The organism is Yersinia sp. J1 (assembly GCF_050586585.1).
GTDB lineage: Bacteria > Pseudomonadota > Gammaproteobacteria > Enterobacterales > Enterobacteriaceae > Yersinia > Yersinia entomophaga.
Window position 1 is genome coordinate 1 of the sequence record NZ_JBOBDP010000001.1, and the last position, 922,746, is coordinate 922,746.

Here is a 922,746-nt window from a genome sequence, read left to right on the forward strand (position 1 = left end):
AAAGGTTCGAGCCGAACGAAGTGAGACAGCAACGCGAAAGCGTTGACCCGTAAGGGTGAATCCGCTTGACGAATTATCCCGCACGACCCAGCATTCCCTTCTAGTTCAGTCAACTCCCCAAAGAAAGAACAATCTCATACTGTACGATTTGTGTGGTGCGATAACACTTCATGCCAGTTTTGAACAACGCTTGCGTTGGCCCGAAGGGCGAGTATCAGGATGATACGAGTCACCTGCGTTCAGATTCGATCCGTGAGTTGTGAGTCTGTGAAAATAGTCAGGCTTAAACCTTTTATCTCAGCTCTGTTATTAATAGCCTCCAAATCGTCTCTCTATGGCGCTGTCAGCGATCAAATACTTCCTTTGCCACCTAAGTCTTTTTCATAGACTGCGCCAGATACGGGCTGCTGTGGCTCTTTCCATTGGATCTAAACCTGGTTGACTCGTCGATCATAATTCTAAGCTCGGTAAAACCATAAATAGAAACGATTCATCTACTATTTTTAACTCTATTAAACATATTTCGCATATATCAACAAATTCGGGCGACTTTCACTCATGTTTTGGGTATTTTGTTTAGGATAAAAAACAAAATCCCTTATTTTATGTATAACAGCGTGAGTAACCGGTGTTTTTCCATATACCTTGCGATGAGATGTGAGCGATGAGCGAAATTTTTGATATAAATGCGGCGATTTATCCCTTCCCGGAAAAGCCGGCGCCCTTAAATCTCGATGAGAAGGCTTTTTATCGTCAGAAGATCAAGATGTTGCTGAAGCAGCAGGATGCTGTATTGGTCGCTCATTACTATACCGATCCTGAGATCCAATCGCTGGCGGAAGAAACCGGTGGTTGTGTGGCCGACTCTTTGGAGATGGCTCGCTTCGGCAACACGCATCCGGCTTCTACGCTGCTGGTTGCCGGGGTGCGTTTTATGGGTGAAACGGCAAAAATTCTTAACCCTGAGAAGCGGGTATTAATGCCTACTCTCAACGCCGAGTGCTCTCTGGATTTAGGCTGTCCGGCCGATGAATTTGCTGCGTTTTGCGATAGCCATCCTGATCGTACCGTTGTGGTGTACGCCAACACTTCCGCAGCGGTTAAGGCGCGGGCAGACTGGGTTGTGACATCCAGTATCGCCGTTGAGCTGATTGAACATCTGGACAGCTTAGGTGAGAAAATTATCTGGGCTCCGGATCGTCATTTAGGCCATTACGTGCAGAAGAAAACCGGTGCGGACGTACTCTGCTGGCAGGGGGCCTGTATCGTCCATGACGAGTTTAAAACTCAGGCGTTGATGCAGATGAAGGCGCTACACCCGGATGCTGCCATTTTGGTGCATCCGGAGTCTCCTCAGGCCATCGTCGATATGGCCGATGCTGTGGGTTCCACCAGCCAGCTAATTCAGGCGGCTAAAACGTTACCGCAGCAAAAACTCATCGTTGCCACCGATCGCGGTATCTTTTACAAAATGCAGCAAGTTTGCCCAGAGAAAGAATTATTCGAAGCCCCGACAGCCGGTGAAGGCGCTACCTGCCGAACCTGCGCCCATTGCCCGTGGATGGCGATGAATGGCCTGCAGGCGATTGCTGAAGGACTTGAGCGGGGCGGGGCACTGCACGAGATACATGTGGATGAAGAATTACGTCAGCAGTCGCTGATTCCGCTTAATCGCATGCTGGATTTCGCCAATCAGCTAAAATTGCAGACACAGAGTAATGCCTGAATTCCTTAATCCTTATTATTGGCGAGAGCTATGGGTTTTCGGAAATGGTTCGTTAAAGCAACGGATTGATAAATAGAAAGTTTGGCAAGTCTAAAGAGGCCGCTTCGGCGGTTAACTAAAAGGATTATCGGATGGACTTTTTCGGTACGGGTAACATATTGGTGCATATCCCGCTGGGCGTACAGGGATACGATTTATCGTGGATTGAAGCCATTGGCACTTTATTTGGTTTGCTGTGTATTTGGTTCGCCAGCAAAGAGAAAATTATTAACTATCTGTTTGGCCTGATTAACGTGACGTTATTTGCCGTCATTTTCTTCCAGATTCAGCTGTACGCCAGCCTGTTGCTTCAAGTGTTCTTCTTTGGTGCCAATATTTACGGTTGGTATGCGTGGAGTCGTCAGACCACCGATAATCAGATCGAGCTGAAAATTCGCTGGCTTTCACTGCCAAAAGCGTTGGGATGGGGCGCTGTGTGCGTCATCGGTATTGCACTGATGACATTCAATATTGATCGCGTCTTTGCCTGGCTGACAGGAATAACCGTCGCCATTATGCAGGCATTCGGAGCCAACGTTCAGGTGCCGCATTTGGAACCGGATTCTTTCCCGTTCTGGGACTCAACCATGATGGTGTTATCCATTGTGGCAATGATTCTGATGACGCGAAAATACGTGGAAAACTGGCTGGTTTGGGTGGTTATCGATCTGATTAGCGTGGTGATTTTTACCTATCAAGGCGTTTACGTGATGGCGCTGGAATACGTCATCCTGACGTTGATTGCCCTGAATGGCTCGTGGTTGTGGATTAAAGCCGCCAGAGAGAATCATTCGCAACCATTAGCCGTTCAGAGTTAAGTCAGTATTTACTTTTGATATAAAGGCCTGACAGCGGCATTGCGGCTGCTGTCAGGCACGGATACTAACGATTTAGTGGTGATGATGGTGAGCGCTAGCGGAAGTCGCGGCTTGATTAATATCGCAGTCTGGTTCTTCACAGTGCTGATATTCCATCTGAATCGTGGCGTGCCCAATCTGATAGTGATGCAGTAAATAATGCTGAATGCGTTGCAGCAACTCATCGTGATCGCGTGGCGGAATCACCTGCACATGCAAGGTCATCACCCGTTGTTCACCGACTTTCCATAGATGCACATGATGAACGTTACGGACTTCACTAATATTCAGGCAGAGCGATTTGCGTAATTTATCGATATCCACATCCTGCGGTGCGCCTTCCAGCAATTCATGAAAACTCTCTTTCAGCAGGCCCCACGCGCTGCGTAAAACCAGCATTGAAACCAGCACGGACAAGATCGGGTCGATAGGCATCCAGCCGGTGGTTAAAATCACAATTGCCGCCACAATTGCCCCGACAGAGCCTAAAAAGTCACCGATAACGTGGAGCATGGCAGCGCGGACGTTGATATTTTGCTCCTCGCCATCGCCGCGCAAAATCCACAGAGAAAATAAGTTGGCTAACAGACCAGCAACGGCGACGATCAGCATTGGCGTGCCCATCACCTCATGCGGCGTAAAGAAACGGCTAGCGGCTTCCCATAAAATAAATACCACGATCAGTAATAACGCGGCTGCATTGACAAAGGCGGCTACCGTCGTTAAGCGCAGATAGCCAAAGGTATGGTTGGCGTCAGGTTTACGGCGAGAAAAGCGAACCGCCATCAGTGCGATAAATAGCGCGGCTGAATCAGTCAGCATATGGCCGGCGTCTGCCAACAGAGCCAGTGAACCAGATAGCCAGCCACCTATCGCTTCCGCAACCATAAATACGGTCGTCACGATAAAGGCGATAAGTAGGCGCTTACTGTTACTGTTTTTCGGGGAGTTTGGAGTTGTTGTCATCATTCATCCTGGATTTTGACAAAGCAATTTACGACAAAACCTAGCTGATACTTTGGGTTATCAAAACCATCTGCTGATGGTTTGCTAAGTGAGTATTGAAGATATCTTATTCAACTTATCAATTGTTTCATCTAGTATCTTCAATAACTGAGTATAGGTTTCCTCGGTAATTTTTCCTTGCTGGCATTGAATAACTACCTGCTGACACAATTCAGCCTCTGGCGCGTGCTGTAAAATCAGGAAGCTGCCTTTAGTTCTATGGGCGGCTTTCTCTATAGTGGAAAGAGAAGCATCTGGCTGGCTAAGTAGCTGTTTATCCTGGATGAGGGAATCGAGCAGCGTGCTAGTCAGTTTGTGCATCATCTCACTATTTTGATGCGCCAATGATTGGAGAGTTTTCTCCAGATCGCTGAAATCGGTCGGTGCAGCAAGAGTGGTCGCTTCCACACGTAAAATATTTTCAATGGCAGCCAGAGATATGGGTTTGGTCAGCCAGTGATCAATCGCCACTTTTCCCGGCAGAATTCGGGTGAATTCTTGCACATCGGCAGAACAAAGAATGATTTTTGCCGGAGCTTGATCTTGCTGACGTTCGATATAGCGGATGATTTTTGCCAGCGTAAAACCGTCCGGATGCGGCATATTGTAATCAATAAACAATAAATCAAAGGGTTGCTGGCGGTGGGCTTTAAGGAAATCTCGACCATTCTCAAACAATTCTGACGACATACCTAAGTGGTTTAGCTGTTGCTGCATAAGCAGTAAATTGGTTGGATGGTCGTCCACAACCGCGATTCTTAACGGTTGTAGCGCCGTCAATGGCACCTGCGATTGCTGTGACGGCAGGCTAACCGCCGGTTCTTCCTCTGTTAGGGTGGCGGGCAGGCTGATGTCTACCTGCGTACCCTGACCGTATACCGAGGTCAAGTTAATCTCGCCTCCCATACGTTCAATGATTTCTTTGCAAATGGATAAACCTAAACCGCTGCCTTGTACCGACAAGCTTTTGCTATTTCCAGCGCGATAAAATGGCTGGAACAGGTGAGGCAGGTCTTTGGCGGCGATACCGCAGCCGCTGTCTTTAACCTGCAATAATAGTTTGCCGTGGGTATCTGTTTGAGGCTGCCACTGAATATTGACGTTAATTTCTCCGCTTTGGGTGAATTTAATCGCATTGGTAATCAGATTATTGATCACCTGAAGCAGTCGGCCTCCATCCACCAAAATCGCCCCCGGTAAGGACTCACTCTGGCTGACAGCGAAGCTAATTGGGCGCATTCCCAAAAGCGGTTGATAAACGGCGCGGATATGCCCGATCCACGGTTCCAGTGGCGTCGGTTTAGGATTCAGTTGCAGGCTGCCGGTTTCGAGCTTGGCGTAATCCTGTAAGTCATTGAGCAAGCTCAATAAGGATGAGGCCGAACTGTATATCACCGGTAAGTTATCCTTCTGATGATTAGCCTGCTTTAACTCCAGCTCCAGCAACCCCAGAATAGCGTGCATCGGCGTGCGTAATTCGTGGCTAATCATCGCCAGAAAACGACTTTTCTTACTATTGGCGGCCTCTGCCTCGCGGCGCGCCTGTTCCAACCAATTCCGCTCCCGTTGCTCTTTTCGCTGCTGAATGAAACGTCGTAGCAATACAAAGAGTAACCCGGCAATAATCAGCCCCAGTAAGGTTAGCAACCAACCGGTTTGCGGTATCATGCGATTATCATTCACCGCATCTATCAAACTGCTGCGATCCGAGGTCCAGCCTTCGCGCAGCGATTGCAGAGTGGCTGGCGGAATTTGCAGCAGATTTTTATTGAGAATAGACAGCAATAGTGGCGTGTCACGGCGCACGCCAAACGCAATGGGATAAGCGATGTTGTTAGCGGCAAAGGCCAGTTTTATCGCGCCGGCATAGCGAGATAGGACAATAAAGTTGGCGGAAATTACGTTATCAATCAATGCATCGACCTGACCATTCGCCAGAGCATTGTAAAGGGCTTTACTGTTCTCAAAACTGACTACGCTAAAACCGTCGGGAATCAGGTGTTGCCCCAGATTTCCATTCACTACGCCAATACTCTTCCCCTCTAAATCCTTCCAGGTAGAAATATTGTTAGCGTATTCGCTTACATAAACGCCCCACAAAGCCCGATGAATGGGAGTGGTGCTGTCGTATTGTTCTTTAAAACCCCGGGTTAATGGCAATACGGCTCGGAATAATGCCTGTTTATCGCTGACCTGCTGGTCTGCCTGTTGCGGGTTGCTGCTCCAGACCGGAGCGAATTCCAGCCCGGTATTTTGAGCTATGATATTAATAATATCAACGATATAACCATGAGGCTCGTCGTCAGAACCTCGATAGCTGAAAGGGTAGTCATTTTCGATTGCGGCATAGTAAATCCGCGGATTTTTCTTCACCCATTCCTGTTCCAACTGCGAAAGGTCGGCGTTGCCGGTATCCAGATAGCTGGGAATTTTTTTGCTCCAGCGATTCTGAATAACATTGGCCATCGACATGGGCAAATTGCTGATAACCTGATCGAGCATCTCAATTAACGGTTTATCGGTAGAGGCAAAAACAAAGGATAAATTGCCTAATTTAATCGCGCTTTCAACCTGATAGATCTGCCCGAGCTGTAGCTGATCGATAATAAAACTGGCGCTGGTTTCATCGGCAATAAAGTAATCATTGGTGCCATTTAATAATGAGTAAACCGCCTGTAAATTACTGTCGAATAAGCGTACGTTGGCCGTCTGGCTATTTATTTCGTCATAAGCCTGCATACCGGTAATTTTGCTGATGGCAATTCGGGCATTTTCCGAGTTCAGCATAATGGAACGGTTATTTTGCCGGTTGCGCAGTACGCGTAAATTACTGACGTAATAAGGGGCAGAAGAGAACAGGTTAGGCGTAAAGGCATTTTGCGGTATGCCAAATAGCAGGTCGATCTGTTTGTTTTTAATTGCCAGATTGAGCTGCGCCAGATCGGTAAAGCCGTAAATGGCAATATGGGCACCGGTGGCTTGATGAATATAGTTTAGATAGTCGGCGTTCAGGCCATAGAGATCGTCGTCAACGATAATATTGTAGGGGCTGAGGTTATCGCTCAAAATCCCCACACGCAGGGTTTTGCCGTGCCAGTCATTCTTCAGCGTAGCAAAGGTCTGATCGGTGGGGACGTTGATGCTACTAACCAGATTATAGCGTACCGGTTCGGCGGCAATCGCTCCCGTAGGCAGGCAGAACTGAATAAGGGTCAGGAGCAACCAAATGAATTTCATGGCTGTAGATCGTTAAATACGGCAATTAATTCAAGAAGATTCGCCGCCCCAGTTTTATTCAAAATATTCTTTTTATGCGTACTGACGGTTTTATTACTGATGTTTAACATTTGCGCAATATGCAAATTGGAGTTCCCTTTCGCTAATAGGCCCAATATCTGGATTTCTTTTGGCGTGAGATTATGTTTTTCATAATTATCTGCCGAGGTAACAAAAGAAATTTCTTCCGGGAAAGCGGTATTACCTGCGAGTACCTGGCCTATGGCATCTAACAGGTGAGTCATCTGGCTACCTTTGTGCACAAATCCTTGAGCACCGGCGCTGTGAGCCATTTTAGCGTATACCTCTGTCTCTTGCGAGGTATAGACGATCACCGGAAGCTCGGGGTAATGGCGTCGAATTCTGCGCAGGAATTGCAGGCCGTCTACTTGCGGTAAGCCGATGTCGAGGATCAGCAATTCAAAAGGCTGTTCGGCTAGACGCTGGACTGCCTGCTGGTCGTCGGAGACACTTTGCAATTGATAAGGAATGGCCGATTGAAGCAGCGCGGCTTCAAGGGCGACGTGTACAACGGGATGGTCATCAACTAAGAGCAGCCTTGGCATAGTGTCCTTTTATCCTCTGATATATATATCATCCCAAATAATAACTTTGCTAAATTCATTATGAGTGAGATAAGTACAGACGAATAGGGAAATATTTATAATTGTTAATAAAATAACTAATTAAAATAAGTATATTTCCTATAGATAGCAAACAAATAAGTATCAATGTTTCTGATCGGTAGATACAGGTTATTTTTAGCCGCATATGCGCCTGGCGGAGGGCTGGATTTAGGGACTGAACCTAAGTGGTATACCTAAAGCGATAAAGTAGATTTACAGCGTTCCATTGACAGGCTAGATTGGTTGAAACCTCAAATATGCAATGATTGTCATAAGACTGAATGGAAGAGCTATGAATTACCAGAATGATGATTTACGGATTAATGAAATTAAGGAACTCCTGCCCCCTGTTGCGCTGTTAGAAAAGTTCCCAGCCAGCACTCGCGCGGCAGAAACCGTCGCTCAGGCCCGCAATGCGATTCATCACATTCTGCGTGGTGCGGACGATCGTCTGCTGGTGGTTATCGGCCCTTGTTCAATTCATGACACTGAAGCAGCAAAAGAATATGCTGCGCGCTTGCTGAAACTGCGGGAAGAACTGAGCGGTGAGTTGGAAGTGGTTATGCGCGTGTATTTTGAAAAACCGCGTACCACCGTGGGCTGGAAAGGCCTGATTAACGATCCGCACATGGATAACAGCTACGATATCAATGAAGGCCTGCGTCTGGCGCGTAAACTGCTGTTGGATATCAATGACAGTGGATTACCAGCTGCCGGTGAGTTTCTGGATATGATTACGCCGCAGTATCTGGCTGATTTGATGAGCTGGGGCGCTATAGGCGCGCGAACTACCGAATCTCAGGTGCATCGCGAGCTGGCTTCTGGCCTGTCTTGTCCGGTTGGTTTCAAAAATGGCACCGATGGCACCATTAAAGTGGCGATTGATGCGATCAATGCCGCGGGTGCACCTCACTGCTTCCTGTCTGTGACGAAATGGGGCCACTCCGCAATCGTTAACACTGCCGGTAACAGCGATTGCCATATCATCCTGCGCGGTGGTAAAGAGCCAAATTACAGCGCTGCGCACGTGAGTGCGGTGAAAGAAGGGCTGAATAAGGCCAATCTGGCAGCGCAAATCATGATTGATTTTAGCCATGCCAACAGCAGCAAACAATTCAAGAAACAAATGGAAGTTGGCACCGACGTATGTCGTCAGGTAGCTGAGGGCGAAAAAGCGATTATGGGCGTGATGATCGAAAGCCATTTGGTGGAAGGTAATCAGAGTCTGGAAAGCGGTGAGCCGCTGGTCTATGGCAAAAGTATCACCGATGCCTGTATTGGTTGGGAAGATACTGAAGTTCTGCTAAAACAGTTGGCAAACGCGGTGAAAGCCCGTCGCGACTAACAAATTGACGTAGAAATAGTGGGTATCAGTGAGTACCGAGAATAAAAACCCCGCCGGAGCGGGGTTTTTTATGGATGAAATTCATCCGGCGAATTACTTCGCTTTACCTTGGTTAGCCACGGCAGCTGCTTTCGCTGCGATTTCGTCGGCATTGCCCAGATAGTAACGTTTGATTGGCTTCAGATTTTCGTCAAATTCATAAACCAACGGCACGCCAGTTGGGATATTCAGCTCAAGAATTTCATCTTCGCTCAAATCGTCCAGATATTTAACCAGCGCACGTAGAGAGTTACCGTGAGCAGCAACAATAACGCGCTCACCGCTAGCGATGCGCGGTTTGATTTCTTCGTTCCAATAAGGAATAACGCGTTCGATGGTCAGTGCCAGACTCTCGGTCGTTGGCAGCTCTTTGTCAGACAGTTTTGCGTAACGCGGATCGTGTCCTGGGAAACGTTCGTCTTCTTTGCTCAACTCTGGCGGAGTGATGGCAAAGCCACGACGCCATTGTTTAACCTGCTCGTCACCGTATTTTGCAGCGGTTTCAGCTTTGTTCAGGCCTTGCAGCGCGCCGTAATGACGTTCATTCAGTTTCCAGGATTTTTCGGTAGGCAACCAAGCCTGGTCCAGTTCATCCAGAATGCTCCACAGGGTGTGGATAGCGCGTTTCAGTACGGAGGTGTAAGCGAAGTCAAACGTGAAGCCTTCGTCTTTTAACAGCTTACCTGCCGCTTTTGCTTCGGTACGGCCTTTTTCTGACAGATCAACGTCATACCAGCCAGTGAAGCGGTTTTCGTTGTTCCACTGACTTTCGCCGTGACGTACCAGAACCAGCTTTGTTACTGCCATAGTTCGAACTCCTCAGATGTCTAACTTATTCAATGATAACTATTATCATTATATTGCGGGATTACTGCGAACAGCAATCGATTGTGTTTAACCATAGCCAATTTTTTGCCGCAAAGTAAGACTCTTTGCCGAATCGATTCGTCTATAAGTCTATGCAGCGAACAAACGGGGTACTAAACATACCCCGCAGCGCCACATCTAGCAATGAAACTGGATTACGCAGCTTTTTTCAGGCAGGTGCTCATGAAGGTTTTGCGACTATCGCCTTTCAGATCTTTGGTTTTGGCTTCGGCGTTACAGGATTTCATTTTTTCCTGCTGCGGTGTCATTGCCGCCGGTGCCACTGGTGCACCGGCTTTCAGGCAGGTGCTCATGAATTTCTTACGGTCGTCACCTTTCAGCGCCTTGCTGGTGGCTTCGTGGTTACAGTCAGTCATTTTTTTCTGCTGTGCCAGTTGAGCCGGAGAAGGCGTTTTTGCCGTATCGGCAGCCATTACGTTTGCGCTGAGCAAAAGCCCCGCGGATAACAACCACAATGTAGTCAGGCGCATAACATTTCCTTTTGGTTCAGTAAGCAGAATGAATATCGATCCGTCGCGAGCCATTAACACAGGCTGATTTCACGATGAGAGATAGCTACCTCAAATCATGGAGTTGCCTGTTATTGGCTTTACGGATGACTCTAAGCGTAGTCGGCGTCGTTGAGGAAGGGTAGGAACAGGCGAAAAATCAGTTATATCTTATGCCAGAAGGCGGGGTGGAAGGAAAGAAAACTCTCCGTAAACAATGTGTTACGGAGAATGTGTGGTCGTGAATACTTTATTTTAAAGGTATTACAGCGCCGTAAATTGATAAACCGTGGTCGCGCGGTAGCGTTTGTCCGGAGTGACCCAACAGTCGGGCTGTGGCCATTCCGGATGATTAGGGCTATCGGGTAAAAATCCACTTTCCAGCGCTATACCTGCATAATTAGCGTAAGTTCCGCCGAGTCGAGCCGGTGTTCCATTCAGGAAATTACCGCTATACAGCTGTATTGCCGGTGCGGAGGTAAATACGCTCATTTTGACTTTGCCATCGGCTGACCATACATGAGCCGCAGGGCTGTCGATTGCGCCGCAGGTTCGGTGGAGCAAATAGGCGTGATCGTAGCCTTTAACCCGTTGTTGGCAGGGATCTTTGAGGAAATCCTGTGCTAGCGTTTTTGGCTGGCGAAAATCCATACCGCTGTGTTCTACGCTGGCTAAAGGTTCCGCCGGAAGGCCTGTAGTGTCCACCGGCAGGTAACGATCGGCGAAAAGTTGCAGCCGATGTTGTCGTGCGTCGCGACTTTTACCATCCAGATTGAAATAGGCGTGGTTGGTCAGATTAATTGGGCAAGGCTGGTCGACCGAGGCCTGATAATCAATTTCCAGCCGATTGTCATCGGTTAACCGATAGTGAGTTTCGACGATCAAATTGCCAGGAAAACCCTGATCGCCATCAGGGGAATGCAATTGATAACAAACCTGACGTTTATCCTGATGAATAATCTGCCAGCGCCGGGCGTGGAACCCTTCCGGCCCGCCGTGTAACTGGTTTGGACCACTGTTGGCGACCAGAGGAAAAACCTGTCCGTTACGCTGCAATTGAGCCTGAGCAATGCGGTTGGCGTAGCGGCCCACGGTGGCACCCAAATAGGCACCTTGCCGCGGGTAATCTTCCGGATTCGGGCAGCCTAGCAGCAATTCACGTCGGCCCCCATCGTTAAGCGGAAAAACAGCCGAAAGCCAGGTTGCGCCCCAGTCCATCAGGCTCACCGACATGCCTGATTTGTTGCGTAATTCGGTTAACTGGAACGGCTGGCCGTCCGGCGCTAATGCATTTTTCAGCATATTCCGGCTCCTGCCGAAGCCTGACAAACATAGAATGTTTCCCGCATACCGCCGGTTTTTTGCGGATATTCCAGAGCGACGGTCGCACGTACTTGCTCGACTAAATCCTGAGGCATCAGCGCGACAATGCAGCCGCCGAAGCCGCCTCCGGTCATACGGACACCACCTCGCTCACCAATGACAGATTTCACAATATCGACCAACGTATCAATGGCTGGCACGGTAATTTCGAAATCATCACGCATGGAGATATGAGACTCCTGCATTAGCTGGCCCATTAATGTCAGATCGCCAAGAGCCAGAGCATCGGCGGCAGCCTGCGTGCGCGCATTCTCACTAATAATATGGCGTGCGCGTTTGGCAACTATCGGTTCCATTTCGCTCTGATTGGCCCGGAACTGTGCCGGAGTGACGTCGCGCAGGGCTTTTACACCAAAGAAGCGAGCGGCAGCTTCGCATTGTTGGCGACGAGTGTTGTACTCGCTATCGACCAGACCCCGCTTTACATTGGAATTGATTATGACTACGGCGACGTTTTTTGGCATAGCAACCGGGCGGGTTTCCAGCGAGCGGCAGTCGATCAGCAACGCCTGATCCTGCTTGCCCAATGCCGAGATTAATTGATCCATAATGCCGCAGTTACAACCGACAAACTGGTTTTCTGCTTCCTGACCGTTGAGCGCCAGTTCCACGCCGCTGAGCGGGAGCTGATAGAGTGCCTGGAATGCCTGACCTACCGCGACTTCCAACGATGCAGAGGAACTTAAACCGGCACCTTGAGGCACATTGCCGCTGATCGCCAGATCGGCACCGCCAAAATCACGGTTTCGCAGCAACAGATGTTTCACCACGCCGCGCACGTAGTTGGCCCAGCGCAGTTCAGGGTGGCTAACGATAGGTTCATCGAGAGAAAATATATCTTGCTGGTTATCATAATCTGCGGCAATCACACGAATCTGTCGATCATCACGTTTCGCCATGCTAATAACCGTGGCGTAATCGATCGCGCAGGGCAGCACGAATCCGTCATTGTAATCCGTGTGTTCGCCAATCAAGTTGACCCGACCGGGTGCCTGAATGGACAGGGCGGGTTCTTTGGTAAAAAATTGGCGAAAAACGGCCTGGGTATGTTGTTTTAAAGACATTATTGAACTCCAGCTTCTCGATAATGAACATCACTGACTGCCCGCAGGTGCTCAGCCGCCTGTTCAGCCGTAAGATCGCGCTGGCTTTCCGCCAACATTTCGTAACCCACCATAAATTTTCGCACCGTAGCTGAACGCAGCAGCGGCGGATAAAAATGCGCATGTAATTGCCAGTGGCGATTGTCTGTATCGTTGTAGGGCGCCCCGTGCCAACCCATGGAATAGGGAAAGGAGCAGGAGAATAAATTATCGTAGCGGCTGGTCAGTTTTTTCAGCGCCAGTGCCAAGTCGGTCTGCTGTTCCGAGGTGAGCTCATCGATCCGCATGACCTGGGCTTTAGGTAGCAGTAAAGTTTCATAAGGCCAGGCGGCCCAATAAGGCACGACGGCCAGCCAGTGCTCGGTTTCTACCACGGTTCGGCTGCCGTCGGCGGCTTCCCGACGGACGTAATCCAGTAACAGTGGCGATGAATGCTGTTCAAAATAGTTTTTTTGCAGCCGATCTTCTCGTTCGGCCTCGTTGGGCAGGAAACTGTTGGCCCAGATTTGACCATGGGGGTGCGGGTTAGAGCAGCCCATCGCCGCGCCTTTATTCTCAAAAACCTGGACCCACGGATAGGATTGGCCTAATTCCGCGCTTTGCTCCTGCCAGCTTTTCACCACGCCGGCCAGTTCAGGCAGAGAAAGTAACGGCAGGGATTTACTGTGATCGGGGGAGAAACAAACCACCCGACTGGTACCGCGCGCGCTTTGGCAGCGAATCAGAGGATCGGCGGTTTCCGGCGCATCGGGTGTATCCGGCATCAATGCGGCGAAATCATTGGTAAATACATAAGTGCCGGAATAATTCGGGTTCGCATCACCGGTCACCCGTAAATTACCCGGACACAAAAAACAATCAGGATCGTGAGCGGGCTGTTCTCCCGTGGTCAATGGTTCTTGCTGCCCTTGCCACGGGCGCTTGGCCCGATGGGGAGAAACGAGAATCCATTGATCGCTCAATGGATTATAGCGACGGTGTGGATGATCCACGGGATTAAAGCCAGTCATTTTTCTTCCTTAATCAGGATAACCTTGAGGATTTTGTGATTGCCAGCGCCAGGTATCGATAGCCATTTCCTCCAGTGAGCGCTGTACGCGCCAATCCAGATCCTCGGCAGCTTTGGTTGGGTCTGCCCAATAAGCGGCAAGGTCGCCTTCGCGACGTGGAGCAAAATGGTACGTCAGCTGTCTACCGCAGGCTTTGCTGAAGGCATTCACCACGTCCAGCACGCTGTGGCCGCGACCGCCACCGAGGTTATAAATATGTACTCCAGCTCGGTTGTGGCATTTTTTCAGTGCTGCAACGTGACCATCGGCTAAATCTACAACGTGAATATAATCTCGCACAGCGGTGCCATCGGCGGTGGGATAGTCATTGCCGAAAACGGCCAGAGAATCGCGTCGGCCGACGGCGACCTGCGCAATAAACGGCATCAGATTATTGGGTACACCCTGCGGATCTTCGCCCATCAGCCCGGACGGATGGGCGCCAACCGGATTGAAATAGCGCAAAATAGTCATGTTCCATGCGGCATCGGCACGCTGGAGGTCTTGCAGAATATTTTCGACCATCAGTTTGCTTTTGCCGTAGGGACTAGAGGGAATGCCCGTGGGGAAGCTTTCGACATAAGGGATCTTGGGTTGATCGCCGTAAACCGTGGCGGAGGAGCTGAAAATAAAGTTTTTAACCCCGGCTGCAGCCATAGCTTCCAGCAATACCAGCGTGCCGCAGACGTTATTATCGTAGTAGGCCAAGGGTTTATTTACCGATTCGCCGACGGCTTTTAAACCGGCAAAGTGAATCACTGAACCGATAGTATGCTGGCTAAAGATATGATCCAGTAGTGCGCGGTCGCGAAGGTCACCCTGATAAAACAGTGGCGATTGCCCCGTTAATTGATGGATGCGTTTTAATACGCTGGATTTGCTGTTGCATAGGTTGTCGATAACGATTGGCGTATAGCCCGCTTCAATTAGCTGCACACAAGTGTGGCTGCCTATGTAACCGCTACCACCTGTCACTAAAACATACATACAAAGCTCCTGAATCGTACTTATGAGATGAAGATACCACGCCGATAACGGTAAAAAGGTGATCTAACATCAAAAATGGGATCGTTTACACTCATATTCAATAAGGCATTGAACAGCAGGTATACAGTCAGTCTGAAGGGCACAAGTGTAGCATTATGGTAACCTTTTCATCCATCTAACCGACAGGAATGTCCTGCCGGTTGATGAATTCAGTGTGGCAGATCTGCCTAGTGATGCAGTGCCAACGGGTAGGTAAAGAACAGCAGATGAGTCAGATTCAGCGCGAAATGGAAGGCAACGGCGATCCACAGGCGGCCACTCCACATCCATGCCAGACCGTAAATCACGCCGGCTAGCGCAGCGAAGACCATCAACAGGGGGCCTCCGGGATAATGCGCTGCACCAAATAGTAATGAAGCAATAATCAGAGCGGGAAATGCACCAAGCCACTGGCTTAAACGCTGTTGCAGGTAGCAGCGGAACAGCGCTTCTTCAACCAGACAGACAAAGAACAGGTTGCCGATAACAAAAGTACCGAGCCATTCTGGCGTGTGCAGTTCGATTTTCAGGCCGCCTAAACCCACTGCCAGCAGCAACAGTGCTGGAACAGCCAGCACCAATACAGCCCAACCGACTTTCCCTACGGAAGGATGTTTTTTAGCAACAAATAAGCCCGGCAAGCAGCTTAACAGAACAAAGGGAATCAGAGCTTTGTCCAGATTGTAATACATTGAGAACGGGGCGCTGAGTGGCCCGATCTGCACTTTATCCAGTACTTTCAGATTGTTGAAACCCGGAATGTAATGGAAGAACAGCGCCACAGAAGCCGCTACCAATAGCAACTCTAATCCGCCCGCCAGCCAGGTTATCTGGCGGTATTTTTGCAATGCTAACGAGGCGAGCAGAATTAACAACAGTGCGGTGATGGCCGGTAAGGTCAGTACGCCGGTCGCAGTGGCAATACCTAAAGTAATAGCCAAAAGTAACAGGGCGATGATCCGGTTAAATGGCAAAAAGAGTAACGAAGCAGCAAGAACGCCCCACATAGACTAGTCCCTTTATGTGTTGAATTTAGTGATAGATTCAGCGCCGATAGCCCTGGCACTGAATGTAAATCCGATCGATGTCTATCGATCGGCATAAATAATAACATAATGAAATGGATTAAAAGGTCGGGTCAGTTGTCGACAAGCCGATTTGCCAGTCCGAACTGCGCCAATTGCCCTTAAGGTAACGCTCTAATCAGGCAGTTGGCTAAACTGGTAGCGATAAATATCGCCGTCGGCAATAAAACTTAAACGATGAGTTATGCACTCTGGCGCGTCTTCAGCGTGATGAGAGACAAATAACAGCTGGGTTTCTCCTTCGCCAATCATGACATCAATAAAACGCCGCACTAACAAACGGTTCAGCGGATCCAGCCCTTGCAACGGTTCATCTAATATCAACAGTGCCGGATGTTTTACCAAAGATCTGGCAATCAGCGCCAGCCGTTGCTGTCCCCATGACAGACTGTGAAACGGCTGGTCAGCTGCCGCGCCGGAAAAACCGAGCAACGCCAACCATTTATCTGCCAACTGCCGCTGTCGATCGGAAACTGTCTGATAAATACCAATGGAATCAAAGAAACCGGAAATAATCACATTACGCAGGCTGGCGCTGACGCGATAATCCAAATGCAGGCTGCTGCTGACATAACCGATATGGCGTTTGATATCCCAGATGGTTTCCCCGCTGCCGCGACGACGACCAAATAGCGTCAGATCATTACTGTAGCCCTGCGGATGGTCGCCGGTAATCAGGCTCAGTAGCGTGGATTTTCCCGCTCCGTTTGGGCCAATAATCTGCCAGTGCTCGCCGCGATTTACCTGCCAGCTCAGATTGTGCAAAATGGGACGGTCGTTGTACTCCACCACGCCATTTCGCAGAATAATTAACGGATTATCTACTGCTAATGAAGGTTGTTGCTGCGGGTCTTCTGCTTCCGGCAGGGATAGTCCATCCAAGTTTTCACTGTGAGCCAGTTGGGCGACTAGGGCTTCGGCTAAAACCTGCTTACGTTCACCTAAACTGACTAAATGGCAATCGGCCAATACTCCCACTTTTTGAATAAAATCAGGAATATCATCGAATCGGTTGAGCACTAATATCAGCGTCACGCCTTCAGCGGACAGTTCCGCCAGATGTCGCGCCAGCTGTTCTCTAGCGGCGACATCCAATCCGTCAAAAGGCTCATCCAGCACTAACATATCAGGCTGCGGCATCAGAGCCTGACAGAGCAGGGCTTTGCGGGTTTCTCCGGTAGAAAGGTATTTAAAGCGGCGAGATAACAAATGACCGATACCAAACTGCTGCGCTAACCGCTGGCAGCGCTGCGGGTTGGTGACCTGATCCTGAATAATTTCCGCGGTGGTACGGCCGGTATCGTCTTCATCCTGACTGAGCATATCGGTATTGTTGCGTTGCCATTCTTCGCTGACTAACTGCTGAAGTTGCTCGAACGATAAACGCACAATATGCCGAAAATCGCTGCTGCGACTGCCGGTCAGGAGAATTAACTCATCGGAGAGCGCTCTGGCTAACGCTGATTTACCGCTGCCGTTAGCGCCGACAAAGGCCCAGCTATCACCAGAGTGAATATGCAGATCTGGAAGATTCAGCGTTCGGATATCGCTTAAACGAAAACAACCTTGCGCTATATGCAACTCTGACATCATTCCTCCCATTTTCCGCAACGTATTTACGTTAAGGGATAAGCGGATTAGTGGGGAAAGTCAAATGACAAATCTGCACGACTGCGCCGGTAACGCAGCGTACAGATAAGGAAACTGTGCTAACAAAGCGTGGCGATAATGACTCGATCGGCGTTGAACTGGGCGATAACTTGCGCGCCATTATGTAGATTCAGTTTATGTAACTCTTGATTGGATAAGGTGGCGCACAAACTGGCTCCGCCGTGAAGGGTAACAATCACTTCACTGTAGTCGCTTCCTGGCTCTATGCTGGCGACGATGCCGGGCAATGAGTTGTCTGCTGCTCCTGCCAGCGCTGGATCGGTGGCTAATTTCACCCAAGGGGCCTTAATCAGCGCCAGCACCTCTTTGCCTGTTGCCAGTTGCAGGCGATCGGCGCTTTGTTGAGTGACAGCGGCGGAAAGACGAGTTTTTCCATCTGCCAGGAGAATATTGATGTGTTGCTGAACCTGATGATGATCCCGCTCAGTGACCGTGCCAAAGAACTGATTGCGGGCGCTGGTTTGTAAGGAGAAGCGGGAGATTGCTGCTAGCAGGCTGTCCAGCGGCAGTGAATCATCTTTCAAGGTATCGAAAGCTTTTTGCTGAATTTGCTCGAGTAATTCGTAAAGTTGAATCAAGCGTTCGCCATAGCGGGTTAAACGCGCGCCGCCACCGCCTTTCCCTCCGGTTGCGCGATCCACCAGCGTTTCTTCGGCCAGAGTATTCATTTCATTGATGGCATCCCAGGCACTTTTATAGCTAATGCCCGCCAGCTTGGCTCCTTGACTGATGGAACCTGTCAACCTGACCTGCTTGAGTAGGGCGATGCGGCGCGGGTCAGCAAAAAGACGCTGCTGAAGCTTTAGCGTAAGAAGAATTTCGGCTTGCATGGTCATTTTGGCTCCGGCAGTAAAAGCGCCATTGTGACCGATTGGCGTGCGGGGGCGCAAATCGCACTTTTGGCTGGTTACATTTTTTTGTCAGTTGCTAAAATAATAGGGCTTATTCACTTCAAATATGGTTTAAAGTGAATTATTGAAAGTGGTGTAGTATACCGCTCAACGAGCAGTTAAATGAGGCTACCATCGTGGAATTATTGAAAAGTTTGGTCTTTGCCGTGGTTATGGTACCGGTGGTAATGGCCGTTATCCTGGGGCTGATTTATGGTTTAGGTGAGGTGTTTAACGTCATCTCCAAAACAGGCCACGGTAAAGAACGGGGCTAATGACATGCTCCTTCTGCGTTGAGTTTTTCTTCGCAGCGACCTGAAATTCAAGAATGCCCGGTTGATTTCCCCAATTGGTTTAGCTGTTGCACAAGTTGCGGCCGTTAAACGAAAGGGTTTCAACCGGGCGTTTTCGTTTCTGTTATCCCACGTTATTTCTGCCATTATTTCTGTCCTATCGCTAACAACTCAAGATCTGTCACAGCTTGCCGATAAACTGCATGACCCTGTTATTTGCTTACGTTATATTGTTCATTACATAACGATATATTCACTCGGAGCAGAAAATGAAAAAACAATGGGGTAAATGGGCACTAGGCGCGGTTGTGGCTGCAACTTTATCTGGGCAAGCCGCGGCGGCTGAAAATATCACCGTCTTCGCTGCCGCTTCTCTGACCAATGCGCTACAGGACATTTCCAGTCAGTATCATAAAGAGAAAGATGTCGACGTGGTGGCTTCTTATGCCTCTTCATCTACGTTGGCCCGCCAGATTGAGCAGGGCGCGCCCGCCGATCTGTTTATCTCTGCCGATCAGCAGTGGATGGATTATGCCATTGATAAAAAGCAAATTGTTGATAATACCCGCTACACTTTGCTCGGTAATAAATTGGTGCTGATTGCGCCAAAAGACAGCAAAATTGATAAAGTCTCCATCGATAAACAAACCGAATGGAAAAAACTGTTAGACGGCGGTCGTCTGGCCGTGGGCGATCCGGATCATGTACCCGCTGGGATTTATGCAAAAGAAGCATTGGAATATTTAGGTGCCTGGACAACTCTCTCCCCGGAAATGGCTCGTGCTAACAACGTGCGTAGCGCGATGGCACTGGTTGAGCGCGCAGAAGCGCCTTTGGGTATTGTTTACGGCTCTGACGCCATAGCCAGTAACAAAGTGAAAGTTGTGGGTGTATTCCCGGAGCAAAGTCATAAGCCGGTTGAATACCCAATGGCAATTGTCAAAGGCCATGAGAACGCCACGGTTAGCGCTTTTTATGATTATCTGAAAGGCCCAGAAGCGGCGGCTGTTTTCAAACGTTATGGATTTACCCCACGCTAATGATATTGAGTGAGTATGAATGGCAGGCGATAGTGCTTAGCCTGAAAGTTTCGGGCGTCGCGGTCGCCTGTAGTCTGCCGTTAGGCATTCTGATGGCATGGATTCTAGTCCGCTGCCGTTTCCCCGGTAAATCATTGTTAGACAGTATTATTCATTTGCCACTGGTGCTGCCGCCGGTGGTCATTGGCTATTTATTGCTGATCAGTATGGGGCGACGCGGTGTAATAGGCGAATGGCTATATAGCTGGTTTGGGATTAATTTCAGCTTTAGCTGGCGCGGAGCGGCACTGGCCTCGGCGGTGGTTGCCTTCCCGCTGATGGTGCGAGCCATTCGGCTGGCGTTGGAAGCGGTGGATACCCGATTGGAGCTGGCCGCCCGTACGTTAGGTGCCAATCCGTGGCGGGTGTTTTTCACTATAACTCTGCCACTTTCCCTACCCGGTGTGATTGCCGGTACGGTGCTGGCATTTGCTCGTTCACTGGGGGAATTCGGCGCCACTATCACCTTTGTATCCAATATTCCAGGGCAAACCCGAACTATCCCGCTGGCCATGTATACCTTGATCGAAACACCGGGTGCCGAAGCGGCTGCGGCGCGGCTGTGCGTGATCGCTATTTTGCTGTCACTGGTTTCGCTGTTGCTCTCCGAATGGTTAGCGCGTTGGGGTAAAAAACGCATGGGGGCCGCATGTTAGTACTGGATTTTAGCCAGCAACTGGGCGACCTGAATCTGCAGGTCAACGCCGAACTGCCTGCGCAGGGCATTACGGCCATTTTTGGGCTGTCCGGCGCGGGGAAAACCTCGCTGATTAACGTGGTGGGTGGGTTAAGCAAGCCGCAGCAAGGCCGGGTTGTGCTGAACGGTCGGGTGTTGGTGGATGCGGAAAAACAGATCTATTTACCACCAGAGAAACGTAAAGTCGGTTATGTGTTTCAGGATGCACGCCTATTCCCGCATTATCGGGTACGCGGTAATTTGCAATACGGCATGGCGGCATCGATGCGTTCCCAGTTCGACACCATCGTGAATCTATTGGGAATCGCGCCGTTATTATCCCGCTTTCCCATGACGTTATCCGGCGGTGAAAAACAGCGGGTAGCGATTGGCCGCGCTTTGCTGACTGCGCCGGAGTTGCTGTTGATGGATGAGCCTTTAGCCTCGCTGGATTTACCGCGCAAGCGCGAGTTACTGCCTTATCTGGAGCGTTTGGCTCATGACGTCAATATTCCCATTCTGTACGTCAGCCATAGCATGGATGAGATTTTGCGGCTGGCGGATCGGGTGGTGGTCATGGATGCAGGAAAAGTGCGCGCAGTCGGCGGTTTAGAGGAAGTCTGGGCCAGTAGCGCTTTGCGCCCTTGGCTACAGCGAGAAGAACCGAGCAGCATTCTGCGAGTGGCGGTGATTGGCCATCATGAACGTTACGCTATGACCGCGCTGGCGTTGGGCGATCAGCGTTTGTGGGTAGGTCATGTGGACGCCGAGCTGGACAGTATGCTGCGGATTAAAATCAACGCTGCCGATGTGTCTTTGGTGTTACAACCGTCGCATAACAGCAGTATTCGCAATATTATTCCGGCGAAAGTGGCGGAATGTCTGGACGTAGACGGTCAGGTTGACGTGAAGCTAGCGATCGGGGAACAGTGGCTATGGGCGCGAATTACTCCGTGGGCGCGCGATGAACTGGCGCTAAAACCGGGTCAATGGGTGTACGCTCAGATCAAAAGCGTTTCGTTTAACCGCAAAGGGGAATGACGGGAAGTTTGTTGCCCGCGCGCGATTTTCCTCAGGTCTTTATCAGCGAAAAGGCTCCATAAGTGGAGCCTTTTGATGAATCAATTCTGGATTTCCGAACTCATCACGCTAATACATGCTGACGAATGGCGGCGGCGATACCCGGCTGCTCGTTATCCGCGATCACCAGATCGGCACGCTGTTTAATGGCATCGGCGCTGTTACCCATTGCCACGCCCAAACCGGCGGCTTCCAGCATACTCAAATCGTTAAAGTTATCGCCGAAGGCAATGACTTCCTTCATGCTCATTCCTTGAGATTCAACCCACTGCTGCAGACGCTTGCCTTTACTATTGCCTGCCTGTGCAACATCCACCTGATCGTGCCACGACCATTCGCAAGCCAGACCCAATTCGTCTTCCACCATAGTGGCGAAGGCTTGCAGTTTGTTGGTATCGGCGTGGGATGTGGCGAATTTCCAGATGGAACTGGCGCTGCGAGCCGCGTCGTGCAGGCTATTCACATGTACGATCGCCGGACGCTGATGTTCAGGTAAATTTCCGGCCCAGTTAATCGAGCGGCTAACGTGGCCGTTAAGATGTTGATACAGCATGGCGTCATCCACGTACATCAGGCCATGAATCTCGGCGTGATCCAGTAGCTGAATTACCTGAACCGCCTGTTGAGCTGATAGCGGATCGGAAGCTAATACCTGCTTCGCCTGATAATCGTAGAGATAGGTTCCGTTGCAGCAAATGGCTGGCGTATCTAGCGCTAAAGCCTGATAAAACGGGTGAATCGCCACGTGATGACGGCCGGTCACCACCACCACTTTCACTCCGGCGGCGCGGGCTTCAGCCAATGCTGACAGCGATTCTGGCAGGATACGTTTCTGGTGATCTAATAGGGTGCCGTCCAAATCCAGAGCAATTACGCGATAGGTCATAGCGGTCTCATCATTTATTCGATTATTAATACACATTGAACCGATGTTACACCGGATAGGTGAGGGATTAAACTGAACAGATTGATTCCCTGACCATTATGGCGAGAGCGCGCGCAGGTGCCGCAGCAGGGCAGGTAAGCCGTGGTATTGGCAGACAATCGTTAGTTGGCCTGAGTGATTATTCTGCTAAAACGAGAGCTATTTTGCCCAAAACGTTGTTCTGCTGCTGAAAGTTGTTATGCCAGCCCAGTCAGGTAAGCTAGGATTCAGTTAGCCGCGTCACGGCAATAATTTGACTAGCATGCATGATTAAGGAGTAGCGATGAATCAAGTGGTTTATGTGGCAAGCCCAGACAGCCAGCAGATCCACGTCTGGCAATTGGATACGGCAGGGGCTTTAACGCTGCTGCAAACCGTTGACGTACCGGGGCAGGTACAGCCAATGGCGATAAGCCCCGACCAGCGCCATTTGTACGTGGGTGTGCGGCCTGATTTTGGCATTGTCACTTATCGCATTGCTGCTGATGGTCAATTGCAGGAAGTGAGTATGGCACCGTTACCCGGTAGCCCGACGCATATTTTAACCGACTTACAAGGTCGTTTTCTGTTCTCGGCGTCCTACAGTTTCAACTGCGTTAGCGTCAGCCCTATTGATGAACACGGCCATGTGCAAGCACCGATTCAACAAATCGATGGCTTGACCGCGCCGCATTCAGCCAATATCGATCCTACTAACCAAATTCTGTTAGTCCCTTGCCTGAAAGAAGACCGCATCCGTCTGTTCGATCTGAGCTTAAACGGTAAATTGACCCCACACGATCAGGTGGGCGTTTCCACTGCAGCGGGCGCTGGCCCACGTCATATGGCATTCCACCCTAACCATAAAGTGGCTTACTGTGTAAATGAGCTAAACGGTACGGTTGATGTGTTCCAGATCGAAGATAACGGTCAGCAATACCGAATAGTTCAGACGCTGGATGCGATGCCAGCCGATTTTGCTGAGACTCGCTGGGCGGCAGATATTCATATCACGCCGGATGGCCGTTATTTATATATCAGCGACCGCACCGCCAGCCTGCTGGGTATTTTCAGCGTTTCTGAAGGTGGCAACGTGATTTCTCTGGTAGGTCATCATCTGACGGAAGCGCAGCCTCGCGGCTTTAATATCGATAATAGTGGCCAGTTCCTGATTGCATCTGGTCAAAAATCCGATCATATCGAAGTGTATCGGATTGACCCGGCAACGGGTCAGTTGACGACGCAGGGGCGCTATCCGGTGGGTAAAGGTCCGATGTGGGTGAGTATTCTGGCTTCTAAACATGGATAATCCATTTTTAGATTTCAGTCTGTTATCAGTGAGATAACGGGTTGAGGAACAAATAATAAAGCAGCGCTCTGTAAACCGGTCGCTGCTTTTTTAATGCCAATAAACCGGCTTATTCTGCGACGGCCGCGGTAATCGCCTGGGTCAGACGGGTGAGCTGTTCCGGCTGAATAATATACGGCGGCATCAGGTAAATCAGTTTGCCAAAGGGCCGAATCCATACGCCCCGTTCGACAAAGCCGCGCTGCAAAGATGCCACATTTACCGCGTTTTCCATTTCGACCACGCCTATCGCTCCTAGCACTCGTACATCGGCAACGCCAGGCATCGCGGCCAGCGGCACTAATTCACGCTGTAATTGTGTTTCGATGCTTTGCACCTGCTGTTGCCAGTGGTTGCCCGCCAACAAAGCCAGATTCGCCACCGCCACGGCGCAGGCCAGCGGATTACCCATAAAGGTTGGCCCATGCATAAAGCAACCGGCATCACCATTACTGATGGTTTCAGCGACCTGACGGGTGGTTAACGTAGCGGAAAGCGTCATATAGCCACCGGTGAGGGCTTTGCCGAGACAAAGAATATCCGGCACGATTTCCGCGTGTTCGCAGGCAAAGAGCTTGCCGGTGCGCCCAAAGCCGGTGGCGATTTCGTCAGCAATCAGCAGAATATTGTATCGATCGCACAACGCTCTAACTTCACGCAAATAAGCTGGATGATAAATCCGCATTCCGCCGGCGCCCTGCACGATGGGTTCGAGAATAACGGCGGCAATTTCGCCGTGATGCTGCTCGATTTTTTCGGCAAAATCGTGAATATCGTCTGGATTCCACTTTTCATCAAAACGGCACTGCGGTGCGTCGGCAAACAGATGATTAGCCAGATAACCCTCATATAGGCTATGCATTGAGTTTTGCGGATCGCACACTGACATCGCGCCAAAAGTATCGCCGTGATAACCGTGGCGCAGCGTCAAAATGCGCTGACGCTTCTCTCCTTTGGCCTGCCAATATTGCAACGCCATCTTCAAGGCCACTTCTACTGCCACCGAGCCTGAATCGGCTAAAAATACGCATTCCAGCGTATTGGGAGTCATGGCGACCAATTGTCTGCACAGCGCAACGGCCGCCGGATGAGTAATGCCGCCGAACATCACATGAGACATTTTCCCCAGTTGCTCAGTAACCGCCTGATTTAACACGGGATGGTTATAACCCTGTATGGCAGCCCACCACGACGACATGCCATCAATAAGCAGTCGGCCATCGGATAGTTGTAGCTCGACGCCGCTGGCAGAAACTACCGGATAACACGGCAGCGGCTGAGTCATTGAGGTGTAAGGATGCCAGATGTGGCGCTGGTCAAAGGCAAGGTCAGAAGGTGTCATAAGGATCTGTTGTAAACTAAATTAACCATGGAATGGTTGACAGTATATCGAGTTTACATAAACTGACGAGACTTTTCTCATTCTTTGGAGATGCCAATATGGCAGATCGCATTCACTGGACAGTAGGGCAAGCCCAGGCCCTGTTTGATAAACCGCTGTTAGAGTTATTGTTTGAAGCTCAACAAATTCATCGTCAGCATTTTGATCCGCGTCAGATTCAGGTCAGCACTTTGTTGTCGATTAAAACCGGTGCCTGTCCGGAGGACTGTAAATATTGCCCGCAAAGCTCCCGTTATAAAACCGGTTTGGAAAGTGAGCGTTTAATGCAGGTTGAGCAAGTGCTGGAATCGGCAAAGAAAGCCAAAGCCGCCGGTTCAACGCGCTTTTGTATGGGGGCCGCGTGGAAAAATCCCCATGAGAGGGACATGCCGTATCTCGAGCAAATGGTGCAGGGCGTGAAGGCGATGGGAATGGAAACCTGTATGACCTTGGGAACGCTGGATAAAAGTCAGGCGCACCGTCTGGCGGATGCGGGGCTGGATTACTACAACCACAATCTGGATACCTCACCGGAGTTTTACGGCAGCATCATCACTACCCGTAGCTATCAAGAACGTTTGGATACGCTGGGGGAAGTGCGTGACGCGGGGATTAAAGTCTGTTCCGGCGGCATTGTCGGTCTGGGTGAAAGCATTAAAGATCGAGCCGGATTATTGGTGCAGTTGGCAAACTTGCCTAAGCCGCCGGAAAGCGTGCCGATCAATATGCTGGTGAAAGTCAAAGGCACGCCGATGGAAAATAACGAAGACGTGGATGCTTTTGATTTTATTCGCACTATTGCCGTTGCACGTATCATGATGCCGTCCTCTTACGTGCGCCTGTCCGCAGGTCGTGAACAAATGAGCGAGCAAACCCAGGCGATGTGCTTTATGGCCGGAGCCAACTCGATTTTCTACGGTTGCAAGCTGTTAACTACGCCAAATCCGGATGAAGACAAAGACTTACAGCTATTCCGCAAGCTGGGCTTGAATCCGCAGCAAACGTCTACTGAGCACGGCGATCGTCAGCAACAGCAGGTGCTGACTGACCGCATCAAATACAGCGATACGCCACAGTTTTATAATGCGGCGGTCTGATGAGTTGGCAGCATAAGATCGATCAAAGCTTGCAGCAGCGGTTAGCGCAGGCCGCCTACCGGCGCCGTCAGGTGAATCAGGGTTCCACTGGGCGCTTTCTGCGGGTGGAAAATCGCCAATATTTGAATTTTTCCGGGAATGATTATCTGGGATTAAGTCAGGATGCGACGGTGATTGCCGCTTGGCAGCAGGGCGCCGCTCGCTATGGCGTCGGCAGTGGCGGTTCCGGGCATGTCACGGGCTACACGCAGGCGCACGCCGATCTGGAACAACAACTTGCCGATTGGCTGGGGTGTCCTCGCGCGTTGTTATTTATTTCCGGTTATGCCGCCAATCAGGCGCTGCTAGCGGCTTTAACCGCCGCAGATGATCGGGTATTGGCCGATCGCCTTAGCCACGCTTCCTTACTGGAAGCGGCGGCGAGTTCACCGGCTCAGCTTCGCCGCTTTCAGCATAATCAGCCAGAATCCCTGCAAAATCTGCTGAATAAACCTTGCTCCGGCCAAACGTTGGTGGTGACCGAAGGGGTATTTAGTATGGATGGCGACAGTGCACCGCTGGCGGATTTGCACCAACGCGCGTCGGCGGCGGGAGCCTGGCTATTGGTAGATGACGCCCACGGCATTGGTGTCAGAGGTGATGAAGGACGCGGCAGTTGCTGGCAGCAAGGGGTAAAACCTGAGTTGCAGGTCGTGACTTTTGGTAAAGCTTTTGGGCTGAGCGGTGCCGCTGTGTTGTGTTCGCAGCCGGTCGCCGAGTATTTGCTGCAATTTGCCCGCCATCTGATTTACAGCACTTCCATGCCGCCTGCGCAGGCTTATGCCTTGCAGACGGCGCTAAAACGCATTCAACATGGTGATGATTTACGCCAGCGTCTACAGCAGAATCTACGGCAGTTCCGTCAGGGCGCGGCCAGCTTGCCATTGCAGTTAACTGCGTCAGATACCGCCATTCAGCCGTTAATTGTCGGTGATAATCAGCAAACCCTCTCTTTGGCGCAGCGCTTGCGGGATGAAGGGCTTTGGGTGACCGCCATTCGTCCACCGACCGTTCCTCCCGGCGGCGCTCGTCTGCGTATTACCTTGACCGCCGCTCATCAGCCGGCTGATATCGAAAGATTACTGGAGGTGCTACATGCCACTTGCCATTGATACTGTGAATAAACAGGCGATAGCCAGCGCCTTTAGCCGTGCGGCAGGTAGCTATGATGGTGCGGCCGCTTTACAGCGCGAAACCGGTGAAATTCTGCTGGCATTGGGTCAACGGCACCCGGGTACTCAGGTGCTGGACGCGGGCTGTGGCACCGGTTATTTCAGCCGTCGTTGGCGGGATCTGGGCAAAAAAGTGGCCGCATTAGACCTGGCTCCCGGCATGCTGGAGTTTGCCAGACAGCAGCAGGCCGCCGATGAATACTTGTTAGGCGACATTGAACATATTCCTTTGTCGAATGAGTCGGTGGATATTTGTTTCAGCAATCTGGCGGTGCAATGGTGCGGCAATTTGCGCGCCGCGCTAAACGAGCTGTATCGGGTCACTCAGCCCGGCGGCATAATTTTATTTTCGACTTTGGCCGCGAGTTCTCTTGATGAATTAGGGCAAGCCTGGCAGCAGGTTGATGGCCAGCGCCATGTGAACGAATTTCTGCCGTTGGATGATATAACGGCCGCCTGCGGTGGTTTTCGTTATCAAATAACGCAACGTATTCATCATCAGTATTTCAACGATCTTATCGAGCTAATGCGCTCCTTGCAGGGAATTGGCGCCACCCATTTGCATCAGGGGCGAGCTAATGGGTTGACCGGGCGACGTCGACTGGCGGCGCTACAGGCGGCTTATCCTCAGCAAAATGGTATTTATCCGCTGAGTTACCAATTGGTTTATGGAGTGATTTATCGTGATTAAACGCTGGTTTGTAACCGGAACTGATACTGATGTAGGGAAAACCCTGGCTAGCTGCGCACTGTTACAGGCCGCCAATATTCAGGGTTATCGCACCGCGGGTTATAAGCCGGTGGCTTCCGGTAGCGAAATGACCGCTGAAGGGCTACGCAACGGCGATGCCCTCGCTTTGCAGGCCAGTAGTAACCAACCTCTCAGTTATCAACAGGTGAATCCACTGACTTTTCTGGAGCCAACCTCACCGCATATTGTGAGCGCGGAAGAAGGGCGTCCTATCGATTTTTCCGTTTTATCCAGAGGCTTGCGCGAGCTAGAACAGCAGGCTGATTGGGTGCTGGTGGAGGGGGCCGGCGGCTGGTTTACTCCATTGTCTGAGCAGCTTACTTTCGCCGATTGGGTTATACAGGAGAAATTACCGGTCATTTTGGTGGTTGGCGTGAAGCTGGGTTGCATCAATCATGCTTTGCTTACCGCTCAGGCGATTGCGTTTGCCGGGTTGCCGCTGGCAGGCTGGATAGCGAATGATGTCGTGCCCGCCGGGAAGCGACAGGAAGAGTATATGGCCAGCCTGACGACGATGATTGCTGCGCCGTTGCTGGGTGTGATTCCACATCTGCCCGAAGTGGCGGGACATCCGTTAGGTGAGTATCTGAATATTAGTCGGTTAAACGATTAAGAGCAGATATGATTCAGGGGCGGCATATCTGTAGGTTAGTCAGATAATTGGCTATTTTTTCTTAAATAATCGTGAGTATGGTATCGTTCTTTCAATAATTCTGCGATCGTAAATAGATTCTGAAAACTAATTCACAACATCTATTTATGGTCGTTATTTGAAAGAAAATAAAACTGGTTGTGATAATGTAAATCCACTTAATAAGGCTGATTAACGCTAGATTAGTTAGTCCTATGTCATCAATTTATCTTTGTATCACCCCCAGTGTTATTCAGGTATTGGATTGATAATTAATGCCACTTGGGTTTCTGGCTCATTATTCATAACGCAGTTTCAGTGGTTAAAACAAGACCGATCAATATTCGATTAATATTAGGAATGATATTAAGCATTATTTAAAAAGCCAATGCACGTCATCTGGTTTATTTCTCATCTGTTTTTAATTTACACCAGAGGTAATGGCATGACCTTTCCAGAACTATTAAAATTACTTTCTACTGGAACGAATCTGGATCTCGGTACTGCGGCAAAAAGCGGCGGATGCACGATTCAATTTGATAAAAACATTGATGTTACTTTTGAGAATCACGATAACAACCTATATTTATTTTCTCCGGTAATGAATATTACCTCGGTGTTGTCGGAAGATTTTTTTGCTTCACTATTACAAATTCAATTATTTGGCATTGCGACAAACCGCTGCTGGTTTGGCTATGATGCGGGTGGTCAGCGGGTGCTGTTATTCTGTTTATTCGATTTAAATAAAGTGACGCCAGAAGATGCAATTGAACGTATTGAGGTTTTAGTCGATCAGGTTCAGTACTGGCAGCAGAATTTACCGCAGATTGCCAAATTATCTGACACCCATTCGGGAGCATATCGGGTTAATGACAGCTTTCAACGGCCGAGGTAAACATGAATAATATTTCTTTACCAAGATTCGGTATGCAGATTTTGGCCTACACGGCGCTTGATCGAAGTCATTTATTAAACAGTCTGGTGAGCCGTATTTCTGGTAGTTCGGATAAACGTGACGAGCTGGCCAATAAAATAATTTCAAACACGGTAACCCTTGGGCAGAATGCGCTTATTTCCAATAAGACGCTTGGGAAGCGTAGCGCCGAGATTGTAAATCAAGGGCGAAGCGTATTCTTTGGCAATACGCTGCAGCAGGTTGATAAAGGCGTCGGCCCGTTGGTCGAGCTTATTTTGCAATCTAAAGGTCAAGGCGGATTGGCGCAAAATATCGCTTCAGGTATTGCCCAGTGTCTTGGCCCGGTCTTATTACAAGATCATGCGGTAGAAAGAGTTCTGGTGGCCTTAACCGAGCAGAAAGGGGGAGAAAACGTCCTCAAATTGGCATTAGAGAATACCTTGTCTGGCTATACTGGCGGAAAAATAATTTCGGCCACGTTTATGTCGGCATTAAAACGCGCCATATTGGACAGGCCAGAATATAAACCAACGTCACCATTACATCATATGGCGGCCTGGAAATTACACCAATCCTTAACTTCTGATCCGGCATCACTGCCGCCAGCCCCGTTTGGTTTACCCACCATAGAAGCCATCGCGGGAACTGTCCCTAGTTTGGTCAGCACGGTTTGTAAGCAATTAGATAATATTCAGAATTTATTGCAGCTTCCTCTTAGCGAAAAAGAGCTATCGAGCGTATTTTCAGAATGCTGGCCAAGTGATTTGGCGGTTACAAAGGATATGACGAGCAAAAATTTCGCCAGTATTGTCATGATGGCTCATGCCACAAAACAAGAAAGTATTCTCGACGAGAAAATCGCGGAATTGCCGGATGGAATACGTCAATCATTCCAGCAGCAATGCAAAGAGATAAGAATATTTTTATCCAGAATACCTGATGCGCAAATCAAACTTGCCCAAAATTGGTCTGGGGGGACTGAGAGTATCTCGGTCAATCATTCTAAGGAGCACTCACCGCCTGCAAAATTGGTGGATTTTATGGATAATCAATTTCGCGCGCCGGTTCATCATCCAGAAGAAGTGGCTTCCTATTTTGCCGATGGCGCTTTCATCGACGCTTTTAAGGCCGGTATCGATCTTAAAGTGGATAATCGCCACCAAAGTTATGGTCGTTGGGCGATGGGAATGGGGAATCAGTTGTTCTCGCAGCTGCAAAATATAATTGGGAACGATCGACAAGAACTGACTCATGCACAAAGGGGGCAACTGGGGCAATTATCTGAAATGGTAGATAATAACCCAATGAGTTTAATGGCCATGAGCCGTTATCTGGTCCCTGAAAGTATTGTTTCGGCCGTTCAGGATCAGGTTCTCGGCCAATTTACTCGTCAGGGACCGGATCTGATTCTTGCCGATAATATCTGGATGAAAGTAGGTAAGCCTAGCGTCAGCTTTGCGGTGAGTAAAAATAATGGCGTGGATATTGATATTAAACTGACCTGGCCGATTAGCCAGTTTGGTAAAACCGCACAGACATTAGAAGCTGCGAAAGATAATCAAAGTCATATCAGCTCCCAGGTAAAAGTACATATGCTTTTCAATGAGAAAGGCGTTGAGAAGCAGGATATGAGCATCTCCGCGACCCAGATTTCGCTTAGAGATGAACTCACGTTAACCGCCGCAGAAGATTTGACTGAAAATACCCCGATCGCTTTCCTCAATCGAGGGGTATTAAAGCAGGCGTTCGAAACGGCGTCTAATTGCTAAGTCACGGTAATTTTTTAAACTTATTACATTAGACGATACTGTCCGCACAGCTTCGGAACAAACAGATTTCATCCTCAACGCCTGCGGCCATTAAACTGAATAATGCCGCAGGTGATGTACTCGCTCGAACTTCATATCAATGCTTATCTCGAATAACAGATTTATCAAACCGTTAAGTATTCGGTGATCAAATCGTCATCTAACAGCGCAAATTTTCCTTGAGCCACATTTCTTCCCTCATCAATCAAATAAAAGCGATCGGCCACTTGCTGAATGTTCTCCAACCGGTGTTCAACCAGTAAGACCGTCAGGCCAATATTTTGGCATAACTGGCGAATGACACTGCCAATTTCCGCATTTAGCGCGGGCTGATCACCGCAACCCGGTTCATCCAGAATCAGTAATTCCGGTTCGGGAACTAACGCGCGCGCGAATGCCAACAGTTGCTGTTGGTTACGCGTTAGCTCCCCGCCGCGTTGACGGCGCTGCTGATGTAAAAACGGAAAGAAATCATAGATCCAGTGGGGAATAACCCGATCTTTGTGACGCCCAGCCAGAAGCGCGACCAGCAAATTATCCTCCACGCTCAGTTGAGAGAAGATTGGCTGCCCTTGTGGGACATAGCCAATCCCCAGTGCGGTTCGTCGCTCTACCGGCTGGTGAAGCAGGTTTTCAGGCGGTTCCCCCCCGGGTTGCCAAACCATCGTGCCGCTTTCCACTGGAAGATGACCCATTATGCAATTGATCAGCGTGGTTTTTCCTACGCCATTACGACCTATCAGACAGGTACATTGGCCGGGAGGTAACTCAAGATTGATATCCCATAGAATATGGGTGCGACCATAAAATTGATTGACCGATTGTAAACGTAGCATCAGAAAATCTCCTCGCTTGGCTAGGTGCTGAGGGCGTAGGCTGGCTGAGTTCTGCGAGCAACTTTTGCTGCCGTTAGGCCAATCCTCAGCATAAAAATCTCAAGATATGAAAAAACGTGTTGGCATAAAGAAGTGATAAATAACCAGTTTCAGATATTAACTTGCGGCTAACGGTGATTTTTACTGCTAAACAGCCGTTTTCAGCACTCAGTCTGGCCTATTAACACTGGAACGCAACTCCCGCTATCACGCTTCTGTTACGCCGAATCACAGTGAAATAAGCAACTCTCGAGCCAGGTTGCTAACGCATAAGAAAAAACCATTATGTTAGGACGATGTAACGAAATTATTTGGCCACTTGCGTAAAATTTATTGGAAATGGCATAAACCGCCGGCAGCTACGGGATGGCGGTTGCACCTAGGCGGTGCCACTCTGAGGGGGCGTGGTGCAAAAAAGAAACAATTTGAATCGGTTGCGCGGTGGATGACTCGTGTAGGCGGCGAATAGCAAATTAGCAAGGGGGATATTTAGCACTAATTGAAATATATAGAGAAATAAAAATGTAAAAAAATGACTAAAAAATCCTATTTGGACCTGTTTTTACCTTAACCGGCGGTTTTCTCCAGCTCGCACCACAGACGGGATTGAGTGAGTTATCCACCATTCCTGTGGATAACCTTGTGTATTAGACACAAAAAACTAGTCGCAAGCGAGAGAGGACGCGGCTTATGCCCCGGTTGTCTGGATTCTCTTCTTTTTCTAAATATACATAAATTACAATAAGTTAATTAAAATCAAGACTTGAGTATTTAACACTGGTGGTTATGTGTGATCTTTAATCAATTTGTTTTACAGCGGTTAACAACTGCCTCTTTCTGGGGATAAATGGGGTATTGTCATGCAAATGGCAATATGGAATCGAGATAACGGAGGGGTCGTGCCAGAACCAGCGCTCTTTTCCCTATATTTATACTTGATGCTGGTTTTATATCCAGTATCATAGCAGTGGAAAAAATCTGGGAGGCTCGCATAATTAGCTTCCTAACCGCGCGTGATTCTCCATCGGGTAGCTAATTCATGAGTAAATTATTCAAACTGCATTCTGAGTTTAAGCCTGCTGGCGATCAGCCGGAGGCGATCCGTCAACTGGAAGAAGGTCTGGAAAATGGCCTGGCGCACCAAACGCTGCTAGGGGTTACCGGCTCGGGTAAGACTTTTACCGTGGCGAATGTGATCGCCGATCTGAATCGGCCAACCATGATTTTGGCACCCAATAAGACGCTGGCGGCACAGCTGTATGGCGAAATGAAAGAATTTTTTCCTGATAATGCGGTGGAATATTTCGTTTCCTACTACGATTATTACCAGCCAGAAGCCTACGTCCCCAGTTCTGATACTTTTATCGAGAAAGATGCATCGGTAAACGAGCATATCGAACAGATGCGGCTTTCAGCCACCAAAGCCCTGCTGGAGCGGCGTGATGTGGTGGTGGTGGCCTCGGTTTCTGCTATCTACGGTTTGGGCGATCCGGATTTGTATCTGAAAATGATGCTGCATCTGACCAAAGGAATGATTATCGATCAGCGGGCGATTTTACGTCGGCTAGCGGAGTTGCAATATGCCCGCAACGATCAGGCGTTCCAGCGCGGGACTTTTCGGGTGCGCGGTGAAGTGATTGATATTTTCCCTGCCGAATCTGATGAATTGGCGCTGAGAGTGGAGCTATTTGATGAGGAAGTGGAGCGATTATCGCTGTTTGATCCCCTGACGGGCCAGCTGCATCAGGAAGTTCCGCGTTTTACCGTGTATCCGAAAACTCACTATGTCACGCCGCGAGAACGTATTTTGCAAGCGATGGAAGACATTAAAGTCGAACTAGCGCAACGGCGTAAGGTACTACTGGAGAACAATAAACTGGTAGAAGAACAGCGTTTGACCCAGCGAACCCAGTTTGATTTGGAAATGATGAATGAATTGGGATACTGCTCCGGGATAGAAAACTATTCACGTTACTTATCCGGGCGCGGAGAGGGAGAGGCGCCGCCGACGCTGTTTGACTATTTGCCTGCCGACGGTTTGCTGATCGTGGATGAATCCCATGTGACTATTCCGCAAATCGGCGGTATGTACAAAGGGGACCGTTCGCGGAAAGAAACGCTGGTGGAATACGGCTTCCGTCTGCCGTCGGCGTTAGATAACCGCCCAATGCGCTTTGAAGAGTTCGAAGCGTTGGCTCCGCAAACCATCTACGTTTCGGCAACGCCGGGCAAATACGAGCTGGAGAAATCCGGCGGGGAAGTGGTTGAGCAGGTGGTGCGTCCAACCGGTCTATTGGACCCTATTATCGAAGTACGGCCTGTAGCAACCCAGGTGGATGATTTGCTGTCCGAAATTCGCAAGCGGGCGGCGATTAACGAACGGGTACTGGTCACTACGCTGACTAAACGTATGGCCGAGGATTTGACCGATTATCTGGTCGAGCATGGCGAACGGGTACGTTATCTGCATTCTGATATTGATACCGTCGAGCGGGTCGAAATTATTCGTGACTTGCGCCTCGGTGAGTTTGACGTGTTGGTAGGCATTAACTTGCTGCGAGAAGGTCTGGATATGCCGGAAGTCTCGCTAGTGGCAATCTTGGATGCGGATAAAGAAGGCTTCCTGCGCTCTGAGCGCTCATTGATTCAGACCATTGGCCGGGCGGCGCGTAACCTAAACGGTAAAGCGATCCTTTACGGTGACAAAATCACCGCCTCGATGGAGAAAGCCATCGGTGAAACCGAACGTCGTCGGGCGAAACAGCAGGCGCATAACGAAGCCTTGGGCATCGTTCCGCAGGGCCTGAATAAGAAAGTCGGTGATATATTGCAACTGGGTCAGCCTTCTCTACGTGGCAAAGGCAGAGGTAAAGGCGGTAAGGCGGCGGCAGAAAGTGCGGCCAACTATGATGCACTGACGCCGAAGGCGCTGGATCGCAAGATTAGCGAACTGGAAGCGCAAATGTATGTCCATGCGCAGAACCTTGAATTTGAGCAGGCGGCTGAATTGCGAGATCAGGTACATAAATTGCGGCAGCAGTTTATAGCTATTTCATGATGTCGGGTTGTTCAGAAAGTGAGCCGTTAGTGGTGGATGCTATAAATCGGGAATTTCTGCTTGTCGCATCCGTCATTCCTGATTAATGTGTGCGGCTGATAAATTCGTCACCTAATAACATGTGAGATATATAATGAGCGACCACTTGTCGAAAGATCCTCTCCACGGAATTACGCTGGAGCAATTATTGACCAAGCTGGTGGAGCATTATGGCTGGGAAGAACTGGCCTATCGCATTCGCATTAACTGCTTTATCAGCGATCCCAGCATTAAATCCAGTTTGAAGTTTTTACGCCGAACCCCTTGGGCGCGCACTAAAGTTGAAGAACTGTACATTCATATGACGCAAAAACCGGTGTGGATGAAAGACGCCAACTGAGCGTTTTTTATTCGGTTGACTTTAGCCCTTCAGGCTCGCGAAAGCGGGCCTGATTTGTTTTATGCTATGGGAGTCTGGTTTTATATATAAGCTGAACCTATGAAATAGCTTCCATAGTTGTGCAATGATGTATTTTTATTTCACTGTTTTTTCATTAGTTTTATTAACAGATAAAAGTTTTACTTTTTTATTTTTTTTGTTTGTTTCATGTTAATGATTTATCCTCTTAAGATATTGTGGATATTTAAGAAAATGCAAAAAATAAAAAGAATATTTTACCGCTGTATATAGGCATGCTTTCTGTGGTGAATTATTTATTCTTGACCGTAAATTACTTTGCCGATATTGTCTTGAAAAATTAATACATTATATCCTTAAATTAAATAATGGCTTTAGCCGTTTTTTTTGTTTTTATTATTTAGCGACGCTGTGGGTTTATCTTTTATTTTATATTGCAGTTATGGACGGTTCAAATGAATGGAATCTATAAACCCCATTTATTATTTTCTATTTTTATTTTAACGCCAGCCACATCATTACAGGCGAAACCTGTTGAAGATGAACACCAGTCTTACATGGAGGTTACAGGCCAGATTTTTTCGCCCCGAAACATGCTGCGCAGCTCTTATCAGCAGGAACAGGGCAAACTGGCCAAAATTGCCGGCGGAACAAATCTGATTACGCCAGAGGATGAGGGGCGTCTGGGGACTTTGCAGGACGCACTGGATTATCAGCCGGGTTTGGTGATACAGAATTTTTTTGGCGGGGTCGATCAACCGCGGTTGAATATTCGTGGCTCTGGCGTGCAAAGCGCGCCTTTGTCACGGGGTGTTACTTTATTACAGGATGGCCTACCGTTAAATGATGCCGACGGCGGTTTTCATATTAGCCTGTTGGAGCCTCGCGAAAGTAAAATTATCACTGCGCGGCGAGGAGCAAATGCCACCAGTCCGGTGAGCAACGCGCTCGGCGGCGAAATTGATTTTATGTCTTATACCGGTGCCGATGAAAATGGGCGGGCACGCTACGAATACGGTAGCTTTGGTCGCCACGGATGGCAGGGCGCGCTGGGCGGTAGCGAAGGCAATCTGGACGGACGTATCAGCGTGAGCGGCGATCGTTTTAGTGGCTATCGGCAGCATTCGTCTTCACGGCGAAATGCGGTTAGAGCCAATATTGGCTATGAAGATGAGAACTTTGCCAGTCGAACTTGGTTCAGCTGGACCGATCTTGCTTTTGACGTGGCGGGTTCTTTGTCTCAAGAGAAAGTTCAGACCGATCCGCGTTCGGTTTTTCCAATGGTATGGACGCGCGATCCTCACCGTAACGTCGAACAGGCTCGAATCGCCAATCGCCTTAGCTGGCGGGGCGAAGATTGGAAAAATGAGCTGGGCGTTTGGGCACAGCACACCCATGATAACTTTGTGACGCCGGTGGTCTACGTGCTCAGCGCTGGTAACACTTACGGCGCGCAGTGGCGAACCGAGCTACAGCGGGGGGATTGGGATTATCGCCTTGGGGCCTCGGCAGAACGCTCCGATATGGAGCGAGATTTACGGCAAAATCGGCGCGGGACGCCCGATAATTTCAAGTTGCTCGGCGCGTACACCATGCTGGCAGAAAATCAGAATCTGGCTTTTGGTGCCGGCTGGCAGATAACAGAGCAATTACGCGTTGATACCGATTTGAAAGGTACGCATTCCGTTCGCAATGCCAAATCCCGCGATAAGCGCAATGGGCTGGATCAGGATTGGTATTTTCTCTCACCTAAATTGGGAGCCGTTTGGTTCACCGGCAGCGATCTGCGTTGGTTTACCAGCCTGAACTGGAGCCATGAAGCGCCGAGTTTTCGTGAGATTATCTCCAATAAAGGCGAGCTGACCCTGCTACGCCCGCAAAAAGCCGTGACGTGGGAAGTGGGAGGTGAAGGTGCGTTAACCCGCAGCCTAAAATGGGATGTGACGCTATATCGCAGCCTGATTGACGATGAGCTGATTACCACTTATGACAGCGAAGGTCATTCGATAGGCACTTTTAACTACGCGGATAAAACCCTCCATCAAGGGGCAGAGATTGGGCTGAAAGGGCATATTCCGATCAGTGATAACAGTATCGAATATCGTCTGGCATGGACTTATAACGATTTTCGTTTTCGTGGCGGAGAATATAGCGGAAAGCGAATTGGCGGTATTCCGAAGCAAATTATTGCCGCAGAGGTTTTATATAAATGGAATAACTGGAGTATTGGGCCAAATCTGCATTGGTTGCCGGAAATAACGCCGATTGATCATCTTAATCGCACGGACATACAGGCTCGCGATAAATATGCGGTATGGGGAATGAAAGTCGATTATCGCCATCCTGACGGCTGGTCTGCTTATCTCAGTATGGATAATTTGACCGACAAACTTTATGCCACTGCTTCAGCAACGGAGCGAGAAGTAACATCGAAAAAGAGTAATACACTATTTCCTGGCATGGGGAGATCAATTAATGGCGGAGTTACCTATAGTTTTTAGCGCTAGGCAACTTATTACGCCCATTTTTAATTTACTTTATTAATATTTTTAGGGCATAGAGTAAGTGCCATCACGACCTTACTCTTTATTTTAACGGCGCTATCTTAACAATGAGTATTCTAAAACTCGCGATTATTGAATAATGCATCGGATGCTGAGATGAATATAAAATTGCAGTTGTACAGTTTTTTTATTTTATTCGGATTTTTATGGTTTCCGACAATTTGTTTAGCGGAAAATAATAGTTTTATTGATATGAACCAACGTGCGGTTAGTTTACTTGAACCGGTCAAGCGTGCGGTGGTTATTCCAATACCGGCAGCGTCATTACTGGTTAGCCTTGACCGTAGCACTCAGCGTCTGGCCGGTATTCATCCTTTTGCCAAAGTTGCCGCGCAGGAAGGCATGCTGAGCCGCATGTTTCCTGAAATCGATCTTTTACCCAGTGACACAGTTGGTGCGGGTTTTACTCCCAATATTGAAACCTTACTGGCCGCGCAGCCTGATTTAGTCTGGCAATGGGGGCATTTGGGCGATGATATTGTTACGCCTATTGAGCTGGCGGGGCTAAAAGTGGCGTTAATTTTGTATCCGTATCACGACGATAGCCGGATGCAGCAGTGGATAACACTGATGGGACGCTCCATTGGTCAGAATGAAAGGGCGCAGCAAATAATTGCCTGGCGTCAGAGAACGTTAGCTGAAGTGACACAAAAAGTGGCGCAAATTCCGCAGCAACAAAAAGTCAGAGTACTTTATCTGTCGCGCTTCCTTTCAGAAATACACACCATCGGTAAAACCTCCCACACTAACAGCGATATTCAGCGCGCAGGTGGGCTGAGTATTACTGCGGATTTTGGCGGCGCTCGCACCATTAATCAGGAACAAATTATGGTGTGGAATCCAGACGTTATTTTATTGGGCAATTTTGAGCCTGGGCTTCTCCCTCGTCATATTTATCAAAGCCCGGCCTTAGCTGAAGTGGCTGCAGTGAAAAATAAGCGCGTCTATAAAATCCCTATCGGCGGTTTTATCTGGGATGCGCCTAATCAGGAAACGCCGCTGTATTGGCAGTGGCTTTCCATGGTGTTTTACCCCGATAAGATTTACTGGCCGCTGCGTTCGGAAATTGTTCGCCAGTATGATTTTCTTTATCGCTATCAGCCTACAGATAAGGAGTTGGATAGCATTCTGCAAATGGACGCTAATAACGTGACGAAAGAATATAGCCAACGTTTCAAGGACAGAGAATGAATATTTCCAGCCGTATATATGGACGAAATAAATTTTTCTGGTTAATAACTCCGGGTCTATTGCTGGCCGTCATGTTGCTTGCATTGTGCTCCGGACGTTATCCGTTATCCGCCGGGAAAGTCCTCGCTATTCTGGCATCATCCTTTATTTCAACAGAAAGTCTGGCGGAGTTTGTTCAATGGACACCTATTGAACAACGCGTGGTGGAGTTTATTCGTTTGCCGAGAATGCTTATTGCGTTGCTGACCGGCGCGGGTTTATCGGTTGCCGGAGCTGCGCTTCAGGGGATATTTCGTAACCCGTTGGTAGGGCCGCAAATTATCGGCGTATCCTCAGGTGCGGCTTTGGGAGGCGCATTAGGAATAGTTTTATTTTCCTCGCTGATGATGATTTCCGGCCTGGCTTTTATTGGCGGCTTTTTAGCTATTTTGCTGGTTTATTTTCTCAGTCGCAGTAGCGGAGCCTCCAGTATTTTGATGCTGATTCTGGCCGGCGTGGTGATTAGCGCCTTTTTCGCCGCGTTAATTTCTTTAGTGACCTATTTTGCCGATCCGAATAATACCTTGCCGGCGATTGTTTTCTGGCTGATGGGAAGCTTTGCCACCGTGACATACCACAAGCTAGCCTTGGCTACTTTACCGGTACTTTGCGGTTTAGCGCTGCTTTATGCTCTGCGGTTCCGTATTAACGTGCTATCGCTGGGGGATGAAAATGCCGCCGCGCTGGGCGTGCCGGTGGAGAAAGTGCGTTGGCTGGTGTTGATTTCTGTTGCGCTGATTACTTCTGCCACCGTAGCCGTGGCTGGCACTATTGGTTGGGTCGGATTAGTGGTACCGCATATTGCCAGAATGCTGGCTGGTCCTGATCATCGCCAGTTGCTACCTGCCTCGGCAATCATTGGCGCAATTTATATGATGGCGATCGATACGCTTTCCCGCAGCGTGAGCAGTGCAGAAATTCCCTTAGGTATCATGACTGCCTTGATAGGAGCGCCGGTGTTTGTCTGGCTGCTGCGGCAAACTCAGCAGAAAGGATGGACTCATGATTAATATCGATCGGTTGACGTTAATCCGAGGAGAAAAAACGCTGTTTGAACGACTTTCCCTCCAGATAGAGCAAGGCAGCGTAACCGCTATTCTGGGCGCGAATGGACGAGGGAAAACTACGCTTTTACGCCTGATCATGGGCGCGATTAAGCCCACTTCGGGCCAGATTTCCGTTGCTGCGAATATTGGCTATGTTCCGCAGCAGGAAAATGCGGTTTTTCCTTATAGTGTCAGAACTATGGTGATGCTGGGGCGAGTGCGACACATGGGCTGGTTTGCTTCGCCAAACCGGCGCGATAGCGAAGTGACTCAGCGATGTCTGGATTGCTTCGGGCTGTCGCCGTTGGCGGATAAACCGGTGAATCAGCTAAGCGGAGGCGAGCGGCAGTTGGTGAGTATTGCTCGTGCGTTGGCCAGCGAGCCTGAGATTCTGATTCTGGATGAGCCTGCTTCGGCGCTGGATCTGGCAAATCAGGACAAAGTGCTCAGCGGGCTGCGGGATTTATCCGCCCGTTTGGGGATGACGGTGGTGTTGACTACTCATTCTCCGTTACACGCGCTGCATATTGCCGATCGGACTTTGTTGCTTTATCCGCAGACTGACGGGGAAGACACGCAGGTAGCAGAGCAAACGAAGGGCGTCGCCTTTGGCCTAACGCGGGAGGTGGTAACGGATAAGAATCTGACGCAGCTTTATCAGTTGCCGGTACACGTAGATAAGTTGGATTTTGCGGGAAAAACTCGGGATATATTTATGCCGTTGTTTAACTGATCCAGCGTGTTCTGTCGGACATAAGCCCGGTAAATACCGGGCTTGAGAGGTTTAACCGAGTTTTTGCAGCGTTTGCTCCAATGCCTGACGCAGTAATTCTCGATCGTGACGATAAGGAATATCCTTAGCTTCCAGCGGCTGCTGAGTCACGATACGATCTTGTACACCGCTAGTGTCTACCGTTGGGCTAACCACTACCGCATCAATCATTTTACGACCGATTTTGCTTTCCATCATCGCCAGCTTGTCCTGTAACGTCAGAGCGGCGGCGGCCACGCTGAGTTCCTTACCAAGATTACCAATGTAAATCATGCTGGCGGAGCTACGGCGCAACGCCTGAGTTAAATCATCCAGCAACAACAACGGCATCAGGCTGGTTAAAAAGCTGCCGGGGCCGATCAAAATCAAATCGGCCTGACTAATGGCTTCAATGGCTTCTCGCGTAGCGCTAACGTGGGGAGACAGCGTCATTTCCTGCGGCATATGGGTCAATTGGTCAATATTGACCTCTCCATAAACCGGGTGCCCTTCGTGATCTAACGCCTGTAAATCCACCGGCTGCTCGGACATCGGAATCAGCCAGGCGTCCACTTTTAGCAGGCTGCGCAGCAGATTGATGGCTTCCATCGGCCTGACGCTCAAGTGATCCAGCGCCTTTAACATCAGGTTTCCGAGATTATGGCCGGATAATTCACCATTACCGCTAAAACGGTACTCAAACATGGCGGAAGCAACGCTGGGTTCAGTAATCAACTGGTTCAGGCAATTTCGGGTATCACCCCAGGCAATACCGCCTTCAGAGCGGCGAATTCGGCCAGTAGAACCACCGTTATCGGTGGTAGTGACGATTCCTGTCAGGCGTGATCCTAATGGAGAAAGGGCTGACATAACCCGGCCTAAACCGTGGCCACCACCGAGTGCAACGACTCGATCCAGATCGGCTAATGTGCGATTTCGCATAAGTTTCCTATCGATTTGCCCCAACCCGGTTTATTTATCAACCAAAGGCATAAAAATTTGCCATAAGTTAACGGATTTATGGCAAAAACGCGATAAAAGCCGCAGTTTCCGTGATATTGGACAAGAATTTATCCCGCGAATGATTTAGCCTTCAAACCTCGTTTCATGGTCTGCTAAGTCGTTGTATATAAAAATATATAGCGCAAAGACCCGATTGGCTATCCCGACGTTTTAGCGCTAGAATCCTTGGGAAAACCACGGTTTCTCCTGACAGTCTTTGGGCCGTCGCTGAAATCAAACTCCTAGCCTCTGTGTCTACGTTGCTCACGCAATATGATGCTTTGGCCGTGGCATTGAGCCACCAGGGTGCGAGGTAGAAATGCCTGCATCTCCCGTATTTGGAAAGGTGTTATGGTACCGCAACTGACCGACGCATTTGCGCGCAAGTTCTATTACTTGCGCCTATCGATTACTGACGTGTGCAATTTTCGTTGCACCTACTGCTTGCCCGATGGTTATCAACCCAATGGGGTGAAAAGCTTTCTGACGCTGGATGAAATTCGGCGCGTCAGCCGCGCTTTTGCCGAATTGGGGACGGAAAAAATCCGTCTGACCGGCGGCGAACCTTCCATGCGACGCGATTTTACCGATATCATTGCTGCTATCCGTGAAAATCCGGCGATCCGCACGCTGGCGGTGACGACCAATGGTTATCGTCTGGCTCGCGACGTGGCGGCGTGGCGCGATGCGGGGCTGAGCGCTATCAACATTAGTGTCGATAGTCTCGATCCGCGCCAATTCCATGCCATTACCGGGCAAGATAAATTTCATCAGGTCATGCAGGGCATTGATAAAGCCTTCGAAGTCGGTTTTGAGAAAGTCAAAATCAACGCGGTATTGATGCGTGATGTCAACGATCGCAGCCTGAAAGCCTTTCTGGGCTGGATAAAACCGCGCCCGATTCAATTGCGTTTTATCGAACTGATGGAAACCGGTGAAGGGAGCGAGCTATTCCGTAAACACCATGTTTCCGGCGGAGTGATTCGCCAGCAGCTACTGGAGCAAGGTTGGGTGCAGCAAGACCGTGCACGAAGCGACGGCCCGGCGCAGGTTTATCGTCACCCGGAATATCAGGGTGAGGTCGGCTTGATTATGCCGTATGAAAAAGATTTCTGTGCCAGCTGTAACCGCCTGCGCGTATCGGCCATCGGCAATCTCCATTTATGTTTGTTCGGCGAGCAGGGGATTCCTCTGCGGGATTTATTATCCGGCGATCTGCAACAGGACGAACTGAAAGAACGTATTCAAAGCGCGTTGCAAACCAAAAAACAGACTCATTTTCTGCATCAAGGCAACAGCGGTATCACGCAGAATCTCTCTTTTATTGGCGGTTAACGCGTTGGCGCATTGCGCTATATCAGGAGTATTTATGACCCAATTAACTCATATTAACGCCGCCGGCGAAGCCCATATGGTGGATGTTTCTGCCAAAGCCGAAACCGTGCGTGAAGCCCGCGCGGAGGCGTTTGTAGAAATGCAGGCCACGACGCTGGCGATGATTATTGATGGTAGCCACCATAAAGGCGATGTGTTCGCCACGGCGCGCATTGCAGGTATTCAGGCGGCGAAGCGAACCTGGGAGTTGATTCCCCTGTGTCACCCATTGATGCTGAGTAAGGTGGAAGTCAATTTGCAGGCTCAGCCAGAGCACAATCGAGTCCGAATCGAATCTTGCTGTCGTTTGACCGGTAAAACCGGCGTAGAAATGGAAGCGTTGACGGCCGCTTCGGTCGCCGCATTAACCATCTACGATATGTGTAAAGCGGTGCAAAAAGACATGATTATCGGCCCTGTGCGTCTGCTGGCGAAAAGCGGCGGGAAATCCGGTGATTTCGAGGTAACAGTATGATTCAAATTCTCTTTTTTGCGCAGGTGCGCGAGCTGCTCGGCACCGAGAGTTTACAGCTGGTGGCGGAATATCCTACGGTGGAAGCGTTGCGCCAGGCTCTGTGTCAGCGTGGTGACCGCTGGCAGCTGGCTTTGGACGAAGGAAAATTGCTCACGGCGGTGAATCAATCGCTGGTCAGTTGGGATCATCCGCTGTCTGCTGGAGATGAAGTGGCCTTCTTCCCGCCGGTAACCGGAGGCTGAGGATGGAAAATACTCGCATTCGCGTCGGCGCGGAGCCATTTAACGTCGGTGATGAATATCAATGGTTGGCTCAGTGTGGCGAGGACGGCGCCGTCGTGACTTTCACCGGCAAAGTGCGTAACCATAATTTGGGCGATAATGTTAGCGCGCTGACGCTAGAGCACTATCCGGGGATGACGGAAAAAGCGCTGGGAGAAATTATCGCCGAAGCCCGTGAGCGCTGGCCGTTGCAGCGAGTTTCGGTGATTCATCGTGTGGGATCGCTGTATCCTGGCGAGGAAATTGTGTTCGTTGGCGTGACCAGTGCTCACCGCAGTGTGGCCTTTGAATCAGCAGAGTTCATCATGGATTACCTGAAAACTCGCGCGCCATTCTGGAAGCGCGAAGCGACTCCCGCGGGTGAGCGCTGGGTCGAATCTCGCGATTCTGACCATGAAGCGGCCAAACGCTGGTAAACTCATGTAAATAATGCCCTAAAATGCCTATTTTAACTCCTAGGGGGCGGGCTGTTTTGTGGTAATCTTAGGACCAGGTGGGCCGTCAAGGACGGTCTGTATCATTGTTCACATGCAGAAGGTAATTACCATGGGCCACTATCCACGCTCTAATGGTTCGATTGTCGAACGTGCTAACACAGGCATTCAGGCATATATGGCGCAGGTATATGGCTGGATGACCTGTGGTCTGTTATTAACCGCCTTTGTGGCTTGGTATGCGGCGAATACGCCGGCTATCCTCCACTTTGTTTTCTCTAGCCAGATTACGTTCTTTGGCTTGATTATTGCTCAGCTTGGTCTGGTATTTGTTATTTCCGGTATGGTTAACCGCCTGAGCGGCACCATGGCCACCAGCCTGTTTATGCTGTATTCAGCGCTTACCGGTTTAACGCTTTCCAGCATTTTGATCATGTATACCGGCGCTTCTATTGCTAGCACATTCATTATTTGTGCTGGGATGTTTGGTGCCATGAGCATTTACGGTTACACCACCAAACGTGATTTAAGCGGTATGGGCAGCATGCTGTTTATGGGGCTGATCGGTATCGTGTTGGCCTCACTGGTTAACATATGGCTGAAAAGCGACGCGTTAATGTGGGCCGTGACTTACATCGGTGTTGTGGTGTTCGTTGGCTTAACCGCTTACGACACGCAGAAATTGAAAAATATGGGCGCTCAGTTGGACGCTAACGATAAAGACGGTTTCCGTAAGTATGCCATCGTTGGTGCGTTGACCCTGTATCTTGATTTCATCAACCTGTTCCTGATGTTACTGCGTATTTTCGGCAACCGTCGTTAATTTGGGTGATTGAGGGCAGCGTCAAAACCATTCATACGTTACGCTGTGATTGAAAGACAAAAAGGCCACCTTATGAGGTGGCCTTTCTTTTGAATGACAACGGCGGTGATATTTTTTCGATGATTAGTGTTATCTATCAAATTGTAAATCAGAATAGTTCCGCTCTTTTCCCCTCATTTCAATAGCCACATCTTGCCCATCAGGCAATTTTACGTCTGAACATCCCGTAAGCGGCGCTGCCCGTTGTCGCGGTAATCACCAATAAGGGCCACAGGCTGTGCCAGATAATATCGAAGCTGGCATCCTTCAGGTAAATCTGTTTGGTGATATCAGTAAAGTGGCGGATAGGATTAATCCAGGTGATGTTTTGTAGCCACACCGGCATATTTTCCACCGGCGATACATAGCCGGAAAGTAGTATGGCAGGCATCATAAACACGAATACCCCGATAAATGCCTGTTGTTGAGTCGAGCACAGCGATGAGATCAGCAAGCCAAACCCGACCAGCGATAGCCCGTAAATCAGCATGGTGCCGTAGAATAGTGCCAGCGACCCGGCAAAGGGAATTTGGTAGAAGAAAATGCCGATAAATAGCACAATTGAGGCCTGAAAAGTCGCGACAATCAGCGCTGGCACCGCTTTACCGATAAATATCTGCCAGGTGGTAAGCGGTGATACCAACAGCTGATCTAGCGTTCCCTGTTCCCGCTCACGTGCTACCGACAGCGAAGTTACTATCAGCACGCCGATGGTGGTAATCATCGCAATCAATGACGGAACCACAAACCATTTATAATCCAGATTCGGGTTATACCAATTTCGTACTACCAGTGCGCTGTTATTCGGTTTTATCTGTCCCTGCGTCAGCTCGTCCTGATAATTTTGAATTATTTGCTGAATATAATTGGCCGCTATCTGGGCACTGTTGGAGTTACGTCCGTCCAGAACTAGCTGCAATGGCGTGGTGTGTCCGTTGGCTAAATCGGCGCTGAACTGCTCGGGAAAACGGATCAGTAATAGTGCGCGCTGGTTATCAATCGTTGGTTGGATTTCCTGCGGGCTATGGAGCAGCAAAACGTTAGAGAATGCCTTCGCCTTGGCGAAACGCTGCGTCAGTTCAATTGATGCTTTTCCGCTGTCTTCGCTATAAATAGCGATGGTAGCATTAGTCACTTCTAGCGTGGCGGCGTAGGGGAACAGCACCACCTGTAAAATAACCGGCATAATCAATATTGCCCGGGTTTGCGGCTCCCGCAGCAAAGACTGCAATTCTTTGATAATCAAAGTATAAAGACGATGAAACATCATAGCTCCTTGCTCAGTCGAGTCGGCGTTGGGTTTTCCACGCCGTCAGGCCGATAAACACAATGGCCGAAGCGATCAGGAATAACAGGTTAATCCACAGCACTGTGCCGATATTTCCGGCTAAAAACAGGGTTTGCAGGCTGCTGACGAAGTAACGAGCGGGGATGATATAAGTCACGGCCCGGACTATCGCAGGCATACTATCGATCTCAAAAATAAAACCGGACAACATAATTGATGGCAGAAATGCCGCATTCAGCGCCACCATGGCTGCGTTAAACTGGTTGCGAGTCACGGTAGAAATCAGCAGCCCCATGCCTAAAGTGCTGGCCAGAAACAGGCTGGTCATGACGAATAAAATCCACAGAGAGCCGCGATAAGGCACCCCGAGGATAAATACCGAGACCGCCATACACAGCACCATGGCGATCATACCGAGGAAGTAGTAGGGAATAAGCTTGGAAAGCAATAGCTCGTTACGCGTAACCTGCGTGGAGAGCAGGGCTTCCATGGTTCCGCGCTCCCATTCGCGGGCAATCACTAGCGAGGTCAAAATAGCCCCGATTACCGTCATAATAATGGTAATCGCACCGGGAATAATAAAGTGCTGGCTAATTGCCGCTGGGTTAAACCAATAGCGCAACTGCACATCAATCAGTGGTGCGTTGGTTTGCCCTAGATTTTGCGATTGTTGTTGCTGCCAGATTTGCCAAATTCCTTGCGCATAACCTTGCACAAAGTTGGCCGTATTAGGCTCGCTGCCGTCGGTAATCACCTGAATTGGAGACGTATCTAATGGGCGATCCAGCCGTTGGGCAAAATCATTGGGAATAACGATCAGCCCGCGAATTTTCCCTGCTTGCATTGCCTGAATCAGCGCCTGACGGTTATCGCTGATTTGGGCGGCAATATAAGGCGAGCCGGTAAAGGCGTTGGCCAAATCCTGTGCCGGCTTGCTTTGCTGCTCCATCAAAATGCCGACATGTAGTTTGCTGGAATCCAGATTGATACCGTAGCCGAATATAAAAAGCAGCATGATTGGGATGACAAAAGCGATCAGGCCACTACTGGGATCGCGTAAAATTTGTCGGGTTTCTTTGCGGCACAACGCTCGCAGGCGTCGCCAGGAAAAACCGGTATCCTGATAGGTTTCGCTGTTATCTATCGGAGCGGCAGGGTGCTCAGACATGGCTCTGCTCCTTATCGTAGTTTTGTACTAACTCGATAAATGCCTGTTCCATGGAAGGATTAGGGTTATCGTCGCGGGCGACCTGCTGTTTCAGCTCATCTGGCGTTCCGGCGGCGATGATTTTCCCACGATAAACCAGACCGATACGATCGCAATATTCTGCTTCATCCATAAAGTGCGTGGTGACCATGACGGTGACGCCTTTGTCAACCATGCCATTGATATGTAACCAGAATTCGCGGCGAGTCAGAGGGTCGACCCCGGACGTGGGTTCGTCCAGAAACAGAATGTCTGGTTCATGCATCAGTGCGCAAGCCAGTGCCAAACGCTGTTTAAACCCTAGCGGCAGAGAATCCGGCGTTTGATTGAGAATCGACGTAAAGTTAAAGGCTTCGGTCATATCACGGATTTTATCCCGCTGTACCTTGCCTTGCAGGCCATAAACACCGGAGAAAAACTTCAGATTCTGCGCGACGGTCAGGTTGCCATACAGCGAGAATTTTTGTGCCATATAGCCCAAATGCTGGCGTGCCTTGCCTGAACTGGTTTTCAAATCCATGCCCAGTACCAGCGCTTTACCTTCACTGGGAACCAATAGCCCACACATCATTTTAAATGTTGTAGATTTCCCCGCCCCGTTAGGGCCGAGCAGCCCAAAGATTTCACCGCGTTTTACCTGAAAATCAACGTGATCTGTTGCGGCAAAATCGCCAAATTTTTTCGTCAGCCTCTGAGCTTCAATCACGGTTTCAGTGTGATCGCCGCTGACCGTCGGCATGATTTTCGCTAAAGCGGATTCACTTTCTGGCCCACCGCCGAGCAGATCGATAAAAGCATCTTCAAAGCGCGGATCGGCCTCTTGAATCTCAGTGGTTGGCTGGTTTAACTGCTGCAAGAGCTGTTGGCGATCGGCATCGGGTTTAAGAATCAAACGGACATATTTACCCTGAATGACTCCGTCGCTGACCAGCGGTAGCGTTAATGCCCGCTGTAACAGTTTTCGGTTGGTGCCGTTTTGCGCCGACAGCAGAATAGTGCGGCCGCTCATACGTTGGGTAAGATCTTGAGGTGCACCGCTGTATAGCAATTTACCTTCGTTAAGCAGCAGCACCTCACGGCACTGTTCGGCTTCATCCAGATAGGAAGTACTCCAAAGAATCAGCATGCCGTCACTGGCCAGTTCGTGCACCATGCGCCACAGTTCTCGGCGGGAAATAGGATCAACCCCCACGCCCGGTTCATCCAGCAGTAAAACCTGAGGTTGGCCGACCAAAGTACAGGCTAAACCGAGTTTTTGCTTCATCCCTCCGGACAGTTTTCCGGCTAATCGATCGGTAAAGCGCGTCAGATCGGTAAAGCTGAGTAGACGATCAAAAGTCTGACGTCGTTGCTCGCCGGTGACACCGCGCAGGTCGGCGTACAGCGTCAGGTTCTCCATCACCGTCAAATCTTCGTATAACCCGAATTTTTGCGGCATATAACCAAGAATTGAATGCAACTGGCGATCGTTTTTAATTGGGTCCAGACCTACCACTGAAAGCTGGCCACTGCCGGGTTTCAACAGTCCGGCTAGCATTCTCAGCAGAGTGGTTTTCCCTGCGCCATCCGGGCCTACCAATCCGGTAACTGCACCGCTGCGTATTTCCGTGGTTAAACTGGCCACGGCAGGATGATCCAGTCCAGGGAAGGTTTTCTCTACCCCATCCAGAGTAATCAAATGCTGTACTTCAGCCATGACAATGCCTCTCGATTAAGGTTGTGAGAAGCGAATAGTCACCGGCATACCCTGACGCAATTCTTCATCGGCATCGGTAACAATAATGCGCAGGCGATAGACCAGATCGGTGCGTAAATCGGGCGTTTCAACGGTTTTCGGGGTGAATTCCGCGGTTGGAGAAACGAAACCTATCTTACCGTGATACGGCTTATTGGGCCGACTGTCGGTATACACTTCGATTTCCGCGCCCGGTATTGCCTGACCTAAATGGCGCTCATCCACATAGGCGCGAATCCAGACCGGAGTGGTTAACGACAGGGTGAATACGGTGTTGCTGGCAGACAAAATGGTGCCCGGTTCAACGGCCCGGGTCAAAATAGTCCCGGCAGAAGGTGAGGTTAGCGTGGTGTCATACAGGTTTAATTGAGCCTGCGCCAGCTCAGCTTCCGCCTGTGCGACATTGGCTTCAGCCTGAGCAATTTCCTGCGGGCGATTGCCGCTCAGGAATTGGGCCAGTTTATCTTTGGCCGCTTGCAGCGCAGCCTGCGCCTGATTACGTGACGTACGCGCATCTTCCAACTCGTTAGCGGAGGTGGCTTTTCTTGACCACAAACCCTGCTGACGTTTTAAATAGCTATCGGCGTAGTTAAAGGCTGCTACTTTTTGCGCCATTTCGGATTTTACCTGTGCGATTTCCTCCGCTCGATAACCGGCTTTCAACAGCGCGAGCTGCGCTTGCGCGCTGGCAAGATTAGCCTTCGCCTGATTTAACGCATTGTTATACGGGCCCTCATCCAACTGACCAAGACGTTGACCCGGCTGGATTTTATCGCCTTCATCGACATCCAGTGAGGCCAGACGACCGCCGACACGGAAGCCCAGATTCACCGTGCGAATATCAACGTTGCCATACAGAGTGAGCGTTCCATTTTGCTGTTGGCGATAGTAGCTCCATCCATATAGTGCCGCCGCAATGACGGCGATAACGACGACTATCACTGCAATACTCTTGCGATTCATAACATTCCCTACCTGCAAACATGTAATTATTGCTGCGCCGCCTGATGCCGCAGCCCGTTGAGAAGAAGGTTGATATGTTCGATAAGTACCTGATTTATTAACTTATTTTCGGCATTGCCAATGTCGTTCCAACCCGCCTGATAGCGTATGGTTTCCCGCGCCATGCGAAATGCCAATACTTCGCCCAATAATGCATGGGTATGAATGATGGTTTTGGTAGCAAGAGCGTCAGCGCCAATGTAATTCGCCAACAATAAATTAAGTTTATGGTGTAGTGGGGCAATCGCCTGTTGATGAATCAATGGATAGGCTTCGGTAGGGGAAAGCTGTTCCCGAGCCATAATTTTGCTCAGATTAATGGTTTCCGGCTGAGTCATTAAATGGCTGAATTGCAGCACACCCTGTCGCACATAATGTAACTGTCGTTCAGCGCATTGCTCGGATGGCGGCGTTTGCAAAAACTGGTCAATTTCGGCCGCCAGAGGCACGAAAGCCTGACGAATAAAATCCGCAATCTGCTGCGCTACCGCCAGATAGAGTTTTTCTTTGGAACCAAAGTAGTAGGTAATAGCAGCAATATTTTGGTCTGCTCGCTGGGCAATATCGCGAGTGGTCGCTCCTTTCAAACCCAATTCCCCAAACAGCTCGGTGGCGGCGCGCAGTAACTGTTGCCGTGCCTGTTCACCGCGCAACGTTACCGGAACGTTGGAATGGGGCATGATAAAGTCTCCCTTATGGATAGAATGAATTTACGCTAAAGCCTTATGGTTAGGCTGGAAATAAATTAATCAATCATATGATTAACTTTAGGCCATAAGTATAGGCCTGTAAAGATGGGGAATAGGAAAGGATCTTTGACTGGCGTAAGGCAATTTTTCTACAGTTTTTACCTATAAATTCATCTGATTGTTTAAATATCTCATGTTTTCACAAAAATCTGATATAATCCGCCTCAATGGTGCACTGCAGTTTGTGCCAATCCTCGTGGTAAAGCCTCATTTAATACCTCGTCTGATCATCTTCCCTTGAAACTGCACCTGACTGAATTGTTAGGATGGGGAAGATCTGGAGTTTCTCGTAATATGTCATTTGATACTCTCGGCTTAAACGCCGATATCCTGCGTGCAATTGAAGAGCAGGGCTACCTCGTGCCGACGCCAATTCAGCGTCAGGCGATCCCTGTAGTGCTGCAAGGCCGTGATTTAATGGCCAGCGCTCAAACCGGTACTGGTAAAACCGCTGGTTTCACCTTGCCGCTGTTGCAAATGCTCAATGATACCGCGCAGCCGATCAAAGGCCGCCGTCCGGTACGTGCCCTGATTTTAACCCCAACGCGTGAACTGGCTGCACAAATCGGCGAAAACGTCGAACAGTACAGCAAGTACCTTAAATTACGTTCGCTGGTGGTCTTTGGCGGTGTGAGCATTAACCCGCAGATGATGAAATTGCGCGGAGGCGTCGATATTCTGGTCGCTACTCCGGGCCGTTTACTGGATCTGGAACATCAGAACGCGGTTGATTTGTCTAAAATCGAAATTTTGGTGCTGGATGAAGCCGACCGTATGCTGGATATGGGCTTTATTCACGATATTCGTCGCGTGTTGGCTAAATTGCCTGCAAAACGCCAGAACCTGCTGTTCTCTGCGACCTTCTCCGACGAAATCAAAGGGCTGGCCAGTAAATTGCTGCACAACCCAGCTTCCGTTGAAGTGGCGCGTCGTAACACTGCCTCTGAGCAAATCACCCAAAGCGTTCATTTTGTGGATAAAAACCGCAAGCGGGAACTGCTTTCTCAGATGATTGGCAGCCAGGATTGGCAGCAGGTATTGGTGTTCACCCGAACCAAACACGGTGCTAACCATTTGGCAGAACAATTGAATAAAGACGGCATTACTGCCGCCGCTATTCATGGTAATAAGAGTCAAGGCGCTCGTACTCGCGCGCTGGCCGACTTTAAAGACGGTAAAATCCGCGTATTAGTAGCGACTGATATCGCCGCTCGTGGCTTGGATATCGATCAGTTACCGCACGTTGTTAACTATGAGCTGCCAAACGTACCGGAAGACTACGTGCACCGTATTGGTCGTACAGGCCGCGCGGAACGTACCGGTGAAGCGATCTCTCTGGTTTGCGTCGATGAGCATAAACTGCTGCGTGATATCGAGCGTCTGCTGAAACGTGAAATTCCACGTATCGCACTTGAAGGCTACGAGCCGGACCCAAGCATCAGAGCTGAGCCGATCCAAAACGGTCGTCAGGGACGCGGTGCTTCCCGTCCTGGTATGGGCCGTGGCAGTGCCACCCGCTCACAGGGCGGTGCAGTTGCCGGCCGTGGTGATAGCCGCGGCAACAGCAGCAAACCTCGCAGTCAGGGTGACGGTCAGCGCCGTTCAGCGCCACCTTCATCACGTCCGCGCAGCCGTAAACCGGGCGAGTAAATCGTTCGAGCTTAGGGAAAACCGCTCATTGCCGAGCGGTTTTTTTTGTCCTAAATTCGGCTATTCCGGGCTAAATTCGCGTTATTTCTTGTCTTGTCGCAAGGTTCGCTCGTATCATTGCCGGTCTTTTTTAGGGGGTATTTTGATGCAGATATTCCCACCTTATTTTTCAGCAGGCAGGTAATCAGGTCATGCGGGTACTTTTGGCACCGATGGAAGGCGTTCTGGATTCACTGGTTCGCGAATTATTAAGCGAAGTGAATGATTACGATCTCTGTATCACCGAGTTTTTGCGAGTGGTCGATCAGTTGCTGCCAGCCAAATCCTTCTATCGTTCATGCCCTGAGTTGCATCATCAAAGCCGCACTCCGTCTGGCACATTAGTTCGTATTCAATTATTAGGCCAATACCCAGAATGGTTGGCTGAAAATGCCGCACGCGCGGTCGAACTCGGTTCCTACGGCGTGGATCTGAACTGCGGTTGCCCGTCAAAGCTGGTCAACGGTAGCGGCGGTGGGGCGACTTTACTGAAAGATCCTGAGCTGATTTATCAAGGGGCTAAAGCGATGCGCGAAGCGGTGCCCGCTCATTTACCTGTGACGGTAAAAATCCGTTTAGGTTGGGACTCGAGCGATCGTCAGTTCGAAATTGCCGATGCTGTACAGCAGGCTGGAGCCACTGAACTGGCGGTTCATGGGCGAACCAAAGAAGAGGGCTATCAGGCCGATCGTATTAACTGGCAGGCGATAGGTGATATACGTCGCAGGCTCACTATTCCTGTTATTGCTAACGGCGAAATCTGGGATTACGCCAGCGCGCAGGAATGTATCAAAGTGACCGGCTGTGACGCGGTGATGCTAGGGCGCGGCGCGTTAAATGTCCCGAACCTGAGTCGGGTGGTGAAATATAACGAACCTCGAATGCCTTGGCCCGAGGTGGTGAAGCTGCTGCAAAAATATGTTCATCTGGAAAAGCAGGGTGACACCGGTCTGTACCACGTAGCCCGAATTAAGCAGTGGCTAGGATATTTACGTAAAGAATATGACGAAGCTACCGAGCTATTTACTGAAATTCGCGCGCTGAAAACCTCGCAGGACATCGCGCAAGCTATATGCCGTTAACGGATTTTTGCTAACGGCATAACATTGACCCGAACAAAACCCCTGCTACGTGAAACGCCTCCTTCCAGCAAACAATATCAGATATGTACCAGACAGCCTCGTGCAATAAACGGGGCGAGTACTTCTGGCAATTCGGAGAAGTTATTCCAGCGTAAATCCAAGCGCTTTAACTGGCTCAATTCTGAGAAGCTTTCCGGCAGGGTGGAAAGTTTATTGGCGCGTAAATCCAGACTGTGCAGATTTTTCAGTGCGCCAAAGTTTTCTGGTAGCTGGGAGAGTTGATTAAAGCGAAAATTAGCATCAGTTAGCTGGGGCAGGACACAAAACTCATTAGGTAAATAATCCAGACAATTATCTGAAATATCCAGCACGTGTAGTTGCTTCAGGGCGGCAATTTCAGGAGCGATTGAAGCAATTTTATTCTTCATCAAATGCAACTCTTGTATCTGATGAAGGTGCCCTATGGCCGAAGGTATAGCTCTAATCGCATTGTTATACAGTCGAAGCTCTTTCAATGCTGAGAGAGAAAATATAGCTGAGGGAATTTCTTCCAGCTGATTATCGGTCACATTTAGATAGGTCAAATGCTGTAGCTCAGCCAAAGTTGCGGGCAAATCACTCAGATGATTATCGCTGATATAAAGATATTCCAGCTGTTTTAACCTCCCGAGTTCTTGAGGGAGGTTTTGTATACGGTTATGACCGAGATCTAACATGCAAAGCGACGATAATTCGCCGATACTGGCCGGTATCGATGGAATGTTGTTGCAGGATAAATTAAGTACCTGCAACTTCTGCAATGAGATAATCTCTTCGGGAAACGCTGTCAGGCAGTTATTGTACAGGCTGAGCTGTTGTAATCCTGACATTGTGCTTAGGTTCTCAGGGGCTGAACTTAGCTGTTTGTTATCCAGATTACTAACCTGAATGGCCCGTTTTTCCACCGTGGTAGCGATTTTCGGGTGCTGATGAAGCATCATTGTATTGTGCCTTTTCTTTATGCTTTGCTTGATGTGCCAAGCATAAGCTTTTTTGCCGCTAGCGATGACTTTTTCCCATGGTATAACCATGGGCTGAGTCAGTACGTATCCTTTATTGTGAAGATTGTTCTGCGGGCGAGACAAAAGCTAGGCACCACTTCATTTCTTTTCCCTGCCGGGTAACAAAAACATAGTCATTCATCTCGGAAATAGGCAAGCCTGGGAAGGAACGCAGAACATGCTGAAAATCAGCATCCTGACAGGAAGAATTCAGCGAACTCAGAAATAAACCACCGGCTTGGGAAATCTCTTTTTCTGAAATATTGGGGGTGTAGAGATTAGGTTTTTCATTATTAGACCATTTTTCCGCCATAAGGGGACGGTCTGGGGCGTAGAAAGTCAGCCACTGTGAGAAATAGCCACCGCCGACGTAGCGAAGTGGAACTTGATATTTATCTCGCCAGATTTGATTAATTTCGGCGCTTAGCGGTTGGATATAGTTAAATTTGCTGCCTGCGCCGCGAATATCTTTATACAACACTGTCGCGTAACCCAGACAAACCGCAGCCGCGACAATTAACAGAGATAGATTGATGCCTCGCCAGGATTTCACTCGTTCGACATTAAGGAAGCAAAGAGCGATAACTGGGGATAATACGGTAAAAGGCTGTAACCATTCGGTGATTCGTCCCCCGCTGTTAAACAGGAAATAGCCGAATATCAGTATAAGTGGCGGGGTAAACACGAAAAGAACGGCTTTCTTTTCGTCTGAGTCCGGCTGTACCAATGTGGCATTCAGCATTTTGAGTAGCAGAATGATGATGATAATGGGGTAGAAAACCACAAGAGCGGAAACCAGTACTTTACTGTTAAGTCCCGCGTTTATTTGTGAATCAACCCAATTGAAGGCGGCAAAGTCGTGCTGATAAAGCCAAAAAATATTGGGGGCGATAATAAGTAAAAATAGTAATAACGAAAGATAGAACTCTTTGCTATTGCAGGATTCTCGTCCTTTTTTCGTCGAGAAGGCATAAATAAGCATAAACGGAAAAAATGCAAAGCTGGAGTATTTTGACATGGCGGCTAACCCGCAAACGACAGCTAAGGCATACCAGTAAGCTTTATTATCATAAATAGATTTAACGAAAAATAAGAATAAGTACGGCCAAAACATCACAAGTAGATAATTGTCATTATAAGAAATTATATCAAAATTGATAACGCCAGATAAATTTAGCGCGAGCATAGAGAAAAATGCGATTTTGTAACTGCCAAACAGTCTTCGGCTCAGAAGGAAAACACCCCATAAACCGACGGCAATAACGGTAAAATGCGAAACATACCAATATAACGCAAGGTTTATCAGTGGGTTGATGAGTAGACCTATAGCCGTAACTGCGCCAACGATATAGGGATTTTTCGGTGAGCCAAATTCGAGGCTATTCGCCCAATTCAGGGACTCTACGGCATCGTAGGGAACAGCCGGATCTAGATTAGATGAGATCGCAATCCATATTACGCTGTAAATTAATATAAATAATATTGCGCCGGTCTTGTAGTTATCGTCACTGCCATATGTCATTTAGAACTAACCTTACTCTTATAATTGCAAATCAATTTGTCATTATTATAATTACGCGTCTGTGTTCAAGTGCTTTCTCCTTTCTGTTTAGTGATTGTTTAAATGTGTTTTTTATAAATGGAAATAGTGACTTAATTTAACTTAGATTTGTTTTTTTGTTTAATGTTCATCTAGGAATAACTTAACTTTCAATAAGGCTATATCTTCTTTGCTATTAGAATAACTAATGGAAATTAACGATATTCAGACAACGTTTTTTTATGTTAGTCGCGCGATTGTCAATAATCGTAAGCGACCCTTTTAAATCTTTGTAACAATGATTTAAAGAATGTCTGATGCGCAGTTTATATGGGTAACTTATACTGCTTGGAGTCCAACCCACGTCACCTAAGCCAATCCATATGCATGTGAAAATACGTTTATCAATATTAAGTCTGTTTATTTTATCGGCTACGGCCTTGAGCGTTCCTGTGACGAGTTTCGCCACCACCAGTGCTGGCGTACAACAGGCAGCTCCGTTGGAGTTAGCCTCTGGCAGCGCGATGGTTGTCGATTTAAAAACCAACAAAGTTATTTATAGTAATAATCCTGACCACGTAGTACCCATTGCCTCAATCACTAAACTGATGACCGCGATGGTGGCTCTGGATGCCAAACAGCCGCTTGATGAGATTATTTCAGTTGATATTCATCAAACTAAAGAATTAAAAGGTGTATTTTCGCGAGTGAGAGTCAATAGCGAAATAAACCGTAAGGACATGTTATTACTGGCATTAATGTCATCCGAAAATCGCGCCGCGGCCAGTTTGGCTCACCATTATCGCGGTGGGTATAGTGCATTTATTGCTGCTATGAATGCTAAAGCCAAATCCTTAGGCATGACCCATACCCATTTTGTAGAACCGACAGGGCTATCAACCCAGAACGTTTCTACTGCGCGCGATCTCAGTAAGTTGCTGCTGGCCAGTAAGCAGTATCCGCTCATTGGTCAGTTGAGTACCTCTACTGAAAAAATGGCGACTTTCCGTAATCCGAATTACACCTTACCTTTCCGTAATACCAATCATCTGGTTTATAACGATAAGTGGAATATTCAGCTGACAAAAACGGGTTTTACTAATGAGGCGGGGCATTGTCTGGTGATGCGCACGGTCATTAATAATCGTCCGGTCGCTTTGGTGGTATTAGATGCTTTTGGTAAATATACGCATTTTGCTGATGCTAACCGATTACGCAGTTGGCTTGAAACCGGCAAAGCAGCGCCCATTCCAGGTGCGGCTAAAAGTTATCGACAGCAAAAAGATGCTCAGGGACGTTTAGCGAAAGTATCTGAATGATAGAAGATTAAGAGGCAGGAATACGCAGGATGCAGGTGTTTAACGGATTAAAATGAATTCGCGGTAGGATAACCGCGAATTCAACCAACTTTAAAAAATAAGCTTGAAGACACCGGTAATAGTCAGCAGGCCGACAATAAAAATTATCGCGATAATCCATAATATAATCTTCATTTGTTTCCCCTCAAAGAGAGTGAAAATAACGCCAACCCAGGCTGGCAATGTGATCTCACTATAGTTTATCTTTTTCCATTTCGCGGTACTTCTTACCAATCATACTGATTTTTAAGACTTGACTGAAAGATAGCTCAAACCTTACTAACGCCAGCACTTATGTTTTGAGGTTTTTCCTATCCCTGGATTAAAACTGTTGGTTGGATCTATTGCCTGATAAAAAGCCTTTAATTCAGGTTTAGCCAAATAGAGATGGCCAACATTATGTTCGGCGGGGTATTCAGCGCCTTTCGCCTGCAGAATTTCTAACATCTTATCTTTGATTTCCTGCGGACTCTCGCCTTTCTTGACAATATAATCCTGATGGAAAACGTGACACATAAAATGACCATAGTAGAGTTTTGCTACCAAACGGCGGTCTATTTCTTCAGGCAAGGTTTCAAACCACTGATCGTCATTGCGGCGCAGAGCAATATCCAAAGCCAATATATCTTCGACCTTATCGCTATGAACTGAATGGTAACGAACTGCTGCACCGGCGGCGGCAAAACGATGTAAAAAGGCCTTCTTTCCTTCGTCAGCGGTGCAAACCAGATAGTTACCTTCCGCCGTTGCGAAAAATCGACGTAAATGCTCGTTAGCTTCCGCTATTCCCTGACCGGACATTTTCAGCATCAGGTGATGTTCATATTTATCTCGGTAGCTTTTCAGGCGTTTAGGAAGATGGCTAGGCAAAATACGGCTGAAGCCCTGCATGACACGATCGGTGATATTGTTGATCAAAAAAGGAACTTTATTCAGTCGGGCATCGATCTTTCCTTTTAGGGTAAAGAAAGTCGGCATCTTATCCGTACCCATAGAATTGATCATGATAAAAGTGTCTTTGCCATAAATTTCGGCGATATCAAAAACGTCCCGGTGCATATATTCTCCTGCAACCGGTAAGTGTTTAAAATCACGTAAAATAGTACGACGTAATTCTGTCAGCACCTTGGTGTCATTGGTGCCAATATAAAATACCTGTTGCTGAGACTCCGCTGGGAAAGTATCTAAACGGACGGCAAAAACTGCGAGCTTTCCTGCGCAGCCGGAGGCTTCAAATAAGCGCCGTTTATCAGCATTAAAACGCGACGGCGTATCGGCATCCACATCTCGCACTCGTTCAACATAATCATGATCCGAGGCTTTCTGCTCGCCATGACCAATATCTTCCGGGCCATAATCGGCACGGGTTAAACGCCAAAGAATATCTTCCGGCGTGTCACCCAGATGGATACCAAGATGGTTAACTAATTGAAGTTCGCCATGCTCATTTATCTGAGCAAAAAGTGCCATTTCCGTATAAGCCGGGCCACGTTGTATTAGTGAACCGCCGGAATTATTGCAAACGCCGCCAATAACCGAAGCACCGATACAGGATGAGCCAATAACGGAGTGGGGTTCGCGACCAAAGGGTTTTAAGCGTTTCTCCAGTTCATTCAACGTACTGCCGGGGAAAGCAATCACCTGTTCGGCATTATTCAATAACTGAATCTGATTGAGTCGCAGCGTGTTGATAATAACAATCTGGCGATCGTAATCATTTCCACTGGGAGTGGATCCTTCCGTCAGGCCTGTATTGGCTGCCTGCATAATAATGATTTTATCTGCGGCCAAGCAGGCTTGCAGTATTTGCCATTGCTGCATTAGCGTTGCGGGGAAAACAACGGCCAGAGCTTCCCCTTGACCCGAACGGAATCCGGTCCGGTAACGTTTGGTTTGTCGCTCTTTTGTCAGAAGGTAACTCTCACCAACAATATTTTTCAGTTGCTGCAATAATTCCTGATTGTTGTCACCATCGGTACGATTCATTTTTCTCACCTAGAGTACGAACATCCTGTTTTGCTGCGAAAGTAAATCTGAATAGCTTATTTGTTGAAATCGATGCTTTCTTTCGTTGCCATGAAGTAAACATGAGGCTGAGGTTTCTTTCCCTACTGTGGGGCCGAGTTTGTGATCTATTTCACACACTGAAGGCTATTTATAACCATGGGTGTTAATCGCATCGGATTTGATCCAGCTTATATCAACCTGTGGCTAACAGACTTAAGGCATAATTGAGTAGATATAAGGTTTTCTTACGACTATTTTCCTATCAGGGCGGATTCAATGAGTGAGCATTTTGTTGGGAAATATGAGGTTGAATTAAAATTTCGAGTACAGAATATCCGTAACCTATTGAGGCGAATAGAAACGCAGGATGCAGAGATTTTTGCTCTCAATAATCATGAAAAAGATTGTTATCTGGATGCTTGTGATGGCGGTCTTGCACGGCAAAATATCAGTATGATATTGCGTGAAATGAACCCGTCGGGTATTCGGCTATGGATTGTCAAAGGGCCGGGAAGCGAGCGATGCGAAGCCAGCCGGGTCGAGGATTTGGGCAAGATTTCGAGTATGCTGGTGACTTTAGGCTATCAGCCGGTATTTACCCTGGAAAAGAACCGCAGTATCTATTTTATCGGCCAATTTCACATTACGGTCGACCATTTGGAGTCTGTGGGAAATTTTGCTGAAATTGCGGTGATGACAGATGATCCGAATGAATTGGCAGAATTAAAGCTGCAATGCAGTCTTTTTGCCTCAACCCTAGGATTAACCGCAGATATGCTGGAACCTCGTACTTATCGGCAATTACTGGGCTTCTAAGATCCCGGCATTGCAGTAAGGTACAAATTTGGCAATTGACCGGTGAAAATAACGATATAGGTATTCTCACCGGTAAACAGACCATTATTTTTTTAATAGAGTTTTGAGATTGGCAAAAGGGTTGTGAGTAGCGACACCCTGATCTTTCTGCGCGTCATCTCCGGCAATAACCGTCGATCCGTATTGATCGGCTTCGGTATATTTAGAATGCTCGTGATCGTGGCAAAACAGGCACAACATCTCCCAATTGCTGCCATCTTCCGGATTATTGCCGTGGTCGTGATCAATGTGGTGTACGGTCAACTCACGCAGATTAGAATACACAAACTCTCTGGAACACTTTCCGCAAACCCACGGGAAGAGTTTTAGCGCTTTCTCGCGGTAACCGCTTTCCAGCCGGGCATAGTTTTTAGGGATATAAGCCATGGGAACCTTCAATTCTGTCGTGTGATATCTGAACTTATTTTAGCGTGAAAGAAGATTCGTCACCATGATTAAGGTACTGGATAGGCTTTCCTCGTATGGAGTTTTAGTAAAATAACGATAGATTAACCCACTGAGTCAAGAGCCATAGACACGACTTGATACAAGAAAATTTTATTATATCGATTTGGGCGTATTTTATTTTTATCATTCGATTTTTCATGTAGCGAATGGGCATTAATCGAGCCATTTTTCTTTCATATAATGGTTTTTTGAGACTTTTTCCAATGATTTAAACGGCTAAGACGTTTTACACTGGTAGCATAATTAGGCTAATTTTATCTGGAGTAAGGGAATAATCCGCCCGTTGCCCGATAATTATTCTTTGCCGATAAAGTTGAGGCGATATGAAAGAATCAGAAGTGCTGGCCGAAGTCAGTAATGAAAACCAGACACTGGTGGCTGTGGTGCAACAAGATCAGCGTGTGGTTTATTTCTATATTTACCCGTTGGAGTCCGTTGAAGATCGTTTTCCGGTGCGTGCCTGCTGGGTAAGAAATCTGACTGCGGCTCCCCAGTTAGATGATAACGCGGCTATTGAGCAGGGGCTTGCCCCGCGTTTGGCTGCGGCCTATTGTCGAAATATTGCCGGTGAAGAAGCATTGGATGCGCAATATATTAAGATTATCTGGTCAGAAAGTGATGACGGCGCAGCGCTGTGGTATCAGGGGCAATTATTGGCGGTGATTCCCGGCTGGAGTTTGTATATCGATCACTCTGTCTGTTACTCCGCTAGCTGTATTAAAGAGAATCCACTCACTTTACCTTTGGGGTCTGCGTCTACTAATACGCAATATGCTCAGGCGGAACGTACTCGACAATTTTGGCGAGTCTGGCAGCAGGAGGAAGGTAATCCCTGGCCCAGTATGCAAGTGGAATATATTCGACGCTATGAGCAACATTTTGGTCCGGCGCAAAAGTATTATGCTATTGATCAGGGCAGATGGCCGCCAATGGCGATCTCTCAGCATGAAAAGGATGGAGTTTATTATTTTCTGACGCTGGGTGTCAGTATTCGTCCGCAGCCTTGGGTTGAGATTTTATTTAATGATGATGCCGGGAAATATCGTCGAATAGAATTAGCGATGGCAGTGGATAGTCAATATGTCAACGAAGACAACGCCGTTCGCATGGCGAGTGCTTTAGCCGGTTTTGCCCATGTTCCGTGGGGAAAAATAAGCTGGCTGGGAGAAGGCCATGCACTGGAGTCTGAAGTCGCCCCTCAGGGTTACGAAGGCTATGTATTATCGGCCAATCTATACTCTGAGCACGTCAGTCTGACGTTGCCGGAGCAGCAGGGCGATCCGGTAAACATTTATTGGGCCAGTCCGATATTTACCAGTGAGCGGGAGTTTGCGCATTCGCTACCAAACGGCGGCTACGATTTGTTAGCGAAAATGCGTCAGCGGCAGGTGAATCATATTTTCGCGCCAAGAGAACCGGTTATTTAATCGGTCGAGTAGTTGTGTTTTAGCGGGATAAAAAATTTATTTTTATTCTTGGATGAAGCGTACAGATTTGCGGATTTACCTAATAAGGTCTTAACTTAATACTGTAATGGACGCTGTGAATAGCTAATAATCACTCAGCTGATAAAGCACAGACCGTCAGGTTTATTCAATATTTGGAGGACGTATGGGGATTCTATCCTGGATTATCTTTGGTCTCATCGCCGGTATTCTGGCTAAGTGGATTATGCCAGGTAAAGACGGTGGCGGATTCTTTATGACCATCATTCTTGGTGTGGTCGGTGCTTTGGTCGGTGGCTATATCAGTACTTTCTTTGGGATGGGCAGAGTAGACGGCTTTAACATTGGTAGCTTTGTCGTCGCAGTTATCGGTGCCTTGGTTGTGCTGTTTATCTACCGTAAAATTCGTAGCTGATTTAACAAGAAAGACTCATCTTCTCTAAAGAAAGGTGGCAATCACATGTCACCTTTCTCTCATCAAACTATCATTTCTCTGTAATAAAAATATCCGTTAATGGCTCAAAGATAACCTGCAATCTGAGAGACATTCTATGGGCCAGGCATTACTTCAATATGCGCCAGATTATCCTGATACTGCACCGGAAACGAAAAAAAAGGTTCTGGCGGTTAAAGGATTGATGAAAGCCTATGCATCGCAGCATAAGGTGTTGGATAACATCAATTTTGAACTCCATGCTGGAGAATTTGTAGCGATTATTGGCCGCTCAGGCGCAGGAAAATCAACGTTACTTCATATATTGAATGGCACCATTTCTTCCAGCGGTGGAGAGATTCTTAACTATCAGGAGAGTGGGGAAACGCAAAATATTGCCTCGCTGACGGCCAAACAAATGCGTAAATGGCGTGCCAAGTGTGGAATGATTTTTCAGGATTTCTGTCTGGTTCCTCGCCTCGATGTTATGACCAATGTGTTACTCGGAAGATTAAGTCATACCTCAACGCTTAAATCATTTTTTAAAATATTTGCCGAGCGTGACCGAGCCAGAGCCGTCGAGCTCTTGCAGTGGTTGAATATGTTGCCACATGCGTTGCAGCGCGCCGAAAATTTATCCGGAGGGCAAATGCAACGCGTGGCTATTTGTCGCGCGATGATGCAAAACCCTAAAATTCTATTGGCCGATGAGCCTGTAGCCTCCCTCGACCCAAAAAATACCACCCGAATAATGAATACGCTGCAAAAAATCAGTGAAAACGATATTGCGGTGGTGGTGAACTTACATTCGGTGGCATTAGTTAAAGATTACTGCACGCGAGTGATTGGTATTGCGCAAGGAAAAATTATATTTGACGGTCATCCTGATCAACTAAGTGACAGTATTATTCATGATATTTACAACGATGAAGCAACAGATGTTTTGCATTAATTTCCATTAATCCTCTACGGACATAGGTTATTTTAATGAAAAAAGTAATGAGTGTTACTTCGTTAGTGGCAGGTGCGATGATGGTATTTAACGCCACGGCGGCAGATGCACCGAAAGAAATCAATTTGGGTATTCTCGGTGGCCAAAATGCAACACAGCAGATTGGCGATAATATGTGTGTAAAAGAATTTTTGGACAAAGAATTAAAAGTAAAAACCAATTTGCATAATGCTTCGGATTATTCTGGGGTCATTCAAGGATTACTCGGTGGAAAGATTGATATGGTGCTGAGTATGTCACCGTCATCTTTCGCCTCGGTTTATATTAAAGACCCTAAGGCCGTCGATTTGGTCGGTATTGTCGTCGATGATACCGATCAGTCTCGTGGCTATCACTCTGTGGTCGTGGTGAAGGCAGACAGCCCTTACCAGAAAATGGAGGATTTAAAGGGGCAAGCCTTTGGTTTTGCCGACCCGGATTCAACTTCGGGTTTCCTGATCCCTAATCAGAGCTTTAAACAGAAATTCGGCGGAACGCCGGACAATAAATATAACAATTTCTTCTCCAGCGTGACGTTCTCCGGTGGTCATGAGCAAGACATCCTTGGCGTTATTAATGGTCAGTTTGCCGGCGCGGTAACCTGGGCATCAATGATCGGCGATTATAATACCGGTTATACTAGCGGAGCTTTCACTCGCATGATTCGTATGGATCATCCCGATTTAATGAAACAGATTAGGATTATCTGGCAGTCTCCGTTAATTCCTAATGGCCCAATTCTTGTTCGCAGTGCTTTACCGCCAGCATTCAAAGCGCAGTTGGTTGAGGCTATCAAAAAACTGGATAAAGAAGACCATGCCTGTTTTATCAAAGCGGTAGGGGGCAAGCAGCATATTGAGGAAACCTCATTGAGCGAATACCAAACCGTCATTGATTTGAAGCGCGATCTAACTAAAGGCGACCGTTAAGTCGGTTGATATAATGAATAGGATAGCTCAGGAACGGAATACCGGAGCTATCGGTTTTCAGGCGGTAAGTTATTTTGAATACTGATTTCAATCATTATTACCAGCAGGTTCGCAGTAAGCAAAAACGCGAAACCTTAATATGGTCTTTAGCTCTGGTTGTACTCTATTTGGGTGCAGGCAGTATTGCTGAATTTAATCTTCACACCGTTCTAGTTTCATTCCCACATTTTTTTGACTATCTGGCTGAAACAATTCCTGTACTTCACTGGCCGGTTTTATTTGCCGATGGGCGTACCGAAGGTTCATTGGCATATTGGGGCTATCGCCTGAATATTCAGCTACCGCTAATTTGGGAGACGCTACAGCTTGCCATTGCCGCAACCATTCTCTCGGTTATTGTCGCCTGTATTTTGGCTTTTCTGGCGGCTAATAACACCCACAGCCCAGCACCAGTCAGATTAGCGATTCGTACCTTTGTTGCATTTTTACGTACCATGCCAGAATTAGCTTGGGCAGTCATGTTTGTTATGGCTTTTGGTATTGGCGCGATTCCCGGTTTTTTGGCTCTGGCGTTACATACGATAGGTAGCCTGACCAAATTATTCTATGAGTCTATTGAAACTGCCTCAAATAAACCTGTTCGCGGTTTGACAGCTTGTGGTGCTAGTAAATTGCAACGTATGCGTTTTGGTCTTTGGCCGCAGGTGAAACCTATCTTACTGTCTTACAGCTTTATGCGATTGGAAATTAATTTTCGCCAGTCAACCATACTGGGTTTGGTCGGCGCGGGCGGAATAGGACAAGAGCTAATGACGTCTATTAAGTTGGATCGTTATGATCAGGTCAGCATCACGCTGTTGCTGATTATTACCGTGGTTTCATTACTAGATTACGCCTCCGGAAAATTACGTAAACGTGTTGTGGAAGGAGCCGCTTAATGATGACGAATACGCTTTCGCCAGCCGATGTGATCTCTCTGAAGCAGCAACATCCGACCCTTTTCTCGCAGCAGCGGCGCTATCTTCGCTTGGTCGTTGGCATCGGCGTGGCCATTGTTTTCTATTATATTTTCTTCTTTAATTTCTTTGGTATTCCCTGGTCTGCCTTCGTTCACGGCAGCCAGCAAATAGGGCGCTATTTCCTGAGAATGTTTGTCTGGCATGATTTTATCAACTGGCCGTTTAAATATTACTTTGGTCAGATTTTTATTACTTTAGCCATTGTATTCGCCGGTACGCTTACAGCGACGTTTATTGCGTTGCCACTGTCCTTTCTTGCTGCCCGTAATGTCATGGATACGCCGGTATTACGAGTTACCTCTTTTGTTGTGCGCCGTTTTCTCGATGTTTTTCGCGGTATCGATATGGCGATTTGGGGGCTGATTTTTGTTCGTGCCGTAGGAATGGGGCCGTTAGCGGGGGTTCTGGCCATTTTTATGCAGGATATGGGCTTACTGGGTAAACTCTATGCTGAGGGACACGAGGCAGTCGATAAATCCCCTAGCCGTGGATTAACTGCAATGGGGGCCAACCCATTACAAAAACACCGCTTTGGTATTTTCACCCAGTCGTTTCCAACTTTTCTGGCGCTTAGCCTGTATCAGATAGAGTCTAATACCCGTTCTGCGGCAGTGTTAGGTTTTGTCGGTGCTGGCGGTATCGGTTTGGTTTACGCAGAGAATATGCGTTTATGGAACTGGGATGTGGTGATGTTTATTACGTTGATTATGGTGGTTATTGTGATGGTGATGGATAAAATATCTGCCATGTTGCGCAATAAATACATTATTGGCGAAGAGATTAGCCCGTATAAATCAGACTCAAGAGATCTGTGCGTTATCACTAACGATAAGTAATTTCTGTTTTTATACCAGAGCCCAATCAGGCGCATTTTTGTGTGGTTGGGTTCTGATATGTTATTTTACTAATCAGTTGTCAATTTATATTTGTTTTCGTTTAACGTTTATTTGTGATTTTGAATAATGTCGTTATTTTGTATTTAATAATTACTTGCTTTTTTCACGATTATATCAAATTAAATTTACATTGAGAAAAAAGGATTATCTCTATATAATACTGCCCGCCAGACGTTAAAGAAGCTTTTTTGTTATTCTTGCGACATTCGCACACGTCTATTAAATTAATTGGAATAGGGCAGTAATATGATCAACAACGATGTGCTCCGCAGTGTTCGCTATATGCTTAATGTTAACGATGCTAAAATCGTAGAAATCATCAAGTTAACTGATTTTGAAGTGAACAGCGCGGATGTCGTTAATTTCCTTAAGAAAGAAGACGAAGCTGGTTACCAGAATTGTCCTGATGAGGTCATGGCTCATTTTCTTAACGGTCTGATCTTCTTTAAGCGTGGTAAGGATGACAAATTCCCAGCTCCGTCTATTGAAGCACGTATCACTAATAATATTGTGCTGAAAAAGCTGCGCGTAGCCTTCGAGTTGAAAGATACCGATATGCACGATATCTTCACCTCCGTTGATTTTCCGGTGTCCAAACCTGAATTGAACGCGTTGTTCCGTAAGGACGACAGCAAAAACTTCCGTCCTTGTGGCGATCAGGTGCTGCGTTACTTCCTGAAGGGCCTGACTCTGCGGGTGCGCGGTCCTAAAAAATAGTCGTTTTAATATGACATAATGATAATGGCGGGCATTGGTTCGCCGTTATTGTATTTTTCACTTTTTCACTTTTTCACTTTTTCACTTTTTCACTGTTTAAAGAATAAATTAATGAATGATGAATTAAATGGATTTTTTATGATTATTATTATTTCTAATGCGGATTTTTATTAAACTTCATTAAATTTGATATTCGTATAAACGAATGTTATTTGCTTTTTTTCATTAACTAAATTAATTACCCCTGAACTGTTAACTAAAATGTATTTTGATGGCCATAATGTTGAAGTTGATATCTGCCCAGACTTTGTTTGAGGCGTTTGTTATCTATCCAAATCCGCAGTGGCCGGATATTAATCCGGCCATTTAGATTATTAATAATCGTAGAGGTTATCTGGGGCTAACTTCAATGGGGAGAAAATCTGATGCACCCCATTCGGCCCAGGAACCGTCATATAAAGATACAGAACGAGCTTTTATTGCGTGTAACCCCAATGCCAGTACCGCAGCGGTTACGCCGGAACCACAGCTAACAACGATCGGTTTTTCCAGATCGACACCGTTAGATTGGAAAATATCCCGCAGAATCTCTGGCGATTTGAGCTGGCCTTGCTCAATCATCTGGCCCCAGGGAATATTGATGCTGCCGGGAATATGCCCTAATCGCAGGCCGGGGCGAGGTTCCGGTTCCGCGCCAGCAAACCGTGGCGTCGGGCGCGCGTCCAGGATCTGCGTGTCCGGTTCGTCTATAGCGGCGAGAACCTGCTCGTAATTTTTAACAGATTTCTCGTTTAGCGTGGCGGTAAACCACTGTGGAGCCGGATTGGCTGGCCCGCTTTCCAGTGGCAAACCGGCTTGTTTCCACTGTTCAATACCGCCTTCCAGCACGCGAACGTCACGGGCGCCAAAAGTGCGAAATGTCCACCAGCCTCGCGGGGCTGAGAAAAGGTTGCCATCGTCATACAACACTATCGTGTGCTGATCGTTGATACCCAATTTACCCATTGCTTCACCGAATGCTTCGGCGCTGGGCAACATGTGAGGCAGATCGGTACTGTGGTCGGAAACCTCATCAATATTAAAGAAAACCGCACCGGGGATATGGCCTTGCTCAAACTCGGCTTGAATATCGCGTTTAGGGTTTAGCCCCGGCGGTGACAGCCGGGCATCCAGAATAACCACTTGTTTATCGTCTAAATGTTCAGCCAGCCAGTGCGGGCTAACCAGAAAAGAAGGGTTCATCGAAAGTCACCTGTCCGTGGGTTAATGAAAATATTTAGCTTACAACTATATATCTAAATTGGGCACAGAGGCTTTTCTCTCGTCACTATCTTTCCCTATTGCGCGTTGGCTCGAATTTTTCCCGTTCCCTTGGTAGGGATTAATACGGGCTTATCAGTAGCGCCGCGGGGGATTTGTGGTGAATGGCTATACTGTATGGTTAGGCGAGTATGCATGCCAGCCGAGCGAGGTTGAAATTCACCCGTTTCACGACCTTGGGGCTGACTACCCATCATGATGATAGCTGGGAGAAGTGGCTAAGTTTGCGTAGGTTTAACGGATAGCTGCTGAAGATTAAACGAACGACTAAGGCAAATAAAGTCGACATAGTTATTGATTTGTTAATAGTTATTGGGTCATAAAGAACCCTGTAACTCATTAAAATCCTTCGATGATAAGAGGCAAACCGATGGCACTAACCCTTACCCTTAGACCTGTTATAGCACTGGCAACCATTATGTTAAGCCTGACGACCGGTCTGGCACAGGCGGCAGATAGCGTGCGTGTGGGGTCTAAAATCGATACTGAAGGCTCGCTGCTGGGCAATATTATTGTGCAGGTTCTGGAGGCCAATAATATTAAAACCACCAACAAATCTCAGTTGGGTACGACCAAAGTGGTGCGAGCGGCGATCAGTGCGGGTGAAATTGATATTTATCCTGAATATACCGGCAACGGTGCCTTTTTCTTCTCAAATGAAAAAGATCCGGCGTGGAAAAACGCTCAGGCCGGTTACGAGAAAGTCAAAGCGCTGGATTATGAAAAAAATAAGCTGGTCTGGCTGGATGCAGCGCCGGCAAACAATACTTGGACCATTGCGGTTCGTCAGGATTTAGCCAGTCAAAATAATCTTAAGACGCTGGCTGATTTAGGCAAATGGATAAGCGATGGTGGTCAGTTCAAACTGGCGGCTTCGGCAGAATTTATTGAACGCCCAGATGCGTTACCTGCGTTTGAGCAGGCGTATGGCTTCAAATTAAATCAGGACCAACTGCTGTCGCTGGCGGGAGGCGATACGGCTGTCACCATTAAAGCGGCGGCGGAGCAAACCTCCGGTGTGAATGCGGCTATGGCTTACGGCACTGACGGCCCAGTGGCCGCTTTGGGCTTACAAACGCTGACTGACCCTAAAGGCGTTCAACCGATTTATGCCCCGGCGCCGATTATCCGCGAAGCGACGCTGAAGCAGCATCCTGAAATTCCTGCCGTGTTGAATCCGGTTTTTGCAACTCTTGATGGCTCAACCCTGCAAAAACTGAATGCGCGGATTGCCGTCGAAGGACAGGATGCGAAGAAGGTTGCCGCGAGCTATCTAAAAGAGAAAGGGTTTATCAAAGGTTAATCCTCGTAATGAAATACTGACCGGCGACGGATTGCATCTTTAGCCGGTCATGGAGACTTTTTGTTTATGTTAGTCAAAAACCGCGTGCTGCTGGCGCTGGTGACGTTGCTGATTTTGGCAGGTGCCGGGCTTCCTTTTCTCAGCCACGCGCAGAATCGGTTGATTTCAGGGCAGGGTATTGCCTTCTTGTCTTTATTACATGGGCCTGCGGGGTTAGTGCTGTTGCCCGTTATCGCTTTGATTGCCCTTTCTTTCGTTTCCCCTAAACCTTGGATTTACGCGGTTATTGTCCTGATGGCGGAGTTGCTGCTATTCGGTTTGGTCTGGTTGGCGGGATTTACTGCCTTTCAGCTTTCCGGTGGCGAAGAGAGCCTGGTTCGCACTTCGCTGAGCGGCGCTTTCTGGCTAATGGCCGGATTAACCTTTCTGATTGCCGTCGATAGCCTTTCCAGAGCAATTACCAGCCCGCTGTGGCGTATGTTAGCCAGCGTGCAGGTACTCGCCCCTGTGATTATTCTGTTGTTTATCGGTCAGTTGGATCAACTGTCGCTGATGAAGGAATATGCCAACCGACAGGACGTCTTCGCTGATGCCTTCTGGCAGCACCTCGGAATTTTGTTGGCGACAGTTATTCCTACCGTTTTGCTGGGAATCCCGCTTGGGATGCTGTGCTTTCGTTCTTATCGCCTGAAAACCGCTATTTTTTCCGTGCTAAATATCATCCAGACGGTGCCTTCTATTGCGTTATTTGGTTTGCTGATCGCGCCGCTGGCGGGGTTAGCCGCAGCCTGGCCGTGGCTGGCAAAGCTGGGAGTGAGCGGGATCGGTCTGGCTCCGGCAATTATTGCATTGGTACTTTATGCCTTGCTGCCGTTGGTTCGCAGCGTGGTTGCCGGATTGGAAAGCGTACCGGATAGCGTGATGGAATCGGCGCGGGGAATGGGGATGACCGGTAGCCAACTGTTTGTTCGGGTGCAAATCCCGCTGGCGTTGCCGTTGATTCTATCGGGCATTCGCATTGTGGCAGTGCAAACCGTCGGGTTAGCGGTGGTTGCAGCCCTGATTGGTGCCGGTGGATTAGGCGCTATCGTGTTTCAGGGATTATTAAGCAGCGCATTGGATTTGGTGTTGCTGGGCGTTATACCGGTGATAGTGATGGCCATCGTTGTTGATTCACTGTTTAAATTTATGGTTTCTTTTCTGGATGTGACCCGCCGATGATTCATTTTTATCAGGTTAGTAAATATTTTGCCGGCAAACTGGCGGTAGATAATCTCTCACTGGATATTGCCAAAGGGGAGTTTACCGTCTTGATCGGCACTTCTGGCTCGGGTAAGTCCACGACGTTAAAAATGATTAACCGGCTGATCGAGCACGATGAAGGGCAAATTCACTTTGCCGGTGAAGAAATTCAAAAATTCAAACCCGAAGATTTGCGCCGTCGGATGGGCTACGCGATTCAATCTATCGGCCTGTTTCCGCATTGGACGGTAGAGCAAAATATCGGCACCGTTCCGCAACTGCTTAAATGGCCGCGTGAGAAAATCCGCCAGCGGGTCACGGAGTTATTGAATCTGTTGCAACTGGATGCGGATCAGTTCCGCCACCGTTATCCTCATGAGCTTTCGGGTGGGCAACAGCAGCGGGTTGGGGTTGCCAGAGCGTTGGCTGCCGACCCGGAAGTGCTGTTGATGGATGAACCTTTCGGCGCGCTGGATCCGGTGACTCGCTCAGCGTTACAGTTTGAAATTGCCCGTATACACCAAATGTCAGGCCGAACCATAGTGCTGGTAACCCATGATATTGACGAAGCCTTGAATCTGGCCGATCGCATTGTGCTATTGGATCAGGGGAAAGTGGTGCAGCAAGGCACGCCAATTCAAATGTTGACGCAGCCGGCTAACGATTTTGTGCGTGATTTCTTTGGCCGGAGCGATTTGGGGATCAAACTGTTGGCACTTGGTTGGGCGGCGCAGCGTATGAGGGTTGGGGAAAGCGTGGCGGGAGAGCCGATTTTGGCGTCAACCAGCCTGCGGGAAGCGCTTTCGCTGTTTGTCTCACGTAAAGCCGATAGATTGCAGGTGATCGATGAATTATCACAGCCTCTCGGCGTGCTCTATTTTTCCGATCTGATCGCCAGTCAGGAGCAGCCATGACCTCATCTATTTGCCGTTGGCTATGGCGTAGAGTTACCGATCCATTGATTTGGGCAATATTACTACTGCTGGGATTGGTATTTGGCATGCCATCGCTGCATGGCCTATTTGCCGCCTGGTTCCCCAATCTCGATCGCCCTATTTATTTACAGGATACGTTCTGGTCGTTATTGGAAGCTCACGTGTTGCTGGTGCTGATTTCCAGCCTGATCGCCGTGTTTTTTGGCGTTGCAACAGGCATTGCCGTTACGCGTCCGGCAGGGAAGGAATTTCGTTCGGTTGTAGAAACGGTGGTGGCGATAGGGCAAACCTTCCCGCCGGTGGCAGTGCTAGCGATAGCGGTGCCGGTGATGGGGTTTAGCGAGAAACCGGCAATTATTGCGTTGGTACTCTATGGGTTGCTGCCGATACTGCAAGGCACGTTGACAGGGCTGGAATCCGTGTCTCAGGCCACCCGTGAAGTCGCTCAAGGCGTAGGTATGAGTGCCAGGCAGATTTTGTGGCGCGTAGAATTGCCGCTCGCCGCTCCGGTTATCGTCGCGGGGATTCGCACATCGGTGATCATCAATATTGGGACTGCCGCAATTGCTTCTACGGTCGGTACCAAAACCTTAGGTTCTCCAATCATTATCGGTTTAAGTGGTTTTAATACTGCTTATGTTATTCAGGGCGCTTTGGTTGTCGCGCTGTTAGCTATCATTACCGATATGTTGTTTGAACGTTGGACGCGAAAACTCGCGGCCTGGCGCGAGTTACAATCGGTATCTCCGTCGAATAACCCGTAATTCAGGCTTGTTATCTTCAGCGATACACAGGAGTTTTTGGTGATCTTCTTAATTGTATTCGGAGTGCATCAAAGTGACGCTTTGCCATTCTGGCTGTGTTGACGCAGGCATTGAATCGCTCAGGCGTGCATCAGCGGGCCGATAGCATGCTTTAGCCAGAAGAGCTATTGGTACATTGGCGGCATCCGGACTGCCACTAGTTTGCTCGGTAAATATATCTAGCGGGTAATTAACCTTAATTAGACAGGGAATTAAAGCGGCCCTAACAGAGCCAGCAGCGTGAGAGAGGCTATTGCTGCTGGATTTTCACGTCACCTCTTTCTCTGAATATACACTGATTAACGATATGTGAATTATCGCGGTCAGACAGGGCTTGGCGAATTTATAACATAAACAAAAATAATTAATTAACGGTATTAATTTGCTTACTTATTGACTGTAGTCAGTTAAATAAAAATCGTGTCTGAAATCATTAATGTCTAACACCAGGGTTGACTCAAATCTGATTTATATCAATTCGCTTGATTATAATTAATTTTTAATATGTTTATTTATACAGCGTCGTTTCATTTATTAGAAGAAATACAGCCATTCCCTATAATTAAATTAATTGAAGATAACTGTAAATTCATGTATTTACAAATACATACAAAAATATACAAACATTTTTTTATAAATTACGTTTCATCTTACATCTGATTTTATTGGTTATGCTCGAATTACATTCATATTCTATTAATCAATGGCTTGGCTGGTTTATAAAGTCAAAAATATTAATTAATTGTGATGAGTATGTTTTAATTCGTAATATTAAGTAATTTATTGATTTAATTCAATTGGTTGTAGTTGACTGATTTTCTGGCTGACTGTCTATTTTTTATTAATGTTTTTTTACGATTTAGATAATTTACGAATTTTTTACCTACCTAATTGGTTGTTGCGTCATGTTTTTTTGATCAGGATTAAAATTTCCTTAGAAAATTTATTTTCTTTCTTTATAAATTTTATCGTCTATCTTTAAATACGCATGCGGTTATTACTCATTATTTCATCCCATTCCTAGGGGTTTGTAAGGATTACCTATGTCTACAGATGATCAAAAGGTGGGCCTCATTCCTGTCACCTTGATGGTAGCAGGCAATATAATGGGCTCTGGCGTTTTTCTTTTACCTGCTAACTTGGCTTCAACGGGCGGAATAGCTATTTGGGGATGGTTGGTCACTATTATTGGTGCGCTAGCACTTTCGATGGTTTACGCAAAAATGTCATCCTTAGATGATAGTCCCGGTGGTTCCTATGCCTATGCACGTCGCGCATTTGGGCCATTTTTAGGGTATCAGACCAACGTACTTTATTGGTTGGCCTGCTGGATTGGGAATATTGCTATGGTGGTAATTGGGGTCGGTTACCTCAGTTATTTTTTCCCAATCTTAAAAGAACCTATGGTATTAACCATCACTTGCGTAGTGATCCTGTGGATATTTGTTGGGCTGAATATCGTCGGTCCTAAAATGATTACGCGGGTTCAGGCTGTTGCCACCTCATTGGCATTAATCCCAATTGTTGGGGTTGCGCTGTTTGGCTGGTTCTGGTTCAAAGGCGAGACCTACATGGAGGCATGGAACGTCAGCGGACTAGGGACTTTCAGCGCGATTCAAAGCACTTTAAACGTGACTTTGTGGTCATTTATTGGGGTTGAAACCGCCTCTGTAGCCGCTGGGGTAGTTAAAAATCCTAAACGCAACGTACCTATTGCTACCGTCGGTGGCGTATTGATCGCCGCGGTATGTTACGTCCTGTCCAGTACCGCCATTATGGGGATGATCCCGAACGCCGCGCTGCGTGTTTCTGCCTCGCCTTTCGGTGATGCGGCTCGTTTAGCATTGGGTGATACCGCGGGTGCCGTGGTTTCCCTGTGTGCTGCAGCCGGTTGTCTAGGCTCACTGGGGGGCTGGACGCTGGTAGCCGGTCAAACCGCCAAAGCGGCGGCGGATGACGGCCTGTTCCCGCCGATTTTCGGTAAGGTCAATAAAGCCGGTACGCCGGTAGCCGGGTTGCTTATTCTTGGCGTATTAATGACTATCTTCCAAATCAGCAGCATTTCGCCAAACGCGGCGAAAGAGTTTGGTCTGGTCTCTTCTGTTTCGGTCATATTCACTTTGGTGCCTTATATCTATACCTGTGCGGCCTTGCTACTACTGGGGCACGGGCATTTGGGCAAACAGATCAAGACCTATGTCGCCATTACCATGGTTGCGTTTGTGTACTGTATTTGGGCTGTGGTGGGCTCCGGTGCAGAAGAAGTGATGTGGTCATTTGTGGTGCTGATGGTTATCACTGCGCTTTATACATTTAACTATAACCGTACCCACAAAAACCCGTTCCCGCTGGATGCTCCATTGGATAAAAGCAATTAATTCATCACCCCGCGCCGAAAGGGGCGGGGAAGCATAAATCTGATGTTTTGGTCTTATAACAAGGACAACTACGATGATTGATTTAAGTCGTCACAAAAAACGCAACGTTTTGGTGGTGGACAGTAATATTCTCGAAGCCAATACCGCGAATGGACGAGCCGTTAACGAACTGATTGAAGCCCTGAGGGACATTAATTTCAATGTTATTGCCGCCGCGACCTTTGAAGACGGTATCGCTACGGTCGCTTCAGACTCTTCTTTGTGTTGTATTTTTGTTGATTGGACATCCGGTGGCAATGACGATGCCTCCCACAGCCAGGCTTCCGAGCTACTAAAAGAAATTCGCCGCCGCAATAAGGATGTGCCGGTATTACTGATGGCAGAGCATTCTTGTATTAATAGCCTTAGCCTGGAAACCATGCGATTGGTGAATGAATTTGTCTGGATGCATGAAGATACCGCTGAATTTATTGCCGCTCGCGCCCATGCGCTGATCGTAAAATATTATGAACAGCTGCTGCCGCCGTTTACCAAAGCACTCTTTAAATATACCGAAGATAACCCTGAATACTCTTGGGCCGCTCCCGGACATCAGGGCGGGGTAGCATTCAGTAAAACGGCTGTAGGCCGCGAATTCCTCGATTTCTTCGGTGAAAACCTGTTCCGTACCGATACGGGTATCGAACGTGAATCATTGGGTTCGCTGCTGGATCACAGCGGCCCGATCAAAGATTCAGAAGCTTACGCCGCCCGCGTTTTCGGGGCGCATATGAGCTATTCCATGCTGAACGGGACCTCTGGTTCTAACCGTGCGATTATGGCGGCGGTAGTGGGAGATAAAGAAGTTGCTCTGTGTGACCGTAACTGTCACAAATCCATCGAGCAAGGATTGGTCATGACCGGCGCGCTGCCGGTGTTCTTTATTCCTACACGTAACCGCTACGGTATTATCGGGCCGATTCCCAAGTCTCAATTCAAGCCGGAGTCTATCCAGCAAAAAATTGAGCAAAACCCATTGAAATCACAGGCTAACAGTACAAAACCAGTCTATGCCGTAGTTACTAACTGTACCTATGACGGTATGTGCTACAACGCTAAACAGGCGCAGGATCTGCTGGCGGAAAGTGTTGATCAGATTCATTTTGATGAAGCCTGGTATGCTTATGCCCGCTTCAATCCAATGTATCGGGATCGCCACGCGATGCGCGGTAATCCGGCGGATCACGATCCCGATGGTCCAACGGTGTTTGCGACCCAATCAACCCATAAACTGTTGGCGGCGCTGTCTCAGGCTTCTTATATCCACGTGCGTAACGGTAAGAAACCGATTGAGCATTCTCGTTTTAACGAGTCTTACATGCTGCAATCGACCACTTCTCCGCTGTACGCCATTATTGCCGCGAACGAAGTTGGCGCAGCGATGATGGACGGCGAGCAAGGACACGCTTTGACGCAGGAAGTGATTAACGAAGCGGTCGATTTTCGTCTGGCGCTGGCCAGAGCCCATGATACTTTCGCTAAGCAAGGGGAATGGTTCTTCAAGCCGTGGAACGCACCGGAAATTACCGATGCTAAAACGGGTAAGAAAGTGCCGTTTGCGCAGGCATCTCGCGAGCAGCTGGCAACGGACCCGTCTTGTTGGGTTTTGAAACCGGGGGAAAACTGGCACGGCTTTGATCAATTGGAAGACGATTGGTGCATGTTGGACCCAATTAAAGCCGGCATTATGGTGCCGGGCATGGGTGACGACGGCAAAATGCTGGACAAAGGGATTCCAGCGGCGGTGGTAACGGCCTACCTCGGTCAGAAAGGGATTGTCCCTTCACGGACCACCGATTTTATGGTGCTGTGCCTGTTCTCAGTCGGCGTAACCAAAGGGAAATGGGGAACGTTAATCAACGTATTACTGGAATTCAAACAGCACTACGATGACAACACGCCAATTGCCCTGTGTCTGCCGGATTTGGCGAAAAACTACCCGCAGCAATATGGAAAAATGGGGCTGAAAGACCTGTGTGACGACATGTTCGCCCACATGAAAACCAGCGAAATGGATAAATTGCAATCTGAAGCTTTCAGTAACTTACCTAAACCGGTTACTTTGCCGCGTAAAGCATTCCAGGATCATATGGCAGGTCGGTGTGAATTGCTGCCGATTGATCAATTGGCGGGTCGTATTTCAGCGGTTGGGGTTATTCCTTACCCTCCGGGCATCCCTATCATCATGCCGGGGGAAAGCTTTGGTTCTAACGATGAGCCTTGGCTGCGCTATATCCAGAGCATCGCGGAATGGGGTGAAAAATTCCCAGGTTTCGAGAAAATTCTGGAAGGCTCCGAGCAGAAAGACGGTAAATACTCTATTTGGGTACTGAATAAATAATATTTGGGTACTGAATAAGTCATTACCGATCGTCAAACCGCAGAGAGAATTCTGTTTGTGGTATTAAAGGGCAAAGAGCGATGGACGCGCACTTTGCCCTTTTGGCGTTTAACGGCCTGACAAGGTTAAAAAATATTTATGATTGACAGGGCGTTATAATTTGGACAAAGGCAATGCAGACGTTGTTAAGGAACTGAAAGAGTAACGGAGGGTTGATCTGTCTATTCGCTGTGCCCCCCTCCGCTCGCAGGTGGTTGAATGGGGGAGGGGCTAACAGTCTTTTTACAGCAGCGATACATGATGAATAGAGTAGTGATTAAGGCTGCTTTTGACCGGAGTTAGACATCCCGGCCGGCGCGATGTCACCCAGCGGAGAGTGTACCGTTTCGGTTTCCTGCGGCGTGGTTGAACGGGTATACATGTTCAGACCCGCCAGGAATACGCCGCCCAGAGAACTCAGAGCCATCACCGCAAACAGGGCGATCAGTAATTTCTTCTGCATAGTTATATTTTCACTTTTTATCGAAACAGCAGGAATTATAGACGGTTCCCTTAGCGAAACAAGGGCGCGGCTTTTAACGCTTACCAATTAAAAACTTGCCCAATGTTATCAATACCACCGCCGAGACAATAACCGCCAGTGCCAGCCACTCGGTTAGAGACAGACTCTCGCCGGCAAATCCGATGCCCAACAATACTGCCACCACCGGGTTAACGTAGGCATAGCTGGTCGCCACCGCCGGAGGGACGTTTTTCAGCAGGAACATATAAGCGCTAATGGCCAGCATTGAGCCGAATACAATCAGGTACATCAATGCCAGAATTCCGCTGGTGGTCGGCGGTTGCGTCAGTTTTTCTCCGCTTAAGGTTGAGCCCAGCAGTAATACTACGCCAGCAACTAACATTTGAGCCGCGCCAGACATCGCGCCTGCGGGTAATGCCAGTTTGGAACTCCAGATCGAACCAAAGGCCCAGCTCGCCGAAGCCAGTAGAATCATCAGCGCGCCGGTAGGATTTCCCAGTAAGTTGCTGCCAGTATTCAGAAAAATGATACCAACCAGTCCCAGCCCAATGCCAGCCCACTCCAGTTTGGTATTCTTCATGCCCCACAGCATACTAAAACACAGGGTAAATAGCGGAACGGTGGCGACCATAACCGCCGCGATACCGGAAGGAACGTGCTGATGTTCAGCAATAGTCACCAGCCCGTTACCAATGGCTAATAGCAAAATTCCGATGGCGCTGGCCGCCAGCCATTGGCGTGGTGTCGGTAACTGATGGCCGCGAATAGCCAGAAAACTGAACAGAATAATCCCCGCCACCAGATAACGAATCCCGGCCATCATCAACGGAGGCCAGCTTTCTACGCCAATACGAATCACCAGATAGGTAGATCCCCAGACGAAATACAGCGTGAAAAGCGCACCAATTAACGGCCACGGGTTACGGCTAGTTTGCTTTAGCATGATTCTTCAACAGGTAAGGACGGGAAAGAGTGGTTTAGTAAACATGATCTGGCTGATGATAAGCAAAGGATTAAATCTGTTTTTTGCCCCATTATCTATGGGGATAAACTCCCCGCAATCAATAGGTCTTTATCTATCGTATTTTTGGCGTCAATGGATTGAGGATATTTGGACACATTTAAACCAATGAAAATTTTTTTCTGATATAGCATGCTGAATAAATCAGCATTTTCAGTTATTGGTTTGGAGTCCCGCTTGAGAATATTGAACATTCGAGGGTCAGTGCCAGGTATTCTGGGGCTGGCGATGACTTACGGGTTGCTAAGCCATAGCGCAGCCGCCAGCCCACCCTATGCATTTTTATCTACTGAAGATCTCCAGAAGAATCGGCAGCTTATTACTGAGCAGCAGGCGCCGGAACTCACTCAAGAAGCGTATTCCCAGCTAATTCGACAGGCGGATAAGGCGTTAGCGCGGGAAAATATGAGCGTGATGGATAAACGCATGACGCCACCCAGCGGTTCTAAACATGATTATCTCAGTCTGAGCGCCTATTGGTGGCCGGACAGCCAGCGCCCTGACGTTTTACCCTGGGTTCGTCAGGACGGCGACATTAATCCGGCCAGTAAAAATGAGGACAGCGACGGCGTTCGGCTGGCGGACTTCACCGCGCAGGTGCAGGCTCTGACACTAGCCTGGTATTTCTCCGGTCAGCAAAAATATGCGGATAAAGCTGTCGGGATGATCCGAGCGTGGTTTTTGGTACCGGCTACGCGGATGAACCCAAATCTTAATTTTGCTCAAGGCGTTCCCGGCGTGGCAGAAGGGAGAGGTTCTGGTGTGCTGGACGGACGTTATTTCGCTATCCGAGTCGTGGATTCGCTGATCATGCTGCGTAAAAATCCGAGCTGGACGGCGCAGGATGAACAACAAATGCATCAGTGGATGACGGATTATTTGTATTGGTTGCAAACCAGCCCGTTGGGAAAAAAAGAGGCGGCGGCTAAAAACAATCACGGCAGTTGGTACAAAGTGCAGGTTGCCGGAATTGCCTGGTATTTGCAGCGTGACGAGTTGGTGTTGGACATGGCCGAACAGATGAAGCCGCTGCTGAATTATCAGTTGGAGGCCAATGGCGCACAGCCGTTGGAGTTGGCTCGAACGCGTTCTTTCCATTATAGCGACTTTAATTTACAGGCAGTGACGCAACTGGCTACGCTGGCGAACAACCTGCATTTGGATTTATGGCGCTACCAAACGCCTAACGGCAGCGGGTTACTGAAAGCGCTGGATTTTATGGCACCTTATATCGATAAAAACCTAGATTGGCCTTATCCCACGCGGGATCGCTTTGGCATTCGGTTGATACCTTTATTGAGTCAGGCGGACAAAGCGTTGGGCCAACCTCGTTATCAGCATTGGATCGCTCTGGGCAGTTTCAGCCCCCCGACAGGAAAATCTGTAGCCAAGGCTCGTGGGGCGGTGAACGGGGCTTTACGAGATAACTGGCTGCTCCAGGCTCCCGAGACGCGTTAATGTTGTGTATGAATGAGATTAACATATAAAAAAGCCGGGAATTAATCCCGGCGAATGACCTGAAAAATACTTCATATAAAATGAGGGTAATGCTTTACAGAAGACTTAGAACTGATAAACCAAACCGACGGCAACGATATCGTCATTATTCAGTTTCAGTTTATTGTCGTTGCTCAACTGGTTAATTTTATAATCTACGTAAGTAGACATGTTTTTATTGAAGAAGTAATAAGCGCCTACATCAATATATTTAACCAAATCGACATCGCCTAGACCTTCAATATCTTTACCTTTTGACTGAACATAGGCCAGAGAAGGTTTCAGACCGAAATCGAACTGATATTGAGCCACTAATTCAAAGTTTTGTGCTTTATTTGCAAAGCCGCTCACTGATGTTGGGGTGTTATTAATACTGGCCGTACCGGAAATTGGCGTCATATTACGGGTTTCGGCATAGGTTGCCGCCAGATAAACGCCGTTATCATCATATTTCAGCCCCGTGGCGAAGGCTTCAGCTTTATCGCCTTTACCGAATGTGCCAGCCTTCTGAGCGGTTGTGCGGTTGGAGGAGGTATACGCGGCACCGATGCTAACGCCTGATCCAATTTCATAGCTGGACGCCAGACCAAAGCCGTCGCCGTTCTGTTTCGAAGTCCCGCGGGAAGTATCGTCGTTTTTGCCTTGATATTGCAGGCTAAATTTCAGACCGTCCACCAGACCGAAGAAATCGCTGTTACGATAAGTGGCAACGCCATTGGTGCGGCCAGTCATGAAGTTATCGGTTTTTACATAGCTGTCGCCACCGAATTCCGGCAGCATATCGGTCCACGCGCCGATATCGTATAACACGCCGTAGTTACGGCCATAGTCGAAAGAACCCAATCCGGCGTAGCGCAAACCGGCAAAGCCTAAGCGGGTTTTGGTATCGGCGGTGCCTTCGCTTTCCGCGTGGTTAACCGCAACATGATATTCCCACTGACCGTAGCCGGAAAGTTTGTCATTAATTTGGGTGACGCCTTTAAAGCCAAAACGAACGTAAGATTTATCACCATCATTACTTTTACTGTCAGAAAAATAATGCAAACCTTTTACTTTTCCGTATAAGTCGAGTTTATTGCCGTCTTTATTATAAACTTCCGCAGCGTGTGAAGTAGTGGCAATTAAAAGCGCCGGTATTAACATTGCCAGAATATTAATTTTCATGTTTTTGCCCTGTTTTCTTCATTGAAAGATGCCAATCATCAAAGTTTTTGCTGTATTCAATATCTGTCTGAACTTTCTCAGCGCAGAATTTTTACCGCATCTGTGTGATGTATTTATGACAAAGTGAATTTAAGGATGAGATAATAAAAAATAATTGATAATCAGCGGTGAAGGCGCTGAATTATTCTACGCATTCGCGGTCCCGAATAGGCTGACGTGAGCGGCGCACTGTGGGACAATAGGGCAACATTCAGTTTAGATAAGATATGCATGGCGTTATCCCCCGCAGTAAAAGATCAAATCAGCCAGTGGTATAAGGCCCTTGGGCAACAGATTCCGGACTTTGTTTCTCGCGCTCCGCAGCGTCAAATGATAGCTGAAGTGGCGAAAACGCTGGCCGGCGATGCCGGACGACATTTGGCTATCGAAGCCCCAACCGGCGTGGGGAAGACCTTGTCGTACCTGATTCCCGGTATTGCGATCGGCCGCGCGGAAACCAAGCCGCTGGTGGTGAGCACCGCTAACGTGGCGCTGCAGGATCAGATTTACAGCAAGGATTTGCCGTTACTGAAAAAAATTATTCCCGATTTGAAATTTACCGGCGCATTTGGGCGCGGACGCTATGTTTGCCCGCGAAATCTGGCCGCCATGTGTACCGATGTCTCTGGCCAGGGCGATTTATCGCTGTTTTTGGGCGATGAGCTGGCGCCAGCCAACGGCGAGGAGCAGGCAACCTGCGTGGGCCTGTCTAAAGCGTTGAGCAGCCACGTTTGGGATGGGCTGCGCGATCATCATCAACAATCTATCAGCGATTCTCTGTGGGGCAAGCTCAGCACTGATAAAGCCAACTGCTTAGGGCGCAACTGTCATTATTTTCGTGAATGTCCGTTCTATATTGCGCGTAAAGAGATCGAAACCGCCGATGTGGTGGTAGCCAACCATGCTTTGGTCATGGCGGCGCTGGAAACTGAATCGGTATTACCGAATCCAAAAGAATTATTATTGGTGCTAGATGAGGGGCATCACCTGCCAGATGTGGCGCGGGATGCGTTGGAGATCGAAGGTGAGATCACCGCCGTTTTTGCCAATATGCAGTTGGATATGATTGCCCGCCTGGTGGATCAGTGCATGGTGCAATATCGGCCGAAAAACCCGCCTAAACTGGCTAATTCGGAACGGTTAAAAGATCACTGCGAGCAGATGCGGGAGCTGATTCTGAACGTAGAACAACAGGTTAGCCAATTGCTTCCTACGGATAGTATTCAAGCTACTTATCGTTTTGAAATGGGCATCCTGCCGGAAAGCCTGACAGAAAGCTGCGCCAAATTATTTAAGTTAACCGATGCACTACGCGGTTTAGCCGAGTTTGTTCTTAATGATTTAACCGAACAAACCGGTAAGCACGATATCGTGCGGCTGCATCGGGCGATTTTACAGATGAGCCGTACCTTCGGTTATCTGGAGGCAATGACCAAACTGTGGCGTCTGGCCGCAATGGATAAAGCTTCAAATGCGCCTATTTCTAAATGGGTTACGCGGGAATATCGCGAAAATCAAACTCATCTGTCCTTCCACTGCGTGGGGATTCGCGTGAGTGATCAGTTAGATAAAATGCTGTGGCGCAAAGTCCCCCATGTCATTGTGACGTCGGCTACGCTGCGTTCCCTCAACAGCTTTGCTCGCCTACAGGAACTCTCTGGTTTGAGCGAAAAGACCGGGGATCGTTTTGTGGCGCTTTCCTCCCCGTTTAACCACGTTGAGCAGGGCAAGCTGGTTATTCCCAAAATGCGCGTCGAACCGACGATGGCGAACGAAGCGGAGCATTTGGCCGAAATGGCGCAGTATTTCCGAGCCGAACAGGCCAGCGGTCGCCATAAAGGTATGTTGATTTTGTTTAGCAGCCATCGGGCGATGCAAACCTTTCTGAGCCACATCACCGATCTGCGTTTAATGCTGCTGGTTCAAGGTGATCAGCCGCGCTACCGGTTGGTTGAAGAGCATCGTAAACGGGTGACAAAAGGCACGCCCAGCGTACTCATCGGTTTGCAATCCTTCGCGGAAGGCCTGGATCTGAAAGGGGAGTTACTGACGCAGGTGCATATCCATAAGATTGCATTTCCGCCGATTGATAGCCCGGTGATTTTGACGGAAGGAGAATGGCTGAAATCATTAAAACGCTATCCGTTTGAAGTGCAAAGTTTACCTAGCGCTTCATTTAACCTGATTCAGCAGGTGGGGCGCTTGATCCGCAGTAATGAGTGCCACGGCGAAATTGTCATTTATGATCGCCGTTTACTGACCAAAGGCTACGGCTCACGCTTATTGGCGGCGTTGCCCGTTTTCCCTATTGAACAGCCGGAGATGCCAGAGGCGGTAGCGGTGCCTATTGCGGCGAAAAAAACCTCGGTTAAAGCAGCGACTACGCGAAAAAAAGCCCCTAAACGTCGCCGCACGGACGTTACGTTGGGCAGCTAACGACGTGGTGAAAAATAAGCGAATGGCAGTGAGCAATTCATTGCCATTTTTATTTGTAGCCAGGCATTTCAAACGGTTTCACGCAATTCTCTTTCACCTCAAAAAAATCCGTGGCTAAGATTAAATTAGCCGCAGGTCAGTTAACTCTTATTTGCCAACTCATACGAGTTAAGTCTGGGCGTACCTCCGGCAGTGGCGTAGTTCAGCTTCCAGCCCATTTTAAGGGTCTATCCGGCGTCTGAGGTAAGCAGCATGAAACAGGTTATGGCAGAGTTTATCGGTACTTTCTGGTTAGTTTTGGGGGGCTGCGGTAGTGCGGTGTTGGCGGCTATGTTTCCAGTGGCGGGAATCGGTTTTCTGGGCGTCGCATTGGCGTTTGGTTTAACCGTCGTCACTATGGCTTATGCTTTGGGCCACGTCTCCGGCGGGCATTTTAATCCAGCGGTGTCGCTGGGGCTCTGGGTGGGTGGGCGATTTTCCGGCGCGCAGTTGATTCCCTATATTATTGCGCAGGTTCTGGGGGGATTAGCCGGTGCCACGGTATTGTATCTTATCGCCAGTGGTAAGGCCGGATTCGACGTCACCGCAGGCTTTGCCAGCAATGGTTACGGCGTGCGTTCTCCGGGGGGCTACAGTTTGCAATCGGTGTTGATTGCCGAAGTGATTCTGACAATGGGGTTTGTGATGGTGATTATGGGCGCGACGGATTCCCGTTCACCCGCCGCGGCAGCGCCGTTAGCCATAGGTTTATGTTTAACCTTAATCCATTTGATCTCTATTCCGGTGGATAATACCTCGGTTAATCCAGCGCGAAGTACTGGAGTGGCCATTTTTGCCGGTGGAATTGCCTTACAGCAGCTTTGGGTATTCTGGTTAGCGCCGCTGATAGGCGGTGCTTTGGGCGGTGGCCTTTACCGTGCGTTGTTTAGCCCTACGGCGTCGAAGACCTGATTCTAATTATCCGCTCCCCGCGACGCCGATTGGGCTGCGGGGGCGTTTTCCTCGCGCGGCCAGCAACAAAATCTCCAAAGTTTTACCGCTTATCCAACCCCACAGGCCGCCATGATTGATACCTGACAGTAAAATGGTCAGCACGCTAATCAGCAATAGTAGACAGATAATATCCAATCTCTGCTGGCCTGTATCAAGGAGCAATTCGCATACTTTGCCCCGACAGCCGGCAAAGCTCAGTAAAATCAGCGCTAAATTGAGTAAAAATACCCAACGCCAGCCTAAGGTGCTAACCCGTATTCTGCCCACCACCGGCCCAATCGCCCATCCCGGCTCGTTTACGCCCAACAAAGTGCCTATCTCTGGTGCGGGCTTGTTTCGGGAAAGGCGGCCATCAGGCTGACCGTTACGTATAAAGTACAACCCAGATTGCTCACTGTAATAAGCGAAAGAGATTCATCATCCAAATGCTATCGGCCAGGCCAGCGCTTGGTAATGATAAGCCAAACAGCGGCATCCCCAGATAAAGTATCCGACGGCGAGCGTAGCGACCCGCGGTGACCATAAAAGCGCAGAGTGCCATCAGGAACAATAAAACGCCTCACTGTAGGTTTTCCGCGCTGGCGGAAAATGCCTGTTGAATGGCGGGAACCGCGGTATTGACGATAGTCAAATCGATACAACCTAAAGAACTGGCCAGACTGATACCGGTCAGCATGAGAGCCTATTGTCGACGGGTCAGAGGTAAATCCGAAGTGAGCGCTGAGGACATAGGCATAATCCGGGAAGAAGAAACCCTCACGGTGTAGTGGCTAGTTAAGTGACTCAGTTGCGCCATTTTTTCTTTTTATAGCGGAATTAAATTCTCCAATGGGGTATCAATCAGTACAGATTTATTTAAGATGGGTGATATTCATTGGGCTTTGATAAGGAGAAAGTGATGATTTCCGGCGATCGTTTGCACGGCATACGAGCTTTTGTCCAGGCGGCGCAGGCTGGCAGTTTTAGCCGTGCTGCAGAACAGCTTGGTTTATCCCGCTCAGCGGTGGGTAAAGCAGTGGCGCGGCTAGAATCCCGCCTGTCGGTGCGTTTGTTTCAGCGCACCACTCGTAGCCTCTCTCTCACCGACGAAGGGCAGATTTTCTATGAGGATTGCGTAAAAGCGCTGGATGCGCTGGACGCCGCAGAGATTCAGTTGGCGGCGCGAGCCGTGGCTCCCAGCGGGCGCTTGCGCGTGTCATTGCCGATATTGTTCGGCCAGCAGTGGGTGATGTCGCCGTTGCTCGAATTAGCCGACAGTTTTCCCGCGCTACAGCTGGAAATTTTGTTTTCCAATCGCACAGTGGATTTTGCGGAGGAAGGCGTCGATCTGGCTGTGCGTATTGGGCATATTGGTGATGTTGCCGGGTTGGCGGCGCGAAAACTGGGAGAACAACAGTGGGTGTTGTGCGCCAGTGCTGATTACTTAGCTACCTATGGTCATCCCACTTCCATTTCGGATTTAGCGCATCATCGCACGATTAGTTTGTTACGAAATGGTCGCAGCCAAACGTGGCGTTTAGTGAATGACGCAGGCAAAACCGAATCTATAACGCCAGCCAGTCGTTTACGATTGGATAATATGGCGGCGGTAGCCACGGCTGCGGAAGCGGGGCACGGTATCGCACTACTGCCGCGCTGGCTCGTCAACCCTGCGCTGCAAAGCGGTCGATTGATGGAAACCTTGCCAGGCAACACTGGCGCCGGTTCACCGATTAATATTGTCTGGCTAAAAGGGCAGGTGATGCCCGCGCGGATTCGGGCGGCGATTGATAGGCTGGTGGAGGCATTTACACCGCAGGCTCCCTGGGAGTAAGTGAGCCGGTTTTAGCCGGATCAAACCTGAGTTATGCTAAACAAAATAGCGAGAGGAAGCCTTTGTTGATGGATTACCGCAAAATTATCAAAGAAGTAGGACGTGGCAAAAATCACGCCCGCGATTTGGATCAGCAGACAGCCTGTGAGCTTTATCAACGAATGCTGGCGGGGCAGGTGCCTGAACTGGAGCTGGGGGGCATTCTGATTGCTTTTCGTATCAAAGGGGAATCGGAGGAGGAAATCCTCGGTTTTTATCAGGCTATGCAACAGCAAGTGATGGCGCTACAGGCTCCTGAAGGTCGGCCAATGCCGGTGGTTATCCCCAGCTATAACGGTGCGCGTAAACAGGCTAATTTGACACCGCTTCTGGCGTTACTGTTGTCGCGTTTAGGGCTGCCGGTGGTCGTACACGGCGTGACCGAAGATAGCACTCGCGTGACCAGCGCTGAGATTTTTCAGGCGCTAGGCATGCCTTGGTCTGAGACAAAAGAAGATGCTCAAACTCGGTTGGATAACGGCCAGCCGGTATTTATTCCGGTATCTGCATTTTCCCCAGAGTTAGATTGTCAGCTACAAATGCGCTGGCGTATGGGGGTGCGTAATAGCAGCCATACCTTGGCAAAACTGGCGACGCCATTTCTGCATCAGCGAGCGCTGCGTTTGGCCAGCGTTTCGCATCCAGAATATATGCAAAAGGTCGGTCGATTCTTTCAGGCTATTGGCGCGCCGGCGTTGCTGCTACAGGGAACTGAAGGGGAAGTTTACGCTAATCCGCTGCGCTGCCCACCGCTCCACGCGATCGTTGGCGGTGAGCAAAGAGTCTTGCTGGAGCGTGCAGAAGAAAGCGGCGTGCCTGATCTACCTGTATCCAAAGATGCAGCAGAAACTGCCCGCTGGATTGAACGCTGTCTGGCTGGCGAGGTGCTGGTTCCGTTGTCGATCCTCAAGCAGTTAGCCTGCTGTCAGGTTATTGCCGGGCAGGCAATATCGGTAGAGCAGGCATTGCGGCAATTTGCTGCTAAATAATCCGGTTTTCACAGAATAAACTGCGCGGTTTCCGCCAGTATTGGTCCTGATTGGCTTCCCGCTGGCATCAGGTCGGTGAGGGCTTTTAGCGTGATAACCCTATCAATGATGGAAGGAATCCTATGCAACAGGCTTTGAGTTATTTCAACGCGTTGAATCAAGATTATCTGGCAGTGCATCAGGCCAAAGAAGACCTGTTTTGGCAGAATTACATGGGTTTGGGGGATGCCGACGTTGGGAAGCAATTCTCGGCGGCGGAGACGGCATACAAAAGGTTTATTGCGGAAAGTCGCCGTTTAAAAGAGCTGCGTGAGCTGATTACGGCATTAGAAGCCCAGCCAAAAACGCCGGAAAATCAGGATTTGCTTCACGGGCTGCGGGGCTGGTATCGCTTTTTTGACTGTAATGCCATTGAAGATCCTCAGGCGCAGGCTTTGCTAGATGAAATTATTGCCTTCGAGTCCGATCTTTATCAGCGGCGCAAAACTCACCAGCCAATGCATTTTAATGCTAAAGGTGAAAAAGTCGCGGCTTCCCTGGGCGAGTTGCTGACCAATCAGGCTACTAATGAAAATGAAACTTACCGACAAAGTTCTCAGCAGGCGCTGCGCGAAGTAGAGCAATGGCTGTTGCACAATGGCTTGCCTGAGTTGATTATCTTGCGTAACCGATTTGCTCGCCAGATGGGGTATCGTAACTATTTTGACTATAAAGTTAATAAAACCGAACAGATGATGCCGGAACAACTGTTTGCCATTCTGGATACTTTTGAACAGCAAACTCGTGAAGCGAACCGCCGTAGCCTGCAACAACTGGCGGAAAAACAAGGGGAGTCTGCATTAGAAGCTTGGAATATCCGTTTTGCCAGCGCTGGAGACGTCACTCGTCAGCTCGATCCTTATTTTCCTTTTGCCGAATCATTAGATCGCTGGATCAACAGTTTTAAGCGCCTGCACATTGGTTTTCGCGGCGCGGAGATGAATTTGGATTTACTGGTTCGCGCTGGAAAATATGAAAATGGTTTTATGCATGGCCCGGTGCCGCCATTTGTTCAGCAGGGTAAATGGATACCGGCGCGGATCAATTTTACCAGTTTGGCGAAACCCGATCAGGTGGGAAGTGGAGCTTCAGGTTTGAATACGCTGTTCCATGAAGGCGGCCACGCGGCGCATTTTGCTAATATTGTGCAAAATGCGCCTTGTTTCTCGCAGGAATTTCCACCGACCTCAATGGCTTATGCAGAAACTCAGTCGATGTTCTGCGATAGCCTGCTGGACGATGCGGATTGGTTAAAACGTTACGCTAAAAATGCTGCCGGTGAACCGCTGCCAGATGAATTGATTCGCGACAATATTGAATCCAAGCAACCGATGCGCGCATTCAATGAGCGTCATATTTTACTGGTGCCTTACTTTGAGTGGGCTTTGTATCAATGGGATGACGTGCAGCTAACGCCGCAGGCAATTACCCAGCTGGCGCGAGATATTGAGCAAAAGATTCTGGGTATTAACGCCAGCCCAAGGCCAACGCTGGCGATTCCTCATTTATTATCAATGGAATCGGCCTGCTCCTATCAGGGTTATCTATTGGCGTTGATGGCGGTAGAGCAAACGCGCGCCTTCTTCCTGCAACGCGACGGCTATTTAACCGATAACCCGGCAATTGGCTCGGATCTGGCGGAACATTACTGGCGTCCCGGTAATAGCGTTAGCCATGATGAAACCTTACGGAGTTTGACTGGCGAAGGATTTAATCCCGCTTATCTGGCGGCGGCCTGCAATCAAACGGTTGAGCAAGCGTGGGCAGCCGCGCAGGACGCTATTGCCAGCGCGGCGCAGCGGCCACAGCCAGCGGCTGATTTTGATCTGAATGTCAGTATTCGAGTGGTCGATGGTGAACGTGTGCTGGCTGATAATCAGCATGGGGACGAAGCGATGTGTCGCGCTTTCGCCAATGCTATTAATGCCTTGTAATCAACAGAATAGATCGAAAAATGCCCATCAGGGGGTGCTGATGGACATTTTCGAACGGCTGAGGAATATTAGTGATAAATCACTGCGGTGCCGTGCATCAGGTTGTTACCGGTTGCAGAAGTAATGGTGAAGGCTTTAGCGCCAGCAGCATCAGCTTTTTCAGCTAACTGTGCTTTCAGGCTGCTCAGGTCAGTTGCGCCGCTAACGGAAATGACGCCTGCTTTCTGGTACTGAGCCGCGTCCTGTCTATTAACGTGTTCAGCGGCAACGCTGGCAAATGAAAGGGTAGTTAGAGCGAGAACTGCAACAAAGTTTTTGATGTTTTTCATGATGTAATCCTATCCGATTTCGTTAGAGTGAAAGGGCGTTTCCTTTCGATAGAAGCTATGTTACGCCTCTGTGATATTTATGAAACCGGATAGAATTGAGAATCTAATTCAATTTTTATGAACAAAAACTAACGTGCGGCGACCCCCTGCGGACGCAGCATATCAAAGCGCTGCTCTTCGGTGACGCCATAATAAGCACTCGGCCCGCCTCCTCGCAGAATAGGCTGCGCCGCCGTGGTCAGATAGGTGCCGTTACTGTCTAGCAATTGACGATTAATATGCACCGCAATCACTTCTCCTAGCACCAGCCAGCTATTGGTATTGCTGCCGTCGGCGGCCTTTAACTGAATGCATTGCGTGAGTTTACATTCAAAGTTCACCGGACTTTCCGCGACGCGATCTACGGCGATTAACCGGCTGGGTTGCGGCGTTAAACCGGCAAACTGGAATTCATCCTGCTCCCGCGAGAGCGGGGCGGAGCTGTTATTCATCGCCTCTGCTAACTGGCGGGTGGCCAGATTCCAGACGAACTCGCCGGTTTCCACAATATTAGCCACGCTGTCTTTCCAACCGTTGCTGGAAAAACCGATGATAGGTGGCGTATAGCTAAAGCAGTTAAAAAAGCTGTAAGGAGCCAGATTACGCTGGCCTTTGGCGCTAACAGAGGAAATCCAGCCGATAGGTCGTGGGCCGATAATGGCGTTTAATGGGTCGTGGGGCAGGCCGTGGCCGCTGGCGGGCTCATAATAGTAATCGTCTTCGGTACTCATAACATCCCTACATCAGGTTTATCATAAGAAGTCAGCTTAGTGGCTAAACGGAATTTCGCGCACTCTCGCTGGAAAATTAACAGGTTATTGGCGGCCTGTTTTGTCACTCGCCCGTTTTAAGGCGATTTATGCTATCTTACGCGCCAGAAAATGCCTATCAGAGACTGAAGACGATGGAAAACAAAAAAATCTTTCCCAAAGAAAAAAGCGGATTACATCCCCGAAATCGCCATCGTTCCCGCTACGATTTTGATGCGCTTTCAGCCAGTTGCCCTGAATTAAGCGCATTTTTGGCTCCGAACGCTTACGGTGATATTTCCGTGGATTTTGCCGATCCCGCGGCGGTAAAAATGTTAAACCGGGCGCTGTTAAAACATTTCTACGGCATTGAATTCTGGGATATTCCTGCAGATTATCTTTGCCCACCGATTCCAGGGCGTGCAGATTATCTGCATCATTTGGCCGATTTGTTGGCTAGCTGCAATGGCGGCGTGATTCCTCAGGGGAAAAGCGTGGCGGTATTAGATGTCGGCGTGGGGGCCAACTGTATTTATCCAATTATCGGTCAGCGTGAGTACGGCTGGCGCTTTACCGGTACGGAAATCGATCCGCATGCGCTGAACGCGGCGAAAATGGTGGTATCGATGAACCCGACCCTGAGAAATACGCTACGTCTGAAATTGCAAAAGCAGCCTCAAGCTATCTTCGAAGGCGTTTGGGCAGTTAACGAACGTTATGACGTCACCCTGTGTAACCCTCCGTTCCACGGTTCTGCGGAAGAAGCTGCGGCGACAACTCGCCGTAAATTGCACAAATTGGGCAAAGGTGAAGTGGCGGCTAAGCCGGTGCAGAACTTTGGCGGCAAGAATAGCGAACTGTGGTGCGAGGGCGGCGAAGAGGGTTTTGTCACTCGCATGGTGCAAGAAAGCGTCGCGAGGGGCAATAATTGCCTGTGGTTCACTTCATTGGTATCGAAAAAAACCAGCCTACCAGCGATTTATCACGCTTTACGCTACGCTAAGGCGGTAGAGGTTCGCACTATTGATATGGCGCAAGGGCAAAAAGTCAGCCGTTTTGTGGCCTGGACATTTCAGACTGAAGAGCAACAGGCGGCCTGGGTGGCTGAACGCTGGTAACGTAGCCTGCTATTCGGTTGAATATAATTGGTTGAAAGTATTGATTAAAAGTATTAAATCAACTCTTGGCTCGGCGGCAACGGTAGCGTTATCTGCCAAATGTTGTCGGGCCCTATTTTATTTCTGCGATCTCCCACTTTTTGCTTTATTCACCCGCCTTTCCAGCCATTTCATCAAAAGTAATCACAGTTTTTATCCGGTTATTGTGTCGAGCAGTTAACAATATCATTACTTTGTTCTACGCTTAGAGGATAAATACCCGACGGGCAATATAGCCTGCTAATAATCATACAAATTACAAAATTTTTCGTTGTGACTTTCTCTGATTTTACAGCAATGTCTCATTCTCCCAGGGTGAAGACTAAAGCTTGCGGAGGACATTTTTAATGTTCTTCGGGCTTTGGCATGTTTTTTGTAAAAAGGCATGTTGATAAAGATAAGGCCTCGGCTTATTCATTATTCGCCATAAGGACTCTCAGCTATGTTCTTAAATTTACGATCTTCTCATGCGCCCTGGCGTTCCGAATTAACCTCGATAGATAGCGCAGTACCGATGATTATATTTAAGCCAGATGGGACGGTAATACAGGCAAATCAGTTATTTCTACAGGCAATGGGATATCAGCGTGAAGAGATAATAGGCAAGCATCATCGAATATTTTGCGATCCCAATTATGTCGCAAGCGAAGCCTATCAACGCCACTGGCAGATATTAAATCAGGGAAAGCCGATCACCGATAATATTAAACGTATTCGCAAAGATGGCTCGGTGGTCTGGTTGCAGGGGACTTACACGCCAGTGCTGGATAGGCAGGGGAAAGTGGTGGAGATAATCAAGATTGCCAGCGATGTCACCGAGCGAATTTTACAGTCTCAAGAGCACCAAAGTCTGCTAAAAGCCCTAAATCGTTCAATGGGCATGATAACTTTCACGCCCGCAGGCATTATTCTGGATGCCAACGATAATCTATTAAATATCATCGGTTACTCTCTTCGGGATATTCAGCATAAACCCCATCAGATTCTCTGTAAGCCTGAGTTTGCCCATAGCGACGAATATCGCCAGCATTGGCAGCGTTTGGCGCGTGGCGAATTTATTGTCGGCCGCTTTGAACGTATGAATAGCCGTGGAGAAGATGTCTGGCTGGAGGCCAGCTATAACCCGATTATGGATCACGATGGGCAGGTGATAAAGGTGGTTAAAATTGCTCAGGATATTACTCAACTGATTCAACAGCAGCAGCATGAAGAAGCGCTGATGCGCAACGTACATCATCTTTCAGTCAATACCGATAAGTCAGCGTCCGAAGGGGCAAATATTGTCCAGCAGGCGGTAAAAGGCATGCTGGAAGTGGAATCCATTGCCCGCGAAACTTCGGACGTAGTCAGCGACTTAGGGCGCTGTTCCAAGGAGATCGGCACCATTGTAGAGTCCATTCGTAAGATATCCTCTCAAACTAATTTGCTGGCGATTAATGCTTCCATTGAGGCTGCCCATGCGGGAGAGCATGGCAAAGGATTTTCCGTGGTGGCCAGTGAGGTGCGTTTGCTAGCGGATCAATCTCGTCAAGCTGCCACTGAAATCGAACATATGACCAAAACGATTCAGAACGGAGTGACCGCGGCGATTAAAGGTATGGGAACCTGCGTGGAACAAGCTGGCGGCGGCGTGGCGCTCACTCAGGATGCGGGGGAAGTGATTAATCAGGTCAATATTGGTATGCAGGATGTGGTGAAGCTGATGGCGGCGTTCGCGCAGATAAAAAACCGGCAAAGTTATAGCGGTAGTTAATTGAGAAAAATTAATAGCGTAAACGTTAATGCGATAAACGGGGATAAGAAATCGTGAAATACCCAGCGGGAGCCAGTAGCCGCCCGCTGGGTAGGGTTATCAGGAAACGTGCTGCAAGAACTCACGTAGCCTGTCGCTTGGCGGATTGGAGATCAACGTATCAGGATCGCCATCCTCAGCCACGCGGCCTTTATCAATAAAGATCAGGCGTGAGGCCACTTTCTGTGCAAAGCCCACTTCGTGGGTGACGATGACCATGGTCATGCCTTCTTCGGCCAAATCTTTCATTACGGTCAACACTTCATGACGTAATTCCGGATCCAGCGCCGAGGTTGGCTCATCAAACAGCATCAGTTTGGGCTTAACCGCCAGCGCGCGGGCGATAGCCACACGCTGTTGCTGGCCGCCAGACAGTTCGGCTGGGTAATGGTGCGCCCTCTCGGACAACCCTACTTTTGCCAACAGGGCTCGCGCCTGTTTTTCTGCTTCAGCCTTACTGGCTCCACGCACCCGAATCGGGCCAAAAGCCACGTTTTCCAGCGCGGTTAAGTGAGGGAACAGATAAAACTGCTGGAACACCATTCCGGCTTCCTGACGAATCAGACGCTCATCGACTTTGGGGTCGTTAACATCCAAACCATCGACAATCAGTTGGCCTTTTGTGATGACTTCCAGCTTGTTGATGCAGCGCAGCAACGTGGATTTACCTGAGCCTGATGGCCCGATAATCACCACCACTTCTCCCTTGGTGATATTCAAATTGATATCGTGCAGCACCTGGGTTTGGCCAAAGTGTTTGGAGACATTCTTGAATTCAATCATATTATTTTCAGTTTTCTTTCTAACCGACGCAGGACAAAGCTCAGCGCCAGCGTGATAATCAGGTAAATCACCGCAACAGCCGTCCAGATTTCCATGGCGCGGAAATTACCGGCGATAATCTCCTGACCCTGGCGAGTCAGTTCGGCTACACCGATCACGATAAACAGTGAGGTGTCCTTGATGCTAACAATCCATTGGTTGCCCAGCGGTGGCAACATGCGACGCAATGCCAGAGGGGCAATAACGTAACGCAGGGTATCGCGTTTGGATAAACCCAGAGCCAAACCGGCTTCACGGAAACCATTGTGGATTGACAGCACTGCACCGCGGGTAATTTCCGCGATATAGGCGCCGGAGTTGATAATGATGGTGACTACCGCCGCCGAGAAAGGATCGATGCGTACCGGCATCATCATTGGCAAAGCAAAATAGATAAACATCACCTGTACAACGATAGGTGTACCGCGAATCAACTCAATAAAAACTAATGCAATATTTCTACTTAACCAACCACCGTAAGCACGGGCAAAACCGGCTACAACCCCAATTATCAGGCCGCCAAGTAAACCCAGGACCGAGATCCATAGGGTTAACTTAGCGCCTTCAAGCAGGATTGGTATGGCGGGCCAAATAGCGCTCCATTCAAACTGCATGGATATTCTCCTGGTCTAAAAACGGCAAAAATTAATTACTTAGGTTCAACACCAAACCATTTTTTATAGATTTCGTTGTAAGTGCCGTTCTCTTTCAATGTTTTCAGTGCAGCATTTACCTTCACACGCAATTCGCTGCCCTGTGGGAAGGCGATACCGTATTGCTGAGCTTTGATGGAATCACCCACCGCTTTAAACTGGCCATTGCCGGCAGTTTTAATGAAATAAAGGATGTTTGGCGTGTCATGCAAAACTGCATCCGCGCGGCCAGTACCTAATTCCAGGTAGGCGTTGTCAATGTTAGGGAACTGACGCAGATCTTTGGTTTTGATGTTGGCTTTCGCGTAATCAACAGAGCCGGTGCCGCTTTTCACTGCAACAACTTTGCCTTTCAGGTCGGCTTCGCCTTTGATGTCATTATTGGTGGTTTTTACCATGACCAGCAGGCCACTGTTGTAATAACCATCAGAGAAATCAACGGCTTTTTTGCGCTCGTCCGTAATGGTGATACCGGCTAGTGCCAAATCAACGTTCTTGGTTTGCAAAGCAGGAATGATGCCGCTGAAATCCATGGGTTTCAGCTCATAATCCAGATTCAGCTCTTTGGCAATGGCGGCCCAAAGGTCAACATCAAAACCAACGTATTTATCCCCTTGTTTAAATTCGAAAGGAACGAAAGCGGTATCCGTGGCAACAATCAGTTTGTCCGCTGCGTGAGAACTTATTGCAAAGGCCAGAGTGATTGCGGCCAATGAAACTTTTACAAGTGACTTCATATGTGGGAGTTCCTTTGTACTTTGAGTGGAGGAGATCCGTTTTTTTATAATTCAGGGAGCAATATGAAAAGATCGTGCCAAAATTGCAAGTCTTTTAAAAATAAAGCAATTAATCTAAATAATTAGGTTGCAACTACTTAGTTACTGTATTTTGCACTGCTATGGGTCACCACAATGGTGCGTTTTTACCATTTTGGTGCAATCTCTCCATGAGTAACCCATCAGTAACTAATTAGTCAATAATTAATGATTATAGTTTAACAGTTAAATAACAAAATGCGGGTGAGTTCAGGTTTTTTATACGCAAAAAATAATGATCGACATTTATTGATGATAGAAATAACGAAGGGTTAAACAGTCGGTATAAGCGAGTGAGTATGAGAGAGTATAAGAGAAGAAAGAGAAGTTAGCGTAACTGGCTGTCTTTACTGCCCCGGCGGTTATAGCCAGCGTGATCAGCCTGTTGTTTATCGAGGATTTTTTGACAATTGATACAATATCGAACGCCGGTTAGCGCTTTTCTACGCGCCTCAGGAATTTTTTCACCACATTCCAGGCAGTAACAAGCACTCTCGCCCTTACCCAGCGCCTGACGTGCCCGCTGAACCGCATCGTCAAGGGTGGAATCAATCTGGTCTTGCACTGCGCCGTCTCCGGCCCATCCGCTTGCCATCGTCAGTGTCCTCCGAAAAGCATAAGGGCCAGCTAAGCCGACCCTCCATAGTGTTTCATCTAACAATTATTAATTAAATTATTCGATATTGGCTTCGATAAACCACAGGAACTGATCCAGATCGCGAGAGGCGGCGGTAAACATATCCGCAGTGTCTTCGTCTTCGACCTGAGTAATCGCCTTACGAATATCATTCGCTACCACCGCATAGCGGTCGGCCAGCGCTTTCAGATGCTCTTGCACGCTATGAATATTAGTCGGATAGCTTTTCAACGGTGATTTATCGTTGACGACTTGGACTGTTCCCAGCGCTACGCCACCGAGTTGCACCGCGCGCTCTGCAAAGGTATCCAGGTGCCCGGTAATGGCGGTACGGAAGCCATCCAGCATTTCATGAACGGCAATAAAATTGGCGCCGCGCATGTTCCAGTGAGCCTGTTTGGTGATCAATGACAGATCGATAAATTGAATCAGCATGTGGTTCAGCGCTTTGATTGCGCCAATTTTTACGCTTTCATCCAAATCATTACGGGTGTAAAGCAGGTCAGAAGATTTCGTTTTTACCAGTTTAGCGGTACTCATAATAGGTATCCTCATGCTGTATTGGTTATTAATTTCTTTACCGGATCAAGTATAGCAGGGTTATATAATTTCGTTGCTCCAATACGGCCTATCAATTAAATTGGTTATAACGTCAGATAATTAGTCATAGACCATGACTGAATAAGTTTTTGGTAACGTTATGATTTAAAATAAATTAGCTGAAGCATTTATTCATCTGTGCTCACGGGCCTATTTGTTTTTGGATAAATTCAGTTATTTAACCTGCGCGAAACAATAAGATGTCCATATTTACATGACTGCGGCCTTTAATTCCTGCTCACTAAGATAAAGATAATTATTTATGAAATAAAGCTATTGTAATAATAGGCTCAAACAAGGGGTAATTGAGAGGTTTTCTGGGTTATAAATCAGAGCAATATACGGGCTGATATTCATCGGGAGTAAGCAAATGAATACCTCGCTGATAGCGGCAGGGTTATTCTATCTGCAAGGAAGAAAAACACTTCAGGCCGTTTGAGCGATGATAAACAGGCGAGGGAAAGCCAGCAGCAGGTTGCCATTGCTGTGTACCGGATAGGCCGCCGTGATTTTTAGCAGATAAGCTTGCAAGAAATCTTGCCGATCGGTTTCATTCAAAGGGTCAATAAAAGGACGTAAGCCGGTGGATCGTACCCAGTCAACGATCGCCTGAGCCGAAGGCATCGGGTGGAAATAGCGAGTTCGCCAGATATCCACGCGTTGAGCAAGAGGAGCCAGCAGATCGTAATATTCGCTGGCAGACAAAATTTTAACGCGTTCAGCGTTACTTGCCGCTAATTGTTGTTGCCAGCGGCCTTCAGCGGCGACTTCTCGCATGGCACAGTGGCTGTGTTCGTCACGGTTATCGGGCATTTGGATTGCCAGAATACCCTGCGGGGCCAAATGGCTCATCAATTGAGGAATCAAAAGGCGATGATTTTCTAACCATTGCAGGGAGGCGTTGGCGTAAATCACATTTTGCGGCTGAGGAGGTTGCCAATGCTGAATGTCCGCAGGTTGAAATTTACAGTCTGGCAGCCGCTTTTGCGCGCTTTCCAGCATTGCTTGAGAATTATCGATTCCCACCAGATGGGCGTGAGGAAAACGCTGGCGCAGTAATTCGGTGGAATTACCCGGCCCACAGCCTAAATCGCTGACAAAATCGGGCGTATTGATTGCCACGCGAGCCAGTAAATCTGTCGCCGGTCGGGTGCGCTCCGCTTCAAACTGGCGGTACAAATCAGGATTCCAGTCTTTCATCCTAAAACCTCATTGTTGCTGGCTGAAGAGCTAAGCGCCGACATTAAATATTTTGTAATGGCCCGCTGTACAGTACCGCTCCGGTAGGTTGCCCGGTTGGAGAACCGCCGTGAGGTTCCAGACTGATTGCCATCACGTTGCCTTTGGTTAACGCAACTTTATTGAAAGCGACCTGTGTCGGCCCGCTAGCATTTAACAAGCCGAGAGAGTGAGGTTTTTCGCCTGCCGCAATACTCCACAGTTCAAGGCTATGCTGCTCGCCGATCGGTACTGTGCTTAATGGAGTTAACGTCAGGCTGCGGGTAGATTTATCCATGCTGACAATCCATTGACCGCTTTGCTCGCTGCTGGCCAGAACCGCCACCGGAATGGGGGCTTCAGGCTGCACCAGCAGGCGGGGGACCAGCAAGAGTGCAGCTAAACAGACTGCGATCGCCCAGCCGAGATATGCGCCACTTGCGCGGCGTATTGAGGAAGTCTCTGCTTTTTCGGGGGGAGGCAATTGGAGCTGGAGTTTTTTCCAAATCCAGGCCGGCGGTGTCACGGGCTGTAAGCTATTGTCCATTTGGCTAAACAGGTTTTGCCAGCGAGACACTTCTTCTGCCAGTTCGGGATTCCGTAGGATTTGTCGCTCAAATTGAATTCGAGCCAGCCCGCGCAGAGTGCCCAGCGCATATTCTGCGGCCAGTGCTGATTGATATTCGCGTCTGTTTTTCATATTCCTACGCAGCTCTTTAAGTGCTCCAGCGCGCGGCGGATCCAGCTTTTCACCGTGCCAAGAGGCTGTTGTAAGTGTTCTGAGACCTCGCTGTGAGAAAGTCCCTGATAATAAGCCAGCATAATACTTTGCCGCTGTTCAGCGGGGAGATATGCCATGCAATGCTCCAACCGCTTGGCTTCGGAACTTTGCTGTAGCTGAGAGACCGGCGAGGGCGCGTCATCAGCTAGGTTATCGGCCTCGTCTTCATCCCATCCCTGCAAACGGTTATCATTACCGCGCATCAAATCTATTGCCCGATTACGGACAATATGTGTGAGCCAGGTAAGGGGAGAACTGAGGCTGGGATTGTAATTAATCGCCTGACTGAGCACGGTAATAAAGCAATCGTGCAATACCTCTTCGGCTCGGGCATGGTTACGTAACATACGTAAGGCAACGGCGAAAAGACGTGGGGAAGTTAACCGGTATAATCGTTCAAATGCCGCTTGGTCGCCTTTGCCAATCGCTTCCAGCAGTTCAATTTGTTCAGCCAAAGACGCTTCATTCATTTGTAATCCCTAAAAGCAAGGTGCAGTGAGACACTGCACCCAGTATAGACCGCTTTTATTTAGGCATTAGAACTGTGTCAATGACATCTATCACACCATTTTTCTGATTCACATCATAAGTGCTGATATTGGCCAGATTGCCTTTGGCATCTTTAATCTGGATATTATGAGGCCCATTATTCATAAACCACAGAGGCTGACCGTTGACGGTTTTCAGCTCGGCGGTACCGCCACCCTCTTTAATTTTTTTCTCAAGCTGTTTCATATCATATTTGCCGGCTACCACGTGATAAGTCAGAATTTGGGTCAGCACGGCTTTATTTTCCGGTTTGACCAGATTCTCAACGGTTCCGGCTGGTAATTTAGCAAACGCAGCATCGGTTGGCGCAAACACGGTAAAGGGTCCTGTACCTTGTAGGGTATCCACCAGACCGGCAGCTTTAACGGCGGCCACCAAAGTTGTGTGATCTTTAGAATTCACGGCATTCTCAATAATGTTTTTACTCGGGAGCATTGCGGCTCCCCCCACCATCACGGTGTCGGACATCGCTGCTGCCATAGATACACTGCTGAATACTAAAGAGGCACAGATCGCGGTACGGATAAGCGTTTTCATAATGTTAATCCTTATTAGTATGGAAGAGGTGAGTCTTGCCTCACATCTACCTATACGAATCAGCCTGCCGTTTTGGATGCCAAAAGAAGTGAATATAATTAATAAAAAACGCTAGTCCTTATAAAACAAGGCATAGCGTGATGAATAAGTCTTGCCTAAACGGTGTTAAATCTGAGCGGTTGGCACCGGATGCAGAAAACGGTGCATGATGTAAGCATCTACGTAACCCTGTTTCGGGTGTTTAAACGCCTGCGGCAGGGTTGCAATAATGCCGAAGCCCAGTTTTTGCCAAAGGCTGACCGCCAGAGTATTGGTGCTGACGACAAAATTGAACTGAATTGCCCGGTAACCTAGGCGCTGAGCTTGTTCAATGCAGTGCAGCCCCAGCTGTTTGCCAATGCCTAAACCTCTGACGCTGGCATCGACCATAAAAGAGGCGTTGGCAACGTGACAACCTAATCCTCGTTGGTTATCAATCAGCTTATACATCCCGACGATTTTATCTTCATGCAGCGCGACCCAGCAGCGCACGCCGTCACCAAACCAATATTCGTAAGCGACCCGTTCTGGCGTGTCTGCGGTGAAAACGTAGGTGTCTTCACTGGCGATAACCGCCTGAAAAAGTGGCCAGATTGCGGTGAAATCTTCAGGTGTTGCCGGTCTTATTTCCATGCCATCGCTCTCATATTGATTAAGTCAGTTCTTCAATCTTGGGTTTGGCTTTAATCGTTAAAGTTGCACCAATAGAGGCGGCAATAATACAGCCCAGCGCTGACCATTGTATCAATGTCAGATATTCATTCAGGAAAATTAGGCCAGAAACGGCTGCCAAAGCTGGTTCCAGACTCATTAATGTGCCGAAGGTACGGGCCGGAAGTCGGGTTAACGCCACCATTTCCAGTGAGTAAGGCAAGGCGGTAGAGAGAATGGCGACGGCCAGAGCAATAGGCAAAATAGCGGGAGAAAACAGCGCCATACCGTTATAGGCTACGCCAATCGGGCAGAAAACCAGCGCGGCGATCAGGGAACCAATAGCTACGGTACCCGGCCCGTGGTTGCCCCCAGCTTTTTGGCCGGAAATAATATAAATCGCCCAGCAGGCACCGGCGCCCAAGGCGCAGGCGGCACCGAACAGATCGATACTGTCTACGCTTTTGCCCAGCGGCAGTAAGAAGGCTAAACCTATTACGGCCAACCCAACCCACAGAAAATCGATGGGGCGGCGGGAAGAAAACATGGCAACGGCCAGCGGGCCGGTGAATTCAAGAGCCACGGCAATACCCAACGGAACAGTTTTCAAAGACAGGTAGAACAGAAAATTCATTCCGCCGAGCGCCAGGCCGTAAACCAGCAACGGCATGCGGCTACCGGCTGTAAAGCGCATCCGCCAGGGCTTAAAAATCACAAATAGAATAAGCGTACCAATCCCCAGCCGTAGGGAGGTAATGCCCTGCGCGCCGACTAGCGGGAACAGACTTTTTGCCAATGAAGCGCCGCTCTGGATCGAGATCATGGCTATAACCAGCAGGAAAACGGGCAGCAGGGGGAGCGATAATTTGGACTGAGAGGACAGCGACATCCGTTAGAGCCTCGGAAAAAGAGTGAATAATCAGATTTTTGCCAGTGTAAATGAAATGCTGCCGATGTATCTAATAATTCGCAAAAGTAGCGGATCAGAGACGGGAAAAAAGAGAAATAATTTAATCTTGAGTGTTTTTTATGCGTTTTGCGGCTATCTTTTAGACGGCAAACTAAGAATTGTCTGGAATAGCGTTAAGTGAGGAACTTCACAATTTCGACAAAAATTCGGGAAAAGGCGTATACTTTTAGCGAGTTACACTGTTCTTGAAATGATTTGTTACACCATATAAAAGTTTAGACAACGATTCAGGTGCAGAGTTTCTACCTAAGTTTTGTTATATTTTAATGGTGTTTTTGTTTAATTGAAAATAATTTGCGTCTTGAGGTGGTTATGAAAAAAATTGCATGTCTTTCAGCAGTAGCAGCTTGTGTATTGGCAGTGAGCGCAGGTAGTGCATTTGCAGGCCAGAGTACCGTTACTGGCGGTTACGCTCAGAGCGATTACCAAGGTGTTGCTAACAAGGCTTCAGGTTTCAACCTGAAATACCGCTACGAGTGGTCCGATTCCCAACTGGGCGCTATCGGTTCTTTCACTCACACTGAAAAAAGTTCTTTCGGTGACAGCAGCAGCGTTTACAACAAAGCACAGTACAACGCAATCACTGCGGGTCCTGCTTACCGTATCAACGATTGGGCTAGCGTTTATGGCGTAGTTGGTGTGGGCTATGGTCGTTTCACTGCAAACGGCGCGGGTAACCCAGAAGCTAAATCGGGTTCAAGCGATTACGGCGTAGCATACGGTGCTGGTGTTCAATTGAACCCAATGCAGAACGTAGCGCTGGACTTCTCTTACGAGCAGAGCCGCATCCGTAGCGTTGACGTTGGTACCTGGATCGCTGGCGTTGGTTACACTTTCTAAGAGTAATCAGCCGGTTTAGTATTGGTTCTTACGAACTAAATGCGAAATCCAATAAAAATCCGCCTTTGGGCGGATTTTTTATGCTCCGAGTATTATCAGATACAAAATTATGCAGATAGCAGCCTTTATGGAAGCGCATTTTCCAATTTATAGCTAGATAATTATTTTTTTGGTAAATATTAAAATTTATTTATACTGTTTAATTCTTGTAAAGAAAGAATTAACCATTTTTATTCAACGGATATATTCCCTCGCCCTAAGTAAAAGTATTTAATTATATTAATTACAAAAAGTTGACTGATATTAATTGTTGGAACGCAGACGTTCTGGTCTGACAAGGTTATTCATTATTGATGTGAATAAATAATTACATTATCATTTTCCATGTCATTTAATTAATCACATGGAATCGTTAATGAAAGGAATCGGAGCGTTATTACTCAGCTTATTATTAACCGGATGTGGCGGGACTTGGTTCCCGGAAGGCCATTATAGTGAATCTCGTGAACCGAAATTTCGACTTCACGGTGATGAGCGCACAGGTGCAGAACGTATGGCGGATTGTCATCGCACTAAGAGCTGTCGCGGTGATGAGTGGCGCCAACCTAACCCGGATTATGTCGGCCTTAGCGTGACTTACTGATAAACCTGCGTCATCTAGTCTCATTGAATATCATTAATGATGGATAATATTTTAGTCACCGTTATTGATATTCAACGTTAACCATCCCGCGTTCTTGCCGTGCTTAAATAAGACTGACTACGCTGTGTTATATGGAAATTTTCAAATTAATTTACGATGTGGAATGCGTAAATCGACCGCACCAATTCAACAGATTTTGCGATATTCAATATAGCGAAGCTGTTCGCGCTTCTGCCAGTGGGTTTATATTCTAGCCGTTTACCCTGGCATTTCTCTCAATTAAAACCACCTTCGCCGAGTGACATTATCCGGAGCCAGTGACGCTGACTCCGGGAGATTGAATAACTTAATAATTGCTGGCAGCTTCTTCTATTAGTGCGATGATTTCATTGGGATGAGAGGCTAGAGACGCATGGCTGGAGTCCAGCCGAATGGTTTTTTTCGGTTTCATGCGTTCGGTAAACCATTGTTGGGTTTCCGGCGGAATCATATGGTCCTGATTGGATATTTGATACCAGCTTGGCTTAGTCTTCCACGCGGGTTCCGTTGAAGTGTCGGAGAAGCATTTTCCTGAGGTCGGCTTTTGTGCAGCAGCCATGACAACGGCTTCGGTTTTGTCCAAATCCTGACAGAAACTTTCATGGAACTTATCGTATTTTATCCATAAAAAGTCGTCCTGATCCGGAAACAGATTAGCGGCTCCGGAAGGTAAATCGCGCAGTTGGAAAATACTGCCGAGACTTTCGCCTTTATCCGGTGCAAAAGCGGCGACGTAAACCAGTCCTACTAGATTAGGTAAATGTCCAAGCTGAGAAATAACCATGCCACCGTAGGAGTGACCGACCAGAATGGTCGGGCCCTGGAGCGAGGTGGCCAATTTTTCGGTGCGTTCCACATCGTCGGCCAGAGAGGTCAGCGGGTTTTGTACCGCGTACACCGGATAGCCTTTATTATGTAAAGTCGGAATAATATGACGCCAGTGCGAACCATCGCCCCAGGCACCGTGTACCAACAAGATATTCGGTTTTGTCGTCATGTTGTGTCCCATTATCAGAGTGCACTATAAAGTATGATAATCCGCGGCCCCTTGCCGCAATACCACACATCCATCAAAAGTATAGTTTAGATATGTGACTAATTGATGAGGCAGGGCAAACTCGCGCATCGGTTTTAGCAATCTCATAACTCAATAAATTCGACTTACGAGCATTTAAAATCAAACGACTAGCATTGAAAACCCAGTCGAAAGATAAATAATAATAATTATAAAACAATAATTTAACCTGTGGGTTAATTCTTAATTTAATTATCTTATTGATTTGTAATTATTCAATGTTGTGACAAACTATAAGATATAAATTATTAAAAACTTTATTAATTGTGCTGGTTTCCTGACTATTCATTAATATAAAACAATAGGTTGAGCCACCATGACTGCGCTAGCACACCCCGTTATCCCTCAGACCCAGGATACCCGACTCGAGCAGCAGATACTTCGACGCTCTATTTTCTGCACTTTGATTATTGCGGGGATGGGGATTGGTTTTGGTATTTTATGTGGGTCGATCTCGATTATTTTTGACGGCATGTTTTCGGCGTTAGATGCCGGTATGTGCAGTTTATCTCTACTGGTGTCACGTTTATTAGGACAGCCGAATAGCCGCCGTTTTCAATACGGCTTCTGGCATGTTGAACCCTTGGTACTGGCATTTAACGGCAGCCTATTAGCCTTTCTATGTCTTTACGCCTTTGTAAATGCTATCAAAGGCATTACAGAGGGGGGCAGGGAGCTGGAATTAGGCTGGGCCATTGCGTATGCGTTAGCGGTCAGTATTTTCTGTTTTACCATTTTCCTGAAGCAGCGCCGGTTAAATAAACAGGTGAAATCAGAGCTGATTGCGTTGGATACCAAAAGCTGGCTGATGTCTGCCTGCATCAGTTCTGCGCTACTGGTGGCTTTTCTGCTGTCCTGGAGTTTGGAAGGCACCGCCTATGAGTATCTGATTGTTTATACCGATCCGGCGGTGTTGGCATTGTTAACTTTGATTTTGATTCCGGTGCCAATTAAAACTGTCATATCCGCCGTGCGCGAAGTACTACAAATGACGCCGGATACGCTTGATGCTTCTATCGAACGTATTATGGAACGCTTAATTCTGGAATACGGTTTCCTGGATTATTCCCATTATGCAACAAGGGTCGGCCGAGGTTTATTTATTGAAATTCATGTGGTTATTCCGGAATCTATGGAAAATGATGGCGTACGGCGTTTTGATAAAATCCGCGATGAGATAGCTTTGGCGATTGGAGACCCCGGACCGCATCGCTGGCTGACAATTTCATTTACCCGCGATTCTAAATGGCTGTAATTATTGTTTAGCCTTCAGGCGTTCTCCCCAAAATATCAACGAATGAAGAGGCTTTATTCTGTCGCACTATCTACGGGGGAATGGTTCTGCCAGATTCTATTATTATCCCGCCATTGGATATACATCGGTGAATTACGCTCGATTCCCGCAATCAATTTATATTAAAGATTATCTGATGGCGCTGTATTGCTGTTTTTTTCTAAATATTTCTTAAACAACTGGCGAAAGCTGAGAACTTTTCAAAAAAGGCGTGCTTTAATCCCTGCGCAATAAAAATGCAGTATCTCGTTTGGCGAGGCTCCTATACAAACACAGGTTACTGATCTGACGACATCGAGAGATGCCCAAGGTTAAGACAGGCTTTATCGGATTAAGGTTTAGCCCAAAGTAACTTCTGATGACTCTATCAGATACGTTGTATAGTGCTAAAACCTGGACGCGGAGATAGGCAGTCTGCACTCCCTCTTTGGTTACCGCCCCTATGCGATCACTGTTGAAGTCTTAACAGATATAGGGACAATCATGATTAACTCACTATCACACAATAATGCTCAGCTCAACACCAACGCCGATGTCTGCGAAGATGCATCCGTCGCGGCTTATATGAGCGATAATTTTATTACTATTTCTGAAAAACTGACCGCTAAGGAAGCCTGTGACTATTTGCTTTCTCAGCTTCAGACGGATGAAATTCCTTCTCAATTATTTGTCACCAGCGATGATTATCACCTGTGCGGCGTGCTGTCGGTAAAGAAGTTACTGCAATCCATCGAACCGAACAGCCCGGTCGGCACCATGATGAACCAAACCTTTTTCCATGTTTCCCCTGACGATGAGCGTAATGATGTCGCGCATCTATTAAATAAAGGCGGCGTAGATGTGGTGCCAGTTTTGGTTAATCGGAATTTGGTTGGAGTATTGGGCGAAAAAGAAATTGCTCGTCTGATCGAAGATGAAAACACCGAAGATGCCCAGCGCCAGGGTGCCAGTTTGCCTTTGGATAAGCCTTATTTAAGTACCAGCCCGTGGGAATTATGGAAAAAGCGCTGTCCGTGGTTGCTGATGTTATTTGTGGCCGAAGCTTATACCGGTACGGTAATTAAAGCGTTTGAAGAACAGCTGGAAGCAGTTATTGCATTAGCATTCTTTATTCCATTGCTGATTGGTACCGGTGGTAACAGTGGAACGCAAATTACGTCTACTCTGATTCGCGCTATGGCATTAGGGGAAGTCAGTCTGCGTAATATCGGTAATGTGATCAAAAAAGAGGTCACGACCTCATTAATGATTGCTGTCACCATCGGTGGTGCTGCCTGGATTCGCGCGTGGATTATGGGCGTGGGAATGGACGTTACGTTAGTCGTTAGTCTGGCATTGGTCGCTATTACTATTTGGAGCGCCTTTGTTTCATCCATTATTCCGATGCTGCTCAAAAAAGCCGGAATAGATCCTGCGGTAGTTTCAGCGCCCTTTATCGCCACTTTTATTGATGGTACGGGGCTGATTATCTACTTCAAGATCGCGCAAGTTGTTTTGAATATATAACCAAAGAGTGGGTATGACGACGGAACGCTGCGCTTGTATATGAGTACAGAAATGGTCAATTTTCTGAGTACCAGTGCAGCGTTTTTAATAAAGATGTAGCCGCGGATAAATCAATTATTCGCGGCTAACGTAAAAAGGGATTGAGGAGGTGGTCATCGCAACATATTGTTTGGTAAAAATATTAAGGGGATTATTATAGATTAGATCAAACAAAGGTTTGTTATGAATAACATGACGGTATTTATGTGGTTTCTTGGAATTATCAGCGTATTGGGTTTTGTGGCCATTTATATGAGTGCGAAATGGGATGAATAACAGCAAAGGGTATGATTTTGCCTAGAAGCATCCTTCCTGCAAAAAATGTAGGATGTGCAGGAAGGATGAGCATGCTTAATGATTATCATTGTCAATGAAGTAAGTGAATAAGTGTTTTATAAAATAAAGCAGGTAAAGCTCGGATTTATTTTATAAAATATACAAGGAAGGTGGTTATGGTCTTTTATATTATCGGCATTCTTTATGCCACCTTTATGATTTCTGTCGGTATTTACGAGATTAATCTGGATACGGGAGAAAGCCAGGAAACTTTTTATCGGATATTACTGGTGTTCTCAGGTAGCATAATAGTCGTTGCCTTTATATGGAGCCTGTTACATCGGCTGAAAGGCTCGAAAAAATAAAGAGAAGAGGCTGCGCAAAAGTTAATCATTCGCATTTCTCTTATTAACTGAATTACTAAAGTTAAAGCATCCGGCCTAGGGCGGGAGATTTTTTTATGCCCAAAATCGGTCGATGTAAATCCAGCCGTCGCTAAGTGAGTACGACATGCAAAATGAAAAACAAGACGTTGCCTTGAAGTCTATGGTGGCCAGCGGGTTACTTTCGGTTGGTAAATTTGTCGTGGGCATATTTACCGGTAGTATTGGTTTGATTTCTGAGGGAATTCATTCTCTGACGGACTTTATTGCTACAACTATTACCTGGTGTGCGGTGCGCGTGAGCGATAAACCTGCCGATGAAGATCACCATTTTGGTCACGGAAAGGTCGAGAATATGGCGGCTCTGTTTGAGATTCTACTGTTGGTAATGGCGGCGGGCTGGATCGCCGTCGAGGCATGGAAACATTTCTGGGGGGAAACTCAGCCCATTATCGCTGCGCCAGCGGTTATTGCGACGTTGCTTATTGCAATGGTGATTGATTTCTACCGGGTTCGCGCGTTAAGACGAGTTGCAGCGGAAACAAATAGCGCTGCGCTAGAAGCCGGAGCGTTGCATTTTCTCTCCGATATGATGTCGTCCGGAGTGGTGTTGCTGGGCATGGTATTTGTTTTATTAGGCTATCCAAAAGCCGATGCGGTAGCGGCTATGGTAGTCGCGCTGTTTATTCTGGTGACGGCAATCAAATTAGGAAAACGCTCGTTTAATACCTTAATTGATACCGCGCCCGAAGGAATACAGCACGAAATTACCGGTTCATTGACGCGTTTCCCGGAAGTGCTTGGCGTAGCTAAATGCCGGGTGCGCGATGCCGGAGCTATGCTATTTATCGAAGTGACTATCGTAGTATGCAGAACGTTATCTTTGGAACGTATCGATCGGTTAAAAAGGCATATTTCCGAACAATTGGTGGCGGATTATAGCGAGGCTGAAATAACCCTATTGGCTACGCCGAAGAAAAGAAGCGATGAAAATATGGCGACTCATTTACGGGTTATCGCCGCCAATAATGACGTAGCCATTCATAATTTAACTTTGCAGCAGTTAACTAGCCATACCTGTATTAGCCTGGATTTAGAAGTGCCAGCGCATTTCAGCGTGACTCAGGCCGACGTGGTGGCTAAAGCGATGAAATCGGCTATCCGTAACGATTTGGGCAGAGAAACTGAAGTCGATATTCATATTGAACCGCAGATAAACTACTTGCTCAGCACGGAAGATGTAGCGGAAGAAGAACTGACGATGATTAGCGAGGCTTTACAGCGTTTAACGCAGCAGGACAGCATTTTGCGAGGGATTCAGGATGTCAAAGCGCGAAATACCGACGTTGGTATCGTAGTCAGTTTCAATTGTATCGTGCTGCCTTTTATTTCTGTGATCAAGGCTCACACCGCCATCGATAATATCGAAATGAAGCTGCGCGCACTTTATCCCACCATTTCCCGCGTTGTGGGTTACGTTGAGCCGACACCGGTTAATCCTGCTCCGGCAATAATGGCCACCCCGATCCCCGTCGCTCCCGTGCCTACGACATAAAGTTCAGCAATTATTGCTGTGCATGGCTGTGTGCCGATGGCGCGTTTTACGCGATTAACCGTCAGACAGCCGATATTATTCATGACGGTTTCTGGACAGGAAAGCGGTGACTAAAAGCGTCATTCTCGGCGGGCGATGGGAAATTGTGCAAACGAAGGGCGATACTGCGGCCATATTGTGGCATAATGCGCGCCGAATCACATATTTCTAATATTGATCTCCCCCTATTCAGTAATCCAATCGAGAGCAAGCTCTGTGCTAAGTACTAACAATATCACCATGCAATTCGGCAGTAAGCCGCTGTTTGAAAACATCTCTGTAAAATTTGGCGGCGGCAACCGCTATGGTTTGATCGGCGCTAACGGCTGCGGCAAGTCAACCTTTATGAAAATCCTCGGTGGCGATTTAGTACCGAGCGCAGGCAACGTATTCCTCGATCCAAACGAGCGTTTGGGTAAATTGCGTCAGGATCAGTTCGCCTTTGAAAACAATACCGTACTCGACACCGTGATCATGGGTCATGGCGAGCTGTGGGAAGTGAAAGAAGAACGCGACCGCATTTACGGTCTGGCCGAAATGAGCGAAGAGGACGGCTATAAAGTCGCCGATCTGGAAGTTGCCTACGGTGAAATGGACGGTTACAGCGCAGAAGCCCGAGCAGGTGAATTATTACTTGGCGTAGGTATTCCGGTAGAACAGCATTATGGCCTGATGAGCGAAATCGCACCGGGCTTTAAACTGCGTGTGCTATTGGCGCAGGCGCTGTTCTCCAACCCGGAAATTCTGCTGCTCGATGAGCCAACCAACAACCTGGATATCGATACTATCCGTTGGTTAGAGCAGGTGCTGAACGAACGTAGCAGTACCATGATCATTATTTCCCATGACCGTCACTTCCTGAACATGGTGTGTACCCACATGGCGGATTTGGACTACGGCGAACTGCGGGTTTATCCAGGTAACTACGACGAATATATGACTGCGGCCACTCAGGCTCGTGAACGTCTGTTGTCTGATAATGCTAAGAAAAAAGCGCAGATTTCCGAGTTGCAGTCTTTCGTTAGCCGCTTTAGTGCCAACGCCTCCAAATCTAAACAGGCGACTTCCCGTGCCCGTCAGATTGATAAAATTCAGTTGGATGAAGTTAAGGCCTCAAGCCGTCAGAACCCGTTCATTCGCTTCGATCAGGAAAAGAAACTGTTCCGTAACGCGCTGGAAGTGGAATCTATTACTAAAGGTTTCGACAACGGCCCGTTGTTTAAAAATCTGAAGCTGATGGTGGAAGTTGGCGAGAAGGTCGCGATTCTGGGCCAGAATGGTATTGGTAAAACCACATTGCTGAAATGTCTGGTTGGCGAGACTGAACTGGATTCCGGCAGCGTTAAGTGGTCTGAAAATAGCAAAATCGGTTATTACGCGCAGGATCATGCCAGCGATTTCGACATTGACCTAACGGTCTTCGACTGGATGAGTCAGTGGAAACAGGAAAAAGACGACGAGCAGGCGGTTCGCAGTGTTCTGGGTCGTTTACTGTTTAGCCAGGACGATATCAAGAAGAAAGTTAAGGTGCTGTCTGGTGGTGAGAAGGGCAGAATGCTCTTTGGTAAGCTGATGATGGAGCGTCCAAATATTCTGATTATGGATGAACCAACTAACCACCTGGATATGGAATCCATTGAAGCGTTGAATATGGCGCTGGAAATGTATGAAGGTACTTTGATCTTCGTTTCCCATGACCGCGAATTCGTTAGCTCACTGGCGACTCGTGTGATTGAAATGACTCCAGGCAAAATCCACGACTTTACCGGTAACTACGAAGACTATCTGCGTAGCCAAGGTATTCAGTCTTAATTAATATCGATTAGCGCTGAAATTAAAAAAGGCTGGTGCAAATGCATCAGCCTTTTTGTTTTCTGGCGTAGCCTAACGCTTAGTTTTTACCGCAGACTTCGCAGTGAGGTGCTTTCGCCAGCTTGATGGTGCGGAATTCCAGCGTCATGGCGTCCAGCATTAGAAGCCTACCACGGCGTACCTCGCCGTAACCGCTAAGCAGCTTAATGGTTTCCATTGCCTGTAAACTTCCTATAGTGCCGACCAATGGGGCCATGACGCCGGTTTCCACACAGGTGAGGGGGGTATCACCGAACAAACGACTCAGGCAGCGATAGCACGGCTCATCGTCCTGATAGGTAAATACGCTGATTTGCCCCTCCATTCGAATCGCCGCGCCGGAAACCAGTGGCTTTTTCTGAACAAAGCACAGGCGGTTTAGTTGTTCGCGAATTGCCAGGTTATCCGTGCAATCCAGGACTAAATGATGATCGGCGATAGCGGCTGAGAGCTGCGAATCATCCAGTTGGCGATCCAACGTAGCCACGCTCAAATGCGGATTGATTTCTTCTAAAGTCAGGCGCGCAGACGCGACTTTGCTCATGCCGATCCGGTCATCCCGATGCAGAATCTGGCGCTGTAAATTTGATAAAGACACGGTATCAAAATCCAGCAGCGTTAAATGCCCAACGCCCGCCGCCGCCAGATATTGCGCGGCGGCGCAGCCTAAACCGCCTAGCCCGACGACCAAGACGCGTGAGGCTTTAAGCTTTTCCTGACCGTCGAAATCGAAACCGCGCAGGACAATTTGCCGGTTGTAGCGCAGCATTTCAGCATCTGAAAGTTCCGGCAGCATATCAGCCTCCCAGCAAGCCGTTAAATAGCTCTATGTCTACGCTTTCTCCAACGGCGACCGAACCTCGATCCCGTTCTAAAACGATAAAGCAGTTGCCTTGGCTGAAGGCGCTGAAAACATGCGAGCCTTGATGCCCGGTGGAGCTGACCTCCAGCTTACCGTCGGCACCGCGGGAGAAAATCCCACGCTGGAAATCCAGTCGTCCCGGCGATTTTTTCAATGGCGTAATCGCCGTTGCAGTCAGGCGTAGCGGCGGTTGCCATGAAGTCTGTCCGGCCAGTTTAGCCAGCAGCGGTTGCACCAGTTGATAGAAAGTCACAACGGCAGAAACCGGGTTACCTGGCAGGCCGCAGAACCAGGCGTTCTTCAGTTTGCCGAAAGCGAAAGGTTTACCCGGTTTGATTGCCAGTTTCCAGAAGCCGATGTCGCCCAGTTCTTCTAGCATTTGTTTGGTGTAATCCGCTTCACCTACGGAAACACCGCCGCTGCTGATTACCAAATCAGCCGCTTCATCAGCCTGGCGGAAGGCGTGGCGCAAAGCTTCCTGATCGTCTGGGATCACACCTAAATCGATAACCTGACAACCCAGTTGTTGTAGCATTAAATGTACGGCAAAACGGTTGGTATCGTAAATCTGGCCTTCTGCCAGCGGTTGGCCTACGGCCTGTAGCTCGTCACCGGTAGAAAATATGGCGACTTTCAACTGGCGCATGACCTGCAATTTGGCAATGCCGAGGGAAGCTAACAGGGGCAGTTCGGCTACGCCCAGTTTGACTCCTGCGGGGAACACGCTGGCACCTTGCTGGATATCTTCCCCCGCCAGGCGAATATTTTGCCCAGCTTTTACCGGGGCGGTGAATAACACGCCTTGTTCACTTACGCTGGCCTGCTCTTGCATAATGACCGCGTCGGCACCGCTCGGAACCGGCGCACCGGTCATAATACGAATGCAGCTGTTGGCGGGCCATTCACCGTGGAATGGCGACCCGGCAAAGGCTTTCCCAGCGACGGACAACGCAGTTTGGGCATTCACCTCATGACTGCGTACGGCGTAACCGTCCATTGCCGAATTGGCGAAAGGAGGAACGTTAATGGGGGAAGTCACTGGGCTGGCGGTAATCCGGCCTGCGGCATCTGTCAGCGGAATATTTTCCGTCTCTGTGAGCGGAGTAACCTGCGACAGCATTTTTTTCAGCGCCTGTTCCAGAGAAATTAAATCCGAGGTGTTACAGTGATCCATGCTGGACTCCGTGGTCAGGACATTCCGGCGGGTAAGTCAGTCACCGGCGGTAAAATATCCAATCAAAAAGGGTGAGGGCGGCTATTATGGCAGAGATCGACAAGAGGGTGAATGAATTGACCGGCAAAGGGACCGGCGACGTCACACTCGGAGCAGCGCATCAGGGGATAAACGGGAGCACATATGAATAGCCAACAGATTCTGGATTTCTGGTTTAATGAAATAGACCCGGCATTCTGGTTTACAAAAAGCGATGATTTCGATGCTTTGCTACACAAACGTTTTGGCGCGGTCTGGCAGGCGGCGTCCAAGGGCGAACTGGCGGAATGGCGACAAACTATCGACGGGCGACTGGCAGAAATCATCGTTTTGGATCAATTTAGCCGAAATTTATTCCGCGATACGCCCGCTTCTTTCTCCTGCGATGGTATGGCCCTGGTGCTGGCGCAAGAAGCCATTCATACTGGCTTAACCGGGCAATTAACGCCGGAACAGCGCGGGTTCCTCTATTTGCCGTTTATGCATTCGGAATCACAGAAGATACATCAGCAGGCTTTAGTGTTGTATACCGAGCTTAATAATGGCGACCAGTTGGAGTATGAGCTGCGGCATAAAGCAATTATCGACCGCTTTGGGCGTTATCCACACCGTAACCATATTCTCGGGCGAGTTTCCAGCGCGGAAGAACAGGCGTTTCTTCTGCAGCCAGGGTCTGGCTTCTAAAAATGCCACATCAGAACCTGGCTATTACGAATATAAGATGGCTAGGTTCTTATTTATTTTAGTGATGCTTAAAAAGCAATTTCCGCAGCCATCCTTTATTCTCCTGTTCTATCAGGAATTTTTTAATAGAAAACACATTGGCGTCGGAGTGCCAAATTTGGCCGCGATCGCTACTTCAGTATTACAGCGTTTCTTAAAACATACCGCTTCGTATTCACCATGTTCATTGATGGCATGATCAAGTGCGAAGAAAATAAATGGTGATAAAAATAACGTTCGTCATGTTAGTTAGGTGTTTATGAAGGAATATTTATTGCGATTGAAAATAATGAGGCGTAATTCAATAAAACCAATAAACCCGAGGGGCTATAAGCAGGATTGGCCAATAAAATGGCAAAAATAAATTAATATTTATCGCCTAGGGGAAGGGCATTGAAACGAAATATAATGACAGAGGAGGAATGATTAGTTGGGGAATAAAAATTATTCCCCAATGGAGCGACTTAGTTATGCAGATACTCAGCGTGGAAGCGCAGATGATCTTCAATAAATGTCGCTATGGTGAAATAGCTGTGATCATAACCAGGCTGAATGCGTAGCGTGAGCGGCCAGTCTTTTTGGCGCGCGAGTTCCGCCAGTTTGGCTGGTTGTAGCTGATCGGCCAGGAATTGATCGCCATCGCCCTGATCGACCAGAATCGGCAGCGGCTGGTCACTGTTAAACAGTAAATGACAACTATCATATTGCAGCCATTTTGTTTCATCTTCACCAAGATATTCTGTGAATGCTTTACGCCCCCACGGAACCTGACAAGGATTAACAATAGGAGCAAAGGCAGATACTGACTGATATTGCTGTGGATTACGCAATGCCAGCATTAAGGCGCCGTGGCCGCCCATTGAATGTCCGCTGATAGATTGCCGTTCGCTAACGCTAAAGTGTTGGCGAATTAACGCCGGTAACTCTTCGCTAACATAATCGTACATACGAAAATTCGCTGACCAGGGTTTCTGAGTGGCATTCAGGTAGAAACCTGCTCCCTGACCCAAATCGTAGTTTTCGTCATTCGGTACGTCTTCGCCGCGAGGACTGGTATCCGGCATCACCAGTACCAATCCCAGCTCGGCTGCAATACGCTGCGCGCCGGCTTTCAGAGTAAAGTTTTCGTCGTTGCAAGTCAGGCCAGACAGCCAGTACAGCACCGGCGGCGGATTATCATCACGCGGTGGTGGCAGATAGATGCTGAATGTCATGTTGCAATTCAGGCTGCGGGATATATGGCGATAACGCTGCTGCCAGCCGCCAAACATCCGATGCTCTTCGAGAAGTTCAATTGACGTATGCATGTCTGCTCTGCCTCCTGGCTTTATTTATTAAAGTGAATCACGCTGCGAATAGATTTACCTTCATGCATTAAATCAAAGGCTTCGTTGATTTGCTCCAGACCCATAGTATGAGTAATAAAGTCGTTCAGCTGGAATTTACCGTCTAAATATTGCTGCACAATGCCCGGCAACTGGGAGCGTCCTTTTACGCCGCCAAACGCAGAGCCACGCCATACGCGGCCGGTAACCAGCTGGAATGGACGGGTGGAAATTTCTTCACCGGCACCGGCTACGCCGATAATCACCGATTCGCCCCAGCCTTTGTGGCAGCATTCCAGCGCCGAGCGCATAACATTAACGTTGCCAATACATTCGAAGGAGAAATCTACGCCGCCGTCGGTCAGCTCCACGATCACGTCTTGAATCGGTTTGTCATAATCTTTTGGATTAATCAAATCCGTGGCGCCCAGTTTGCGGGCCAGATCGAATTTACTGGTGTTGAGATCGATACCAATAATACGACCTGCGCCAGCCATCTGTGCGCCGATAATGGCGGACAGACCGATGCCGCCCAGGCCAAATATTGCCACCGTATCGCCCGGTTGTACTTTAGCGGTGTTCATTACCGCACCCATGCCGGTGGTGACGCCACAGCCTAGCAGGCAGACTTCTTCCAGCGGCGCTTCTTTATTAATCTTCGCCAGCGAAATTTCCGGTACGACGGTTAATTCGGAGAAAGTCGATGTGCCCATGTAATGGAAAATAGGCTGACCATTTTTAGAGAAGCGGGTAGTACCGTCTGGCATCAAACCCTTGCCCTGAGTAGCGCGAATCGCCTGACACAGGTTGGTTTTGCCGGAGCGACAGAATTTGCATTCCCCACATTCTGGGGTGTACAGCGGAATGACGTGATCGCCCACGGCGACGCTGGTGACGCCTTCGCCCACGGCCTCAACAATACCGCCGCCTTCGTGGCCTAAAATCGCCGGGAAGACGCCTTCGGGATCTTTGCCAGACAGGGTGTAAGCGTCGGTATGGCAAACGCCAGTGGCGACGATACGCACCAGCACTTCGCCTTTTTGCGGTGGCATCAGGTCCACTTCTTCAATGGATAGCGGCTGGTTCGGCCCCCATGCGACGGCGGCGCGGGTTTTGATCATCTCCATGGTGTTGCTCCTCGGTTTTTCACGATAGTGTTATGTAAATTGACTTTTTATGTATACTATTTGTTGCGTTAACGTTTTAAGTTACGGGTTTTGCAGTGGTTTCAATTTGCTCAATAATCAGCTCTTTCAGTGCGCGAACGTTCGGGCTGAAGGCATCTTTTCGCCAGATAAGCCAGGTGGCGGTATCGGCAAATTCAGGGGGTAACGGGTGTACCCGAACCCGTTCGTGGCCGGGTAGTAATGCCAGTACTGAATGGGGTATGAGCGCCAGACCGGCACCGCTGGCAACGCAGGCCAGCATGGCGTGATATGACTGGATTTCCAGAATAGTGCCAGGCAGCACGCCAGCCTGTCGAAACCATGACTCCAGCCTTAAACGGTAGGAGCAACTGGGGCGGAAGGCAAATAGGGTTTCATCCACAGCGTCTTTGGCCTGACTGATCGGCGGGTGATCCAGGCATGAGATGATCACTAATTGTTCTTCGAAAGATCGGCAGCCATGTAGTTCTTCATGGTGAACTGGACCATCGACCAATGCCGCAGCCAGCGTACCGGCGCGTACCTGTTCGATAATTTCGCCGGAAGTGCCGGTGTTCAGCGATAGTGAAACCTGAGAATAGCTTTGATGATAAGCGGCCAGTAAGTTGGGTAAACGCGTGGCTGCGGTGCTTTCCATCGATCCCAATGGAAAATTGCCCGCAGGCTCACCGGCATGGGTAATACGCATGGCTTCTTCACTCAACGCCAGAATACGGTTGGCGTAACAGAGAAAATTATGGCCCATCGGCGACAGGCGCAGACGCTGCTTTTCACGGATAAACAGATCGGTACCCAGCTCAACCTCAAGCTGGCGCAGGCGGGTGGTTAGATTCGACGGCACGCGATGCATCTGTTCCGCCGCTCTGGCTACCGAACCGGTTTCCGCTACGCAGCAAAACATGCGGAGTTGGGTTAAATCCATTACTGTTCTCTTTTTGTGATGAACTTCATGAGTATTATTCATTTTTTGTGATTCTAATGCTGAGGCATGATATTAGCAACTTTCTTTTAACCGGCAGTTTGGGAACAGGCAGAACAGAGTCATGGCGTTAAGAATCGCTTTAAGTGGGTTTCTGGCATTAGTGGTAGCAATGGGGATTGGCCGATTTGCTTTTACGCCGCAGGTTCCTCTCATGATAGCTGAACATCAGTTCAGCCTGACCGGCGCGGGGCTGGTGGCGGCATTCAACTATCTGGGTTACCTGTGTGGTGCCTACGATGCGATGCGAGCCAATCGTTACGTTGAGCGTCGCCTGTGGCTGGGCGTATGGGGCGCAGTGACGCTGACATTGCTCTCCGCCGTAATAGAAGGCCCGTGGTGGCACGGTGTGGTGCGTTTCGCTATCGGTTGGGCCAGCGGCTGGTCAATGGTGTTGGTGGCAGCATGGACTAATGAGCGACTGGCGCACTATGGTCGCCCGGCTTTTAGCGCTGCGGTGTTTGCCGGGCCGGGAGCGGGTATTTTTATTAGCGGTATACTGGCCGTTGTGATTCATAGCTACGGGTTAACGGCATCGCAGGCTTGGCTGGTTTACGGTGTGTTGGCGCTGGTGCTGATTGGCGCGATCAGTATCAACTTACCCAGAGCAGGGGAGTTACATCGCCCGCAGGTAGCGGCGGAACCGTTGATTTTGACGCCTGCGCTGAAGCGTTTGGTCTGGAGCTACAGTCTGGCCGGTTTCGGTTATATTTTGCCGGCGACGTTTCTCTCACAAATGGCGGCCGCGCGTTTTCCAGACAGCCTGTTCGCTCAGTTTGTCTGGCCGGTTTTTGGTGGTGCAGCCGTGGTTGGTATTGGCTTAGGCATTTTGACGCGTCGTTGTCTGACGACTCAAACTCGTCTGGCATTGACGCTGTGGGTGCAGGCATTAGGGGTTCTGTGCGCTGAGTTAGTGCCGGGCGTGAGCGGTTTGGCTCTCGGCGCGATGTTGACCGGCGGCGGTTTTCTCTGTGTGGTGCAGCTATCTTTGCAGCACGGGCGAGAGCTGGCACCGAATCACACGCGCTACATGGCCGGTTTGCTCACCACGGGCTATGCCGTTGGGCAATTAGTCGGGCCAATGCTGTCTGCGACCTCCACGGCGTTAACTCACCGGCTAGAGCCTGCGCTGTATGTTGCGGTCGTCGCCCTGATTGTGGCCGGGGCTTTGGTGTTCAATACGGCGGCGCGCGCCGGAGAAAAAACGACGGGATAATTCGGGGAGATAAAGCATCTGAAACCGCTGTGGATAAGGGCATATTGCCCTTATTTCATCATGATATGAAACACAATCACTGGATAATCTGCACGCTCTCATCTAGAGTGGGGCACAAAATCCGGACGTGATCTGCATCAATGTTTATTCCCGCCGGGTGCGTAAGCCTGTTGGAGAGAAGAATGTCATCGCTAAGTAAAGAAGCAATATTGGTCCATGCTGCATTGGAAGCCCGTGGTCTCGAAACCCCGTTACGAGGACAAGTGTTAGATTCTGAAACGCGCAAACAGCGCATTCAGGAGCATATGACAGAAATTATGCAGCTACTGAATCTCGATCTGTCCGATGACAGTCTGGCCGATACCCCAAGACGCATTGCCAAAATGTATGTGGATGAGATTTTCTCTGGTCTGGATTACGCCAATTTCCCTAAAATCACCGTCATTGAAAACAAAATGAAAGTGGATGAGATGGTCACGGTTCGGGATATCACTTTGACCAGCACTTGTGAACATCATTTTGTCACTATCGATGGTAAAGCCACCGTTGCCTATATTCCGAAAGACAGCGTGATCGGTTTGTCGAAAATCAATCGTATTGTGCAATTCTTTGCCCAACGTCCGCAGGTACAAGAACGTTTGACTCAGCAAATTTTGCTGGCGTTGCAAACTCTGTTAGGCACCAATAATGTGGCTGTGTCCATTGATGCGGTGCATTATTGTGTTAAAGCACGCGGTATTCGTGATGCAACCAGCGCGACCACCACCACCTCTTTGGGCGGGCTATTTAAATCCAGCCAGAACACCCGGCAGGAATTCCTGCGCGCGGTGCGCCATAGCAGCTAATTCCTTTATTGAACGAGACGGCACGCTAAAGTGCCGCTAAACAGGATGTCGAGTATGCGTCAACGGATCGCAACTTTGGACAGCGCGAGAGGGTTGGCCATTCTTGGCATTCTTCTCCTCAATATCAGCGCGTTTGGTCTGCCTAAGGCCGCCTATCTCAATCCCGCTTATCTGGGAATGCCTTCGCTGTCTGATGCCTGGACGTGGGCAATTCTGGATATTTTTGCTCAAGCCAAATTCTTATCGATGTTCGCTATTCTATTCGGCGCAGGTATTGAATTGCTGTTGCATCGGGGGAAAGGGTGGATACAGGCGCGGCTGTCTATTTTGCTACTGCTAGGATTAATTCACGGAATTTTTTTCTGGGACGGCGATATTCTGCTGGCCTATAGTCTGATCGGTTTAGTTTGCTGGCGAATGATTCGTGATGCTAAAAGTGCTGAAAGCTTATTAAGAACCGGCGGAGTGTTGTATCTGATTGGCGTCGGCGTTTTGCTATTACTCGGTTTTATCGTCACCGGCGAGCCAGGGCAGTTTTGGATGCCGGGACCGGCGGAATTACAGTACGAACAGTTCTGGAAGCTACAGGGGGGCCGTGAGGCGTGGATAAATCGCGTTGATTTATTGTCTTCCAATTTGATAGCAATCGGCGCGCAATACGGCTGGGAACTGGCCGGCTTTATGCTCTTTGGCGCAGGATTAATGCGCAGCGGCTGGCTGCGTGGGCAGTTTAGTTTGCTGCACTATCGCCTACAGGCCGCGTGGATGATACCGCTTTCACTGGTCATTCAAATCCCGGCTATCGCTCTGCAATGGCATCTACAATGGGAATATCGCTGGACCGGATTTTTGCTGCAAGTGCCGCGGGAACTGGGCGCGCCGCTGCAAACGCTGGGTTATCTGGCGTTGTGTTACGGTTTTTGGCCCAGTTTGTCCCGCCTGCGTATCAGTCACTGGTTAGCCAACGTTGGGCGTATGGCGCTGAGCAACTATCTGCTACAAACGCTGATTTGTATCACCATTTTCTACCGTTTCGGTCTGTATCAGCAATTAGATCGCTTGCAATTATTAGCGGTGGTTCCGGCTGTTTGGTTATGTAACCTATTGTTCTCTAACCTATGGTTATCCTGTTTCAAACAAGGGCCGCTCGAGTGGGCGTGGAGAAGGTTGACCGCACAGGCCTGTGGACAGGTGGCAGAGAGCACTGATAGTAAGAAGTAATCTACTTGATGAATAAACTGAAGCTGGTTAGTTAAAAATTTGTATGTAAGCGTTTTCTTTCCTGTGACGTATTTCACGTAGTCGCAACCCTAAACTGGTTAGGATAAGTGCCAATATCGGCAGTATGCAGAATGAATGCGCTGCCTTCCTCACCACAGGGCGATGTTTCTATGGCCACAGTCAATTCCATTACTATTCGTGATGTTGCCAAACTGGCTGGCGTTTCTCTCGCTACGGTATCCCGAGTGCTGAATAAAAGTGCGGCGATCCGTCCGGCCACGCAGGCCGCAGTGATTAAAGCGGTGGCCGAGCTGGGGTATCGCCCCAATGCCAATGCTCAGGCACTCGCGAACCAAAGTAGTGACACCATTGGCGTGGTGGTCATGGATGTCTCCGATCCCTTTTTTGGCGCCTTGGTCAAAACGGTCGATACCGTAGCGCAACAGCATGATAAGTATGTATTAATTGGTAATGGCTATCATCAGGCTGACAAAGAGCGCCATGCTATCGAAGTGCTGATCCGCCAGCGCTGTAATGCTTTGGTGGTTCACGCCAAAGCGTTAGATGATGCGGAACTGATCGCTTTTTTGGATCAAATTCCCGGAATGGTATTAATAAATCGAATCATTCCCGGCTACGAATCACGCTGCGTTGGGCTGGATAACGTTAGCGGTGCGCAAATGGCCAGCCGATTACTGTTGAAACACGGCCACAGACGCATTGGTTTTCTTGGTTCTAACCACCCCATTGACGATGTGATTCAGCGCCAGCACGGCTATATTCAGGCTTTGGAAGCAGCAGGGGTTTACCCGCAGGAGAGTTGGCGTACCTACGCTACGCCGGATTTGGCCGGTGGAGAAACGGCGATGATCGATTTGCTGAGTCGCAATCTCAATTTGAGCGCGGTTTTTGCCTACAACGATTCTATGGCTGCCGGGGCGCTGGCGGTGCTAAAAGAAAACGGTATCATCGTCCCGGAGCAGTTTTCCCTAGTGGGTTTTGATGATATTCCTATTGCGCGCTATACCAGTCCAAAACTCACCACGGTCCTCTATCCTATTGTTTCAATGGCAATTTTAGCTACTGAATTAGCCCTCTCCGGTGCCAGTCAATCGCGAGAGGATAATGCCAGCTATTGCTTCCAGCCGACGTTGGTTCCGCGTCACTCCGTTACTTCCTGCCAAACTGTGGCATCGCTCACTAGTTGAGTATTTATTATTGTGTAACCGTTTTCAATCTGTGAGAAAATTCACAGATTATTAACAAAGCCCCGTCTATGCTTTATTCGTTTTCTCTCTGCCTGGATCGCAATTTTACCGCTGAGGTAAGGCAAATTACCGGTAATGACCCCGCAGATAGTGTGATGTTGTTTTGCCTTCACTCGCGGTAAGCGGTGCTTTCTCGGGAAACTGACCGTTAAGCACTGATATGTTCGCTGGTGGCAGGCTACTTACACAGCTTTTTCGGAGTTGAGTGAGGTCAAGGACGATAGATATTCAGTTGTCAGCTGCTCTGACCGATGGTTTCGATTATCGCTAAGGCAACGGTGTTATCACCCTGTACTACCCTACATAAACCCGGAGATACAAATGAATAAGAAGGTTTTCACTTTAGCCACTCTGGCCGCTAGCATGCTGTTTGGCGCGGCCGCTCAAGCAGATACCCGCATTGGCGTCACCATTTATAAATACGATGACAACTTTATGTCGGTTGTGCGTAAAGCCATTGAAAAAGAAGCCAAAGGTTCGCCTGACGTCACGCTGTTGATGAATGATTCTCAGAATGACCAATCTAAACAAAATGACCAAATCGACGTATTGCTGGCGAAAGGCGTGAAAGCGCTGGCAATCAACCTGGTTGATCCTGCGGCGGCTCCGGTCGTGATTGATAAAGCCCGCGCAAACGATATCCCGATCGTGTTCTACAACAAAGAACCTTCTCGTAAGGCTTTGGATAGCTACGATAAAGCTTATTACGTGGGTACTGATTCTAAAGAATCCGGTGTGATTCAGGGCGAACTGATAGCCAAACACTGGAAAGCCTCACCGGCGTGGGACCTGAACAAAGACGGCCAGATTCAGTATGTACTGCTGAAAGGTGAGCCGGGCCATCCGGATGCAGAAGCGCGTACCACTTACGTGATTAAAACGCTGAATGATAAAGAAGGCATTAAAACTCAGCAGCTTCAATTAGATACCGCGATGTGGGATACCGCGCAGGCGAAAGACAAGATGGATGCCTGGTTGTCTGGTCCTAATGCCAACAAAATCGAAGTGGTTATCGCGAACAACGATGCAATGGCAATGGGCGCGGTTGAAGCCTTAAAGGCGCACAACAAAACCAATATTCCAGTATTTGGCGTAGATGCATTACCGGAAGCATTGGCATTGGTTAAATCCGGGCAAATGGCCGGTACAGTGTTGAACGACGCGAATAATCAGGCAAAAGCTACCTTTGATTTAGCAAAAAATCTGGCCGCAGGCAAAGACGCGACTGACGGTACTAAATGGAAAGTGGAAAATAAAGTTGTGCGAATTCCATACGTGGGCGTAGATAAAGACAATCTGGCTCAATTTACCAAATAAGTATTTATTACCTGCTGCTCCGTTTCGCTCAGGGGGGCCGGGCGGATCAGCGGGTTTTATCAGGTATCCTTATTTTAAAGCGGTTTTGATCGCCAATGATGCGAAGCCGTTTTTTAGCCAGGTGTAGCTATGGCCGATATTAATACAGCACAGCCGCGCGAGTGGTTGCTGGAAATGAGTAATATTAATAAATCATTTCCGGGCGTAAAGGCATTAGATAACGTTAATTTAAAAGTCCGACCGCATTCTATCCATGCCTTAATGGGAGAAAACGGTGCCGGTAAATCAACGCTATTAAAGTGTCTGTTTGGTATCTATAAAAAAGACTCTGGCAGCATTATCTTCCAGGGCGAAGAAATAGAATTCAAAAGCTCAAAGGAAGCTCTTGAGCATGGCGTTTCAATGGTACATCAGGAATTAAATCTGGTATTACAACGTACGGTGATGGATAACATGTGGCTGGGGCGTTATCCAACCAAAGGTATTTTTGTCGATCAAGACAAAATGTACAAAGATACCAAAGCGATTTTTGATGAATTAGATATTGATATCGACCCGCGTGATAAAGTGGCTACGCTATCGGTATCGCAAATGCAGATGGTCGAAATAGCCAAAGCTTTTTCCTACAATGCCAAAATCGTTATTATGGATGAGCCAACGTCGTCACTAACGGAAAAAGAAGTGAACCATTTGTTCACCATTATCCGTAAATTAAAAGACCGCGGCTGTGGCATTGTTTATATCTCTCACAAGATGGAAGAGATATTCCAGCTGTGTGATGAAATTACTATTTTACGCGATGGACAATGGATCGCCACCCAGCCGCTGGTCGGCCTGGATATGGATAAGATTATCTCGATGATGGTCGGGCGCTCTCTGAGCCAGCGTTTCCCCGATCGGCAAAATAAACCCGGCGAAGTTATTCTGGAAGTTAAAAATCTGACTTCACTGCGTCAGCCTTCAATTCGCGATGTGTCCTTTGATCTGCATAAAGGGGAAATTCTCGGCATTGCCGGTTTAGTGGGGGCGAAACGCACGGATATCGTCGAAACGCTCTTTGGCATTCGCGAGAAAATCAGCGGAACCATCAAACTACAAGGTAAATCCATCAATAATAACAGTGCCAACGAAGCGATTAATCATGGCTTTGCGTTGGTTACGGAAGAGCGCCGTTCTACCGGTATCTATGCGTATCTGGATATTGGTTTCAACTCCTTGATTTCTAATATTCGTAATTATAAAAATAAATTTGGTCTGCTGGATAATAGCCGGATGAAAAGCGATACCCAATGGGTGATTGATGCCATGCGGGTAAAAACTCCCGGCCATAGAACCAGTATTGGCTCACTTTCCGGCGGAAATCAGCAAAAAGTGATTATTGGCCGTTGGTTATTGACTCAACCAGAAATATTAATGCTGGATGAACCGACGCGCGGTATTGACGTTGGGGCTAAATTTGAGATTTATCAGCTCATTACCGAACTGGCGAAAAAAGGAAAAGGGATAATTATTATTTCATCCGAAATGCCAGAGCTGTTAGGGATCACCGACAGAATTCTGGTTATGAGCAACGGTCTGGTTGCGGGAATTGTCGAAACGAAGCAAACCTCGCAAAACGAAATATTGCGTCTTGCATCCTTGCACCTCTAATCTAGTTGAAGGTTCTTATTATGAATGCGTTAAATAAGAAAAGCTTGCTCACTTATCTTAAAGAGGGCGGGATTTATGTAGTTTTGCTGGTGCTGCTGGCAATTATCATTTTCCAAGACCCAACTTTTTTAAGTTTGATGAATTTAAGTAATATTTTAACTCAGTCCTCAGTACGTATTATTATCGCGTTGGGCGTTGCCGGGTTAATTGTGACTCAGGGTACGGATTTATCCGCCGGACGACAGGTCGGTTTGGCTGCGGTCGTTGCCGCGACTATGTTACAAGCGATGGATAATGTGAATAAGGTTTTCCCTGATTTACAAACCGTACCTATTCCATTCGTTATTTTAACTGTCTGTCTGATTGGCGCAATTATTGGTTTGGTTAACGGTATTATTATCGCCTATTTAAACGTCACGCCGTTTATTACCACTTTGGGCACCATGATTATCGTTTATGGAATCAACTCCCTGTATTACGATTATGTGGGCGCCTCTCCAATTGCCGGCTTCGATCCTGCGTTTTCCTCATTTGCTCAGGGATTCCTGCGATTCGGTGATTTTAAACTCTCATACATTACGTTTTACGCATTGATTGCTATTGGCTTTGTTTGGGTGCTGTGGAATAAAACTCGTTTCGGTAAAAATATCTTCGCCATCGGTGGTAATCCAGAGGCGGCAAAAGTTTCTGGGGTTAACGTTCCGCTAAACTTAATCATGATTTATGCATTGTCCGGGGTGTTTTACGCCTTCGGCGGGATGCTGGAAGCGGGACGTATCGGCAGTGCCACCAACAACCTCGGTTTTATGTATGAATTGGATGCCATCGCAGCCTGCGTGGTTGGCGGCGTATCCTTTAGCGGCGGGGTAGGTACGGTCTTCGGCGTGGTCACCGGGGTTATTATTTTCACGGTCATTAACTACGGTTTGACCTATATCGGCGTAAACCCTTACTGGCAGTACATTATTAAGGGCGGAATCATTATCTTCGCCGTGGCGCTGGATTCACTGAAATATGCCAAGAAGAAATAAAGGCTAATTGAAAGACGGTCTCGATTAAGAGAAAAGCCAGTCAGGAGTCATCCGGCTGGCTTTTGTTTTTTTATACAGTTTATGGCGACTGAGATTCTTGGTTCTGGCGCCGCGAGGGACGCTTCGGCGGCATACGCCACTTCGATTCCCTCGCCGCACTCCCCCGTTACTACCTCGGTTGTTCAACACCCAGGTGCGGCACGCTCGCGGATCAGGTTATTTCTCTCGCTTATCAGCTGCCAGCTTATGTTCCAGTTCGACCAATTGTTCCGGTGATACCGCAGGATAACCCTGAGCATCATCAGGCACGATATGCACAGCCGGAATAGGAATCAGTGGCCCAAGAAAACGCGGCTCGCGCTTCAAAATATAGAGGTCAGTCAATGCACCCAAGCGAGCAAAAATCTCTCTGACTCGCACCGAAAGCATATTTTTCGGTGAAGGAACCGCATAGCACTGCGCCTGAATCCCCATGTGCATGGCTATAAACAGCGCGCGTTCGCAGTGGAAACGCTGCGTGACGATAATAAAATCGTTGGTGTCGAATACCTTGCGGGTGCGAACGATAGAGTCCAGCGTGCGGAAACCGGCATAGTCCAGCACGATATCCGCAGGAGCCACGCCAGCGGCAATAAGATCTCGTCGCATGGTCATCGGCTCATTATAACTTTGCTGCGCATTATCGCCGCTTAACAGCAGGTAGTTTACCTTGCCGCTGTTGTAGGCGTTAATCGCCCCTTGAATACGGTAAAGGTAAAACTGATTGATGACGCCGGTACGATAATATTTTGCCGTTCCCAGCACCACGCCGACCTGACGATGAGGTAATTGTTGAATTTCATCATAGATATAGGGGGCGGTTTTCCAACTAATCCAACGATCGAGCACAATAGCCGACGCCATCAGCAATCCTGCGATGATAAATAAGCTGAAAATCAGGCGTTTCCACATTCTCGGGCCTTGGTTGCGTCGATGCTTGGGGTTATCTGCAAGGCTACTTTACCTGATACGGCGGCGCAAGACGTGACGAGGGCAGTTAAGCTGATTTTTGTCATTAAAAAGCAAGGATTTCTCTAACTGGATAGAGATTAACCTGCCCGAGGGCAGGTTGAGGTAAAACTAGAATGAGGTACGCTTGTAGGTTCGGTACTGAGGCTGCCAATAATTATGTTCGATAGCCTGCGCCAGTGCGTTATCAGAGGTGACGGTCGCCACGCCCTGTAACTGTGCGGCTTTACCCACCTGCATCGCAATACTCTTGGAAACAGCCTGAATATCATCGATATTCGGTAGTAAAGCCCCTTCACCGTGAATAGCCAGCGGAGAACAGTCGGCCAATGCGCGGCTGGCGGCCATCAGCATGCCATCGGTAACGCGACGGGCACCGGATGCTAATACGCCCAAACCGATACCCGGGAAGATATACGAGTTGTTGCACTGAGCAATAGGGTAAATAGTCTCTTTGTAGCTGACCGGCGCGAACGGACTCCCGGTGGCGACCAAGGCTGCGCCGTTCGTCCAGTTCAGAATATCTTCCGGACGCGCTTCTACCCGTGAGGTTGGGTTCGACAGCGGCATCACGATAGGGCGCGCACAGTGGCTGTGCATCTCGCGGATCAATTCTTCAGTAAACAAGCCCGGCTGGCCGGATACGCCGATTAATACCGTTGGCTTGGCGTGACGAACCACGTCCAGCAGTGAGATAGCATCGTTTTTCAAATCCCAGTTTTGCAGATTTTCGCTTTTCTGCACCAGCTTGCTTTGGAAATCCAGCAGGTTTGGCAATTTATCTGTCAGTAAACCGAAGCGATCGACCATAAACACGCGGCTGCGAGCTTCTTCTTCACTTAAGCCTTCGGACATCATCTGCGCGATAATCTGTTCTGCGATCCCGCAGCCCGCGGAACCTGCTCCCAGGAAGGTGACGGTTTGATCCCGCAATTGACTACCGGCGGCACGGCTGGCGGCAATCAGGCTGCCCAGCGTCACGGCGGCGGTGCCTTGAATATCATCGTTAAAGCAGCAAAGCTCATCGCGGTAACGGTTTAGCAGTGGGGTCGCGTTTTTCTGGGCAAAATCTTCAAACTGCAATAATACGTTTGGCCAGCGGCGTTTGACGGCCTGAATGAATTCATCGACAAATTCGTAATATTCGTCGCCGGAAATACGCGGATGACGCCAGCCCATATACAGCGGATCATTCAGGCGTTGCGGGTTATTGGTGCCCACGTCCAGCACTACCGGCAGGGTATAAGCCGGGCTGATACCGCCACAAGCGGTGTACAGAGACAGTTTTCCGATGGGAATTCCCATGCCGCCGATGCCCTGATCGCCCAGACCTAAAATACGTTCACCATCGGTCACAACGATGACTTTAACGTTTTGTTTGGTGGCGTTTTGCAGCATATCGTCAATGCGATCGCGGTTCGGATAGGAAATAAACAGCCCGCGAGCTCGGCGATAAATATCAGAGAAATGCTCACAGGCTTCCCCGACCGTTGGTGTGTAAATAATGGGCATCATTTCGCTCAGATGCGCTTCCAACAGGCGGTAAAACAGGGTTTCGTTGGTATCTTGAATATTGCGCAGATAGATGTGTTTATCATCATCATTTTTGAAGTCTTGGTACTGGCGATACGCTCGCTCAGCCTGTTCTTCAATAGTTTCAACTGCTTCAGGTAACAGTCCATGCAGGTTAAAGTGGCTGCGCTCGTCGTCAGTAAAGGCGCTGCCTTTATTCAATAAGGGAAATTCCAACAGAATCGGCCCTGCGTAGGGAATGTACAGCGGGCGTTTACTTTCGTATTCAAGTTCCATGAGTTTTACTCTTAAGCGTTATCGGATAGCCGTTACTGACTCCGATCCTAAGAGATAGGGAAAATATGTACAGCATTTGTTAGCAATTTATAACAATTGCCAACAGAAATGAGAGTTAAAGAGCAAAAATCAGCGTGGTAGTGATTTTAATTGGCGCGAATAATGGCGCTTATTAAAGCGCCTGATTACTTTAACTGTTAATTAATTACACAACTCATATTTATTAAACATTAGCACTCATTTTGCTTATTTATATGCGTTATGGGAGTTTGTAACAGTGAGTTCTATGCGCTGGCCGTATGACACTTCCAGCGTATTGCCATCGGGATCGGCAAAATACGCCCAATAACCGACGGGTTCACCGGAATCTTGCGGTGCAGATCGCAGACAACCCTCTACTCTGGCCAGAGCAACCAATTCATCGACTCGTGCTCGACTCGCGCAGGCAACGCCGAGGTGTCCGAAAGGCCCTAACGCTGTGTCTTTTAGCTCCGGAGATTGCACTAGAACGATAGCAAAGGGGCGACTGTGATCGGTCATCCATGCTACTTCCATACCGGGTTTGCCTCCTGCCCGACGGTGAACCAGGGTCATTCCGGCGTAGCGCTGATAGAAATCCAGACTGATATCAATATCTTGCACCACTAATGCAATGTGGCTTAGCCCTAAATCGAGCGAATGATTGGTATCGATTACAGTGGTTGTCATAAGTATTTCTCCGGTTAATAACTTGAGGTTCTCTTAACCGGTCAAATGATTCATTATTCACTCAATGATTGATAATCGATATTTTATCTAGTGAGTATTCATTACATGAATAATTTGCGTGCCATAGATCTTAACCTGCTGGTTATATTGGATGTTTTGCTCAGTGAACGGCACGTATCCCGAGCGGCTACGCGGTTGCACATGAGCCAACCAGCAGTGAGCCACGCGCTGAATCGGCTACGTTATTTGCTGGATGATCCGTTGCTGGTGCGTGCGCCCGGTGGTTTTCAGCTTACCCGTCGGGCGCTTGAGTTAGTTGAACCTTTGCAGCAGGTCCTGGAGCAGGTTCGACAATTGGTAGGTTCTGCTCAATTTGTTCCAGCGCAGGCTAGCCAAAGCTTTCGCATGGCGTTATCTGATTATGGTGCAGCCATTGTGCTGCCGGGGTTGCTTCAGCGGTTACGCCAGCAGGCTCCGGGCATCGATCTGGTGGTGGTGCAGCTCAGCAGGGAGCAGATGGTTGAGCAAGTGCTTGCGGGGCAGTTAGATCTGGCGCTGGGTGTGTTTCCCCATTTGCCCGCTGGGTTAAGCAGTTGCAGGCTATTTGAAGAACATTTTGTCTGTGTTGCTGATGCGAATCATCCATTGGGGAATGAAAAGCGCCTAACGCTAGATGATTATCTGGCTCAGCCGCATTTGCTGGTTTCTATGCGTGGCGAAAGTGCGGGAGAAGTGGAGGCGGCACTGACGGAATTGGGCCTTCGACGACGGATTGCCGCAATTATGCCGCACTTTCTGGTGGCACCGCAGGCGGTGGTGGGGACGGATTTACTTTTGACGATCGCCAGCCGGGTCGTAGCGACTCAGCCAGAATCAATGAGGCTACAACGCCTTGAGCTGCCTTTTGTCGTACCGAGCTTTGATTTTGTGCAAATCTGGCATCCACGTAATAGTCACAAGGAAGATCAGCGTTGGCTGCGGCAGCAGGTGGTGGAAAGTCTCTGAAAACGAGCGCCCCGGCGAGGAAAGAAAAATCCGGGGCGGTTAAAGCGGTTAGAAAGTCGCGCGGCGAACGTCCGTGCAGCCGATAGCCGCCAGCGTGGCCTGAGTTGCATCCCACTGGCTTAATACCGGCGTTGCAGGTTCAGCCAGAACCGCGCGGCGCACAGTCAGACAATCGCTACCGGACATATTCATCAGAATCAGCGAGGCCTGAAGTGGAGGCAAGCTTGGGTTAAAAGCGGCATTTTCCGCATAGCGTCCGGCGAAAATTGCCCCCTTTGTATCTTCCAGAGCGACGCCGCTGTGCGCCTGGCTATAAGGTGCATGGCTGCGGTTAGCGGCCTCCAGAGCGGCCTGAGCCAAAGCGTCGCTATCATTAAGGTGATAACCGTGATCGACCGAATCCATCAATAATGTGCTGATTTCCAGATCGTTAGGGCCAAATGAATCAGGCAGATAGTCACCAAGCGTTGCCGCTGGACGACCTGGTAGATGGATATGTAAACCGGTGCCGCTGTTTAATTCATTCATAAACTGACGACAATGACCGCACGGAGTGTAATTTACGGTAATGGAGACTAAACCGCCTTCTCCCCGCAGCCAGGCGTGGGTAACGGCACACTGTTCGGCGTGAATGGTTTGTTGCAGCGGTGCGCCGTTGAATTCCATATTGGCACCGAAATACAGATTGCCGCTTTTACCGCGAGCGATTGCCCCTACTTTAAAATGGGATATCGGCGTGAGTGAGCAGGCGGCAGCCAGCGGTAACAGGGCGAATGCCAGTTCTGCATCATTCAGCCCACTGAGAGTTTTTACCGTTTCGACTTCTGCGGCGGTAAGCATTGCAGGGAAATGATCGTTGCTCAGCAGTGGCTCCAGGGCGGATTGCAATGCTGTTGGCAGCTCTGCCAGTGGGGCGCGAAAACGTGCTTGCATAGAAATTCTCTCCAATATTAACGGGAAACTATTTTAGGCAGCTTGCGCAGTCTTAATTGTGATGCGGATCTCGTTGTATATGAAATTTATGCAATGAATATATTAAATGAGAGATTTATCTCAAATTTATATACTTAAAATTACTTATTTGGTGTTCATTGCGCTTATTTAGCCGATTAAACCTGTTTGACCGAATAGCCTGTTTAACCGAATAAATGCAGCAATATCGGGAACAGGAACGGAGCCAACAATGAGGTAATGATCCCGCAAATCACCAATGCCAGTGAGCTAAATGCGCCTTCTTGAAAATCGACTTCAGCGCAGCGGGCGGTACCCAATGCGTGAGAAGCGGTCCCCATAGCTAACCCGCGGGAGGCTTTAGTGACAATTCTTAGCCGATTAAACAAGGTATGGCCGAATACTGCCCCTAAAATTCCGACAAAAATCACGCAGACGGCGCTGATAGCCGGAATGCCGTTTATAGAATCTGCCACTGCCATCGCGATAGGCGTGGTGACAGACTTCGGTAATACCGATGCGGCGATCTCCGGTGTTGCTCCCATCCATAAGGCTATCGCGGTGCCGCTGACCATCGCCGTGATGCTGCCGATAAAACAAATGGTGATAATGGATTTCCAGCGTGCGCGGATCTGGTGCAATTGCTCATACAACGGAAAAGCGAGCGCCACTACTGCTGGTTGCAGCAGGTCATTCAGAATTTTGCTGCCTTTAAAATAATTGGCGTAGGGCATATGGGTCAGCAGCAGCAAGGGAATGATGATGACCATAGATACCAGCAATGGATTGAGCAGTGGCATTTTCAACCAAATCGCCAGCTTACGCGCGCCAAAGAACACCAGCAGCGTTAAAGGCAGCGACCACCAGATATGCTCCATTATTTGTCCTCCGACTGTTCATCTACCGAACCGACGATCTTGCGTTCCCGATGGACAAACTGCGAGCTGTAACCCACCACGATCATGACCACTAACGTACTGATAAAACACGACACAATAATAGGACCAAACTGTTTACTGAGCTGGTCGTAATACTGCATCACGCCGACACCAATCGGTACAAAAAGCAGTGCCATATAGCGGATCAGAATATGACAGCCGGGTTTGACCCAGCGAGACGGCAGGATTTGCGAAGACAGCAGGGCGAACAGAATCAACATGCCAATAATACTGCCCGGAATGGTCATTGGCAGCAGCGCGGACAGTGCGTTACCCGCCCATAAACACAGGTAAATAAAGATAAAGGCCCGTAGGTATTGCCAGCAAAGTGTAATCACATTGCGCATAATAAGTGTCCTAAGTAACGGAGGCATTCATCATACAATTATGCCGAGAAATGTGCTACCGATCACACCATGAATTATATCTATGCTTTTATGCCATTTGCGATGGCACACTTTCGTGACGCTGGCATGACCCGCGCCCGGTTGAGCTAGATTTTTTCTGATGATTGATTAAATACATTATCCTGCGCTTTTGCCAACTGATAACCGCGATAGAAAAAGGCCAAACCGAGTAATGCTGCCACCATCAGCATCACAAACATCATTTCCGGCGCGGCGTAGGCCAGCAAAAATCCGCACATCACCGGATTGATAGCTCCCCCCAGATTGCCTAGATTTTGTGCCCCGTAATAGCTGCCTTTCAAATTCGCAGGAGCAATGAAGTCGATGAATAAATACTCCACTGGAATCACGATAATCTCGCCAAAAGAGAAGATGGTCATCGCTAGCATCCACATCGGAATAGAACCCTGAGCGGTCATAAAGCCTAACAGACCCACAATAAAGAACAGAGTACCGAGCATCAGCCAGCGTATTAGGTTCTGCTGATTCATACGACGACTTAATAAATACTGGAACGCAATCACAATCACGGCGTTGACCGTCATGATCGACCCTATCACTTGATAGGCAAATTTCGCGTTGGAAACGGTGATCAAATATTGCGAAAGGTAGCCAGTAAATTGCCCGAAGACGACGGCGCTCAACATGCTGCCGAGCGTGAAATAGACCAAGCGTTTATCCTGACGCAGAATGCGGAACGTTTGGGCGAAATTCAGCGGCGCAACGCTTTTGAGTTCAAGACTATCTTCCCGCTCTGGCGGGATGCCGAATTTGTCTAACAGAAATATCAGTGTGATAGCGACGGCTAAAGCCAGGCCACCAGACATCAAAAAAGGCAGCATAGGGCTGAACGCCGCCATCAGCACGCCCAGCGCCGGGCCAACCGCCCAGCCAACGTTAACTAACGTATAGTTTGCAGAGAAAGCTTTGATGCGCTGAGCCACCGGTAGCCAATCGGCGAAGCAGGCTTTGACCGCAATGCTAAATACCGAATAGGCCGAATGTAGCACTGCCAGCACTAAAATAATCCACGCCGGTTGTTCAATCCACGGCAAGGCAAAGAAGGTGAGGGCAAACAGGGCAATAGCCACAAAAATCAGATGATTTTTATTAAACTTATCGACCAGAAAACCGCCGTACAGGCTGGCAATAATCCCCAGAGTCAGGCTGGCACCCAAAACTAAACCGACGCGATCCGGCGCTAGCTGGAAGTGTTCTGCCAGATAAATGGTAATAAAGGGCAACGTAATGGCACGCCCAATAGTCAACACTAATGAAGACAGCAGAAGTGTGACCACCAACGGAGGAAATCCTTTCATAGTGTTATCTTTTTATTATGTTAATTGAATGTGACAATGGCTCAGGCAGATACCATAGACGATTGTAATAATAAAAAGAGAGGGGGAACGGAAAATATTTTTAGAAACAGCAGATCAACCTGAATCGATCCGCTGGTAGCAGCGCGTTATCCTAAATATTCGATAATAGAAAGACCGCCGTTGTAATCCGTACTGTAGATAATTCCTTGCGCATCGACAAAAACATCGCAGGATTGAACTACCTGCGGGCGATCCGGTCGCTTATCCATCATTTTAGTCGGCGCAGCGGGCACCAATGCGCCGGTTTCCCTCGGCTGGTATGGATTACTGATATCGTAGGCTCGCACACCGGCATTTTGGTAGGTGGCAAAAATCAGCGACGAGCTGATAAAACTGCCGGGACGGTTTTCATGCAAATTATGTGGGCCGAAATGTGCGCCTTTTTTGACGTAATCCCGTTCATTTGGTACCGGAAAGGTGGAAATGCTAATGGGGTTACTCGGCTCGCGAATATCAAAGACCCAAATGTGCTTTTCCCCGTCTTCCTGATTATCCAATACCGCTTCGTCCAATACGATCAACAGATTTCTGTCAGGCAACGGCAGTGCAGTGTGAGTGCCACCGCCAAAAGGTGGGCTCCAGTTACGATGGCAAATCAGTTTTGGCTGGTAGCGATCGCTGACGTCCAACAGCGTCAAACCGCCGTCGCGCCAGCTTCCGTAGGCGGTATCCCCGCTGATAATGGCATGGTGCAGCGCATAGCGCTGACCGTCTGGCCAGCTTGGTGTTTCTCCGCCAGCGCTATGCATGCCCGGTAGCCAATAACGGCCAGCCACCGCTGGATTGCGTGGATCGGCCATATCGATAGTCAGGAAAATATAATCGCTGTAACCATCCAATAAGGCTGAAACGTAGGCCCAACGTCCGCCAACGTAAACTATTCGGTGAATTCCAATTCCATCCAACGGTAAAAAGCCGATTTGTCGCGGCTGGTCGGGAATGGAAATATCAAAAATTCGTAAGCCCGCGCTCCAGTTTCGCTCCCCCTGCCGGGTATTGACGGTTTTGCCTACCGATTGAGTGTAATAGACTTTTTCCTCGGCAAAACTAGCGTCAGCAAACAGATCTCGGGCATTAATCACCAATAGCAGATCGTCGTGAGTTTGTAGATGCACGTTCCAAGTATTCGGCGGCGCAGGGATAAAACCGCTGGGGCGCGGATTTTTTGCATCCCGAACGTCAACGATTGATACACCTTGAGAAACCATATGGCCGATATAGGCGTAGCCGCGATGCACCATCACCTGAACGCCATCAGGCCGCCCGCCCTGATCGCTATGGCCAATCAGCCGCATATTGCGGCTGTATTCTGGCTTTGGTAGCGAGCTGTGGGTTGTCATAAGTTTGCTCCGCGGTTATTGACCATTTTTGGCCGCCAGCGTGGCGAACCAAGGGGAATTAAAATCGTCAGATTGACCCCAGCCCGGAATAATTTTGCTCAGACTGGCGACGTTAACCGGCCCCGGCTGACTGGCGAGCAGAGCCTGAGGAATGGCGGCCGCGCGGAATTCATAGGTTGGCGGAGTTGCCTCTCCGGCAATTTTTTTCGCCACCAAACGCAGGTTAACCGCCCCAATTAACTTAGGATCAACCGCTACGCTGACTTTCCATGGACTATTTGCTTCGCGCATCAATTGCAAATCTTGATTTGAAATATCAATGCTATACAGTTTGATCTCATCGCGGCCATTTTCTTTCAATGCCTTGTAAGCACCTTGAGTAAAGGCATCCCAGGTGCCCCAAATAGCATCGATTTTTCCTTTTGGATACTTCGCCAAAACCGCGCCCACTTTATTCGCCGTGTCTCCCTGTACGTCAGAGGAGACGGCACCGATAGATTCCAGCTCATGAATGCCAGGATGCTGTTTTAGCAGCGCCTGATAAGCGGCCTGGCGGCGTTCCATCGGCGGGAAACCGGCAACCCATAGCTTGATAATATTGGCGTTGCCGTTGAAATCTTTCACTAACTGGCCGAATGATTCGTTAGTTAATGAGGCGTCATCTTGCTGCGTGAGGGTAACGCCGGGAATATTGCCTGAAACCGCGGTATCAAACACGGATACCGCGATGCCACTGGCGGCAATACGTTTCACCAGTTCGGTAGAATAGGGATCGCGGCCTTGAGACAAGATAATGCCGTCGTATTTTTGGCTAATAGCCTGATTGACGAAATCCTGAAAACGCGCGTCATCCCCGTTACTGAGGAAGGTATCGACTTTAAAACCCAGTTTTTTACCTTCTTTTAATACGCCGGAAAGGAACTGAGTGGTGTTGTCATCCGAACCCAGGTTGCGGATGACCGCAATTTTAATTTGTCCCTGATGATTAGCGATAGCGTTTGGCACCGGCGCCAATGTCGTGCTTTCGGCGGCAAAAAGCGGCAGGGTGGTAAGCAGGCTCAAAGCCAGCAAAGGGGGGGCAATTTTCTTCATCAGGGGCTCCGTTGTGATGTTGGTAATGTGTGCAAGCAAAGGGTAACTGATTTTGTTTTTATGGCTACCTTTACGTCTAGACGTCCAGATGGTGTTTTGCATCATAACCAATTATTTTTTGATAAGGAATTAACTTTGTTATGAATTTTTGGATTTATTTATATCTTTTAGTTTGGCAGCAGTCGTCACGCCGTTTGCAGCAATTCTGTTAGAAAAAGGCATATCGGCGGAAAGCTAAAAACCAGCTGAAAAGCGAGGTTAGTCGACTATCGGAAAAGGTGATGAATGGGTACTGCGATATCTATTAAGGATCGCAGAACAGAGAAAAACCTTGTGAATAACAATGTTGTTTTGGTTTTCCAATAAGTACCTATTGATAGCACTGCATTTTTTCTATTTTTGAATTATCTACGGTATTATTGGTCAGATATTGACGTAAAGTTTATGTGATGTTCATTAAGTGAATTAAATAAATAAAAACTAAACAGTAGTTAAACAAAATGGCTTATGCCAGCCTCCTGTTAGTCAATAAAAATAGACAGCGCTAAGGGAATAGAAGTCACCATGGGTAAAGTTAGCAAGCTATTCAATCGGTCTGGAGCCGATAACCATTCGATATTTAACTATACTGATGCAGGAAACTTCTACTCGGGTTTGAGTGATAACTTATCTTTCTACTCTATGTCGCGTGGAGAGTTTTTTATTGTTTTTATGCGCTATATATTGGTGCAACCGTTGCTGCTGATTTTGCTGGATGTGTTATGGCCAGAGCAGTTTGATGATTTAATCGTTATTTCCGTACAGTCGTGGCCAGCGCTCTTGTCTTTGGTGCTGCTGATGCCGTGCTACTACCGCCTAAGATCACAGGGTTTAAGTCCCTACCTGCTCCTGGTGCATTTGTTTCCACTGATTAGCTATCTTCCTCAAAATATGTTTACGCTGCCTTTATGCGGCGCATTTATACTTTATCTGTTATTTATCAATATTTATCCGGGTTATCATTTGGACTGTGAGCGGAAAACAGAACTGAAGAATGAGCAACCAGGAGAATATCCATTTGGATTGACGTTTGTTTGTTTTTTAGTCTTGAATTTATTACCCTTTCTTTATTTGGATATGGATGACGCCGCCATTTTGTTAATTATGGTTTCGTGGATCTCTTTCCTGTTAACCAAGTTTCACTGGCCAGTTGTGGTGATAAATATTGTTGGTTCTGTGGGTGTTTTTCTTTTCCTCAGCTCTGATTTCTCAGATTTGAAGCATCATAAGAATATTATTATTAATGCGGTGATAAAAATATCACTGTTGGATTCAGTGTTATTTCTGATGTTTTCCCTCAGCCTGTTCCTGAATATGTTGTTCTGGCTGGAAGAGTACCAGCGGGATAAAGGGAAAGTGGTGAAGCAATAGCGAGAGTAATAATACTCTTTATTTCAATAGGATAAAAAAATGCCGGTCAGGTTTCCCCTCCGGCATTTTTATTTCTTGCCAGCCACACTAACCCGGCTGGTAAACTCAGAACTTATTTAACCTGCATACCAGGCTGAGCGCCGCTGTCTGGGCTAAGCAGGAAGATATCTTTCCCACCTGGGCCTGCGGCCATCACCATACCTTCGGAAATACCGAAGCGCATTTTGCGTGGAGCCAGATTAGCTACCATGACGGTCAAGCGGCCTTCTAACGCTTTAGGATCGGGATAAGCGGAGCGAATACCAGAGAATACCTGGCGAGTTTCACCGCCAAGATCCAGAGTCAGTTTCAGCAGCTTATCGGAACCTTCAACGAAATCAGCTTGTTTGATCAGCGCGATACGCATATCAACTTTGGCAAAATCATCGAAATTAATAGTGTCCTGAATAGGATCATCTGCCAACGGGCCAGTAACGACGGCGGCGGGTGCCAGATTTTCTTTAGAATCGCCAACCATCTCGTTTACTTTATCCAGATCGATTCGGTTAAACAGCGCTTTAAACGGACTAATCTGATGATTTAGCAACGGTTGCTCAATACTATTCCAGGTCAGTTCGGTATTGAGGAAGGCCTCAGTACGTTCAGTCAGCGCGGGCAGCACGGGTTTCAGGTAAGTCATCAACACGCGGAACAGGTTAATGCCCATAGAGCAAATAGCCTGTAGATCGGCATCGCGGCCTTCCTGCTTCGCGACTACCCAAGGTGCTTGCTCATCCACATAGCGGTTAGCCACGTCAGCCAGCGCCATGATTTCGCGAATGGCTCGACCGCTTTCACGGCTGTTGTAAGCCTCGGCGATAGATGCTGCTGCATCGATAAAGGTCTGATATAGCTCAGGATCGGCCAGTTTATCGGCTAATTTACCGTCGAAACGTTTATTGATAAAACCGGCGTTACGTGAGGCCAGATTCACCACTTTATTCACGATATCGGCATTCACGCGCTGTACGAAGTCTTCCAGATTCAAATCGATATCATCGATGCGTGAAGACAGTTTCGCCGCGTAGTAATAGCGCAGGCAATCGGCATCCAGATGTTTCAGGTAGGTGCCCGCTTTAATAAAGGTGCCGCGAGACTTCGACATTTTAGCGCCGTTAACCGTGACATAACCGTGTACAAACAGGTTAGTTGGTTTGCGGAAGTTACTGCCTTCCAGCATGGCCGGCCAGAACAGGCTGTGGAAGTAAACGATGTCTTTACCGATAAAGTGGTACAGCTCGGTGGTGGAGTCTTCACGCCAGAATTCATCGAAATCCAAATCGCCGCGTTTGTCGCACAGATTCTTAAATGAACCCATATAACCGATAGGCGCATCCAGCCACACATAGAAATATTTACCCGGCGCGTCCGGTACTTCAAAACCGAAGTAAGGTGCATCGCGGGAGATATCCCATTGTTGCAGACCGGAATCGAACCATTCCTGCATTTTGTTTGCCACTTGTTCTTGCAGTGCACCGGAGCGAGTCCAGGCCTGAAGCATTTCGCTGAATGCAGGCAAATCGAAGAAGAAATGTTCGGATTCACGCATTACCGGCGTAGCGCCGGAAACGGCAGATTTCGGCTCGATAAGTTCAGTCGGGCTGTAGGTCGCGCCGCAGACTTCACAGTTATCGCCGTATTGATCCGGAGCTTTACACTTCGGACAGGTACCTTTTACAAAGCGATCCGGCAGGAACATGCCTTTCTCAGGATCGTACAGCTGAGAAATGGTGCGGTTCTTAATAAAGCCGTTTTCTTTCAAACGACGATAAATCAGGCTCGACAGCTCGCGGTTTTCATCACTGTGAGTGGAGTGATAGTTGTCGTAGCTGATGCCAAAACCGGCGAAATCCTGTTGGTGTTCCTGGCTCATCTCCGCGATCATTTGCTCAGGTTCAACGCCCAATTGCTGTGCTTTCAGCATGATTGGCGTGCCGTGGGCATCATCCGCACAAATGAAATGAACCTCATTGCCGCGCATTCGCTGGAAACGGACCCAGATATCAGCCTGGATGTGCTCGAGCATATGACCGAGATGAATAGAACCGTTAGCGTATGGTAGCGCGCACGTCACCAATAATTTTTTCGCGACTTGAGCCATAGTAGGAAATTGCTTTCTGTAATAGGAATAAGGGGTCTTTGATGTTAACCGATTCGGCCGGTTGTCGCTAGGGTCAGCGGACGACTGGCGGCGCTTAAGTCAAATCAGCGGGCTTTGACGCAGTTTTTCTTTATGAACTCCACGCGATTAGCCGAGTTCTGATATGCTAAAGCTTATTGTCTTTAGGTTAATAACGATAAATTCAAGGAGCCGGGATGAGCCCAAAATCCCCCGAGCAGACCACCCCTGACCTGCTGCAATCTCAAGTTTCCAAGGTGCTTACCACCTTCACCCATCCGACGCTGCAAAAAGACCTGATCACCCTGCGCGCTTTGCATCACTGTGCGCTGTTGGATAATGTGCTGCATATCGAACTGATTATGCCTTTCGCCTGGCAATACGGATTTGAAACGCTGAAAGAAACCGTCAGCGGTGAGCTATTACAGCTAACCGGTGCCAAGGCGATCGACTGGAAGTTATCGCACAATATTACGACGCTGCGCCGTGCCAACGATCAGCCGGGGGTAAAAGGCGTGCGTAATATCGTCGCCGTCAGTTCCGGTAAAGGCGGGGTAGGGAAGTCGAGTACCGCGGTTAATCTGGCCTTAGCGCTAATTGGGGAAGGCGCTAAAGTGGGCATTCTGGATGCGGATATTTATGGCCCGTCGATTCCAAACATGCTGGGTACGATGAATGAGCGCCCAACTTCGCCGGATGGCAAGCACATGTCGCCGATCCAGGCTCATGGGCTGGCCACTAACTCTATTGGTTATTTGGTGACAGACGAAAACGCCATGGTGTGGCGCGGGCCGATGGCCAGTAAAGCGCTGATGCAGATGTTGCAGGATACGCTGTGGCCGGATCTGGATTACCTGGTGATCGATATGCCTCCGGGCACCGGCGATATTCAACTGACGCTTTCGCAGAATATTCCGGTTACCGGCGCGCTAGTCGTAACCACGCCGCAGGATATTGCCCTGATCGATGCGATGAAAGGCATTGTGATGTTTGAAAAAGTGAATGTGCCGGTGCTGGGTATTATCGAAAACATGAGCATGCATATTTGCAGCAACTGCGGTCATCTGGAGCCAATATTCGGCACCGGTGGGGCAGAGAAACTGGCCGAAAAATATCACTGCAAGCTATTGGGGCAAATTCCACTGCATATCTCTTTGCGTGAAGATTTGGATCGCGGCGAACCGACGGTTATCAGTCAGCCTGCCAGCGAGTTTACCGATATTTATCGCCAACTGGCTTCAAACGTGGCGGCAGAAATGTACTGGCAAGGTGAAGCCATCCCGACGGAAATTTCTTTCCGCGCGCTATAAGATCTTCCCTAGAGCCAAAATGGCCTGTCCGTGCCTTACGCGCAGGCCATTTATTCTTTCAGCCAGGTTTTAGCCTTAAAATTCTGCTGCCAATGGGCTTATTTCCCCATTCTGCCAAATAATTCACCTATCTGGCCTGCATTGCTACGCCTTAGCGCTGGCGTCATGCCAGTGAACTCCTTATAATTGGCGCGTTCTTAGCACCCCCGTGCTTTGCCCCCCTTCACACTACGTAATCAGGTCTTTAATTTTATGACTGACAAGGCACATCAGTGCGTCATTATCGGGATTGCCGGCGCATCTGCCTCCGGGAAGAGTCTTATTGCCAGCACGCTGTATCGCGAATTGCGTGAACAGGTTGGCGATCAACATATTGGTGTTATTCCAGAAGATAGCTACTACAAAGATCAAAGCCACCTGTCGATGGAAGAGCGTGTTAAAACCAACTATGACCATCCCAACGCTATGGATCACAATCTGCTGCTACAGCATTTGCAATCGCTGAAAGCGGGCACCGCGATTGAATTGCCGCTGTATAGCTATACTGAACATACGCGTAAAGAAGAAACCGTTCGTCTCGAACCGAAAAAAGTGATTATTCTGGAAGGCATTTTGTTGCTAACTGATATTCGCCTACGTCAGGAAATGAACTTCTCTATTTTCGTCGATACTCCGCTGGATATCTGTCTGATGCGGCGAATGAAGCGTGACGTGAACGAACGCGGTCGCTCCATGGAATCGGTGATGGCGCAGTACCAGAAAACCGTGCGTCCAATGTTCCTGCAGTTTATCGAACCTTCCAAGCAGTACGCTGACATTATCGTACCGCGCGGCGGCAAAAACCGTATTGCCATTGATATTCTGAAAGCCAAACTTAGCCAGTTCTTCGAGTGATATCCGTCTGGATCTTTGCTCTTTTCTATGGCAGTTTTTGTAACATACGAATTTAAATGGAGATTTGATCGATGAGACTGTGCGATCGTGATATAGAAGCGTGGTTGGATAATGGCAAGCTGGTTATCACTCCACGTCCGCCGGTAGAACGGATCAACGGCGCTACAGTCGATGTTCGCTTGGGCAACCAATTCCGCGTATTTCGCGGTCATACGGCGGCATTTATCGATTTAAGCGGCCCGAAAGATGAAGTCAGTGAAGCGCTGGATAGAGTCATGAGCGATGAGATTATCTTGCCGGAAGGTGAGGCATTCTTCTTGCATCCAGGTGAGCTGGCGCTGGCCGTAACCCTCGAATCAGTCACTATTCCCGATGATTTGGTCGGTTGGCTGGACGGGCGTTCCTCTTTGGCTCGTTTAGGGTTGATGGTTCACGTTACCGCTCACCGAATCGATCCCGGCTGGCAAGGGCGTATTGTGCTGGAGTTCTATAATTCCGGTAAGCTGCCGCTGGCACTGCGTCCGGGGATGTTGATTGGCGCACTGAGCTTCGAGCCGTTATCTGGCCCGGCAGCGCGCCCGTATAACAGCCGTCAGGATGCAAAATATCGTGGTCAGCAAGGGGCGGTTGCCAGTCGTATCGATAAAGACTAAGTCGCGTTAGCCTGTATTCCTGTTTGGACAAGAGGACGTCATGAGAAGATTACTGACAACGTTAGCCATCTTGCTGGTGGTATTAGTCGCGGGGATGAGCGCGCTGGTACTTCTGGTTAATCCGAATGACTTTCGTGCCTATATGGTCAAACAGGTCGAAAAAAATAACGGTTACCGACTGGCACTGGAAGGGGATATGCGTTGGCACGTATGGCCGCGCTTAAGCATTATTTCTGGCCGAATGTCACTCACAGCACCCGGTGCTGATGCGCCGGTTGTCAGTGCAGAAAATATGCGGCTGGATGTCAAACTCTGGCCGCTACTCTCTCATCAGCTAGCGGTAAAACAGGTGATGTTGAAAGGTGCTGTGGTTCGCCTAACGCCTGATAGCGAAGCCCGTTTACAGCCTGATGCCCCTGTGGCTCCGGCGGGAAATGCGCCGGTAACGGAAAGCACATCCTGGAAGCTGGATATTGATAAGGTGCAGGTGGCCGATAGCCTGCTGATCTGGCAGCGAGATGCTGACCAAATTAATGTTCGCGATATCAATTTATTACTCGAGCAAGGCCCGCAACGTCAGGTAAAAGTCAACCTGAGCAGCCGGGTTAACCGCAATCAGCGAGATCTGACATTCTCCCTTGACGCCGACGTGGATATGCAAAATTATCCGCAACATATGGGCGCGAAAATCAGCCAGTTTACTTACAAACTGGATGGTGCCGACGTTCCGGTTGGCGGGATTGCTGGCCAAGGTTCGCTGGTGGCGACCTACCAGCAAAATAACCAGCAGGTCAGCATTGAGCAGCTTAACGTTAGTGCCAATAATAATGTGCTAACCGGCAGCGTTCAGGCGCGGTTGGGCTTTATTCCTCACTATGATCTGGATCTGAAAAGCGACAGTCTCAATCTGGATCAACTGTTTGGCTGGCAGGCAAAAAGCGCGGACACTTCCTCATCTGCCAGCAGCAGCAAACCTTTGGTAGCCGCAGCGCCGGTTATTGCCAGTCAGGAAACCGACGTGGGTCGGGATTTACAAGGGCTGCGTGATTTCACTGCCAAACTGGCATTAACCGCGACCAATCTGGTTTATCGCGGAATTAGCGTGAATCAATTTAACGTGCTGGCGGATAATCAGCAGGGAAAACTGTCGGTGAGCCGTCTGTCCGGTCAGGCATTAAAGGGTGAGTTTTCTTTCCCCGGCACTTTGGATGTCACCGGTAAGCGCTTACTCATTGCTGTTGAACCAACCATTAATCATGTGGATCTGGGGCCGGTGTTACAGGCTGCGGAATTGCCATTGGTCCTGACTGGGCAACTCTCGATGACTGGTCAGTTATCCGGCGAAGGGTTTGGCGTGGAGTCCTTTAGCCGCCGTTGGAACGGCGATGCGAAACTTTCAATGGCCAATGCCCAACTGCACGGCATTAATATCCAGCAGCTAATACAGCAGGCGGTCACGCGTAGCACTAGCGACGTGACCGCGGCGGAGCGTCTTGAACGCTATACCGAAGTCAGTCGTCTACAGACTCAATTGGCACTCAATAAAGGTTTATTGAAAGTCAGCGAGCTGAACGCGGATTCGGCTCTGATTTCGCTAAAAGGCAATGGTTCGCTGAACTTACCGGGGCAACAAGCCGATATGAATTTGGCGGTCCGTGTTATTCAGGGCTGGAATGGTCAGGATAAGCTGGTTAAAACGCTGCAAAATACCGATATTCCGCTGCGTATTTACGGCCCGTGGGCGAGTTTGAAATATCAGTTAGACGTAGAGCAGTTACTGCGCAAAGAATTGCAGCAACGAGCGAAAAGCGCTCTCAATGAATGGGCGGAGCGTAATAAAGATAAGCGCAACGGTCAGGATTTGAAAAAGTTGCTGGATAAACTGTAATTACATTTCGGGTTGGCAGTGGGGAATCCGGCTGCCAGCCTGTTTTGGTTGATAAATTGTTATTTTATTGTTTGTACCTCTAACGTTTTTCCCCCTTAAAGCTAGACTTCTCATCACAGATTCCCTCTTCTGTATAAAATCCCTGCTTATCCTTGATAGATGTCATAAACTCGCGGACTGACTTTAGGCAGAGTGCAGAACGTATTTTTGTCCAATTCACGAAGAAAATAATACCCGGATGCGCTAAGTTCCGGCCTGTATCGGGTAAGAGAGGATTAATGTTGGATCTATTGATTGGGGTGGTTGTGGCGGTAGGCGTTGGCCGCTATATCATTAAGGGCTATTCAGCTACTGGGGTGCTGATGGTCGGTGGTTTACTGTTGCTGATAATCAGCGCACTGATGGGAAAAAGCGTGTTACCGGCCAGCGCCACGTCAACCGGCTGGCGGGCTACTGACATTGTTGAGTATGTCAAAATCCTGTTGATGAGCCGCGGTGGCGATCTCGGCATGATGATCATGATGCTGTGCGGGTTTGCTGCCTACATGACGCACATTGGTGCCAATGATGTGGTGGTGAAGATTGCCTCCAAGCCGCTGCAAATGATTAACTCGCCGTATTTGCTGATGGTCGCCGCGTATATTGTGGCTTGCCTGATGTCACTGGCGGTTTCTTCAGCTACCGGGCTGGGCGTATTACTGATGGCAACCTTGTTCCCGGTTATGGTGAACGTGGGCATTAGCCGTGGCGCCGCAGCGGCAATTTGCGCCTCGCCGGCGGCGATTATTCTGGCTCCTACTTCTGGTGACGTCGTGCTGGCGGCAAAAGCATCGGAAATGCCACTGGTTGATTTCGCTTTTAAAACGACTTTGCCAATCTCTATCGCCGCGATTGTTTGTATGGCGATAGCGCATTTCTTCTGGCAACGTTACCTGGATAATAAAAGTCAGGAAAAGCATGAAATGATGGATGTGAATGAGATCACAACCAATGCGCCGAGCTTTTATGCCATTTTACCCTTTACGCCGATTATTGGCGTGCTGATTTTTGACGGAAAATGGGGACCAGAGCTACACATTATTACCGTTCTGGTGATTTGTATGTTGTTGGCCGCGGTTATTGAATTTGTGCGCAGTTTCAGCGCTAAAACGGTATTCGCCGGTCTGGAAGTGGCCTATCGCGGAATGGCGGACGCTTTTGCCACCGTCGTAATGCTGTTGGTGGCGGCGGGCGTATTTGCTCAAGGGCTGAGTACGGTTGGTTTCATCAGTGGGCTGATTGGACTAGCTCAATCCTTTGGGACTGGCGGCATAGTGATGATGCTGGTGCTGGTCACTATTACCATGCTGGCGGCAATGACTACTGGCTCAGGTAATGCACCTTTCTATGCCTTCGTCGAGCTGATCCCGAAACTGGCGGCTCAAATGGGGATAAACCCAGCCTATCTGGTTATCCCGATGCTACAGGCGTCAAACCTGGGACGCACCTTGTCACCGGTTTCTGGCGTAGTGGTTGCGGTTGCGGGGATGGCGAAAATATCACCGTTTGAAGTGGTAAAACGTACTTCAGTACCGGTTCTGGTCGGATTGGTGGTGGTTATCGTGGCGACCGAAATTCTGGTTCCACTGCGTTAAGACTTAAATAGATTAAGCAGTTAGACAGGGTGTTAAATGGATAGCGTCAGGCATAATACGTCAGAGCCTGACGCTATCGGCAGTTTCATTTCTTATACTTCGTCGTCCGGTTCCGGCACTTTCAGCGGAGTAATTTTCACTTTTAGAATCCGGTGGCTGCTCACTTCCTGCGGCTCAAACAGATAATCCCCGATCTGCAATTGCTCACCGACCTGAGGAATACGCTGGGTGTGTTCCATCAATAATCCCGCCAGCGTGTGATATTCCCTTTTTTCATCAATAGGTAAGGGTAAATACATCACCAAATCCTCGAGCGGCATATAACCGTTGGCAATCCAGGTACCGTCATCGATTTGCTGAATATCATGACGAGCATCCGGTACTTCACCGGCTACCGGCAGATTACCAGCGATGGTTTCCATCACGTCGGTTAATGTCACTACGCCTTCAATGGATCCAAACTCATCAACCACAAACGCGAAATGGGTTTGCGCCTGACGGAACTGCTCCAAAGCCATTAGCAGTGAAACTTGCTCAGGGAAAATCAGCGGCTGACGAATCAGTGCGCGTAAATCCAGTTTCTCTTGCGAAAGCTGCTGTTTTAATAGGTCAATAACGTGTACGACCCCTAAAGGCTCGTCGGTGGTGCTATCTTCGGTCACCACAATTCGGGTATGCAGATTTTTAGTCAGCAGAGCAGTTAGTTTTTCCGGTGGATCGTTCAGATCCAGATATTCCACGTCGTGGCGTGAAGTCATGATGCTGCTGACCGTTCGCTGAGCTAGTCCCAATACGCGCTCGATCATGCGCCGTTCCTGCTGGTTAAAGACTTCCTGATTTTGGCGCCCTTGATCTGCAATCAGGCTGGCGGTGTGGTTATCCAGCCCGGCTTCTTCATGTTTACCACTCAAGATCCGCAGTACCGCTTCTGCGGTTCGTTCACGCAGAGGACGCGCCGAGGTGAGGAAACGACGGCGGTTAAACTGCGCGAACTGATTCAGTGATTCAATAATTACTGAGAAACCAATAGCTGCATACAGGTAGCCTTTCGGAATATGATAGCCAAAACCTTCTGCGACTAAGCTAAAGCCGATCATCAGCAGGAAGCTTAAACACAAAATAACAATGGTTGGATGCGCGTTAACAAAACGAGTCAATGGCTTGCTGGCCAATAGCATCATGCCGATAGCAATGATTACGGCCGCCATCATGACCGCCAAATGGTCAACCATTCCGACCGCGGTGATGACAGAATCCAATGAGAAAATGGCATCCAGCACCACGATCTGCGCCACTACCGGCCAGAATTTTGCGGTTTTACGCTGATTATTTTGCTGGTGATCTTTACCTTCCAGCCGTTCATTTAGCTCCATAGTGGCTTTGAACAGCAAGAAAATCCCCCCAATCAGCATGATCAAGTCTCTGGCGCTGAAAGGGTGCTCGGCAAGAGTCACCAGCGGTGCAGTGAGCGTCGCCAGCCAAGAGATGCAGGCCAGCAGTACCAAACGCATCGCTAAAGCGCAAAGCAGCCCGGTGACTCGTGCTTTATCCCGAAGATGACGGGGGAGTTTATCTGCCAAAATGGCTATAAAGATGAGGTTATCAATGCCTAATACAATTTCTAGCACGATTAGCGTTGCCAATCCGGCCCAAATTGTTGGATCCATGATCCATTCCATATGCCCAGTTTCACCTTCTATTTCTACGGCTTATGCCGCAGTCAGAATAATGGGCGCTGATCGGGTAAAATTCAACTCTCAATAGCCTCGGGGCCAAGAACTGCGGGGGAATTGACCGAAGTGATGAGTCATTATCCGAAAATCAGACAGGTATATCGTAATGAGGCTGAGATTATCCTAAGGTAAAGTTAATTAGTGGGTTAGCCTATTGTTTACATGATCTAGAATGAACTTAATAAGCAACATGGTTTTATCGGTGACAGATGCAAAAAAATGACGATAGATACCTTGCTTGCTAATATATGGCGGATAAATATAGAGTGATTTTTACTCATCCATTTATCTAATTTGTAATAGATTGATATACATTTTTGCTGTGGAACTGACCTGTTTAGGCATACATTCTCACTCTTGCTAAGAATGTGCCACCGTGTTGAGTTTAACCGGTTGATAGCTCGCCGCAGTAGGTTGTTTGAGAATAAGGTAGGGCAGATGAAGAAGAATTTGAAGGCTGTAATTCCTGTGGCTGGTCTTGGCACTCGAATGTTGCCTGCGACTAAGGCAATTCCGAAAGAAATGTTGCCGGTCGTCGATAAACCATTGATTCAATATATCGTGAATGAATGCGTAGCCGCCGGAATTAAAGATATCGTTCTGGTCAGTCACTCATCGAAAAATGCGATAGAAAACCATTTTGATACCTCATTTGAGCTAGAAGTTACGCTAGAGTCACGAGTAAAACGACAGTTACTTAATGAAGTGCAAAATATTTGCCCGCCGGATGTCACAATTATGCAAGTGCGTCAGGGGCAGGCCAAAGGGCTGGGGCACGCAGTGCTGTGCGCGCAGCCAATGGTCGGTGATTCGCCTTTTATTGTGCTCTTGCCGGATGTGTTACTGGATGATTCTACTGCCGACCTGTCGCGGGAAAACCTGGCCAGCATGATTAAGCGTTTTGAGGAAACCGGCCATAGCCAGATTATGGTGGAACCTGTTCCGCAGCAAGATGTGTCTAAATACGGCATTGCAGATTGCGGTAACGTGAAACTGCAGCCGGGCGACAGTAGTCTGATGACCGCCGTAGTCGAAAAGCCAAGCGTGGCGGAAGCGCCGTCAAATCTGGCGGTCGTTGGGCGTTATGTGTTGTCCGCGGATATCTGGCCACTGCTAAAGAAAACGCCGAGCGGAGCGGGCGGCGAAATTCAGCTGACCGATGCTATTGCTATGCTGATGGAGCAGCAACCGGTAGAAGCATTCCATATGACGGGCAAATCCCATGATTGCGGCGATAAACTTGGTTATATGAAAGCTTTTGTGGCCTACGGTGTTCGCCATGATACAGAAGGCGAAAAATTCTCTGCCTGGTTAAAACAGCAAATAGACGCATAACGCAGAATCCGCGCGTAATTTTTGAATAACAGGCTTTATTTGCATGAAAACTCGTTAGGTGAATATGACTAAATTAAAAGCAGTCATCCCGGTTGCCGGCTTAGGTATGAGAATGCTGCCAGCAACCAAAGCCATTCCAAAAGAAATGCTGCCAATCGTTGATAAGCCGCTGATTCAACACGTTGTTAACGAATGTGTTGCCGCAGGTATCACCGATATTATTTTGATCACACATTCCTCAAAAAATGCCATAGAAAACCATTTTGATACTTCCTACGAATTGGAGGCGATGCTGGAAGCTCGAGTGAAGCGCCAGCTGCTGGAGGATGTGCAATCTATCTGCCCGCCGGGTGTAACCATTATGCATATTCGTCAGGGTCACCCGGAAGGACTCGGCCACGCAGTGCTGTGTGCTAAGCCGCTGATCGACGGTCAACCTTTCGTGGTTCTGCTGCCTGACGTCCTCATTGATGACGCTAAGTCTGATTTGACCAAAGATAATCTGGCTCAGATGATAACGCGTTTTGAAGATACCGGCGCAAGTCAGGTGCTGGTTCAGCCAATGTCTGTTGAAGAGCTGCCAAACTACTCGGTCATTGCCTGCGAAGCGCCGGGGCTGGCTCCGGGTGAGGCAAGCCCGATAGTGGATATGCAAGAAAAGCCAGAAAATCTGACCGGAATGAAGTCAAACCTGTCAGCGGTTGGCCGTTACGTTCTTTCCGCCGATATCTGGCCACTGTTAGAGAAAACCGAACCGGGTGCCTGGGGACGTATTCAGCTGACTGATGCTATTGCTGCGTTGAATGCTCTACAACCGGTGGATGCGGTAGCGTTGACCGGTCAGGCTTATAACTGTGGCGAAAAACTGGGTTATATGCAGGCCTATGTTGCTTACGGTTTGCGTCATCCGGTTCAGGGGGATGAGTTCAAGGCCTGGTTAAAGGATTTTGTGTCTTAATCCGCTGAAATGATCGTAAATCAGGCAACCGTTAGGTTGCCTTTTCTTTTGGGACGGCGATTATTTTGCCTCAGGCAAACGACTGCGTACAGCAACTGGCCGGTTGTGCTGTCTATCGCACCAATCACTACCCACCTGACATAATCCTGAGTTAACATGTTTCCCACTGCAAAAACCTGCGGGCTTATCGGCCAATCGCGGGTGTCATCCTTTAGACAGGAGTTTTTTTAATGTCCAAACAACAGATCGGCGTTGTCGGTATGGCGGTAATGGGCCGTAACCTGGCGCTTAACATCGAAAGCCGCGGCTATTCCGTTTCCATCTTTAACCGTTCATCAGATAAAACCGACGAAGTGGTTGCTGAAAACCCAGGAAAAAATCTGGTGCCGAGTTATACCGTTGAAGAGTTTGTGGATTCACTGGAAAAACCGCGTCGTATTTTGCTGATGGTGAAAGCAGGTGAAGCTACTGACAAAACTATCGCGTCGCTGACTCCTCACCTCGATAAAGGTGACATTTTGATCGACGGCGGTAATACCTATTACAAAGACACCATTCGTCGTAACCGCGAACTGTCTGAGCAGGGCTTTAACTTCATCGGTACCGGCGTGTCCGGCGGTGAAGAGGGTGCCCTGAAAGGCCCTTCAATTATGCCTGGCGGTCAGAAAGAAGCTTATGAACTGGTTGCTCCAATTCTGGAAAAAATTGCCGCTCGTGCTGATGACGGCGAAGCCTGCGTAGCTTATATCGGCGCTGACGGTGCTGGTCACTATGTGAAAATGGTGCACAACGGTATCGAATATGGCGATATGCAGCTGATCGCTGAAGCTTATTCTCTGCTGAAACAAGCGCTGGGTCTGAATAATGAAGAACTGGCTGCGACTTTCTCCGAATGGAATAAGGGCGAGCTGAATAGCTACCTGATTGACATCACAAAAGATATCTTCACCAAGAAAGATGAAGAAGGTAAATATCTGGTTGATGTGATTCTGGATGAAGCCGCAAACAAAGGTACCGGTAAGTGGACCAGCCAGAGTTCTCTGGATCTGGGTGAACCTTTGACTCTGATCACCGAGTCCGTCTTTGCTCGTTACCTTTCTTCCCTGAAAGATCAACGTGTTGCTGCATCTAAAGTGTTGACCGGCCCAACGGTTAAAGCTTTCGAAGGTAATAAAGCAGAGTTTATCGAAAAAGTTCGCCGCGCGCTGTATCTGGGTAAAATTGTTTCTTACGCTCAGGGCTTCTCTCAGCTGAAAGCGGCTTCCGACGAGAATAACTGGGATCTGCACTACGGTGAGATTGCTAAGATCTTCCGCGCTGGCTGTATCATTCGCGCGCAATTCCTGCAAAAAATCACCGATGCTTATGCAGATAATCCTAAGATTGCAAACCTGCTGTTGGCTCCTTACTTCAAACAGATCGCTGATGAATATCAGCAAGCGCTGCGTGACGTTGTGTCTTATGCGGTTCAGAACGGCATCCCAACGCCTACCTTCTCTGCTGCAATCAACTACTACGACAGCTATCGTTCTGCCGTACTGCCTGCCAACCTGATTCAGGCGCAGCGCGACTACTTCGGTGCGCATACTTACAAACGCACTGATAAAGAAGGCGTTTTCCACACTGAGTGGATGGAATAATTGCTTAGTTTAGCGATATAAGCGTGAATGCATGATATTTGGCAGCGCCCATCATTGTAACTGATAATCCGTTAGCCTGATGATGTGAGCTGTCCGTAATAGAACGTTTCTTGCAAACTATGCCTTAATCTGTAACAGCAATAGCCAGATTTCGCTAACGAATAGATAGTTCTAATGATGTATTGACCAGATCTGTCGTAATAAACAGCCCTCGCAGATTAAAATGTGAGGGCTTTTTTACGTCGAAATGCCATTGATAACGGGAAGGCTATTTCTCGTGGCGTTCCCGTAGGCGGCCGATCACTTTACTGAGATCCAAATTCTGATCTTGCAGCAGAACCAGCAAATGATAAATCAGATCGGACGCTTCATTCGTCAGTTCTTCTCGATCGTTTACCGTTGCCGCTAGCGCGGTTTCTACACCTTCTTCCCCAACTTTCTGGGCGATACGCTTGGTGCCGCTGGCGTAGAGGCTGGCGGTATAAGAACTTTCAGGATCGGCGTTTTTACGTTCAGCTAGCAATTGTTCGAGCTGATACAGGAAACCCCAGTCGCTAGCTGCCGGCGAAAAGCAGCTGTTATTGCCTAAATGGCAGGTTGGGCCAATCGGATTCACTAAAATCAAGAGGGTATCGTTATCGCAGTCAGGGTAGATATTGACTACGTTGAGGAAATGGCCAGAGCTTTCGCCTTTAGTCCATAGACGCTGTTTGGTGCGGGAGTAAAAGGTGACTTTGCCTGATTTCTCCGTTGCTGCCAGCGCTTCCCGATTCATGTATCCCATCATCAGAACTTCACCGGAGACGGCATGCTGAACGATAGCGGGCATCATGTTATCGACTTTTTTCCAATCTAGCTGGTTGATCTGTTGTTCAGTTAACACACTCTTATCTCCACGCCTTGTTCAGACAAATAGGTTTTTAACTCGCCAATATTAATGATCTGTTTATGGAATACCGATGCTGCTAAAGCGCCATCGACGTCCGCATCGCGGAAGGCTTGCAGGAAATGTTCCGGCGTACCCGCGCCGCCGGATGCGATCAAGGGTACACGGCAAATGGCGCGCATTTGTTTGAGCTGACGTAAGTCATAGCCGTTGCGTACTCCATCCTGATTCATCATATTCAGAACAATTTCACCGGCGCCGCGTAACTGTACTTCACGAATCCAGTCTTCGGTTTGCCAGGTGGTGGCTTTGGTGCGTTTTTCATCGCCGGTAAATTGATAAACCTGATAACTATCGCTTTCGGCGTCGTACCAGGTATCAATCCCGACGACGATGCACTGTACGCCATAGCGTTCGGCCAAACGAGTGATCAAGGTTGGATCGGCCAGAGCCGGAGAATTGATAGAGATCTTATCTGCGCCGTAAGTCAGGATCTGGCCAGCATCCTCGACGCTCTTAATACCACCAGCAACGCAAAAAGGAATATCGATCACTTCGGCAACGCGAGCTACCCAGCTTTTATCCACGACCCGACCATCGGATGATGCGGTGATATCATAAAACACCAGTTCATCTGCGCCTTCTGCGGCGTAACGCTGTGCCAGAGGAACGATATCGCCGATGATTTCATGGTTGCGAAACTGAACGCCTTTGACAACCTGCCCGTCTTTCACATCCAGACAGGGAATTATGCGTTTTGCCAGCATGCGATCGCCTCCTTCACATTAAATTTACCGTCTAGTAAGGCGCGGCCTACAATAACGCCTTGTACTCCGCTGGAGCGTAGTCTGGCAATATCGTCCAGACAGCCAATCCCACCAGAGGCTTGAAAAGCCACTTGTGGATAGCTGGCGCAGACTTCCTGATACAGTTCGACGTTAGAACCTGCCAGCGTGCCGTCGCGAGATATATCGGTGCAAAGGACGTGTTTCAGACCAAAAGGCAGGTATTGTTCGATAATTTGTTCTAGTGTGACGTTGGAGTTTTCCTGCCAGCCGCTGATAGCTACTTCTTTACGGCCGGTTTTATCAATACGCACATCCAACGCCAGGACAATCGCATCGGCTCCGTAACGTTCAAACCAGCTCTGTACCAACTCTGGCTGCCTGACCGCCGTTGAACCAATCACCACGCGGGTGGCGCCAGCCTTCAACAAGGCTGCTACATCCTGTTCATTACGAATGCCGCCGCCGACCTGCACCGGTACTTCTACGCCGGCCAGTAGCTCACGTAATAATGGGATCTGGCGGGCCGCAGGATCTTTAGCTCCGGTTAAGTCGACCAGATGTAAAACCTGCGCGCCTTGCTGCTGATAATCCTGTAAACGCGGCAATGGGTGATTGCCGTAATCGCGCTGTTGGCCGTAGTCGCCCTGATGCAAACGCACCACTTTGCCTTCGATCAAATCCAAAGCGGGAATAATCATGGTGCCTACATCTCCAAAAAGTTTTTCAGCAATTGTGCGCCTGCTGCACCCGAACGTTCCGGATGAAACTGCACGCCAAAGAAGTTGTCTTTTTCAACCGCGGCGGTAAACGGCTCGCCGTAGTTGGCCTGGGCGATGGTATTTGGACATATTGGCATCGCATATCCGTGGACAAAATAGAAGTAGGTGCCATCGGCAATGCCGCGGAACAGATGATTACCTGCCTGAGCAGAAATCTGATTCCAACCCATATGCGGTAGCGGTAAGCCAAAATCGGTCATGAGTTTTACCGGTGCATCGATGATACCCAAGGTGTCGATACCGCCGCTTTCTTCACTGTGGCTAGCCAAAAGCTGCATGCCCAGACAAATCCCCAGAACCGGCTGAGTACAGGCTTTAATCAACTCGATCAGTTCTCGCTCTTTGAGCTGTTCCATGGCGGCATGGGCGGTACCTACGCCGGGCAAAAACAGCTTATCGGCTCGTAGTGCGATGTCCGGATCGCGGCTAATGACCGGTTCATAGCCCAAACGTTGAACGGCGTAGGTCACGGAGGAGAGATTGGCGCATCCGGTGTCCAGAATGACCACGTTCATTACAGCACTCCTTTCGAGCTTGGCAGCGTATTGCCTTCGACGCGAATGGCCTGACGCAGCGTGCGGCCAAAGACCTTAAACAAACTCTCAACTCGGTGGTGATCGTTGCGACCTTTGGTTTTCAGGTGCAGGGTACAGGCCATGGCGTAAGACAGCGAACGGAAGAAGTGCTCAACCATTTCGGTGCTTAAATCCCCAACGCGCTGATAATTAAATTCGGCTTTATATTCCAGATGCGGGCGGCCTGAGATATCCAGTGCGCAGCGCGCCAGACATTCGTCCATCGGTAGTACAAAACCGAAACGGCCAATACCACGTTTGTCACCCAGCGCACTGTTAATGGCTTCACCTAGCGCTAATGCGGTGTCTTCCACGGTGTGGTGATCGTCGATATAAAGATCGCCGCTAACCTGAATATCCATACGGAATCCGCCGTGGGTGGCTATCTGATCCAACATATGATCGAAGAAACCTACGCCAGTTTTGATTTTGCTGCCACCTTCCCGATCCAGCCACACGTTCACATCAATGGCCGTTTCTTTGGTCACGCGGTTAACGTGAGCGTGGCGATCTCGCTGAGTCAACTGTTTGGCTATCTGTGACCAGTTCAGACCATCACGTTGATAGCGCAGTCCACTGATGCCCATATTTTCGGCCAGCTGTAGATCGGTTTCTCTATCGCCAATCACATAGCTATTGGCTCCGTTCATCACGCCGTCGGTCAAATAGTTTTCTACCAGTGCCGTCTTAGGCTTGCGACAGGCGCAGTTATCTGCCGGGAGGTGCGGACAAATTAAGACGTCTTCGAAGTGGATGCCTTGGGAAGTAAAAATCTGCGTCATCAAACTGTGCGGCGGATCGAAGGATTCCTGAGGGAAACTGTCCGTTCCCAGTCCATCCTGATTAGTGATCATCACCAGTTTGTAACCGGCTTTTTGCAGAGCCAGCAGAGCAGGTATCACTTCCGGTTCCAGCGCCAGTTTATCCAGCCGATCAACCTGATAGTCTTCTGGCGGTTCAGCAATCAGGGTGCCGTCGCGGTCAATAAAAAGAAATTTCTGGCTCATAACGTTCCCTTCAAAGGCTGGATGATGATGTATTGGTTGCATTGGGGCTATTTATACCGGGTAAAGTGGCTAGGGCTGAAATAACCCGTTCGCATTCCTGACGAGTGCCGATAGTGATACGCAGGCACCCAGACAATCCCGGCTGTTTATTCTGGTCTCTCAGGATAATACCTTGATCCCACAAGCTTTTAAACACGCTACTGGAAGCAGAAAATCGTGCCAGAACATAGTTGGTTTCACTGGTAAACACCTGTTCTACGCAGTCGCAATTTTGCAATTCGCCGATGAACCATTCGCGAGTTGTTCGTATCTCGGCCACTCGCTGGCGCATGGTGGCGATACCTTGCGGACTCAGTGCCTGCGCTGCGATATCCGCCACCGGAGTGGAAAGCGGATAAGGAGCAATCACTTTAAGTAGCAGCTGGATAATATCGTTGTTAGCTAGCGTAAAGCCACAGCGTAAACCGGCTAAAGCAAAAGCTTTAGATAGCGTGCGCAAAATCACTAAATTCGGATAATCTTTTAACCATTCGCTGACGCTAGCCTGCGGGCAAAACTCGATATAAGCCTCATCTATCGCCACCACAGCGCGGTCTTTGGCCAACTCCAGTACCTGACGCAAGTCCTGCTGATTAATCAGGTTGCCGGTGGGATTGTTTGGGCTACAGACATAAAGGACTTTTACGCCATCCAGACTGTCGGCAATCGCCGGTAAGTCCAACTGCCAGTCTTCTTTAGCGGGTACGGTACGCCGTTCTACGCCAAAGGTTTCTGCGCTGACCGAATACATGCCATAGGTCGGTGGGCAAAATAAAATGGCATCCTGACCCGGTTCGCAAAAGGCACGAATCAACAGTTCGATACCTTCGTCTGCGCCTCGGCTGACCAAGACTTGATCGGCCGCTATGCCTGCATAATCGGCATAGCGTTCAATGACTTGCTTAGGCTGACATTCTGGGTAACGGTTAAAGGTTTGCGCCGTTAAGGTAAAGTTCGGCGCTTGCGGATATTCGTTGGCGTTTAGCCATACATCGCCGTTACCGCCCAGTCGGCGCGCAGACATATAAGGAGTCAGCTCGCGCACATTGGCGCGGGCCAGTTCGATAATAGACGCACTCATTTTGACTCCTTTTTAATGGCGTTAAGGGCGGTAACTCGCAGGGTAACGGCATTTTTATGGGCCGTTAACTGTTCAGCCTGCGCCAGAGTTTCAATGGTCGGCGCTAAATCCAGTAAACCTTGCGGTGTTAACTGTTGCACAGTCATGCGTTTTACGAAGTCTGCCAAGCCTAAACTTGAATAAGTCGAGGTATAACCGTAAGTCGGTAATACGTGATTGGTGCCGGAGGCGTAATCGCCAGCGGATTCCGGAGACCAATCGCCAAGGAATACCGAACCGGCGTTATCAATCAGAGCGACCATTTTTTCGGGTTCACGCGTTTGCAGAATCAAGTGCTCCGGACCGTATTGGTTACTGATATCAATACATTGCTGGAGATCTTTGGTGACAATCAGACGACTGCTTTCCAGCGCCTGACGGGCGATAGAAGAACGAGAAAGCTGAGCTAGCTGTTTTTCCACTTCAACGGCAACGGCCTGAGCAATGGCGGCATCCGGAGTCAGCAAAATCACCTGAGAATCAGGGCCATGCTCTGCCTGAGAAAGCAAATCTGAAGCAACAAAGGCTGGCGTAGCGCCGCTATCGGCAATCACCAGCACTTCTGACGGACCTGCGGGCATGTCAATAGCTGCGCCGTCGAGGCGTTGACTAACCTGACGTTTCGCTTCCGTGACATAGGCATTGCCCGGCCCGAAGATTTTGTCCACTTTGGGTACGGATTCGCTGCCAAAAGCCATGGCGGCAATAGCCTGTGCACCGCCAAGCTGGAACACTTCTTCAATGCCACAAAGCTGCGCGGCATAGAGAATTTCATCGGCAATCGGCGGCGGTGAACATAGCACTACGCGTTTACATCCGGCGATGCGAGCTGGGGTTCCCAACATTAATACGGTTGAAGGCAGCGGGGCAGAACCGCCTGGAATATACAGGCCGACGGAAGCGATAGGGCGCGTGATTTGCTGGCAGCGCACTCCCGGCTGGGTTTCGACGTCAACCAGCGGCGTTTTTTGTGCTTTATGGAAAATTTCAATATTGCGTACCGCCTGCGCCATTGCCTGTTTAACATCATCCTTCAGACGTGCGGAAGCGGCGGCAATATCGGCAGCGCTGATACGAATATCGGCTACCTGCACTTTGTCAAAACGCTGGCTGAAGTCGCGCAGGGCGCTATCACCCTCGCTTTTCACCCGATCCAATATCTCATTCACCGCGGCAGTAATACGCTCTGAGGCGTTGATTGCCGGGCGTGTCAGTAACGCTTTTTGCTGTTCTAAACTGCATTGCTGCCAGTCGATCAGAGTATTGAAGTTCGTCGGCTGCATGGTTTACTCCATCATCTTTTCAATAGGAAGGACCAAAATAGAGCTGGCGCCCAGTGCTTTTAGTTTCTCCATGGTTTCCCAGAACAGGGTTTCGCTACTAACCATGTGCATGGCTACGCGGCTTTTATCACCGGCCAATGGCAGAATCGTTGGGCGTTCGGCGCCTGGAAGTAGGGTAATGATTTCATCCAGACGTTCGCTCGGCGCGTGCATCATGATGTATTTCGATTCTCGAGCTTGAATAACGCCTTGAATTCGGGTCATCAGTCGGTCGATTAGCTGCTGTTTAGCTTCTGGCATTTCGCCATCTCGTTGAATCAAACAGGCTTTTGAACGATAAATTACTTCTACTTCTCGCAGCCCGTTGGCTTCCAATGTTGCACCGGTAGAGACTAAATCGCAGATGGCATCGGCCAGACCCGCGCGGGGAGCCACTTCAACGGAGCCATTCAGTAAACAGGATTTAAAACGGACGCCTTGTTTATCAAGGTATTGCTTTAGCAGGTGCGGGTAAGAGGTGGCAATTCGGCTATTTTGCAAGCATTGTGGGCCGCTATATTCCGCATCCAGCGGGGTCGCCAGAGACAGGCGGCAAGTACCAAAATCCAGGCGGCGCAGGGTAAAGTAACGAGGATCTTCCCCTTGGGCGCGGCGGTTAAGTAATTCTTCTTCCAGTACGTTTTCGCCAATAATGCCCAAATCGACTACGCCGTCCATAACCAGACCGGGGATATCGTCATCGCGAACGCGCAGGATATCGATAGGCATGTTCTCTGCGAAGGCAATCAGGCGCTGTTGTTGCAGGTTGATTTTGATACCGCAGCGTGACAGCAGTTCTTGGGAATCTTCGCTCAGGCGGCCTGATTTCTGCATTGCGATACGTAAACGTGTTTTATCTAACATGGTAAACCTCATAACTTATTCATTTAAATTCAAAAGTTTTGGGCAACAAAAAAGCCCTCGGAAGATGATCTTCCGAGGGCTTTCTTTAATGCGTTCTTACGCCACCTGGAAGATTCGTTAACCGTCTTCCAGCACACATCGGCCTGTCAGACTAGTCAGGATGATGGTGATGATGGTGATTAAATTGAACGCGATTCATAATGGTTTCTCACTTGGGGTTATGGACTCGCTGCCGATAACCAGAATTTGTAAAGTATCGTTTGCTCTGTCAATCAACCTAAACTATCTGATGATGTGAAAGCAATCTTTTTTTATTAAGATGATTTTATTTCACGCATGATAACCCATGTGGTTCGGGGCTATCCTCTTATTCAGATGAATCATTGCTGGCGTGGAATTTGTAAGCCGTATATTTAGCTTGTTACGCCTTGGTATTATCCTGATTTGAGGGTAATTTGGCATGATGAATGGAAGACGACTCGGCCGTAGCCCAATGGCTTAGGAGCCTGAGCCATGAGTTTTTACTGCACAGGCAGGAGAGCAGATTGATGAAAAAGGTCGCTATCATAGGTTTAGGCTGGTTGGGAATGCCGTTGGCCCAGTCCTTGCTGCGGCGTGGCATTCAGGTGGTAGGGAGCAAAACAACGCCTGACGGTGTAGATGCAGCCCGCATGAGCGGTATTGAGTGTTATCAGTTGGTTCTGACGCCGGAGCTGATTTGTGATCCGGAAGATTTACCACATCTTTTCGATGCTGACGCCTTGGTCGTGACCTTGCCCGCTAGCCGCACCGCAGAGGGGGGCGAAAACTATTTTCTGGCGGTGCAGCAGGTGGTTGATAGTGCTCTGGTTTATGGTATTCCACGCATTATTTTCACCAGTTCCACCTCGGTTTATGGAGATACCGTTGGAAAAGTGAAAGAAGATTCGCCGCTGAATCCGGTTTCGGTGGCGGGGAAAACGCTGGTGGAATTAGAGCAATGGCTGCATCGATTGCCCCATACTTCTGTTGATATTCTTCGGCTTGCCGGATTGGTGGGCAATGAACGTCATCCGGGGCGTTTCCTGGCGGGAAAAACGGGCGTAAAAGGCGGTTCGCAAGGAGTGAATCTGGTTCATCAGGATGACGTGATCGCTGCCATTGAACTGCTGCTGAAGTTACCCAAAGGCGGACATACTTACAATTTATGTGCGCCTAAGCATCCGGCCAAAAAAGATTTTTACCCTGAGTTTGCCCGAACATTGCAACTCGCACCACCGGAGTTTGCTGCTGAAGAGGAAGAGCAGCCCAGCCGTCTGGTTGACGGTAGCCGGATATGCAGCGAACTGGGGTTTGAGTACACTTATCCGGATCCAGAAAGAATGCCGGTAAGCTAGTCGTTAGTGTGAAACGGTGTGGGGATCGGATTTCGGTTTGCAGTCGTTTGGTTAATCTTGAACTGGATGATATCAACCGAAATCTGATCCTTTTGACAGAGTAAAATTCAGCTTAATCCAATCTCGATCACTTGCTTAAACGCCGGACGCTGGCTGATTTGCTGATACCAACGTGCCAGATGCGGATGGTGGCTGCGTTCGATCGGTAAATTGAACCAGGCATAAGCGATGCAACCCAGAGGAATGTCTCCGACACCAAAGTGTTGGCCAGATAAATAAGGCTGTTTTTCCAATTCGCCGTTTGCAATCCCCATCAGAGCATCCCATTCTTTTATGCCCTGCTGAATCTTCTGTTTATCCTGCTGTTCCGGCGGAGTTCGTACCAAACCAACAAATGCAGCTTTGAACGGAGCGGCTAAAGCCTGAGCCCAATCCATCCATTTTTCTGCGCTGGCACGCTGTTGGATGTCTGCTAGGTAAAGTGTGCTCTTTTCGCCGTATTTCAATGCAATATAGCGGACGATCGTGTTAGATTCCCACAAAATAAAGTCGCCGTCTTGCAGGCAGGGAATCAGCCCGTTAGGGTTTAGTGAACGGTAATTTGGGTCGTCCAGCTTGCCAAATTTGCCGCCGGCATCAATTTGCTGATATTCAATGCCCAATTCTTCCAGACACCACAATACTTTTTTTACGTTGGTGGAATTGTTTCTACCCCATACTGTCAACATTGATTCCTCACTTATTGACCTGAATGATTCGGTATAATCGAAGTGTTATCGTCACTATAAGCCGGTTTCATAGCCTAAAGAAGTATGATTGTGTATCAAATACTCACCGTGCCAATGAGCGATATTCCATTCGTTGAGAATGGCGAGATCTGCCAATTGGTTATTGGGATTGATAACCGTCGCGTAATCTACAAACTCCAACATTGGCCTATCGTTTATTGAGTCGCTGTAGCCATAAGTATTGGAAAAACAGAGAGGTGGCGAGTTTTTCAGCCACTCATTGATGCGCGCAACCTTACCTTCGCGAAAAGTGAGTACGCCGTAGGTATCTCCGGTAATCCGGTTATCTTCCAGCGCGACACCAATGGCCAACGCAGTATCGGCGCCTAATTGGCGAGCAATAGGTGCGACTAAATGCTCGCCGCTGGCCGAGATAATCAGAATATGATCTCCCCGCTGTCGATGCCAATCCAACTGCTCCTGCGCCTGCGGATATACTCGCGGCAAAATTTCCTGCTGAATAAAACTTTCAACCCAACCTGTCACTTCTTGTATGGAATAGCCGACTAGCGGAGCCAGCGTGGCGTGCATGTAACATTCCATGGAAAGATGACCGCGATAATAATCCTGCATCAATTCCTGTTCTTTTTTTAGCAAAGACAGCGGAGCCCGTTTTTTCGCCACTAACCAGCGCAACCACAGGCTGGCACTGTCTTCACAAATCAAGGTTTCATCTAAATCAAATAAGGCCAGGTCCATCGACTACCTCTCAATGCAATTATGACTGTTAAAGCGTGGCACTGTCGGGGGGATGAGCCTGGGCCAGGAACAACCACAGTGACAAAGCCATTAACCGTAAAGTAATCCGGTGAATGAATACTGAGTAGCGCATTGAATACACCACCTAAGAGTAAACGAAACCGCTGTTTCCTATGGCTTAGGTAATGGGTTACGGCAAAAGATTTGCTGTCTTCAATCTGTCCTTCGGCGGAAAAAGAGACAAAGAATAAGTCAAAAATGTGACCGTTTAATGGCGAAAAGCGGCATTTCGAAGGATTTTCACGGATATTCTTTACTCTTTCCGCGCACATCATTCGCCGTGAAAGAAATAACATAGAACCTAAAGATATTGGTGGCGGGCAGATTTTGCGTGTTAATTGTATATATCGTTTGGATATAGATTGTTAAGTAGATAGACGAGAATGCTCTTAATGAGAGGCGATTTTTACTCCACAAGAACCTTGTCGTCAGTCTGTTTTCCCCACAGCTTAGGAGCAGATTATGTTTGTTATTCGTTTGTATTGTTGTCCGGTATTCATGGGTTCTGAGCAGGATAAAACGCGGAATAATCATACTATCGGAGTAAAAAATGAGTCGCCAACCAACCTCTTACCGTCTACCTCTTCTGGATCTGTCTCAGCTTAAGCGCGGAGAAACGCAGCGCCAGGCATTTTTGACCGAATTACGCCATGCTGCGCGAGATATTGGCTTTTTCTACCTGACCGGACACGGAGTCGATCCCGAGCTGTCACGGCAAATTCAGAACCTTTCCCGACGTTTCTTTAACTTACCCACCGCCGATAAACTGGCGGTGGAGATGGTGCATTCCCCTCATTTTCGCGGATATAACCGAGCCGCTTCGGAGCTGACCCGCGGGCAACCAGACTGGCGCGAACAGTTTGATATCGGCGCGGAGCGTTCACCTTTGGAACTGCGTCCGGAAACGCCCGGTTGGGCGCGTTTACAGGGGCCAAATCAGTGGCCGCCAGCTTTGCCGGAATTGAAGCCTCTATTGCTACAATGGCAAGCAGAAATGACTCAAATGGCGCTGCGTTTGCTACAGGCTTTTGCGCTGGCGTTGGAACTGGACGAACACGCTTTTGATGAGCTTTATGGCGATAAACCTAATGAGCATATCAAACTGATTCGCTATCCGGGGCGGGAAACTACCCAAAGCGGGCAGGGGGTGGGCGCTCATAAGGATTCAGGCTTCCTGAGTTTCTTGCTACAGGATCACCAAAAGGGGTTGCAGGTTGAGGTGGAAGACGGCTTATGGATTGATGCCGAGCCGTTGGAAAACACTTTTGTTGTCAACATCGGTGAGTTGCTGGAGCTGGCGACCAACGGTTATCTGCGCGCCACTGTGCATCGGGTTGAAACGCCGCCGGCGGGTGTCGATCGTCTGTCTATTGCCTTTTTCCTTGGGGCGCGTCTGGATGCAGTGGTGCCCTTGTATCAGTTGCCCGAACATTTGGCGGCTGAGGCCAACGGTCCCGCTAGCGATCCGCTCAACCCGCTATTTCGGGACGTCGGCGTTAACTATTTGAAAGGGCGCTTACGTTCCCATCCTGATGTAGCTCAACGCTACTACCCGGATGTGTTAGCCGCTGCCGAACTAACGATAGCTTAACCCTATTGCTGATAACCGAATAAATTGCCTGAGGTAATAACGATGAATAATACGTTTGCAATGGGTTTCGCGCGTACCGCGCTGATCACGACGCTGGCATTTTCCCTTTCTGCTCAAGCTTATGCGGCAAATGCCTTACGGGTGGCTGCCGATCCGGTGCCTCACGCCGAGATTTTACAGTTTGTGCAGACATTGGATCCGTCGCTGAATCTGAAGGTGATTGAAATTCCGAACGGTGTGAATTCTAACGAACTGTTGGCACATGGCGATGTGGATGCCAATTATTTCCAGCATGCGCCTTATCTCCATTCACAGGAACAGGCGCTAGGGCAAAAATTTGCCATCGTCGCGACGGTTCACGTGGAGCCGCTGGGTATTTATTCCCATAAGTATAAAACTTTCGCCGACGTACCGGAAAAGGGCACGATCGCCGTACCCAATAATGTTACTAACCTGAGTCGCGCTCTATATTTATTACAAGATCAGGGTCTTATCACGCTAAAAGCAGGATTTACCGATCCGGCTAAACATCAGGCTACGCCGAAGGATATTGCCGGTAATCCCAAGCAATTGAAGGTGCTGGAAATAGAATCGCCGCAGATTCCTCGTTCGCTGGACGATGTTGATTTGGCAGTCATTAACGGAAATTACGCGTTAGAGGCGGGGTTAAATCCAGCGAAAGATGCGCTTGGGCTGGAAAAAGCCGCTGGCAATCCTTATGCCAATATTCTGGTGACGACGCCTGCCTTAGAAAATGATCAACGTATCAGACAGTTAGTTAGAGATTTACAGTCGCCGCAGGTGGCTAAGTTCATCGCCGAAAAGTATGCCGGATCAGTCATCCCTGTGGTCGCCGTGGACAGTAAATCATGATCGCCATCGAACGGCTGAGTAAAACCTATCAGCATGCTGGGCAGCCGATGGTTGCCCTACAGGATATTTCGCTGACGGTGCCTACCGGTTCGGTGTTCGGCATAGTGGGGCGCAGCGGCGCGGGGAAAAGTACCTTAATCCGTTGCTTAAATTTGTTGGAGCGGCCCAGTTCAGGCCGTATTCAGCTTGATGGACGCGAATTGACCACTCTTGGTGATAAAGCGCTGCGCGTCGAGCGTCAGAATATTGGTATGATTTTTCAAAATTTCCATCTGCTGCACTCGCGCAATGTCAGCGACAACGTAGCGGTGCCGCTGGAAATTATCGGCATAGGAAAAACCGAGCGAAAACGGCGAGTTACCGAGCTGTTGGCGTTGGTCGGATTATTGGATAAAGCCGAGGCTTTTCCCTCCCAGCTTTCCGGCGGGCAAAAACAGCGGGTAGGTATCGCTAGGGCGTTGGCGGCCAAACCGAATTATCTGCTGTCTGACGAAGCGACCAGCGCGCTTGATCCGGAAACTACCGCTTCTATTCTGGCGTTGCTTAGAAACATTAATCAGCAATTAGGTTTAACCATAGTGCTGATTACCCATGAACTGGAAGTGGTGAAATCCATCTGTCATTACGCGGCATTGATGGAGAAAGGCCGAGTGATTGAAACCGGCGCTATTGCAGATTTGCTGGCTGATCCTGCATCACGCCTTGGAAAATCACTGTTGCCGACCTGCGGCAGCGAGCTGTTGAGCGGTACGCCGGTAGCGGAATTGACCTTCTTCGATACGTTATTGGCTTCGCCGGTGTTAAGCGCATTGGCGCAGCAGCATGCGGTTGGCGTCAGATTGCTGGGCGGCGGCGTAGAATCTATTGGCGGTCAACGGGTTGGGCGTTTGCAGGTGGATTTTAGTCATCCGGAAGGCGGGTTAAATCTGGCTGAAGTGCTGCAATTTCTAAACGAACGCGGCGTGAGGGCGGAATTGATATGAGTAACGGTATGGATTGGCAGGAATTAGTGGATTTGATCACAAATGCCACCGGTGAGACTTTGTATATGGTGATATTGGCCACGTTCTTCACCTTAGTAATCGGTTTACCTTTGGGTATTCTGCTGTTTATATCCCGTAAAGACGGCGTTTTTCCCCTATCGCGTATCAATGCTTTGATTGGCGCAATCGTGAATCTGGGGCGTTCCATGCCGTTTGTGGTGCTGTTGATCGCGTTGATTCCGGTTACCCGCTGGATCATCGGCACCACGCTAGGCAGTACGGCGGCAGTGGTGCCTATTACTTTAGGTGTCATTCCTTTTTTTGCCCGCGTAGTCGAAGCGGCATTGGACGAAGTGGATAAAGGGCGTATCGAAGCGATTTTATCTATGGGCGGTTCGGCGTGGCACGTCATCCAGAAGGTTTTACTGCCGGAGGCTCTACCGGCGCTGTTAGCTGGGGTGACGTTAACGGTAGTGATGCTGGTGGGATTTTCTTCCATGGCAGGCGTGATAGGCGGCGGCGGACTGGGCGATTTAGCCATTCGCTATGGTTATCAGCGATTTAATAATGAAGTGATGGTTGCCACCTTAGTGGTACTGGTGATTTTGGTTCAGGGAGTACAAAGTCTGGGCGATCGCTGGGTGAGGTCTTTAGCGCATCGACGCTAATATAACGCGTTTTAACCACTCAAACCCATACCAGCCCGCAGGCCACGCGGGCTGTTGTATTTCTCTTATGCTGACACCGCGGCGTTTTATTTCCAAAATGGTCGATTATAGTCACGCTTAATATCACTGCGGCTCATACCAATATCCCGTAGCTGGGTTTCAGTGAGTCTTTGCAGCGTATGCATTGCCAGCCGCCGTTGGTTCCAATCATACAAAGCATTCCCTATTTTTAGGCTGAAACGCAGTAAAACATTTCGCCGATTTTCTTTATCCTGTGATTGGGGTGAATGGCATTTATCCATCTGATTATTAACCATATTGCTCATAGCTCGTGACTCCTTATCGGTGGAATATCAGCATGAGGCTTTGGCTAAAAACATTACAGATGCAAATAGGGACTATTATTTCCATACAGATGTGAGATAAATGAACTGAATGGTGAGAAATTGCGCCATCTGTACTGGTTATCAATTTTCAGGTGGTGCTATTTGTGACACGTTATCAACAATTGGCTGATATTCTCAGCGAGCGTATTGAACAGGGTTTGTATTCTTGTGGTGAACGTTTACCTTCCGTCAGACTGCTAAGCGAGGAGCACGGCGTTAGCATCAGTACGGTCCAGCAGGCTTATCGTTCTTTGGAAAAGTGTCTATTGATAGAGGCCAGAGCCAAATCTGGCTATTTTGTGCGCGGGAATCCACGCCGTCCGGAACTGCCTGCGGTTTGCCGCCATGCTCAGAGGCCGGTAGAAATCTCGCAGTGGGAACACACGCTGGCATTTCTCCATGACAGTACCGAAGAAGACGTATTGCATTTAGGCTCAGGTACGCCCGATAGTTCAGGCCCCGGCTTAAAGGTGCTCAGTCGGTTGCTTAGCCGCATCAGTTTGCACCAAAGTGAAGCCATCATGGCTTATGGCAGTTTGCAGGGAAGCCTGATTTTGCGCGAGCAAATTGCCCGCCTGATGCTGGATAGCGGCAATCACCAGTCAGCGGAAAATATTATTATTACCGCCGGTTGCCACGGTGCTTTAGCGATTGCCTTGGGGGCGGTATGTCAGCCTGGGGATATAGTCGCCGTTGATTCACCCAGCTTTCATGGCGCCATGCAAAGTCTGAAAGGCATGGGGATGAAAGTGATTGAAATCCCAACGGATCCGGTGATCGGCATTAGTCTGGAAGCGTTGGAAATGGCGCTGGAACAGTGGCCGATCAAAGCCGTTCAGCTTACCCCCACCTGCAATAATCCGTTGGGTTACAATATGCCGGATGGGCGTAAAAAAGCCTTACTCACTTTGGCTCAGCGTTACGATATCGCCATTATTGAAGACGATGTTTACGGTTCGCTGGCCTACCAATATCCGCGACCGGCGACTATTGCCTCGTTTGACGACGATGGACGAGTGTTACTGTGCAGCTCATTTTCCAAGACGTTGGCTCCGGGGCTGCGCGTTGGCTGGATTGCGCCGGGGCGCTATTTAGAAAAAGCGTTACATATTAAATACATTACTGCTGGTCGAACCCCTACGTTACAGCAATTGGCGGTAGCGGAGTTTATTCGACAGGGAGATTTCACTCAGCACCTGCGACGGATGCGCCGTCAGTATCAGCAAAATCTCGATATTATGACCCATTGGGTGACCAAATATTTTCCGCCCAGCACTTGTCTGAGTCGGCCGCAGGGCGGTTTTATGCTGTGGGTAGAACTGCCGGAAGGGTTTGACTCTTTGCGCCTTAACCGCATTTTATTGCCTCACAAAGTGCAGATCGCCGCCGGTTTTATCAGCTCGGCGTCGGGGAAATACCGTAATTCTCTGAGGCTATGTTTTAGCAAACCGATGACGGACGAAATTGAGCAAGCGGTTAAATTGGTAGGAAAAACGGTCAGTGAAATACTGGCGGAAGGTTAAAAAACCGATTGATAAACGGCCCGATAGCAGGCCGTTGGTGACTGAGATCTATTCTGGCTGGGATTAACCCGCCAATGCCTGCGCTAAATCGGCGATCAGGTCTTCGGTATCTTCAATTCCGACGGAAAGACGTAATAACTGCGGCGTAATGCCGTGTTTAAGGCGAATATCCAAGGGTATCGAAGCGTGGGTCATGCTGTAAGGAAGGCTGATTAGGCTTTCAACACCGCCCAAACTTTCCGCTAACGTAAACAGATGAGAACGTTTAATCACTTCGCGGGCATACTCGGGTTCGCCTTTCAGCCGCACGGCGATCATGCCGCCAAAACCGGACATTTGCTGACGCGCCAACTGATGCTGAGGATGACTTTTCAACCCCGGATAATACACCGCTTCCACCTGCGGTTGCTGTTCCAGCCACTGAGCGATATGCAACGCGCTTTCATTGTGGCGTGCCATACGCAACGCTAGAGTCCGCAGGCCGCGCAGCGTCAGGAAACTGCTGAACGGATCGAGAATCCCGCCTACCGCATTGTGTAAAAAACCGAGTTGTTCCGCTAATTCTGAGTTATTTCCTACCGCAGCGACACCGGCTACCACGTCCGAATGGCCGTTCAGATATTTAGTGGCTGAATGCACCACAATATCAAAACCCAAATCCAGCGGGCGTTGGATGTAAGGCGAGGCAAAGGTGTTATCCGCCACGCTGATTAATTGATGTTTTTTAGCAATTGCGGCGATGGCGGCCAAATCAGCCAGTTTTAGTAACGGATTGGTGGGCGTTTCTACCCAAATCATTTTAGTATCTGGTTGAATCGCCTGTTCCAGCGCGGTGGTATCCGCTGGTGAAACGTAGGTTACGCGCAGGCCAGCGGTGCGATTGCGCACTTTTTCCAGCAGGCGATAAGTGCCGCCGTACAGATCGTCCACGGCGACAATATGGCTGCCCTGATCCAATAACTCTAACACCGTCGAACAAGCCGCCAGACCGGAGGCAAAAGCGTAGCCTCGCGTGCCGTTTTCCAGCTCAGCAATGGCCTTTTCCAACGCGCTACGGGTCGGATTGCCGCTGCGGGAATATTCGTAGCCGGTATGCTCTCCCGGTGCGGGTTGAGCGAAAGTGGAGGTCGCGTAAATCGCGGGCATCACTGCGCCAGTGCTGTCTGGGGTATAACCGGCGTGTACAGTCAGGGTGTCAAACTTTGCCATAATAAGGTCCTTGAAATATAAATTAAGCCAGTGCCTGGCGGCGGGCATTTAGCACATCGGTGCGGGTAATCAGGCCGAGAAGACGCTCCCCGTCCAGCACGATAGCCACATGTCCCTGATCGAATGTGGTGAGCAAGTCGGTGTAACTCGCTTCTTTCTGTAAGGTCTTTACCTGCCGCGTCATTGCTTCGCTGACCGCTAAATTGAAATGGCGGGCATCTTTTTGCACGCTATTAAGCAAATCCCATTCGTCAATCAAACCGACGACGCGTTCGTTTTCCAGTACCGGTAGTTGGGAAATATTGTAAAGACGCATACGAGCATGAACTACCGCCAGCGAATCTTGCGGTGAAACCGAAACGGTAGCGCCGTCCTCGTGGCTATAGGTGATGTAATCGCGCAGATCGCCGTGCTTCGGGCGAGTCAGTAAACCCTGTTCCAGCAGCCAGTAATCGTTAAACATTTTCGAAAGATATTTATTGCCACTATCGCAAACGAAGGTGACGACGCGTTTCGGCTCGGTTTGTTCCTGACAATAGCGCAGGGCAGCCGCTAGCAGAGTTCCGGTGGAGGAACCGGCCAGCACGCCTTCTTCTTGCAACAGACGGCGGGCGGTGGCAAAGGCTTCCGCATCATCGATTTGGTAGGATTTCGTAACCTGCGAGAAATTGCTAAGGGGGGGAATAAAATCTTCACCAATGCCTTCCACCAGCCAGCTACCGGCTTCTCCGATCCGATCTTTCGCGACGTAATCCGCCAAAATAGAGCCTACCGGATCGGCCAGAACAAATTGAGTATTGGGGGCCACTTCGGCGAAATACTGGCTTAAACCGCTAAGCGTTCCGCTGGAACCAACGCCAACCACGATGGCATCTACCTGACCTTCCATTTGTTCGAATAATTCTGGGCCGGTGGCGTTACGGTGAGCCGCAGGGTTGGCCGGATTATTAAACTGATCTATATAAAACGCGCCGGGTATTTCCTGTGACAGTCGTAGCGCGTAATCCTGATAATAGGCCGGATGGCCTTTACCCACGTCGGAACGAGTCAACAGCACCTGCGCGCCCAATGCTCGAAGATGGAAGATTTTTTCCTGGCTCATCTTGTCCGGCACTACCAGAATCAGTTTGTACCCTTTTAATGCCGCGACTAACGCTAATCCCAAACCGGTATTACCCGCGGTGGCTTCGATAATGGTACCGCCCGGCTGTAAATCACCGTCACGCTCTGCCTGTTCAATCATTGATAGCGCCACGCGATCTTTAATCGAGCCACCGGGGTTCTGGTTTTCCAGTTTCACAAACAGCTGACAAGGACCAGTATCAAAGTGCGTGAGTTCCAGCAGGGGAGTGTGTCCAATAAGATCGATGACTGAACGCGGGATTGCCATAACTGCTCCAGAAGCCAAAAGAACGGGTAAACGATGGCGAGAGCATAGCGCCTGTTACTTAGTCGCTAAAAATAACAAATAACCCTCTTATATTTCTTTTGGTTATATAAAGTGAGGTTTTAAGACGTTTGGGTGCTTAGATGGAAAGCCGTACAGCTATCAAGATGTTTAGCCGTGTAGCCATTGAAAACATGACCAAGCGTAAATAAGCGCAAAACATCACCCCTTTGTGGTCGTTATCGGATAGATTTAAAGAGGGTATGAAATTTTGACTAAGCTAAAGTCTCTACCCTAGTGAAAAAACGCGATTTTTTTACGTATTGAATAACGGCTTAGTTCTGGGAATACCGCTTATTTCCTATTATTTGCAAGGATACTCTGGCGACCTCATGATGAAATATACAATCTCCTCCAAGCTAAAAAACGTCACTTTCAGTGCCGGTTTACTGTTGCTGGCGTTACCTGCCGTCAGAGCGGCAGATGAGCAACCGGCTCCTCCCATTGATGCTAAAGCTTACGTATTGATGGATTACAACAGCGGCAAAATATTGGCTCAGAACAATCCGGACCAGCGTCTGGATCCGGCCAGCCTGACTAAAATCATGTCCAGCTACGTGATTGGGCAAGCGATTAAAGCGGGCAAAGTCCATCCTGATGATACGGTTACCGTGGGTAAAGACGCTTGGGCTACCGGTAATCCGGCATTGCGCGGTTCGTCGTTAATGTTTTTAAAACCGGGCGATCAGGTCAAATTGATGGATCTGAATAAAGGCATTGTTATTCAATCAGGTAACGATGCCAGTATTGCACTGGCTGATTATATTGCTGGCAGTCAGGACAGTTTTGTTGGTTTGATGAATAACTACGCCAAAGCTCTGGGGCTGGATAATACTCACTTCCTGACGGTACACGGCCTGGATGCGGAAGGGCAGTACAGTACCGCGCGGGATATGGCGGTATTGGGGCAGGCGCTGATTCGCGACGTACCGGAAGAATATGCGTTACATAAAGAGAAAGAGTTTACCTTTAACAAGATTCGTCAGATCAACCGTAATCGTCTGTTGTGGAACAGCAATCTTAACGTCGATGGTATGAAAACCGGTTATACCGCAGGCGCTGGCCATAATCTGGTTGCTTCGGCTACCGATGGTCCTATGCGTTTGATTTCCGTGGTATTAGGTGCTCCAAGTGACAGAGTACGTTTTAGCGAAAGTGAAAAACTGTTGAGCTGGGGCTTCCGCTTTTACGAAACCGTGGTGCCGATTAAAACCGACAAAGCCTTCGTGACTCAGAAAGTCTGGTTTGGCGATACCGGTCAGGTTGATTTGGGCGTAGCGCAGGATGCGGCTATCACCATTCCGAAAGGGCAAATGAAAAACCTGAAGGCCAGCTATAAATTAGATTCTACCGAGCTTCGTGCGCCTTTGGCTAAAAATCAGAAGGTTGGCGTGATCGATTTCCAGCTAAATGGTAAAAGCATCGAACAGCGTCCGCTGGTGGTGATGAACGAAGTGAAAGAAGGGGGCTTCCTTAGCCGCATCTGGGACTTTGTGATGATGAAATTTAGCCAATGGTTCGGCGGTATCTTTGGATAATCGCGACCTAGGTTAAATTCAGCGATAAAAAAACAGGGCCGCAATAAATAAATGCAGCCCTGTTTTATTTTTCAGTACTAAAGCGACTATCACTATAAAACTGATTCAGTATAAAACCGGTTAGAAGCAGAAAAACCGATCAGTCGCAGGGAACGATTTTAATCGCCAGCCCGCCGCGAGAAGTTTCGCGATACTTGGCGTTCATGTCCTTCCCGGTTTCGTACATGGTTTCAATGACTTTATCCAGGCATACGCTAGGCTCGCTGGTACGGCGCAGAGCCATACGAGCAGCGTTGACGGCTTGTACCGCTGAAATAGCGTTACGTTCGATACAAGGCACCTGAACCTGCCCGGCAACCGGATCGCAGGTCAGCCCAAGGTTATGCTCCATCGCAATTTCTGCGGCGATACACACCTGCGCCGGGCTACCGCCCATCAGTTCAGCCAAACCCGCTGCTGCCATCGAACAGGCTACGCCCACCTCGCCCTGACAGCCCACTTCTGCGCCAGAAATAGAGGCGTTCATTTTATATAGCGCACCAATAACGCCGGAAACCAAGAAGAAACGGCTATATGAGTTTTCGTTAACCGGACGAATAAACTTATCGTAATACGCCAATACCGCCGGAATGATACCGCAGGCACCGTTAGTTGGTGCGGTAACGACACGGCCACCGGCCGCATTTTCTTCGTTCACCGCCAGCGCATACATGTTAATCCAGTCCACTACCATCATCGGATCGGTGTTATTTTTGTCGTTGGTCACCAGCATACGGCGCAGGGCTGCGGCGCGGCGTGGAATTCGCATTGGCCCAGGTAACAAACCTTCGGTATTGATACCACGCTCGATACCGCTTTTCATCACTTCCCAAATGGCGGAAAAGTGCGCGTTTAGCTCTTCTTTGGTATGCAATGCCAGTTCATTTTGCAGCACTAATCCAGACAGAGACAGACCGGTTTCTTTACAGTGTTTCTGTAAATCACGGGCTGAATTGAATGGATAAGGTACAGAAACTTGATTGCTGGCTGCTTTGCCAAAATTCTCTTCGTCAACGATAAAGCCGCCGCCGATGGAGTAATAGGTTTTGCTGTACAGCAGTTTGTCACCGGCAAAGGCACTGATGGACATACCATTTTCGTGCAGTGGCAAGTTGGTTTCGTGGAAATTCATTCCCCCATGTAGCGGGAAATCCACCTCATGAGCGCCCTGAGCCAGTAGCAGACGCTCACGGTGTTCAACATCACGGATAAACTCCGGAATGCTATCGATATCAACGGTATCCGGCAGATTCCCTGCCAGGCCCATAATAATAGCAATATCGGTATGGTGACCTTTACCGGTCAGGGATAATGAACCGTAAACGTCTACGGAAATTCGGGTAACGGCAGAAAGATGCCCTAGTGCGATCAAGTCATCGGTAAACAGCTTACCAGCCTTCATCGGGCCGACTGTGTGTGAGCTGGAAGGACCAATACCAATCTTAAAAATGTCAAAAACGCTGACCATATACTCGCCTCCTTCGTGTTAAAGGCGTTAATTATGAAATTGCTTACATTACCGTGGAGTGGGGAGCCGGTACGATCGCACCGGCTTTTGAAACTTTAAGTCTACTGCTAACTGTTTTACCGTCCTAAAGATGAACGGTAGCGAAAAGTGGCCAGCGCAGCGCACCGGCCGAACAGTCTTATTTGAACAGGCTGAACAGAATTGCTGAGATGGCAATCAGACCCATAATCACAACGAATACGTTGCTGATATGGCCACTGTATTTGCGCATCGCTGGAACTTTGTGAATCGCATACATTGGCATCAGGAACAGAATCATCGCGATAACCGGGCCACCCAGAGTTTCGATCATGCCCAGAATGCTTGGGTTCAGGGTTGCAACGATCCAGGTTGTGACCAGCATGAACAGCGCAGTGATGCGGTTCAGTTTGTCGCCGTTAATGGTTTTACCGCGGCTACGCAGAGATTTAACCACCATGCCGTTGAAACCTTCACGAGCACCCAGATAGTGGCCCAGGAAAGATTTGGTAATAGCAATAAAGGCAATAACCGGTGCCATGTAGGCAATCATCGGGGTATTAAAGTGGTTAGCCAGGTAAGACAGAATAGAAATGTTCTGTGCTTTGGCTTCCATCAAATCTGCTGGAGACAGGCTCAGAACGCAGCTGAATACGAAGAACATCACGGTCAAAACCATCATGATGTGGCTGTATGCCAGAATGCGAGAACATTTCTTCTCAGCGTCCTGACCGTATTCTTCACGTTTTGCTACCGCAAATGCAGAGATGATAGGGGAATGGTTAAAGGAGAACACCATGACCGGAATAACCAGCCACAGGGTCATCAGCATACCGTTGCCCACACCGTTACCGTCGATAGACAGGTTTTGGAAGATAGCGCTGCTCCAGTTTGGAATCAGGTACAGAGCCAACAGCATCAGTACCGCAACAAACGGGAATACCAGAATACTCATCGCTTTTACGATGAAGTTTTCACCAAAACGAACGATGGTCATCAGACCAACGATCAAAATCAGGGACAAAATAGCCCGTGGTGGTGAAGGCAGGTGCATCTGGTGAGTAATAAAGCTATCAACAGTGTTGGTAATCGCAACGCTATAAACCAACAAAATTGGGTAGATAGCGAAGAAGTACAGCAGAGTAATCAGTTTACCTGCGCCAACGCCGAAGTGTTCTTCAACAACTTCAGTGATGTCTTCGCCCGGGTTTTTGCCGGAAAGAACGAAGCGGCAAAGACCGCGGTGCGCGAAAAATGTCATCGGGAAGGCGATGATAGCCATCACGATTAACGGCAGTAAACCACCGATACCGGCGTTGATAGGCAGGAAAAGCACGCCCGCGCCAATTGCCGTACCGTACAGACCCAGCATCCACATGGTGTCGCTTTTACGCCAGGTGCTGGTTTTGGTGTTTCCCGTGGATGAAATGGTGCCAGTTTGAGTAGTGTCCATAAAGATCTCCGATTTGAACACGAAATTGAAATTAAGATCCGAAAGTTAAATACCTGTTAGTGCGTTATAAGTCGCATAATCAGATGAAAAATTCAGTCACAGTAATGCGTTTTAAATCTTATCAGGTCGATTTGGTTCTCTTTAAGTAGTGCAAATAACCTGAAGTCGTAAAAATAAAATTTAATCCGCGGCGAGCAGTGATGTCTCTCTATGCTGATATTTTTATGGTTCTAATTCGTACCCTGGTTTTTGCTGGCGGCAAGATAACGATTCATAGTGAAAAGTACCGTGATCATGCTCTCAAATGCTGAATAAACGCCTTTAAACCCAGTTGTTATGAATTTCCATCTAATTGTTACAATTATGTTCGGTGTTTTGTACTGCACCTGCTTGATAAATGATAAAAAGCAAAACTGTATTTCAATTTAGATTGAGTCAGCGACTTAACCTTTGCTCTTTATATCTTGAGGCGCAATATATTTTAACCAGCGCGTCGAATCTAGCGGAAATCGAAATTTTCAGTATTTTATTGACGAAAGTCATAATGTCAAAACAACAGAAATTACATAACTTATTGATTTTAAATTTAAATTAGTGTTTATTTCCGTTGGGGGATAATGTGTTGATATTAATCAGTATCACGCAGCGCTGTTTGTTATATAAACAGTTAAATATCTGAGTAAAAGGAAAGAGTTAAATTCTATTTGTTTGACAAGTTTGCTTTAAATACTGACTTAAGGTTTATTTGTCATATGAAAGTGAGGCAAGTTACTTTTGTCTGACAATATAAAAGGCGAGTTTTAGTGCTTAAAGGTGTCTGGCAGTAATAAATGTTAAAATAATTTACTTTTCAAACCGACTGTTCGAACATTTAATAAACAACCATTAAAAGTGAAGTGCGTTTTTTATAGGCAGGAAGTCATTAACCATAATATAAAAAAGGTTATTTAATTATGCCGTCAATCGGGTGAAAATTTAATCCCTAACTGAAAAGTAAAGTACGTGATGATATTTATAATTTGCTATTTTGGCAGAATGAGGAACGGATAAAGTCAGTTAATCAAACTCAGTTCTACCGTCGGATAGAAAAAGGGGGAATTCATTCGCTAAACGGTACTTTCGGCTCAAAGATCGCCAAACATCGAACATGAGAGCCGCGTTTGCTAACTATTGTCGTTTAACTGTGGATTTCTATGCTGGTTTCGTTAAAGAACGAACGGAAGGAGCCATCAGGCTGGCGGTCGGTGACCAGAGTATCAAATAGCGTCAGTGGCCCAATACTGGCAGGTTTGATTTGGCCGAATTTACTGTGATCGGCTACCAGAATCTTGCGCTGAGATTTGTTCAGTGCGCGCTGTTTCCACGGAATTTCGTCGAAGTTAAAACAGGTTGCGCCGAATTCAATGCTCACTCCGGCGGCAGAGATAAAGGCTTTGTTCGGGCAAACGTTATCCAGCTCGTTATGCTGGCCGATGGGTGAGAAAATATAGTTGTTTGGCTTGAATTCGCCGCCGCACAAGATCACTTTGCAGTTCGGTTTATCTTGAAGCGAAAGAAAGGTATTCAGCGAATAACAGAGGGCAGTGAAGGTCAACTCTTCGGGAATTTCGTCGATAATTAGTGGGATAGTGGTGCCGCAATCAAAGAAAATTGTGTCGTTTTCTTCAATGAGCTGCGCGGCCAGTTGCCCAATTTTGCGCTTTTCCTCTACCTGTTTTGCCTGCTGATCGGAAACAAAATAGTTGTTAGCGCTGTTCGACTTGGGATCCATCACCACATAACCGCCCAGTAGAATCACGGCAGAAGGTTCCGCACTAAGATCCCGACGGATTGTCATTTCTGAAACTCGGAGCAAACTGGCCGCGTCTTTCAAATGAATTTTGTCGGAACGTTTTAAAGCGTGAGTCAGTTTATTAATACGTTCGGCACGGCGAGTTTCCATTAACGCTTCCCAACAAAGTAAACCCGGCCTAAGCCGGGTTAAAGATAATTAGTAGCTGGACGCAGCCGCTTGCTGGCCAGATACGATGGCTACACCTGAACTTGTACCAATTCGCGTTGCGCCGGCCAGAATCATTTTCTCGGCAGTTGCGCGGTCACGCACGGCACCTGAAGCTTTAACACCCATATCCGAGCCTACCGCAGCACGCATCAATTTCACATGTTCTTCACGGGCGCCGCCGGTGCTGAAACCTGTAGATGTTTTCACAAAAGCAACGTCAAGTTCACGGCACATTTCGCAAACTTCAACGATTTGCTCATTGCTGAGCAGGCAGGTTTCCAATATTACCTTCAACGGAATAGCGGCGCAAATATCGCGTACGGCTTTAATATCTGCTTTAACTTCAGCGACTTTACCGCTTTTTAACCAACCTACATTAATCACCATATCAATTTCTTGTGCGCCTGCTTCGATAGCCGCCTTGGCTTCAAATACTTTGCTGGAAGTCAGACCTGCGCCCAGAGGGAAGCCAATCACCGAGCAAACTTTCACATCGCTGCCCTCAAGCTGGCTGGCTGCCACAGGAACATAGCCGGAGTTTACGCAAACGGCGTAGAAATGGTGTTGTTTGGCTTCTTCACACAGTTTGACGATCTGCGCTTCGGTGGCGTCCATGGCTAATAGGGTGTGATCGATATAATTAGCATAGTTGATAGTCATAAAAAATGTCCTTGGTTTGTGTAGGTAATATCATTTGTTGTGATAATAGTAACATTTAACGCAAATGACAACCTTTATGTTGTTAATGTCACATGTAAAAGCCATATTTTGTTATTTAAATAACATTTAGTGATGGTGTTAGTTCTTGCTATGAAAGAGATAGGAGATATAACCGGCTGATTTATGATGAGTTATCTTGAGAGACAGAGATTCTTGCGAGCAAACCGGCAGAGGTTCTGCCGGTAAAATGCGAACAGTTGGCAGAAATTAATCTTTTACCCAACCTTTACTGATAGGAAAAGAGAAGCAGCGTTGATAAAGATTCGCCAATCCTTTCGCGATGTTATCGCCAAACAGATTCCACAGTAACTGTGAAAATAAGCAGCCGACGATTGCCACCAAGAAGCCACCGACCATATCTAACGGCCAGTGTACACCAAGGTAGATCCGCGACCAGGCTATGGCCAACCCGACGATCAGCAAGGCAATGCCGGACCAAATCCGATGCCAGCATAAAAAGGCCAGCGCAAAGGTAAAGATGGCGGTGCCATGGTCGCTGGGGAAGGAGCTGTCCGGTGCGTGGGGTAAAAAGTTATAGCCGAAACCATCGACAAAGGGGCGATTATGCGGGAATAACATACCGATACAGACCGATGAAAGCATTGCAAAAATCAGCGCAATGGCGGTTTTACTGATGGTCTGACGCTGTAGCGACATTTGTTCTCGCGGGCCCCACAGCCATAGGCCGATCATCAGTAATGGAATGATGCTGATCAGATCTCTGGCAATAAAAATGGCGAACTTCACCAACCACTCGGGTGAATTGGGCGTGGCGTTAATCAGAGAAAACAAAAAATGATTTAATTGTTCCATTACTCAGTACCTTAATGACGGTGGTCATAACCACTAATCAACCAAAAAAGAGCCAATTGGCTAAGCCAGACCCACCACCCAGCCCACAGGTTATGAGTCAGAAAATGTGCCCCGCGCATGACCTGACCGAATCCCATTATCATTCCCAAACATACGCCGACTATCCAGCAAAGCGTAGCAAGGCGAGGGCGTTCAGGATAAAACAGGAAGAATACGGCCATCAGCGCAAAACCGCTGGAGGCATGTCCTCCGGGGAAACAGTGACCGGGGCCTGCGCCAACCGGAGCTGTATCCATTAATATGTAGCTGACGGCTTTTCCACCGTATTCCACCAGATCCCAAGGACAGGAATGAGCGCTGGTAGACTTCAATATCCCAATAACCAAAGGGCCAACGCCGATCAGCATCGTGGTCACCACCAGTCGAAAATTTCGGCGATAGACTCCCCAAAATAGCGAGCAGACGGCCGCGCTGATAATCGTGATTTTTAACAGCCGGTGATTGAACAAATCTAACCAGTAGTTATGTTCCCAAGGGAAACTCTGGGTTTTTGGATCAAACCAATAGCCACTTATCAGCAAGTCGAGTTGTTCATTACGAGATAACCACAGAAACACCAATCCGCTGATTGTTAACCCAAAAACCTGCCAAAGGTAAAAGGATAACGGCAATGAGTAAAGGGGGTTTGTCCTAATTATCACTCCCGTTGAGCCTTGATTTAATGATGATGGAGTGTTTTCACTGTTCTTCACGGTTAATCCAGCAGGATATTCATAATAGTCCCACTGTAATAATTCTATATTAAGAAAGCCTTAGGGCGCTTCTGACGCAGATAGGAGCCGTTTTAGAAAAGGGAATCAGCGTGTTAGTAACGCTAAGGATTAGGGCGAGAGAAATGAGCGTGCAGCCAAGGGAAAAGGGCTGATTACTTTGAAAACCGGGCAAATTAACAGGATAATAAACGCTGAAAAACGACTAAGAAGAAGATGTGATGCGTCGATTAAACAAAACTTTCGTTCCTTTGTACGCTATCGGTATTGCCTTATTGAGCGCCAGTGCTGCTGCGGAGCGAGTTAGCATAACGAAACCTTTCGTGTGCCCTGATATTTCACCCTTGCCACAGCATGTAACAAGTGAAGGTAATCTGGTGATCGATGGGCAAACCTATTATCTTTGGAATCCTAACGCAGCTGCGGCTTCAGCGCCTTTGACCAATACCATCTGGTCATCTGCTGACGGCAAGACCGAAGTTGATATTATGCAGTATCGAGACGGACGTTTTCAGCAGGCATTTATTTCGTTCTCTACCAACATTCGGAAACTGCCGTTTGGTGAAGATCCAGAGAGATATATCAACGGAGAGAGAGATTCCTACATGGACGGTGGACAGGGTTGCCATAACTGATCGTCAGTCATTCAGCCGAATCGCAGCCGCCGCACGGCGGTTTTTTTGTGCCTGAGCAGAGGTGTTTAGCTACGCTGCCGCCAATTTGCCGCCATTAAGCTGAATCAGTATTTAATCTTGTTGTTTATAGGGTTACTTTATTTCAGACAAGAAAAAACCCGATTAGTCTTGAACCTAAGAAGGCGGGACTATCGGGCTCCTCAATATGGGGACATCAAAGAAAAGCAGTGGCACTAATTCAGACTACGGCTAAACCATTAAGTTCTTACCGAATGCGAAAAATATAAAATTTATTGTACCTTCACCGAAAATAGATCGGCGCTATCCCCAAATTCCCGGCCAGATAATCACAATCAGCGAACCGGCCAGGGTCAGTAATACGTTAGCAATGGCGTAAGTGCCCGCGTAACCCAACGCTGGAATGTTACTGCGGGCCGTGTCGCTGATAATGTCCATCGCAGGGGCGCAGGTTCTGGCACCCATAATTGCTCCGAATAATAGTGCGCGGTTCATTCGTAAAATATAGGCACCGAACAGGAAGCAGATAATGACTGGCACCAGACTGACTATCAGGCCGGATATCAGCATTTGCCCACCCACGGCACCCAGACTGCTATTAATACCGCCACCGGCGCTCAGACCAACGCCAGCCATAAACACCATCAGCCCAAACTCTTTCACCATATTGAGCGCACCCTGCGGGATATAGCCGAAAGTCGGGTGGTTGGCTCGCAGGAAGCCCAGCATGATGCCGGCCATCAGCAAGCCTGCTGCGTTACCGATACCGAAACTGAAATTACTGAATTGGAAGGTAATCAGACCAATCATCAGGCCAATAATAAAGAAGGCACAGAAAGCCAGCAGATCGGTGACCTGACTATGAATGGAAATAAAACCGATTTTTTCCGCAACGCTTTTGACCCGACGGGCATCGCCGCTGACCTGCAAGACATCGCCTTTATTCAATACGATGCTGTCATCTATAGGCATTTCAATCTGGCTGCGAATAACACGGTTAAGGAAACAGCCGTGATCGGTCAGTTTCAAATGACTCAGGCGTTTACCTACCGCATTACTGTTTTTGACCACGATTTCTTCGGTAACAATACGCATATCCAGAAGGTCGCGGTCGAAAACTTCTTTACCGTTACGGAAACTGGGATCGAGGCGCGAATGAGCATCCGGGTAGCCAACTAGCGATATTTCATCGCCAACCTGTAACACCGCATCGCCGTCCGGATTAGCCAGAATGCCGTTGCGGCGAATACGTTCGATGTAACAGCCGGTCTGACGATAGATTCCCAGCTCGCGTAAATTTTTGCCGTCGGCCCAGGCTACCAGTTCCGGGCCGACGCGGTAAGCGCGGATCACGGGCAAATACACTTTACGCTGGCTATCGGTATCCAGACCGCGCTCACGGGCAATTTGCTGGGCGCTGGTCGGCAAATCCTGGTGTTGCAGTTTTGGCAGATAACGCGCGCCAAAAATCAGGCTAACCAAACCGATCAGGTAAGTTAGGGCATAGCCGAGGCTCAGGTTATCCTGTGCGTGTTGCAACGTCGGGTTATTGGCAATGGTATGGCGTAGGGTGTCTCCGGCACCGACCAGCACTGGCGTCGAGGTCATAGATCCGGCGAGCATACCGGCGGTGAGGCCAATGTCCCAACCGAACAGTTTACCCAACCCAAGCGCCAGAACCATGGCGCTTCCGACCATTACCAGCGCCAGCATCAGGTAGTTTTTGCCATCACGGAAGAATATAGAGAAGAAATTTGGGCCCGCTTCGACGCCGACACAAAAAATAAATAGCATAAACCCGAGGTTCAGGGCTTCGGTATTGATAGCGAAATGCTGTTGTCCCAATAGTAGAGAAACAACCAATACGCCGATAGAGTTACCTAACTGGACCGAGCCCAGCCGTAATTTACCGAGGCACAACCCCAGCGCGAGAACTACGAATAACAGCAGAATGTAGTTGCCGTTTAACAGATTTGCGACGTTTATATTCACGGAGGATAACTTATTGTTTAACCTGAAGTAGATAACGCTAAAAAGGGTTATGTGACCCGGTAATATCTGCATTCGTTGCCAGATAAATGCCTTCAGCAAAATCTGATGCATGTAACGGCAATGGCGGTGGTTATTCTAGTCTGTCCGAGGGATTACAGCCAGTAGTAAGCGGGGAAATCGGTGTTAGCGGATAAATATGCTTTTAACGGGGAAATTAATAGCGGGATCGGCCAAAAAATCAGGCCTTATCTGTGGGATTTTCGTGATTTTATTTTGAAGTTTCATGAGAGCGTTCAAGCCAAAATACAGAGAGGGTGCCGAAGCTCCCTCTCTTTATCGCACCTAAGCCATCAATTAATGGCTTAGGTATCGCTATTATTTGAACAGATTCAGATGTTCTTTAGCGTAAGCTTCAAAATCAGTGAAACCACCGATGTGTTTTTCATCGATAAAGATTTGCGGTACGGTTTCAACCGGCTTACCGACAGTTTTTTCTAAATCGGCTTTGGTGATATTTTCCGCATGAATGTCGATATAGTTGAAATCAAAATCGTCACGCTCAGCTTTCAGTTTTTCGGCCAGCTCTTTGGCACGGACGCAGTAAGGGCAACCAGGACGTCCGAAAATTACAGTAAACATGCAAAACTCCTTGATTATATTGAGTTAATCACTTCGTCTGCCAATCAGTGTATCTTCGATTGCTGAATGACTTGTCGCGTATTACTCACTTTCATTGGGTGTTACTATGCCCGTTGATGAGACGAAAACAAAGTAGGAATTGCCTGTTAATCCGATTATCCGAACCTATTTATATCCGTCGATTCTTTGGCTTAACCGATTATTTACATTCATTGAGTGTTGTAGCATTGGCGGATTCAACACCTTTGGCTAAATCTTATAAGTAGTTGTACAGGAGGAAAAGATGCGTGCTTTAGGCGATATGCCCAAAATGGTGATTATTTTGGAAGCCTTGGGAATGTTATTACTGGTGCTGGCCTATTTAAGTATCAATCATTATGTCACGCTGCCCGCTGGATTAAGCGAGCCTAGCGTCGCGATTATGATGATATTTATTGGTATTGGGCTAATGGTTCCAGCCGCAGCCTGCATAGTCTGGCGTGTGGCGCAGGGTTTTGGCCCGCTATTGGGAATGAATGGGATCGATAAAAAAGACACCGCCAAAACGGCAGATAAAGAGGAGAAAAAGCCTTAATCCCTGATAACGATAATGACAAAGACTTCTTTTTCCTGTTGTTTGCGTATCTCTTCGCATATTTCGCAGATAGTCACGGCTTTTGCTGTCAATTAGTCTGGATTGGTCATGGCGCTAACGGCGAATATTCCGTAAGCTATGCCACTTTTCTTGTTGCAAGAATCGTGAGGTAGGTTGCTATGGATTCACTCATCGTCCCGGATTTAGCCTTATTACGGCGTTGGCTGGATCAGTTAGGGATCTCGTTCTTTGAATGCGACTCATGCCAGGCACTGCATTTGCCCCACATGCAAAATTTTGAAGGCATATTTGATGCCAAAGTGGACCTGGTAGATAACGTTATTCTCTTCTCTGCGTTAGCTGAAATCCGGCCTACGGCGCTGATTCCGCTTGTTGCGGATTTAAGCCAAATCAATGCCAGCTCGTTAACGGCCAAGGCCTTTATTGATATTCAGGATGATAATCTGCCGAAGTTGATTGTTTGCCAGTCGGTGTACATCACCCAAGGTATTACGCTGGAGCAGTTTGGCCACTTTATGCAGCAGAGCGAAGAGCAGGTTTCGATGATTATTCTGGAAGCCCGAGCAAACGATCTGCTGTTCATCGGTGAAACCGAAGAGGAAGAAGGGCAGGTCGTGCCGACCTCTTTCCCGGTTATTCACTGATTTAGCTGGCCGCCATCCCCGGCGGCATGCTGTTTTTCATTTTTCCCGCCATAAGATCCTCTGCTTTTTACCCTAGTTTGCCAGATATTTAGCGCCGTTTATGCCACAAGTGGCGAATTACATAGATTAACTATGCATAAAAAGTCGATAAAAGGCGTTTTTTACGCTGGATACTGGCTCGTATAACTATCAGGGGTTATGCTTTATGCTCTGCAAAGGGCATATGATTACCCCCGCAAATTCGTGGTTATTGACGCTTAATCAATAACTCACTCCAGTGCATAGCCATGCATAACGAGTTTGTGGCAATAGCGCTCGATCAGGAAAGGTGTTGTACCCGTCGGGTACAAATTCAATTCTATGATTTACCCTGTTCTGGAGGAGTTCACGGATGTTCACCCAACGTAAAAAATGGTTATCGGGTGTTACTGCAGGCCTGCTTATGGCCGCGTCCGTCTCAGTTTCTGCTGAGGAAAAAATACTGCACGTTTATAACTGGTCTGATTATATTGCCCCAGACACGCTGGTAAATTTCCAAAAGGAAACCGGCATTAAAGTGGTTTATGACGTGTTTGACTCCAACGAGGTGTTGGAAGGGAAGTTGATGGCGGGGAGTACCGGATTCGATCTGGTGGTGCCTTCGGCCAGTTTCCTTGAGCGCCAATTATCCGCCGGCGTATTTAAGCCGCTGGATAAGAACAAACTGCCTAATTATAAAAATATGGACCCGGAATTACTCAAACTGGTGAGTCAGCACGATCCGGAAAATAAATACGCGATCCCTTATCTGTGGGCGACTACTGGCATTGGTTACAACGTTGATAAAGTGAAAGCGGCGCTGGGAACCGATGCGCCAATCAACAGTTGGGATTTGGTGCTGAAACCGGAAAATCTGGAGAAATTGAAAAGCTGCGGAGTGTCCTTCCTCGATGCTCCAAGTGAGATTTTTGCCACTGTGCTCAATTATTTGGGCAAGGACCCTAACAGCAGCGATGCCGCTGATTACACCGGCCCGGCAACAGATTTGCTGTTAAAACTGCGGCCAAATATTCGTTATTTCCATTCTTCCCAATACATTAACGATCTGGCTAATGGTGATATTTGCGTAGCCGTTGGTTGGGCTGGTGATGTTATGCAGGCCTCAAACCGAGCAAAAGAGGCGAAAAATGGCGTCAATGTGGCTTACAGCATTCCGAAAGAAGGGGCTTTGGCATTCTTCGATGTTTTTGCCATGCCTGCGGACGCTAAAAATCAGGATGAGGCTTACCTCTTCCTCAACTACCTGATGCGCCCGGAAGTGATCGCCAATATCAGCAACCATGTGTTATACGCCAATGCCAATAAAGCCGCGACGCCTTTGGTGAATCCGGACGTTCGGGATAATCCGGGGATTTACCCGCCGGCGGACGTTCGCGCCAAAATGTTCACCCTGAAAGTTCAGTCGCCAAAAATTGATCGGGTGATGACTCGCGCCTGGACTAAAGTCAAAACAGGTAAGTAATACCGTTGATTGAGCCGTTGGCTGTTTTCAGCGGCCAATCTGGTATCACCTAAAATGATGAGGGGAGAAACAGTAGGGAAACCGGCTGTTTCTGTTGCTATTTTGTGCCGCATTATGATGTGGCCTCTTCTGCTTCTACGGAGAGCACGCAGAGTGAATGATGTAATTTCCCGTCCGCCGTTGAAATCCCTGAAGGCGTTTACCCCTTTATTGGAAATTCGCAATTTAACCAAAATCTTCGACGGTCAGGCGGCCGTGGATGATGTCAATCTAACCATTTATAAAGGCGAGATTTTTGCTTTGCTCGGCGCGTCCGGCTGCGGAAAATCGACGCTATTGCGGATGTTGGCGGGTTTTGAGTTGCCGACTCAAGGGCAGATTGTATTAGATGGGCAGGATTTGTCCCATGTGCCGCCTTACCAACGGCCAATTAATATGATGTTTCAGTCTTATGCGTTATTTCCTCATATGACCGTCGAGCAGAATATTGCCTTTGGCCTAAAGCAGGACAAATTGCCGAGTGGGGAAATTAAAAGTCGGGTAGAGGAAATGCTGGCGCTGGTGCATATGCAAGAGTTTGCCAAACGTAAGCCTCATCAATTATCTGGCGGCCAGCGGCAGCGGGTGGCGTTGGCGCGTAGTCTGGCTAAGCGACCCAAGTTACTGCTGCTGGATGAACCAATGGGCGCGCTGGATAAAAAACTGCGCGACCGGATGCAGTTGGAAGTAGTGGATATTCTGGAACGGGTTGGCGCGACCTGCGTGATGGTGACTCACGATCAGGAAGAAGCCATGACCATGGCTGGACGTATCGCGATTATGAATCGCGGAAAATTTGTGCAAATCGGTGAGCCGGAAGAAATTTATGAACACCCGAACAGTAGATTTAGCGCCGAATTTATAGGTTCAGTGAATGTCTTTGAGGGCGTGCTTACGGAACGCCAGGAAGATGCGCTGGTTATTCGCAGCCCTGGCCTGCGTCATCCGTTGAAAGTGGATTCAGACGCTTCTGTAGTCGACGGGGTGCCGGTGTTGGTTGCCCTGCGGCCAGAAAAAATCATGCTGTGCGAAAGCGTGCCGGAAGCTGGTTTTAACTTTGCGGTAGGTGAAGTGGTACACATTGCCTATTTAGGGGATTTGTCGATTTACCATGTCAAACTCCATAGTGGGCAAACTATTAGCGCCCAGCTGCAAAACGGCCATCGTTATCGTAAAGGTATGCCAACCTGGGGCGATGAAGTGCGTCTGTGCTGGGAAACGGATAGCTGTGTGGTGCTGGGGAGCTAGAAGATGATACCTAATTCGGTTCAAGCAACGCCGGAGCCACCAGCCCGCCAATCCGGTGTGTTAATCGCTCGCCTACAGCGTTGGCAAATGGCTCATGGCCGCAAACTGGTGATAGGTTTGCCCTACCTGTGGCTGTTTTTGCTGTTTATGCTGCCTTTCCTGATTGTATTTAAAATCAGTCTGGCTGAAATGGCCCGTGCGGTTCCTCCTTACACCGATCTCATGACATGGATGGATGGCAAGCTGGATATTTCTCTGAATCTGGGAAATTACCTGCAATTGCTCGACGATCCTCTGTATATCGACGCCTATTTACAATCTTTGCAGGTGGCCGGTATTTCCACCTTGTGTTGCCTGATCATTGGTTATCCGTTGGCCTGGGCGATTGCTCACAGCAGTCATTCGACGCGTAATATTCTGTTGTTATTGGTGATTTTACCTTCGTGGACGTCATTTTTGATTCGGGTTTACGCCTGGATGGGGATTCTGAAAAACAACGGTATTTTGAATAACGTGCTGATCTGGCTCGGCGTTATCGATCAGCCTTTGGTCATTTTACATACCAATCTGGCGGTATATATCGGCGTGGTTTATGCCTACCTGCCATTTATGGTGTTGCCGATTTATACCGCGCTAACCCGTTTAGATTATTCGCTGGTGGAAGCGGCCTCCGATCTTGGAGCCAAACCCTTTAAAACGTTCTTCAGCATTATTGTACCTTTGACCAAAGGCGGCATAATCGCCGGATCGATGCTGGTGTTTATTCCGGCGGTAGGGGAATTCGTTATTCCCGAACTGTTAGGGGGCCCAGACACCATCATGATTGGGCGCATTTTGTGGACCGAATTCTTTAGCAATCGTGACTGGCCGGTCGCTTCCGCCGTAGCAACCGTCATGCTGTTACTGTTGATCGCACCGATCCTTTGGTTCCATAAACATCAGAATAAAGAAATGGGAGGTCAAGGATGAATAACCTACCTGAGGTTCGTTCTGTCTGGCGACGGGTGATTCTGGTGGTGGGATTCACCTTTTTGTACGCGCCTATGCTGATGCTGGTGATCTATTCATTTAACAGCAATAAGTTGGTGACGGTGTGGGGCGGTTGGTCAACCCGTTGGTATACCGAATTATTCCATGATTCTACTATGTTATCGGCAGTCGGGCTGAGTCTGACCATTGCGGCGGCTTCGGCGACGATGGCGGTGATACTCGGCACTATCGCTGCTTTGGTAATGGTGCGTTTTGGTCGTTTTCGCGGCTCTACCGGTTTTGCCTTTATGTTGACTGCACCGCTGGTGATGCCGGACGTGATTACCGGGCTGTCTCTGCTGCTCCTGTTTGTTGCGATGGGGCACGCTATCGGCTGGCCGGCGGAGCGCGGCATGTTCACCATTTGGCTGGCCCACGTCACCTTCTGCACTGCTTATGTCACTGTGGTCATCAGTTCGCGACTGCGGGAGCTGGATCGTTCCATTGAAGAGGCCGCGATGGATCTGGGCGCCACGCCGCTAAAAGTGTTTTTTGTTATTACCGCTCCGATGATCGCTCCGGCGTTGATCTCAGGCTGGCTATTGGCTTTTACGCTGTCGCTGGACGATCTGGTTATTGCCAGTTTTGTTGCCGGGCCGGGGGCTTCGACGCTGCCGATGTTGGTATTCTCCAGCGTGCGTATGGGGGTGAATCCGGAAATCAACGCATTGGCAACGCTGATCCTGCTGGTGGTCGGGATTATCGGGCTGATCGCCTGGCGAATGATGGCGCGCTCGGAAAAGCAGCGATCGCGTGAATTACGCAAAGCCGCCCATGGCTGAAATTTCCCAAAGCTGCTAGGCTTTCTCTCGATCGCATGCCGTCTGCGGGCGGCGTTAATGTGAAAGATAACATCAGGTTGCGGGAGAGGGTGGATGAGTGTCAGTCTGGGAGAAGGGCAAGCCAATATGAAAGTTTCCGCAGCCACGCCAGTCGCCGTATTAGTCGGCGGCACCGCCATTATCGCGACTCGGGTTTTAGGCCTGTTGCTGCTGGTAGCCGAACTGGGCATGGGCGGAATGCAGCTTTTTATCGCGGAAAATCTGCAAAGTTGGGATTCTGGCCTGATCTTGCTGGCTAGTCTGGGGCTGGTTTTCCTCGAAATTGCCTGCGGACGAGCTGTCATCCGTCGTAAGAACTGGGGTCGTTGGTGCTATCTGCTGTGCCAGATTGTGGTGGTAGTTTATATGCTGCTGGCTTCACTGGACTGGTTGTATGTTGATGTATTCCGCATTGAGGGCGAAAACGAAGCCGAGGTGTTCCACAGTCTGTTAATACAAAAAATCCCCGACGTGGTGATTATGGGTCTGTTGTTTATTCCTTTCCATTCGAAGCGTTTTTTCCGCCAGTCAAAATGAGTGTTTCCCGACGCGGGGTGGTACAATCCGCCCCCATTGGCGGCCGAGAGCGCTGCAAATCTCAACGTAATAAATCATAACGGTCAATATTCATGCATTGCGCACAGTATACGGCGGGCAGCTGCCGTTCCTGTCAGTGGTTGGAGAAAGATTACTCCCAACAACTGGCGGATAAACAACATCATTTAGAAAATCTGCTGGCCGGGCAACCGGTAGCTCAATGGCTAACGCCGGTTTTCGGGCGTGAAAGCGCTTTTCGTAATAAAGCGAAAATGGTGGTTAGCGGCAGCGTAGAGCGTCCGTTATTCGGTATGTTGCATCGGGACGGAACGGCGGTGGATCTGAGCGATTGTCCGTTGTATCCCGCCAGTTTTGCTGCGGTATTTGCCGTTTTGAAGGTTTTTATCGCTCGTGCCGGTTTAACGCCCTATAACGTGGCGCGCAAGCGCGGCGAGTTAAAATTTCTGCTGTTAACCGAAAGCACCGTCAGCGGCGAGTTGATGCTGCGCTTTGTGCTGCGTTCGGAAACTAAGGTAGAGCAGTTGCGGAAAACCCTGCCGTGGCTACAGCAACAATTACCTCTGCTACGGGTTATTTCCGTCAATATTCAGCCGGTGCATATGGCAATACTGGAAGGGGAGCAGGAAATTCCGCTGACGGAGCAACAGGCGCTGGAAGAACGCTTTAATCAGGTGCCGCTGTATATTCGGCCGCAGAGTTTCTTCCAGACCAATCCTGATGTGGCCGCCGCACTGTACGCCACGGCCCGCGATTGGGTACGTGAGCTGAATATTGGTAGCATGTGGGATTTATTCTGCGGCGTCGGCGGTTTTGGTTTGCACTGCGCTACGGCGGAAACTCGTCTGACCGGCATTGAAATCAGCGCTGAAGCTATTGCCTGTGCGCGACAATCAGCGGAAAAACTGGGGCTGAAACAGGTCAGTTTTGCCGCATTGGATTCCACACGTTTTGCCACCGGCGAGACGGAAGTGCCGGAATTGGTACTGGTCAATCCGCCACGCCGGGGCATCGGCGCCGCGCTTTGTGGTTATCTTAGCCAAATGGCGCCGCCGTTTATTCTCTACTCCAGTTGTAATGCGGAAACCATGGCCAAAGATATCGCTGCGCTAGCGGATTACCGCATTGAGCGAGTGCAGTTGTTCGATATGTTTCCTCATACCAGCCATTATGAAGTGATTACGCTGCTGGTGCGGCGCGAGCCAACGGCTTGAGTTTCGAAAAGCTTAAGTGCTGAATCATAGAAAAAGCCGAAAATCATTGTTGAAATCCGGCTTTTTATCTCTGTAATTTCTCTGGAATATCAGGCAATTCTATTGATTGCAGGAATTATTGCGGGAACCATTTGTCATTAATGGTTTTATAAGTGCCGTCCGCCTTCACTGCATCAATCGCTTTATTCAGTTTGCCCAACAGCTCGGTATTCTCAGGGCGTACTGCAATGCCTAAACCTGTGCCGAAGTATTGTGCATCGGTAACGTGCTCTCCTACGGAAGCCAATTCAGGGTTACTCTTCAGCCATTCGTTGACCACGGCGGTGTCACCGAATACGCCGTCGATACGGCCATTTTTCAGATCTAAAATGGCATTCTGATAGCTGTCGTAAGACACGGTCTGAATTTCAGGATGCTTTTCCTGCATGTATTTCTGGTGTGTAGTACCGTTTTCCATTCCGAGACGCTTGCCTTTCAAATCGGCCAGAGAGGTGAACTTGCCTTTATGGGCAATCACAATCGCGGAGTTGGCGTAGTAAGGCTGAGTAAACGCGACCTGTTTGCTCCGCTCAGGCGTGATATCCATTCCAGAAATGACAGCGTCATAGCGACGAAATTTTAGCGCAGGAATCAGGCTGTCAAAGGCCTGATTGGTAAAGGTACAGTTGGCTTCCATTTGTTTACACAATGCTTTTGCCAAATCCATATCGAAACCTACAATCTCATTATTGGCCCCCATAGATTCAAACGGTGGATAGGTTGCCGAGGCGGCAAAACGAATGGTTTCCGCAGCGCTAGCGCTAAAGGCCATCCCGGTCAGAATTGTCGCCAGTAATATCTTTTTCATGCCTAAACTCCTGTCTGAAAGTCTTTAATAGGGTGCAACATTACTTATTGATTTTATTACCGCTAAGGAACTTTTAGCGGTGTGAAATACCATAATCAATTGGAATTACATTGCCACCTTGTGAATTAATATGCAAGAAAAGTGATTAAAAATATAATAAAAAAATCAACATAATCCTCTTCGCCAAAAGCGTGTTAAAAATGCCGCAGTGGGAAAAATGAGCTTGGCAATAATCAGGGGGGGAATTGCGTTTTTGACGTGGGATTTATTCTTGACATGAATAAAAAACCCCGGCAGATACCGGGGTTTCAAAGTGCAGTGATTTAAGGCTTAATTACGACGTTCGAAGGCCAGCGCCCGACGTTCAACCAGACGCATCAGTAGAGTCAGCAAGCCGTTAACGCACAGGTAAACAATACCTGCCGCGCCAAATACCATCACGTCGTAGGTGCGGCCATACATCAACTGGCTGTAACCCATCACTTCCATCAATGTAATGGTGTATGCCAGTGAGGTACTTTTAAACACCAACACTACTTCGTTGGAATAAGACGACAGAGCGCGTTTAAAGGCGAACGGCAGTAAAATCCGCAGCGACTGGCGTTTGGACATTCCCAACGCTTCGCAAGACTGCCACTGACCGGCAGGAATTGCCCGAACCGCTCCATGGAACAGCAGTGTGGTATAGGCCGCGCTGTTCAGCGCCAGTGCGATCATGGCACACAGCCAGGGTTGCGAAAGTACATGCCACAGCCACGGATATTCGCGGATCGCCGGGAATTGGCCGGGGCCGTAGTAAATCAGAAAGATTTGTACCAGTAACGGCGTGCCGGTGAACAACGTGATGTAAATCTTCACCAACTGCGTGGCTATCGGGGTTTTCAGCGTCAGAATGATGGTGAAAATCAACGACAGTACCAACGCCACCAGCAGCGAAACAAAGGTCAGCGTCAGGCTGGTATGCAGCCCTTTTAGGATCTCAGGTAAATAATCAAACATCAGGATGGGCTCCGTTCAAAACGCGTGGTACGGAGTTCAATCAGCTTGATTACATACTGACTTAGCAGAGTCACCACCAGATAAATTGCAGCGGCGATCATATACCAGGTAAAAGGTTCCTGTGTGCGCGTCGCGATGCTTTTGGTCTGCAACATCAGGTCATTTACGCTAATCAACGACACTAACGCGGTGTCTTTCAGTAAAACCAACCACTGATTACCCAGCCCCGGTAGGGCGTGGCGCCACATTTGCGGCATAATCAGGCGGAAGAAGATCGTCGCCTGACTCATTCCCAGAGCCTGCCCGGATTCCCATTGACCGGCAGGAATCGCTTTGAGCGCGCCGCGCAGCGTTTGCGAAGCATAGGCAGAATACAGCAACGCCAGCGCAATCACGCCGCACAGGAAAGGGCTGACCTCAAATGTGTCGATATTCAGCTTCACCGGCAGTTCGAACAGATAGAAATTCAGAGTGAAGCCGTCTGACAGCATCATCAGTAATTGTGATGAACCGAAATAGATAAATAGCACGACCAGAATCTCTGGCAGGCCGCGTAGCAGCGTAACCCAGGCGGTGCCCAGATAGCTGATGACCTTCCAGCGGGAGGATTCCCAAACGGCGAACAACATTGCCAGAATGAGGCCGAGAACCAGTGCGCAAACGGCAAGGCCGACGGTCATGCCGGCGGCGCTTGCTAAAGGTTGAAATTCATTCATGGGTGCTTAAGTTACTGTTGGAACCATTTTTTGTAAATTGTCTGATAGGTGCCATCGGCTTTCACTTTCGCCAGTGCCGCATCTAACTTACCCAGTAATTCGGTATTGTTCTGACGTACCGCGATGCCCAGACCGGTACCGAAATAATCCGCATCGGAAATTTTGTCCCCGACCGGCATCAGTTCATGACTCTGCTTCAGCCACTCGTTGACCACTGCGGTATCACCGAATACTGCGTCCAGACGGCCATTTTTTAGATCCAGAATTGCATTCTGGTAGCTGTCGTAAGGCACTGCGGTGATTTCAGGGTGCTTTTCCAACAAGAATTTCTGATGCGTTGAGCCGTTTTGCATGCCGACGCGTTTACCTTTTAGCGCGGCCAGATCGGCGATTTTGCCTTTCTGAGCGATAAACAGCGCTGAGTTATCGTAATAAGGTTTGGTGAACGCAACCTGTTTTAGACGCTCAGGCGTAATATCTACGCCGGAAATCACTGCGTCGAAACGTTTGAATTTCAGGCTCGGAATCAGACTGTCAAAGGCCTGATTGGTGAAAGTGCAGTTAGCCTGCATCTCTTTGCACAACGCATTGGCCAGATCGATATCAAAACCCTGCATTTTATTATTAGCATCAATAAACTCGAACGGCGGGTAAGACGCTTCCGCCGCAAAACGAATGGTTTCAGCCGCAGAAGCAGACAGACTGATACTGGCAAGGACCGCTGCAATTAATAATTTTTTCATCGAAAATTCCCAATTAGATATCAATGTGACAGATAGCTGGCAAAAGCTTCGGTGTGAGGCTGGGCGAAATGACTGGCATCGCCTTGTTCCACTACGTGACCGTTTTCCATATAAACCACCCGACTGGCAGTTTTACGGGCAACTTCAACTTCATGTGTGACGATAACCTGAGTGATACCGGTCTCGGACAGCTCGCGAATTATGCTAACAATTTGCGCGGTAATTTCCGGATCAAGCGCCGCCGTTGGCTCATCAAACAACAGAACCTGTGGCTCCATCATTAATGCTCGCGCAATGGCCACTCGCTGCTGTTGCCCCCCGGAAAGATGCAGTGGGAAACGGTCGGCAAAGTCGGTCAGCCGTAAACGGGACAGCAATTTTTTCGCGCGCGCCATCGCCTGATCTTTAGATAGACCAAGCACCCGACAAGGCGCTTCAATCAGGTTTTGCACCACGGTCAGATGCGGCCAGAGATTATATTGCTGGAATACCATGCCTACATTCTGACGCAGTTCGCGGATCGCTTTCGCGTCAGGAGCTTGGGTAAAGTTAAAATGGTTACCCGCGATCTGTAATGTCCCAGAGCGTGGCATTTCCAAAAGGTTGAGCACGCGCAGTAAAGAACTTTTACCCGCGCCGCTAGGGCCCAGCAAAACCAGGGTTTCCCCCGCTGGACAGTTCAATGTGATGTCGAACAGCGCCTGATGTGCGCCGTAGTAACAGTTAATTCCGTTAAGTTGAATACTCATGCGCCAAATCTGAATAGCCAATGATGCGGGGAATGTTAACTTCCGCGGCATACTTATGCAATCTTTGTGCGTTAAAATTTATTAATAACCGGTTGGAACCCGCAAAGCTAGCATAACCTCTGGGTTTATTTCCCGTGGAGAGGAATTTGTCGTGTGGTGAATAAAACTGGCAGAGAATTCACTGAGGCGCATAAATGGCTGCCACCAGTGGTGCGATTCTCCGGCCAGTTTATTGTCTGAGCTAGCGCTGACCCAACAGCTGGCGCAGAGAGCTGGCTGGAGCATTGGCCCCCATAAAGCGAATATCGTCTACTACCCAGCAACTGCCTTCTCGTACCATCAAAACTTCATCCTGCCAGCGAGATTCCTTACCGTCCGGCGCGCGGTGTACCAGAGTCACTCGTAGCGGTATATTTTTGGCATCGGTGTTGGGAATGGTGGAGGCGCTGGCCACATCTGCGTCACTGACGCCGGCGTAAACGCTGGCGATGGCCTGATCGGCATGGGTGGTCGAACGGTTAGCGCTCTGCGTCTGGCGCGCCTTTTGAATATCCTGATACAGAGCCTGACTCAGGAAAGGACGCAGTTGTTCTGCGGAATAATTAGCAGACGCAGTGCCCGCAGCGCCCATTTGCTGTACGCGTAAGTTATAGAACTGTTCAGCGACTTGATCCGGGCCGCCTTCCACGCAAGGGCCGTTGCGACTGCCGATATCCTTAAACGCAGGTGTAACGGGAGTGGTACAGGCACTCAGCAGTAACGCCAAGGGTAATACCAGTGCAATATTTTTTTTGTTCATTTTATTACCTATGTGAAATGCCAGACATGCAACTCAATCATGCAGTTAATATAGTATAAATTTATTTTTACGGATGAACTTAGGGTGCGTCTTATTTACTTGGAGTTCATGTTCATGTTGTTATAAATATCTATCTGAAAATGATATGTACCGCCTATTATTTGGGCGATTTAGGGTTTTTATCTTTGGTTTAAGGAATATGCCATGCAGTTATCTACCACTCCGACGTTAGAAGGTTTTACCATCACTGAGTATTGCGGTGTGGTCACCGGTGAAGCCATTCTGGGCGCGAATATTTTTAAAGATTTCTTCGCCGGCGTGCGGGATATCGTGGGAGGCCGCTCCGGTGCCTATGAGAAAGAATTGCGGAAAGCGCGACAAATTGCCTTTAAAGAACTGCAGGAAGAGGCCGTGCAGCTCGGAGCCAATGCCATTGTAGGCATTGATATTGATTATGAAACCGTAGGAAAAGATAGCAGCATGTTAATGGTTAGCGTCAGCGGCACAGCGGTTAAAGTATCCCGTTAGTGGTTAAATTGGCTTGGTAATCCGAATTGTTTGCTGATCGTGTCGGTATAGAATAAAAAGGTAACGAATATTTTACCTTTTTATTCAACTTATTAGGTTAATTCATTTAACGCATTCCTCTTACTCATACCTATTAACGCGAAACGCGAAATTAGTTTTTATTAGGTAAAATCCGGAGGAAACCGATAAGGATATCGAGATGAAACAATGCTTCTGGATGCTGTTTATTATGCTGTTGGTACCGTTTCATGCGCTGGGGGCTGTACAGGAAGACAAGGCTTTGGTTGACCAAGGGAGTTTTATGTTGAATGACTCTCGTCAGGCAATGGGCGTCGATCGGCGGATTCGCTTTTTGGTTTTACATTATACGGCACTGAATTTTCCTGAATCCCTTAACGTGCTGACAACCGAACAGGTCAGCGCGCACTATTTGGTTCCAGCTTATCCTCCCCGAGATCACCATAGTGGTAAACCCGTCGCCTGGCAGCTGGTTCCCGAGCACCTCAGAGCCTGGCATGCCGGAGTGAGCAGTTGGCGTGGGCGAACTAATCTCAATGACACCTCTATAGGCATTGAACAGGTAAACCCGGGATTCACCAGTACCCTGTTGGGGAAGATACATTGGTACCCTTACACACCTCAACAAATTGAACTGGTCACTGCTTTGGCACATAAAATTATCGAACGTTATGAAATAGAGCCACGTAATGTTGTTGCTCACAGTGATATTGCGCCACAGCGTAAAGAAGATCCGGGGCCTTTGTTCCCTTGGGAGCATTTGGCGAAGCAAGGGATTGGGGCGTGGCCGGACGTCGCGGATGTTCAATATTATCTGGGGAAGAGGCGTGCAGATCGGGCCGTGCCAGTAATGCCGCTATTAGCTAAACTCAGCTGTTATGGTTATGAAATCACGCCTGATATGACGCCGGAACAGCAGAGAAGAGTGATTAGCGCTTTCCAGATGCATTTTCGGCCCTCGGATATACGCGGTCTGCCTGATGCGGAAACCGAGGCGATAGCCGATGCATTATTGGTTAAATATCATAAGCCTGAGGAAAATAAGGATGTCGAGCTTCGGATGAGTGAGTCTGCGCTCAATAGCGTGAGTGCCGAGTGCGATAAACTCTAAAAGTGTCGCGAAAAAGCAGCGTAGCCCGTTGGTTTCGCTGCTTTTCAGTATTACCCTCGTAGCTTTCCGTGTTCTTTCAGCCAGCGAGCAGTGCGGTTAATGCTTTCATCCAAAGAAACCAGCGAGCGATAGCCCAATTCTTTTTCTGCCCGGCGGGTATCCAAAGTCAGATCGAAGTTGAGCTTGGCGACGCCGTAGTGGGTCAGAACCGGCTCTTTTTCGCTTTTATTCCCCATTCTTTCCATGGTACGCGCCATCACGTCCAGCATTGGATAGGGAATCGAACGAATGCGGCACGGCATATCCAGCGCGTCCAACAGCTGCTGAACGATGGTGCGCAGCGGGCGCGGCTGCTGATTGGTGATATTGTAAGCGCGGCCAGATTCAGTGGTGGTGGATTGCGTCGCCAGCCACATGGCGTGAACGGCGTTCTCCAGATAGGTCATATCCACCAACGCTTCGCCCCCGCGTGGCAATAACAAGGTGCCGTAGTGCTTAATCATGTGTAATAAGCGCGGTAGCATCACTTTGTCATGCGGACCAAACAGCCCCTGTGGGCGCAAAATGGTAAAGTGGGTTTGCGGGTTAGACAGAGCCAACTGCCGGATCACTTCTTCCCCCGCAGCTTTACTGCGGGCAAATTCGTTAGCAAAACGCGCCGGTCGGAAATCTTCCTGAATATTTCGGTGATGGTGATAATCGAAGTAAATCGCTGGGGAAGAGATATGAATAAAATTCTCTACCCCGTAAGCGGTTGCCCATTCCCCCAAACGGCGAGTCGCGCGGACGTTCGCCAGTTCAAAAGCCTGCTCGGTACCCCAAGGGGAAGTGAAGCTGGAGCAATGCCAGAGCGTATCAACATCGGCCAGCATGGCTTTGGCCTGCGATGAAACCAGATTCGTTAAATCGGCATGAATAAATTCAGCGCCCATTTTTTCCAATAGGCTACCCATGGCCTGATTACGACCGGTTGCTGTCACTTTGATACCTTGACGGCGGAGATATTCAACGGCGTTTCGGCCTAACCCACTGGTTGCGCCGGTGACCAATACCTTCATAACGAATTCGGTTCCCACCAAAAATCAGAGTGCTGGCGGCAATATCATGCGCGCAGCAAATAAGGTGCCATTCTTTCGTGAATTGATGCGCTATGCAATCAGAAAGGGCTGACTAAGGGTTGCAAACTGTGTGGTTGATCGACAAATGCGCGCTATTTGTGCGCTTCCCGATCGTATTGCTCGGCCAGTTGCGCAATTCTCTTCGCCATGCCACGAAAAATAAACAGGTGAGCGGGCATCATAACGAACCAATACAGCAGTCCGCTGAAGCCTGCCGGATGCCACCAGGCCCGAACATCAAAGCGGCGTTTATCCCCTAAATCTTTGATGGTAAAGGTCAGTCGCCCCAATCCTGGCGCTTTCATACCAAACATCATGGCCAGTTGACGCAGTGGTTTTATCGTAATCACCTTCCAGCCATCGACTAAATCACCTAATTCCAGCGTTGGTCGGTCTGGTCGGCCGTAAACGACGCCTCCGCCTGCCAGATCGTCCATCCAGGCGCGGGTTTTCCACAGCGGATTACCGTAAAAATAGCCTTCCGGGCCACCGATTTGCTGCACGACATGCCACAAAGCTTCGCTGGAAGCTGTGGTATTTAATTGGCAACCGGCCTGTTTGGGATAAAAGCCGTAACCGGGACGCCAGCGGGCGCGGGCTTCCGGATCGTAACCCCAATCGGCGGAGTCAACGACTTTGTCTTCCTGCCGCAGGGTTTCCCGCACCGCATCGTCAAAGCTGATTAAATTCTGCGGTATTAATGCCTGTAACGGAGCGCCGTCTGCGGGTAAGTCATGATTCAAGCCCTGAATCAATGCGCTGGCAATACTGGTCGGCACCGAGGTAATCATGCTGATAAAATAGACCGAAATAAAACGGGTCGGCAGCGGAATCGGGATCAGCCAGCGACGTTTACCGCTAATGGCAATAAAGCGCTCAAACAGGGTCTGATAACTGATGTATTCCGGTCCGGCGACGTCAAAAATGCGGTTTTCATCAGAGGGATAATTCAGTATTTCCGTTAGATAAACTAATAGGTTATCCAGCGCGATAGGGGATGACTTGGAGCGAACCCAGCGCGGCGGCGTCAAAATTGGCAGGTTGTACACCATATCGCGCATCACTTCAAAAGCCGCTGAACCGGGGCCGACAATAATGCTGGCACGTAACTCAGTGACAGGTACGCCGCTTTGTCGCAGTAAATCGCCAGTCAATTTTCGGGCGACCAAATGTGGGGAACTGTTTTCCTCCGGTTGCAATGCTCCGAGGAATATCACCTGTTTTACCGAGGAGTTTTTCAGCGCTAGCTGCAAGTTACTGGCGGCCTGTCGCTCCTGTTCTACCAAGTCCTCGCCGTCGCCCATGGCGTGAACCAGATAGTAGAGAACGTCAATATCCTGTAGTGCGTGACATAGGGTCTCCGGCTGATACAGATCGGCAAAACAGCAGCGAACATTCGGCCACTGTTGTTCTTCCAGCCATTCAATTCGACGTGCAGCGGCGGTAACCTGATGCCCTTGCTGGCAAAGGCGTGGAATTAAATGCTGGCCGATGTAGCCACTGGCACCTAACACTAAGATTCGTTGTGGTGTCATGATAGTCACTCGGTAAGGTTGGCGGTAACAGAATCGATATCTTGGGCTGTTTCTGCCGAAATAGAAATGCCCTGGCGACAGAATATCACCAAGGCGACGTAGACAAAAAATATTATTAATTTCAGTTATGTAATGTCAAAAACTCATACCACAGTGCAACCACTCGTTCTAAATCACTTCGGCTAACGTCCAAATGCGTAATCATGCGGGTCACTGGCCCGGCGCTGATTAACACGCCGCGCTCACGCATCCACGGCCCCATTTGGGCCGCCAGCTCTGCCGACTGGCGAATGTACAATATATTGGTTTGAGCGCCGGGAGCGATAATCTCTACGCCGATATCCCGCAACTTTTGCTCCAGCCACACTGCGTTGTCGTGATCCTGCTGCAAGCGCTCCACGTTATGCTGCAAGGCGTAAAGTCCTGCAGCCGCCAGAATACCGGCCTGACGCATACCGCCGCCGGTCATTTTGCGCCAACGTATAGCGCGCTTAACGTATTCTTCGCTGCCGCACAGTAAGGAACCGACCGGTGCGCCCAATCCTTTGGAAAGACAGAGAGTCAGGGTATCGCAATACTGGGTGATTTCCCGTAGCGGAACCTTTAGCGCCACTGCGGCATTCATAATGCGCGCCCCATCAATATGTAAAGCCAGATTTTTTTCGCGGGTCAACGCCCATGCCTGTTGCAGATAACTGATGGGCAGCACGCGGCCGCTGTGCGTATTTTCCAGACTGAGCAGACGGGTTTGAGCAAACAGAATGTCATCAGGTTTGATGGCGGCCAGTACTTTATCCAACGGCAAACTGCCGTCGTCATTGGCATCCAGCGGTTGCGGCTGAATACTGCCTAAAACCGCTGCACCGCCCGCCTCGTACAGATAATTATGGGCTTTTTGTCCCACAATATACTCATCGCCACGCTGGCAGTGCGTTAGTAATGCTACCAGATTGGCCTGAGTCCCGCTGGGTAAGAATAATGATGCCGCTTTGCCGGAGAGCCGCGCTCCCTCGGCTTCCAACGCCTTGACTGTTGGGTCCTCGCCGTACACATCATCGCCCACTTCGGCATTGGCCATTCGCTGACGCATGGCAGGAGAAGGGCGGGTTACTGTGTCACTACGCAGATCGATATACATATCGTGAAAGCTCTTGATAAAGGAAAGTCGCGAGGGCAGGATGAGTAACCTCACAGGGTAGCCGTCGGTTATTTTCCCCTGAAATCGTTAGTATCTGGCCGGATAAAAGTTTACCCGTGCCAGACCTTGATCGCTATCATATGTCACAAGATATATGTCACAAGACAAAGTGTGGTACGGCAATATCTGACATGTGACCGACTCATTGATTAACGTAGCCAGTTGGTTTTGGCCAGCTCAACCACTTCATCCCCGCGGCCATTGATAATGGCGCGCAGCATATACAGGCTAAAGCCTTTCGCCTGCTCAAATTTGATTTGCGGTGGCATGGAAAGCTCTTGCTTGGCGGTAACGACGTCCACCAATACCGGGCCTGGATGGGCGAAAGCCGTTTCCAGCGCGCTGTTCAGCTCGGATGCTTTCTCTACCCGAATGCCTTTTATTCCTGCCGCATTGGCAATGGCGGCGAAATTAGGATTGTGCAGATCCGTGCCGTCGGTCAGGTAGCCGCCAGCCTTCATTTCCATAGCGACAAAACCCAGCACGCTGTTATTGAACACCACAATTTTCACCGGCAGTTTAAGCTGCGCCAGTGATAGAAAATCGCCCATTAACATAGTAAAACCGCCGTCGCCGCACATTGCTACCACCTGACGTTCTGGTGCCGTTGCTTGCGCCCCTATCGCCTGCGGCATGGCGTTGGCCATGGAACCGTGGTTAAACGACCCCAGTAGACGACGTTTACCGTTCATTTGCAGATAGCGGGCGGCCCAGACCGTTGGCGTTCCGACATCGCAGGTGAAAATGGCGTCGTCGGTCGCATAATGGCTGATTTGTTGCGCCAGATACTGTGGATGGATCGGCTGATCGTCATTGGCTGTCGCCAGTCCATCCAGATCTTTACGAGTGGTTCGGTAGTGTTCCAGCGCTTTATCCAGAAAACGCCGGTCGCTTTTTACCTGTAGTTGAGGCAATAGAGCGCGTAGGGTCGTTTTGATATCACCCATCAGCGCCCTATTCACCGGGCAGTGAGCGCCAATGCTTCCAGGATTAATATCGATTTGAATAATGTTAGCGTGAGTAGGATAAAAGGCCCGATAAGGGAACTGAGTGCCGAGCAAAATCAACGTATCGGCATTCATCATGGCGTGATAACCGGAGGAAAAACCAATCAGCCCGGTCATTCCGACGCTATAGGGATTATCCCACTCAATATGCTCTTTGCCGCGCAGCGCGTGTACCACCGGTGCTTGCAGCATTTCTGCCAGTTTCACCACTTCGTCATGGGCGTCGGCGCAGCCGCTACCGCACATCAACGTAATGTTTTTAGCGGAATTTAAGGTTTCAGCCAGCGCTTCCAGTTCGCTCATCGGCGGCTGAATTAGCGGGTGTTTTGGGGTATGCCAGACCATCGGCGCATCTTCCGGCGCGGCTTGCAGTGCTACATCGCCGGGAAGCACAATCACAGAAACGCCGCGATTAAGGATGGCTTTGCGCATGGCGATTTCCAATACGCGCGGTAATTGCTCAGGATTTGTGACTAATTCGCAATAATGACTGCATTCGCGGAACAGTTCCTGCGGATGCGTTTCCTGAAAATAACCGCTGCCGATTTCACTGGAGGGAATATGTGCAGCAATGGCCAAAACCGGGACATGGTTACGGTGACAATCAAAAAGTCCGTTGATTAAATGCAGGTTTCCTGGCCCGCAGGAACCGGCACAAACCGCCAGTTCGCCGGTTAACTGCGCTTCTGCTCCAGCGGCAAAGGCCGCAACTTCCTCGTGACGAGTACCTAGCCATTCGATGGTGCCCATGCGATGCAAACTGTCACTTAATCCGTTTAAAGAGTCGCCGGTGACGCCCCAAATTCGTTTCACGCCAGCGAGTTCCAGCGTTTTAGCCACCAGTGTTGCTACGGTCTGTTTCATACTTCCCCCAAGATTTAATCGCGATGCTTTTATTCCAGGAGGAGAAAGTATGGTCTGTTTAAGAGTTAATGCCCTATTAACCGGGGTTTATATTGTGTAATAGGGCATTTTTTGTTGTCGTCAGGCCAATTGGGTATCGCCCTGCAATTGACAGCTACAGGCCAACACGTAACCCTGAGCGATTTCTTCCGGCGTCAGCGTCATGGTGCTGGTGGTCGTGTAATTACCGGAAATGATTCGAGTTTTACAAGAACCGCAGACGCCAGCACGACAAGCCGCGGAGACAGGCACCTTATTTTCTTCAAGTGCGAACAGTAAAGACGCGCCGACCGGAACTCGCAGTTGGCGTAGCGGGCGATTAATGGTTAATGTCAGTTGGTTGCCTGACTGTGGTTTTTCTTCTTCGATGTGGAACTGCTCTTGCTGGAAACGTTCTGGCGGTACCTGTTGCTCACGGCAATAATTTTCCACCCACATCCTATAAGGCGCGGGGCCGCAGGTCATCACTCGGCATTGTCGAATATCTGGCGCGATTTTCTGCATGATTTCCGCAGAAATTCTGCCGCTGAAAAAACCTTCTTTAGCCCCCGATTCTGCCATCAAAGTAATATGTAACCGCAGCGGGTGGGCTTCAATCAGCGCCTGCCATTCAGCGGAAAAAATAACGTCATCTGGGGTACGAACGTTAAAAATCACCCGAATATCGGCCTGCGGTCGGTGGGCTAACAGCCAGCGACACATCGACATAATTGGCGTCACGCCGCATCCTGCGGCCAGCATTAAATAACGGTCATCCTGATTATCGGCACAGGTAAATTCCCCCTGAGCGTCGGATAGCCACAGGTAATTTCCCGGCTGTACCTCTTGAGTTAGCCAACGAGAACCCGCGCCGTCGGGCAGGCAACGGATAGTCAAACGAATAAAGCGGCTCAGGCCCGGAGAAGAGGAAAGGGTATAGGCGCGCAGGGTATCTTCACTGTTGCGAATACTCACCAACGCATATTGGCCTGGTTGATACGGATAAAAATCGTGGTTGATTAATTGCAGGCTCCAAACATCTGGCGTTTCCTGCACAATAGAGTGCACCTGCATACGATTAGGGCACATTGGTGTTGGCATCGTCATAGCAAACCCTCGTGGTTGCGCGGTAATAGAAACGGTCAGCGCCGGAGGCGAATAGCGCTGACCGCACCGTGGCTTAGGCCACCAGAATTTCGTTCAAATCTTGTTCAACCGAGGTGATCGGGCGCATACCGAATTTTTCATTCAGAATGGCCAGCAGATTATCGGTCAGGAAGCCCGGCGCCGTTGGGCCGGTATAGATATTTTTGACGCCGAGAGACAGCAGCGTCAGCAAAATGACGATAGCTTTCTGTTCGAACCACGACAGCACCAGACTTAAAGGTAAGTCGTTGACAGTACAGCCTAATTGCTCAGATAGTTTTACCGCTAGCATGATCGCGGAGTAAGCATCATTACATTGGCCCACATCCAGCAGACGCGGTAAACCTTCCAGCGTGCCGAAGTCCAGTTTGTTAAAACGATATTTACCACAGGCCAGAGTCATGATTAGGCAATCTTGCGGAATATTGCGGGCAAAATCGGTAAAATAGCTGCGTTCGTCCCGGCTGCCGTCACAGCCGCCGACCAGAAAGATATGGCGCAGTTTTTTACGAGAAACCAGATCGATAACCGTATCCGCCGAATTTAATAGAGTCTGGCGACCAAAACCCACGGTGATCATGTGTTCTAGCTCGTTGTACGGGAATCCGGCCATACTTTTCGCTTGCGTAATAACATCTGAGAAATCATCGCCTTCCAAATGATTGACGCCCGGCCAACCAACAATGCTGCGGGTCCAGATACGATCGCCGTAATTACCCACGTTGGGATCGATAATACAGTTGGAGGTCATCACTATCGGGCCGGGGAATTTGGCAAATTCGATTTGCTGATTTTGCCAGCCGCTGCCGTAGTTACCCACCAGATGCGGGAATTTTTTCAGCTCGGGATAGCCGTGTGCTGGCAGCATTTCGCCATGGGTGTACACATTGACGCCTTGTCCGGCGGTCTGCTCCAATAACATCTGCAGATCTTTCAGATCGTGCCCTGAAATCAGAATGGCTTTACCGGCGACCGGGCGCACGTTGACCGCCGTTGGCTGCGGGTGGCCGTATGCCTGAGTTTCGCCGCTGTCCAGAATCGCCATCACGTTGAAGTTCATCTGGCCGATGCCCATAGCATTATTCAACAGGGTATCCACATCGCGCGGCTGAGTGCCCAGCCATGACATAAGCTCATGATATTGCGCGTAGATATTTTCATCAGACTGACCGAGTACGTGAGCGTGTTCCATATAAGCCGCTGCGCCTTTCAAGCCATACAAACACAGCATCCGCAGACCGTGAATGTCATCGCCAACCTCGGCTTTATCACTGTTTAAAGCGAACTGTTGAGACTGTTGTTGCAGTGTTGGAATGTCGTTAGCTTCCAATTGTAATTCGGCCATCGGGTGATCTACCGAGGCGCTGGCATCCAGCAAGCGGCAGCGTGCGGCCAGAGAATCACGCAGTGCGATAGCTTCCTTGGCATAACCGACGATGCGCTCAGAATCAAAGTTAACGTTGGTCAGCGTTGAGAAAAAGGCTCTGGGTGCGAAGCTATCAATATCTGGATCGATAATACCGAGCTGTCTGGCGCGTAATGCCCAAGCGGAAAGCCCCTGTAATACGGCAACCAACAGGTCTTGCAAATCGGACGTTTCAGCGGTTTTCCCGCACATACCCTGAGCGTAAGAGCAGCCATTGCCTGCCGGGGTACGAATGGTTTGTTCACATTGCACACAGAACATGATTCTTTCCTTTTAAAAGTGCATTTGTAATGCGTGTTTAAAAGCATAGATGTGCCAAGGCATCTTAAAAAGGCTTTTGTAATGCAACTTTAACTTATCTTGATTTGGCGCAATTTTTGTCGCGAATGAGACTTTTTCGCTTTAATGGTGAAATGAATAGAATTTAGCGGGCCAATACATTAGCCCGCTGGGGACGGAGAATATCAGGAGAATAGCGCGATCAGTACTGGAGCCAGTAAGCTCAATATGAAGCCGTGCACGATCGCGGCAGGTACCATTTCCAGGCCACCGCTACGTTGCAATACCGGCAGGGTGAAATCCATTGAGGTGGCACCGCAGAGGCCTAAGGCAGTGGAACGGCTGCGGCGAACCAGCGTTGGAATCAGCATAATGGCGACTAATTCACGGGCTAAATCGTTGAAGAAGGCGGCGCTGCCGATCACCGGGCCAAATGCGTCTGTCAGTAAGATACCCGAGAGTGAGTACCAACCGTAGCCGGAGGCCATTGCCAGACCGGTTTTCAGCGGTAAACCAAGGAATAACGCGGCTAACGCGCCGCCAGCCAGCGCACTGACAGCAACCACGATGGCGACAATAGTGCCGCGGCGGTTAAGCACAATCTGGCGTAAAGTCATGCCGCTATTACGCAACTGGATGCCAACCAAAAATAGCAGGAATATCAATGCTAATTCACTACCTTGAGCGGCAAATTGCAACGGTGGCCATTCGGTCAGACCCAATAGAAAGCCGATGATAACTACGCCGCACAGTTTCAGCGATTCCAGCGCCATATGTAATCGGGAAGGCAGAGCTTCCTGGCGGTGAGTATTTTTCCACGGCCTTTTATGTTCGAGCAAAAATAGCGCCAACAGGTTAGCGGATAAAATGCAGATAAAACATACGCTGGCGTATTGGAAAATAAGCAGCAGGTTTGCGCTAAGGTTTTCCAGAAATGCCAAGCTGATGCCCATAAAAAATAAAATAACGTAAACCATCCAGCTTAATAGCCGGTTAATCGCCTGAATTAAAGATTTACGGCTAAGCGGGATCAAATAACCGATAATTAACGGCAACAGAATGATCAGTAATCCTGAATACATGTGAGTTAAAGCGTCCTTTACGCGTCAGGCTGAATTAAGCAGACGTAAGGCTATAGCCGGTTGGCTATAGCAATGAGATCGGGCATTGTTGAGTGAAGGGGATAAGCTATCTAAAAAGGCGGATAGAGTAAAGGTGGAAAGACCGGCGGATGGCGCTTGACCTGAAAGGATTTTTTGCGCCATTCTCATGAATGTTAACGCGTTAATGACATAGGCTTCGCTGGTAATGATTTAACTTCGCACGGGAGGCGTAAATATGTTCCTAGAACGCGTGGAAATAGTCGGGTTTCGTGGCATTAATCGTATTTCTTTGACGCTGGATGATAATACGGTACTCATCGGGGAGAATGCCTGGGGTAAATCCAGCCTGTTGGATGCGCTCACTCTGTTGCTGTCTCCGGAACCGCGACTCTATCATTTCACCGTGCAGGATTTTTATTATCCCCCCGGTGATGAAGCGGCAAAAGATCGGCATCTTCAGGTTATTTTAACCTTCTGCGAGAAGGATATCGGCCATTGGCGTTCCCCACGTTATCGCCATTTGGCACCGCTGTGGAGCCAATGTGAAGACAGTTTGCATCGTATTTACTACCGAGTGGAAGGCGAACTGGCCGATGACGGCACCGTTTGTACCTGGCGCACTTTTCTGGATCTGGATGGCCAGCCGTTGCCACTCCACGATATTGAAAAACTGGCTTTAGGTATTATTCGTATCCATCCAGTGCTGCGCCTGCGGGATGCCCGCTTTATCCGCCGTTTACGTACCAGCGTGCCGGAAAGTATGCCTGGGCAGGATAAAGTTGCGCTGAATCAGCAGTTGGATCAGTTAGGGCGTGAATTAGTACGTAATCCACAAAAACTGACTAATACCGAGCTACGTCAGGGATTAGACGCTATGCGCCAATTGCTGGAACATTACTTTGCCGAGCAGGGTTCTCAAACGCCTCAGCGCAATCGGCCTTCGCGCCCGCAGCCGGAACGTCAGGCGTGGCAAGCGCTGGACAGCATCAACCGCATGATTGCCGAGCCGAACAGTCGAAGTATGCGGCTGATTTTACTGGGGATGTTTAATACGTTATTGCAGGCTAAAGGCTCGATTCATCTGGATCCGCACGCGCGCCCGCTGTTGCTGGTGGAGGATCCCGAAACCCGCCTGCATCCCATTATGTTATCGGTCGCCTGGGGGCTACTCAATCAGCTTCCTTTGCAACGCATCACCACCACCAACTCCGGCGAACTGGTTTCTTTGGTACCGGTAGAACGGATTTGCCGATTGGTGCGTGAGTCTGCGCGGGTGGCAACTTACCGTATTGGCCCGAAGGGGATGACGCCGGAAGACAGTCGCCGCATTGCCTTCCATATTCGTTTTAACCGCCCGTCATCACTGTTTGCCCGCTGCTGGCTATTGGTGGAGGGTGAGACAGAAATCTGGTTGCTTAACGAACTGGCTCGCCAATGTGGCTATCACTTTGAAGCTGAAGGGGTAAAAGTCATCGAGTTTGCGCAAAGTGGTTTACGTCCATTGCTAAAATTCGCCAATCGCATGGGCATTCAGTGGCATACCCTGACCGACGGCGACGATGCCGGTAAGAAGTATGCCGCTACCGTTCGGGATATTGCGGAGCGCAACGGTGATAATGAACGAGATCGCCTGACCATGTTGCCGGCGCCGGATATGGAGCAATTCCTATATCGTGCGGGATTTGGCCCGGTTTATCATCGAATATCAGCGATACCGATGAATGCCAAAATGCCGCCGCGCCGGGTGATTGAGAAAGCGATACATCGCACTTCCAAGCCCGATTTGGCTATTGAAGTTGCCACTCAGGCTGGGGTGTGGGGCGTGAGTTCGGTACCGCCAATTCTGAAAAAGATGTTTTCCCGCGTGGTGTGGCTGGCTCGGGGTCGCGCGGATTAACCGAGGTATTTTCAGCACAAGGGAAGTGGGCGCTAATCCCGCTTTCCAATTGATCCAATAACTGATAACGGCGGCGATATTCAGCGCGTTTCTTGCTAGGGATATCCTCAATGGCTTTCCGCGCTACGCGGGCAGGCAGCAGAAAATAACCTTCCTCGCTCATTTGGCCGCCCAGAGATTGCCAGAAACCATCATAATCGGCGTGTAACTTATCGCTTTTCCGTTGACGATAGCGCCAGCTTTTATAGATATGAGTATCATTACCCACCGCTATAATCTGAGTGATCCCCAACATTTCGGCCAGACTACAGGCTGCTTCCAGCAGGATACGTTTCGGGAACAGGCCGTGACAGTTTTTGGTGCTGATTTGAATTTCTTCATGAGCTACCTGCGGTGCGGCTCCTTGTAACCCACCAATAAACAACGTTTTTTTCTGTCGATAACTCATCAAACTAAAGGTCATGAGCGCCAGTGTTTCACCTTGTTGATTGGTAAACATCAGCGTGGCTTCCCCTTCTTTATTGAGCATCGGCAACGTACCGAGGTAAACGCGGTACTGGCTGTCATTGCGTCCGCTTAATTCGGCCAATTTATAAGGCTTGGATTGGAGATATCCCGTCGCCAATGCTGATGGCATCAATTCATTGACCAACCGATAGTGCTCTTTGATCGCCTGTAATCCCTGACGTTTACTGAGATTGGCGCTGAGATACGGACGGTGCAGTTTGCAAGGTAAATCCGGCTGAGATTGCAGCAGCGTACCGAGCTGCGGGTTATTCGCCAATTCACTGAGTAGCGCCAGAGTAACCTGAGGATAAATCAGCGTTCTGGCCAGAAACTTAAAGCGAAAAGCCGGTTTTCGCCACACCTCCGGCAGGTTTTCTTCCCCTTTTATCAACTGCGAAATTAACTGCCAGCGACTTAAATGATTCGGCGCTGATGGGGGTGAAGTGAATAAATACATTGGAATATCCGTTTCGTTATCAAACTTTGTCTCTATTGAAGCAAGGGGGAACTAAACAGCGGCTCAATGCGTCTTATGTTGGTATTATTTATATGATTTGATGTTTATATTACGTTTAAATTCGCGCACTCTCAGAGTGATAATTTAATCAGCGCTACGGTATTTTCATTAGCATTTGTCTATTTCAAGCATAAATTTTAATAAGGTAGGTAATTAATTTGACGTGGTTTAGCGGACGTAAACGACGCTGGATTCTGGCGATTGTGATTCTGGCAATTGGCGGTTTTTGGGCGATCAAGCATGGAATGGCACCGGCTGCGACACAGTATCAAACCGTCAAAGTGGTTAATCGGGATCTGCAACAAAACATATTAGCGATAGGTAAATTGGACGCGGTGCGCAAAGTTGATGTGGGTGCGCAGGTGAGCGGGCAGCTTGAACGGCTCTATGTGGAGATCGGCGATAAGGTCAAGCAGGGGCAACTGCTGGCGATGATCGATCCGCAGCAGGCACAGAACCAGATCAAAGAGGTGGAAGCGACGCTGCAAGATCTTAACGCTCAGCTGTTGCAAGCCAAAGCCGAGCGGCAGTTGGCGGAGGTGACGCTGAGCCGCCAGCAACAATTGGCGAAGCTACAGGCGGTTTCTCTTCAGGTTCTGGATCAGGCCGCAACGGATTTGGCGGTAAAAAAAGCAAAAGTTGGCACGATCAGCGCACAAATCAGCAAAACCAAAGCCAGCCTGGATACGGCCAAAATTAATCTGGATTACACCAAAATTTCCGCCCCGATGGACGGCGATGTAGTGCAAATTACTACGTTGCAAGGCCAGACAGTGATTGCCGCACAACAGGCGCCAAACATTCTGACGTTGGCCGATATGCGTACGATGCTGGTGAACGCTCAAGTTTCCGAAGCGGATGTTATCCACCTGAAACCGGGGCTGAAAGCCTCATTCACTGTATTGGGTGATCCGTCGAAGCATTTTGACGGTGTACTCAAAGATATTCAGCCAACGCCGGAAAAAGTGAACGATGCCATTTTCTATTCGGCCCGCTTTGAAGTACCTAATCCGGATGGCCTGCTGCGCCTGCAAATGACCGCTCAGGTATCGATTCAATTATCGAAAGTGGAACAGGCTAAAGTTGTGCCACTCTCCGCTTTGGGTAACGAATTGGGCGTGAACCGTTATGAAGTCGCGGTGCTAAAAAATGGTAAGGAAGAGAAACGAGAAGTGACCATCGGCATTCGCAACAATGTGGATGCGCAGGTGCTTAGCGGTCTGGAAGTGGGTGATGAAGTGATTACCAGCCGCGGCGTAGCGGAGGCTGAATAATGGCGGCTTTGCTTGAGTTAAAAGGCATTCGCCGCAGTTATCAGTCTGGTGAACAAACGGTGGATGTGCTGCAGGACGTTTCGCTGGAAATTAACGCGGGTGAGCTGGTGGCGATTATTGGTGCTTCCGGCTCGGGTAAGTCGACCCTGATGAATATTCTTGGCTGTCTGGATAAGCCAAGCGAGGGGATTTACCGCGTGGCCGGGCAGGACGTCGATAGCATGGACAATGATGCGCTGGCGGCTTTGCGTCGTGAACACTTTGGGTTTATTTTCCAGCGTTATCATTTATTACCTCACCTAAGTGCGGCGCATAACGTAGAAGTGCCCGCGGTCTACGCAGGTTTAGGAAAGCATGAGCGGCGGGAACGCGCCAAAATGTTGCTAACCCGTTTGGGATTAGGCGAGCGCATCAGCTATCGTCCCAGCCAGCTTTCCGGTGGCCAACAGCAGCGCGTCAGTATTGCTCGCGCTTTGATGAACGGCGGGCAGGTAATATTGGCCGATGAACCCACCGGCGCGTTAGACAGCCATTCCAGCGTTGAAGTGATGGTGATTTTAAAGCAACTGCAACAGCAGGGGCACACGGTCATTATTGTTACCCACGATCCTACGGTCGCGGCTCAGGCCGAGCGAATCATTGAAATCAAAGATGGCCGTATTATGGCGGACTCCGGCAGTAAAACACCGCCAAAAACCGCAGAGCCGGATACGCAAAGTCTGACGCCGCCAGCGCCTTCATGGCAGCAATTGACCGGGCGTTTTCGTGAAGCATTGCTGATGGCATGGCGCGCGATGGCCTCTAACAAGATGCGAACTGCGCTAACTATGCTCGGTATTATCATAGGTATTGCTTCGGTGGTTTCTATTTTGGTGGTGGGCGATGCGGCCAAACAAATGGTGTTGGCAGATATTCGCGCTATCGGGACAAATACCATCGATATTTACCCCGGAAAAGACTTTGGCGATGACGACCCCAGTAATCGGCAGGCGCTGGTTTATGACGATATGGTAGCGCTGAAAGCGCAGTCTTACATTAATGCGGTGTCACCGGTGATCTCTGGCAGTATGCGGCTACGCTTCGGAAATATCGATGTGGCCGGCAGTGTATCCGGAGTGAGCGCGCAGTATTTCCGTGTTTACGGTATCAGTATCGAGCAGGGCACGGCGATTACGCAGGATCAGGTCGATCGACAGGCGCAGGCGGTGGTGATTGACCGTAATACTCAGCGCCGACTTTTCCCGCATGTGAAAGATGTGGTGGGGCAAGTGATGCTGATCGGCAATATGCCTGCGACTATCGTCGGCGTGGTGGAAGAAAAACAATCGATGTTTGGCAGCAGTAAATCACTGCGGGTGTGGATTCCCTACACCACAATGGCTAACCGGTTGATGGGTAAATCTTATTTTGATTCGATTACGGTGCGAATCAACGATGGCTATAATAGTAAGGAAGCCGAACAACAGTTAGTTCGCTTGCTAACTTTGCGTCACGGTAAGAAAGATATCTTTACCTATAATATGGACAGCTTGCTGCAAACTGCGGAAAAAATCACTCGAACCATGCAATTGTTCCTGACGCTGGTAGCGGTCATTTCGTTGGTGGTTGGCGGTATTGGTGTGATGAATATTATGCTGGTATCGGTAACGGAACGAACCCGTGAAATAGGTATTCGCATGGCCGTAGGGGCGCGTTCCAGCGATGTCATGCAGCAATTCCTGATTGAAGCGGTGCTGGTTTGTCTGGTCGGCGGCGCATTAGGGATTACGCTTTCCTTTGCTATCGGTCTGGCGGTAGAAATGGTGATGCCCAACTGGCAGGTATCTTTCCCTGCGGTTGCGCTGGTCAGCGCTTTCCTGTGTTCGACAATTATTGGCGTGGTCTTCGGTTATTTGCCCGCTCGCAGTGCCGCCAGATTAAACCCAATTGACGCTTTGGCGCGGGAATAACTTTTACGGACATAGAATTTACGGGCAATAGGATAAACGAGCAGACGCCCAGGCGGTGTTAACGTAATATTATGGCGTTAGCGGGGGCATAAAAAATGATAAAAATGCCAGTCGCAGTTCGGCTGGCATTTTGAATTGCTGTGCTGCCGTAGATAAAAGCTAACGGCCCGACGGTGTGACGTTGATGTCAGGCGAGAGCCAGCATTTCCAGAGGCACAATCAGGCTGGCATGATTGCCTTTGGGGCCCTGGTGGACATCAAAGTTAACCTGCTGACCCGCTTTTAGCGTTCGATAACCATCCATCTGGATAGTAGAGTAGTGTGCAAAGATATCTTCGCCGCCGTTCTGCGGGCAGATAAATCCAAAGCCCTTGGCGTTATTGAACCATTTAACAGTACCCGTCTCCATACTTCTACGTTCCTCGCAAGGCTATTCTAATTTTAGATGAGGTAATCGCTGGTTAAAGTGAGCGCGGATTGGTTAAAACTCCATCAGCTCACAAATTTACACTCTAGTGGAAATGCGATTAACGTCAAGAGGACGGCTTTTCTCAGGCTGAGGAGTTCGCCAAAGTTTGATGCAGATAACGCTATTGCGCTTATTTAGTTACAATTTTGTTGTTGTCTGTGCGAACGTTCTCGCATGCTTCTAAAGCGACACTTCACGGCAAGAGATGTTAAAATAACAATAGAAATCTGTACCAAATGGTCTTATAACCGGAGCTGAGTGTTGCTCCTGTATGATTCAGTGAAACGATGGGTAAGCAATGGGCAATAACAACGACTGGCTTAATTTTGAGCATTTAGTCAAAGATAAACAAATCGATGCGCTAAAACCGCCGTCTATGTATAAAGTTATACTCAACAACGACGATTACACGCCGATGGAATTTGTGATTGACGTTCTGCAAAAGTTCTTTTCTTATGATATTGAACGTGCAACCCAGTTGATGCTGAACGTTCACTACAAAGGGAAAGCGATTTGCGGCGTGTTCACTGCTGAAGTTGCAGAGACAAAAGTGGCGCACGTAAATCAATACGCCAGGGAGAACGAGCATCCATTGCTTTGTACGCTGGAAAAAGCCTGATTAAGGCAATTTATTGGGGAGGTGCCTATGCTCAATCAAGAACTTGAACTCAGTCTTAATATGGCTTTCGCCAGAGCGCGGGAGCACAGACACGAGTTTATGACCGTGGAGCACCTGTTGCTGGCATTGCTGAGCAACCCTGCCGCGCGGGAAGCGCTAGAGGCATGTACGGTGGATCTGGTGGCATTACGCCAGGAGCTGGAAGCCTTTATAGAACAAACCACGCCAACGTTACCGGCCAGCGAGGAAGAGCGTGACACCCAACCAACGCTGAGCTTCCAGCGCGTATTACAGCGCGCCGTCTTCCATGTTCAATCATCTGGTCGTAATGAAGTTTCCGGTGCCAACGTTTTGGTCGCCATCTTCAGCGAACAAGAGTCCCAGGCGGCTTATCTGCTGCGTAAACACGATGTCAGCCGTCTGGATGTGGTGAACTTTATTTCCCATGGTGCACGCAAAGACGAGCCGGGTCAGGCGCCAAATGCAGAAAATCCGGTGAATGAAGAGCAGGCGGGAGGGGAAGACCGTATGGAGAACTTCACCACCAATCTTAACCAACTGGCGCGCGTCGGCGGTATCGATCCGCTGATTGGCCGCGAAAAAGAGCTGGAGCGTGCAATTCAGGTACTTTGCCGCCGTCGTAAAAACAATCCGCTGCTGGTCGGCGAATCCGGCGTCGGGAAAACCGCGATTGCCGAAGGTCTGGCATGGCGAATTGTGCAGGGCGATGTACCGGAAGTCATGGCCGAATGTACGCTGTACTCGTTGGATATCGGCTCGCTGCTGGCGGGAACTAAATACCGCGGTGACTTTGAGAAACGTTTCAAAGCGCTGCTGAAACAGCTAGAGCAGGATAAAGACAGCATTCTGTTCATCGATGAAATTCACACCATTATCGGCGCCGGTGCTGCTTCCGGTGGGCAAGTGGATGCCGCGAACCTGATCAAACCGCTGTTGTCCAGCGGCAAGATTCGGGTGATTGGCTCCACGACCTATCAGGAATTCAGCAATATCTTTGAAAAGGATCGTGCGTTAGCGCGCCGTTTCCAGAAAATTGATATCGTTGAGCCGACGCCCGAAGAAACGGTGCAAATTATCAATGGGTTGAAACCGAAATACGAAGCTCATCACGATGTACGCTACACGGCGAAAGCCATTCGGGCGGCGGTGGAATTGTCGGTGAAATACATCAACGATCGCCATTTGCCGGATAAAGCCATTGATGTCATTGATGAAGCTGGTGCGCGCAGCCGATTGATGCCGGCGAGCAAACGCAAAAAAACCGTCAACGTTTCAGATATTGAATCTGTGGTGGCGCGTATTGCTCGTATTCCGGAGAAAACTGTCTCTGCCAGCGATCGTGACGTACTGAAAAACCTGAGCGACCGTTTGAGTATGTTGGTCTTCGGGCAAGATAAAGCTATCGACGCTCTGACTGAAGCGATCAAAATGAGCCGCGCGGGTTTAGGTCATGAAAATAAACCTGTGGGTTCGTTCCTGTTTGCTGGCCCGACCGGGGTGGGTAAAACTGAAGTCACAGTGCAATTGGCCAAGGCGCTGGATATCGAACTGCTGCGCTTTGATATGTCCGAATATATGGAGCGCCATACGGTTAGCCGCCTGATTGGTGCGCCTCCGGGCTACGTTGGCTACGATCAGGGCGGTTTGCTGACCGACGCGGTTATCAAACACCCTCATGCGGTTCTGTTGCTGGATGAGATTGAAAAAGCGCATCCCGATGTCTTTAACCTGTTATTGCAGGTGATGGATAACGGTACGCTGACGGATAACAATGGTCGTAAAGCGGATTTCCGCAACGTGATTGTGGTGATGACCACCAACGCTGGCGTGCGGGAAACTCAGCGTAAATCGATTGGCTTCCAACAGCAGGATAACAGTACCGATGCGATGGAAGAGATCAAAAAGGTGTTTACGCCGGAATTCCGGAACCGTTTGGATAACATCATTTGGTTCAACCATTTGTCTCCTCATGTGATTCAGCAGGTTGTCGACAAGTTTATCGTCGAGCTTCAGGCGCAGTTGGATGCCAAAGGCGTGTCGCTGGAGGTCAGCGATGAAGCGCGTAACTGGCTATCTGAGAAGGGCTACGACAAAGCTATGGGCGCGCGGCCGATGGCGCGGGTGATTCAGGAAAATCTGAAGAAACCGCTGGCTAACGAACTGTTGTTTGGCTCTTTGGTTGATGGCGGCTCGGTGAGCGTTGGTCTGGATAAAGAGAAACAGCAACTGGCTTACGAATTCCAAAGCGCGCAAAAACGCAAAACGGAAGGCGCGGTACATTAGTCTTAGCGCAATAAGCTAGTTGAATCAGACGTGAAATAAATGGAAGGGCGATAGCGATATCGCCCTTTTTTTTGTACTCAGTCCGACTCATTCGAAATGGGAATGGTGCGGAAGGGGTAAATAACAAAAGGGGTAAATAACAGAAAAAGCAAAACGCCCTAGCCAATAAAATGGTAAGGGCGCCGGAGGGGGGACTACATCCTCAGAGCTCGCTAGCAACTAGCGACTGGGCAGCCGATTAACGGCTACGGAAGACAATGCGGCCTTTGCTCAGGTCGTACGGGGTCAGCTCTACAGTGACTTTGTCACCCGTCAGGATGCGGATATAGTTTTTACGCATTTTACCGGAGATATGAGCGGTTACCACGTGCCCGTTTTCCAATTCAACACGGAACATGGTGTTCGGCAGCGTATCAAGAACGGTGCCCTGCATTTCAATATTGTCTTCTTTGGCCATCGAATCCTCTAGGAGTAACTACCTTAGTTTTTAACCGGCAAGATAATGCCGAAAAACCCACATTATGTAAAGAAGTGTTGGCAGTCATCACACCATTTCTGCAAAATTAGTCTGCTGAGGAGGGGATAAAGCCTAATGTGGGGTGCTTTTGTAACATTGATCTTTACGGCATCGCGATTTCGACATCCAGCGATTGCGGTAACCAGCATTCAGCCGGTAGCGGACTAAACTGGAGTTGACTCAAGTGCTGCAAAAAGTGGCTGCGAGGGATCTCTCTCGCACCCAGCGACGCAGTGTGAGCGTTGAGGACCTGACAGTCAATCAGTTCTCCACCATGACGGGTAAAATGATGACAAAAAGCCATTAATCCGCTTTTTGAAGCGTTCTCCACCCTGCTAAACATTGATTCTCCGCAAAAAAGTGCGCCCATCCCAATACCATACAACCCGCCAACGAGTTCATTATTTAACCATACCTCCAATGAATGAGCGTGGCCCATTTCATGTAATTGGGCGTAGGCCTGCTGTACATCGTCACCAATCCAGGTTCCGTCATCGGGACGATCGGCGCAGGCGGCGACCACTTCACGGAACGCCTGGTTCAGTGTGAACCGAAATGGGCAGCGGCGCAGGAAGCGACGCATGCTACGGCTGATATGTAATTCTTCGGGGAACAGCACCGCTCGCGGGTCCGGCGACCACCATAAAATCATCTCGCCCGGGCTAAACCACGGGAAAATACCGCGCTGATAGGCCGCGAGTAACCGTGATGCCGATAAATCGCCACCTAACGCCAATAGGCCATTAGGCTCGCGCAGAGCCAGCTCAGGTGAAGGGAACGCGTAAGAATGTGATGAGAGGTGGGTAAGACGCATAAATCCCCTTAACGGCGCTTACAGGCGCTTTTGGCTGTAGAGTATTGATAATGCCGCCGTTATCCCAGCGGCATTTGATAACATTAGCCAGAAATCGTCTTAAACTCACAATAAAACTTAGCGGCGCTGACGGAACTGATAATACCGGCCTTTATTTTTCAATAAAGTCTCATGATCGCCCTGTTCAACGATCTGGCCGCCGTCCATCACGCAAATGCTATCCATTTGCTCCAGCCCATACAGGCGATGCGTCACCAGAATCAGACTCTTGTGCTGACAGTGTTGGCGCAGCAGCGCCAGTATTTGTTGCTCGGTTTCCGCATCCAGACCTTCGGTCGGTTCATCCAACAATAACAATGGAGCAGGATGGAGCAGCGCCCGCGCAATACCCAAACGGCGTTGTTCGCCACCGGAAAGTGGGCGACCGCCGTCTCCCATCCAGGCATTTAACCCTTCGTCATTATCCAGAAGATTACCCAGGCCGACTTGTTGTAACGCGGTGATTAGTTGCTCATCGCTAGCGGTTGGGCAGGCGAGCAGCAGGTTTTGTCGCAGCGTACTGCTGAAAACGTGTACTCGCTGGCTGACTACCGTCATCATCTGGCGTAGAGAAGCTTCGTCGTAGCTCGCCAGCGGCTGGCCGTTGAGCCGGATTTCACCCTGATTGGGATCCCAGGCGCGGGTGAGTAATTGTAATAGCGTTGATTTACCACAACCTGTGCGTCCCAGTAGCGCAATATGCTCTCCTGCGGCCAGTGACAGCGTTATATCCTGCAATACAGGCAAAGGCTGGTCTGGATAGGTAAAACTCACCTGTGCGACTTCCAGCGCTGCCTGTGAAGCGATCTCAGGGCCGGTTTGGGGGAAGGTGACTTCCGGCTTCTGTGCAATAAGCTGCGCCACGCGCTCAGCGGAAGTTATCACCTGCCCAAGATGCTGGAAAGCACCTGCAACCGGCAGTAGAGCCTCAAATGACGCCATCGAAGCAAAAACAAACAGGGCAATCAATGCGCCCGGTTGGCTATAATCGCCGACGCCAGCCGCGGCCAGCCACAGCATTAGCGTGACGGTCATGCCGGTCGCCAGAATCATCAATGCCTGCGCCAAACCTGCCAGCGAAGCCTGTTGCTGCTGACGAGTCAACCAACGCCGTTCGATATCTTCCAAAGTATGGCGAAAACGTCCTAACGCGCCGAAGACCAACAGTTCGGCCTGACCTTGCAGCCAGGCGGTCAGTTGTGTGCGGTAGTGGCTACGGAATACGGTGAGATCGGCACCGATAGGTTGACCGGCGCGGTAGAAAATCAGCGGCAGAATTAGCAGCAGCCCCAGTAGAATGGCACCTAGGGTCAATGCCAGCTCGACATCAAGGAAACTCAGACCGAAGGTAACGGCAGCGATGATCGCCAGCGCGGCGATTAACGGCGAAATGACCCGCAGATACAGATGATCCAACGTATCGACATCAGCCACCAAGCGGTTGAGCACTTCACTCTGACGAAAACGGGCAATCCCGGCAGGGGAGAGCGGTAAAATGCGCTGAAAGGTAAATACCCGCAAATGCGCCAGCACCCGGAAGGTAGCATCGTGGCTCACCACGCGCTCGGCGTAGCGTCCGGCGGTGCGTAAAATGGCTGAACCGCGAACGCCCGCGGCGGGAAGCAAATAGTTAAAGGTATACAAACCCGGCGGGCCAGCGAGTGCAGTACCAGCGAGGAACCAGCCGGACAGCGTCAATAGGCCAATGCTGGCCAGCAAAGTAATAATAGCCAGCAAAATGCCGAGGCTAATCAAGAACCAATGACGGCGGTAAAGCGCCAGAAATGGAAGAAGCACGCGCATGATTAAAGCTCCTCACGGCGATAAGACAGCAGGTTGGCGAAAGGCCCCTCAGACTGACTCAGTGTGGTGTAATCCCCTTGCTGAACCAGCAGCCCGCGGTCCATTACCCAGATTTGGTCATAATCTAGCGTATCTTCTAACTGGTGCGTCACCAGTAGCGTAGTCTGCATTCGCGAAGCCTCGTTTAATGCTTTCATCACTAATTGTTCGCTGTGGGCATCCAGACTGGCGGTTGGCTCATCCAACAGCAGTAGCCGGCAAGGATTTAACAAGGCGCGCGCCACGGCGACGCGCTGTGCCTGACCAACGGATAGACGAGCCGAATGATCGCCGATTTCCGTGGCTAACCCGTTGGGCAAATCCCCGAGGAACTCATTGACGTAGGCACGTTCAACCGCCTGTTGCAGCTGCTGTTCGCTGGCGTCGGGCTGATTGAGCAGAATATTGCTGGCCAAAGTCTGCTCCGGCAAATAAGGGTTTTGGCCTACCCAGCTTAGCTGGCTGCGCCATGCCTGAGGGGCAAGTTCGCGCAGTTCAATGCCGTTAACCCGCAGAGAGCCACGATAAGGCAGAAAGCCCAGTAACAGATTGAGTAATGAGCTTTTTCCTGCGCCACTCTGCCCAACAATGGCAATGCGCTGGCCGGGTTGTAGCGTGAAATTCAACGGGCCAGCCAGGCGAGTGCCGTTGGGTGCCAGTATTTCCAGTTCGGCGGCTTCCAGCGTGATTAAACCTTCGTCGGGTAGGTTTTTATCCCCCTGACCGATAGCTTCGCCTTCGCTGGCGAGGAACGTCACTAATGATTCCGCCGCGCCAACGGCCTGCGCTTTGGCGTGATAGAAGGTGCCGAGATCGCGCAGTGGTTGGTAAAACTCAGGAGCCAGAATCAGCACCAGAAAACCGGCAAACAGGGTGACGCCCAATCCGTAGCTGCCAAAATTCAATTCGCCAAGATAGGAAAAACCGAAATAAACCGCGACAACGGCAATAGAAATAGCGGCGAAAAATTCGAGAACCGCCGAGGAAAGGAAGGCCATGCGCAGCACTTCCATGGTCCGGCTGCGGAAATCTTCGGAAGAATCACGGATTTGGTCGGTTTCGGCCTTCGCCCGATGAAATAAGCGCAAGGTGTCCAAACCGCGCAAGCGATCGAGGAAATTGCCGCTCAATCGCGCCAGTGCAACAAAGTTGCGGCGGTTAGCATCTGCTGCGCCCATGCCGACTAGCGCCATGAAAATCGGGATCAGCGGAGCGGTGACGAACAAAATGAGTCCTGCGGCCCAGTTAATCGGGAAAATCGCAATCAAAATCAACAGCGGAATCAGACCGGCCAGATACATTTGTGGTAAATAGCGCGAATAGTAATCCTGCATTTCCTCAATTTGTTCAAGAATAATGGTCGCCCAACTGCCGGCTGGTTTGCCTTTTACCCAGGATGGCCCGAGTTGTTCAAGGCGATCCAGCACGATTTTACGAATCTGCAATCGCACCTTCATGCCGCAGATAAAACCTACCCGCTCCCGTAGCCAACTGACCACGGCGCGCGCTGCGAAAGTTCCAGCCAGCAGCAAGAAGTCGTTGGTCAGAGCCTCTCGCGGCATCTGATCCATAATCAGCGCCTGCAATAATCCGGCTAATAACCAGGCTTGAGCGATGATCAATAACCCGCTGAGCAAACCAAGTAGCATGGAAAGGCGGAGCCAACGTTGCGCGGGGGCGCTTTGTTTTTTCAGCCAACGAATCAACTCATATTGTCTTGTTTTATTCATCAGGCAATTATTCTGCGCAGGAAATGGGATGATAAATTTATCAATAGATGTCTGCTCCCCGAAGAGGGCAAACCGGCGAAAGGCAATGTTACCTTGTCCCTACGCCTTGTGAAAACAAATAAGGGGGAAATAGTGGTTTTAAACAAGTTTAAGAAAAATACAGGAAGAGGTTATTTTGATTTACCTCATTGATTGTAAATCAAAAAGTAGAAATGATTCGTTTTTTGGTTTTTATTTCATCGATTATTACTGAAACCAACCAATCACAATTAAATAACAAGTGATTGACATGGGGAGTGGCGAGTTAAATAGGTTTTTTGCACTGTTATTTTATATTGTTGCCAACTGTATCTTTACTTTTTAATTAAACGGATTGCAGGTAATTCATGAGGCTTGGCCGTTTTGAACGCACGAACAACTCGGCGGAGATATAAATAAAGTGAAGCCACGAATAAAAAGGCGACTCATCTTGCGATTGAGCCGCCTGTTTCTTCGAGCTAGCCTGAGTCGTTCTTCAGGCCGGGTCGATTACTTATCGTTGACCAAGCCGTCCAGATAACGCTCCGCGTCTAACGCAGCCATACAGCCGGTGCCTGCGGAGGTAATCGCCTGACGATAAATATGATCCATGACGTCGCCGGCGGCAAATACGCCAGGTACGGAAGTCTGGGTCGCGTTGCCCTGAATGCCAGACTGCACTTTGATGTAGCCGTTTTCCCGTTCCAACTGATCGCCGAAAATTGCGGTGTTTGGGCTGTGGCCGATGGCGATAAATACGCCAGCAACTGCCAGTTCTTCGGTTTCATCGGTTTGGGTTGAACGCAAACGCACGCCGGTAACGCCCATTTGATCGCCCAACACTTCATCCAAAGTGCGGTCGGTGTGCAACACGATATTGCCGTTCTTCACTTTTTCCATCAGACGGTCGATCAGGATTTTTTCCGAACGGAAAGTATCACGGCGGTGAATTAGATGTACTTCTTCCGCAATGTTTGCCAGATATAACGCTTCTTCAACCGCAGTGTTACCGCCGCCGACTACCGCGACTTTCTGGCCACGATAGAAGAAACCGTCGCAGGTTGCGCAAGCGGAAACGCCTTTGCCTTTAAAGGCTTCTTCAGATTCCATCCCCAGATAACGGGCCGATGCCCCTGTGGCGATGATCAGAGCATCACAGGTATATTCTTCGCTATCGCCGAATAGACGGAACGGACGCTGTTGCAGATCGACTTTATTGATATGGTCGAAAAGAATTTCGGTTTGGAATTTCGCTGCGTGTTCGTGCATACGTTCCATCAGCGCCGGGCCGGTTAGACCTTCTGGGTCACCGGGCCAGTTTTCAACTTCGGTGGTGGTTGTCAGCTGGCCGCCTTTTTCCATCCCGGTAATCAAAACGGGCTTCAGATTGGCGCGGGCGGCATAAACTGCCGCGGTGTAACCCGCAGGACCTGAACCAAGAATAATTAATTTGCTGTGCTTAGCCGTGCTCATGAATACCTCTTTCCCACAATGGCGGACAATGTTAGGGATTGTAGGGAAAATGTGACAGTAAAAAAAGCGAACAAAAATGTTGTTAGCGATTTGTTTGATAGGTGATGACTATTTTCTCAGCGAAATGCATTAAGAATAAGCAGTTAGGAGAGAAACCTATCGGATGGGGCTTTTTTAATCGCGGCTACATTTGCTCTCGGACATGGCTGTCCGCAAGTGGTTGGCCTTAACCCTACGAATTTTGTGCCCTCATCTGTCACTTCCACCCGAATTCAGCGGAATTTTCTCTCTGAACATGAGGTAAAAAAAGCGTAAAAACGAGGGGAAAATGAGCGAGTGAGATTTTTTATCTGGCACGTTCTACTGATTTAACTTCTTTTACTTTGACAATCGGCTGTGCATTTGCGAAAACATCATAGGAAGAAGAAATTATCTGCGCGCCATAATTTCAGAATTGGTATCACTGATATCAATCGAAAACCCTGGAACGTTTTCGATTAATGCTGGGTGGCTACGTGCAGTGATTTCTCGGTATCGTTGGAAAACATCCCATTCGGCACCGCGATGTTTTCATCTCTTTCGGGACGCTAATAATCATCGAGTACCTCGCATGCGGTTGGACAGACAGGGTGTGAGATAGGAACATGTTGATATATTTGCACAAAAACAGGCTGTGGGTCTTTGTCTGTGGCAGGCTCAGAACACCGACTTCCGGTTAGGGCATGTGGCGGATTCAAGGAAATTAAGAGAGACAATAAGATGATAGACAATAAGAAACGCCCGGGGAAGGAGCTTGACCGTATTGACCGTAACATCCTGAATGAGCTTCAGAAGGATGGTCGGATCTCAAACGTAGAGCTTTCAAAACGTGTAGGTTTATCGCCTACGCCGTGTCTGGAACGTGTTCGCCGCTTAGAGCGCCAGGATTTCATTCAGGGCTACACTGCGCTGTTAAATCCGCAATATCTGGACGCTGCACTGTTGGTTGTTGTTGAGATTACTCTGAATCGTGGTGCGCCAGATGTGTTTGAACAATTTAACACCGCAGTGCAAAAACTTGATGAAATTCAAGAGTGTCACTTGGTTTCCGGCGATTTTGACTATTTGCTGAAAACCCGCGTGCCAGACATGTCTGCCTACCGTAAATTGCTTGGTGAAACCTTGCTGCGTCTGCCGGGAGTGAACGACACCCGTACTTACGTAGTTATGGAAGAAGTAAAACAGAGCAATCGTCTTGTGATCAAGACGCGCTAAACGGGCAGGTGCAAAACCTGAGTAATTTGGTTACACTCCTGTTTATTCATACAGTTTCAGCGCCGGGAAGGTTTCTCGGCGTTGTTTCTATTACCAATTCACAGGACCTGGAGAGCCTTTCTTGAGCCAGGAATATACAGAAGATAAAGAAGTTACCCTGAAGAAACTCAGCAACGGGCGTCGTTTACTTGAAGCCGTACTGATTGTGGTAACTATTTTGGCAGCGTACCTGATGGCCGCGCTGATCAGTTTCAACCCTTCCGATCCAAGCTGGTCACAGACCGCATGGCATGAACCTATTCATAATCTGGGTGGCAGCGTTGGCGCCTGGATGGCCGATACGTTGTTCTTCACCTTTGGTGTGCTGGCTTACGCCATTCCGCCGATCATGGTGATGTTGTGCTGGGCCGCATTCCGCCAGCGTGATGACAGCGATCATATCGACTATTTCAGCCTCTCTCTCAAACTGATCGGCACGCTGGCGCTGATTTTGACATCCTGCGGGCTGGCTGCGCTGAATGTCGATGATTTGTACTACTTTGCTTCCGGCGGTGTGATTGGCAGCCTGTTCAGTAACGCGATGCTGCCGTGGTTCAACGGCGTGGGCGCGACGCTGACGCTGCTGTGTATCTGGGCGGTAGGCTTAACCCTGTTTACCGGCTGGTCATGGCTAGTTATTGCCGAAAAAATCGGTGGGGTAGTGCTGGGTTCTTTGGCCTTTCTGACCAACCGTTCCCGCAGATCTGAGCGTCAAAGAGATGAAGATGACGATTATCTGGATGCCGAAATTGCCGATGAACCCGACGCTCAACCCGGCGTAGCCGCATCGGTCGTTGCTGCGACAACAGCCAACGCGAGTGATGACGTTGATGATGTCCTGTTCTCGGCACCATCGCTGACTAAAATCCCAACGGAAAGTCCTGGTGAAAATGCCGCTGTTGCTCCGGTTATCCCTGATGCTGCGCCACAGACGGCAGCAGCGCCTTATGATGATCCGCTTCTGAGCACGATGAGGGCAACAGACGTTGATGATACACAGACTCAGCATCAGCCGTGGGCTTCGACAGAAACGGCGCCGGCTGAAACTGCGTCAGCGCAAAATGTTAGCCACAGCGCATCGCCAATGACCGAGAATCTGGCGACACCGCCGCTATATTCCTTCGAAATTCCTGAAGAAACACCGGCACCGATCCGCCCAACCGCCGAGCCTGAGAAACGTGAGCCGCAAATGGGCACATGGGATGCCGATCCGCAGCCGTCGCCGTTTGATTTTACCGCCGCTCAGCGCCACAGCGATCGCGTGGAATCAACGCCTTATATGAATCCTGGTTTCGGTGACGAGTCGGGCGCTGAAAGCTCACCTTCGGCTGTCACCGGCTCTATTCCTGCCGTGGGTCATGGGGTGTCCACGGCCGCCGCGGCAACCTTTATGCCAGCGTTTACCGCTATAAGTGACAGTAACTCCCAGATTAAACAGGGTATTGGCCCTGAGTTGCCTCGTCCTAACCCTGTGCGTATTCCTACCCGTCGTGAAATGGCTTCTTATGGTATCAAGTTGCCGTCACAGCGCATGGCAGAGCAGGAGCAACGCGCTCGTCAGGGCGATGAGCCTCAGCCTAGCGCGCCGCAAAGTGTGGAAGCGCAGCACGACGAAGATGCGTTGCAACAGGCCATGCTGCGTAAAGCTTTCGCCGATCGGGAAAACCAGCGCTACGGTGAAAATTATGCCGCAGAGCCAGAGCCGCAGATCGAACCGGAAGATGAACAAGCGTTGCAGGACGCGGAGCTGCGTCAGGCCTTTGCTGCTCAACAGCAAAGTCGTTACGGGATATCTTCTGAATCTGAGCCAGTCGTGGTGCCAAGTCGCCCGGTTGATACGCATAATGCATTCACCTTCTCGCCGGTTGCGGATTTGGTCGACGATACGCCGCGCGAACCGCTGTTTACGCTGTCACCTTATACCGAAGAGCCCACGCAGCCGGAACCGCAGTATCAGGCTGAACCTCCAGTGCAGCAGCCAGCCGCACCCGTCTATCAGCAGCCGGTGGCTCCTCAGCCTGCGGCACCAGCGGAGTCGGCCTATTCGACAGCCCAGAATGCGCCGACTTATCCGACGGCTGCTCCGCAGGCACCGGCCGCACCTCAACCGGTACCGCAGCCTGTTCCTGCTATGGACAGCCTGATTCATCCGTTCCTGATGCGTAACGATCAGCCGCTGCAAAAACCAACGACACCACTGCCGACGCTGGATCTGCTGGCTTCTCCGCCAGAAGAGGAAGAACCGGTGGATATGTTTGCCTTGGAGCAAACTGCGCGTTTGGTTGAAGCGCGTCTTGGAGATTATCGGGTCAAAGCCGAAGTGGTGGGAATATCGCCGGGGCCGGTGATTACCCGCTTCGAGCTGGATTTGGCTCCAGGGGTGAAAGCTTCACGTATTTCTAACCTGTCGCGCGATTTGGCGCGTTCTCTCTCTGCCATTGCGGTGCGCGTGGTGGAAGTGATTCCAGGTAAGCCTTATGTCGGGTTGGAGTTACCGAATAAACGTCGCCAGACCGTCTATCTACGAGAAGTGCTGGACTGCGCTAAATTCCGTGATAACACTTCGCCGCTGGCTATTGTGCTGGGTAAAGACATTGCCGGGCAGCCGGTGGTGGCGGATCTGGGCAAAATGCCACACTTACTGGTTGCGGGTACGACGGGTTCCGGTAAATCGGTCGGTGTTAACGCCATGATCCTGAGTATCTTGTATAAAGCGACTCCGGATGAAGTTCGTTTCATCATGATCGACCCGAAAATGCTGGAACTGTCAGTGTATGAAGGTATTCCTCATTTGTTGACCGAAGTGGTTACCGATATGAAGGATGCCGCTAATGCGCTGCGCTGGTGTGTGGGCGAAATGGAACGACGTTATAAGCTGATGTCCGCGCTTGGCGTGCGTAATTTAGCGGGTTATAACGAACGCGTGGCGCAGGCTGAAGCTATGGGGCGTCCGATTCCCGATCCGTTCTGGAAACCAGGCGACGGCATGGATATCGAACCGCCAATGCTGGTGAAACTGCCATACATCGTGGTGATGGTAGATGAATTTGCCGATTTGATGATGACCGTCGGTAAGAAAGTGGAAGAGCTGATTGCCCGTTTGGCGCAGAAAGCGCGTGCCGCAGGTATTCATCTGGTGCTGGCGACTCAGCGTCCATCGGTGGATGTGATCACCGGTTTGATTAAAGCTAACATACCGACTCGGATTGCCTTTACCGTGTCCAGCAAGATCGATTCCCGTACCATTCTCGATCAGGGCGGTGCAGAATCGTTGTTGGGCATGGGTGATATGCTGTATATGGCGCCAAACTCATCGATACCGGTGCGAGTGCACGGTGCCTTTGTACGCGATCAGGAAGTGCATGCGGTGGTTAACGACTGGAAGGCTCGCGGGCGTCCGCAGTACATCGAAAGCATCCTTAACGGCAGTGATGACAGCGAAGGCGGTAGTTTAGGGCTGGATAGCGATGAAGAACTGGATCCGCTGTTCGATCAGGCTGTCAGCTTTGTGTTGGAAAAACGCCGAGCCTCTATTTCCGGGGTTCAACGCCAGTTCCGCATTGGTTATAACCGAGCTGCCCGTATTATCGAACAGATGGAAGCCCAGCAAATCGTTAGTCCGCAAGGCCATAACGGTAACCGTGAGGTGTTAGCTCCACCGCCTCATGAATAATCGTTATCAATGATCGGATCATGACGTATAAAAGGGCCGCATTGCGGCCCTTGAGCTAAAAGATAAAGCGCGTTTAAATTGATAATTAAAGCTTTTCAGCGGTCGTTCTAAGGTTTCAGGCTACGACCAGAAAGATTGGTAACATTGACGCACAATCATTCTTTTAGTGAATGCTGTGCAAAGAAGCGTAAACCATGCTGTTTATCAGATTATTGTGCTATAGCTGAATAATAGGCTTCGGCTAGAGTGCAGATAGTTAATTATTGAATAGTTCCCTATGGCAATATTTGCCGGGGTAATAGCATTTACAAGGTATTTGGAATCATGAAAAAGCTGCTCGTTGCCTGCTGTTTGCTCTCCAGTGTTATTTCCGCCTCCGCTTTGGCCGATGCAAGCCAGGATCTTCAAGGCCGCCTGAGCAAAGTGAACAGTTTCCACGCTAAGTTCTCGCAGTACGTGACCAGCGCTGACGGCGCGGCGGTACAAGAAGGTGAAGGCGACCTGTGGGTAAAACGCCCAAATCTGTTCAACTGGCATATGACTTCGCCAGACGAAAGCGTGCTTATCTCTGACGGCGAAACGCTGTGGTTCTATAATCCTTTTGTTGAACAGGCGACGGCAACCTGGTTGAAAAACTCAACCGGCAACACACCGTTTATGCTGATTACCCGCAATAATCCGGATGACTGGAAACAGTACAATGTGAAACAGAAAGGCGATGATTTTGAGCTGACGCCAAAAGCGCCGAGCGGTAATCTGAAACAGTTCGCCATCAGCGTGACGCCAGGCGGCACGATCAAAGGCTTTACCGCCGTCGAACAAGACGGCCAGCGCAGCGCCTATGTGCTGAAAGGCCAGCAAAACAGCACGTTCGATGCCAGCAAATTCAAGTTTACCCCGCCGAAGGGGGTTACACTGGACGACCAGCGCCAGTGAGGTGTGAGTGAGTAATCTATCCCTCGATTTTTCTCAAAACGAGTTTCAGCCATTGGCCGCGCGTATGCGGCCTTTAACGTTGGCTGAATATATCGGACAGCAGCATTTATTAGCTCCGGGTAAACCATTGCCACGTGCGATTGAAGCAGGGCAACTGCATTCGATGATCCTATGGGGGCCGCCGGGAACCGGTAAAACCACGTTAGCTGAAATTATTGGCCGCTATGGGCAGGCAGATGTGGAGCGTATCTCTGCCGTGACCTCCGGGATCAAAGAGATCCGCGAAGCGATCGAGCGGGCGCGTCAAAACCGTGATGCTGGGCGGCGGACTATTCTGTTTGTTGATGAAGTACATCGCTTCAACAAAAGCCAGCAGGATGCGTTTTTGCCTCATATTGAAGACGGTACTATTACTTTTATCGGTGCCACCACCGAAAATCCCTCTTTCGAACTCAATTCGGCTTTGCTTTCTCGAGCCCGGGTCTATTTGCTGAAAGCGCTGACAGCGGCAGATATCGAGAAAGTGATCGATCAGGCGATGTCTGATAGTACCCGCGGTTTGGGCGGTCAGAATATCAAGTTACTGGATGAAACCCGCCGCATGATGTCGGAGTTGGTGGGAGGAGACGCTCGCCGGGCGCTAAATAGCCTGGAAATGATGGCGGATATGGCTGAAATTGATGCCAAAGGTGTGCGAGTACTGACTCCTGAATTATTGAAAGAAGTTTCGGGGGAGCGTAGCGCTCGCTTTGATAACAAAGGCGACCGCTATTACGATCTGATTTCGGCGCTGCATAAGTCGGTACGAGGCTCGGCGCCGGATGCCGCGCTGTATTGGTACGCCCGTATTATTACCGCCGGTGGCGATCCGCTATATGTAGCCCGGCGTTTGTTAGCCATTGCTTCGGAAGACGTCGGCAATGCCGATCCTCGCGCGATGCAAGTCGCTATTTCTGCCTGGGATTGCTTCACCCGCGTCGGCCCGGCAGAAGGTGAAAGAGCCATCGCCCAAGCCATTGTTTATCTTGCCTGTGCGCCCAAGAGTAATGCGGTTTATACCGCTTTCAAAGCGGCGATGCGTGATGCACGTGAAATGCCTGATTTTGATGTGCCAGAACATCTGCGGAACGCACCAACCAAATTAATGAAGGAAATGGGGCTGGGCGCGGAGTATCGTTATGCTCATGACGAACAAAATGCCTACGCGGCCGGTGAGAACTATTTCCCGCCGGAAATGGCGGCAACCCGCTACTATTCGCCGACTTCACGCGGTCTTGAAGGTAAAATAGGTGAAAAGCTGGCATGGTTGGCTGAGCAGGATCAAAATAGCCCGATAAAACGCTACCGCTAGCCTTGTCGTTGCGGTAAGGTTATCTTTATAACTACTTGGTAAGCGGAGAATACTTCGCTTACGTCAGTAAGATTTCTTCTAACAACCCTTTATTTTTTTAACTACAAGCACAGGACTAGCATGCTCGATCCCAATATGCTGCGCAATGAGCTAGACGCAGTCGCAGAAAAACTTGCTCGCAGAGGTTTTAAACTTGATGTTGATACGTTGCGCGCACAAGAAGCACGCCGCAAAGTTTTACAGACCGAAACAGAAAATCTGCAGGCAGAACGTAACTCTCGATCGAAAATGATCGGTGCGGCAAAAGCTCGTGGTGAAGATATCGAGCCATTACGTCTTGAAGTTAATGCGTTGGGTGACCAGCTGGATGCCGCTAAAGCGGAATTGGAAACGCTGCAAAACGAAATTCGCGATTTGGCGCTTTCTATTCCTAACCTGCCGGATGATTCTGTGCCAGTCGGTAAAGATGAGAACGACAATCTGGAAGTGAGCCGTTGGGGCGAACCGCGCCAGTATGATTTTGACGTTCGCGATCACGTTGCTCTAGGTGAAATGGCTGGCGGTCTGGATTTTGCTGCTGCGGTTAAGCTGACCGGCGCGCGTTTTGTGGTGATGAAAGGGCAAATTGCCCGTATGCATCGCGCATTAGCGCAGTTCATGCTGGATCTGCACACTGAAAAGCACGGCTATCTGGAAACTTACGTTCCGTATCTGGTTAACCACGCCACGCTTTACGGCACTGGCCAATTACCTAAATTTGGTGGCGATCTGTTCCACACCAAACCGCTGGAAGAAGAGTCTGACAGCAGCAACTACGCGCTGATTCCAACGGCAGAAGTGCCAGTAACCAACCTGGTACGCGACGAGATTCTGGAAGAAGAATCCCTGCCATTGAAAATGACTGCCCATACGCCGTGTTTCCGTTCAGAAGCCGGTTCTTATGGTCGGGATACCCGTGGTCTGATTCGTATGCATCAGTTCGATAAAGTCGAAATGGTACAGATCACTCGTCCAGAAGATTCCATGGATGCGCTGGAAGAACTGACCGGCCACGCGGAGAAAGTACTGCAATTGCTGGGTCTGCCTTATCGTAAAATGTTGCTGTGCACCGGCGACATGGGCTTCGGTTCAAGCAAAACCTACGATCTGGAAGTGTGGCTGCCCGCGCAGAACACTTACCGCGAAATCTCCTCATGTTCCAATATGTGGGATTTCCAGGCGCGTCGTATGCAAGCGCGCTGCCGTAACAAAGTTGACCGTAAACCACGTCTGGTTCATACCCTGAATGGTTCTGGTCTGGCTGTTGGCCGTACTTTAGTCGCGGTACTGGAAAACTATCAGCAAGCGGATGGTCGTATTCAGGTTCCCGAAGTATTACGTCCGTACATGGGCGGCTTGGAATACATTGGCGGCTAAGCCATAGATTTCAGCTGTTGATGTTCAAAGCCTCGCATTGCGGGGCTTTTTAATGGCCTAAATTTGGGCGTTTATTTCGGAATATCTCCTGAGATGAGGGAAGTTCCTGAAAGTAAAAGTGGAGAAACTCAACATTTTGTTTGCAGGCTTATTGTTTGATGAGATAGCATAAAAACCACGCTGGTAGCATATCGTGCTATTACCACTGTCAGAGCAATTGACTTTTTTATCACCAGTGGCATGATGCGCTCACTTTCCATCGCGCCAACGGTCCTCGTTTCACTATGTCCGCATACTCTCGCCCAGTGCTATTGTTGCTCTGTGGGCTTTTGCTATTTACAGTTTCAATCGCGGTATTAAATACATTAGTTCCCCTGTGGCTTAGCCACCAGCATTTGCCAGTGTGGCAAGTGGGTATGGTAAGTTCTTCATATTTCAGCGGTAATCTTGCGGGAACCTTGATCGCTGGCCGACTTATTCAGCGTTTGGGCTTTAATCGCAGCTATCACTACTCTTGCCTGTTATTTGCGGCGGCGACCTGCGGGCTGATGCTGTCAGTCGATTTCTGGAGCTGGTTGGGCTGGCGTTTTATGGCCGGTGTAGCCTGCGCGTTGATTTGGGTAATTGTAGAAAGCGCATTGTTACGCAGCGGCACGCCAACTAATCGTGGACAGCTATTGGCGGCGTATATGACGATATATTATCTGGGCACCGTGGGTGGCCAACTGCTCTTGGGCATGGTCTCTACCCAGTTGGCCAGCGTGATTCCTTGGGTGAGCGCGTTGGTGATTACTGCGATGTTGCCACTTCTATTTGCTCACTTCGCTAATCAGTCGGCTGAAACCACCCATGTGAAGGTTTGGCCGATGTTTAAGCGTCGTAGCGCTCGCTTGGGTATCAATGGCTGTATTATCTCAGGTATCGTGCTGGGATCGCTCTACGGGCTAATGCCGCTGTATTTATCCCATCAGGGGATGAGCGATGCCAACGTCGGATGGTGGATGGCGCTGCTGGTCAGTTCGGGGATCTTCGGACAATGGCCGGTAGGGCGCATGGCCGATCGCTATGGTCGCCTGCTGGTGCTGCGTATTCAGGTATTTGTCGTGATATTGGGCTGTATCGCGATGCTCAGTAACTATGCGATGGCGCCAGCGCTATTTATTCTGGGGGCGGCAGGTTTTACGCTCTATCCAGTCGCTATGGCCTGGGCCTGTGAAAAAGCCAGTTCCGATGAGTTAGTGGCGATGAATCAGGCTTTATTGATGAGTTACACCATCGGCAGTCTGGCTGGGCCGACCATGACATCAATGCTGATGCAGAATTTTTCTGATAATTTATTATTCGTGATGATTGCGGGAGTGGCATTGGTGTATCTGATGATGCTGCTGAAGAAACCGGATCAGCAACACACGCCTTTTGCGGCGGTGTAACGCTCTCTGCCAGCCGGTTGCGAAATCCCGGCTGGCAGAATAAACGATAAGTCAGTAAATCACTTTGTGACCGTAACTTTCCAGGATACCTTTCACTCGATCCATAATTTCTTTGGATGGTGGCTTAACGCCGTCCAGCTTATATTCTTCGCCCATGGCTACCCATTTATGCTTGCCTAACTCATGGTAAGGTAGCAATTCGATTTTCTCGATGTTAGTCATATTTTGGGTAAACTCACCTAACATATGGGCGGATTTATCGTCATCTGACCAACCCGGAACCACAACGTAGCGAATCCAGGTTTTCTGGTTGCGTTTCGCCAGATAACGAGCGAATTCCAGAGTACGATGGTTAGACACGCCGACCAGATTTTGATGAATGGAATCATCCATTTGTTTCAGATCCAACATCACCAAATCGGTTTCATCCAGCAATTCATCAATCACCGGATCGTAACGGCGAACAAATCCGTTGGTATCCAGACAGGTATGAATGCCTTCTTTATGACAAGCGCGGAACCAGTCACGCACAAATTCAGCCTGTAAAATGGCTTCGCCGCCGGATGCGGTCACGCCGCCGCCGGATGCGTTCATAAAGTGTCGGTAGGTCACGGCTTCTTTCACCAGCTCTTCAACCGTCACTTCCTTACCGCCGTGGGTATCCCAAGTGTCGCGGTTGTGACAGTACAGGCAACGCATCAAACAGCCTTGAAAGAATACGATAAAGCGGATGCCGGGACCATCAACGGTGCCACAGGATTCAAATGAGTGAATGCGACCAAGTACAGACATTGCAGGGGGTTCTCCAAATTGACCGTTCAATAGCAGTCGAAATCAACATAACGGCGGCAGGGCAGGAGGAAGGGGATGCCCTTGTTAGCTCGGTGATTCGGGCGATCACAACGTCTGAGCTGGCACTCCTGCTGCCGACGCTAGGTCGGATAAAACTGTTTTGCCGGGCACCCACTCAGGGTAGATGGCTGGCAAAACAGACTTTTCTGGCAAGTACATCGTGCGGTGGTTGGTGAAAATAGCTGTGCTTGATAAGTAAAGGCCCCACAGTCGTGGAGCCTTTAAGTTTATACCCTTCGGACTTGAAGCAACAGGGTTGTTAGCGGATACACGAGCCTAAATCAGCGACTTAAGTCAGTTCATCGGGCTTTGTTTTCTTGCTACCTGTCCGTCACTCCAAATTCTTTGCGTATCGGGTTATTAAATCGACTGAGTGAAAGTACGAGTAATAACATCCTGTTGCTGTTCTTTGGTCAGCGCGTTGAAGCGTACTGCGTAACCCGATACACGGATGGTCAGCTGCGGATATTTTTCCGGATTTTCCATCGCGTCTAACAGCATTTCACGGTTCATCACGTTCACGTTCAGGTGTTGACCACCTTCGATGGACGCTTCGTGATGGAAGTAACCGTCCATCAGACCCGCTAAGTTAGCTTTACGCACTTCGTCATCTTTACCCAAAGCGTTTGGTACGATGGAGAAGGTATAAGAAATACCATCTTTCGCATAGGCAAACGGCAGTTTGGCAACGGAAGTCAGAGAGGCAACAGCACCTTTCTGGTCACGACCGTGCATTGGGTTAGCACCTGGACCGAATGGGGCACCCGCGCGACGACCGTCTGGGGTGTTACCGGTTTTCTTACCATAAACCACGTTAGAGGTAATGGTCAGAACTGACTGAGTTGGTACCGCGTTACGGTAGGTACGCAGCTTCTGAATTTTCTTCATGAAGCGCTCAACCAGGTCACAGGCGATGTCATCAACGCGAGAATCGTTGTTACCGAACTGTGGATATTCGCCTTCGATGTTGAAGTCGACTGCCAGACCATCTTCATCACGAATAGTCGTTACTTTCGCGTATTTGATAGCAGACAGGGAGTCAGCAGCAACGGACAGACCTGCGATACCGCAAGCCATGGTGCGATATACATCACGGTCATGCAGAGCCATCAGCGCAGCTTCGTAGCTGTACTTGTCATGCATGTAGTGAATGATGTTCAGCGAAGTCACGTATTGTTTAGCCAGCCAATCCATGAAGTGGTCCATGCGTTCCATGACTTTGTCATAGTCCAGCACTTCGTCCATCATTGGCGCTTCTTTCGGGCCTACCTGAATTTTCAGTTTTTCGTCAACGCCGCCGTTGATTGCGTACAACATGGTTTTCGCCAGGTTGGCACGAGCGCCGAAGAACTGCATTTGTTTACCGACGATCATTGGGCTGACGCAACATGCGATGGCATAGTCATCGTTGTTGAAGTCAGGACGCATCAAATCATCGTTTTCATACTGTACAGATGAGGTGTCGATAGAAACTTTCGCTGCGAACTTCTTGAAGTTCAACGGCAGTTTCTCAGACCACAGAATGGTCATGTTCGGCTCTGGAGATGGCCCCATGGTGTACAGGGTATTCAGGAAGCGGAAGCTGGTTTTAGTTACCAGAGTACGACCGTCAACGCCCATACCAGCCAGAGACTCAGTTGCCCAGATTGGGTCACCGGAGAACAGCTCATCGTATTCAGGGGTACGCAGGAAGCGAACCATACGCAGTTTCATCACCAGATGGTCAATCAACTCTTGCGCTTCGATTTCGGTCAGTTTGCCGGCTTTCATGTCGCGTTCAATGTACACGTCCAGGAAAGTAGACACGCGGCCGAAGGACATCGCTGCACCGTTCTGGGATTTCACCGCGGCCAGGTAGCCGAAGTAAGTCCACTGTACCGCTTCACGGGCGTTAGTCGCAGGACGAGAAATATCGCAGCCGTATTTAGCTGCCATTTCTTTGATTTGACCCAGTGCACGATGCTGTTCAGCAATTTCTTCGCGCAGTTGGATGGTCATTTCCAGATCTTCGCCGTTTTCCAGACGTGACTGTAATGAATTGAACTGAGCCAGTTTGTCTTTCATCAGGAAGTCGATACCGTAAACGGCTACGCGACGATAGTCACCGATGATACGACCACGACCATAAGCATCCGGCAGACCGGTGAGGATACCGGATTTACGGCAGTTCAGGATGTCTTTGGTGTAAACATCGAATACGCCCTGGTTATGGGTTTTGCGGTATTCGGTGAACACTTTTTTCAGCTGTGGATCCAGCTCACGACCGTAAACTTTGCAGGAGTTTTCAACCATTTTGATGCCGCCGAATGGAATCAGGGCGCGTTTCAATGGTGCTTCAGTCTGCAAACCAACGATGGTTTCCAAATCTTTGCTAATGTAACCAGCGTCGTGGGAGATGATGGTTGATGCTACGTCGGTATCGAAGTCAACTGGCGCATGAGTGCGGTTTTCCAGTTTGATGCCTTCCATGACCTTGGCCCACAGCTCATCGGTTGCTTTGGTAGAGCCGGCCAGGAAGGATTCGTCACCTTCATATGGGGTGTAGTTCTTCTGGATGAAGTCACGAACGTTTACTTCGTTCTGCCAGTCACCCTCGGTAAAACCTTGCCATGCGTTGGCCAATTTTTCATTAAGTTCGGTCATAATGCATCTACCTTTTAATGTGAATTTCTTCGAAAACCAGACGTAGCGGCCACACTTTAATGTTGCTGGTCACCGCGCAGATAAATTACCCAATAAGTTAACCCTACCAATAACCCGCCACCAATGATGTTACCGATGGTAACAGGAATGAGGTTGTCGATAACAAAGTTACTTACGGTCAGATTAGCAAATTGCTCAGGTGTTGCTCCTATGGCTTGCCAGAACTCAGGCGAAGCGAAGTTTTTAATCACTATGCCCATAGGAATCATAAACATGTTGGCGATGCTATGTTCAAAGCCGCTGGCGACAAACATACCGACTGGCAGAATCATCGCGAACATTTTGTCCATAATGGTACGGCCGGAGTAACTCATCCATACCGCTAAGCACACCATCAGGTTAGCTAAAATGCCCAAACATACTGCTTGAATAAAAGTATGGTGCAATTTGTGATCTGCGGTTTGCAGCACATTCAAGCCCCATTGGCCGTTGGCAACCATGTATTGACCGGCAAACCAGATCAGGGCGACAAAAAACAGCGCTCCGGCCAGGTTTCCAACGTAAACATTCACCCAGTTAGTCCCCAACTGACGCCAGGTAATCCGGCCGCTGGCTTTCGCTACGGTGGTTAATACGGTGGAAGTAAAGAGGTCGCCGCCGCATACCACGACTAACATCAAACCCAGTGAGAAGCAGATACCGCCAACTAATTTCGCAAAGCCGAAAGGAACGCCCGCGGTGCCAGTAGTAGCTGTAATGTAAAATACAAAAGCGATTGAGATAAACACGCCCGCAGTAATTGCCAGATAGAAAGTTTTCATCGGATGCTTGGTGGCTTTGTAGACACCGGCATCTTCGGCTACTTTCGCCATGGCCGCGGGTAGTAATGCATCGAAGGGGTTGTCAGCTTTCACACTAACTCTCTCTTTAGGGTTAATAAAGCACAACGAGATACTAGCAAAGCAGTATAGCGTGAAAATTGACGTGGATCATATTGGGCCACTTTAATCAGCCATAAACACCTGTAATCTCAATGGTTAATCATGTTATTTCATTGATATTTAAAGAGAAAAAATATTTTAAGATTTACAAAAAATTTTGATTAAACGTTCAATTCGATGAAGAAAAGGTTAATAAATAGCGTAATTTGTAGATTATCGCCTTCAACCACGCTATTAAAAATTAACTATTTATTTACCTGCCCATAAGAATGCGAGCTTTAGGCGGAATTATTTGTCTAAAAGTGCCATTTTCTCCCAAAAATAATAACTGTTTTTTGATGAAAAAATAATTCTGGCGATGGGAATTTCTGCATAAATAATAATTCAGGCGCTGAGATGTCTATTTATTAAGCGCACAGTTTATATAACTCGGCGCTTATAGAACATACAGCGATAAAAATGAGGATAGATAAATGTAGGGTAAAAAAACGGCGAACCCATAGGATTCGCCGTCGCTTGATGAGATAGCAGTTTTCAGAACTGGAACAAAGCTATTAGTTTTTTGCCCAGTAACGACGCTTGGCCGCTTGCAACTTCTCATAGGCTCCCAACAGCGCCTGATGTGCCGGTAATGCTTTCAAATCAGGATCGATGCTAAACAGCCCGTGGAAGCGAACTTCGCCACAAAGGGCGGCAGAAGCGGCATCCACAGCATCTTGACCGTACATTTTCACGAATGCGCCATGATATTGGGCAGGATCGCGATCCGGCTCTTGAGTCAGCAGCAGCAAGGTTTGCAGGCAACGGTAATAGTTAGCCTGTTCAGGAGTAAATACGGAGGCGTTGAAATCCTGCGTCCACTCAACCCAAATCAACGCTTGCTCCAAATCACCACCGGCTAGCGCCAGCATGGATTTCAGCTCGCCAACGCGCAGGGTATACCAGCCGTTGTCTTTCCCAGAGGCGATGCCCAGCAGTTCACGCACGCGGGCAAAATCATCCAGACCTTCATCGTCCAGCTGTTCGATCAATTGCAGATACTGCTCTGGCTTCCACTCGGTGCCTGGCAACGCCAGCAGAGTGTCACGCAGATGTACGCCCATAGTGTTATTGGCCATCAGCAAATCTTCTGCCGGATAGATGTCGGACATACCCGGTACCAGAATACGGCAGGCGTAAACGCCCAAATGCTCATAATCTGCAATGTAAACTTCAGCATCTTCCTGTTTGAAGATCGCCATCAGCGTAGCGAATTCTTCTTCGGTTGTGCCGCTGAAATTCCAGTCAACGAACGGATAGTCTGCGTCCTGCTTGAACATATCCCAGCTAATTAAACCGCTGGAATCGATAAAGTGAGTTTCCAGATTGGTGTGTTCGGCCACTTCTTCGTCATCGAAGGTTGGAGCGGTGAAAACATCCAAATCTTTCAGGCTGCGGCCTTGCAACAATTCGGTCACGGTGCGCTCCAGCGCTACGCCGAAGTCAGGATGCGCGCCGAATGAAGCAAAACAAGTTCCGTTAGAAGGGTTGAATAAGACGACGCAAATAACCGGGTAAGCGCCGCCCAAAGAGGCGTCATAAGAAAGGATTGGGAAACCTTCCTCTTCCAGTTTTGCAATGGCTTCAACTACGCCAGGGTAGCGGTTCAGCACCTCTTGCGGGATTTCGGGCAGGCTGATGGATTCCGCAATAATGCGGTTTTTCACATAGCGTTCGAAAACTTCTGACAAACCTTGGACACGTGCTTCATTGGCGGTATTACCAGCAGACATACCATTAGACACATAAAGATTTCCTATGATATTCATAGGAATATATACTGTCTCCAGGTCAGATTGACGGGTAAAGGGCAGGGAACAGATTCCGCGCTCAACGTTACCTGACTGTAAGTCCACCAGATCATTGGCATTTAGCTCTTTGTCTGGGTCATAAAAAGCGTGCAGCCGGGCATCGAGAATGCCTTGTGGCAGGGAGCCATCAGCCGGAATAGGGAACCACTTCTCATTGGGATAATGAACGAACTCACCGTTGGCGATTTCTTTACCCAAATAAAAATCAGCGAAGAAATAGTTAGTTGATAAACGCTCAAAATATTCACCCAGAGCGGAGGCCAGTGCGGCCTTTTTGCTCGCGCCTTTGCCGTTGGTAAAACACAGCGGACAGTCGCGATCGCGGATATGCACTGACCAAACATGAGGAACCGGATTGAGCCAGGAAGCTTCTTCAATATTAAAACCGAGATCGCTCAGTTTTTGCTGAAAACGGGAAATGGAGTCTTCCAGCGCAGCGTCTTTGCCGGGGATAAAAGTTTGCGTCATGTTTTTCACTTTTTGACCGTACTAAAAACGCGCAATCATACGGGGTTTTGGCCGATAGCTCCATGTATTCCTAAAGCACAATATATGTCACAGTATTTGTGTGGATTTACCGGATAATTCATTCATTTATAAAAAAGGGAGTTGGCAAGATGAAGTCTTTAAAATTAACCGTTTTGGCAGGGATTTTGGCAGGGATTAGTGGTTCGGCCTTGGCTATGCCGAATATTACGCTGTTAGCGACCGGCGGCACCATTGCTGGCGGCGGCGATTCAGCCACCAAATCCAACTACACCGCGGGGAAAATTGGTGTGGATGCCTTGGTTAATGCAGTTCCGGAAATCAAAAACATTGCCAACGTACACGGCGAGCAATTGGTCAATATCGGTTCCCAAGACATGAATGACGATGTCTGGTTGAAACTGGCTAAGAGAATCAATGCAGACTGTGCAAAAACCGATGGTTTTGTGATTACTCACGGTACCGATACTCTGGAAGAAACGGCTTACTTCCTCGATTTGACGGTAAAATGCGATAAACCTGTGGTTGTGGTTGGCGCAATGCGCCCAGCTACAGCAATGGGCGCTGATGGCCCACTGAATCTTTATAATGCAGTGGTTGTTGCCAGTGATCCGCAGTCAGCCAAGCGCGGCGTCTTGGTGGCAATGAACGATGTGGTATTGGATGGCCGCGATGTGACCAAGACCAGCACCACTTCAGTACAGACCTTCCAGTCACCAAACACCGGTACCGTCGGCTTGATCCATGACGGTAAAGTGAATTATCTGCACGCAAGCGAACACAAACAAACTCCGTTTGACGTCACCAAACTGACGACCTTGCCGAAAGTTGGCATCGTTTATAGCTATGCAAACGCGTCCGATCTTCCAGCCAAAGCCTTTATCGCCGATGGTTATCAGGGCATCGTCAGCGCCGGTGTGGGTAATGGCAACATGTACCACAGCGTCTTCGACACTCTGGCAACTGCGGCACACAATGGCGTCGCCGTGGTGCGTTCTTCTCGCGTACCAACCGGTTCTACCACGCAGGATGCTGAAGTTGACGATACCAAGTACGGTTTTGTGGCTTCTGGCCTGTTGAATCCGCAAAAAGCTCGCGTATTGCTGCAATTAGCCTTAACGCAGACCAAAAATCCGCAGGAAATTCAAAAAATGTTCCTGACTTACTAAGTCGTTCATTTTATTAATTCGGGGGCGGCTCGCTGCCCCTTTTTATCCCGAATCCTTTTTCGCACCAAAACCCGCCGCTAACGCGCACCTGACGTCATTCAAGCTCAAATTGAGTTATCTATCGCGTAGTGAGTCGCATAGTCATTAACTTTCAGCGAATAATTCTGCATGAAATGCCAATAGGCGGGCGAACCGCTATAAAACGCCGGGACGCTTTCGACCTTCTGGATGAATAAGCGTTGCAGCCGTTGAATGCGAATGATAAAACCGATGTATGGGTTAAAACGATGATTATCTCAGTGAAAGCGGTGAGGGGAAATGACACAGGTTTACAATTTTAGCGCTGGCCCAGCAATGCTGCCGGTGGAAGTTCTGCGTCGTGCACAACAAGAATTATGCAACTGGCATGGCATTGGCACCTCAGTGATGGAAATCAGCCATCGCAGTAAAGAATTCATTCAAGTGGCCGAGCAATCCGAACAGGATCTGCGGGATCTGTTGAAAATTCCTGATAATTATAAAGTGCTGTTTTGCCACGGCGGAGCCAGAGCGCAATTTGCCGCAGTGCCGCAGAATCTGCTGGGTGATAAAACCTCGGCAGATTACATCGATGGCGGCTATTGGGCACACAGCGCCATTAATGAAGCTCAGAAATATTGCGAGCCAAATGTTATTGATATTAAAGCACAAATTGATGGTCTGACCGGCGTTCTGCCTATGAGCCAATGGCAGTTAAGCGCGGATGCAGCCTATGTGCATTATTGCCCGAACGAAACCATCGACGGCGTGGCGATCCATGAAGATCCCGATTTTGGCGATAAAATCGTGGTGGCCGATTATTCCTCATCGATTCTTTCCCGTCCTATTGATATCAGCCGCTATGGCCTGATTTACGCTGGCGCACAGAAGAATATCGGGCCTGCGGGTTTGACGTTGGTGATTGTTCGTGAAGACCTGCTGGGCAAAGCGCACAAACATGTGCCGTCTATTTTGGATTATCAGGTATTGGCGAAGAATGACTCGATGTTCAACACGCCGCCAACCTTCGCCTGGTATCTTTCCGGCATGGTCTTTAAGTGGTTGAAAGAGCAGGGCGGTCTGGTGGAAATGGAAAAACGTAACCGCGCCAAAGCCGAATTACTTTATAGTGCTATTGATAGCAGCGATTTTTATCGCAATCAGGTGGCCACGGCCAACCGTTCCTGGATGAATATTCCGTTCCAACTGGCTAAACCGGAACTGGATAACGTTTTCCTCAGTGAAGCCGAAGCGTTGGGCCTGCAAGCGTTGAAAGGCCATCGGGTTGCAGGCGGTATGCGGGCGTCCATTTATAACGCTATGCCGATTGAAGGCGTTAAAGTATTAACTGATTTTATGGCTGACTTTGAACGTCGCCATGCCTGATAGCGTTTCAGGGATTTCCTGCTTTATCGGCAGTTATTTTCCCAATGTATTTAGCGGTATGTGCCGCCATTTTTTGCCTCAAAACAGCCCCGTTCATGCGGGGTTGTTGATTAATAGAAGACTGGAGAGTGTTTTTCCCATGCTGGAATCCCTGACGTTACAACCCATCGCGCTGATTGACGGCACCGTTAATCTTCCCGGCTCCAAAAGTGTGTCTAATCGCGCCCTGCTGCTGGCGGCACTGGCTGAGGGGACAACCCGGCTAAACAATCTGTTAGATAGCGATGATATTCGCCATATGCTGAATGCCCTGAAAACGTTGGGCGTTAATTATCGTCTTTCCGCCGATCGCACCCAATGTGAGATTGACGGGCTGGGGAGCCCGCTGTTGGCCGCTGAGCCGGTAGAGTTATTCCTCGGTAACGCAGGCACCGCAATGCGCCCATTGGCTGCTGCTTTGTGCCTGAGCCACGGCGACGTGATATTAACCGGCGAGCCACGTATGAAAGAACGCCCAATAGGCCATTTGGTGGACGCATTGCGTCAGGGCGGCGCGCAGATTGATTATCTGGAACAGGAAAATTATCCGCCGCTGCGTATTCGCGGTGGTTTCCGCGGCGGCGAGCTGACCGTTGACGGCAGCGTATCCAGCCAGTTCCTGACGGCGCTGTTGATGGCAGCACCTTTGGCTGCGCAGGATACGCAAATTCGTATTCAAGGCGATTTGGTTTCCAAACCTTATATCGATATTACTTTGCATTTGATGCAAAGCTTTGGCGTTGAAGTGACGCACGAAAACTATCAGATCTTCTATATTGCGGGCGGCCAAACTTATCGTTCGCCGGGTGAATATCTGGTAGAAGGCGATGCGTCCTCCGCCTCTTACTTCCTCGCTGCGGCAGCGATCAAAGGTGGCACTGTACGTGTGACCGGAATCGGTAAGAAAAGCGTGCAGGGCGATACCAAATTTGCTGACGTATTGGAAAAAATGGGTGCAATCATCCGTTGGGGTGATGATTATATCGAATGTAGCCGAGGGGAGTTACGAGGCATCGATATGGACATGAACCATATTCCCGATGCGGCGATGACCATTGCTACCACCGCGCTGTTTGCCGAAGGGCCAACAATCATTCGCAATATTTATAACTGGCGGGTAAAAGAAACCGATCGTCTGGCAGCCATGGCCACCGAACTGCGTAAAGTTGGAGCAGAAGTGGAAGAAGGCCACGACTATATTCGCGTGCTTCCACCTGCGCAGCTGATCGCGGCAGAGATCGGCACTTATAACGATCATCGTATGGCGATGTGTTTCTCGCTGGTGGCGTTATCGGATACGCCGGTCACTATTCTCGATCCGAAATGTACCGCAAAAACCTTCCCTGACTATTTCGAACAGTTGGCTCGCTTAAGCCAAACCGCATGATTCTGCTGGTTTAAGCATGGTTTGTATTAAAGTATGCTTTTTATTAATAAATGGGCGGGATAACCTTCCCATTTATACAAATTGAAAATATGTTCAGCAAAACACATCAATTTTCCCTAAACTTATTCAACGTGGTGTGGTTTTATTTTCAGCAACTACACCTCGCAGGGTAACAGTTCTCGCAGATGCGGCGTATAATGTCGCACCTGTGTTTACCCGATGGGGTAGACAAGAGGTTTTGCCTACCGAAAGGAGAGAGAAATGACGGCGATAGCCCCGGTGATAACCGTTGATGGACCGAGTGGTGCAGGCAAAGGCACGCTGTGTAAAGCACTGGCTGAAACGCTGAAATGGCGTTTACTGGATTCAGGTGCAATCTACCGCGTTTTAGCCTTGGCTGCGTTGCATCATCAGGTCGATATCAGCACCGAAGAGGCACTGGTTCCACTTGCCGCCCATCTCGACGTCCGTTTTGTCGCAGAAAACGGAGAATTACGCGTTATTCTTGAAGGTGAGGATGTCAGCAATGCTATCCGCACTGAAACAGTGGGTAATACCGCCTCTCAGGCAGCCGCTTTCCCGCGTGTTCGTGAGGCGCTGTTGCGCCGTCAGCGGGCATTTCGCGAAGCGCCGGGTCTGATTGCCGACGGCAGAGATATGGGAACCGTAGTGTTTCCCGATGCGCCAGTGAAGATATTTCTTGATGCCAGTTCGGAAGAACGAGCACACAGACGCATGCTACAGTTGCAGGAAAAGGGCTTTAATGTTAACTTTGAACGTCTTTTAGCCGAGATACAGGAGCGAGATGATCGCGATCGTAATCGGTCTATAGCGCCTTTAGTACCCGCAGCCGATGCGTTAATACTGGATTCAACCAGTATGTCCATCGAGCAGGTGATTGAACAAGCGCTGGCGTATGCCCAAAAAGTTTTAGCGTTGCCGTCGTGTTAATAACGTCAGCGTAGCAAGAACCGAGCTCTTAATAACTTGTTATTAACGGGCAAATTAACCTTACTGCCAAGGATGGACGGCGAGGCATGTGAAACAACCCCATTAGGCAGGATGCCCGATGGACGTTAAACTTAAGAATCCTGAAGATTATTAACATGACAGAATCTTTTGCTCAACTCTTTGAAGAATCCCTGAAAACAATTGAAACACGTCCGGGCTCTATCGTCCGTGGTGTTGTTGTTTCTATCGATAAAGATATCGTACTGGTTGACGCCGGTCTGAAATCCGAATCCGCAATTCCAGCAGAACAGTTCAAGAACGCGCAAGGCGAACTGGAAATTCAGGTTGGCGACGAAGTTGACGTTGCACTGGACGCAGTTGAAGATGGCTTCGGTGAAACTCAGCTGTCCCGTGAGAAAGCTAAGCGCCACGAAGCATGGCTGACTCTGGAAAAAGCTTTCGAAGTTGCTGCAACTGTAATCGGCGTGATCAACGGTAAAGTGAAGGGCGGCTTCACAGTCGAACTGAACGGCATCCGTGCGTTCCTGCCAGGTTCACTGGTTGACGTGCGTCCAGTTCGCGATACTCTGCATCTGGAAGGCAAAGAGCTTGAGTTCAAAGTCATCAAGCTGGATCAGAAACGCAACAACGTAGTTGTTTCTCGTCGTGCCGTTATCGAATCAGAAAACAGCGCAGAACGCGATCAATTGCTGGAAAACCTGCAAGAAGGCATGGAAGTTAAAGGTATCGTTAAGAACCTGACTGACTACGGTGCATTCGTTGATCTGGGCGGCGTTGATGGCTTGCTGCACATTACTGACATGGCTTGGAAACGCGTTAAGCATCCAAGCGAAATCGTCAATGTGGGCGACGAAATCACTGTTAAAGTGCTGAAGTTCGACCGCGAACGTACTCGTGTATCCCTGGGCTTGAAACAGCTGGGCGAAGATCCATGGGTTGCTATCGCTAAACGTTACCCAGAAAGCACTAAGCTGACTGGTCGTGTAACCAACCTGACTGATTACGGCTGCTTCGTAGAAATCGAAGAAGGCGTTGAAGGTCTGGTACACGTTTCTGAAATGGATTGGACCAACAAAAACATTCACCCGTCTAAAGTTGTTAACGTAGGCGACGTAGTGGAAGTTATGGTTCTGGACATCGATGAAGAACGTCGTCGTATTTCTCTGGGCCTGAAACAGTGCAAATCTAACCCATGGCAGCTGTTTGCAGAAACTCACAACAAAAACGACCGCGTTGAAGGTAAAATCAAGTCTATCACTGACTTCGGTATCTTCATCGGCTTGGACGGCGGCATCGACGGCCTGGTTCACCTGTCTGACATCTCCTGGAACGTTGCAGGCGAAGAAGCAGTTCGTGAATACAAGAAAGGTGACGAGATCGCAGCTGTTGTTCTGCAAGTTGACGCAGAGCGCGAGCGCATCTCCCTGGGCGTGAAACAACTGGCAGAAGACCCGTTCAATAACTACCTGTCTATGAACAAGAAAGGTGCTATTGTTACTGGTAAAGTAACTGCAGTTGACGCTAAAGGTGCTACAGTTGAATTGGCAGGCGGCGTAGAAGGTTACCTGCGTGCTTCTGAAGCAACTCGTGACCGCGTTGAAGATGCAACGCTGGTACTGAACGTAGGTGATGAAGTTGAAGCCAAATATACTGGCGTTGACCGTAAAAACCGCGTAATTAGCCTGTCTGTTCGTGCGAAAGACGAAGCTGATGAGAAAGATGCAATCGCTACTGTTAACAGTAAGCCAGAAGAAAGCAACTTCTCTAACGCTATGGCTGAAGCGTTCAAAGCTGCAAAAGGCGAGTAATAACGGGGGGCGGTTTCTCCGCCCCTATACGGTAGTTTAGCTGCAAAGCTTGGAGGTAATATGACCAAGTCTGAACTTATTGAAAGACTTGCTGGCCAGCAATCTCATGTACCGGCGAAGGCCGTTGAGGATGCAGTGAAAGAAATGCTTGAACATATGGCTGGAACATTAGCCGAAGGTGAGCGCATTGAGATCCGCGGATTTGGCAGTTTTTCTCTTCACTACCGTGCTCCGCGTGTTGGTCGTAATCCGAAAACTGGCGATAAAGTAGAGTTGGAAGGTAAATACGTTCCGCACTTTAAGCCGGGTAAAGAATTACGTGATCGCGCTAATATCTACGGTTAAGTTGTTCGCAACCAGCCGGGTTATTGCTTGTGAAAATATGAAACGGTGCCTTTATGGCGCCGTTTTTCTTTTTATAATCATCGAATTCTGATAAAAACCTCTTTGCCAAATAACGCCTTTATTTCCAGCTCACTTATCCTGCACTGAATTAAAAACTCGTTTTTTAAGTTAATCCTTCCCCCTGTATTCACTTTCACTCTGAGTTAAACCAATCATCCGCTGTTTTCCTCACGTTATTTCTTTCTAACTAGTCACTATTTTTTGAAGTTTGTCGCAATTCCATTTGGGTATTTGCAACCGCTGAAACTCGCTTTCGAGGCTCCTCGGAGGATTTAGTCTTGATGCTGGTAAAGCACGCTTTAATACTGAAAATACGCTTAGCGGCAGGATGCTGTGAAAAGACCAATAGCTAATTATCAAAGGATGATTTTTTACTGTGTTATCAATCGATCGATGTGCTGGGGCGTTAATTATAGGTTTGCTACCACTGATGTTTATCCCACGCTTACCGGGTACTGTGCCAGTTTTATTATTGCTGTTTACCGCCATTATCCTGTGGCTTAGCGGTTATAAAAACGCTCGGTTTGCGGCTTTGCCAATATTGAGCTTTTTATGGGGAAACTGGCAGGCTGCCGGTCTGGTGAATCAAATAGAGTATATGGTTCAGGGAGATAAGTTGATCGTTGCTACTGTCGCCAGCATTTCTTTAATTAGCCATAGGGAGGAGAGCGCCAGAATGCTATTGAAAATCGAGCAGGCAGATGGTCGTCGAGTCTTTCCACCGGTTTCCGTTTCGGTCCATTGGCCAAAAAAATGGCCTGCATCCTGTTCTGGCCAGCGCTGGCAGCTAAAGATCCGCATGAGGCCAGTACACAGCTTGCTTAATGAAGGCGGATTCGATAGCCAACGTTGGGCAATGGCCAATCGACGGCCTCTGACCGGGCGAATTATCACTGGGCGGATGTTGGAGGGGAATTGTCATTTACGGCAGGACATCATCTCTAGAACAGATCGGCAATTGCAGTCCTATAGTCAGAGGTCCTTGCTATTAGCGCTGGCTTTTGGCGAGCGGGGGGAATTATCACTACAGCAGTGGGAGACTTTGCGAAAAACCGGCACTGCGCATCTTATGGCTATTTCGGGTCTACATATTGTTATGGCGGCGTTATTTGGCCGTTTATTAGCGAGAGCGATTCAATATTTATTTCCGACGCGCTGGATAGGCCCCTTATTGCCATTACTTTGCGGGTGGCTGCTCGCATTAACCTATGTTTGGCTAGCGGGTGCTAACCCACCGGCATTGCGGGCAGGATTGGTTTTAACGCTGTGGTTAGCTTTACGGCTGTTTGGCGTTCTATCCAGCCCTTGGCAGGTTTGGCTATGGGCGGTGGCACTGATACTGCTTAGTGAGCCTTTAACACTGCTATCAGACAGTTTTTGGTTATCCTGTATGGCAGTACTGAGTTTGCTGTTTTGGCTGCACTGGGTTCCACTACTTTCCCCATTTCTAACGAAAAATCGCTATGCCTGGCCACTCCGCCTGGCGCATTTACAATTTGGGATGATGTTGTTACTCATGCCGTTGCAAATGCTCCTATTTCATGGCATTAGCCTATCCTCGTTTCCCGCGAATTTATGGGCGATGCCAATAGTGTCATTTATCACCGTTCCCTTGGTGTTAGTAGCATTGGTATTTTCATTTTTCTCCTCATTTGCGGAAGTCTTCTGGTCGTTGGCCAATAGCTCGCTAGAGATCGCTATGCTGCCTTTAAACAACTTAAAAGCAGGCTGGCAGCACACTGGCGAAACGGCGATGGCGATTGGCTGTCTAGGCTGGCTGGGCGTAGTGATATGGCGTTTTCGGTGGTGGCGTTTATATCCTTTCGCCGTTATTGCTCTCTGCATCAATTTGATTCTTATCGCTCAACGGCGAGATACCCACCGATGGCGAGTTGATATGCTGGATATTGGACATGGTTTAGCCATCGTTATAGAGCGGGAACGCAGGGCGGTGATATTTGATACCGGTAATCGCTGGAGGACGGGCAGCATGGCGGAAAAAGCGATTTTGCCGTATCTCAAATGGCGAGGTTTAACGGTGGATCATATTATTCTGAGTCACGATCATTTGGATCATTCCGGCGGGTTAGAGTTGATTCGCGCTGCCTTTCCTATGGCTAAAGTGAGGGCACCTTTTCCCATAAAGAATATTGAACCCAATAGGGGGTTATTACCCTGTCGGCGAGGGGATCGCTGGCAGTGGCAGCAGCTTGATTTTGAGGTGCTCTGGCCGCCACAATTGACCGAAAATGCGCAAAACGACGATTCCTGTGTCATTCGCATTTCAGAGGGCAAGCATAGTCTGCTGCTTACCGGAGATATTGAAAGGAAAAGCGAGCGACAGCTGGTTAAAACATCCCGCCATAAATTGCGGTCTACGTTGCTACAGGTTCCACATCATGGGAGCAATACCTCGTCTATCGCTCCTTTTCTCCGCGCGGTACAGCCTGAATTAGCTATGGCATCGGCATCACGTTATAACCAATGGCACTTGCCAGCGAAAAAAGTCATCAATCGTTACAAAGAAAATGGGATTATCTGGCGTGATACATCGCGCTCTGGGCAGCTCAGTATCTCTTTCTCAGACCATGATTGGCAGATTAAAGGTTATAGAGAACAATTATTTCCCCGTTGGTACCACCAGCGATTTGGTGTTGGGGGCCATAATGAGTAGAATAGGCCGCTATTTCTTCTGGTACTGGTATTTGAATGATGAATGATAAAGATCTCTCCACCTGGCAGACCTTCCGTCGCCTTTGGCCGATGATCGCTCCTTTTAAAACCGGTCTTATCGCTGCGGCGATAGCGCTAATTCTGAATGCGGCCAGCGATACCTTTATGCTGTCGTTGTTAAAACCGTTGCTGGATGATGGTTTTGGTAAGTCGAACAGTTCTATCCTGATGTGGATGCCACTGGCCATTATTGGATTGATGTTGGTTCGCGGGATCAGCGGTTTTATCTCCAGCTACTGTATTTCATGGGTTTCGGGCAAAGTGGTGATGCATATGCGCCGCCGCCTGTTTAGCCATATGATGGGCATGCCAGTATCTTTTTTCGATCAACAATCTACAGGCACATTGCTGTCGCGGATTACTTATGATTCCGAGCAGGTGGCTTCTTCTTCTTCCAGCGCGTTGATTACCGTAGTGAGAGAAGGTGCGTCGATTATCGGCCTGTTTATCATGATGTTTTATTACAGCTGGCAGCTGTCGCTGATTTTAATCGTTATTGCGCCGATCGTTTCCATCGCTATTCGCATGGTATCCAAGCGCTTCCGTAATATCAGTAAGAATATGCAAAGCACCATGGGGCAGGTGACGACCAGCGCTGAGCAGATGCTGAAAGGGCATAAAGAAGTATTGATCTTCGGCGGTCAAAAAGTAGAAACCGAACGTTTTGATACCGTGAGTAACCGGATGCGTCAGCAGGGCATGAAAATGGTTTCTGCCTCTTCTATTTCCGATCCTATTATTCAGTTGATTGCTTCATTTGCGCTGGCATTTGTGCTTTATGCTGCCAGTTTCCCAAGCGTGATGGAAACGCTGACTGCCGGTACTATTACCGTGGTTTTCTCTTCCATGATTGCCTTGATGCGTCCGTTGAAGTCTCTGACTAACGTCAACGCCCAGTTCCAACGCGGTATGGCGGCCTGTCAGACGTTATTCAGTATTCTGGATATGGAACAGGAAAAAGACGACGGCAAATTAGAAATCGATCGCGTAAATGGGGATATCGATTTCCGTAATGTGACCTTTAAATACCCAGGCAAAGAAACGCCAGCGCTGATAGATATCAATATGCATATCGAAGCCGGTAAAACCGTAGCCTTGGTAGGGCGTTCAGGCTCGGGTAAATCAACGATTGCTAACCTGATTACTCGTTTTTATGACGTCAGCTCCGGCAGTATCCTGATGGATGGCCACGACCTGCGGGAATACAAACTTAGTTCTCTGCGTAATCAGGTGGCGCTGGTTTCGCAAAACGTACATCTATTCAACGATACCGTCGCTAATAACATTGCCTATGCCAGAGATGAACAATATACCCGCGCAGAGATAGAAAAAGCGGCGCGCATGGCCTATGCCATGGACTTTATTGAGAAAATGGATAACGGTCTGGATACGGTGATTGGTGAAAACGGCGTGATGCTTTCTGGTGGTCAGCGCCAGCGTATTGCTATTGCCCGCGCATTACTGCGTGACTGCCCGATTCTGATTTTGGATGAAGCGACTTCGGCTTTGGATACTGAATCTGAGCGAGCTATTCAGGCGGCGTTGGATGAATTGCAGAAAAACCGCACCTCGTTGGTGATTGCTCACCGTCTGTCGACGATTGAAAAAGCCGATGAAATTCTGGTTATTGAAGACGGCCGCATTATCGAACGTGGGGAACACAGCGAGCTGCTCGCTCGTCAAGGCGCCTATGCTCAGCTTAGCCGCATGCAGTTTGGCCAATGATTGAGCGTATCTGGTCAGGCGAATCGCGACTGTATTGGCTGTTATTACCGCTATCCTGGCTGTACGGTGGGATTAGCTGGTTGATAAAAAGCAGTTATCGACTGGGTTTGCGTACTAGCTGGCGTTCCCCTGTACCCGTCGTGGTGGTGGGGAATCTGACTGCTGGTGGCAACGGCAAGACGCCAGTCGTTATCTGGCTGGTGGAGCAACTGCGGCTGCGGGGTCAACGCGTTGGCGTTGTTTCTCGTGGTTACGGTGGAAAAGCCGATAGCTACCCGTTGGTGCTGAATGAAAATACACCAACGACGCAGGCTGGCGATGAGCCGGTGTTGATATTCCAACGTACCGGTGCGCCTGTAGCCGTTGCGCCGAAACGCTCGGAGGCGATTCAGGCTCTGCTAAAAAACCATGCTCTTGATGTGATTATCACTGACGATGGTTTACAGCATTATGCTTTGCAACGAGATTTCGAAATTGTGGTGGTGGACGGCGTTCGTCGATTTGGTAACGGCTGGTGGTTGCCTGCCGGGCCAATGCGTGAAAGGCCTGAGCGATTGGCATCCGTGGATGCCATTATCACGAACGGCGGAACCGCGGCTGCGGGAGAAGTGCCAATGCTGCTAAAAGCGGGGCATGCGGTGAATATTCTGACTGGTGAGCAATTGCCTGCTGAACAGCTAAAGAATATCGTTGCCATGGCTGGTATCGGGCATCCGCCACGCTTTTTCCGAACCTTACGTCAATTAGGGGTTACGATAGAGAAAGAACACGCTTTTGCTGATCATCAGGATTTTTCGCTGTCCCAGCTCCAGAGTCTGACCAGTGATAGTCAAACCCTGTTAATGACCGAGAAAGATGCGGTTAAATGCTGCAAGTTTGCTCAGCCTAATTGGTGGTATCTGCCGGTAACGGCAGAATTACCGCCAGCACAGACCGAGCAATTATTGGCTCGGATTATTTCGCTACGTAGCGCTGACGATTAGCGCATCACCTAATCCGATAAAATCTCAGGCAAACCTAGAATCTGAGCACAGGCCGCTATCGAGCGGCGCTGTGTATCTTCATACAGTGCCAGTTCATCGATAACCGGCGTGCCTAAATCTCGCTCAAACGCTTCCCGACTGGAGTGTTCGCTAAAGTGCGTGCGCGCTTTATCTCCCAGGTTCGACTGAAATATTCCTGCGGCACTGACTGGCAGAAAATCCTCATACACCAAAGGTTCAAAGTCGATATAACCGCTATTGATAAGATCGTCGAGAGAAGCACTGTTGCGGTTTTTTAGCTCGATATCTGGCATTTTCCCCGTTGGAAAATAGCGGTAGAAGGCCAGTTTCTGCGAGCGCATCGCCTCGTGATCATCAGGGAAGGCGCTAAAGTGATGAGACAGCAGTGCCATATACCTATTGGCATTTTTCTCACAGGCGGGCTGTTGCAGTTCATCCTGTGCGGCTTGTAATAAGCGATCGTATAATGCACGCCCTTTGGCGGTTAGAGCGGAGCCACGCTGTTCGATTTCGCCGAAACGTGCAGTATGCTTACCCTGAATGCTCTGTCCATTTGCTTGTGGGAAAGCAACCTGCTCTTCCAACGCTTTGAAACTGGTTTGGCGCAGCAAAATAGGGCAGCGGCGGGCTGGCGGGCCTTCGATTACCGCTTTAGGCGTAATACTATGCTCCGGCATTGCTCGTTGAACGGCGTCGATATCCAGCGTTCGTGGCGTTAAATGATTAATGTGCGGCCCTTTAAATGCGACTACGTCGGCAATCAGGCGGTGCTGGTCGTGCAGGCGTTGATATATCTCGGCGCTCACGGTCGCAGCATTGTGCCAGCGGAAAGTTTCTAAAGCCTGAGTGATAAAGTCGTCAGCTTCTTGCCGAGTCAAACCGCCAGCGATTTCATGACGTTTAATCAGCTCAAGAGCGCGTGGAGTAAAAATAGTGCGGCGCGCCAGTATTTCCGCCGCTAGCTGACGTAATTCCGGTTGTTCGATCAGTTCCAGCCGCAGCAGGGAAGTGAATACCCTAAACGGGCTGGCCTGAAGCGATGTCTCGTGGATGGCGCGAAACGCGGTGGAATGTACTGGCACTCCCGCTGGAGCCAGATCGTAATAGGCCACAGGAACCATGCCCATCACAGCAAACAGGCGGCGTAACATCGCTAGTTCGGCGGCGGTTCCGACGCGGATTGCGCCGTGCCGCTCCATATTCAGCCGCTCAATTTCGCCAGTGCGGGCTAAGTGTTTTTTCAGTTCCGGATGTTCAGCTATCGCCTGCTGATTGGTTTGGGCAACAATCTGCAATAGGGTGCTGTAAAGAGGAACTTCAGTTTGGTACATCTCGGACATGGCACGAGAGAATCCAGCGCGAATCTGATCTGGCTGAATCAGCTGTGGGGTGTTCATAATAGGGTAACTCCTTTTATCGTCTATATTTTTTACTGTTTTTCTTAGTACGAAAATGGCTTAGAAAAAATAGGGATACATCAACGCTAAGCTGCCTTTTAGTCTAGGCAGGAAACGCAGAGTCGAGGACAACCCGCAGGAGAATATTGAGGAATTATGCGCCAGCTCTCATTGATTCTTATTTCGGCAATAAAATAGAAGAGAAAATAGTTGCGCGGCTATTTATTTTATGCGTTAATAGCCGCTGCCTGTGATGCAGACCTATTTATGTGTAAGCGTGTGTAGTGAGAGTATAAAGAGTACTAGCAGTTCCTCCCAAGCCGTTATCATTTGATTCCGCTTCAAAGACGAACCTTCTAAGAATCTCCGGTAAACAACTTCCATAAGTAACGTTCCTGAATACAGTCCAGCTATTTTAGATAGCAATAAGTGCCTTATGGCGAGTTATAAATATTTTTGAAGGTAAAGTTTATGTCTAAGAAGACTGGTCAAGTTAAATGGTTCAACGAAAGCAAAGGTTTTGGTTTTATTGAACAAAACGACGGTGGCAAAGATGTATTCGTACATTTCTCTGCAATCGCCACTGACGGATTCAAAACTCTGGCTGAAGGCCAGCGTGTAGAATACACCGTTGAAGACAGCCCGCGCGGGCCGGCTGCTGCAAACGTTGTTGCTCTGTAATTCAGAGATTAATAATGTTTAAAATATTTTAGGATAAAAAATGGTAAAGCAAATGCGCTAACCGTTGACCTGAATATTTAAAAATTCTAAGACCCGCATTATGCGGGTTTTTTCATTAATTCAAGCTCATAGAGGTTTAATCAAAAAACTTTAGGATGGGCAACTGCATCTAAACAATAAATAAAAATGAGTTGTTAGGATGCCCAGTAAAAGGAAATTTATTATGACGTTAAAAATGGGTCGGGTGAAATGGTTCAACCAGCTGGAAGGCTACGGTTTTATTTCGCCACTCGATGGTGGGCTGGATGTTTATGTCAGCAAAATGGCAATTGCCAACACCAAAAATAAATCACTAAGTGAAGGACAAAACGTAGAGTTCTCCACTTACAAAAGTATTCACGGGCCTTCTGCGGCCGATGTGATTGCTTTCTAAAGCAAACGGCTACCAAGGTAGCCGTTTGTATTTTACCGATACTGCGATATGCGATGGTAATACAGGTGCTCTTTATTTGGTTAATTAAAATCTGAATTTTATTCGATTCTTAACGACTAAAGTTAGCGAACATCGCGATGATTTTATGAAACAGTTTCATCTTCAATCCAAGAAATACATTGTGTGATGTAAGTCACAAAATTCTACTCCCCGTATTTCAACATATCAATAACATTCACCGAAAAATGCCATTTTTCTTTGTTGCCGTTCTTGATGAGTTATCGCTCGCAGTAATGGAATATTGAGTTGGTTAACCTGCCTGAGTGGATATGCTATTCTCTTACGCTTTCCTGCTGTCGATAGCTCCACGTCCTCGGAGGGTGTATGGATCACCGTTTACTCGAAATCGTTGCTTGCCCAGTGTGCAATGGCAAACTGTATTTTAATAAAGAAAATCTGGAGTTGGTGTGCAAAGCCGACAATCTGGCTTACCCCGTTCGCGATGGCATTCCGGTTTTGCTGGAGAATGAAGCGCGCGCCCTTTCCGTTGATGAGAAGCACGCATGAGTTTTATCGCGATTATTCCTGCTCGTTATGCTTCAACCCGGCTGCCGGGTAAACCGCTGGCGGACATTGGCGGTAAGCCGATGGTGGTACATGTGATGGAGCGCGCACTGGAGTCTGGTGCCAGTCGGGTGATTGTCGCCACCGATCATGATGACGTGGTTCGTGCCGTGCAGGCCGCAGGCGGCGAAGTTTGTCTGACTCGCGCCGATCATCAGTCCGGTACTGAGCGGCTGGCCGAAGTGATTGAACGCTACGGTTTCGCTGATGACGATATTATTGTCAACGTACAAGGCGATGAACCGCTCATTCCTCCGGTGATTATCAGCCAGGTAGCTAGCAATCTGGCGGCTTCCAGCGCCGGTATGGCGACATTGGCGGTGCCAATTGAAAGCAGCGAAGAAGCTTTTAATCCCAACGCAGTGAAAGTGGTGATGGATGCTCAGGGCTACGCGCTGTATTTCTCCCGCGCGGCGATTCCGTGGGAAAGAGAGCGTTTTGCTCAGTCTAAAGACAGCATCGGTGACTGCTTCTTACGTCACATCGGGATTTACGCTTATCGCGCCGGTTTTATTCGCCGCTATGTTAATTGGGCGCCAAGTAAGCTGGAACAGATCGAGCTGCTCGAACAACTGCGGGTTTTATGGTACGGAGAGAAAATTCACGTTGCCGTGGCGAAAGCCGCGCCGGCGGTGGGCGTAGATACCCAGGAAGACCTGCAAAAAGTACGGGATATTCTACTCAATAAATCAAGTAGATAGAAAGTCGCGCTGAAACCCTAGGTCGATTGTAAAACCAAAATTGTAAAAAGATAGCAAAACCAAACGCCGGAGTGCTGGTCACCCGGCGTAATTATTTCCCCGCCTTTTTGTTGTTTGCCCGCTTTTGTTTGATCTGCATTCTGGAAATATCCCCAAGCTCATCTCATTATGGTGTTCTACCGCAATCGTCATTCTGCTGTCAGTCATAATGGGCAAACCTAGTATGGAACAGTTAAAGGCCGAATTAAGTATTGTATTGGGTGAATCCATTACCCGGCTTGAATGTGTCAGTGAGCAGCCTTATGCCCATTTGTTTGCAATTTATGACAAACAGGGGCACGCGATCCCGTTATTGGCGAAAAGCTATGTTTGTCAGGGCATTGCCCAGCAGGAGGCCTATAAACTGTCGATGCTGGCGCGGGACGGAGATATTCGTTTACCTACGGTCTATGGTTTGGTGATGACCCATCAGACTCCTTACAAAGAAATTCTGCTAATGGAACGACTAAGGGGCGTCTCAGTGGAAGCGCCCCCACGGACGCCAGAACGCTGGAATGTATTGATGGATCAAATCGTTGAAGGCGTACTGGCCTGGCATCGCATTGATAGCCACGGCTGCGTCGGCAATGTAGACAGTATGCAGGAAAATGATTGGTTTAGCTGGTATCAACAGCGGGTAGAGGTGTTATGGTCCAGTTTAAGCAACCTCAGCTCACCGCTAGTCACTCTGGACGACCGTGCCGTTTTATACCGTTCTAGGGCGGGATTATCTCAGCTTTTTGCCGATTTTGACGACAGTTGCGTGCTGATTCACGGTAATTTAACTCTGAGAAGTATGCTGAAAGATCCCCGTAGCGATCAGTTATTAGCGATGTTAAATCCCGGCTCGGTGCTGTGGGCTCCGCGCGAATACGATCTTTTCCGTCTGAGCGAAGAAGGGATGCCAAGCCAGCTATTGTACCGCTATTTGCAGAAAGCCCCGGTTTCTGAGGCTTTTGTCTACCGCCGCTGGCTGTACACGCTTTGGGAATTAGTCGGACGATTTATTCACACCGGCTATTTCGACCGGCCACTGTTTGATCGCGCAGCCAGCCAACTATTGCCTTGGCTTGCCTGATTTCCCTTTCCTTAGGGTTAATGACTTGGAGCGTCGGCGGGGGATTTCACCCATTGCCAGAGTTTCCCTAAGGTTTCGTACCAGGCACGTTCACTGTGATAAAGATAGCTGGCGGCGGGAATAGCGCGTTCCCAGCTGTGTAACGGGCTGGTAATGGCTAATTGATTTGCTGGGGCGGGAATAGGATGTAATCCCTTGGCAGTAAAGAAATTAATGGCGCGCGGCAGGTGATTAGCCGAAGTGACCAACAGGAAAGGTTTATCTCCCACCAGAGTGGCCACGTCTGCCGCTTCTTCTTCGGTATCTTTCGGTTTTTCCAACATCACAATATCACTGCTCGCTACGCCCAGACTTTGAGCAACCTGCGCAGCGGTTCGGGCGCTGCTTTGCGAAGCGGGGCCAAAGCCGCCGGTAAATACCAGTTTGCTGCCCGGATGCTGTAAATACAGTCGAATACCTTCAGTGACTCTTGGCAAACTATTGGGAAATAAATTCGCGCTGGGTGCCCAATTCGGATTAAAGGTATAGCCGCCACCGAGGACAACAATGTAATCTACCCGATCATTACCCTGATAAGTGGCATACTTATTTTCGATAGGTAGCAATAAACGATCGGCCACGGGTTGCAGGCTAATAAGCAATAATACTAACCAGCTTAGGGTGAGCAGCGCCTTGCCACTTTTTTGCCAGTGGGTAAACCATAATAGGATTAAAGCCAAACCTATTAATATAAGTAAAAGTGGTAGCGGCATTAATAACCCGCCAAGGAACTTTTTTAGGGTGAATAGCATGAAAAAGTGAACCTTTTGGCTGAAAAAACGGCATCCGGGCGGGATTACTGCCCAAGAAGATTTATTCTACGTCTGGCTGTGCCAAAATAGCATATTTGGGGCGAACTCTTTTTCCCCTGTCGTTATATACCCGCGAAGTTTCGTACCCTGGCTTACAGGCGATAGAGCGAAAGTGAAAAGGTATAGATTTCATTAACGGAGCAGTTGTCCATGCAGCAGGATCGCAATTTCGATGATATTGCCGAAAAATTCTCGCGTAATATCTACGGCACGACGAAGGGAATGATTCGTCAGGCCGTGGTTTGGCAAGATATCACCGAGCTGTTGACACAGTTGCCGCAGCGACCGCTAAGGATTCTCGACGCGGGCGGTGGTGAAGGACATATGGCCTCTCAGTTGGCTGCCCTTGGACATCAGGTAATGTTGTGCGACCTTTCCGGCGAGATGATTCAGCGCGCGCAGGCGGCTGCGCAGGAAAAAGGTGTGAGCCACAACATGCAATTTATACAAAGTGCGGCTCAGGATATCACCCAACATTTGGAACAGCCGGTTGATCTGGTATTGTTTCACGCGGTGTTGGAGTGGATTGCGGAACCCGAAGAGGTTTTACAGGTACTTTGTGATGCATTAACCCCCGGCGGCGCCCTGTCCCTGATGTTTTTCAATTCAAACGGCCTGGTGATGCGAAACGCCGTGTTGGGTAACTTCCAACTGGCTACGCCTGATGTGAAAAGACGCCGCCGACGTTCTCTGTCGCCGCAGTATCCTTTGGACCCGCCTAAGGTTTATGGCTGGCTTGAGCAAATGGGGATGACCATTAGCGGCAAGACGGGAGTGCGGGTGTTCCACGATTACTTAAAGAACAAACAGCAGCAGGTGGAAGAATTTGCTGAGCTACTGGCGCTGGAACAGCGCTATTGTCGGCAGGAACCCTTTATTAGTTTGGGGCGCTACGTGCATGTTATGGCGTTTAAGCCGAACCTGAAGGACCAACTATGAGTGAATTTTCCCAGACAGTACCCGAACTGGTCGCCTGGGCGCGAAAAAATGATTTCTCGATTTCGCTGCCAACGGAGCGTTTGGCATTTATTCTGGCCATTGCCACCTTAAACGGTGAGCGGTTGGACGGCGAAATGAGCGAAGGCGAGCTGATCGATGCGTTTCGTCACGTCAGTAAAGGCTTTGAACAAACCCACGAAACCGTTGCCGTACGGGCCAATAACGCCATTAATGATATGGTTCGGCAGCGTCTTCTTAACCGATTCACCAGCGAACTGGCGGATGGCAATGCCATTTACCGACTAACGCCGCTGGGCATCGGCATTACCGATTATTATATTCGTCAACGTGAATTCTCTACGCTGCGTCTTTCCATGCAGTTATCTATTGTGGCGCAAGAGTTACAGCGCGCGGCGGAAGCGGCAGAAGAGGGCGGCGACGAATTCCACTGGCATCGTAACGTCTTTGCCCCGCTGAAATATTCCGTCGCAGAAATCTTCGATAGCATCGATATGACCCAGCGCCTGATGGATGAGCAGCAAAACAGCGTGAAAGAAGATATCGCCGCTTTGCTCAATCAGGACTGGCGCGCGGCGATTGCCAGCTGTGAGCTGTTGTTGTCTGAAACTTCCGGTACCCTGCGCGAGCTGCAAGATACGCTGGAAGCCGCCGGGGATAAATTACAGGCTAATCTACTGCGTATTCAGGAAGCTACTATCGGTAATGCAGGTTTGGATCTGGTTGATAAGCTGGTGTTTGATTTGCAAAGCAAACTGGATCGCATTATTAGCTGGGGACAGCAGGCCATCGATCTGTGGATCGGTTACGATCGCCACGTGCATAAATTTATTCGTACCGCTATCGATATGGATAAAAACCGCGTATTCGCTCAGCGTTTACGTCAGTCGGTACAGAATTACTTTGATAACCCGTGGACACTGACCTACGCCAACGCCGACCGCATGCTGGATATGCGTGATGAAGAACTGGCTCTGCGTAGTGAGGAAGTGACCGGGGAACTGCCGCCGGATCTCGAATTTGAAGAGTTCAACGAAATCCGCGAACAAATTGCCGCCATGATTGAACAGGCGCTGCTGGTGTATCAACAACAGCAGATACCGCTTAATCTGGGGGAAGTGATGCGCGATTATCTTGCGCAATATCCGCGTGCTCGTCATTTTGACGTGGCTCGTATCCTGGTCGACCAGGCGGTTCGCCTCGGTGTGGCCGAAGCCGATTTTTCAGGGTTACCGGCGGAATGGCTGGCGATTAATGATTACGGAGCCAAGGTGCAGGCACATGTCATCGACAAATATTGAGTTAGTAATGCCAGTTAAACTGGCGCAGGCATTGAGCAATTCGCTGTTTCCTGCATTGGACAGTCAGCTGCGAGCTGGCCGACATATTGGCATAGATGAGTTGGACAACCACGCCTTCCTGATGGATTTTCAGGATCAGTTGGAAGAATTTTATACCCGCTATAACGTTGAGCTGATTCGTGCGCCGGAAGGTTTCTTCTATTTGCGTCCGCGTTCAACCACGCTGATCCCGCGTTCGGTCTTGTCCGAACTGGACATGATGGTGGGTAAAATTCTGTGCTATCTCTATCTCAGCCCGGAACGTCTGGCTCACGAGGGGATTTTCAGCCAGCAGGAAATGTATGAAGAGTTGCTGAGTCTGGCGGATGAGAGCAAGTTGCTGAAGTTTGTTAACCAGCGCTCTACCGGTTCCGATCTGGATAAGCAAAAGTTGCAGGAGAAAGTCCGTACTTCTCTCAACCGCTTACGTCGTTTAGGTATGCTCTACTTTATGGGCAACGACAGCAGCAAATTCCGTATTACTGAAGCGGTATTCCGTTTTGGTGCCGATGTGCGCAGCGGCGATGACCCGCGGGAAGCGCAGTTACGTATGATTCGTGATGGCGAAGCGATGGCGGTGGAAAACAGTCTGTCGCTGCAAGACGATAACGACGAGAACGAATCAACCCAGGCGAATGCCGCGGAAAGTGCAGAGGATGAACAGGAATGATTGAACGCGGTAAATTTCGCTCACTCACGCTGGTAAACTGGAACGGTTTCTTTGCCCGCACCTTCGATCTGGATGAGTTGGTTACTACGTTGTCCGGCGGTAACGGAGCCGGTAAATCCACCACCATGGCGGCTTTCGTGACGGCATTGATTCCCGATCTGACTTTGCTGCATTTCCGTAACACCACCGAAGCCGGTGCCACCAGCGGTTCCCGCGATAAAGGGTTACACGGGAAACTGCGTGCCGGGGTGTGTTATTCCACGCTGGATGTGATCAATTCCCGTCACCAGCGCGTGGTGGTCGGGGTGCGCTTGCAGCAGGTGGCCGGTCGCGATCGTAAAGTTGATATCAAACCTTTCACCATTCAGGGCTTGCCAACGGCGATTCAGCCGACGCAGATCCTCACCGAAGTGGTAGGCGAGCGTCAGGCGCGAGTGCTTTCTCTGCAAGAGCTGAAAGAGCGTGTGGAAGAAATGGAAGGGGTGCAGTTTAAGCAATTTAACTCCATCACCGATTATCACTCCCTGATGTTTGATTTGGGTGTGATTCCAAAACGCCTGCGTTCTTCTGCCGATCGCAGCAAGTTTTACCGATTGATTGAAGCCTCTCTGTATGGCGGGATTTCCAGCGCCATTACCCGCTCGCTGCGCGACTATCTGTTGCCGGAAAACAGTGGCGTGCGTAAAGCCTTCCAGGACATGGAAGCCGCGCTGCGGGAAAACCGCATGACGCTGGAAGCGATTCGCGTGACTCAATCGGATCGTGATCTGTTCAAGCATTTGATTTCCGAAGCCACTTCCTACGTGGCGGCGGATTATATGCGTCACGCCAACGAGCGCCGGATTCACCTGGACGGCGCGTTAGTGCTGCGCCGCGATTTACTTAGCAGCCGCAAGCAGTTGGTGACTGAGCAGTATCGTCACGTAGAAATGTCCCGCGAGCTGGCGGAACAAAGCGCCGCTGAATCCGATTTGGAAACCGATTATCAGGCCGCCAGCGACCACCTGAATTTGGTGCAAACGGCGATGCGTCAGCAGGAAAAAATCGAGCGTTATCAGAGCGATTTGGAAGAGTTGACTTACCGCTTGGAAGAACAGAACGAAGTGGTGGCCGAAGCCAGCGAACAGCAGGCGGAAAACGAAGCCCGTGCGGAAGCGGCCGAGCAAGAAGTGGATGAGCTGAAAAGCCAGCTGGCAGATTATCAGCAGGCGCTGGATGTGCAGCAAACTCGCGCCATTCAGTATCAGCAAGCTTTACAGGCTTTGGAGCGCGCGCGCGCGCTGTGTCAGATCCCGGATTTGACTGCTGACAACGCCGAAGATTGGCTGGACACTTTCCATGCTAAAGAGCAGGAAGCTACGGAATCGCTGCTGTTGCTGGAACAAAAGCTCAGCGTGGCTGATGCGGCGCACAGTCAGTTTGAACAGGCTTATCAGCTGGTGGTTAATATTGCCGGTCAGGTGAGCCGCAGCGAAGCCTGGCAGACCGCACGGGAATTATTGCGTGATTGGCCGTCGCAGCAACATCTGGCGGAGCGAGTACAACCGCTGCGTATGCGTTTGTCTGAGCTGGAGCAGCGCCTGCGTTCTCAGCAGGATGCCGAGCGTCTGTTGCAGGAGTTCTGTAAGCGTCAGGGCCAGGTTTATCAGCCTGAAGAGCTGGAAGAATTACAGCGTGAGCTGGAGCAAAAAGTTGAGGAATTGTCCCTCAGCGTGTCCGATGCCGGTGAACGCCGCATGGAAATGCGCCAGGAACTGGAACAGATTAAGCAGAAAATTCAGACGCTAACCAGCCGTGCGCCCATCTGGCTTGCGGCGCAGGACGCACTGAATCAACTGAGTGAGCAAAGTGGGGTATCGCTGGAAGACAGCCGTCAGGTGACGGAATACATGCAGCAACTGCTTGAGCGCGAACGTGAAACTACCGTTGAGCGCGATGAAGTCGCGGCACGTAAACGTCAGATTGAAGCGCAAATTGAGCGTCTGAGCCAGCCAAGTGGTGCGGAAGATCCGCGCATGGTGGCGTTAGCCGAGCGTTTCGGCGGCGTATTGCTGTCTGAAATCTATGACGATGTCACTATCGACGATGCGCCGTACTTCTCCGCGCTCTACGGTCCATCTCGCCACGGTATCGTGGTACCGGATCTGTCGCTGGTTCGCGATCAGTTGGTGGGGCTGGAAGACTGTCCGGAAGACTTGTATCTGATCGAAGGAGACCCGCAGTCCTTTGATGACAGCGTATTTGCCGTCGAAGAACATGAAAAAGCGGTGGTGGTGAAAATCGCCGATCGCCAATGGCGTTATTCCCGCTATCCGGAAGTGCCGCTGTTTGGCCGCGCGGCGCGGGAAAATCGTCTGGAAACCCTGCACGCCGAGCGTGACAGTCTGGCGGAACGTTATGCCACGCTTTCCTTCGACGTACAGAAAACCCAGCGCGCCCATCAGGCATTCAGCCGCTTTATTGGTTCTCATCTGGCGGTGGCTTTCGATGCGGATCCAGAAGCTGAAATTCGCCTGCTGAATACCCGTCGCGGTGAAATTGAGCGCGCTCTGAGTGCTCACGAAGATCAAAATCAGCAGCAGCGTCAGCAGTTTGAACAGGCTAAAGAAGGCATTGCGGCGCTGAATCGACTGATTCCGCTGGTGTCTTTGCTGCTTGACGACGCTTTGCAGGATCGGGTGGAAGAAATCAGCGAAGAGTTGGCTGAAGCGCAGGAAGCGGCGCGTCATATTCAGCAGCACGGTAATGCTCTGATCAAGCTGGAGCCTTTACTGGCGGTGCTGCAAAGCGATCCGCAGCAGCATGAACAGCTGAAAGAAAGCTATATTCAGGCGCAAAACAGTCAGCGTCAGGCCAAGCAGCAGGCCTTTGCCTTAACGGAAGTGGTTCAGCGCCGGGCTCACTTCAGCTATACCGATTCTGCCGGTATGCTGAATGAAAACTCCGATCTGAACGACAAACTGCGTCAACGTCTGGAGCACGCGGAAGCCGATCGTACTCGCGCTCGCGAGCAATTACGTCAATACCAGACCCAGTTCACTCAGTACAGTCAGGTACTGGCGTCACTGAAAAGTTCTTATGATGCTAAGCGGGATATGCTCAAAGAGCTGACCCAGGAATTGCAGGATATTGGCGTTCAGGCCGATGCGAATGCAGAAGCGCGTGCGCGAGCTCGTCGCGATGAATTGCATGCGGCGCTCAGCACCAACCGTTCACGTCGTAATCAGCTGGAAAAACAGTTGACCTTCTGTGAAGCGGAAATGGATAGCCTGCAAAAGAAACTGCGCAAACTGGAGCGAGATTATCACCAGATTCGCGAGCAGGTGGTGAATGCCAAATCCGGCTGGTGCGCGGTGATGCGCATGGTGAAAGATAACGGCGTCGAGCGTCGCTTACATCGTCGTGAACTGGCGTATATGGACGGCGAAGAACTGCGTTCGATGTCGGATAAAGCCCTAGGCGCACTGCGTCTGGCAGTATCTGATAACGAACATCTGCGCGATGTGCTGCGTCTGTCGGAAGATCCGAAGCGTCCGGAACGCAAAATTCAGTTCTATATCGCGGTTTACCAGCATCTGCGCGAGCGTATTCGTCAGGATATTATTCGCACCGACGATCCGGTTGAAGCCATTGAACAGATGGAAATCGAGCTGGGTCGCCTGACCGAAGAACTGACTGCCCGTGAACAAAAACTGGCAATTAGCTCCAAAAGTGTGGCGAATATCATCCGCAAAACCATTCAGCGCGAGCAGAACCGTATTCGTATGCTGAACCAAGGCTTGCAGGCGGTTTCCTTCGGACAGGTGAAAAGCGTGCGGTTGAACGTGAATGTACGAGAAGCCCATGCCACTTTACTGGATGTGCTGTCTGAGCAGCAGGAGCAGCATCAGGATCTGTTTAACAGCAACCGTCTGACCTTCTCGGAGGCGCTGGCCAAACTGTATCAACGCCTGAACCCGCAAATGGATATGGGGCAGCGTTTGCCGCAAACCATCGGTGAGGAGCTGTTAGATTACCGTAACTACCTTGAGCTGGAAGTTGAAGTTTTCCGTGGCGCAGACGGTTGGCTACGCGCGGAGAGCGGGGCGTTGTCTACCGGTGAAGCTATCGGTACCGGTATGTCTATTCTGGTGATGGTGGTGCAGAGTTGGGAAGAGGAATCTCGTCGCCTGCGCGGGAAAGATATTTCTCCTTGTCGCTTGCTGTTCCTTGATGAAGCCGCACGACTGGATGCGAAATCTATTGCGACGCTGTTCGAGCTGTGTGAACGATTGGAAATGCAATTAATTATCGCTGCGCCGGAAAATATCAGTCCGGAAAAAGGCACCACCTATAAACTAGTGCGTAAAGTTTTCCAGAATCATGAGCATGTTCATGTGGTTGGATTACGCGGTTTCGCCAATGATTTACCGGCTATCGCGACAACACAGACAGAAATACTGCAATAACTTCGGAATTAACTGAGGCGTAAATAAATGAAAATGGCCGCTAACAGACGGCCATTTTTTATAGCTTAAATAAAATGAGCTTCCATTTTATCGATGTGAGAAATCTGTTAGCGTAAAGAATCGATTTACTTTGTCGTATAAATAAGTCAAATATCATTTCTGTTTGTATAATAAAACTTATTAGTAATGGTCACGACAAACTATGACGTACTTAGATGAGCATACCGGGGGCATAGAATGTCGCTAGAAAAGAGAAATTCACTACGGCCATTAGCCCTATATTGCGCACTTATCTGTAGCCAGATACCTATGTTCAGCGCTTCAGCCACTGCACCGACTTTGCCCGTCGACTCTGCGGCTTTGCCCGTGGAGACAGGAACCATGTCGGTAGCGCAGAGCCGCTCTAAACTGCTGGCCGTGCTGCCAAAAAATATCACGCCTTATTACGCTTCCAATCTGGCGGAGCTATATGCGTCTAACCAGATGCGGCCGATGTGGCAGGATCGTCTGGCGGTAAAGAGATTTCAGCAGCAATTAGCTGAACTAGCGATGTCCGGCATTCAGCCGCAGTTTATGCAATGGGTAAAATGGTTGAGCGACCCGGAAGTCAAAGGAATGGCGCGAGATGTGATTCTGTCAGACGCAATGTTGGGCTACCTGCACTTTGTGTCAGGCGTTGGCGCCAACGGCAGCGTTTGGCTCTATAGCAACGTCCCTTACAAAATGGCCATGCCGCCTGCCACGATACTGAACCGTTGGCAGCAAGCCATACGCGAAGGCAATACTGCCGCCTACCTTTCGACTTTGGTACCACAGCATCCGCAGTATGAAAAGATGCATCAGGCGCTGAAAACCATGCTGGCCGACAATCGTCCTTGGCCGCAGTTTACCGGCGCGGCGACGTTGCGCCCTGGTCAGCTTAGCGATGATATTCCTGCGCTGCGAGAAATACTGGATCGCAGTGGCATGCTAAACGCCGCTCCAGCCGCTCCGGTTAAGTCGCCGGAAGTGATTCCGATGGATAATCCTTCGGTCGCCGCAGTTAACGACGATTTATCCGTCGATGAAGAAAAAACTCGTGCGCAGGCTCATTCGCTGGTAGTTAGCCCGGCGGCGGCCCCGATCTCTGAAATGGTCACTTCTCCGCAGACTCCGGTAGCTAAACATTCCGGCAGTGCGCTGAGCGTGACCGACAATCAATACACCGAAGATCTGGTCGCGGCGGTAAAACGCTTCCAGCAATGGCAAGGTCTAACCGATGATGGCGTGATTGGTCCGAGAACCCGCGAATGGCTCAACGTTTCTCCGCAAATGCGAGCCAGTCTGCTGGCGTTGAATATTCAGCGGCTGCGTATTCTACCGGGGCAGATCGACACGGGCATCATGGTGAATATCCCGAACTATTCGCTGAGTTACTACCAGAATGGTACTGAAGTATTGTCGTCACGCGTGATTGTCGGCCGACCTAGCCGTAAAACGCCGCTGATGAGTAGCGCGCTAAATAATGTGGTGGTCAATCCGCCGTGGAACGTGCCAACCTCACTGGTGCGTCAGGATATCGTGCCGAAAGCGCGCAATGATTCCAGTTATTTCCAGCGTCACGGCTATACGGTGTTATCTGGCTGGAGCAATGATGCGGAAGTTATCGTTCCTTCAATGATTGATTGGAGCACGATCTCGCCGAATAACTTCCCGTACCGCCTGCGTCAGGCGCCAGGAGCGTCTAACTCCCTGGGGCGTTATAAATTCAATATGCCAAGTTCTGATGCCATTTATCTGCATGACACACCGAACCACGGCCTGTTCCAGAAAGATATTCGGGCATTAAGCTCCGGCTGTGTGCGCGTGAACAAGGCCTCCGATCTGGCCAATATGCTGTTGCAGGATGCGGGTTGGAACAATGCGCGGATATCATCCACGTTAAAACAAGGGGATACCACTTACGTGAATATTCGTCAGCGTATTCCGGTGCAACTGTATTATCTGACGGCGTGGGTTGCGGACGATGGTAAACCTCAATTCCGCACAGATATTTACAATTATGATAAAACGGTGAGATCGGGTGCACAAATCACACCACAAGCAGAGCTTTTAATACAATAAATGCAGTAAAACTCAATAACTAATGGTCTGAATACTTGGTTGTCTGACAGGCGCTCATTTTTGCGAGCGCCTAGGAACCTTCGCCTCACGCGGGTTGACTGGTTTTCCGCGGGCGGTTATGGTTCGGGGCGGTGCGTTTTGCGCTTACTTTTGACATTATTGCCGGGTAGAAACGATCATGGATAAAATCGACAATCATCGCCGCAAGTGGCTAACCTTAGGCGGGACAGCGCTGGGCCTTTCGCTGTTACCAGGGCACGCATTCGCGACCCTTTCTACTCCCCGCCCACGGATCTTGACCTTAAATAACCTGAATACAGGTGAGTCTATCAAAGCCGAATTTTTTGACGGCAAAGGTTACAATAAAGAAGAATTGAGTCGCTTAAATCATATTTTCCGCGATTATCGTGCCAACAAAGTTAAGCCCATTGACCCACGCCTGTTTGATCAACTCTACCGCTTACAAGGTCTGCTTGGTACCACCAAGCCGGTACAGCTTATTTCTGGCTACCGTTCGCTAAATACCAATAATGAAATGCGTGAACATAGCCGAGGCGTCGCCAAACATAGCTTCCACACCTTGGGTAAAGCGATGGATTTCCATATCGAAGGTATTCAGCTAAGTAATATCCGTAAAGCGGCATTAAAAATGCGTGCAGGTGGTGTAGGATATTACCCACGTAGTAACTTTGTGCATATTGATACCGGGCCGGCGCGGACCTGGTGATCAGCAATATTCAGCCAGTGGGATAGCTTTATCGGTTAGGCCACTGGAGTTGGAGCCTTATGAAATATCATATTATTCCGGTAACGGCGTTCAGCCAAAATTGTACTTTGATTTGGTGTGATGCAACATTGCAGGCTGCTTTGGTCGATCCCGGTGGCGACGCCGAAAAAATCATTGCTGAAGTGCGTCGTTTGGGCGTCACGGTCACGCAGATCCTGTTAACTCACGGCCATTTAGATCACGTTGGCGCGGCGGCAGAACTGGCCGAATTCTATCAGGTGCCTATCATCGGGCCGGAAAAAGAAGATCGTTTTTGGCTGGAAGGCTTGCCAGCACAGAGCCGTATGTTCGGTCTGGGGGAGTGTCAGTCGTTTGAGCCAACGCGTTGGTTGGAAGAAGGTGATGAGATAAATGTGGGCGAAATGCGGTTATCGGTGCTTCATTGTCCGGGGCATACCCCGGGGCACATTGTCTTTATCAACCCGCAGGCGAGGTTAGCCTTAACCGGCGATGTGATTTTCAAAGGCGGCGTTGGTCGTAGTGATTTCCCACGCGGCGATCATCAGCAGTTGATCGACTCCATCAAACAGAAGCTACTGCCTTTGGGTGATGATATGGCGTTTATTCCCGGTCACGGCCCGATGTCTACCCTTGGCCATGAACGGCAGAGCAATCCGTTTATTATCGACGAACCGGCCATTTGGTAAATGGTTCTACCCTGCAGTAGATGTTCTAAAGGCGCCGATTGGCGCCTTTTTAAATGTGTTTTGATCGAATAAGGTAAACCCGAGTATTTTCCTCAAGAAACGATAAATAAATTTGTGTAATATCCGCAGCGAACAATACTAACAGTAGTATGGTCTCGAATGATGTTGGGCTAACCTCGAAGATTAATTTATTAGCCAGCTTTACCGTAGAGGAAATAAATAACAATCATTTTTTCTTATAGCAGCTTTATAGTCGTTTCATGGAATTTACTATGCCATTTCGTCGTTCCAGTTTAAGAAAGTTGTTGCCCCGATTGGGACTATCCTTTTTGGTGTTGCTGCTGTTTATCCTATTTGGTGCTGGCGTTATTTATGTGCAGACAGTTAATAATATGCACTCAGACGCCGAAACTAAGTTAAAGCATGCTCGGCAAATGATTGACCGTATTTTTGATAATGCTCATCTTGCCGCGACTCGGGTACAGGGCAGTCTAGGGCAACCTTGCTTACAGGTAGTTCAAAATTTACGCGATCAGGTGGCTACAATTCCCGACGTCCGCTCGGTAAATTTAACTCGACGGGGCAATCAGATTTATTGCACTTCCCTTTATGGCCCTTATGACGATTACGTCAATTCATCGGCTTACGTTGATGGTCAGTTATACCTGATGTCGGGAAATAAAGTGACGCCTTCACGACCGGTGGTGATATACCGGCAGGTGGCCGGGGACTACAGCACCCTGGTTGGCATTGATGGTTATTACTTACATAATATTCTTAACCTGCTGAGCGGGGATATACAGCTCAGATTGATTATCGGCGATCGTTGGATGGATGCCGCGGGAAATACCCATGCAGGTAACCCATTGCATAAAAACATGCCGTTGACTCTTGCTTCGGAAAAATATGCGTATTCCATCTCAACTACCCTGACTCATGGCCAGTATCTAGCCTATGCCTGGCAATATGCCACCGGCAGCTTAATATTTTTCCCTCTGTTAGGTTTTATTTCCGCGTTTCTGGTATTCCGTTTGTGCGGAAAATCCTCTTCGCCGATGCAGATACTCAATCTTGCGTTGGAAAACGGGGAGTTCGTGCCTTACCTGCAACCGGTAGTGACTGGGAAAGGGGAGCACTGTATCGGTTGCGAAGTGCTAATGCGTTGGCATAACCCAACTCATGGCATGATTCAGCCAGACCGTTTTATTCCTCTGGCAGAAGATAGCGGATTAATTGTGCCGATGACACGCTCTATTATGCAGCAGGTCAGCAGTATGTTTGCTCCTTATGCCAGCCAGCTACCGGATGATTTCCATTTTGGTTTCAATATCAGTGCCGACCATTGTCGTGATTTAAGTCTGGTAGATGACTGCCGCGCATTTATTGCCGCCTTTGCAGAAAAGCCTATCAATATTACGCTGGAACTGACCGAGCGGAAATTGATTGTTGCCGATGAAATTACCGATCGTTTGTTCGCTGAACTGCATGCCTTAGGCGTATTTATTGCCATAGATGACTTTGGTACCGGCCACTCTAGTCTGGTGTATCTGCAAAAATTCAAAGTAGACTTCCTGAAAATTGACCAGAGCTTCGTTGGAATGATCGGTTCTGATGCGTTATCCAGCATCATCGTGGAGAATGTCATCGATCTGGCAACGAAAATGGGGTTGATGACGATAGCGGAAGGGGTGGAAAACGAAACGCAGGCGCGTTATCTGCAAGCGTGTAATGTTGACTATCTACAGGGTTATCTATTTGGCCGGCCAATGCCTATGGCTGAGTTTATCGAAAAAAATATCAATCAGGCGACCTTCGAAGAAGCGGCGTCGGAGCTAAAACCTAAAAAGGGTGCCTAAGGCACCCTTTAACCACAATCCACTGAAAATTGAATCAGAGTACCGCGACGATGGCTTCACACAGTGGAGCCATGTTGTCTGGTGTCATGCCAGCTACGTTAACGCGACCTGAATTCACCGCATACACGCCAAACTCATTACGCAGACGCAGCACCTGTTCTTTGGTCAAACCACTGAACGAGAACATGCCGTTCTGGTTAATGATGAAACTGAAGTCCTGTTTTGCCCCTTTCTCTTGCAGGGTATTAACAAACAGTTGGCGCATCCGATGGATACGTTGACGCATATCGGTCAGCTCTTGTTCCCAGATAGCACGCAGCGCGTCATTACTCAGAATGGTAGCAACGACTGAGGCGCCGTGAGCCGGTGGGTTAGAGTAGTTAGCGCGGATAACCGCTTTGACCTGGCTGAAGGATTTCTCCGCGATATCGCTGTCTGCCGCAACGATGGTGCAGGCGCCGACGCGTTCGTTGTACAGGCCAAAGTTTTTAGAGTAAGAGCTGCAAACGATCAGTTCTTTATGGCTAGCGGCGAAAATACGCAGGCCCTGAGCGTCTTCTTCCAGACCACGAGCAAAACCCTGATAGGCGAAGTCGAACAGCGGCAGCCAGCCTTTAGCCACAGACAGTTCGGCAAGTTTAGCCCACTGTTCGTCGGTTGGATCGATACCGGTCGGGTTATGGCAGCAGCCGTGAAACAGCACTATGTCACCGGCTTGGGCTTCTGACAGGCTTTTCAGCAGGCCATCAAAGTCCAGCGCGTGGTTGGCTGCGTCATAATAATTATATTCAACCACTTCCAGACCGGCAGCGGAGAATACATTCTTATGGTTTGGCCAGCTTGGGTTACTGACCCAAACGCGTTTAGCTGAAGTTTGGTGAGCAATAAAGTCGGCTGCGATACGCAATGCGCCAGTGCCGCCCGGAGTCTGCGCAGTGCGCGCACGTTTTTCCGTTACGATTGGGCTTTGTTTACCGAACAGCAATGCCTGAGTGCAGCTGGCGAAGACCGGCAGGCCGTCTATACCCAGATAGTTTTTTGTTGTTTCGTTTTCCAGCAAATACTGTTCAGCTTTTTTCACGCTGGTCAGCACCGGCGTTTTACCGGTTTCATCTTTATAAACACCAATACCCAGATTGATTTTATTTGGGCGGTCATCGGCGCGGAAAATATCGGTCAGACCCAGAATAGGATCGGCAGGTGCAGCAGTGATTTTTTCAAACATGTCAGATGCTTCCATGGCTTAGAGTTAAGCGGACAGAATCATCAGGGTAGCGCCAGTTCAGGGCTTTGCCAACCGTTTGCGAGAAAAAGAGATCAATCTTGTGAGGCGGGGTGATTACGGGTGAAAAATCGTCAGAATTACTCAGGAAGTAGCAGATTATGCACAATGTAAGTCAGGGTTTAAAAGTAAAATACAGAAAGCAAAAGGCAGAGCCGAAGCCCTGCCTTTTTTACTTACACCAACCGAGTTGGCATTAAGTCGGACAACTTAGAACTGGTAAACCAAGCCAACACCCACTACGTCATCAGTGTTGATGCCGTTAGCAACGGTGAAGTCATTTTTGTCCAGCATGTTGATTTTGTAATCAACGTAGGTAGACATGTTTTTGTTGAAGTAGTAGTAAGTAGCAACAGAAGCATATTTCAACAGGTCTTGGTCATTACCGTAAACGCTGTTCAGATCCTTACCTTTAGACTGGACGTAGGCCAGGGAAGGACGCAGACCGAAATCGAACTGGTATTGCGCAACGATTTCGATGTTCTGAGTTTTGTTAGCGATAGTGTTGCTAGCTGAACCGTATGGCGTGGTGTTCAGCGTTTCAGCATACATTGCAGCCAGGTATACGTTGTTTGCGTCGTATTTAGCACCTACGTTCCATGACTGAGCTTTGTCGCCTTCAGCAGTGGTGAAGCGTTTCTGGGTATCAGTACGATTAGAAGAAGCATAAGCTGCACCGAAGCTTACGCCGTAACCGATATCATAGGTAGAAGAGATACCGAAGCCGTCACCGTTTTCAACTTTAACGTCGTTACGGCCTTCTTCGTTTTTGCCTTGGTATTGCAGAGCGAAGTTCAGACCATCAACCAGACCGAAGAAGTCATTGTTACGGTAAGTCGCCAGACCGGTAGAACGGGCATTCATGAAGTTGTCAGTCTTAGCGACAGAGTCGCCGCCGAATACTGGCAGCACATCGGTCGCTGAGCTCACGTCATAGAGTACGCCGTAGTTACGGCCGTAGTCGAATGAACCGTAGTCAGCAAATTTCAGACCAGCAAAGCCCAAACGGGTTTTGTTGCCTTTGTCGCCCTGAGATTCGGCGTGGTTAGCCTGAATGTTGTATTCCCACTGGCCGAAACCGGTCAGTTGGTCAGTAATTTGGGTTTCGCCTTTGAAGCCGAGACGAACGTAAGTTTCGTCGCCATCTTCGCCTGCGTTATCGGAGAACTGATGGCGGGCATCAACTTTACCGTACAGATCCAGTTTATTGCCGTCTTTATTGTAGATTTCTGCCGCATTTGCTGCACCAGCAGCCAACAGAGCAGGGATTACTACTGCAAGAATATTGCGCTTCATCATTATTATTACCCTCATTGGTGTTATTCGGACACCTGCCACTGCCGCCAATAATTTTTTTGGAACTATTGTTGAGAGTTTGGTGTCGTCTGTGTCTGAGACGCAGTGTTCCATTCACAGACCGGTTAATCCACACCGAAAATGCTACTAATTGACAAAAACTGTTTCATTAAAAGACAAAGTGTTACTAAATGTAAAATAAAGGGAACTTTGTGACTAATATCAAACTTTAAAAAATGACAAAAGCCAGCATAAGCTGGCTTTTTTTTAGACAACTAACAGAAATCAATTGGAAATGATTAATTTAGAAGCTGGCGTTTCTGGGGGTACGTGGGAACGGGATCACGTCACGGACGTTTTGTACGCCGGTCACATAGGCGATCAAACGCTCAAATCCAAGACCAAAACCAGAATGTGGCACGGTGCCGTAGCGACGAAGATCACGATACCACCAGTAATCTTCTTTATTCAGGCCCATTTCTTGCAAACGTTGGTCCAGAACATCCAGACGTTCTTCACGCTGTGAACCCCCGATGATTTCCCCAATACCCGGCGCTAATACGTCCATCGCGGCTACGGTTTTACCATCTTCGTTCATACGCATATAGAAAGCTTTGATGTCTTTCGGGTAGTTTTTAACCACTACCGGCGCTTTGAAGTGTTTCTCAGCCAGATAGCGTTCGTGCTCGGATGACAGATCGATACCCCACGACACTTCGTTTTCAAAGGTCTGGCCAGATGCGAGCAGGATTTCAATTGCGTCGGTGTAATCTACCTGCGCAAAGTCGGAGCTTACGAAACGTTGCAGACGATCGATCGCATCTTTATCTACACGTTGAGCAAAGAAGGCCAAATCGTCAGCTCGCTCGTCCAGAACGGCCTGGAAGACGTACTTAAGCATTTTTTCAGCCAGAGCTGCAACATCATCTAAAGAGGCGAAAGCGACTTCCGGCTCAATCATCCAGAATTCAGCCAGGTGGCGGCTGGTGTTGGAGTTTTCCGCGCGGAAAGTCGGGCCGAAGGTGTAAACCTTGGATAACGCACAGGCGTAGGTTTCACCGTTTAGCTGACCCGATACGGTCAGGAAGGCTTCTTTACCGAAGAAATCTTCGCTGAAATCGATTTTGCCTTCGTCAGTACGCGGCAGGTTTTCCAGATCCAAAGTCGATACGCGGAACATTTCGCCTGCGCCTTCGGTATCGGATGCGGTAATCAGCGGAGTAGAAACCCAGAAATAACCGTTTTCATGGAAGAAACGGTGAATCGCCTGCGCCAAAGTGTGGCGAACGCGCGCAACGGCACCAATCAGGTTGGTACGTGGGCGTAAGTGAGCGACTTCGCGCAGGTATTCGATGCTGTGGCGCTTGGCCGCCATCGGATAGGTATCCGGATCGTCCACCCAGCCGACAACCTTCACGCTGGTCGCCTGAATTTCGAAACTCTGGCCTTCACCCGGAGAGGCAACGACGGTGCCGGTCACTTCAACCGAGCAACCGGTGGTCAGATGCAGCACTTCGTCCTGATAATTCGGCAGAGTATTATTAACGACGGCCTGTAACGGATCAAAGCAGGAACCGTCATAAACGGCGACGAAGGAGATGCCAGCTTTAGAATCTCTCCGGGTACGCACCCAACCGCGTACGGTGACTTCACTGTCAACCGCAGCACGGCCTTGCAGTACGTCGACTACAGGCACTACGCTCATAGATTTCTCTCTTTATAAGTTTTGGTTCAGAAATAAATTAAAACCCAAAATATGGGGATGTTGCTATGTTACTTGCGGCAGTGCAGGACACAAGAGGAAATCATCGGATTAGTGCAAGATTTCTGCGGTTAAGATAAATAAATCGGCGGATGGCGAAGATCGTGGCTCTGTATCTGATGCTATATAAAGGAGGGAGAGTGAAATAGGCCGGATGAGGGAGACTCACCCGGCACCCTGCGGTTAGCTAGCCTTTTGTACTAAAGGCAAATCAAAGGCTTCACGCAGTTCATCAACGAAGGCTGGATCCTGGCAAATGGTTTTTCCAGGGCTGTCTGACAATTTGGCCACGGGCTTTCCATTGCATTCCACCAGCTTAATCACGATATTTAGCGGTTTGACACCCGGAATATCACAGGTCAGGCGGGTGCCAATACCAAAGACCAGATTGATCCGCTGATAGAAATGGCGATATAAATACAGCGCCTTCTCCAGATCAAGATTATCGGAAAACACCAGCGTTTTGCTCATTGGGTCAATTCCCAGCTTGATAAAGTGAGCAATGGCTTTTTCACCCCATTCTACCGGATCCCCGGAGTCATGGCGTAAACCCTGATAGCGAGAGGCAAAAGGCAGATCGAAATCGCGCAGGAAAGCATCCATGGTAATGCAATCGGTTAGAGCAATCCCCAGTTGATCCGGATATTCATCCAGCCAGGCTTGTAAGGCAACGCGCTGACTGCTCGCCAGCTCGGGGCTGATTTGCTGATGAGCCTGGAACCATTCGTGTGCTTGAGTGCCCACCGGCGTCAGAGATAATCGGCGAGCCAGATCGTAATTGCTGGTGCCAACCAAATAAGGAAACTCTGCTTGTAAGGTGCTGACAACCGCCTGCTGCACTTCACCGGAGAAACGGCGACGGGTGCCGAAATCCATCAATTTGAAACGGGAGATATCCACATCACCGCTTAATTGATTGAATTGTAACAGCTTGGCGCGGAGTTTCTCGATAGCCATCTGCGGGACGATCTGCGGCGAGCGGTGGCGATGCACCACTTCGCTGATAACCGCCAGCAATGGTACTTCCCACATAATAACTTCACACCACAGACCGGAAATTCGAATATCCAGTTTCCCCTCGCGGGCGGATACGGTGACCTGCTGCGGGTTGAACCGAAAATCTCGTAACCAATTCAGATAATCGGATTTGAAGAAGGGGAGGCCGGACAGATAGGCGAATTCGTCCTTGGTTAACGCCAGTTCACTCATAAGAGCGATCTGACGACGAATTTCATCCACATAGTCGCCCAGCAATTCGTCACCGCGGCAGCGGAATTCCGCAGCAACGGTAATATGGCGATAACGATGAAACACTGCTTGTTGCATATGAAGCTTGTAAGCATCCGTATCAAGCAATGAAGTCAAAATCGGAGAGGCGTCTTGAGTCATGGCGCGTTACAGCATCCTCGTAGGAGCATTTTCCAGATTCGGCATAATCAATAAAGTTGCAGGAGTATACCGGTATTATCCTGTGATTGAACCCTCATAACACCATAAATGGCGTAACAAGATCTAGAGTTAAACGTGCCATCAACTTTACTCGTCGGCCTTTTAGTCTATGGAAAATAAAATAAGCTAAATATTTTCGTGACTTAGATGCAGGGGTTATTTATTGGTCACCCGAAATGTAGGGTTATTATTTGTCATTTTTTATTCTTAACAGAAACAAAATACCTGGTTGATTTATCGTCAGAAACTGCGCTATTCAGATAAATTTTATTACAGTTATTTTTATAAGGAATTAATTGTGTGGGAAAACCACAATAAAAACGGCGTGGTTGTTCTGTTATTAGGCTAAATAAAACCGTTTGCGGTATAAAAACTGACCCGATCTTTGCCATTGCCTTTGCAATAATACAAGGCTTCATCCGCTTGCTTAATAGCCCTTTTCATTTCTGAGTAGTTGTTTAGCATGGCAATGCCGCAGCTGATACGGAACATAACCGTGGTGCCATCTTCTAATTTCAGCGTCAGTTGTTTCACTTTTAACCGTAGGTTATTCATGATTCGAATTGCGTCCTCCGGCGTACAGTTACTTAATACAATGGCGAACTCTTCTCCGCCGTAGCGTGAAAAGATATCGGTGGAGCGGAAATGGGATATCAGGAGCTTACTGAATTCAATCAGCACCTTATCACCTACATCATGGCCGTAGGTGTCATTAAGTGACTTGAAGTTATCGATATCGATCAAAGCGAAAGCCATCGGATAACTAGCGGCAGGCATGGCTTCACACAGGTTAAACAGTTTTCGACGATTATAAATATTGGTCAGCGGATCAATAAAGGACGCTTTTTCCAGCTCACCAATCAGGTTTTGTTTTTCAGATTCAAGAAGGACTTTATCTAACTGATAACGGCGCAGATCTTTAATTGCGTCGGTAATAGCAATAAGATCCTGACTCAGATAAACCCCCTGATTCTCAATATTCATATTTCCCTGAGAGAGCTTTTTGATATTCGTTGTAGTTTCAGATAACCATTTATTGATATTAACGCAAAATATCAGGCATGGGACGATAATAAATAGAGCTAATAACATTCCGATGGAAAGGGTACTCTCTACTCTTATGTTACTTTTTAGGATGTTACTTTTGAGTGATTTTATTTCTTTTTCAAATACTTGGCTATTAAATCTTTGGGAAATTGAGTCAATATAATTTACATACTCATAAATATCTCTGACATTGTACTTTTCGTTTTTGGTCATAGAGAGATATAAATCATTGGCGATTTTTTCGCTGTTTTGCAGCGATATCTTGCCTTGTAAATCGTTGACTACGTGACTCATCTGATTGAGTCTGTATGTTTTTTCGATAAAACCGAAACGAGGTTGCAGCGAGTAGAGCACGCCGGTAAGTTGGATCGCTTTAAGATAGGGCTCTGGTCGCTGAACTTTGGCTAAATTGATATCAACGATCTGATCGACTAAATCGGTAAGGGTCATAACCAAACGGCTATTTATTCTGATGGCTTCTAGGAAGATATATGATTCAGATTTTATCAGACGGTTGTCGATAGTATAAAGCGAGTATTTCTGTTTGACCTCAGAGATATAAAATGCATTATTCAGGTCATAGAGATAACTATTGACCAAAGGCATTCCTGAACTTGCACGCAAATCATTGGCTATTAATTTATCCATCAGTTGAACCGAAGAAATTACCAGGTATTTATAAGTGGCTCCCAGTTTTTCAACCATAATTGAATTGGCATTTTTTTTAAATATCGCTATTTTCTTAGTGGCAGTTATTACTGCCTGATTGATTTCTTCCTGGTTTATATCGGTTTTGATTAAACTGATTTTTTTTAAGCGATGCATGTGCAATACGGCCTGAAATGCCTCGGTAAATTCTTGTAATCGCTCAATTTTATACAGGTTTAATTTATTGTTTTCTGCGATGGCGCTATTGCGAGATATGTTGGTGTAAACGAATACAGAGAAAAATAGCATTAATGAAAGTGTGAAAAAATAAATAAGATATTTTACTCTCATAGCCGTATTGTTCCCGATCAGCCTTCGTTGTGCATTACACCACTTACTCCGTCATATCCATTCGAATCAGCTTGTTGGTGATGAGCTATTGCGTGAATGATACCACTCTGAGATTAAACTTAACGAGAGATATTTCTGATACTGTCAGTCGTATTTTTACACTCTATTTCTATTCTAGTTCATTTTGTCCACATACCTTGGAGCCGACACATATTCCGCAACAAAAAACACCAACGGCAACGAGTGTTATGCTGAGTAATAGCCAGACAATAAAATAAACAGAGTATTTGGTTTTCAATTACCTGACGGCTATCACCTTGACCAATTGGGGTCATCGTAGTTATCCCTGCGATACCTGTTGTTCATAGAAATCCTTCAGGTTCTCAACTGGGTTTTTTTTACAGCTGTGATACATTTAAATTCACTCTGAGTCTGGATGGAAAGTCTCTGTAGTACAGAGATTCCGCCATCTGAGTACAAAAACACCAGACCGGGTAATCATATTCACTGATGACGTCAAAAGGGTTTTTATGACACAACAGCCGCAAGCCAAATACCGTCACGATTATCGTGCGCCGGATTACACCATTACCGATATTGATTTAAATTTCGAGTTGGACGCGCAGAAAACGACGGTAACGGCAGTCAGTAAAGTAAAACGTCAGGGAACCGCAGGTGCCCCACTGATCTTGAATGGCGAAGACCTGACGTTATTAAGCGTCAGTGTAGATGGTCAGCCGTGGCCTCACTACCGTCTACAGGACAAAACTCTGGTTATCGAAGAATTACCGGAGCAGTTTACTTTAACCATCGTTAATGACATTCACCCGGCGACCAATACGGCTCTTGAAGGGCTTTATCTTTCCGGCGAAGCGCTGTGCACTCAATGTGAAGCCGAAGGTTTCCGCCATATTACTTATTATCTGGATCGTCCAGATGTATTAGCGCGTTTTACCACGACTATTGTGGCAGATAAAGCTCGCTATCCTTATCTGTTATCCAATGGCAATCGTCTGGAACAGGGCGAATTGGCTGATGGCCGTCATTGGGTTAAATGGGAAGATCCGTTCCCGAAACCAAGCTATTTGTTTGCTCTGGTGGCAGGTGATTTTGATGTATTAAGAGACACCTTTATTACCCGTTCAGGTCGGGAAGTGGCGTTAGAATTGTTCGTCGATCGCGGCAATTTGGATCGCGCCGATTGGGCTATGATTTCCCTGAAAAATTCCATGAAATGGGACGAAACTCGTTTCGGTCTGGAATACGATCTCGATATTTATATGATCGTTGCCGTTGATTTCTTCAATATGGGCGCGATGGAGAATAAAGGGCTAAATGTCTTCAACTCCAAATACGTTCTGGCTAAAGCAGAAACGGCTACTGATAAAGATTATCTTAATATCGAAGCGGTTATTGGCCACGAATATTTCCATAACTGGACCGGCAACCGCGTGACTTGTCGCGACTGGTTCCAGCTCAGCTTGAAAGAAGGGCTGACGGTTTTCCGCGATCAGGAATTCAGCTCCGATTTGGGTTCTCGTCCAGTAAACCGTATTGATAATGTTCGTGTGATGCGAGCCGCGCAGTTTGCGGAAGACGCCAGCCCAATGGCTCATGCTATTCGTCCGGATAAAGTTATCGAGATGAATAACTTCTATACTCTGACGGTGTATGAGAAAGGATCGGAAGTGATCCGCATGATGCATACATTATTAGGCGAAGCTCAGTTCCAGGCCGGAATGCAGCTGTATTTCGAGCGCCATGACGGCAGTGCTGCCACCTGTGATGATTTTGTGCAGGCGATGGAGGATGCGTCCAATGTCGATCTTTCGCTATTCCGTCGCTGGTATAGCCAATCCGGTACGCCGTTAGTAACGGTACGCGATGACTATGATGCGGAAAAACATCAATATCACCTGCATATTAGTCAGAAAACCTTGCCGACTGCCGATCAGGCCGAGAAGTTACCTCTACATATTCCGTTCGATATTGAGCTTTACGATAGCAAAGGCGAAGTCATTCCACTTCAGCGAAACGGTTTGCCGGTTCATCATGTGCTGAATGTGACCAAATCCGAAGAAACCTTTACCTTTGATCAAGTGCCTTGCAAGCCAACGCCTTCGCTGCTGCGGGAGTTCTCTGCGCCAGTGAAACTGGATTATCCGTATAGCGATCAACAGTTAACTTTCCTGATGCAGCGTGCGCGCAATGAGTTTTCTCGTTGGGATGCGGCGCAGACCTTGCTAGCGACCTATTTCAAGCTGAACGTAGCGAAATATCAGCAAAAACAACCGCTTTCCTTGCCTCTACATGTGGCAGATGCCTTCCGCGCGGTATTGTTGGATGAGCAGCTGGATCCGGCGTTAGCTGCGCAAATTCTGACTTTGCCTTCAGAGAACGAAATTGCCGAGTTGTTGACGACTATTGACCCAGAAGCGATCGGGGCGGTTCACGAAGCGATTACTCGTTGTCTGGCGCAAGAATTAGCCGACGAACTATTGGCAGTATATCTGGCTAATCAGACGCCGGAATATCGGGTTGAGCATGCAGATATTGCTAAACGTGCGTTGAAAAATACCTGTCTGGCTTATTTAGCGTTTGCTGACGCCGAGTTTGCTAACAAGCTGGTTTCTGCCCAATATCATCAGGCTGATAATATGACTGATTCGCTGGCAGCGCTGTCTGCGGCGGTTGCGGCGCAGTTGCCGTGCCGTGATGAGCTGTTGGAAGCCTTCGATGTACACTGGAATCACGATGGTTTGGTGATGGATAAATGGTTTGCCTTGCAGGCATCCAGCCCAGCCGATGACGTTCTGGAACGGGTTCGCGCGTTGCTGAAGCATCCGTCCTTTAGCCTGAGCAACCCGAACCGCACCCGCGCGCTGATCGGGGCGTTTGCTTCAGCTAATCCGGCGGCATTCCACGCTAAAGACGGCAGCGGTTATCAGTTCCTGGTTGAGATCTTAAGCGATCTGAACACTCGTAACCCTCAAGTCGCCTCACGTTTAATCGAGCCATTAATTCGATTAAAACGTTATGACGCCGAACGTCAGGCCAAGATGCGTCAGGCGTTGGAACAGCTCAAAGGACTGGAAAATCTGTCTGGCGATTTATTCGAAAAAATCACCAAGGCGCTGGCAGCGTAATGCGATAATCAGCGATTGACGGGAGTTAAACTCCCGTCAAAGCAAGGATGTTTATTTCTTGAACCTGATGATGAATTTTGCCGATTCTACAGTGATACTACCTACTTATTTCATACACCGTTTTTATTTACAGCGCTGAGTTGATCTTGTTTTTCTTGCCTGTGCTCGATTTAATTTAAAGATATAATATATTACTACTCATTTGAAATGCCGAAACGTGTTTAAGTTTCTGTTATTCTGATGCGGAATAGTGGCCATATTTTTAAATAATGGAATTGAATTAACCTTCATAATAGACTTAAATATGGCAAATAATATTTTCTTGACGATAAATGGAACTGCGCAGGGGTTAATATCTTCAGGTTGTTTGACGCAAGACTCCATAGAACATAAGCAACCAAATTGGTCATGAAAATGATATATTTGTTTACTAGTTTTCGCATAGCATAAAATGAATTATTTCATCTTAAGTTTGATTTCTAGCGCACATCGCCAAACGGCGCTCAAGAAAAGTAGGCTAGCATAGAGTGGAGGGATGCGATACTGACAGGCCTAAACGTTAATTATCCGAACAGCTTGAGTCATGGGCATCGCAGCCAGAAGAGCTTACATCCGTTCAATATTAAGATATTATTTGCGAATATCATGCGGCTGGCATATCAGGTCATGGCTTATGGTAAAATAAAAACCACTGATTTATAACGTATTTTCTCAATAGGAAAATGCATAAACGCCAATGCCGAGAAATGCCAGGTTTTCTCAAGGTCAGTGTACCCATTCTGTTAAGTCTTTAGCGTTTTTGACAAATATCATTGGCCTGTTTGGTCTCGATTTCCAATATGTCCCATACCCTTGAGTAGACAAAGTTGTGGTGAGGTGAAAATGAAAAATAGTCACGAGTGCAAGAAGAAATATCGTCATGTAGGCCAATAAAAGCATATGTTTTAAATTCTATGACGTTACTCTTTCCTGTCATTAATATATATGCAGATATTATCATAATACATATAAGTGAATCCGCAACCATATAGTTGGCAAGGCGATATAACGACGCGAAAACGGGGTGTGACAGATACGGGAATATTTCTTTATTTAAAACATAGAGAATCATCCATAAACCTAATAGAGCAATTCCTAACAGAACAATGAAAGAAAAAAAAGACTCACTTTATCTGTAATGGATTATTTTCTACTTATACTGTTTTTCATATTCTTTTATTCAGCAGTATTTCCGCTATAGGTAACAGCTTGGCGAATCTAATCTATCACTAGCTTCGCTAGCATGATTACCTCTAAATCGTCAGCTTAGGTGGCATTGAATCGACATTACCCTGAAGAGAGACATTGTTTTTAGGCATGAAAGGAACCCTTGGCGCGGTTGGTTTTACTCATTCCTGACCAATAAATACACCCGACATTAACAAGTGATGATCAAAATAAGCCTCCGGTAGCATTCTTTTCAGGGCTTTACTTAGCAAACGTTTACTTTGTGAAAGGATATATTTACCATTCGTGCGTTTATCCACTCGGTGGAGAGTTCGTCCCGCTTGCCGCTGGCGAACGTTGCCGATAGAAAACGTTATCGATAGAAGAATAGGCTGAAGAACTCGCGTTTTCATTCCATTTTCCTCAGTCACTTGCTTGTCACCGGGAGCATAGGAGATCACATGTTTTATCCGATCGTTAAAAAGGCACTGTTCCAGTTCAATCCAGAGCGCGCTCATGAACTCACTTTCCGTCAATTAAAACGTATTACGGGTACGCCGCTGGAGTTTTTAGTGCGTCAATCGGTGCCGACGAAGCCAGTGAGCTGTATGGGACTGTCATTTAAAAACCCAGTAGGTTTAGCGGCGGGTCTGGATAAAAACGGTGATTGCATTGATGCCTTGGGCGCAATGGGATTTGGCTTTATTGAAGTGGGGACGGTAACGCCGCTGCCGCAGCCGGGAAATGATAAACCGCGCTTATTCCGCATCCTTGAAGCTGAAGGCCTGATCAATAGGATGGGCTTTAATAACCTTGGTGTGGATAATCTGGTCGATAACGTTAAAAAATCACATTTTGGCGGAATTCTTGGGATTAATATCGGTAAGAATAAAGGTACGCCGGTAGAGAATGGTAAAGATGATTATCTGATCTGCATGGATAAAGTTTATCCGTACGCCGGTTATATTGCGATTAATATTTCGTCACCAAATACTCCAGGGCTACGTTCATTACAGTATGGGGAAGCGCTGGACGATCTGCTGGCGGCCGTTAAAAATAAGCAGGCGGAACTGCATCAGCGTCATCATAAATATGTGCCAGTCGCCGTTAAGATCGCTCCGGATCTTACTGAAGAAGAATTGATCCAGGTTGCGGATAGTCTGGTAAAACATAATATAGATGGCGTTATTGCTACTAATACCACTTTAGATCGTTCTTTGATCCAAGGTTTAAATTATTGTGAACAAAGTGGTGGATTAAGTGGCCGCCCATTGCAATCTCGCAGCACCGAAGTGATTCGCCGTTTGTCGCAGGAATTGCGGGGACGTTTGCCTATTATTGGCGTGGGCGGAATTGATTCTCTGATGGCAGCCAGAGAAAAAATGGCAGCAGGGGCTTCACTGGTCCAAATTTATTCCGGCTTTATCTTCCGTGGGCCGGGTTTGATTAAAGATATTGTTACTCATATCTAATTATTTCTCTTGATTTTCGTCTGGGGGTTTATTTATTCCCCCAGCTCGTCTATATTTTATCCGTTAGTTTAAATAAACATCGATAAATGTAAATGAATTGAGTTTGATTAGATAACCGGACAACTCAATTATTGAGCGGTAAATGTTGGCAGTGGGATGGGAAGGAATAAAATATGCGGATTAAACCTGACGATAAATGGCGTTGGTATTTTGATGCTGAACACGATCGGCTGATGCTGGATTTAGCCAATGGTATGATATTTCGTTCTCGCTTCCCTGCTAAAATGTTAACGCCAGATGCATTTAGTGAATCCGCATTTTGTGTGGACGATGCTGCTCTTTATTTTGAATTCGAAGATCAATGTCGCCAAATTAAATTGAGCCACGAACATCGTGCCGAACTGGTATTAAATGCGCTGGTGGCATTCCGTTTCCTGAAACCTTTAATGCCGAAAAGTTGGTATTTTGTGCAACAGGCAAAAGTTTTAACGCCAGAAAATGGCAGCCTGGCGTTAGTGAAACTGATGGAAACCGGGGAAGAGGTTAGAGTATTAGTGGTTGAGTCCGGTGATTCCGCTAGCTTATGTTTATTGGCTCAGCCTCAATTACAGCTGGCGGGCAGAACCTTGATACTAGGCGATGCGATTAAAATTATGAACGATCGTTTATTACCATTAGTGGTAGAAAATACCGATATTCAGGCGTTTGACCGGGCGGTCTGATTGATAATGACTGCTTGATAAGATTAATGCCATCCGCCCAATTTCGGTTTGTTCTTTCGAGGCTATTTCCCCGTCAGTGAGATATCACCTTTTGGCACACAGCTGCACGCCAGAATAACGCCATTTTCTGCAATAGCACTTTGTTTTAACGGTGCCACTTCACCCTGCAACAATGTCACTTTGCAGCTACCGCATATTCCAGCCCGACATGAATAAGGAATGCGAATACTTTGCTGTTCCAGTTGCTCCAGTAATACCTGCTGATTATTACCAGTAAAACGAATACCGTTATATTCAATAGTGACGGCGCGAGTACTATCCTGCACCATCGGTAAAGCCTCCGCCACGACGCCAGCGCCATAAGGGCGGGGCGGTTTGGTCGCCAGAACTTCAATATTATCGCCGACGCGAATAATGCCGCTATTACGTGCAATCATATTCTGACCAAAATCCACATCGCCATTATCTGCAGTTCGGAATTTCTGTAGTGTAGTTAAAGGTTCGGCGGTAGGATGCTTTTTTCCACGCTCAACGCTGACGGTGGTCAAAATACAGCGGCTGCATGGTTTCACCAGATCGAAAATCACATCGCCGACGCGAATCACCTGCCAGCTATCTTCCGCAAAAGCGCTGGCGCCGGTGACGACTAAATTCGGCCGAAACTGTTCAATCTTAATGCTGCCGGGGCATCGTTGCTGTAATTCGGCAAAAGAGGCTTCATTAATCAGCAAATAGGGATAGCCATCGGCGAAGGAAAGCGGAATTTCTGGCTGGCGTTTCACCCGACGAGTCAGTTCCGGCCCAAGCCAGCGTAATTGAACTTCGCGTTGGAAATAGCCGCTGAGCCAGTCATTTATTTCCGCAGGGGCAATCAGAGCGGTAAAATGATTTCCCCATACTTCGGTGGGTGCCGCAGTGGGGGAAAAATCATTAAAGCGGATACTGGCGCTTTCGCCGTCTGGCGCGGTAAGAAATAAACCGTCAACCAGCAGCGCCGGAGTAAAAGTCACCATCTTCGGATTATTACGAGCTGTAATAAAAGTGCCATCCGGTTCGGTGATCATGAATACCCGGTCAAAAGCCAGGCCGCTACTGCCGACCTGAGCATGGGAAAGCTGTAATCCACGCATGGATTTTACCGGGTGAATGTAAAGTTTAGAGAGTGTGATCACCATGTGCTCCATGCGTGTATGAAATTAGAAGGGAGCAACTTTATGACAAGCGGACAGGATTAGCTATAATGCGCAACAATTTTATTTTTGGTGATAGTGCGATATGAACTCTTTGTTTTTGTTTGCCAGCACGGCGCGTGGACTGGAAGAACTGTTAAAAAGCGAACTCGAAGCGCTGGGTGCCCACGACTGTAAAATAGTGCAGGGTGGGGTACATTTTCAGGGTGACGATCGGCTTATGTACCAAAGTTTGCTGTGGAGTCGTTTGGCTTCTCGCATTCTGCTGCCCCTGAATGAATTTAAGGTTCACAGCGATCTGGATCTTTATCTGGGTGTGCAAGCTATCGACTGGCCGTCGATCTTTGGCGTGGACAAAACTTTTGCCGTGCATTTTAGCGGCGTGAATGAAGAAATCCGCAATAGTCAGTACGGCGCATTGAAAGTAAAAGATGCGATTGTGGATAGCTTCACTCGCAAGATCGATCAACGCCCAACGGTTGCCAAGCAACAGCCGGATATTCGGGTGAATGTGTTCCTGCAACGTGACACCGCCAGCGTGGCGTTGGATTTGAGCGGCGAAGGCCTGCATCAGCGCGGTTATCGCGATCTGACCGGGCAGGCACCGTTAAAGGAAAACTTGGCCGCAGCGATTATTCTGCGCTCTGGCTGGCAGGCAGGAACGCCAATGGTCGACCCTATGTGTGGTTCCGGCACTTTGCTGATCGAAGCGGCGATGATGGCTTCGGATCGTGCTCCGGGACTGCATCGCCACCATTGGGGCTTTACTGCCTGGAATAGTTTTAACGAAGAGTTGTGGCGCGAACTGACGGCGGAAGCACAGGTGCGTGCTCGCCGTGGCCTACAGGAAACCACGTCCCGCTTCTTTGGCTCCGATATCGATCGTCGGGTTATTGAAATGGCGCGTGCCAACGCCCGCCGCGCCGGTGTAGCGGAATTGATTACGCTGAATGCCAATGACGTCAGCAAACTGGTTAACCCGCTGCCGGAAGGTCCTGTAGGGACGGTGATCAGTAACCCGCCGTACGGGGAGCGTTTGGAAAGTGAGCCAGCGCTGATCGCCTTGCACAATATGTTCGGCCGTATCATGAAGACGGCGTTTGGCGGCTGGCGTTTATCGCTGTTCAGCGCCTCTCCAGAACTGTTGAGCTGCTTGCAATTGCGTGCCGAGCGTGAATTTAAAGCGAAAAACGGCCCGCTGGACTGTGTACAGAAAAACTATCAGCTGGCGGCTAACCCGCAGGGCGCCAGCGGCGTTCAGGTGGCAGAAGATTATGCCAACCGTCTGCGCAAGAATGTGAAAAAGCTGGATAAATGGGCGAAACAGCAGGGTATCGAATGTTACCGTCTGTATGACGCAGATTTGCCGGATTACAACGTGGCGGTAGATCGCTACGGCAGTAAAGTGGTGGTACAGGAATATGCGCCGCCCAAAACTGTCGATCCGCAAAAAGCCCGTCAGCGCCTGTTCGACGTGATCAATGCCACTCTGGCGGTGCTGAATTTACCGTCTAACCAATTGGTATTGAAAACCCGCGAACGTCAGAAAGGGAAAAGCCAGTACGAGAAACTGGCGCAGAAAGGCGAGTTCCTGCTGGTGGAAGAGTATAACGCCAAGCTATGGGTGAACCTGACTGACTATCTGGACACCGGTTTGTTCCTCGATCACCGTCTGGCGCGCCAGATGCTGGGCAAAATGAGCCAAGGTAAAGATTTCCTGAATCTGTTTGCCTATACCGGTACCGCCAGCGTGCATGCCGGCTTAGGTGGCGCGCGCAGTACGACTACGGTCGATATGTCCCGTACCTATCTGGAATGGGCGGAGAAAAACCTGCGGGTTAACGGTTTAACCGGCCAGCAACATCGATTGATTCAGGCAGATTGCCTGTCTTGGTTAAGTAATACCGACGAGCAGTTTGACGTGATTTTTATCGATCCGCCAACCTTCTCAAACTCCAAGCGTATGGAGACCACGTTTGACGTACAGCGCGATCATCTGGTGCTGATGAAAGAACTTAAACGGTTACTGCGTCGTAAGGGAACCATTATGTTCTCGAACAATAAGCGTGGTTTCCAGATGGATTTGGCCGGGATTGAAGCCCTGGGGCTGGTGGCAAAAGAAATCACCGCTCAAACGCAATCCGAAGACTTTGCCCGTAATCGTCAGATCCACAACTGTTGGCTGGTAACCCATGCCAACGAGGAAAAGTAGAAACTATGTCGTTAATTAGCATGTCAGGTGCCTGGCTGTCGTTCAGTGATGCACCTTTGTTAGACAATACCGAATTACATATTGAACCGAACGAACGCGTCTGTTTGGTCGGTCGTAATGGCGCGGGTAAATCCACACTGTTGAAAATCCTGAGCAAGGAAATTGCACTGGACGACGGGCGCATTGTGTACGAACAAGATCTGATCGTGGCGCGTCTGCAACAGGATCCGCCGCGTAATGTGGCTGGCACCGTGTTTGACTTCGTTGCGGAAGGGGTGCAGGAGCAGGCGGAGCATTTGAAAGCCTACCATGCCACTTTGCATCAGGTTGAGCTGGATCCAAGCGAGAAAAATCTGAATCGTTTGGCGGCGTTACAGGAAATTCTTGATCATCAGGGCCTGTGGCAGTTAGATAGCCGTATTCATGAAGTGCTGGAACAGTTGGGTCTGAACGCTGACGCCGAGCTGTCCTCCCTTTCCGGCGGCTGGCTGCGTAAAGCGGCGCTGGGTCGAGCGTTGGTTAGTTCGCCAAAAGTATTGTTGCTAGATGAGCCAACCAACCACTTGGATATCGAAACGATCTACTGGCTGGAAGGTTTCCTGAAAGAGTTTCAGGGTAGCATCATCTTTATTTCCCATGACCGTTCATTTATCCGTGCGATGGCAACCCGTATTGTGGATCTGGATCGCGGTAAACTGGTGTCCTGGCCGGGTAACTACGAGCTGTATCTGGCGAGCAAAGAAGAGGCGTTGCGGGTTGAAGAACTGCAAAATGCTGAATTCGATCGCAAACTGGCTCAGGAAGAAGTGTGGATCCGTCAGGGGATTAAAGCGCGCCGTACTCGTAACGAAGGCCGCGTGCGTGCCTTGAAAGCGTTGCGCCAGGAGCGTTCTGAGCGTCGTGAAGTGATGGGCACCGCCAAGATGCAGGTGGAAGAAACCGTGCGTTCGGGCAAGATTGTCTTCGATCTGGAAAATGTCAATTATCAGGTTGGCGATAAAGTGTTGGTGAAAAACTTCACCGCGCAGGTACAACGCGGCGATAAAATCGCCCTGGTTGGGCCGAACGGCTGTGGGAAAACCACTTTGCTGAAGCTGATGCTCGGCCAGTTACAGGCCGATAGCGGTAAGGTTCACTGCGGTACCAAGCTGGAAGTGGCTTACTTCGACCAGCACCGCGCTGAATTGGATCCAGAGCGCACCGTGATGGATAACCTGGCGGAAGGTAAACAGGAAGTGATGGTTAATGGCCGTTCACGTCACGTTCTGGGCTATTTGCAGGACTTCTTGTTCCATCCAAAGCGGGCAATGACGCCGGTGAAAGCCTTGTCCGGTGGAGAGCGTAACCGCCTGTTATTGGCTAAACTATTCCTGAAACCTAGCAACCTGTTGATTCTCGATGAGCCAACCAACGACTTGGACGTCGAAACGTTGGAATTGCTTGAAGAGATGGTGGATGGCTATCAGGGCACCGTATTGTTAGTCAGCCATGATCGTCAGTTCGTCGATAACTCTGTGACCGAGTGCTGGATTTTCGAAGGCAACGGCGAAATCAGCAGCTTTGTGGGCGGTTATTACGATGCTCATAAACAGCGCGCTGAAGCCAAGCCGATTCGCCAGGCTGCGCCGAAGGTAGAAACGCCTAAAGCCGCTGCCCCGGAAAAGAATACAGCGTCGGCTAAGCGTTCGACAGGTAAACTCAGTTATAACTTGCAGCGTGAACTGGATCAATTGCCGCAGCAGCTTGAGAAACTGGAAGATGAAATTAGCGCATTACAAGCTCAGGTGAGCGATGCCAATTTCTTCTCCCGTCCTCATGAGGAAACCCAGCAGGTGCTAAAAGCGCTGGCCGCCGCAGAACAAACGTTGGAAGTGGCTTTTGCTCGTTGGGAAGAATTGGAAGCACAGAAAAACGGCTAATTAAAGCGGGGGAGCGTAGGGCTATTGCTGCACTCCACTGACTTAACGGCTGCCATACCGTTCTGTTGCCAATGCGTAAAACGAATTGTGTAGCAGAACGGTATTTTTTGGCGCTGAAATATTGCCGTGAAGGAGAGTTCTATTGTGTTCTGTTAGCCATCACGATCACGGCCATCATCATGTTGAAAGTAATGACGCGATGCTGTGCCCGCAGTGCGATATGCTGGTGGCATTGCCGAAGTTATCTTATGGCACCAAAGCCGTTTGCCCGCGCTGTAAAACAACACTGAGTATGCGGTGGGAAGAACCGCGTAAACGGCCTATAGGCTATGCGCTCAGTGCGTTATTTATGCTATTGGTTGCTAACCTGTTCCCCTTCGTTAATATGCGGGTGGCAGGGATTACCAGTGAAATTACGCTGATTCAAATTCCTCGCGTTATGCTGAACGATAATTACGCCAGCATGGCGACGCTGTTCATGGTGCTGGTGCAGTTAATCCCCGCATTTTGCATGATGGCGATTATCCTACTCTGTTCAGGTACTCGCCTACCGAAACACCTGAAAACCGTGATGGCCAAAGCGCTGTTTATGTTCAAAACCTGGTGTATGGTGGAAATTTTCCTTGCCGGTGTTTTGGTTAGCTTCGTTAAGCTGATGGCCTACGGAGATATCGGTATCGGCAGCAGTTTTGTGCCTTACTGCCTGTTTTGCCTGCTACAGGTGCGAGCTTTTCAATGTGTGGATCGCCGCTGGCTGTGGCAGGATATCGAACCGGCTCCGGCGATAAACTGCGAGCTGACCTTTGGCCGCACGGGGATCCGTCAGGGCGTGCGTTCTTGCTCTTGCTGCACCGCGATTTTGCCGGTCAATCAACGAGAATGTCCGCGTTGCCACACCCGCGGCTACGCCCGTCGCCGCCATAGCCTGCAATGGACGATGGCGCTGCTGATAACCTCTATCCTGCTGTATATTCCGGCAAATCTGATGCCAATCATGATCACCGAAGCGCTCGGTAATGAAATGACTTCGACCATTATGGCCGGTGTGATTTTGCTATGGGGAGAAGGTTCCTATCCGGTGGCAATGGTGATCTTTATCGCCAGTATTATGGTGCCTTCGCTGAAAATGCTGGCCATCGGCTGGTTGTGCTGGGACGCGAAAGGGAAGGGCAAAACTGATAGCGAACGGATGCATTTTATTTACGAAGTGGTCGAGTTTGTTGGCCGCTGGTCAATGATCGATGTTTTTGTTATTGCAGTGCTTTCGGCGTTAGTCCGCATAGGCCAGCTCATGAGTATTTATCCGGCTATAGGCGCATTACTATTCGCAATGGTGGTGATTTTAACCATGCTGGCAGCATTGACCTTTGATCCTCGGTTAACCTGGGATCGGATGAGTGAAACAACCAAGAAGGAGCCGCAAGGTGACGGACAGTAACCCAAGCCATGGTGTGGCAGAGATAGAAAAAATCAAACGCTGGTCTCCGGTGTGGATCATTCCGATAGTGACCGCCCTGATCGGCGCGTGGATATTGTTTTACCACTTTAGCCATCAAGGGCCTGAGGTGACTTTATATACGCAAAATGCCGAAGGCATCGAAGCGGGTAAAACCAAAATCAAAAGTCGCAGTGTCGATGTCGGCACGGTAGAAATGGTGACTTTGAGTAACGATCTCAATCAGGTCATCATCAAAGCGCGTTTGAATTCAGGCATGGAGAAGTTACTGCGTACCGATTCAGCGTTTTGGGTGGTTAAGCCGCAAATTGGCCGGGAAGGCGTGTCAGGTCTGGGTACTTTATTATCTGGTGCCTATATCGAGCTACAGCCGGGCCGCACGGATAAAAGCCATGATGAGTTCCATCTGCTTGATTCACCGCCGTTAGCTTCTCCGGATGCCAAGGGGTTGCGTATCGTGTTGGATAGCGATCAGGCAGGGCAATTGAACGCCGGCGATCCGGTGCTGTTCCGTGGTTATCGCGTGGGTTCGGTAGAAACCGGTTCTTTCGACCCAACGTCTCGCTTAATGCAATATCAGCTATTTATCAGCGCACCTTATGACAGTCTGGTGACTTCCAACGTCCGCTTCTGGAAAGATAGCGGCGTGGCGGTGGATTTATCCTCGCAGGGAATGCGGGTGGAAATGGCCTCGCTGGCGACCTTATTCAGCGGCGGCGTCAGTTTCGATGTGCCGGAGGGGGTCGCTTTAGGTAAGCCTGTTACTCAGGATAAAACTCAGTTTAAACTGTTTGATAATCGCAGCAGTATTCAGAATTCCTTGTTTACCGAACATGATGATTTCCTGCTGTTCTTCTCTGACTCTGTGCGCGGTTTGCAGGCTGGCGCGCCGGTTGAATTCCGTGGTATTCGCGTCGGTACCGTAGGCGATGTGCCGTTCTATGCCGAAGGCGTGAAACAGCGCCTGGATAACGATTTCCGTATTCCGGTATTAATTCGCATCGAACCGGGCCGTTTCCGTAACGATCTGGGGCCGGATGCCAACTTTGAGCAAATTCTAAAAACCGCCAAAGAGCGTGGTTTACGCGCATCACTGAAGTCTGGCAATTTGTTGACCGGCGCTTTGTTCGTCGATTTAGACTTCTATCCGGATGCTAAACCGTGGAAAGGGCCGCAGGACATAGCGGGTTATTCTCTGATACCAACGGTGAGCGGCGGGCTAGCGCAGATTCAGCAAAAAGTCATGATGACGCTGGATAAGATCAATAATCTGCCGTTAACGCCGATGTTGCATGAAGTCACGCAGACACTGGCCGAAAGCCAGAGAACCATGCGTGAAACCCAGAAAACGTTGGCGTCGCTGAACGAGATCACCTCCAGTCAGGCGATGAAAGATCTGCCGCAAGATCTTCAGAAAACGTTAACCGAGCTGAATCGCAGCATGAAAGGCTTCCAGCCGGGTTCACCTGCCTACAATAAAATGGTCGGCGATATGCAACGTTTGGATCAGGTATTACGCGAACTGCAACCGGTACTGCGTACCCTGAATGAAAAGAGTAACGCGCTGGTATTTGAAGCCGCCGGCAGCCAAGACCCTCAGCCTAAGAAGGCCAAAAAATGATGAAATGGATGATGGTATTTATGGCGCTGGTACTCAGCGCCTGTAGCAGCAGCACGTCTAAAACCTACTACCAGTTACCTGCGTTAGGTACGCCGGTTGCCGTCAGCAGCGACACACAAGGTGTGACTCGGCAACTGTGGCTGGAACATGTCAGCGTCGCGGATTATCTGGCCGCGTCCGGCGTGGTTTATCAGACGAATGATGTGCAGTATGTCATTGCTAATAACAATCTGTGGGCCAGCCCGTTGGATCAGCAATTACAGCAAACGCTGGTTACCAACCTGAGCAGCGCATTGCCGGGCTGGCTGGTTTCAGCTCAGCCACTGGACAGCGATCAGGCGGTGTTAAATGTCACGGTGACCGGTTTCCATGGCCGTTTTGACGGTAAGGCAATAGTCAAAGGGGTTTGGGTGGTGAAATATCAGGGCAAGCTGATTAAGCAGCCATTTGATCTGGAAGTGAAGCAGAGCGAAGATGGCTATGACGCGCTGATTCGTACGTTGGCACAAGGCTGGCAACAGGAAGCTCAGAACATCGCTACTCAGTTGCAACGTATTCAGTAATATTTTGTACTAATTCAGTCTAAGCCCCTTTTCCTTCTCATTATTCTGATGACATGGCAAGGGGCTTTTTATTTAAAATCATAATGTTATCTCTCCCCTTTAAATCAATCACTTAGTCAATTAAACGGGCGTAGCTCACAAATGTGACATTGGCGTGAATATTGCGCATTGATTTTCCCTGTCAAAAGGACTATTTCTTAATCGTGGTTGTACATAAAACAGCCACTGTTTTCTTTCCAGCAGACAAGAAATGAGGGATAAGAGGCATGAAGAGACAGAAAAGAGATCGTCTGGAACGGGCATTATCAAGAGGATATCAGGCAGGTATTTCAGGGCGTTCAAGGGAAATTTGTCCCTACCAATCGTTAGACGCCCGGTCTCATTGGCTAGGAGGGTGGCGACAAGCCATGGCTGACAGGGCTGTGACCGCTTAAGCGGCTCCCTGTGATTCGAGGATAACCTCCGCTTTAGGCGGAGGTTTTCATTTCAGAGACAAGACTACTCAGCATAGTCTTGCTTATCGCGACAAAAAACTAGCCCTGCCAACGTTTCAGCAAAATACTGGCGTTAACCCCGCCAAAACCAAAACCGTTAGAAAGCGCATAAGTCATCTGGTGAGGGCGAGCTTTGTCGCTGACAATATCCAATCCGGCACTGGCAGGATCTGGATGGGTCAGATTCAAGGTGGCGGGAACGATTTGGTCTCGCAATGCCAGTACGGTAAATACCGTTTCCAGGCCACCCGCGCCTCCGAGTAAGTGGCCGGTTGCTGATTTAGTGGAGGTGACGGCTAGCTGACTGTTTGTGCCAAACAGGTGCTTGATCGCGTTGATTTCCCCCAGATCGCCTACCGGCGTTGAGGTTGCATGAGCATTTAAGTGCTGAACCTGATCGGGAGTCACACCCGCCTGCCGTAATGCGATTTTCATCGCTCTGTAAGCGCCGTCACCGTCTTCCGCCCCGGAAGTCATATGGTAGGCATCAGCGCTGGTACCATAGCCCACAATCTCCGCCAGCGGCGTTGCGCCACGAGCCAGAGCGTGCTCTAACTCTTCCACCACTAGCAGGCCAGCACCTTCTCCCATTACAAAACCATCACGAGCGCTATCGAACGGCCGTGATGCCTGTTCCGGGTGTTCGTTAAAACCATGAGAAAGGGCGCGAGCCGCCGCAAAACCGGCCAGGCTGACCTTATCAATGGCCGCTTCGGCACCGCCGCACAGTGCGACGTCGGCCTCGTGGTTGCGAATCATACGTACCGCATCGCCAATGGCCTGAACACCTGCGGCACAGGCGGTAACCGGCGCGCCGATTGGCCCTTTGAAATGGTGTTTAATGGAAACGTGGCCAGCGGCCAGATTGACCAGAAACGACGGAATGGTGAAAGGAGACAGCCGTTTGGGGCCGCGACTGTCGGTGGTGCGAACCGCATGCGCAATCGCGGGGAATCCGCCAATACCTGAACCAATCACGGTCGCGGTGCGCTCTTGTTGATCTTCGGCGATTGCCTGCCAGCCTGAATGGGCAATGGCTTCATCGGCTGCAGCCATGGCAAACTCGATAAAACGGTCCATTTTCTTTTGATCTTTCGGTAAAACGGCGCGGTCGGGATCGAAACCGCCTTCTGGATCTGCTGCCAGCGTAGGAACCTGTCCACCGACTTTGGTTGCCAGCTCTCCCACGATCTCATCCGGCAACCGGCGGATACCTGATTGCCCGGCTAGCAAGCGCTGCCAGACGATTTCGAGACCTGTTCCCAATGGGCAAATCACGCCCATACCGGTAATCACCACGCGACGCATACTCATACAATTTCCTTATTCGGATTCAATGGAACGGGCAGACGCCTTTTCTTGCATCAATGCAAGGCGTCGCTTCACGATATCACTGCTTACCGGGCCTGCGGCGATGGTGACATCCTGATAAAGGATAGGCCGTTGGGTCCGTTGATCAAGCAACTGGGGCTGAATCGGCTCACCGCTGTGGCAATCGACCAGAATCACTGCGGCCCCATCCGGAGCCAGATGCTTATTACCCCAATCAAACATTGCCACCAATACCGGAAAAAAATCGATTCCGCGTTGAGTCAGGCGATATTCATAGCGAGCGGGGCGGGCGTGATACAAATGTTTGTCTAGAATGCCACTGGCGACCAGATGTTTCAGTCGGCGAGTTAGCATGGTAGGCGAAAGCTGTAAACTTTTCTGAAACTCGTCAAAGCGCGACAATCCCTGAAAAGCATCGCGGAGGATTAATATGCTCCACCACTCCCCAACGCGCTCTAGGGAACGGGCGACCGGACAGGGCATATCGTCAAAATGGGTTCGTTGCATTAGCTGCCGGTAACCTCACGAGTCGAGTAAAACTAAAATGAGAAGCAAAACGTCAGTCACTACATTTATAGTAGTAACTATGGTTCAAAAAAATGCCGTTTGACTGGCACTGTTTTCACTTTACTGGATTACGCAGGGATTGAGATGCTCTCTCCCTGCGCAGAAACGTTTAGAACGCGTTAGTGTCTTTAAACAAGCCCACTTTCAGATCGGTCGCGGTATAAATCACCTTACCGTCAACCAATACTTCGCCGTCCGCGACGCCCATAATCAGTTTACGCATAATGACGCGTTTGAAGTTAATGCGGTACGTTACTTTCTTCGCTTCAGGTAATACCTGGCCGGTAAATTTCACTTCGCCTACGCCCAGCGCACGGCCTTTACCTTCACCACCCAACCAGCCGAGGTAGAAGCCGACTAACTGCCACATAGCATCGAGGCCGAGACAACCTGGCATCACTGGATCGCCTATGAAGTGGCAACCGAAGAACCATAGGTCTGGATTGATATCCAGTTCCGCTTCCACATAACCTTTGTTATGAGTACCGCCGTCTTCGGTCATCTTCACGATACGGTCCATCATTAACATATTACCTGCTGGCAATGGTGGTCCACCGGCGCCAAACAGTTCGCCGCGGCCAGATGCCTCAAGGTCTTCTTTTGTATAGGATTCGCGTTTATCTACCATGTTCTCAGTAAGCCTTATTTTATTGAAGGTCGCAGATTAGCGTACACTTGTACGCTGAACAAGTCCGATCAGCCCTGGTTAAACCAGTTGAGCCAGCGTAATGGCCAAGGTCGGCGTCGATCCTGTGGATTCATTTGGGCAATCCTTTCCTGAATTATACCTAACAAACTGGTTTGTTGTTCATCGGCATAAGGCAGGCCGGTCAGAAGTGGTAACGCTTCAGTGACGGAATCCACGGCCCACAGATGGAATTGCCCGTTCTGTACTGCTTCAACCACTGACGGGTGCAGGCAGAGATGGCGCACATTGGCGCTCGGTAAAATCACGCCTTGGCTAGCGGTTAATCCACGACGTTGACAAACCTCGAAGAAACCTTCGATTTTTTCATTTACGCCGCCAATAGGTTGCACATTCCCAAACTGATCGACAGAACCGGTCACGGCAATTTGTTGATTAATTGGCTGTTGTGAAAGAGCACTGATCAATGCACATAACTCTGCCAAAGAGGCACTGTCGCCGTCAACTTCACCGTATGATTGCTCAAAAACGATTGATGCGGAGAATGGCATCGGCTGGTCAAGTTCCAGCTCCGCATTCAGGAATGCCTGCATAATCATCATGCCTTTAGCATGCAGATTACCGCCTAACTCGGCTTTGCGTTCAACGTCGACAAATTCGCCGTCGCCCATATGTGCCACGCAGCTGATGCGCGCGGGTTCGCCAAAGGCTCGCGGATGGCCAGGATATTCCAGTACCGAAAGACCATTGATTTGGCCAACAACCGCACCTTCGGTGTCGATCAGAATCTGGCCCAGTTCGATTTCGTCCTGCATCCGCTCGGCCAGATAATTCTGCCGCCAATCGCGATTATTTGCGGCTACATCCAGCGAGTTACCGGTAATTTCATCTTCTTCAGCATACATGGCGGCTTCGGCTAACTGGCGAGTTAACCATTGCGGGCAGAGTGGTAAACTGCCCTGATCGCCACTGTGACGAATGGCTTGTTTAAACAATACTGGCCAAGCGTCTGCGGACAAAGGCGGCAAATTATTCTGCTGTACTAACCCGTTGATATAACCGCACCACAGCGCCATGCCTTCTTCGTCCAGCAGGGGCAATTCAGCTTCAAACTCGCCGTAAATGGCCAGCTCACCCAGCTCCGGTTCCATATCATGGAAATCCCCTAGACCGAGGCGATCGCCAACCAGAACCAAACGCAGATCGAGAGGCATAGAGGGAATATGTAATGGTAAAGGCTTGGTTTCATCGGGAGAGAGCCACTCGAAACGCTGCTGAGTCACCATTTGCTTTAGGCGTAGCCACATTAACGGCTGCGCCAGCAGGGAACGTACCGACAGAATCAGCACGCCGCCGTTGGCCTGATGGACCAACCCCGGTTGCAAGCTGACCGTATCTTTATGGATTCTAACGCAACCAAATAATTGCTCTGGCTCAATCCATTCCTGACATAAACAGGTAGATTTGGCAGCAAAAGCCTCATTGCCATGCTGAGCTGGCTGCCAGCTCACTTGATGGCCATGTACCAGATAATCACCGCCCGCTAGCGTCGGCGTTTCATTTGCCAGCAACTCATTAATTGCCTGGGAGAGCAGGTTGAGATAGTCGCTACTCTCTTGCGCCTTGATCAGCATAAAGCGCGGCTTGGAAAGTGGGTGACAGAATAGCGTCAGGCCATTTTCCAACCGGGGCTGATATGCCGCAAAAGATACGGGAGCCAACTGAGTGGCGGTAGCAAACAACGCCTCATATGGCGTTGTGTTTGGCAGCAAAGACTGCCATTCAAGTCGGTTATTGGTCAAAGTGTTAGATGCAATCGTCAAAAAGGGAAAGGGCGATTATACAAGAATAACGCAGGCTGCATATACGCAGAGTGGCTGTTGTCGACAAGGAGTGTGACATCCTGATATTTAAGTACAAAAAACAGCCAAAATGAACGCGATTTGCAGGGGGAAATTTCCTATAAAGCTGTTATGCTTACTGAAGTTACGCGGTCACTGAAGAGATCACGATGAAATATCAACAATTGGAAAATCTTGAGAGCGGTTGGAAATGGGCCTATCTGGTGAAAAAACACCGTGAAGGTGAACCTATCACTCGCCACGTTGAAAAAAGCGCAGCTCAAGATGCGATTGAACAACTGCTGAAACTGGAAAGCGAGCCGGTTAAAGTCCTTGAGTGGATCGATGCGCATATGAATGCGGATTTGGCTAATCGGATGAAGCAAACCATTAGGGCTAGACGTAAACGCCATTTTAATGCCGAGCATCAGCATACGCGCAAAAAATCTATCGATCTGGAATTCCTGGTTTGGCAGCGTTTGGCGGCATTGGCGCGCAGAAGAGGACATACTTTATCCGAAACGGTAGTGATGTTGATTGAAGATGCCGAACGGAAAGAGAAATATGCCAATCAGATGTCATCGCTGAAACAAGATTTACAGGCAATTTTGGGTAAAGACGATTAGAAACTGAATGAGAAGCAGGCGTTATTTGTTGGCGTTTCTTGCGATTCTGGTTTTTGGTTTTAGATGACGAAAACGGTTAAAAAAAAACCCCGCAATGCGGGGTTTTTATTAAGAAGTAAACTTAAGCCTGTGGCTGAGTTACAACTTCTTTGATGCCTTTCACTTCGATCTCTACGCGACGATCTGGTGCCAAGCAGTTGATCAGTGCAGCACGTGGTTTCACGTTGTCACAGGTGTTGCCTGTAACTGGATCAGCTTGACCCATGCCACGAGCAGAGATCTTGTCTGCTGGGATACCTTTAGATACCAGGTACTCTACAACGCTGCGAGCGCGAGCTTCAGACAGTTTCAAGTTAGGAGCAGCTTGACCGATACGGTCAGCGAAGCCCAGAACTACAACAGAACCGTCTTTAGGATCGATAGAGCTCAGCTGAGAGTACAGTTGGTCCAGAGCTTGCTGGCCTTCTGGTTTCAGAGTTGCTTTGTTGAAAGCAAACAGCACGTCAGATTTCAGAGTGAAACGCTTAGTATCAACAACTGGAGCCGGAGCTGGAGCTGGAGCTACTGGAGCGACTGCGTCATCTTGACCGAAACGGTAAGAAACACCCAGGCTCAGCATGCCGTTGTCTGGACGAGCACCAACGGTAGCAGCATCACCAATGTTGTTAACCCATTGGTAATCCAGGCGAGTTGCCCAGTTTTTGGTTACTGCGTATTCAAGACCAACGGCTGCCAGCGGAGAAACGCCAGTGTCGTGGTTGCTAGCGTGGAAGTTTTCGCTAGGCACGTTTGCTTTAGAGTCTGCACGCCAAACCATACCACCCAGACGAGTGTACAGATCCAGATCCTGAGCAATTGGGTAGCTCAGTTTAGCGGCTAGCTGAACGCCTTGTGCTTTAAATGCGCCGTTAGTAACGTCGCCTTTGTAAGGCATACGGCCAAGCCAGTCATATCCCATTTCGAAGCCAAGGTATTGGTTCGCTTGGTAACCTACGAACGCACCTGCACCCAGTTGGTCCTTGTGAGTTGGGCCGTCGTTGCTTTCGTTGTAGATACCACTGCCGGTACCGACATCATGGTACTGAGACCAGCCCAGTTTACCACCGGTGTACCAGGTATTATCTTTCGGTGCGGCTTGCGCTACTGTAGCGAAACCAGCCAGTGCCACTGCTAATGCGATAGCTGTCTTTTTCATTTTACGCCTCGTTATCATCCAAATAGGCAATGAGCTTTTGTAAAGCCAAGCCCTTGGTTAAAATTCTTCGTTAAGGTTTTAACGCTCCCGTTGATTCACGCTGCCAGTTTAATTTGGCGTTTTAGAGCAACCTTAGCGATGTAAAGTCTACAACGTGGCGAGAAAGTTACAAGTGTGATGTGATAAACCGCCTGAAAAAAAAGCAAAAATGAGCAGGTTTTTTAACACTTTTGGCATAAAAATGGTCATTTTTAGAACAATATTTTATGCTGCAAGCCGCGTAATGACTCGCTTTGCACTGATATTCAGAGGTTCCCATGTAATTCACGTTAAATTTCATGGGATAAATCCTAAATTTACTTAATGATACAAATAAGAATGAATTTTTAGCGTTGGACACTGTCCTTGGTTCGATTTTGTGTCACTTTGCGGACGCATAATGAACCCATATGCATTTCCCTGCTCGGCAGCTAAGCGAAGCCTTAGTCGGTCTTCATCCGTTAAATCAGGCAACCAACCGAGCACCACGCTGTAATTTCCTGTCTGTAGCGCTTTTTCCATAGCTTCAACGGTAGATAAAGAATCTATCTGGCTTAGCTGCACCACTTTATCTACGGGTAAACCGGATTTCTCAAGCCATAAACGGCTAAGCTTCTGCTGTGGTGTTAACCATAGCAACCAGCGGGATTGTTTGCCCAATTGTTGCAGCAGGGGAACGAGCAGTTGAACCACTGCGGACTGATTCTCACTATAAACAATTTCACTGATAAGTCCGCTACCCACAGGGGAAATGGTTCTTGTTGCTAATGTATTAGCAGCAAAAGTATGACTGTTGGAATTATGAGGTTTAAGTGAATGTGTGCGCATGTGATTTCCTGCCCGTAGTGATACTGTATGAATATACAGTAATGGGTGTTTGATGGAAGATCAACCTAATTTTTCAAACTGCTTCGCAAATTTGCGATGAAATTTAATGCAAATTAATTTTGTAATTGGATAGTCGATTTATATTGCGTATTTTTGCAATTAGTTGTTCCTCTTACACTTATTGCATCAAAATTAGGACTATAGGCTAATCATTTGCTAAAGGAGTAGCGATGAAGCATTTATCAGAAAAAAGGATTGCCCAGGCTCAGGATCGTTTTGCTTTTCTCGGCCCGATTACATTTCGTTCTCAATTTGGCGGGTATGGTTTGCTGGCTAACGGCATCATGTTTGCGTTGGTTTCTGAAGGCGAAATGTATTTACGTGCAAACGAACGTACCGAATACACATTCAAAACCTACGGGATGTGCTGTTTGGTTTATTCCAAACGGGGCATTCCCGTCACGTTGCGCTATTACTGGATTACGCCCGAGTTATGGCAGGATGAATCCAACCTTTCCGCATTTGCTCAATTGGCCTATCAAGGAGCAGAAGAAGATGTCGTTACCAAAAGCAGGGAAACCAATCGACTGAAAGATTTGCCTAATGTGACCATTGCTCTTGAGCGTTTACTGTGGAAAGTCGGTATAAAGAATGCGGATGAATTGAGGAGTGAAGGAGCAAAACGCACTTATCTTAGGCTCAGGGCCTTGAGGAAGTCCTTGGGGATCAATGTCCTGCTCTCATTAGCCGGCGCTATTACAGGCAATCATCATGCCGTTTTACCTCGTCGAATTCGCAATGAGCTGATGGAATGGTTCGATGATGTAGGAATGCCGGTCAGCGCTTGTTATAAAAACTGAAGGCGATGAACGTTCAACCAACGATGAGTAACGCGATATGCCTTTAAGTCGTAACCGAGTGAAGGGAGTCACAGGCCGCTAAAATATCAACAACCTGTGACTGGCAGGTGAGTATCACCGCATTATTTTTATGAATTACGAATTTCTCTGGCCAATTTGTTTATTTAATACGGCAAGCTCAGGTAGCAGTTCCAGTAACAATCCTACCTGCTGTAATACCAGCGGTTCTTTGCTTTCAGGATCGGGGCTGAATTGCGCGCTACGTGCCGAAAGGGCAGCCAGCGCTTTGTTCATGCGGATATCGTCCACCGGTTCTTCGCTAAGCGCCGCTTCTACATAACAGATAGCGTCATTTAGTAGCTCCAGAATGGCTGGATTGGTCAGTTTCTCGCGGTGCGCGCCTAGCGCCGAGATGTAGCTCAGCATGGTGTGATTCAGGCACAGCAGTCGGAATGCCGCCTCATGTGTTTTGCGGTCATTCTTAGGCTCTGCGGACATATTGGAAATAACCGAAGCTAACTCAGCATCGCTATTGTGCGCATCGCGGCGGGCAATCCTATAGGTCAGGCTGTTGTCCTTTCCCTGATGGTATTGCAGCAGGATGGCGTCCAGATAGCGGCAGTTGGCGTTGAAGGTCTTGTTCACCACCGCCGGCAGATGGCGGAATTTCCAATCTGGCCAGATAAAGGAAACGGCGACCCAGGCAATGCCGCAGCCGAGTAAGGTATCAATCACACGTGGCATGGCGACCTCAAAGCCTTCACCTAACAGGTTGAAGCACAGTAACACCAAAAGGGTAATAAACATGGTGGCGTGGGCGTACTGCACATTACGGAAGGCAAAGAACAGTACCCCGGTAATGACGATTAAAATCAACTGCCCTTCCAGAGAAGGCACAAAGTAAAGAATAGGTAAGCCGATCAGAATACCAGCGAGGGTTCCGATGATCCTAAGAGCTAAACGGCGGCGGGTGGCGTTGTAGTTAGGCTGGCAGACAAACAGGCTAGTCAGCAAAATCCAATAGCCGTGCTGCATGCCGGTGAATTGGATAAATGCGTAACCAATACAGAGCACTACGGACATGCGAACCGCATGGCGAAATAGGGCTGACTGCGGCGTCAGGTGGCGGCTGATTCGGAGCCAGATATCGCCCCAACCGGTAATACGGTCGTCGGCCAGACGATTTTCCGGCTTAGCTTCTTCGGCCAGTACTTGCTCTGATTCGATACCAGCAAGCTGGGCGTCAATGGCACGCAGATTTCTAAGTAAATAGGATAATGCTTTAACCTCTGGAAGGTTTTTATGTTTTTCCGACATTCGCAGAAGCGTAGCGTCCAGATGAGTAAACGCTCGCTCAAAGCGCGGGTCGTGCTGATATTTTTGACGCAAGAGGATGGATTGCGATAATTGCTGGCAGGCTCTGGCCTGCATAGTTAGCAGCCGCTGGAAGCGGAACAGCACATCGCTAAAACGAAATTTCTCCCGCAGGCTTTGGTATTGTACATGGGAGGAACTGGCGCGCTCATGAATATCCTGTGCGACGAAATAATAGTGCAGTGTACGGCGGGTGCCCCGTTGCCCGCGATCTCCTTTCAGACGGGTTACGAGGGAAACCTTGGCCTGATTCAAGGTCGAAACCAGTTCGCCGTTGGCCATGGCGACAGCGATCAGCGGCTGATTGTCATTCGCTTCGATATCAGGATCAAACAGATTGGCTTTGGCTTCCAGATAATACGAAAGCTGCTGATAACAGCGTGCCATATTGTCCTGTAGTGGGCGGATAGGGAAAATCAGATGGCCAGCTAGCGTCAGCAGGTTGTACCAAACAGCCCCCAGCAGCAAAAGCAACGGTTGTTCATACCAGATAGCGTACATCGATGTACCCAGCATGGTGTAAATCGCGATCAGTAAAGCGCCAAAGGCAATGGTGGCGTAGCGTTGTCCAAGCGCGCCCAGCAGAATGAATCCGCAGGTCGAAAAAGTCAGGCCAATAGCAAATAGCCAGGGATAGGGAAAGAGCAATTCAATGGAGGCAGAAGCGGTAAAGAAGCAAACCAATGTAATCAATAAATTGCGGATGCGTCCTACCAGCCTGTCGTCCAGATCTGCCAGAGCCGCGGCTACGACTCCCAGAGTCAGAGGAATAGTCAGTGTGGGTTGGCCAAGCCACCAAGGTAGCGCCGTTGCGCCAGTCAGGGCGATAAAAATACGAACGTAATACAGGAAGCTGCTGTTATATGCATAGCGACGTAAATCAGAAACAAAAGTGAGCACAAAAGACCCCTAAAACGAACAAAACAGCCTGACCGAATTGAGCATTACCTAGGCTAATCAACATAGCTTTTAGGCAAAAAACGAACCTTACACTCGGGCAAAACAGATTCACTCGAGCGTAAGGCATCATTCTTAATCAGCGTTGCTGAAAGCGGCGTTTAGCATTCTCGGTTCTGGCTTGTTGCGCCATTTCAACCGAAACCACCCGGCGGCCGACTGGCCATAAGGCTATCGCTGCTATTTTAAAGTTAGCGATACCGACAGGAATACCGATGATGGTTAAGCACTGGGCAATCCCAGCCAAAATATGGGAAATGCACAGCCACCAGCCAAACAGAATAAACCAGATAATGTTCAATACTGAACCTCCGGTTGTTAGCAGAGCATTACTTTTTTCCGGGTATAATTCATTGACATGGATCGCCTCATTGCCATAAGGCAGAAAGGAGAGCTTGGTAATTTCCCAGCAAGAGCGGGTTAATGGTAAGGTAACGATCAACAGGGCGCTGACCAGCGTAGCCACCAGCCAGGCGAGCGTTGTGAAGAAACCACCTAAAACAAAATTCAAAATGTTCAATGCAGTACGCATAATGATTAATCTGCCTGATAAAATTGAAGAGCCGCCATGCGGGTGAATCTAGAAGTGATCTTCCTTTTCCCATTATTACGCGTTTTTGACAATAACCCGTAAACTATCTGATAGCTGTTGTTTAAACTCAATTATTTTATTTACACTCCATTTTGATACGTAAACTCCCTCAATACTAGTTTTGGCGCAGGTATATGGAACTTAAAGCGACATCTTTCGGCAAGCATTTGGCTCAACATCCCTACAATCGGGTGCGATTATTGAATGCTGGCATCGAAGTGAGCGGTGATAAACATCAATATCTGATTCCGTTTAATCAATTGGTCAATATTCAATGTAAACGCGGCATCGTATGGGGAGAACTGGAGTTTGAACTGCCACAGCAGCAGGTTGTCCGGTTACACGGCACCGAATGGCAGGAAACTCAGCGTTTCTATCAGTATTTGTTAGGCGTCTGGCAAAAATGGAGCGAGGAAATGAGCCAGATTAGCGCAGAAGTGCTCCAGGCCCAGGTGGCTTCGATCCGTAAAATTGAACAACAAGATAAATGGTTTAAGCATTCGGATTTGGCGCAATTGCAAGAAAGCATCAAGCAAGCATTTGGCGCGTTGCCAATGCCGATAGAGCGATTAAGTGAATTTGAGCTGTGCCGCGACGATTATGCCCTGTGCCTGCGTTGGTTACAGCAGGGTGCCCGGAGCGTTGCGATGCGTAACCGACAATGGACCGACCGCGTGCTGGAACAACACCGCGACTTCTTCCAGCAGGTTGAAACCTCTCCTTTGAACGATTCCCAGTGTCGGGCAGTAGTGAATGGGGAAGATTCGGTATTGGTATTGGCTGGAGCGGGTAGTGGTAAAACGTCGGTGCTGGTGGCGCGTGCCGGTTGGCTGTTACATCGCCAGGAAGCGCTGCCGGAGCAAATCTTGCTGCTGGCTTTCGGGCGTCAGGCTGCCGATGAAATGAATGATAGAATTAAGCAACGTTTGGGGACAAAAGATATTCAGGCCAAAACCTTCCACGCGTTGGCGCTGCATATTATTCAGCAGGGCAGTCGTAAAACTCCGGTTATCAGTAAGCTGGAATCAGACAGTCAGGCGCGTCGCTCGCTATTGATCAAAAACTGGCAACAGCAGTGTGAAGAAAAGAAAGCGCAAGCCAAAGGCTGGCGGCAGTGGCTGACCGAAGAGTTGGAGTGGGACGTGCCGGAAGGCAGTTTCTGGCAAGATAAACGTCTGGCGGCGCGTTTGGGAGGGCGTCTGGAACGTTGGCTTGGCCTGATGCGGATGCACGGCGGTAGCCAGGCTGAAATGATTGAACAAGCCGATGAGGAAGTGCGCGACCTGTTCCAGAAACGCATTCGCCTGATGGCTCCGTTGCTGAAAGCGTGGAAAAGTGCGTTGAAGGACGAAGGTGCGGTTGATTTCTCCGGCTTGATTCATCAAGCGGTGAATTTATTGGAGAAAGGGCGTTTTGTCAGTCCATGGAAATACATTCTGGTGGATGAGTTTCAGGATATCTCGCCGCAGCGCGCAGTGTTACTTTCCGCTCTGCGTAAGCAAAATACCCAAACATCTTTGTTTGCCGTAGGGGATGACTGGCAGGCCATTTATCGTTTCAGCGGAGCCGAACTCTTGCTGACCACCGCCTTTAGTCATCATTTTGGTGAAGGAGCGGAATGTGCTTTGGATACCACCTATCGTTTTAACGATCGCATTGGTGAGATAGCCAATCAGTTTATCCAACAAAATCCTCATCAGTTAAAAAAACCGCTAAACAGCCTGAGTAAAGGCACGAAAAAATCCGTGGTAATCCTGCCGCATGAACAGCTTGAGGCGCTGCTGGATAAGCTGAGCGGCTATGTTAAACATGATGAGAGAATCATGATTTTGGCTCGCTATCATCATTTACGTCCGGATATTTTGCAGAAAGCCAAAACGCGCTGGCCCAAACTGAATATCGATTTTATGACCATTCACGCCAGTAAAGGGCAGCAGGCTGAGTACGTGATTATCGCTGGTTTGCATGAAGGCAGCGATGGATTCCCGGCGGAAGCCAGAGAGTCGGTGTTGGAAGACGTACTCTTGCCGCAACCGGAAGATTTTCCCGATGCGGAGGAACGGCGTTTACTGTATGTCGCCATGACGCGGGCTAAACATCAAGTGTGGTTATTACAAGACAGCGATCGCCCTTCAGTCTTTGTCAGCCAGTTACGCGATCTTGGCGTGTCAGTACAGAAGAAACCCTGACAGGAAATGGTTGCCCCCGCAGGCTTTGGCCCGCGGCGGGCGGATTATTTCAGACGATCTTGCAGGTAGCGCTGGTAATCGGGAATAGCAATCTCAATCTCCCGATCGAATAGCGGCGAGCAGACGAGAAAATCAGCGGTAGAACGGTTTGTGGCGACTGGAATATTCCACACTGTGGCCAGACGCAGCAGCGCTTTTACATCGGGATCGTGCGGCACCGCATTTAACGGATCCCAAAAGAAAATCAACATATCAATTTTCCCTTCTGAAATCAGCGCGCCTACCTGCTGATCGCCACCCATTGGCCCGCTGAGCATACTGCGTACCGGAATCCCCGTGGCACGTTGCACCAGATTTCCAGTGGTGCCTGTGGCATAAAGTTCGTGTCGCGCCAGTAGCTCTTTGTTGCCTTCAACCCAGGCAAGCAGCGATTTTTTACAGTGATCATGAGCCACGAGGGCGATATGTTTCCTCGCCGCAACGGTTCGTGTAGTCAGTTCCATGAAAATCCTTAAATAACTGAGGTTTCCCGACAGATTACTGAAACTGGAATTTGGTGCATAGAGGGAGCGCAAGAAATTGCGAGAAGGGATTGAAAAATACGATATTCACATCAGATTCTGCCGCATTCGACTTTTGGCCGCTTTCATTGGCGAGCCTGCGCGAGAGAATAGGGGGTTATCCTGACAAACACGTGAGTCAACAGCGCCTATTGTTTTGCCGCGTGTTTCCTGGCCCAAAGCAAAAACCGCTGTTGGGTTTCTTTATCTGCCTGCAAATACCAATACTGTAGCATTTGCTCAGAAACGTTCTCACCGTTCAGGCGCGTAGTTTTGTCGGCGATGCCGTTGCCTGCTGCGGGTAGCGTTGTACCGGGCACCGCGCTAACGGTTGAAGGGGGAATCGCGGCGAAAGAGGGAACCGAGGCTTTATGATTGCCTAAGTTATAGATTGCCATGATGTTTTCCAGAGAAGCGCTACTGGTTAAATCATCCGGATGCAGCATATCAGAACGTACCGGCAGAATATGAGCATTGTGATCAATCAGTTGATACAGCGGGTGATGAGAAAATTTCTGTCCTTCTTGCGTATTAGTAATCGTTGGAAGGTGGATGGCGACAGATTTCACGTTTTGGGTATTAAACACCACGATCAGCGGCGGTGAGGTGTAAAACATTTGGGCAGGTGTGCTGGACGGAAGATTTTTAGTAACTTTAAACAGTATTTGATGCTGGCCGCTGTTCAGCTCCAGACTTTCCGCGCCTTTTAGCAAAGAACCGGACATGTTTTTACCGTCAACGACCAGCAAGTCAATCTCAGGCGACAGTTTTAACGTCGTTGCCAGCGCCGAACCGCTAGCGCAGGCGATTAAAACTGCGATAACCATAAGACCGATTTTCATGTTCCACTCCTTTTGCCCAATCTTTGTATTGTCAGATAAGCAAGATAATGCGCCAAAGATTATCCCTCACATCATTATAATTACATTTCGACACTTTTTGTATTATTTGCTTATGTTTATATTTTTGAATTTAAAAGGAAAAAACAATGTAATTTAACAGAAAATACATTGATCAAGGTTAAACGAAGTCAATTGTCGGCTTTCTTTTCAGCCTCTTTGGCTGATGATATACACTGAGATAATCGACCCGATCCCGCGCTCTTTTGGGACACGAACCGGTGAAATAAGTTCTATTTATTATGCACATCAGAGGAACTGAAATATGCATGACAATGATATTGCTGAGGTACTCAAAAAAACCAAAACTATCGCATTAGTCGGAGCCAGTAATAATCCTGGTCGCCCAAGCTATGGCGTGATGGCTTACCTGCTTTCTCAGGGATATCAGGTGATTCCCGTGAGTCCGAAGCTGGCGGGGCAAACTTTATTGGGGCAAACGGCCTACGGTCAACTGGCGGATATCCCTCATCCGGTTGATATGGTGGATGTGTTTCGTAACGCCGAAGCGGCTTACGGCATCGCGCAGGAGGCCATCACCATTGGCGCCAAGGTGTTGTGGTTGCAGATTGGTGTGATTAATGAACAAGCGGCGGTGCTAGCGGCCGATGCGGGTCTTAAAGTGGTGATGGATCGTTGCCCGAAAATTGAGATTCCGCGCCTGGGTTTGGAAAAAGCCTAAAATCATTGCATGCGCTATCTCAATAAGCTGTCTTGGCGTCAGGGCAAGGAAATGGAAAGAAACGATAAAAAAACCCAACGCTGAGGTTGGGTTTTCATCAGGTTTAACGTTTAGGCGATAAGCCTTAGTTCCGTAATCTCGGTGCCTGTAACTGATCGCGAATAGAAACCGCCAATTCGTCTAATGAAGGTTGATCAGGATGAGCTTCCTGTACTTCATAGGCCAACTGAGCCTCTGCCAGATAAGTATGTATCGCCTGACCGCGATCGTCCTCCATAACAACGTGATACCAAGGCGCTAATCGCAGAGTATCGCTATTAACGACGTCTTCAGGTTGAGGTTGATCCAAGGAATATTCGGGATCTATATCGATAACAACACCCAAATAACCGAGTAGTTTATGGCGAACTTGCTGGCCAATACCGAATTTGCTGGCGATCATAGTAACCTCCTGAAAAACATTTCGCTGCCTTCTGATATGAGGGCAGCGCAGGACATTTCAAGTTACATCACCTTCACGTTACATCACTCGACAGGCAAAACCTTTCAGATACAAACCTTCCGGATAGGTTGCGATAACCGGATGGTCGGCCGCCTGACGGAACTGCTCTACAAATTGTATATCACAACCTGCATCTAGCGCGGCATCGGCCAGAATTTTTTGGAACAAATCATTTGGCATTAATCCTGAACAGGAGAAGCTCAGCAAAATGCCGCCTGGACGCAGTAACTGTAGCGCTAACATATTGATGTCTTTATAACCACGGCAAGCGCTGGCCAACTGATTTTTATTTTCGACAAACTTCGGCGGATCCATAATGATCATGTCGAATTTTTCCCCTTGCGTGCGGTAATTCCGCAGCAGTTGGAACACATCATCACGAACAAATTCGGCTTTGCTCAGATCAAGCTGGTTCAATTCCACGTTTTGTTTAGCGATATCCAGCGCCGCCTGTGAGGTATCCACGCTGATAACCTGCTCGCATCCGCCCATAAGGGCTGAAACGGCGAACGCGCCAGTGTATGAGAAACAGTTGAGTACGCGGCGGCCTTTGGCATAATTGCGAGCGGCCAAACGGCTATCGCGCTGATCCAGATAAAAACCGGTTTTATGACCCTGCTGGATATCGACCAGCAGTTTCATGCCGTGTTCCTGAATCGGTAGCAGTGCTGGTGGAATATCCCCCAAAATAGGACCTTGGGTCAGTTCCATACCTTCTTTTTTACGAACCGATACGTCGGAACGATCGTAAATGGAACACTCCGGATAGCAATGCTGTAGCGCGTTGATCAAGGCACCACGCTGGTATTCAGCACCGGCAGACAACAGTTGTAGAACAAAGAAGTTTTGGAAACGATCGATGGTGACGCCAGGCAAACCATCAGATTCACCGGCAATCAGGCGATAGCTGTCCAGACCGTCGCGCTTCGCAATCCAGTCCCGCCAGCTTTGCGCTTGCTGTAAGCGGCGGATAAAGAAATCGTTGTCAACGGCTTCGTCCTGTTGGAAAGTCCAAACGCGGGCACGCAGCTGTGACTCTGGCGAATACGCGCCACGGGCCAGCCATTTACCTCGGCTGTCCATAATATCAACGGTTTCCCCAGGAAGCGGTTTGCCTTCAACACGTTCAACGGCGCCAGAAAATACCCAAGGATGACGGCGGAGCAGGGACTTTTCGCGTCCCATAGCGAGAATTACACGGTTCATAATAATCTTTTATAATCAATTCGTTGGGATTGATAACATATTATCAATCAAAAATTAGGCCACAATCATATAGTAATATGAGATGAGTCACTACTTTGGCGGATGGGAACGCTATGAGTGTGGATGTATTAAATTTTAATATAGAAATATTAAAATGGTGAGATGAAAGCGTAATTTATCACTCAAGCCGGTGTAAAAGAAATGTATTAACAGATTTTTATTCCGGCTTAAGCCATTTATTTTTATGATAAATCACCGCAGGATTGCCTTTTTGCTTCTGATAACAATCGGTGGTTTTATCTATAGGCTTTGGGTATTAAGGAATATGTTCCCATTTGATATCCACCACAACGCCGATAATTTTACAGTTTCCGTTGATAATAGTCGGCGGATGATGCGGGTTTAATGCCTTAAGGTACTTACGTCCAGCATCGGTCATAAACTGTTTGAACGTCGCTTCGTTTTCATTTTCCAGCTTGGCCACCACCAGTTTTCCGCTGACCGGCTCCTTCTCTGGATCGACTAAAATAATCATTCCTTCGGGCACGGTAAACCCCGTTGGCGCGGTCATGGAGTCACCTTTCACCCGTAGCCAGAAAGAACCGGGGCTGGCATTTACCGTGGTGTCAGGCCAAATATCAATTTCATCTCTGCGATAGGGTTCTACCGCTTCCAGCCAGCTCCCGGCGCTCACCCAGCTAATCAGCGGGAAGGTGCCAACCGTAGATTTTTGCCCAAGATAACTCACGTTATTCGAATTGGCATTCTCTCCAAGCAGGGCGGCCTCTTTGGCTAACGTAGGACTGAAATCGGCAATAGAGACCTGAAGATGTTTGGCAAATGCCGCCGCGACCTTGGTGTTTAATGGATTCCGGCCGTTCAGGTAATGGCCAATCGCGCCCTGGCTGACGTCAAGGTCATCGGCTATCGCCTGTTGGGTGATATGCAGCGATTTTTTCTTTGCCTCATAAAGAGATTTCAAACGCATCGCGTCTTCGATCTGTTCGGGCGTGAGCGGTTTTTTCTTTTCCATTCACTCATTCTAATACCAGAGCTATTAAAATAACAATACCGCAGATATTGATTTGATAAATACTTGCGGTATTATTAATGGGTATTTATTCATACGGAGAAGACCTGTGAAGCAAACAGCGTCTGGCGATGATGCAAGTGTCGTGTGGTTTCATAGGGTCGAGCGGCGTTTAAAATGGGTAGGCGTGTTGTTCAACCAGGTTAGCGACGTGATACCGACATTGCTGGATTCCAGAGTGACGGAGCCAAATAGCTATGGACGATAGTCTGCGAGGCAAGGTGATTGGCTGAGCTAACGCGACAAGAGCGTTGCCAACACAAGGGGTTACGAGGAGTAAGGATAGGGAACCCTGACCGCTAGTAAGAACTGAGAACGTTGCGGTCCGGCGTAGGGATACGTCAAGGAGCGGCATAGATTTTTATTTACGTCTATCTACGGATGGGCGTGCAGGCGAGGAAAGCAATATGAACCTGGAATCAGCGACAAAGTATCTATTCTGTAAATCACAATCTTTCACCGATAGCCCTGGTGCGACGGGCGATATCTTGACCGGCGCCGATGTGATGGGAGCTTTCGGCCTGTGTCAGTCCAAGGCTGAACTCGGGTTTAAAGCCTATTCAGGGAAGCTGGGTTTAAGTGCTGGTGATGCCAAAGATGCGATTCAGTTACTCACTCAATATGGCATGACCCAATGCGATAAGGTGGCAGCCTTACGTAAGCTGGATGGCAGGGTTAAAGTGAAAGTCGTACAGAAACTGGCGGGTTTTGCCTATCAGGATTATTGCCGCAGCGCCTCAGGCGTTGAGGAATGTTCTTGTTGTAAGGGGAAAAGGTTCGTTATCGACAGGGTAGCAACGGCGAAAGATCGGGAAAAGAGGGCCTATAGCCAGCCTACTCAGGTTATTTGCAGCCAGTGTCGGGGAAAAGGCGTGGTTTCCGTTGCCTGCCGGGATTGCCGTGGCCGCGGTGTCGTTGTGGATCAAAAAGAGACCGAGAAACAGGGCCTTCCAGTAAAGCGCGATTGTCAGCGTTGCCGCGGTCGCGGGTACGAGCGAATTCCGGCATCAACCGCATTTCGGGCAGTGAGTTCGCTGACTAACGCCATCAGTGCCGCAACCTGGGATAAAAGCATTAAGCCATTTTACGATTCGCTGATTGGCCAGTTGGAGCAGGAAGAAGTCCGCGCCAGTAACTTATTGAGTAAAGCAATTAAATAGCTAATGAAAAAATAGTGAATTATTTTATCGTTAGCTATTTATTTTTCCGAAAATTGGGGTAAACTGCTTCTCATAGTGGGCTACTTATAAAGGCTCATCAGAGAAAGGCCTCGGGTTAACCACCGGGGCTTTTTGCATTTATAGGTACTTAGTGAATATCATTGTATCTCGCAGCTCATCTGTTTTCCTGATGCAGACTGAGGTAGATATATTAAGTAAAGCGGTGATCACCCTGATTCACCCCAAATATCAAATCCAGCATCTCCAACGGATGCCAGGATGAGTCAATCAAGGCCTCGCTTCTGCGGGGCTTTTTCGTATCTGGCTCTCCGTCAAACTCCAACGTCTACACGCCCCCGTAACGCGAGGAGCCGTGGCGGAGAGCTATTCCTGTTGACACCTGAATCTTACAAATGCCCAGCCAGACCGGCAGGGGGAGGAGGCTATGCGAATGGATAAATATGTCAGTGAGTTGTCTTGCTGGCTTGGTGGTTTGACGGCCGCGTTGGGCGAGCTTTCGTTGAACGAATGGGCAATTATCATCGGAATTGTCTGCAAGATTGGAGCCGTTGGCGTGAACTGGCACTACAAGCGAAAAGAATTTCAGTTAAAGGAGAAATCTAATGGCTCCCGCTCTACGTAACAAACTTCTGGCGTCCTCCGCTGGCGGTGCGGCGCTGACTCTAGCTTTGGTGGGCGGTCATCACGGACTGGAGGGGCTTGAATATACGGCTTATTTTGACGTAGTTGGCGTGCTAACGCTCTGTGATGGTGATACCGGTAAGAAAATGAGCGCTACAGCGATGGGGAGTGCGATAAGCGGCGAATGCTGCGAATAAATAGGTGTTTAATTAATACCTTAGGATAACAACCGCTGGAGGCGCAGGAAGCCCTCTGTTCAGATTTGCTCATGCAAGTCTTACTCAACGGTTAGGGATGAGCTAACCAAAATCGCAGGGATGAAAACCCTTCTCAAGGAATTGAGATTTCGAACTTTATCACTCATCTCTGCTGGCTTAGACCGGTTTTTTTATAGCTAAAATTGGAGTATTACCCTGGTTTCGATTTACGAAATTGCGCAGGGATCTATTGTACATCAACGATGGCCAACCGTTCGATAATCCCACAGGGCGTTGGATAGATCTGCGCTTGACTATGCCGGAATTGGATCTGGGAATACGTCAATAATATTAATTGTTCTGACTGTATTTGGCGTGAGACGAGCCTAAGGCCATAATGAGATGGTTGCGGTGAGATAACAGAAAAGTAGCGATAATAAGTTTGGTATCGGAATAAAGTTTGGTATCGGAATATATGCACTAAAAATAAAAATGAGGGAATAAATATGCCAAAAGTCTGTATCGCGGCCTATGTTTACGGTGTGGTTCAGGGCGTGGGGTTCCGTTTTTGTACCCAACATGAAGCGGTTAGTCGCGGTATCACCGGTTATGCGAAAAACATGGATGACGGTAGCGTTGAAGTGATTGCCTGCGGTGAGTCAGAATCAGTGGAAGAGCTGATGGCGTGGCTGCGGCAGGGCGGGCCTCGGGGGGCAAGAGTGGATCGGGTGTTGACGGAACCCAGAGCGGTTGAAGTATTTGAAGGCTTCAAGATTCGTTATTAAACCGCCGGCCATTAGGCCGGTCAGTTTATGCAGTGAGTAACAGATCTGAACGATCAAATACATTTTACCGGTTTAGGTAAACCTGCAATCTTGGTGGCCTGTTTCGCCGGGCCTTTTGGAAAAAGGCGGTAGAGGTAGCGGCTATTGCCTTTCTCCTCGCCGTATTTTTGCGCCATGGCTTTGACCAACATGCGAATTGCTGGCGAGGTATTAAACTCCTGATAAAACGCTCGGACAAAGCGAACCACTTCCCAATGCGGCTCGGTTAGGGTGATGTCTTCCTGCGCGGCTAAAATAGGAGCCAGACTTTCAGACCAGTCATCGCTATTCTTCAAATACCCCTGAGCATCGGTATCAATTATCCGACCTTCAAACTCCAACATACGGCCTCAATTATGCAAAAAACCAAATCAGCGGTTAATTTAGCAAATATTCGTCGGTATCCCAAAAATGTCTGCGATAAACAGGAAAGTGGCAGTGGACTGCAAAGATAAACCGCAATGCGCCATTTTTCATCAAGCTGACGATAAATTCGGCTTTCGTTGCCGTGGTGACGGATTTTTGTCCAATTAAACCAAATCAGGCTTTACAAGCCAGGTCGCGCTGTTTATAGTGCGCCTCATTGCGGAGGGGTGGCCGAGTGGCTGAAGGCAACGGTCTTGAAAACCGTCGACGGGAAACCGTTCGAGAGTTCGAATCTCTCCTCCTCCGCCATTCACTTCTTGGTTATCTCTTGGTTTTACTCTTTATTGACCTCTCTAAAATCCAATATTTCCTGATTGAACGTTACGATCTATTTTTACCGTAAACGCGTGTTTGCATTTCATCATTTGTTGTCGCTATGCACAAATATTCCCTTCAAACAGAAGACTGTTTTATTTGCTTAGCGGATAATCTCGCTATCAATACCTGCAATAAAACATTCACAATAACATTTTCACAATAAAAGAACGCTACTGCCTGTTTGAAGGGAAAGCGTCATGCGGCTGTTATATCTGGATAAAATCGACTGCCCCGCCGTCTAATTGGTACATGGCTCCGGTAATCTTGATTTTTCCTTCTTTTTCCAGCTTATTCAAAATATCGCTGCGCTCACGAATAGTTTTTATCGTGTTCTCTACGTTAGTTTTCGCTACCGCATCCACGAAAGCGGCGTTATTGCCCGAGCGGTCGCCGCTATATTCCGTTGCCGCAATGGCCGGTTTTATTTGTGCCAGTAACCCGGTTAAATTCCCCAGCTCAACATTATCAATGGCTCCGCGGATAGCACCGCAGGCGGTATGCCCCAATACCAGAATCACTTTGGCACCGGCTACAGCACAGGCAAATTCCAGGCTACCGAGGAGATCGTTATTGGCAATGTTGCCGGCGATTCGTCCATTAAATGTTTCACCAATTCCGGTATCAAAAACAATTTCAGCCGGAGCGCGGGAGTCAATACAGCTTAATATGACCGCCGAGGGAAATTGCCCACTGGCGCTGGCGCGTTTTTGCGCTAAATAATCGTGTTGCTGCATTTTTCCGTGTCGGAAACGGATATTACCGTCTTTCAAACCTTGAATAATCTGGTCTGGAGTGAGTTTATCTCTTTCTTCTTTGGTCAGCGCTGCGGCATAGGTTACTCCGGGGCTGGTTAAACCAATGGCACCGGTGATGCTTAGTGCTGACATGCCAATGGCCGCTTTTAATAATGAACGTCGTTTATTTGGCGGGCCGTTCTCAGGATCTCTGGTAGGAAGTGATTCCATTTTTATTACCTCAGGGCGAATAAAAGCAGAGAAAAAATCAGATGTAACTGTATGTCACCCAGAATGGGCTCCTATAAATGTAGCTCATTATTTGTACGGCGCTGTCATGTCAGTTTACTGGCTCATCAATTGCACAAATTCCCGCGCGGCTTTATTTAGCGACTGATTCTTTAGCCAAACGGCGTGAATCGGTAATTTCAGCTCGTTTTTGGTATTTTTAAAATGCAGTTGTTTCAAATGTCCTTGTTTTAGTAAGGGTTCGATCAATGAAAAAGGTAGATTGCCCCAACCCAAACCGGCTTCTACCATGCCCAATGCCATAGCCAGCGTGTCGGTTCGCCAATAGCTGCCTGCAACCAGCGGACGAGTATCGCTGATAGGGTGGCTCATGCTGGCAACGATGATCTGGCGAATGGTGACTAAATCTTCAATATAAAGTGCATCATTGGCATTTTCTGCCGCCCAGTGGCGAGCTGAAATAGTGGCAATCAATGATTCACTGCCCACGTATTGAAATTGTTCCTGCACGTTGATGCTTAGCCCGCCGAAGGCCAGCGCCACGCTGACTCTGCCGCAGTGCAACATATGTAACACATCATCCTGCGGCGCGCTGAGCACCTCGATATTCAGCAGAGGATAACGTTGAGACAGAATTTTCAACGCCGCCAGAACCGGTGTTTTATCCACTTCCGCCGCCATAGCTAAAGCAAACGTGCTTTCCAATCCTTGAGATAATTCGACGGCGTGAACCCGTAGCTGCTGAAGCTGCTGAGCGATTATTCGCGCCTGTGGCTCCAGTGCTAATGCCAATGGCGTCGGGATTGGTTCGCGGGAGCGACGGTCGAACAGCGGAAACCCAAGCTCGGCCTCCATATTAGCAATGCCCATGCTGACCGCTGACGGTACGCGGTGTAAGGCTCTGGCCGCCGCCGAGAAGGACCCTCGGTCGATAACGGCTAAAAATAACTCGATATTTTCACTCGAAAAATTCATTCGTCCTCCTATCAGTAAAACTGATAATAGCTAACTTTTAATGTCAGTACGAATGACGATATCTTGGCGGCCTTAATCGATGGGCGACGGAGATTGCTCATCAGCGAATAATAATGAGGTGGTTATGCAAGGGTTAAAAAGAAAGCTGGTGTACGTCACGGCATATGAAATTATTGGGCTGGTGATTTCGGCTTTGGGGTTGGCTTTGCTATCAGGGACTTCGCCGGGAAATACAGGCCCGCTTTCGGTGATGATTACGACTATCGCGGTGAGTTGGAACTTTGTTTATAACTATATTTTCGAGTTTTGGGAAAGCCGCCAGCTCAGCCGGACGCGCACGGTTAAACGGCGGGTGCTGCACGCCATTGGCTTTCAACTGACGCTGGTGGTGTATTTGATTCCGTTAATCGCCTGGTGGATGAACATCAGTTTGCTGGAAGCTTTCTATCTGGATTTGGCGCTCATTGTGCTAATACCTTGCTATACCTTCATTTTTAACGGGTTGTTTGATCGGATTTTCGGTTTGCCAAGTTCTGCCATTTCTATTGAAACGGCCGCGGCAAATTAGCCGAATGATATAAAAACCAACGGAGAGAAAAGGGCAGGGTTTGCAAATGACCGCTGGCGACAACAATCACTGCCAGCGGCGTTAAGATTTTTATCAGATAGAATTGGCGGCTGAGAAAATATCAGCCGCTAAAATAACGGTCAGGCTTTCTCGGTGATAATTTTTACGCCAACTTTAGTGACGCGGTCATTATCCATTTCAGCAATAGTCCAGGTCAGGCCATCCCATTCGATCTGGTCACCGATAACCGGTTCTCCGCCCAATAAATAGATCACAAACTGACCCAAGGTTTGCTGGCCATCAATTCCGTCTTCCAGATTTAATCCATAAATATTAGAGATATCATTGAGTCGTGCATCAGCTTCCAAAATGAAGTCACCGAAGAAGCGCTCATCCAGAGTGATAGTAGGCGATTGGCTAAATAACTTACCCAGCGCTGGCAAATCGTGTTCCTGACCGATTACACACAGAATATCGCCTTCTTTCAGTCGGGTGCTACCGGTTGGGTGCAGTAAGTCTTTACCGCGAAATAACGCTGCAATTCGAGTGCCCCGCGGCATTTTCAGATCGCGCAGCGCCGCACCAATGCACCATTTTTCCGAGCTAAGCTGATAGATGAACTGTTCCCATTGACGGTTCATATCAATATCTAGCCCGACGCGGGAAATCGGTGCCAGAGCTGGGGGAACCACCAGTTTGGTTTTCCTGGCCGCAAAGGACAAACTGGTGCCTTGTAATAGCAAAGAAACCAGCACCACAAAGAAAGCGACGTTAAAGAATAAATGGGCGTTTGGCAGGCCAGCCATCATTGGGAATACCGCTAAAATCACCGGCACAGCACCGCGCAGACCTACCCAAGAGATAAAAATACGTTCACGTAGGTTAAAGCTACGGAAAGGCAGCAGCCCGATAAATACCGACAGCGGGCGAGCGAACAAAATCATCCACAGGGATAAAATCAGCGCCGGAATGGCGATCGGCAGTAAATCACTCGGATTGAGCAGTAGCCCCAATACCAGGAACATCCCAATCTGACTGAGCCACGCTAGACCGTCAAAGGTTTGCAAGATCCCGGAACGGTTGCGGATAGGGCGGTTGCCCAGCATCAGCCCACACAGGTAAACGGCCAGAATGCCGCTACCATTTAGCGCAGTGGTTAACGCAAAAATCATGATACCGCCGCTGACGGCCAGTAGCGGATATAGACCGTTGGCTAACTCAATGCGGTTAATCAGCAGCAGCAGCAGACTACCGCCCAGCAGGCCCAGGATAATGCCCAGCCCGAACTGTTGCAGTAAATGTATGATGAACATCCAGCTTAGGCTGGTTTCGCCGGCGGAAATCATCGCTATCAGCGTGATGGTCAGGAAGACCGCCATAGGATCGTTGCTGCCAGATTCGATCTCCAGCGTAGCGCTGACGCGTTCGTTTAACCCTTTTCCCCCTAATAGTGAGAAAACGGCCGCTGCGTCGGTAGAACCTATAATTGCGCCAATTAACATCCCCTGGATGATATCCAGATCAAATAGCCAGGCCGCGGCCAGACCGGTTAATCCCGCGGTAATCATCACTCCAACGGTCGCTAAAGATAACGCTGGCCATAAAGCTACGCGGAATGATGAAGCTCGGGTGCGCATCCCGCCGTCCAGCAAAATCACCGCTAGCGCCAAGTTACTGACCAGATAGGCGGCCGGATAATTATCAAAAGGAATACCGCCGATACCGTCACCGCCGGCCAGCATGCCGATGGCGAGGAAGATAACTAAAATCGGGATACCTAAACGGGATGAGAGTGAACTGAGTAAGATACTTGCGCCCACCAGTACTGCGCCGATTAAAAAGAGACTGTTAATAGTGGTCGCGTCCACGGTGGGGGATCTCCTGGTTTATGCATAAATGGCGGGTTATGGATGAAACAAGTTAATTATACACAGAAAAGCGCAGTTAAAAGCTAAGATATGACCTAATTCAAGGTGTTAAATTTGTATTTTTGAACTATCTCTCTGGCCCAATCGGGAAAAAAAAGTGTTTTATCCCATTGAGGAAGAATTAAGCGGAGCTGAGCGAGGAAATCAGGAGCAGAAGCGGCTCACCCGTGCCGATGGTGCAGCGGGTGAGCACAGGCAAAGCGTTATGCCCGATCGAGGGTGACCAGAGTGCGTTTGACTAATTCGGTCACTATGGCGCGTTCGGGGTTCGGCACTTCTGAAAAGGTCAGTTGTGAAAGCTCATTGACCAACACGCTGCGATCTTTTCCGTTAATGGAGCCGTCCAACGCGCTGCTGAGTCGATTGACCAAGGCAAAAAGGGTGGAAAACTCGGCGCTGATATCGGCATCATTCGTCAGGTTTTTCCCGGTAGTGTCTGGTGTACTCATCACAAATCCTCTGTCATATCACTGCGAGCGAAGCTTATCCCAATGATTGTTGCTCGGTAAGAATGCCCGATTAACGGGCATACAGTGAGGTGTTGCTGCCCCATCTTGTTTTGCAAGGGGTAGACAGTGTAATGGTTTTAAGTGGTTAACGATATTGCCACAACCATATTACTTGGTAATAACATTATGCTGTGAGGAAACAGTGCTGGCTGTTTTACCGGAAAACAAGAATTTTAGCAGCGGAATACGTAGATGAATTTCGTACAGCAAAAAGGCGACAGGGCAGACAAACAGCAGGCCCACTAGGAAGCCCAAAGCGTTATTCTGAATATGCGGCGCGATAAGAGCGCCGTAGATCAAGGTTAACGGATGATGCACCAAATAAATGAACAACGACGCGTTAACCAGATAGGTAATGCCGGACGATGAGGCGTTAAGCAGACGATAACCCAAAGAAAACACCACGTTAGTCATGGTGATCCCCATCAGCGCTTTGATAAGGATATCCAGCTCGAAGGAAAAATAATCCGGGTTAAACACTTGTTGATTAATACAATAGGCAGCCAATAGGACAACGGAAGCGATTAATGCCATCGGTGAAAACTTTAGAAACACTTCTTTTAGCCAAAGGTATTTAAAAGTCATGGCCCCGAGAATAAAGAAAGGCGCATAAAACAGCGTTTCCATAACCACAAAATTAAAAACACTATTAAAGAGTAATTCTGGGGAGAGTATAAATATTATTCTACGAACCACAGAATATAATAAATAGAAGAGAAAGAAAAACAGTGAGATTCTTCCTAAACTATTCAATTTATTAATCCTACCGTTAAGTGATTGGTTGATATTTTTAATCTTATTGAACAGGTAAAGGCCAGCTAAGGTCAGTAATGCCAAAGTTAACAAAAACCAGAGGTGGGAAACGCCTTCCCAAATAGCAATATTTATTTTTTGATAAAGTGTAAAAGAATTCCACTCCTGTAATTTATTTGTATAGTGTTTAAGCAAAAAAAATTGCGGCAGGGTAATCAATGGAATGGCGGTGATTAATGGAATAGCCACGCGTTCTAGGCGAACTTTCAGCCAGCGCCGCCGCTCATAGCGCTGATACAGCATAAAAGAGAAGTAACCGGAGATAACGAAGAACACCTGCATGCGAAAGGCGTGGATAAAGTCATTCAGCAAGGTTAGAGACGGCGACGAGATACTGCTGTTTACTGCCCAATGGTGGCTGGAGTAAATCAGCGAAAGATGAAAAGGAATCCCCAGTAACATCAAATAGGCGCGAATAGCGTCCAGGAAATATTCTCGTTGTTTAGTACTTTTCTTCATAGATATTCGCTAGTTGTTATAATTGAGAGAATAACGCGCTTATTTTATCGGCACTGGATAAGGCGGAATGTAAAACCCTACTATAAGGTTTATTATTTTTCCATAGCCTATTGCAATGAGGCTTGCTAGGCTTAATGATTAGTTCGTCGTTTAAACAATAGCCACAAACATGAAATCAGGATTTATCATATTGTCGCCAGACAGGATAATCCATTAAAATGGCTTTAAGAATTTAATTACCCGTAAAGGGGGAATTGTGCCAGTTAATATTTTATCGAAAGGCCAGAGTGTGAATCGCGCTAAATGGCTGAGTGTTGCTATTTTGTTATCTTTATTCTCTTGTTCGGTTTCAGCTTTTACTTTGGATGACGTGGCAAAAAAAGCCCAGAATCTGGCGGATAAAAGTTTTGATGCTCCCAAGAGTAACCTTCCTTCGCAATTTCGCGAGATGAAATTCGCCGATTATCAGCAAATTCAGTTCAATCACGATAAATCCTATTGGAATAAGCTGAAAACACCTTTTAAGTTAGAGTTTTATCATCAGGGCATGTACTTCGATACGCCGGTGCAAATCAATGAGATTACCGCCAAAAGCGTCACACCGATTAAGTACAGTCCGGATTACTTTAATTTTGGTTCGGTAAAACACGATCCTGACTCGGTGAAAAACCTCGGTTTTGCAGGTTTCAAAGTGCTTTATCCACTGAATAAAGCCGATAAAAATGACGAAGTCATGAGTCTGTTGGGTGCCAGCTATTTCCGGGTGATTGGGAAAGGGCAGGTTTATGGCCTGTCTGCACGCGGGTTGGCGATTGATACCGCTTTGTCATCCGGTGAGGAATTCCCTCGTTTTCGCGAGTTCTGGATTGAACGACCTAAGCCTAACGACAAACATTTGGTGATTTACGCGCTGCTGGATTCCCCGCGCGCTACCGGTGCTTACCGTTTTACCGTTTATCCGGGCCGAGATACCACAATCGATGTGCAGGCTAAGGTATTCCTGCGCGACAAAGTCGCCAAACTGGGCATTGCACCACTCACCAGCATGTTCCTGTTCGGGCCGAGTCAGCCTTCTAAGGTATTGAATTACCGTCCGGCGCTGCATGATTCCAACGGCTTATCTATTCACGCGGGCAATGGTGAATGGATCTGGCGTCCGCTGAATAATCCAAAACATCTGTCTATCAGCACCTATACCGTTGAAAATCCGAAGGGGTTTGGTTTATTGCAGCGTGGCCGCGCTTTCTCTCAATATGAAGATTTGGACGACCGCTACGATCTGCGCCCAAGTGCCTGGGTAGAACCGCGGGGCGATTGGGGGAAAGGCAAAGTCGAGCTGGTGGAAATCCCAACTGCGGATGAAACCAACGACAATATTGTGGCGTTCTGGACGCCGGACGTACTGCCCGATGCTAAGCATTCGCTGGATCTTAATTACCGTCTGCACTTTACCCGCGATGAAGACAAACTGCATTCTGACAACGTGGGTTATGTCAAACAGACCCTACGTTCTACCGGTGATGTGAAACAGTCGAATTTGATTCGCGAACCGGACGGCAGCGTGGCTTTCCTGGTTGATTTTATCGGGCCGGTATTAAGCTCCTTAGATCCGAATATGCCGCTGGCTTCTCAGGTCAGCGTTGGCGATAACGGTGAGCTGCTGGAAAACAGCGTACGTTATAACCCGGAAACCAAAGGCTGGCGCTTGACGCTGCGGGTCAAAGTAAAAGATGAGAAGAAACCGATCGAAATGCGCGCAGCGCTGGTCAACGGCGACAAAACCCTGACAGAAACCTGGAGCTATCAGCTACCTGCCGATGAATAAGTCAACTCAGAGTCCATTACAGGATTACCTCGCCGCCTTGCCCCTGACTGTTGAGCAGCAGAAGGCATTGCGGGCGGCGTTGCCTGATAACGATAAAGACGCGCTGGCCCAGTTGCATCACCAACTGGCGGCGGGTCAGCCGGAACCGCACGGCGCGGCGGATAACGATGCCGCACTGTCGTCGGTTAAGGCTCGCCTGTTGGCTGGCTGGCCAGATGCATTGCAGGGCGGTAAAAAACTGTCCGTGGATGCAGAAGGGCGTACTGTTATTAGCGCCACGCCGCCGATCGTGCGCTCGCGCATGTTCCCGGAGGCCTGGCGCACCAATCCGGTGGCACGCTTTTGGGATTCGTTGCTCGGTCGCACCACGGTTTCACGTTCGGCTACGCCGGAACAGGCAGACGCCGAGCGGAAATGGCGCGCGGTGGGTTCAATCCGTCGTTATATCCTGCTGGCGCTGATATTGGTACAAACCAGTATTGCCACCGTGTATATGAAAAGTATCTTGCCTTACCAGGGCTGGGCGCTGATCGACCCGATCGAAATCTGGAATCAAAACTGGCAACAATCGGTGATGCAGCTGCTGCCTTACCTGTTGCAAACCGGCATTCTGATTCTGTTTGCCGTCTTGTTCTGCTGGGTTTCGGCCGGTTTCTGGACCGCTCTGATGGGCTTCCTGCAGCTGCTTATTGGCAAGGATAAATACAGCATCTCTGCCAGCGTAGTGGGCAATGAACCGCTGAATCCATCCCATCGTACAGCGTTGATCATGCCGATTTGTAATGAAGACGTAGAGCGGGTTTTCGCGGGTTTGCGAGCGACTTACGAATCGGTGGCGGCGACCGGGCAATTGGAACATTTCGATATTTACGTATTAAGTGACAGCTACGATCCGGATATCTGCGTGGCCGAACAAAAAGCTTGGCTGGAGCTGTGCCGGGATGTCGATGGCCACGGCAAGATTTTCTATCGTCGCCGTCGCCGTCGGGTGAAACGGAAAAGTGGCAATATCGATGATTTCTGCCGTCGCTGGGGTGGTCAGTATAGCTATATGGTGATTCTGGACGCCGATAGCGTAATGAGCGGTGAGTGCCTGACGGGGCTGGTTCGTCTGATGGAAGCTAACCCTAACGCCGGTATTATTCAGTCTGCGCCAAAAGCCTCTGGCATGGATACGCTGTATGCGCGGGTGCAACAATTTGCGACTCGGGTTTATGGCCCGCTGTTTACCGCCGGCCTGCATTACTGGCAACTGGGGGAATCGCACTATTGGGGCCATAACGCCATTATCCGTGTGAAACCCTTTATCGAGCATTGTGCCTTGGCACCGTTGCCGGGGGAAGGTTCGTTCGCAGGTTCCATCTTGTCCCATGACTTCGTTGAGGCCGCTTTAATGCGTCGGGCTGGTTGGGGCGTGTGGATCGCTTACGATTTGCCGGGTAGCTATGAAGAGTTACCGCCCAATCTGCTGGACGAGCTAAAGCGCGATCGGCGTTGGTGCCACGGTAACCTGATGAACTTCCGCCTGTTTCTGGTGAAAGGTATGCATCCGGTACACCGGGCGGTATTCCTGACCGGCGTGATGTCTTATCTGTCTGCGCCGCTGTGGTTTATGTTTTTGGTTCTGTCCACTGCGTTACAGGTGGTGCATACCCTAATGGAGCCGCAGTATTTCTTACAGCCGCGCCAACTGTTCCCCGTGTGGCCACAATGGCGGCCTGAGCTGGCGATTGGCCTGTTCTCTACCACTTTGGTATTGCTGTTCCTGCCGAAATTGCTGAGCATCATTCTGATTTGGGCCAAAGGGGCGAAAGAATACGGTGGCAACATTCGGCTGCTGTTTTCGATGCTATTGGAAATGCTGTTCTCGGTGCTGCTGGCTCCGGTCCGTATGCTGTTCCATACGGTATTTGTGGTCAGCGCTTTTCTCGGCTGGTCGGTTCAGTGGAATTCACCGCAGCGGGACGATGACGCCACGCCGTGGAGCGAAGCGCTGGTGCGTCATGGGCCGCAGCTGTTGTTGGGGCTGATTTGGGCCGGTGGTGTGGCTTGGCTGGATCTTCGTTTCCTGTGGTGGCTGTCGCCGATTGTGTTCTCGCTGATTCTGTCGCCGGTGGTTTCTGTGCTGTCTAGCCGCAGAACGCTGGGTATGGCCAGTAAGCGTGCCAAACTGTTCCTGATACCCGAGGAATATAATCCGCCGCGTGAATTGGTCGCGACCGAGGAATATCTTCAGCTTAACCGCCAGCGAGCTTTGGCCGACGGCTTCCTGCACGCGGTAATGAATCCGTCTTATAACGCACTGGCAAGCGCAATGGCTACGGCGCGTCATCGGGCGAAAGAGATTATCGAGCACGGGCGAGAGTTACAGGTGAATCAGGCGTTGAGTCAGGGGCCAGCGAAGCTTGGGAAGCTGCAACGTTTGGAGCTGTTGAGCGATCCGGTCATGATTGCCCGTCTGCACCAGAAGATTTGGCAGCAGCCAGAGGCTTACGCACAGTGGGCTGATTTTTATCAGCACCTGCCGCGTAACCCGCAGGCCATGCCGAGCTAATCCTGCGGAATATCTATAAGTTATAATAACGGGCAATGTGTTAGGCGCATTGTCCGTTTTGCCTTATAAATACGCGCTGATTTTTGCGCGGATATGCCAACCGAAATGTGGTTAAAATGAACGACCTTAGACAACCATTGACTACCTGAAGAGCCTGATACCGTCGTGAAGAAAACATTAAATATTGGACTGAAGAAAAGCCTGCGTTTGCTGCTGATTCTCACGGGTATTGTGACGCTCTCCGGTTGCGGCAGTATTATCAGCCGCACGGTGCCGGGAGCCGGGCACGGCAATCAATATTATCCGGGCGTACAGTGGGACGTCAGAGATTCAGCATGGAAATATATTACGGTACTCGATGTACCTCTCTCCATGATTGTTGATACCTTTATGCTGCCTTTCGACGCCCAGCACGGCCCTTACGAGTAACGTCAACTCTAGCTTCTTGTTGAGAAAACCAGCAAGTTATAGCCTTTTTGGTGACAGGTAAAGTTTGTCACCGGCGTCATATGTAACCCTTTTACATGCACCGCTAATGAATGTGGATTGGCATCGTCTACAAAAGCCGCTCCGACGTCATAATTAGCCTGAGTGTGTTGCTTTACCTCGGCTAATAGTTGGCTAACGATGCCCTGACCGCGTTTATTCTGAGCGACGCACACCGGCCCATAGAGAAACACTCGCAGCTCGGTTAGCGGTTTACCCTCAAAACGTTGCTGCCTCAGGGCTTCCAGCATGGCGTCGACCACCGGCGGTCGCGGTCGGGCATCGGTTTTCATCATGCAGACAAAACCAGCTACTTCGCCATTATCATCTTCTGCTACCAATATGCCCAAATCATTATTTATCGCGGCTAACTGTTTCTCATCCATGCGGGAAACGATAAATCCCTGCTTTTTTTGCTCGTCACTCAGGTTTTCAGGGATGTTTTCCTGCTGTAATTGCAGGATTGCCGAATAGTCATTAAGGTGAGCCAGTCTGATCTTCATCATTAACCACGCTTTTTAAGTTATTTGAGTTAACTATGCTGTTTGGGGGCGGGAGAAAATCATGTTACCAAGTGATGCGGTCATGCGCGTAGCCAGACCGACAGATAATCTTGATATTATCACTGAAATGTATCGTTTGGGGTTGGGGTTGAACGTGCTGGGCAGTTTTGCAGACCATCAGGGTTTTGATGGTGTGATTTTGGGTCATCCGCATCACGGCTATCATCTGGAGTTTACCCATCATCGCAGCACTTCCGTTGGGCGTGCGCCAACGGCAGACAATCTGCTAGTCTTTTATCTTCCGGATCCGAACATATGGGCGACACAATGTCAGCAAATGCTCAAAGCCGGTTTTCAGGTGGTGGAGTCCTACAACCCCTATTGGGACGAAAGTGGGCAAACTTTTGAAGACGTTGATGGCTATCGCGTCGTGTTGCAACAACGGGCGTGGCCGCTGTAAACGGTGGTGCAGGTGAGCGGGCAGTAAAAAGCCAGCCGAAAATAAGGCTGGCTTTTTATCAAGTCTATTCCGACAAATTACGCAGTTTTTTCAGCGCCTTGGGTGTTATTCATCATGCGACGAATCGGCACAATCAGCAGAATCAGGATGGCGGCGCAGATGACCAGTGCGATGGAGCAACGGGCAAACAGCGTTGGCAGCATATCCAACTGATCGGCTTTTACGTGTCCACCAATCAGGCCTGCGGCCAGATTACCCAGCGCGGAAGCGCAGAACCACAGACCCATAACCTGACCACGCATTCTGTCCGGTGCCAGCAATGTCATCGTCGCCAGCCCGATAGGGCTAAGGCAGAGCTCACCTAGCGTCAACATCAGAATACTGCCTACCAGCCAGAATGGAGAAACCCCTTCACCAGTGGCCAGCACATGCTGCGCTGCCAGCATCATCACACCAAAACCGGCGGCGGCGCATAAAATACCGATGACAAATTTGGTAATGCTGCTTGGGCGAATGCTTTTCTTCGCCAGTGCGGGCCATGCCCAGCTGAAGATTGGCGCTAACAGAATAATAAATAAGGCGTTAATTGACTGGAACCATACGGTTGGGATTTCAAAGCCCATGACCATACGATCGGTGTAATCATTGGCGAACAGGTTGAAAGACGTCGGTTTTTGCTCGAAGGCTGACCAGAAGAACGCGGCGGAGACCAGCAGGATAAAGCACACCAGCAGCCGAGCTTTGTCTTTGCGGCTTAAACCGGCAAAAGCGAAAAGATAGACGAAATACAGCGTTACCGACGCGGCAATCAGGTACACCAGACTGCTGGCGACCAGTACCGGATTGATTTCAATCACGCCTTGAGCCACCAGTGTGACTACCGCCGCCAATGCCACCATCGCCGCGCAGACCCATTTACCGACGTTTTTACGTTGAACGGTCGGGCTGTTCCAACTGGAGTCCATGCCAACTTCGGCATCGTAGCGAGTCATTGATGGAATCACGAACATGCGGAAGGTCAATAATGCCACCAGCATACCGACGCCGCCGATACCGAAGCCCCAGTGCCAGCCGTGGGTGCGTAATAGCCAGCCAGAGAGCAGCGGGGCAATAAAGGAACCCATGTTGATTCCCATATAAAACAGTGAGAAACCGCCGTCGCGGCGCGCATCACCGGGCTTATATAAGGTTCCGACCATCACGGAAATACAGGTTTTGAACAGGCCTGTTCCTAATACGATAAAGACCAGCCCAATAAAGAACATGTCATTACCGAAAAATGCGGATAAAGCGATGGAAAGGTGGCCCATGGCAATCAGGATAGAGCCGTACCAAACGGCGCGCTGTTGGCCTAGCCAGTTATCGGCTAGCCAGCCGCCGGGCAATGAAGCTAAATACAGGCTACCGGCAAAAATACCGACGATAGCGGAAGCATTTTCTCGCGGTAAACCTAACCCACCGTCATAAACCGTAGCGGCCATAAACAGAATCAGCAGCGGACGGATGCCATAAAACGAGAAGCGCTCCCACATCTCGGTAAAGAATAGCGAACTCAGAGGATAAGGATGGCCGAAGAAAGTCCGGCTATTGTTGGTATTAGAGGATTGCATAAAGTCTTCCCATAGAAATCGCCTGTTAAGGTCGGGCTGTTGTGCTGTGGTATGAGTGATTCAATACGCCTTATTCTCCTGTTAATGCCGTCCGTTATCGTTAGGTTATCGGGCAGTCACTAATTTCATGAATAATCGATTTAACACTCTCTATAATAGGATTTAACTCCATAATAACGTCATTTTGGTTTTCTACCGTGCTTATATCCCATTATTTAGACGAAAAGTCGATATACATCTCGTTTTTTAGATTTATATCTGTGGGTGGATGTGGATTTTTATGACGAAATTATAGTGCAAATTTCGAGGCTGATAATGAGATTTATCTATTTATTTTCAACTAGTTAGTCTTTTTTCTTTAGAGTGAGCTTACCCCTTTTTTTGAACGGGTAAATTATTTTTTACTGGAAAGAGAGGAAAATGACAGTTTTGGGGAGAATAAGGATGATAGCCACTTTTTAAGTGGGTATAAGTGACATTTATAAGAGAAAAGTCAGCGATAAACTGTGATTTTAATCACAGCAAAATTTTGGCATGGAGGAGGGAAGATTTGCGCTTATCCGGGGGGAGTTTTAGCTATCTTCCTGACGATTGGCCGATTGTTTCAAAGCCTGAGCCGGTCGCCGTCGCAGGCACCAGTATGAGTAGAATGTGTTAAATAACACCACCACGGCGGTGACGCAGAATACCGCCCGGAAGCCATAACTGGCGGAAACGGCGGCGCCCAGCAGCGGGCCGCTGACGTTGCCAACGTCCCGAAATGATTGGTTGTAGCTGAAAATTCGACCAGCCACCTGATTTGTACAATTATAAATCAATAATGTTTGCACTGCGGGCAGTAGCGCGCCGTCGGTAGCACCGAGCAAAAAGCGTAATACTGCCAATTGCCACGGCGTCTGTACCAGCGCCATTGGGATCAACAACAACACCGACAGCGCCAGCATAGCGATAAGAATACGTTCGGGGCCGATTTTATCGCCTAATTTTCCCAGTCTGGGGGCACTGATTAACGCCGCAACGCCAGGCACCGAGGCAATCATTCCGCTAACAAATGCCAGATTGTGAATATCTCCCGCCAGCTCGCGTACGTACAGCGTCAAAATCGGTGCGATTGAACCGGTTGCCACCTGAATAATCATGGTAGTAACAAACAGGCTAAGCACCAGTTTAGGATTTTTCAGCGATTGTAAAACCTGCCGTCCGTTGAGCATGTCTTTTTTCAACACCGGCGTAAATTGCTCTTTAACGCACAGTAGCGTCATAACAAAGCACAGGAACAGTACGGCGGCGGTAATAAAGAATACCGGACGTAGGCCGTAGCTATCTGCCAGTAAACCACCGATCAGCGGGCCAATTAACGCGCCGCTGACGCCGCCGGTAGACAACGTGCCCAGCGCCCAGCCGCTTTTATGTCGTGGCACCTGAGTGGCAATCAGCGCATTGGCGTTGGGAATAAAGCCACCGAGCAGACCCAGCAGGGCGCGTAACGCCAGAAATTGCCAGATATTCTGCGCCATTCCCATTAACACCATCACGATCCCCATGCCTAATGCCGATCGTAATAGCATAATTTTTCTGCCTTTACGGTCGGCCAGACTGCCCCAAAACGGCGACGCAATGGCTGAAAACAGGAAGGTAATACTGAACACCAGCCCTGACCACATATTCAGCGCCTGATGACCAGTCACGCCGAGGATTTCCACGTATAAAGGCAGAAAAGGCATAATCAGACTGAAGGCGGCACCGGTCAGAAAACAGCCCAACCAAGCGACAAATAGGTTCCGTTTCCAGTGAATAGGTTCTGGTGACGAGGTCATAAATTACCGATAGAAGAATGTGTTAGCTCTGCGGCACGGTTTAGCGTCATGGTGAGGGGCGTTAATATGGCAAAGCACAAAAGCAGATGATTAGCCTGTTAAGTATGCGCCTGTTGAATAGATACATCAACCATTTGGTTAACGGTTTTTATAAAAATGAAAAGCAGGTTTATTATCTAGGAATAAGCATATAAATTTTTTGAATAAGACGATGAGGAAGATGAATGAGTACGGCGGAAAGCGGGAAGGTTAACAGCTGTTAGCAAAGTACAGCGATGTCTGAAAGCGTGAGGGGCTGAGCAGGGTCAGAGAAAACAAAAGCGATAAAATAGCCGCGGGGTCTTGTTCACCCCGCGGGAATAGCGATCAAATCTACTAGATTTCCCGACGTTTACCCGAATTAACGGTAGGCTTCGTTTTTGGTGATCGAGTAACGGCCGCTGCCCAACAGCATAATGATGATACCGCCGAAGAAATACAGCGCTTCGTTTTCCAGCCCCCAGGCACCCACGTCGGTCAGAGTAAAGAACTTACCGGTGCCAACCATCAGAGTGGCCACCAGCAGGTTAACGGCATAAATAAAGGCCGCCGGACGGGTAAATAGCCCCAGAATCATCAGAATAGGCACAATGATCTCACCAATATAAACGCCGTAGGCAACAAAGCCAGGGATGCCCTGAGCCTGTAGCATATCGGAAATCCAACTGGTGCCATGTTGGATTTTTGCTACCCCGTGGAATAGCATCAAAATACCAAAAGTCAGGCGTAACAGTAGCTTACCGCCGTCTTGATGATCGGTTAATCGTGTGAACCACTGATTTGCACTCGCCAGCATGGTGTATATCCTTATAGAAATTGAAGAAATAACCTGATAATAACTCTTATTAATTACACACAATTATGTGTAGTTAATAATCATTCTCATAGTGGATAAAACTGACAGAATAGTTCAAAAATATTGAATCTGCCTGATTCATTTCTTATTTCTTTTCGTTTCCTACCTTAATTTCTGACTTTCATTCCCTGTTTTGGCAAATTGATGTCTTACAAACCTTTCAGAGCAGTTAGCGAGTCTGACGTCATGGTTGGAGTAAATTCGATGACTTCATATCGGGCAACAGCGTTGAAAGAATCTTCAGCCAGAATGGCATCCAGTTCGTCGCGGGGTAAGGCGATGGCAAAGATAATGCCGCCAGTGCGCGGGTTTTTACGCCCGGAAGCGATGAAAATGCCCTGATCGTAGTATTTGCGTAACCAGGCAATATGGGCATCGAGATGAGTATCGACTTCTTCAACGGGACGATGATAAGTGAGATTAATGATGTACATAGCTAAGCCATATGGAAATAAGAGAAAGATAAATTCCCATGTTGATTACAAATTAACAAGGCTTGGCTCGGTATTTTTGTCGTTAAAAAAGGGCTAGCGTTGAATAACCAGAGGGATGCAGCGTTGATTTACGCCGGTGCAGAGAAAGCCCCGGCGTGATATTGCGAAAGGCGTCAGAGCGCTAATCGTACAGCGAGGGGGCGCCTTCCGGACGGGTTTTGAAGCGGCGGTGCAGCCACATATATTGATCCGTTGCCAACTGAATTTCTTCTTCGATCACTTTATTCATAAAGGCTGCGGCAGTGACTTCGCTTTCCAGCGGGAAGTCTTCTACCGCCGGTTGCAGAATCAGTTCGTAACCTTTGCCATCGGGCAGACGGCGCGGGGTGAAGGGAATCACCGCCGGTTTCGCCGTGCGTACCAATAAATAAGTGCCGGTGGTGGTGGCCGCATCGTCAACGGCAAACAGCGGAACAAACACGCTGCTGCGTGGGCCATAGTCATGATCCGGCGCATACCAGATGATTTCGCCTTGTCTCAGGCTACGAATCATCCCTTTCAAATCTTTGCGATCCAGCATGGATTTATTGGAGCGCATTCGGCCCCAAGTCTGCATCCAATCCATTGCCTTATTATCGTGGGGGCGATAAACCCCGATTCCTGGGTTATGAATGCCGAAAATGCGGGCACCCAGCTCCAGCGTTAGAAAATGTAGACCGATCAACAGTACGCCCTGACCATTCTCCCGAGCTTTCTCAATATGTTCTAGTCCGCTGACTTTACACCAACGATTGATGCGCCAGTCTGGCCAAAACCAAGCCATACCGGTTTCAAACAGTCCCATACCGACAGATTCGAAGTTTTTGACCACCAGCTGCTCGCGTTCCGCTTTGGACATTTGCGGAAAGCACAGTTCCAGATTACGTTCTGCGATATAAAGGCGGCGTTTGAGGAAACGCATTGAGAAACGGCCGAGGGAAGTACCCAGTGTATAAATCACCGGATAAGGCAGTAAAACCAGCAAGTAAAGGATACCCAGGCCTAACCATGTCAGCCAGTATCTTGGGTGCAGTAACGAGCGATTAAAAGAAGGAACTTGCATCATGTGTTCTCAGCTTCAGAGTAGTAATTTAGGACAGTTAACTTTTACGTTATGGCGGCTAATCTGGGGCCGCTAATCATGCTTTCAATATGTTTATCTGTCATTTAAGGTAGTTCTATTGTGGCACTTTTAGGGAAAAACGCGAAAACAGACCGCATTAAAAAACTATTCTTAGTAACATTTGCTTTATTTTTGAGCAAAATAAACCGGTTTTAGTTGATAAAATAAACACGCCTAGCTTATGCCGCTACGCTTATTCAGCAAACTGACTAATTCTGCCAAACTCGCAGCAGCCATTTTTTCCATGACTTTAGCTCTGTGAACCTCAACGGTTCTTACAGAAACACAGGCTTTATTGGCAATGTCGCGGTTGATCAATCCTTGCGCTACCCATTGTGCAATCCGCTGCTCTTTTGGCGTCAGGCTGGCGTAGCGCAAATTGACCTGATGGCGTGAAACCGCCTGTTCGGAATGTTTCAATGCCTGCTGGAGTGCATTAACCAAAGGCTGAGTGGCGACGGGTTTTTGCAGGAAATCGATAGCACCTTGCTTCATTTGTTCAACCGCCAGCGGAACATCCCCATGTCCGGTAAGAAAAACTACCGCCAGCGTGCTGCCTGCTTCACGTAAACGCCGATGGATTTGTAGGCCGTCCAGCACTGGCATACGAATATCCAGCAGTACTACCGCGGTTTGAAACAAATCGGCTTCGTTTAGGAAACTCTGGCCCTGATGCCAGATACAGACTTTATAGCCCAGACTTTCCAATAAAAAACGACAGGCATCGGTCACGGCCAAATCGTCGTCCACTAAATGTATGACTGACACTAACTTGTTCCTTTTAGTGAGGAATTTAGAGGGAAGAATAATCGGACCTCTAACCCAGCTGCGCCGTTAGCGGCAAGGGCGTTGGTTAACGTCATTTTCCCACCCTGGCTGCCCATCAGCCGTTGGCAAATCACCAAACCTAACCCCAGGCCATCTGGTTTTCCCGATTTGAATGGCATAAATAGCTGATTGAGCTGCGAAACCGTTAATCCGCCACCATCGTCCTGCAAACTGAGTTCTGTTCCTTCGGGCGTTTGATTGCCGTTCAGACATAGTCTCCGCGCGCCGGCCTGTAGGCTGTTGGTGAACAGGTTGCAAAATATCTGGTCGAGCAAGGTTGCAGGGAGCATCAGCTGTATTTCAGCCGGAAGGTCAATATTCAGCCTGCTATCAGGATAATGATGTGGCGCGCCGATAAGTTGCCAAACGTGCTCTGCCACGTTCCTAGGTGACTGCGGAATACGCGTGGACGTGGCTGGCGCTTTGTCCACCCAAAGACGTAGGTTGGCGATAATATCCGCCCCTCGCTGCGCCTGGGCGCTGATTTGCTGTAACACCGGTAGCAGCGGATGATCTGGCTGTTCACGTATTAAACGGATATCGCAGCCTTCGGCGTAGTGGCGAACCGCCGAAAGTGGCTGGTTGAGTTCATGAGCAAAGCCGGACGCCATTTCCCCCAAAATACTGAGGCGTTGAGCTTGCTCCAGTGCGGTTTCCCGCTCTCGTAGCTGCTGGTGGGCCAGCTCTAACTGCTGGCTGCGACGGCGCACTAAAAAGGCCACCCAAATATGATTCGCACCCAGCAGCAGCAATATTGCCGCGATAATCCCGAGCAATAGCCGGTTTTGTAGTGCCCAGGAAAGTATCGCCTGCCATAGCTGCGGCTGTTCTGGATGCTGATTTATCGAGCGCAACAAGGCTTCGACCTGGCTGGTGGAGGAAGGCGCGCCCCATTGCGGCTCCTTGCTGACCGTTGGCGTGAGCAGCATCCGCGTTACTTGGTCAGCCAGCGAATCCGGTACCTGCGCCAACGCGGCAAATGACCAGTTGGGGTATAAATCACTGCTGGTCAGACAGGGCACTGTGGTGGGTTTAGCCAGTAATGCTCTGAAATCAGAGGCCTGCAATAATCCTTCGTTTTGTAAATCTTCCAGCAAGCAGGTGGGGACTATCGCGGCATCCAGAGCGCCATCTCGCAGCAAATACATCAATGTATCCACCGGGAAGCCGGAAAAGTGCAGATTAAAATCCTGCCCAGGCCGTAAGCCAGCGTCCCGCAAGGCTTTGTAACCTAAAAGATAACCGCCGAATGCATCCGCTGACACCGCGCCAACCTGTTTGCCGCGTAACTCATCCGCTTGAGTGATAGGACTGTCCTGACGGACTAAAATCACGCTGCCAATCACGTTGCGGCTGGCGTTGTTCGGCTCATGGCTGGATCGCAGTGAAACCAGCCAGCGTAGCGGATAGTGGCTATCTATTTGCACGTACTGCGCTGGATTGGTGAGCAGAAAATCCACGCGCCCATGTTGCACGGCGGTTTTCATCGCCGTGAGATCCAATGGCAACAAGCGAAAATGCTGATCGGGCAAGCCTTGATTGAGGCTATCCGCCAGCGGCTGCCAGCGTTGCAGCGTTTGGGCATTGCCGCGTAATGCCAGTACGCCAATCGTCCATTCTTTGCTGTATGCCGTCAGCGAAACACCGTAACACAGCAAGATAATCAACAGGTTTCGCAACGTGCCTTCTCCTTTTTATGACCCAGATCGCCCCGGTGAATTGTCCTGGATCAAGTCCCTAAAGGGAATGTGGAAAACCACAATAGGGCTTCTGTTTGGCAATTTCTACACTCCTCACCATCAACTCGTCACATCTTCCTATCAATTAACCGACGGCGGGTTTGGAGAACACCATGGATCGAGGGAAAAGAGAGTTTCTACAGCGATTGGGCGTGCTAACCGCCGGCGCAGCTTTGGTTCCGCTGGCTGAAGCCGGTTGGAAACTGGAACCGAGCCGTCGCAACGGCAACCCCCAGCGTCGCTATGCCATGCTGATCGATCTGCGTCGCTGTATCGGCTGTCAGGCCTGTACCGTCAGTTGTGCCATTGAAAATCAGTCACCGCAAGGCCAGTTTCGCACCAGCGTTAACCAGTATCAGATCGCGCTAGAAGGCGAGGGCAGCGTAACCAACGTGCTGCTGCCTCGATTATGCAATCACTGTGATAACCCGCCCTGCGTACCGGTGTGTCCGGTACAGGCAACCTATCAGCGGCAGGATGGCATTGTGGTCATCGATAACACGCGCTGCGTAGGCTGCGCCTACTGTGTGCAGGCCTGTCCTTATGAGGCGCGGTTTATCAATCACACCACTCAAACGGCGGATAAATGCACTTTCTGCGTACACCGTCTGGAGGCCGGTTTATTGCCAGCCTGCGTGGAATCCTGTGTCGGCGGGGCGCGTATTATCGGCGACTTGCACGATGAAAACAGTGAACTGCGCCGGATGCTCAAACAGTATGAGGGCGAAATTAAGGTGCTGAAACCGGAGCAAGGTACGCAGCCACAGGTGTTTTACCTCGGTTTAAATGAAGTGTTTACTCGGCCGCTACAGGGGCAACCGGCGCTGTGGCAGGAGGTTCACCCATGATTCGTGAAATTCTGGTGCGTCCGCAGGAAATCAGTTGGTTACCTTGGGCAGTGCAATATTTTTTCTTTATCGGGCTGGCCTGTGGTGCAGTGTTGCTCGGCTGTTGGCAACGCTGGTTCAGGCGAGATAAAGGGCCACAGCTAGAACGAGCGGCGCTGATGTTGGCTACCGCGGCGGCTATTGTGGCACCGTTGGCTTTGAGCGCGGATTTACATCAGCCAGCGCGCGCCTGGCATTTTTACCCTTATTTTACGCCCTGGTCGTGGATGTCATGGGGTTCGCTGTTCTTGCCGCTGTTTAGCGGGCTGGTGGTGACCTATTTTCTGGTCTTAATCTACGGCCAACGGGAAAACCGGCCTTTGACTGGATTACTGCGGCTGTTATCGATTCTGACGGCGTTATCGGCACTTTCGATTCTGATGTATACCGGGCGGGAAGTGTCGGTGCTACGCGCTCAGCCGCTGTGGTTCACCCTGTGGCTGCCGCTGTTTATTTTCCTGACGGCGATGCAGGCGGTGCCTTCGTTGCTGGCTTTGTGGCTGTGGCGTCAGCCGCAGGTTCAGAGGTATCTGGCGCGTTGGCAACTGGTTTCTCTACTGCTTTTGGCCTTGGTGACGTTGCTATGGGCCGGCGGCGCGACGCTTTCTGCTGCGGCGTTACGTCTGTGGGCCAGCGGGCACCCGTTAACCGCGGCTGCGCCATTATTGATTGGATTGATGTTATTGGGAATGGCATTGCTGAATCTGAAACGTCGCTTACCTATCGGTGTGGTTATCCTGCAAAGCCTGCTGGCGATGGTGCTGTGCTGGATGGTGCGTTGGCTATTGCTGATGCAAAGCCAAACCTTGCCTAAATATAACGTGCTCGCGAACCCTTATCAGTTATCGCTGGGTACCGACGGATTGCTGGCGATTATCGGTACGTTCGGTTTATGGGTGACATTAATTATTGCGCTCCGTGAAGGAGTCAGATGGTGGGAAGGGAGAGTGCAACATGGCTAAAACGACGCGGCGGCAATGGTTAAAAGGCGGTTTGGCTCTGGGGGGATTAGTGGCCTTTGGCGCAGGTTATCACGATGTGGTGCGTAAAACGCTAATTGGGCTGCGGGACGGCAGCGCCGGAAAGCTGCCGCGAGACCCCATTAACGGCAACTCACTCACGCCGGAAGGCCATGCCGGGCAAGAATGGCAGGCTACGCCGCATCAGGCGGTTTCGATGACACAATGTTTTGGCTGCTGGACGCTGTGTGGGCTACGAGTGCGAGTGGATACGCCGCAAAATCGCATTTTGCGAATCGCAGGCAACCCCTATCACCCGTTGTCTCACGACCACCATTTTCCCTACGGATTACCGGTGAGCGAAGCTTTGCGCCGCATGGGCGGTGAGCAAGGGTTGGCGGACAGATCTACCGCATGTGCTCGAGGCGCGACGCTACTGGAAGGCGTGACCAGCCCTTATCGCGTTCTTGAGCCGATGAAACGAGTGGGGGCGCGTGGTGAAGGTCAGTGGCAACGTATCAGTTTCGAACAGTTAGTGAAAGAAGTGACGGAAGGCGGCGATCTGTTTGGGGAAGGCCATGTCGACGGCCTGCGGGCGATTCGCGATCTGGATACGCCAATCGATCCGGCTCAGCCGTCCTTGGGGCCGAAGGCCAACCAGTTGCTGATGACCAACGCCGGTGACGACGGGCGGGACGCGTTTATCCAACGCTTTGCTGCCAAAGCCTTTGGTACTAAAAATCTTGGTAGCCACGGCGCTTACTGCGGGCTGGCTTATCGCGCCGGTTCTGGGGCATTAATGGGGGATTTGGATAAAAATGCACACGTAAAACCGGATTGGGATAATGTGCGTTTTGCTCTGTTTTTAGGAACCTCTCCGGCGCAATCGGGCAACCCGTTTAAACGGCAAGGCAGGCAATTAGCCAATGCGCGCCAACGGGACGATTTTAATTACGTGGTGGTGGCTCCCGCGTTGCCGCTGACGACCACGCTGGCAAATCAGCATAACCGTTGGGTGCCCGTGCTGCCGGGCAGTGATTCGGCGCTGGTGATGGGAATGATTCGCTGGATTCTCGAACAGGAACGTTTTAACGCGCCATATCTGAAAGTACCGGGAGAGGCGGCTATGACTGCCGCCGGAGAGCGCAGTTGGACTAACGCTACCCATTTGGTGATTGTTAGCCCGCAACACCCTCTGGCCGGTCAGTTTCTGCGGGCGGCGCATTTGAGCGGTGAAATCCTTGCGGAAGGGGAAGAAAGCCCGGTACTGGTGGCGCAGGGCGATGGGGCTTTGGTGGCGGCACCGGTTGCGATGGACGCGGAGCTATATGTCAGTCAGAGCGTTACGTTGGCGGACGGGCAGCAGGTTGACGTGCAATCGGGGCTGAGCCTGCTGCGTGCGGCGGCTAATCGTTTTACGCTGGAGGAATACAGCCAGCAGTGCGGTGTTCCGGTGGCGACCATCAGCGGGTTGGCGAAAGAATTCACCGCCTATCAGCGTCAGGCGGTGGTGATTTCCCACGGTGGAATGATGAGCGGCAACGGTTTTTATACCACTTGGGCGGTTATGATGCTGAACGCGCTGATTGGTAACCTGAATCTGAAAGGCGGTGTTTCCGTCGGCGGAGGCAAATTTGACGGCTTTGCTGATGGCCCGCGCTACCAACTGGCCAGTTTCCCCGGGCAGGTTAAATCTCGCGGTTTGTCACTATCCCGCAGTAAACAGCCTTACGAAAAATCTGAGGAATATCAACAAAAACTGGCTGCCGGTGAACCGCCGTATCCTGCAAAAGGGCCGTGGTACCCCTTTGTCGGCGGGCAGTTAACCGAGCAATTGGCTCCGGCGCTTTCTGGCTATCCTTACCCGCTAAAAGCCTGGATCAGCCATATGACCAATCCGTTGTACGGTGTCGCTGGTTTACGTGGTCTGGTTGAAGATAAGTTGAAAGATCCTAAACATTTACCCCTGTTTATTGCCATCGATGCTTTTATCAATGAAACCACTGCGCTGGCTGATTATATCGTGCCAGATACGCATAATTTCGAAAGCTGGGGGTTTAGCGCGCCTTGGGCTGGCGTATTGGTTAAAGCCAGCACTGCCCGCTGGCCGGTGGTGGAGTCACGCACGGCGCGCACTGCCGACGGACAAGCGGTGGCGATGGAGAGTTTCCTGATCGCCGTTGCGAAAGCGCTGGCTTTACCCGGTTTTGGTGAAAATGCGATGCAGGACGTACAGGGCAAGGGGTTACCGCTCGATCGTGCCGAAGATTTTTATCTGCGCGCCGCAGCCAATATCGCCTATCTGGGTGAAAACCCCGTGCCCGCAGCGCAACTGGACGAATTACAACTCACCGGCGTGGTACGTTTACTGCCGGAAATTCAGCGCAGTTTGTATCCGGATGAGCAAATGCGGGTTGCGTATTTACTGGCGCGAGGCGGGCGTTTTGCGCCGTATGAAAAATCGTGGAACGGCTACGCTACTGGGCCGCAGTGGAAGAAACCGCTACATATCTGGAATGAAAATGTGGCTAAACATCGTCATGCCATGACCGGAGAGCGTTATTCGGGTTGCCCGACTTTCTATCCGCCGCGGCTGGCCGATGGCTCCAGTATTCACCAGCATTATCCCGTGCAGAGTTGGCCATTCCAGTTGATGTCGTTTAAATCACATTTGATGAGCAGCTCTACGCCGATGATTGAGCGTCTGCGGGCAGTCAAAGCCAGTAATCTGGTGGCGATTAATCCGCAGGATGCCAAAGCGCTGGGCGTGGCGCACGGCGATTGGGTCAAACTGGAAACCCCCGGCGGCAGCATGAAAGCGCAGCTCAGTGTATTAGATGGAGTGATGCCAGGAGTTATTGCAATTGAGCACGGTTATGGTCATCGCGAAATGGGTGCGAATCTGCATCAGCTTGACGGCGTGGAAATGGCGAGTGACAGCCGAATCGGCGCAGGCGTTAATCTTAATGACCTCGGATTTATCGATCCTACCCGAGAAGTGCCAAATACCTGGCTGGATTGGGTGAGCGGCGCGGCGGTGCGGCAAGGGCTTCCGGCTAAACTGACGCGCTTAGCCTGATATCAGTTTGTTGCTTTGCGTGCGGAACCCCTTCCGGAAAGAAGGGGTTTTTCTTTTTATAGCGTATTATATATGCAGCTAATTAATCGCCATAAATGGGATAGACAACGGATGATGCGAGCAGAAAAAGTCAGCGTCGGGTTATTGTTCGGTGGCGTCCTGCTCGGTTATGCAGGTGCACACTGGCAACACAATTTTTTACTGGTATTGGCCGGAGCCTCATTGCTGGCTGGCATTATAGCCTCTGGTTTCACCGATTGTCGTCGCTGCAAAAAGCCTTAACTCCGTGCCGTAGACGACGATCGGCGCTGTCCGATAAAAGGCGCTACGCTGTGGATGATCATCCCGATAATGACCAGCCCAATTCCCGCCAGTGATAAACTGGTGGGTAATGGAGCCGCCAGCCAGACCATTTCCCCAAGCAAAGCGAAGAGCACTTCTCCAGATTGAGTGGCTTCCACCGCTGCTAAACGGGAATAATCCTGTTTGACCAGATTGGTTGCGGCAAAGAACAGCAAAGTGGCAATCACGCCGGAGAACAACGCCACCAGCAGGGATTGCTCGACCTGCCCCTGAGAGGGCCAGCCGACCTGATACACCCCAACGGCAGACAGCAGAATCCAGAATGGCAGACTGGCCAGCGTCATATTTAGCACCCGCTGGAGGGTATTTACCTCACCCTGACAAATAGCCATCATCTTGCGATTGCCTAACGGATACATAAAAGCAGCCAATGTTACCGGCAACAAACACCACAGCGTTTGTTGCAAGTTCAACGATTGAGCGTGCTGCCACTGCATTAACCCAACGCCGATCAAAATCAACAGCGACCAGCGCAATCCTTTGAAGGGGATTTTACCGCGACGCGTCTGTAACCCCTGTTCCGTGGCGATTTGCTGTTTAAACAGCGGGATCAGCAGTGAGCCTGCAATAATGGTAATTTGCCAGGAACCGGCCACCAGCCAGCCTTCGCCATAAGATCCCGCCAGACTCAGCGGCGCGTAAAACAGGCCAAACCCAACGGTGCTCCACAGCAGATAGCCTGACCAGTATTGGCGCAAATGGCTCAGACTTTGCCGCAGTTGCCCACGCATCATTACCAGCAACCACAGCATGGGAGCCATAAAAATAAACCGCAGCGCGGCACTCCAGATCCAGCTGCCGCCGGATAAATCCATGGCTCGATTAAGAATAAAAGTAAAAGCGAAAAAGAATGACGCGGCGAGGCCATAAAATATAGCGCGCATGATTTTCCTTTTTAAAGCAGTCGCCAAAATCCCTGAGTAAAATCTGATAATGAACAGAATAGAGTCGCGGGAGTCGATAGCCATCAGGCGGAAAGCGGAACAATAAAACAGGAATACAGATCTACGTCGCTAACGTCAAGTCTCTGCCAATTAACCGGCCCCTAAAGATGTGACCGCGCTCAGTTTCGGGTATGATGTGCGCCGCGCGGGTAAATGCTCGCCGCAACCGCAGTTTCGCTGCATAAAAATCTCTCAGAAACCTCTTCGAAAGACAGGAAAGTACACCATGCCAGTGTTACATAACCGAATTTCTAATGAGGAACTTAAAGCACGGATGTTGGCCGAAACCGAACCCCGTACCACAGTTTCTTTTTATAAATACTTCAATCTGGATGACGCCAAAGCATTCCGTGACAGCCTTTACAGCCAATTTGTGAAATTGGGCGTATTTGGCCGGGTTTACGTGGCGAAAGAAGGTATCAATGCGCAAATCAGCGTTCCCGCCAACCGTTATGATGAGTTTAAAGCGGTTTTATTCGCTTCTCATCCGGCGTTGGATCAGGTTCGCCTGAACGTAGCTCTGGAAGACGACGGAAAATCCTTCTGGGTGCTGCGAATGAAAGTGCGTGAGCGCATTGTTGCCGACGGTATTGATGACGACAGCTTTAATCCGGCAAACGTCGGCCAGTATCTGAAGGCCGATCAGGTTAATCAGATGATTGACGATCCGGATACATTGTTCGTTGATATGCGTAACCACTATGAATATGAAGTGGGGCATTTTGAAAACGCGATTGAAGTTCCGTCCGATACTTTCCGGGAACAGCTGCCGATGGCAGTAGAAATGCTACAGCAAGACAAAGACAAAAATATCGTCATGTATTGCACCGGCGGTATTCGCTGTGAAAAAGCCAGCGCCTACATGTTGCATAACGGCTTCAAAAATATTTATCACGTTGAAGGCGGCATCATTGAGTACGCCCGCAAAGCCAAGGAACAGGGTTTACCGCTGAAATTCGTCGGTAAAAACTTTGTCTTTGACGAGCGCATGGGCGAGCGGATTTCGGACGATGTGATTGCGAACTGTCATCAGTGCGGCACGCCTTGCGATGCTCATACCAACTGTAAAAATGACGGTTGCCATCTGCTGTTTATTCAATGTCCAAGCTGCGCTGCCAAATTTGACGGCTGCTGTAGCCAGATTTGTCAGGACGAATTGAAACTTCCCCGTGAAGAGCAGCGCGCCCGTCGTGCTGGCCGCGAAAACGGTGTGAAGATTTTCAATAAATCAAAAGGATTACTGCAAACCACTATGCATATTCCTGCGCCTGAAAAATCTGACGACTAAAGCTAAGCTTAAAGGGTTAGTTTCTGCCTCAACCCTCTGGCTATATTCGGAAAATTAAGTTTAAGTTGAGGGATCGCTCTGTTATTTTCGATCTCTCACTATTTCTATCATCGTTCTCGATGACGACCTCGATGCAAGGACAGATTATGGTAACGTCGGCAGTCAGCAATAAAGGTTTACGTATTGTCGCCATGTTGGCCATGCTGGTAGTGATTATGGCCGGAATCAAGGCGGCGTCGCCCATCGTGGTACCTTTCCTTTTGGCGGTATTTCTCTCCATTGTATTGAATCCATTGGTGAGTTTGCTGCAAAAAATCAAAATCCCCCGCACACTGGCAATTGTACTGTTGGTGGTGGTTATTATTTTGCTGATGTCATTCCTGTTAGGAATGCTCGGTAATTCTTTAAATGAGTTTGCCCGCTCATTACCGCAATATCGCGGCATGATGCTGGAAAAAATTCGCGATCTACACGGTTTTGCCGTGCGTTTCAATATTGATATGTCCGTGGATGACGTAATGAAGTTCGTCGATCCTGGCGCGGCCATGAATTTCGTCACTCGCTCGATTAGCCATCTTTCCGGCGCGATGACCGGTATTTTCCTGCTGTTGATGACGGTGGTGTTTATGCTGTTTGAAGTTGAGCGCCTGCCGTACAAATTGCAATTAATGTTCGACGATCCGGTAAAAGGCATTGCTATCTTGCAGCGTGCGGTAAAGGGCGTCACTCACTATCTGGTGATTAAAACGATTATCAGCCTTGCTACGGGGCTGGTGGTTTGGATATTCCTGGCATCAATGAATGTTCGCTTTGCTTTTATCTGGGGTTTGCTGGCATTCGTACTCAATTACATACCCAATATCGGCTCGGTGCTGGCTGCTATCCCACCGATTATTCAGGCTTTATTGTTTAATGGCTTTGCCGACGCGCTGGCGGTTACTGGCGGCTTTATTCTGATAAACCTGATTGGTGGCAACATCATCGATCCGCGCATGATGGGCCGTGGACTAGGACTTTCTACGCTGGTGGTGTTTCTGTCATTGATATTTTGGGGATGGTTACTCGGGCCGATAGGGATGCTGCTGTCGGTGCCGTTGACGATCATCGCTAAAATTGCGTTGGAGCTGACGCCAACCGGCCATAAATTTGCCGTATTGCTGGGGGATGGTAAACCGGCAACAGATGAAAAAGAGTCGTAGAGTTAGGCCATAGCAGTGCGATGCGGCATCAATGTATGCCTCATCGCGCATTTTCAGCAACAAATACGCAAAGATAATGATTCGGAAAGCGGGATAGACCGTCGTTGGGAACGACGTTAAGCGTAGAAAAAGAAGTAGATATCCAGCGCCAATAAAATTAGCCATAGGCAAATGTAGAACACTAAATGTGCGCGTACGTTGTTGATCAACATCGAAAATAATTTATTGAACATGGATGCCAACGGGCTGCTGAGCTTTGTGATTATTATAGTTATATTTATTATTAAAACAATAAGTTACTACTAAGCCCTCAACGGATATTGTCCAATAGAGTTTCTCTTTTACGGTATTTATCATTAAAAATAAAGGGTATTACTTTCTAAAAATAAGGAAGGTAGCAGGTAAATCCGAAACTCTGACTCAATAACGATAACAATTAGTGTTAGGGGGAAAGCTGACATGCAATATAAGAATAGTTAATTAATTAAAGTTATCTTCAGTGAGATCCCCATTGTAGATTCCGGCTATATATTCTCCATGATATCGAGCGTGGTTAATATTAGCCGGATTTTTAATTTTACTAGTAAGATATTGCTGCCATTAATTTTATCCTTAAAGATACGGTTAACCAGTATCTTCGGAGGCATTATTGATGGAAATAAAGCTTACCAAGAAATGTGTAGCTAAAGAGGCGCTGACCGATGGAGAAAACAGTGAGCCATCTTCAATACAAATATTTAAAAACGTTATAGATAAAGCATAGCTCCAGACGATTCCTAACTTTTATTTTTTCGGTGATATGTCTTTTATGCGAATATACGGTGCTATCACTGATATTTAGCTTTTTTGCTATGCGATAATTTGGCATTTCTGTCATCCAGTAACACATCACTTTATGTTCTTGCGGACTAAATAAGGACGAATGCGTTGTCCCTTGCTGCCAGCCTTCCTGACTACCAGCATCCTGCAAGTGTGTCAGTGAGTGCAATAAATCGGGTAAGCGCCGCTTGGCTAATATTGATACAGTCTCCGTTAAAGGTATTGGTGTTTCGCTAAAGGGATAAGATGCATCCAGATAAATATAGACTCTGGCGCGTGTACAGCGGGTAATAAATTCCTCCAGCAATGGACAATGTCCGCCGTAGCGACAATATTGGGTTAAATTGACCATTATTACCGCAGGATCGAAACTCTGAATTACCAGCGTTGCTTGCTCAACAGTTGCTACATCCATTAAATTTACAGATGACATGCTATTTAAGTATTTATTTACACCAGAGCGAGTGTAATAACATTCGTCGATGATTAATATTCTCATGGTGTTACATCCTTGTCATACGGGCAACCATACCCGGCCGCAAACGCGAATAAGTTAATCCTCAGGTAGCTTTAGCGTCAATTCGGGATTCGCGATGCTAATAGACGGCATTTACGAATGGATAATTATAAATAAGCAGGAAATAGCAGAAATAGCAGTGGGATAATCGAAGATGAACAGAATAATAAAAAAATGCAGGAGATTCTAAAACTATCAGAATATCCTGCGATAAATAGCCCGATTACGCTAAGACGATCAGTTAAATCGACTCAAAGAAAAAGGTTTAATATCAATAGGAGACGCCTTATCTTGCGCAAACAGCGCGGCGATTTCGCCCAGAGCAGTCGCGAACTTAAAACCGTGGCCACTTAGCCCGCTAAATACCATAATTCTTTGACTTTCTGGCAGCGTATCGATAATAAAATCTTCATCAGGACTCATATCGTAAGTGCAGGATGAACCCCTTAAACACACGCCAACGCCGGGCAAATAGTTGCGTAAAAAGCTGAAAACTTCGGTTCCATCCTCGGCAAAACCGCCAAAAGGCTTGCGTTGATCCGCAGATTCAATGAGTTGACCGCCGTTATGTTTACCGATTTTCAGTTCTTCCTTCTTCGACGGGAAACCATAGTAATGGACGTTATCTGGAGTTTCTACGGTGAAGGCGGGGAAGTGATTTTCTTCGCTGTAACGTCCGTCTGCGTGATGCCAGGCAAAGACTTTACGCACGGCGGAAATGGGGAGCGTAGGAAGTAATTTTTTCACCCAGGTGCCAGCGGTGACCACCACTTTCTTACCGCGGTAGGTACCATCGATAGTCACCACATCCACGCCATTATCGTCAGGGTGAATAGCCGAAACCGGACAGTTGAATAGAATCCCGCAGCCAGCGGCGGTGACTTCTTTAATCAGGGTGGAGACGGCCAAATCAGATTGCAGATAGCCTGATTTCGGCTCAAATACGCCGATATAGTCGTCAGGAACGGTGAAAAGCGGCCATTTTTGCCTCACTTCGCTCCCGTTCATGACCTGAATCGGCAAATCGTACTTGCGGGCACTTTCCTGTACGTTTTTCAGGAATTCGGAGTCTTGCGGGCCCAGGTTAATCACGCCGCTGGCATGAAACAGCTCCGCGCCAGTCGCTGTGGACAGGCCATCCCACAAGGTTTGCGCACGAAGAATCAGTGGCACATATTTTTCCCCTTCGCCATAAGCATGACGAATCAGGCGAGTGTCGCCGTGGTGACTGCCGGATTGATGTGGCGGCATACCGCTGTCGATCATCAGAACCTTTAATCCAGCCTGCGCCGCGTAATAACCCGCAGCTGAGCCAACGGAACCGCTGCCAACCACAATCAAATCATATTCCATGCTCTGTGACTCCAGGAAATAGCGTATATGCCTGATAAACCTTCAGGCCATCGTATAAAGGCAGGCTACGCAAAAGTAATAATTATGTGTATTAGTAATAACATGAGTAGAAGACTATCTAAAGGGGCGAAACGAGCGTGAGGGCGGGAGTGGCGAATAAAAAGGCACCTGATGAAGACTCATCGGTGCCCTGGGGTTTAGCTTTGAAATAACTAGTGTTTTCGGTGGTCAATGTCTACATAATCCGTTGATTCGATCTTAGCAATGCCTGCTTCTAGAATATTAATTAATTGGCGTGCTACATCGGTGGTCAGCCAGAGCGTTCTATCGACTAAGGCGTTCTCTGTGGGTTGATCCACGGAAGACAGGTAATGAAGACGAATCATCATGGCATTGTACGCGTCTACAGTGCTGATATCCCAGCCTACGAGCGGGTGAGTCTGAATAACTTCATCATTTCTGTCCATATAGACCCCTTATTAAGTAGTAACTAATTGAAGTAACTAATGAGGATCATTCGGCTCATAATTGAGTGAGCTTTTTCAGTATACGCAACTAGATATTTATTTGGCGAATAACACAACATCTTTACAAATTTGTTTAATAACGCTGAGAAAATGCACAATAACGCGATTCAGCTTCAATATGGGCATAGAAAGAAAGAGGACAAGGGGCTGAGAAAAAATAATCAGAGAACATGATGTGAGGACAAAAAAGCCGAGGAGCGACTCCCCGGCAAAAACTGCATAACAGTGAGTTATTCTGCGTCAAACCAATCGTCGGCGCTTTCCCAAATTTCTTGCAATATTTCAGAGATCCGATCTTTATCGGTTTTGGCTCCGCCAAGTACCGAAAGATCGTTAGCTCCGGCATAACGAATCCTGACGGTCGTATCCGGGAATTGAGCATTGAGCCTTTTAGTGAGCTCCCCGGTTAAGGCTTCAATCGCGCCCGCGGGTAATGGGTTTTTTCTATCAATGCTGACTTCAACACGCATGTTTCATCCTCCGAATATTGATACTGTATGTTTATACAGTTAAATGTAATGTGCGACAAGAGGGAGAATGAAAAAAATGAGAAAAATAAGGGAAGAGAATAACGCTTCCCCTTGAAAGACATTAGCTTTTTACTGACCAATTCAGCGTTTGGCCTGCCAGATAAGGCACAATAGATTCGTTACCAAGCGAAATTTCTTCCGGCTGGGTGAAGGGCTGGCGCACCAACTCAACAAAATCTTCATTGACTGGCAAACCGTAGAAACGCGGCCCGTTCAATGAACAGAAGGCTTCAAGATGTTGTAAAGCCTCCATTTCTTCAAACACGGTAGCGTAGGACGGTAAGGCCGACGGCGCATTGAATACGCCCGCGCAGCCACAGGAAGACTCTTTGCGGTGTTTGGCATGCGGCGCTGAGTCGGTACCCAGGAAGAAACGCTCGCTGCCGCTGGCAACGGCTTGACGCAGAGCCTGCTGGTGGGTGCCACGTTTCAGGATTGGCAAACAGAATAGGTGAGGGCGAATACCGCCAACTAACATGTGGTTACGGTTAAACATTAAATGCTGTGGCGTGATGGTCGCGGCAATAAAATCATTACCTGCAAGCACATAATCAGCCGCATCTTTGGTGGTGATATGCTCGAAAACGATTTTCAGCTCAGGGAATTTTTGGCGGATAGGCTCCAGAATCTGATCGATAAAGCGGGCTTCCCGATCGAAGATATCGACATCGGCATCGGTTACTTCCCCGTGAATCAATAGCGGCATACCTAATTTCTGCATCTGCTCGAACAGCGGATAAATCCCTAAAATATCGGACACACCGTGGGTTGAGTTCGTGGTGGCATTGGCAGGGTAAAGTTTGGCCGCGGTGAATACGCCTTGCTCGAAACCTGCGGTCAACTCTCTTTCGGTCAACTGGTTGGTCAGATAACAAGTCATCAGCGGAGTGAATGTCTGGCCTTTAGGCACCGCCGCCAAAATACGTTCCCGATAAGCAATGGCGCTGCTAACGGTGGTAATGGGAGTGGCCAGATTTGGCATCACTATCGCCCGGCCAAATACCTCACTGGTATAAGGGAGTACCCTGGCTAACATTTCGTCGTCACGCAAGTGGATGTGCCAATCGTCCGGGCGGCGAATTTTCAGGGTTTGGGATTGTGCAGTCATTTGGCTAGCTCCACTTTGATGAGAATTTCGAGGTTTTTTGCTGGTACGGGAGTGTTTCCGGCGGGGTGTAAGGATAAGCGGAAAGTGCGACAGATGCATCTGATTGTTCGGGTTAAGTTGAAAACAATTAGAAAAAGGCATCTTATAGAGACAGGTATTGCGTCAGTGAATTCGATGCAATAAACAGCTATCGGTCGTCAGGCCGACAGAAGATTGAAACAGGAGAGGGTAAAATGGAAGTTCGCGTCATCGCCAGCTTAGTGGCGAAACCAGAGTTTATTGAAGATGTTAAGGCTATTGTGCATCAAATTATTGAGCCAAGTCGTGCCGAAGGCGGCAATCTGCAATACGATCTTCATGCGGAAATCGGTCAGCCGAGTACCTTTGTGTTCTTTGAGCGTTGGGCCTCCGATGATGCGCTGCAAAAGCACAATAAAACCGCTCATTTCCAGGCATTTGTCGGCCAGTTAGACGGCAAATTGGATAATCTGGATATCAAAACGCTGAAACAGATTGCCTGATTGACTCGGTTTAATGCTCAGAAATTACGGTTTTCAGTCGTAAAAAAACCCGCCGTGTGGCGGGTTTTGTCGTTAAGGAGCTCGCTGTCAGTTACTTGACTGGCTGAGGCTTGGTAGCCGGTGCCGTAGCCTTGTTCACTGCCGCGTGCGCGCCCGCAGAGCCTTTACCTGCAAAGTCGAACGCAGGGCGTTGCCATTCACTGTGAGCTGACGCTTGCGTAGCCTGAGTTGAGGCAGAAGCCGGTGCTTTGGTCATCGGAGCGAATGCATGATGTTTGAAGCGCACGCCTTCCGGATGAACAACCGCTTCGGTCACTACGGTAGCGGCCACTTCAACGGTTTTCGGTGCATCAACTACTGGCGTTTCCGGCGCTGCTTGCGTCGCAGTCACTTCAGCAACAACGGTTTCAGCCACATTCTCTTCTACCACAGCTTTTGTTGTTGGCGCGGTTTCTTCAACTGCGTCAGTTGCGCTGACAATGGTTTCGGTATGAGCTTCAAACGGTGCTTCAACAGCCAGGGTTTCGGCAACAACGTCTTCTATAGTGACCGCTTTCGCTGCGATTTCTTCAACCGCAGGTTGAGCCGTCACTTCTGGCTGAACAACCGCTTGCGCTGCTGGCTGGTTAACCGGAGTTTCAGCTTTCGTCGTTTCAACGCCAGCAGTTTCCATTTCAACAGTTTTAACTTCAGCAGTTTCAACTGCAACAGTTTTGACTACAGGCGCCTCAACGACTGGAGCAGCAACTGGCGCGCGGCCCGGTACGGCAGCAGCTGATGAAGATGAACCACCTGGCTGATGTTTGTAAGCCGCAGGCGCTGGCGTGAACGCTTCAACCGGTTTTTCAGCTTTAGGCGCTTCAATCACAGCAGGTTCAGCGACAACGGCTGATACCGCCACGGTTTGTTCAATCGCTGGCGATGCAGCAACCGAATTCGCCTGACCGGTGGTGACTGCCGGCGCTGCGATCACAGCAGGTGTTTCAGCCGCTTGGGTATTCAGGTTTTCTGCGATATTTTCCGCTGCTGGCTCAGCAACTTGCTGTTCCTGCGGCAGTGCAACCGGATAACGAATAAACACCTTGCCTGACGCCATTTCCGGAGAGGCAAACGCCCCGGCCAGAGGCATAGCGGATTGGGTTGGATAACGCTCGTCACGATAGCGACGACGACGTTGACCACTGACACGCAGGTGACGTGGTGAACGGCGTGAACGACGTGGCATACCATTCTCGTTATTGGCAGAACGATCGTTACCGTTGTCTTCATCCGCTGCTGGTGCTAACAGTTTCACTTCTTCCTGTGCAACAACCGGAGCCGCGGTTTGCTCGGCGATTTTAACAACAGGAGTCTTTTCACTGGCGGTATCCGCTGGGTTCAGTTCATCATTGGCCGATTGAATACGTACTTTTTGGTTCAATTGACGACGCTGACGACGCTGCATCACCTGTTGGCGTTCTTCCTGCTCAGGCTGGACTTCTTCTACCAGATTTACCGCTACAACGCTTTCAACCACTTCAGCCGCTTTCACTTCCTGCGGATTCTGACGTTGACGACGTTGACGATCGCCACGTTCACGACGCGGTTGCTGTTCTTCCCGTGGCGCTTTGTCGTTGTCGCGATTTTCTACCGTAGCTTCAACCGCGGTATTTTGCTGGTTAGAACGACGGTTACGACGCTGATCTTCACGGCCTTCACGGCCTTCACGGCCTTCACGGATGTCACGATTATCGCGGTTTGCATCCCGATTGCCGTTGTCACGCGCGTTTTCACGCGTATTTTCGCGACCTTCACGCGGCGTGCGGTCACCGCGATCTTTGCGGCCATTGTTCTGACGGCGCGGATTACGACGATCTTGACGACGATTATCGGTATTTTCGGTTTTTTCGACGACAGCCGGTTTCACTTCCGCTTCAGCTGGTGCGGCGAACAGGCTTTTCAGACCGCTAATCAAGCGACTAAACAGACCCGGCTGTGCGGCACTGACGGCTGCTTTTGCTGGCTGCACCGCAGGTTTGGCCGCTGCCGCAGGTTCAGCTTCCGGTGGCACTTCCGTTGGCAGAGAGAAGGTCGCCAGCGCCGGTTGTTCCGGACGTTTGCGTTCCATTGGCGCTTCTTCCAGTGGCTGAGCCATCTCTTCTTCATGCAGTTTCGGCAGCAGGTAGCTCAGGGTCGGAACTTCTTCACCTTTACGTACGCGCAGCACCGAGTAATGCGGGGTTTGCATCTGGTCGTTAGGTACGATAACTGCACGCACGCCGCCTTGACGCTTCTCAATGGCATTAACCGATTCACGTTTTTCATTCAGCAGATAAGAGGCAATCTGGACTGGAACGATAGCGTGAACTTCATGGGTATTCTCTTTCAGCGCTTCTTCTTCAATCAGACGAAGAATCGACAGCGACAGAGATTCATTGTCACGCACGGTGCCGGTGCCGCTGCAACGCGGGCAGACGTGGTGGCTGGATTCACCCAGTGACGGGCTAAGGCGCTGACGGGACATTTCCAGCAGACCGAAGCGAGAAATCCGGCCGATCTGAATACGGGCGCGGTCTTGACGAACGGCGTCACGCAGACGGTTTTCTACTTCACGCTGATGGCGAACCGGCGTCATATCGATAAAGTCGATAACGATTAGGCCGCCGAGGTCACGCAGACGCAATTGGCGAGCGATTTCGTCCGCCGCTTCCAGGTTGGTATTGAAAGCCGTTTCTTCGATGTCGCCGCCGCGAGTAGCGCGTGCGGAGTTGATATCAATCGCGGTCAACGCTTCGGTGGTATCGATAACGATAGAACCGCCGGAAGGCAAACGCACTTCGCGCTGGAACGCAGATTCAATCTGAGATTCAATCTGATAGTGGCTGAACAACGGGATTTCGCCGCTGTACAATTTGATTTTGCTGCTGAAATCCGGGCGACCCAGAGCGGCAATATGCTCTTTGGCCAGATCGAGAATTTTTGGATTGTCGATCAGGATTTCGCCGATATCCGGGCGCAGGTAATCGCGGAAGGCACGCACGATAACGTTGCTTTCCTGATGAATCAGGAACGGAGCAGGGCGGCCTTCGGCGGCTTTTTTAATCGCATCCCAGTGTTTCAGGCGGAATGACAAGTCCCATTGCAGCGCGTCGGCAGATTTGCCTACGCCAGCCGTACGGACAATCAGCCCCATGCCGTCAGGCAACTGGAGTGAAGACAGGGCTTCTTTTAGTTCAGTACGGTCGTCACCTTCGATGCGGCGAGAAATGCCACCGGCACGCGGGTTATTAGGCATCAGAACTAAATAGCTGCCAGCGAGACTGATAAATGTGGTTAAGGCTGCGCCTTTATTACCACGTTCTTCTTTATCAACCTGAACAATAACTTCCTGGCCTTCGCGCAATACATCTTTGATGTTTGGACGGCCATGAGAGGAATAATTACTTGGGAAGTACTCGCGAGAGATTTCTTTTAAAGGAAGGAAACCATGTCTTTCTGCACCGTAATCAACAAAAGCAGCTTCCAGACTTGGCTCAATTCGGGTGATTTTACCTTTGTAAATATTCGCTTTTTTTTGCTCATGGCCCGGACTTTCAATATCCAGATCATAAAGCCGCTGTCCATCTACAAGGGCAACACGCAACTCTTCCTGCTGAGTTGCGTTAATCAACATTCTTTTCATCTTAACTTACTCGTTATTTTTACATTGGCGTTAGAACTGCGGGCAAAATAACCTCATGGCCGGATAAACCGATGACCCCGAGTCTTCTAGCAAAGCCGTCAACCTCACGGTTGTCGCCTGCATAGGGGCGCATTATCTCGGTAAGCCTGTGTTTCTTTCTGAAAAACAGCGCTTTTAGTAGAGGGCAGCTTCTGAATTTATGACAACAGATCTGATCCCATTTGCCGGCCAAGCTGCAACCCGCAGCCCGCTAATTGCTTGATTTCACATTACGTCTTACGCCATTGCTGCGTTTTTGTGCGATCAGGCAAACTTATTATTCCACAAGTTCCTTGATCTAACGAGAATCAACGCGGAATTAACTGCATTATTCCATTGCTGATACTGATATAGCAAGGTGACTTTAGCTGTCTAAGTAAAGATTATTTTACTGTGTTCACAGTGTTGGCGAGTATTGATGTGTTATTAAACAAAAATAATGCGCAAACGTTCTCTTCAATAGCCAGACTCACAGTTAAGCACATAAAAAGGGGTGGCGCTAATTCCTCTGTATAATTAGAATCGCGCACCATGAAAACAGATAATCCAGTAGTACAATTAATCACCATTTCTGCCGACGAAGCCGGTCAGCGGATCGATAACTTTTTGCTCGCTAAATTAAAAGGCGTGCCAAAGAGCATGATCTACCGCATCGTGCGTAAGGGTGAAGTTCGCGTCAATAAAGGACGCATTAAACCAGAATATAAGCTGGCGGACGGCGATGTGGTGCGTGTACCGCCGGTGCGCGTGGCCGAGCGTGAAGACGCACCCGTTTCGGCAAAACTGGATAAAGTCGCGGCGTTGGCCGACTGTATCCTGTTTGAGGACGATTACCTGCTGGTGCTGAATAAACCTTCGGGAACCGCGGTACACGGCGGAAGTGGTCTGAGTTTTGGCGTAATTGAAGCGCTGAGAGCGTTGCGTCCGGAAGCGCGTTTCCTCGAATTGGTGCATCGTCTTGACCGCGACACTTCCGGCGTTCTGTTGGTAGCGAAAAAACGTTCGGCGCTGCGCTCCCTACATGAACAGCTGCGGCTGAAAGGTATGCAAAAAGACTATCTGGCGCTAGTTCGCGGCCAATGGCAATCTCATTGCAAGGCGGTTCAGGCACCGTTGCTGAAAAATATTATGCAGAGCGGCGAGCGAGTCGTGAAGGTGAGCAGCGAAGGCAAACCGTCGGAAACCCGCTTTAAAGTGGAAGAGCGCTTTGAACACTGCACGTTGGTAAAAGCTAGCCCGATTACTGGCCGAACTCACCAGATACGCGTTCACGCATTGCATGCCGGCCATCCGATCGCTTTTGATGACCGTTACGGTGACCGTGATTTCGATGCGCAACTTAAAGGCACTGGCTTACATCGCCTGTTCCTGCATGCGGCAGCTTTACGGTTTGAGCATCCGAATACCGGCGAAACCATGCGGCTGGAAGCGCCGTTGGATAATCAGTTACGCCACTGCCTGTTAATGCTGCGGAAAAACTTCCCGGCAAAATAATCGTGCTGTCAGCTTCGAATAGCATCGGTAAGGCGCAAAAGTGCGCCTTACTTTGTTATATCACTCTTTTTATTGTCTTATTATTAGCGCTTATCTGCGCTGTTCTGACTTAACAACGCATTCACCCCTTGTTCCATCAGCATCTCATTAAGCGCAATCAGCGGCAGACCAATCAAGGTATTGGGATCGCGACCTTCTAAACGGTCGAACAGACTTATTCCCAATCCCTCACTTTTAAAGCTACCAGCACAATTCCAAGGCTGTTCTATGCTTAAGTAGCCGTTTATTTCGTCATCGCTTAGCGTTCTGAAATACACCTGAAAAGTTTCGCACTGGATATTTATATGACCGCTAGCGGAATTGAGCAGCGTCAAACCGGTATAAAAAGTGACACATTGGCCGCTGGCCTGGCGTAATTGTTTAAACGCATTCTCATGATTGTGCGGTTTGCCGGTTATTTTCCCGTTCAGCACGCACACCTGATCAGAGCCGATAATCAAATGCTGCGGATAGTGTTCAGCCAACGCAGTAGCCTTGGCGCTCGCCAGTCTCTGCACTAAGGTTGGAGCGTCTTCCTGCGGCAACGGGCTTTCATCGATATCTGGCGCTGCGGTAATAAAGGGCAATTGAAGTTTTTCCAGCAATGCTTTGCGATAAGAAGAAGTTGAAGCCAAAACTAACTGAGACATAATATTTTCCATAAACCGTGGCGTAATTTAATCAGTCATTTTAAACTGTCCGCCGCTGAGGAAGCGAATATTGGTGAAAGGTGCGGTTGAATGGCCTTTTTCTTTGACTCTATGTCGTTACAAAGTTAATATGCGCGCCCTATGCAAAAAGTAAAATTACCCCTGACCATTGATGCGGTTCGTACTGCCCAGAAGCGATTAGATTACGCAGGTATCTATTCCCCTGAGCAAGTGACACGCGTTGCCGAATCCGTGGTTAGTGTGGACAGCGATGTCGTGGCCTCCTTATCGTTTAATATCGATAATCAGCGCCTGGCGGTTATCACAGGTCATGCGGACGTCGACGTTACGTTGATGTGCCAGCGCTGCGGTGGCACCTTCGCACACCATGTCCACACAACATATTGTTTTAGCCCGATCGTCAATGACGAGCAGGCTGAAGCATTACCGGAAGCGTACGAACCGATCGAAGTCGACGATTTTGGCGAAGTTGATCTGTTGGCAATGATTGAAGACGAAATTATTCTTTCGCTGCCGGTCGTTCCGGTACATGAATCTGAACACTGTGAAGTGTCCGAGGCGGACATGGTATTTGGTAAACTGCCTGCAGAGGTGGAGAAACCGAATCCATTTGCCGTATTAGCCAGTTTAAAGAAAAGTAATTAAGGAGTAAGGTCAATGGCCGTACAACAGAACAAACCAACTCGTTCCAAACGTGGCATGCGTCGTTCACACGATGCTCTGACCACTGCCACTCTGTCTGTGGACAAAACTTCCGGTGAAACTCACCTGCGTCACCACATCACAGCCGACGGTTTCTACCGCGGCCGCAAGGTTATCGGCTGAGTAGTACTTGCTAATCTTTAGCAAGGCGATACCTTGACTTGTCTAACCCTAGCGTTAGATGCAATGGGCGGGGACTTCGGTCCCTGCGTCACAGTGCCTGCTTCATTGCAGGCACTGGCCTTTAATCCACAACTTAAGCTTCTGCTGGTCGGAAACCCCGACGCCATCACTCCATTACTTGCCCACACCGATCCTTTGTTGCTGGAAAGGTTGCAGGTAATTCCCGCTGAGCATGTTATTGCCAGCGACGCTAAACCCTCACAAGCAATTCGCGCCAGCCGTGGTACATCGATGCGTATCGCATTGGATTTAGTTAAGAACGGTGAGGCTCAAGCCTGTGTGAGTGCCGGGAATACCGGAGCGTTAATGGGGTTGGCAAAGTTGATGATTAAGCCGTTAGAAGGGATAGAGCGCCCGGCCCTGATGACGGTGATCCCGAACCAACGCCGTAGTAAAACCGTGGTGTTGGATCTGGGAGCAAATGTGGAATGCGACAGCACCATGTTGGTGCAATTTGCCGTGATGGGCTCAGTCATGGCCGAAGAAGTCGTGGGGATTACCTCCCCGCGTGTCGCGCTGCTAAATATTGGCGAAGAAGAAACCAAAGGTTTAGATAATATCCGCGAAGCCGCCGCAGTATTAAAAAATACACCGGCGATAAATTATATTGGTTATCTGGAAGGCAATGACTTGCTGACCGGGAAAACCGACGTAATGGTTTGTGACGGCTTCGTGGGTAACGTCACCCTTAAGACCATGGAAGGCGTGATAAGAATGTTCTTGTCGTTGCTTAAATCATCGGGCGAGAACAATAAACAGTCCTGGTGGCTTAAACTACTGGGGCGTTGGCTGCAAAAACGCGTGGCCAAGCGGTTCGGGCATCTGAACCCCGACCAGTATAATGGCGCATGTCTGTTAGGATTACGGGGCATCGTAATCAAGAGCCACGGCGCTGCGAACCAACGTGCGTTTGCAGTTGCAATAGAACAGGCTGTGCAGGCGGTGCAGCGGCAGGTTCCTGAAAGGATCGCCGCGCGCCTTGAAGCTGTATTACCCAAGAGTGACTGAACGTACATGTATACAAAGATTCTCGGCACGGGGAGCTATCTGCCCGTACAAGTGCGCAGCAATGCTGATTTAGAAAAAATGGTGGAAACCAGCGACGAGTGGATCGTGACTCGCACCGGTATTCGTGAACGTCGTATTGCAGCACCGGATGAAAATGTGGCCACAATGGCTTTCCGTGCGGCAGAGAACGCGCTGGAAATGGCTGGCGTCAGTAAAGACGATGTTGGGCTGATTATTGTCGCCACCACCTCTTCAAGTCACGCTTTCCCAAGCTCTGCCTGTCAGGTGCAGCAGATGTTAGGAATCAAAGACGCCGCGGCGTTTGATTTGGCTGCTGCCTGCGCTGGTTTTACCTATGCGCTGAGCGTGGCCGATCAGTACGTGAAAAGTGGCGCAGTGCGTCATGCGCTGGTGATTGGCTCCGACGTATTGTCTCGCGCGTTGGATCCGGAAGATCGCGGCACGATTATTCTGTTTGGCGATGGCGCTGGTGCTGTGTTGCTGGGTGCGTCTGAAGAGCCGGGTATTATGTCAACGCACTTACATGCGGACGGCACCTATGGCGGGTTATTGACTCTGCCTTACCAGAATCGCGAAACCCAGGATCAGCCTGCTTACGTCACCATGGCAGGTAATGAAGTGTTTAAAGTGGCCGTGACCGAATTGGCGCACATTGTCGATGAAACGTTACAGGCTAACGGCTTGGATCGTTCAGAACTGGACTGGCTGGTTCCGCATCAGGCAAATTTACGCATTATCAGCGCTACGGCGAAAAAATTAGGTATGGGGTTGGATAAAGTGGTGATCACTCTCGATCGTCACGGTAATACCTCTGCCGCATCAGTGCCTTCAGCTTTAGACGAAGCGGTACGTGATGGCCGGATTCAACGCGGTCAATTAGTCCTGCTGGAAGCGTTTGGTGGCGGCTTCACTTGGGGCTCTGCGCTGGTTCGTTTTTGATTTAACAGAAAGTCTTTTGATTTAATAGAAAGTCTTTTGATTTCACAGGAAGGCAAGATGTCGAAATTTGCAATGGTTTTTCCAGGTCAAGGGTCTCAGACCGTGGGTATGCTGGCTGATTTAGCTACACAATTCCCGATAGTTGAAGAAACTTTCACCGAAGCCTCTTCGGTTTTAGGCTACGATTTGTGGCAGTTGGTGCAGCAGGGTCCGGCAGAAGAACTGAACAAAACCTGGCAGACTCAGCCTGCGTTGCTCACCGCTTCGGTAGCCATCTGGCGTGTTTGGCAGCAGCAGGGCGGAAAAGCGCCTGCGATGATGGCAGGCCATAGCCTGGGTGAATACTCAGCATTGGTATGTGCTGGCGTTCTGGATTTCAAACAGGCGGTTAAGCTGGTTGAATTACGCGGCCAACTGATGCAAGAAGCGGTACCTGAAGGTACTGGCGCTATGTCTGCTATTATTGGCCTGGATAATGAATCTATTGCCAAAGCTTGCGAAGAATCGGCACAAGGTCAGGTGGTTTCACCGGTTAACTTTAACTCGCCGGGGCAGGTTGTGATCGCCGGGAACAAAGAAGCGGTAGAACGTGCCGGTGCGGCCTGTAAAGCGGCTGGCGCCAAGCGTGCACTGCCTTTGCCGGTTAGCGTGCCTTCCCACTGCGCATTAATGAAACCCGCGGCGGATAAAATGGCCGTTGCTCTGGAAGACATTGAATTCCGGGCACCGTTGTTCCCTGTGGTGAATAACGTAGACGTAAAAGCCGAAGTGTCACCTGAAGCTATCCGTAGCGCGCTGGTACGTCAGCTATACAATCCGGTACGTTGGACTGGAAGCGTTGAATTTATGGCGGCAGAAGGCGTTGAACTGCTGCTGGAAGTTGGCCCAGGTAAAGTTCTGACTGGCCTGACCAAGCGTATCGTGGACACTCTGTCAGCAGCACCGGTAAACGATGTTGCGACCTTGACCGCAGCGCTTGAACAATAATAAAGAGGATAGCATGAGCTTTGAAGGAAAAATTGCGCTGGTAACTGGCGCAAGCCGTGGCATTGGCCGCGCTATTGCAGAATTATTGGTCGAACGTGGTGCCGTTGTAATTGGTACTGCGACCAGTGAGAAGGGGGCTGAAGCTATCAGCGCCTATTTGGGTGACAAGGGTAAAGGTTTAATGTTGAACGTCGTGGATCCCACGTCGATCGACAAGGTACTGGCAACTATTCGTGCTGAATTTGGCGAAGTCGACATTTTAGTGAATAATGCCGGTATCACGCGTGATAACCTGCTGATGCGTATGAAAGACGATGAGTGGCAGGATATCCTGGATACAAATCTGACTTCCGTGTTCCGTCTGTCAAAAGCGGTAATGCGAGCTATGATGAAAAAGCGGTTTGGCCGTATCATCACAATTGGTTCTGTTGTTGGGACCATGGGCAATGCAGGGCAGGTTAACTACGCGGCCGCTAAAGCTGGCGTTATTGGTTTTAGCAAGTCTTTGGCGCGTGAGGTTGCTTCACGTGGCATTACTGTCAACGTCGTGGCACCTGGCTTTATTGAGACGGACATGACTAGGGCGTTGACAGATGATCAACGCGCAGGCATTTTAACCCAAGTACCAGCTAACCGGCTTGGGGAAGCTAAAGAAATCGCCAGCGCTGTTGCATTTTTAGCCTCTGACGAGGCCAGCTACATCTCTGGTGAAACATTACATGTCAATGGCGGCATGTACATGGTTTAAGCACTGGCAGAACTTTTTGCATTATTTGAGGTGAAAACCGCAAAATAATGCAAAATTGTGGTTCGACCAGCCGAGATTTAGTTGCATCTTTTTCAACATTTTATAAACTACGAAAACCATCGCGAAAGCGAGTTTTGATAGGAAATTTAAGAGTATGAGCACTATCGAAGAACGCGTTAAGAAAATCATCGTTGAACAACTTGGTGTTAAACAGGAAGAAGTACTGAACGACGCTTCTTTCGTAGAAGATCTTGGCGCTGATTCTCTTGACACCGTTGAGCTGGTAATGGCTCTGGAAGAAGAGTTTGATACCGAGATTCCAGACGAAGAAGCAGAAAAAATCACTACTGTTCAGGCAGCTATTGATTTTATCAACGCTAGTCAGCAGTAAGCGAACATATCTAGGCGGTCACTCGACCGCCTAAGTTTTTGTCCCAAAGTGTTATTTTCCCTCCTTGGAGGACAAACGTGTCTAAGCGTCGAGTTGTTGTGACTGGACTGGGCATGCTGTCTCCTGTCGGTAATACAGTAGAATCCACATGGAATGCTGTTCTTGCTGGGCAGAGTGGCATCAGCCTGATCGACCATTTCGATACTAGCGCCTATGCAACCCGGTTTGCTGGCTTAGTAAGAAATTTTGACTGTGAAGAATTCATTTCGCGCAAAGATGCACGAAAAATGGATGCCTTCATTCAGTACGGTATTGCGGCAGGTATTCAGGCGATGCAAGACTCCGGTCTTGAAGTGACTGACGCTAACGCTGACCGTATCGGTGCCGCTATCGGTTCTGGTATTGGTGGCTTAGGCCTGATCGAAGAAAACCACACCGCGCTGGTTAACGGTGGGCCACGGAAAATCAGTCCGTTCTTCGTGCCTTCAACTATCGTGAATATGATCGCAGGCCACCTGACCATTAAGTTTGGTTTACGTGGACCGAGTATTTCTATCGCGACTGCCTGTACCTCTGGTGTGCACAATATCGGCCATGCCGCCCGTATCATTGCTTATAATGATGCTGACGTGATGGTCGCCGGTGGCGCAGAAAAAGCCAGTACGCCATTGGGCGTTGGCGGTTTCGGTGCTGCGCGAGCCTTGTCAACCCGTAACGACGATCCACAAGCGGCTAGCCGCCCATGGGATAAAGATCGCGACGGTTTTGTATTGGGCGATGGTGCCGGCATGATGGTACTGGAAGAATATGAACACGCGAAGAAGCGTGGCGCTAAGATCTATGCAGAAGTTGTCGGTTTTGGTATGAGCAGCGATGCCTACCATATGACCTCGCCGCCGGAAAACGGTTCGGGCGCAGCTTTGGCTATGGTGAATGCGTTACGTGACGCGGGTGTCACTACTTCGCAAATCGGCTATATCAACGCGCACGGCACTTCCACGCCAGCGGGTGATAAAGCGGAAACGCAGGCGGTTAAATCGGTGTTTGGCGCTGATGCAGAGAAAGTCATGGTTAGCTCAACCAAATCCATGACCGGTCACCTGTTAGGTGCTGCTGGCGCGGTAGAATCTATCTTTACCGTTCTGGCACTGCGCGATCAAGCTATTCCACCGACCATTAACTTGGATAACCCGGATGAAGGCTGTGATTTGGATTTCGTTCCGCACACCGCGCGTCAGGTTTCAGGCATGGAATACACCCTGTGTAACTCGTTCGGCTTCGGCGGCACTAACGGTTCATTAGTTTTCCGTAAAGTGTAACAGCGACCGATTAGTAACACAGATGATAAAAACCCGGTTATCCGGGTTTTTTTATAGCTATTGTTTGCCAATGTAAGTGAACAGAAAAAGATAAATCCGAAAGTAGTGGAATATCCGGTTGAGAAAACTTTGGGATGTAAACTCAATGAGAGCTTATTAATATGTTTGCTCACTAGATAAACCACCGAATAAATAAAAGAGAGTTGGATATGATGTTGATAAACGGTATGGCGCAAAACCAGCTCTCTGCAACCGACAGAGGCTTGCAGTTCGGGGACGGCTGTTTTACTACGGCGCGAGTGCTTAATGGTGAAGTTTGCTGGCTGCCTATGCATATACAACGCTTGCAGCAAGGCGCGGAGCGTTTACTGCTGCCAACTATTGACTGGGCGCTATTACAGCATGAAATGACCGAACTGGCGTGGCAGGCTCAGCAGGGCGTACTGAAAGTGATTTTGACCCGGGGCAGCGGTGGGCGGGGTTACAGCGGTGAGGCCTGCGAACAGCCGACGCGCGTATTATCGATTAGTGGTTATCCGGCACATTATTCATTATGGCGCGAGGAGGGCATCACGCTGGCGTTAAGTCCGGTAGCGTTGGCGCGTAATCCGCTGCTGGCGGGGGTTAAGCATCTTAACCGTTTGGAGCAGGTACTGATTCGCGCGCATCTTGAGCAGACAACGGCGGACGAGGCTCTGGTGCTTGACACTGCAGGCCAGCTGGTGGAATGCTGTGCGGCTAATTTATTCTGGCGCAAAGGCGAGGCAGTATTTACGCCGGATCTCAGTCATTCTGGGGTGGCGGGTATCATGCGTCGTCGTATTATGGCGCGACTGTTTGCTTCCAGATACGCGTTACACTGCGTATCCGAACCCTTAGAGACGCTAAGAGACGCAGATGAGGTGCTGATCTGCAACGCGTTAATGCCGCTGGTTTCGGTTAATCAAGCGCATGAATGGACTTATAGCTCGCGAGAGCTGTATGAATTCATGCGACCACATTGTTAATATCGATTTAATCGCTAATATCAATTCCAAATTTTAAAGATGGCCGATAGATGAAAAGAAAAAACCTCAGAATACTAACCATCCTAGTGGGGATCTGCTTGGGTTTGCTGTTTTTTGGCTATCAGAAAGTGCAAAATTTCGCCGGTTCCGCGCTGGAAATCAAGCAAGACACCATTTTTACCCTGCCTGCGGGTACTGGCCGAGTAGGGCTTGAAACTTTATTACTGCAAGATCATATCGTTGTGGATACGACTCTGTTTCCGTGGTTACTGCGGATCGAACCGGAACTCGCCAATTTCAAAGCCGGAACCTATCGTTTTACGCCGGGTATGACGATACGTCAGATGTTGAAACTGCTGGCCAGTGGTAAAGAAGCCCAGTTCAGTATCCGCTTTATTGAAGGCTCTCGTTTGAGTGACTGGATGGAAACCTTGCAGCAGGCGGATTACGTCAAACATGAGCTGGCGGGTAAGAGTAACGCTGAAATTGCTAAACTGATCGGCCTGAAAGATACCGAACATCCGGAAGGCTGGCTGTATCCCGACACCTATTCTTATACCGCAGGTACCACGGATCTGGCTTTGCTGAAACGGGCGCATAAAGAAATGGAAAAAGCCGTTGCCCAAGTGTGGGAAGGGCGGGATAGCTCGTTGCCATATAAAACGCCGAATGATTTGGTCACTATGGCTTCTATCATTGAGAAAGAAACCGCGATCAACGATGAACGAACCAAAGTGGCTTCGGTATTTATCAATCGCCTGCGTATCGGCATGCGGCTGCAAACCGATCCTACGGTGATTTACGGTATGGGTGATAAATATGCCGGAAATATCACGCGTAAGGATTTAGACACCCCAACGCCGTATAATACCTACGTGATCGCGGGAATGCCGCCGACGCCGATTGCCATGCCGGGGCTGGCATCGTTACAGGCCGCAGCACATCCGGCTAAAACGCCATATCTCTACTTTGTAGCTGATGGTAAGGGCGGACATACCTTTACCACCAATTTAGCCAGTCATAACCAGGCAGTACGCGTTTATCGTCAGGCGTTAAAGGATAAAAATGGACAGTAAATTTATCGTTATCGAAGGTCTGGAAGGTGCGGGTAAAACCACCGCCAGAGATACCGTGGTTGCCACACTGCGCGAGCAGGGTATTAACGATATCGTGTTTACCCGCGAGCCGGGCGGTACGCCGTTGGCCGAAAAATTACGCGACCTGATTAAACAAGGTATTGATGGCGAAGTGCTAACAGATAAGGCCGAAGTGCTGATGCTGTACGCCGCGCGGGTGCAATTAGTGGAAAACGTGATTAAACCGGCGTTGGCACGCGGTGCCTGGGTGGTAGGGGATCGTCACGATCTTTCTTCGCAGGCTTATCAGGGCGGCGGTCGCGGTATTGATAGCCAACTGATGACATCGCTGCGCGATACGGTTTTAGGCGATTTTCGCCCGGATTTAACGCTGTATCTGGATTTATCGCCGGCGATTGGATTGCAGCGCGCTCGCCAGCGCGGGGCGTTAGATCGTATTGAACAAGAATCTTTGGCGTTCTTCGAGCGCACCCGGGAGCGATATCTGGCGCAGGCGGCAGCAGATTCAACCATTCAAACTATTGATGCTTCTCAGACACTGGAGAATGTCAGCGCGGATATTCGTCGAACGCTGACTCAGTGGTTAAACGCGCGGGAAAGCGCGTAATGAATTGGTATCCGTGGTTAAACGCACCTTACCGCCAACTGGTCGGGCAACATATCGCCGGCCGTGGCCATCACGCCCTGCTGATCCATGCGCTGCCGGGCAACGGTGCCGATGCGCTGATTTACGGATTGAGCCGCTGGCTGATGTGCCAGAAACGTCAGGGAGAGAAAAGCTGTGGCGAATGTCACAGTTGCCGCCTGATGCTGGCTGGCAATCATCCGGACTGGCACGTCCTGTCGCCGGAAAAAGGCAAAAGCAGCATTGGCGTTGAACTGGTTCGGAACCTGATTGATACCCTTTATTCCCATGCTCAGCAGGGTGGAGCGAAAGTGGTCTGGCTGCCTCAGGCTGAATCCCTGACCGATGCGGCGGCCAACGCCTTACTGAAAACGTTGGAAGAACCGCCGGAAAACACGTATTTCCTGCTGGGATGCTTTGAGCCTTCCCGCCTGTTACCAACGCTGCGTAGCCGCTGTTTTTACTGGCATCTGGCTTGCCCGGAAACCGCCTTGAGCATGCAGTGGCTGGGGCGGCAAATCAGCGCTGAGCCGGTCGCCATGCTCGCGGCGTTGCAGCTGAGCGAAGGCGCACCTATTGCGGCAGAGCAACTGTTGCAACCGGCGCAGTGGGCGCAACGAACGGCGCTGTGTCAGGCGCTGGTAGAGGCGTTAGCCCGTCAGGATTTGTTGTCACTGTTGCCGCAGTTGAATCAGGATAACGTTGCTGATCGTGTGTATTGGCTGTCTTCTTTATTGCTGGATGCGTTGAAATGGCAGCAGGGAGCAGGGAATTTTATCGTCAATCAGGATCAGCGCCCGTTGGTGCAACAATTGGCTGAGTCAGCTTCTATCGCCGTGTTGCTAAAATCGGCCAATCAATGGCTGCACTGTCGCCATCAATTATCTTCAGTCGTCGGCGTGAACCGAGAGCTGTTACTCACTGAGCAGTTGCTCAATTGGGAAAACAGACTGTCTGGCGCCGATCGTACATTTTCTCATTCGTTGTAAAAGAGTTTACTTATTATGTTGTTAGTTGATTCCCATTGCCATCTGGACAGTTTGGATTATCAGGCGCTGCACACCAGCGTCGATGACGTGGTGGCTAAAGCCAAAGCGCGTGACGTCGGTTATATGTTGGCGGTGGCTACCACCTTGCCGGGTTTTCGTGCCATGACGGCAATGATCGGAGAACGTCCGGAAGTGGCGTTTTCCTGCGGCGTGCATCCGTTAAATCTGGAAGATGGCTATGATTTTGCCGAACTGCGCGCGTTGGCCGCAGCGGATAATGTCATCGCGATGGGAGAAACCGGGCTGGATTATTTCTACCAGCAGGACAATATTCCGTTGCAGCAGGCGTCTTTCCGTGAACACATTCGTATTGGCCGGGATCTGAATAAACCGGTTATTGTGCATACCCGAGATGCTCGCGTAGATACTCTGGCCATTCTGAAAGAAGAGCAGGCGCAGGAGTGCGGTGGGGTGCTGCATTGCTTTACTGAAGATATCGCGACGGCAGAAACCTTGTTGGACCTGGGTTTTTATATTTCCTTCTCCGGCATAGTCACCTTCCGTAATGCTGAGCAATTACGCGAAGTGGCTCGTTATGTGCCGCTGGATCGTATTCTGGTTGAAACAGATTCACCTTATCTGGCACCGGTTCCTCATCGGGGCAAAGAAAACCAGCCAGCCTATGTGCGTGATGTGGCGGAATACATGGCAGTGCTGAAGGGCATTAGTCTGGAAACGCTGGCCGAGGCCACCACGGCTAATTTCTGTCGACTGTTCCACCTGGATGATTTGGCACAATCTGCCACACTCAAATAGAGCCTACGACGATAATTATTTTTAAGCTCGTAATTAATTCCCTAAGCGAGTAATGTTTCCACCCGTTTTATTGTGGGTGGAAAGGTTTCACTGACGTTTCTTTACAAAAAATAGCCTTTTTATACTGGATAAGGCATCTTCTTCAAAGAAACGTGACTGTCATCAAACATTACGCAGGCTATTTATTTTACTCTTCGTAATAATTAAAGGGGTGCTGTAGACACCCCGATTCGCAAAGGCTTTACTCCCCCCTTTGTAACGCCAATAAAAAGCGAGAAGCAGTAAGAAAGCACTATTTACTCAGGAGCACTCTCAACTATGTTTAAGAACGCATTTGCAAACCTGCAAAAAGTAGGTAAATCGCTAATGCTTCCGGTATCCGTACTCCCTATTGCAGGTATTCTGCTGGGTGTCGGTTCCGCGAATTTTAGCTGGCTACCTTCGGTAGTCTCTCATGTTATGGCAGAAGCGGGCGGTTCAGTCTTCGCCAATATGCCGTTGATCTTCGCTATTGGTGTAGCTTTAGGTTTTACCAATAACGACGGTGTTTCCGCATTGGCGGCGGTTGTAGCCTACGGCATCATGGTGAAAACCATGGCGGTTGTGGCTCCGCTGGTACTGCATCTGCCTCCTGAAGAGATTGCAGCCAAGCATTTGGCCGATACCGGCGTGCTGGGCGGGATCATTGCAGGTGCGATTGCAGCCTATATGTTTAACCGCTTCTATCGTATTAAGTTGCCTGAGTATCTGGGCTTCTTCGCGGGTAAACGTTTCGTTCCGATTATCTCCGGCTTCACGGCGATCTTCTTGGGCGTAGCGCTGTCCTTCATCTGGCCACCAATCGGTACGGCGATTCAGACTTTCTCCCAATGGGCAGCTTACCAAAACTCTGTAGTGGCCTTCGGCATCTACGGCGTAGTTGAGCGTTCGCTGGTACCTTTCGGTCTGCATCACATCTGGAACGTTCCTTTCCAAATGCAAATTGGTGAATACACCAACGCAGCCGGCCAGGTATTCCACGGTGATATCCCACGTTATATGGCCGGTGACCCGACTGCGGGTAAACTGTCCGGTGGCTTCCTGTTTAAAATGTACGGCCTGCCAGCAGCGGCAATTGCGATTTGGCACTCAGCCAAGCCGGAAAACCGCGCTAAAGTCGGCGGTATCATGATTTCTGCGGCATTGACCTCGTTCCTGACCGGTATTACCGAGCCGATCGAGTTCTCCTTCATGTTCGTTGCGCCGATTCTGTACGTTATCCACGCTATTCTGGCGGGTCTGGCTTTCCCAATCTGTATTCTGTTGGGTATGCGTGACGGCACCAGCTTCTCACACGGTCTGATCGACTTTGTGGTGTTGAGTGGTAACAGTAGCCGCATCTGGCTGTTCCCTCTGGTAGGTATCTGCTACGGTCTGGTGTACTACACCATCTTCCGCGTGCTGATTGCCAAACTGGATCTGAAAACGCCGGGTCGCGAAGATAACTCTACCGAGCAAAACACTAAAGGCGGCACTGAGATGTCAGCTGCGCTGGTTCAAGCCTTCGGTGGCAAAGAGAACATCACCAATCTGGACGCCTGTATCACTCGTCTGCGCGTGAGCGTGGCGGATGTATCCAAGGTTGACCAGGCTGGTCTGAAGAAACTGGGTGCAGCGGGCGTAGTCGTGGCCGGTTCCGGCGTTCAGGCTATCTTCGGCACCAAATCTGATAACCTGAAAACGGATATGGACGAATACATTCGTAACCACTAATTCAGGTCGGGGAGTGCAAAAAGGAGGCTTAGGCCTCCTTTTTTTATGGGCTTTACCTTTGATTTCAACGTGTGATTCTGGCTGATGTTTCTTGTGGTCAGCGGGCGGTATTTTCCGACTCTCGCCAAGGGGAGGATAATTCACTGAGAAAACTGGGCGATTCTGCGGCACTTGCGCCGGAAATTGCTTAATGAGGTTGAAACAGATAGAAATTGTCGCTCATACTGCATGCACTGATTTTTCCCCTACGAAGGAAATATGTTATGGCCGAAGAAACAATTTTCAGTAAAATTATCCGCCGTGAAATTCCGGCCGATGTGGTTTATCAGGATGAACTGGTTACGGCGTTTCGCGATATTGCGCCACAGGCTCCCACCCATATTCTTATTATTCCTAATATACTGATCCCTACGGTTAATGATGTCACCGTCGAACATGAAGCGGCGCTGGGGCGTATGATTACCGTTGCTGCAAAAATTGCAGAACAGGAAGGTATCTCCGAAGACGGTTACCGCTTGATTATCAACTGTAATCGTCACGGTGGTCAGGAGGTTTATCATATCCATATGCACCTGGTCGGCGGTCAGCCACTGGGGCCACTGCTAAGTCGAAAATAATTAAGCAATTTATAATTATTCGGTAAAGTGATGGCTCTGTGCATCGCGACTTTTCCGGTCATCGCTAAATCGAGGTATGCCTATGCGCCGTTTCAAGGCGTTTTTACTGCCGGGAATGTTTCTGATTCCTGTTATCACTTTACTGGGCTGTAGCGCGCCGCAGGGTATCGCCGTTAACCAACGGCAGGCGGTTGTGATGGATTCGCCGGTTCTTACCGCCGGAATTCTGGCAGAGAAGCCGGCAATCTCGACGCTTTCGGGGCGGAGTATTGCAACATCAACTTTAATGAGCAGCAGCACCAAAGCCGTCACGGTGAATTATCGTTTCTACTGGTATGACGCTCAGGGGCTGGATTTGCTGCCGTTTGAAACGCCCCGAAAGGTCACGATAGGGCCAAACTCATCAGTCGATATTCAGTCAATCACCCCGAATCTGGATGCGCGCAGCGTGCGCCTCTATCTGTTTTTATAATTGTGTTGTTGGAGTGGGATAATGAAAAGGTATTTATTTGTGGCGTTGGCCGCGCTGGTGCTGACCGGTTGTCCTTCCCGGCCACCAGAGCCGACCGAGCAGCCTGCGACCATTGAACCTATTACCCCGGTGCCACCGATTGAAACACCGCCACCGGCCGATAAAGTTCCTCAACCGCCTAAAGCTCCCCAGCCTATTGACTGGGCGGCTAGCGTAGAACCATTGGTGGCGCAAATGGTTAACGCCAACGATGTTGCCGCAGGCAGCGTTTTGTTGCTGGACAGCGTTAAAAATAATACCAACGGTGCCTTACAGATCGGTAAAGCTACCGCCGCGCTGCATCAGGTATTGGCATCCAACAAGAAATTTGCCCTGATTCCGGCTGCGCAGTTAACCGCAGCGAAACAGACTTTAGGTCTGTCGGAGGAGGATAGCCTCGGTTCTCGCAGCAAAGCCATTGGTCTGGCACGTTACGTTAGCGCTCAATATGTGCTGTATAGCGACGTGAGCGGCGACGTGAAAGCGCCAGAGATCGATATGCAACTGATGTTGGTACAAACGGGCGAAATTATCTGGTCAGGTCATGGTAACGTACAGCGTTGAAGCGAGTCTGCGTGCCTTGATTGAAACTCGGATACCGGCGGTGAATACCGCCGGTTGCCATTTCAGCCCGGTATCCGGCCTAACTGGTGAAAGCTGGCGGATAACCGGGCAAAACTTCCAATGGCTGGCGCGGGAACACTCGGTCGCCAAAAGAGAATTAGGCGTTAATCGTCAGCGTGAGCAGCGTATCTTGCAGCAGATGTCGGCGCGTGCGTTATCTCCGCGAGTGATGATTGCCAATCAACACTGGCTGGTGGTGGAATGGCTGGATGGCGTGGTGGTCGAACCCCAGCAGTTCCTGCAACTGGCCGATCGAGGCACGTTGGCGGAATTGGTGGCGCGGCTGCATCAGGCTCCCCGTACCGGCTATCCGTTGAATATCCATCGACAATTACTCGGTTATAGCGAAAGAATGGATCCGTCCCGCCGCAGTGCGGACTGGTTGCGACTGCATAAACGCTTTATGGCGCAAAAACCGCCGCGTCCGCTGAATCTGGTTCCTTTGCATATGGATATTCACCCTGGAAATATTATCGAGACAAATTCTGGTCTGAGATTAATAGACTGGGAATATGCGGCAGACGGTGACGTGGCGTTGGAGTTGGCCGCGATGTTTCGGTTTAACGGTTGGGACAACGCGCGGCAGCAGGCGTTTTTACGCCAATATGGTCAGCAGCCGGGAGCCTATCAGGATATCGCCGCTTTGACGCGGCAAATAGCACGCTGGTCTCCGTGGATCGATTATCTGATGCTGATGTGGTTTGAAGTGCGCTGGAAACAAACCGGCGAGATAGGTTTTTTGCAGTGGGCAGCGCCGCTGCGCCGACGATTTAATTTATCGGGTCTGGATTCATCCGCCGGATAACAACATATTTTATTCAATGACGTGAGGTAGTTGTGGGTCCTGTCATGTTAGATGTTGCCAGCTACGAGCTGGATGCCGAAGAACGCGAAATCTTGCAGCATCCGCTGGTGGGTGGGCTGATTTTGTTTAGCCGTAACTTCCACGATGCCGAACAGTTGCGTGAGCTGGTGCGACAGATTCGCGCGGCTTCCCGCGAGCGGCTGGTTGTGGCGGTCGATCAGGAAGGTGGGCGGGTGCAACGCTTTCGAGAAGGTTTTACACGTTTGCCTGCGGCGCAGTCCTTTGCGGCTCTCAACGATAAGGAAACCGCCGGGCGTTTAGCGCAAGAAGCCGGTTGGCTGATGGCCTCGGAAATGATTGCCATGGATATTGATATCAGCTTTGCGCCGGTATTGGATATTGGCCACGTTAGCGCCGCTATCGGCGAGCGTTCATTCCACAGTGAGCCGCAAAAGGCGCTGGAAATGGCCGAACGCTTTATTTTAGGAATGCATAGCGCAGGCATGAAAACCACCGGAAAACACTTCCCCGGCCACGGTGCGGTGACCGCTGATTCCCATAAAGAGACGCCGAGAGATACGCGCCCACTGGCAGAAATCCGCGCACATGATATGGTTATATTCCGTGAGCTGATTCAGCGTAACCTGCTGGATGCCATTATGCCTGCTCATGTGATCTACACCGATGCCGATCCGCGTCCGGCCAGTGGCTCGGCTTATTGGCTTCAGCAGGTATTGCGTCAGGAGCTCGGTTTTGAGGGCATTATTTTCTCTGACGACCTCTCGATGGAAGGCGCGGCGATCATGGGCAGCTATGCGGAACGCGGGCAGGCCTCTCTGGATGCTGGGTGTGACATGATTCTGGTGTGCAATAATCGTCAGGGGGCCGTCAGCGTGCTGGATAACCTGTCTCCGGTCAAAGCAGACAAGCTGAGTCGGTTATATCATCGTGGGCAGTTCGGTCGCGAAGAGCTACTTGGCTCTCCACGCTGGCAGCAGGCCAATAAAGCGTTAACGGCGCTCAGCGAGCGGTGGGACACCCATAAACAAGGGTTAGGGAACTAGCACGTACCGGGGTGTGTCCGGTGCGATTTACCCTGTCGTAGCGAGGATAAAGATGATCGTCTATTTACACGGTTTTGATTCAACCAGTCCCGGCAATCACGAAAAGGTTCTGCAACTGCAGTTCATCGATCCGGATGTGCGTTTTATCAGCTACAGCACCTTACATCCCCGGCACGATATGCAGCATTTATTGAAGGAAGTGGACAAAGCCATTCAGCAGGGCGGTGACAGTCATCCTCTGATTTGTGGCGTCGGTTTAGGCGGGTTTTGGGCAGAACGCATCGGTTTTCTATGTGGAATTCGGCAGGTGGCTTTTAACCCGAATCTGTTCCCACAGGAAAATATGAGCGGTAAAATCGACCGCCCGGAAGAGTATCTGGATATCGCGACCAAGTGCGTTCAGGATTTTCGTGAGAAAAACCGCGATCGTTGCTTAGCGGTGCTTTCCCGTCACGATGAGGCATTGGACAGTCAGCGCACGGCGGCAGAATTGCATCCTTATTACGAAATTGTCTGGGATGAAAAGCAGGGGCACAAGTTTAAAGATCTTTCCGTTCACCTACAGCGGATCAAGGCATTTAAAACTCTCGATTAACATTTTTTTCTCATACTCGAGCCCCGAAGCGATCGTTTTTTGACGGTAACTTCGGGCTTTTTCTTTCCCAAAGCCATCGGTAAACGGTGATTTTTGGTAAAAAAGTCTGAAATTATTAAACTGTGACCTGTCGCTAACTATTTGAATATTCTTCTAGAAAAAATCCTCCCGCCGCGTCTTTCAGCAAAATAAATTGATATATATCAATTTTGGTATGACCAAATAACCCTGCATGATATTCTGCGGTCAGATAATTGAATTTACTCAAGCGAACCCTATGTTATCTAAGGATATTATTCATTTACCCTTAGCTAACAATTGGTTCACATTTAGGGGGTCATTTTGACAACGCCAAAGAAAAAAATCGTTATTATTGGTGGTGGTGCCGGCGGACTGGAACTGGCGACCAGCCTGGGCCATAAACTGGGTCGCAGTAAAAAAGCGGAGATTGTTCTGGTCGATCGCAACCACAGTCATTTGTGGAAACCATTGTTGCACGAAGTGGCAACTGGCTCTCTAGATGACGGGGTTGATGCGCTGAGCTACCTGGCTCATGCTCGTAATCACCATTTCAATTTCCAACTGGGTTCATTAACCAATATTAATCGGGAAACCAAAACCGTCAGCCTGGCCAAAATCTGCGATGAGCAGGGCGACGTGCTGGTGACCGAGCGTGAATTGTCTTATGACATTCTGGTGATGGCGTTGGGCAGTACATCCAATGATTTCGGTACGCCGGGCGTGAAGGAAAACTGTATTTTCCTGGATAACCCGCATCAGGCTCATCGTTTCCACAACGAAATGCTGAATCTGTTCCTGAAGTATTCCGCTCAGCCGGGTGAAAAAGGCAAGGTTAACATTGCTATCGTTGGCGGCGGTGCAACCGGCGTTGAGCTGTCTGCCGAGCTGCATAACGCAGTTAAACAGCTGCACAGCTATGGTTTCGAAGGTTTGGACAATCAGGCGCTGAACGTGACGCTGGTGGAAGCTGGTGAGCGCATTCTTCCTGCGCTGCCACCGCGTATTTCCGCTGCGGCTCATCAGGAACTGACCAAGCTGGGCGTGCGTGTATTGACCAAAACCATGGTGACTAGTGCAGACAGTCAAGGTCTGAATACCAAAGACGGCGAATTGATCAACGCTGACCTCATGGTGTGGGCGGCGGGTATCAAAGCGCCTGACTTTATGAAAGATATCGCCGGGCTGGAAACCAACCGTATCAATCAGTTAGTGGTTGAACCAACGTTGCAAACCACTCGCGATCCCAACATTTTCGCTATCGGCGACTGTGCCTCTTGCCCGCAGCCTAACGGTGGTTTTGTGCCTCCGCGCGCGCAGTCGGCTCACCAGATGGCCAGCCGTTGCTACAGCAACATTCTGGCGTTGCTGAATGGTCAAAGTCTGAAACCTTACGTGTATAAAGACCACGGCTCATTGGTTTCCCTGTCTAAATTCAGCACCGTTGGCAGCCTGATGGGTAACTTGATGCGCGGTTCAATGATGGTGGAAGGGCGTGTGGCGCGAGTGGTATATATCTCCCTGTATCGTATGCATCAGGTAGCGTTACATGGCTACACCAAAACCGGCCTGATGATGTTGGTAGGCGGGATTAACCGGGTGATTCGCCCTCGGTTAAAACTGCATTAATAGCCTGAAGTTCAGTATTCGCTTAGCGAATCGGATACCCGGAAATTGAGTTCTGGGAAGTTAAAACTCGTAGTAGCACAGAGAACCGTCGTCACAGTGTGGCGGCGGTTTTTTGTTTTCGGAGGTTGACCCGATTTTGCGAACAGTGATTCAGATTCTTATCAGAGAGATTTAGCGTATCGAATTGATATTGTTATGTTTGAAATGCAAGCAGCGTATTTAGAGCTAATTTTATCGCATCAGGATATTAAGTTTTTCACCAGGTGAGGCTTAAGGATAATAGTCCGTAGTGCAGAAATATGTTCTGGTATAAATAATAAATTGCAAAAAAATAATGTCCGGTGTTATCAGTTCGAATGCCTCCATTGATATATAGACTTTTTATGGTTGTAAATAAAATAACCTTGCGGTTAGGTCGTCATCAATTAATGTTTTTTAATATATTTGGCGGCGATCATACTATCGCCTTTATCAGGGCTATCTTGAGCGATTAACGTGGCCGGTGGTTGATACGCCCGGCGGTGTGAAACCGTCGATGCTGAAACTTATAGCAGCCAGTGAAATGAGCCTAAGATTCTATGACAGTAAGGTTTGGCTGGAAAGCTGGCAGACACCGCAGGCTATTCCGCTGGCGATACACATGACATTGCGCACGCCGTCATTCGCAAAATCGAACGAGTCTGGTTGTTGAAAGGCTCGCAAATGTTTTCAGAAAATCAATCATGAATTCGGCACCCAAACGCGGCATCGCGATGATCGTGGTGTTGGTGCGGCTGGGATATTGCGGAAAGTCTGTAGGCGTTTGTCGACAGTGATGCCTCGCTGCAAACCCGTCTGGCAGAGAGGACTGGGAGTCTCTGGTTTGCCCGATTCCTTTCTTTGCGCCTAAGCGCGGGTGAATATCAGCGAACTAAGTGCTATTCAGGGAATAGATGCGGATGTTTATCAAAGGCTTAATCCTCAGGTATGTACACTACCCATGACAAGACAAAGCATTAATGTTAATACCCTAAATGTCGCTCACAGTGTCATTCTGGAGGCATTATTTACCCCCGGCTTAGTGCCACTCAGGCGCAGATGCTGTTGCAGCAGCGGCCGGAAAAAGGATGGGAAAGCATAGAGCAGTTGTTGAGCGTCGCGCCATTAGCCGATGTGGATGCCAAAGTGAAAGCGCAGGTAAAGCCGATATTGAGCGTGAATAGCCGCTACTTTTGGCTGCGTTCCTGTATTGAGGTTAACGACGTGAGCTTGACCGTGCAGTCTTTGATCGTGCGCAATGGCGCACAAAAATTTGATGTGCTGTGGCATCAGACAGGAGAAGTGGAGTGAGTGAATCTCTGAATCTTTTTTTCCCCCTTGGCGAAGCGCAGCCGATCATATGGCGACGTGACTCGGAAACGCCTTTCGTACCAGAAACTAAAGGGGAATGGATTTCCCCATGGGCGGCGCAGGATATGTTGACGCAATGGCCGAAATTCGATGCGATTCGGGTGTTTTTCCCCGGAGAATGGGCTGGTGTTCGTAAAGTTGAATTGCCTAAAGTCTCCAAAAAACATGCAGAGAAAATCATCCCCGCACTGTTAGAGGAAGACTTATGCGAAGACATTGATGATTTACATTTTTCCATACTGGAAATAGATGAAAAGCAGGCCACCGTTGCGGTGATTACTCATCAGAAAATGCATTATCTTACTCAGTGGCTACATCAGGGCGAAATATTGGCGACAACGTTATTGCCGGATTGGCTGGCGTTGCCGGAAGGCCATCTGCTGGTTAGTGGTGAACGCTGTCTGCTTCGCACCCATCAATGGCAAGGATGGAGCGCAGAATCGTCCCTGGCTCCGTACTTACTCAAGGCACAGTTACGTGACCGTGATTCAGTGAGCCAGCTCTGCGTCTACGGTGAGTTGCCTGCGGCACTGGCGTCGGCGCTGGATTCGTGCGGTATTGAGAACACGGTATCAGGAACGCTGCCCGCGCCTCAGACTAGCGGTGCGGGTTTGCTCTGTGGCCGCTGGAAACCGCGAGTGAACTATCAGAAACAGTGGGAGCGTTGGCGTCCGACGATGACGTCGTTAATAGTGCTTGTCGGTGTCATGACGGCGGAACGACTGGTGTCATTGTGGAGCATCACGGAACGCGCGCAGCAGACCCGCACGGCGGCCGAAGAGAGTTTCCTCCAATTGTTCCCCGAACAGCGGCGCATCGTCAATTTACGGGCGCAGCTCAATGCCGCGCTGCGGGAGCTGGGAAGTGGGACCGCAGAGGACGAACTGCTGGTGATTCTACCCTTGGTCGCAGAAACGCTTGAGTCTAAAGGAATACTGAAACAGATAGATGTTCAGGGAATTAAATTTGATCAACAGCGGCAGGAATTGTATCTCAGGCTGAGAGCCGCCGATTTTGCGACCTTTGAGGCGCTGCGGGAAGATCTGGCGACTGTTTTTTCCGTCAAACAAGATGCACTGCTGAAGGATAACGAGCGGGTTACAGGGGGAATGACTTTGAAAAGGAAGCAAAATCATGCGTCTTAATTTACGGCCTTTGTATCAACGGATGGTATCAAAGGGCATGTCCATCGGGGAAGGCATTCTGACGCAGCACTGGCAGCCTCGCTCAATTCGGGAGAAATGGCTGATTGGTGCCGCCCTCTGTAGCCTGATTTTGGGGGGATACTATTGGGGAATATGGCAGCCGCTAACCCGACAGATCGCGCTGCAAGAAGGGGTATTGCAACAGCAACGAGCGTTGATTGCCAAAATGCGCGCCGCTGCACCGGAAATTAGCGCGTGGCGACAGCAAACCCCATCAGTGGCAAAGAACGCTTCTGTTACCTCATTATCACAAAGGGTCAGCACCAGCGCCGCCGAGCACAAGATTACGCTGAAGCGTATTCAGGAGCGGGAAGGGGTCGTTCAGATAGGGCTGGAACCCTTGCCCTTTAATTCTCTCTTGGATTGGTTGAATGGATTACGTCAGAAGTCGGGCGTTCGGGCGGTGCAGTTGGATATTGTCGCGGCAGACCAACCCGGAGTTGTCAAAGTGCAGCGGCTGGAGCTGGCGAAAATCTAAGAAGACCGGTTCAGTGTTTATCGCTGAAAAATTGTGAGGTCAGTGCCGCAGGTAAACTGAACATTAGCGGCCAGCGCGCGATGTAAAAATCATTCGAGCCGATGGTGTGCGTCAGGGAAAGTTAACCTAAGATTTGGCGCATAAACGGGCAAGAGTCGCAATGACGCTGTTTAGGCCGCCAATTCGCCAGCAACAACATTGGCCGTTTGTCCAGTCGCATGCTGGGATTGCGCACCTAATGCCAAACTTTTAGCATAAAACCCTTCGTTACATTTAATAGCTTGCTAAGATTCGTCCTAAAGCCGCCTTTTCCCTGTGGTTTCCGCTGATTTGGCGTATTTATCTTATTGCTGTCCTAAATGACATTGTGCAGACTCACTCCCGATAACAGAGGCGAGTCACGCACGCCGACGCCCGAAGTTCAAACTTACGAGGCCGCTGTCAGATTTATCGCCGTTAGGCGAAGGTACTGCGGTACGGAGTCTACGGCATAAATTGCGTGGTAACATTTTAGGAGGATTTCCTGTGAACAAATCAATGTTAGCAGGCGTGGGTATTGGTATAGCTGCCGCTCTGGGAATTGCCGCCGTGGCAAGTATGGATGTTTTTTCCAGCGGTCCTCAGTACGCACAGGTGATAGCCGCTACGCCAATAAAGGAAACGGTTAAAACGCCACGTAAAGAATGCCGCAATGTTACGGTAACTCACCGTAAACCGGTGCAGGATGAAAACCAAATTGCAGGATCGGTACTCGGCGCAGTCGCAGGCGGGGTATTGGGGCATCAAGTGGGTGGCGGTCGCGGTAAAGATATCGCCACCGTAGCAGGCGCGTTAGCCGGGGGTTACGCCGGTAACCGGGTGCAAAGCAATATGCAGGAAAGCGACACTTACACCACCACGCAGCAGCGTTGCCAGACGGTGTATGACAAATCGCAGAAAATGCTGGGATATGATGTCACCTACAAAATTGGCGATCAGCAGGGAAAAATTCGTATGGATCGTGATCCAGGTACGCAGATTCCTGTCGATAAAAATGGTCAACTGATTCTGAGTAATCGAGCATAACGAAATATTTGTGGTCCAAGACCTCGTAACAAGAGCCCGCGGTGTAGTGTTAGTTCTGATCGTTTAATAGTCAGTCAGGGTGGTTATCCGCCCCTACCGTTAAGCGAGTGGCATTAGCATTGACGCGGGTTTCCTTCTGCCTTTCCCGCGCCAACACTATTCCCTACATCAATTATCTAGATAAATTCTTTATATCAATAGTCATCGAGGCCACCTTATAACCGCGTGGTTAAGCGATACGGTGCTGTTCGAAAGAGGCCAGTAGTTCCTCAACAAATTTCAAACGTTTGGTCCGATCGCTTAAATCCTGCATAAACTTCAGCTTGGTTGGGCCTTCTAATCGGAATATCTGCGGCTGACGCTGCAATAAACCAATCAGATACACCGGATCGACCTTGTTTTTCTCGCCGAACTCGATAAAACCACCGCGTTCATTGCCTTCAATCCGTTTAATGCCCAGTTTTTGCGCATGTTGACGTAACGAAGCGGTTTGCAGCAGGAATCGCGCCGCATCCGGCAACAGACCGAAACGATCGATCAGTTCGACTTTCAGTTCATCCAGCTCGACGTCATCGCGGGCGCTGGCGATACGCTTATAGAATGAAAGCCTGATATTTACATCAGGAATAAAATCGTCGGGCAACAGCACCGGCATACGCATTTCGATTTCGGTCTGGTTGCTGGTGAGATCCTCCAGCGACGGTTCGCGCCCTTCTTTCAATGCATCGACCGCGCTTTCCAATAGTTCCATATACAATGAGAAACCAATGGTCGTCATCTGGCCGCTTTGATCTTCCCCCAACAGTTCCCCCGCGCCACGAATTTCCAGATCGTGAGTCGCCAAAGCGAAACCGGCGCCGAGATCTTCCAGTGAAGCAATGGCTTCCAGCCGTTTTTTGGCATCGGTCGTCATGGCTTTCGGATTTGGCGTCAGCAGGTAAGCGTAGGCCTGGTGGTGAGAACGACCGACGCGGCCTCGTAGCTGATGCAACTGCGCCAGACCGAAGTGGTCGGCTCGCTCGATAATAATGGTATTGGCGCTAGGAATATCAATACCGGTTTCAATAATTGTGGTGCAGACCAAAACGTTAAAGCGTTGATGATGGAAATCATTCATCACCCGTTCCAGATCCCGCTCACGCATCTGACCGTGGCCGATAGCAATGCGGGCTTCTGGCACCAGTTCCGCCAAACGTTGGGCTGCTTTCTCAATATTTTCAACGTCGTTGTACAGATAATAAACCTGCCCACCGCGTAATACTTCACGCAGAATGGCCTCGCGGACGACCAGATTGTCGTATTCGCGCACAAAGGTTTTTACCGCCAAACGGCGCGCTGGCGGCGTGGCAATAATCGACAGGTCACGCATACCGCTCATCGCCATATTCAGCGTGCGGGGAATCGGCGTAGCGGTCAGCGTCAGAATGTCCACATCGGCGCGCATGGCCTTGATTCGCTCTTTGTGGCGCACGCCAAAGCGGTGTTCTTCATCCACAATCAGCAGGCCCAGATCTTTCCAGTGTAAATCACTTTGCAGCAATTTATGGGTGCCAATCAGAATATCGATTTTCCCTTCTGCCGCCTGCTCCAGAATCACCTGCTGCTCTTTTGCGCTGCGGAAACGAGAAAGCATTTCGATACGGACCGGCCAGGTAGCAAAACGGTCGCGGAAATTATCAAAATGCTGCTGCGCCAGCAGGGTGGTCGGCACTAATACTGCCACTTGCTTATTATTATTCACCGCAAGGAAAGCCGCGCGCATTGCCACTTCGGTTTTACCGAAGCCGACGTCACCACACACCAGACGGTCCATCGCCAACGGTTGGCACATATCGCTCAGCACCGCATTAATCGCCTGTTCCTGATCTGGCGTGGTTTCAAACGGGAAGCTTTGGCAGAACAGCTGATATTGTTCGCGATCCTGTTTGAATTTAAAGCCGGACTTCACCGCACGCTGGGCGTAAATATCCAGCAGCTCGGCGGCTACGTCCCGAACTTTCTCCGCAGCTTTCTGACGGGCGCGGGTCCAAGCGTCACCGCCCAGTTTATGCAGCGGCGCGTTTTCATCGGCACCGCCAGAATAACGGCTGATGAGGTGCAGGGAGGATACAGGCACATACAGTTTGTCTTCCCCGGCATAGGTCAGAATCAGATATTCTGCTTTGATACCACCGGCTTCCAGCGTTGTCAGACCAAGATAACGGCCAACGCCATGCTCCAGATGCACCACTGGCTGGCCGGGACGCAGTTCCGCCAGATTGCGAATCAGAGTATCGGTATTAATAGTGCGGCGATTATCCTGGCGGCGACGGCTTACGCGTTCACCGAGCAAATCGCTTTCGCAAATCAGCGCTAGCTGACGAATATGATCGAGAAAACCGCGTTCCGCCGCACCGATCATCAAATAGTGACCGGTTTTTTTCACTTCATCCAAACGGGAAATCAGCGTCGGGCGTAATTTAATCCGGCCCAGTAAATCCTGTAGGGTTTCGCGTCGGCCTTCACTTTCTACCGAGAACACTACGCTGCCGCTGAAGCCTTCAATAAAGCGGCGCAGGTTATCTAACGGAGCTTTCGCCTGTGCCTGTACCGCGACGTCAGGCAACCCCTGATAATCCAGATTGGTGTTGGCGGCTTTTTTCGGCAGAACGTCAGTTTTAAGTTGAATGCGTGGCCAGTCTTTGAGCTCGCTAAACAGACCGTCAGTCCGCAGCCACAGGGTTTCCGGTGCCAGCAAAGGCCGCATGGGGTCAATGCGACGGCTTTCATAACGCTGATTGACATCCTGCCAGAAACGCTCGGCGGCGGCTTCCAGATCGCCGGTATTCACCAATAAGGTGTTGTCCGGCAGGTAGCTAAATAGGGTGGGTAACGCCTGACTGAAAAATAGCGGTTGCCAGTACTCAATACCCGCAGGCCAGATGCCTTTGCTCACCTGCTGGTAAATATGTTCAGGGTCGCGTCGGACTTCAAACTGCTCGCGCCACTGGCTGCGAAATAGCTCAATGGCGGCCTGATCAATAGGAAACTCATGAGCAGGCAATAAATTGATGTGTTCCACTTCCGACAGGGTGCGTTGAGAGTCAACGTCAAATACCCGCAGGCTGTCGATTTCATCATCAAAAAAATCAATGCGATAAGGTTCTTCGCTGCCCATTGGATATAAATCCAAAAGCGCTCCTCGGGTAGCAAATTCACCGTGTTCCATCACCTGATCTACGCTGCGGTAGCCAGCTTGCTCCAATTGGGAACGCAGTTTATCGCGAGATAAATGCTGGCCTTTTTTCATGACCAGCGCGTGACCGTGCAGGAATTCGTGAGGACAGACCCGCTGCATCAGCGTATTTACAGGAAGAATGATCACGCCGCGTTTCATCGCCGGTAACTGATACAGGCAAGATAAACGGGTGGAAATAATATCCTGATGGGGGGAGAAACTGTCGTAAGGCAGCGTTTCCCAGTCGGATAAAGTCGTGACGCTGTGGGCAGTAAATTGCTGAATTTCATCCCGCAGGCGCAGGGCATTTTGCATATCCGGCGCGATTAACATCACCGGTCCCGGATGGCGTTCAATAATTTCGGCGCATTCGATGGCGCAGGCAGCGCCGGTTAATTGGCCTAACTGGCGTATATCGCCACGGCGCTCAGGTAATGAGTAACGGTATTGTTGGGACATAAGCAGTTAAGCAATCTCTTTGGTTCAGCACTGCGGCAATAACGATATTGCCTATCCTAGCATGCGATGACGCAAGGCTGTGGAATTGGCGCTATTTCTGGAATAAAAGCCGGAGATATAGGCTGTTAGTGGTTCCATAAAGCGGCGGTACGCTTTATTATCCTCGATCACTTTGCTTTAGCAACAGGATCTCAACAGATTTCATGTATCAACCTGTCGCACTATTTATTGGCCTGCGTTATATGCGCGGGCGTGCTTCTGACCGCTTTGGCCGCTTTGTTTCCTGGCTGTCCACCATTGGCATTACTTTGGGCGTGATGGCGCTGATAACGGTGTTATCGGTGATGAACGGCTTTGAACGGGACTTGCAGAATAATATTCTGGGGCTGATGCCACAGGCGTTGATTACTACGCCCAAAGGCTCTATCGACCCGGAAAAAATCCCCGCCTCGGCGCTAAAAGGGCTAAGCGGTGTCAGCGATATTGTGCCTTTGACCACCGGTGAAGTGGTGTTGCAAAGCCCGCGTAGCGTGAACGTCGGCGTGATGCTGGGTGTCAATCCCGAACAGCACGAACCCTTAACCAATTCGCTAGTGAATGTACATCTGCGTGATCTGCAACCGGGTCAATACAACCTGATTATGGGTGAAAAGCTGGCGGGAAAACTGGGCGTGAGTCGCGGTGAAACCATTCGCCTGATGGTGCCCAGTGCCAGCCAGTTTACGCCGATGGGGCGCATTCCCAGCCAGCGTTTGTTTAACGTCATTGGCACTTTTGCCGCTGGCAGCGAAGTGGATGACTATCAATTGCTGGTGAATCAGCAGGATGCTTCTCGTCTGATGCGTTACCCGGCGGGGAATATCACTGGCTGGCGTTTGTTCCTCGATCAGCCGTTGCAGGTGGATTCTCTCAGCCAGCAAAACCTGCCGGAAGGCACGGTGTGGAAAGACTGGCGCGAGCGTAAAGGCGAACTGTTCCAGGCTGTACGCATGGAGAAAAACATGATGGGGCTACTGCTGAGCCTGATCATCGCCGTTGCTGCGTTTAATATTATTACCTCACTGGGATTACTGGTGATGGAGAAGCAAGGGGAAGTGGCGATTCTGCAAACTCAAGGGCTTACCCGACGCCAGATTATGCTGGTGTTTATGGTACAAGGGGCCAGCGCCGGGGTGATTGGCGCGTTGCTTGGCACGGGCTTAGGCATTTTACTCGCCAGCCAGCTCAATGTGCTGATGCCGGTTCTGGGCCTGTTGCTAGACGGCGCGGCGCTACCGGTTGCCATTAATCCGCTACAAGTGACGGTGATTGCGCTGTTGGCTATGGCCATTGCGTTGCTGTCCACGCTTTATCCTTCCTGGCGCGCTGCCGCCGCTCAACCCGCTGAGGCTTTACGTTATGAGTAACCAACCTTTATTGCAGTGCGAAAACCTGTGCAAACGCTATCAGGAAGGACAACTTCATACCGACGTATTGCGTAATGTGACCTTTACCATTCAGCCGGGTGAAATGATGGCGATCGTCGGTAGCTCCGGCTCCGGCAAAAGTACGCTGCTGCATCTGCTGGGCGGATTAGATTCGCCAACCTCCGGCGAAGTCATTTATCAGGGGCGCTCACTGAGCCAGCTTTCTTCCGCCGCCAAAGCGGAGTTACGTAACCGCGAACTCGGTTTTATCTACCAGTTCCACCATTTGCTTCCAGACTTTACCGCGTTGGAAAACGTGGCGATGCCGCTGTTGATCGGCGGGACTAAACCGGCAGAAGCGCAAGATAAAGCGCGTGCCATGTTGGCGGCGGTGGGGCTGGAGCAGCGCAGTCAGCATCGTCCTTCCGAGCTTTCAGGCGGTGAACGTCAGCGCGTGGCGATTGCCCGTTCACTGGTGAATAACCCATCGCTGGTGTTGGCGGATGAGCCAACCGGCAACCTCGATCAGCGCAACGCAGACAGTATTTTCAATCTGTTAGGTGAGCTGAACGTACGTCAGGGGACTGCGTTTCTGGTGGTTACTCATGATTTGCAGTTGGCAAATCGCATGAGCCGCCAACTGGAAATGCGTGACGGTCAGTTACAGCAAAATCTGACGTTGGTGGGAGCGGAGTAATGCGCAGTTCACCTCTTTCACTGCTAATAGGCTTGCGGTTTAGTCGTGGTCGCCGTCGCGGCGGGATGGTATCGATGATTTCGATCATTTCCACTCTGGGCATTGCCTTGGGCGTCGCGGTGCTGATTATCGGCCTGAGTGCGATGAACGGCTTCGAACGTGAGCTGAAAAACCGCGTTTTGGCCGTGGTTCCACACGGTCAGATAGCTTTTCTCGATCAACCGTTTAACGCTTGGAATGCGAGCCTGCAGCGGATCGAAAAAGTACCCGGCGTCGCGGCGGCGGCACCCTATATTGATTTCACTGGACTGATGGAAAACGGCACCCAATTACGGGCGGTGCAGGTCAAGGGCGTCAATCCGGAGCAGGAAGAAAAACTCAGCGCGTTACCACAGTTCGTGCAGAACAACGCCTGGCAAGATTTTAAGGCTGGTCAGCAGCAGGTGATTTTAGGTAAAGGGCTGGCGGACGCATTAGGGGTTAAGCAAGGTTCCTGGCTGACGGTGATGATCCCAAATAGCGATCCGGAAATGAAGCTATTGCAGCCGAAGCGTATTCGTCTGCAAGTTGCCGGCGTGTTCCAGCTCAGCGGTCAACTGGATCACAGTCTGGCGATGGTGCCCCTCAGCGATGCCCAGCAATATCTGGATATGGGCGATAGCGTGACCGGTATTGCACTGAAGTTTAATGACGTTTTCAACGCCAATAATCTCACGCGCAGCGCCGCAGAAGCCTCCAATGCTTATGTGAATTACAGCAGTTGGATCGGCACTTACGGCTATATGTATCGCGATATTCAAATGATTCGCACCATTATGTATTTAGCTATGGTGCTGGTGATGGGCGTGGCCAGTTTTAACATTGTGTCTACGCTGGTGATGGCGGTCAAAGATAAAAGCAGTGATATTGCCGTGCTGCGAACTTTGGGTGCCAAAGACGGCCTGATTCGGGCAATTTTCATTTGGTATGGCCTGCTGGCCGGGCTGGTGGGAAGTATCAGCGGCGTGGTGGTCGGTGTTGTCGCTTCATTGCAGTTAACCAATATTATCAGTGGGTTGGAAACGTTGATCGGTCATCATTTCCTGTCCAGCGATATTTATTTTATCGATTATCTACCTTCAGAACTGCATTGGTTCGACGTGGCCTGCGTATTAGCCACGGCCATTGTGCTAAGTCTGGTGGCCAGTTGGTATCCGGCCCGTCGCGCCAGCCGTATTGACCCAGCGCGGGTATTAAGCGGGCAGTAACAGCGCGATCACAATAGACGAGGAATCCGGTTGTTTTAGCCGGAACTGAATGGTACTGATAAACCGTTTACTGAATAAAGGTAAAGTTATGTATTACGGTTTTGATATGGGTGGTACCAAAATTGAAATGGGCGTGTTTGATGCCGATTTACAGCGTATTTGGCAAAAACGTGTTCCAACGCCAAAACAGGATTATCAGCAATTATTGCAGGTACTGACGGAACTCACCCACGAAGCCGATGAGTTTTGCGGCGCGCAGGGCAGCGTAGGGATCGGTATTCCTGGTTTACCCAATGACGACGGCACGTTGTTTACCGCGAACGTACTGGCGGCAATGGGCATGCCGTTGCAAGCCGATCTTTCCCGTCTGATTGGGCGGGAAGTTCGTATCGATAACGATGCCAACTGTTTCGCTTTATCCGAAGCTTGGGATCCAGAATTCCAGTCTTATCCCAGCGTGCTGGGGATTATCCTGGGCACCGGCGTTGGCGGTGGCATTATTCTCAACGGTCAGGCGATGACCGGACGTAACCATATCAGCGGTGAGTTCGGGCACTTTCGCCTGCCAATTGATGCGCTCGACGTTTTGGGTGCAGATATTCCCCGGGTTCCCTGCGGTTGCGGCCAGTACGGCTGCATTGAAAACTATATTTCAGGCCGTGGTTTTGAATGGATGTACGCCCATTTCTACGGTGAAACGCTACCCGCTACGCGCATTATCGAAAATTACTACGCCGGTAACGCACAGGCCACAGAGCATGTCGAACGTTTTATCGCCGTTCTGGCGATTTGTCTGGGGAATCTGTTGACCATTATTGACCCACATTTGGTTGTGATAGGCGGCGGATTGTCGAACTTTGAACATCTGTATCAGGCATTACCGCAGCGTTTAGCTGCGCATTTGCTCCCCGTTGCGCGTTTACCGCGTATTGAGAAAGCTCGCTATGGCGATGCTGGTGGGGTGCGTGGCGCGGCGTTCTTGCATCTGTCTGATAGAAAAACATTATAAATAAAGTAAAAGAGGCAATAGGTTATGCGCATTCGCCATCGGCTGTGTCGGTTTCGCAAGAATAAGCATCTGCGTCATCAACGTTTTCGCTCTCGTATTTTCCACCGTGATAGTTCCGCCAGTACAGAAATGAAGAAACCTTTCGTGGTCGTACTCACCGGCGCAGGTATTTCTGCTGAGTCTGGAATTCGTACTTTTCGCGCGGCGGACGGTCTATGGGAAGAACATAAAGTTGAAGACGTGGCGACGCCGGAAGGCTACCAGCGCGATCCTGAACTGGTGCAGGCTTTTTACAATGCGCGTCGGCGCCAGCTACAGCAACCGGAAGTGGCACCCAATGCTGCACATTTCGCGCTAGCAGATCTGGAGGCGGTATTAGGCGATAATTTCCTGCTGGTTACGCAAAATATCGATGATCTTCATGAGCGGGCTGGCAGTAAACGAGTGATTCATATGCACGGTGAATTACTCAAAGTACGCTGTACTCAGTCTGGTCAGGTTCTGGATTGGCCGGGCGATCTTAGCGCCGATGAGCGTTGTCATTGCTGCCAGTTCCCTGCACCGCTGCGCCCGCATATTGTGTGGTTTGGTGAAATGCCGATGGGGATGGATGATATTTATCAGGCGTTGGCTGAGGCTGATTTCTTTATTTCCATTGGTACCTCCGGCCATGTTTATCCGGCGGCAGGTTTTGTACATGAATCGGCGTTGAATGGCGCACATACTGTAGAACTGAATCTGGAGCCGAGTCAGGTAGAAAGCCAGTTCGAGGAAAAACATTACGGCTTAGCCAGTAAAGTGGTGCCGGAGTATATCCGCGAGTTTCTTACCACTCGCGGAGAAAACCGCGAAGGCGAATAATTTCCTCAGGGATTACTGCGTTTTTTTATGCAGGGACATCTTGGCAATGTCCCTGTGTCATTTCTGTCATAGCGTTATTATTCTGGCTTAAGTTTGTTTAAAACTGACCTGACGCAATATTTGATCGTGATCACTTCCCCATAATGATATCCATCATTTTGAGGGTGGGAACCATGGACAAATTACTCGATCGCTTTTTTAACTATGTCTCTTTCGATACACAATCAAAAGCTAAGGTAAAATCCGTGCCGAGCACCGATGGGCAACGTAAGCTGGCGGCAGCGTTGCAACAAGAGCTGCTGGCCTTGGGCTTTGAGCCGGTGACCTTGAGCGAGCACGGCTGCGTGATGGCAACTTTACCGGCGAACGTTGACTGGGAAGTGCCCACAATCGGTTTTATTGCCCATTTGGATACCGCACCTGATTTCAGTGGCAAAAATGTCAATCCGCAAATTGTGGAGAACTATCGCGGCGGCGATATCGCGCTGGGCATGGGCGATGAAATTCTGTCGCCGGTCATGTTCCCAGTGTTGCACCAGTTGCTTGGACACACTCTGATTACCACCGACGGTAAAACCTTACTGGGTGCCGATGATAAGGCTGGTATTGCCGAAATCATCACCGCTATTGTGCGTCTCAAAGAGAACAATATTCCCCACGGCAAGATTCGAGTGGCGTTTACGCCGGATGAAGAAGTGGGAAAAGGCGCGCAATTCTTTGATGTAAATGCTTTTAACGCCGATTGGGCCTATACCGTGGACGGGGGCGGCGTGGGCGAGCTGGAATATGAAAACTTCAATGCGGCCTCGGTGACCATCAAAATTGTCGGCAATAATGTCCATCCCGGCAGTGCCAAAGGGGTCATGGTCAATGCGCTGTCATTGGCTACTCGTTATCATCAATCGCTTCCGGCAGATGAAACCCCAGAAAATACCGAGGGTTATCAGGGTTTTTACCATCTTCAAAGCATTAAAGGCACGGTAGAACGGGCTGAAATGCATTATATTCTGCGCGATTTCAGCCGCGATGGCTTCGAAGCTCGTAAGAAAAACATGGTGGATATTGCCAAACAGGTCGGTAAAGGGTTACATCGCGATTGCTACATCGAAATCATTATCGATGACAGTTATTACAATATGCGTGAACACATAGTGGAGCATCCGCATATTATTGAACTGGCGCAGCAGGCGATGCGTGATTGCGATATCGAACCTATTATGAAACCGATTCGTGGAGGCACCGATGGCGCTCAGCTGTCGTTCCGCGGTTTGCCTTGCCCGAATATTTTTACCGGCGGTTATAATTTCCATGGAAAACATGAATTTATTACGCAGGAAGGAATGGAACAGGCGGTGTCGGTTATTATGCGTATCGCCGAATTAACCGCGCTACGGGCCAAAAACGCTGAACCGCAGAGCGAGAAAAACGCAGCTTTGATGAAATGATATTGCGATAAATAAAGGCGTGTTTCGTATAGATTCGCCCAATAAAAACGCCCCTTAGGTCAAAACCCGAGGGGCGTTTTTTTAGCTTTAAACTGCCGGATATCTCACAAGTTAATCGCGGAAATACCAGTAGCCGCTGTTAACCAGCTCGGTCAGCGTCGCCAAGAAGGACGGCTCGTCTAACGCATCACCGAGCATTTCGGCGCTAACGCTAAAGTGTTGGCACAACGCATCGGCCGCAGGCAGGTGCGGAGTATCGATCAATTCGCCGTTAACAAAGCAATTATCACCTAGGCGAATAACCCGCAGTCCGCTCAGGCGATGTAACTCTTCACCTTGGCTCAGCAACTCATAGATCTCACCAGCCTGATAAGGCGGTTCCGGTGGCGAAATATCCAGTTCATGGCGAGACTGGGACACGAACTCGCCGAACCAGTGTTGGAAATGCTCAGGCTGTTGGAACAATTCCAGCATCATTTGGCGCAGCGTATCCATTTCCTCTGGCAATACGTCCGCCGGACGATTACGCAGTTTCAGATCTGGATCGCTATAACGCTTGCTGCCTAACTCTCTGGCCAGCACGTAATCGGCAAAGCCGCTGACCAGTTCCCGGCCGTTAGGCGCACGGAACCCGACGGAATAGTTCAGCGCGTTTTCCAACGCGTAGCCTTCGTGCGGGAATCCAGGCGGAATATACAGAATATCGCCCGGCTCCATTTCTTCATCGATAATGGCGTCGAATGGGCCGACTTGCAGTAAATCAGGATGAGGACAGTGCTGTTTCATCGGCACTTTTTCACCTACGCGCCAACGGCGGCGACCCGTACCCTGAATAATAAATACGTCATATTGATCAAAATGAGGGCCAACGCCACCGCCCGGTACGGAATAGGAGATCATCAGATCATCCATTCGCCAGTCTGATAGCGCACGGAACGGACGCATCAGCGCTGCCGATGGCTCATGCCAATGATCGACGGCCTGAACCAGCAGAGACCAATTGGTTTCCCCTAAATGATCGTAGCTCTCGAACGGCCCGTGGCTGACCTGCCAGCGACCTTCCTGATGGCTGACCAAACGGCTATCCACCTCCGTTTCCATAGCCAGACCGGCTAATTCATCGGGAGATAGGGGGTCGATAAAGTTTTTAAAGCCGCGTTTCAGGATCACGGGGCGCTTTTGCCAATAGCGTTGCAGGAAGTCTTGCCAATCCAGATCGAGTTGGTAATCCATTTTTTATCCCAGGGATTGAGTGAACTTGCGAATGATTATAACGGATGGCGCGTGACAGTATCAGGGGCAGGGCGGCAAATTTTGTAGGAATGGCACTGGATGCAGAAAATGCGGACGATTCTCTGCGTCCGCACAGAGCATTTGAGAAATTTATTTGGCAAATGAATCCGGTTATGAATTATTCGTCGTGATGCTGATCTTGCTGTCGCCCAAAGGTTACCAGCATTTTGGCTCCGCCTAAGGGACTGTCGGTAACGGAAATTCGCCCCTGGTACTGTTCAATAATTTCTGCCGCGACGGATAATCCCAGCCCTTGCCCAGGACGTAAGGTATCAACCCGCTGACCGCGTTGGAAAATCACTTCGCGCTTGCTCTCCGGAATGCCAGGGCCGTCATCGTCCACAACGATGGTGAGTTGTTTTTCCGAGTGCAGGGCGGTAATTTCCACGAACTCGAGACAGTATTTGCAGGCATTTTCCAGCACGTTGCCCATCACTTCCATAAAGTCGTTTTTCTCCCCCATAAAGGTGACCTCGGGGGAGATATCCAGAGTGAGTACGACGCCTTTACGCTGATAAACCTTGTTTAATGCACTGCATAAACTATCTAAAAGCGCCGGAACTGAATGGATTTCCCGAGCTAATACATTGTGTTCAGAGCGCATGCTGGCGCGATGGAGATAATAGCCAATCTGCTGGGAGATTCGGCTAATTTGTTCCAGCATGATAGGCTCCACTTCTTCGATAGTGGCCTGTTTGCCGGAGCGCAACGAGCGCAGCGTGGTTTGCAGCACCGCCAGCGGGGTTTTAAGACTGTGGGTCAGATCGGAAAGTGTTGTGCGATATTTGGTATAGCGCTGGCGCTCGTTGGTCAGCAAAATATTCAGGTTTCGCACCAAGCTGAGCAACTCGCGCGGCGGATTTTCATCCAACTGTTCCCGCTCGCCTTTTTCCAGCTGGCTGATTTGGCTGACCAAAGCTTTGATAGGGCGCAGGCTCCAGTACGCCGCCAGCCACAACAGGGGGACGACCAACAACAGGTTGGCGAGCAGCACATAACTAAACCAGTTCCATACCATATCCGAACGCTGTAGCTCTTGCGGAATAGTATCTACCACCACAATGGTTAAAGCGGGAAGGCGTTCGGTCGCCTGATATGCGTTGACGGAAACCGAGTGCGTTAGCGCGCTGGCGTCGGTGTCGTCGTATTTCTTCAGCTGATCCTGCGCTTTGGGGTTGTCCCCTAATACCGCGCTACTGATTTCGGTACCGGTATCCAACTCATAGAACCCGGGTTTGCTAAGCCAGCTTTTCTGAATATGAGATTCCAGTTCAGGCACATGGCGCTGTCGCCACAGAATGTTGCCGTTATGGTCATAAATCAGTACCAGCGTAGGAACATTCAGCTCCAGCTCGGGAGGAATGGTAATGCTGAGTTTGTTGTCATGCCATTGAGCCAGACTAAAGAACAGATTGCTTTCCCCCCGATGAGCGCGGAAGGTGTTTTTATCGAAGCTAACAATATAGCCCACCACCGCTACCATTCCGTAGGACAGCGAAAGCGCTAGAATCACGCCCGCCGTAGCCATCAGGAAGCGGGCGCGCAGGGAGAAAGGTTTACTGTTCGATTTAAACATGGCGATTAGTTGGCATCAAACCGGTAGCCTTGGCCACGGATAGTGGTGATAACTTCTTTTTCGTGTTCGGCCTGCAATTTTTTGCGCAAACGGCCCATTAATACATCGATGGTATGGCTTTCGCGTAGTTCAGCGTCGGGGTAGAGCTGTAGCATCAGCGTGTCTTTACTGACGACTTTGCCCGCGTTTCGAATCAAAGTTTCGATAATGGTGTATTCAAAAGCGGTCAGTTTGATTTGTTGCTGATTCACGCACAGTTCACGGCGAGAGAGATCGATAAGGAACGGCGGGAATTCGATAATCTGCGAGGCCAGACCGCTGTTGCGGCGCATCAATGCCTGCATACGGGCAATGACTTCTTCCAGATGAAAGGGCTTGGTGACGTAATCGTCGGCACCGGCTTCCAGTACCGCCACTTTATCCTGCCAGCTTTCACGGGCGGTTAATACCAAAATGGGCAACTTGGTTTGATGACTACGCCAGCGGCGAATCAGGCTTAGCCCGTCTTCACCCGGCAGGCCGAGATCGATAATGGCGATATCCGGAGCATGTTCCTGCAAAAAATAGTCGGCTTCTTTCGCATCTTCGGCGGCATCGACCTGGTGTCCCATCTCGCGCATCTGTACCGAAAGGTGATGACGCAGTAGAGCATTATCTTCTACGACTAAAACGCGCATACCAAATTCCTCAAAAAACTTGAACCGGGTAAAAACTTACCCGGAAAAATAAGGGTGAGATTGATGGATCAGAAAGTATAACGCAAACCAACCTGACCAATCTGATCGTCTACCTTCCAGTTATGGTAGGTATAACCGACTTCAGCCGCCAGACTTTGCGTTAGGGCATAGCTCGCCTCAATACGTGCTTCGTGATACATCTTGCTATCATATTCCGCCAGGCGATAGGCAACGTCTAAGCCAATGTCCTGGGTCAATTTAGTCTTGATACCGACTTCACCGGTCGCGCTGTTGTAAGCTTCTGTTTTATCGCCATCTTTCTTAACATCGTACAGCATTGCGTGGCGGCTTGCACCGGCCAGCAGGTACATATCCGCATCTGGCGTCAGAGCAAAATGATAACCCACGCCAAGCAAACCATCGCCCATACCGCGATCGTTATCTGCGATAGCGCTTAGGCGAGCGGCCATGAACAGATTGTTTTCAAAGCCATAACCGCCGTTTAAGTAGAAACCGTGCATTTTGTCGCTACCAATGTGGCTGGTGCCAGATTGGTTAAATTGCTTATCGAAACTTTGCTTATTATCAATGGAACCGAATTGAATACCACCGGCGATAAAGGTGTAATCATCCGCGATAGCCAAAGTGCTAGTAGCGATAAGTGCCGCTGCTAATAAAGATTTTCTGAACATAACTGCTCCTATGATAGTTATTCCCTGGATGTCCGCAGGCAATTATCAACGGGAGAAACTAAACCTTTATTCAACAAGGGGGCAGTGTAAGTAAATGATAGTTAAACGGCAGAGCGTCGGATACTGAAAAATAAGCAGGCGACGGGGAGCCGCCTGCTGCAAAGACTTACTTCAGTTCATCCACCAGTGCGACGGCACGGCCAATATAATTGGCTGGCGTCATGGTTTTCAAACGAACTTTTTCTTCTTCTGGCAGCGCCAAGCCATCGATAAAGGCTTGCATACCGGCGGCGTCAACACGTTTGCCTCGCGTCAGCTCTTTCAGTTTTTCGTATGGTTTTTCAATGCCATAACGACGCATAACCGTTTGAATCGGCTCGGCCAGCACTTCCCAGTTATGATCCAATTCGTCCAACAGATGAGGTTCGTTAACTTCCAGCTTGCTGATGCCTTTCATCGTTGACTGATAGGCGATCAACGCGTAGCCCAGACCCACGCCGAGGTTACGCAGCACGGTTGAGTCGGTCAGGTCGCGCTGCCAGCGGGAAACCGGCAGTTTGCTTGCCAGATGCCCCAATACGGCGTTAGAAAGACCCAGATTACCTTCGGAGTTTTCGAAGTCGATCGGGTTAACTTTGTGCGGCATGGTGGAAGAACCGATTTCACCTGCAATAGTTTTTTGTTTGAAGTGATTGAGTGCGATGTAACCCCAAATATCACGATCGAAATCGATCAAAATAGTGTTAAAGCGCGCTACGCAGTCAAACAATTCGGCGATGTAATCGTGTGGCTCGATTTGTGTGGTGTACGGGTTCCAGTTGATGCCCAGCGAGGTCACGAAGCTCTCGCTAAACTGGTGCCAGTCAACTTCCGGATAAGCCACGATGTGAGCGTTATAGTTGCCGACGGCGCCGTTAATTTTGCCCAGAATTTCAACCTGAGACAGCTGACGGAACTGGCGCTCCATACGGTAAGCCACGTTCGCCATTTCTTTGCCAACGGTGGATGGCGTTGCAGGCTGGCCGTGAGTTCGGGACAACAGCGGCAAATCGCGATATTGGTGGGCCAGTGCTTTGATGGCGTCGATCATCTGGCGCCAGAAAGGTAAAATCACTTCCTGACGAGCGGTTTGCAGCATCAGAGCGTGAGACAGGTTATTGATATCTTCTGAAGTACAAGCAAAGTGAATGAATTCTGACACTGCATGCAGTGCAGGAATGCTTTCAACTTTCTCTTTCAGAAAATATTCAACCGCTTTGACGTCATGGTTAGTGGTGCGTTCGATGGCCTTAATGCGCAGGGCATCCTGTTCATTGAACTCTGCCACGATCTTGTCGAGGTAAGCGTTTGCGTTGGCATCAAAAGCAGGGACTTCTTTAATTTCTGCGCAGGCTGCCAGTTTTTGCAGCCAACGTACTTCGACCTGCACGCGGAATTTCAGCAAACCAAATTCGCTGAAGATAGCGCGCAGTGCGCTGACTTTGTCGCCGTAGCGTCCATCAATTGGGGATACGGCGGTCAGTGAGGATAATTCCATCGGTAGCAACTCCTGGGATCAAATATTAACGATGAGCAAGAATACTCTGCGCCTGCTTAAACAGACGATTACGAGAAAACATAAGCTGTAAACGGCTTCCACCTACCTGTTGCCACAGCACCGCAGAGCGGATACCGGCTAACAGGGCGGCGCGAACTTTGGCCTGGATTAAGGTGCTTTGCAGCATGGCCGGGTTGCCGGTAACCTGAATGCGCGGCCCAAGTGGGCTAATTACATCCACATAAATGGCGGCCAGAGCGCTCATCATAGTCTCTGATTCGAGATCAAAATGAGCGAGCTGACGATCTAACTGACTGATACGTTCGCCCAAGGTGCTCATGGCTGACTGGTGAGCATTTAGCTTCCGCTCCAATACCATCAGGCTCAGAGCGTAACGCGTCAGTTCGGCGCTAGGGCCTTGGCGGTTGGCATTCAGCACTACCTGCAAGGTTTCCAGCCCCATGGTGAGGAATTTCTCATCTCCACCGTACACCGCAAGAGTCGAATCGGGATTGGTCAGCAGCACGCTGTTGAGTGAAGTATGCAGTGCCTCGTTGTCGCATTGACCTTCGTGAGCCAGTTGCTGAACCAGACGCGCAGACTGGCAGATACCTGCCAGCGCCAGCGTGATGTCGTAATAATTCTTTGCCACGATTGCTCCTGTCGAGATTATTGGTCGCTAACGGGGTGACGTGATTCGATGATACCGCCGCCGAGACAGATTTCGCCCTGATAAAACACCGCGGACTGACCGGGGGTAACGGCGGCAACCGGATTGTCGAAACGCACATCGATACGTTCGTCATCCAACGGCGTAACCGTGCAAGGAATATCTTGCTGGCGGTAACGGGTTTTCACCACGCAGCGGAATGGAGCCGTAACCGGTTCGCGATCGACCCAATGTAATTGCTGAGCAATCAAACCGGTAGACATCAAACGCGGGTGCTCATGGCCTTGGGCTACAATCAGCAAGTTGTTGGCAACGTCTTTATCCACCACATACCACGGGTCATCGCCACCTTCTTTGGTGCCGCCGATACCCAGACCTTTACGCTGGCCCAGAGTGTGGTACATCAAACCTTGGTGTTCGCCGACGTGTTTGCCTTCAACGGTCATAATCGGGCCGGGTTGAGCAGGCAGGTAACGGCCGAGGAAATCGCGAAATTTCCGCTCGCCGATAAAGCAGATACCGGTTGAGTCTTTCTTCTTGGCGGTAACCAGATCCAGCTCTTCCGCGATACGGCGGACTTCCGGTTTTTCCAGTTCGCCAACCGGGAACAGGCTTTGCGCCAATTGATCGTGGCCCAGCGTATATAAGAAGTAGCTTTGGTCTTTATTGCCATCCAGACCGCGCAGCAGTTGGCTTTTGCCATTGACATCGTGGCGACGAACATAGTGGCCGGTGGCGATGTAATCGGCGCCCAGATCTTCGGCGGCAAATTCAAGGAAGGCTTTAAATTTGATTTCTTTATTGCACAGAATATCCGGATTTGGCGTGCGCCCAGCCTTGTACTCTTCGAGGAAGAGTTCAAAAACATTATCCCAATATTCTGCGGCGAAATTGACGGTGTGTAACTCCATGCCCAGCTTATCGCACACTGCCTGAGCATCGGCCAAATCGGTCGCTGCGGAGCAATATTCTTCATCGTCGTCTTCTTCCCAGTTCTTCATGAACAGGCCTTCAACCTGATAGCCCTGTTGTTGTAGCAGGTAAGCTGAAACGGACGAATCGACACCGCCGGACATACCGACGATTACTTTTTTCTGGCTGTTATCTGACATGGGAGTCTCACTAACTTAAGCGCCGAGCGTGCTGACAATGGATAATCCGTTTCGCATTGCGCGGCAAACAAGGCATTACAAAAACAAGCGTCGGATTTTATCACGTTGCCTGTCGGGGCGCACCGCACAATCACGGCTTAGGGTAAATTACGCCAATTAATTATCGGGCTGAATCAATGTGGCCAGTTAAAGGTACTAATTAGATCGAGCGAGTAGCGCTCAGGCTGCAAATAACAGCGGATACTTTCGGCAACCAGAGGAGAGCGCAGATTGGGTGCGTGCAATATTTCATCGGCGGTTAGCCACAGGCAGCGATCGATATCGCTATCGTGAGGCTGAGTAGGCAAAATGGTTACCAGTTCAATCACAAAGGCGAAGCGTAGGAACGGCGTATTATCGGGTGCAACCCATTGATGCATCCGTAAAAAGGATTGAGGCGTCGCGCGAATACCGGTTTCTTCCCACAGTTCGCGTTCTGCGGCCTGTAGCAAGGTTTCATCGGCTTCCAAATGACCGGCCGGTTGGTTCCACAGCGCTTTGCCATTAATAGTTTCTTCAACCACTAAAAACTTGTCTTGAGAATGCACCACGCAGGCCACGGTAACATGAGGTTTAAACATCGTTAATCTCCTTCCATTGGCCGGGTTGTAAATCTCCCAGGCTAAGATTACCCATACTAAAACGAATCAGTCGCAGGGTAGGAAAACCGACGTGGGCGGTCATTCTGCGTACCTGACGATTGCGTCCTTCGTACAGGGTTATTTTCAGCCAACGGGTCGGGATAGATTTGCGCTCCCGAATTGGCGGATTTCTTGGCCACAGCCACTCCGGTTCCGGCACTTTTTCAGCGCCAGCGGGAAGCGTGGGGCCATCTTTTAACGTCACGCCCTGACGTAAACGGCGAAGTGCTTCTTCGTCCGGTTCACCTTCAACCTGAACATAATAAACCTTACCGGTTTTTTTCCCCGGTTGCGTCAGTTTTGCCTGTAATTTCCCATCGTTAGTCAGAACCAGCAAACCTTCGCTATCTCGATCCAAACGACCGGCGGCATAAACATCATTAAAAGGAATAAAACCCTTCAATGTTGCCCGTCCAGCCTCATCGGTAAACTGTGGTAACACATCAAATGGCTTATTCAGTAACACCACGCGACGTGGGCCTTGCACCGGCGCAGGTTTCGCCTGTGAGCGGGAGCTGAATCGGTTAACTTTGTGATTTTTAACAGAGATTTTATTCATGATGATTGCGCTTCCAGTTGATTAGCGCATTATACATCAATCCGTTTTGGATTGGCGTGAAACGAATATTCAAGTACTATTGACAAGAATCTTACAAGGCATTAACAAAAATTGCGCTGAAGGAGAGGTTGATGGAAAGCAAAGTAGTTGTTCCGGCAGAAGGTAAAAAAATTACGGTCGACGCTAAGGGTAAATTAGTCGTTCCTAATAACCCGATCATTCCGTTCATTGAAGGCGACGGCATTGGCGTTGACGTGACTCCTGCTATGATCAACGTAGTGGATGCAGCGGTTAAGAAGGCCTATAACGGCGAGCGTAAAATCTCCTGGATGGAAATTTACACCGGTGAGAAGTCAACTCAGGTTTACGGTAAAGATGTCTGGCTGCCAGAAGAAACTCTGGATCTGATCCGCGATTATCGCGTTGCCATCAAAGGCCCATTGACCACTCCGGTTGGCGGCGGTATTCGTTCTCTGAACGTGGCTCTGCGTCAACAGCTTGATCTGTATATTTGCCTGCGTCCGGTACGTTATTACGAAGGCACCCCAAGCCCGGTAAAACACCCAGAACTGACTGATATGGTGATTTTCCGCGAAAACGCCGAAGATATCTATGCCGGTATTGAGTGGAAGGCCGGTTCACCAGAAGCTGAGAAAGTGATCAAGTTCCTGCGTGACGAAATGGGTGTGAAGAAAATTCGCTTCCCTGAACAATGCGGTATCGGTGTAAAACCTTGTTCAGAAGAAGGCACTAAACGTCTGGTGCGTGCGGCCATTGAGTATGCAATCGACAACGATCGTGAATCAGTTACTCTGGTTCACAAAGGCAACATTATGAAATTCACCGAAGGCGCTTTCAAAGACTGGGGTTACCAGTTGGCGCGTGAGGAATTTGGTGGTGAGCTGATCGACGGCGGCCCGTGGGTTAAGATTAAGAACCCAAAAAATGGCAAAGATATCATCGTTAAAGACGTTATCGCCGATGCCTTCCTACAGCAAATCTTGCTGCGTCCGGCTGAATACGATGTTATCGCCTGTATGAACCTCAACGGCGACTATATTTCTGATGCTTTGGCTGCACAGGTCGGCGGTATTGGTATTGCTCCGGGTGCCAACATCGGTGACGAATGCGCGCTGTTTGAAGCGACCCACGGCACGGCACCTAAGTATGCTGGTCAGGATAAAGTGAACCCAGGTTCTATTATTCTCTCCGCAGAAATGATGCTGCGTCATATGGGCTGGACTGAAGCCGCTGATTTAATCATTAAAGGCACTGAAGGCGCGATTCAGGCCAAGACAGTGACTTATGACTTCGAACGTTTGATGGAAGGCGCTAAGCTGCTGAAATGCTCAGAGTTTGGCAACGCTATCATTAAACACATGTGATATTGACATGTCTATAAAACTTCACGGGAGCTTATGCTTCCGTGGGTTTTCCAGCTACTTAATATTTCTTCTGCAAAACTCCTGCAAAACCCTTCTGCAAAACTGTACAAAAAACACCCTCAATTAAACAGCTAATACCAGCCATTCTTTACCCCTATCATCATTATATTTATCAGTCATAGCCTGATTTTTATGTCCGAGTAATGTTTTAGTATCCACTCCTTGTTCTCGATATAACCGCTCTGCTAGGGATCGCTGTTCATGGAAAGTAGGTGGGGTACCCTCTTTCCATTGCAATCCACTTTTATCTCTGGCCGCCGAAAATCCGGTAGTGATTGCGTTGCTAGATACTTGACCACCACGTTTAGCCATTGATGTTGTATGATGATAATGAAGCATGTACGGACTAACGATCATATTGCGACACCGTGCTATAACATCTTGCAGCGTATAACCGACAGTCTCACATTTTAAGGTTATGGGTATGGCTATTCTGGTGCCCGTTTTTTCCTGCACGATATGAAGGTGATTATCCCAAACATCGCTAAATTTCATGCCAGCGATGTCACCTAAGCGCTGACCGGTAACCAAAGCAAGAAGCATTGTATTTTGGATATAACCTTGCATATTGGCAGCGGCATTAAATATTGACTCCCATTCATCAAAGTTCAAGCGAATACGGGTAACCTTGTTTGCTGGTTGCTTGGTGGCCAGAGCAGGGTTATAGCCAGGCGGCACCTCCCCAGCGTGTTGAGCTTCTTTGTACACATCGATCAGCACCATCCGAACAACCTGCGCCATCCGTTTTTGCCCCTTCTCCTTATACTCTTCAATGACAAAGGCTATATCTCTAGCGCCAACATCAGGAAGGGTTAGCATTCCACAATGACGTCTGAACGCTTCGACTGGTGCATTTTTTTGCTTAAGTGTGTTGAGTTTTATTTCCTCACTGTCGTAACGTTCTTTCTGGATAGTGAGATAGCGATCCAGCCAAGAGTTAACTGTTATTGCCTTACCAGTTTTGAGACTGATCTCATCTCGCGCTTTGAGCAATTGCCCCATTTGTTGACGGGCAAAACGGCTATTAGCCTCAATAGCGATAGCCTTTGCTGCAGCCTCATCATCACCTAATCCATGAAATTTACGGGTAATAGGATGCTTATAACGCCAGTAGACCTTTTTAGTTCTGGCGTCGGTATAGCACGATAGACCCGGTACATTTATGTTGTACTTACGAGGTCTGGCCATCTTCCATTATCCTCTTCAACCTTGGATCATCATCTTTCTTCACTGCCGGTTTGACGGTCACGCCGACAAATCGTGCGTTCTTGTCCACTCGCCAGCACCTGCCAGCTTTAAACGGTGGCGGTGAGATCATGCCATGTTGCGCATATTTTAGTAACGTTGGATAGCTGGGGATCGGCTCGTCAAACTCCTCGGCGGCCAATTCATCATCGGTAGGGACATAAACGGGAATATCCTCCCAAACTGGCTGGCCTTGCTTTCCGGCTATTCTGGTTTTACCGGCTGGCGAAGCACAGGCAAAAAACGTCTGATAAGTTTCGTCCGTTATTTTAACGGCATCCTCCGGCCAACTTTGCGCAGCCTGATATTCCGTTTTTAACGATTCTGGATAAGCGGCATTATTCGTCGGGCTGTAGAAATAATTCATTTAAACCTCACTTAATAACCAATAACGCGCCACATAACTCTTTGCGCTGTAGGGATGTTTTCCCCGCTTTTCTTGCTCAGTGGGATCGCTGCCCATGTTCTTGCTAACATATCCGCAGCGAGCGTTTTTCCTATTATCGAAATATCGGTGATGCCGTGGAGTGTCACACTCATATTTAAAACTTTATTGGGGAACGCTATTGGGAAAAAAGCGTCAGCATAAAAAAACTGGTCATTTGATCTGGAAAAGGATGATTCTCCCCATTGTTCAATTAAACCATCGGGTCGCTTCATCCAGCCTGTTGAGGTCATTGAGCTGGTAAAACTCCACATATCCGGTATCTGATTAATCCCAGTGCCGACATCTCGCTTAGCCGCTTCTTTTAAACCAAGGTTTGCGAGATCACCGGCGGCAACATTTTCTTTAGTCACCAGCCTTGCTGTGACACACTCCGATTATTTTTTCGGGGAAATCAACATGCTGATCGGCTATATCCGGGTATCAACAAATGACCAAAACACCGAATTGCAACGTAATGCCTTAGTTAGTGCAAAATGCGACCTGATTTTTGAGGATAAAATCAGCGGAAAATCCACCGACCGACCGGGATTGAAAAAAGCCATGCGCCATCTATCTACCGGTGACAGTCTGGTTGTCTGGAAGCTGGATCGCCTTGGGCGCAGTGTCAGGCACCTTATTACACTGGTGGAAGATTTAAAGAGTCGGGGTATTCACTTTCGTAGCCTTACGGACAGTATTGATACAGGAACGGCGATGGGGCGTTTCTTTTTTCATGTTATGAGTGCGCTGGCGGAAATGGAAAGAGAGTTAATTGTCGAGCGTACCTGTGCCGGGCTGGCTGCTGCGAGAGCGGAAGGGCGGATAGGAGGGCGGCGTCGTATTATGACCGATGAGGTTATTGCGCGTGCTAGACGAATGTTTGCTCAAGGGGCAACGTTGCATCAGGTGGCGTTGGTTCTGGAAGTGTCACCTAAGACAATTTATAAGTATATTCCTGCAGCGGAGCAGGGATGATGATTTTTCTGATTGATCACTGTTCACACCCAACTCACCGCCATTTGCCCAGAATTTACCCGCGAGGCTCTGGTCATAGAAATTGACCTTAATATCCCGGTACTAAGGGTCGTACGTGTGCTGAACAGGATCGTGGCAAACCGCGGATATCCACTGAAAATGCGGATGGATAACGGCCCGGATCTGATATCACTGATGCTGGCGCAGTGTGCTGAAGACCATGGCGTGATGCTGGAATTTATTAAGCCGACGCAGAATGCGTTTATCGAAAGGTTTAACCGGACGTACCGGACAGACACTGGATTTTTATCTGTTCAAAACACTGAATGAGGCACGGGAGATCACAGTGCGCTGGCTGAATGAATACAACAACGAGCTGCCTCATGAATCCCTGAATAACCAGACACCGGAAGAATACCTGTTGATGGCTGAAAAACTGGAAGTCTCAAAAAGTGTGCGAAACTAAAATGGGTGTGCTTTCACAAGTACCGACAGAGTCCAGTTAATTCTCTCTTACAACATTCGCTACAAATAAACGGGAAGCATATCTGGATTTACATGGAGATACGGTGAGAGCTTTAATACTTGTAACCCTGCCATATAAAAAGTTAATATTCAGACAGGATATTAACTATAAAATTAGGGATATACATGGCTAACTCAATTTATTTAACCTTGAGTGGTAATAAACAAGGGCTGATTTCTGCTGGTTGTTCAAGCGTCGATTCGATAGGTAATAAGGGACAGGAAAGCCATCTAGATAAAATATTCATATACAGTCTTTCGCATTCAATGACAAGGGAACAAAATGCAAGCCACCATCCTATCACAATAAAAAAACCTATTGATAAATCGTCACCGTTACTTGCGGTTGCCATCTCAGATAATGAATTATTAACTGCGACTTTTGATTGTTATCGTACTAGCCAATCGGGGGCTCAAGAACTGTACTACAGTATTTCTATTACTGATGCAACCATCTCAGATCTAGCTGTATTTCATCCACATAGTGTGACTCATACAGGTTCAGAACCTCAGGAAACAATTTCTTTACGTTATAAAAGCATAACCTGGAACCATCATATTGCAGGGACAAGTGGCTATAGTATTTGGGATGAACGAGTTTACTAAATAGCGGACTGGGAAATTTATGATTTGTAGTGGATAACTTTCCCAGTAACTAATTAAACGCCGATTTTTCTTCTTGCAATAATATATGGTGCAGCACTTAAATAACCAAAAACTAGAGATGTGTACTGAAGGAATTCGTTGTTACTTATATCTATTTTAAAAATAGGAATAACATCGAAATTCGAAACGTAAAAGTGGAATAATGGCGATATTGACGCCACAGCAATAGCTGCAAATTGACTGTAATTATCGTTGGAATTGGCAAGTTTTTTAATTATTGGATATAAAATAAACAATACTGCTGTTGATAAGGTAATATATAAAAAATCCATTTATTTAACCCTTGTATGATAGATATTGGCCGTATGCAGTATTGTAATCGCCCACTATCTCTAAAAAAATATCGCCAGCAGTCATTAGTCTTATCCCTTTCTTAGTTAAACCAGTGATAAGGTCTGCATCTATATATCTAAATAATCTCTGTAGGTCTGGTTCAAGTCTATATCCGAATAGGCTATTTAATGAAACTGATATATCTACAGTGGAGTAAAGTACGTCTGCACCAGATTCATCTATATTGAGGAGTTGTTTTGCTAGGCCACGATACACAAATCTCACCGGGCCGACATAATCCTCACGATAAAGAAGATAATAACCATTCTCAAAAGTGTTATTAAAACCATGAGCTAGCATCAACCCGCCAGCTGGACCAGTTTCAATTAGTCCAAGGCCAGCCACAGTTTGTAAACCGCCAGATACAAAACCTATAGCAGCGATTACTATTTTCTTATTTTCTTTTATTTTGTTCTTATTGAATTCTTCTATAACCTCTCTCTTTAAAATTATAGCTTGTTTTATTCTGTTGCTTGTTAATATTCTATCTTGTTCTTTTAATGACGCAATTTCATTATCCAATGCAGAAACAGCTTCAGGTAATGAAAACTCACCAGTATTAGTCTTCGCTATAATATCAGAGGAATATGCTATTACCTCGGAGATAAATTTATCTTTGGCTAAACTCCATTTTATATACTTATTGGCAACGTTGTTCATTGTCTGAAGAAGCTCATTCTGCTTATTTGCAATGATGTTATTTAGCCGGTTAGATTCTCTTTGCGCGCTATCACCATATCCAGTAGCCCACGGGTGGCGTTCTTCAAACTCCTCATATGCATCCATATCGTCTGATCCTTGACTTATTTTTAGATAAATTCAATTACATTATATAGTTACATTAGCTTAATTGTAAGCCCTCCAAAAATAATTGAAATTTTCATATGTGAAAGCGGCATTTTGCATGCCTGAATAACTGTTCCTAATACCGCTACACTTTTGCCTGACCATGTTTCCCACCAGGGAATGGGCTTACCATTTTCATAAAGTGGCGCACTTTGTTCAGTAATTGCCACATCGAACGACAACTGTGATTTCTGGTTATCGTGTCATGTAATGCTTGCCATAATCGCTCTATGTGGTTGACCCGCGGCGAGTAGACTGTTTGATAAATAACAATAAATTTTGGCTTCTTCAACCATCTCAGCGTTTCACGGCTTTTATGGATAATGTAGTTATCTACGATCAGTGTGATAGTTTTTGCCCGCCTATAGGTACTTTTAAGATGCTTTAACAGGCTGATAAATAAACCCGATTTTTTACTGCAACAACCGATGTAGCTGACTTTTCCCGTGCCACGCACCGGTCAGATAATATTTTTCATTTTGCCCCGGCGTGACAACGCGTTTTTGCTGGCCCGCCGTTGCCAGTCGGCACCGATTTTTGGTTGAGATGGATATTCACCTCATCCTCGTAAAATACGGGATTTTCGGCGTACATCCTGCAAGCGCTTCTGCGATGGCGGCCATTTTCTCTTCTTTATGCGGGTCGCGAATACGCAGCGTGGGTGACGCTCTCCGCCAGACCAGCCCGGCAGAGGGAAGCCAGCGGCGTACCGTTGAAGCATGTAGATGACAGCCTGTTATCTCATTGATTTTTAGTGCTAACAGTTCAGTACTCCAGCGAAATCGCTGATAACCAAAATCTCCCGGCGAGTGTTTAATCAACTGACGCAACAATGCGCAAATATGCTCAAACGGCCAGCGTCGTCCGCGCCCTGAGGGCAATGATTTCAGACCTCAAATACCATAAACCGTGAACCAGTTAATCCAGCGCCCCAATGATGAACGCACGCAGCAAAGCGTTTTTGCAACGTCGCTGACTTTGTCACCACGATGAAGCATCAACATAGCGGTCAGTCTGCGGGCATGATCTTTGTCGCGTGTTTGATGAATAGTTTTCTGTATCAGGCGTCTTTCGTCGCGGGGTATCGATGCTATGATCGGTATAACTCAGTCCGGTTGGTGGTTTGGGATATTCAGCGATTGATCAGATTGCTTAAATCGGACTGAATTCCTTTCGAGTGATCTACTATTTGGAACAGCTATTTAGACTGGCGCTGTTTTCAGGGAGGAGATCACATCAGCCGGTGGGTGAAATCGAGGGATCAGAATAGGCAGAATGTATATAACGAATCCGGGCTGAATTGCCCGGACTAAAAATTCAAAGTTCTGAAACCAGCCACTGATCGGCTTCATCAAACATTTCTTCAAGCAGGCGGTTAAGGATGGCTTTATCACCTTTGTTGGCATTGGTATTGATACCGTTCGCCTGCATTGGCTTAACCTTAACTTCTGCCTTAGGGAATACACGATGTATTCGCTTGGTTAGTTCAGCCAGGATCAGACCATTAGCACCCGGTATCTCTTCCACATTTCGCTTATGGTAAACCAGTTCAACTATCATGTTTCCACTTCGCCCTGTGACTGTTTGCATATACAGTGGGGAGTTCTATCGCGGTTGAAAAGTCCTTCTGCAAAACTATCTTTCTTCACTTAATAATCAATCGGTTATAAGCGCCACTTTTAATTGTGTTGAGCGAATAAAAAAAGCCGATAACCATCTATGAATCATGTGGTTACCGACTTTTGGTATGTCTACTGCTGCGTCATATGGGCTGGACTGAAGCCGCTGATTTAATCATTAAAGGCACTGAAGGCGCGATTCAGGCCAAGACAGTGACTTATGACTTCGAACGTTTGATGGAAGGCGCTAAGCTGCTGAAATGCTCAGAGTTTGGCAACGCTATCATTAAACACATGTGATATTGACAGTCAGCTAAATATGAACGGGAGCTTGATGCTCCCGTTGTTTATTGTAAAGGTTGCAAGTTTTATCAAAACATTATCAAAATCCCCATAAAACAACGTTCATCAGACTGCAATAGTGATCCCGTCTTTGCCTCTGTCATCATGGTAACGATCGGTCTGTTTCTGTGATTTGTGGCCCACAGCAACTGGGTATTAATCCCTTGCGCGCTGTACAGCCGTTCAAAAAGAGAGCGCTGCTTGTGAAATGTTGCAGGTGTTCCTGATCCCCAACTGATATTGGCTTTATCCCTTGCTTTGCTAAAATTGTCGTCAAAGTATTACCAGTGACCTGAGCACCACGTCCTGCCATGGATGTCGCTCGGAAGTAATGCACCAAGTACTGGTTTATTGCGTAATCCCTGCAGCGAGCCACCATGTCACGCAAGGATATATTCAGCGCCTCATATCGTATTGAAAGGGGAATGGCCAACTTAGCGTCAGTTTTCTCTTGGATAATATCTAGGTGGTCATCCTAGATATCGCTAAATTATTACAGTAATAAAATCAGGCGATACATAACCAAAAATTTCTTTCATCAATAATTGATTAACCAATAAGTTTTATATCACCGAAATACACTACCAGAATCATATAAAATAATTAACGGGAAGGCACGGGAATGGATATAGTCTAAAACATCACTTAAATGGCCCTATCAAGAATAGGATCATGAATTAATAAAAAAACGATCTACTCACCAACAGATTCACTATTGGTTTGTTATCATGACCTTAAAGTTTTATTAAAATTCATCCTTGTATTTTGTTTTAACTACATAGCTGCAAGGATAACCACTATTTCATCAATATAAAGTAATGGAGCCAGCATGAATAATAAGTTATTATTATTTTTCATTATAACATCAATATATTCTAGCAATGTAAAACCTCAAGACATTATATATGAGGCGGATATAGAAGCATCAACACAACCTCAAAAAAAAACGTCAACACCCATTTGTTTTTATACTAATGATAATTTCCAAGGTGAACATTTATGCCTAAATACATCTGAAATGATAGATCTTTACAATACTGATAATAAACATCTGAATGATAAGGTATCTTCAATAAAAATACCTAAAGGAATGCAAGCCGAAATTTATAAAAATGATAATTTTAATGCCCCTTACTATAATGTTACGGAATCTATTGATTTAGCGCGACTAGAAAAAATCGGTATGGCAGGTCAAATTAGCGCGATGAAGGTATTTGAAGCGCAGGCTATTTGCACGAAAAACTGCGTTATTATAGAAGAAAGTAAAATAGAATTAAAAAAAATAATAAAAGAATATTATCCAAAAACAGAAGATGTCAATAAAATTTTATTATTAAATCTCGAAGTTAATGAAAAAAGCAGTTTTGGTATACAGAGTGTTAACCAACCAAAAATTATAATCGTGGGTAGAGATTTGTTTTTTTATGGTGAAGGAAGTAAGAGTCCTATTAACATGAGGTTAAGCGATGATACAGATAACCTATCCTTTCTTTTAAAATTTAATGATCATGGTTTACAATTTCAATATCTTGAAGCTAAAGGAACGAAACAACTCAATATCCCATTTTGGATCAATACCCAATTATCACCTGATGACTTAGCAAACTTATACATCAGCAATGGCATACCGGAAGATGGCCAAGATCCTGCTCTTCAGAGCATCAACCCGTTAATACTTAATAGAGCGATCATCGCCATCAACAAGCCTCCCCACCGTGATAAACGAGGCGCTTTAGGTATTATTGGCTGTTTAGGTAACCCTCTGCTGGCAATTTATAATTATGTGGTTCAAGGGCGCTGCAACCAGCTCGATAGACTGGTGGGAATCAACGAGTTTTCTCACTCAGATGGGGAAGGGAAAACATGGGTTTTGACCGATTCAGTCACGCCATTACTTGCGCCAGAGCAGCCCCCCAACTTACCAGCAGATAATCCCCGTCAATCAATGTTGCAATTAGCCAGTCTTAATATGCAGTTACATCATCAGGCACTTACTCTGCCAGCGGTGGCAAAAGCCTGTAAAACTTCCATTGAAGAGATTCTATCTGCCCGTTATCCAAGGCAGACAGGCATTCGCTGTGGCTCCACATTATCGAATCTGCTGGCAGATTTTACATTGCTTTTTGGTGAAAATATTATTGATTGGACCACCGCAAATTTGGTCCATGTTATACAGCAAATTAATGAATATGGGACTACGGGCTATGCCGGATCTGACCAGGAGACGGAAAATCGGTTAGTTGAAGGTGTTCAACGGGCAATTTCTACTCTGGGAATCGAACCATTAATAGCAATGCTGCAGGGGGCTTTCGATTATGCACAATTAAATTACGCACGTTATTTTATGCACAGTGAAGGTATCAACAGTGAAAATATAAATAATGAAAGTCGAGAGACTACAGTCTCACCTCTAGCCGCACAAAGCCTACCACTAGGCGATTATATTTTACCTTTAGAGAGTTATATTCACCCTCAAGAACTCCCGACACCATTAATTAGAGACAATAATCAGTGGGTTCAGCCTGAAGGTCTATATTTTGAAATTACCGTGATTCCCGGAGGAGATCAGCATGTCGAGACGAATTTAACCGAAGAAGTGGCCGAGGTTATTAACGATTGGTTTAAATTCTATAATCAGATGAAATATGAATCAGATGAAACAAGATCACCTTTAACTGATAGAGATAGAACCATTTATGCCGCCAAAATTACCAGCCATATGTTAGCTGATCTTTTGCATGACAACTCTGCCGATTATCAATTTGTAGTGGTTAAACTAAAGGGAAAAATAATCAGTGTATTAGCATCAAGAAATGATGAGAATGGCGAGGATAGCTACATTAGTGTTTCTATAACTCATCCACAATATGTATTAAAACCGCATGAAGAGGGTAGCGTTCGAGGGGCAGGAACGGCGGCGGTAAGAGAATTAGCGCGCTATCTGAAAGAAAAAGGTAAAAAGACACTTAAATCTAGTGTCATTTCTCAACCCTCTGCTATTGTCAAAAGCAAGCTGGGATTCCACTATCAGAATTCTTTATGATAATTATTTATTAAAATAGACTAAACGCCACCATTCATTATCCAATCAGGTGGCGTCACTCCATCACTATTTTAACTTAATCCACGCTCTCTAATTGTGGTGGAAATTAATTGAAAAGGTGAGAGGAATTGCCAAATTAATACGCAGGAATAACAATGGGAACTTTTGCCTCATTGCTTGAATCCGGGTGAGCGTTCTAAAAGAACGCTGAGAGTAAAATCTTACAAATATCGTTCCGCCTCTTTCCGGGGGGTTCCCTTTGCCGTTGTTACCGGCGAGGGGGCGGACGGCGTAATGCCTTCTTGTGTACTCTTTGCCCCAGTAGTGTGGATCACAGTCTAAAATTAAGGTCGCCATCAGGGCATACTAAAGCGAGTTGATAAACTCTGAAATTTCACTTTGGTAAAGGGATCGCCGCAATGCACAGAGAACGGCATAGTATAGAAAAGATAGGCTGGCTCCGGGCTGCAGTTCTCGGTGCTAACGATGGGATCGTCTCTACTGCAAGTTTGTTATTGGGGGTTGCGTCTGCCAATGCAACACATCAAAGTATTCTTTTGACTGGTATTGCAGGTCTGGTTGCTGGCGCTATGTCGATGGCAACGGGAGAGTATGTCTCAGTGTCTTCTCAATCAGATACTGAAAAGGCCGCCTTGGCTGAAGAGCAAGCAGAGCTTGATGCTGATTTTCAAGGTGAATTTCGGGAGCTGACTTCGATTTATATTCATCGGGGCCTTAATGTGGCACTAGCCAGACAAGTGGCTGAAAAATTGATGAATCATGATGCGTTAGGTGCACATGCGCGTGATGAATTGGGGATATCAGAAATCACTACTGCCCGACCCTTACAGGCAGCGTGGGCTTCTGCAGCGAGTTTCTCTGCGGGGGCGATATTGCCATTACTGGTAGCGGTAATCTCTTCGGCTAGCTGGGCCATTCCAGCTATTGCGCTATCCGCATTGGTTTCTTTGGCTATTTTGGGGGGGATTGCGGCGAAAGCGGGTGGAGCACCAATACGTTCAGGCGTTATCCGTATTACCTTCTGGAGTGCGCTTGCAATGGGTGTGTCATCGGGTGTTGGTATGTTATTTGGTTCTTTTATTGGCTGAGAACAGAACTGTGCAGCGCTTTATAAGGAATATCTGACGATTAAAAGGGGGATTTTAAATCCTCTAATGTTTACTTAATTTAATAGGGATAAATTAAAGTATCAACATTCAGAGGGCGAGCCATGAACAGAAAGTTTGCACCTGGCCAAATTTTATTCCATTGGGTCATTTTTATTTTGCTTGTACTCACTTATGCAGTAATGAAATTAAAAGGATTTGCCATAAGGGCAGTAATCCTCGTGAATCCATGAAGAGCATTCATTATACACTAGGTGTCAGTGTCCTGATTTTAATGCTAATTCGCACAATACTAAAATTGACAAATAAAGATCCTGATATCACTCCAACCGCACCACACTGGCAAATTGCAGCTTTAAAAACCGTTCATGGTATTTTGTATCTTTTGTTTAACAGCTTGCCATGACTTGGTGTTTTGTCTCTGCATTATGGCCATGTCGAATGTTAATTTTCTCCTCCGCGATACCGATCGCGGAGGAGAAAATAGTATTATGCAGAATAACTTAAAAGAAATTCATGAACTTATTGCCAATACGGGCTACTTCATTATTGGTTTACACGCGGCGGCAGCAATATTTTATCACTCTATTAATGCGGAGTAATACGTTGGTTAGAATGTTGCCAGAAAAGCACTAAGTTCATCAATGTGCCTATCAGGTCATATGGGATTAGCGGATACTGCTATTTTGTTTCAGGATCAACGCGCAGAGACGTGGTGCTACTATCGTTCATCACCTCGTATACCTGTCTGAACGAGCAGACGGTAATGTTTTGCATTCTTATGACATACGCGGCAATTCATGAAAATTATTTATATAAAATTGTTAATTTTAAGCAAAATTGTCGGATTGCTCGCATTGTTCTACAGTTGAAAGGAGCTAATGTTTTGAAAGGGAAGTGGGTTAGGCTGATAAATGAATGCGACCCCTTTTTATTGACAGGTAATTTTTGCGGGTGATTGGATGATTCATGCATTTTCTGTACTTGAAGATAAATGTAGGACAATACCTGCTTGGGTAAAATCGTTTCGCTATATATCATCAGATAAGCGTGATCTCAGGGTTGATCTGCTGCGGGGCATTGCTCTGGTAATGATGGTTGCAGCCCACATTGAAGTGATGTCGATATTGAATATCTTTACCTGGGAGCGTTTTGGCCTAACAACCGGCGCCGAAGGGTTTGTTATTCTCTCGGGATTTATGTTGGGTGTGATCAATCGCCAGCGCTTAAAGAAAGACGTTCTTCTCACTATAAGCTATTCATTATATCGACGAGCAGCAAAAATATATGTAGTTAATGTTGTGATTATACTTAGTGTTTTTCTCTTAACTAAACTCAATTTCATAAAAACTTTTGAAGTAACCCATTTTACTGATCGCTTTTCAGAAGTAAGTTATACGCTATATCCACTTTACGACCAGCTAAAAGAATCCTGGTTTAATATGGTGCTCTACTTACAGATCGGGCCCCATCAGAGTCAGATTTTGGGCCTGTATTTCTATCTGTTGCTGGTAAGTCCTATCTTTATCTATTTATTGCAGCGCGGCTGGGTAGGTGTATTGCTATTGTTATCTCTGGCTTTATATATCACCTACCACATTACCGGGATACGACTTACATCGGCGGAGTTTGAGTTTGCTTTTCCATTTTTGGCTTGGCAATTTATTTATGTCTTAGGGATGACGATTGGCTGGTACAAAGAAGAGTTGCTCTCTTTAGCCCGTACTCAGGCCGGATTTTGGATTTTGTCCGTTATGATATTATTTACGCTGGTAATGATGTTTATTGCGCAGAATCATACCAACCCATTTATGCCCTATGACACAATGCTCCATACTATAAGTGCGAAAAACTTCAATTGGTTCTATCAGAACTTTGCTGAAAAGAATGCGCTGGGTCCACTGCGCATTATCAATGATTTCACTCTACTAACAACGTGTTATCTGGTGTTGAGTTACTTTTGGAAACCAATAAACAAGATGTGCGGTTGGTTCCTCATAACACTAGGCCAACATTCTTTGTATGTTTTTATTATCCATGTGTATGTGGTTTTATTGGTTAGTCAGGTAGTGGATTTTGGCCTATGGCACCGAGCATGGTTGCTAAATACGCTGGTTCATCTCTGCGCTTTAATGTTGTTATGGCTATTTGCAAAATATGATGTTGGCAGAAGATTCATTCCTAACTGATTTGTATTTTTTCGACTCAATCTTATTAAGAGGTCAGCAGTGAAAAATACTCCATCTACTCTAGATAAGAATCAAATTACTAAACTACGTAATTGCATTCTTTATGAACTGAAATATTCTCTCGGGGTGGCACTGTCAACGGCATCATCCAGTGAAATTTTTAGTGCGTTAGCATTAGTTGTGCGACGCAACCAAACTGATGATTATTTTAACACTCGAGAACGACATCATCAGGCAAGAAAAAAACGTATTTACTATATTTCTATGGAGTTTTTAATTGGTCAATCTTTGCGAAATAACCTAATAAATCAAGGGTTGATGGAAATAGCCAACGCAGCGTTAGAATCTCTTGGGGTAGATTTTGAAGTTATTGTAAAAAGTGAAGAAGATGCAGCATTAGGTAATGGAGGATTAGGACGTCTGGCCGCATGTTTTATTGACTCAATGGCAACCTTGGATATTGCTGGTTCTGGTCACGGTATCAAATACGAATATGGCTTGTTTCACCAACAAATTCAGGATGGACAACAAGTAGAGAAGCCTGATGATTGGCACTCGACACACTCACCTTGGCTAATAGAACATCAAAGTCAGGCCATGATAATTCCGCTTTATGGCCGCATAGTTGAAGTAGAAGACCAGCAGGGAAATTACAATCCAATGTGGATGGATTGGAAAATAATTATTGGAGTACCTCACGACTACCTAGTCTCTGGGTACATTAATCATACCGTAAACGCGTTGCGGTTATACAGTGCTTGCGCTTCAGATTCATTTGATATTCATATTTTTAATCATGGCGATTATTTGAAAGCTGTTAATCAAAAAATCGCATCTGAAAATATCTCTAAAGTGCTTTATCCCTCCGATGAAGTGTTGGCAGGGAAGGAATTACGTTTGACACAAGAGTATTTTCTGGTGGCTTGTACATTACGCGATGTGATGCATGATTTCTTCTTACTTTCCAATGATATTAAACAGTTACCAGAGTTTGTTGCCATTCAACTTAATGATACCCATCCGGCGCTGGCTATTGTTGAGCTAATGAGAATATTGGTAGATGAACATACTGTTGATTGGGATATGGCCTGGGATTTGACACAACGGGTTTGCGCCTACACCAATCATACATTAATGCCAGAGGCGTTAGAGAAGTGGTCAGTCAATTTATTCGAGCTGTTACTGCCTCGGCATTTACAAATTATCTATGAAATTAATCGCCGTTTCCTACTGGAAATACAGAGATGGCGCCCTGAACGGTCGGATTTATTAGTATCAATGTCTTTGATCGAAGAGACGCCTGAAAAAAAAGTGCGCATGGCCTATCTTGCTATTATTGGTAGTCACAAAGTGAATGGGGTAGCTAAACTTCATTCTGAATTAATTAAATCTAATCTTGTACCTGATTTTTATTATTTAATGCCTGAGAAGTTCACCAATCAGACGAACGGTGTTACACCTCGTCGCTGGATTCAGCAGGCTAATCCCCGGTTATCGGCGTTTCTGGATTGTCACTTAGGCAATGAATGGGTTACCGATCTAACACTCCTGAGTAAACTTAAATCGTTAGCGAACCAACGTGACATTATTGCTGAACTGGCTGAAATAAAGAAATTTAATAAATTAAAGTTAAGTCAGATAATTACACGTCAGCAAGGGATTATCATCAATCCAGAAGCTATGTTCGACTGCCAGATTAAACGAATTCATGAATATAAACGGCAATTACTCAACATCCTCTATGTGATAAACCTTTATCACAAAATTCTGAACGGAAAAGAGGTTATTTCGCCGAAAGTTCATATCTTTTCGGGCAAAGCGGCTCCTGGCTATGCAATGGCTAAATTGATCATCCAGTTGATTAATCAAGTTGCGCTGAAAGTGAATAGTGATCCTAGAGTCAATGAACAACTTAAAGTGGTTTTTTTAGAGGACTATAAAGTTTCACTAGCTGAAAGTATTATTCCAGCCGCCGACTTATCAGAGCAGATATCAACTGCGGGTACCGAAGCCTCAGGCACTAGTAATATGAAACTGGCTATGAATGGTGCTTTAACTATCGGAACGTTAGATGGCGCTAACATTGAAATCAGAGATGCTGTTGGCCATGAAAATTTCTATGTTTTTGGCTTGTCCGCAGAGGAAATTGCTGAGCAAAGAACTAGAGGGCGATCGTCGTATGACGAGTATTTATCCCACCCAGAAATTAAAGAAACTGTTGATTTACTGATTTCAGGTATTTTTCATCCCAATAAAAACCTGTTTTCACCGATATTCCATATGCTGGTGAGTCACGGTGACCACTATTTCCATTTGGCTGATTTTAACAGTTATTGCCATGCCCAATATCAAGTATTGACCGACTATAGTGATACTTACAGTTGGCACAGAAGAGCATTGAATACTATAAGTGGTATGGGCGAGTTTTCCAGCGACAGGACTATTCGCGGGTACAGCAAGGATATTTGGGGTGAGGGTAATTTTAAGTGAAATATTACAAACCACTCATGCTATTACTTGGTTGGCTACTTTTCAGTCCAGCCGTGATTGCGAGTGAAACAACTAACACATCCGCTGTTAAATTATTTACCAGCCCTTGGTCTCGTCTTTTTTCTGGTAATGATGACACATTTTCGACGGCATTAACCTATAGCTCGCCATTGGAAAAAAGTCTGATTAATGTTCCTACAGGGAGATATTCTTCAGAAGAGGTATACAAGGTAAATCAACGGGGGCTTTTTAGTATGCAGTATTCCCCCATAAGTTACTTTTTTGCCAATATGACAATTCGCGTCCCATTGCAAAATGCCAGTAAATACAGTACCGATTACGTTTATAGTTTCGGTTATGATGATTGGCACCCAGGAACTTTCAGTCTGGTCTATGGCAATTACAACGATAATAATAGTTTTTTCCCGGCAGCAGGAACCCAGAGCACTCGATTTGAACAAGGTTCATGGACGTTGGGTTATAAATTTACCTTACCTAAGCCGGTAGAATCCGCATTATTGATTAACAAAGGTGATGCGCTAGTTTGTCAGGTTGGCTACAGTTATGTACCACGTTATTTCTCTGACGCTTCATCAAGCATTGAAGAAAATAAAAGTAGTTTGCTAGGAAGTTGCGGTTATACCCTACTGCAGCACTATTTCTTACGTTTATCTGCATTTTACTACCCTGACCATAAGCAGCAACAGCCGTGGGATTATGATTATACCTACAGTATTGGCTATACGTCGGGTTATAGCCCCGGTTCCTGGTCAATTCATTATGATAACTATACCGGGACTCGCTACCCGTGGCGGCAGAATGCCAATGCGAACTTTCGTAGTGGGACAATAAATCTCAGTTGGACATTACCTCTATAAATTGAAGGCGTAAGAATCTGTGCTACGCTTAATTACGTTGTTAATAGTTAACTGAGCATAATGTCTTTTGCAAGTATGAAAGTTCATGGACGTGGGCATTCTCTCTTTAAGATGATGCTTGATAAATTAAGTTTATATGAAGCTTTTGGGTAACTTATGCAACCACATCCTTCCGCTACAGGTGTGACATCCATTCTTGTTGTTGATGATTCGGCAAGTTATCGCTTTTTACTGGTTAACCTACTAAGAAATTGGCAATTCACTGTTTTTGAGGCAGAAAATGGTCAAGACGCTTTGGCTATCCTTGATAGTAATTCCATCAATATGGTGATCAGTGACTGGGAAATGCCGGTTATGGATGGGTTGAAACTCTGTACAACTATCCGAAAACAATATTCTGATCGCTATATTTATTTAGTATTGATAACCGTGCGTCAATCCGTCGAGGATTTGATCGCGGGATTAGATGCGGGTGCCGATGATTTTCTGTCAAAACCGATAAATCAAAGTGAGCTACGCGCCCGATTACATGCGGGTGAACGTATATTAATGCTAGAGGCAACCCTCGATGCTCGTAATCAGAAATTGTCCCAAGCCTATGAACAAATAGAAAATGACTTGCAGGCTGCGGCAAAATTGCAACGTAGTGTTTTACCTGCAGAAAAGCTAATGGTGAGTGGTTTTCAAGCTGAATGGATGTTTATACCATCTGCTTATGTTTCGGGTGACTTGTTAAGTTTTTTCCAACTGGGTAATCAACACATTGGTTTTTATAGTATTGATGTTGCAGGGCATGGTGTGGCGGCAGCGATGCTCTCACTGTCAGTTGCGCGCCAATTTCTTAATGGGCGCACGGTGGATAACTTACTGATTTCGCCCGCAGATACCCCCTCTGGTTATCTGATTACCCCGCCACATAAAGTTGTCAACGAACTTAATCGCCGTTTTTGTATAGAGAATGATGATATAGCCACTTATTTCACTCTTATTTATGGCGTTATTGATGTTCAAACCGCGACCGGAGTGCTTTGTCAGGCAGGGCATCCGACACCTTTTATTGTCAGTAGCTCAAGTCAGATTACGCCCATTGGTGAAGGCGGGGCACCGGTTGGACTTATTGATTCGATGGACTATCAGGACACGGTGTTCACTCTGGCTTCGGGTGATCGGCTCTATTTATTCACCGACGGTATTATTGAGTGTGAAAATGCTGAGCAAGAGCTTTTTGGAGAACGACGGTTACAAGAATTACTGGCCGCTAGTCAGCGCGACAGTGTGCAAACCGTTTTTAGGCAAGTACAGCAGGCATTGAAATGCTGGCATCCTGCGCAAAAAAATGACCATCAGAGCGATATTCATAATGGACGTTCTGCATTTAGTGATGATATTTCGTTGCTGGTAATTGAGCGTAATAACAATTCCCTTCTCCTAACAGAATTGTAAGGAAGAAATAATGAATTTTGAAACTAAAACAATTGAAAATGTATTAGTGATAACCCCCTTGATTAGGCGACTCGATGCATCAGTTTCGCTGAAATTTAAAGAAGATATACAAGAAATGATTGCCCGAGGAGCCAATAATATTTTATTGGATTTTAGTCGGGTAGATTTCATCGACAGTAGTTGTTTAGGTGCACTGGTTTCGTTGTTGAAAACCTTAAATGGTAAAGGTGAGTTGGCTATTTGCTCATTGAATAACAATATCCACGGAATGTTCAAGTTAACCCGGATGGATAGGATATTTACTATCGGCACTGATCAAACCGATACCATACAGCAGATGAATTTCGTAGCGCCTTGATTTATAGGGAGTAAATATTTATGAAAGCCATGATTCTTGCTGCCGGAAAAGGAACCAGAGCCAGACCACTGACCACCATATTGCCAAAACCAATGATCCCATTAATTCGAAAACCTATTATGGAATCAATTATTGAACATTTAAGAAAATATGGTTTTAATCAGTTAATGGTGAATACCAGCTATCTGTCTGCGGACATTGAGAATTATTTCCGTGATGGCCATGCCTGGGGAGTGGAAATAGGTTACTCTTACGAAGGTATTATGGAGTGTAATACTTTTGTTGATAATGTTTTGGGGTCTGCCGGTGGAATGAAGCACATCCAAAATTTCTCAGGTTTTTTTGATGAAACTTTTGTAGTTGTTTGTGGTGATGCATTAATTGATGTGGATTTCGATGAGGTATTGGCATTCCATCGAGCTAGAAAAAGTTTGGCAACCTTGGTTATGCGCCCAGTCTCGGCGGATCAGGTAAACAAATACGGTATTGTTGTTACTGATGAGCAGGGTAGAGTTAGTAAGTTTCAGGAAAAACCTAAAAATGAAGATGCATTATCAAACAATGCCAATACTGGAATCTATATTTTTGAGCCGGAAATATTCGATTATATTCCTGATGGGGTTGAATATGATATAGGTAGCCAGCTGTTTCCTAAACTTGCTGAGTTAGGTGTTCCTTTCTACGGTATTGCCTTGCCATTCCAATGGGTTGATATTGGATCTCTACAAGATTTTTGGCATGTCAATCGCATGATCCTTAATCAGGATTTACCTGATTATCCCATGCCGGGAATTAAAATTGCGCCTCAAATATGGTGTGGGCTTAATGTCAAAGCCGACTTTTCGACCTTGGATATTGAAGGGCCAGTCTATATTGGTAGTAGCACAGAAATACAATCTGGCGTGACAATTAGAGGGCCTACAATTATTGGCGCGGGGTGTTTATTAGAGCAAGGTGCGGTTGTCGAACAAAGTTTTATTGCTGATTATACTCGGGTTGGGGGCATTGCACATTTGTATCAACAGATGATTTTTGCCGGGAAAGTTATCTCTCCAGACGGTACAGCAATTGATTTATCTGAAGCGGGTTTACACTGGCTTATTGATGATAAACGGCGTAAAGATATTATTATGGCGGAGAAGTCTTTATTTGAAGAATTGCTAAATAAAGATACGTTGATATGAGTTATCGCCACTATGACTCACAAGGTTGGTTAATGAAAATATGTTTGCCTGCATCATTATCTAGCCTGCTTGTTTTACATGAAAAGTTAATACAATTCATTCACCCCTTAGAGATTGATTCGTCCAGCAGTTATGCTATGGAACTTGCATTGAATGAAGCATTTATCAATATTGTAAAGCATGGTGTTAATTATGATTCCACTCAAAATATTACTATTATAATGCAATATGACAATCATCAACTAGCCGTGACTTTACAGGATAAAGGGAAGCCTATACCCGCAGAATTTTTACAAAATAAAAGCGGATTATCTCATATGCCTGAGTTGTTAGCGCCGGATTCGTGGCCTGAAAACGGTATGGGGTTGATGATGATGTTTAATGCTGTTGATGACATCAGTTATACAGTAAAAGAGGGAGTCAATTATCTATCGTTGATAAAAAGAATAGAAGAGAAGACGTGAAAATTATGTTTATTCATAAAATGATGCTCCTTTAACCCCCCGGCAATGGGTTGATTTATCTCACTTATTTTCCTGGATTGACTGAGGTAGTGATAATGGCTTTTTATTTCTCTTCGTTTGAAAACAGGAAACCACCATTACCACTGAAAACTCATTGGGTTACTGAGTTTTTATGGCAAAGTCTGGCGGTTGCTGCGTTTATCTTGGGGGCAAACTACATCCGCTGGCGCTGGATGAATTCACTTAATTACGATGCGCTTTGGTATTCAATCCCCTTAGTAATGGCCGAAACACTGGCTTATATTGGTTCTATTTTATTTACCATAAACCTATGGAAAGTAAGAGATATTCCTGTTCTCCCCGCACCTGAAACCATCGATGACTGTATAGCTCCTGAAGAGAAGCAAGAAAATCGCCAGATAAAAGTTGATTTGTTTATTGCCACCTATAATGAAAATGTCGAATTGGTGCGCTTATCGATTCGTGATGCACTCGCCGTCAGCTATCCCTTCCCTTTAGATTATCGTATTTATGTATTAGATGATGGTAATCGAAGCGAAATGGAGGCTGTCGCAGCAGAAGAGGGAGTTAATTACTTAAGTCGGGAAAATAATATTGGATACAAAGCAGGTAATCTTCGTCATGGGCTGGATATGACGGACGGTGACTTTGTTATTATCTGTGATGCTGATACACGAGTTTTCCCCACAATATTGACGCATACTTTAGGATATTTTCGCGATATTGATGTTGCTTGGGTTCAGACTCCTCAGTGGTTTTATGATTTACCACAGGGCAAGCGATTACCTGAATGGGCAAAGCAAAAGCTAGGGTCGACAGGCTATTTTGTCGGTAAAGGGATTGAGAAGTTGGTTGGCCCGCTCACCGTGGGGCATGATCCCTTTTTTAATGATCCGCAAATGTTCTACGATGTCATTTTACGCAGACGTAATTGGGCTAATGCGGCTTTTTGCTGTGGTGCTGCATCAATTCATCGCCGTGAGGCTATTATGCAAGCTGCGTTACGTCGCTATGTAGATAATATAGAAGATGAGATTGAGAAATATACAAGTGACGTAATTGATAAACAAACCCAGGCAGACTTGGCTAAAGCCATGTTACCTCATGTGGTACAAGATACCGAGCTGATGCCATATAAGTTTCATGTTTCAGAAGATATTTATACCTCTATCGTTTTGCATGGTGATCCTGGCCGTAAATGGCGATCTGTCCTGCACCCGCAAATAGAATCAAAAATGCTCTCACCGCAGGATTTATTGACTTGGATGATCCAGAGATTTAAATATGCAGCTGGTTCAATGGATATTGCGTTGCATGACAGACTTTTCTCCAGTAAGAGGATTAAGCTCAGCGCAATACAAAAATTAATGTATGGGACTACTTTCTGGTCCTATTTTGCCTGTATCTGGAATACGGTATTTTTGATTGCCCCATTGATTTATCTTTTCACGGGTATCCCCCCCGTTTCGACTTATTCATCTCCTTTTTATTTGCATTTTTTGCCCTTCATGATTGTCTCTGAATTAGCATTTATGTTTGGAACATGGGGGATATCCGCATGGGATGGGAAATCGTCTTTTCTTGCTTTATTTTCTATGAATTTACGAGCATTGGATACAGTGCTCCGAGGAGAGAAAATCAAGTTTCATGTGACGCCAAAAGAACGTCAACAGGGCAATTTTTTATCCTTGGTTAAACCTCAACTCGCCATTATTGGGCTGACGTTATTGGGGTTGATTTGGGGAGCGATTCAGATAGCCGAAGGCAACATAAAAGACCCCTCCGGCTTTGTGATCAATATCTTTTGGGGGGCTGCAAATATTGCAGCTATGATACCGATTGTTTTAGCCGCGCTTTGGCAACCTGAGTATGCTGTGCAGGAGGTTTCCTGATGTCATTCAAATATAACCTCCTTAAGGCGCGCAGTTATCTAGCGATGGTGATCGGTATTTTAATCGCTTTCTCTATTGTGTTGTATGTCGAGAAAAACTCTCAAGATATAGAAGATTCCCGTGTCCATATCAGCTCCAGTATTGGCCGACCATTAGCACCGACTCCTCGACCACTGACTTCCGAAGAAATAATTTGGGCTAAGGCTGCATGGCAATATTTTATTAATAATACTCAGCCGAGTGGTTTAGTTAATTCCGTGGATAAATTTCCATCGTCTACAATGTGGGATACCAGTAGTTATTTTATGGCGATGATTTCAGCACAACGAATTGGTATTATTCAACAGGATGAATTTGATACCCGAATCAGCAATGCATTAGGTGCATTGGCTAAATTACCACTATTTGAAGGCAAGTTGCCTAATAAAGCGTATAATACACAGACTCTGTCTATGGTTAATTATATTAATCAGCCCAGTACCAAAGGTATAGGTTGGTCGGCTATTGATATTAGTCGAATGATGGTGCCATTAAATATATTAGTTTGGAATTATCCCCAGCATGCTGTCGAGGTCAATAAGGTTATTTCGCGTTGGCAATTGGAAGCGCTAGTGGCCGATGATCAATTACAAGGATCGGTAGTTGATGATAAAACTCAGATCATTTCCTTACATCAGGAAGGGCGTATTGGGTATGAGCAATATGCTGCACGAACCCTGCAACTGGTTGGTATTAATGCTAGTTTAGCCCTTGATTACACTGCACATCTACAATTTATTAAAGTTGAAGGAATACTGGTGCCTGATGATGATCGTATCTCGCAAAAAGAGGGGGCGAATACATTTATCGTCAGCGAACCCTATATTTTGACAGGTTTGGAACTGGGTTTTGATCTTTATTCATCCGAATTAGCATGGCGGGTTTTTAAAGCTCAGGAGAATCGTTTTCAGCGTACCGGTATATATACCTCCGTCAGTGAGGACCATGTTGATAAAGCACCTTACTTTATTTATAGCACACTGCATTATGCTGATGAAGATTGGGCTGTAATTACGGATAAAGGCGAGCGCGTTAATCAGTTGCGACAATTATCAACTAAATCGGCATTTAGTTGGTATGCCCTATGGCGCACACCTTATAGTGAACAGACACGAAATCAATTAAATAGCTTGATGGATTCGAGTAAAGGTTGGTATAGCGGAATTTATGAAGTTAATAATAAAATAAATACTTCACTAAATGCCAATACCAATGGCGTGGTGTTGGAAAGTTTGGCTTTTATCAATGGCGGAAGACTACTTTGTGCTGCCTGTACTCAGGTGATGCAATCCGTTGGCGCAACAGATAAACAACTAAAGTAGGAAGATTTTATGATGGGAAATCAGTCATTTTTGATAAAGATAAGTCTCATTCTTAAGGCTGGCTGCTTAATGTTGATTCTTTCGCTCATGCCGTCTTTTAATACCTTAGCCGAATTACCGGGTGATAAATTAGCTGCTGAAAACTACCCTGTGCGGCACGGTGAGTTAACGCCCAGAGAGATGGCGGTTGCAGTTAATGCCTGGCAATATTTTGTCCATAATTTACAGCCTACAACAGGGCTTGTTAATGCAGTTAATAATTATCCTTCGACCACCATGTGGGACAGTGCATCTTATTTGGCAGCGCTGGTTTCAGCTCGCGAATTAGGGATTATTAATAAAGAAGAATTCGATCATCGTATGTTACCATTTTTGAAAACACTGAATAACTTATCGTTATTTCAGGGGCAATTACCGAATAAAGCGTACAACACAATAACTGCTGAAAAAGTTAACTATCTTAATAAGCCGGGTGAGATAGGATTTTCCGCTATTGATACTGGGCGTATGTTAATTTGGTTGAAAATTATTAAAGAACGTTACCCTGAATATGCTAATAGTATTGATAACGTGGTATTGGATTGGGATTTCTCACATGTCATCGATGATTGCGGTACGTTATATGGCGCGATATTAGATAAAAATAATACGCCTCAGTATGTACAGGAAGGGCGATTGGGCTATGAGGAATACGCCGCCAGTGGCTTCCAACTTTGGGGGTTTTCAACCTGTCAGGCATCGCGACCTGAACCTTATGATTTGGCAAAAATTTACTGCGTATTAGTGCCTTATGATTCACGGGACCCACGCACTAATAACCAACATAACTATGTAGTGACTGAATCCTATATCTTGCATGGTTTTGAAATGGGTTGGGATCGCAGTGATGATCGGGCCAATAAAGCAGGAAGCTACAGTCATCCGTGGATGAAGAACTTTGCTAATCGTGTCTATCAGGCACAGGAAAATCGTTATCGTGAAACGGGAATACTGACGGCGCGTTCAGAACATCAGTTGGATAAAGCCCCTTACTTTGTTTACGACACGGTTTTCGCCGATGGTTATAACTGGAATACAATCACCGACCAAGGTGTTTTTGTCCCTGAAAATGCGGCAGTATCATTAAAAGCTGCGTTAGGCATGTGGGTATTGTGGCATTCGCCCTATACCGACAGGCTATTTGATGCGATAGAGAATGCCAATGTGAAAGGATTGGGTTTCAACGAAGGACTTTATGAGAATGGACATGGGCCGATAAATGAATTTACGGCAAATAATAATGGCATCATGCTAGAAGCCTTGTTATTTAAAAAAGAAGGGAAAATACTTCGCTTCACCAGTGGTGATCCCAGCCACAGCGACTATATTCCGTCGCTGTGGGAACGGCAGTTAATTAACGGGTTTGACACGAATAACAGCAAACGAAATAGGCCATATATTGATGCAACTCCTAGCCTGAAAGCATTTTGTGATCAATCGGGCATCGCGATACGTAAAGCACCAAATTGTAAGAGCTGCCAGTGCGCTCAGTGTCAAGATGAAAGCAGCAGCAATAATAATTTATTTAAATTACCGGCAGCAACATCATGCGCAAAACAGTGACGTCTGCCGCTATTGCCTGGGTTATTGGTGCTGGGCTACTGGGTGCTGCGTTTACGGGCGGTATGTTTGTGGCAAGCAGTATTACTCCCAATTCCGTTGCCTATTCAGCCCGTAGTGGTGTGTTATCAGATAATGAGCAATTATGGGCGAAAGTCGCTTGGCGTTACTTTGTTAATAATACGCAAATGGGCACTGGGTTGGTTAATTCGTTGGATAATTACCCGGTTGTTAATTTCTGGCAAATCGGTGACACCTTTGTTGCATTAACCGCCGCTGCTCAATTAGGCCTCATTAATCGGCAGGAGTTTGATCAGCGCCTTTCACTCTTATTGGCAACGATCAGTCAGTTACCTTTGGTTGAGGGGAAAACGCCAAATTTGCTTTATAACACTGTCAACGGGCAGATGATTGATTATGCTCATCAGCCAAAACCGTTGGGGTGGTCGGCACAAGATATCGGCCGCTTAATGGTTGGTTTGAAAGTTGTTGCACGTTTTTATCCTGAATATGCCGAGTATCTGGATAAGGTTCTATTACGATGGAATTTTTGTCAGATTATTGATGGTAACGGTGAGTTACTGAAATCGTCTACTGTTAATGGCCAATTTATCGCCAAGCCAGAAGGCGTGTTGGGTTACAGCGAATATACCGCAGGCGCATTTGGGCTGTGGGGGTTTCCTGTAGGAATATCAGCTAATCTTCCTTATAACACCACGTTCATTTATGGCATCCCCATCGATTTCGATATCAGAGATGCTCGAATAACCTATGTACCCACTATTGTTGTCAGTTTGCCTTATTTACTGACAGCGATGGAATTAAAGAATACCCCAATATTTAAACAGCAGAAAAAACGGATAGATAATATTTATCGAGTACAGGAAATACGCTGGAAAAAAGAACATATATTGACGGCGCGTAGTGATTACTTGACCTCGGTTGCGCCCTATCACGTTTACGATACGGTGTTCGCTAACGGTTATCATTGGAATACTATTAGCGAGGACGGGCAATTTCACCCTGATTTGGCATTGGTATCCACCCGTGCAGTTTTTGGCTTATGGGTTTTGTGGAATAGTCCTTATACCGATGCATTAATGAAGTTGACTCAAATGCAGCATGATGAAAAACGCGGGTGGTATGAAGGGCGTTATGAAAATAATGGCGCGTATAACAAGACAATTAGTCTGACGACCAATGCTATGGTCTTGGAAACGCTGCTCTATAAAGTGGCGGGGAGCTTAATTAATACCGATCCTACTGCGGGATATCTGGACGTGCGTATGAGTGATGCTTTTTCACGTCCGCAATTATGCCTGCCGCAAGAAAGAGTCATCCGTCGAGAGGTCGCATCGAAATGAACATTAATTATCGGTGTAGAACTTCTATTTTAAGTTTGGGATTTCTTTTGCAGCTTATCTCGTCGGTTGTGGTTGCTCAGTTGCCATCCACGTCAGATTTGTCCGGTCAGTGGCGAATACGGGATGGCAATCCGCCAGCTTCTGAAGCCTGGCGTGACACCTTGGATGACAGCCAGTGGCAATATTTGAAAGTGCCCGCTAATTGGTATAGTGAGGGCGTCGATCATCAAGGCGTATTATGGTATCGCACTCGGTTTACATTACCGGTTTTAGATACCGATGATATGGCGACTTTGGTATTCGATGGCGTCGACTATCAAACGGACATTTGGCTCAACAATCAACAAGCAGGGCGACATCAGGGTTATTTTCAACGATTTAGCGTCGATATAACCGATATGGCTCGAATAGATAATGTGCTGGCTGTGCGTGTAGATAGCCCTTACGAAACTCCGGGGAAAATTTGGTCATTTCATAAGCAACTAATTAAGGGCGTGTTCAATCATCATGACACCCGACCCGGTGGAGCGTGGTCGGATCGCGGACAAGATGCCAATTCGGGCGGGATTTGGGCTCCGGTGGCGTCACATATCAGTCGTGGTGCCGTTATAGATAATGTACTGGCCGTGCCTGACTGGTCACGGGGGCTTGAACATCCGATTCTAAAAGTGAGTTTGGATTATCGTGCCAACCGCAACCGTTCTGTTGTTATGTTGCTACGTTTGATACCTGATAATTTCATCGGCCAATCTTATCAACTGGAGAAAAGTGTTTCACTGGTTGCCAGTCAGCATAATGCACAAACTCTCACCACCAATTTTCTTATTGATAACCCCGCATTGTGGTGGGTGTCAGGTCATGGGAAACAAAATCTTTATCGGCTAGAGGTCAGTTTCTCGGATCGTTTTGGCATGATGGATGAAAAACATGTTCGCACCGGCTTACGGCAAATTGCGATAGACCCGCAAGAGCAAAGTTGGTCAATCAATGGCAAGCGCCTATTCATTAGAGGGACGAACTATATTGGTAGCCCGTGGTTGGGAAGCTTGACCTCAGCCGATTATCACCGTGATTTAGTTATGATGCAGCAGGCCAATATCAATGCCATAAGGGTACATGCTCATGTGGCTGGGCGGGCGTTGTACGATCTGGCTGATGAGATGGGGATACTACTCTGGCAAGACTTTCCGCTGCAATGGGGATACGATAATTCAGCCTCTTTTGCCAGAGAGGCAGCCAGACAGGCCGCAGATATGACACGGCAATTTGGCAGTCACCCAGCGATTGTATTGTGGTCTGGGCACAATGAACCTCCCTGGGATGCTACCTGGATGCAATATCGTTATTCAGACTGGCGGCCAGACACCAACCGGGCGTTAACCGCGAGCGTTGCACAGGTGCTCAGTCAGGATCATAGCCGAATCACTCATGCTTACTCATCAACCGCAGAACACTATTGGCAAGGGTGGTACTCAGGGCAGAAAAATGATCATCTTAAGCCGGCAACTACCTCAATAATCAGCGAGTTTGGCGCGCAAGCCTTACCTGATTTGGCAACGTTAAAAACGATAATTCCGCGCGCTGATCTGTGGCCAAAAACGACGGATAAACAAGATGAAGGTTGGCGCATCTGGGCATACCATAATTTTCAACCTCATGAGACATTTGAATTAGCTAAAGTGATTCGTGGGCCAAATATCAATACGTTTATCAATAACAGCCAACAGTATCAGGCAAGTTTGATCCAACTCGCCGCAGAGAGTTATCGACGCCAACGTTATCAACCGGTCGCTGCATTATTTCACTTTATGTTCACTGAAAACTGGCCGTCAATTAACTGGGGCGTTGTGGACTATCTCCGTCATCCTAAACCGGGTTATTTTGCTTTGCAGCGAGCTTATCAACCCGTTTTACCTTCTATAGAACCTAAAACAGAAAATTGGGGTCAGGGACAGACAGGGCGTATTGATTTATGGGCCATCAACGATAATTGGCTCAACTATCAAAAAGCATCATTACATTGGAAAATATTGCAAAGTGGCATGGTTTTATCTGAGGGATCGCAGAAAATAAAATTAATGGCGGATAGCGGTCAAAAAGTGATTGAATTGCAAGTTATCCCTCGTGGGATTCAGCCAATGAATGTAATGAGTGACATTATTAACGAACGGGGTGAGATATTAGGCCACAATGAACTCGAAATTCACATTCAACCTTAACTAATACTGCTCATTATTAGCAGAGAATACTTAAGTTCGTCTAGATTGTGGCCGACACTATCTTAAATAGTAGAGTGATCCTATGCTTTAGCCAATAGTGATTATAAGAGTATAGATATTATATGAATCTTTCTCCATTCAGTGCCCATACCCAGCAATCACCCTCATCTTGGCTTTCATTTAAGTTACAACAAAATATTTTGCTGCCGCTGTTTATTTTCATTGTTGGGCTGGTTATTTCAGGTGTGGGAGCATGGTGGCTTTATAACGAAATTGAAGCCAATGCAAAAATAGATTTTCAACGTAATGTTGACAGAGTTTCTGGGGAGGTTGAGCGGCGTTTCAATCTACCTATTTATGGTATGAATGGTGCAAAAGGAACCTATGCGGCGGACGGTGATCTAACCCATAAACAATTTCATGCCTATGTTGCCTCACGTAATTTACCGGTGGAGTTTCCTGGTGTGAGGGGATTTGGTTTTATTCAGCGGGTGCAACGCAACCAGTTAAATTCCTTTATTGCGGATGTCCGAGCTGACGGTGCACCAAACTACGCTCTACGTCAGTTGCAAGATAAACAACATGATGATTTGTATATTATTAGATATATAGAGCCATCAGAAGGAAACCAAGGTGCGGAAGGATTAGATGTTGGCTCTGAGCCGGTACGACGAGCTGCGGTACTCTCGGCAATAGACAGTGGTAAACCGACCCTTTCAGGGGCTATTCATCTTGTCCAGTCTAACTTTAAAGCTCCCGGGGTACTGCTTTTTGTTCCTGTATATATTTATGGCTCAAATCCTACCACTCCAGCTGAAAGGCGGGCGTCATTAGTGGGTGTTCTCTATTCCCCCATCGCAATTGCAGAACTATTAAGTGATATTCCTGAGTCTATGAATGGGCGAGTGGATGTTGAACTATTTGATAGTCTTAACGATTTGTCTAATAAAAATTTGATCTTTGACGCGGACAGTAGCAAATCCGCTGATTTTTCCCCTACCGAACTGCAAAGCGATAAAGTCCTATCCGCGAGAATATTCCATAGCACCAATGTATTACGGTTGCCGGGTCGTGATATGACACTGCGAATCAGTAGTACACCTACGTTCGAAGCGCAGATAGAGCGTTATGTCCCCTGGCTGTTATTTGCTTTTGGACTTTTGCTCAGTTCAGCATTCGCTTTACTTATTCGCCAGCAAGTCAGTGGGCGTAATCGGGCAGAAATGCTGGCTCGGAATATGACTGCAGATCTTGAACGCTTGGCTTTAGTTGCCAAAAATACTTCTAACGCCGTTGTTATTACCGATGTAAAACGTAATATCGTTTGGGTTAACGAGGGGTTTGAACGTATTACCGGATACAGCCAAGCCGAAGCCTTCGGCAAGTCGCCGGGGAGATTACTGCAATGCAAAAATACAGATCGGGGTGTAGCCAGTCAGATGAGGGTGGCGTTAGATGCCGGAGAGCCATTTAAGGGTGAAATCGTCAACTGTACTAAATCAGGGCAAGAATATTGGGTTGAGCTGGAGATCCAACCGCGTTATAACGATAAGAATGAGCCAATCGGCTTTATGGCTATTGAGTCGGATATTAGTGAACGTAAAGCGACTTATCAACGTCTTGAAGTGGCCTTGCGTGAAAATGATGCTTTACTCAGCACCCTTAATTTACACGGCATTACTTCTACCGCAGATCGAGATGGAATAATCACGGATGTTAATGACGCATTTTGTACTATTAGTGGTTACAGCCGCGAAGAACTTATGGGGCAGACTTACCGCTTAGTTGATTCTCATACGCACTCGACTGATTTTTGGCAATCGATGTGGAATGATATTGCTAATGGAATCTCGTGGCGTGGCGAAATTTGTAATAAAGCTAAAGATGGTTCTTTATATTGGGTCGATACTACGATTGCTCCGTTTAATAATAGTTCTGGCCAGGTTGAGCGTTATATTTCCATTCAAGTTGATATTACCGCCAATAAAAATCAACAAGCCAATCTTATTATTGCTAAAAATCAATTAGTCAGAGCGGCAGATGTCGCTGAGTTAGGTATTTGGACCTGGAACATTCCAGAAGACACGCTTTCTTTCGATGATCGGATGAATGATATCTATGGTGTCCCTGAGGAATTACATAATGCTCCTATCCCGTTGGCATATTGGTATAGCCTCTTGCATCAAGAGGATGTTCCCAATGTTAAAAGCGCGATAAAAGCTGCATTAGAAAATAAAAGTGTCTATCGTCAGGTTTTCCGTATTGTGGTGAAAAATCAAGTCCATTTTATTCAATCAACTGGAACGGTTGAACAGGATGAAAATGGAAAAGCCTTATTGATGATGGGAATTAATCGGGATATTACTCAACAACGTGAGGCCGAAAATATCCTGAAAACAGCAAGAGAAGCGGCTGAAAAAGCTAATAAGGCCAAGTCTGCATTTTTGGCTAATATGAGTCATGAACTACGGACCCCGATGAATGCCATCCTCGGCATGCTGACATTACTGCGTAGAACGGGACTTGATAGGAAACAAGCTGATTATGCCGTTAAAAGTGAAGCCGCCACGCGTACTTTACTGCGATTGCTGAACGATATTTTGGACTTCTCCAAAATCGAATCCGGTAAAATGGAACTGGAATGCATTCCTTTTGACATTCATATCATGCTGCGTGATTTGGCGGTTATCTTATCGAGCTATCTGAAGGTTAAAAAGGTTGAGGTCTTATTTGATATTGACCCTTCACTACCTCAGTTTGTTGAGGGAGATAGTATGCGACTTCAACAGATATTAACCAATCTGGGGGGCAATGCGCTGAAGTTTACCGAACTTGGTGAGGTGGTGCTTTTCATCAAGGTTATAGCGCAGGATAGCCATCAAGTGACGTTGCATTTTGGGGTGCGCGATACCGGAATTGGCATTGCGCCAGAGAATCAGGAAAGTATTTTTAGTGGTTTTACGCAAGCTGAAGCCTCGACAACGCGCCGGTTTGGTGGCACGGGCTTAGGGTTAGTGATAAGCCAGCGCTTTGTTGCACTGATGGGGGGGACGCTCACCTTAGAAAGCCAACTGGGTCAGGGGAGTCTATTTCATTTCACTATCACGCTGCCGCTGCCTTCTTATACCAATCTGGTTATAAATAATGAAACACCAGATACGTTGGCAAGCAGAGCGGAGGCATTGAATCATTTACGGGTCTTGGTCGTTGATGATAATCCGACGGCCTGTAACCTGATCAAGCAGATGGGGGAATCGCTAAAGTGGAGCGTTGATGTTGCAACCAGCGGTAGTGATGCACTGCAACTGATGAGACAGCAGCATGAAAGGGGTATGACTTACGGGGCGCTCTTTATTGACTGGCAAATGCCGGGGTTAGATGGCTGGCAGACCAGTAAATGTGTGCGTGAAATGATGCCAGTAGATAACGGCCCTATTATTGTCATGATAACCGCCCATGATCGCGAAATGTTATTACAGCGTAGCGAAGAAGATCAGGCATTACTAGATGGTTATCTGGTTAAGCCGATCACGGCATCTATGTTGTTGGATTCAGTGAACGATGCATTAAGTGAACGCAAACAACCTGATGTTGTGAAACCGGCAATAGCCGAATCTTTACACCGACTGTCTGGTATAAGACTGTTAATTGTTGAAGATAACTTGAATAACCAACAAATAGCCCGCGAGTTACTTGAGGATGAGGGGGCTGTGGTCAGTATTGCTAACCATGGTAAAGAGGCGATTGAGATATTAGAACATCATCCGTCTTCATTTGATCTGGTCTTGATGGATTTACAAATGCCGGTTATGGATGGCTTTAATGCGACAAAGTATATTCGAAAAAGTATTGGGTTAAAAAACTTACCGATTATAGCCATGACAGCCAATGCGATGGTATCTGATCGTGATGCCTGCCTTGCTGCGGGCATGAATGAGCATATTGGTAAACCCTTTGACTTGAATAATCTAATACACATCGTCCTAAAATACAGTGGGCAAGCTGATGTTGCCGCCACGGTTAGTTATATGACCCCTCGCTTGTTATCTGCTGAATTAAAAAATGTTGCGGCAACGGCAGGAATTGATGTTGATGTTGCCCTTAATCGATTAGGAGGCAATATTACGCTATACCAAAAAATGCTGTCGCTGCTCAGTGAGGATTTGGCTAATTTCCCCACTCAGTTGGAGACATTGTTGACTGCAGGCGACCATATGTCTGCATCTCGTCTGTTACACACTGTCAAGGGACTTGCCGCGCAACTGGGGGCCACTGAACTCTCTTTGAGCGCAGGGCAGGGAGAAAAGTTATTTAGCCAGAATGCAATACCTACAGCAGACACGATTAATCAATTACTGAGCGAGATGAGAAATAAAGTATCCGCTATACAATCTGGGATAGTGACATTAATCCAAATGCTATCGCAGGATAATGTGAGGAATGTCCCGGCAGAGGTATTTGATATACAACCTATTGAGTCGGAATTGAATCGTTTGATCTTGTTATTACAAAACTCTGATATGGCTGCGTTAGAGGTGATGAATAAATTGATGACGACTTTTGCTGAACAACTTAATGGACAATTATCTATCCTTAATGATGCAGTCAATCAATTAGACTTTGCCAAAGCTATCCAGCTATGCCAAACCCTAATGGTTAACCTTCCTACTCGGAGAAATAAGAAGACATGACTATAATCCATTCTTTTTCTCAAGATTTGGCCTTAAATTTACCAGGGGTTGGGAAACCCAAGATCCTTATTGTTGACGATCATCCGATAAATATTCAGATGCTCTATCAAGCATTTTGTTCGGATTATCATGTGTGTATGGCAACCAGCGGTAAACAGGCGCTCGACGTCTGTCTCAGTCAACATCCAGACTTGATTCTGCTGGATGTCGAAATGCCCGGAATGAATGGTTTTGAGGTCTGCACCAGACTTAAGGCATCGCCAGACACGCAGGATATTCCTGTTATCTTTGTCACTGCGCATATTGATGAAGAGACCGAAACCCGCTGCTTTAGTGAAGGTGCCGTAGATTTTATCAGTAAACCGATTAACAGAAACACCGTTCGGGCGAGAGTGAAAACACACTTATTGCTTAAAGCTCAATCTGACTTATTACGCCAACTCGTCTATTTAGATGGATTAACCGAAGTACATAACCGGCGTTACTTTGATAAACAGTTAGAAGTGGAGTGGAAACTATCAAATCGTAACCAGACTCCACTTGGCATGATTATGATTGATGTTGATTTTTTCAAAAAATATAATGACTTATATGGGCATCAGGCCGGGGACGATTGTTTGCGGAGGGTTGCAAAGGTTATCCGAGATACACTCAGACGCCCTGCTGATCTGGTGGCCCGTTATGGCGGCGAAGAATTCATCTGTTTGCTCCCCGACACCGAGTTAGTTGGAGCAATGGATGTTGCGGAAACTATCAGACTGCATATTCTTGAGCAAAAAATCCCACATTCTGGCTCCACTGTTTACCCGTTTGTCAGTGTTAGTTTGGGGGTCTGTTGTAAAGAAACCCATAGTGTAGATTCACCCTCGAGTCTTTTGCTCAAGGCTGATAAACAACTGTATCTGGCAAAGAATAGCGGTAGAAATAAGGTGAGTGGTCAGTGTGTTATCTGAGTGAGGTATAAGGGGCTTTTTATCAACAAAGATAGGATTCGCGCTCTTCAGTTTAGCGTGGAGCGGTTTTAGTGCGCATGGCAGATGAAACGAGACATGCACCGCTATCAATTATGCTGCGGTATTTATTGAAGATTCAGGCTTGACGCTTTCAATATGGATACTGGGAATATAAGTAAAAGATCTGCCTAATGTCACCGTCCAATAAACCCTACCAAACTAAAGCCAATCAGTGATCGAATCCTGCAATCTGTTACAGCCTTAAGAATTACAGGTATAATCCTAGAAATTATTCAACTGGTTTAGAAACGAAGATGACAAAACTCACCTTACAAGAGCAGATGCTCAAAGCTGGATTAGTAACCAGCAAAAAAATGGCCAAAGTCCAAAAAATGGCTAAAAAATCTCGGGTGCAGGCTCGTGAGGCAAGAGAGGCTGTGGAAGAAAATAAAAAGGCACAGCTTGAGCGCGATAAACAACTAAGCGAACAACAGAAACAAGCGGCTTTATCTAAAGAACATAAAGCTCAAGTGAAACAGCTTATTGAAATGAATAGAATCAATATCTCAAAAGGTAATATTGATTTTAACTTCACAGATAATAATTTAATTAAAAAAATAGCTGTGGATAAGCTTACTCAATCTCAGTTGATCAGTGGTCGCCTGGCTATTGCTCGTTTGGCTGCTGATAACAGTGATGAGAGAGAGTATGCAATTATTCCTGCGAGCGTAGCCGATAAAATTGCGCAGCGAGATGCGAGCAGTATTGTATTAAATAGCGCGCTTAGTCAGGAAGAACAAGACGAAGAAGATCCCTATGCTGATTTTAAAGTCCCAGACGATTTGATGTGGTAATTAACGCTTTGCCGATCCCGATATATGAAAAGTCCTAACGGGCTTTTCATTAAGTTTTCATGTCCAATCCGTTCAGCGAAAAACGCCAATGCCGCGTATGATTTTCACTGTTCGCGATAGATATCAGGTTTACAGTCAACACTATCTGATTAATCACTCTCATTTCCACTTTAATGCCATACTCCGTGCCTTCGCGGCAGCATCATGAGAGATATTTTCGCTATCAGAACGGGCTAGTATGACGGGCTTTGATCAACTCTTGGCTGATGGGATGAACAAAATGCAACTCACTTGCGTGCAGCATCAGCCGCGCTGTCTGTTCGGTGCCGGGTAACCGAAGGCCGCCATACAGGTCACAGCCCAAAATAGGGTGGCCCAACTGCTGACAGTGAATGCGGAGCTGATGAGTTCGCCCGGTTTCCGGTATTAGCCGTACTCGCGTCAATGGCAGTAACCTCCCATCTTCCAGCTCGCGATAAAAGCGCTCAACGACCCGATAATGGGAACGAGCAGGTTTGCCGCGGATTGAACAAATCGACATCAACGGAAACAGCGCCGCATCTTTGGCAATCGCCGCGTCTATCACCCCTTCATCGTTGTCCAGATGCCCGCAAAGCAGCGCGCTATAAACTTTGGTCACTGTACGTCGGCTAAACTGCTGGCAGAGCGCGGCATTGATAGCCTTATTGCGGGCAATAACCATCAGCCCGGAAGTACCGAAATCAAGGCGATGAACCAGTGTACAGCCAGGGAATATTTGTACCAGCCGATGGTGTACCGAGTCGAGATTTTGCGGGTTTTTCCCCGAGAGACTGAGCAGTCCGGAGGGTTTATTGATAAGCACGAGGTGATCGTCCTGATAGAGATTTTCGATCTTGTCATGGCACGGCGGGGCAATAAAGGTATCGATAATCTTAGACATCAGGTGACTCGGATAGATTGTGTGAGCGGATGATAACACGCTAGTTTTAACGGATCGTTGCTATCAGCGATAGTCTTTGATAATTGCATCGACATCGATGCTCAGTATGGCGCTAAAAACGTTATCCCATATTGATCGGATTGGATGAAAAGGCGCCTGTCACAAATAAAATATCTGAGCATCCGGTCAGCGTAGGCGGTATTGCTCGGTATAGCATCGCTGTTTTGTCCGTGCCCTCAAATTGGCTGGCCGAGGTTAAAGCTATGTTCTCGAGGACCTGCCATCTTGCGGATAAGGTAAGCTTTTGTTCAGCGTTTGATTCCTCGATACCCCTCAAACTGGGGAGTCTGCTGTTATGATAAAAAAGTCGTAATATTGACTAATCTTATTGCGAGTGATGGTCGGATTTGTATGATGGAGAATATCGGGCCAGGCAAGTAAGTGAGTTGGCAACCAAACTTTGGTTGCCATTTTCTGTTCAGTAAGGGACACCCGTGCGGTCATCGTATAATGGCTATTACCTCAGCCTTCCAAGCTGATGATGCGGGTTCGATTCCCGCTGACCGCTCCAAATTTTAGATACAACTGAGGAAACGATGAAAAAATCACTGGCTACGTTGGTTTTATCATTTGGTTTTGTTGCCGCATATGCTGGCGCGTCAACAACTAAAAATCGGCTGCAATCGCCGACGCCAGGTGTTGTATGCGACACATACGTTTGTGCCGATGGCAAAAATGGCATATCAGTGCCGCTGACAGAGCGGTATTTAGGTAAGAAGAAAAGTCAGCGTTTAGCCTCTCAGGGGGATTTCGATCGCACGCAATTTACCTTTGTAAATGGCATATTCTGTGACGTGAAAGAAAGATTATGCCGTAAAGATCGTTATTACGGTATTGACGGAAAACACAGTGGCGCCATTGACACACAGACAACTGAATGGTTGTTCGGCCAGAAAAAATAGCGCGAATTTCGTATTCCTCGTGGTGCTTAACACTCCAAATCGCAAGGCTCACTTCGGCTGAAGGCCGCGAGCATTCCCATGGGGCTTTGCCCGTAGAAGGTTCATGTTGAATCTCAATTCGTCCAACCGCCATCGGAATAAATGGCGGTTGGCGAGGGGGAGTTAAAACGAGATTACTTCACTTTGGTTATTTGTTTGACATCTAACTCAACGGAGTTCCAGTCTTTATCTATTTTCCCTTGCAATTCTACGGTATCTTTCGGGGTCACCGTCAGGCCATACCAACGCTTATGATCGATATCTACGGTCATGGTGCCAGTTGCATCGCGGAACAGGTAATGATCGCTGCCAATACGCTGCTCGATGTTCCCGCGCAGTGTCATCCAAGAGTCATCCCGCATGGTTTTGGCTTTATCCACGGTGGTTGCTATGCCAGTTGGGCCGTTAAATCCCCCGGTCATTGGTGCGGTCTGTTGCACAGGAGCATTCGGATCCAAAAAACCGCCGTTCTGAGCGAAGGCTGGGGCACTGCCTACGGCAATCATGGCTAATAAAGCGGCTACTTTTTTCATTCTTGGTCTCTCCATTCAAATATCAGCATCGATACGTGCTGTCATTTCTCTTCAGGAGCCATTACATCAAAGAATTCTTAACAAGATCTTAAGGCTCTATTTTAATCGCCTATTTTTTTCAAAACTGCCAACGAGGCCTAATCCGCAGGGTGTGATGCTGTACAAAGCCTTTGTTACTCATAAGATAGAGATATACGACACGCAATATGGGACATAACCATGCGAGTGCTACTCCTTGAAGACGACACGCTGATCGGTGACGGTATTAAGGTTGGTTTGATAAAAATGGGCTTTACCGTTGATTGGTTTACCGACGGCCAACAAGGTCTGGTCGCTCTGGGTGCCGCATCTTACGATGCGGTGGTTCTCGATCTCAGCCTGCCAAGAATGGATGGCCTCGATATTTTACGCAACTGGCGACAGAACGGCCATGAAGAGCCAGTACTTATCCTCACGGCACGCGATGCATTAGAACAACGCGTGTCCGGGTTACAGCAGGGTGCAGATGACTATTTATGCAAACCTTTTGCGCTGATTGAAGTCGCAGCCCGCCTGCAAGCGCTGATTCGCCGCCGTCACGGGCAGGTACAAACCACGCTAAGTCACGGTTCAGTCAGGCTTGATCCGGTTAATCTCACTGTAACTAAAGGTGATGAGCCGTTATTTATAAAGCCTAAAGAGTTTGCCCTACTAGAACTGCTATTACGCAATGAAGGACGGGTGTTACCTCGTTCATTAATTGAAGAGAAAATCTATAACTGGGATGACGAAATTTCCAGTAACGCCGTAGAAGTGCATATTCACCATCTACGCCGTAAACTCGGCAACCACTTTATCCGCACCGTACATGGCATTGGCTACACGCTTGGAGAGGCGTAATGAAATTCTTCAATCAAAGTTTACGTTTACGTCTGATTGTGTGGTTTATTTTACTCGTCGCAGTGACATGGGGATGTGCCAGCCTGCTGGCCTGGAAACAAACTCGTCATAATGTCAATGAGTTGTTCGATACTCAGCAAATGCTATTTGCCAAGCGGCTGACTGCACTGAATATCAGCGAACTCCGAGAGGAAAACCCGCCGCTCCCGCGAAGTAAAAAAATGGTGCGCCATAACCGTGGTAATGTAGATGACGATGCCCTGGCATTCGCCATTTTCACCACGGAAGGCAAAATGGTGCTTAATGACGGTGACAATGGTCCTCATTTGCAATATCACTACCAGAGAGAGGGTTTTACCGAAGGTCGATTAGAGGGCGATAACGATTTATGGCGTTTGGTATGGCTAACCACGCCAGATGGACAATATCGTATCGTCGTGGGTCAGGAATCGGATTACCGGCGTGATATGGTGCTGGATATTGTCAAAGCGCAGTTGGTGCCGTGGCTTATCGCTCTACCTATCATGGTTTTATTGCTTATCTGGTTGGTAACACGTGAGCTCGCTTCGCTGCGCCGATTAGCAACCCGCCTGAGCCAGCGCCAGCCTGACGATGAAACGCCGCTGCCGTTGACTGCGATTCCAAGTGAAGTCAAACCGCTGGTGACGGCGCTAAACAGCCTATTTGCCCGAACGGGTAATATGCTGGTGCGCGAACGTCGTTTCACATCGGATGCTGCCCATGAGCTGCGTAGTCCGTTGGCCGCACTTAAGGTACAAACTGAGGTCGTTCAGCTGGCACAAGATGATACCGAGATACGAAATCGCGCTTTAGCCAATCTGACAAAAGGCATCGATCGCGCCACACGCCTAGTGGATCAGTTACTTACACTATCGAGGCTGGATTCATTATCGGGGTTAGATGATGTGCAAGACATTGCCATGCAGGATATCTTGCAAACTGCCGTGATGGATCATTATCACACTGCTCAGGCAAATGGCGTGGAACTCATACTGGATATTCGTCAGCCACCGTCACAGCGTCGCGGTCAGCCCTTATTATTGGCATTATTGATACGTAATTTGCTAGATAATGCTATTCGCTATAGTCCGCGTGGCACCACGGTCAAGATCACGTTAGATGCACAGGGATTTAGCGTCGAAGACAATGGCTCAGGCGTTAGCCCCGAATTTTTACAACGCATCGGGGAACGCTTTTTCCGACCGCCGGGGCAAGAGACATCCGGCAGTGGATTAGGCTTATCCATCGTACAGCGCATTGCGGTATTGCATGGAATGACCACGAGTTTTAGCGCTGGGAAGAACGGTGGATTTCGGGGCGAGGTGAGCTGGTGGTAGATTTTTGCTATTTCGTTATTTCAACTATCATAATTGGTGCAGCTGGATACATATAACACTAACAAATATTCTGGGTCAATGTAGAAGGGAGCAGATTGTTAGATAACTTTACGTATATCTTTCTTCTATTAATAGATTACTGCCAATAGCATTGAAATCAATCAGAATGTGTATCGGCGCGCGATGATATTTTATGTTTGGTAAATAAATATAAGGGATTAGTTAAATATTTATATCACTTATATTTAACTAATCCCTTAGATGGAAATAATTATAGAAATCACTCTGTTTAATATTTGTTTATAAAATATGCTTTTTGAATCTGATATGTTTATTCGGCAAATTTGATAAGGAGGTTATTATGTCTGGATTTGTGGATTTCAAACTGGTTCATTCAGGAGCGCCAGTTACAATTAGTAAAACGGCTATTCTATATGTCGAGGAAAACACTCGCGAGGCTAATGTCACCAACTTACATTGTGTTGGTAGTATCACCCATGTTGTTAGCGCAACATACGCTGAAGTTCGCAAGAAACTACCCAAATTTATCGAAACAAAACGCAGTGACAATGGAACGCCAAAAGTGGCATTACACGACTGGAATGTTTCATATATAGAGAAAAGCAGCAGCGGTACTGCAATAGTCTATTTTACAGAGCAAGGACTTAGTGTTCCTGTAGCAGAGCCGTATGAGAATATTATTAAAATTTTCCATGCGATATAATATTAAATAACCTGAGCAAGGTGGGGTAAAGCCCCCACTAACCCTGAACTTATCTTGGTTAATAACGGTTAAATCATGCATACATTGATGATTTACTTTCATTAGTGTATGCATGGCTACCAATGATACCTCATAGGTAGCCTGGCTCTTAAACTGTGAGTTATTACTCGTTAAACTAAGGGCAGCGAAGGCGTTTATGATGTACTGATGTTTTTATTCAAGGTACTTCGCTTAAATAAGCGCTGGAGGAGGGAGGAAATCGTTCTAAGAAGTTTGTAGGTAGTGCTATAGTGACTAGTATAGTGAACTAAGATTTTCTTTTTATTATTAATTCTGTAAAACTTACCTCGTGAAGATTGTAACTCTAAATCGTCGCTTATTATAGCGGTTTTCTTTTTTAATCGGCTAAATAGCTGGTGGATGTTATTGTTACTAATGGTTGTCTCTTTTTCTGGCCAGATTGAGGAAAGTAAGACGTCTCGATCTATTTTTTCACCGTTTATTGCGTTTTTTATCAAAACCATAAATAAACAAAATTCTTTATTTGTCAATTCCACACTACCTTTCCAGCTGTAAACCACTTTGTCGTCAATTGCCACAAAATATATCATCGTCGCTCCATAATGAAAAAAGTCACATGCAAATATATCGCAGTCAGAATGGTTTTGTAAGATCACTTTCAATTTCAAACTAATTATATTGATTAGCCTCATATTTTTATTAAAAAATAACCAAACCGCTTAACATTATAATTTCTATTTATGATGTTTTTTTACTTATACGGTTAATGGTATTGGCTTACATTCATTAAATCAGGTCATTATGAACTGTAGCCCAATGGAGGAAGGCTAAGGTAAGTGATTATATTGTTTAAGTTTCAATAAATACAAAGCCAACTGGATTTTCATGATGTAAGTTACCTGAGGTATTCTTACGTTCAACTCACATTCAATTTTAACCGTGGAATAATAAGTCACTTTTCTATTATATGCTTATAAATAACTTACAGATTAATTTTAATGGTTAACTTGTTGACTATATTAGTTACATTAAATAAAAATTCACTATTAAGTATCAATAGTGAGCAGTTTGATTTTAAAATAACATCCATTGATTAATCCATGTCTGTACAACTGAGTTGCGCCGGCAAATAAGATGACGATAAGAAGTAAACAGATAGATTTAGTTGGCGTAATAATACTATTTGTTGTGTCAATTTTCTTGGTTCCTGACTAAAACATTAAGGTTTCTCAGTTAAGCTATATACGATAAATATTGGCATCTTTCTATTGCAGGATGATTTCTAGTGCTAAGCATTATAGCCAGGAGTAAAGGAAATAACGCTTTAACGATACCACCATTAATTTAAAAAATGGAGTCTGAAATGGAAAAAGAAGAAAAAAGCAATCTCATCTACGATAAAGATCCTGGATATGTGTGGGACAATAAAAATGAATGCGAAGGAGCAGCAGAAGAGACCTATCAAGAACTCAATTATGAACCCTCTATATCGGCAGATAAACTCACCTGGACCCCAACCCGATTGGCGAAAACCGTATTTAATACTTATGAGGATGATGACGATTTTAACGTACTTTGTTATTTCACCGATTGGTCACAATATGACCCCAGAATAATCAACAAGGAGATTCGTGATACTGGTGGGAGAAGCGCAGATATATTACGACTTAACACACCGGATGGTCGACCCTTTAAGCGGCTGATCTATAGCTTTGGTGGATTAATCGGTGACAAAAAATACTCAGCTGATGGAAATGCCAGTATTGCAGTTAGGCTGGGCGTAGCAACTGATCCCGATGATGCGATCGCCAACCATAAAGGAAAGACGATTCCCGTCGATCCCGATGGTGCAGTGCTTGCAAGCATAAACTGTGGATTTACAAAATGGGAGGCAGGGGACGCCAACGAACGTTATAACCAGGAGAAGGCCAAAGGACTATTGGGTGGTTTCAGATTGCTTCATGAAGCGGATAAAGAACTGGAATTTTCCCTCAGTATTGGCGGTTGGTCAATGAGCGGCTTATTTAGCGAAATTGCCAAGGATGAGATATTACGTACCAATTTCGTTGAAGGTATCAAGGATTTCTTTCAACGATTTCCGATGTTCAGTCATCTGGATATTGACTGGGAGTATCCAGGTTCTATTGGGGCCGGTAACCCAAATAGTCCCGATGATGGTGCTAATTTTGCTATTTTGATTCAACAGATTACTGACGCAAAAATCTCGAATTTAAAGGGGATTAGCATTGCGTCTTCTGCGGATCCGGCAAAAATTGATGCAGCAAATATTCCGGCGCTAATGGACGCGGGTGTGACCGGTATTAACCTGATGACCTATGATTTCTTCACTTTAGGTGATGGTAAATTATCTCATCATACTAATATTTATCGGGATCCTGGTGACGTCTATTCGAAGTATTCAATTGATGATGCAGTGACTCATTTAATTGATGAGAAAAAGGTTGATCCTAAAGCCATTTTTATTGGCTATGCGGGCTACACGCGAAATGCAAAAAATGCCACGATAACAACAAGTATACCGTCAGAAGAAGCCTTAAAGGGCACCTATACTGATGCTAACCAAACGCTAGGCAGCTTTGAGTATTCTGTCCTCGAGTGGACAGATATTATTTGCCACTATATGGACTTTGAAAAAGGGGAAGGACGCAACGGCTATAAGCTTGTACACGATAAAGTAGCGAAAGCGGATTATCTCTACAGTGAAGCAACTAAGGTGTTTATTTCTCTGGATACGCCACGCTCGGTTAGAGATAAAGGAAGATATGTAAAAGATAAAGGTCTGGGCGGATTATTTATATGGTCAGGCGATCAGGATAACGGAATATTGACCAATGCCGCGCATGAAGGGTTGAAGCGACGAATCAAAAATAAGGTGATTGACATGACGCCATTTTATCTTGATTCCGATGAAGAATTACCTACCTACACAGAACCGGCTGAGCCACAGTGCGAAGCATGTAATATCAAATAAATAGCCTCAGATAATTAATACTATTAACGAATCATGAAATGATTCGTAATGGCCTGTTACATTCAAAACAAGATGGAATAATGAAATGGATAAATATAATAATTATTCTAATGTAATAAAAAACAAATCGAGTATTTCTCCTTTGCTCGCTGCTGCAGCAAAAATTGAACCAGAAATAACAGTACTATCAAGTGCATCTAAAAGTAACCGTTCTCAATATAGCCAGTCTTTGGCAGACACTTTATTAGGGTTAGGTTATCGCTCTATTTTTGATATTGCTAAGGTTTCCAGACAGCGCTTTATTAAACGGCATGATGAGTCTTTATTGGGAAATGGGGCCGTTATTTTTGATAAGGCCGTTAGCATGGCTAATCAGGTCTTACAAAAATATCGCAAGAATCGGCTTGAAAAGAGTAATAGCCCATTAGTGCCGCAAACGTCTTCATCGACTGATGCATCTAGCGAATCGCAGACGAACAAGCTACCTGAATACAATCAACTATTCCCTGAACCTTGGGATAACTTCTGTCGCCCGGGCGCTATTGAAGCATTGGATAGCCCAGCAAGTTATTTATTGGATCTGTATAAGTTTATTCAAAGCGTAGAGTTGGATGGTTCAAATCAGGCAAGAAAGTTAGAAACGCGTCGTGCCGATATTCCTAAGTTATCTTTGGACAATGATGCACTGTATAAAGAAGTTACTGCGTTATCAATTGTCAATGATGTACTGTCAGGCAGCGCCAGGGAATATATTGACCAGTCAGGTCAGGCAGATAAAGCGGTTAATCAAATCCTAGGGGATACGCATTTTCCCTTTACACTACCTTATAGCTTGCCCACCCAACAGATAAATAAAGGACTCGGCGCTAGTAATATTGAACTAGGAACGGTAATTCAACGTGTTGACCCTCAGTTCTCCTGGAATACGACTCAAGAAAAATATAATCAGGTTTTATTGGCATATACCCAATTAAGCAGTGAACAAATTGCTTTGCTGAGTTTGCCTGATGTGTTTACCCAAAATTTTTTAACCCAGACTGAACTCTCCGCCGGCTATTTAAGCGCCAGTACCACGGAAATCTTGGCGGAAAAAGATCTTTCTCGCCACGGCTATATTGTAAAAGCTGCGGACAATATAAAGGGGCCTACTCAGTTAGTTGAGCATAGTGACGCCTCTTATGACGTAATTGAGTTGACATGTACCAATCAGGCTAAAGAAACTATTACCGTTAAATTACGCGGTGAGAATATTATTACTTATCAGCGTACCAAAGCGCGTATGGTGCCTTTTGATAATTCTTCCCCTTTTAGTCGACAATTGAAACTGACTTTTGTTGCTGAAGATAATCCTTCCCTAGGCAACCTAGACAAAGGCCCATATTTCGCCAATATGGATATTTATGCCGCCGAATGGGTGAGGGAAAATGTCAGTAGCGAAACAATGGTAAGCCGACCTTTCCTAACCATGACTTACCGTATCGCTATTGCTAAAGCAGGGGCTTCGTTGGAGGAATTGCAGCCTGAAGCTGACGCGTTCTTCATCAATAATTTTGGCTTGAGCGCAGAAGACAGCAGCCAGTTAGTCAAACTCGTTGCTTTTGGCGATCAAACCGGTTCCAAAGCTGAAGAGATTGAAAGTTTATTGAGCTGTGGAGAAAACTTACCTATTGTTTCACCTAATGTCATCTTTGCTAATCCTATTTTTGGCAGTTATTTCAACGATGAGCCTTTCCCGGCTCCTTACCACTTCGGTGGCGTTTATATTAATGCCCATCAACGAAATGCAATGACGATTATAAGGGCGGAGGGCGGAAGAGAAATTCAGTCACTCTCTAACTTCCGACTGGAGCGGTTAAATCGTTTCATTCGCTTACAGCGCTGGCTGGATTTGCCCTCCCATCAACTTGACCTGCTATTAACATCGGTAATGCAGGCAGATGCTGATAATTCGCAACAGGAAATTACTGAGCCTGTGCTAAAGTCTCTCGGTTTATTCAGGCACTTAAATTTACAGTATAAAATCACGCCGGAAATATTTTCGTCTTGGTTATATCAATTAACGCCTTTTGCCGTTAGCGGTGAAATCGCATTCTTTGATCGCATATTTAATCGTGAACAGCTATTTGATCAACCCTTTATTTTAGATGGTGGTAGCTTTACCTATCTGGATGCTAAAGGCTCAGATGCTAAATCGGTGAAACAATTATGTGCTGGTTTGAATATATCTGCGGTCACTTTCCAGTTTATTGCTCCGTTGGTACAAAGTGCATTAGGGTTGGAAGCTGGGACGTTGGTTCGCAGTTTTGAGGTTGTGTCTAGCCTTTATCGCCTGGTCAGTATTCCGCAGACATTCGGTTTATCGACGGAAGACGGATTAATTTTAATGAATATCCTGACCGATGAGATGGGATATCTGGCGAAACAACCTGCCTTTGACGATAAACAAACGCAGGATAAAGACTTCCTTAGTATCATTTTGAAAATGGAAGCCTTAAGTGCTTGGCTAACAAAGAACAACTTAACGCCGGCCAGCCTGGCATTACTTTTAGGTGTTACCCGATTAGCGGTGGTGCCGACCAATAATATGGTGACGTTCTTTAAAGGTATTGCGAACGGTTTATCAGAGAATGTGTGCCTGACAACGGATGATTTCCAGCGCCAAGAGTTAGAAGGAGCTGATTGGTGGACACTTCTATCAACGAATCAAGTCATTGATGATAGGGGACTCGTGCTTGATATTCATCCAGTCTGGGGTAAGTCGGATGAAGAAATGCTCATGGAAAAAATACAAAGTATTGGTGTAAGCAACGACAACAATACGCTGAGTATTATCGTGCAAATTTTGATTCAAGCCAAAAACGCTCAAGAGAATCTGTTATCGCAAACCATTTCTGCTGAGTATGGAGTAGAGCGCAGTGTGGTGCCGCTTCAATTACGTTGGTTAGGTAGTAATGTTTATAGCGTTTTGAATCAGGTATTAAATAATACGCCTACTGATATATCTAGTATAGATCCGAAGTTGAGTGAATTGACTTATAGCTTATTAATTTATACTCAGTTGATAAATTCGTTAAAACTCAATAAAGAATTCATATTCCTGCGTCTGACGCAACCAAACTGGCTTGGTTTAGCACAGCCCAAATTATCAACTCAATTATCCCTACCTGAAATATATCTCATTACCTGTTATCAGGACTGGGTGGTTAATGCAAATAAAAATGAAGACAGCATTCATGAATACCTTGAATTTGCAAATATTAAGAAAACTGAAGCTGAAAAAACTCTCGTTGATAATAGTGAAAAATGTGCAGAACTGTTGGCGGAAATATTAGCCTGGGATGCCGGTGAAATATTAAAAGCGGCCTCTCTACTTGGATTAAATCCACCTCAGGCGACGAATGTTTTCGAAATCGATTGGATTAGACGACTACAGACATTATCCGAGAAAACGATGATTTCAACCGAGTATTTATGGCAAATGGGCGATTTAACGGAGAATTCTGAGTTTTCTCTGAAGGAAGGCGTTGGTGAAGCAGTTATGGCCGCGTTAAAGGCACAAGGAGATAGCGATAATGTCTAATTCTATTGAAGCGAAACTACAGGAAGATCTACGCGATGCCTTGGTGGATTATTATCTGGGACAAATTGTTCCTAATAGTAAAGATTTCACCAATCTGAGGAGCACCATTAAGAACGTTGATGATTTATATGATCATTTGTTACTGGATACGCAAGTGTCGGCTAAGGTCATTACTTCACGTTTATCTCTGGTGACGCAGTCGGTACAGCAATATATCAATCGAATTGCACTTAATCTTGAGCCTGGTTTGTCTATTAACCAGCAGGAAGCCACTGACTGGGAAGAGTTTGCCAACCGTTATGGGTATTGGGCCGCTAACCAGCAACTAAGAATGTTCCCGGAGATTTATGTTGATCCTACTTTACGTCTGACTAAGACAGAGTTCTTCTTTCAATTAGAAAGTGCCTTGAACCAAGGGAAATTAACCGATGATGTCGCGCAAAAAGCCGTATTAGGTTATCTGAATAATTTTGAAGAAGTCAGTAATCTGGAAATTATTGCTGGTTATCAGGACGGCATCGATATTGAGAACGATAAAACCTATTTCGTTGCCCGAACCCGAATGCAACCCTACCGTTATTTCTGGCGATCTCTGGATGCCAGTCAGCGTAATGCTAATTCCCAAGAGTTGTATCCAACGGCATGGAGTGAATGGAAGGCGATATCCGTACCATTGGAAAACGTTGCTAACGGGATTGTTCGGCCGATTATGATGGATAACCGCCTTTATATTAGTTGGTTTGAGGTGGCGGAAGAAAAGGAGACGGATAGCGACGGCAATATTATTGTATCGGGACGTTATCGCACTAAAATTCGTCTGGCTCACTTAGGATTTGACGGTGTTTGGAGTTCGGGAACAACGTTAAGAGAAGAAGTGCTGGCTGACCAGATGGAAGAAATGATCGCGGTGGTCGATCGCATGGAAGATGAGCCTCGTCTAGCACTGGTTGCATTTAAAGAAATGAGTGAAAGTTGGGACGTCGTATTTAGCTATATCTGCGATAGTATGCTGATTGAATCCAGTAATTTACCGACTACCACTCATCCGCCAAAACCAGGAGACGGTGATAAAGGATTGTCTGATCTGGATGATTACGGTGCTAATCTGGTTTGGTTCTATTTACATGAGACTGCCAATGGAGGCAAAGCGGAGTACAAGCAGTTAATTCTCTATCCGGTTATTATTAACCGGGATTGGCCAATTGAATTGGATAAAACTCATCAGGGAGACTTTGGCACTGTCGATGATTTCACGCTGAATTCTAATTATACTGGCGATGAATTAAGCCTGTATTTGCAATCTTCGTCCACCTATAAATATGACTTTTCTAAAAGTAAAAATATTATTTATGGCATCTGGAAGGAAGATGCAAATAATAATCTCTGCTGGCTTAACTATAAACTTTTAACGCCAGAAGATTACGAGCCGCAAATTAATGCTACGTTGGTAATGTGTGACAAAGGTGACGTCAATATCATTACTGGATTCAGTTTGCCTAATGGCGGTGTTGATGCAGGCGGAAAAATAAAAGTTACTCTTCGGGTTGGTAAAAAACTCCGGGATAAATTCCAGATTAAACAATTTAGCCAAACTCAGTATTTGCAGTTCCCTGAGGCGTCCAGTGCTGACGTTTGGTATATCGGAAAGCAGATTAGGTTAAATACGCTGTTTGCTAAAGAACTTATAGGTAAGGCAAGCCGAAGTCTGGATTTGGTTTTAAGTTGGGAAACGCAGAATAGTCGTTTAGAAGAAGCTATTTTAGGTGGCGCGGCTGAACTTATCGATTTAGATGGCGCAAACGGCATTTATTTCTGGGAGCTATTTTTCCATATGCCATTTATGGTGTCCTGGCGCTTTAATGTGGAACAGCGGTATGAAGATGCGAACCGTTGGGTTAAATATTTGTTTAATCCGTTTGAGTGTGAAGATGAACCGGCATTATTGCTAGGCAAACCGCCGTATTGGAATAGTCGTCCGTTAGTGGATGAACCATTTAAGGGTTATAGCTTAACGCAACCTAGCGATCCCGATGCCATTGCTGCCAGCGATCCTATTCATTACCGTAAAGCGGTCTTTAATTTCCTGACCAAGAATATTATTGATCAAGGCGATATGGAATATCGCAAATTGCAGCCGTCGGCCAGAACGCTGGCGCGTCTGAGTTATTCAACGGCCAGTTCATTATTAGGGCGTCGTCCTGACGTGCAGCTGACTAGTTTCTGGCAACCGCTCACTCTTGAGGATGCGTCCTATAAAACGGACAGTGAAATTCGTGCTATTGAAATGCAAAGTCAGCCATTAACATTTGAGCCTGTCGTGCATGACCAAACCATGAGCGCCGTGGATAATGATATCTTTATGTATCCAATGAATAACGAATTGAGGGGTTTGTGGGATCGGATTGAAAACCGTATTTACAATTTGCGCCATAACCTGACGTTGGATGGAAAAGAAATCAATATGGATCTTTATGATTCAAGTATTTCTCCACGTGGTTTGATGAAGCAACGTTATCAGCGGGTCGTTACCGCTAGAAACGCCAGTAAGATGAACTTCAAAGTCCCTAACTATCGTTTTGAGCCGATGTTAAACCGGTCAAAATCGGGTGTTGAGACTCTTATTCAATTCGGCAGTACTTTATTGAGCCTGTTAGAACGCAAAGATAGTTTGAGTTTTGACGCTTACCAAATGATTCAGAGTGGCGACCTTTATCGCTTCTCGATTGATTTGCAGCAGCAGGATATTGATATTAATAAAGCCAGTCTGGAAGCATTACAGGTAAGCAAACAGTCTGCTCAGGATCGTTATGATCACTTTAAAGAACTGTATGACGAGAATATCTCTTCGACGGAACAAAAAGTTATTGAGTTACAGTCACAGGCTGCCAATTCGTTGTTGATGGCTCAGGGAATGAGAACGGCTGCCGCCGCTTTAGATGTGATTCCGAATATCTATGGTTTGGCCGTTGGTGGCTCTCACTGGGGCGCACCGCTGAATGCTGCGGCTGAAATTATTATGATTAAGTATCAGGCGGACAGCAGTAAATCTGAAAGCTTGAGTGTTTCTGAATCCTATCGTCGTCGCCGTCAGGAATGGGAGTTGCAGTATAAACAGGCTGAATGGGAAGTTAATTCTGTTGAGCAGCAGATCAATTTGCAGAATATGCAAATTAAAGCAGCTAATAAACGTCTGGAACAGGTTGAAGCTCAACAACAGCAGGCAATGGCTCTACTGGATTATTTCTCCGAACGCTTTACAAACGAAAGTTTATATACCTGGCTGATCAGTCAACTCTCCAGTTTATATTTACAAGCGTACGATGCGGTGCTTTCACTTTGTTTATCTGCAGAAGCTTCTTTGCTATATGAGCTGAATTTGGGCGAGCAGAGTTTCGTCGGTGGTGGCGGTTGGAACGATCTGTATCAAGGATTGATGGCCGGTGAAACACTGAAATTGGCGTTAATGAGAATGGAGCGGGTTTATGTTGAGCAAAACTCTCGTCGTCAGGAAATTACCAAAACGATCTCGTTGAAAGCACTGCTCGGTGAAAGCTGGCCTGCGGAGCTGAATAAGCTAAAACAAAAAACGCCAATTAACTTTAATCTGGAAGAACAGATTTTTGTTGAGGACTATCAAGAGCTGTATCAGCGCAGAATTAAGTCGGTTTCGGTCAGTTTGCCGATGTTAGTTGGGCCTTATGAAGACGTGTGTGCGCAGTTGACTCAGACCTCCAGTAGTTATAGCACCCGGGCAGACCTCAAGACGGTAGAAAATATGCTGACTAAAAGAACGTTTGCCGATACGCCGCACTTGGTTCGTAGTATTCAACCCAATCAGCAGATTTCTTTATCGACTGGGGTGAATGATAGTGGGCTGTTTATGCTTAATTTTGATGATGAGCGTTTCTTGCCATTTGAAGGTTCTGGCGTTGATTCAAGCTGGCGTTTGCAATTCACCAATTTGAAACAGAATTTGGATAGCCTCAACGATGTCATTCTACATGTGAAGTATACAGCCGCGATTGGCTCATCAACTTTCAGTCAGGGCGTAAGGAAAATATTGGCCAATATAAACAACGATGAATAACTGCTGTTTTTGATCAGCTATTTATTTTTTCAATCATATTTATCTCACTTGGCTCCTTTTTAATCAAAGGAGCCAACAAAAATAGTGGAGTTCGGTTATGGTCAATAAATATACTTACACCTCATCTAAAGCAATGTCTGATATTAGTGATGTTATTGGTGAACCTTTAGCTGCATGGGATAGTCAGGTCGGTGGGCGGGTATTTAACGTTATATTTGATGGTAAAGTTTATACCAATACCTATTGGGTTGAACGCTGGCAGGTTCCCGGTATTGGTAGTTCTGATGGTAACCCTCACAATGCCTGGAAATTTGTACGGGCGGCAACGGCAGACGAAATAAATAAAATAGGGAATCCAACCACAGCAGATGTTAAACCGACGGAAAATATTCCTTCACCGATATTGGTCGAAGATAAATATACCGAGGAAACGTATTCTCGCCCTGACGTAAATTTTAAAGAAGATGGCTCGCAAGGGAACCTTTCTTACACTGCAACCCGAGTTTGCGCCCCGATGTACAATCATTATGTTGGTGATAAAACAAAACCGAAGCTGTCGGCTTATATTACCGACTGGTGCCAATATGATGCTCGTCTAGACGGCGGTGGTAGTAAAGAAGAAGAACGTGGGCGTGGTTTTGATTTAGCGACGTTGATGCAAAATCCCGCTACCTATGATCGACTGATTTTCAGTTTCCTCGGTATTTGCGGTGATATCGGCAATAAAAGTAAAAAAGTGCAGGAAGTCTGGGACGGATGGAATGCTCAGGCGCCGAGTTTAGGTTTACCTCAGATTGGTAAAGGGCATATTGTTCCGTTGGATCCCTATGGTGATTTAGGCACTGCTCGTAACGTGGGGTTGCCGCCTGAAAGCGCCGATACCAGTATTGAATCTGGCACATTTTTACCTTATTACCAGCAAAACCGTGCTGCTGGCCTATTGGGTGGATTGCGTGAACTGCAAAAGAAAGCTCATGCGATGGGCCATAAACTCGATCTGGCCTTCAGTATTGGTGGTTGGAGTTTATCCAGCTATTTCTCCGCTTTAGCGGAGAACCCGGATGAGCGCCGCGTTTTTGTTGCCAGCGTGGTTGATTTCTTTGTGCGTTTCCCAATGTTCAGCTGCGTGGATATCGACTGGGAATACCCCGGTGGCGGTGGCGATGAGGGAAATATCAGCAGTGATAAAGATGGCGAAAACTATGTATTGCTGATTAAAGAGCTACGCAGCGCATTGGATAGCCGTTTTGGTTACAGTAACAGAAAAGAGATCTCAATCGCTTGTAGCGGCGTCAAAGCGAAATTAAAGAAATCCAATATTGATCAGTTGGTTGCTAATGGTCTAGATAATATTTATCTGATGAGCTACGACTTCTTTGGCACCATCTGGGCCGATTATATTGGTCATCATACAAACCTGTATTCACCAAAAGATCCCGGCGAACAAGAGTTATTTGATTTATCGGCCGAAGCAGCGATTGATTATTTGCATAATGAACTTGGTGTTCCGATGGAGAAAATTCATTTGGGGTACGCTAACTACGGGCGCTCAGCGGTAGGGGGGGATCTGACAACCCGTCAGTATACCAAAGATGGCCCAGCGTTAGGCACGATGGAAAATGGTGCTCCGGAATTCTTCGATATCGTTAAAAACTATATGGATGCCGAGCACAGCTTAAGTATGGGTAAAAATGGTTTTGTGCTGATGACTGACACGAATGCCGATGCTGATTTTCTGTTTAGCGAGGCTAAAGGCCACTTTATTTCATTAGATACCCCTAGAACGGTAAAACAAAAAGGTGAATATGCCGCGAAAAATAAATTAGGCGGCGTATTTTCCTGGTCTGGCGATCAGGATTGCGGGTTATTAGCCAATGCAGCCAGAGAGGGACTGGGTTACGTTGCCGATTCTAATCAGGAAACGATTGATATGGGGCCGCTGTATAATCCAGGCAAAGAGATTTACTTAAAATCAATTTCTGAAATTAAGAGCAAGTAAGCGTTTACAGCGCCAATTGTTATTTAATCGCGATTGATTTCTATTAATTATCTAGCCTATTAATTTAAATTAATTGAAAAATCAGATAGCGGAACGTGGCGGGTTGTTTTATTGCTTATTTAAAATGGCGTTATTTATAACCTGTCACGGTCTGGCAATGTTCGGCTATTGATTAATAGCTGACAGGAGTCTTTATGCAAAATTCACAGGAAATGGCTATCACGACCCTTTCATTGCCGAAGGGCGGAGGGGCAATTAATGGGATGGGCGAATCAGTGGGTCAAGCAGGGCCTGATGGAATGGTGACCTTTTCCATACCATTACCCTTCTCCGCAGGTCGTGGCGTAGCCCCGGCGCTTTCGTTGAGTTATAGCAGCGGTGCAGGGAATGGCCCTTTTGGTATGGGATGGCAATGTAGTGCGATGAGTATTAGCCGTCGTACTCAAAAAGGGGTTCCCCAATATAACGAAGATGACGAGTTTCTTAGCCCTTCCGGGGAAGTGATGGCTATCGCTTTAAATGATAGTGGTTTTGAAGATGTGAGAACGGCTAACCGTCTACAAGGTATCCCATTACCTTTCAGCTATAAGGTCACTCGTTACCAGCCGCGCCTTATTCAAGACTTCATCAAAATAGAATATTGGCAACCCGTTAAACAAACTGATGGCACGCCATTCTGGATAATTTATTCTCCCGATGGACAAACGCATATTCTGGGGAAAAATTCCCATAGTCGGGTGGCTAATGCTGAAAACCCATCGCAGATTGCTAGCTGGCTGTTGGAAGAAACGGTTACGCCTACCGGCGAGCATATTTACTATCAATATAGCGGCGAGAATCAAGTCAATTGTACTGATGCGGAAATAGCGCTTCATCCACAGGATAGTGCCCAGCGTTATTTAGCGCGGATTGACTACGGTAATATTTCCCCTCAAGCCAGTTTATTTGTTTTAGATGAAGAACTACCTAATCTCACCCAGTGGTTATTCCATTTAGTGTTTGATTACGGCGAGCGAGATATCTCTATTAATAAAATTCCCACTTTCGAGGGAGGAGCCACCGGTTGGTTAGCCCGGCCAGATATGTTTAGCCGCTACGACTTTGGAATTGAAATTCGAAATCGCCGCTTATGCCACCAGGTATTGGGGTTCCATCGGCTGGAGGCCTTGAATGATCGAGATGTGACTGACGAAATTCCCGTTTTGGTGAATCGACTCACGCTAGATTACGACCTGAATAACAGCGTCAGCACCTTGGTAGCTGTCCGTCAGGTGGCGTATGAAACGGACGGCAGCCCAATTACTCAGCCGCCGTTAGAATTCGACTATCAGCGTTTTGACATAGGGAGTATTCCCGGCTGGCAGGAAATGCCGCAGCTTGAGGCTTTTAACGGCTATCAACCATACCAAATGATTGATCTGTATGGTGAAGGTACACCAGGCATTCTGTATCAGGAAACGCCGGGTGCCTGGTGGTACAAATCGCCGCAACGCCAAATTGGGGGCGATTCTAATGCCGTGACCTATGGGGCAATGAAAGCGTTGCCCGAAATCCCTCGCTTGCAAGAGGGAGCGACGCTGATGGATATCAACGGTGACGGTCGTTTGGATTGGGTGATCACTTCAGCGGGAGTACGAGGTTTTCATAGCATTCATTCGACAGGTGAATGGACACATTTTACACCATTGAACACCTTACCCACCGAGTATTTTCACCCGAAGGCACAATTAGCAGATCTGGTTGGCGCGGGATTATCTGATTTGGTGCTTATCGGGCCTAAAAGCGTGCGGTTGTATGCCAATCAGCAGGGGAACTGGGCTCCGGCGCAGGATGTCACGCAGGCAGAAAACGTCAGCTTACCGGTCATTGGAATCGATTCCCGTCAATTAGTCGCTTTTGCCGATATGTTAGGTTCGGGTCAGCAGCATCTGGTCGAGATCACGGCAGATAGCGTGAAATGCTGGCCAAATATGGGACACGGCCGTTTTGGCCAACCTTTGACTTTGGAAGGATTTAGTCAGCCGCAGACCAGTTTCAACCCCGATCGGGTGTTTCTGGCTGATATTGATGGTTCTGGCACTAACGACATTATTTATGCTCATTCGGAATGTCTAGAGATCTACCTAAACGAAAGCGGTAATCGCTTTAGTAAACCAATCTCTTTATTACTGCCGGACGGTGTGAATTTTGATAACACCTGCCAACTGCAAGCAGCTGATATTCAAGGATTAGGCATCGCCAGTTTGGTGATGACGGTGCCGCATATGTCACCGACTCATTGGCGCTGCGATCTGGCGTTGAATAAGCCTTGGTTATTGAATGTGATGAATAATAATCGGGGGGCGGAAACCTGCTTGTTTTACCGCAGTTCGGCTCAATTCTGGCTGGATGAAAAACAGTTGGTTGAGGCGGCGGGGCAGCAACCTGAATGTCATTTGCCATTTCCTATGCATTTACACTGGCGTAGCGAGATTTTTGATGAGATTACAGGTAACCGTCTCACTCAAGAACAAGAATATGCCCACGGTTCCTGGGATGGCCAAGAGCGGGAATTTCGTGGCTTTGGCCGGTTGATTCAGCGCGATACGGATGGTTTTGCCCAGGGAACGGTCGACATTCCTACTCATCCTTCCCGAACTGTTAGCTGGTTTGCTACGGGAATCCCTGAGATTGACACCACGCTATCCGCAGAGTTTTGGCGCGGAGATGATCAGGCATTCAGCCCTTTCTCACCTCGGTTTACTCGTTGGGAAAACGATTCAGAGGCTGGTTCCGATGTTGCTTTTATACCTTCAGAGCATGATGCCTTTTGGCTGAATCGCGCGATGAAAGGGCAACTTTTGCGCAGCGAACTGTATGGTGATGATGGCACTCCCGAAGCCGAGATTCCTTATTCGGTCACAGAAATGCGTCATCAGGTGCGGGCGTTGCCCACAACCGACGCCACAGTACCTTCGGCATGGTGTTCCACCATTGAAACCCGAAGTTATCAATACCAACGGGTGGCCGCTGATCCTCAATGTAGCCAACAAGTAGTCATAAAAGCGGATCGCTATGGTTCGCCATTATTAAGTGTGGCAATCAATTACCCGCGACGTAAAAAACCGGAAAAGTCGCCCTATCCTGATGATTTACCGGAAACGCTGTTTGATAGCAGCTACGACACGCAGCAGCAGCAACTGCATCTGACCAAACAACAGCAAAATTATTTTCATTTGACCAATGACGATAACTGGCTGTTAGGGCTGCCAAAAGAGCAACGAAACGATGGCTATCAGTACGATCAGGAACGCGCTCCGGCTAACGGATTTACGCTAGAAACGCTCATCGCGTCCAATAGCCTGATCGGTTCGAATCAGCCGTTTACCTATTTGGGCCAAAGTCGGGTGGCTTATCAGGGCGGTGTGGATGAACAACCGTCTTTGCAGGCGCTGGTGGCCTACGGCGAAACCGCTATTCTGGACGAGAAAACCCTACAGGCCTTTGTCGGCGTGCTGGACAGCAAAACGCGCGATGAATTGCTGTTTTCCGCCGGTTATCAGTTGGCTCCGCGCTTGTTTAGGGTTGAGTCAGAGCCGGATGTTTGGGTTGCCCGTCAGGGTTACAGCGAATTCGGTGACTATTCGCAATTTTGGCGTCCTCTCAGCCAGCGTAGTACGTTGTTAACAGGGAAAACTACGTTGAAGTGGGATAAGCATTATTGCGTAGTGATAGAAACCCAGGATGCGGCTCAACTGGTGACACAGGCGCGCTACGATTACCGATTCCTTACCCCATATAGCCTGACGGATGCCAATGATAACCAGCACTACGTGGTTTTGAATCCGTTTGGGGAGGTGATTGCCAGCCGGTTTTGGGGAACGGAAGCGGGTAAAGACGCGGGATACAGCACTCCTCAAGCCAAACCTTTTGTGGTACCTGCCACGATTGAGGCAGCACTGGCGTTAAGCCCCGGAATTCCGGTGGCTCACTGCGCCATTTTTGAACCTGAAAGCTGGATGCAAAAACTGACGCAGCACGATGTTTCCGAACGAATGGCGGATAACGGTACTCTTTGGAACGCATTGCTGCAGGCGCGTTTTGTCACCGAAGATGGTTATGTCTGCGCGCTGGGTCGGCGGCGCTGGATGGCGCGCCATGGTTTATCGGTGCTGATGTTGACGCTACTGGCCGAGATTCCGCGTACGCCGCCTCATTCCCTTACTATTACTACCGATCGCTACGATAGCGATGACCAACAACAATTACGGCAACGTATTCTATTCAGTGATGGTTTTGGCCGCCTGCTACAAAGCGCTCAGCGTGTTGAAGCCGGTGAGAGCTGGCAACGCAGCGAAGACTCCTCGCTGGTGGTCAATGTTTCCGGCACACCAGCCTTAGTGGTGACGGATAATCGTTGGGCGGTTTCCGGACGTACGGAATACGACGGGAAAGGGCAAGGAATACGCGTTTACCAGCCTTATTTTCTGGATGATTGGCGTTATCTCAGCGATGACAGTGCACGCACTGACCTGTTTGCCGACACGCATATTTACGATCCTTTAGGGCGCGAATATCAGGTCATTACCGCGAAAGGTTACCGGCGTGAACGCCAGTATACCCCGTGGTTTGTGGTGAATCAGGATGAGAACGATACGGCAGCAAATCTGGCGATTTAGTTCCCATAAGAAAATTCGCCCTACATTGTCGTGGGGCGGATGAAAACGAGGAAATATGGTGTTGAAAGCCATTCCCTATCAAAAGGATAACCGAGATGAACCAGTTTGATTCTGCGCTCCATCAGGGCACGCCGGGGGTTAGCGTGCTGGATAATCGTGGCCACGTTATACGGGAGTTACGGTATTATCGCCATCCAGATACACCGCAGGAAATTGCTGAGCGTATAGCTTTTCATCAATATGATAGTTATGGGTTTATTTCTCAAAGTATCGATCCGCGTCTGGCGGAAAGACGAAAGCAGGATAGTTCGGTTAAGCCGAATTTGTCTTACTTTACGGCCCTTAGCGGCGAAGTTTTGCGTACTGACGGCGTTGATGCAGGCACAATCTTTTCCCTGAATGATATTGCCGCTCGTCCTGCCATTAGCATTTCCGCCACCGGCGTGTCACATACCTGGCAATATGAAGGTGAAAATCGGCCGGGGCGGGTACTCAGTCGCAGTGAAAGGGAGAAAGATCGAGAAGAGCGAATTATTGAGCGCTTTTACTGGGCTGGCAGTGATGCATCGCAAAAAGCGAACAATCTGGCGGGGCAATGCTTACGCCATTATAACAGCGCCGGGCTGAATCAAACGCTGAGTATTGCGCTCACTGGAACGCCGATATCGGCGTGCTTTCAGCCACTGCTGGAGAGCGCAGAGCCGGAATGGCAGGGGACGAATGAATCGGCGTGGCTGGAATTATTGACGCCGGAAATTTTCACCACTTACAACCGCGCCGACGCCAATGGCGAAACCTTGGTACAAACGGACGCCATGGGGAATATCCAACGGTTGGCCTACGATGTAGCCGGTTTTCTTAAAAGCAGCTGGCTGAGTTTAAAGGGCGGGCAAGAGCAGATCATAGTCAAATCGTTGACCTATTCGGCCGCCGGACAAAAGCTGCAAGAAGAGCACGGTAACGGTGTGCTCACCACTTATAGCTATGAGGCGGAAACTCAGCGTTTAATCGGTATCAGAACCGAGCGTCCAGCGGGGCATTTATCGGGAGCCAGAGTGTTTCAGGATCTGCGTTATACCTACGATCCCGTAGGTAACGTGCTGCGTATTACCAATGACGCGGAAGCGACTCGTTTCTGGCGTAATCAGAAAGTGGTGCCAGAAAATACCTACATCTACGACACTTTGTACCAATTAGTCAGCGCCAACGGGCGCGAAATGGCAAACATTCCGCAACAGAGTAGCCAACTTCCCACACTGTCTCCGATTGATAACAATGCATATACCAATTACATCCGCAATTATCACTATGATTCTGCTGGTAATTTGATGCAAATTCGCCATACATCGGCCGCAGCCAATAATAGTTACACCACCAATATAACTGTTTCAAAATACAGCAATCGTGCGGTATTAAGCTCACTAACCGACGATGTCGATAAAGTGGAGGCGTTCTTTGACGCCGCGGGACGGCAGAACCAACTATTGCCTGGTCAAACGTTAAGCTGGAATGCTCGCGGTGAACTGGCGAAGGTCACGCCGGTTGCGCGCGATGGGCAGGAATCTGACAGTGAAACATACCGTTATGATGCTAATAGTCAGCGCGTTAGCAAAATGGCTATTCAGCAGTCCAATAACAATACCCAAACTCGGCGAGTGCTCTATCTGGCAGGTCTGGAACGAAGAACAATTCATCAAGGTAATACGTTGTTTGAAACGTTACTGGTGGTGAAAATTGGCGAAGCTGGCCGGGCGCAGGTACAGGCAATGCACTGGGAGCTTGGGCAACCTACTGAAGTGGCTAACGACGAACTGCGTTACAGTTACGATAATCTGATTGGCAGCAGTGGGTTAGAGGTGGATGGAACCGGGCAATTGATCAGTCAGGAGGAATATTACCCCTATGGTGGTACTGCCGTGTGGATGGCGCGCAGTCAACGAGAAGCGAGTGATAAAGCCTATGGCTATTCAGGCAAGGAACGGGACGCCACGGGGTTGTATTACTACGGTTTCCGCTACTATCAGCCGTGGGCTGGCCGCTGGCTGAGTGCCGATCCGGCGGGTACGATAGATGGGCTGAATCTATTTAGAATGGTCAGGAATAACCCGATTGTACTCCATGATCCTGACGGCTTGGCTCCGGGTTTTTTTGAGCGCATCAGTTCATTTCGGAAGAAAGACACATTAACGATTTCATCCCTCAAAGGAACCGGGCCGTTTTATACCCGTTCAGAAAGCGAGATTGACATCGATTTTCTGTTCTCCAGACAGGATAGGGATAAAGACTTTCCGCCACAGAACCACAAGGAACTTTCTGCGGAAGATCGTCGAGAGGTGTTAGAAGTTTCCTCAGGTGAGAATATCACATCAGCCAATAAATCCTCTAAATGGTATGCAGGAACACATTGGGAAACTAAACCATTAAAAAATAATACTGATCTGGTGGTTCTTCACAACGGTGTGCAGGGTGCCGCAGGGATTAATATTAATCTGAATGATATAAAACCTGGCCGCTCCGTGCTGGTGACGGCTGGGACATTAACCGGATGTACGATGATTACCGGTGTTAAAGGGAATAATTTTTATGCTTTGCATGCCGGAACCGGAACCCCATCCGAAAATTGGGTAACCGGTGAACACGGAGTGACGGATAATTTCCGAATGCTGAATAAGTTAATTCCGGATGCCGGTATTGACCTGAATCCAGAAGCCGTGAATGACAGCTTATTAACGATATTGGATTATTTTGATAATGGAACTATCGCTTACAACGGTAAGAAAGGCAGTGAAATACATAGAGATGCAGATAATATTCTAAATTACCGAACCACAGGTTACGAAAATACCGTTGGTGTATCTTTCAGTCTATTAACAAAAGACAAAAATGGTGAGGTGTCGGCATCAACGTTATTAGAGCTTGGTGAGCTAAAACCGCATAAGAAACATAGAACAAGAGGCCAGTTTGGAATGACTGAACTGAAATACGAGGCCAGAAAGAATACCGTCGTTAAATTACGCTGAAGCACTAGCCTGCCTGATTTAATCATTTATTTAATAGGGCAGGCTATTTTTTCATCCTCACTATGTTGTTTTTATATTTTCAAACTGCGCTATCAAAAATAGCCATAAATAATATGGGGTGTCGAGCAACATTCTTTTAGTACGTAATCGTATAGTTCACATCTATCGAACGTATTCCCATTCATGTGCTCGTTTTTTTCATGTTTAACCAGGAGATATTTATGGACATACAGCTGTTTAGTAAAACCCCATCGGTCACGGTGTTTGATAACCGGGGCCTAAGCGTTCGCGATATCGCGTATCGCCGTCATCCTGATACACCTAAAGTGACGGAGGAATGTATCACCTATCATCAATTCGATTTTCGCGGTTTTCTGGCTCAAAGTTTAGATCCAAGACTAAATCATAAAGAGGTTACTAATTTTTCTTATCTAACTGATTTGAATGGAAATATCATATATACGCAAAGCGTTGATGCGGGTAACACGCTAGTTCTGAACGATACTGAAGGAAGATCCGTTATAGCGATGACCAATATTAGCAGAGGGGAGAATGGTAAGGACGACCTCAGTCTGGCCGTCACCCGAACCTTTCAGTATGAAAATGCCCCGTTGCCAGGCCGTCCACTGAGTGTAACCGAGCAGGTGAACGGCGAAAACGCGCGGATTACAGAGCATTTTGTGTATGCGGGCAATACGCCGCAGGAGAAGAATCTGAACCTCGCCGGGCAGTGCGTCAGTTATTATGATGCGGCCGGCCTGATACAGACAGACAGCGTGTCATTAACGGGTAAACCGTTATCGGTTAGCCGTAAGCTGCTGAAAAATTTGGATGATACGAACATCTTGGCCGATTGGCAGGGGAACGATACTTCCGCCTGGAATAGTCTGCTGGCGACAGAAATCTATACTACTGTGACTCGCACGGATGCGGCGGGTGCGGTGCTGACAACCATTGACGCAGTGGGCAATCAGCAACGCGTGGCGTTCGATATTGCGGGCCAACTGTCAGCGAGCTGGCTGACGCTAAAAGGAGGGCAGGAGCAGGTTATCATAAAGGTGTTGACGTACTCTGCCGCTGGACAGAAGCTTCGAGAGGAAGGCGGTAACGGTGTGGTAACCACTTATACTTACGAGGCGGAAACTCAGCGTTTGATCGGTATTAAAACCGAGCGTCCGAACGGCCATGCCGCCGGTGCGAAGGTGCTACAGGATTTACGTTATGAATACGATCCGGTAGGAAATGTTCTCAGCATCACTAATGACGCAGAGGAAACGCGTTTTTGGCGCAATCAAAAAGTGGTGCCTGAAAATGCCTACCGTTACGACAGCTTATATCAATTGGTCAGCGCCAGCGGACGGGAAGTGGCGGGAGCTGGCCAGCAAGGCAGTGATTTACCTTCCCCTCTCGTTCCTCTTCCCTCTGATTCTTCGGTATATACGAACTATACCCGCACTTATACCTATGATTCCGCCGGTAATCTAATGCGCATCAGACACAGTGCGCCCGCGACCAATAATAATTACACCCTAAACATCACCGTGAGTGAGCGTAGCAACCGTGGCGTAATGAGTTCGCTAACGGAAAACCCTGCTGATGTGGATGCGCTCTTTACCGCAAGTGGAAGCCAAAAGTGCCTACAGCAAGGGCAGAGCCTGATTTGGACACCGCGTGGTGAGTTACGCACTGTGCTTTTAGTGGCTCGCGGCGAAACGGCGGATGACAGTGAAAGCTACCGTTATGACGGCAGCAGCCAGCGTATTTTGAAAATCAGTTCGCAGCAAACGAATCACAGTGCGCGGGTGCAACGGGCGCTATATTTGCCGGGGTTGGAATGGCGAACTATGACTGGCGGCGTGGCGGAAGCGGAAAACTTACAGGTTATCTGCATAGGTGAGGCGGGGCGTGCTCAGGTGCGTGTACTACATTGGGAGAGCGGAAAACCAGATGGAATAATCAACGACCAGATACGCTGGAGCTACGATAACCTCACCTGTAGCAGCGGTCTGGAAGTGGATGGCGATGGGCTGGTCATCAGTATGGAAGAATATTATCCCTATGGCGGAACCGCCGTGTGGGCAGCACGGAGTCATATAGAAACGGCATATAAAACAGTCCGATACTCAGGCAAAGAACGGGATGCAACCGGGCTGTATTATTACGGTTTCCGCTACTATCAACCTTGGGCGGGTCGTTGGCTCTCCGCCGATCCTGCGGGTACGGTTGATGGGTTAAATTTGTATAGAATGGTGAGAAATAATCCACTGCGGCTCACCGATCCGGATGGAATGGCTCCATTAGATTGGCTGGATTTGGATACGACTAATGCGTCTAGGGATATTGTTAAGGCCATTTACCAACTAAACCAGATAGACGGGCCTCATAGAGGCGTTAGAGATACTTATCAACGTATGACTGAAAGTACCGGAATGATTTTACAGGAGACCTTAAATAATGAGGCGGTGCTAAAAGGTATAAAACAGAAAGACAAAGAAAAAAAATCAAGAGGAATGAAATTTACCAATTCAAAATTAAAAACCTACGCCGCTCATGCGGGTGTTTTAAATACGCTGCAACCGGATCCGGTTTATAAAGATGGTTTTCTGAATCTTCCCGGAAGCTTGGGTAATAAAAATACCTTTCCCGGTGTGGAACTGATTGAGGATAAAGTGAAACCGTCACTGAGTCAGTATCATCCTGATAAACTAGGTAAAAGTCAAAGATGGAAGCCAGAATCGAGCCTGGGGTATTACCGAGTCGCAGATACAGAAGCATTTATCACTGGCATCCGTAGCCAATATAAATCATCGGGAACAGATCTTCATGCGGTGGTTGAAGGGCGAATTCGGGATCATCTTTTAGCAAATAATAATGTTTTACCTAAAATGGCCGGGATCGCCGGTTTACATGCAGAAGTACAGGCGCTGAATTATATTATTTCTAATCCTGATATTGAAGGTGGAAACGCCGAAAGGCTCAACGGCAGTTATATCTTTACCCAAAGGCTGGTTGGGGATGTGAATCAAGATTTCCCCGCCTGCTATAACTGTTCCGGAATTATATCCGGTCTGGAAAACGTCATGACCGGACGAGTCAACAATGATGTAAGACTAAAGCGTCGAAAGTCATTTTAGACCAGCGCGCAACGTTGAAATAGGACCTGATGTGATAGGCATTATTTTTGTTCAAATCTGAATACGTAAGTTATACCGCTCCCAATATTGGGAGCGTTTAATTTTCGGGTATTATTATTCCCCTAAAAATGTAACGACCGTTGATATTTCTGGCGGCATGAGGGAGGGGGTAAACGTTTTACGAAGTCACCCAAGGTTAAATGGTGTTTTATTTGAACGGCCAGAAGTATTGGCAACGAATAGGATTGGGGGAATTAGGTGATGATTCTTGTTGGGAGTCGCAGCCAGTCTTTTGAATCCAGTCCTGCCGACGATATTTATTTGTGAAAATACATCGTGATAGATTGGCCTAACCAGCAGGTACGGAAAATATTAAAATGTTGCCGTAAGGCAATGCGAGCAGATCCTACAATTATTAATATTGAAGCTGTTATCGGTTAAAATAATGGTTCTAATTTTTGGTGGAGCCAAACCGTCTTGCTATATTAGGTTTTATGATTTTATGATTTTATGATTTTATGATTTTATGATTTTATGATTTTATGATTTTATGATTTTATGATTTTATGGTTTTATGGTTTTATGGTTTTATGGTTTTATGGTTTTATGGTTTTATGGTTTTATGGCCGTATTTCTTATCGCCAGGCGTTACCACGACCAATATTAATGAATTTCGTAAATTTAAGGTGCCTAAAATATGTTCATTAGTTATTTTCATTAAAAATAACTACTACAATTAGAATCTCTCCTCACGGCAAAGTAGAGTTTATTCCCATCACTTCCCCGTAACCTTCAGTTACAACATTTGCGGAAAGTAAATAATTATATACCTCATGTCCATATTGGCCTACAAATTTGTAGAATGAAAAAATCGGATATTCTCAGGTGGTCGTAAAATTGGTGTGGCCGACGTATATTGCCGATTTTTGAAAGTATATTTCGCTTAAAAACGTTAGCTTCTTTCATGTTTATTACGAAGTTCGGGTTTATATTTTGGCAAGACCACCGCTATAAATATCTGTCTATTCATCTCATAATTTTCTTAGCCTTTTTTCAGGTACATATTATGCCTTTATACCCTTTAGTTCCCAATAATCGTCAGGTTTCAATTGAAACACAGTTAATTGCAAATGCCACTACGCCGGAAGAGCGCACCGAGGTTAAAAATCTGTTTGCCCAGATAAAGATGCTGCACAATGTTCCAGAATCGCAGACGGTGGTGTCATCAGGCCGGCCAAGTCTAAAAAATGTCTTGTTGCATGGATTGTTGGCACAAGGCGGTATGCCGTTAACATCCGAGCGGGCCGCTCCTGTGCTGATCGCAGGACACGGAGCTAATCCTATAGCCCAAACGCTGGGGCAGGTTCGAAATTTACAGCGGGAAATCGCAACCACTCCCACTCTTCTAACCGAAGAAACAAAGCTGCGTATGCCACGCTATGCGGTATTTCCACCTAAAACAACGCCTCAACCGCCGGTTCTGGATGACGTCAAAATTGTTAAGATGTTTGATTTTTCCTGTATGAATAACGGCGAAAATCTGACTTTTGCACAAATACTACGTCAAATTGGTAAAACTTTGAGGCAGCCAATTACCATGATGACGGTTGAAAGTAAGAATATAGATAGCTGGAATAAAGGCCAAGGGTGCCCTACGAATCAGGAAATAGAGAAAGCGACCAATATTACCGAGAAGATTGATTCTATTACTTCTCAGCTTTTAACTTTATTGCCCGGTAGCCAGCCTTTGGCTATTGCTCAATATATTGTCGGACCTTTGCTGGAACACGCGGCTAATGATCTTGAAGGAAAGCCTACTTCGCCAGAAGAGGAACTGAATTTATTACAGCAAGTGACTCAGCAAGCCAAATTCAGCATAAGTGCCAGTACGCATAGTGAACAGCAACGCTTATATACCAGGCCAATATCTGAACCGAAACTACCACAGGTAGAGCTGCCAAAGTTCTATCTGAAGAATGGAGTTAACCATATTAAACTGGCGCTCAATGGCAAACTTCATGATGTTCCTCTCGTTGAGCATAAAGGGAAAAGTTTCGCTGTGTTGCCTAAAGGAAAAAATGGCGGAGAACGCCGGCAGCAAGTCTATTTCAGCTACCTTTCGCAGGAGTGGAAAACGACTGGCGATGGTAAATTCATTCGCTTTAGTAAATTAGATCAGCGTGTTGCACATGAACTCTCCCTTCATTCTCGCCATCGCCATAAAACTGCCGACGGCAACGCCAACGTTTACAGCGTACGTAATCCTGTTTCATCTCAGCCTCAACGATTGCAGGCCATTGAACTCTATGGTCGATTGGTGCCTTATCGCTACGATTTGGCCAGTCATGAGCAATTTGTTTACGATGCTAGGCAGCCAGAATCCACGGGTCATAAAGTAGAATATGCGAATCAAGAATGGCACATTAAAGCACCGGTCTCTCTGGACGTGGTGCCTGAAGTGTCTACGGCCATGGGTAAATATGATATTCAACCGCTGCAGTTGAATGAAGCGAAGCTTTCTGCGCCAAACCATTTCGGTATTCAACGTACCCGTAACGGAAAGCAGGTGATTAAGATTGATGGAAAGCATTATTCAATTTCTCAACAAGGAAAGCAGTTGCTACTGGGGCATAGAAATAATATTCCTATCGAGCTGACATCAGGGGAAGGGAGTAAGGTAAAGCTGGCATTGGCGAATACAGGAACGGCGGGTAATAAGGCATTTAATCTGGTAGATCTGCCAATAATTGGTAAATCCTTGAAGGTTCAAATGGCTCGTAAGGTTATTACCAAATCCTTGCCAATTGCTAAAGCTAAAATTGAACTGACTCTTGAAGCCATGGATAAGCCCGAACTCAGAGAACAGGTGAAATTAGCGCAAAAAGCGTATTTTGGCAGAGAGTTTCCGCTTAAACCACAGAATGAAATTATACTACGTAAGACGTTGAGTCATATCAAAAATGATTTAGAGCGTATTAGCCATCGTAATTTCAGTTTCGACAGTCAGGTAGGAGAGACAAATACGGTGGCCGAGTTGTCAAAAGATCAATACCGTCAGTTGGGTAGAAATCCTAATAGCAAAATAATCAATGTAGGTCGCGACGGTTTTCACACCTATTACAAAATGATGGGAAAAAGTAAGCAAGCGGTGGCCGATGTACTCATTCATGAGTTGTCTCACGGTGCGCCAAACTCACTTGATTTTGTGTATATAGGTACTCGGCAGCAGACGAAAGTCGGCAACGTTGATGTGTTCGAACTGATTAATCTCGGAAATAACAATCTCAATAACCCAGATGCGGGTCAGGCACCGCAAAGTGTATATGCAGGAAGCGATCTCAAGGATTTCAATAGTATTAATACTTCGGGTTCAAAAGGTTTGAAGAATGCTGACTCCATTGCACAATATGTTTCCTTTTTGAGTAAAGCAGAACGAAATCCTGACGCTTTTAATCAGGATTATCAGTCTCTGCTAACGGCAGCGGAAAAATCCAATGACTTCCAGCAGCGTGTAGAAGAAAGCGTGCCAGTCAGCCGCAGCCGTCGCGCGGTAGAGTCGATTCATCAGCCGCCGTCTGGTCTTCTGTTAGCTATAGAAAGAGATTCTGGGCGCTATCACCTCTATCGACCACTGTAGTGTTAATCCGAATGGCTAAGGTTATAATGCTGTCATGACTTCTCGCCGGATAATACATCATACTTTCTTGTTTATCCGGCGATGCCAAAAAATAAAGAGCTAAAAGATGACATTATTTATGTGGCAGATAATGAAGATGTATTGCCGATATTCAATAGTAAAAATACCTGCATAGCTTGATAAAGTCGAAAGTTTGAATTTTCGTGAATTAATACGACGAGAAGTCAGAGCTTTGCGGAGTATTTAACCCTATCGTTCGGTCTTTTCATTGTGAAGATTGAAATTAGAATGATTCCAATATAAGAAATAAAAAATGAATGGGAAATAGCAGGATTACTCACTATGGCGAAATTTTATTAGTTGGCTGCCGAAAATACGGCAGCACAATGTTAACTGATTAGATAAGACAAAATAGACATATATTTAATGGTTAGGCCTCTGGCATGGCCGAAGAGTGATGTGTTGATATTTTCCACTCATTGCCGTCCCAGGCATAAGTAAAGGTATAACGTGCTGAAACCGTTGATTTATCGGAAAAGGTAAAGGTATAGGTGCCAGTATCAACGGCTTTATTGCAGCCAATACGTATGGTTCGGCTATCAATTTTGCCAACGGGTTTTTTCTCCAGGAAATGCTCAAAATAATCGATACGTTCTGCGTCTGTCAGGCGTACCTTATTCGAAACCGTGGGCAGTAATACCGCATCGCTTAAGTAATTACCTGCCACTTTCTTAGCATCTCCGGTCTGCAAAGAGTCATTCCATTTATCAAATAACCGTTCAATTTGTACCGATTCAACCTTAGTGCAATTGGGAGCCGTTGTAGCCAAAGCGGAACCAGAAATCAGCAGCAGTGAGCCGAATAAGCCAAGTGATTTTTTCATATTTATTCCTTTCTTCAGTTAGTTTTTCCTCCTGTCAGAAGTAACAGTAATAACCTGAGTAAACAACATGGTTTTAATATAGTTACATTTATTTACTATAATTTAGGTAACTATGTAATTTTATATATTGAAGTGAAATAACATACTGATTAATTTACAGGGTATGAGTAAAAAAACAGGAATAAAAAACCTAATTATTTTTATTTCCGCCCATAAAACTCTATTGACATCGAGTTTTATGGTTCATTATAAATATATTTCTGATTGCCATGCTAGAATTCAATTTGGTTCGGTTAATCAATTGAGTTGCAGATTAATCATCATGATAATTAATGATTATTTTATTTGTTATACTCAGCATTTATAGAATGGAATATATATCTTTATTGGGCAGGCTAATTTGATGAGGGGGGTATTTTAGAATAAGACTTGATTGATTTCTTATATCGCTATCCTGTTTTTGCACTCTCTACAACCGAGTTACCTAGAAATTATGAAAAAAGTCATTATTGCTACTATTTTGATGCTGTTTTCATTCAGTGCATTGGATCAGGATGCGGATGTCAATAATTCAGGCGATGTATTATCTACATCAACAACGGCGGAGATAATCAAGAAAGACTGTTCTGGAAAAACGCTAAAGCCGTGGCCAGTTTTGCTTGACCACGACAAGGGAGACCTATGACGATGACGGAAGCGCTTGTCTAAGCTAAAACTGTGATGATTGATAAGGTGGTGTGGGAGTAGATAAAATAATGCGGTGAGTATCGGGAGCATGGATATTCAAGCTGTTGGGAATTGTTGTCGATTTGTGTATCTTCTTACTTGGTTAACTCGCAGCGTAGTTCAAGGATGATTTATATGAGTTTTAAAAATTTCTCTGTTTTAATGGTGTTGTATTTCAGTTTTATTTTCTCTCTGAACGCTGGTACGAATATCAGCCATGATTGGCACTATGTTCCTCCGGAACCCGCTTCTTCTTTGGCAAAGAGCGATCGATCGTCGCTAGATGAAGCGCTGGATAATCAAAAGAATAGAAAAGCGCTGAAGTGGGAGCTTAAAGAGCGATATCGAACGTATTCCGAGCAGAAAATCGATCGGGTAACAGGAGAAGTGGCAGAGGAAAAACAAGGGATAGTGTTTGAATAAATTTATTGAGATGAGATTGGCTCAAAATTTCACGATGAATTTTATCTTATCTAACTATAAATTATAGGTTTTTTTCTGATCTACGGTGTTTTGGCAACCGTTCGCAAGTTTTTAGCTGTGAATACTATTTACAGAGGGGTTCATGACTTTGAGAGCCTACGATAAGTCTTAAAGTAACCCTTGTTTATTGTACGTATATGTTTTGCCACATATACTGCCTGTCGCTAACCGCCATTAGCTCATTATGGAAGAGCGTACGACCATTTCAGTTGTAGGTTCGGGGTTCGAGACCTCGATGGCGGACCAAATAAATAAGCAAACTGGGTTTAAGTCGATGACGGGTACCCCTGAGATGTCCAGTTTGCTTACTCAGATTGATTTACGGCCTATTTATGGATTATTACCAACGGCTGTTTAAACAGTGCTCCGAATATTCATGCGGTCATCGTATAATGGCTATTACCTCAGCCTTCCAAGCTGATGATGCGGGTTCGATTCCCGCTGACCGCTCCAGCTTTAAATACCACTTCAGCCGTTTAACGGCTCCACGCAATCGAGAAACGGTAGGCCGTTAAACTCTGTTCTGACATCAGAGCGACATCTTCTTTATCACGGTGATAATGATCGACGGCGATATCGCCAGTGGTATTTTCAAATGTTTTTCCGAGAATTCGTACAAATTTATCCCAAACTGAAGCTCCTTTCACATCGAGATTCCAGGCTTCTTCTACCTGATTGGCAGCAGACGCAGAGACCCATAAAAAATGATTTGGAAAAACTTTAGTTTTTTTTCTCCATTATTTTTATACCTTTTGGCTGTCATTTTTAGTATTACAAGAATGGAGGCTAAACTACGTGGGTATGATTAAAATCGTAAATCCGAACACTTTATTTTATGCGCTACTGTGTTCACTTATCTCTCTCGCAAAAAACAACCTGCACAGCCTGTTTTTGATGACGAAGTTTATTTGTTATATAGAGAAAAATAGTATGGGTGAGACGTTAAAGCGGTGCGAAAGTGTTTTTTGCGGGTGTTGTTAAATGCCTTAGGGATCGAATTAACCTTTTGGAGTATAAAGTTGGTGATGTTTTCTCTTCAGAACAAAATGAGCTTTGGCGTGGAATATTTCACGTAATGCCTTGCGTAAGATAATGATGGTTTTAGTGGAAAAAGGGCTGCTTGAAAAACATCATGGTTCCGGTATTTATATAAGAAAAAAATCTTCAGCCCAATGTTAATACGCTAAAAAATTTTTTGAGAATGCTCAGCAGGCGAGTAAAAGTTGTACCAATAAAGTGCTCTAGTTTATGGTGATAAAAGCCAATGCGGATATTGCTTCTCAGCTGAAAGTAAAAACGGGCGAGCAGGTTTATCACGCGATATTAAAACTATCGGCTCCGATCATAATCCGTCAACTGGCTGTGAAAGTGAGCGATCTCCGCTGCTATTTTTCATCATTGAAAATAGGAATGGCTTTCCCATGATCGATTATCTTAATTTTCTCCCTCCATGCCGGTTTTTCTGTTTTTAATCTATTCTCCTCTGTGTTTTTAATCCTGCTTTGATGGCAGGCTTAATCATTTTTAACCTGATTGCACTGATTAAAGGAAAAACAGCTTATTAAATGGGTTTTGTGCACAAATAAAGTGCGACGAGGTACAGGGTTAATCTTTTTTTTGTATTTAAATTACTGATTTTTAAGCTAAATTATAATTGGCATTGTAATTGCTAAAACTATTTCATCTTGTATACCAGATGGGATACCAATCAATGCCTATATTAACTGTAGCGGAATGGGTCAGTTTTTATCATAAACAGCCTGAACGGCTGAACGCGGCGCTTCAGCACATGAGTAAAGAATGGCATAGCGATGATAATGCATGGATTTACTTGGCTAATGAGCAGGAAATTGGTTCGCAGGTCAATCGGCTGTTAAAGGAAATCAATTCCGGTGGAAAAAAGGCCAGTGATTTCCCCTTATTTGGCGTTCCCTTTGCGATAAAAGATAATATCGACGTTGCAGGTATGCCCACCAGCGCTGCTTGTCCCGCTTTTACTTATTTCCCCGAGGAGGACGCCACCGTAGTTACCCGCCTGAAAGCCGCAGGTGCGATAGCGATTGGAAAAACGAACCTCGATCAGTTCGCGACAGGATTGGTGGGAACCCGTTCCCCCTTTGGTACGGTTGCTAACGCTTTTAACGCGGACTATGTGAGCGGTGGTTCCAGTTCAGGCTCTGCCTCGGTGGTAGCTCGCGGTTTGGTCTGTTTTTCGTTAGGTACCGATACTGCTGGCTCTGGGCGTATTCCGGCTGGTTTCAACAATATCGTCGGGTTGAAGCCGACCAAAGGCTGGCTGTCTACGCGTGGTGTCGTCCCGGCCTGTCGGCTGAATGACTGTGTGTCTATTTTTGCTTTAAGCGTCGAAGATGCCTATTGCATTGCCGAACTGGCGGGAGGTTACGATCCGCTGGACGCCTATTCGCGCAGACATCCGCAAACTGCATCCGCTTGTTTCAACCCGATTCCGCGTTTTGCCGTGCCAGATAGACTGGAGTTTTTTGGCGACTTTCAGGCGGCAGTCGCATTTGACCGTTCGTTGACACGTTTAACCGAAATGGGGGCCGAGCTCGTTGCGATTGATTTCTCTGCGTTCCGGGCGTTGGCCGAACAGCTCTATCAAGGTGCCTGGGTAGCGGAGCGCACGCTGGCCGTTGGGGCGATTTTTCATGCGCAACCGGAAACCATGGATCCTCAGGTGCGCGCTATTGTCGCCAATGGCCTTAACTACAGTGCCTGCGATGCCTGGCAGGCGGAATATACTCGTGCGGAGCTGGCGTTACGCATCAATCAACAATTGAGTCACTTTGATGCGCTGGTTGTGCCGACGTCTCCCACCATTCGCACTCTTTCTGAAATAGCCGAACAGCCGGTGCGCTTCAACGCGCAGTTCGGCACTTACACTCATTTCGCTAATCTGGCGGATTTAAGCGCGCTGGCGTTGCCGGGATATTTTCGAGCCGATGGTCTCCCCGCCGGAATCACCTTGATCGCCCCAGCCTGGCAAGATCGGGCGCTGAGTCAGTTTGGCATTCTCTGGCAATCAGCGCTTTCGCAAAAAGTTGGTGCGATAGGGAAAGTGCTGGCCGCGGCTACGCCGCTAGCGGCCAGCTGTCACCATGTTCGCGTAGCGGTAGTGGGGGCGCATCTGCGCGGTCAGCCGCTCAATTCACAATTAACCCGTCGTGCGGCCACTTTTGTTGCAGAAACCCATACCGCCGCAGATTATCGCCTTTATGCCTTAGCCAATACTCAGCCTGCCAAGCCGGGGCTGGTGCGATCCCGTCATGGCCAGCGGATTGCGGTGGAGCTTTGGGATATTCCGCTGGCCCATTTTGGCGAATTTGTGGCGGAGATTCTGCCGCCTCTGGGGATAGGAACCCTTACGCTGGAAGATGGTTCCACGGCGAAGGGATTTATTTGCGAGCCTACGGCATTGAACGATGCCACGGATATCACTGCCTGGGGCGGCTGGAAAGCCTGGTTGGCCCGTGATCACCGAGCCTGAGGAGGCTATATGTTTAATTCGGTTTTAATTGCCAACCGTGGCGAAATAGCCGTTCGCGCGATTCGGACGCTAAAAAATATGGGAATAACCAGCGTGGCGGTGTATTCCGATCCTGATGCTAATGCCCAGCACGTTATTGATGCGGATATTGCCGTGGCGTTGGGTGGGGACAAAGCCAGCGACAGCTATCTGGATATCGACAAAATCCTTGCGGCGGCCAGACAAAGTGGCGCTGAAGCGATTTTCCCCGGATATGGCTTTTTGTCTGAACGTGCCGAGTTTGCTCAGGCCTGCGAAGACGCTGGCATTGTCTTTATCGGCCCCACTGCGGAACACATTGCCAGCTTTGGTTTGAAACATCGTGCTCGCGCCTTGGCCGCTGCGGTCGCCATGCCGATGACGCCCGGAACCTCATTACTCGCAACCCTGCGGGAAGCGCAAAGGGCGGCTGAGGACATCGGATATCCGGTGATGCTAAAAACCACCGCAGGGGGCGGAGGAATCGGGCTGATGCGCTGCGATAACGAGGGGGTTCTGGTAGAGGCGTGGGATAGCGTTAAGCGTATGGGGCAGCAGTTTTTCAGCGACGATGGTGTGTTTATCGAGCGTTTTATCGACCGGGCTCGTCATCTGGAAGTGCAAATTTTTGGCGATGGAAAAGGCAGGGTGGTGGCATTGGGAGAGCGGGATTGCTCGCTCCAGCGACGGAATCAGAAAGTTGTTGAGGAAACTCCGGCACCGAATTTACCGCAGGCTACGCGGGAAGCGTTGTATGCCTCTGCCATTGCCTTGGGGGAATCTGTTAATTATCGCAGCGTAGGAACGGTGGAGTTTATTTACGATGCGGCCAGCGATGCGTTTTATTTTCTGGAAGTGAATACCCGGTTACAGGTAGAACATCCGGTGACAGAAAGCGTCACCGGGCTGGATTTGATTGAATGCATGCTGAAAATCGCGGCGGGCGACGCGCTGGATTGGGAACGCATGGTTCAGCCACCGCGCGGCGCATCCATTGAAGTACGTTTGTATGCCGAAGACGCGCTGAAAAATTTCCAGCCCGCGCCAGGCGTACTGACCGAAGTCTGTTTCCCCGAAAATGTGCGCGTTGATAGCTGGGTTAGCAGCGGAAGTGAAGTCAGCGTGTTCTACGATCCCATGATCGCCAAAATTATTGTCCACGGTCAGGATCGCCATCAGGCGCTGGAGCGGCTGGTAATTGCACTAAATACGACACGCTTGCATGGCATTCCGACCAATCTCGATTACCTGCGGCAGATTATCGGTCTTGCCGAATTTAAGGCTGGCGTGATGTGGACGCGTCTGCTGGATAGCGTGGTGTACCAGGCTCACAGTATCGAAGTGTTGGAACCGGGTACCTGGAGCAGCGTGCAGGACTGTCCGGGGCGGTTGGGTTATTGGGATATCGGCGTACCGCCTTCTGGCCCGATGGATGATTTCGCTTTTCGTCTGGCCAATCGTATCGTCGGGAACCATCCATCATCGGCGGGAATGGAATTTACTCTGCAAGGCCCAACCCTGCGTTTTCATTGTGATGCCACCATCGCCTTGACCGGAGCCGACTGTCCAGCAGCGCTTGATGGTCGTGTCGTTCCCTATTGGCAGCCGCTGATCGTGAAAGCAGGGCAAATCCTGACGCTGGGGCGAGCCACTCGCGGCTGCCGTACTTATCTCGCGGTGCGTTACGGCCTGGATGTACCGGTCTATCTTGGTAGTCGCTCGACGTTTGCTCTGGGGCAGTTTGGTGGTCACGCCGGCCGTACCCTGCGCGTGGCGGACATACTGGCGATATCTCGGCCCGATCTGGCAGCCTGTACCACCCCTGCGCCGATTGCGCTGCCGCAAATACCGGAGCCAGCCCTGATCCCGCAGTACGGCGACTTGTGGGAGATTGGCGTGCTGAACGGGCCTCACGGTGCGCCAGATTTATTCACCGCCGCATCGATGGAAACCTTCTTTGCCAGCGAATGGCTGGTGCATTACAACTCAAATCGTTTAGGGGTGCGGCTGGTGGGGCCTAAGCCCGAATGGGCAAGAGCTGACGGTGGCGAAGCAGGGCTACATCCGTCCAATGTCCATGACTGCCAATATGCCATTGGTTCAGTGAATTTCACCGGTGATTTTCCGGTGATTTTGACTCAGGATGGCCCCAGTCTGGGGGGGTTTGTGTGTCCGGTGACCATTGCTAAAGCCGAACTGTGGAAAGTAGGGCAGGTTAAACCGGGCGACCGAATCCGTTTTCGCAGGGTGACGTTTGAGCAGGCGCAGTCTCTGGCGTCCGCGCAGGACGCGGCGTTGGCTGATTTACAGGCCATGTCGGCACCAGTCTCAACGGGAAAAGTATCACCCATTATTGAACCAATACATACGCGAAGTGCAGCGATACTGGCGGAATTACCGGCACACAATCAATGTCCTGCGGTGATTTATCGTCAGGCGGGCGATAACTACATTTTGATTGAATACGGCGATAACTTGCTAGATTTGGCGATGCGCCTGAGGATTTACCTGCTGATGCAGGCAATTACCCAAAGTGAAATAACGGGTATTGAAGAGTTGTCTCCGGGGGTACGTTCGCTCCAGGTGCGTTACGACAGTCAGCGTTTGACGCAAAGCCAATTAATGGCGCTGTTGCTGGGTTTGGAACAAACGTTGGAAGACGTCACTTCACTAAAAGTACCTTCCCGTATCGTGCATCTGCCTATGGCGTTTGAAGATAGTGCCACTCTGGCGGCCACCGAACGTTATCAACAAACCGTGCGGGCCGAAGCGCCGTGGTTGCCGAATAATGTTGATTTCATTCAACGTATCAATGGGTTATCCAGTCGTGAGAAAGTGAAGCAAATCCTGTTCGCCTCCAGCTATCTGATTCTGGGATTGGGAGATGTGTATCTCGGCGCCCCCTGCGCCGTTCCTCTTGATCCTCGTCATCGTTTACTCAGTTCCAAATATAACCCCGCGCGAACCTGGACGGCGGAAGGCGCCGTCGGTATCGGCGGGATGTATATGTGCATCTATGGCATAGATTCTCCCGGTGGCTATCAATTGGTTGGTCGTACGCTGCCTATCTGGAACAAATTCCTAAAAAATGAGCAATTTGGTGATGAACCCTGGCTGCTGAAATTCTTCGATCAGGTGCGTTTCTATCCGGTAACGGAAGAGGAACTCACCGCGTTTCGCCGCGCTTTTCGCGAGGGGCGAGCGCAGATACAAATTGAAGAGGTTGAATTCGATTTTGCCACTTATAGCCGATTTTTGATGGAAAACGCCGACGACATTGCGGCATTCCGCCAGCGTCAGCAGCAGGCATTCAACGGGGAAGTGGCTCACTGGCAGGCACAGGAAAGCGCAGCGGTCGAAAGCGCCATGTTGGCAGAGGCAGAGATAACCGAAGACCCGGATGGTCATTTGGTTAGCGCCGACCTGAACGGCAATATTTGGAAAATTCTGGTGGAACCGGGGCAATGGGTGAAGCAAGGAGAGCCGTTGATTGTCGTGGAGGCTATGAAGATGGAGCTGATGGTCGTCTCGCCCTACGACGGCACAGTGATGCGAATTCACTGCCAGCAAGGGCGGGCAGTCGAGCCGGGGGATGCGCTGCTGTGGCTGGATATTGCCAGTTGAAGATGCGTGTTATTGCCAAAATCGGAGACTCCAAATGATGTCGAACGCCAGAAATCAGCCACGGCCGGAAGGAATAGCTGAACGGGTTTACCGCTTACTGAAGCAGGAAATCTTCGATTTTCAGCTATTACCCGGCGATCGTTTTAGCGAAAACGAAGTGGCGGTGCGAATGAATGCCAGCCGGACGCCGGTACGTCAGGCGCTGTATGCGTTGGAACAAGAGGGCTACGTGGACGTTCAACCGCGCAGTGGATGGCAAATCAAAGCGGTGGATTTCGATTATCTGGAGGCGCTGTACGACCTGCGAATTGTGCTGGAGCTAGAGGCGGTGAAACGGCTGTGCGCCTTATCGTCGGCCGTTTGCCCGCCGCAGTTACAGCGCTTGACTGAATTCTGGATCGATGACCCACAGATGCCGAAAGGCAAAGATGTGGCGTCTCAGGATGAGGCTTTCCATATGACGCTACTGGATGCGGCGGGAAACCCTGAGATGGCGCGGGTTCATCGGGATATTACCGACAAGATTCGTATTGTGCGACGTCTGGATTTTACTCAGCGCTCGCGCATCAGTGCGACTTACGCCGAGCACGGTCAGATTCTGCTCGCTATTTTAAACCGCCAACTGCAAGAGGCGCAAAATCTGTTACACCGTCACATTACCGTCAGTCAAAAAGAAGTTCGTCAAATCACGCTCCACATGCTGCATCAGGCGCGGCAGGAGAAATTGGGTTAATTAAGGCTCTCAGCAGACTTTTCAGGGGTGACTGCTATGCAACATCGTATCTTTATTAAAGCGTTGGCGTTATCCGCATCGGTTATCAGTCTCGGGCTGGCTTTTAGCGCTCACGCCGTCGACACCATCAAAGTGGGAATTATGCATTCCTTGTCCGGCACCATGGCCATTTCCGAGATGCCACTGAAAGACGTGGCTTTAATGACCATTGACGAGATCAATGCCAAAGGCGGCGTATTGGGTAAGAAACTGGAGCCAGTCGTGGTGGATCCCGCCTCCAACTGGCCGCTGTTCGCGGAAAAAGCCCGCCAGTTGCTGGCTCAGGACAAAGTGGCCGTAGTCTTTGGTGCCTGGACGTCGGTGTCACGAAAGTCAGTTCTGCCGGTATTTGAAGAACTGAACGGACTGCTGTTCTATCCGGTGCAATACGAGGGGGAGGAAATGTCGCCAAACGTATTCTATACCGGCGCAGCGCCTAACCAACAGGCTATTCCGGGGGTGGAATACATGATGAGCGAAGACGGCGGCGCGGCAAAACGTTTCTTCCTATTGGGTACCGACTACGTTTATCCGCGCACAACCAACAAAATTCTACGCGCCTTCCTGCATGCTAAAGGCGTTCAGGACAAAGATATTGCCGAGGTGTATACCCCGTTTGGCTACAGCGACTATCAGACCATAGTTTCAGATATCAAAAAATTCTCCGCCGGTGGCAAAACCGCGGTTATTTCGACCATTAACGGCGACTCGAACGTGCCTTTTTATAAAGAGCTGGCTAATCAAGGGCTGAAGGCGACGGAGGTGCCGGTGGTGGCCTTCTCGGTTGGCGAAGAGGAACTGCGAGGAATTGATACCAGGCCTTTGGTGGGGAATTTGGCGGTGTGGAACTACTTTGAGTCGGTGGACAATCCGATCAATAAAGCCTTTGTGTCCCAATGGAAAGCCTATGCCAAGGCGCGTAAATTGCCCAATGCGAGCACCGCAGTGACTAACGATCCGATGGAGGCGACATACGTAGGTATCCATATGTGGGCGCAGGCGGTAGACAAAGCGGGCAGCACCGATGTGGATAAAGTCCGTGCGGCAATGGCAGGGCAAACCTTCAAGGCGCCGTCGGGCTTTACGCTCACCATGGATGCCGGTAACCATCATCTGCATAAACCGGTCATGATCGGTGAAATCGAAAGTAACGGTCAGTTCAACGTGGTGTGGCAGACGGATAAACCCGTGCGAGCTCAGCCGTGGAGCCCGTTCATTCCCGGTAACGATAAAAAACCAGATACGCCGGTAAAAACCCGCGCCCACTGATTTTGTCACCGCCAAACTCGTCCCTCCCACTGTGGGAGAGGGTTATCCTTTCAGGGAGAACATAACCATGACACCTGCTCACGTGTTCCGATGTCTATTTTTGGTCATCTGGCTACTGCCCTGTTGCGCTAAAGCGGGAGACAGCGAGGATTTTGCGGTGGCGAACCGTACCCAGCAGGCGAAATTACTGCAAAGTTGGGCTGCGGCACCGCAGAAGGTTCGCATTCCGTTGCTGAAGGCGTTAGTACAGGAAAAACTGGTGGTCGATCGGCATCAGCGGCCCTTTAGCGAAACGGGTACGGCTTTGATTCCACTTGGTGAAGCCAAAACGCCGGTGGGGGAAACCCAAAAAGTCCGTCTGACTAACCGCCTACGGGTATTGGCGAGGAGCGCGCTGGCAACTCATCAACTGATCAGTGACAGCGCCAATGACAGATTGAAAGCGGCGCTAGCCTTACAAAACCACGCCGATTCTGAATTATTGCCGCTATTGCAACAGCGTTTGCGTCTGGAAAGCGACGGCGGTGTGCGCGATGCGCTGGAGGCGGCGCTGGCTCGGTTGCAACTCGCCAGTCCGGATGCCGCAATACGACTCCATGCGGTAACTTTACTGGGATATTCCAGCGTTCCTTCTGCACAGGCATGGCTGGAACCTTTGGCTGATAAGCAGTGGGAAAGCGATCCGAAAGTGCGTGCCGCTGCCGCCGACAGCCTGACGAAAATACACTATCGGTTGAGGCTGGGAGATCTTCTCGGACAGGTCTTTATGGGGCTTTCGCTCGGCTCCATTCTACTGCTGGCTGCGTTGGGGCTGGCCATTACCTACGGTTTGTTGGGCGTGATTAATATGGCCCACGGCGAAATGCTCATGCTAGGAGCCTACTCGGCCTGGCTGGTTCAGGGTTTTTTTCAACAATTTGCGCCCCACTGGCTGGCATATTATCCGTTGGTGGCGCTACCCGTGGCCTTTGTGATTACCGGCGGTATTGGCATGGTGTTGGAGCGCACCATTATTCGTCATTTATACGGTCGTCCACTGGAAACCCTGTTAGCGACCTGGGGTATCAGCCTGATATTGATTCAGGCTGTACGGATGCTGTTCGGCGCTCAGAACCTCGAAGTGGCCAATCCGGCTTGGCTGTCCGGCGGGATTCAGGTATTGCCGAACTTGGTTCTGCCGCTGAACCGACTGGCGGTATTGGTTTTTGTCATGCTGGTTTTACTGTTCACCTGGCTGCTGCTGAACAAAACCCGATTGGGCATGAATGTGCGAGCGGTGACACAGAATCGTGCGATGGCGGCCTGCTGTGGCGTTGCCACCGGACGAATAGATATGCTCGCTTTTGGGCTAGGTTCAGGCATCGCGGGTTTGGGCGGCGTAGCGCTTTCGCAGTTGGGCAACGTCGGGCCGGAGCTGGGGCAGGGCTATATCATTGACTCGTTTCTGGTGGTGGTGCTCGGTGGCGTGGGGCAACTGGCGGGTAGTGCGGTAGCCGCATTTGGGCTCGGGTTTTTCAATAAAATTCTGGAACCGCAGATTGGCGCGGTGCTCGGGAAAATACTGATTCTGGTGCTGATCATTCTGTTTATTCAGAAGCGTCCACAGGGGCTGTTTGCCGTGAAAGGGAGGGTTATCGACTAATGAGACAGCCAATCATGTCCGCCATTGCCCGTAAAGCGCCGCGGAGTATCAAATTACTGGGCAGTTTGATGGTTTTACTCATGGTGGCACTGCCGTTACTCGCACTGTTACCGAATATTCACCCACTGAATATTTCTACTTATACCCTGATGCTGGTGGGCAAAATTCTTTGCTACGCCATAGTGGCAATTGCGCTGGATTTGGTTTGGGGTTATGCGGGATTACTGTCCCTTGGCCACGGTATTTTCTTCGCTCTGGGGGGGTATGCCATGGGAATGTATCTGATGCGACAGGCGGCGGGGGAGGAATTACCGGCGTTTATGTCCTTTCTTTCCTGGGATCACTTGCCGTGGTTTTGGTGGGGAACTCAGCATTTTGCCTGGGCGATGGCGCTGATTGTTTTGGTGCCGGGATTACTGGCATTGGTTTTCGGATTCTTTGCCTTTCGCTCGAAAATCAAAGGCGTTTATTTCTCTATCATGACTCAGGCGCTGACCTACGCGGGCATGTTATTGTTTTTTCGCAATGAGACAGGTTTCGGGGGGAATAACGGGTTCACCGGGTTTACCACCTTACTCGGAATGCCAATCACCGCAACGGGCACCCGCATTGGGTTGTTTATTGCCACGGTATTGCTGTTGGTCGGCAGTTTAGGCATCGGTTTTATGCTGGCTCGCAGTAAGTATGGTCGGGTATTAACGGCGGTGCGTGATGCAGAGAATCGCCTGATATTTTGTGGTTACGATCCCCGAGGTTTCAAGCTGCTGGTGTGGACGCTTTCGGCAGTGCTATGTGGCCTGGCTGGTGCGCTTTACGTGCCACAGGTGGGCATCATTAATCCCAGTGAAATGTCACCCACTCATTCCATTGAAGCGGCGATTTGGGTTGCCTTGGGCGGGCGCGGCACGCTGATTGGCCCGGTTATCGGCGCAGGGTTGGTCAATGGAGCCAAAAGCTATTTCACCATGGCGGTACCTGAGTATTGGCAGTTATTCCTCGGTTTTATCTTTATCGCCGTCACGTTGTTTTTACCGCGCGGCGTGATGGGGTTATTCCGTAAAGGAGACAAATAATGCAACCCGACGAACCGCTGTTTACCCGCCAGCATTTGGCCGATCGCTATCGTGAGCAAACGGACCCGATTCTACAGCTGGAAAATATTAACGTCAGTTTTGATGGTTTTAAGGCCTTGACCAATTTGTCCCTCAACATTGGCGTGGGGGAGTTACGCTGCGTCATTGGCCCGAACGGCGCGGGGAAAACCACGCTTATGGATGTGATTAGCGGTCAAACCAAGCCTCAAAGCGGGCGTGCTTTTTACGATCAGTCTACCGATTTGACGAGTCTTGAACCGATAGATATTGCGCAAAAAGGTATCGGCCGCAAATTTCAGAAACCCACGGTGTTTGAGGCGCTGACGGTGTTTGAAAATCTGGAAATTGCACAGAAAAGCGATAAGTCGGTGTGGGCCTGCTTGCAGGCAAAACTCAGTGGCGAACAGCGGGATAGGATCGACGAAATGTTAATCACGCTGCGGCTATCCAGGGAGCGCATGCAACTGGCTGGTTTGTTATCTCATGGTCAAAAGCAGTTTCTGGAAATCGGCATGCTGTTGGTGCAAGAACCACATTTATTGCTATTGGATGAACCGGTCGCCGGAATGACGGATGCAGAAACCGAATATACCGCAGAGCTGTTTCGCTCCCTGGCTGGGAAGCACTCGTTGATGGTGGTGGAACACGACATGGGATTTGTGGAAAACATCGCCGATCATGTCACCGTGCTACATCAAGGGCAGGTTCTGGCTGAAGGTTCCCTGCGAGAAGTTCAGGCCAATGAACAGGTTATAGATGTTTATCTGGGGCGCTAAGGAGCAAATATGTTGCAGGTTAACGAACTGAATCAGTATTACGGCGGCAGTCATATTTTGCGCGGCGTCTCTTTTGAGGCACAAATCGGTGAAGTGACTTGCTTGCTGGGGCGCAACGGCGTGGGTAAAAGCACTCTATTGAAATGCCTGATGGGATTGCTGCCGGTTAAATCTGGCAGTATTAACTGGCAACAACGCAATATCACTCAGCGCAAACCTCACCAACGAGTTCAGGCAGGCATTGCTTATGTGCCGCAGGGGAGGGAAATTTTCCCACGTTTAACGGTAGAAGAAAATCTGCTAATGGGGCTATCTCGGTTTTCTGCCCGGGAGGCAAAGCAGGTACCCGAAGATATATATCGGCTGTTTCCAGTGCTGAAATCCATGCAATATCGGCGTGGCGGCGATCTTTCCGGAGGTCAGCAGCAACAACTCGCCATTGGTCGAGCGCTGGCCTGCAAACCGCAGTTGCTAATATTGGATGAACCGACGGAAGGTATTCAGCCTTCGGTGATTAAAGAAATTGGTGGGGTGATTAAACAGCTTTCATCTGAGGGCAATATGGCTATTTTACTGGTGGAACAGTTTTATGATTTTGCCGCCGAATTGGCGGATAGCTATCTGGTTATGTCGCGGGGATCGATTGTGCAACAGGGAATAGGCAGTGAAATGGCGCAGCAGGGCGTTCGAGGGCTGGTAGCGATTTAAAATGTCTTCTTAATTGAATGCGAATATGTGAATCACAAAGGATTGAATCATTCCCAATGAGGGGGACGGAAAGTAAAGACAGTGAAGTATGAGTTCAGTTTAGTTATCTGATCAGTAAAACTATCATTTGCAGGCAAACCTGGCGATGGTCGATCTCTAATATAATATTACTGAGTTTAATTTACTATTCTGGCGCTAGTGTCCAATGACGCGCGTATCTCATACTGAGAATCAAATACAAACGCAGATACAATTCACCGGTTTACTGGAAATCAGATTATTGTGCGGGAAAATGTTGTTGCGCATTGCTACAACTATGAATACCAGATTACCTGATAATCATGCGGGTGAAGTGAGGTTACCCGGAAAAGTTGCAGCTATACGGATTGAGATGAAATTATATTAGCCCTAGCTGAAAATTTCTTATTGATGAATGGAGGATGAAAATCGAGCGGAATATGCGTTTTTTTTCGGCTAGAATGAATTGATATTGATAATATGGTTCGTTATTGCAACGATTAAGACGAAGCGATTAACAATTTATTTACATGTATTATTAAATGCTACAGAAGCCGAACTTGCACAAACGAATGTACTTCTGTAACATTTTTCTTTGTTATAGATATTTTTTTCCCTGGTGTTGGCTAATATTGCCCCCTGACTACGTACTACGTGTAGTCAGGTTTTTTTTATCACCCAATCACTAAGTTTCAAATTATACAGATGCAGACGCGATGCGATAGCTGTACTAAAGTGTGATCCGATACTGTACTTTTGGACAGAAAGACCACATGAAATTTAAAGGGATGCAGTTAGACTTTGGGAGAAGGAGAATGTTTTTTGGTGTAAAAAATGATGAAAGGATAATTGAGACTCTACGGGATTATATCGACAGAAAGCTAGCCAGCTACGATTCGCCCAGATATACCTACATGGTGATTGATAAAAAGAATCCCATTGATATATTCATGGTGTCAAGTTATCCAAATGAATGGGTTGATATCTACCGAACCCAAAACTACCAGCATATAGATCCCGTGGTTCTGACAGCGTTTAAACGCACCTCACCGTTTTCGTGGGATGAAAATATTACCATCCTCTCCGACTTGAAATCATCCAAGATTTTCGCTTTGTCGAAAAAATATAACATAGTCAATGGATTTACTTTCGTGCTGCACGATCACATGAATAACTTGGCTATGTTGTCGCTGATTATGGACCATAGTGATGGTAAAGAGCTAGAAGCTCAGATAATCAATGACTCAGAGCGGCTGCAAATGTGTCTGATTAATATTCACGAACAGATGCTGATGCTTGGACAAAGTACGGTGCGTACTACGAATGGGAAACCTGCGGACATCACGAGTAAAGCCATTTTCTCTCCGAGAGAAAATGAGGTGCTTCACTGGGCTAGTATGGGTAAAACCTATCAGGAAATTGCGCTGATTGCGGGCATTACGCCCCGAACAGTTAAACATCACATGGGCAATGTGGTGAAAAAGTTAGGGGTGATTAACGCCCGCCAGGCCATCAGGCTGGGAGTTGAACTGGAATTGATTAAGCCAGTTCTGAAATAACGGGCAGCGAAATTGGCCATGCTCGTAGCGCTGAGTCTGGCCCCTGTAAAAATGCATTTATCTGCGATGCCATCAATGCCTGATTGTGTAAGTCCGTTGGGAGATTGAGTAGATAAATACGTTCTTTTTCGCTGACGAATGCTTCTTTAATAATCTCTATCTGCCAGCCAGAGCGTTTAAGTATGGTTAGCATGGCGCGGCTAACTATAGTGTAAATACCCGTATGACCGTGGTGCCGGGTATAATTAATCATGGCAAGGAAGAGCACATAGCTTATAGGATAGCGGTTACCTAAAAGCAACTTTGCACGGGTTTTATCAACAAAAAATCGGCTTGATTCGATATAGTTATTGTCAGGTAAGGTAATATCGTCGAAGAGAGCGTTAAAAGTATGAGTTATCATATTCGGCCGGTTCAACTCAATAAAACGCACGCTGCAAATTAGCTGGCTTCCGTATATGCCGAGTAGATAACGAGTGTTTGGGTTATCATATTCGTCAAACTCCATGTCGTTGCTGCATTTTACAGCCCACTGTAGGCGATCTTTAAAGGTTTTTTTTCTCAGTCTGTAAAGATCCTCAGACCGCATATTCATCAGCTCTTCATAGCTGACATCGAAAATTTCTAACATTTAATTTCCTATTATTTAATACAGTTGAATTTCTATATAGGGTAATAAATTTTATCATCAGAAAAGCCGGTTGTCGCGATCAGGAATAGCGCTTTATCTATTTCTTGCTTATCGGCACAATCGGGTCAATATAATAATATTTTTTATTAGCGGAGCCGCAGTCGATGAACCATCGAGGCGATGCAAAAAACCGCGTGTTTACCTGTTTCACCGTTGATTTGTCGCCATACGTGCATTAATTCTGATGTTTATTTCATTGCCCAACGGCATGATGGTTACCCATATGGTTAAGTTTGGCATAGACAAATAGACCAAGGTTGATATCACCCTATTTCAGAGGTTATGGCAAAGCTTTACGGGCAGTACCATTACGACGTATCTGAAATATTAGATACGATTGGTTTATCTCACGTCCATCGCAAATACAATAACATTGGTCTGCGATGAGCTAAACGAATTTTACAAAGCTAGCTGCGAATAAAATTGTTACTGAAATTTGTTGCTACAATGTATCAAAATTTCTCCTGCGATAGGGAGCGGCACCGCCAATAATAAAATATTGGCCGGTATTATCGCTATTCCACCCAGACGATAATGAGAGTATATCTCACCCCATATTAACCAAAGCTATACCATTAGCGCACGCCATGCATAGGATAAAGGCACGACGAACAGTAATGCGGGTAAGAAATTAACTACGGAAAATATCTTGATCTGGGCAATACGTAATCCAACGGCGATCATTATAATACCGCCACAGGCTGAGAAATCAGCGAAGGCGATTTCATCCATATAGGGCATGATCCAAACGGCGAGGCCAAAAAGTAAGCTCTGAAGCAATAATTGTGGGACTGCGATAAATATCAGTGCCATTCCCAAAGAGATGGCAAAAATCATCGCTGTAAAGAAATCCATCATCGATTTGACCAAGAGTAATTGGTAATTCCCGCTTAATCCCTCGGTTAAAGCACCGACAATTCCCAGCCCGCTTGCACAAAACAGCACGATCATCGCGGTATAACTTTGCGCAAACTCCTCTGCGGGTAAGGGACTACGCGTTTTGATCACTTTGGAAAGTATGCGTTGTAAAAACTCTGCGCACTGTTTGACTCCACGTTCCAGACTAAACAGTTCGCCAAATGTTGTGCCCAGAATCAATGCCAGAACAACCGCTGGCATGTATTGCACCTTTATTATCATGACAACGCCGATGCAAATAGAAGAGAGAGCAAAAATTGCTGGTAACCCTTCTCGCAAACGTAATGGTACATGTCGTGCTAAAGCAACGCCCAGTAAGCCACCTAAAATTATTGCCGCACTATTAATCCAGGGTCCCAGCATGGTATGACACCTCTTCATTCTTATATTCGGATTTATTAATTCTAGCGGAAATAGGTGAGTAATGTGGGGATTGCTGTGCTACTTCGGGATAGATAGTTAATTTTTTATCAAAATTTAATTATCCGTTGGCGCAGAAAGCAAAAACATAAATAGTACTAAAGTAAACTTGGTTACAGCCGATATTTAGAACGCTTAGTTAAAACCGAATAGACAGTTCGTCTGTCGAGTTAGAAATTTAAGGATGAATGTAATATGAGCAATGTAGACATTGGAAGTAATGAGAAACCAGACCATTCGATTAAAAATAACCGATTTCGTGGATACAATAAATCTTGGGAACGTAAATTTTTGCTAATGGATAAGCTTGGCTTTCGCGACGATAAATACAGTGGCGATCAGACTCTTGCTAAACAGTTAGCCTTTGGAGATCGTTTTACGATCAATTTTAATGCTTGGGCGCTGCTGTTTGGATCGGTATATTACTTTATCAAGGGAATGTGGCAGAAGGGCTTAATCATTATGGCTGCCGGAATACTCTTTTCTGCTTTTGCAATTTTCCTAGGTTATGAGCGACAGGCGTACCTTATTCCATCAGTGGTGACGGCTTTGATGGCCAATGTTGATTTCTATCGCTTAAGCCGGTTTAACGAAAAGATATGGCCAAAATTCCCTGCTATATTCGGTAAGATTAAATTTTGCCTGCTGGTATTGGTTTTTTCATTAGTCATTGGCGTAATGACGGTGGTGGCCAGCGAACGAGCCGAGCTAGAAACATCGGCCTGCTCGGTTTTAACTGAAATTCTTCAATGGCAGTTAGATAGTAATGCAACCTGTAAGAAGGTAACGATCGATGAGGAAGTGACGGAAGGGTTCTATCGCGCTCACGCCGTGCTGGATAACGGTAATGAAATGCTTATCACGCTGGAGCAGCGTAACAACCAGATTTATGTGGTTGTGCCTGAGCAATAAGCCGTTTGATATCAGATGAATTCACTCACTCAGCGCTCAGTCAGTTATCTCGCTGAGTGAGGAACCGATTAGCTTTCCGTCAAAGGTCAAGCTCGTAGGTTTTTTCCAGATTAGACGACTGTATCAAATTAATTGGCATCGTAATCTTCCCTTTCCTGTCTCCTACCTGAACCAAAAATGTTATTGCCCAATGATTCTTTTAGTCAAAATGACCGTATTTTTAGGGATCAAATAAGTTTGGTTCTATGGCGCAGGTTTTATGGCTAACACTCCATTGAAATTTGCTAGCTGTGTACTGTTTCTTAATCTAAATACGTTGATAAAGATAAAAATCTACATAGTACTAATACCAACCCGACAGATAATCCCGTATCCCGTATCCCGTATCCCGTATCCCGTATCCCGTATCCCGTATCCCGTATCCCGTATCCCGTACCCACTGTACCAGTGCCACTATTATCAGCGCGACGACCATAAGTCAGAATCCGGAAGTTTTGCAACCTATTACGCAGGTGAGTTTATTTTCCCTGCTGCTAGCATATTGCAGTAATGACTCAAATCGAATGTTATTGGATATCATGGTATAGCCAGTAATACTGATAAAACTGGGAGGTAAAGATAAATCGACTCCCAACAGCCTTAAGACAAAAGCGAATTTTCTAAGTTGGGGAAATAAAAGCAGTGAGATAAACTGAATGAGTAGCGAGCAGGATACTGTCCAGCGGTTATCAGCATTAATTGAGTCATTTCTTGTGGTATAAGGCTGAGCTCATCAGCCTCCACATCAATAATTTTTTCTTCTAAAAATAGAAATATAAGCACGTACAGGTTTATCAACAGGCAAAACCACACTAAATATGTGTATTTTTCATGAACTAATTCCATTTAGATACAAAAGTATGAAGTGATTATCGAATAGATGAATAATAACGAAATTGACCTAACGTGTTTTTTTATTTTGTTGGTTCGGATCTTTATTAATACCATGGCAAGCCGGAATGGTTGCCACCACGAGCAAGATTATCCGATCGTTTTCGGGCACAAGGTTTTTGTAATGAGGAGATTTGGTTTGGCAATTCTTCTATGTAAGGGGACTTATTGCATAACTGTGCGGGATAGATGTGCTTTCCTTTACATTCATCAGTTTATACGCGAAAAGATAAACGATGGTGTTGTTGGGAATGATAATTTGATGAATAATGTGCCAGATAATCTTCCCTGATGAGATACGTGTAAATGTTACGCATTTTAGTGACCCGAATTGATTTCCTCGGGGATATGGTCTGCACCACAGCATTGATTCGCGCGCTTAAACAGCATTGGCCAGAAGCTGAAATTCATGTGCTGGCCAATAAATATAATGCCCCGGTACTGGATCGTAATCCGGATGTCGCTGCGGTACATACCTATGTGTACAGTAAACAATGTGAGCGTAATCAGCGCCTGGGAAAATTAAACGCTTTAATAGATCGCTTAGCGCTAATCTGGCGTTTACGTCGGTTGCGTTTTAATCTGGCGATTGTCCCCAATGGGGGCGTGAGTAAAAATAGTATCCAGTTTGTCCGACAGTTAAATGTTGCCGATTGTCGTTGGCATACAGCTGAGAGTGAATTTGACGATCGGGTTGCGTCCCACGCAGCTAGCCGGCCAATGAAGCATGAGTCATTATCTGGATTTACGCTGTTACCTGAGCTAGCATCCATTGATATCAATGCGCTACGGCTTTATGTCTATCCTGAGCCGCAGTTACAAGCTCAATGGCGAAATTGGTTTGGTGATAAAAATAAACCCAGGATTGGATTATTTATTTCAAATAAGTCGGTCGATCGTCGCTGGAGCTGGCAGAAATGGCACGATGTAATCATTGGCCTTGAGTCCAAAACCGAGCTATTTATTTTCCACGATCCTGCAGAAAAACCGACGGATGAACAATTGGCTCATTTACCCGCTCGTTGCCTTTCTACCCCTTCGGTACCCGATATGATAGCCGCCATGAGTCAATTAGATTTGGTGGTTTCGGCAGATAGCGCCCCTATTCATTTAAGTGCAGCATTACAGATTCCGGTTGTAGCATTATTTGAAAACCGGCCTGAAAAATATTTACGTTGGTATCCATTGGGTGTGCCGCATATTTTATTGCGAGAAGGGAGACAGGTTGAGGATATTCAAGCTCAATCGGTTATTGAAGCGGTTAGCTGTTTATTAGATAGTAAAATTCCGCCATTGGAAGAAAGCGGCTTTCATTAATCTGTCAGCAAACTTTTAGCCAGTAACTTCGACGCCTCGCATAATGCGGGGCGTTTTTATTGGTATCAGTGATTCCTAAAATGAGATAAGCAAAGGAAAACCTTTGGACTGACTAACGACTTGTAAGGTATTACCAATACTAACAGTGTGATTAATAGTTTGTTTTTTGCCAGTATTCACTCTTACGCCTAAGCTAGAAAGGTTCAACAGTGTCTTAAACATAAACATGGAGGAGTTACGTTTGATGCGTTTATCTACGTTGGTTTTAGCGATGAGTATGGCACTCGCCGGGCAGGTCCAATCCGCAGAAATAGCGGTAAAGGGGCAGTTAAATAAACCTCAGTTGGAAGATGAAGCTAATCGGGTCGGTCAAAATCCGTTCTTTAGCTCGAGTAAACTACCTTTCCAGGCACCGCCGTTTAATCTTATTAAGGAAAGCGACTATGCGCCGGCGATTGAATTTGGAATTGCCGAACGTTTGGCAGAGGTTAATGCTATTGCAAATAATCCTACACTGCCAACCTTTAAAAATACCTTTATAGCGTTGGAGAAATCAGGGGGAACTTTAACCCGAGTGATGAACGTATTTGGCGCAATGACATCGGCCAATTCAAGTGATGTCCTGCAAAAAATAGATGAAGAAACCTCGCCAAAACTGGCGGCTATGGAAGATGCTATCAAGCTGAATAGCACACTGTTTAATCGTATTAAAACAATATATGACCAGCGAGATAAACTCGGTCTGGACGATGAATCGAGACGTTTGGTGGAAGTGACTTACACTAACTTCATTCTGGCAGGCGCGAATCTTTCTGATGCGGATAAAACCAAACTTAAAGCTTTAAATCAGGAAGCGGCTGGTCTGAGCACTCAATTTACCAATAAACTTTTGGCTGCAACCAAAAACGGTGCGGTGGCAGTTAAAGACAAGTCTGTTTTAGCGGGGCTGTCAGAGGGGGAATTAGCCGCAGCGGCGCAGGCTGCCGGCGACCGTCAACTGGATAAACAATGGCTATTGGTATTGCAAAATACCACCCAGCAGCCGGTGCTAAAAAATCTTAGCGACCGAGATACGCGAAAATCGTTGTTTGATGCATCGTGGAATCGAGCCGAGCAGGGGGATGCCAATGACACTCGCCAGATAGTATCTCGTTTGGCAAAAATACGGGCTGAACAGGCTCAACTCCTTGGTTTCCCGAATTATGCTGCTTGGAAATTACAGAACCAAATGGCAAAAACCCCTGATACGGCACTGACTTTCATGCGTGATATCGTACCGGCTGCGACCGCACGTGCCGAGAGGGAAGCAAAAGATATTCAAGCGGTTATCGATCGTCAGAACGGTGGATTTAAGCTGGGGCCAGAAGATTGGAAATTCTATGCGGAACAGGTGAGAAAAGAAAAATATGATCTGGATGAATCACAAATAAACCCCTACTTTGAACTGGACAATGTACTGAATAACGGCGTGTTTTACGCGGCGAATCAACTGTTTGGTATTAGTTTTAAAGAAAGGACAGATTTGCCGGTTTATCATCCAGACGTTCGGGTTTATGACGTTATTGATAAAGACGGTCAGCCTTTGGCGTTGTTCTACACCGATTATTTCAAGCGTGACAACAAAGGTGGCGGTGCCTGGATGAGCAATTTTGTCGATCAGTCGAAATTGTTAGGTACCAAACCGGTTATTTATAATGTTGCTAACTTCACAAAACCGGCTCCTGGACAGCCAGCATTGCTGTCATATGACGATGTCATTACGCTGTTCCATGAGTTTGGTCATGCCCTGCATGGCATCTTTGCCGATCAGCAATACCCAAGCCTGTCTGGCACCGCGACTGCGCGAGATTTCGTCGAGTTTCCATCACAGTTAAACGAACATTGGGCCAGCGATCCAAAAGTGTTCGCCAACTATGCCAAACATTATAAAACCGGCGAGCCAATGCCGCAGGAGTTAGTCGATAAGATTCAGAAAGCCAAAAAATTCAATAAAGGTTATAGCATGACCGAGCTGCTTTCTGCGGCATTGCTGGATATGAACTGGCATATGCTAAACGCCAGTCAGCTGGAGCAGGATGTTGATAAATTTGAGAAAAAATCGTTACAGCGAGATAAAATTGATCTGAGTTATGTCCCTCCACGTTACCGTTCCAGTTATTTCCAACATATCTGGGGTAATGGTTATGCCGCAGGTTATTACGCATATTTATGGACTGAAATGCTGGCCGATGATGCTTTTGTTGGTTTATTAGAAAGCGGTGGGCTAACGCCGGAAAATGGTCAGCGCTTGCGTGATAAAATCCTATCTCGGGGTAACAGTCAGGATCTGGAAAAACTTTATATTGATTGGCGCGGCCAAGCTCCAAGTATTGAGCCAATGTTAATCAATCGTGGTTTGAAGGAACCCGCTAAATAAGCCAATCTTGTAAATAGCTAATTGGGGAATCAACATTCTTCGTTATAGCCAGTGATTTATGTTCCTACCGCGGGGCAGTTTGTATCAGATTGCCCCGTTCTATCTGTTAGTACATTTCATCCGCATATATCAGCCGTTGCATTGAACAATGAGATGCGGATCTCATAGCTCGAATCCGTCCATTGAATGAACAACCTCATTACCTTAATGTACACTCGTTTTCTATTTATTCTCTCATATTTAGTTGCTAACAAAACTACTCTCACGCTAATAGTATGTTTGTGGATGCTACTTTCCCCTAGCTATATTATTTTATAAATTCCACTTTGGTTAATATATTTACCTGCATTTATGCTTATTTGAAGCGTATGGCGTTAAATCGGGGAAATTAACTAAAGGAATACAATCTACCTCCGATAAGCACCTCATATTATTACTCTAGGGGTTTGTTTTTAATGTTTAAAAAAATGAGAATAAGTGTTGGCTTATCTTTGATTATTTGTGTGTTTAGCCTTGCGCTGCTTGGGGTGAGTGGTTTTAGCATGCAGGCTTTAACCAATAGTAAAGGTGCAACGTTTAGAATTGACCGTATTCAAGGCGATCAATTGGTGCCTTTATATTTAATCTATTCTGAGTTATTAAATACCCGTATTTACGCGCAAAATGCCGCATTACTGTTGGAAGCGAAGGCAGACGCCGGGGCCGATTTATTGAAGGCACAGGATTATCTTAAATCATCTGAAAAAAACATGGTCGCTTTAGGTAAAATTGTGTCATTGACCGCAGAAGGGCGGCGGTTACGTAAGAATATTGATACGACTTATGCTGATTACATTAACAATGGTATCAAACCAATGATGCAAACATTGCGTGATGGTAATGTGGCTGCTTATTACAATCTAGGACCGAGTGTTGTTCCTAAAAGTGAAGCTTTACGCAATAGTTTGTCTGAGTTCGAAACTTTTGCAAAAAATCTGGGCGAAAAAGAAATCGAGGGCGTAACCGCTTCTTATCGCCAAAATATGTGGATTATTGGCGGGGCATTGTTGTTGACGTTAGGCTTAATCCTTATGGCCATCAGATTTGCCAAACAGATTATTTTTTCCCCGATTAATGAAGCTCGCCAGCTATTTGGAAAGATATCCCGAGGTGATTTATCGAGTGTTATTCCGTTACAGCCCGCTACCGAAATGGGAGGGTTGCTAACCGCGTTAGACGATATGCAGCAATCGCTGAAGGGTATTGTTTCAGGAGTGAGAGAATCATCCGCCGTTATTACTATTGGGACGCGGCAGATATCCGCCGGTAATCAGGATTTCTCATCCAGAACGGAAGAGCAGGCGGCTTCGATTGAACAAACTGCCGCCAGCATGGAGCAACTGACTTCTTCGGTTAAACAGAATACCGACAACACCAGACTCGTCACGGCGATGGCGGATAATATGGCAGTGTTGGCGCGCAAAAATGGAGAAAATATTACCGATATCACGGCGAAAATCTCAGCGATTAACGAAAGCTCTGAGAAAATCTCCAATATTATTGGCGTGATTGACTCTATCTCTTTCCAAACCAATATTCTGGCGCTAAATGCCGCCGTTGAGGCGGCAAGAGCGGGTGAGGCAGGTAAAGGTTTTGCCGTTGTTGCCTCCGAGGTGCGTAACCTGGCGCAGCGGAGTGCAGTATCAGCAAAAGAAATAAAAGAGTTAATTGAAGACTCAGTCAGCAAAATCAAAGAGGGTTCTGATATGGCCTCACAGTCGGGTGACGATATGAAAACCCTGCTGAATGAGGTCGATCAGGTGAAGAGCTTGATCGACAGTATTGCTTTTGCGTCTGACGAACAAAGCCGTGGGATTGAGCAGGTCAATATTGCGATTGTGCAGCTGGAAGAAGTCGCCCAACAAAATGCAGCATTGGTTGAAGAAGCCTCCGCTGCCACGCTATCGCTCGCTGAACAGGCCGATACTTTAGACGCTTCGATGCAGGTTTTTACCTTAACCAAAGCGCATGAATAACCTTCGCTATTAGTTTTATCGAAAAATCTGACCGCCTTATGGCGGTCATGATCATTGAAATCGGCGGGCTGATCAGAGGGGCAGTTTTAATGAATCTCAAGGAGGGTTCCAATATTTTTTGAAATTTACCTGTATTTTTTAATTGATTAACGTCAATGTAAAGTCTAATAATGATTTATAATATGTTGTTTATTTATTATTTCATGCTTGGTATATTGTTAGTTCATTACTTATTTCCCTCTATCATGCCATTTTAATTCCTGCCAGTAACTTTAATTACATAACGCCTAAATAACTTATTTAAACTAAACTTGTCGATTGTTTCACAATTACGTTACACGTTTATTTAAATGCTGTTCTTTTCGTTTTTTTAAAGTGTTAGTTTATCTGCAAGTTGACACCAGGGCTAAGTGGGATTTTATTGAGTGACTGTCCGTGAGATGTTTTATTGTCTGACAATATACGATGGGATGAAATGAAACCTCGTAGCCGTTTCCTATCTTATCCAGGAATTCTAATAATAGCAGGTTAAAATGAAAAGAATAAATCAGGATGTAATTTGTTCTAATAGTGAAGCAACTGAAAGCAATGGGACCAAAACACTTTCCATGAAGTTATTCGGTGGTATTTCAAACAGGGATATCAATGCGGTACCTTTGGCTTTATTCATTGCTATTGCTGCCATTGTCGTTACGTCATCTTATTCTAATCTTTTGCCAAAAAACATGATTGGCGGCCTAGCCATTATTATGACGCTTGGCTTTATTCTGTCTCACATTGGTCGCCGGATTCCAGTACTGAAAGATATTGGCGGGCCAGCTATTCTGTGTCTGATGGTACCTTCGGTTCTGGTCTATTTTGGCGTATTTCAGACCAATACCTTAGATACCGTACATCTGTTGATGAAAGAGGCCAATTTACTGTACTTCGTTATTGCCTGCCTGGTCGTGGGTAGTATTCTGGGGATGAATCGCGTAGTACTGATTCAGGGCATGATGCGGATGTTTATTCCCTTGGTAGTGGGAACTCTCGCTGCGGTGGCTTCCGGTCTGCTGGTTGGAAAACTGTTCGGCTATAGTTTCTATCACACATTCTTCTTTATTATCGTACCAATTATCGGTGGGGGTATTGGCGAAGGTATATTACCGCTGTCATTAGCTTACTCGGCAATTTTGGGTGAGTCTCCAGATGTGTATGTGGCGCAATTGGCTCCAGCGGCAGTTGTGGGTAATATTTTCGCCATTATTTGCGCGGGAGTATTGGCCAGAATAGGCTCTCGTCGTAAAGATCTGAATGGTGAGGGTATGCTGATTCGCAATGCAGAAGACAATGCAGTATTTACTTCACAAGAAGGGCCGCAACAAGCTGACTTCCAATTGATGGGCGGCGGGTTGTTAATGATTTGCGCCTTCTTTATCGTTGGCGGATTATTTGAAAAGCTGGTGCATATTCCAGGCCCCGTTTTAATGATTCTGATTGCAGTTCTGTGCAAATACTGTCAGGTCATTCCGGCTAAAATGGAACTGGGTGCGCACAGTTGCTACAAGTTTGTTTCAACCACTTTGGTTTGGCCGTTAATGATTGGTTTGGGTATGCTGTTTGTTCCGCTGGAAAGCGTCGTTGCGGTATTCTCGTTTGGTTATATCGTAGTGTGCGGTGCGGTGGTGCTTTCCATGGCAACCATTAGCTTCTTTATTGCTCCGTATCTGAATATGTATCCTGTGGAAGCATCCATTGTAACCAGTTGCCATAGTGGACTGGGCGGTACTGGCGATGTGGCTATTCTTTCGGCCTCTAACCGTATGTCATTGATGCCTTTTGCTCAAATAGCGACCCGGATTGGCGGGGCGTCAACGGTGATTGGTGCGACGTTATTATTAGGATGGATTGCCTGATTGCAGGAGTGAAAAAGCCACCGGTGCTCAATGTAACCGGTGGTTTTTGCTACATAGGGGTTATTCGCAGTATTGCTGCAATGCCGGAAGCTGGTCAGGCATTAATCGGTAAAGGTATACGGGGCGCCCTGTGGCACCGTAGAGAACGTGAATACTCAATACTGCCGTTTCTGACAAGAAGATGAGATATTTGCGACAGGATACTCGAGATACACCAATAGCATTGGCGAGTTGTTCTGTGGAGAATTCGCTGGTCTGGTTAGCCACAATCCATTCGCACACGGTACGTAAAGTCTGACTGGTCAATCCCTTAGGCAGTTTTTTCCGCTCACCGGTATTACGACTGTCTCGGCGCAATAGTTTATCTATATCTGATTGGGCATAGTTATCGCGCTGTTCCAGCAGGCGATGCTGACGTCGATAAACCGACAGCGCCTCTTCAAATCGGGCAAACTGGAAAGGTTTTATCAGGTAATCGACCACGCCGTACTGCAGGGCTTTCTTTATGGTATTGACGTCGCTCGCAGAGGAAATAACGATAACGTCGGTGTGCTCGCTAAATTCCCGCAGCGTGGGTAGCAAGTCTAACCCGTTATCTTGCCGCATGAAAACGTCTAAAAGTACCAAATGAATCGGCGTTTCGGATTGCATTAGCCTTTCTCGCGCCGCCTGTAGCGATGACACTACCCCGCAACAGGTAAATCCATTGACCTGACTTAAATAGCATTTATTCAGCTCGGCCACCATGGCGTCGTCGTCCACTATCAACACATTAATCATGATTTACCGCACTGATTTTATAAGGGATTTTAATAAAGAACTGAGTGTGACTTCCTGCCTCAGACTCGAATTCAAGTGTACCACCCACGGCTTCTAGGCTTCGTTGTACCAGTGTTAATCCAATACCGCGTCCATTTCCTTTTGTCGAAAAGCCTTCCTTCAGGATCTGGGATTGGCAATCAACCGTAATGCCTGGCCCATTATCACTCACTTCACAATGCAAGATATCGTCGACCAGATGAAAGCTAACGTTGATTTCTTTCTGCGGCATATCCGACATGGCATCTAACGCATTTTCAATCAAATTGCCAAGAACAGTTATTAGTGTGGTGGTGGTTTGTTCATCTGCAGTATCCGGCAGACGGCTATCTTCACTGACCAGCAATGTAATATCCATGTCCCGCGCCCGATTAATTTTCGCCAACAGGAAGCCTGCGATCACCGGGGATTTTATTTTAAATAGCAAAGAGCCGATCTCTTCCTGATAATTATCGGCCGTTTTAAGAATATAGTCTTCTAACTGCGGATAGTGTTTCATATGCAGCAGACCAAGAATAACATGAAGTTTATTCATAAATTCATGGGTTTGTGTTCTTAATGCGTCGGCATAATTGACCATGCCGGTTAAACGTTGCATCAAATGGCTAATTTCAGTTTTATCGCGGAAAGTTGCAATAGCGCCAATGATATCGCCATTCACCACCACTGGGACGGTATTGGCCAGCAGCATACTGCCGTTGAAATCTATTTCCTCATCGCGGCGAGCAATACCCGTGGTCAGCACCTGTTGTAGATTGAGGCGGTCTGGCCAATATTTGCTGGCATTATCCAACAGAAGGTTTTCCAACGGACCATTTTGCTTAAACAAGCGTTTGGCTTCGTGATTGACCAGAGTGATGCGGCAATCAGTATCAACGGCGATAACTCCTTCTTTGATCGATTGCAGCATGGCATCACGCTGTTCAAACAAATTGGATATTTCGTAGGGCTCAAAACCAAACATAATTCTTTTTAAGGCTTTGACTAAAAACCAGGTGCCGAGGCTGCCAACAAATATTCCGAATAGAATCGTCCAGGGAACGCTCCAAAGATTTTCATGAATAACTGATTGGATGTTGAGCAACGAAATGCCGACGGCGACTACGCCAATTTGCTGATGATTTGCATCATAAACAGGGGTGAAAATACGTAGGGCTGGCACTAAGGTTCCACGATTAATCGCGCTGCTTTCTTCCCCAAGCAATGCGGGTTGCAGATCGTCCCCAATAAAATGTCGTCCGATCATTTTAGTATTAGGGTGCGAGTAACGAATGCCGTCCATATCGGTGACGACGATAAATAATAGTTCGTTGCTCTTACTGACGCTTTCAGCAAAGGGTTGAATTTTATCCTTATCCTCAGTGTGACTTAATCCATTGATCACAATAGGGGATAATGCGAGAGTACGAGCAACCGCAAAGGATTTTTCTTTGAGATTATTCTGCGCAATATGGCTGATTTGGATAAAAAACAGCGTGTGTACTGCCAATAGAACCGAAATTATAACCACAGAAACCATAAGTGTTACTGAGGTGCCAAGCCGCAGCGGTTTTTTTTGCCTGCGCGCCGGTTTTACAACGTCCATGCCATGCTCCAGAGATATCCATCAGAAAAACCCTTCTAGAGTTGATAGATATTTTATGAATTAGTTCAAACTATTAGATTAATACCAACGAGAAAAATAAGCTGTGATGCAACACGAGATAAAGCGGGGATGAGAAAAAAGGTGAAGGATATAAACCGCGATCTGACCATAACTAGCCATCTTCCGTGACGCTCTGAATCCACTGCTGTAATAAGGTTAATGATTTTTCAAGATTATATCACATGAAATATGTGATGATGAATTAATTTACTTACTTAACCGAATTATTGCTTAGATATCGTCATTTGCATTATAAAAACAGCGGCTTGTCAGTTTTGGGCTAAAAAGTCAGGGGCGTGAATACACTCAACGTTTAATTATTATTACTTACCCATATTCGCCAGACTTAAATTTATTATATTTCATTAGTTTTATAGTGATAAAAATTTATTAAATAAATTAGGTATGATAATTATTATATAGAAGTGGTATTTAGCTATCATGCGCCATGAGAGCTTTTTGAACAACAGAGACTAGATGGATGTGTATATGGTTTTCCCCATTAATTGTAGTGACGCTGGATTACTCTTAAGCAGGTTTTCTGAGTGTAAAAGAGTGACTGAAAAGAGTAGCAACCAAGCAGAACCCACGGCCCAGCGGATAGTTGTTGGCGTTTTGTTTTATCCTTCTGTTCCTGTTTACCCCTGACCGTTGGCAAAAAAGTACCGCCGTCTGAAACATTTCATGGAATGACTCTGGCTGAGAAACCATTCATTTAAACAAGATTTAGAAGAATCCAATTCATAAAAATAAATTGGGTCTTTACGCTTCACCATGATGAAAATCTATAAGGAACCCTTTTCTACTTAATATCTGCAACGTGCCCGTAAGATAAATCACATGAATTTTTGGAGCAATAATGACTTTTATGAAAGGACGCTTAGGGAAAATAAATTTAATTTTACTTATTGGATTATCTATTTGGTTTTATCCCACACCCGCAACGGTAGACCCTAAAGCCTGGGGGTTAATGGCTATATTTACCAGCACCGTCATTGGATTGATTATTTCTCCTTATCCTTTAGGTGCGATGGCGATATTCAGTTTGACACTATCGGTTGCGACCGGGCTAGTTGGAATTAAAGATATTCTAGCCGGTTTTGGTGAGCCGATTATCTGGATGATTGCCTGTGCTTTCTTTATTTCACGAGGGTTTATTAAAACCGGTTTTGGCAGACGAGTGGGCTATTTCTTTATCAGTAAATTTGGTCACAGTTCACTGGGCCTGGCTTACGGACTGGTGCTGACCGATCTGATATTCGCTCCAGCCATGCCGTCAACGTCGGCAAGAAGTGGCGGCATTGTCACGCCGATATTTCGCTCAATTTCTGAAGCTTACGGTTCGACGCCAGAAAATGGCACCGAACGGCAAATCGGCGCTTTTCTCATTCAATGTGTCTTCCAATGCAATGCGATAACCTGCGCGATGTTTTTGACGTCGATGGCTGGGAATCCGATGATCGCCAAATTAGCCAGCGAAATGGGAGTCACAATCACATGGGGAGGATGGGCGTTGGCCGCCAGCGTACCAGGGCTAATTTCTTTAGTGATTATCCCATTGTTACTTTACCGTTTTTACCCGCCGGTATTAAAAAAGACGCCGGAAATGAGAGCCATTGCCTGTGAGAAATTAAAAGAAATGGGGGCGATGAGCCGCCATGAATGGATTGTTTTGTGCGTGTTTATTTGTCTGGTTGCTTTGTGGGTTAGCGGCGCTACGCTGAATATCGATGCCACTTTAACTGCGTTTATTGGATTAACCGCGTTACTGTTGACCGGAACTTTAACCTGGGATGATGTCGTGGCAGAAAAAGAAGCCTGGCATGCCATGATCTGGTTCTCGGTATTATTAACCTTGGCCAGCCAACTGAATAAGTTAGGGTTGATTAAATGGTTTGGTGGAATCGCGGCTACCTGGGTGGATGGCATGAATTGGGTTCCCATGCTGGGAGTCTTATTGCTGGTTTACTATTATATCCACTATTTTATGGCGAGTGCGATTGCTCATATCAGCGCGATGTACGCCGTGTTTGTTTCTATTGCTATCTCTGCGGGCGCTCCGCCAATGTTGAGCGTACTGGTCTTTGGTATTTTTAGTAATTTATATATGGCTACAACGCATTATTCCGGCGGGCCTGCGCCGATCCTCTTTGGCTGTAATTATGTGCCATTGAGTACCTGGTGGAAGATTGGATTCCTGCTCAGTCTGGCCATTATTCCTATTTGGTTGATTATTGGCAGTTTATGGTGGAAAACCATCGGCTACTGGTAATCCGATAGGTTTTATACGTTCAGGGCCGATATTGATCAATAAAGGCCCTCAACCAGCGAAAAATATGGCGCACAGGGTATCGGCTACTCGGTTATGTGGCCCGGAGCACGATCGCCAGTCTTCAGGCAATTCTGGTATCCTTCATTACTGAAACGGTTGGCATCAAGGTTAAGGGAGTATTCGCAGGGGAGGCAATGAGATGTTGGCGCGGAAGGGGATTCCGTCGCCATAGCCGGTGGAGAGAAACGGGCCAAAACTGCGGCCAACATTTGATAGAGTCTTTTCATTCTTGTTACCCTCATGATGATCTCGGTGAATGATAGGTTAGTCACGTCCTGTAATGATAACCATTATCAATAATAATCATAGAGCATCATTTATCCACCTTCAAACCCTAATAAGGAATCGTAATGGAATGGAATATTGCGCGTTCCTGATGATATTTCCTTTCTCAGTTGGGACATAAAACTTACCAGAGCGCCACCGACGTGCGGCGTCATCTTCTGGTAAACGTTCTTTTCTACGGATGAACCATTCGGTTTTTCACACTGTATTAGCGATTAATTGACGTTATTTCAGAATGTATCCAGAGATTTCATCTTCAGTCTTGGAGAAAAAAATACCCCTGAAATAAATGTATATAAAAGGTATTCCATTCCAAATGAGAATTGTATTGATAATCATTACTGTTATGTATAATAATGCATTCAACATCTATTAGGTTGGAGGTAGAAGGTGTCAAATACAGAGAATTTAATTACACCTTCACCTGTAGGGGTAATAGCAGATATCGCGCAGCTCTTTGAGCAAACCTTTGCTCATTTTTCTGTAACGTTTAAAGTGAATTCCGATAATATCCCTTCCAAAAGTATGAGTTTCAATCATTGGTCAAATGAAGATAATTTTCCGTCACTGATGGAAATTTATCAAAATGAGTATTACGGCATCAATAATATAAAGCCGAATCAGAAGGCACTTTATTCACTATGGACACAATGGTATTTCGGTTTGGTTATTCCTCCAATGATGTTGTTATTAATGGAATATCCGCAGGAAATTGACTCCGACTGTCGAAACTTTAAAGTGGAATTTCATGATAGTGGCAGGCCAGATATTATTTACTATCAGCTAAAATGGAAAGGTCAGAGCGCGGAAAATTTACTAGAACGCTATTATGCACTGATTAATAACCATGTTATTCCAATAGCTAATAAAATTGAGTCCTATCAGGGTATAAACGGGAGATTACTGTGGAATAACATCGGATACCTGATGTATTGGTATCTGGGTGAGTTTAAAAAACGCATGAAAGAAGATGTTTATCAGTCTGTTATTCAAGGTCTTTTTATGACTATGACCTTGCCAGACGGCCGCGAAAATCCGCTTTATCGCACGGTTATACTACGTAATGACACCCTGCAGCGCCGTAGCTGTTGCCAGCGTAATAAGCTACCGGGCGTGGGTAATTGTCATGATTGTCCGCTCGAAATAACGCTATAAAGGTATTATTTATTCTGAAATAACCTCTTGCTTCTGGCCGGTGGTTTTTGTAGTGACTATTTAACTCTCTCTTAGAGTTGTCGACTATATACCCAGTTATCATTGCTTATAATAAAAATATCATGGAACAGTAATCTGAGCGCATCTATATATATTATAAGGATATATCATGTACGGAGTAGCCCATACTGAAACCCCTTTTTTATCGGAAAGTGGTGATATAAGTGAGGTGCTTTATTTGGGGAGCTTTCTAAATAAACAAAGTGCCGATAATTATCAGGAAGGAGTTAATAATGTCACTGAAAGAATTAAGGGCATATTAAACGTTGTTGATAAACCCTTTAGCGGGATATTACCGAATGAATTGTCACCGCTTATTTCTGGAATAAACCTGGATAATCCGCTGCCCTCACTCGATTCTGCGCTGGATGAATTACAACAGCTGTATATTAAAGATGCTGTTTATTTTCATCATCCTAAATATGTAGCGCATTTGAATTGCCCTGTGGTGCTGCCGGCGGTGTTTGGGGAAAGTATTATTGGTGCGATTAACTCCTCTTTAGATACCTGGGATCAGAGCGCAGGTGGTACGCTGATTGAACAGAAAGTGCTGGATTGGACCCGAGATAAAATAGGGTTAGGTGAAGAGGGGGATGGGATTTTCACCAGCGGCGGAACTCAATCGAACTTAATGGCTATGTTACTGGCTCGCGATCATTTTTGCCATCAGCGAGACCCGGCCCATAAAAATCAATTGCAGGGACTCCCAGCCGATTTTCACAAATTCCGCATTTTCACATCGGCGGTTAGCCACTTCAGCACGCAAAAAGCGGCCGCATTATTAGGCTTGGGTTACAACGCAGTGGTTCCTATTCCATACGACAGTGAATTTAGAATGGATACTCACGCCTTGGAGTTAAGTATCGAACGCTGTCTGGCACAGGGAAATATCCCTTTAGCGGTGGTGGCGACCACGGGAACCACTGATTTTGGCAGCATCGATCCTCTACGTCCTATTGCAGCGTTAGCTCAGCACTATGGTCTTTGGCTGCATGTTGACGCGGCCTACGGTTGCGGCTTACTGGTTTCTTCCCAGCATCGGCAACTGCTCGCCGGTATTGAGATGGCGAACTCGGTGACCGTGGATTACCATAAATCCTTTTTCCAGCCGGTGAGCTGTAGCGCCTTCTTTGTTAAGGATAAACAGCATTTTTCCTATTTGACCTATCACGCCGAGTATCTCAATCCGTTAAGCGCATTACAGGAAGGAACACCCAACCTGGTGAATAAAAGTATCCAGACCACGCGGCGATTTGATGCCCTAAAGATGTGGCTGACGCTGCGTATTATGGGTGCAAAGCAATTGGGGCTGGCTTTTGAGCGATTAATGGAGACCGCGCAGGTCGCTTATCAATTAATGCAGCCTAACCCGTATTTTGAACTGTTGCATCGACCCACGTTGAGCACGCTGGTATTCCGTTTTATACCGCTGGATTCCCGCAGTGATGCAGAAATCGATCTCACCAATGCATATATTCGTAAGGCGTTATTCCGAGAGGGAAATTCGGTCATTGCCGGGACCAAAGTCAATGGCCGTCAGTATTTAAAATTTACCTTTCTGAATCCGACTACGGGGATTCAGCATTTAAATGAAATTATCGATGCCATTATGACCCACGGGCAGAACTATGCGGATCAGCATCACGTCGCCGCGCTAAACAAGGAATGATTATGTCCATGCGACCTTATGATTTTATTGCCATCGGCATTGGTCCTTTTAATCTTGGATTGGCATGTTTAACCCAACCGCTGAACGATGTTCATAGTTTATTCATCGATCAAAATCCGGGTTTTGACTGGCATCCAGGGATGATGCTGGAAAGTGCAACTCTACAAACGCCCTTTATGTCGGATCTGGTGACGTTAGCGTCGCCAACGCACCCGTTGAGCTTTTTAAATTACATCAAACAGCAGGGCAGAATTTATTCCTTCTATATTCGGGAAAATTTCTTTCTGATGCGTAAGGAATATAACCAATATTGCCAATGGGCTGCCGCGCAATTGCCTAACCTGCGTTTCAATACTCGGGTTGAAACCCTGGAGTATGATGAGGAAACCGCACTGTATAAGCTGCGTTGTCTGGATTTGCGCACCGGCGATTATTACGAATGTCAGTGTAAAAAATTGGTATTAGGCACTGGGCCATCGCCGTGTATTCCAGAATGCTGCCAACCTTTTATCGCGAAAATGGTGACTTCTGGCGATTATCTGGATAACAAAGCGGCCTTGCAGAAGAAGGCCTCTATTACCTTGTTAGGCAGCGGACAGAGTGCGGCGGAGATTTTTTACGATCTACTCAGTGATATAGATCGCTTTGGTTATCAACTCAACTGGCTCACACGTTCCCCCCGTTTCTTCCCACTGGAATACACCAAGCTAACGTTGGAAATGACATCACCGGAATACGTCGATTACTTTTATAACCTCCCGGCAGAAAAGCGCGATGAGCTGAATCTGACTCACAAACAATTGTACAAAGGCATTAATAGCTCGTTGATCAATGACATTTTCGATCTGCTGTACACCAAGCGTTTGGACGGTGTCCTAAATGTGAATTTGTATACCAATAGCGAATTACAGCTGGTGGAGGAAAATAGTAATGGCAAAGGACTGAGTCTGTCTTTATTACAGCATGAACAGAATCAGCCGTTCACTTTGGCGTCCGAAAGCGTGGTATTGGCGACTGGGTATCAATATCAGCCGCCGTCGTTTATTGAAGGTATTCGCCAGTTAATCCGTTGGGATAATAAAGGCCGATACGACGTTCAGCGCAATTACAGTATTGATCGCCGCAACAGTATTTTTGTGCAAAACGTCGAGCTGCATACCCATGGTTTTGTTACGCCGGATTTGGGAATGGCCTGCTACCGTAATTCCTGTTTAATCCGCGAAATAACCGGAGTTGAACATTATCCTATTGAAGAAAGCATTGCTTTCCAGCGTTTCAGCGTGCCAGAACAGGGAGTCACACAATGACGCAGGCGACGGCGAAAATGAACCCACTGACGCCAGTGGAAAGCGGCGATTTCACACTGCGACCTTTAGATTTGATGCAGGATATTGGCTGGCTGAGTCATTGGGTCAGTCGCGAATATGCCCAGTACTGGGGAATGCAAAATCATAGCGAGTCACAGGTATTGGCGTTTTATCAGGAATTACTCGACCGGAAGCCGGGCAGCGTATTGGTTGGGATGAAACACCAGCAGCCTGCCTTTTTGCTGGAACGTTATCTCGCCAAAGAAGATGTCATTGCTGAATATTATCCGGCGCTGCCGGACGATGTCGGCATGCATATTTTAGTCGCTCCGCCGGTAAATAAAGTGGCAGGTTTCACTTGGCGTGTATTTCAAAGCATTATGGCGTTTATTTTCAGCGATCCACTGGTGGCGCGTATTGTAGTGGAGCCGGATGTACGAAATGAGAAAATTCATCGCCTGAATAAACTCGCCGGTTTTGTTTATCAGCAACGGTTGGAAATGCCTCACAAGACGGCATGGCTGGCTTTTTGCACCAGAGAACAACATCAACTTGCGCTTCAGTCTGCGCGTCAACTGGAGCGTCAATGATGATAGCCAACTCCGTCGTTGCCATTCAGCCCCACGGGTTAGCCGTGGCGCATTTGCAGCCGTCACTATGGCAAAAAGTGAATCGTTTGCACTTGTGTAAAGCTATTTCCGAGTTTTCCCACGAGCGCATATTCGCTCCTGAGATATTAATGAGTCGACAGGACGGTGAGGGTTACCACTCTTACCAACTGGCTACGTCAGATAACCGGATTCGTTACGTTTTCCGCGCCCGCCGGTTGGCACTGGATCACTGGCTACTGGATCCTTCGTCTTTGCAGAAAACCGTTGATGGGCGGCTGGCCGATTTGGATTCGCTGTTATTTATCATTGAATTTAAACAGGAACTTGGCATTAGCGATGCGGTGTTACCGACTTATCTTGAGGAGATTACCAGTACCTTATACAGCAGTGCGTATAAACACAGTCGGGTGGGTATTAGCGCGTCTGAACTGGTCAACGCCAACTTCCAGTTATTAGAGCAGGAAATGATGGAAGGTCATCCTTCCTTTGTCGCCAATAATGGACGCATTGGTTTTAATGGGCAGGATTTCCAGCAGTTCAGCCCGGAGGCCGCTTCGGACATTCATTTGGTCTGGCTGGCCGCGCATAAAAGCAAAGCGCATTTTGCCAGCATCGAACAGCTAGATTATCGGCAACTGATGCTGCAAGAGTTGGGCGAGGAAGCGCTGGCGGAATTTGAGCAACGGCTGATCGCCAAAGATCTCAATCCGCAGGATTATCTGCTGATGCCGGTGCATCCATGGCAGTGGCTGAGCAAGGTGTCTTCGGTATTTGCTGCGGATATTGCTAACCAAATGCTGGTGTTCTTAGGGACGGGGAAAGATGTCTATCAGGCTCAGCAATCGATTCGGACTTTTTTCAATCGGAGCGAACCGTTACGATATTACGTAAAAATGGCGCTATCTATCCTGAATATGGGCTTTATGCGCGGATTGTCGCCTTATTATATGGCTACCACGCCGGGCATTAATGAATGGCTGTTTGAGCTGGTGGAAAATGATGAGACGCTGCGCTGCTACGGTTTTAAAATTTTACGTGAAGTCGCCAGCGTGGGTTTCCGCAACAGTTATTACGAACAGGCGGTGACCGGGGATACGCCGTACAAAAAAATGGCCGCAGCCTTATGGCGAGAAAACCCGCTGCAATTGATTCAGTCGGGTCAGCAGGTGATGACCATGGCGGCATTGCTGCATCTGGATCAGCAGGGCAAGGCGTTTTTGCCTGAGCTCATCACTGCCTCCGGATTGCCCACAGAGCAATGGATAGCTCGTTATTTACAATGTTATTTATCACCGCTATTGCACTGTTTGTATGCCTACGATCTGATGTTTATGCCCCATGGGGAAAATATCATTCTCGTGCTGGAGAACGCCGTCCCTCAGCATATCTTTATGAAAGATCTGGCAGAGGAAATTCTGGTGATGAATCCCGTCGCAGATTTACCGGAAAAGGCGCAGCGGGTCAAAGTGGATATGCCGGAGGATATGAAAACTCTGACCATTCTTTCCGATGTATTTGACGGCGTATTTCGCTATCTGGCGGCGATCCTCGATCAGCAGGGGAATTATTCAGAAGGGCGTTTTTGGGCTGCGGTGGCGAACTGCATTTGGGAATATCAACGGCAACATCCTGAACTGGCCGGGCAATTTGCACGTTATGAACTGTTTACACCCAAAATTAAGCGTTGTTGTCTCAATCGGTTACAGTTGGCCAATAATCGCCAAATGCTGGATTTAGCCGATCCGGCTCAGAGTCTGAAATTTGCCGACGATTTGATCAACCCATTAGTTGCTTTTGGAATACCTGCCGTCTAGTTATAAGTTACATCAATACTACTGTGCCCCGGAGGCAATTTTCCGGGGCGTTAAGTCTTGGTTTAGGGTCGGACTAGCGCGGGTGATAGCGAGGAATAACTAAGGGTTTACCTGATTCAGGATCGGTAATAATTCGGCAACGTAGGCCGAATACTGCCTCAATACTTTCTTCAGTCACTATGGTTTCTGGCCATCCTTCGGCAAAAATCTTCCCTTCTTTTAGCATGATAAGATGAGTGGCATAGCGTAGCGCCTGATTAATGTCGTGCAAGACCAGCACCAGCGTTTTGCCCTGCTGATGCAATTGCTGACATAAATCCAGCATTTCAATCTGATGGGCGATATCCAGATAGGTAGTCGGCTCATCCAGTAACACGATTGGAGTATGCTGTGCCAAAGTCATGGCAAACCACGCCCGCTGGCGTTGCCCACCGGATAATTCACTGACCATCTGTTGCGCTAATGGCTCCAGGTTGACCGCCTTTATAGCTGCGCGAACGATATTATCGTCTGCGGCAGACCATTGACGAAAAAAGGATTGGTGGGCATAGCGACCCCGCGAAACCAAATCGAAGACCGTCAGGGCTTCGGAGACGCCAGCGCCTTGGGAAAGTAGCGATAGCTGGCGGGCTAAGGCTTTAGCTCTGAAATGCTGAATATTTTGCCGATCCAGTTTGATACAGCCACTTTGTGGCGATAAACCGCGACTTAACGCGCGTAATAGCGTCGATTTTCCACAACCATTTGGCCCAATAATTACGCTAAAAGCTCCGTTTTTAATGCCTACGCTGAGTTTATCGACGACAGTCCGCGGGCCGTAGCTTAAAGACAATAATTGAGTCGTTAAGCGTGGCTCATCGGTGTGGTACTGCGTTGCGGCCAATGACTCCGAGGATAATAGCGTAGAAGGGCAGTCTAACTCGCGTGGGGACGTCATTTTATTCTCCTGACTTCAGCGTACAGCAAATACATCAAATAGATACCGCCAACGGCTGCGGTGATTACGCCGACCGGAAGCCGGGAAGGCGTGGGCAGCAGCAGAGTGATAATATCTGACGCCAGCAGCAGTAGTGCGCCCATCAACGCGGTGCACAGCAGGGCAATTCCTTTGGAGCGGAGCAGATGGCGGGTAATTTGCGGCGCAGATAAAGCGATAAATGCCACCGGGCCAACCACCAATACCGCTGCGGTAGCCAAAGTTATTGCCAGTAACAGACTCAACAAATGTGTCAGACCAATATTGACGCCCAATGACTGGGCAACTCCGCTCCCCAGACTTAGAAAGTTGAGTTGACGACTGAGATACACCAACCCCGGTGTCACTACGCTTAACGTTAGGCCGATAAGGCATACGTCGCGCCAGTTTTTCTCCGCCAGGCTGCCGCTGAGCAATGCGGCCATCTGGTTTGCCTGTTCCAGCCGTACTTGCGAAATGGCGAAGTTGACGAATGCCATGCAAAGCGCACCGACGGCAATACCTGAAATAACAATTTTTCCCGAATGAGATAGGTTGTTAATGCTGCCTGCATAGACCAATGCGACGGCGCAACAGGCACCGAGGAAGGCACCTACGGGGACAGGAATGACGCCCGGCCAGAGCAACAGGGTGGCCACTACGCCCGCGGAGGCACCGGCGGTAATGCCAATAATATCCGGGCTGCCTAATGCGTTACGGGTAGTGGTCTGGAAAATGGCGCCAGAAATTGCCAATGCGGCTCCGGCTCCTAATGCGACTAAAGCGCGGGGAAGCCGCAATTGCAGCAAAATAAAATGTTCAAATTGACTGCCTTGCCCGGAAAGGACATTGAGCGTTTTTTCCCATTCAAACCCGTTAGGGCTCAATACCATGGCGATAAGCAGGCCTAACAATAGAGTCGGTAACATCAATAGTAGATAACGCTGTGTAGTGGGAACCGGAGCCAAAAACACCCAAGATCCCAGCGTTAGCGTTTTACAGGAATTAGTGGGAGGCATCGGCAAATCCTTTTTTACGATTGGCGACCGCATAAAGCAATGGGCCACCCACGGCGGCGGTAATCACGCCGACCATCACTTCGCCTGGAGCAATAATCACTCTGGCGATGATATCGGCAGTTAACAGTAGAATTGGCCCGACCAACAGGCTGTAGGGCAACAGCCAACGGAAATCGCTGCCAATCATGGCACGAACCAAATGAGGTGCGGCCAGACCGATAAAGGCGATTGGACCTGCCAGTGCCGTTGCCGCTGCGGCCAGCATGGTCGCGCCAATTAAGGCCAGTAGCCGGATTTGGACCGTATTGGCACCCAGCGCGGTGGCGATATTTTCACCGAAAACCATGATGTTAAGGGACGGCGCAATAGCGAGAACGAGGGCTAATCCGCCGATAAAATAGGGCACCACCGGCAACATCGCCATCATCGACATACCCGACAGCGAGCCAAGCACCCAGAAGCGATAGTTCTCTAACACGGCGGGATGGAGTAGTACCACACCTTGCACATAGGCGAACAGGCAGGCATTGATCGCCGCACCAATCAGTACCAGACGGGTTGGATTACTATTAGGTTTGCCGCCGCTTAACAGATAAAACAGCAGGGTTGCCAGCGCGGCACCGATCAATGCAGGCCAAAAGCGAGAAATAGCAGCCAGCGCAGGAAAAAAGGCAAAGCTGACGATGATAGCCGATGCACCCGCGTTGACGCCCAATAAACCGGGATCGCCGAGTGGATTACGTAGCAGTCCTTGCGTCACGGCTCCGGACAACGCCAGCGCCGCGCCGGCCATCAGACCTATTAAGGTTCGAGGCAATCGGGCCTCTATGACCAAATCGTGATAGTTACGGTCATCGGCGCTGAAATAGTGCCAGACCGCGCTGAGAGGTAAGGGTTTGGCTCCTAACGTCAGGCTGGCAACAATACAGAGTAGGGTGAGCAGCAAGAGTCCCACCCAGCCCCAAACGCGGCATGCTCGCTGCCGCCGATGAATCTGCTGAGTCATGGCGGAGTCTCCGAAACGGTAGCCAAATGGCGCGCTTTCTCTGCGACCAGCGGCATAAAGCGTTGCAATCCCCAATCGACGCTTAAAGGCGTGCCGTAGGACATTGCCATCACGATGGCCTGATCGGTCATTGGGATGTAGCCACCGTGGCGCACTGCCGCAATGGCATTAAATAATGGCTGCTGTTCTACTCGCTGGCGCTCCTGCTCGCTGTTGTACCAGGTCACTAGAATATCCACATCATTCAGTCGGTCAGCATTTTCCAGCCCAAGATTTGCGGCGAAACTGCCTCGGGACGCGGTCAGGTTTTTAATCGAGGGAGCCAATTGCAAGCCGGTTGCAGAGAGTGTATCTACGCGAGGATCGCCCGCGACATATATCGATAGATTGGCATTATTAGCCGCCGCTTTAATGTAAGCGAAGCGCAGTCTCGCTATGCCCGGTACCGTTTTGCCCGCGTCGGCCAGAGTGCTTTCTAATTGCAGTAGTAAATCTTGAGCCTGAGCTTTTTTACCCAAAGTATGGCCGATCAATTCAATCTGCTGGCGGGTAGACGTCAGCCAGGGCAAGCCGGGATAGGCGACCACCGGCGCGAAGCGCGACAGCTGATCGTACAGGCTTTGGCTAATACCCGACTGAGTGGCAATAATCACATCGGGCTTCAGGTTGATTAGCTGCTCGATATCCAGTTCGGGATACATGTGCAGAATTGTCGGTAGAGTTTGTCCTTGCTGTTCCAGCGCCTGACGAAACCAGGGCAGATAGCCTTGCTCGTCGCCGCCCCAGCGATGGGATTCAATGCCAATCGGAACCTGCCCCAGCGCCAGCACAATATCCTCCGATCCGGCTCCCAAAGTCACAATGCGTAGCGGCGGACGCTCAATGACCGCAGTACCGAGAGCAGTCACTACCTGCCGTGGGAAGCCTTTTTCACGAGCCGCTGTTACGCCGTCTGGCGCAGAAGCGTTATCGCAGCCGGAAAGCAAAAAAACCAGCGCCAACAGGCCGGTTAATACAGTCACTATTGTCCCCGTGCGATGACGGGCGAATCCATAGGGGCTTAGGGAATTATTTATCAATAACATTTGGGTCGAGAGTTTTTCCTTAGTGTTATCACAAGCAGCCACGGAGCCGAAAAACGCGCTCCGTGGTGTTGGCGGTATTAACAATAATCAGAAGGTGTAACGCACAGTGGCATCCACATTACGCGGCTTGCCCACTAGGTATTGGCTGTACTGACCAATTTGCGAGTAATAATGCTGATTGAATAGGTTATCCAGATTCACCGTAAGCGACAGCTGCGGAGTGAACTGATAGCGGCTCATCAGGCTGTAAACCGCAAAACTATCCTGACCCACGCGCTGCACGCCGGTCGGGCTGGTTACATCACTGTAGGTCTTGCCTTGCCAGTTGACACCGCCGCCGAGAGTCAGGTCTTTCATCGACCCTGGCAGGGTATAGGTGGTGAAAACTTTCAGGACTTTTTGCGGCGTGATCGGAGTGAAAGTTTGCCCGTTTGGCACTTGCACATGATATTGGGTATAACCGGCGAACAGGTTCCAGTTTTCAGTGACTTTCCCGCTGATTTCCGCTTCAAAACCACGGGTTTTAGTCCCGTCTACGGCATAGTAAGGGCGGCTGTTATCTGGCAGACGCGGCGCGGTGGTATCCGCCACTGGCATGTTGTCCTGACGAATTTCAAACACCGCTAACGAATAATCAATGCTGTTGTCGAAGGCGACGCCTTTCATTCCCACTTCGTAGTTTTGCCCACTGATCGGGTCCAACAGTTGGTTATCACGATTGCGGCGACTTTCCGGATTGAAGATTTCGGTGTAGCTGGTATAAACCGACAAATCGCTGTTGATGTCGTAAATCAGGCCGCTGTAGGGCACGAACTGATTTTTATATTTGGCATTTTGCGGCGTGCCGAAGTTATCGCCTCGGGTTTCCCATGTGGTTAAACGGCCACCGAGAATCAACGTTAGCGGATCGGCCAGAGAAAGCTGAGTCACCGCATATTGCGCGGTTTGATCGTTACGCCCTTTAGAACCGTAGGCGCGAGTAGTGCTCCAGATCGGTTTAGGATACTGCCAGCCCGGCTGAGTAAAATCCCCCAGTTCGGGGCAAGTACTGCGGGTGCTGCAATTGGCGGGATTGTAATAGTCGTTATCAAAATTCTGGCGTTGGTGGTTCCAGCCAAAGCCAAGCTGATGTTGACGCCCAAACAGACTGTAATGACCGTTAACCTGAATATCATAGTTTTGCTGACGGCGAGTTCCGTCAATAAGCGACATACTCCCTGGGCGCATGCCGATATTGGTCGTACGATCCGGATAACCATCTGCCCACATCACGTTTTGCAGCAGTTTGTCATTATCAAAAGTAAAGGTACCCTTGATGTTCCAGCCGTTGTCGAACTGGTGTTGCAGGCTGCTAAACAACGACTGGGTTCGGGTTTCGGAAGAAGTCCAGTCAGGCGCGGTGCTGGCCGAACGACCGTAATGAGTTCGGCCACTGTCGCTGTAAAACAGCGGCAACCCGCCAAACATGCCCCCTTGGGTCATATTGCGTTGAGTATCGGCGCCGATGGTCAGCAGGGTGTCTGGCGTCAGATCCACTTCCAGAATGCCGTAAAATGGATTGCTGCTTTGTTTGTATCGGTCAACGAAAGAATGGGTATCCTGATACGCCGTGACAAAACGCCCGCGGACGCTGCCATCGCTATTCAGCGGACCAGAAAGATCCAGCGTAGTACGCCATTTATCCCATGAGCCAACGCCGGCAGAAACGCTGCCGCGAAAATCCTGAGTCGGACGTTTACGTACCAGATTAATCACAGCCGATGGGTTTCCCGGCCCGGTCATTAAACCCGCCGCACCACGTACCACTTCAATCCGATCGAACATATCGGTATCCAGCGTGTTATCGCCGTAATTAAAGCGGGTATCGTAAAAAGTGGCTACGCCGTCGCGCATAATATTATTCACGCTCATGCCGCGTGAAGTAAAACCGAAGCGATCGCTATCGAACTGACGAACGTTCAGGCCGGTAATATTATTGACCGCGCTTTCTACGCTGGTCAGGTTTTGATCGCGCATACGCTGTTTCGTCAGAATACTGACCGACTGTGGCGTTTCGCGAGCAGAAATATTCAGACCGGTGGCCGTAGACATTGAAGAGGTATTATAACTGCCGCTGTCTTCCGTTACACCTGGGTGGTTTAGCGGCGAGGCAATCACGGTCATGGTGGTTTCTTCAGCGCTGTTTTTCGGTGATGACTTCGCGCTGTCATTATGATTATCGCTGGCGGCATAAGCGCTCCCCAATAGCGATAAATTAGCGGCAAGAGCCCATGCCACGGGTTTAACTCTGTGTGAAGGTTGCAGGCGAATCGGGTTCTTGCCGTCACTTCTTTTCATTATTCTTTTCACCAAATATCAGGTTGTGCCACTGGGGTGGGCAGCGACCCACGCCGCTGCCGTCATTAATTAACCTGCCGTTTTAAAGGCATGAATCGGGTTTGCTAAGGTGCCAGCAAATTTGAGATTCTTCTCCCGATCGTCGAGATCGATCATTTGCTGGTTATTGGCCATTTGCAGGCGATTCAGACAGGTGCGAACAAAATCGGCTTTAAACAGGTCGAATTGGTTATATTTATCGGCCAGTGCCGGATGCTGAGCCTGATAGGCATAAATGCAGTCCGCGACTAATTTCCAGAATTGGCGTTCGGGCAGTCCCAGATCTTTTTGTAGAATTGGCGTGAGATAACGGAAGAAACAGTCAAAAATATCCAGGAAAATATAATTGATCTTCATATCGTCTTCGATAGTGACATGCAGATCTTTAATCTCCTCGGGCAGTGTTATATCGCCGTTAAGAATGGCAATTTCTTCTCCGATATCTTTCATTAACACATGTACCGGAACGTTATTCTCCAGAACCAACATCAGGTTTTCCCCGTGAGGCATAAAGACCAGATCGTAGGTGAAGAAGGCGTGCAATAACGGAGAAAGATAGGCATCCAGATAATGTGCAATCCATTTATCTGCGTCTAAACCAGAAGAATGAACTAATGCGGCCACGACCGAATGACCGGTATTATCCCGGTGCAAGAGAGAGGCCATGGTCATTAAACGCTGATGGCTGGCGAGTAAGGGGATTGGGCTTTCTCGCCATAGCGCTGAAAGCATTTTCTTATGCGGATTGTCTTTAATCAGCGCGGTTTCGAAATAATCATTGAAATAGCCCATTGCTGCGCGTTCCCGCAGGAGGGTAAATTTTTTCTGTTGAAAGAATGGATCTTGGGAAACCAACGTTGCCAGCCATTCATTCACTAGCGGCGTGGTGGCCATACTGTGCGGGGAAAGCCCGCGCATAAAGCCCATATTCAGAATCGACAGCGCCGTTTTAACGTAATTCTTTTGCGGATTAGCGATATTAAAAAATGTGCGAATTGACTGTTGGGCTAGGTAGCTATCCTGCCCTTGGCCCAGATAAACAATGTCATTGCGTGCTATATCGGCGGCAAAGCTAGTGGCAATTCTTTCGTACCATTGCCACGGATGTAATGGCATAAAGAAATAGTCGTTAGCGTTCAGGCCACGGGAGGTTAACTGACGGAGGAAATCTTCTGTCTGGTCATTCCCCAGTTCTTCCTGCATTAACTGCTGATAACTGAGACCAGTTAAACTGGCAAAAACGGTTTTATTTTGGTGTACCGCAATCCAGATAAGTTTGATCGAATGAGCACTTTCCGGCGCAAAGTGAGCATAATCTGCAATATCAAACCCAATGCGACCATTATTAGCAATAAAAACCGGATGCCCTTCGCTCATCGCTGTTTCTACACTTTGGTAGTCTGCCTGAGTTAACTGTGTCGAACTCAGATTATTATGGTGATATTTAAATGCGTGACCATAAAGAGTGCTGGAGATCTCATCTAAATAGACTGGCAGCATTTTTTCGGAAATACAAAGCAGGCTATTTAATTCAATGATAAGTTGTAACGCATCCAGTGGCTGCGGTTTACCCTCCACGGTTTTGGTTAATGTATCGGTTTCAATATCCAGATGATCTAGTTGGTAAGGGTAGGCACTGAAGCGATATTCTATTTTGTTGTGATTGGAACTAACGCTGTCGGGACAAAAACTATAGCGACAAAGGCCATTCGCCTGCGTTTCCAGACGGGTTGGTGCGATTAATTTCTCATGGCTAAGTTCACGCAGTATTTTCCCAACTAAATGGGTATTCGCTCGAGACCAGTTCTCGCCATTAAGATGTTGGATATAGTTATCATTGAATTTCCGCGTTGAAGCCATCTCTATAGTGTCCCTATTGAAGAGTAGAATTTCAGGGAATAATAAGCCCAGACATACCTGAGGGATTGATATCCATGCTCAAGGTGTTCCTATTTGTCATTTGGCTAACGTTAAGAGAAAACGATTATTATTCCGTTCAAAGCGGGATATATATAGCATTATAAATTTTTTGATGCAAATAATTATCATTTCGATATTGATAATTGCATTTGTCGGTTTTTAACTGACTATATCATTGAATATTATGTGTTTTATTTTATCAGGTTGTTACGTATCAAACTGACTTAAGAACTGTTTTAGCATGTTTCCAGTAAAATCTGACCAGCCGTTTTCCAGATATATATCCAGTTAAAATGTCATGATATTAGTTTTGCTTTTCCCTCTAAAATAATAAGGTTAATCGACGGGGAAGGAACCTGAAAATCAGAATTTAATGAATTCAAGATGGATTTATTATTGGTTTAATTTTGGTTTTGTTATCCGCTTTTATTACGGCGTTCTTTATTCATATGCCTATTTTTCATTTATTATAACTTTATTGCATGATAAGTGGTTTTGAGGCGTAATTATAATTGGTTAATTTTAATCCTAGGTCGACAATGAAATGGATACATGTCACCAATATTAATTCACTATGCCAATGATTATCTATGAAATGATTATATATACATCTATTTTTATAAAAATAATTCAATAATTATTACAATATAACTCCATGTTTTAATTAAATTTTTAAATTTTTTCCATAAAGGGATAAAAATAAATTCCAATATTCTTGCGTTTTATAATAACCGTCTATAATTAATTTTGTATAACTACTTAGGCAGTTATCAATCATCTTTTTATATTTTTTTAGTCATACTGCTGCATGATCGCGGCAGCTGGAAGCCTGTGTCTTTAATTTATTATTAGATTAATTCATTGGCTATATTCGGTTAAATTGCACTTAAGCCAAATTACTTGGAACTTTATCTATGAAAGCAAGTAGTAATAAAACTGTCGATCAGTTTGATGCTGCTGTAGCGCGTAATGGCTATAATGCGGTAAATGAGTTATTACAGTATCACGCGCGTGGTGATGACCTGATAAGAAATGGCAAACCGTCTTACTCTACTGAAGACGCGGGGTTACAGATTACCCGTACCGGGCAAACCTGGAATGGTAAAAATGTTTTTGATCAGCCAGTAAAGCTGACCTATTCATTTTTAAACAGTGTTAGCAAAATTCCGAGTGGCGATAAGGGTTTTGTCAAATTCAATCCTGCGCAAATCGAAACGGCTAAGTTGTCATTACAGTCGTGGGCGGATGCCGCCAATATTACTTTCACAGAAATCGCGTCCAGCCAGAAAGCCAATATTACTTTTGGTAATTATACGCTTTCCCACGACGGTTCTCCGGCCGATTCCCAGGCTTATGCGTATTTACCGGGTAGCGGGAGTCCGTCCGGTTCGACCTGGTATAACTACAATGTCGATAATATTCGTAGCCCAAATACCATGGAATACGGCCGCCAGACTATAACTCATGAGATTGGACATGCACTGGGGCTTAGCCATCCGGGTAATTATAATGCGGGTCAAGGTTATCCGTCTTATAAGGATGTAACCTACGCGGAAGACACTCGTCAGTTCAGTATTATGAGTTACTGGGGTGAGAAAAATACCGGTGGCGATAACAAAGGCCATTACGCCGCCGCACCTCTTTTAGATGATATTTCCGCGGTCCAACATTTGTACGGTGCAAATATGACGACCCGCGCCGGCGATACTATTTACGGTTTCAATTCAAACACCGATCGTGATTATTACACCGCGACCGATAGCAGCAAGGCGTTGATATTCTCCGTATGGGATGCCGATGGCAACGATACTTTCGACTTCTCCGGCTATAGCAATAATCAGCGTATTAATCTGAACGAAAAATCTTTCTCTGACGTGGGCGGGCTGAAAGGCAACGTATCTATTGCCGCAGGCGTAACCATCGAAAATGCCATTGGCGGTTCCGGTAATGATGTCATCGTGGGTAATGATGCGCGCAATACCTTAATAGGTGGCGATGGCGACGATGTGTTATTCGGCGGCGGCGGGGCGGACGTGCTGTGGGGTGGCGTGGGTAAAGATATTTTTGTCTTTGCTCAAGTAAGCGACTCCACACCGAAAGCTACCGACTGGATCATGGATTTCGAAAGAGGTATCGATAAGATCGATCTTTCGGCCTTTAATCTGGGTAAAAGCGGTGGCCTGCATTTTGTCGATAACTTCAGCGGTAAAGCAGGTGAAGCCATGCTGACTTATGACGCAGGAAGCAACGTAAGCGATTTAGCATTAAATATCGCTGGCGACCGGTCATTCGCAGATTTCCTAGTGAAGATTGTTGGGCAACCGGCTCAGGCGACAGATTTTATTGTTTGATAGCTTAGATTCTTGAAATAAAAACAACGTCTAATGATTTTTATTAGACGTTGTTAATGACTTAAATCAGAAACTCCGGAATAAGCTAATAGGATTTTTCTGGGAAAATAACGCGTAAATTTAATGGTTGTAATTAGGATTTATCTTTTTTAAATTCATGATGATTATTATTACTTGTTTTTAATAACGTAAAACATATAATCAAAACGCATTTTGATGATTAAACAAATTATCTTTATGTATTAATTAGTCTGAAAATAATTGTATATATGAAGTATGTTTTTATGTAATACCACTACAAAGGAGATGACATGGATTTGCATTTTTTACACGGGTAAATCTTACCCGTTAATGAGTGTAGATAGTCGCCGTGGTGGTGAGTTTATTTAATTACAAGGAACTTAACGTTGAAAACAATCAAGAAGACATCTGACGCTCAACTCGCCTCAAATAATCATATGGAAGGTTATAGTGATGTAATCAATCTATTCTTAGATTCTGTTCGTGGCGATGGCGTTACCACTACTAGCGGTAAAGTGAGTTATGCTTTGGATAAAGCCGTATTGCAGTTAAATCGCGGTGGATTAAGTTGGAATGGTAAAATGAATTTAGGGCAGGATGCCGATCTTAAATATTCATTTTTAGACCACAATTCCAAAATTCCTACTGGGATTAACGGATTCATTAAATTTAATCCGGAGCAGGTAATTCAAACTAAACTTGCACTCCAATCCTGGTCTGATGTTGCTAATGTCCATTTCACTGAAGTCGGTCCAACGGAGAAAGCCAATATTACATTGGGCAACTATTCGTTAACCTCTACTGGCCAGTTAGCGGGCGGTCAGGCATTTACCAGCACCAGTTATTACAGTGATGGCAAAATTGCAAACGCGGGTACCTGGTATAATTACAACGTGGATAATATTCGCGAGCCAGGCTCAATGGAATATGGTCGCTTAACATTGGCACATGAATTAGGCCATGCTCTGGGGCTGAGCCATCCAGCGGATTATAACGCGGGTCAAGGCAATACCTTTAAAGCTGATGCGGTTTACGGCGAAGATACTCGTCAGTTCAGTATTATGAGTTATTGGGATGAAACTCAATCTGGAGCGGATCATCAAGGGCACTACGGATTAACGCCATTGGTGGACGATATTGCAGCAATTCAACGTTTGTACGGGGCTAATATGAGCACGCGTACTGAAGATAATACTTACGGTTTTAACTCCAATACTCATCGTGACTCTTTCACTTTGGCGGATAGCAGCGATCAGAAAGTGTTCTCCGTTTGGGATGCGGGTGGCAACGACACCTTTGATTTCTCAGGCTATAGCGTTGATCAACGCATTAATCTGGAAGCGACGTCATTCTCTGACGTAGGCGGCCTGAAAGCTAACGTTTCCATTGCGGCGGGTGTCACTATCGAGAATGCGATTGGCGGTTCCGGTAATGACGTCATCATTGGTAATGAAGCCAATAATGAGTTGCGCGGCGGAGCGGGTAATGACGTGCTGTTTGGCGGCGAAGGTGCAGATAAAATGTGGGGCGGCAGCGGCAGCGATATCTTTGTTTACGGTCGCGCCACGGATTCGACACTGGCCAACCCTGACTGGATTATGGATTTTGAAGGCGGTATCGATAAAATCGATCTGTCGGGATTCCATGTTGGGACAGGTGGAATTCATTTTGTCGATTACTTCTCCGGTTCTGCGGGTGAAGCATTATTAACTTACAATCCTGACACTAATATCAGCGATTTGGCTGTGAATATCGGTGGTGCAGAAGCCATTCCTGATTTCCTGGTGAAAATTGTGGGTCAGCCAATGCAGGCGACTGACTTTATCGTCTGATAGAAAAAGTGAAATATAGCCAATGTCTGATTGATTAAATCAGGCGTTGGCTATGAATAAAAAATTAATGGCAGGTTTTGTCTGTGTTTTTTATGAGAATAAGATAAATCTATAAGTTATTGACTAATAATTTTTAGGAATATTTTTATTTATTATAAAGAAAATATTTTCCTTAATAAGATTTATGATTAAAAGATTTATCACGTAGGGTGGTTTTACGGCAGCGGTATAGTGATTTTAATTATTCATTAGTGGATACCCAGATCGCTAAAGCATTTTGTGTTAAAGGTGCTTGCAGCCGTACAGTTCGAAAAATCTGTGAACGGTGATGCTTTTGAATTGAGGGTCATGACAAAAGCATTGGTTTTATCTAACCAAACTATCCGGAATATACGTGATGAAGCAAAGTAAAAATAAAATAACAGAGCAGGGACAACATAATGAATATCAGTTGGGAAGTTTATACGCGCAGGGGCTAATGGCGGGTGCAACTGATCGAATAGGCACATCGTTAAAGCAGAATAAAGTGTCGTTTACTTCGGAAGAAGCCGCCGATGCCATTACACGAACAGGTCACAGTTGGAATGGCATGAAACAAATTGATCAATCGGCAGAGGTCAATTATTTATTTTTGAACCCTAGGTATGGCGCTAAAACGCCTGCGGGTGACTCTGGGTTGACGAAATTTAACTCAGCGCAGGTCACCGCGGCAAAACAGGCAATGCAAAGTTGGGCTGACGTAGCCAATGTGACATTTAATGAAACCAGCGCGGTTCATGATGCGAATATTCGTTTTGGTAATTATGAAATTTACTCCGGGCAAGACTCTAACCCTAGCTTTAAAACCGGATATGCATATTTCCCTTGGGGGCCATCGAGTCAGGTAGGAGTATGGATTAATAACAATCATCAAGGGAATCAACGTCCAGATTTATATCAATCAGGTCATCAGACCTTAAGCCATGAAATAGGTCATGCGCTTGGGTTAAGCCATCCAGGGCGCTATGACTCTCTAAAAGGTACGCCAAATTATGGTAATGCGGGTTATGCGGAAGACAGTAGGCAGTACAGCATAATGAGCTACTGGAGTGAGTGGAATACTGGCGCTGATTTTAAAGGTTTCTATCCAGTTGGTCCTCAAATAGATGATATCGCGGCAGCTCAGCGTCTTTATGGCGCAAATATGAACACACGAACTGAAGATACTGTCTATGGTTTCAACTCAAATACGAATCGAGACTCTCTGAGCTTAAACCATAGCAGTGATAAGAAGGTGTTCGCAGTTTGGGACGCGGGTGGTAATGATGCGTTTGATTTCTCTGGCTATTCAAACAATCAACGGATTAACTTGAACGAACAGTCATTTTCCGATGTCGGCGGTTTGGAAAAAAATGTGTCCATTGCGGCGGGCGCGGTGATCGAAAACGCGATTGGTGGTTCAGGGAATGACATTTTGATGGGTAATCATGTCAGTAACATCTTAAAAGGCAACGCCGGCAACGATGTTATTTATGGTGCAGGTGGGGGAGATCATCTGTTCGGCGGCGAAGGTCGCGATACCTTCTTTTATGGCAATATCCAGGATTCAACATCAGAGAACCCGGATACTATTTATGATTTCGTCAGCGGCATAGATAAAATTGACCTGAGAGGTTTGAATATTGCTGAAAATAGTGCGCGGCTGGTGAATGAGTTCAGCGGTAAAGCAGGAGAAGCGATACTGAGTTTTGATGAGACAACCGGAATGAACGAATTTGCGTTGAATCATTCGGGCGGCGGACTTTCATCTGATTTTACCTTGAAAATTATTGGCCAACCGATGAAGGCTGCTGATTTTCTCGTTTGATAGTTGATAATAAAATATTGCCGGCGTCTGATTGACTTAATTAGACGTCGGCGATAAAAAAGAGAATAGAAAGGCTATTTTATGTTTTCTCATTAATTTCTCTGGTTATGGCGCTCGAGTTAACATAATGTTTTCTCAATTGAAAGGGATTTAATTATGAAAAACATAAAGAATGAAATGAGTGAAGTGTCTTACAGCGTTGTCCACAAAATTTGTATCATTAATAAAAGCAGTATCGATTGTCTAGATGATGGGAATGTCAATAATAACGCAAGTGGATTATATGGCGGCAAAATATTTAATTCTCCCATGCCGAGCAAAGATATTTATGCCTACAAGGATATAAAAGATCAATCCTGTTATCGAATTGATTTTATGTGGTATTTTTAATTTTTCGTCGATAGATTGGATGTTTCAGGTATGACATCGCTCCATGGGGCGAGGTTAAATGTTGTGGATGACTTTAATTGTTTATCAACGACTGGTGATGCAATGCTGGAGTATGATTCAGCTAGCGATATAACCCATTTTCACATGGCGAATGTTAATAATGGCGTTATGGAAGATCATTTTGAAGTTTCCATTATTGGTAAGCTTGGCTTGGATACGGATTTTATTTTCTAAGTCGATCAACATCTGGAATAGCACATGTACGGATATTCCTATGCGCTATTAATACAGGAGCAGTTATGGTGAAGCGGTTATTACTTCAACCTTATCGAACATTTTTGTGTGCCACTTTGGCGTTATTAACCTCAATAAGTTCTGGAGAGATTATGGCAAGCAGCCAGGTATTACCTAAAGCCAGCGATTTAAGCGGTCAATGGCAAGTACAGTTAAATAAATCAGCAGAAAAAGCCTGCAGTATTGAATTGAAGTCCACGGCAATAAAACCCAATCTCACTTGGCATGCCAGCGGCGATGTTGCCTGCTTAGAACAATTGCTGGGCAGCGCGCCACAGGGTTGGCGGCCAACGCCGGATGGTATCACCCTGACGGATCAAACCGGTGGGGCTGTGGCATTTTTTGAGCGAACCCAAGACGGTTATGAAATGACGCTACCGGATGATGCGGGAGTAATGATATTACGCCGCGTACAGGATTAATTTTCGTTACGGATAATCTGATGACTTCACTTTTACCTAAGAGTGAAGTCAGAAAATAATTATCGCCCGCCAGAAAGCCGTTAAGGAAAGGTTATGGTTTCTCATCCAATTCGCAATTATGACCGGTTACGAGAGGCGCTGGGCGCATGTCGACGGAGTTTTTACGGCGTCGGCATTTTCAGCGCCATTATTAATATACTGATGTTGGCGCCCTCCCTGTATATGTTGCAGGTTTATGACCGGGTTCTGGCCTCCGGCAATGAAATGACATTGCTGATGCTAACGATCCTGATGGTTGGCTTATGTTTTTTTATGGGCGCGCTAGAGTGGGTACGCAGTTTGGTGGTAATTCGCCTCGGTACCCGATTAGATTTGCGATTGAATAAACAGGTATTTAACGCCGCTTTTGAACGTAATTTGCGGGATGGAGATTCTAAAGCTGGGCAGGCGCTGACGGATCTTACCCAATTACGCCAGTTTGTTACCGGTAATGCCCTGTTTGCCTTTTTTGATGCGCCATGGTTCCCTCTGTTCCTGGCGGTCGTATTTTTGCTGCATCCGTGGCTCGGCATGTTGGCATTAGGCGGCGCTGTCTTTCTGATTTTCCTCACTTGGCTCAACCAATACGTAACTCGCCGCCCTCTGGCAGAAGCGAATAAACTATCGATGCAAGCGACTCATCAGGCAAATACCCATTTACGCAATGCGGAAGTGATCGAAGCCATGGGAATGTTGGGAAATATGCGCAATCGGTGGTTGTCCCAACACTATGGATTTATTCGCCAGCAGAATCTTGCCAGTGAACGTTCAGCTGGCGTTAATGCTTTGTCGAAAAGTTCCCGCATAATCTTGCAATCACTGATGCTGGGGCTGGGGGCTTTGTTGGCGGTGAAAGGAGATATTACTGCTGGAATGATGATCGCCGGTTCCATTTTGGTGGGGCGAGTGCTGAGCCCAATCGATCAACTGATTGGCGTGTGGAAACAATGGGTTGCGGCTCGTCAAGCATGGCATCGGCTGCATTTGTTGCTCGATAATCACCCGCATCGCGAAGACGCAATGGCGCTGCCCGCGCCGACCGGTCATTTAAGCGTCGAGCATATCAGTTTCCGCCCGAATCATAACCAAGCGCCGCGTTTGCATAATATCCATTTCGCTTTACAGGCTGGAGAGACTCTGGGGATTCTTGGCGCTTCTGGCTCAGGTAAATCTACGTTAGCACGCCTGTTGGTGGCCGTACAGCCGCCGACGCAAGGCACGATCAGGCTGGATTCGGCAGATATGAATCAGTTGGATAAAGAAATTTCCGGGGTTTATATCGGCTATCTTCCTCAGGATATTCAACTGTTCAGTGGCACCTTGGCGGAGAATATCGCCAGATTTGGCGAACCAGACGCAGAAAAAGTGGTCGTCGCCGCTAAGCTGGCTGGCGTTCACGAACTGATACTTTCTTTGCCACAGGGCTATGACACGGTGCTTGGGGAAGGCGGCGCGGGCCTGTCGGGTGGGCAGCGTCAGCGTATTGCGCTGGCTCGTGCGGTTTATGGCGATCCTTGTCTGTTGGTGCTGGATGAACCCAATGCCAGTCTGGATATGGAAGGGGATCGCGCTTTGTTAATGGCGTTGGATGCCCTACAAAAGCGCGGCTGTACGCTAATTTTGATCACTCACCGACCGGCGTTAACGGCGCGGGCTCACAAGCTGTTGATTCTGAATCAAGGACAGCAGCAGCGGTTCGGTCCCGCAGGGGAAGTGATGGCGGAGTTGCAGCAGTTGAACGCGGCAAATCAACCTGCATTGAAACGCGAGCCGCAAACGGCGGGAATTCCGGGTTGAGTGACAATAAAAGAGAAACCAGGCATATGTCCGAAGACAATAAAAAAACGGAACTGGCATTTTTACGGGAAGTACAACATAGCGAGAATCGGGCGTTGTACTGGGGATGGGGGCTGGTCTTGGCCGGATTTGGCGGCTTTATGCTATGGGCGCTGTTAGCACCGCTGGATAAAGGCGTTCCGGTTACGGGCACCGTGGTAGTTTCCGGCAATCGTAAGGCCATTCAACATCCTGAAGGCGGTATCGTCGATCGTATTATGGTTCACGATGGCGATCGGGTTGAGGCCGGAGAGGTCTTAATCACCTTAAATGCTGTGCGGGCGCGTTCTGCCAGCGATGGGCTGACGTCTCAATATCATCAATTATTAGCCAATGAAGCGCGTCTTTTAGCCGAGCAAAAAGGCGAGTCACAGTTAGTTATAACGCCCCGTTTGCAGCAGAGCCGTGAGCAAAAAGGTATGGTGGAAATTCTGGCTTTGCAGCAGCAATTGCTGAACAGTCGGCAGCAGGCGTTGCAAATGGAAACTGATGCGCTGAACGCCAATATTGCCGGATTACAGGCTGCGATGGGTGCACAAAAGCAGGTGAGGAGTAATAAAAACAGTCAGCGGCAGGCGTTATCCCAGCAGCTGGACGGTTTGAAATCTTTGGCAGATGAAAACTATGTCCCGCGAAATAAAATGCTGGAAACCAAACAGCTTTATTCACAACTTAATGGCGAAATTGCGCAGATCGGCGGCGAAATCACCCGTGGAGAGCGTGAAATTCAGGAACAGGGATTGAGAATTAAGCAGCGCCAGCAAGAGTATCAAAAAGAAGTCAATACTCAGTTGGCGGAGGTGCAATCTACATTAACGGAAGTGGCTAGCCAGTTGGAAAAGGCAGATTTCGATTTAGCTAATGTCCAGATGCGCTCGCCGGTGGCCGGGACCGTGGTGGAAATGAAAGTCTTTACCGAAGGTGGCGTGATTGCTGCCGGTCAATCGCTGATGGAGATCGTGCCTGATAACCAGCCGCTGTTTGTCGATGCGCGAGTACCGGTGGAAATGGTGGATAAAATTCACCCTGGGCTGCCGGTGGAACTGCAATTTACCGCATTTAATCAGAGCACTACGCCAAAAGTAGAAGGTTCGGTGAAGCTGATATCTGCCGACAGAGTGTTGGATGAACGCACTCAGGAACCTTATTACAGTCTGCGGGTTGAGGTCAGTGATGCAGGGCGGCAAAAACTGGATGGTTTACAGATTAAGCCCGGAATGCCGGTTCAGGGTTTTGTTCGCACCGGTGAACGTTCGTTGATCAACTATCTGTTTAAACCTCTGATGGATCGCCTACATATGGCATTAACGGAAGAGTAGGGAGCGCAGGATGCCATTAACGTTACGAATCATTTTTCTCACCTTATTAGTATTACCGGGGAGGGGAAACGCATTGGGTCTGTTGGATGCGTGGGAACTGGCGGTGCGCCACGATCCGCAATATCAGGCTGCGGGTTATGAAAGAGACGCCGGTCAGGAAGAAGAGGCGTTGGGGCTGTCAGGACTACTGCCCACGGTGCAATACAGTTATGGCGCTAACAATAACTCTTCCACGGTAAGCCAGACGGATAACCGAAGCAGCAGCAAAGTGAAGCGCGATTATGATAGCTATGTCTCGATGTTATCTTTACGTCAGCCGCTGATTGATTACGGGGCGTACGCACGCTATCGGCAGGGGATCGCACGTAAACTCTTTGCCGATCAACGTTTTCGCGATAAAAGTCAGGAATTGATCGTGCGTTTGTATCGCGCTTATAGCAGTGCGCTATTGGCGCAGGAAAAGAAATCTCTGCTGGAGGCGCAGCTACGCGCGTATCAGGAGCAAATTCAGTTGAATCGCCGGTTGCTGGCTGCCGGGGAAGGCACTCAAACCGATATTGATGAAACCGCCGCGCGTTTGACTCTGACTCAGGTACAGCTAATCGAGCAGCAGGATGCGCTGGATAGTCAGCTAACCGAGTTGGAAAATATGATTGGCCGCTCGGTGGATCTGGCGGAGTTACGGCCACTTACGCTGGAAACTTTGCCGCAAAATATCAGCGATGGACGGACATTGGCTCAATGGCGAGATTTAGCCATGCGGCATAATGCACGCTTGGCTGGGCAGCGGAATAACCTGGATGCCAAACACTATGAAATAGAAAGTAGCCGGAGTGGACATTTACCGACGTTGCAATTAGTTGCTTCATCCCGGAATTCCCGCTCTGAATCGGAATATAACTACAATCAGAAATACGATACGCAAAGCGTCGGGCTGCAGTTAAATGTGCCTATTTATGCTGGCGGCAGCGTATCTAGCGCTACCCGACAGGCAACCGCGCACTATCAACAATCTCAGGCTGAATTAGATCAGGAAACCCGACAGGTATTGGCGGAGTTAAAGCGTCAGTTCAATTTAAGTAATAGCGGAGCAGCAAAAATCCGAGCCTGGCAAATGACAGTGGATTCGGCGCAGAAAGTTTTGATAGCAACGCGTCGTAGCGTGTTGGGGGGGGAACGAATTAATCTAGACGTGTTGCTGGCGGAACAGCAGTTATTCAATTCCAAACGGGATCTGGCCGAGGCCAAATACGGTTGGTTGCAGTCGTGGCTAGAGCTACGTTATAACGCCGGTACTTTGCAAGAGAACGATATTTTGCAATTGGCGGCCTGGTTTGAACCGGAAAAGCGCTAGCTGAACCGACAGCCTGTACAATAGGGAAGCGCGGCTTCCCTTTTTTACGTCCCTATTTTCCTATACAGAAATATTTTCACAAAGGCGTTTAGCCAGCACGCAACTTGTTCACCATATTCTTGCCCTCGATTTCATCCCCGTGGTTTAACCGTAGGTTTGTTAGAAAGGCCGTAAGCTGGATCAATGGTGTTAGACCGTATTCTGGTGGATAAAACTGATTTTTTAACCTGAATCAACATAATCAGCGTCTATTGTGGTGTATTATTCTGCCATCCCGATAGGTAGGGTTCTCCATCGGGCTTAACGTAGTCAGTTAATATGTCGATTGTCAGAGGAGAGGCGAGATGCACTCAGCGGCCGATTATATAACCTTGGGTTTGATTGTGCTTATTTTTGGTTTTTGCCTGTACGGTTTGTTTGGCGCACCAAAGCAAAAGTAACGATTATTCCTATTTCTCGCCCCACCCGTTCTGCGTGGGGCTATTTTCTTTATCGGTGTACTTTTCTACCATTCGTTATTATCTCTATCTCGTAAGATTATATTTAAAAATCATAATACTTCTTCATTTTCGTGCATGTAAATGCCCAGCTTTACTTGATTATTGTTAGGTTGAGTGAACTATCGCTAGCGTACTTTTGCAAAAAAAGCCATAGATTAAATTCGTCTAAATAACGCATTTATACTGATAAAACGATTTATCCACTGAAGTAGTAATGAAAGGGAATGGGCTATAGTTAACTTATTCTAATCAAAATGGTCTTTTAGCCGATGGGCAATGTAACGGCGGAAACGACGGGAATAAATACAACTATTCACCCTTGGTGGCTGCGGCTAACGCATTGGGTGAATGCGCTGGCTATTATTATCATGGTCACTAGCGGTTGGCGGATTTATAACGCCTCTCCACTGTTTAATTTTTCTTACCCGGATTGGATGACGCTAGGAGGATGGCTAGGTGGCGCGTTGCAATGGCATTTCGCAGCAATGTGGCTTATTTTCTTTAACGGCTTGTTTTATTTATTTATGAATACGATAACCGGAAGATTTAAAGGAAAATTCTGGCCGTTAAGCCTGTCTGCACTTTGGCAAGATATGCGAGCAGCGTTAACCGGTAAACTCAGCCATGCCGATTTGCGCCACTATAATATGGTGCAGCGTTTCCTTTATTTGGTGACCGTGCTGGCTTTAATTACTCTGGTGCTATCTGGTTTAGTCTTATGGAAGTCCGTTCAGTTTCCGTTATTGCGGGAATTACTCGGAGGCTACCCTACCGCTCGTTATATTCATTTCTTTGCTATGACCTACATCGTTTTCTTCACGCTGATTCACCTGATCATGGTGATATTGGTTCCCCGAACATTATTAGCCATGATTCGTGGGCGCTAGAGGCGACAAATATGAAACAGAAAATCAGGGTTAACCCTGCAGTGGATGGTGACGAAGTGGTAAAAGAAGTCACGCGAATTCTGGCCAAAGGGTTGGATTCAGCCAGCCGCAGGCGTTTTCTCAATCAAGGATTGACCTTGGGCGGTGCGATGCTACTGACCGGCTGTGATTTTGATAGCGACGCGCAGATCGATTCACAGTTAATGAGAATTTCTCGTTTCAACGATCGGGTACAAGGCTGGCTGTTTAATCCCAAAAATCTGGCTCCGGTCTATCCGGAATCTATGATTACTCGCCCGTTTCCTTTTAACGCCTATTACTCTCAGGATCAAATCCGTCAGGTTAATGGGGAAAGTTTCAGGCTCGAAATAAGCGGTCTGGTTGATAATAAACACCCGTGGTCATTACCTGAGTTATATGCAATGGCGCAGGTTACGCAGGTTACCCGGCATATTTGTGTTGAAGGTTGGAGTGCTATTGGCAAATGGGGCGGTATTCCTTTTTCCCATTTCTTGCGTCTGATCGGGGCTGATTTAAACGCTAAATACGTTGGTTTTAAGTGTGCAGATGATTATTACACCAGCATTGATATGCCTACAGCATTGCACCCGCAAACTCAACTGACATTAACTTATGATGGGAAAATCCTGCCTGCGGAATATGGATTTCCGATGAAGCTACGTATGCCCACTAAATTAGGCTACAAAAACCCGAAATATATTCAGTCCATTTTCGTTACGAATACATACCCCGGAGGCTTTTGGGAAGATCAGGGTTATAACTGGTTTGGTGGCAGCTAGTCTGCTCTCACCCTCACCCTCAGCCTCTACTACTTGACCTAAACCAAAAAAGGAATATGCGATGAAAAAGCCTATTATTCTAATGCTCTGTAGCTGTATTGCACTGGGAATGGGAGTTGCCCATGCCGAGGACACTATGAGCAACACGGCAAGTAAAGAAATGAGTATGAAAAAGGATGATATGCATAAGCAGGAGATGATGAAAAAGGACGATATGCATAAACAGGAAATGATGAAAAAGGATGATATGCATAAGAAGGAAATGATGAAAAAGGACGATATGCATAAGAAGGAAATGATGAAAAAGGACGATATGCATAAGCAAGAAATGATGAAGAAAGATAGTATGAAAAAACCCATGCCTGAGGGTGAAATGAAGAAAGAAGGTAGCTCTTACTGATGATTAACCGGCCAGAGAAGGTGTGGTCGGCATCCTGTCTGTGATTTAACGCATTAATTTGATGGGCTTTTTACTTGGTAATCAGCCCTAAAAACTCTCTTTTCAAGACCGCTTGAGGCGTAAGTTACTCGGCCAAAAACCGGGACGGGAGAACATCACCAGATTTCCGAGTAAAATCAGGATCAGACCAAGTACGGCATTGGCATGCCATTGATAACCTTCATAGAAGGTGGAGAGAGTGAGCGCTACAAGTGGAAATAGCAGAGTACTGTAAGCAGCAGCGTTGGCTCCAATACGCCCAACCAGACTGAAGTAAAGGGCAAAAGCGATAGCGGAGCCAAAAATAGCCAGATAAAACAAGGCGCCAAGATAGTGAGCGGAGAGTTCCAGAGTAAAACTACCGTGCTGTGCCCAGGCAATAACCCCCATCAGTATCGCCCCGTAGCTCATAGCATAGGTATTGGTCGACAGGACATCCAAACCGCGTCGTTGATGACGGCTGCTAATCATATTTCCCAAAGAGAAGCCGTAGGTACCCAGCAGGCTCAGGCCAATTCCTTTGAGTAATTCAGGCTGTAATTGTGTCGCCATAAGATCGTGCCAGAAAAGCGCTACAATCCCCGTCAGCCCTAATATGCTGGCTGGAATAAAGTTAGGGTTTAAACGTTGCCGGAAAAATATGAGTCCGTTCACTGCATTGAACAGCACCGCCATGGAGAAAATAACCGATTCCAGTCCGCTGCTAATATAAGCCGCCGCTTGATAAAAACAGTAAAAATTAAAACCGAAAACGCACATCCCCTGAATGACGCAAAATAGGTGATCCCGTAAGGCGATACGTCGTAATCGACGGCTAACCAATAGGATAATCAGCATGGTCAGAGTCGCGATGACAAAGCGATAAAAAATCGATTGGGTCACCGGCACGCTGCCCTGTTGCATAGTAATGGCAATCCAGGTCGTACCCCAAATCAGAACTACGGCGCTGTACAATAAAGCATTCATTGAATATCTCGTTCAGAAAATCATGAAAGAGATTATGATTCTTTCGCCCAATCTGTGCTTTCAGCCCTTTGCCAGCATTTGCATAATCTTGCGCATTTCTTAATAACTACGTAGTGAATCTCTGGTTTGCATCACGGTAACTCAGTAAACTGTGAATTCTGTCATATAAGGAGTTGTTGCGGTGAAATCCGAGAATTATCAGGCTTTCGATACCCTGAGAGGCCATAAGGCGCAGCTGCAAAATTCTGTGCGGCTCGGGTCTGGCATTCAGTTGGCAGCCTGGACCAACAGTCAGGATTGCGTCACCCTGGATAATCCGGATCACCATACTCTGAGTTTGTACGTGGCCGATGGCTATGAGTGTTATCACAAAACCGCCGGTGGCTGGAAAAACGGCGGTGGTCCGGATCGGTTTTGTATTATGCCGAAAGACAGTTATTCCAGCTGGGATGTGCGCACTAATCTGTCTTTCGTCCATTTATATTGCACAGACGATCATTTGCGTTCTTTGGCCGAGCAGATTTGGGACCGAAGTCCGGCGCAGCTACAGGTTGACGAGCGCGTATTTGCGGATGATATGCAAATTACTTTGTTATATCGGCAATTTTTACTCAGCTGTGATTGGCAAGATCGAGCCAATCAGTTGACCTTGAGCAGCGCCAGTACTTTATTGCTGACCCATATGTTGCGTCATTACACCCAATTGCAGTGGGCATTACCGCAGGTGAAAGGCGGTTTGGCTCCCAGCGTTTTAAAACGGGTTCAGGAATATATTGAAAGCCAATTGTCTCAGCCATTACTGCTGGCGGACCTGGCCAAATTGGCGGAGCTTAGTGAATTTCATTTTGCCCGAATGTTTAAGCAAAGCACCGGATTAGCTCCTCATCAATATGTCATGAAAGTGAGATTGGAGAGGGCGGCTTCATTACTGCGCCACGGCGATTTGCCGCTGACAGAAATAGCATTAGCCTGCGGTTTCAGCTCGGCCAGTCATTTTAGCCACCGTTTTAAAAGTGCCTTTGGCTATACCGCCTCTGCGCTTCGGCAAGAATCGCGCTGATAGTATTTAGCTGATAGTATTTAAATGCAGTTAAGCTTAAGCCGCGATAAGTTTTCTTGGCGAAAGAGTTTCGGCCGTCAAAATATGCAGAGTACGAATTTTGCCCACGATGGGCGATAGCGTTAAAAATAAGCCTATCTGACGTCAATTGATATACCTCAAAGTGTTCCTCTCTTTTCTTCAGCTTATTCATTGCAACTTTTTTGTGGCTATGCCGGAAACCGCATTTTTGCATGACCTTTCCCGAGGCCGGATTACGGCTGAGGTGACGGCCGTAAATAACAAATAATCCTAAGCGTTCAAAGGCAAATTGACACAGCGCCTTAGATGCTTCGCTACATATTCCTTGTCCCCACTATTCCGTACCGATCCAGTGCCCTATTTCGCCTTGATTCTGATGGATATCCATTAGGGAGATAGCACCTAACAGGCGGCCATTTTCAATGTCGCTAATAGCAAAAACGACCGTTTTCATTTGTTCCCAGGTTAGCGAATGGTCGGTAATCCATTCTTCGGCCAGTTCGACAGGATAGTGATGCGGAATAGTGGCGGTCATTTCGACGATGGCGGATTTCGAAGAACAAGATAGCGGGTAATGCAGATTTTCTGTCTAAAGAGCGGATACACTGAGTGCCACAATGATGATCAATGGGTGGGAAGGAAAAGTCAGTGGACAACGAAAAAATCAAACATTTGCAGGGCGTTAGTGAGAAAGCCAGAGCGGTGATGGAGCGTGAGAAGATCGATGCTCTGGTCGTCACCCTGTGCGATAACTTTTATTACCTCACCGGTTTTGCCAGTTTCTTTATGTATACCTTCCGCCATACCGGTGCGGCGGTGGCGGTATTATTTCGCGATCCCCACTTACCGTCACTGATCATCATGAATGAATTTGAAGCCGCTGGCGTAACTTTTGATATGCCTAATGTGGAGCTGAAAACCTTCCCGGTATGGGTAGACGTCGACGATCCCTTTAATCCAGAGCAATCGAATAAACGGCGAGAGCGCCCGATTGGCCCGCCGGTAACGGCCGTCTTCAATTTGTTAAAAGCGGCATTGTGTGATGCTGGCGTATTGGATAAAAAAATTGCCATCGAATTAAATGCGATGTCTCACGGTGGCAAAACTGTATTGGATCGCGTTGCGCCTGGGGTGCAGTGGGTAGATTCTACGCCGATTTTCAATGAAATCCGGGTGATTAAAAGTCCGTGGGAAATAGCCTATCTACGTAAAAGCGCAGAGATCACCGAATATGGCATTACGGAAGCCAGTAAACTAATTCGGCACGGCTGCACATCATCTGAGTTAACCGCAGCCTATAAAGCTGCCATTATGCAGCACCCAGAAACCAACCTTTCACGCTTTCATCTGATCAGCATCGGCGAGAATTTTGCACCTAAGCTAATAGCAGAAACCGCCGGGGCGCAGCATAGCGATCTGATTAAATTTGATTGTGGCGTGGACGTCGCCGGATATGGCGCTGATATTGCCCGAACCATGGTGCTTGGGCAAGCTACGCCGTTGGTTCAGCGAATTTACGACAGCATTCGTCTTGGACATGAACACATGCTGAGTATGGTCGCGCCCGGCGTCGCGTTAAAAGATGTATTTGATTCTACGATGGATGTTATCCGGAAATCAGGCTTGAAGCAGTACAACCGTGGTCATTTGGGGCATGGCGACGGAGTCTTCCTCGGTTTGGAAGAGGCGCCATTTGTCAGCACGCAGGCGACGGAAGTGTTCCAGCCCGGTATGGTTATGAGCCTGGAAACGCCTTACTACGGCCACGGAGTGGGCGCTATCATGCTCGAGGATATGATATTGGTCACTGAGACAGGCATTGAGTTCTTGAGCAAATTGCCGCGAGAACTGGTTTCCCTTCCGCTCTGATGGTCCTGGAAATCTGAGTAAGATTTCAGCATGAAAATAAGTGATACGAAGCTGGTAGGCGATGATGGCTGCCAGCATTTACGGCATCAGTCGGGTACAGGCAGGAGAAGAAAATGCGGTATATGAATATTATTCTTAAAAGAGTCTACGATGTTCATCCTCCTTATGATCCCGATACTTTTCTAATAGATCGTCTGTGGCCACGTGGAATAACTAAAGTTCGGCTGAACGGTGTTATCTGGCTTAAAGAGATCGCCCCAACGAATGAACTGCGGAAACAGTTTCATCAACAAGGTGATTGGCCGGCTTTTGTAAAAGATTACACGATGCAATTAAATAGCAATGCTGTTGTATGGCGTCCGTTGCTTGAAATAGCAAAGGAGAGACCACTGACTTTGCTCTACGGTAGCAAAGACGCGCAGCATAATCACGCTATCGTATTGAGAAACTATTTGCATGCTTATTGCGAATGATTTAATGAAAAGAGGGAGGAGATATAAACAGATAATTCGGGTTTGGAATGAGGAGGAATAAGGTTTGAATGATTGCTACCGTTGCCTACACATAATCCACTCTGCCTTTAATTAAAAGTTGAGAAAATTCTTATTCTAGCGTGATGGAGATAATTAGGTTTTTTCCTAGCTATTGTCATTAACTCAACAAAATTTAATGCTATGCGGCTATTGCTTGACCCTTCATTGAACATCCCCCCCATTAGACTCAATCAAAAAAATGACATCATTGATTAATATGAAAAATAGAACGCTAACCAATTCAATAGATTAGCCCTGAATAGGGCGGGCTATGGATGATAAAAGCACGTGTCTATAAAAAATCAATAAGCTTATTGGAATAAATGAATTTCCCTATCTTTTAATATAAATATTCTTTTCCGTAATTATATCTAGGTCAATAAACTACTTATTTCTAGGCGCGTTCTGCTTTATTTTGACATCTTGTTATGCAACTTGTTGAATTTTAAGTTTTTTTGTTGTTTTTTCAAATCTTCATTTTGTCTGCTTGGCGCGATATTTTGCGCTAAGGAATTGCGTAGATTTGGACTATTCAGTTGTTTATTGTGCTTTATGTGGCAAGAATGCAGGTGGATGGCCTTTAAATATCGGTTAAGTCAGGCTATTGACCTTACTTTTTGAATAAATTATCTTTGTAAGAAATCGACAGGCGTATTTTCTTTAAGATACTATAATTAACATCTTGCAATCTTTTCATCTCAGCTGAATCTCACCTTGTTTTTATTGGGATACGGATGTTGCTCGATAGTGCTGTTTTATCATTAAACAAAACGTTCGCTAAAGGGTTATAAAATGAGTAAAGCGATATTAACGCTGCTGCGTCCATTTCAAAGACCCAGAATGACTTTATTGGCATTATTTGTTTCAGGGCTAGCAGTTAATCCAGTTGTCGCAGATACACACTATGATTCATTAATTATTCAAGCAAGGGATGGCAATACCACGCCAATTCTAGATTTTCTACAAAAAGCGTCTTCTGCAGGAATGCTTAATAGCGGGCAGGTTGCCGACTGGCTACAAATTGCCGGTTGGGCAGGGCACGATAATGACGTTATTGCCATTTATCAACGTTATCAATCCAGTATGCAAATACCGGCCAGAGGATTGGCTGCGGTCGCGCGCGCCTATCGTAATCAAAAACGTTGGGATCAGGCGTTAGCACTTTGGCAGGCCAGCCTGAAAGCTGATCCTAATAACACCGAATTGATCAGTGCGATGATCATGACTCAGGCTGACGCCGGTCGTGATAAAGAGGCATTGCAAAAAGCCACCGAATTGGTGAAGAGAACGCCTTCTGCCCAGAGCTATCTGGCGCTGTCCTATTTGCACAGCGCGGCCAATCGTAACTACGCTGCACTGGAAGCGGCGACCAAGGCGATGGATTTTACACCGGTCTCCCCCGAAGTGATAAAGAATCATGTTGCCATGCTGCAAAAGAACCGTGTGGCGGCTCCCGCATTAAAAGTTGCGCAGGAAAATAGCAAACTATTCACTCCGGCGCAGATGCGGCAGCTTGAAAGAGACGCACTGGCGGAAAAAGTACGCCAGGCTAGCCTGCCGACACGCAGCGAACAACAGCGTTTTGATCTGGCCGATCAGGCGTTGGAACACTATCTGGCGCTGCTGATCGCGTGGCAGAACAACCCCGAAACCCAGACGGACTATCAACAGGCGCGTATTGACCGACTGGGGGCAATGTTGGCTCGCGCGCAAATGACCCGTCTGATTAACGATTATGAAGCGATGCAGCGTGAAGGTTATACCCTGCCAGGCTACGCGCAGCGCTGGGCGGCTAGCGCCTATATCGACCGTCGTCAGCCGGAAAAAGCGGCGGCCATTCTCAGCGACATGTACTTCAAAGACGGCAAAACCGTTGCGAAGAATATGGGACTGGAAGATATTGATGCCACTTATTACGCGTTGCTGGAGAGCGAGCAACTGGATAAAGCTCAGGCCTTTGCCAATGCGGTGAGCAATCAGGCACCTTATCAGCTGTTTATGTATAACCTGCCGGTCAGAACACCAAATGATGAATGGTTGGAGGGGCAGTTTTTGTTGGCCCAATCGGAAGTTAATTCTGATGAATTACCGGCGGCTGAACGTCGTTTAACCAAGCTGACCGGTACCGCGCCGGTCAATATGGATCTGAGAATTGCATTAGCCAAAGTGTATGCCACGCGCGGCTGGCCGCGTCGGGCAGAAAGAGAACTGAAGCAAGTTGAAAGCCTGGAGCCGAGCAGTATTACTCTTGAGGCGGCGCAGGCTGAAACCGCGCTGGAGTTGCAAGAATGGCGGCAGTTTGAATTACTGATTGACGATCTGGTTGCCCGCGTGCCGGAAAACGTCACAACTCAGGAGCTGGCTCGTCAACGTCAGATTCGCCATATGTCGGAGCTGCGCATTTCCGGCGGACGCACTTTGGCATCGGATAGTCCACTCAGCGGTAAAAACGATCAGGGCATTGAGGCGCTATTGTATAGCCCGCCCATTGATGAAAACTGGCGCGTATTTACCGGCGGTTCCTTTGATAATAGCCATTTCGAAGAAGGCCGTGGCATCAACCGGGTGCTACGTTTAGGGGCCGAATTTACTGCTCGCAATAACTGGGTAGAAGCTGAGGTCGCCAACCATAATTATGGTTATGGCAATAAGGTCGGCGGGCGCTTATCCGCTTGGCATGACTTCAATGACCATTGGCGCATCGGAGGTTCTGCGGAGAAACTGGCAAAAAACACGCCGCTTCGTGCCTTGAAAAATAACGTTAATTCGGACAGCGCAAACCTGTTTGTCCGTTGGAATGGCAGCGATCGTCAGGATGCACAGCTAAGCGTGACACCGTCACACTTCTCTGACGGTAACCATCGTTGGGAATACGCGTTCAACGGTCGCCAGCGGGTGTATACCGCGCCGTACTTGTCCGTCGATCTGAATCTGGATTTGTCCAGTAGCCAAAATACCAAAGAAGACACCTTGTATTACAACCCGAAAAGGGACTTCTCTGCCGTGCCGTCGCTAACTTTCGACCACATTATGTACCGTCGTTATAAAACCGTCTGGAGCCAACAGCTTCAGCTCGGAGCCGGGACGTATTGGGAAAAAAATTACGGAACCGGAGCCGTAACCTCCGTGGGTTATGGACAGCGCATTCAGTGGAATGACGTAGTGGATACCGGTGTTTCCGTAACCTGGGATAAGCGCCCGTACGATGGGAAACGGGAACGTGACGTCCAGCTATCTTTTGACATGAACTATCGCTTTTAAGGAATCCTCGCCATGCCGACATTCTCATTCTTAATCCGGCTGCTCGTGGTTGGGATAGTAACGCTGGTGCCTGCCTCTTACGCGGAGTCAGATATTCCAGAGTTTACCCCACCGGCGATGCGGACGTTGCCGCAAAGTGAAAAACCTTGGAAAACCAATGACTTTGTGGTTATCGCCTACCACGACGTGGAAGACGTAGCTGCCGATCAGCGCTACCTCAGCGTGCGTAGCAGCGCATTGAACGATCAATTTGCCTGGCTGCGGAACAATAACTATGTTCCGGTCTCCATTGAGCAGATTTTAACCGCGCGTAATGGCGGTAAACCTTTGCCGAAAAAGGCCGTTTTACTGACGTTTGATGACGGTTACAGCAGCTTTTACGAAAGAGTTTATCCGCTGTTGATCGCCTATAACTGGCCGGCCTTATTGGCACCGGTTGGCACTTGGTTGGATACGCCGATGGATAAAAAGGTGAACTTTGGCGGATTAATGACTGACCGCAAGCGCTTTGCTACCTGGGATCAGATCCGCGAAATGTCGCGCTCTGGTTTAGTCGAAATTGGTGCGCATACCTATGCTTCTCACTATGGTGCCAACGGCAACCCGCAAGGGAATACCGAACCGGCGGCGGTGAGCCGTATTTACGATCGTAAAACTCAAACCTACGAATCGGAAGCCGCTTATCGTCAACGCATGGAAAAAGACGTGGCGCTGATTACTGAGCGGATCAAACAGGCTACGGGAAAATCGCCGCGGGCTTGGGTCTGGCCGTATGGTGCGGCAGGGGGCACGGCGCTGGAAATTGTCGCCAACCACGGTTATCAACTGGCCTTCACGTTGGAGCCGGGTATTGGCAACGTGAATAATTTAATGAGTATTCCACGCATTTTGATCAGCAATAATCCTCCCATCAAAGATTTTGCGCAGTCCGTCAATAGCGTGCAGGAAAAAGAGATCATGCGCGTGGCGCACGTTGATCTGGATTATCTCTACGATCCCGATCCTGTCCAGCAAGGGAAAAATCTGGATAAACTGATTCAGCGCATTTATGACCTTCGGATAAATACCGTGTTCCTACAGGCATTCTCTGATCCAAAAGGCGACGGGAATATTCGTCAGGTGTATTTCCCTAACCGTTGGATACCGATGCGTGCTGATTTGTTTAACCGGGTTTCATGGCAGCTGGCCTCTCGCGCTGAGGTGCGGGTTTATGCCTGGATGCCGGTTCTGGCCTTCGAAATGGATCCTAAACTGCCGCGCATTCAACGGATAAATATTGAAACCGAAAAGGTTGATGTCGATCCCAAGGCGTATCATCGCCTGACGCCGTTTAATGCGGTCAACCGTCAGCGCATTATTGAAGTGTATGAAGATTTGGCGCGTTATGCGCCGTTCTCAGGCATTCTATTCCACGATGACGCTCTGATGAGCGATTTTGAGGATGCTTCTCCGGATGCGATGGCGGCTTACAAAAAGGCCGGTTTCCCTGATTCCATTCAGGCTATTCGTCAGAACCCGGAAACCTTCAACCGCTGGACTCGGTTTAAGAGCCAGTATTTAACTGATTTCACCAATCAGTTAATGGAGCACACCAAAGCGATTCGTGGGCCGCAGATTAAATCTGCCCGCAATATCTACGCTATGCCGATTATCGATCCGAAAAGTGAAGCCTGGTTTGCCCAAAACTTCGATGAGTTCCTGGCGAATTATGACTGGGTAGCACCGATGGCGATGCCGTTGATGGAAGGCGTGCCAATGTCTAAATCTGACGAATGGCTGGCGAATATGGTGAAAACCGTGGCTAAACGGCCGGGGGCTTTGGATAAAACCGTCTTTGAATTGCAAGCCTTGAACTGGAGAAAAGCCGAGGGGCAGGATGAAATCAGCGGCGAAGTGTTGGCTGATTGGATGCGCCAATTGCAGCTTAATGGCGCGCAAAACTTTGGTTACTACCCGGATAACTTCATTACCAGCGAACCACAGCTGGAGACTATCCGTCCTGCGCTCTCATCAGCCTGGTACCCACTCAAATGACAGATAGAATAATTGCTTTTATTATCTTATGTTTAGTGTTGAGTATCCCAGCGGGAATGGTATTGATGTTCACCGGGGATGTTCTGCTCAACTTCGTGTTTTTCTACCCGTTATTTATGTCAGGAATCTGGATAACCGGAGGGGTCTACTTCTGGCTACGTCGTGAGCGGCATTGGCCGTGGGGGGGCGATGTTGAACCACCGGAACTGAAAGGTAATCCGCTGGTTTCCATTCTTATCCCATGCTTTAACGAGGGATTGAACGCGCGGGAGACCATTCACGCGGCGCTGGCGCAGACCTATCAGAATATCGAAGTGATCGCCATTAATGATGGCTCCAGCGACAACACCGGCGAAGTGTTGGATGAACTGCAAAAGGAAGATAGCCGCCTGAGGGTGCTGCATCTGGCTCAAAACCAGGGTAAAGCGGTTGCTCTGCAAATGGGCACAGCCGCCGCGCGCAGTGAATATCTGGTGTGCATCGATGGGGATGCGCTGCTGGATAAACATGCGGTGCCGTATTTGGTTGCTCCGATGATTGAAAATCCACGGGTGGGGGCAGTGACGGGAAACCCGCGTATTCGTACCCGTTCCACATTAATTGGGCGTATTCAGGTCGGGGAGTTTTCTTCCATTATCGGTCTGATTAAGCGCACTCAGCGGGTGTATGGGCAGGTATTCACCGTTTCCGGCGTTGTTGCGGCTTTCCGCCGTAGGGCGCTGGCCGACGTGGGATATTGGAGTCCAGACATGATTACCGAAGATATCGATATCAGCTGGAAGTTACAGGTGCGGCATTGGGCAGTGTTCTTTGAACCGCGCGGCCTGTGCTGGATTCTGATGCCAGAAACCTTGCGGGGATTGTGGAAACAACGTTTGCGTTGGGCGCAGGGCGGTGCAGAAGTGTTCCTGAAGAATATGTTCAAGCTGTGGCGCTGGCGTAATCGTCGGATGTGGATACTGTTCCTCGAATATTCGCTTTCTATTACCTGGGCCTTTACCTACGCCATCAGTATTCTGTTGTTCTTCGTTGGCTTTGTGGTGCCATTGCCGCCGGGTATTCATGTGGAGAATATATTCCCGCCGGCGTTTACCGGCATGGTGCTAGCATTGACCTGTTTGCTCCAGTTCGCCATTAGTTTGGTAATTGAACGCCGTTATGAGCCGAAACTGGGCATGTCGCTGTTCTGGATCATTTGGTATCCGATGGTGTACTGGATGCTGAGTTTATTTACTACGCTGGTCGCTTTCCCAAAAGTGATGCTGAAAGTGAAACGTAAGCGTGCCCGGTGGGTCAGTCCGGATCGCGGTATTGGGAGAATCAAAGAATGAGTGCGCCTCTGATTCAAACCGAGCAGCGTTTGCTGCCGAAATTGATAGATATCATCATTACCGCGTTTGCCTGGTGCGGTTTTATCTATCTGTTTGTCAATGGGTTGCTTGCCACTGTCCATCATGCCCCGCACGCGGGGACGATTCCGCTGCATATCTATCTGCTGGAAGGGTTAAGTACCATCGTGATTTATTTACTGATTGCGCTATTTAACGCCTTGGTACTGATTGCGTGGGCGAAATATAACCAGGTTCGTTGGCGGGTTGAGCGTCGTCAGCATCGTCCTCATTTAGAGGATCATGAATTAGCCAGCACCTTATCGGTTCAGGCTGAATTAATTGCTGAATTAAAAGGCGGTAATAATTTCGTTCTGTATAACGATGAGGATGGACGTTTGGTGGATGTGAAACTCGGCAACCGTCATTAAGTTAAATATTCTGAGATAAGCATCCCTCGGCCAGGCTGGGGGATGCTGACTTTATCCTGATGCTTTATCATCGGTGAGTGGTTAGGATTCTTCGTTATCATCGCCGTAATATAAGGTGCCGATGCGGATGATATCTCGCCCCTGCGTTTTGCGGTGTAGATTGGAATCGCGTAGGGAATAAATGCAGCCACAATATTCCTGCTGATAGAATTTTTCCCGCTTACTGATTTCAATCATGCGCGATGAACCGCCCATTTTTCGCCAGTTATAATCCCAATAACGTATCCCCGGATATTTATCCGCCGCACCTTTGCCACAGTCATTTATTTGCTGCATATTTTTCCAGCGGGAAATGCCCAATGAGCTGGAAATGACGTTAAAACCGTGTTCATAGGCATATAGCGCAGTGCGTTCAAAACGCATATCGAAACACATGGTGCAGCGAATGCCTCGCTCAGGTTCCTTCTCCATCCCTTTGGCGCGTTCGAACCAGTTATCGCTATCGTAATCGGCGTCAATAAAAGGAATATTATGCTTCTCCGCGAAGCGGATATTCTCGTCTTTACGGATCAAATATTCACGTTTGGGATGAATATTCGGATTATAAAAGAAGATGGTGTACTCGATGCCTGACGCATTTAGTGCTTCCATAACTTCGCCGGAGCAAGGCGCGCAGCAGGAATGGAGCAGAAGTTTACTCTGGTTATCAGGCAGCGTGAGCTTGGGACGAATAAAGTCAGGCATATTTTTAACCGTAAATTTAAGTAGTTAGCCTTAAGTGTGTCGTATTCTTTTCTTTGGGTAAATCATTTTACGTTTATTACACCCCATTTAGGAATAAATGCAACAGCGAGAGCGGAATCGTTTACCGTTGATTTCATGATCAATAGTTGACGAATAATACTGTCGCGTTCCTCCTTTTTTCTTTCGCTTATGCTAGCTTGGAACCGGGAAAAAGATGGCGAGCGTTTTCAATGTATAAAGAGGGATAGCCGTGAGATTAAATGAGTTTGGACAAGCAATTGGCGACGAATTGGCAGATTGGCAAGGCGGATTGTTACCGCAAAAAGAAGTGCTGAACGGTCGTTTCTGTTATCTGGAACCCGTCAATATGGCCAAGCATGAAAAACAGCTGTATCAGGCTTATCACAGTATAGAAGATGACCGCGATTGGACTTATCTCTTCAAAGCGCGTCCGGAAACAGAGGCTGAGTTTCATGACTATATGCTAAGCATGATTAACGCTACCGATGCCGTGCATTATGCCGTGATGGATACGCATGGAGGCCATGTAATAGGCACAGTGGCTTTGATGCGTATTGATAATAACAATGGCGTAATTGAGATAGGCTCGGTTAATTGGTCTCCATTACTGAAAAGAAACTCTGCCGGAACCGAAGCCATATATCTTTTACTCAGCTACGTGTTCGATACCTTAGGTTATCGCCGTTGTGAATGGAAATGTGATTCCTGCAATGAGCCTTCTCGGAATGCGGCTAAACGCTATGGTTTTAAATACGAAGGCCAATTCAGACAGGCCATAGTGGTAAAAGGGCGTAATAGAGATACCGATTGGTTCTCGATTATCGATGGTGAATGGCCGGAGGTTAAACGAGCGATAACACAATGGTTATCCACAGAAAATTTCACTGCTGACGGAAAACAAAAGAGACGCTTACAGGATTTTCAAACGGCGATTTAAGCTATTCGCTGCCTTGAGTTATTCAGGCGATTGCGTGTTCTATGAGCAGGGAGGCTTATAGGGTTAATGTGTACATTGGCACTATTGTCGATTGCTATTATGTTGGAGACAGGCAAAGGGTAAATAACGGAAACCGACCATGTTTTAATAAGAACAAAAAACGTACAGCATAAATAAATTATATTTTTTTACACTTGCAGCACGCGAAATGTGAGAGTGTCATTATACTGTAATCATCTGGCGGTAATTTTCACACGGTGTACAGCTTAGGCTGTTGTTTATCACTGCGAGGATCGCTAATGGTAAAGTCCTTGTTTGGGCTGTTGAGACAAAACCAAGTATTTACTACAGAAACTCGTTGTAACGAGGGCCGGCTCACCGACCCTGAATTGTCAACCAAGATCCAAAACCCTCCCTCTGATTTTTTATGTTCATCCCTGATAAGTTCCTCCTGCATTAATCTGAACCAGACAAAACCCAGTACGGTTTATCGTTCAGGTTATTTGCATTTTTTATTGGCTCTTATTGGCTGCAAAGGAAGCCAAAACCTAATCCGTATGTGAAACATAATCGCGCAGGCAATGACTGCTGCGGTAGGTGAAACAAACTGTAAGGTGCCACTATGGGAAGACAAAAAGCAGTGATCAAAGCTCGTCGTGAAGCGAAACGCGTGATTAGACGTGATTCACGTAGTCATCGTCAACGTGAGGAAGAGAATGTGACATCGTTAGTTCAAATGGGCGGTGTTGAATCTATCGGTATGGCGCGAGACAGCCGCGATACCTCCGCTATTTTGGCACGAACCGAAGCTCAGGGTCATTACTTGGAAGCCATAGCCAGTAAACAGCTCATCTTTGCCACCGGCGAAGCGGGATGCGGTAAGACTTTTATTAGTGCTGCCAAAGCTGCGGAAGCGCTAATTCATAAAGAGATAGATAGGATTATTGTTACCAGACCTGTATTGCAGGCTGATGAAGATCTGGGTTTCCTGCCCGGTGATATTTCCGAGAAGTTTGCGCCTTATTTCCGTCCGGTTTATGACATTCTACTACGCCGTTTAGGATCGTCATTTATGCAATACTGCCTGCGCCCGGAAATCGGTAAAGTTGAGATTGCTCCCTTTGCCTATATGCGCGGACGGACGTTTGAAAATGCGGTAGTGATTCTGGATGAAGCTCAGAACGTAACCGCCAGTCAGATGAAAATGTTTCTGACCCGATTGGGTGAAAATGTGACGGTAATCGTTAACGGTGATGTTACCCAATGCGATTTACCGCGCGGCGTGAAATCTGGCCTCAGTGATGCGCTGGAACGTTTCTCCGAGGATGAAATGATCGGCATTATTCGTTTCGACAAACAAGACTGCGTGCGTTCCGCATTGTGCCAACGCACATTAAATGCCTATACCTGATAATACTGTCGCGAGATGCTAAAACAGATTGATGGACGCGGAGCTATTTTAGAATCGACGGTGGGATAGGTTGGAATAAACGCTAGCGTAATTGGCAGTACAACCGCTAGCCGTTCAACAGGTAGGTTGTACGACAGACTATTTTATTGTTCTACAGGCCTCCGATATTACTATCGGGGGCCTGATTTTTTCACCGCTGTCAGGTATTTTTGCTAAAAAAATGACTCTTGTGCCGAAATATTATCGTCAAACATGAGATTTGTCGCTTTGAAGCGCAAGGATTCCAAACGATAAAATATTGGCCTTATTTGCATCATTCAATTTCGCTGGCGTGAATCCTCAGGCCTTATTAGCACTGGCTACGAGAGTGAATCAGCAAAATCTGGGCGACTCTTTGGTTATTTAACCCAAATGATGTTCATGATAAAACGCCTGGGCTTAATGCTGCCTTAATAAAGAGTGAGAAGAGGTGAGATATGGAAATAACCACTCGTCTCATTGGTGTGTCGTCATTAAAAATAGGGAAACCACGGGCAGGTCTGCTATTGGGTCTGATATTGTTGGTGGGATGCACCTCGCAGCAGCAACCACCGATGGAACAGCAGAGCGATAAATATCAATATCGGGTTGGGCACGAAGTACGTTCTTTGGTTTCTTTCGATGGAGAACAGAATTATGACTGATGTGTGTCCAATGGGATATTGGATGCCATAGAACAGCGTTTATTTGGCACAGTGCATTTATTCAGTTAACAGCTAGTCAGGCATCGTCGGATATAAATAAAAAGGGCAAGCCATAAGCTTGCCCTAGATTATTTGTGTCGATTCGGAATTACAGCATTATGGTCATCATATAAGCGGCGAACAGTGCCAAATGCGCCGTGCCGTTTAACACGTTGGTTCTCCCGCTGGAGAACGACACCTGACAAAGCACTAATACGCTGACCATCACCACCATATGGGGGGCTTCCAGACCAAAGGTTAATTCCTGTCCGGTTAATACCGCAATCAGGGTAACGGCTGGAACCGTCAGGGAAATAGTGGCTAATACGGAACCGAAGAATAGGTTCATTGCCCGCTGAACCTGATTAGCCAATACGGCTTTCAATGCGCCCAAACCTTCTGGTGACAGGATTAATAAGGCGATCAGGAAGCCGGTAAATTTGGCCGGCGCATTCAGTTCAGTCAATAAACTTTCCAGCGGGTTGGCGTCAAACTTGGTGACCGCAATAACGGCGATCAGGTGTACCAGCAGCCAGCAGGTATGCCATAGGCTACTGTGTGATGAAGGTTTTCCGTGGTGCGGATCGCTCGGATCATCGCTTTCATCTTCGTGTTCATAGACAAACAGACTTTGGTGAGTCTTGGTTTGAATAACCAGGAAGACGCCGTACATGGCCGCAGAAATCATTGCTACGACTAGCGCTTGCGCGACGCTGAAATTTCCGTCGGGTAGGGTAGAAGGCAAAACCAGAACAATAATGGCTAATGGGAATATTGCCATTAAATATTGTTTGATACCGACTAAATTAACGTGCTGAGTGGCAAATTTTCGGCCGCCCAAAAGCAGAGACACACCGACCAGCCCACCAATCACAATCATAATAATGGAATATAACGTATCCCGCATTAGCGCTGGGGCAGCGTCACCCGTGGCCATCATAGCGGAAATTAAGCTCACCTCCAGTACCACGACGGAGAGGCTAAGAATCAGCGATCCGTAGGGTTCACCGAGGCGATGAGCCAGCACGTCGGCATGGCGAACCACGCTGAAAGCGCTGCTAAGAATGGCGACCAGAGCAATCAGGTTAATGACAATGATAGCGGTGAAGTTGTTGGTATCGCCCCAGACGTTGAGAATAGCCAATGCGATAACAGGTAAAATCAGGGAATACTCATGATGGCGAGATTTAGATCGGCCAGGATCGTTTTGCGACTTCATTTGAGGTGCGCTCCTTATTATTTTATAGCTCTAAAGTGGCGTTAACTCCGTTTGACGCACATAAAGCGACTATTTACAAAAAAAAGAGACTAAGATTAGCAAATAACAAGGGTTTGGCAGAGTTTCTTTACACGTTTTTTAAAAAACAATGATATTTGGTTAATTAGCTTATTAAGAATGGACATATCAGGGCGATATGTCCAAGTGGATATAGGATTTATTTCGAAATTTAACCGTCGAGATTATCCATCACATCATGGCGCTTCTGATGGTAAGCCTCTTCATTCATCCCTTCGCGCCAGTAAGGGACGGCGTAAAGCTGTTCGCGTTCACAGCCTTTTTCGCGGCGCAAATAGCGGCGTAGTAGCACCACTAACTTGTCTTCACCGGCCAGCCAAAACATCACATTTTCCGTAGGCAAGGCGAAAGAACAGAATTGAGTGACGATTTCATGAGTTTTCTCGGTTCCTCCGATAACCCAATTTAGCTCAACGCCAGCTGGTTTATCTAAATCCAGCACATCATGCGCGCTATCTACGCGCACGATGACCTGACCTTGCGCGTGAGCAGGCAAGGTTTCCAACAGAGCGGCGATAGCTGGCAGGGAGGAAGGGTCGCCAACCAGATAATAATGCAGTGCTGGAGGTAACATCGGCTGTGGGCCACCGGGATTGCTGATGCCGATCCAGTCATTTTTCTGAGCATGGCGGGCAAAATCTACCGCCGGACCTGGATGATCGTGCATGGCGAATTCAATATCAATTTCACCGGAAGCAGGGCGCACCGCGCGTACCGTATAGGTGCGTACAATCGGCCGCATTTCCCCCTCCGGCCAGATAGGGCCTTTATCGGTCAACACCGGCAATGCGGGTTGGGTTTGTCCCGGCTGAGGCAAAAATACTTTCAGATGCGAAGCGGCGCAGTCTGCTGGATAGTCAGCTAATGAATCACTGTGGAAAGTAATACGTCGCAGGTGTGGTGAAATATCCAGCACTTCTTTAACTTGTATCAAACGAGGTGGCGTCGGGCGTTTCGCGGGCTGATTGGCGGTGGTGTCTGTAGTCACTCTCTCATCCTTTTCATTCTATTGGATATTCAGCTAATTGGGGCGTAGCGGAATAGATGAAACAATTGTATCACTGAGTTGTGTGAATGATAATTATTTGCATGAACCGAAAGTGCTATAGAACGTGCCGTGACGGGATTATTGCGAATGACTATTAGGTTTGTAATTTATCTGGCTATGTATTCTGCTGCGTCATCCGACTCTGGCAGCGCAGAATATTAAATATCAGGTACTGGCAGAAGAAAGGGATCAAGGCGCTATCGATTATCAGATTTAAAAGTAGGCGGCGGGGAAATTCCTCCGCCCGTATTTATTTAGGATTTCAATCAAACTAGATCGTCATTATCCGGAGTAAATTGAATTCGTACTTCGGTGCCGCCTTCTGGCCGCTGGCGTATTTCACAGTGTCCGCCCAGATTGTTCGCGCGATCTTGCATAATCATCAGCCCGTAGTGGTTGGGCCGTGCGCTACTGTCGCCAATACCCAACCCATTATCCTGAACCACCATCACCACCTCATCGTTATCGCGATAAACCCGTATGGAAACCTCGGTAGCCTGAGCGTGTTTATAGATATTGCTCAAAGCTTCGCGAGCGACCTGCACCAAATGAATAGACTGATGAACAGGAACCCCATCATTAGGTAACTGATAATCTAGATTAACCGGAATACCGATACGTTCGCTGAACTCGGCGGCGGTTGCCTCTAACGCGGCGCTTAGCGTAGCTTCGCTCAGTTTAAGCCGGAAGGTGGTTAACAATTCTCTTAGCTGGCGATAGGCGATATTTAACTCTTCGCGCATTTGCTGCATCAATATCTGACTGGCTTCTGGCAGATCCCTGGTTTGCTGCTGCAGGCAACTTATCTGAATTTTCAGGCAGGAAAGGGATTGAGCAATAGAATCGTGGAGCTCGCGGGCAATGGCCGAGCGTTCGTTCATGAGTAGTAATTGCTGTTGATGTTTAGCCTGACTCTCAAGCGCCAGCGTACTGGTCAACTGTTCTACCAACATGTGGATCAGCTGCAACTGTTCATCACTCAAAGGGTGATTCACCGGCTGTTTAGCCAATAATAAGCCGTATTGTTCCAGCTTATCGCTCAGGCTCCAACTCAGGGATTCCCACTGTTGATCTGGCGTCAAGGCGTTCTCCAGCTCGTGACTGCTGATAATGGTTCCCTGGGCAGTATGCAGCGGGTTGGCCTGACCTTCGCCCCCATTTTTATACAGGCAAATCTGAATGTTTTTCAGCGGCGTTAATAACTTCAGCTGATTGATTATGGGTTCTAAACGATCCGCCAGCGGCTGGTGGGTATGTAATTCCTGGCTGCTTTGGTAAAGAAAGGCCAGCACCTGATTTTTCTGCTGTAAATCAGCGGTTTTTTCAGCCACTCGCTGTTCCAAGTCGGCATAAATCAATGAGAGTTCCTGCGACATGCGATTTAATGCCAGACCGAGTGTGCCCATTTCGTCACGGTGACGAGTCAGGGAATAACGATGGCTAAAATCCCCTCGGGCAATGGCATTAGCCATGGTGATCAGTTGCAGCCATGGGCGAAGCAAACGGCGACGTAGATAAAAGGTTGTGGCGAGAAGCAGGATCAGGGTCAGCGCGATGAAAATCCATTGGATGACGGATACCAGAACAATACGCTGTTCGGTTTTGTGATCGATGGCGAGTACCAGTGCATCCAACTGGTGGACGAAATTGGCAACCTGCTCAGCCGCGTCTTCGGGGCGTTGAGCCTGCTGTAAACGAGGTTTAAGAGTTTGGATCCAGTACTGATTTAGTCGCTGGTACTGTTCGGTTAATCCTTCCCGCTGTAGGGATTGTTGCAGGTCAGCGCTGGTTTTATCCTGCTCCAGCGCATCGAGATAGGGTAAATCATGGCTATCCAGCGGCACCATCGACAGCAAACGGTAGCTTTGCATGCGTAGTGACCCGGCCTTATTGATAGCGTGGGCGTTACCCTGAATACTTTGAGCCATCCACGAAGAGATACTCATGCCGGCCAGTCCCAGCAGGCCTAAAAACAGCATTAGCAGGGCAACCTGATTAACAATCGGGATCAGGTAGCGTTTCATTCAGCGGAATTCCTTTGAGCAATAAACGCCGCTACCTTACCGTTTTTGTGGATAAAGTGTTAGTGCTAATGGCTCTTCATTCCCGCAGCGGTCATCAGCATACGGAACAGCATGGAGACGGCCAGTAGGGCTAATACGCTGCCGCACCAAATCAACACCAGCCAGCCCAATTTTTTCCACCAAGGTGCCGGTGTTGACAGCCTTGTCGAAGCGGGAGCCGTTTTTTTAAACATAGGATTTCCTGTTGTTCAAATGAATCCGAACGGGCTGGGATCGCCAGCCCGGAGAAATCAGTGATATCCCTGATCGTGATTGATTTTTCCCCGGAACACGTAGTAGCTCCAGAAGGTATAAACCAGAATGATCGGGATAATAAACAGCGCGCCGACCAGCATAAAGCCGAGGCTTTGCATGGGCGCAGCGGCGGCCCAGAAAGTAATGGATGGCGGAATCAGATAAGGCCAGACGCTGATGCCCAAACCGCTGTAGCCGAGGAATACCAGTAGCAGCGTCAGCAGGAAGGGCGCATAGTGGCCGCGATTTTTGACGCTGCGCAACAGCGCCCAGGTGGCGACCAACACCAGAATAGGCACCGGCAGGAACCAGTACAGATTAGGCAAACTAAACCAACGTTCGGCAATTTGCGGGTGCGCCAACGGCGTCCACAGGCTAATCGCGCCGATAACCAGCAGTAGGAGTAAGGTCAGCGGCGTAGCCAAGCGCAGCATGGTATCTTGTAAATGGCCTTCGGTTTTCATCACCAACCAGGTACAGCCCAACAGCGAGTAAGCCACGACCAGCCCCAAGCCGGAGAACAGAGCGAAAGGCGTCAACCAGTCGAAAGAACCGCCGGTATAGGCGCGGCCCGTGACTTCAAACCCGTTGATAAAGGCGCCCAGAACCACGCCTTGGGTAAAGGTAGCCAGCAATGATCCGCCAATAAACGCTTTATCCCAGATATGCTGTTTTTCCGGCGTAGCCTTAAAGCGAAATTCGAAGGCGACACCACGGAAAATCAGCCCTAATAGCATCAAGGTGAGAGGGATGGTTAGCGCGTCCAAAATCACCGCATAGGCCAAGGGGAATGCGCCAAACAGCGCCGCCCCGCCAAGAACCAGCCAGGTTTCGTTACCATCCCAAACTGGGGCTACGCTGTTCATCATCAAATCTCTATCACGGCTGTCTTTCACCAACGGGAAAAGCATGCCGATGCCTAGATCGAAACCATCCATCACCACATACATCATGGTGCTGAAAACAATAATAACGAACCAGATTAGTGGAAGATCCATACCCATAATTAGCTCCTGCGGCTTTCAGAATGGTTATTGTCTAGGCTGTCACTGACGGCGGACAGCGGTCGTGCCGGAGTACGCTGTTGGCCTGGGCCGCCTTGTTCCGGTGAATCACCTTCGTGTTTGACCGGGCCTTTGCGAATCAGGCGCATCATGTAGGCGTAACCCACGCCAAACACCGAGCAATACACCAGCAGGAAGGCGAGTAGCGTGATGCTCATATGGATTTCGCCGTGGCCGGAAACCGCATCTTTAGTTCGCATCAACCCATAGACTACCCAAGGCTGGCGTCCCATTTCAGTGGTAAACCATCCGGCCAGCAAAGCGATCAAACCGGACGGTCCCATCCACAGGATAAAATTTAGGAAAGCTCGGTTTTGGTATAAACCGCCGCGCCAGCGTAACCACAGACTCCACACGCCAGCCACAATCATCAACATCCCCAATGCCACCATAATACGGAAGGCCCAGAACACCGCGGGTACGTTAGGGCGATCTTCTGGCGGGAAGGATTTCAGCGCGGGCACCTGTTTATCCAGGCTGTGAGTCAGAATCAGGCTACCCAAATAGGGGATTTCCAGAGCGAAATGGTTTTTTTCCTGCTCCATATCCGGCAGACCGAAAAGCACCAACGGCGTTGCCTCGCCGGGATGATTCTCCCAATGTCCTTCGATAGCGGCAATTTTAGCTGGCTGATATTTCAGCGTATTCAAGCCGTGTGCATCGCCAATCAGCGCCTGAATCGGCGCGACGATCAGCGCCATCCACATCGCCATTGACAGCATTTTACGCATGGCGGAAGTATCGCGACCACGGAGTAAATGCCAGGCGGCAGACGCCCCGACAAAGAAGGCGGAGGACAGGAAGGCGGCGGTAGACATGTGTGCCAATCGATAAGGGAATGACGGGTTAAAGATCACTTCAATCCAGTCCAGCGGTACCACCTGCCCGTTCACCACTTCAAAGCCTTGCGGCGTTTGCATCCAGCTATTGGAGGCTAAAATCCAGAAGGTGGACATCAGCGTGCCCAGCGCCACCATGCAGGTAGCAAAAAAGTGCAGGCCGGGGCCAACGCGATTCCAACCGAACAGCATCACACCAAGAAAACCGGCTTCGAGGAAGAAGGCGGTTAACACTTCATAAGTCAGCAAGGGGCCGGTGATACTGCCGGCAAATTCGGAGAAAAAGCTCCAATTGGTGCCGAACTGGTAGGCCATAACCAAACCGGACACCACGCCCATGCCGAAGTTAACCGCAAAGATTTTCGACCAGAAATGGTAAAGATCGCGGTAATCCTGATTTTTGGTTTTTAGCCACAGTCCTTCCAGCACCGCCAGAAAGCTGGCTAAACCGATAGTGATTGCCGGAAAAATAATGTGAAACGAAACGGTGAAAGCGAACTGAATGCGGGCCAGTTCTAGTGCAGTTAACCCAAACATAGGGACCCCTTATCAAACATGGTACTTCCTTTTATTTTTCATAGCGGTATATCGCAATAACGCGGCAGGTGATGGTTATCGCCGTGAAACAGATAGCGCCGAACCGGAAAACCCTGTCCCTGTGGGAGAATTATTCGAGGCAATTGCTGAGATCCTAAACCGGTCATGCGGCGGGTTCATCAATGCCCGAGGCGGTTTTTCGGGCTGGCGGGCTTGGCAGCAAGTTAACCACAGGTTAAAGTAGGTATAATAGTGACAGTTAACGCAATATTACCTATAACAGATGAATTATGACCCGATATGAGCAATTAGCCAGCCAGATTCGTACCCAAATTCAGTCAAAAGTATGGCAGGCCGGGGATAAACTGCCATCGCTACGAGAAAGTTGTAAGCAATCTGGGCTGAGTCTGATGACGGTGGTGCAGTCATACCAACTGCTGGAAAGTCAGGGCTGGATCGTGGCGCGGCCGCAGTCTGGTTACTATGTGGCATCTCGACCTACCCAACTACCGCAGCCGCAACGCGGTACCAAGCTGCATTTGTCCGAGCAGGTAGATATCAACGCCTTTATCTTTGATGTGCTACAGGCGGGGAAAGATTCGGCGATTATCCCATTTGGTTCTGCTTTCCCCGATCCCAGTTTGTTACTGCAACCGCGGTTATCCAAAGCGCTGGCCAGCGTAGCGCGGAAAATATCGCCACAAAGCTCGGTCACTAACCTGCCGCCGGGTAACGAGAGCCTGCGAAGGAATATTGCCCAACGCTACGCCGCCAGCGGTATGAATGTTTCGCCGGAAGAAATTGTGATTACCGCGGGCGCAATGGAGTCTCTGAGCCTGAGTTTGCAGGCGGTGACGGAGCCGGGAGACTGGGTCGTGATTGAATCGCCGGCATTTTATGGCGCATTACAGGCCATCGAGCGTTTGCGATTAAAAGCCATTGCCATTACCACTCATCCGCAGTTGGGTATCGATCTGGATTCTTTGGAGCAGGTTATCGGCCAATATCCGATTAAAGCTTGCTGGCTGATGACTCATTTCCAGAATCCGCTGGGTTCCACCATGCCGTGGAGCCATAAACAGCGGTTGGTCAACCTGTTACAGCAGAATAATATCTCGCTAATAGAAGATGACGTGTATGGCGAGCTGTATTTTGGTGCGGAACGACCACTGCCCGCCAAGGCGTTGGATCAGCATCGTCAAATTTTGCACTGTTCCTCCTTTTCCAAATGTCTGGCACCCGGTTTTCGCGTCGGGTGGGTGGCTGCGGGGGCTCACGCTCAGCGTATTCAGCATTTACAACTGATGAGCACCGTATCTGCCAGTGTGCCCACTCAACTGGCTATTGCCGATTATCTCACTCAAGGTGGGTACGATACGCATCTGCGCCGCCTGCGGCGGGTGATGGAACAGCGATTGAACACCATGCATCAGGCGGTTGCAGAAGCTTTCCCGCAAAACGTGAAAATCAGTCATCCCGGCGGTGGTTTCTTTTTATGGGTAGAAATGGAACCGCCGTTTAATACCAATGAACTTTATCTACGCGCGTTAGAGCAGGGGATCAGCATTGCGCCAGGGAGGATGTTCACTACCGGGAAGCAGTTTGATCACTGTTTCCGCCTCAATGCCTCCTTCCCATGGAGCAGCCACAGCGAGCAGGCTATTAAAACCCTCGGCCAACTGGTTTATCAGCTCAGTGCGCGTCGTTAGAGAGGGATATTCACAGCGCGAACACGCTTAACTCTTTTCCAACCAAATCGCGGGTGAGAATAATGCTCACCCATCGACCTGCTACCAGACACAAATTCGACAGAACAAACGCACTAAATTGACGCATTCACCGCCCATATATAGGGCGTTAGCATACACGCCTGTTATTATTGTGTTGCATAAATGTGATCGTGCAGAGCAAAAATAGAACTTCACATTATTTGAATAATGTTTCGCCTAGCCCCCGGTAATTACGCCATTCCTTGATAAATTAATGCACGATAAATTGCATCTTTTGCATAATTATGCATTTTAAACTCTTGTTTTTACGAAAAAAATACATTTTATTCACATATTGGGCTTGCTAGCATAAAAGCTGCTCTACACTTTATATCAAGTGAATCTGTTTCATTCTGAATAGTTAACAGGATATACGAAAGGCGACTCAATCGACTTCGGTAGTCGCCATTTCGCGACATAACATGTTACCTCCGCCGTACTCACTCCATCAATGTGAGGCGACGGCGGCAAAAGAGAGTGCCATTGGCTCGCCAGTAAGCATTCACACCCCAAACTCATGCTGAGAAAGAGGTTTATATGGAACAGCCAATCCCGGTCACCCGCCAATCATTTGATGAATGGCTAGTGCCAACCTATGCGCCGGCTGACTTTATTCCGGTTCGTGGCGAAGGCGCGACCCTGTGGGATCAAGAAGGAAAATCTTACATCGATTTTGCCGGTGGTATTGCGGTCAATGCCTTGGGACACGGACATCCGGCGCTTAAAGCTGCCTTGCATGAACAGGCGGAAAAACTGTGGCATTTGGGCAATGGTTATACCAATGAACCGGTGCTGCGGTTAGCCAAGCAACTGATTGACGCGACTTTTGCTGAAAAGGTTTTTTTCTGTAACTCCGGTGCGGAGGCCAACGAAGCGGCGCTGAAGCTGGCGCGTAAGTATGCGTTAGATACCTACGCCAACCTGCCGGGGCAAGTGGGCGAGAAAAATCAGATCGTGGCTTTCCGCAACGCGTTTCATGGCCGCACGCTATTCACCGTTTCTGCTGGTGGACAGCCAAAATATTCGCAGGATTTTGCTCCGCTGCCAGGCGGTATCAGTCATGGCATTTTTAACGATCTGGCCTCGGCGGAAGCGTTGATCAATCAGCAAACCTGCGCGGTGATTGTCGAGCCGATTCAGGGGGAAGGTGGCGTGGTTCCGGCGGACGCCGAATTCCTGCGCGGACTGCGTGCTTTATGCGATCGCCATAACGCTTTGCTGATTTTTGATGAAGTTCAAACCGGCGTCGGCCGTACCGGCGAACTCTATGCCTATATGCATTACGGCGTAACGCCGGACGTATTAACCAGTGCCAAAGCCTTGGGGGGCGGCTTCCCAATTGCTGCCATGCTGACCACCAACCGTTTTGCCGGTGCGCTCAACGTTGGTAGCCACGGAACCACTTACGGCGGCAACCCGCTGGCCTGCGCCGTGGCGGGAACCGTACTGCGGTTGATCAACACACCCGAAGTGCTATCCGGCGTGAAGCAGCGTCATCAGTGGTTCCAGCAGGGATTGGCAAACATTAACGCCCGTTATCCCGTGTTCTCCGAGATCCGCGGTAGCGGTTTACTGATTGGCTGCGTGTTAAAACGCGAATATGCCGGTCAATCCAAAGCCATTATTCAGGCCGCGGCCAAACACGGGCTGATTTCGCTGATTGCCGGGCCGGACGTGGTGCGGTTTGCTCCTTCTCTCATCATTTCTCAATCAGACGTCGAAGAGGGACTGGCACGTCTTGCCCGTGGGATTGCGCAGGTTTGCCAGTAGGATTAACGCCGTAAAAAAGGACCTTGATTATGATGATTATTCGCCCGGTAGAACGTCGGGATCTGGCCGATATCCTGGAACTGGCTGGAAAAACTGGCGTCGGCATGACTTCTCTGCCACAAAATGAGCAACATCTCGCAGCACGCATTGAACGGGCGTTAAACACCTGGCAAGGAACTTTGGCTCCGGGCGAACAGGGGTACCTGTTCGTTTTGGAAGACACTGAGCGTCAAAAGGTGGTGGGCGTCAGCGCGATTGAGGTTGCCGTTGGCATGAACGATCCTTGGTACAACTTTCGCGTGGGGACGCTGGTACATGCGTCGAAAACCCTCAATGTCTACAAGTCGGTGCCGACGCTCTTTTTGAGCAACGACCACACGGGCTACAGCGAACTGTGTACTTTATTTCTCGATCCTGAATATCGCCAGGGAAAAAATGGTCCTTTCCTTTCTAAAGTGCGCTTTCTGTTTATTGCCGCTTTCCGCCAGTTATTCTCGCGCAAGCTGATCGCGGAAATGCGTGGTTTTACCGATGAACAGGGGCGCTCCCCGTTTTGGGAAAACGTCGGACGCCATTTCTTTTCTATTGAATTTGCCAAAGCGGATTATCTGAGCGGCACTGGTCAGAAAGCCTTTATTGCGGAATTGATGCCGAAACATCCGCTTTACGTAGATTTTCTGGCGGCCGAAGCACAGGCGGTTATTGGCCAGGTACATCCTCATACTGCGCCAGCGCGAGCGGTGTTGGAAACCGAAGGCCTGCAATACCAAGGGTATGTGGACATTTTTGACGGTGGTCCAACGCTGGAAGCCAATACGGATGAAATCCGTGCAGTGCGCCAAAGTACCAAACGGCAGGTTTCTATTGATGATGTCATTCTAGACGGCAGCGGCACCGCTTATCTGGTAGCGAATGATGATTATCATCACTTTCGTGCGCTGTTGATTCACACCGATTTGACTGACGAGGTTCTGCACCTCAACGCTGAAAGTGCGGCCGCGCTTGGCGTGGAACAGGGCGGAACGGTTCGTCTGGTCAGCTTATTTTCCCCGGAGACACGAAAATGACCCATGCTGCACTTTTTATTCAAGGGGAATGGCACACCGGCAAGGGTGAGCCTTTCGCAAAACACGATCCGATGGATCAGCAATTATTGTGGCAAGCCCGTGCAGCCGATGAGCAGGATGTTGCCAAAGCTTGTCAGGCGGCGCGAGCGGCTTTCCCGATTTGGGCGAAAACGTCGTTAGCGCAGCGAGTGGAAATTATTCAGCGTTTTGCCGTACTGCTGGAACAGCATAAACAGCAACTGGCACGCACCATCAGTCTGGAAACCAGCAAACCTCATTGGGAAACGCTGACAGAAATTCAGGCCATGATTGGCAAGGTGAATATTTCACTGCAAGCTCATCAAGTTCGTACCGGCACCAGCGAATCGCCAATGGCCGACGCGCGCTCCGTGGTGCGCCATCGACCTCACGGTGTACTGGCAGTGTTTGGCCCGTACAATTTTCCCGGCCACTTACCCAATGGGCATATAGTCCCGGCATTGTTGGCAGGTAATACGCTGGTGTTTAAACCTAGCGAACTGACACCGAAAACTGCGCAAGAAACTGTCAAACTTTGGCAACAGGCTGGAATTCCGCCGGGCGTACTGAATCTGGTTCAGGGCGGACGGGATACCGGCATCGCGCTAGCCGGACAGAATGATATCGATGGCGTGCTGTTTACCGGCAGCGCCGCTACCGGCTATCAGTTGCATCGTCAACTGGCTGGACAGCCGGAGAAAATGCTGGCGTTGGAGATGGGCGGTAACAATGCGCTGATTGTCGAACAAATTGATGACCGAGATGCGGCGGTGAATTTGGCGATCCAGTCGGGGTTTATTTCTGCCGGTCAGCGCTGTACCTGCTCGCGGCGGATTTTGGTAAAACGCGGTGCAGAAGGCGATGCTTTCTTGCAACGTTTTATCGCCGTGGCGCAGTCGCTGCGGATTGGCCGTTGGGATCAGCAGCCGCAGCCATTTATGGGCGCGGTGATCTCCCCTCAGGCGGCGGAGCGTATGATGGATGCGCAGGAAACTCTGATCAAACTGGGCGGGAAAGCCTTGCTGACTATGACCAGACCAGACGCGCAGGGCGCGGTGCTGACACCGGGAATTATTGATATCACCGGCGTGAATGACGTGCCGGATGAGGAATATTTTGGCCCTTTGGTCTGCATTATTCGTTATGACAATTTCGATCGAGCGTTAGAGATTGCCAATCAGACCCGTTTCGGTCTGGCCGTTGGGCTGGTTTCTCCAAATCGTCGCCAGTTTGAGCAACTGCTGCAGGAAGCGCGGGCCGGTATCGTCAACTGGAATAAACCGTTGACCGGCGCCTCCAGCGCTGCGCCGTTCGGTGGTGTGGGCGCATCGGGTAATCATCGCCCCAGTGCGTTTTACGCTGCGGATTACTGCGCCTGGCCGATGGCATCGCTGGAAAGCGAGAGCCTGACGTTGCCAGCGACTTTATCACCGGGCATCTCGTTTGATGTGACCGATCCTCTATAAGCCGCGGCGGAGAAGCCCTATGGCAGGATATGAATTAAATCTCGATGGATTGGTCGGGCTAACTCATCACTATGCTGGATTATCTTTCGGCAATGAAGCCTCGACTCAGCATAAAAATAGCCTGTCCAATCCGAAGCTGGCGGCTAAACAAGGCTTGTTGAAAATGAAAACGCTGGCGGATCTGGGTTACCCGCAGGGCGTGATGCCGCCGCAGGAACGGCCATTCTTACCCGCTTTACGGCAGCTAGGGTTCAGCGGTTCTGATGGGCAGGTTTTGAGTCAGGTAGTGCGGGAAGCGCCCAGACTCTTGTCTGCGGTAAGTTCGGCTTCTTCTATGTGGACTGCCAATGCTGCAACTGTCTCCCCATCGGCGGATAGCGCCGACGGTCGGGTGCATTTTACCGCCGCCAATTTGAACAATAAATTCCATCGGGCAATCGAGGCGGAAACAACGAGCGCGCTATTGCAGCGTATTTTCAATCATCATCGTCACTTTGTTCATCATCAGGCGCTGCCGGGAGGGGAACTGTTTGGTGATGAAGGCGCTGCCAACCATAACCGCCTCGGCGGTGATTACGATCGGCCAGGGGTGCAAGTGTTCGTCTACGGTAGGCGGGGTATGACGACCGGTTCTGCCCCGAGTCGTTATCCGGCGCGACAAACGCTTGAAGCCAGTCAGGCCGTGGCGCGATTGCATCAGCTGGATCCCGGTCGCACATTTTTCCTTCAGCAAAATCCAGAGGTTATCGATCGCGGTGTCTTTCATAACGATGTCATCGCGGTCAGCAATCAACAGGTTCTTTTTTACCATCAACAGGCTTTTATGGCGGGGGACAGTGCTCTGGAACCATTGCGCCGCCAAATGGGCGAAATGGAGTATCAGCTAGACGCCATACAAGTGCCGACGGAGCGAGTTTCGGTGGCTGATGCGGTCTCTACCTACCTGTTTAACAGTCAGTTACTGCGTAAGAACAACGGAAAAATGCTTCTGGTGATTCCGCAGGAGTCGCGGGATCACGCGGGTGTCTGGCGCTATTTATCCGAGTTAGTGGCGAGCGGCGGGGCGATTGACGAAATCAAGGTTTTCGATCTGCGGGAAAGTATGCGCAACGGCGGCGGCCCGGCCTGTCTGCGGCTGCGGGTCGCGCTGAACGAAACTGAACTTAAGGCGGTGAATCCTCGCGTAATGATGACCCCCGCTCTTTTTGCCACGCTCAATGATTGGGTCGATCGTCATTATCGCGATCGATTGCAGCTCAGTGATTTGGCCGATCCGCAATTACTACAGGAAGGGCATCAGGCGCTGGACGAATTGACGCGGATTCTGGATTTGGGATCGGTGTACCACTTTCAGCAAAACTCATTTCATGGATGATAAGGAGTCTTCATGTTGGATTTGTTAACTCTGACTTTATCTGCGCGTCAACCGGTGAACGATCAGGGGAGAACGGCACAGTTTCGCTGGCATTGGCTGGGAGAAGGCATGCTGGAACTGTGCCCGTTAGGCGAATATCAACAGGCGGTAGTGCTGTCTGCCGGTATTCACGGTAATGAAACTGCGCCGATCGAGCTGCTAAATCAATTGGTTGGCGATTTGTTTCTTGGACGCCTCCAGTTAAATGTTCGCTTGCTGATTTTATTGGGAAATCCTGCGGCGATTCGCGTCGCAAAGCGTTATCTCGAACATGATATCAATCGGATGTTTGGCGGCCGCCATCAGGACTTTCCTGAATCTATCGAAAGAGAGCGAGCTCAGATAGTGGAACAGGCCGTTTCCCAATTTTTTAGCACTGAAAAGGTGCATCAGCGACTGCATTATGATTTACACACGGCAATTCGTGGTTCCTATCATACTCGTTTCGGCTTACTGCCTTATCAGGGGCGTCCGTATTCATCAGAGTTATATCGCTGGCTACAGCATATCGAACTGGATGCCTTAGTCATGCATACCTCTGCAGGGGGAACCTTTTCCAATTACACCAGTGAATACTGGGAGGCAGACAGTTGTACGCTAGAGCTGGGGAAAGCGTTACCGTTTGGACAGAACGACTTGGCTCAATTCGCTGGAATCAATCGAGGATTGCAGGGGCTAGTTAGCGGCGCACCTTTGCCGGAAAGGGCGCCGGATGCGCCGATGTTGTTGTATCGCGTGGTGAAATCTTTGATCAAAACCGATGCAAACTTCTGTTTGCACGTGGCCGACGAAACCCTCAATTTTGCGCGTTTTGCCTACGGGCGATTGTTAATGGAGCAGTCCAGTGGAAATTACCGGGTCGAACATCCTTACGAATGGCTATTGTTTCCCAATCCGCACGTTGCCCAAGGACTGCGCGCGGGCCTGATGCTGGTGCGCATGGACGAAACGGAGCTACCGCAACGCTAACAGCATATGAATTTAAGGAATATAAGAAATATAAGAAATATAAGGAAAGGAGAGCTGTGTGTCAGGTGGCAATGAATACCGATTGCCACCTGACATACAGAGTGTATTAATGAAATTAGTTAATGCATTAAATGTTAAAATTAATCACGCAGGTTAATATCACTTTCGGACAGGCAGGTTCAGCACTCTGTAATAGTAATGTCATAATAATACCTGCTAGATTAAATCCAGTGTTTAATACTGCTTAAATTCTCATTATTAGCATAATCATCACATCAAATAATGCATGAGTGGCACGTTGTTATTGATGATTTTATTAACTGCTTAATTAACCATGCGATTTATAAAGTTATTATTTCTCTCAATTAACGCTTTCCTATTGGGATTGGCTTTAGGTGAATCATTCATTTATTTTTGCATTGCTTCAAAGAACAGAAGTAATTTTGCTGATCTGAATGTTTACAATAGCAGGGCGCAATAGCCTCAAATTTTTCATCATGTTGACCATGCCGCATAAAAAAGAAACAAAAAGAAACACTTGTGCACTATTTTGGTGCGGTCGCACTCTTTTGGATATCCGTGTTTGCATTAAATTCATTAATAATCAGTGTATTATAAAAGTTCCTCAAAACACATTTTGTTACAATTAATAAACTGTTTATGACGATATTTCTGCAATTTTTCCATTTTATCTTTTTTCGCTTAATGCTAATGTCTCTTGGCTTTACATTTATTTGTCACTATAAAAAATTAAAACTTAACCACTAGGCCGCTCAAATATATTTGATGGCGATGAGTTAAATTTATATAAAATTCAAGGAAAATAATGATGAAACGCAGTGTTCTGGCCCTGGCCGTCTCCTTAAGCTTGATCCCATCGCTGTCTAACGCAGCTGAAATCTATAATAAAGATGGTAATAAACTTGACCTGTATGGTCGTGTGGCTGCGAAACATCTGTTCAGCAAAGATAAAGGAAGCGACGGTGACTTCACTTACGTCCGTTTAGGTTTTAAAGGCGAAACTCAAATTAATAGCCAACTGACCGGTTACGGTCAGTGGGAATATAACATTCAGGCTAACAACGCTGAATCTCAAGGTGATAAAGGCAATAAAACCCGTCTGGGCTTTGCCGGTCTGAAATTTGCTGAATTCGGTTCATTCGATTACGGTCGTAACTACGGCGTAGTGTATGACGCGCTGGCGTATACCGATATGTTCCCTGAGTTCGGCGGTGATTCCATGTCCTTCACCGACAACTACATGACAGGCCGTTCTACCGGTTTAGCCACTTACCGTAACAGCAATTTCTTCGGTCTGGTTGAAGGCTTAAACGTTGCCGTTCAGTACCAAGGCAAAAATGACGAAACGCTGGTTGGCGCGAACAATGGCCGTGCAATTCAGAAAGCTAACGGCGACGGTTTTGGTCTGTCCGTTGACTATCAGGATATCGGTGGTTCAGGTATCGGCGCTGCGGCATCTTACTCTTCTTCCAACCGTACTGTAGGTCAAAAAACTCTGGCTAACAGCGCAACCGGTGATAAAGCTCAGGCATGGGCAACCGCGTTGAAATACGATGCTAACAAGGTTTACATCGCTGCGATGTACGGTGAAACTCGTAATATGACGCCATACGGCAGCGTGATCGCAACCAAAACCCAAAACGTGGAATTGGTAGCACAGTATCAGTTCGAAAACGGCATCCGTCCTTCTTTGGGTTACGTACAGTCTAAAGGCAAGGATCTGGTTGGCGTTGCTGGCGGCGATGCGGATCTGTTGAAATATGTTGATATCGGTGTGACTTACTACATCAACAAAAACCTGTACACCTACGTTGACTACCAAATCAACCAGCTGAACGATGACAACAAACTGGGTCTGGGCACCGACGACGTAGTCGCGGCAGCGTTGGTTTACCGTTTCTAAGTTGTCAAAGCAGTCATTATTACCCTTTTCTGTGTCGGAAATTGGTGAAAGTTAAGAAGCGGGGGCAACTCCGCTTTTTTATTGAAAGATAAAAAAGCCACCTTTGATGGGGTGGCTTTTTTTTTGTTTAGCGCTCGAAGAAATGTTTAGTGACTACCGCTTTCCTGCTGGCGCCCCCACAGAATCATGCTGCCTACCAGTTGTTTCAGTAATCCCTGTAATGCCTCGGCTTTACCTACGTTGAATTCATAAGGCTCGGTTTCGGACATGTAATTGAGTTGAGCCAGTTCCAACTGCACTGCGTGTTGTTGCAACTGCGGTTGACCATAGGCTCGGGTGATATATCCACCTTTAAATCTGCCATCCAATATATGCGTGAAAGTCGTTTGCTGCCGACAGCAGGCAATCAAACGTTCGCTTAAACTGCTGGCGCAGCTCTGACCGTCGTTGGTTCCCCAGTTCAGATCAGGTAGCTGGCCTTCAAACAGGCGAGGAATAACCGAAGCAATAGAATGTGCGTCTAACAGCAGAGCATAGCCAAACCGAGCTTTTAGTCGATCCAGCTCTTGCTGTAACTGCTGGTGATAAGGCTGCCAAATAGCTTCAAGATAGCCTTGGCGTTCGCTGTCTGAGGGTATTTGTTCCGGTTCAAAACAAGGGCGGCCATCGAACAAGGTCTCGGGAAACAGACCGGTAGTTGCCGTGGTATACAGTGGTTGATCGTCGGATGGACGGTTGAGATCTATCACCAGCCGTGAATAATTGCCAGCCAACAGACTGGCACCCATATCTTTAGCAAATGAATAAAGACGTGGAATATGCCAGTCAGTATCAGATAGCGGGCGAGCCGCATCGCTAAGCCCGGCCTCAACCGCTGGCGTCAGGCGAGTTCCCGCATGGGGAATACTGATTAATAAAGGTAATTCACCGGCGTGAAAGCTGATGGGATCGGCGATGATCATGGGCGAACCTCTCCTCGATAGACCACGGTGGCAGGGAGCTGTCCGCCCAGCCAGTAAGATAATTCGGCTGGACGAGATAACGGCCAGTGTACCCAGTTGGCGAGTTTGCCGACTTCCAGAGTTCCCTGTGTTTCCTGAACGCCCAGCGCCTGCGCGCCGTGGCAGGTCACGCCAGCCAGCGCTTCTTCCGGCGTCATGCGAAATAACGTACAGGCCATGTTTAACATCAGGCGTAATGACAGCGCCGGAGAGGTGCCGGGGTTAGCGTCGCTGGCTAACGCCATAGGCACGCGATAGTGACGGAAAAGCGCTACCGGAGGACACTGGGTTTCTCGCAGCATGTAATAGGCTCCGGGCAGCAACACCGCGACAGTGCCCGATGCGGCCATTGCCTGTGCGTCTTGCTCGGTGGCGTATTCCAGATGATCGGCAGACAGAGCGTGATGCCGCGCTGCCAGCGTGCTGCCACCTAATGAGGAAAGCTGCTCCGCATGGAGTTTGATCGGTAAACCCGCCGTTTTTGCCGCATGGAAAACTCGCTCTACCTGAGTGGGTGAAAACGCTAAATGTTCGCAAAAAGCATCAACCGCGTCGGCCAGCCCGGCTTCGGCAACCTGCGGAATAATGGTATTACACACCAGATCGATATAATCGTCGGCTCGATTAGCATATTCCGGCGGCAGAGCGTGGGCAGCCAGACAGGTGGTTTTTACCTCGACCGGCAGCATTTCGCCAAGCCGGCGAGCGACCCGCAGCATTTTCAGCTCGCTTTGCAAACTCAGACCGTAGCCGGATTTGATTTCCAGACAGGTAACGCCTTCGGCCAGCAGCGGTTTAATGCGAAACAACGCCTGTTCCAGCAGTTCATCTTCGCTGGTTTGTCGCGTTGCATTTACCGTGGAAATAATCCCACCGCCTTGAGCGGCGATCTCGGCATAACTCACGCCGTTTAAGCGTTGTTCGAATTCGCTGCTGCGGTCGCCGCCAAAAACCAGATGTGTATGGCAATCAATTAAGCCGGGAGTAATGATTCCGCCGGGAAAAGTCATTTCCCGCGAGGCTCTCACGGCAGGCAAAGCGGCGCGCGTGCCAATCCAGATAATTTTCCCATCATGAACGGCAATCACACCGTCGCTAATAGTGTGATAGTGGCCGCCGCGCATAGTGACGATATCGGCTCCAGACCACAAGCTGTCGCAGTAAATTACAGACGCCATCTTTATCCTCCGCCCCGCGGGGCGATACAGTTGTATATACAATCAAAGACAACCTAGCCTATAAATCCAAGGTCAGCAACCGGCAACATGCAGCAATTTGCGCTATCACACCTTTAATTTGTTATCAGGATGTTAGGGTTCCCTGTGGTGTAAAACGACCAAATAGTTGATAGCGGGAACCGGGGTACAGCAGTTGAGCGGAAGTGACTACGGCTTTGCCGAACCAGGTACGACGGCGAATCAATAAACATGGCTCATTTTCATTTAACGCCAGTAACTTACGTTCTACCGGCCCCGGCATGACGGCCTCGACAATATGCTCGCCTTCGGTCAATGGCGCGGCCTGCGTCAGATAGCTGTAGGGTGTGATGCGGCTAAAATCTTGCTGCATATAATCGGGAGCGGTCAGCGGGTTGACGCAGCGATTTTCTACCTGCACCGGAATATCGTTCTCAAAGTGAACAATCTGGGAGTAGAACAGCTGCTGTCCGGCCAGAATGCCCAAGGCGATTGCTTCTTCCTCCGTAGCGGGACGAGCTTCCAGCAGTAGAATTTTGCTGCTGTGGCGATGCCCGCGCGCGGCAATTTCATCAGCAATATTGTGTACGGCCAGCAATGCACTGTGTGCCTTGGCTTCGGCCACGAAGGTGCCCACGCCTTGCATTCGAACCAGAAAACCCTCACTGGTGAGTTCCCGTAACGCGCGGTTGATGGTCATGCGGCTAACGCCTAATTCCGCCACTAATTCACTTTCTGAGGGAACGCGCTGATGGGGTTGCCAAGCGCCAGAACGGATTTGCCGAATGATGGCCTGTTTAACCCTCAGATAAATAGGGGCAGGAGCGTCATCCATAACGCTGGTGAGTTGTAATAGGCACTGTTGTTCAGCCACGGCGTTAACCTCGTCAAAGAAATAATAATAAGATAAGTCTACGGTTGAATTTAGCGTATGTATATGTATATACAAGTAAGCGAATTAATTTATTGACGCGACTGTGTCTCGGCGCGTTTGAGTGTCATCACAACCTTGGGATTCACTATGCCTGCATATTTTGCCAAACGCGCTTTTTTACCCGACGGATGGGCCACGGATGTTCGTTTGGAGGTCGACGCACAGGGGCATATTTCGCAAATTATCACCGGTGGACGCGACGCTGGCTGCCTGCTGCTAGGCGGGCCAATCCTGCCCGGTATGCCTAATCTTCATTCCCACGCTTTTCAGCGCATGATGTCGGGGCTGGCTGAAATTGCCGGAGATCCGCAGGATAGCTTCTGGACATGGCGCGATTTAATGTACCGATTAGTCCAGCGTCTGACCCCTGAGCAGGTCGGTATTATTGCCCGTCAGCTGTACATTGAGATGCTGAAGGGCGGTTACACTCAGGTGGCTGAGTTCCATTATTTGCACCATGCCCCGGATGGTAAACCTTACGCAGATAGCGGGGAAATGACCGGGCAACTCAGTCAGGCTGCGGAACAAGCCGGGATTGGCATGACGCTGTTACCTGTGTTGTATCGCTACGCCGGATTTGGCGGGCAGCCCGCGCAGCCCGGTCAAAGGCGCTTTATTCAGGATGTAGAGAGTTATTTGCAGCAACAGCAGAAAATTGCCCAACAGATACGGCATCAACCACTACAAAATCAAGGGTTATGTTTTCATTCGCTGCGAGCGGTAGAGTTGGAGCAAATGCAGCAAATACTGGCCGTGTCGGATAAACAGTTGCCGGTGCATATTCATATCGCTGAGCAGCAAAAAGAGGTGAATGACTGTCTGGCATGGAGCGGTCAACGACCCGTGGCTTGGTTATATAATCATTTACCGGTAGATAGCCGCTGGTGTCTGGTGCATGCCACTCATCTGGATAATGACGAATTAACCGCGCTGGCTGCCAGTCATGCAGTAGCGGGGCTTTGCCCAACCACAGAGGCCAATCTGGGCGACGGTATTTTCCCGGGGGTTGAATACATTCAACATCATGGGCGCTGGGGAATTGGTTCCGATAGTCACGTTTCACTCAATGTGGTGGAAGAACTGCGCTGGCTGGAATATGGGCAGCGGCTACGAGATCAGCGGCGTAATCGCTTGACCAGCCCTGAGCAACCGGCGGTGGCTGATTTGCTGTATAGCCAGGCGTTATCCGGCGGTGCGCAGGCCTGCGGTACCCAAATTGGAGCATTGGCGGTCGGCTATCGAGCCGATTGGTTGGTGTTGGACGGTGACGATCCTTACATTGCCGGCACACCTTCATCGTCGTTACTGAATCGCTGGCTTTTTGCCGGTGATAAATCGCAGATCCGCGATGTGTACGTAGGTGGTAAGCCGGTGATTATTGGCGGTTTCCATCCGTTACAGCAGCTGAGCGCTCAGGCATTTTTGGCGGTGCTGAAAGACTGCCTGCGGGAGGCTTCTTAATGAGTCTGACATTTTTTGATTATGCCAGTTTACCCGTGAGTCGCTGGCGCAATGGCGGGGGAGAAACCCGTGAAATTGCCTGCTGGCCGGTAGGTGGCGAGGATTTTGGCTGGCGAGCCAGCATTGCGACCATTGAACAAAACGGGCCGTTCTCCACCTTTCCTGAGGTTGAACGTTCGATAACCTTATTGGCGGGTGACGGAGTCAGGTTATTTAGCGCAGAGGGTCATATTGATCACGAACTCGCTCAATCTTTACAGCCATTCTCGTTCCCGGGGGATATTGCGCTGGAGGCGACATTGCTCGGAGGTAACAGTCAGGATTTTAATATCATGACGCGAAGAGGCTGCTGGCGCGCGGATGTCTGCATCATTTCTGGTGCGCAGCCATTGCCCGTCAGTCGTGCCGGTGTGGTGTATGTGGTTCGCGGTGATTGGCAGATTCAACACGAGGAAAGCCGCCGGTTATCTCATCAACAGGGTTGTTGGTGGACGCCAATGATTAGAGGGGGACAATTGCGTCCCCTGGTCGCGAATAGCCAGCTAATTTGGGTTGATTTATTATCCGCAGTTTAGTTTGATAATCAATGGGTATGTTTTTTGAATGATATTTACACGCACCAATAAAGGGGGGGCTCCCTTTGTTGGGCAATGATGATTTATGTTATTAACATGAAGAGCTTTAATATTTCATGTGTTTATCGGTATCTAATAATATAAAGAAATTCCGATGACGTTTTTCATTGTGCATTTTTATATCTACATTTTTTAATCTTCGATGGTGTCATTTAATGTCTGTTTAGTAGGGGAGTTTTCATTTTGATTGATGAAATTGACAGCTATTTACTCGCGGCTTAATAAGATTAATAACGGGCGATGTGTTCGCCATATTAGCTCACTAGCGAGTGTTAGTGTTTTAGGTGTTTGCTTTTTTTTATTATTTAATATCTTTCAGTGGGATAGCGGAGTCGGTTTGTTAACTGTAATTGATTCTCTATCAGGCGTTCCCTGATGTCAGTGACGACTTTTCCCGACGGTTAAATAGATATAAATACCTAGTTATTAATAATGAATTATTTATGGATAATGTTTTTTATTAGAATTACCATCCTTTTATTTTTATGGCTAAGAAATGGTTAACGTCCAGTACATGATAATTAATATTTGTTTTTTTATGTTCAGGTGATATGTTGATATGTAACGCTTCAATTGTTTGTTGGGTCATGATGAGATTTTCTTGAAGTTTACTTTCGTTTTTTTGTTTGTCGAAAATCTCTAAAACTATTGTGAAGTATAATCAGCATTTTAATTTTTTGTAATAAGTCCATCCGTGTAATGGCGCACCAGGGGAGTCGCTTTAGATATGTTTTTTTAACTATTAACTTTTCCTATTATTGCTATTGCACTTACGGATATTCATCTTGTGATTTCAAATCATCACCACATGGTTGGGGGAATATACCAGACGCTTACCGTTTATACGGTGTCATTTTAGCTGTCCAGCACTGAGGGAAAATTGATTTATCTGGCGTAACTAGGGGCGTCGTTAACGGAGAGGGCGCAATGAACCAATCGGGATGATACAAATATTCGCCCAGTTAATGAATGAACAATAAAGGATTTTTAATCAGAGGGAATCATATGGCATCAGATGACACTGCGGCGGTATTGCTTTCTCGGTTGCGAGCTGCGGGGCTCGTGCTGTGGGAGGAAGATGGAGAGTTGCACTATCGGGCACCTGAAGGTTCACTGACGCCAGCGGATTTGAAATCGTTACGAGCAGCCAAGCTATTGTTATTAAACCAGTTGTTGGCAGAACGGGATAAATTCATTCTGCTTGAAAATACCGCTGAGCGTTACCAGCCTTTTCCTCTGACAGATGTGCAGGCCAATTATCTTTTAGGGCGTGAAAATGTTTATGGCTACGGCGGCATTGGGTGCCACGTCTATCTGGAGGTCACCTATCCAGATTTAGTTGCTACAAGAACGGAAAACGTTTGGAATCAGCTCATTGCGCGGCATGATATGCTGCGAGTCGTGATGGAAGCCAGCGACAGTCAGCGGATTTTATCTAAGGTTCCCTTTTTTACCATTCCCTGTGGGGATATGAGGAACCTTACGAGCGCGCAAGCGCAAACCGCGTTGGATCGAATACGAGCTGAACTCAGCCATAAGAAATACGATCCGCAACAGTGGCCACTATTTGAAATAAGAATCAGCCGAACTGCTGAATACAGCGTATTACATTTGTCGGTGGATTTATTAATGGCCGATTGGTCCAGTATTTGCCTTCTTTTAGCCGAATTTGAAGGACTGTATGCCCAACCTGACAAAGCCTTAGATCCGATAGATGTCACTTTCCGGGATTATTTACTAGCAGAGCGGAAGTTGCGCGGTAGCCCAACGTACAGTCGCGATCGGCAATATTGGTTGCAAAGCTTGGCTAATTTCCCCTCTGCCCCTGAGTTGCCGCGCGCCGAACATCTTCCTCAACCTGAGAATGCCCGTTTTCGGCGGCGTCATCTGAGGCTTGATAATGAGGACTGGCTGGATTTAAAGCAGCATGCAACGGCACACGGGTTAAGTCCTACCTCCATTATATTAACCGCTTTCTCTGCGGTTATTGCGCGTTGGAGTCTGAACAAAAAGTTTTGCCTGAGCTTAACGGTGCTAAATCGTTTGGCTGCCTATCCGCAAATAGAGCAGGTCGTTGGAAATTTTACATCCGTCAGCCTATTTCCCGTTGACTGGCAGTCAGATAGTTCTTTTGCGCAACAGGCCGCCGCTATCAGCGCACAGCTTTTTGCTAATCTGGATCATCGTCTATTTTCAGGCATTGAGGTGTTGCGGGAGTTGGTTAGGCAGAAAGGGCGAGGGGCCGCGCTCATGCCGGTTGTATTCACCAGCGCAATTGGGCTAAGGGATTATAACTCTTTGCTGAGTAGCGATGGTCGTTTGGATGGGCGCGGTATCACGCAGGCACCTCAGGTATTTATTGATTGCCAAGCGGCAGATGACGCGCACGGATTACAGATTAACTGGGATATCCGTGAGGGAATATTTCCTATGGGAATGGCGGATGACATGTTTGACGTCTTCACCGAGTTGTTGCTTGGGCTCGTTGATTCCGTTGGTCTCTGGCGGCAAAAATATCAGCTACCGCTTCCGGCATGGCAGCGAAAAGAACGGCAAAAAGCCAACAGTACCATGATGAAAATCACCTCGAAGCTGTTGCATCAGGCCATATTTCAGCAGGCTGAACGAACGCCGGGAGCCGCAGCTGTTATCGATTCACAACAATCAGTTAGCTATGGCGAATTGGCTGAACGAGCCAGGGCGGTGGCGAATCGTTTGCAACTGTTAGGATGTCGTAGCGGTGAATGCGTTGCGGTGGTGATGAATAAAGGTGCGGAACAGATATCGGCGTTATTAGGCATTTTTTCCGTGGGTGCTGTTTATGTCCCAATTGATGTAGGGCAACCGGAAGTACGCCGTTTTTTCATCCTTAAAGATGCCGGATGCAGGCTGGTATTGACCACGTCAGAGATGACCATGCGTTGGCCTGCAGAATTGAAACGGGTAGATATTGATCGTCTTAAATCTCAGTGTCATGACATCATGGTTCCGACAATAACGTCAGAATCGCCAGCTTATGTCATTTATACATCAGGCTCCTCGGGGCAACCCAAGGGCGTAACGGTATCTCATCGTTCCGCGCTAAATACCATATTGGATATTAACCGCAAGTTTAAAGTTTCCTCTCAGGATCGAGTGTTGGGCTTGGCTCATTTGGATTTTGACCTCTCGATTTATGATGCACTCGGCCTGCTTTCTGTTGGAGGCTCCTTGGTTTATCCGCGATCTCATCGTGCATCCGCATCTGACCCGGCTCATTGGGTTGAATTGATGCTCAAACATAGCATCACGCTATGGAATACGGTTCCAGCAATGATCCAAATGCTGGAGACTTATTTAACCAGTATGCCACCGATTCGTATGCCAGCCTGGCGTTTGGCATTAGTTTCCGGCGACTGGGTGCGCCCTGGTTTACCTGACGCCCTAAAGGCTCGGTTCCCACAGCTTCAACTGGTTGTATTGGGTGGGGCGACGGAAGCCGCGATTTGGTCAAACTATCATTGTTATCAAGGCGCTCAACCGGGGTGGCGCAGTATTCCGTACGGTTTTCCTTTAGCCAATCAGAGATTGCACGTTCTGGATGAGAACACGCATGATTGCCCGGTTTGGAGTAAAGGTGAGATTTATATCGGTGGTGACGGGGTAGCGATAGGCTATATAGGGGATGAATTCACAACATCCCAGCGCTTTATAACCCATAAGGAAACACATTCTCGGTTGTTTCGCAGTGGCGACTTTGGGCGCTATCTTCCAGGAGGCGAAATTGAGTTTCTGGGGCGTGAAGACTGCCAAACCAAAATCAACGGACAACGCATTGAGCTGGGTGAAATTGAATCGGTACTGTGTCAGCATCCAGGCGTAGCCGCCGCTGGGGTGGCGATCAGCGAGTTTGAAGGACATATTTCACTCTTTGCCGCAGTAGAAACACGCCAATCCACCGTTCAGCCTGATCCGATACCAATACACTTTAACCTTGAGCGACGAAATAGGTTGGAGTACCGCTCTAAACATATCTTATATGAATACACCGCTTCTCAAGTTGTTGCTGCGTTAGAGTCACTCAACGAGGCTATGTTGGACTCAATGCGTTCGGCTCTATTACAGTTAGGGCTATTTGCGCTAAATGACAGGGAAAAGACAGAACAATGGATAGGTGATAGTGCGATCTCCCCCGATTTCTATTGGCTCATAGAACGATGGTTTGCGGTGCTATTAACTGAAAAATGGTTACTAAAAAACTCTGATGGTTCCGTCATGCTGGCTAACCGAATAAATCAAAATGAGGGGCATCATCGCTGGCGAAAAGCTGAATGTTTATGGAATAACGTTCTGGCCAACTCGGAGTTTCTTGGCTATCTGAAACGTTGTGCTGACAGCTTACCGGCGCTATTGAAGGGGACGCTGGATGCCAAAAACCTGTTGCTACCACAGGGCAATATGGCTGTCGTTCAGGCATTGTATTGCGAAAATATGATGGCGCAGTATCTCAATGATACGGTGCGTGATCTAATCGGCAATATTGCGTCAGATCGTTTATCTAATCGACGTTTACGAATACTTGAGGTCGGCGCAGGAAGTGGTTCGATGACTCAGGCAGTATTATCGATTTTTCGTAACTATTCCGTTGATTATCTGTTCACCGACATATCCACCTTTTTCCTTTCGGAAGCACGCGCAAATTTCGGTAGTTTTCCCGATATCTCATTCACCCGATTCGATATTGAACAGGATTACCGCAGTCAGGGGCTACAGCCAAATGGGTTTGATATTGTGCTAGTCGATGGCGTGCTGGGAAACATCAGTCATCTGGAGGAGGCCTTATGCCAATTGATTGAGCTGGCAGCGCCGGGCGCCTGGCTAATCCTGGCTGAATCCACGCAGGAACATCCGTGGATACTGGCTTCACAGGCTTTTATGATGAAGAGCAAAACGGGGTTATCACGTTCTCAGGCCGCTTATTTAAACCGAAACGACTGGCTGACCCGGCTTGCTAACTATACCGACGGAGAAGTTATTTGCTTACCCGAATCGTCGCATCCGCTGTTTTCTTTGGGGCAGCATATATTTGCCGCGCGGTTAAAAACTCAGCGTGCTTTTCTTACAGTGACTCAGATCGGTGCCTTTCTTCGGATGCGGCTTCCTGATTATATGATTCCGGAGCAGTGGCAAATAGTGGATAAATTACCAGTAACCGCCAACAGTAAGCTGGATCGCAAACAATTACGTCGGTGGCAAATGGCTGCGTGGCAACATTATCAACGCCAGCCAACGACATCGGGTAATGCGAATCTATTAAATAACAAGCTGGCTGAAATGTGGAGAAATGCGTTAGGGGTGACGCAACTGACACAATCGCAGAATCTGTATGAAATGGGGGCCGATTCTCTGATTATGGCGCGGATGGCCAGGAGAATGCGTGAACAGCTAAAAGGAGCGCCATATGGTGTTGACGAGATCCCTTTTGATGCATTGTTATATCTAATGCTAAATCAACCAACCATTGAAGCACTGGCAGAATTTATTTGGCATTACCCCAAAATGTCGGCAATGAATATTGGCCATCAGCACACTGCTATTGGCGGAGAAAATACTAAACCCTTTCGAAGTAACGGCATATTTTATCACTATGGAGGAGGTAATACCGATGTTACCCGCATAGTCTTTCACGCGGGTTTAGGTTCAATGGACAGCTTCCAACCGTTATTGACGGAAATGGCTGAGCAATCTGTGGGGGCGGTGATCGGTATTAGCGTCGCTGACGATAAGAAATATTGTGCTCTAGATACAGAAAGGTTGGTTGAACGAATTGCGGATGATTATGCCACCTTCTTACTTGCTGCCGGATATCAACAGCTCCAACTTTTAGGGTACTGTCTGGGAGGGCTTTATGCCGTTGAAGTTGCCCGACGTTTAAAAGACCGTGGCGTTAACATCCTGGACTTGGTGTTAGTCAGCAGTCATCCGGTGCGCTTTGAAGTCCACGATGAATTGATGATCGAAATGTTGTTTCTGCCCAATCTGAGCATCTCAATAGAGCAGTTAGAATTAGGTGCCATAAATAGCAGCCTATTGGTTCAGGGTTTTATGCAGGTTATTGAAGCTAATAATGGGGTCATCCCCATGGATTCGTTAGGTACGATAGGTAACGGGGGAAACTTGGATCAGGTAGGCGAACTGTTTAGAACGTTGAACACCCAAACTCGCCGTCAACGATTTGAATGTTATGTTGCTGCTAAGGCACGTCACATTGGGCAAACTATGCCGGTGGAGAAGGCTATGGAGCTTTTTACCGTCTTTCGCCAAAGCTTTCTCTCTGGGCGCTTCACGCCCACACCTTATTTGGGTGATATTCGTTTTTTGCTACCTCAGCAAGGTTATGATTTCGCGCCAGGAATTGATAGTCAGACATTAGCGTTTTGGCGTGAGATCTGTTTAGGGACAATGAAAGTAACTCATATTGAAGGAAATCATTTCAGCTGTATTGCCGCAGAAAATGTGGCGTCATTGGCCCGTTTAATTGCTTTACCATTTCAGAAGTAAATGAGGGGCATATTAGGAAACGGGGTAGCGTGAGTGTAGGAATTCATCAGGCCGGGCGGATGAATATACAAGTAGGTAAATATAAAACAAATCATATTCCTACGCGATCACTGATAGCTCAGAAGATGGTAGTCGATGCGGTAATTTTTATGTATCAGCGATAACTGATTTAGAGCTATTCATCTGTTATTTAGATCTTGATTCTATCAAGAGAACACTCCCTCAAAGTGAGAACCTATATGAATTCACACTGAGGTTTTAGCGAAGCTAATGAGCCAATAAACTGGATTACATCCGCCTCGCACCCTCAAAGCTTGAGATTTTAAGTCAAGCATTCCCCACTGTTGTTATGCAGCGTCTTACGTAGCAGGAAAGTGAAAATGAGCCGCATTTGCTGAATAAGCTGAAAGGCTGGGGAAACGGTTATGAAGCCATTACCCAAAAGCTAAAGCAGTGCAGAAACGAATACCGAGCAGTAGCCTTGTCAGTCCACATTGCCAGCGGAGCACGTTCTTGTTAAATCCTGCTAGTGCGCATGATCGATCATGCGGGCCTGGTTGGCACGGAGAAACTGAGGTTGTCGGGCTGGGGCAGCGTGAAAAAGAGAAGGGCTAATGGATTAAGCAAACAGCCAGGTTACTTTTCAAATGATATGTTTTTTATCAGCATGTTAGTGCTGAAATCCCTCGGGGCAGTAAGTTAAGACCCTCAATGGCATATCCGCTGAGCGTCAGAGGCCATCACGGGCCTTCATGCACGTTCGCTATTGATTCTGTTTCCCGTGCCGTATTGCGAAGCCACTCCAGCAGGGCTTCAAACACCGGGTGGTTTGCCTTACCCGTTGGCGTCATCAGGATATAATCCGTGCCATCCGCAATAAACCCTCGGGGTGCGACAAGTGCGCCTGCTGCAATATCATCGGCAACCAGCGCCAATGGACCCATGGCAATTCCGGCCCCCGATACGGCTGCCTGCAGACTCTGATAGAAATGCTCAAATCTGATGTTTCCGGCATGCTTTATAGTGACTCCTGTTTCTTTCTCCCAGTCCGGCCAAGCAGCGGCGCGGGTAGCCGTGTGCAGCAGCGTCCCTCGTACTTCATTGTTTTGAAAATACATATCGGCCAGTTCTTTCCGGCAGACGGGTCCAACGCGCTCAGCCATGTGACATCATCTTCGGGATAGTGGCAAACCGCGGCTATCCGCGGAAGATGCATATGGATAACGGGCCAGAACTGGTCTCACTGGTACTGGCGCAATGGGCCGAAGAACATGGTGTGTTGCTGGAATTTATCAAGCCGTGAAAGCCGACGCAGAATGCGTTTATCGAGTGTTTTAACCGGATATACCATACCGGACGGAGATACCGGATTTTTATCTGTTCAGAACCATGAATGAAGCGCGGAAAATTACGGAGCGCTGGCTGACTGAATATAACAGCGATTGGCCTCATGAATCCCTGAACAACCTGACGCCAGAGGAGTACCGGCTGATGGCTGAAAAACCGGAACTTACAAAAAGTGTGTGGAACTAAAACAGGTGTGCTTACAGTTGCATGGGGGCTATAAATGCCACTCCAGCCGAGGCTTTTAAGTAGTTGGCGCAGCGAGTGCGATGTCATTGGTCCTAGCGGATTATCCCTGCCCGGAAAAAGGTACTGTCGATGCCCGGTTAATCCCTGTAGCGTTCTGAGCATGTTGACGGCTTGGGAGGGGAGGGGAATAACATGTTCTCTGCGGGCTTTTATCCGCGCTGCCGGAATGGTCCACAGGGCATTATCAAGATCGAATTCTGTCCATTCAGCTTCGGTGGCTTCTGCAGGACGCGCCAATGTCCACCACATGAGCCACATGCAGTAGTTAACCTGGTACGAGCCACGACTATTGTCAAAACAGTTTAATAACTTTCCGATTTGCTGAGGATTCAGTGCTTGTTTGTGCTGTGTCTTATTGGTCGGAAGGGCCTTGCGCACAGGCCAGACAGGATCACTATCAGCTCTAAGTGTCGCTACTGCCAACTCGAAAACTGATGAAATGGTTCGACGGGCTTCAGCGGCAACTGTCGGTGCTCCTCGTTTAGCAGTTTCTTGAAGAATTTTAAGAATGTGGTGTGGGGTTATCTCCCTGACTGGGAGCTTACCGATTGCGGGAAAAACCACTCGTTCAAGCATATCCAGTCGGCGCGTTTTGGTGATTTCGGCCCAGTCTTTCATCTGCAGCCACTCTTTGGCGATCAGCTCAAAGGTGTTAGATGCGTCATTGATCTTGCGGATCTTATCTAGCTGGCGAGCCTGTGTCGGGCTAACTCCATTCGCGACTTGTTTACGCGCTTGCTCACATTTCTCGCGAGCTTCGGCAAGTTTGACCGTCGGATAATCACCCAGCGCAAACATGCTGGATTTACCGTTGAGTTTAAACCGATAGCGCCATGCCTTTTTGCCATTGGGTTTCACTTCGAGGTAGAGACCATTGAAATGATTGAGCCGATAGAGTTTTTCTTTCGGCTTGGCTGTGCGGCATTGTGTATCAGTGAGCATAGCGAGTCTTTGTCTAGTTCTTATACCGCGATTGTACTCATCCCTATAATCATTTTTCACTGCATTGTCATGAGGTTATGTGAGACGCCATGAAAAGAAAAATCCACGCAATTGCGTGGATTTTATGATGTTTGTCTGTCTTCATGCGATACATTGATATCCCAAGAGACAACAAAATTAACTTAGACGTTAAACAAGAAGTTCATGACATCGCCATCTTTAACGATATAGTCCTTACCTTCTGAACGCATTTTGCCGGCTTCTTTCGCGCCTTGCTCACCTTTGTAGGTGATGAAGTCTTCAAAAGCGATGGTCTGAGCGCGGATAAAGCCTTTCTCGAAATCGGTATGGATTTTACCTGCGGCCTGCGGAGCCGTTGCACCGACAGGGATGGTCCATGCACGAACTTCTTTTACGCCTGCGGTGAAGTAAGTTTGCAGGTTCAGCAGTTCGTAACCGGCACGGATAACGCGGTTCAGACCCGGTTCTTCGATACCTAACTCGGCCATGAATTCAGCGCGATCTTCGTCTTCCATCTCGGCAATATCAGATTCAACGGCCGCACATACGGCAACCACGACGGAACCTTCAGCCGCGGCAATTGCGCGCACTTGATCCAGATACGGGTTATTTTCGAAGCCATCTTCATCAACGTTGGCGATATACATCGTTGGTTTCAATGTCAGGAAGCTTAAGTAGCGGATTGCTGCTTTGTCTTCAGCAGTCAGAGTCTTCAATGCACGCAACATACCGGCATTTTCGAGGTGTGGCAGACATTTTTCCAACGCTTCCAGCTCAGCTTTAGCGTCTTTATCGCCGCCTTTGGCTTTTTTCTGTACGCGATGAATGGCACGCTCACAGGTGTCCAAATCGGACAGCGCCAATTCGGTATTGATGGTCTCAATATCGTCAGCCGGATCGACTTTACCTGCAACGTGGATGATGTTGTCGTTTTCGAAACAACGTACTACGTGGCCAATCGCCTCAGTTTCGCGAATGTTGGTCAGGAACTGGTTGCCCAGGCCTTCGCCTTTGGATGCGCCCTTTACCAGACCGGCAATATCGACGAATTCCATCGTGGTTGGCAGAATACGCTGCGGTTTAACGATTTCAGCTAATTGGTCCAGACGCGGGTCCGGCATGGGTACCACACCCGTGTTAGGTTCAATGGTACAGAAGGGGAAATTCGCTGCTTCGATACCCGCTTGTGTCAACGCGTTGAACAGGGTGGATTTACCAACGTTTGGCAGACCAACGATACCGCATTTGAATCCCATGTTTATATCACCTTAAATAACTTAAAAATCAGCCAATTAGGTTTAACCAGCCGATGTAATCAAAATTTATTCCGCCATTATACACATAATGATGATTTATCTCGATCCTACTGTTTGACGCAGTGATTTTAACTGCGGTTTAGCCTCTGTATTTTACCGGTCTATCTTTATCTGGGATCCCGAGAGTCGGTCATAATTTGTTGTTCTTGCATATAATCTTGGTTTGTTGAATTTATCGCTTTCGGTGAGAGTGAGAAGTAAACAAGGGAACGCCGAATAAAAATCTACAGCATTACCGGTTTGCTGCCGATAACCAGTGATTACACCTGATGCCAACTATGGCGTCTTACTGTTCTGATAGGGTATTAAATATGGTGATGAGCGGCTTTAAATGGTTGTTGGTGATCTTATTTGGCTCTTTGCTGGGCATCACTATCACGCATTATTTAACCAGAGTGGACACTGAGCGTCCTTTAACCTGGTTAGAGCAAATCGATAATTACGGAAAATTAGTCGAGCGTCGCTCCGATAAAAGCATTAAATATATCGGAGTGAAAAAGGTGATGACTTCGCCAGAAATGGACAGCTATTTAATGCGTTTTAGCGCATTAACCGATCGCTATGAAACTAACGGTAATAAAGTCGCTAATCAGAAAAAATCGGATGAGTGGGATAAGTTTTTCTGTACTGATGGATTAAAGAATATTATCGGCCAGTATAAGAATCGTCGGGTCAAAGTGATGGTGCCAGGTGCGGTTTACAGCAAGACCGGAGCCCGTGGCAGCGCGACGGCCTGCTATATTAATTAGCTAATTATTTGTTTAACATGTTTTTGAGTGAGAGTTTTCTTAGTTTTTTGTGCAGTACGATATAATTTTCGCAACATTGAATGATTTCTTCATATTTTTCTTCATCGATCGTGTTTTCTGCTGAAATGGCTCTTCGGCTGGACATTCGGCATTTATAACACGCGGATTTTAATTTATCTTTTAACTCATTAAATTCGGCGCTGGTTTTATATTCCCCCCAAAAATCGAGTGAAATACAGGCCAGCCGTATGGCTTTATTAAATTCACCCACTTTCTTCGATTGATAATCAAAGTTCTTTATGCTGCGGTTTTCGCAAACTCTTTTTAACGCTCTGATACTTCTGACTGTATCGTAAGTCAGTTTCAAAAACTGCTCGACTAGCAGAGCAGTTTGCTCCGTTTTTTTATTATCAAACCATTTTATCGCGACTACGGCCGCAGTGATTGCCATAATGGCACTGGAAATCGCAATGACGATATCTGAAATTGAACCCCATTCCATAGTCTCAATCCTAATAAATTAAAGTGTATTGGCGTTTTTTATAATAATTATCCTTGCCCTCGGTGATGAATATGAGGGCAAGGGGAATATTATGCGTTGGCTTTAAATGAATGCAGGCGATTCATAGCCTTGGTCACGTCTTCTTTTAATAAAACCTCGGTACAACGAATAGCTTCATCGATGGCATCATCAATTAACGTTTGTTCGCTCGCCGGTGGTTTCCCTAAGACAAATCCGGTCACTTTACTTTTATCTCCCGGGTGACCAATACCGATGCGCAAGCGGTAAAAATTGGGATTATTACCTAATTTGCTTTGAATATCTTTTAAACCGTTATGGCCCCCGTTACCGCCGCCCAGCTTTAATTTAGCCACGCCGGGCGGAATATCCAGTTCATCGTGCGCAACTAAAATTTCTTCCGGTAAAATACGATAGAAGCTGGCCATGGCAGAAACCGCTTTGCCGCTGAGATTCATAAAGGTAGAGGGAACCAGCAGTCGAACGTCCTGACCGGCCAGATTTAAACGGGCAGTGTAGCCGTAGAATTTACTCTCTTCTTTCAGAGATTGATTATTACGCTCAGCCAGTAAATCTACGTACCAGGCACCGGCGTTATGGCGGGTTTGGGCATATTCAGCGCCTGGATTTGCCAGGCCAACGATCAATTTAATGCTGCTCACTTCGTTATTCGCTATTACTCAGAGATGAAAGAACCCTAGTTTACCCGTCGCCGCGTAGAATCACAAAAATAAGGGGGAGAATAAAGGTAAAACTAGCGGATAAGGTAAATACTAACCATGGTTAATTATTCAACAATTAGGCCAAATAATCGCTTAATGTAAAGATTTATAGAAATATCTTTGCCAGATGTGATCGTCTCCGCAATACCCTTATGCTTTCCCTGACTATACTAAGTCATTAAGTACAGGTGAACAATTCAATAGGAAGAGTTGTTTAAAGGAAGTGAATGCAGGAGGTGGCATATGAAACGCAAAACCGCAACAACGTTAGGTAACGCGCTGATGGGGCTGGGTCTGGTCACTATGGTTGTTGGGGTAGGTTACTCTATCCTGACCGAAGTTTCTCAACTTGGTTTACCGCAGTTCTTCTCCCACGGTGCGGTCATGAGCATTTTTGTGGGGGCCTTGCTCTGGCTGGTCGGGGCGAGAATCGGTGGCCGGGAAGAGGTGGCGGATCGCTATTGGTGGGTTAAGCATTTCGATAAACGCTGCCGCCGTAATGAGCGACACTCATAATATTGACGTATTTATCGTCAGTGAAGTGTGATGCCAGAAAATGTTACCGAAAATGCAGCTGAATAATTCAAACTGAGGGTAGGGAATTAAATGACAGCCCAAGAGTAGAAAGCCCGTTGTTGCTTGCGCTTCAACGGGTTTTTCTTTTTCTGCGTTTAACCGCAAATCACTGTCAGTGCGGCGATAAGTCAGATACAACCTATGCCAGACTTGCAGCGCCTAAGCGCTGCAGAGAGTGATTAATGCTCAAACATCGCAGAGATGGACTCTTCGTTGCTGATACGGCGGATGGCTTCAGCCAGCATACCGGACAGCGTCAGAGTACGAACGTTTTTCAACGCTTTGATTTCCGCAGACAGCGGAATGGTGTCGCAAACAATCACTTCATCAATAACTGAATTTCTGATGTTTTCCACTGCGTTACCAGAGAAGATCGGGTGTGTCGCGTAAGCAAATACGCGTTTGGCACCACGTTCTTTTAAGGCTTCAGCAGCTTTACACAACGTGCCACCGGTATCGATCATATCGTCAACCAGCACACAGTCACGGCCAGCAACGTCGCCGATGATATGCATCACCTGGGAAACGTTAGCACGCGGACGGCGTTTGTCGATAATGGCCATATCGGTGTCATTCAGCAGTTTAGCAATAGCTCGTGCACGAACAACACCGCCGATATCTGGTGAAACAACGATTGGGTTTTCCAGATTCTGCTGCAACATATCTTCCAGCAGGATTGGGCTACCAAATACGTTATCAACCGGCACATCAAAGAAGCCTTGGATCTGTTCAGCATGCAGGTCCACTGTCAATACACGGTCAACCCCAACACTTGAGAGAAAATCGGCAACAACTTTGGCAGTGATAGGCACACGAGCAGAACGCACACGGCGATCCTGACGAGCGTAACCGAAGTAAGGGATAACGGCAGTAATACGTCCTGCGGAGGCGCGACGCAGGGCATCAACCATGACAACCAATTCCATCAGGTTATCGTTCGTGGGTGCGCAGGTGGACTGGATGATGAAAATATCACCACCGCGTACATTTTCGTTGATTTGCACGCTCACTTCGCCGTCGCTAAAACGACCTACAGCGGCGTCACCAAGACTGGTGTACAAACGGTTGGCAATACGTTGTGCTAGTTCCGGGGTGGCGTTACCAGCAAAAAGCTTCATATCAGGCACGAGAAGAACCTCAGGCTTGCGTCCAGAGAAGATATTGTCAGCCAGTAGTCAGGGGCGATTCATCCTACTGATTGCAATATACATACGGGTATTTAAAACCAAAACATTGTTAACCTAAAAGAGCGTTATGAGCCGGCTTTTAATTCAGTTAAGAAGGCAACGTGTTGGCGACGCAGGATAAACCGTAATGCTATGGAAAAACCTGAGTTGCCACGCAAATCGCTGCTTATTTCTCAACTTTTCCAGAGCGTACAAGATGCAGTGGTGAGACGTTAACGCCACGAGCCACAAAACCCTGTAACCACTCCGGGGCAATACTTAACACCTGACGGGCCGATGACTCGGTATCAAATTCAGCAAATACACAAGCGCCGGTCCCGGTTAGGCGCGACGGGGCGTATTGTAACAGCCATGAAAGAACCTGTTCAACCTCGCGAAAACGTTTTCTTGCGATCGGTTCGCAATCATTTGCGTAAGGAGCGGCTAAAAGTGCCGCCAAGGGGCGAACTGGCGTGTTTCTTGTTAAATCCGGATCGGAAAAAATAATTGGCGTTGGGATGCTAACGCCGGGGTGTGCGACCAAATACCAGCGCTCAATGGGCTGCGCGGGCTGCAATTTTTCGCCAATTCCTTCGGCGAAGGCGGCATGGCCGCGCACAAATACCGGTACGTCGGCACCCAGTTGCAGGCCAAGATCGGCTAATTCTTCATCATTCAATCCGCATTGCCACAGGTGATTTAAGGCGACCAATACCGTCGCCGCGTTGGAGGAACCTCCGCCTAAACCGCCTCCCATTGGCAGGTATTTTTCGATCGAAATATCCGCTCCGTGGGGGGTATCGGAACCTGCCGTATGTTGCTGCAATAAACGTGCTGCCCGCACGATCAGATTTTGTTCGTTTTCCACCCCTTCAAGCGGCGTAAGTAAACAAATCTGGTTATCATTTCTCGGTGTGATAGTGAGGCTGTCACCATAATCGAGAAACTGAAATAGCGTCTGTAATTCATGGTAACCATCGGCGCGTTGGCCGGTGATATAAAGGAATAAATTCAGTTTTGCCGGAGAAGGCCAGGTGTGAATCATTTGACAGTCCAGTTATCCATTTTCAGTTTGATGCGTTGCTGATCCTGCTTTAGCTCCAGACGACTCGGTAAAACTGGGGTCACCTTGGTGTTATATTCTTGATAATCAACGGTCCACACTTGATTTCCCTGCTTATAAGTCAGCTGTTTCAGGCGATATTTATCGTCGAGGACAAAATCGTTGGTTTCGCCGGGCAGGCCGAGAATCCATTGGCGCAGGCTATTGATAGGAATGTCCATGCCGGTAAGTTTGGCAATCATTTCTTCCGGGTTATCACTAACGTAGCGTTTGCCCTGGTTATCCGTCAGTTGAGTAACGCCCGGCTGCACGACCAGCTCCATCTCGGTGCTGCCCAGCGGATTGGTCAGCAGCAGACGGTAACGATCCGCTGAATATTGTTGCCAGAAGAAACGGGCATAAACCTTCTGTTTATCTGAAATATAAGCGAAAGAGCCGCGGGTCTGGAACTGGCTGAGTTGCTGCAATTGTTGCTCATGCTGTTGCCACTGCGGCGAGGTGGGGCTCGTCGCCGGGCCAGTCGAGGTGGTGGTAGTACAGGCGGCTAGCATCAGGCTGGCTAATGGAAGCAGGCGATAAAAAGTGACCTTGCGCATGGGCATATCAATATCAATCCTTTAAAAGCGTGGTTTTCACCAGCGAGGCATTTGGGTGCTGCAAAGTTGCAGCCAAGGTGCTCACGCTAACGGTGGTAAGGCGGAGCGTCAATATCTTGTTTATGCCGTGAGCAATTTACCCACGATATCCGTGATATTAGGACGGATAATGCGGTGTGACTTTAATTGCTCTCGCGCATCAAGTAGAATGCGACTCAGACGAGAATCCATACTAAGACAAGTATTACTCTAAGCCGTTCTCATGACCCTGCTCGCATTAGGCATTAATCACAAAACCGCTCCTGTCTCGTTACGTGAACGGGTGACATTTTCACCTGACTCGATCGACCGGGCGCTTAATAGCTTGCTCCAGCAACCGCTGGTGCAGGGCGGTGTGGTGTTGTCTACGTGCAACCGCACCGAATTATACCTCAGTGTAGAACAGCAAGAAAATCTGCATGAGCAATTGGTTGACTGGCTGTGTCATTACCACCGCCTCAGCCGCGATGAGGTCATAAAAAGCCTGTACTGGCATCATGATAATGAGGCCGTCAGCCACTTAATGCGGGTAGCCAGTGGTCTGGATTCGCTAGTGTTAGGCGAGCCGCAGATTCTCGGGCAGGTTAAAAAGGCGTTTGCTGAATCCCAGCGGGGTCAATCCCTCTCTGGTGAATTGGAGCGTTTGTTCCAAAAAACTTTCTCCGTAGCCAAGCGGGTGCGTACTGAAACCGATATCGGTGCCAGTGCGGTGTCGGTGGCTTTTGCCGCCTGTACGTTGGCGCGGCAAATTTTCGAATCCCTTTCCGAACTGAATGTGTTGCTGGTAGGCGCAGGTGAAACCATCGAATTGGTGGCGCGTCATCTGCGTGAACATCAGGTTAAACATATGATTATCGCTAACCGCACCCGTGAGCGGGCGCAGTCTCTGGCGGACGAAGTGAACGCCGAGGTGATTACCTTGCCGGAAATCGATGCCCGCCTGGCCGACGCCGATATCATTATCAGTTCAACGGCCAGCCCGTTACCGATCATCGGTAAAGGTATGGTCGAGCGTGCGCTAAAAGCGCGCCGTAATCAGCCGATGCTGTTTGTCGATATTGCCGTGCCGCGGGACATCGAGCCCGAAGTCGGCAAACTGGCTAACGCCTATCTGTACAGTGTGGATGATTTACAGGCAATTATTCAGCACAATCTGGCGCAGCGTAAGGCTGCGGCGGTGCAGGCTGAATCGATAGTACAGCAGGAAAGCATGAATTTTATGGCTTGGCTGCGTTCACAGGGGGCGGTAGAAACCATTCGGGATTACCGTTCTCAGGCTGAACAGATTCGTAGTGAAATGACCGCCAAAGCGCTGGCGGCCATTGAGCAGGGTGCGAATGTGGAGCAAGTGATCAATGAACTGGCCCACAAGCTGACCAACCGCCTGATTCATGCTCCAACCAAATCCCTCCAACAAGCAGCCAGCGATGGCGATATGGAGCGGTTACAATTATTACGCGACAGCCTTGGGCTGGATCAGCATTAGTTTCCTCAATTAACAGGATTTAAAACCGCGGATGAAGTCTTCTATTGTTGCCAAACTGGAAGCGTTACAAGAGCGCCACGAAGAAGTGGAAGCACACCTTGGCGATGCCAATGTGATTGCCGATCAGGAGCGTTTTCGTGCGTTATCGCGCGAATATGCCCAGTTGACCGATGTGACCCGTTGCTTTAAAGAGTGGCAGGGCGTTCAGGACGATCTCGAAGCGGCAGAAATGATGCTGGAAGACCCTGAAATGCGTGAAATGGCGCAGGAAGAACTGAAAGAAGCCAAAGCCCGTAGCGAAGAGCTGGAACAGCAGCTTCAGGTCTTGTTATTGCCGAAAGATCCCGACGATGAGCGCGGTTGTTTCCTGGAAATCCGCGCCGGAACCGGCGGCGACGAAGCGGCGATTTTCGCCGGCGATATGTTCCGTATGTACAGCCGTTACGCTGAGGCTCGTCGTTGGAAGATCGAAGTAATGAGCGCCAGCGATGGCGAGCACGGTGGCTATAAAGAAATTATTGCCAAAGTATCCGGCGAGGGCGTTTACGGTCAGCTGAAATTTGAATCCGGCGGTCATCGCGTCCAGCGCGTGCCAGAAACCGAATCTCAGGGGCGTATCCATACGTCGGCCTGTACCGTAGCGGTGATGCCGGAAATACCTGAAGCTGAAATGCCAGAAATCAACGCGGGCGATCTGCGCATCGATACTTTCCGCTCCTCGGGTGCAGGTGGCCAGCACGTTAATACCACCGATTCCGCTATTCGTATTACCCATATTCCGACCGGGATTGTGGTGGAATGTCAGGATGAGCGTTCACAGCATAAGAACAAAGCTAAAGCGATGTCAGTGCTGGGTGCGCGTATTCGCGCTGCCGAAGTGCAAAAACGTCAGCAGGCCGAAGCGTCTGAGCGTCGTAACCTGTTAGGGTCTGGCGATCGTTCCGACCGTAATCGCACCTATAACTTCCCGCAGGGGCGTGTCACCGATCACCGTATCAACTTGACACTGTACCGTCTGGATGAGGTGATGGAAGGCAAACTGGATATGTTAATTCAGCCGATTGTGCAGGAATATCAGGCCGATCAGCTGTCCGCACTTTCCGAGCAAGATTGATGGATTACCAACGCTGGCTGGCGCAGGCTGCGGCACGCTTTCAGCACAGTGACAGTCCCAAGCGCGATGCGGAAATTCTGTTGGGTCTTGTCACCGGGCGTCAGCGTACTTTTTTGCTGGCCTTCGGTGAAACCGAATTGACCGAAGAGCAGAAAGAACAACTGGAACTATTAGCCGCCAGGCGAGAGCAGGGCGAACCTATCGCCTATCTGGTCGGTGAGCGCGAGTTTTGGTCGCTGCCGTTGAGCGTGTCTTCGGCCACGTTGATTCCTCGCCCTGACACCGAGTGTCTGGTGGAACAGGCGCTGGTGCGTTTACCTGAACAACCTTGTCGGGTTCTGGATTTAGGCACCGGCAGCGGGGCGATAGCACTGGCGTTGGCCAGCGAGCGGCCAGATTGTCAGGTCACCGGCGTCGATCTCCAACCGGATGCGGTGGCGTTGGCGCGCCATAACGCGGAAAAACTGAGTCTAAACAACGTAGAGTTTCTGCAAGGCAGCTGGTTTTCACCCCTCACCGGGCGTTTTGCGTTGATCGCCAGTAATCCTCCTTATATTGATGCCAATGATCCTCATCTGGAGCAGGGGGATGTGCGCTATGAACCACACAGCGCGCTGGTGGCTGAAGATGAAGGTCTGGCCGATCTTGCGGCCATTATCCGGCAGGCACCCGATTATCTGGAACCGAAAGGGTGGTTATTGCTGGAGCACGGATGGCAACAGGCGACAGCGGTAGAGAAACTGTTGTTGCAGGCCGGTTTTAGCACGGTGGCAACCTGTAAAGATTACGGTAACAACGATAGGGTTACTTTGGGGCAGTGGTTGCCGCAGATGACACATAATTAGAATGAAAATGGAGTGACTCATCATGTGGATTGATTATATCGCCATGAAATATCTACATTTGGCGACGGTGGTTATCAGCATTAGTCTGTTTGTTTTGCGGTTCTTCTGGAAATGCCGCGGTTCAGCTATGATAGACAAACGTTGGGTGAAGATAACGCCACATATCAACGACACGTTATTGTTTGTCAGCGGTATTGCACTGATATTTATCACCGGGTTTTACCCGTTCAGCCCGCAGGGTACCTGGCTTACGGAAAAACTGTTCGGCGTGATTCTCTACATCGTGTTGGGCTATGTTGCTTTAGGTAAACGCGACCGTAGCCAAAAGACGCGTTGTGTGGCCTTTATCCTCGCACTGGGTTGTCTGTACCTGATTATTAAACTGGCAACGACTAAATTACCTCTGCTGATGGGATATTTATGAGTACCATTGCTGATTTCGAATTCAACACCGCGCCTTTGAGTGAAGGGGTGTTACTGGTTACCCAGGAAATCCGACCGAACTTTCCAATGGCTGACGTTCGCAACCAACTGCAACAGTTGGTTGATGATGCCCGCGCGGCGATGCCCAGTGACCTCAATCAAGATCAGCAATTGGAAGTGCTTATTGATTTGTTCTACCGCAAGTGGAAATTCGGTGGGGCGAGTGGGGTTTACCGGCTGTCCGATGCGATCTGGCTGGATAAAGTTCTGGCGAAACGTCAGGGTACACCGGTTTCATTGGGCGTCATTTTTCTGCATATCGCCCATCAACTGGATTTGCCATTGATGCCAGTGATTTTTCCCACTCAGCTCATTCTTCGTGCCGATTGGCTAGACGAAGAAATGTGGCTGATTAATCCGTTAAACGGCGAAACGCTGAACGAGCATATGCTGGAAGTCTGGATTAAAGGTAATTTGGGGCTGTCTGCGGAACTGGAAGATGAAGATCTGGAAGAAGCGGAACATACCCTGATTATTCGTAAGATGTTGGATACGCTGAAAGCGGCGTTAATGGAAGAGAAACAAATGGAGCTGGCGCTGCGTGCCAGCGAAGCGGTGCTGGCGTTCGATCCCGATGATCCCTACGAGATCCGCGATCGGGGTTTGATTTACGCTCAGCTGGACTGCAATCATATTGCCATCTCTGATTTAAGCTATTTTGTCGAACAGTGCCCGGAAGATCCTATCGCTGAAATGATAAAAATGCAGATTCACTCCATTGAGCAGCAGCGTATTACTCTGCATTAACATAATTTGATAGGGCGCTGAGGCGTCGTGATTTATTCCGATTTACCATCATTAAAGGCATAAGCATGAAACAAAAAGTGGTTAGCATTGGCGATATCAAGGTAGCGAACGACCTACCCTTTGTGCTGTTTGGTGGCATGAACGTGCTGGAGTCTCGCGATCTGGCGATGCGCATCTGCGAGCATTACGTCACCGTGACTCAAAAACTCGGTATTCCTTACGTATTCAAAGCCTCGTTTGACAAAGCCAACCGTTCTTCGATTCATTCTTACCGCGGGCCGGGTCTGGAAGAAGGCATGAAAATCTTCCAGGAACTGAAGCAACAGTTCGGCGTGAAGGTCATCACCGACGTGCATGAAATCAGTCAGTGCCAGCCTGTCGCTGAAGTGGTAGACGTGATTCAGTTACCTGCGTTCCTGGCGCGCCAGACCGATCTGGTGGAAGCCATGGCGAAAACCGGTGCCGTGATCAACGTGAAAAAACCGCAGTTTGTCAGCCCAGGTCAGATGGGGAACATTGTCGACAAATTCAAAGAAGCCGGTAATGATCAGGTTATCCTGTGCGATCGCGGCAGTAACTTCGGTTATGACAATCTGGTTGTTGATATGTTAGGTATCAATGTGATGGTGAACTCTACCGGCGGTCATCCGGTTATCTTCGACGTCACTCACTCCCTGCAGTGTCGCGATCCGTTTGGCGCCGCGTCCGGCGGTCGTCGTGCGCAGGTCGCCGAACTAGCGCGTGCCGGTATGGCTGTGGGTCTGGCTGGCCTGTTTATCGAAGCTCATCCAGAGCCTGACAGCGCGAAATGTGACGGTCCTTCCGCACTGCCGTTGGATAAACTGGAGCCGTTCCTGGTGCAGATGAAAGCCATCGACGATCTGGTGAAAAGCTTCCCAGAGCTGGATACCAGCAAATAAGCTGAGTTATTTCGCGCACTAAAGCGATACAAAAGGGCAGCGTGGTGGATAACTATGCTGCCCTTTCTGTTGTGACCAATTCGGTTTTAACGTTGTTTCAGCGCTGCGAGCGCCTCGGGTAGAGAGCCGTAGAAGCTCAGCTTGCCTGGAATCGGCTTCACTCTAGCCCGCGCCAGCGTTTTCAATGGCTGGAACGGCGTATCGGTAATTATCAGCTCCCGGCCTTCTGGTAGGGCTTCCACAAAGCGCAGGAAGGCGTTCAAACCGCCAGCATCCAGCACCGGAACTGCGTCCCACTGTAAGACAATGGTTCGTCGATTCTCGCTCATTTCTAGCAACTCATTGAAAATACGCTCAGCAGCGGCGAAAAACAGCGGGCCGTTGACTCGTAAAATCAGCGTTTGATTATCCTGAGCGCCGGACAACGGGCTGAGGCGAGTCATACGGGCAATGCGGCGCATAAACAGCAGGGAAGCCAGCACGATACCAACGGTGATAGCGATAACCATATCGAATAGCACCGTCAGGCTCATACACAGCAGCATGACGATAATGTCGTCTTTTGGCGCCCGCCGCAGTAAATCTACCACTTTGTGCGCTTCGCTCATGTTCCACGCCACGATCAGCAGCAGGGAGGCCATTGCCGCCAGCGGTAGATAAGACAGCATTGGCGCCAATATCAATAACGCCAGCAGCACCAGCAGGGCGTGTACCACCGCAGAAATCGGGGAAGTCGCTCCCGCGCGCACGTTGGCGGCTGAGCGAGCGATGGCAGCTGTTGCCGTGATTCCGCCGAAGAATGGCGCAATCATATTTCCCAGGCCTTGGCCCACCAGCTCGCTGTTTGGACGGTGTTTCTGGCCGGTCATCCCGTCCAGCACGACAGCGCATAGCAGCGACTCAATGGCACCGAGCATCGCCATGGTGAAGGCGGCGGGCAGCAGAGCGGATACTGTGGCCCAGCTCAGAGTAAACTCTTGCCCATGAGCGGCCGGCAGGTTCCACGGCAGTACGAACTGCGGCAGAATCGGTGGGATTCCTTGTCCGTAGGTACCATCGGCCAGCATATAGCTGAACTTTGAACCAATGGTTGCCACTTGCTGGTCGAACAGAGACAAAACCCACATGACAGCGGTGCCTGCCACTAGCGCAGGTAAGTGACCCGGTAACTTAATCCCAAGCCTCGGCCAGAAAATCAAGACCAGCAGCGTCACGCTGCCGATTAAGGTATCGCTGAAATTAAGGCTCGGAAGCGCCTGCACCAGCGCTGAAACTTTACTCATATAATTTTCCGGCACGACCTCCATCTGTAGACCAAAAAAGTCTTTTACCTGCATGGTGGCAATGGTGATGGCAATCCCGGAAGTAAATCCGAGCGTTACCGATAGCGGAATATATTCAATCAATCGTCCCAGCCGTGCTAATCCCATGCAGAGTAAAAACAGACCAGACATCAGCGTGGCTAGCAATAATCCCGCGAGGCCGAACTGCTGTGAGACCGGGAATAAGATCACCACAAAAGCGGCGGTAGGGCCGGAGACGCTGTAACGCGAACCGCCGCTGACTGCAATGACAATACCGGCAATAGCGGAGGTATACAGGCCATATTGCGGAGGTACGCCGCTGGCAATAGCCAAGGCCATCGCTAAAGGAATGGCAATAATCCCGACGGTGATGCCGGCAATTATGTCTTTAATAAATCGTTGAAGTGTATAGGTTTCTCGCCAGCAAGCTTCAATAAGCGCGCTGAACGGCCTAATGCCGTTAATTCCGTGCGTTTTCATCTAAGGTGCAAACCAAATAAGGAAAAGACAAAATAAATGGCGGGCCAATAGGGGTCCGTCTCGAGTAGTGAATATCAACGATACGCCAAATGTGGGGCAGAGATCTAGATGTATATCAATCTCTGATCGGAATAAGGATAACAGGGGGTTTTAAAATGTCCTTATAAGCGTAAAAAGCACGTCAGATAACGGATTAAAGCATCGATATTTATTCATTTTATGAACTTTTATCAGTTATAGATGAATATTTATTACTAATGAGTAAAAGAGAATAATAATGATTACTTTGCACTCAATATTTGGGGGGCGTGGGTGGCGTAAAAAACGCTGGGTAATGTGGCAGGAAAGTGTAAGAGAGCAGCAATAATGAAAATTTCCCTGTGGAATTGCTTTACGTAGCTAAGATTTAAATGAGAAGCCCTTGAGGTAATCTATATTATGCTGGCATGATTAGGTTATAACGAGGGCAGAAAGCAATATTATTTGAAGACGACGGGTCGCGCCGATGGCTATAGGTAAAGTGAACATAATGATGACAATACAGCATAAGTTTCATTTTCCGTGAGTTTCACCACAACTCTCTCATCGCTGTTTAACGATGCTAGTGTCACTTACGCATCGCTATCTATCAGCTATTTCGCTTTGAGTAAAAATACGCCGTTTTCCTATGACGGTGAAAGATGGAAACGTTTGCTGTTTGGTCTGGTTTCCGGCCTGATATCGCTGTATTTGAATCAGGACAAATTCATTATCATCAACAGCTTCTTTTATAGTTTTGAAATATTACCGATCATTTTGGCGACATTTTACGGCGGCTGGCTCAGTGGTTTAGTGGCTTTAGCCATTAACATTATTTTTACCGGTCTGTTTACGCTGGATAATATACTGATTGTCTTAATCATCTTTCCGCTGCTGTTATCCAAAGTGTGGGAAAGAAAGAGCAATCGGGTTTTCTATCTCACTATCGCAGTTATTGCCGTTTACCGTATCTGCGTCGGCGCGACTTTTCTCAACTATGGACATTTGTGGCCGTCTACATTGATTTATCTGGCGTCATCTGCTTTGTGTCTGGCTATTTGTTTTCACGCATTGAATTTTAAAGAACGCCATATTCATGCTTATTTTGCTATGAAAGAGCGAGCGAACGTCGATAATCTTACCCGCTTAAATAACCGCGCTAGCGTTGATTTCCACTTAAAGCAATTAAGTACGTTAAGGCGCGCCTGTGGGTTATTAATACTGGATCTGGATAAATTTAAATCGGTTAACGATAATTACGGTCACGGCGCGGGAGATTTGATTCTTTCCAGTGTGGGTGAGATTTTGAAGCAATCCGTGAGAAGTCTCGATTTTGTTGGCCGCTTCGGGGGCGAGGAATTTATCATTATTACCGAAAGCCACCATCCGGAAAATATGAAAGTGATGGCGGAGCGCATTCGAGAAAATATTCAACAGCTAGAAGTGACGTTAAGCGATGGACGCAAAGTCAGGATCACTATTTCTATTGGCGTTTCGCTGTATTTACCGGGAATGTCGATGGTGAAGGCGATAAAAATGGCGGACGATGCGCTGTATCAGGCTAAACGGCAGGGACGAAATCAGGTGGTTTATAGCAAACTGATGCCATTCTCTCCGTTGGGAGATCGCATCAGGGGCGTTGGAAAGCGACAGCCGCGGCGTAATAGCCCGTTATAGCCGATGAGTACTACCAGGTACTTTTTGGGGATGGCACAAAAGTTAAAGGCCCCGACTTTCGTCGGAGCCTTTAGCTCGAATATGGCGGTGAGAGAGGGGTTCGAACCCTCGATACACTTACGCGTATACACACTTTCCAGGCGTGCTCCTTCAGCCACTCAGACACCTCACCGTGTTGTTACAGCGTTAAACACTGCAACGGGGCGGTACTATAGGGATAGGGGCCTTGAGGGTCAAGAAGAATTTACGTGAAACCATTCGCTTGCTTAATTCACCGTCAACTTGCGGAAATACCCCGCAAATCCGCGTTATTTTTGCCAGAGTTCCGCTTGCTGTGGCGAATCTACCATCACAAAATCGGCCTGAAGCGCTTTCGCTAAATTATAATCAGATTGCGAATTAATACCTATTAACATCAATTTGCTCAATGAATTGCGTTTAAAACAATGAGTCACTTTTTGATTCCACACCATAGTCGCTGCTGATTGCCCTCTACCCAGCGTTAAGGTTTCAACCACAGATACCGGCGCACGTAATTCAAAAGCATGATATTCCAGTTTCTGCGCTTCCATTCTGTCGTCAACCCGACAATCATCAGCCATTAGTACATTAGCCAGCGTTTTACGCGTATGGCTGCGCGGTGCAAATGTTCTGATCTCTGGCCCCAGCTCTTTGAAAAACCGATGCTTGGTTGAATAAACTCGGGTTCTGCCCGCCGCGTTGCTGTCCGTAATGACCGCCGAGATATATTGAGCCACGCGACCAAAGTCTTTTGTATGATCTTTTATGTCGATAAAGAATTTTGTCGTAGGAAATTTGTTTAATACGCTGGCCAGCGTGGGGATTTTTATTCCCAACCCTCTGAATTTGTATTCTCCTTCAGATTTAAATTTATAACCCGCATCCAGCTTTTGGAGCTCTTCAAGGGTTAATTCAGCCACGGTACCTTCTCCATCAGTTGTGGCATTCAGATTTTTCGAACGGAAAAGTACGGGAATGTTATCGCTAGTGAGTTGGACGCTAATCCAGATAATATCCGCATGATGTTCCAGTGCGTGTTGAATCGCTGTTACGGTGTTTTCCGGCAAATCCGCTGTACCGCCGCGATGAGCGACGATTAACGGTGCCGCCTGAGCGGGGAGCAGGCTGGGCAACAGTGTGAGGGAAGAGAGATAAAATAACGTGCGTAATTTCATGAGAATACCCCTGTCCATAGAGATGTTGAAACGCATAGCATTTTGTCGCCAAGCGATGTCTTGGCTCAGATGTTTTAGCATGGCGGAATTAGGGGTTGGCATAATCAAATTTAACAGGTTCTATCTATTTCTTATTCAACAGAACGGTAGCGAAAAGTGATTAATCAGGGAAAAGCACAGGGAATGGGGAAGCGTCAGGTTTGGCTGGTTTTAGATAAAAAAAACGGCAATCACATTCAGTGGGAAATCGCTTTCCCTACTGTGGATTGCCGTTCTTCTTGCGGAGGACTAACTGCATCATCCGGTACTCAATATGGCGGTGAGGGAGGGGTTCGAACCCTCGATACGCTTGCGCGTATACACACTTTCCAGGCGTGCTCCTTCAGCCACTCAGACACCTCACCGTATTGTTGTCGCCAACGCCAAACGTTGTCGACCGGCGTAATGTAGGGAAAACCAAGCTCAGCGTCAACCCTCTTGTGTATTGTTTATGACTGTTTAGCTAAAGTTGCATCAATTTGCTGATTTCATCGGCATTTATTTCCACAAAACCGTCGCGTCGTTGTAAATCTCTCGCAGAAAATATTTTTGTCAGACAAATAGATGATTATTTGTACTTTTGTGCATAATTAGGCGATTAATTCGCACAATTAGTGCTTAATTATGAGGTTAACGGGCTTTGTTACTGGAGTTATAGTCAAAAATGTCGCTAAATAATCGGCTTGATGGGATTGAAATACCGAACGAAAGTACCTCTGCCTGCGCGGCTATCTGAGCAAAACTACGGCCAGTCGTACTTTTGGTCGGAATAGTATTTTTAGTCGGAAGAGCACTTTTAGTCGAGATAGTATCTTTAGTCGAAATAGCATCTTTAGTCGAAATAGTATCTTTAGTCGAAATAGTATCTTTAGTCGGATTAGTATTAGGGGTAAATTTTGGAACAGTCAGATTCCGCACCGCAGCTCAGTGATGATCTACCGCAGCCGATTCCAGCCGGAACCGGGACTTTATTCTTCATCCAAACCTTTGCCACGTTAGGTTTTGCCGTGCTTTATTCCACGCTGGTGCTCTATGCCACCAAGCGTTTGGGGTTCAGTGAGAGCAACGCCAATGCCATCATGGGCGTATTCGGCGCATTTAACTATGGGCTGCATTTATTCGGTGGTTATTTGGGTGGGCGCTACCTGAGCAATCGAAATCTATTTGTGCTGGGCATGGTACTACAGGTTATTGGTTGCTGGCTGATCGCGGTTTATGGCCTGTGGGGACTGTATTGGGGGCTGGCGATGTTCCTGACCGGCAGCGGCCTGAATGTAACCTGCCTGAATATGATGCTGACTCAGAGATTTATGCCGGATGACGATCGCCGCGAATCGGCTTTCCTGTGGAATTACGCCGGCATGAATTTGGGTTTCTTCCTAGGTTTTGCCGTTGCCGGTTATTTCCAACTGAGTGAAAACTATCGAGCACTGTTCCTGTTTGCCACTTTGGGTAACCTACTGGCGATTGTGATTACTTTATCTCGCTGGCACATATTGAGAGACACCAATACGCCGCTACAGCAGGCCGGAGCAAAGCAGGCCAAATGGCGAATGCTGGTGGGTATTTTGGTGCTGATTGCTTTGGTTCCCATCATTCGTTTGTTGCTGACTCACGCCGGTTTTAGCAGCTATTTTGTTATCGCCATCGGCGTCGCTGTTTTTGTGATGCTAGGCGTAGTCACGGCTCGCCATCATCCTCACGTCGAGCGCCGTCGTATGGTGGCCTACATGTTGCTGGCCGCAGGCTCATTGGTCTTTTGGGCGTTGTACCAGTTGGCTCCGATGGGGCTGATGTTGTTTGCTGAACATAATATCGATTTGAACGTTTACGGCTGGCGCGTGGCTCCGCAATGGATTCAGAACATCAATACATTGGTGATTGTGATCGGTGGGCCACTGATGGCGCTGTGGTTTAGTCGCTTGCGTAAACGCGGTTTCTCTATTGATGTTCCTCTTCAATTTTCTGGTGCGCTTTTGTGCATGGGGATGGGCATGCTGGTTCTGCCGCTGGGAATTCAACTGGCGGGAGGCGACGGGCTGGTGGCGTTTAAATGGATTGCGCTGAGTTATGTACTGCAAAGTACGGGGGAATTGCTGATTTCACCGATCGGATACGCCATGATCGGCAAACTGGCTCCGCCGCGCTATCAGGGTGTAATGATGGGATGCTGGATGATGGTGACCGGCGTGGCATCAGTTTTGGCGGGCTATGTCTCTGGCATGATGCCGACTAATAGCGGCAGCACGCCGATAGAAACCAATCCGGGCTACAGCCATATTTTCAACATGCTGGGCTGGGGTTCTTTGCTGACCGGCGCGGTGCTAATTGTGCTGATTCCGTTGTTGCGTCGTCTGATTCAGGAAGGGCAATTATCTGCGCAAAGCAAGCTGACAGCGCAAAACCGTTAACCCACTGGCATTATTCAGATTTAGGGCGAAATTTCTCCGGTTTCGCCCTTGCATCTCACCGCTAATCGCGGAAATCTAGGGTGACTTATGCTAGGAGCCTACAGATCATGAATATTATTTTTTATCACCCCTTTTTCGATGCCCAACTGTGGCTAACGGGCATGAAGACTCGTTTACCGCAGGCAAATATTCGTCAATGGCAGCGGGGTGATAACCAACCGGCAGATTATGCCCTGGTATGGAATCCGCCTCACGAAATGCTGGCTAAGCGCCAACAACTGAAAGGCCTGTTTGCGTTGGGCGCAGGCGTGGATGCCATTTTGGATCAGGAGCGCCGTCACCCCGGGACTTTGCCTGCCGGAGTGCCGTTGGTGCGACTGGAAGATACCGGCATGGCGTTGCAGATGCAGGAATATGCGGTGAGTAGCGTGCTGCGTTATTTCCGCCGGATGGATGAGTATCAGTTGCAGCAGGAGCAAAAACTGTGGCTGCCTCTGCCGCCTCATCAGCATGATAATTTCGTTGTGGGGATCATGGGGGCGGGCGTGTTGGGCAAAAGCGTGGCACAAAAGCTGGCGGGTTTTGGCTTTAACGTGCGTTGCTGGAGCCGAACGCCAAAACACATTGACGGCATTGAAAGCTATGCCGGTGGTGCGCAACTGGGCGATTTTCTCAAAGGGACGCAATTGTTGATCAACTTGTTGCCGAATACGCCGGAAACTGTGGGCATTCTCAATGGTTCGCTGTTCTCCCAATTGAATAAGCGGGCTTATGTGATCAATCTGGCTCGCGGCGTGCATTTGCTGGAGCGGGATCTGCTGGCGGCGATGAGTGAAGGGCAAGTTGCGGCCGCTACGCTGGACGTTTTTGCCGAAGAACCTCTACCGAGTATGCATCCATTCTGGACGCATCCGCGAGTGACCATTACGCCGCATATTGCCGCCATTACTTTACCTGAAGTGGCGATGGATCAGGTGGCCGAGAATATCAAGCTGATTGAAGCGGGCAAGCAACCGCAGGGTCTGGTGGATGTGGCGCGTGGTTACTGATTCCAGCAGGCAAAACATGGGTTTCAGCTCGGCTGCGCGGGGGATTCCTGCTATGCTTAGCGTACTATGTTTTGCCTGACAAACTGAGAATAAGAACCCGCGGAGTAGTTATGTATCCAGTTGATTTGCATATGCACACAGTCGCCAGCACCCACGCTTACAGTACCCTGCATGATTACATCGCCGAAGCGAAACAAAAGAATATTCAGCTGTTTGCGATTACCGATCACGGCCCAGATATGGCTGATGCTCCCCACTATTGGCACTTTATGAATATGAAAGTGTGGCCACGCTTGGTTGATGGCGTGGGTATTCTACGCGGTATTGAAGCGAATATTAAAAATCTGGACGGGGATATTGATTGCACCGGCCCGATGCTGGACGCGGTGGATCTGGTGATCGCCGGTTTCCATGAACCGGTCTTTCCGCCGCAGGACAAAGCCGCTCATACCCAGGCAATGATTGCTGCGATGGCGCAGGGCGATGTGCACATTATCAGCCACCCGGGAAATCCGAAGTTTCCGGTCGATATTCCCGCCGTTGCGGCGGCGGCAGCAAAATATCAGGTGGCGCTGGAGTTGAACAATTCATCCTTTACTCATTCCCGTAAAGGCAGTGAAGCCAACTGCCGCGCTATTGCCGAAGCGGTGCGGAATGCGGGGGGCTGGCTGGCGCTGGGGTCTGATTCTCACGTGGCATTTTCGCTGGGGATTTTTGATCACTGCGAACGCATAATTGCTGATGTGGGGTTCCCAGAAGATCGCATTTTGAACGTAAGCCCGCGCCGTTTACTGAATTTCCTCGAACTGCGAGGCCGCCCGGCCATTGCGGAATTAGCCGATATGTGACATCGTCACGCCCAATGTTAGCGCAGAAAAATAGTTACCGTAGTAAATGGTCAGCGTAGTAAAAGCGTTTGCTGCGAAAAACATTTACCGCCGTAGACCCATAGACAAATGGATTAGGACAGTTTTATGAATGATTTTTCGCTGGTTTGCCGGGTTTTGGGTTCGCTGTTTTATCGTCAACCACAAGATCCGCTGTTAGCGCCGCTGTTTACTCTGATTGAACAGGGGAAGCTGGAGCAACATTGGCCGCTGGAGCAAGGCGATCTGCTGGCGCGTTTGCAGCAGGAATATCAGCCGCAGGCGCTGGCCGATGATTATGCCGCGTTATTTACCGGCAGTGAATGCAGCGTTTCGCCTTTTGCTTCTCAATGGGAAGACGCACGTCCGGAAGCAGAGTTACGCGCTTTCTTGCAACAACGCGGTATGCCGTTAAACGACGGGCCGGTAGATCACTTTGGCTCTCTGCTACTGGCCGCCTCCTGGCTGGAAGATCAGGCGCAGGAAGACGAAGTTCAGGCGCAGATTGCTCTGTTTGATGATTTCCTGTTCCCGTGGTGCGGGCGTTTCCTCGGTAAAGTGGAAGCCCATGCGGCGACCGGTTTTTACCGCACGCTAGCGCAGTTAACTCGCGAAGCGCTTCAGGCTATGCGCGATGAGCTGGCGGAAGAAGAAGACGAGCCCGAGGCAGAATAAACCGTAGGTTTGCCTAGCCTGGACGATCAAAAAGCCCGCCGTTCGGCGGGCTGGTATGATTGTTCAGTAAACGCAGGTTTTAGTCAGTAAAGGGTACGATTAACATCCCCGGTTTAACTTCCAGTCCTTTAGCCAGTTTTTTCGCCATAGCTTCGGTTTTACTTTTGTCAGCATCTAATACATAGGCCGGTTGTTGGTCAAAATACGATTTTAGTGACTGATTCAAATAGGGTTTTAACATACTCATCGCCGAATCCATTTTTTCTGGTTGGACTTTATAATCGGTCACTTCCATATCTTTCAGGAAAATAGCCCCTTTCTCGCGATCGAATACCGGCTGCGCTTTCAGCGTCAGCTGCATATCGGCGTTCTGCGGGCCGAGGATCGAACTGATTTTCACCTGCGCATTGCCGGTTAGCGTCACTTTACCCGGCTCGGCGCGCCCTATCTGGCTCTGTAATTGGCTCAGGGTAATATGGGCATCCACCAGCCCCGGCACGCCAATCTGTTTCTCGTAATGATTGTGTTTTTGCAGATACTCGTTAATTTCTTGCTCGGTTAGCGTGTACTGTGTCAGTGGGTTGCAGCCGGCAATGGCACCGACAAAAATCAGAGCGGCAGCGCCCCAAAGTAGCTTTCTCATTATGACCTCGTTGAACCGCAAATTTGGCTAATAGTAACCGGTTAGACCTTGGGTTGGAATTTGTAACCGGTTTCTGCCGTTGCAACGCCATTGGTGGCGTTCAGAAATAAGGCTGGATAGTGCGGGAGCGGGGAGAAACTGCCAATCGGATAACTCTGTGTCCGATGATTTAATTAACCAGACCCGGTTTTAGGCGCGTTTATTCCTGATTCTCGAAAGTGTCCATCAGCAAAAAAGTGCCTGCCTGTCGTTGGTAACTGTCTATTTGCGGAACCAGACGCCTGAAATGCTCGGTTTTGCAGTGGGTATCCAGCGCGACGCGATCCGGCCATTGCTCGATAAAAAGGAAATGGCCGGGATCTTTTTGGTTGATACACAACTCATAAGCGTGACAAAGCGGCTCCTGCAAGGTTTTTCCTACTCATTCCCGGTATAGCGGCATGACTTTATCGATATGTTCAGGATGAACAAAATCTTGCGCAATCACTTTCAACATAGGAATAACTCACTGTTTAAGCCTGGCTATCCATTTGATTCGGTCACTTGTGGCAAGATTAGCTGCCACTTAACATTGCCGGTTCGATACGCCGTTGATTAAACTGCCAATATAATCCAGCCAGCGTAATCAGGCCGATGATTCCGAGTAGGAACCAAGGGAGCTGCGGCAAAGACAGGCTTTTGCCTGTGTCGTACATCCAGCCGCCACCGGTGTAGCCTAGTGCGCCACCCAATGCCAAACCTAAACGGCTAAAGCCCATATAGCTACCTCTGGCACGCGCATCTGCCAGCGAGGCGCTCAGGGTTTCCCGCGCTGGCTCGGCAATAATGGAACCCAAATAGAAGAAGCAGATCAGCATTAATAATGTTTGCAAACTGTCGGTTAACCCGATAGGGAACATGCTGATGCTCATAATAAACAGGCCGGTCATCAGCCGTTGTTCCAGACGAAAATGCTTTTCGCTCCAGCGGGCGATCGGATACAGCAACGTCAATGACAGCGCGGCTTCAATGGCATACATCCATTTTACCGCCGCCGGAGAACCGGCCACTTCGTTTACAACGATAGGCAGCATCAACATCACCTGGACCGCCAGCATGTAATAACCGGTGAGCGTCAGGACATAGGTCAGGAAGCGTTTGTCGCGAATCACTCGCAGCATGCCTTCCCGCATTGGGGTGCGCACCGTTGAAATACGGTAGGCGGGGAGCAGCCAGGCGTTCCACAGCGCGGCCAGCACAAAAATAAATGCACCAACCCAACACACCAGATGAAAATCATACTGGAGCAGCCAACTGCCCAGCAGAGCGCCGATCACTGCACCGGCGCTATCTTGCATCATGAGAATAGAGTAAAAACGGCCACGTTCATGAGGGCGAACCAGTTTGATCACCAACGCGGTGCGCGGCGGATCGAACAATGTGCCGCCCAGCGCGGACAATGCGCAGGCGAGCCACAGAATCCACGGCTGATCCGCGATGGCCATCAGGGCAAAACCCGCCGCGCGCAGCAACATCCCAATCACGATCATTGGTTTTGCGCCAAAACGATCGGCAATGGCGCCGCCGAAAATGCCAAGGCCTTGTTGAATAAACTGTCTCAATCCCAGTGCGGCACCGACAACAACCGCCGCCCAGCCTAATTGATCGACAAATCGGATGGATATCAGGGGAAACACCACGAAAAACCCCAGCACGACTAATAAGTTATCAAACAATAAGAAGTACTTACCCAAGCTGCGCGCTTGCGATACCAGAGACATGTTTCACCGTCAGAAAATAGAAAGAGAGGAAGGGTAATTATTACCCTGATAGTTTGTACCCAAATTGATGGAAGCGATAGATGGTGAGTTGATAATATTTTTTTATCGTCAATATGTTAGCTAGCGGGCAAATTGGTAAAAAAAATCGTTTTTGCGAATTGATTGCGCAATAACTCGTCAATAGCGGTTTTACCCGCGACCATTGCAACGGTTATATTAATCGTCACTTTTAATGTTCCGCCTGAACTAAGGGGAGTCGATGTTTGGCTATCATTCAGTATCACCAAAAGTACGCCTGACAACCGATCGTATGTCGCTGCGTTTGGTTCATGAGCGGGATGCGTACCGGATGGCGGAGTACTACGCCGAGAATCAGGCATTCCTTAAACCTTGGGAGCCTGTGCGGGATCAAAGCCACTGCGTGCCTTCCGGTTGGCAAGCGCGGCTCAGCATGATTGCCGAGATGCATAAACAGGGCAGCGCCTATTATTTTATTCTGCTCGATCCGGAAGAGAATGAGGTGCGCGGCGTCGCCAATTTCAGCAATGTGATGCGCGGTTCATTCCACGCCTGTTTCCTCGGCTATTCTCTTGGCGAACGCTGGCAGGGACAGGGCTTAATGTTTGAAGCGCTGCAACCGCTGATTCGCTATATGCAGCGACAGGAAAAAATGCACCGAATCATGGCTAACTATATGCCGCATAATCGCCGCAGTGGCGATCTGTTGGCCAGATTGGGCTTTGAACGTGAAGGTTATGCGAAAGATTATTTGCTCATCGATGGTCAGTGGCGCGATCACGTGCTGACGGCATTGACCGATACTGAATGGAAAGCAACGCGCTGAGGTTAGGATGAAATACAGTTTAAGCCCGTTAGAAGCCCGTGTAGTGGGCTGTTTGCTGGAAAAACAGGTGACAACACCGGAGCAATATCCAATGTCTCTAAACGGTATCGCCACCGCCTGTAACCAGAAAACCAACCGTGAGCCGGTGATGGAACTGTCCGAGAGCGAAGTGCAGCAAACGCTCGATCTGCTAACGAAAAAACACGTTATTCGGAGCCAAAGTCTGGTGAATAGCCGGGTAATGAAATATGAACACCGATTTTGCAACTCGGAGTTCGGTCATCTGAAGTTTTCTTCCGCGGAAGTCGCGATAGTCACCACATTATTGCTACGCGGCGCGCAAACGCCGGGAGAGTTGCGTACCCGCACCAATCGTATGCATGAATTCAGCGACGTGAGTGAGGTAGAGGCAACGCTGGAAAGTCTTGCTACACGTGAGGACGGGCCTTTTGTGGTGCGTTTGCCGCGCGAACCAGGCAAGCGAGAAAGCCGCTATATGCATCTGTTTAGCGGTGAGGTTGCCGCCGCCTCTGCGGACGAGCTGGCAAGCGAGCCGGTCAACGGCGTGCTGGAAACCCGAATTGCTCAACTTGAATATCAGGTAGCTGAATTGACTCGCCGTTTGGATGAAGTCATGACCCAGTTGGATGACTAATAAGGTCACTATGAAAAAACTTCGCGTGGGTATGGTGGGGCTTGGCGGTATTGCGCAAAAAGCCTATTTACCGATTTTAAGCCGTGCCGATGACTGGACGCTGGCAGGCGCTTTTTCGCCCAGTCAGGCCAAGGCTCAGCCGCTGTGTGACCGCTACAGAATAGCGTATTTCCCCCGGTTGAATGAGCTCGCGACGGCCTGCGACGCGATTTTTGTTCACAGCAGCACCGCCAGCCATTTTCAGGTGATCGGCGAACTGCTGCGCGCTGGCGTTCACGTCTACGTGGATAAACCACTCGCTGAAACCGTGGAACAATCGGAACAGTTAATTGAACTAGCGGAAAAACAGGGCAAGGCGCTGATGGTTGGCTTCAATCGCCGTTTTGCGCCGCTGTATCAGCAACTTAAGCTGGAAATGAATCAGCCGGCTTCCCTGCGCATGGAAAAACACCGACAGGATAGCGTTGGCCCAAACGGGCTAGGGTTTACCCTGCTGGATGATTATCTGCACGTGCTGGATACCGTCCTGTGGCTGGGAGGCGAAAACGCCAGCCTATTGGGAGGGCATATCGCCACTAATGACGCGGGTCAGATGCTGTATGCCGAACATCATTTTCAGGCTGGAAACTGCCTGATTACCAGCAGTATGCATCGTCGGGCGGGAACCCAGCGGGAAAGTGTTCAGGCATTGACGGAAGGGCATTGCTACCAGATCACCGATATGCGGCGCTGGCAGCAGGAGTCTGCCGGACAGATGATTGAAACTCCGGCACCGGGCTGGCAAACAACGTTAGAACAGCGCGGCTTCGTCGGCGCGGTACGTCATTTTATCGATTCCGTCAGCCATCAAACCCCGCCGTTGATTTCCGGTGAACAGGCTATTAGCGCTCAGCGAAGGGTGGAAAAAATGCTGGAAAAGCGTTGAGAAGCCCGCAAGGTGGCGAGATGCAGATTGTTACAACAAGAAGTGGCTATTAGTCGGCGGATACGTAGACTATTGTCATACTAAAAACCCGTCATCGGGTTGAGCTGACGCCTGCTAATTGCAGGCGTTGATATTTCCAGCGTAACGAATCAGAAAATATATGAATTTACTTAAATCACTGGCTGCGGTCAGTTCGATGACCATGTTCTCGCGCGTGTTGGGCTTTGCCCGGGATGCCATTGTCGCGCGAATTTTTGGTGCCGGTATGGCTACCGATGCATTTTTTGTCGCATTCAAATTACCTAATCTGTTGCGACGCATTTTTGCTGAAGGGGCGTTCTCGCAGGCTTTCGTGCCGATTCTGGCAGAATACAAAAGTCAGCAGGGGGAAGAGGCGACCCGCACCTTTGTGGCTTATGTTTCCGGCCTGTTAACGCTGGTATTGGCAGTGGTCACGGTATTGGGGATGCTGGCAGCGCCTTGGGTGATTTACATTACTGCCCCTGGTTTTACCGATACGCCGGATAAATTTGCTCTGACTTCTGCACTGTTGCGCATTACTTTCCCGTATATCCTATTGATCTCACTGGCCTCGCTGGTGGGGGCGATACTGAATACCTGGAACCGTTTCTCCATTCCGGCCTTTGCACCGACGTTATTGAACGTCAGCATGATCGGTTTCGCTTTATTTGCCGCACCGTATTTCCATCCGCCGATTTTAGCTTTGGCCTGGGCTGTCGTTTTGGGTGGCGTACTCCAATTGGGCTATCAGCTGCCGCATTTGAAGAAAATCGGTATGCTGGTGTTGCCTCGTCTGGCGCTGCGCGACGCTGGCGTGTGGCGGGTGATGCGCCAGATGGGACCTGCAATTTTAGGGGTTTCCGTTAGCCAGATATCCCTGATCATCAATACCATTTTTGCTTCTTTTCTGGTGTCTGGTTCGGTTTCATGGATGTATTACGCCGATCGCCTGATGGAGTTTCCTTCCGGCGTGTTGGGTGTGGCGTTAGGCACTATTTTGTTGCCATCGCTGGCGAAAAGTTTCTCCAGCGGCAACCACGATGAGTATTCTCGCCTGATGGATTGGGGGCTGCGCCTGTGCTTCCTGCTGGCTATTCCCAGCGCGGTCGCCTTGGGTATTTTGGCCAAGCCGCTGGTGGTTTCCCTGTTCCAGTACGGTAAATTCAACGCTTTTGATGCGGTAATGACCCAACGTGCGCTGGTGGCCTATTCGGTTGGTTTAATTGGGCTAATTGTGGTGAAGGTATTGGCGCCCGGCTTTTATTCTCGTCAAAACATTAAAACGCCGGTGAAAATTGCCATCGCCACGTTGATCATGACTCAGGTGATGAACCTGATGTTTATCGGGCCGCTGAAGCACGCTGGTTTGTCTCTGTCTATTGGTTTGGGCGCCTGTCTGAACGCCAGCCTGCTGTACTGGCAGTTGCGTAAACAGAAAATCTTCCAGCCTCAGCCGGGTTGGGGGATATTTATGACCAAACTGATTGTAGGCGTGGTTGCAATGTCCGCCGTACTGATTGGTATGCTGTGGTTAATGCCAGCCTGGGACGTCGGCGGAATGGCCTACCGTCTGTTACGTCTGTTTGCGGTCGTGGTGGCTGGCGTGGTGGCCTACTTTGGCGTTCTGGCGCTACTCGGTTTCAAACTGCGCGACTTTGCCCGCCGGGTTGCCTGATAACTAAATGGGCAAAAATGCTCATATCATCTCTATGTAAAGCCCGATTCTTCTCGGGGTTACGTGAAATAGTCACCTCCACCCTGTTAGCGGTACGCTGACAGGGTGTTTTTTTATATCAAATGAGATCAATATCTCAGTTTTATTTCCTGCACTACAAGTTCCCGCCAAAATTCTTTTATATTAATTATCCCCATTATTTCTTAGAACTATGCTAGCGAGGTTGGTAATTAAAGCTAATATTTTTCTTATTCATGCCGATAAGTGTATTAAGTCGGGGTTTTTGAATGATTTGATATTTTATAAGAATCTTCTAAATGATGATTTTCATTAGGAATGCTGTACACATTAATTTGACTTAGTGTTGAAGGATAATTGATTTATTTACTGGTTTAATAACATTCTGATTGCGTTTAAGTCTGACTAGACAACAGCGATATAACCGTTTGCGCCCTGCTGAATTCAGGGTTCAGTCAATTTAGAATGAAATATATTTACATATATTTAACTCAAGGATGAGTAGGGCAGGTTATTTACTAAATAGCTTGGGCTATTTCTCATAATGGAATCTATGATAAAAAGAATCGGACTCTATTTTCTGCTCGTCAGTAGCCCCGTCCAGGCGGCGACTCAGCCCGCTATGGGGAATTTTTTACCGCTAGGTGAAAGCGAAGCGCGCCGCTCTTTGCAGAACAGCGCCCGTGAGGTTAATGAGCTAATGGAACAGCGTCGCTACCAACAGTTGCGCCAACCTAAGGCGATTGAAGAGGACGTTATTCCTGCTCAGGCGGCGTTGCCGGAATCCGATCGTTGTCTGGCGATAAAGGGCGTTTATTTACAGGGAATAACCCTTTTAGGAATGGGTGAACTGAATAAACTGACCGCTTTACCTTCGGATTGCATTACCAGCAATGATATCAATCGCCTGACTCATGAATTAACCCGTCTCTATGTTAGGCAGGGTTATATCACCGCTCGCGTGAATTTTGTTCCGCTGAATGCTGACGGCGAATTGGGCATCAATGTTATTGAGGGCGTGGTAGAGAAAATAGAAGGGGGCGATTATTGGGTGAATAGCCGGTTATTATTCCCTGATGTTGTAGGTAAGCCGCTCAAATTGTCGCAGCTTGATCAAGGTTTAGACCAGGCCAATCGATTGCAATCCAATCAGACGAAATTAGATATTTTGCCAGGGAGGAGCACCGGCGGTTCTATTATTCGTCTAAACAATACGCATAAAAAGCCCTGGTTGCTCACAGGCACGTTGGATAACTATGGTCAGAAAAATACCGGAGAGTGGTTGGTCCGTACTACCGCTAGCGTAGATAGCCCATTTGGTTTATCTGACTTTGTCAGCATGAATATCAGCAGCACGATCAAAGATGAATCGCGGCATCATAACCGGGCTTATACCTTACTTTATTCTTTGCCCTACGGAGCTTGGACATTCAGCAGTTTTGCCAGTTATTCCGAATACCTGAATTACCAGCGCTTACCGCTTAATACCGTGAAACTGGATGGCAATACCCAGCAGTACGGCGGGCGCGCAGATTATATGTTTTATCGCGACCAGGAGCAGATCGATGCCCTGAACGTTCAGCTGACCTATAAGAACGTGAATAACTACCTTGAGTCTTCCCGTTTAGGTATCAGCAGTACCACCCTGACGGTATTGGAGTTGGGTGCCAATCATTTGCAAATTCTTCCGCGCGGCGTGCTCAGCCTAAATGCCAGCGTAGAACGGGGACTCAGTTGGTTTGGCGCGGATAAAGCCAGTTCGCATCGGTCGGCTAACTACCCTGATGCCCAATTCACCAAAGCGAAAATGTTTGCCACTCTCAGCCAGCGTTTTAGCCTGTGGGAGCAGCCTTACCAACTCACTCACCTGTTTTACGGCCAGTACAGTCGCGATCCCTTGCCGGGGGTCGAATGGCTAAGCCTGACCGATCGCAGCGCGGTGCGCGGTTTTAGCCGCAATACCCTTTCGGCGGATAACGGCTGGTATCTGCAAAATACATTATCACGGCCGATGACGCTCGGTAATGCCAGCTTGACGCCGCGCATAGGCGTTGACGTAGGGCGTGTTCAAGCCCATCGCGATGCCGTTGGCTGGCAGAGCAATATGGGGCTGAGTGCCGGTGTGTCCTTCAAATATTCGCAGGCGGTGGTTGATCTGGATGTGAGCCGAGGATGGCTGCTTTCCGATCAAAAAAGTCCCACCGACCCGATTCAGGTGTTAGCTCGCCTGAGCTACAGCTTTTAGCTGACTTTCCATTCGTCAGTATTGCAGTGCTTTTACCTTTCAATGAATGGAAATATTTGGAGAAACATGGATGAAAAAAAGTAAGTTCCGCCTTTCCCCCTCAGGAAAGCTTGCCGCGTCGCTGGCGATTATCATTACTTCGCTAACCGCAACTCAGGCAGCAGATATTATCGGTGCGGGCGATGCCGGGCATAATCCGGGCATCAGTCAGGCGGCAAACGGTGCGGCGGTGGTGAATATCGTCACCCCGAACGCCTCGGGCCTGTCTCATAACCAATATCAGGATTTCAACGTTAACAAACCGGGGGCGGTGCTGAATAACGCCTTGAACGACGGACAATCTCAGTTAGCCGGTCAGCTGAACGCTAACCCCAACCTGAACGGACAGGCCGCTAACGTCATTTTGAACGAGGTCATTAGCCGCAACCCATCGTTATTGCTGGGTAAGCAGGAAATATTCGGTATGGCGGCAGATTATGTGCTGGCTAACCCGAACGGTATTGCCTGTGATGGTTGCGGGTTCATCAACACCAATCGCTCCGCTTTAGTGGTGGGAAACCCGCTGCTTGAAAAAGGAGCCTTAACCGGTTTCAACACTTTCGGCAATGACAATACTTTGAGCATTCGCTCCGGCGGATTACAGGCCAACAGCGTGTTGGATCTGATCGCGCCCAAAATTGACAGTCGCGGGAAAGTGATTGCCACGCAGCAAATTAATGCGCTCAGTGGGCACAATCAAACTGCAGCCGACGGCAGTTTAGTGCGAGCGGAGGATGTCCCGAACAGTAGTCTGGACAGCTACTATCTCGGCAGTATGCAGGCGGGTCGCATTCGCTTGGTGAATACTACTGTGGGCAGTGGCGTAAATCTGGCCGGGGAATTCACCGGGTTGGAAGGCATAGACGTAAGCTCTCAGGGCAATTTGGGCTTACAGGCAGCGAATCTGCGCGGTGGTGATATCGGTCTACAGGGTAAAAACATCGATGCTCAAGGCGTCGTGAAAAACAGCAGTACGAATCGCGACGGCAGTGAGAATTACAACAGCACCTGGAGCGGCCAGTACGTCAATGACCGCAGTACCACGCAACGATTACAGCGTACGGTATTAACCGGCAAAAATATCACGCTGAACGCCAGCGATCGTAACCGACTGACGGCGACAGATATTCAAGGGGATAATGTCACCCTGCAAGGTGGTGAACTGACGTTGGACGGGCAGGTGCTGACCCAGACTCAGGGTCATACGCACAATCAGGATAAGCTTACCTGGCGGCACAATGTCACGACAGAAAGCGAACAGCGTCAGCAGATCGGGACGTCGGTCAAAGCCCGTGAGAACGCGACTCTGAAGGCCACGGCTGGTGATATTCAGTTGAAAGGCAGTAGCGTGGAAGCGGGTAACAATCTGGCACTCAACGCTACCGGCGACATTCAGCTGACGGGATTGGTGGAGCAGAAGAAATCCACCGAAACTGGCTATCGCAAAAATCACACGGCCAGCTTACTGACGGGAAACTGGCAGGAAAGCAGCGAAAGTGAAAGTCTGAAGAAAAGCCAACTACGAGCGGGCGATAATCTGGGGCTAACGGCCGGCAACGCGGTGGTCAGTCGCGCAGGCAATGTGCAAGCCGGTAAAGATTTGCTGGTCACGGCGGAAAAGGTGCGGATTGACGTGCAGAAAACCGCCAATAGAAAAACTCAGAAAGATAATAAAACGGCCTGGGGCGGAATTGGCGGCGGTGATAATAAAGACAATGCCAATTTACAGGAAATCAGCCAGGCTTCAGAACTGACGGCGGGCGGTAAACTTTTGGTGTCCGGTAATCAGGGCGTCACTATTACCGGTAGTAAAGTAAAAGGGACGCAGGGCGGTTTTGTGCAAACCCAACACGGCGATTTGGTGATTGATAATGCCGTGAGTACCACTACCGATAAAGTGAATAGCCGCACCGGAACCGTATTCAACATCACCAAGGGTTCACAAAAGACCAATAACTCCATGCAGCAGACTGTAGGCAGTGAACTGAAATCCGATGCGGATTTAAAACTGTTCAGCCAGCAGGATATTACCGTGGTAGGCAGTTTGGTGAAAAGCGCGGGCGAGCTGGGCATTGACGCTCTGGGTGATGTCAATGTGAAAGCAGCCGAACTGCAACACAAAATCGATGAAGAGAAAACCGCTTTAAGCCTGAAAGGCCACGCGGAGAAAACCGGAGATAAGCAATATCGCGCGGGTGTTAATCTGGATCACACTCGCGATACCGAAAATACCGAACGCAGTGAAAACAAATCTTCAACCCTGAGCGGGGGGAGCGTGACGTTAGCATCGGGTAAAGATGTCACTTTCACTGGCTCTCAGCTGGTCGCTCATCACGGCGATGCCAAAGTCAGCGGCAACAATGTCACCTTTACAGCAGCAGAAGATCAAACCACCAGTGAAAGCAGCCACGCCAAAACCGGCGGCGGTTTCTATTACGTGGGCGGGATGGATAAAGCCGGCAGTGGTATTCAGGTGGGGCATGAAAGCAGCAAAACTCACAGCGATGGCAGCAAAGCGCTGGTTTCTGGGACTCAGGTCAGCGGAGATTTGGTGATTGCGGCCAAGGGCGACCTGACTCATCAGGGCACCCAGCAACAGATTGGTGGGAAATATCAGGTTGATGCCGATAATGTCCACAATCTGGCGGCTAAAAATAGCGATAACAGCACAACCACAACGTTGAAAGTGGGCGTAGATATCGGTGTAAACGCCGATTATAGCGCCATCACTCGCCCGTTAGAGCGCGCCGGTGGCAAGGTTGCCAGCCTGGATGCTGGCGGTACGCTTAATGATATCGGCGGAATAGGTGCGCCGAACGTTGGGATTGATGTTAACGCCAGCGGTAGCAGCAGTGATGTGCGTAAAAACAGCGAGCAAGCGGTAGTGAATACGGTGAATGCCGGTGATATTTCCATCAATGCAGGGGGAGCAATCCGCGATCAGGGAACGCAATACAAAGCTAATCAGGGCGGCGTCACCTTGGATGCAGAAAGCCATAGCCACGAAGCTGCGGTGAATCGCGATCAGACCGTTAGTCGTGAAACGAATGGCAGCGCCGGCGTGCGGGTTTACACCACGACCGGTAGCGATGTGGTCGTGGATGCTAAAGGTCAGGGAGGGACGACTCGCAGCGATAAAATCAATGAGCAAGCCGTTGCCGGTGGCATCAGCGCGGTAGACGGTATCACGATTCGGGTTAAAGACGACGCGCGCTATACCGGAACCGCTCTCGACGCTGGAAAAGGTAAAGTCAACGTCACTGCCGGTGGCGATATAGCTTTTGAACAGGCGACCGACCGCGAAACCGAAAATCATAGCGGCTTCAACGTGAAGGCTTCTGGCAAAGGTGGTTTCACCGCAGATAGCAAAAGCTTCGGCGGCGGTTTGGGCGGTGACTATGACAAAGGGGAAAGCAAGACGTCTCACGCTAACGTGAGCCAATTACAGGGCTTGCAAGGCGTAGAATTGAATGCCGGACAGGATTTAACGCTGCAAGGCAGTGAAATCGGCAGCAAAGATCGGCCGGTGGGCGATGTCACGCTGAACGGGAATAAAGTTGATTTGCAGGCCGCACAGTCCAGCCATTGGGAGAAAAGCACTAAGTTCTCCGGCAATCTGGACGCCGGTGGCAGCAAAGGGGAAACCGATAAAAAAACCAGCGCTGGCGGTAACTTCGGCTTTGCCGCAGATTACGCCAAAGTCGATCAATCGACCAACGACGCTCAAGGCGGTGGTATCACTAGCAGCGGCAACCTGAATATTCAGGCCAACGGTGATAATGAGCAAGCCATTCACCTGGAAGGTACGCAGGTGAGCAGCAAAAATACCGTTTTGAATGCGGATAATGGCGGAATTGTGCTGGAATCTGCTAAAAGCGGAGAGCACAAAGATAACTGGAATCTGGGAGGCAAAGCCAACGGTAAACTCGGCCAAAGTTTCGGTAAAGATGAGCAGGGCGCGGTAGACAGCGCCAGCGGGAAGAAAACCCACACGGCGGGCGTCGGCGCGACCTTCGGTCTCGATCGTAAACAGGCAGGCACTCAGCAAAATACCCAGATTGCGACCGGCGATCTGAGCTTCTCCAGCGATGCGGATACGGTTCTGGCCGGCGCGAAAGTCAAAGCGGATAAAGTGGACGGCAGCGTGGGCGGCGATTTGCGTATTGAAAGCCGCAGAGACACCGAACAAAGTCTGAAAGTTGGCGTTGACGTTGGATTAAGTCATACCAACGATCCGAACAGCAGCGTGGTTTCCAAAGTCTCTAAAGTCGGTACGCCACGTTACGCGGATAAAGTAAAAGAAACGCTGGAAGGCGGCGCGAACAAAGTCTTCGATAAAGCCGAGGAGAAATATAACCAAACCGCTCGCGGTCTGGACAGCAAACAAGATACCACCAACGGCGTCAGCTTCAGTAAAGCCGAGGATAAAGTGACCTTGCCGGAAACGCTCGCCAATGAGAAAGAGGGCAGCGCGCTGTGGGATAAAGGTGCACGTAAAGCGGGCAATGTGGCCAAAGAGAGTCTTTTAGGCCCGGCAGGCCGTGATGGGCACTTTAAGGTTACCGCCGATGTGGTGAAAAACGATGCCGTTGGTGAACAAACTGCGCTAAGTGGCAAGCAGGGCGTGAACCTGACCGTACAAGGTAAAACTCAGCTGATCGGCGGCCAGATCGGTAGCCAGAAAGGGCAAGTTGACCTGAACAGCGGCGGTCTTGAGCAAAGTGATATGAATGGCAAACGCTATCACGGCGGCGGCAGCGCCGATGTGGCAGCCACCGTAGGCAGCCTGTTGAGCGGCAGCACCAAAGATATTCTTTCTGGGGATTCACCGTTCATTAAAGTGGATAAAGGGACGACCGAGGTTAGCGATGCTCGCGGCGCGATTATCAGCCATAAAACGGTTAAATAAGCGGGAGCGATAAGAGGTTATTCTTTTTAGATCAAATAAATAATAGCCCACGCTAACGGAGTTATTCGTTAAGTGGGCTATTTTCTCTTACATGATCACATGATCAATCGTTACATCACCAATTTTCCGCAGACAATCAATGCCCGCGCACCATCGGTTTTACATCCGTTCTACCGTTTCAATACCCAAAGTATCCAAACCTTGCTTCAGCGTCTTGGCGGTTAGCATCGCCAGTTTCAGGCGGCTTTGACGGCTTTCTTCGCTATCGGCGTTCAGAATCTGGCAGTGCTCGTAGAAGCTAGAGAACAAACCGGCCACATCGTACAGATAGGCACACATAACGTGCGGAGTGCCTTCGCGGGCGACGTTAGTAATGGTTTCTTCGAATTGAAGCAAACGGGTTGCCAGTGCGGCTTCGCGGTCTTCGGTGATGACTAACGGCAGCGTCAGGCTGCTCGCGTCTACCACACCAGCGCGTTTAAACACTGAAACTACGCGGGTATAAGCATATTGCATGTAAGGCGCGGTATTGCCGTCCAATGCCAGCATATTATCCCAGTCGAAGACGTAATCGGTAGTCCGGCTTTTCGACAGGTCGGCGTATTTCACCGCGCCGATACCGACCGCATTTACCACTTCGGCCAGTTCATCCGCAGGCATATCCGGGTTTTTCTCCGCGATCAGCTTACCTGCGCGTTCGATAGCTTCGTCCAACAGTTCAGACAGCTTAACGGTGCCGCCAGAGCGGGTTTTGAATGGTTTGCCATCTTTGCCCAGCATCATGCCGAACATATGGTGTTCTAACGGCACGGATTCTGGAACATAACCGGCTTTACGCACGATGGTCCAGGCTTGCATTAAATGCTGATGCTGCCGGGAATCGATGTAATACAGCACCCGGTCGGCACCCAGCGTTTCGTAACGATATTTGGCACAGGCGATATCTGTGGTGGTGTAAAGGTAGCCGCCATCCTTTTTCTGGATAATGACGCCCATAGGCTCGCCTTCTTTATTTTTGTATTCATCGAGGAATACAACGGTAGCGCCTTCGCTCTCAACCGCCAGACCTTTCGCTTTTAGATCGGCCACAATGCCCGGCAGCATTGAGTTGTACAGACTTTCACCCATGACGTCGTCTTTGGTCAGAGTGACATTCAGACGATCGTAGGAAATCTGGTTTTGCGTCATGGTGATATCCACCAATTTACGCCACATGGCGCGGCAATATTCATCCCCGCCCTGCAGTTTTACGACGTAAGCGCGAGCGCGAGCCGCAAATTCTTCGTCTTCATCGTAATTTTTCTTCGCTTCGCGATAGAAAGCTTCCAGATCTGACAGACCCATATCGCTGGCGTTCTCATTCTGCATTTTTTCCAGATAGGCGATCAGCATCCCGAATTGGGTGCCCCAATCTCCGACGTGGTTAGCGCGAATGACATTGTGACCCAAAAATTCAAGCGTTCGCGCGGCGGCGTCACCGATAATGGTGGAGCGTAGGTGACCCACATGCATTTCTTTCGCTACGTTTGGCGCAGAATAGTCGATAACCACGGTCTGAGGCTCAACCGGAGCAATCCCCAGTTTTGGCGCAGTCAGGGCAAACTCGACTTTCTCGGCAACCCATTGGCGGTCGAGGAAGATGTTGATAAAACCGGGGCCGGCGATCTCGACTTTGCTGGCGATACCCTCAAGATCCAGCAGCTCAACCACTTTTTCAGCCAGTTGTCGGGGTTGCATACCGAGTTTTTTGGCAACGGCCATCACGCCATTTGCTTGATAATCGCCAAATTGGGCCTTTGCGGACTGGCGAACTTGCGCTTCGCTGTCGACGGGGGCACCTGCTGCAATCAGCGCCTGGCTGACTTTATCTGAAAGAAGAGCCTGAATATTCACCGGGTTACCTTAATTACGGACATGAGGCGCAAAAATGCGCCCTGTTAATATCAACGGGTCTGGCGTCACGCACGCGGTTTCTCTACGCGGGAGGGCCAACCACAAAACTGCTGGGTTTATATCATATTTGCCCGCCGACGTCAGCAGGGGGAAAGCCTTCCGCTTGTGCTATCTCAGCGCTATGTTCCTAACGAACAAAAACAGTGCTTTTATCGGTTATTTCAACAGCAATAGCGGAGATTCATCGACAAAACTCTGTTGTTCGCCGCTGAAAACGGTAAATTATGGCCGATTCGCTTTCCCCCCCGATGAACGGAGAGAAAACCTTATGCAAGCCTTGGCACACATTACCGAATTACAGGATTTGGTACAGGATTTACCCCGTTTTGAACAACAGCTGACGGATTTTGCGCAACGGCTCAATTTGGACCTCAGCCAGTTCACCGCCGACCACATTTCTCTACGCTGTCACCAGGCCGCTACAGCCGATCGCTGGCGCAGCGGTTTGCTTCAGTGCGGTAGCCTGATGTCAGAAAATCTTATCAATGGCCGCCCTATCTGCCTGTTTGATTTAGCGCTGCCGTTGTCCGTTGGGCCTTGGGGAATTGATTGCGTAGAATTGCCTTATCCGGGAAATAAGCGTTATCCCCATGAAGGCTGGGAGCATATTGAACTGGTATTGGCCGGCACCCCGGAAACGCTGTACTCGCGGGCGTTGAGCCTGCTACCGGCAGAGTCTGACCTACCGGAAGGCGTGACCTTCAAATTCAGTTCGCCAAAAGGGGAAGCCGAACGTTTGGCTAACCCCACGCTGGTGGTAAGCAACGGCGCGATTACCATTAAGTTCCATCCCTATACATTAAGGCAAATTATTGACAGTGAGCACAATAGTTAACGTGTTTAGGTTATTTATCTCGCTCAGGATTATCACTTATGGTTATCACTGTGACTGACCTCTAGTCATTATTTTGAATTGAATGCCATAGTAAGGCTTTCGGCAGTCTTGATGAGATGACCTTTGGGCTTGAGTGATAAGTTCTGCATCCAATCTATCAGACGGCGGAATGATTGATTTACGGGTGGTGAAATGAGCTGTAGCAGATGTGTTTGTCAAAAGGGGAGAGATAATGACTAAGTTAGAAATTTGTTGCTATAGCGTCGATTGCGCGCAGACCGCTGAGCGCGCTGGAGCCGATAGAATTGAGTTGTGCTCAGGTCAGTCTGAAGGCGGCCTGACGCCAAGTTTGGGCGCGCTGATGCAAGCGCGTGCCACGGTAACCATTCCGGTCCACCCGATAGTCCGGCCGCGCGGTGGTGATTTCTGCTATAGCGAGAGTGATTTTGCGATCATGAAAAATGATATCGCACAAATTCGGGATATGGGGTTTGCCGGAGTTGTCGTCGGCGTACTGGATGAAGAAGGGCACATTGATTTGCCGCGAATGCGTGAAATCATGGAGATCAGCGGCCCGCTGGCGGTCACTTTCCATCGGGCATTTGATATGTGTCTGAATCCGATGGTGGCGTTGGAACAGTTAACGCAGTTGGGCGTGGCGCGGATTTTGACCTCCGGCCAACAGCAAAATGCCGAGTTGGGGTTAACCTTACTGCGCGATCTGGTGAACGCGACCCAGGGGCCGATTATTATGGCCGGTGCCGGTGTGCGCTTGTCAAATATGCAGAAATTCTTAGAAATTGGCGTCACGGAATTACACAGTTCCGCAGGCCGCACACGTCCTTCCACCATGCGTTACCGTAAAGCCGGTGTCACTATGTGTGCAGATAACGATGTGGATGAATTTGCTCGCTATTGCGTGGATGAAGAAGTGGTGGAGGCGATGAAAAGCCTGTTATGTATTACCGAACCGCTGCCACGTTCCGCCTGATAGTCCTAAATAAAAAAGCCCCGACGCGTGATGTTCGGGGCTTTTTTTATGCCGGAAGAGAGCCGATTGTGATTAAGGCTTACGGGCAATCAGTACCGCTCGCATCGGTGCCGGATAGCCTTCAACGGTCTTGCTGCTGTCGTTGGGATCGAGGAATTCAGCCAGTGACTCGCTAGTCATCCAATCGGTACGACGCTGCTCGTCGGTGGTTGTGAGCGCCACGTCGGCGATTCTCACATCGACAAAACCGCATTTTTCCAGCCAGCCTTTCAGCGCCAGCGCTGACGGGATGAAATACACGTTGCGCATTTGCGCGTAACGATCGCCCGGCACCAGAACCTGCTGGCTATCGCCTTCGACTACGATGGTTTCCAGCACCAATTCGCCGTCGCTGACTAACTGATTTTTCAACTGATATAAGTGATCTAACGGTGAACGACGGTGGTACAGCACGCCCATAGAGAAAACGGTGTCAAAGGCCGCCAGCTCCGGCAATTGCTCAATGCCTAGCGGCAGCAGATGGGCGCGCTGATCGCCACCCAGCAGTTTTCGTACCGCTTCGAACTGACATAAAAACAGCTGCATTGGGTCAATGCCTACGGCCAAATGCGCGCCTTCGCCGATCATGCGCCACATGTGATAGCCGCTGCCGCAGCCGACATCAAGAATCGTTCGACCTGCCAGCGGGCTGATATGGGGCAGAACGCGATCCCATTTCCAGTCTGATCGCCATTCGGTATCGATATCCAGCCCGTATAATGAAAACGGGCCTTTGCGCCACGGCATCAGCGCGCGCAGCATTTTTTCCATGCCCTCGCGCTGACCGGCTGACAGCGGCGGGGTGATGTCCGCGCGCACGCCGTCTTTCAAATTCAGTTCGGTAGGTGTCAACAGCGGCAGATGCTCAACGGCGTTAAACCAGGTTTTGAACTTACCGTGCAGGGATTCACGCTGCCAGCAGCTTAGCTGCGCCGGCAGGGTTTCCAGCCACGGGCTAAGTGGCCCTTTGGCAATCAGTCGGTAAAAATCACCGAATTCAATCATTGGGCTTCTCCTGCTTTCAGAGCAATCAACGAACCAAAATTAAAGCACTGGAACCATACTTCGGCGTGTTCAAAACCGGCGCGGCGTAAACGCGCTTTATGGGTTTCCACCGAATCGGTCAGCATAACGTTTTCCAACATGCTGCGTTTTTGGCTGATTTCCAGCTCGCTGTAGCCGTTCGCCCGTTTAAAATCGTGGTGCATGTTAAACAGCAGATCGCCGACGTTGGCATCTTCAAAACTGAATTTTTCCGATAACACCAGTGCACCACCGGGACGCAGCCCCGCGTACACCTGATTCAGCAAGCGCTGGCGATTGGCTGGCTCCAGGAATTGCAGAGTGAAATTCAGCACGACCATTGAGGCGTTTTCCAGTTTCACATCCAGAATATCCGCCTCGACCACTTCCACCGGGGTATCGGCGCGGAAAGCGTCTAAATGGCGACGGCAGCGTTCAACCATGGCAGGGGAATTGTCCACGGCAATGATTTTACAGCCGGGAACCTGAATATTACGACGCATGGCCAAGGTTGCCGCGCCCAAAGAACAGCCCAGATCGTAAACCTGACTATCAGGTTGTACAAAGCGCTCAGTCAACATGCCAATCATCGAAATAATATTGGAATAACCGGGTACCGAACGCTGGATCATATCGGGGAAAACCTCCGCGACGCGTTCGTCGAAAGTCCAATCACCCAATTTGGCAATGGGCGCAGAAAACAGGCTATCCCGCGGCGGTTGCGTGGATTCTGTGTGCGGCTGGCTTGCCGGCATAGCATCAGTTGCTGGTTTGGTATCGCGATTTGGCATGACGGTCATTGAGATTGCTGGAAAATGAAGGCGCGTATTCTAACAGAAACGACCGGTTTTTGCTAAAACCGGTTAAACCTGAGTGACAGGAAAATTTGTCCTTGATAATTTAAAGGGATTGGTCGCTTACTCCTGGTTATTCCGTGGCTATAGCGGCCTGAGTCGCTGCTATATGGGTTCGGTTATCGTTGAATATATAACCGGTGGATTTAACAGCAACCAGTGATGTCTGGTGTTATTATCCGTTGCGGGAATAATTCAGGGATGGATGATGAGAAAGATTATCTTTTTAATCGGCTTAGTGGTGGTGGTTTTGAGCAGCTATGTACTGCGCTATATGCCGCTTTACCTGGTATTCATGCTTTTTATTTGCTTGATAATTTATGGCGCAGGCATCTACCTTAACCCCAGATTAACGACCTCAAACTGGCACCTTGGGCAGAAATGTCAGATCAATGGTGCGACGGCGGTCTCTTTGAGCGTCTTATTTTTAATCTTAGTGACGTGTAGTTCAACCATCGGCTGGGCTTATTATATGTCGACCAAGCCTTGGTATCAGGAAGATAGCAACGGCTATCAGACGCATACGCTGTCCGCCACTAGCCGGAAAATTGCCCAGGTGCATAATGCGGTATTGAAGAAAGTCAAACATCCAGAACGAGCTGAATTCCTCGGAGATTATATCAGTCCCTCCGAGGGGTTAGGAGTGATTTGCGGCTACCTGAACTATCAGGATCCCGCAGGTGAAGACGATGATTATTATCGCTATGTTTCCAATGGCACACCATCCGGCACCTTTTTACAGCTGCAAACCGAAAGTTTTTCCGCGGTGTGGACCCAATTCTGTTTGGATAAAAACTGAAAATAGAATCGTGGTTGACCGCATGAAAGCGTGTCTGAACAGCGGGAGGGAAAGAGGCGGGGTAACACGGGAAGGGGAAAACCGGATAAGCTACGGTGAGAAAGCTGGAACATGAAGGCGGTGATAAACCGCCCGAACTAACTGTGGTTCCGATAAAAGAACGCATAAACAGTGAAACCGGGGATTAAGTTAAGCTAAAAATCTGTTCCCACGGTAAATAGTAGATATTAGCGATTATCATTAGTATCAATGAAACATAAGTTGCACTCATCCCTGAACGTCGCCAGCGAATTTCCCGGTGACGTAACCCGTAATAGTGTAATAAACGACCGACAATCAGCATTAATCCACACAGATGAATCATCCAGGTCTCTGCGCCGTTCATTTCCATCATAACCAGCAATACCACGGCGATCGGAATATATTCTACGGCATTGCCGTGTACCCGTATGGCCGTTTGCAACTCATAAAACCCACCGTCGCCATAGGCTACCCGGTACTGGTTTCTTAATCTCACCACATCAAATGAAAGCTTAATTAGTAATAGTGCGCCCAACACAACATAAAGCGAGCTAACCATTTTTAACTCCATAGCCCAACCATAACTGGCTGAATAATGATAACCGTCAACGTCGTCACTGTCGCTAGAAAAATCGAAAGTCTACTATCTATGATCGCTGTTGTTTATAGAGTAGAAATAAATACCTGCCACCATTCAGCCTTGCATTTTGTCGAAATGAGCGTCAGTTCTCATTTTTCACCGATTTCTGGCGTTTCTACTCTTTTAAATGTGCGACTTCTCGCCGCCCTTCATTTTGATGCAAATCATGACAAACTGCCGGGATTGGACAAGGGAATTTTCTGCTAAAACAATGTGTTTTGCTCTGGCCAATCCGGCGCGGGAGGTAAAGAAGGTATTAACGCCGCTAGCCGTTGCCAGATTTTTTGCGCTTGCTGCGGTGAATCGCCATTATCCGGCGTATGAATAAACAGATAAGGCTGGTGCTGATGCTCCCATACCGGCAGTTTTTGCAGCCAGGGGGCGAAAAGTTTCAGATTTTCATCCAGCCTATCGCCGCCGATAAACCGCACCAGAGGTTGATGACCGGTAACCACGGCATGTACCGGCAGTTTGGGTTTTTTACTTTGCGCGTCCCGCACCGCGGCGGTATTGGGTGCGGCGCTGTGGATCGGACGGCTATCGAGAATAACCCGGTTAACTTGCCGTTGGTGCAAACCTTGATTGAGCGCCAGTTCCTCCCCGCCTTTGGCAAAAAAAGCCGGATGCCGAACCTCCACACCATAGTTAAAGTCACGGGGTAATCGGTCGAGAAAGTGAAACAGCCGCGGCAATTCACGCGGCCCAAAGGCGGCGGGCAATTGCAGCCACAGTTGGCCGATACGCTGATTGAGCGGTTCCAACGTCTGATAAAAGGTTAATAATTCCTGCTCGCACTGACTGAGTGCCGCCTGATGGCTGATAGTGGCGGGGAATTTGAAGCAGAACCGAAAGCTTTCCGGTGTCATATCCCGCCAGCGCAGCACAATTTCCGGTTTCGGCAGCGCATAAAAAGTGGTGTTGCCTTCCACGCAGTTGAAATAGCGGCTGTAATCCGCCAGATCCTGCAAACCTAACCGGCTCCATGCCGAATGTTGCCATTGAGGTAATCCAATATACATAAGTCAGCCGCTGCGAAAGAAAGAAACAACGCGGCTCAGCTCACAAACGAAGCCGCTAAAAGGTACCCTTACCTTAACGTCAGGCGGTTAGCGCGGCAATAATTTCATTGCTGCTACGGACGCGAGAAATACGCGGGAAGATGTGGTGGAAGCTGGCCTGATGCTGCTCGGTGTCCGGAGCGCTACAGGCGTCTTCGGCGATCACCAGCTCGTAGCCGTGTTCCCAGGCGGAGCGGGCGGTAGATTCAACGCCGAGATTTGTCGCAATCCCGCCCAACACGATGGTTTTTATCCCGCGCCGGCGCAGTTGCAGATCCAGTTCAGTGCCGTAAAAAGCCCCCCATTGGCGTTTAGTCACCAGAATATCGCTATCGCGAACCTTCAACTGCGGCGGGAAATCCCACCAGTTGGCAGGTAAACGGCCAGCCGGGTTTGGGCGATCGACCGGCGGATGCAATACGTCGGCAAAATCTCCCGACCAGCCCACGCGCACCCAAAACACCGGAGCGCCTAATTGACGAAACTGTTCGGCTAGGTGTGCACCATGATTGACAACTTGTTCGGCACTGTACGGGCCGCCGGCGTAAGGGAGAATTCCCTGTTGCAGGTCGATCAGCACCAGTGCGCTGGTTTTTGCTTCAATTTTCATCATCTTTGGCCTCGAACAGACATGGGCTAAATGAGGTTTATGGCCTCTGGTGCCTCCGAGTTTATGCCAACAAATGTTGCCGAACAGTCTTATCACGGGGAGAATTTTGTTAAATGATGTGTTAAATCACCGCAGAGAGTGACTTTGTCGTCCCTGACCTGTGCGTTCGCTCTTATCTATGCCATGAATTTCCTTTATAATGACCCCCTTTTTTCAACACTCTTTAATCCAAAATACCTATGCCAATTTATGAATATGCGTGTAGCGCGTGCCAACATCGATTAGAGAAACTACAAAAATTTTCTGATGCGCCACTGACAGACTGTCCGGCGTGTGGGAAGCCTGCGTTATCGAAACAGATATCTGCTGCCGGTTTTCAGCTGAAAGGCACCGGTTGGTACGCCACTGATTTCAAACCGGGTGCCAAAAAACAGGGTTCACCAGAGTAAGGGTTCACCAGAATAATAGCCGCGCGAACAGTTCAGAACACTCGACGGGCGCGGCATCGGCTGAGTAAAAGGACATTGTATGCGTACTGAGTATTGCGGGCAGTTGAATCTGTCCCACGTGGGACAAAGCGTCACACTTTGTGGTTGGGTCAATCGTCGCCGTGACCTGGGTGGCCTGATTTTTATTGATATGCGTGACCGTGACGGCATCGTTCAGGTGTTCTTCGATCCTGACCATAAAGCGGCCTTTGAGCAGGCTTCTGAGCTGCGCAATGAGTTCTGCATTCAGATTACCGGTACTGTGCGTGCGCGTCCGGAAAGTCAGATCAATAAAGATATGTCTACCGGTGAAGTGGAAATCTTTGCCAACTCACTGAATATTATCAACCGTTCTGAGCCATTGCCGCTGGACTCCAACCAGATCAACAGCGAAGAACAGCGTTTGAAATATCGCTATTTGGATCTGCGTCGTCCAGAAATGGCCGACCGCCTGAAAACCCGCGCTAAAATCACCAGCTTTGTGCGCCGCTTTATGGACGATCACGGTTTCCTTGATATCGAAACCCCGATGCTGACCAAGGCGACGCCGGAAGGTGCGCGTGATTATCTGGTACCAAGCCGGGTACATAAAGGCAAATTTTACGCGTTGCCGCAGTCTCCTCAGCTGTTCAAACAGTTGCTGATGATGTCTGGCTTCGACCGTTACTATCAGATCGTAAAATGTTTCCGTGACGAAGATTTGCGCGCCGATCGCCAGCCAGAATTTACCCAGATCGATGTGGAAACTTCCTTTATGAGCGCCGATCAAGTGCGTGAAATCATGGAAAAAATGATTCGTCAGCTGTGGCAAACCACCAAAGGCGTTGATCTGGGTGATTTCCCGATCATGACTTTTGCGGAAGCCATGCGCCGCTTCGGTTCAGATAAACCGGATCTGCGTAACCCGTTGGAGCTGGTGGACGTTGCCGACTTAGTGAAAGACGTTGAATTCAAAGTGTTCTCCGGCCCGGCGAACGATGCGAAAGGCCGCGTTGCTGCTATTCGTGTACCTGGTGGCGCGCAACTGACTCGTAAACAGATCGACGAATACGGCCAGTTTGTCGGTATCTACGGCGCAAAAGGTCTGGCGTGGTTGAAAGTCAATGACCGTGCTGCCGGTATGGAAGGGGTGCAAAGCCCGATTGCCAAATTCCTTAGTCCGGAAGTGTTGGAGGCCATTCTGGCTCGCACTCAGGCTGAAAGCGGCGATATTCTGTTCTTCGGCGCAGACAGCTTCAAAATCGTCACCGATGCTATGGGCGCACTGCGTCTGAAGCTGGGCCGCGATCTGGAACTGACTAAGCTGGATAGCTGGGAGCCGCTGTGGGTGGTTGATTTCCCCATGTTTGAAGACGATAGCGAAGGCGGTCTGACGGCGATGCATCACCCGTTCACCGCGCCGAAGGACATGACGCCAGAAGCGCTGGCAGCGAACCCGACTTCTGCTATCGCTAACGCCTACGATATGGTGATTAACGGTTATGAAGTCGGCGGCGGTTCCGTGCGTATCCACCGCACCGAAATGCAGCAGCAGGTCTTTGGCATTCTGGGCATCAATGAACACGAACAGCGTGAGAAGTTCGGCTTCTTGCTGGATGCGTTGAAATTCGGTACTCCACCGCACGCCGGTTTGGCCTTTGGTCTGGATCGTCTGGTGATGCTGCTGACCGGTACTGATAACATCCGCGACGTGATTGCGTTCCCTAAAACTACCGCCGCGGCCTGTCTGATGACCGACGCGCCGAGTTTTGCCAACCCGGCCTCTTTGCAAGAGCTATCGATCAGCGTCGTAGCGAAGAAAACCGCAGCCGATACTCCGGCAGAAGAGAAAGAGTAATGAAATACAAACGCCCCGAGTCAATTTTGGCGCTGATCTATGCCCAATCTACGGGTCGGGTGCTGATGTTACAGCGGCGTGATGACCCTGAATTCTGGCAGTCGGTTACCGGCAGTCTGGAGGAGGGGGAATCCCCATTGTCTGCCGCGCAGCGTGAAGTAAAGGAAGAAGTGGGCATTGATATCACAGGTGAAAACCTGACGCTGCTCGACTGTCAGCGCTGCGTGGAGTTTGAACTCTTCGCGCATTTCCGTCCTCGCTATGCACCGGGTACTACGCATAATAAAGAACACTGGTTCTGTCTGGCGTTACCCGAAGAGCGTGATGTCAAACTTACCGAACATCATGCGTACCAGTGGCTTAACTCGCCGGAAGCGGCAGCATTGACTAAGTCCTGGAGTAATAAGCAAGCGATTGAAGAGTTTGTTATTTATTAGGTCTAATTAGGCTATTTTCGGAGATTCTTATGGCAGGTCATAGTAAGTGGGCCAACACTAAACACCGCAAAGCGGCGCAGGATGCCAAACGCGGTAAGATTTTCACCAAAATTATCCGTGAACTGGTTACGGCTGCCAAATTAGGCGGTGGCGATCCGGCTGCTAACCCACGTTTACGTGCGGCTATCGATAAGGCATTGTCCAATAACATGACGCGCGACACCCTAAACCGGGCTATCGCACGCGGCGTGGGCGGTGACGAAGATAACAACATGGAAACCATCATTTATGAAGGTTATGGTCCGGGCGGCACCGCGGTAATGGTTGAATGCCTAAGTGACAACCGTAACCGTACCGTATCTGAAGTTCGCCACGCCTTTACCAAAACCGGTGGCAACCTGGGCACTGATGGTTCCGTTTCTTACCTGTTCACCAAAAAAGGCGTGATTTCTTACGCCCCAGGTCTGGATGAAGATACCGTGATGGACGCGGCGCTGGAAGCCGGTGCCGATGATGTGACCGTGTATGACGATGGTGCTATTGACGTGTTCACTGCGTGGGAATCTCTGGGTCAGGTAAAAGACGCGCTGGATGCGGCTGGTCTGGTGGCTGAATCGGCGGAAGTGTCGCTGATCCCATCAACTAAAGCCGATTTGGATGCAGAGACTGCGCCAAAACTGCTGCGTTTGATCGATATGCTGGAAGATTCTGACGACGTGCAAGAGGTTTACCATAACGGTGAGATCTCCGACGAAGTCGCTGCTACGCTGTAATGAGCGGCAATCAGCGTGATTTCATGTAAGTCATCGCGGCAACAGCGTTAAAGCAGTAAAGTCGCCGTGCTCATTATTGGGCACGGCCTATTTTTAGGTGGGTGTGGTTCCCAACGATAACGGACAAGGTGAAAACTGGTATGGCGATCGTATTAGGTATCGATCCCGGTTCTCGTGTCACCGGTTATGGCGTTATCCGCCAGGAAGGGCGCCAACTGACCTACCTGGGCAGTGGTTGTATCCGAACCGTGGTGGACGATTTACCGACCCGGTTGAAATTGATTTACGCCGGTGTGACTGAAATCATTACTCAGTTTCACCCGGACTTTTTTGCTATTGAACAGGTGTTTATGGCAAAAAACGCTGATTCGGCGTTGAAGCTAGGGCAGGCAAGAGGCGCGGCCATCGTCGCGGCGGTCAATCTGGATCTGCCGGTGTCTGAGTACGCGGCAAGACAGGTGAAACAAACGGTTGTTGGCACCGGCGCGGCAGAGAAAAGCCAGGTACAACATATGGTGCGTTCATTACTGAAGTTACCGGCTAATCCGCAGGCCGATGCCGCCGATGCCTTGGCGATTGCGATTACCCACTGCCATCTCAGCCAGAATACGGTGCGATTGGGTAATAACCAATTGGTCATGGCACGTGGCCGTTTGCGTTAATTTTGTGCAACGGCGCGCAAAGACCCGATAAAGCCGGGTTAATCGCTGAAGGCTGGATATCCATCCAGCCTTTTTTATGTTATAAACAGCTATAAAATATATTCATCGATAAACCTGCCGGGCAAGGAGACAGTCAAGGTGATAGGGCGCATCAGAGGTATCATTCTGGAAAAGCAGCCGCCGCTGGTGCTGCTAGAGACCAACGGCGTTGGCTATGAAATCCAACTGCCAATGACCTGTTTTTATGAACTGCCGGAGATCGGGCAGGAAGCCATTATCTTTACTCAGTTTATCGTGCGGGAAGACGCGCAGTTACTCTATGGTTTCAATGATAAACAGGAACGTGCGTTATTCCGTGAACTGATTAAGGTCAACGGCGTTGGGCCAAAGCTGGCGCTGGCGATTCTGTCCGGTATGTCGGCGCAGCAGTTTGTCGGTGCCGTTGAACGTGAAGATATCACTACGTTGGTAAAACTGCCGGGCGTAGGAAAGAAAACCGCCGAGCGTTTAGTGGTGGAAATGAAAGACCGCTTCAAAGGCTTGAACGGCGATCTGTTTAATAACACCGGTGAGATCCCGTTGCCTACCACCTCGGCGCAGGTTTCTGCGGCAGACACGGAGGCAGAGGCCGTTTCAGCGCTGGTGGCGTTGGGATACAAACCCCAGGAAGCCAGCCGTTTGGTCAGCAAAATTGCCAAGCCCGGCGCAGACTGTGAAACACTAATTCGTGACGCGTTGCGCGCAGCCTTATAGTAGTGACAGCAAGAGGTAGAGGATGATTGAAGCAGACCGCCTGATTTCGGCTGGCGTTATCAGTGAAGAAGAGATCATTGACCGAGCGATTCGCCCCAAGCTATTAAGCGAATATGTCGGGCAACCCCATGTCCGCGAGCAGATGGAAATCTTTATTCAGGCGGCGAAACAGCGCGGTGATGCGCTGGATCATTTGCTGATATTTGGCCCTCCGGGTCTGGGTAAAACTACGCTGGCTAATATTGTGGCTAACGAGATGGGCGTGAATCTGCGTACCACTTCCGGCCCGGTACTGGAAAAAGCTGGCGATCTGGCGGCGATGCTGACCAACCTTGAGCCTCATGACGTACTGTTTATTGATGAAATTCATCGCCTATCTCCGGTAGTCGAAGAGATTCTTTACCCGGCGATGGAAGATTATCAGTTGGACATAATGATCGGTGAGGGGCCAGCGGCGCGTTCTATCAAGCTGGATTTGCCGCCCTTTACTTTGATTGGTGCCACGACGCGTGCCGGATCTCTGACTTCACCGTTGCGGGATCGCTTTGGGATTGTGCAGCGGCTGGAGTTTTATCAGGTTGCGGATCTGGAGCATATTGTCAGCCGTAGCGCCCAATGCCTGGGATTGGAATTAACGCCGGAAGGTGCTCATCAGCTGGCGCGTCGATCACGGGGCACGCCGCGGATTACCAATCGCCTGCTACGACGGGTTCGGGACTTCGCCGAAGTGAAAGCCGACGGTGCCATTAATGGTGATGTGGCGATGAAAGCCTTGGATATGCTGAATGTGGATGCGGAAGGCTTTGATTACATGGACCGTAAGCTATTGCTGGCAGTGATTGATAAGTTTATGGGTGGCCCGGTAGGGTTAGATAATCTGGCGGCGGCTATCGGGGAGGAGCGTGAAACCATTGAAGACGTGCTGGAACCCTATCTGATTCAGCAAGGTTTTATCCAACGCACTCCGCGTGGGCGTATTGCCACGCATCATGCCTACAAGCATTTTGGTATCGATCGAGAAGAGTAATGTTGTAAGCGGCGGAGTCTGCCTGAATGAGACAACTCCGCCGAATGACTGTGCCTGAATTAGGTTTTAAACCGTGGCTTTCTCGGCTACTGGCGTATTCACCATTCGGTTCAACCATGGAATCATCAGCCCCATCACGACTGCAATCCCCAGCGTAGTCAAACCGATCTTACCGAACACATCGGTATAGATAGGCAAGGTTTCCAATGGGTCGGTAATGCCTTCCGGCGTCGCGGTGAAGGTCGCAACGTAGCCCCCAATCAGGAAGGATGCTGCCTGTGTCAGGAACCACATCCCCAGAATAAAGCCCATCAAATACTGAGGCACTAACGCTGCTACCATCGCCAGACCCAAGGCGCTAATCATTAATTCCCCGAGACTCTGGAATAGATAAACCAGAACGATAAACCAAGGTGATGTCAGGCCCTGGGCATCGGCAAACCACATACCGGCTGCCGCAGCGGTCAAAAATCCCAGCGAGCATAAGAACATGCCCAAAGTGAATTTGGCTGGCATAGTCAAATCTCGTCCTTTACTACCAAAACGAGTGTAGAGGCTGGCGAGAATAGGGCTGGCAACGACCACCCAAAACGGATTGAGTGCCTGGAAGCTGACTGGATTAATGGCAAAACCCAGTATTTCGTGATGAACGTTATTAATTGCGAAGAAATTTAGCGAGGTTGGCATCTGCGCGTACAGCACGTAGAAAACAATAGCTTCCAACATCAAAATGAAGGCAACAAACATCTTATTGCGCCCCAATGTATCCTGCTTGAATGCTTCTTTGAAGAAAATAAAAACCACCACTAATGACAGCACGATTAACACCAGATTGGCGATCATGACGTGATTCATCAGCCAGGCACAAACAAATACCATAATGACCGTACCGGCCAGCACCAGAAACAGGTTTTTCCAGTTTAGCGGCTGGGCGTCCGGCTCGGATCCTATATGGCGAACCATATGACGGCAGCAGAAATAAACCAGCAGAGCAAAGATCAGACCGATACCGCACAGATAGTAAGTGACAGTGTAACCATAGCGTTCGGCGATAATTGGGGCTAACGACAGAGAAAGCAACGAACCTACGTTAATTGACATATAAAACAGGGTAAAAGCACCGTCCAAGCGAGGATCTTTTGGCGGGTAGCACTTGGATAATAAGCTAGCTGGATTAGCTTTAAACAAACCATTCCCAACAGCAATAATCCCTAGGGCGATAAAAATCAGATTAGGCCGGTACAAGGATAAACCGGTAGCGAAATAACCAATGGCCAGCACCACTGCACCCAGCACCATGGTGCGCTTGGTTCCCAGTAAATGATCGCCGACGTAGCCACCGATGGAAATCAGGCCATAAACCAAAGCGGCAAAAGCCCCGAAAGTCACAAATGCCTGTTCTTGTGAGAAGCCCAGCTGTTTAACAAAGAAAACCGCGAGAATGCCCTGCACGCCGTAGTAGCCAAACCTTTCCCACAGTTCGACAAAGAAGATCATAAAGAAGGGTTTGGGCTGCTGTAATAAACCGGTTGGTGTGGGTTTATCCATGATGGTTTGCCTCTGAATAATAGTTATGAGTGGGTAGGGCGCGCACAAATCCGTCCCGGCGCGATAAAGAAAGCCGAATAGAATAGTGAAAATGTTTTCTCAAAAAGCAACGACGGCAGAGTATTACACTGGGTGAATATTATGTTTGTGGCTGATCACACTAATTAAAACTTACTGAGTGGTTTTTGTATCCGACATGTTTATTTCGTACAGAATGTTATCAAATTCAAAAAAATATAACTGAAATAACAACGGCGTAAGCGGTTGCGCCCATAAGGCTATTTGGGAGGGAAAGGTGAATATCAGCAAAATGCGGGATAAATAAGCAGGCGAAATAAGAAACAGGAAGTATAAAGCAGGAGGTAAGAGGAAAAGTATAAGAGGTCAGAAGTCCAAATCAACGCACGGAGGGAGCTGCGAACTTGCTCCCTCCGCAGAGCTTTATCCTCTGGGTTTTTGCGACAGGCTTAGCACAAACATCATTGCGGCGCAGAGCACCACGGATGGGCCAGCTGGCGTATCGTACAGCGCAGAGAAGGTCAGGCCGCCGGTTACAGCGAGAATGCCAATCACCACGGCGACCCCGGCCATTTGCTCCGGCGTTCGGGCAAAACGACGGGCGGCGGCGGCGGGAATGATGAGCAATGACGTGATGATCAGTGCGCCAACAAATTTCATTGATAAACCAATGGTCAACGCGGTAATTAGCATCAACAGCATTTTGACCCGCTGTAGGTTAACCCCGTCAACGTGTGCCAGCTCCGGGCTAATGGTCATCGATAACAGCGGCCGCCACTGCCAGCGTAGCACCAGCAATACCACGGCGACGCCGATGGCAATCATCCAGATATCATTCAGGGTAACTGAAAGCAGGTCGCCAAACAGATAGGCCATCAGGTCGACCCGCACATTTGACATTAGGCTGACGACGACTAGACCGAGCGACAATGCGCTGTGCGCCATGATGCCCAGTAAGGTATCGACGGCCAACTGCGGGCGACGTTCGAGCCACACGAGAACCAGAGCCAATATCAGCGTCATGGCGATCACCGCGTAAAACGGGTTCACATTCAGCAGCAGGCCAAATGCCACGCCGAGCAGCGAGGCGTGAGCCAAAGTATCGCCGAAATAAGACATTCGACGCCAGACCACAAACGACCCCAGCGGGCCAGCGGCGCAGGCCAGCAGGACACCCGCTAACCAGCCGGGTAAGAGTAATTCGATCATGCGTCACGGCTCCCTGGGTTTTTTAGAATAATTTTGCCATGCAAATCGTGACGATGATTATGGTGATGACGGTAAACGGCCAGTTTTTCGGCACCGCGGTTGCCAAACATGGCGATGAATTCTGGATGGGTAGAAACCACTTCTGGCGCTCCGGAACAGCAAATATGTTGATTAAGGCATAATACTTCGTCGGTTTTCGCCATAACCAGATGCAGATCGTGGGACACCATCAGTACGCCGCAGCCCAATTCGGTACGCAGTTGTTCAATCAGATCGTACAGTGCCAGCTGCCCGTTGACATCGACACCTTGTGTCGGTTCATCAAGCACCAGCAACTGCGGCTTATTCAACAAGGCTCTGGCTAGCAGTACCCGCTGATTTTCCCCTCCGGACAGTTTCTGCATGGGCTGTTCTAATAAATGGGCAGCATGGACGCGTTTCAGCGCCGGTAAAATATCCGCTTGCTTCACGCCGGGCTTAAGGCGCATAAAACGGCTCACCGTCAGCGGTAGAGTGGCGTCCAGATGTAATTTTTGTGGCACATAGCCAATACGTAATCCAGGCTCCCGAACCACGGAACCGCCGGTAGGGGCGATCAATCCCAGCACCACACGAACCAGCGTCGATTTTCCCGCGCCGTTTGGCCCAAGCAAAGTGAGGATTCTTCCCGGCTGTAATGAGAGGGAAATATCAGCGAGTACCCGCCGATTCCCGAAGGTAACGGATATTTTGTTCAGACTTACCAATGTGGACATGATGATTACGTTTGCAGAATTAAGTGAATGTTATAATATTACGCTTTTCCAGCGGAAAGGACGAGTTAACTTACCATGTTCAATAGAAATAACGTTATGTTACAAAAAAACCAATGGCTACGAAGAACCCTATTAGCCAGCGCCGTTTTGATGGCAGGTGTGGTACATAGCGCATCAGCAGCGGTAGTCACCTCCATCCGTCCGTTGGGATTTATTGCGGCTTCTATCGCTGACGGCGTGCTGCCAACGGAGGTTTTACTGCCCGACGGCGCTTCGCCACACGATTATGCCCTTCGTCTGTCCGATGTCCAGCGTTTACGTCAGGCTGAGCTGGTAATTTGGGTGGGACCGGAAATGGAGGCCTTTCTGATAAAGCCATTGACGCAAGTCCCTGCCAGCAAACAGATTGCTGTTTCTCAATTGACTCAGGTTGCAGCGCTTTTAATGAAAGGCGACGAGCATGATGAACATGAAGGTGAGCATGACACGCATCATGATGATCATGCAGCGAATAATGATGAACCTGGACATCACCACGGTAAGTACAACATGCATGTTTGGCTTTCGCCAGAGATCGCTAAGTTGACGGCAATTGCTATTCACGACCGATTATTGGAACTTATGCCACAAAATCGGGACAAACTAGATGCAAACCTGCGCCGATTCGAGGATCAACTAGCGCAAAGTGACAAAAAAATTGCTAATATGCTGAAGCCTGTGCAGGGTAAGGGATATTTTGTTTTTCATGATGCCTATGGCTACTTTGAAAAACACTTTGGCTTGGCCCCATTGGGTCACTTTACAGTCAACCCCGAAATACAGCCCGGCGCACAGCGTTTACTTCAAATTCGAACACAGTTGGTTGAGCAAAAGGCGGTATGCGTTTTTGCTGAGCCACAATTCAGGCCGGCCGTCATTAATGCCGTTGCCAAGGGAACTCAGGTGCGTTCAGGCACGCTGGATCCATTGGGTAGCGGCATCGCATTGGGCAAAGACAGCTACACAGAGTTTCTGTCTCAGTTGTCTGACCAATACGAGAGCTGCCTGAAGTAAGACTTATAAGGATACTCATAAGTGCAGCAGATAGTCCGAACTATCGCTCTGGCGTATAACAACTTACCGCGGCCCCATCGAGTGATGTTGGGGTCGTTGACCGTAATGACCTTGGCCGTTGCCGTTTGGCGGCCATTTGTTTATCACCCAGAACACGATCCCATCGCGAAGAGCGTTATTCTTGATACCAGCCAGGCGAACATTTTGGCTCCCGAAGCCAGTGAGCCGCTAGACCAACCGAGTCCGGACGATGAGATTCCTCAGGACGAGCTGGACGCTAAAGATGTTAATGAAAGTGGCGTTCATGAATATGTGGTTTCCACCGGCGATACCCTTGGCAATATTCTGACTCAGTACGGCATCGAGATGTCCGATGTGGCGTTACTGGCTTCGCAAAACCGCGACCTGCGTAATCTGAAGATCGGGCAGCAAATTTCCTGGACGGTGAACGATTCCGGCGATTTACAACGCCTGACCTGGGAAGTGTCTCGCCGTGAGACGCGTACTTACGATCGCGTTGGCAATACCTTTAAAGAAACTAAAGAGTTGCAAAAAGGTGAGTGGCGTAACAGCGTAATGACCGGTCGTCTGGACGGCAGTTTCGTTAACAGCGCCAAGAAAGCCGGATTGAACAACTCGGAAATTCGCGCTGTGACTAAAGCCTTACAGTGGCAGTTAGATTTCAGTAAATTGCGTAAAGGCGATCAGTTCGCCGTGCTGATGTCGCGGGAAGTGCTCGACGGGCGCAGTGAGCAAAGCCAATTGGTCGGCGTGCGTATGCGCTCCGGCGGCAAAGATTACTATGCTATTCGCGCCGAAGACGGCAAGTTCTATGATCGTCAGGGTTCCGGTCTGGCCCGTGGCTTTATGCGTTTTCCAACCATGAAGCAGTTCCGCGTGTCTTCCAACTTTAATCCACGTCGTATTAACCCGGTTACCGGGCGTGTTGCGCCGCACAAAGGCGTCGATTTTGCTATGCCGGTCGGTACTCCGGTACTGGCGGTGGGCGATGGCGAAGTAGTGATTGCGAAACGCAGCGGCGCGGCGGGCAACTATGTGGCCATTCGTCACGGTCGCCAGTACACCACGCGTTATATGCATTTGAAAAAGCTGCTGGTTAAACCGGGTCAGAAAGTAAAACGGGGCGATCGTATCGCACTGTCTGGAAATACCGGTCGTTCCACCGGGCCGCATTTGCACTATGAATTCTGGATCAACCAGCAGGCGGTTAACCCGTTGACGGCTAAACTGCCTCGTTCCGAAGGATTGAGCGGTAAAGAACGCAGCGATTATCTGGCTATTGCGAAAGAAGTGATCCCGCAGTTGCAGCTCGACTAACCGGTAATTCCACTCAGGAATTCTTGAGCGGAATAAATAAAATCTAATGTGGTCGTTATGGTGATATTCATTGTAACGGCCACGTTGGTGATCAACAGGTCAGGTTTTTTAGCCTGATATCAGTTTTTACAGTCAGATGGACAATTGCATTCTCTATCTTCGCAATTATGATTAGCTGATTGGCCTATTCGAAGAGTTTCCTGATGCAAAAAGAGAAGAACGACAGCGCGGGTTTTATTCCGGTATTCCAAAAATCATTCCTTCATCCGCGTTTTTGGGGCGTATGGCTGGGCATTGGCGTGATGGCAGCGCTGGCTTATTTACCGGCAAGAATTCGCGATCCTTTTTTAGCCAGTGTAGGCCGTTTGGCCGGTAAATTCGCCAAAGGCGCTCGTCGGCGCGCGCGGATAAACCTTCTCTATTGTTTGCCGGATATCAGTGAGACGGAACGTGAGCAAATTATCGATGAGATGTTTGCCACTGCGCCGCAGCCGATGATGCTGATGGCCGAACTGTGTTTCCGCGATCCTAAGCACGTGTTGTCCCGTGTTCATTGGCATGGTGAATCTGTTTTAGATGAACTCCAGCAGCAAGGGCGCAACGTTATTCTGCTGGTGCCCCACGCGTGGTCTATCGATATTCCCGCCATGTTATTGGCCGGGCAGGGGAAACCGGTCGCCGGAATGTTCCATCATCAGCGCAACCCGCTGGTAGATTATCTGTGGAACAGCGCTCGCCTGCGTTTCGGTGGCCGCATTCATGCGCGCGAAAGCGGCATTAAGCCTTTTATCAGCTCGGTGCGTCAGGGGTATTGGGGCTATTATCTGCCGGATGAAGATTACGGCGCAGAGCAGAGCGAGTTCGTTGACTTCTTCTCGACCTATAAGGCCACGCTGCCTGCGGTAGGGCGTTTGATGAAAGTGTGCCGTGCGGCCATTGTGCCGATGTTCCCTGTTTATAATTACCGTGAACATCGTTTGGATATTTATATTCGTCCACCAATGGATGATTTAGCGGATGCGGATGACGCTTATATTGCTCGTCGCATGAACGAAGAAGTAGAGGCTTTGGTTAGCCCTAACTTAGAGCAGTACACTTGGATTTTGAAACTGCTGAAAACCCGTAAAAAAGGTGAAATCGAGCCTTACGTACGCAAAGATCTGTAATCCGGCGTGAGCGGGCCGCGCGTTCAGTAGTGAAAAGTGAAATAAAATGCAGATAAAGAAAAAGCCAGTCAACTTAACGCGGACTGGCTTTTTTATTGGCGCAGAATAATTATTCCACGCGAATAATACGGCTGGTGTTAGTCGTACCTATGGTACCCATCACATCGCCCTGAGTGACGATAACCAGATCGCCAGAAACCAGGAAGCCTTTATCGCGCAGGCAGTTAACCGCTTCATTGGCAGCCACTACGCCATCGGTGTGGTTGGCGCAATAAACCGGCGTGACGCCGCGATAGATCGCGGTCAGGTTCAGCGTATGTTCATGACGAGACATGGCAAAGATCGGTAAACCCGAGCTGATACGCGACATCATCAAGGCAGTACGGCCAGATTCGGTCATGGCAATGATCGCCGTAATACCTTTAAGGTGGTTAGCCGCGTACATCGTGGACATCGCGATGGCTTCTTCGACGTTATCGAATTGCACATCTAAACGGTGCTTGGAAACGTTAATGCTTGGGATTTTCTCTGCACCCAAACAGACTCGCGCCATCGCGGCTACGGTTTCAGCCGGATACTGACCCGCCGCCGTTTCTGCTGACAGCATCACCGCATCGGTCCCATCCAACACGGCGTTCGCTACGTCCATAACTTCGGCGCGGGTTGGCATTGGGTTGGTGATCATCGATTCCATCATCTGCGTGGCGGTAATGACCGCACGATTCAACTGACGGGCACGACGGATCAGTTTTTTCTGGATACCGACCAGCTCTGGATCGCCAATTTCTACGCCCAAATCGCCACGGGCGACCATAACCACGTCAGAGGCGAGGATGATGTCATCCATGGCTTCGTCAGTGGCTACGGCTTCGGCACGTTCGACTTTGGAGACAATTTTCGCGTTACAGCCAGCATCCCGCGCCAAACGGCGGGCATAATGCAAGTCTTCGCCAGTACGCGGGAAGGAGACGGCCAGATAATCGACGCCAATTTTTGCGGCAGTCACGATATCAGCTTTGTCTTTCTCGGTCAGCGCTTCAGCGGATAAACCACCGCCCAGTTTGTTGATGCCTTTATTGTTGGAAAGAGGGCCGCCGACGGTGACTTCGGTGAACACTTTCATGCCCTGAACTTCCAGCACTTTGAGCTGAACGCGGCCGTCGTCGAGCAACAGAATATCGCCCGGCACCACGTCCGCAGGTAAGCCTTTGTAATCGATACCAACTTTATCTTTGTCGCCTTCGCCTTTACCCAGGTTGGCGTCTAACAGGAACTTATCGCCAATATTCAGGAAGACTTTGCCTTCCTTGAAGGTGGATACACGGATTTTTGGCCCTTGCAAATCGCCAAGAATTGCCACGTGACGCCCCAAACGCGCGGCGATTTCGCGCACTTTATTAGCGCGTAACATGTGGTCTTCAGCGGTGCCATGGGAAAAATTCAGGCGGACTACGTTTGCACCCGCAGCAATAACCTTTTCCAGGTTATTATCGCGGTCGGTAGCCGGCCCCAGTGTGGTAACAATCTTGGTCCTTCTGAGCCGTCTGGACATGCATTACTCCGTTGACTGGTGAAGCATTGGTGTTGTTAAAACTGCGGATAATTAACCCTAGGGCAAAATGTCACTGAGTGACGAGTTTTACTCTGAAATTGTGTCATCCAAATTAACCGCATGCGAATGTAGAAACGATAGCTGTGTAATAGGTTATCGGCGCAAAACTGAAATAAATCAGCTCTAAGCGATATTTTTAGCGTCGGGCGTTTATTCAATCAGGCCCTGTAAAGACGCGCCCTTATCAAAGCGCGATTCTTTCAACGCTTCTTTGACCCGCTTCAAGTTATCCCTGAATTTATCGCCGCGGCGTAAAGTAAATCCGGTTGCCAGTACATCAATCAGTGTCAGTTGAGCAATTCGTGACACCATCGGCATATAAACATCGGTATCTTCCGGAACGTCCAGCAGCAATGACAGCGTTGCTTCGTGTGCCAGCGGCGTGTCTCGCGAGGTAATGGCAATAACGGTCGCATCGTTCTCGCGTGCCAGACGGGCCATTTCTACCAGATTCTTGGTGCGGCCAGTGTGGGAAATCAGCACCACAACGTCACCTTCCCCGGAGTTCATACAACTCATGCGTTGCATAACGATATCATCGAAATAAATAACCGGGATATTGAAGCGGAAAAATTTATTCATTGCATCATGGGCGACGGCGGCGGATGCGCCCAGGCCAAAGAAGGAAATTTTCTTGGCCTGAGTCAGTAAGTCCACCGCCCGATTTATCGCTGCAATATCCAGATTGGTTTTCACCATATCCAGACTGGCCATCGTCGATTCGAAAATCTTGCCTGTATATGCAGCAACACTATCATTTTCTTCGACGTTACGGTTCACATAAGGTGTGCCATTTGCCAGACTTTGGGCTAAATGCAGTTTAAAATCAGGGAAGCCTTTGGTATCCAGACGGCGACAGAAACGATTAACCGTTGGTTCGCTAACGTTGGCCATTTTCGCCAGCGTGGCGATACTAGAGTGAATGGCAGTTTGTGGGGAGGCAAGGATCACCTCGGCGACTTTCCTTTCAGATTTGCTCAGGAGGTCCAGATTATTTTGGATCTTTTCCAGCGTATTCATATAACGAGAGTCACCCATGGGTTTTGTCGATTTCATTCAAAGGAGAAATCTATGCCGGTTTAATGGAAATATACTACGAGCCGGGACCCGTTGGCAGAGGCATTGATGAGGAAGCAGCCCTTTTTCATCAGAATATGACCTGTGTCTAATTTTCAGAATGGTAAAAGACGATCAAAAAAGTCATAAAATTACATTTTTATCTTACGCCGCCTTATTTGACGGGGCTTAGCGCCTGATAGGATGTTTTATAACCGTTTTTATTGCCTTTTTATCCGGGTTTACTGGCTATAGTCAAAGAGAGTACATTATAGATGTAAGAAAATTACAAATATCCTGCAACGAGGAGAAATACATGGCGGTAACTAATACAGCCCAGGCATGCGACCTGGTTATTTTCGGCGCTAAAGGTGACCTGGCACGCCGAAAGCTGCTGCCTTCCCTTTACCAGCTAGAGAAAGCGGGTCATATCCATCCTGATACACGCATTATCGGTGTGGGTCGGGCTGACTGGGATAAAGACGCGTATATCGGCGTGGTGAAGGAAGCCCTCGACACCTTTATGAAAGAAAAGCTGGATGACGAACTTTGGCAGAAGCTCAGCAGCCGGCTGGATTTCTGTAATCTGGATGTCAACGACAGCAAGCACTTTGCTAAATTGGGCAAAATGCTCGATCAAAAAAACCGCACTACCATTAACTACTTTGCCATGCCGCCTAGTACTTTCGGTGCCATCTGCAAAGGTTTGGGCGAAGCCAAGCTGAATAACGAACCGGCGCGCGTAGTGATGGAAAAACCGTTAGGAACCGATTTGGCTTCCTCACGGGTGATCAACGATCAGGTTGCTGAATACTTTAACGAGTGTCAGGTTTACCGTATCGACCACTATTTAGGTAAAGAAACGGTTCTGAACCTGTTGGCGCTGCGTTTTGCCAACTCACTGTTTGCTTCCAACTGGGATAACCGCACTATCGATCACGTGCAGATTACCGTTGCGGAAGAAGTGGGTATCGAGGGCCGTTGGGGCTACTTCGATCAGGCTGGCCAGATGCGAGATATGATTCAAAACCATTTGCTGCAAATCCTGACCATGATCGCCATGTCGCCACCGGCAGATTTGACCACCGACCGTATTCGCGATGAAAAAGTGAAAGTGCTGCGTTCACTGCGCCGTATCGATCAGACCAACGTGCGTGAAACCACGGTTCGCGGTCAGTACACCGCCGGTTTCGTTCAGGGTCATAAAGTACCGGGCTATCTGGAAGAGGAAGGGGCGAATAAGAGTAGTAATACCGAAACCTTTGTGTCTATCCGCGTGGATATTGATGACTGGCGTTGGGCCGGCGTGCCGTTCTACCTGCGTACCGGGAAACGTTTGCCGACCAAATGTTCGGAAGTGGTGGTGTACTTTAAAAACCCTGCGCTGAATCTGTTCCGCGAGTCTTACCAACAGTTGCCGCAGAACAAGCTGACCATTCGTTTACAGCCGGACGAAGGCATTGAGATTCAGGTGCTGAATAAAGTGCCGGGTCTGGATCATAAGCACCGCTTGCAAACGACTAAGCTGGACTTGAGTTTCTCCGAGACTTTCAACGAAGAGCATATCGCTGATGCCTATGAACGTTTGTTGCTGGAAACCATGCGCGGCATTCAGGCCCTGTTTGTGCGTCGTGATGAAGTGGAAGAAGCTTGGAAATGGGTTGACTCCATCATGGAAGCCTGGGCGGCGGATAATGAAGCGCCGAAGCCTTACCAATCCGGTACCTGGGGACCTGTAGCCTCAGTTGCCATGATCACTCGCGATGGTCGTTCATGGAACGAATTCGAGTAATCGTTTAACAGCATAACCATCAGTAACCTCACTACCCCGGTGCCGCAGACACAGCCGGCCGCTGACCGGCGGGGTAGTGCATCCATCAGGGAATGCCTGGATGAACTCACGGACGGAGCACCTGCGCGATTATAAGAGCCATTCAAAGGCTTAGTTCTGATTTTGTTTCATGGCAGGCAGTATAGAAGAGGCGGGTCACTTTCCGTGGGTCTTCGGCTGAGTGCCATCTTTTAACCGATGCCTAGAAGGCAACCAACATAGCCCTGAATGGAAAGGCATCAATCCTATGTCAGACGGCATAAGTGGAGATAACGACCGATGAAAAGCTGGAAAACGAGCGCAGAACAGATTATGACCGCAGGTCCGGTGGTCCCGGTAATCGTCATCAATAAACTCGAACAGGCGGTGCCTTTGGCTAAAGCGCTGGTTGCCGGTGGCGTACGCGTGCTGGAAGTGACTTTGCGTACCCCGTGCGCAGTTGACGCGATTCGCGCCATTGCACAGGAAGTACCAGAAGCGATTATTGGTGCCGGTACCGTGCTGAATCCTGAGCAATTGGCAGCCGTGACCGAAGCGGGCGCCCAGTTTGCTATTAGCCCTGGCTTAACCGCCGATCTGTTGCAGGCGGCCACCGCAGGCACGATTCCATTGATTCCAGGCATTAGCACCGTTTCTGAATTGATGCTAGGCATGAGTTACGGCCTGAAAGAGTTCAAATTCTTCCCGGCGGAAGCCAACGGTGGCGTGAAGGCGCTACAGGCTATCGGCGGCCCGTTCTCTCAGGTTCGCTTCTGCCCAACAGGCGGTATCACGCCAAATAATTACCGTGATTATTTAGCGCTGAAGAGTGTTTTATGTATCGGCGGCTCCTGGTTGGTTCCGGCCGATGCGCTGGAGAAAGGGGATTACAATCGGATAACCGAGCTGGCGAAACAGGCGGTAGAAGGCGCAGCGGCATAAGCTGTCTAAGCCCCTGAACCGGCGAGATAATTTCTGCTTTTCTCTAGAATTGAAAACCCCCAGATTCTGGGGGTTTTGTATTTTTGAAATAACTAAAGTGCTCTTTTCTAAACTTTTTTTTCTCTAATTTTTTCAAATTGGCGGTTTGCTTTCTATTTTTGCCTATGGTACAAATAGCTCAGTTAATTATTCTAATTTGATGAGGATTTGAGGCAAATCGCACTCGGTTTCACGAAATATGTGCGGCTAAAAAAGAGAAAACATTATGATTAAAACTAACGGAATTACTCTCAAAACTTCTACCTGCCAACTCTTCCTGTCTGCCATTCTAGCCAGTGAACATCACTGGTGCAGCGAGCTTTAGCGTCACTCTCCCTTAACCGGCGCGGCATTTAACTCCGCATAATCCGGGCATAGCATTTTTATACGCCAAGTGAGTATCTATTTCTTACGGCCTACGCACGTCTGCAATCTGTGATTTCAGCTTGTGCATGAGGATAACCGTAACAAATAGACCTTAGCGTGCGTTTTCGCGTGTTAGGAGAGATTTTATGATTTATTGGATTTTTTTAGGCTTAGCTATCGTTGCAGAAATTATTGGTACCCTTTCAATGAAATACGCCAGCGTCAGCGGCGAATTAACCGGCCATTTGGTGATGTATGTGATGATCACCGGTTCTTACATCTTATTGGCGATGGCGATTAAGAAAGTGGCATTGGGCGTGGCTTACGCGCTGTGGGAAGGGATCGGGATTCTCATTATTACTCTGTTCAGTGTGCTGTGGTTTGGCGAAACGCTGTCTCCGTTGAAAATCGCCGGTCTGGTGACCTTGGTGGGCGGGATTATGCTGGTTAAATCCGGCACCCGTAAGCCGAAAAAACCGGGTCAGGGCGGTGGCATCAAGCTCCCCGGAGCGCTGAAAGCCAAAGTCACTGGCCAGCCGACATTAGCGGTTAAGTCAGGTGGGGATCATGCAACAGCTTGAGTTTTACCACATTGGCTTTTTGATTCTGGCGGTGATTTTAGAAATTCTTGCCAATATTTTGTTGAAAATGTCAGACGGCTTCCGTCGGGTTTGGTTAGGGATTTTCTCCCTGCTGTCGGTACTTGGTGCGTTCAGCGCTTTAGCGCAGGCGGTAAAAGGTATCGATCTTTCGGTGGCTTACGCGTTATGGGGCGGTTTTGGTATTGCCGCTACCGTCGCGGCCGGTTGGATTCTGTTTAACCAGCGATTGAATTATAAAGGCTGGATTGGTCTGATTCTGCTGCTGGCCGGTATGGTGATGATTAAACTGGCGTAACACCGGGGATCGCACTGACTCAGTAACAAACTACAGAAAAGTCACAGAGAAACCATATAAAAACAAAAGGGTAGCCGGTGCATGCGGGCTACCCTTTGTACGATTTAACGTGCGGCGATAATTTTAATTTCGACTTTATACTGCGGATTCATCAACTTAGCCTGAACGGTGCAGCGTACCGGTGCGCTGCCGTCAACGACCCAAGCATCCCAGGCGGCGTTCATACCGGCAAAGTCTGCAGCGTCGGCCAGAAAAATTGTCGCATCGAGGATTTTGCTCTTGCTCGAACCCAGATGATTCAGCAGCATATCAATAGCGGCCAGCGTATTGGCCGTTTGCGCGGTAATATCAGCATCCAGATTTTCCGGTACGCCGGTGTAATAAATAGTGTCGTTATACACCACCGCATCTGACCAGCGTTTTTCCGGGTTAATTCGTTCAATGCTCATTTTCACTCCTTTGTGTGAATATCGTTATCTGCTACCTCTATCAGGGTAACATAAGTGATCGCGATAATGTGTGTGGTGCCTCAGCCTCATGCTTGGCATAATCAGCGCTGATTTGATTCGGCAGAGAGAAAGTGTGACAGACGATTTTGCAATAGACGGCGCTTTAGCGCAGGCGATAACCGGTTTTAACCCGCGAGAATCACAGCGTCAGATGGCGCAGGCGATCGGCGAAGTCATTACCACCAAACAACAATTGGTGGTGGAAGCAGGCACCGGTACCGGTAAAACCTATGCCTATTTGGCACCGGCGCTGCGTGCAGACTGCAAAGTCATTATCTCTACCGGTTCTAAGGCCTTACAGGATCAGCTGTATTCCCGCGATCTGCCTACGGTCGCCACGGCGTTGAAATATAAAGGCAAACTGGCGTTGCTAAAAGGACGCTCCAACTATTTGTGTCTGGAACGTTTGGAACAGCAAACTCTGGCAGGCGGTGAGCTGGCGGGAGAAACGCTGGTGGATTTAGTCCATTTGCGCGGCTGGTCGTCACAAACCGTAGACGGTGATATCAGCACCTGCGGCGATGTGGCGGAAGACAGTTTCGTCTGGCCGTTAGTCACAAGTACTAATGATAACTGTCTGGGCAGCGATTGCCCGGCTTATCAGGACTGTTTTGTGGTGAAGGCGCGCCGCCGCGCGATGGATGCGGATGTGGTGGTCGTTAACCATCACTTGTTTTTGGCGGATATGGTGGTGAAAGAAAGCGGCTTTGCCGAGCTGATCCCCAGCGCTGACGTAATGATTTTCGATGAAGCCCATCAGATTCCTGATATCGCCAGCCAGTATTTCGGCCAGCAGCTCACTAGCCGCCAGCTTATGGACTTAGCTAAGGATATCACCATCGCTTATCGCACTGAGGTGCGAGATTCGGTACAGCTACAGAAAAGCGCCGACCGGCTAAGCCAAAGTGCGCAGGATTTCCGATTGGTGCTTGGCGATCCCGGATTCCGTGGCAATCTGCGAGACGTACTCCAGCAACCGGCGATCCAGCGGGCTTTGCTGCTGTTAGACGATGCTTTAGAGCTGTGCTATGACGTAATGAAGCTGTCGCTTGGGCGCTCCGCTATGCTGGATGCGGCCTTCGAGCGAGCCACGCTATATCGCAACCGGTTGAAACGTTTGAAAGAAGTGACTACGCCGGGTTATAGCTATTGGTATGAATGTAATGCGCGCCATTTCGTGCTGGCTCTCACGCCGCTGTCGGTTTCCGATCGTTTCCGCGAGTTAATAGAAGAAAAAGCCGGTACCTGGATTTTCACTTCGGCCACTTTATCGGTGAACGATCAGCTAGGGCATTTTACTCAACGTCTCGGTTTAACCGATGCCAAAACCCTGCTGCTTCCCAGCCCGTTTGACTACGCCAATCAGGCATTGCTGTGTGTACCACGAAATTTGCCCAATGCCAATGAGCCGGGCGGGGCACGTAAACTGGCACAAATGCTCAAACCGATGATTGATGCTAATCAGGGACGCTGCTTTTTCCTTTGTACTTCTCATCAGATGATGCGCAGTCTGGCGGAGGAGTTTCGCGCCAGCATGACGTTACCGGTGCTGGTGCAGGGTGAAACCAGTAAAGGCCAGTTACTGGCTCAGTTCGTCGCTGCCGGTAATGCGTTACTGGTTGCAACCAGCAGTTTCTGGGAAGGGGTAGACGTACGCGGCGATGCGCTTTCCTGCGTGATTATTGACAAATTGCCCTTTACTTCACCGGACGATCCGCTATTGAAAGCGCGGATTGAAGACTGCCGATTGCGCGGCGGCGATCCGTTCAACGACGTGCAGTTACCCGATGCGGTGATTACCCTGAAACAGGGCGTTGGGCGTTTGATTCGGGATATTGACGATCGCGGGGTGCTGGTGATTTGCGATAACCGTCTGGTGATGCGGCCTTACGGTGCGGTATTCCTCAATAGTCTGCCGCCCACGCCACGTACCCGTGATTTGACCAAAGCTATCGCTTTCCTGAAACGGCAGGAGTGAGGGTAAAGCCTTGTGGGGTGTGCTATTATGCGCGCCCTGTGTTGAATATAGATTCTTTTTCCTGCCGAGGTTGGCATGTCCACGCGAATTTTAGCGATCGATACCGCAACAGAAGCCTGTTCTGTTGCACTCTGGAACGACGGCGCGATCCACGCCCATTTTGAACTTTGTGCCAGAGAACACACTCAGCGAATTCTTCCGCTGGTGCAGCAAGTTTTAACCGAATCCCACCTGACGTTAACTCAGTTGGACGCGCTGGCCTTTGGGCGCGGGCCGGGCAGTTTTACCGGTGTGCGTATTGGCATCGGCATCGGGCAAGGATTGGCGTTGGGTGCCAATTTGCCGATGATTGGCGTTTCCACGTTGCAAACCATGGCGCAGGGTGCATTTCGTCTGATCGGCGCAACTCGCGTATTAGCTGCAATTGATGCACGTATGGGCGAAGTGTATTGGGGACAGTTTGAACGCCAGACTGACGGTAGCTGGCTGGGCGAAGAAACCGAAGCGGTACTGACTCCGGCGCAAGTACAAGAGATGACGCAGGATTTAAGTGGCAATTGGGCCTTTGTTGGCACCGGTTGGCAGACTTATCCCGATCTGGTCGCGAGTCATGCGGCTATACTGACTGATGGGCAAATGTTGTTGCCGCAGGCGGAGGATATGCTGCCTCTGGCGATCCAACTGTGGAACAACGGTGCGGCCTTACCGGTTGAACAGGCTGAACCGGTTTACCTGCGTAATGAAGTGACCTGGAAAAAGTTACCTGGACGATAAAATATGGCAACTTGTCTCTGAATTTATGGTCTTAAAGTTTAAGATTAATTAAGGAGATAACGGCGATGACACCCAGTGAATTAAGGCGTAAATGGCTTTTCGGGCTAGTAGGACTGAGTGCCTTACTCTTGACTGGTTGCGTAACCATTCCCGATGCCATAAAAGGCACCACGGCTACGCCACAGCAAAACCTTAATGCGGTACGTAATGCGCCGCAGGTTTTTGCCGGTCAGGAGGCGCGTTTTGGCGGCACGGTCGTCAATGTGGTTAACGAAAAACAACGTACTCGTCTGGAGATTGCCAGCGTGCCGTTGGATTCAGGTGCCAGACCTATTCTCGGTGAACCGTCTCAAGGGCGAGTGATTGCCTATGTGGATGGTTTCCTCGAACCGGTAGATTTCCGTGGTCATCTGGTGACGGTCGTCGGGCCAATTGTCGGCAGCGAGGCGGGCAAAATTGGTATGACGCCCTATAACTTCGTGGTAATTAACGCCACCGGTTATAAGCGCTGGAATATTGCCCAGCAGGTGATGATGCCACCAGCGCCAATGGGGCCTTGGGGCTTCCGCGGTCATCCTGGGTGGGGGCCAGGCTGGGGTTGGTATGATACCGGGCCAGCGCAGATTCAGACTATTGTAACTGAATAGCGTTGCTGAAACGGTAGGCAAGTTAGCCAGCCGTTGCCAATATAATAATATAGAGAAGGGTGTTGAGCGATCGACACCTTTTTTTATTGTTTTAATCCGACAATTAGGGCGCTAAATCATCCTCTGCTCGGATAACTCCCCGTTACTGCCCCACATATTTGACTGTTATCTCGCGAGAGTGAACGCTGTTAGGTTCAAAAAATGACCCTGATTCAGGGGATAGGGCGCATCATTGCCACCCGGTCAGCCATGCCGCTCGCGACCTCCTCCGTCAGTATTTTCGTCAGCCAAGGCGGCGTATTACGTGAATTCAGGCGAATAAAACCGAATTTGGTATAGAGCGCAACGCTTTGAGCAAAACGGCTAAAGGTCGTCAGATACAGCGCGGTAGCGCCGCGATCTCGCAGACGATCAATGACTGCCGCCAATAATTGGCTGCCAATACCTTGTCCACCGTGCTGGGGTACAACATCAATTTCCCCCAGTAAAGCCCTCTGATCCACCCAGTACACTAAAGCGAAACCCACGGGAGTCCCGCTTCTGTCTTTCGCTATCCACAGGCGTTTTTCTCGCTGCGCTGTCACTAATTCAATCAGCGGCAGCGTTTCTGTTTTTAGATCATCAGGCAACAAGTGTGCAGGGAAAAGTTCGGCTGCCTGTTGCTCAATACTTGCCAAAAACGGCAGATGTTGCTTTTTAGCAGACTCAATCTGATATTCGGTCATTGTATCCACTCGTTAACATTAGAGTGACAGCTTAACCGCCAATGAAGAGTCGCATAAGGTTTTTTTGATAAATGGATAAAAACTATGTGTGCTATTTAATCGATTTGTTGAAATTATCACCGGGTAATCATTTTCAGCTCAGCTTTAGATTATAAACTGACTTAAACGGTGTATAATCAAAGAGTTACAATCATTATAATTATGAATTTATATAACGCATTGATTTTATTTATATTAATGAGGCGGCGATGGCCGCCTTGTTTTTTTGTTGAGATACATGAAAAAAATTAGTGATGTACTTCTCAACCTCAAAATTGTTTAAAAGCAAACTGGTACGCTGAGTTAAAATATTGTTAAAGTCCTGAGGTGGATTTGGGTGAAGATATGATAATCAACAATGATTTCAGGAGTGCTACCTTGGAAAAAGCATGGCTAAAACGTTACCCGGCGGATGTTCCAGCGGAAATTGATCCGGATCGTTACTCTTCTCTGGTGGAAATGTTTGAGAATGCGGCGCTGCGTTATGCGGATCAGCCTGCATTTATCAACATGGGTGAAGTCATGACTTTCCGTAAATTGGAAGAGCGTAGCCGCGCTTTTGCTGCCTATTTGCAAAATGGTTTGGGGTTGAAGAAGGGCGACCGCGTGGCGTTGATGATGCCGAACCTGTTGCAGTATCCCATAGCTTTGTTTGGTATTTTACGGGCTGGAATGGTGGTGGTGAACGTCAATCCGCTGTACACGCCCCGCGAGCTGGAACACCAACTGAACGACAGCGGCGCAGCAGCAATCGTGATTGTTTCCAATTTTGCTCATACATTGGAAAAAGTTGTCTTCAACACACAGATTAAACACGTTATTTTGACCCGCATGGGCGATCAGCTTTCCGCAGCGAAAGGCACATTGGTCAACTTTGTGGTGAAATATATCAAGCGTTTGGTGCCGAAATATCACTTACCTGACGCCATTTCTTTCCGTACCGTATTGCAAAAAGGCCGTCGCCTGCAATATGTCAAACCGGACGTGCTCAATACCGATTTGGCTTTCCTGCAATACACTGGTGGCACTACCGGCGTGGCTAAAGGCGCGATGCTAACCCACCGGAATATGCAATCTAACCTTGAACAGGCTAAAGCGGCCTATGCGCCGTTGCTACAGCCTGGGCAAGATTTAGTGGTAACGGCGTTGCCGCTGTACCACATCTTTGCTCTGACGATGAACTGCCTGCTATTTATCGAGCTGGGCGGGCGCAGCCTGTTAATCACCAATCCTCGAGATATTCCGGGAACGGTGAAAGAGCTCAGCCGTTATCCCTTTACCGCGATGACCGGGGTGAATACCTTGTTTAATGCGTTACTGAATAACGAAGAATTCAACAAACTTGATTTTTCCACTTTGCGACTTTCTGTCGGAGGGGGGATGCCGGTACAGAAAGCCGTTGCGGAAAAATGGGAAAAACTGACGGGCAGGCACTTGCTGGAGGGCTACGGCCTGACGGAGTGTTCACCTTTGGTCACAGGTAATCCCTATGATTTAAAACATTACAGTGGCAGTATTGGTCTGCCGGTGCCTTCTACCGATGTTCGCCTGATTGATGATAACGGGCAGGATGTTGAAACCGGTATGCCGGGGGAACTATGGGTGCGCGGGCCGCAAGTTATGTTAGGCTACTGGCAGCGGCCGGAAGCCACTGACGAAGTCTTAAAAGACGGTTGGTTGGCCACCGGAGATATTGCCACTATCGATGATATCGGCTTCTTGCGTATTGTCGATCGTAAAAAAGATATGATTCTGGTTTCTGGATTCAACGTTTATCCTAATGAAATCGAAGATGTGGTAGCGTTGCACCCTAAAGTACTGGAGTCTGCGGTGATCGGTGTGCCTAATGAGGTTTCCGGCGAAACGGTGAAAGTTTTCGTGGTAAGAAAAGACCCGTCTCTGAGCCGAGACGAATTGCTGACCCATTGCCGCCGCTATCTTACCGGTTATAAAGTACCGAAAATTGTCGAGTTCCGTGACGAATTGCCGAAATCAAACGTAGGCAAAATATTGCGCAGAGAACTGCGTGATGAACCTGTTAAGGAGAGTAGCAAAAACGCTGCTTAATAGGCTTCGTTACAGGCTCATCATCAACAACGCCGGTCAATACCGGCGTTGTTGTGTCTGTCATAGGCTAACGACCAAGAGAATGATGTTTTGAATTATCAGTTGATCACTACCGACGCTGCGTTGCAGCAAGTCTGCGAGCAAGCTCGTAACCATACCCAGGTGGCTTTGGATACAGAATTTGTCAGAACGCGTACCTACTATCCTCAGTTGGGCCTGATTCAACTGTTTGACGGTGAACAACTTTCACTGATCGACCCTTTGCCGATCACCGAATGGCAGCCCTTTCGCGAGTTGCTGAAAGACGAGTCGGTGGTGAAGTTTCTGCACGCGGGCAGTGAAGATCTTGAAGTCTTTCTTAATGCATTTCAGCAATTACCTACGCCAATGATTGATACTCAGGTATTAGCTGCCTTTACGGGTAAAACGCTTTCCTGCGGTTTTGCGACGCTGGTGGCAGAACTGGAAGGCGTCGAATTGGATAAAAGTGAGTCCCGCACCGATTGGCTGGCTCGTCCATTAACTGAGAAACAGTGCGATTATGCGGCGGCCGATGTTTTCTATCTATTGCCTATGGCAAAAAAGCTGGTGGATGCCACATTGGCGGCGGGGCGTATGGATGCCGCGCAGGACGAATGCCTGCTGCTGTGTCGCCGTCGCAGTGAAACGGTAGATCCTGAGCTGGCTTATCGTGAGATAACTAACGCCTGGCAGTTACGAGGTCGTCAGTTGGCATGTTTGCAAAAACTGGCGTCGTGGCGTTTACGTCAGGCGCGCGAGCGTGATTTGGCGGTCAACTTTGTGGTCAGAGAGGAAAATCTGTGGCAGGTTGCTCGCTATCAACCTACGTCACTCGGTGAACTGGATTCTCTGGGCTTAAGCGGTCAGGAAATTCGCTACCACGGGCGCACTTTGCTGGCGCTGGTGGCTGAAGGTAATGCAGTGCCGGAAGATCAGTTGCCACCTTTGGTCGCCAACCTTATCGACCAGCCGGGTTACAAAAAAGTCTTTAAAGATATTAAAGCATTGATTCAGGCCGTGAGCGAGCGCAGTGGATTAAGCAGTGAGCTTTTGGCTTCACGTCGGCAAATTAATCAGTTATTGAATTGGCATTGGAAACTCAAGCCGATTGAAATTCGTCCTGAGTTATTAGCCGGATGGCGCGGTGATTTGTTAGGTAGTGAATTGGAAGAAATACTTAAACAGTATTAATCCTATTTAAGGGCAGGGGAACTCTCTTCTGCTCTGAATATTTTATACGCGGTAGGATTTTATTTATTTAGCGGTATCAATAATCCATCAAGCTATTAAGACTTTTTTTGCCAGAAATGACGAAACTCATTTCCGCAGTAACTTCTTTTCACTGTGTTTATATACAGCCAGGAAAACTCAATTACCCCCTGTAAATAAATACAGGGGGTAATTAATGCGACGATGTCATTTAGGTGTTTCTTCCGTTTCCGGTAATGTCACGTTAAGTTCTAACACCGAAATATCGTCACCTTTCTGCTCAAACTGAACGTGTAGCATTTCCGGATCGATCTGAATATATTTACAAATCACCGCCAATATATCGCGCTTAAGATCAGGCAAATAATGGGGCTCACTGTCCCCACGACGACGCTCAGCGACGATAATTTGCAGCCGTTCCTTGGCTATATTGGCTGTCGGTTTTTTGCGGGACAGAAAAAAGTCTAACAAGGCCATGGTTTATCCCCCAAAAAGGCGTTTCAGGAAGCCCTTCTTCTCTTCTTCAATGAAGCGGAATGGGCGTTCTTCTCCTAGTAAACGATCAACGGTATCGTCATATGCTTTACCCGCATCTGACTCTTTATCCAGAATAACCGGCTCGCCTTGGTTAGAAGCGCGCAATACGGATTGGTCTTCTGGGATAACGCCAACCAGCGGGATCCTAAGGATTTCCAGGACGTCCTCCATGCTCAGCATGTCACCGCGACTCACCCGGCCTGGGTTATAACGGGTCAGCAGCAGGTGTTCTTTAATCGGCTCTTCGCCACGTTCGGCACGACGAGATTTTGAGGATAAAATACCCAAAATACGGTCGGAATCGCGAACGGAAGAGACTTCCGGGTTAGTGGTAATGACTGCTTCATCGGCAAAGTAAAGGGCCATTAACGCCCCGCTTTCGATACCGGCAGGAGAATCACAAACCACAAAGTCAAAATTCATATCGCCAAGGTCGTTCAGGATTTTCTCAACGCCTTCAACGGTCAGAGCATCTTTATCACGAGTTTGTGATGCGGGTAGAATATAGAGATTATCCGTGCGTTTATCTTTTATCAGCGCCTGATTCAGGGTGGCATCACCTTGAATGACGTTAACAAAATCATAAACAACTCGACGCTCACATCCCATAATCAAATCAAGGTTACGCAGGCCGATATCAAAATCGATGACCACGGTTTTCTTACCTTTTTGGGCCAAGCCGGTCGCAATGGCCGCACTTGAAGTGGTCTTGCCAACGCCCCCTTTACCCGATGTAACAACAATAATGCGTGCCATGAAATGGATTCCTTGTTAAAAGGGCTTAATTTAGAGGTTGTATGGTTAAAGCATTATCCAACAGATGAAGACGTGCGGCCTGGCCAAAATAATCGCTTGGAATCTGGTCACTTAACCAATATTGCCCTGCAATAGAGACTAGCTCAGCGCTCAGATGTGTGCAAAAAATCTGACACTGAGCATCGCCAGAAGCGCCAGCTAAAGCACGCCCTCGCATCATTCCATAGATATGAATATTGCCGTCTGCAATAAGTTCTGCACCGGCACTGACACTGCTGATAACAATCAAATCACAATTACGGGCATAAATCTGTTGGCCGGAACGGACAGGAGTATTAATGATACGCGTCTTAACGGGGGCATTTTCCGGTGGGCTTACTGGCTCGGGAGCCATCTTTTGGCCTTTACCTTCATTCAGTAATGGCAAACCCGCTCGAGCAATCGCACGTTTTTGTCGTTCATCCCGACAGCCGCTGACGCCAACAATACGAAGGCCCGCTGAAGTGACAGCCTGCTGAACATCTCTGAAGTTAGCATCGTTAGGTAACGTAGCAACATTAAGAACAACAGGGGCGTTTTTCAGAAAAGCGGGAGCTTGTTCCACTTTTTCCTGCAAAGCCTGACGAATTACCTCCGGCTGTGCATGATGTAAATGCACTACCGATAGGGTAAAACTACTGCCTTTTAACTCAATTGGCGATTGTGACATCTATCCTGACTCAGTTTCAGCTACGTTAAATCCCCGGAATACCATTCGGGGTACGATATTCCGATGTACCTATGCATGTTATAGGTAATATAAAGATAAATCTATCCGTATCAATATATCGAAACCCTTCAGCAACATTTATTAAAATTCGATTGGAAATTACAGCACAACTTTGGCGTATTCGCTAGCCCACCTCGGCTATATATCTCTGTTACTGGTCGTTTTATGTGATAATTGATCCGGTACCAAATCAAATTCACCGGTGTTTGTCTTGTATGTAAAATAGACAGAAAGTAATGTGGCTGAGTCAGTTCTGTCTATTTATCCCATTGATGTTTTTTCAATAGAAGTTTTTCCGGTTGTATTTTAGTAATAATAAAATCTTCAATTCATATAATTTCAGATCAATCTGAGCATTTATTGTCAGCCTTGAGTCCAATAGCGAGTTAATTGGGCGAATTATCTGCGATAAAGATCACAGTTCGCCGACGTAGATCTCGGACGTGGTGATGGAGCGGGTTTGGGGAAATGAAACTGCCGTGACTGATAGCGAGTTTAGTGCTGGCAGGCATGGCGCTTCTCCGCCTTTTCCACTTTAGATGAAGCAGTGCGCCCACTAAAGATAGCGACGAGATCCCTATTATTTAAGGATTAGTGAGTAATAGCCGGTAATAGAGAGTGGTAGTCTTGAAATTATCACCACGCGTTGGATTAGGAGAGAATAATGAAGGGAATCTATCTTTACTTAATTCTGTTCAGCGGAGTCGCTTATATCCCTGTTAATGCCAATGTGAGTGATTTGGCAAGCTACGAGCGGGGATTACAACTCTTGGGCGAATGGGAGGGGGACAGAGAAAGGGGTATCGGCGCTTTCTCTGCGATGACTCTCCCTTCATTGAAGACGGTTGCCCGGTGGATGCGGGATTGCCACTACAACATAATGGAACAGAAAAATCGTTTCTTATAACAATTGAAACCCGTCTATGTAGCCATAGGCTGAGTTCGGTGACGTTTAATTATCTGGGAATATTGCCAATTTTCAGCAACCCAATGTGGTTATCCACCGTGTAAAAAAGCAACGGCAACCCTGATTTGACGGCCGCTGGCTCAAGGGCTAAAGTCACTTTTTCTGATACAGGCGTGGTATAGTCCACGGCTTATACAGGACGTTATTGACCACTTGAGTAGAGCTAAAAACATGCATTGTGTGATTTATCGAAGCCCTAAACGGGATCAAACTTACCTCTATATTGAAAAAAAAGACGATTTCTCCCGGGTTCCTCCTGAATTACTGGCCAGCTTTGGTCAACCCCAGTTTTCCATGATGTTGTCTCTTTCAGAGCGAAAAAAATTGGCTACCGCAGATATTGAGAAAGTAAAAACTGCGTTGATTGAGCAGGGTTTCTATCTGCAAGTTCCGCCACCGCCAGAAAGCCTGCTAAAAATGCATTTAGGGACGGATAAAGCCTAATTCTCCACCCCGATGAGAAGCCCGGATGCCAGCCTTTGCTGCGCCGGGTATTTCGCAGGTTTTTTCCCCCTATCGGATTAAATTGATTGGCTGCCTCAAAGTATTGCCAGTAAATAACCAAAGGAAGTGGGTGATGAGGGTTTCGTTACTGACAATGTTGTTCGCTTCGGCCGTTTTGAGTGGCGGGTTACATTCGGCTACAGCTGCTCCGGCAGTGACGCCAGATTCGGCGAAGGTCGCAAATAGGTCGACAACCGTCACCACGCCGGCGCAGCAAGGCCGCGATCCCGCTGAATTCCACGCTTATGTCGAACAACTTAAAATCCAGGCTCGCTCACAGGGAATCACTCAGGCGACCTTAGATCAGGCGTTTGCTGACATTCATTTTGTTGACCGAGTGATCAAATCCGATCGCAATCAGTTAGAAAAGAAAGTGACGTTGGATGATTATCTACAGCGGACATTGCCCGCGCAGAAAATCAAACAGGGAAAACTGTTTCATCGCCGTTATAAACCTCAGTTAGCCCGAGCTAGCGCCCGCTACGGAGTACCTGAGCGCTATATTGTGGCGCTATGGGGAATGGAAAGTGGCTTCGGTAAAATTCAGGGGAAAGAGGATGTCATTTCGGCGCTAGCTACACTCGCTTTTGAAGGGCGGCGCGAAGCATTTTTTACCAAGGAACTCATGGCTGCCCTGAATATTATTCAGCAAGGGCATGTCGGTAACCAAAAGCTAAAAGGTTCCTGGGCCGGAGCCATGGGGCAGAATCAGTTTATGCCATCCTCTTTCCTGAATTATGCGGTTGATGGCGACGATGACGGAAAGATCGATATTTGGACCAACGTCGATGATGTTTTTGCCTCAACGGCCAATTATCTGTCTAAAGAAGGCTGGAAAACAGGGGAAAGCTGGGGGCGGGAGGTTCTGTTGCCGGCGAATTTCAAATCGCAATATGTGGGTTTGAAAAATGAGCAGGTGCGCACTTTGGCTGAGTGGCAGCGAATGGGCGTATTACCGCTGAATAAAAAGGCGTTCAGTTATCCTGCATTACGAGCCTGGGTTATTACACCAGATAATATGCAAGGTCGAACATTCCTAGTTTATGATAACTTTAGAACTATCATGCATTGGAATCGCTCTTACTATTTCGCACTCAGTATAGGTATGATGGCTGATGGTATTGTACGTTAGCAGAGCGAAATATTGATGACCCGATTGGGATTAACTGTCGATGTACTCTAGAGTTTATCTGTAGATGATTTCAGGAGAAGCAACATGTATCAACATAGAGACTGGCAGGGAGCCTTACTTGATTTCCCGGTAAATAAAGTGGTGTGCGTCGGCAGCAATTATGCAGATCATATTAAAGAAATGGGCAGCGCAGTACCCGTTGAGCCAGTGTTGTTTATTAAACCTGAAACCGCGCTGTGCGATATTCGTCAACCGGTTGCTATTCCAAAAGGGTTGGGCGGCGTTCATCACGAAGTGGAATTGGCGGTATTAATTGGAACCCCACTAAAACAGGCCAATGAAGATCGGGTTGCTCGCGCAATAGCCGGTTACGGTGTAGCGCTGGATTTAACGCTGCGTGACTTGCAAATGGGTTTTAAAAAAGCCGGTCAACCGTGGGAGAAAGCCAAAGCTTTTGACGGTTCTTGCCCTATATCCGGTTTTATTCCTGTGGCAGAGTTTGGTGACGCGCAACATGCCGAACTGTCTTTAATGATCAACGGTGAAGTTCGCCAACGGGGCAATACCGAAGATATGATTACGCCAATTCTGCCTCTGATTAGTTATATTACGCGTTTCTTTACCCTGCGAGCCGGAGATATTGTGCTGACGGGAACGCCGCAGGGCGTAGGGCCGCTAAATTCAGGGGATATGTTACAAATTGCTCTGAATGATAAAAGGCTAAACACTCGTATTATCTAATGATTTGCTCGCTGCCCCGGCCCGCTTGGGCTGGCGAGGCTTGCATCTTCGCTCTAAAGCGTCTATAACGACCCGCCATCACTTACTTACACCGGATACCGATATGTCACAACTTCCTTTTTGGCAACAAAAAACGCTGGCCGAAATGTCAGACGCAGAATGGGAATCTCTGTGCGACGGCTGCGGTCAATGTTGTTTAAACAAACTGATTGACGAAGACACCGACGAAATATATTTCACTAATGTTGCCTGCAATCAGCTAAATATCAAAACCTGTCAATGCCGTAACTATGAGCGTCGCTTTGAATATGAAGAAGACTGCATCAAATTAACCCGCGAAAATCTGGTGACCTTTGATTGGCTTCCGCATACCTGCGCCTATCGATTGGTGGGTGAGGGCAAACAATTACCCGATTGGCATCCGCTATTAACCGGTTCCAAAGCCGCAATGCACGGTGAACGTATTTCTGTACGCCATATTGCCGTGCGTGAAAGCGAAGTTATCGACTGGCAGGACCATATTTTAAATAAGCCTAGCTGGGCCAGGTAGTCAATTGATGAAAAGAATTGTTTTCTTTTAAAAAACCGGGTGCGCCAGTGGTTTATTGTCATTAAAATCCAAGGTTATTATCATATATAGATCTAGGTTATTTCTTCTTGCTGCGTAGCCATCGTGAGGAGGGGGGTAGCCTTATCATTGCTTGTTTTCACTCATCATTTGAAATGCACTTCTTATTGGTCTTTATTATATTTATACAAAAATAAAACTTGCGTTTGATATTTTTCCATTAAAGTAACAATATTCACTTTAAGTTTAAGTTTAAGTTTAAGTTTAAGTTTAAGTTTAAGTTTAAGTTTAAGTTTAAGTTTAAGTTTAAGTTTAAGTTTAAGTTTAAGTTTAAAGCTTAATGATAAATTTAATGTGAGTACAGCGGTGGTTCATGATTACTGCTCCTGAGGTGAAACGGTATGGTATGCCTTTCATGATGCAAAGTTCGAAAAATGAAAATATTCTAATTGGTGTGGATCAAGCGGAAAATATTGCCAGCCAGCCAGCCAGCCAGCCAGCCAGCCAGCCAGCCAGCCAGCCAGTGGGTTGAGTACCAACACGGCGGCCATCCCGGTGAAGCTGCTAAGGGATTTTTTCTAACGTTCAAACTCAGGCTAATCAACTTAAGATCAAGGTAATAGGTATTTGGGTAAGAATAAATTAGGAGTAAATGTATGCTCCATAGAACGAGAGTTTTTAAACTGCAAGGATCTCGTCAGGCATCTTTTTCTGGTGTTGGTCACAATATTTTGGGGCAAATAGCAAAGGCGGCTTTATCTCTCTATCGTATTGTGAAACCACCAGTCGGCAAGGTCGATGCTGACATATAAAAATATGATTCTTATCAGGCAATAAAATGTTATTTAGGGGCGTAACTATCTACTGATTAATTCATCGAATATCATTCGCAACTAGTATTTGGTAAATTTTAAATGAGATTTTTTATTTGTCACTATATGTGAGGGTCAGTAGGTTCAACACGATTCAACAAATCAAACATTGTTTAATTCGAGAATATTCCCCTGTTATTTCTGTGTGGAAACCGCAGGGGAAGTCATAATATCGTTAGCTGCTATTTAAGAGTTATACTGGGCTAAAATTATTCGCGTTGCTTCAGCCAGAACATCCCGTCGTGATTCTGCATCTTTCTTATGTTGGGTAAAATATACTGCGAGAATTAACGGTGCTCCCGTTGGCGGCCAAAGTACGGCCACGTCATTGGTTGTCCCGTAATCACCGCTGCCGGTTTTATCACCCACGAGCCAGTCTGCTGGAACACCGGCGCGAATGCTGGCATTTCCCGTAGTATTTCCTTTTAACCATTGAGCCAACTGTTGCTGCTGGGCTGGCGCTAATCCATCGCCGAACTGTATTTTTTTCACTAACGCCGCCATTGAGCTTGGCGTTGTGGTATCACGAGGATCACCAGGAATAGCGCTGTTTAATTCAGGTTCCCAGCGATCCAGACGAAATGCAGTATCTCCGAGGCTCTGGGTAAACTTATTCACACCTTCTAATCCGCCAAGTTGCTGAATTAATAAATTCGCAGCAGTGTTATCGCTATATTGCAGCGCTGCGGCGCAAAGTGCAGCTATCGTCATGCCTTTTCCCAAATTTTCGCGAGCTATCGGCGCATAGGAAAGCAGGTCGGCCTCAGAATACGTGATATGTTTTTCCAGCAAAGCAGGTTGAGACATACTTTGGCGCAATATTGCTGCCGCCAGTACCAGCTTAAAGGTGCTACAGAATGGGAAAGCTTCATTGCCACGATATTGAAGTTCTTTACCGCTTTGGATATTAATCAGCGAAACGCCCAAACGACCTTGAGCTTTTTCCTCAAGGGCTGTCAATTGTTCAGATAATGGCTGGCCGGCAGATTTCGCCCATGAGGGGAATGCCAGATTGGCCAATGGAAGGGTGATACCTGCAAGTAGCAGCGAGCGCCGCAGCGTTGAATGCTTCATAGTCGTCTCTTATGCAATGTGAATCTGGGGTTCTGAGCAATAAACTCTGCTCGTCTCTGTTTGACCGCAAAATGAGAGCGGCTCCGAGTTACTCAAGATTCGGTGAAATAAGAGAACAAAAAGACCAGGATTGCCACGGCGATCATAATCATGGTTGTACGTCTCATTTTAGCGCTCCAATGTGTTGTTCAATCTAAAGGTGAATGAACATGGCGACTATTCTACGTCTGCCCAGGTAAAAACCCTAGTCCGTTAGGGGAGCGGGAATCGACAGCATCAGGATATTGATTTAATGCAATTAAACCAGTGACATTTTTTACCTGCTTGACTGGATATGACATAATGCAGGTAAGATTAAAATGATAAGTTGAATGCCATGAAAAAAAATAAATTAGTGTTGTTTACCTTCGGATTAGCGATGGTCATAGGTACATTCTCTGCCTCAGTATTGGCATCTCCGCTGATGCGTTTACAGTGTTTAACTGAATCGGGGTTAAAGTCAGAGAGTTTGCTGGATGGCCTTAACCAACAACTAACCATTGACGGTGCTATTTTCAAATTCACCGAAATTAAAAATGACGCCAATGGCGAACGTCTGCTTTTTCAACGTACTGTTGATAACAGCACTTTTCACGCTGCGTTGAATATCTCCACCACGCCTATTTATCTAGATTTGAACAACGGTGAGAAAACATTGAATTTCACCTGTAAAAGTCTTAAGGCCTAAGTTTTACTGCAAGTGATACCGTTAGAGTCTTACGTTTTCTCTGTGTAGAAAGGGTAAGCAGCCCCTGTTCCCCATACAGGGGCTGTCGTTATAACGATTAATAAACGGTTTGATTCCTTCCAGCGTTTTTGGCCTTATAGAGATTATTATCTGCGGCTTTTAGTAGCGAATCTAATGTTGGTGTATCCGTACTTAGCTGTTTTAGCCCAAATGAAAGGGTGAGTTTAATATTATCCCCGCTTGCTGGAGTGAAAATTGTCTCTTCGACCTCTTTCCTGATTTTTTCAATTCGCTGATAAGCGTTCTCCACATGACAGTTGAAAAAGACCATGGCAAACTCCTCACCGCCAATGCGTATCACCATATCTGATTTTCGGCTATTCTTTTTGAACATATTAGCCAACTCGCAAAGTATAAAGTCACCCACAGGATGCCCGTAGGTATCATTGATCTTCTTAAAATGATCGATATCGCCGGCAGCCAGAGTAATGGGTTTGTTCTGCGAGTGGATGACCTTCCAATCTTTCGCTAATTTACGCCGATTGAATAAATGTGTTAACGGGTCTATATTAGCTTCTCTAATTGCTCTCTTATTGGTTATAATCTGTTTGAATATAATGACCAAATAGGTCAGTTGCAGAAGTAAGCTGAATCCAAGCCCAAAACAGAATAATATCTTGGCGCTTTTATCTACCTCCGAGATGGCCATTTTCGCCTCGGATAACTGCTCACTGCTGTATTTCAAGAGTCGCATGTTTCGGAGTTCAAAATCGATAAAATGGCTAAGTGCATCGTTGAAAAGAATATTTCTCGCTTCATTAATATATCCGTTTTGATACAGCGAAACTGCTTTTTCACTTAGGCTAATATAACGCAGCCAGGCATGATACGCCTCGTCAAGATCCTGCCTGTTATTGCTCTCTGGCAAGGTTTTACTATACATATAGAAAGTATTTTCTATTCTTATTATTAACTCATTTGTTTCTTTCCGTACCTCCTCAACAGCTTTATCATCGTGAGCATTAACCAGTTGAAGCTGCAACTGCCTTAATTGCACGGTATCAGTAATAAAGCTCCTGCAGGCCGCAAGTGCTGGTATAGTTTTATCCGTCAGTTCGGCCGTTCTGGCACCGAACCGGGCGGTATCTTTTAGCAGGTTATTACCCATATAGAGGTAAAGAATATTCACAATCACAATGACAATAAATACAGATATGGCGACCCCATTTTTTTTGAGGCAAGACATCTTAATCTCCCAGTGTTTTCCTGTTTATAAAGTTGTCATAACGCACTTATATAGCCTGGTTAGTCTTACTGGTAGGTAATGGCAGTTTTTTTGTCGCTGATAATAGTTAAATAGATAAGTTTAGTCCAAAATTTTTTACTTCATTTCATTTTTAACGGAACTTATATTGACGGGTAGGTTATTAATGTACTTGATTCTGGCTATTTCTCTGAGATTGGATAATTATAGCTATTATGCAAATAAAAAAAGGTGCCTTTCAGCACCTTTTTAAGATTAGGAGTTTGTTATTTATCGGCCAAACAGGTCACGTCTTTTCGGCTTAACAAATTGACTAATAAGAACCAGAATAGCAACCACAAGGTAGGCGGAAAATATAACGACTAGCCACTGAGGCATCTCAAGAGATAAGAATTGCCACTGTCTCACTGAGCAATCGCCACTGGCCAGGAATACAGAAGGCAGCCATTTGTCTAGTGGCAACCAGGACGGGAAATTAACAAAGAAATCGCAGGTGGCAAATGGGGAAGGGTGAAGTTGGAACATGGTATGTTCCCACGCTAATTGCACGCCCTTCCAGGCACTGTATATCCACAATGCAATCGCTAAATAGCGTAATGGCGATTTGGGCGCAATAGCGCCAAGCAGCGAAGCACCAAGAATACCAAACAACGCACAGCGTTCATAAATGCACATTACACATGGCTGTAATAGCATGATGTGTTGAAAATAGAGTGCGGCCAGCTCAAGCAGAAGTGCAGTCAAAGCCATTAAAAGCCAAGCACCGCGCCCTTGGGAGCAACGGTTAAGAAATTGCAACATATCTTTATATTCCATGCAGTAAGCAATTGTAGTGGCAGTGTAAACCAATTCATCATTGCTGCCAGCTATCCGGCGACAAGTTTAAGCGAAAATCATCTGTTTATCGCTTAGACCACGATTTAACGGATAAAAATTCATCTTTGATGATGTTAATGGCATTTTAAGCCAGCCCTTTAGTATAAAAGTGTAGGGCTGGCTGAGGTCAGAATGCAAGGAATCAGTGTGTAACCAGTGCGCCTGGGTCAATTTGCGGCACGGCTATCAGGCCCGATTGAATCATTAATTCGGTCATAGGAACTAATGCAAACTCAACGCATAGAAGACCAACCAACGTCATGACAATGGTATAGGGCAGTGCCATATACACCATTCTTCCGTAGGATAAACGAATAAGCGGAGCCAGCGCGGAAGTCAGCAGGAATAAGAATGCGGCCTGTCCGTTAGGCGTAGCAACGGAAGGTAAATTGGTGCCGGTATTAATGGCCACCGCCAGTAGTTCGAACTGCTGTAGGGAAATAGCACCCTGTTCGAAGGCGCTACGAGCCTCGTTAATATAAACGGTGCCGACAAAAACATTATCAGATACGGAAGAGAGCAAACCGTTAAACAGATAAAACAGCGACAGTTGCGCCGATGGCGACGACTGTAGGACAAACTGGATAATCGGCGTAAACAGATGCTGTTCAATAATTACCGCCACCACGGCAAAAAATACCGTCAATAACGCGGTAAAAGGCAAGGCTTCCTGAAATGCTTTGCCCAGTGCATGTTCGTTGGTAACGCCGCACAACGACGTGGCCAGAATAATAACGGACAATCCAATCAGACCCACTTCAGCCAAATGTAATGCCAACGCTACAACCAACCAAACGCCAATTAACGCCTGAATGATTAATTTCATTTTTTCCTGACGCGTGCGTTTGGCGGAGGTTTGCTGATCGTATTCTTTCAAAATCTGGCGCACACGATCCGGCAATTCTGCACCGTAGCCGAACAGTTTAAAACGCTCAACCAGCAGACAGACCAATAAACCGCAAACAAATACAGGCAAAGTGACCGGAAGCATGCGAATAAAGAAATCGAAGAAATGCCAGCCAGCGCTTTTGGCAATGATCAGATTTTGTGGTTCGCCAACCATCGTCATTACGCCACCCAGCGCAGTACCGACACCGGCATGCATCATCAGGCTGCGTAAAAAGGCGCGGAACTGCTCCAGTGTCTTACGGTTTTCCTGCGAATCTATCCAGCTGTCATCGTTGACGTCCTTATCGCTATGATTGGAGGCAACGTGGTGATAAATAGTATAAAAACCGACGGATACGCTGATAACCACGGCGATAACCGTTAGTGCATCGAGAAATGCAGAGAGGAAGGCGGAGGCCAGACAGAAAGCCAAAGACAGAATGATTTTAGACCGAATATTCAGCAGCAGCTTGGTAAAGACAAATAACAGCAGCTGTTTCATAAAATAGATACCGGCCACCATAAAGATTAATAGCAGCAGCACTTCGAGATTATTAGCAATTTCCTCCGCAACCTGATGCGGACTGGTCATCCCAATAATAATTGCTTGAATCGCCAATAAACCGCCAGGCTGCAACGGGTAGCATTTTAACGCCATCGCTAAGGTAAAAATAAACTCAACGACCAGCATCCATCCCGCGACAAAGGGACTGACGAAGAAAAAGACGAGAGGGTTTATTATCAGAAAACCGATAATGGCTATTTTGTACCAGTCTGGTGAGTTGCCCAGAAAGTTCTTGATTAGAGCCTGTCGATTGGTCATATCCATTGTGTGTCATTATCCCCTTAATTTTTCTATGGTTCAGTTAATAATCAAGCTTACGGCGTGCTTTGAGCAAGCGATTTAAAGAGTGTAAAAATATGACTAGTAGCGTGAAGTTGGCGCGATTTTTGCCATTTTATGACCGCTTTCACCAATTGTTCTGCTGCGACGCTATATCATACACGGCGCGTCTGGTATGATAAGCTCTATTAAATTGCTGAAAAATATCGCTACGGAACGTCACACACATGGTTATAAAGGCGCAAAGTCCTGCCGGTTTCGCGGAAGAGTACATTATTGAAAGTATTTGGAATAATCGCTTCCCTCCAGGATCTATTTTGCCCGCGGAGCGTGAACTTTCAGAACTCATCGGGGTAACCAGAACGACCTTGCGGGAAGTATTGCAACGTCTTGCTCGCGATGGCTGGCTCACCATTCAGCATGGTAAGCCTACAAAAGTAAACAATTTTTGGGAGACGTCGGGCCTTAATATTCTTGAAACACTGGCTCGCCTGGACCACGATAGCGTCCCTCAATTGATAGATAATTTACTCGCTGTTCGAACCAATATCGCTTCGATTTTTGTGCGGACTGCGTTCCGCCAACATCCCGATCAAGCATTGGATATACTGGCGAAAGCGTCAGAGGTAGAAGATCACGCAGAAGCTTTCACTGCTTTGGACTACGGCATTTTCCGCGGTCTGGCATTTGCTTCCGGTAATCCGATTTACGGGCTAATCCTGAACGGACTAAAAGGTCTTTATACTCGCGTTGGTCGTTATTATTTCTCTAACCCGGAAGCCCGTAAGCTAGCGCTGAACTTTTATAGCCAGTTAGCTAGCCTGTGCGAAAATAAATCATACGACCAGGTTATGGAATGTTTGCGTAACTACGGGAAAGAAAGCGGGGCGATCTGGCACAGTATGCAAGGCACAATGCCGAGCGATCTGGCTGAAGCGCGCCGCTAGAACGGCAAATGACAATGAAAAAGGGCCATTTGGCCCTTTTTACTATCTGATAAACGGTATTCTCGATAAAACCGCATCAGACGAAGGCAAAGGTTACAATTTGCTTTCACGTGGTGGCGTGCTTTCCAGCAGTTCGGTGCTGCCATCCTCATTCAACTGTTCAATGTGTACGTCAAATCCCCAGAGGCGATGGATATGTTTCATCACTTCTCGACGACTTTTATCCAGCGGAGCTCGATCCTGCGGAATATAGCGTAAGGTCAGTGAGCGGTCGCCGCGCAAATTGACATTCCAAACCTGAATATTTGGTTCATGGTTACTCAGATTGTATTGAGCAGACAGCTCATTGCGAATAGCCCGATAACCCTCTTCATTATGAATCGCCGAGATTTCCAGATAATTATTTTTATCGTCATCCAGTACGGTAAATAAACGAAAATCGCGCATGACTTTGGGCGACAAAAACTGGCTAATAAAACTTTCGTCTTTAAAATCACGCATGGCGAAATGTAACGTATCTAACCAATCAGAACCGGCAATACCCGGGAACCAGTAGCGATCTTCTTCCGTTGGCGACATACAGATGCGCTTGATGTCCTGAAACATGGCAAAACCCAGCGCATAAGGGTTTATCCCACTGTAATAAGGGCTGTTATAGGCGGGTTGGTACACCACGTTGGTATGACTGTGCAGGAATTCCATCATAAACCGATCGCTGACCCGACCTTCGTCATACAGGTGGTTTAAAATAGTGTAATGCCAGAAAGTGGCCCAACCTTCATTCATCACCTGAGTCTGTTTTTGCGGATAAAAATATTGGCTGATTTTGCGTACGATGCGCAGGATTTCCCGCTGCCAGGACTCCAGTAATGGGGCATTTTTCTCCATAAAATAGAGAATATTTTCCTGGGGTTCACTTGGATAGCGTAGCGCTTCAGCCTGGGTTTCTTCTCGAGCAATGCGCGGCAGGGTTTTCCATAGGGAGTTGACCTGGCTTTGCAGATATTCCTCCCGACTTTTCTGCCGAGCTTTTTCTTCCTGTAGCGAAATTTTTTGCGGGCGTTTATAACGGTCAACGCCGTAGTTCATCAGCGCATGGCAGGAATCGAGCAGTCGTTCCACTTCTTCTACACCGTAGCGTTCTTCACATTCACTGATGTAATGGCGGGCAAACAGCAGGTAATCGACAATGGAGCTGGCGTCAGTCCAGGTTCGGAAAAGATAGTTATTTTTAAAGAAGGAATTATGCCCATAGCACGCGTGAGCCATGACCAGTGCCTGCATCGTAATTGTGTTTTCTTCCATCAGATAGGCGATGCAAGGGTTGGAGTTAATCACTATTTCATAGGCCAGACCCTGCTGGCCTTGTTTATATTTCTGTTCCGTTTCGATAAATTTTTTGCCAAACGACCAATGGGTATAATTTATTGGCATACCAATACTTGAATAAGCATCCATCATTTGCTCAGAGGTGATCACCTCGATTTGATGCGGATAGGTATCCAATCGATAATGTTTGGCGACCCGATCGATCTGATCGAGGTAAACCTGTAGTAATTCGAAAGTCCAGTCTGGTCCGTCAGTCAGACGCTTATCTTGCGCGCCCGTTTTTTCAGTTGAAGTTGTCATCAGCGCACCCTCACGGTTTTAACATCTGGCCAAATACCTGTCCCTTGCATAATCCTAGCTCAATCTGAACAAACTGAAGCACGGCAAGACCTTATGTCAATATAGTTTATTTTTTCCGCGCTGGGAGCATCATCTTATTCTTCTATTTGGCAATATTTTATTCTGCATCAATGGCAATTTATAAGAATTAAATATCGTCAAAGTCATCTTGTTCAAGTTGTGGATTATTTGGACTATAAACAGCTAACTTAATGAATTTATTGAGATATACACCTGTTTATGATGTTCAAACCGAATCTTATCGCCAATAATGTAAATCACTTGAAAAACAATAAGATTAAAATATAAAATAACTGTGAGCAGAATCACAACCCACGATCAAATTGTTGGCTAGTTTTTTACACTAAGTTAATTTTCTGTCAGCAGAATATTATGCTTTATGTATTATCGGCGGAGTTAAGGTATGCGTATTATCATTTTGGGAAGTGGAGTGGTGGGGGTGGCCAGCGCCTGGTACCTAGCAAAAGCAGGCCATGAGGTAACGGTCATTGACCGCCAATCTGGCCCGGCTCAGGAAACCAGCGCAGGTAACGCGGGGCAAATTTCCCCCGGCTATGCCGCGCCTTGGGCAGCTCCGGGCGTACCGTTGAAAGCCATTAAATGGATGTTCCAACGCCATGCTCCGCTGGCCATCCGATTAGATGGCAGCAGCTTCCAGTTACGCTGGATGTGGCAGATGCTGAAAAATTGTAGTACTTCCCATTATATGACCAATAAAAGCCGCATGGTTCGGCTGGCCGAATACAGTCGGGATTGCCTGAAAGATCTGCGCGAAGATACCGGAATCCAATACGAAGGCCGTCAGGGTGGAACCTTGCAATTGTTCCGGACTCAGCAACAGTTTGATAATGCTGCAAAAGATATGGCGGTATTGGAGGATGCGGGCGTACCTTATCAATTATTAACCGCTGATAAATTAGCGACCATAGAGCCAGCCTTGTCCAAAGTGTCTCATAAACTGACCGGCGGATTACGTTTACCTAACGACGAAACCGGCGATTGCCGTTTATTTACCGAGCAATTGGCGAAAATGGCTGAAGCCGCCGGAGTGAAATTTATTTTTAACCGCTCGGTAGATAAATTGCTGGTGGACGGTAATCAAATCGCTGGTGTACTTTGCGGCAATGACGTGATCAAGGGAGATGCTTATGTCGTGGCATTTGGCTCTTATTCCACGTCATTACTACAGGGTTTAGTGTCTATTCCGGTATATCCGCTAAAGGGTTACTCGCTGACTATTCCAATTACCGATCCGGATTCTGCGCCATTTTCTACCGTGTTGGATGAAACTTATAAGATTGCAATTACCCGATTTGACGATCGTATTCGCGTCGGTGGTATGGCGGAGATTGTGGGTTTTAATACCCAATTGGAACAGGCCCGTCGGGAAACGCTGGAAATGGTGGTGCAGGATTTGTATCCGGATGGGGGCAAAGTTGAACACGCCACATTCTGGACCGGGTTGCGTCCAATGACGCCTGACGGTACGCCGGTGGTAGGGCGGACGACGCTGAAAAATCTCTATCTGAATACCGGCCACGGCACTCTGGGCTGGACAATGGCCTGCGGCTCAGGGCAACTACTGGCCGATATCATTTCTGGCCGTCAGACCGCCATTGACGCCGATGATTTAGCGGTTGCTCGTTATAGTCCGGGATTCCATTCCGCGAATCATGGCAGTCTGTACGCGGCGCGTTCGATTCGCTAATTTTCAAATATTGCACAACAAGCGGCTGGGTAATATCGGCCTCTTGATGTGCGCGTTATTTCATAGAATAAATAATCCGGTAACAATTAAAAGCCCGACAAACCCGGTAAAGTAAAAAGGAACGCGCATGCCTCGCCCGATATCTGCCACGCTGCATTTGTCTGCCTTTGATAATAATCTTAATGTCATCAGAAATTGTGCTCCTCAGTCAAAAGTATGGTCAGTGGTTAAAGCCAATGCTTACGGTCACGGCCTGAGCAGAGTGTGGGAAAGTTTATCCGCTACCGATGGGTTTGCATTATTGGATCTCAATGAAGCAGTTTTACTGCGTGAGAAGGGTTGGAAAGGGCCAATTCTATTGCTGGAAGGGTTCTTTCAACCGCAGGATTTGACGTTGTTGGATCATTATCGTCTGACGACGACGATACACAGTGATTGGCAATTAGACGCTATTCAACGAGCGCGGTTAAGTGCACCACTTAATGTTTATCTTAAACTGAACAGCGGAATGAACCGCTTAGGTTTTCCGGTTCGTCAGGCTGAGACGGTCTGGCAATGGGCGAAAAGCATTGCCAATATCGATCAAATTACGTTAATGAGTCATTTTGCTAATGCGGATAATCCTACCGGCGTGGCGCAGCAGTTTAATGACATCAGCGATGCCAGTGCCAATATTCCTGCTCCGCGCAGTTTTGCCAATTCCGCCGCGACGCTTTGGCACAGTCAAACTCATCGAGATTGGGTACGGCCGGGTATTATTTTATACGGGGCGTCCCCGAGTGGTAGGACGGCAGATATTGCGGACACCGGTTTGCAACCGACAATGAGTTTGTGTAGTGAAATCATCGCCGTTCAGGATTTGAGCAAGGGCCATGGCGTGGGCTATGGCAGCCGCTATCAGGCCAGCGATGCTCAGCGTATTGGCGTCGTGGCTTGCGGCTATGCCGACGGCTATCCGCGTCATGCGCCAACGGGTACTCCGGCATGGGTTGAGGGCGTTATGACTCGAACCTTGGGCACTATATCAATGGATATGATGATGGTGGATTTAACCCTTTGTCCACAGGCCGTAACAGGTAGCAAGGTTGAATTGTGGGGGAAAAATCTGCCGATTGACGACGTTGCCGCCGCTGCGGGAACCGTGGGCTACGAATTGATGTGCGCTTTGGCTCCCAGAGTGCCGGTGAAAATCGAGAGTTAAGCTTGAAAATTCCGATATTCCGAAACCTATCCTGAAGGCGTATCTTTATCCAGATATGCCTTCTTTATTTTGATCTCATTTCATTAATTTGTTGATATGGCGACATGTGAATAGTGGTTATAAAACCCATTTATATCGTTATTCTCCCTTCGGTTTTTATTATTGCCACCTCATCTGATTTATTTATAGTGGTTGAACTGCTGATCATCCGCATGATTTTATATTCTGAGAATAAATGAAATCGAATAGGAGAGTATTATGTCAGTTGCCAGAATAGATTCACTCCAGTTGAGAATGAATCAGACAAGAATACTCATCCTGTCATTAATATCTATCTCTCAGCTCATGCTTTGTCTGTATTCAATATTATCACTGCGGTAGCATCGGGGTTTGATTGTTTATTTTCAATACTAGGGAAAACTATTGTTGATCAATATTATCGACGATCTTTCTATCGGCTAACCGAGACAGTTTTAGCGAGGAAATATGATGCGCCAACTCGTGGGTCTGATTACCTCTGATTTATCCCGTATGGCGCACAGCCGCGCATGGGAAACGCTGGAGCGTAACATGGCAGCCGATGATTTTCGGCTGGATAGCAAGGTGAAAAATACCAAAGAAACCTCCGGTGAGTTGATGATTATCAGAACGGGTGCCGAAGCCATTGTATTTCCCTCTGGCGTTAATGTATTAATTGAAAATGCAGATTATCTATTTTATTGCTTGCTCCATCCGATAACTCAGCTATGGATGAAAAACAGGCGGCCGGACGGTTACGATCTCAATGTTCTGTATAATAATAGCCAATCCCGCTATATCATTTATATGCAGATGACCGAAGCCATGTTGTATTACGTACGCCGGGGGTATCGGGTCTTGGTTATCTATCATTGCGATCCAAAGGCCACCGATCCAGCAGTCCAGTGCGCTATTTCACTGGCGCGACGGGAGCGGCATCGAGTTACGTTGCGGACTATCGGTGGTGTAATAGAGCCAAACCAGGAAGAACAGCAATATCGGGCGGGTCTCATATCCGCGTCAGATAACCGCGGGTTTATCTATGCGCTATTCACTCGTAAGAAAGTCATGATGGCTGTTATCCATTACCTATTAAATAGGTCTCAGCCAAACTGCGACAGAATAATCTCAGTCTTGGCGGATTATTGCATCGACTGGAATCGCTTTATTCCAGATATCGATCATCAGATTGATACTTATTTATATCCGTGGAATGGCGTTTATTGCAGTGAAGCGCCCCGAACTCTATTTTGCCTGCTGGCTTCGGTTGGTACGAATAAAGGTTGTCTATTAGAGATTAACGGGCACCGAGTTCGTCATTTACGTTATCGCTTCGGGACGTTGAGTTGGGCTGCGGGAGCAGAAAATCCTCATCATGGCTATTTGCATTTTGACTGGCAGGCACAGGGGCGGAGGATAGTAGGATACTGTTGGAGAACGGGACAACGCAGCCTAGAGGGTCAACGTATTGTCGCTTTTTCTGCCACTCTGGAGGGACAGGAAAAAGTCGAAGCAATTTTATCCTGCGAAGGACATTGTCGCGAAATCATTCGAAAATTTTCAAGTGGAGAAAATGAGCCTAGATTTGATTTGCCTGACTGGGCGCAGGAATTTGTGCAACCAATGATACAACCGCGTCCCCAAGGGGGGGAAAGGGTGTTTTGTCATTATTGGCGGAAAGCAGCCTTGGCAAGGCTGGCACTGAGGTTATTACAAAGTAAGTGCTAACGTAGGATAAACATTAGGGCAGAGTAAAATAACGGCTGATTTAGCGGGTTATCAATGATCCTCTAAGATTAATTATCCATACCATTTATTACCCGACGAGTTCACGTCATCCAACTCATTCCGCGAAAGCGGATCGACAGAGCGATCCGCAATCATTATCAGGCAATTTTCTTGATGATGGTCGGCATCCGCTTGCTGGCACTGCGGGCAATCCACGCCAATAAACAGCCGGTTAACATCACCAACGCCAGCGAAAGCTTAGGCTGAATGGGTAATGACATAGCGATCAGACCCAAGGCGGCACCGCCGGCCATTTGCACAAAACCGACCAGAGCAGAGGCCACACCGGCTTCATTGGCGTAAGGTTCCAAGGCATAGCTGGTCGCCGGGCCCATCATAAAGGCCAGACCGGCGCAGGCACTGGCGACCGGCAACATGTAAGTCGGCCAGCTATTCTGCATTTCCGCACTTAATTGTGTTACGCCAAATAATAAGCCTACACACCCCAAAGCCATGAGCAGACTACCGGTCATCAGACAGGCTGGACGGCCCACTTTTTGAATGATCCTATTGGCAAAGAAACTCACAAACATAATCCAGAACCCGTTGGCGCCGAAAGCCAGTGAGAACTGGAGCGGTGTGAGATTAGCCTCGCCCATCAATACGTTAGGAGCCAGAGACACATAAGTCAGCGCCATTCCCATCGCACCCGCGTTCACCAGCGCAAAGACCAGAAAACGATCGTCACGCAAAATACGCAAATAGTTTTTGAACGGTAAGCCTTTAACCGACTGGGTTCCCGCTGGGCGGGTCTCTGGTAGGAAAAATACCACCAATATCAGTACCAGAACGGCGTATAGCACCAAGAACCAGAAGGGGGCGCGCCAGCCGAAGGCTTCGGCTAACAGGCCGCCTAACAAAGGCGCCAGCGCCGGGACGATATTCAAGGTGCCATTTAAAAAACCAAAGGCTCGGGCGGCCTCGTTACCATTTAAACGATCGCGCACGCCGCTAAATGCCACCACGGCGGTGCAACATACGGCGGTTCCCTGTAGCAGGCGCGAGGCGACAAACATCGTTGGCGTAGTCGCTAGCGCGGCCATTGCGGCACCCAGCATATACAGCAGAATTCCGATGATGGCGATAGGTTTGCGGCCATATTTATCCACCAATGGACCTGCGATCAGTTGCCCGACGCCCAAAACCAGAATAAACAGCGCTATGGTGGATTGAATTAGTGATTCGCTGCTATTCAGGCCTTTGGCAATAGCGGGAATAGTGGGCAGGTAAAGGTCGATACCCAGTGGGCCTAATAGAATCAGGCTGAGTAATAAAAACAGAAATTTTTGCATAGCAGAGATACAACGTCCAGGTGACAGAAGCGGCAAGAAACAGGAATTTGGCTGAGAAAGGGGGCTACGTTTCGGCAACGGCGTCACTTGTCTCAGAAAAACTCAACCTGGTTAGATTACTACAATCAATGAAATATAACCTGCAAATAGTTTTAATTGCACGGTAATTCTGGGGAAGCGGTGCGGGGAAGGATTACCGCACCGGATTGATAACTCTCCTTTTATCTACAAACCCCGAGATTAGCTGATCCAATTAATAACACTTGGCGGGGTTACGATAGCTTAACCGAGGATATCACCACAGGTTATTTTTTGTACTCACTTATGATTCGTAGCATGTCACGGTCGGGGAGCAACTTGGGGTCTGGATATTGCCGCCAGGCGTGCGTACCGCCAAAGGAGCATCGCGGGCGCGAGTGGTTAAATTGCGATTGCGGCAGCAGGTGCCATTTGCCGTCTATTTTAACTCTCGGCTGCTTGCCAGGAATGTCATAGGCGGGGCGTGTATCGCAGTTTGCGTGTAGCGTATCGTCGACGGGCGCTTGCATGGCCATATGGCTGATGCGATAGCATTTTTCCTGATTAATCGCGACGCCTCGACGTTCCACTTCGGCGGTTAAGCGTAATACGGATTTACCGTCGTTATTATAAGTACCCAGCGCGGAGCATAATGCATCTGAATCAAATTCAGCGATCTGTTTGTCGGTCAAATGAGGAAGGGGAAGTGAGCAACCCGAAATGAATAAAAAAGCCAGCGGTAATACAACTCTCATGAAAAATCCTGTTCCATAAGTCACTACAAAAAATAGTGGTAAATAATTTCAATACTAATTAATAGTCCATTTAGAATTAACCGTATTGAAAAGTGAGGGTCTAGTGTAAGTGATAATAAGCAGATTTATTATATTAATTGCCAATTTAGATAAATAAAGGATAAACAGAGGAAATTAATTTATGGTAGTGGAGTGAGTTAACCCGCGTTAGGCTGATGAGTAACCCCATCAGCTTGACGCGTGAGCAATGACCCATTGTTCCATGGCGGAAGCATCCAGCGGTTCGGAAAACAGATATCCCTGCCCGATGAGATAACCCTGACGGCTGAGCAAGTTGCGTTGCGCTTCGGTTTCCACGCCTTCTACCACGACGGAGAGTTGCAGGCTTTCACCAATGCGGATTACCGCTTCGCTAAGCGTTCTGCTGGTTTCATCGTGCTCCAGATCGTTTACGAAACTCTTATCCAGCTTGATTTCATCTAATTCCAGTCGACGTAGATAGCTCAGGCTGGAATAGCCGGTGCCAAAGTCATCCATTGATAACCTGACGCCCTGCTTATGGATCTTATGAAGGGTGGCAAAAATACTGGGATTATTATCAATCAGAATATCTTCGGTAATTTCCAAAGTTAAATCCTGCGGTGGCAGATGGTAGCGTTGCAGAATGTGGGCGATGATATCCGGCAGCCCTAAATTATGGAAATTGGTTGGTGATAAATTAACGGAAATAGACGGTACATCAAGGCCACGCAGGCGCCATTCCGCCAACTGACGACAGGCTTCATTAATAGTCCACAGCGCGAGTTCATTAATTAACCCGCATTCTTCGGCCAATGGAATAAAACGCTGCGGCGGGATCTCCCCAAGCGTTGGATGATGCCATCGGCTTAAGGCTTCTACGCCGTAAAGTTGACTATCGTGAAGTCTGACCTGTGGCTGATAATAGAGCTGCAGGGTATTGAGATGAACCGCTTGACGCAGCGCGCCTTCCAGCGCCTGACGCTGTAAATTTAGCTGGTTCATTTCTCTGCTGAAGAACTGGAACTGTCCACGGCCCATCTCTTTAGCCTTGTGCTTGGCAGCATCTGCATTGTGCAGCAGCGTATTGATTTCTTTGCCATTATCTGGATACAGGCTAATACCTATTCCGGCAGAAGGAATAATGGTCACCCCGGCAATCTGGCAGGGCTGTGACAGGCAACCCAGCAGTTTCTCGACTCGTAGCGTGGTTTTATCAACGTCAAAAGCGGTTAGAATCAGGACGAACTCGTCCCCCGATAAACGGCCAATGATATCGTGTTTGGCCATATCCCCGCGTAATCGTTGGGCAATGGTACACAGCAATTCATCTCCCGCAGCCTGACCCAATGAATCGTTTACCTGCTTAAAGCGGTCGATATCAATCACTAATACGACCAGCGATTGCCCTTGCGCTTCAGCTTGACTAATTGCCTGATGAGCATGGTTGAGGAACTGGGCGCGATTAGGCAGGCCGGTCAGTGAGTCATACAGCGCCAGTTGCTGGATTTTCATCCGTGACTGTTTTCTTTCCAGCGCCAGCGCGCACAGGTTAGTGGACAGTTTGACTAACTTATGGTGGAAGGCGTTAGGGCCGCGTTTTTCGCGAAAGTAGAAGGCAAAAGTTCCCAGCACTTCTCCCTGGCTGGATAAAATAGGGCTAGACCAACAGGCTAATAATCCGAGTGGCAGCAAAATATGACGGAGGCGACGACACAAAGGGTCGTTGGCGATATCGTCCACTAATACCGGTTCTTTGCGATAGGCTGCAGTACCACAAGAGCCGCTGTGCGGGCCGATGGGCACCCGTTGCAGTGCGTCGGTGTAGTGTGGTGACAAACTGGGAGCCGCCAAATGCTGTAAGGTATTATCATCCCGCGCCTGAAGAATACTCACCACGACTTCCGGCGCAATGCGTTCAATCTCGAGACAAAACATATTCAGCACTTCATCCAGCGGGCGCTCTAACACTAAGGATTCCAATACCTTATATTGTAGTACTTCATATATTTTGGTCGGGGTAATATCCGTCAGTACGCCAATGGTATAACTGGCTTTCCCCTGTTCGTCATAGACCGAATTTATGGTTGCCGAGCACCAATGAGGCTGGCCGTCCTGACTATAAAACAGTTCTTCCGGCTGCAACGTTTGGTGAAGGTCGTCGGACGAAGCCGATATCGATGAGGAAGGCGGTTTATTTTGTAATAGGGCAGCAATCGGTTGCCCCAGTGCCTGCTGTGCGCTGTAACCGAATAGTTTGGTAAAACCCTGATTAATATACAAGGTTAGCTGACCGTCATCGCTGCCACCGGCAATAAACATTGCGCTATCGCTGCGGTCGGTCAGTTCGGTCAGCAGCTGTACCCATTCATGGGTTGAGGATTCCAGCGCCACCTGCTGAGTGATATTTTTGGCGATTTTGACCATTTTGGCGGTTTTACCGTCGCGACCCGGAACCGGCTGATAAATCGCGGCGAGCCATACCGGGGAGCCGTCTTTATGTCGCCGCTCAAAGCGACCTTCCAGAGACTGGCCAGCGCGCAGGCTTTTACGCAGGGCGTGATACTCTTTGCTCCCGATAAAATCGGGCTTACAGAACATTTTATGGGACTGTCCGATGACTTCGTCACGCTGATAACCAAAGTAATCAAGGTAGTTCTGGTTAACATTGACTACCACGCCGTTAAGATCGAATTCGATAATAGCCAGAGAAAGATTTAATGCTTGCAACAGCGCCTCATGTTCACTGTACGCAGACAGATCTTTTTCAGTGGGGAAAGGGTCATTTAAATGGCTCATGAGGATTCCTGTAGCAATAGAAGCGCCTAGGCCGTTGTATCATTAAACTAAAATCATCGGATATGTAAATCAAATATCACTATCTATATAGAAACAGAATAGGATAACTGACAAAGAAATTAAATATAATAAAGTCATTTCCCCAAAGAACAGACTTTGTACAACGACAAGTAGATTTTTTTAAATCTGTTTAGCGTGTATTTAACCTACCTTAGGAGAGAAACCCCATGGTCATAAAGAGTAAATATAGTGCAATATTTATAAATTAATTAGAGTTTTTAATGCGTATTCAATCTGTCGCTTTTTATCGACTAATTAAAAGTTAAATGAATGCTTGTTGTCGACAGCTAATAACGCAGAAAAACCGGCTAAAAAGATAACCATTGTTTGTAACTCATTAAATTATTGCGTTTTTATTACGTTGATGGAAAGAATAAGCCCCGCCAGCGCTAAAAAGGCCGGCGGGGCTGAGATATCGGCCATCAAAGATTTTAATGGTCGATAGAGCTGAAACGTCCGCCATTAAAATCTTTAATGGCATTTTTGATTTCCTGCTCGCTGTTCATAACAAAAGGCCCGTAACCGACAATAGGTTCATTGATCGGTTCGCCGCTGAGCAATACCAAGACGGCATTATTGTTGGCTTCAATGGTCAGATGGCTGCCCGCTGAATCCAGCAAGACCATTTCCGCTTCGCGACCAATGCTTTCGCCATTCACCATAATGGTGCCGTGCAAGACGATCAGTGCGGTATTCCAGCCTTCCGGCAGAGAAATTTCACTGACGCTGCCCTGATTCAACCGCATATCCCAAACGTTCAGCGGTGAAAAGGTTTTGGCAGGCCCGGTATGGCCGTCGAACTCACCGGCTATGACCCGAACACGACCGGCGTTATCCGGCAGTTCAACGCGCGGAATATCCTGACTCAGGATCGCCTGATATCCAGGTGCGGCCATTTTATCTTTGGCAGGCAGGTTCACCCACAGCTGAACCATTTCCAGCGGGCCACCGCTTTTACTGAAGGCTTCGGAGTGAAACTCTTCGTGTAAAATACCAGAGCCTGCGGTCATCCATTGCACATCGCCGGGCCCGATAACGCCGCCTTTACCGGTTGAGTCACGATGTTGGACTTCACCTTGATACACAATGGTGACGGTTTCAAAACCGCGATGCGGATGTTGCCCTACGCCACGCGGGTGATTGCTCGGTTTAAAATCCTGCGGACCGGCATAATCCAGCAGCAAGAACGGACTCAGCTGCTTGCCATGGCTTTGATACGAAAACAGAGAACGAACCGGGAAACCGTCGCCAACCCAGTGGGAACGTGGCGCAGTGTAAACACCTAGTACTTTTTTCATCATAATCTCCTTACAACAGGTAGGTTGCTGTATTGGATAAAGTATAGGTTTAGGATAATTTAAGCGGTAGATAGCAAAATAGCACATCACTGTCCTATTAAATGAACAATAAGGTGACTATGCAAGATCTCAACGATCTTTATTACTACGTTCAGGTGGTCGATCACGGTGGTTTTAGCGCAGCCGCGCGAGTGCTGGGTATGCCTAAATCCAAACTCAGCCGCCGTTTGGCGCTGCTTGAGGACAGATTGGGCGTTCGCTTGGTGCAGCGTTCTACCCGACGTTTTGCGGTGACGGAGATCGGCCAAACCTATTATGAGCACTGTAAAGCCATGCTGGTGGAGGCCAAAGCGGCGCAGGAGTCTATTGAGTTAACCCGCGCTGAGCCACGTGGCGTGGTCAGAGTCACCTGTCCGGTGGCGTTGTTGCAGGCGAACGTGAGCCAGATGCTGGCGGATTACATGGCCAGTTGCCCTCATGTGAGCGTGCATTTGGAAGCCACGAATCGCCGGGTTGATCCGGTGGCGGAAGCTATTGATATTGCGATAAGAGTACGGCCTGGACCGATTGAGGACAGCGATTTAGTGATGCGGGTGCTGGCCGATCGTTGCCAGAGTCTGGTTGCCAGCCCGGCGTTGCTGGCGCAGTGCGATGAAATCCGATCACCGGCAGATCTGACCGGCATCCCCAGTTTAGGATTAGGGCAACCGCAGCAGAATTTTGTCTGGAATTTGCAAGGCCCAAATGATGCTCACGCGGCGGTTAATCATCAGCCTCGGTTTATTACTGCCGATATGGTGGCGTTGCGCTGTGCCGCGCTGGCTGGCGTTGGCGTGGTGCAATTGCCGCTGATGATGGTCAGGGAGCAACTAGAGAGTGGGGCGTTGATTCGCCTGCTACCGGATTGGGCACCCAAACCGGAAATTATTCATGCGGTATTTCCGTCTCGTCGCGGGTTGCTGCCTTCGGTTCGTAGCCTATTGGACTTCCTCGCCGAACGTTTTGCGCAAATTCACGAAACATAATCGCCGGATTATCCGCCACGCCGTAGCAAATTCACCATATTCACGACCGCGGTGGAGCGCTCGTGGCGGCGCCAGGCCAGCGTAATCTGGGTTTTTAGCTGGTCATCATCAATTTCATGGTAGGTAACATTGTTTGCATGAATGGTTGTTAGTGAACGCGGCACTACGGTGATACCAAATCCGGCTGAGACCATGCCGATGGCGGAAACCAACTGTGGCGATTGCTGCCCCAGTTCTGGCTCAAATCCGGCGCGATAACAGGCGTTCATAATGGCATCAAACAAGCCGGGGCCAACTTCCCTTGGGAAGGTGATCAGCTTTTCATGCTGTAAATCCCGCAGGCTGATTTTGGCACAATGGTGCAGAGGATGATTGGCGGGCAGCACCAGCACCATATCTTCTTCCACTAGCACCTCACAGGTAAATTCGGTACTGGCGCTACAAGGCTGGCGAATAAAAGCCACGTCAATGCGTTCGCTGTGTAAATCGTTCATCAGCACCGGCATGATTTCTTCGCTAGGCAATAAAATGACCGCGGGAAAGGTTTCTCGATAGCGGTGCAACAAGGATAAAACCGCCGGTTGGAAAGCGGTGGAGCTGGCAAATCCAACCTGTAGTTTTCCCGTTTCCCCTCGGGCGATGCTTTTGGCTCGCTCAACCGCTTCATCCGTCAATTGCAAAATATGAAGGGCGTCGGCATAGAAAGCCTCACCGGCCTCCGTCAGTTCAACTCCCCGGCTTAACCGATGTAACAGCGGCGTACCTATCTCTCGTTCCAGCTTTTGAATTTGCTGACTCAGCGGCGGTTGCGAGATGCCGAGCTTTTCAGCTGCCCGGGTAAAGTGCCGAGTAGAAGCGACGGCAACGAAGTAACGCAGATAACGATGTTCCATATATTTTTGATATCAAAATAGTGAGGTTCCTATATTGGTACTTATGTCGTTCTGGCGTCAACCTTATAACTAAACATAAGTGTAATTTATGTTACAGATAAGAGGGAGAGCGACATGATTAAACAAGACCACCCAGTATGTTCATGTGCAGAGACGATTGCGCAGAGCTTCATTGCCCATCAGAAAGGGCATCCAGAGTGTGTTTTGTACCAAACCTCATTGATGAGTGCGCTAATTAGTGGTGTTTACGAAGGCAATATCACCATGAAGCAGCTGCTTCAGCACGGTGACTTTGGATTAGGAACCTTCAACAATCTCGATGGGGAGTTAGTGGCGTTCAACAGCGAAATTTATCAATTGCGTTCGGACGGTAGCGCCCGTAGCGCCCAGCCTGAGCAGAAAACGCCCTTCGCAGTGATGACCTTCTTCCAGCCGACGGAAAAACGTTGTTTTGAGCATAAAATGAGCCGCCAGCAGATTCACAATGTGATTGATGATGTGACCGAGACCGATAATCTGTTCTGCGCATTGCGTATCGATGGCAAGTTTAGCCACGTTGAAACCCGCACCGTACCGCGTCAGCAGCGCCCTTATAAACCCATGCTCGAAGCCATTGCCGAACAGCCGACGTTTGAATTCGAGCATCGCAGCGGCGTGATTATCGGATTTCGCAGCCCGGCTTATACCCAAGGCATTAATGTCGCGGGTTACCACGAGCATTTTATTACCGATGACCGCAGCGGTGGCGGCCATGTACTTGATTATCAACTGGAAAACGGAGAGCTGACTTTCGGCACGTTGACCAAGCTGGTGATTGATTTACCGCAGGACAATGACTTCCTGAAAGCAGATTTGACGCCGTTGAATCTCGATACAGCGATTCGCGCGGTAGAAAGTTAATTCCCCCTGATGGGTAATGAGAGCGGTAACAAAGGACAACGTCATGAGTCATGAAATTGAAATGCAGGAATGGAAATGCGGTGCCGATCTGGTGGTGAATCATCTGGAGCAACAAGGTGTTAAGCAGGTTTTCGGTATTCCGGGCGCGAAAATTGATCGGGTATTTGATTCACTGGAAGATTCTACGATTGAAACCATAGTGGTACGCCACGAAGCCAACGCCGCTTTTATGGCTGGAGCCATTGGCCGTTTAACCGGTAAGGCCGGCGTGGCATTGGTGACTTCTGGCCCAGGTTGTTCAAATCTGGTGACCGGGCTGGCCACCGCAACGTCGGAGGGGGATCCGGTGGTCGCTATCGGCGGTGCGGTGAAACGGGCGGATAGCCTGAAAATCACTCACCAAAGCATGGATACCGTCAGCATTTTCCGGCCAGTCACCAAATTTAGCGTGGAAGTGACCGCCGCGAGCGCATTGCCGGAAGTTATGGGAAACGCCTTCAGAACCGCAGAGTTTGGTCGACCAGGCGCCGCCTTTGTGAGCCTACCGCAGGATATTATTAATGAGCCGGTAACCAGCCGTATTCTGGCTCATCAGCCTTGCCCGGTTAACGGGAGTGCGCGGACGGAAGATATCGTCGACGTTGCGGCACTGCTCAATAAGGCCAAGAATCCCATATTGTTACTAGGTTTAATGGCGAGCCAACCGGCCAACGCCGAGGCGGTGCGACGCCTGCTGCGCCATAGCCAACTGCCGGTTACCAGCACTTATCAGGCGGCTGGGGTTATCGATCAGGCGCATTTCGATCGTTTTGCGGGTCGGGTTGGGCTGTTTAATAATCAGGCCGGTGATAAGTTACTGCAACAGGCGGATGTGATTCTCACCGTTGGTTATAGCCCGGTGGAGTACGATCCGGCGCTGTGGAACAGCGGCCACGCTACCTTAATCCATCTGGATGTATTACCGGCGGAAATTGACATTGCCTATCAACCGGAAAAAGAGCTGGTGGGGAATATAGCCACCACGCTGGATGAGCTGACCAAACGGCTGAACGGTTCGTTAATCCTGACCTCACAGACCGAGGCTGTGCTGGAAGAACGCGGTCGCCAGCGCCGTGATTTGGCCAACCGAGCCGAACGCATGAACGGTTTTGCTATTCATCCTTTGAGATTAGTTCGTGCGATGCAGGATATTGTTAACAGTGACGTGACGCTGTGCGTGGATATGGGGAGTTTCCATATCTGGATTGCACGTTATTTGTATAGTTTCCGTACGCGGCAGATTTTGATGTCTAACGGCCAGCAAACCATGGGGGTAGCCTTACCCTGGGCGATTGCCGCCGCGTTGGTAAATCCTCATCAAAAAGTGGTGTCGGTTTCTGGGGACGGTGGCTTTATGCAATCCAGCATGGAGCTGGAAACGGCGGTGCGGTTGAAGAGTAATTTGTTGCACATTATTTGGGTGGATAATGGGTATAACATGGTTGAAATCCAAGAGCAGAAAAAATACCACCGTCCTTCCGGCGTCAGTTTCGGCCCGATAGATTTCAAAATGTATGCGGAATCCTTCGGTGCCAAAGGTTTTGCCGTTGAATCTGCTGATGAATTAACCGCCAAACTGCGTCAGGCTATGGACGTTGACGGCCCCGCCGTGATCGCGATTCCGGTGGATTACTCAGATAATTACCGTTTAATGGAAGAGTTAAATATCAGTCAACTGCTGTAGGTGAACGAGGTTAGATCCGCTGATTTTCATAGGAATAAGCAGGGTAGTTACAGCGTTGAAGAGATAAAAAAACCGGCTGATGTTTGGCCGGTTTGTATTTTTCTGATCAATCAACTTTCGGCGGTTTGCCGGTGGAACAGTTCCCGGAACACGGGATAAATGTCTTCCGGTTCGCGAATATGCTGCATAGCGAAATTATCGAATTGTGCTTCCAAAGCCTCGTATTCCCGCCACAGGGTTTGATGTGCGCGGCGGGTGATTTCTATATAGCTGTAATAACGCACCAGAGGGAGCAGCTTTTTCGCCAGAATCTCGCGACATAGCGGCGAATCATCAGCCCAGTTATCGCCGTCCGACGCCTGAGCGGCATAAATATTCCACTGCACCGGGTCATAACGTTCCTGAATAACTTCATCCATTAACTTTAAGGCGCTGGATACAATGGTGCCGCCGGTTTCCTGCGAGTAGAAAAACTCCTGTTCGTCAACTTCCTTAGCCTGCGTATGGTGGCGAATATACACCACATCTACGTTTTTATACGTCCGGCTCAGGAACAGATACAGCAGAATATAGAAACGTTTAGCCATATCCTTGGTCGGTTGATCCATTGAGCCGGAAACGTCCATCAGGCAGAACATCACCGCCTGACTGGAAGGTTCAGGACGACGTTCATAGTTTCTGTAGCGTAAATCGAAGGTATCAATAAAAGGAACCCGTTCGATTTTCTGCCGTAATTCAGCAATTTCTTTTCTCAGACGCTCTTCTTCCAGCAACTGAGCCGGTTCTGAGTTTTCCAGTAAAGCTAATTCTTCTTCCAACTGATGCATCAACCGCCGTTTACTTGCGGTCATCGCGGTACGACGCGCCAGCGAGTTTTGCAGTGAACGCACCACGCTGATATTGGCCGGAACCCCATTTGCCGTGTAACCCGCGCGATGTGTTTTAAATTCAGTCAGCTGTTTATATTGGTTCTTTTTCAAATTGGGCAGGGCGAGATCTTCAAATAGCAGATCCAGATACTCATCTTTGGAGATCTGAAAGACAAAATCATCTTCGCCTTCACCATCCTTACCGGCGTTTCCCTGACCACTGCCCGATCCGCCGCCACCTTGCTGGCGTTCAACCCGATCGTTAGTCACAAAATGGTCGTTACCAGGATGAACCCGGTGACGTGCGCCACCGCGTCCCTGATGAAACATCGGTTCGTTAATGTCGTCGATAGGGATGGAAACCGATTCGCCGCTGTCTACGTCAGTCACAGACCGTTTGTTGATGGCCTCGGTAATCGACTGTTTAATCTGCGCCTTATAACGACGCAAAAAGCGTTGGCGGTTAACCATGCTTTTGTTTTTGCCGTTAAGTCGCCTGTCAATAAAGTAGCCCATAAGTCCCCCGAATCCGATCGACCTGAATCTCACCTTCATCTTTCGAACGGTTGTTGCGTTGGCGGCTTTCCTTCACCCCAGTCACTTAGCGGGCTAAATGACTGGGGGGTGTTCAATTGCCGCCTTGCCGCCGCCCGAAATCTCTTGGGGAGCCCCGTTATTTCTCAAGCTGCCGCTTGAAATCTATTGGGTTTATACCTGTTATGCCGAACTGTATCGGCAAACGGGTTATGAAGATTTTCTTACCCGCAGATACCATTCACACAGCAGGCGAACTTGCTTGCGGGTATAACCTTTCTCCATCATCCGGTCGACAAAGTCATCATGTTTTTTCTGCTCATCCGTTGAGGTTTTCGCATTGAAAGAGATGACTGGCAGTAACTCTTCGGTATTAGAGAACATTTTCTTCTCAATGACCGTGCGTAATTTTTCGTAGCTGGTCCAGTTAGGATTACGGCCATTGTTATTAGCCCGCGCCCTCAGAACAAAATTAACGATCTCGTTACGGAAATCTTTCGGGTTACTGATACCCGCTGGCTTCTCGATTTTCTCCAGTTCGGCGTTCAGTGCCTCGCGATCGAACAGTTGACCGGTATCCGGATCGCGATATTCCTGATCCTGAATCCAGAAATCGGCATAGATAACGTAGCGGTCGAAAATGTTTTGGCCGTATTCAGAGTAGGATTCCAGATAGGCGGTCTGAATTTCTTTACCGATAAATTCGGCGTATTTCGGAATCAGATAACCTTTCAGGTGCTCCAGATACTTCTCAGCCACGTCCTGCTGGAATTGTTCCCTCTCGATTTGCTGTTCCAGAACATAGAACAGGTGCACCGGGTTGGCCGCCACTTCCGCGTGATCGAAGTTAAATACGCGCGACAGAATTTTAAAGGCGAAACGAGTAGATAGGCCGTTCATCCCTTCATCCACGCCGGCATAATCACGATATTCCTGATAAGACTTGGCTTTAGGATCGGTATCTTTCAGACTCTCACCGTCGTACACGCGCATTTTCGAGTAAATACTGGAGTTTTCCGGCTCTTTCAGACGCGATAAGACAGAGAAACGAGCCAGCGTTTCCAACGTTCCTGGCGCGCAAGGCGCGTGGGTTAACTCACTGTGTTCCAACAGTTTGTCGTAAATCTTGATTTCCTCTGAAACCCGCAGGCAGTAAGGAACCTTGACGATGTATACGCGGTCGAGGAAGGCTTCATTGTTTTTGTTGTTTCTGAAAGTGACCCATTCCGATTCGTTGGAGTGAGCCAGGATGATGCCGTTGAATGGCAGGGCAGAGATACCCTCAGTACCGTTATAGTTACCTTCCTGCGTGGCCGTCAGCAGGGGATGCAGGACTTTAATCGGCGCTTTGAACATCTCAACGAATTCCATAATCCCTTGGTTAGCGCGGCATAATGCACCAGAATAACCATAGGCATCGGGGTCGTTTTGCGCGTGATTTTCCAGCTTACGGATATCCACTTTCCCAACCAGAGCGGAGATGTCCTGATTGTTTTCATCTCCCGGCTCGGTTTTGGCAATGGCGATCTGTTGCAAAATCGAAGGCCAAACTTTAATCACTTTAAATTTAGTGATATCGCCACCGAATTCGTGCAAACGTTTGGCGGCCCACGGCGACATGATGGTGCCGAGATAACGGTTAGGAATATTGTACTCTTTCGCCAGAATGGCCGCGTCTTCCTGCGGATTAAACAGGCACAGCGGATGATCGTTAACCGGGCTGCGCTCGCCGTTGGCGCTGAGCACATAGATGGGTACGAGCTGCATCAAGGCTTTTAGTCTTTCGGCCAGAGAGGATTTACCCCCGCCCACCGGACCTAATAAATAGAGGATCTGTTTCTTCTCTTCCAGCCCTTGGGCCGCATGTTTCAGATAGGAAACGATTTGTTCGATGGCTTCTTCCATGCCGTAGAATTCTTCAAACGCAGGGTATCGGGCAATAACCCGGTTGGAGAATAGCCGAGACATGCGTGAATCCAGCGCAGTGTCGACCATCACGGGGCTACCAATAGCCATCAGCAAACGTTCGGCCGCGTTGGCATAAGCACTGCGATCCTGCTGACAGACAGTAAGAAACTCCTGCAGAGTGAACTCTTCGTCTTTGGCCGCTTCATAGCGCTGGCGATAGTGATCAAATATGTTCATAGCATGCCCGTCCTGTTTGAATGGTTGGGAACATAAAAAAGTAGTAGGGCTTTATTGGGTTAAAATTTTGAAACTACTACCTTATTGTTATGGTCGCGTCTGTTCTAAAGGTCAAGTTGGCCATGGCGATAGATTGACCAATTCTGCGGTGAGGGAAGGTACTTAATTAGAGTATTATGCTAATATTACGGGGTTAACTGATTGAATTATGATTCTTGCTGGTTTTTTATTCTGGGAAAGTGCCGGTATACTGGTGTAATCAAAACGACATAAATTTTACTTACTTTCTGTTAACAGCGGTCAAATCTATCGCAACCTATTTATCTTTGTAATCAATCCGCAGCGTCAGACTGCGGCTTTCGGTCTAAGGTTGGAATGAGCGTCGGGATTGATGTCGTAGGTCGATAATCTGAGGACGGGAAAGAAAGGCGCTTAGAGATTGATGCGATAGCATCATTTTTATCCGCAGAAGAGTAACAATAATTTTCACTAGTTACTATAATTGCTTGGCTAATTGCAGCCGTAAACCGCACTGTGATTGAAAATGTTACCGGTTTGGTAATAGGCATTTCCTTTATAAATCACGGAGTTTTTGCCTGAATTTATGTAAAGTTCCAGCAGAAAGCCAACAGTTGCTTTACACTAAGGCAACTAATTATTTGTTTACATATGGAATAGACAATTTGTGAAAACCTTTAAACTAAAAACTTTGGCTGCTGCAGCCATCGCCATTAGCTGTGCCAGTGCTGCACATGCCGGTACCTGGTCTTTAGGGGCTTCCGCCTTAGTTAGCCCGGATCCGTATTTGGGCAAACAGGATCGCGTTTATCCGGTTCCTGTGATCAATTACGAAGGTGATGATTTTTATTTCCGTACTCTGGCTGCCGGTTATTACCTGTGGCGTGATGATAGCAACCGCCTGACTCTGGACGCTTACTTTCTGCCGTTAAACTTCAGACCGAATGATAGCGACGACTGGCGCATGAAGCAGTTAGACAAACGTCGCGGCACGTTAATGGCTGGCGTGTCTTATGCTCATACCGAAGACTGGGGAATTATTCGCACCGCGATTTCGGGGGACATGCTGGATAACAGTAACGGTTTGATCGGGGATGTGGCTTACCTGTATAAATTCCAACTGAACAACTGGTTGTTGACGCCGGGTGTGGGTGTAACCTGGAACAGCAAAAACCAGAACAAATATTACTACGGCGTGAGTGGTAACGAAGCTGCGCGTAGCACTTTGAGCGCTTATGAGCCGAGTGATAGCTGGTCGCCTTATGCTGAGTTGTCTGCACATTATCAAATTAACGCTAGCTGGAATGCATTCTTCCTTGGCCGTTATATTCAACTGTCGAGCGAAGTTAAAGACAGCCCAATGGTTGATAAATCCTATACCGGTATCGTCTGGACCGGTGTGACCTATACTTTTTGATTAATATAATCAGATAGAATGACAGGGGCCAGCAGGCCCCTGATTTTGGTTAATTTAACGCTTAACTGACGCTTCCTCTTATCATTTCCCTAGCGCGAATGGCCTATTCGCAGGCACGCCTTAGATTTTTTGAAGAACAATTCGTTTAATGCTAATAATCGTATTGATATGGATTGAATTTCTATATTGGCGAACCGTTTGAACGAAGAGTTTTCAGGAACCCTATTCTATTTTTTAGACTTAATGGGTTCTCATAGCTATTTCTGCGTTCGATTAAACGGCGAATCTCCTATCCCATATTTTACCAATAATCTGGATGTATCCTGTTGTCTATTTACTCAGACTAAAACGGATAAGTTAATCAGGTAGGTAAATGGTTAAGGTACTGGATACCAAAAGAAAGTTATTATTTTATTTATTTCACCCAGTTGGTTTATGTCATCAGGACGCTTCGTTAATTCATGATGATCATTCTCGGGAGAGTTACGAGTCCCGCTGATTATTATTTTCAGTGATATGCTACACAGGACGCATATTAATTTAAAGGTTTTGGCTTTCATTACATTAACGCATTAGCCGAATGGATGGGGATTATCGAAACCAGTCTAAATACAAATTATAAATTCTAAAGTGTAGATTCAGAGAGTAAAATTGAAGTATTTAATGGAAAGGAAATGATGGAATAAACAGTGATGAATTTATGTTCCCCGAAACCGGCTAAAGAGCGATTTATGAATCGGCTATTCGCATATTAAAACGACAATCTCTACGCTTTTGAAATCAATTTCACCGATGCAATAGCTGCTGAGCGCAAGAAAGTCGCCATATACATACGAATATATGTGGTTATCTGCTACAAGGCATAGACCCATATAAAAATGGAGCACCAGGCTCCATTTTAACGTACTGATATTGCGTGCGGCGGCGTTGTTAGGCGTTTTTGCGGCTGCGAATTGTCATTGCAAGGCGAGCAGGCGCTTCATCGGCCGCGACCATGGGTTGACTGACTCGCGCAGTTTCAACGCAAACCATGGTTTTGTAGCCATCATTTGGCATATCCTGCATGCTGCAAGACAGCTCAGGGCCTGGGTTCCAGGCAACAACGTCGCTTTGGTGATGATGATGAATCTCAATGGTTCGTTTCAGCGCCGGGTCTTTAATCAGGCTGTAAGGTTCCGGTTGGGTATAAACCCGATCTGTCTGGCCGTTAAAGACCAGGTCGCCGCTTTGAGCGGCGTCGTTGATTTTCAATACCTTATCGATGTACTTCTCGCCCAGGCCACTAATTTTAATCTGGCTGATATCCCCGATTTGGAAATAAGTATGCAGGGCGGCGGCAGCCTGATAATCCCCGTGGGATTCCAGCTCCATTTCACATTCAACGCCCAGTTTGAAACGAGCGATTAACGTGAAGGCATGTGGCCAGTATTTACGGGTTTCGTCGCTGTCTTTCAGCGTGAAAGTCAGCATCACGCCGTTATCATTCTCATCGTGCGCGGTCAGTGTCCACGGCAGAATGCGTGCGAAACCGTGGGAAGGCTGCGCCGTTGGACCGAACCAAGGCCAACAGATAGGTACACCGCCGCGAATCGCTACGCCGTCGGTAAATGCGGTATTGTTGCTTAGCCAAATAACCGGTTGTTCACCGCTAGGCTGCCATGCCAGCAGATGCGCACCTTGCAGAGCAACGGCGGCGCGTACTTTAGGGTGAGAAACGACCACAACGGGTAGGTTGTCCAGTTGACGTTGGCTGATATAAGGGGAGATTTGTTCAACAACGGGCAGACTAAAAACTTTCTCGTTCATTAATTTGGCCTTAATTGAAAAGTGGCAGTTATTCGTTGAACCTCAGATTATCGATAGTATCACAAGCTTTTCTGTTTTTACCTACGGCTTATATGTAGCAGATTAATCATTGATATTGCGCAAATTTATCGGCATTGAGGCAGAGAACCGGGGGAGGCTAGGGGCATAAAAAAACCGCCCGAAGGCGGTTTTTACTGATTTCGACATCAATCCATTACTTGGAGATGTGGGAGATCAGGTCCAGAACTTTGTTCGAGTAGCCAGTTTCGTTATCGTACCAAGAAACCAGTTTCACAAAGTTGTCGTTCAGCGCGATACCTGCTTTAGCATCGAATACTGAAGTGAGTTTTTCGCCGTTGAAATCGGTAGATACAACGTCGTCTTCGGTGTAGCCCAGAACGCCTTTCAGCTCGCCTTCTGAAGCTGCTTTGATTGCAGCACAGATTTCTTTGTAAGAAGCGGGTTTTTCCAGACGTGCAGTCAGGTCAACAACAGAAACGTTAGGAGTAGGAACGCGGAACGCCATACCGGTCAGTTTGCCGTTCAGTTCTGGAATCACTTTACCTACAGCTTTAGCTGCGCCGGTAGAGGATGGGATGATGTTCTGGGATGCGCCGCGGCCGCCGCGCCAGTCTTTGTGAGACGGGCCATCAACGGTTTTTTGAGTTGCGGTAGTTGCATGAACAGTGGTCATCAGCGCTTCAACGATACCGAATTTGTCGTTGATAACTTTAGCCAGTGGTGCCAGGCAGTTAGTGGTGCAAGAAGCGTTAGAAACGATTTCTTGGCCAGCATAAGACTTGTGGTTAACGCCCATAACGAACATTGGGGTGTCGTCTTTAGAAGGGCCAGTCAGAACCACTTTTTTCGCGCCAGCAGCGATGTGCTTACGAGCCGTTTCGTCAGTCAGGAACAGACCAGTCGCTTCAGCAACAACGTCAACATTGACTTCGTTCCACTTCAGGTTAGCCGGATCTCTCTCTGCGGTAACACGGATGGTTTTACCGTTAACAACCAGGTGGCCGTCTTTCACTTCTACAGTACCGTCGAAACGACCATGGGTAGAGTCGTACTTCAGCATGTATGCCATGTAATCCGCGTCCAACAAATCGTTGATTGCAACGATTTCAATGTCAGAACGTTCTTGAGCAGCACGGAAAACAATGCGACCGATACGGCCAAAACCGTTGATACCTACTTTGATAGTCATATATTCCACCAGCTATTTGTTAGTGAATAAAAGGTTGGTTGTAAAATTACAAAAACCACACCGAGCGTCAAGCGGAATCGTGTCAATTCTTGCTGCAAATCAAACCAAACGAGCGAGTTTGCACATTAATCACACATTCCTGAAACCATTGGCCACATTTCTATATTGGGGCGAACCCACAAGTTTAAAGGGCGGGGCGGTAAATTTTGCGATTTTTATCACATTAACGCACTTCAAACCGGAATGGGATAGAGTCTAGGCTAAAATCTGCTGCTTTGTTGTTAATTTTTTGTTATTATTACACCTTGTTTTCGTTGACTTTATTCCTTGTCAGAGAACCGCACAAATGGCTAAAGAACAAAACCCTACAAAACCTCTTGAGCAACTGACTGATATACAGCGTCATGTTACGCAGAACCACGGAACCGAAGCGCCATTTTCCGGCAAACTGCTGCACAATAAGCGCACCGGGGTGTATCAGTGCCTATGCTGCCAGCAACCGCTATTTATCTCCGATTCCAAATTTGATTCCGGCTGCGGCTGGCCCAGTTTTTACGAACCTATCGCCGCCGACTCTATTCGCTATATTGATGATTATTCACATAATATGCATCGGGTAGAGATCCGCTGTGGTCACTGCGACGCTCATCTGGGCCACGTGTTCCCCGACGGCCCGCAGCCAACCGGCGAGCGTTACTGTGTCAATTCGGCCTCGCTGAATTTTGTTGACGATGAGAGTGGCGAACAGATAGCGGGTTGAACCTTTATCTCGACGTATTTTTAATTTGCAATTTTGCTGAAAAAACGATTCAGCAAATTATTCACTTAGGAATGCCCAATGGAGCTTGATGATTTGATTGCCTCCATGACGCCGGAAATTTACCAGCGTTTGTCGCAGGCGGTGGAGTTAGGGAAATGGCCCGATGGTGTAGCCCTGACGGCAGAACAAAAAGAGAACAGTCTGCAAATGGTTATGTTGTGGCAAGCCCGGCATAACACAGACGCTCAACATATGAGTATTGGCACCGACGGCCAGATCGTGATGAAGAGTAAGCAGGAGCTTAAACAGCAGTTTGCCAAGCAGCCGCTGATTAAGATTAAAGCGCAATAATTCAGGCGAGAGCCGGAACCACACTGGCGAGCATACAAAAGCGAAACGGGCCATTCCGCCTAATGCTGGTCATTTAAGGTGACCAGCAGCCTTTTTATGCGGGTACTTTTTACATTTTGCTCTGACTTCATGCGGGTAACTTCATTCCCGTCTTAACGGCAACATGCAATGTCTGGCCTGTTCTTAAAATCTTTTTAACTCTCCCGGCACTGTCTGTTCCCGGCGAGACCCACGGCAGCGTTATAAGTCGCCGCATTAGCCTGGTTATCGCGCGGCTAAACTCAGCTATACGGCAGATAATCGCCTTTCAGAGGGTACGCCGTTTTGACCATCTGGTAGCGAACCCAATTGTAAACCTCATCACTCCTGCCGCATCATTTCGGGTAACCTGCTGCGAAGCGTCTAACTGTACAACTCAACCCTATCATGTTTAGAGCTTATCTAATTCCGTCAAGCCGTTCGGCTATCTGTGACAATGAGACTAATTGCGCACCGGCGCTCCGCATTTCAATCAACGCCAGCTCACTGTCTTGCGGTTGCAGGTTAACACCGCGACAGCCTTCGGTAATCACCCAGGTTTCATAGCCCAGGGTGAGAGCATCTAACACGCTGTATTTAACGCAATAATCGGTGGCTAAACCCATGACCAGCAGACGGTTAATACTCTGCGCTTTTAACCAGTCATCCAGTGCCGTTTTTGCCCGTCGACCGTTATCAAAGAACGCGCTGTAGCTGTCTATCTCGGGGTCCTGACCTTTCCGAAATACTTGTTGAATAGCTGAACTGTTCAGGTGGGGATGAAAATCAGCTCCCGGTTGATGCTGCACGCAGTGTACTGGCCACCACACTTGCGTCAGTCCATTCAGATCGCCAATCGTTCCCGGTTGCGCATTGGAGTTAACGGCGAAACTGCGGTGGTTTGCCGGATGCCAATCCTGACTGGCAATAATCGAATAATCCCGTTTTTGGCACAGTTCGATAGCCTGATTCGCTACCCCGATGACTTTATCGCCATCGGTGACAGCCAATGCGCCAGCGGGGCAAAAATCATTCTGTAAATCAATTAAAAGCAGGGCGGTTTTCATTCAGGCTCCGAAGATTAACCGACATCGGTTAATTCACCACGTAGGTTCTGTTGCATCAATTGGCGAATTTGGTCGGCATCCAGCGGCTGGCTGAGCAGATAGTGCAATTTGGTCAACGCCGCTTCTACGGTCATATCAAATCCACTGATCACGCCAGCATGAGCCAGAGCATTACCGGTGGCATAGCCGTCCATATTCACACGACCAGAAATACACTGAGTCAAATTCACCACTACAATGCCACGTTCGCTGGCATGTTTCAGCTCATCCAACAGTTCGGCTTTCTGCGGGGCATTACCCACGCCGTAAGAACGCAAAATCAGCGCCTTGACCGGCTGTAGCAAGAAGTTGCGCACTACCGCGCCGGAAATCCCCGGATAGATAGTCACGACCCCAATGGGCTGCGGCGTAATGTTATGCACGATCAACGGACCGTTACTGGCCGGAGAGATGACCGAAGTTACGCGGCGAATGTGTATCCCGGCTTCCAATAACACCGATAGGTTGGGTGAGGCAAAGGCGTCGAAACCATCGGCATGAGCCTTGGTGGTGCGATTGCCGCGAAACAGTTTGTTATTGAAGAACAGGGTCACTTCGTTAACCGGATAGTTTGCCGCCAGATACAGCGAGTTCAACAGGTTGGTTTGCCCATCGGAACGCAACTCCGCCAATGGAATCTGTGACCCTGTCACTATGACCGGTTTAGCCAGATTCTCCAGCATAAAAGACAAAGCGGAAGCGGTAAACGCCATGGTATCCGTACCATGCAAAATCACGAAGCCATCATAAAGATCGTAATTCTGCTTAATGTCATCGGCGATGTGCTGCCAGTCTTCCGGCGTCATATCCGAAGAATCAATCAAAGGCGCGTATTCGTGAATGGTAAAATCGGGCATTTCAGGACGATGGAATTCAGGCATCAGCGCCAGTTGACGTTGTAAATGGCCGGATACCGGGATGTAACCCTGTTCAGAGCGCTGCATACCGATAGTACCGCCGGTATAGGCAACGTAAATGGATTTCTTTTGCATGTAAGCATACCGCTGAGTGAGATGACTGGATTATAGGGTGGCTGGCGCAGAAAAAAAGCCCGGCAAGTACCGGGCTGGAGATTTATCTGTTATTTGCGTTGTTTATCAGCGTACATCACCGCAATTCAGGCAAAGCGCATAGCGATTCTGTGGATCGTTCAGATTAGTAAAGAAACCCGGTTGATCTTTTACCGCCATGGCGAGCGTGGAAACTGGCGCTGGCAGCCAAGCTTGCAGCACTGAAGGCAGCATGGCGTGAACCGACGCCCCCATTTGCCCAAACAGCATATCGATGAAGCCCGGCTGATCGACATACCAGTTCAGCTGGTAGGTTTTCAGCTTAGCCAGCTCGGCGGCTTTTTTCACCGCGTCATCGAAGTCGCCCAGTTGATCCACCAAACCGTTGTTTTTGGCATCTAAACCTAACCAGACGTGTCCTTGAGCAATGGCATCAACCTGCTCAGGTGTTTTATGGCGCGAGGTAGCAACCAGATCGATAAAGTTCTTATAACCATTCTCGATGCTGATTTGCATCATCTGAGCAAATTCAGGCGGCAAATTCTTGGTGACAGCCACGTCAGCCAGCGGCGAAGTAGCTACGCCGTCGGTATGGACACCCAAGGCACCCAGCGAATCCTGATAGGTGTTGACCACGCCGAAGATGCCGATGGAACCGGTCAGGGTGCTTGGGCTGGCGATAATGTAGTTCGCCGGGGTGGATACCCAGTAACCGCCGGATGCAGCCATCCCGCCCATAGAAACGACAAGCGGTTTGTTTGCGGCACGTAGCGCGGCCAGTTCGGAGCGAATCAGCTCAGAGGCGCTGACGCTGCCACCCGGACTATTTACCCGCAATACCACCGCTTTGATTTTCGGATTCAAACGCGCTTCACGGATTTGTGCCGCGGTATTATCACCGCCCACGCTGCCGGGCGTTTGTGGACCATCCATAATCGCCCCGTTAATAAAGATAACGGCGATTTCTTCACCTTGCTGCACTTTTGGAGCAGGTTGGTAATCGTAAATACTGACGGAGTTGTAATCGTTTTTTTGCTTGTCCCAGCCGAAAGTTTTGATCAATTCAGCTTCTACCGCCGGACGGGAGGCCAACTGATCAACCAGTTTATGTTCCAGCGCGTACTGCGCCGGATCGCCACCAACCTGCTGCAAGCCGCTGATAATACCGGCCGCTCCGGGGAACAGTTGTTCAGGAGTGAGCTGGCGGTTAGCGGCAACTGCCGTCAGATAGTTATTCCACATGCCGCCGATCCAGCGGGTATCCGCTTCACGCGCAGCCGGAGACATATCATCGCGAATCATAGGTTCCACGGCGGATTTATAAGTCCCGACGCGGAAAATATTGGTCGTGACTTTCAGTTTTTCCAGCAGAGATTTGTAGTACAGGTTATTGCTGGCAAAGCCTTTTAGATCCACCGAGCCTTGAGGAGACAGGTAGATTTTATTGGCGAAACTGGCCAGATAATATTGTTGCTGGTTATAGCTATCACCCACGGCATAGATAGGCTTGCCACTGTCACGGAATTCGCGTAGCGCTTTGCCAATGTATTGCAGAGAAGGCTGGTCGGCACCGGCAAAATCAGACAGGGACAAAACGAGCCCATTGATATTGTTATCGGTTTTAGCCCGACGAAGGGTTTCCACCACGTCGAACAGCGAATTTTCCTGCAGACGGTTGCTCGATGCCCCTAACATTTCGCGGGTGAACTGCATCACTTTATTGTTCACTGCCGGCGTATCTACCACCACACCGGTCAGATTGACCAGCAGAGCACCTTTTACCGGTTCAACCGGCTTGCTTTGGACCATCAGATAAATACCGACGCCCACAACGATGAGGAAAATCAGGAACAGGTTAAGAACGAATTCTCTGACAAAATTAAGTAGACGCCAGGTCCACTTGAAAAAACCGCTAATAATTCGCCACAAAGTGCGCATGTGATCTCCAACAAATCCGAGCAAGTGGGGGTATCCTAATGACCTACAAATAAAAAGTCAGTATTAAATCATCAGACAGCTAAACGTATTGGTCAAGCTGGTAACAAATCCTCTACTTATGTTACCGTGCTGAAAATGAAAATCGTTATCTGGAGAAGAGTATGGATGCGTTAGATTTGCTGCTTAACCGCCGTTCGGCCTCGCGTTTGACCGCCCCTGCGCCAACTGGCGAAGCGTTGGAAAATATCATTCACGCCGGTATGCGCGCTCCGGATCATGGTGCACTGCAACCCTGGCGTTTTGTGCTAATTGAAGGAGAAGGGTTGGGACGTTTCAGCGAATTGCTGCAAAAAGCAGTGCGCCATGATGGCTCCGACGATGCGGTACTGGAAAAGGCGAAAATGGCTCCTTTCCGCGCGCCACTGATTATTACCGTGATTGCCCATGTGACGGAAAACCCGAAAGTACCAAACTGGGAGCAGGTTGTTTCCGCCGGTTGTGCGGTGCAGGCAATGCAAATGGCTGCTCTGGCGCAAGGTTTTAACGGTATCTGGCGAACTGGCTCATGGACACATCATTCGGTGGTTCGGGCCGGTTTTGCCTGCCGTGAACAGGATGAAATTGTCGGTTTCCTCTATCTTGGCACACCGCAGTTAAAAGGTTCCAGTAAGGTGACGCCGCAGGATGTCAGCACCTTCGTTAGCCACTTTTAAGCCTTTCCCAATGCAGCTTAGGCCAGAAATTGGCAGCTTAAGCTGCGTTTGCGTCTGCTTTGTGACCAAGCTAACTGCCTGAACAGCCAGCGCTACTTATCAATTCCCTCGGTAAGCGCTACCATAGGCGATATGTTCTTTGCCTATCATAATCAGTGTTAATTAATCCGATGATGGTTAACCGAGGGAAGTGATATATGACATCGCCAGCGATACGTCTTACGCAATATAGCCACGGAGCCGGATGCGGCTGCAAAATCTCGCCGAAAGTGCTGGAAACCATTTTGCACTCCGATCAGCAGAAATTCTTCGATCCGCGGCTATTGGTGGGTAATGAAACCCGGGACGATGCGGCGGTGTACGATATTGGCAGCGGTGTCGGTATTATCAGCACCACGGATTTCTTTATGCCGATCGTGGATGATCCCTTCGATTTTGGCCGTATTGCTGCCACTAATGCGATCAGCGATATCTATGCCATGGGGGGGAAACCTATTATGGCGATTGCGATTCTTGGCTGGCCGATCGATAAATTGGCGCCGGAAGTGGCGCGTCGGGTGATTGAAGGTGGGCGACACGTTTGCGCTCAGGCGGGTATTTCGCTGGCCGGTGGGCATTCTATCGATGCGCCAGAGCCGATTTTTGGTCTGGCAGTGACCGGCGTGATCAGTACCGAACAGGTGAAGAAAAACAGCGCCGCACAGGCAGGCTGCAAGCTGTTTTTGACCAAACCCTTAGGCATTGGCGTTCTGACAACGGCGGAAAAGAAAAGTAAATTACGGCCGGAGCATCAAGGCGTTGCAACTGAAACTATGTGCCAATTGAATAAATCAGGCGCTGATTTTGCTCACATTGCCGGCGTTACCGCGATGACCGACGTGACCGGTTTCGGCCTATTGGGGCATTTAAGCGAAATCTGTCAGGGTTCCGGTGTGCAGGCAACGCTACATTTTTCGGCGATTCCCAAATTGCCTGCGGTGGTTGAATATATTGAAGAAGGCTGTGTGCCGGGGGGGACGCAGCGTAACTTTGACAGCTACGGTCATCTGATCGGGCAGATGTCTGATTTACAAAGAAAACTGTTGTGCGATCCTCAAACCTCCGGTGGCCTGCTACTGGCAGTATTACCGGCGGCTGAAAATGAGGTTCATGCCGTAGCTGAGCGCTATGGCATGATGCTTAGCCCGATAGGGGAACTGACTGCACCGCGCACCGATCGCGCCTTAATTGAGATTTGCGAATGATTTTCCCATCGCCTTCAATACCGATACTACCGACGTTTCTTTAGGGCCGCTAATGCAACTGTTTATTGCCGAAAAACCCAGTCTGGCCCGCGCTATTGCCGATATCTTGCCGAAACCCCATAAGCGGGGGGACGGCTTTATTGCCTGTGGTAATCAACACGTTGTCACCTGGTGCGTCGGGCATTTGCTCGAACAGGCGCAGCCGGATGCCTACGATAGTCGCTATGCGCGATGGTCATTGGCCGATCTACCGATTATTCCTGAAAAGTGGCAATTGAAGCCGCGGCCTTCGGTCAGCAAACAGCTTAACGTTATCAAACAGTTGTTACAGCAGGCTGATGAAGTCGTCCACGCGGGCGACCCGGATCGCGAAGGGCAGCTTTTGGTCGATGAGGTGTTGGATTATCTGGGATTAGCGGCGGAAAAACGACAGAATGTGCGGCGCTGCCTGATAAACGATCTCAACCCGCAGGCGGTAGAGCGGGCAGTTTCTCGTCTACGCGATAACAAAGAGTTTATTCCGCTGTGCGTTTCCGCTCTGGCGCGCTCACGGGCTGATTGGCTATACGGCATCAATATGACTCGCGCTTATACCATTCTGGGTCGTAATGCGGGTTACGACGGCGTGCTGTCCGTTGGCCGGGTGCAAACGCCGGTTCTGGGGCTGGTCGTCCGGCGGGACGAAGAAATTGAAGACTTTGTACCCAAGGATTTCTTTGAGGTTAAGGCTCATATTGTTACGCCGGCCGATGAACGCTTTGTTGCCTTGTGGCAGCCAAGCGATTCCTGTGAATCCTATCAGGATGAGGAAGGTCGCTTACTGCACCGTCCCTTAGCTGAGCACGTCGTCAACCGGATCACTGGCCAGCCGGCGCGGGTGACATCCTATAATGATAAACGGGAATCAGAAACCGCACCTTTACCGTTTTCCCTGTCTACGCTGCAAATCGAGGCCGCCAAGCGTTTTGGCCTTAGCGCTCAACAGGTGCTGGATGTGTGCCAGCGTTTATACGAAACCCACAAACTTATTACTTATCCTCGCTCGGATAGCCGTTATCTGCCGGAAGAGCATTTTGCCGGTCGTCATTCGGTGTTGAATGCAATCAGCGTGCATCTACCGGATTTACAGCCGCCAGCGGTGATGGACAGCGACCGCCGCAATCGTTGCTGGGACGATAAGAAAGTGGATGCGCACCATGCGATTATTCCTACTGCCCGCTCCAGCAAGGTTTCATTGACGCAGGATGAAGCCAAGGTCTATACCTTGGTCGCTACTCAGTATCTGATGCAATTTTGTCCCGACGCGATGTTCCGCAAATGCGTGATTGAACTGGATATTGCCGGAGGAAAATTTATCGCCAAAGCTCGTTTTCTGGCCGAGGCGGGCTGGCGTACGCTATTGGGCAGCAAAGAGCGAGACGAGGAAAACGAAGGTTCACCGCTGCCGGTGGTTGCTCAAGGGGACGAATTGCTGTGTGAAAAGGGCGAGGTGGTAGAGCGACAAACGCAACCGCCGCGGCCTTTTACCGATGCAAGTTTATTGTCTGCCATGACGGGCATAGCGCGCTTTGTGCAGGATAAAGAACTGAAAAAAGTCCTGCGCGCGACCGATGGTTTAGGGACAGAAGCGACTCGCGCGGGCATCATTGAACTGTTATTTAAACGCACTTTCCTATTTAAAAAAGGGCGTTACATTCATGCCAGCCCTGCGGGAAGGGCGTTGATCCATGCGTTGCCGGATATTGCCGCTCGACCCGATATGACGGCGCACTGGGAGTCGACTTTGACGCAAATCAGTGAGAAAAACTGTCGTTATCAGGATTTTATGCAACCATTAGTGGTAACGCTGCAAAATTTAATTTATCAGGCAAAGCAGAACCGAACGCCTCAGGCGTTTCGTGGTTTACCGGCTGCGCCGGCCGTTCCGGCTAAAAAAAGTAAAAAAACCAGCGTGAAGGCAAAGGAGAGTAAATCATGAAAAAAACCATAATGATAGGGTGCCTCGCGTTGAGCGTTTTATTCTGCAGCACGACTTGGGCAAACCGCCCAAACCTGGGAAATAACGTGGATGTGGTGGTGCCTTTGCCTCCGGACATGTGGAATAACGCCGGTACGCGTGGAACCAATAATAATAACTGTCCCCGCTGCTGCGTTTATCAAAATCAGAATTACTCGGAAGGGGCAGTTTTGCGGGTGGAAGGCGAGATATTGCAGTGTGTGCGGGATCCGAACGTCACTGGAACCCATCCACTGATTTGGAAACGACTTCCTCGTTAACCTATTTGGTTGTCCGTTGGCTGATAAAGGCTTCCAGTAAAGGAATATCCGCCGGAGCCAACGGATAATTTAGTGCTTGCTCCGGAGTGACCCAGATTAAAGCCGAATGGCAATGCATCTGGGGTTCTCCGTAAAATTCCTCTACGCGCCAGGCATGTAAACAAATTCTGCGATCGGGTAAATCTCGCTGGTGGCTGGCAACGTAACCGGAAATTTTGGCGTCAATGTCCAATTCTTCTGCTAATTCGCGTCGTAACGCCTGCGGCTGGCTTTCACCTGGCTCAACCTTTCCTCCGGGAAACTCCCACAAACCGGCCTGATCGCTGCTTTCATCTCGCTGAGCCAGCAGGATTTTGTCCTGATGCTGAATGATAGCGGCAACCACGTCGATAAGTTTCATGAATATAATCTCTCAGAGGAGCCATTCGGCGTATAAGAATTGCGACATTCCCCGTGTTGCCACGGGGAAAATAGCGATGAAAATAGTTATAGAGAAAACTCAGACCAGATCGGGGCGTGATCGGACGGTTTTTCCATACTGCGGATCTCGTAATCAATACCGGTAGAAATGCAGCGGTCTGCAAGTGATTGAGTCGCTAGCACAACATCAATGCGCAGCCCGCGGTTTTCATCAAAGCCGCGAGAGCGATAATCGAACCAGGAGTAACGATCATGACAATCAGGGTTGGCGGCGCGGAAAGTATCGACCAGCCCCCAGTTTTGCAAACGGGCTAACCATTCCCGCTCTTCCGGTAAGAACGAACATTTTCCGGTGCGCAACCAGCGCTTACGGTTGTCTTCACCGATGCCGATATCTAAATCCGTTGGGCTAATATTGATATCGCCCATGATTAAAACCTGCGCCTCCGGGCTTAATTCTTTTTCCAAATAGCTTTGTAGATCCTGATAAAAACGTTCTTTTGCCGGGAATTTAGTCGGATGATCGCGGCTTTCGCCCTGTGGAAAATAACCGTTAATGACGGTTAAAACACCCTGTGGCGTTTCCAGATCGGCCATAATAATCCGGCGCTGGGCATCTTCTTCATCGGTTGGGAAACCACGGCGCACTGCCAGCGGTTGCTGCTTGGTGAGCAGAGCGACGCCATAATGTCCTTTTTGGCCATGATAAAACACGTGATAGCCATGCTGGCTAACTTCTTCAAGAGGGAACATATCATCGTGAACTTTGGTTTCTTGTAGCCCAATAACGTCCGGCTGATGTTGTTCGATGATCGCCGCTAATTGATGAGGGCGGGCACGTAGACCATTGATATTAAAAGAGACAAATTTCATAGCCAGCGTCGTTTCCTGATAAAAATGTGCGTGAATAGTAGCAGATATCCGATAAAAATGTAATGAAGTGGGGAGGTGGCTGAGTCGATAGGGGGCGCTTTGCTATAGATTTACATTCAGCGATTTAAACTTGTTATAGGCTGTCTTATTCACAATATAGAAAATGCAATGACTATGAGTGGGAGTAGATGCAGTTAAGGATAAACTAACATGTATTCTGGACTATATATTTAAGAAGTCAGTTAACTATCCCATCGTTAAATATTAAAATCAGACTTTTATATGGTGTAATATTAAAAATAGAGAGTGAACTATAATCCTCACATCTAACATTTGCCGCGTGTCAGTTATTATTTTGTTGATAAATTAGCTTAAAAAAAGAATGGTAAGGTGTTGGTATTTGAATAAGCCTCATTATTTAGTCATCACAGATAAATAAATTTATCATTTGTTATAGTGACGTAGTAACGTTATCAGCATGATTGGCAAAAAATAGGATTTATTATAAATCTGGAATTTATTTTGTTTCTAATTTTCACTATCTTTATTATAGGTAAGCCCCGCGGTTGACAATATTTTAACTAAACTATGGTAGTGAAATGCCTCAAGAATTTTTATGGGTTAACGCCGCTATAATATAAAAAATAATTCTGTTAATTTATTTTAATAGGCTTCAGTGAAATGGCTTTTTTTAGGTCGGCTAATTAAAATACTCTAACTTTTTTAGTAGTGCTGATCGACAGTTAAATAATCAGTCAAATGCTAATATACCAAATTAGAAAATCAATAAACAGCCATTCTGGCGGTGTGAAAATTTGCATATTTAATATTGGTTATTATCTACAGCTCTGGCTGACTATCCCTATTTTTATGATGAATATTAACGTGTAAATGAATAAAATTAACACACGATTATTTTTCATTCATGAACGAATAAAAATTATTAGTTAATAAGCATGGAATTAAGTATCGAGTTTTGTTAAAAATTATAGAACATAAACTATATATATATTTAAAACCAATTCATGCATCGCTGATGAATATTATGATCTTAACCGTACTTCAAATACATAAATGTCATTTTATGAGCCACTTTTACAATACGTGTTTACTGTTCTTATTTTAGATTTAACCTGTTGTTTTTAGTGATTTTTTTTCAATAAAATGAAGTTGAGAAAGTTTAGTGATTGTGAAAAAACAATTTGTCCGGGTAACCGGTAGCATTTTTAATAATCAATGGTTGAATAAAGGATGGTGAACTATGTTTTTATCTAGAAAACTAGAGGCATTTATGGCGGTTGTGGAATACGGTTCTTTAAGTAAAGCGGCGCGAGTTATGAATCGCACTACGCCACCCGTAGCCAAATCGATTAAAGACTTTGAAAGTATTATAGGAAAGAAACTGTTCAAAAGAGAAAAATTTGGCATGAGCCTCACTCATGATGGAGAAGTGCTATATAATGATCTGAAGGATCTTCATCAGCAAGATAAAGAAATTACCAGCAAACATCTTACGGGGCATGTTTCTAATGCGGTGAATATTTATTACGATTGGGGTAAGGTGGATAGCTTAACAAAAATATGGGAAGTGGCAGAGAAGAACAATATACATGCAAGCATTATTAGATTTTGCTATGAAATGATTGATGATATTTGTGACTTTGACGGAAATAGCTTGATTATCTCTTCAGAGAAAATTCTTTGCGACAGATTTTCTCTCATTAAAGAAGCCTGTGATACCGGTTTGGGGGTTTATGCCCGTAAGGAAATTATTGGTGAAAATTCAGATATTATCAATTTATTACGTAGCAATACTTGGCTATGCAATCCAATACTGTATAAGAGCGAATTTATAAAATCGTTAGAAGAAGAGGTGAAGAAGTCTGTGAGCAAAGTTAGCATCAGACAGGTAGATAATTTAAATTGTTGCCTGAGTTTTATCAATTCTGGTAATTATGTTTGTATTACTGACTCGATTATCGATAGTTTTGCCGTTTGTAATAAACTAGGTTTTGTTAACCTTAAAGATCACTTTGGCGATCATAAGTTCTACTTTTATAAATCCAGATCGCATTCCAGCGTGCTCAATGGGTTAATAGACTTTGTAAAAGCAATAAACTGATAAGTAAAAATTAGCGCACTGAGGTATACAGTCTGGTAGTTTGTCATGTTTGTTGGCATTGATTCTTGATCTATATAAGACTCAGATAGAGGAATATTTATATTTCTTTTATCGTGGTTGGCATGCTGACAAACATTACTTTTGAGTCAATAGGGATGTAACGCACCCAGTGTCACTTTCGCGCTGAGAACCAACATGTATTCCATTTGGGTAAAGCATCGCCATTGAATGAGGGACGGGGGTCTATCGCATTGGGTTGTTCATATTGCCTCTCGTCAAAGGTTTGGCGATAGAACGAGTTTAGAGCCTAGCAAAGGATAGAGAGGATATACCGGGTGTCGGTGGCGGAAAATAGGGTGTGGTTTGGCGAAATTTAACCTGGTTAAGCACCTTTTTGATTTTGAACCGAAATAAAAAATCATTTTGAACCGAAATAAAAAATCTATAGTGCGATCTTCGTTTAAATTGACGACTATATGACTGAGCGCATCCTGTTCAACTCTATCCAAGGGCTGTTAACTAAGGGGAATGCTGCTCATCTTAGCTTCTGCCTGAAGCGTTAAGGCCTGCTAGAAGGCGAAAGGAGTTTATTGGTAGGATAATACCGGTAGTTGGGGGAGCATCATTTCGTTCTTCACCCTTCGGGTTACCGAAGTGCAATGTTGTCTCACGCTGCTCGACTCAAACCCTGTCGAAAGTTATTACCTTCGCCCAAAATATCTAAGGGTGGTTTGGTGATGGGGTTAATACCTTGGAAATATAAGAGAGATGGTGGTGGGGGAAGGATTCGAACCTTCGAAGTCGATGACGGCAGATTTACAGTCTGCTCCCTTTGGCCGCTCGGGAACCCCACCACTGAATTTGTGGTTTTTATTTCTGGCTAAATACCTGGCCGGTATTTTTTAATGATTTTGCTATTCATCTTAATTACTGCGCTTGGCTATTTAATATTCCGAATAACCTAACAAGCCAGTTTAAAATGGTGGTGGGGGAAGGATTCGAACCTTCGAAGTCGATGACGGCAGATTTACAGTCTGCTCCCTTTGGCCGCTCGGGAACCCCACCACTGGCCTAACTGCTTAGAAACGTTGTCTCGGTAAGCGGGGCGCATCATATCAAATGAAGCGCCACTGTAAAGACTTGATTTGAAAAAAAAGATTTGTTTGCCGTTTTTTTGCTCTTGAAGGTGTTTCTTCAAACAAAAACTAACGATTTATTGTGCAGTTACAGAATAACTGTGCGATTACCGTAAACAAAAACGCGCTGCGCTAAAACACGATAAAGTGCGCGGCTCAGTACGTTTTTCTCCACATCTCGGCCAGCACGCATCATATCTTCAGCGGTATAAGAATGATCAACGTGGATAACGTCCTGCATGATAATTGGGCCTTCATCCAGACTGTCATTTACATAGTGAGCCGTTGCCCCAATAATTTTCACGCCGCGTTCATAAGCCTGATGATAAGGGCGTGCACCAATAAAAGCTGGCAGGAATGAATGATGGATATTGATAATTTGGTATGGATAGCGCTGTACAAAGGCAGGAGTTAATACCCGCATATATTTGGCCAGAACAACATAATCAGGTTGGTATTGGTCAATCTGCGTAATCAGCTGTTGATCGTGTTGATCCCGAGTTAATCCTTCATGGCTAACCAGATGGAAGGGGATATCAAACCGCTCGACCAGGTGTCGCAAGGAATCATGGTTACCAATGACGGCGGCGATTTCTACATCCAGTCCACCATAAGCGCTTTTCATTAACAGGTCGCCAAGGCAATGAGCTTCTTTGGTGACCATGATAACAATGCGTCTGCGCCCTGCAGTATGCAGCTCGCGGCTGGTACCTTCGGGCAGTGCATCATCCAAATCGGCGAGCAACGTTGTGTCGTTAAAGATCCCTTCCAGTTCGGTGCGCATAAAGAAGCGCCCGGTCAGATGATCTACAAACTCATTATTTTGAACAATATTAAGCTGATGCTTGTAACAAATATTGGTGATCTTGGCGATTAACCCTTTGGCGTCAGGACAAATGGTACGTAATACTTTTCTTTGTATATTCTGGTGTGGCATAAGTTGGTCAATCCTGTCTGAGATATCTTTGATGTTGTGTTTTAATTCGATGCAGCCAGATTAGGCACGTTTAGGCGTAAATCATCCGCAGCATTTCTTATATTTTTTGCCTGAACCGCAAGGACAACTGTCGTTCCTGCCGACCTGAGGGCGTATTCCATCAATATAGTACCAGCGTTCATTTAAACGAAGGAAGCGCGAACGTTCATGCATCATCGAAATGGCACCGCTATTGCCTTCTTTAAATCGGGCAACAAACTCGACAAATCCTTCATCTGGATGGGAACCGGCCGCTTCTTCTCTAACGGTTAAACCCAACCACTGCGTGCCTGCAAAACCCTCTGCGATATTGTCACGCCATTTTTCTGCATGGCAATCGGGATGCCAGGTACCTACCAAATAATTGACGTCTTCTTTGACATAAGCGCTGTAGCGCGAACGCATCAGAATGCCAGGCGTAGCTGCTACTTTAGCGCCGAGAATATAGGGTTCGCAGCAAAGTTCGTAATTTATACGGCTTCCGCAGGGGCAAGACTCTGTCAAAATATCTCCTGATAACATAATTAAATTCGCGTAATGCAATCTCTTCGTGGCAAGGTTGTGTAATAACGATTGCCTGACGCAATTTTCCAGGATGTGCACAGGAATGATTAAATTGTGCAGATCGGTCCAATTTGAAAGGTTTCAGCCGTATATCTTACCTAATCACCCCCCAAGGTTCAAAGGCATGGACTTAAAATGGGAATCGCGTGTCCTGTGTTTTTTATTGTGATGCCAATGGCTAAAATTGACCGGTGTTTCATTTTAATGTAAATTGCGTTTTGTGATTTAGATCACATTGTAATGGCGAAATTGAAAGGTCAAAATCATGAAGTTAATCAATAGAATCATCGCGATGTTCGAAAACATGCATATCTCTTTCGGCACATTCAACGCCTAATCATTTTCTGGCGTTTTTACCCAGGCCTGATGAGGTCTGGGTATCATTTAACTCAACTCGCTGATAGTGAGTCGTATTCTACGATTCCGATAGTGTTCTTCATCTTCACTTTGCCTCATCCCTCAACTCCCCCAGGTAAGATTCCGTCCTCAGATTGTGCTCCATATAAACGTTACCGTCTCATTAAACGGGTGGGTTATCGAGATGCCTCGTAGCAATTATTCTCTGTTGCAATACGATTAACTTTCTCTGTGAGACTCCGTGCAAAATGCAAGATTAGTCACGATTACTTACAGCCAAAGATTGGATTGTTCACTTATGATGCTGTAATTCAGCGATTAGAACGCGATGGTTCGATGATAATCAGGGTTATAAATTGCTCGATAATTCATTTGGTTAATTTGATGAATCAGATGGCAGAGTGATGACTAACAAGGATGTTAGCTGTATCTCACTAATGAGAATTAATGAAATTACAACTAATGAAAGCGTGCATGATGCTAAGTCCTGTGGGCAGTATAGCCAAATAGACGCTGTTAATAGTTTTGAGCATAGCTGACGTTGGTTGCGAAACGGGAACCGTATTCGAGTGAGATATACCGAAACACATGCGAGTGGATAATGCGACAAATAAAGGTAGGTTTAGCTCTTGGTGCAGGTGCAGCAAAAGGATGGGCGCACATTGGTGTGATCAATGCGCTGAAAAAGCTGGATGTGGAAATTGATATCATCGCCGGTTGTTCGGTTGGTGCACTCGTTGGCGCGGCGCAGGCGACCCAGCACATGCCGGAACTGGAGCGTTGGGTCAGATCCTTCAGCTATTGGGATGTGATTAAACTGATGGATTTTTCATGGCGAAGGGGCGGATTACTGCGAGGTGAACGTGTATTTAATACGGTGGGCGAACTTCTTTCAATCGATGACATGAGCCAGTGCGCCATTCCTTTTGGGGCGGTAGCAACCAACCTGAGTACTGGTAGAGAGTTATGGCTTACTGAAGGCAATATCCATCAGGCCATTCGTGCATCCTGTAGCATGCCGGGATTGTTCTCCCCCGTTTGGCTTGACGGCTACTGGCTGGTGGATGGTGCGGTGGTGAATCCGGTTCCTGTTTCATTGACCAGGGCAATGGGGGCTGACGTGGTCATTGCCGTTGATTTACAGCACGACGCACATCTTATGCAGCAAGATCTGCTTTCTATCAGTATGCCAACGGAGGAAACTCCTTCCGATATGCCACAAAACTGGCGCAGTCGCCTACGTGATCGCATTGCCCATCTGGCACCAAAACGTTCGAATACGCCTCCGAGCGCGATGGAAATTATGTCTACCTCTATCCAGGTGTTAGAAAACCGCCTGAAACGTAACCGTATGGCCGGCGATCCACCTGATGTGCTGATTCAACCTTATTGCCCACAGATATCTACTTTAGATTTTCATCGGGCGAATGAAGCCATTGCTGCCGGTGAATCGGCGGTTGAGCGCAAACTTGAGCAATTAGTGCTTTTAGCTAAAAGAAGAGGAAAAACACAGAATGGAAATAAAAATTGACGTCATGGCCACTTCTGGCAAGCACAAGTCACCTTTTTGAGCCACTATTAGCACAACGATAGCTAAGAGATAACATTGCATGGACAAACCGTTTACAGATAAGAACATTTTGATTGTTGAAGATGAAATGGTCTTTCGCACGGTACTGAATAATTATCTGAGCAACCTAGGGGCTTCGATATTACAGGCATCGAACGGTCTTGAAGCATTGAATTTGTTGGAAAACAGTATGCCTGACCTGATTCTCTGCGATTTGGCTATGCCAGAAATGGGAGGGATTGAACTGGTTGAGCAACTGCTGGTTCGGGGGATTAAAACTCCGGTTCTGGTTATCTCAGCCACAGACAAAATGACGGATATCGCGCAGGTTCTACGTTTGGGTGTAAAAGATGTTTTACTCAAACCTATAGATGATTTACATCGCCTGCGGGAAGCGGTATTGACTTGCCTGTATCCGACATTGTTTAGCTCTCCGGCGATTGAGGAAACTGAACTTATTCAAGACTGGGATGCGCTGAAGAAAAATCCGTTTGAAGCCGCACAGTTACTGCATCAGTTACAACCGCCCGCGCAACAAGTTATTGCTCGTTGCCGCGTGAATTACCGCCAGCTAACCGGCGTTGATCAACCGGGATTGGTTTTGGATATCGCCGCACTTTCTGATAGCGATTTGGCTTTCTATTGTCTTGATGTCACTCGAGCCGGTGATAATGGTGTTCTCGCGGCATTATTACTGCGGGTGTTATTCAACGGTATCTTGCAAGAACACTTAGCCGGTCGCCATCACCGTCTGCCGCAAATGCCGGCGTTGCTTAAACAGGTTAACCAACTCTTAAGACGAGCCCATCTTGAAGGGCAATTCCCCCTGTTGGTCGGGTATTACAATTCGGAATACAAAAACTTGATCCTGGTTTCCGCCGGGCTGCATGCTAATGTCAGCGCGGGTAAAAACCATATACAGCTGAGTAATGGCGTGCCTTTGGGAACGCTGAGAACCGCTCATTTAAATCAAATCAGTCAGCGCTGCGAGGCTTGGCAGTGTCAGGTATGGGGAGGGGGCAGCCAATTAAGACTTATGCTTTCTGCTGAATAATATTCATTATGCTTATTTACCATTCGTCATCCATTATCCCCACTGTCTTATTTCCCTCCCTTTTTTAAGTCCTGTATGTAGCCTATTTTTTGAACCAATGAAAAGAAACTCTGACCTGTAAATATAAGTCAGCTTATATCCTTCGTTTTTCCGTTGATTGCTACACTTCAATTGCCGGGTCTTAAGGTTACGTTAATGCTTCTCTCTTAAACTACGCTTAATGGCTGACAGCATGCGGAAATAGTCATGCCCTTCGTGGCGGCTTAGGCTATTGAAAATCGCAAACTAATCATGCAACACCGGATTAATCGCCCATGTTGAATCTGAAAATGTTAACGATGGTTGATAAAGCATTAATACAGACTGTGCAATTGTGTGCTGCTGCCAGCAGTAGCCACTAACGTACCAGGGTTTTTATTCATCTACCTTTTATTCTAGTGGTCCGAGAGTTCGGTGAATCGCCGCTGCAAACGGTTTGTATCGTTTCGACAATGTGTCATTAGCGCAATACATGTAGCGGTATGCTCTGGCTTATTTATTAAACATTCGATCGCTAAAGATGATTGAAAGTTTCGTGGCTAACAATTGGTTTTCGATTTAAACGGTTAGGGTAAATATAATGAAAGTAACCATTTTTGGTATTGGCTACGTCGGATTGGTTCAAGCCGCAGTATTTGCTGAGGTTGGGCATGATGTACTTTGTATTGATGTCGATGCACGTAAGGTAGAAGGCTTGCAAAAAGGGCATCTGCCAATTTTTGAGCCTGGGCTGTCTACTTTGGTAAAAGAAAACGTTGAGGCTGGTCGTCTGCATTTCTCTACGGATGCGAAAGCTGGTGTACATCACAGTGCCATCCAATTTATTGCTGTTGGTACTCCGCCAGATGAGAATGGTGCCGCAGATTTGCAATATGTGATTCAGGTTTCAGAAACTATCGCTAAATATATGATGGAACCTAAAGTTATCATTGATAAATCCACGGTTCCGGTGGGTACTGCCGATAAAGTTCGGAGTGCCATGGCTGCAGTTCTACGTCAGAGAGATATAGAGATCGACTTTGATGTGATATCCAATCCTGAATTTCTGAAAGAAGGGGCGGCGGTATCTGACTGTAAGCGCCCTGAGCGTATCGTAATAGGTACTGACAATAATGACGTGATTCCACTTATAAGTGAGCTGTATGAGCCATTTAATCGCAATCACGACCGTATGCTGGTAATGGATGTGCGCAGTGCTGAACTGACGAAGTATGCGGCTAACTGTATGCTGGCGACAAAAATCAGTTTTATGAATGAAATTGCAAATCTGGCCGAACTATTAGGCGCAGATGTAGAAAAAGTCCGGCAGGGTATAGGCTCAGATTCGCGTATTGGCTATCACTTTATATATTCAGGCTGCGGCTACGGTGGATCCTGTTTCCCAAAAGACGTTCAAGCATTAATTAGTACAGCTGAGAATATTGGTTATCAACCAAAACTGTTACAAGCCGTAGAGCAAGTCAACATTCAGCAAAAATCCAAACTGACTCAGTTTATTAAAAAACACTATGGCGATAACCTGGCTGGAAAAACTTTTGCGCTATGGGGACTGGCATTTAAACCTAATACCGATGATATGCGTGAAGCGCCAAGTCGTGTTTTGCTGGAGTCGCTGTGGGAGGCTGGTGCTATTATTCAGGCTTATGATCCTGAAGCCATGGACGAAACTCAGCGGATTTATGGTTCGCGTGACGATTTGAGATTAATGGGAACTAAAGAAGCTGCGCTTCAGGGGGCAGATGCGTTGGTTATTTGTACCGAGTGGCAAAACTTTCGAGCTCCAGATTTTGACGTTATCAAATCCAGATTGAAAGAAGCGGTTATTTTTGATGGGCGTAATTTGTACGACCCGGAGCGCTTAAATAGCCGGGGCTTTATTTATTATGCCATCGGCCGCGGAGCATCGGTTAATCACGCTAACTCGCGCTAAGTAAGAACATTCTAAGCAGCGGTATGTTTTACAACGGCCATACTGCTGCATTTTCTGATTTTTCTATCCACGTTAAAACCGTAAATTTTCTTCTGAATAAATCTGACGTTGGTAAAACTCTGACGGCACTTTACCTGAAATTTAAAACTAACTATTAATATTGTTATAGATTAGCAGAGTATTCTTATGGATTTGCTATGAAAATGATAACGGAGAGTAATTTATAGAGAAGTGTAATGATTGGTAAGAAATTGGGAATTTTTTCTGGGTTAAGGATCGTTTTTAAAACCCAATAAAAAATACCCTCAACATAAGAAGAGGGTATTTCTCAGATAATAGTAAATGTTTAAATACTATTACAGTAGGAAATCGTCCAGCGATTTACCTTGTTCATCGAGAGCTTTCTTAATCACAGCTGGAGTACGGCCTTGGCCGGTCCAAGTTTTCAGTTCGCCATTTTCATCAGTATATTGGTATTTAGCTGGGCGAGCTGCACGTTTAGCTTTGCCTGCTGCTTTAGCTGTACTTAAAGTGGCCATCAGCTCGTTCGGGTCAATACCGTCTGCAATAAGCATTTCACGATATTGCGACAGTTTACGCTCACGTTCTTCAATCTCAGCTTTAGCCTGACGTTCTTCTTCAACACGCTCTTCAACAACTACCTTCAACTTATCAAGTATTTCTAGCAATATATCAACGTCATAGTTGCGCGCTTTAGCACGTAGAGTACGGATGTTGTTTAGAATATTAAACGGTTCGCTCATTGTCCTGGTCTCAATTATAATGTTGGGGGGCGTCTGGATAATAATAGAGTGCTATTTTAATTTCTGCAATAGCCAATTTGATTAGCTTACTGGAATTTACTCTTTTTAAAAGCTGAAAGTTGTCTGTCGTTAGTAATAAGTGATGAGTTCGGGCAATTAGTTTGCACAGTTCTAAGACAAATTCTCGATATGTGAGTAAAAGTTGCAATTTTAGAACATGATTTTCTCACTAAGCTATAAGCATGCTTTATATCAATAAAGCAAAAAATAGAGCGTTGTTGATTGTGTTTGCTCGTTTACAGCCATCGAAAAAAATGTGGATATAGATGAAAAAATCGACTTTGCCAAGGATACCTTTAACCGGATAAAGTCGCAACGACACTAATAAATATGTCTGTTAGGTATTTAATGTTAATTTCTATCGCTGCCATGATGCATGGGATTAATGAGTAAATTTGGCTGTTGTTGAGTTCGATGTTTTTTTGGTTTTTACTCCTTTTAGTACAGCCCCATGTTTGGGGAAAATCTTTAAGCGCGATGAAACTGTGAACTCAGTCAAAAAATAGCATCGAATGGATTCTTAAATCAGTCCAGGTAAAAGAAGCCGGAATGCTTTCATCGCATTACTCAATTTATTAAACTTATTAACCTCCTGCATCCCCTGTCAGCTTGCGCATAAAGTTTGTGTTACACTATGGCATATCGTTAATTTGCGCTTTTAATATACCAGTGGAGTTACGGGCCCATGGCTCAGCTTTATTTTTATTATTCTGCAATGAATGCAGGGAAGTCCACCGCATTACTTCAATCCTCCTATAACTATCAAGAGCGTGGTATGCGCACACTGGTTTTCACGGCAGAGATTGATAACCGTTTCGGCGTTGGCAAAGTCAGTTCACGTATCGGCCTAACCTCTCAGGCTCAGCTTTATAATAATGAAACCCAATTGGCGGCCATTATAGAAGCAGAGCACCATGATAAGCCGGTGCATTGCGTGCTGCTGGATGAGTGCCAGTTCCTGACCAAAGAGCAGGTTAGGCAGCTTTGCCACGTTGTCGATGAATATCATATTCCAGTCCTTTGCTATGGCCTGCGCACCGATTTCCTCGGGGAGTTATTTACCGGCAGTAAATATTTGCTGGCCTGGGCTGATAAATTGGTGGAATTAAAAACCATTTGTCACTGTGGCCGTAAAGCCAATATGGTGCTGCGATTAGATGCGCAGGGCAGAGCGGTGCATGATGGTGAGCAAGTAGTGATTGGTGGTAACGAAAGCTATGTTTCCGTTTGTCGCCGGCATTATAAAGAAGCAATCAGTGCGGCCTGCACGCCGTTAGCTGGGCAGGGCGATATTTAATCCTCGAGAATCCCCCTCAGAAGCCCCATGGACGTTTTTTTTGTCGCCGTGGGGTGACTTACCTTTTTGTCTTTCCTCGTATTAGCATTCTGTTGACGTCGTTTGAACCTAAACTCAATGGCACAGACAGATACGTTCGTTAATCTATGTACCTTAGCCGATGAATAATAGGAATAGCGGCAGATAATTATGATCGGGTCGATATTCACTATGAGTCTCGATGACGGGGAAATAATGGGTAGGGTTTGACAATGTTGCTGCACAAGAAAACCCCCCAATCAGATTTACCGATTGAGGGGTAGACAGTTTGCTGATTACCCACCGTTAGATGAGCAGTGCAGTCAAATGATTACTTCTTGGTCTTTTTTTCTGCTTTAACCACTTCTTTTGCAGCTGCTTCTTCACGTTCGAATTCTTCGACGTATTCGCGGCCATAATAAGTGTCCATCAGAATCTGTTTCAGCTCAGAGATCAGCGGGTAACGTGGGTTAGCACCGGTACACTGGTCATCGAAAGCATCTTCAGACAGTTTGTCGACCTTCGCCAAGAAGTCAGCTTCCTGAACGCCCGCTTCGCGAATAGAAGTCGGGATACCCAGTTCGGCTTTGATTTCATCCAACCAAGCCAACAGTTTCTCGATTTTCTGTGCGGTACGGTCGCCAGCGGCAGCCAGACCCAAGTGGTCAGCGATTTCAGCGTAACGACGACGTGCCTGTGGGCGGTCGTATTGGCTGAAGGCCGTTTGCTTAGTCGGGTTGTCGTTCGCGTTATAACGGATAACGTTAGAGATCAACATGGCGTTAGCCAGACCGTGCGGGATGTGGAACTCAGAACCCAGTTTGTGAGCCATTGAGTGACAGACACCCAGGAAGGCGTTCGCAAACGCGATACCGGCGATAGTCGCTGCGTTGTGTACACGCTCACGTGCAACCGGGTTTTTCGCCCCTTCTTTGTAGCTGGCTGGCAGGAATTCTTTCAACAGTTTCAACGCTTGCAGCGCCTGACCGTCGGAGTATTCGTTAGCCAGTACAGAGACATAGGCTTCCAAGGCATGAGTTACCGCATCCAATCCGCCGAAGGCGCACAGGGATTTAGGCATATTCATAACCAGGTTGGCATCAACGATAGCCATATCTGGAGTCAATGCGTAGTCAGCCAATGGATATTTCTGGCCGGTAGCATCGTCGGTAACGACCGCAAACGGTGTTACTTCTGAACCGGTACCGGAAGTGGTGGTGACGGCGATCATTTTCGCTTTCACGCCCATTTTCGGGAACTTGTAGATACGTTTACGGATATCCATAAAGCGCAGCGCCAGTTCTTCGAAGTGAGTTTCCGGATGTTCGTACATTACCCACATGATTTTGGCCGCATCCATCGGTGAACCGCCACCCAGCGCGATAATCACGTCTGGTTTGAAGGAGTTCATCTGCTCAGCACCTTTACGCACGATGCTCAACGTTGGGTCAGCTTCAACTTCGAAGAAGACTTCGGTTTCGATACCGTGAGATTTCAGCACGCTGGTGATTTGGTCAGCGTAGCCGTTGTTGAACAGGTAGCGGTCAGTCACGATGAAGGCACGTTTTGCACCGTCAGTTGCCACTTCTTCCAGCGCGATTGGCAGTGAGCCACGGCGGAAGTAAATAGATTTCGGTAGTTTATGCCACAACATGTTTTCTGCTCGCTTAGCCACAGTTTTCTTGTTGATCAAGTGTTTCGGACCGACGTTTTCAGAGATGGAGTTACCACCCCATGAACCACAACCCAGCGTCAGAGACGGTGCCAGTTTGAAGTTGTACAGGTCACCGATACCACCTTGTGAGGCAGGGGTGTTAATTAGAATACGGGCAGTCTTCATTTTATCGCCGAAGTATTTCACGCGAGCAGTCTGGTTATCCTGGTCGGTGTACAGGCAAGAGGTGTGACCAATCCCGCCCATTTCAACCAGTTTTTCCGCTTTATCGACTGCGTCTTCGAAGCTCTTCGCACGATACATCGCCAGAGTCGGGGACAGTTTTTCATGAGCAAACGGCTCGGATTCGTCCACAACTTTCACTTCACCAATCAGAATCTTGGTATTGCCCGGAACCTTAATACCGGCCATTTCAGCAATTTTAGTTGCTGGCTGACCTACGATAGCCGCGTTCAGGCCACCGTTTTTCAGGATGATGTCCTGAACGGCTTTCAGTTCTTTACCTTGCAGCAGGTAGCCGCCGTGGGAGGCGAAACGTTCACGTACCGCGTCGTATACGGAATCAACGACGATAATAGATTGTTCAGATGCGCAAATGACGCCGTTATCAAAGGTTTTAGACATCAGAATAGAGGCTACAACGCGTTTGATATCTGCGGTTTCATCAACCACAACAGGCGTGTTACCTGCGCCTACGCCGATAGCAGGTTTACCAGAGCTGTAAGCCGCTTTAACCATGCCTGGGCCACCGGTTGCCAGAATCAGGTTGATATCTGGGTGGTGCATTAGTTGGTTAGATAATTCAACGGTAGGGGCATCAATCCAACCAATAATGTCGGCTGGCGCACCTGCAGCGATAGCGGCTTGCAGCACGATATCAGCAGCTTTATTGGTTGCGTCTTTAGCACGAGGATGTGGAGAGAAAATGATACCGTTACGGGTTTTCAGGCTGATTAATGCCTTGAAAATAGCCGTTGAAGTTGGGTTGGTTGTCGGCACGATACCGCAGATTAAACCGATAGGTTCCGCAATAGTGATGGTGCCGAAAGTTTTGTCCTCACCCAAGATGCCGCAGGTTTTTTCATCTTTGTAAGCGTTATAGATATACTCAGATGCGAAGTGGTTTTTAATAACCTTATCTTCGACAATACCCATGCCAGATTCCGCTACGGCCAATTTAGCCAAAGGGATACGGGCATCAGCAGCGGCTAGGGCGGCAGCGCGGAAGATTTTATCAACTTGCTCTTGAGTAAAGTTGGCATACTCGCGCTGGGCTTTCTTGACGCGTGCTACTAGCTCGTTAAGTTCAGCGACATTCGTTACAGCCATAATGCTCTCCTGATAATGTTAAACTCTTTTAGTAAATAAGCAGTTGAAGCAACTAGTATAGTCAGGCTATCTCGTGCTGCATTGTCGAATAGGAAGACTTTTCGCATTCTACTCAACCATTACTACCGCTGATTTACTGAAAGAGCTTTCTTTATTTTTGTCGGGGTGCGGATTTGAAGCTAACCACAACTGACCTTTCCAAGCTCTCTACCTCTTTTCCTATGACAGAGCTTAACTATTCTTAGGTATGGATTTCGTGATTTAAATCACAAAAACGTCAAGCTGACACCTTTCAGCAGCGTTGAATTGAGAATTAAAAGCATTAAAACCATAAAGGCGATATTTTATGACGTTAAAACAGCAGAAAAGACACACTTTGTTAACAGTTGCTCGCCTATTTTTTGAGTAAACTTATTGCGTATTAAAATGCTGATCTAATCCATAGATTCCCCAATGTAATTCCATTACATTAGCGCGCATATAGATGAAGGCTGTGCGTTATGCCAGTCCGGCAGCCAAAATAACTGCCTGAATGGCTCCAAGCGGCGGGTTTCTTCTGTAGTAGCTTGTAGTCGCGCCGTCACCTGAGCAAAAACTGGTCAGGGAGGCGCTAATCGACGGACATTAACCGCTAATGGTGGTTATTGCGCCGAGGTACTTTATATTAGCGATAGTGCGGAGTGGGTGTGAGTCAATCACTGTTGGACCTGTCAGGCTACATCAAGTTTTTTGTTGGCTTGTTTGCGCTGGTTAACCCGGTAGGAATATTGCCGGTATTTATTAGTATGACGAGTTACCAGGCAGAAGCGGGGCGCAATAAGACAAACCTGACGGCGAATCTTTCCGTCGCCATCATTTTATGGATAGCGCTATTCCTTGGGGATGCCATCCTGAAAGTATTTGGTATTTCTATCGATTCTTTCCGCATCGCCGGCGGTATTCTGGTCGTTAGCATTGCAATGTCGATGATTAGCGGCAAGCTGGGCGAGGATAAGCAAAACAAGCAGGAAAAAACCGAAACGGCAGTGCGGGATAGTATTGGCGTAGTACCCTTGGCTTTACCATTAATGGCAGGCCCAGGGGCGATCAGTTCGACTATTGTCTGGAGCTCCCGCTATCACAGTTGGCTAAATTTGCTCGGTTTAACTCTTGCTATCGCCTTATTTGCCTTCTGTTGCTGGCTGCTATTTCGCGCGGCGCCGCTATTGGTACGCTTGCTAGGGCAGACCGGTATTAACGTTATCACCCGAATCATGGGTTTGCTGCTGATGGCATTAGGTATCGAGTTTATTGTTACCGGTTTAAAGGCCAGCTTCCCCGGCTTACTTTAATTTAATTAATTTAATCTCGCGATGATACCGGCTGGCCGACCTATATCCTCGGCTGGCCGGTTTCCTTCCTCTCGCTTTCATTTTTTGTTTTATTTCCCACTTATCCGGTTCTTCAATATCCCTGTATTTTCCTAAACCCCATCCCGCTGCATTAATTTGGTGCGAACAGTGCATTAATTTTAACCAGATGCACTTTAATGTGGCGTAAATAAAGCTCTCCTGCCTTTAAACTGACTTAAAGCCTATTTATCTGTGTTTACGCACTGGCATCAGCGCCGTTTGATTAAAATAAATCCGTCATTTGTTGTTAATTTGCTCACATGATTCTGTAATGCTTGTGTGGAATTTATCTAGATGTTATTAGTGATTAAGACAACATATCCAGATGTTTATTCTGGGAATGGTATAAATGTTAATTTTATGTTTCTTTCTTCGGGTTGTGCGAAATTTCATTAGTTCAATTTTTTCCTTCCCTCTGAATTAATATAGTTAAATCAAATTGTTGCGTAATTTTTTGGGTGGGGTTAATACTATGAAAGATTACTCATTCAATGCAAGAAAAGAGAATTGCTTAACATTTCTGTAAAAATTATTGGCGTAGATTTTCTGCTTCTGTTAGCTTTCGAACCACTTCCGAATGAGATTTTTCTGTGTTCTCTGCAAAAAATGAGCATGGATATTGCAAGGAAATGAGCAGTGCAGCGCGGTATTGGCTCCAGACTGACCCTAACCATTAAAAAAAACATCATAAATTTGGAAAAAGGACTATTGGACATGCAGATAAAGTTGAAGCGTAAGCCATTAACAGTACTTAGCACTATTCTGAGTTTATCTTTTCCTTGTATGGTCGGTGCCGCAACTGTTCCTGCCGGCGTTGAATTATCCGCAACTCAATCCATCACCATTAATAACGGCGCAGAAGTTGCGTCGCTCGATCCTCATAAAGTTGAAGGCGTTGCGGAAAGCAATGTGATTTTAAATTTGCTGGAAGGTTTGGTGAGTAATGACGCCGATGGCCATATTATCCCCGCCGTTGCGACTCATTGGGAAAATAAAGATTTTAAGGTTTGGACTTTCCATCTACGGGATGGCGCGGTTTGGAATGATGGGGCGCCCGTGACCGCAGAAGATTTTGTGTACAGCTGGCAGCGTTTGGCTGATCCTAAAATAGGTTCGCCTTACGCCAGTTATTTGCAGTACGCTCAAATTGAAAACGTTGACGATATTTTAAAAGGCACGAAAACGCCGGGCACTTTAGGCGTTAAGGCATTGGATGCTAAAACGCTACAGGTCACATTAAGTAAACCCGTACCGTATTTTGTCAGTATGTTATCGCATACTTCAATGAAGCCAGTGAATCGGGCTGCGGTGGAAAAGTTTGGCGATAAATGGACTTTGCCGGGAAACTATGTCGGCAATGGTGCATACAATCTGAAAGATTGGGTGGTTAACGAACGCATTGTTATTGAACGTAATCCTACCTATTGGAATAATAAAGCGACAGTGATTGATCAGGCGACGTTCTTGCCAATAGCCTCTGAAGTGAGTGATATCAACCGTTATCGTAGCGGTGAAATAGATATTACCAGTGGTGCTATCCCGCCAACTTTATTCGCCAAAATGAAGCAAGATCTGCCAAAAGAAGTTCACGTAAGCCCTTATCTCTGTACTTTCTATTATGAAATTAATAATGGCAAAGCGCCGTTTACCGATGCGCGCGTGAGAACCGCCATTAAATTGACGCTGGATCGGGATGTGATCGCCAATAAGATTATGGGACAAGGGCAGATCCCAGCTTACGGATTTACGCCAACGTTTATGGAAGGGGCGAATTTTACATTGCCGGAGTGGGCGGGTTGGTCGCAAGAAAAACGTAATCAAGTGGCAAAACAGCTATTGGCCGAGGCTGGATATAACGATAAAAATCCGTTGAAGTTCAATTTGCTCTACAACACATCGGATCAGAATAAACAGCAGGCAATTGCTGCCGCATCTATGTGGCAAAAGAATCTGGGTGCCAAAGTTACTTTGCAGAATCAGGAATGGAAAACTTCGCTAGAAAGCCGCCATCAAGGTCAATTTGACGTGGCTCGAGCCACGTGGTGCGCGGATTATAATGAGCCTAGCGCCTTCCTGAATATGCTGTTATCCGACGGTAGCAATAATACCTTCTTCTATAAAAGCCCTGAATTTGACGCTATTTTGGCTAAAACGCTGACCGCGTCGGATGAAAAAGCCCGCGCCACGCTATACCAACAGGCAGAAAATTTACTGGATAAAGATTCGGTGATGGTTCCGGTGTATTACCGGGTCAGCGCCCGACTTATTCGGCCAACGGTAGGCGGTTTTAGCGGAAAAGATCCGCAGGACGCTACCGATATAAAGAATTTGTATATCCGTAAACTCTAGCAGAGTCAGTAATATCGTAGTAAAAACAATGATGGCAGTGAAATAGGGATGTATGACGCAGCGTCAGTGCGGTGTTAATACATATGGGGTCTTACTTCCTGTGGATTCGTTCCTCCATAGGGGTAAATAAAAAAATGCCTTTTAAAAGGTGAGGCGTATTCAGTCACTGGATAACGCAATAATAAAAAACTGGAGTTAAGATAAGTATGACCAACATCACAAAGAAAAGTCTCCTGGCCGCAGGTATCATCGCCGCTTTGGGTATAGCGTCGGTCAGCAGCAGTTTCGCCGCTGACGTTCCCGCCGGCGTTCAATTGGCAGAAAAGCAGGTTTTAGTCCGTAATAACGGTTCTGAACCTCAGTCTTTGGATCCGCATAAAATTGAAGGCGTGCCTGAGTCAAACCTGTCCCGTGACCTGCTGGAAGGCGTAGTGATCAACTCGCCAAACGGTGATATTGTTCCGGGTGTGGCAGAAAGCTGGGATAACAAAGACTTTAAGGTCTGGACTTTCCATCTGCGTAAAGATGCTAAATGGTCAAACGGTGACCCTGTCACTGCGCAAGACTTCGTTTATAGCTGGCAACGACTGGCCGACCCGAAAACGGCTTCCCCTTACGAAAGCTATGTGCAATATGCGCATATCGCGAATATCGATGACATTATTACCGGTAAAAAACCCGCTGACACACTGGGCGTAAAAGCGCTGGATGATCATACGCTGGAAGTCACTTTAAGCGAGCCGGTGCCTTACTTGGCCAAATTGCTGGCGCACCCGTCTATGTCTCCGGTGAATAAAGCCGTAGTCGAGAAGTTTGGCGACAAATGGACTCAACCAAAGAACTTCGTTGGCAACGGTGCTTATAAACTGAAAGACTGGGTGGTTAACGAACGCATCGTTCTGGAACGTAGCCCAACCTATTGGGATAACGAAAAAACCGTTATCAATCAAGTTACTTATCTGCCAATTTCTTCAGAAGTGACTGATGTTAACCGTTATCGCACCGGTGAAATCGACATGACCTATAACAACATGCCGATCGAGTTATTCCAGAAACTGAAGAAAGAGATCCCCGATCAGGTACATGTAGATCCTTATCTTTGTACTTATTACTACGAAATCAATAATGCGAAAGCGCCATTTACCGATGTTCGCGTGCGTGAAGCATTGAAATTAGGTATGGATCGCGACGTTATCGTTAATAAGGTGAAGAATCAGGGCGATCTGCCAGCCTTTGGTTTCACTCCGCCTTATACCAGCGGTGCCAATCTGAAGCAGCCTGAGTGGGCGAGCTGGACACAAGAAAAACGTAATGAAGAAGCGAAAAAATTGTTGGCCGAAGCCGGTTATACCAAAGATAAACCGCTGACATTCAACCTGTTGTATAACACTTCTGATCTGCATAAAAAATTGGCTATCGCCGCTGCGTCTATCTGGAAGAAAAATCTGGGTGTGGACGTGAAACTGGAGAATCAGGAATGGAAAACCTTCCTGGATACGCGCCATCAGGGCAATTTCGACGTGGCGCGTGCCGGCTGGTGTGCCGATTACAACGAGCCTTCTTCCTTCCTGAATATGATGCTGTCTAACAGCAGCAACAATACCGTTCATTATAAGAGCCCGGCCTTTGACAAGCTGATTTCTGATACGCTGAAAGTGAAAACTGACGAAGAGCGAGCGGCGTTGTATCAGCAGGCAGAAACTCAGTTGGATAAAGATTCTGCCATCGTGCCGGTGTATTACTACGTGAACGCCCGTTTGGTGAAACCTTACGTTGGTGGCTACACCGGTAAAGACCCGCTGGACAACTTGCACGTTAAAGATCTTTATATTATCAAGCATTAATCATTTTGAGGGCGGTTTCCTATGGGAAACTGCCCTTATTGTTTCGATAATATAAAGCCGTAGTAAAAGGCTAAAGACACAGGTACGGGCAATGTTAAAGTTTATTTTACGCCGCTGTTTGGAAGCAATTCCGACGTTATTTATACTGATTACTATTTCATTCTTTATGATGCGTCTTGCGCCGGGAAGTCCATTTACCGGTGAGCGTAATCTTCCGCCAGAAGTCATGGCCAATATTGAGGCAAAATATCACCTCAACGATCCTATCTATAAGCAGTATTTCAACTACCTTGGCCAATTGGCGCAAGGTGATTTGGGGCCTTCATTCAAATATAAAGATTATACCGTTAACGATTTGGTGGCCGCGTCTTTCCCGGTTTCCGCCAAGCTCGGTCTTGCGGCCTTTATTTTGGCCGTGGTGTTGGGGGTGAGTGCCGGCGTTATTGCGGCGTTGAATCAGAATACCAAATGGGATTATACGGTGATGGGCTTTGCCATGACCGGGGTAGTTATCCCCAGTTTCGTGGTGGCACCGCTGTTGGTGCTGATTTTTGCCATCATGCTTAAATGGTTACCGGGTGGCGGTTGGAACGGGGGCGCACTGAAATTTATGATTCTGCCGATGGTGGCGCTTTCTCTGGCTTATATAGCCAGTATCGCGCGTATTACCCGCGGTTCGATGATTGAGGTTCTGCATTCCAACTTTATTCGCACCGCGCGAGCCAAAGGTTTGCCGCTACGTACTATTGTATTCCGCCACGCATTAAAACCGGCGCTGTTGCCCGTTCTGTCTTATATGGGGCCAGCGTTCGTGGGTATTATTACCGGCTCTATGGTTATTGAAACCATCTTCGGGTTGCCGGGGATTGGTCAGCTGTTCGTAAACGGTGCGTTAAACCGCGATTATTCTCTGGTGTTGAGTTTGACGATACTGGTGGGCGCGTTAACCATTTTATTTAATGCGATCGTTGATGTGCTCTATGCCGTTATCGATCCAAAAATCCGTTACTAACACTGGAGCTGGCCTATTATGTTGAGCAAAAGAAATAGCGAAACGCTGGAAGCTTTCAGTGAAAAACTGGAAGTAGAAGGGCGTAGCCTTTGGCAGGATGCCCGTCGCCGTTTTGTACATAACCGCGCGGCGATCACCAGTTTGGTGGTCTTGATGTTAATTACTTTATTTGTGATTCTGGCTCCAATGCTGTCGCCATTTGCCTATGATGATACCGATTGGGCCATGATGTCGGCCGCGCCGAGCTTTGAATCCGGCCACTATTTTGGCACCGATTCCTCTGGCCGTGACTTACTGGTTCGTGTTGCCATCGGTGGACGAATCTCGCTGATGGTCGGTGTCGCAGCGGCTCTGGTCGCCGTGGTGGTCGGAACTTTGTACGGTTCACTCTCCGGTTATCTGGGCGGAAAAATCGACTCCCTGATGATGCGGTTGCTGGAAATTCTGAACTCCTTCCCGTTTATGTTCTTCGTGATTCTATTAGTGACCTTCTTCGGACAGAACATTTTGCTGATCTTTGTGGCGATCGGCATGGTTTCCTGGCTGGATATGGCGCGTATCGTGCGCGGGCAGACGCTAAGCCTGAAGCGCAAAGAATTCATTGAAGCGGCGCTGGTGGGCGGCGTATCAACCCGCAATATTGTGGTGCGACATATCGTCCCTAACGTATTGGGCGTGGTGGTGGTTTACGCTTCTTTATTGGTACCGAGTATGATTCTGTTCGAATCCTTCCTGAGCTTCCTCGGATTGGGGACTCAGGAACCGTTAAGTAGCTGGGGCGCATTATTGAGTGATGGAGCCAACTCGATGGAAGTCTCCCCTTGGTTGCTGATGTTTCCGGCGGGATTCCTGGTGATTACGCTATTTTGTTTCAATTTTATCGGCGATGGCTTGCGTGATGCCCTCGACCCGAAAGATCGCTGAGGAATATTGCCATGTCGATTACGAATAATCAGTCTGCCAATCCACAGTCCGTTTTATTGGATGTGAAAGACCTCAGTGTGACTTTCTCCACGCCGGATGGCGATGTGACGGCGGTGAACGATCTGAACTTCGACCTACGTGCTGGCGAAACCTTGGGTATCGTTGGGGAGTCTGGTTCAGGTAAATCTCAGACCGCATTTGCTCTGATGGGCCTACTGGCCAGCAACGGGCGTATTGGCGGTTCGGCCAAATTCAATGGTCGGGAAATTCTGAATCTGCCGGAAAAACAGCTAAACCGGATGCGGGCAGAGGAAATCTCGATGATTTTCCAGGACCCGATGACATCGCTGAATCCTTATATGCGCGTCGGCGAACAGCTGATGGAAGTGCTGCAACTGCATAAAAAGATGAGCAAAAGCGAAGCCTTTGAAGAATCCATTCGGATGCTGGATGCAGTAAAAATGCCGGAAGCCCGTAAACGGATGCGGATGTATCCCCATGAGTTTTCTGGCGGGATGCGTCAGCGAGTCATGATTGCTATGGCGTTGCTGTGCCGTCCTAAGTTATTGATTGCTGATGAGCCGACTACTGCTCTGGACGTTACCGTACAGGCGCAGATTATGACGCTGCTGAATGAGCTGAAAAACGAATTCAATACCGCGATTATCATGATTACCCATGATTTGGGCGTAGTGGCCGGTATCTGTAATAAAGTATTGGTGATGTATGCTGGCCGAACCATGGAATACGGCAAAGCCCGCGACGTGTTTTATCATCCAAGTCACCCATATTCCATTGGTTTACTGAATGCGGTTCCGCGTCTGGACGCTGAAGGCGAATCGCTGATGACCATCCCCGGCAATCCGCCGAACCTGCTGCGTTTACCGAAAGGCTGCCCGTTCCAGCCTCGCTGTCAGTACGCCATGGACCGTTGCTCAACCGCACCGGAATTGGAGCATTTTGGTGAAGGGCGCTTACGCGCTTGCTTTAAGCCAGTGGGGGAATTGGTATGAATACAGTGACAGATAAGCGCGTTTTGCTCGAGGTCGCCGATCTGAAAGTGCACTTCGACATTCAGGATGGCAAACAGTGGTTCTGGCAACCGTCGAAAACCCTGAAAGCGGTGGACGGCGTGACGCTGCGTTTATACGAAGGGGAAACCCTTGGTGTAGTGGGCGAATCCGGCTGCGGTAAATCGACCTTCGCTCGCGCCATTATCGGTTTGGTTAAAGCGACCGGTGGCAGCGTTGCCTGGTTAGGGAAAGATATGCTGAATATGAGCGACGCCGAGTGGCGTACTACGCGCAGCGATATTCAGATGATTTTCCAAGACCCGCTAGCGTCATTGAATCCGCGAATGACTATCGGCGAAATTATTGCCGAACCTTTACGCACCTATTACCCTAAAATGCCACGTCAGGAAGTGCGGGATAAAGTGAAGGCCATGATGTTGAAAGTGGGCCTGTTACCTAACCTAATCAACCGTTATCCGCATGAGTTCTCTGGCGGTCAGTGTCAACGCATCGGTATTGCCAGGGCGCTGATTCTGGAGCCGAAACTGGTTATTTGTGACGAACCGGTATCGGCTCTGGACGTATCGATTCAGGCGCAGGTGGTTAACCTGTTGCAGCAGTTACAGCGTGAGATGGGGCTGTCGTTGATCTTTATTGCTCACGATTTGGCGGTGGTAAAACACATTTCCGATCGCGTATTGGTGATGTATCTCGGCCACGCGGTTGAACTGGGTACCTACGATGAGGTGTACCACAATCCGCAGCATCCCTATACTAAAGCGCTAATGTCGGCAGTACCTATTCCCGATCCGGATAAAGAACGGGACAAAGTGATCCAACTATTGGAAGGGGAGCTTCCTTCGCCGATCAACCCGCCTTCCGGCTGTGTGTTCCGTACCCGCTGCCCGATTGCCGGGCCGGAATGTGCTAAAACTCGGCCGTTGCTGGAAGGCAGCTTCCGTCATGCGGTTTCCTGCCTGAAAGTTGATCCACTGTAATCATTCCGGCGGAATATCATTGAGAAAAAAAAAGCCCTGTTAGTTCAATTGCTAACAGGGCTTTTCTATAGGTAAGGTAGTTCATTAGCCTGAGACTAAATGAGTGCCTGACTTACTCTTTCCACAGAATATGGCAGAGTTTATGGTCTTTTTCTCGGCACAACAGAACGCGGGCAAAGACGTCATTAACCGGTTCGCCTTCGCTCTCGGCCAGACCGATGACCACTTCCGCGAAGAAATCTGGATTCAGGTCAAAATCGACGTGCTCACTCCAGTCTTCGGCGGGATCGAAAAGCTCAGCCGCACCGCGTTCCTCAAACTGCAAATTGAATAGCAGAATATCTGCCGGATCCAGATTGTCGCCTGCCAGCTCAAGAAAAATATCGTAAGCCTGTTCCAGCGTTTCGTCTTCGCTCAGGCGGTTGTTGAGGTCCATAATCGTCTGGTCCATGTGCAGGTTCCCATTAGTCATCGCAATATTGCCCACATTAAAACATTCTCTTTGCGCCTTTTACACACTTTATAGCGCTTATTGCCAATAACTAAGAATTTCTACAATACGATAATCATTACTAAGCAACATTATTACAGGAATGGACTGAAGAAATAGAACAGACGCTCCATCACCCGATGCCAGAGTGGCCGTTTGGCCCAAACTTCACCGTCCAACAACGTTGAGCGAGCGATATAATCGTCCTGAACCTGAGACAAATCATTACCGAAACCGGCATCATCGATCACCAACGTGATCTCAAAATTAAGCCACAGGCTGCGCATATCCAGATTGACCGTACCGACCAGACTTAGCTGTCCATCGACCAAAACGCTCTTGCTGTGTAGCAAACCGCCTTCAAACTGATGAATTTTAACGCCAGCCTCCAGCAATTCGGCGAAGAATGCGCGGCTGGCCCAGCGGACCATCATGGAATCGTTGTCTTTCGGAACGATAACACTGACGTCTACGCCGCGCTGCGCCGCGGTGCAAATAGCGTGGAGCAAATCGTCGCTTGGCACGAAGTAGGGGGTGGTCATCACCAATTGTTCACGGGCGGCATAAACCGCGGTCAGTAGCGCCTGATGAATCATTTCTTCCGGGAATCCAGGGCCGGAAGCAATAACCTGAATGGTATGGCCGGACTCCTGTTCAAACGGCATGATATTGGCATCGGGCGGCGGGGGCAAAATACGTTTTCCGGTTTCGATTTCCCAATCACAGGCATAAACTATGCCCATAGTTGTTGCTACCGGGCCTTCCATTCGCGCCATCATATCGATCCATTGACCCACACCTGCATCCTGTTTAAAGAAACGCGGATCAACCATATTCATACTGCCGGTATAAGCGACAAAGTTATCAATCAGCACCACCTTACGATGTTGACGTAAATCCATTCGGCGCAAGAATACGCGGAACAAATTCACTTTCAGTGCTTCAACCACTTCAATTCCGGCGTTGCGCATCATAGCGGGATAAGGGCTGCGGAAGAAGGTCACGCTTCCGGCAGAATCCAGCATAACGCGGCAATGCACGCCCCGACGAGCGGCGGCCATTAAGGATTCAGCCACCTGATCCACCAGTCCGCCGGGTTGCCAGATATAGAAAACCATTTCAATATTATGTTGAGCCAGATCGATATCGCGGATCAGCGCTTTCAGCGTGTCATCGGTGGTGGTCAACAACTGAAGTTGGTTGCCTTTAACGCCGCTAATGCCTTGACGACGTTCGCAAAGTTGGAATAGCGGCGCGGCTACCTCGCTGTTTTCGGTGGCAAAGATATGCTGGCATTCTTTTAATTCACTTAGCCAATGAGCGGTGGAAGGCCACATCGCCTTGGCGCGTTCGGCTCGTCGTTTACCGAGATGCAGCTCCCCAAACGATAGGTAGGCGATAATCCCGACCAACGGCAGAATATAGATGATAAGCAACCAGGCCATGGAGGAAGGTACTGCGCGTCGCTTCATCAGGATACGTAGCGTAACCCCGGCAATAAGCAGCCAGTAGCCGAAGAAGGAGAGCCAACTGATTACGGTATAAAATGTTGTCATAAAAGCGAGAAGTCCTGTTCGCAAACGTTCATCACTGAGTGTACGCACAGTAATGAAAAGGGGAAACCATTAACTCGATATATTCAACTATAAATTCTTTCAGTTAAAAGGACTTGCGTCCATTTGTGTTCTTATAATCTTAGCGGGTTTCTCGTCAAGCGTGAATAAACCTGCGATGGAATAAGATAACTACGAATTCCTATTTCCTGCGGACAAGTACTTGGCGGCTGAGCCGAAAGGTCTATAATGAGCCGGTTCTCAGCTTTGGAAGAATAGTTTCATGAGACGTAGTAAAAATGAAGTTGGCCGTTGGCGGATGCTTCGGCAAAATCAACGTCGGCGTAATCGCTGGTTGGAAGGGCAGTCTCGTCGTTATCGTCATATATATAGCGTGCGCCAGATTCACGTAAATCAGCATCGCCGGGCGTTGTTGTTTAGCGTGGCTTATGAGTGGCAGTAAATGACGAGAATAATAAGAACGGTCCCTTTGTGGGGCTGTTTTTATCTTGTTTTAATATATCTTACAAATAGACTCTGAGTATTTTGGCTTCATTTTTTTGCGCGGAATCTAACCAGATGAAGTGGGTATAACAATATTTTTCCGATATTTCTTGAACGGATTTCACTTCTGAGCAAAGTCGCGTTAATATATATACATGGTCGCTTTGTGACTAGAGGTCAGTTTCAGGGGTGTTACTGAGCGATAGCATAAAGCGGCCGACCTTTCGGCGTAATATTTAGCCATTTATTCAAGTGTTCTTTCTTTATTAATTCTCGAATTATTTCCTGTATCATACTGTTTTTTATGGATTTAATATCCAATGATGACGGATTCAATTGCGGTTTTATATCAATGAATGCTATCTGAAATATTTCAGAATTCACTATTCCTTTGTGCAAGATTAATCTGAAGGTTTAATGAAATGTCAATGTCCATATCAGCCTAAAAATAAATATTGCTACTCTTTTCTTGTGCCACGGACAATAAATCAGACAATTAACTTTTAGCCTAATCTGCTGGCAATCGTCTTCAATGCGTAGCCAAAAATAACGTTATCCTAGCTATTGTTATATGTTTTCACCTGTTCTATTGAGGGCGATCAAAGATGAATCAACCGCTTATAGTCTTAGACCCAAACCGTGTAAAGGGTTCTACAGATAAGTCCAGTTTAAAATCAGGTGTTAATTAAATAAAACAGAACCGGTACTAGAACGATTGACCGAAATCTCGTTTTCATGCGTGGAACGATAATAATAAAAATTAGTGAAGATACGACTATTGATCTGAAGCCGGATCCGGATAAACCCTCGACGCAACTTTAAAAATTGAGTTATTTCAAAGCCGTTACTGCGGTTATGCCGTGATCATCACAGATGTAATTATCAAATCGGTGGAGACTGGCTCTTCCATTTCAGCAGAGAGTGTATTTTCTATGTCTCGATATATTTTGGCTAAAACGGTTTTCTTTGGAAATTTGCAAAAGAGTGACGCGCTTTACAAGTATGAGATTTACAGCGATCGGGCTGAAACTGTGTTCCAAACCACTATTTATGCTGAACAGACTATGACTCAGGGGAAACACAGTTATAGTTTGTGGGTACGGAAAGATCATCGCATTTTGAAGGCTGCGCCTCACGATCTTGAACAGGCCGTCGATGCGTGCGAGGAACATTGGGAAAAAACCTACGCGAACCTTAAATAATCGCTGACATTTTGTTTTCACAAAAACACTGTTATTGGCAGACATTGTGGGCAGCTGCCAATAACGCCGGTTTGAGTGGAAACAACATCCAAGGATATCAATGCAATTACCGATTAAAACCTTAAGACTTCTGCTACGACGCTTTACTCCAGATGATTTCCCTTCTTATCAGGCCTATCACTCACTGGCGTCGGTTTATCGTTATCTCTATTGCGCTCCGGCGGATGATGCCACTCTTCGGGCAAATTTACTGCAGGCCACTGAATGCCGTTTTCAGGAACAGGGAGATACCTTAACCTTGGCCGTTGAACGTGTGGACACCGGCGAGCATATTGGCGAAGTATTGTTTAAACTGTCTAATAAACCGGCAGCTCAGGCTGAGGTTGGTTATATATTTAATCCAAAGTTTAGCGGGCAGGGCTTTGCCACTGAAGCGGTTCAGGCCATGTTGAATATCGGCTTTACCCAACATGGATGCCATCGTATTTTTGCTCGGTTGGATGCATTGAATATCGGCTCGATAAATGTGGTCGAGCGTTTGGGAATGCGCAAAGAAGCGCATCTGATACAAAACGACTGTTTTAACGGCGTATGGGGCGATGAACTTATTTATGCGCAGCTCAAACGTGAGTGGCTGGCTAATTCTGCCCGTCAGGATTAGGGGAAAGATATGCAGGCCGTGTTCGCTAGATCCTTACCAACTGTGTCGGTGCAATAATAAAGGAGGCTCGAATGTTAGATAATTACTTTGGCTCTGGGAATCTCCCAAGCGATCAGCAAAAACAACGGCTATTGGCGGTACAGGCTGCCTTAGAAATTATTAAACAATCGGTTGGTGCCAGCGAAGGGGCTGCTTATTCGCGCGTTAATGACGATATGAAGCACGCTGTCGAGTGGCTAGCGCCACTGGCCGATGCCATTCAACAAGCCTTGATTGTGAAGAAATAGTTTTATTCTAGGGTCTTATCAGAACAGCGGTTATCGATGAGACCCGGATTAGTATGAGGGGTATAACGCCAGGACTCACGTAAACGGGCTACAATGCTCTATTCTTCGTACGGTTAATCAGCAATACATGAATAATATTTAATTAGGATTTTATTGCGCGCTTTATTTAAGTAAGAAAAAGTTAATTAAATTGGTCTAATGAATTCACGGAGAGTAAGACTAAAACAGTTAATTTCCCACATATATTATATGGGCGAAAGAAATGACTTTTTAAAGCAGCTGCAGTCAATAGGCCACACAGTTAATCTGTCGATTTAATCCGCCGGTAAATTCAAATACTCATCAGAATACTTGTTTAAAAGGTTTTACAATCACCGATTGATAAACGCCGGCCGCCACATAGGGATCTTGTTCTGCCCAAGCTTGAGCTTCGGCCAGACTTTCAAATTCCGCAATAACCGTTGAACCGCTGAAACCCGCGGCGCCTGGGTCATGGCTGTCGATAGCAGGATGAGGGCCTGCGGTTAATAACCGCCCCTGATCCCGTAGGGTTTGCAAACGCGCTAAATGGGCAGGGCGAACGGACAAACGCTGTGCCAGAGAATCGGGTACATCGGTTGAGAAAATTAAATAAAGCATCGTATCACCTTAAAAATCAGACCGATAAATGAGTAATAATCGAATATTCATCTGACCATGTTCAGTGATTAAATTCAACCCGCGAACATAATTTTGGTTATTTGTTTTTACTAAACCGATAATGGCAGGTTATCAGTGCTGAAATAAAATGATAATTAACTGTCAACAGAAAGTTTTATCATTCTGAGATCGCAGCTAAAAACATCATTTAGTGCCGATTGAAGCAATTGTTTGCCATTGCTTATTGAATATGATTGCTATTTGCATTTAAACTTGGCGGCATCAGAGGATATTGAATCACTATGCAGCTAAAAAAACTTTTACCGGTTCGTCGGCTTACATGGCCAGTAGCATTTTCTCTCGGGTTGCACGGCAGCGTTATTGCTGCATTGCTTTATGTCTCCGTCGAGGAAATAAATAAACAACCTGAAATTGAAGATGCGCCGATTGCAGTGACGATGGTTAATATCGCCACATTTGCTGCTCCGCAGCCTACGGCTGCCGAACCGGAAAGTCAGCCGGAGCCCGTAGTTGAGGAAACCCCGCCAGAACCTGAAGTTTTGCCAGAACCGGTACCGGTTCCTTTGCCTAAACCTGAGCCAGTGAAAAAGGAAGTGGTTAAGCCGAAACCCAAGCCTAAACCGGTGAAGAAAGAAGTGAAAAAACCGGACGTGAAGAAAATCGAGCAGCCGCCAACGGAATCGCTGTTTAAATCCGATGAACCGACCGCGGTGACCCAAGCGGCGCCGGTGAAATCTGCACCGCCAGCCTCGGTGCCTGGCTCGTCTAACACTGCTGGTCCTAAAGCGCTGAGTAAGGCAAAACCAACTTATCCGGCGCGCGCACTGGCGTTAGGCGTGGAAGGTTCGGTTAAAGTGCAATATGACATTGATGAAAATGGCCGCGTGACCAACGTGCGTATATTAGAAGCCACACCGCGTAATACTTTTGAACGGGAAGTTAAACAGGTGATGAGAAAATGGCGATTTGAGGCCGTAGCGGCAAAAAATTATGTTACCACCATTGTGTTCAAGATTGGCGGTGATATGGAAATGAACTGATTGGGTTATTTCCCATAAGTTCGTCCGGTTATACGTTTTTGCAGTGTCTATGTCAGTATCTATGTCGCCTTAAAAAGGATCGCTTTGGCGACCCTTTTTAAGGGTAGAAACTGAAGCTAAAAAGCAGCGGGAAATGATTACTGCCCGGAGCCAACTTCAAAATTAATCTTTCCCGCGGGCAGTGGGCGAGATTTGCCTTCATCATCGACCGCCACGTAAGTAAATACCGCTTCGGTAGCGCGATAACGCTGACCAATAGGTTCTGATGAAACTTTCTTAACCCACACTTCGACATTCACTACGATGGAACTGCGGCCAGTTTTAATGCAACGAGCGTAGCAGCAAACTACGTCGCCTACGGCCACCGGCTTGAGGAAGGTCATGCCGTCCACTCGTACCGTCACCACTCGACCGTGAGCTATTTCCTTTGCCTGAATAGCGCCACCAATATCCATTTGCGACATCAGCCAGCCGCCAAAAATGTCGCCGTTCGCGTTGGTGTCGGCTGGCATTGCCAAGGTACGAAGTACCAATTCCCCGTTGGGTAAAAGTTGCTGAGTCATCTCTGTCTTCTTATAAAAAGTAAATTCATACAATAATGGCTCGCCCAGAACGGCGGGCGAGCATCAAATCAATCTTAGGATTTTTTTTGTTCTGTTGGCATATGGCGATAAATATACACGCCGCTTATCAGGGTAAAGACCAGCGTTAATGCGGTTAAACCGAATACTTTGAAGTTTACCCAGATATCCTGCGGCAACCAGAAAGCGACATAGATATTAGCCAGACCGCAGACCAGGAAAAACATCGCCCAGGCCAGATTGAGTCGCGACCATACGCTATCAGGCAGGGTTAACTCTTTGCCCAGCATGCGCTGAATCAAGGGTTTCTTCAGGATTAACTGGCTGATCAGCAAGGCACCGGCGAACAGAACGTAAATTACCGTGACTTTCCATTTAATAAACTGATCGCTATGGAAGGCCAAAGTCAGTGAACCAAATACCACAACCATGGCGGCGGTGACCAAGGTCATTTTCTCGACCTTGCGGTACATCACCCAACTTATAGCCAAAGCCAACAGCGTTGCGACGATGAGTGCGCCCGAGGCGACGAAAATGTCGTACATCTTATAAAAAATAAAGAAGACGACCAGCGGTAGGAAATCTAAAAGTTGCTTCATTAATCAATCCATTTTCTGTACATCAAGTGACTATACCGGATTCAGCGATGTGAGGGTACAGTGGGCAAACCGTTATTATCCCTAATTATCAGCCGGAATGCGCGGGCTGCCAGCGTTATTTGCAGAAACTTACGATTAACTTATCTGGTAGTTGCCAGTTGTCGTAGAACTCAGCATGATGGACTGAGACTATTGGTTTAGAGGTAGAGAAGAACAGATGCTGAGGAAATCGCTCCGTTATTGGATGCCGGGATTAACCCTGTTAATGGCCTACCAGCGCGAATGGCTAAAACCGGATATTCGTGCGGGTTTGTCGGTGGCTGCGGTGGCGTTGCCTATTGCCATCGCTTATGCCGAGTTAACCGGCGTGAGCGCGGCGGTGGGGCTATATTCCTGTATCTTACCGATGATTGCCTACGCCTTTTTCGGCTCTTCCAGGCAGTTAATTGTCGGGCCGGATGCGGCAACCTGTGCGGTGATCGCGGCAGTCGTAGCGCCGTTGGCGGCGGGAAACAAAGAGGTTCATTGGCAGTTAACCATAATGATGACGCTGATGATGGGGAGCTGGTGTCTGGTGGCTAGCCGGTTCAAGCTGGGCGCGCTGGCGGATTTGCTGTCGCGACCGATTCTGACCGGTTTGTTAAACGGCGTGGCAATTACCATTATTGTCGATCAGTTGGGCAAAGTGTTTGGTTTTATGACCCGGCCGCCACAGCTGATAGAGCGGGTGCTGGCGCTGCCGCACAATATTCTCAACAGTCATTTACCTACGCTGGCGATTTCTATCCTGACTTTCGCCATTCTATTCGGCGTGAAATGGGCGCGCCCCAACTGGCCTGCGCCGCTGCTGGCTATCGTAATCGCGACTTTTGTTACCTGGGCCGGCGGCTTACAGCAGTTTGGCGTGGAAGCGGTGGGCGGATTTAACGGCGGTTTGCCGATAGTTAGCTGGCCGGAATTCAAGCCGGGCTTGCTGCGCGATATGGTGATTCCGGCGCTTAACCTCGCGGTAGTCAGCTTTGTGAGTATGATGCTGACGGCGCGCAGCTTTGCTACCAAAAACGGTTACGAGGTCGATGCAGATGTTGAACTACGCGCTTTGGGCGTGACTAACATCGTTTCGGCGCTGTCGCAGGGCTTTGCCATCAGCGGAGCCAGCACCCGTACCGCAGTTAACGATGCCAACCACGGTAAGAGCCAATTGGTGTCGATTATTGCCGCGCTAGCTATTGCGTTGGTGCTATTTTTCCTCACCGCGCCGTTGCAGTTTATCCCAGTAGCTGCGCTGGGCGTGGTGTTGATCTACGCGGCTTGGTCACTACTGAGTTTCAAAGGCATCTGGCAACTGCGAAAAAGAAATACGCAGGCGTTCAGTCTGGCGATTTTTACCTTTGGCAGCGTAGTGCTGGTGGGCGTCATCGGCGGGATTGGGTTGGCGGTATTACTGGGGTTACTGCAGTTTTTACGTACCGTTTTCCGCCCGACGGAGCAACTGTTGGGGGTGAATTCAGAAGGCATGATTCACTCGATGGGTAACAATAACGGTATTAAAGCGGTGCCGGGGGTGATGATTTACCGTTTCAACTCGCCGTTAACCTATTTCAACGTAGCTTACTTTAAGCGCCGCATCCTTAACTTGGTGGACTCAACGCCACATCAGGCAGACTGGGTGGTGATCGACGCGGTTGCCAGTTTCACCTACGCCGATATCAGCGTGCTGGCGGCTATTGATGAGCTAAAACGAGACTTAAAACAGCGCAATGTCAAATTGGTATTGGCGGGGCGTCGCACTGAGTTAACGCGTTGGTTCCGCCTGAATCGCTTAAAAAGTCAGGATAACGATCTGATTTTAGTACCGGATTTGTATCTGGCACTCAAGCTGATTCAAAGTAAAAAACGGGTTGAGGAACGAGCCGAAGCGGAGCAACTGGAAGGATCGTCCTAAATTAGTTGCCGAGCACAAAGTGACGCGGTCGAGGGCTGACCACCATGTTTCTTCCGCCTCGACTTGGCGGTTTCTTTTGTTGGTCATAACATTGGCAGTAAAAAAGGGCCTGAGCGGCCCTTTTAGGTTTCTATATGATGACGTTATGCTTTACGCAACAACATATATAAGCGGAACAGATAAACCAGCAGCAGTGCCGAGACCAGATTGCTCAGGGTGCTCAGTACCACGGTGGCAATGGCAGGTGGCAGCGCGGCAAGGTGGCCGGCCAGATACAGCAAAATCAGCTTGGCTGCCAGCCACAACATTAACGCCGGAATCACCAAACGCACGTTAGCAAAGGCCAGTTTGGCACTGGCTTTCATTGCCGCAAATACGCCGATTTTTTCGTTGGCGACCATCACCGGAGCCAGACATACCGCGACCGCAATCACCACGCCCGGCACAATAAACAGCGCCAAACCCAGTTGAATCAGTAGGGTACAGATAAACAACAATAACAGCAGACGCGGCAGAATCGGCAAGGAAAGCCCCACCGCCTGCAATGCGCTGATTCGGCTGCCCTGTGAGACGGCAGAAATTAGCGTCAGCATTCCACCAACCAGCAGTAGATTACCGATCAGTGCGGAGAAGGTCGCCACCGCAGAGACTTTGAGCAACACCATTTGCTGTTCTGGCGTCATTTGCGACACCATTTCGCGAATTCCCATGGTGCTTGAAGAAGCGATATCCGTATCACCAGCATTCAAAATCAACAATTGGTCTGCATCAGGAATAAACGCCTGATTCAGCATGACGGTAATAAACGCAGTCAATAACGCCAATAACAGAATGGCGGCGAGCTGATTGCGAAAGAAATTAAAACTGTCACGGTACAGAGTGTTCGCCGTGATAGGCATGAAGGCTCCTTGGGATAATCGATAAAAATAACTTTCAGGGAAGGATTATACCCTGTTATGCGCGTTCTGTGACCCTGTGATCAACAGGCTACCTATTTCCTCGGCGGCCAATTGCTCAAATTCTTCAACAGGTAACGGCGGTAAGCCGTAATAGGCTCTGGCTCGATCGCAGGATTCATTGCGTTGGTTATTTTCACCAGAATAGGAAAATTCATGGCAGGGAGTGGGTCGATCCGGATAAATGCTACAGGCGACCTGTTGGCCGATGTCACCCTCTAGGGCGACGCAGCGCGGCGATTTGCAGTTAGTACCGCTCATGCAGCTAATAAAAGGGGTGATTTGCTCAGTCAGGTCATTGGGCACTGAGCCTTGTTCGCTGCCCGCTTCGGACCAATAGAAGGAAACACGAAAATAGGCGCAGCACGCGCCACAGCTAATGCAAGGGTTGATAACAGCGCTCATCTTGAACTCATTCGCTCCTGTATAAATAAAAAATATAGGACAGCCAACCGATCACGAATTCACACAACTGATAACGCCTGACAGCATTACCTACCTCCCCCTGAGGAATCAATGGTTATTTAACCAACAGCAATAAATGAACCATTCACCCCTTTCTTGATTCAGATCAATTCCAACGTTTTTAAGGAATTAAATAACCTTACGCAAAATGTTATTTTTTAAAACGACGTTAAAAGTTGTGATCCGGATTGGATCATAACTACGCATTTATAGGTATATTCTGCCTCACTATAAACCATACAAATGGAATGGATAATGAAAAAGGTATGTTTGTTATTACTGGCTGCGGCAACTCTGGCTCCGTCTCTGGCATCGGCTCATCAGGAAGGTGATTACATATTCCGTGCGGGTACGGCAACGGTACGACCAAATGCCGGTTCAGATGACGTATTGGGACAAGGTTCTTTCAGCGCTGACAACAATACCCAACTGGGCCTGACTTTCAGTTATCTGGTTACGGACAACATCGGGGTGGAATTACTGGCTGCGACGCCTTTCCGCCATAAAATTGGTTTGGGCGCGATGGGCAATATCGCTGAAGTCAAACAATTGCCGCCAACCTTGATGGCGCAATATTACTTTGGCGACAAACAGGACAAACTGCGTCCTTATTTAGGCGTAGGTCTGAACTACACCACTTTCTTTGATCAAAAATTCAATAATACCGGCAGCGAAGCAGGCCTGACGGATTTGAGCGTGAAAGATTCCTGGGGTATCGCCGGGCAGGCAGGTTTGGATTATATGGTCAGCGAAAACTGGATGCTGAACATGTCCGTTTGGTGGATGAATATTGAAACTGACGTGAAATTCAAAGCGGCGGGGCAAGAGCACACTATCAATACCCGTCTGGATCCTTGGGTATTCATGTTTGGCGCGGGTTACCGCTTCTAATTTATCTGAGCGATATGGCACAAAACAGAGGAGGCGCATTGAGCGCCTCCTTTTTCTTATATGACTTATAATGATTGACTAAGACGCGTATTAATTATCGAATTCTCATATCGTTTGCTACAGATTTGACACCGGGTACGGTGCGGGTAATCTGTACGGCGCGATCAGCTTGCTGGCTGGAGCTGACAAAACCGCTCAACTGTACCCGGCCTTTAAAGGTCTCAACGCTAATTTCAGTCGATTTTAGGTTCTTCTCACCCAGTAACGCGGTTTTTACTTTCGTGGTAATCACTGTGTCATCGACATAACCCCCGGTGCCTTCGGTTTTGGCCGTCGGAGCACAGGCGGATACGGCTAACGCCATTACGGCGGCAATACATAAGGCTGAAAGGGTTTTAAATAGCTTCATAAGTTACTCTCCATGTCCTGCCAATGTTAAAAGAACGTTCACTACAAAGTTAATAGCTGAAACTTTAATCGTGTTAAAGCGGTCATTGTGTTGAGAAGAAAATAATGTTGAACCAAAAATAACGACACATTCAGTACCATCAGCGACGCCGAAGTGATTCGGAATAGGGCAATTGATCGTTCGCATGTGCAGTTAAGTATTGATTATGAATAGTGATTGAGCAAATTAGTACGGGCAATTTGGTGTGGAAAGAGACTCATTAAACCTAAATAATGCCCGATCTGACGGATCGGGCATGCCGTATTAACGGCGAGTGGCGGCCTTCATTTTACTGACAAATCGAGATAGCTGCGCCAGCATTTCTGCCGGTTGCACTAAATTGTTTTCGATAATTTTCACGATGGCCGAACCGGAAATGGCACCCGCGGCACCGGCATCCAGCGAGGCTTTTACCTGTTCAGGATCGGAAATTCCGAATCCTTGCAGCGCCGGAGCCGCATGATATTCATGCAGTTTATCCACCAAATGATTGAGCGGTTGCTGCGCCCGATTTTCTGCGCCGGTGACGCCTGCGCGGGAAAGTAGGTAAGTGTAGCCGCGGCCGTGGGAAGAAATCTCCCGCAGCAGGTCATCGCTGGCGTTAGGCGGGCAGATGAAGATCGGCGCGATACCGTGGCGCAGAGCGGCGGCGCGGAAAGGGGCGGACTCTTCAAAAGGCACATCGGCGATTAATACCGAATCCACGCCGACTTCTGCGCAGCGTTGATAGAAGTTATCTATGCCTTTGTTGAAGACCAGATTGGCATACATCAGCAGGCCAATAGGAATATTCGGGTGTTTTTTGCGAATTTCCGCCAGCATTTCAAAACACTGGGTTGGGGTGACTCCGGCGGCAAAGGCTCGCAGGGCCGCATTTTGAATCGTTGGGCCATCGGCCAAAGGATCGGAAAAAGGAATGCCTAATTCAAGAGCATCGGCACCGGCGGCAATCAATGTATCAATGATCGCCAATGATTGGGTTGGCGATGGATCGCCCAGTTGCACAAAGGGAACGAATGCGCCTTCTTTACGTGCATCCAGTTGTTTGAAAAGTTGCTGATAGCGTTCCATCAAATTTCTCCCCGTGCTTTCAAAATATCGTGAACGGTGAAAATGTCTTTATCACCGCGGCCAGAGAGATTCACGACCAGAATCTGTTTTTTCTCTGGCGCGGCGTTAATCATTTTCAGGGCGTAGGCCAATGCGTGGGAGGATTCCAACGCCGGGATAATCCCTTCTTTACGAGAGAGAGCCTTAAAGGCTTCCAGCGCTTCATCGTCAGTGACGGAAACGTATTCCGCGCGGCCAATGCTGTTGAGATAAGCGTGCTGAGGCCCGACGGAAGGGAAGTCCAGACCGGCAGAGATAGAGTAAGATTCTTCGATCTGACCTTCGGAAGTCTGCATCATCGGTGATTTCATACCGAAGTAGATGCCAACGCGACCATGTTTTAACGGCGCGCCGTGCTGACCGCTTTCGATACCGTGACCGGCGGGTTCAACGCCGATCAGACCAACGTTTTCTTCATCGATAAAATCGGCAAACATACCGATGGCGTTGGAACCGCCGCCGATGCAGGCGAGAACGGCGTCGGGCAGACGGCCTTCGCGCGCCAGAATCTGCGCTTTGGTTTCTTCGCCAATCATGCGCTGGAATTCCCGGACGATAGTCGGGTAAGGGTGCGGGCCTGCGGCGGTGCCCAGCATATAGTGAGCCTTTTCGTAGCTGCCAGACCAATCGCGCAACGCCTCGTTGCAGGCGTCTTTTAGAGTAGAGGAGCCGCTGTGTACTGGAATCACTTCCGCACCCATCAGGCGCATACGGAAGACGTTCGGTGACTGACGCTCAATATCTTTGGCGCCCATATAAATGCGGCATTTCAGGCCCAACAGGGCGCAGGCCAGCGCCGACGCTACGCCGTGTTGACCGGCACCGGTTTCGGCGATGATTTCAGTTTTGCCCATGCGTTTGGCCAGCAAGGCTTGCCCCAATACCTGATTGGTTTTATGCGCACCGCCGTGCAGCAGGTCTTCGCGCTTCAAATACAGCTTGGTATTGGTGCCTTCGGTGAGATTCTGGCACAGGGTCAGGGCCGTTGGGCGACCGGCGTAATTTTTTAACAAATCATGGAATTGCGCCTGAAACTCAGGATCCAACTGGGCGCTGACAAAAGCCTCTTCCAGTTGTACCAATGCTGGCATCAGAATCTGCGGCACATACATACCGCCGAATTCACCAAAGTAGGGGTTAAGTCTGGTCATTATCCTGTCCGTTATTCGTAGGTTTATCGGGTTCACCCATAGCAAAGCTATTCTAATAAGCGCGTAAGGTCTGGAACGCAGCGGCAATCTTGTTCGGATCTTTGATTCCGGCTGCGCCAGCCACTTCTACGCCGGAGTTAAAATCCAGCCCGGCACAGCCAAGCGTAGCGGCAATGGCGCAGTTTTCGGCATTCAGGCCGCCTGCCAGCAGCACGTTATCCAACGGCTGTTGATTCAAAACTGACCAGTCAAAACGTTGGCCGCTGCCGCCCGCGCCGTTGTCTAGCACATAGCGATCCACAGAGGGGATATCGCGGGCGGGCAGGGAATTACCGACGCTAACCGCTTTCCAAATCTGGCAGCTTGCCGGTAACAATTCTCGCAGTTTCTGAATATAGTCCCGATCTTCGTTACCGTGTAACTGAATCGCCGCTAATGCCAGCGCTTCGACACTATGCTGCACGGTTTCCAGCTTGGCGTCGCGGAATACGCCGACATATTTCAGCGGCGCGGCGCTGATGACGGCGCGGGCCTGTGCCATATCGATATAGCGAGGGGAACTGCCGACGAAAATCAATCCGCCGTACACTGCGCCAGCGCTATAGGCGGCTGCAGCGTCCTGCGGACGAGTAAGGCCGCAAACCTTGTTTTCCCCGAGCAACACCCGACGCACTGCGGCATTCAGGTTTGGTTCTGACATCAAAGCGCTGCCGATCAGGAAACCGTTAGCAAATTGGCTCAGTTCCCGCACTTGTTGATAGGTATTGATACCGGATTCGCTGATTACCGTGACGCCGGCTGGCAGACGTGGAGCCAGCTGTTTGGTGCGATTCAGGTCGATAGACAGGTCGCGCAGGTCGCGGTTGTTGATACCCACCACTTTGGCTCCCAGTTTAATTGCTCGCTCCAGCTCTTCTTCATTACTGGCTTCGGTCAGTACGCCCATATTCAGGCTGTGAGCGACGGCGGCTAGCTCCCGATAGCGTTGGTCGTCCAATACCGATAGCATCAGCAATACGGCATCGGCTTGATAAAAACGCGCCAGAAGAATTTGATATTCTTCGATAATAAAATCTTTGCACAGCACCGGCTGAGTGACCGCAGCGCTGACCAGAGGCAGAAAATCAAAGCTGCCTTGAAAATATTTTTCATCGGTCAGCACTGAAATGGCCGAAGCATAGTTGGCGTAAACCCCGGCGATCTCCGCCGGATCGAAATTCTCGCGAATAACCCCTTTGGAGGGGGACGCTTTTTTGCATTCCAGGATAAAAACGGTGTTATCCCCTTGCAATGCCTGATAGAAACTGCGCTGACTTGGCGTCACCAGATGTTGGAAACTGGACAGCGGCTGATGTAGCTTGCGTGCGGCGACCCAGATTTCTTTGTCGCGAACAATTTTGTGAAGTATCGTTTCTTGCATGATCTATCCTCTCGCTGCCAGTGCGATAACTCGCTCAAAAGCTTTGCCGCTATGAATTATTTCCATAGCCTGATGTGCGTTTTGACGTAAATTCTCCTGCCCGTTTAATTTCAGCAACAGCGCCACGTTAGCCGCTACCGCCGCCGCGTGGGCAGGTTCGCCTTTACCTTGTAACAACCTCGCCAGAATGTCACGATTTTCTTCCGGTGAGCCGCCCTGTAAGGACGCCATCGGATAGGTTGATAAACCAAAGTCTTTCGGCGTCAGTTGATAGGTTTGGATCTTACCGTTTTTCAGTTCCGCTACCTGAGTGGGTGCGTGGATAGCCACTTCATCCATTCCTCCACCGTGAACCACTGCCGCACGTTGGTAACCCAGCACTCGCAGTGTTTCGGCAATCGGCAACACCAATTCCGGGCTGTATACCCCGATTAACGCCAGCGGTGGGCGCGCCGGATTTATCAACGGGCCCAGCACGTTAAACAGGGTGCGGGTTTTCAGCTGTTGGCGTACCGGCATCGCGTGGCGAAAACCGGTGTGATACTGCGGTGCGAACAGGAAACAAATCCCTAATTCATCCAGCGCCTGACGAGATTGCTCGGCGGTCAAATCCAAACGAATGCCGAAGGCTGCCAGCAAATCTGAAGATCCAGAACGGCTAGACACGCTGCGGTTGCCGTGTTTGGCTACTTTCATCCCGCAGCTAGCAGCCACAAAGGCGCTGGCCGTGGAGATATTAATGCTGTTAGTGCCGTCGCCGCCGGTGCCGACGATATCGGCAAAGGCGTAATCCGGGCGAGGGAATGGCTGCGCGTCGGCCAAGAGCGCCTGTGCTGCCCCGGCGATCTCTGCCGGCGTTTCCCCCCGAACTTTCATACTGATTAAAGTCGCCGCCAGTTGGCTAGGCTCCAGCTCGCCTCGCACGATGGCGGTAAATAATTGCTGGCTTTCCTGCTGAGTCAGTGGCTCGGCGCGGAACAGTTTTTCAAATAAATTATGCATGATGAGTTCCTGAAAAGTTACGCCAAAGCCCAGGCCAGAGTTTGCTCGAGTAAACGAGCGCCCTGAGTGGTCAAAATGGATTCCGGATGGAACTGGTAGCCGCAAACCCGGTGAGCATCGTGACGAACCGCCATTACCATTTGGTTAAAATGCGCGTTAACCGTCAGTTCGGCGGGAATATTGCTGCCGACCAGCGAGTGGTAGCGGGCGACCGGCAGTGGATTCGGCATACCGGCGAACATACCTTGTTCATCGTGCTCAATCGTCGAGGCTTTACCGTGCAGGATTTCTCCCGCCTGACCTACGTAGCCGCCGTAGGCTTCCACAATGGCCTGATGTCCCAAACAAATCCCGATAATGGGAAGTTGACCGCGTAGGCGCTGCAATAATTCCGGCATACAACCTGCTTGCGCTGGCGTACCGGGGCCGGGTGACAGCACCAGCACCGGCTGAGACATCTGTTGCAAGCGCTCGGTAATGGTGTCGGCGGCGATCTGGTTGCGGTAAATCACCACTTTATGACCGCTGGCGCGTAGCTGATCCACCAGGTTGTAGGTAAAGGAGTCAATGTTGTCGAGCAGTAAAATATCGGCCATTAGAAAATCTCCTTTGCCTGATGAGCGGTCGCGATAGCGCGCAATACCGCTCGCGCTTTGTTACGGGTTTCATCGGCTTCGGCCTGCGGGATGGAATCCAGAACGACACCTGCACCGGCCTGTACCGTCGCTACGCCGTCTTCGACATAAGCCGAGCGAATAACAATGCAGGTATCCAAATCACCGTGCGCGGTCAAGTAACCGACTGCTCCGCCATAGCTGCCGCGTCGTGTGCCTTCGCTTTGAGCAATAAGCTGCATGGCGCGAACTTTGGGGGCGCCGCTTAAGGTGCCCATATTCATACAGGCCTGATAAGCATGGAGAACGTCCAAATCGTGTCGTAGCGCGCCGACAACGCGGGAAACCAGATGCATCACGAAGGAATAGCGGTCTACTTTGGTTAAATCCGCTACGTAACGGCTGCCTGGCTCGCAAATTCGCGCCAAATCGTTGCGTGCCAAATCCACCAGCATCAGATGCTCCGCCAGCTCTTTATGGTCGGTACGCATTTCCAGCTCGATGCGGCTGTCCAGATCTCGGTCCAGCTCGCCGTTGGCTCGACGCCCGCGCGGGCGGGTTCCAGCAATGGGGTAAATTTCGATCTGGCGATTGTCCGCGTCGTATTTCAAGGCGCTTTCTGGCGATGCGCCGAACAGAGTAAATTCGTTGTCCTGCATAAAGAACATGTAAGGGCTGGGATTGCTGTCTTTTAGCGTTTGATAGGCAGCCAGCGGCGACGGACAAGGCAGGGAGAAGCGGCGCGAAGGCACCACCTGGAAAATTTCTCCGGCGCGAATCGCCTGCTGCAAGCCGCTGACTACCTGACAGTATTCCTCGTCGGACTGATTGCAGTTCAGTGCCATTTCCGGCACGGACACCGCTGGAATCGGCTGCGGAACCTGCTGCATTTGTTGCACCAATTGCTTCAGGCGTTGCTGTAAACGGTATTGTTCCTCTGTATCTGGCGTGAACAGACTGGCTTGTAAACGGGCGGTGCGGTTCTGGTGATCCAGTACCAGCAAAGTTTCTGCCAGATAGAAACAAAAATCCGGGCAGCGTTGCTCCTGACGCAGTGGCGGCAGGTCTTCAAATCCGGCGACCAAATCGTAGGCAAACAGACCGCCTAACAGCATGGCTTCGCGTTCGTCGGCCGGTGTTTCTACCAGCGTTAATAACTGGCGCAACGCGTCAAACACTGACAGCGCCTGTAGGCGGGAATCTTCGTCCTGCATATCGTTGATCGGCGGGAAGGTGAGCTCGCGGCCGATAGGACGCTCTTCGATTTTTACTTGCTCGGGCAATGCTGCATCCAGCAGTGGCAGCAGCGCCGCGCCGTTGCGACTCAGTGCCTGAATGCTGACCTGACGACCTAACGCGGTGATGCGCAGCGCACTATCAACTACCAGCAAGCTTTTCAGATTTTGCTTGCTGGTTATCTCGGCGGATTCCAGCAGCAACGTTGCCGGGCGAGCGCCACACAGCTGGTGGAAAAGGGCGGTTGGGTCGTCCCTATAACAGGCTTCAGCCGTGAGTAGTTTTAATGTGGGGCGTACTGTTTGCATTGATTTAACCCTGATTCTGTCCATAAAAAAGCCCGCGAATGAGCGGGCTGAAGCAATCTGCATGGTCTGATGACTGATATGCGTGATTACACCGCCCGAAAAAGGGAGCTATGCCACCAACGAAGTAGAGAAGTCATATAGTTGTTCATCATCAGTCTCTTTATGATTGCATTCAGTTTATGGGGCTGGATCAGCTTACCGCTGTCCTCAACTAGCGTTTTTTTCGCTACTTTACTTCAACTTATTACCGTTCTGGCTGACCGCTTTGTACCGAGAATACTCTTCGATGGTACTTTGCTATTACTCAACCGAATTATTCGCTCTGCCAGTGAACTCGTGTACTAGTAAACTAGTTCTAGGGGTTGCTGTCAACCCCTCAATCTTGTTTTTTAACGCGCTTTTTCATCCACCCGCATCGCCTTTGTCAAGATTGGTTAACATCTGCAGCGGGTTAGCGGTTATGATAGGCCGCCCAGACTGATTCGGATCCTAGCTTTGACTGACACCACAATTGAACCGACCGCTTTTACCCTGTATGACCTCCATAGCCATACCACTGCCTCCGATGGGTTATTAACGCCCTCGCAATTGGTGGCGCGTGCGGCATCAATGCGCGTGGGGGTATTGGCCATAACCGACCATGACACCACCGCCGGACTGGCCGAGGCGGCGCAGGCTATAGATGAGCAAGGGTTAGCGCTACGGTTGATTAACGGGGTGGAAATCTCAACGCTGTGGGAAAATCATGAAATTCATATTGTTGGGCTGAATATCGATATCAGCCATCCAGCGATTTGCGGTTTGCTGCAACAGCAGTCAGATCATCGCCATCAGCGAGCGATGGAAATCAGCGCCCGTCTGGAGAAAGCACGTATTCCTGATGCTTGGGCAGGGGCGAACCGACTGGCCAGCGGCGGGCAGGTGACGCGCGGCCATTTTGCTCGTTATCTGGTGGAACTGGGATTCGCGTCGAACGTCGGCCAGGTATTTAAAAAATTTCTGGCGAAAGGCAAGACCGGTTATGTCCCGGCGCAGTGGTGTACAATAGAACAAGCGGTTGAAGCCATTCATCAGTCTGGCGGACTGGCGGTAATGGCGCACCCTGGCCGTTATGATCTTTCCACCAAATGGTTGAAACGGTTGTTGGCTTATTTCGCCGAGCAAGGCGGAGACGCAATGGAAGTCGCTCAGTGCCAGCAGGCACCGCACGAGCGAGCCCAGTTGGCGCAGTATGCGCGTGACTATCATTTACTTGCATCCCAGGGGTCTGATTTTCATCAGCCTTGTTCCTGGATTGAGCTGGGCCGCAAACTGTGGCTGCCCGCTGGGGTGGAACCGGTGTGGCGTGATTGGCCCGTAGAAGCCAGCCATACCGAAGACACGTTGAACGATGAGGTAGAGTTATGAGTCAATTTTTTTATATTCACCCGGATAACCCACAGCCGCGTTTAATTAATCAGAGCGTAGACGTGTTACGCAAAGGCGGTGTGATTGTTTATCCAACGGATTCTGGCTACGCGCTGGGCTGTCGTCTGGAAGAAAAAGCGGCGATGGAGCGTATTTGTCGGATTCGTCAGCTCGATGGTAACCATAACTTCACTCTGGTTTGCCGCGATCTCTCGGAATTGTCTACCTACGCCTACGTAGATAACACCGCTTTCCGTTTGATCAAAAACAATACACCGGGTAACTATACCTTTATTTTAAAAGCGACCAAGGAAGTGCCTCGGCGCCTGATGAATGACAAACGTAAAACGATAGGGCTGCGCGTGCCGTCTAACCCTATTGCGTTGGCGCTGCTGGACGTATTGGGTGAGCCGCTGATGTCCACGACGCTTATGCTGCCGGGGAATGATTTTGCCGAATCCGATCCGGAAGAAATTCGCGATCATTTAGGTAAACAGGTTGATTTGGTGATTCACGGTGGATCCCTTGGCCAGCAGCCAACCACGGTTGTCGATCTGACCGAATCTGCGCCGGAAGTGATTCGTGAAGGGGCTGGCGACGCCCGACCTTTCCGATAATTTTCCTGAAACGGTCATATTTATCGGGTTTGGCGTTTGTCCAGACCCGATAATGTCTCATATTTTTTCCCTAAACTGGCCGTCTTCTGGCCACCAAACGTCGCTACTTTTCTCATTCCGCCTCTATCCTGAGCAAATGCTCACGCAGAAAAGGCGTTATTTTGCCCATTGCTGTGGTGGCTGATGCCGGCAGAGACGAATGTGCTCTGCAACGGTGAGATTTATTAGAATCATTGGGCAGAAAATTAGTGTAAAATAACCGACCACGGACTGGCTTGTGTGGCTGCCTATAGGGCGGATTTATCGACATGCTTAGTTCTAAAATGTATTCCAATCAGTTGGTTAGACTCATTTCGGGGTAAGCGATTGATAAAAATATATAACACGACGCCTGTGAAGGCGACATTAGAGGTTGCTCAATGAGCGAGAAGTTACAGAAAGTTCTGGCGCGTGCCGGTCATGGTTCACGCCGTGAAATTGAAGGGATCATCCAACAGGGCCGCGTCAGCGTTGACGGCAAAGTGGCAAAGTTGGGCGATCGCGTTGAAGTGGCTCAGTCCACCAAAATTCGCCTGGATGGCCGCGTTCTATCGATCACTGAATCGGAAGAAGCGGTATGCCGGGTTTTAGCCTATTACAAACCGGAAGGCGAGCTGTGTACCCGCAGCGATCCCGATGGCCGTCCAACGGTGTTCGATCGTTTACCTAAACTGCGCGGTTCCCGTTGGGTCGCCGTAGGTCGTTTGGACGTTAACACCTCAGGTTTACTGTTGTTCACCACCGATGGCGAGCTGGCAAACCGCCTGATGCACCCAAGCCGCGAAGTTGAACGTGAATATGCCGTACGTGTCTTTGGCCAGATTGATGATGAAAAAATCAAACAACTGAGCCGCGGCGTACAGTTAGAAGACGGCCCGGCCGCATTCCGCACCATCAGTTTCCAGGGTGGGGAAGGTTTGAACCAGTGGTACAACGTGACTCTGACCGAAGGGCGTAACCGCGAAGTTCGCCGTCTGTGGGAAGCCGTTGGCGTACAGGTCAGCCGCCTGATTCGCGTGCGTTACGGTGATATCAATCTGCCTAAAGGTTTACCGCGTGGCGGTTGGACCGAGCTGGATTTGAAAGCCACCAACTACCTGCGTGAGCTGGTTGAATTGGATGTTGAAACCGTTAGCAAGCTGCCGGTGGAAAAAGATCGTCGCCGTGTGAAAGCTAACCAGATTCGTCGGGCGGTAAAACGTCACACTGAAGTGGCAGGTCGTCAGCAGACTGCCGGTCGTCAAGGTTCAGCCCGTAAAGGCTCAACTCGTCAGAACGCGGGTAATACCCCTTCTGCGAGCACTCCGGTTTCAGGTCGCCGCGGCGCGCCCGCTAAACGCGGATCAAAATAGCGGTTAACCTTATTGCCGCAGTCTCTGTACTGCGGCAAATTTTCTTCCTCATTCATCTCTTCAATATTACTGCCTGATTATTCCCATTGCTTTTCCAATTATCATATTCATACAGAATCATATTTATAAAATGAATGTAGTGTTACCAATCGATTCCTTGCTGGGCCTTAATTCCGGCGTCAAAAGCATGTTTAACCGGACGTAACTCGCTTACGGTATCCGCCAGTTCCAGCAAATCGCGATGACAGCCTCGTCCGGTGATGATGACCGTTTGATGAGCAGGGCGATGATTCAAAGCTTGAATAACCTCTTCCGGCGTTAAATAGCCGTAGCTGACCATATAGGTCAGTTCATCCAGCACCACCAAATCCAGCGAGGCGTCTGCCAGCATCCGTAATCCATGTTGCCAAACTTCCTGACAGGCAGCGGTATCAGTGGCTTTATTCTGGGTATCCCAGGTAAAACCGGTGGCCATAACCTGAAATTCGACGCCGTGAGGCTCTAGCAGATTGCGTTCGCCATTCGGCCATTCGCCTTTAATAAACTGAATAATACCCGCACGCAGGCCGTGGCCAACGGCGCGGGTGACAGTACCGAATGCGGCGGTGGTTTTACCTTTGCCATTGCCGGTCATCACAATCAAAATACCGCGCGTTTCCTGCGCTGCCGCGATGCGCGAATCGACTTTTTCTTTCAGCCGCTGTTGGCGCTGTTGGTGACGATCGTCAGACATAGTTGAATACTTTCCTTAAAGCGACTCGACGGTCAGATTACTCGGCAGCGCCAGCTTTGCGTCCCGGCTGAGCATCAAAGCTAATGCCGGTTTTGCGGCGGCTATCATCGCCCATTAAATAGAGATAAAGCGGCATGATTTCAGCCGGTGTTTTCAGGTTATTCGGGTTCTCTTCCGGGAAGGCAGATGCGCGCATTTTGGTGCGAGTCCCGCCTGGATTGATGCAATTAACCCGTAAGTTAGTAGTTTTATACTCTTCGGCCAATACCTGCATCATGCCTTCGGTAGCGAATTTGGAAACCGAATAGGCTCCCCAACCGGCGCGCCCCTGACGGCCAACGCTAGAACTGGTAAAGACGAGCGAAGGAGAAGCCGCTTTCAGCAACAAGGGCAGTAAAGCCTGAGTAAGCATAAAGGTCGCGTTGACGTTCACCTGCATCACGTCTTGCCAGATCTGCACGTCTTGTTCGGTCATTGGCACCACTTCGCCCAGCAAACCGGCGTTGTGCAATACGCCGTCCAAATAAGGCACAACCTCAGCAACTTTCTGCGCGAGCTGATGGCAATCGGCGGAGGTAGCATGCAGTAAATCCAGCGTCAGAACCGTGGCGGGTAAACCGCCGGACTGCTCGATTTGTTGCTTAACACTTTCCAATTTGCTTTCAGTACGGCCAACCAAAATCAAACGCGCACCGTAGCGAGCGTAGGTTAGCGCGGCCTCGCGGCCAATGCCGTCTCCGGCACCGGTTACCAGAATAATTCGGTGCGTCAAAAGGTCATGTTTAGGTTGATAATGCATAACAACTCCTCTCACTATCGGCAGGTTTGCGCGATAGCAGGCAGTTAACAAAGCAGGATAACGGAAGGGAACTCGATCGAACCTAAGCTCAACCTACTGACTATCTTGCGCGAAAATGGCGAGCATCAGAAAAAGCCATTACTCCTATATGCCTGAAACAAAATGCATTTTCAATCAGAAAGACCCTGAAGATGTTTTTGTCTGTAACAATTTAGAGGTAATTTCGTTTCGTTTTTCCGCTACTGAATAACATTCATTCTTATATTTAAGAGAAACTAATGCAATTCATCATTTGCGCAAGACGGCGAGTCAGGTGTTCGCTAGAATGCAAATACTCTCTTTCAACACTGATTAAGAAAGGCGGAATGTGTGGAGTTAATTTCACTGTATGGGCTGTTTCTAGCCAAGGTTATCACTGTTGTTGTGGCTATTGGGGCACTGGTTCTGCTGGTGGTAAGCCTTGGGCAACGCAAGCAAGGTGCAAAGGGTGAATTGAATCTGGTGGATCTCGGCGAACAGTATCGGGAAACCCAGCGGGAAATGCGTCTAGCGCGTATGTCATCCGCCGAGCGGAAAATCTGGAGCAAAGAGTTTAAAAAACAGCAAAAAGCCGATCTGAAACTGAAAAAAGAACGCGCCAAGGCCGGTGCTATTGCCGCGGTGAAACCTTGCCTGTATGTGCTGGATTTCAAAGGCAGCATCGATGCGCATGAGGTGACCTCTTTGCGTGAAGAAATTTCGGCCGTGCTGGCGGTGGCGACGCCGCAAGACGAAGTATTGCTGCGGTTAGAAAGCCCCGGCGGCGTGGTTCACGGTTACGGTTTGGCGTCGTCCCAGTTGGAACGTTTGCGCCATGCAGGCGTGCGTTTGACGGTGGCGGTCGATAAAGTGGCCGCCAGCGGTGGCTACATGATGGCCTGTGTCGCGGATCGCATTATTTCCGCGCCTTTTGCCATTATTGGCTCGATCGGCGTTGTTGCGCAAATTCCTAACTTCCATCGCTTATTGAAAAAGAATGATATTGATGTGGAATTGCATACCGCCGGCGAATTTAAACGCACTCTGACATTATTTGGTGAGAACACCGAACAGGGCCGCGAGAAATTCCGGGAAGACCTGAACGAAACTCACGAGTTGTTTAAGCAGTTTGTGCATCAACAACGACCTTCACTGGATATTGATTCGGTGGCAACCGGAGAACATTGGTTCGGCATTCAGGCAAAGGAAAAAGGTCTGGTTGATGCCATTGGCACCAGCGATGATTTACTGATTGCCGAGATGGAAAATCACGAAGTGATTGGCGTGCGTTATTCTCGTCGTAAACGTCTGATGGAGCGTTTTACCGGTAGTGCGGCAGAAAGCGTCGACCGCCTGTTATTACGCTGGTGGCAGCGCGGTGAGAAACCACTGCTGTAAGTCGATTGGCTCACTGCTGGCAATCAGTGTCAGGAATAATGTCAGGTAATAAATAGAAGAAAGCAGGGGGCTAATGCCCCCTGTTGTTTTATGACGCAGGGCAAAATTGAGATGCCCCAAAGCGGTGGTTAATCAACCAGGTGATATTTGGACGACAACACGTGAGCCAAATGCTTAAACATGTTAAATACGGCGGTAGTTTTCGCCGTCGGTAACCCGTCCTTATCCAGGAAGAATTCGCCGCGAAAAACTAATACCGGCCCTTTTTGCTCTACTTCAGTTGCCACCATGCCGTGCAGATAATCCTCATGTTGTTGGATTATTTCGTTAGCTTCAGTCAGTAATGCCTGACGTTGAATCGGGGTTGTTTCACCGTACATTATCTTTCTCCCTCTAAGGTCATTTCTGTCGCTATTCTACTGCGGGTTAGCGTTTATCCGCAAACAGGCTAAGGTTTATGCGAGTGAACAAACGTTTAACCTTAAGGGATTAGCTAAATTAAGATTCCGAGTTAATTAGGTTGCGCAGCGGTTTTTATCAGGTACAGTGTGGGATTTTATACTACTAGGTGGAAGGTTTTGTTGACGCAATTGGGCTGAATTAATGCCCTGGCCTCTGGGCGTAGACAAAAATCTTGAGGGCGTTTGATACGGATTTTAGGATCGTCGGGTTGAGGCGGCGATCAAAAAACATGTTGATCTCCTGCAAAAGTACCGCAATATAAAAAAGAGATGCAGAATGCCGCGGTATGGCGAGATAAAAACCTTCTTTTAGAAGCAATAATTTAGGTAAAGGTAATTATGGGTAAAGCTCTCGTAATAGTTGAGTCCCCGGCAAAAGCCAAAACTATTAATAAGTATTTAGGGAATGACTACGTGGTTAAGTCCAGTGTCGGTCACATTCGTGATTTGCCGACCAGTGGTTCAGCCAGCAAGAAGAGCGCTAACTCAACCGAAGATAAAACCAAGACAGAAGACAAACCCAAAAAGAAAGTTAAAAAGGACGAAAAGGTTGCGTTGGTAAACCGTATGGGCGTTGACCCGTATCACGGTTGGAAAGCGCAGTATGAAATCCTGCCCGGCAAAGAGAAAGTGGTTGCCGAGCTAAAAGCTTTAGCGGAAAACGCCGACCACATCTATCTCGCAACCGACCTTGACCGCGAAGGAGAGGCTATTGCCTGGCATTTGCGGGAGGTGATTGGCGGTGACGATAAGCGTTTTAGTCGCGTGGTTTTTAACGAAATTACTAAAAATGCTATTCAGCAAGCGTTTAACCAACCGGGTGAGTTGAATATCAACCGGGTTAACGCTCAGCAGGCTCGCCGCTTTATGGATCGCGTGGTGGGCTACATGGTTTCTCCACTGCTATGGAAGAAAATTGCTCGCGGTTTATCCGCTGGGCGAGTGCAATCCGTAGCGGTACGTTTGGTGGTTGAGCGCGAAAAGGATATTAAAGCCTTTGTTCCTGAAGAATACTGGGAGCTGCATGCTGACCTGTTGGCCAAAGGTGAAATTCCAATTCAAATGGAAGTCACCCATGCGCACAATAAACCGTTCAAACCGGTTAATCGCGAACAAACTCATGCGGCGCTCAAGCTGCTTGAAACTGCGCGTTATAAAGTACTGGATCGTGAAGATAAACCGACCAGTAGCAAACCGGGTGCGCCTTTCATTACGTCTACCTTGCAGCAGGCGGCCAGTACCCGTTTGAGCTTTGGCGTGAAGAAAACCATGATGATGGCGCAGCGTCTGTATGAAGCGGGTCATATCACCTATATGCGTACCGATTCAACCAATTTGAGTCAGGACGCGCTGACCATGGTGCGTGGCTATATCGGCGAGAATTTCGGCGAAAAATACCTGCCGTCAGCGGCTAATCAGTACAGCAGCAAAGAAAACTCTCAAGAGGCTCATGAAGCTATCCGTCCATCGGATGTCAACGTGTTGGCCGAGCAGTTGAAAGACATGGAAGCGGATGCGCAGAAACTGTATCAGCTGATTTGGCGTCAATTTGTCGCCTGTCAGATGACGCCGGCGAAATATGATTCCACTACGCTCACGGTGCAGGCGGGTGATTATCAGTTGCGTGCCAAAGGGCGAACCCTACGCTTTGACGGTTGGACCAAAGTCATGCCGGCGCTGCGTAAAGGCGATGAAGATCGCACCTTACCGGTGATTGAGGTCGGCAGTGAACTGGATCTGCAAAAACTGATTCCTAGCCAGCACTTTACCAAACCGCCAGCGCGTTACAGCGAAGCTTCTTTGGTTAAAGAACTGGAAAAACGCGGTATTGGCCGTCCTTCTACCTACGCGTCTATCATTTCTACCATTCAGGATCGTGGATACGTTCGAGTGGAAAACCGCCGATTCTATGCGGAAAAAATGGGTGAAATCGTCACCGACCGTCTGGAAGAGAACTTCCGCGAGCTGATGAACTATGATTTCACCGCCCGTATGGAAAGTGGTCTGGATCAGGTCGCCAACGATCAGGCTGAGTGGAAAGCGGTACTCGACGAGTTTTTTGCCGAATTTAGCGAACAACTGGAAACCGCGGAAAAAGATCCTGAAGACGGCGGGATGCGCCCGAATCAGATGGTGATGACCAGCATTGATTGCCCGACCTGTGGCCGTCAAATGGGGATTCGAACCGCGAGCACCGGCGTATTCCTCGGTTGTTCTGGCTATGCCTTACCGCCGAAAGAACGTTGTAAAACCACCATTAACCTGGTGCCGGAAACGGAAATACTGAACGTTCTCGAAGGGGATGATGCGGAAACTAACGCCTTGCGCGCCCGTCGTCGCTGCCAGATTTGTGGCACCGCTATGGACAGCTATCTGATCGATACTCACCGTAAACTGCACGTGTGTGGTAATAACCCGGCTTGCGAAGGTTATGAGATCGAAGAAGGTGAATTCCGCATTAAGGGTTATGAAGGCCCAATCGTTGAGTGCGAGAAATGTGGCTCCGAAATGCACCTGAAATTAGGGCGTTTTGGCAAATACATGGGCTGTACTAACGACGAGTGCAAGAATACACGTAAAATTTTACGCAGCGGCGAAGTGGCTCCACCTAAAGAAGATCCGGTGCCGCTTCCTGAATTACCGTGCGAAAAATCCGATGCTTACTTTGTATTACGTGACGGTGCGGCGGGCGTATTCCTGGCGGCTAACACTTTCCCTAAATCTCGCGAAACCCGCGCGCCGTTAGTGGAAGAATTAGTACGCTTTAAGGACCGTTTACCGGAGAAACTGCGTTATCTGGCCGATGCGCCGGTAACGGATAAAGAAGGTAACAAAACCCTGGTTCGCTTCAGTCGTAAGACCAAACAGCAGTATGTTTCGTCAGAGAAGGAAGGGAAGGCCACGGGTTGGACGGCGTTCTATATCGACGGCAAGTGGGTTGAAGCCAAAAAATAAGGCAGTTTTTGTGGCGCTGTGATTGCAGCGCTATGCCTGTTAATAAAACCAGTCTTTGTGGCTGGTTTTTTTATGGGCTAAGTAGGAGTAGTGCTTTATAGTTTTAACAATCCGACTATTTTCGAAATATGATCGACTTATTTTTTTTGATAATGATGAGTATGGCAAGATTGTTGGCCATTGTTTTTTTATTGTTAAGTTCTATACAGCGCTAAGCAAAATGTTATAGTGGTTATATTAAAACTTTTCTTATCGTTAAAAGATATTATAAAGTCGCTTCCAGTACTGTTGGCATAATAGCGTTAATGGTTTTTTACTTAATAACTATTTGGCTTACCAGGGTGACACCGATATACCAAACTGTGAGATGATCACAGCGTTCAACCTAGGATGGTATAGATATGAAATTGCAGCAGCTACGTTACATCGTTGAGGTGGTAAACCACAATCTCAACGTCTCCTCGACCGCTGAAGGCTTGTACACTTCCCAGCCGGGAATCAGTAAGCAAGTCAGAATGTTGGAAGATGAACTGGGTATTCAGATTTTTGCCCGTAGCGGTAAACATTTGACGCAGGTTACGCCGGCTGGTCTGGAAATTATCCGTATTGCCCGCGAAGTATTATCGAAGGTTGATGCGATTAAAGCCGTTGCCGGTGAACATACTTACCCTGATAAAGGCTCACTGTATGTTGCGACCACTCACACTCAGGCTCGTTACGCTTTACCCAATGTGATTAAAGGTTTTATTGAACGCTATCCGCGGGTGTCACTGCATATGCATCAAGGCTCGCCGACCCAAATTGCCGAGGCAGTATCCAAAGGCAGCGCCGATTTTGCGATTGCCACCGAAGCTCTGCATCTGTATGACGATTTGATTATGCTGCCGTGCTACCACTGGAATCGCGCGGTGGTGGTCAAACCGGATCATCCGTTGGCAGGAAAAGCGCACGTCACTATTGAAGAATTGGCAGCTTACCCTATTGTGACCTATACCTTTGGTTTCACGGGGCGCTCCGAACTGGATACCGCTTTTAATCGCGCCGGACTGACGCCGCGAATCGTCTTCACCGCCACCGATGCCGATGTGATTAAAACCTATGTACGCCTTGGTTTAGGGGTTGGGGTTATCGCCAGCATGGCGGTTGATCCGATTCAAGATCCTGATTTGGTCACGGTAGACGCCCGCGATATCTTTACCTATAGCACCACCAAGATTGGTTTCCGCCGCAGTACTTTCCTGCGCAGCTACATGTATGATTTTATTCTACGTTTTGCACCGCACCTGACCCGTGATGTGGTGGATAATGCGGTTGCTTTACGTTCAAATGAAGATATTGAAGCCATGTTTAAAGATATTAAGCTGCCGGTCAAGTAAGGGCATCATCTTTATTCTTGAACGCGTGAATCGCATAGTCGTTAATCGCGTAGCCACCGTAGAAACCGAATGCTCAGGCCTTCGGTTTTTCTTTTTTTAAGGTGAAAATAAAACATCCATTTTTACTAAAAATAGATATTATGAGTTTCAACCGGTCAAAGATTATTGATATAAATATTATCGGATATTTTAATAATTGTCGACAATCAATAATTAATGAAATGTTTAATCTGAAATGAGCGTTTTATAATAGACGTAGGCATTATATTACTTATTCTCACCTCTATAAATTAGAAAGTATCTTATTGGAGGTAACTATGAAAACAACGCTGCAAAGGCCTTCTGTTATAAAATATGCACCACAGTCATCTGCGATAAATAAAAAACAGACTAACGATGTGCATTGGCGAAAAAACATGATGAAGATTTATTCCGATACTATCACTGGGGTAAAAAACATCAGTGGTATAGAACAATGCGGTATTGCTGAAAGATTGGTGACGAAACTAAAAGAAAATGGAGTGATACCTCCAGAACAAGACGTTATGTTCAAAAAGAATTATTTCTATTTGCCACTGTATAATGAAGTTTCAGTGCGTCAGGTTATTGATAAAAATAGCTCAAGAATACTATCAGGCAAGGAACCTTACCCTATTGTTTTGGCCGACCCGAAACTGTTTTGCAATACGGCTTTGGCCGCGTTGGCTAAAAATAAAAGTAAAGATATGGACAGCGAGAGTAATGAAAAACGATTTCAGAAACTGGGCGGTTGCTTAACTAAAGAGTTGATTAAGATTAATTACAATAAAAATCCAGACGAATTTAGATCGTTGGGGCGTTATCTGGCATTGAAAAAAACTCAATACATTCGCCTGGACGAAGTGAATCCATCTTCTCTGGGGAAGCTCTATATCGCCGGATACGGTAAACCGGAGGGTGAACTCTCAAAATTGGCTAAATATACGTTAGAAAACTTTAATTTATCGACGGCCAATCTGGTGACTAAAGATCTCCTGCCATTATTAACCGCCGCGGGGCTACCTGTTGATATCAGAATGCTACAAATGGAAAGTGCCGAATCCGCAGATAGCGAAAAGCCTTTAGCTCAATATATGAGTAACGCGCTCTCTGATGCTGGCGTCCCGGCCAGAGTGTTTGGTTATAGAGGTACTTCCGTCCTGAATGAGTTACATCATATTCACTCAACCCGTGCGGTGAAAAATCCCATCGATAATAATTTTATAAAATATGACCTTTATCGCGCCAGCGATGTACGCCAAGAATTTTTACCGCAGAAAAAATCGAAAAAAATGTAGATAATCCTATTGTTTACTCTGACTATAGAGTGAGTAAATTTTTTTCGCTGACTGTTAAATGATTATTCTGCTATTTTCAGACATTTTTTAAGGCGGCGATTGATAATGTGGTTGGTAAAAAACCCTATTATTATTTGTGTATCTAAAATGGCGATGGAGTCACCGAAGGGTAATCAAGAAAATTTGGTGGTTACTCGCGGTGTCAATATCACTGATTCTACTTAAAATTAGCCGGTTTTTCTTTCAACATCACATTCGTGGCAATCGGTTCTGCTGCTAACACGGTCAAGCCAATAAAAACCAAATACGATATAGACTGGCCGATTTTTAATGATGAGATGATAAAAATGCCTTCTCGATGAATAGCATCAGAATATGGCAAGGGAAAGAACGCTACGGGATATTTTCACCTCATCCAACCACCGTGTTTAATTAAGATTTATATCACTGTCGTTTAAAAAATAATTAAATTCAATTATTGAGATAAAAGAGTTCCACCCTGATTCGAAAACGTCAGTCGCGGGGTAATAGATCTCAGTCATAAACGTACGACTTGGAAAGCGTCTCGGGGCGGTACGGTAGAAACAGGCGTTTTCATTTTTATCAGTGCGATCGGTAATTGTCCTCCATATTTTCCTATTGTCATACTGAATTATCCTTACGCAAAGGATCTGATTTCCCGGTAAAAAACACCTTTAATCGATTTTACCTATCGCTATAGACAAATGCGTTGTTATCAGAATGTTAACCTATCTTTGTGTTATATTTAAATCAAACCCTATAACCGAGCGGGTTATTCTCCGCCGGACTGCACCAATATCCCAATAAAAACCCTCTGTACAGAACAACAAAGGAGCCGCTATGTCGTTGGATCTACGAAAAACGAGTATGACCACGCTGGTCGCGTTAGGTACGGAATATCACTATTACAGCTTGCCGAAAGTGGCTCCGCTGTTAGGTGATATTGACCGGCTACCTAAATCTATGAAAGTCCTGCTGGAAAATCTATTACGCCACATCGATGGCGATACGGTACATGAAGAGGATCTGGCGGCCGTCGCTGATTGGCTGAAGGATGGACATGCCGATCGCGAAATTGCCTATCGGCCCGCGCGCGTGCTGATGCAAGATTTCACTGGTGTACCGGCCGTGGTCGATTTGGCCGCGATGCGGGAAGCTGTTCACCGTTTGGGCGGCGATGTCAATCAGGTTAATCCGCTGTCACCGGTCGATCTGGTGATTGACCATTCGGTTACCGTTGATGAATTTGGCGATAAAGACGCCTTTGGGGAAAACGTCCGGCTGGAAATGGAACGCAACCACGAACGTTATATCTTCCTGCGTTGGGGGCAAAAAGCCTTTAATCGCTTCCGCGTGGTGCCGCCGGGCACCGGTATTTGTCACCAAGTGAATTTGGAATACCTGGGGCAAACGGTGTGGCAGGAACAGCAGGGCGATAAACGGGTTGCCTATCCGGATACCTTGGTCGGAACCGATTCTCACACCACGATGATTAACGGCCTGGGGATTCTAGGCTGGGGCGTCGGCGGGATTGAGGCGGAAGCGGCGATGTTGGGCCAACCGGTATCCATGCTGATTCCTGATGTGGTGGGGTTCAAGCTGACGGGGAAAATTCGCGAAGGCATCACCGCCACCGATTTAGTGCTTACCGTCACCCAAATGTTGCGAAAACACGGGGTGGTGGGGAAATTTGTTGAATTCTACGGCGACGGACTGGCCGATTTACCTTTGGCTGATCGAGCCACTATCGCCAATATGTCGCCGGAATACGGCGCAACCTGCGGTTTCTTCCCGGTCGATGAGGTCACGCTGAGTTATATGCGCTTGAGCGGGCGCAGCGATGCGCAAATTGCACTGGTAGAAGCCTATAGCAAGGCACAGGGGCTTTGGCGTCATCCGGGGGATGAGCCAGTGTTTACCAGTTCATTATCTTTGGATCTCGGTAGCGTGGAATCCAGTCTGGCCGGGCCGAAACGGCCGCAGGATCGCGTGGCGTTGCCGAAAGTCCCTCAGGCGTTTAACGCTTTTGGCGAGTTGGAAATTGAGGGTAAGAAAGATAAGGTTGAGCAGATTGAGTTTTCACTGAACGGGGAAAATCATCAGCTGGAAAATGGCGCTGTAGTGATTGCGGCCATTACTTCCTGTACCAATACCTCAAACCCGAGCGTACTGATGGCGGCGGGTTTGCTGGCTAAGCGCGCCGTAGAAAAAGGGTTGAAAACCAAACCTTGGGTAAAAACGTCTTTGGCCCCTGGTTCGAAAGTCGTGACCGAGTATCTTAATTCAGCGGGATTAACGCCTTATCTGGATAATCTGGGCTTTAATCTGGTGGGCTACGGTTGTACTACCTGTATTGGCAACTCCGGGCCATTACCGGATCCAATTGAAAAAGCTATCAAAATCGGTGATTTAACCGTCGGTGCCGTGCTGTCAGGTAACCGTAACTTCGAGGGACGCATTCATCCGCTAGTAAAAACCAACTGGCTGGCTTCACCGCCGTTGGTGGTGGCCTATGCGTTGGCAGGGAATATGAAGCTGGATCTCACGACCGAATCCTTAGGGGAAGGTCATGATGGTAAGCCTGTGTATCTGAAAGATATCTGGCCGAGTGGAAAGGAAATTGCCAAAGCGGTGGAAGAAGTTAAAACCGAAATGTTCCGCAAGGAATATGCGGAAGTCTTTAGCGGAGACAAGAACTGGCAGGCTATTGTGGTAGAAAGCACTCCGACCTACGATTGGCAGGCTGATTCTACCTATATTCGCCATCCTCCCTTCTTTAGTGATATGAAGGCGGAACCTGAACCGGTGCAGGATATCCAGAATGCGCGGATTCTAGCGATTTTGGCGGACTCTGTCACCACCGACCATATTTCTCCCGCAGGCAATATCAAACTAGATAGTCCGGCTGGCCGCTATTTGCGGGACCGCGGTGTGGAAATCAAGGAATTTAACTCCTACGGTTCGCGTCGAGGAAACCACGAAGTCATGATGCGCGGCACTTTTGCCAATATTCGTATCCGCAATGAAATGGTACCGGGAGTGGAAGGGGGAATGACGCGACATATTCCTTCAAACAATATCATGGCGATTTATGACGCGGCGATGCAATACCAGCAGGAAAAAGTGACGCTGGCGGTGATAGCCGGTAAAGAATACGGTTCTGGCTCCAGCCGCGATTGGGCTGCGAAAGGGCCGCGTTTGTTAGGTATTCGCGTGGTGATTGCCGAATCCTTCGAGCGTATTCATCGTTCTAATCTGATTGGGATGGGCATTTTACCGTTGGAATTTCCGCAGGGCGTAACCCGTAAGACTTTAGGGTTAAGTGGGGATGAAACCATCAGCGTGAGTGGAATGCAGAATCTGAAACCGGGGCAACAGGTGCCGGTGACGCTGACTTACGCCGATGGTCGACAGGAAATCGTCAATACTCGCTGTCGTATTGATACCGGTAATGAGCTGATCTACTTCCAGAACGATGGCATTTTACACTATGTCATTCGCAAGATGCTGTAATCCGCTAGGGTAGGTAGGTGACGTTGTAACGAAAAGGGTGGCAATTAGGCCACCCTTTGTAGGCGCACGTCTAAGGTGCAGCTCTATGTGCAGATGATTATATTGCGCGCAATACTTATGATTTGACTAATATTTATGTCGATAATAATTGAAGGATAAAATGTAGGGATAAAAACCTATCGGCGGTAAAACCTCGCCTGCATTATTTGCTGAGCAAATGCCCCATTTTAGCCGCTTTGGTCGCCATATAATGTTCGTTTTTAGGATTACGACCCACTAAAAGCGGCACGCGTTCAACGATGTTAATTCCGGCTTCAGTCAGAATTTCGACCTTCTTCGGGTTGTTAGTCAATAAGCGAATTTCTTTGATATCCAATAGTTTATAGATGTCAGCACACAGGGTGAAATCGCGTTCATCGGCGGCAAAACCCAGCTGATAGTTGGCTTCCACGGTATCTGCACCCAAATCCTGTAGCGCATAAGCGCGGATTTTATTTAACAAGCCAATATTGCGACCTTCCTGACGGTGATAAATCAGCACTCCACGGCCTTCTTCCGCGATTTGAGCCAGCGCGGCTTCCAACTGGAACCCGCAATCGCAGCGTAAACTGAACAGGGCATCGCCGGTCAGACATTCGGAATGAACCCGGGAAAGCACCGGTGTGTTACCTGAAATATCACCAAAAATCAATGCCAGATGGTCGTGACCGGTTGCCAGTTCTTCAAAACCGACCATCAAAAAATCGCCCCACGGAGTAGGCAATTTGGCTTCTGCTACACGTTTTAGCTGCATGTTAGTGTTCATATTAATACATCAGGCTCTTATACAATTATTGTAGCGCATCCTACTTTCAGATTCGCGGTTTAACCAGTGAAACGCTCGAATTATAACTTTCGCTACACTTGATTATTTATATTGCCATAAGTTCAAATTATTAGCTGTTCAACAAATGAGCGATGAAAGAGAGGGTAACAGATAACTTCGCTATCCAATCAATTTTACGTATATTATCAATGAAGTAAAAATGGCCTGCGGCTAAGATTAAGGCTGAGTAAAGAAAAGGATATTTGATGTTAAACATCGCAAAGCGAATCATGATTGGGACTGTTCTTTTATTACTTATGCCCATAGCGGTCTGGATCTCCGGTTGGCATTGGCAGCCCGGCGCATCCGGATTTTGGCTTAAAGGACTTTTTGCGCTAACGGAGACTGTCACCGCACCTTGGGGTATCGCGACCAGCGTTATCCTGAGCGGTTGGTTTTTGTGGTGTCTGCGTTTTCGCCTTAAACCGGCAGTGGGTCTGCTGATGATATTAACGTTGGTTATTGTTTTCGGGCAGGGCGTGAAATCTCTGATTAAAGAACAGGTGCAGGAACCGCGCCCGTTCGTGGTCTGGCTGGAAAATCAGAATCACTTAACCAGTGAAGAGTTCTACCAGTTGCCTCGTAAAGAACGCAGCGCGATGGTGAAAGAGCAGCTTCAGAATCAAACGCTGGTACCAAAATGGCTGGTCAAACACTGGCGCTTTGAAACCGGATTTGCTTTTCCCTCCGGACATACGGTTTTTGCGGCAACCTGGGCATTGTTGGGCGTTGGGTTGCTTTGGCCACGCCGTCATTACAAAACCGTCGGATTATTAATGGTATGGGCGACGGGCGTGATGGGTAGCCGTCTGGTGCTAGGCATGCATTGGCCGCAGGATCTGATTGTCGCGACCTTAATTAGTGGTTTGCTGGTGGCACTGGCCACGATGGGGGTTCAGCGTTGGATCGGCCCATTGACTATTCCGCCGCAAGAGCAAAAAGAAATTGAGCAGCGAGATCAACGGTTATAATCAGGGGTTATGGAAATCTGATTGACGGCGCTATTGGCTTTTGGTTACAGACGCCCCATATCTTTACTTTGGCTTATAATTGCGGGCGTTTCTCATTATTTTTTAAATGAAAGCGGTAAAAAGTCAAAATAGCGTTCAAGATCGTGCTTTATCGCGCTTCAGGGTTTATTTGCGCACAGGGTCAGTGTTAATTTATAACGTCATGTCGCCACTTTTTTGGCATAATTCGTCGGGTAATCCGGCCTATGGGAAAGAACGTGAAATATTTGCTGATTTTTTTGTTAGTACTGGTTATTTTCGTGATATCAGTCACGTTAGGGGCGAATAACGATCAGGTTGTTACCTTTAACTACTTATTGGCTCAGGGCGAATACCGCGTATCAACGTTATTAGCAACATTGTTTGCCATTGGGTTGATCTTGGGTTGGATTATTTGCGGCCTGTTTTATCTACGTGTCCGCATTTCTCTGGGACGAGCAGAGCGCAAAATCAAACGGCTTGAACTGCAACTGGAACAACCTGCTGAAGATCGTCACTCTGCGACTCAGCCTGCTGTCAGCAAGGAATAATTCTCTATGTTAGAACTGCTGTTTCTGCTGTTGCCCGTGGCTGCCGCCTATGGCTGGTACATGGGTCGCAGAAGCGCTCAGCAGGATAAACAACAGGATGCCAACCGCCTGTCTCGTGAATACGTGGCAGGGGTTAATTTCCTTTTATCCAATCAGCAGGACAAAGCGGTCGATCTCTTTCTCGATATGTTGAAAGAGGACAGCTCCACCGTTGAAGCGCATCTTACTTTAGGTAACCTTTTCCGTTCGCGTGGTGAAGTTGACCGCGCCATTCGTATCCATCAGGCTTTGATGGAAAGTGCATCACTGACCTTTGAACAACGCCTGCTGGCCATTCAGCAATTAGGCCGCGACTATATGGCCGCCGGGCTGTATGACCGCGCCGAAGACATGTTTACCCAACTGATTGAAGAAGCTGACTTTCGCGTTGGAGCCTTACAGCAACTTCTGGTTATCCATCAGGCCACCAGCGATTGGATCAAAGCCATTGAAGTCGCAGAAAAACTGGTGAAGTTGGGCAAAGATAAGCAGCGTAGCGAAATTGCGCATTTCTATTGCGAACTGTCGTTGCAAGCCATGGGAAGCGACGATCTGGATAAGGCGATGGGGTTGCTGAAAAAGGCTGCCAGCGCCGATAAAGACTGCGCCAGAGTGTCAATAATGCTTGGGCGCGTTCATATGGCGCGCGGCGATTTTGCCAAAGCCGCGGAAGCTTTACAGCAAGTGCTGGAACAGGATAAAGAAGTGGTCAGCGAGGCGCTACCGATGCTGCACGATTGCTACCAGCATTTACAGCAACCGCAGGCGTGGTCTGATTTCCTGAAGCGTTGCGTAGAAGACAATACCGGCGCCACCGCTGAGCTGATGCTGGCAGAAATTCTGGAACAGCAAGACGGGCGCGATGTGGCACAGGTATATATTAACCGCCAGCTACAACGCCATCCAACCATGCGGGTATTCTATCGTTTAATGGATTACCATTTGGCTGATGCGGAAGAAGGGCGAGCCAAAGAAAGTTTGCTACTGCTGCGGGATATGGTGGGCGAGCAGATCAGAACAAAACCGCGCTATCGCTGCCATAAATGCGGTTTTACCGCACATTCGCTCTATTGGCACTGTCCATCTTGCCGCGCCTGGGCGTCGGTCAAACCGATTCGTGGGCTGGATGGGCAATAATCGCTGAAGATTGTTTACCGGCGATGGCTGGTGGGCAGCAAACAGCAGGGTGAGAACTTTTCTCACCCTAATCATGTCATTTTCTATTTCTTCTTTTGCGCCGGTTTAACGCCATCTTTGAGCAACTGACGCAGTTTCTTCAACTCTTTCTGACTCAGCGGCTGTTCGGAAATCTCTTCAATTCCCTGGTTATCAATCTCGCTGTGATGCGTTTTCCCGTCCTTTCGGCCAGCTTTGGCATTTTTGGCTGCCGGATTAAAACTCTGCTCCAGTCGTTCACAGACTTCGGAGCTGAGCGAAAACTGTTTTTCCAGCGCAGCGGCTTTAATCTTTTCTTTTAATTCCAGAGGGATTTTAATGGTTAAGGTCGATACTTCGCTCATCATGTCACCTTTAAGCAGGGGAAAGTACCAAGCTATGTGAGGTTTAGCGCGCTGTCTAGTTGATAACATAAAATTCACAAAAAATTCATATGTCAAATGCAAAAAAGAGCGCATCGGCGCTCTTCTTGTCATAGCTACATGAAATTACTTATTTCGTAATGGGGTGCGAAACCGCTAATTATTGATAAATAACGGCGGTGCCGTGCAGCTTATTATTGCCGCTGGCAGAGGTGATCTGGAAAGATTTTGCCCCTGCGGCCTGTGCTTTTTGAGCCAGCGCGTTTTCCAGTTCGGTCAGAGTACCGGCGTTGCTGACAGAGATTACGCCAGTTTTATTCAAACTTGCTGACTGTTGGGTGTTCACGCTGGTTGAAGCCATGCTGGTGAAAGATGCTAGGGAAAGAACTAAGGCAGAGGCGATATATTTGATGTTTTTCATGTGAAACTCCAGTCCATTATGATTAAGTGGAAGGCGATGTCTTCCGATGGACTGAATGATATAGCATCTGAAATTAATGAAAATCTCAAACTCCTGATAATCTCATTCAATTTATTTGATTTATAATTTACCTTTCTTGAAACTGTTTTACTTTCTACCGGTTATTAACTACCGAACAAGACTGACCCAAATTGACCTTTCCGCAATGATTTATACATTTCGCACCTCTGGCGCCTTGCCGCAGTCATGGCCGTGGTTATCCCTGTCATCCTTAGAGAGATAACAGGGACGGAAATCTGTAATTTCCCCTCGACGCCATGTAGAATGCCGGCGGTTAATATTTTTGAGTGGCTGTTATAGATAGCACGCCGTTAGTCGCGAAAGGCAGCCTTGATTATTTGCATATATTACAGAGGGTAGAAACATGACGTCGGATACTAAAACCAATAATAATGACTCAGGATCTTCCCCGATTGTGGTCGCATTGGACTATGCCGATAAAAACGCAGCTCTGGCGTTTGCCGATCGCGTTGACCCGCGCGATTGCCGGCTAAAAATCGGCAAAGAAATGTTTACCCTGTTTGGCCCAAAGTTGGTACGTGATCTGCATCAGCGTGGGTTCGAGGTTTTTCTCGATCTGAAGTTTCACGATATTCCAAATACTACCGCTAAAGCCTTGGCTGCCGCTGCGGAAATGGGCGTCTGGATGGTGAATGTCCACGCCAGCGGCGGCGCGCGTATGATGACGGCGGCAAAAGAAGCATTGTTGCCTTATGGCGCACAGGCTCCGCTGTTGATAGCCGTGACCGTGCTGACCAGTATGGAAAAAGAAGACTTACTCGGCATCGGTATTGACGCCGATCCGGCCGATCACGCCGAGCGTCTGGCTAAACTGACTAAAAACTGTGGCCTGGATGGCGTGGTCTGTTCTGCGCAGGAAGCGGTACGTTTAAAACAGAGCTGCGGCAGTGACTTTAAGTTGGTGACACCGGGTATTCGTCCCGTAGGCAGTGAGGCAGGGGATCAGCGCCGGATTATGACGCCACACCAGGCGCTGGCGGCCGGTGTAGATTATATGGTGATCGGGCGTCCGATTACGCAATCAGAAAATCCGGCGCAAACGCTGCGAGATATTCGGGCATCTTTGGTGAAGGGGGCTTAATGGTTAACGATAATAACCGATTGGTGTATTCAACGGAAACCGGGCGCATTGACGAACCCGTGGTCAAGGCTGAGCGTCCAAAGGGCGACGGCATAGTCCGTATCCAACGACAAACCAGCGGGCGTAAAGGTAAAGGCGTATGCCTGATTACCGGCGTTGATGGCAGTGATGAAATGCTAGAGAAACTGGCGGCGGAATTAAAGAAAAAATGCGGCTGCGGTGGTTCATTAAAAGATGGCGTTATCGAAATTCAGGGTGATAAGCGGGAGCTATTGAAGCAGTTATTGGAAGCTAAAGGAATGAAGGTCAAGCTGGCCGGAGGTTGATATCAGGATAATACCTGTTAGGGGTCGACTATTTTCTGACATCTCTCATTTATTCCGCCCATCAGTCTTTTATCATCTGAAATAATCGCTTGGTATGCAGCAGGACTGATAGCAACGTTATTTAAGCAACAACTTTCGCTGCGGTTTCAATCACCGCCGCAGCGAAAGATATTTCAGTGGATCAATCAATAAGGGAAATAAATAGCCTTATTATTTACCCACCTGATGCCCGATAACCCCACCAATAGCTGCACCACCTAACGTACCCAGTGTGCTGCCAGTCAGTACGGCACCGCCCACGGCGCCGGCACCGGCACCTATAGCGGTATTACGATCGCGCTTGGACATATTGGAGCAGGCGCTCAGGGATAACGCTAAAGTAATAGCCAGTGCGGCGGTAGCAAATCGTTTAGTCATAATCATCATAAATTCTCCTGACGTTGGCCTGGAATATTGTCCATTAACACCTGGGCTGCCGGACATTATCCCGCTGGAGTTACCTCAATAAGTATAGGCAGTACTCCAACTTTAGCTGGTGGGTCATTTTTTAAAGTAGCGGTATATAAAACGTTAATCTGACTTAAATGCCAGATTAATGATAATTTGACGGAAAATAACCCGTAGAAAATAGTATAAATCACTAATAAACATTTAATAGGTAAATAGTCTTAATTTGACACCTATCGACAGGTAAAAGCGAGGAAGTACGTAAAATCGCACGATTAATCAATAAGAACGATAGCTCATGCTCTCCAATCGATGGTGACTTCCTGATTGCCCATTATGTATGTAGGCCCAAGGTTATCCGCATTTGCTGAAACCTGAAGTCACCGTTTGTTACGAGCAATCCTGATTGGTTGGCCTTTCTGATTAATTATGGACGGGTTTCTCTAGCCACAGCAGGGTATCCACCATATTTTCCATTTTGGCTTCTACTTGTGCAATAGCATCGGCAATACCTTGATTATAATAATGAGCGCCGAGTTCCTGGGTAAAAAAATCCAATAAAAATTCGGCGTCAAAATCGCCTAATTTGAACTGATGTTCGCGCTCCAGATAGCGCTGGATTTTCTGCGCCATGAGACGGGTCTGTTCACGGTTAAATACGATTTCCGCCATCTTAATCTCCACTATTTACGCCGATGGGATGAGCCTGTCTGCGTATTAAATTGTTGCACAAATGGGCAAAAGTCGCGCTATGCGGCGAGAAATGGCGCGGCGTAGTAATGGCCTGACGTATGGCAATTAATCCAGAATAGCACAGGGATTTTGCCTCGATAAGGCTGTAAAACTGAATGATACCTGACAGAGGTCGTCATCTGGCGGAAGGTCTGGCCGTCGGGCTGCGCAATACCCGAATGGAATCATAAGAAACATCCATTTTGGCCCGCTGCCAGCTCGGCGGTTAAACAGCTATGATAGCGATCACCCTATAATACCCTCGATTAGTTTATGATTAGTCATATGATCTTGGCACTCACATTTATTGAATCAGGAGATCCCCATGGAGCTTTATCTCGATACGGCGGACGTGACTGCGGTAAAACGGTTGGCGCGTATCTTGCCTTTACAGGGTGTGACCACTAACCCGAGTATTCTGGCGAAAGAGGGAAAACCGATCTGGGAAGTGCTGCCTGCTCTGCGAGATGCTCTGGGAGGAACCGGCAAGCTGTTTGCTCAGGTGATTGCCCGTGATAGCGAGAGAATGGTGGCGGAGGCGATGTTATTGTCTCAACGCGTACCGGGGTTGGTAGTGAAAATTCCGGTGACCAGCGAGGGGCTGGCGGCAATTAAGAAGTTGAAAACTATGTCGATTCCAACCTTGGGTACTGCCGTGTACGGTGCAGGTCAGGGATTGCTGGCGGTGCTGGCGGGGGCAGAGTATGTAGCGCCTTATGTCAACCGGTTAGATGCGCAAGGTCAGGATGGCGTGGCGATGGTGCGTGAGTTGCAGCAACTACTGAATTTACACGCGCCGCAGGCCAAAGTGCTGGCGGCCAGTTTCCGCACGCCGAGGCAGGTTTTGGATTGCCTGCTGGCGGGCTGTCAGTCGGTTACTCTGCCGGTAGACGTCGCCGAACAGTTGATCTCAACGCCGGCGGTACAGGCTGCGGTCGAGCAGTTTGAACACGACTGGCAGGGCGCATTTGGGTCGCCGATGCTGAGTTAACTGTCCTGTGAATTAGACACTGCGCTGATTTTGGTTTTTCACCCAATAAAAACGCCTCATCGTTGCGGATGAGGCGTTACGTCGTCACTTGATTCCTTGCCTGTCTAGGCGGAATATCAGGCTGGAATCTCTGCTAACACGGGCATTTCCCTAACTTTCCCCCCTGACTAGGGAAACGCGCATCCAGACAATAACGGTGGAATTCCCGTTCGGTCATCGGCATTTTTTCCGGATGATGACGCCGCATATGCTGCAGATAATTACCGTAATCCTGCACGCCAACCATCAAACGAAAACTCTGAGCAGTTCGCTTGGCGATCAGCCTCATTTTTCCCCACAGACTTTTCGGCTGGGGCATCAACGGAGCTAAAGGAACACAGCGCAGGATATGCAGCCCAGATCGCGCAGCGGCAGATTTATGCTGGAAAATTAAACCTGAATTAACCACGGGCGACCTCCTCGCGTAATACAATTTCGCTCTCATGAGCGGTGGGTTGACTGGATTTCAGCGCCCGACGCACCACGAAGAATGCTGAAATCAGCATAGTTACCGCCACTAACATAAAGAAAGCGCAGAGGGCGGCGTTAATCTGGTTATTAAACACGATAGTTTCCATGTCTTTAAAGCTTTTGGCCGGAGCAATCAGTACCCCTTGTTCTACGCCGGTTGAGAATTTCTTTGCCTGCGCCAGGAAACCAATGCTCGGTTTTTCATGGAAAATCTTCTGCCAACCGGCGGTCATCGAGGTAATAAACAACCAGATAGTGGGAACAATCGTCACCCAGACATAGCGCTGTTTCTTCATTTTGAACAGCACCACGGTGCCCAGAATCAGCGCCATCGACGCCAGCATCTGGTTACCAATGCCGAACAGTGGCCAAAGAGTATTAATCCCGCCCAATGGGTCAACCACCCCTTGGTAGACGAAAAAGCCCCAGCAAGCGACGGCGACGGAGGTTCCCGCCAGATTACCGAACCAGGAACGGTTATTGGCCAGACTTGGCACCGCTACGCCGACCAAATCCTGCACCATAAAGCGACAGGCGCGGGTTCCTGCATCCACTGCGGTTAAAATAAACATGGCTTCAAACAGTATGGCAAAGTGATACCAGAACGCCATCATATTGCGGCTATTGAAGACTTCACTAATGATATGAGCCATACCCACGGCGAAGGTCGGCGCGCCACCGGCTCGCGACAGAATGGAGTTTTCGCCCACGTCTTTGGCAATCATGGTTAACACTTCCGGCGTCACCACAAATCCCCAACTATTGATCGCCGCCGAGGCGCTTTCCACGGTAGTCCCGATCAGCGCTGCCGGTGAGTTCATGGCGAAGTAAACGCCGGGATCGATCACCGAGGCGCAAATCAAAGCCATGATAGCGACGAAAGATTCCATCAGCATCGCGCCGTAGCCAATAAAGCGAATGTGGCTTTCCCGCTCTACCAATTTAGGCGTGGTGCCGCTGGAAACCAGGGCGTGGAAGCCAGAGATAGCTCCGCAGGCAATGGTGATAAACAGGAACGGGAACAGGCTGCCGGAGAACACCGGGCCACTGCCGTCAATAAACCGGGATACCGCAGGCATCTTCATTTCCGGCATAGCGAAGACAATTCCGATAGCCAAACCAATGATGACGCCGATTTTCAGGAAGGTAGACAGATAATCACGAGGAGCCAGTAACAGCCAGACCGGCAGCACTGAGGCAACAAAACCGTAGATCACCAATACCCAGGTCAGGGTAGTGCCGTGTAACGTGAAGAACGGTCCCCAATAAGGGTGAAGGGCAATATTTCCACCGTAAATAATGGCGGCCATCATCAGCACGAAACCGAGCAGGGAAACCTCAGCAATTTTCCCCGGACGCAGGTAGCGCATATACACGCCCATAAACAGCGCGATAGGAATGGTGGCGGCGATAGTGAATAACCCCCACGGGCTATCTGCCAGCGCTTTGACCACCACCAACGCTAGGGCGGACAGGATAATAATCATGACCCCCAATGCGCCAAGCATGGTAATCACCCCGGCGAATGCCCCCAGCTCTTGCTTCGCCATTTCACCCAACGAGCGACCATCTCGGCGGGTTGAAATAAACAGAATCAGGAAGTCTTGCACTGCCCCGGCCATCATGACGCCGACCAAGATCCAGATAATGCCCGGCAAAAAGCCCATTTGTGCGGCCAGAATTGGCCCGACCAGCGGGCCTGCACCGGCGATGGCGGCAAAGTGGTGGCCGAACAGCACCCATTTGTTGGTCGGAACGTAGTCCAGACCGTCATTGCGCCGTTCGGCGGGCGTCAGGCGGCGATCATCCAACTCAAAGATATTCTTGGCGATAAACAGGCTGTAGAAACGGTAAGCGATGCTGTAGCAGGCTACCGCGGCGATAACTAACCAGATAGCATTTACGTGTTCGCCGCGGCTGAGTGCCAGCATGGCAAAGGCAAAAGCACCGATTAACGCCACAATCAGCCAGATAACGGCGGTCTTGACGTTTTTCATGAACAACAACTCCTTTGTTGGTAGGGGCAGAGTGTGAGGGTGTAGGTCTATTTGATTAACGACTCGTTAACATATGATCTTCAACGTGGAAGAAAAGCCCATAGAGCGAAATCTGTGATGAACGAATTATTTTAATGTCAATATTGTTTGCATTTGCTGACAAATTGCGAGCTGACAGGTTTTTTTGACTGGGGAAGTCAGTGGGGGAATAGGCAAAAAGAATAAAAAAAAACCGCGGGATAGTTGGCTATCCACACGGTTTTTAACGAACAACACCTAGTTTCAGGCGGCTGGGCGGGCGATCACATTCCGGGTTTCCATACGGACTTCCGCGATGACAACCTCGATTTTATCGCTCTGACGGTAAACCACTTCACCGTTGATTTGTACGGTGCCGGTTTCCTGACTGCACACCATCTCATCACGCACCGCGTGAATAAATGGCGCAGGAATAAAGGCGACCGCGCCGTTATCCAGTAAACGAATGCGTAAACCACCGCGAGTCACATCGATAATTTCCGCTGGGAAACGGGTATCGGTACCCGCGCTTGGCTGTAAATAACGGGCGTACAGCCAGTCACCTACATCGCGCTCGGCCATACGGTTCAGGCGGCGGCGTTCGGCCAGTTGAACGGTAATCTCTTCCTGCGGTTTTTCGGCCTGTTGACCGGTAATCACCGCTTTCAGCAGCCGATGGTTAACCATATCGCCGTATTTACGAATTGGCGATGTCCAGGTGGCGTAAGCCTCTAAACCTAAGCCAAAGTGCGGGCCTGGCTCGATGCTGATTTCCGCAAAGGTCTGGAAACGACGAATACGGCTATCGAGGAACTGGGTTGGCAACGAATCAAGATGGCGACGCAGTTCGCAGAAGCCCGGTAACGTCAGTAGAGCTTGAGGATCGGCTTCCACTTCGTTGGTTTTCAGCACTGCCGCTGCCTGCTCGACTAGGGCCGGGTCAAAACCGGTGTGAACGTTATAGATTCCAAAGCCCAGACGCTCGCGCAGCACAATGGCAGCACAGACGTTGGCGGTAATCATGCATTCTTCCACAATGCGGTTGGCAATGCGGCGTTGCTCAACGATGATATCCAGCACTTCGCCTTTCTCACCCAACAGGAAGCGGTAGTCTGGACGATCTTTAAACACCAGCGCATTCTTCTGACGCCAGGCGTTACGCGCGTTACATACGCGTTGCAGCAGCTTGATTTGCTCAGCGATTTCGGCGTTCTGCGGCTGCCAGTCACCTTGATTTTCCAGCCAGTCAGACACTTCATCGTAAACCAGCTTGGCTTTAGACTCGACCCAGGCGACAGAAAATGAAATATCATCGCCCAGCGTACCGTCTTCGGCGATGGTAACCCGACAAACCAGTACCGGACGGCGCTCATTCGGACGCAAAGAACACAGGTTATCGGACAGATCTCGCGGCAGCATCGGGATGTTGAAGCCCGGTAGGTAGTTGGTGAAAGCACGTTTACGCGCAATCAGATCCAGCTCGCTGTTTTCGTCCACGTAGGAGGTCGGATCGGCAATGGCGATAGTCAGCAACAGATTGCCGTCGCCTTTGTCTGCCACATGCAGCGCATCGTCCATATCTTCGGTGCTGGCGCTGTCGATAGTAACGAAGTTCAGTGCAGTTAAGTCTTCACGCTCCAAACCGTCCTGCTTTAGTTCTGCGGCCACCATGGTTGGCGCTTCGCGCTCCAGATTATGACGGGAGAGGGTGACCCACCACGGAACGAAATGATCGTCGGCATGAGTGATAAAGGCGGTTAAATCAGCGTTGAAAGCGCGATCGCCTTTTAGCGGATGGCGGCGCATTTCGGCTACGGCCCAATCACCGTTTTGGAAATCGTGGGTTAACTCGCGTACCGGACGACAAGGGATAGCATCCCGCAGCAAAGGATGGTCTGGAATAATCGACAGGCGGTCATCTTTTCTCTGCACTTTACCGACAAAGCGAGAGAGAAAAGGCTCGACCAGAGACTCTGGCTCAGCAATTTCACGATCTTTTTCGGTATGAAGAGTGGCGACTATACGGTCGCCGTGCATGACCTTCTTCATATACGGCGGTGGGATAAAGTAACTTTTCTGCCCATCTACCTCAAGAAAGCCAAAGCCTTTCTCAGTCCCTTTTACCACGCCTTCAACGCGTGGGGTCTGAGTGTGAAGTTGCTGTTTAAGCTGCGCCAGCAGCGGGTTATCTTGAAACATATCGTCCAGTGAATGGTGTAGTGAGTCGAGTGATTCGCGGCTGACAGTTTTACGCGAATCAGCCGCGTCGGGCAAGCGTCATATCACTCTGATGCACAAATCCCTTAAATAATTCAGGGCATAATGAATGCCCTGCATAAGAGAAATATTTCTAACTCAGGCAATACGTTGCGAGCGTGGCTCTTGCCACGGACGTATCACCACCGGAATAGATTTGGACGTTGGCGTATGGGTTTGATCGCCAAAACTTGATAGCGGGACTAATGGATTGGTTTCCGGATAATAGGCCGCCAGATTGCCACGGGGAATGTCATAACTGACCAGTTTAAAACCGTTAACCTTACGGGTAATACCGTCATTCCACAGCGTTTCAATTTCTACCTGATTACCATCCGCCAAACCTAAATCCGCCAAATCCTGCGGGTTGATAAACAGGACTTCCCGCTGCCCATAAACGCCCCGATAGCGATCGTCCAATCCGTAAATGGTGGTGTTGTATTGATCGTGAGAACGAAGGGTTTGTAGCACGAAAGGCGCGTTGGTATTGCCAATCTGCGGGAACAGACTGTTTGGTAAAGGCGCGTCGCTGAACTCGGCTTTTCCGCTGGCAGTGGCGAATTTCAATTCGGCGGCGGTACTGCCGAGATAGAAACCGCCCGGCTGCTCGCAACGGGCGTTAAAATCGCTAAAACCCGGCACTGTGGCGGCGATATGGTCGCGAATCAAGTGATAATCGTCCGCTAACGCTAGCCAGTTCAGTTTATCGCAGCCCAGCACTGCATCGGCGATGGCACAGACAATGGCGGTCTCCGAACGTTGGCTATCGGACAGCGGTTTACCCACGCCTTCAGAAGCGTGCACCATGCTAAAGGAGTCCTCTACGGTGATGTATTGCGAGCCGGTGGCTTGCATATCTCGTTCGGTACGCCCCAACGTCGGCAGAATTAAGGCGTCGGCACCGGTCACCAAATGGCTGCGATTCAGCTTGGTGCTGATATGCACGGTTAAATCACAGCAGCGCAGCGCCTGAGCGGTCCGTTGGGAATCCGGTGCGGCGGCGGCCAGATTCCCACCCAGGGCTATCAAAACTTTCACTTCACCACGCAGCATGGCTTCCAGCGCTTCCACGGTATTGTGACCGGCTTCTCTCGGCGGAGTGAAATCAAAGTGTGCGGCCAGTCGATCCAACATAGCGGCGGACGGTTTTTCGTCGATACCCATGGTTCGGTTGCCCTGTACGTTGCTGTGACCACGTACCGGACACAGGCCCGCTCCCGGTTTACCGAGCTGACCGAACAGCAACTGCATGTTGGTCATTTCCCGCACCGTGGCCACGGAGTGCTTGTGCTGAGTAATGCCCATTGCCCAAGTGAAAATAACCCGTTCGGCATGCTGGTAAACCCATGCAGCGTGGCGCAGCTGCTCTTCGCTCAAGCCTGATTGTTGGGTGATTTTCTGCCAGGAGGTGCGGTCGACGGCGGCAAAGTAGGCGGAAGAGCCTCGCGTATGCAGATCGATAAACGTCTGATCGAAAATGCCGTCTAACCCCATAGAGAGCTGCTCGCGATGCGTTTCCAGCAGGGCTTTCACCATACCGCGCACCGCCGCCATATCACCGCCTAAATTCGGCTGATAATAGGATGAGCTGATCGGAGAAGACTTCGGCGTAAGCAGCTCAATCGGGTTCTGCGGGTCGGCAAAACGCTCCAGACCGCGTTCCCGCAGCGTATTAAAACTGACAATGCGCGCGCCGCGATCCTTGGCGTGACGCAGGCTGTGCAACATTCGCGGATGATTGGTGCCGGGATTTTGGCCAAAGACAAAAATGGCGTCCGCCCGTTCAAAATCTTCCATACGAATGGTGCCTTTACCCACGCCGATACTTTGGCTTAGCCCGGTGCCGCTGGCTTCATGGCACATATTCGAACAATCAGGAAAATTATTCGTACCCAGCATTCGGCCAAACAGTTGGTATAAATAGGACGCTTCGTTACTGGCGCGACCGGAGGTATACAACTCTAACTGATTCGGATTATTCATCGCGCCGATGTGATGGGCAATCAACCCCAACGCTTCTTCCCAGCTTACCGGGCGATAGCGGTCGCTGCTGGCATCGTAGCGCATTGGGTGGGTAATACGGCCTTGGTATTCCAGAAAGTAATCGCTTTGCTGGCTAAGCGTTGTCACGGTATGCGTGGCGAAGAATTCTGGATCGACGGCTTTGCGCGTAGCCTCCCAACTGACGGCTTTGGCACCGTTCTCGCAAAAACTGAAGGTGCTGTGATTATCATCACCCCAGGCACAGCCGGGACAGTCAAAACCTTTGACCTGATTGACCCGCAGCAGATTACGGATATTGGCAAGCGCACGTTTGCTGTCCAGCACAAAACGGGTCGTAGCTTCCAGGGAACCCCAACCACCGGCTGCGGCAGTATAAGGTTTGATCGATGGTTTGAATTTCATGATTAATGGCCGCAGATGTTGTTTCGAATAAGTAAATTATTATTTAAATACTTGAGAATAATTTGTCACAAGTCTAGTGCGGCGGCGGGAGGGCGTCTAATCGAATGCCGCAATCGCGGCATAGAGGATATTTATCGCGGTAAAATAGCGTTGATTTGGGATGAGGCTAGGCTGTGAAGCGCGGCTTTGCGGGATAGCAGGGCGAACATCATCAGTTTTCCGGGTAAACCTTATCTTTAAATTCGCATAAATCTTCAATAATGCAGGAACCACAGCGAGGTTTACGGGCAATACAGGTGTATCTGCCGTGTAAAATCAACCAGTGGTGACAGTCCTGCTTGAACTCGGCGGGCACGACTTTCAGCAACTTTTCTTCAACCTGATCGACATTCTTACCAGGGGCAAAGTGGGTGCGGTTACAGACCCGGAAAATATGGGTATCGACGGCGATAGTCGGCCAACCAAAAGCGGTGTTCAGTACCACGTTGGCCGTTTTGCGGCCCACCCCCGGCAGTGCTTCCAGTGCCGCCCGATCCTCCGGTACTTCCCCCTGATGTTTTTCCAGCAGAATGCAGCAGGTTTTAATCACATTTTCCGCTTTGGTATTAAACAGCCCAATGGTTTTGATATAGGACTTCAAACCGTCCACGCCCAAATCCAGTATGGCCTGCGGCGTATTCGCCACCGGATACAGCTTGGCGGTAGCTTTATTGACGCTGACATCAGTTGCCTGTGCCGATAGCAGCACCGCAATGAGTAGCTCAAACGGGCTGGTAAACATCAATTCGGTGGTTGGGTGCGGATTGTTCTCGCGCAGGCGAGTCAAAATCTCGATGCGTTTCTGTTTATTCATCAGGCTTTCTCAACCATTCCTTTGGGCACCGCCTCAGCGGCGACTCGCCGGGCTTTACGGGCTTTCATTTTTTCATCAATCACATATTTTACTGCCAGTAATAATCCGAGGCCGATAAAAGCGCCGGGCGGCAGCATGGCCAGAAGAAACGGACTATCCAGATGCACGATTTGAACCCGCAGCACCTTAGCCCAGTTGCCCAGCAGCAGATCTGCGCCGTCGAATAGGGTGCCGTTGCCCAGAATTTCCCGCAGCGAACCGAGAACAAACAGAGCGCCGGTTGCGCCTAACCCCATTGCCAGCCCGTCCAGCGCCGAGAGCCCGATTGGATTTTTGGCAGCATAAGCTTCGGCGCGGCCAATCACGATACAGTTGGTCACGATAAGCGGAATAAAGATCCCTAAAGACTGATATAAACCAAAGGCATAAGCATTAATCAGCATTTGAACCGTGCTCACTACCGAGGCGATAATCATCACGTAAATAGGGATGCGAATCTCGTTTGGCACCCAACGGCGTAGGGCTGAAACGGCCGTATTGGTACAGACCAGCACCAACGTCGTCGCCAGCCCCAGCCCAAGGGCGTTAGTCGCGGTGGAGGAGACCGCCAGCAAAGGGCACAGCCCCAGCAATTGCACCAGCGCAGAGTTATTCTTCCACAACCCTTGCACCATCAAATTCTTAGCTTCACTCATTGTTCAACTCCGCAAGTTGGCAGGGTAGACAGCCTGGCTGGCAGGGTTTCCATAAACAGCGCGGTATTTTTAACGGCGCGAACTACCGCCCTTGGGGTGATGGTGGCACCGGTAAATTGATCGAAAGTACCGCCGTCTTTAATGACTGCCCAGCGCTTATCGTCTTTGCCTTCAACCTGTTGATTACTGAAACGGGTAATCCAGTCAGAAATGCGAATATCAATTTTATCTCCCAACCCAGGCGTTTCGTGATGTTCCATCACCCGGCTGCCGAGGACTTTACCTTGAAAATCTGCGCCAACCAACAGCTGAATAGCACCGGAATAGCCATCTGGCGCGGTACTCTCTATGGCGGCGGCAACGGGCTTGCCGTCTTTACGCGCCAGATACAGGCGATGTGGCGCGGTGTTGCCTAATGCCGGATCAGTGACAACGTAACACTCACCCTGCATATCGTTATCGTATAACTCTGCGGGAACCACTTGATCTAACAATGCCTTCTGCTGCAAGGCTGCCTGATGAGCAATGGTATTTTGTGTCAGGCTGTTCACTACGGCGGTCAGGCCGGTGGCCAGCGCGGCAAAGACGGCCAGCGTCACGCCGTGACGTTTCATGGTAGCTAGCATGGCACTCTCCTTACTTGTGGCCGTAAACGCGTGGCTGGGTGTAATGATCGATCAACGGCACGGTGATATTCGCCAGTAGCACGGCAAAGGCGACGCCGTCCGGATAGCCGCCGTAAACGCGAATTAACCAGACCAGCAACCCGATCAGTGCGCCAAAAATCAGGCGACCACGCGGTGTCGTGGAGGCGCTAACCGGATCGGTCGCAATAAAGAAGGCCCCCAGCATGGTCGCGCCAGAGAACAAATGCAGCATTGGCGAACCGAAGCTTTCCGGTGCCAGCAGCCAGCTTAATCCGGCGCAGACGCTCAAAGACAGCAGAAAACTGAACGGAATATGCCAGTGAATGACTTTTCGCCACAGTAAGAACAGGCCGCCGGCTAAAAAGCCAAGGTTAATCCACTGCCAGCCTAAACCGGCCAGAACGCCGCCAAATAGCGGTTGCTGTAGAATTTCTCTCGCCGGCAGGCTGCGCAGCGAGGTTTTGAAGCTGTCCAACGGCGTCGCCTGGCTGACGCCGTCATAGCCTAGCTGTAAATCACGAATGCTCGCGCCTTGAGAGGTGTGGCCGGTAAAAATGGTCAACAGACTGTCGTAAAAACCAATGCTATTGGCTTGCAGGCTGATCGGGGGCATCCAGCTGGTCATTTGCACCGGGAAAGAGATCAGCAACACCACATAACCCACCATCGCCGGATTGAAAGGATTTTGCCCTAAACCGCCATACAATTGCTTGGCAATGACGATCGCAAAAAAGGTGCCCAACACGATCATCCACCACGGAGCCAGCGGCGGCAGGCTAATTCCCAGTAGCAAACCGGTAAGTAGCGCAGAATTGTCGGCCAGCCGCGTTTTAATCGGCTGTTTACGTAAAGCCAGCACTGCACTTTCGGTCAGCACTGCGGTTATCATGGCCAGCACCATCTGAATCAGGCTACCAAAACCGAAGAAATAGGTCTGAGCGGCGATGCCGGGAAGACAGGCCAGCATCACCAGCACCATAATGCTGCGGGTGCTGCGCTGATTATGAGTGAAAGGGGAACTGGCTATTTGTAACCCTTTGGTGAGGGTGTGTTGCACTGGCCTGAATTTCATGAAGTTACAACCATAGGTTCGTATCGGTAATCAAGGTTCTTAACGTTGTTGTGCGCCGCCGGGCGGGGTACTTGCCGGGGAAACACACTTGGCCATTAGGGATATATTGGGCTGGCGCATTCTACCCTAATCACGGCAAGGGTAATACGTCTTAATTATAAGGGTATTATCCCGATAAAGGAGAAATGATTAAACGATGCTAATCGGAAGGTGATTATTCGCAGTGTACATTTCTCTTGCATTTCTGCACTAATTAGTGACAACGCGTTCGGTAAAAATGCACTTTTATTTATGTGGCTACCGGTTTGTTACTTAAAAGTAATGAAAGTCGCATCAAAAAAGCAAGGCTTGTATATTAATGTAAATCAACTAACACCCTGTATTTATACGTATTATTTGTTGATTTTAGCCTTGGCTAAAAAACCATTGGTTTCAGGTCAGATTAATGTAGTATGCAGTGTAATTATATATTTGAAGATCTCAGTAATGATGAACGAAGACGTATTGTTTATTGAAGAACTTATTGAATGGATCGAAATTAATTTAGAGAAAAGACCGACGTTGGATGATGTTGCCAAAATCTCGGGTTATTCAAAATGGCACCTACAACGGAAGTTTAAAAGTATTGTCGGCCTGCAACTGGCGTCTTATATCCGTGGTCGGGTTTTGACTCGCGCGGCGGTGGCGCTGCGTATTTCTCGCCGTCCTATCATCGAAATTTCCGATGCGTTGGGCTTTGACTCGCAGCAAACTTTTACCCGTACGTTTAAGAAACGTTTTGGCACCACGCCCAACCATTTCCGTCTACAGGATAAATGGAACGTAGAGGGCATGATCCCGCGCTTTAGTTTCTATGAGAACTATACGCCGGAGATTAAACCTCTGACGCTGGAAGCCAAAGAGCTGGTCGGTATTACTCGCCGTCTGAACTTTGATGAACGTAATCTATGCAGCGGACAGCATGCGTCCTGCATGGCAATGAAGGATGAGATTCTGCTCGATTTCTTTAAGGAGATGAATTTCACCAGCCAGCGGATTTATGCGGTTTTCTCAGTCGATCCTGACGAGCGAGATCAAAGCAGCTTCTATTACTCAACGGCGGTAGATAAAGATCAGCGCCATGAGTTGCAAGGTAATAGCGAAACCAACAGTTTCACCATCCCAGGGGGGGAATTTCTGTCTATTTCTCATCAGGGTAGTGCGAAGGAATGCGTGAAGTTTTCTTCTTATTTGTTCAATGAGGTTTTGCCGAAGATTCGAGAGGAAGTGAAGGGCAGCATTGAGATGGAAGTGATTGAAGTAGAGCACTGTCATTCGGAAGCGAAAATGCGTGATATCGACGTGGTATATCAGTATTTGATTTCCGTAGATTAATCCAGTTTTCACTCCCCCGCATCTGATCGTTCGGCCATCCAAGTAACGGGATGGCCGATGACGCTGATTTTACGAAGATATTGCTGATTTTTCTGCGGCTTTTTTGGCTTTGACTCTGGCAATGGCTGCCGCCACCGCCGCTTTACGCGGATCGTCCGTCGGGTTATTCACGGCTTCGCTGGCGACGGGAGTGGTGATGGCATCTTGTTGATTTTGCGCGGCTTTTTTGGCTTTGACTCTGGCAATAGCCGCCGCCACCGCCGCTTTACGCGGATCGTCCGTCGGGTTATTCACGGCTTCGCTGACGACGGGAGTGGCGCTGTCATCTTGTTGATTTTGCGCGGCTTTTTTGGCTTTGACTCTGGCAATGGCTGCCGCCACCGCCGCTTTACGCGGATCGTCCGTCGGGTTATTCACGGGTTCGCTGGTGACGGGAGTGGCGCTGTCATCTTGTTGACTCTGCGCGGCTTTTTTGGCTTTGACTCTGGCAATAGCCGCCGCCACCGCCGCTTTACGATCGTCGGTTGATTCTGGTGTAGACGTTGTCGCTTCGCGTTTTTCTGCCTGACGTGCTCGAGCCTGTGCTTTTCTGGCTTCTCGAGCGGCGATGATGGCACTGTTATCTGGCATTTCACCTGGTTGTACGTTAATCGCTGTGTCGGAAGATTTCTGCGCCGCAATTCGCTCCATCGCAGCCTGTACTGCCTGTTGATCGCTATCGGTCAATTTGACCGCTGCTTGTTTATGTCGTTGTTCTCTAGCCTGTTTTTCCCGTTCCAGACGAGCCTGTTTGGCCTCAAAACGCGCCTTGGCTTCGGCCGCTCGCGCAGCCTCCTGATCCAGCGCTTTAATTTCGGCTTTTTCTTTTCTGTAATACTGCACTAACGGAATATTACTCGGGCAAACATAGGCACAGGCACCACACTCAATACAATCAAACAGATTATGATTGCGGGCTTTTTCATGCTCTTCGCCGCGGCTGAACCAGTAAAGCTGCTGTGGCAACAGCCCCGCCGGGCAGGCATCGACACACAGCCCGCAGCGAATACAGGCTTCTTCCTGCTCGCTGATACCGATCTCGGTTTCAGCGGGAGCCAGAATACAGTTACTGATTTTGACTATCGGCACATCCAGACTTGGCAGCGTAAAGCCCATCAGTGGGCCGCCCATAATCACCATTGGCTGCGCTTGCGGAGTAAAGCCAGCCAGCGCCAGCAGATGGAGCACCGGCGTACCGATCCTGGCCCAGAAATTGCCGGGACGAGAAAGGGCGTCGCCGGTCAGAGTCACGACACGCTCAATCAGCGGTTCGCCGTCGATAATAGCTCTTTTGATCGCGACGACGGTTCCAACGTTTTGCATCAATACACCGATGGCTGAGGAATGCTTACCGAAAGGCACTTCCTGACCGGTCAGAATTTTAGTGAGCTGTTTGGCTCCGCCGGAAGGATATTTGGTCGGTATGACGCGTAACAGAATCGACGGATGGCCGGCCAACGACTGCTTCAGGGCTTCAATGGCTTCCGGTTTATTGTCTTCGATGCCAATCAACACCCGCTCAGGTTGTAGCAAGTGAATTAAGATATTGATTCCGCTGACCACTTCGTCGGCATGATCCTGCATCAGTCGATCATCGGCGGTAATATAAGGTTCACATTCGGCGGCGTTAATGATTAAGGTTTTAACGCCGTTTAAACCACCCTGTAATTTGCTTGCCGTAGGGAATCCCGCGCCGCCCAGCCCGGCAATACCGGCCTGATGAATACGTTCCAACAAATCGTGGGGCTGAGCCTGCTGATAATCGGGTAGGGGATGGCGTTCACACCAGCGGTCTTCTCCATCCGGTGTAATATGTACACAAAGCTCGGCTAAACCAGATGGATGCGCAGTCGTGTGTGGCGCAATCGCAGTGATCAAACCGGATGTCGGCGCATGAACCGGGACGGTGCGTCCGCGCCCAACGGTCAGCGGCTGACCTTTCAACACGTTATCGCCCGCTTTTACTCGTAGTTCGCCTTCCGGCCCTAAATGCTGCTGGAGCGGGATAATAAATTGATCGGGAAGCGGCGCAATACGCATGGGTACGCGGCTGGATTGCACTTTCATTTCCGGTGGATGAATGCCGCCATCAAAGTCCCAGATTTTATCTTTCTTACGCGGTGTAAATAGCTTAAACATGTTGCTCCACGTCGATCAATTTCACTGGAATAATCTGTGATGGGACGGTTTTCACCGGAATAGCGTTGAGATCCCACTTCCAGTTGGCGGTCGTGGTAGGAACCGGAATCATTTCAATACAATCGGTTGGGCAAGGATCAACGCATAAATCACAACCGGTACAGAGATCCGGCAATACTGTATGCATGGCGCGGGTTGCGCCCACAATGGCATCGACCGGGCAGGCCTGAATACACTTGGTGCAGCCAATACAGTTGCTTTCATCAATAAATGCCACTTTCCGCACCGGATTGGCCAGCGTTTCGTCGCCGTCCAACGGTTGCGGTTCTACGCCCAGTAAATCAGCCAGTTTAAGCATAACCTGCTCGCCGCCGGGGGCACATTTATTGATTTTTTCGCCGCTGTTGGAGACCGCTTCAGCATAAGGACGACAGCCGGGATAGCCACATTGGCCACACTGGCTTTGTGGCAGAAGCTCGTCGACCTGCTCAACGATGGGATCTTCGTCTACCTGAAACCGGCGCGCGGCAAAGCCTAGCACCACACCGGAAATTAGCGCTAGCATGCTGAGTGCGCCAATAGCAATCCATAACGACATCATTAGAATTTCACCAGCCCCGTAAAGCCCATAAAAGCTAATGACATCAGCCCGGCCGTAATCAATGCAATGGAGGAACCACGGAATGGCGCGGGAACATCGGCGACCGCCAGACGCTCGCGGATAGCCGCGAAGAGAACCATCACCAAAGAGAAGCCCGCCGCGGCGCTAAAACCGTAAACGGCTGATTGAAGGAAATTATGTGACTGGTTCACGTTCAGCAGGGCCACGCCCAATACCGCGCAGTTGGTTGTAATCAATGGCAAAAATATCCCCAGCAGACGATATAGCGCCGGACTGGTTTTGCGTACCACTAACTCGGTGAATTGCACCACTACGGCAATAACCAGAATGAATGCCAGCGTTCGTAAATAAACTAGCCCCAAAGGCAGCAAAATAAAGCTGTTCACCATCCACGCGCATACCGACGCCAGCGTCAGTACAAAAGTGGTTGCCAGCCCCATGCCGATAGCGGTTTCCAGTTTTTTGGAAACGCCCATAAACGGACACAGGCCAAGAAATTTGACCAGCACAAAGTTATTTACCAGAACGGTGCTAACGAACAAAAGCAGGTATTCAGTCATTGCGGAACCTAAAAAAATAAAAGCCGCCTATTATCCGAAATTGGCGGCCTGACGACAACAGATGAAATGCAGGGTTATTGCATTTTTCCCTCGATTTTATGGGGAATTAGTGCGTTGCGGCCTTAAATCTCCGTAAAAGTCCCTTTTACCCGAACAGATTTTTGCATATAGGGTACAAAGCAAGCTGCTGCCAACAGAGGCCAGCCGAGGGCTCTCAGGGCAACTTCATCGGAAATTGGTGCGAAGGCGAAGGCTTTCAGTGCCAGAAGAACCGTCAGCAACAGCCACAAAATAAACAGTTTAGGGAAACGGCGGGAACGGCTGCAAAACAGCCATAGCATCCACAGCGTGAAGCCCCACATAAACAGCGTTGTCACCACAGAAAAGTACCATTGAAGGGTAAATGCCTGTGAGTTGGCCATAAGGTATTCCCGCGACTCTGGTGTGACCACCGCCATAGCATACAGTGCCAACATCAACGTAGCGCTGAGCAAGGTGACAATCAGATAGGCCATTGGTGCCAGTAACCAACCGCCGATTCGCTGATATTCTTCAGAGTGAGACATGACAAAACCTTATTCTTCATTACGCATTAATGGCCGGATAACCGGCCAACAGATCGTTAGCTTAACCCGTAGATATGCCCTTCGTCATCTATATCAATATGATGGTAGGCAGGCAAACTACCTAGCCCCGGCATGGTCATGATATTCCCAGCGTAAACCCGAACAAAACCGGCTCCGGCGGATACGGCGCAAGAAGTAATCGGTAGCGTGAAGTCACGGGGAACGTTCTTTTTCGCGGGGTCTGCACTGATTGATAACGGCGTTTTAGCAACGCACAGCGGCAAGTGACCAAAGCCCTGCTCGGTAATATCCGCCAGTTGCTGGCGCGCCAGCGGGCTGAGCAGTACCTCTTTGGCTCCATAACGTTCGGCTAAACGGTTCAGTTTGGCTTCCAATGACATGTCGTTCGAATAAGGCAATTTCGGTGTATTAGGGTTGTCGCAGGCTGCCAGTACGCTGCGTGCCAGTTGCTCAGTGCCTGCACCGCCGGTGGCAAAGGCATGGCTAAGTTCGCAGGCCTGCGCTCCGGCAGATAAGGCGAAATCTTGCAGGAAGGCAAGCTCCTCCTCGCTATCGGTCGGGAAATGGTTTATGGCGACGACCACAGGTAAACCGTAGCTGGCGGCATTATCAATATGCCATTTCAGGTTAGCGCAACCCTTGGCGAGCAGAGGAATATTGCTGTCAGCAATTTCTGCTGGCAAAGACTGGCCCGGTTTAATGTCAAAATCGCCGCTGTTAGCTTTGAGGCTGCGTAACGTAGCCACCAGAACCACGCAGGAAGGAGCGATGCCAGATTGGCGATATTTGATATTGAAGAATTTCTCCATCCCCATATCTGAGCCAAAACCGGCCTCGGTGACGACACAATCTGCCAGTTGCAGGCCTAAACGATCGGCGAGTACGGATGAGTTACCGTGCGCGATATTGGCGAAGGGGCCCGCGTGAATCAACACCGGCGTTTGCTCGCTGGTTTGCATTAACGTTGGGTGAATACTGTCTTTCATCAACGCAGTCATGGCACCCGCTACGCCTAAATCATCGGCGGTAATAGGTTGACCGCTGGTGGAATAAGCCAGAATAATTCGGCCGATACGACGGCGCATATCCTGCAATCCCTCCGCCAGCGCGAGAATAGCCATAAGCTCCGAAGCGGCTGTTATTTCTACGCGGTCGGCTCGTTCCACGCCGTGGCTGCCACCTCCCACCCCTACGGTAATCTGGCGCAGAGCACGATCGTTATGATCCAGTACCCTTGGCCATAGAATGCGATGTGGATCGATACTTAGCCGTTCCATGCCGGTCTGCGGGCCGAAATCCTCACCTAGACGTTGTTCGTGGTAAAGGCGAGCGTCCAGTGCGGCGGCGGCCAGATTATGGGCTGAACTGATGGCGTGGATATCGCCGGTCAGATGAAGGTTGAGCTTTTCCATCGGTAAAACTTGCGACGCGCCACCGCCGGCGGCACCGCCCTTAACGCCAAACACCGGGCCAAGACTCGGTTGACGAATACAGGCGACACACCGCACGCCGAGTCGGTTGATGCCTTGGCTGAGCCCGATGGTTGTGACGGTTTTACCTTCGCCTAATGGGGTAGGTGTAATGCTGGAAACCAGGACCAATTTGCCCTGCGGCTTGTCGGCATCAATACAATCGATATCAATTTTAGCCATGTGCTTCCCATAGGGAATCAAAGCTTCATCGGCTACCCCAAGGCTGCGGGCGACGGCCTCAATAGGCAGCAAAGCAGGGGCAACGGGCTTGTTTTCAATCGTCGATAATTTTTGTGTCATGGCGATAGGTGTTCCTGTTATTTGGCGGCAGAGCAACTGGCTGAACATAACCCGTGAATTATGTCATAGACCGGAGAGGAAGCTTGGCAGCAAATCAACAAAATGCGAATCAACGCGAAAAATAAAAAGAAACTGATGTAAATAAACCGGGGATATTGCAGAGGACTTGTTTTGAACATATTTTAACCATCAGTGCCGAGGGCGATTTGTTGATAATAATCCTCAAATAAAAATATTAAAAAATAATGTATTAATAGCTGTTAACTTTCATTATTAATACTTAATAAAGTTTTAATACTATTAAAGAAATGAAGTAGATAGAGATAGAGAACAAGAAAAAATAACCAAAATCTGTCCATATCGATTGTGATTCCCCTGCCTTTACCCTGAAGCGGATCGAGTTTATGGCATTAAATTTATATGATGTGTTTTTATTTTAATTCATTAAAAACAATATGATAAAGAAATGGGTTTATGATAAACCCTTAAAGTTGTATATTAAATGCATGTTTAAGGATATGATGATGCCTCGAACGATAGCCGATGGAACATTGATCACCGTTAGATTCAAACGATGAGCGAAGGAACGGCAATACATTCTAAATGATTTAGAACGAGGTAATGATGACGCAAATATCAATGTCAGATATGAAAGATAAAGGGCGTTTAATCACAGACTGGCGGCCGGAAGATGCTATTTTCTGGAAACTACGTGGTCAATTTGTAGCAAGACGGAATCTCTGGATTTCTATTTTCTGTCTGCTATTGGCTTATTGTGTCTGGATGTTATTTAGCGCATTGGCAGTTAATTTAAATCACGTCGGATTTTCATTTTCGGCAGACCAACTGTTTATGCTGGCCGCATTACCTTCGGTATCTGGCACGTTATTGCGGGTAGCTTATTCCTTTATGGTGCCAATTTTTGGTGGTAGACGCTGGACCGCGGTGAGCACGGGGTTTTTGATTATCCCCTGCGTGTGGCTAGGTTTTGCGGTGCAGAACCCCAAGACCACCTTTGAAACCTTCGTCATTATCGCTCTACTATGCGGGTTTGCCGGAGCCAATTTTGCTTCCAGCATGGGAAATATCAGCTTCTTTTACCCGAAAGATAAACAAGGGCAGGCGCTTGGTTATAACGGCGGTTTGGGCAATATTGGCGTAAGCCTGATGCAATTGGTGGTACCCATTGCTATTTCGGTTTCGTTGTTTAGCGCCTTTGGCAGCGCAGGGAAACTGATGCCCGATGGGGAAACGCTGTGGCTGGAGAATGCGGCGTGGATCTGGGTCATTCCCCTTGGCATCGCCACGCTACTGGCCTGGTTTGGCATGAACGATCTGGCGATGAACAAAACTTCCGTCGGCAAACAGTTCGGCATTTTGAAGAACCGCCATTTATGGGTTCTGGGATTATTGTATCTGGCGTCTTATGGCTCATTCATCGGTTTTGCCGCTGCTTTTGCCATGCTATCCACCATTGAATTCCCTGAGGTCGAGATACTCTATTACGCCTTCTTTGGCCCGTTTCTCGGTGCATTAGCGCGCTCCGTGGGCGGAATCATGGCGGATCGTTTTAGTGGCGTATTGGTCACCGCGCTCAATTTTGTTGTGATGGCGCTACTGATCCTGTTGTTGATTATGACATTACCGGATGCTAATAGTCCTGGCTCGTTTGTTGCTTTTTTCAGCGTCTTTATGCTGCTGTTTATCACTGCAGGGCTGGGCAGCGGTTCAACCTATCAAATGATCGCGGTGGTCTTTCGTAAAAGTACTGCCGACAAAATAAAAGCGCAGGGCGGCAGTCAGGAAGAAGCGGAGCGTCACGGCGTGGCTGATACCGCCACCGCTCTGGGCTTTATTTCCGTGATTGGTGCATCGGGTGGCTTCTTTATTCCGAAAGTCATGGGCTCGTCATTGGCAATGACCGGCTCGGTCTTTACAGCAATGTTGTTTATTTTTGTGCTTTATATTTTATCCATCACGATGACTTGGCTGGTTTATGGCAGAAGAAAAGGGTGTTAACGTCCGCCATAACGCCAGAGAAAAGTTGTTCAGTGTTTACAAAGAGGGTTATATGCAGGAACTCATTTGCTACAAAAAAATGCCGGTTTGGAACAGTCGCACGTTGCCTGCGATGTTCCAGGAAAAACACAATACCAAAGACGGTACCTGGGCCAAGCTGACGATATTGCAAGGCGAGCTGACTTTTTCATTGCTCACGGAAGACGGGGAAGACATTGAGTCCTTCATTTTTAGCAAGGTTAACCAGCCGAAAATGATCGAGCCGCAGGTATGGCACCGGATTGCGTCTTTCTCTGATGATATAGAATGCCAGCTAGAGTTTCTCTGCACGCCAGAAGATTTCTATCATAAAAAATACGCTTTGACGCCGACTCATTCGGAGGTTATCAACGCTGCCCGTCTGATAACACCTTGTAAAGCGATGGATTTGGGCTGTGGTTCCGGCCGTAATTCACTGTATCTCAATCTGCTCGGTTTTGATGTGGATGCCTGCGATCACAACGCTCAGTCGGTGGAATTTATTGATGAAATTATTGAAAAGGAAGGGCTGCAAAACATCCATACGCAGGTACGTGATATTAACGATCTGGTGATCGACGGTCAGTACGGTTTAATTTTATCTACCGTGGTGTTTATGTTTCTCGACCGTCAGAAGATACCGGCGATTATCGACAATATGCAACAATCGACTCAGCCTGGCGGTTATAACCTGATCGTGGCCGCGATGTCTACGGATGATTACCCGTGCAATATGCCTTTTTCCTTCACCTTTAAACACAATGAGTTGAAAGAATATTATCGGGATTGGACTATCGTGAAATACAACGAGGACCTTGGGGCTTTGCATAAGAAAGATGCAGAAGGCAACAGAATCAAACTGCGCTTTGCCACTTTATTAGCCAAGAAAGATTAGCCAAGAAAGGTTAGCAAAAAATGTTTGCGAAGAAAGATTAGCTAAACATGTTTACGAAAAAGTGAGTTAAGAATAATAGTTAGCCAAACATAGTTAGCCAAGGCAAACGAGTGTGCGAATCAATATCCGGTCGAGCGAATCAAGGGGGATAGGCTAAAAACGCAATGTCATTATGGATAAATAGCATGATGAATAAACGCAATGACGCTCTCAAAGTCGCTGTGCCGTATATTGAGCGTTTGCGATAGCTATAGCCTTAAAGGAATAAGGCGCAATAAAAACGCTCTGGCCACTACGGAGCAGAGCGTTTTTTCATCGTCATGATGTTATTTGCGATTACGGTTTTAAAGCGATTAACCTCAGCGAGGTGGGCAACCGATATTTAGCGTTGATCGCCGTTGCTTTCAATCACTTTTTGATACCAGAAGAAGCTTTTTTTACGTTGACGCGCGAGCTGCTTTTGGTGATCAACGTAGACAAAGCCATACTGCTTCTGGAATCCATTAAGCCAGCTGAGCAAATCGATAAATGACCAAGGGTAGTATCCGCGTACATCCGCCCCTTGCTTGATTGCATCTTCAATAGCACCGATATGCTGGTTGAGATAATCAATACGATCGTCGTCCACCACTTCGCCATCGATAATAGGATCTTTAGCGCCTAAGCCATTTTCGGTGATGTAGATCGGAATATCACCATAACGGGCTTTGATATTCATGATGCCTTCGGTCAGACCTTGAGGGTAGATTTCCCAATCCCAGTCGGTGTAAACGCCGTTTGGATTACGGACAAACTTGAACAGTCCTTTGAAACCGAATTCATTACCCTGCTGGTGGCCTGCGCCTTTTTGCCCGGTTGTATTAATCTTTAGCTGAGTATCCTGATTATTGGCGGCGATAGTCTCGCGCTTATAGTAATTCAAGCCAATAAAGTCGCAGATATTGCTGCGTAACAGTGCGTCATCCCCTGGTGCAAACCTCGGAACTCCCCAGATAGCCTGAGCTTGCTCCAGCAACTCGGCAGGATATTCGCCTTTCAGCACAGGATCGTATAGCCAGTGGGTGAAAATGCCTTCAGCCAGATTGAATGCCGCCATATCTTCCGCAGAGTGGCTCAGCGGTGTATGGGTTTGCAGCACGTTCACAAAACCAATCTTCCCGTCGATACCGCAGGAACGGAAAGCCGCTACTGCTTTAGCGTGAGCCACAAATACGTGGTGACAGGCTTGAATGGCGCGCGCAGGTTCCTGAACGCCCGGTGGGTGCGCGCCAGTAATATATCCGAAACCAATGAAACACACAGTTTCATTGAATGTTGACCAGAGTTTGACCCGATCACCGTATGACTCATAGCAAAGGCGAGCATATTCTTCGAAAGCATCGGCAGTACTGCGAGCTTCCCAGCCGCCTTCATCCTGTAATGCTTGAGGTAAATCCCAGTGATACAGGGTAATCATTGGCTCAATGTTGTGTTCCAACAAAGCATCGATCAAATCGCTATAGAATTTTACGCCGGCTGGATTGACTTCCCCACGGCCCGTAGGTAACAGGCGAGGCCAGGAAATAGAGAAACGGTAACTTTTCATTCCCATTTCGGCCATCAACGCGACGTCTTCACGGAAGCGATGGTAGTGATCTACGGCCACATCGCCGTTCGTTCCCTGATAGGTCGTACCCGGTAAATGGGAGAAGGTATCCCAGATGGAAAGGCCCTTGCCGTCGGCGTCGTAAGCCCCTTCAACCTGATAGGCGGCGCTGGCGGCGCCCCAGAGGAAATCTTTTGGAAAAGCAGACATAAAACATTCGCTCCACGTAAATTGAAAATGGGATCGTCCAATTTGTTAAGTTTAGTGTAAGCGGAATAGATTTATTCCTGCAACCGGTTTCTGAAACCGGTTGCAGGAAAATGAATGTCACTTTGCGCAACATCAATTTTAATCGGTATGAAGAGAATTTCAGAAGAAAACAGAAAAATTCAGCATGTGTGGGAGCGATTTATCACCTTGTCAGATGGGTAACAACCGACTTTAAACATACCAGACAATCCAGTATGAGAACCTGATGCTAGTAAGCGTTTTTGCGGGAAGAACGCATAAGATTCTGAATAAATGAGGGGGAGGTTAACGCGGGTTGAGTGGGATGAATCACTGATTATTGACATCTAGATAGCTGATTAAGAAGGGCTTCGCGTCAATGATTTCCCGGTAGAGAGGAGCAATGTTATATCACCGCCGCAATATTGAACCTCATGATCTTTATCTATCGCATCGTCTATCGCGAGGACGGTATCACCTGGAGAATAGCGATCACATCGTGCGGATTTAGCCTGATTGTCCGGGTGGAAAGGGAATTAGCTCTTGTTCAGAGTGACATCATGGTGTCAAATCGATCCAGATTTAAAATAGAAAAAGCTAATGGCGAGAGGATAAACGATGGCTGAAAATATTAGAGTTGGGTTGCTGGGCTACGGTTATGCCAGTAAAACCTTTCACGCGCCGCTGATTTCGGGGACTCCCGGCGTAGAATTTGCGGCCGTCTCCAGCAGCGATGCCAGTAAAGTGCACGCCGACTGGCCGTCGGTTACCGTGGTGAACGATGCTCAACATTTATTTGACGATCCGAGCATCGATGTCATTGTTATTCCTACTCCCAATGATACCCACTTTCCATTGGCGCAACGGGCGCTGGCCGCAGGCAAGCATGTGGTCGTGGATAAGCCGTTTACCGTGACGCTGTCACAAGCTAACGAGCTAAAACGCCTGGCAGATGAGGCCGGTTTGCTATTGTCGGTTTTTCACAATCGTCGTTGGGACAGCGATTTTCTGACGCTGAAAACCTTGCTGAAGGAAGGTGCGTTAGGAGATGTCGTGTATTTCGAATCTCATTTTGATCGCTTCCGTCCGGAAATTCGTCAGCGCTGGCGGGAACAACCCGGAGCCGGCAGCGGTATCTGGTATGACTTAGGGCCACATTTGCTGGATCAGGCGTTGCAGCTGTTTGGATTGCCGGAAACCCTTAATGTCGATCTTGGTTTGCTGCGTCCCGGCGCACAGTCGGTGGACTATTTCCACGCGGTATTAAGCTATCCTAGCCAACGTGTTGTGTTACATGGCACGGTGCTGGCGGCGGCAGAAACGGCGCGTTATATCGTTCACGGCACTAAAGGCAGCTATATTAAATACGGTCTGGATCCGCAGGAAGATCGCCTGAAAGCCGGTGAACGCCTACCTCAAACCGATTGGGGCTATGACATGCGTGACGGAGTCGTGACATTGTCACAAAATGGCGTATTGGTGGAACAGCCTTTGCTGACGCAGCCGGGTAATTATCCAGCTTATTATGCTGGCATTCGCGATGCCATTTTGGGTGTAGGCGAGAATCCCGTCCCTGCAACCGAGGCGATTACCGTAATGGAATTGATCGAACTGGGGCTGGAATCAAATAAACATAAGCAAGCGTTGCCGGTTAATCCCCGTTAGCACTAACCATTAATACAGGCTATGAGTAATAGCTTTCCTGCACTTTTGATAATTACGTCTATCGTTTAGGTCTATTATTGATGGTTTCCTCTGATTGATATTTTTTATTAATCGGAGGCATTTTGATTGAAGGAATACAGTGGCATGTCTTGGTTGCAACGCTTACGTATTGATACGTTTTTACTGGTATTAATTGGGGTGGTGATCATCGCCTCTTTTTTCCCCTGTGAAGGGGAAACCAAAGTGTGGTTTGAACGATTGACCACCGCGGCCATTGCGCTGCTGTTTTTTATGCACGGAGCTAAATTATCCCGCGCGGCAATAGTGGCCGGCATGGGGCACTGGAAGCTGCATCTGGTGGTATTCCTCAGCACTTTTGCGCTATTTCCGCTGTTAGGGCTGGGAATGAACGTGTTGGTGCCGGGAATTCTAACGCCAACGCTGTATTTGGGATTCCTGTATCTGTGCGCCTTGCCTGCCACGGTACAATCGGCGATTGCTTATACCTCGGTTGCAGGTGGAAACGTGGCGGCGGCGATTTGTAGCGCCTCGGCGTCCAGTATTCTCGGCGTTTTCTTGTCACCGTTGCTGGTGGGCGCGCTGATGCAAACTCAGGGCGGCAGTACAGATACCTTGCACGCCATTGGTTCTATCATCATGCAATTGATGGTGCCGTTTATCGTCGGCCATTTGTCCCGCCCACTGATCGCCAAATGGGTCGAGCGCCATAAAAAACTGGTCAATATAACTGACCGGTCATCGATTCTGCTGGTGGTTTATGTGGCTTTCAGCGAAGCGGTGGTGGAAGGTATCTGGCATCAAATCGACGGCTGGTCGCTGCTGGCGATTCTGGTGTGTTCGCTGGTGCTGCTGGCTATCGTTATTGTAGCGAATACGCTGGCTGCGCGTTGGCTAGGCTTTAATACCGCCGATGAAATTACCATTGTGTTCTGCGGCTCGAAGAAAAGTCTGGCCAACGGGATTCCCATGGCCAATGTACTGTTCCCGGCTTCCGTGGTCGGCGTAATGGTATTGCCGTTGATGATATTCCATCAGGTACAATTGATGGTGTGCGCGGTGCTGGCACAGCGTTACGCTCGTCGAGTGGCGCGTGAGCGGGATGCGAGCGGAAAACGGGAGCAGGGCGAAGCCTGAGTTCACTCATTTATCCACTGATTTTAATCATAAAAAAGGGTCAGATCATTTCCGGCCCTTTTTTTTATTTTATCGTTTTCACCTGATGCGGGTTTACCGAGCTACACAGGCAAAGCCGTTAACCACGAATTTTATCGCGCAGCGCCTGCTTTTCCGCTTCACTGATAAAGGCCATCGTCAGGCCGTTTTCCTGAGCCTGACGAATTTCATCACGAGTCAGGCCCGCTGCAGGAGCTGCTACGTGGTACTCATTGGTAATTTCAATCCCCTGAACCGCCGGATCGTCGGTATTGATGGAAGCCAACACGCCGTGACGCAGGAAGGTCGCTAACGGATGTTTGGCTAAGGAAACCACGGTACTGGTCTGAATATTGGAGGTCAGGCAGGACTCGATACCGATATTGTTTTCTGCCAGATAATCCAGCAGGCGGGAGTCATCGATAGCTTTGACGCCGTGACCGATACGTTCCGCGCCCAGTTCGTGAATTGCCTGCCAAATGCTTTCCGGACCAGCGGCTTCACCGGCATGAACGGTAATGCGCAAACCCGCATCCCGCGCACGGTTGAAATGGTTGAGGAACAGCCCGCCGGGGAAGCCCCGTTCATCACCGGCCAAATCCAGCGCGGTAATGCCGTCACGGTGAGCCAGCAGGGCATCCAGTTCTTGCAGGCAAGCCTGCTCGCCAAAAGTCCGGCTCAGAATACCGATCAGACGAATATCAATGTCGCGATCGCGGCAGCCAGCCTGAATCCCATCAATGACCGCTTCAACCACACCGGCAACGGGCAGTTGGTGTTTCATCGCCATGTAATAAGGGGAAAAACGCAGCTCGGCATAGTGCAGACCGGCGTTAACCGCGTCCTCTACGTTTTCATACGCTACGCGGCGGCAGGCATCTAAATCGCCCAGTACCGCCACGCCCCAATCCAGTTTTTGCAGGAAGCTTATCAGGTCCGGTTCGGTTTTGGTGATTTGCACATGAGGGCGCAGCGCTTCTAACTCATTGGCCGGTAACGTCATATTGAACTGACGCCCCAGATCCAGAATGGTTTGGGCGCGAATATTGCCATCGAGATGGCGGTGAATGTCTGTCAGAGGAAGGCGGGAATCGATCATGGATGCACTCACTTATATTTATGAATGATATTTATTCTGGGTAAAGTGCAGAACAGTATAAAAACAAATTGATGAAAACATCCAGTGAGTTGCAGAAAAAAGAGATTCAGATCACACTTAATAAGCCGTTTTTTAATAAATTCGTTGATTGACGGCCCAAATAAGGCATATGACAGTGAAAAACACACCCTGCGTTAAGCAGGGTGTGAGGATGGGGGAAGGTTTACGATATATCAGCAGAAACTAGCGAAGCCTAATGATTACCGATGACAGCGTTCAAACCATTTATCAGTTTATCCATTCCGATTTCCACCTTACTGCGGGCGCAACCGACGTTAAGCCGTAGGAAGCCGCGGCCTTCTTCGCCGTAGGTAAAGCCCGGCATTATCGCCACTTTTTCCTGCTCAATCAGTACTTCCTGCAATTGGCGGTCGTCGATATGCAACGGGCGTAAATCAATCCACGCCAGATAGGTAGCCTGCGGCGGTTGCCAGTTAAGCTGCGGAAAGGCCTGATTTAACCGTTCCGCGACGTATTGCAGGTTGGCCTGTAAATAGGCGCGCAGCTCATCCAGCCAGGGCGCGCCCTGACGGTAAGCGGCAATATGTGCCACCAGCGCCAGCACCGCCGGGGAAGACAAACCGTCGCGACTTTTCAGCATGTTGCTGTAGGTTTCGCGGGTTTCACTGTCGCTGATAAAGCCGTAAGCGCCGGTTAACGCGGGAATATTGAAGGTTTTTGAACCCGATGTCAGCAGCGCCCAAGGAGATTGAGCCACCTGACTCCACGGCGTATGGGGCTGTTCTCCCCAGGTCATATCCATATGAATTTCGTCGCTAATGACCTTAACCTGGTGGCGTTCACACAGTTCGGCCATGTGCGCCAGTTCTTGCAGGCTCCACACTTTACCGGTTGGATTATGCGGGCTACACAGCAGCAGGATTTTGGTTTGTGGGCGCGCCAGCAGTGCTTCCAGATGAGCCATATCACAGTGCCAGTGATTATCCACTTTATGCAGTGGGCAAGATAATAACTGACGCTGATTGCCCAAAATCACCTTATAAAACGCATCATAGGCGGGCGTGTGAGTCACAACGTATTCACCCGGCGCAGACCAGCAGCGAATCAATTGCGCAACCATATAAATGACCGACGGGCCGTACACCGCCGTGGCGGTGTCGATACCGCATTGAAAACGTGCCTGATACCAATGGCGAATTGCCCCAAGAAAATCTTCGTGCTGCCAGCGGCTATAACCCAGAACGCCGTGCTCCAGACGTTGGGTCAGGGCTTGCAGAATCACCGGCGCGGTAGGGAAATCCATATCGGAAATGGTAAAGGGCAGCAGGTCGGCGCTGCCAAAACGGTCGGCAATATAATCCCACTGGGTACACCAGGTACCGTGGCGATCTACCGGCGTGGAGAAATCAAACATCAGGCTCTCACTTTTTATCGATGAGGGAAAAAACAAACGGGGCACCGGAGCACCCCGCAGAGTTGTATTATCGAGACTTATTATGCTGAGGCTATGAGTGAGTCTAATTCATCTTTCACCGATTGCACCTGAGGGCCGATAACTACCTGTAAATTATGGTCGTTCAATTGGATGACGCCCAGCGCCCGATTGGCTTTCAACACCTCTTTGTCCACCTTGCTCATATCTTTGACGGACATACGCAGACGAGTAATACAGTTATCCAGCGAAACGATATTCTCCGCGCCGCCCAGCGCCTGCAAAATAGCCTCGCTGTTATAACCGGATTTACCGACCACACCCGGCGTCGGTGCTTTTTCTACGCTGGCGCTGTCACTCTCGCGACCTGGCGTTTTGATATTGAAATGCTGAATGGCAAAACGGAAAATCAGGTAATAAGCCACGAACCACAGGCTGGCTACCACAGGCACCCAATACCATTTGGTGGCGGTACCGTGCAGAATGCCGAAGACTACGAAATCAATCAGGTTTCCGTCGGTATTACCAATAGTGACCCCCAGCAGTGCCATTACGGTAAAGCCTAGACCGGTTAACAGCGCGTGGATCAAATACAGGAACGGAGCCACAAACAGGAATAGGAATTCCAGCGGTTCGGTCGTGCCACCGATCACGCAGGCGACTACGCCGGAAATCAGCAATCCTTTAATTTTATGGCGATTCTCTGGCTTGGCGCAGTGATACATCGCCAGCGCAGCGCCCGGTAAACCTCCGAGGAAGGCGGGCATTTTACCTTGAGACAGGAAGCGAGTCGCACTTTCTGAGAAGCCGCTAGTGGTTGGGCAGGAAAGCTGCGCCTGGAAGATAGTCAGCGCGCCACTGACACTGTGACCACAGACATCCATCGTGCCGCCGGCTTCAGTGAAGCGAATCAGCGCCACCAGTATATGGTGCAGGCCGAAAGGCAGTAACAGGCGTTCGCCGCTGCCGAAGATCATCGGGCCAAAAATCCCCGCGCCGTTAATCAAGCGGCCCAAACCGTTAATGCCCGCGGCAAACCACGGCCAAATGAGGGGAATCAATAAACCGACCAGCCCCAGTACCACGGTGGTAACAATAGGAACAAAACGGGTGCCGCCGAAGAAGGCCAACGCATCCGGCAGGCGAATGGTATTAAAACGCTCGTGCAGCAGGTAAACGATGATCCCCACGATCACCGCGCCCAAAATACCGGTATCAATCGACTGAATGCCTAAAATATTTTGGATATTGTGGGTTTTCAGCACCAAGGGGTCGGTAGTCGGCAATACGCCGCTGGTGGTGAGATAGAAGTTGGTCGCCAGATTCAGCACCGCAAAACCGACGAAACCGGCAAAGGCAGCAACACCTTTGTTTTCCCGCGCCATACCTAAGGGAATGGCAATGGCAAACATCACTGGCAGGAAGCTAAAGGCAAAGGAGCCAACTTTGCTCATCCAAGTGAATAACAGCTGGAAAGCCGGGTGGCCTAACACCGGCAAAAGGGTAATAACGTCTTTGCTGCTTAACGAACTCCCAATGCCCAGCATAATGCCGCAGAAGGACAGCAAGGCGACCGGCAACATGAAGGTTTTCCCCAGACTCTGGAAAAACTCCCATAGCGTAATTTTTTGTTTTTTTACCGCCGACATAGGTGGCTCCTGGTGTGTGAAAAAGGATCTGTTCTGTGGATCTTTAGCGTCCTGAGGTTAAATTAAGATAAAACGTTTAACCTAAATAATATGCGCGGCAAATCACAGTTATTGTGGCCTTTAACGCCGGTAAATGAAATTCTGTGAGATACGCCCGAAAATGCCATTTTGTCGATAGAAACTCACTTTAGCTCAAGCTAATGATAAGCCGAGGGTGAAGTTTCCAGCCATAACAGGCACGCTGATGTTTAGGCTCAGGCAGGTCTTCCCGGCTTTTGGGGCGCAGGCCTGGACGGGTGCCGCCAGTAGGTGGATGAGAGGTTAAAATCGCTATGTAGCGCACAGATACTGATTAAAACGATTAATCGTTTTACCCAGATTATTGAATTGGGTGTAACATTTGCCCCGAAGCATAGATTTGTCTGCCAAAGGACGTGAGACAAAAATGATACCGAATAGCCGCGATGAATCATAAAAAGATCACCATTACCGATGTTGCCAAACACGCCGGAGTTTCTGTTGCCACGGTCTCGCTGGCCGTCAGCGGCAAAGGTCGTATTTCACCGACAACCGCCGAGCGGGTGAATCAGGCCATCGAACAGTTAGGTTATGTGCGTAATCGGCAGGCGGCTCAGCTGCGCGGGGGGCATTCCGGGGTGATTGGGTTGATTGTGCGCGATATCGGCGATCCTTTTTATGCGGCGATGACGGCAGGACTCAGCGAAGCTATTGAAGCCGAGGGGAAAGTGCTGTTTCTCACTCAAAGCGGCAAAGAAGGGAAAGGTCTACAGCGCTGCTTTGATTCCCTGATAGAACAGGGGGTTGACGGGCTGGTTCTTGGCGGCGGCGCGAATCAGGAAAGTGGCCTGAAAGAGAAGGCCGAGCAACAGGGCATCCCGTTGATTTGTGCCGCGCGTGCCAACGTATTGGAAGGCGTCGACGTGGTTCGCCCGGATAATATGCAGGCGGCCAAAATGGCGACGGAACTGCTGATAGGCAGAGGACATCGTAAAATTGCTTATTTGGGCGGTCACGGTCATTCATTGACGCGGGCAGAACGATTGGGCGGATTTTGTGCCACGCTGGTGCAGTACGGTCTGCCGTTTCGTTCGGATTGGGTGATTGAATGTGATAGTCAGCAGCAAGCCGCGGCTGATGCGGCGGAAAGTTTGCTTAGCCATCATCCCAACGTTAGCGCGATTATTTGTCATCAGGCTTCCGTGGCGCTCGGTGCTTATTTTGGCATTCTGCGCACCGGCAGAGGAATTGGCAGCGCTGGGGTGGATACTTATCTCGATCAGCAGGTGGCATTGATCGGTTTTGGCGACGTACCCGAAGCAGAATTAACAGAGCCGCCGCTCACTTTTATTACCAGCTCGGCGCGAGAAATTGGCTATAGCGCCGGCCAGCGGTTATTGCAGCGTATTGCCGGTGTCGATTTGCAATTGCAAAACGTTATTCTCCCGCCGGTGCTTATTCGTCGTGGCTCGGTGTAGCCGGCACGATTGGCGCTATTGGCACGTAACAATCCATTTATCCTTCTGTTCCAGATTCGCTATAAACATCGCAATAATCCTATTCAATAGTCGACGATAATCGTCCGATCAAACAGGGACACCGATCCCTGTCTCAATTCTGACTGCCTACTGATGATTTAGATATTTGGTTCATTTTTGAAAGTAAAATTTAGCATTAACAGTTCTAATGAATCTGCATGTATTATTATTTAAATCTATAGTTCCAATCCGTTTTACAAAAAAGTGCCGGATGCATTTTTCGATTTTTATTAAATCAAGGAGGGGATATGCCAATTATTAGTTCTCCAACGTTGCGCCGCTATTTAAATTTAAATTTGGCGACTAAAGAATTAAAAACGCTGGAAAAAACGAATCTGCTGAAGGTTTCAAATGTAGTAATGACATGTTTGACCAGTACGTCGAGCAGCACAAAAAATATAAATAAAATCAACAGAATAAATAGCATCATAGCAAAGATAAACGATGTCAGATATCTCGCCGTCGTAGATAAACGCCGTAATGAAGTCAGTGAAGAGTTATCCGATTTGATGCGGATGAAAGTGACGCTAAACAGATTAAAATTCATAGAACAGGAAAAGGCTGCCGCGGCAGTGGAAGCCAGTAAAATAGCCGCCAAAGTGAGTGAGGCCAATCATCGTCGGTTAATAGAACAAAGTCAGAAAGAACACATCATCACCGGTTTGCTTTATTCCAGCACCACACCGCCAAATATGAACATCGACCCAGCTCCGGTTACGGATGAATTGCAAAAACTGCCGCTGAATATATTAAAGACTGCGGACTCTTTGGGGCAGTTTATAACATTGACCAACGATAATATAACCAATCACCCACGAATGAACGCGCTGAAAGGTCAAACGCCGCGTGGTTGGACCAATGGCAAAACCTGGGATTCAGTCCCCGGAGTTGGGGCTTTGGGTAAAGGGGCAGAAAATGAGTTTCATGCCGATGAAACCGTGGTGGCATTAACGCAACTCGCCAATGGCAGCTGGAAATTAGCGACGGAGCATGGTTCTGCCAATCTGGTTTTGCATGAATACGCGCATGCCATTGATCGCAGCTTTGGTGAAAAGGCAAATATGGGAGATAAAGGTCTTGGTGAGGTTGGCGATAGTTTGAGCTGCCGTCAAAGTTTCCGCGATATATGGCAGACGGAGCTGGGGTCAACCTCCCAAACCGATAGCAATTATTATTATTGGCAAGGCGGTAGCGACGGCGGCGCGGAAGAAGCATTTGCTGAGGCCTTTAGCGATCTTTACGGAGGAACTTCCCAGCGTCCGTGGCCTAATATAAAAGCTTATATTGCCGCAAAAATGGCATCGGTTAATCCGGAGAATTAATCCTGTCGGATAGAGAGTTATCTTCGCCGTACTGATATTGCTGTCATTTTACCTCGGGCGCAGCTAAACCCACGCTTACTCATCTACATCTATCGATAATCAGGAACGTGGCCATAAAAAATGCCAGCCCTGTAGCAGGGGCTGGCATTAATCATTATGTTTCGATCTTGGCCCAATCAGCGTTTACCTGAGGATAAGCGACTTCTTGTTCCGAATCGATATTACTCTGCGGCAGGGGCTTCAGCAGCAGGGGCTTCTTCTTCCTGCGGCATACCGCCAAACATACCGAACAGACCGGCAAATTCCTGCAGCGTCATTTTCTGACCGTTCAGATCGATTTTGTTATCGGCGAAGCTGAAGCTGCTACTGATAACGTCATCTTTGGTCGTGGTCAGTTTGAACATCTGGCCCATCGCGGCAACGCCCTGAACCTGCTGAACGGCCATTTTAGCGGCTTCTTCAGCGCTGTAACCCTGCAAACGTGCAGCCTGAGTCGTGAACTCGGTCGCCATTGGCATTGGGATGGTCAGATTAGCGTCGATTTTCTTGATAGCACGAGTCAGGATTTCTTCCTGGCTGGTGATTGGCGTTGTCACTTTGCTTGGATCGGCCAGCACGACGTCCAGTTTCAGGGCGCTTTCGCCTTTGCCGTTTTTCCAGCTCAGCGGAGAGATGCTGAAGCTAGGATCGCCTTTCAGCAGGCTTGGCAGCTTGGTCAGAACCAGCTCGGTCATCTGCAACTGGTAAGTTTCAGGATCGATGTTACCGGTTTGCAGACCCTGCATAGCGATTTGGTTGTAGGAGGTAGCGAAGTTCTTCACTGCTTCGCCGTCCAGACCGGCAAAGGTAAAGTTCAGCTTACCGGAACCAAAGTCATTACCCTGAATTTTCAGGGAATCCAGCGTGTAGCTCAGCTTACCGTTCAGGTTTTTGTCCGACTCGCCCATCTGCGAAGTTAGCGTAAAGCCATCAAGAACCAGCGCTTCTTTGCCTTCCACGCTCAACAGAACCTGTTTGATCGACAGATTCTGGTCGCCGATGCTGAGATCAAACTTACCGGTTTTGCTGTCGTTCTTCAGGCTAAGGCCTTTAACAGTAAAGGTTTCTACCTGATCCATTTCGTTTTTCTTGAACAGCACGATGCTATCGCTTTCGCCGTTCAGTTTAACGTCACGCATATCTTTAGAGAAAGCAGCGTCAAGGCTGGCACCGGAGAAGTTCAGGTTCAGGCCGTCTTTCTCGTAGGTGATAGGGATCAGTTTGATCGCAGAATCGGTGCTACCGTTATAACCAATGCGTGAATCAGCGGTAAACGGTGATTTGCCTTTGGTGATATCAAACAAAGCTTTAACCGCAGCCGTGTTTTCCAGTTCGGAGTGAACCGACGCCATGCTAGGGATCAGGTTGAATTTCTTCAATTGAGCCATTGGGAAAGGACCGTGATCGATAGTTTCGATAAAGGCGATCTCTTCACCTGGCTTCATCACTGCATTTTCGCCGGTGATAGTCCCGTCTGGTTGCAGGATATAACGGACTTTACTGCTGAAGGTTCCGCGGTGGTAATCGGTATAAGCCAGTTTCAGACCGGCCTGTGGCGCCAGTCGTTTAATTTGTGAATTGGCGTTATCGACGATTTCACTCATCCGCTGTTCCATCAATTTGCCGGTGTACCAAGAGGCACCTGTCCATGCAGCGCCGAGAACGACAATAACGCTGACAGCCACTAACGATTTTTTCATGGTTCTGTTCATCCTTTTCTAATTCAGCAAATTCAATACGTTGAACGCGGTTGTAGGCACAATAACGCCCATAAGCGCGTTATTGTGAATGCAATAGCTACTGATTGGCAACAAATAAGAAAGATTTGTAACACCAATTAGTTAAATAATGTTGTAAACCCGCGCAATATGACCAGAACCGCGGAGGTTAATAGGGGATTCATTGGCGGAAACAAAGCAGGATTCCCCAGGTTGTAGCACAATCTGCTGTGAGTCTTTTTGCACAATACTCTGTCCGTCGATACAAAAGATAATCGCCGCGCTGTTCTGCTCGATGTTTTCCGACTCGTCCGTCAGGCGATGAATGGCAAAGGCAAAATCATCCACAGGGATCGGGAAGATCAGCGCGTTACCCTGTTCCTTCGGCGCGGTCAGTAACTCCGACTCAGGCTTGGGAACAAATTTCACGTTAGCAACTAACTCGGGAATATCGATGAATTTCGGCGTTAACCCGGCGCGTAGTACGTTATCCGAGTTAGCCATCACTTCCAGACCCACGCCGTCCAGATAGGCGTGCGGCGTTTCTGCATACAGGAACATGGCTTCACCCGGCTGTAGAGTAATAACGTTCAGCAGTAGGGGGGAGAACAAGCCGCTATCCTCAGGGTAGATTTGCGCAATGTGACGAATAGTATCCCACGGTTCGCCTCGCTGATTATTCAACGCGGATTTCAATACGCCCAGCGCTAACGCTTTTTGCTCGCCTTCCATACTTAACAGGCTGGCAAACAGCAGCGCCAGATGTTCGGCATCCGGCTGAAGCAGGAAGGCGCCGATATCCGGATGCGCCGCAGACACTGGCTGCAATAGCCCAACTAACTGCTCTGGCGTGCGGAAACCATTCATAGCGTGGAAGGGCGTCAGTGCATAAACCAGCTCCGGTTTATGGTTGGCATCTTTGTAATTACGCTCGGCGGCGTCTAAAGGAATACCGGCGGCATTTTCACGGGCATAACCGATTTCCGCCGCCTGTTTACTAGGATGAACCTGAATAGACAGTGGCTGAGCCGCACAGAGTACTTTGAACAGGAAAGGTAGCTCGCCAAAACGTTTAGCGACTGCATCCCCTAAATGGCCCGACGGGTCGCTGTCGATAAGCTGGCGCAGTGATTGTGGCTGCCCCTGAGCATCGACTATTTTTGAACTGCTTTTAGGATGCGCGCCCATCCACAATTCCGCCATCGGGATATGTTGCGGATTAGGAATGCCATAAAGACGGGTCAGGGCGTCGGTACTGCCCCAAGCGTAGTTTTGTACTGCATTGATCATCTTTTGCATGATTGAGGTCTGCTGTCTCAGCGGCTGAAAGGAATTCAGGCCAGATTAAAAATATAAGCTAGTAAACAATGAGGTTAGATGGGTTGCAAGGATTGCACACCGGGAATTATGCTTTTTGCCGTAAATTTGCGCGACGATCCCATTGGGAAGGATAGCAAGGATGGGAAGTCATCTGTGTTCTTGGCGCTGATATTTTGGTCGTTTTAGCGGCTAAAAACTGCGGTATAAAAAGAAGGTTTCCCAACAATCGATAACTTGGATAGATACTTTGGCAATGAAACTTGTTAAAGAAAATATAGATTCATGAACCCCAGCGTATTACCGCCAAACTGCTGGTGGGCAATAGGCAATAGGCGGTGAGCGGAAAATCGGCCGTTTACAAAAAATCAACATAAAAGTTATCTCCCAAACCTACAATAAAGGCGTCCCGGTCGCATAATCAGAATGATTGTTATGGCATGATAATCATTATCATCAGCAACTATTATTGCTGATGTTCGATACCTACTTATTCCGCTATCTGTGCTAAGGAGAGAGTCATGGCAGCCACTCGCATTGAAAAAGACTCAATGGGGCCAATAGAAGTACCCGCCGACCACCTGTGGGGGGCACAAACGCAGCGTTCACTGGAGCATTTCCGTATCTCCCAGGAGAAAATGCCGACCGCGCTTATCCATGCGTTGGCGCTGACCAAACGCGCTGCCGCTAAAGTGAATATGGATTTAGGACTGCTGGCTGAAGAGCGGGGCGTCGCCATTATTCAGGCCGCCGATGAAGTTCTGGCGGATAAGCACCCTGATGAATTCCCTCTCTCCATTTGGCAAACCGGTTCTGGCACTCAGACCAATATGAATATGAATGAAGTGTTGGCTAATCGTGCTAGCGAAATTTTGGGTGGAGCCAGGGGGAATGCGCGACTGGTTCATCCTAATGATGATGTGAATAAAAGCCAAAGTTCCAATGATGTCTTCCCGACGGCGATGCATGTCGCGGCGGTACTTTCGCTGCGTGAACATCTGTTACCGGAGCTGAAAGTATTACAAAAAACGCTAGCGGATAAGGCCGAAGCTTATAAAAGCATCGTAAAGATTGGTCGCACCCATCTACAAGACGCCACGCCTCTCACATTGGGGCAGGAAATTTCCGGTTGGGCGGCGATGCTAAACTACAGTCTGCATCATATCGAAGCCTCGATTCCCCATATCTGTGAACTGGCGCTAGGGGGAACGGCGGTAGGGACTGGCTTGAACACCCATCCGGAATATGCAGTGCGTGTGGCTCAGGAGCTGGCAAATCTGACCCAACAACCTTTTGTCACCGCGCCGAATAAGTTCGAAGCGCTGGCGACCTGTGACGCACTGGTTCATGGACACGGTGCGCTGAAAGGTCTGGCGGCCTCTCTGATGAAAATTGCCAATGATGTGCGTTGGCTTTCTTCCGGACCTCGTTGTGGTATTGGCGAAATTGCTATTCCGGAAAACGAACCCGGCAGCTCTATCATGCCGGGTAAGGTGAATCCGACCCAATGTGAAGCCATGACTATGCTGTGTGCTCAGGTGATGGGGAATGATGTTGCAGTGAATATTGGTGGCGCGTCCGGTAACTTTGAGCTGAATGTGTTCCGACCAATGGTTATTCATAACTATCTACAGTCAATTCGTTTGCTGGCTGACGGTATGCGTGGCTTTAATGAGCATTGTGCCGTCGGTATCGAACCGAATCGGGATCGTATTACTCAACTTCTGAATGAATCACTCATGTTGGTTACGGCGCTGAATACCCATATCGGCTACGACAAAGCGGCCGAGATTGCCAAGAAGGCGCATAAAGAGGGGCTGACCCTTAAAGCGGCGGCGTTGAAACTGGGGTATCTGACGGATCAACAATTCGATGAATGGGTAAGGCCAGAAGAGATGGTAGGAAGTATGAAGGATTAGCTCTTCCTTAAGCTAAGGATATAAGAAGTAATGATAAAAGCGTTGGCGGTGGGAAAGCTGACGCTTTTCAGTTTTAGATGACCGCGGTTGGTTTAAGGCAGGGTTCCGGTCAAATTCCAAATAGTCCCGCTATCCATACTTTGGTTCAATACGGAAACGGAGGCATTCACTGCGCCTTTTTGATTGATAGGATCGGTGATCGTTTGAACTGAATGCGCGATCATGGCAGCAGCCACCGTGCCGGTTCCTATTTGAACTTGAATATTGGCATCTCCTGCCGCCGTCCTTCCTTGCATGTCGAGACGGGCACTGCCCACAGTATGTAAAGTCCCAGGGCCACGGCCAAGGTCGGCATAATCAAGCATAAGGATAACTGCCTGACAATCTTTTCGTTGTGCGGAGGTAGGGTTAACAATTCCGCGAATAGGATTTTGAGTATTTGTCTTAGTTAATGGCATAGTATACCTTCCAATTCTATTAGGATTATGGCATTGCGCTGTGAAACGCTGTGAAAATATAAAAAATATCGAGCTCTATTAACCCGGAATTATAAATATGCCTGATTCTGGTTATAAAAATAAAAAAACACGAAAGATTTAGCTGCTTAAATAAATTAAGAGTGAACATTGTGTTAATTTGTTTCTTATGTGATTATTCAATCGGCTATATTGTTTCTTGCGAATATTTAAAATATCGTGTGACAGACTGGATTGGTTAGCCTGCTACTATTTTATCTTTAACTATTTTATCTTTAAGAATCAAACTAAAATCATTTTTATCACACAATTAATTATCTATATTCTTTGTGATGAGTATTAATCATAGCAATAAACAATAAGACTGCCAGAGAGTAAGCGATATTTTTTTCATCGCATCATTGCGCGTAACTAAATGATTTAAGTTACGGCTGTTTTTGGATAATGGGAAAATAACCCATTGTTTTTTATAAGCGGAAAATCCGCTGAGTCATTCGATATCTGTATAAAGATGCAGTCGTGGAATTAACAACCGCAACGGTTTAGCCTGCGGTTTATGTTTGTGTTTAATCTGTGTGGCATCGTAATTGGGTAGCTCTCCAATTTTAGGCATACCGGCACCTAACTCTTTTTGGCATAAAGCAATTAACGGCATAGGGCAGGGATGCTGCACCTGTTTTTGCTGTTCCTGATACCAGACACGGGCAATGGGCTGAACCTTGACAGGGCGTTTAATTTTCAATTTTGCAGTTTCGGGTAATCTTTGCACGTCGGCAATTTCTTGACTTACCCATTCGGCCCATTCTTCTTTGGTAAAGGGCGGCACGGCGCGACCGGCATTCAGGCTCTTATTTAGCTGCGCCAGCAAATCTTCTTTGGTTATATTTTTAATTATATTCTTATTTGCCCAGCCGAATCGCACTGAACTTGGATTAATCAATGGGGTGAGGGTGCGGTAAGTATTTAGCGTAATCAGGCCGTGCAGGTGAGTGTGAACGAATTCAAAGCGTTGCTCGCTGGGCAGGCCGGACTCAACGGTGATAATCTGCTCTAACTGGTGTTTCAATTGATTAATATGTTCAATCAGGGTGATGCAGTCCCGATATTCTGTCTTATTCAATGCGAAACACAGTACGCCGGGGAGGCGAACGGCCGCTTTGCTGCTGACATTTTGCTTATTATGATGAATAAACAGGCGACGGAAGTGCTGTAAACCCAATTCGCGGGCTTCTTCTCCGACTACTGGCGTGACGTTAATCTGTTCAATCTCTTCATGCTCCAAGCCTTTTTCGATATCGGGCAGGGTGAAGACTTGGGCGGCCAATAATGGAAACTCTGCCAGCTGCTGGTGGAGCGACGCCAATGATAATTCCAGTTGGTTAAAACTGGTATTCATTCTCAAAATCAAATCGTACTTATCCATAGAGTTATCTCGTTAAAAACACGCTTTAGTTACAACATACATTAAGCTTCTTGCAAACAACAGTGCGCATTCAAACAAAAGTGCAAAAACATCAAGGACAGAGCTAAATTCTTCATACAGAACGAAGAGGGGCCGTGGGCAGAATTATGATTTTACTAAACGGTTATATTAATTTTTTCATAAGGTTAGCTTTATGCTGGCCGATTAGTGTAGCAGAATACGTGGGGGACTATCGGGCGAATATGTCTGACTTTTCGATATGAACGGCTTATCGGTATTTCTGGATGCTCGCTATTTTTTGATCGAACTGATGTTGATTATTTATTCCCTAGAAAATAATCCCTTAGATGTGAATCTGGGTAAGCAGGCTCTGGTTAACGCCCAGAGCCACGAAGATAAATATTCAACAGTTAAATACGCGCAGCTTCAGGTAACACACGTAAACGTTGGCCGACGGCCAACGCAATAAGCAACAGCAGCGCGATAAACCCGGTAACGCCGTACCAGCCCAAATTCAGCCAGAATATGCCTCCCAAGGTGCCCGCGACGCTGGAACCGGCGTAATAGCAGAATAAATACAAAGAAGAAGCCTGCGCTTTGGCGCGTCTGGCGCGGCGGCCAATCCAACTGCTGGCAACCGAGTGTGCTGCAAAGAAACCGGCGGTAAATATCATCATCCCAATCAATATGGCGATAACCGATGAAAATGCAGTAATCAGCACGCCACCCAGCATCAGGCCAATTGACCAGAGCAATACTGGCCCACGTCCCAAACGCGTGGTCAGGGCGCCGGCTTTAGGGGAACTGTAGGAACCAGTGAGATAAACAACGGACAGCAGGCCTACCAGCGCCTGACTCATCCCATAGGGTTCCCCCAATAGGCGATAGCCGATGTAGTTAAACAAGGTGACGAAACTGCCCATGATCAGGAAACCCTCGGCAAACAGCAGCGGCAGACCGGAATCGCGCCAGTGCAGTTTGAAGTTAATCGCCAGCGTTCTGGGGCGTAGCGAAGTGGCACGAAAGTGTCGGGAAGGTGGCAAAATACGCCAGAACATGAAAGCGGCGGCCAACGCAAACAGCCCAATCACCGCCAGCGCTACCCGCCAGGAAAAGAAATCGCTTAATACGCCGGCAATCAGGCGTCCGCTCATTCCCCCAATCGAGTTACCGCTGATATACAACCCCATCGACAGCGCGACAAAACTGGGATGAATCTCTTCGCTTAAGTAGGTCATGGCAACCGCCGCCACGCCGCTGAGGGATAAACCAATTAATGCGCGCATTAATAATATGCCGTGCCAGCTGGTCATCAAGGCACATACCAGGGTGCAGATCGCTGCCAGCATCAATGACACCACCATGACCGGTTTGCGGCCAATCGCGTCGGAAAGCGGGCCGGTAAACATCAATCCTACCGCCAGCATTCCGGTGGCAGTGGATAAAGACAAGCTGCTACTGGCGGGGGAGATACCAAAATCTTGCGACAGCAAAGGCAAAATAGGTTGCACACAATACAGTAAGGCGAATGTCGCCAGTCCGGCGGAGAAAAAAGCCAGCGTGACGCGAATAAACTGCGGTGTGCCGCGTTGGATATAAGGACGTTTATTAATCGGTAAAGTCGAGGTGTGGCGGGCAGAGGCAGTATTATCATTAGCTACCGGTGTCGGCGCTACAGAATTCGCAGAGCGCAAAGAGGTGTTCACTTTCATTCCTTATCCAAAAAACCACACTAAAACAGGCTGTTTGCCCCATAGAAAGGGGGAACACAGTGATCATAGGAATAGCGCAGTTTTTTGTCTAATATATTAATAATTGGGAATAAGACGTTTAACCTATTAATGGATTTTCATGCCAATCGAACTCAGACACTTACGCTATTTTATTGCGGTCGCTGAAGAACTGCACTTCGGACGGGCGGCGGAGCGACTTCGGATTTCGCAACCGCCGTTAAGCCAGCAGATTCAGATTTTGGAAGAGCAAATAGGCGCCCGGTTGTTAGCTCGGAATAACCGTAACGTCAGCCTGACGCAGGCCGGAGAGCTATTTCTCAAAGAGGCTTACCAAATTTTGGCGCAGGTCAATAGCGCGGCGGAAAAAGCGGGGCGGCTGCACCGAGGTGAGTTGGGTGAGCTGACCATCGGTTTTACATCGTCCGCCCCCTTTATCAGCGTGGTATCAAAAAATCTGAGAATATTTAGGCAGTTGCATCCATGCGTGCATATAAAAATGCAGGAAGTCAATACCAAACAGCAGATTGAACCGTTGCTTGATGGGCGTCTGGATCTGGGCGTGATGCGCAATACACGTTTGCCCGATGCGCTGCAGCATCGTTTACTGCTACGGGAACCTTTGGTCGCGGTAGTCCACGAGGAACACCCGTTGGCCGCAGTGCCATTGGGAACGCTGAAATTCCATATGCTAGCGCAGGAACCTTTCGTTTTTTTTGCTCGTGAGGTAGGGACGGCGCTATACGACGAAATCTTGAATTTGTTGGCGCGAAGCGGCATCACGCCTTACATCACGCAAGAAGTGGGGGAAGCCATGACCATCGTCGGCCTGGTGTCTTCCGGCCTGGGAGTTTCGATCCTGCCAGCCTCCTTTACGCGGGTGAAAGTGGACGGAGTGAAATACCTGCCGCTGGATGAACCTGAGGCAACAACCGAGGTGTGGTTGGTCAATCATCGGCATCGTCCCGTTACTGCTCCCGCCGACGCGTTGATTCGTTTAATGATACCGGAAACGGTGGCGCAATCTGTTTGAATAAACGCCTTAAAGGGTGATATATACTGGGAATGTGTGCAGTAAATCACATAACTAATCAAATAGTTGACGCCTTATACCAAAAGCCCCAACATAGCCGTTAATATTTATTTAGAAGCGCGAAAATACTCGGTAAGTGGCAAAGAAGGAGCCGGTTTTGTGATTATGGATGGACAGCCTGGGCATATTGATCAAATCAAGCAGACCAATGCCGGGGCGGTATATCGCCTGATCGACCATTTTGGCCCAATCTCCCGCATCGAACTCTCGAAACGCGCGCAGCTGGCGCCCGCCAGTATTACCAAAATTGTGCGGGAACTGGTTGAAGCTCACCTGGTAAAAGAAACCGAATTTCAGGATGTCGGCAGCCGTGGGCGTCCGGCTATCGGGCTAGTGTTGGATACCGAGGCGTGGCACTATTTGTCTGGCCGCATCAACCACGGCAGCATCACTCTTGCGCTGCGGGATCTCAGCAGTAAACTGGTGGTTGAGGATTTACTCCCACTGCCAGATTCCCACCCCGAACCCTTGCTAAACCGCATTCTTAACGAAGTAGACCAATTCTTTATCCGCCACCAGGAGAAGCTGGAACGTCTGACCGCTATCGCGATTACCATGCCCGGCATGATCGATGCACCTGCCGGTATCGTGCATAAAATGCCGTTTTATGATGTGGATGAGATGCGCCTCGGCCCCGAACTGGAACAACGCACCGGTCTGCCGGTATTCCTTCAGCATGATATTTGTGCCTGGACTATGGCTGAAGCCTTATACGGTGCCGCCAAGGGCAGCCAGAATGTTATTCAAGTGGTGATTGACCATAACGTCGGCGCAGGAGTGATCACCGGCGGCAGGGTGCTCCACGCTGGTAATCGCAGCGTAGTCGAAATCGGCCATACTCAGGTTGATCCTTATGGTAAGCGCTGTTATTGCGGTAATCATGGTTGTCTGGAAACCGTTGCCAGCATTGAAAATATGCTGGAAATCGCCCAACAGCGGCTCAATGTCTCTATGAGTTCGTTGCTACACAGTTCTCCACTTACGGTGGAATCGCTATGTCACGCCGCAATGGCAGGCGATCAGTTAGCCAAAGATATTATTCTGGGCGTGGGTCATAGCGTGGGTCGGATTCTGGCCATTATGGTCAATTTATTTAATCCGGAGAAAATATTAGTCGGCTCGCCGCTTAATCTGGCGTCTTCTATTTTACATCCAGCAATTGAATCCTGTATTCGCCAGCAGGCATTGCCGGCTTACAGCGAAAATATTCAGGTAGAGTCCACCCGATTTTATAATCGGGGAACGATGCCCGGAGCAGCATTGGTTAAAGAGGCGTTATATAACGGCTCATTATTAGTGAAATTGCTACAGGGTTAATCCACTGCTGCTAATAACTTAGAGTTAATTATTAATAGGTATTAAATACTCTTTTCTCCGCTAATGACTCTCGCGCCATCCGCTCGTTAGCTAAAAAAACATTCCAGTCCGGCAAAACATTGCGCTAACGCAAGCTGTTTATCTTCATCATCGCCTAGACTTTTCAGCTCATCGACAATTTCGCCAAGGTTCGGCGGGACTATTTTGAGTTAAAACGGCAAAATTGCGGAGTAATTCCTTTATGTTAACGCGCGTATTTGTTACTGGAACGGATACCGCCGTGGGTAAGACGGTGGTGTCTCGGGCTTTACTGCAAACTTTCAGTCAGCACGGTAAAAATGCTGCGGGATATAAGCCGGTTGCCACCGAAAGCAAAGAAACACCGGACGGGCTGCGTAACGCAGATGCCTTAGTGTTGCAGGCTTCATCATCCATTGCGCTAGATTATTCGGCTGTGAATCCTTTCCCGCTGCATGAGGAAGTGATCCATGCCAGCACTGACACCCTGATCGACTATGACCGGATGAGCGCCGGGTTAGCCGCGTTAGAGCAACAGGCTGATAGCGTAGTTGTGGAAGGCTGTGGCGGCTGGAGCGTGTTGATGAACGATCAACGCTTTTATTCCGAATGGGTGGTTAAAGAAAAATTACCGGTTATTTTGGTGGTAGGAATTAAATTAGGCTGTATCAATCATGCCATATTAACTGCTCAGGCAATAATCAACGATGGGTTACCTTTATTAGGCTGGGTCGCTAATAGGATTAACCCGGGTTTAGCGCACTATGCAGAAACTATTGATGTATTACGCCACCAGATACCTGCGCCACAATTAGGTGAATTGCCTTATTTACCTCGGCCGGAACAGCGCGATCTGGTTAAATATCTGGATTTATCTCCGCTGATTAAAGAGTGAATAAGTTATAATTTTTGCCTCATATCTCTTTTATTTTATATCCGATTTTGGCGGTTATATTTCCCGCTAAATCGGCGGCTTATCCCGAATGGTAAACCGATAATGGTCTTATCCAACGGGCAATTGCCGTTGCGATCACGCAAGATAATAATAAGCCCGGCAAGAGCGTGTATTCGCCCGTCATTTCACACACCATCAGAGCCGCCATAATCGGCGCATGAGTGGTGGCTGCCAGCAGTGTGGCCATGCCGGTCAGCGCCATAAGCAGGGCGACATGTTCACCTAAAGATGGCCATAAGGCGAAAATCTGCCCGATCAACATCCCCAAGGCTGCCCCGACAAATAACGTCGGGGTAAACACCCCTCCAGGCGCACCAGAACCGCTACTGGCTAATACCGCAATTAATTTACAGATCAGAACTCCGCCAATCAGCAATATTCCCGGTGGTACGGCCAGCATCGATTGCACCACGCTATAACCATTTCCCCATACTTCAGGGAATATTAGCGACAGCAAACCAACGATAATTCCTCCCAGCCCCAACTGAAGCGGAAGGGATAAATTCAGGGAACGAAAAACATGACCGCTGGCGGTCATGGCTTTCAAAAATAGTGGCCCGCTAAATCCAGCAATCACACCCAATGTGGCCATCAGCAGATATTGCATCGGTAACGGAGAAGGAAGCGCCTGCACCTGATATAACGGTGCCTGTTCGCCTAAGAGTATATTAGTTGTTAACAGCGCCGTCACTGCGGCAATAATAACGGGGCCTAGCGAAGCCAGCATTAAAGTGCCAAACAGAATTTCGGCAATAAACAGGCTACCCGCTAGCGGAGCGTGATAAGCACTGGCCATACCGGCGGCCGCGCCGCAGGCGACCCAAAGCTTCCACTCGTTAGCTTTGGCATAGCGTTGGGCAAAAACCGATGCAAACAGCGCCGCCAGCAGCACCATGGCACCTTCGCGACCGATGGCGCTACCGCTGGATACCACCAAGAGAGAAGCGAAAGACTTAACCAAACTGGCAGAGATATCGAGCCGACCATCGCCAATCTCGATCGCCTCCATATAATCGGTAGGGGCTGTGGGCCGTTGATGGCGATAGCGCTGGAATAACCACAGCACACCACCTGCCGCCACTCCACCCAGCGCCGGTGTTAACGCCCGCCGCCAGCCAGAAATCGAGGAGGCAGCGGCCACCAAACTGCCATCGGTACGGGCAAATAGCAGCCACTCTAACCCCAACATGCCGCGGTGGAACAGCCAGACAATCACCGCCGAAGTCATCCCCAGCATGATTGCAATCAGCAACCGCCGTAACATGGCGCGATAAAAATGATGATGGAGTGGCTTTTTCATGTGTCGCGAGTTAACTGATTGAATTCAGACCACCATTGTTACTTGGCCGGATGTGAATGGCTAGTGAATATTTAGCTTGGATCAAAACGGAGAAAAATGCAGGCAGTTTTCGTTAAAGAAGAACAATGGAAGTAAAAAGGAAAGATTTAACAAGCTAGAAGCTCCCGCCAGAGGCTGGCCGCAAGGCGGGAGCAAAGGCGATTAAGCGTTATTTTTCAGATGTCAGCGTGAAATAGCTAGTCATCAAATTACGATAATCAGGAATGTGGTTGGAGAACAGCGCGCCCAGACCTTCTACGTCATTGCGCCAGTCGCGGTGCAATTCGCAGGCTGCGCCAAACCATGTCATCAGCTGAGCACCGGCGGCAGACATACGATCCCATGCGGCATCGCGAGTTAACGGATTGAAGGTGCCGGAAGCATCGGTAATCACGAACACATCAAAGCCTTCTTCTAACGCGGACAGCGCTGGGAAAGCCACGCAAACCTCGGTTACCACACCGGCGATAATCAGCTGTTTTTTACCGGTGGCTTTAATCGCTTTAACGAAATCTTCGTTGTCCCAGGCGTTAATTTGTCCTGGGCGAGCAATATAAGGCGCGTCCGGGAACAGGGCTTTTAGCTCAGGAACCAGCGGGCCATTAGGACCGGTTTCAAAACTGGTCGTCAGAATGGTCGGTAAGTTAAAATACTTAGCCATATCGGCCAATGCCAACACGTTATTTTTAAACTTATCCGGATCGATGTCCCGCACCAGAGACAACAAACCCGCCTGATGATCTACCAGCAGCACGGCTGCATTGTCTTTATCGAGACGTACATATGGTTTGTTCATTTCTCACTCCATTGTTTACTACCTGAATGGCCGTTGGTTGATATAAACCAACCCAACAGCGTGTAATCAGCGGCTAATTCCGCTGAGCAACTGTGTAATAAAGTATAGATAAAGTTCCAATAAGTGATAAGTAGCTCAAATTAAGCCACAGTGTTCCATAAACGGAACAATGAGCTTAGCGCGAAGGAAGAGGGAACCTTATTGGCGAACGGAGGAATAGTGCGCTTCAGACCGGATCACAACGAGGAATTTTGGAATGGAGAAAACGTAAATTGAGAAACCGTAAAAATAGAAAAGGGCGCAACCCGTGCGCCCTGATGAATATAGCTTAACGAAACTATTCGCCGCTGGTAATCCGGGTATAAACAATCTTTTGCGTATCGTTTTCGCAGTGCCCAACAACTTGGCCGCCGGCTTTTTCAACCTGATCGTTAGGTACGATTTCCAGCGTAAAACCCGACTCCGGTACACCGTTATTGATAATCTTTTGCGCAATATCCGCTTTCACGCTTTCGCAAGATGCCTGTGCGGCCAAAGGCGCAACCGCCAGTAACAATGTGCCGATAATAAGCGTTTTTTTCATCAGTAAATCCTTATTTGGGATGAATTGCTAGTGTCGCTAATAGTAGTTCAGACAGCCTGAACTTCAAGTAAAAAGCACCGTTCTTAGCTATTAAGGATTAATCTTATGGCCGCTTTGACGATCTAAACAACGCTGGGTATTCGGTTCCCAATAGGCATTGAAATTAGAGCTGCTCAAGCATTTATCTTTAGCATCTTCAGCAACGTCGTATTTGTCGAAATCTTTCTCTTTACGCGTATTAACCTTATTACGTAGGCGGCGGGTTTCATCCCACTGTTCTTTGCTTTGACGGGCGGCTTCTTTCGCCAAAGGGTCATTGGCATTATTGCCGCCAACGGTAACGCAGGTGCTTCCTTGCGAACAATGACTTAATTGCGCCTGCGCCATAGAGGACCAGGATAAAGGCAGCATCAATACCGCAGCAGGCAACAGAACGCGCAATGCGATACGCAGGCGATTGTTTTTCATCATTAAATCCTTCTTTATCGATGAGTTAAGCGACTCATTTTGTTTAAGCATACAAACCTATAGATAAACTATATCATTGCTCTGTGACAATGTACCCACTACCGCAAACTCATTTAACCTTTAGAGAGAAAACTCGTCGTTATGTTGAAGACTTCATTACTTTTTTTTGCCACCGCACTCGCGGAGATTATAGGCTGTTTCCTGCCTTACCTCTGGTTGAGGAAAGGGGCACCGGCCTGGCTGCTATTACCGGCTGCGGCGAGTTTAGGCCTGTTCGTCTGGTTATTAACGCTACATCCGGCAGCAAGTGGGCGAGTGTATGCCGCCTACGGCGGGGTTTACGTGGCTACAGCCTTAATCTGGCTGCGAGTGGTGGAGGGTATAAAGCTATCAATGTTTGACTGGTTAGGTGCAGGTATTGCGTTGATTGGTATGCTGATTATCGTGGCTGGTTGGCGGGTCAATTAGCGGAAATCAGTGAAAGTAATGAGTAAAAATAGAGCGCAGTGACTTCACTGCGCTCGATCTGACACCGCGTATTATGATTCTCGATGAATGTTCAACCCAGCGAATGATTGGCTAACCGGCATCATTTCTAACGTATTAATATTGACGTGAGCGGGCAGAGTCGCTACCCAATAGACCGCTTCGGCAATATCACCTGGCATCAATGGGTTAGCTCCATCATAGGTTTTATTCACCTTTTCATCATCCCCTTTGAAGCGAACGGAGGAAAACTCGGTTCCTCCGACCAATCCGGGTTCAATATCGGTCACGCGAATACGCGTTCCGTGTAAATCCGCACGCAGCCCTAGGCTGAATTGCTTCACAAAGGCTTTAGTAGCGCCATATACGTTGCCACCGGCATATGGCCAGTTTGCCGCGGTCGAGCCAATATTAATCACGTGGCCAATATTACGGCTGACCATTTCTGGTAGCAACGCGCGAGTCATATTCACCAAACCCTTGGTATTGGTATCGATCATGGTTTCCCAATCATCGGCATTGGCTTTGTGCGCGGGCTCCAAACCTAATGCCAAACCGGCGTTATTCACCAGCACATCGATATTTCGCAGTGATGCAGGTAATTCGTCAATAGCCTGTTGAATGGCGGCGCGATTGCGTACGTCCAACCGCAAAATATGCAGGGCCTCACCTAATTCGTTCTTCAGTTGCTCCAGTTTTTCTAAACGTCGTCCGCTGGCAATAACCTGATGGCCGTGGCTAACAAATTTACGGGCAATGGCTTCGCCAAAACCGGAGGTTGCACCTGTGACAAAAACGATCATATTCCGTTCCTTACCAATAAAGTGGGGCGATAACTGATTTTATATCATTAGCATACTCGGATAATTTTTATCACGATATAATTACCATTACTTGGAAAGAATCCGAACTGAATAGGGTGGTCATGGTTAAATCGTGACCGAATACACCGATGTGCGTCATTTTCTTCGGTTACTTTACCAGAGGCAACTTCATCACGGTGAAGCAAAAAGGAAACTAACAGACAGGGAGAGAAAATACCGGGGAGCTATATTCCTCTTTGATTCGCTACAGCCTCTATCCCGAGCAGATTAAGACATTATAGCGTTACAAGAGAGTCTCACTAAAAATTACCGATTGTGCTTATCTCAGGTAAACATTAATCGTGACGCATTCATATGGTCAGTGATAATGGAACGATAAAATTCTGGTGCCAATATGAATGGCACCAGAAAAGTTCGAGCATAAGCTATTATTTAAAGTTATGGTTAATTTAACTTTATAATTCTGAGTTTCGCTTTGTAGTGCTGTGAGTAATAAATTTATATAGGGATATTATGTTTTTTGGTTGTTATCGCAGCTTGTGTAAAAATGAAGCACCTCACATTATAATTCAGATGGGAAATACTTTTTAACTAAGGCGGAAAGGACTGCGAGCGTTTCTTCATCCATTTTACCGTCATAGCACTCTGGGCGAAAATGTAGTTGGAAAGCTCGAATTAAAATCTCATAACCTATGTTAGTATCAGCACTACTGGTATCATAACCATAAATATTAAATAATTTTAGAATTTCATCTTTATCCGGCATGGAGTGATTATACTGGCATAAATATTCATTTTTTGTTTCATCATCATACCAGGCTCCGACGCCACACATATACAGTTCAAACCACGGGAAGGCAGCCCCGGGATCACTTTTACGCCCCAAGGAAATATCTGAATGAGCCAATACATGGGTGGGAGATATATCCGGATAACGTTGTAAGATGTTAAGCGCTAAATCTTTTACGGCTTCAATTTGCTCATCATTATAGGGTGGGAAAGTAAAATTACCATTATTATCAGATGCCTGGTTAACAATCTCAATGCCAATCGAACTGTCATTCAGATTGGTTCGCTGGTGCCAGCGACTTTCCCCTGCATGCCAGGCCCGATCATTTTCATCTACCAAATTAAATATACGCAGCTCGTCAAATCCGGCGGCTATATAGCTCGGATCCATAGGATCTGGAATTAAATAATGCGAACTGACTAACGGGCCAGTTAATGCGGTGATCGAACCGGTGAAATCAACGACGGTATAGTGGAGAATCAAATATCTAACGCGTTTATCGAATCCTTTCACAGCACGGAATGAATTATAATCTATATTTATTAATTGAGTGTTTTCCATTTAAGTACTCCTTGTTATTTGTGAATGATTAAAATTATTTTATTCATCTTGCCGTCCATTAACACCGATTGAGATTTACATTAATTTAATTTAATCGAACGGGCAAGTTTGATTTTAAATTATGGTGCGAACAACGACCGTTTTATATCACTAAGTCAATGTCGTATTGAATAGAATCAATAGCATATAGAGATGACAAAAAGTCATTCAGCTCATCTGATTGGTGTGAAACTTAAAAATCATTAAACATGACATCTGAAAGTTGTGTGTTACTTATTTAATAGATTTATGAATGGGCCGGGGAAACTAAAAAAATACTGGCGCAGCATTTATCAGATACAGGATGGTTCAGGATTTTATTTCTACTAAATTGATATCTTCGCATCTTAAACTCGCTAAAATGACAGAGACTCATATTAATGACATTATGGATGGGATGCTTAGTTATAATATTCAAGTAAGAAATTATTATTTTAACCGCCTGTTGAAGAACCAATAAAGAGCCAATGTAGCCGCTACGACCTGGAAAAAGTTATGCTGGTAAATATGTCTGTGGCCATGCTGACGACCTTATGTTACCCCGGCGTATTGGGTGGCCCGGCGCTAATTGGCTGGATAACGTATCTCTCTGATCTGTATGTGGCATTTTTTGTGGTTGTGGCCGTATTCCTGATTATTACTTTAGGTGCCTATACATTACAGTATTAGATTTTAACTGAGTGGCAATTGTGCCTTTTATCCTGATTATCTTATACCGCAAGGAGTTTCAATGAGCGTCAAACTTATCGCAGTTGATATGGATGGCACCTTTCTAAACAGCAAAGGTCAGTATAATAAATCTCGTTTCAGAAAACTGTATCAACAGTTATTGCAGCGCGGTATTAAATTTGTTGTAGCCAGTGGCAACCAATACTATCAGTTGAAAAGTTTTTTCGATGATATTGACGACCAAATAGCTTATGTGGCTGAGAATGGCGGATATATCGTTGATAAAAAACAGGAAGTTTACTGTGGAAAGCTACCTTCTGCGCAGGTGGCTCAAGTGCTGGAATGCATCAGTACCTTATCGGGAATCAATTTTCTGGTATGCGGTAAAAAGAGCGCTTATATGCTGGAGACTGGCGCTCCCGATTTCTTTAATGGAATGCGTACCTATTATCACCATCTCAACACAGTCTCTGATTATGCGCAGATCGATGACGTTATCTTTAAGTTTGCCCTTAGTTATGAACAAGATGACGTAAGCGGGCTGATGGATGAAATAACACAAAAAATAGGTGACATTGTCACAACTGTTTCTAGCGGACATGGTTCTGTAGACCTGATAATTCCCGGGAATCATAAGGCTAATGGTATCAAGCGAATCCAAGGCATCTACGGTATTGCAGATAATGAAGTCATGGCATTGGGTGATGGCGGTAACGATCTGGAGATGTTAAGACACGCAGGTTACAGTTTCGCTATGGAAAACGGCTCGCTGGCGGCAAAACAAGCGGCGAAATACCGTGCTCCGGCAAATAATGAGGACGGTGTATTAAAAGTGATCGATGATTGCTTGAATAATCGACCACCATTTGATTTATACCACAAATAAATGATGCAACTACGTGAAATCAGCAGGGTCATAGCCGATGATTTTTCTCAGATTTCACGTAGCGCGATCGGAAATAGGCAGTGGTTTGCTGCTATAGCCAACAATTAATCGATGAACATCCCGTGAGCATCTCGATTAAAATTAATCTTAACGCAGTGTCATTGGTCAATGGGTAGTCAGGTCGTTCACATTAAAATTGGTTCAGAAGAACTGGAGTACTCGAAGGAGCAAGTTGAGTGAGCGAAGCATTCAATGAGTTATCGGTTAGCGGGAATACATGTCGGTCAGTAAAAGATATAGGTAACAAAAGAATGAAGCTGTGAATGAGGAATGTTTGCGAGCTTGACTAAGGATGAGTGCATTATTCAGAATCAGGTTTTAGTTGGGATAAGTAAAACCCAAAATGAGCCTGGAATGAAGAGCAACAGGAATAAACAGCCAATGGATAAGGATTAAGGCCAAAATCGGGAAACTCACACACCTTTACCTCGGTTCGCATAATGTATATTATGTTAAATAGAATATGATGGTTGTTAATGAGTTCATGCACCATATCTCGGTGTGTTTATTAAGCCCTTCCCTTTAACAGAGATGCCTCGCTAACTTTGCCATAACAGCGCTTGACCTCCGTCCTTCCGCCTTATTGATTAAATACCCGCCACGGATAATACTGCTAAAGTAAGATTCTAAAATCTCGTGGAACTGGACATGAAAATTATTATCATAGTGCTTGTGTTGTGTATGAGCGCCTGTACATCTTCTAAGCATATAGGTATTAGCGGCGGTTCGGGTGGGATTTCGGGCGTTAGCATGGGCACTGTTATTCGGTAATTTACCGCGTATGTGGTTGATTATAGTGATGACGAATACCGCCTTTCGCGGCATGAACGGTTGTTTCCCTCGTAATATCCTCGATGCAATCTATGGTATAGAGAATAAATGTGAATACAGTCAGGAAATGTGGGACGGTTATCAATAGATACCTTTTTTGTTAATTTTATTACCCGCTATGACTTAAAAACTCTCGGTTTGCAGTACCAATCCTAACGCAGAATATACAGGCCGTTGCAGACTGACATGATGATCAGTCTGCATACAGCTGAGCGAAGCAAAACCGAGAGTGAAAATCAAACCCGCGCTTGGTTAATTAACCACGTAATAAGATAAAGTGGCTTTATCGAGGTGAATATCACATCGATTCTTATCCTCATGAGGCGTTTCCGCTACGGTAGAAACCAGCCATTGCCCTTTCGCCGTAATAGGTAGCGTTAATTTCCCATTGCTGTCCGTCTGGCCTTTTAAATCCACATCTTCAAAGGCGTAAGTGTGCGCCAAGGCGGGATGAGACAATGTATTATTTTTTTCATGGGCGTGATCGTGATGATGGTGTTCATGACCCTGTCCCTCGGCGTCGCTGCGTTCCTCCCCATCATTAAAAATAACGCCAAAGGTGTGATTCGCCAAAGGTTTACCGTTATACAGCAGTTGTAATTCCAAATCGTCGCCAATCGACAGTTCATTCGGATTCTGTAATGGGACAAACTCTAATCTTAATCCCATCGGTTGGGTAATAAACGGATTGGCATCGGGATTTTTCACAAAGCTGATGGTTTTACCGGACATAGTGTTATCGGTGCAAAAACTACCTGGCCATTGGGTTTTATCTTCTTCCTGACGCCATTCGTCTTTCTCCCCTACGCGCTTCACTGACCAAATAGTTGGCTTATAGGTAGACAGAGCGATATAAGAGCCAGGCTTCAAGTTCTCCTGCTGGAATTTGACGTTTTTACCGTCGATGTTAAAACTGTATTCCTTACTGCCGTTGGTCAATTTTAGCGGGGCAAAGAAATGCAGTCTTTGAGCCGGAATCGCTTCCCCATGTGGAAATCCGTGACCATAGGCCATTTCTACCGTTGCCGTAGTGGTGTTCGCCGGAGGCATATTGGTCCATAAATCATGGGCGCTGACCGTTGAATGTAACAACGAAGCGCACAGGCCAAGAGAAAAACACAGGGTATGAGTTCGATTCATTTAACTACTCCATATTTAATATCCAACAATATCTGGACGTTAAGGTCAGCTATCCCTTCCCGGCCACAGAATTTGAGTGTGATAATGTAACAAACTTCATTTCCTACGGCGAATGTTTTTGTTATGTTATAACATAATTATCATCGCGGTAATTAACGATATCTCACAAAGTAGCGATAGTGAACATGGCCGCATAAATGCTCTGTAATGTTCTGCATGAAGCCATAACCCCCCTTTCCCGTTGAAGAATGATGAATTAGTGCTTTCATCACCTTTTCTATCGTATGATTGAAATCATATGCATTTCTAACAACTTGATTCCCCCAAATACGACAGCCGTCGCTCACGAGCTCATTTCCGCTTTTCAGCCACGAGCTATAGATAAAATCCGGTTTATAGCTATTTTTTTATAACTGTTTTTTATAACTATTTTGTTTATCACCCCTAGGCTTGCAATGACTAGGTTTATAGACATGAGGCGGGAATAATTAAGCCTCCTGAAAACTGCCGGAGAGAATCATTCAGTGAGAAATTACGATGAAAAAAAGTAAGACGCTGTTCTGGCGGCACGCTAGCGCCCTGTTTGGTTGGGCGTTAATCTATTATGTTGCGGGTGTGGTTTCGCAACAGTTTGATTCCCCGGCGTTTCAAATATCTCTGGTGTGGTTTCCCTCCGGGGTGGCTGTCGCTGCCTTTTTGGCGGTCCGCTGGGGCTCGTGGCCGCTGCTGTTCTTTATTTTTTCGATGGTGAGCGTTCTACTTGAACAACACTGGCGCGAAGATGTGCTCAGTGCGTTGTTCTATTCCGTCCTGTCGTTACCTGCCAGCGTGGTTATTGCCTGGATAGTGCGGCGTTTTGCTCGCCCCAATGACGATTTGCACGCTATTTTACTGTGGATAAGCGCGACTCTTATTATCAGCGCGCTGGATGCATTGATAACCGGTGGCGGAATTGCGTTGGCGGCAGGTTTACCGCTATTCAGCCTGTTCTGGGTCAGCCTGATTGCCGACGTGACCGGCATTCTGTTTGTGACCATCATTATTATGGGTTTCCTGAATATCAGAGTGCGTTCCGCTCGACTCACGCTAAGGGCAAAGCTGGCGGGAGCCGTTGTTTGGTTACTCCTTTGTGCTAGCACCTGGCTAATCTTTTCCGGAAAACTACAGGATTTCGCGGCCAGCGGCGCCGCGCTGTATTTTGCGCTGTCCTGCATTCCTATCGCTATCGCTATCGTGCTATCGATTATAGCCGGTAATCGGGGCGGTTCGCTGGCATTGCTGACATTGGGTGCCATTGTGATTTTTTATACCTATCAACACCAAGGTCCATTCTTCTTACAAGGGCTTCATAGCGGCGAACCCTTGCTGCTCACTCAGTGTTATCTGACCGCCACGGCTTTATTGATGGTATTCCTGCGTGGATTATCTCACTCAATACACAGTTTCAACCCAGAAACCGGTCGTATTGAAGGAGACGGGGTGATGTACCAGCTAAACCTGGAATCGGGCGAAATCCTGTGGGATAGCGACATTGGTGCCCTATTCGGTGAGCGAGGATCGACCGCTTTCCTGCATATTGATGCTGTATTGCCGCGCATCCATCCGCAGGACAGAGAAAAACTGAAACAACATTGGCGGGCGGCAGAAGGTCGGGAGCCGCAAGGTGCTTTGGCGTTGCGCATCCGGACAGCCAACGGAGAATGGCTTTCTATCGTGGATGGCGGCTGTGTGCTGCTGACCGGTACTGAAGGTAATCGTGTGATGGGTAACTGGCAAATTAGCCAGTACAACTAGATTAGCCCGTACAAACAAGGGAAATAGAGGTATGAACCGTTATTTACCGCAGAGATGCCTACTATGATTCAAATCGCCCTGCTGTTATTTGGCGTTGATTTTGTCCGCTCCAAAGCCCGATTTCTTGGTTTTCTTGGCGCAGTCTGGGGATTAATTGGCATCGGGATTTTTATCGATGGTATCGATGGTACGCTGTATTTTCCCATAAAGACCTTTGGCGTGCTGCTATTACTGGAAAGTCTGGTGACGCTCAGCGTGGCCGCCAGCGGCGTAGGCGCACAAAAAGCAGTGCTGTATTTTAAAGGCGGGTTGTTTTGTTTCGTGGCGCTGCTGATCCTGTCGAATAAAACCTACAGTAATCTGCTGCTGGCGATTATCTTCGGCTTTGCCTATTTCATTATTGGTGCGTTAGTGATTGCTTCCGCCTGGGTGGTTCGTTATCCCCGCTGGAAACAGGCAATGGCCGGCGGAGGCTGTCAGATTCTATTCGCCATGTTTATGTTTAGCCCTTATCCCACGCACTATCAGGCTACTGTGTCATTCTTTCTGGGTGTCCTAATGTTTATCAGCGGGGTGAATACCCTACTGCTGGCAAGGCGCGCCAACCAGTTGAGTGAAGGCACTTCGGTATTCGCGCTGTTGGCTCCTTCGGATATTCTGTCCGGATTGACCAAAAAGTCTGCGGCAAAACCGAGGGCACTTCCACCTGAGCATGTGGATTTCACTGGACCACTGACCGTGCATATCTGGACGCCGGAAGGTGCCGCGAGTGCCAGAACCATTCCGCGCCCAGTGATCAATCGCTATATTGCGGCGGTGGATACACAAGGGGTGATTTCCACCGGCCATGCGGCGCTGGAATTATCGCCGAAAGTGTACATCAGTCTGTATCCCGCAGCGGATATCGATCGTTCTCCATCCGAGTTCTTGCGGTTGCTTAAGGCTACGCGCGATAACGACGTTGACGGGAGTTTTCAGCCGGATTACGCCACCGAAGCGGCCAATTGGTGTGAATCAGACAGAAAAATATTATTCCATGAATACAACGGTCCGGCGCTTTTGCGCTATTGGGACGTTTATCAGCGCCAGAAAACCTATAACCTGACATCACGTAATTGCTCCAGCAGCGTAGCATACGCGTTAGAAGCGTCATTAGATGGCGTACTGGCCGAACAGGGGAAACACTGGCGGCCAGCGTTACGAACCTTGTTTATGCCTGAACTGTGGATCGCAGCTCAGGTTCGACGACGAGCAATAACCATGGCCTGGACGCCGGGTTTAGTGATGGATTATGCCCGTGCGCTGCGAGCGATTGTGCATCCGGTGCCACAATCCTGGTATCAGCGAATGCCGTGGAAATGGCGCGTAAGCGATGATAATAAGGCGGGAACAGAAACTGATAAGATTTTTTAGACCCAATCTTGTTGATTAAAAGTGACAGCGTCACTCATTCGGTGACGCTGTCGTCGCATTCTGAAAGCGTAGGTAGCGAAAGTTTAACGGAACGGAGGCTCGTTAAAGGTGCGCAATTTACGCGAGTGTAATTGGTCGCCCTCTTCGCGTAACAAATCAATGGCGCGAATACCTATCTGCAAGTGTTCGGAAATCGCCCCCTCATAAAAATGGTTCGCCTGACCGGGCAATTTGATTTCTCCATGCAAAGGTTTATCCGAAACGCACAGCAAAGTACCGTAAGGAACGCGGAAACGATAACCCTGAGCGGCAATGGTCGCACTTTCCATATCCACGGCGACGGCGCGGCTCAGGCTAAACCTCAGCGCTGAAGCAGAGAATCTCAGCTCCCAGTTACGATCGTCCGAAGTGACCACCGTACCGGTACGCAACCGCTGTTTAACCTCTTTCCCCGGCATTCCGCTAACCGCTTTGGTCGCGTCATACAGCGCCCGCTGCACTTCGGCAATGCTGGGAATGGGAATATCCGGTGGTAATACGGCGTCCAGAACGTGGTCATCCCGCAAATAAGCGTGTGCCAGCACGTAATCCCCAATCGCCTGACTTTCCCGCAGTCCGCCGCAGTGTCCAATCATCAGCCAGGCATGAGGCCGCATAACCGCCAAATGGTCACAGATCGTTTTGGCATTGGATGGACCGACGCCAATATTCACCAGCGTGATTCCCTGCCCGTTTTTAGCGATCAAATGGTAGGCCGGCATTTGATGTTTTTTCCACGCCAAATCCGAAGTGGTTTTTTGCGGATCGGCGTTTTCCGCCGTGATAAAAGTGCCTCCGGCGCAGGATAATGCCTCATAAGGGCTACTCGGATCGAGAATCTGTTCGCAGGCCCAACTGACAAACTCATCCACGTAGCGACTGTAATTGGTAAATAGAATATAAGGCTGAATATGTTCGGCTGGCGTACCGGTGTAGTGTTTCAAACGCGCCAGTGAAAAATCGGTGCGCAGCGCGTCAAAGTGAGACAGCGGGAAGTTCTCCGTCGCGGTATCCAATCCATCGGTAATACCGTCGCCAATCTTGGCTAGATCGGTGGTGGGAAAGTGCTGCGCCAATCCGGCGGTCATGGTGCGGTCTAATACCAGATCTGAACCGTCGATCACAAAGGGATAGGGCATATCTATTTGTGACGGCGTCACTTCAAAACGTGCGCCGTACTCACCTTCCAACAGAGTCAACTGTTCGGTGAGATAGCGACGGAACAACGCTGGGCGCGTCACCGTGGTGCTGTAGCAGCCGGTTCGGGAAAAACGTCCATAAGCGCGGGTACGAATATTGTCGCGGAACTGGCCTTCCCAACTGACGCTTAGCTGAGGATAGGCAAATAAACCTTTGGCACGTTCTGCCGCATCGGGCAGTTTTCCTTCGTGCACAAAGTCGCTGATAGCTTCTCGCAACGCAACTAATGCCGCACTGTACAGCGCCTCGAGTTTATCCAACGCCTCCGATGCAGTGAGATGAACACTATCTTGCGTTTTTTTCAAAATATCTCCTTAAAGCAAAGGGTAAGGCGTTTGATTTAGCTTACTAATATAGTCGTCTTTAGGAAATGATTGATATAGTGATTTAGTTTTATCAGAAGAACAAACAGAGCCACCTTCCTGAATCCTTTCTTGTGAAATAAACAGTATGGCTCTCTGCACAAAATGGAGCATTCCAAGCTGACTACTGCCGAAATCATCTATAGTGTTCTGTCTGCTATATGGATGACAGATTTTCTGAAAATGGCCTCAGTGCTGAAGGAACCATGGTAAATAATATAAACGGCCCCGATCATACTAACAAACACCCTATGGCGGGTTTTCCGCAAGTTTGTTACATCAAAAATACGGTAACTAATCCCAATATTATTATCGGAGATTATACCTATTACGATGATCCTGATAATTCCGAGGATTTTGAGCGCAATGTTCTGTACCACTTCCCATTTATTGGAGATAAATTGATTATTGGGAAATTTTGCGCCATTGCCAGAGGTGTTAAGTTCATTATGAATGGTGCAAATCACAAGATATCAGGCGTCTCGACTTATCCTTTCCAAATATTTGGAAACGGCTGGGAAAAAGTAGCCCCTTCTCCTGAAGATCTCCCGTTTAAAGGCAATACTGTGGTGGGCAATGATGTGTGGATAGGATTTGAAGCGCTAATTATGCCGGGAGTGAATATCGGTCATGGCGCGATAATCGCGTCCCGTTCTGTCGTAACCTCAGACGTACCGGCCTATTCGATCGTTGGCGGTAATCCAGCAAAAGTCATTCAATATCGTTTTGCTCCAGACCTGATTGTTAAACTTGAGCAACTAGCATGGTGGGACTGGCCAGTAGAAAAAATCACTCAGAATTTATCGTTAATAGTGTCGGATGACGTGAATGCGTTGGTTTCAATCATGGATATCTAGCTAATGTTGGCAGAGCTGACCTGCGGCGGTTTCCCCGTGGTCAGCGAGTAAGCCATATGAAATAGCTATAACGGAGACTATCTGCGCCAAACGGTAATTCCGACTTTCCGACTTTATCTCCCTCCCTCCTTTTATTCATGCCGAATTAATCAGCGTCGAACAGTTTATTTATTTTCTCTCGATTCTTACCTTATTTGTAAGAAATCAGATAGTGCCAATCACTGCCATTTGAATAATAAGTTCACGCCCATATCTGATATTCAATACCATTATTTATTAAGTAGTTACCTGTGTTATGTCATTTGATTTGGCCAGTAAAGATGTGGAATCTAGGACTTCCCACAAGGGAGAAAAAAGGTAGCGCCAAATGGCTTCAAGGTTATAGGCGCTATAAATAACAACATTCCACCCTTTAAATTAAGAGAGAAATATATGACGACTAACAATTCACAACTGAGACATGGCCGAATTACTACTCCTAAAACTCGCGGATTAGTGGCAACCGATTTAGGATTAATCGGCGAATGGGAAAATAATGAAATGGAAGGCGGGAAAAATTTCCCTGACTTAAACGCGGGTCCGGTTCCTGCGCCGTTCCAGGCGGATAATCCAAGTAATATTCCTCCTAAGGATGGGTTGATTCTCAGCGGCGGCCACGCAGGCAACCGTGAATCGGTCAACTTTACCGATCAGGAAATGCAGCAAAAGCTGCGAGCGCTGGGCAAAGCCGATGACAGTTTCAGTTGGCCTAAAATTGCGGTAAAACCTGGCGAGCTGTTTGACGTCAAATGGGCCTACACCGCCCCTCACACCACTCGCGGTTATCGCTGGTTTATTACTAAGGACGGTTGGAATCCGCAGGCGCGCATCACTCGCGATCAGCTGGAAGTGGCTCCGTTCAGCGAAGATTTCTACCCGTTCGTGCCTTATTACTCACATCAGGCTAAATTGGTAGCAAAAACCAACCATCAGGTTCTTTTACCTACAGGTAAAAAAGGCCATCACGTTATTGTACTGCTTTGGATCGTGGCGAACTCTGGTAATGCTTTCTATCAGGCATTTGACGTTGATTTCGGTGCATAAACCCCATGGGTGATGCTTGACTATAATTGTTATCGCGACGCCGGTCTGCTTAGGAGTACCGGCGTTTTTGCCTTGTTTCCCGCTTTTCTTCTTTAATGTCCCTCTTTTGTACACTATCCCTGGTTCGCCCCTATCTTTTCGCGTCAATTCATTCCGTATAGCGATTGTTTTTGATAAACAAGGGGTGGTTTTGCCACCTATTCAAGCGTTTGATTGGTGTTAATGAGAATTAAAGTATCCGCTGTTGCAGATAACACATTATTTTCTGCGTTAGACATCTCTCATAAAGGGTCCCTTTTGCGTGGCAAAATCATTTTTACGCAGTGGAAATTTAGATGACATGCTTGCCTTGGGCGAAAATGGGCAACCGGTTTATGCTTCGGCACTCCAGCTTCGGGAAGCGTTACGCTTAAGAAAACAGCAACATATTGCTGACTGTCTGGCGATTCCTCAGCCAAATGAAGACGGCGACCGCATGGATTGGTATTCCCCTATATCAGGCAAGGTTACCTCCTGGATTGCGGCCAGCCATAGCCAGCGCACTTCGGCCATAAAGCAACTGGAAATGTGCCAGGCCACGGTGGCGGCGATTAGCCAACGCGCTCAGCAGGCGGAAAAAACCGGTCATAAGCTATTCGGCGCGCTGTTGGCAAAAGCCTTCCAATTTCCCGATCAGAATCACGTTTATTTGGTAGATGACAAACCAGTCATTACCTTCTGGGGTTTCGTCAATCTGGATAAAAAATCCCGATCCGACGCTCTGGATTGCCTGCGTGCCACGGTGCATGAGCCAGCCGTTGAGATGATGCCAGCGGCTGCGCCGGTTAGCCCGAAAACAGCGTCTGCCGCGACCATACCGCCGACGATCCCCGAGCCGGTGATTGCCCCGCCGCCACCGCCAGTAGCAGAAAACCAGCCGGTGCCGCCAAACCGCTGGCGTCGCCTGCGTTTATGGCTATTGTTACCGGCCGCCGCCGTGATTGCGGTTTTAGCGCTGCAACTGTCAGCGACCAAGCCTGCCCCCGTAGCTAAGCCTGCAGTCAGCCCAACCGTGACCAAACCGGCCACTAAACCGGTAGAACATCCTGCTTCAAAACATCCAGCTTCGGCAGCTAAACCCGCGCCTATCGTGGCCGCCGCCCAACCAGCGGCAGACAAACCTGCGGCAGAAGTCGAAAAACCCGCGCCGACAAAGACCTCAGAAGCGCGGCTGCCAAACCCATTGCCGGTGACTCATGCGACAGTGATCGCTCCAGTCGTACCTGAGCCACCTGTGGCTGCCGCAGTAGAAACCGTTGCCGTGCCGATTCCGAAAGATGCGTTGGTATTGCCAGCGGACGCGGTAAAAATCGGCTCCACCAAGTTTCTGAATGGCCGCTGGCGTGTATTTGTGGATATCAAAGATCCACTGACGGGCAAACCACCGGTACTGAAATACCAGATAAATGATGGCAAAGGCACCGCCCGCATCACCTATGGTGACAACATCAGTTGCCGGGTCAATGTTAATGCCGGTCTGATGCAATCTGGCAATCTGGTGATCAATAGTCGTACCAAGGCCCGCTGTAGCGATGGTTCCCGTTACCAGGTTCCCGAACTGGTGTGCAAACAAGGCCTGACCGGCCCCGCTGAATGTACCGGCCGCTATGACGCTGAAACCCTTCTTCCAATGACGATGAAACGTGAGAGTAAATAAACACTATGCTGGCAACGATCACGGATTATAAACAACGAATTACGCTGATTCAGAACAGCGGGATTCAATTTTTGGACTTTGCCTTAACGCCCGTCGTGGATGCCGATTTGCCCCATGCCTTTGTGCGTAAAAGCGCCAATGGCCCATTATTGCGTTTGATGTTTAATCAAGAACGTGGCAAATACCTGTTACCGGTGGCGGGTTCAGCGCCTGAAGTGGTGAAACCTGAATTCAGTTTCCCGCTGGATCAGTCACTTAAGTTGCTGGAGAACATCTGGCTGCCTTTACCTTTCTTACGCTTTAATCCGCCGCGTAACTTTATCGGTGGCCCGGATAACTGGGCGCGGATGCAGATTTTAGCGTTGGAAACCCCGGATCAGGACGGCAATACTCACCGTGTCTGTTTGGCGTTTGATACCAAGGTTTATCCTGAAGGTCACGATAACGAATTCCTGGCGCCCACCGAGCATGATATTGATACCGGCACGCATTTTGCGCTGGCATATCAAAATGATGAATTAGGTGAATTTCTCGATCTGACCTGGGTAGACGGCTGGCTGCGGGAAACTTTTATTCAACAGGTTAGCCAGCAGGAACAACGTACCGAGCGCGAAATTAAGGCCTCGCTGCGGGAATTTGAATATCAGGCGCACTATCTCAACCTGCTGGATATGTTAGGTAAGCAATTAGGCATACCGGACATCAAAATGACCACCGCCACGCTGCAAGAGCCCGCGGTGAACGTGGATCTGATTCTGGACGTAGGGAATTCCCACACGTGCGGCGTTCTGGTGGAAGATCACGGCGACGGAATCAACGGGTTGCAGCAGTCTTACGAGCTACAACTGCGGGATCTCGGCCAGCCACATTTTTTGTATAATGAACTGTTTGAAAGCCGCGTCGAATTTTCTCAAGCGGCCTTCGGCAAGCAGAATTTCTCGGTGGAAAGTGGCCGGGACGACGCCTTTGTCTGGCCGTCGATCGCGCGCGTAGGCCGCGAAGCCAGCCGAATGGCGCTGCTGCGTCAGGGTACCGAAGGTGCAACCGGTATTTCCAGCCCGCGCCGCTACTTATGGGATGAAGAGAGTTTCACTCCTGGCTGGCGTTTTAGCCGTACCGCCACCAAATCTCACGGAGAAGCGCCGGCGATCGCCCTACCGTTGACCAATCTGATCAATGACGAAGGCCAGCCACTCTACGCTTTGCCGTTGGAAGAACGTCTACCGGTATTTTCCCCTCATTACAGTCGCAGCGCCTTGATGACTTTCATGTTGTCGGAACTGTTGGCGCAAGCGTTAATGCAAATTAACAGCCCAGCGCAGCGGCAGAAAATGAACCATGCCACCGCACCGCGCCAATTGCGTAATATTATTCTGACGCTGCCGTCGGCCATGCCGAAACCGGAGCGCGAAATATTCCGTCGCCGGATGCATGAAGCCATTGGGCTCATCTGGAAAGCGCTGGGCTGGCATCCGATGGACGATGATTTCACCCGCGCTGAAGATAAAGCCAAAAGCCGCGTACCTGTGCCAGACGTTCACATGGAATGGGATGAAGCCACCTGCGGACAGATGGTTTATCTGTATAACGAAACTCAGGTGAATTTCGGTGGCCGCACCGAAGCCTTCTTCGCCAGTATGGCGCGTCCGGATAAACAGCTCGCAGCAGATGAAACAGCAGGGAAAAGTCTGCGTATTGCGTCGATCGATATCGGCGGCGGCACCACCGATCTGGCGATTACTCAATACGTTTTAGATGATGGCGTTGGCAGCAACGTAAAAATCACCCCGCGCCTGCTGTTCCGAGAAGGATTTAAAGTCGCCGGCGACGATATTTTGCTGGATGTGATTCAGCTTTATGTCTTGCCAGCGGTGCAGGCCGCGCTGAAAAAATCCGGTGTGCCTGCTCCTGACCTGCTGATGACTAAATTATTCGGCAATGATGGCCGCGCCGATGGGCAATCGACACTGCGTCAGCAAGTGACTTTGCAGCTATTTATGCCGCTGGGGCGCGCCATTTTACAGGCATATGAAGGTTTCGATCCGTTAGACAGCAGCGCCGAGATCGACGCTAGCTTTAGCGAATTGCTGATTCAGGCTCCCACCGCGCGCGTGCTGGACTATCTGAATACCGAAGTGCAGCGTGAGCTGCGCGCCGATGCTGAGCCTTTTGATATTCTTCAGGTTGCGCTGATCGTTAAACTCAGCAAACTGCACGCCGAGTTTCTTTCCAACCGAATGAACCTGACCCAAAGCCTGCGTTCGCTGTGTGAAGTGGTGTCGCTATACGATTGCGACGTTTTGCTGCTGACCGGCCGTCCTTCCCGCTTCCCCGGTATCGCCGCGCTATTCCGCCATTTACAGCCGTTGCCAACGAACCGGATTTTGTCGCTGGATGGTTATCACACCAGTGAATGGTATCCGTTTAACAAACTGGGTCGCATTGATAATCCGAAATCCACTGCCGCCGTCGGTGCCATGCTGTGCCTATTGGCGCTGGATCTGCGTCTGCCGGGCTTCTATTTTAAAGCCGGTGATTTTCAGCCTTATTCCACCGTGCGTTATCTTGGTATGTTGGACAGCAATAACACCCTAAGTACGGATAATCTGTATTACAGCGATATCGATTTGGATTCACCGTCCTACCAGTTACCGGCGAAAGGCAGTTTCCCCGTGCGCGGCGCGCTGTGTCTGGGGTTCCGTCAGTTGGATAACGAACGCTGGCCCGCTTCGCCACTCTATACTCTATCGATTACTGATACAGAATTAGCGCGAAAAGTGGCTGGCGACGGAGATCTGCGGGTAAGACTCGCGCTGGTGAAAGGTGTGCAGGATAACAGTCCGGAACGATTCGAAATTGCCGAAGCGTTACTCGGAGACGGCAGCCGCGTGCCGCTGCAACATTTACGACTGAAATTGAATACTCTGGCCGGTAATGGCACCGGCGAGACGCATTACTGGATCGACAGTGGGAGCGTATTTAAAAAATGAAATCTTTAACACCCGAACAGCTGTCGGCCACGCTCACCCATCAGTTACAGGCGGTTGTGCAAGGCATTGATCACAGTTTTGGCTGGATTGAAAGCTGTCGCCAGCAGGCTCCACGTCTGGATACCGAAGCTGAGCGGCTAAAAATCAAACTGCGCCGCCATAGGAGTGAGGCTCAGCGTTTGTCAGTTATTTCTTCTGAAGCAATGACCATCGGGTTTTTTGGTCAGTCTCAGCAGGGGAAATCCGCGTTGATTACCGCGCTGACCACTAACGGCGACAATAAGCTGGAAACCCGCTTAGGGGATAAAACCTATGATTATCTGATGCATATCAATCCGGATAATCAGGCTACCGCATTGGCAACCCGTTTCACCCGCCAGAATGTGCCAGAAGATCGCGCTTATCCGGTACGGCTCTCTTTGCTCAATGAAACCGATTTAGCCAAGATGACGGCCAACATCTTCCTGCATGATTTTTTACAGGAAAAGGCACTTTACCAGCCTGATGCCCACTCTATCACCGAACATCTCAACTTATTGGCGATGCATCGCCAAAGTCAGGCCGTGAGCGGTATCACGGAAGATGATGTGGTGACGCTGTGGGATTATTTGCTGCGTCAGGATAAAAACAGCCAGTCCCTACTGAATACGCATTTCTGGCCCACGGCTATCGAACTGGCGCCCTGCCTGAGCGTAGACGATCGTGCGCGTTTGTTCTCGCTGTTATGGGGCGAAATCCCAGCGTTAACGGCAGCTTATCGTCACTTTGCGCATACTTTACAGCATCTTAACGGCGCCACTGTGGTATTGGCACCTTTGAGCGTATTAGTTGATGACCTACAGTTACCGGCGAACGGCCTGATGAATATGACCACGCTGGCCAACCTGAATGCGCCGTCGGATATTTCGGTTCAGGTTAGGCCGCTCTGTCAGGGGGAAAAACAACGGGAAGTGACATTGTCACTATCTGAGCTCACGCTACTGAGCGCCGAGCTATGCATCCCGCTACACTCCGCCCCGCGCGATCCGGCTTTTGCCACCGTTGATATGCTAGATCTGCCCAACTGGGGAGCCCAGCTTGATACGCCTATGTTAAGCGAATCCGAAAATTTGCCGCGTTACCCGTTGGCACAGAATTTTTTGCGCGCCAAATGTGAATATTTGCTGGATCGCTATACCGACCATCAGGCTATTAACCTGCTGATGTTATGCAGTGCCGCGGGTCAACGTTCTGAGGTGAAAAAAGTCGCCAAGGCATTGGATTACTGGGTAAAAAAAACTCAGGGAGAAAGTGCGCAGGTGCGTGCACGTCGTCATCCGGGGCTAATTTGGGCGCTCACTCCTTTCGATCAACGCGTCACTCATGGCCAGCATTATGACGAAGCGGTACAGCGTCAGGTTGGCAATCCCGGTGATAGCTGGGGCTCGGTGCAAGCGCTGGATGAACGCGGTACCGAACGAATGGCGACCTATTTAATCGGAGAAATCGCCCGAAATATTAAAGGCGAGCGCCTGACGGAGCAACTGCATGAATTGCAACGGGAGTTGCAGGATAATCTGCTCGGCCACTGGTATCACTCCGAAGGTGTCAGCGATCCGCAGAAAAGACAGCGCATTGCCGAAACTTTGATTAAAACCCTGCAAACTCGTACCGGCGTTCACGGTGAACTGCTGGAGCGTTTATTACCTGCCAGAGAGGAACTGCTGCGGTTATTCCTGCAACAATCTCACGGGGTTACCAAACAACCGCGAGCCGATCAAAAGATAGCCCAAACCAGTAGCGAACCCTTCAGTGTGGGGATTGAAATCGATTTATTTAGCGAATTACAGGAAAATGTCGACACAAACCTCGACGTTACCCCATCATTCACGACAAATAACGACTTCAGCTATGCCAAAGAGGTATACCGCTATTGGATCAACCATCTGCGTAGTTTGCCAGAAAATGGCCCATTAGTGGCTCTGCTGGGCGTGTCGAAGCCGACGATTGAAATGCTGATGGAAGAACTGATTACCGCCAGTATTCGTCTGGATATGGAAGGTGCCCTACAGCGCAAACTGGCCGATCAGGAACTGCCAGGTACACCGCGGGAACAGTTGGCAGATCAACAAGTTTCGCGTGCGTTAACCGTGCTGGGTGATTTTGTCGCCTGGTTGGGATTCCTGCAAATTGAACCGGCGCAGCGTCCAGACAGCCGGATTAATCGCGGGCATAAGATTTTTGCTCAGCCAGAAAAACCGGTAGCAAACTGGGGCACATCCCAACGTTTGACTCGTTTGGCTCTAACGCCAACCAATACCACCGCGTTTTATATTTATGACTGGCTGGTTGGCCTCAATGAACTGATTATGCAAAACCTCGGTTACTCGGCCGGAAAAGAATTGAGCGTGGCGCAGCGCGATCGGTTGGGTGCGATATTGCAGTTGATTAAACCTATGGCACTGTAGCCAGAAAAAGGTGCCTGCGGGTTATTAACCGTCCGGTTATTTTTGTCTGCGCTTTCCCCCTTCCGCTTGCGGCCTTGAATATCAGTGGCCGCAGGCGGAATATCTGTCATCAACCGCCAACGGCTACCTTTTTTTCCTCAGGCTTTTTATCTCGCTGAATGCTGTTTTTTAATCAGCTTAAAGCCAGACAAACTTTCCAGCATATTTTCAATCTCCGGCCATTCCCCGTAGCCCGCCGCCGTATGAAAATGGCCACCGCCTGATTTTATCACCCTCTCACTGCCCCACTGACTGGCAAACTGCTGCGCGCGATCCAGCGAGAGATATTCGTCATTATCACTGCAAATCAGCGTGCTGGGGAACGGCAACGGTTTTGACGGAATGGGGCGCTGCACCTGAATAGCCGCCGGTGCCGTAATGGCATCCACATCGGCCGGAGCGACCAATAATGCGCCAATCACTTTGCCGGAATGGTAACGCTCTGCCCACTGAGTCACGGTAATGGCACCGCAACTGTGGCCTACCAGAAAAATATTACCGGGAATACCGTCGATAGCGCGAGCCAGCCTCTCCCGCCACGTGTCACGATCCGGATTATCCCACTCTTTCTGTTCAACTCGCACTGCATTGATATATTTGCGTTCGATAAATGACTGCCAGTGTTCGGGGCCGGAATTGGTATAACCGGGAACCAGCATAAAGGTACATTGAATCATGGGATATCCTGCAATCAGAAATAAAACAGATATTGAGTCTCGATTATAATGGAACAGTTTTTAGCAACGGCGAGTTCAGCATCGCTACCGGGGAAATTACCGGTGCGTCCAGCGGCACATTTTTGCCGTAGCGCTCTTTGATTTTTTGCTGCACGGCCGGTGCGGTCAGATTAAACTCTCTCACCTTTTGCAATTGACCAATTTCTAGCCCGGTGGCTCGTTGATACATTTTCCACACCAGTTCGGAACAATACATCCGTTCATTAGACCAATCAAAAGTCAGATCGTAAGGCTTGTTTTGGAAGGCTTTTCCTTGCTCATGCAGCTGCCTGACCTGCGCTGCGGTCAATGGCGTCTTTAACCGTTTCACCAGATACTGCCCGCGGGCACCGCGTTTGATCCAGCGATCCAGCGGTGTGTATCGCACCGTGGCAACCGCTTCATAAACATAGGGTTTTCCCTGCTTAAACAACACTATTCCCATATGGCTATAGCGGGAACCGGTAGCAAACTGAATGGCCTGACTTTGGGATGAAGTAGACGAATGGAAGATAATGTCGCCTTCCTGCGGCTGATAGGCAAAAGCCAGCGCGCTGAAAAAACAGCCCAATAGGACAAACGCCAACTTTATCATCGAGATATATCCCTATCAATGTCGCTATTAATCACAGCTGACATCCTAACATCCTTCCGTGGCAGATATATCCATGAATTTTTGGTAATAAAAAGGGAACTGACGTTATTTACAACAGGTCAGTTCCCTAACACAGCCATCATTTATAGACTAGGCAGCGTTAATTATGCCGCCGCCGCTGCTTCACTCACCAACTGCTGTAGCTGCGACCATAATGCTTCTACATGGCGGCGCTCAGTGCCCAAAGTGCCAATGGAAATTCTGACCATCCAACGCCCGCCTAAAGTTGCCGTAGTCACATAAGCATTGCCCGACTGATTCAAGGTTTCCGCCCAAGAACGGGTGTAGGCATCCAGCGCTTCTCCTTGTAAACCCTTCGGTTCATGCCGCACGCACAGCGTTTGCAAATTCAGCGGAGCCACAAGCTTCCAATCCTCATTTTCCGCCATTTGCTCTGCTAACCAGCGGGCATTATCGATATCGCGACGCAACCGCGCCTGTAGCCCTTCAACGCCCTGCTCACGGATTAAAAACCACAGTTTGAGCGCCCGGAAACGGCGTCCCAGCGGAATCCCCCAGTCACGATAATTACGTACTTGACCGTCAGCCGTCGACTGTAAGAAGCTCGGGTTGGTGCTCATAATACGAATCAAATGCTCCGAATCACGTACACAATAAACCGAACAATCAAAGGCAGCTCCGAGCCATTTATGCGGATTCAGCACCACCGAATCGGCTTTTTCGATCCCAAGCCATAAGTGACGGAATTCCGGCAAAATCATCGCGGAACCCGCCATTGCCGAATCAACATGCATCCACAGCCCGTACTTCTGGCTTATATCACCGATAGCATCCAGCGGATCCATCGCCGTGGCCGCCGTGGTTCCGGTGGTAGCAATCACGATACAAGGACGGTTTCCAGCGGCCAGATCCTGCTGTATCGCTTTATCCAGTGCGTGGGGAGACAGGGCGTTGTGCTCATCCGTGGCGACTAACCTGATGTTATTTAAGCCAAATCCCGCCAGCATCGCCGCTTTGTTCACGCCGCTATGGGCTTCCTGCGAGGTATACACAATAAGCGGCGCGGCGCTATTTTGCATGCCGTCCTGCATCAATGCGTAGTCGGAAGTCCGTTCCCGTGCGCTGATTAATGCCACCAATGTCGCAGTCGATGCGGAATCCTGAATGACGCCACTCCATGCATCACTCAGACCAATCATTTTTAGCAGCCAGTTGGTCGTGACTTCCTCAATTTCCGTCAATGCCGGGCTGGATTGCCAAGATAGGCCAATTACGCCTAGCCCGGTACTCAGGCAATCACCTAATAACGATGACAGCTCAACGTTGGAGGGGAAATAACCGAAAAAGTGAGGATGCTGCCAATGCAATAAACCGGGCATCACTAGCGATTCCACATCCGCCATAATGTGTTCAAAGGATTCGCCTTTCTCCGGCGCGGTCATTGGCAGATTGGCTTTAATCTCACCCGGCAGCGTATTCGGATGCACCGGCCGCTGCTCAATATTCTGGCGATAATCAGCAATTAAATCGATCATGGCGTGACCATGCCGACGAAATTCATCAGGAGTCATAATTTATTATCCTAAAAGGAAAAAGTTAATGCCGCTTAGCACCAGAAATAGAATGGTTCATTGGTGTTATAGCCGATAAATGACTGCATGCTGATGCGTTTGCCCGAATCAAACCCGCAAATTGCATGTGGTCGACGCGTATTAATAATCACCAGTTCATTCTTTTGCGGCTGAATTCGCAGCGGGAATTGCAGACGTTCCTCTGGTAATTGATCGCCCTCAAACAGTTCGACCTCATCAAATGAAAACGCCTCCGTGTCCCATACCATTAATTCTCCCCCGGACGGTGGAGTTTCAATATAAATATTGGCGCTAAACTGATGTTCTAATTCGGCTATGGAGAATGGTAGGCAATCCACGTGGGGAACCGTTTCGGATAGGTGAGCCGTCTCCGGGAACATGGCGCGGATAATCCCGGCAAACATCGGTTTTCCCTCAAAAGATGCGGTAACCGCTCCGTCTGGCCAATGTTGTTGGAAATGGTCAATCAATGCCTGCACCGGTGGTTTTGCTGGCGCGCAAATATTATCGATCAGTTCACGCATCTTGGCTGCATCGGCATAATATTTCTCTTTGGCACCGTCGCCATCAGGCTTGCCGTAGGTCATATTGAACGGCGTCCCCCAGCGATGCACGCCGTAGAAATTCTGCACAACCTGACCATCTTCATAAGTTTCATGGGTGTACTGGTGCAGTTTTGCCGTTTTATCGATGTAATCATTCAGCGATGAGGCAGTTTCTTCCGTACAGTAGTTAGGGATTCTTATGGCAAGAATTTCGCCACTGATTAACTTTTCCAGACTGCGTTGGTCAAGTTGTTCTAAGGTCACAATTTTGGATTGGCTAGCCGTTGTGGTCTGGTTGGTGATGTCTTGTAGGTTAGACATGATGATGATACTACTCCGTTAGTTTATATTCACTCATCAAAACCCTTTAAATACAAAGGATTACATTATCATCACTGCATTTTTGAGAGGATGCGCCAACCTGAGGCAATGGCTTCATTCAGCGTTCCCTCGCTAATAACCAAAGATGATAATAGTTATCTTTACCAATAAATAATCGCCTGTATATAACAAAATTAATTTATTTTATGAATATTTTGATTTTTTTCGTATAAAGCTATTTGTCTATAGTCCTGACCTGATAAAAAACCAACAAATACTGATTATTTATCCACCTAAAGGCCCACTTGAGGGAAAAATCGGGGAGATTGAAACAGATGTTGAATGAAGTGGTTAAAAATAAAATCTATTAATTTCAATGATAAATAGATTTTTTATATGCGTATAGCCAATGATTTGATGACGAGATAGAGTGAACCTTGCCAAAATTGGCAACGCTCTACCCTATTGACTCTGCGGTTGTTTACAGATTAAAGACTTTAGGCGAGGAGTAAATGCTGCAACTCAGTTAAAGAACTGACCTGATAGCGCGGTTGAATTCCTTCTGGACGCGCATGCCCCTGAGTATTTAACCAGCAAGTATCAATACCTGCGTTAATTCCGCCCTGAATATCTGAATGCGGATTATCGCCTACCATCAAGATTTGCTCTTTGGGCGGATTTGCCATCAGATTGAACGCATACTCGAAAATTCCTACGTCCGGCTTGGCTACCCCTACTTCTTCGGAAATAACCAGCGGCGAGAACACGTTCTTCAAACCGGTGCGTTCCAAACGAACATTCTGTAAGTCAGTAAAGCCGTTGGTAATAATCCCCAATTGAGCTTTACCATGCAGCGCATTAATTAATTCCTGCGCGCCGGGAAGCAGAGCGCAAATATCCGCCATCGCGACCAGAAACTCACTGTTTAGCGTATGGGGCGATACGCCCAACCTGTTCGCCCACATTTCAAAACGAGTGCTTTGCAACTGTGCGGCATTAATTTTCCCGTTTTGATAATCCACCCACAATGGCTGATTAACCAATTGATAATGCTCATAATCCTGTAGCGTAAATTCAGTTTTGAAGCGGGAAAACATCAGTTTTAACCCTTGGTAAGCATCAAAATGAAATAGCGTTTCGTCCGCATCAAAAAGTATCCACTTGTACTTCATTCTTTCTACGACTCCTGCGGTTAATACGCCACTTGGGTTCCTGATTTTATCTTAGCCGGCTATTCTCCGGTAGTTTGTCTGTATGAGCAACCTTACAACGCCATACATCGTGCAAAATATCAGATCAATAAAAGCCTGATTCGGCTTTCTGACCGGATATTTACTCGGCTACGCCGCTAAAGAGCGCAGTATGGTACGGTTGATTTTTACTGGGCGATTGCCTTCGGTTAATGGCAAATTGAAAACCGAGTGCGTTTTTTCATTCAGCGTAGACAAGGCTTCATCCAATGGGAGTGCCATATCTTCCGCAATATCGATAAGTTCATCTCTGGACCACAGCAGCCGACCAATTAATAAACGTAATAGCGCCGAATGATCGGCATCTAATCCAAAAATTTCCACCGGTTTTACCCAGGTGGCCATGGGCTGAATAGGCTTAGATTTTTGTTCTACAGTAGCGGGAAACATCGTTGATAGCACTTTATACAGTTCGCGACTTTCCTGCTGCAATTGCGCCACTCTGGCATTATCGTTAATCATTTTAGCCGTGGTCTGAGTCACGCTAACCGGCGGTGATTGATGCAGGTCGGTATAGACCAATTTACTGTCCAGTGATAACCGCACATAAACCCGCTCCAGAAATTTCACTTCCTGCGGGGTAACTTTGCCATCGGCCTGAACCAGGTGGGCCAAAAACGCGGCAATAGCCCGTCGGGTTGTGACACTGAGCGGCTCCATTTTTTTACGTAACGCGCCCAAGGTGCTGGTTTTCTTTATTCCCGGCTGTAAATACGCTTTTAAGCGCATACGTTGACCGGGGCTGATATGCCCCCAGGCATCGACATGTTGGCTGAGCATCATTAATTCTGGCTCAGAAATCCCGCCGTCTACCATTACCGCCGCGCAGGCCAGATCGAGCGTTACCACCGTTACCCGATAAGCCGGGAGCGTTTCTGATTCCGTTGCTAGCACCGTGATAGGAAACAGTGCAATCGTATCCTGTGCCGACGGAGTAATATTATCGGATAAAATATCAGGTTCGACCCCAAGCTGTATTTTCTCCATAGCTCGGACTAACGCCATGACTTTATTACGCGTCACCTCTCCGGGGCTATTTAAGCGGGTAAATAGTTCGTTGTAGGTCATGAGCAGTAACCCGTATCCCACCCGCTCTTTGATATTGTCCAATTCTTGCTTTAACGCTTCTGGCCACAGCGTCATTGGCAGTAGCAAAATAGCTTCCAGATCGTTAATTTTATCGGGATTGAGCGCAATAAACTGGCTGTAACCGGCTAACTCGGTGTAACAATCCTCCAGAATCAGCCTTAGTTTCTCTCTGCTATCTTTAGCCACGACCACATCAGGCAAATCATGAATACGCCGGGTAAACTGTTGATCCATCAGCCCTGCGGAAGCCGAACGGTAGCAAATCTGTAGTTTGGTTTTATTCATAGGCAGTATGAAACCTTGCGGGAAATACTGTCTATATCGCTGTTGGAACAGCTGCGAGAAAACGCCAAAATTGCGCGTAGCGGCAATATTATGCGGCAAGTTAGGATCAGATAATGCCCAGGCTACGGCCCAATCCGCCGGTAATGGATGCTGGTCAACGGCTAACTGCCCTAAACCGATTCGTAAACCTAATGGTAAATCTGTCCCGTAGCTGCCAATCGGCGGCGAAGAAAGATAAGTTTTTTCCGTGGGATCGAGAGGTGTGAGATAAACCAATAAGTTACGTGCACAACGTTCGAATTCACGATGCTCGCCATAAATTCCGAGTAAACGGATAATTTCCGCTTTTAACGCCGGTTGCTCATTTTTGGCTGCAACGTCTACGTTTGCGTCAATCAATAAGCGATGTTCTAATCCATAGAAGAACAGGAAAACGTAGCCAATATAAGCTTCAGGAGCCTGACGCCCTTCTGCCAGCCATTGCAAATAAGCGCGGCGAGCCTCTGGCGATATCATGGAGTAGTTAGGACGTTCATCAGTCAGCGGCAAAGACATATCAACATGATCGGCGGCCACTTTCAGCGTTGGGTTAATAAACGCAGGCTCTGCGCCACTGCGATTACTTTTCAATTTATTCCCGATGTAGATCATGCCATCCGGTAAATTAATTCCGGCCACCACGGCCAGTTCCCCAGGAGGCAGCCAAGAGGCTCGCGATAGTGAGCCTTGAGGTAGCACTGAAGCCTGATAATTTTGTTTATTCAGCTCATCTGCCAGCCTGAAAATATAAAACTCATCGTCCGATTGCAGCGGGAGCGTCGCCGAGATGTCCCTCTCGTCGGAAGGTATATCGGAAAGCAAAGGCGAAGGTTCAGTTGCCAGTTCGAGCTTCGGCTTAGAGACACGCTTTGCGGCTTTCAAATAATGCCAAAAGAAGAAAATGCATAATAGTGCAGCACCAACGGCTATTGATGTTTCTTTTGGCAGCAGTGATAGCAAAGCCAAAAGAATCATTAACAGTATGACCCAGCCAGTTGTGGCAGATTTTATCTTAGTCACGATGGTTTATAAGCCCCTATCTTGAAATAATAATTTTTATGCTGCCCTTAAGGGCAATTTCTTAATAATAATTCTATTTTTATAAAGTACGCATTGCAGATAGCCGAAATCCCCCCGAGTTAATACAGGTGAAATCAACTCAGCAGATTATCAATATAAGTAATTTATAATAAAGCCTCCCGATAGCGGGAAAAACAATTATGCCAGCAGACGCTAGTTTGAGCACGCTGTTTGTAAGGAATAATGCCAGGGCGCTAACAATATAAGTGGCTCAAAAGTAGGTAGCAGTTGCCAGAACAGCCTGAGTGTATCCCTATCACACATAAAATGCTGAATGATTGCTATTTTCAAACAGAAGAATCTCGGTTAATCTCTCGGAATTAACTTTCTGTTTTAACGGATATTTTATTCTGATGGGAAAAATCTCATCTCAATGAATAAATGCCCTGCAAACATACTGGTTGCAATACAAGGATGACGGTGACAAACAGAATTAACTGGCTTGATACGCCCTCGCGTTTTGGTTTAATCAGTCGGACACTTCATTGGTTGATGGCTTTGTTATTTTTATGGCAATTTTTCAGCGTGATTGTCTGGCATACTTTCGGACGCACCGCATTTACCTTGTGGATGGATAAACAGGGTTCCCACGCAACCGTAGGCTTTTTGCTATTTATCCTGGTAATAATACGTGCTTTATGGCGTGGGTTTAATAGACACCGTTACCCGCTTTCGAGGCCAAATAAAGCGAACAAGATCGCCATTGTTGGGCATATTACGCTTTATTTATTGATGTTTGTGATTCCCTTTTTGGCCCTTCTCCGCTGTTATGCTGATGGCAAAGGCGTGGTTGTCATGGGCATCCCTGTGTTGCCAGCCACGGGGATTGAAATCAAAGGGATTACCGTTTGGATCGATATGATGCATGGGCCACTAGCATGGCTGCTGCTCTTTTGCATTGGCGGTCATATCCTGATGGCAATAATTCACAGTTTTATACGTCGGGATGCTAATCTCCGCCCCATGATTTAAGTAGAGGCATCGATTCAGGATCAGGGTGGAGCTTTTCTATTACACCCTCAGCAATGTGGCAGAATAACATTTGAACAAGGAACCGAACGACATGATACCTAAGACGAAATTGAGGAAAAACCTTCCCTACGTTTTGATCGGACTCAATTTACTTTTTACGGCGCAGGTTCATGCTGAAATTGACGATCGGCGCGTGATTGCCGACTGCAAAAAAATTCCTTCTTACGCTAATGCAGGAAATACCGCCTATCAAAAAGGTGATTACGTTACAGCGCAAAAGCATTTTATGAATCAGGTTGCCTGGACAGAAGCCTGCCACTTCTCTGACGAGGTAAAAGTAGATAGCGGCGCCCGAGCTACGGCTTATAACAATATGGCGCTAACCTATATTCGTCAGGGAGATCTGCTTAAAGCAAAAGCCTGGTTAATGATTGCTCCAGAAGATAAAAAATCGCAATATAACCTGAAGCTTATCGCTGATAAAATAGCCGCATTACCTAAACCGACAACTTATGCTGGTGAATATTGGCAATATTCAGGACTGGGTAATTGGAACTCCATTGAAGTCACGCCAAAAGGTAATAAATTCACCATAGATTACAATGGTTACTATTTTGGTATTATGGGCATCTACTATGGCCCTAATATGGGGCAATTCTCTTTTGTTAGCAGTATTCCAGCTGATGGCAAGGTAGAATACGACCAGAGTAAAGCAGATAAAGAAACTGATTATTCCGGTGACTGCAAAGTTAATATGCAATTTACTCATGCGGATGTGACTGTAGAAACTGCGGGTGACTGCGGATTTGGTCATAACGTCAGCGCTGATGGCAATTATATTCGCGTCAGATAATCACTGTTTATTAGATCAGGCAATCGGTATGGTTGCCTGCATTATTCTATTCTCATTCCTCTATTCCCCAGCAACACCTCATCTTATAACGTAATGACCGAGTAAATGTAGGTATTTATAACGAAAGCTGGCCTATTTACCTATGAACTAAATAAATTTAATATACTTAATGTTTTTAAAGCAAAAATAAGCAACATAATTATTTATTTAATACTAAATAATTAACAATTAATTTAAAATAGTGATCTTGATCACGTTTTATTTGATAAATATAGATAGTATGAATTTTGAGCACATCAGTGCTTGTCTATTTAAACTGCAAAGGAGTGTTAATATGGGATATATGGTTTCGTTTAATGCTAATCCAGTAAATGCGTCAGAAGAGAGCCATTCACCTCAGGAAGTTCATTTGACTCACTCTGAGACCGAAGCTCTTAAGGATGACGAGTAAATATAAGTAGTCATTAACATACTGACAACTAAGTTATTTGTCTCTTATTTTAATGACTAAAAACATTAAGCGCCGATAGTGGCCTCATCGGCGCTTAAATAACTCCCTTTCCATTAATAGTATCATTTAACCGAAAATTCCCCACATGACTGCTTGCTATTCCAGGGAGGAATTCCTATGCGTCCTATTGAGCGCGATTTCACATTATCCGATGCAAAAGATCGCGTTATCAAAGAAATTGATAATCTGGGTTTGATGTGGCGTAAAGAAGTTTACGGAAAGAATATTCTGACGATTGTTGTTACGTTAAAACATCCAAAGAATAACAATCAAACGATGGGCGTAGGTAAAGGAGATTATGGCAATGCTTTTGTTGGGGCATTATTTGAAGCACTGGAGCATTATATTGAGGATTTTTCCTCTCCTCTAGCCACAGTACAGCCTGCAAAGACTCTGATGCGTACGGGAATACTGGCTAGTGACGATGTGCTGGATATGATTAGTACTCAACCTGATAGTCATCTGGCTACGCGCCGCTTCGCCTCTACCGCGGGAGATTTTTATTATCCATTAGCGCTTTGCGATCCCAATTATTCCCGTAAACCTCTTGCCGATGATAATTTTGACTATCGTTATCTCGCTCGCTATGGAAGCAATAGCGGCATTGCTATTGGCGCAAACCGAAACGAAGCTTTATTACATGGCATAAATGAATGTATAGAAAGGGATGCATTATCTTTGTTTCTTATCCAGGGTTTATACAGCCGAAGCCCATGTACAATATATGAAATTGATAAGCAGAGTTTACCGGAAGACGTCGCACGCAGCTGGCAAAATTCAGAAGAGGAAATTCAACAAAGGATACGAGTACTAGATATTACTCAGGGACTGAAATGTCGTACTTATCTGGCGTTAGCTGAAAAATCAAAACTAATAAAATATCCAATAGGCTGCGGAACATCGCTACATCCGCACCACGCATTGCAGCGAGCGTTAAGTGAATTGGTACAAATCAATGCGGTATTTAATCATAGCCAAGAGATTCAACGAGAGAACGAAGTATTGCATCAGCGGTTATTAAGATACAAAAAATTAGAGCGTTGTTTTTGCATGCGAACCGCGGATATTTTTAACACCAATGAAGTCTTACTGTGTCGCCTGCCAGTTTCAGACCACGCAGACAGTCGCCCCGCCGAAGATCTTGTCGAGATAGAACAGGATTTAATTGAACAAGGGTTTGTTATCGGGAAGAGTATTCTCTATGAAACTTCTCAGGTGTGTCTAACCAATGTTTTAATTCCTAGCTTTGAACGCTTTTATATTATTACCAGCGGGAATATTGTTTTACCTCTGTTAAGAGGAAGGAGGTCTCTTGAAAAAAAAACTATCTAAAGATGATTTTGCCGTCAGGTGGTTAATCAGAGAACATCAATATATTAAACACCAGAAACAGATAGGGGATATTCCCGAAGGCAATATAGTGACCTTAACCGAAGAGGTTGACCTTAGCATGGGGAGTTATTTCCTGGCACATGCGGAAGAGGAATCCTGGCTGGGGCGAAAATTTATATGTGAAAATGAATTAGGTCGACAAAGCTGGCCCAGCGTATTAAGCGATATTAATTTATTAGGTCCGTTCAATTCTGCCAGACGGGAAGGAAACCATGTCACGTTCAGTTATATTGCCCCCTCTTCTCGCCGGCGCTCTAGTTTTTTCCAAAGCCTATTAACCGACCCTATGGGCGAAATTGATTTTTGTTTTATTCGCGATTTTGACGGCGCACTTCCCTCTGGCGATAAATTTTGGCAAGTTGACCACCTTTCTGCTGAGAGAATGGCTAGGGAAGAACGCCATTTTCAGATGCACACAGAACTCAGCCTTAAGGTGTTAAAAACCCAGGGTGTTATTTACGATCCCGCCTGTTCTACCGGTGATTTTCTGGCATCTCTGGCTAATAAACTTCCTGAGTTTAATTATATTGGTTCAGATATTTCTCCTCAGATGATCGAATTTGCTCGTGAGAGACATAAGGAACGGCCTATTTCTTTTTCCGTTGGCGACGCCATGTCTTCCCGGCAACGCTGCGATATTCTTATTCTGCGCTTTCTGAATGATGAAGTGATGCAAATAGGTAGCGCGGCGCTCGCCTTTAATCATTTGATCGGCCTATTGAATCCCGGCGGGATAGCATTTGTTTTTGGTCATACTCCCGTACTGGTTCCCATCACAGACCTGGCCTCGGCGCTTGGATTTGAGGTAATAAAGAATACGGCCAGCTCACTGGATCAGTGCCACATATTTCAGTTTTATATGTTGAGAAAATACCCATGACGCAAGTGCGTAGCTCAGGTTTCTTCCCGGTTGATGATCTGCACTCCATATATTGGGAGCGGCATGGAAATCCGCAGGGCGAACCTTGGATCGTTCTCCACGGAGGGCCTGCGGGGCAAAGTCATCTTATTCATACGGCATTTTTTGATTTGTCACTGTGCGACGTTTTAATTTTTGATCAACGAGGTTGCGGCCAATCTCTTCCTTACGGCGAGCGAAGAATCAATACCATCAACCATCTGGTGGAAGATATTGAGAGGCTTCGATGTTTTTTAAAAATGCCGCGCGCCAATATTTTAGGTCTCTCCTGGGGCTGTTGGTTAGGCATTTTATACAAAATTCGCTATGGCATGAGCGGTTTGAAACTGGTAATCGGTTGCCCTTTTATTCCTATTGCGACTGTGCAGGAGCTGCATTGGTTTTATTTCCATCAGCAGATCTGCCAGACGCATAGGCTAAAACCTTTTATTTTTGCTGAAAACCAACCTAAATCGGCCACCTACTATCGCTGTTTACAGATTTTGGCCACGGGGCTAGCCAGTCAGAAGAGATCTATTGCTCAACTTTGGGTGAATACCGATGAAATCGCGACAAATGCGCACCAGGATTTCCATCAGACAATCACGTTAACCGATGAATTTTTCAATCCGCGAACTTATTCCGCCATCATGCTAGAAATTCATTACCATGCCGCCGGATTTTTTATTACCAACGATATATTGCGACAAGTTGCGCAAATGGACGCTCAGGGTGTCACTCTCGTTTGTGGTGAAAAAGACCGAATGGGTATGGTTGCAACCAACTGGTTAGCCGAACGGGTTAACGTTGAGGTAATACTCGTGCGGGATATCGCTCATCAGGCGCTTCATACAGAAATGATTAAACAACTCCGGCATCTTATTGCCCGATAGACATCGCGCTATAGGCAGAGCGTCAATGATAAAAATCCCCGCAGCCAACGCAAACGGGGAGTATATTATTTCCAATAAAATCAATTATTACTTCAACGCCATTACTTCAACGCCATTGCATCACGCATGGTAAAGAACAGGTCGGTTTGGTCAGTTAGACCCACGACGTTAGCCGCGTGAGGGCCATAGGCAGCAATGCGTAGCTGCGTGCCGGTATGACCTTGAGAGTCATCTTCGGAATTCCCATAACTGATCGCCATCACCGCGCCATCTTTGGTCATTAATGCCTGCGTCAACCCCGGCGCCTTGGCATCGGCCTCGACGATCTGGCTGGAATGAGCATGGTCGGCGGTCACAATCACCAGCGTGTTGCCGTCGGCTTTTGCGAACTCGAGCGCTTTTTGTACCGCTTCATCCAAATCAACAGTTTCACCGAACTGACCACAAGGGTTCGCGGCATGATCCTGTTTATCAATTGACGCCCCTTCTACCTGTAGGAAGAAACCTTTTTCATTGGTTTTCAACACTTCTATGGCTTTTTCTGTCATGGCGGCCAACGTTGGAATATCCGCAGTGCGTTCCGGATTCACCTCGCAGGTGACTGGAGATTTATCGATATTACCGTGGTATGACGCCTTCGGGCCTAACCAACGCACTGGCATATTACCCGCCGAGAATAGGCCAAGAACGGGTTTATCCTGATTTGCCTGAGTTACCCCATTGAGATCATTCAGACTCTCAACAATCAGATAACCGCGGGCAATAGCCTGGTCGCGCAAGGATTTATCCTTCCACTCGCCGGCCTTAGCCAGTTGCTCAAAAGATTTTGCTCCGCCGCCTAGCGTGATATCTGCCCGGGCTTGGATCATTTGCTCGGTTATCGAACCTCTTCCGCCGTTTTCCAGCGCATTGGTCGCGCATTTTTCGCTAGTTTCTTCAGGGCCATAGCATTTGCGACCGGTAACGTGAGCAAACTGAGCGGCAGGCGTGGCATCTTGCAACTCTGCGGTAGAAACGTTGCCAGTGGCTTTCCCTGCCGCTTTCGCCAGTTCCAGAATGGTGATGTGATCTTTGCCTGTAAAATCCACACCCAACGCGCCGTTATAAGTTTTAACGCCGCTTGACCATGCGGTGGCTGACGCAGCGGAATCAGTTACATAATTCGGTTTTTGCGTCTTTTTGTCTAAAGAGTAATGCGTGTATTGACCCGTCAGTGGCAAGGCATCAATGCCTTTGAAGAAACCGCCGGCACCCGCCGCATAGTTACGCGCCGAGGTGATTTCAGAATCGCCCATTCCATCGCCAATCAGCAAAATGACATTTTTTACGGTTTTATCCGATAAAGAGTCGCGTAAAGCCTGCGTCTGGTCACTATCTAATCGACGAGCTCCGCCGAACTGAGTGATGTCGCCTTTCGCGGAACGGTCATATAAGCCCGTTTCTGCGGCACTGGCGTTAGGCATCAGTAATGTGCAACTGGTAGACAGCAACAGCGTTGATAATGCGACTCGGGAAGCGGTAGAAATGCGCTTTGACATCGGTAGAGTTCCTTTTGTAACACACTAATACAGTTTGTATTTATTGGTTACATTGGATACTAGAGCAGCCGGATGACGTTTTTATGACGGCTTATGTTAATTATTTCACCCTCATTTTTAATCAAACTACTTTAAAAAACATCGGCTCAATTTTACTAACAGAAAGCGGCATTTTGCCGCTCTGGCATGCTTTCCCATGTTCCCTATTTACCGACATCCCTGCCTCACTGAAACATCACCATATTTATCAAAAATTTAAACCAGTAAGGGCAGAATTTAGCGAGTAGGAAAGTATTCACTCCGCGGAGTACGAGTTACTCGGTGTCCATCGGTCTCACTGACTGATAGATATCAATATCGAAATAACCGTCGGCCATTCCGTCATTCAAATAGACCTCAAAACACGCACCTTCTGCCGGGAGGTAGCCACTGGCGGGTAAATGCAGGTTATACAACTCTCCCCATGCCTTGGCATAATCCCCATCGGTCACCCGCGCACGATAAACCGCATAAGTCCCACCAGGTATTATTTGTAAAAGCACACCACTGCTGGCATGCGCGGGCAAGACAAAATCATCGGCCACAGAAAAAGCCACATCAGCCCGCAGATCGGCGGGTGGCGTGGTTTCAGGGTTATCCCAATAAAGCGCTAGCCAGGATTCATAGGGTAACGGGTGCTGCTGCTGCCAGGATGATAACTGTTTGAAACCAAGAGGAATGGTTTCGGCGTAAGGGCCAATCACCCGAATACTGACAACTTGCTGCGGCTGTTTTTCAATAATGCGAAATGTCATCGTAGCGGCCTCTCAAGATAAGATTTAGGAAGATCTCTCTTCTCACGAACGGTTTCAAATACGATACTGAGCCTGATTGAACGTGAGTAAATATCAATGCGGCGTGATACTGTATAAATAAACAGTACCACGATATTATCTGAATATCGCTCATTTATACAGCGTTAATTGCGCTATTTTTGTTCTATTTCGCGCCAATTGCCTCATCAGGCAAGCGCTCGCCAGCACGTTGTTGGTTGGCGGTTGTTTATTTTGGACAGATTTCACCCAATTGACTCTTCCTTAATTCGCGACCAACTCGCCGCACAATCAGCAACGGTCACTAAATTGTTGCCACAGTTGCGTTAGAATACGCGACAATTTTTCTGCCCATTGCTGTTGTCCAAAGGATTGAGTGATCAAATCCTGACGAATCTCAATGCCTACATAAGGTAAATATCGCCTTTCAGCGTGGAACGGCAAGGTGTAATCCGTCGCATCAGTCATGGCATAAGGTTCGTTGACCCCGACCTGTAAATCGCCTTCTGCACGTAATAATTCAACCAGCAATAAAGCCCATTCCGGATTGCGGTTAAACAGCGTACCGATCTGCCAAGGTCTGGCCACACCTTTAAAAGTTGGCGTAAAACTATGCATAGAAATGATAACGCTAGGTTGCCCTTGGGCTGCGCGTCGATCCAGCGTTTGGCGAATAAGATCGTGGTAAGGCTGGAAAATTTCGGTTCTGCGGGCTTCTGCCTGCGCGGGGGTGACACTTTGATTGCCTGGAATCGTGGTTTGCTCGGAAATTTCAGGGATAGAACTGGCGATACCGGGAGTACGGTTACAGTCGATGACCAGGCGAGAATAACGCTGATGGATTAAGGTGGCGTCCAGCAGCTCACTGAGCCGTTGAGCTACGGGTAAAGAGCCGATATCCCAGCCAATATGTCGATCTATTTCGCCGGGCGGTAGGCCTAAATCACCTAATCGCGAGGGGATAGTTTGCCCGGCATGGTCAGCCAGGAAAATGAAAGGAGAGACTGCACAAGCGCGTTCTAGCACGGCCGGCGAGCAATCCTCAGCGGTTAATAAGGGCTGCGGGCGGTCAACTGACATCTTTCTGACTCCGATAGATTAGGCAAAATCTCATCCTAGTCGCTATTTAAGGCTATGCCCAGTCACGGCTGATAACCTGGCATAATCAGTTTGAAGGATAAAGACTAACGCTTTGTAGTTAATCAGTGCGAACCACTTCGCATTGTCAATGATTGGCGGCATAAAACTGACAGAGGCTATTCAAAAACGCCGGTTTTTCGTGCCATACTGCTGTTGATAAAACCAGTAGATAACCCCCACGGAGCCTTATGGAAACCTTTTACATTGACCGTACTGACACCCCAGCAGGTGAACTGGTCATTATTGGCGATAGCGAACATAACCTGCGCGCCATTGATTGGGTCGATCACTATGAAAGACTGCTGAAATTACTGACGTCTCACTATGGGCCAAATACTTTTACGCTGACTGAAAAGATTAATCCTGGCGGTTTAACCGAGAAAATGCAGCGTTACTTTGCCGGTGAGCTGGATATTATCGATGGCCTGCCGGTAAAAACTGCGGGGACGGCGTTTCAACGGCAAGTGTGGCAAGAGTTGCGCAACATTCCCTGCGGGAAAACCATATCCTACGGCGAATTGGCTCAACGAATTGGTCGCCCTACTGCTTCCCGCGCCGTGGGCATGGCTAATGGCCTGAACCCAGTCTCCATTGTGGTGCCCTGTCATCGCGTCATCGGCGCGTCCGGCTCGCTGACCGGCTACGCCGGTGGCGTAGAGCGGAAACGTTGGTTATTGGCTCATGAAGGTTATCTTTTAGCGCGCTAAGCATTGTTACTCTTATCAGACGCCTTAAAAGATGTTAAAATTGACAAATATCAATATTAATGGGAATACCCTCATGATCCCGGAAAAACGTGTTATCCGACGTATCCAGTCAGGTGGTTGCGCAATTCATTGTCAGGATTGCAGCATCAGCCAACTCTGTATTCCTTTTACCTTAAATGAGCACGAGCTGGATCAGCTCGACAACATCATTGAAAGGAAAAAGCCTATTCAGAAAGGACAGGCGTTGTTCAAAGCTGGCGATGAGCTGAAGTCTTTGTATGCTATTCGTTCCGGGACCATTAAGAGCTATACCATTACCGAAGAAGGCGATGAGCAAATTACCGGTTTCCATCTGGCTGGTGATTTGGTTGGTTTCGATGCGATCAGCAATTTACAACACCCGAGTTTTGCTCAGGCGCTGGAAACTTCGATGGTCTGTGAGATTCCGTTCGATACGCTGGATGATTTATCCGGCAAAATGCCTAACCTGCGTCAGCAGATGATGCGTTTGATGAGCGGTGAAATCAAAGGCGATCAGGATATGATTCTGTTGCTATCGAAGAAAAACGCGGAAGAGCGTCTGGCCGCCTTTATCTATAACCTGTCGCGCCGTTTTGCCCAACGTGGTTTCTCACCTCGTGAGTTCCGCCTGACGATGACGCGTGGCGATATCGGTAATTATCTGGGGCTAACGGTTGAAACCATTAGCCGCTTGCTGGGCCGCTTCCAGAAAAGTGGAATCCTCAGCGTAAAAGGCAAATACATTACCATTGAAAATACCGAAGCGCTGGCACAGCTCGCGGGTAACCCAAAACCGGTGTGCTAATCTGACCTAATGCCAGATCAATAATTTGCATATTTATTGGTCTGGCTCTCTATCCCCCCTGTTCTGTTTTTCCATCATGGTTTACTCTGTAAGTAACACACTGTTAATAGTGATTCGCAGTTGTAAGGAGACCCTATGGCAAAGTATCAGAATATTCTGGTGGCTATTGACCCCAATCAGGACGATCAACCGGCATTGCGCCGAGCTGTTTATCTGGTGCAGCGTAACGGCGGGCAAATCACAGCCTTCCTCGCTATCTACGATCTTTCTTATGATATGACCACCCTGCTTTCGCCAGATGAACGAACGGCGATGCGTAAAGGCGTGATCAGTCAACGCGCAGCCTGGATTGCCGAACAGTGTCGTTTCTACGTTGAAGCGGGCATTCCCATTGATATTAAAGTGGTTTGGCACAACCGACCCTATGAAGCCATAATTCAGGAAGTCCTGAGTGCGAAGCATGATTTGCTGTTAAAAATGGCTCATCAGCACGATCGGCTGGAATCTATTATTTTTACCCCAACAGATTGGCACTTATTGCGTAAATGCCCCTGCCCTGTGTGGATGGTGAAAGATCAACCTTGGCCTGAAGACGGTACGGCTTTGGTGGCGGTTAACCTGTCCAGCGAAGATCCACTTCACGATCCGCTCAACCTCAAACTGGTACAAGAAACCAAAGAGCTGGCCGAGCATGTTAACCAAACGGCGGTGCATCTCATTAGCGCCTATCCGGTGACGCCAATCAATATTGCCATTGAACTGCCTGATTTTGATCCGAGCGTATATAACGATGCTATTCGCGGCCAGCATTTGATAGCCATGAAAGCGTTGCGGCAAAAATTTGGTTTGGACGAGAAATACACCCATGTGGAAAAAGGTCTACCGGAAGAAGTGATTCCGGATCTGGCTGAGCACCTACGCGCTGGCGTGGTCGTACTGGGCACATTGGGGCGAACCGGTCTTTCCGCCGCTTTTATCGGTAATACAACCGAACATGTGATCGACCATCTGAAATGTGATTTGCTGGCAATCAAGCCGGATGGATTTACCTGCCCAGTGGAGTGTAATGAGGATGGTGACGGTCTGTCATCCAACGGATAACGACCACTAAGCTTAGCGGCGATAAATTTAGCGATAACCTCTTCAATACCAAAGCCAGTCTGTGAAAACGGACTGGCTTTTGCTTAGTGAGCTAACTCAAAACGATATCAAAACGATAGGTTGTCTGCTCCGCACCGGTGCCGATAAATCAGGCACATCCGGTGCGTTCCCTACCCTTGAAAATTCCCTTACAGCAGTGTAATAGCAGGTTTTTAGCCTTAGCCTTTGGCTGATAAAAAGGACGCCAGTCGCTCCAGCGCCTGCTTGCATCGAGTATTCATTCAGCTACAGGAAGGCTTTGTATGGCAGCTCTGGCTCATCGATAAAGATATCGTGGAAGCCTCGGTTATGCTGATAATGCATTTTATGCTTGTCCGTTGGATAGGTGTACTTTCCGCCGACTTGCCAGAAGAACGGCGCAAATTTGTAGTCCAATCGATCTTTTTTCATTTTCCACAGTACCTCGATTTCACGAGTGTCACTTTGGAAGTTAGCCCAGATATCGTGATGGAATGGCACCACTACCTGCGCATTCAGAGATTCAGCGGCGCGCAGAATATCTGATGAAGTCATTTTATCCGTTACACCGCGCGGGTTTTCACCGTAGGACAACAGCGCGACGTCAATATCGTAATCGTTACCGTGTTTAGCGTAATAATTTGAGTAGTGAGAGTCGCCAGAATGGTAGATCGTGCCACCGCTGGTTTTTATCAGGTAGTTCACCGCACGCTCATCCATGGTATCCAGCAGAGCCTTATCCTTGGAGGATGTGCCTTTTGGTAATGTAATCAGTGCAGTACGGTCAAAAGAGTCCAACACGGTGATTTGAATATCGCCAATATCAATCACCGATCCAACTTTTGCCACGATGCAGCGTTCTTCCGGGACGCCCCAGCCAAGCCACAGATTAACGCAGGCCTGCGGGCCGATAAATTTCACATGATCGTCGCAGTTTTGCAGCACCGCGGCAGCGACGTTGACGTCGATATGATCGGCGTGATCGTGAGTAGCCAGCACGGCATCAATTTTCTTGATGGCAAAAGGGTCTAATACAAAAGGCGAAGTCCGAAGATTTGGCTGTAATGCCCGCACGCCGCCCATACGCATCATTTGATGTTGAGCATTCATATAAGGATTAGACTGCGTTCTTTTCCCAGTGCCACACCAAAAATCGATAGAAATGTTGGTATCACCGGCGGATTTAAGCCAGATACCGGTACATCCTAACCACCACATGGCGAAAGTATTGGGTTGAACCTCGGTTTTTTCGATTTCTTCATTTAACCAGGTTCCCCACTCAGGGAAAGTGTTCAAAATCCATGACTCACGGGTAATCTCGTTTACTTTGCTCATAATCAGACCTTTAGGATAAAGAAATTAGACCAAAATGACGTCTACCCCCTGCGCTTTCAGGCTGCTGATAACCTCTGGATTTGCATCCTTGCCGGTAATCAGAATATCGATTTTACTGGCTGGGCAAAACAGTAAACCCGTGCGCTGCCCCACTTTGGAGCTATCAACGACCACCACCAGTTTGCTGATTTTGTTCAGCATCTGCTGTTCCGAAACTGCGGTTAACATATCGGTTTTATACAGCCCGGTTTCATTGAGCGCCTTGCCACTTGTAAACATCCATTTGCCTGCATAAGCATCAAAAGTTGTCGAGGTAGGGTTAAGAATAATATTTTGCGTTTTGTTGTATTGACCTCCAATAATGATCACGCACTCGTGGTCGTTCTCAATCAGATAACAAGCCAGCGGGAAGTAATTCGTCACGATTTGTACGTCGCGCCCGCACAAAGTTTGTCCCAGTAAAAATGCGGTGGAACCGCAGTTAAGCACTATGCTGTCACCGTCCTGACATAGTTCCGATGCCTTGGCGGCAATGCGTGATTTTTCTTCATAGTTATCGGCGTTATTAATGTTCAGCGGCGACCAGGCCTGCTTCTTTTTATCCACGATGCACTCCGCACCGTTGCGTACCTTTCTTAACTGTTTCAATGCATCCAGCTTGGCGATGTCACGTCGTGCCGTCGCGGGTGAAATATCAAAACGCTCAATAAGATCGTTAATAGTGAGAGACCGCTTCGCATTTACCCAAGCCACGATTTCATGGTGACGTTGCATTTCATTCATTTCAGTCATCCTACGATAACCGCTCACATGCTGATTACATGGTGATTGGTTTTGATTTAAATTGATCATATACGTGAGAAAAATAACTGTCAATGTCATAATATTCAACAATTGAATGGCTGCTCTCTCGGTATACCCTTAATTTCTTTATGCAAGAAAGGTCATTTATTACTTATCACAATCTATTTATATGTTTATTTTCAATGCCTTAAATTAATTACATAACCACAAAGCCCTTATTAGTGTGAGTAAAATCAAATTAATCACATTGAATCATTGAATGATCACCTTTGATTATATAGCTTGTTGTTGTGTCATGTATTATCCGAGAAATGGATCTCTACAGGGCGGTGGCAAAGATTCCGTCCAACCATATTAGTGTCAGGGGGTGGTATGGAGTATCTGTATGATGTGTTTTATATCTTCTACAGCCAGGTCATGACCAAAGCGCCGTTGCTGCTTGGTCTGGTGACTTGTATCGGCTATAGCCTGCTACGTCGTGATATCACAACCATTATTAAAGGAACAATCAAGACTATTGTCGGTTTTATGCTGGTACAAGTCGGCGCAACAACGCTGGTATCCAGCTTTAAACCGGTCATCGAAAAAATGGCCGAATTCCACGGTCTGACAGGATCGGTTATCGATCCCTATACGTCAATGATGACAACCATGGAAACCATGGGCGACGATTATTCCTGGGTCGGGTACGTGGTATTACTGGCGCTGGCAATCAATATTCTGCTGGTGGTGCTGCGTCGCTACACCGGGATTCGCACCATTATGCTAACCGGCCACATTATGTTCCAACAGGCTGGGTTGATCGCGGTTTTCTACTTTGTGATGGCGGTTCCTATGTGGGAAACCGTGATTTACTCATCGATTCTCCTCGCCCTTTATTGGGGTATTTTCTCCAATATTATGTTTAAACCGACGGAAGCTGTGACCGGCGGCGCAGGTTTCTCTATCGGGCACCAACAGCAGGCCGCCTCCTGGATTGCGGTAAAAGTTGCACCTAAACTTGGCGATCCGAAAGATAACGTAGATAATCTGAAGCTGCCGAAGTGGCTGCATATATTCCATGACAGCATTGCCGCCACTGCTATCGTTATGACGCTGTTTTTCGGCGTAATTTTACTCTCTTTCGGCATGGATAACTTGCGTTCGATGGCGGGCAGCACTCACTGGGCCATCTATATCCTGGAGACCGGCCTGAAATTCGCCGTAGCAATTCAGATTATTGTGACCGGTGTGCGTATGTTCGTGGCCGAGCTGTCTGAGGCTTTTAAAGGCATCTCTGAACGCGTTATTCCCAATGCGGTACTGGCGATTGACTGCGCCGCGATCTACGCCTTCTCCCCTAACGCGATGGTATTTGGTTTTATCTGGGGCGCTTTAGGGCAGTTCACTGCCGTATTGGTGATGCTGGCCTTCAATACATCCATCATGATTATTCCCGGTTTTATTCCGATGTTCTTCTCCAACGCCACTATCGGCGTGTTTGCCAACCACTTCGGCGGCTGGCGTGCGGTCATGAAAATCTGCTTTGTAATGGGAATTATCGAAGTATTAGGATCTGCCTGGGCTATTGATCTGTTTATGCAGAATGGCACTACCTTCAATAGCTGGATGGGTATGGCCGACTGGTCTCTGCTATTCCCTCCTATCATGCAAGGTTTATCTGCTTCATCCTTAACTTTCTACCTGTTGATCGCACTGGCGCTGGTTTATATGTTCTTTGCCTCCCGCACTTTACGGGCTGAAGAAGATGCAGCTAAAGCGCTGGCGGCACTCCCCCCTGCGGTAGATGAAAATCCGGCCGAAGAGGCAAAACCCGAACATTCTACCGATGCGCCCAGCGTCGAAGGCGCTAAACCGGTTCGGATTCTCGCCGTCTGCGGCAACGGGCAAGGTTCTTCTATGATGATGAAAATGAAGATCGGCAGCTATCTAGAGAAAAAAGGCATTCCCCATCACATGGATTCCTGTGCGGTTTCTGACTACAAATCCAAACTGGCTAATACCGACATTATTGTTTCGTCAAAACACTTGTCGAGTGAAATGGAAGTTGGAGAAGGTAAATTTATTCTTGGGGTACAAAATATGCTGAACCCACATTCTTTTGGCGAACAGTTGCTTGCTCTGATTGAGCAAGTTAACCAACAAAAATAACCTAAATTTTAATTTTGATGACACACCAGAGCTAACCGGGGAGATATCACTATGACCACCTCATCACTGAAAAGCTCGTTGATAGAAAACCGCTCCATCTTGTTACAGGCGCAGGCTGAAGACTGGCGCGCGGCCATCAAGCTGGGAACCGATATGCTGATTGCCTCAGGTGCTGTGACGCCGGCCTACCATCAGGCCATTATCAACAGCGTTGAAAAGCTCGGCCCTTATATCGTTATTGCACCAAATTTTGCTCTGCCTCACGCCCGACCGGAAGACGGCGTAAATCGCACGGCGTTTGCGTTAGTGACCTTAAGCGAACCTATTTATTTCGACGGAGAAGACGACGCGGTGGATGTGCTGATCACCCTCGCAGGCAGCAGTTCGGATGAGCATATGGCGGGATTAATGGAGGTTACTCAGGTTCTGGATGATGAAAACAGCGAAACCGGAGTCGATCTCGACAAACTGCGCCGCTGCCGTAGCACCGAAGATGTTTATGCGGTGATTGATGCGGCGCTGCGGGTGTGACAAGGAGAATAAATTATGTATCAAGCTTTGAAACATCGGGTGCTGGAAGCCAACTTGCTGTTGCCTCGCTACGGTTTAGTGACCTTTACTTGGGGCAATGCTTCCGAGATTGATCGAAAGCATGGCGTCATGGCCATTAAGCCCTCCGGCGTGGAATATGACCAGATGAAAGCCGAGGATATCGTGGTGCTGGATCTGGAGGGCAAGGTGATCGAGGGCGATTTAAATCCCTCGAGCGATACCCCGACTCATCTTGAGTTATATCGTCTCTTTCCGGCGCTGGGTGGCATCGTACATACTCACTCGCGCTACGCCACTATTTGGGCGCAGGCGGGGAAAGATCTTCCGGCGTTGGGAACGACTCATGCTGACTATTTTTACGGTGATATTCCCTGCACTCGTCCACTAAAAGACAGTGAAATCAATCAGAATTATGAAAGAAACAGCGGGCTGGTGATTGATGAAACCTTCAGAATGCGCGGAATCGATCCGGTAGCCGTACCCGGCGTATTGCTCTATGGGCACGCCCCCTTTACCTGGGGAAAAAATGCGCTTGAAGCGGTACATAACGCGGTGGTTTTAGAGGAAGTCGCCGCCATGGCGCTGGCGACACGCTCGCTCAATGCACATATTCACCTGCAGAATGCTTTGTCAGATAAACATTATCGACGTAAACACGGCAGCAACGCCTACTACGGGCAGCGCTAGCCGCACCACGCTCCTGCTTCGCTATCACATCGGCATCTGGTTAACGGATGCCATTGACTGAAAAGGACTATCACTATGGCCAAACCTATGCTTCAAATCGCCCTGGACCAAACCGATCTGGCCAGCGCCGTGACTCTGGCAAAAAGCGTCGCGGGTTACGTCGATATTATCGAAGTCGGTACTATTCTGGCCTTCGCCGCCGGAATGAAGGCGGTGACGACGTTACGCCAAAACCATCCGAATCACCTATTAGTCTGCGATTTAAAAACCACCGACGGCGGCGCGATTTTATCGCGAATGGCTTTCGAAGCTGGCGCAGATTGGCTGACGGTTTCCGCCGCCGCGCACATTGCCACTATTGAAGCCTGCAAAAAAGTAGCCGATGAGTTGGGCAGAGAAATTCAAATCGAAATCTACGGTAACTGGACGCTCGATGATGCCAAAGCCTGGCGCGCTCTGGGCATTAAACAGGCCATTTATCATCGTTCCAGAGACGCAGAATTGGCCGGCGTGGGCTGGAGCGATGATGACCTACTTCGCATGCGCGCCTTGTCTGATTTAGGACTGGAACTCTCTATAACCGGCGGCATAGTACCGCAGGATATCCGCCTGTTCGAAGGCATTCGAGCCAAAGCTTTTATTGCCGGGCGGGCGTTAACCGGCGAAAAAGGTCAGTCCAACGCGCAGGCATTACGCGCTGAAATCGATAAATACTGGTCGTAACCGATATGGCCCGGGAGGCTGATAATGTATACAAACAGGGTAAACCAGATTGTCGGGATCTATGAGAAAGCTCTCCCCAACGCCATGCCGTGGGAAGAAAAACTTAGAGTGGCCAAATCTCTGGGCTTTGATTTCATGGAAATATCGATAGATGAATCTGATGAACGACGCGTGCGACTGGATTGGTCAGACGAGCAAATCTATGGCCTGCGTCGCCTGTGTGAACAGTATCAAATTCCGTTACATTCCATGTGTCTCAGCGCTCACCGCAAGTATCCCTTTGGTTCCGCAGATAAAGTTATTCGCGAACAGGCTAAAATCCATATGGAAAAAGCGATTGATTTTGCTTACAAGCTGGGGATTCGCGTGATCCAACTGGCAGGCTATGACGTTTACTACGAAAGTTCTAACGAACATACTCACCAGCGTTTTATTGATGGGATGAAATGGTGTGCCAAACAAGCCGAGCGCGCAGGCGTGATGCTGGCGGTTGAGATTATGGATACCGACTATCTGAATTCATTGAGTAAATTCGAAATTCTCAAGCGGGAAATTCCCTCCCCTTATTTTATGGCCTACCCTGACGTGGGCAATATTAACGGCTGGAATTACGATACGGTAACGGAGCTGAGGCTAAGTCGCGACCATATAGTCCAGATTCACCTGAAAGACACCCTTAAGGTCAGAGAAAATGCACCGGGCCAGTTCCGCGATTTGGTTATTGGTGAAGGCGAAGTGGATTTCACCGCCATTTTCCGCGCGCTTCGAGATATGAATAGCCGTGTTCCATTGGTTATTGAAATGTGGGCGCAGGATGAAAACTGGCGCGAAAACATTCTCACCGCGCAAAAACAGTTGAATCAGGCCGCCGAACGTGCCAACTTCCCGCTGTATTTATCCCCGTTATCTCACTGATTTATTGATATAAAAAATCCGGAGACAGTTGCGCTCCGGATTTTTGTTTTGTTGCTTGGAATTCGTTTTTACCGTTCAATTCAAGGAGCCGAATCTTCTTCCCGCTCCTTTTCTTAACGATTACAACGCGCGCAGAATGGCTTCCACACTAGCTTTAGCATCGCCAAACAGCATTTGCGTGTTGTCCTTGAAGAACAACGGGTTCTGAACGCCAGCATAACCGGTATTCATTGAACGTTTGAACGCAATAACATTCTGCGCTTTCCACACTTCCAGCACCGGCATTCCGGCAATAGGACTGCGCGGATCTTCCAACGCCGCCGGGTTAACCGTATCGTTGGCACCGATGACCAGCACGGTTTCGGTCTCCGGGAAGTCTTGATTGATTTCGTCCATTTCCAGTACCACATCGTACGGTACCTTGGCTTCCGCCAGCAGCACGTTCATATGACCCGGTAAACGGCCGGCAACCGGATGAATACCGAAACGAACTTTGATACCGCGCGCCTGCAGTTTGGCGGTGATTTCTGCCACCGGATACTGCGCCTGTGCTACCGCCATGCCATAGCCCGGAGTGATAATGACTGAGCTGGAGTTTTTCAGCATTTCGGCCACGTCTTCCGCCGTCGTTTCACGGTATTCGCCCATTTCTTCCGCATCACCGACGGACGAACCGTCAGTACCGAAGCCACCGGCAATAACGCTGATAAACGAGCGGTTCATTGCCTTACACATAATGTAAGACAGAATCGCACCGGAAGAACCCACCAAAGCGCCGGTGACGATCAGCAGGTCGTTGCTGAGCATAAAGCCCGCCGCCGCAGCAGCCCAACCGGAGTAGGAGTTCAGCATGGAAACCACAACCGGCATATCCGCCCCGCCAATGGAGGCCACCAGATGCCAGCCGAAAGCCAGCGCTATGGCGGTCATCAGGAACAGACAAATGCCCTGCATCGCTACGCTGTCGGTTTTCACAAACAGCACCATCAACAGGAATGACACCACCAACGCCGCCAGATTCAGCTTATGGCGATGAGGCAAAGTCAGCGGTTTAGAAGAGATAATCCCGCGTAATTTACCAAAGGCCACAATAGAACCGGTGAAGGTTACTGCACCGATAAAGATGCCAAGGAACACTTCGGTCAGATGAATGTTCTGCATCACAGGCTCCATTGGTGCGCCGTGATCCAGATAACTGTTGAAACCAACCAGTACCGCGGCCAGACCCACGAAGCTATGCAGCACCGCAACCAGCTCTGGCATTTCGGTCATTTCGACTTTTTTCGCCAGATAAATACCGATGGAGCCACCGATAACCATAGCGACAATAATCCAGCCAACGTTGCCGGAATCCGGCCCCATAATGGTGGCGATCAGTGCAATGGCCATACCGGTAATACCAAAAGTATTACCCTGCTTGGAGGTTTCGTGGCGGGATAAACCGGCCAGACTGAAAATAAATAAAATCGCGGCAACTATGTATGCAGCTGTTACGAGACCACTAGACATCAGTTACCCCTTAGTGTTTACGGAACATTTTCAGCATGCGCTGAGTCACGGTGAAACCACCGAAAATGTTGATGCTGGCAATCAGTACGGCAATAAAGGATAAGAAACTTACCCAGCCGCCGTGGCCAATCTGCAACAACGCCCCTACCACAATGATGCCCGAAATAGCGTTAGTGACCGACATCAGCGGCGTATGCAGCGCATGGCTGACGTTCCACACCACGTAGTAACCCACTACGCAAGCCAGAGCAAACACGGTGAAGTGTGACAAAAACTCTTTCGGCGCCACGTTGGCCAGCCAGCCAAACAGCACGATGGCGATCGCCATAAAGATATATTTGGTCCAGGGAGACGAAGGTTTAGCCTGAGGTTTTTCAATCGGAGCCGCCGCTTTTGCCGCCTGAGGCTGAGCAGAAACCTGAATTGGCGGCGCAGGCCAGGTAATTTCACCGGTTTTCACCACGGTAACGCCGCGAATCACGGTATCCTCGAAATCGATATCAATTTCGCCGTTCTTCTCTTTGCACAGCAGTTTCAGCAAGTTAACCAGGTTAGTACCGTAAAGCTGGGAAGACTGGGTTGGCAAACGACTTGGTAAATCGGTGTAACCAATAATTTTAACGCCATTATCAGTCACGGTGATTTTGTCTGCGACGGTTAGTTCGCAGTTACCGCCGGTTTGTGCCGCCAGATCGACCACCACGCTGCCCGGTTTCATCGAGGCAACCATTTCTTTGGTGATCAGCAACGGAGCAGGTTTGCCCGGAATCAGCGCGGTAGTGACGATAATATCCACTTCCGCCGCCTGCGCCGCAAACAGTTCCATCTCTGCCTTGATGAAAGCTTCGGACATCACTTTGGCGTAGCCATCGCCGCTGCCCGCTTCTTCTTCAAAGTCCAGCTCGAGGAATTCGGCCCCCATACTCTGAACCTGTTCTTTCACTTCCGGACGCGTATCGAAGGCGCGAACGATAGCTCCAAGGCTGCCCGCGGCGCCAATGGCTGCCAGACCGGCAACGCCAGCACCGATAATCATCACTTTTGCCGGAGGCACTTTACCTGCGGCCGTAATCTGCCCAGTGAAGAAACGGCCGAATTCATGAGCGGCTTCCACAATGGCGCGGTAACCCGCGATGTTGGCCATGGAGCTTAAGGCATCCATCGACTGCGCACGTGAGATACGCGGCACAGAATCCATCGCCAGCACCGTCACTTGACGTTCTGCCAGTTTTTTCAGCAATTCTGGATTTTGCGCAGGCCAGATAAAACTGACCAGCGTGCTGCCCTCACGCATTAAGGCAATTTCATCCTCAAGGGGCGCGTTAACTTTTAGGATCAGATCCGATTGCCACACATTCGCCGTATCCGTAATTGTGGCGCCAGCTGACTGATAAGCCGCATCGTCAAAACTGGCCAGTCGCCCGGCATCTGCCTCTATGGCGACGGTAAAGCCCAACTTCAGCAGTTGTTCCACCGTTTTCGGCGTTGCTGCAACCCGGGCTTCATTGGCCAACCGCTCTCTTGGTACACCAATACGCATAATGTTCCCTTTTAGTTCTCTTCGATGATGAGTGTGTCGTCATCCTGCCTATAGTTGTGATTTCGTTACGCCGAATCTTCGCGCCGCCGAAACCTGCTTGCTACAGCTTCCTATAACCTACTGAAAATGTGACTGATGATCCATATTTGTCTGCATCACATTAACGCTTTTTGCATAAAAACTGATAGCCAATGGGAAGATTGTATAAATGACTATCAATATTATATTTACCAGAGTCTTATCCTGCCATTTATGGTTAGATTAAATTTATTCCATCCATTCTATGAATCCAGTAAATACGTGGCCTGAGGTTAGCAAAATGTAAATAAATCGAGCTTATGTCGTTAATTGTATTATTATCAAAACTTATCTGTATTAGCGGGAAAGAACGCCATTGATTGCCGGTAGTAAATAGTCACACTGTGCGGCATAAATTGCTGAGACACCTGCCATTATTACATGTAATAATCATCGGCTATTCTGTTACACATCAATAGTTCTGCTCGTATAACGTTAATGCGCAAGGCGAAAGGATTTTTTATGAAGCTGAAATACACGATCATCGCGTCAGCATTGCTATCACTGACTGCATTTTCTGCTGCACAAGCCGCGCAAGAATTAGCGCCGGAAAAAGCAGCCTCCATTAAACCGTTCCAACGTATAACAATTACCGGTCGGTTTAACGCAATCAATGAAGCAGCCGCTGCGGTGTCACGTCGCGCTGACGCATTGGGCGCAGACGCTTTCTATATTCAGGATACTAACAGCAATAATAACGGCGGTAACTGGCGTGTAACGGCCGATCTGTACCACAAAGATGCGGAAAAAGTGAGTCAAGAGACTCAATACCGCACCTTCAACGGCGTAAAAGAGCTGCCGAAGAACGAAGCTTATCTGCTGGAGCCTTTTGATACCGTGTCTGTCAGCGGCTTCTTCCGCAGCCAACCGGATATTAACGACGCAATCTCTAAAGAAGCGAAAAGAAAAAATGCCAGCTTCTTCTTCATCGTGCGTCAAGTCGATGCCAACGGCGGCGGTAACCAGTTTATCACCGCTTACGTATATAAAGCTGATGCGCCAAAACGTAAGGTGCAAAGCCCGGACGTCATCCCTGCTGATTCCGACGCAGGCCGTGCCGCACTGGCAGCGGGCGGTGCCGAAGCGGCTAAAGTTGAACTGCCGGGCGTTGCCTCTTCTGGTACGCCAAGCAATGCCGTGGGTCGCTTCTTCGAAACTCAGTCTTCAACCGGGAAGCGTTACACTGTAACTCTGTCCGACGGTACGCAAATTCAGGAACTGAATAACACCACTGCGGCACAAATGGTGCCCTTTGATTCAGTTACCTTTACCGGTCACTTCAACAGTATGACCGATGTTTCGCAAGAAGTGGCTAAACGTGCCGCAGCGAAAGGAGCCAAGTACTACCACGTGACTCGTCAGTGGCAAAACAAAAGCGGCGGCAACCTGACCGTTAGCGCTGATTTGTTCAAATAATCTTTGCGGGGCCGCCTAAGGTTGTCCCGTTTTACTTTTGTTTCCGCCATTCTTTACCCTCTTCCCGCCCAACGGCCTTTCTGGTTGCGCAAATCCTGAACGACTGAATAACTTTTTATCCTAATCGCATAACCAATCATTGCATCCACACCCCGCACTCCGTAAAATCTTGGCACTTTTTAGGGCTATTATCTTTCAGCTATCGGTGCCGACTCCCCATATCCTGCTAGTTGATAGCTGACATCCATAGATTAATTCTTTAAATACCAGGACTGCTAGCATTGGAAAAAAAACTCGGCCTAACCGCGCTAACCGCACTTGTTCTCAGCTCCATGCTAGGCGCCGGCGTCTTTAGCCTACCGCAGAACATGGCTGAAGTTGCCAGTCCAGCGGCGTTACTTATCGGTTGGAGTATTACCGGCGTAGGGATTATCTTCCTCGCCTTTGCCATGCTGTTGTTGACTCGCCTCAGGCCGGATCTGGATGGCGGTATCTTTACCTATGCTAAAGAAGGCTTTGGCGATCTGGTCGGCTTTTTCTCCGCCTGGGGTTACTGGCTGTGCGCGGTGATCGCTAACGTGTCTTATCTGGTTATTGTGTTTGCCGCGCTGAGCTTTTTCACCGATACGCCAGATCACATCGTTTTTGGTGAAGGGAATACCTGGCAAGCATTGATCGGTGCCTCTTTCCTGCTGTGGGTGGTGCACGCCTTGGTATTACGCGGCGTACAGACTGCGGCCAGCATCAATTTGGTGGCGACGCTGGCGAAACTGTTACCCTTAGGCGGTTTTATTATTCTGGCGGCGATCGCCTTTAATCTCGAGACCTTTACGCTGGATTTCAGCGGCATCGCTTTGGGTACGCCGGTGTGGGAGCAGGTTAAAAGCACCATGCTTATCACTCTGTGGGTGTTTATCGGTGTGGAAGGTGCAGTAGTGGTTTCGGCGCGGGCGCGAAATAAAAAGGACGTTGGTCGGGCAACCATGCTGGCGGTGTTATCTGCACTGAGCGTGTATTTGCTGATCACCTTACTGTCGCTAGGCGTAGTACCACGCGCCGAGCTGGCAGAGATGCGCAACCCATCGATGGCCGGTTTGATGGTTGAGCTGATGGGGCCACTGGGTGAAATCGTTATCGCCACGGGTCTGATTATTTCAGTCTGCGGCGCTTACTTGAGCTGGACCATTATGGCCGCCGAGGTGCCGTTGCATGCGGCTAAACATGGCGCTTTCCCGAAAGCGTTTTGTCAGCAAAATAAGAATAATGCGCCATCCCAATCGCTGTGGTTTACCAACGGCGCGGTGCAGATTGCGTTGGTACTGATTTGGATTACCGGAAGTAACTATAATACGCTGCTAACTATCGCTTCTGAAATGATTTTAGTGCCGTATTTCTTGGTGGGCGCATTTCTGTTTAAGGTTGCGCTAAAACGTCAGGATTGGCGCTTGATTGTGGCGGCCAGCGGTGCCTGCTTATACGGTTTATGGCTGATTTACGCCGCCGGTATGCTGCATTTGCTGCTGTCGGTATTATTGTATGCGCCGGGATTATTGGTGTTTATTTATGCTCGGAAAAGTCACCATGATATGCGCATCTTAAATAAAATGGAGCGCGTGGCCATTTGTCTGGTAATGGTCGCTACCCTGCCCGCGACCTGGTTAATTATGCATTAATTTCTAATATGTTCAGCTATCTACATATGTTAGTAAAAATAAAATGTCAGTAAAAATAAAGTAGATGCTGAACAGCCTTTTGTAGCAGAAATGCATGAATCAAAATTGATATTGAGGTGGCAAGAAGCCCATCGATTAATAGAAAATTTGGAGAGAATCACAGTTGGAGGCAGTTTCGAGGAAGCAGTAAAGCTAATAAGGCTGCTTTTCATGGAACCAAGGCATTGATAAAAACAATCCAAGCATCGAAAAAATCTCATTACCCAAGGGTATCAACACCATCCGACTAACAATGAGACGTTACAGGATAGCAACGATAGACTAGATGATATTGAGCAACGCATAAATAACGGAAAAGAAACCGAGCATCAAATTCAAATTATCAGTGAGCAAAGCCGAACTTTTGCTGAATTTCTGAGTGATAGAATATAAAGATAAAATGGCCAAGAGCGACGCTTGCTCGCCATGAACAGCATATTTAAGGCTGAATGACGGGCAAATTAACCAGCAACCGCTCGCCGTTTAACGTCAAAGCAACCTGCGGTGAGCACTGACGTGAAATAGCCGCCAATTGACCGATATCCAAACCATAGGGTAATTGGACTTCCAGAGATTGAATCCCCTGTTGGCGTGCCAACCGAATTAACCGAATCATATTGGTTTCATCGCTCACCTGTGTAGATAGCACCTGCAAAGCTAAGGCGGTTAACTGCTCTTGTGGGTTCTTTTCTGATTCAGTTTGAGATTTTTTTACCACCATGCCGAAGATAGGCATTACACCATAAATCGCATCGACAAAACTCCAGCGTTTTTTGCAGGAAGCCGATAGAAATTTCATGTAATCAAAGCAGATGGTTTCGCGCTGTATCCGCTCACTACTCATCCCCTAATCCTCTCTTAATTCAAAATAGTGTTGGACTACGGCTAAATAGAGACGACGTGACAGTCAGTGTCACCAATATAATGACATAATTCCCTTACTGTTTACCAGACGGAGCCGACGCTTTAATCATACGAATGAATAATTGCGCGATACAGCTCAAGATTAGACACCAAATCCTCATGGCATTGCCCTCTTCGGCGCGCTATGCTGAATTCCGTCACTTTTATCGCAGATTCTTATAGACCGGGAAACATGACTAAAATTGTTTTTGTCGAAGACGACCCAGAAGTCGGAAAGTTGATTGCCGCCTATTTAGGCAAACATGATATTGACGTTCTGATTGAGCCGCGAGGCGACACCGCGCAGGACTTTATTACCGAGCAACAGCCGGATTTAGTGCTGTTGGATATTATGTTGCCGGGTAAAGACGGTATGACGCTTTGCCGGGATCTGCGTCCTCATTATGATGGCCCGATAGTCCTGCTGACCTCATTGGATAGTGATATGAACCATATCCTATCGCTGGAAATGGGTGCGAATGATTATATTCTGAAAACTACGCCACCTGCCGTTTTGCTGGCGCGGCTGCGTTTACATTTACGCCAACGGCAAAGCCAGAGCAAAGAGCCACAGGTAGCCACGCTGACCAATCAAAACGCGATTCGCTTCGGCCTGCTCTGTATCGATCCAGTTAATCGTCAGGTCAATCTGGGTCAGGAGGAAATTACGCTTTCCACGTCAGACTTCGATTTACTTTGGGAACTGGCCACCCACGCCGGTATTATTATGGATCGGGAAATCTTATTAAAAAGTCTGCGCGGCGTCAGCTATGACGGAATGGATCGCAGTATCGACGTGGCAATCTCTCGTTTACGTCGCAAACTTTACGATAATACGCTGGAGCCATTCCGCATTAAAACCGTGCGTAATAAAGGTTACCTGTTTGCTCCTAACGCCTGGGAATCCGTCCAACAATGAGAAAACTATTCATACAGTTTTTCTTATTGCTGTTTGTCTGCTTTATGGTGATGGCGATGCTGGTCGGGCTGGTTTATAAAGTCACCGCCGAACGCGCTGGGCGCCAGTCTTTAGACGACTTGATGAAAAGCTCGCTGTCATTGATGCGCAGTGAACTGAGAGAAATCCCCCTGCGTGACTGGAATAAAACCATCGAAACGCTGGATTTGAATCTTTCGTTTGAACTGCATATTGAACCGCTGGATAAACGAGATTTAGGGCCACGCCTGAATAAACGACTGCGGGCAGGAGAGATCATCGCTTTAGACGATGAATACTCATTCTTGCAGCGAATTCCGCGCAGTCATTATGTATTGGTGGTCGGACCGGTTCCGTATTTATTCTATTTACATCAAATGCGGCTGTTGGATCTGGCTCTGCTGATTTTAATCGGTATGTCGCTGGCGTTGCCGGTTTTCCTGTGGATGCGCCCGCACTGGAAAGATCTGCTACAGCTAGAAAACGCTGCCCAGCGGCTGGGTTCCGGACATTTAGATGAACGGACGCACTTTGATCCGACTTCCAGTCTGAATCGTCTCGGCGTCGCTTTTAATCAGATGGCGGATAACATCAGCACTCTGATTGCCAGTAAAAAACTGCTGATTGACGGCATAGCCCACGAGTTGCGCACCCCGTTGGTTCGTTTGCGCTACCGTTTAGCCATGAGTGAAAATCTGAGCGAAACAGAGCAACTGGCATTAAACCGGGATATCGGTCAGTTGGAATCATTGATAGACGAACTATTGACTTATGCTCGTCTGGATCGCCCTCAGGTTTCTCTTAATCTGGAGCCAATAGATTTACCGACCTGGCTGCAAACTAAAGTCGAAGATATGCGCCTGATTCACCGCGAGCGAGAAATCGCGCTGGATATTCCGCACAGTGGCGATTTTGGTGCGGTGGATTTACGCCTAATGGAACGAGTGCTGGATAATTTGGTGAATAACGCCCTGCGCTACTCCAATCAGCGTTTGCGCATCGGCCTGTGGTTCGACGGCGATGAAGCTTGTCTGCAGGTTGAAGACGATGGTCCCGGCATTCCGCCGGATGAACGCACCAAAGTGTTTGAGCCTTTTGTCCGCTTAGATCCAAGTCGCGATCGCGCGACCGGCGGCTGCGGTTTAGGCCTGGCAATCGTTCACTCCATCGCGCAGGCTTATCAGGGACGCGTTTTTGTAGAAAGCAGTTCTTTGGGCGGCGCGAGCTTCCGTTTCTGCTGGCCAGTCAAAGATTACTACAGTTTATCCGTAGATTCAGACGCAGTATCAGATAAAAAATAAATAGCAAAAAAACGTTGATTATCATCGGTTAACTAATGGAGTGCCCTATGATCACAGCCTATCATCAGCTGCGCAGCACCTTCACTCGCCTGTCTCGTTTTGAACATCTCTCGGCTATTGCCGGCTGGGACATGCAAACCATGATGCCCCCTAAAGGCAATTTGGCTCGCTCAGAGGCCTTGGCCGAGCTAAACGTGCTGCATCACCAAATTCTGACCGCGCCACAGGTCGGCCAATGGCTTGAGCAGGCGGAACAGGAAACTCTGAACGATATTGAGAAAGCGAATCTGCGCGAAATGCGTCGCCACTACGATAACGCGGTACTGGTGCCAGAAAGTTTGGTTGAAGCGAAATCGCTGGCAGGCGCGCGTTGTGAACATGCCTGGCGTCAGCAACGCATCAATAATGATTGGGCGGGCTTTGCAGAAAATCTGCGAGAAGTGGTGAAACTTAGTCGTCAGGAGGCCGAGATCCGTGCGCAGGCTGCCGGCACATCTCGCTACGATGCGTTATTAAACCTGTATGAGCCGGGTTTACGCAGCAGCGATTTGGATCGTATTTTTGGTGATTTAAAGCAATGGTTACCAGATTTGCTGCAAAAAGCGATCGTCAAGCAGGCTAAACAACCACATTTAACACCAGTCGGCCCATTTGATTTAGAGAAACAGCGCCAGCTTAGCCTGAGTGTCATGGCGCTACTTGGTTTTGATTTTGACGGTGGCCGGGTTGATGTTAGCGTACATCCTTTCTGCGGCGGTGTTCCGCAAGATGTACGTATCACTACACGTTATAACGAGAAAGAATTCACTAGCGCCCTGATGGGGATCGTTCACGAAACGGGGCACGCCCGCTATGAACAGAATTTACCGCGCGAATGGTTAGGCCAACCTATTTCTCATGCTCGCTCCACGGCGATACATGAATCTCAAAGCTTGCTATTTGAGATGCAATTGGCACGTAGCGACGAGTTTCTAAAGCTTTTGCTCCCCCTGGCTATCAAGCACTTTGGCGAACAAGCGGCGTTAACCGAGGACAACTTTATTGCGCTTAATCAGCGTGTTGAAGCCGGTTTTATTCGGGTGGATGCCGATGAGGTTAGCTATCCGGCTCATGTGATTTTGCGTTACGAAATCGAAAAAGCGCTGATCGAAGGCGAAATTGAGGTTGAGGACATTCCGGCACAGTGGAATGAAAAAATGCAGCGTTATTTGGGGCTAAATACCGAGGGCAACTATCGCAACGGCTGCATGCAAGATATTCACTGGACCGACGGGGCTTTTGGCTATTTCCCAACTTATACCTTGGGCGCAATGTATGCCGCTCAATTATTCCAAACGGCTCGTGAAGCGATTCCAAATCTGGATCAACAAATTGGTAATGGCGATCTCAGCGCCTTATTCGCTTGGTTGCAGCAAAATATCTGGCAGCACGGTAGCCGTTATCTCACCGACGAGTTGATAATTAAAGCCACGGGCGAAACTCTTAATCCGCGTTTCTTCCGTCAGCACTTAGAGCGCCGTTATCTCTAAATCTTGCCTCAGGCCGCCTGAAAATGGCGGCCATGCTTTGCCCCTGGCATTCATAAATTATTTAATAACAACCACTCACACTAATTTTTAATGCTAATCGCACAGCCGAACGTCTAATACAAACAAGATTTAAACAAAATCCCGTTTCCCCTGTGAAATCCCCTAAACCCCTAAATTGGATATTTACACACCAAGACAGAACGCCATATTGAGCAGCTTGGGGGCTACCTAACTGCCCTGCTACTATCTGCAGGACTCTTAGGCGTTGTTATATTCCCCGATTATTTGTTAATCGCTAAAGCTTCAGATGGCATTATTTGAACTAAAGCATACTGTATGTTGTAACTAAAATGAGATTCGAAGTGATGAAGTTATGCTTTAGCATCATCAACTCTTGGCTATGTGCAGAAAATGCAGAAAAGTACGATGGGTAAGCTTTTACTCTTCAGAGGCGTAAATTGCGTCGCTTGATTTGTCATTATATTTGATAGAGCTGCTTAGTTAGACTGATAAGAGAGGTTCCGGGGTTAGTTCGAAATTTAAGCGGGTAAAACTATCAGCCCACAAATTCCTTTGTTTACCTCAGTTAATGCTCGATATTTATTTTTCGATGCCCCCTCCCCGCACCTCTTTAAATAAGAATGGCCATCCCTGATAGAGATAATCGAGGGATGGCCAGAGTCTTAGATTAGATTTATTATAGTATCCAGTATGGCATCAAACTCTGTTTACAATGCCACCCCATTAACACTGAATTCCAGGTTGGATGTTGGTTTAGCAATATCAATGGACGATACCTCCACGCCGCCGACAAAAATAGATGCTTTTATCGGATTCAAACCTTCCTCTACGTTAATGTGGAATTTGTTCATACAGGTGGCATCAATGCGGTTAGCAGAGAGTTTGAATTGCTGAACGACCCCACCTTCGAATTGTACTTCGAGATAACAAATATTGGCTCGGTTACCGTCACCTTGATAAACCATACCGAATGAACCATGTAATGCCGGGAAGATATAACTGCTCAGCGCCCCCTGAGGATCGTAATAACCAACCAATGTAGTGACCGCTACCCCTTGTTTATATGGACGTTTGGCTTCGCTCAGCGAGTAATCGGCAACTTCCAACCAAGTTTTACCATTAGATAAATAAACGGTGTTGTGGTTATAGGCAATGGTATAGAGCTGGTTATTCACATGAAGCAAAGAAGTAGAGTTAGTTACGTTTTTAACTCGTACGGCTTTACCTTTATTCTCCTCTGTAGCAATAGGAATATAAATATCCTTAGCAAAACTCTTATTTTTAAACGACACGGTAATCAGATCATGGCGTTCAAGTAATGCCGTCATTGATGCCATGGTAACTTCTGAAGGCGCTGCATCTTTATTTGACTTGGTTTCCACCCGGTTTTCCCAAGGTTCCATTGTTTGAGTCGTGGCATTCCACTTATTAAAACCGGTAGGCGAATGGCGATCAAATACGGCTTTATTCTCCAGGAAAGTTTGAATTTTTGATAACGAATAAGGTGTATGCAGGGTAAAAGCATTACTTTGCATATACATTGGCGAACCACTCGCCATCGCATCGCGACCAAAACTGTGCCCGGCAAAAGGTGCTGCGCATTGCTCATCCTGACAGGTTGGTTTGTTGCTGATTGTATTTTCGAAGTTAGGGATGAACTGATCGTTATCGCTGTCCCAACCCCAGCAGGAGTTTGGCTTATCCGGAGCCTGATGAATAGAACCCGCGTATCCGTTTGGATAATGTCCTAAACCGTAGTTATGGCCAACTTCATGGCTGAACTCATTCCCAATACTGCTTTCCAGGGTCACAATACCGCCGCCGCCGGATAAACCATGTACGATAATCCCATTGACGTACTTACCAATGGAATTATGCGCAGTAAGCTGTGCGGTACTGTACGGATGGCCGTTTTCCCCTTTCCCTTGTGAGGAGTTGATACCGTAGTTAGCATTATTAATACCGATGGAAATCAGTTCTTTACCAATGCGCTGACGCATTGTTCCCTCATAAACGCCACCGGTGCTTGGATCGTAATCGGTTAGCAGCACACCTTCCGGCAACATCACTTCTTTGAAATACTGCGGTTCGTACTGTGAAACGATCAGTCGGCTCAATGGAACCTGTTGGAAATACTGGCGATGATATTCATTTTTTTTCTGGAATTCGAATGCGTTGCGATACGGCGTTAACATACCTAAATCAATGGTGTGGATAATTAACTCGTTCGACGCCCCAACCTGGATATTACCAAGTTGGCCGTGTTTGCCGTTATGTTCAAAATCAAGCTGAATACCTGGAACGATTTTTTCAAACGGAATAATGACCGACCAGAAGCCTTCACCAAAAGAAATCTGGCTATATTTCACATCATCCAGACTGTACCAAGAACCTTTATAATTACGCAGCACTATGGTCAGACCACGATTCAGCGTAACTTTTTTACCTGAGTAGTGGATAAATGAATTATATCCGGCATTCGAGGAGAAAGTGACTAATTTACCATCCAGTTCATCCGCAACAGGCATATAAAAATCTTTAATCCAACCACCATCTCGAGTGCTGATCTTTAAACTGTTATTGGTAGAAAGAATGGATTTAATCTGATTACCTTGCGTATCATTTTGTAGTTTATTCAGCTCGGCCTGACCAGAAATGGATTTGTCATAAACTGCCGGTTCAATAAAGTCATCTTCACTGCCGTTGAAGTCTTTAATCTGCTCAACCAGCCGCGTCAAGTCCTTGGGCGGACGCAGGGTGTAAGTGCCAGCCACCTGATTTTCCGCATCTTTCAGAGTCAAAGTGACCGGAATAGCCTCGTCAATCTCTTGTTTTGATTTAAACAGGACCATAGTTGTCTTATGCGATGTTAAATGCGGCTGAATATCATCGTTAAGATGTTTACCAGCCGGAATCACACTGTTCTGTACAAAAAGAATAGAGGCAGAAAGCTCCCCACCGAGATCGCTTGGAAAATCGTTGTTATTAAATGTAATAACGTTTTTTTTGTCGGTCGTTGTCTTTTCCATTTTTAATACCTTATTTAATTGATGTTTTTTTTCACAGAGTAATAGTCTTGGGCCAATATCTACCCTTCCCATCCACAGATATTAACTTGCGTATTATCATCTACTGCCAGTTAATTCTGCGGCATCAAGTAAATTGCATAACACCAGATAGAATTAGACTGAACTGATTGCTGCGGCATTCCCTAGCAGATAAATAAATTAATTTTATTATTAATTGTAAATAATAAACTCCTTATCATTTCGCTTGGGAGTTAACAGCCTACTCCAATAAATCCGATAATATGATTTAATTGTCTTTCTCAGTTAAAAAATAACTGAGCGAGTGTAACTTACAAATAAACATTGAGTGCAGTCAGAAATTATCGGGGTAAATAAGAATATGACTTCTCAACTCCATTAATTTTGATGGGATGATTTGCATACGGCTAGAACAACAAAAATTGTTCTCTGAAACCAAGCAAAAAGACTCACGTATAATTGGGTGTTGGCTGGCCGGATGCTCTGATAAATGTTTATCTCGTCTTTGATAAAATTTATTATCACTATCGCGCTATTTACGCTAAAGAGATTCTAAAAGATACCGATAAGTCATAGTGTAGCTTACATGGCGTCGCCTTAGGCGCTCGTTTTTTATTCGACCTGAGCAGGCCTTAAGAATGGAACAGGTGTTACCCTCAACGATAGAACTAACGCCCAGATCGGAGAAGATAGTGCCTTATTCTGCTCATGCGCAATTATCAACGCGAAACAGGGATAGCACAGAAAGTAACTTGCTGATAACAGAAAAAATCGACAACAAAGATTCTGGCTATTTGACGTGGCAGAAATCGATCGGTGATTCACTGAGTGACCTTTACCAGTTATCTGATGCTCAGACAAAACAAATTCAAGAACAAAATGAGCAGCATAGATTGCGTATTCACGCGCTGTGGCAAGATATGGAAAGTCATATTTTTCAACATAATAGAGAATACAGCCAGCAATTATTGTCCTATCAGGATAAAGTGCAAAAATCGCTAATTGAATTTGCCCAACAAAACCAGTGTGATGCTCAAAATTACAATACAAAGATGGCTGAAGCGTTAGAAATACGATTTAGTCGGTTAAACCGTCAATTGGAATTAAGTAATCTGGCTTTGGATAAACAAATTAGCCAACAGCATCGTATTACCAGAAAAATGACGCTGGCATTAGGCCTGAATATTCTATTTTCATTTATGTTACTGATGACATTTTTTTATCAACATCTCGGCTGGTTAACCATGCAGTAATTCAATATTAGAACAGAAATGGCCCATATAAATATGAGCCTTTTTTATCAATTTTGTCTTAGCATTAATTCCGCAGTTCGCGTAAGTCAAAACGAACAGGAATAGTAATGCTGATTTCTTTTCGATTAGCCATTATTTCCTCCGGCGCTGGCGGTAAAGGTTGCGCACGCTTAGGCAGAGCCAAAGCTTCATTATCCAACGAGTCAACGCCGCTGCTTTTCATTAAGCGAGTCGCTGAAACCAGCCCTGCTTTATCCAGCGTAACGCGTACCAGCACGATACCCTGCCGACTCTGGCGCACCGCAATGGGCGGGTAACGCTTATGGCGGCTAAGGTGTCCCAGCATTAGGCTACTCCAGTCAGGTATGCCTTGGGTCTGCGCAAAACTGTCACTGGTGTAAGGCGCGGCGATACGTTGCTCTGCTGCGCTCGGAGGCGCGCTGGTTGCTTCGGCTGACGGCGTAGTACTTGGTAACGAGTCCAGTGAGGGCGCATTATCGTTTTGCGTTTCACGACGCTGACTTACCGGTTTCGGTTTTTCTATGACCTTATTTTTCGCTGCCAATATTGCGGGCTTCATCGCTTCCGGCGCTGCCGGCTGCACGCTTTCCTGCCGTTCCGTTTCTGATTTCACGCTGGATTCCGGCGCAGATAGCACTTTGGGCGGCCCCATAGGGACATCATTTGGCGCGGGGACGGATTCTATTTTGTCTGCCAATACCAGCATCAACGCCGGTGGCGGCGCGGCGGTAACCGAATCCGCAGCAACATAATGATAAGCCAGCCAGCAGATCAGGCTGCCGTGTAACAGTAAAGCCAGAACGGTGCTACCACTCCAACGAACACGCTCCCGGCCACGCATAGGCATCATGGCAATATCTGACGGCGCCGACAGGCTATTTTTAGTGGTTTGCATTGTTTTCCTGCTTGGGTAAGAAAGGATAACGAGGTAACTACAAAGAATGTCACTTGAGTTGGCTATTTGGGCAGTAAAAAAATAAAAACAGTATAAACATTGGTAGATTAGTTATTCGTCAGCATAATTCATCGAATATCTATCTGAACCCAATAACGAGAGAAATATTTGACCTGAACTGGCAAGACATCGGGTAACGCTTTAAGAATGCGGTCAGTATCCGCCAAAGGGAAAACCCCCGACAAACGCAGACTGGAGGCTTCCGGCTGACAACGCACTACGCCGGAACGATAGCGGCTTAGTTCGGCAAGAAAATCACTGAGTTTCTGATTGTCGACTAATAATTGCCCATTTACCCAAGCGCTTTTTTCTCGTATTAACGGCTTCACCCCGCATCCAGATGCGGACAGCCAACCGCCCTGCCCAGCCGGGATAGTCAGGCTCTGCCGAAGAGACCGCGGTGATAACCTTACCGCCCCCTGATAAACATCCACCTCACTCTGCGTTCCCTTTAAGTAAACGCTAAATCGTGTTCCTATCGCCACAATACGGCCCTGTGGCGTTTCCAGGCTCAGCGGACGGGGAAAATGCGCCTGCTGTTCCAACTGGCCACTTTCCACCATCACTTCCCCCCGAATTAGCACAATCTGGCGAGCCACATCGCTGTAACGCACATTAACCGCCGTTTGAGTATTGAGCTGTAGGTGCGTGCCATCTTCTAGCGTCAGACTTTTTTGTTCGCCAATATCGGTGTGATAGTCAGCCTGCCAAGATAGCCAGCCCCTAGAGTGACCACCCAGAATCACCCCTCCGCCGGTGATACAGCTGGCGGCCAGTAACTTCAATACGCCCCGCCGATTGGTTTTCCCCAATTTGGTTTTCCCCAATATAGATAAAGTGCTGTGGGCTGCCTGAACGTTGAGGCGACTAAAATCGGCGCAACAAGACTCAATATGCCGCCACGCCCGCTCATTATCCGGATGCTGATTACGCCAATGTAACCACGCCTGCCGATCCTGTTCCGTCGCCGCATCGTCCATTAAATGCGTCAGCCAGAAAACCGCCTCCCGCGCGCTTTCGCTGGCAATAGGCACGCCTTGGGCATCCTGAATCGTCGGATTATTCATTGGGGGCATGGTCATTTCAGCAGCTATTCATATAGGGAGATGTTTACTTAAGACGGCAGTCATCTAAGAAGATAGCGCGAAAAAACACTGAAGATTAGCGCGCTGTAGGTACTGTTTAACCGAACTGGCAGAAACCCGCAGACGTTCAGCAATATCGCTGTAGCGCATACCCTGTAAGTGAGCCAACAGGAAGGCTTCCCTCACCTGCGGCGGTAAACCATCGAGCGCGGCATCCAGTTTTTCCAGAATTTCCAAGGTTAATAGACGAGTTTCAGGCGATGGCGTAACCACTTCGGGTAATGCACTGAGAGCCGAGAGATAAGCATCTTCAATCGTTTTGCGACGATAGTGATTAGCCACCAGACGCCGCGCCACGGTGGCTAAAAAGGGACGGGGCTGACGAATTGCCTGCGCATCGGGATTAATCAGGATATTCAGGAAGGTATCTTGCGTGAGATCTGCCGCATGTTGCGGACATCCCACTTTGTTGCGCAACCAGTGATAAAGCCAACCGTGATGTTCGAAGTAAAGTCGCTGGGCAAAACCATGCGCACTGGCTGATGTCTCCCTCATCGTCAATTTTAACCCCGAAAATTACAGCTCACTTGAATGATAATGATTATTATTTATATTTTCATTATTCTATGTCAAGTTATTACTCGCAGTGAGTCTTATTTTTATAGCAAACCGCTTATTTCTCCCTTTTGGTTTCCCGTCGTAGTCCCTGTCTATATGGCAAAAAAACGGCATCCGCCAAGGATGCCGCTGTTTGAGCTAGCGTTGGTCTTAGAATCGTTGAGAAACGCTCAGCTTTATATTACGACCAACGCCAGAGACCGACTCGCCAAGGTACGGGTAATACTCAGTGTTAAACAGATTATCAACCGCCACCCGTGCTTCAAATCCATCCAGCGAAGCTGGCTGCCAGCTGGCAAACAAACCGTGCAATATGTAACCTTTGGTTTTCGGTAATGACCAGATATCCGCTTTAGGATCGCCATCTGACGGAGAACGGTCCTGCTTCCGCACGAAATCCCCTTTCCAGCCGAATGCCATGTCCCATTCAGGCATTTTAACCCCTAGCATGGCATGTGCCGCAGTCGGTGGAATTTCTGCAATCCAGGTGCGGTTGCCCCAAGGGTCGCGCGGCGAAGCATCTCTTTCCCCACGAATGGTGGAATAAGACAAGTTGCCGAAAATTCGCTCACTATCATAGAAGGTTTCAATTTCTAACCCTTCGATGGTATAGCCCGGTAAATTGCGGTAATTGGAAAGTGTCCCACTACAGGAAGACGAACTACCGCTGACCGATTGGGCGTCACACAGCACGCCGCGGCGATAGAAGATTTCGTTTTTACCCCGGTTACGGAACAAGGTAGTTCGAATTTGCAGACTGTCCTGTTTCGTCATCAGATCGTTAAAATCGAGGATTGCGCCCATGCGAATCCCGGTGATGGTCTCCACATCCAGATTGCGACTGGTGCCCGGTATGCTGGACGCCCCAGACTGCACCTCGTACTGCTCATCCACCACCGGCGCGCGCCAGGTGCGGCTGATGTCAGAGAACAATGACAGATTCTGCGTTGCCTTCCACATCACCCCCAAATGCGGAGACCAGCCGGTGTAAGTCACACGACTGTAGTCGTGACCGGCCGCTGGATCGCGGTCATTAAAACGCGGAGCGAAGTTCGGCTGCCCGGTATTGGTCACGTGATCGTATCGCACACCCGGCGTGACGGTCAGGCTCCCCAACGTCAGCGCATCTTGCAGATAGAGGCTGCGGGTTTCCTGCTCTCCCGCTGGCATATAATAAGGCTGGAAATAGCCATAGTTATAGCTCGGGTTATTTTTTTGAGCTGGATAGTACATCAAGGTGTCGCGTTCGTGTTTATGCCAGCGCGTCCCCACCGTCAACACATGTTCCAGCACACCAGTGCTAAAGCTGCTTTCATTGTTGATATCCAACATGTTGTCTTTATAACTGACCCAGCTTTCATTACCCAAACTGCCGAGGAAACTGGTAGATGCCGTTTTCGGCCGCTGATCGTATTGTTTGGTGCTGGAATTGGCATAAGTCACGGTCATATTCAGTAACGGGTTATCTTCCGGAGAAATATTCCATTTTACCGAGTAGTTGCTGTCCACCTGATCCCGTAACACCAGCTTACGTCGCCAGGCTTCTTCATAGCCATATTTCTTGATATCTGCGGCTGATGGGGACGGCATATCGTCACGTTTGGCGGCAAAAGGCTGCCAGCCATCGGATTCCGAACGCATCGCCGATAAGGTTAGAGTCTGAGAATCTGTCAGATAAATATTGGTCTTGAGTAAATAAGAGGCCTGATCGTTAGTGGAGTAGGCAAATCGCGTGCCGTCCGGGCGGCGGATATTATCTCCGTCACGTTTACTCATATAGATTAAGCCGTCGGCCAGCCCGTTTTCCGTGCGACCGTATAAAGCAGAACTATAGATATTCTGTCTATCATTAGTGTGGTAACTGTATTTCAGCAGGCCACCGAAGTTTTCACCCGGTTTAAGCATATCACCGGCGTCTTTGGTTTCGATTTTCACCGTCCCGCCAAAGCCCCCGTTACCATTCAGCAGATTGTGAGGGCCTTTATCCACATCAATACGCTTAATCAGCTCCGGCTCAATAAATACCGAACCCTGTCGATATTTTTCGAATCCTTTTGGCGCACCATCGAGGGTGATTTTTACATCTTCCATGTCGCCCATGCCCCAGATATTCAGGCTTTGCCCGCCGGGACGTGGCGATCCAGCCATAGAAACACCGGGTAAACGGTCAATTAAACTGGCCAGATTATCCGCCTGCGCTCGGGCGATATCTTCCTGACGCAAGGTGGAACGCCCTGCCTGTAAGCTGTTTGCCATTCCACCAATCACCGACAGCTCCGGCATGGTAATGCTGTCATCGGAAAGCCACGCCTGCGGAACTTCCATCAACCGGTAACCATTCGGCGTTTTGACCGCCTGTAGCCCGCTTCCCGCCAAGAGTTGTGCAAACGCCTCCGACAAACTTTGCGCGTTATTCACGCTAGCAGCGGTTTTGTTCTGAGTCTGCTCGGCGGTGAAAGTCAGAATAATGTTAGCCTTGCTAGCTAAGGTCTGTAAGGCCGCGGTCAACGATCCTCCCGGAATGCTGTACTGCGTCGTCCCCGCGCTAACATGCTGATCCGATATTTTTTCCTGAGCCATCAGTTGACCCGGCAGACTAATACCTAACGACAGTAGACCGGATAAAGCGTAGCTGACAGGGCGAGCGGCGCGATGAGATGATAGTTGCTGGTGAATAAAATGCGCTTTCTTAACTGCCACGGAAATATGCTGTGATTTCCCGCTATTTTTTATAGTCATAACGTTCCCTGAGTGCATTGATATGAAAACTCATCAGAGAGGTCACGCGAGAATAAAAATCGGGCAGAAAAAAAACATAATTGTATATATCGTCGTTTAGCCTGAGCAATCGCCCCCACGCAGGCGACTGGTTTTCAAGTATAAACAGCCGCTGTACAAACGGTTACACGCCGAAACCAATGACTCACGGATCTTCCCATCAGCATTCCCTACACTCTTTTTAACGGCCCAATCGAGCCGCCCCTAAACAGAATGCCGAGGAAACACCCATGAAAAAATTATTAGCCTTAGTTGTTGCTGCTACTCTGGGCTTGTCTTCTGCGGCTTTCGCCGCTGACACCACTGCCGCTGCACCAGCAACCGCTGCCACTCATAACACCACGGTAAAAATGGCTCATGAAAAACACGCCAAAAAAGCCGTGAAGAAAACCGAGCAAAAAGCACAGGCTGCTAAAAAACACAATAAAGCCGTAACCAAAGCGCCAGCGCAGAAAGCGCAGGCCGCCAAAAAACACCACAAAGCCGTAACCAAGGCGCCAGCGCAGAAAGCGCAGGCCGCCAAAAAACACCACAAAGCCGTAACCAAGGCGCCAGCGCAGAAAGCGCAGGCCGCCAAAAAACACCACAAAGCCGTAACCAAAGCGCCAGCGCAGAAAGCGCAGGCCGCCAAAAAACACCACAAAACCGTAACCAAGGCGCCAGCTCAGAAAGCGCAGGCCGCCAAAAAACATCATAAAAGCACGGTAAAAGCGGCACCAGCGGCTAAATAACTGACCGAATGTAACGAAGTCACACCTGACTCGCTCAACACCCGGTTATACCGGGTGTTTTTTATCGGGGGTCGTCACCATGCTGCGTCGCTACCTATTCGAAATCATCCTGACCGCTCTGATTCTGTGCGGTCTGATTACCCTTAGTTTTTACTTATAATTCTAATTAAGCCATCACACGAAAATATCGAAAAATCAATTGCTGAACAGCCCGACAGGGTGAATTATGTCTATAGTTACCGGTAGCAATATTCCTAATTTTGCCGGAATCAGCGGTTTTTTTGAGTGTTAATGGATGACCTTTGCAAGGCAGATTATTTATGCGCTTATCATCACTACTACTGTTGAGTCTGTTACCTTTTTCCGTCTCCATGGCCTACGCCGACTCCCCAGAAACGGCCAGCGCCAAAGATCAAAACACGTTATTCTTCGGAAAAGACGATCGAACAGAGGTGACCAACGGCGCGGATTGGCCGTGGCAGGCAATTGGACAAATTGAAACGGCGAGCGGCAACTTATGTACCGCAACGCTTATTTCCCCTCACCTGGTTCTGACCGCAGGCCATTGCGTACTGGCTCCTCCAGGAAAAATGGATAAAGCTATTGCTTTACGTTTTATTTCCCACAATCAGAAATGGGCATATCAAACCGGGAAGCTGGAAACCTTAGTTGACCCTAAACTGGGCAAGCGCTTGAAACCGGACGGTGAAGGCTGGATCGTTCCACCTGCTGCGGCGGCCTATGATTTTGCTCTTATTCGGTTAACCAGTTCAAAATCCTTACCCATTAAACCCTTACCTCTTTGGCAAGGCACATCAGCAGAGCTAACGCAGGCACTCAAACAGGCTAAGCGACAGGTAACTCAGGCGGGTTATCCGCTGGATCATCTGGATAGTCTGTACAGTCATGAAAACTGTCTGATTACTGGCTGGGCACAGCAAGGCGTCCTATCCCATCAGTGTGATACTTTGCCCGGCGACAGTGGTTCCCCGCTTTTACTCAAAGGCCCGGAAGGCTGGTCGCTGATTGCAATCCAAAGCTCGGCCCCTGCGGCTAAAGACCGTTATCTGGCGGATAATCGCGCGCTGGCCGTTACGGCTATCAGAGAAAAGCTAAATCTGCTGAGCAAAAAGTCTAAAGATAAGTAAATATTCTTCGCTGAATTGATGAGTGAATAGCCGGCGTGCTCATCAGAGCACGCCTTCTTCCTTCCTTCTCCTGCTAGTCCTGGGCTTCATTTAAATAGCAAAAATAAAGTCATCAACCTTGCTTTGGATTTTCTCTTTTACTCTCTGGCTAATGGCGGCGTAGCTTCTTTCATGCAGTGTTGCTGTCGTCATATAAACATGAATATCGCCAACAATCCCCTGCGTAGAAAATTTCTGGCTAAGTAAATGGCCTTTCACTGTCTCGGCGGTGGTGAAAAACAGGCAAAGCGTGGAAATAACATTCAGATCCGACACAAAATTCACCTGTAGCTTCACTCGGGTGACAGTGCCGGAAAAAGGTTCACGTATAAAATCATCGGAATCTGTTTCAGCGAAAGTTCCAGCGTGATAAACCTCGATTGCCTCCTCAGTGAATGGCTTCTCAAGTAATAATTCCATTCCACTGGCGACGAAACGCCAGGCATCTGGCGGCACCATCTCTTTAAAAAAATCGCTCATCATGTCTTTGAGCACTAGTTCTGCGCCGATCTTATCGGGTCGATATCTATCAGATTGTACGTCAGAGAACTGCCAGAAGATCGATTCCAATATTTGCACATAGTTCACAAACCAACTTTTGGATGACAAGAATCGCGATGTTTTTTCATCTGCGTTTAATTGCGCTAAGAAGTAGGAGTAAAGCGAGTTTTGTCGGAATAAATTATTCGTTTCAGGATGAAAGACAAATAAACTGCCGTAATCCACATACACGTCCGATTGATAGAAACTCATACACACCTCGCTTGGCATGAATTGAATAGCATTACAGGGGTGTTCTGACGGTCACTCATCTATAAACATAGATGAAAAGCGTTATTAATATAAAAAAATTTTTATATTAATATTCATTGTCCGAATCAACTTCCAACAAACGCTAACCTTCGAATAAATATCTTTACAGCCCTCACAAAGCGGGCGCAACCAATTATAATTAAAGGAAAATTTAAATAAAAACCATGAGCAAAATCAATTATCGCAAAGAATGCACCAGCCTATAATAAGAATAACATTCAAATAATTATTGATATTAAAATTAATGAACTTATAATTCATTCACTATCTTACTCCACAGTAACTATTAAATTAAAACTTAGAGCAACAATTAATATTTATAGTTAAATGGTTAAATGGTTAAATGGTTAAATGGTTAAATGGTTAAATGGTTAAATGGTTAAATGGTTAAATGGTTAAATGGTTAAATGGTTAAAATATTATTTATTAATAATAGTTTTCATAAAGAATCTCATTAATATACGTTTAATTATATTGATAAAAGCAAAGTAATAGATTCTGTATCTTTCCTCACCGTTGTTTCTGAGTCTAACGAGATACCACCGCGCGATCGCCGCGTACAACGGCGGACTGCACGGTGATAGCCGATCAAGACTGGGCGGAAAGTTGCTCGATAGTTTGCAGGATACGTTTATCCGAAACCGGATAAGCGGTACCCAATTGTTGAGCAAACAGACTCACCCGCAACTCCTCGATCATCCAACGCACTTCCTTCACATCATCATCCTGCGCACGTTTCGGCGGCAGTTTATGTAGCCACTGCTGCCAAACCTGCTGCACCTGCTCAACCCGCTGCATTTGAGCGCGATCGCGATGAGGATCCACCGCCAGTTTTTCCAACCTTCGCTCAATCGCATGCAGGTAACGCAGCGTATCTGGCAGGCGTTTCCAGCCGTTGTTTGTGACAAAACCTCGATAAATCAGGCCGGAAAGCTGCGTTTTAATATCAGAAAGCGCCAACGCCTGCGCGATATCAACACGCCCTTTCAAACGTTTGTTGATACTGAATACCGTCGTCAGGATTTGCTCTACCTGCTTGGCAATCTCAACCACGGTATCATTCAGTTCCGCCCGAACACTCTCCTGTAAGCGGCTAAACTCCTCCGCTTTCCATACCGGCCCGCCGTACTGAGCCACCAGTTTGTCTACGCCGCAGGCAATACAATCGTCAATAAGATCCAGTACGTTGCCATAACTGTTGAAATACAGCCCTAATTTGGATTTATTCGGCAGTTTTTCATGTAAGTACTTAATTGGCGACGGAATATTTAGCAAAAGAAGACGCCGTGTGCCCTGCCACATGGCTTGCTGTTGCTGAGTTTCAGTTTCAAATAAACGAATGGCTACGCTGTCTTTTTCATCCACTAACGCCGGATAAGCCTTCACTTCATAACCACCGCGACGCTGTTCATAGCAGGTTGGCAAATCGCCAAAGCTCCAGATATGCAGATCGTTTTGCTCCAAACCATCGTCAGCCACGGCGGACAAGGTTTCCTGCACTTTTTCCTGCAACTGGATTTTAAGCGCAGCCAGATCCTTACCTTCTCGCAGCGGGCGATTTTTATCGTCAACAATACGGAAAGTCATGCGTAAATGGTCAGGCACCTGATCCCACTGCCAGCTCTCACGTGACACCGTCACGCCAGTCATGCGCCGCAACTCCCGCTCCAGCGAATCCAAAAGCCCGGTTTCCAGTGGCGTGGCGCGAGCCAGAAAGGCCTCTGCGTAATTAGGAGCAGGAACAAAATTCCGTCGCACCGGTTTCGGCAGGGATTTAATCAGCGCGATAACCAATTCCCGACGTATCCCCGGAATTTGCCAGTCGAAGCCTTGCTCTTGAATCTGATTCAGAATGGGCAAAGGAATATGTACCGTCACCCCATCGGCATCAGCGCCCGGCTCAAACTGGTAGGAAATACGAAGCTTTAGGCTACCCTGATACCAAAAATTAGGATAATCCAATGGATTAACTTTGTTGGCACCATCCTTAATCAGCATGGTTTTTTCGAAGTTCAGCAGCTCAGGCTGTGCCTGACTCGCTTTCTTCCACCAGCTATCAAAATGGCGCGCTGAGACCACATCACGACCGATACGCTGATCGTAAAAGTTAAACAGTGTGTCATCGTCCACCAGAATATCCCGGCGACGGGACTTGTGTTCTAACTCTTCCACTTCGGCCAACAGTTTCAGATTTTCACGGAAAAAAGCGTGGCGCGTCTGCCAATCACCTTCCACCAGACCGTGGCGGATAAACAGTTCACGGCACAGCGGTGGATCGATTAAGCCATAGTTAATCTTACGCGCCGCGACAATCGGCAGACCAAACAGCGTCACTTTCTCACTGGCCATCACCGCACCCTGAGCTTTCTCCCAGTGTGGTTCGCTATAGTGATGTTTGACCAGATGCTGTGCCAGCGGCTCAATCCATTCCGGTTCGATGCGTGCGGCAATTCGCCCCCACAGGCGACTGGTTTCCACCAGCTCCGCGACCATGACCCATTTCGGCGGTTTCTTGAATAAACCCGAGCCTGGGAAGATAGCAAAACGGGCGTTGCGAGCGCCGGTATACTCTTGTTTATCAGCATCTTTCTGCCCGACATGGGAAAGCAATCCCGTCAACAATGCAGTATGTACGCTGCGATAATCCGAAGGCTCACTATTCACCGGCAGCCCCAACTCTCTCACGACCTGACGCAGCTGGGTATAAATATCCTGCCATTCCCGAACCCGCAGATAATTCAAATAATCGCTGCGGCAAAGTTTACGGAACTGCGCCGATGACAACTCTTTCTGCTGTTCCTTGAGGTAATCCCAAAGATTAACAAAGGCCAGAAAATCTGATTCTTTATCTGCAAAACGGCGATGTTTCTCATCTGACGCTTGCTGCTTATCCATCGGCCGCTCACGCGGATCTTGAATTGACAGCGCGGCGGTAATAATCATGACTTCGCGCACACAGCCATTTTTCTGGGCTTGTAATACCATGCGAGCTAAGCGCGGATCTACTGGTAACTGAGCCAATTGGCGGCCCAAAGGCGTAAGTTGCTGATGCCCGTTATTTGCAGTTTGGATCGCCCCTAACTCTTCCAGCAAGCGTACGCCGTCCTGAATGTTGCGTTTATCCGGAGCTTCGACGAATGGGAATGCGGCGATATCCCCCAGCCCTAGGGAGGTCATTTGCAGAATAACTGACGCCAGATTGGTGCGTAGAATCTCCGGATCGGTAAATTCGGGACGAGACAGGAAATCCTGCTCCGAATACAAGCGAATACAAATACCGTCGGACACCCGTCCACAGCGCCCTTTACGTTGATTAGCCGAGGCTTGAGAAATCGGCTCAATTGGCAAGCGCTGCACTTTGGTACGGAAACTGTAGCGGCTGATCCGGGCAGTTCCGGGATCGATAACGTATTTAATCCCCGGCACCGTCAATGAAGTTTCCGCGACGTTGGTAGCCAGCACAATGCGCCGCCCGTGGTGGGATTGGAATACCCTATTCTGTTCACTGTTGGACAAACGCGCATACAGCGGCAGCACTTCGGTATGAGGCAGATTCAGCTTAGTGAGCGCGTCGGCGGTATCACGAATTTCCCGTTCCCCGCTCATAAAGATCAGAATATCGCCTGGGCTCTCTCGACCCAGTTCGTCCACCGCATCAAAAATAGCCTGTAGCTGATCCCGCTCCACGTCATCGGCATCATCCACCACGGGGCGATATCGTACTTCCACCGGATAAGTACGGCCGGAAACCTCGATAATAGGTGCGTTGTTGAAATGACGAGAGAAACGCTGCGGATCGATAGTCGCAGAGGTAATGATAACCTTAAGTTCAGGACGTTTCGGTAAGAGTTCACGCAGATAACCCAGAATAAAATCAATGTTCAGACTGCGTTCATGCGCTTCATCAATAATCAGCGTGTCATACTGCATTAACAGTCGATCTTGCTGAATTTCAGCCAGCAAGATGCCGTCGGTCATCAGTTTAACCAGGGTATTCTCACCCACTTGATCGTTAAACCTAACCTTATAACCGACGCAACCGCCGAGAGTAGAATCCAGTTCATCGGCAATACGGTTCGCCACGGTGCGAGCAGCCAAACGCCTCGGCTGAGTATGACCAATCACGCCTTTCACACCGCGTCCCAGTTCCAGACAGATTTTAGGAATCTGCGTGGTTTTACCCGAACCGGTTTCCCCTGCCACGATCACCACTTGATGATCGCGAATAGCATTATAAATATCTGCCTTTTTCTGGCTTACCGGCAGGTTTTCCGGGTAATTAATCGTCGGACACGCGGCTCTACGGCTGGCAACCCGCTGCGCGGCAACGGCAATGTCATTCTCGAGTTTATCGAGAATCGGTTGCAGGTCCTGCGGGTTAGTGATTTTGCGTGCGCCTTGCAGACGACGACGCAGCCGTTGCTGGTCGCGGAGCATCAACTCGCCAAGCTGGGCGGATAATGCGGCGAGAGAAGATTTCACGTTCGGTATTCCTTGTTACATCGGCCTTGGCTCTGGGCGGAGGCATGATTTTCTTAGACTATATTGCGAGACATGGTAACACAATCCGCTTTTCCGCCCTATATTCCGCGGGTTGTAGCCTTCCGCAAATTTTATTCAATAAAATCGAACAAAGAACGCAAAATATTGCGCTATCCCTACTAGAAAAATATGAATACAGTGTATTCCATTGAAAGGGTATCCCCCTTATATCACTGTTACCTATTAAGGAATTCCCATGAGTAAAGTTCTGGTTCTTAAATCAAGCATTCTGGCAACGCACTCACAGTCCAACCAACTGGCCGATTTTTTTGTTGAAGAATGGAAATCTGCTCACGCCGGCGACCAAATTACCGTGCGCGATCTGGCAGCTCAGCCGATTCCTGTTTTAGACGGTGAACTGGTTGGCGCACTTCGTCCTTCTGATGCAGGTCTGACTCCGCGTCAGCAAGAAGCTCTGGCTCTTTCCGACGAGCTGATCGCCGAGTTACAAGGCCATGACGTGATCGTTATTGCCGCTCCAATGTACAACTTCAACATTCCTACTCAGTTGAAGAACTATTTCGATCTGATTGCCCGCGCTGGCGTGACATTCCGTTATACCGAAAAAGGCCCTGAAGGCCTGGTCACGGGCAAACGTGCCATTATCCTGACCAGCCGCGGCGGTATTCATAAAGATACCCCAACCGATCTTATTGTTCCTTACCTGCGTCTGTTCCTGGGTTTCATCGGTATTACCGATGTGGAATTCGTATTCGCCGAAGGTATCGCTTACGGACCTGAAATCGCAACCAAAGCACAGACAGCAGCCAAAGAAATGTTAGTTCAGGTAGTTACGGCTTAATTCCGCCCTATAGAGGCAGAATTTTGCTAGGCCCTCGTCATACCCATTAGTGTTATATGTCATTGCGCACCGTCGGGTGCGCTTTTTTAGCTCTGGCAGTCTACGGGCGTAATGTTTCCCTCATTGAGTCCGTGTCTAACAACATCATCGTACTTTTACTTTATTCATCAGTCGCCAGCCCATTAACCCATTGCCCTTTTAGCGCTGCTTTTATTGCCTGATGTTTTTCGTGTCCCCCGGCAATAGCAATAACCGTTTTTTGCGGCTTGACGTGCAAAGTGACGCTGGTCAGGTAATTACCTTCTCAACGCTGCATCCACTGGCCGTTAATTCCCCGCACAAATTCCCCCGGCTGAGCACGACTCACCAACTTTTGCCCTGCAAGTTTGGCCACTTCATCGGTTGTTACGTGGTTATTTTTGGCCACTTCCTGATACTTTTCTTCTCTCGCCGCATTAATCTGCGCCACCAGCGCCAGCGTTTCGGCATCTTTCTTTACCGGTGCCAGGTAGCCACTAAGCGTTTCCCCCACTCGTCCCTGCTGCTTGGCCTGATCTAATGTCAGCGCCCAAGCGCCAGGGCTAAACAATAAACTGCTTAATACCAGACTAAGGCCAACCCACCATTTCGTTTGCTTTTTCATGTTGGCTCCTAGAACAGTTCAGATTGATTTTTCAATAAATTCTCTACGTCTTTATCGACTTTGATGCGAATTTCATGCTCTATCTTTACGTTCATATTGATGGTAATCGGTTTCTCTGGCGTCGCAACCTCCAGCCGCACACAACCACTGAGTAGCAGCGTGCCTAAGACGATGATTACCCCATACTGCTTTGCCAACATCTTCATTTGGTTTTCCTCGTCGATATGCCCGACCGCCGCATAACGCTGTAATTAATCACCCTATCTGAAAAGAGCCCTCCGTGAATGGAAAACCTCCCTACACACTGATAGCACCTGCCATAAGCTACTGAATTGATTATAACCGTAACCAAGACGGTTTCTACCGCTAACCGCGGCTAAGCACCGACAACCGAACAAATTTGCGCAGCGCTACGCATAATTTACGGCAAAATCTTCCCCAACGCATAAATAGCTTTATGCTGTCGCCATCAAGGTAGAATTTACGCAATACCAACCACATAATTTGAATATGGAGCAATCAACATGGAACCTCGCATCGCCACGCTTTCCGCCCCCATCACCGTATCTGGCCTACGCATTCGTACCCAGAATAACGATGAATTTAATCAAAAAACCGCCAAAATCACCGGTCTGTGGTCTGAGTTTTTTTCCAAAAATCTGGCGGAATGCACGCCAAACAAGCTCGATAACTCACCGATTTATGGCATTTATACTGCCTATGATGGCGGAGTAACCGGTTATTTTGACGTAATGGCTTGCGTCGCAGTGAAAGAAAAAACAGAGGACGCAGACTCAATTGAGATTCAAGCCGGGTCTTATCTGGTTTTTGAGGCTAATGGGCCAATGCCAGCGGCCATTATTCAGGCGTGGGGCGATGTCTGGGCTTATTTTGAACAGCACCCTGAGGTAAAACGACGTTTTGCTACCGACTATGAAACATATATCGACGCAGAAAGCGCGCAAATTTATATCGGTATACTGCCCTAGTCTGTGGGGGAAAGGAAAGCCCATTGCAAGTGGCTGAAACTTGTAAATTATGTTAAATATCAAACATCTAATAGAGTTAATACATTTTTTAGCGACGAGTGACTAATGAGCTTCCCTGTGATTTCAAGCCTAAGCAGGCGCAGGCAAACACGATGCGGTTAGCGCTTTCACCCTAGTTTTAACGGATGCACACTATTTTGTGGCAACCTTATCATCTGAATCTGACGCCGCAGCAACAGGTGCCGTCGGCATAGAAAGCGTCTGCTCCAACCATTCCTGCAGGTTGTCGCCAAAACGCAGACTGCGCCACAGTTGAAATACGTTTTCCTGATGGGTGTAATTCAACACAATCGCACGCTTCGCGTTTTTCTGAGTATTGACGCCGTGAATTTTAGATTGCAACGTCAACTCACCCAGATTATTCAGACTCACCTTGGCATAGGAGTGAGAAATCTCCAGATAGCGCAGCCAGTCAATCACGGCACCGGTGGCAACGTTGCTTTCGCCAATAGAATCCGCCAGATCCTTATCCAAACGCAGAGTCAGTAATCCTGCGTTGGCAATCCAGCCGTCGCGTACCAGCCACTGCGGATCGTTTAGAAAGAGCGGCAACTCGCCGTCGACCTTGCCAGACATAGCAAATTGCTTGGGCTTCAAAACGGTAAACAAAGCGCTTAAATCGACCTGTTTTAATTTCAGCACCGCCGCATCGTGCTGTGGTAAACGCAATGCCGACAGGCTTAAATGTCCATCCAGAATATCCATTCCCACGTTACTGAGGGTTAATGGTTTTTTCTCGGTGTACGGATAAGTGCCCTGCAGATCGGCCGTAATATTTTGCATTTCAAACAAATTGGTTAAGGCGGCAATTCGCAGAGTCACCGGTTCTTTAGCTCCAAGCTGCCACTGATGGTCTTTCAGGCGATAAGACATCACAAAATCCAGACCGCTCATTTCGCCGTCCTTGAGCCACATACCGCCCTGTTTGACCACCCAGTGTCCACCGGCGGTAAAACCTTGCTCACGCGCGGCAGAAAATGCGGCTTGCGCATAAAACTCGCCGTCACGCAATTTGATACCGAGATTAGGGGATAGCAAGGGCTGAAATACCTGCAAAGATTGTTTCGGCCACCAGGCTTCCCCTCTCAAACGCTCTCCGTCCCAACGCCCTCGCAAAGGGATTGGCCCAATTTGCTGTGCCGCTAAATCCCCCTGAAACTGGAAATCATCCGGATTAGTGCCCTTAAGGCGCAAATTCATCACCGTTGCAGGAAGATAGCCTCCATCGCTCAACGCCACGCGTTTGGCCGTTAACTGCATATTGCCGTTGAACGCCGCTTGTTCGCCATTGCGCTGCCACATCAGCGGTTCCGTTAACGTCAGTCTCGGTGAGAATACATTGACCATCCCATACTTTATCTGATCAAAACCGGTAGAAAGCTGATCCAAATGAATTAAAGAATCTTGCCAACGCCCTTTCCCGGCAATATCCCAGCGAGCAGCCAGGGGAGGTAAATCGCCTTTGCCCCAATAGCGCCATTGCCAGATACCGCTATCTGGCAAAAAGTTTTGCGCGCTGCCATCCAGATGCAGTTTTACATTACCCCAGTAGCGATCCCGTGCATTCACTATCGCCTGCAAACGGCCGTTAATCCCGGCGGCAGTCATTCGTACTCCCGCCAACGGCCAGCGAGCATCATTCAAGCGTAATTCTGGCGTAATATCACCGTAAGCACGGAGCAACGCACCGGGAGACAATAACAGCGTCGGGTTGAGCACCGAACCGCTCAATATTCCCGGCAAAGTGCCATTCAATATCAGATTGGACAAATTAGCCTGACCGCTAATCTGGAAACGCAGATCGCTGTCGATCAAACTTAAGTGACCTGGGCCTAATGTCAGAACTGCGTTGCCCTTGCCATTTTGACCGGAGGTAATTACGTTGATTCGAGCAGTAATCACCGCCTGATCAAACCCTTCACTCCAATCCTGTACCGTCAGATTTACGCCGCCGCTCAACGGCTGCTGAGCATAAGGCCACTGCCAAACGCCTTGATTAATTTGGATATGCCTGGCGGCAACCTGCCAGGGCAGCGTAATCAGCGCTTTATCTCCGCCTCGCTCCGTCAGGGTCAACTCTCCCTGTTGCTGTTGCCAATGTAAAGCCACCAGCAAGGGCTGTTCCATATAAGGCGTTGTGAATTCGCCGGCCAGTTGCCCTCTTGTCGGCAACGCGTCCAATGACAAGGGAATACTTAATGTTCCGCTTAACCGAAGCGGTTGAACGCTTCCGGGAATAGCCAAAACAAACTGCTGTAAATGCAGTTGTTGCTGATTATCCAAAGTGGCGTTAAAACGCAATTTATCACCTTGGTAATCAATAACCTGACCAGCTTTTGCCGTAGTGAATGACAACGCGCCGCCATACTGTTGCCAAGGGGTGACAGAAAGATTATCAATATGCAGGTCGAGAGAAGAAAGGCGACGTTGCCAGTCGGCCAGATTTTGCGACGTTGACTCTGGGTCGTCCGACGTCAACTGACTCAAGCACTCGGTATCCATTGCCAATGTTTTAGTCTGAATTCCCCAACGCCCTTCTTTATAAGAAAGTCGGGTATCACCAAGATCGACTAACGGACAGGTTTTTGCCAGAAAACGCAGACCATCCACATGTAAGGCTCCGTCACGCCAAACCGGCGTATGGGCTAAAATGAGTTGGCTACCGGCTGGCAACCAATGGGCTGCAACTTTCGGTAACCATTGAGGCAAAGTTTTCCATAACGCGACGACTAGAATCACGCTGGCGAACAGTAGCCAACCGATTATTTTTAGGCTTTTAATCATTATTGGCCTTGTTTTATGAACTGTGTTTCCTAAACCGCTGCACTTAGCATAACAAATTTCTGACTGCTGTTATTATGTAGCATAACTAAATCCCTAAGTAATATAGATAATACATCGGGAGCGCCATCACTCCCTTACTCTAACAAATTGTATGATTTATTAAATTCTGATACTTTGATCACAATATTTTGGCGGAGAAATCATGATGAAATTAGCCATTTACAGTACCAAGCAGTATGACCGTAAATATCTTGAGTTGGTAAACCAGAAGTTTGGCTTTGAACTGGAGTTTTTCGATTTTCTGCTTAGCCCGAAAACGGCAAAAACTGCCGTAGGCTGTCAGGCAGTTTGTCTCTTCGTCAACGATGACGGTAGCCGTGAAGTATTAACTGAATTAGCCGATATGGGCGTGAAAATACTGGCGCTGCGTTGCGCTGGTTTCAATAACGTTGATTTAGATGCAGCCAAAGAGCTGGGCATTAAAGTGGTTCGCGTACCAGCCTATTCTCCAGAGGCAGTAGCGGAGCATACAGTAGGCATGATGATGAGCCTGAATCGCCGTATTCACCGTGCTTATCAACGTACCCGCGATGCCAACTTCTCTCTGGAAGGTTTAATCGGTTTTAATATGCATGGCCGTACCGCCGGGGTGATTGGTACCGGCAAAATCGGCGTAGCCACAATGCGTATTCTGAAAGGTTTCGGCATGAATCTGCTGGCCTACGATCCTTACCCTAGTGATCAGGCCTTGGAGTTAGGTGCAGAATATGTTGATTTGAAAACGTTGTATGCAAAATCTGACGTTATTTCTCTGCACTGCCCGCTAACGCCAGAAAACCATCATCTGTTAAATAAAGATGCCTTTGATCAGATGAAAAATGGCGTCATGATCATCAATACCAGCCGCGGTGCTTTGATTGACTCTACGGCGGCTATTGAAGCGCTGAAGCAGCAGAAAATCGGCTCTCTTGGTATGGATGTGTATGAAAATGAACGAGATTTGTTCTTTGAAGATAAATCCAACGACGTGATTCAGGACGACGTATTCCGCCGTCTGTCTTCATGTCATAACGTACTCTTCACCGGCCATCAGGCGTTCCTGACCGAAGAGGCGTTAACCAGCATTTCCGAAACTACCATGCAAAATATTCAGCAACTCGACCAGGGTTTACCTTGCCCTAACCTATTGAACGCATAATAGGTTGAATGCCATTTCGTTATTTATACAGGGTGTGTTCTGCGCACCCTGTTTTATTTCCAGTTACCTTTGTTTATTGCCCCTGAACTACTCGCCCTCGTCGAATATAAGTATTTCCCTCTGCTTTGTGCTCATGCCAACGGTGAAATAACTCAAAAAACATTCCCCTTGACCGATTAAGAATGGCTGCAATTCTGATAAGAAAACTCTTGTTATCCCTCACTTTTATCATATAGCGCGGTTAACAAACCCAGGGTTTGGTATCATATACTTAAATTAATCAAGGTATTCGTCTGTACGGACGACGCAATTACCTCATCAGGAGAGAACATGAAAAAAATTATTCCATTGGCTATCGCGGGAATTCTATTAGCGGGTTGCGGTATGAATCAGAGCCAAAATACGGCTAATCAAATTACCGCTGGGGATTTACAGCATCATAATTTCGTGTTGGTGAGCGTCGACGGTCAATCGCCAAAAAATCAGCAAGGCAATATGCCGAGCATTGAGTTCGGTGAAAAAATGCACATTTCTGGCGCAATGTGTAATCGTTTTATGGGACAAGGTGAGTTGAAAGACAGCGTTCTTACTGTTAAGGCTTTGGCTGGCACGCGCATGATGTGCAACGATCCTCAGTTAAACCAATGGGATACCTTGATTGGCGAGGTTCTGGCTAGCGGTGCCAAAGTGACCTTGAATAAAGGCGAGTTAACCCTGAATAACGGCAGCCACACCTTGGTTTATACCAGCCGCGACTGGGTAAGCTAAGCCTGTATTGTGCCTCAGGTAGACTATGGCAATCGAATTTCACTGCCATAGTCTTAATAACCTGTAACTTCAGAACCGTTTTATTAGCTCGCCGGACAGGCTCCGCGCATCAACGCCCACTCTTCGCAGCGCTTTCCGTCAGGTAACTGGCACATTCCGATACTTCCACCATTTAGCTGTTTGGCTAGCGTTAATACTCCCCCCGCATTAGCGCAGTTAACCGATGCCGGATTAGACATATTGACGTGGTGGACGCTGGCGCTGGTTGCCTGCTGTTCAGGAATATAATCGTCATTTGAGTTGCTGCTACAGGCGGCTAAAAATAATACGGCGCCGGCGACCAAACAAGATGATGCTTTCATTGTTACGCTCCAGAGCATAAACAGACTGTCGAAATTACAGAAGATAAGCGCCCGATATCATATCTGAGCCGTTCCATCAGCGTCGAGTGACTTTATCAATATTTGTTATAATTTGAACTCAGTATATACGGTACATATCAGAACAATTAAATGTAGTTGTTATTTACATAACCAGCTTGGAAAATAAACGCGGCCTATTGAGATAATTATTATCGTGTTTGACATGCGTAGTCTCATCGCACAAAAAATATAACGGGAAAAATCATGATTACAGACTTATTGCTACGAATAGCCTTGGCGGGCGCACTAGGTGGATTAATTGGCATCGAGCGTCAATTACGTTCTAAAGAAGCAGGCTTGCGTACTCATATTCTGGTGGGCATTGGTAGCGCCATGTTTATGATCGTTTCTAAATACGGTTTTGATGATTTGCTGGCTCTGGGGCACGTCAGCTTTGACCCTAGCCGCGTGGCGGCACAGGTGGTTAGTGGCATGGGCTTCCTCGGCGCCGGTACAATTATGATTCAGAAACAGATGGTAAAAGGGCTCACCACCGCCGCCGGTATGTGGGTGACGGCCGCTATTGGCCTGGTCATTGGGAGTGGATTATACGAAATCGGTATTTACGGCACGTTGATGACGCTGGTGGTTCTGGAAGTGTTCCGTCAATTGAGCAACCGTTTGATGGGACATCATCATTATGTGCTGATACGGTTACTGCCTGAATCGGTGCCGACGGTCTTAGTTTCTTTGCAGAAAATGCGTATTCGCCCTATTAATCTTTCCGTCACTCAGCGAGATAGAAACAGCGAAAATGCAGACTGTGAATTAACCATGGAAGTGACATTGTCACCAAAAAGAAGTGCCGACAAAATATATCAGCAATTGCTGACTATCGAGGGTGTCCATACGCTAGATATTCGTTGATGCCCTTTCCCCCGTACGGTATTTCCTTTGTTCAATAAATAAAGGAAGTAAAACTGTGCGGGGGAATCAAAACAATTAATGCATTGTGGTTTTAGACAGCAAATTAATCACCAACACTCCGGAAATAATCAACGTCATCCCCAAAATCGCCGCCCAATCCAGCTTTTGCTGATACATAAAAGTCGCGGCAACCGAGACCAGAACAATCCCCAACCCAGACCAGATAGCATAGGCGATGCCTAATGGCATAGTTTTAACGACCTGAGAAAGTCCCCAAAAAGCAATACCATAGCCAATAACGACAAAAATAGACGGCACCAAACGAGTAAAACCTTCTGAAGCCTTTAATAAAGTAGTTGCGATAACTTCCGCCACAATGGCCATCATCAAATACAAAAATCCAGTCATAATCTTTTTCTCATTTCAATATCAGCATTTGAGAGTAAAGTATGCCATTCTCAAATCAATGCCGGTTAAATACACAGCGGAATTAACCGTAATTTTACATGTATTGGCCACGTCAGGTTGATTTTTCTGCGACATTCACATGGCTGTAATAAATAGTTTTCTAATTGTAATAATTATTTTCTGCGATAACTTAATCTCGAGCCTCCCCCACAGAAATATGCCTGTCAGCGTCATTCTATTATTTTTTTCCTTTTTTTACCTACACACAAACACGATAAGAGGCAAAAAATCTCTCTGCTAGACTTTCCTTATAACAGAAGTCAGGGACAGACAGTTATCTCCCCGGTCTCAGCATGACGAGCAATGTAAAGGTACAATTAATGATCACAACTGACGGTAACAGTGCCGTAGCCTCAGTGGCTTACCGCGCCAGTGAAGTTATTGCTATTTATCCTATCACGCCAAGCTCCACAATGGCTGAACAGGCAGACGCCTGGTCTGGCGATGGTAAAGTTAATATCTGGGGCGATATACCCAGAGTCGTTGAAATGCAGTCGGAAGGCGGGGCCATTGCCACGGTTCACGGCGCATTACAAACCGGAGCGCTGTCCACCTCATTCACCTCATCCCAGGGTTTACTGTTAATGATTCCGACCCTGTATAAGTTGGCCGGTGAATTAACTCCATTCGTTTTACACGTTGCCGCTCGCACCGTTGCAACCCATGCGCTGTCAATTTTTGGCGATCATTCTGACGTTATGGCCGTTCGCCAGACCGGTTGCGCGATGCTGTGCGCCAGTAACGTGCAGGAAGCACAAGATTTTGCACTGATTTCTCAAATGGCGACTCTGAATAGTCGCATTCCATTTATTCATTTCTTTGATGGTTTCCGTACCTCCCACGAAATCAACAAAATTGTTTCTCTCAGTGACGATACTTTACGCCAACTATTGCCGCAAAAAGGCATAGATGAGCACCGCAGCCGGGCGCTATCACCGGATCATCCTGTCGTGCGTGGCACCTCCGCTAATCCGGATACCTATTTCCAGTCACGAGAAGCCACCAACCCTTGGTACAACGCAACCTATCAACATGTTGCCGAAGCTATGGAAGCTTTTGCCGCCGCAACCGGTCGGGAATATAAACCATTTGAATACTACGGCCACCCGCAGGCGGATCGCGTTATCATTCTAATGGGTTCAGCCAGTGGTACCTGCGAGGAAGTCATAGACACGCTGTTGACGCGCGGAGAGAAAGTCGGCGTTCTGAAAGTTAGATTATTCCGCCCTTTCTCTGCCTCACATTTACTGAATGTGCTGCCTGGCTCAGCCAGTAAAATAGCCGTTCTGGATCGAACTAAAGAACCTGGCGCATTAGCCGAACCACTGTATCTGGATGTTATGACCGCGTTGGCGGAGGCCTACAGTCGCGGTGAACGCCCGACTTTACCCAAAGTTATTGGCGGACGTTATGGCCTATCTTCAAAAGAATTCGGCCCCGACTGCGCGTTAGCTATTTTCAAGGAATTAGCGCTGGATATGCCGCGCCCCCGCTTTACCGTGGGTATTTTTGACGATGTGACCGGCCTGTCTCTACCATTAACCACGGAAACCATTCCCCAGCGCGCCACGCTTGAAGCGTTGTTCTACGGTTTGGGCAGTGACGGTTCGGTTTCCGCCACGAAAAATAACATCAAAATCATTGGCAATAGCACTTCTATGTACGCTCAGGGCTATTTTGTCTATGACTCCAAAAAAGCAGGCGGTCTGACGGTTTCCCACCTGCGCGTTAGCCCCACACCCATCAATTCAGCCTATCTGGTCAGCCAAGCGGACTTTGTCGGCTGCCACCAGCTCCAGTTTATCGATCTCTATCAAATGGCCGAGCGCTTGAAGCCGGGAGGTATTTTCCTGTTGAATACCCCGTTTAGCGCCGACGATATGTGGCAGCGCTTGCCGCAGGAAGTTCAGGCCGTGCTGCACCAGCGCAACGCTCGTTTTTACGTGATTAATGCAGCGAAAATTGCCCGCGAATGCAAATTGGGCGCGCGCATCAATACCGTGATGCAAATGGCCTTTTTCCATTTAACCCAGATCCTGCCAACCGATATGGCGATGCAGCAATTACGGGATGCCATTGAGCGCAGTTATAGTAGCAAAGGAACTGAAATCGTTGAACGCAACTGGCAGGCGCTGGATGCCACCCTCGATGCGTTGATAGAAATCCCACTGGAACCTATCGATTCCAGTAGCCCAATGCGCCCACCGATTGTCTCCGATCAGGCACCTGACTTCGTTAAAACTGTCACTGCCACCATGCTGGCTGGTTTAGGCGATGCCCTACCTGTTTCTGCCTTTCCGCCAGATGGCACCTGGCCTGTAGGTACCACCCAATGGGAAAAACGCAATATTGCGGAAAACATTCCTCTCTGGCGGCCCGATCTCTGTACCCAGTGTAACCACTGTGTGGCAGCCTGCCCTCATTCGGCTATCCGAGCTAAAGTGGTTCAGCCTGAGGCGATGGCCGGAGCACCAGACAGTCTGCAATCCCTTGATGTAAAAGCTCGGGATATGCGTGGTCAAAAATATGTACTGCAAGTCGCCCCGGAAGACTGTACCGGCTGTAATTTATGTTATGAGGTTTGCCCCGCCAAAGATCGCCAGAATCCTGAGGTTAAAGCGATCAATATGGAGCCACGTCTAGCTCATCTGGCCGAAGAAAAATCGCACTATGATTTTTTCCTCAATCTGCCAGAGATCGATAAAACTCAAATGGAACGTATAGATATCCGCACTTCACAGTTGATTTCTCCGCTGTTTGAGTACTCCGGAGCCTGTTCTGGCTGCGGTGAAACACCATATATCAAGCTATTAACCCAGCTGTACGGTGACAGACTGCTGATTGCCAACGCCACCGGTTGTTCGTCCATTTACGGTGGCAACCTACCTACCACGCCTTACACCACCAACGCCGACGGACGCGGGCCTGCCTGGGCCAACTCGCTGTTTGAAGATAACGCCGAGTTTGGTTTGGGTTTCCGCCTGACGGTTGATCAACACCGGCAGCGGGTATTGCGCCTGCTAAACACTCTGGCTCCGCAGTTGCCGCCAGAGTTGGTTGACCAGTTGCTCAGTGAAGCTACGCCGGAAGTACGTCGCCTGCAAGTTAACCAATTACGCACGTTATTGGCGAATATCGACGGTAATGACGCCATACAGTTAGCCACCGATGCAGACTATCTGGTCGACAAATCCATCTGGCTGATAGGAGGCGATGGTTGGGCCTACGACATTGGTTTCGGTGGCCTGGATCACGTACTCAGCCTGACAGAGAACGTCAATGTGCTGGTGCTGGATACCCAATGTTACTCCAATACCGGTGGCCAGCAGTCTAAAGCCACCCCGCTAGGCGCAGTCACCAAATTTGGTGAGCACGGTAAGCGTAAGGCACGTAAAGATTTGGGCGTCAGTATGATGATGTACGGTCATGTTTATGTCGCGCAAATCTCGTTGGGAGCCCAGCTCAACCAAACGGTAAAAGCCATTCAGGAAGCCGAGGCCTATCCAGGGCCATCGCTGATCATCGCCTACAGCCCTTGCGAGGAGCACGGCTACGATCTGGCCTACAGCCACGACCAAATGAAACAGCTGACAGCCACCGGATTCTGGCCACTTTATCGCTTCGATCCGCGCCGAGCCGACGAGGGAAAAGCCGCTTTGGCACTGGATTCTCGCCCTCCGAGCAGCGATCTCACCGCCACCTTGCTGAAAGAGCAGCGTTTCCGCCGCCTCAATACGCAGGAACCTGAGGTGGCCGCCCAGCTATACGCCAGCGCCGAGAAAGATCTGAAGAAACGCTATGATTTCCTCAGCCTGCTCGCTGGTAAGGCTGAAAAAGCGCCTACGGAGTAATCCGGCCCACTGAGGTTAATTCATTAAGCCAGTCGAACCAAGATTGACTGGCTTTTTTATTGGCTTTTGCGAGATGTTTCGCATTAGCGAAAGCAATGATGTTTATTTCAACACATCAATAACATCTATCTATCAATAGACTTGATAAACTCGTTTTAAATCAATCATACTTACGGTTCTTTTGATTCTAACTAAAGCACTATCATCCGTTTCATGTTTACATTTACGACTGACAACTTGAATCACTAAAAGGGAATAAACGTGGATTTTGAGACATATAAGAACAATGTTATACACCACGAAGTTGGGCACTGGTTTGTAGCTAATAAATTAAAACTAAATCCGGGAAATATAAAAATAGAGATAAAAAAATGACACTCTGGATTTTCGCATTCTGGTACATCGCACATTGATTTAGCGCCCTCATTAAAGAACCTGGCTGATGTCAAAACATATTTAATTAACCGGATTTGCGTGTTATACGCAGGCACAGCATTTCAGTCTGAACAAGAAGATAGATCCGCAGATCAAATATTAGAATGTGAAGGTAAAGATGATTATTCAAAACTCAATGAGTTATGTTTCGTTCTCAGAGGCCTAAACCATCCTGACAATACCCAAAAGTGCCATGAGTTAGACCAACGTAATGAGATAGCCATAGAGTGCTGGGGCAAAGTGATGAAAATACGATCTCATTATCATAAAGAAATACTTAACCTTACTGACTATATTTCAAATAAAGTCAAAGAAACCGATAAGAAATATACGTTCACTTGCAAAGAAATAAAGCAAAAGATCAACCGCTAGTATTTTGAATGACATTGGACTGACTAGAACGATGAATCACACGTTGGCATTCGGCTTCGCAAGCCTTACCGTACGCGCCACACCTATACATATGGTGGTTATTTTGTAGCGCAAACCGGCTTTGACGACTGCACAAATGGGGCATGATAACGCTCGACGGCTTCCCGAGAATCCGTTGTATCTGCTCAACGCAAATGAATAGTGATCAAATTGGTTTATAGAATGATAAACTCACACTATAGAAGCTATGTATCACCATGCCCCAACTGAATACGAGTTATGATTAAATGTTAGAAAAACAAGAAATTAACAAAAAAGAACAGTACAACCTGAATAAATTGCAGAAAAGACTACGCCGCAATGTGGGTCAGGCTATTGCCGATTTTAATATGATTGAGGAAGGCGACCGCATTATGGTCTGCCTGTCTGGCGGCAAAGACAGCTACACCATGCTGGATATTTTGCAGAACCTGCAAAAAAGCGCGCCAATTAATTTCACGCTGATTGCGGTTAATCTGGATCAAAAACAGCCTGGATTCCCCGAACATATTCTGCCAGCCTATCTGGAAAAATTGGGTGTGGAATACAAGATCGTTGAAGAAAACACCTACGGGATTGTGAAAGATATTATTCCGGAAGGTAAAACCACCTGTTCACTGTGCTCTCGTTTACGACGCGGCATTCTTTACCGCACGGCGACAGAGCTGGGAGCAACGAAGATTGCGCTGGGTCACCATCGTGATGACATTCTGCAAACGCTATTCCTCAACATGTTCTACGGCGGCAAGCTGAAAGGTATGCCACCAAAATTGATGAGTGATGACGGAAAGCATGTGGTTATCCGCCCACTGGCCTACTGCCGTGAGAAAGATATCGAACGTTTTGCTGAAGCGCGTGAATTCCCGATCATTCCGTGCAACCTTTGCGGTTCACAACCAAACCTACAGCGTCAGGTCATCCGCGATATGCTGCGTGATTGGGATAAACAGTATCCGGGCCGTATCGAAACGATGTTTAGTGCCACGCAAAATGTAGTGCCTTCACATTTAAACGACGGTTCGCTGTTTGACTTTAAAAGTATTACCCACGGCAGCGAAGTGATTAATGGCGGCGATTTGGCTTTCGATCGTGAAGAATTACCGATGCAGCCGGTAGGCTGGCAGCCAGAAGAAGATGAAGAAAACGGGAAACCGATGATTGAGCGTCTTAACGTGGTAGAAATTAAGTAAAAAGCCACTAGTTAATGAATACGAATGCTCGGATTCACCGTAATCCGGGCATTTTTTATGCCTGTCGTTTTTGCGCATAAAAAAATGCCGGTGTCTATTCAACGCCGGCATCGTAACAATCAATGTGCTATGCAGTACTACAAAATTAAAAATCTTACAAATATGGAGCACAACGCCCATCGCTTGACGTTGCATTCACCTGCGAGATAGATAATGCCTGAGCCCGGTAACTCAAATGTTGATATTGCTCAATATTGAAGGGATTAGCATGTTTATTACCACCTTTTTCAACTATCGCTATCTTGCTGAGTTATAACCATTTACTGCGTTTTAACCACCAGGCAACAGCAAGCACCAAAGCAACTAACATCATGCAGAAAGCAGCAAAACCGAATCGAGCTTCATTACCGGGAATACCGCCGAGGTTGACGCCAAACAGCCCGGTTAAAAAGGTTGTCGGCAGAAAAACCATGGCCAATAGCGACATGGTATACGTTCGGCGGTTCATCGCATCTGCCATTAACGAACTGATTTCATCTGCCAGCACTGCGGTACGAGCAATACTGGAATCTAAATCTTCCAATCCTCGCCCTAACCTTTCGGAAATCTCCTGCATTCTGCGCCGATCGTCATCATTCATCCACGGTAGCCGCTCGCTGGCCAGACGCGAGAACACATCACGCTGTGGAGCCATATAGCGCCGTAAAACAATCAGTTGCTTGCGTAATAGCGCCATTTGCCCGCGCGCGGGAACCTGCTGCTCTAACAAATCATCTTCCAGATCGATGATTTTATCGTGTAAATCTTCGATAAATTCATTGGTGTGATCGGTCAACCCATCGGCTATCTCTACCAACCATCTACCGCTATCCGTTGGGCCAGTGCCACTTTGTAGATCGTTAAGAACATCATCTATAGAGTAAATCCGTCGATGTCGGGTAGAAACAATAAGTTTATCCGTCATATAAACGCGGATAGTCACCAGCTGATCCGGGCGGGCATCGGCGTTAAAATTGATGCCACGCAAAGTGATCATCGTTCCGTCGCCCAGCCGCGTCACTTTTGGCCGCATACTGTCGCCGGACAAACCATCTCGCACCACTTCCGGTAGCAAGGGCGTATTGCGTAGCCAATCGATACTGTCCTGACGGGTATAGTCCAAATGCAGCCAACACGGATGTTGAGCCGTTGCTACGGCGTCTGGGGCTATGGGCGTTACGCCACCTTTACCATCGAGTTGATACGCGTAAACCGCGTCCGAAACCTGAAGTGCTTTTCCTTCGACCTCATCCACAACCCTATTCTCCTCAATCACCGACCTTCAGCATAGGAATGATTCAGTCTAGCCTTAACTTCTTGAAGTTTAAAGCCGACAAGGCACGGATAAGCCAGAATTGGCTAAGCATTAGAGGGGAATGAATCGGTTTGGCGGAGTTGTTAGGATAAAAAATCCCCGTAACCAGATTACAGGGATTTTATGATACTGAATAAACTAACGATGGATATTCACTGCAAAACGCAGATCAATGTTTAATGATGTACATCGTTTGACTGTAGGCTACATCTTCCGGATTGGTAATCGGATAACCTTTTACCCAAGGCTTAATTAAGCGGCCATTGGTATATTGATAAATAGGTGCAATCGGCGCCTGCTCGGCGAGAATCTGCTCGGCTTTGTTATAATCAGCATTCAGCGCTTTGGCATTAGTTTGTTTGCTGGTATCCGCCATCAGTTTATCGTAATCCGCATTATTGAATTTGGCTATATTCCCGCTGTGACTGGATGTTAATAACGACAGGAAGGTTGACGGCTCATTATAATCCCCAACCCAGGATGCACGCACCACGTCAAAATTGCCGGTATTGCGGCTATCTATATAAGTTTTCCATTCCTGGTTAACCAGCTTGACATCCACGCCCAGTTTTTTCTTCCACATTGAGGCGACCGCAATCGCCAGTTTTTGGTGGTTTTCCGAAGTGTTATACAACAGCGAAAGTTTTAACGGATTATTCGGGCCATAGCCCGCCGCATTCATCAACGCTTTCGCCTGCGCATCTAATTCAGCCTGACTGTGCTGCTGTAAGAAATTATCCGTCGGCTTATATCCAGCCGTCACGTCTGGGGTAAAGTGATAAGCTGGCTTCTCTCCGGTACCTAATACTTTTTCCGCAATAATTTTACGATCGATCGCGTAAGACAGCGCTTTACGCACACGAACATCGTTGGTTGGCGCCCGCTGAGTATTAAACGCGTAATAATACGTCCCGAGCTGATCCGGAGTATAAACCTGCCCAGGAATATCTTTTAACAGCTTCTGGTACATGTTTTTCGGGAAGGACTCAGTGATATCGATATCACCGGCCTGATAACGTTTAGTCGCGTTGGATTCCTGATTAATCGGAATAAACGTCACTTTGGTCAGCACCGTATGGGCGTGATCCCAATAATTTTCATTGGGTACCAGCACCAGTTTTTCATTTACCACGCGGTCTTGTAATTTAAAAGCACCGTTACCGACCAAATTACCCACTTTAGTCCAGTTATTGCCATATTTCTCAACCGTTGCTTTATGAACTGGGAACATACTGAAATTTGCCATCAGGCTTACAAAATAAGGCACTGGCTTACTCAGTTGAACTTTAAGCGTGTAATTATCCACTGCGCTAACGCCCAATTGATCCGCCGGTAATTTACCGGCAATAATCTGTTCCGCGTTATTTAAACCAGCTAATTGCGCAAACCAGGCAAAAGGCGACAGATTTTTGGGATCGACCAAACGCTGCCAGCTATACACAAAATCATTAGCAGTCACCGGATCGCCATTGGACCAGCGCGCGTCTTTACGCAGCGTAAATAGCCAGATTTGATTATCTGAAGTTTGCCATTTCTCCGCTACGCCCGGAATAACTTTGCCGTTGGCATCCTGATTCACCAGCCCTTCAAACAAATCTCGCGCGACCTGCGCTTCCGGCAAACCAACCGCTTTTATCGGATCCAAAGAAGCAGGCTCATCCTTAATATGGCGAACAATCTCTTGTTTATCAGCTAATTGTGTACCCGGCGGCACCTCAGCGGCATAGGCCGAGCCGAGGGATGCCCCGACCACAGCGGCACATAATGCATAACGAAAATATTGCATAATTGATGACCTTATCGTTGTTAATCCATGCCATAAATGAGCCACATTCCACTGGCTCTGACTTGTCATTCTCCCGTCAGCGAAAATTCTTGATGCTGCCAGGCCGGGTACTCAACTAATAAATCTAACCTATCATTATTTTCAAATCTATTACTTATTAGATATCAATAGCTAATAGTGCGGTTTATGCCAAATAATCACCGAATACGGCGGCGTTTGTATCGGAAGAAGTTAAGTGATAATTTCATGACTGCCGAACCAAGACATCTAAAGAGAACCCCATGACACAGCTTCGTCCCCGCCCACTTCGCGGCCATTTACCACCACTAGGAAAGCTCTACGGCAGTTCGTTTTTAGGTGCCCCGCTGCTTTACTTCCCCGCTCAAACGCCGGCGGCAGATACCGGGCTGATTATCGCCGGTACCCACGGTGACGAAACGGCCGCGGTCATTACGCTATCCTGCGCGTTACGCAGCATTTCTACCGAACAACTGCGCCACCATGTGATTCTGGCGGTCAATCCAGACGGCTGTCAGCTCGGTTTACGCGCCAACGCCAACGGGGTCGATCTCAACCGGAATTTTCCAGCTAAAAACTGGCAATCCGGCGAGACGGTTTACCGCTGGAACAGTGCGGCCACCGAACGGGACGTTTTATTATCAACAGGAAGCGAGGCGGGTTCAGAATTGGAAACCAAAGCGCTATGTCAGATTATTGGAGAACTGGCTCCAGCGTGGGTCGTTTCCTTCCACGAGCCTTTGGCCTGCATTGAAGATCCTGATAGTTCACCGCTAGGTCATTGGTTGTCAGAACAATTTGATCTGCCACTCTTAACCAACGTGGGTTATGCCACGCCAGGGTCATTCGGCAGTTGGTGTGCAGATATTTCCCTGCCTTGTATCACCGCTGAGTTTCCCCCGATTTCAGCCGACGCCGCCAGCGAGAGCTATCTGGCAGCGATGATTGCCCTTCTCACCAGACCCTAGCCTTGGGATTAACTGGCCAACTGATTAATCGCGCCACAGGAGAAATTCAATCCTTCCGCGACGTCGCTGGCCAACCAGGTTGGGCCATCTAAATCGATAAACCGAGCTACGGGTGCCAAAGGTAACGCGGCGCGAATAGCCCGCGAGGTGCATAGCATACAGCCCAGCATCATTTCAAAACCCAGGGCTTTTGCCTGCTCGGCCAGCAGTAAAGCCTCGGTTAAACCACCGCTTTTATCCAGTTTGATATTGACCATTTCATAGCGTCCAACCAATCCCTGCAAATCTTCACGCGTATGACAGCTTTCATCGGCGCAAATAGGCAGCGGATGAATAAAATGCTGCAAAGTCTCGTCTTTATCCGCAGGTAATGGCTGTTCCAGCATGGCAACACCGAGGTCTGCCAATAATTGACAACGCGCGGCCAAGCCTTCTGGTTGCCAGGATTCATTGGCATCAACAATTAATATAGCCTCCGGCACTGCGGCACGAATGGCCACTAACCGCTCCGCAATCAGATGATCGTCCAGTTTGATTTTTAACAGCTTTGCGCCCTGCTGTGACAGCAAACGCGCGTTGTAAGCCATGGACTCCGGCGTACCGATACTGACGGTTTGCGCCATTGAGATAGCATCGAGAGCCTGGGTATGACTCAATTGCCACAAGTTTTTTCGAGTCAGCCCGCATTCCAGTTGCCATAAAGCCGAATCAACGGCGTTACGCGCCGCACCCGCCGGCAATAATTGCTGTAACGCATCGCGGGAAATGCCGTATTCGATCGCATCGGCAACCAATGCCAACTGCGCCATCACGGAAGATTCACTTTCCCCATAACGTGGGTAGGGAGTACATTCACCTACGCCTCGAATGCCATTTTGCTCTATTTCGACCACCACAACCTTGGCTTCAGTACGGCTTCCACGCGAAATAACGAACGCGGTGTGTAACGGCCAGGATTCTGGGTAAAAACGCATCGTTCTCATAATGGCTCCCAAGCTATGTGATCGCTGAACCTAAGGAATAGCAGGCTAACTCATCAATATATACAATTGTTTAGAGAATTTCTTATATGCAATTGCCTATTGTTACCTTAAACTGAAATCCGTGTTACATATCTGTAAAGGAATCTTAAATGACACAGACCGTACATTTTCAAGGCAATCCTGTTGCCGTAGCGGGTAAACTTCCGCAAGCCGGCGAGAAAGCCAAAGACTTCACTTTGGTCGCTAAAGATCTTTCTGCCGTTTCTCTGAGCGATTTTGCCGGTAAACGCAAAGTTCTGAACATCTTCCCCAGCATTGATACCGGTGTTTGCGCCGCTTCCGTGCGTAAATTCAATCAGTTGGCTGGCGAGCTTGAGAATACCGTTGTTCTTTGTATCTCCGCTGACCTTCCATTTGCCCAATCACGCTTCTGCGGTGCTGAAGGCCTGAGTAACGTAGTGACTCTGTCCACCCTGCGTGGCGCTGAATTCAAACAAGCCTATGGCGTTGAAATTGCCGAAGGTCCATTAGCCGAACTGACCGCCCGTGCCGTTGTGGTGCTGGATGGCAATGACAACGTAATTTACAGCGAATTGGTGAATGAAATCACTAGTGAGCCTGATTACGATGCCGCATTAGCCGCGCTGAAATAATAGCTCAACGCAGATAGCAAAACGGCTGACATCGCGTCAGCCGTTTTTTTAACGATAAACGTTATTTAACGATAAATAGCAGCCATTGCTGAAATACCCTCTATTCTTGGTTCTTATTCTTGGCTCTCTTCGTTTTCATCCACGGCCGGGCGACGGCTGCCGCTCAATCCATATTCCCGCAGCTTATTGGCTATCGCCGTATGGGAAACGCCTAAGCGTTTCGCCAATTTACGCGTACTCGGATAATTACGATAAAGGCGGGTTAATACCGAACGTTCGAAACGCTTACTAATATCGTCCAGCGAACCGTCCAGCACCTCATCCCCCAACGACATCTCCACTTCAAATTCCGGCAGAATAATGTCCTGTGGGCGCAGTTCTACGCCATCTAGCTGAGTTAAAGCCCGATAAATGGCATTCTTAAGCTGACGAACGTTACCCGGCCAGCCGTAGCGCGTGAGGAATCCGTTAAGTTCCGGTGACAACTTCGGCCGTGGTACGCCTTGCTCATCAGAGAAACGGGCGACAAAGAGTTCCACCAGCGGCATAATATCCGTTGGGCGCTCGCGTAATGGAGGCAGTGTGATGGTCAGCACGTTTAGGCGATAATAGAGATCTTCGCGGAATTCACCGCGCTGAACCAATTCCACCAAATTCTTCTGCGTCGCGCAGATAACCCTAACATCCACGTGGACTTCATGCTCTTCTCCTACCCGACGGAAAGTGCCGTCGTTGAGGAAACGCAGCAGTTTGATCTGCATTCGCGGCGACATTTCACCGATTTCATCCAACAGAACCGAGCCACCGTTAGCCTGTTCAAAGAATCCTTTTTTACCTTCCACCGCATTGGGATAGGCGCCCGGCGCATAGCCAAATAGCTCGCTTTCTACCACGTCGTCAGGCATCGATGCACAATTCAGACCGAGGAAAGGTTTTTTGCCGCGAGGACTGCGCAAGTGGCAAGCTCTGGCCAGCAGATCTTTACCGGTACCGGTATCACCAATTAGCAACAGCGGCGCATCCAACATCGCCAATTTGCGCGCCTGGTCTAAAACCTGACGCATTTTGCTGCTCACGGCGACAATTTGTCTGAATTCGCTGTCATCGTTAACCGACAGGGTTTGCAATTGCTGCCCCATACGCGCGGTCGATTTCAGCATCACCACCGCACCTACCGTTTGGTTATGCTGATTTTCATCCACCAAATGAATAGGTGTCACTTCCATCAGGTAATCCTGACTGTGAATCAGTATTCGTTCGGTATGAGGCGTGGTTTCTTCCCGCTCAAACCAGTGGGAAAAATTAAATCCCCCCAGCAGCGTACCCATAGTCTTATGACGAATTTTCTCTTCGTTAAAAGAAAATAGCTCGCGAGCCGCCGGGTTAGCCAGTTCAACGTTGCCTTTAAGATCGATGGAAAAAACAGGCTCCGGCATGGATTCCAGCAAGGCGCGCAGCGCGCGGTGCTCACGCTCAGAAGGCATGAAAGGAACGGTGCGCACGTCGGTAACCCCGTCGATACGCCGAATTTCCGCCATCAGCGCCTGAAACACGGCAAAATCCAATTTGGAGAAATTCAGATAAATACGGCCGATAGGATCAATTTCGATCCCCCGTAAATCAATGCTGCGTAAAACCAGGAGATCGAGTAACTCTCTGGTGAGACCTATCCGGTCTTCGCAAAACACTTCCAAGCGCATCAGTATTGACCTTATCTTTGCAGTACGGGATGACTAAGTTTGATAATACCCTGTCCCTTCGCCCTGATGAAGAGATCTGTCAGCAAAAGTTGACAGGAATCCTCTTTTTCGTTTCATTTGTCTTCATTTGGTCTTTTTTATAGCGATATGAAGGCATTATCCCCGTCGTTGTTGAAGAATCTCAGGGTGATATTATCTTCAAAATCAATTATGCAGATGAATATAATATATTCGTAGAAGCGGCCGTCCTGTCAAGCACAGGTGACACTTTGCAATCAATACGCCAACTGGCTATAGTAAAGGTAGCCAGTTGACCGAGGAGGTTGCATGAGAAGTTACCACCCAAGCCCGACCACTAGAGTCAGCGCGTTATGGCGTGAAATCGGGCTGCCCGCCAGCCGCGGCACCGCGTTGGTAGACAGTATTAAGCTCGGTTTTTCCGTCGACGTTATTGATACGATCCATCTGTGGGCAGCGATGCCAAAGGCCGAAATCTTGCGTGCCACCGGTATTCCCAGCCGCAGCCTGACACGCCGTCGCACTAATGATGGACGATTTACTCCAGAAGAAAGTGAACGTATTGCTCGTTTTGTCCGAGTTATGGACGCGGCGGTAGATTTGTTCGGCGGAGATCGCCCCAAGGCCACAGCATGGATGTCAACGCCTGTGAGAGGTTTGGGCAATCGCACTCCCGATTCCCTGCTGGAAACCGAAACCGGAGCGTTGGAAATATGTGACCTGATTGGTCGATTGGAACATGGCGTCTTTACGTAATGGAGCTACAGTTTTGATGCTATACCGGATTGTCCATAATCGTTTTGCCGCTACGGCCTGGTCGGGTTATGGAGCGGAAACCTACGGTGGTCGCTGGAATCATAAAGGCCACAGCGCGATTTATCTGGCCAGCAGTATTTCTCTAGCAATGTTGGAAACACTGGTTCATGTTGAAGATAGCGCCACTCTGAACGATTTTAATCTGTTTCAAATCGCGATTCCGGATAACGCTATTATGGCCTTGCAACAGGAAGATTGGCCTCGAGGATGGCGAGACGATCCGGCTCCGGTGGCGACGATGGATATCGGCACGGAATGGTTAAGCTCAGTTTCCTCCGTGGGATTACTGGTTCCATCTACGTTGGTGCCGCTGGAGAGAAATGTGCTGGTTAATCCCAAACATCGTGATTTCCCCCCTTGTCTCACCAGCGTCACCCCACTCGACTTCAGTTTCGACCCGCGCCTCAAATAGCCCGAAATAAATGGCCTTAGCGCTGTTTGTCTTTCTTAGGCAGCGTATTCTTCAGCTGCGTAATCAATTGACGACGGAAATCCCCCAGTTTTGGCTTATCATCATCCATCCAGGGCAGCGGGCGACATAACTCCATCGCTTTGATCCCCAAACGCGCGGTGAGTAAACCCGCACCGATTCCCTGCGCCGCCCGAGCGGATAAACGCGCGGCCAGATCCTGCGATAGCCAGTCCATACCGACTTCCCGCACTAATTCCGACGCACCGGCAAAGGCAATATTCAGTAAAACCAAACGGAACAGGCGTAAACGACTGAAATAGCCAAGTTCAATTCCATACAACGCGGCAATACGATTGATTAATCGAATGTTTCGCCAAGCGATAAAAGCCATATCCACCAGCGCCAGAGGGCTGACGGCGATCATCAGCGCCGATTCTGCCGCATAGCGGCTTATTTCAGATCGAGCCTGATTATCCAACGTCGGTTGTACTAATTTGGCATAGAGTTCAACCACTTCCCGATCGTTATGCGTTTCATGCAGCGAGGCTTGCCAGCGCTGTAACGCCGGATGTCCCTGATCCAAACCCGCCTGACGCGCCAGTTTCTCGCAGAATTGGCGCCCACGGCCCAAACCGTGGCTTACCAGTAACTCCCGCGCCACGTCACGTTCTTCCGCGCGCTGGCGCAGCCGATATAACCGCCGCCATTCGGTAACAACCGAACCAATCCCGGCAAAAACGATCAGTCCGCCGGCTACCGTGGTGCCCAAGGCTATCCAGTCCTGCTGCTGCCACGCCTGATTAACCCACTGCACCGCCTGCGCCACGACGCTCACGCCAAACAGCATCAGACCTGCCGTCACCATTTTTCGCCATAGACTGCGTTTTGGTTTAAGCGCCGCGCTTACCAGACCTTCCGCACGCCCTTCCGCTTCGTCCGCGTCCAGAACCGGATCAACCGGCAAAAAATTCTCGGCCGCGGAGCCACTAAAGGTCTGCCCCGTTTTTAACTTTGGCTCTTCGACCGGCTGCAATGGCTGTTGAAAATCTATCCGTGGTTTCAATGGTTCATTCATCGCAGTTTATCTCCCAATAAAAACTCCATCACCGCATCCAGTCGGATATGCGGCAATGGGCTATCCACGTGCACTTGTTGTGGACGGAACTGATCAAAATGGAAGCCCTGTTGCTGCCAAAATGCCGGGCCGGGCAAACGTGCCGGAACATCGCCAGGGAACACCGTCAGCGGCGCACCGTCTTCCAGACGATGACCTTTTAATGCCGGAATTCGCTGGCCATTATGATCGATCATACCGCTTTCCGTGGCCTGTACCGACGCCAGCCCGACACAATCCATGCTGATGCCTTCGAACGCCGCATTTTGCCAGGCCTCCTGCACTAATTGCTGGAGCAATGACACCAGATTGGCATGTTGGTCCGCAGTTACATGATCGGCTTTAGTGGCAGCGAACATCAGCTTATCAATACAGGGGGAGAATAAACGACGAAATAGCGTGCGTTTTCCATAATGAAAGCTTTGCATAAGCTGGGTTAATGCCAGACGCATGTCGTTAAAGGCTTGCGGCCCGCTGTTCAAGGGTTGCAGGCAATCCACCAGGACGATCTGTCGATCAAACCGAATAAAGTGTTCTTTATAAAAACCTTTTACGATTGATTGGCAGTAGTAATTAAACCGCGCGCGCAACATACCCAAATTGCTGTGTTTGTCTGCCTGAGCTAAACGAGACTCATCAATCGCGGTGATATCTGGCCAAGGGAAGAACTGCAATGCAGGCGCGCCGGCCATATCACCGGGGAGCACAAAGCGCCCCGGCTGAATAAAGTGCAGCCCTTCTTGCTTACAGCGAATCAGGTACTCGGTATAGGCCTGAGCAATCGCGGCAAGTAAATTTTCGTCCGCCGGAGCCAAAGGATCGCACTGTTTGCACAATTCCAACCACGGTTTAGCCCATTCGGCACGGTTACCCTGTAACAAACCGCCCATTTGCCGCGACCATTCGAGGTAATCCTGCTCCAACATGGGCAAATCCAGCAGCCATTCACCTGGGTAATCGACGATTTCCAGATACAAGGTCGATGTCTCTTTGAAATGACGTAAAACCGAGTCATTCGACCTAAATTTCAGAGCCAGACGAATTTCACTCACGCCGCGAGTCGGCGTCGGCCAGCTCGGGGGCGTACCGTACAATGAGGCCAGACCTTCGTCATATCTAAAACGCTGGATACCCAAATCCCGCTGAGGCACCCGCTTGACGCCGAGTAAGCGATCTTCGCGCACGGCAGAAAACAGCGGTAAACGCGCCCCGCTGTGTACATGTAATAATTGATTGACTAACGCGGTGATAAACGCAGTTTTACCGCTCCGACTCAGGCCGGTCACCGCCAGTCGCAAATGGCGGTCCATCCCGCGGTTAACTAAAGAGCTGATCTCATTTTGCAGTCGTTTCATGCTTTTCCTTTGCAAATCGGCCAAATACCGCACCTAAACCGCGTCTCAATAACGGTTCCAACAACACAGCCAGCGCCCAACGCAGCGGTTTACGGCTCACACTGCGTAAAATCCAGGCCGTGGCACCGGCCGGGCCGTAGCTTAATGCTGCGGTAATAATCACTTTAACCAGCGTTTTCAATACTACACCTGACCGCTGAGTGGCGACGTTATTCTTCATCATTTATGCCCTCCGGCAGGTCATTTTTCGAATTTCAGCTCGGTAAAAGTCATAAATCAGCCCACTGGCCGCATGAATTACCGATTCATTGCGCTGCGGATTCGTTATAGCTGACGAAATCTGCTGCGAACACCAAAAGTTTCCGAAGTAACGTAACGCTCTACTTGCCGCAAACGTTGCTCTCCGCTGCTTAATTCGTAATCCAGTTTATCCAGCAGTTGGCGAGGAGTTTGATAGTCCTCATCCATAAAAGTGCTGGCCGGTACTGGGTCCAACATATAAGTCAGCACCAGGTAGGCTACGATGGTGAAAACAAACAGGCCGAAAAACATCGATAACACGGCAATAATACGTACCAGTTTGACCGGAATATCCAGATAATGCGCTAAACCGGCGCACACCCCTTTCACCATGCCTTCTTCCGGCACGCGGTACAGTTTTTTTCCACTAAACAAACCGGTCATTATGATTGCCTCCAGTTCGGATGTTCTGCATCCAGAATTTCTTCCAGCGCCTGAATACGTTCGCGCATACGGCGCGCATCATCAGCTAACTGCGCTAAACGCTGCATTTCCTGATGGCTAAGCTGGGTGCCGCTTTGTTGGCGATTGCTGTAATGTAGCCAGAGCCAGATCGGTGCGACAAACAGCACAAAAATGGTTAGCGGAATAGCTAAAAACAGAATACTCATTCTTTCCCCTTATTTATTCTTATCAACGGCAATGCAATCATCATAGCCGCAAGATTCGAGTAATAATATGGCCGTAACCTTTTGGGATAACGGCCCACATTTATTACTCTTTATTATTCTGGAGCATTCATTTTTGCTTTTAACGCCGCTAACTGACTGCTGATTTCATCATCGGCTTTCAATTCTGCAAACTCTTGTTCCAGTGACTTCTTTTTACCGATGCTGACGCTTTCCGCTTCGGCTTCCATATGATCAATTCGGCGTTCGAATTGCTCAAAACGAGCCATTGCCTCATCCAGCTTACCGCTATCCAACTGGCGACGAACATCGCGAGAAGAAGAGGCAGCCTGATGACGTAAAGTCAGCGCTTGCTGTCTGGCGCGGGTTTCGGTCAGTTTGCTTTCCAGCTCGCCAATCTCATGTTTCATGCGATCCAGCGTTTCGTCTACGGTAGCCACTTCACGCTGTAGGGTTTCGATCAGGGAAGCCACTTTCTGTTTCTCAATCAAAGCGGCACGAGCCAAGTCTTCTTTATCTTTACGCAGCGCCAACTCGGCCTTTTCCTGCCATTCAACCAGCTGGCTTTCACCCAAATCAATCCGGCGCATTAGCTGTTTCTTTTCCGCCAACGCGCGAGCAGAGGTAGAGCGAATTTCTACCAGCGTATCTTCCATTTCCTGAATCATCAGGCGAACCAGTTTTTGCGGATCTTCGGCTTTATCTAGCAACGTGTTGATGTTGGCATTCACGATATCGGCAAAACGAGAAAAAATACCCATTGTTCACATCCTCTTTAATCATGTGGGCGACTCTATGCGCCGGTTGTTCAGTGAGCAAGTCTCACCGGTACAGATACAGCTCTGGCTATAGGATAATCAAAAGTCATGCCAACTTTAGAAAATCAAATATCATCATGAATTAAAAGGGAAAATAACTTTATTGCTAATTTCAGCATAAAAGGTAGAGTGATTACTTTAACCAACTATTAGCGAATCTCACTATGAGCGAACAACTTGAAAACCTGCTAGGTGAAGCAAATTCCTTTGTTGAGGTGCTTGAGCAAGTCTCGGGATTGGCCAAATTGAATAAACCCGTACTGGTGATTGGCGAACGCGGAACGGGTAAGGAATTGATTGCTCACCGTTTGCATTATCTGTCGAATCGTTGGCAGGGGCCGTTTATCTCGCTGAACTGTGCGGCGCTGAATGAAAATCTGCTGGATTCCGAGCTGTTTGGTCATGAAGCCGGTGCCTTTACCGGCGCGCAAAAGCGCCATTTAGGTCGATTTGAACGCGCCGATGGGGGAACGCTGTTTCTCGATGAACTCGCTACCGCCCCAATGCTGGTACAGGAAAAACTGCTGCGAGTCATTGAATATGGCCATTTGGAGAGAGTCGGCGGTAGCCAGCCGTTACAGGTTGACGTGCGTTTAGTTTGCGCCACCAATGATAATTTACCCGCTCTGGCCGCCGCAGGAAAGTTTCGGGCGGATTTACTGGATCGTCTGGCTTTCGACGTGGTGCAACTGCCGCCGCTACGCCAGAGACAGCAAGATATCATGCTGCTGGCGGAGCATTTCGCAATCCAAATGTGCCGCGAACTTGGGCTGCAATTATTCCCCGGTTTTACTCTACAGGCCAAAAGCCAGCTGCTGGGTTATCATTGGCCGGGAAACGTGCGAGAGCTGAAAAATGTGGTGGAGCGCTCGGTTTATCGCCACGGCGATAGCCCGGATCTGCTAGACACTATAATTATCAACCCGTTTGCTGCCCATCAGAATACCCAACCCCACCTTCCAACGGAAACGGCTTCCCTGCCCGCGCTCCCCGTTGACCTCAAAGCCTGGCTACAAAACGGCGAGAAACAGTTAATTATGCAAGCGCTGGAGCAGGCGCGTTTCAATCAGAGGAAGGCGGCGGATTTATTAGGGCTGACCTATCATCAGTTACGGGGAATGCTGAAAAAACACTCGATATTGCAAGCCGCCACAGATGAGAATAACGAAGAATCGGCGAATGACTAGCTAGCGACCATAATTTTTCGCTTATTTATTTTCGCTTATTTATATCAGGCAGAATGATATAAAACAGGGCTAATGACGTGGAAATCCGAGGCATAAAAGATGCGAATAAGCTGAAAAGTTAATCGCAAGTAAAAAAAAAAGCCAGCACCCGAGCTGGCTTAAAAAACACTGGAAGCAATGTGAGCAATGTCGTGCCTTTCTATCAGAAGCTCCCTACTGGCGGCCTCTTCCTGAAGTGCGAAACAATGATAATGGTTATCACTAGCACTTGTAAATACTTTTGTTGAGAATTTTTCTCATTTCCACAACGATATTGTGGCTCTTCAATTATCCTCTTCACGTTATGTTTTAACCTAATCCGATACCCCTATTCTCTGTCTGGAATCCTGTCTGCTTCAAGGTAACGGCCGAAATGGATTAACACTCAAATTTATCGATCGTTATTCTGCCTAAGCGTAGCCAGACACAGTAACGTGAATAGAATCTGCGCCCCTAGATTCGCCGTATTACTGGTAGGATCATACTGCGGCGCGACCTCAACGATATCTCCACCAACCATGTTGACGCCGGCCAACCCTCTTAACATGCCAAATAATTCTCGCGGCAGTAACCCATTGACCTCCGGCGTTCCGGTGCCCGGAGCAAAACTGGGATCGAGAGAATCAATATCTACGCTAATATAAACCGGCCCAGTCCCTACAACGGTTTTCACTTGCTCAACGATAGAGTGAACGCCACGCTCAAAAACGGCTTCCGCATGGATCACTGTCATGCCTGAATCGCGAGAGAACTCCCAAAAATACTCATCCGGGCCACGAATTCCAACTTGCACCGTGCGGCAAGGATCTATCACACCGTCTAATACCGCCTGACGAAACAGCGAACCGTGATGCTGATTGCCGTAAAAAAGACCGGCGGTATCACAATGAGCGTCAAAATGAATCACACCAACCGGCCGCTCTGCCCCCAAAGCCCGCAAAATTGGCAGCGTCATGGAATGATCGCCTCCCACTGACAGTGGCAAAATGCCTGACGCTTTCAGGCGAGATAGCGTATTTTGTATATCCAAATGGGCTTGCGTGAGGTCAAAACGGTTGCTAAACACCACGTCGCCCAGATCGGCGGCGCTAAGTAACCGAGCTGGCGCAAGATTCAGCACATGATCGTAAGGCCCGATACGTTCCGCAACGCGCAGCGCTTTAGGGCCAAAACGCGCACCAGCGCGATGCGTCACGCCGAGATCCATGGGAACGCCCAAAATTCCAACGTCGGTTCCCTGCCATTGATCCGGCGAACGGAACGGTAAATCGAGAAAAGTGGAAATATGGTCAAACGCCCATGTAGCCTGCGCCTTAGCATCAGGGAAGAAGGTTTCTGCCACCTGACGATAATTTTCATCATGAATGGTAAAAGCGTCTTTTCCCGCATACTTCGCCCGCAATTTATTGAGTGAGTTCATATTTAACCGGCCTCCTGTTTCACAGCGTCCGAGCAGGAATAAAACTCGAAGCGATTTGCGGATTCTGCCAGCACTGCCAGTAAATGCTGTACCTGATCGGGATTATTGGCCGCGGTGAGCTGCACGCGGAAACCGACTTCTTTTTTGGGTACCAGCGGATATAGCGCCAGCGTGACATAAACTCCGCGCTCAAACAGATAACTGCCTAACGCCATAATTTGCCGTGGATCTTTCAGCGGTATTTCCATGATAGGTAATTCAGAATTATTCAATGTAAAAATATCAAGATCGGCTAACCCTTTGAGCAATTGTCGACACATTTGATGCAGATCGCGACGTAATTCCTCTCCTTTTTGGGCGTTAACCGCTAAACCACTCAGTGTTGTGGCCAGCGAAGCTACCGGGGATGGCCCCGAATACAGATAAGGCGACGCGGCAACTTTAATCATTTCCTTCAATACCGTCGGCAGCGCCATAAAAGCCAACAATGATGAATAGGATTTGGATAAACCCGCCACCAGCAGAATATTGTCGTAGCTCAACCCACAGTGGCGAACGATACCGTTCCCTTTATACCCCCACGGCATTTCTCCATCGGGATTTTCACCTATCAAACCAAAACCGTGGGCGTCATCCACATAAAGGATGACGTTCCAGCGCCGGGCTATCTCGGCAAAACGCGCTAAATCCGGCAGATTGCCGGTCATGCTATTCACCCCGTCCATGCAAATTAAGCGCGGCGGCACGGGGCTACTAGCTAATAATCGTTCTAATTCATCGGCATCGTTATGTTTAAAGCGAATCAGCGTAG

Annotated in this window: 755 protein-coding genes, 8 tRNA genes, 2 other RNA genes, 18 pseudogenes, 2 riboswitches and 2 other annotated features (1 of these 787 only partly in view); of the genes and pseudogenes, 438 read left to right on the forward strand and 345 right to left on the reverse strand. The window is 48.3% G+C overall.

Features of this window, described 5'->3' with window-relative positions; all coding sequences use genetic code 11:
* The 3 genes from ACQ4OC_RS00005 to pnuC form a co-directional block, all read left to right on the forward strand.
* A non-coding RNA gene (locus tag ACQ4OC_RS00005) (RtT sRNA) lies at positions 1-93 on the forward strand; the annotation flags it as partial.
* 571 nt (positions 94-664) lie between these two features.
* Complete coding sequence (gene nadA / locus ACQ4OC_RS00010) at positions 665-1,726, forward strand: quinolinate synthase NadA (RefSeq protein WP_430970817.1); 1,062 nt, start codon at positions 665-667, stop codon at positions 1,724-1,726.
* Positions 1,727-1,857: 131 nt separating this feature from the next.
* Positions 1,858-2,583 (forward strand): nicotinamide riboside transporter PnuC, encoded by a 726-nt coding sequence (pnuC, locus tag ACQ4OC_RS00015; protein ID WP_430970818.1) that lies wholly within the window; start codon positions 1,858-1,860, stop codon positions 2,581-2,583.
* A 72-nt stretch (positions 2,584-2,655) separates the two neighbouring features.
* On the opposite strand, the gene zitB is transcribed toward pnuC, so the two are convergent.
* The 3 genes from zitB to ACQ4OC_RS00030 all read right to left on the reverse strand — a co-directional run bounded on the left by zitB (position 2,656) and on the right by ACQ4OC_RS00030 (position 7,469).
* Positions 2,656-3,588, reverse strand: coding sequence for a CDF family zinc transporter ZitB (zitB, locus tag ACQ4OC_RS00020; RefSeq protein ID WP_064512543.1), 933 nt, complete (start codon positions 3,586-3,588; stop codon positions 2,656-2,658).
* 84 nt (positions 3,589-3,672) lie between these two features.
* A complete protein-coding gene (locus ACQ4OC_RS00025) occupies positions 3,673-6,864 on the reverse strand; it encodes an ATP-binding protein (RefSeq protein WP_064512546.1) in 3,192 nt (1,063 codons plus the stop codon).
* Positions 6,861-7,469: a response regulator gene (locus ACQ4OC_RS00030; RefSeq protein ID WP_064512548.1), complete on the reverse strand. Its 609-nt coding sequence runs from the start codon at positions 7,467-7,469 to the stop codon at positions 6,861-6,863. Before ACQ4OC_RS00030 ends, ACQ4OC_RS00025 begins: the two co-directional genes overlap by 4 nt.
* Positions 7,470-7,821: 352 nt before the next feature.
* On the opposite strand from ACQ4OC_RS00030, the gene aroG reads away from it, so the two are divergent.
* Entirely contained in the window at positions 7,822-8,874 is a 1,053-nt protein-coding gene (aroG, locus tag ACQ4OC_RS00035) for a 3-deoxy-7-phosphoheptulonate synthase AroG (protein ID WP_064512554.1), read from the forward strand.
* A gap of 93 nt (positions 8,875-8,967) precedes the next feature.
* Here the strand turns inward: aroG and gpmA are convergent, their stop codons facing one another.
* The 9 genes from gpmA to modE form a co-directional block, all read right to left on the reverse strand.
* The gene (gene gpmA, locus ACQ4OC_RS00040) at positions 8,968-9,720 is read right to left on the reverse strand and encodes a 2,3-diphosphoglycerate-dependent phosphoglycerate mutase (RefSeq protein WP_049596709.1); all 753 of its coding nucleotides are present in this window, start codon (positions 9,718-9,720) and stop codon (positions 8,968-8,970) included.
* 215 nt (positions 9,721-9,935) lie between these two features.
* Complete coding sequence (locus ACQ4OC_RS00045) at positions 9,936-10,271, reverse strand: PsiF family protein (RefSeq protein ID WP_064512556.1); 336 nt, start codon at positions 10,269-10,271, stop codon at positions 9,936-9,938.
* Between the two features lie 282 nt (positions 10,272-10,553).
* A complete protein-coding gene (gene galM, locus ACQ4OC_RS00050; protein WP_064512558.1) occupies positions 10,554-11,591 on the reverse strand; it encodes a galactose-1-epimerase in 1,038 nt (345 codons plus the stop codon).
* The gene (gene galK, locus ACQ4OC_RS00055) at positions 11,585-12,736 is read right to left on the reverse strand and encodes a galactokinase (protein WP_430970819.1); all 1,152 of its coding nucleotides are present in this window, start codon (positions 12,734-12,736) and stop codon (positions 11,585-11,587) included. Before galK ends, galM begins: the two co-directional genes overlap by 7 nt.
* Positions 12,736-13,785 (reverse strand): galactose-1-phosphate uridylyltransferase, encoded by a 1,050-nt coding sequence (gene galT, locus ACQ4OC_RS00060; protein ID WP_064512563.1) that lies wholly within the window; start codon positions 13,783-13,785, stop codon positions 12,736-12,738. Before galT ends, galK begins: the two co-directional genes overlap by 1 nt.
* Positions 13,786-13,794: 9 nt before the next feature.
* Complete coding sequence (gene galE / locus ACQ4OC_RS00065; RefSeq protein ID WP_430970820.1) at positions 13,795-14,811, reverse strand: UDP-glucose 4-epimerase GalE; 1,017 nt, start codon at positions 14,809-14,811, stop codon at positions 13,795-13,797.
* Between the two features lie 227 nt (positions 14,812-15,038).
* A complete protein-coding gene (locus tag ACQ4OC_RS00070; protein WP_064512567.1) occupies positions 15,039-15,857 on the reverse strand; it encodes a CPBP family intramembrane glutamic endopeptidase in 819 nt (272 codons plus the stop codon).
* 192 nt (positions 15,858-16,049) lie between these two features.
* A complete protein-coding gene (gene modF / locus ACQ4OC_RS00075) occupies positions 16,050-17,525 on the reverse strand; it encodes a molybdate ABC transporter ATP-binding protein ModF (protein WP_430970974.1) in 1,476 nt (491 codons plus the stop codon).
* 119 nt (positions 17,526-17,644) lie between these two features.
* Entirely contained in the window at positions 17,645-18,436 is a 792-nt protein-coding gene (gene modE, locus ACQ4OC_RS00080; RefSeq protein WP_064518197.1) for a molybdenum-dependent transcriptional regulator, read from the reverse strand.
* A 194-nt stretch (positions 18,437-18,630) separates the two neighbouring features.
* On the opposite strand from modE, the gene ACQ4OC_RS00085 reads away from it, so the two are divergent.
* The 4 genes from ACQ4OC_RS00085 (at position 18,631) to modC (ending at position 21,585) form a co-directional block, all read left to right on the forward strand.
* Positions 18,631-18,771 carry an AcrZ family multidrug efflux pump-associated protein gene (locus tag ACQ4OC_RS00085; protein WP_064512572.1) on the forward strand — a complete coding sequence of 47 codons (141 nt, stop codon included), beginning with the start codon at positions 18,631-18,633 and terminating at the stop codon, positions 18,769-18,771.
* Positions 18,772-19,058: 287 nt separating this feature from the next.
* The gene (gene modA, locus ACQ4OC_RS00090; RefSeq protein ID WP_064512574.1) at positions 19,059-19,829 is read left to right on the forward strand and encodes a molybdate ABC transporter substrate-binding protein; all 771 of its coding nucleotides are present in this window, start codon (positions 19,059-19,061) and stop codon (positions 19,827-19,829) included.
* Complete coding sequence (gene modB / locus ACQ4OC_RS00095; RefSeq protein ID WP_049596699.1) at positions 19,829-20,524, forward strand: molybdate ABC transporter permease subunit; 696 nt, start codon at positions 19,829-19,831, stop codon at positions 20,522-20,524. Before modA ends, modB begins: the two co-directional genes overlap by 1 nt.
* Positions 20,518-21,585 (forward strand): molybdenum ABC transporter ATP-binding protein ModC, encoded by a 1,068-nt coding sequence (modC, locus tag ACQ4OC_RS00100; protein ID WP_064512576.1) that lies wholly within the window; start codon positions 20,518-20,520, stop codon positions 21,583-21,585. Before modB ends, modC begins: the two co-directional genes overlap by 7 nt.
* Before the next feature lie 103 nt (positions 21,586-21,688).
* Here modC and ACQ4OC_RS00105 read toward each other — a convergent pair whose 3' ends face one another.
* A complete protein-coding gene (locus ACQ4OC_RS00105; protein ID WP_064512578.1) occupies positions 21,689-22,510 on the reverse strand; it encodes a pyridoxal phosphatase in 822 nt (273 codons plus the stop codon).
* A 322-nt stretch (positions 22,511-22,832) separates the two neighbouring features.
* Between ACQ4OC_RS00105 and pgl the strand changes: the two genes are divergently transcribed.
* Positions 22,833-23,837, forward strand: coding sequence for a 6-phosphogluconolactonase (gene pgl / locus ACQ4OC_RS00110; protein ID WP_120806828.1), 1,005 nt, complete (start codon positions 22,833-22,835; stop codon positions 23,835-23,837).
* A 109-nt stretch (positions 23,838-23,946) separates the two neighbouring features.
* Here the strand turns inward: pgl and bioA are convergent, their stop codons facing one another.
* Positions 23,947-25,218, reverse strand: coding sequence for an adenosylmethionine--8-amino-7-oxononanoate transaminase (gene bioA / locus ACQ4OC_RS00115; protein ID WP_120806827.1), 1,272 nt, complete (start codon positions 25,216-25,218; stop codon positions 23,947-23,949).
* 98 nt (positions 25,219-25,316) lie between these two features.
* On the opposite strand from bioA, the gene bioB reads away from it, so the two are divergent.
* From bioB to ACQ4OC_RS00145, 6 genes are all read left to right on the forward strand, one after another.
* On the forward strand, positions 25,317-26,354 hold the full coding sequence (gene bioB / locus ACQ4OC_RS00120) for a biotin synthase BioB (RefSeq protein ID WP_064512584.1): 1,038 nt from the start codon (positions 25,317-25,319) through the stop codon (positions 26,352-26,354).
* Positions 26,354-27,505 (forward strand): 8-amino-7-oxononanoate synthase, encoded by a 1,152-nt coding sequence (gene bioF / locus ACQ4OC_RS00125; protein ID WP_064512587.1) that lies wholly within the window; start codon positions 26,354-26,356, stop codon positions 27,503-27,505. Before bioB ends, bioF begins: the two co-directional genes overlap by 1 nt.
* Positions 27,489-28,256 (forward strand): malonyl-ACP O-methyltransferase BioC, encoded by a 768-nt coding sequence (gene bioC, locus ACQ4OC_RS00130; protein ID WP_064512589.1) that lies wholly within the window; start codon positions 27,489-27,491, stop codon positions 28,254-28,256. The genes bioF and bioC overlap by 17 nt, the downstream gene beginning before the upstream one ends.
* Entirely contained in the window at positions 28,249-28,929 is a 681-nt protein-coding gene (gene bioD / locus ACQ4OC_RS00135; RefSeq protein ID WP_064512591.1) for a dethiobiotin synthase, read from the forward strand. Before bioC ends, bioD (ACQ4OC_RS00135) begins: the two co-directional genes overlap by 8 nt.
* Before the next feature lie 463 nt (positions 28,930-29,392).
* Positions 29,393-29,842: a type III secretion system chaperone gene (locus ACQ4OC_RS00140; protein ID WP_158513756.1), complete on the forward strand. Its 450-nt coding sequence runs from the start codon at positions 29,393-29,395 to the stop codon at positions 29,840-29,842.
* A 2-nt stretch (positions 29,843-29,844) separates the two neighbouring features.
* Complete coding sequence (locus tag ACQ4OC_RS00145) at positions 29,845-31,632, forward strand: hypothetical protein (RefSeq protein ID WP_430970821.1); 1,788 nt, start codon at positions 29,845-29,847, stop codon at positions 31,630-31,632.
* Between the two features lie 164 nt (positions 31,633-31,796).
* On the opposite strand, the gene ACQ4OC_RS00150 is transcribed toward ACQ4OC_RS00145, so the two are convergent.
* On the reverse strand, positions 31,797-32,507 hold the full coding sequence (locus tag ACQ4OC_RS00150; protein ID WP_064512597.1) for an ABC transporter ATP-binding protein: 711 nt from the start codon (positions 32,505-32,507) through the stop codon (positions 31,797-31,799).
* Between the two features lie 1,078 nt (positions 32,508-33,585).
* Between ACQ4OC_RS00150 and uvrB the strand changes: the two genes are divergently transcribed.
* The 6 genes from uvrB (at position 33,586) to ACQ4OC_RS00180 (ending at position 41,574) form a co-directional block, all read left to right on the forward strand.
* Positions 33,586-35,604 (forward strand): excinuclease ABC subunit UvrB, encoded by a 2,019-nt coding sequence (gene uvrB / locus ACQ4OC_RS00155; protein ID WP_064512598.1) that lies wholly within the window; start codon positions 33,586-33,588, stop codon positions 35,602-35,604.
* Positions 35,605-35,737: 133 nt separating this feature from the next.
* Complete coding sequence (locus ACQ4OC_RS00160; RefSeq protein WP_049596686.1) at positions 35,738-35,983, forward strand: VF530 family DNA-binding protein; 246 nt, start codon at positions 35,738-35,740, stop codon at positions 35,981-35,983.
* 473 nt (positions 35,984-36,456) lie between these two features.
* The gene (locus tag ACQ4OC_RS00165; protein ID WP_430970822.1) at positions 36,457-38,502 is read left to right on the forward strand and encodes a TonB-dependent receptor family protein; all 2,046 of its coding nucleotides are present in this window, start codon (positions 36,457-36,459) and stop codon (positions 38,500-38,502) included.
* 255 nt (positions 38,503-38,757) lie between these two features.
* Positions 38,758-39,756, forward strand: coding sequence for an ABC transporter substrate-binding protein (locus ACQ4OC_RS00170; protein WP_120806833.1), 999 nt, complete (start codon positions 38,758-38,760; stop codon positions 39,754-39,756).
* Positions 39,753-40,805 carry a FecCD family ABC transporter permease gene (locus tag ACQ4OC_RS00175; RefSeq protein WP_064512602.1) on the forward strand — a complete coding sequence of 351 codons (1,053 nt, stop codon included), beginning with the start codon at positions 39,753-39,755 and terminating at the stop codon, positions 40,803-40,805. The genes ACQ4OC_RS00170 and ACQ4OC_RS00175 overlap by 4 nt, the downstream gene beginning before the upstream one ends.
* Positions 40,798-41,574, forward strand: coding sequence for an ABC transporter ATP-binding protein (locus tag ACQ4OC_RS00180; protein ID WP_430970823.1), 777 nt, complete (start codon positions 40,798-40,800; stop codon positions 41,572-41,574). The genes ACQ4OC_RS00175 and ACQ4OC_RS00180 overlap by 8 nt, the downstream gene beginning before the upstream one ends.
* Positions 41,575-41,625: 51 nt before the next feature.
* On the opposite strand, the gene yvcK is transcribed toward ACQ4OC_RS00180, so the two are convergent.
* Positions 41,626-42,534 carry a uridine diphosphate-N-acetylglucosamine-binding protein YvcK gene (yvcK, locus tag ACQ4OC_RS00185; RefSeq protein ID WP_064512606.1) on the reverse strand — a complete coding sequence of 303 codons (909 nt, stop codon included), beginning with the start codon at positions 42,532-42,534 and terminating at the stop codon, positions 41,626-41,628.
* 287 nt (positions 42,535-42,821) lie between these two features.
* Positions 42,822-42,959: riboswitch (molybdenum cofactor riboswitch) on the forward strand.
* Between yvcK and moaA the strand changes: the two genes are divergently transcribed.
* The 5 genes from moaA to ACQ4OC_RS00210 all read left to right on the forward strand — a co-directional run bounded on the left by moaA (position 42,946) and on the right by ACQ4OC_RS00210 (position 45,981).
* A complete protein-coding gene (gene moaA, locus ACQ4OC_RS00190; RefSeq protein WP_430970824.1) occupies positions 42,946-43,929 on the forward strand; it encodes a GTP 3',8-cyclase MoaA in 984 nt (327 codons plus the stop codon). (Overlaps the previous riboswitch by 14 nt.)
* Before the next feature lie 34 nt (positions 43,930-43,963).
* Positions 43,964-44,443, forward strand: a complete 480-nt coding sequence (gene moaC, locus ACQ4OC_RS00195; RefSeq protein ID WP_064512609.1) for a cyclic pyranopterin monophosphate synthase MoaC — start codon at positions 43,964-43,966, stop codon at positions 44,441-44,443.
* Complete coding sequence (gene moaD / locus ACQ4OC_RS00200) at positions 44,440-44,685, forward strand: molybdopterin synthase sulfur carrier subunit (RefSeq protein ID WP_064512611.1); 246 nt, start codon at positions 44,440-44,442, stop codon at positions 44,683-44,685. Before moaC ends, moaD begins: the two co-directional genes overlap by 4 nt.
* A 2-nt stretch (positions 44,686-44,687) precedes the next feature.
* Positions 44,688-45,140, forward strand: a complete 453-nt coding sequence (gene moaE, locus ACQ4OC_RS00205; RefSeq protein ID WP_064512613.1) for a molybdopterin synthase catalytic subunit MoaE — start codon at positions 44,688-44,690, stop codon at positions 45,138-45,140.
* Between the two features lie 130 nt (positions 45,141-45,270).
* On the forward strand, positions 45,271-45,981 hold the full coding sequence (locus tag ACQ4OC_RS00210; RefSeq protein ID WP_064512615.1) for a Bax inhibitor-1/YccA family protein: 711 nt from the start codon (positions 45,271-45,273) through the stop codon (positions 45,979-45,981).
* Between the two features lie 199 nt (positions 45,982-46,180).
* On the opposite strand, the gene ACQ4OC_RS00215 is transcribed toward ACQ4OC_RS00210, so the two are convergent.
* The 5 genes from ACQ4OC_RS00215 to cecR are packed head-to-tail and all read right to left on the reverse strand — an operon-like array spanning position 46,181 to position 51,932.
* Positions 46,181-47,287, reverse strand: a complete 1,107-nt coding sequence (locus ACQ4OC_RS00215) for an ABC transporter permease (RefSeq protein WP_064512616.1) — start codon at positions 47,285-47,287, stop codon at positions 46,181-46,183.
* A gap of 13 nt (positions 47,288-47,300) precedes the next feature.
* The gene (locus tag ACQ4OC_RS00220; protein ID WP_430970825.1) at positions 47,301-48,476 is read right to left on the reverse strand and encodes an ABC transporter permease; all 1,176 of its coding nucleotides are present in this window, start codon (positions 48,474-48,476) and stop codon (positions 47,301-47,303) included.
* Positions 48,469-50,211 (reverse strand): ATP-binding cassette domain-containing protein, encoded by a 1,743-nt coding sequence (locus ACQ4OC_RS00225; protein ID WP_064512619.1) that lies wholly within the window; start codon positions 50,209-50,211, stop codon positions 48,469-48,471. The genes ACQ4OC_RS00220 and ACQ4OC_RS00225 overlap by 8 nt, the downstream gene beginning before the upstream one ends.
* Before the next feature lie 15 nt (positions 50,212-50,226).
* Complete coding sequence (gene hlyD, locus ACQ4OC_RS00230; protein ID WP_120806821.1) at positions 50,227-51,213, reverse strand: secretion protein HlyD; 987 nt, start codon at positions 51,211-51,213, stop codon at positions 50,227-50,229.
* 26 nt (positions 51,214-51,239) lie between these two features.
* Complete coding sequence (cecR, locus tag ACQ4OC_RS00235) at positions 51,240-51,932, reverse strand: transcriptional regulator CecR (RefSeq protein ID WP_430970826.1); 693 nt, start codon at positions 51,930-51,932, stop codon at positions 51,240-51,242.
* 363 nt (positions 51,933-52,295) lie between these two features.
* On the opposite strand from cecR, the gene rhlE reads away from it, so the two are divergent.
* Both rhlE and dusC read left to right on the forward strand, forming a co-directional pair.
* Positions 52,296-53,651, forward strand: coding sequence for an ATP-dependent RNA helicase RhlE (gene rhlE / locus ACQ4OC_RS00240; RefSeq protein WP_120806820.1), 1,356 nt, complete (start codon positions 52,296-52,298; stop codon positions 53,649-53,651).
* Positions 53,652-53,842: 191 nt separating this feature from the next.
* Positions 53,843-54,772, forward strand: a complete 930-nt coding sequence (dusC, locus tag ACQ4OC_RS00245) for a tRNA dihydrouridine(16) synthase DusC (RefSeq protein ID WP_064512626.1) — start codon at positions 53,843-53,845, stop codon at positions 54,770-54,772.
* Positions 54,773-54,849: 77 nt separating this feature from the next.
* Here the strand turns inward: dusC and ACQ4OC_RS00250 are convergent, their stop codons facing one another.
* Positions 54,850-55,752 (reverse strand): leucine-rich repeat domain-containing protein, encoded by a 903-nt coding sequence (locus ACQ4OC_RS00250; RefSeq protein ID WP_064512628.1) that lies wholly within the window; start codon positions 55,750-55,752, stop codon positions 54,850-54,852.
* A 112-nt stretch (positions 55,753-55,864) separates the two neighbouring features.
* Entirely contained in the window at positions 55,865-57,334 is a 1,470-nt protein-coding gene (locus tag ACQ4OC_RS00255) for a glycosyltransferase family 39 protein (RefSeq protein ID WP_430970827.1), read from the reverse strand.
* Between the two features lie 401 nt (positions 57,335-57,735).
* Here ACQ4OC_RS00255 and pbpG point away from each other — a divergent pair, with 401 nt between their 5' ends.
* Entirely contained in the window at positions 57,736-58,671 is a 936-nt protein-coding gene (gene pbpG / locus ACQ4OC_RS00260) for a D-alanyl-D-alanine endopeptidase (protein ID WP_064512630.1), read from the forward strand.
* A gap of 318 nt (positions 58,672-58,989) precedes the next feature.
* On the opposite strand, the gene dld is transcribed toward pbpG, so the two are convergent.
* The gene (gene dld / locus ACQ4OC_RS00265) at positions 58,990-60,696 is read right to left on the reverse strand and encodes a D-lactate dehydrogenase (protein WP_064512631.1); all 1,707 of its coding nucleotides are present in this window, start codon (positions 60,694-60,696) and stop codon (positions 58,990-58,992) included.
* A 297-nt stretch (positions 60,697-60,993) separates the two neighbouring features.
* Between dld and ACQ4OC_RS00270 the strand changes: the two genes are divergently transcribed.
* The gene (locus tag ACQ4OC_RS00270) at positions 60,994-61,533 is read left to right on the forward strand and encodes a class IV adenylate cyclase (RefSeq protein WP_064512633.1); all 540 of its coding nucleotides are present in this window, start codon (positions 60,994-60,996) and stop codon (positions 61,531-61,533) included.
* Positions 61,534-61,617: 84 nt separating this feature from the next.
* Here ACQ4OC_RS00270 and yajD read toward each other — a convergent pair whose 3' ends face one another.
* Positions 61,618-61,959, reverse strand: a complete 342-nt coding sequence (gene yajD, locus ACQ4OC_RS00275) for an HNH nuclease YajD (RefSeq protein ID WP_064512635.1) — start codon at positions 61,957-61,959, stop codon at positions 61,618-61,620.
* Positions 61,960-62,363: 404 nt separating this feature from the next.
* Between yajD and ACQ4OC_RS00280 the strand changes: the two genes are divergently transcribed.
* The 7 genes from ACQ4OC_RS00280 to ACQ4OC_RS00310 all read left to right on the forward strand — a co-directional run bounded on the left by ACQ4OC_RS00280 (position 62,364) and on the right by ACQ4OC_RS00310 (position 68,470).
* Complete coding sequence (locus ACQ4OC_RS00280; protein WP_064512636.1) at positions 62,364-63,467, forward strand: suppressor of fused domain protein; 1,104 nt, start codon at positions 62,364-62,366, stop codon at positions 63,465-63,467.
* Positions 63,468-63,651: 184 nt separating this feature from the next.
* Positions 63,652-63,900, forward strand: a complete 249-nt coding sequence (locus ACQ4OC_RS00285; protein WP_049596664.1) for a GlsB/YeaQ/YmgE family stress response membrane protein — start codon at positions 63,652-63,654, stop codon at positions 63,898-63,900.
* Between the two features lie 136 nt (positions 63,901-64,036).
* Positions 64,037-64,870, forward strand: coding sequence for a phosphonate ABC transporter ATP-binding protein (phnC, locus tag ACQ4OC_RS00290; RefSeq protein WP_064512638.1), 834 nt, complete (start codon positions 64,037-64,039; stop codon positions 64,868-64,870).
* A gap of 35 nt (positions 64,871-64,905) precedes the next feature.
* Positions 64,906-65,838 carry a phosphonate ABC transporter substrate-binding protein gene (gene phnD / locus ACQ4OC_RS00295; protein ID WP_120806816.1) on the forward strand — a complete coding sequence of 311 codons (933 nt, stop codon included), beginning with the start codon at positions 64,906-64,908 and terminating at the stop codon, positions 65,836-65,838.
* Between the two features lie 74 nt (positions 65,839-65,912).
* Positions 65,913-66,776, forward strand: coding sequence for a phosphonate ABC transporter, permease protein PhnE (phnE, locus tag ACQ4OC_RS00300; RefSeq protein WP_430970828.1), 864 nt, complete (start codon positions 65,913-65,915; stop codon positions 66,774-66,776).
* Positions 66,776-67,693: a phosphonate ABC transporter, permease protein PhnE gene (gene phnE, locus ACQ4OC_RS00305; RefSeq protein WP_064512641.1), complete on the forward strand. Its 918-nt coding sequence runs from the start codon at positions 66,776-66,778 to the stop codon at positions 67,691-67,693. Before phnE (ACQ4OC_RS00300) ends, phnE (ACQ4OC_RS00305) begins: the two co-directional genes overlap by 1 nt.
* Positions 67,694-67,999: 306 nt before the next feature.
* Positions 68,000-68,470 carry a DUF1456 family protein gene (locus ACQ4OC_RS00310; protein ID WP_064512643.1) on the forward strand — a complete coding sequence of 157 codons (471 nt, stop codon included), beginning with the start codon at positions 68,000-68,002 and terminating at the stop codon, positions 68,468-68,470.
* A 390-nt stretch (positions 68,471-68,860) separates the two neighbouring features.
* Here ACQ4OC_RS00310 and sseA read toward each other — a convergent pair whose 3' ends face one another.
* Positions 68,861-69,712: a 3-mercaptopyruvate sulfurtransferase gene (gene sseA / locus ACQ4OC_RS00315; protein ID WP_064512644.1), complete on the reverse strand. Its 852-nt coding sequence runs from the start codon at positions 69,710-69,712 to the stop codon at positions 68,861-68,863.
* Positions 69,713-70,160: 448 nt separating this feature from the next.
* On the opposite strand from sseA, the gene osmF reads away from it, so the two are divergent.
* From osmF to ACQ4OC_RS00345, 6 genes are all read left to right on the forward strand, one after another.
* The gene (gene osmF, locus ACQ4OC_RS00320) at positions 70,161-71,093 is read left to right on the forward strand and encodes a glycine betaine ABC transporter substrate-binding protein OsmF (RefSeq protein ID WP_120805938.1); all 933 of its coding nucleotides are present in this window, start codon (positions 70,161-70,163) and stop codon (positions 71,091-71,093) included.
* 66 nt (positions 71,094-71,159) lie between these two features.
* Positions 71,160-72,314: an ABC transporter permease gene (locus tag ACQ4OC_RS00325; RefSeq protein ID WP_120805940.1), complete on the forward strand. Its 1,155-nt coding sequence runs from the start codon at positions 71,160-71,162 to the stop codon at positions 72,312-72,314.
* On the forward strand, positions 72,311-73,249 hold the full coding sequence (locus tag ACQ4OC_RS00330) for an ABC transporter ATP-binding protein (RefSeq protein WP_064512650.1): 939 nt from the start codon (positions 72,311-72,313) through the stop codon (positions 73,247-73,249). Before ACQ4OC_RS00325 ends, ACQ4OC_RS00330 begins: the two co-directional genes overlap by 4 nt.
* Positions 73,246-74,034, forward strand: a complete 789-nt coding sequence (locus ACQ4OC_RS00335) for an ABC transporter permease (protein ID WP_162975172.1) — start codon at positions 73,246-73,248, stop codon at positions 74,032-74,034. Before ACQ4OC_RS00330 ends, ACQ4OC_RS00335 begins: the two co-directional genes overlap by 4 nt.
* Positions 74,035-75,116: 1,082 nt before the next feature.
* The gene (gene adiC / locus ACQ4OC_RS00340) at positions 75,117-76,451 is read left to right on the forward strand and encodes an arginine/agmatine antiporter (RefSeq protein ID WP_064512653.1); all 1,335 of its coding nucleotides are present in this window, start codon (positions 75,117-75,119) and stop codon (positions 76,449-76,451) included.
* Positions 76,452-76,524: 73 nt separating this feature from the next.
* Positions 76,525-78,831 carry an Orn/Lys/Arg decarboxylase N-terminal domain-containing protein gene (locus tag ACQ4OC_RS00345; protein ID WP_064512656.1) on the forward strand — a complete coding sequence of 769 codons (2,307 nt, stop codon included), beginning with the start codon at positions 76,525-76,527 and terminating at the stop codon, positions 78,829-78,831.
* A 316-nt stretch (positions 78,832-79,147) separates the two neighbouring features.
* On the opposite strand, the gene ACQ4OC_RS00350 is transcribed toward ACQ4OC_RS00345, so the two are convergent.
* Together ACQ4OC_RS00350 and yedA are read right to left on the reverse strand one after the other, a co-directional pair.
* Entirely contained in the window at positions 79,148-79,333 is a 186-nt protein-coding gene (locus tag ACQ4OC_RS00350) for a hypothetical protein (protein ID WP_430970829.1), read from the reverse strand.
* A gap of 73 nt (positions 79,334-79,406) precedes the next feature.
* The gene (gene yedA / locus ACQ4OC_RS00355; RefSeq protein ID WP_430970830.1) at positions 79,407-80,297 is read right to left on the reverse strand and encodes a drug/metabolite exporter YedA; all 891 of its coding nucleotides are present in this window, start codon (positions 80,295-80,297) and stop codon (positions 79,407-79,409) included.
* A 210-nt stretch (positions 80,298-80,507) separates the two neighbouring features.
* Between yedA and ACQ4OC_RS00360 the strand changes: the two genes are divergently transcribed.
* On the forward strand, positions 80,508-81,833 hold the full coding sequence (locus tag ACQ4OC_RS00360) for an alginate lyase family protein (protein ID WP_430970831.1): 1,326 nt from the start codon (positions 80,508-80,510) through the stop codon (positions 81,831-81,833).
* Positions 81,834-81,938: 105 nt separating this feature from the next.
* Here the strand turns inward: ACQ4OC_RS00360 and ompC are convergent, their stop codons facing one another.
* Complete coding sequence (gene ompC / locus ACQ4OC_RS00365) at positions 81,939-83,036, reverse strand: porin OmpC (protein WP_064512662.1); 1,098 nt, start codon at positions 83,034-83,036, stop codon at positions 81,939-81,941.
* Positions 83,037-83,306: 270 nt separating this feature from the next.
* Between ompC and dinG the strand changes: the two genes are divergently transcribed.
* Positions 83,307-85,511 carry an ATP-dependent DNA helicase DinG gene (gene dinG / locus ACQ4OC_RS00370; protein ID WP_064512663.1) on the forward strand — a complete coding sequence of 735 codons (2,205 nt, stop codon included), beginning with the start codon at positions 83,307-83,309 and terminating at the stop codon, positions 85,509-85,511.
* Positions 85,512-85,727: 216 nt separating this feature from the next.
* Positions 85,728-86,462 (forward strand): aquaporin Z, encoded by a 735-nt coding sequence (gene aqpZ, locus ACQ4OC_RS00375; RefSeq protein WP_268806863.1) that lies wholly within the window; start codon positions 85,728-85,730, stop codon positions 86,460-86,462.
* Positions 86,463-86,468: 6 nt separating this feature from the next.
* Here aqpZ and ACQ4OC_RS00380 read toward each other — a convergent pair whose 3' ends face one another.
* Positions 86,469-86,885, reverse strand: coding sequence for a hypothetical protein (locus ACQ4OC_RS00380; RefSeq protein WP_430970832.1), 417 nt, complete (start codon positions 86,883-86,885; stop codon positions 86,469-86,471).
* A gap of 10 nt (positions 86,886-86,895) precedes the next feature.
* Complete coding sequence (locus ACQ4OC_RS00385; protein ID WP_430970833.1) at positions 86,896-87,045, reverse strand: hypothetical protein; 150 nt, start codon at positions 87,043-87,045, stop codon at positions 86,896-86,898.
* Between the two features lie 333 nt (positions 87,046-87,378).
* Here ACQ4OC_RS00385 and ACQ4OC_RS00390 point away from each other — a divergent pair, with 333 nt between their 5' ends.
* From ACQ4OC_RS00390 to ACQ4OC_RS00400, 3 genes are all read left to right on the forward strand, one after another.
* On the forward strand, positions 87,379-88,317 hold the full coding sequence (locus tag ACQ4OC_RS00390) for a LysR family transcriptional regulator (RefSeq protein WP_430970834.1): 939 nt from the start codon (positions 87,379-87,381) through the stop codon (positions 88,315-88,317).
* Between the two features lie 68 nt (positions 88,318-88,385).
* A complete protein-coding gene (ybiB, locus tag ACQ4OC_RS00395) occupies positions 88,386-89,345 on the forward strand; it encodes a DNA-binding protein YbiB (RefSeq protein WP_064512670.1) in 960 nt (319 codons plus the stop codon).
* A gap of 122 nt (positions 89,346-89,467) precedes the next feature.
* Positions 89,468-91,318, forward strand: coding sequence for a M3 family metallopeptidase (locus ACQ4OC_RS00400; protein WP_064512672.1), 1,851 nt, complete (start codon positions 89,468-89,470; stop codon positions 91,316-91,318).
* Positions 91,319-91,386: 68 nt separating this feature from the next.
* On the opposite strand, the gene bhsA (ACQ4OC_RS00405) is transcribed toward ACQ4OC_RS00400, so the two are convergent.
* Both bhsA (ACQ4OC_RS00405) and ACQ4OC_RS00410 read right to left on the reverse strand, forming a co-directional pair.
* Complete coding sequence (gene bhsA / locus ACQ4OC_RS00405; protein WP_064512674.1) at positions 91,387-91,647, reverse strand: multiple stress resistance protein BhsA; 261 nt, start codon at positions 91,645-91,647, stop codon at positions 91,387-91,389.
* Positions 91,648-91,775: 128 nt separating this feature from the next.
* Positions 91,776-92,417 (reverse strand): flavin reductase family protein, encoded by a 642-nt coding sequence (locus ACQ4OC_RS00410; protein WP_064512675.1) that lies wholly within the window; start codon positions 92,415-92,417, stop codon positions 91,776-91,778.
* Positions 92,418-92,590: 173 nt separating this feature from the next.
* Between ACQ4OC_RS00410 and rlmF the strand changes: the two genes are divergently transcribed.
* Together rlmF and ACQ4OC_RS00420 are read left to right on the forward strand one after the other, a co-directional pair.
* Positions 92,591-93,553 (forward strand): 23S rRNA (adenine(1618)-N(6))-methyltransferase RlmF, encoded by a 963-nt coding sequence (gene rlmF, locus ACQ4OC_RS00415; protein ID WP_179207934.1) that lies wholly within the window; start codon positions 92,591-92,593, stop codon positions 93,551-93,553.
* A gap of 481 nt (positions 93,554-94,034) precedes the next feature.
* The gene (locus ACQ4OC_RS00420; RefSeq protein WP_120805953.1) at positions 94,035-95,345 is read left to right on the forward strand and encodes a methyl-accepting chemotaxis protein; all 1,311 of its coding nucleotides are present in this window, start codon (positions 94,035-94,037) and stop codon (positions 95,343-95,345) included.
* Positions 95,346-95,444: 99 nt separating this feature from the next.
* Here ACQ4OC_RS00420 and glnQ read toward each other — a convergent pair whose 3' ends face one another.
* The 11 genes from glnQ to rhtA all read right to left on the reverse strand — a co-directional run bounded on the left by glnQ (position 95,445) and on the right by rhtA (position 103,575).
* Positions 95,445-96,167 (reverse strand): glutamine ABC transporter ATP-binding protein GlnQ, encoded by a 723-nt coding sequence (glnQ, locus tag ACQ4OC_RS00425; RefSeq protein ID WP_064512679.1) that lies wholly within the window; start codon positions 96,165-96,167, stop codon positions 95,445-95,447.
* The gene (glnP, locus tag ACQ4OC_RS00430; protein ID WP_042528064.1) at positions 96,164-96,820 is read right to left on the reverse strand and encodes a glutamine ABC transporter permease GlnP; all 657 of its coding nucleotides are present in this window, start codon (positions 96,818-96,820) and stop codon (positions 96,164-96,166) included. The genes glnQ and glnP overlap by 4 nt, the downstream gene beginning before the upstream one ends.
* Positions 96,821-96,855: 35 nt before the next feature.
* On the reverse strand, positions 96,856-97,596 hold the full coding sequence (glnH, locus tag ACQ4OC_RS00435) for a glutamine ABC transporter substrate-binding protein GlnH (protein ID WP_064512681.1): 741 nt from the start codon (positions 97,594-97,596) through the stop codon (positions 96,856-96,858).
* A 406-nt stretch (positions 97,597-98,002) separates the two neighbouring features.
* Positions 98,003-98,269 (reverse strand): DksA/TraR family C4-type zinc finger protein, encoded by a 267-nt coding sequence (locus tag ACQ4OC_RS00440; protein ID WP_430970835.1) that lies wholly within the window; start codon positions 98,267-98,269, stop codon positions 98,003-98,005.
* A 78-nt stretch (positions 98,270-98,347) separates the two neighbouring features.
* Entirely contained in the window at positions 98,348-98,851 is a 504-nt protein-coding gene (gene dps / locus ACQ4OC_RS00445) for a DNA starvation/stationary phase protection protein Dps (RefSeq protein WP_049596635.1), read from the reverse strand.
* Positions 98,852-99,337: 486 nt separating this feature from the next.
* Positions 99,338-100,111, reverse strand: coding sequence for a trans-aconitate 2-methyltransferase (tam, locus tag ACQ4OC_RS00450; protein WP_064512685.1), 774 nt, complete (start codon positions 100,109-100,111; stop codon positions 99,338-99,340).
* A 43-nt stretch (positions 100,112-100,154) separates the two neighbouring features.
* A complete protein-coding gene (locus ACQ4OC_RS00455; RefSeq protein ID WP_064512687.1) occupies positions 100,155-100,829 on the reverse strand; it encodes an anti-sigma factor in 675 nt (224 codons plus the stop codon).
* On the reverse strand, positions 100,826-101,380 hold the full coding sequence (locus tag ACQ4OC_RS00460; protein ID WP_064512689.1) for a sigma-70 family RNA polymerase sigma factor: 555 nt from the start codon (positions 101,378-101,380) through the stop codon (positions 100,826-100,828). The genes ACQ4OC_RS00455 and ACQ4OC_RS00460 overlap by 4 nt, the downstream gene beginning before the upstream one ends.
* A gap of 55 nt (positions 101,381-101,435) precedes the next feature.
* The gene (locus ACQ4OC_RS00465; RefSeq protein ID WP_064512690.1) at positions 101,436-101,996 is read right to left on the reverse strand and encodes a fasciclin domain-containing protein; all 561 of its coding nucleotides are present in this window, start codon (positions 101,994-101,996) and stop codon (positions 101,436-101,438) included.
* A gap of 165 nt (positions 101,997-102,161) precedes the next feature.
* On the reverse strand, positions 102,162-102,668 hold the full coding sequence (locus ACQ4OC_RS00470; protein ID WP_064512692.1) for a GNAT family N-acetyltransferase: 507 nt from the start codon (positions 102,666-102,668) through the stop codon (positions 102,162-102,164).
* 19 nt (positions 102,669-102,687) lie between these two features.
* Positions 102,688-103,575 carry a threonine/homoserine exporter RhtA gene (gene rhtA / locus ACQ4OC_RS00475; RefSeq protein ID WP_064512694.1) on the reverse strand — a complete coding sequence of 296 codons (888 nt, stop codon included), beginning with the start codon at positions 103,573-103,575 and terminating at the stop codon, positions 102,688-102,690.
* Positions 103,576-103,968: 393 nt separating this feature from the next.
* On the opposite strand from rhtA, the gene ompX reads away from it, so the two are divergent.
* Both ompX and ACQ4OC_RS00485 read left to right on the forward strand, forming a co-directional pair.
* Positions 103,969-104,496 (forward strand): outer membrane protein OmpX, encoded by a 528-nt coding sequence (gene ompX, locus ACQ4OC_RS00480; RefSeq protein ID WP_049596628.1) that lies wholly within the window; start codon positions 103,969-103,971, stop codon positions 104,494-104,496.
* A gap of 415 nt (positions 104,497-104,911) precedes the next feature.
* Positions 104,912-105,139 carry a hypothetical protein gene (locus ACQ4OC_RS00485; RefSeq protein ID WP_064512696.1) on the forward strand — a complete coding sequence of 76 codons (228 nt, stop codon included), beginning with the start codon at positions 104,912-104,914 and terminating at the stop codon, positions 105,137-105,139.
* Between the two features lie 346 nt (positions 105,140-105,485).
* Here ACQ4OC_RS00485 and ACQ4OC_RS00490 read toward each other — a convergent pair whose 3' ends face one another.
* Positions 105,486-106,175, reverse strand: coding sequence for an alpha/beta hydrolase (locus ACQ4OC_RS00490; protein ID WP_064512698.1), 690 nt, complete (start codon positions 106,173-106,175; stop codon positions 105,486-105,488).
* 394 nt (positions 106,176-106,569) lie between these two features.
* Between ACQ4OC_RS00490 and ACQ4OC_RS00495 the strand changes: the two genes are divergently transcribed.
* The 6 genes from ACQ4OC_RS00495 to ACQ4OC_RS00520 all read left to right on the forward strand — a co-directional run bounded on the left by ACQ4OC_RS00495 (position 106,570) and on the right by ACQ4OC_RS00520 (position 113,157).
* Positions 106,570-107,508: a cation diffusion facilitator family transporter gene (locus ACQ4OC_RS00495; RefSeq protein WP_064512700.1), complete on the forward strand. Its 939-nt coding sequence runs from the start codon at positions 106,570-106,572 to the stop codon at positions 107,506-107,508.
* A 277-nt stretch (positions 107,509-107,785) separates the two neighbouring features.
* Positions 107,786-107,959: riboswitch (M-box (ykoK) riboswitch) on the forward strand.
* 71 nt (positions 107,960-108,030) lie between these two features.
* Positions 108,031-109,053, forward strand: coding sequence for a magnesium transporter (locus tag ACQ4OC_RS00500; protein ID WP_064512702.1), 1,023 nt, complete (start codon positions 108,031-108,033; stop codon positions 109,051-109,053).
* Between the two features lie 231 nt (positions 109,054-109,284).
* The gene (gene mgtS, locus ACQ4OC_RS00505; RefSeq protein WP_338063273.1) at positions 109,285-109,368 is read left to right on the forward strand and encodes a protein MgtS; all 84 of its coding nucleotides are present in this window, start codon (positions 109,285-109,287) and stop codon (positions 109,366-109,368) included.
* 176 nt (positions 109,369-109,544) lie between these two features.
* Positions 109,545-109,733, forward strand: coding sequence for a hypothetical protein (locus ACQ4OC_RS00510; RefSeq protein WP_064512703.1), 189 nt, complete (start codon positions 109,545-109,547; stop codon positions 109,731-109,733).
* A 145-nt stretch (positions 109,734-109,878) separates the two neighbouring features.
* Positions 109,879-111,306, forward strand: coding sequence for a cation diffusion facilitator family transporter (locus ACQ4OC_RS00515; RefSeq protein WP_064512705.1), 1,428 nt, complete (start codon positions 109,879-109,881; stop codon positions 111,304-111,306).
* Positions 111,307-111,561: 255 nt separating this feature from the next.
* Positions 111,562-113,157 carry an ABC-F family ATPase gene (locus tag ACQ4OC_RS00520; RefSeq protein ID WP_071889709.1) on the forward strand — a complete coding sequence of 532 codons (1,596 nt, stop codon included), beginning with the start codon at positions 111,562-111,564 and terminating at the stop codon, positions 113,155-113,157.
* Positions 113,158-113,236: 79 nt separating this feature from the next.
* On the opposite strand, the gene moeB is transcribed toward ACQ4OC_RS00520, so the two are convergent.
* Positions 113,237-113,992, reverse strand: a complete 756-nt coding sequence (moeB, locus tag ACQ4OC_RS00525; protein ID WP_162975173.1) for a molybdopterin-synthase adenylyltransferase MoeB — start codon at positions 113,990-113,992, stop codon at positions 113,237-113,239.
* A gap of 1 nt (position 113,993) precedes the next feature.
* Complete coding sequence (gene moeA / locus ACQ4OC_RS00530; protein WP_064512711.1) at positions 113,994-115,232, reverse strand: molybdopterin molybdotransferase MoeA; 1,239 nt, start codon at positions 115,230-115,232, stop codon at positions 113,994-113,996.
* 183 nt (positions 115,233-115,415) lie between these two features.
* On the opposite strand from moeA, the gene ACQ4OC_RS00535 reads away from it, so the two are divergent.
* Positions 115,416-115,955: a DUF924 family protein gene (locus ACQ4OC_RS00535; protein ID WP_064512713.1), complete on the forward strand. Its 540-nt coding sequence runs from the start codon at positions 115,416-115,418 to the stop codon at positions 115,953-115,955.
* 503 nt (positions 115,956-116,458) lie between these two features.
* Here ACQ4OC_RS00535 and fghA read toward each other — a convergent pair.
* The 3 genes from fghA to ptrR form a co-directional block, all read right to left on the reverse strand.
* The gene (fghA, locus tag ACQ4OC_RS00540) at positions 116,459-117,301 is read right to left on the reverse strand and encodes an S-formylglutathione hydrolase (RefSeq protein WP_120805960.1); all 843 of its coding nucleotides are present in this window, start codon (positions 117,299-117,301) and stop codon (positions 116,459-116,461) included.
* Between the two features lie 20 nt (positions 117,302-117,321).
* Complete coding sequence (locus ACQ4OC_RS00545) at positions 117,322-118,446, reverse strand: S-(hydroxymethyl)glutathione dehydrogenase/class III alcohol dehydrogenase (protein WP_064512716.1); 1,125 nt, start codon at positions 118,444-118,446, stop codon at positions 117,322-117,324.
* Positions 118,447-118,522: 76 nt separating this feature from the next.
* Positions 118,523-119,407, reverse strand: coding sequence for a putrescine utilization regulator PtrR (gene ptrR, locus ACQ4OC_RS00550; protein ID WP_430970836.1), 885 nt, complete (start codon positions 119,405-119,407; stop codon positions 118,523-118,525).
* Positions 119,408-119,528: 121 nt separating this feature from the next.
* Between ptrR and ACQ4OC_RS00555 the strand changes: the two genes are divergently transcribed.
* From ACQ4OC_RS00555 to mglC, 7 genes are all read left to right on the forward strand, one after another.
* Complete coding sequence (locus tag ACQ4OC_RS00555) at positions 119,529-120,680, forward strand: YbfB/YjiJ family MFS transporter (protein ID WP_064512719.1); 1,152 nt, start codon at positions 119,529-119,531, stop codon at positions 120,678-120,680.
* Between the two features lie 182 nt (positions 120,681-120,862).
* Entirely contained in the window at positions 120,863-121,525 is a 663-nt protein-coding gene (folE, locus tag ACQ4OC_RS00560; protein WP_049596613.1) for a GTP cyclohydrolase I FolE, read from the forward strand.
* 54 nt (positions 121,526-121,579) lie between these two features.
* Complete coding sequence (gene yeiB, locus ACQ4OC_RS00565; protein ID WP_120805962.1) at positions 121,580-122,746, forward strand: DUF418 domain-containing protein YeiB; 1,167 nt, start codon at positions 121,580-121,582, stop codon at positions 122,744-122,746.
* Positions 122,747-122,916: 170 nt separating this feature from the next.
* A complete protein-coding gene (gene galS / locus ACQ4OC_RS00570) occupies positions 122,917-123,954 on the forward strand; it encodes an HTH-type transcriptional regulator GalS (protein ID WP_064518199.1) in 1,038 nt (345 codons plus the stop codon).
* A gap of 381 nt (positions 123,955-124,335) precedes the next feature.
* Positions 124,336-125,331 (forward strand): galactose/glucose ABC transporter substrate-binding protein MglB, encoded by a 996-nt coding sequence (gene mglB / locus ACQ4OC_RS00575; RefSeq protein WP_064512723.1) that lies wholly within the window; start codon positions 124,336-124,338, stop codon positions 125,329-125,331.
* Positions 125,332-125,460: 129 nt separating this feature from the next.
* Complete coding sequence (gene mglA / locus ACQ4OC_RS00580; RefSeq protein WP_430970837.1) at positions 125,461-126,981, forward strand: galactose/methyl galactoside ABC transporter ATP-binding protein MglA; 1,521 nt, start codon at positions 125,461-125,463, stop codon at positions 126,979-126,981.
* A 20-nt stretch (positions 126,982-127,001) separates the two neighbouring features.
* The gene (gene mglC / locus ACQ4OC_RS00585) at positions 127,002-128,012 is read left to right on the forward strand and encodes a galactose/methyl galactoside ABC transporter permease MglC (protein ID WP_049596609.1); all 1,011 of its coding nucleotides are present in this window, start codon (positions 127,002-127,004) and stop codon (positions 128,010-128,012) included.
* A gap of 216 nt (positions 128,013-128,228) precedes the next feature.
* On the opposite strand, the gene sanA is transcribed toward mglC, so the two are convergent.
* The 3 genes from sanA to ACQ4OC_RS00600 all read right to left on the reverse strand — a co-directional run bounded on the left by sanA (position 128,229) and on the right by ACQ4OC_RS00600 (position 131,537).
* Entirely contained in the window at positions 128,229-128,963 is a 735-nt protein-coding gene (gene sanA, locus ACQ4OC_RS00590) for an outer membrane permeability protein SanA (RefSeq protein WP_064512726.1), read from the reverse strand.
* Between the two features lie 168 nt (positions 128,964-129,131).
* Positions 129,132-130,829: an NAD-dependent malic enzyme gene (locus tag ACQ4OC_RS00595; protein WP_120805965.1), complete on the reverse strand. Its 1,698-nt coding sequence runs from the start codon at positions 130,827-130,829 to the stop codon at positions 129,132-129,134.
* 246 nt (positions 130,830-131,075) lie between these two features.
* Positions 131,076-131,537, reverse strand: coding sequence for a VOC family protein (locus ACQ4OC_RS00600; protein ID WP_430970838.1), 462 nt, complete (start codon positions 131,535-131,537; stop codon positions 131,076-131,078).
* Between the two features lie 105 nt (positions 131,538-131,642).
* On the opposite strand from ACQ4OC_RS00600, the gene ACQ4OC_RS00605 reads away from it, so the two are divergent.
* Complete coding sequence (locus tag ACQ4OC_RS00605) at positions 131,643-132,542, forward strand: LysR family transcriptional regulator (RefSeq protein ID WP_430970839.1); 900 nt, start codon at positions 131,643-131,645, stop codon at positions 132,540-132,542.
* Positions 132,543-132,590: 48 nt separating this feature from the next.
* On the opposite strand, the gene cdd is transcribed toward ACQ4OC_RS00605, so the two are convergent.
* The 6 genes from cdd to ACQ4OC_RS00635 form a co-directional block, all read right to left on the reverse strand.
* Positions 132,591-133,475 carry a cytidine deaminase gene (gene cdd, locus ACQ4OC_RS00610; protein ID WP_064512734.1) on the reverse strand — a complete coding sequence of 295 codons (885 nt, stop codon included), beginning with the start codon at positions 133,473-133,475 and terminating at the stop codon, positions 132,591-132,593.
* A gap of 203 nt (positions 133,476-133,678) precedes the next feature.
* Positions 133,679-134,371, reverse strand: a complete 693-nt coding sequence (locus tag ACQ4OC_RS00615) for a CidB/LrgB family autolysis modulator (RefSeq protein ID WP_064512736.1) — start codon at positions 134,369-134,371, stop codon at positions 133,679-133,681.
* Positions 134,371-134,778, reverse strand: a complete 408-nt coding sequence (locus ACQ4OC_RS00620; RefSeq protein WP_064512737.1) for a CidA/LrgA family protein — start codon at positions 134,776-134,778, stop codon at positions 134,371-134,373. Before ACQ4OC_RS00620 ends, ACQ4OC_RS00615 begins: the two co-directional genes overlap by 1 nt.
* Positions 134,779-134,924: 146 nt before the next feature.
* Entirely contained in the window at positions 134,925-136,157 is a 1,233-nt protein-coding gene (locus tag ACQ4OC_RS00625) for an MFS transporter (protein WP_064512739.1), read from the reverse strand.
* A gap of 146 nt (positions 136,158-136,303) precedes the next feature.
* Positions 136,304-137,557 (reverse strand): LVIVD repeat-containing protein, encoded by a 1,254-nt coding sequence (locus ACQ4OC_RS00630; RefSeq protein WP_064512742.1) that lies wholly within the window; start codon positions 137,555-137,557, stop codon positions 136,304-136,306.
* 15 nt (positions 137,558-137,572) lie between these two features.
* On the reverse strand, positions 137,573-138,649 hold the full coding sequence (locus ACQ4OC_RS00635; RefSeq protein WP_120805975.1) for a sugar ABC transporter substrate-binding protein: 1,077 nt from the start codon (positions 138,647-138,649) through the stop codon (positions 137,573-137,575).
* A 564-nt stretch (positions 138,650-139,213) separates the two neighbouring features.
* Between ACQ4OC_RS00635 and ACQ4OC_RS00640 the strand changes: the two genes are divergently transcribed.
* Positions 139,214-140,059: a hypothetical protein gene (locus ACQ4OC_RS00640; RefSeq protein WP_084414267.1), complete on the forward strand. Its 846-nt coding sequence runs from the start codon at positions 139,214-139,216 to the stop codon at positions 140,057-140,059.
* A gap of 112 nt (positions 140,060-140,171) precedes the next feature.
* Here the strand turns inward: ACQ4OC_RS00640 and metG are convergent.
* A pseudogene (metG, locus tag ACQ4OC_RS00645) lies at positions 140,172-142,211 on the reverse strand (methionine--tRNA ligase); the annotation flags it as partial.
* A 203-nt stretch (positions 142,212-142,414) separates the two neighbouring features.
* Between metG and apbC the strand changes: the two are divergent.
* From apbC to dcuC, 5 genes are all read left to right on the forward strand, one after another.
* The gene (gene apbC, locus ACQ4OC_RS00650) at positions 142,415-143,527 is read left to right on the forward strand and encodes an iron-sulfur cluster carrier protein ApbC (RefSeq protein ID WP_120805977.1); all 1,113 of its coding nucleotides are present in this window, start codon (positions 142,415-142,417) and stop codon (positions 143,525-143,527) included.
* 252 nt (positions 143,528-143,779) lie between these two features.
* Positions 143,780-144,421 carry a uridine kinase gene (gene udk / locus ACQ4OC_RS00655; RefSeq protein ID WP_064512750.1) on the forward strand — a complete coding sequence of 214 codons (642 nt, stop codon included), beginning with the start codon at positions 143,780-143,782 and terminating at the stop codon, positions 144,419-144,421.
* A gap of 71 nt (positions 144,422-144,492) precedes the next feature.
* Positions 144,493-145,074, forward strand: a complete 582-nt coding sequence (gene dcd / locus ACQ4OC_RS00660) for a dCTP deaminase (RefSeq protein WP_430970840.1) — start codon at positions 144,493-144,495, stop codon at positions 145,072-145,074.
* A 40-nt stretch (positions 145,075-145,114) separates the two neighbouring features.
* On the forward strand, positions 145,115-146,962 hold the full coding sequence (asmA, locus tag ACQ4OC_RS00665) for an outer membrane assembly protein AsmA (RefSeq protein WP_430970841.1): 1,848 nt from the start codon (positions 145,115-145,117) through the stop codon (positions 146,960-146,962).
* 278 nt (positions 146,963-147,240) lie between these two features.
* Positions 147,241-148,596: an anaerobic C4-dicarboxylate transporter DcuC gene (dcuC, locus tag ACQ4OC_RS00670; protein ID WP_049596594.1), complete on the forward strand. Its 1,356-nt coding sequence runs from the start codon at positions 147,241-147,243 to the stop codon at positions 148,594-148,596.
* Positions 148,597-148,688: 92 nt separating this feature from the next.
* On the opposite strand, the gene ACQ4OC_RS00675 is transcribed toward dcuC, so the two are convergent.
* Positions 148,689-150,275: a TerC family protein gene (locus ACQ4OC_RS00675; RefSeq protein ID WP_064512754.1), complete on the reverse strand. Its 1,587-nt coding sequence runs from the start codon at positions 150,273-150,275 to the stop codon at positions 148,689-148,691.
* A 492-nt stretch (positions 150,276-150,767) separates the two neighbouring features.
* On the opposite strand from ACQ4OC_RS00675, the gene galU reads away from it, so the two are divergent.
* The 3 genes from galU (at position 150,768) to gndA (ending at position 154,262) form a co-directional block, all read left to right on the forward strand.
* Entirely contained in the window at positions 150,768-151,664 is an 897-nt protein-coding gene (galU, locus tag ACQ4OC_RS00680) for a UTP--glucose-1-phosphate uridylyltransferase GalU (protein ID WP_430970842.1), read from the forward strand.
* A 64-nt stretch (positions 151,665-151,728) separates the two neighbouring features.
* Positions 151,729-152,622: a UTP--glucose-1-phosphate uridylyltransferase gene (locus tag ACQ4OC_RS00685; RefSeq protein WP_430970843.1), complete on the forward strand. Its 894-nt coding sequence runs from the start codon at positions 151,729-151,731 to the stop codon at positions 152,620-152,622.
* 230 nt (positions 152,623-152,852) lie between these two features.
* The gene (gene gndA, locus ACQ4OC_RS00690) at positions 152,853-154,262 is read left to right on the forward strand and encodes an NADP-dependent phosphogluconate dehydrogenase (protein WP_120805983.1); all 1,410 of its coding nucleotides are present in this window, start codon (positions 152,853-152,855) and stop codon (positions 154,260-154,262) included.
* 268 nt (positions 154,263-154,530) lie between these two features.
* On the opposite strand, the gene hisIE is transcribed toward gndA, so the two are convergent.
* From hisIE to hisL, 9 genes are all read right to left on the reverse strand, one after another.
* The gene (gene hisIE / locus ACQ4OC_RS00695; RefSeq protein ID WP_064512762.1) at positions 154,531-155,145 is read right to left on the reverse strand and encodes a bifunctional phosphoribosyl-AMP cyclohydrolase/phosphoribosyl-ATP diphosphatase HisIE; all 615 of its coding nucleotides are present in this window, start codon (positions 155,143-155,145) and stop codon (positions 154,531-154,533) included.
* Positions 155,139-155,915 (reverse strand): imidazole glycerol phosphate synthase subunit HisF, encoded by a 777-nt coding sequence (gene hisF, locus ACQ4OC_RS00700; RefSeq protein WP_064512764.1) that lies wholly within the window; start codon positions 155,913-155,915, stop codon positions 155,139-155,141. The genes hisIE and hisF overlap by 7 nt, the downstream gene beginning before the upstream one ends.
* Entirely contained in the window at positions 155,897-156,634 is a 738-nt protein-coding gene (hisA, locus tag ACQ4OC_RS00705) for a 1-(5-phosphoribosyl)-5-[(5-phosphoribosylamino)methylideneamino]imidazole-4-carboxamide isomerase (protein ID WP_064512766.1), read from the reverse strand. The genes hisF and hisA overlap by 19 nt, the downstream gene beginning before the upstream one ends.
* Before the next feature lie 5 nt (positions 156,635-156,639).
* Positions 156,640-157,230 carry an imidazole glycerol phosphate synthase subunit HisH gene (gene hisH / locus ACQ4OC_RS00710; RefSeq protein ID WP_064512768.1) on the reverse strand — a complete coding sequence of 197 codons (591 nt, stop codon included), beginning with the start codon at positions 157,228-157,230 and terminating at the stop codon, positions 156,640-156,642.
* Positions 157,230-158,297 (reverse strand): bifunctional histidinol-phosphatase/imidazoleglycerol-phosphate dehydratase HisB, encoded by a 1,068-nt coding sequence (gene hisB / locus ACQ4OC_RS00715; RefSeq protein ID WP_430970844.1) that lies wholly within the window; start codon positions 158,295-158,297, stop codon positions 157,230-157,232. Before hisB ends, hisH begins: the two co-directional genes overlap by 1 nt.
* 10 nt (positions 158,298-158,307) lie before the next feature.
* Positions 158,308-159,417, reverse strand: a complete 1,110-nt coding sequence (gene hisC, locus ACQ4OC_RS00720; RefSeq protein WP_064512772.1) for a histidinol-phosphate transaminase — start codon at positions 159,415-159,417, stop codon at positions 158,308-158,310.
* Positions 159,414-160,739 (reverse strand): histidinol dehydrogenase, encoded by a 1,326-nt coding sequence (hisD, locus tag ACQ4OC_RS00725; RefSeq protein WP_064512774.1) that lies wholly within the window; start codon positions 160,737-160,739, stop codon positions 159,414-159,416. The genes hisC and hisD overlap by 4 nt, the downstream gene beginning before the upstream one ends.
* Before the next feature lie 3 nt (positions 160,740-160,742).
* Positions 160,743-161,642 carry an ATP phosphoribosyltransferase gene (gene hisG, locus ACQ4OC_RS00730; protein ID WP_049596582.1) on the reverse strand — a complete coding sequence of 300 codons (900 nt, stop codon included), beginning with the start codon at positions 161,640-161,642 and terminating at the stop codon, positions 160,743-160,745.
* A 45-nt stretch (positions 161,643-161,687) separates the two neighbouring features.
* Positions 161,688-161,818: a sequence feature (His leader region), on the reverse strand.
* On the reverse strand, positions 161,794-161,841 hold the full coding sequence (gene hisL, locus ACQ4OC_RS00735; protein ID WP_002231208.1) for a his operon leader peptide: 48 nt from the start codon (positions 161,839-161,841) through the stop codon (positions 161,794-161,796). Its footprint overlaps the feature before it by 25 nt.
* Before the next feature lie 349 nt (positions 161,842-162,190).
* On the opposite strand from hisL, the gene ACQ4OC_RS00740 reads away from it, so the two are divergent.
* Positions 162,191-163,018 carry an SDR family oxidoreductase gene (locus ACQ4OC_RS00740; protein WP_064512776.1) on the forward strand — a complete coding sequence of 276 codons (828 nt, stop codon included), beginning with the start codon at positions 162,191-162,193 and terminating at the stop codon, positions 163,016-163,018.
* 107 nt (positions 163,019-163,125) lie between these two features.
* Here the strand turns inward: ACQ4OC_RS00740 and ACQ4OC_RS00745 are convergent, their stop codons facing one another.
* Together ACQ4OC_RS00745 and ACQ4OC_RS00750 are read right to left on the reverse strand one after the other, a co-directional pair.
* Positions 163,126-163,746 (reverse strand): glutathione S-transferase family protein, encoded by a 621-nt coding sequence (locus ACQ4OC_RS00745; protein ID WP_064512778.1) that lies wholly within the window; start codon positions 163,744-163,746, stop codon positions 163,126-163,128.
* Positions 163,747-163,800: 54 nt separating this feature from the next.
* The gene (locus tag ACQ4OC_RS00750) at positions 163,801-164,505 is read right to left on the reverse strand and encodes an HAD family hydrolase (protein WP_430970845.1); all 705 of its coding nucleotides are present in this window, start codon (positions 164,503-164,505) and stop codon (positions 163,801-163,803) included.
* A 610-nt stretch (positions 164,506-165,115) separates the two neighbouring features.
* On the opposite strand from ACQ4OC_RS00750, the gene ACQ4OC_RS00755 reads away from it, so the two are divergent.
* The 4 genes from ACQ4OC_RS00755 to ACQ4OC_RS00770 are packed head-to-tail and all read left to right on the forward strand — an operon-like array spanning position 165,116 to position 168,680.
* Positions 165,116-166,156, forward strand: a complete 1,041-nt coding sequence (locus ACQ4OC_RS00755; RefSeq protein ID WP_430970846.1) for an isopenicillin N synthase family dioxygenase — start codon at positions 165,116-165,118, stop codon at positions 166,154-166,156.
* Positions 166,157-166,216: 60 nt separating this feature from the next.
* Positions 166,217-167,029, forward strand: a complete 813-nt coding sequence (locus ACQ4OC_RS00760) for a MetQ/NlpA family ABC transporter substrate-binding protein (RefSeq protein ID WP_371112904.1) — start codon at positions 166,217-166,219, stop codon at positions 167,027-167,029.
* Positions 167,026-168,012 carry a methionine ABC transporter ATP-binding protein gene (locus ACQ4OC_RS00765; protein WP_430970847.1) on the forward strand — a complete coding sequence of 329 codons (987 nt, stop codon included), beginning with the start codon at positions 167,026-167,028 and terminating at the stop codon, positions 168,010-168,012. The genes ACQ4OC_RS00760 and ACQ4OC_RS00765 overlap by 4 nt, the downstream gene beginning before the upstream one ends.
* Entirely contained in the window at positions 168,009-168,680 is a 672-nt protein-coding gene (locus tag ACQ4OC_RS00770; RefSeq protein ID WP_430970848.1) for a methionine ABC transporter permease, read from the forward strand. The genes ACQ4OC_RS00765 and ACQ4OC_RS00770 overlap by 4 nt, the downstream gene beginning before the upstream one ends.
* A gap of 86 nt (positions 168,681-168,766) precedes the next feature.
* Here the strand turns inward: ACQ4OC_RS00770 and ACQ4OC_RS00775 are convergent, their stop codons facing one another.
* On the reverse strand, positions 168,767-169,006 hold the full coding sequence (locus tag ACQ4OC_RS00775; protein WP_064512789.1) for a DUF1127 domain-containing protein: 240 nt from the start codon (positions 169,004-169,006) through the stop codon (positions 168,767-168,769).
* Between the two features lie 164 nt (positions 169,007-169,170).
* Between ACQ4OC_RS00775 and ACQ4OC_RS00780 the strand changes: the two genes are divergently transcribed.
* Positions 169,171-170,589, forward strand: a complete 1,419-nt coding sequence (locus tag ACQ4OC_RS00780) for a PLP-dependent aminotransferase family protein (protein WP_064512791.1) — start codon at positions 169,171-169,173, stop codon at positions 170,587-170,589.
* Between the two features lie 63 nt (positions 170,590-170,652).
* Here the strand turns inward: ACQ4OC_RS00780 and ACQ4OC_RS00785 are convergent, their stop codons facing one another.
* Both ACQ4OC_RS00785 and ACQ4OC_RS00790 read right to left on the reverse strand, forming a co-directional pair.
* Complete coding sequence (locus ACQ4OC_RS00785; protein ID WP_064512793.1) at positions 170,653-171,798, reverse strand: trans-sulfuration enzyme family protein; 1,146 nt, start codon at positions 171,796-171,798, stop codon at positions 170,653-170,655.
* Positions 171,799-171,820: 22 nt separating this feature from the next.
* A complete protein-coding gene (locus ACQ4OC_RS00790) occupies positions 171,821-173,188 on the reverse strand; it encodes a pyridoxal-phosphate dependent enzyme (RefSeq protein WP_430970849.1) in 1,368 nt (455 codons plus the stop codon).
* Between the two features lie 389 nt (positions 173,189-173,577).
* Between ACQ4OC_RS00790 and ACQ4OC_RS00795 the strand changes: the two genes are divergently transcribed.
* The gene (locus tag ACQ4OC_RS00795; protein WP_064512796.1) at positions 173,578-174,783 is read left to right on the forward strand and encodes a serine hydrolase; all 1,206 of its coding nucleotides are present in this window, start codon (positions 173,578-173,580) and stop codon (positions 174,781-174,783) included.
* Between the two features lie 139 nt (positions 174,784-174,922).
* Here ACQ4OC_RS00795 and ACQ4OC_RS00800 read toward each other — a convergent pair whose 3' ends face one another.
* From ACQ4OC_RS00800 to ACQ4OC_RS00825, 6 genes are all read right to left on the reverse strand, one after another.
* Positions 174,923-176,290 (reverse strand): L-serine ammonia-lyase, encoded by a 1,368-nt coding sequence (locus ACQ4OC_RS00800; protein ID WP_064512798.1) that lies wholly within the window; start codon positions 176,288-176,290, stop codon positions 174,923-174,925.
* 178 nt (positions 176,291-176,468) lie between these two features.
* Positions 176,469-177,761, reverse strand: a complete 1,293-nt coding sequence (locus ACQ4OC_RS00805; RefSeq protein WP_064512800.1) for an HAAAP family serine/threonine permease — start codon at positions 177,759-177,761, stop codon at positions 176,469-176,471.
* Positions 177,762-178,938: 1,177 nt separating this feature from the next.
* Complete coding sequence (gene deoR / locus ACQ4OC_RS00810; protein WP_064512802.1) at positions 178,939-179,703, reverse strand: DNA-binding transcriptional repressor DeoR; 765 nt, start codon at positions 179,701-179,703, stop codon at positions 178,939-178,941.
* A gap of 48 nt (positions 179,704-179,751) precedes the next feature.
* Entirely contained in the window at positions 179,752-180,423 is a 672-nt protein-coding gene (gene deoC, locus ACQ4OC_RS00815) for a deoxyribose-phosphate aldolase (RefSeq protein ID WP_430970850.1), read from the reverse strand.
* Between the two features lie 267 nt (positions 180,424-180,690).
* Positions 180,691-181,296 (reverse strand): undecaprenyl-diphosphate phosphatase, encoded by a 606-nt coding sequence (gene ybjG / locus ACQ4OC_RS00820; protein ID WP_064512805.1) that lies wholly within the window; start codon positions 181,294-181,296, stop codon positions 180,691-180,693.
* An 11-nt stretch (positions 181,297-181,307) separates the two neighbouring features.
* A complete protein-coding gene (locus ACQ4OC_RS00825) occupies positions 181,308-181,967 on the reverse strand; it encodes a phosphatase PAP2 family protein (RefSeq protein ID WP_430970975.1) in 660 nt (219 codons plus the stop codon).
* A 320-nt stretch (positions 181,968-182,287) separates the two neighbouring features.
* Here ACQ4OC_RS00825 and ACQ4OC_RS00830 point away from each other — a divergent pair, with 320 nt between their 5' ends.
* Entirely contained in the window at positions 182,288-182,701 is a 414-nt protein-coding gene (locus ACQ4OC_RS00830) for a hypothetical protein (protein WP_120806002.1), read from the forward strand.
* Between the two features lie 321 nt (positions 182,702-183,022).
* Here the strand turns inward: ACQ4OC_RS00830 and ACQ4OC_RS00835 are convergent, their stop codons facing one another.
* Both ACQ4OC_RS00835 and ACQ4OC_RS00840 read right to left on the reverse strand, forming a co-directional pair.
* A complete protein-coding gene (locus ACQ4OC_RS00835; protein WP_049596833.1) occupies positions 183,023-184,711 on the reverse strand; it encodes an aspartate:alanine antiporter in 1,689 nt (562 codons plus the stop codon).
* A 375-nt stretch (positions 184,712-185,086) separates the two neighbouring features.
* A complete protein-coding gene (locus ACQ4OC_RS00840) occupies positions 185,087-185,350 on the reverse strand; it encodes a GrxA family glutaredoxin (protein WP_064512811.1) in 264 nt (87 codons plus the stop codon).
* 283 nt (positions 185,351-185,633) lie between these two features.
* Here ACQ4OC_RS00840 and ACQ4OC_RS00845 point away from each other — a divergent pair, with 283 nt between their 5' ends.
* The 8 genes from ACQ4OC_RS00845 to rlmC all read left to right on the forward strand — a co-directional run bounded on the left by ACQ4OC_RS00845 (position 185,634) and on the right by rlmC (position 192,996).
* Positions 185,634-185,924: a YbjC family protein gene (locus ACQ4OC_RS00845; protein ID WP_120806004.1), complete on the forward strand. Its 291-nt coding sequence runs from the start codon at positions 185,634-185,636 to the stop codon at positions 185,922-185,924.
* A 179-nt stretch (positions 185,925-186,103) separates the two neighbouring features.
* Positions 186,104-186,589, forward strand: coding sequence for a YbjN domain-containing protein (locus ACQ4OC_RS00850; protein WP_064512815.1), 486 nt, complete (start codon positions 186,104-186,106; stop codon positions 186,587-186,589).
* Positions 186,590-186,980: 391 nt separating this feature from the next.
* The gene (gene potF / locus ACQ4OC_RS00855) at positions 186,981-188,090 is read left to right on the forward strand and encodes a spermidine/putrescine ABC transporter substrate-binding protein PotF (RefSeq protein WP_430970851.1); all 1,110 of its coding nucleotides are present in this window, start codon (positions 186,981-186,983) and stop codon (positions 188,088-188,090) included.
* A gap of 153 nt (positions 188,091-188,243) precedes the next feature.
* A complete protein-coding gene (gene potG, locus ACQ4OC_RS00860) occupies positions 188,244-189,377 on the forward strand; it encodes a putrescine ABC transporter ATP-binding subunit PotG (protein WP_064512819.1) in 1,134 nt (377 codons plus the stop codon).
* Between the two features lie 3 nt (positions 189,378-189,380).
* On the forward strand, positions 189,381-190,346 hold the full coding sequence (gene potH, locus ACQ4OC_RS00865; protein ID WP_430970852.1) for a putrescine ABC transporter permease PotH: 966 nt from the start codon (positions 189,381-189,383) through the stop codon (positions 190,344-190,346).
* Positions 190,343-191,188 (forward strand): putrescine ABC transporter permease PotI, encoded by an 846-nt coding sequence (gene potI / locus ACQ4OC_RS00870; RefSeq protein ID WP_064512822.1) that lies wholly within the window; start codon positions 190,343-190,345, stop codon positions 191,186-191,188. Before potH ends, potI begins: the two co-directional genes overlap by 4 nt.
* 93 nt (positions 191,189-191,281) lie before the next feature.
* The gene (locus ACQ4OC_RS00875; RefSeq protein WP_084414268.1) at positions 191,282-191,764 is read left to right on the forward strand and encodes a YbjO family protein; all 483 of its coding nucleotides are present in this window, start codon (positions 191,282-191,284) and stop codon (positions 191,762-191,764) included.
* 92 nt (positions 191,765-191,856) lie between these two features.
* On the forward strand, positions 191,857-192,996 hold the full coding sequence (rlmC, locus tag ACQ4OC_RS00880) for a 23S rRNA (uracil(747)-C(5))-methyltransferase RlmC (protein WP_064512824.1): 1,140 nt from the start codon (positions 191,857-191,859) through the stop codon (positions 192,994-192,996).
* Between the two features lie 115 nt (positions 192,997-193,111).
* Here the strand turns inward: rlmC and artJ (ACQ4OC_RS00885) are convergent, their stop codons facing one another.
* The 6 genes from artJ (ACQ4OC_RS00885) to ACQ4OC_RS00910 form a co-directional block, all read right to left on the reverse strand.
* Positions 193,112-193,843: an arginine ABC transporter substrate-binding protein gene (artJ, locus tag ACQ4OC_RS00885; RefSeq protein ID WP_120806008.1), complete on the reverse strand. Its 732-nt coding sequence runs from the start codon at positions 193,841-193,843 to the stop codon at positions 193,112-193,114.
* 330 nt (positions 193,844-194,173) lie between these two features.
* Positions 194,174-194,842, reverse strand: a complete 669-nt coding sequence (artM, locus tag ACQ4OC_RS00890) for an arginine ABC transporter permease ArtM (protein ID WP_064512828.1) — start codon at positions 194,840-194,842, stop codon at positions 194,174-194,176.
* Positions 194,842-195,558 (reverse strand): arginine ABC transporter permease ArtQ, encoded by a 717-nt coding sequence (artQ, locus tag ACQ4OC_RS00895; RefSeq protein ID WP_064512830.1) that lies wholly within the window; start codon positions 195,556-195,558, stop codon positions 194,842-194,844. Before artQ ends, artM begins: the two co-directional genes overlap by 1 nt.
* Positions 195,559-195,569: 11 nt before the next feature.
* Positions 195,570-196,301: an arginine ABC transporter substrate-binding protein gene (gene artJ / locus ACQ4OC_RS00900; RefSeq protein WP_064512832.1), complete on the reverse strand. Its 732-nt coding sequence runs from the start codon at positions 196,299-196,301 to the stop codon at positions 195,570-195,572.
* 20 nt (positions 196,302-196,321) lie between these two features.
* Positions 196,322-197,050, reverse strand: a complete 729-nt coding sequence (gene artP, locus ACQ4OC_RS00905; protein WP_120806077.1) for an arginine ABC transporter ATP-binding protein ArtP — start codon at positions 197,048-197,050, stop codon at positions 196,322-196,324.
* A 241-nt stretch (positions 197,051-197,291) separates the two neighbouring features.
* Complete coding sequence (locus ACQ4OC_RS00910; RefSeq protein ID WP_064512834.1) at positions 197,292-197,849, reverse strand: lipoprotein; 558 nt, start codon at positions 197,847-197,849, stop codon at positions 197,292-197,294.
* Positions 197,850-198,053: 204 nt separating this feature from the next.
* On the opposite strand from ACQ4OC_RS00910, the gene ACQ4OC_RS00915 reads away from it, so the two are divergent.
* Both ACQ4OC_RS00915 and ACQ4OC_RS00920 read left to right on the forward strand, forming a co-directional pair.
* Positions 198,054-198,377: a heavy metal-binding domain-containing protein gene (locus ACQ4OC_RS00915; protein ID WP_064512836.1), complete on the forward strand. Its 324-nt coding sequence runs from the start codon at positions 198,054-198,056 to the stop codon at positions 198,375-198,377.
* Between the two features lie 199 nt (positions 198,378-198,576).
* Complete coding sequence (locus ACQ4OC_RS00920) at positions 198,577-199,506, forward strand: N-acetylmuramoyl-L-alanine amidase (RefSeq protein ID WP_120806010.1); 930 nt, start codon at positions 198,577-198,579, stop codon at positions 199,504-199,506.
* A gap of 50 nt (positions 199,507-199,556) precedes the next feature.
* Here the strand turns inward: ACQ4OC_RS00920 and ACQ4OC_RS00925 are convergent, their stop codons facing one another.
* The 7 genes from ACQ4OC_RS00925 to ACQ4OC_RS00955 all read right to left on the reverse strand — a co-directional run bounded on the left by ACQ4OC_RS00925 (position 199,557) and on the right by ACQ4OC_RS00955 (position 209,179).
* Entirely contained in the window at positions 199,557-200,564 is a 1,008-nt protein-coding gene (locus ACQ4OC_RS00925; RefSeq protein WP_064512840.1) for an NAD-dependent epimerase/dehydratase family protein, read from the reverse strand.
* Positions 200,565-200,716: 152 nt separating this feature from the next.
* Entirely contained in the window at positions 200,717-202,159 is a 1,443-nt protein-coding gene (locus ACQ4OC_RS00930) for a DUF2867 domain-containing protein (RefSeq protein WP_430970853.1), read from the reverse strand.
* Between the two features lie 121 nt (positions 202,160-202,280).
* Complete coding sequence (ltaE, locus tag ACQ4OC_RS00935) at positions 202,281-203,297, reverse strand: low-specificity L-threonine aldolase (RefSeq protein WP_430970854.1); 1,017 nt, start codon at positions 203,295-203,297, stop codon at positions 202,281-202,283.
* Positions 203,298-203,506: 209 nt separating this feature from the next.
* Positions 203,507-205,228: a ubiquinone-dependent pyruvate dehydrogenase gene (gene poxB, locus ACQ4OC_RS00940; protein WP_064512846.1), complete on the reverse strand. Its 1,722-nt coding sequence runs from the start codon at positions 205,226-205,228 to the stop codon at positions 203,507-203,509.
* Positions 205,229-205,348: 120 nt separating this feature from the next.
* Complete coding sequence (gene hcr / locus ACQ4OC_RS00945) at positions 205,349-206,353, reverse strand: NADH oxidoreductase (RefSeq protein ID WP_430970855.1); 1,005 nt, start codon at positions 206,351-206,353, stop codon at positions 205,349-205,351.
* Positions 206,354-206,426: 73 nt separating this feature from the next.
* Positions 206,427-208,079, reverse strand: coding sequence for a hydroxylamine reductase (gene hcp / locus ACQ4OC_RS00950; protein ID WP_064512850.1), 1,653 nt, complete (start codon positions 208,077-208,079; stop codon positions 206,427-206,429).
* Positions 208,080-208,282: 203 nt separating this feature from the next.
* On the reverse strand, positions 208,283-209,179 hold the full coding sequence (locus ACQ4OC_RS00955; RefSeq protein ID WP_064512852.1) for a lysine exporter LysO family protein: 897 nt from the start codon (positions 209,177-209,179) through the stop codon (positions 208,283-208,285).
* Positions 209,180-209,435: 256 nt separating this feature from the next.
* On the opposite strand from ACQ4OC_RS00955, the gene ACQ4OC_RS00960 reads away from it, so the two are divergent.
* Positions 209,436-211,097 carry an ATP-dependent endonuclease gene (locus tag ACQ4OC_RS00960; protein WP_064512854.1) on the forward strand — a complete coding sequence of 554 codons (1,662 nt, stop codon included), beginning with the start codon at positions 209,436-209,438 and terminating at the stop codon, positions 211,095-211,097.
* Here ACQ4OC_RS00960 and ACQ4OC_RS00965 read toward each other — a convergent pair.
* Positions 210,988-212,061: a VirK/YbjX family protein gene (locus ACQ4OC_RS00965; RefSeq protein ID WP_064512856.1), complete on the reverse strand. Its 1,074-nt coding sequence runs from the start codon at positions 212,059-212,061 to the stop codon at positions 210,988-210,990. The two genes, ACQ4OC_RS00960 and ACQ4OC_RS00965, sit on opposite strands and share 110 nt — an antisense overlap.
* Before the next feature lie 218 nt (positions 212,062-212,279).
* Here ACQ4OC_RS00965 and macA point away from each other — a divergent pair, with 218 nt between their 5' ends.
* Positions 212,280-213,395: a macrolide transporter subunit MacA gene (macA, locus tag ACQ4OC_RS00970; RefSeq protein WP_064512858.1), complete on the forward strand. Its 1,116-nt coding sequence runs from the start codon at positions 212,280-212,282 to the stop codon at positions 213,393-213,395.
* A complete protein-coding gene (gene macB / locus ACQ4OC_RS00975) occupies positions 213,395-215,344 on the forward strand; it encodes a macrolide ABC transporter ATP-binding protein/permease MacB (protein ID WP_064512860.1) in 1,950 nt (649 codons plus the stop codon). Before macA ends, macB begins: the two co-directional genes overlap by 1 nt.
* A gap of 187 nt (positions 215,345-215,531) precedes the next feature.
* Here macB and cspD read toward each other — a convergent pair whose 3' ends face one another.
* Positions 215,532-215,753 (reverse strand): cold shock-like protein CspD, encoded by a 222-nt coding sequence (cspD, locus tag ACQ4OC_RS00980; protein WP_049596538.1) that lies wholly within the window; start codon positions 215,751-215,753, stop codon positions 215,532-215,534.
* A gap of 358 nt (positions 215,754-216,111) precedes the next feature.
* On the opposite strand from cspD, the gene clpS reads away from it, so the two are divergent.
* Positions 216,112-216,432: an ATP-dependent Clp protease adapter ClpS gene (clpS, locus tag ACQ4OC_RS00985; RefSeq protein ID WP_004717325.1), complete on the forward strand. Its 321-nt coding sequence runs from the start codon at positions 216,112-216,114 to the stop codon at positions 216,430-216,432.
* A 27-nt stretch (positions 216,433-216,459) separates the two neighbouring features.
* Positions 216,460-218,736: an ATP-dependent Clp protease ATP-binding subunit ClpA gene (clpA, locus tag ACQ4OC_RS00990; protein ID WP_120806018.1), complete on the forward strand. Its 2,277-nt coding sequence runs from the start codon at positions 216,460-216,462 to the stop codon at positions 218,734-218,736.
* Between the two features lie 238 nt (positions 218,737-218,974).
* Here the strand turns inward: clpA and infA are convergent, their stop codons facing one another.
* The 5 genes from infA to trxB all read right to left on the reverse strand — a co-directional run bounded on the left by infA (position 218,975) and on the right by trxB (position 225,169).
* Complete coding sequence (gene infA, locus ACQ4OC_RS00995; protein ID WP_002211347.1) at positions 218,975-219,193, reverse strand: translation initiation factor IF-1; 219 nt, start codon at positions 219,191-219,193, stop codon at positions 218,975-218,977.
* Between the two features lie 163 nt (positions 219,194-219,356).
* Complete coding sequence (aat, locus tag ACQ4OC_RS01000) at positions 219,357-220,067, reverse strand: leucyl/phenylalanyl-tRNA--protein transferase (protein WP_064512864.1); 711 nt, start codon at positions 220,065-220,067, stop codon at positions 219,357-219,359.
* 117 nt (positions 220,068-220,184) lie between these two features.
* On the reverse strand, positions 220,185-221,909 hold the full coding sequence (gene cydC, locus ACQ4OC_RS01005) for a heme ABC transporter ATP-binding protein/permease CydC (protein WP_064512866.1): 1,725 nt from the start codon (positions 221,907-221,909) through the stop codon (positions 220,185-220,187).
* 2 nt (positions 221,910-221,911) lie between these two features.
* Positions 221,912-223,678, reverse strand: coding sequence for a heme ABC transporter permease/ATP-binding protein CydD (gene cydD, locus ACQ4OC_RS01010; RefSeq protein ID WP_064512869.1), 1,767 nt, complete (start codon positions 223,676-223,678; stop codon positions 221,912-221,914).
* Positions 223,679-224,206: 528 nt separating this feature from the next.
* Positions 224,207-225,169: a thioredoxin-disulfide reductase gene (gene trxB / locus ACQ4OC_RS01015; protein ID WP_064512871.1), complete on the reverse strand. Its 963-nt coding sequence runs from the start codon at positions 225,167-225,169 to the stop codon at positions 224,207-224,209.
* A gap of 759 nt (positions 225,170-225,928) precedes the next feature.
* On the opposite strand from trxB, the gene lrp reads away from it, so the two are divergent.
* The 7 genes and pseudogenes from lrp to ACQ4OC_RS01050 all read left to right on the forward strand — a co-directional run bounded on the left by lrp (position 225,929) and on the right by ACQ4OC_RS01050 (position 235,268).
* On the forward strand, positions 225,929-226,423 hold the full coding sequence (lrp, locus tag ACQ4OC_RS01020; RefSeq protein WP_004717338.1) for a leucine-responsive transcriptional regulator Lrp: 495 nt from the start codon (positions 225,929-225,931) through the stop codon (positions 226,421-226,423).
* A gap of 121 nt (positions 226,424-226,544) precedes the next feature.
* Positions 226,545-227,328, forward strand: a pseudogene (locus ACQ4OC_RS01025) (DNA translocase FtsK 4TM domain-containing protein); the annotation flags it as partial.
* Positions 227,329-227,903: 575 nt separating this feature from the next.
* Positions 227,904-230,135, forward strand: a pseudogene (locus ACQ4OC_RS01030) (DNA translocase FtsK); the annotation flags it as partial.
* A 324-nt stretch (positions 230,136-230,459) separates the two neighbouring features.
* On the forward strand, positions 230,460-231,071 hold the full coding sequence (gene lolA, locus ACQ4OC_RS01035; protein ID WP_064512875.1) for an outer membrane lipoprotein chaperone LolA: 612 nt from the start codon (positions 230,460-230,462) through the stop codon (positions 231,069-231,071).
* Between the two features lie 7 nt (positions 231,072-231,078).
* Positions 231,079-232,422: a replication-associated recombination protein A gene (locus ACQ4OC_RS01040; RefSeq protein ID WP_064512877.1), complete on the forward strand. Its 1,344-nt coding sequence runs from the start codon at positions 231,079-231,081 to the stop codon at positions 232,420-232,422.
* A gap of 120 nt (positions 232,423-232,542) precedes the next feature.
* Positions 232,543-233,838, forward strand: a complete 1,296-nt coding sequence (serS, locus tag ACQ4OC_RS01045) for a serine--tRNA ligase (protein WP_064512879.1) — start codon at positions 232,543-232,545, stop codon at positions 233,836-233,838.
* A 284-nt stretch (positions 233,839-234,122) separates the two neighbouring features.
* A complete protein-coding gene (locus ACQ4OC_RS01050) occupies positions 234,123-235,268 on the forward strand; it encodes an MFS transporter (RefSeq protein ID WP_064512881.1) in 1,146 nt (381 codons plus the stop codon).
* A gap of 51 nt (positions 235,269-235,319) precedes the next feature.
* Here the strand turns inward: ACQ4OC_RS01050 and pflA are convergent, their stop codons facing one another.
* The 4 genes from pflA to ycaO all read right to left on the reverse strand — a co-directional run bounded on the left by pflA (position 235,320) and on the right by ycaO (position 242,022).
* The gene (pflA, locus tag ACQ4OC_RS01055; protein ID WP_064512883.1) at positions 235,320-236,060 is read right to left on the reverse strand and encodes a pyruvate formate lyase 1-activating protein; all 741 of its coding nucleotides are present in this window, start codon (positions 236,058-236,060) and stop codon (positions 235,320-235,322) included.
* Between the two features lie 420 nt (positions 236,061-236,480).
* A complete protein-coding gene (gene pflB, locus ACQ4OC_RS01060; protein ID WP_064512887.1) occupies positions 236,481-238,763 on the reverse strand; it encodes a formate C-acetyltransferase in 2,283 nt (760 codons plus the stop codon).
* A 56-nt stretch (positions 238,764-238,819) separates the two neighbouring features.
* On the reverse strand, positions 238,820-239,677 hold the full coding sequence (focA, locus tag ACQ4OC_RS01065; RefSeq protein ID WP_064512889.1) for a formate transporter FocA: 858 nt from the start codon (positions 239,675-239,677) through the stop codon (positions 238,820-238,822).
* Between the two features lie 581 nt (positions 239,678-240,258).
* A complete protein-coding gene (gene ycaO, locus ACQ4OC_RS01070) occupies positions 240,259-242,022 on the reverse strand; it encodes a 30S ribosomal protein S12 methylthiotransferase accessory factor YcaO (protein WP_120806094.1) in 1,764 nt (587 codons plus the stop codon).
* A gap of 149 nt (positions 242,023-242,171) precedes the next feature.
* On the opposite strand from ycaO, the gene ansB reads away from it, so the two are divergent.
* The 9 genes from ansB (at position 242,172) to lpxK (ending at position 254,665) form a co-directional block, all read left to right on the forward strand.
* Positions 242,172-243,209 carry an L-asparaginase 2 gene (gene ansB / locus ACQ4OC_RS01075; RefSeq protein WP_064512892.1) on the forward strand — a complete coding sequence of 346 codons (1,038 nt, stop codon included), beginning with the start codon at positions 242,172-242,174 and terminating at the stop codon, positions 243,207-243,209.
* A 318-nt stretch (positions 243,210-243,527) separates the two neighbouring features.
* Positions 243,528-244,613 (forward strand): 3-phosphoserine/phosphohydroxythreonine transaminase, encoded by a 1,086-nt coding sequence (gene serC / locus ACQ4OC_RS01080; RefSeq protein WP_430970856.1) that lies wholly within the window; start codon positions 243,528-243,530, stop codon positions 244,611-244,613.
* 139 nt (positions 244,614-244,752) lie between these two features.
* Positions 244,753-246,039: a 3-phosphoshikimate 1-carboxyvinyltransferase gene (aroA, locus tag ACQ4OC_RS01085; protein WP_064512896.1), complete on the forward strand. Its 1,287-nt coding sequence runs from the start codon at positions 244,753-244,755 to the stop codon at positions 246,037-246,039.
* Between the two features lie 261 nt (positions 246,040-246,300).
* Complete coding sequence (gene cmk, locus ACQ4OC_RS01090) at positions 246,301-246,990, forward strand: (d)CMP kinase (RefSeq protein ID WP_049596509.1); 690 nt, start codon at positions 246,301-246,303, stop codon at positions 246,988-246,990.
* 155 nt (positions 246,991-247,145) lie between these two features.
* Positions 247,146-248,819: a 30S ribosomal protein S1 gene (gene rpsA / locus ACQ4OC_RS01095; protein WP_049596508.1), complete on the forward strand. Its 1,674-nt coding sequence runs from the start codon at positions 247,146-247,148 to the stop codon at positions 248,817-248,819.
* 60 nt (positions 248,820-248,879) lie between these two features.
* On the forward strand, positions 248,880-249,164 hold the full coding sequence (gene ihfB, locus ACQ4OC_RS01100) for an integration host factor subunit beta (RefSeq protein ID WP_049596507.1): 285 nt from the start codon (positions 248,880-248,882) through the stop codon (positions 249,162-249,164).
* 490 nt (positions 249,165-249,654) lie between these two features.
* Positions 249,655-251,898, forward strand: a complete 2,244-nt coding sequence (locus ACQ4OC_RS01105) for a ComEC family protein (RefSeq protein WP_430970857.1) — start codon at positions 249,655-249,657, stop codon at positions 251,896-251,898.
* A gap of 35 nt (positions 251,899-251,933) precedes the next feature.
* Positions 251,934-253,682 carry a lipid A ABC transporter ATP-binding protein/permease MsbA gene (gene msbA / locus ACQ4OC_RS01110; RefSeq protein WP_430970858.1) on the forward strand — a complete coding sequence of 583 codons (1,749 nt, stop codon included), beginning with the start codon at positions 251,934-251,936 and terminating at the stop codon, positions 253,680-253,682.
* On the forward strand, positions 253,679-254,665 hold the full coding sequence (gene lpxK, locus ACQ4OC_RS01115) for a tetraacyldisaccharide 4'-kinase (RefSeq protein ID WP_064512902.1): 987 nt from the start codon (positions 253,679-253,681) through the stop codon (positions 254,663-254,665). Before msbA ends, lpxK begins: the two co-directional genes overlap by 4 nt.
* A gap of 8 nt (positions 254,666-254,673) precedes the next feature.
* On the opposite strand, the gene hglS is transcribed toward lpxK, so the two are convergent.
* Entirely contained in the window at positions 254,674-256,083 is a 1,410-nt protein-coding gene (gene hglS / locus ACQ4OC_RS01120; RefSeq protein WP_430970859.1) for a 2-oxoadipate dioxygenase/decarboxylase HglS, read from the reverse strand.
* Between the two features lie 471 nt (positions 256,084-256,554).
* On the opposite strand from hglS, the gene cspE reads away from it, so the two are divergent.
* The 5 genes from cspE (at position 256,555) to ACQ4OC_RS01145 (ending at position 259,639) form a co-directional block, all read left to right on the forward strand.
* Entirely contained in the window at positions 256,555-256,764 is a 210-nt protein-coding gene (cspE, locus tag ACQ4OC_RS01125; RefSeq protein ID WP_004717375.1) for a transcription antiterminator/RNA stability regulator CspE, read from the forward strand.
* Between the two features lie 223 nt (positions 256,765-256,987).
* Positions 256,988-257,197, forward strand: coding sequence for a cold-shock protein (locus ACQ4OC_RS01130; RefSeq protein WP_049596502.1), 210 nt, complete (start codon positions 256,988-256,990; stop codon positions 257,195-257,197).
* Between the two features lie 384 nt (positions 257,198-257,581).
* Entirely contained in the window at positions 257,582-257,764 is a 183-nt protein-coding gene (locus tag ACQ4OC_RS01135) for a Trm112 family protein (protein WP_004717378.1), read from the forward strand.
* Complete coding sequence (kdsB, locus tag ACQ4OC_RS01140) at positions 257,761-258,522, forward strand: 3-deoxy-manno-octulosonate cytidylyltransferase (protein WP_430970860.1); 762 nt, start codon at positions 257,761-257,763, stop codon at positions 258,520-258,522. Before ACQ4OC_RS01135 ends, kdsB begins: the two co-directional genes overlap by 4 nt.
* A gap of 223 nt (positions 258,523-258,745) precedes the next feature.
* Positions 258,746-259,639: a YcbJ family phosphotransferase gene (locus tag ACQ4OC_RS01145; RefSeq protein ID WP_064518209.1), complete on the forward strand. Its 894-nt coding sequence runs from the start codon at positions 258,746-258,748 to the stop codon at positions 259,637-259,639.
* Between the two features lie 17 nt (positions 259,640-259,656).
* On the opposite strand, the gene elyC is transcribed toward ACQ4OC_RS01145, so the two are convergent.
* On the reverse strand, positions 259,657-260,430 hold the full coding sequence (gene elyC / locus ACQ4OC_RS01150; RefSeq protein WP_064512909.1) for an envelope biogenesis factor ElyC: 774 nt from the start codon (positions 260,428-260,430) through the stop codon (positions 259,657-259,659).
* 210 nt (positions 260,431-260,640) lie between these two features.
* Here elyC and cmoM point away from each other — a divergent pair, with 210 nt between their 5' ends.
* The 8 genes from cmoM to ACQ4OC_RS01190 all read left to right on the forward strand — a co-directional run bounded on the left by cmoM (position 260,641) and on the right by ACQ4OC_RS01190 (position 273,298).
* Positions 260,641-261,429 carry a tRNA uridine 5-oxyacetic acid(34) methyltransferase CmoM gene (gene cmoM / locus ACQ4OC_RS01155; protein WP_120806102.1) on the forward strand — a complete coding sequence of 263 codons (789 nt, stop codon included), beginning with the start codon at positions 260,641-260,643 and terminating at the stop codon, positions 261,427-261,429.
* The gene (gene mukF / locus ACQ4OC_RS01160; RefSeq protein WP_049596498.1) at positions 261,426-262,748 is read left to right on the forward strand and encodes a chromosome partition protein MukF; all 1,323 of its coding nucleotides are present in this window, start codon (positions 261,426-261,428) and stop codon (positions 262,746-262,748) included. Before cmoM ends, mukF begins: the two co-directional genes overlap by 4 nt.
* Positions 262,729-263,457: a chromosome partition protein MukE gene (mukE, locus tag ACQ4OC_RS01165; RefSeq protein WP_064512911.1), complete on the forward strand. Its 729-nt coding sequence runs from the start codon at positions 262,729-262,731 to the stop codon at positions 263,455-263,457. Before mukF ends, mukE begins: the two co-directional genes overlap by 20 nt.
* The gene (gene mukB, locus ACQ4OC_RS01170) at positions 263,454-267,905 is read left to right on the forward strand and encodes a chromosome partition protein MukB (RefSeq protein WP_430970861.1); all 4,452 of its coding nucleotides are present in this window, start codon (positions 263,454-263,456) and stop codon (positions 267,903-267,905) included. Before mukE ends, mukB begins: the two co-directional genes overlap by 4 nt.
* Before the next feature lie 237 nt (positions 267,906-268,142).
* Positions 268,143-270,008 carry a L,D-transpeptidase gene (gene ldtD, locus ACQ4OC_RS01175; protein WP_430970862.1) on the forward strand — a complete coding sequence of 622 codons (1,866 nt, stop codon included), beginning with the start codon at positions 268,143-268,145 and terminating at the stop codon, positions 270,006-270,008.
* Between the two features lie 178 nt (positions 270,009-270,186).
* The gene (locus tag ACQ4OC_RS01180) at positions 270,187-270,735 is read left to right on the forward strand and encodes a YcbK family protein (RefSeq protein WP_064512917.1); all 549 of its coding nucleotides are present in this window, start codon (positions 270,187-270,189) and stop codon (positions 270,733-270,735) included.
* A gap of 59 nt (positions 270,736-270,794) precedes the next feature.
* Positions 270,795-271,442: an MBL fold metallo-hydrolase gene (locus ACQ4OC_RS01185; protein WP_064512919.1), complete on the forward strand. Its 648-nt coding sequence runs from the start codon at positions 270,795-270,797 to the stop codon at positions 271,440-271,442.
* A gap of 272 nt (positions 271,443-271,714) precedes the next feature.
* Positions 271,715-273,298, forward strand: a complete 1,584-nt coding sequence (locus tag ACQ4OC_RS01190) for an EAL domain-containing protein (protein ID WP_084414269.1) — start codon at positions 271,715-271,717, stop codon at positions 273,296-273,298.
* Between the two features lie 34 nt (positions 273,299-273,332).
* Here the strand turns inward: ACQ4OC_RS01190 and ACQ4OC_RS01195 are convergent, their stop codons facing one another.
* The 5 genes from ACQ4OC_RS01195 to ACQ4OC_RS01215 all read right to left on the reverse strand — a co-directional run bounded on the left by ACQ4OC_RS01195 (position 273,333) and on the right by ACQ4OC_RS01215 (position 281,133).
* Positions 273,333-274,523 (reverse strand): amino acid aminotransferase, encoded by a 1,191-nt coding sequence (locus ACQ4OC_RS01195; protein WP_064512921.1) that lies wholly within the window; start codon positions 274,521-274,523, stop codon positions 273,333-273,335.
* 267 nt (positions 274,524-274,790) lie between these two features.
* Positions 274,791-275,876, reverse strand: a complete 1,086-nt coding sequence (ompF, locus tag ACQ4OC_RS01200) for a porin OmpF (protein ID WP_430970976.1) — start codon at positions 275,874-275,876, stop codon at positions 274,791-274,793.
* Positions 275,877-276,180: 304 nt separating this feature from the next.
* Entirely contained in the window at positions 276,181-277,581 is a 1,401-nt protein-coding gene (gene asnS, locus ACQ4OC_RS01205; RefSeq protein WP_064512925.1) for an asparagine--tRNA ligase, read from the reverse strand.
* Positions 277,582-277,821: 240 nt separating this feature from the next.
* Entirely contained in the window at positions 277,822-279,027 is a 1,206-nt protein-coding gene (gene pncB, locus ACQ4OC_RS01210; RefSeq protein ID WP_064512927.1) for a nicotinate phosphoribosyltransferase, read from the reverse strand.
* Positions 279,028-279,432: 405 nt separating this feature from the next.
* Positions 279,433-281,133, reverse strand: a complete 1,701-nt coding sequence (locus ACQ4OC_RS01215; protein ID WP_064512929.1) for a GGDEF domain-containing protein — start codon at positions 281,131-281,133, stop codon at positions 279,433-279,435.
* Positions 281,134-281,663: 530 nt separating this feature from the next.
* On the opposite strand from ACQ4OC_RS01215, the gene pepN reads away from it, so the two are divergent.
* The gene (gene pepN / locus ACQ4OC_RS01220; protein ID WP_064512931.1) at positions 281,664-284,279 is read left to right on the forward strand and encodes an aminopeptidase N; all 2,616 of its coding nucleotides are present in this window, start codon (positions 281,664-281,666) and stop codon (positions 284,277-284,279) included.
* Positions 284,280-285,667: 1,388 nt separating this feature from the next.
* Here pepN and ACQ4OC_RS01225 read toward each other — a convergent pair.
* Positions 285,668-285,898, reverse strand: coding sequence for a hypothetical protein (locus ACQ4OC_RS01225; RefSeq protein WP_128821787.1), 231 nt, complete (start codon positions 285,896-285,898; stop codon positions 285,668-285,670).
* A 48-nt stretch (positions 285,899-285,946) separates the two neighbouring features.
* On the opposite strand from ACQ4OC_RS01225, the gene pyrD reads away from it, so the two are divergent.
* Positions 285,947-286,957 (forward strand): quinone-dependent dihydroorotate dehydrogenase, encoded by a 1,011-nt coding sequence (gene pyrD, locus ACQ4OC_RS01230; RefSeq protein ID WP_430970863.1) that lies wholly within the window; start codon positions 285,947-285,949, stop codon positions 286,955-286,957.
* A gap of 173 nt (positions 286,958-287,130) precedes the next feature.
* Positions 287,131-287,679, forward strand: coding sequence for a cell division protein ZapC (locus ACQ4OC_RS01235; protein ID WP_120806110.1), 549 nt, complete (start codon positions 287,131-287,133; stop codon positions 287,677-287,679).
* A 62-nt stretch (positions 287,680-287,741) separates the two neighbouring features.
* On the opposite strand, the gene ACQ4OC_RS01240 is transcribed toward ACQ4OC_RS01235, so the two are convergent.
* A complete protein-coding gene (locus ACQ4OC_RS01240; RefSeq protein WP_120806112.1) occupies positions 287,742-288,854 on the reverse strand; it encodes a YcbX family protein in 1,113 nt (370 codons plus the stop codon).
* Positions 288,855-288,954: 100 nt separating this feature from the next.
* On the opposite strand from ACQ4OC_RS01240, the gene rlmKL reads away from it, so the two are divergent.
* The 6 genes from rlmKL to rmf all read left to right on the forward strand — a co-directional run bounded on the left by rlmKL (position 288,955) and on the right by rmf (position 297,074).
* Positions 288,955-291,081, forward strand: coding sequence for a bifunctional 23S rRNA (guanine(2069)-N(7))-methyltransferase RlmK/23S rRNA (guanine(2445)-N(2))-methyltransferase RlmL (gene rlmKL, locus ACQ4OC_RS01245; protein WP_430970864.1), 2,127 nt, complete (start codon positions 288,955-288,957; stop codon positions 291,079-291,081).
* 5 nt (positions 291,082-291,086) lie between these two features.
* The gene (locus tag ACQ4OC_RS01250; RefSeq protein ID WP_064512941.1) at positions 291,087-293,000 is read left to right on the forward strand and encodes an ABC transporter ATP-binding protein; all 1,914 of its coding nucleotides are present in this window, start codon (positions 291,087-291,089) and stop codon (positions 292,998-293,000) included.
* A 142-nt stretch (positions 293,001-293,142) separates the two neighbouring features.
* Positions 293,143-294,438 carry a membrane integrity-associated transporter subunit PqiA gene (gene pqiA / locus ACQ4OC_RS01255; protein WP_071889715.1) on the forward strand — a complete coding sequence of 432 codons (1,296 nt, stop codon included), beginning with the start codon at positions 293,143-293,145 and terminating at the stop codon, positions 294,436-294,438.
* A complete protein-coding gene (gene pqiB, locus ACQ4OC_RS01260) occupies positions 294,425-296,077 on the forward strand; it encodes an intermembrane transport protein PqiB (protein WP_064512943.1) in 1,653 nt (550 codons plus the stop codon). Before pqiA ends, pqiB begins: the two co-directional genes overlap by 14 nt.
* The gene (pqiC, locus tag ACQ4OC_RS01265; protein WP_064512945.1) at positions 296,074-296,640 is read left to right on the forward strand and encodes a membrane integrity-associated transporter subunit PqiC; all 567 of its coding nucleotides are present in this window, start codon (positions 296,074-296,076) and stop codon (positions 296,638-296,640) included. Before pqiB ends, pqiC begins: the two co-directional genes overlap by 4 nt.
* Before the next feature lie 266 nt (positions 296,641-296,906).
* Complete coding sequence (gene rmf, locus ACQ4OC_RS01270) at positions 296,907-297,074, forward strand: ribosome modulation factor (RefSeq protein ID WP_038402188.1); 168 nt, start codon at positions 296,907-296,909, stop codon at positions 297,072-297,074.
* 99 nt (positions 297,075-297,173) lie between these two features.
* Here the strand turns inward: rmf and fabF (ACQ4OC_RS01275) are convergent, their stop codons facing one another.
* The 4 genes from fabF (ACQ4OC_RS01275) to ACQ4OC_RS01290 all read right to left on the reverse strand — a co-directional run bounded on the left by fabF (ACQ4OC_RS01275) (position 297,174) and on the right by ACQ4OC_RS01290 (position 301,481).
* Entirely contained in the window at positions 297,174-298,448 is a 1,275-nt protein-coding gene (fabF, locus tag ACQ4OC_RS01275) for a beta-ketoacyl-ACP synthase II (RefSeq protein WP_430970865.1), read from the reverse strand.
* 9 nt (positions 298,449-298,457) lie between these two features.
* Entirely contained in the window at positions 298,458-298,973 is a 516-nt protein-coding gene (locus tag ACQ4OC_RS01280) for a winged helix-turn-helix transcriptional regulator (protein ID WP_120806116.1), read from the reverse strand.
* A gap of 169 nt (positions 298,974-299,142) precedes the next feature.
* Positions 299,143-299,661, reverse strand: a complete 519-nt coding sequence (gene fabA / locus ACQ4OC_RS01285) for a bifunctional 3-hydroxydecanoyl-ACP dehydratase/trans-2-decenoyl-ACP isomerase (RefSeq protein ID WP_049596478.1) — start codon at positions 299,659-299,661, stop codon at positions 299,143-299,145.
* 68 nt (positions 299,662-299,729) lie between these two features.
* Positions 299,730-301,481 (reverse strand): AAA family ATPase, encoded by a 1,752-nt coding sequence (locus ACQ4OC_RS01290; RefSeq protein ID WP_162975181.1) that lies wholly within the window; start codon positions 301,479-301,481, stop codon positions 299,730-299,732.
* A gap of 209 nt (positions 301,482-301,690) precedes the next feature.
* Here ACQ4OC_RS01290 and matP point away from each other — a divergent pair, with 209 nt between their 5' ends.
* Entirely contained in the window at positions 301,691-302,146 is a 456-nt protein-coding gene (matP, locus tag ACQ4OC_RS01295; RefSeq protein WP_064512953.1) for a macrodomain Ter protein MatP, read from the forward strand.
* Positions 302,147-302,267: 121 nt separating this feature from the next.
* Here matP and ompA read toward each other — a convergent pair whose 3' ends face one another.
* Positions 302,268-303,341 carry a porin OmpA gene (gene ompA, locus ACQ4OC_RS01300; protein ID WP_064512954.1) on the reverse strand — a complete coding sequence of 358 codons (1,074 nt, stop codon included), beginning with the start codon at positions 303,339-303,341 and terminating at the stop codon, positions 302,268-302,270.
* A 360-nt stretch (positions 303,342-303,701) separates the two neighbouring features.
* Positions 303,702-304,208: an SOS-induced cell division inhibitor SulA gene (sulA, locus tag ACQ4OC_RS01305; RefSeq protein ID WP_064512956.1), complete on the reverse strand. Its 507-nt coding sequence runs from the start codon at positions 304,206-304,208 to the stop codon at positions 303,702-303,704.
* A gap of 230 nt (positions 304,209-304,438) precedes the next feature.
* Here sulA and ACQ4OC_RS01310 point away from each other — a divergent pair, with 230 nt between their 5' ends.
* Positions 304,439-305,068, forward strand: a complete 630-nt coding sequence (locus ACQ4OC_RS01310) for a TfoX/Sxy family DNA transformation protein (protein ID WP_064512958.1) — start codon at positions 304,439-304,441, stop codon at positions 305,066-305,068.
* A gap of 135 nt (positions 305,069-305,203) precedes the next feature.
* On the opposite strand, the gene yccS is transcribed toward ACQ4OC_RS01310, so the two are convergent.
* Together yccS and ACQ4OC_RS01320 are read right to left on the reverse strand one after the other, a co-directional pair.
* Positions 305,204-307,342 (reverse strand): YccS family putative transporter, encoded by a 2,139-nt coding sequence (gene yccS, locus ACQ4OC_RS01315; protein ID WP_064512960.1) that lies wholly within the window; start codon positions 307,340-307,342, stop codon positions 305,204-305,206.
* A 136-nt stretch (positions 307,343-307,478) separates the two neighbouring features.
* Positions 307,479-307,931 carry a YccF domain-containing protein gene (locus ACQ4OC_RS01320; RefSeq protein ID WP_064512962.1) on the reverse strand — a complete coding sequence of 151 codons (453 nt, stop codon included), beginning with the start codon at positions 307,929-307,931 and terminating at the stop codon, positions 307,479-307,481.
* A gap of 194 nt (positions 307,932-308,125) precedes the next feature.
* Between ACQ4OC_RS01320 and helD the strand changes: the two genes are divergently transcribed.
* Complete coding sequence (gene helD / locus ACQ4OC_RS01325) at positions 308,126-310,180, forward strand: DNA helicase IV (RefSeq protein ID WP_064512964.1); 2,055 nt, start codon at positions 308,126-308,128, stop codon at positions 310,178-310,180.
* Positions 310,181-310,224: 44 nt separating this feature from the next.
* Here helD and ACQ4OC_RS01330 read toward each other — a convergent pair whose 3' ends face one another.
* Both ACQ4OC_RS01330 and ACQ4OC_RS01335 read right to left on the reverse strand, forming a co-directional pair.
* A complete protein-coding gene (locus tag ACQ4OC_RS01330; RefSeq protein WP_064512966.1) occupies positions 310,225-310,683 on the reverse strand; it encodes a methylglyoxal synthase in 459 nt (152 codons plus the stop codon).
* Positions 310,684-310,889: 206 nt separating this feature from the next.
* A complete protein-coding gene (locus ACQ4OC_RS01335; RefSeq protein WP_064512968.1) occupies positions 310,890-311,582 on the reverse strand; it encodes a DUF2057 family protein in 693 nt (230 codons plus the stop codon).
* A gap of 322 nt (positions 311,583-311,904) precedes the next feature.
* Between ACQ4OC_RS01335 and ACQ4OC_RS01340 the strand changes: the two genes are divergently transcribed.
* Entirely contained in the window at positions 311,905-312,321 is a 417-nt protein-coding gene (locus ACQ4OC_RS01340; protein ID WP_064512970.1) for a CoA-binding protein, read from the forward strand.
* Between the two features lie 124 nt (positions 312,322-312,445).
* Here the strand turns inward: ACQ4OC_RS01340 and hspQ are convergent, their stop codons facing one another.
* From hspQ to ACQ4OC_RS01355, 3 genes are all read right to left on the reverse strand, one after another.
* Positions 312,446-312,763 (reverse strand): heat shock protein HspQ, encoded by a 318-nt coding sequence (hspQ, locus tag ACQ4OC_RS01345; protein ID WP_064512972.1) that lies wholly within the window; start codon positions 312,761-312,763, stop codon positions 312,446-312,448.
* 78 nt (positions 312,764-312,841) lie between these two features.
* Positions 312,842-314,029: a 23S rRNA (cytosine(1962)-C(5))-methyltransferase RlmI gene (gene rlmI / locus ACQ4OC_RS01350; RefSeq protein ID WP_064512974.1), complete on the reverse strand. Its 1,188-nt coding sequence runs from the start codon at positions 314,027-314,029 to the stop codon at positions 312,842-312,844.
* Positions 314,030-314,345: 316 nt separating this feature from the next.
* A complete protein-coding gene (locus ACQ4OC_RS01355) occupies positions 314,346-315,062 on the reverse strand; it encodes a LexA family protein (RefSeq protein WP_064512976.1) in 717 nt (238 codons plus the stop codon).
* A 106-nt stretch (positions 315,063-315,168) separates the two neighbouring features.
* Here ACQ4OC_RS01355 and ACQ4OC_RS01360 point away from each other — a divergent pair, with 106 nt between their 5' ends.
* From ACQ4OC_RS01360 to yccX, 5 genes are all read left to right on the forward strand, one after another.
* Complete coding sequence (locus ACQ4OC_RS01360) at positions 315,169-315,327, forward strand: hypothetical protein (RefSeq protein ID WP_179207931.1); 159 nt, start codon at positions 315,169-315,171, stop codon at positions 315,325-315,327.
* Positions 315,328-315,526: 199 nt separating this feature from the next.
* The gene (locus ACQ4OC_RS01365; RefSeq protein WP_120806125.1) at positions 315,527-316,279 is read left to right on the forward strand and encodes an antitermination protein; all 753 of its coding nucleotides are present in this window, start codon (positions 315,527-315,529) and stop codon (positions 316,277-316,279) included.
* A gap of 445 nt (positions 316,280-316,724) precedes the next feature.
* Positions 316,725-316,922 carry a phage holin family protein gene (locus tag ACQ4OC_RS01370; protein WP_064512980.1) on the forward strand — a complete coding sequence of 66 codons (198 nt, stop codon included), beginning with the start codon at positions 316,725-316,727 and terminating at the stop codon, positions 316,920-316,922.
* Complete coding sequence (locus tag ACQ4OC_RS01375) at positions 316,903-317,118, forward strand: hypothetical protein (RefSeq protein ID WP_064512982.1); 216 nt, start codon at positions 316,903-316,905, stop codon at positions 317,116-317,118. The genes ACQ4OC_RS01370 and ACQ4OC_RS01375 overlap by 20 nt, the downstream gene beginning before the upstream one ends.
* A 506-nt stretch (positions 317,119-317,624) precedes the next feature.
* Positions 317,625-317,903 carry an acylphosphatase gene (gene yccX / locus ACQ4OC_RS01380; RefSeq protein WP_064512985.1) on the forward strand — a complete coding sequence of 93 codons (279 nt, stop codon included), beginning with the start codon at positions 317,625-317,627 and terminating at the stop codon, positions 317,901-317,903.
* Positions 317,904-317,956: 53 nt separating this feature from the next.
* Here yccX and tusE read toward each other — a convergent pair whose 3' ends face one another.
* The gene (gene tusE / locus ACQ4OC_RS01385; RefSeq protein ID WP_049596459.1) at positions 317,957-318,286 is read right to left on the reverse strand and encodes a sulfurtransferase TusE; all 330 of its coding nucleotides are present in this window, start codon (positions 318,284-318,286) and stop codon (positions 317,957-317,959) included.
* A 243-nt stretch (positions 318,287-318,529) separates the two neighbouring features.
* Here tusE and ACQ4OC_RS01390 point away from each other — a divergent pair.
* Positions 318,530-318,617, forward strand: a tRNA-Ser gene (locus tag ACQ4OC_RS01390).
* A 275-nt stretch (positions 318,618-318,892) separates the two neighbouring features.
* Here the strand turns inward: ACQ4OC_RS01390 and ACQ4OC_RS01395 are convergent.
* Both ACQ4OC_RS01395 and ACQ4OC_RS01400 read right to left on the reverse strand, forming a co-directional pair.
* Positions 318,893-319,651, reverse strand: a complete 759-nt coding sequence (locus ACQ4OC_RS01395; RefSeq protein WP_120806128.1) for a carbonic anhydrase — start codon at positions 319,649-319,651, stop codon at positions 318,893-318,895.
* 114 nt (positions 319,652-319,765) lie between these two features.
* Positions 319,766-320,644 (reverse strand): LysR family transcriptional regulator, encoded by an 879-nt coding sequence (locus tag ACQ4OC_RS01400; RefSeq protein ID WP_064512988.1) that lies wholly within the window; start codon positions 320,642-320,644, stop codon positions 319,766-319,768.
* A gap of 124 nt (positions 320,645-320,768) precedes the next feature.
* Here ACQ4OC_RS01400 and ACQ4OC_RS01405 point away from each other — a divergent pair, with 124 nt between their 5' ends.
* Positions 320,769-321,212: a PACE efflux transporter gene (locus tag ACQ4OC_RS01405; protein ID WP_064512990.1), complete on the forward strand. Its 444-nt coding sequence runs from the start codon at positions 320,769-320,771 to the stop codon at positions 321,210-321,212.
* Positions 321,213-321,352: 140 nt separating this feature from the next.
* Here ACQ4OC_RS01405 and ACQ4OC_RS01410 read toward each other — a convergent pair whose 3' ends face one another.
* The 3 genes from ACQ4OC_RS01410 to mdoC form a co-directional block, all read right to left on the reverse strand.
* Positions 321,353-323,080, reverse strand: a complete 1,728-nt coding sequence (locus tag ACQ4OC_RS01410; RefSeq protein ID WP_064512993.1) for a potassium/proton antiporter — start codon at positions 323,078-323,080, stop codon at positions 321,353-321,355.
* A gap of 263 nt (positions 323,081-323,343) precedes the next feature.
* Positions 323,344-323,589, reverse strand: a complete 246-nt coding sequence (locus tag ACQ4OC_RS01415) for a hypothetical protein (RefSeq protein WP_064512994.1) — start codon at positions 323,587-323,589, stop codon at positions 323,344-323,346.
* 168 nt (positions 323,590-323,757) lie between these two features.
* Positions 323,758-324,921, reverse strand: coding sequence for a glucans biosynthesis protein MdoC (gene mdoC, locus ACQ4OC_RS01420; protein ID WP_120806132.1), 1,164 nt, complete (start codon positions 324,919-324,921; stop codon positions 323,758-323,760).
* Between the two features lie 307 nt (positions 324,922-325,228).
* On the opposite strand from mdoC, the gene ACQ4OC_RS01425 reads away from it, so the two are divergent.
* From ACQ4OC_RS01425 to ACQ4OC_RS01435, 3 genes are all read left to right on the forward strand, one after another.
* Positions 325,229-326,746, forward strand: a complete 1,518-nt coding sequence (locus ACQ4OC_RS01425) for a glucan biosynthesis protein G (RefSeq protein WP_371112903.1) — start codon at positions 325,229-325,231, stop codon at positions 326,744-326,746.
* Positions 326,739-329,300, forward strand: coding sequence for a glucans biosynthesis glucosyltransferase MdoH (gene mdoH / locus ACQ4OC_RS01430; RefSeq protein WP_064512997.1), 2,562 nt, complete (start codon positions 326,739-326,741; stop codon positions 329,298-329,300). The genes ACQ4OC_RS01425 and mdoH overlap by 8 nt, the downstream gene beginning before the upstream one ends.
* Positions 329,301-329,483: 183 nt before the next feature.
* Positions 329,484-329,729 carry a YceK/YidQ family lipoprotein gene (locus ACQ4OC_RS01435; RefSeq protein ID WP_049596818.1) on the forward strand — a complete coding sequence of 82 codons (246 nt, stop codon included), beginning with the start codon at positions 329,484-329,486 and terminating at the stop codon, positions 329,727-329,729.
* Positions 329,730-329,737: 8 nt separating this feature from the next.
* Here the strand turns inward: ACQ4OC_RS01435 and ACQ4OC_RS01440 are convergent, their stop codons facing one another.
* Positions 329,738-330,289: a GNAT family N-acetyltransferase gene (locus tag ACQ4OC_RS01440; protein WP_120806170.1), complete on the reverse strand. Its 552-nt coding sequence runs from the start codon at positions 330,287-330,289 to the stop codon at positions 329,738-329,740.
* A gap of 61 nt (positions 330,290-330,350) precedes the next feature.
* On the opposite strand from ACQ4OC_RS01440, the gene ACQ4OC_RS01445 reads away from it, so the two are divergent.
* On the forward strand, positions 330,351-330,749 hold the full coding sequence (locus ACQ4OC_RS01445; protein ID WP_120806134.1) for a VOC family protein: 399 nt from the start codon (positions 330,351-330,353) through the stop codon (positions 330,747-330,749).
* Between the two features lie 77 nt (positions 330,750-330,826).
* Here ACQ4OC_RS01445 and ACQ4OC_RS01450 read toward each other — a convergent pair whose 3' ends face one another.
* The 7 genes from ACQ4OC_RS01450 to ttrS form a co-directional block, all read right to left on the reverse strand.
* A complete protein-coding gene (locus ACQ4OC_RS01450; RefSeq protein WP_064513000.1) occupies positions 330,827-332,359 on the reverse strand; it encodes a peptide MFS transporter in 1,533 nt (510 codons plus the stop codon).
* Between the two features lie 572 nt (positions 332,360-332,931).
* Positions 332,932-334,176, reverse strand: a complete 1,245-nt coding sequence (gene mdtG / locus ACQ4OC_RS01455; protein ID WP_430970866.1) for a multidrug efflux MFS transporter MdtG — start codon at positions 334,174-334,176, stop codon at positions 332,932-332,934.
* A gap of 400 nt (positions 334,177-334,576) precedes the next feature.
* The gene (locus ACQ4OC_RS01460; protein WP_064513004.1) at positions 334,577-335,011 is read right to left on the reverse strand and encodes a DoxX family protein; all 435 of its coding nucleotides are present in this window, start codon (positions 335,009-335,011) and stop codon (positions 334,577-334,579) included.
* Between the two features lie 209 nt (positions 335,012-335,220).
* A complete protein-coding gene (locus tag ACQ4OC_RS01465) occupies positions 335,221-335,505 on the reverse strand; it encodes a YciI family protein (protein ID WP_064513006.1) in 285 nt (94 codons plus the stop codon).
* Between the two features lie 181 nt (positions 335,506-335,686).
* Positions 335,687-336,610, reverse strand: a complete 924-nt coding sequence (locus ACQ4OC_RS01470; RefSeq protein WP_064513008.1) for a Kdo(2)-lipid IV(A) acyltransferase — start codon at positions 336,608-336,610, stop codon at positions 335,687-335,689.
* Between the two features lie 231 nt (positions 336,611-336,841).
* Positions 336,842-337,435 carry a tetrathionate respiration response regulator TtrR gene (gene ttrR / locus ACQ4OC_RS01475; RefSeq protein WP_064513010.1) on the reverse strand — a complete coding sequence of 198 codons (594 nt, stop codon included), beginning with the start codon at positions 337,433-337,435 and terminating at the stop codon, positions 336,842-336,844.
* Positions 337,435-339,174: a tetrathionate respiration histidine kinase TtrS gene (gene ttrS / locus ACQ4OC_RS01480; protein ID WP_430970867.1), complete on the reverse strand. Its 1,740-nt coding sequence runs from the start codon at positions 339,172-339,174 to the stop codon at positions 337,435-337,437. The genes ttrR and ttrS overlap by 1 nt, the downstream gene beginning before the upstream one ends.
* Before the next feature lie 173 nt (positions 339,175-339,347).
* On the opposite strand from ttrS, the gene ttrB reads away from it, so the two are divergent.
* The 4 genes from ttrB to ACQ4OC_RS01500 all read left to right on the forward strand — a co-directional run bounded on the left by ttrB (position 339,348) and on the right by ACQ4OC_RS01500 (position 344,441).
* The gene (gene ttrB / locus ACQ4OC_RS01485) at positions 339,348-340,082 is read left to right on the forward strand and encodes a tetrathionate reductase subunit TtrB (RefSeq protein WP_064513014.1); all 735 of its coding nucleotides are present in this window, start codon (positions 339,348-339,350) and stop codon (positions 340,080-340,082) included.
* Complete coding sequence (gene ttrC, locus ACQ4OC_RS01490) at positions 340,079-341,083, forward strand: tetrathionate reductase subunit TtrC (protein ID WP_430970868.1); 1,005 nt, start codon at positions 340,079-340,081, stop codon at positions 341,081-341,083. The genes ttrB and ttrC overlap by 4 nt, the downstream gene beginning before the upstream one ends.
* Positions 341,076-344,159, forward strand: coding sequence for a tetrathionate reductase subunit TtrA (gene ttrA / locus ACQ4OC_RS01495; protein WP_430970869.1), 3,084 nt, complete (start codon positions 341,076-341,078; stop codon positions 344,157-344,159). The genes ttrC and ttrA overlap by 8 nt, the downstream gene beginning before the upstream one ends.
* A gap of 111 nt (positions 344,160-344,270) precedes the next feature.
* On the forward strand, positions 344,271-344,441 hold the full coding sequence (locus ACQ4OC_RS01500) for a hypothetical protein (RefSeq protein ID WP_162975179.1): 171 nt from the start codon (positions 344,271-344,273) through the stop codon (positions 344,439-344,441).
* Here the strand turns inward: ACQ4OC_RS01500 and ACQ4OC_RS01505 are convergent.
* Entirely contained in the window at positions 344,438-345,406 is a 969-nt protein-coding gene (locus tag ACQ4OC_RS01505) for a DMT family transporter (RefSeq protein ID WP_064513021.1), read from the reverse strand. The two genes, ACQ4OC_RS01500 and ACQ4OC_RS01505, sit on opposite strands and share 4 nt — an antisense overlap.
* A gap of 286 nt (positions 345,407-345,692) precedes the next feature.
* Between ACQ4OC_RS01505 and ACQ4OC_RS01510 the strand changes: the two genes are divergently transcribed.
* Together ACQ4OC_RS01510 and ACQ4OC_RS01515 are read left to right on the forward strand one after the other, a co-directional pair.
* Positions 345,693-346,754 (forward strand): rhodanese-related sulfurtransferase, encoded by a 1,062-nt coding sequence (locus ACQ4OC_RS01510; RefSeq protein WP_064513023.1) that lies wholly within the window; start codon positions 345,693-345,695, stop codon positions 346,752-346,754.
* Positions 346,755-346,900: 146 nt separating this feature from the next.
* Positions 346,901-347,953 (forward strand): AI-2E family transporter, encoded by a 1,053-nt coding sequence (locus tag ACQ4OC_RS01515; protein ID WP_064513025.1) that lies wholly within the window; start codon positions 346,901-346,903, stop codon positions 347,951-347,953.
* Between the two features lie 116 nt (positions 347,954-348,069).
* On the opposite strand, the gene ACQ4OC_RS01520 is transcribed toward ACQ4OC_RS01515, so the two are convergent.
* The 6 genes from ACQ4OC_RS01520 to pyrC form a co-directional block, all read right to left on the reverse strand.
* On the reverse strand, positions 348,070-348,186 hold the full coding sequence (locus ACQ4OC_RS01520; protein ID WP_049596438.1) for a DUF2770 family protein: 117 nt from the start codon (positions 348,184-348,186) through the stop codon (positions 348,070-348,072).
* 491 nt (positions 348,187-348,677) lie between these two features.
* Positions 348,678-349,271 carry a LuxR C-terminal-related transcriptional regulator gene (locus ACQ4OC_RS01525; protein WP_064513027.1) on the reverse strand — a complete coding sequence of 198 codons (594 nt, stop codon included), beginning with the start codon at positions 349,269-349,271 and terminating at the stop codon, positions 348,678-348,680.
* A gap of 255 nt (positions 349,272-349,526) precedes the next feature.
* Positions 349,527-350,642: an N-methyl-L-tryptophan oxidase gene (gene solA, locus ACQ4OC_RS01530; protein ID WP_064513028.1), complete on the reverse strand. Its 1,116-nt coding sequence runs from the start codon at positions 350,640-350,642 to the stop codon at positions 349,527-349,529.
* A 212-nt stretch (positions 350,643-350,854) separates the two neighbouring features.
* A complete protein-coding gene (gene bssS, locus ACQ4OC_RS01535) occupies positions 350,855-351,109 on the reverse strand; it encodes a biofilm formation regulator BssS (RefSeq protein WP_049596435.1) in 255 nt (84 codons plus the stop codon).
* 290 nt (positions 351,110-351,399) lie between these two features.
* On the reverse strand, positions 351,400-351,639 hold the full coding sequence (gene dinI, locus ACQ4OC_RS01540) for a DNA damage-inducible protein I (RefSeq protein WP_064513029.1): 240 nt from the start codon (positions 351,637-351,639) through the stop codon (positions 351,400-351,402).
* A gap of 121 nt (positions 351,640-351,760) precedes the next feature.
* On the reverse strand, positions 351,761-352,807 hold the full coding sequence (pyrC, locus tag ACQ4OC_RS01545; protein WP_430970870.1) for a dihydroorotase: 1,047 nt from the start codon (positions 352,805-352,807) through the stop codon (positions 351,761-351,763).
* A gap of 233 nt (positions 352,808-353,040) precedes the next feature.
* Between pyrC and ACQ4OC_RS01550 the strand changes: the two genes are divergently transcribed.
* Entirely contained in the window at positions 353,041-353,328 is a 288-nt protein-coding gene (locus tag ACQ4OC_RS01550) for a putative quinol monooxygenase (RefSeq protein WP_430970871.1), read from the forward strand.
* Positions 353,329-353,419: 91 nt separating this feature from the next.
* Here ACQ4OC_RS01550 and rne read toward each other — a convergent pair whose 3' ends face one another.
* The gene (gene rne / locus ACQ4OC_RS01555; protein ID WP_430970872.1) at positions 353,420-356,989 is read right to left on the reverse strand and encodes a ribonuclease E; all 3,570 of its coding nucleotides are present in this window, start codon (positions 356,987-356,989) and stop codon (positions 353,420-353,422) included.
* A 570-nt stretch (positions 356,990-357,559) separates the two neighbouring features.
* On the opposite strand from rne, the gene rluC reads away from it, so the two are divergent.
* Positions 357,560-358,522, forward strand: coding sequence for a 23S rRNA pseudouridine(955/2504/2580) synthase RluC (gene rluC / locus ACQ4OC_RS01560; RefSeq protein WP_064513035.1), 963 nt, complete (start codon positions 357,560-357,562; stop codon positions 358,520-358,522).
* A gap of 83 nt (positions 358,523-358,605) precedes the next feature.
* On the opposite strand, the gene ACQ4OC_RS01565 is transcribed toward rluC, so the two are convergent.
* Entirely contained in the window at positions 358,606-359,211 is a 606-nt protein-coding gene (locus tag ACQ4OC_RS01565; protein ID WP_064513037.1) for a Maf family protein, read from the reverse strand.
* 141 nt (positions 359,212-359,352) lie between these two features.
* Here ACQ4OC_RS01565 and yceD point away from each other — a divergent pair, with 141 nt between their 5' ends.
* The 26 genes and pseudogenes from yceD to ACQ4OC_RS01695 all read left to right on the forward strand — a co-directional run bounded on the left by yceD (position 359,353) and on the right by ACQ4OC_RS01695 (position 381,816).
* Positions 359,353-359,877 carry a 23S rRNA accumulation protein YceD gene (gene yceD, locus ACQ4OC_RS01570; protein ID WP_049596428.1) on the forward strand — a complete coding sequence of 175 codons (525 nt, stop codon included), beginning with the start codon at positions 359,353-359,355 and terminating at the stop codon, positions 359,875-359,877.
* Positions 359,878-359,889: 12 nt separating this feature from the next.
* The gene (gene rpmF, locus ACQ4OC_RS01575; protein ID WP_002210931.1) at positions 359,890-360,057 is read left to right on the forward strand and encodes a 50S ribosomal protein L32; all 168 of its coding nucleotides are present in this window, start codon (positions 359,890-359,892) and stop codon (positions 360,055-360,057) included.
* 33 nt (positions 360,058-360,090) lie between these two features.
* Positions 360,091-361,125: a phosphate acyltransferase PlsX gene (gene plsX, locus ACQ4OC_RS01580; RefSeq protein ID WP_071889721.1), complete on the forward strand. Its 1,035-nt coding sequence runs from the start codon at positions 360,091-360,093 to the stop codon at positions 361,123-361,125.
* A gap of 6 nt (positions 361,126-361,131) precedes the next feature.
* A complete protein-coding gene (locus ACQ4OC_RS01585) occupies positions 361,132-362,085 on the forward strand; it encodes a beta-ketoacyl-ACP synthase III (RefSeq protein ID WP_064513040.1) in 954 nt (317 codons plus the stop codon).
* A 57-nt stretch (positions 362,086-362,142) separates the two neighbouring features.
* Complete coding sequence (gene fabD, locus ACQ4OC_RS01590) at positions 362,143-363,072, forward strand: ACP S-malonyltransferase (protein ID WP_064513043.1); 930 nt, start codon at positions 362,143-362,145, stop codon at positions 363,070-363,072.
* 13 nt (positions 363,073-363,085) lie between these two features.
* Positions 363,086-363,820, forward strand: coding sequence for a 3-oxoacyl-ACP reductase FabG (gene fabG, locus ACQ4OC_RS01595; protein WP_064513045.1), 735 nt, complete (start codon positions 363,086-363,088; stop codon positions 363,818-363,820).
* A 154-nt stretch (positions 363,821-363,974) separates the two neighbouring features.
* Positions 363,975-364,211: an acyl carrier protein gene (gene acpP / locus ACQ4OC_RS01600; protein ID WP_064513047.1), complete on the forward strand. Its 237-nt coding sequence runs from the start codon at positions 363,975-363,977 to the stop codon at positions 364,209-364,211.
* A gap of 77 nt (positions 364,212-364,288) precedes the next feature.
* Entirely contained in the window at positions 364,289-365,530 is a 1,242-nt protein-coding gene (gene fabF, locus ACQ4OC_RS01605) for a beta-ketoacyl-ACP synthase II (RefSeq protein WP_071889724.1), read from the forward strand.
* A gap of 209 nt (positions 365,531-365,739) precedes the next feature.
* The gene (gene pabC, locus ACQ4OC_RS01610; protein WP_064513051.1) at positions 365,740-366,537 is read left to right on the forward strand and encodes an aminodeoxychorismate lyase; all 798 of its coding nucleotides are present in this window, start codon (positions 365,740-365,742) and stop codon (positions 366,535-366,537) included.
* A gap of 50 nt (positions 366,538-366,587) precedes the next feature.
* Positions 366,588-367,613, forward strand: coding sequence for an endolytic transglycosylase MltG (gene mltG, locus ACQ4OC_RS01615; RefSeq protein ID WP_430970873.1), 1,026 nt, complete (start codon positions 366,588-366,590; stop codon positions 367,611-367,613).
* Complete coding sequence (gene tmk / locus ACQ4OC_RS01620) at positions 367,603-368,241, forward strand: dTMP kinase (RefSeq protein WP_430970874.1); 639 nt, start codon at positions 367,603-367,605, stop codon at positions 368,239-368,241. Before mltG ends, tmk begins: the two co-directional genes overlap by 11 nt.
* Positions 368,241-369,248 carry a DNA polymerase III subunit delta' gene (gene holB / locus ACQ4OC_RS01625; RefSeq protein WP_064513058.1) on the forward strand — a complete coding sequence of 336 codons (1,008 nt, stop codon included), beginning with the start codon at positions 368,241-368,243 and terminating at the stop codon, positions 369,246-369,248. The genes tmk and holB overlap by 1 nt, the downstream gene beginning before the upstream one ends.
* Before the next feature lie 15 nt (positions 369,249-369,263).
* A complete protein-coding gene (locus ACQ4OC_RS01630; protein WP_064513060.1) occupies positions 369,264-370,064 on the forward strand; it encodes a metal-dependent hydrolase in 801 nt (266 codons plus the stop codon).
* 318 nt (positions 370,065-370,382) lie between these two features.
* Positions 370,383-371,816 carry a PTS glucose transporter subunit IIBC gene (ptsG, locus tag ACQ4OC_RS01635; RefSeq protein WP_064513062.1) on the forward strand — a complete coding sequence of 478 codons (1,434 nt, stop codon included), beginning with the start codon at positions 370,383-370,385 and terminating at the stop codon, positions 371,814-371,816.
* A 263-nt stretch (positions 371,817-372,079) separates the two neighbouring features.
* Positions 372,080-372,433 carry a purine nucleoside phosphoramidase gene (hinT, locus tag ACQ4OC_RS01640; RefSeq protein WP_064513064.1) on the forward strand — a complete coding sequence of 118 codons (354 nt, stop codon included), beginning with the start codon at positions 372,080-372,082 and terminating at the stop codon, positions 372,431-372,433.
* An 82-nt stretch (positions 372,434-372,515) separates the two neighbouring features.
* Positions 372,516-372,905, forward strand: a complete 390-nt coding sequence (locus ACQ4OC_RS01645; protein WP_064513066.1) for a YcfL family protein — start codon at positions 372,516-372,518, stop codon at positions 372,903-372,905.
* Between the two features lie 21 nt (positions 372,906-372,926).
* Positions 372,927-373,508, forward strand: a complete 582-nt coding sequence (lpoB, locus tag ACQ4OC_RS01650) for a penicillin-binding protein activator LpoB (protein WP_064513068.1) — start codon at positions 372,927-372,929, stop codon at positions 373,506-373,508.
* Positions 373,489-374,373 carry a thiamine kinase gene (gene thiK / locus ACQ4OC_RS01655; RefSeq protein ID WP_064513070.1) on the forward strand — a complete coding sequence of 295 codons (885 nt, stop codon included), beginning with the start codon at positions 373,489-373,491 and terminating at the stop codon, positions 374,371-374,373. The genes lpoB and thiK overlap by 20 nt, the downstream gene beginning before the upstream one ends.
* A 44-nt stretch (positions 374,374-374,417) precedes the next feature.
* Positions 374,418-375,437 (forward strand): beta-N-acetylhexosaminidase, encoded by a 1,020-nt coding sequence (gene nagZ, locus ACQ4OC_RS01660; RefSeq protein WP_162975182.1) that lies wholly within the window; start codon positions 374,418-374,420, stop codon positions 375,435-375,437.
* A gap of 52 nt (positions 375,438-375,489) precedes the next feature.
* Positions 375,490-376,032, forward strand: coding sequence for an alpha/beta hydrolase YcfP (gene ycfP, locus ACQ4OC_RS01665; RefSeq protein ID WP_064513072.1), 543 nt, complete (start codon positions 375,490-375,492; stop codon positions 376,030-376,032).
* A 342-nt stretch (positions 376,033-376,374) separates the two neighbouring features.
* Positions 376,375-377,679: an NAD(P)/FAD-dependent oxidoreductase gene (locus ACQ4OC_RS01670; protein WP_064513074.1), complete on the forward strand. Its 1,305-nt coding sequence runs from the start codon at positions 376,375-376,377 to the stop codon at positions 377,677-377,679.
* A 442-nt stretch (positions 377,680-378,121) separates the two neighbouring features.
* On the forward strand, positions 378,122-378,370 hold the full coding sequence (locus ACQ4OC_RS01675) for a type II secretion system protein GspJ (protein WP_120806150.1): 249 nt from the start codon (positions 378,122-378,124) through the stop codon (positions 378,368-378,370).
* A 110-nt stretch (positions 378,371-378,480) separates the two neighbouring features.
* Positions 378,481-379,008, forward strand: a pseudogene (locus ACQ4OC_RS01680) (general secretion pathway protein GspK); the annotation flags it as partial.
* Positions 379,005-380,213: a type II secretion system protein GspL gene (gene gspL, locus ACQ4OC_RS01685; protein ID WP_064513077.1), complete on the forward strand. Its 1,209-nt coding sequence runs from the start codon at positions 379,005-379,007 to the stop codon at positions 380,211-380,213. The pseudogene ACQ4OC_RS01680 and the gene gspL, both read left to right, overlap by 4 nt.
* The gene (gene gspM, locus ACQ4OC_RS01690; RefSeq protein WP_064513079.1) at positions 380,203-380,751 is read left to right on the forward strand and encodes a type II secretion system protein GspM; all 549 of its coding nucleotides are present in this window, start codon (positions 380,203-380,205) and stop codon (positions 380,749-380,751) included. The genes gspL and gspM overlap by 11 nt, the downstream gene beginning before the upstream one ends.
* 525 nt (positions 380,752-381,276) lie before the next feature.
* Positions 381,277-381,816 (forward strand): glycine zipper 2TM domain-containing protein, encoded by a 540-nt coding sequence (locus ACQ4OC_RS01695; RefSeq protein WP_064513081.1) that lies wholly within the window; start codon positions 381,277-381,279, stop codon positions 381,814-381,816.
* A 229-nt stretch (positions 381,817-382,045) separates the two neighbouring features.
* Here the strand turns inward: ACQ4OC_RS01695 and mfd are convergent, their stop codons facing one another.
* Positions 382,046-385,492: a transcription-repair coupling factor gene (gene mfd, locus ACQ4OC_RS01700; protein WP_064513083.1), complete on the reverse strand. Its 3,447-nt coding sequence runs from the start codon at positions 385,490-385,492 to the stop codon at positions 382,046-382,048.
* Positions 385,493-385,695: 203 nt separating this feature from the next.
* Between mfd and lolC the strand changes: the two genes are divergently transcribed.
* From lolC to pepT, 6 genes are all read left to right on the forward strand, one after another.
* The gene (gene lolC, locus ACQ4OC_RS01705) at positions 385,696-386,898 is read left to right on the forward strand and encodes a lipoprotein-releasing ABC transporter permease subunit LolC (RefSeq protein ID WP_064513086.1); all 1,203 of its coding nucleotides are present in this window, start codon (positions 385,696-385,698) and stop codon (positions 386,896-386,898) included.
* Positions 386,891-387,595 carry a lipoprotein-releasing ABC transporter ATP-binding protein LolD gene (lolD, locus tag ACQ4OC_RS01710; protein WP_064513088.1) on the forward strand — a complete coding sequence of 235 codons (705 nt, stop codon included), beginning with the start codon at positions 386,891-386,893 and terminating at the stop codon, positions 387,593-387,595. Before lolC ends, lolD begins: the two co-directional genes overlap by 8 nt.
* Positions 387,595-388,842: a lipoprotein-releasing ABC transporter permease subunit LolE gene (gene lolE / locus ACQ4OC_RS01715; protein ID WP_430970875.1), complete on the forward strand. Its 1,248-nt coding sequence runs from the start codon at positions 387,595-387,597 to the stop codon at positions 388,840-388,842. The genes lolD and lolE overlap by 1 nt, the downstream gene beginning before the upstream one ends.
* Before the next feature lie 88 nt (positions 388,843-388,930).
* Positions 388,931-389,851, forward strand: a complete 921-nt coding sequence (gene nagK / locus ACQ4OC_RS01720) for an N-acetylglucosamine kinase (RefSeq protein ID WP_064518220.1) — start codon at positions 388,931-388,933, stop codon at positions 389,849-389,851.
* Between the two features lie 24 nt (positions 389,852-389,875).
* Complete coding sequence (cobB, locus tag ACQ4OC_RS01725; RefSeq protein WP_120806154.1) at positions 389,876-390,712, forward strand: Sir2 family NAD+-dependent deacetylase; 837 nt, start codon at positions 389,876-389,878, stop codon at positions 390,710-390,712.
* Between the two features lie 173 nt (positions 390,713-390,885).
* Complete coding sequence (pepT, locus tag ACQ4OC_RS01730; RefSeq protein WP_064513094.1) at positions 390,886-392,157, forward strand: peptidase T; 1,272 nt, start codon at positions 390,886-390,888, stop codon at positions 392,155-392,157.
* A gap of 111 nt (positions 392,158-392,268) precedes the next feature.
* On the opposite strand, the gene ACQ4OC_RS01735 is transcribed toward pepT, so the two are convergent.
* The 9 genes from ACQ4OC_RS01735 to rluE form a co-directional block, all read right to left on the reverse strand.
* On the reverse strand, positions 392,269-393,390 hold the full coding sequence (locus ACQ4OC_RS01735) for a cupin domain-containing protein (RefSeq protein ID WP_064513097.1): 1,122 nt from the start codon (positions 393,388-393,390) through the stop codon (positions 392,269-392,271).
* A 178-nt stretch (positions 393,391-393,568) separates the two neighbouring features.
* Positions 393,569-395,026, reverse strand: a complete 1,458-nt coding sequence (gene phoQ / locus ACQ4OC_RS01740) for a two-component system sensor histidine kinase PhoQ (protein WP_064513099.1) — start codon at positions 395,024-395,026, stop codon at positions 393,569-393,571.
* Positions 395,027-395,031: 5 nt separating this feature from the next.
* Positions 395,032-395,703 (reverse strand): two-component system response regulator PhoP, encoded by a 672-nt coding sequence (phoP, locus tag ACQ4OC_RS01745; RefSeq protein WP_120806158.1) that lies wholly within the window; start codon positions 395,701-395,703, stop codon positions 395,032-395,034.
* A 68-nt stretch (positions 395,704-395,771) separates the two neighbouring features.
* A complete protein-coding gene (locus tag ACQ4OC_RS01750) occupies positions 395,772-396,395 on the reverse strand; it encodes an outer membrane beta-barrel protein (RefSeq protein ID WP_120806160.1) in 624 nt (207 codons plus the stop codon).
* A gap of 166 nt (positions 396,396-396,561) precedes the next feature.
* The gene (purB, locus tag ACQ4OC_RS01755) at positions 396,562-397,932 is read right to left on the reverse strand and encodes an adenylosuccinate lyase (protein ID WP_064513103.1); all 1,371 of its coding nucleotides are present in this window, start codon (positions 397,930-397,932) and stop codon (positions 396,562-396,564) included.
* Between the two features lie 25 nt (positions 397,933-397,957).
* On the reverse strand, positions 397,958-398,584 hold the full coding sequence (hflD, locus tag ACQ4OC_RS01760; RefSeq protein WP_049596395.1) for a high frequency lysogenization protein HflD: 627 nt from the start codon (positions 398,582-398,584) through the stop codon (positions 397,958-397,960).
* A gap of 17 nt (positions 398,585-398,601) precedes the next feature.
* Positions 398,602-399,714 (reverse strand): tRNA 2-thiouridine(34) synthase MnmA, encoded by a 1,113-nt coding sequence (mnmA, locus tag ACQ4OC_RS01765; protein ID WP_064513105.1) that lies wholly within the window; start codon positions 399,712-399,714, stop codon positions 398,602-398,604.
* Positions 399,715-399,887: 173 nt separating this feature from the next.
* Positions 399,888-400,334 carry an NUDIX hydrolase gene (locus ACQ4OC_RS01770; protein WP_064513107.1) on the reverse strand — a complete coding sequence of 149 codons (447 nt, stop codon included), beginning with the start codon at positions 400,332-400,334 and terminating at the stop codon, positions 399,888-399,890.
* A complete protein-coding gene (gene rluE, locus ACQ4OC_RS01775) occupies positions 400,327-400,953 on the reverse strand; it encodes a 23S rRNA pseudouridine(2457) synthase RluE (RefSeq protein ID WP_120806162.1) in 627 nt (208 codons plus the stop codon). Before rluE ends, ACQ4OC_RS01770 begins: the two co-directional genes overlap by 8 nt.
* A 131-nt stretch (positions 400,954-401,084) precedes the next feature.
* Here rluE and icd point away from each other — a divergent pair, with 131 nt between their 5' ends.
* Positions 401,085-402,338: an NADP-dependent isocitrate dehydrogenase gene (gene icd, locus ACQ4OC_RS01780; protein ID WP_049596391.1), complete on the forward strand. Its 1,254-nt coding sequence runs from the start codon at positions 401,085-401,087 to the stop codon at positions 402,336-402,338.
* A 123-nt stretch (positions 402,339-402,461) separates the two neighbouring features.
* Here the strand turns inward: icd and ACQ4OC_RS01785 are convergent, their stop codons facing one another.
* Genes ACQ4OC_RS01785 through ACQ4OC_RS01795 form a run of 3 tightly spaced genes read right to left on the reverse strand, consistent with a single transcriptional unit; the run spans position 402,462 to position 404,441 of the window.
* Positions 402,462-403,586 carry a phage integrase Arm DNA-binding domain-containing protein gene (locus ACQ4OC_RS01785; RefSeq protein WP_430970876.1) on the reverse strand — a complete coding sequence of 375 codons (1,125 nt, stop codon included), beginning with the start codon at positions 403,584-403,586 and terminating at the stop codon, positions 402,462-402,464.
* The gene (locus ACQ4OC_RS01790) at positions 403,570-404,010 is read right to left on the reverse strand and encodes an excisionase (RefSeq protein ID WP_430970877.1); all 441 of its coding nucleotides are present in this window, start codon (positions 404,008-404,010) and stop codon (positions 403,570-403,572) included. The genes ACQ4OC_RS01785 and ACQ4OC_RS01790 overlap by 17 nt, the downstream gene beginning before the upstream one ends.
* 11 nt (positions 404,011-404,021) lie before the next feature.
* A complete protein-coding gene (locus ACQ4OC_RS01795) occupies positions 404,022-404,441 on the reverse strand; it encodes a gp53-like domain-containing protein (RefSeq protein ID WP_430970878.1) in 420 nt (139 codons plus the stop codon).
* Positions 404,442-404,487: 46 nt separating this feature from the next.
* Here ACQ4OC_RS01795 and ACQ4OC_RS01800 point away from each other — a divergent pair, with 46 nt between their 5' ends.
* The 3 genes and pseudogenes from ACQ4OC_RS01800 (at position 404,488) to ACQ4OC_RS01810 (ending at position 406,176) form a co-directional block, all read left to right on the forward strand.
* The gene (locus ACQ4OC_RS01800) at positions 404,488-405,045 is read left to right on the forward strand and encodes a recombinase family protein (protein WP_064513188.1); all 558 of its coding nucleotides are present in this window, start codon (positions 404,488-404,490) and stop codon (positions 405,043-405,045) included.
* A gap of 42 nt (positions 405,046-405,087) precedes the next feature.
* Positions 405,088-405,511, forward strand: a pseudogene (locus ACQ4OC_RS01805) (integrase core domain-containing protein); the annotation flags it as partial.
* A gap of 185 nt (positions 405,512-405,696) precedes the next feature.
* Positions 405,697-406,176 (forward strand): Hcp family type VI secretion system effector, encoded by a 480-nt coding sequence (locus tag ACQ4OC_RS01810; protein WP_120806251.1) that lies wholly within the window; start codon positions 405,697-405,699, stop codon positions 406,174-406,176.
* A gap of 53 nt (positions 406,177-406,229) precedes the next feature.
* Here ACQ4OC_RS01810 and ACQ4OC_RS01815 read toward each other — a convergent pair whose 3' ends face one another.
* From ACQ4OC_RS01815 to ACQ4OC_RS01830, 4 genes and pseudogenes are all read right to left on the reverse strand, one after another.
* A complete protein-coding gene (locus ACQ4OC_RS01815) occupies positions 406,230-406,508 on the reverse strand; it encodes a hypothetical protein (protein WP_064513189.1) in 279 nt (92 codons plus the stop codon).
* A 4-nt stretch (positions 406,509-406,512) separates the two neighbouring features.
* Positions 406,513-407,355 (reverse strand): DUF4225 domain-containing protein, encoded by an 843-nt coding sequence (locus ACQ4OC_RS01820; RefSeq protein WP_430970879.1) that lies wholly within the window; start codon positions 407,353-407,355, stop codon positions 406,513-406,515.
* 145 nt (positions 407,356-407,500) lie between these two features.
* Positions 407,501-408,518: pseudogene (locus ACQ4OC_RS01825) on the reverse strand (IS630 family transposase).
* 214 nt (positions 408,519-408,732) lie between these two features.
* A complete protein-coding gene (locus ACQ4OC_RS01830) occupies positions 408,733-408,975 on the reverse strand; it encodes a DinI-like family protein (protein WP_049596384.1) in 243 nt (80 codons plus the stop codon).
* Between the two features lie 191 nt (positions 408,976-409,166).
* Between ACQ4OC_RS01830 and ACQ4OC_RS01835 the strand changes: the two are divergent.
* Positions 409,167-409,334, forward strand: a pseudogene (locus tag ACQ4OC_RS01835) (NADP-dependent isocitrate dehydrogenase); the annotation flags it as partial.
* 108 nt (positions 409,335-409,442) lie between these two features.
* Here ACQ4OC_RS01835 and ACQ4OC_RS01840 read toward each other — a convergent pair.
* Positions 409,443-409,851: pseudogene (locus ACQ4OC_RS01840) on the reverse strand (tyrosine-type recombinase/integrase); the annotation flags it as partial.
* 354 nt (positions 409,852-410,205) lie between these two features.
* On the opposite strand from ACQ4OC_RS01840, the gene ACQ4OC_RS01845 reads away from it, so the two are divergent.
* The 17 genes from ACQ4OC_RS01845 (at position 410,206) to ACQ4OC_RS01925 (ending at position 437,506) form a co-directional block, all read left to right on the forward strand.
* Entirely contained in the window at positions 410,206-412,419 is a 2,214-nt protein-coding gene (locus tag ACQ4OC_RS01845; protein ID WP_430970880.1) for a peptidase inhibitor family I36 protein, read from the forward strand.
* A gap of 419 nt (positions 412,420-412,838) precedes the next feature.
* A complete protein-coding gene (locus ACQ4OC_RS01850) occupies positions 412,839-413,528 on the forward strand; it encodes a VIT1/CCC1 transporter family protein (RefSeq protein WP_064513193.1) in 690 nt (229 codons plus the stop codon).
* Between the two features lie 980 nt (positions 413,529-414,508).
* Positions 414,509-415,735, forward strand: a complete 1,227-nt coding sequence (gene opgC / locus ACQ4OC_RS01855) for an OpgC domain-containing protein (RefSeq protein ID WP_064513195.1) — start codon at positions 414,509-414,511, stop codon at positions 415,733-415,735.
* A gap of 39 nt (positions 415,736-415,774) precedes the next feature.
* Positions 415,775-418,225, forward strand: coding sequence for a glycogen/starch/alpha-glucan phosphorylase (locus tag ACQ4OC_RS01860; RefSeq protein ID WP_064513197.1), 2,451 nt, complete (start codon positions 415,775-415,777; stop codon positions 418,223-418,225).
* Positions 418,226-418,242: 17 nt separating this feature from the next.
* Positions 418,243-419,103, forward strand: a complete 861-nt coding sequence (locus tag ACQ4OC_RS01865) for a hypothetical protein (protein WP_120806265.1) — start codon at positions 418,243-418,245, stop codon at positions 419,101-419,103.
* Between the two features lie 156 nt (positions 419,104-419,259).
* The gene (locus ACQ4OC_RS01870) at positions 419,260-420,546 is read left to right on the forward strand and encodes a PP2C family protein-serine/threonine phosphatase (protein ID WP_064513199.1); all 1,287 of its coding nucleotides are present in this window, start codon (positions 419,260-419,262) and stop codon (positions 420,544-420,546) included.
* A 10-nt stretch (positions 420,547-420,556) separates the two neighbouring features.
* On the forward strand, positions 420,557-420,904 hold the full coding sequence (locus ACQ4OC_RS01875) for an STAS domain-containing protein (protein WP_430970881.1): 348 nt from the start codon (positions 420,557-420,559) through the stop codon (positions 420,902-420,904).
* 20 nt (positions 420,905-420,924) lie between these two features.
* Complete coding sequence (locus ACQ4OC_RS01880; protein WP_064513202.1) at positions 420,925-422,088, forward strand: sugar phosphate nucleotidyltransferase; 1,164 nt, start codon at positions 420,925-420,927, stop codon at positions 422,086-422,088.
* Positions 422,085-422,552 carry an ATP-binding protein gene (locus ACQ4OC_RS01885; RefSeq protein WP_430970882.1) on the forward strand — a complete coding sequence of 156 codons (468 nt, stop codon included), beginning with the start codon at positions 422,085-422,087 and terminating at the stop codon, positions 422,550-422,552. Before ACQ4OC_RS01880 ends, ACQ4OC_RS01885 begins: the two co-directional genes overlap by 4 nt.
* 95 nt (positions 422,553-422,647) lie before the next feature.
* A complete protein-coding gene (locus ACQ4OC_RS01890; protein ID WP_120806241.1) occupies positions 422,648-424,465 on the forward strand; it encodes a glycosyltransferase family 2 protein in 1,818 nt (605 codons plus the stop codon).
* Entirely contained in the window at positions 424,465-425,826 is a 1,362-nt protein-coding gene (locus ACQ4OC_RS01895) for a DUF3131 domain-containing protein (protein ID WP_064513204.1), read from the forward strand. Before ACQ4OC_RS01890 ends, ACQ4OC_RS01895 begins: the two co-directional genes overlap by 1 nt.
* 87 nt (positions 425,827-425,913) lie before the next feature.
* Positions 425,914-427,428 (forward strand): DUF3131 domain-containing protein, encoded by a 1,515-nt coding sequence (locus ACQ4OC_RS01900; protein ID WP_064518236.1) that lies wholly within the window; start codon positions 425,914-425,916, stop codon positions 427,426-427,428.
* A complete protein-coding gene (locus tag ACQ4OC_RS01905) occupies positions 427,413-428,789 on the forward strand; it encodes a DUF3131 domain-containing protein (RefSeq protein WP_064513206.1) in 1,377 nt (458 codons plus the stop codon). Before ACQ4OC_RS01900 ends, ACQ4OC_RS01905 begins: the two co-directional genes overlap by 16 nt.
* The gene (locus ACQ4OC_RS01910; protein ID WP_162975188.1) at positions 428,786-431,008 is read left to right on the forward strand and encodes a glycoside hydrolase family 2 protein; all 2,223 of its coding nucleotides are present in this window, start codon (positions 428,786-428,788) and stop codon (positions 431,006-431,008) included. The genes ACQ4OC_RS01905 and ACQ4OC_RS01910 overlap by 4 nt, the downstream gene beginning before the upstream one ends.
* 122 nt (positions 431,009-431,130) lie before the next feature.
* Positions 431,131-435,699 carry a CHASE domain-containing protein gene (locus ACQ4OC_RS01915; protein ID WP_064513210.1) on the forward strand — a complete coding sequence of 1,523 codons (4,569 nt, stop codon included), beginning with the start codon at positions 431,131-431,133 and terminating at the stop codon, positions 435,697-435,699.
* Complete coding sequence (locus ACQ4OC_RS01920; RefSeq protein WP_064513212.1) at positions 435,696-436,652, forward strand: diguanylate cyclase; 957 nt, start codon at positions 435,696-435,698, stop codon at positions 436,650-436,652. The genes ACQ4OC_RS01915 and ACQ4OC_RS01920 overlap by 4 nt, the downstream gene beginning before the upstream one ends.
* 314 nt (positions 436,653-436,966) lie before the next feature.
* On the forward strand, positions 436,967-437,506 hold the full coding sequence (locus ACQ4OC_RS01925) for a DUF2058 domain-containing protein (RefSeq protein WP_064513213.1): 540 nt from the start codon (positions 436,967-436,969) through the stop codon (positions 437,504-437,506).
* Positions 437,507-437,729: 223 nt separating this feature from the next.
* Here ACQ4OC_RS01925 and ACQ4OC_RS01930 read toward each other — a convergent pair whose 3' ends face one another.
* Positions 437,730-438,428 carry an RluA family pseudouridine synthase gene (locus ACQ4OC_RS01930; protein ID WP_064513215.1) on the reverse strand — a complete coding sequence of 233 codons (699 nt, stop codon included), beginning with the start codon at positions 438,426-438,428 and terminating at the stop codon, positions 437,730-437,732.
* Positions 438,429-438,924: 496 nt separating this feature from the next.
* Here ACQ4OC_RS01930 and ACQ4OC_RS01935 point away from each other — a divergent pair.
* Positions 438,925-438,999 (forward strand) — tRNA-Gly (locus tag ACQ4OC_RS01935).
* A gap of 25 nt (positions 439,000-439,024) precedes the next feature.
* A complete protein-coding gene (locus ACQ4OC_RS01940) occupies positions 439,025-439,390 on the forward strand; it encodes a YcgJ family protein (RefSeq protein WP_430970883.1) in 366 nt (121 codons plus the stop codon).
* Positions 439,391-439,563: 173 nt separating this feature from the next.
* Here ACQ4OC_RS01940 and ACQ4OC_RS01945 read toward each other — a convergent pair whose 3' ends face one another.
* Complete coding sequence (locus tag ACQ4OC_RS01945; RefSeq protein WP_120806238.1) at positions 439,564-439,962, reverse strand: YgiW/YdeI family stress tolerance OB fold protein; 399 nt, start codon at positions 439,960-439,962, stop codon at positions 439,564-439,566.
* Between the two features lie 219 nt (positions 439,963-440,181).
* On the opposite strand from ACQ4OC_RS01945, the gene qseB reads away from it, so the two are divergent.
* The 3 genes from qseB to ACQ4OC_RS01960 all read left to right on the forward strand — a co-directional run bounded on the left by qseB (position 440,182) and on the right by ACQ4OC_RS01960 (position 442,923).
* Entirely contained in the window at positions 440,182-440,841 is a 660-nt protein-coding gene (qseB, locus tag ACQ4OC_RS01950; protein ID WP_120806237.1) for a quorum sensing response regulator transcription factor QseB, read from the forward strand.
* Positions 440,841-442,199 carry a quorum sensing histidine kinase QseC gene (gene qseC, locus ACQ4OC_RS01955; RefSeq protein ID WP_120806235.1) on the forward strand — a complete coding sequence of 453 codons (1,359 nt, stop codon included), beginning with the start codon at positions 440,841-440,843 and terminating at the stop codon, positions 442,197-442,199. The genes qseB and qseC overlap by 1 nt, the downstream gene beginning before the upstream one ends.
* Before the next feature lie 361 nt (positions 442,200-442,560).
* Positions 442,561-442,923, forward strand: a complete 363-nt coding sequence (locus ACQ4OC_RS01960; RefSeq protein ID WP_064513219.1) for a hypothetical protein — start codon at positions 442,561-442,563, stop codon at positions 442,921-442,923.
* 194 nt (positions 442,924-443,117) lie between these two features.
* Here the strand turns inward: ACQ4OC_RS01960 and ACQ4OC_RS01965 are convergent, their stop codons facing one another.
* Positions 443,118-443,636: a helix-turn-helix domain-containing protein gene (locus ACQ4OC_RS01965; protein ID WP_430970884.1), complete on the reverse strand. Its 519-nt coding sequence runs from the start codon at positions 443,634-443,636 to the stop codon at positions 443,118-443,120.
* Between the two features lie 671 nt (positions 443,637-444,307).
* Here ACQ4OC_RS01965 and chi1 point away from each other — a divergent pair.
* The 10 genes and pseudogenes from chi1 (at position 444,308) to ACQ4OC_RS02015 (ending at position 470,051) form a co-directional block, all read left to right on the forward strand.
* Positions 444,308-445,936, forward strand: a complete 1,629-nt coding sequence (gene chi1 / locus ACQ4OC_RS01970; protein ID WP_240442695.1) for an insecticidal toxin complex chitinase Chi1 — start codon at positions 444,308-444,310, stop codon at positions 445,934-445,936.
* A gap of 85 nt (positions 445,937-446,021) precedes the next feature.
* Complete coding sequence (yenA1, locus tag ACQ4OC_RS01975; protein WP_120806232.1) at positions 446,022-449,516, forward strand: insecticidal toxin complex toxin subunit YenA1; 3,495 nt, start codon at positions 446,022-446,024, stop codon at positions 449,514-449,516.
* Positions 449,509-453,603 (forward strand): insecticidal toxin complex toxin subunit YenA2, encoded by a 4,095-nt coding sequence (gene yenA2 / locus ACQ4OC_RS01980; RefSeq protein ID WP_430970885.1) that lies wholly within the window; start codon positions 449,509-449,511, stop codon positions 453,601-453,603. The genes yenA1 and yenA2 overlap by 8 nt, the downstream gene beginning before the upstream one ends.
* A gap of 97 nt (positions 453,604-453,700) precedes the next feature.
* Entirely contained in the window at positions 453,701-455,602 is a 1,902-nt protein-coding gene (chi2, locus tag ACQ4OC_RS01985) for an insecticidal toxin complex chitinase Chi2 (RefSeq protein ID WP_430970886.1), read from the forward strand.
* A gap of 194 nt (positions 455,603-455,796) precedes the next feature.
* Positions 455,797-460,260, forward strand: coding sequence for an insecticidal toxin complex toxin subunit YenB (gene yenB / locus ACQ4OC_RS01990; RefSeq protein ID WP_430970887.1), 4,464 nt, complete (start codon positions 455,797-455,799; stop codon positions 460,258-460,260).
* A gap of 95 nt (positions 460,261-460,355) precedes the next feature.
* Positions 460,356-463,280 carry an insecticidal toxin complex toxin subunit YenC1 gene (gene yenC1, locus ACQ4OC_RS01995; RefSeq protein WP_064513233.1) on the forward strand — a complete coding sequence of 975 codons (2,925 nt, stop codon included), beginning with the start codon at positions 460,356-460,358 and terminating at the stop codon, positions 463,278-463,280.
* A 221-nt stretch (positions 463,281-463,501) separates the two neighbouring features.
* Positions 463,502-465,571 (forward strand): annotated as a pseudogene (yenC2, locus tag ACQ4OC_RS02000) (insecticidal toxin complex toxin subunit YenC2); the annotation flags it as partial.
* Between the two features lie 462 nt (positions 465,572-466,033).
* Positions 466,034-466,414: pseudogene (locus ACQ4OC_RS02005) on the forward strand (YwqJ-related putative deaminase); the annotation flags it as partial.
* A gap of 336 nt (positions 466,415-466,750) precedes the next feature.
* Positions 466,751-466,855 carry a hypothetical protein gene (locus ACQ4OC_RS02010; protein ID WP_371112906.1) on the forward strand — a complete coding sequence of 35 codons (105 nt, stop codon included), beginning with the start codon at positions 466,751-466,753 and terminating at the stop codon, positions 466,853-466,855.
* 475 nt (positions 466,856-467,330) lie between these two features.
* Positions 467,331-470,051, forward strand: coding sequence for a hypothetical protein (locus tag ACQ4OC_RS02015; protein ID WP_430970888.1), 2,721 nt, complete (start codon positions 467,331-467,333; stop codon positions 470,049-470,051).
* Positions 470,052-470,481: 430 nt separating this feature from the next.
* On the opposite strand, the gene ACQ4OC_RS02020 is transcribed toward ACQ4OC_RS02015, so the two are convergent.
* Positions 470,482-470,934 carry an SgcJ/EcaC family oxidoreductase gene (locus ACQ4OC_RS02020; RefSeq protein WP_064513237.1) on the reverse strand — a complete coding sequence of 151 codons (453 nt, stop codon included), beginning with the start codon at positions 470,932-470,934 and terminating at the stop codon, positions 470,482-470,484.
* Positions 470,935-471,427: 493 nt separating this feature from the next.
* Between ACQ4OC_RS02020 and ACQ4OC_RS02025 the strand changes: the two genes are divergently transcribed.
* The 4 genes from ACQ4OC_RS02025 to ACQ4OC_RS02040 all read left to right on the forward strand — a co-directional run bounded on the left by ACQ4OC_RS02025 (position 471,428) and on the right by ACQ4OC_RS02040 (position 472,596).
* Entirely contained in the window at positions 471,428-471,619 is a 192-nt protein-coding gene (locus ACQ4OC_RS02025) for a hypothetical protein (RefSeq protein ID WP_064513239.1), read from the forward strand.
* 176 nt (positions 471,620-471,795) lie between these two features.
* Positions 471,796-472,083 carry a hypothetical protein gene (locus ACQ4OC_RS02030; protein ID WP_064513242.1) on the forward strand — a complete coding sequence of 96 codons (288 nt, stop codon included), beginning with the start codon at positions 471,796-471,798 and terminating at the stop codon, positions 472,081-472,083.
* Between the two features lie 228 nt (positions 472,084-472,311).
* Positions 472,312-472,389 (forward strand) — tRNA-OTHER (locus ACQ4OC_RS02035).
* A gap of 132 nt (positions 472,390-472,521) precedes the next feature.
* Positions 472,522-472,596: transfer RNA gene (locus ACQ4OC_RS02040), tRNA-Gly, on the forward strand.
* Positions 472,597-472,622: 26 nt separating this feature from the next.
* Here the strand turns inward: ACQ4OC_RS02040 and ACQ4OC_RS02045 are convergent.
* Positions 472,623-472,859 (reverse strand): annotated as a pseudogene (locus ACQ4OC_RS02045) (family 1 glycosylhydrolase); the annotation flags it as partial.
* Positions 472,860-473,854: 995 nt separating this feature from the next.
* Between ACQ4OC_RS02045 and atzF the strand changes: the two are divergent.
* The 9 genes from atzF to ACQ4OC_RS02090 all read left to right on the forward strand — a co-directional run bounded on the left by atzF (position 473,855) and on the right by ACQ4OC_RS02090 (position 487,131).
* Positions 473,855-475,651, forward strand: coding sequence for an allophanate hydrolase (gene atzF / locus ACQ4OC_RS02050; RefSeq protein ID WP_145933949.1), 1,797 nt, complete (start codon positions 473,855-473,857; stop codon positions 475,649-475,651).
* 9 nt (positions 475,652-475,660) lie between these two features.
* The gene (gene uca / locus ACQ4OC_RS02055) at positions 475,661-479,293 is read left to right on the forward strand and encodes an urea carboxylase (RefSeq protein WP_064513245.1); all 3,633 of its coding nucleotides are present in this window, start codon (positions 475,661-475,663) and stop codon (positions 479,291-479,293) included.
* Positions 479,294-479,327: 34 nt separating this feature from the next.
* Positions 479,328-480,026 (forward strand): GntR family transcriptional regulator, encoded by a 699-nt coding sequence (locus ACQ4OC_RS02060; RefSeq protein ID WP_430970889.1) that lies wholly within the window; start codon positions 479,328-479,330, stop codon positions 480,024-480,026.
* A gap of 36 nt (positions 480,027-480,062) precedes the next feature.
* The gene (gene urtA / locus ACQ4OC_RS02065) at positions 480,063-481,334 is read left to right on the forward strand and encodes an urea ABC transporter substrate-binding protein (RefSeq protein ID WP_430970890.1); all 1,272 of its coding nucleotides are present in this window, start codon (positions 480,063-480,065) and stop codon (positions 481,332-481,334) included.
* Positions 481,335-481,401: 67 nt separating this feature from the next.
* Positions 481,402-482,976, forward strand: a complete 1,575-nt coding sequence (gene urtB, locus ACQ4OC_RS02070) for an urea ABC transporter permease subunit UrtB (RefSeq protein ID WP_430970891.1) — start codon at positions 481,402-481,404, stop codon at positions 482,974-482,976.
* Positions 482,976-484,049, forward strand: coding sequence for an urea ABC transporter permease subunit UrtC (gene urtC / locus ACQ4OC_RS02075; RefSeq protein WP_120806216.1), 1,074 nt, complete (start codon positions 482,976-482,978; stop codon positions 484,047-484,049). The genes urtB and urtC overlap by 1 nt, the downstream gene beginning before the upstream one ends.
* On the forward strand, positions 484,049-484,846 hold the full coding sequence (gene urtD / locus ACQ4OC_RS02080; protein WP_064513256.1) for an urea ABC transporter ATP-binding protein UrtD: 798 nt from the start codon (positions 484,049-484,051) through the stop codon (positions 484,844-484,846). Before urtC ends, urtD begins: the two co-directional genes overlap by 1 nt.
* Positions 484,847-484,855: 9 nt before the next feature.
* Positions 484,856-485,554 carry an urea ABC transporter ATP-binding subunit UrtE gene (gene urtE / locus ACQ4OC_RS02085; protein ID WP_064513257.1) on the forward strand — a complete coding sequence of 233 codons (699 nt, stop codon included), beginning with the start codon at positions 484,856-484,858 and terminating at the stop codon, positions 485,552-485,554.
* Positions 485,555-486,387: 833 nt separating this feature from the next.
* The gene (locus ACQ4OC_RS02090; protein ID WP_064518240.1) at positions 486,388-487,131 is read left to right on the forward strand and encodes a LuxR family transcriptional regulator; all 744 of its coding nucleotides are present in this window, start codon (positions 486,388-486,390) and stop codon (positions 487,129-487,131) included.
* Here ACQ4OC_RS02090 and ACQ4OC_RS02095 read toward each other — a convergent pair.
* A complete protein-coding gene (locus ACQ4OC_RS02095; RefSeq protein ID WP_064513261.1) occupies positions 487,112-487,762 on the reverse strand; it encodes an acyl-homoserine-lactone synthase in 651 nt (216 codons plus the stop codon). The two genes, ACQ4OC_RS02090 and ACQ4OC_RS02095, sit on opposite strands and share 20 nt — an antisense overlap.
* A 627-nt stretch (positions 487,763-488,389) precedes the next feature.
* Positions 488,390-489,103 carry a DUF554 domain-containing protein gene (locus tag ACQ4OC_RS02100; RefSeq protein WP_064513263.1) on the reverse strand — a complete coding sequence of 238 codons (714 nt, stop codon included), beginning with the start codon at positions 489,101-489,103 and terminating at the stop codon, positions 488,390-488,392.
* Between the two features lie 252 nt (positions 489,104-489,355).
* Here ACQ4OC_RS02100 and ACQ4OC_RS02105 point away from each other — a divergent pair, with 252 nt between their 5' ends.
* The 5 genes from ACQ4OC_RS02105 (at position 489,356) to ACQ4OC_RS02125 (ending at position 498,645) form a co-directional block, all read left to right on the forward strand.
* Positions 489,356-490,072, forward strand: coding sequence for a DUF2628 domain-containing protein (locus tag ACQ4OC_RS02105; protein ID WP_064513265.1), 717 nt, complete (start codon positions 489,356-489,358; stop codon positions 490,070-490,072).
* Positions 490,073-491,308: 1,236 nt separating this feature from the next.
* Positions 491,309-492,319 carry a glycosyltransferase family 9 protein gene (locus tag ACQ4OC_RS02110; RefSeq protein ID WP_064513269.1) on the forward strand — a complete coding sequence of 337 codons (1,011 nt, stop codon included), beginning with the start codon at positions 491,309-491,311 and terminating at the stop codon, positions 492,317-492,319.
* Positions 492,320-492,563: 244 nt separating this feature from the next.
* Positions 492,564-494,735: a peptidyl-dipeptidase Dcp gene (gene dcp / locus ACQ4OC_RS02115; RefSeq protein WP_430970892.1), complete on the forward strand. Its 2,172-nt coding sequence runs from the start codon at positions 492,564-492,566 to the stop codon at positions 494,733-494,735.
* 467 nt (positions 494,736-495,202) lie between these two features.
* Positions 495,203-496,750 carry a methyl-accepting chemotaxis protein gene (locus ACQ4OC_RS02120; RefSeq protein ID WP_162975186.1) on the forward strand — a complete coding sequence of 516 codons (1,548 nt, stop codon included), beginning with the start codon at positions 495,203-495,205 and terminating at the stop codon, positions 496,748-496,750.
* 608 nt (positions 496,751-497,358) lie between these two features.
* Positions 497,359-498,645 carry a 2-hydroxycarboxylate transporter family protein gene (locus tag ACQ4OC_RS02125; RefSeq protein WP_371112907.1) on the forward strand — a complete coding sequence of 429 codons (1,287 nt, stop codon included), beginning with the start codon at positions 497,359-497,361 and terminating at the stop codon, positions 498,643-498,645.
* Positions 498,646-498,705: 60 nt separating this feature from the next.
* Here the strand turns inward: ACQ4OC_RS02125 and dcuR are convergent, their stop codons facing one another.
* Together dcuR and ACQ4OC_RS02135 are read right to left on the reverse strand one after the other, a co-directional pair.
* Positions 498,706-499,425: a two-component system response regulator DcuR gene (dcuR, locus tag ACQ4OC_RS02130; protein WP_064513279.1), complete on the reverse strand. Its 720-nt coding sequence runs from the start codon at positions 499,423-499,425 to the stop codon at positions 498,706-498,708.
* The gene (locus ACQ4OC_RS02135) at positions 499,418-501,049 is read right to left on the reverse strand and encodes a sensor histidine kinase (RefSeq protein WP_064513281.1); all 1,632 of its coding nucleotides are present in this window, start codon (positions 501,047-501,049) and stop codon (positions 499,418-499,420) included. Before ACQ4OC_RS02135 ends, dcuR begins: the two co-directional genes overlap by 8 nt.
* Positions 501,050-501,968: 919 nt before the next feature.
* Here ACQ4OC_RS02135 and ACQ4OC_RS02140 point away from each other — a divergent pair.
* Positions 501,969-503,381 carry a DASS family sodium-coupled anion symporter gene (locus ACQ4OC_RS02140; RefSeq protein ID WP_064513283.1) on the forward strand — a complete coding sequence of 471 codons (1,413 nt, stop codon included), beginning with the start codon at positions 501,969-501,971 and terminating at the stop codon, positions 503,379-503,381.
* An 83-nt stretch (positions 503,382-503,464) separates the two neighbouring features.
* On the opposite strand, the gene ACQ4OC_RS02145 is transcribed toward ACQ4OC_RS02140, so the two are convergent.
* A complete protein-coding gene (locus ACQ4OC_RS02145; protein ID WP_430970893.1) occupies positions 503,465-503,668 on the reverse strand; it encodes a hypothetical protein in 204 nt (67 codons plus the stop codon).
* Positions 503,669-504,116: 448 nt separating this feature from the next.
* Here ACQ4OC_RS02145 and fhuF point away from each other — a divergent pair, with 448 nt between their 5' ends.
* From fhuF to ACQ4OC_RS02170, 5 genes are all read left to right on the forward strand, one after another.
* Positions 504,117-504,881, forward strand: a complete 765-nt coding sequence (gene fhuF, locus ACQ4OC_RS02150) for a siderophore-iron reductase FhuF (RefSeq protein ID WP_064513285.1) — start codon at positions 504,117-504,119, stop codon at positions 504,879-504,881.
* Positions 504,882-505,050: 169 nt separating this feature from the next.
* Positions 505,051-506,610, forward strand: coding sequence for a pyridoxal phosphate-dependent decarboxylase family protein (locus tag ACQ4OC_RS02155; RefSeq protein ID WP_064513287.1), 1,560 nt, complete (start codon positions 505,051-505,053; stop codon positions 506,608-506,610).
* 8 nt (positions 506,611-506,618) lie between these two features.
* The gene (locus ACQ4OC_RS02160; protein ID WP_084414374.1) at positions 506,619-507,917 is read left to right on the forward strand and encodes a lysine N(6)-hydroxylase/L-ornithine N(5)-oxygenase family protein; all 1,299 of its coding nucleotides are present in this window, start codon (positions 506,619-506,621) and stop codon (positions 507,915-507,917) included.
* Positions 507,914-508,507, forward strand: a complete 594-nt coding sequence (locus ACQ4OC_RS02165) for a GNAT family N-acetyltransferase (RefSeq protein WP_064513291.1) — start codon at positions 507,914-507,916, stop codon at positions 508,505-508,507. The genes ACQ4OC_RS02160 and ACQ4OC_RS02165 overlap by 4 nt, the downstream gene beginning before the upstream one ends.
* Positions 508,504-510,342: an IucA/IucC family protein gene (locus tag ACQ4OC_RS02170; protein ID WP_430970894.1), complete on the forward strand. Its 1,839-nt coding sequence runs from the start codon at positions 508,504-508,506 to the stop codon at positions 510,340-510,342. The genes ACQ4OC_RS02165 and ACQ4OC_RS02170 overlap by 4 nt, the downstream gene beginning before the upstream one ends.
* A 73-nt stretch (positions 510,343-510,415) precedes the next feature.
* Here the strand turns inward: ACQ4OC_RS02170 and ACQ4OC_RS02175 are convergent, their stop codons facing one another.
* From ACQ4OC_RS02175 to ACQ4OC_RS02200, 6 genes are all read right to left on the reverse strand, one after another.
* Positions 510,416-511,279, reverse strand: a complete 864-nt coding sequence (locus ACQ4OC_RS02175) for an ABC transporter ATP-binding protein (RefSeq protein ID WP_235601003.1) — start codon at positions 511,277-511,279, stop codon at positions 510,416-510,418.
* Positions 511,276-512,316 carry a FecCD family ABC transporter permease gene (locus ACQ4OC_RS02180; RefSeq protein ID WP_064513293.1) on the reverse strand — a complete coding sequence of 347 codons (1,041 nt, stop codon included), beginning with the start codon at positions 512,314-512,316 and terminating at the stop codon, positions 511,276-511,278. Before ACQ4OC_RS02180 ends, ACQ4OC_RS02175 begins: the two co-directional genes overlap by 4 nt.
* Positions 512,303-513,322, reverse strand: a complete 1,020-nt coding sequence (locus ACQ4OC_RS02185) for a FecCD family ABC transporter permease (protein WP_064513295.1) — start codon at positions 513,320-513,322, stop codon at positions 512,303-512,305. Before ACQ4OC_RS02185 ends, ACQ4OC_RS02180 begins: the two co-directional genes overlap by 14 nt.
* Complete coding sequence (locus ACQ4OC_RS02190) at positions 513,319-514,344, reverse strand: iron-siderophore ABC transporter substrate-binding protein (protein WP_430970895.1); 1,026 nt, start codon at positions 514,342-514,344, stop codon at positions 513,319-513,321. The genes ACQ4OC_RS02185 and ACQ4OC_RS02190 overlap by 4 nt, the downstream gene beginning before the upstream one ends.
* Before the next feature lie 150 nt (positions 514,345-514,494).
* On the reverse strand, positions 514,495-516,744 hold the full coding sequence (locus ACQ4OC_RS02195) for a TonB-dependent siderophore receptor (RefSeq protein WP_064513299.1): 2,250 nt from the start codon (positions 516,742-516,744) through the stop codon (positions 514,495-514,497).
* Between the two features lie 69 nt (positions 516,745-516,813).
* A complete protein-coding gene (locus ACQ4OC_RS02200; protein ID WP_064513301.1) occupies positions 516,814-518,643 on the reverse strand; it encodes an IucA/IucC family protein in 1,830 nt (609 codons plus the stop codon).
* Positions 518,644-519,617: 974 nt separating this feature from the next.
* Between ACQ4OC_RS02200 and ACQ4OC_RS02205 the strand changes: the two genes are divergently transcribed.
* From ACQ4OC_RS02205 to ACQ4OC_RS02260, 12 genes are all read left to right on the forward strand, one after another.
* Complete coding sequence (locus ACQ4OC_RS02205; protein WP_430970896.1) at positions 519,618-521,054, forward strand: serralysin family metalloprotease; 1,437 nt, start codon at positions 519,618-519,620, stop codon at positions 521,052-521,054.
* Between the two features lie 458 nt (positions 521,055-521,512).
* Positions 521,513-522,907: a serralysin family metalloprotease gene (locus ACQ4OC_RS02210; RefSeq protein WP_430970977.1), complete on the forward strand. Its 1,395-nt coding sequence runs from the start codon at positions 521,513-521,515 to the stop codon at positions 522,905-522,907.
* A gap of 397 nt (positions 522,908-523,304) precedes the next feature.
* Entirely contained in the window at positions 523,305-524,753 is a 1,449-nt protein-coding gene (locus tag ACQ4OC_RS02215) for a serralysin family metalloprotease (protein ID WP_064513307.1), read from the forward strand.
* 156 nt (positions 524,754-524,909) lie between these two features.
* Positions 524,910-525,143, forward strand: a complete 234-nt coding sequence (locus ACQ4OC_RS02220; RefSeq protein ID WP_064513310.1) for a hypothetical protein — start codon at positions 524,910-524,912, stop codon at positions 525,141-525,143.
* 15 nt (positions 525,144-525,158) lie between these two features.
* Positions 525,159-525,377 carry a M10 family metallopeptidase C-terminal domain-containing protein gene (locus tag ACQ4OC_RS02225; protein ID WP_256966647.1) on the forward strand — a complete coding sequence of 73 codons (219 nt, stop codon included), beginning with the start codon at positions 525,159-525,161 and terminating at the stop codon, positions 525,375-525,377.
* Positions 525,378-525,529: 152 nt separating this feature from the next.
* On the forward strand, positions 525,530-525,859 hold the full coding sequence (locus ACQ4OC_RS02230; RefSeq protein ID WP_064513311.1) for a protease inhibitor Inh/omp19 family protein: 330 nt from the start codon (positions 525,530-525,532) through the stop codon (positions 525,857-525,859).
* Between the two features lie 93 nt (positions 525,860-525,952).
* Positions 525,953-527,695: a type I secretion system permease/ATPase gene (locus ACQ4OC_RS02235; RefSeq protein ID WP_430970897.1), complete on the forward strand. Its 1,743-nt coding sequence runs from the start codon at positions 525,953-525,955 to the stop codon at positions 527,693-527,695.
* Between the two features lie 26 nt (positions 527,696-527,721).
* Complete coding sequence (locus tag ACQ4OC_RS02240; RefSeq protein ID WP_064513315.1) at positions 527,722-529,053, forward strand: HlyD family type I secretion periplasmic adaptor subunit; 1,332 nt, start codon at positions 527,722-527,724, stop codon at positions 529,051-529,053.
* A 10-nt stretch (positions 529,054-529,063) separates the two neighbouring features.
* Entirely contained in the window at positions 529,064-530,407 is a 1,344-nt protein-coding gene (locus ACQ4OC_RS02245; RefSeq protein ID WP_064513317.1) for a TolC family outer membrane protein, read from the forward strand.
* Positions 530,408-531,176: 769 nt separating this feature from the next.
* Positions 531,177-531,794, forward strand: coding sequence for a cytochrome b/b6 domain-containing protein (locus tag ACQ4OC_RS02250; protein ID WP_064513319.1), 618 nt, complete (start codon positions 531,177-531,179; stop codon positions 531,792-531,794).
* A gap of 11 nt (positions 531,795-531,805) precedes the next feature.
* Positions 531,806-532,594, forward strand: coding sequence for a molybdopterin-dependent oxidoreductase (locus ACQ4OC_RS02255; RefSeq protein ID WP_064513321.1), 789 nt, complete (start codon positions 531,806-531,808; stop codon positions 532,592-532,594).
* A gap of 61 nt (positions 532,595-532,655) precedes the next feature.
* Positions 532,656-532,994 (forward strand): hypothetical protein, encoded by a 339-nt coding sequence (locus ACQ4OC_RS02260; protein WP_064513323.1) that lies wholly within the window; start codon positions 532,656-532,658, stop codon positions 532,992-532,994.
* Positions 532,995-533,096: 102 nt separating this feature from the next.
* Here the strand turns inward: ACQ4OC_RS02260 and ACQ4OC_RS02265 are convergent, their stop codons facing one another.
* A complete protein-coding gene (locus ACQ4OC_RS02265; RefSeq protein WP_430970898.1) occupies positions 533,097-533,999 on the reverse strand; it encodes a DMT family transporter in 903 nt (300 codons plus the stop codon).
* A gap of 181 nt (positions 534,000-534,180) precedes the next feature.
* On the opposite strand from ACQ4OC_RS02265, the gene ACQ4OC_RS02270 reads away from it, so the two are divergent.
* The gene (locus ACQ4OC_RS02270; RefSeq protein WP_064513327.1) at positions 534,181-535,059 is read left to right on the forward strand and encodes a helix-turn-helix domain-containing protein; all 879 of its coding nucleotides are present in this window, start codon (positions 534,181-534,183) and stop codon (positions 535,057-535,059) included.
* Here the strand turns inward: ACQ4OC_RS02270 and ACQ4OC_RS02275 are convergent.
* Positions 535,007-535,615: pseudogene (locus tag ACQ4OC_RS02275) on the reverse strand (GNAT family N-acetyltransferase). The gene ACQ4OC_RS02270 and the pseudogene ACQ4OC_RS02275 sit on opposite strands and share 53 nt — an antisense overlap.
* Positions 535,616-535,728: 113 nt before the next feature.
* Between ACQ4OC_RS02275 and ACQ4OC_RS02280 the strand changes: the two are divergent.
* The 6 genes from ACQ4OC_RS02280 to pgaD all read left to right on the forward strand — a co-directional run bounded on the left by ACQ4OC_RS02280 (position 535,729) and on the right by pgaD (position 544,536).
* Positions 535,729-536,949, forward strand: a complete 1,221-nt coding sequence (locus tag ACQ4OC_RS02280; RefSeq protein WP_430970899.1) for a M24 family metallopeptidase — start codon at positions 535,729-535,731, stop codon at positions 536,947-536,949.
* Between the two features lie 122 nt (positions 536,950-537,071).
* Positions 537,072-537,422: a DUF488 domain-containing protein gene (locus tag ACQ4OC_RS02285; protein WP_120806253.1), complete on the forward strand. Its 351-nt coding sequence runs from the start codon at positions 537,072-537,074 to the stop codon at positions 537,420-537,422.
* A gap of 852 nt (positions 537,423-538,274) precedes the next feature.
* Positions 538,275-540,743: a poly-beta-1,6 N-acetyl-D-glucosamine export porin PgaA gene (gene pgaA / locus ACQ4OC_RS02290; RefSeq protein ID WP_430970900.1), complete on the forward strand. Its 2,469-nt coding sequence runs from the start codon at positions 538,275-538,277 to the stop codon at positions 540,741-540,743.
* Positions 540,744-540,755: 12 nt separating this feature from the next.
* Positions 540,756-542,777, forward strand: a complete 2,022-nt coding sequence (pgaB, locus tag ACQ4OC_RS02295; RefSeq protein ID WP_064513338.1) for a poly-beta-1,6-N-acetyl-D-glucosamine N-deacetylase PgaB — start codon at positions 540,756-540,758, stop codon at positions 542,775-542,777.
* Positions 542,774-544,108 carry a poly-beta-1,6-N-acetyl-D-glucosamine synthase gene (gene pgaC, locus ACQ4OC_RS02300; protein ID WP_064513340.1) on the forward strand — a complete coding sequence of 445 codons (1,335 nt, stop codon included), beginning with the start codon at positions 542,774-542,776 and terminating at the stop codon, positions 544,106-544,108. The genes pgaB and pgaC overlap by 4 nt, the downstream gene beginning before the upstream one ends.
* Positions 544,105-544,536 (forward strand): poly-beta-1,6-N-acetyl-D-glucosamine biosynthesis protein PgaD, encoded by a 432-nt coding sequence (gene pgaD / locus ACQ4OC_RS02305; protein WP_064513342.1) that lies wholly within the window; start codon positions 544,105-544,107, stop codon positions 544,534-544,536. Before pgaC ends, pgaD begins: the two co-directional genes overlap by 4 nt.
* An 81-nt stretch (positions 544,537-544,617) precedes the next feature.
* On the opposite strand, the gene ACQ4OC_RS02310 is transcribed toward pgaD, so the two are convergent.
* Positions 544,618-545,280, reverse strand: coding sequence for an epoxyqueuosine reductase QueH (locus tag ACQ4OC_RS02310; protein WP_064513345.1), 663 nt, complete (start codon positions 545,278-545,280; stop codon positions 544,618-544,620).
* A 250-nt stretch (positions 545,281-545,530) separates the two neighbouring features.
* Between ACQ4OC_RS02310 and ACQ4OC_RS02315 the strand changes: the two genes are divergently transcribed.
* The 3 genes from ACQ4OC_RS02315 to ACQ4OC_RS02325 all read left to right on the forward strand — a co-directional run bounded on the left by ACQ4OC_RS02315 (position 545,531) and on the right by ACQ4OC_RS02325 (position 548,332).
* Entirely contained in the window at positions 545,531-546,238 is a 708-nt protein-coding gene (locus tag ACQ4OC_RS02315) for a GNAT family N-acetyltransferase (protein ID WP_430970901.1), read from the forward strand.
* 622 nt (positions 546,239-546,860) lie between these two features.
* Positions 546,861-547,649, forward strand: coding sequence for a phosphate starvation-inducible protein PhoH (phoH, locus tag ACQ4OC_RS02320; RefSeq protein WP_064513349.1), 789 nt, complete (start codon positions 546,861-546,863; stop codon positions 547,647-547,649).
* 476 nt (positions 547,650-548,125) lie between these two features.
* Positions 548,126-548,332, forward strand: a complete 207-nt coding sequence (locus tag ACQ4OC_RS02325) for a hypothetical protein (protein WP_120806188.1) — start codon at positions 548,126-548,128, stop codon at positions 548,330-548,332.
* A gap of 148 nt (positions 548,333-548,480) precedes the next feature.
* Here ACQ4OC_RS02325 and chaA read toward each other — a convergent pair whose 3' ends face one another.
* The 6 genes from chaA to ACQ4OC_RS02355 all read right to left on the reverse strand — a co-directional run bounded on the left by chaA (position 548,481) and on the right by ACQ4OC_RS02355 (position 555,474).
* A complete protein-coding gene (chaA, locus tag ACQ4OC_RS02330; RefSeq protein ID WP_064513354.1) occupies positions 548,481-549,590 on the reverse strand; it encodes a sodium-potassium/proton antiporter ChaA in 1,110 nt (369 codons plus the stop codon).
* 229 nt (positions 549,591-549,819) lie between these two features.
* Complete coding sequence (locus tag ACQ4OC_RS02335) at positions 549,820-550,656, reverse strand: siderophore-interacting protein (protein WP_064513356.1); 837 nt, start codon at positions 550,654-550,656, stop codon at positions 549,820-549,822.
* 326 nt (positions 550,657-550,982) lie between these two features.
* Positions 550,983-552,740, reverse strand: a complete 1,758-nt coding sequence (gene narX, locus ACQ4OC_RS02340; protein ID WP_064513358.1) for a nitrate/nitrite two-component system sensor histidine kinase NarX — start codon at positions 552,738-552,740, stop codon at positions 550,983-550,985.
* 65 nt (positions 552,741-552,805) lie between these two features.
* Complete coding sequence (locus ACQ4OC_RS02345; protein WP_064513359.1) at positions 552,806-552,973, reverse strand: DUF2474 domain-containing protein; 168 nt, start codon at positions 552,971-552,973, stop codon at positions 552,806-552,808.
* 57 nt (positions 552,974-553,030) lie between these two features.
* Positions 553,031-554,038: a cytochrome d ubiquinol oxidase subunit II gene (cydB, locus tag ACQ4OC_RS02350; RefSeq protein WP_064513361.1), complete on the reverse strand. Its 1,008-nt coding sequence runs from the start codon at positions 554,036-554,038 to the stop codon at positions 553,031-553,033.
* Positions 554,039-554,040: 2 nt separating this feature from the next.
* A complete protein-coding gene (locus ACQ4OC_RS02355; RefSeq protein ID WP_064513363.1) occupies positions 554,041-555,474 on the reverse strand; it encodes a cytochrome ubiquinol oxidase subunit I in 1,434 nt (477 codons plus the stop codon).
* 290 nt (positions 555,475-555,764) lie between these two features.
* Here ACQ4OC_RS02355 and ACQ4OC_RS02360 point away from each other — a divergent pair, with 290 nt between their 5' ends.
* The 7 genes from ACQ4OC_RS02360 (at position 555,765) to ACQ4OC_RS02390 (ending at position 565,871) form a co-directional block, all read left to right on the forward strand.
* Positions 555,765-557,183, forward strand: a complete 1,419-nt coding sequence (locus ACQ4OC_RS02360; RefSeq protein WP_064513365.1) for a PLP-dependent aminotransferase family protein — start codon at positions 555,765-555,767, stop codon at positions 557,181-557,183.
* A 597-nt stretch (positions 557,184-557,780) separates the two neighbouring features.
* Positions 557,781-559,013: an aspartate aminotransferase family protein gene (locus ACQ4OC_RS02365; RefSeq protein WP_064513367.1), complete on the forward strand. Its 1,233-nt coding sequence runs from the start codon at positions 557,781-557,783 to the stop codon at positions 559,011-559,013.
* A gap of 29 nt (positions 559,014-559,042) precedes the next feature.
* The gene (astA, locus tag ACQ4OC_RS02370; protein ID WP_064513369.1) at positions 559,043-560,080 is read left to right on the forward strand and encodes an arginine N-succinyltransferase; all 1,038 of its coding nucleotides are present in this window, start codon (positions 559,043-559,045) and stop codon (positions 560,078-560,080) included.
* Positions 560,077-561,564 (forward strand): succinylglutamate-semialdehyde dehydrogenase, encoded by a 1,488-nt coding sequence (astD, locus tag ACQ4OC_RS02375; protein WP_430970902.1) that lies wholly within the window; start codon positions 560,077-560,079, stop codon positions 561,562-561,564. Before astA ends, astD begins: the two co-directional genes overlap by 4 nt.
* Before the next feature lie 19 nt (positions 561,565-561,583).
* Positions 561,584-562,939: an N-succinylarginine dihydrolase gene (gene astB / locus ACQ4OC_RS02380; protein ID WP_064513373.1), complete on the forward strand. Its 1,356-nt coding sequence runs from the start codon at positions 561,584-561,586 to the stop codon at positions 562,937-562,939.
* Between the two features lie 12 nt (positions 562,940-562,951).
* Positions 562,952-563,947, forward strand: a complete 996-nt coding sequence (astE, locus tag ACQ4OC_RS02385) for a succinylglutamate desuccinylase (protein ID WP_064513375.1) — start codon at positions 562,952-562,954, stop codon at positions 563,945-563,947.
* Between the two features lie 826 nt (positions 563,948-564,773).
* Positions 564,774-565,871 (forward strand): porin, encoded by a 1,098-nt coding sequence (locus ACQ4OC_RS02390; RefSeq protein ID WP_430970903.1) that lies wholly within the window; start codon positions 564,774-564,776, stop codon positions 565,869-565,871.
* 146 nt (positions 565,872-566,017) lie between these two features.
* On the opposite strand, the gene hutG is transcribed toward ACQ4OC_RS02390, so the two are convergent.
* The 3 genes from hutG to hutC form a co-directional block, all read right to left on the reverse strand.
* The gene (gene hutG, locus ACQ4OC_RS02395; protein ID WP_120806181.1) at positions 566,018-566,833 is read right to left on the reverse strand and encodes an N-formylglutamate deformylase; all 816 of its coding nucleotides are present in this window, start codon (positions 566,831-566,833) and stop codon (positions 566,018-566,020) included.
* Positions 566,830-568,050 (reverse strand): imidazolonepropionase, encoded by a 1,221-nt coding sequence (gene hutI / locus ACQ4OC_RS02400; RefSeq protein ID WP_120806180.1) that lies wholly within the window; start codon positions 568,048-568,050, stop codon positions 566,830-566,832. The genes hutG and hutI overlap by 4 nt, the downstream gene beginning before the upstream one ends.
* 124 nt (positions 568,051-568,174) lie before the next feature.
* On the reverse strand, positions 568,175-568,942 hold the full coding sequence (gene hutC / locus ACQ4OC_RS02405; RefSeq protein ID WP_064513382.1) for a histidine utilization repressor: 768 nt from the start codon (positions 568,940-568,942) through the stop codon (positions 568,175-568,177).
* Positions 568,943-569,089: 147 nt separating this feature from the next.
* On the opposite strand from hutC, the gene ACQ4OC_RS02410 reads away from it, so the two are divergent.
* The 3 genes from ACQ4OC_RS02410 (at position 569,090) to ACQ4OC_RS02420 (ending at position 577,638) form a co-directional block, all read left to right on the forward strand.
* Positions 569,090-570,463 carry a formimidoylglutamate deiminase gene (locus tag ACQ4OC_RS02410; protein WP_430970904.1) on the forward strand — a complete coding sequence of 458 codons (1,374 nt, stop codon included), beginning with the start codon at positions 569,090-569,092 and terminating at the stop codon, positions 570,461-570,463.
* Positions 570,463-571,038, forward strand: a complete 576-nt coding sequence (locus ACQ4OC_RS02415) for a HutD/Ves family protein (protein WP_064513386.1) — start codon at positions 570,463-570,465, stop codon at positions 571,036-571,038. The genes ACQ4OC_RS02410 and ACQ4OC_RS02415 overlap by 1 nt, the downstream gene beginning before the upstream one ends.
* A gap of 1,065 nt (positions 571,039-572,103) precedes the next feature.
* Positions 572,104-577,638, forward strand: coding sequence for an amino acid adenylation domain-containing protein (locus ACQ4OC_RS02420; RefSeq protein ID WP_430970905.1), 5,535 nt, complete (start codon positions 572,104-572,106; stop codon positions 577,636-577,638).
* Positions 577,639-578,378: 740 nt separating this feature from the next.
* On the opposite strand, the gene ACQ4OC_RS02425 is transcribed toward ACQ4OC_RS02420, so the two are convergent.
* Positions 578,379-578,801, reverse strand: coding sequence for a LysR substrate-binding domain-containing protein (locus tag ACQ4OC_RS02425; protein ID WP_430970906.1), 423 nt, complete (start codon positions 578,799-578,801; stop codon positions 578,379-578,381).
* A gap of 17 nt (positions 578,802-578,818) precedes the next feature.
* On the opposite strand from ACQ4OC_RS02425, the pseudogene ACQ4OC_RS02430 reads away from it, so the two are divergent.
* Positions 578,819-579,171, forward strand: a pseudogene (locus tag ACQ4OC_RS02430) (integrase core domain-containing protein); the annotation flags it as partial.
* A 6-nt stretch (positions 579,172-579,177) separates the two neighbouring features.
* Here ACQ4OC_RS02430 and ACQ4OC_RS02435 read toward each other — a convergent pair.
* Together ACQ4OC_RS02435 and ychF are read right to left on the reverse strand one after the other, a co-directional pair.
* A pseudogene (locus ACQ4OC_RS02435) lies at positions 579,178-580,173 on the reverse strand (tyrosine-type recombinase/integrase); the annotation flags it as partial.
* Positions 580,174-580,355: 182 nt separating this feature from the next.
* Entirely contained in the window at positions 580,356-581,450 is a 1,095-nt protein-coding gene (gene ychF, locus ACQ4OC_RS02440; RefSeq protein ID WP_064513402.1) for a redox-regulated ATPase YchF, read from the reverse strand.
* A 338-nt stretch (positions 581,451-581,788) separates the two neighbouring features.
* Between ychF and ACQ4OC_RS02445 the strand changes: the two genes are divergently transcribed.
* Complete coding sequence (locus tag ACQ4OC_RS02445; protein WP_162975206.1) at positions 581,789-582,259, forward strand: hypothetical protein; 471 nt, start codon at positions 581,789-581,791, stop codon at positions 582,257-582,259.
* Positions 582,260-582,263: 4 nt separating this feature from the next.
* On the opposite strand, the gene ACQ4OC_RS02450 is transcribed toward ACQ4OC_RS02445, so the two are convergent.
* Complete coding sequence (locus ACQ4OC_RS02450; RefSeq protein ID WP_064513406.1) at positions 582,264-582,761, reverse strand: hypothetical protein; 498 nt, start codon at positions 582,759-582,761, stop codon at positions 582,264-582,266.
* 89 nt (positions 582,762-582,850) lie between these two features.
* A complete protein-coding gene (gene pth / locus ACQ4OC_RS02455) occupies positions 582,851-583,441 on the reverse strand; it encodes an aminoacyl-tRNA hydrolase (protein ID WP_049597644.1) in 591 nt (196 codons plus the stop codon).
* A gap of 303 nt (positions 583,442-583,744) precedes the next feature.
* Between pth and ychH the strand changes: the two genes are divergently transcribed.
* The gene (gene ychH / locus ACQ4OC_RS02460; protein WP_064513408.1) at positions 583,745-584,017 is read left to right on the forward strand and encodes a stress-induced protein YchH; all 273 of its coding nucleotides are present in this window, start codon (positions 583,745-583,747) and stop codon (positions 584,015-584,017) included.
* 239 nt (positions 584,018-584,256) lie between these two features.
* On the opposite strand, the gene prs is transcribed toward ychH, so the two are convergent.
* The 3 genes from prs to lolB form a co-directional block, all read right to left on the reverse strand.
* A complete protein-coding gene (gene prs, locus ACQ4OC_RS02465; protein WP_012006410.1) occupies positions 584,257-585,204 on the reverse strand; it encodes a ribose-phosphate diphosphokinase in 948 nt (315 codons plus the stop codon).
* A gap of 226 nt (positions 585,205-585,430) precedes the next feature.
* Positions 585,431-586,288, reverse strand: coding sequence for a 4-(cytidine 5'-diphospho)-2-C-methyl-D-erythritol kinase (gene ispE / locus ACQ4OC_RS02470; protein ID WP_120806645.1), 858 nt, complete (start codon positions 586,286-586,288; stop codon positions 585,431-585,433).
* On the reverse strand, positions 586,285-586,908 hold the full coding sequence (lolB, locus tag ACQ4OC_RS02475; RefSeq protein ID WP_064513412.1) for a lipoprotein insertase outer membrane protein LolB: 624 nt from the start codon (positions 586,906-586,908) through the stop codon (positions 586,285-586,287). Before lolB ends, ispE begins: the two co-directional genes overlap by 4 nt.
* Before the next feature lie 256 nt (positions 586,909-587,164).
* On the opposite strand from lolB, the gene hemA reads away from it, so the two are divergent.
* From hemA to kdsA, 6 genes are all read left to right on the forward strand, one after another.
* A complete protein-coding gene (gene hemA, locus ACQ4OC_RS02480; RefSeq protein ID WP_064513413.1) occupies positions 587,165-588,427 on the forward strand; it encodes a glutamyl-tRNA reductase in 1,263 nt (420 codons plus the stop codon).
* Between the two features lie 31 nt (positions 588,428-588,458).
* Positions 588,459-589,541, forward strand: coding sequence for a peptide chain release factor 1 (gene prfA, locus ACQ4OC_RS02485; protein ID WP_049597649.1), 1,083 nt, complete (start codon positions 588,459-588,461; stop codon positions 589,539-589,541).
* Positions 589,541-590,386, forward strand: coding sequence for a peptide chain release factor N(5)-glutamine methyltransferase (gene prmC / locus ACQ4OC_RS02490; RefSeq protein WP_120806647.1), 846 nt, complete (start codon positions 589,541-589,543; stop codon positions 590,384-590,386). Before prfA ends, prmC begins: the two co-directional genes overlap by 1 nt.
* A 22-nt stretch (positions 590,387-590,408) precedes the next feature.
* On the forward strand, positions 590,409-590,810 hold the full coding sequence (locus ACQ4OC_RS02495; RefSeq protein ID WP_064513418.1) for a SirB2 family protein: 402 nt from the start codon (positions 590,409-590,411) through the stop codon (positions 590,808-590,810).
* Positions 590,807-591,616 carry an invasion regulator SirB1 gene (gene sirB1 / locus ACQ4OC_RS02500; protein ID WP_064513420.1) on the forward strand — a complete coding sequence of 270 codons (810 nt, stop codon included), beginning with the start codon at positions 590,807-590,809 and terminating at the stop codon, positions 591,614-591,616. The genes ACQ4OC_RS02495 and sirB1 overlap by 4 nt, the downstream gene beginning before the upstream one ends.
* A 65-nt stretch (positions 591,617-591,681) precedes the next feature.
* Positions 591,682-592,536, forward strand: coding sequence for a 3-deoxy-8-phosphooctulonate synthase (kdsA, locus tag ACQ4OC_RS02505; RefSeq protein ID WP_064513422.1), 855 nt, complete (start codon positions 591,682-591,684; stop codon positions 592,534-592,536).
* 86 nt (positions 592,537-592,622) lie between these two features.
* Here kdsA and dauA read toward each other — a convergent pair whose 3' ends face one another.
* Positions 592,623-594,320: a C4-dicarboxylic acid transporter DauA gene (gene dauA / locus ACQ4OC_RS02510; RefSeq protein WP_064513424.1), complete on the reverse strand. Its 1,698-nt coding sequence runs from the start codon at positions 594,318-594,320 to the stop codon at positions 592,623-592,625.
* Positions 594,321-594,881: 561 nt separating this feature from the next.
* On the opposite strand from dauA, the gene ACQ4OC_RS02515 reads away from it, so the two are divergent.
* Positions 594,882-596,015: a GGDEF domain-containing protein gene (locus ACQ4OC_RS02515; protein ID WP_430970907.1), complete on the forward strand. Its 1,134-nt coding sequence runs from the start codon at positions 594,882-594,884 to the stop codon at positions 596,013-596,015.
* An 82-nt stretch (positions 596,016-596,097) separates the two neighbouring features.
* Here the strand turns inward: ACQ4OC_RS02515 and ACQ4OC_RS02520 are convergent.
* The 3 genes from ACQ4OC_RS02520 to ACQ4OC_RS02530 form a co-directional block, all read right to left on the reverse strand.
* Positions 596,098-596,187 (reverse strand) — tRNA-Ser (locus ACQ4OC_RS02520).
* Between the two features lie 136 nt (positions 596,188-596,323).
* Positions 596,324-597,211, reverse strand: a complete 888-nt coding sequence (locus ACQ4OC_RS02525) for a glycerophosphodiester phosphodiesterase family protein (RefSeq protein WP_064513428.1) — start codon at positions 597,209-597,211, stop codon at positions 596,324-596,326.
* A gap of 314 nt (positions 597,212-597,525) precedes the next feature.
* Positions 597,526-597,615 (reverse strand) — tRNA-Ser (locus tag ACQ4OC_RS02530).
* Between the two features lie 531 nt (positions 597,616-598,146).
* Between ACQ4OC_RS02530 and ACQ4OC_RS02535 the strand changes: the two genes are divergently transcribed.
* From ACQ4OC_RS02535 to ACQ4OC_RS02550, 4 genes are all read left to right on the forward strand, one after another.
* A complete protein-coding gene (locus ACQ4OC_RS02535; RefSeq protein WP_064513430.1) occupies positions 598,147-599,661 on the forward strand; it encodes a peptide MFS transporter in 1,515 nt (504 codons plus the stop codon).
* A 107-nt stretch (positions 599,662-599,768) separates the two neighbouring features.
* Positions 599,769-600,710 carry a glyoxylate/hydroxypyruvate reductase GhrA gene (ghrA, locus tag ACQ4OC_RS02540; protein WP_430970908.1) on the forward strand — a complete coding sequence of 314 codons (942 nt, stop codon included), beginning with the start codon at positions 599,769-599,771 and terminating at the stop codon, positions 600,708-600,710.
* Between the two features lie 110 nt (positions 600,711-600,820).
* Positions 600,821-601,558: a phosphatase gene (locus ACQ4OC_RS02545; RefSeq protein ID WP_064513433.1), complete on the forward strand. Its 738-nt coding sequence runs from the start codon at positions 600,821-600,823 to the stop codon at positions 601,556-601,558.
* Between the two features lie 126 nt (positions 601,559-601,684).
* The gene (locus ACQ4OC_RS02550; protein ID WP_049597661.1) at positions 601,685-602,251 is read left to right on the forward strand and encodes a TorD/DmsD family molecular chaperone; all 567 of its coding nucleotides are present in this window, start codon (positions 601,685-601,687) and stop codon (positions 602,249-602,251) included.
* A 79-nt stretch (positions 602,252-602,330) separates the two neighbouring features.
* Here the strand turns inward: ACQ4OC_RS02550 and ACQ4OC_RS02555 are convergent, their stop codons facing one another.
* From ACQ4OC_RS02555 to mdtH, 3 genes and pseudogenes are all read right to left on the reverse strand, one after another.
* Positions 602,331-602,894, reverse strand: coding sequence for a lipoprotein (locus tag ACQ4OC_RS02555; protein WP_064513436.1), 564 nt, complete (start codon positions 602,892-602,894; stop codon positions 602,331-602,333).
* A 199-nt stretch (positions 602,895-603,093) separates the two neighbouring features.
* A pseudogene (locus ACQ4OC_RS02560) lies at positions 603,094-603,390 on the reverse strand (putative quinol monooxygenase).
* A 58-nt stretch (positions 603,391-603,448) separates the two neighbouring features.
* On the reverse strand, positions 603,449-604,654 hold the full coding sequence (mdtH, locus tag ACQ4OC_RS02565) for a multidrug efflux MFS transporter MdtH (RefSeq protein WP_064513438.1): 1,206 nt from the start codon (positions 604,652-604,654) through the stop codon (positions 603,449-603,451).
* 259 nt (positions 604,655-604,913) lie between these two features.
* Here mdtH and rimJ point away from each other — a divergent pair, with 259 nt between their 5' ends.
* From rimJ to ACQ4OC_RS02595, 6 genes are all read left to right on the forward strand, one after another.
* Complete coding sequence (rimJ, locus tag ACQ4OC_RS02570) at positions 604,914-605,498, forward strand: ribosomal protein S5-alanine N-acetyltransferase (RefSeq protein WP_064513441.1); 585 nt, start codon at positions 604,914-604,916, stop codon at positions 605,496-605,498.
* Between the two features lie 7 nt (positions 605,499-605,505).
* Positions 605,506-606,153, forward strand: a complete 648-nt coding sequence (locus ACQ4OC_RS02575; RefSeq protein ID WP_064513442.1) for a YceH family protein — start codon at positions 605,506-605,508, stop codon at positions 606,151-606,153.
* Positions 606,154-606,163: 10 nt separating this feature from the next.
* A complete protein-coding gene (locus tag ACQ4OC_RS02580; protein ID WP_120806662.1) occupies positions 606,164-607,078 on the forward strand; it encodes a Gfo/Idh/MocA family protein in 915 nt (304 codons plus the stop codon).
* A 160-nt stretch (positions 607,079-607,238) separates the two neighbouring features.
* Complete coding sequence (gene murJ, locus ACQ4OC_RS02585; RefSeq protein ID WP_064513446.1) at positions 607,239-608,774, forward strand: murein biosynthesis integral membrane protein MurJ; 1,536 nt, start codon at positions 607,239-607,241, stop codon at positions 608,772-608,774.
* A 571-nt stretch (positions 608,775-609,345) separates the two neighbouring features.
* Positions 609,346-611,037, forward strand: a complete 1,692-nt coding sequence (locus tag ACQ4OC_RS02590) for a ShlB/FhaC/HecB family hemolysin secretion/activation protein (RefSeq protein WP_064513448.1) — start codon at positions 609,346-609,348, stop codon at positions 611,035-611,037.
* Positions 611,038-611,107: 70 nt separating this feature from the next.
* Positions 611,108-615,985 carry a hemagglutinin repeat-containing protein gene (locus ACQ4OC_RS02595; protein ID WP_430970909.1) on the forward strand — a complete coding sequence of 1,626 codons (4,878 nt, stop codon included), beginning with the start codon at positions 611,108-611,110 and terminating at the stop codon, positions 615,983-615,985.
* A gap of 159 nt (positions 615,986-616,144) precedes the next feature.
* Here the strand turns inward: ACQ4OC_RS02595 and argS are convergent, their stop codons facing one another.
* Positions 616,145-617,878, reverse strand: coding sequence for an arginine--tRNA ligase (gene argS, locus ACQ4OC_RS02600; RefSeq protein WP_064513452.1), 1,734 nt, complete (start codon positions 617,876-617,878; stop codon positions 616,145-616,147).
* A 328-nt stretch (positions 617,879-618,206) separates the two neighbouring features.
* Here argS and ACQ4OC_RS02605 point away from each other — a divergent pair, with 328 nt between their 5' ends.
* Both ACQ4OC_RS02605 and cutC read left to right on the forward strand, forming a co-directional pair.
* A complete protein-coding gene (locus ACQ4OC_RS02605) occupies positions 618,207-618,773 on the forward strand; it encodes a VOC family protein (RefSeq protein ID WP_430970910.1) in 567 nt (188 codons plus the stop codon).
* A gap of 232 nt (positions 618,774-619,005) precedes the next feature.
* Positions 619,006-619,764: a copper homeostasis protein CutC gene (cutC, locus tag ACQ4OC_RS02610; protein WP_064513456.1), complete on the forward strand. Its 759-nt coding sequence runs from the start codon at positions 619,006-619,008 to the stop codon at positions 619,762-619,764.
* Positions 619,765-619,836: 72 nt separating this feature from the next.
* Here cutC and cmoB read toward each other — a convergent pair whose 3' ends face one another.
* Both cmoB and cmoA read right to left on the reverse strand, forming a co-directional pair.
* A complete protein-coding gene (gene cmoB / locus ACQ4OC_RS02615) occupies positions 619,837-620,808 on the reverse strand; it encodes a tRNA 5-methoxyuridine(34)/uridine 5-oxyacetic acid(34) synthase CmoB (protein ID WP_064513458.1) in 972 nt (323 codons plus the stop codon).
* Positions 620,805-621,581 (reverse strand): carboxy-S-adenosyl-L-methionine synthase CmoA, encoded by a 777-nt coding sequence (gene cmoA, locus ACQ4OC_RS02620; RefSeq protein WP_235601029.1) that lies wholly within the window; start codon positions 621,579-621,581, stop codon positions 620,805-620,807. Before cmoA ends, cmoB begins: the two co-directional genes overlap by 4 nt.
* A 261-nt stretch (positions 621,582-621,842) precedes the next feature.
* Between cmoA and ACQ4OC_RS02625 the strand changes: the two genes are divergently transcribed.
* The gene (locus tag ACQ4OC_RS02625; RefSeq protein ID WP_162975207.1) at positions 621,843-622,022 is read left to right on the forward strand and encodes a hypothetical protein; all 180 of its coding nucleotides are present in this window, start codon (positions 621,843-621,845) and stop codon (positions 622,020-622,022) included.
* Between the two features lie 130 nt (positions 622,023-622,152).
* Positions 622,153-622,479 carry a hypothetical protein gene (locus ACQ4OC_RS02630; protein WP_145933953.1) on the forward strand — a complete coding sequence of 109 codons (327 nt, stop codon included), beginning with the start codon at positions 622,153-622,155 and terminating at the stop codon, positions 622,477-622,479.
* 184 nt (positions 622,480-622,663) lie between these two features.
* Here the strand turns inward: ACQ4OC_RS02630 and ACQ4OC_RS02635 are convergent, their stop codons facing one another.
* From ACQ4OC_RS02635 to ACQ4OC_RS02645, 3 genes are all read right to left on the reverse strand, one after another.
* Positions 622,664-623,059 (reverse strand): MAPEG family protein, encoded by a 396-nt coding sequence (locus ACQ4OC_RS02635; RefSeq protein ID WP_049597676.1) that lies wholly within the window; start codon positions 623,057-623,059, stop codon positions 622,664-622,666.
* A 284-nt stretch (positions 623,060-623,343) separates the two neighbouring features.
* Positions 623,344-624,159: a DUF72 domain-containing protein gene (locus tag ACQ4OC_RS02640; protein WP_064513462.1), complete on the reverse strand. Its 816-nt coding sequence runs from the start codon at positions 624,157-624,159 to the stop codon at positions 623,344-623,346.
* Positions 624,160-624,238: 79 nt separating this feature from the next.
* A complete protein-coding gene (locus ACQ4OC_RS02645) occupies positions 624,239-624,808 on the reverse strand; it encodes a hydrolase (protein WP_162975209.1) in 570 nt (189 codons plus the stop codon).
* A 239-nt stretch (positions 624,809-625,047) separates the two neighbouring features.
* On the opposite strand from ACQ4OC_RS02645, the gene ACQ4OC_RS02650 reads away from it, so the two are divergent.
* The 7 genes from ACQ4OC_RS02650 to ruvB all read left to right on the forward strand — a co-directional run bounded on the left by ACQ4OC_RS02650 (position 625,048) and on the right by ruvB (position 630,785).
* Positions 625,048-625,257: an FmdB family zinc ribbon protein gene (locus ACQ4OC_RS02650; RefSeq protein WP_049597679.1), complete on the forward strand. Its 210-nt coding sequence runs from the start codon at positions 625,048-625,050 to the stop codon at positions 625,255-625,257.
* A 79-nt stretch (positions 625,258-625,336) separates the two neighbouring features.
* Positions 625,337-627,133, forward strand: a complete 1,797-nt coding sequence (gene aspS, locus ACQ4OC_RS02655; protein WP_064513466.1) for an aspartate--tRNA ligase — start codon at positions 625,337-625,339, stop codon at positions 627,131-627,133.
* Positions 627,133-627,570: a dihydroneopterin triphosphate diphosphatase gene (nudB, locus tag ACQ4OC_RS02660; RefSeq protein WP_064513468.1), complete on the forward strand. Its 438-nt coding sequence runs from the start codon at positions 627,133-627,135 to the stop codon at positions 627,568-627,570. The genes aspS and nudB overlap by 1 nt, the downstream gene beginning before the upstream one ends.
* 29 nt (positions 627,571-627,599) lie before the next feature.
* Positions 627,600-628,343 (forward strand): YebC/PmpR family DNA-binding transcriptional regulator, encoded by a 744-nt coding sequence (locus ACQ4OC_RS02665; RefSeq protein WP_004719779.1) that lies wholly within the window; start codon positions 627,600-627,602, stop codon positions 628,341-628,343.
* Positions 628,344-628,483: 140 nt separating this feature from the next.
* Positions 628,484-629,005 carry a crossover junction endodeoxyribonuclease RuvC gene (gene ruvC, locus ACQ4OC_RS02670; protein ID WP_049597683.1) on the forward strand — a complete coding sequence of 174 codons (522 nt, stop codon included), beginning with the start codon at positions 628,484-628,486 and terminating at the stop codon, positions 629,003-629,005.
* A gap of 138 nt (positions 629,006-629,143) precedes the next feature.
* Positions 629,144-629,758 (forward strand): Holliday junction branch migration protein RuvA, encoded by a 615-nt coding sequence (gene ruvA, locus ACQ4OC_RS02675; RefSeq protein WP_064513470.1) that lies wholly within the window; start codon positions 629,144-629,146, stop codon positions 629,756-629,758.
* Between the two features lie 22 nt (positions 629,759-629,780).
* Complete coding sequence (gene ruvB / locus ACQ4OC_RS02680; protein WP_064513472.1) at positions 629,781-630,785, forward strand: Holliday junction branch migration DNA helicase RuvB; 1,005 nt, start codon at positions 629,781-629,783, stop codon at positions 630,783-630,785.
* Between the two features lie 66 nt (positions 630,786-630,851).
* Here the strand turns inward: ruvB and dtpB are convergent, their stop codons facing one another.
* The 3 genes from dtpB to znuC form a co-directional block, all read right to left on the reverse strand.
* A complete protein-coding gene (gene dtpB, locus ACQ4OC_RS02685; protein ID WP_120806655.1) occupies positions 630,852-632,333 on the reverse strand; it encodes a dipeptide/tripeptide permease DtpB in 1,482 nt (493 codons plus the stop codon).
* Between the two features lie 441 nt (positions 632,334-632,774).
* Entirely contained in the window at positions 632,775-633,560 is a 786-nt protein-coding gene (gene znuB / locus ACQ4OC_RS02690) for a zinc ABC transporter permease subunit ZnuB (protein WP_064513475.1), read from the reverse strand.
* A complete protein-coding gene (gene znuC / locus ACQ4OC_RS02695) occupies positions 633,557-634,315 on the reverse strand; it encodes a zinc ABC transporter ATP-binding protein ZnuC (protein ID WP_064513477.1) in 759 nt (252 codons plus the stop codon). The genes znuB and znuC overlap by 4 nt, the downstream gene beginning before the upstream one ends.
* A gap of 96 nt (positions 634,316-634,411) precedes the next feature.
* Here znuC and znuA point away from each other — a divergent pair, with 96 nt between their 5' ends.
* From znuA to lpxM, 3 genes are all read left to right on the forward strand, one after another.
* Positions 634,412-635,368, forward strand: coding sequence for a zinc ABC transporter substrate-binding protein ZnuA (gene znuA, locus ACQ4OC_RS02700; protein WP_064513479.1), 957 nt, complete (start codon positions 634,412-634,414; stop codon positions 635,366-635,368).
* A 21-nt stretch (positions 635,369-635,389) separates the two neighbouring features.
* A complete protein-coding gene (gene mepM / locus ACQ4OC_RS02705; protein ID WP_064513481.1) occupies positions 635,390-636,706 on the forward strand; it encodes a murein DD-endopeptidase MepM in 1,317 nt (438 codons plus the stop codon).
* Positions 636,707-636,909: 203 nt separating this feature from the next.
* Entirely contained in the window at positions 636,910-637,872 is a 963-nt protein-coding gene (gene lpxM / locus ACQ4OC_RS02710; protein ID WP_430970911.1) for a lauroyl-Kdo(2)-lipid IV(A) myristoyltransferase, read from the forward strand.
* A 109-nt stretch (positions 637,873-637,981) separates the two neighbouring features.
* Here lpxM and pyk read toward each other — a convergent pair whose 3' ends face one another.
* Together pyk and ACQ4OC_RS02720 are read right to left on the reverse strand one after the other, a co-directional pair.
* A complete protein-coding gene (gene pyk, locus ACQ4OC_RS02715; protein ID WP_049597692.1) occupies positions 637,982-639,424 on the reverse strand; it encodes a pyruvate kinase in 1,443 nt (480 codons plus the stop codon).
* Positions 639,425-639,634: 210 nt separating this feature from the next.
* Positions 639,635-640,540, reverse strand: coding sequence for a MurR/RpiR family transcriptional regulator (locus ACQ4OC_RS02720; RefSeq protein ID WP_064513486.1), 906 nt, complete (start codon positions 640,538-640,540; stop codon positions 639,635-639,637).
* Positions 640,541-640,856: 316 nt separating this feature from the next.
* Here ACQ4OC_RS02720 and zwf point away from each other — a divergent pair, with 316 nt between their 5' ends.
* The 4 genes from zwf to mdtI all read left to right on the forward strand — a co-directional run bounded on the left by zwf (position 640,857) and on the right by mdtI (position 644,594).
* Positions 640,857-642,332, forward strand: coding sequence for a glucose-6-phosphate dehydrogenase (gene zwf / locus ACQ4OC_RS02725; protein WP_064513489.1), 1,476 nt, complete (start codon positions 640,857-640,859; stop codon positions 642,330-642,332).
* A 318-nt stretch (positions 642,333-642,650) separates the two neighbouring features.
* Positions 642,651-643,292 (forward strand): bifunctional 4-hydroxy-2-oxoglutarate aldolase/2-dehydro-3-deoxy-phosphogluconate aldolase, encoded by a 642-nt coding sequence (locus ACQ4OC_RS02730; protein WP_064513491.1) that lies wholly within the window; start codon positions 642,651-642,653, stop codon positions 643,290-643,292.
* Between the two features lie 551 nt (positions 643,293-643,843).
* Positions 643,844-644,278, forward strand: coding sequence for a multidrug/spermidine efflux SMR transporter subunit MdtJ (gene mdtJ, locus ACQ4OC_RS02735; RefSeq protein ID WP_064513493.1), 435 nt, complete (start codon positions 643,844-643,846; stop codon positions 644,276-644,278).
* Positions 644,265-644,594, forward strand: a complete 330-nt coding sequence (mdtI, locus tag ACQ4OC_RS02740) for a multidrug/spermidine efflux SMR transporter subunit MdtI (RefSeq protein WP_064513495.1) — start codon at positions 644,265-644,267, stop codon at positions 644,592-644,594. Before mdtJ ends, mdtI begins: the two co-directional genes overlap by 14 nt.
* Positions 644,595-644,698: 104 nt before the next feature.
* On the opposite strand, the gene ACQ4OC_RS02745 is transcribed toward mdtI, so the two are convergent.
* Positions 644,699-645,043 carry a RidA family protein gene (locus ACQ4OC_RS02745; RefSeq protein ID WP_064513497.1) on the reverse strand — a complete coding sequence of 115 codons (345 nt, stop codon included), beginning with the start codon at positions 645,041-645,043 and terminating at the stop codon, positions 644,699-644,701.
* Between the two features lie 133 nt (positions 645,044-645,176).
* Between ACQ4OC_RS02745 and ACQ4OC_RS02750 the strand changes: the two genes are divergently transcribed.
* The 3 genes from ACQ4OC_RS02750 (at position 645,177) to ACQ4OC_RS02760 (ending at position 648,502) form a co-directional block, all read left to right on the forward strand.
* Positions 645,177-647,081 carry an ATP-dependent DNA helicase gene (locus ACQ4OC_RS02750; RefSeq protein ID WP_064518247.1) on the forward strand — a complete coding sequence of 635 codons (1,905 nt, stop codon included), beginning with the start codon at positions 645,177-645,179 and terminating at the stop codon, positions 647,079-647,081.
* 75 nt (positions 647,082-647,156) lie between these two features.
* Positions 647,157-647,855, forward strand: coding sequence for a tRNA (adenosine(37)-N6)-threonylcarbamoyltransferase complex dimerization subunit type 1 TsaB (gene tsaB, locus ACQ4OC_RS02755; protein WP_064513499.1), 699 nt, complete (start codon positions 647,157-647,159; stop codon positions 647,853-647,855).
* A gap of 65 nt (positions 647,856-647,920) precedes the next feature.
* Complete coding sequence (locus ACQ4OC_RS02760; RefSeq protein ID WP_430970912.1) at positions 647,921-648,502, forward strand: Slp family lipoprotein; 582 nt, start codon at positions 647,921-647,923, stop codon at positions 648,500-648,502.
* A 212-nt stretch (positions 648,503-648,714) separates the two neighbouring features.
* On the opposite strand, the gene ACQ4OC_RS02765 is transcribed toward ACQ4OC_RS02760, so the two are convergent.
* Positions 648,715-649,227 carry a GNAT family N-acetyltransferase gene (locus ACQ4OC_RS02765; RefSeq protein ID WP_064513503.1) on the reverse strand — a complete coding sequence of 171 codons (513 nt, stop codon included), beginning with the start codon at positions 649,225-649,227 and terminating at the stop codon, positions 648,715-648,717.
* 417 nt (positions 649,228-649,644) lie between these two features.
* On the opposite strand from ACQ4OC_RS02765, the gene fadD reads away from it, so the two are divergent.
* Positions 649,645-651,333 (forward strand): long-chain-fatty-acid--CoA ligase FadD, encoded by a 1,689-nt coding sequence (fadD, locus tag ACQ4OC_RS02770; protein WP_064513505.1) that lies wholly within the window; start codon positions 649,645-649,647, stop codon positions 651,331-651,333.
* 90 nt (positions 651,334-651,423) lie between these two features.
* Positions 651,424-652,545, forward strand: coding sequence for a ribonuclease D (gene rnd, locus ACQ4OC_RS02775; RefSeq protein ID WP_064513507.1), 1,122 nt, complete (start codon positions 651,424-651,426; stop codon positions 652,543-652,545).
* A gap of 225 nt (positions 652,546-652,770) precedes the next feature.
* Here rnd and minE read toward each other — a convergent pair whose 3' ends face one another.
* From minE to minC, 3 genes are read right to left on the reverse strand one after another with little or no spacing between them, the layout of a single operon-like run.
* Positions 652,771-653,040: a cell division topological specificity factor MinE gene (gene minE, locus ACQ4OC_RS02780; RefSeq protein ID WP_002211180.1), complete on the reverse strand. Its 270-nt coding sequence runs from the start codon at positions 653,038-653,040 to the stop codon at positions 652,771-652,773.
* Positions 653,041-653,043: 3 nt separating this feature from the next.
* Complete coding sequence (gene minD / locus ACQ4OC_RS02785) at positions 653,044-653,856, reverse strand: septum site-determining protein MinD (RefSeq protein WP_049597704.1); 813 nt, start codon at positions 653,854-653,856, stop codon at positions 653,044-653,046.
* Positions 653,857-653,881: 25 nt separating this feature from the next.
* Positions 653,882-654,565 (reverse strand): septum site-determining protein MinC, encoded by a 684-nt coding sequence (gene minC / locus ACQ4OC_RS02790; protein WP_064513509.1) that lies wholly within the window; start codon positions 654,563-654,565, stop codon positions 653,882-653,884.
* A gap of 724 nt (positions 654,566-655,289) precedes the next feature.
* Here minC and ACQ4OC_RS02795 point away from each other — a divergent pair.
* The 7 genes from ACQ4OC_RS02795 (at position 655,290) to ACQ4OC_RS02825 (ending at position 659,349) form a co-directional block, all read left to right on the forward strand.
* A complete protein-coding gene (locus ACQ4OC_RS02795; RefSeq protein ID WP_064513510.1) occupies positions 655,290-655,532 on the forward strand; it encodes a hypothetical protein in 243 nt (80 codons plus the stop codon).
* Between the two features lie 231 nt (positions 655,533-655,763).
* Complete coding sequence (locus ACQ4OC_RS02800; protein WP_049597707.1) at positions 655,764-656,036, forward strand: YcgL domain-containing protein; 273 nt, start codon at positions 655,764-655,766, stop codon at positions 656,034-656,036.
* A gap of 133 nt (positions 656,037-656,169) precedes the next feature.
* Positions 656,170-657,228, forward strand: a complete 1,059-nt coding sequence (locus ACQ4OC_RS02805) for a lytic murein transglycosylase (protein ID WP_064513512.1) — start codon at positions 656,170-656,172, stop codon at positions 657,226-657,228.
* Positions 657,229-657,312: 84 nt separating this feature from the next.
* Complete coding sequence (locus tag ACQ4OC_RS02810) at positions 657,313-657,969, forward strand: fumarylacetoacetate hydrolase family protein (protein ID WP_064513514.1); 657 nt, start codon at positions 657,313-657,315, stop codon at positions 657,967-657,969.
* Between the two features lie 103 nt (positions 657,970-658,072).
* Positions 658,073-658,519, forward strand: coding sequence for a YcgN family cysteine cluster protein (locus tag ACQ4OC_RS02815; protein ID WP_064513516.1), 447 nt, complete (start codon positions 658,073-658,075; stop codon positions 658,517-658,519).
* A gap of 391 nt (positions 658,520-658,910) precedes the next feature.
* Complete coding sequence (locus tag ACQ4OC_RS02820) at positions 658,911-659,069, forward strand: hypothetical protein (protein WP_430970913.1); 159 nt, start codon at positions 658,911-658,913, stop codon at positions 659,067-659,069.
* Positions 659,070-659,193: 124 nt separating this feature from the next.
* Positions 659,194-659,349 (forward strand): hypothetical protein, encoded by a 156-nt coding sequence (locus tag ACQ4OC_RS02825; protein WP_158513757.1) that lies wholly within the window; start codon positions 659,194-659,196, stop codon positions 659,347-659,349.
* A 246-nt stretch (positions 659,350-659,595) separates the two neighbouring features.
* On the opposite strand, the gene bla is transcribed toward ACQ4OC_RS02825, so the two are convergent.
* Positions 659,596-660,483 (reverse strand): class A beta-lactamase, encoded by an 888-nt coding sequence (gene bla / locus ACQ4OC_RS02830; RefSeq protein ID WP_064513520.1) that lies wholly within the window; start codon positions 660,481-660,483, stop codon positions 659,596-659,598.
* Between the two features lie 376 nt (positions 660,484-660,859).
* Between bla and ACQ4OC_RS02835 the strand changes: the two genes are divergently transcribed.
* Positions 660,860-661,210, forward strand: coding sequence for a hypothetical protein (locus ACQ4OC_RS02835; protein WP_064513522.1), 351 nt, complete (start codon positions 660,860-660,862; stop codon positions 661,208-661,210).
* 97 nt (positions 661,211-661,307) lie between these two features.
* On the opposite strand, the gene ACQ4OC_RS02840 is transcribed toward ACQ4OC_RS02835, so the two are convergent.
* From ACQ4OC_RS02840 to nhaB, 3 genes are all read right to left on the reverse strand, one after another.
* The gene (locus tag ACQ4OC_RS02840) at positions 661,308-662,456 is read right to left on the reverse strand and encodes a GGDEF domain-containing protein (RefSeq protein ID WP_430970914.1); all 1,149 of its coding nucleotides are present in this window, start codon (positions 662,454-662,456) and stop codon (positions 661,308-661,310) included.
* A gap of 288 nt (positions 662,457-662,744) precedes the next feature.
* Entirely contained in the window at positions 662,745-663,275 is a 531-nt protein-coding gene (gene dsbB / locus ACQ4OC_RS02845; protein WP_064513527.1) for a disulfide bond formation protein DsbB, read from the reverse strand.
* Positions 663,276-663,492: 217 nt separating this feature from the next.
* Complete coding sequence (gene nhaB, locus ACQ4OC_RS02850; protein ID WP_430970915.1) at positions 663,493-665,067, reverse strand: sodium/proton antiporter NhaB; 1,575 nt, start codon at positions 665,065-665,067, stop codon at positions 663,493-663,495.
* Between the two features lie 242 nt (positions 665,068-665,309).
* On the opposite strand from nhaB, the gene fadR reads away from it, so the two are divergent.
* Positions 665,310-666,029 (forward strand): fatty acid metabolism transcriptional regulator FadR, encoded by a 720-nt coding sequence (gene fadR / locus ACQ4OC_RS02855; RefSeq protein ID WP_064513530.1) that lies wholly within the window; start codon positions 665,310-665,312, stop codon positions 666,027-666,029.
* Between the two features lie 93 nt (positions 666,030-666,122).
* On the opposite strand, the gene ACQ4OC_RS02860 is transcribed toward fadR, so the two are convergent.
* Positions 666,123-667,658 (reverse strand): SpoVR family protein, encoded by a 1,536-nt coding sequence (locus ACQ4OC_RS02860; protein WP_064513532.1) that lies wholly within the window; start codon positions 667,656-667,658, stop codon positions 666,123-666,125.
* A 463-nt stretch (positions 667,659-668,121) separates the two neighbouring features.
* Here ACQ4OC_RS02860 and ACQ4OC_RS02865 point away from each other — a divergent pair, with 463 nt between their 5' ends.
* The 3 genes from ACQ4OC_RS02865 (at position 668,122) to ACQ4OC_RS02875 (ending at position 672,373) form a co-directional block, all read left to right on the forward strand.
* The gene (locus ACQ4OC_RS02865; protein ID WP_120805427.1) at positions 668,122-669,426 is read left to right on the forward strand and encodes a D-amino acid dehydrogenase; all 1,305 of its coding nucleotides are present in this window, start codon (positions 668,122-668,124) and stop codon (positions 669,424-669,426) included.
* A 127-nt stretch (positions 669,427-669,553) separates the two neighbouring features.
* The gene (gene dadX, locus ACQ4OC_RS02870) at positions 669,554-670,627 is read left to right on the forward strand and encodes a catabolic alanine racemase DadX (RefSeq protein WP_064513535.1); all 1,074 of its coding nucleotides are present in this window, start codon (positions 669,554-669,556) and stop codon (positions 670,625-670,627) included.
* 486 nt (positions 670,628-671,113) lie between these two features.
* Positions 671,114-672,373 (forward strand): hypothetical protein, encoded by a 1,260-nt coding sequence (locus ACQ4OC_RS02875; protein ID WP_128821860.1) that lies wholly within the window; start codon positions 671,114-671,116, stop codon positions 672,371-672,373.
* A 158-nt stretch (positions 672,374-672,531) separates the two neighbouring features.
* Here the strand turns inward: ACQ4OC_RS02875 and ACQ4OC_RS02880 are convergent, their stop codons facing one another.
* From ACQ4OC_RS02880 to ACQ4OC_RS02895, 4 genes are all read right to left on the reverse strand, one after another.
* Complete coding sequence (locus tag ACQ4OC_RS02880) at positions 672,532-673,725, reverse strand: multidrug effflux MFS transporter (RefSeq protein WP_120805431.1); 1,194 nt, start codon at positions 673,723-673,725, stop codon at positions 672,532-672,534.
* Between the two features lie 305 nt (positions 673,726-674,030).
* Positions 674,031-674,498 (reverse strand): hypothetical protein, encoded by a 468-nt coding sequence (locus ACQ4OC_RS02885; RefSeq protein ID WP_064513541.1) that lies wholly within the window; start codon positions 674,496-674,498, stop codon positions 674,031-674,033.
* A gap of 228 nt (positions 674,499-674,726) precedes the next feature.
* Positions 674,727-677,315 (reverse strand): sensor domain-containing protein, encoded by a 2,589-nt coding sequence (locus ACQ4OC_RS02890; protein WP_120805433.1) that lies wholly within the window; start codon positions 677,313-677,315, stop codon positions 674,727-674,729.
* Between the two features lie 491 nt (positions 677,316-677,806).
* A complete protein-coding gene (locus ACQ4OC_RS02895) occupies positions 677,807-678,673 on the reverse strand; it encodes a pirin family protein (protein ID WP_064513545.1) in 867 nt (288 codons plus the stop codon).
* 119 nt (positions 678,674-678,792) lie between these two features.
* Here ACQ4OC_RS02895 and ACQ4OC_RS02900 point away from each other — a divergent pair, with 119 nt between their 5' ends.
* The gene (locus ACQ4OC_RS02900) at positions 678,793-679,698 is read left to right on the forward strand and encodes a LysR family transcriptional regulator (RefSeq protein ID WP_064513547.1); all 906 of its coding nucleotides are present in this window, start codon (positions 678,793-678,795) and stop codon (positions 679,696-679,698) included.
* Positions 679,699-679,706: 8 nt separating this feature from the next.
* Here ACQ4OC_RS02900 and ACQ4OC_RS02905 read toward each other — a convergent pair whose 3' ends face one another.
* Complete coding sequence (locus ACQ4OC_RS02905) at positions 679,707-680,591, reverse strand: LysR family transcriptional regulator (RefSeq protein WP_120805435.1); 885 nt, start codon at positions 680,589-680,591, stop codon at positions 679,707-679,709.
* A 114-nt stretch (positions 680,592-680,705) separates the two neighbouring features.
* Here ACQ4OC_RS02905 and budA point away from each other — a divergent pair, with 114 nt between their 5' ends.
* Together budA and alsS are read left to right on the forward strand one after the other, a co-directional pair.
* Complete coding sequence (gene budA, locus ACQ4OC_RS02910) at positions 680,706-681,491, forward strand: acetolactate decarboxylase (protein ID WP_064513551.1); 786 nt, start codon at positions 680,706-680,708, stop codon at positions 681,489-681,491.
* A gap of 43 nt (positions 681,492-681,534) precedes the next feature.
* On the forward strand, positions 681,535-683,214 hold the full coding sequence (alsS, locus tag ACQ4OC_RS02915; protein WP_120805437.1) for an acetolactate synthase AlsS: 1,680 nt from the start codon (positions 681,535-681,537) through the stop codon (positions 683,212-683,214).
* A 110-nt stretch (positions 683,215-683,324) separates the two neighbouring features.
* On the opposite strand, the gene ACQ4OC_RS02920 is transcribed toward alsS, so the two are convergent.
* Positions 683,325-684,599, reverse strand: coding sequence for a YeaH/YhbH family protein (locus ACQ4OC_RS02920; RefSeq protein ID WP_064513555.1), 1,275 nt, complete (start codon positions 684,597-684,599; stop codon positions 683,325-683,327).
* 228 nt (positions 684,600-684,827) lie between these two features.
* On the reverse strand, positions 684,828-686,762 hold the full coding sequence (yeaG, locus tag ACQ4OC_RS02925; RefSeq protein ID WP_049598161.1) for a protein kinase YeaG: 1,935 nt from the start codon (positions 686,760-686,762) through the stop codon (positions 684,828-684,830).
* Positions 686,763-687,447: 685 nt separating this feature from the next.
* Between yeaG and ACQ4OC_RS02930 the strand changes: the two genes are divergently transcribed.
* Positions 687,448-688,197, forward strand: a complete 750-nt coding sequence (locus tag ACQ4OC_RS02930; protein ID WP_084414286.1) for a MipA/OmpV family protein — start codon at positions 687,448-687,450, stop codon at positions 688,195-688,197.
* 930 nt (positions 688,198-689,127) lie between these two features.
* Here ACQ4OC_RS02930 and ACQ4OC_RS02935 read toward each other — a convergent pair.
* Both ACQ4OC_RS02935 and gapA read right to left on the reverse strand, forming a co-directional pair.
* Positions 689,128-690,003: a D-hexose-6-phosphate mutarotase gene (locus ACQ4OC_RS02935; RefSeq protein WP_120805439.1), complete on the reverse strand. Its 876-nt coding sequence runs from the start codon at positions 690,001-690,003 to the stop codon at positions 689,128-689,130.
* 214 nt (positions 690,004-690,217) lie between these two features.
* Positions 690,218-691,213 (reverse strand): glyceraldehyde-3-phosphate dehydrogenase, encoded by a 996-nt coding sequence (gene gapA, locus ACQ4OC_RS02940; protein ID WP_004875218.1) that lies wholly within the window; start codon positions 691,211-691,213, stop codon positions 690,218-690,220.
* A gap of 346 nt (positions 691,214-691,559) precedes the next feature.
* Here gapA and msrB point away from each other — a divergent pair, with 346 nt between their 5' ends.
* Positions 691,560-691,973 (forward strand): peptide-methionine (R)-S-oxide reductase MsrB, encoded by a 414-nt coding sequence (gene msrB, locus ACQ4OC_RS02945; RefSeq protein WP_064513560.1) that lies wholly within the window; start codon positions 691,560-691,562, stop codon positions 691,971-691,973.
* Positions 691,974-692,051: 78 nt separating this feature from the next.
* On the forward strand, positions 692,052-692,324 hold the full coding sequence (locus ACQ4OC_RS02950; protein WP_064513562.1) for a YeaC family protein: 273 nt from the start codon (positions 692,052-692,054) through the stop codon (positions 692,322-692,324).
* 437 nt (positions 692,325-692,761) lie between these two features.
* Here the strand turns inward: ACQ4OC_RS02950 and pncA are convergent, their stop codons facing one another.
* The 3 genes from pncA to sppA form a co-directional block, all read right to left on the reverse strand.
* Positions 692,762-693,409 carry a bifunctional nicotinamidase/pyrazinamidase gene (gene pncA, locus ACQ4OC_RS02955; protein WP_064513564.1) on the reverse strand — a complete coding sequence of 216 codons (648 nt, stop codon included), beginning with the start codon at positions 693,407-693,409 and terminating at the stop codon, positions 692,762-692,764.
* Positions 693,410-693,423: 14 nt separating this feature from the next.
* Positions 693,424-694,440 carry an asparaginase gene (gene ansA / locus ACQ4OC_RS02960; RefSeq protein ID WP_120805441.1) on the reverse strand — a complete coding sequence of 339 codons (1,017 nt, stop codon included), beginning with the start codon at positions 694,438-694,440 and terminating at the stop codon, positions 693,424-693,426.
* Positions 694,441-694,545: 105 nt separating this feature from the next.
* A complete protein-coding gene (sppA, locus tag ACQ4OC_RS02965; RefSeq protein ID WP_120805443.1) occupies positions 694,546-696,396 on the reverse strand; it encodes a signal peptide peptidase SppA in 1,851 nt (616 codons plus the stop codon).
* Between the two features lie 161 nt (positions 696,397-696,557).
* Between sppA and ACQ4OC_RS02970 the strand changes: the two genes are divergently transcribed.
* The 4 genes from ACQ4OC_RS02970 (at position 696,558) to ACQ4OC_RS02985 (ending at position 700,630) form a co-directional block, all read left to right on the forward strand.
* Positions 696,558-697,109 (forward strand): NAD(P)H nitroreductase, encoded by a 552-nt coding sequence (locus ACQ4OC_RS02970; RefSeq protein WP_430970916.1) that lies wholly within the window; start codon positions 696,558-696,560, stop codon positions 697,107-697,109.
* A gap of 197 nt (positions 697,110-697,306) precedes the next feature.
* A complete protein-coding gene (selD, locus tag ACQ4OC_RS02975; protein WP_430970917.1) occupies positions 697,307-698,353 on the forward strand; it encodes a selenide, water dikinase SelD in 1,047 nt (348 codons plus the stop codon).
* Positions 698,354-698,405: 52 nt separating this feature from the next.
* On the forward strand, positions 698,406-700,331 hold the full coding sequence (locus tag ACQ4OC_RS02980) for a DNA topoisomerase III (protein ID WP_064518249.1): 1,926 nt from the start codon (positions 698,406-698,408) through the stop codon (positions 700,329-700,331).
* Complete coding sequence (locus ACQ4OC_RS02985) at positions 700,328-700,630, forward strand: DUF1496 domain-containing protein (RefSeq protein WP_064513574.1); 303 nt, start codon at positions 700,328-700,330, stop codon at positions 700,628-700,630. The genes ACQ4OC_RS02980 and ACQ4OC_RS02985 overlap by 4 nt, the downstream gene beginning before the upstream one ends.
* A gap of 1 nt (position 700,631) precedes the next feature.
* Here the strand turns inward: ACQ4OC_RS02985 and ACQ4OC_RS02990 are convergent, their stop codons facing one another.
* Both ACQ4OC_RS02990 and xthA read right to left on the reverse strand, forming a co-directional pair.
* Positions 700,632-701,030 (reverse strand): pyrimidine (deoxy)nucleoside triphosphate diphosphatase, encoded by a 399-nt coding sequence (locus ACQ4OC_RS02990; protein ID WP_064513576.1) that lies wholly within the window; start codon positions 701,028-701,030, stop codon positions 700,632-700,634.
* Between the two features lie 86 nt (positions 701,031-701,116).
* Positions 701,117-701,923, reverse strand: a complete 807-nt coding sequence (gene xthA, locus ACQ4OC_RS02995; RefSeq protein WP_064513579.1) for an exodeoxyribonuclease III — start codon at positions 701,921-701,923, stop codon at positions 701,117-701,119.
* A 1,261-nt stretch (positions 701,924-703,184) separates the two neighbouring features.
* On the opposite strand from xthA, the gene ACQ4OC_RS03000 reads away from it, so the two are divergent.
* Positions 703,185-704,045, forward strand: coding sequence for a LysR family transcriptional regulator (locus tag ACQ4OC_RS03000; protein ID WP_064513581.1), 861 nt, complete (start codon positions 703,185-703,187; stop codon positions 704,043-704,045).
* A 605-nt stretch (positions 704,046-704,650) separates the two neighbouring features.
* On the opposite strand, the gene ACQ4OC_RS03005 is transcribed toward ACQ4OC_RS03000, so the two are convergent.
* The 5 genes from ACQ4OC_RS03005 to ACQ4OC_RS03025 all read right to left on the reverse strand — a co-directional run bounded on the left by ACQ4OC_RS03005 (position 704,651) and on the right by ACQ4OC_RS03025 (position 706,661).
* A non-coding RNA gene (locus ACQ4OC_RS03005) (RtT sRNA) lies at positions 704,651-704,770 on the reverse strand.
* 44 nt (positions 704,771-704,814) lie between these two features.
* Positions 704,815-704,899: transfer RNA gene (locus ACQ4OC_RS03010), tRNA-Tyr, on the reverse strand.
* Positions 704,900-705,025: 126 nt separating this feature from the next.
* Positions 705,026-705,110: transfer RNA gene (locus ACQ4OC_RS03015), tRNA-Tyr, on the reverse strand.
* A gap of 159 nt (positions 705,111-705,269) precedes the next feature.
* A complete protein-coding gene (gene purU, locus ACQ4OC_RS03020; protein ID WP_064513583.1) occupies positions 705,270-706,118 on the reverse strand; it encodes a formyltetrahydrofolate deformylase in 849 nt (282 codons plus the stop codon).
* An 81-nt stretch (positions 706,119-706,199) separates the two neighbouring features.
* The gene (locus ACQ4OC_RS03025) at positions 706,200-706,661 is read right to left on the reverse strand and encodes a YchJ family protein (RefSeq protein ID WP_064518251.1); all 462 of its coding nucleotides are present in this window, start codon (positions 706,659-706,661) and stop codon (positions 706,200-706,202) included.
* 1,018 nt (positions 706,662-707,679) lie between these two features.
* Here ACQ4OC_RS03025 and rssA point away from each other — a divergent pair.
* From rssA to ACQ4OC_RS03040, 3 genes are all read left to right on the forward strand, one after another.
* Positions 707,680-708,609, forward strand: coding sequence for a patatin-like phospholipase RssA (gene rssA / locus ACQ4OC_RS03030; protein WP_064513588.1), 930 nt, complete (start codon positions 707,680-707,682; stop codon positions 708,607-708,609).
* A gap of 79 nt (positions 708,610-708,688) precedes the next feature.
* On the forward strand, positions 708,689-709,702 hold the full coding sequence (gene rssB, locus ACQ4OC_RS03035) for a two-component system response regulator RssB (RefSeq protein ID WP_064513589.1): 1,014 nt from the start codon (positions 708,689-708,691) through the stop codon (positions 709,700-709,702).
* Between the two features lie 619 nt (positions 709,703-710,321).
* A complete protein-coding gene (locus ACQ4OC_RS03040; protein WP_064513591.1) occupies positions 710,322-711,671 on the forward strand; it encodes a UDP-glucose dehydrogenase family protein in 1,350 nt (449 codons plus the stop codon).
* Positions 711,672-712,027: 356 nt separating this feature from the next.
* Here ACQ4OC_RS03040 and hns read toward each other — a convergent pair whose 3' ends face one another.
* Positions 712,028-712,435, reverse strand: coding sequence for a histone-like nucleoid-structuring protein H-NS (gene hns, locus ACQ4OC_RS03045; protein ID WP_430970918.1), 408 nt, complete (start codon positions 712,433-712,435; stop codon positions 712,028-712,030).
* Between the two features lie 745 nt (positions 712,436-713,180).
* Here hns and ACQ4OC_RS03050 point away from each other — a divergent pair.
* The gene (locus ACQ4OC_RS03050) at positions 713,181-713,792 is read left to right on the forward strand and encodes a thymidine kinase (RefSeq protein WP_064513595.1); all 612 of its coding nucleotides are present in this window, start codon (positions 713,181-713,183) and stop codon (positions 713,790-713,792) included.
* Positions 713,793-714,141: 349 nt separating this feature from the next.
* On the opposite strand, the gene adhE is transcribed toward ACQ4OC_RS03050, so the two are convergent.
* Positions 714,142-716,814 carry a bifunctional acetaldehyde-CoA/alcohol dehydrogenase gene (gene adhE / locus ACQ4OC_RS03055; protein ID WP_064513597.1) on the reverse strand — a complete coding sequence of 891 codons (2,673 nt, stop codon included), beginning with the start codon at positions 716,812-716,814 and terminating at the stop codon, positions 714,142-714,144.
* 686 nt (positions 716,815-717,500) lie between these two features.
* Between adhE and ACQ4OC_RS03060 the strand changes: the two genes are divergently transcribed.
* From ACQ4OC_RS03060 to oppF, 7 genes are all read left to right on the forward strand, one after another.
* Positions 717,501-718,145 carry a YchE family NAAT transporter gene (locus ACQ4OC_RS03060; RefSeq protein WP_064513599.1) on the forward strand — a complete coding sequence of 215 codons (645 nt, stop codon included), beginning with the start codon at positions 717,501-717,503 and terminating at the stop codon, positions 718,143-718,145.
* A gap of 774 nt (positions 718,146-718,919) precedes the next feature.
* Positions 718,920-720,554 (forward strand): ABC transporter substrate-binding protein, encoded by a 1,635-nt coding sequence (locus ACQ4OC_RS03065; protein ID WP_430970919.1) that lies wholly within the window; start codon positions 718,920-718,922, stop codon positions 720,552-720,554.
* Positions 720,555-720,760: 206 nt separating this feature from the next.
* A complete protein-coding gene (gene oppA / locus ACQ4OC_RS03070; protein WP_064513601.1) occupies positions 720,761-722,398 on the forward strand; it encodes an oligopeptide ABC transporter substrate-binding protein OppA in 1,638 nt (545 codons plus the stop codon).
* Positions 722,399-722,489: 91 nt separating this feature from the next.
* Positions 722,490-723,410 (forward strand): oligopeptide ABC transporter permease OppB, encoded by a 921-nt coding sequence (gene oppB, locus ACQ4OC_RS03075; RefSeq protein ID WP_064513603.1) that lies wholly within the window; start codon positions 722,490-722,492, stop codon positions 723,408-723,410.
* Between the two features lie 15 nt (positions 723,411-723,425).
* On the forward strand, positions 723,426-724,334 hold the full coding sequence (oppC, locus tag ACQ4OC_RS03080) for an oligopeptide ABC transporter permease OppC (protein ID WP_049598206.1): 909 nt from the start codon (positions 723,426-723,428) through the stop codon (positions 724,332-724,334).
* A gap of 11 nt (positions 724,335-724,345) precedes the next feature.
* A complete protein-coding gene (locus ACQ4OC_RS03085; RefSeq protein ID WP_064513605.1) occupies positions 724,346-725,347 on the forward strand; it encodes an ABC transporter ATP-binding protein in 1,002 nt (333 codons plus the stop codon).
* Positions 725,344-726,345, forward strand: coding sequence for a murein tripeptide/oligopeptide ABC transporter ATP binding protein OppF (oppF, locus tag ACQ4OC_RS03090; RefSeq protein ID WP_430970920.1), 1,002 nt, complete (start codon positions 725,344-725,346; stop codon positions 726,343-726,345). Before ACQ4OC_RS03085 ends, oppF begins: the two co-directional genes overlap by 4 nt.
* A 112-nt stretch (positions 726,346-726,457) precedes the next feature.
* Here the strand turns inward: oppF and ACQ4OC_RS03095 are convergent, their stop codons facing one another.
* Together ACQ4OC_RS03095 and cls are read right to left on the reverse strand one after the other, a co-directional pair.
* The gene (locus ACQ4OC_RS03095; protein ID WP_064518254.1) at positions 726,458-726,781 is read right to left on the reverse strand and encodes an HI1450 family dsDNA-mimic protein; all 324 of its coding nucleotides are present in this window, start codon (positions 726,779-726,781) and stop codon (positions 726,458-726,460) included.
* Positions 726,782-726,930: 149 nt separating this feature from the next.
* Positions 726,931-728,391 carry a cardiolipin synthase gene (gene cls / locus ACQ4OC_RS03100; protein ID WP_064513607.1) on the reverse strand — a complete coding sequence of 487 codons (1,461 nt, stop codon included), beginning with the start codon at positions 728,389-728,391 and terminating at the stop codon, positions 726,931-726,933.
* 280 nt (positions 728,392-728,671) lie between these two features.
* Here cls and ACQ4OC_RS03105 point away from each other — a divergent pair, with 280 nt between their 5' ends.
* The 4 genes from ACQ4OC_RS03105 to ACQ4OC_RS03120 all read left to right on the forward strand — a co-directional run bounded on the left by ACQ4OC_RS03105 (position 728,672) and on the right by ACQ4OC_RS03120 (position 731,042).
* Positions 728,672-728,851: a YciY family protein gene (locus tag ACQ4OC_RS03105; RefSeq protein ID WP_038242532.1), complete on the forward strand. Its 180-nt coding sequence runs from the start codon at positions 728,672-728,674 to the stop codon at positions 728,849-728,851.
* A 973-nt stretch (positions 728,852-729,824) separates the two neighbouring features.
* Positions 729,825-730,094, forward strand: a complete 270-nt coding sequence (locus ACQ4OC_RS03110; RefSeq protein WP_064513611.1) for a hypothetical protein — start codon at positions 729,825-729,827, stop codon at positions 730,092-730,094.
* A 100-nt stretch (positions 730,095-730,194) separates the two neighbouring features.
* A complete protein-coding gene (locus tag ACQ4OC_RS03115; RefSeq protein ID WP_064513613.1) occupies positions 730,195-730,755 on the forward strand; it encodes a GNAT family N-acetyltransferase in 561 nt (186 codons plus the stop codon).
* Between the two features lie 71 nt (positions 730,756-730,826).
* Positions 730,827-731,042, forward strand: coding sequence for a hypothetical protein (locus tag ACQ4OC_RS03120; RefSeq protein WP_064513615.1), 216 nt, complete (start codon positions 730,827-730,829; stop codon positions 731,040-731,042).
* Between the two features lie 342 nt (positions 731,043-731,384).
* Here ACQ4OC_RS03120 and ACQ4OC_RS03125 read toward each other — a convergent pair whose 3' ends face one another.
* A complete protein-coding gene (locus ACQ4OC_RS03125) occupies positions 731,385-731,681 on the reverse strand; it encodes a YciI family protein (protein ID WP_064513617.1) in 297 nt (98 codons plus the stop codon).
* 302 nt (positions 731,682-731,983) lie between these two features.
* Between ACQ4OC_RS03125 and ACQ4OC_RS03130 the strand changes: the two genes are divergently transcribed.
* Entirely contained in the window at positions 731,984-732,742 is a 759-nt protein-coding gene (locus tag ACQ4OC_RS03130; protein ID WP_430970921.1) for an energy transducer TonB, read from the forward strand.
* A gap of 137 nt (positions 732,743-732,879) precedes the next feature.
* Here ACQ4OC_RS03130 and yciA read toward each other — a convergent pair whose 3' ends face one another.
* Together yciA and ACQ4OC_RS03140 are read right to left on the reverse strand one after the other, a co-directional pair.
* Positions 732,880-733,305, reverse strand: a complete 426-nt coding sequence (gene yciA / locus ACQ4OC_RS03135; protein ID WP_049598221.1) for an acyl-CoA thioester hydrolase YciA — start codon at positions 733,303-733,305, stop codon at positions 732,880-732,882.
* A 74-nt stretch (positions 733,306-733,379) separates the two neighbouring features.
* The gene (locus ACQ4OC_RS03140) at positions 733,380-733,922 is read right to left on the reverse strand and encodes a septation protein A (RefSeq protein WP_064513621.1); all 543 of its coding nucleotides are present in this window, start codon (positions 733,920-733,922) and stop codon (positions 733,380-733,382) included.
* 217 nt (positions 733,923-734,139) lie between these two features.
* On the opposite strand from ACQ4OC_RS03140, the gene ACQ4OC_RS03145 reads away from it, so the two are divergent.
* Entirely contained in the window at positions 734,140-735,867 is a 1,728-nt protein-coding gene (locus ACQ4OC_RS03145) for a SulP family inorganic anion transporter (RefSeq protein WP_120805454.1), read from the forward strand.
* A 143-nt stretch (positions 735,868-736,010) separates the two neighbouring features.
* On the opposite strand, the gene ACQ4OC_RS03150 is transcribed toward ACQ4OC_RS03145, so the two are convergent.
* Positions 736,011-736,766: a YciC family protein gene (locus ACQ4OC_RS03150; protein WP_064513625.1), complete on the reverse strand. Its 756-nt coding sequence runs from the start codon at positions 736,764-736,766 to the stop codon at positions 736,011-736,013.
* Positions 736,767-736,811: 45 nt separating this feature from the next.
* The gene (locus ACQ4OC_RS03155; protein WP_064513627.1) at positions 736,812-737,228 is read right to left on the reverse strand and encodes a YkgJ family cysteine cluster protein; all 417 of its coding nucleotides are present in this window, start codon (positions 737,226-737,228) and stop codon (positions 736,812-736,814) included.
* Between the two features lie 315 nt (positions 737,229-737,543).
* Here ACQ4OC_RS03155 and ompW point away from each other — a divergent pair, with 315 nt between their 5' ends.
* Positions 737,544-738,179, forward strand: a complete 636-nt coding sequence (ompW, locus tag ACQ4OC_RS03160; RefSeq protein WP_120805458.1) for an outer membrane protein OmpW — start codon at positions 737,544-737,546, stop codon at positions 738,177-738,179.
* 94 nt (positions 738,180-738,273) lie between these two features.
* Here ompW and ACQ4OC_RS03165 read toward each other — a convergent pair whose 3' ends face one another.
* The 6 genes and pseudogenes from ACQ4OC_RS03165 to ACQ4OC_RS03190 all read right to left on the reverse strand — a co-directional run bounded on the left by ACQ4OC_RS03165 (position 738,274) and on the right by ACQ4OC_RS03190 (position 745,468).
* The gene (locus ACQ4OC_RS03165; RefSeq protein WP_064513631.1) at positions 738,274-738,588 is read right to left on the reverse strand and encodes a BON domain-containing protein; all 315 of its coding nucleotides are present in this window, start codon (positions 738,586-738,588) and stop codon (positions 738,274-738,276) included.
* A gap of 303 nt (positions 738,589-738,891) precedes the next feature.
* A complete protein-coding gene (gene trpA, locus ACQ4OC_RS03170) occupies positions 738,892-739,698 on the reverse strand; it encodes a tryptophan synthase subunit alpha (RefSeq protein WP_064513633.1) in 807 nt (268 codons plus the stop codon).
* Positions 739,698-740,891, reverse strand: coding sequence for a tryptophan synthase subunit beta (gene trpB, locus ACQ4OC_RS03175; protein ID WP_179207936.1), 1,194 nt, complete (start codon positions 740,889-740,891; stop codon positions 739,698-739,700). The genes trpA and trpB overlap by 1 nt, the downstream gene beginning before the upstream one ends.
* A 49-nt stretch (positions 740,892-740,940) precedes the next feature.
* On the reverse strand, positions 740,941-742,308 hold the full coding sequence (gene trpCF / locus ACQ4OC_RS03180; RefSeq protein WP_430970922.1) for a bifunctional indole-3-glycerol-phosphate synthase TrpC/phosphoribosylanthranilate isomerase TrpF: 1,368 nt from the start codon (positions 742,306-742,308) through the stop codon (positions 740,941-740,943).
* Positions 742,309-742,311: 3 nt separating this feature from the next.
* Positions 742,312-743,906: pseudogene (gene trpD / locus ACQ4OC_RS03185) on the reverse strand (bifunctional anthranilate synthase glutamate amidotransferase component TrpG/anthranilate phosphoribosyltransferase TrpD).
* Positions 743,906-745,468: an anthranilate synthase component 1 gene (locus tag ACQ4OC_RS03190; RefSeq protein WP_064513643.1), complete on the reverse strand. Its 1,563-nt coding sequence runs from the start codon at positions 745,466-745,468 to the stop codon at positions 743,906-743,908. Before ACQ4OC_RS03190 ends, trpD begins: the two are co-directional and overlap by 1 nt.
* 22 nt (positions 745,469-745,490) lie before the next feature.
* Positions 745,491-745,593: a sequence feature (Trp leader region), on the reverse strand.
* A gap of 361 nt (positions 745,594-745,954) precedes the next feature.
* Between ACQ4OC_RS03190 and rnm the strand changes: the two genes are divergently transcribed.
* From rnm to rluB, 3 genes are all read left to right on the forward strand, one after another.
* Complete coding sequence (gene rnm / locus ACQ4OC_RS03195; RefSeq protein WP_430970978.1) at positions 745,955-746,875, forward strand: RNase RNM; 921 nt, start codon at positions 745,955-745,957, stop codon at positions 746,873-746,875.
* The gene (locus ACQ4OC_RS03200; RefSeq protein ID WP_064513647.1) at positions 746,872-747,492 is read left to right on the forward strand and encodes an L-threonylcarbamoyladenylate synthase; all 621 of its coding nucleotides are present in this window, start codon (positions 746,872-746,874) and stop codon (positions 747,490-747,492) included. Before rnm ends, ACQ4OC_RS03200 begins: the two co-directional genes overlap by 4 nt.
* 419 nt (positions 747,493-747,911) lie before the next feature.
* Entirely contained in the window at positions 747,912-748,883 is a 972-nt protein-coding gene (rluB, locus tag ACQ4OC_RS03205) for a 23S rRNA pseudouridine(2605) synthase RluB (protein ID WP_049598247.1), read from the forward strand.
* A gap of 142 nt (positions 748,884-749,025) precedes the next feature.
* On the opposite strand, the gene cobO is transcribed toward rluB, so the two are convergent.
* Positions 749,026-749,616: a cob(I)yrinic acid a,c-diamide adenosyltransferase gene (gene cobO, locus ACQ4OC_RS03210; protein ID WP_430970923.1), complete on the reverse strand. Its 591-nt coding sequence runs from the start codon at positions 749,614-749,616 to the stop codon at positions 749,026-749,028.
* Positions 749,617-749,653: 37 nt separating this feature from the next.
* The gene (locus tag ACQ4OC_RS03215) at positions 749,654-750,415 is read right to left on the reverse strand and encodes a YciK family oxidoreductase (protein ID WP_430970924.1); all 762 of its coding nucleotides are present in this window, start codon (positions 750,413-750,415) and stop codon (positions 749,654-749,656) included.
* A gap of 369 nt (positions 750,416-750,784) precedes the next feature.
* Here ACQ4OC_RS03215 and sohB point away from each other — a divergent pair, with 369 nt between their 5' ends.
* On the forward strand, positions 750,785-751,831 hold the full coding sequence (gene sohB, locus ACQ4OC_RS03220) for a protease SohB (RefSeq protein WP_064513652.1): 1,047 nt from the start codon (positions 750,785-750,787) through the stop codon (positions 751,829-751,831).
* Between the two features lie 128 nt (positions 751,832-751,959).
* On the opposite strand, the gene ACQ4OC_RS03225 is transcribed toward sohB, so the two are convergent.
* Positions 751,960-752,211: a YciN family protein gene (locus ACQ4OC_RS03225; RefSeq protein ID WP_064513654.1), complete on the reverse strand. Its 252-nt coding sequence runs from the start codon at positions 752,209-752,211 to the stop codon at positions 751,960-751,962.
* A gap of 420 nt (positions 752,212-752,631) precedes the next feature.
* Between ACQ4OC_RS03225 and topA the strand changes: the two genes are divergently transcribed.
* The 4 genes from topA to acnA all read left to right on the forward strand — a co-directional run bounded on the left by topA (position 752,632) and on the right by acnA (position 761,473).
* Positions 752,632-755,247 carry a type I DNA topoisomerase gene (gene topA, locus ACQ4OC_RS03230; RefSeq protein WP_064513656.1) on the forward strand — a complete coding sequence of 872 codons (2,616 nt, stop codon included), beginning with the start codon at positions 752,632-752,634 and terminating at the stop codon, positions 755,245-755,247.
* Between the two features lie 401 nt (positions 755,248-755,648).
* Positions 755,649-756,623: an HTH-type transcriptional regulator CysB gene (cysB, locus tag ACQ4OC_RS03235; protein WP_064513658.1), complete on the forward strand. Its 975-nt coding sequence runs from the start codon at positions 755,649-755,651 to the stop codon at positions 756,621-756,623.
* A gap of 317 nt (positions 756,624-756,940) precedes the next feature.
* Entirely contained in the window at positions 756,941-757,939 is a 999-nt protein-coding gene (locus ACQ4OC_RS03240; RefSeq protein ID WP_120805466.1) for a hypothetical protein, read from the forward strand.
* A gap of 861 nt (positions 757,940-758,800) precedes the next feature.
* Positions 758,801-761,473, forward strand: coding sequence for an aconitate hydratase AcnA (gene acnA / locus ACQ4OC_RS03245; RefSeq protein ID WP_064513663.1), 2,673 nt, complete (start codon positions 758,801-758,803; stop codon positions 761,471-761,473).
* A gap of 202 nt (positions 761,474-761,675) precedes the next feature.
* Here the strand turns inward: acnA and ribA are convergent, their stop codons facing one another.
* Entirely contained in the window at positions 761,676-762,266 is a 591-nt protein-coding gene (ribA, locus tag ACQ4OC_RS03250; protein WP_064513665.1) for a GTP cyclohydrolase II, read from the reverse strand.
* A 278-nt stretch (positions 762,267-762,544) separates the two neighbouring features.
* Here ribA and pgpB point away from each other — a divergent pair, with 278 nt between their 5' ends.
* From pgpB to lapB, 3 genes are all read left to right on the forward strand, one after another.
* Positions 762,545-763,309, forward strand: a complete 765-nt coding sequence (gene pgpB / locus ACQ4OC_RS03255; protein ID WP_064513666.1) for a phosphatidylglycerophosphatase B — start codon at positions 762,545-762,547, stop codon at positions 763,307-763,309.
* Between the two features lie 257 nt (positions 763,310-763,566).
* Positions 763,567-763,878: a LapA family protein gene (locus ACQ4OC_RS03260; RefSeq protein WP_064518255.1), complete on the forward strand. Its 312-nt coding sequence runs from the start codon at positions 763,567-763,569 to the stop codon at positions 763,876-763,878.
* Positions 763,879-763,884: 6 nt separating this feature from the next.
* Complete coding sequence (gene lapB, locus ACQ4OC_RS03265) at positions 763,885-765,054, forward strand: lipopolysaccharide assembly protein LapB (RefSeq protein WP_064513668.1); 1,170 nt, start codon at positions 763,885-763,887, stop codon at positions 765,052-765,054.
* A gap of 83 nt (positions 765,055-765,137) precedes the next feature.
* On the opposite strand, the gene ACQ4OC_RS03270 is transcribed toward lapB, so the two are convergent.
* Positions 765,138-765,437 (reverse strand): Arc family DNA-binding protein, encoded by a 300-nt coding sequence (locus ACQ4OC_RS03270; protein WP_064513670.1) that lies wholly within the window; start codon positions 765,435-765,437, stop codon positions 765,138-765,140.
* 178 nt (positions 765,438-765,615) lie between these two features.
* Positions 765,616-765,876 (reverse strand): multiple stress resistance protein BhsA, encoded by a 261-nt coding sequence (bhsA, locus tag ACQ4OC_RS03275; protein WP_064513671.1) that lies wholly within the window; start codon positions 765,874-765,876, stop codon positions 765,616-765,618.
* 424 nt (positions 765,877-766,300) lie between these two features.
* Between bhsA (ACQ4OC_RS03275) and pyrF the strand changes: the two genes are divergently transcribed.
* Both pyrF and yciH read left to right on the forward strand, forming a co-directional pair.
* Entirely contained in the window at positions 766,301-767,038 is a 738-nt protein-coding gene (gene pyrF / locus ACQ4OC_RS03280; protein ID WP_064513673.1) for an orotidine-5'-phosphate decarboxylase, read from the forward strand.
* Positions 767,038-767,364, forward strand: coding sequence for a stress response translation initiation inhibitor YciH (yciH, locus tag ACQ4OC_RS03285; protein ID WP_064513675.1), 327 nt, complete (start codon positions 767,038-767,040; stop codon positions 767,362-767,364). The genes pyrF and yciH overlap by 1 nt, the downstream gene beginning before the upstream one ends.
* A 210-nt stretch (positions 767,365-767,574) precedes the next feature.
* Here yciH and osmB read toward each other — a convergent pair whose 3' ends face one another.
* Positions 767,575-767,790, reverse strand: coding sequence for an osmotically-inducible lipoprotein OsmB (osmB, locus tag ACQ4OC_RS03290; RefSeq protein ID WP_064513677.1), 216 nt, complete (start codon positions 767,788-767,790; stop codon positions 767,575-767,577).
* Between the two features lie 444 nt (positions 767,791-768,234).
* Positions 768,235-768,483, reverse strand: a complete 249-nt coding sequence (locus ACQ4OC_RS03295) for a DUF2164 domain-containing protein (protein ID WP_064513679.1) — start codon at positions 768,481-768,483, stop codon at positions 768,235-768,237.
* 385 nt (positions 768,484-768,868) lie between these two features.
* On the opposite strand from ACQ4OC_RS03295, the gene fsa reads away from it, so the two are divergent.
* Positions 768,869-769,534, forward strand: coding sequence for a fructose-6-phosphate aldolase (gene fsa, locus ACQ4OC_RS03300; RefSeq protein ID WP_064513681.1), 666 nt, complete (start codon positions 768,869-768,871; stop codon positions 769,532-769,534).
* Between the two features lie 133 nt (positions 769,535-769,667).
* Here the strand turns inward: fsa and ACQ4OC_RS03305 are convergent, their stop codons facing one another.
* The 8 genes from ACQ4OC_RS03305 to rsxD form a co-directional block, all read right to left on the reverse strand.
* Entirely contained in the window at positions 769,668-769,982 is a 315-nt protein-coding gene (locus tag ACQ4OC_RS03305; protein WP_430970925.1) for a YbdD/YjiX family protein, read from the reverse strand.
* Complete coding sequence (locus ACQ4OC_RS03310) at positions 769,975-772,041, reverse strand: carbon starvation CstA family protein (RefSeq protein WP_430970926.1); 2,067 nt, start codon at positions 772,039-772,041, stop codon at positions 769,975-769,977. Before ACQ4OC_RS03310 ends, ACQ4OC_RS03305 begins: the two co-directional genes overlap by 8 nt.
* Before the next feature lie 282 nt (positions 772,042-772,323).
* Positions 772,324-774,258, reverse strand: a complete 1,935-nt coding sequence (locus ACQ4OC_RS03315; protein WP_064513687.1) for an exoribonuclease II — start codon at positions 774,256-774,258, stop codon at positions 772,324-772,326.
* Positions 774,259-774,414: 156 nt separating this feature from the next.
* Positions 774,415-776,721, reverse strand: coding sequence for an FdhF/YdeP family oxidoreductase (locus ACQ4OC_RS03320; RefSeq protein ID WP_430970927.1), 2,307 nt, complete (start codon positions 776,719-776,721; stop codon positions 774,415-774,417).
* Between the two features lie 211 nt (positions 776,722-776,932).
* Positions 776,933-777,574 carry an endonuclease III gene (nth, locus tag ACQ4OC_RS03325; RefSeq protein ID WP_064513691.1) on the reverse strand — a complete coding sequence of 214 codons (642 nt, stop codon included), beginning with the start codon at positions 777,572-777,574 and terminating at the stop codon, positions 776,933-776,935.
* The gene (locus ACQ4OC_RS03330) at positions 777,574-778,269 is read right to left on the reverse strand and encodes an electron transport complex subunit E (RefSeq protein ID WP_064513693.1); all 696 of its coding nucleotides are present in this window, start codon (positions 778,267-778,269) and stop codon (positions 777,574-777,576) included. The genes nth and ACQ4OC_RS03330 overlap by 1 nt, the downstream gene beginning before the upstream one ends.
* On the reverse strand, positions 778,266-778,895 hold the full coding sequence (gene rsxG, locus ACQ4OC_RS03335) for an electron transport complex subunit RsxG (RefSeq protein WP_064513695.1): 630 nt from the start codon (positions 778,893-778,895) through the stop codon (positions 778,266-778,268). Before rsxG ends, ACQ4OC_RS03330 begins: the two co-directional genes overlap by 4 nt.
* Before the next feature lie 10 nt (positions 778,896-778,905).
* Entirely contained in the window at positions 778,906-779,988 is a 1,083-nt protein-coding gene (gene rsxD / locus ACQ4OC_RS03340; RefSeq protein ID WP_430970928.1) for an electron transport complex subunit RsxD, read from the reverse strand.
* Between the two features lie 486 nt (positions 779,989-780,474).
* On the opposite strand from rsxD, the gene ACQ4OC_RS03345 reads away from it, so the two are divergent.
* Positions 780,475-781,362, forward strand: coding sequence for a helix-turn-helix domain-containing protein (locus ACQ4OC_RS03345; RefSeq protein ID WP_120805585.1), 888 nt, complete (start codon positions 780,475-780,477; stop codon positions 781,360-781,362).
* A 69-nt stretch (positions 781,363-781,431) separates the two neighbouring features.
* On the opposite strand, the gene rsxC is transcribed toward ACQ4OC_RS03345, so the two are convergent.
* From rsxC to ACQ4OC_RS03370, 5 genes are all read right to left on the reverse strand, one after another.
* Positions 781,432-783,540 (reverse strand): electron transport complex subunit RsxC, encoded by a 2,109-nt coding sequence (gene rsxC, locus ACQ4OC_RS03350; RefSeq protein ID WP_430970929.1) that lies wholly within the window; start codon positions 783,538-783,540, stop codon positions 781,432-781,434.
* Positions 783,533-784,141, reverse strand: a complete 609-nt coding sequence (gene rsxB, locus ACQ4OC_RS03355; protein ID WP_064513703.1) for an electron transport complex subunit RsxB — start codon at positions 784,139-784,141, stop codon at positions 783,533-783,535. The genes rsxC and rsxB overlap by 8 nt, the downstream gene beginning before the upstream one ends.
* Positions 784,141-784,722 carry an electron transport complex subunit RsxA gene (rsxA, locus tag ACQ4OC_RS03360; RefSeq protein ID WP_064513705.1) on the reverse strand — a complete coding sequence of 194 codons (582 nt, stop codon included), beginning with the start codon at positions 784,720-784,722 and terminating at the stop codon, positions 784,141-784,143. Before rsxA ends, rsxB begins: the two co-directional genes overlap by 1 nt.
* A gap of 122 nt (positions 784,723-784,844) precedes the next feature.
* Entirely contained in the window at positions 784,845-785,288 is a 444-nt protein-coding gene (locus ACQ4OC_RS03365) for a DUF2569 domain-containing protein (protein ID WP_064513710.1), read from the reverse strand.
* Between the two features lie 56 nt (positions 785,289-785,344).
* On the reverse strand, positions 785,345-787,081 hold the full coding sequence (locus tag ACQ4OC_RS03370) for a formate--tetrahydrofolate ligase (protein ID WP_162975152.1): 1,737 nt from the start codon (positions 787,079-787,081) through the stop codon (positions 785,345-785,347).
* 624 nt (positions 787,082-787,705) lie between these two features.
* Between ACQ4OC_RS03370 and ACQ4OC_RS03375 the strand changes: the two genes are divergently transcribed.
* Positions 787,706-789,100, forward strand: a complete 1,395-nt coding sequence (locus ACQ4OC_RS03375; RefSeq protein ID WP_064518257.1) for a NarK family nitrate/nitrite MFS transporter — start codon at positions 787,706-787,708, stop codon at positions 789,098-789,100.
* A gap of 52 nt (positions 789,101-789,152) precedes the next feature.
* On the forward strand, positions 789,153-790,013 hold the full coding sequence (gene tehB / locus ACQ4OC_RS03380; RefSeq protein ID WP_120805587.1) for an SAM-dependent methyltransferase TehB: 861 nt from the start codon (positions 789,153-789,155) through the stop codon (positions 790,011-790,013).
* 382 nt (positions 790,014-790,395) lie between these two features.
* On the opposite strand, the gene ACQ4OC_RS03385 is transcribed toward tehB, so the two are convergent.
* Positions 790,396-791,808 (reverse strand): glycoside hydrolase family 1 protein, encoded by a 1,413-nt coding sequence (locus ACQ4OC_RS03385; protein WP_064513712.1) that lies wholly within the window; start codon positions 791,806-791,808, stop codon positions 790,396-790,398.
* Positions 791,809-792,444: 636 nt separating this feature from the next.
* Between ACQ4OC_RS03385 and ACQ4OC_RS03390 the strand changes: the two genes are divergently transcribed.
* The gene (locus tag ACQ4OC_RS03390) at positions 792,445-793,491 is read left to right on the forward strand and encodes an oxidoreductase (protein ID WP_430970930.1); all 1,047 of its coding nucleotides are present in this window, start codon (positions 792,445-792,447) and stop codon (positions 793,489-793,491) included.
* A 144-nt stretch (positions 793,492-793,635) separates the two neighbouring features.
* Entirely contained in the window at positions 793,636-794,646 is a 1,011-nt protein-coding gene (locus ACQ4OC_RS03395) for a bile acid:sodium symporter family protein (protein ID WP_120805483.1), read from the forward strand.
* A gap of 118 nt (positions 794,647-794,764) precedes the next feature.
* Here the strand turns inward: ACQ4OC_RS03395 and add are convergent, their stop codons facing one another.
* From add to malX, 3 genes are all read right to left on the reverse strand, one after another.
* Complete coding sequence (add, locus tag ACQ4OC_RS03400) at positions 794,765-795,763, reverse strand: adenosine deaminase (protein ID WP_064513719.1); 999 nt, start codon at positions 795,761-795,763, stop codon at positions 794,765-794,767.
* Between the two features lie 253 nt (positions 795,764-796,016).
* The gene (locus ACQ4OC_RS03405; protein WP_064513720.1) at positions 796,017-797,198 is read right to left on the reverse strand and encodes a MalY/PatB family protein; all 1,182 of its coding nucleotides are present in this window, start codon (positions 797,196-797,198) and stop codon (positions 796,017-796,019) included.
* An 80-nt stretch (positions 797,199-797,278) separates the two neighbouring features.
* A complete protein-coding gene (gene malX, locus ACQ4OC_RS03410; RefSeq protein ID WP_064513722.1) occupies positions 797,279-798,865 on the reverse strand; it encodes a maltose/glucose-specific PTS transporter subunit IIBC in 1,587 nt (528 codons plus the stop codon).
* A gap of 464 nt (positions 798,866-799,329) precedes the next feature.
* On the opposite strand from malX, the gene malI reads away from it, so the two are divergent.
* A complete protein-coding gene (malI, locus tag ACQ4OC_RS03415; RefSeq protein ID WP_430970931.1) occupies positions 799,330-800,361 on the forward strand; it encodes a Mal regulon transcriptional regulator MalI in 1,032 nt (343 codons plus the stop codon).
* Positions 800,362-800,669: 308 nt separating this feature from the next.
* Positions 800,670-801,743 (forward strand): anthrax toxin lethal factor-related metalloendopeptidase, encoded by a 1,074-nt coding sequence (locus ACQ4OC_RS03420; RefSeq protein ID WP_430970932.1) that lies wholly within the window; start codon positions 800,670-800,672, stop codon positions 801,741-801,743.
* Positions 801,744-801,964: 221 nt separating this feature from the next.
* On the opposite strand, the gene ACQ4OC_RS03425 is transcribed toward ACQ4OC_RS03420, so the two are convergent.
* Both ACQ4OC_RS03425 and manA read right to left on the reverse strand, forming a co-directional pair.
* Positions 801,965-803,482: a YdgA family protein gene (locus tag ACQ4OC_RS03425; RefSeq protein WP_064513730.1), complete on the reverse strand. Its 1,518-nt coding sequence runs from the start codon at positions 803,480-803,482 to the stop codon at positions 801,965-801,967.
* 141 nt (positions 803,483-803,623) lie between these two features.
* Positions 803,624-804,799: a mannose-6-phosphate isomerase gene (gene manA / locus ACQ4OC_RS03430; protein WP_064513734.1), complete on the reverse strand. Its 1,176-nt coding sequence runs from the start codon at positions 804,797-804,799 to the stop codon at positions 803,624-803,626.
* A gap of 539 nt (positions 804,800-805,338) precedes the next feature.
* Here manA and fumC point away from each other — a divergent pair.
* A complete protein-coding gene (fumC, locus tag ACQ4OC_RS03435; RefSeq protein ID WP_064513736.1) occupies positions 805,339-806,736 on the forward strand; it encodes a class II fumarate hydratase in 1,398 nt (465 codons plus the stop codon).
* Between the two features lie 92 nt (positions 806,737-806,828).
* Here fumC and ACQ4OC_RS03440 read toward each other — a convergent pair whose 3' ends face one another.
* The 3 genes from ACQ4OC_RS03440 to ACQ4OC_RS03450 form a co-directional block, all read right to left on the reverse strand.
* Positions 806,829-807,194, reverse strand: a complete 366-nt coding sequence (locus tag ACQ4OC_RS03440; RefSeq protein WP_064513738.1) for a hypothetical protein — start codon at positions 807,192-807,194, stop codon at positions 806,829-806,831.
* Positions 807,195-807,702: 508 nt separating this feature from the next.
* Positions 807,703-808,635 (reverse strand): DNA replication terminus site-binding protein, encoded by a 933-nt coding sequence (gene tus, locus ACQ4OC_RS03445; RefSeq protein ID WP_064513739.1) that lies wholly within the window; start codon positions 808,633-808,635, stop codon positions 807,703-807,705.
* Positions 808,636-809,045: 410 nt separating this feature from the next.
* Entirely contained in the window at positions 809,046-810,341 is a 1,296-nt protein-coding gene (locus tag ACQ4OC_RS03450; protein WP_064518261.1) for an MFS transporter, read from the reverse strand.
* 145 nt (positions 810,342-810,486) lie between these two features.
* Here ACQ4OC_RS03450 and ACQ4OC_RS03455 point away from each other — a divergent pair, with 145 nt between their 5' ends.
* From ACQ4OC_RS03455 to bioD (ACQ4OC_RS03465), 3 genes are all read left to right on the forward strand, one after another.
* Positions 810,487-811,398 carry a LysR family transcriptional regulator gene (locus ACQ4OC_RS03455; RefSeq protein ID WP_064513741.1) on the forward strand — a complete coding sequence of 304 codons (912 nt, stop codon included), beginning with the start codon at positions 810,487-810,489 and terminating at the stop codon, positions 811,396-811,398.
* 159 nt (positions 811,399-811,557) lie between these two features.
* The gene (gene mlc / locus ACQ4OC_RS03460; protein WP_064513743.1) at positions 811,558-812,775 is read left to right on the forward strand and encodes a sugar metabolism global transcriptional regulator Mlc; all 1,218 of its coding nucleotides are present in this window, start codon (positions 811,558-811,560) and stop codon (positions 812,773-812,775) included.
* A 241-nt stretch (positions 812,776-813,016) separates the two neighbouring features.
* On the forward strand, positions 813,017-813,688 hold the full coding sequence (gene bioD / locus ACQ4OC_RS03465) for a dethiobiotin synthase (protein WP_064513745.1): 672 nt from the start codon (positions 813,017-813,019) through the stop codon (positions 813,686-813,688).
* A 79-nt stretch (positions 813,689-813,767) separates the two neighbouring features.
* On the opposite strand, the gene clcB is transcribed toward bioD (ACQ4OC_RS03465), so the two are convergent.
* The 4 genes from clcB to ACQ4OC_RS03485 all read right to left on the reverse strand — a co-directional run bounded on the left by clcB (position 813,768) and on the right by ACQ4OC_RS03485 (position 816,934).
* On the reverse strand, positions 813,768-815,048 hold the full coding sequence (gene clcB, locus ACQ4OC_RS03470; RefSeq protein ID WP_064513747.1) for a voltage-gated ClC-type chloride channel ClcB: 1,281 nt from the start codon (positions 815,046-815,048) through the stop codon (positions 813,768-813,770).
* 208 nt (positions 815,049-815,256) lie between these two features.
* Complete coding sequence (gene ycaC, locus ACQ4OC_RS03475) at positions 815,257-815,883, reverse strand: isochorismate family cysteine hydrolase YcaC (RefSeq protein WP_064513748.1); 627 nt, start codon at positions 815,881-815,883, stop codon at positions 815,257-815,259.
* A gap of 337 nt (positions 815,884-816,220) precedes the next feature.
* A complete protein-coding gene (locus ACQ4OC_RS03480) occupies positions 816,221-816,466 on the reverse strand; it encodes a DUF1161 domain-containing protein (protein ID WP_064513750.1) in 246 nt (81 codons plus the stop codon).
* 90 nt (positions 816,467-816,556) lie between these two features.
* A complete protein-coding gene (locus ACQ4OC_RS03485; protein ID WP_064513753.1) occupies positions 816,557-816,934 on the reverse strand; it encodes a DUF1283 family protein in 378 nt (125 codons plus the stop codon).
* 141 nt (positions 816,935-817,075) lie between these two features.
* Between ACQ4OC_RS03485 and ACQ4OC_RS03490 the strand changes: the two genes are divergently transcribed.
* Positions 817,076-817,402 (forward strand): YnfA family protein, encoded by a 327-nt coding sequence (locus tag ACQ4OC_RS03490; RefSeq protein ID WP_064513759.1) that lies wholly within the window; start codon positions 817,076-817,078, stop codon positions 817,400-817,402.
* A gap of 71 nt (positions 817,403-817,473) precedes the next feature.
* Here ACQ4OC_RS03490 and ydfG read toward each other — a convergent pair whose 3' ends face one another.
* Positions 817,474-818,223, reverse strand: coding sequence for a bifunctional NADP-dependent 3-hydroxy acid dehydrogenase/3-hydroxypropionate dehydrogenase YdfG (gene ydfG / locus ACQ4OC_RS03495; protein WP_064513761.1), 750 nt, complete (start codon positions 818,221-818,223; stop codon positions 817,474-817,476).
* A 583-nt stretch (positions 818,224-818,806) separates the two neighbouring features.
* A complete protein-coding gene (locus ACQ4OC_RS03500) occupies positions 818,807-819,595 on the reverse strand; it encodes an N-acetylmuramoyl-L-alanine amidase (RefSeq protein WP_064513764.1) in 789 nt (262 codons plus the stop codon).
* Between the two features lie 525 nt (positions 819,596-820,120).
* Here ACQ4OC_RS03500 and ACQ4OC_RS03505 point away from each other — a divergent pair.
* Both ACQ4OC_RS03505 and ACQ4OC_RS03510 read left to right on the forward strand, forming a co-directional pair.
* Positions 820,121-820,303 (forward strand): annotated as a pseudogene (locus tag ACQ4OC_RS03505) (MFS transporter); the annotation flags it as partial.
* Positions 820,304-820,364: 61 nt separating this feature from the next.
* Entirely contained in the window at positions 820,365-821,189 is an 825-nt protein-coding gene (locus ACQ4OC_RS03510) for a Cof-type HAD-IIB family hydrolase (RefSeq protein ID WP_064513765.1), read from the forward strand.
* A gap of 1,143 nt (positions 821,190-822,332) precedes the next feature.
* On the opposite strand, the gene ACQ4OC_RS03515 is transcribed toward ACQ4OC_RS03510, so the two are convergent.
* Positions 822,333-823,220, reverse strand: coding sequence for a DUF4198 domain-containing protein (locus ACQ4OC_RS03515; RefSeq protein ID WP_064513768.1), 888 nt, complete (start codon positions 823,218-823,220; stop codon positions 822,333-822,335).
* A 537-nt stretch (positions 823,221-823,757) separates the two neighbouring features.
* Between ACQ4OC_RS03515 and ACQ4OC_RS03520 the strand changes: the two genes are divergently transcribed.
* Together ACQ4OC_RS03520 and ACQ4OC_RS03525 are read left to right on the forward strand one after the other, a co-directional pair.
* Positions 823,758-825,014 carry an MASE1 domain-containing protein gene (locus ACQ4OC_RS03520; protein WP_064513770.1) on the forward strand — a complete coding sequence of 419 codons (1,257 nt, stop codon included), beginning with the start codon at positions 823,758-823,760 and terminating at the stop codon, positions 825,012-825,014.
* A 63-nt stretch (positions 825,015-825,077) separates the two neighbouring features.
* The gene (locus tag ACQ4OC_RS03525; protein WP_064518263.1) at positions 825,078-826,427 is read left to right on the forward strand and encodes a hypothetical protein; all 1,350 of its coding nucleotides are present in this window, start codon (positions 825,078-825,080) and stop codon (positions 826,425-826,427) included.
* 83 nt (positions 826,428-826,510) lie between these two features.
* Here ACQ4OC_RS03525 and ACQ4OC_RS03530 read toward each other — a convergent pair whose 3' ends face one another.
* Positions 826,511-827,971 (reverse strand): AMP nucleosidase, encoded by a 1,461-nt coding sequence (locus ACQ4OC_RS03530; protein ID WP_064513772.1) that lies wholly within the window; start codon positions 827,969-827,971, stop codon positions 826,511-826,513.
* Between the two features lie 263 nt (positions 827,972-828,234).
* Between ACQ4OC_RS03530 and ACQ4OC_RS03535 the strand changes: the two genes are divergently transcribed.
* From ACQ4OC_RS03535 to ACQ4OC_RS03555, 5 genes are all read left to right on the forward strand, one after another.
* Positions 828,235-828,885 (forward strand): Vat family streptogramin A O-acetyltransferase, encoded by a 651-nt coding sequence (locus tag ACQ4OC_RS03535; RefSeq protein ID WP_430970979.1) that lies wholly within the window; start codon positions 828,235-828,237, stop codon positions 828,883-828,885.
* 432 nt (positions 828,886-829,317) lie between these two features.
* Positions 829,318-829,968, forward strand: a complete 651-nt coding sequence (locus tag ACQ4OC_RS03540) for a lytic polysaccharide monooxygenase auxiliary activity family 9 protein (RefSeq protein ID WP_064513774.1) — start codon at positions 829,318-829,320, stop codon at positions 829,966-829,968.
* A 301-nt stretch (positions 829,969-830,269) separates the two neighbouring features.
* A complete protein-coding gene (locus ACQ4OC_RS03545) occupies positions 830,270-831,664 on the forward strand; it encodes an SrfA family protein (protein ID WP_064513775.1) in 1,395 nt (464 codons plus the stop codon).
* Positions 831,665-831,669: 5 nt separating this feature from the next.
* Positions 831,670-834,654: a virulence factor SrfB gene (locus ACQ4OC_RS03550; RefSeq protein ID WP_064513776.1), complete on the forward strand. Its 2,985-nt coding sequence runs from the start codon at positions 831,670-831,672 to the stop codon at positions 834,652-834,654.
* Positions 834,651-837,101, forward strand: a complete 2,451-nt coding sequence (locus tag ACQ4OC_RS03555) for a putative virulence factor (protein ID WP_430970933.1) — start codon at positions 834,651-834,653, stop codon at positions 837,099-837,101. The genes ACQ4OC_RS03550 and ACQ4OC_RS03555 overlap by 4 nt, the downstream gene beginning before the upstream one ends.
* Positions 837,102-837,247: 146 nt before the next feature.
* Here ACQ4OC_RS03555 and ACQ4OC_RS03560 read toward each other — a convergent pair whose 3' ends face one another.
* The 6 genes from ACQ4OC_RS03560 to ACQ4OC_RS03585 form a co-directional block, all read right to left on the reverse strand.
* Complete coding sequence (locus ACQ4OC_RS03560) at positions 837,248-837,817, reverse strand: RBBP9/YdeN family alpha/beta hydrolase (protein ID WP_064513779.1); 570 nt, start codon at positions 837,815-837,817, stop codon at positions 837,248-837,250.
* A gap of 43 nt (positions 837,818-837,860) precedes the next feature.
* Entirely contained in the window at positions 837,861-838,448 is a 588-nt protein-coding gene (locus tag ACQ4OC_RS03565) for a YiiX family permuted papain-like enzyme (protein ID WP_064518266.1), read from the reverse strand.
* Between the two features lie 167 nt (positions 838,449-838,615).
* A complete protein-coding gene (locus tag ACQ4OC_RS03570) occupies positions 838,616-840,043 on the reverse strand; it encodes a pyridoxal phosphate-dependent decarboxylase family protein (protein ID WP_430970934.1) in 1,428 nt (475 codons plus the stop codon).
* A gap of 35 nt (positions 840,044-840,078) precedes the next feature.
* The gene (locus ACQ4OC_RS03575; protein WP_064513782.1) at positions 840,079-840,930 is read right to left on the reverse strand and encodes a 2OG-Fe(II) oxygenase; all 852 of its coding nucleotides are present in this window, start codon (positions 840,928-840,930) and stop codon (positions 840,079-840,081) included.
* Positions 840,931-841,427: 497 nt separating this feature from the next.
* Positions 841,428-842,102, reverse strand: a complete 675-nt coding sequence (gene yjjG, locus ACQ4OC_RS03580; RefSeq protein ID WP_064513785.1) for a pyrimidine 5'-nucleotidase — start codon at positions 842,100-842,102, stop codon at positions 841,428-841,430.
* Between the two features lie 168 nt (positions 842,103-842,270).
* Positions 842,271-844,613: a TerB N-terminal domain-containing protein gene (locus ACQ4OC_RS03585; RefSeq protein ID WP_120805500.1), complete on the reverse strand. Its 2,343-nt coding sequence runs from the start codon at positions 844,611-844,613 to the stop codon at positions 842,271-842,273.
* Positions 844,614-845,087: 474 nt separating this feature from the next.
* Here ACQ4OC_RS03585 and ACQ4OC_RS03590 point away from each other — a divergent pair, with 474 nt between their 5' ends.
* The 5 genes from ACQ4OC_RS03590 (at position 845,088) to ACQ4OC_RS03610 (ending at position 850,192) form a co-directional block, all read left to right on the forward strand.
* The gene (locus tag ACQ4OC_RS03590) at positions 845,088-845,645 is read left to right on the forward strand and encodes a cytochrome b (RefSeq protein ID WP_158513758.1); all 558 of its coding nucleotides are present in this window, start codon (positions 845,088-845,090) and stop codon (positions 845,643-845,645) included.
* Positions 845,646-845,715: 70 nt separating this feature from the next.
* Complete coding sequence (locus ACQ4OC_RS03595; protein WP_430970935.1) at positions 845,716-846,498, forward strand: tetratricopeptide repeat protein; 783 nt, start codon at positions 845,716-845,718, stop codon at positions 846,496-846,498.
* Between the two features lie 628 nt (positions 846,499-847,126).
* Positions 847,127-848,341, forward strand: a complete 1,215-nt coding sequence (locus ACQ4OC_RS03600) for a YcaO-like family protein (RefSeq protein ID WP_430970936.1) — start codon at positions 847,127-847,129, stop codon at positions 848,339-848,341.
* Positions 848,322-849,281, forward strand: a complete 960-nt coding sequence (locus tag ACQ4OC_RS03605) for a class I SAM-dependent methyltransferase (protein WP_064513794.1) — start codon at positions 848,322-848,324, stop codon at positions 849,279-849,281. The genes ACQ4OC_RS03600 and ACQ4OC_RS03605 overlap by 20 nt, the downstream gene beginning before the upstream one ends.
* Complete coding sequence (locus tag ACQ4OC_RS03610) at positions 849,239-850,192, forward strand: alpha/beta fold hydrolase (RefSeq protein ID WP_430970937.1); 954 nt, start codon at positions 849,239-849,241, stop codon at positions 850,190-850,192. The genes ACQ4OC_RS03605 and ACQ4OC_RS03610 overlap by 43 nt, the downstream gene beginning before the upstream one ends.
* A 101-nt stretch (positions 850,193-850,293) precedes the next feature.
* Here ACQ4OC_RS03610 and phoA read toward each other — a convergent pair whose 3' ends face one another.
* The 3 genes from phoA to ACQ4OC_RS03625 all read right to left on the reverse strand — a co-directional run bounded on the left by phoA (position 850,294) and on the right by ACQ4OC_RS03625 (position 853,622).
* On the reverse strand, positions 850,294-851,730 hold the full coding sequence (phoA, locus tag ACQ4OC_RS03615; protein ID WP_120805506.1) for an alkaline phosphatase: 1,437 nt from the start codon (positions 851,728-851,730) through the stop codon (positions 850,294-850,296).
* A gap of 314 nt (positions 851,731-852,044) precedes the next feature.
* The gene (sbmC, locus tag ACQ4OC_RS03620; RefSeq protein WP_120805508.1) at positions 852,045-852,524 is read right to left on the reverse strand and encodes a DNA gyrase inhibitor SbmC; all 480 of its coding nucleotides are present in this window, start codon (positions 852,522-852,524) and stop codon (positions 852,045-852,047) included.
* Positions 852,525-852,833: 309 nt separating this feature from the next.
* Positions 852,834-853,622, reverse strand: a complete 789-nt coding sequence (locus ACQ4OC_RS03625) for an N-formylglutamate amidohydrolase (RefSeq protein ID WP_120805510.1) — start codon at positions 853,620-853,622, stop codon at positions 852,834-852,836.
* Between the two features lie 248 nt (positions 853,623-853,870).
* Here ACQ4OC_RS03625 and ogt point away from each other — a divergent pair, with 248 nt between their 5' ends.
* From ogt to uspE, 3 genes are all read left to right on the forward strand, one after another.
* On the forward strand, positions 853,871-854,389 hold the full coding sequence (ogt, locus tag ACQ4OC_RS03630) for a methylated-DNA--[protein]-cysteine S-methyltransferase (protein WP_064513804.1): 519 nt from the start codon (positions 853,871-853,873) through the stop codon (positions 854,387-854,389).
* A 73-nt stretch (positions 854,390-854,462) separates the two neighbouring features.
* Positions 854,463-855,215: an FNR family transcription factor gene (locus ACQ4OC_RS03635; RefSeq protein ID WP_064513806.1), complete on the forward strand. Its 753-nt coding sequence runs from the start codon at positions 854,463-854,465 to the stop codon at positions 855,213-855,215.
* A 135-nt stretch (positions 855,216-855,350) separates the two neighbouring features.
* Positions 855,351-856,316: a universal stress protein UspE gene (gene uspE, locus ACQ4OC_RS03640; RefSeq protein ID WP_064513808.1), complete on the forward strand. Its 966-nt coding sequence runs from the start codon at positions 855,351-855,353 to the stop codon at positions 856,314-856,316.
* Between the two features lie 285 nt (positions 856,317-856,601).
* Here uspE and ulaG read toward each other — a convergent pair whose 3' ends face one another.
* On the reverse strand, positions 856,602-857,669 hold the full coding sequence (ulaG, locus tag ACQ4OC_RS03645) for an L-ascorbate 6-phosphate lactonase (RefSeq protein WP_064513810.1): 1,068 nt from the start codon (positions 857,667-857,669) through the stop codon (positions 856,602-856,604).
* A gap of 24 nt (positions 857,670-857,693) precedes the next feature.
* A complete protein-coding gene (ulaR, locus tag ACQ4OC_RS03650) occupies positions 857,694-858,452 on the reverse strand; it encodes an HTH-type transcriptional regulator UlaR (RefSeq protein ID WP_064513812.1) in 759 nt (252 codons plus the stop codon).
* 393 nt (positions 858,453-858,845) lie between these two features.
* On the opposite strand from ulaR, the gene ACQ4OC_RS03655 reads away from it, so the two are divergent.
* The 5 genes from ACQ4OC_RS03655 to ACQ4OC_RS03675 all read left to right on the forward strand — a co-directional run bounded on the left by ACQ4OC_RS03655 (position 858,846) and on the right by ACQ4OC_RS03675 (position 863,501).
* The gene (locus ACQ4OC_RS03655) at positions 858,846-860,624 is read left to right on the forward strand and encodes a PTS ascorbate-specific subunit IIBC (RefSeq protein ID WP_430970938.1); all 1,779 of its coding nucleotides are present in this window, start codon (positions 858,846-858,848) and stop codon (positions 860,622-860,624) included.
* A 51-nt stretch (positions 860,625-860,675) separates the two neighbouring features.
* Entirely contained in the window at positions 860,676-861,155 is a 480-nt protein-coding gene (locus ACQ4OC_RS03660) for a PTS sugar transporter subunit IIA (RefSeq protein ID WP_430970939.1), read from the forward strand.
* 15 nt (positions 861,156-861,170) lie between these two features.
* Entirely contained in the window at positions 861,171-861,863 is a 693-nt protein-coding gene (locus tag ACQ4OC_RS03665; protein WP_064513818.1) for an L-ribulose-5-phosphate 4-epimerase, read from the forward strand.
* A gap of 75 nt (positions 861,864-861,938) precedes the next feature.
* On the forward strand, positions 861,939-862,586 hold the full coding sequence (locus ACQ4OC_RS03670) for a 3-keto-L-gulonate-6-phosphate decarboxylase UlaD (RefSeq protein ID WP_430970940.1): 648 nt from the start codon (positions 861,939-861,941) through the stop codon (positions 862,584-862,586).
* Between the two features lie 24 nt (positions 862,587-862,610).
* A complete protein-coding gene (locus ACQ4OC_RS03675; RefSeq protein WP_430970941.1) occupies positions 862,611-863,501 on the forward strand; it encodes an L-ribulose-5-phosphate 3-epimerase in 891 nt (296 codons plus the stop codon).
* Between the two features lie 120 nt (positions 863,502-863,621).
* On the opposite strand, the gene pntB is transcribed toward ACQ4OC_RS03675, so the two are convergent.
* Both pntB and pntA read right to left on the reverse strand, forming a co-directional pair.
* A complete protein-coding gene (gene pntB / locus ACQ4OC_RS03680; RefSeq protein ID WP_064513825.1) occupies positions 863,622-865,010 on the reverse strand; it encodes a Re/Si-specific NAD(P)(+) transhydrogenase subunit beta in 1,389 nt (462 codons plus the stop codon).
* A gap of 10 nt (positions 865,011-865,020) precedes the next feature.
* On the reverse strand, positions 865,021-866,550 hold the full coding sequence (gene pntA, locus ACQ4OC_RS03685) for a Re/Si-specific NAD(P)(+) transhydrogenase subunit alpha (RefSeq protein WP_064513826.1): 1,530 nt from the start codon (positions 866,548-866,550) through the stop codon (positions 865,021-865,023).
* Positions 866,551-867,090: 540 nt separating this feature from the next.
* Between pntA and ydgH the strand changes: the two genes are divergently transcribed.
* On the forward strand, positions 867,091-868,044 hold the full coding sequence (gene ydgH / locus ACQ4OC_RS03690; RefSeq protein WP_064513828.1) for a DUF1471 family protein YdgH: 954 nt from the start codon (positions 867,091-867,093) through the stop codon (positions 868,042-868,044).
* A 281-nt stretch (positions 868,045-868,325) separates the two neighbouring features.
* A complete protein-coding gene (locus ACQ4OC_RS03695; protein WP_064513830.1) occupies positions 868,326-869,717 on the forward strand; it encodes an amino acid permease in 1,392 nt (463 codons plus the stop codon).
* 478 nt (positions 869,718-870,195) lie between these two features.
* Here ACQ4OC_RS03695 and ACQ4OC_RS03700 read toward each other — a convergent pair whose 3' ends face one another.
* Positions 870,196-870,600: a hypothetical protein gene (locus tag ACQ4OC_RS03700; RefSeq protein ID WP_120805517.1), complete on the reverse strand. Its 405-nt coding sequence runs from the start codon at positions 870,598-870,600 to the stop codon at positions 870,196-870,198.
* A 252-nt stretch (positions 870,601-870,852) separates the two neighbouring features.
* Here ACQ4OC_RS03700 and rstA point away from each other — a divergent pair, with 252 nt between their 5' ends.
* From rstA to ACQ4OC_RS03715, 3 genes are read left to right on the forward strand one after another with little or no spacing between them, the layout of a single operon-like run.
* Entirely contained in the window at positions 870,853-871,578 is a 726-nt protein-coding gene (rstA, locus tag ACQ4OC_RS03705) for a two-component system response regulator RstA (protein ID WP_064513832.1), read from the forward strand.
* Positions 871,575-872,897, forward strand: a complete 1,323-nt coding sequence (rstB, locus tag ACQ4OC_RS03710; protein WP_120805519.1) for a two-component system sensor histidine kinase RstB — start codon at positions 871,575-871,577, stop codon at positions 872,895-872,897. Before rstA ends, rstB begins: the two co-directional genes overlap by 4 nt.
* Before the next feature lie 47 nt (positions 872,898-872,944).
* Positions 872,945-874,426 (forward strand): carboxypeptidase M32, encoded by a 1,482-nt coding sequence (locus tag ACQ4OC_RS03715; RefSeq protein ID WP_064513836.1) that lies wholly within the window; start codon positions 872,945-872,947, stop codon positions 874,424-874,426.
* Between the two features lie 728 nt (positions 874,427-875,154).
* Here the strand turns inward: ACQ4OC_RS03715 and ACQ4OC_RS03720 are convergent.
* On the reverse strand, positions 875,155-877,476 hold the full coding sequence (locus ACQ4OC_RS03720) for a M66 family metalloprotease (protein WP_430970942.1): 2,322 nt from the start codon (positions 877,474-877,476) through the stop codon (positions 875,155-875,157).
* A 656-nt stretch (positions 877,477-878,132) separates the two neighbouring features.
* Here ACQ4OC_RS03720 and ACQ4OC_RS03725 point away from each other — a divergent pair.
* Positions 878,133-878,747: a hypothetical protein gene (locus tag ACQ4OC_RS03725; protein WP_128821807.1), complete on the forward strand. Its 615-nt coding sequence runs from the start codon at positions 878,133-878,135 to the stop codon at positions 878,745-878,747.
* Positions 878,748-878,811: 64 nt separating this feature from the next.
* Here ACQ4OC_RS03725 and ACQ4OC_RS03730 read toward each other — a convergent pair whose 3' ends face one another.
* The 4 genes from ACQ4OC_RS03730 to ACQ4OC_RS03745 form a co-directional block, all read right to left on the reverse strand.
* Positions 878,812-879,663, reverse strand: coding sequence for a TonB family protein (locus tag ACQ4OC_RS03730; protein WP_430970943.1), 852 nt, complete (start codon positions 879,661-879,663; stop codon positions 878,812-878,814).
* 128 nt (positions 879,664-879,791) lie between these two features.
* On the reverse strand, positions 879,792-880,805 hold the full coding sequence (locus ACQ4OC_RS03735; protein ID WP_240442677.1) for a FecR domain-containing protein: 1,014 nt from the start codon (positions 880,803-880,805) through the stop codon (positions 879,792-879,794).
* Positions 880,806-880,853: 48 nt separating this feature from the next.
* On the reverse strand, positions 880,854-881,363 hold the full coding sequence (locus ACQ4OC_RS03740) for a sigma-70 family RNA polymerase sigma factor (RefSeq protein WP_064513844.1): 510 nt from the start codon (positions 881,361-881,363) through the stop codon (positions 880,854-880,856).
* A 213-nt stretch (positions 881,364-881,576) separates the two neighbouring features.
* The gene (locus ACQ4OC_RS03745; RefSeq protein ID WP_430970980.1) at positions 881,577-884,006 is read right to left on the reverse strand and encodes a TonB-dependent hemoglobin/transferrin/lactoferrin family receptor; all 2,430 of its coding nucleotides are present in this window, start codon (positions 884,004-884,006) and stop codon (positions 881,577-881,579) included.
* Between the two features lie 428 nt (positions 884,007-884,434).
* On the opposite strand from ACQ4OC_RS03745, the gene asr reads away from it, so the two are divergent.
* On the forward strand, positions 884,435-884,935 hold the full coding sequence (gene asr, locus ACQ4OC_RS03750) for an acid resistance repetitive basic protein Asr (protein WP_430970944.1): 501 nt from the start codon (positions 884,435-884,437) through the stop codon (positions 884,933-884,935).
* Positions 884,936-885,255: 320 nt separating this feature from the next.
* Positions 885,256-886,083 (forward strand): trypsin-like serine peptidase, encoded by an 828-nt coding sequence (locus ACQ4OC_RS03755; RefSeq protein WP_064513848.1) that lies wholly within the window; start codon positions 885,256-885,258, stop codon positions 886,081-886,083.
* 90 nt (positions 886,084-886,173) lie between these two features.
* Here the strand turns inward: ACQ4OC_RS03755 and ACQ4OC_RS03760 are convergent, their stop codons facing one another.
* A complete protein-coding gene (locus ACQ4OC_RS03760) occupies positions 886,174-886,875 on the reverse strand; it encodes a hypothetical protein (RefSeq protein ID WP_120805527.1) in 702 nt (233 codons plus the stop codon).
* Positions 886,876-887,523: 648 nt separating this feature from the next.
* On the reverse strand, positions 887,524-891,417 hold the full coding sequence (gene hrpA, locus ACQ4OC_RS03765; protein WP_071889755.1) for an ATP-dependent RNA helicase HrpA: 3,894 nt from the start codon (positions 891,415-891,417) through the stop codon (positions 887,524-887,526).
* A gap of 256 nt (positions 891,418-891,673) precedes the next feature.
* On the opposite strand from hrpA, the gene azoR reads away from it, so the two are divergent.
* Positions 891,674-892,279: an FMN-dependent NADH-azoreductase gene (gene azoR, locus ACQ4OC_RS03770; RefSeq protein ID WP_064513853.1), complete on the forward strand. Its 606-nt coding sequence runs from the start codon at positions 891,674-891,676 to the stop codon at positions 892,277-892,279.
* 160 nt (positions 892,280-892,439) lie between these two features.
* On the opposite strand, the pseudogene ACQ4OC_RS03775 reads toward azoR, so the two are convergent.
* The 3 genes and pseudogenes from ACQ4OC_RS03775 to ACQ4OC_RS03785 form a co-directional block, all read right to left on the reverse strand.
* Positions 892,440-892,571 (reverse strand): annotated as a pseudogene (locus ACQ4OC_RS03775) (sugar-binding domain-containing protein); the annotation flags it as partial.
* 12 nt (positions 892,572-892,583) lie between these two features.
* Positions 892,584-892,922: a YdbL family protein gene (locus tag ACQ4OC_RS03780; protein WP_064513855.1), complete on the reverse strand. Its 339-nt coding sequence runs from the start codon at positions 892,920-892,922 to the stop codon at positions 892,584-892,586.
* A gap of 8 nt (positions 892,923-892,930) precedes the next feature.
* The gene (locus ACQ4OC_RS03785; RefSeq protein ID WP_120805595.1) at positions 892,931-893,122 is read right to left on the reverse strand and encodes a YnbE family lipoprotein; all 192 of its coding nucleotides are present in this window, start codon (positions 893,120-893,122) and stop codon (positions 892,931-892,933) included.
* A gap of 324 nt (positions 893,123-893,446) precedes the next feature.
* Here ACQ4OC_RS03785 and ACQ4OC_RS03790 point away from each other — a divergent pair, with 324 nt between their 5' ends.
* Positions 893,447-893,911, forward strand: a complete 465-nt coding sequence (locus ACQ4OC_RS03790; protein WP_430970945.1) for a GyrI-like domain-containing protein — start codon at positions 893,447-893,449, stop codon at positions 893,909-893,911.
* Between the two features lie 192 nt (positions 893,912-894,103).
* Here the strand turns inward: ACQ4OC_RS03790 and ACQ4OC_RS03795 are convergent, their stop codons facing one another.
* On the reverse strand, positions 894,104-896,755 hold the full coding sequence (locus ACQ4OC_RS03795; RefSeq protein ID WP_120805531.1) for a YdbH family protein: 2,652 nt from the start codon (positions 896,753-896,755) through the stop codon (positions 894,104-894,106).
* Between the two features lie 205 nt (positions 896,756-896,960).
* Here ACQ4OC_RS03795 and ACQ4OC_RS03800 point away from each other — a divergent pair, with 205 nt between their 5' ends.
* Positions 896,961-897,953 (forward strand): 2-hydroxyacid dehydrogenase, encoded by a 993-nt coding sequence (locus ACQ4OC_RS03800; protein WP_064518272.1) that lies wholly within the window; start codon positions 896,961-896,963, stop codon positions 897,951-897,953.
* Between the two features lie 330 nt (positions 897,954-898,283).
* The gene (hslJ, locus tag ACQ4OC_RS03805) at positions 898,284-898,721 is read left to right on the forward strand and encodes a heat shock protein HslJ (RefSeq protein ID WP_064513863.1); all 438 of its coding nucleotides are present in this window, start codon (positions 898,284-898,286) and stop codon (positions 898,719-898,721) included.
* Positions 898,722-898,804: 83 nt separating this feature from the next.
* Here the strand turns inward: hslJ and ACQ4OC_RS03810 are convergent, their stop codons facing one another.
* Positions 898,805-899,083, reverse strand: coding sequence for a putative hemolysin (locus tag ACQ4OC_RS03810; RefSeq protein WP_064513865.1), 279 nt, complete (start codon positions 899,081-899,083; stop codon positions 898,805-898,807).
* Positions 899,084-899,347: 264 nt separating this feature from the next.
* On the opposite strand from ACQ4OC_RS03810, the gene ACQ4OC_RS03815 reads away from it, so the two are divergent.
* A complete protein-coding gene (locus tag ACQ4OC_RS03815) occupies positions 899,348-900,010 on the forward strand; it encodes an MgtC/SapB family protein (RefSeq protein ID WP_064513867.1) in 663 nt (220 codons plus the stop codon).
* Between the two features lie 75 nt (positions 900,011-900,085).
* Here the strand turns inward: ACQ4OC_RS03815 and ACQ4OC_RS03820 are convergent, their stop codons facing one another.
* Complete coding sequence (locus ACQ4OC_RS03820; RefSeq protein WP_064513869.1) at positions 900,086-900,418, reverse strand: DMT family transporter; 333 nt, start codon at positions 900,416-900,418, stop codon at positions 900,086-900,088.
* A 380-nt stretch (positions 900,419-900,798) separates the two neighbouring features.
* Between ACQ4OC_RS03820 and nifJ the strand changes: the two genes are divergently transcribed.
* A complete protein-coding gene (gene nifJ / locus ACQ4OC_RS03825; protein WP_064513870.1) occupies positions 900,799-904,329 on the forward strand; it encodes a pyruvate:ferredoxin (flavodoxin) oxidoreductase in 3,531 nt (1,176 codons plus the stop codon).
* A gap of 1,094 nt (positions 904,330-905,423) precedes the next feature.
* Positions 905,424-906,365, forward strand: coding sequence for a tRNA 2-thiocytidine(32) synthetase TtcA (ttcA, locus tag ACQ4OC_RS03830; RefSeq protein WP_064513875.1), 942 nt, complete (start codon positions 905,424-905,426; stop codon positions 906,363-906,365).
* 310 nt (positions 906,366-906,675) lie between these two features.
* Here the strand turns inward: ttcA and zntB are convergent, their stop codons facing one another.
* Together zntB and ACQ4OC_RS03840 are read right to left on the reverse strand one after the other, a co-directional pair.
* Positions 906,676-907,659, reverse strand: coding sequence for a zinc transporter ZntB (zntB, locus tag ACQ4OC_RS03835; RefSeq protein ID WP_064513876.1), 984 nt, complete (start codon positions 907,657-907,659; stop codon positions 906,676-906,678).
* Between the two features lie 229 nt (positions 907,660-907,888).
* Positions 907,889-909,505, reverse strand: coding sequence for a peptide ABC transporter substrate-binding protein (locus ACQ4OC_RS03840; protein ID WP_064513878.1), 1,617 nt, complete (start codon positions 909,503-909,505; stop codon positions 907,889-907,891).
* 281 nt (positions 909,506-909,786) lie between these two features.
* Here ACQ4OC_RS03840 and mpaA point away from each other — a divergent pair, with 281 nt between their 5' ends.
* Positions 909,787-910,491, forward strand: a complete 705-nt coding sequence (mpaA, locus tag ACQ4OC_RS03845) for a murein tripeptide amidase MpaA (protein WP_064513880.1) — start codon at positions 909,787-909,789, stop codon at positions 910,489-910,491.
* A gap of 8 nt (positions 910,492-910,499) precedes the next feature.
* Here the strand turns inward: mpaA and ycjG are convergent, their stop codons facing one another.
* Positions 910,500-911,474 carry an L-Ala-D/L-Glu epimerase gene (gene ycjG / locus ACQ4OC_RS03850; protein WP_064513882.1) on the reverse strand — a complete coding sequence of 325 codons (975 nt, stop codon included), beginning with the start codon at positions 911,472-911,474 and terminating at the stop codon, positions 910,500-910,502.
* Positions 911,475-911,623: 149 nt separating this feature from the next.
* Between ycjG and tpx the strand changes: the two genes are divergently transcribed.
* On the forward strand, positions 911,624-912,127 hold the full coding sequence (tpx, locus tag ACQ4OC_RS03855; RefSeq protein WP_430970946.1) for a thiol peroxidase: 504 nt from the start codon (positions 911,624-911,626) through the stop codon (positions 912,125-912,127).
* 113 nt (positions 912,128-912,240) lie between these two features.
* Here tpx and tyrR read toward each other — a convergent pair whose 3' ends face one another.
* The gene (gene tyrR / locus ACQ4OC_RS03860; protein WP_064513887.1) at positions 912,241-913,827 is read right to left on the reverse strand and encodes a transcriptional regulator TyrR; all 1,587 of its coding nucleotides are present in this window, start codon (positions 913,825-913,827) and stop codon (positions 912,241-912,243) included.
* A gap of 327 nt (positions 913,828-914,154) precedes the next feature.
* Between tyrR and ACQ4OC_RS03865 the strand changes: the two genes are divergently transcribed.
* Together ACQ4OC_RS03865 and ACQ4OC_RS03870 are read left to right on the forward strand one after the other, a co-directional pair.
* On the forward strand, positions 914,155-914,601 hold the full coding sequence (locus tag ACQ4OC_RS03865) for a DUF2384 domain-containing protein (RefSeq protein ID WP_064513889.1): 447 nt from the start codon (positions 914,155-914,157) through the stop codon (positions 914,599-914,601).
* Between the two features lie 13 nt (positions 914,602-914,614).
* Positions 914,615-915,073, forward strand: a complete 459-nt coding sequence (locus tag ACQ4OC_RS03870) for an RES family NAD+ phosphorylase (protein WP_064518274.1) — start codon at positions 914,615-914,617, stop codon at positions 915,071-915,073.
* 16 nt (positions 915,074-915,089) lie between these two features.
* Here the strand turns inward: ACQ4OC_RS03870 and ACQ4OC_RS03875 are convergent, their stop codons facing one another.
* The 6 genes from ACQ4OC_RS03875 to pspA form a co-directional block, all read right to left on the reverse strand.
* Complete coding sequence (locus ACQ4OC_RS03875) at positions 915,090-916,148, reverse strand: TIGR01620 family protein (RefSeq protein ID WP_430970947.1); 1,059 nt, start codon at positions 916,146-916,148, stop codon at positions 915,090-915,092.
* Positions 916,145-917,542, reverse strand: a complete 1,398-nt coding sequence (locus ACQ4OC_RS03880) for a YcjX family protein (RefSeq protein WP_430970948.1) — start codon at positions 917,540-917,542, stop codon at positions 916,145-916,147. Before ACQ4OC_RS03880 ends, ACQ4OC_RS03875 begins: the two co-directional genes overlap by 4 nt.
* Positions 917,523-917,765: a phage shock protein PspD gene (pspD, locus tag ACQ4OC_RS03885; protein ID WP_179207942.1), complete on the reverse strand. Its 243-nt coding sequence runs from the start codon at positions 917,763-917,765 to the stop codon at positions 917,523-917,525. Before pspD ends, ACQ4OC_RS03880 begins: the two co-directional genes overlap by 20 nt.
* 101 nt (positions 917,766-917,866) lie before the next feature.
* Positions 917,867-918,226, reverse strand: a complete 360-nt coding sequence (gene pspC / locus ACQ4OC_RS03890; protein ID WP_162975155.1) for an envelope stress response membrane protein PspC — start codon at positions 918,224-918,226, stop codon at positions 917,867-917,869.
* Positions 918,226-918,453: an envelope stress response membrane protein PspB gene (gene pspB / locus ACQ4OC_RS03895; protein ID WP_049600249.1), complete on the reverse strand. Its 228-nt coding sequence runs from the start codon at positions 918,451-918,453 to the stop codon at positions 918,226-918,228. Before pspB ends, pspC begins: the two co-directional genes overlap by 1 nt.
* Positions 918,454-918,566: 113 nt before the next feature.
* Positions 918,567-919,232, reverse strand: a complete 666-nt coding sequence (pspA, locus tag ACQ4OC_RS03900; protein WP_064513897.1) for a phage shock protein PspA — start codon at positions 919,230-919,232, stop codon at positions 918,567-918,569.
* Positions 919,233-919,453: 221 nt separating this feature from the next.
* On the opposite strand from pspA, the gene pspF reads away from it, so the two are divergent.
* The gene (gene pspF / locus ACQ4OC_RS03905; RefSeq protein WP_064513899.1) at positions 919,454-920,476 is read left to right on the forward strand and encodes a phage shock protein operon transcriptional activator; all 1,023 of its coding nucleotides are present in this window, start codon (positions 919,454-919,456) and stop codon (positions 920,474-920,476) included.
* 430 nt (positions 920,477-920,906) lie between these two features.
* Here pspF and ACQ4OC_RS03910 read toward each other — a convergent pair whose 3' ends face one another.
* Positions 920,907-921,935, reverse strand: coding sequence for an agmatinase (locus ACQ4OC_RS03910; protein ID WP_064513900.1), 1,029 nt, complete (start codon positions 921,933-921,935; stop codon positions 920,907-920,909).
* Between the two features lie 2 nt (positions 921,936-921,937).
* Positions 921,938-922,746, reverse strand: the 3' portion of a protein-coding gene (locus ACQ4OC_RS03915; protein ID WP_084414294.1) for an aminotransferase class I/II-fold pyridoxal phosphate-dependent enzyme. The gene runs 466 nt beyond the window's last position; the window shows 809 of its 1,275 coding nt (coding positions 467-1,275); the start codon falls outside the window, past its right edge; it ends in the stop codon at positions 921,938-921,940.

Excerpts from the sequence above, each read along its gene's own strand:
- nadA (WP_430970817.1), top strand. The coding sequence starts at position 665 with ATGAGCGAAATTTTTGATATAAATGCGGCGATTTATCCCTTCCCGGAA.
- pnuC (WP_430970818.1), top strand. The coding sequence starts at position 1,858 with ATGGACTTTTTCGGTACGGGTAACATATTGGTGCATATCCCGCTGGGC.
- zitB (WP_064512543.1), bottom strand. The coding sequence starts at position 3,588 with ATGACAACAACTCCAAACTCCCCGAAAAACAGTAACAGTAAGCGCCTA.
- ACQ4OC_RS00025 (WP_064512546.1), bottom strand. The coding sequence starts at position 6,864 with ATGAAATTCATTTGGTTGCTCCTGACCCTTATTCAGTTCTGCCTGCCT.
- ACQ4OC_RS00030 (WP_064512548.1), bottom strand. The coding sequence starts at position 7,469 with ATGCCAAGGCTGCTCTTAGTTGATGACCATCCCGTTGTACACGTCGCC.
- aroG (WP_064512554.1), top strand. The coding sequence starts at position 7,822 with ATGAATTACCAGAATGATGATTTACGGATTAATGAAATTAAGGAACTC.
- gpmA (WP_049596709.1), bottom strand. The coding sequence starts at position 9,720 with ATGGCAGTAACAAAGCTGGTTCTGGTACGTCACGGCGAAAGTCAGTGG.
- ACQ4OC_RS00045 (WP_064512556.1), bottom strand. The coding sequence starts at position 10,271 with ATGCGCCTGACTACATTGTGGTTGTTATCCGCGGGGCTTTTGCTCAGC.
- galM (WP_064512558.1), bottom strand. The coding sequence starts at position 11,591 with ATGCTGAAAAATGCATTAGCGCCGGACGGCCAGCCGTTCCAGTTAACC.
- galK (WP_430970819.1), bottom strand. The coding sequence starts at position 12,736 with ATGTCTTTAAAACAACATACCCAGGCCGTTTTTCGCCAATTTTTTACC.
- galT (WP_064512563.1), bottom strand. The coding sequence starts at position 13,785 with ATGACTGGCTTTAATCCCGTGGATCATCCACACCGTCGCTATAATCCA.
- galE (WP_430970820.1), bottom strand. The coding sequence starts at position 14,811 with ATGTATGTTTTAGTGACAGGTGGTAGCGGTTACATAGGCAGCCACACT.
- ACQ4OC_RS00070 (WP_064512567.1), bottom strand. The coding sequence starts at position 15,857 with ATGTGGGGCGTTCTTGCTGCTTCGTTACTCTTTTTGCCATTTAACCGG.
- modF (WP_430970974.1), bottom strand. The coding sequence starts at position 17,525 with ATGTCAGAGTTGCATATAGCGCAAGGTTGTTTTCGTTTAAGCGATATC.
- modE (WP_064518197.1), bottom strand. The coding sequence starts at position 18,436 with ATGCAAGCCGAAATTCTTCTTACGCTAAAGCTTCAGCAGCGTCTTTTT.
- modA (WP_064512574.1), top strand. The coding sequence starts at position 19,059 with ATGAAAAAACAATGGGGTAAATGGGCACTAGGCGCGGTTGTGGCTGCA.
- modB (WP_049596699.1), top strand. The coding sequence starts at position 19,829 with ATGATATTGAGTGAGTATGAATGGCAGGCGATAGTGCTTAGCCTGAAA.
- modC (WP_064512576.1), top strand. The coding sequence starts at position 20,518 with ATGTTAGTACTGGATTTTAGCCAGCAACTGGGCGACCTGAATCTGCAG.
- ACQ4OC_RS00105 (WP_064512578.1), bottom strand. The coding sequence starts at position 22,510 with ATGACCTATCGCGTAATTGCTCTGGATTTGGACGGCACCCTATTAGAT.
- pgl (WP_120806828.1), top strand. The coding sequence starts at position 22,833 with ATGAATCAAGTGGTTTATGTGGCAAGCCCAGACAGCCAGCAGATCCAC.
- bioA (WP_120806827.1), bottom strand. The coding sequence starts at position 25,218 with ATGACACCTTCTGACCTTGCCTTTGACCAGCGCCACATCTGGCATCCT.
- bioB (WP_064512584.1), top strand. The coding sequence starts at position 25,317 with ATGGCAGATCGCATTCACTGGACAGTAGGGCAAGCCCAGGCCCTGTTT.
- bioF (WP_064512587.1), top strand. The coding sequence starts at position 26,354 with ATGAGTTGGCAGCATAAGATCGATCAAAGCTTGCAGCAGCGGTTAGCG.
- bioC (WP_064512589.1), top strand. The coding sequence starts at position 27,489 with ATGCCACTTGCCATTGATACTGTGAATAAACAGGCGATAGCCAGCGCC.
- ACQ4OC_RS00140 (WP_158513756.1), top strand. The coding sequence starts at position 29,393 with ATGACCTTTCCAGAACTATTAAAATTACTTTCTACTGGAACGAATCTG.
- ACQ4OC_RS00145 (WP_430970821.1), top strand. The coding sequence starts at position 29,845 with ATGAATAATATTTCTTTACCAAGATTCGGTATGCAGATTTTGGCCTAC.
- ACQ4OC_RS00150 (WP_064512597.1), bottom strand. The coding sequence starts at position 32,507 with ATGCTACGTTTACAATCGGTCAATCAATTTTATGGTCGCACCCATATT.
- uvrB (WP_064512598.1), top strand. The coding sequence starts at position 33,586 with ATGAGTAAATTATTCAAACTGCATTCTGAGTTTAAGCCTGCTGGCGAT.
- ACQ4OC_RS00160 (WP_049596686.1), top strand. The coding sequence starts at position 35,738 with ATGAGCGACCACTTGTCGAAAGATCCTCTCCACGGAATTACGCTGGAG.
- ACQ4OC_RS00165 (WP_430970822.1), top strand. The coding sequence starts at position 36,457 with ATGAATGGAATCTATAAACCCCATTTATTATTTTCTATTTTTATTTTA.
- ACQ4OC_RS00170 (WP_120806833.1), top strand. The coding sequence starts at position 38,758 with ATGAACCAACGTGCGGTTAGTTTACTTGAACCGGTCAAGCGTGCGGTG.
- ACQ4OC_RS00175 (WP_064512602.1), top strand. The coding sequence starts at position 39,753 with ATGAATATTTCCAGCCGTATATATGGACGAAATAAATTTTTCTGGTTA.
- ACQ4OC_RS00180 (WP_430970823.1), top strand. The coding sequence starts at position 40,798 with ATGATTAATATCGATCGGTTGACGTTAATCCGAGGAGAAAAAACGCTG.
- yvcK (WP_064512606.1), bottom strand. The coding sequence starts at position 42,534 with ATGCGAAATCGCACATTAGCCGATCTGGATCGAGTCGTTGCACTCGGT.
- moaA (WP_430970824.1), top strand. The coding sequence starts at position 42,946 with ATGGTACCGCAACTGACCGACGCATTTGCGCGCAAGTTCTATTACTTG.
- moaC (WP_064512609.1), top strand. The coding sequence starts at position 43,964 with ATGACCCAATTAACTCATATTAACGCCGCCGGCGAAGCCCATATGGTG.
- moaD (WP_064512611.1), top strand. The coding sequence starts at position 44,440 with ATGATTCAAATTCTCTTTTTTGCGCAGGTGCGCGAGCTGCTCGGCACC.
- moaE (WP_064512613.1), top strand. The coding sequence starts at position 44,688 with ATGGAAAATACTCGCATTCGCGTCGGCGCGGAGCCATTTAACGTCGGT.
- ACQ4OC_RS00210 (WP_064512615.1), top strand. The coding sequence starts at position 45,271 with ATGGGCCACTATCCACGCTCTAATGGTTCGATTGTCGAACGTGCTAAC.
- ACQ4OC_RS00215 (WP_064512616.1), bottom strand. The coding sequence starts at position 47,287 with ATGTTTCATCGTCTTTATACTTTGATTATCAAAGAATTGCAGTCTTTG.
- ACQ4OC_RS00220 (WP_430970825.1), bottom strand. The coding sequence starts at position 48,476 with ATGTCTGAGCACCCTGCCGCTCCGATAGATAACAGCGAAACCTATCAG.
- ACQ4OC_RS00225 (WP_064512619.1), bottom strand. The coding sequence starts at position 50,211 with ATGGCTGAAGTACAGCATTTGATTACTCTGGATGGGGTAGAGAAAACC.
- hlyD (WP_120806821.1), bottom strand. The coding sequence starts at position 51,213 with ATGAATCGCAAGAGTATTGCAGTGATAGTCGTCGTTATCGCCGTCATT.
- cecR (WP_430970826.1), bottom strand. The coding sequence starts at position 51,932 with ATGCCCCATTCCAACGTTCCGGTAACGTTGCGCGGTGAACAGGCACGG.
- rhlE (WP_120806820.1), top strand. The coding sequence starts at position 52,296 with ATGTCATTTGATACTCTCGGCTTAAACGCCGATATCCTGCGTGCAATT.
- dusC (WP_064512626.1), top strand. The coding sequence starts at position 53,843 with ATGCGGGTACTTTTGGCACCGATGGAAGGCGTTCTGGATTCACTGGTT.
- ACQ4OC_RS00250 (WP_064512628.1), bottom strand. The coding sequence starts at position 55,752 with ATGATGCTTCATCAGCACCCGAAAATCGCTACCACGGTGGAAAAACGG.
- ACQ4OC_RS00255 (WP_430970827.1), bottom strand. The coding sequence starts at position 57,334 with ATGACATATGGCAGTGACGATAACTACAAGACCGGCGCAATATTATTT.
- pbpG (WP_064512630.1), top strand. The coding sequence starts at position 57,736 with ATGCATGTGAAAATACGTTTATCAATATTAAGTCTGTTTATTTTATCG.
- dld (WP_064512631.1), bottom strand. The coding sequence starts at position 60,696 with ATGAATCGTACCGATGGTGACAACAATCAGGAATTATTGCAGCAACTG.
- ACQ4OC_RS00270 (WP_064512633.1), top strand. The coding sequence starts at position 60,994 with ATGAGTGAGCATTTTGTTGGGAAATATGAGGTTGAATTAAAATTTCGA.
- yajD (WP_064512635.1), bottom strand. The coding sequence starts at position 61,959 with ATGGCTTATATCCCTAAAAACTATGCCCGGCTGGAAAGCGGTTACCGC.
- ACQ4OC_RS00280 (WP_064512636.1), top strand. The coding sequence starts at position 62,364 with ATGAAAGAATCAGAAGTGCTGGCCGAAGTCAGTAATGAAAACCAGACA.
- ACQ4OC_RS00285 (WP_049596664.1), top strand. The coding sequence starts at position 63,652 with ATGGGGATTCTATCCTGGATTATCTTTGGTCTCATCGCCGGTATTCTG.
- phnC (WP_064512638.1), top strand. The coding sequence starts at position 64,037 with ATGGGCCAGGCATTACTTCAATATGCGCCAGATTATCCTGATACTGCA.
- phnD (WP_120806816.1), top strand. The coding sequence starts at position 64,906 with ATGAAAAAAGTAATGAGTGTTACTTCGTTAGTGGCAGGTGCGATGATG.
- phnE (WP_064512641.1), top strand. The coding sequence starts at position 66,776 with ATGATGACGAATACGCTTTCGCCAGCCGATGTGATCTCTCTGAAGCAG.
- ACQ4OC_RS00310 (WP_064512643.1), top strand. The coding sequence starts at position 68,000 with ATGATCAACAACGATGTGCTCCGCAGTGTTCGCTATATGCTTAATGTT.
- sseA (WP_064512644.1), bottom strand. The coding sequence starts at position 69,712 with ATGAACCCTTCTTTTCTGGTTAGCCCGCACTGGCTGGCTGAACATTTA.
- osmF (WP_120805938.1), top strand. The coding sequence starts at position 70,161 with ATGGCACTAACCCTTACCCTTAGACCTGTTATAGCACTGGCAACCATT.
- ACQ4OC_RS00325 (WP_120805940.1), top strand. The coding sequence starts at position 71,160 with ATGTTAGTCAAAAACCGCGTGCTGCTGGCGCTGGTGACGTTGCTGATT.
- ACQ4OC_RS00330 (WP_064512650.1), top strand. The coding sequence starts at position 72,311 with ATGATTCATTTTTATCAGGTTAGTAAATATTTTGCCGGCAAACTGGCG.
- ACQ4OC_RS00335 (WP_162975172.1), top strand. The coding sequence starts at position 73,246 with ATGACCTCATCTATTTGCCGTTGGCTATGGCGTAGAGTTACCGATCCA.
- adiC (WP_064512653.1), top strand. The coding sequence starts at position 75,117 with ATGTCTACAGATGATCAAAAGGTGGGCCTCATTCCTGTCACCTTGATG.
- ACQ4OC_RS00345 (WP_064512656.1), top strand. The coding sequence starts at position 76,525 with ATGATTGATTTAAGTCGTCACAAAAAACGCAACGTTTTGGTGGTGGAC.
- ACQ4OC_RS00350 (WP_430970829.1), bottom strand. The coding sequence starts at position 79,333 with ATGCAGAAGAAATTACTGATCGCCCTGTTTGCGGTGATGGCTCTGAGT.
- yedA (WP_430970830.1), bottom strand. The coding sequence starts at position 80,297 with ATGCTAAAGCAAACTAGCCGTAACCCGTGGCCGTTAATTGGTGCGCTT.
- ACQ4OC_RS00360 (WP_430970831.1), top strand. The coding sequence starts at position 80,508 with ATGCTGAATAAATCAGCATTTTCAGTTATTGGTTTGGAGTCCCGCTTG.
- ompC (WP_064512662.1), bottom strand. The coding sequence starts at position 83,036 with ATGAAAATTAATATTCTGGCAATGTTAATACCGGCGCTTTTAATTGCC.
- dinG (WP_064512663.1), top strand. The coding sequence starts at position 83,307 with ATGGCGTTATCCCCCGCAGTAAAAGATCAAATCAGCCAGTGGTATAAG.
- ACQ4OC_RS00385 (WP_430970833.1), bottom strand. The coding sequence starts at position 87,045 with ATGGCACTCTGCGCTTTTATGGTCACCGCGGGTCGCTACGCTCGCCGT.
- ybiB (WP_064512670.1), top strand. The coding sequence starts at position 88,386 with ATGGATTACCGCAAAATTATCAAAGAAGTAGGACGTGGCAAAAATCAC.
- ACQ4OC_RS00400 (WP_064512672.1), top strand. The coding sequence starts at position 89,468 with ATGCAACAGGCTTTGAGTTATTTCAACGCGTTGAATCAAGATTATCTG.
- bhsA (WP_064512674.1), bottom strand. The coding sequence starts at position 91,647 with ATGAAAAACATCAAAAACTTTGTTGCAGTTCTCGCTCTAACTACCCTT.
- ACQ4OC_RS00410 (WP_064512675.1), bottom strand. The coding sequence starts at position 92,417 with ATGAGTACCGAAGACGATTACTATTATGAGCCCGCCAGCGGCCACGGC.
- rlmF (WP_179207934.1), top strand. The coding sequence starts at position 92,591 with ATGGAAAACAAAAAAATCTTTCCCAAAGAAAAAAGCGGATTACATCCC.
- ACQ4OC_RS00420 (WP_120805953.1), top strand. The coding sequence starts at position 94,035 with ATGTTCTTAAATTTACGATCTTCTCATGCGCCCTGGCGTTCCGAATTA.
- glnQ (WP_064512679.1), bottom strand. The coding sequence starts at position 96,167 with ATGATTGAATTCAAGAATGTCTCCAAACACTTTGGCCAAACCCAGGTG.
- glnP (WP_042528064.1), bottom strand. The coding sequence starts at position 96,820 with ATGCAGTTTGAATGGAGCGCTATTTGGCCCGCCATACCAATCCTGCTT.
- glnH (WP_064512681.1), bottom strand. The coding sequence starts at position 97,596 with ATGAAGTCACTTGTAAAAGTTTCATTGGCCGCAATCACTCTGGCCTTT.
- ACQ4OC_RS00440 (WP_430970835.1), bottom strand. The coding sequence starts at position 98,269 with ATGGCAAGCGGATGGGCCGGAGACGGCGCAGTGCAAGACCAGATTGAT.
- dps (WP_049596635.1), bottom strand. The coding sequence starts at position 98,851 with ATGAGTACCGCTAAACTGGTAAAAACGAAATCTTCTGACCTGCTTTAC.
- tam (WP_064512685.1), bottom strand. The coding sequence starts at position 100,111 with ATGAAAGACTGGAATCCTGATTTGTACCGCCAGTTTGAAGCGGAGCGC.
- ACQ4OC_RS00455 (WP_064512687.1), bottom strand. The coding sequence starts at position 100,829 with ATGAAAAACAGACGCGAATATCAATCAGCACTGGCCGCAGAATATGCG.
- ACQ4OC_RS00460 (WP_064512689.1), bottom strand. The coding sequence starts at position 101,380 with ATGAATGAAGCGTCTTTGGCTGAACAAATTGAACTGCTGGAAGCGATT.
- ACQ4OC_RS00465 (WP_064512690.1), bottom strand. The coding sequence starts at position 101,996 with ATGAAAACGCTTATCCGTACCGCGATCTGTGCCTCTTTAGTATTCAGC.
- ACQ4OC_RS00470 (WP_064512692.1), bottom strand. The coding sequence starts at position 102,668 with ATGGAAATAAGACCGGCAACACCTGAAGATTTCACCGCAATCTGGCCA.
- rhtA (WP_064512694.1), bottom strand. The coding sequence starts at position 103,575 with ATGTCGCTGTCCTCTCAGTCCAAATTATCGCTCCCCCTGCTGCCCGTT.
- ompX (WP_049596628.1), top strand. The coding sequence starts at position 103,969 with ATGAAAAAAATTGCATGTCTTTCAGCAGTAGCAGCTTGTGTATTGGCA.
- ACQ4OC_RS00485 (WP_064512696.1), top strand. The coding sequence starts at position 104,912 with ATGAAAGGAATCGGAGCGTTATTACTCAGCTTATTATTAACCGGATGT.
- ACQ4OC_RS00490 (WP_064512698.1), bottom strand. The coding sequence starts at position 106,175 with ATGACGACAAAACCGAATATCTTGTTGGTACACGGTGCCTGGGGCGAT.
- ACQ4OC_RS00495 (WP_064512700.1), top strand. The coding sequence starts at position 106,570 with ATGACTGCGCTAGCACACCCCGTTATCCCTCAGACCCAGGATACCCGA.
- ACQ4OC_RS00500 (WP_064512702.1), top strand. The coding sequence starts at position 108,031 with ATGATTAACTCACTATCACACAATAATGCTCAGCTCAACACCAACGCC.
- mgtS (WP_338063273.1), top strand. The coding sequence starts at position 109,285 with ATGACGGTATTTATGTGGTTTCTTGGAATTATCAGCGTATTGGGTTTT.
- ACQ4OC_RS00510 (WP_064512703.1), top strand. The coding sequence starts at position 109,545 with ATGGTCTTTTATATTATCGGCATTCTTTATGCCACCTTTATGATTTCT.
- ACQ4OC_RS00515 (WP_064512705.1), top strand. The coding sequence starts at position 109,879 with ATGCAAAATGAAAAACAAGACGTTGCCTTGAAGTCTATGGTGGCCAGC.
- moeB (WP_162975173.1), bottom strand. The coding sequence starts at position 113,992 with ATGCTGCCGGAACTTTCAGATGCTGAAATGCTGCGCTACAACCGGCAA.
- moeA (WP_064512711.1), bottom strand. The coding sequence starts at position 115,232 with ATGGATCACTGTAACACCTCGGATTTAATTTCTCTGGAACAGGCGCTG.
- ACQ4OC_RS00535 (WP_064512713.1), top strand. The coding sequence starts at position 115,416 with ATGAATAGCCAACAGATTCTGGATTTCTGGTTTAATGAAATAGACCCG.
- fghA (WP_120805960.1), bottom strand. The coding sequence starts at position 117,301 with ATGCATACGTCAATTGAACTTCTCGAAGAGCATCGGATGTTTGGCGGC.
- ACQ4OC_RS00545 (WP_064512716.1), bottom strand. The coding sequence starts at position 118,446 with ATGGAGATGATCAAAACCCGCGCCGCCGTCGCATGGGGGCCGAACCAG.
- ptrR (WP_430970836.1), bottom strand. The coding sequence starts at position 119,407 with ATGGATTTAACCCAACTCCGCATGTTTTGCTGCGTAGCGGAAACCGGT.
- ACQ4OC_RS00555 (WP_064512719.1), top strand. The coding sequence starts at position 119,529 with ATGGCGTTAAGAATCGCTTTAAGTGGGTTTCTGGCATTAGTGGTAGCA.
- folE (WP_049596613.1), top strand. The coding sequence starts at position 120,863 with ATGTCATCGCTAAGTAAAGAAGCAATATTGGTCCATGCTGCATTGGAA.
- yeiB (WP_120805962.1), top strand. The coding sequence starts at position 121,580 with ATGCGTCAACGGATCGCAACTTTGGACAGCGCGAGAGGGTTGGCCATT.
- galS (WP_064518199.1), top strand. The coding sequence starts at position 122,917 with ATGGCCACAGTCAATTCCATTACTATTCGTGATGTTGCCAAACTGGCT.
- mglB (WP_064512723.1), top strand. The coding sequence starts at position 124,336 with ATGAATAAGAAGGTTTTCACTTTAGCCACTCTGGCCGCTAGCATGCTG.
- mglA (WP_430970837.1), top strand. The coding sequence starts at position 125,461 with ATGGCCGATATTAATACAGCACAGCCGCGCGAGTGGTTGCTGGAAATG.
- mglC (WP_049596609.1), top strand. The coding sequence starts at position 127,002 with ATGAATGCGTTAAATAAGAAAAGCTTGCTCACTTATCTTAAAGAGGGC.
- sanA (WP_064512726.1), bottom strand. The coding sequence starts at position 128,963 with ATGTGGAAACGCCTGATTTTCAGCTTATTTATCATCGCAGGATTGCTG.
- ACQ4OC_RS00595 (WP_120805965.1), bottom strand. The coding sequence starts at position 130,829 with ATGGAACTTGAATACGAAAGTAAACGCCCGCTGTACATTCCCTACGCA.
- ACQ4OC_RS00600 (WP_430970838.1), bottom strand. The coding sequence starts at position 131,537 with ATGACAACCACTGTAATCGATACCAATCATTCGCTCGATTTAGGGCTA.
- ACQ4OC_RS00605 (WP_430970839.1), top strand. The coding sequence starts at position 131,643 with ATGAATAATTTGCGTGCCATAGATCTTAACCTGCTGGTTATATTGGAT.
- cdd (WP_064512734.1), bottom strand. The coding sequence starts at position 133,475 with ATGCAAGCACGTTTTCGCGCCCCACTGGCAGAGCTGCCAACAGCATTG.
- ACQ4OC_RS00615 (WP_064512736.1), bottom strand. The coding sequence starts at position 134,371 with ATGGAGCATATCTGGTGGTCGCTGCCTTTAACGCTGCTGGTGTTCTTT.
- ACQ4OC_RS00620 (WP_064512737.1), bottom strand. The coding sequence starts at position 134,778 with ATGCGCAATGTGATTACACTTTGCTGGCAATACCTACGGGCCTTTATC.
- ACQ4OC_RS00625 (WP_064512739.1), bottom strand. The coding sequence starts at position 136,157 with ATGAAAGGATTTCCTCCGTTGGTGGTCACACTTCTGCTGTCTTCATTA.
- ACQ4OC_RS00630 (WP_064512742.1), bottom strand. The coding sequence starts at position 137,557 with ATGACAACCCACAGCTCGCTACCAAAGCCAGAATACAGCCGCAATATG.
- ACQ4OC_RS00635 (WP_120805975.1), bottom strand. The coding sequence starts at position 138,649 with ATGAAGAAAATTGCCCCCCCTTTGCTGGCTTTGAGCCTGCTTACCACC.
- ACQ4OC_RS00640 (WP_084414267.1), top strand. The coding sequence starts at position 139,214 with ATGGGTAAAGTTAGCAAGCTATTCAATCGGTCTGGAGCCGATAACCAT.
- apbC (WP_120805977.1), top strand. The coding sequence starts at position 142,415 with ATGAGCCCAAAATCCCCCGAGCAGACCACCCCTGACCTGCTGCAATCT.
- udk (WP_064512750.1), top strand. The coding sequence starts at position 143,780 with ATGACTGACAAGGCACATCAGTGCGTCATTATCGGGATTGCCGGCGCA.
- dcd (WP_430970840.1), top strand. The coding sequence starts at position 144,493 with ATGAGACTGTGCGATCGTGATATAGAAGCGTGGTTGGATAATGGCAAG.
- asmA (WP_430970841.1), top strand. The coding sequence starts at position 145,115 with ATGAGAAGATTACTGACAACGTTAGCCATCTTGCTGGTGGTATTAGTC.
- dcuC (WP_049596594.1), top strand. The coding sequence starts at position 147,241 with ATGTTGGATCTATTGATTGGGGTGGTTGTGGCGGTAGGCGTTGGCCGC.
- ACQ4OC_RS00675 (WP_064512754.1), bottom strand. The coding sequence starts at position 150,275 with ATGGAATGGATCATGGATCCAACAATTTGGGCCGGATTGGCAACGCTA.
- galU (WP_430970842.1), top strand. The coding sequence starts at position 150,768 with ATGAAGAAGAATTTGAAGGCTGTAATTCCTGTGGCTGGTCTTGGCACT.
- ACQ4OC_RS00685 (WP_430970843.1), top strand. The coding sequence starts at position 151,729 with ATGACTAAATTAAAAGCAGTCATCCCGGTTGCCGGCTTAGGTATGAGA.
- gndA (WP_120805983.1), top strand. The coding sequence starts at position 152,853 with ATGTCCAAACAACAGATCGGCGTTGTCGGTATGGCGGTAATGGGCCGT.
- hisF (WP_064512764.1), bottom strand. The coding sequence starts at position 155,915 with ATGCTGGCAAAACGCATAATTCCCTGTCTGGATGTGAAAGACGGGCAG.
- hisA (WP_064512766.1), bottom strand. The coding sequence starts at position 156,634 with ATGATTATTCCCGCTTTGGATTTGATCGAAGGCAAAGTGGTGCGTTTG.
- hisH (WP_064512768.1), bottom strand. The coding sequence starts at position 157,230 with ATGAACGTGGTCATTCTGGACACCGGATGCGCCAATCTCTCCTCCGTG.
- hisB (WP_430970844.1), bottom strand. The coding sequence starts at position 158,297 with ATGAGCCAGAAATTTCTTTTTATTGACCGCGACGGCACCCTGATTGCT.
- hisC (WP_064512772.1), bottom strand. The coding sequence starts at position 159,417 with ATGAGTGCGTCTATTATCGAACTGGCCCGCGCCAATGTGCGCGAGCTG.
- hisD (WP_064512774.1), bottom strand. The coding sequence starts at position 160,739 with ATGCAGCCGACGAACTTCAATACTCTGATCGACTGGCAGCAATGCAGT.
- hisG (WP_049596582.1), bottom strand. The coding sequence starts at position 161,642 with ATGTTAGATAAAACACGTTTACGTATCGCAATGCAGAAATCAGGCCGC.
- ACQ4OC_RS00740 (WP_064512776.1), top strand. The coding sequence starts at position 162,191 with ATGAAAAAGGTCGCTATCATAGGTTTAGGCTGGTTGGGAATGCCGTTG.
- ACQ4OC_RS00745 (WP_064512778.1), bottom strand. The coding sequence starts at position 163,746 with ATGTTGACAGTATGGGGTAGAAACAATTCCACCAACGTAAAAAAAGTA.
- ACQ4OC_RS00750 (WP_430970845.1), bottom strand. The coding sequence starts at position 164,505 with ATGGACCTGGCCTTATTTGATTTAGATGAAACCTTGATTTGTGAAGAC.
- ACQ4OC_RS00755 (WP_430970846.1), top strand. The coding sequence starts at position 165,116 with ATGAGTCGCCAACCAACCTCTTACCGTCTACCTCTTCTGGATCTGTCT.
- ACQ4OC_RS00760 (WP_371112904.1), top strand. The coding sequence starts at position 166,217 with ATGGGTTTCGCGCGTACCGCGCTGATCACGACGCTGGCATTTTCCCTT.
- ACQ4OC_RS00765 (WP_430970847.1), top strand. The coding sequence starts at position 167,026 with ATGATCGCCATCGAACGGCTGAGTAAAACCTATCAGCATGCTGGGCAG.
- ACQ4OC_RS00770 (WP_430970848.1), top strand. The coding sequence starts at position 168,009 with ATGAGTAACGGTATGGATTGGCAGGAATTAGTGGATTTGATCACAAAT.
- ACQ4OC_RS00775 (WP_064512789.1), bottom strand. The coding sequence starts at position 169,006 with ATGAGCAATATGGTTAATAATCAGATGGATAAATGCCATTCACCCCAA.
- ACQ4OC_RS00785 (WP_064512793.1), bottom strand. The coding sequence starts at position 171,798 with ATGGCAAAGTTTGACACCCTGACTGTACACGCCGGTTATACCCCAGAC.
- ACQ4OC_RS00790 (WP_430970849.1), bottom strand. The coding sequence starts at position 173,188 with ATGGCAATCCCGCGTTCAGTCATCGATCTTATTGGACACACTCCCCTG.
- ACQ4OC_RS00795 (WP_064512796.1), top strand. The coding sequence starts at position 173,578 with ATGATGAAATATACAATCTCCTCCAAGCTAAAAAACGTCACTTTCAGT.
- ACQ4OC_RS00800 (WP_064512798.1), bottom strand. The coding sequence starts at position 176,290 with ATGGTCAGCGTTTTTGACATTTTTAAGATTGGTATTGGTCCTTCCAGC.
- ACQ4OC_RS00805 (WP_064512800.1), bottom strand. The coding sequence starts at position 177,761 with ATGGACACTACTCAAACTGGCACCATTTCATCCACGGGAAACACCAAA.
- deoR (WP_064512802.1), bottom strand. The coding sequence starts at position 179,703 with ATGGAAACTCGCCGTGCCGAACGTATTAATAAACTGACTCACGCTTTA.
- deoC (WP_430970850.1), bottom strand. The coding sequence starts at position 180,423 with ATGACTATCAACTATGCTAATTATATCGATCACACCCTATTAGCCATG.
- ybjG (WP_064512805.1), bottom strand. The coding sequence starts at position 181,296 with ATGGAACAATTAAATCATTTTTTGTTTTCTCTGATTAACGCCACGCCC.
- ACQ4OC_RS00830 (WP_120806002.1), top strand. The coding sequence starts at position 182,288 with ATGCGTCGATTAAACAAAACTTTCGTTCCTTTGTACGCTATCGGTATT.
- ACQ4OC_RS00840 (WP_064512811.1), bottom strand. The coding sequence starts at position 185,350 with ATGTTTACTGTAATTTTCGGACGTCCTGGTTGCCCTTACTGCGTCCGT.
- ACQ4OC_RS00845 (WP_120806004.1), top strand. The coding sequence starts at position 185,634 with ATGCGTGCTTTAGGCGATATGCCCAAAATGGTGATTATTTTGGAAGCC.
- ACQ4OC_RS00850 (WP_064512815.1), top strand. The coding sequence starts at position 186,104 with ATGGATTCACTCATCGTCCCGGATTTAGCCTTATTACGGCGTTGGCTG.
- potF (WP_430970851.1), top strand. The coding sequence starts at position 186,981 with ATGTTCACCCAACGTAAAAAATGGTTATCGGGTGTTACTGCAGGCCTG.
- potH (WP_430970852.1), top strand. The coding sequence starts at position 189,381 with ATGATACCTAATTCGGTTCAAGCAACGCCGGAGCCACCAGCCCGCCAA.
- potI (WP_064512822.1), top strand. The coding sequence starts at position 190,343 with ATGAATAACCTACCTGAGGTTCGTTCTGTCTGGCGACGGGTGATTCTG.
- ACQ4OC_RS00875 (WP_084414268.1), top strand. The coding sequence starts at position 191,282 with ATGAGTGTCAGTCTGGGAGAAGGGCAAGCCAATATGAAAGTTTCCGCA.
- rlmC (WP_064512824.1), top strand. The coding sequence starts at position 191,857 with ATGCATTGCGCACAGTATACGGCGGGCAGCTGCCGTTCCTGTCAGTGG.
- artJ (WP_120806008.1), bottom strand. The coding sequence starts at position 193,843 with ATGAAAAAGATATTACTGGCGACAATTCTGACCGGGATGGCCTTTAGC.
- artM (WP_064512828.1), bottom strand. The coding sequence starts at position 194,842 with ATGTTTGATTATTTACCTGAGATCCTAAAAGGGCTGCATACCAGCCTG.
- artQ (WP_064512830.1), bottom strand. The coding sequence starts at position 195,558 with ATGAATGAATTTCAACCTTTAGCAAGCGCCGCCGGCATGACCGTCGGC.
- artJ (WP_064512832.1), bottom strand. The coding sequence starts at position 196,301 with ATGAAAAAATTATTAATTGCAGCGGTCCTTGCCAGTATCAGTCTGTCT.
- artP (WP_120806077.1), bottom strand. The coding sequence starts at position 197,050 with ATGAGTATTCAACTTAACGGAATTAACTGTTACTACGGCGCACATCAG.
- ACQ4OC_RS00910 (WP_064512834.1), bottom strand. The coding sequence starts at position 197,849 with ATGAACAAAAAAAATATTGCACTGGTATTACCCTTGGCGTTACTGCTG.
- ACQ4OC_RS00915 (WP_064512836.1), top strand. The coding sequence starts at position 198,054 with ATGCAGTTATCTACCACTCCGACGTTAGAAGGTTTTACCATCACTGAG.
- ACQ4OC_RS00920 (WP_120806010.1), top strand. The coding sequence starts at position 198,577 with ATGAAACAATGCTTCTGGATGCTGTTTATTATGCTGTTGGTACCGTTT.
- ACQ4OC_RS00925 (WP_064512840.1), bottom strand. The coding sequence starts at position 200,564 with ATGAAGGTATTGGTCACCGGCGCAACCAGTGGGTTAGGCCGAAACGCC.
- ACQ4OC_RS00930 (WP_430970853.1), bottom strand. The coding sequence starts at position 202,159 with ATGACACCACAACGAATCTTAGTGTTAGGTGCCAGTGGCTACATCGGC.
- ltaE (WP_430970854.1), bottom strand. The coding sequence starts at position 203,297 with ATGTATATCGATCTGCGTAGTGACACAGTAACCCGCCCTTCTCCTGCC.
- poxB (WP_064512846.1), bottom strand. The coding sequence starts at position 205,228 with ATGAAACAGACCGTAGCAACACTGGTGGCTAAAACGCTGGAACTCGCT.
- hcr (WP_430970855.1), bottom strand. The coding sequence starts at position 206,353 with ATGACGATGCCAACACCAATGTGCCCTAATCGTATGCAGGTGCACTCT.
- hcp (WP_064512850.1), bottom strand. The coding sequence starts at position 208,079 with ATGTTCTGTGTGCAATGTGAACAAACCATTCGTACCCCGGCAGGCAAT.
- ACQ4OC_RS00955 (WP_064512852.1), bottom strand. The coding sequence starts at position 209,179 with ATGTATTCAGGATTACTGATCATTCTGTTGCCGTTAATTATCGGTTAT.
- ACQ4OC_RS00960 (WP_064512854.1), top strand. The coding sequence starts at position 209,436 with ATGTTCCTAGAACGCGTGGAAATAGTCGGGTTTCGTGGCATTAATCGT.
- ACQ4OC_RS00965 (WP_064512856.1), bottom strand. The coding sequence starts at position 212,061 with ATGTATTTATTCACTTCACCCCCATCAGCGCCGAATCATTTAAGTCGC.
- macB (WP_064512860.1), top strand. The coding sequence starts at position 213,395 with ATGGCGGCTTTGCTTGAGTTAAAAGGCATTCGCCGCAGTTATCAGTCT.
- cspD (WP_049596538.1), bottom strand. The coding sequence starts at position 215,753 with ATGGAGACGGGTACTGTTAAATGGTTCAATAACGCCAAGGGCTTTGGA.
- clpS (WP_004717325.1), top strand. The coding sequence starts at position 216,112 with ATGGGCAATAACAACGACTGGCTTAATTTTGAGCATTTAGTCAAAGAT.
- clpA (WP_120806018.1), top strand. The coding sequence starts at position 216,460 with ATGCTCAATCAAGAACTTGAACTCAGTCTTAATATGGCTTTCGCCAGA.
- infA (WP_002211347.1), bottom strand. The coding sequence starts at position 219,193 with ATGGCCAAAGAAGACAATATTGAAATGCAGGGCACCGTTCTTGATACG.
- aat (WP_064512864.1), bottom strand. The coding sequence starts at position 220,067 with ATGCGTCTTACCCACCTCTCATCACATTCTTACGCGTTCCCTTCACCT.
- cydC (WP_064512866.1), bottom strand. The coding sequence starts at position 221,909 with ATGCGCGTGCTTCTTCCATTTCTGGCGCTTTACCGCCGTCATTGGTTC.
- cydD (WP_064512869.1), bottom strand. The coding sequence starts at position 223,678 with ATGAATAAAACAAGACAATATGAGTTGATTCGTTGGCTGAAAAAACAA.
- trxB (WP_064512871.1), bottom strand. The coding sequence starts at position 225,169 with ATGAGCACGGCTAAGCACAGCAAATTAATTATTCTTGGTTCAGGTCCT.
- lrp (WP_004717338.1), top strand. The coding sequence starts at position 225,929 with ATGATAGACAATAAGAAACGCCCGGGGAAGGAGCTTGACCGTATTGAC.
- lolA (WP_064512875.1), top strand. The coding sequence starts at position 230,460 with ATGAAAAAGCTGCTCGTTGCCTGCTGTTTGCTCTCCAGTGTTATTTCC.
- serS (WP_064512879.1), top strand. The coding sequence starts at position 232,543 with ATGCTCGATCCCAATATGCTGCGCAATGAGCTAGACGCAGTCGCAGAA.
- ACQ4OC_RS01050 (WP_064512881.1), top strand. The coding sequence starts at position 234,123 with ATGTCCGCATACTCTCGCCCAGTGCTATTGTTGCTCTGTGGGCTTTTG.
- pflA (WP_064512883.1), bottom strand. The coding sequence starts at position 236,060 with ATGTCTGTACTTGGTCGCATTCACTCATTTGAATCCTGTGGCACCGTT.
- pflB (WP_064512887.1), bottom strand. The coding sequence starts at position 238,763 with ATGACCGAACTTAATGAAAAATTGGCCAACGCATGGCAAGGTTTTACC.
- ycaO (WP_120806094.1), bottom strand. The coding sequence starts at position 242,022 with ATGACGCAAACTTTTATCCCCGGCAAAGACGCTGCGCTGGAAGACTCC.
- ansB (WP_064512892.1), top strand. The coding sequence starts at position 242,172 with ATGAAGTCTTTAAAATTAACCGTTTTGGCAGGGATTTTGGCAGGGATT.
- serC (WP_430970856.1), top strand. The coding sequence starts at position 243,528 with ATGACACAGGTTTACAATTTTAGCGCTGGCCCAGCAATGCTGCCGGTG.
- aroA (WP_064512896.1), top strand. The coding sequence starts at position 244,753 with ATGCTGGAATCCCTGACGTTACAACCCATCGCGCTGATTGACGGCACC.
- cmk (WP_049596509.1), top strand. The coding sequence starts at position 246,301 with ATGACGGCGATAGCCCCGGTGATAACCGTTGATGGACCGAGTGGTGCA.
- rpsA (WP_049596508.1), top strand. The coding sequence starts at position 247,146 with ATGACAGAATCTTTTGCTCAACTCTTTGAAGAATCCCTGAAAACAATT.
- ihfB (WP_049596507.1), top strand. The coding sequence starts at position 248,880 with ATGACCAAGTCTGAACTTATTGAAAGACTTGCTGGCCAGCAATCTCAT.
- ACQ4OC_RS01105 (WP_430970857.1), top strand. The coding sequence starts at position 249,655 with ATGTTTATCCCACGCTTACCGGGTACTGTGCCAGTTTTATTATTGCTG.
- msbA (WP_430970858.1), top strand. The coding sequence starts at position 251,934 with ATGATGAATGATAAAGATCTCTCCACCTGGCAGACCTTCCGTCGCCTT.
- lpxK (WP_064512902.1), top strand. The coding sequence starts at position 253,679 with ATGATTGAGCGTATCTGGTCAGGCGAATCGCGACTGTATTGGCTGTTA.
- hglS (WP_430970859.1), bottom strand. The coding sequence starts at position 256,083 with ATGAACACCCCACAGCTGATTCAGCCAGATCAGATTCGCGCTGGATTC.
- cspE (WP_004717375.1), top strand. The coding sequence starts at position 256,555 with ATGTCTAAGAAGACTGGTCAAGTTAAATGGTTCAACGAAAGCAAAGGT.
- ACQ4OC_RS01130 (WP_049596502.1), top strand. The coding sequence starts at position 256,988 with ATGACGTTAAAAATGGGTCGGGTGAAATGGTTCAACCAGCTGGAAGGC.
- ACQ4OC_RS01135 (WP_004717378.1), top strand. The coding sequence starts at position 257,582 with ATGGATCACCGTTTACTCGAAATCGTTGCTTGCCCAGTGTGCAATGGC.
- kdsB (WP_430970860.1), top strand. The coding sequence starts at position 257,761 with ATGAGTTTTATCGCGATTATTCCTGCTCGTTATGCTTCAACCCGGCTG.
- ACQ4OC_RS01145 (WP_064518209.1), top strand. The coding sequence starts at position 258,746 with ATGGAACAGTTAAAGGCCGAATTAAGTATTGTATTGGGTGAATCCATT.
- elyC (WP_064512909.1), bottom strand. The coding sequence starts at position 260,430 with ATGCTATTCACCCTAAAAAAGTTCCTTGGCGGGTTATTAATGCCGCTA.
- cmoM (WP_120806102.1), top strand. The coding sequence starts at position 260,641 with ATGCAGCAGGATCGCAATTTCGATGATATTGCCGAAAAATTCTCGCGT.
- mukF (WP_049596498.1), top strand. The coding sequence starts at position 261,426 with ATGAGTGAATTTTCCCAGACAGTACCCGAACTGGTCGCCTGGGCGCGA.
- mukE (WP_064512911.1), top strand. The coding sequence starts at position 262,729 with ATGTCATCGACAAATATTGAGTTAGTAATGCCAGTTAAACTGGCGCAG.
- mukB (WP_430970861.1), top strand. The coding sequence starts at position 263,454 with ATGATTGAACGCGGTAAATTTCGCTCACTCACGCTGGTAAACTGGAAC.
- ldtD (WP_430970862.1), top strand. The coding sequence starts at position 268,143 with ATGTCGCTAGAAAAGAGAAATTCACTACGGCCATTAGCCCTATATTGC.
- ACQ4OC_RS01180 (WP_064512917.1), top strand. The coding sequence starts at position 270,187 with ATGGATAAAATCGACAATCATCGCCGCAAGTGGCTAACCTTAGGCGGG.
- ACQ4OC_RS01185 (WP_064512919.1), top strand. The coding sequence starts at position 270,795 with ATGAAATATCATATTATTCCGGTAACGGCGTTCAGCCAAAATTGTACT.
- ACQ4OC_RS01190 (WP_084414269.1), top strand. The coding sequence starts at position 271,715 with ATGCCATTTCGTCGTTCCAGTTTAAGAAAGTTGTTGCCCCGATTGGGA.
- ACQ4OC_RS01195 (WP_064512921.1), bottom strand. The coding sequence starts at position 274,523 with ATGTTTGAAAAAATCACTGCTGCACCTGCCGATCCTATTCTGGGTCTG.
- ompF (WP_430970976.1), bottom strand. The coding sequence starts at position 275,876 with ATGAAGCGCAATATTCTTGCAGTAGTAATCCCTGCTCTGTTGGCTGCT.
- asnS (WP_064512925.1), bottom strand. The coding sequence starts at position 277,581 with ATGAGCGTAGTGCCTGTAGTCGACGTACTGCAAGGCCGTGCTGCGGTT.
- pncB (WP_064512927.1), bottom strand. The coding sequence starts at position 279,027 with ATGACTCAAGACGCCTCTCCGATTTTGACTTCATTGCTTGATACGGAT.
- ACQ4OC_RS01215 (WP_064512929.1), bottom strand. The coding sequence starts at position 281,133 with ATGAGAGTAAAATATCTTATTTATTTTTTCACACTTTCATTAATGCTA.
- pepN (WP_064512931.1), top strand. The coding sequence starts at position 281,664 with ATGACACAACAGCCGCAAGCCAAATACCGTCACGATTATCGTGCGCCG.
- ACQ4OC_RS01225 (WP_128821787.1), bottom strand. The coding sequence starts at position 285,898 with ATGAAAACGCGAGTTCTTCAGCCTATTCTTCTATCGATAACGTTTTCT.
- pyrD (WP_430970863.1), top strand. The coding sequence starts at position 285,947 with ATGTTTTATCCGATCGTTAAAAAGGCACTGTTCCAGTTCAATCCAGAG.
- ACQ4OC_RS01235 (WP_120806110.1), top strand. The coding sequence starts at position 287,131 with ATGCGGATTAAACCTGACGATAAATGGCGTTGGTATTTTGATGCTGAA.
- ACQ4OC_RS01240 (WP_120806112.1), bottom strand. The coding sequence starts at position 288,854 with ATGGTGATCACACTCTCTAAACTTTACATTCACCCGGTAAAATCCATG.
- rlmKL (WP_430970864.1), top strand. The coding sequence starts at position 288,955 with ATGAACTCTTTGTTTTTGTTTGCCAGCACGGCGCGTGGACTGGAAGAA.
- ACQ4OC_RS01250 (WP_064512941.1), top strand. The coding sequence starts at position 291,087 with ATGTCGTTAATTAGCATGTCAGGTGCCTGGCTGTCGTTCAGTGATGCA.
- pqiC (WP_064512945.1), top strand. The coding sequence starts at position 296,074 with ATGATGAAATGGATGATGGTATTTATGGCGCTGGTACTCAGCGCCTGT.
- rmf (WP_038402188.1), top strand. The coding sequence starts at position 296,907 with ATGAAGAGACAGAAAAGAGATCGTCTGGAACGGGCATTATCAAGAGGA.
- fabF (WP_430970865.1), bottom strand. The coding sequence starts at position 298,448 with ATGAGTATGCGTCGCGTGGTGATTACCGGTATGGGCGTGATTTGCCCA.
- ACQ4OC_RS01280 (WP_120806116.1), bottom strand. The coding sequence starts at position 298,973 with ATGCAACGAACCCATTTTGACGATATGCCCTGTCCGGTCGCCCGTTCC.
- fabA (WP_049596478.1), bottom strand. The coding sequence starts at position 299,661 with ATGGTAGATAAACGCGAATCCTATACAAAAGAAGACCTTGAGGCATCT.
- matP (WP_064512953.1), top strand. The coding sequence starts at position 301,691 with ATGAAATATCAACAATTGGAAAATCTTGAGAGCGGTTGGAAATGGGCC.
- ompA (WP_064512954.1), bottom strand. The coding sequence starts at position 303,341 with ATGAAAAAGACAGCTATCGCATTAGCAGTGGCACTGGCTGGTTTCGCT.
- sulA (WP_064512956.1), bottom strand. The coding sequence starts at position 304,208 with ATGCGCACACATTCACTTAAACCTCATAATTCCAACAGTCATACTTTT.
- ACQ4OC_RS01310 (WP_064512958.1), top strand. The coding sequence starts at position 304,439 with ATGAAGCATTTATCAGAAAAAAGGATTGCCCAGGCTCAGGATCGTTTT.
- ACQ4OC_RS01320 (WP_064512962.1), bottom strand. The coding sequence starts at position 307,931 with ATGCGTACTGCATTGAACATTTTGAATTTTGTTTTAGGTGGTTTCTTC.
- helD (WP_064512964.1), top strand. The coding sequence starts at position 308,126 with ATGGAACTTAAAGCGACATCTTTCGGCAAGCATTTGGCTCAACATCCC.
- ACQ4OC_RS01330 (WP_064512966.1), bottom strand. The coding sequence starts at position 310,683 with ATGGAACTGACTACACGAACCGTTGCGGCGAGGAAACATATCGCCCTC.
- ACQ4OC_RS01335 (WP_064512968.1), bottom strand. The coding sequence starts at position 311,582 with ATGAAAATCGGTCTTATGGTTATCGCAGTTTTAATCGCCTGCGCTAGC.
- ACQ4OC_RS01340 (WP_064512970.1), top strand. The coding sequence starts at position 311,905 with ATGCATGACAATGATATTGCTGAGGTACTCAAAAAAACCAAAACTATC.
- hspQ (WP_064512972.1), bottom strand. The coding sequence starts at position 312,763 with ATGATCGCCAGCAAATTCGGTATTGGCCAGCAAGTTCGCCATAAACTA.
- rlmI (WP_064512974.1), bottom strand. The coding sequence starts at position 314,029 with ATGAACCGTGTAATTCTCGCTATGGGACGCGAAAAGTCCCTGCTCCGC.
- ACQ4OC_RS01355 (WP_064512976.1), bottom strand. The coding sequence starts at position 315,062 with ATGGAAAAGAAAAAACCGCTCACGCCCGAACAGATCGAAGACGCGATG.
- ACQ4OC_RS01365 (WP_120806125.1), top strand. The coding sequence starts at position 315,527 with ATGAACCTGGAATCAGCGACAAAGTATCTATTCTGTAAATCACAATCT.
- ACQ4OC_RS01370 (WP_064512980.1), top strand. The coding sequence starts at position 316,725 with ATGCGAATGGATAAATATGTCAGTGAGTTGTCTTGCTGGCTTGGTGGT.
- ACQ4OC_RS01375 (WP_064512982.1), top strand. The coding sequence starts at position 316,903 with ATGGCTCCCGCTCTACGTAACAAACTTCTGGCGTCCTCCGCTGGCGGT.
- yccX (WP_064512985.1), top strand. The coding sequence starts at position 317,625 with ATGCCAAAAGTCTGTATCGCGGCCTATGTTTACGGTGTGGTTCAGGGC.
- tusE (WP_049596459.1), bottom strand. The coding sequence starts at position 318,286 with ATGTTGGAGTTTGAAGGTCGGATAATTGATACCGATGCTCAGGGGTAT.
- ACQ4OC_RS01395 (WP_120806128.1), bottom strand. The coding sequence starts at position 319,651 with ATGGAATCACTTCCTACCAGAGATCCTGAGAACGGCCCGCCAAATAAA.
- ACQ4OC_RS01400 (WP_064512988.1), bottom strand. The coding sequence starts at position 320,644 with ATGAATTTTTCGAGTGAAAATATCGAGTTATTTTTAGCCGTTATCGAC.
- ACQ4OC_RS01405 (WP_064512990.1), top strand. The coding sequence starts at position 320,769 with ATGCAAGGGTTAAAAAGAAAGCTGGTGTACGTCACGGCATATGAAATT.
- ACQ4OC_RS01415 (WP_064512994.1), bottom strand. The coding sequence starts at position 323,589 with ATGAGTACACCAGACACTACCGGGAAAAACCTGACGAATGATGCCGAT.
- mdoC (WP_120806132.1), bottom strand. The coding sequence starts at position 324,921 with ATGAAGAAAAGTACTAAACAACGAGAATATTTCCTGGACGCTATTCGC.
- mdoH (WP_064512997.1), top strand. The coding sequence starts at position 326,739 with ATGAATAAGTCAACTCAGAGTCCATTACAGGATTACCTCGCCGCCTTG.
- ACQ4OC_RS01440 (WP_120806170.1), bottom strand. The coding sequence starts at position 330,289 with ATGAAGATCAGACTGGCTCACCTTAATGACTATTCGGCAATCCTGCAA.
- ACQ4OC_RS01445 (WP_120806134.1), top strand. The coding sequence starts at position 330,351 with ATGTTACCAAGTGATGCGGTCATGCGCGTAGCCAGACCGACAGATAAT.
- ACQ4OC_RS01450 (WP_064513000.1), bottom strand. The coding sequence starts at position 332,359 with ATGCAATCCTCTAATACCAACAATAGCCGGACTTTCTTCGGCCATCCT.
- mdtG (WP_430970866.1), bottom strand. The coding sequence starts at position 334,176 with ATGACCTCGTCACCAGAACCTATTCACTGGAAACGGAACCTATTTGTC.
- ACQ4OC_RS01460 (WP_064513004.1), bottom strand. The coding sequence starts at position 335,011 with ATGCTGGCGAGTGCAAATCAGTGGTTCACACGATTAACCGATCATCAA.
- ACQ4OC_RS01465 (WP_064513006.1), bottom strand. The coding sequence starts at position 335,505 with ATGTACATCATTAATCTCACTTATCATCGTCCCGTTGAAGAAGTCGAT.
- ACQ4OC_RS01470 (WP_064513008.1), bottom strand. The coding sequence starts at position 336,610 with ATGATGCAAGTTCCTTCTTTTAATCGCTCGTTACTGCACCCAAGATAC.
- ttrB (WP_064513014.1), top strand. The coding sequence starts at position 339,348 with ATGGATCGAGGGAAAAGAGAGTTTCTACAGCGATTGGGCGTGCTAACC.
- ttrC (WP_430970868.1), top strand. The coding sequence starts at position 340,079 with ATGATTCGTGAAATTCTGGTGCGTCCGCAGGAAATCAGTTGGTTACCT.
- ttrA (WP_430970869.1), top strand. The coding sequence starts at position 341,076 with ATGGCTAAAACGACGCGGCGGCAATGGTTAAAAGGCGGTTTGGCTCTG.
- ACQ4OC_RS01500 (WP_162975179.1), top strand. The coding sequence starts at position 344,271 with ATGATGCGAGCAGAAAAAGTCAGCGTCGGGTTATTGTTCGGTGGCGTC.
- ACQ4OC_RS01505 (WP_064513021.1), bottom strand. The coding sequence starts at position 345,406 with ATGCGCGCTATATTTTATGGCCTCGCCGCGTCATTCTTTTTCGCTTTT.
- ACQ4OC_RS01510 (WP_064513023.1), top strand. The coding sequence starts at position 345,693 with ATGCCAGTGTTACATAACCGAATTTCTAATGAGGAACTTAAAGCACGG.
- ACQ4OC_RS01515 (WP_064513025.1), top strand. The coding sequence starts at position 346,901 with ATGGTAACGTCGGCAGTCAGCAATAAAGGTTTACGTATTGTCGCCATG.
- ACQ4OC_RS01520 (WP_049596438.1), bottom strand. The coding sequence starts at position 348,186 with ATGTTCAATAAATTATTTTCGATGTTGATCAACAACGTACGCGCACAT.
- ACQ4OC_RS01525 (WP_064513027.1), bottom strand. The coding sequence starts at position 349,271 with ATGAGAATATTAATCATCGACGAATGTTATTACACTCGCTCTGGTGTA.
- solA (WP_064513028.1), bottom strand. The coding sequence starts at position 350,642 with ATGGAATATGATTTGATTGTGGTTGGCAGCGGTTCCGTTGGCTCAGCT.
- bssS (WP_049596435.1), bottom strand. The coding sequence starts at position 351,109 with ATGGACAGAAATGATGAAGTTATTCAGACTCACCCGCTCGTAGGCTGG.
- dinI (WP_064513029.1), bottom strand. The coding sequence starts at position 351,639 with ATGCGTGTTGAAGTCAGCATTGATAGAAAAAACCCATTACCCGCGGGC.
- pyrC (WP_430970870.1), bottom strand. The coding sequence starts at position 352,807 with ATGACTGCACAATCCCAAACCCTGAAAATTCGCCGCCCGGACGATTGG.
- ACQ4OC_RS01550 (WP_430970871.1), top strand. The coding sequence starts at position 353,041 with ATGGAAGTTCGCGTCATCGCCAGCTTAGTGGCGAAACCAGAGTTTATT.
- rne (WP_430970872.1), bottom strand. The coding sequence starts at position 356,989 with ATGAAAAGAATGTTGATTAACGCAACTCAGCAGGAAGAGTTGCGTGTT.
- rluC (WP_064513035.1), top strand. The coding sequence starts at position 357,560 with ATGAAAACAGATAATCCAGTAGTACAATTAATCACCATTTCTGCCGAC.
- ACQ4OC_RS01565 (WP_064513037.1), bottom strand. The coding sequence starts at position 359,211 with ATGTCTCAGTTAGTTTTGGCTTCAACTTCTTCTTATCGCAAAGCATTG.
- yceD (WP_049596428.1), top strand. The coding sequence starts at position 359,353 with ATGCAAAAAGTAAAATTACCCCTGACCATTGATGCGGTTCGTACTGCC.
- rpmF (WP_002210931.1), top strand. The coding sequence starts at position 359,890 with ATGGCCGTACAACAGAACAAACCAACTCGTTCCAAACGTGGCATGCGT.
- ACQ4OC_RS01585 (WP_064513040.1), top strand. The coding sequence starts at position 361,132 with ATGTATACAAAGATTCTCGGCACGGGGAGCTATCTGCCCGTACAAGTG.
- fabD (WP_064513043.1), top strand. The coding sequence starts at position 362,143 with ATGTCGAAATTTGCAATGGTTTTTCCAGGTCAAGGGTCTCAGACCGTG.
- fabG (WP_064513045.1), top strand. The coding sequence starts at position 363,086 with ATGAGCTTTGAAGGAAAAATTGCGCTGGTAACTGGCGCAAGCCGTGGC.
- acpP (WP_064513047.1), top strand. The coding sequence starts at position 363,975 with ATGAGCACTATCGAAGAACGCGTTAAGAAAATCATCGTTGAACAACTT.
- pabC (WP_064513051.1), top strand. The coding sequence starts at position 365,740 with ATGATGTTGATAAACGGTATGGCGCAAAACCAGCTCTCTGCAACCGAC.
- mltG (WP_430970873.1), top strand. The coding sequence starts at position 366,588 with ATGAAAAGAAAAAACCTCAGAATACTAACCATCCTAGTGGGGATCTGC.
- tmk (WP_430970874.1), top strand. The coding sequence starts at position 367,603 with ATGGACAGTAAATTTATCGTTATCGAAGGTCTGGAAGGTGCGGGTAAA.
- holB (WP_064513058.1), top strand. The coding sequence starts at position 368,241 with ATGAATTGGTATCCGTGGTTAAACGCACCTTACCGCCAACTGGTCGGG.
- ACQ4OC_RS01630 (WP_064513060.1), top strand. The coding sequence starts at position 369,264 with ATGTTGTTAGTTGATTCCCATTGCCATCTGGACAGTTTGGATTATCAG.
- ptsG (WP_064513062.1), top strand. The coding sequence starts at position 370,383 with ATGTTTAAGAACGCATTTGCAAACCTGCAAAAAGTAGGTAAATCGCTA.
- hinT (WP_064513064.1), top strand. The coding sequence starts at position 372,080 with ATGGCCGAAGAAACAATTTTCAGTAAAATTATCCGCCGTGAAATTCCG.
- ACQ4OC_RS01645 (WP_064513066.1), top strand. The coding sequence starts at position 372,516 with ATGCGCCGTTTCAAGGCGTTTTTACTGCCGGGAATGTTTCTGATTCCT.
- lpoB (WP_064513068.1), top strand. The coding sequence starts at position 372,927 with ATGAAAAGGTATTTATTTGTGGCGTTGGCCGCGCTGGTGCTGACCGGT.
- thiK (WP_064513070.1), top strand. The coding sequence starts at position 373,489 with ATGGTAACGTACAGCGTTGAAGCGAGTCTGCGTGCCTTGATTGAAACT.
- nagZ (WP_162975182.1), top strand. The coding sequence starts at position 374,418 with ATGTTAGATGTTGCCAGCTACGAGCTGGATGCCGAAGAACGCGAAATC.
- ycfP (WP_064513072.1), top strand. The coding sequence starts at position 375,490 with ATGATCGTCTATTTACACGGTTTTGATTCAACCAGTCCCGGCAATCAC.
- gspM (WP_064513079.1), top strand. The coding sequence starts at position 380,203 with ATGCGTCTTAATTTACGGCCTTTGTATCAACGGATGGTATCAAAGGGC.
- mfd (WP_064513083.1), bottom strand. The coding sequence starts at position 385,492 with ATGTCCCAACAATACCGTTACTCATTACCTGAGCGCCGTGGCGATATA.
- lolC (WP_064513086.1), top strand. The coding sequence starts at position 385,696 with ATGTATCAACCTGTCGCACTATTTATTGGCCTGCGTTATATGCGCGGG.
- lolD (WP_064513088.1), top strand. The coding sequence starts at position 386,891 with ATGAGTAACCAACCTTTATTGCAGTGCGAAAACCTGTGCAAACGCTAT.
- lolE (WP_430970875.1), top strand. The coding sequence starts at position 387,595 with ATGCGCAGTTCACCTCTTTCACTGCTAATAGGCTTGCGGTTTAGTCGT.
- nagK (WP_064518220.1), top strand. The coding sequence starts at position 388,931 with ATGTATTACGGTTTTGATATGGGTGGTACCAAAATTGAAATGGGCGTG.
- cobB (WP_120806154.1), top strand. The coding sequence starts at position 389,876 with ATGCGCATTCGCCATCGGCTGTGTCGGTTTCGCAAGAATAAGCATCTG.
- pepT (WP_064513094.1), top strand. The coding sequence starts at position 390,886 with ATGGACAAATTACTCGATCGCTTTTTTAACTATGTCTCTTTCGATACA.
- ACQ4OC_RS01735 (WP_064513097.1), bottom strand. The coding sequence starts at position 393,390 with ATGGATTACCAACTCGATCTGGATTGGCAAGACTTCCTGCAACGCTAT.
- phoQ (WP_064513099.1), bottom strand. The coding sequence starts at position 395,026 with ATGTTTAAATCGAACAGTAAACCTTTCTCCCTGCGCGCCCGCTTCCTG.
- phoP (WP_120806158.1), bottom strand. The coding sequence starts at position 395,703 with ATGCGCGTTTTAGTCGTAGAAGATAATGCTCTACTGCGTCATCACCTT.
- ACQ4OC_RS01750 (WP_120806160.1), bottom strand. The coding sequence starts at position 396,395 with ATGTTCAGAAAATCTTTATTAGCAGCGGCACTTATCGCTACTAGCACT.
- purB (WP_064513103.1), bottom strand. The coding sequence starts at position 397,932 with ATGGAATTATCCTCACTGACCGCCGTATCCCCAATTGATGGACGCTAC.
- mnmA (WP_064513105.1), bottom strand. The coding sequence starts at position 399,714 with ATGTCAGATAACAGCCAGAAAAAAGTAATCGTCGGTATGTCCGGCGGT.
- ACQ4OC_RS01770 (WP_064513107.1), bottom strand. The coding sequence starts at position 400,334 with ATGTTTAAACCTCATGTTACCGTGGCCTGCGTGGTGCATTCTCAAGAC.
- rluE (WP_120806162.1), bottom strand. The coding sequence starts at position 400,953 with ATGAATAAAATCTCTGTTAAAAATCACAAAGTTAACCGATTCAGCTCC.
- icd (WP_049596391.1), top strand. The coding sequence starts at position 401,085 with ATGGAAAGCAAAGTAGTTGTTCCGGCAGAAGGTAAAAAAATTACGGTC.
- ACQ4OC_RS01785 (WP_430970876.1), bottom strand. The coding sequence starts at position 403,586 with ATGGCCAGACCTCGTAAGTACAACATAAATGTACCGGGTCTATCGTGC.
- ACQ4OC_RS01790 (WP_430970877.1), bottom strand. The coding sequence starts at position 404,010 with ATGAATTATTTCTACAGCCCGACGAATAATGCCGCTTATCCAGAATCG.
- ACQ4OC_RS01800 (WP_064513188.1), top strand. The coding sequence starts at position 404,488 with ATGCTGATCGGCTATATCCGGGTATCAACAAATGACCAAAACACCGAA.
- ACQ4OC_RS01810 (WP_120806251.1), top strand. The coding sequence starts at position 405,697 with ATGGCTAACTCAATTTATTTAACCTTGAGTGGTAATAAACAAGGGCTG.
- ACQ4OC_RS01815 (WP_064513189.1), bottom strand. The coding sequence starts at position 406,508 with ATGGATTTTTTATATATTACCTTATCAACAGCAGTATTGTTTATTTTA.
- ACQ4OC_RS01820 (WP_430970879.1), bottom strand. The coding sequence starts at position 407,355 with ATGGATGCATATGAGGAGTTTGAAGAACGCCACCCGTGGGCTACTGGA.
- ACQ4OC_RS01830 (WP_049596384.1), bottom strand. The coding sequence starts at position 408,975 with ATGATAGTTGAACTGGTTTACCATAAGCGAAATGTGGAAGAGATACCG.
- ACQ4OC_RS01845 (WP_430970880.1), top strand. The coding sequence starts at position 410,206 with ATGAATAATAAGTTATTATTATTTTTCATTATAACATCAATATATTCT.
- ACQ4OC_RS01850 (WP_064513193.1), top strand. The coding sequence starts at position 412,839 with ATGCACAGAGAACGGCATAGTATAGAAAAGATAGGCTGGCTCCGGGCT.
- opgC (WP_064513195.1), top strand. The coding sequence starts at position 414,509 with ATGATTCATGCATTTTCTGTACTTGAAGATAAATGTAGGACAATACCT.
- ACQ4OC_RS01865 (WP_120806265.1), top strand. The coding sequence starts at position 418,243 with ATGCTATTACTTGGTTGGCTACTTTTCAGTCCAGCCGTGATTGCGAGT.
- ACQ4OC_RS01870 (WP_064513199.1), top strand. The coding sequence starts at position 419,260 with ATGCAACCACATCCTTCCGCTACAGGTGTGACATCCATTCTTGTTGTT.
- ACQ4OC_RS01875 (WP_430970881.1), top strand. The coding sequence starts at position 420,557 with ATGAATTTTGAAACTAAAACAATTGAAAATGTATTAGTGATAACCCCC.
- ACQ4OC_RS01880 (WP_064513202.1), top strand. The coding sequence starts at position 420,925 with ATGAAAGCCATGATTCTTGCTGCCGGAAAAGGAACCAGAGCCAGACCA.
- ACQ4OC_RS01885 (WP_430970882.1), top strand. The coding sequence starts at position 422,085 with ATGAGTTATCGCCACTATGACTCACAAGGTTGGTTAATGAAAATATGT.
- ACQ4OC_RS01890 (WP_120806241.1), top strand. The coding sequence starts at position 422,648 with ATGGCTTTTTATTTCTCTTCGTTTGAAAACAGGAAACCACCATTACCA.
- ACQ4OC_RS01895 (WP_064513204.1), top strand. The coding sequence starts at position 424,465 with ATGTCATTCAAATATAACCTCCTTAAGGCGCGCAGTTATCTAGCGATG.
- ACQ4OC_RS01900 (WP_064518236.1), top strand. The coding sequence starts at position 425,914 with ATGCCGTCTTTTAATACCTTAGCCGAATTACCGGGTGATAAATTAGCT.
- ACQ4OC_RS01905 (WP_064513206.1), top strand. The coding sequence starts at position 427,413 with ATGCGCAAAACAGTGACGTCTGCCGCTATTGCCTGGGTTATTGGTGCT.
- ACQ4OC_RS01910 (WP_162975188.1), top strand. The coding sequence starts at position 428,786 with ATGAACATTAATTATCGGTGTAGAACTTCTATTTTAAGTTTGGGATTT.
- ACQ4OC_RS01915 (WP_064513210.1), top strand. The coding sequence starts at position 431,131 with ATGAATCTTTCTCCATTCAGTGCCCATACCCAGCAATCACCCTCATCT.
- ACQ4OC_RS01920 (WP_064513212.1), top strand. The coding sequence starts at position 435,696 with ATGACTATAATCCATTCTTTTTCTCAAGATTTGGCCTTAAATTTACCA.
- ACQ4OC_RS01925 (WP_064513213.1), top strand. The coding sequence starts at position 436,967 with ATGACAAAACTCACCTTACAAGAGCAGATGCTCAAAGCTGGATTAGTA.
- ACQ4OC_RS01930 (WP_064513215.1), bottom strand. The coding sequence starts at position 438,428 with ATGTCTAAGATTATCGATACCTTTATTGCCCCGCCGTGCCATGACAAG.
- ACQ4OC_RS01940 (WP_430970883.1), top strand. The coding sequence starts at position 439,025 with ATGAAAAAATCACTGGCTACGTTGGTTTTATCATTTGGTTTTGTTGCC.
- ACQ4OC_RS01945 (WP_120806238.1), bottom strand. The coding sequence starts at position 439,962 with ATGAAAAAAGTAGCCGCTTTATTAGCCATGATTGCCGTAGGCAGTGCC.
- qseB (WP_120806237.1), top strand. The coding sequence starts at position 440,182 with ATGCGAGTGCTACTCCTTGAAGACGACACGCTGATCGGTGACGGTATT.
- qseC (WP_120806235.1), top strand. The coding sequence starts at position 440,841 with ATGAAATTCTTCAATCAAAGTTTACGTTTACGTCTGATTGTGTGGTTT.
- ACQ4OC_RS01960 (WP_064513219.1), top strand. The coding sequence starts at position 442,561 with ATGTCTGGATTTGTGGATTTCAAACTGGTTCATTCAGGAGCGCCAGTT.
- ACQ4OC_RS01965 (WP_430970884.1), bottom strand. The coding sequence starts at position 443,636 with ATGAGGCTAATCAATATAATTAGTTTGAAATTGAAAGTGATCTTACAA.
- chi1 (WP_240442695.1), top strand. The coding sequence starts at position 444,308 with ATGGAAAAAGAAGAAAAAAGCAATCTCATCTACGATAAAGATCCTGGA.
- yenA1 (WP_120806232.1), top strand. The coding sequence starts at position 446,022 with ATGGATAAATATAATAATTATTCTAATGTAATAAAAAACAAATCGAGT.
- yenA2 (WP_430970885.1), top strand. The coding sequence starts at position 449,509 with ATGTCTAATTCTATTGAAGCGAAACTACAGGAAGATCTACGCGATGCC.
- chi2 (WP_430970886.1), top strand. The coding sequence starts at position 453,701 with ATGGTCAATAAATATACTTACACCTCATCTAAAGCAATGTCTGATATT.
- yenB (WP_430970887.1), top strand. The coding sequence starts at position 455,797 with ATGCAAAATTCACAGGAAATGGCTATCACGACCCTTTCATTGCCGAAG.
- yenC1 (WP_064513233.1), top strand. The coding sequence starts at position 460,356 with ATGAACCAGTTTGATTCTGCGCTCCATCAGGGCACGCCGGGGGTTAGC.
- ACQ4OC_RS02020 (WP_064513237.1), bottom strand. The coding sequence starts at position 470,934 with ATGAAAAAATCACTTGGCTTATTCGGCTCACTGCTGCTGATTTCTGGT.
- ACQ4OC_RS02025 (WP_064513239.1), top strand. The coding sequence starts at position 471,428 with ATGAAAAAAGTCATTATTGCTACTATTTTGATGCTGTTTTCATTCAGT.
- ACQ4OC_RS02030 (WP_064513242.1), top strand. The coding sequence starts at position 471,796 with ATGAGTTTTAAAAATTTCTCTGTTTTAATGGTGTTGTATTTCAGTTTT.
- atzF (WP_145933949.1), top strand. The coding sequence starts at position 473,855 with ATGCCTATATTAACTGTAGCGGAATGGGTCAGTTTTTATCATAAACAG.
- uca (WP_064513245.1), top strand. The coding sequence starts at position 475,661 with ATGTTTAATTCGGTTTTAATTGCCAACCGTGGCGAAATAGCCGTTCGC.
- ACQ4OC_RS02060 (WP_430970889.1), top strand. The coding sequence starts at position 479,328 with ATGATGTCGAACGCCAGAAATCAGCCACGGCCGGAAGGAATAGCTGAA.
- urtA (WP_430970890.1), top strand. The coding sequence starts at position 480,063 with ATGCAACATCGTATCTTTATTAAAGCGTTGGCGTTATCCGCATCGGTT.
- urtB (WP_430970891.1), top strand. The coding sequence starts at position 481,402 with ATGACACCTGCTCACGTGTTCCGATGTCTATTTTTGGTCATCTGGCTA.
- urtC (WP_120806216.1), top strand. The coding sequence starts at position 482,976 with ATGAGACAGCCAATCATGTCCGCCATTGCCCGTAAAGCGCCGCGGAGT.
- urtD (WP_064513256.1), top strand. The coding sequence starts at position 484,049 with ATGCAACCCGACGAACCGCTGTTTACCCGCCAGCATTTGGCCGATCGC.
- urtE (WP_064513257.1), top strand. The coding sequence starts at position 484,856 with ATGTTGCAGGTTAACGAACTGAATCAGTATTACGGCGGCAGTCATATT.
- ACQ4OC_RS02090 (WP_064518240.1), top strand. The coding sequence starts at position 486,388 with ATGTTTTTTGGTGTAAAAAATGATGAAAGGATAATTGAGACTCTACGG.
- ACQ4OC_RS02095 (WP_064513261.1), bottom strand. The coding sequence starts at position 487,762 with ATGTTAGAAATTTTCGATGTCAGCTATGAAGAGCTGATGAATATGCGG.
- ACQ4OC_RS02100 (WP_064513263.1), bottom strand. The coding sequence starts at position 489,103 with ATGCTGGGACCCTGGATTAATAGTGCGGCAATAATTTTAGGTGGCTTA.
- ACQ4OC_RS02105 (WP_064513265.1), top strand. The coding sequence starts at position 489,356 with ATGAGCAATGTAGACATTGGAAGTAATGAGAAACCAGACCATTCGATT.
- ACQ4OC_RS02110 (WP_064513269.1), top strand. The coding sequence starts at position 491,309 with ATGTTACGCATTTTAGTGACCCGAATTGATTTCCTCGGGGATATGGTC.
- dcp (WP_430970892.1), top strand. The coding sequence starts at position 492,564 with ATGCGTTTATCTACGTTGGTTTTAGCGATGAGTATGGCACTCGCCGGG.
- ACQ4OC_RS02120 (WP_162975186.1), top strand. The coding sequence starts at position 495,203 with ATGAGAATAAGTGTTGGCTTATCTTTGATTATTTGTGTGTTTAGCCTT.
- ACQ4OC_RS02125 (WP_371112907.1), top strand. The coding sequence starts at position 497,359 with ATGAAGTTATTCGGTGGTATTTCAAACAGGGATATCAATGCGGTACCT.
- dcuR (WP_064513279.1), bottom strand. The coding sequence starts at position 499,425 with ATGATTAATGTGTTGATAGTGGACGACGACGCCATGGTGGCCGAGCTG.
- ACQ4OC_RS02135 (WP_064513281.1), bottom strand. The coding sequence starts at position 501,049 with ATGGACGTTGTAAAACCGGCGCGCAGGCAAAAAAAACCGCTGCGGCTT.
- ACQ4OC_RS02140 (WP_064513283.1), top strand. The coding sequence starts at position 501,969 with ATGACTTTTATGAAAGGACGCTTAGGGAAAATAAATTTAATTTTACTT.
- ACQ4OC_RS02145 (WP_430970893.1), bottom strand. The coding sequence starts at position 503,668 with ATGAAAAGACTCTATCAAATGTTGGCCGCAGTTTTGGCCCGTTTCTCT.
- ACQ4OC_RS02155 (WP_064513287.1), top strand. The coding sequence starts at position 505,051 with ATGTACGGAGTAGCCCATACTGAAACCCCTTTTTTATCGGAAAGTGGT.
- ACQ4OC_RS02160 (WP_084414374.1), top strand. The coding sequence starts at position 506,619 with ATGCGACCTTATGATTTTATTGCCATCGGCATTGGTCCTTTTAATCTT.
- ACQ4OC_RS02165 (WP_064513291.1), top strand. The coding sequence starts at position 507,914 with ATGACGCAGGCGACGGCGAAAATGAACCCACTGACGCCAGTGGAAAGC.
- ACQ4OC_RS02170 (WP_430970894.1), top strand. The coding sequence starts at position 508,504 with ATGATGATAGCCAACTCCGTCGTTGCCATTCAGCCCCACGGGTTAGCC.
- ACQ4OC_RS02175 (WP_235601003.1), bottom strand. The coding sequence starts at position 511,279 with ATGACGTCCCCACGCGAGTTAGACTGCCCTTCTACGCTATTATCCTCG.
- ACQ4OC_RS02180 (WP_064513293.1), bottom strand. The coding sequence starts at position 512,316 with ATGCCTCCCACTAATTCCTGTAAAACGCTAACGCTGGGATCTTGGGTG.
- ACQ4OC_RS02185 (WP_064513295.1), bottom strand. The coding sequence starts at position 513,322 with ATGACTCAGCAGATTCATCGGCGGCAGCGAGCATGCCGCGTTTGGGGC.
- ACQ4OC_RS02195 (WP_064513299.1), bottom strand. The coding sequence starts at position 516,744 with ATGAAAAGAAGTGACGGCAAGAACCCGATTCGCCTGCAACCTTCACAC.
- ACQ4OC_RS02200 (WP_064513301.1), bottom strand. The coding sequence starts at position 518,643 with ATGGCTTCAACGCGGAAATTCAATGATAACTATATCCAACATCTTAAT.
- ACQ4OC_RS02205 (WP_430970896.1), top strand. The coding sequence starts at position 519,618 with ATGAAAGCAAGTAGTAATAAAACTGTCGATCAGTTTGATGCTGCTGTA.
- ACQ4OC_RS02210 (WP_430970977.1), top strand. The coding sequence starts at position 521,513 with ATGGAAGGTTATAGTGATGTAATCAATCTATTCTTAGATTCTGTTCGT.
- ACQ4OC_RS02215 (WP_064513307.1), top strand. The coding sequence starts at position 523,305 with ATGAAGCAAAGTAAAAATAAAATAACAGAGCAGGGACAACATAATGAA.
- ACQ4OC_RS02220 (WP_064513310.1), top strand. The coding sequence starts at position 524,910 with ATGAAAAACATAAAGAATGAAATGAGTGAAGTGTCTTACAGCGTTGTC.
- ACQ4OC_RS02230 (WP_064513311.1), top strand. The coding sequence starts at position 525,530 with ATGGCAAGCAGCCAGGTATTACCTAAAGCCAGCGATTTAAGCGGTCAA.
- ACQ4OC_RS02235 (WP_430970897.1), top strand. The coding sequence starts at position 525,953 with ATGGTTTCTCATCCAATTCGCAATTATGACCGGTTACGAGAGGCGCTG.
- ACQ4OC_RS02240 (WP_064513315.1), top strand. The coding sequence starts at position 527,722 with ATGTCCGAAGACAATAAAAAAACGGAACTGGCATTTTTACGGGAAGTA.
- ACQ4OC_RS02245 (WP_064513317.1), top strand. The coding sequence starts at position 529,064 with ATGCCATTAACGTTACGAATCATTTTTCTCACCTTATTAGTATTACCG.
- ACQ4OC_RS02250 (WP_064513319.1), top strand. The coding sequence starts at position 531,177 with ATGGGCAATGTAACGGCGGAAACGACGGGAATAAATACAACTATTCAC.
- ACQ4OC_RS02255 (WP_064513321.1), top strand. The coding sequence starts at position 531,806 with ATGAAACAGAAAATCAGGGTTAACCCTGCAGTGGATGGTGACGAAGTG.
- ACQ4OC_RS02260 (WP_064513323.1), top strand. The coding sequence starts at position 532,656 with ATGAAAAAGCCTATTATTCTAATGCTCTGTAGCTGTATTGCACTGGGA.
- ACQ4OC_RS02265 (WP_430970898.1), bottom strand. The coding sequence starts at position 533,999 with ATGAATGCTTTATTGTACAGCGCCGTAGTTCTGATTTGGGGTACGACC.
- ACQ4OC_RS02285 (WP_120806253.1), top strand. The coding sequence starts at position 537,072 with ATGAATATTATTCTTAAAAGAGTCTACGATGTTCATCCTCCTTATGAT.
- pgaA (WP_430970900.1), top strand. The coding sequence starts at position 538,275 with ATGAGTAAAGCGATATTAACGCTGCTGCGTCCATTTCAAAGACCCAGA.
- pgaB (WP_064513338.1), top strand. The coding sequence starts at position 540,756 with ATGCCGACATTCTCATTCTTAATCCGGCTGCTCGTGGTTGGGATAGTA.
- pgaC (WP_064513340.1), top strand. The coding sequence starts at position 542,774 with ATGACAGATAGAATAATTGCTTTTATTATCTTATGTTTAGTGTTGAGT.
- pgaD (WP_064513342.1), top strand. The coding sequence starts at position 544,105 with ATGAGTGCGCCTCTGATTCAAACCGAGCAGCGTTTGCTGCCGAAATTG.
- ACQ4OC_RS02310 (WP_064513345.1), bottom strand. The coding sequence starts at position 545,280 with ATGCCTGACTTTATTCGTCCCAAGCTCACGCTGCCTGATAACCAGAGT.
- phoH (WP_064513349.1), top strand. The coding sequence starts at position 546,861 with ATGGGAAGACAAAAAGCAGTGATCAAAGCTCGTCGTGAAGCGAAACGC.
- ACQ4OC_RS02325 (WP_120806188.1), top strand. The coding sequence starts at position 548,126 with ATGGAAATAACCACTCGTCTCATTGGTGTGTCGTCATTAAAAATAGGG.
- chaA (WP_064513354.1), bottom strand. The coding sequence starts at position 549,590 with ATGAAGTCGCAAAACGATCCTGGCCGATCTAAATCTCGCCATCATGAG.
- narX (WP_064513358.1), bottom strand. The coding sequence starts at position 552,740 with ATGAAACGCTACCTGATCCCGATTGTTAATCAGGTTGCCCTGCTAATG.
- ACQ4OC_RS02345 (WP_064513359.1), bottom strand. The coding sequence starts at position 552,973 with ATGTTTAAAAAAACGGCTCCCGCTTCGACAAGGCTGTCAACACCGGCA.
- cydB (WP_064513361.1), bottom strand. The coding sequence starts at position 554,038 with ATGGGTATGGATCTTCCACTAATCTGGTTCGTTATTATTGTTTTCAGC.
- ACQ4OC_RS02355 (WP_064513363.1), bottom strand. The coding sequence starts at position 555,474 with ATGTTTGGGTTAACTGCACTAGAACTGGCCCGCATTCAGTTCGCTTTC.
- ACQ4OC_RS02360 (WP_064513365.1), top strand. The coding sequence starts at position 555,765 with ATGACCCGATATGAGCAATTAGCCAGCCAGATTCGTACCCAAATTCAG.
- ACQ4OC_RS02365 (WP_064513367.1), top strand. The coding sequence starts at position 557,781 with ATGGAACAGCCAATCCCGGTCACCCGCCAATCATTTGATGAATGGCTA.
- astA (WP_064513369.1), top strand. The coding sequence starts at position 559,043 with ATGATGATTATTCGCCCGGTAGAACGTCGGGATCTGGCCGATATCCTG.
- astD (WP_430970902.1), top strand. The coding sequence starts at position 560,077 with ATGACCCATGCTGCACTTTTTATTCAAGGGGAATGGCACACCGGCAAG.
- astB (WP_064513373.1), top strand. The coding sequence starts at position 561,584 with ATGGCAGGATATGAATTAAATCTCGATGGATTGGTCGGGCTAACTCAT.
- astE (WP_064513375.1), top strand. The coding sequence starts at position 562,952 with ATGTTGGATTTGTTAACTCTGACTTTATCTGCGCGTCAACCGGTGAAC.
- ACQ4OC_RS02390 (WP_430970903.1), top strand. The coding sequence starts at position 564,774 with ATGATGAAACGCAGTGTTCTGGCCCTGGCCGTCTCCTTAAGCTTGATC.
- hutG (WP_120806181.1), bottom strand. The coding sequence starts at position 566,833 with ATGATCATCGCCGATCCCATCAGCTTTCACGCCGGTGAATTACCTTTA.
- hutI (WP_120806180.1), bottom strand. The coding sequence starts at position 568,050 with ATGGCGTCTGTAATTTACTGCGACAGCTTGTGGTCTGGAGCCGATATC.
- ACQ4OC_RS02410 (WP_430970904.1), top strand. The coding sequence starts at position 569,090 with ATGCCTGCATATTTTGCCAAACGCGCTTTTTTACCCGACGGATGGGCC.
- ACQ4OC_RS02415 (WP_064513386.1), top strand. The coding sequence starts at position 570,463 with ATGAGTCTGACATTTTTTGATTATGCCAGTTTACCCGTGAGTCGCTGG.
- ACQ4OC_RS02420 (WP_430970905.1), top strand. The coding sequence starts at position 572,104 with ATGGCATCAGATGACACTGCGGCGGTATTGCTTTCTCGGTTGCGAGCT.
- ACQ4OC_RS02425 (WP_430970906.1), bottom strand. The coding sequence starts at position 578,801 with ATGGCTGAGCGCGTTGGACCCGTCTGCCGGAAAGAACTGGCCGATATG.
- ychF (WP_064513402.1), bottom strand. The coding sequence starts at position 581,450 with ATGGGATTCAAATGCGGTATCGTTGGTCTGCCAAACGTTGGTAAATCC.
- ACQ4OC_RS02445 (WP_162975206.1), top strand. The coding sequence starts at position 581,789 with ATGGCGTCTTACTGTTCTGATAGGGTATTAAATATGGTGATGAGCGGC.
- ACQ4OC_RS02450 (WP_064513406.1), bottom strand. The coding sequence starts at position 582,761 with ATGGAATGGGGTTCAATTTCAGATATCGTCATTGCGATTTCCAGTGCC.
- ychH (WP_064513408.1), top strand. The coding sequence starts at position 583,745 with ATGAAACGCAAAACCGCAACAACGTTAGGTAACGCGCTGATGGGGCTG.
- ispE (WP_120806645.1), bottom strand. The coding sequence starts at position 586,288 with ATGATTCACACCTGGCCTTCTCCGGCAAAACTGAATTTATTCCTTTAT.
- lolB (WP_064513412.1), bottom strand. The coding sequence starts at position 586,908 with ATGCCCATGCGCAAGGTCACTTTTTATCGCCTGCTTCCATTAGCCAGC.
- hemA (WP_064513413.1), top strand. The coding sequence starts at position 587,165 with ATGACCCTGCTCGCATTAGGCATTAATCACAAAACCGCTCCTGTCTCG.
- prfA (WP_049597649.1), top strand. The coding sequence starts at position 588,459 with ATGAAGTCTTCTATTGTTGCCAAACTGGAAGCGTTACAAGAGCGCCAC.
- prmC (WP_120806647.1), top strand. The coding sequence starts at position 589,541 with ATGGATTACCAACGCTGGCTGGCGCAGGCTGCGGCACGCTTTCAGCAC.
- ACQ4OC_RS02495 (WP_064513418.1), top strand. The coding sequence starts at position 590,409 with ATGTGGATTGATTATATCGCCATGAAATATCTACATTTGGCGACGGTG.
- sirB1 (WP_064513420.1), top strand. The coding sequence starts at position 590,807 with ATGAGTACCATTGCTGATTTCGAATTCAACACCGCGCCTTTGAGTGAA.
- kdsA (WP_064513422.1), top strand. The coding sequence starts at position 591,682 with ATGAAACAAAAAGTGGTTAGCATTGGCGATATCAAGGTAGCGAACGAC.
- dauA (WP_064513424.1), bottom strand. The coding sequence starts at position 594,320 with ATGAAAACGCACGGAATTAACGGCATTAGGCCGTTCAGCGCGCTTATT.
- ACQ4OC_RS02525 (WP_064513428.1), bottom strand. The coding sequence starts at position 597,211 with ATGAAATTACGCACGTTATTTTATCTCTCTTCCCTCACACTGTTGCCC.
- ghrA (WP_430970908.1), top strand. The coding sequence starts at position 599,769 with ATGAATATTATTTTTTATCACCCCTTTTTCGATGCCCAACTGTGGCTA.
- ACQ4OC_RS02545 (WP_064513433.1), top strand. The coding sequence starts at position 600,821 with ATGTATCCAGTTGATTTGCATATGCACACAGTCGCCAGCACCCACGCT.
- ACQ4OC_RS02550 (WP_049597661.1), top strand. The coding sequence starts at position 601,685 with ATGAATGATTTTTCGCTGGTTTGCCGGGTTTTGGGTTCGCTGTTTTAT.
- ACQ4OC_RS02555 (WP_064513436.1), bottom strand. The coding sequence starts at position 602,894 with ATGAGAAAGCTACTTTGGGGCGCTGCCGCTCTGATTTTTGTCGGTGCC.
- mdtH (WP_064513438.1), bottom strand. The coding sequence starts at position 604,654 with ATGTCTCTGGTATCGCAAGCGCGCAGCTTGGGTAAGTACTTCTTATTG.
- rimJ (WP_064513441.1), top strand. The coding sequence starts at position 604,914 with ATGTTTGGCTATCATTCAGTATCACCAAAAGTACGCCTGACAACCGAT.
- ACQ4OC_RS02575 (WP_064513442.1), top strand. The coding sequence starts at position 605,506 with ATGAAATACAGTTTAAGCCCGTTAGAAGCCCGTGTAGTGGGCTGTTTG.
- ACQ4OC_RS02580 (WP_120806662.1), top strand. The coding sequence starts at position 606,164 with ATGAAAAAACTTCGCGTGGGTATGGTGGGGCTTGGCGGTATTGCGCAA.
- murJ (WP_064513446.1), top strand. The coding sequence starts at position 607,239 with ATGAATTTACTTAAATCACTGGCTGCGGTCAGTTCGATGACCATGTTC.
- ACQ4OC_RS02590 (WP_064513448.1), top strand. The coding sequence starts at position 609,346 with ATGATAAAAAGAATCGGACTCTATTTTCTGCTCGTCAGTAGCCCCGTC.
- ACQ4OC_RS02595 (WP_430970909.1), top strand. The coding sequence starts at position 611,108 with ATGAAAAAAAGTAAGTTCCGCCTTTCCCCCTCAGGAAAGCTTGCCGCG.
- ACQ4OC_RS02605 (WP_430970910.1), top strand. The coding sequence starts at position 618,207 with ATGCAAGCCTTGGCACACATTACCGAATTACAGGATTTGGTACAGGAT.
- cutC (WP_064513456.1), top strand. The coding sequence starts at position 619,006 with ATGACTAAGTTAGAAATTTGTTGCTATAGCGTCGATTGCGCGCAGACC.
- cmoB (WP_064513458.1), bottom strand. The coding sequence starts at position 620,808 with ATGATTGAATTCGGTGATTTTTACCGACTGATTGCCAAAGGGCCACTT.
- cmoA (WP_235601029.1), bottom strand. The coding sequence starts at position 621,581 with ATGCCGGCAAGCCAGCCGCACACAGAATCCACGCAACCGCCGCGGGAT.
- ACQ4OC_RS02625 (WP_162975207.1), top strand. The coding sequence starts at position 621,843 with ATGTCTGGTGTTATTATCCGTTGCGGGAATAATTCAGGGATGGATGAT.
- ACQ4OC_RS02630 (WP_145933953.1), top strand. The coding sequence starts at position 622,153 with ATGTCGACCAAGCCTTGGTATCAGGAAGATAGCAACGGCTATCAGACG.
- ACQ4OC_RS02635 (WP_049597676.1), bottom strand. The coding sequence starts at position 623,059 with ATGGTTAGCTCGCTTTATGTTGTGTTGGGCGCACTATTACTAATTAAG.
- ACQ4OC_RS02640 (WP_064513462.1), bottom strand. The coding sequence starts at position 624,159 with ATGTATATTGGATTACCTCAATGGCAACATTCGGCATGGAGCCGGTTA.
- ACQ4OC_RS02645 (WP_162975209.1), bottom strand. The coding sequence starts at position 624,808 with ATGAAAATTGAAGCAAAAACCAGCGCACTGGTGCTGATCGACCTGCAA.
- ACQ4OC_RS02650 (WP_049597679.1), top strand. The coding sequence starts at position 625,048 with ATGCCAATTTATGAATATGCGTGTAGCGCGTGCCAACATCGATTAGAG.
- aspS (WP_064513466.1), top strand. The coding sequence starts at position 625,337 with ATGCGTACTGAGTATTGCGGGCAGTTGAATCTGTCCCACGTGGGACAA.
- nudB (WP_064513468.1), top strand. The coding sequence starts at position 627,133 with ATGAAATACAAACGCCCCGAGTCAATTTTGGCGCTGATCTATGCCCAA.
- ACQ4OC_RS02665 (WP_004719779.1), top strand. The coding sequence starts at position 627,600 with ATGGCAGGTCATAGTAAGTGGGCCAACACTAAACACCGCAAAGCGGCG.
- ruvC (WP_049597683.1), top strand. The coding sequence starts at position 628,484 with ATGGCGATCGTATTAGGTATCGATCCCGGTTCTCGTGTCACCGGTTAT.
- ruvB (WP_064513472.1), top strand. The coding sequence starts at position 629,781 with ATGATTGAAGCAGACCGCCTGATTTCGGCTGGCGTTATCAGTGAAGAA.
- dtpB (WP_120806655.1), bottom strand. The coding sequence starts at position 632,333 with ATGGATAAACCCACACCAACCGGTTTATTACAGCAGCCCAAACCCTTC.
- znuB (WP_064513475.1), bottom strand. The coding sequence starts at position 633,560 with ATGATCGAATTACTCTTACCCGGCTGGTTAGCGGGTGTCCTGCTGGCC.
- znuC (WP_064513477.1), bottom strand. The coding sequence starts at position 634,315 with ATGTCCACATTGGTAAGTCTGAACAAAATATCCGTTACCTTCGGGAAT.
- znuA (WP_064513479.1), top strand. The coding sequence starts at position 634,412 with ATGTTACAAAAAAACCAATGGCTACGAAGAACCCTATTAGCCAGCGCC.
- lpxM (WP_430970911.1), top strand. The coding sequence starts at position 636,910 with ATGCAAAAAGAGAAGAACGACAGCGCGGGTTTTATTCCGGTATTCCAA.
- pyk (WP_049597692.1), bottom strand. The coding sequence starts at position 639,424 with ATGTCCAGACGGCTCAGAAGGACCAAGATTGTTACCACACTGGGGCCG.
- ACQ4OC_RS02720 (WP_064513486.1), bottom strand. The coding sequence starts at position 640,540 with ATGAAATCGACAAAACCCATGGGTGACTCTCGTTATATGAATACGCTG.
- zwf (WP_064513489.1), top strand. The coding sequence starts at position 640,857 with ATGGCGGTAACTAATACAGCCCAGGCATGCGACCTGGTTATTTTCGGC.
- ACQ4OC_RS02730 (WP_064513491.1), top strand. The coding sequence starts at position 642,651 with ATGAAAAGCTGGAAAACGAGCGCAGAACAGATTATGACCGCAGGTCCG.
- mdtJ (WP_064513493.1), top strand. The coding sequence starts at position 643,844 with ATGATTTATTGGATTTTTTTAGGCTTAGCTATCGTTGCAGAAATTATT.
- mdtI (WP_064513495.1), top strand. The coding sequence starts at position 644,265 with ATGCAACAGCTTGAGTTTTACCACATTGGCTTTTTGATTCTGGCGGTG.
- ACQ4OC_RS02745 (WP_064513497.1), bottom strand. The coding sequence starts at position 645,043 with ATGAGCATTGAACGAATTAACCCGGAAAAACGCTGGTCAGATGCGGTG.
- tsaB (WP_064513499.1), top strand. The coding sequence starts at position 647,157 with ATGTCCACGCGAATTTTAGCGATCGATACCGCAACAGAAGCCTGTTCT.
- ACQ4OC_RS02760 (WP_430970912.1), top strand. The coding sequence starts at position 647,921 with ATGACACCCAGTGAATTAAGGCGTAAATGGCTTTTCGGGCTAGTAGGA.
- ACQ4OC_RS02765 (WP_064513503.1), bottom strand. The coding sequence starts at position 649,227 with ATGACCGAATATCAGATTGAGTCTGCTAAAAAGCAACATCTGCCGTTT.
- minE (WP_002211180.1), bottom strand. The coding sequence starts at position 653,040 with ATGGCCTTGTTAGACTTTTTTCTGTCCCGCAAAAAACCGACAGCCAAT.
- minD (WP_049597704.1), bottom strand. The coding sequence starts at position 653,856 with ATGGCACGCATTATTGTTGTTACATCGGGTAAAGGGGGCGTTGGCAAG.
- minC (WP_064513509.1), bottom strand. The coding sequence starts at position 654,565 with ATGTCACAATCGCCAATTGAGTTAAAAGGCAGTAGTTTTACCCTATCG.
- ACQ4OC_RS02795 (WP_064513510.1), top strand. The coding sequence starts at position 655,290 with ATGAAGGGAATCTATCTTTACTTAATTCTGTTCAGCGGAGTCGCTTAT.
- ACQ4OC_RS02800 (WP_049597707.1), top strand. The coding sequence starts at position 655,764 with ATGCATTGTGTGATTTATCGAAGCCCTAAACGGGATCAAACTTACCTC.
- ACQ4OC_RS02805 (WP_064513512.1), top strand. The coding sequence starts at position 656,170 with ATGAGGGTTTCGTTACTGACAATGTTGTTCGCTTCGGCCGTTTTGAGT.
- ACQ4OC_RS02810 (WP_064513514.1), top strand. The coding sequence starts at position 657,313 with ATGTATCAACATAGAGACTGGCAGGGAGCCTTACTTGATTTCCCGGTA.
- ACQ4OC_RS02815 (WP_064513516.1), top strand. The coding sequence starts at position 658,073 with ATGTCACAACTTCCTTTTTGGCAACAAAAAACGCTGGCCGAAATGTCA.
- ACQ4OC_RS02820 (WP_430970913.1), top strand. The coding sequence starts at position 658,911 with ATGATTACTGCTCCTGAGGTGAAACGGTATGGTATGCCTTTCATGATG.
- ACQ4OC_RS02825 (WP_158513757.1), top strand. The coding sequence starts at position 659,194 with ATGCTCCATAGAACGAGAGTTTTTAAACTGCAAGGATCTCGTCAGGCA.
- bla (WP_064513520.1), bottom strand. The coding sequence starts at position 660,483 with ATGAAGCATTCAACGCTGCGGCGCTCGCTGCTACTTGCAGGTATCACC.
- ACQ4OC_RS02835 (WP_064513522.1), top strand. The coding sequence starts at position 660,860 with ATGAAAAAAAATAAATTAGTGTTGTTTACCTTCGGATTAGCGATGGTC.
- ACQ4OC_RS02840 (WP_430970914.1), bottom strand. The coding sequence starts at position 662,456 with ATGTCTTGCCTCAAAAAAAATGGGGTCGCCATATCTGTATTTATTGTC.
- dsbB (WP_064513527.1), bottom strand. The coding sequence starts at position 663,275 with ATGTTGCAATTTCTTAACCGTTGCTCCCAAGGGCGCGGTGCTTGGCTT.
- nhaB (WP_430970915.1), bottom strand. The coding sequence starts at position 665,067 with ATGGATATGACCAATCGACAGGCTCTAATCAAGAACTTTCTGGGCAAC.
- fadR (WP_064513530.1), top strand. The coding sequence starts at position 665,310 with ATGGTTATAAAGGCGCAAAGTCCTGCCGGTTTCGCGGAAGAGTACATT.
- ACQ4OC_RS02860 (WP_064513532.1), bottom strand. The coding sequence starts at position 667,658 with ATGACAACTTCAACTGAAAAAACGGGCGCGCAAGATAAGCGTCTGACT.
- ACQ4OC_RS02865 (WP_120805427.1), top strand. The coding sequence starts at position 668,122 with ATGCGTATTATCATTTTGGGAAGTGGAGTGGTGGGGGTGGCCAGCGCC.
- dadX (WP_064513535.1), top strand. The coding sequence starts at position 669,554 with ATGCCTCGCCCGATATCTGCCACGCTGCATTTGTCTGCCTTTGATAAT.
- ACQ4OC_RS02875 (WP_128821860.1), top strand. The coding sequence starts at position 671,114 with ATGATGCGCCAACTCGTGGGTCTGATTACCTCTGATTTATCCCGTATG.
- ACQ4OC_RS02880 (WP_120805431.1), bottom strand. The coding sequence starts at position 673,725 with ATGCAAAAATTTCTGTTTTTATTACTCAGCCTGATTCTATTAGGCCCA.
- ACQ4OC_RS02885 (WP_064513541.1), bottom strand. The coding sequence starts at position 674,498 with ATGAGAGTTGTATTACCGCTGGCTTTTTTATTCATTTCGGGTTGCTCA.
- ACQ4OC_RS02890 (WP_120805433.1), bottom strand. The coding sequence starts at position 677,315 with ATGAGCCATTTAAATGACCCTTTCCCCACTGAAAAAGATCTGTCTGCG.
- ACQ4OC_RS02895 (WP_064513545.1), bottom strand. The coding sequence starts at position 678,673 with ATGAAAAAAGTACTAGGTGTTTACACTGCGCCACGTTCCCACTGGGTT.
- ACQ4OC_RS02900 (WP_064513547.1), top strand. The coding sequence starts at position 678,793 with ATGCAAGATCTCAACGATCTTTATTACTACGTTCAGGTGGTCGATCAC.
- ACQ4OC_RS02905 (WP_120805435.1), bottom strand. The coding sequence starts at position 680,591 with ATGGAACATCGTTATCTGCGTTACTTCGTTGCCGTCGCTTCTACTCGG.
- budA (WP_064513551.1), top strand. The coding sequence starts at position 680,706 with ATGATTAAACAAGACCACCCAGTATGTTCATGTGCAGAGACGATTGCG.
- alsS (WP_120805437.1), top strand. The coding sequence starts at position 681,535 with ATGAGTCATGAAATTGAAATGCAGGAATGGAAATGCGGTGCCGATCTG.
- ACQ4OC_RS02920 (WP_064513555.1), bottom strand. The coding sequence starts at position 684,599 with ATGGGCTACTTTATTGACAGGCGACTTAACGGCAAAAACAAAAGCATG.
- yeaG (WP_049598161.1), bottom strand. The coding sequence starts at position 686,762 with ATGAACATATTTGATCACTATCGCCAGCGCTATGAAGCGGCCAAAGAC.
- ACQ4OC_RS02935 (WP_120805439.1), bottom strand. The coding sequence starts at position 690,003 with ATGAACGAGAAAGTTTTTAGTCTGCCCGTTGTTGAACAAATCTCCCCT.
- gapA (WP_004875218.1), bottom strand. The coding sequence starts at position 691,213 with ATGACTATCAAAGTAGGTATCAACGGTTTTGGCCGTATCGGTCGCATT.
- msrB (WP_064513560.1), top strand. The coding sequence starts at position 691,560 with ATGGCTAAAGAACAAAACCCTACAAAACCTCTTGAGCAACTGACTGAT.
- ACQ4OC_RS02950 (WP_064513562.1), top strand. The coding sequence starts at position 692,052 with ATGGAGCTTGATGATTTGATTGCCTCCATGACGCCGGAAATTTACCAG.
- pncA (WP_064513564.1), bottom strand. The coding sequence starts at position 693,409 with ATGAAAACCGCCCTGCTTTTAATTGATTTACAGAATGATTTTTGCCCC.
- ansA (WP_120805441.1), bottom strand. The coding sequence starts at position 694,440 with ATGCAAAAGAAATCCATTTACGTTGCCTATACCGGCGGTACTATCGGT.
- sppA (WP_120805443.1), bottom strand. The coding sequence starts at position 696,396 with ATGCGCACTTTGTGGCGAATTATTAGCGGTTTTTTCAAGTGGACCTGG.
- ACQ4OC_RS02970 (WP_430970916.1), top strand. The coding sequence starts at position 696,558 with ATGGATGCGTTAGATTTGCTGCTTAACCGCCGTTCGGCCTCGCGTTTG.
- selD (WP_430970917.1), top strand. The coding sequence starts at position 697,307 with ATGACATCGCCAGCGATACGTCTTACGCAATATAGCCACGGAGCCGGA.
- ACQ4OC_RS02980 (WP_064518249.1), top strand. The coding sequence starts at position 698,406 with ATGCAACTGTTTATTGCCGAAAAACCCAGTCTGGCCCGCGCTATTGCC.
- ACQ4OC_RS02985 (WP_064513574.1), top strand. The coding sequence starts at position 700,328 with ATGAAAAAAACCATAATGATAGGGTGCCTCGCGTTGAGCGTTTTATTC.
- ACQ4OC_RS02990 (WP_064513576.1), bottom strand. The coding sequence starts at position 701,030 with ATGAAACTTATCGACGTGGTTGCCGCTATCATTCAGCATCAGGACAAA.
- xthA (WP_064513579.1), bottom strand. The coding sequence starts at position 701,923 with ATGAAATTTGTCTCTTTTAATATCAATGGTCTACGTGCCCGCCCTCAT.
- ACQ4OC_RS03000 (WP_064513581.1), top strand. The coding sequence starts at position 703,185 with ATGTTTTTATCTAGAAAACTAGAGGCATTTATGGCGGTTGTGGAATAC.
- purU (WP_064513583.1), bottom strand. The coding sequence starts at position 706,118 with ATGCCACACCAGAATATACAAAGAAAAGTATTACGTACCATTTGTCCT.
- rssA (WP_064513588.1), top strand. The coding sequence starts at position 707,680 with ATGCGACAAATAAAGGTAGGTTTAGCTCTTGGTGCAGGTGCAGCAAAA.
- rssB (WP_064513589.1), top strand. The coding sequence starts at position 708,689 with ATGGACAAACCGTTTACAGATAAGAACATTTTGATTGTTGAAGATGAA.
- ACQ4OC_RS03040 (WP_064513591.1), top strand. The coding sequence starts at position 710,322 with ATGAAAGTAACCATTTTTGGTATTGGCTACGTCGGATTGGTTCAAGCC.
- hns (WP_430970918.1), bottom strand. The coding sequence starts at position 712,435 with ATGAGCGAACCGTTTAATATTCTAAACAACATCCGTACTCTACGTGCT.
- ACQ4OC_RS03050 (WP_064513595.1), top strand. The coding sequence starts at position 713,181 with ATGGCTCAGCTTTATTTTTATTATTCTGCAATGAATGCAGGGAAGTCC.
- adhE (WP_064513597.1), bottom strand. The coding sequence starts at position 716,814 with ATGGCTGTAACGAATGTCGCTGAACTTAACGAGCTAGTAGCACGCGTC.
- ACQ4OC_RS03065 (WP_430970919.1), top strand. The coding sequence starts at position 718,920 with ATGCAGATAAAGTTGAAGCGTAAGCCATTAACAGTACTTAGCACTATT.
- oppA (WP_064513601.1), top strand. The coding sequence starts at position 720,761 with ATGACCAACATCACAAAGAAAAGTCTCCTGGCCGCAGGTATCATCGCC.
- oppB (WP_064513603.1), top strand. The coding sequence starts at position 722,490 with ATGTTAAAGTTTATTTTACGCCGCTGTTTGGAAGCAATTCCGACGTTA.
- ACQ4OC_RS03085 (WP_064513605.1), top strand. The coding sequence starts at position 724,346 with ATGTCGATTACGAATAATCAGTCTGCCAATCCACAGTCCGTTTTATTG.
- oppF (WP_430970920.1), top strand. The coding sequence starts at position 725,344 with ATGAATACAGTGACAGATAAGCGCGTTTTGCTCGAGGTCGCCGATCTG.
- ACQ4OC_RS03095 (WP_064518254.1), bottom strand. The coding sequence starts at position 726,781 with ATGGACCTCAACAACCGCCTGAGCGAAGACGAAACGCTGGAACAGGCT.
- cls (WP_064513607.1), bottom strand. The coding sequence starts at position 728,391 with ATGACAACATTTTATACCGTAATCAGTTGGCTCTCCTTCTTCGGCTAC.
- ACQ4OC_RS03105 (WP_038242532.1), top strand. The coding sequence starts at position 728,672 with ATGAGACGTAGTAAAAATGAAGTTGGCCGTTGGCGGATGCTTCGGCAA.
- ACQ4OC_RS03110 (WP_064513611.1), top strand. The coding sequence starts at position 729,825 with ATGTCTCGATATATTTTGGCTAAAACGGTTTTCTTTGGAAATTTGCAA.
- ACQ4OC_RS03115 (WP_064513613.1), top strand. The coding sequence starts at position 730,195 with ATGCAATTACCGATTAAAACCTTAAGACTTCTGCTACGACGCTTTACT.
- ACQ4OC_RS03120 (WP_064513615.1), top strand. The coding sequence starts at position 730,827 with ATGTTAGATAATTACTTTGGCTCTGGGAATCTCCCAAGCGATCAGCAA.
- ACQ4OC_RS03125 (WP_064513617.1), bottom strand. The coding sequence starts at position 731,681 with ATGCTTTATTTAATTTTCTCAACCGATGTACCCGATTCTCTGGCACAG.
- ACQ4OC_RS03130 (WP_430970921.1), top strand. The coding sequence starts at position 731,984 with ATGCAGCTAAAAAAACTTTTACCGGTTCGTCGGCTTACATGGCCAGTA.
- yciA (WP_049598221.1), bottom strand. The coding sequence starts at position 733,305 with ATGACTCAGCAACTTTTACCCAACGGGGAATTGGTACTTCGTACCTTG.
- ACQ4OC_RS03140 (WP_064513621.1), bottom strand. The coding sequence starts at position 733,922 with ATGAAGCAACTTTTAGATTTCCTACCGCTGGTCGTCTTCTTTATTTTT.
- ACQ4OC_RS03145 (WP_120805454.1), top strand. The coding sequence starts at position 734,140 with ATGCTGAGGAAATCGCTCCGTTATTGGATGCCGGGATTAACCCTGTTA.
- ACQ4OC_RS03150 (WP_064513625.1), bottom strand. The coding sequence starts at position 736,766 with ATGCCTATCACGGCGAACACTCTGTACCGTGACAGTTTTAATTTCTTT.
- ACQ4OC_RS03155 (WP_064513627.1), bottom strand. The coding sequence starts at position 737,228 with ATGAGCGCTGTTATCAACCCTTGCATTAGCTGTGGCGCGTGCTGCGCC.
- ompW (WP_120805458.1), top strand. The coding sequence starts at position 737,544 with ATGAAAAAGGTATGTTTGTTATTACTGGCTGCGGCAACTCTGGCTCCG.
- ACQ4OC_RS03165 (WP_064513631.1), bottom strand. The coding sequence starts at position 738,588 with ATGAAGCTATTTAAAACCCTTTCAGCCTTATGTATTGCCGCCGTAATG.
- trpA (WP_064513633.1), bottom strand. The coding sequence starts at position 739,698 with ATGGAACGCTATCAGCAACTTTTCAAACAACTGGATGCACGTAAAGAA.
- trpCF (WP_430970922.1), bottom strand. The coding sequence starts at position 742,308 with ATGCAAGAAACGATACTTCACAAAATTGTTCGCGACAAAGAAATCTGG.
- ACQ4OC_RS03190 (WP_064513643.1), bottom strand. The coding sequence starts at position 745,468 with ATGCAAACAGTACGCCCCACATTAAAACTACTCACGGCTGAAGCCTGT.
- ACQ4OC_RS03200 (WP_064513647.1), top strand. The coding sequence starts at position 746,872 with ATGAGTCAATTTTTTTATATTCACCCGGATAACCCACAGCCGCGTTTA.
- rluB (WP_049598247.1), top strand. The coding sequence starts at position 747,912 with ATGAGCGAGAAGTTACAGAAAGTTCTGGCGCGTGCCGGTCATGGTTCA.
- cobO (WP_430970923.1), bottom strand. The coding sequence starts at position 749,616 with ATGTCTGACGATCGTCACCAACAGCGCCAACAGCGGCTGAAAGAAAAA.
- ACQ4OC_RS03215 (WP_430970924.1), bottom strand. The coding sequence starts at position 750,415 with ATGCATTATCAACCTAAACATGACCTTTTGACGCACCGAATTATTCTG.
- ACQ4OC_RS03225 (WP_064513654.1), bottom strand. The coding sequence starts at position 752,211 with ATGTACGGTGAAACAACCCCGATTCAACGTCAGGCATTACTGACTGAA.
- topA (WP_064513656.1), top strand. The coding sequence starts at position 752,632 with ATGGGTAAAGCTCTCGTAATAGTTGAGTCCCCGGCAAAAGCCAAAACT.
- cysB (WP_064513658.1), top strand. The coding sequence starts at position 755,649 with ATGAAATTGCAGCAGCTACGTTACATCGTTGAGGTGGTAAACCACAAT.
- ACQ4OC_RS03240 (WP_120805466.1), top strand. The coding sequence starts at position 756,941 with ATGAAAACAACGCTGCAAAGGCCTTCTGTTATAAAATATGCACCACAG.
- acnA (WP_064513663.1), top strand. The coding sequence starts at position 758,801 with ATGTCGTTGGATCTACGAAAAACGAGTATGACCACGCTGGTCGCGTTA.
- ribA (WP_064513665.1), bottom strand. The coding sequence starts at position 762,266 with ATGCAGCTAAAACGTGTAGCAGAAGCCAAATTGCCTACTCCGTGGGGC.
- pgpB (WP_064513666.1), top strand. The coding sequence starts at position 762,545 with ATGTTAAACATCGCAAAGCGAATCATGATTGGGACTGTTCTTTTATTA.
- lapB (WP_064513668.1), top strand. The coding sequence starts at position 763,885 with ATGTTAGAACTGCTGTTTCTGCTGTTGCCCGTGGCTGCCGCCTATGGC.
- ACQ4OC_RS03270 (WP_064513670.1), bottom strand. The coding sequence starts at position 765,437 with ATGAGCGAAGTATCGACCTTAACCATTAAAATCCCTCTGGAATTAAAA.
- bhsA (WP_064513671.1), bottom strand. The coding sequence starts at position 765,876 with ATGAAAAACATCAAATATATCGCCTCTGCCTTAGTTCTTTCCCTAGCA.
- pyrF (WP_064513673.1), top strand. The coding sequence starts at position 766,301 with ATGACGTCGGATACTAAAACCAATAATAATGACTCAGGATCTTCCCCG.
- yciH (WP_064513675.1), top strand. The coding sequence starts at position 767,038 with ATGGTTAACGATAATAACCGATTGGTGTATTCAACGGAAACCGGGCGC.
- osmB (WP_064513677.1), bottom strand. The coding sequence starts at position 767,790 with ATGATGATTATGACTAAACGATTTGCTACCGCCGCACTGGCTATTACT.
- ACQ4OC_RS03295 (WP_064513679.1), bottom strand. The coding sequence starts at position 768,483 with ATGGCGGAAATCGTATTTAACCGTGAACAGACCCGTCTCATGGCGCAG.
- fsa (WP_064513681.1), top strand. The coding sequence starts at position 768,869 with ATGGAGCTTTATCTCGATACGGCGGACGTGACTGCGGTAAAACGGTTG.
- ACQ4OC_RS03310 (WP_430970926.1), bottom strand. The coding sequence starts at position 772,041 with ATGAAAAACGTCAAGACCGCCGTTATCTGGCTGATTGTGGCGTTAATC.
- ACQ4OC_RS03315 (WP_064513687.1), bottom strand. The coding sequence starts at position 774,258 with ATGTTTCAAGATAACCCGCTGCTGGCGCAGCTTAAACAGCAACTTCAC.
- ACQ4OC_RS03320 (WP_430970927.1), bottom strand. The coding sequence starts at position 776,721 with ATGAAATTCAAACCATCGATCAAACCTTATACTGCCGCAGCCGGTGGT.
- nth (WP_064513691.1), bottom strand. The coding sequence starts at position 777,574 with ATGAATAAACAGAAACGCATCGAGATTTTGACTCGCCTGCGCGAGAAC.
- ACQ4OC_RS03330 (WP_064513693.1), bottom strand. The coding sequence starts at position 778,269 with ATGAGTGAAGCTAAGAATTTGATGGTGCAAGGGTTGTGGAAGAATAAC.
- rsxG (WP_064513695.1), bottom strand. The coding sequence starts at position 778,895 with ATGCTAGCTACCATGAAACGTCACGGCGTGACGCTGGCCGTCTTTGCC.
- rsxD (WP_430970928.1), bottom strand. The coding sequence starts at position 779,988 with ATGAAATTCAGGCCAGTGCAACACACCCTCACCAAAGGGTTACAAATA.
- ACQ4OC_RS03345 (WP_120805585.1), top strand. The coding sequence starts at position 780,475 with ATGATGAACGAAGACGTATTGTTTATTGAAGAACTTATTGAATGGATC.
- rsxC (WP_430970929.1), bottom strand. The coding sequence starts at position 783,540 with ATGTTTAAGCTATTTACACCGCGTAAGAAAGATAAAATCTGGGACTTT.
- rsxB (WP_064513703.1), bottom strand. The coding sequence starts at position 784,141 with ATGATGTCGTTATGGATTGCTATTGGCGCACTCAGCATGCTAGCGCTA.
- rsxA (WP_064513705.1), bottom strand. The coding sequence starts at position 784,722 with ATGACTGAATACCTGCTTTTGTTCGTTAGCACCGTTCTGGTAAATAAC.
- ACQ4OC_RS03365 (WP_064513710.1), bottom strand. The coding sequence starts at position 785,288 with ATGTCTCACTCTGAAGAATATCAGCGAATCGGCGGTTGGTTACTGGCA.
- ACQ4OC_RS03370 (WP_162975152.1), bottom strand. The coding sequence starts at position 787,081 with ATGACACAAAAATTATCGACGATTGAAAACAAGCCCGTTGCCCCTGCT.
- ACQ4OC_RS03375 (WP_064518257.1), top strand. The coding sequence starts at position 787,706 with ATGACGCAAATATCAATGTCAGATATGAAAGATAAAGGGCGTTTAATC.
- tehB (WP_120805587.1), top strand. The coding sequence starts at position 789,153 with ATGCAGGAACTCATTTGCTACAAAAAAATGCCGGTTTGGAACAGTCGC.
- ACQ4OC_RS03385 (WP_064513712.1), bottom strand. The coding sequence starts at position 791,808 with ATGTCTGCTTTTCCAAAAGATTTCCTCTGGGGCGCCGCCAGCGCCGCC.
- ACQ4OC_RS03390 (WP_430970930.1), top strand. The coding sequence starts at position 792,445 with ATGGCTGAAAATATTAGAGTTGGGTTGCTGGGCTACGGTTATGCCAGT.
- ACQ4OC_RS03395 (WP_120805483.1), top strand. The coding sequence starts at position 793,636 with ATGTCTTGGTTGCAACGCTTACGTATTGATACGTTTTTACTGGTATTA.
- add (WP_064513719.1), bottom strand. The coding sequence starts at position 795,763 with ATGATCGATTCCCGCCTTCCTCTGACAGACATTCACCGCCATCTCGAT.
- ACQ4OC_RS03405 (WP_064513720.1), bottom strand. The coding sequence starts at position 797,198 with ATGTTTGATTTCTCCACGCCGGTAGATCGCCACGGTACCTGGTGTACC.
- malX (WP_064513722.1), bottom strand. The coding sequence starts at position 798,865 with ATGTCGGCGGTAAAAAAACAAAAAATTACGCTATGGGAGTTTTTCCAG.
- malI (WP_430970931.1), top strand. The coding sequence starts at position 799,330 with ATGAATCATAAAAAGATCACCATTACCGATGTTGCCAAACACGCCGGA.
- ACQ4OC_RS03420 (WP_430970932.1), top strand. The coding sequence starts at position 800,670 with ATGCCAATTATTAGTTCTCCAACGTTGCGCCGCTATTTAAATTTAAAT.
- ACQ4OC_RS03425 (WP_064513730.1), bottom strand. The coding sequence starts at position 803,482 with ATGAAAAAATCGTTAGTGGCTGTCAGCGTTATTGTCGTTCTCGGCGCT.
- manA (WP_064513734.1), bottom strand. The coding sequence starts at position 804,799 with ATGCAAAAGATGATCAATGCAGTACAAAACTACGCTTGGGGCAGTACC.
- fumC (WP_064513736.1), top strand. The coding sequence starts at position 805,339 with ATGGCAGCCACTCGCATTGAAAAAGACTCAATGGGGCCAATAGAAGTA.
- ACQ4OC_RS03440 (WP_064513738.1), bottom strand. The coding sequence starts at position 807,194 with ATGCCATTAACTAAGACAAATACTCAAAATCCTATTCGCGGAATTGTT.
- tus (WP_064513739.1), bottom strand. The coding sequence starts at position 808,635 with ATGGATAAGTACGATTTGATTTTGAGAATGAATACCAGTTTTAACCAA.
- ACQ4OC_RS03455 (WP_064513741.1), top strand. The coding sequence starts at position 810,487 with ATGCCAATCGAACTCAGACACTTACGCTATTTTATTGCGGTCGCTGAA.
- bioD (WP_064513745.1), top strand. The coding sequence starts at position 813,017 with ATGTTAACGCGCGTATTTGTTACTGGAACGGATACCGCCGTGGGTAAG.
- clcB (WP_064513747.1), bottom strand. The coding sequence starts at position 815,048 with ATGAAAAAGCCACTCCATCATCATTTTTATCGCGCCATGTTACGGCGG.
- ycaC (WP_064513748.1), bottom strand. The coding sequence starts at position 815,883 with ATGAACAAACCATATGTACGTCTCGATAAAGACAATGCAGCCGTGCTG.
- ACQ4OC_RS03480 (WP_064513750.1), bottom strand. The coding sequence starts at position 816,466 with ATGAAAAAAACGCTTATTATCGGCACATTGTTACTGGCGGTTGCGCCT.
- ACQ4OC_RS03485 (WP_064513753.1), bottom strand. The coding sequence starts at position 816,934 with ATGAAAAACAATCGCCTGCGTATCGCATTGCGCGTTCTGTTGCCTGCT.
- ACQ4OC_RS03490 (WP_064513759.1), top strand. The coding sequence starts at position 817,076 with ATGTTGAAGACTTCATTACTTTTTTTTGCCACCGCACTCGCGGAGATT.
- ydfG (WP_064513761.1), bottom strand. The coding sequence starts at position 818,223 with ATGATCGTTTTTGTCACAGGTGCAACCTCCGGTTTTGGCGAAGCCATT.
- ACQ4OC_RS03500 (WP_064513764.1), bottom strand. The coding sequence starts at position 819,595 with ATGGAAAACACTCAATTAATAAATATAGATTATAATTCATTCCGTGCT.
- ACQ4OC_RS03510 (WP_064513765.1), top strand. The coding sequence starts at position 820,365 with ATGAGCGTCAAACTTATCGCAGTTGATATGGATGGCACCTTTCTAAAC.
- ACQ4OC_RS03515 (WP_064513768.1), bottom strand. The coding sequence starts at position 823,220 with ATGAATCGAACTCATACCCTGTGTTTTTCTCTTGGCCTGTGCGCTTCG.
- ACQ4OC_RS03520 (WP_064513770.1), top strand. The coding sequence starts at position 823,758 with ATGAAAAAAAGTAAGACGCTGTTCTGGCGGCACGCTAGCGCCCTGTTT.
- ACQ4OC_RS03525 (WP_064518263.1), top strand. The coding sequence starts at position 825,078 with ATGATTCAAATCGCCCTGCTGTTATTTGGCGTTGATTTTGTCCGCTCC.
- ACQ4OC_RS03535 (WP_430970979.1), top strand. The coding sequence starts at position 828,235 with ATGGTAAATAATATAAACGGCCCCGATCATACTAACAAACACCCTATG.
- ACQ4OC_RS03540 (WP_064513774.1), top strand. The coding sequence starts at position 829,318 with ATGACGACTAACAATTCACAACTGAGACATGGCCGAATTACTACTCCT.
- ACQ4OC_RS03550 (WP_064513776.1), top strand. The coding sequence starts at position 831,670 with ATGCTGGCAACGATCACGGATTATAAACAACGAATTACGCTGATTCAG.
- ACQ4OC_RS03555 (WP_430970933.1), top strand. The coding sequence starts at position 834,651 with ATGAAATCTTTAACACCCGAACAGCTGTCGGCCACGCTCACCCATCAG.
- ACQ4OC_RS03560 (WP_064513779.1), bottom strand. The coding sequence starts at position 837,817 with ATGATTCAATGTACCTTTATGCTGGTTCCCGGTTATACCAATTCCGGC.
- ACQ4OC_RS03570 (WP_430970934.1), bottom strand. The coding sequence starts at position 840,043 with ATGACTCCTGATGAATTTCGTCGGCATGGTCACGCCATGATCGATTTA.
- ACQ4OC_RS03575 (WP_064513782.1), bottom strand. The coding sequence starts at position 840,930 with ATGTCTAACCTACAAGACATCACCAACCAGACCACAACGGCTAGCCAA.
- yjjG (WP_064513785.1), bottom strand. The coding sequence starts at position 842,102 with ATGAAGTACAAGTGGATACTTTTTGATGCGGACGAAACGCTATTTCAT.
- ACQ4OC_RS03590 (WP_158513758.1), top strand. The coding sequence starts at position 845,088 with ATGACGGTGACAAACAGAATTAACTGGCTTGATACGCCCTCGCGTTTT.
- ACQ4OC_RS03600 (WP_430970936.1), top strand. The coding sequence starts at position 847,127 with ATGCGTCCTATTGAGCGCGATTTCACATTATCCGATGCAAAAGATCGC.
- phoA (WP_120805506.1), bottom strand. The coding sequence starts at position 851,730 with ATGTCAAAGCGCATTTCTACCGCTTCCCGAGTCGCATTATCAACGCTG.
- sbmC (WP_120805508.1), bottom strand. The coding sequence starts at position 852,524 with ATGACATTTCGCATTATTGAAAAACAGCCGCAGCAAGTTGTCAGTATT.
- ACQ4OC_RS03625 (WP_120805510.1), bottom strand. The coding sequence starts at position 853,622 with ATGTCAGTTGACCGCCCGCAGCCCTTATTAACCGCTGAGGATTGCTCG.
- ogt (WP_064513804.1), top strand. The coding sequence starts at position 853,871 with ATGGAAACCTTTTACATTGACCGTACTGACACCCCAGCAGGTGAACTG.
- ACQ4OC_RS03635 (WP_064513806.1), top strand. The coding sequence starts at position 854,463 with ATGATCCCGGAAAAACGTGTTATCCGACGTATCCAGTCAGGTGGTTGC.
- uspE (WP_064513808.1), top strand. The coding sequence starts at position 855,351 with ATGGCAAAGTATCAGAATATTCTGGTGGCTATTGACCCCAATCAGGAC.
- ulaG (WP_064513810.1), bottom strand. The coding sequence starts at position 857,669 with ATGAGCAAAGTAAACGAGATTACCCGTGAGTCATGGATTTTGAACACT.
- ulaR (WP_064513812.1), bottom strand. The coding sequence starts at position 858,452 with ATGAATGAAATGCAACGTCACCATGAAATCGTGGCTTGGGTAAATGCG.
- ACQ4OC_RS03655 (WP_430970938.1), top strand. The coding sequence starts at position 858,846 with ATGGAGTATCTGTATGATGTGTTTTATATCTTCTACAGCCAGGTCATG.
- ACQ4OC_RS03660 (WP_430970939.1), top strand. The coding sequence starts at position 860,676 with ATGACCACCTCATCACTGAAAAGCTCGTTGATAGAAAACCGCTCCATC.
- ACQ4OC_RS03665 (WP_064513818.1), top strand. The coding sequence starts at position 861,171 with ATGTATCAAGCTTTGAAACATCGGGTGCTGGAAGCCAACTTGCTGTTG.
- ACQ4OC_RS03670 (WP_430970940.1), top strand. The coding sequence starts at position 861,939 with ATGGCCAAACCTATGCTTCAAATCGCCCTGGACCAAACCGATCTGGCC.
- ACQ4OC_RS03675 (WP_430970941.1), top strand. The coding sequence starts at position 862,611 with ATGTATACAAACAGGGTAAACCAGATTGTCGGGATCTATGAGAAAGCT.
- pntB (WP_064513825.1), bottom strand. The coding sequence starts at position 865,010 with ATGTCTAGTGGTCTCGTAACAGCTGCATACATAGTTGCCGCGATTTTA.
- pntA (WP_064513826.1), bottom strand. The coding sequence starts at position 866,550 with ATGCGTATTGGTGTACCAAGAGAGCGGTTGGCCAATGAAGCCCGGGTT.
- ydgH (WP_064513828.1), top strand. The coding sequence starts at position 867,091 with ATGAAGCTGAAATACACGATCATCGCGTCAGCATTGCTATCACTGACT.
- ACQ4OC_RS03700 (WP_120805517.1), bottom strand. The coding sequence starts at position 870,600 with ATGAGTAGTGAGCGGATACAGCGCGAAACCATCTGCTTTGATTACATG.
- rstA (WP_064513832.1), top strand. The coding sequence starts at position 870,853 with ATGACTAAAATTGTTTTTGTCGAAGACGACCCAGAAGTCGGAAAGTTG.
- rstB (WP_120805519.1), top strand. The coding sequence starts at position 871,575 with ATGAGAAAACTATTCATACAGTTTTTCTTATTGCTGTTTGTCTGCTTT.
- ACQ4OC_RS03715 (WP_064513836.1), top strand. The coding sequence starts at position 872,945 with ATGATCACAGCCTATCATCAGCTGCGCAGCACCTTCACTCGCCTGTCT.
- ACQ4OC_RS03720 (WP_430970942.1), bottom strand. The coding sequence starts at position 877,476 with ATGGAAAAGACAACGACCGACAAAAAAAACGTTATTACATTTAATAAC.
- ACQ4OC_RS03725 (WP_128821807.1), top strand. The coding sequence starts at position 878,133 with ATGGAACAGGTGTTACCCTCAACGATAGAACTAACGCCCAGATCGGAG.
- ACQ4OC_RS03730 (WP_430970943.1), bottom strand. The coding sequence starts at position 879,663 with ATGCAAACCACTAAAAATAGCCTGTCGGCGCCGTCAGATATTGCCATG.
- ACQ4OC_RS03735 (WP_240442677.1), bottom strand. The coding sequence starts at position 880,805 with ATGACCATGCCCCCAATGAATAATCCGACGATTCAGGATGCCCAAGGC.
- ACQ4OC_RS03740 (WP_064513844.1), bottom strand. The coding sequence starts at position 881,363 with ATGAGGGAGACATCAGCCAGTGCGCATGGTTTTGCCCAGCGACTTTAC.
- ACQ4OC_RS03745 (WP_430970980.1), bottom strand. The coding sequence starts at position 884,006 with ATGGCTCAGGAAAAAATATCGGATCAGCATGTTAGCGCGGGGACGACG.
- asr (WP_430970944.1), top strand. The coding sequence starts at position 884,435 with ATGAAAAAATTATTAGCCTTAGTTGTTGCTGCTACTCTGGGCTTGTCT.
- ACQ4OC_RS03755 (WP_064513848.1), top strand. The coding sequence starts at position 885,256 with ATGCGCTTATCATCACTACTACTGTTGAGTCTGTTACCTTTTTCCGTC.
- ACQ4OC_RS03760 (WP_120805527.1), bottom strand. The coding sequence starts at position 886,875 with ATGAGTTTCTATCAATCGGACGTGTATGTGGATTACGGCAGTTTATTT.
- azoR (WP_064513853.1), top strand. The coding sequence starts at position 891,674 with ATGAGTAAAGTTCTGGTTCTTAAATCAAGCATTCTGGCAACGCACTCA.
- ACQ4OC_RS03780 (WP_064513855.1), bottom strand. The coding sequence starts at position 892,922 with ATGAAAAAGCAAACGAAATGGTGGGTTGGCCTTAGTCTGGTATTAAGC.
- ACQ4OC_RS03785 (WP_120805595.1), bottom strand. The coding sequence starts at position 893,122 with ATGTTGGCAAAGCAGTATGGGGTAATCATCGTCTTAGGCACGCTGCTA.
- ACQ4OC_RS03790 (WP_430970945.1), top strand. The coding sequence starts at position 893,447 with ATGGAACCTCGCATCGCCACGCTTTCCGCCCCCATCACCGTATCTGGC.
- ACQ4OC_RS03795 (WP_120805531.1), bottom strand. The coding sequence starts at position 896,755 with ATGATTAAAAGCCTAAAAATAATCGGTTGGCTACTGTTCGCCAGCGTG.
- ACQ4OC_RS03800 (WP_064518272.1), top strand. The coding sequence starts at position 896,961 with ATGAAATTAGCCATTTACAGTACCAAGCAGTATGACCGTAAATATCTT.
- hslJ (WP_064513863.1), top strand. The coding sequence starts at position 898,284 with ATGAAAAAAATTATTCCATTGGCTATCGCGGGAATTCTATTAGCGGGT.
- ACQ4OC_RS03810 (WP_064513865.1), bottom strand. The coding sequence starts at position 899,083 with ATGAAAGCATCATCTTGTTTGGTCGCCGGCGCCGTATTATTTTTAGCC.
- ACQ4OC_RS03815 (WP_064513867.1), top strand. The coding sequence starts at position 899,348 with ATGATTACAGACTTATTGCTACGAATAGCCTTGGCGGGCGCACTAGGT.
- ACQ4OC_RS03820 (WP_064513869.1), bottom strand. The coding sequence starts at position 900,418 with ATGACTGGATTTTTGTATTTGATGATGGCCATTGTGGCGGAAGTTATC.
- nifJ (WP_064513870.1), top strand. The coding sequence starts at position 900,799 with ATGATCACAACTGACGGTAACAGTGCCGTAGCCTCAGTGGCTTACCGC.
- ttcA (WP_064513875.1), top strand. The coding sequence starts at position 905,424 with ATGTTAGAAAAACAAGAAATTAACAAAAAAGAACAGTACAACCTGAAT.
- ACQ4OC_RS03840 (WP_064513878.1), bottom strand. The coding sequence starts at position 909,505 with ATGCAATATTTTCGTTATGCATTATGTGCCGCTGTGGTCGGGGCATCC.
- mpaA (WP_064513880.1), top strand. The coding sequence starts at position 909,787 with ATGACACAGCTTCGTCCCCGCCCACTTCGCGGCCATTTACCACCACTA.
- ycjG (WP_064513882.1), bottom strand. The coding sequence starts at position 911,474 with ATGAGAACGATGCGTTTTTACCCAGAATCCTGGCCGTTACACACCGCG.
- tpx (WP_430970946.1), top strand. The coding sequence starts at position 911,624 with ATGACACAGACCGTACATTTTCAAGGCAATCCTGTTGCCGTAGCGGGT.
- tyrR (WP_064513887.1), bottom strand. The coding sequence starts at position 913,827 with ATGCGCTTGGAAGTGTTTTGCGAAGACCGGATAGGTCTCACCAGAGAG.
- ACQ4OC_RS03865 (WP_064513889.1), top strand. The coding sequence starts at position 914,155 with ATGAGAAGTTACCACCCAAGCCCGACCACTAGAGTCAGCGCGTTATGG.
- ACQ4OC_RS03875 (WP_430970947.1), bottom strand. The coding sequence starts at position 916,148 with ATGAATGAACCATTGAAACCACGGATAGATTTTCAACAGCCATTGCAG.
- ACQ4OC_RS03880 (WP_430970948.1), bottom strand. The coding sequence starts at position 917,542 with ATGAAACGACTGCAAAATGAGATCAGCTCTTTAGTTAACCGCGGGATG.
- pspD (WP_179207942.1), bottom strand. The coding sequence starts at position 917,765 with ATGATGAAGAATAACGTCGCCACTCAGCGGTCAGGTGTAGTATTGAAA.
- pspC (WP_162975155.1), bottom strand. The coding sequence starts at position 918,226 with ATGACCGGTTTGTTTAGTGGAAAAAAACTGTACCGCGTGCCGGAAGAA.
- pspB (WP_049600249.1), bottom strand. The coding sequence starts at position 918,453 with ATGAGTATTCTGTTTTTAGCTATTCCGCTAACCATTTTTGTGCTGTTT.
- pspA (WP_064513897.1), bottom strand. The coding sequence starts at position 919,232 with ATGGGTATTTTTTCTCGTTTTGCCGATATCGTGAATGCCAACATCAAC.
- pspF (WP_064513899.1), top strand. The coding sequence starts at position 919,454 with ATGAGCGAACAACTTGAAAACCTGCTAGGTGAAGCAAATTCCTTTGTT.
- ACQ4OC_RS03910 (WP_064513900.1), bottom strand. The coding sequence starts at position 921,935 with ATGAACTCACTCAATAAATTGCGGGCGAAGTATGCGGGAAAAGACGCT.